The sequence below is a fragment of the Bacillus pumilus genome (genome assembly GCF_009937765.1).
GTDB classification, from domain to species: Bacteria; Bacillota; Bacilli; order Bacillales; family Bacillaceae; genus Bacillus; species Bacillus pumilus_O.
Genome location: NZ_CP047089.1, coordinates 2363015 through 3285760 on the forward strand (window position 1 = coordinate 2363015; position 922746 = coordinate 3285760).

Annotated in this window: 937 protein-coding genes, 3 tRNA genes, 1 rRNA gene, 17 pseudogenes, 13 riboswitches and 8 other annotated features (2 of these 979 only partly in view); of the genes and pseudogenes, 374 read left to right on the forward strand and 584 right to left on the reverse strand. The window is 41.1% G+C overall.

Translation table 11 applies throughout. From position 1 onward, the window contains the following. On the reverse strand, positions 1-392 hold the 5' portion of the coding sequence (locus GPS65_RS11655) for a PTS sugar transporter subunit IIA (RefSeq protein ID WP_012010341.1). The gene continues 115 nt to the left of window position 1, outside the view; only the first 392 of its 507 coding nucleotides appear in the window; the start codon lies at positions 390-392; the stop codon falls past the left edge of the window. Positions 393-560: 168 nt separating this feature from the next. On the opposite strand from GPS65_RS11655, the gene GPS65_RS11660 reads away from it, so the two are divergent. Next, positions 561-980 carry an Hsp20/alpha crystallin family protein gene (locus GPS65_RS11660; protein ID WP_012010342.1) on the forward strand — a complete coding sequence of 140 codons (420 nt, stop codon included), beginning with the start codon at positions 561-563 and terminating at the stop codon, positions 978-980. A 20-nt stretch (positions 981-1000) separates the two neighbouring features. Here the strand turns inward: GPS65_RS11660 and GPS65_RS11665 are convergent, their stop codons facing one another. From GPS65_RS11665 to GPS65_RS11675, 3 genes are all read right to left on the reverse strand, one after another. Beyond that, complete coding sequence (locus GPS65_RS11665; protein WP_012010343.1) at positions 1001-1453, reverse strand: YppG family protein; 453 nt, start codon at positions 1451-1453, stop codon at positions 1001-1003. Positions 1454-1559: 106 nt separating this feature from the next. Further along, positions 1560-1931 (reverse strand): YppE family protein, encoded by a 372-nt coding sequence (locus tag GPS65_RS11670; RefSeq protein ID WP_012010344.1) that lies wholly within the window; start codon positions 1929-1931, stop codon positions 1560-1562. Between the two features lie 57 nt (positions 1932-1988). Continuing rightward, entirely contained in the window at positions 1989-2222 is a 234-nt protein-coding gene (locus GPS65_RS11675) for a YppD family protein (protein WP_225970028.1), read from the reverse strand. A gap of 196 nt (positions 2223-2418) precedes the next feature. On the opposite strand from GPS65_RS11675, the gene sspM reads away from it, so the two are divergent. Next, the gene (gene sspM, locus GPS65_RS11680) at positions 2419-2523 is read left to right on the forward strand and encodes an acid-soluble spore protein SspM (protein ID WP_012010346.1); all 105 of its coding nucleotides are present in this window, start codon (positions 2419-2421) and stop codon (positions 2521-2523) included. Positions 2524-2545: 22 nt separating this feature from the next. Here the strand turns inward: sspM and GPS65_RS11685 are convergent, their stop codons facing one another. Further along, positions 2546-3502 (reverse strand): DUF2515 domain-containing protein, encoded by a 957-nt coding sequence (locus GPS65_RS11685; RefSeq protein WP_012010347.1) that lies wholly within the window; start codon positions 3500-3502, stop codon positions 2546-2548. A gap of 46 nt (positions 3503-3548) precedes the next feature. On the opposite strand from GPS65_RS11685, the gene recU reads away from it, so the two are divergent. Beyond that, positions 3549-4166 carry a Holliday junction resolvase RecU gene (recU, locus tag GPS65_RS11690; RefSeq protein WP_012010348.1) on the forward strand — a complete coding sequence of 206 codons (618 nt, stop codon included), beginning with the start codon at positions 3549-3551 and terminating at the stop codon, positions 4164-4166. 37 nt (positions 4167-4203) lie between these two features. Further along, positions 4204-6915, forward strand: a complete 2712-nt coding sequence (locus GPS65_RS11695) for a PBP1A family penicillin-binding protein (protein ID WP_012010349.1) — start codon at positions 4204-4206, stop codon at positions 6913-6915. Positions 6916-6949: 34 nt separating this feature from the next. On the opposite strand, the gene GPS65_RS11700 is transcribed toward GPS65_RS11695, so the two are convergent. The 17 genes from GPS65_RS11700 to GPS65_RS11780 all read right to left on the reverse strand — a co-directional run bounded on the left by GPS65_RS11700 (position 6950) and on the right by GPS65_RS11780 (position 21900). Further along, positions 6950-7459: a YpoC family protein gene (locus GPS65_RS11700; RefSeq protein ID WP_012010350.1), complete on the reverse strand. Its 510-nt coding sequence runs from the start codon at positions 7457-7459 to the stop codon at positions 6950-6952. Next, positions 7456-8118, reverse strand: coding sequence for an endonuclease III (gene nth, locus GPS65_RS11705; RefSeq protein ID WP_012010351.1), 663 nt, complete (start codon positions 8116-8118; stop codon positions 7456-7458). Before nth ends, GPS65_RS11700 begins: the two co-directional genes overlap by 4 nt. A gap of 17 nt (positions 8119-8135) precedes the next feature. Then, positions 8136-8840 carry a DnaD domain-containing protein gene (locus tag GPS65_RS11710; protein WP_012010352.1) on the reverse strand — a complete coding sequence of 235 codons (705 nt, stop codon included), beginning with the start codon at positions 8838-8840 and terminating at the stop codon, positions 8136-8138. 97 nt (positions 8841-8937) lie between these two features. Next, complete coding sequence (gene asnS / locus GPS65_RS11715) at positions 8938-10230, reverse strand: asparagine--tRNA ligase (protein ID WP_088001079.1); 1293 nt, start codon at positions 10228-10230, stop codon at positions 8938-8940. Positions 10231-10345: 115 nt separating this feature from the next. Continuing rightward, positions 10346-10831: a cell wall elongation/penicillin-binding protein regulator TseB gene (gene tseB / locus GPS65_RS11720; protein WP_012010354.1), complete on the reverse strand. Its 486-nt coding sequence runs from the start codon at positions 10829-10831 to the stop codon at positions 10346-10348. A 12-nt stretch (positions 10832-10843) separates the two neighbouring features. After that, positions 10844-11014, reverse strand: coding sequence for a YpmA family protein (locus tag GPS65_RS11725; protein ID WP_003215469.1), 171 nt, complete (start codon positions 11012-11014; stop codon positions 10844-10846). Between the two features lie 132 nt (positions 11015-11146). Continuing rightward, entirely contained in the window at positions 11147-13939 is a 2793-nt protein-coding gene (gene dinG / locus GPS65_RS11730; RefSeq protein ID WP_161985424.1) for an ATP-dependent DNA helicase DinG, read from the reverse strand. A gap of 113 nt (positions 13940-14052) precedes the next feature. Beyond that, positions 14053-14436 (reverse strand): aspartate 1-decarboxylase, encoded by a 384-nt coding sequence (panD, locus tag GPS65_RS11735; RefSeq protein ID WP_034620444.1) that lies wholly within the window; start codon positions 14434-14436, stop codon positions 14053-14055. Then, a complete protein-coding gene (gene panC / locus GPS65_RS11740; protein ID WP_119125040.1) occupies positions 14429-15295 on the reverse strand; it encodes a pantoate--beta-alanine ligase in 867 nt (288 codons plus the stop codon). The genes panD and panC overlap by 8 nt, the downstream gene beginning before the upstream one ends. Continuing rightward, positions 15292-16131 carry a 3-methyl-2-oxobutanoate hydroxymethyltransferase gene (gene panB, locus GPS65_RS11745; RefSeq protein WP_012010358.1) on the reverse strand — a complete coding sequence of 280 codons (840 nt, stop codon included), beginning with the start codon at positions 16129-16131 and terminating at the stop codon, positions 15292-15294. The genes panC and panB overlap by 4 nt, the downstream gene beginning before the upstream one ends. A 197-nt stretch (positions 16132-16328) precedes the next feature. After that, entirely contained in the window at positions 16329-17312 is a 984-nt protein-coding gene (locus GPS65_RS11750; RefSeq protein WP_119125041.1) for a biotin--[acetyl-CoA-carboxylase] ligase, read from the reverse strand. Next, the gene (locus tag GPS65_RS11755) at positions 17285-18487 is read right to left on the reverse strand and encodes a CCA tRNA nucleotidyltransferase (protein ID WP_161985425.1); all 1203 of its coding nucleotides are present in this window, start codon (positions 18485-18487) and stop codon (positions 17285-17287) included. The genes GPS65_RS11750 and GPS65_RS11755 overlap by 28 nt, the downstream gene beginning before the upstream one ends. Then, positions 18480-19625, reverse strand: coding sequence for an N-acetyl-alpha-D-glucosaminyl L-malate synthase BshA (gene bshA / locus GPS65_RS11760; protein ID WP_012010361.1), 1146 nt, complete (start codon positions 19623-19625; stop codon positions 18480-18482). The genes GPS65_RS11755 and bshA overlap by 8 nt, the downstream gene beginning before the upstream one ends. A gap of 2 nt (positions 19626-19627) precedes the next feature. Continuing rightward, the gene (bshB1, locus tag GPS65_RS11765; RefSeq protein WP_012010362.1) at positions 19628-20332 is read right to left on the reverse strand and encodes a bacillithiol biosynthesis deacetylase BshB1; all 705 of its coding nucleotides are present in this window, start codon (positions 20330-20332) and stop codon (positions 19628-19630) included. Continuing rightward, positions 20319-20738 (reverse strand): methylglyoxal synthase, encoded by a 420-nt coding sequence (gene mgsA / locus GPS65_RS11770; protein ID WP_012010363.1) that lies wholly within the window; start codon positions 20736-20738, stop codon positions 20319-20321. Before mgsA ends, bshB1 begins: the two co-directional genes overlap by 14 nt. Positions 20739-20755: 17 nt before the next feature. Next, positions 20756-21559: a 4-hydroxy-tetrahydrodipicolinate reductase gene (gene dapB, locus GPS65_RS11775; protein ID WP_012010364.1), complete on the reverse strand. Its 804-nt coding sequence runs from the start codon at positions 21557-21559 to the stop codon at positions 20756-20758. Between the two features lie 5 nt (positions 21560-21564). Continuing rightward, the gene (locus GPS65_RS11780; protein ID WP_012010365.1) at positions 21565-21900 is read right to left on the reverse strand and encodes a nucleotide pyrophosphohydrolase; all 336 of its coding nucleotides are present in this window, start codon (positions 21898-21900) and stop codon (positions 21565-21567) included. 137 nt (positions 21901-22037) lie between these two features. On the opposite strand from GPS65_RS11780, the gene GPS65_RS11785 reads away from it, so the two are divergent. Next, the gene (locus GPS65_RS11785; RefSeq protein WP_012010366.1) at positions 22038-22910 is read left to right on the forward strand and encodes a YitT family protein; all 873 of its coding nucleotides are present in this window, start codon (positions 22038-22040) and stop codon (positions 22908-22910) included. A 30-nt stretch (positions 22911-22940) separates the two neighbouring features. Here GPS65_RS11785 and ypjB read toward each other — a convergent pair whose 3' ends face one another. The 36 genes from ypjB to GPS65_RS11965 form a co-directional block, all read right to left on the reverse strand. Continuing rightward, complete coding sequence (gene ypjB, locus GPS65_RS11790; RefSeq protein ID WP_119125043.1) at positions 22941-23744, reverse strand: sporulation protein YpjB; 804 nt, start codon at positions 23742-23744, stop codon at positions 22941-22943. A gap of 65 nt (positions 23745-23809) precedes the next feature. After that, entirely contained in the window at positions 23810-24403 is a 594-nt protein-coding gene (gene lhaT / locus GPS65_RS11795) for a lipoprotein heptaprenylglyceryl N-acetyltransferase LhaT (RefSeq protein ID WP_041815659.1), read from the reverse strand. Positions 24404-24504: 101 nt separating this feature from the next. Next, complete coding sequence (locus GPS65_RS11800; protein ID WP_012010369.1) at positions 24505-25272, reverse strand: menaquinol-cytochrome c reductase cytochrome b/c subunit; 768 nt, start codon at positions 25270-25272, stop codon at positions 24505-24507. A gap of 42 nt (positions 25273-25314) precedes the next feature. After that, on the reverse strand, positions 25315-25989 hold the full coding sequence (gene qcrB, locus GPS65_RS11805) for a menaquinol-cytochrome c reductase cytochrome b subunit (protein WP_003215804.1): 675 nt from the start codon (positions 25987-25989) through the stop codon (positions 25315-25317). Positions 25990-25991: 2 nt separating this feature from the next. Then, positions 25992-26498: a ubiquinol-cytochrome c reductase iron-sulfur subunit gene (locus tag GPS65_RS11810; protein WP_007500911.1), complete on the reverse strand. Its 507-nt coding sequence runs from the start codon at positions 26496-26498 to the stop codon at positions 25992-25994. Positions 26499-26642: 144 nt separating this feature from the next. Next, entirely contained in the window at positions 26643-27089 is a 447-nt protein-coding gene (locus GPS65_RS11815; protein WP_012010370.1) for a YpiF family protein, read from the reverse strand. A 61-nt stretch (positions 27090-27150) separates the two neighbouring features. Further along, positions 27151-27690, reverse strand: coding sequence for a ReoY family proteolytic degradation factor (locus tag GPS65_RS11820; protein WP_003215573.1), 540 nt, complete (start codon positions 27688-27690; stop codon positions 27151-27153). A gap of 75 nt (positions 27691-27765) precedes the next feature. Beyond that, entirely contained in the window at positions 27766-29037 is a 1272-nt protein-coding gene (locus GPS65_RS11825; RefSeq protein ID WP_144474150.1) for a tetratricopeptide repeat protein, read from the reverse strand. Positions 29038-29328: 291 nt separating this feature from the next. Beyond that, on the reverse strand, positions 29329-30615 hold the full coding sequence (gene aroA, locus GPS65_RS11830; RefSeq protein WP_088001004.1) for a 3-phosphoshikimate 1-carboxyvinyltransferase: 1287 nt from the start codon (positions 30613-30615) through the stop codon (positions 29329-29331). Between the two features lie 10 nt (positions 30616-30625). Further along, positions 30626-31741 (reverse strand): prephenate dehydrogenase, encoded by a 1116-nt coding sequence (locus tag GPS65_RS11835; RefSeq protein WP_041816258.1) that lies wholly within the window; start codon positions 31739-31741, stop codon positions 30626-30628. A gap of 112 nt (positions 31742-31853) precedes the next feature. Beyond that, the gene (gene hisC / locus GPS65_RS11840; RefSeq protein ID WP_144474151.1) at positions 31854-32951 is read right to left on the reverse strand and encodes a histidinol-phosphate transaminase; all 1098 of its coding nucleotides are present in this window, start codon (positions 32949-32951) and stop codon (positions 31854-31856) included. A 10-nt stretch (positions 32952-32961) separates the two neighbouring features. Then, positions 32962-33765, reverse strand: a complete 804-nt coding sequence (gene trpA, locus GPS65_RS11845) for a tryptophan synthase subunit alpha (protein WP_088001003.1) — start codon at positions 33763-33765, stop codon at positions 32962-32964. Continuing rightward, a complete protein-coding gene (gene trpB / locus GPS65_RS11850) occupies positions 33762-34961 on the reverse strand; it encodes a tryptophan synthase subunit beta (protein WP_144457947.1) in 1200 nt (399 codons plus the stop codon). The genes trpA and trpB overlap by 4 nt, the downstream gene beginning before the upstream one ends. Next, entirely contained in the window at positions 34942-35601 is a 660-nt protein-coding gene (locus GPS65_RS11855) for a phosphoribosylanthranilate isomerase (protein WP_144471863.1), read from the reverse strand. Before GPS65_RS11855 ends, trpB begins: the two co-directional genes overlap by 20 nt. Positions 35602-35606: 5 nt before the next feature. Next, positions 35607-36359, reverse strand: coding sequence for an indole-3-glycerol phosphate synthase TrpC (gene trpC, locus GPS65_RS11860; protein ID WP_012010378.1), 753 nt, complete (start codon positions 36357-36359; stop codon positions 35607-35609). Beyond that, on the reverse strand, positions 36352-37374 hold the full coding sequence (gene trpD, locus GPS65_RS11865) for an anthranilate phosphoribosyltransferase (RefSeq protein WP_144474152.1): 1023 nt from the start codon (positions 37372-37374) through the stop codon (positions 36352-36354). The genes trpC and trpD overlap by 8 nt, the downstream gene beginning before the upstream one ends. Continuing rightward, the gene (gene trpE, locus GPS65_RS11870; RefSeq protein ID WP_144474153.1) at positions 37346-38893 is read right to left on the reverse strand and encodes an anthranilate synthase component I; all 1548 of its coding nucleotides are present in this window, start codon (positions 38891-38893) and stop codon (positions 37346-37348) included. The genes trpD and trpE overlap by 29 nt, the downstream gene beginning before the upstream one ends. Positions 38894-39125: 232 nt before the next feature. Continuing rightward, positions 39126-39509, reverse strand: a complete 384-nt coding sequence (gene aroH / locus GPS65_RS11875; protein WP_012010381.1) for a chorismate mutase — start codon at positions 39507-39509, stop codon at positions 39126-39128. After that, complete coding sequence (gene aroB, locus GPS65_RS11880; protein WP_012010382.1) at positions 39506-40597, reverse strand: 3-dehydroquinate synthase; 1092 nt, start codon at positions 40595-40597, stop codon at positions 39506-39508. The genes aroH and aroB overlap by 4 nt, the downstream gene beginning before the upstream one ends. After that, a complete protein-coding gene (gene aroC, locus GPS65_RS11885) occupies positions 40597-41769 on the reverse strand; it encodes a chorismate synthase (protein ID WP_012010383.1) in 1173 nt (390 codons plus the stop codon). The genes aroB and aroC overlap by 1 nt, the downstream gene beginning before the upstream one ends. Positions 41770-41842: 73 nt before the next feature. Beyond that, on the reverse strand, positions 41843-42628 hold the full coding sequence (locus GPS65_RS11890) for a CheR family methyltransferase (RefSeq protein WP_161985426.1): 786 nt from the start codon (positions 42626-42628) through the stop codon (positions 41843-41845). A gap of 144 nt (positions 42629-42772) precedes the next feature. After that, a complete protein-coding gene (gene ndk / locus GPS65_RS11895; RefSeq protein ID WP_012010385.1) occupies positions 42773-43219 on the reverse strand; it encodes a nucleoside-diphosphate kinase in 447 nt (148 codons plus the stop codon). Between the two features lie 130 nt (positions 43220-43349). After that, on the reverse strand, positions 43350-44312 hold the full coding sequence (gene hepT / locus GPS65_RS11900; RefSeq protein ID WP_012010386.1) for a heptaprenyl diphosphate synthase component II: 963 nt from the start codon (positions 44310-44312) through the stop codon (positions 43350-43352). A 24-nt stretch (positions 44313-44336) separates the two neighbouring features. Beyond that, the gene (locus tag GPS65_RS11905) at positions 44337-45041 is read right to left on the reverse strand and encodes a demethylmenaquinone methyltransferase (protein ID WP_012010387.1); all 705 of its coding nucleotides are present in this window, start codon (positions 45039-45041) and stop codon (positions 44337-44339) included. Between the two features lie 3 nt (positions 45042-45044). Beyond that, complete coding sequence (locus GPS65_RS11910) at positions 45045-45812, reverse strand: heptaprenyl diphosphate synthase component 1 (protein ID WP_012010388.1); 768 nt, start codon at positions 45810-45812, stop codon at positions 45045-45047. A gap of 114 nt (positions 45813-45926) precedes the next feature. Then, positions 45927-46157 (reverse strand): trp RNA-binding attenuation protein MtrB, encoded by a 231-nt coding sequence (gene mtrB, locus GPS65_RS11915; RefSeq protein ID WP_003216082.1) that lies wholly within the window; start codon positions 46155-46157, stop codon positions 45927-45929. A 24-nt stretch (positions 46158-46181) separates the two neighbouring features. After that, positions 46182-46751, reverse strand: a complete 570-nt coding sequence (folE, locus tag GPS65_RS11920) for a GTP cyclohydrolase I FolE (protein WP_003215789.1) — start codon at positions 46749-46751, stop codon at positions 46182-46184. Positions 46752-46941: 190 nt separating this feature from the next. Further along, a complete protein-coding gene (gene hbs / locus GPS65_RS11925) occupies positions 46942-47220 on the reverse strand; it encodes a non-specific DNA-binding protein Hbs (RefSeq protein ID WP_003215863.1) in 279 nt (92 codons plus the stop codon). A gap of 374 nt (positions 47221-47594) precedes the next feature. Next, the gene (spoIVA, locus tag GPS65_RS11930; protein WP_008344534.1) at positions 47595-49073 is read right to left on the reverse strand and encodes a stage IV sporulation protein A; all 1479 of its coding nucleotides are present in this window, start codon (positions 49071-49073) and stop codon (positions 47595-47597) included. A gap of 204 nt (positions 49074-49277) precedes the next feature. Then, positions 49278-50003, reverse strand: a complete 726-nt coding sequence (locus GPS65_RS11935; RefSeq protein WP_088000980.1) for a hypothetical protein — start codon at positions 50001-50003, stop codon at positions 49278-49280. Between the two features lie 17 nt (positions 50004-50020). Next, positions 50021-50224: a DUF2768 domain-containing protein gene (locus tag GPS65_RS11940; RefSeq protein WP_034318888.1), complete on the reverse strand. Its 204-nt coding sequence runs from the start codon at positions 50222-50224 to the stop codon at positions 50021-50023. Between the two features lie 265 nt (positions 50225-50489). Then, positions 50490-51527: an NAD(P)H-dependent glycerol-3-phosphate dehydrogenase gene (locus GPS65_RS11945; RefSeq protein WP_088000979.1), complete on the reverse strand. Its 1038-nt coding sequence runs from the start codon at positions 51525-51527 to the stop codon at positions 50490-50492. A gap of 14 nt (positions 51528-51541) precedes the next feature. Then, positions 51542-52852 carry a ribosome biogenesis GTPase Der gene (der, locus tag GPS65_RS11950; RefSeq protein ID WP_012010393.1) on the reverse strand — a complete coding sequence of 437 codons (1311 nt, stop codon included), beginning with the start codon at positions 52850-52852 and terminating at the stop codon, positions 51542-51544. A gap of 159 nt (positions 52853-53011) precedes the next feature. Beyond that, positions 53012-53206: a capping complex subunit for YIEGIA gene (locus GPS65_RS11955; protein WP_003215794.1), complete on the reverse strand. Its 195-nt coding sequence runs from the start codon at positions 53204-53206 to the stop codon at positions 53012-53014. 6 nt (positions 53207-53212) lie between these two features. Next, entirely contained in the window at positions 53213-54097 is an 885-nt protein-coding gene (locus GPS65_RS11960) for a YIEGIA family protein (RefSeq protein WP_012010394.1), read from the reverse strand. Next, entirely contained in the window at positions 54094-54696 is a 603-nt protein-coding gene (locus tag GPS65_RS11965; protein WP_012010395.1) for a YphA family membrane protein, read from the reverse strand. Before GPS65_RS11965 ends, GPS65_RS11960 begins: the two co-directional genes overlap by 4 nt. Before the next feature lie 120 nt (positions 54697-54816). Between GPS65_RS11965 and GPS65_RS11970 the strand changes: the two genes are divergently transcribed. Then, positions 54817-54948: a YpzI family protein gene (locus GPS65_RS11970; RefSeq protein WP_081112329.1), complete on the forward strand. Its 132-nt coding sequence runs from the start codon at positions 54817-54819 to the stop codon at positions 54946-54948. 51 nt (positions 54949-54999) lie between these two features. Here GPS65_RS11970 and fni read toward each other — a convergent pair whose 3' ends face one another. The 17 genes from fni to GPS65_RS12055 all read right to left on the reverse strand — a co-directional run bounded on the left by fni (position 55000) and on the right by GPS65_RS12055 (position 71019). Continuing rightward, complete coding sequence (gene fni / locus GPS65_RS11975; protein ID WP_012010397.1) at positions 55000-56067, reverse strand: type 2 isopentenyl-diphosphate Delta-isomerase; 1068 nt, start codon at positions 56065-56067, stop codon at positions 55000-55002. A gap of 14 nt (positions 56068-56081) precedes the next feature. Beyond that, a complete protein-coding gene (rpsA, locus tag GPS65_RS11980; protein ID WP_003215529.1) occupies positions 56082-57233 on the reverse strand; it encodes a 30S ribosomal protein S1 in 1152 nt (383 codons plus the stop codon). Between the two features lie 223 nt (positions 57234-57456). Continuing rightward, positions 57457-58134, reverse strand: coding sequence for a (d)CMP kinase (gene cmk / locus GPS65_RS11985; protein ID WP_012010399.1), 678 nt, complete (start codon positions 58132-58134; stop codon positions 57457-57459). Between the two features lie 71 nt (positions 58135-58205). Then, positions 58206-58388 (reverse strand): DUF5359 family protein, encoded by a 183-nt coding sequence (locus GPS65_RS11990; protein WP_003215744.1) that lies wholly within the window; start codon positions 58386-58388, stop codon positions 58206-58208. Positions 58389-58451: 63 nt separating this feature from the next. Then, the gene (locus tag GPS65_RS11995) at positions 58452-59099 is read right to left on the reverse strand and encodes a flagellar brake protein (protein ID WP_088000975.1); all 648 of its coding nucleotides are present in this window, start codon (positions 59097-59099) and stop codon (positions 58452-58454) included. Between the two features lie 101 nt (positions 59100-59200). After that, complete coding sequence (ypeB, locus tag GPS65_RS12000) at positions 59201-60550, reverse strand: germination protein YpeB (RefSeq protein ID WP_012010402.1); 1350 nt, start codon at positions 60548-60550, stop codon at positions 59201-59203. A 16-nt stretch (positions 60551-60566) separates the two neighbouring features. Further along, positions 60567-61478, reverse strand: coding sequence for a spore cortex-lytic enzyme (gene sleB, locus GPS65_RS12005; RefSeq protein ID WP_088000972.1), 912 nt, complete (start codon positions 61476-61478; stop codon positions 60567-60569). Between the two features lie 128 nt (positions 61479-61606). Then, the gene (gene prsW, locus GPS65_RS12010; protein WP_012010404.1) at positions 61607-62263 is read right to left on the reverse strand and encodes a glutamic-type intramembrane protease PrsW; all 657 of its coding nucleotides are present in this window, start codon (positions 62261-62263) and stop codon (positions 61607-61609) included. A gap of 154 nt (positions 62264-62417) precedes the next feature. Further along, positions 62418-63389 carry a YpdA family putative bacillithiol disulfide reductase gene (locus GPS65_RS12015; RefSeq protein WP_012010405.1) on the reverse strand — a complete coding sequence of 324 codons (972 nt, stop codon included), beginning with the start codon at positions 63387-63389 and terminating at the stop codon, positions 62418-62420. A gap of 122 nt (positions 63390-63511) precedes the next feature. After that, entirely contained in the window at positions 63512-64786 is a 1275-nt protein-coding gene (locus tag GPS65_RS12020) for a Glu/Leu/Phe/Val family dehydrogenase (RefSeq protein ID WP_012010406.1), read from the reverse strand. 195 nt (positions 64787-64981) lie between these two features. Continuing rightward, complete coding sequence (locus tag GPS65_RS12025; protein WP_012010407.1) at positions 64982-65563, reverse strand: genetic competence negative regulator; 582 nt, start codon at positions 65561-65563, stop codon at positions 64982-64984. A 165-nt stretch (positions 65564-65728) separates the two neighbouring features. Beyond that, positions 65729-66517: a metallophosphoesterase gene (locus GPS65_RS12030; protein WP_161985427.1), complete on the reverse strand. Its 789-nt coding sequence runs from the start codon at positions 66515-66517 to the stop codon at positions 65729-65731. A gap of 87 nt (positions 66518-66604) precedes the next feature. Next, a complete protein-coding gene (locus GPS65_RS12035; RefSeq protein ID WP_144457965.1) occupies positions 66605-67057 on the reverse strand; it encodes a DUF2663 family protein in 453 nt (150 codons plus the stop codon). A 64-nt stretch (positions 67058-67121) separates the two neighbouring features. Then, on the reverse strand, positions 67122-67883 hold the full coding sequence (locus GPS65_RS12040) for a LysM peptidoglycan-binding domain-containing protein (RefSeq protein WP_012010410.1): 762 nt from the start codon (positions 67881-67883) through the stop codon (positions 67122-67124). Continuing rightward, positions 67828-68469 carry a CPBP family intramembrane glutamic endopeptidase gene (locus tag GPS65_RS12045; RefSeq protein WP_012010411.1) on the reverse strand — a complete coding sequence of 214 codons (642 nt, stop codon included), beginning with the start codon at positions 68467-68469 and terminating at the stop codon, positions 67828-67830. The genes GPS65_RS12040 and GPS65_RS12045 overlap by 56 nt, the downstream gene beginning before the upstream one ends. Beyond that, positions 68466-69974 (reverse strand): RecQ family ATP-dependent DNA helicase, encoded by a 1509-nt coding sequence (locus GPS65_RS12050; protein WP_012010412.1) that lies wholly within the window; start codon positions 69972-69974, stop codon positions 68466-68468. The genes GPS65_RS12045 and GPS65_RS12050 overlap by 4 nt, the downstream gene beginning before the upstream one ends. After that, positions 69967-71019: a YpbB family protein gene (locus GPS65_RS12055; RefSeq protein ID WP_119125057.1), complete on the reverse strand. Its 1053-nt coding sequence runs from the start codon at positions 71017-71019 to the stop codon at positions 69967-69969. Before GPS65_RS12055 ends, GPS65_RS12050 begins: the two co-directional genes overlap by 8 nt. A gap of 267 nt (positions 71020-71286) precedes the next feature. On the opposite strand from GPS65_RS12055, the gene GPS65_RS12060 reads away from it, so the two are divergent. Next, positions 71287-71535 (forward strand): ferredoxin, encoded by a 249-nt coding sequence (locus GPS65_RS12060; RefSeq protein WP_003215700.1) that lies wholly within the window; start codon positions 71287-71289, stop codon positions 71533-71535. A 34-nt stretch (positions 71536-71569) separates the two neighbouring features. Here GPS65_RS12060 and GPS65_RS12065 read toward each other — a convergent pair whose 3' ends face one another. Beyond that, entirely contained in the window at positions 71570-72151 is a 582-nt protein-coding gene (locus tag GPS65_RS12065; RefSeq protein ID WP_012010414.1) for a riboflavin transporter FmnP, read from the reverse strand. Between the two features lie 144 nt (positions 72152-72295). Further along, a riboswitch (FMN riboswitch) is annotated at positions 72296-72427 on the reverse strand. A gap of 287 nt (positions 72428-72714) precedes the next feature. On the opposite strand from GPS65_RS12065, the gene serA reads away from it, so the two are divergent. The 9 genes from serA (at position 72715) to tsaD (ending at position 78742) form a co-directional block, all read left to right on the forward strand. Next, positions 72715-74289, forward strand: coding sequence for a phosphoglycerate dehydrogenase (serA, locus tag GPS65_RS12070; RefSeq protein ID WP_012010415.1), 1575 nt, complete (start codon positions 72715-72717; stop codon positions 74287-74289). A gap of 268 nt (positions 74290-74557) precedes the next feature. Further along, positions 74558-74673, forward strand: a 5S ribosomal RNA gene (gene rrf, locus GPS65_RS12075). 22 nt (positions 74674-74695) lie between these two features. Next, positions 74696-74772 (forward strand) — tRNA-Met (locus tag GPS65_RS12080). A 4-nt stretch (positions 74773-74776) separates the two neighbouring features. Continuing rightward, positions 74777-74853: transfer RNA gene (locus tag GPS65_RS12085), tRNA-Asp, on the forward strand. 276 nt (positions 74854-75129) lie between these two features. Further along, positions 75130-76107: a thiamine-phosphate kinase gene (thiL, locus tag GPS65_RS12090; RefSeq protein WP_012009069.1), complete on the forward strand. Its 978-nt coding sequence runs from the start codon at positions 75130-75132 to the stop codon at positions 76105-76107. 22 nt (positions 76108-76129) lie between these two features. Next, positions 76130-76597: a tRNA (adenosine(37)-N6)-threonylcarbamoyltransferase complex ATPase subunit type 1 TsaE gene (tsaE, locus tag GPS65_RS12095; protein ID WP_012009070.1), complete on the forward strand. Its 468-nt coding sequence runs from the start codon at positions 76130-76132 to the stop codon at positions 76595-76597. After that, entirely contained in the window at positions 76578-77267 is a 690-nt protein-coding gene (gene tsaB / locus GPS65_RS12100) for a tRNA (adenosine(37)-N6)-threonylcarbamoyltransferase complex dimerization subunit type 1 TsaB (RefSeq protein ID WP_012009071.1), read from the forward strand. Before tsaE ends, tsaB begins: the two co-directional genes overlap by 20 nt. Before the next feature lie 25 nt (positions 77268-77292). Then, positions 77293-77721 (forward strand): ribosomal protein S18-alanine N-acetyltransferase, encoded by a 429-nt coding sequence (gene rimI, locus GPS65_RS12105; RefSeq protein ID WP_003214231.1) that lies wholly within the window; start codon positions 77293-77295, stop codon positions 77719-77721. Beyond that, on the forward strand, positions 77714-78742 hold the full coding sequence (gene tsaD / locus GPS65_RS12110) for a tRNA (adenosine(37)-N6)-threonylcarbamoyltransferase complex transferase subunit TsaD (protein ID WP_012009073.1): 1029 nt from the start codon (positions 77714-77716) through the stop codon (positions 78740-78742). Before rimI ends, tsaD begins: the two co-directional genes overlap by 8 nt. Before the next feature lie 271 nt (positions 78743-79013). Here tsaD and GPS65_RS12115 read toward each other — a convergent pair whose 3' ends face one another. Then, positions 79014-80936, reverse strand: a complete 1923-nt coding sequence (locus GPS65_RS12115) for an ABC-F family ATP-binding cassette domain-containing protein (RefSeq protein ID WP_144459957.1) — start codon at positions 80934-80936, stop codon at positions 79014-79016. A gap of 139 nt (positions 80937-81075) precedes the next feature. Here GPS65_RS12115 and moaC point away from each other — a divergent pair, with 139 nt between their 5' ends. Genes moaC through tatC form a run of 4 tightly spaced genes read left to right on the forward strand, consistent with a single transcriptional unit; the run spans position 81076 to position 83214 of the window. After that, positions 81076-81567: a cyclic pyranopterin monophosphate synthase MoaC gene (gene moaC / locus GPS65_RS12120; RefSeq protein WP_144459956.1), complete on the forward strand. Its 492-nt coding sequence runs from the start codon at positions 81076-81078 to the stop codon at positions 81565-81567. 15 nt (positions 81568-81582) lie between these two features. Further along, the gene (locus GPS65_RS12125) at positions 81583-82236 is read left to right on the forward strand and encodes a redox-sensing transcriptional repressor Rex (protein ID WP_012009076.1); all 654 of its coding nucleotides are present in this window, start codon (positions 81583-81585) and stop codon (positions 82234-82236) included. Between the two features lie 27 nt (positions 82237-82263). Next, a complete protein-coding gene (locus tag GPS65_RS12130) occupies positions 82264-82443 on the forward strand; it encodes a twin-arginine translocase TatA/TatE family subunit (protein WP_012009077.1) in 180 nt (59 codons plus the stop codon). A 6-nt stretch (positions 82444-82449) separates the two neighbouring features. Then, positions 82450-83214, forward strand: coding sequence for a twin-arginine translocase subunit TatC (gene tatC / locus GPS65_RS12135; protein WP_238389094.1), 765 nt, complete (start codon positions 82450-82452; stop codon positions 83212-83214). Positions 83215-83252: 38 nt separating this feature from the next. Here the strand turns inward: tatC and GPS65_RS12140 are convergent, their stop codons facing one another. From GPS65_RS12140 to GPS65_RS12150, 3 genes are read right to left on the reverse strand one after another with little or no spacing between them, the layout of a single operon-like run. Further along, positions 83253-83534 carry a hypothetical protein gene (locus GPS65_RS12140; RefSeq protein WP_238389095.1) on the reverse strand — a complete coding sequence of 94 codons (282 nt, stop codon included), beginning with the start codon at positions 83532-83534 and terminating at the stop codon, positions 83253-83255. Between the two features lie 57 nt (positions 83535-83591). Then, positions 83592-83786, reverse strand: coding sequence for a YdiK family protein (locus tag GPS65_RS12145; protein WP_003213897.1), 195 nt, complete (start codon positions 83784-83786; stop codon positions 83592-83594). Further along, positions 83783-84517 carry a CPBP family intramembrane glutamic endopeptidase gene (locus GPS65_RS12150; protein WP_144456895.1) on the reverse strand — a complete coding sequence of 245 codons (735 nt, stop codon included), beginning with the start codon at positions 84515-84517 and terminating at the stop codon, positions 83783-83785. The genes GPS65_RS12145 and GPS65_RS12150 overlap by 4 nt, the downstream gene beginning before the upstream one ends. Before the next feature lie 230 nt (positions 84518-84747). Here GPS65_RS12150 and groES point away from each other — a divergent pair, with 230 nt between their 5' ends. The 3 genes from groES (at position 84748) to GPS65_RS12165 (ending at position 87679) form a co-directional block, all read left to right on the forward strand. Next, positions 84748-85032, forward strand: coding sequence for a co-chaperone GroES (gene groES, locus GPS65_RS12155; RefSeq protein WP_003214120.1), 285 nt, complete (start codon positions 84748-84750; stop codon positions 85030-85032). A gap of 56 nt (positions 85033-85088) precedes the next feature. Next, complete coding sequence (gene groL, locus GPS65_RS12160; RefSeq protein ID WP_144474380.1) at positions 85089-86723, forward strand: chaperonin GroEL; 1635 nt, start codon at positions 85089-85091, stop codon at positions 86721-86723. A 539-nt stretch (positions 86724-87262) separates the two neighbouring features. After that, complete coding sequence (locus GPS65_RS12165) at positions 87263-87679, forward strand: hypothetical protein (RefSeq protein WP_119124484.1); 417 nt, start codon at positions 87263-87265, stop codon at positions 87677-87679. A gap of 45 nt (positions 87680-87724) precedes the next feature. Here the strand turns inward: GPS65_RS12165 and GPS65_RS12170 are convergent, their stop codons facing one another. Both GPS65_RS12170 and GPS65_RS12175 read right to left on the reverse strand, forming a co-directional pair. After that, positions 87725-88192 carry a hypothetical protein gene (locus tag GPS65_RS12170; RefSeq protein ID WP_119124485.1) on the reverse strand — a complete coding sequence of 156 codons (468 nt, stop codon included), beginning with the start codon at positions 88190-88192 and terminating at the stop codon, positions 87725-87727. Positions 88193-88315: 123 nt separating this feature from the next. Beyond that, a complete protein-coding gene (locus GPS65_RS12175) occupies positions 88316-88990 on the reverse strand; it encodes a hypothetical protein (protein WP_119124486.1) in 675 nt (224 codons plus the stop codon). Positions 88991-89200: 210 nt separating this feature from the next. Between GPS65_RS12175 and GPS65_RS12180 the strand changes: the two genes are divergently transcribed. Together GPS65_RS12180 and GPS65_RS12185 are read left to right on the forward strand one after the other, a co-directional pair. Beyond that, positions 89201-89569: a cell wall metabolism protein WalM gene (locus GPS65_RS12180; RefSeq protein ID WP_003213878.1), complete on the forward strand. Its 369-nt coding sequence runs from the start codon at positions 89201-89203 to the stop codon at positions 89567-89569. 73 nt (positions 89570-89642) lie between these two features. Then, positions 89643-90692 carry a hypothetical protein gene (locus tag GPS65_RS12185; protein ID WP_119124487.1) on the forward strand — a complete coding sequence of 350 codons (1050 nt, stop codon included), beginning with the start codon at positions 89643-89645 and terminating at the stop codon, positions 90690-90692. Positions 90693-90907: 215 nt separating this feature from the next. Here GPS65_RS12185 and GPS65_RS12190 read toward each other — a convergent pair whose 3' ends face one another. From GPS65_RS12190 to gabP, 3 genes are all read right to left on the reverse strand, one after another. Next, entirely contained in the window at positions 90908-91282 is a 375-nt protein-coding gene (locus GPS65_RS12190) for a carboxymuconolactone decarboxylase family protein (protein ID WP_012009086.1), read from the reverse strand. Between the two features lie 288 nt (positions 91283-91570). Further along, positions 91571-93100 (reverse strand): multicopper oxidase family protein, encoded by a 1530-nt coding sequence (locus GPS65_RS12195; protein WP_119124488.1) that lies wholly within the window; start codon positions 93098-93100, stop codon positions 91571-91573. Between the two features lie 98 nt (positions 93101-93198). Then, on the reverse strand, positions 93199-94587 hold the full coding sequence (gene gabP / locus GPS65_RS12200; protein WP_119124489.1) for a GABA permease: 1389 nt from the start codon (positions 94585-94587) through the stop codon (positions 93199-93201). A 482-nt stretch (positions 94588-95069) separates the two neighbouring features. Between gabP and GPS65_RS12205 the strand changes: the two genes are divergently transcribed. The 5 genes from GPS65_RS12205 (at position 95070) to guaA (ending at position 102161) form a co-directional block, all read left to right on the forward strand. Then, positions 95070-95969: a cation diffusion facilitator family transporter gene (locus GPS65_RS12205; protein ID WP_119124490.1), complete on the forward strand. Its 900-nt coding sequence runs from the start codon at positions 95070-95072 to the stop codon at positions 95967-95969. Between the two features lie 101 nt (positions 95970-96070). After that, the gene (locus GPS65_RS12210) at positions 96071-97033 is read left to right on the forward strand and encodes an AAA family ATPase (protein ID WP_119124491.1); all 963 of its coding nucleotides are present in this window, start codon (positions 96071-96073) and stop codon (positions 97031-97033) included. Between the two features lie 101 nt (positions 97034-97134). After that, the gene (locus GPS65_RS12215) at positions 97135-98220 is read left to right on the forward strand and encodes a DUF58 domain-containing protein (RefSeq protein ID WP_238389096.1); all 1086 of its coding nucleotides are present in this window, start codon (positions 97135-97137) and stop codon (positions 98218-98220) included. A 9-nt stretch (positions 98221-98229) separates the two neighbouring features. Beyond that, positions 98230-100434 carry a transglutaminase TgpA family protein gene (locus GPS65_RS12220; protein WP_119124493.1) on the forward strand — a complete coding sequence of 735 codons (2205 nt, stop codon included), beginning with the start codon at positions 98230-98232 and terminating at the stop codon, positions 100432-100434. Between the two features lie 185 nt (positions 100435-100619). After that, positions 100620-102161: a glutamine-hydrolyzing GMP synthase gene (gene guaA / locus GPS65_RS12225; protein WP_161985428.1), complete on the forward strand. Its 1542-nt coding sequence runs from the start codon at positions 100620-100622 to the stop codon at positions 102159-102161. A gap of 217 nt (positions 102162-102378) precedes the next feature. On the opposite strand, the gene GPS65_RS12230 is transcribed toward guaA, so the two are convergent. From GPS65_RS12230 to GPS65_RS12240, 3 genes are all read right to left on the reverse strand, one after another. Further along, positions 102379-103437, reverse strand: coding sequence for a helix-turn-helix domain-containing protein (locus GPS65_RS12230; RefSeq protein ID WP_012009124.1), 1059 nt, complete (start codon positions 103435-103437; stop codon positions 102379-102381). After that, on the reverse strand, positions 103438-105099 hold the full coding sequence (locus GPS65_RS12235; protein WP_119124495.1) for a 2-isopropylmalate synthase: 1662 nt from the start codon (positions 105097-105099) through the stop codon (positions 103438-103440). Positions 105100-105155: 56 nt separating this feature from the next. Continuing rightward, positions 105156-105420 (reverse strand) — a binding site (T-box leader). A gap of 242 nt (positions 105421-105662) precedes the next feature. Then, positions 105663-106550: a helix-turn-helix domain-containing protein gene (locus GPS65_RS12240; protein ID WP_119124496.1), complete on the reverse strand. Its 888-nt coding sequence runs from the start codon at positions 106548-106550 to the stop codon at positions 105663-105665. 209 nt (positions 106551-106759) lie between these two features. On the opposite strand from GPS65_RS12240, the pseudogene GPS65_RS12245 reads away from it, so the two are divergent. Next, positions 106760-107632 (forward strand): annotated as a pseudogene (locus GPS65_RS12245) (AraC family transcriptional regulator). Between the two features lie 13 nt (positions 107633-107645). Continuing rightward, positions 107646-108221: a GNAT family N-acetyltransferase gene (locus GPS65_RS12250; protein ID WP_119124497.1), complete on the forward strand. Its 576-nt coding sequence runs from the start codon at positions 107646-107648 to the stop codon at positions 108219-108221. 139 nt (positions 108222-108360) lie between these two features. Here the strand turns inward: GPS65_RS12250 and GPS65_RS12255 are convergent, their stop codons facing one another. Both GPS65_RS12255 and GPS65_RS19465 read right to left on the reverse strand, forming a co-directional pair. Further along, the gene (locus GPS65_RS12255; RefSeq protein ID WP_119124498.1) at positions 108361-108927 is read right to left on the reverse strand and encodes a GNAT family N-acetyltransferase; all 567 of its coding nucleotides are present in this window, start codon (positions 108925-108927) and stop codon (positions 108361-108363) included. 4 nt (positions 108928-108931) lie between these two features. Continuing rightward, positions 108932-109117 (reverse strand): Fe3+ hydroxamate ABC transporter substrate-binding protein, encoded by a 186-nt coding sequence (locus tag GPS65_RS19465; RefSeq protein ID WP_119124499.1) that lies wholly within the window; start codon positions 109115-109117, stop codon positions 108932-108934. Positions 109118-109296: 179 nt separating this feature from the next. On the opposite strand from GPS65_RS19465, the gene GPS65_RS12265 reads away from it, so the two are divergent. Together GPS65_RS12265 and GPS65_RS12270 are read left to right on the forward strand one after the other, a co-directional pair. Further along, on the forward strand, positions 109297-109842 hold the full coding sequence (locus GPS65_RS12265) for a sigma-70 family RNA polymerase sigma factor (protein ID WP_119124500.1): 546 nt from the start codon (positions 109297-109299) through the stop codon (positions 109840-109842). Continuing rightward, the gene (locus GPS65_RS12270; protein ID WP_119124501.1) at positions 109811-111259 is read left to right on the forward strand and encodes a DUF4179 domain-containing protein; all 1449 of its coding nucleotides are present in this window, start codon (positions 109811-109813) and stop codon (positions 111257-111259) included. The genes GPS65_RS12265 and GPS65_RS12270 overlap by 32 nt, the downstream gene beginning before the upstream one ends. Positions 111260-111277: 18 nt before the next feature. Here the strand turns inward: GPS65_RS12270 and GPS65_RS12275 are convergent, their stop codons facing one another. Beyond that, positions 111278-112465 carry an MFS transporter gene (locus GPS65_RS12275; RefSeq protein WP_012009133.1) on the reverse strand — a complete coding sequence of 396 codons (1188 nt, stop codon included), beginning with the start codon at positions 112463-112465 and terminating at the stop codon, positions 111278-111280. Positions 112466-112565: 100 nt separating this feature from the next. Between GPS65_RS12275 and GPS65_RS12280 the strand changes: the two genes are divergently transcribed. From GPS65_RS12280 to ablB, 18 genes are all read left to right on the forward strand, one after another. Then, positions 112566-113462: a LysR family transcriptional regulator gene (locus tag GPS65_RS12280; RefSeq protein ID WP_012009134.1), complete on the forward strand. Its 897-nt coding sequence runs from the start codon at positions 112566-112568 to the stop codon at positions 113460-113462. A 115-nt stretch (positions 113463-113577) separates the two neighbouring features. Beyond that, positions 113578-113679, forward strand: a riboswitch (purine riboswitch). A gap of 144 nt (positions 113680-113823) precedes the next feature. Further along, the gene (locus tag GPS65_RS12285) at positions 113824-115149 is read left to right on the forward strand and encodes an NCS2 family permease (RefSeq protein ID WP_003214014.1); all 1326 of its coding nucleotides are present in this window, start codon (positions 113824-113826) and stop codon (positions 115147-115149) included. A 381-nt stretch (positions 115150-115530) separates the two neighbouring features. Then, a complete protein-coding gene (locus tag GPS65_RS12290) occupies positions 115531-116331 on the forward strand; it encodes a DUF6574 domain-containing protein (RefSeq protein WP_012009135.1) in 801 nt (266 codons plus the stop codon). A gap of 206 nt (positions 116332-116537) precedes the next feature. Further along, positions 116538-117092, forward strand: coding sequence for a DUF2179 domain-containing protein (locus GPS65_RS12295; RefSeq protein WP_024424505.1), 555 nt, complete (start codon positions 116538-116540; stop codon positions 117090-117092). Then, entirely contained in the window at positions 117089-117289 is a 201-nt protein-coding gene (locus tag GPS65_RS12300; RefSeq protein WP_012009137.1) for an NETI motif-containing protein, read from the forward strand. The genes GPS65_RS12295 and GPS65_RS12300 overlap by 4 nt, the downstream gene beginning before the upstream one ends. 79 nt (positions 117290-117368) lie before the next feature. Next, a riboswitch (purine riboswitch) is annotated at positions 117369-117470 on the forward strand. Between the two features lie 169 nt (positions 117471-117639). Continuing rightward, positions 117640-118128 (forward strand): 5-(carboxyamino)imidazole ribonucleotide mutase, encoded by a 489-nt coding sequence (gene purE, locus GPS65_RS12305; protein ID WP_012009138.1) that lies wholly within the window; start codon positions 117640-117642, stop codon positions 118126-118128. Then, entirely contained in the window at positions 118121-119263 is a 1143-nt protein-coding gene (gene purK / locus GPS65_RS12310) for a 5-(carboxyamino)imidazole ribonucleotide synthase (protein ID WP_119124502.1), read from the forward strand. The genes purE and purK overlap by 8 nt, the downstream gene beginning before the upstream one ends. Beyond that, on the forward strand, positions 119260-120555 hold the full coding sequence (purB, locus tag GPS65_RS12315; RefSeq protein ID WP_012009140.1) for an adenylosuccinate lyase: 1296 nt from the start codon (positions 119260-119262) through the stop codon (positions 120553-120555). Before purK ends, purB begins: the two co-directional genes overlap by 4 nt. Before the next feature lie 72 nt (positions 120556-120627). Next, a complete protein-coding gene (gene purC / locus GPS65_RS12320) occupies positions 120628-121350 on the forward strand; it encodes a phosphoribosylaminoimidazolesuccinocarboxamide synthase (RefSeq protein ID WP_012009141.1) in 723 nt (240 codons plus the stop codon). Continuing rightward, positions 121343-121597 (forward strand): phosphoribosylformylglycinamidine synthase subunit PurS, encoded by a 255-nt coding sequence (gene purS, locus GPS65_RS12325; RefSeq protein WP_003214349.1) that lies wholly within the window; start codon positions 121343-121345, stop codon positions 121595-121597. Before purC ends, purS begins: the two co-directional genes overlap by 8 nt. Continuing rightward, complete coding sequence (gene purQ, locus GPS65_RS12330) at positions 121594-122277, forward strand: phosphoribosylformylglycinamidine synthase subunit PurQ (protein ID WP_012009142.1); 684 nt, start codon at positions 121594-121596, stop codon at positions 122275-122277. Before purS ends, purQ begins: the two co-directional genes overlap by 4 nt. Further along, positions 122261-124492, forward strand: coding sequence for a phosphoribosylformylglycinamidine synthase subunit PurL (gene purL, locus GPS65_RS12335; RefSeq protein ID WP_119124503.1), 2232 nt, complete (start codon positions 122261-122263; stop codon positions 124490-124492). Before purQ ends, purL begins: the two co-directional genes overlap by 17 nt. Continuing rightward, entirely contained in the window at positions 124468-125898 is a 1431-nt protein-coding gene (gene purF / locus GPS65_RS12340; RefSeq protein WP_012009144.1) for an amidophosphoribosyltransferase, read from the forward strand. The genes purL and purF overlap by 25 nt, the downstream gene beginning before the upstream one ends. 95 nt (positions 125899-125993) lie before the next feature. Then, positions 125994-127034, forward strand: coding sequence for a phosphoribosylformylglycinamidine cyclo-ligase (gene purM, locus GPS65_RS12345; protein WP_012009145.1), 1041 nt, complete (start codon positions 125994-125996; stop codon positions 127032-127034). Continuing rightward, a complete protein-coding gene (gene purN, locus GPS65_RS12350) occupies positions 127031-127600 on the forward strand; it encodes a phosphoribosylglycinamide formyltransferase (RefSeq protein ID WP_119124504.1) in 570 nt (189 codons plus the stop codon). The genes purM and purN overlap by 4 nt, the downstream gene beginning before the upstream one ends. Before the next feature lie 15 nt (positions 127601-127615). Next, a complete protein-coding gene (gene purH / locus GPS65_RS12355; protein WP_119124505.1) occupies positions 127616-129154 on the forward strand; it encodes a bifunctional phosphoribosylaminoimidazolecarboxamide formyltransferase/IMP cyclohydrolase in 1539 nt (512 codons plus the stop codon). Between the two features lie 12 nt (positions 129155-129166). Further along, positions 129167-130441 (forward strand): phosphoribosylamine--glycine ligase, encoded by a 1275-nt coding sequence (purD, locus tag GPS65_RS12360; RefSeq protein ID WP_119124506.1) that lies wholly within the window; start codon positions 129167-129169, stop codon positions 130439-130441. 335 nt (positions 130442-130776) lie between these two features. Next, the gene (gene ablB / locus GPS65_RS12365; protein ID WP_012009151.1) at positions 130777-131622 is read left to right on the forward strand and encodes a putative beta-lysine N-acetyltransferase; all 846 of its coding nucleotides are present in this window, start codon (positions 130777-130779) and stop codon (positions 131620-131622) included. On the opposite strand, the gene GPS65_RS12370 is transcribed toward ablB, so the two are convergent. Beyond that, positions 131617-133275 (reverse strand): PucR family transcriptional regulator, encoded by a 1659-nt coding sequence (locus GPS65_RS12370; RefSeq protein ID WP_119124507.1) that lies wholly within the window; start codon positions 133273-133275, stop codon positions 131617-131619. The two genes, ablB and GPS65_RS12370, sit on opposite strands and share 6 nt — an antisense overlap. Positions 133276-133465: 190 nt before the next feature. Here GPS65_RS12370 and GPS65_RS12375 point away from each other — a divergent pair, with 190 nt between their 5' ends. Genes GPS65_RS12375 through GPS65_RS12390 form a run of 4 tightly spaced genes read left to right on the forward strand, consistent with a single transcriptional unit; the run spans position 133466 to position 137450 of the window. Beyond that, on the forward strand, positions 133466-134830 hold the full coding sequence (locus tag GPS65_RS12375; RefSeq protein WP_119124508.1) for an aspartate aminotransferase family protein: 1365 nt from the start codon (positions 133466-133468) through the stop codon (positions 134828-134830). Positions 134831-134842: 12 nt separating this feature from the next. Then, positions 134843-135529, forward strand: coding sequence for a CoA transferase subunit A (locus tag GPS65_RS12380; protein WP_119124509.1), 687 nt, complete (start codon positions 134843-134845; stop codon positions 135527-135529). Continuing rightward, positions 135505-136170, forward strand: a complete 666-nt coding sequence (locus GPS65_RS12385) for a 3-oxoacid CoA-transferase subunit B (protein ID WP_012009155.1) — start codon at positions 135505-135507, stop codon at positions 136168-136170. The genes GPS65_RS12380 and GPS65_RS12385 overlap by 25 nt, the downstream gene beginning before the upstream one ends. A 14-nt stretch (positions 136171-136184) precedes the next feature. After that, on the forward strand, positions 136185-137450 hold the full coding sequence (locus tag GPS65_RS12390) for a peptidase (RefSeq protein ID WP_119124510.1): 1266 nt from the start codon (positions 136185-136187) through the stop codon (positions 137448-137450). A gap of 84 nt (positions 137451-137534) precedes the next feature. Here the strand turns inward: GPS65_RS12390 and GPS65_RS12395 are convergent, their stop codons facing one another. After that, a complete protein-coding gene (locus GPS65_RS12395) occupies positions 137535-137756 on the reverse strand; it encodes a YgaP family membrane protein (protein ID WP_144456729.1) in 222 nt (73 codons plus the stop codon). A gap of 124 nt (positions 137757-137880) precedes the next feature. Here GPS65_RS12395 and GPS65_RS12400 point away from each other — a divergent pair, with 124 nt between their 5' ends. Both GPS65_RS12400 and GPS65_RS12405 read left to right on the forward strand, forming a co-directional pair. Continuing rightward, positions 137881-139623, forward strand: coding sequence for an adenine deaminase C-terminal domain-containing protein (locus tag GPS65_RS12400; protein ID WP_012009158.1), 1743 nt, complete (start codon positions 137881-137883; stop codon positions 139621-139623). Positions 139624-140172: 549 nt separating this feature from the next. Further along, entirely contained in the window at positions 140173-140487 is a 315-nt protein-coding gene (locus GPS65_RS12405) for a YerC/YecD family TrpR-related protein (RefSeq protein ID WP_003214053.1), read from the forward strand. Positions 140488-140736: 249 nt separating this feature from the next. Here the strand turns inward: GPS65_RS12405 and GPS65_RS12410 are convergent, their stop codons facing one another. After that, entirely contained in the window at positions 140737-141357 is a 621-nt protein-coding gene (locus GPS65_RS12410; protein WP_144473361.1) for a helix-turn-helix domain-containing protein, read from the reverse strand. A gap of 474 nt (positions 141358-141831) precedes the next feature. Beyond that, positions 141832-143412, reverse strand: coding sequence for an FMN-binding glutamate synthase family protein (locus GPS65_RS12415; RefSeq protein ID WP_144473359.1), 1581 nt, complete (start codon positions 143410-143412; stop codon positions 141832-141834). Between the two features lie 139 nt (positions 143413-143551). On the opposite strand from GPS65_RS12415, the gene GPS65_RS12420 reads away from it, so the two are divergent. Beyond that, positions 143552-143782, forward strand: coding sequence for a hypothetical protein (locus GPS65_RS12420; RefSeq protein WP_012009162.1), 231 nt, complete (start codon positions 143552-143554; stop codon positions 143780-143782). Here the strand turns inward: GPS65_RS12420 and GPS65_RS12425 are convergent. Next, the gene (locus GPS65_RS12425; RefSeq protein WP_012009163.1) at positions 143763-144176 is read right to left on the reverse strand and encodes a DUF2283 domain-containing protein; all 414 of its coding nucleotides are present in this window, start codon (positions 144174-144176) and stop codon (positions 143763-143765) included. The genes GPS65_RS12420 and GPS65_RS12425 overlap by 20 nt on opposite strands. Positions 144177-144448: 272 nt before the next feature. Here GPS65_RS12425 and pcrB point away from each other — a divergent pair, with 272 nt between their 5' ends. From pcrB to GPS65_RS12520, 21 genes and pseudogenes are all read left to right on the forward strand, one after another. Further along, entirely contained in the window at positions 144449-145141 is a 693-nt protein-coding gene (gene pcrB / locus GPS65_RS12430; protein WP_041816135.1) for a heptaprenylglyceryl phosphate synthase, read from the forward strand. Between the two features lie 57 nt (positions 145142-145198). Next, positions 145199-147421 (forward strand): DNA helicase PcrA, encoded by a 2223-nt coding sequence (gene pcrA / locus GPS65_RS12435; protein WP_012009165.1) that lies wholly within the window; start codon positions 145199-145201, stop codon positions 147419-147421. A 44-nt stretch (positions 147422-147465) separates the two neighbouring features. Beyond that, complete coding sequence (gene ligA, locus GPS65_RS12440) at positions 147466-149472, forward strand: NAD-dependent DNA ligase LigA (protein ID WP_088001825.1); 2007 nt, start codon at positions 147466-147468, stop codon at positions 149470-149472. A 15-nt stretch (positions 149473-149487) separates the two neighbouring features. Then, positions 149488-150675 (forward strand): CamS family sex pheromone protein, encoded by a 1188-nt coding sequence (locus GPS65_RS12445; protein ID WP_144456723.1) that lies wholly within the window; start codon positions 149488-149490, stop codon positions 150673-150675. A 133-nt stretch (positions 150676-150808) separates the two neighbouring features. Next, positions 150809-152008, forward strand: a complete 1200-nt coding sequence (locus GPS65_RS12450; RefSeq protein WP_162900844.1) for an MFS transporter — start codon at positions 150809-150811, stop codon at positions 152006-152008. Between the two features lie 91 nt (positions 152009-152099). Further along, positions 152100-153392: pseudogene (locus tag GPS65_RS19875) on the forward strand (condensation domain-containing protein); the annotation flags it as partial. A 138-nt stretch (positions 153393-153530) separates the two neighbouring features. After that, a pseudogene (locus GPS65_RS19880) lies at positions 153531-154661 on the forward strand (amino acid adenylation domain-containing protein); the annotation flags it as partial. Positions 154662-154673: 12 nt separating this feature from the next. Continuing rightward, positions 154674-156569 carry a condensation domain-containing protein gene (locus GPS65_RS19885; RefSeq protein ID WP_420797198.1) on the forward strand — a complete coding sequence of 632 codons (1896 nt, stop codon included), beginning with the start codon at positions 154674-154676 and terminating at the stop codon, positions 156567-156569. After that, positions 156566-158107, forward strand: coding sequence for a serine hydrolase domain-containing protein (locus GPS65_RS12460; protein WP_119124516.1), 1542 nt, complete (start codon positions 156566-156568; stop codon positions 158105-158107). The genes GPS65_RS19885 and GPS65_RS12460 overlap by 4 nt, the downstream gene beginning before the upstream one ends. Beyond that, complete coding sequence (locus GPS65_RS12465) at positions 158070-159050, forward strand: C39 family peptidase (protein ID WP_144473353.1); 981 nt, start codon at positions 158070-158072, stop codon at positions 159048-159050. The genes GPS65_RS12460 and GPS65_RS12465 overlap by 38 nt, the downstream gene beginning before the upstream one ends. Continuing rightward, positions 159047-159757, forward strand: a complete 711-nt coding sequence (locus tag GPS65_RS12470; RefSeq protein WP_012009171.1) for a thioesterase II family protein — start codon at positions 159047-159049, stop codon at positions 159755-159757. Before GPS65_RS12465 ends, GPS65_RS12470 begins: the two co-directional genes overlap by 4 nt. Continuing rightward, positions 159754-160611: a 3-hydroxyacyl-CoA dehydrogenase family protein gene (locus GPS65_RS12475; RefSeq protein ID WP_012009172.1), complete on the forward strand. Its 858-nt coding sequence runs from the start codon at positions 159754-159756 to the stop codon at positions 160609-160611. The genes GPS65_RS12470 and GPS65_RS12475 overlap by 4 nt, the downstream gene beginning before the upstream one ends. A gap of 14 nt (positions 160612-160625) precedes the next feature. Then, positions 160626-161681, forward strand: coding sequence for an HAD-IIIC family phosphatase (locus GPS65_RS12480; protein WP_012009173.1), 1056 nt, complete (start codon positions 160626-160628; stop codon positions 161679-161681). Between the two features lie 27 nt (positions 161682-161708). Further along, positions 161709-161978 (forward strand): acyl carrier protein, encoded by a 270-nt coding sequence (locus GPS65_RS12485; protein WP_012009174.1) that lies wholly within the window; start codon positions 161709-161711, stop codon positions 161976-161978. Then, complete coding sequence (locus GPS65_RS12490) at positions 161965-163107, forward strand: acyl-CoA dehydrogenase family protein (protein WP_119124517.1); 1143 nt, start codon at positions 161965-161967, stop codon at positions 163105-163107. Before GPS65_RS12485 ends, GPS65_RS12490 begins: the two co-directional genes overlap by 14 nt. Positions 163108-163126: 19 nt before the next feature. Then, positions 163127-172213, forward strand: coding sequence for a non-ribosomal peptide synthetase/type I polyketide synthase (locus GPS65_RS12495; RefSeq protein WP_144481931.1), 9087 nt, complete (start codon positions 163127-163129; stop codon positions 172211-172213). A 20-nt stretch (positions 172214-172233) separates the two neighbouring features. After that, a complete protein-coding gene (locus GPS65_RS12500) occupies positions 172234-174903 on the forward strand; it encodes a non-ribosomal peptide synthetase (RefSeq protein WP_119124519.1) in 2670 nt (889 codons plus the stop codon). Continuing rightward, positions 174896-179401 carry a type I polyketide synthase gene (locus GPS65_RS12505; RefSeq protein WP_119124520.1) on the forward strand — a complete coding sequence of 1502 codons (4506 nt, stop codon included), beginning with the start codon at positions 174896-174898 and terminating at the stop codon, positions 179399-179401. The genes GPS65_RS12500 and GPS65_RS12505 overlap by 8 nt, the downstream gene beginning before the upstream one ends. Positions 179402-179419: 18 nt before the next feature. After that, entirely contained in the window at positions 179420-186652 is a 7233-nt protein-coding gene (locus GPS65_RS12510; protein ID WP_238389097.1) for a type I polyketide synthase, read from the forward strand. Then, entirely contained in the window at positions 186645-193055 is a 6411-nt protein-coding gene (locus tag GPS65_RS12515; RefSeq protein WP_161985430.1) for a type I polyketide synthase, read from the forward strand. Before GPS65_RS12510 ends, GPS65_RS12515 begins: the two co-directional genes overlap by 8 nt. After that, on the forward strand, positions 193048-194055 hold the full coding sequence (locus tag GPS65_RS12520) for a phosphotransferase enzyme family protein (RefSeq protein ID WP_119124523.1): 1008 nt from the start codon (positions 193048-193050) through the stop codon (positions 194053-194055). The genes GPS65_RS12515 and GPS65_RS12520 overlap by 8 nt, the downstream gene beginning before the upstream one ends. Positions 194056-194096: 41 nt before the next feature. Here the strand turns inward: GPS65_RS12520 and GPS65_RS12525 are convergent, their stop codons facing one another. The 3 genes from GPS65_RS12525 to putP form a co-directional block, all read right to left on the reverse strand. Further along, a complete protein-coding gene (locus tag GPS65_RS12525; RefSeq protein WP_161985431.1) occupies positions 194097-195503 on the reverse strand; it encodes an alkaline phosphatase in 1407 nt (468 codons plus the stop codon). Between the two features lie 113 nt (positions 195504-195616). Beyond that, positions 195617-196309, reverse strand: a complete 693-nt coding sequence (locus GPS65_RS12530; protein ID WP_012009182.1) for an MgtC/SapB family protein — start codon at positions 196307-196309, stop codon at positions 195617-195619. A 163-nt stretch (positions 196310-196472) separates the two neighbouring features. Then, positions 196473-197954, reverse strand: a complete 1482-nt coding sequence (gene putP / locus GPS65_RS12535; protein ID WP_012009183.1) for a sodium/proline symporter PutP — start codon at positions 197952-197954, stop codon at positions 196473-196475. 398 nt (positions 197955-198352) lie between these two features. On the opposite strand from putP, the gene gatC reads away from it, so the two are divergent. Genes gatC through gatB form a run of 3 tightly spaced genes read left to right on the forward strand, consistent with a single transcriptional unit; the run spans position 198353 to position 201559 of the window. After that, a complete protein-coding gene (gene gatC, locus GPS65_RS12540) occupies positions 198353-198643 on the forward strand; it encodes an Asp-tRNA(Asn)/Glu-tRNA(Gln) amidotransferase subunit GatC (RefSeq protein WP_003213898.1) in 291 nt (96 codons plus the stop codon). 14 nt (positions 198644-198657) lie between these two features. After that, on the forward strand, positions 198658-200115 hold the full coding sequence (gatA, locus tag GPS65_RS12545; RefSeq protein WP_044141558.1) for an Asp-tRNA(Asn)/Glu-tRNA(Gln) amidotransferase subunit GatA: 1458 nt from the start codon (positions 198658-198660) through the stop codon (positions 200113-200115). Between the two features lie 13 nt (positions 200116-200128). Then, the gene (gene gatB / locus GPS65_RS12550) at positions 200129-201559 is read left to right on the forward strand and encodes an Asp-tRNA(Asn)/Glu-tRNA(Gln) amidotransferase subunit GatB (RefSeq protein ID WP_012009185.1); all 1431 of its coding nucleotides are present in this window, start codon (positions 200129-200131) and stop codon (positions 201557-201559) included. 384 nt (positions 201560-201943) lie between these two features. On the opposite strand, the gene GPS65_RS12555 is transcribed toward gatB, so the two are convergent. Continuing rightward, on the reverse strand, positions 201944-202789 hold the full coding sequence (locus tag GPS65_RS12555) for a TetR/AcrR family transcriptional regulator (protein ID WP_012009186.1): 846 nt from the start codon (positions 202787-202789) through the stop codon (positions 201944-201946). A gap of 131 nt (positions 202790-202920) precedes the next feature. Here GPS65_RS12555 and GPS65_RS12560 point away from each other — a divergent pair, with 131 nt between their 5' ends. Continuing rightward, a complete protein-coding gene (locus GPS65_RS12560; RefSeq protein ID WP_119124526.1) occupies positions 202921-206139 on the forward strand; it encodes an efflux RND transporter permease subunit in 3219 nt (1072 codons plus the stop codon). A gap of 31 nt (positions 206140-206170) precedes the next feature. Here GPS65_RS12560 and GPS65_RS12565 read toward each other — a convergent pair whose 3' ends face one another. Further along, complete coding sequence (locus GPS65_RS12565) at positions 206171-207124, reverse strand: nucleoside hydrolase (RefSeq protein ID WP_119124527.1); 954 nt, start codon at positions 207122-207124, stop codon at positions 206171-206173. A gap of 181 nt (positions 207125-207305) precedes the next feature. Here GPS65_RS12565 and GPS65_RS12570 point away from each other — a divergent pair, with 181 nt between their 5' ends. The 7 genes from GPS65_RS12570 (at position 207306) to GPS65_RS12600 (ending at position 215690) form a co-directional block, all read left to right on the forward strand. Next, positions 207306-208214, forward strand: a complete 909-nt coding sequence (locus tag GPS65_RS12570; RefSeq protein WP_119124528.1) for a diacylglycerol kinase — start codon at positions 207306-207308, stop codon at positions 208212-208214. Between the two features lie 60 nt (positions 208215-208274). Continuing rightward, a complete protein-coding gene (rlmD, locus tag GPS65_RS12575; protein WP_161985432.1) occupies positions 208275-209657 on the forward strand; it encodes a 23S rRNA (uracil(1939)-C(5))-methyltransferase RlmD in 1383 nt (460 codons plus the stop codon). Positions 209658-210014: 357 nt separating this feature from the next. Then, a complete protein-coding gene (locus GPS65_RS12580) occupies positions 210015-211298 on the forward strand; it encodes an SIR2 family protein (protein WP_119124529.1) in 1284 nt (427 codons plus the stop codon). After that, complete coding sequence (locus tag GPS65_RS12585; protein ID WP_119124530.1) at positions 211295-211546, forward strand: ABC-three component system middle component 6; 252 nt, start codon at positions 211295-211297, stop codon at positions 211544-211546. Before GPS65_RS12580 ends, GPS65_RS12585 begins: the two co-directional genes overlap by 4 nt. Further along, the gene (locus tag GPS65_RS12590; RefSeq protein ID WP_161985433.1) at positions 211543-213321 is read left to right on the forward strand and encodes a DUF2326 domain-containing protein; all 1779 of its coding nucleotides are present in this window, start codon (positions 211543-211545) and stop codon (positions 213319-213321) included. The genes GPS65_RS12585 and GPS65_RS12590 overlap by 4 nt, the downstream gene beginning before the upstream one ends. A 429-nt stretch (positions 213322-213750) precedes the next feature. Continuing rightward, on the forward strand, positions 213751-214719 hold the full coding sequence (locus GPS65_RS12595; RefSeq protein WP_119125675.1) for a tRNA dihydrouridine synthase: 969 nt from the start codon (positions 213751-213753) through the stop codon (positions 214717-214719). A 113-nt stretch (positions 214720-214832) separates the two neighbouring features. Then, positions 214833-215690: an SMI1/KNR4 family protein gene (locus GPS65_RS12600; RefSeq protein ID WP_144481925.1), complete on the forward strand. Its 858-nt coding sequence runs from the start codon at positions 214833-214835 to the stop codon at positions 215688-215690. 58 nt (positions 215691-215748) lie between these two features. Here GPS65_RS12600 and GPS65_RS12605 read toward each other — a convergent pair whose 3' ends face one another. After that, positions 215749-216120, reverse strand: a complete 372-nt coding sequence (locus GPS65_RS12605) for a hypothetical protein (protein WP_012009201.1) — start codon at positions 216118-216120, stop codon at positions 215749-215751. Between the two features lie 183 nt (positions 216121-216303). Here GPS65_RS12605 and GPS65_RS12610 point away from each other — a divergent pair, with 183 nt between their 5' ends. Continuing rightward, entirely contained in the window at positions 216304-216741 is a 438-nt protein-coding gene (locus tag GPS65_RS12610) for an Rrf2 family transcriptional regulator (protein WP_119124532.1), read from the forward strand. A 65-nt stretch (positions 216742-216806) separates the two neighbouring features. Further along, positions 216807-217721 carry an NAD(P)/FAD-dependent oxidoreductase gene (locus GPS65_RS12615; protein WP_119124533.1) on the forward strand — a complete coding sequence of 305 codons (915 nt, stop codon included), beginning with the start codon at positions 216807-216809 and terminating at the stop codon, positions 217719-217721. Positions 217722-217730: 9 nt separating this feature from the next. Here the strand turns inward: GPS65_RS12615 and GPS65_RS12620 are convergent, their stop codons facing one another. Beyond that, the gene (locus GPS65_RS12620) at positions 217731-217931 is read right to left on the reverse strand and encodes a hypothetical protein (protein WP_119124534.1); all 201 of its coding nucleotides are present in this window, start codon (positions 217929-217931) and stop codon (positions 217731-217733) included. Positions 217932-218044: 113 nt separating this feature from the next. On the opposite strand from GPS65_RS12620, the gene GPS65_RS12625 reads away from it, so the two are divergent. After that, complete coding sequence (locus GPS65_RS12625) at positions 218045-218692, forward strand: DUF3885 domain-containing protein (protein WP_144468497.1); 648 nt, start codon at positions 218045-218047, stop codon at positions 218690-218692. A gap of 33 nt (positions 218693-218725) precedes the next feature. Here GPS65_RS12625 and GPS65_RS12630 read toward each other — a convergent pair whose 3' ends face one another. After that, positions 218726-220054, reverse strand: a complete 1329-nt coding sequence (locus tag GPS65_RS12630) for a 6-phospho-beta-glucosidase (RefSeq protein ID WP_012009206.1) — start codon at positions 220052-220054, stop codon at positions 218726-218728. A gap of 199 nt (positions 220055-220253) precedes the next feature. Here GPS65_RS12630 and GPS65_RS12635 point away from each other — a divergent pair, with 199 nt between their 5' ends. Next, on the forward strand, positions 220254-220985 hold the full coding sequence (locus tag GPS65_RS12635; protein WP_012009207.1) for a MurR/RpiR family transcriptional regulator: 732 nt from the start codon (positions 220254-220256) through the stop codon (positions 220983-220985). Positions 220986-221002: 17 nt separating this feature from the next. Here the strand turns inward: GPS65_RS12635 and GPS65_RS12640 are convergent, their stop codons facing one another. Beyond that, positions 221003-222202, reverse strand: coding sequence for an MFS transporter (locus GPS65_RS12640; protein ID WP_119124535.1), 1200 nt, complete (start codon positions 222200-222202; stop codon positions 221003-221005). Between the two features lie 145 nt (positions 222203-222347). On the opposite strand from GPS65_RS12640, the gene GPS65_RS12645 reads away from it, so the two are divergent. Further along, positions 222348-222827: an aminoacyl-tRNA deacylase gene (locus tag GPS65_RS12645; protein WP_119124536.1), complete on the forward strand. Its 480-nt coding sequence runs from the start codon at positions 222348-222350 to the stop codon at positions 222825-222827. Between the two features lie 34 nt (positions 222828-222861). Here GPS65_RS12645 and GPS65_RS12650 read toward each other — a convergent pair whose 3' ends face one another. After that, on the reverse strand, positions 222862-223770 hold the full coding sequence (locus tag GPS65_RS12650; protein WP_119124537.1) for a LysR family transcriptional regulator: 909 nt from the start codon (positions 223768-223770) through the stop codon (positions 222862-222864). 103 nt (positions 223771-223873) lie between these two features. On the opposite strand from GPS65_RS12650, the gene GPS65_RS12655 reads away from it, so the two are divergent. Beyond that, positions 223874-225073: an MFS transporter gene (locus tag GPS65_RS12655; RefSeq protein WP_119124538.1), complete on the forward strand. Its 1200-nt coding sequence runs from the start codon at positions 223874-223876 to the stop codon at positions 225071-225073. Positions 225074-225136: 63 nt separating this feature from the next. On the opposite strand, the gene GPS65_RS12660 is transcribed toward GPS65_RS12655, so the two are convergent. Both GPS65_RS12660 and GPS65_RS12665 read right to left on the reverse strand, forming a co-directional pair. Next, entirely contained in the window at positions 225137-226216 is a 1080-nt protein-coding gene (locus GPS65_RS12660; RefSeq protein ID WP_012009211.1) for a DUF3900 domain-containing protein, read from the reverse strand. A 198-nt stretch (positions 226217-226414) separates the two neighbouring features. Then, positions 226415-226564, reverse strand: coding sequence for a DUF1540 domain-containing protein (locus GPS65_RS12665; protein WP_003213883.1), 150 nt, complete (start codon positions 226562-226564; stop codon positions 226415-226417). Positions 226565-226918: 354 nt separating this feature from the next. On the opposite strand from GPS65_RS12665, the gene rfbF reads away from it, so the two are divergent. From rfbF to GPS65_RS12690, 5 genes are read left to right on the forward strand one after another with little or no spacing between them, the layout of a single operon-like run. Further along, on the forward strand, positions 226919-227683 hold the full coding sequence (gene rfbF, locus GPS65_RS12670; protein ID WP_012009212.1) for a glucose-1-phosphate cytidylyltransferase: 765 nt from the start codon (positions 226919-226921) through the stop codon (positions 227681-227683). Positions 227684-227687: 4 nt separating this feature from the next. Beyond that, a complete protein-coding gene (locus GPS65_RS12675; protein WP_041816148.1) occupies positions 227688-228659 on the forward strand; it encodes a GDP-mannose 4,6-dehydratase in 972 nt (323 codons plus the stop codon). A 12-nt stretch (positions 228660-228671) separates the two neighbouring features. Continuing rightward, positions 228672-229583: a putative nucleotide-diphospho-sugar transferase gene (locus tag GPS65_RS12680; protein WP_119124539.1), complete on the forward strand. Its 912-nt coding sequence runs from the start codon at positions 228672-228674 to the stop codon at positions 229581-229583. After that, complete coding sequence (locus tag GPS65_RS12685; RefSeq protein ID WP_012009215.1) at positions 229580-230770, forward strand: glycosyltransferase family 2 protein; 1191 nt, start codon at positions 229580-229582, stop codon at positions 230768-230770. The genes GPS65_RS12680 and GPS65_RS12685 overlap by 4 nt, the downstream gene beginning before the upstream one ends. After that, positions 230771-231700, forward strand: coding sequence for a putative nucleotide-diphospho-sugar transferase (locus GPS65_RS12690; RefSeq protein WP_144456678.1), 930 nt, complete (start codon positions 230771-230773; stop codon positions 231698-231700). Positions 231701-231735: 35 nt separating this feature from the next. On the opposite strand, the gene GPS65_RS12695 is transcribed toward GPS65_RS12690, so the two are convergent. Then, a complete protein-coding gene (locus GPS65_RS12695; RefSeq protein ID WP_012009217.1) occupies positions 231736-232974 on the reverse strand; it encodes an MFS transporter in 1239 nt (412 codons plus the stop codon). A gap of 333 nt (positions 232975-233307) precedes the next feature. Continuing rightward, complete coding sequence (gene pbp4, locus GPS65_RS12700) at positions 233308-235347, reverse strand: penicillin-binding protein PBP4(5) (protein WP_119124543.1); 2040 nt, start codon at positions 235345-235347, stop codon at positions 233308-233310. Positions 235348-235608: 261 nt separating this feature from the next. Here pbp4 and GPS65_RS12705 point away from each other — a divergent pair, with 261 nt between their 5' ends. After that, entirely contained in the window at positions 235609-237024 is a 1416-nt protein-coding gene (locus GPS65_RS12705) for an SLC13 family permease (RefSeq protein ID WP_119124544.1), read from the forward strand. A 5-nt stretch (positions 237025-237029) separates the two neighbouring features. On the opposite strand, the gene GPS65_RS12710 is transcribed toward GPS65_RS12705, so the two are convergent. Further along, complete coding sequence (locus GPS65_RS12710) at positions 237030-237374, reverse strand: hypothetical protein (RefSeq protein ID WP_254112621.1); 345 nt, start codon at positions 237372-237374, stop codon at positions 237030-237032. 92 nt (positions 237375-237466) lie between these two features. Here GPS65_RS12710 and GPS65_RS12715 point away from each other — a divergent pair, with 92 nt between their 5' ends. Beyond that, complete coding sequence (locus GPS65_RS12715) at positions 237467-237694, forward strand: hypothetical protein (protein ID WP_119124545.1); 228 nt, start codon at positions 237467-237469, stop codon at positions 237692-237694. Here the strand turns inward: GPS65_RS12715 and GPS65_RS12720 are convergent. After that, positions 237675-238154, reverse strand: a complete 480-nt coding sequence (locus GPS65_RS12720; RefSeq protein ID WP_058015467.1) for an Hsp20/alpha crystallin family protein — start codon at positions 238152-238154, stop codon at positions 237675-237677. The two genes, GPS65_RS12715 and GPS65_RS12720, sit on opposite strands and share 20 nt — an antisense overlap. A 65-nt stretch (positions 238155-238219) precedes the next feature. Here GPS65_RS12720 and GPS65_RS12725 point away from each other — a divergent pair, with 65 nt between their 5' ends. Both GPS65_RS12725 and GPS65_RS12730 read left to right on the forward strand, forming a co-directional pair. Further along, positions 238220-238477: a hypothetical protein gene (locus GPS65_RS12725; protein WP_012009223.1), complete on the forward strand. Its 258-nt coding sequence runs from the start codon at positions 238220-238222 to the stop codon at positions 238475-238477. A gap of 6 nt (positions 238478-238483) precedes the next feature. Then, complete coding sequence (locus GPS65_RS12730) at positions 238484-238717, forward strand: hypothetical protein (protein ID WP_119124546.1); 234 nt, start codon at positions 238484-238486, stop codon at positions 238715-238717. A gap of 36 nt (positions 238718-238753) precedes the next feature. Here GPS65_RS12730 and GPS65_RS12735 read toward each other — a convergent pair whose 3' ends face one another. Beyond that, entirely contained in the window at positions 238754-240145 is a 1392-nt protein-coding gene (locus GPS65_RS12735; protein ID WP_012009225.1) for a branched-chain amino acid transporter BcaP, read from the reverse strand. A gap of 180 nt (positions 240146-240325) precedes the next feature. Then, positions 240326-241399, reverse strand: coding sequence for a tetratricopeptide repeat-containing glycosyltransferase family 2 protein (locus GPS65_RS12740; protein WP_012009226.1), 1074 nt, complete (start codon positions 241397-241399; stop codon positions 240326-240328). Between the two features lie 133 nt (positions 241400-241532). Here GPS65_RS12740 and GPS65_RS12745 point away from each other — a divergent pair, with 133 nt between their 5' ends. Continuing rightward, on the forward strand, positions 241533-243416 hold the full coding sequence (locus GPS65_RS12745; RefSeq protein ID WP_012009227.1) for an ABC-F family ATP-binding cassette domain-containing protein: 1884 nt from the start codon (positions 241533-241535) through the stop codon (positions 243414-243416). 77 nt (positions 243417-243493) lie between these two features. Here GPS65_RS12745 and GPS65_RS19890 read toward each other — a convergent pair. Further along, positions 243494-243580: pseudogene (locus GPS65_RS19890) on the reverse strand (IS3 family transposase); the annotation flags it as partial. Then, positions 243577-244947 (reverse strand): annotated as a pseudogene (locus tag GPS65_RS19640) (hypothetical protein); the annotation flags it as partial. The pseudogenes GPS65_RS19640 and GPS65_RS19890, both read right to left, overlap by 4 nt. A 174-nt stretch (positions 244948-245121) precedes the next feature. On the opposite strand from GPS65_RS19640, the gene GPS65_RS12755 reads away from it, so the two are divergent. Continuing rightward, positions 245122-246141 (forward strand): LLM class flavin-dependent oxidoreductase, encoded by a 1020-nt coding sequence (locus tag GPS65_RS12755; protein ID WP_041815615.1) that lies wholly within the window; start codon positions 245122-245124, stop codon positions 246139-246141. A 38-nt stretch (positions 246142-246179) separates the two neighbouring features. Here GPS65_RS12755 and GPS65_RS12760 read toward each other — a convergent pair whose 3' ends face one another. Further along, positions 246180-246800: an acetate uptake transporter gene (locus GPS65_RS12760; RefSeq protein ID WP_119124973.1), complete on the reverse strand. Its 621-nt coding sequence runs from the start codon at positions 246798-246800 to the stop codon at positions 246180-246182. Between the two features lie 143 nt (positions 246801-246943). On the opposite strand from GPS65_RS12760, the gene GPS65_RS12765 reads away from it, so the two are divergent. Then, positions 246944-247765 carry a uroporphyrinogen-III synthase gene (locus GPS65_RS12765; protein ID WP_012010199.1) on the forward strand — a complete coding sequence of 274 codons (822 nt, stop codon included), beginning with the start codon at positions 246944-246946 and terminating at the stop codon, positions 247763-247765. A 40-nt stretch (positions 247766-247805) separates the two neighbouring features. Here GPS65_RS12765 and uptA read toward each other — a convergent pair whose 3' ends face one another. Beyond that, a complete protein-coding gene (gene uptA / locus GPS65_RS12770) occupies positions 247806-248408 on the reverse strand; it encodes an undecaprenyl phosphate transporter UptA (protein ID WP_012010198.1) in 603 nt (200 codons plus the stop codon). Between the two features lie 270 nt (positions 248409-248678). Here uptA and GPS65_RS12775 point away from each other — a divergent pair, with 270 nt between their 5' ends. The 3 genes from GPS65_RS12775 to GPS65_RS19475 all read left to right on the forward strand — a co-directional run bounded on the left by GPS65_RS12775 (position 248679) and on the right by GPS65_RS19475 (position 249706). Beyond that, positions 248679-248909 (forward strand): excisionase family DNA-binding protein, encoded by a 231-nt coding sequence (locus GPS65_RS12775; protein ID WP_012010197.1) that lies wholly within the window; start codon positions 248679-248681, stop codon positions 248907-248909. 61 nt (positions 248910-248970) lie between these two features. Beyond that, positions 248971-249468 carry a hypothetical protein gene (locus tag GPS65_RS12780; RefSeq protein ID WP_049754909.1) on the forward strand — a complete coding sequence of 166 codons (498 nt, stop codon included), beginning with the start codon at positions 248971-248973 and terminating at the stop codon, positions 249466-249468. Further along, entirely contained in the window at positions 249446-249706 is a 261-nt protein-coding gene (locus GPS65_RS19475; RefSeq protein WP_225970069.1) for a hypothetical protein, read from the forward strand. Before GPS65_RS12780 ends, GPS65_RS19475 begins: the two co-directional genes overlap by 23 nt. A gap of 12 nt (positions 249707-249718) precedes the next feature. On the opposite strand, the gene GPS65_RS12785 is transcribed toward GPS65_RS19475, so the two are convergent. The 6 genes from GPS65_RS12785 to GPS65_RS12810 all read right to left on the reverse strand — a co-directional run bounded on the left by GPS65_RS12785 (position 249719) and on the right by GPS65_RS12810 (position 257447). Further along, positions 249719-250819, reverse strand: coding sequence for a Ger(x)C family spore germination protein (locus GPS65_RS12785; RefSeq protein ID WP_119124972.1), 1101 nt, complete (start codon positions 250817-250819; stop codon positions 249719-249721). Then, the gene (locus GPS65_RS12790) at positions 250816-251916 is read right to left on the reverse strand and encodes a GerAB/ArcD/ProY family transporter (protein WP_119124971.1); all 1101 of its coding nucleotides are present in this window, start codon (positions 251914-251916) and stop codon (positions 250816-250818) included. The genes GPS65_RS12785 and GPS65_RS12790 overlap by 4 nt, the downstream gene beginning before the upstream one ends. 12 nt (positions 251917-251928) lie before the next feature. Next, positions 251929-253413, reverse strand: coding sequence for a spore germination protein (locus GPS65_RS12795; protein WP_161985434.1), 1485 nt, complete (start codon positions 253411-253413; stop codon positions 251929-251931). 73 nt (positions 253414-253486) lie between these two features. Beyond that, the gene (locus tag GPS65_RS12800; RefSeq protein WP_144468545.1) at positions 253487-254830 is read right to left on the reverse strand and encodes a (Fe-S)-binding protein; all 1344 of its coding nucleotides are present in this window, start codon (positions 254828-254830) and stop codon (positions 253487-253489) included. After that, positions 254827-256236 (reverse strand): glycolate oxidase subunit GlcD, encoded by a 1410-nt coding sequence (gene glcD / locus GPS65_RS12805; protein WP_144468544.1) that lies wholly within the window; start codon positions 256234-256236, stop codon positions 254827-254829. The genes GPS65_RS12800 and glcD overlap by 4 nt, the downstream gene beginning before the upstream one ends. A gap of 77 nt (positions 256237-256313) precedes the next feature. After that, positions 256314-257447: a CdaR family transcriptional regulator gene (locus GPS65_RS12810; protein WP_041815604.1), complete on the reverse strand. Its 1134-nt coding sequence runs from the start codon at positions 257445-257447 to the stop codon at positions 256314-256316. Between the two features lie 125 nt (positions 257448-257572). Here GPS65_RS12810 and GPS65_RS12815 point away from each other — a divergent pair, with 125 nt between their 5' ends. Continuing rightward, positions 257573-258151 carry a hypothetical protein gene (locus GPS65_RS12815; protein WP_041815601.1) on the forward strand — a complete coding sequence of 193 codons (579 nt, stop codon included), beginning with the start codon at positions 257573-257575 and terminating at the stop codon, positions 258149-258151. Positions 258152-258170: 19 nt separating this feature from the next. Here GPS65_RS12815 and GPS65_RS12820 read toward each other — a convergent pair whose 3' ends face one another. Continuing rightward, on the reverse strand, positions 258171-258935 hold the full coding sequence (locus GPS65_RS12820) for a DeoR/GlpR family DNA-binding transcription regulator (protein WP_012010188.1): 765 nt from the start codon (positions 258933-258935) through the stop codon (positions 258171-258173). A 122-nt stretch (positions 258936-259057) separates the two neighbouring features. On the opposite strand from GPS65_RS12820, the gene GPS65_RS12825 reads away from it, so the two are divergent. The 10 genes from GPS65_RS12825 to GPS65_RS12870 all read left to right on the forward strand — a co-directional run bounded on the left by GPS65_RS12825 (position 259058) and on the right by GPS65_RS12870 (position 271170). Beyond that, the gene (locus GPS65_RS12825) at positions 259058-259864 is read left to right on the forward strand and encodes a tyrosine-protein phosphatase (RefSeq protein ID WP_012010187.1); all 807 of its coding nucleotides are present in this window, start codon (positions 259058-259060) and stop codon (positions 259862-259864) included. 24 nt (positions 259865-259888) lie between these two features. Beyond that, entirely contained in the window at positions 259889-261427 is a 1539-nt protein-coding gene (locus GPS65_RS12830; protein ID WP_041815598.1) for a glycoside hydrolase family 10-like protein, read from the forward strand. A gap of 142 nt (positions 261428-261569) precedes the next feature. Next, positions 261570-262712 (forward strand): acyl-CoA dehydrogenase family protein, encoded by a 1143-nt coding sequence (locus GPS65_RS12835; protein WP_012010185.1) that lies wholly within the window; start codon positions 261570-261572, stop codon positions 262710-262712. Positions 262713-262754: 42 nt separating this feature from the next. Further along, positions 262755-264392, forward strand: a complete 1638-nt coding sequence (locus GPS65_RS12840; RefSeq protein ID WP_012010184.1) for an AMP-binding protein — start codon at positions 262755-262757, stop codon at positions 264390-264392. An 8-nt stretch (positions 264393-264400) separates the two neighbouring features. Continuing rightward, positions 264401-265750 carry an acetyl-CoA carboxylase biotin carboxylase subunit gene (locus GPS65_RS12845; protein ID WP_012010183.1) on the forward strand — a complete coding sequence of 450 codons (1350 nt, stop codon included), beginning with the start codon at positions 264401-264403 and terminating at the stop codon, positions 265748-265750. Further along, complete coding sequence (locus GPS65_RS12850) at positions 265747-265962, forward strand: acetyl-CoA carboxylase biotin carboxyl carrier protein subunit (protein WP_012010182.1); 216 nt, start codon at positions 265747-265749, stop codon at positions 265960-265962. Before GPS65_RS12845 ends, GPS65_RS12850 begins: the two co-directional genes overlap by 4 nt. Positions 265963-265973: 11 nt before the next feature. Then, positions 265974-266882 carry a hydroxymethylglutaryl-CoA lyase gene (locus GPS65_RS12855; protein ID WP_012010181.1) on the forward strand — a complete coding sequence of 303 codons (909 nt, stop codon included), beginning with the start codon at positions 265974-265976 and terminating at the stop codon, positions 266880-266882. Positions 266883-266896: 14 nt separating this feature from the next. After that, positions 266897-267679, forward strand: a complete 783-nt coding sequence (locus GPS65_RS12860) for an enoyl-CoA hydratase (RefSeq protein ID WP_012010180.1) — start codon at positions 266897-266899, stop codon at positions 267677-267679. An 18-nt stretch (positions 267680-267697) separates the two neighbouring features. Beyond that, the gene (locus tag GPS65_RS12865) at positions 267698-269221 is read left to right on the forward strand and encodes an acyl-CoA carboxylase subunit beta (RefSeq protein WP_119124969.1); all 1524 of its coding nucleotides are present in this window, start codon (positions 267698-267700) and stop codon (positions 269219-269221) included. 14 nt (positions 269222-269235) lie between these two features. After that, on the forward strand, positions 269236-271170 hold the full coding sequence (locus GPS65_RS12870) for an AMP-binding protein (protein WP_041815594.1): 1935 nt from the start codon (positions 269236-269238) through the stop codon (positions 271168-271170). Positions 271171-271199: 29 nt separating this feature from the next. On the opposite strand, the gene cysI is transcribed toward GPS65_RS12870, so the two are convergent. Then, positions 271200-272918, reverse strand: coding sequence for an assimilatory sulfite reductase (NADPH) hemoprotein subunit (cysI, locus tag GPS65_RS12875; RefSeq protein WP_119124968.1), 1719 nt, complete (start codon positions 272916-272918; stop codon positions 271200-271202). Between the two features lie 37 nt (positions 272919-272955). Next, the gene (locus GPS65_RS12880) at positions 272956-274776 is read right to left on the reverse strand and encodes an assimilatory sulfite reductase (NADPH) flavoprotein subunit (protein ID WP_119124967.1); all 1821 of its coding nucleotides are present in this window, start codon (positions 274774-274776) and stop codon (positions 272956-272958) included. Between the two features lie 180 nt (positions 274777-274956). On the opposite strand from GPS65_RS12880, the gene GPS65_RS12885 reads away from it, so the two are divergent. Then, complete coding sequence (locus GPS65_RS12885; RefSeq protein ID WP_161985435.1) at positions 274957-275631, forward strand: hypothetical protein; 675 nt, start codon at positions 274957-274959, stop codon at positions 275629-275631. Positions 275632-275810: 179 nt separating this feature from the next. On the opposite strand, the gene GPS65_RS12890 is transcribed toward GPS65_RS12885, so the two are convergent. Next, on the reverse strand, positions 275811-277238 hold the full coding sequence (locus GPS65_RS12890; RefSeq protein WP_119124965.1) for an aldehyde dehydrogenase family protein: 1428 nt from the start codon (positions 277236-277238) through the stop codon (positions 275811-275813). 211 nt (positions 277239-277449) lie between these two features. Here GPS65_RS12890 and GPS65_RS12895 point away from each other — a divergent pair, with 211 nt between their 5' ends. Genes GPS65_RS12895 through GPS65_RS12905 form a run of 3 tightly spaced genes read left to right on the forward strand, consistent with a single transcriptional unit; the run spans position 277450 to position 279076 of the window. Continuing rightward, positions 277450-277875, forward strand: coding sequence for a DMT family transporter (locus tag GPS65_RS12895; protein ID WP_012010174.1), 426 nt, complete (start codon positions 277450-277452; stop codon positions 277873-277875). Between the two features lie 13 nt (positions 277876-277888). Next, on the forward strand, positions 277889-278569 hold the full coding sequence (locus GPS65_RS12900; RefSeq protein WP_012010173.1) for a Crp/Fnr family transcriptional regulator: 681 nt from the start codon (positions 277889-277891) through the stop codon (positions 278567-278569). Positions 278570-278590: 21 nt separating this feature from the next. Continuing rightward, positions 278591-279076 (forward strand): DMT family transporter, encoded by a 486-nt coding sequence (locus tag GPS65_RS12905; protein WP_012010172.1) that lies wholly within the window; start codon positions 278591-278593, stop codon positions 279074-279076. A 10-nt stretch (positions 279077-279086) separates the two neighbouring features. Here the strand turns inward: GPS65_RS12905 and GPS65_RS12910 are convergent, their stop codons facing one another. Beyond that, positions 279087-280493 carry a phospholipase D-like domain-containing protein gene (locus GPS65_RS12910; protein ID WP_041815589.1) on the reverse strand — a complete coding sequence of 469 codons (1407 nt, stop codon included), beginning with the start codon at positions 280491-280493 and terminating at the stop codon, positions 279087-279089. Between the two features lie 159 nt (positions 280494-280652). Here GPS65_RS12910 and GPS65_RS12915 point away from each other — a divergent pair, with 159 nt between their 5' ends. From GPS65_RS12915 to GPS65_RS12935, 5 genes are all read left to right on the forward strand, one after another. Continuing rightward, entirely contained in the window at positions 280653-281429 is a 777-nt protein-coding gene (locus GPS65_RS12915; RefSeq protein WP_012010170.1) for a MurR/RpiR family transcriptional regulator, read from the forward strand. A 130-nt stretch (positions 281430-281559) separates the two neighbouring features. Next, positions 281560-282474 carry a 1-phosphofructokinase gene (gene pfkB, locus GPS65_RS12920; RefSeq protein WP_012010169.1) on the forward strand — a complete coding sequence of 305 codons (915 nt, stop codon included), beginning with the start codon at positions 281560-281562 and terminating at the stop codon, positions 282472-282474. 12 nt (positions 282475-282486) lie between these two features. After that, positions 282487-283902 carry a PTS fructose transporter subunit IIC gene (locus GPS65_RS12925; protein ID WP_012010168.1) on the forward strand — a complete coding sequence of 472 codons (1416 nt, stop codon included), beginning with the start codon at positions 282487-282489 and terminating at the stop codon, positions 283900-283902. A 15-nt stretch (positions 283903-283917) separates the two neighbouring features. Beyond that, a complete protein-coding gene (locus GPS65_RS12930) occupies positions 283918-284376 on the forward strand; it encodes a PTS sugar transporter subunit IIA (protein WP_012010167.1) in 459 nt (152 codons plus the stop codon). Between the two features lie 2 nt (positions 284377-284378). Further along, the gene (locus GPS65_RS12935) at positions 284379-285248 is read left to right on the forward strand and encodes a class II fructose-bisphosphate aldolase (RefSeq protein WP_012010166.1); all 870 of its coding nucleotides are present in this window, start codon (positions 284379-284381) and stop codon (positions 285246-285248) included. Between the two features lie 237 nt (positions 285249-285485). Here GPS65_RS12935 and GPS65_RS12940 read toward each other — a convergent pair whose 3' ends face one another. Then, positions 285486-287006, reverse strand: coding sequence for an MDR family MFS transporter (locus GPS65_RS12940; protein WP_041815586.1), 1521 nt, complete (start codon positions 287004-287006; stop codon positions 285486-285488). A gap of 169 nt (positions 287007-287175) precedes the next feature. Here GPS65_RS12940 and GPS65_RS12945 point away from each other — a divergent pair, with 169 nt between their 5' ends. The 21 genes from GPS65_RS12945 (at position 287176) to GPS65_RS13045 (ending at position 309728) form a co-directional block, all read left to right on the forward strand. Then, entirely contained in the window at positions 287176-287595 is a 420-nt protein-coding gene (locus GPS65_RS12945) for a MarR family winged helix-turn-helix transcriptional regulator (protein ID WP_236832256.1), read from the forward strand. A gap of 375 nt (positions 287596-287970) precedes the next feature. Continuing rightward, positions 287971-289599, forward strand: coding sequence for a T7SS effector LXG polymorphic toxin (locus tag GPS65_RS12950; protein WP_202914150.1), 1629 nt, complete (start codon positions 287971-287973; stop codon positions 289597-289599). A gap of 19 nt (positions 289600-289618) precedes the next feature. Beyond that, entirely contained in the window at positions 289619-289978 is a 360-nt protein-coding gene (gene cdiI, locus GPS65_RS12955) for a ribonuclease toxin immunity protein CdiI (RefSeq protein ID WP_119124962.1), read from the forward strand. A gap of 150 nt (positions 289979-290128) precedes the next feature. Next, on the forward strand, positions 290129-290491 hold the full coding sequence (locus GPS65_RS12960) for a hypothetical protein (RefSeq protein ID WP_119124961.1): 363 nt from the start codon (positions 290129-290131) through the stop codon (positions 290489-290491). A gap of 92 nt (positions 290492-290583) precedes the next feature. Continuing rightward, a complete protein-coding gene (locus GPS65_RS12965; RefSeq protein ID WP_012010160.1) occupies positions 290584-291042 on the forward strand; it encodes a hypothetical protein in 459 nt (152 codons plus the stop codon). A gap of 416 nt (positions 291043-291458) precedes the next feature. Next, on the forward strand, positions 291459-291587 hold the full coding sequence (locus tag GPS65_RS19480) for a GNAT family N-acetyltransferase (protein ID WP_224925431.1): 129 nt from the start codon (positions 291459-291461) through the stop codon (positions 291585-291587). 94 nt (positions 291588-291681) lie between these two features. Further along, positions 291682-292122 (forward strand): hypothetical protein, encoded by a 441-nt coding sequence (locus GPS65_RS12975; protein ID WP_012010158.1) that lies wholly within the window; start codon positions 291682-291684, stop codon positions 292120-292122. Between the two features lie 311 nt (positions 292123-292433). Next, a complete protein-coding gene (locus GPS65_RS12980) occupies positions 292434-294479 on the forward strand; it encodes a BglG family transcription antiterminator (RefSeq protein ID WP_338014778.1) in 2046 nt (681 codons plus the stop codon). 15 nt (positions 294480-294494) lie between these two features. Next, on the forward strand, positions 294495-294761 hold the full coding sequence (locus GPS65_RS12985; RefSeq protein WP_012010156.1) for a PTS sugar transporter subunit IIB: 267 nt from the start codon (positions 294495-294497) through the stop codon (positions 294759-294761). Between the two features lie 25 nt (positions 294762-294786). Next, positions 294787-296049, forward strand: coding sequence for a PTS ascorbate transporter subunit IIC (locus GPS65_RS12990; protein ID WP_012010155.1), 1263 nt, complete (start codon positions 294787-294789; stop codon positions 296047-296049). A 17-nt stretch (positions 296050-296066) separates the two neighbouring features. Beyond that, positions 296067-296759, forward strand: coding sequence for a D-allulose 6-phosphate 3-epimerase (gene alsE, locus GPS65_RS12995; RefSeq protein ID WP_012010154.1), 693 nt, complete (start codon positions 296067-296069; stop codon positions 296757-296759). 182 nt (positions 296760-296941) lie between these two features. Next, complete coding sequence (locus GPS65_RS13000) at positions 296942-297982, forward strand: LacI family DNA-binding transcriptional regulator (protein ID WP_012010153.1); 1041 nt, start codon at positions 296942-296944, stop codon at positions 297980-297982. Positions 297983-298200: 218 nt separating this feature from the next. Then, on the forward strand, positions 298201-299457 hold the full coding sequence (locus GPS65_RS13005; protein WP_012010152.1) for an ABC transporter substrate-binding protein: 1257 nt from the start codon (positions 298201-298203) through the stop codon (positions 299455-299457). 30 nt (positions 299458-299487) lie between these two features. Then, positions 299488-300420: a carbohydrate ABC transporter permease gene (locus GPS65_RS13010; protein WP_012010151.1), complete on the forward strand. Its 933-nt coding sequence runs from the start codon at positions 299488-299490 to the stop codon at positions 300418-300420. Beyond that, positions 300420-301250, forward strand: coding sequence for a carbohydrate ABC transporter permease (locus GPS65_RS13015; RefSeq protein WP_012010150.1), 831 nt, complete (start codon positions 300420-300422; stop codon positions 301248-301250). The genes GPS65_RS13010 and GPS65_RS13015 overlap by 1 nt, the downstream gene beginning before the upstream one ends. Positions 301251-301283: 33 nt before the next feature. Further along, positions 301284-302624: an alpha-glucosidase/alpha-galactosidase gene (gene melA, locus GPS65_RS13020; RefSeq protein ID WP_012010149.1), complete on the forward strand. Its 1341-nt coding sequence runs from the start codon at positions 301284-301286 to the stop codon at positions 302622-302624. Positions 302625-302962: 338 nt separating this feature from the next. Next, entirely contained in the window at positions 302963-304423 is a 1461-nt protein-coding gene (locus GPS65_RS13025; protein WP_012010148.1) for a CoA-acylating methylmalonate-semialdehyde dehydrogenase, read from the forward strand. Between the two features lie 223 nt (positions 304424-304646). Then, positions 304647-306182 (forward strand): glycoside hydrolase family 43 protein, encoded by a 1536-nt coding sequence (locus GPS65_RS13030; RefSeq protein WP_012010147.1) that lies wholly within the window; start codon positions 304647-304649, stop codon positions 306180-306182. A gap of 31 nt (positions 306183-306213) precedes the next feature. Then, on the forward strand, positions 306214-307482 hold the full coding sequence (gene xynC / locus GPS65_RS13035) for a glucuronoarabinoxylan endo-1,4-beta-xylanase XynC (protein ID WP_041815581.1): 1269 nt from the start codon (positions 306214-306216) through the stop codon (positions 307480-307482). 132 nt (positions 307483-307614) lie between these two features. Beyond that, positions 307615-308322, forward strand: a complete 708-nt coding sequence (locus tag GPS65_RS13040) for a response regulator transcription factor (protein ID WP_012010145.1) — start codon at positions 307615-307617, stop codon at positions 308320-308322. Positions 308323-308324: 2 nt separating this feature from the next. Beyond that, on the forward strand, positions 308325-309728 hold the full coding sequence (locus tag GPS65_RS13045; RefSeq protein ID WP_012010144.1) for a sensor histidine kinase: 1404 nt from the start codon (positions 308325-308327) through the stop codon (positions 309726-309728). A 54-nt stretch (positions 309729-309782) separates the two neighbouring features. Here the strand turns inward: GPS65_RS13045 and GPS65_RS13050 are convergent, their stop codons facing one another. Continuing rightward, positions 309783-310091 carry a magnetosome magnetite crystal formation protein family gene (locus tag GPS65_RS13050; protein WP_012010143.1) on the reverse strand — a complete coding sequence of 103 codons (309 nt, stop codon included), beginning with the start codon at positions 310089-310091 and terminating at the stop codon, positions 309783-309785. A gap of 374 nt (positions 310092-310465) precedes the next feature. Here GPS65_RS13050 and GPS65_RS13055 point away from each other — a divergent pair, with 374 nt between their 5' ends. The 7 genes from GPS65_RS13055 (at position 310466) to GPS65_RS13085 (ending at position 317405) form a co-directional block, all read left to right on the forward strand. Further along, on the forward strand, positions 310466-311308 hold the full coding sequence (locus GPS65_RS13055) for a PRD domain-containing protein (RefSeq protein ID WP_012010142.1): 843 nt from the start codon (positions 310466-310468) through the stop codon (positions 311306-311308). A gap of 119 nt (positions 311309-311427) precedes the next feature. Beyond that, the gene (locus tag GPS65_RS13060) at positions 311428-313320 is read left to right on the forward strand and encodes a beta-glucoside-specific PTS transporter subunit IIABC (RefSeq protein WP_119124954.1); all 1893 of its coding nucleotides are present in this window, start codon (positions 311428-311430) and stop codon (positions 313318-313320) included. A gap of 14 nt (positions 313321-313334) precedes the next feature. Next, positions 313335-314810 (forward strand): glycoside hydrolase family 1 protein, encoded by a 1476-nt coding sequence (locus tag GPS65_RS13065; protein WP_041815577.1) that lies wholly within the window; start codon positions 313335-313337, stop codon positions 314808-314810. Between the two features lie 227 nt (positions 314811-315037). Continuing rightward, the gene (locus GPS65_RS13070) at positions 315038-315436 is read left to right on the forward strand and encodes a MerR family transcriptional regulator (protein WP_012010139.1); all 399 of its coding nucleotides are present in this window, start codon (positions 315038-315040) and stop codon (positions 315434-315436) included. A 30-nt stretch (positions 315437-315466) separates the two neighbouring features. Beyond that, positions 315467-316393 (forward strand): alpha/beta hydrolase fold domain-containing protein, encoded by a 927-nt coding sequence (locus GPS65_RS13075; protein ID WP_119124953.1) that lies wholly within the window; start codon positions 315467-315469, stop codon positions 316391-316393. A gap of 198 nt (positions 316394-316591) precedes the next feature. Next, entirely contained in the window at positions 316592-316864 is a 273-nt protein-coding gene (locus tag GPS65_RS13080; RefSeq protein ID WP_012010137.1) for a DUF2651 family protein, read from the forward strand. A gap of 118 nt (positions 316865-316982) precedes the next feature. Next, positions 316983-317405 carry a cytidine deaminase gene (locus GPS65_RS13085; RefSeq protein WP_012010136.1) on the forward strand — a complete coding sequence of 141 codons (423 nt, stop codon included), beginning with the start codon at positions 316983-316985 and terminating at the stop codon, positions 317403-317405. A 43-nt stretch (positions 317406-317448) separates the two neighbouring features. On the opposite strand, the gene GPS65_RS13090 is transcribed toward GPS65_RS13085, so the two are convergent. After that, a complete protein-coding gene (locus GPS65_RS13090) occupies positions 317449-318075 on the reverse strand; it encodes a pentapeptide repeat-containing protein (RefSeq protein ID WP_161985436.1) in 627 nt (208 codons plus the stop codon). 340 nt (positions 318076-318415) lie between these two features. Here GPS65_RS13090 and GPS65_RS13095 point away from each other — a divergent pair. Next, positions 318416-318880, forward strand: a pseudogene (locus GPS65_RS13095) (alpha/beta hydrolase); the annotation flags it as partial. 103 nt (positions 318881-318983) lie between these two features. Here the strand turns inward: GPS65_RS13095 and GPS65_RS13100 are convergent. The 3 genes and pseudogenes from GPS65_RS13100 to GPS65_RS13110 form a co-directional block, all read right to left on the reverse strand. Further along, positions 318984-319301 (reverse strand): monooxygenase, encoded by a 318-nt coding sequence (locus tag GPS65_RS13100; protein WP_012010133.1) that lies wholly within the window; start codon positions 319299-319301, stop codon positions 318984-318986. Between the two features lie 11 nt (positions 319302-319312). Next, a pseudogene (locus tag GPS65_RS13105) lies at positions 319313-320240 on the reverse strand (DsbA family protein). Between the two features lie 26 nt (positions 320241-320266). Continuing rightward, entirely contained in the window at positions 320267-320827 is a 561-nt protein-coding gene (locus GPS65_RS13110) for an NADPH-dependent FMN reductase (RefSeq protein WP_012010131.1), read from the reverse strand. Positions 320828-321007: 180 nt separating this feature from the next. On the opposite strand from GPS65_RS13110, the gene GPS65_RS13115 reads away from it, so the two are divergent. From GPS65_RS13115 to GPS65_RS13125, 3 genes are all read left to right on the forward strand, one after another. After that, entirely contained in the window at positions 321008-321577 is a 570-nt protein-coding gene (locus GPS65_RS13115) for a TetR/AcrR family transcriptional regulator (protein WP_012010130.1), read from the forward strand. 72 nt (positions 321578-321649) lie between these two features. Beyond that, a complete protein-coding gene (locus GPS65_RS13120; RefSeq protein WP_012010129.1) occupies positions 321650-322075 on the forward strand; it encodes a MarR family winged helix-turn-helix transcriptional regulator in 426 nt (141 codons plus the stop codon). 78 nt (positions 322076-322153) lie between these two features. Further along, a complete protein-coding gene (locus GPS65_RS13125; protein ID WP_012010128.1) occupies positions 322154-322501 on the forward strand; it encodes a DoxX family protein in 348 nt (115 codons plus the stop codon). A 70-nt stretch (positions 322502-322571) separates the two neighbouring features. On the opposite strand, the gene GPS65_RS13130 is transcribed toward GPS65_RS13125, so the two are convergent. Next, positions 322572-322760, reverse strand: a complete 189-nt coding sequence (locus GPS65_RS13130; RefSeq protein WP_012010127.1) for a hypothetical protein — start codon at positions 322758-322760, stop codon at positions 322572-322574. Positions 322761-322934: 174 nt separating this feature from the next. Here GPS65_RS13130 and GPS65_RS13135 point away from each other — a divergent pair, with 174 nt between their 5' ends. From GPS65_RS13135 to GPS65_RS13150, 4 genes are all read left to right on the forward strand, one after another. Continuing rightward, on the forward strand, positions 322935-323264 hold the full coding sequence (locus GPS65_RS13135; protein WP_420797199.1) for a TetR/AcrR family transcriptional regulator C-terminal domain-containing protein: 330 nt from the start codon (positions 322935-322937) through the stop codon (positions 323262-323264). A 139-nt stretch (positions 323265-323403) separates the two neighbouring features. Beyond that, positions 323404-324054, forward strand: a complete 651-nt coding sequence (locus GPS65_RS13140; protein ID WP_088002780.1) for a helix-turn-helix transcriptional regulator — start codon at positions 323404-323406, stop codon at positions 324052-324054. Between the two features lie 11 nt (positions 324055-324065). Continuing rightward, positions 324066-324440 (forward strand): RidA family protein, encoded by a 375-nt coding sequence (locus tag GPS65_RS13145; protein ID WP_161985437.1) that lies wholly within the window; start codon positions 324066-324068, stop codon positions 324438-324440. A gap of 72 nt (positions 324441-324512) precedes the next feature. Beyond that, complete coding sequence (locus tag GPS65_RS13150) at positions 324513-325616, forward strand: threonine synthase (protein WP_144459819.1); 1104 nt, start codon at positions 324513-324515, stop codon at positions 325614-325616. A gap of 152 nt (positions 325617-325768) precedes the next feature. On the opposite strand, the gene GPS65_RS13155 is transcribed toward GPS65_RS13150, so the two are convergent. Beyond that, positions 325769-326113, reverse strand: coding sequence for a winged helix-turn-helix transcriptional regulator (locus tag GPS65_RS13155; RefSeq protein WP_012010123.1), 345 nt, complete (start codon positions 326111-326113; stop codon positions 325769-325771). 123 nt (positions 326114-326236) lie between these two features. Here GPS65_RS13155 and GPS65_RS13160 point away from each other — a divergent pair, with 123 nt between their 5' ends. Continuing rightward, entirely contained in the window at positions 326237-326818 is a 582-nt protein-coding gene (locus GPS65_RS13160) for an NAD(P)H-dependent oxidoreductase (protein WP_144456552.1), read from the forward strand. 127 nt (positions 326819-326945) lie between these two features. On the opposite strand, the pseudogene GPS65_RS13165 reads toward GPS65_RS13160, so the two are convergent. Both GPS65_RS13165 and GPS65_RS13170 read right to left on the reverse strand, forming a co-directional pair. Then, positions 326946-327263, reverse strand: a pseudogene (locus GPS65_RS13165) (branched-chain amino acid transporter permease). 31 nt (positions 327264-327294) lie between these two features. Next, a pseudogene (locus GPS65_RS13170) lies at positions 327295-327900 on the reverse strand (AzlC family ABC transporter permease). A gap of 606 nt (positions 327901-328506) precedes the next feature. Between GPS65_RS13170 and GPS65_RS13175 the strand changes: the two are divergent. The 3 genes from GPS65_RS13175 to GPS65_RS13185 all read left to right on the forward strand — a co-directional run bounded on the left by GPS65_RS13175 (position 328507) and on the right by GPS65_RS13185 (position 330716). Further along, positions 328507-328806, forward strand: coding sequence for a zinc-binding dehydrogenase (locus tag GPS65_RS13175; RefSeq protein WP_049754905.1), 300 nt, complete (start codon positions 328507-328509; stop codon positions 328804-328806). A 326-nt stretch (positions 328807-329132) separates the two neighbouring features. Then, positions 329133-329564, forward strand: coding sequence for a MarR family winged helix-turn-helix transcriptional regulator (locus GPS65_RS13180; RefSeq protein ID WP_144456554.1), 432 nt, complete (start codon positions 329133-329135; stop codon positions 329562-329564). A 117-nt stretch (positions 329565-329681) separates the two neighbouring features. Beyond that, a complete protein-coding gene (locus GPS65_RS13185; RefSeq protein ID WP_144456556.1) occupies positions 329682-330716 on the forward strand; it encodes an NADH:flavin oxidoreductase/NADH oxidase in 1035 nt (344 codons plus the stop codon). A gap of 545 nt (positions 330717-331261) precedes the next feature. Here the strand turns inward: GPS65_RS13185 and GPS65_RS13190 are convergent. After that, positions 331262-331809: pseudogene (locus GPS65_RS13190) on the reverse strand (sugar O-acetyltransferase). Between the two features lie 202 nt (positions 331810-332011). Between GPS65_RS13190 and GPS65_RS13195 the strand changes: the two are divergent. The 3 genes from GPS65_RS13195 (at position 332012) to GPS65_RS19645 (ending at position 333889) form a co-directional block, all read left to right on the forward strand. After that, the gene (locus GPS65_RS13195; RefSeq protein WP_012010118.1) at positions 332012-333190 is read left to right on the forward strand and encodes an MFS transporter; all 1179 of its coding nucleotides are present in this window, start codon (positions 332012-332014) and stop codon (positions 333188-333190) included. A gap of 194 nt (positions 333191-333384) precedes the next feature. Next, positions 333385-333720: a hypothetical protein gene (locus GPS65_RS13200; RefSeq protein WP_003210975.1), complete on the forward strand. Its 336-nt coding sequence runs from the start codon at positions 333385-333387 to the stop codon at positions 333718-333720. A gap of 43 nt (positions 333721-333763) precedes the next feature. Beyond that, a complete protein-coding gene (locus tag GPS65_RS19645; RefSeq protein ID WP_008343787.1) occupies positions 333764-333889 on the forward strand; it encodes a hypothetical protein in 126 nt (41 codons plus the stop codon). 51 nt (positions 333890-333940) lie between these two features. Here GPS65_RS19645 and parC read toward each other — a convergent pair whose 3' ends face one another. The 3 genes from parC to GPS65_RS13215 form a co-directional block, all read right to left on the reverse strand. Next, positions 333941-336379 (reverse strand): DNA topoisomerase IV subunit A, encoded by a 2439-nt coding sequence (gene parC, locus GPS65_RS13205; RefSeq protein ID WP_088002818.1) that lies wholly within the window; start codon positions 336377-336379, stop codon positions 333941-333943. A 2-nt stretch (positions 336380-336381) separates the two neighbouring features. After that, positions 336382-338349 carry a DNA topoisomerase IV subunit B gene (gene parE / locus GPS65_RS13210; protein WP_012010116.1) on the reverse strand — a complete coding sequence of 656 codons (1968 nt, stop codon included), beginning with the start codon at positions 338347-338349 and terminating at the stop codon, positions 336382-336384. A 390-nt stretch (positions 338350-338739) separates the two neighbouring features. Then, a complete protein-coding gene (locus GPS65_RS13215) occupies positions 338740-339153 on the reverse strand; it encodes a CoA-binding protein (RefSeq protein ID WP_012010115.1) in 414 nt (137 codons plus the stop codon). Between the two features lie 154 nt (positions 339154-339307). On the opposite strand from GPS65_RS13215, the gene plsY reads away from it, so the two are divergent. After that, on the forward strand, positions 339308-339889 hold the full coding sequence (gene plsY / locus GPS65_RS13220; RefSeq protein ID WP_058015656.1) for a glycerol-3-phosphate 1-O-acyltransferase PlsY: 582 nt from the start codon (positions 339308-339310) through the stop codon (positions 339887-339889). A gap of 101 nt (positions 339890-339990) precedes the next feature. Then, positions 339991-340278, forward strand: coding sequence for a HesB/YadR/YfhF family protein (locus GPS65_RS13225; protein ID WP_012010113.1), 288 nt, complete (start codon positions 339991-339993; stop codon positions 340276-340278). A 39-nt stretch (positions 340279-340317) separates the two neighbouring features. Here GPS65_RS13225 and GPS65_RS13230 read toward each other — a convergent pair whose 3' ends face one another. The 7 genes from GPS65_RS13230 to acnA form a co-directional block, all read right to left on the reverse strand. Next, the gene (locus tag GPS65_RS13230) at positions 340318-340629 is read right to left on the reverse strand and encodes a hypothetical protein (RefSeq protein ID WP_119124946.1); all 312 of its coding nucleotides are present in this window, start codon (positions 340627-340629) and stop codon (positions 340318-340320) included. 3 nt (positions 340630-340632) lie between these two features. Beyond that, on the reverse strand, positions 340633-341055 hold the full coding sequence (locus tag GPS65_RS13235) for an acyl-CoA thioesterase (protein ID WP_088002823.1): 423 nt from the start codon (positions 341053-341055) through the stop codon (positions 340633-340635). Positions 341056-341158: 103 nt separating this feature from the next. Continuing rightward, positions 341159-341401, reverse strand: a complete 243-nt coding sequence (tlp, locus tag GPS65_RS13240; protein WP_012010110.1) for a small acid-soluble spore protein Tlp — start codon at positions 341399-341401, stop codon at positions 341159-341161. 13 nt (positions 341402-341414) lie between these two features. Further along, positions 341415-341558, reverse strand: coding sequence for an acid-soluble spore protein N (locus GPS65_RS13245; protein ID WP_238389099.1), 144 nt, complete (start codon positions 341556-341558; stop codon positions 341415-341417). Positions 341559-341609: 51 nt separating this feature from the next. Next, a complete protein-coding gene (locus tag GPS65_RS13250) occupies positions 341610-341735 on the reverse strand; it encodes an FbpB family small basic protein (RefSeq protein ID WP_003211002.1) in 126 nt (41 codons plus the stop codon). 71 nt (positions 341736-341806) lie between these two features. Further along, complete coding sequence (locus tag GPS65_RS13255) at positions 341807-342310, reverse strand: TlpA family protein disulfide reductase (RefSeq protein WP_012010108.1); 504 nt, start codon at positions 342308-342310, stop codon at positions 341807-341809. 74 nt (positions 342311-342384) lie between these two features. Next, entirely contained in the window at positions 342385-345114 is a 2730-nt protein-coding gene (acnA, locus tag GPS65_RS13260; protein WP_012010107.1) for an aconitate hydratase AcnA, read from the reverse strand. A gap of 220 nt (positions 345115-345334) precedes the next feature. On the opposite strand from acnA, the gene sspO reads away from it, so the two are divergent. From sspO to GPS65_RS13280, 4 genes are all read left to right on the forward strand, one after another. Further along, positions 345335-345481 (forward strand): small acid-soluble spore protein SspO, encoded by a 147-nt coding sequence (gene sspO / locus GPS65_RS13265; RefSeq protein WP_058015660.1) that lies wholly within the window; start codon positions 345335-345337, stop codon positions 345479-345481. Between the two features lie 16 nt (positions 345482-345497). Continuing rightward, positions 345498-345644, forward strand: a complete 147-nt coding sequence (locus GPS65_RS13270; protein WP_012010105.1) for a small acid-soluble spore protein P — start codon at positions 345498-345500, stop codon at positions 345642-345644. 102 nt (positions 345645-345746) lie between these two features. Continuing rightward, the gene (locus tag GPS65_RS13275) at positions 345747-346223 is read left to right on the forward strand and encodes an Hsp20/alpha crystallin family protein (RefSeq protein WP_238389100.1); all 477 of its coding nucleotides are present in this window, start codon (positions 345747-345749) and stop codon (positions 346221-346223) included. A 183-nt stretch (positions 346224-346406) separates the two neighbouring features. After that, on the forward strand, positions 346407-346835 hold the full coding sequence (locus GPS65_RS13280) for a DUF2621 domain-containing protein (protein ID WP_044141405.1): 429 nt from the start codon (positions 346407-346409) through the stop codon (positions 346833-346835). 20 nt (positions 346836-346855) lie between these two features. On the opposite strand, the gene GPS65_RS13285 is transcribed toward GPS65_RS13280, so the two are convergent. After that, positions 346856-347338 carry a CcdC family protein gene (locus GPS65_RS13285; protein ID WP_012010103.1) on the reverse strand — a complete coding sequence of 161 codons (483 nt, stop codon included), beginning with the start codon at positions 347336-347338 and terminating at the stop codon, positions 346856-346858. 94 nt (positions 347339-347432) lie between these two features. Continuing rightward, positions 347433-348140 (reverse strand): cytochrome c biogenesis CcdA family protein, encoded by a 708-nt coding sequence (locus tag GPS65_RS13290; RefSeq protein ID WP_012010102.1) that lies wholly within the window; start codon positions 348138-348140, stop codon positions 347433-347435. A gap of 208 nt (positions 348141-348348) precedes the next feature. Between GPS65_RS13290 and GPS65_RS13295 the strand changes: the two genes are divergently transcribed. Further along, a complete protein-coding gene (locus GPS65_RS13295; protein WP_369810454.1) occupies positions 348349-348522 on the forward strand; it encodes an aspartyl-phosphate phosphatase Spo0E family protein in 174 nt (57 codons plus the stop codon). A gap of 263 nt (positions 348523-348785) precedes the next feature. Here the strand turns inward: GPS65_RS13295 and GPS65_RS13300 are convergent, their stop codons facing one another. From GPS65_RS13300 to yneA, 6 genes are all read right to left on the reverse strand, one after another. Continuing rightward, complete coding sequence (locus tag GPS65_RS13300; RefSeq protein ID WP_003212379.1) at positions 348786-349004, reverse strand: YneF family protein; 219 nt, start codon at positions 349002-349004, stop codon at positions 348786-348788. Between the two features lie 84 nt (positions 349005-349088). After that, the gene (sirA, locus tag GPS65_RS13305) at positions 349089-349535 is read right to left on the reverse strand and encodes a sporulation inhibitor of replication protein SirA (protein WP_012010100.1); all 447 of its coding nucleotides are present in this window, start codon (positions 349533-349535) and stop codon (positions 349089-349091) included. A 197-nt stretch (positions 349536-349732) separates the two neighbouring features. Continuing rightward, a complete protein-coding gene (gene tkt / locus GPS65_RS13310; RefSeq protein WP_119124943.1) occupies positions 349733-351736 on the reverse strand; it encodes a transketolase in 2004 nt (667 codons plus the stop codon). A 187-nt stretch (positions 351737-351923) separates the two neighbouring features. Then, positions 351924-352154, reverse strand: coding sequence for a DUF896 domain-containing protein (locus GPS65_RS13315; RefSeq protein ID WP_003211509.1), 231 nt, complete (start codon positions 352152-352154; stop codon positions 351924-351926). Between the two features lie 69 nt (positions 352155-352223). After that, a complete protein-coding gene (locus tag GPS65_RS13320; RefSeq protein WP_012010098.1) occupies positions 352224-352871 on the reverse strand; it encodes a YneB family resolvase-like protein in 648 nt (215 codons plus the stop codon). Positions 352872-352888: 17 nt separating this feature from the next. Then, positions 352889-353200 carry a cell division suppressor protein YneA gene (yneA, locus tag GPS65_RS13325; protein ID WP_003211955.1) on the reverse strand — a complete coding sequence of 104 codons (312 nt, stop codon included), beginning with the start codon at positions 353198-353200 and terminating at the stop codon, positions 352889-352891. Between the two features lie 159 nt (positions 353201-353359). Here yneA and lexA point away from each other — a divergent pair, with 159 nt between their 5' ends. Continuing rightward, positions 353360-353980 (forward strand): transcriptional repressor LexA, encoded by a 621-nt coding sequence (gene lexA / locus GPS65_RS13330; protein ID WP_012010096.1) that lies wholly within the window; start codon positions 353360-353362, stop codon positions 353978-353980. Positions 353981-354025: 45 nt separating this feature from the next. On the opposite strand, the gene GPS65_RS13335 is transcribed toward lexA, so the two are convergent. Then, positions 354026-354460 carry a hypothetical protein gene (locus GPS65_RS13335; protein ID WP_012010095.1) on the reverse strand — a complete coding sequence of 145 codons (435 nt, stop codon included), beginning with the start codon at positions 354458-354460 and terminating at the stop codon, positions 354026-354028. 294 nt (positions 354461-354754) lie between these two features. Between GPS65_RS13335 and GPS65_RS13340 the strand changes: the two genes are divergently transcribed. Further along, on the forward strand, positions 354755-355297 hold the full coding sequence (locus GPS65_RS13340) for a DL-endopeptidase inhibitor IseA (RefSeq protein ID WP_012010094.1): 543 nt from the start codon (positions 354755-354757) through the stop codon (positions 355295-355297). 31 nt (positions 355298-355328) lie between these two features. On the opposite strand, the gene GPS65_RS13345 is transcribed toward GPS65_RS13340, so the two are convergent. The 7 genes and pseudogenes from GPS65_RS13345 to GPS65_RS13375 form a co-directional block, all read right to left on the reverse strand. After that, complete coding sequence (locus GPS65_RS13345) at positions 355329-356177, reverse strand: STAS domain-containing protein (protein WP_012010093.1); 849 nt, start codon at positions 356175-356177, stop codon at positions 355329-355331. 138 nt (positions 356178-356315) lie between these two features. Continuing rightward, entirely contained in the window at positions 356316-356696 is a 381-nt protein-coding gene (locus GPS65_RS13350; protein ID WP_225970079.1) for a NucA/NucB deoxyribonuclease domain-containing protein, read from the reverse strand. A gap of 261 nt (positions 356697-356957) precedes the next feature. Continuing rightward, positions 356958-357866, reverse strand: coding sequence for a trypsin-like serine peptidase (locus GPS65_RS13355; protein ID WP_041815555.1), 909 nt, complete (start codon positions 357864-357866; stop codon positions 356958-356960). A gap of 194 nt (positions 357867-358060) precedes the next feature. Next, positions 358061-361204, reverse strand: coding sequence for a bifunctional cytochrome P450/NADPH--P450 reductase (locus GPS65_RS13360; protein ID WP_119124942.1), 3144 nt, complete (start codon positions 361202-361204; stop codon positions 358061-358063). A 21-nt stretch (positions 361205-361225) separates the two neighbouring features. Further along, a complete protein-coding gene (locus GPS65_RS13365) occupies positions 361226-361804 on the reverse strand; it encodes a TetR/AcrR family transcriptional regulator (protein WP_144459874.1) in 579 nt (192 codons plus the stop codon). Positions 361805-362029: 225 nt separating this feature from the next. Then, a pseudogene (locus GPS65_RS13370) lies at positions 362030-362740 on the reverse strand (DUF421 domain-containing protein). Positions 362741-362805: 65 nt separating this feature from the next. After that, complete coding sequence (locus tag GPS65_RS13375; RefSeq protein ID WP_012010088.1) at positions 362806-365022, reverse strand: RNA ligase; 2217 nt, start codon at positions 365020-365022, stop codon at positions 362806-362808. Positions 365023-365132: 110 nt separating this feature from the next. Between GPS65_RS13375 and GPS65_RS13380 the strand changes: the two genes are divergently transcribed. Beyond that, positions 365133-365324 carry a hypothetical protein gene (locus GPS65_RS13380; RefSeq protein WP_088002860.1) on the forward strand — a complete coding sequence of 64 codons (192 nt, stop codon included), beginning with the start codon at positions 365133-365135 and terminating at the stop codon, positions 365322-365324. Between the two features lie 12 nt (positions 365325-365336). Here the strand turns inward: GPS65_RS13380 and GPS65_RS13385 are convergent, their stop codons facing one another. The 7 genes from GPS65_RS13385 to GPS65_RS13415 form a co-directional block, all read right to left on the reverse strand. Then, entirely contained in the window at positions 365337-366245 is a 909-nt protein-coding gene (locus tag GPS65_RS13385; RefSeq protein ID WP_012010086.1) for a DMT family transporter, read from the reverse strand. Between the two features lie 146 nt (positions 366246-366391). Next, a complete protein-coding gene (locus GPS65_RS13390; RefSeq protein ID WP_012010085.1) occupies positions 366392-367114 on the reverse strand; it encodes a LutC/YkgG family protein in 723 nt (240 codons plus the stop codon). Then, positions 367114-368535 carry a LutB/LldF family L-lactate oxidation iron-sulfur protein gene (locus tag GPS65_RS13395; protein ID WP_012010084.1) on the reverse strand — a complete coding sequence of 474 codons (1422 nt, stop codon included), beginning with the start codon at positions 368533-368535 and terminating at the stop codon, positions 367114-367116. Before GPS65_RS13395 ends, GPS65_RS13390 begins: the two co-directional genes overlap by 1 nt. A gap of 21 nt (positions 368536-368556) precedes the next feature. Then, the gene (locus GPS65_RS13400) at positions 368557-369273 is read right to left on the reverse strand and encodes a (Fe-S)-binding protein (RefSeq protein WP_012010083.1); all 717 of its coding nucleotides are present in this window, start codon (positions 369271-369273) and stop codon (positions 368557-368559) included. A gap of 166 nt (positions 369274-369439) precedes the next feature. Then, complete coding sequence (locus GPS65_RS13405; RefSeq protein ID WP_012010082.1) at positions 369440-370291, reverse strand: SDR family oxidoreductase; 852 nt, start codon at positions 370289-370291, stop codon at positions 369440-369442. Between the two features lie 101 nt (positions 370292-370392). Next, positions 370393-370806 carry an Rrf2 family transcriptional regulator gene (locus GPS65_RS13410; RefSeq protein WP_012010081.1) on the reverse strand — a complete coding sequence of 138 codons (414 nt, stop codon included), beginning with the start codon at positions 370804-370806 and terminating at the stop codon, positions 370393-370395. Between the two features lie 48 nt (positions 370807-370854). Continuing rightward, complete coding sequence (locus tag GPS65_RS13415) at positions 370855-371328, reverse strand: VOC family protein (RefSeq protein WP_049754904.1); 474 nt, start codon at positions 371326-371328, stop codon at positions 370855-370857. A gap of 160 nt (positions 371329-371488) precedes the next feature. On the opposite strand from GPS65_RS13415, the gene GPS65_RS13420 reads away from it, so the two are divergent. Next, on the forward strand, positions 371489-371932 hold the full coding sequence (locus GPS65_RS13420; protein WP_012010079.1) for a DUF2188 domain-containing protein: 444 nt from the start codon (positions 371489-371491) through the stop codon (positions 371930-371932). Between the two features lie 23 nt (positions 371933-371955). On the opposite strand, the gene ku is transcribed toward GPS65_RS13420, so the two are convergent. After that, a complete protein-coding gene (gene ku / locus GPS65_RS13425; protein WP_012010078.1) occupies positions 371956-372804 on the reverse strand; it encodes a non-homologous end joining protein Ku in 849 nt (282 codons plus the stop codon). A 116-nt stretch (positions 372805-372920) separates the two neighbouring features. Here ku and GPS65_RS13430 point away from each other — a divergent pair, with 116 nt between their 5' ends. Next, positions 372921-374786 carry a DNA ligase D gene (locus GPS65_RS13430; RefSeq protein WP_144456611.1) on the forward strand — a complete coding sequence of 622 codons (1866 nt, stop codon included), beginning with the start codon at positions 372921-372923 and terminating at the stop codon, positions 374784-374786. Positions 374787-374820: 34 nt separating this feature from the next. Continuing rightward, positions 374821-375516: a YoaK family protein gene (locus GPS65_RS13435; RefSeq protein ID WP_012010076.1), complete on the forward strand. Its 696-nt coding sequence runs from the start codon at positions 374821-374823 to the stop codon at positions 375514-375516. A 40-nt stretch (positions 375517-375556) separates the two neighbouring features. On the opposite strand, the gene GPS65_RS13440 is transcribed toward GPS65_RS13435, so the two are convergent. The 5 genes from GPS65_RS13440 to GPS65_RS19650 all read right to left on the reverse strand — a co-directional run bounded on the left by GPS65_RS13440 (position 375557) and on the right by GPS65_RS19650 (position 379621). Beyond that, positions 375557-375790: a hypothetical protein gene (locus GPS65_RS13440; protein ID WP_161985438.1), complete on the reverse strand. Its 234-nt coding sequence runs from the start codon at positions 375788-375790 to the stop codon at positions 375557-375559. Between the two features lie 459 nt (positions 375791-376249). Continuing rightward, positions 376250-377362: a Rap family tetratricopeptide repeat protein gene (locus GPS65_RS13445; RefSeq protein ID WP_012010074.1), complete on the reverse strand. Its 1113-nt coding sequence runs from the start codon at positions 377360-377362 to the stop codon at positions 376250-376252. A 257-nt stretch (positions 377363-377619) separates the two neighbouring features. Further along, positions 377620-378504 (reverse strand): BclA C-terminal domain-containing protein, encoded by an 885-nt coding sequence (locus GPS65_RS13450; protein ID WP_161985492.1) that lies wholly within the window; start codon positions 378502-378504, stop codon positions 377620-377622. 44 nt (positions 378505-378548) lie between these two features. Then, a complete protein-coding gene (locus tag GPS65_RS13455; protein WP_012010072.1) occupies positions 378549-378893 on the reverse strand; it encodes a DUF3992 domain-containing protein in 345 nt (114 codons plus the stop codon). Between the two features lie 74 nt (positions 378894-378967). Further along, positions 378968-379621 carry a CotZ-related putative spore coat protein gene (locus tag GPS65_RS19650; protein WP_144459878.1) on the reverse strand — a complete coding sequence of 218 codons (654 nt, stop codon included), beginning with the start codon at positions 379619-379621 and terminating at the stop codon, positions 378968-378970. A 406-nt stretch (positions 379622-380027) separates the two neighbouring features. On the opposite strand from GPS65_RS19650, the gene GPS65_RS13465 reads away from it, so the two are divergent. After that, positions 380028-380399 (forward strand): iron chaperone, encoded by a 372-nt coding sequence (locus GPS65_RS13465; RefSeq protein ID WP_144456619.1) that lies wholly within the window; start codon positions 380028-380030, stop codon positions 380397-380399. A 52-nt stretch (positions 380400-380451) separates the two neighbouring features. Here the strand turns inward: GPS65_RS13465 and GPS65_RS13470 are convergent, their stop codons facing one another. Next, positions 380452-381033, reverse strand: coding sequence for an undecaprenyl-diphosphatase (locus tag GPS65_RS13470; RefSeq protein ID WP_144456621.1), 582 nt, complete (start codon positions 381031-381033; stop codon positions 380452-380454). 140 nt (positions 381034-381173) lie between these two features. Next, positions 381174-381716, reverse strand: coding sequence for a GNAT family N-acetyltransferase (locus GPS65_RS13475; protein ID WP_144459879.1), 543 nt, complete (start codon positions 381714-381716; stop codon positions 381174-381176). A gap of 201 nt (positions 381717-381917) precedes the next feature. On the opposite strand from GPS65_RS13475, the gene GPS65_RS13480 reads away from it, so the two are divergent. Next, positions 381918-382367 carry a macro domain-containing protein gene (locus tag GPS65_RS13480; RefSeq protein WP_144456623.1) on the forward strand — a complete coding sequence of 150 codons (450 nt, stop codon included), beginning with the start codon at positions 381918-381920 and terminating at the stop codon, positions 382365-382367. 228 nt (positions 382368-382595) lie between these two features. On the opposite strand, the gene GPS65_RS13485 is transcribed toward GPS65_RS13480, so the two are convergent. From GPS65_RS13485 to GPS65_RS13500, 4 genes and pseudogenes are all read right to left on the reverse strand, one after another. Beyond that, the gene (locus GPS65_RS13485; protein ID WP_144456625.1) at positions 382596-383639 is read right to left on the reverse strand and encodes a YdcF family protein; all 1044 of its coding nucleotides are present in this window, start codon (positions 383637-383639) and stop codon (positions 382596-382598) included. Positions 383640-383690: 51 nt separating this feature from the next. After that, the gene (locus GPS65_RS13490) at positions 383691-384041 is read right to left on the reverse strand and encodes a DUF1093 domain-containing protein (RefSeq protein ID WP_144459880.1); all 351 of its coding nucleotides are present in this window, start codon (positions 384039-384041) and stop codon (positions 383691-383693) included. A 663-nt stretch (positions 384042-384704) separates the two neighbouring features. Further along, positions 384705-385960 (reverse strand): annotated as a pseudogene (locus GPS65_RS13495) (Y-family DNA polymerase). Further along, entirely contained in the window at positions 385953-386282 is a 330-nt protein-coding gene (locus GPS65_RS13500) for a YolD-like family protein (RefSeq protein WP_144456627.1), read from the reverse strand. Before GPS65_RS13500 ends, GPS65_RS13495 begins: the two are co-directional and overlap by 8 nt. A gap of 143 nt (positions 386283-386425) precedes the next feature. On the opposite strand from GPS65_RS13500, the gene GPS65_RS13505 reads away from it, so the two are divergent. Beyond that, a complete protein-coding gene (locus GPS65_RS13505; RefSeq protein WP_144456629.1) occupies positions 386426-387043 on the forward strand; it encodes a hypothetical protein in 618 nt (205 codons plus the stop codon). Positions 387044-387077: 34 nt separating this feature from the next. Further along, positions 387078-387419, forward strand: a complete 342-nt coding sequence (locus GPS65_RS13510; protein ID WP_144456631.1) for a hypothetical protein — start codon at positions 387078-387080, stop codon at positions 387417-387419. Positions 387420-387527: 108 nt separating this feature from the next. Here the strand turns inward: GPS65_RS13510 and GPS65_RS13515 are convergent, their stop codons facing one another. The 7 genes from GPS65_RS13515 to GPS65_RS13540 form a co-directional block, all read right to left on the reverse strand. After that, entirely contained in the window at positions 387528-388097 is a 570-nt protein-coding gene (locus tag GPS65_RS13515) for an SMI1/KNR4 family protein (protein WP_144456633.1), read from the reverse strand. After that, positions 388078-388176, reverse strand: coding sequence for an HNH endonuclease (locus tag GPS65_RS19895; RefSeq protein WP_144456656.1), 99 nt, complete (start codon positions 388174-388176; stop codon positions 388078-388080). Before GPS65_RS19895 ends, GPS65_RS13515 begins: the two co-directional genes overlap by 20 nt. A gap of 74 nt (positions 388177-388250) precedes the next feature. Beyond that, a complete protein-coding gene (locus GPS65_RS13525; RefSeq protein WP_144456635.1) occupies positions 388251-388730 on the reverse strand; it encodes a TIGR01741 family protein in 480 nt (159 codons plus the stop codon). A 5-nt stretch (positions 388731-388735) separates the two neighbouring features. Next, the gene (locus tag GPS65_RS13530; RefSeq protein WP_144497025.1) at positions 388736-390661 is read right to left on the reverse strand and encodes a T7SS effector LXG polymorphic toxin; all 1926 of its coding nucleotides are present in this window, start codon (positions 390659-390661) and stop codon (positions 388736-388738) included. Between the two features lie 167 nt (positions 390662-390828). Next, complete coding sequence (locus GPS65_RS19300; protein WP_186299642.1) at positions 390829-390996, reverse strand: hypothetical protein; 168 nt, start codon at positions 390994-390996, stop codon at positions 390829-390831. A gap of 164 nt (positions 390997-391160) precedes the next feature. Beyond that, on the reverse strand, positions 391161-391811 hold the full coding sequence (locus tag GPS65_RS13535) for a response regulator transcription factor (protein WP_144460024.1): 651 nt from the start codon (positions 391809-391811) through the stop codon (positions 391161-391163). 5 nt (positions 391812-391816) lie between these two features. Continuing rightward, a complete protein-coding gene (locus GPS65_RS13540) occupies positions 391817-392995 on the reverse strand; it encodes a histidine kinase (RefSeq protein WP_144456641.1) in 1179 nt (392 codons plus the stop codon). A gap of 188 nt (positions 392996-393183) precedes the next feature. Here GPS65_RS13540 and GPS65_RS13545 point away from each other — a divergent pair. The 7 genes and pseudogenes from GPS65_RS13545 to GPS65_RS13575 all read left to right on the forward strand — a co-directional run. Then, positions 393184-393474 (forward strand): annotated as a pseudogene (locus GPS65_RS13545) (transposase); the annotation flags it as partial. A gap of 22 nt (positions 393475-393496) precedes the next feature. Beyond that, complete coding sequence (locus tag GPS65_RS13550; protein WP_202914151.1) at positions 393497-395194, forward strand: exosporium glycoprotein BclB-related protein; 1698 nt, start codon at positions 393497-393499, stop codon at positions 395192-395194. Positions 395195-395335: 141 nt separating this feature from the next. Then, the gene (locus GPS65_RS13555; protein WP_119124552.1) at positions 395336-396934 is read left to right on the forward strand and encodes a sensor histidine kinase; all 1599 of its coding nucleotides are present in this window, start codon (positions 395336-395338) and stop codon (positions 396932-396934) included. A 3-nt stretch (positions 396935-396937) separates the two neighbouring features. Further along, positions 396938-397636, forward strand: coding sequence for a response regulator (locus GPS65_RS13560; protein ID WP_041816163.1), 699 nt, complete (start codon positions 396938-396940; stop codon positions 397634-397636). A gap of 3 nt (positions 397637-397639) precedes the next feature. Continuing rightward, on the forward strand, positions 397640-398620 hold the full coding sequence (locus GPS65_RS13565; RefSeq protein WP_144482146.1) for a tripartite tricarboxylate transporter substrate-binding protein: 981 nt from the start codon (positions 397640-397642) through the stop codon (positions 398618-398620). A gap of 191 nt (positions 398621-398811) precedes the next feature. Then, a complete protein-coding gene (locus GPS65_RS13570) occupies positions 398812-400110 on the forward strand; it encodes an Mg(2+)/citrate complex secondary transporter CitM (RefSeq protein WP_012009243.1) in 1299 nt (432 codons plus the stop codon). Between the two features lie 181 nt (positions 400111-400291). Then, positions 400292-401923, forward strand: coding sequence for a M14 family metallopeptidase (locus tag GPS65_RS13575; protein WP_119124554.1), 1632 nt, complete (start codon positions 400292-400294; stop codon positions 401921-401923). Positions 401924-401995: 72 nt separating this feature from the next. On the opposite strand, the gene GPS65_RS13580 is transcribed toward GPS65_RS13575, so the two are convergent. Continuing rightward, a complete protein-coding gene (locus GPS65_RS13580; protein ID WP_012009245.1) occupies positions 401996-402481 on the reverse strand; it encodes a phenolic acid decarboxylase in 486 nt (161 codons plus the stop codon). Between the two features lie 112 nt (positions 402482-402593). On the opposite strand from GPS65_RS13580, the gene GPS65_RS13585 reads away from it, so the two are divergent. After that, the gene (locus GPS65_RS13585) at positions 402594-403151 is read left to right on the forward strand and encodes a PadR family transcriptional regulator (RefSeq protein ID WP_119124555.1); all 558 of its coding nucleotides are present in this window, start codon (positions 402594-402596) and stop codon (positions 403149-403151) included. A gap of 104 nt (positions 403152-403255) precedes the next feature. Further along, the gene (locus GPS65_RS13590; protein WP_119124556.1) at positions 403256-404362 is read left to right on the forward strand and encodes a nitric oxide synthase oxygenase; all 1107 of its coding nucleotides are present in this window, start codon (positions 403256-403258) and stop codon (positions 404360-404362) included. A gap of 85 nt (positions 404363-404447) precedes the next feature. Here the strand turns inward: GPS65_RS13590 and GPS65_RS13595 are convergent, their stop codons facing one another. Further along, entirely contained in the window at positions 404448-404720 is a 273-nt protein-coding gene (locus tag GPS65_RS13595) for an acylphosphatase (protein WP_186312755.1), read from the reverse strand. A 123-nt stretch (positions 404721-404843) separates the two neighbouring features. Here GPS65_RS13595 and GPS65_RS13600 point away from each other — a divergent pair, with 123 nt between their 5' ends. Beyond that, positions 404844-405494 carry an MOSC domain-containing protein gene (locus GPS65_RS13600; protein WP_144468630.1) on the forward strand — a complete coding sequence of 217 codons (651 nt, stop codon included), beginning with the start codon at positions 404844-404846 and terminating at the stop codon, positions 405492-405494. A gap of 42 nt (positions 405495-405536) precedes the next feature. Here GPS65_RS13600 and GPS65_RS13605 read toward each other — a convergent pair whose 3' ends face one another. From GPS65_RS13605 to map, 3 genes are all read right to left on the reverse strand, one after another. Continuing rightward, complete coding sequence (locus GPS65_RS13605; protein ID WP_003214303.1) at positions 405537-405674, reverse strand: YflJ family protein; 138 nt, start codon at positions 405672-405674, stop codon at positions 405537-405539. A 134-nt stretch (positions 405675-405808) separates the two neighbouring features. Then, positions 405809-405970, reverse strand: coding sequence for a hypothetical protein (locus tag GPS65_RS19305; RefSeq protein WP_003214360.1), 162 nt, complete (start codon positions 405968-405970; stop codon positions 405809-405811). Positions 405971-406093: 123 nt separating this feature from the next. Continuing rightward, positions 406094-406843: a type I methionyl aminopeptidase gene (map, locus tag GPS65_RS13610; protein WP_008341769.1), complete on the reverse strand. Its 750-nt coding sequence runs from the start codon at positions 406841-406843 to the stop codon at positions 406094-406096. A 187-nt stretch (positions 406844-407030) separates the two neighbouring features. On the opposite strand from map, the gene nagE reads away from it, so the two are divergent. Next, the gene (gene nagE, locus GPS65_RS13615) at positions 407031-408395 is read left to right on the forward strand and encodes an N-acetylglucosamine-specific PTS transporter subunit IIBC (RefSeq protein WP_144482144.1); all 1365 of its coding nucleotides are present in this window, start codon (positions 407031-407033) and stop codon (positions 408393-408395) included. Positions 408396-408413: 18 nt separating this feature from the next. On the opposite strand, the gene GPS65_RS13620 is transcribed toward nagE, so the two are convergent. Next, positions 408414-409172: a DUF817 domain-containing protein gene (locus GPS65_RS13620; protein WP_012009251.1), complete on the reverse strand. Its 759-nt coding sequence runs from the start codon at positions 409170-409172 to the stop codon at positions 408414-408416. Positions 409173-409366: 194 nt separating this feature from the next. On the opposite strand from GPS65_RS13620, the gene GPS65_RS13625 reads away from it, so the two are divergent. Then, a complete protein-coding gene (locus GPS65_RS13625; RefSeq protein ID WP_012009252.1) occupies positions 409367-409870 on the forward strand; it encodes a DoxX family protein in 504 nt (167 codons plus the stop codon). 44 nt (positions 409871-409914) lie between these two features. Here GPS65_RS13625 and GPS65_RS13630 read toward each other — a convergent pair whose 3' ends face one another. Together GPS65_RS13630 and ltaS are read right to left on the reverse strand one after the other, a co-directional pair. Continuing rightward, positions 409915-410502: a YjgB family protein gene (locus tag GPS65_RS13630; RefSeq protein WP_012009253.1), complete on the reverse strand. Its 588-nt coding sequence runs from the start codon at positions 410500-410502 to the stop codon at positions 409915-409917. 100 nt (positions 410503-410602) lie between these two features. Continuing rightward, on the reverse strand, positions 410603-412582 hold the full coding sequence (gene ltaS / locus GPS65_RS13635; RefSeq protein ID WP_144482143.1) for a lipoteichoic acid synthase: 1980 nt from the start codon (positions 412580-412582) through the stop codon (positions 410603-410605). 579 nt (positions 412583-413161) lie between these two features. Here ltaS and GPS65_RS13640 point away from each other — a divergent pair. The 6 genes from GPS65_RS13640 (at position 413162) to treR (ending at position 421269) form a co-directional block, all read left to right on the forward strand. Further along, positions 413162-414820, forward strand: a complete 1659-nt coding sequence (locus GPS65_RS13640) for a pyridoxal phosphate-dependent decarboxylase family protein (protein ID WP_012009255.1) — start codon at positions 413162-413164, stop codon at positions 414818-414820. Positions 414821-414851: 31 nt separating this feature from the next. Next, positions 414852-416576, forward strand: a complete 1725-nt coding sequence (locus tag GPS65_RS13645; protein ID WP_012009256.1) for a methyl-accepting chemotaxis protein — start codon at positions 414852-414854, stop codon at positions 416574-416576. A 242-nt stretch (positions 416577-416818) separates the two neighbouring features. Continuing rightward, complete coding sequence (locus tag GPS65_RS13650) at positions 416819-417205, forward strand: DnaJ family domain-containing protein (protein WP_012009257.1); 387 nt, start codon at positions 416819-416821, stop codon at positions 417203-417205. 163 nt (positions 417206-417368) lie between these two features. Continuing rightward, positions 417369-418805 (forward strand): PTS system trehalose-specific EIIBC component, encoded by a 1437-nt coding sequence (treP, locus tag GPS65_RS13655; RefSeq protein ID WP_003213824.1) that lies wholly within the window; start codon positions 417369-417371, stop codon positions 418803-418805. 15 nt (positions 418806-418820) lie between these two features. Beyond that, entirely contained in the window at positions 418821-420521 is a 1701-nt protein-coding gene (gene treC / locus GPS65_RS13660; RefSeq protein ID WP_144468632.1) for an alpha,alpha-phosphotrehalase, read from the forward strand. Positions 420522-420540: 19 nt separating this feature from the next. Further along, positions 420541-421269 (forward strand): trehalose operon repressor, encoded by a 729-nt coding sequence (gene treR, locus GPS65_RS13665; protein ID WP_088000730.1) that lies wholly within the window; start codon positions 420541-420543, stop codon positions 421267-421269. A gap of 161 nt (positions 421270-421430) precedes the next feature. On the opposite strand, the gene GPS65_RS13670 is transcribed toward treR, so the two are convergent. The 3 genes from GPS65_RS13670 to GPS65_RS13680 all read right to left on the reverse strand — a co-directional run bounded on the left by GPS65_RS13670 (position 421431) and on the right by GPS65_RS13680 (position 427689). Then, positions 421431-422063, reverse strand: coding sequence for a type 1 glutamine amidotransferase family protein (locus tag GPS65_RS13670; RefSeq protein WP_144457409.1), 633 nt, complete (start codon positions 422061-422063; stop codon positions 421431-421433). A 75-nt stretch (positions 422064-422138) separates the two neighbouring features. Further along, positions 422139-423101 carry a helix-turn-helix transcriptional regulator gene (locus GPS65_RS13675; RefSeq protein ID WP_119124566.1) on the reverse strand — a complete coding sequence of 321 codons (963 nt, stop codon included), beginning with the start codon at positions 423099-423101 and terminating at the stop codon, positions 422139-422141. Between the two features lie 298 nt (positions 423102-423399). Next, the gene (locus GPS65_RS13680; RefSeq protein ID WP_119124567.1) at positions 423400-427689 is read right to left on the reverse strand and encodes a multifunctional 2',3'-cyclic-nucleotide 2'-phosphodiesterase/3'-nucleotidase/5'-nucleotidase; all 4290 of its coding nucleotides are present in this window, start codon (positions 427687-427689) and stop codon (positions 423400-423402) included. A 254-nt stretch (positions 427690-427943) separates the two neighbouring features. On the opposite strand from GPS65_RS13680, the gene GPS65_RS13685 reads away from it, so the two are divergent. Next, positions 427944-428462 (forward strand): type 1 glutamine amidotransferase domain-containing protein, encoded by a 519-nt coding sequence (locus GPS65_RS13685; RefSeq protein ID WP_012009261.1) that lies wholly within the window; start codon positions 427944-427946, stop codon positions 428460-428462. Positions 428463-428559: 97 nt separating this feature from the next. Here GPS65_RS13685 and GPS65_RS13690 read toward each other — a convergent pair whose 3' ends face one another. Both GPS65_RS13690 and GPS65_RS13695 read right to left on the reverse strand, forming a co-directional pair. Next, on the reverse strand, positions 428560-428775 hold the full coding sequence (locus GPS65_RS13690; protein ID WP_003214000.1) for a DUF1128 domain-containing protein: 216 nt from the start codon (positions 428773-428775) through the stop codon (positions 428560-428562). Positions 428776-428852: 77 nt separating this feature from the next. Next, positions 428853-430208, reverse strand: coding sequence for an alanine/glycine:cation symporter family protein (locus GPS65_RS13695; RefSeq protein ID WP_012009262.1), 1356 nt, complete (start codon positions 430206-430208; stop codon positions 428853-428855). 174 nt (positions 430209-430382) lie between these two features. Here GPS65_RS13695 and GPS65_RS13700 point away from each other — a divergent pair, with 174 nt between their 5' ends. From GPS65_RS13700 to GPS65_RS13710, 3 genes are read left to right on the forward strand one after another with little or no spacing between them, the layout of a single operon-like run. Then, positions 430383-430853, forward strand: coding sequence for a low molecular weight protein-tyrosine-phosphatase (locus GPS65_RS13700; RefSeq protein WP_119124568.1), 471 nt, complete (start codon positions 430383-430385; stop codon positions 430851-430853). Positions 430854-430873: 20 nt separating this feature from the next. Beyond that, the gene (locus GPS65_RS13705; protein ID WP_012009264.1) at positions 430874-431206 is read left to right on the forward strand and encodes a YtxH domain-containing protein; all 333 of its coding nucleotides are present in this window, start codon (positions 430874-430876) and stop codon (positions 431204-431206) included. 18 nt (positions 431207-431224) lie between these two features. After that, positions 431225-432043, forward strand: a complete 819-nt coding sequence (locus GPS65_RS13710) for a YihY/virulence factor BrkB family protein (RefSeq protein WP_012009265.1) — start codon at positions 431225-431227, stop codon at positions 432041-432043. Between the two features lie 209 nt (positions 432044-432252). Here the strand turns inward: GPS65_RS13710 and GPS65_RS13715 are convergent, their stop codons facing one another. After that, positions 432253-433434: an MFS transporter gene (locus GPS65_RS13715; RefSeq protein ID WP_119124569.1), complete on the reverse strand. Its 1182-nt coding sequence runs from the start codon at positions 433432-433434 to the stop codon at positions 432253-432255. 75 nt (positions 433435-433509) lie between these two features. Here GPS65_RS13715 and GPS65_RS13720 point away from each other — a divergent pair, with 75 nt between their 5' ends. The 3 genes from GPS65_RS13720 (at position 433510) to GPS65_RS13730 (ending at position 435866) form a co-directional block, all read left to right on the forward strand. Beyond that, positions 433510-433887, forward strand: a complete 378-nt coding sequence (locus GPS65_RS13720) for an OsmC family protein (RefSeq protein ID WP_119124570.1) — start codon at positions 433510-433512, stop codon at positions 433885-433887. Positions 433888-433951: 64 nt separating this feature from the next. Continuing rightward, positions 433952-435016 carry a calcium/proton exchanger gene (gene cax / locus GPS65_RS13725; RefSeq protein ID WP_012009268.1) on the forward strand — a complete coding sequence of 355 codons (1065 nt, stop codon included), beginning with the start codon at positions 433952-433954 and terminating at the stop codon, positions 435014-435016. Between the two features lie 67 nt (positions 435017-435083). Beyond that, on the forward strand, positions 435084-435866 hold the full coding sequence (locus tag GPS65_RS13730) for a YfkD famly protein (protein ID WP_012009269.1): 783 nt from the start codon (positions 435084-435086) through the stop codon (positions 435864-435866). A 514-nt stretch (positions 435867-436380) separates the two neighbouring features. Here GPS65_RS13730 and GPS65_RS13735 read toward each other — a convergent pair. From GPS65_RS13735 to yfkAB, 4 genes are all read right to left on the reverse strand, one after another. Beyond that, complete coding sequence (locus tag GPS65_RS13735) at positions 436381-437100, reverse strand: YebC/PmpR family DNA-binding transcriptional regulator (protein ID WP_012009270.1); 720 nt, start codon at positions 437098-437100, stop codon at positions 436381-436383. Between the two features lie 131 nt (positions 437101-437231). Continuing rightward, positions 437232-437633, reverse strand: a complete 402-nt coding sequence (locus tag GPS65_RS13740) for a nuclear transport factor 2 family protein (RefSeq protein WP_012009271.1) — start codon at positions 437631-437633, stop codon at positions 437232-437234. A gap of 102 nt (positions 437634-437735) precedes the next feature. After that, complete coding sequence (locus GPS65_RS13745) at positions 437736-438572, reverse strand: mechanosensitive ion channel family protein (protein ID WP_012009272.1); 837 nt, start codon at positions 438570-438572, stop codon at positions 437736-437738. Between the two features lie 7 nt (positions 438573-438579). Further along, on the reverse strand, positions 438580-439701 hold the full coding sequence (gene yfkAB / locus GPS65_RS13750; protein ID WP_119124572.1) for a radical SAM/CxCxxxxC motif protein YfkAB: 1122 nt from the start codon (positions 439699-439701) through the stop codon (positions 438580-438582). Positions 439702-439847: 146 nt separating this feature from the next. Between yfkAB and GPS65_RS13755 the strand changes: the two genes are divergently transcribed. Together GPS65_RS13755 and pdaA are read left to right on the forward strand one after the other, a co-directional pair. Then, positions 439848-440039, forward strand: coding sequence for an SE1561 family protein (locus GPS65_RS13755; protein ID WP_012009274.1), 192 nt, complete (start codon positions 439848-439850; stop codon positions 440037-440039). 102 nt (positions 440040-440141) lie between these two features. Continuing rightward, complete coding sequence (gene pdaA / locus GPS65_RS13760) at positions 440142-440933, forward strand: delta-lactam-biosynthetic de-N-acetylase (protein WP_088004461.1); 792 nt, start codon at positions 440142-440144, stop codon at positions 440931-440933. Between the two features lie 34 nt (positions 440934-440967). Here pdaA and GPS65_RS13765 read toward each other — a convergent pair whose 3' ends face one another. From GPS65_RS13765 to GPS65_RS13775, 3 genes are all read right to left on the reverse strand, one after another. Then, complete coding sequence (locus GPS65_RS13765) at positions 440968-441459, reverse strand: DUF2716 domain-containing protein (RefSeq protein ID WP_119124573.1); 492 nt, start codon at positions 441457-441459, stop codon at positions 440968-440970. 32 nt (positions 441460-441491) lie between these two features. Then, a complete protein-coding gene (gene corA, locus GPS65_RS13770) occupies positions 441492-442451 on the reverse strand; it encodes a magnesium/cobalt transporter CorA (RefSeq protein ID WP_119124574.1) in 960 nt (319 codons plus the stop codon). A gap of 133 nt (positions 442452-442584) precedes the next feature. After that, positions 442585-443097 carry a hypothetical protein gene (locus GPS65_RS13775; protein ID WP_012009278.1) on the reverse strand — a complete coding sequence of 171 codons (513 nt, stop codon included), beginning with the start codon at positions 443095-443097 and terminating at the stop codon, positions 442585-442587. A 433-nt stretch (positions 443098-443530) separates the two neighbouring features. Between GPS65_RS13775 and GPS65_RS13780 the strand changes: the two genes are divergently transcribed. From GPS65_RS13780 to GPS65_RS13845, 14 genes are all read left to right on the forward strand, one after another. After that, a complete protein-coding gene (locus GPS65_RS13780) occupies positions 443531-444400 on the forward strand; it encodes a DNA-3-methyladenine glycosylase family protein (protein ID WP_119124575.1) in 870 nt (289 codons plus the stop codon). Between the two features lie 98 nt (positions 444401-444498). After that, positions 444499-445884, forward strand: a complete 1386-nt coding sequence (gene rlmD, locus GPS65_RS13785) for a 23S rRNA (uracil(1939)-C(5))-methyltransferase RlmD (protein ID WP_144482140.1) — start codon at positions 444499-444501, stop codon at positions 445882-445884. 149 nt (positions 445885-446033) lie between these two features. Then, positions 446034-446600: a TetR/AcrR family transcriptional regulator gene (locus GPS65_RS13790; RefSeq protein WP_119124577.1), complete on the forward strand. Its 567-nt coding sequence runs from the start codon at positions 446034-446036 to the stop codon at positions 446598-446600. A 57-nt stretch (positions 446601-446657) separates the two neighbouring features. Continuing rightward, positions 446658-448526, forward strand: a complete 1869-nt coding sequence (locus tag GPS65_RS13795) for an alpha/beta fold hydrolase (protein WP_144482139.1) — start codon at positions 446658-446660, stop codon at positions 448524-448526. A 97-nt stretch (positions 448527-448623) separates the two neighbouring features. Continuing rightward, a complete protein-coding gene (locus GPS65_RS13800; protein ID WP_119124578.1) occupies positions 448624-449049 on the forward strand; it encodes a DUF6508 domain-containing protein in 426 nt (141 codons plus the stop codon). Then, positions 449039-449551 (forward strand): hypothetical protein, encoded by a 513-nt coding sequence (locus GPS65_RS13805; RefSeq protein ID WP_144457433.1) that lies wholly within the window; start codon positions 449039-449041, stop codon positions 449549-449551. The genes GPS65_RS13800 and GPS65_RS13805 overlap by 11 nt, the downstream gene beginning before the upstream one ends. 139 nt (positions 449552-449690) lie before the next feature. Then, positions 449691-450518 (forward strand): MerR family transcriptional regulator, encoded by an 828-nt coding sequence (locus GPS65_RS13810; RefSeq protein ID WP_119124580.1) that lies wholly within the window; start codon positions 449691-449693, stop codon positions 450516-450518. 26 nt (positions 450519-450544) lie between these two features. Further along, positions 450545-451732: an MFS transporter gene (locus GPS65_RS13815; RefSeq protein WP_144468634.1), complete on the forward strand. Its 1188-nt coding sequence runs from the start codon at positions 450545-450547 to the stop codon at positions 451730-451732. A gap of 137 nt (positions 451733-451869) precedes the next feature. Beyond that, entirely contained in the window at positions 451870-452700 is an 831-nt protein-coding gene (locus tag GPS65_RS13820; protein WP_119124581.1) for a DNA alkylation repair protein, read from the forward strand. A gap of 126 nt (positions 452701-452826) precedes the next feature. After that, entirely contained in the window at positions 452827-453588 is a 762-nt protein-coding gene (locus tag GPS65_RS13825) for an HNH endonuclease (RefSeq protein ID WP_119124582.1), read from the forward strand. A 178-nt stretch (positions 453589-453766) separates the two neighbouring features. Then, positions 453767-453989 (forward strand) — a binding site (T-box leader). Positions 453990-454027: 38 nt separating this feature from the next. Beyond that, positions 454028-454252, forward strand: a binding site (T-box leader). A gap of 51 nt (positions 454253-454303) precedes the next feature. Continuing rightward, positions 454304-456226 (forward strand): threonine--tRNA ligase, encoded by a 1923-nt coding sequence (thrS, locus tag GPS65_RS13830; protein ID WP_161985439.1) that lies wholly within the window; start codon positions 454304-454306, stop codon positions 456224-456226. A 175-nt stretch (positions 456227-456401) separates the two neighbouring features. Then, positions 456402-456968, forward strand: coding sequence for a hypothetical protein (locus tag GPS65_RS13835; protein WP_119124584.1), 567 nt, complete (start codon positions 456402-456404; stop codon positions 456966-456968). A 17-nt stretch (positions 456969-456985) separates the two neighbouring features. Continuing rightward, positions 456986-458275 (forward strand): hypothetical protein, encoded by a 1290-nt coding sequence (locus tag GPS65_RS13840; protein ID WP_238389102.1) that lies wholly within the window; start codon positions 456986-456988, stop codon positions 458273-458275. Positions 458276-458588: 313 nt separating this feature from the next. Further along, complete coding sequence (locus GPS65_RS13845; protein ID WP_003217864.1) at positions 458589-458870, forward strand: hypothetical protein; 282 nt, start codon at positions 458589-458591, stop codon at positions 458868-458870. Positions 458871-458923: 53 nt separating this feature from the next. On the opposite strand, the gene GPS65_RS13850 is transcribed toward GPS65_RS13845, so the two are convergent. Next, positions 458924-460432, reverse strand: coding sequence for an AcpB/EbpR/MafR family transcriptional regulator (locus tag GPS65_RS13850; RefSeq protein ID WP_144457448.1), 1509 nt, complete (start codon positions 460430-460432; stop codon positions 458924-458926). A 701-nt stretch (positions 460433-461133) separates the two neighbouring features. Between GPS65_RS13850 and GPS65_RS13855 the strand changes: the two genes are divergently transcribed. From GPS65_RS13855 to GPS65_RS13865, 3 genes are read left to right on the forward strand one after another with little or no spacing between them, the layout of a single operon-like run. Beyond that, a complete protein-coding gene (locus tag GPS65_RS13855; protein WP_238389103.1) occupies positions 461134-467286 on the forward strand; it encodes a SpaA isopeptide-forming pilin-related protein in 6153 nt (2050 codons plus the stop codon). Between the two features lie 21 nt (positions 467287-467307). Further along, a complete protein-coding gene (locus tag GPS65_RS13860; protein WP_144457452.1) occupies positions 467308-467910 on the forward strand; it encodes a class D sortase in 603 nt (200 codons plus the stop codon). Continuing rightward, positions 467903-468229, forward strand: coding sequence for a hypothetical protein (locus GPS65_RS13865; protein ID WP_144457454.1), 327 nt, complete (start codon positions 467903-467905; stop codon positions 468227-468229). Before GPS65_RS13860 ends, GPS65_RS13865 begins: the two co-directional genes overlap by 8 nt. Before the next feature lie 53 nt (positions 468230-468282). Here the strand turns inward: GPS65_RS13865 and GPS65_RS13870 are convergent, their stop codons facing one another. From GPS65_RS13870 to GPS65_RS13880, 3 genes are all read right to left on the reverse strand, one after another. Continuing rightward, positions 468283-468597, reverse strand: coding sequence for a DMT family transporter (locus GPS65_RS13870; RefSeq protein WP_012009297.1), 315 nt, complete (start codon positions 468595-468597; stop codon positions 468283-468285). Further along, positions 468598-468942: a DMT family transporter gene (locus tag GPS65_RS13875; protein ID WP_003217798.1), complete on the reverse strand. Its 345-nt coding sequence runs from the start codon at positions 468940-468942 to the stop codon at positions 468598-468600. An 80-nt stretch (positions 468943-469022) separates the two neighbouring features. Then, positions 469023-469601: a TetR/AcrR family transcriptional regulator gene (locus tag GPS65_RS13880; protein ID WP_041816172.1), complete on the reverse strand. Its 579-nt coding sequence runs from the start codon at positions 469599-469601 to the stop codon at positions 469023-469025. A 173-nt stretch (positions 469602-469774) separates the two neighbouring features. On the opposite strand from GPS65_RS13880, the gene GPS65_RS13885 reads away from it, so the two are divergent. The 4 genes from GPS65_RS13885 to GPS65_RS13900 all read left to right on the forward strand — a co-directional run bounded on the left by GPS65_RS13885 (position 469775) and on the right by GPS65_RS13900 (position 472755). Continuing rightward, positions 469775-470323, forward strand: a complete 549-nt coding sequence (locus tag GPS65_RS13885; protein WP_144457457.1) for a VanZ family protein — start codon at positions 469775-469777, stop codon at positions 470321-470323. After that, positions 470320-470784: a DUF6884 domain-containing protein gene (locus tag GPS65_RS13890; protein WP_144457459.1), complete on the forward strand. Its 465-nt coding sequence runs from the start codon at positions 470320-470322 to the stop codon at positions 470782-470784. Before GPS65_RS13885 ends, GPS65_RS13890 begins: the two co-directional genes overlap by 4 nt. Positions 470785-470934: 150 nt before the next feature. Continuing rightward, positions 470935-471564 carry a rhamnogalacturonan acetylesterase gene (locus GPS65_RS13895; protein ID WP_012009302.1) on the forward strand — a complete coding sequence of 210 codons (630 nt, stop codon included), beginning with the start codon at positions 470935-470937 and terminating at the stop codon, positions 471562-471564. Between the two features lie 150 nt (positions 471565-471714). Continuing rightward, positions 471715-472755 carry an NAD(P)/FAD-dependent oxidoreductase gene (locus GPS65_RS13900; protein ID WP_144459726.1) on the forward strand — a complete coding sequence of 347 codons (1041 nt, stop codon included), beginning with the start codon at positions 471715-471717 and terminating at the stop codon, positions 472753-472755. Between the two features lie 54 nt (positions 472756-472809). On the opposite strand, the gene GPS65_RS13905 is transcribed toward GPS65_RS13900, so the two are convergent. Further along, positions 472810-473139 carry a YnfA family protein gene (locus GPS65_RS13905; RefSeq protein ID WP_144457463.1) on the reverse strand — a complete coding sequence of 110 codons (330 nt, stop codon included), beginning with the start codon at positions 473137-473139 and terminating at the stop codon, positions 472810-472812. Positions 473140-473495: 356 nt separating this feature from the next. On the opposite strand from GPS65_RS13905, the gene GPS65_RS13910 reads away from it, so the two are divergent. The 6 genes from GPS65_RS13910 (at position 473496) to GPS65_RS13935 (ending at position 477346) form a co-directional block, all read left to right on the forward strand. Next, positions 473496-474062 (forward strand): RNA polymerase sigma factor, encoded by a 567-nt coding sequence (locus GPS65_RS13910; RefSeq protein ID WP_012009305.1) that lies wholly within the window; start codon positions 473496-473498, stop codon positions 474060-474062. Further along, a complete protein-coding gene (locus GPS65_RS13915; RefSeq protein ID WP_161985440.1) occupies positions 474059-474805 on the forward strand; it encodes an anti-sigma factor in 747 nt (248 codons plus the stop codon). The genes GPS65_RS13910 and GPS65_RS13915 overlap by 4 nt, the downstream gene beginning before the upstream one ends. Positions 474806-474901: 96 nt before the next feature. After that, positions 474902-475405 carry a hypothetical protein gene (locus GPS65_RS13920; RefSeq protein ID WP_119125677.1) on the forward strand — a complete coding sequence of 168 codons (504 nt, stop codon included), beginning with the start codon at positions 474902-474904 and terminating at the stop codon, positions 475403-475405. 88 nt (positions 475406-475493) lie between these two features. Next, positions 475494-476519, forward strand: a complete 1026-nt coding sequence (locus GPS65_RS13925; protein ID WP_119124596.1) for a zinc-binding alcohol dehydrogenase family protein — start codon at positions 475494-475496, stop codon at positions 476517-476519. After that, complete coding sequence (locus GPS65_RS13930) at positions 476516-477043, forward strand: YfiT family bacillithiol transferase (protein WP_012009309.1); 528 nt, start codon at positions 476516-476518, stop codon at positions 477041-477043. Before GPS65_RS13925 ends, GPS65_RS13930 begins: the two co-directional genes overlap by 4 nt. A 12-nt stretch (positions 477044-477055) precedes the next feature. Next, on the forward strand, positions 477056-477346 hold the full coding sequence (locus tag GPS65_RS13935; protein ID WP_119124597.1) for a hypothetical protein: 291 nt from the start codon (positions 477056-477058) through the stop codon (positions 477344-477346). A gap of 22 nt (positions 477347-477368) precedes the next feature. Here GPS65_RS13935 and GPS65_RS13940 read toward each other — a convergent pair whose 3' ends face one another. After that, the gene (locus GPS65_RS13940; RefSeq protein WP_012009311.1) at positions 477369-477848 is read right to left on the reverse strand and encodes a MarR family transcriptional regulator; all 480 of its coding nucleotides are present in this window, start codon (positions 477846-477848) and stop codon (positions 477369-477371) included. Between the two features lie 168 nt (positions 477849-478016). Between GPS65_RS13940 and mprF the strand changes: the two genes are divergently transcribed. From mprF to GPS65_RS13955, 3 genes are all read left to right on the forward strand, one after another. After that, the gene (mprF, locus tag GPS65_RS13945) at positions 478017-480587 is read left to right on the forward strand and encodes a bifunctional lysylphosphatidylglycerol flippase/synthetase MprF (protein WP_012009312.1); all 2571 of its coding nucleotides are present in this window, start codon (positions 478017-478019) and stop codon (positions 480585-480587) included. A 91-nt stretch (positions 480588-480678) separates the two neighbouring features. Next, positions 480679-481227: a thioredoxin family protein gene (locus tag GPS65_RS13950; protein WP_012009313.1), complete on the forward strand. Its 549-nt coding sequence runs from the start codon at positions 480679-480681 to the stop codon at positions 481225-481227. Positions 481228-481563: 336 nt separating this feature from the next. Continuing rightward, entirely contained in the window at positions 481564-482031 is a 468-nt protein-coding gene (locus GPS65_RS13955; protein WP_012009314.1) for a thiol-disulfide oxidoreductase DCC family protein, read from the forward strand. A gap of 36 nt (positions 482032-482067) precedes the next feature. On the opposite strand, the gene GPS65_RS13960 is transcribed toward GPS65_RS13955, so the two are convergent. Then, complete coding sequence (locus GPS65_RS13960; protein WP_012009315.1) at positions 482068-483324, reverse strand: transcriptional regulator; 1257 nt, start codon at positions 483322-483324, stop codon at positions 482068-482070. 271 nt (positions 483325-483595) lie between these two features. Here GPS65_RS13960 and GPS65_RS13965 point away from each other — a divergent pair, with 271 nt between their 5' ends. Beyond that, entirely contained in the window at positions 483596-484183 is a 588-nt protein-coding gene (locus GPS65_RS13965) for a nitroreductase family protein (protein ID WP_202914152.1), read from the forward strand. Between the two features lie 36 nt (positions 484184-484219). Here GPS65_RS13965 and GPS65_RS13970 read toward each other — a convergent pair whose 3' ends face one another. From GPS65_RS13970 to GPS65_RS13980, 3 genes are all read right to left on the reverse strand, one after another. Beyond that, positions 484220-484375 carry a YfhD family protein gene (locus GPS65_RS13970; RefSeq protein WP_161985442.1) on the reverse strand — a complete coding sequence of 52 codons (156 nt, stop codon included), beginning with the start codon at positions 484373-484375 and terminating at the stop codon, positions 484220-484222. A 61-nt stretch (positions 484376-484436) separates the two neighbouring features. Beyond that, positions 484437-484547 carry a YfhE family protein gene (locus GPS65_RS13975; RefSeq protein WP_017358836.1) on the reverse strand — a complete coding sequence of 37 codons (111 nt, stop codon included), beginning with the start codon at positions 484545-484547 and terminating at the stop codon, positions 484437-484439. 52 nt (positions 484548-484599) lie between these two features. Continuing rightward, on the reverse strand, positions 484600-485496 hold the full coding sequence (locus GPS65_RS13980) for a TIGR01777 family oxidoreductase (RefSeq protein ID WP_161985443.1): 897 nt from the start codon (positions 485494-485496) through the stop codon (positions 484600-484602). 94 nt (positions 485497-485590) lie between these two features. Here GPS65_RS13980 and recX point away from each other — a divergent pair, with 94 nt between their 5' ends. Together recX and GPS65_RS13990 are read left to right on the forward strand one after the other, a co-directional pair. Further along, the gene (gene recX / locus GPS65_RS13985; protein ID WP_161985444.1) at positions 485591-486382 is read left to right on the forward strand and encodes a recombination regulator RecX; all 792 of its coding nucleotides are present in this window, start codon (positions 485591-485593) and stop codon (positions 486380-486382) included. Between the two features lie 3 nt (positions 486383-486385). After that, a complete protein-coding gene (locus GPS65_RS13990; RefSeq protein ID WP_088001663.1) occupies positions 486386-486700 on the forward strand; it encodes a YfhH family protein in 315 nt (104 codons plus the stop codon). A 22-nt stretch (positions 486701-486722) separates the two neighbouring features. Here GPS65_RS13990 and GPS65_RS13995 read toward each other — a convergent pair whose 3' ends face one another. Continuing rightward, positions 486723-486896 carry a YpzG family protein gene (locus GPS65_RS13995; protein ID WP_012009322.1) on the reverse strand — a complete coding sequence of 58 codons (174 nt, stop codon included), beginning with the start codon at positions 486894-486896 and terminating at the stop codon, positions 486723-486725. A gap of 25 nt (positions 486897-486921) precedes the next feature. Continuing rightward, on the reverse strand, positions 486922-487071 hold the full coding sequence (locus GPS65_RS14000) for a small, acid-soluble spore protein K (RefSeq protein WP_003217849.1): 150 nt from the start codon (positions 487069-487071) through the stop codon (positions 486922-486924). Between the two features lie 116 nt (positions 487072-487187). Between GPS65_RS14000 and GPS65_RS14005 the strand changes: the two genes are divergently transcribed. From GPS65_RS14005 to GPS65_RS14015, 3 genes are all read left to right on the forward strand, one after another. Next, positions 487188-487460, forward strand: coding sequence for a YfhJ family protein (locus tag GPS65_RS14005; RefSeq protein ID WP_012009323.1), 273 nt, complete (start codon positions 487188-487190; stop codon positions 487458-487460). A 290-nt stretch (positions 487461-487750) separates the two neighbouring features. Continuing rightward, positions 487751-488734 carry a glycosyltransferase family 2 protein gene (locus GPS65_RS14010; RefSeq protein WP_003217835.1) on the forward strand — a complete coding sequence of 328 codons (984 nt, stop codon included), beginning with the start codon at positions 487751-487753 and terminating at the stop codon, positions 488732-488734. Positions 488735-488821: 87 nt separating this feature from the next. Next, the gene (locus GPS65_RS14015) at positions 488822-491416 is read left to right on the forward strand and encodes a YfhO family protein (RefSeq protein WP_161985445.1); all 2595 of its coding nucleotides are present in this window, start codon (positions 488822-488824) and stop codon (positions 491414-491416) included. Between the two features lie 22 nt (positions 491417-491438). Here GPS65_RS14015 and GPS65_RS14020 read toward each other — a convergent pair whose 3' ends face one another. Continuing rightward, a complete protein-coding gene (locus GPS65_RS14020; RefSeq protein WP_012009326.1) occupies positions 491439-492572 on the reverse strand; it encodes an FAD-dependent oxidoreductase in 1134 nt (377 codons plus the stop codon). A 206-nt stretch (positions 492573-492778) separates the two neighbouring features. Between GPS65_RS14020 and GPS65_RS14025 the strand changes: the two genes are divergently transcribed. Further along, positions 492779-493246, forward strand: a complete 468-nt coding sequence (locus GPS65_RS14025) for a DinB family protein (RefSeq protein WP_119124603.1) — start codon at positions 492779-492781, stop codon at positions 493244-493246. A 7-nt stretch (positions 493247-493253) separates the two neighbouring features. Here GPS65_RS14025 and GPS65_RS14030 read toward each other — a convergent pair whose 3' ends face one another. From GPS65_RS14030 to GPS65_RS14040, 3 genes are all read right to left on the reverse strand, one after another. Then, a complete protein-coding gene (locus GPS65_RS14030; protein ID WP_119124604.1) occupies positions 493254-493673 on the reverse strand; it encodes a regulatory YrvL family protein in 420 nt (139 codons plus the stop codon). 67 nt (positions 493674-493740) lie between these two features. Beyond that, positions 493741-494904, reverse strand: a complete 1164-nt coding sequence (locus tag GPS65_RS14035; RefSeq protein ID WP_088001657.1) for an oxalate decarboxylase family bicupin — start codon at positions 494902-494904, stop codon at positions 493741-493743. 94 nt (positions 494905-494998) lie between these two features. Next, positions 494999-495163, reverse strand: a complete 165-nt coding sequence (locus GPS65_RS14040; RefSeq protein ID WP_003217819.1) for a YvrJ family protein — start codon at positions 495161-495163, stop codon at positions 494999-495001. A 166-nt stretch (positions 495164-495329) separates the two neighbouring features. Between GPS65_RS14040 and GPS65_RS14045 the strand changes: the two genes are divergently transcribed. Together GPS65_RS14045 and rsoA are read left to right on the forward strand one after the other, a co-directional pair. Next, positions 495330-495932 carry a sigma-70 family RNA polymerase sigma factor gene (locus tag GPS65_RS14045; RefSeq protein WP_012009330.1) on the forward strand — a complete coding sequence of 201 codons (603 nt, stop codon included), beginning with the start codon at positions 495330-495332 and terminating at the stop codon, positions 495930-495932. Then, complete coding sequence (gene rsoA, locus GPS65_RS14050; RefSeq protein WP_161985446.1) at positions 495880-496101, forward strand: sigma-O factor regulator RsoA; 222 nt, start codon at positions 495880-495882, stop codon at positions 496099-496101. The genes GPS65_RS14045 and rsoA overlap by 53 nt, the downstream gene beginning before the upstream one ends. A gap of 27 nt (positions 496102-496128) precedes the next feature. On the opposite strand, the gene GPS65_RS14055 is transcribed toward rsoA, so the two are convergent. Beyond that, a complete protein-coding gene (locus tag GPS65_RS14055) occupies positions 496129-497109 on the reverse strand; it encodes a metal-dependent hydrolase (protein ID WP_106036204.1) in 981 nt (326 codons plus the stop codon). Between the two features lie 191 nt (positions 497110-497300). Here GPS65_RS14055 and mutY point away from each other — a divergent pair, with 191 nt between their 5' ends. Beyond that, a complete protein-coding gene (gene mutY / locus GPS65_RS14060; RefSeq protein WP_012009333.1) occupies positions 497301-498401 on the forward strand; it encodes an A/G-specific adenine glycosylase in 1101 nt (366 codons plus the stop codon). Here the strand turns inward: mutY and GPS65_RS14065 are convergent. Beyond that, complete coding sequence (locus GPS65_RS14065) at positions 498388-498612, reverse strand: hypothetical protein (RefSeq protein ID WP_003217808.1); 225 nt, start codon at positions 498610-498612, stop codon at positions 498388-498390. The genes mutY and GPS65_RS14065 overlap by 14 nt on opposite strands. 81 nt (positions 498613-498693) lie before the next feature. Between GPS65_RS14065 and fabL the strand changes: the two genes are divergently transcribed. From fabL to GPS65_RS14115, 10 genes and pseudogenes are all read left to right on the forward strand, one after another. Continuing rightward, positions 498694-499446 (forward strand): enoyl-[acyl-carrier-protein] reductase FabL, encoded by a 753-nt coding sequence (gene fabL, locus GPS65_RS14070; protein WP_003217873.1) that lies wholly within the window; start codon positions 498694-498696, stop codon positions 499444-499446. A 75-nt stretch (positions 499447-499521) separates the two neighbouring features. After that, positions 499522-499671, forward strand: a pseudogene (locus GPS65_RS14075) (gamma-type small acid-soluble spore protein); the annotation flags it as partial. A gap of 382 nt (positions 499672-500053) precedes the next feature. After that, the gene (locus GPS65_RS14080; protein ID WP_012009336.1) at positions 500054-500314 is read left to right on the forward strand and encodes a YgaB family protein; all 261 of its coding nucleotides are present in this window, start codon (positions 500054-500056) and stop codon (positions 500312-500314) included. Positions 500315-500461: 147 nt separating this feature from the next. Beyond that, positions 500462-500992, forward strand: coding sequence for a nucleoside tri-diphosphate phosphatase (gene ntdP, locus GPS65_RS14085; RefSeq protein ID WP_012009337.1), 531 nt, complete (start codon positions 500462-500464; stop codon positions 500990-500992). Positions 500993-501086: 94 nt separating this feature from the next. Beyond that, positions 501087-502829, forward strand: a complete 1743-nt coding sequence (locus GPS65_RS14090; protein ID WP_012009338.1) for an ABC transporter ATP-binding protein — start codon at positions 501087-501089, stop codon at positions 502827-502829. Between the two features lie 112 nt (positions 502830-502941). Next, positions 502942-503964 (forward strand): ABC transporter ATP-binding protein, encoded by a 1023-nt coding sequence (locus tag GPS65_RS14095; protein ID WP_119124607.1) that lies wholly within the window; start codon positions 502942-502944, stop codon positions 503962-503964. Continuing rightward, positions 503933-504910, forward strand: coding sequence for an ABC transporter ATP-binding protein (locus GPS65_RS14100; RefSeq protein ID WP_012009340.1), 978 nt, complete (start codon positions 503933-503935; stop codon positions 504908-504910). The genes GPS65_RS14095 and GPS65_RS14100 overlap by 32 nt, the downstream gene beginning before the upstream one ends. After that, on the forward strand, positions 504885-506471 hold the full coding sequence (locus GPS65_RS14105; RefSeq protein WP_012009341.1) for an ABC transporter substrate-binding protein: 1587 nt from the start codon (positions 504885-504887) through the stop codon (positions 506469-506471). Before GPS65_RS14100 ends, GPS65_RS14105 begins: the two co-directional genes overlap by 26 nt. Positions 506472-506532: 61 nt before the next feature. Beyond that, the gene (locus GPS65_RS14110) at positions 506533-507534 is read left to right on the forward strand and encodes an ABC transporter permease (protein WP_041816177.1); all 1002 of its coding nucleotides are present in this window, start codon (positions 506533-506535) and stop codon (positions 507532-507534) included. Positions 507535-507551: 17 nt separating this feature from the next. Then, positions 507552-508448, forward strand: coding sequence for an ABC transporter permease (locus tag GPS65_RS14115; RefSeq protein WP_119124608.1), 897 nt, complete (start codon positions 507552-507554; stop codon positions 508446-508448). A 29-nt stretch (positions 508449-508477) separates the two neighbouring features. On the opposite strand, the gene GPS65_RS14120 is transcribed toward GPS65_RS14115, so the two are convergent. Together GPS65_RS14120 and GPS65_RS14125 are read right to left on the reverse strand one after the other, a co-directional pair. After that, complete coding sequence (locus GPS65_RS14120; protein WP_012009344.1) at positions 508478-509551, reverse strand: FUSC family protein; 1074 nt, start codon at positions 509549-509551, stop codon at positions 508478-508480. Positions 509552-509797: 246 nt separating this feature from the next. After that, complete coding sequence (locus tag GPS65_RS14125; RefSeq protein WP_012009345.1) at positions 509798-511093, reverse strand: glutamate-1-semialdehyde 2,1-aminomutase; 1296 nt, start codon at positions 511091-511093, stop codon at positions 509798-509800. A 129-nt stretch (positions 511094-511222) separates the two neighbouring features. On the opposite strand from GPS65_RS14125, the gene bcp reads away from it, so the two are divergent. Next, entirely contained in the window at positions 511223-511690 is a 468-nt protein-coding gene (bcp, locus tag GPS65_RS14130) for a thioredoxin-dependent thiol peroxidase (protein ID WP_012009346.1), read from the forward strand. Positions 511691-511848: 158 nt separating this feature from the next. After that, positions 511849-512286: a peroxide-responsive transcriptional repressor PerR gene (perR, locus tag GPS65_RS14135; RefSeq protein ID WP_012009347.1), complete on the forward strand. Its 438-nt coding sequence runs from the start codon at positions 511849-511851 to the stop codon at positions 512284-512286. A 34-nt stretch (positions 512287-512320) separates the two neighbouring features. Here the strand turns inward: perR and GPS65_RS14140 are convergent, their stop codons facing one another. Then, positions 512321-512668, reverse strand: a complete 348-nt coding sequence (locus tag GPS65_RS14140; protein ID WP_012009348.1) for a YgzB family protein — start codon at positions 512666-512668, stop codon at positions 512321-512323. Positions 512669-512857: 189 nt separating this feature from the next. Here GPS65_RS14140 and GPS65_RS14145 point away from each other — a divergent pair, with 189 nt between their 5' ends. Further along, on the forward strand, positions 512858-513736 hold the full coding sequence (locus tag GPS65_RS14145; protein ID WP_012009349.1) for a nucleotidyltransferase-like protein: 879 nt from the start codon (positions 512858-512860) through the stop codon (positions 513734-513736). 374 nt (positions 513737-514110) lie between these two features. Next, positions 514111-514356 (forward strand) — a sequence feature (16S ribosomal RNA rRNA prediction is too short). 248 nt (positions 514357-514604) lie between these two features. On the opposite strand, the gene GPS65_RS14150 is transcribed toward GPS65_RS14145, so the two are convergent. The 10 genes from GPS65_RS14150 to GPS65_RS14195 all read right to left on the reverse strand — a co-directional run bounded on the left by GPS65_RS14150 (position 514605) and on the right by GPS65_RS14195 (position 526161). Further along, positions 514605-515477 carry an NAD(P)-dependent oxidoreductase gene (locus GPS65_RS14150; protein ID WP_012009764.1) on the reverse strand — a complete coding sequence of 291 codons (873 nt, stop codon included), beginning with the start codon at positions 515475-515477 and terminating at the stop codon, positions 514605-514607. 13 nt (positions 515478-515490) lie between these two features. Beyond that, positions 515491-516276 (reverse strand): SDR family oxidoreductase, encoded by a 786-nt coding sequence (locus GPS65_RS14155; RefSeq protein WP_012009763.1) that lies wholly within the window; start codon positions 516274-516276, stop codon positions 515491-515493. A 74-nt stretch (positions 516277-516350) separates the two neighbouring features. After that, positions 516351-518312, reverse strand: coding sequence for a methyl-accepting chemotaxis protein (locus GPS65_RS14160; RefSeq protein ID WP_012009762.1), 1962 nt, complete (start codon positions 518310-518312; stop codon positions 516351-516353). 117 nt (positions 518313-518429) lie between these two features. Further along, positions 518430-519458: a spore photoproduct lyase gene (splB, locus tag GPS65_RS14165; RefSeq protein WP_012009761.1), complete on the reverse strand. Its 1029-nt coding sequence runs from the start codon at positions 519456-519458 to the stop codon at positions 518430-518432. Between the two features lie 82 nt (positions 519459-519540). Next, a complete protein-coding gene (locus tag GPS65_RS14170; RefSeq protein ID WP_003211490.1) occupies positions 519541-519768 on the reverse strand; it encodes a transcriptional regulator SplA domain-containing protein in 228 nt (75 codons plus the stop codon). Between the two features lie 112 nt (positions 519769-519880). After that, positions 519881-521599, reverse strand: a complete 1719-nt coding sequence (gene ptsP / locus GPS65_RS14175) for a phosphoenolpyruvate--protein phosphotransferase (RefSeq protein ID WP_012009760.1) — start codon at positions 521597-521599, stop codon at positions 519881-519883. Next, positions 521599-521865 (reverse strand): phosphocarrier protein HPr, encoded by a 267-nt coding sequence (locus GPS65_RS14180; RefSeq protein WP_003211078.1) that lies wholly within the window; start codon positions 521863-521865, stop codon positions 521599-521601. Before GPS65_RS14180 ends, ptsP begins: the two co-directional genes overlap by 1 nt. Positions 521866-521958: 93 nt before the next feature. Continuing rightward, positions 521959-524058, reverse strand: coding sequence for a glucose-specific PTS transporter subunit IIBC (ptsG, locus tag GPS65_RS14185; RefSeq protein WP_012009759.1), 2100 nt, complete (start codon positions 524056-524058; stop codon positions 521959-521961). A 202-nt stretch (positions 524059-524260) separates the two neighbouring features. After that, on the reverse strand, positions 524261-525115 hold the full coding sequence (gene glcT, locus GPS65_RS14190; protein ID WP_012009758.1) for a glucose PTS transporter transcription antiterminator GlcT: 855 nt from the start codon (positions 525113-525115) through the stop codon (positions 524261-524263). Positions 525116-525132: 17 nt separating this feature from the next. After that, on the reverse strand, positions 525133-526161 hold the full coding sequence (locus GPS65_RS14195; protein WP_144458054.1) for a LacI family DNA-binding transcriptional regulator: 1029 nt from the start codon (positions 526159-526161) through the stop codon (positions 525133-525135). Positions 526162-526254: 93 nt separating this feature from the next. Between GPS65_RS14195 and GPS65_RS19310 the strand changes: the two genes are divergently transcribed. After that, positions 526255-526398 (forward strand): hypothetical protein, encoded by a 144-nt coding sequence (locus tag GPS65_RS19310; protein WP_162900848.1) that lies wholly within the window; start codon positions 526255-526257, stop codon positions 526396-526398. Positions 526399-526451: 53 nt separating this feature from the next. On the opposite strand, the gene GPS65_RS14200 is transcribed toward GPS65_RS19310, so the two are convergent. The 6 genes from GPS65_RS14200 to GPS65_RS14225 form a co-directional block, all read right to left on the reverse strand. Next, a complete protein-coding gene (locus GPS65_RS14200) occupies positions 526452-527546 on the reverse strand; it encodes a M24 family metallopeptidase (RefSeq protein ID WP_012009756.1) in 1095 nt (364 codons plus the stop codon). A 104-nt stretch (positions 527547-527650) separates the two neighbouring features. Next, positions 527651-529570 carry a heavy metal translocating P-type ATPase gene (locus GPS65_RS14205; protein WP_144482223.1) on the reverse strand — a complete coding sequence of 640 codons (1920 nt, stop codon included), beginning with the start codon at positions 529568-529570 and terminating at the stop codon, positions 527651-527653. 293 nt (positions 529571-529863) lie between these two features. Then, a complete protein-coding gene (gene stoA / locus GPS65_RS14210; protein WP_012009754.1) occupies positions 529864-530352 on the reverse strand; it encodes an endospore biogenesis thiol-disulfide oxidoreductase StoA in 489 nt (162 codons plus the stop codon). A 54-nt stretch (positions 530353-530406) separates the two neighbouring features. Continuing rightward, positions 530407-531723, reverse strand: coding sequence for a polysaccharide biosynthesis protein (locus tag GPS65_RS14215; protein WP_161985447.1), 1317 nt, complete (start codon positions 531721-531723; stop codon positions 530407-530409). A 310-nt stretch (positions 531724-532033) separates the two neighbouring features. Beyond that, entirely contained in the window at positions 532034-532687 is a 654-nt protein-coding gene (locus GPS65_RS14220; protein ID WP_012009752.1) for a cell wall hydrolase, read from the reverse strand. Positions 532688-532994: 307 nt separating this feature from the next. Then, positions 532995-533189 carry a hypothetical protein gene (locus tag GPS65_RS14225; RefSeq protein WP_012009751.1) on the reverse strand — a complete coding sequence of 65 codons (195 nt, stop codon included), beginning with the start codon at positions 533187-533189 and terminating at the stop codon, positions 532995-532997. A 167-nt stretch (positions 533190-533356) separates the two neighbouring features. On the opposite strand from GPS65_RS14225, the gene GPS65_RS14230 reads away from it, so the two are divergent. Together GPS65_RS14230 and GPS65_RS14235 are read left to right on the forward strand one after the other, a co-directional pair. Next, positions 533357-533545, forward strand: coding sequence for a YkvS family protein (locus GPS65_RS14230; RefSeq protein WP_003211747.1), 189 nt, complete (start codon positions 533357-533359; stop codon positions 533543-533545). Positions 533546-533691: 146 nt separating this feature from the next. After that, complete coding sequence (locus GPS65_RS14235) at positions 533692-534216, forward strand: GNAT family N-acetyltransferase (RefSeq protein ID WP_012009750.1); 525 nt, start codon at positions 533692-533694, stop codon at positions 534214-534216. Positions 534217-534297: 81 nt separating this feature from the next. On the opposite strand, the gene GPS65_RS14240 is transcribed toward GPS65_RS14235, so the two are convergent. The 6 genes from GPS65_RS14240 to GPS65_RS14265 form a co-directional block, all read right to left on the reverse strand. Further along, positions 534298-534516 carry a hypothetical protein gene (locus GPS65_RS14240; protein ID WP_012009749.1) on the reverse strand — a complete coding sequence of 73 codons (219 nt, stop codon included), beginning with the start codon at positions 534514-534516 and terminating at the stop codon, positions 534298-534300. A gap of 466 nt (positions 534517-534982) precedes the next feature. Further along, complete coding sequence (gene queF, locus GPS65_RS14245; RefSeq protein ID WP_003211403.1) at positions 534983-535480, reverse strand: preQ(1) synthase; 498 nt, start codon at positions 535478-535480, stop codon at positions 534983-534985. A gap of 15 nt (positions 535481-535495) precedes the next feature. Then, a complete protein-coding gene (gene queE, locus GPS65_RS14250; RefSeq protein WP_161985448.1) occupies positions 535496-536227 on the reverse strand; it encodes a 7-carboxy-7-deazaguanine synthase QueE in 732 nt (243 codons plus the stop codon). Then, a complete protein-coding gene (gene queD, locus GPS65_RS14255) occupies positions 536220-536660 on the reverse strand; it encodes a 6-carboxytetrahydropterin synthase QueD (RefSeq protein WP_012009746.1) in 441 nt (146 codons plus the stop codon). The genes queE and queD overlap by 8 nt, the downstream gene beginning before the upstream one ends. Then, positions 536661-537317 (reverse strand): 7-cyano-7-deazaguanine synthase QueC, encoded by a 657-nt coding sequence (queC, locus tag GPS65_RS14260; RefSeq protein WP_012009745.1) that lies wholly within the window; start codon positions 537315-537317, stop codon positions 536661-536663. A gap of 159 nt (positions 537318-537476) precedes the next feature. Then, a riboswitch (PreQ1 riboswitch) is annotated at positions 537477-537521 on the reverse strand. Between the two features lie 71 nt (positions 537522-537592). Then, complete coding sequence (locus GPS65_RS14265) at positions 537593-538636, reverse strand: YkvI family membrane protein (protein ID WP_012009744.1); 1044 nt, start codon at positions 538634-538636, stop codon at positions 537593-537595. A 245-nt stretch (positions 538637-538881) separates the two neighbouring features. Between GPS65_RS14265 and GPS65_RS14270 the strand changes: the two genes are divergently transcribed. The 3 genes from GPS65_RS14270 (at position 538882) to motB (ending at position 542909) form a co-directional block, all read left to right on the forward strand. Beyond that, positions 538882-540984: an ATP-dependent Clp protease ATP-binding subunit gene (locus GPS65_RS14270; protein WP_144482222.1), complete on the forward strand. Its 2103-nt coding sequence runs from the start codon at positions 538882-538884 to the stop codon at positions 540982-540984. Between the two features lie 373 nt (positions 540985-541357). Continuing rightward, positions 541358-542152: a flagellar motor stator protein MotA gene (gene motA, locus GPS65_RS14275; RefSeq protein WP_012009742.1), complete on the forward strand. Its 795-nt coding sequence runs from the start codon at positions 541358-541360 to the stop codon at positions 542150-542152. Further along, complete coding sequence (gene motB, locus GPS65_RS14280) at positions 542145-542909, forward strand: flagellar motor protein MotB (protein WP_012009741.1); 765 nt, start codon at positions 542145-542147, stop codon at positions 542907-542909. Before motA ends, motB begins: the two co-directional genes overlap by 8 nt. 29 nt (positions 542910-542938) lie before the next feature. Here motB and mhqR read toward each other — a convergent pair whose 3' ends face one another. Further along, entirely contained in the window at positions 542939-543394 is a 456-nt protein-coding gene (gene mhqR, locus GPS65_RS14285) for a MarR family transcriptional regulator MhqR (protein WP_003211701.1), read from the reverse strand. 205 nt (positions 543395-543599) lie between these two features. On the opposite strand from mhqR, the gene GPS65_RS14290 reads away from it, so the two are divergent. Continuing rightward, a complete protein-coding gene (locus GPS65_RS14290) occupies positions 543600-545105 on the forward strand; it encodes a sporulation kinase KinD (protein WP_088004407.1) in 1506 nt (501 codons plus the stop codon). A gap of 47 nt (positions 545106-545152) precedes the next feature. Here the strand turns inward: GPS65_RS14290 and GPS65_RS14295 are convergent, their stop codons facing one another. The 6 genes from GPS65_RS14295 to GPS65_RS14320 all read right to left on the reverse strand — a co-directional run bounded on the left by GPS65_RS14295 (position 545153) and on the right by GPS65_RS14320 (position 550201). Beyond that, on the reverse strand, positions 545153-545395 hold the full coding sequence (locus tag GPS65_RS14295; protein WP_161985449.1) for an aspartyl-phosphate phosphatase Spo0E family protein: 243 nt from the start codon (positions 545393-545395) through the stop codon (positions 545153-545155). Positions 545396-545696: 301 nt separating this feature from the next. After that, a complete protein-coding gene (locus tag GPS65_RS14300) occupies positions 545697-546227 on the reverse strand; it encodes a 1,2-dihydroxy-3-keto-5-methylthiopentene dioxygenase (RefSeq protein WP_088004406.1) in 531 nt (176 codons plus the stop codon). 16 nt (positions 546228-546243) lie between these two features. Next, entirely contained in the window at positions 546244-546882 is a 639-nt protein-coding gene (locus GPS65_RS14305) for a methylthioribulose 1-phosphate dehydratase (RefSeq protein WP_012009737.1), read from the reverse strand. Then, positions 546846-547541, reverse strand: coding sequence for a 2-hydroxy-3-keto-5-methylthiopentenyl-1-phosphate phosphatase (locus GPS65_RS14310; RefSeq protein WP_012009736.1), 696 nt, complete (start codon positions 547539-547541; stop codon positions 546846-546848). The genes GPS65_RS14305 and GPS65_RS14310 overlap by 37 nt, the downstream gene beginning before the upstream one ends. Further along, on the reverse strand, positions 547542-548762 hold the full coding sequence (gene mtnW / locus GPS65_RS14315) for a 2,3-diketo-5-methylthiopentyl-1-phosphate enolase (RefSeq protein WP_041815463.1): 1221 nt from the start codon (positions 548760-548762) through the stop codon (positions 547542-547544). Positions 548763-548864: 102 nt separating this feature from the next. Then, positions 548865-548966, reverse strand: a riboswitch (SAM riboswitch). A gap of 44 nt (positions 548967-549010) precedes the next feature. Next, a complete protein-coding gene (locus tag GPS65_RS14320; protein WP_119124758.1) occupies positions 549011-550201 on the reverse strand; it encodes a pyridoxal phosphate-dependent aminotransferase in 1191 nt (396 codons plus the stop codon). Between the two features lie 165 nt (positions 550202-550366). Beyond that, a riboswitch (SAM riboswitch) is annotated at positions 550367-550525 on the forward strand. A 79-nt stretch (positions 550526-550604) separates the two neighbouring features. Between GPS65_RS14320 and mtnK the strand changes: the two genes are divergently transcribed. Both mtnK and mtnA read left to right on the forward strand, forming a co-directional pair. After that, positions 550605-551798, forward strand: coding sequence for an S-methyl-5-thioribose kinase (gene mtnK, locus GPS65_RS14325; RefSeq protein ID WP_161985450.1), 1194 nt, complete (start codon positions 550605-550607; stop codon positions 551796-551798). 6 nt (positions 551799-551804) lie between these two features. Then, positions 551805-552866, forward strand: a complete 1062-nt coding sequence (mtnA, locus tag GPS65_RS14330) for an S-methyl-5-thioribose-1-phosphate isomerase (protein ID WP_144500135.1) — start codon at positions 551805-551807, stop codon at positions 552864-552866. A 251-nt stretch (positions 552867-553117) separates the two neighbouring features. Here mtnA and GPS65_RS14335 read toward each other — a convergent pair whose 3' ends face one another. Both GPS65_RS14335 and GPS65_RS14340 read right to left on the reverse strand, forming a co-directional pair. Further along, the gene (locus tag GPS65_RS14335; protein WP_144500134.1) at positions 553118-553609 is read right to left on the reverse strand and encodes a methylated-DNA--[protein]-cysteine S-methyltransferase; all 492 of its coding nucleotides are present in this window, start codon (positions 553607-553609) and stop codon (positions 553118-553120) included. Position 553610: 1 nt separating this feature from the next. Next, entirely contained in the window at positions 553611-555806 is a 2196-nt protein-coding gene (locus GPS65_RS14340; protein WP_144459671.1) for a PAS domain-containing sensor histidine kinase, read from the reverse strand. A 293-nt stretch (positions 555807-556099) separates the two neighbouring features. Here GPS65_RS14340 and GPS65_RS14345 point away from each other — a divergent pair, with 293 nt between their 5' ends. Further along, positions 556100-557119 carry an acyltransferase family protein gene (locus GPS65_RS14345; protein ID WP_012009729.1) on the forward strand — a complete coding sequence of 340 codons (1020 nt, stop codon included), beginning with the start codon at positions 556100-556102 and terminating at the stop codon, positions 557117-557119. Between the two features lie 27 nt (positions 557120-557146). Here the strand turns inward: GPS65_RS14345 and GPS65_RS19315 are convergent, their stop codons facing one another. The 5 genes from GPS65_RS19315 to htpX all read right to left on the reverse strand — a co-directional run bounded on the left by GPS65_RS19315 (position 557147) and on the right by htpX (position 560482). Then, positions 557147-557314, reverse strand: coding sequence for a hypothetical protein (locus GPS65_RS19315; RefSeq protein ID WP_162900847.1), 168 nt, complete (start codon positions 557312-557314; stop codon positions 557147-557149). Continuing rightward, positions 557307-557471 (reverse strand): hypothetical protein, encoded by a 165-nt coding sequence (locus tag GPS65_RS19320; RefSeq protein ID WP_088004399.1) that lies wholly within the window; start codon positions 557469-557471, stop codon positions 557307-557309. The genes GPS65_RS19315 and GPS65_RS19320 overlap by 8 nt, the downstream gene beginning before the upstream one ends. A 6-nt stretch (positions 557472-557477) precedes the next feature. Beyond that, positions 557478-557996, reverse strand: a complete 519-nt coding sequence (locus GPS65_RS14350) for a DUF421 domain-containing protein (RefSeq protein ID WP_119124755.1) — start codon at positions 557994-557996, stop codon at positions 557478-557480. A gap of 96 nt (positions 557997-558092) precedes the next feature. Further along, complete coding sequence (locus GPS65_RS14355; protein ID WP_012009725.1) at positions 558093-559439, reverse strand: TrkH family potassium uptake protein; 1347 nt, start codon at positions 559437-559439, stop codon at positions 558093-558095. 143 nt (positions 559440-559582) lie between these two features. After that, positions 559583-560482: a protease HtpX gene (gene htpX / locus GPS65_RS14360; RefSeq protein ID WP_012009724.1), complete on the reverse strand. Its 900-nt coding sequence runs from the start codon at positions 560480-560482 to the stop codon at positions 559583-559585. 280 nt (positions 560483-560762) lie between these two features. Between htpX and GPS65_RS14365 the strand changes: the two genes are divergently transcribed. After that, complete coding sequence (locus GPS65_RS14365; RefSeq protein ID WP_012009723.1) at positions 560763-561476, forward strand: DUF1836 domain-containing protein; 714 nt, start codon at positions 560763-560765, stop codon at positions 561474-561476. 122 nt (positions 561477-561598) lie between these two features. After that, complete coding sequence (locus tag GPS65_RS14370) at positions 561599-561793, forward strand: alpha/beta-type small acid-soluble spore protein (protein ID WP_003211343.1); 195 nt, start codon at positions 561599-561601, stop codon at positions 561791-561793. Positions 561794-561832: 39 nt separating this feature from the next. Here the strand turns inward: GPS65_RS14370 and GPS65_RS14375 are convergent, their stop codons facing one another. The 4 genes from GPS65_RS14375 to GPS65_RS14390 all read right to left on the reverse strand — a co-directional run bounded on the left by GPS65_RS14375 (position 561833) and on the right by GPS65_RS14390 (position 565673). Beyond that, a complete protein-coding gene (locus tag GPS65_RS14375) occupies positions 561833-563017 on the reverse strand; it encodes an anti-sigma factor domain-containing protein (protein ID WP_144459668.1) in 1185 nt (394 codons plus the stop codon). Then, complete coding sequence (gene sigI / locus GPS65_RS14380) at positions 563014-563769, reverse strand: RNA polymerase sigma factor SigI (protein ID WP_012009721.1); 756 nt, start codon at positions 563767-563769, stop codon at positions 563014-563016. The genes GPS65_RS14375 and sigI overlap by 4 nt, the downstream gene beginning before the upstream one ends. Before the next feature lie 215 nt (positions 563770-563984). Continuing rightward, complete coding sequence (locus GPS65_RS14385; protein ID WP_144459667.1) at positions 563985-564776, reverse strand: TerC family protein; 792 nt, start codon at positions 564774-564776, stop codon at positions 563985-563987. A 32-nt stretch (positions 564777-564808) separates the two neighbouring features. Then, positions 564809-564980: riboswitch (yybP-ykoY riboswitch) on the reverse strand. A gap of 78 nt (positions 564981-565058) precedes the next feature. Next, complete coding sequence (locus tag GPS65_RS14390; protein WP_012009719.1) at positions 565059-565673, reverse strand: DedA family protein; 615 nt, start codon at positions 565671-565673, stop codon at positions 565059-565061. A gap of 243 nt (positions 565674-565916) precedes the next feature. Here GPS65_RS14390 and GPS65_RS14395 point away from each other — a divergent pair, with 243 nt between their 5' ends. Continuing rightward, positions 565917-568340: a bifunctional diguanylate cyclase/phosphodiesterase gene (locus GPS65_RS14395; protein WP_119124753.1), complete on the forward strand. Its 2424-nt coding sequence runs from the start codon at positions 565917-565919 to the stop codon at positions 568338-568340. A 30-nt stretch (positions 568341-568370) separates the two neighbouring features. Here GPS65_RS14395 and GPS65_RS14400 read toward each other — a convergent pair whose 3' ends face one another. The 3 genes from GPS65_RS14400 to GPS65_RS19325 form a co-directional block, all read right to left on the reverse strand. Further along, positions 568371-568835 carry a MarR family winged helix-turn-helix transcriptional regulator gene (locus GPS65_RS14400; RefSeq protein WP_088004396.1) on the reverse strand — a complete coding sequence of 155 codons (465 nt, stop codon included), beginning with the start codon at positions 568833-568835 and terminating at the stop codon, positions 568371-568373. A gap of 355 nt (positions 568836-569190) precedes the next feature. After that, the gene (locus tag GPS65_RS14405; protein WP_012009717.1) at positions 569191-569355 is read right to left on the reverse strand and encodes a hypothetical protein; all 165 of its coding nucleotides are present in this window, start codon (positions 569353-569355) and stop codon (positions 569191-569193) included. Positions 569356-569394: 39 nt separating this feature from the next. Next, a complete protein-coding gene (locus GPS65_RS19325; protein ID WP_088004413.1) occupies positions 569395-569550 on the reverse strand; it encodes a hypothetical protein in 156 nt (51 codons plus the stop codon). A 189-nt stretch (positions 569551-569739) separates the two neighbouring features. Between GPS65_RS19325 and GPS65_RS14410 the strand changes: the two genes are divergently transcribed. Further along, a complete protein-coding gene (locus GPS65_RS14410; RefSeq protein ID WP_012009715.1) occupies positions 569740-570069 on the forward strand; it encodes a MerR family transcriptional regulator in 330 nt (109 codons plus the stop codon). A 105-nt stretch (positions 570070-570174) separates the two neighbouring features. On the opposite strand, the pseudogene GPS65_RS14415 reads toward GPS65_RS14410, so the two are convergent. Together GPS65_RS14415 and GPS65_RS14420 are read right to left on the reverse strand one after the other, a co-directional pair. Next, positions 570175-570572: pseudogene (locus GPS65_RS14415) on the reverse strand (MepB family protein). Positions 570573-570648: 76 nt separating this feature from the next. Next, a complete protein-coding gene (locus GPS65_RS14420) occupies positions 570649-571020 on the reverse strand; it encodes a cupin domain-containing protein (RefSeq protein ID WP_012009714.1) in 372 nt (123 codons plus the stop codon). Positions 571021-571234: 214 nt separating this feature from the next. Here GPS65_RS14420 and GPS65_RS14425 point away from each other — a divergent pair, with 214 nt between their 5' ends. Next, positions 571235-572098 carry a LysR family transcriptional regulator gene (locus GPS65_RS14425; RefSeq protein WP_119124752.1) on the forward strand — a complete coding sequence of 288 codons (864 nt, stop codon included), beginning with the start codon at positions 571235-571237 and terminating at the stop codon, positions 572096-572098. Positions 572099-572167: 69 nt separating this feature from the next. Here the strand turns inward: GPS65_RS14425 and GPS65_RS14430 are convergent, their stop codons facing one another. The 7 genes from GPS65_RS14430 to GPS65_RS14460 form a co-directional block, all read right to left on the reverse strand. Further along, positions 572168-572566 carry a hypothetical protein gene (locus GPS65_RS14430; RefSeq protein WP_119124751.1) on the reverse strand — a complete coding sequence of 133 codons (399 nt, stop codon included), beginning with the start codon at positions 572564-572566 and terminating at the stop codon, positions 572168-572170. A 101-nt stretch (positions 572567-572667) separates the two neighbouring features. After that, positions 572668-574026 (reverse strand): magnesium transporter, encoded by a 1359-nt coding sequence (mgtE, locus tag GPS65_RS14435; RefSeq protein ID WP_119124750.1) that lies wholly within the window; start codon positions 574024-574026, stop codon positions 572668-572670. A gap of 207 nt (positions 574027-574233) precedes the next feature. Continuing rightward, positions 574234-574397: riboswitch (M-box (ykoK) riboswitch) on the reverse strand. A gap of 133 nt (positions 574398-574530) precedes the next feature. Beyond that, a complete protein-coding gene (locus GPS65_RS19330) occupies positions 574531-574671 on the reverse strand; it encodes a hypothetical protein (protein ID WP_003212346.1) in 141 nt (46 codons plus the stop codon). A 285-nt stretch (positions 574672-574956) separates the two neighbouring features. Continuing rightward, positions 574957-575475, reverse strand: a complete 519-nt coding sequence (locus tag GPS65_RS14445) for a PepSY domain-containing protein (protein ID WP_012009709.1) — start codon at positions 575473-575475, stop codon at positions 574957-574959. Between the two features lie 93 nt (positions 575476-575568). Next, positions 575569-576258 carry a PepSY domain-containing protein gene (locus GPS65_RS14450; RefSeq protein WP_119124749.1) on the reverse strand — a complete coding sequence of 230 codons (690 nt, stop codon included), beginning with the start codon at positions 576256-576258 and terminating at the stop codon, positions 575569-575571. Between the two features lie 66 nt (positions 576259-576324). Next, a complete protein-coding gene (locus tag GPS65_RS14455) occupies positions 576325-577674 on the reverse strand; it encodes a sensor histidine kinase (RefSeq protein ID WP_119124748.1) in 1350 nt (449 codons plus the stop codon). A gap of 3 nt (positions 577675-577677) precedes the next feature. Beyond that, on the reverse strand, positions 577678-578364 hold the full coding sequence (locus GPS65_RS14460; protein WP_012009706.1) for a response regulator transcription factor: 687 nt from the start codon (positions 578362-578364) through the stop codon (positions 577678-577680). A gap of 446 nt (positions 578365-578810) precedes the next feature. Here GPS65_RS14460 and GPS65_RS14465 point away from each other — a divergent pair, with 446 nt between their 5' ends. The 3 genes from GPS65_RS14465 (at position 578811) to guaD (ending at position 583125) form a co-directional block, all read left to right on the forward strand. After that, a complete protein-coding gene (locus GPS65_RS14465) occupies positions 578811-579770 on the forward strand; it encodes a S8 family peptidase (protein WP_012009704.1) in 960 nt (319 codons plus the stop codon). 112 nt (positions 579771-579882) lie between these two features. Continuing rightward, a riboswitch (cobalamin riboswitch) is annotated at positions 579883-580074 on the forward strand. A gap of 153 nt (positions 580075-580227) precedes the next feature. Continuing rightward, positions 580228-582516, forward strand: coding sequence for a 5-methyltetrahydropteroyltriglutamate--homocysteine S-methyltransferase (gene metE / locus GPS65_RS14470; RefSeq protein ID WP_012009702.1), 2289 nt, complete (start codon positions 580228-580230; stop codon positions 582514-582516). A 138-nt stretch (positions 582517-582654) separates the two neighbouring features. Then, the gene (gene guaD / locus GPS65_RS14475) at positions 582655-583125 is read left to right on the forward strand and encodes a guanine deaminase (protein ID WP_012009701.1); all 471 of its coding nucleotides are present in this window, start codon (positions 582655-582657) and stop codon (positions 583123-583125) included. A gap of 56 nt (positions 583126-583181) precedes the next feature. Here the strand turns inward: guaD and ohrB are convergent, their stop codons facing one another. Next, complete coding sequence (gene ohrB, locus GPS65_RS14480) at positions 583182-583598, reverse strand: organic hydroperoxide resistance protein OhrB (RefSeq protein WP_012009700.1); 417 nt, start codon at positions 583596-583598, stop codon at positions 583182-583184. A 162-nt stretch (positions 583599-583760) separates the two neighbouring features. Between ohrB and GPS65_RS14485 the strand changes: the two genes are divergently transcribed. Continuing rightward, positions 583761-584207, forward strand: a complete 447-nt coding sequence (locus GPS65_RS14485; RefSeq protein WP_088004324.1) for a MarR family winged helix-turn-helix transcriptional regulator — start codon at positions 583761-583763, stop codon at positions 584205-584207. 32 nt (positions 584208-584239) lie between these two features. On the opposite strand, the gene GPS65_RS14490 is transcribed toward GPS65_RS14485, so the two are convergent. The 6 genes from GPS65_RS14490 to purU form a co-directional block, all read right to left on the reverse strand. After that, a complete protein-coding gene (locus GPS65_RS14490) occupies positions 584240-584668 on the reverse strand; it encodes an organic hydroperoxide resistance protein (protein ID WP_012009698.1) in 429 nt (142 codons plus the stop codon). Positions 584669-585018: 350 nt separating this feature from the next. Next, entirely contained in the window at positions 585019-585153 is a 135-nt protein-coding gene (locus GPS65_RS14495) for a hypothetical protein (RefSeq protein ID WP_012009697.1), read from the reverse strand. Then, entirely contained in the window at positions 585143-586279 is a 1137-nt protein-coding gene (locus tag GPS65_RS14500) for a response regulator aspartate phosphatase (RefSeq protein WP_012009696.1), read from the reverse strand. Before GPS65_RS14500 ends, GPS65_RS14495 begins: the two co-directional genes overlap by 11 nt. 122 nt (positions 586280-586401) lie before the next feature. Next, positions 586402-587652, reverse strand: coding sequence for a glutamate-5-semialdehyde dehydrogenase (locus GPS65_RS14505; RefSeq protein WP_012009695.1), 1251 nt, complete (start codon positions 587650-587652; stop codon positions 586402-586404). A gap of 12 nt (positions 587653-587664) precedes the next feature. Continuing rightward, entirely contained in the window at positions 587665-588762 is a 1098-nt protein-coding gene (gene proB / locus GPS65_RS14510) for a glutamate 5-kinase (RefSeq protein ID WP_012009694.1), read from the reverse strand. A gap of 55 nt (positions 588763-588817) precedes the next feature. Then, positions 588818-589037 (reverse strand) — a binding site (T-box leader). 43 nt (positions 589038-589080) lie between these two features. Continuing rightward, positions 589081-589983 carry a formyltetrahydrofolate deformylase gene (purU, locus tag GPS65_RS14515; protein ID WP_012009692.1) on the reverse strand — a complete coding sequence of 301 codons (903 nt, stop codon included), beginning with the start codon at positions 589981-589983 and terminating at the stop codon, positions 589081-589083. Between the two features lie 162 nt (positions 589984-590145). On the opposite strand from purU, the gene GPS65_RS14520 reads away from it, so the two are divergent. After that, positions 590146-590331, forward strand: coding sequence for a hypothetical protein (locus tag GPS65_RS14520; protein WP_034663011.1), 186 nt, complete (start codon positions 590146-590148; stop codon positions 590329-590331). A 32-nt stretch (positions 590332-590363) separates the two neighbouring features. Here the strand turns inward: GPS65_RS14520 and GPS65_RS14525 are convergent, their stop codons facing one another. After that, the gene (locus GPS65_RS14525) at positions 590364-590678 is read right to left on the reverse strand and encodes a DMT family transporter (RefSeq protein WP_012009690.1); all 315 of its coding nucleotides are present in this window, start codon (positions 590676-590678) and stop codon (positions 590364-590366) included. Next, positions 590675-591004 carry a DMT family transporter gene (locus tag GPS65_RS14530; protein ID WP_119124747.1) on the reverse strand — a complete coding sequence of 110 codons (330 nt, stop codon included), beginning with the start codon at positions 591002-591004 and terminating at the stop codon, positions 590675-590677. The genes GPS65_RS14525 and GPS65_RS14530 overlap by 4 nt, the downstream gene beginning before the upstream one ends. Before the next feature lie 66 nt (positions 591005-591070). Next, positions 591071-591179, reverse strand: a riboswitch (guanidine-I (ykkC/yxkD leader). Positions 591180-591398: 219 nt separating this feature from the next. Here GPS65_RS14530 and GPS65_RS14535 point away from each other — a divergent pair. Both GPS65_RS14535 and GPS65_RS14540 read left to right on the forward strand, forming a co-directional pair. Next, the gene (locus GPS65_RS14535; protein ID WP_119124746.1) at positions 591399-591533 is read left to right on the forward strand and encodes a YrzI family small protein; all 135 of its coding nucleotides are present in this window, start codon (positions 591399-591401) and stop codon (positions 591531-591533) included. A 170-nt stretch (positions 591534-591703) separates the two neighbouring features. Next, positions 591704-592747 (forward strand): bifunctional transcriptional activator/DNA repair enzyme AdaA, encoded by a 1044-nt coding sequence (locus tag GPS65_RS14540; RefSeq protein WP_119124745.1) that lies wholly within the window; start codon positions 591704-591706, stop codon positions 592745-592747. 14 nt (positions 592748-592761) lie between these two features. Here the strand turns inward: GPS65_RS14540 and GPS65_RS14545 are convergent, their stop codons facing one another. From GPS65_RS14545 to GPS65_RS14565, 5 genes are all read right to left on the reverse strand, one after another. Next, complete coding sequence (locus GPS65_RS14545) at positions 592762-593307, reverse strand: GNAT family N-acetyltransferase (RefSeq protein ID WP_119124744.1); 546 nt, start codon at positions 593305-593307, stop codon at positions 592762-592764. An 18-nt stretch (positions 593308-593325) separates the two neighbouring features. Then, positions 593326-593814 (reverse strand): small multi-drug export protein, encoded by a 489-nt coding sequence (locus GPS65_RS14550; RefSeq protein ID WP_088004317.1) that lies wholly within the window; start codon positions 593812-593814, stop codon positions 593326-593328. 311 nt (positions 593815-594125) lie between these two features. Next, the gene (locus GPS65_RS14555) at positions 594126-594878 is read right to left on the reverse strand and encodes an HAAS domain-containing protein (protein WP_041815454.1); all 753 of its coding nucleotides are present in this window, start codon (positions 594876-594878) and stop codon (positions 594126-594128) included. Between the two features lie 4 nt (positions 594879-594882). Continuing rightward, positions 594883-595209: a PadR family transcriptional regulator gene (locus GPS65_RS14560; RefSeq protein ID WP_119124743.1), complete on the reverse strand. Its 327-nt coding sequence runs from the start codon at positions 595207-595209 to the stop codon at positions 594883-594885. A 114-nt stretch (positions 595210-595323) separates the two neighbouring features. Then, the gene (locus GPS65_RS14565) at positions 595324-595845 is read right to left on the reverse strand and encodes an acyl-CoA thioesterase (RefSeq protein WP_041816217.1); all 522 of its coding nucleotides are present in this window, start codon (positions 595843-595845) and stop codon (positions 595324-595326) included. A gap of 179 nt (positions 595846-596024) precedes the next feature. Between GPS65_RS14565 and GPS65_RS14570 the strand changes: the two genes are divergently transcribed. Beyond that, positions 596025-596906: a dimethylarginine dimethylaminohydrolase family protein gene (locus tag GPS65_RS14570; RefSeq protein WP_161985451.1), complete on the forward strand. Its 882-nt coding sequence runs from the start codon at positions 596025-596027 to the stop codon at positions 596904-596906. A gap of 38 nt (positions 596907-596944) precedes the next feature. Here GPS65_RS14570 and GPS65_RS14575 read toward each other — a convergent pair whose 3' ends face one another. The 10 genes from GPS65_RS14575 to proG all read right to left on the reverse strand — a co-directional run bounded on the left by GPS65_RS14575 (position 596945) and on the right by proG (position 607334). Beyond that, positions 596945-597913: an ABC transporter ATP-binding protein gene (locus tag GPS65_RS14575; protein ID WP_119124742.1), complete on the reverse strand. Its 969-nt coding sequence runs from the start codon at positions 597911-597913 to the stop codon at positions 596945-596947. Beyond that, complete coding sequence (locus GPS65_RS14580) at positions 597903-598820, reverse strand: C40 family peptidase (RefSeq protein ID WP_119124741.1); 918 nt, start codon at positions 598818-598820, stop codon at positions 597903-597905. Before GPS65_RS14580 ends, GPS65_RS14575 begins: the two co-directional genes overlap by 11 nt. Next, on the reverse strand, positions 598820-599899 hold the full coding sequence (locus GPS65_RS14585; RefSeq protein WP_012009677.1) for a mandelate racemase/muconate lactonizing enzyme family protein: 1080 nt from the start codon (positions 599897-599899) through the stop codon (positions 598820-598822). Before GPS65_RS14585 ends, GPS65_RS14580 begins: the two co-directional genes overlap by 1 nt. Beyond that, positions 599896-600837, reverse strand: a complete 942-nt coding sequence (locus GPS65_RS14590) for a S66 peptidase family protein (protein WP_119124740.1) — start codon at positions 600835-600837, stop codon at positions 599896-599898. Before GPS65_RS14590 ends, GPS65_RS14585 begins: the two co-directional genes overlap by 4 nt. A gap of 111 nt (positions 600838-600948) precedes the next feature. Continuing rightward, the gene (locus GPS65_RS14595) at positions 600949-602571 is read right to left on the reverse strand and encodes a peptide ABC transporter substrate-binding protein (protein WP_119124739.1); all 1623 of its coding nucleotides are present in this window, start codon (positions 602569-602571) and stop codon (positions 600949-600951) included. Beyond that, the gene (locus GPS65_RS14600) at positions 602571-603578 is read right to left on the reverse strand and encodes an ABC transporter ATP-binding protein (RefSeq protein ID WP_012009674.1); all 1008 of its coding nucleotides are present in this window, start codon (positions 603576-603578) and stop codon (positions 602571-602573) included. Before GPS65_RS14600 ends, GPS65_RS14595 begins: the two co-directional genes overlap by 1 nt. Before the next feature lie 7 nt (positions 603579-603585). After that, a complete protein-coding gene (locus tag GPS65_RS14605) occupies positions 603586-604548 on the reverse strand; it encodes an ABC transporter permease (RefSeq protein ID WP_088004309.1) in 963 nt (320 codons plus the stop codon). After that, on the reverse strand, positions 604545-605480 hold the full coding sequence (locus GPS65_RS14610) for an ABC transporter permease (RefSeq protein ID WP_003211100.1): 936 nt from the start codon (positions 605478-605480) through the stop codon (positions 604545-604547). Before GPS65_RS14610 ends, GPS65_RS14605 begins: the two co-directional genes overlap by 4 nt. A gap of 18 nt (positions 605481-605498) precedes the next feature. Then, positions 605499-606323 carry a M55 family metallopeptidase gene (locus tag GPS65_RS14615; RefSeq protein WP_088004308.1) on the reverse strand — a complete coding sequence of 275 codons (825 nt, stop codon included), beginning with the start codon at positions 606321-606323 and terminating at the stop codon, positions 605499-605501. A gap of 189 nt (positions 606324-606512) precedes the next feature. Then, the gene (gene proG, locus GPS65_RS14620; protein WP_119124738.1) at positions 606513-607334 is read right to left on the reverse strand and encodes a pyrroline-5-carboxylate reductase ProG; all 822 of its coding nucleotides are present in this window, start codon (positions 607332-607334) and stop codon (positions 606513-606515) included. 160 nt (positions 607335-607494) lie between these two features. Here proG and GPS65_RS14625 point away from each other — a divergent pair, with 160 nt between their 5' ends. Then, a complete protein-coding gene (locus tag GPS65_RS14625) occupies positions 607495-608811 on the forward strand; it encodes a S1C family serine protease (protein ID WP_119124737.1) in 1317 nt (438 codons plus the stop codon). Positions 608812-608895: 84 nt separating this feature from the next. Here the strand turns inward: GPS65_RS14625 and GPS65_RS14630 are convergent, their stop codons facing one another. After that, entirely contained in the window at positions 608896-609852 is a 957-nt protein-coding gene (locus tag GPS65_RS14630) for a ring-cleaving dioxygenase (protein WP_119124736.1), read from the reverse strand. Positions 609853-610172: 320 nt separating this feature from the next. Here GPS65_RS14630 and GPS65_RS14635 point away from each other — a divergent pair, with 320 nt between their 5' ends. Next, positions 610173-611498, forward strand: coding sequence for an APC family permease (locus GPS65_RS14635; protein ID WP_144472364.1), 1326 nt, complete (start codon positions 610173-610175; stop codon positions 611496-611498). Positions 611499-611668: 170 nt separating this feature from the next. Here the strand turns inward: GPS65_RS14635 and GPS65_RS14640 are convergent, their stop codons facing one another. The 14 genes from GPS65_RS14640 to ggt all read right to left on the reverse strand — a co-directional run bounded on the left by GPS65_RS14640 (position 611669) and on the right by ggt (position 625325). Then, the gene (locus GPS65_RS14640) at positions 611669-611998 is read right to left on the reverse strand and encodes a hypothetical protein (RefSeq protein WP_008358910.1); all 330 of its coding nucleotides are present in this window, start codon (positions 611996-611998) and stop codon (positions 611669-611671) included. Positions 611999-612061: 63 nt separating this feature from the next. Continuing rightward, the gene (locus GPS65_RS14645; RefSeq protein ID WP_058014214.1) at positions 612062-613018 is read right to left on the reverse strand and encodes a sugar-binding transcriptional regulator; all 957 of its coding nucleotides are present in this window, start codon (positions 613016-613018) and stop codon (positions 612062-612064) included. 111 nt (positions 613019-613129) lie between these two features. Further along, on the reverse strand, positions 613130-613897 hold the full coding sequence (locus GPS65_RS14650; protein WP_119124734.1) for an SDR family NAD(P)-dependent oxidoreductase: 768 nt from the start codon (positions 613895-613897) through the stop codon (positions 613130-613132). Then, on the reverse strand, positions 613875-614576 hold the full coding sequence (locus GPS65_RS14655) for an SDR family NAD(P)-dependent oxidoreductase (RefSeq protein ID WP_238389105.1): 702 nt from the start codon (positions 614574-614576) through the stop codon (positions 613875-613877). Before GPS65_RS14655 ends, GPS65_RS14650 begins: the two co-directional genes overlap by 23 nt. Positions 614577-614601: 25 nt before the next feature. Then, on the reverse strand, positions 614602-615984 hold the full coding sequence (gene lpdA / locus GPS65_RS14660) for a dihydrolipoyl dehydrogenase (protein WP_119124732.1): 1383 nt from the start codon (positions 615982-615984) through the stop codon (positions 614602-614604). A gap of 12 nt (positions 615985-615996) precedes the next feature. Then, a complete protein-coding gene (locus tag GPS65_RS14665) occupies positions 615997-617322 on the reverse strand; it encodes a dihydrolipoamide acetyltransferase family protein (RefSeq protein WP_119124731.1) in 1326 nt (441 codons plus the stop codon). Positions 617323-617339: 17 nt separating this feature from the next. Continuing rightward, the gene (locus tag GPS65_RS14670; protein ID WP_119125686.1) at positions 617340-618320 is read right to left on the reverse strand and encodes an alpha-ketoacid dehydrogenase subunit beta; all 981 of its coding nucleotides are present in this window, start codon (positions 618318-618320) and stop codon (positions 617340-617342) included. 31 nt (positions 618321-618351) lie between these two features. After that, positions 618352-619335, reverse strand: a complete 984-nt coding sequence (locus tag GPS65_RS14675) for a thiamine pyrophosphate-dependent dehydrogenase E1 component subunit alpha (RefSeq protein WP_088003229.1) — start codon at positions 619333-619335, stop codon at positions 618352-618354. 182 nt (positions 619336-619517) lie between these two features. Beyond that, complete coding sequence (locus GPS65_RS14680) at positions 619518-620549, reverse strand: alcohol dehydrogenase catalytic domain-containing protein (RefSeq protein ID WP_119124730.1); 1032 nt, start codon at positions 620547-620549, stop codon at positions 619518-619520. Then, positions 620546-620992, reverse strand: coding sequence for a hypothetical protein (locus GPS65_RS14685; RefSeq protein WP_003211419.1), 447 nt, complete (start codon positions 620990-620992; stop codon positions 620546-620548). The genes GPS65_RS14680 and GPS65_RS14685 overlap by 4 nt, the downstream gene beginning before the upstream one ends. Positions 620993-621053: 61 nt before the next feature. Continuing rightward, positions 621054-621332: a PTS sugar transporter subunit IIB gene (locus GPS65_RS14690; RefSeq protein ID WP_003212259.1), complete on the reverse strand. Its 279-nt coding sequence runs from the start codon at positions 621330-621332 to the stop codon at positions 621054-621056. Positions 621333-621351: 19 nt separating this feature from the next. Next, a complete protein-coding gene (locus GPS65_RS14695; RefSeq protein ID WP_012009657.1) occupies positions 621352-622725 on the reverse strand; it encodes a PTS galactitol transporter subunit IIC in 1374 nt (457 codons plus the stop codon). A gap of 54 nt (positions 622726-622779) precedes the next feature. Continuing rightward, complete coding sequence (locus GPS65_RS14700) at positions 622780-623247, reverse strand: PTS sugar transporter subunit IIA (RefSeq protein WP_012009656.1); 468 nt, start codon at positions 623245-623247, stop codon at positions 622780-622782. Positions 623248-623573: 326 nt separating this feature from the next. Further along, positions 623574-625325: a gamma-glutamyltransferase gene (gene ggt / locus GPS65_RS14705; protein ID WP_119124728.1), complete on the reverse strand. Its 1752-nt coding sequence runs from the start codon at positions 625323-625325 to the stop codon at positions 623574-623576. Positions 625326-625552: 227 nt separating this feature from the next. On the opposite strand from ggt, the gene GPS65_RS14710 reads away from it, so the two are divergent. The 6 genes from GPS65_RS14710 (at position 625553) to GPS65_RS19655 (ending at position 629133) form a co-directional block, all read left to right on the forward strand. Next, positions 625553-626011 carry an ASCH domain-containing protein gene (locus tag GPS65_RS14710; RefSeq protein WP_119124727.1) on the forward strand — a complete coding sequence of 153 codons (459 nt, stop codon included), beginning with the start codon at positions 625553-625555 and terminating at the stop codon, positions 626009-626011. Positions 626012-626217: 206 nt separating this feature from the next. After that, positions 626218-626835 (forward strand): DUF47 domain-containing protein, encoded by a 618-nt coding sequence (locus tag GPS65_RS14715; RefSeq protein WP_012009652.1) that lies wholly within the window; start codon positions 626218-626220, stop codon positions 626833-626835. A 15-nt stretch (positions 626836-626850) separates the two neighbouring features. Next, complete coding sequence (locus GPS65_RS14720) at positions 626851-627849, forward strand: inorganic phosphate transporter (protein ID WP_088003218.1); 999 nt, start codon at positions 626851-626853, stop codon at positions 627847-627849. Positions 627850-627985: 136 nt separating this feature from the next. Then, entirely contained in the window at positions 627986-628756 is a 771-nt protein-coding gene (locus GPS65_RS14725) for a type II toxin-antitoxin system SpoIISA family toxin (RefSeq protein WP_003211137.1), read from the forward strand. Further along, complete coding sequence (locus GPS65_RS14730) at positions 628731-628901, forward strand: type II toxin-antitoxin system SpoIISB family antitoxin (protein ID WP_012009650.1); 171 nt, start codon at positions 628731-628733, stop codon at positions 628899-628901. Before GPS65_RS14725 ends, GPS65_RS14730 begins: the two co-directional genes overlap by 26 nt. Before the next feature lie 100 nt (positions 628902-629001). Then, positions 629002-629133 carry a hypothetical protein gene (locus GPS65_RS19655; protein WP_260851662.1) on the forward strand — a complete coding sequence of 44 codons (132 nt, stop codon included), beginning with the start codon at positions 629002-629004 and terminating at the stop codon, positions 629131-629133. Here the strand turns inward: GPS65_RS19655 and GPS65_RS14735 are convergent. Continuing rightward, positions 629122-630021: an N-acetylmuramoyl-L-alanine amidase gene (locus GPS65_RS14735; RefSeq protein ID WP_088003215.1), complete on the reverse strand. Its 900-nt coding sequence runs from the start codon at positions 630019-630021 to the stop codon at positions 629122-629124. The genes GPS65_RS19655 and GPS65_RS14735 overlap by 12 nt on opposite strands. A gap of 310 nt (positions 630022-630331) precedes the next feature. Here GPS65_RS14735 and GPS65_RS14740 point away from each other — a divergent pair, with 310 nt between their 5' ends. Then, a complete protein-coding gene (locus GPS65_RS14740) occupies positions 630332-630880 on the forward strand; it encodes an ImmA/IrrE family metallo-endopeptidase (protein ID WP_012009648.1) in 549 nt (182 codons plus the stop codon). A 16-nt stretch (positions 630881-630896) separates the two neighbouring features. Here GPS65_RS14740 and GPS65_RS14745 read toward each other — a convergent pair whose 3' ends face one another. Continuing rightward, entirely contained in the window at positions 630897-631520 is a 624-nt protein-coding gene (locus GPS65_RS14745) for a poly-gamma-glutamate hydrolase family protein (protein WP_012009647.1), read from the reverse strand. Positions 631521-631764: 244 nt separating this feature from the next. Here GPS65_RS14745 and GPS65_RS14750 point away from each other — a divergent pair, with 244 nt between their 5' ends. Beyond that, on the forward strand, positions 631765-632136 hold the full coding sequence (locus tag GPS65_RS14750; RefSeq protein WP_041815439.1) for a DUF5412 domain-containing protein: 372 nt from the start codon (positions 631765-631767) through the stop codon (positions 632134-632136). Between the two features lie 36 nt (positions 632137-632172). Here GPS65_RS14750 and GPS65_RS14755 read toward each other — a convergent pair whose 3' ends face one another. Next, positions 632173-632997 (reverse strand): methyl-accepting chemotaxis protein, encoded by an 825-nt coding sequence (locus tag GPS65_RS14755; RefSeq protein WP_088003213.1) that lies wholly within the window; start codon positions 632995-632997, stop codon positions 632173-632175. A gap of 224 nt (positions 632998-633221) precedes the next feature. Here GPS65_RS14755 and GPS65_RS14760 point away from each other — a divergent pair, with 224 nt between their 5' ends. Continuing rightward, positions 633222-634682, forward strand: a complete 1461-nt coding sequence (locus GPS65_RS14760; RefSeq protein WP_391509249.1) for an FAD-dependent oxidoreductase — start codon at positions 633222-633224, stop codon at positions 634680-634682. 122 nt (positions 634683-634804) lie between these two features. Here the strand turns inward: GPS65_RS14760 and GPS65_RS14765 are convergent. The 24 genes and pseudogenes from GPS65_RS14765 to GPS65_RS14880 form a co-directional block, all read right to left on the reverse strand. Continuing rightward, positions 634805-634987, reverse strand: a pseudogene (locus GPS65_RS14765) (transposase); the annotation flags it as partial. Between the two features lie 148 nt (positions 634988-635135). Further along, entirely contained in the window at positions 635136-636461 is a 1326-nt protein-coding gene (gene lysA / locus GPS65_RS14770; protein ID WP_088000930.1) for a diaminopimelate decarboxylase, read from the reverse strand. A 115-nt stretch (positions 636462-636576) separates the two neighbouring features. Continuing rightward, the gene (locus GPS65_RS14775) at positions 636577-638049 is read right to left on the reverse strand and encodes a spore germination protein (RefSeq protein ID WP_003215696.1); all 1473 of its coding nucleotides are present in this window, start codon (positions 638047-638049) and stop codon (positions 636577-636579) included. Continuing rightward, positions 638003-638611 carry a stage V sporulation protein SpoVABEA gene (spoVAEA, locus tag GPS65_RS14780; protein WP_088000926.1) on the reverse strand — a complete coding sequence of 203 codons (609 nt, stop codon included), beginning with the start codon at positions 638609-638611 and terminating at the stop codon, positions 638003-638005. The genes GPS65_RS14775 and spoVAEA overlap by 47 nt, the downstream gene beginning before the upstream one ends. 6 nt (positions 638612-638617) lie before the next feature. Further along, positions 638618-638968 carry a stage V sporulation protein AE gene (gene spoVAE / locus GPS65_RS14785; protein WP_012010442.1) on the reverse strand — a complete coding sequence of 117 codons (351 nt, stop codon included), beginning with the start codon at positions 638966-638968 and terminating at the stop codon, positions 638618-638620. Then, the gene (spoVAD, locus tag GPS65_RS14790; RefSeq protein ID WP_119125067.1) at positions 638968-639984 is read right to left on the reverse strand and encodes a stage V sporulation protein AD; all 1017 of its coding nucleotides are present in this window, start codon (positions 639982-639984) and stop codon (positions 638968-638970) included. The genes spoVAE and spoVAD overlap by 1 nt, the downstream gene beginning before the upstream one ends. Before the next feature lie 12 nt (positions 639985-639996). After that, positions 639997-640449: a stage V sporulation protein AC gene (gene spoVAC, locus GPS65_RS14795; RefSeq protein ID WP_012010444.1), complete on the reverse strand. Its 453-nt coding sequence runs from the start codon at positions 640447-640449 to the stop codon at positions 639997-639999. A 19-nt stretch (positions 640450-640468) separates the two neighbouring features. After that, the gene (locus GPS65_RS14800; protein WP_088000925.1) at positions 640469-640885 is read right to left on the reverse strand and encodes a stage V sporulation protein AB; all 417 of its coding nucleotides are present in this window, start codon (positions 640883-640885) and stop codon (positions 640469-640471) included. Further along, positions 640875-641495 (reverse strand): stage V sporulation protein AA, encoded by a 621-nt coding sequence (locus tag GPS65_RS14805; RefSeq protein ID WP_088000923.1) that lies wholly within the window; start codon positions 641493-641495, stop codon positions 640875-640877. Before GPS65_RS14805 ends, GPS65_RS14800 begins: the two co-directional genes overlap by 11 nt. A gap of 114 nt (positions 641496-641609) precedes the next feature. Beyond that, positions 641610-642377, reverse strand: a complete 768-nt coding sequence (gene sigF, locus GPS65_RS14810) for an RNA polymerase sporulation sigma factor SigF (RefSeq protein ID WP_003215778.1) — start codon at positions 642375-642377, stop codon at positions 641610-641612. 13 nt (positions 642378-642390) lie between these two features. After that, complete coding sequence (gene spoIIAB, locus GPS65_RS14815; RefSeq protein ID WP_012010447.1) at positions 642391-642831, reverse strand: anti-sigma F factor; 441 nt, start codon at positions 642829-642831, stop codon at positions 642391-642393. After that, positions 642828-643181 carry an anti-sigma F factor antagonist gene (gene spoIIAA / locus GPS65_RS14820; protein ID WP_012010448.1) on the reverse strand — a complete coding sequence of 118 codons (354 nt, stop codon included), beginning with the start codon at positions 643179-643181 and terminating at the stop codon, positions 642828-642830. Before spoIIAA ends, spoIIAB begins: the two co-directional genes overlap by 4 nt. A 161-nt stretch (positions 643182-643342) precedes the next feature. Next, positions 643343-644497: a D-alanyl-D-alanine carboxypeptidase family protein gene (locus tag GPS65_RS14825; RefSeq protein ID WP_202914169.1), complete on the reverse strand. Its 1155-nt coding sequence runs from the start codon at positions 644495-644497 to the stop codon at positions 643343-643345. A 157-nt stretch (positions 644498-644654) separates the two neighbouring features. Then, on the reverse strand, positions 644655-645467 hold the full coding sequence (locus GPS65_RS14830) for a purine-nucleoside phosphorylase (RefSeq protein ID WP_119125069.1): 813 nt from the start codon (positions 645465-645467) through the stop codon (positions 644655-644657). Between the two features lie 11 nt (positions 645468-645478). After that, complete coding sequence (gene deoB / locus GPS65_RS14835; protein ID WP_012010451.1) at positions 645479-646663, reverse strand: phosphopentomutase; 1185 nt, start codon at positions 646661-646663, stop codon at positions 645479-645481. A 151-nt stretch (positions 646664-646814) separates the two neighbouring features. Next, complete coding sequence (xerD, locus tag GPS65_RS14840) at positions 646815-647705, reverse strand: site-specific tyrosine recombinase XerD (RefSeq protein ID WP_088000918.1); 891 nt, start codon at positions 647703-647705, stop codon at positions 646815-646817. Between the two features lie 6 nt (positions 647706-647711). Beyond that, on the reverse strand, positions 647712-647939 hold the full coding sequence (locus GPS65_RS14845; RefSeq protein ID WP_041816269.1) for a YqzK family protein: 228 nt from the start codon (positions 647937-647939) through the stop codon (positions 647712-647714). 117 nt (positions 647940-648056) lie between these two features. After that, a complete protein-coding gene (gene fur / locus GPS65_RS14850) occupies positions 648057-648509 on the reverse strand; it encodes a ferric iron uptake transcriptional regulator (protein WP_003215577.1) in 453 nt (150 codons plus the stop codon). Positions 648510-648627: 118 nt separating this feature from the next. Beyond that, positions 648628-649275 carry a stage II sporulation protein M gene (gene spoIIM, locus GPS65_RS14855; protein ID WP_012010454.1) on the reverse strand — a complete coding sequence of 216 codons (648 nt, stop codon included), beginning with the start codon at positions 649273-649275 and terminating at the stop codon, positions 648628-648630. Between the two features lie 116 nt (positions 649276-649391). Then, positions 649392-650522, reverse strand: coding sequence for a S8 family peptidase (locus tag GPS65_RS14860; protein ID WP_119125070.1), 1131 nt, complete (start codon positions 650520-650522; stop codon positions 649392-649394). Positions 650523-650630: 108 nt separating this feature from the next. After that, positions 650631-650852, reverse strand: coding sequence for a hypothetical protein (locus tag GPS65_RS14865; protein ID WP_119125071.1), 222 nt, complete (start codon positions 650850-650852; stop codon positions 650631-650633). Between the two features lie 68 nt (positions 650853-650920). Then, a complete protein-coding gene (locus tag GPS65_RS14870) occupies positions 650921-651373 on the reverse strand; it encodes a GNAT family N-acetyltransferase (protein ID WP_088000910.1) in 453 nt (150 codons plus the stop codon). Continuing rightward, a complete protein-coding gene (locus GPS65_RS14875; RefSeq protein WP_119125072.1) occupies positions 651360-652541 on the reverse strand; it encodes a TIGR00375 family protein in 1182 nt (393 codons plus the stop codon). The genes GPS65_RS14870 and GPS65_RS14875 overlap by 14 nt, the downstream gene beginning before the upstream one ends. After that, on the reverse strand, positions 652538-653095 hold the full coding sequence (locus GPS65_RS14880; protein WP_119125073.1) for an NUDIX hydrolase: 558 nt from the start codon (positions 653093-653095) through the stop codon (positions 652538-652540). Before GPS65_RS14880 ends, GPS65_RS14875 begins: the two co-directional genes overlap by 4 nt. 167 nt (positions 653096-653262) lie before the next feature. Between GPS65_RS14880 and GPS65_RS14885 the strand changes: the two genes are divergently transcribed. Beyond that, positions 653263-654186, forward strand: coding sequence for an aldo/keto reductase (locus GPS65_RS14885; protein ID WP_119125074.1), 924 nt, complete (start codon positions 653263-653265; stop codon positions 654184-654186). A 157-nt stretch (positions 654187-654343) separates the two neighbouring features. Here GPS65_RS14885 and GPS65_RS14890 read toward each other — a convergent pair whose 3' ends face one another. Together GPS65_RS14890 and GPS65_RS14895 are read right to left on the reverse strand one after the other, a co-directional pair. Then, positions 654344-654625 carry an LCI fold-containing protein gene (locus GPS65_RS14890; RefSeq protein WP_119125706.1) on the reverse strand — a complete coding sequence of 94 codons (282 nt, stop codon included), beginning with the start codon at positions 654623-654625 and terminating at the stop codon, positions 654344-654346. Between the two features lie 282 nt (positions 654626-654907). Beyond that, positions 654908-655129: a YqkE family protein gene (locus tag GPS65_RS14895; protein WP_044141056.1), complete on the reverse strand. Its 222-nt coding sequence runs from the start codon at positions 655127-655129 to the stop codon at positions 654908-654910. 125 nt (positions 655130-655254) lie between these two features. On the opposite strand from GPS65_RS14895, the gene GPS65_RS14900 reads away from it, so the two are divergent. Continuing rightward, complete coding sequence (locus tag GPS65_RS14900) at positions 655255-656187, forward strand: alpha/beta hydrolase (RefSeq protein WP_119125075.1); 933 nt, start codon at positions 655255-655257, stop codon at positions 656185-656187. A 26-nt stretch (positions 656188-656213) separates the two neighbouring features. Here the strand turns inward: GPS65_RS14900 and GPS65_RS14905 are convergent, their stop codons facing one another. The 5 genes from GPS65_RS14905 to GPS65_RS14925 all read right to left on the reverse strand — a co-directional run bounded on the left by GPS65_RS14905 (position 656214) and on the right by GPS65_RS14925 (position 659929). Next, positions 656214-657476 carry a response regulator aspartate phosphatase gene (locus GPS65_RS14905; protein ID WP_012010464.1) on the reverse strand — a complete coding sequence of 421 codons (1263 nt, stop codon included), beginning with the start codon at positions 657474-657476 and terminating at the stop codon, positions 656214-656216. A gap of 305 nt (positions 657477-657781) precedes the next feature. Further along, on the reverse strand, positions 657782-658021 hold the full coding sequence (locus tag GPS65_RS14910; protein ID WP_012010465.1) for a YqkC family protein: 240 nt from the start codon (positions 658019-658021) through the stop codon (positions 657782-657784). 12 nt (positions 658022-658033) lie between these two features. After that, the gene (locus tag GPS65_RS14915) at positions 658034-658360 is read right to left on the reverse strand and encodes an iron-sulfur cluster biosynthesis family protein (protein ID WP_144473679.1); all 327 of its coding nucleotides are present in this window, start codon (positions 658358-658360) and stop codon (positions 658034-658036) included. Between the two features lie 115 nt (positions 658361-658475). Next, positions 658476-659453 (reverse strand): GNAT family N-acetyltransferase, encoded by a 978-nt coding sequence (locus GPS65_RS14920; RefSeq protein WP_012010467.1) that lies wholly within the window; start codon positions 659451-659453, stop codon positions 658476-658478. Beyond that, positions 659450-659929 carry a GNAT family N-acetyltransferase gene (locus tag GPS65_RS14925; RefSeq protein ID WP_041816275.1) on the reverse strand — a complete coding sequence of 160 codons (480 nt, stop codon included), beginning with the start codon at positions 659927-659929 and terminating at the stop codon, positions 659450-659452. The genes GPS65_RS14920 and GPS65_RS14925 overlap by 4 nt, the downstream gene beginning before the upstream one ends. Before the next feature lie 274 nt (positions 659930-660203). Here GPS65_RS14925 and GPS65_RS14930 point away from each other — a divergent pair, with 274 nt between their 5' ends. From GPS65_RS14930 to GPS65_RS14945, 4 genes are all read left to right on the forward strand, one after another. Next, positions 660204-660653, forward strand: a complete 450-nt coding sequence (locus GPS65_RS14930) for a YfmQ family protein (protein ID WP_012010469.1) — start codon at positions 660204-660206, stop codon at positions 660651-660653. A gap of 149 nt (positions 660654-660802) precedes the next feature. Continuing rightward, positions 660803-662035: a DNA polymerase IV gene (locus GPS65_RS14935; protein WP_012010470.1), complete on the forward strand. Its 1233-nt coding sequence runs from the start codon at positions 660803-660805 to the stop codon at positions 662033-662035. A 15-nt stretch (positions 662036-662050) separates the two neighbouring features. Further along, complete coding sequence (locus tag GPS65_RS14940) at positions 662051-662395, forward strand: YolD-like family protein (RefSeq protein ID WP_012010471.1); 345 nt, start codon at positions 662051-662053, stop codon at positions 662393-662395. Between the two features lie 189 nt (positions 662396-662584). Continuing rightward, complete coding sequence (locus GPS65_RS14945; RefSeq protein ID WP_012010472.1) at positions 662585-663820, forward strand: MDR family MFS transporter; 1236 nt, start codon at positions 662585-662587, stop codon at positions 663818-663820. A 30-nt stretch (positions 663821-663850) separates the two neighbouring features. On the opposite strand, the gene coaA is transcribed toward GPS65_RS14945, so the two are convergent. After that, positions 663851-664810 carry a type I pantothenate kinase gene (coaA, locus tag GPS65_RS14950; RefSeq protein ID WP_041815698.1) on the reverse strand — a complete coding sequence of 320 codons (960 nt, stop codon included), beginning with the start codon at positions 664808-664810 and terminating at the stop codon, positions 663851-663853. A gap of 186 nt (positions 664811-664996) precedes the next feature. Here coaA and GPS65_RS14955 point away from each other — a divergent pair, with 186 nt between their 5' ends. Then, the gene (locus GPS65_RS14955; RefSeq protein ID WP_012010474.1) at positions 664997-666325 is read left to right on the forward strand and encodes a CoA-disulfide reductase; all 1329 of its coding nucleotides are present in this window, start codon (positions 664997-664999) and stop codon (positions 666323-666325) included. Between the two features lie 65 nt (positions 666326-666390). On the opposite strand, the gene GPS65_RS14960 is transcribed toward GPS65_RS14955, so the two are convergent. Continuing rightward, the gene (locus GPS65_RS14960) at positions 666391-667167 is read right to left on the reverse strand and encodes an SDR family NAD(P)-dependent oxidoreductase (protein WP_144473681.1); all 777 of its coding nucleotides are present in this window, start codon (positions 667165-667167) and stop codon (positions 666391-666393) included. A 12-nt stretch (positions 667168-667179) separates the two neighbouring features. Next, complete coding sequence (locus tag GPS65_RS14965; RefSeq protein WP_144473683.1) at positions 667180-668130, reverse strand: MBL fold metallo-hydrolase; 951 nt, start codon at positions 668128-668130, stop codon at positions 667180-667182. A 169-nt stretch (positions 668131-668299) separates the two neighbouring features. Then, positions 668300-668511, forward strand: a binding site (T-box leader). Between the two features lie 41 nt (positions 668512-668552). Between GPS65_RS14965 and proC the strand changes: the two genes are divergently transcribed. Together proC and GPS65_RS14975 are read left to right on the forward strand one after the other, a co-directional pair. Next, positions 668553-669380 carry a pyrroline-5-carboxylate reductase gene (proC, locus tag GPS65_RS14970; RefSeq protein ID WP_012010477.1) on the forward strand — a complete coding sequence of 276 codons (828 nt, stop codon included), beginning with the start codon at positions 668553-668555 and terminating at the stop codon, positions 669378-669380. A gap of 153 nt (positions 669381-669533) precedes the next feature. Continuing rightward, positions 669534-669806, forward strand: a complete 273-nt coding sequence (locus GPS65_RS14975) for an antimicrobial peptide LCI (RefSeq protein WP_012010478.1) — start codon at positions 669534-669536, stop codon at positions 669804-669806. Positions 669807-669960: 154 nt separating this feature from the next. Here GPS65_RS14975 and GPS65_RS14980 read toward each other — a convergent pair whose 3' ends face one another. Next, a complete protein-coding gene (locus tag GPS65_RS14980; protein ID WP_144473685.1) occupies positions 669961-671574 on the reverse strand; it encodes a M20/M25/M40 family metallo-hydrolase in 1614 nt (537 codons plus the stop codon). 141 nt (positions 671575-671715) lie between these two features. On the opposite strand from GPS65_RS14980, the gene namA reads away from it, so the two are divergent. After that, the gene (gene namA, locus GPS65_RS14985; RefSeq protein WP_012010480.1) at positions 671716-672732 is read left to right on the forward strand and encodes an NADPH dehydrogenase NamA; all 1017 of its coding nucleotides are present in this window, start codon (positions 671716-671718) and stop codon (positions 672730-672732) included. A gap of 120 nt (positions 672733-672852) precedes the next feature. Continuing rightward, positions 672853-673617: an alpha/beta fold hydrolase gene (locus GPS65_RS14990; protein ID WP_144473688.1), complete on the forward strand. Its 765-nt coding sequence runs from the start codon at positions 672853-672855 to the stop codon at positions 673615-673617. Between the two features lie 45 nt (positions 673618-673662). Here GPS65_RS14990 and GPS65_RS14995 read toward each other — a convergent pair whose 3' ends face one another. Both GPS65_RS14995 and rnz read right to left on the reverse strand, forming a co-directional pair. Further along, positions 673663-674970 (reverse strand): aspartate aminotransferase type Ic, encoded by a 1308-nt coding sequence (locus GPS65_RS14995; RefSeq protein WP_144458697.1) that lies wholly within the window; start codon positions 674968-674970, stop codon positions 673663-673665. 139 nt (positions 674971-675109) lie between these two features. After that, positions 675110-676039: a ribonuclease Z gene (gene rnz / locus GPS65_RS15000; RefSeq protein WP_088000273.1), complete on the reverse strand. Its 930-nt coding sequence runs from the start codon at positions 676037-676039 to the stop codon at positions 675110-675112. 221 nt (positions 676040-676260) lie between these two features. On the opposite strand from rnz, the gene zwf reads away from it, so the two are divergent. Beyond that, the gene (gene zwf, locus GPS65_RS15005; RefSeq protein WP_144458696.1) at positions 676261-677736 is read left to right on the forward strand and encodes a glucose-6-phosphate dehydrogenase; all 1476 of its coding nucleotides are present in this window, start codon (positions 676261-676263) and stop codon (positions 677734-677736) included. Positions 677737-677782: 46 nt separating this feature from the next. Here zwf and GPS65_RS15010 read toward each other — a convergent pair whose 3' ends face one another. The 10 genes from GPS65_RS15010 to GPS65_RS15055 form a co-directional block, all read right to left on the reverse strand. Continuing rightward, on the reverse strand, positions 677783-678505 hold the full coding sequence (locus GPS65_RS15010) for a GntR family transcriptional regulator (protein ID WP_161985452.1): 723 nt from the start codon (positions 678503-678505) through the stop codon (positions 677783-677785). A 153-nt stretch (positions 678506-678658) separates the two neighbouring features. Next, a complete protein-coding gene (locus GPS65_RS15015) occupies positions 678659-680065 on the reverse strand; it encodes a glycoside hydrolase family 1 protein (RefSeq protein ID WP_012010486.1) in 1407 nt (468 codons plus the stop codon). Beyond that, positions 680049-681395: a PTS cellobiose transporter subunit IIC gene (gene celB, locus GPS65_RS15020; protein ID WP_012010487.1), complete on the reverse strand. Its 1347-nt coding sequence runs from the start codon at positions 681393-681395 to the stop codon at positions 680049-680051. The genes GPS65_RS15015 and celB overlap by 17 nt, the downstream gene beginning before the upstream one ends. A 25-nt stretch (positions 681396-681420) precedes the next feature. Then, positions 681421-681753, reverse strand: a complete 333-nt coding sequence (locus GPS65_RS15025; protein WP_012010488.1) for a PTS sugar transporter subunit IIA — start codon at positions 681751-681753, stop codon at positions 681421-681423. Between the two features lie 3 nt (positions 681754-681756). Next, positions 681757-682068: a PTS sugar transporter subunit IIB gene (locus tag GPS65_RS15030; protein ID WP_012010489.1), complete on the reverse strand. Its 312-nt coding sequence runs from the start codon at positions 682066-682068 to the stop codon at positions 681757-681759. 142 nt (positions 682069-682210) lie between these two features. After that, a complete protein-coding gene (locus GPS65_RS15035) occupies positions 682211-682996 on the reverse strand; it encodes a glucose 1-dehydrogenase (RefSeq protein WP_012010490.1) in 786 nt (261 codons plus the stop codon). A 12-nt stretch (positions 682997-683008) separates the two neighbouring features. Next, positions 683009-683857 carry a GRP family sugar transporter gene (locus GPS65_RS15040; RefSeq protein WP_012010491.1) on the reverse strand — a complete coding sequence of 283 codons (849 nt, stop codon included), beginning with the start codon at positions 683855-683857 and terminating at the stop codon, positions 683009-683011. Between the two features lie 117 nt (positions 683858-683974). After that, positions 683975-685384 (reverse strand): NADP-dependent phosphogluconate dehydrogenase, encoded by a 1410-nt coding sequence (gene gndA, locus GPS65_RS15045; RefSeq protein ID WP_012010492.1) that lies wholly within the window; start codon positions 685382-685384, stop codon positions 683975-683977. Positions 685385-685482: 98 nt separating this feature from the next. Next, a complete protein-coding gene (locus tag GPS65_RS15050; protein WP_012010493.1) occupies positions 685483-686727 on the reverse strand; it encodes a DNA polymerase IV in 1245 nt (414 codons plus the stop codon). Between the two features lie 145 nt (positions 686728-686872). Beyond that, entirely contained in the window at positions 686873-687865 is a 993-nt protein-coding gene (locus GPS65_RS15055) for a carbon-nitrogen hydrolase family protein (RefSeq protein ID WP_119125707.1), read from the reverse strand. 180 nt (positions 687866-688045) lie between these two features. Between GPS65_RS15055 and GPS65_RS15060 the strand changes: the two genes are divergently transcribed. Both GPS65_RS15060 and GPS65_RS15065 read left to right on the forward strand, forming a co-directional pair. Next, positions 688046-688327 carry a hypothetical protein gene (locus GPS65_RS15060; RefSeq protein ID WP_012010495.1) on the forward strand — a complete coding sequence of 94 codons (282 nt, stop codon included), beginning with the start codon at positions 688046-688048 and terminating at the stop codon, positions 688325-688327. A gap of 27 nt (positions 688328-688354) precedes the next feature. Continuing rightward, positions 688355-689173, forward strand: a complete 819-nt coding sequence (locus tag GPS65_RS15065; protein WP_012010496.1) for a membrane protein insertase YidC — start codon at positions 688355-688357, stop codon at positions 689171-689173. Between the two features lie 240 nt (positions 689174-689413). Here GPS65_RS15065 and GPS65_RS15070 read toward each other — a convergent pair whose 3' ends face one another. The 4 genes from GPS65_RS15070 to mce are packed head-to-tail and all read right to left on the reverse strand — an operon-like array spanning position 689414 to position 692909. Then, positions 689414-689878, reverse strand: a complete 465-nt coding sequence (locus GPS65_RS15070; RefSeq protein ID WP_012010497.1) for a chemotaxis protein CheW — start codon at positions 689876-689878, stop codon at positions 689414-689416. Between the two features lie 14 nt (positions 689879-689892). Continuing rightward, entirely contained in the window at positions 689893-691014 is a 1122-nt protein-coding gene (locus tag GPS65_RS15075; protein ID WP_012010498.1) for a M20/M25/M40 family metallo-hydrolase, read from the reverse strand. A 16-nt stretch (positions 691015-691030) separates the two neighbouring features. Then, on the reverse strand, positions 691031-692500 hold the full coding sequence (locus tag GPS65_RS15080) for an acyl-CoA carboxylase subunit beta (protein ID WP_012010499.1): 1470 nt from the start codon (positions 692498-692500) through the stop codon (positions 691031-691033). Continuing rightward, positions 692487-692909, reverse strand: coding sequence for a methylmalonyl-CoA epimerase (gene mce / locus GPS65_RS15085; protein WP_012010500.1), 423 nt, complete (start codon positions 692907-692909; stop codon positions 692487-692489). The genes GPS65_RS15080 and mce overlap by 14 nt, the downstream gene beginning before the upstream one ends. Before the next feature lie 102 nt (positions 692910-693011). Between mce and prli42 the strand changes: the two genes are divergently transcribed. Further along, positions 693012-693104 carry a stressosome-associated protein Prli42 gene (gene prli42, locus GPS65_RS15090; protein WP_017357951.1) on the forward strand — a complete coding sequence of 31 codons (93 nt, stop codon included), beginning with the start codon at positions 693012-693014 and terminating at the stop codon, positions 693102-693104. 38 nt (positions 693105-693142) lie between these two features. On the opposite strand, the gene GPS65_RS15095 is transcribed toward prli42, so the two are convergent. From GPS65_RS15095 to GPS65_RS15120, 6 genes are all read right to left on the reverse strand, one after another. Beyond that, positions 693143-693652, reverse strand: coding sequence for a L,D-transpeptidase (locus GPS65_RS15095; RefSeq protein WP_012010502.1), 510 nt, complete (start codon positions 693650-693652; stop codon positions 693143-693145). Between the two features lie 52 nt (positions 693653-693704). Further along, the gene (locus GPS65_RS15100; RefSeq protein ID WP_012010503.1) at positions 693705-694658 is read right to left on the reverse strand and encodes an aromatic acid exporter family protein; all 954 of its coding nucleotides are present in this window, start codon (positions 694656-694658) and stop codon (positions 693705-693707) included. A 121-nt stretch (positions 694659-694779) separates the two neighbouring features. Then, positions 694780-695502 (reverse strand): arginine ABC transporter ATP-binding protein ArtM, encoded by a 723-nt coding sequence (locus tag GPS65_RS15105; protein WP_003215712.1) that lies wholly within the window; start codon positions 695500-695502, stop codon positions 694780-694782. Further along, a complete protein-coding gene (locus tag GPS65_RS15110) occupies positions 695495-696151 on the reverse strand; it encodes an arginine ABC transporter permease ArtQ (RefSeq protein ID WP_041815705.1) in 657 nt (218 codons plus the stop codon). Before GPS65_RS15110 ends, GPS65_RS15105 begins: the two co-directional genes overlap by 8 nt. A 126-nt stretch (positions 696152-696277) precedes the next feature. Further along, positions 696278-697042, reverse strand: coding sequence for a transporter substrate-binding domain-containing protein (locus tag GPS65_RS15115; RefSeq protein ID WP_012010505.1), 765 nt, complete (start codon positions 697040-697042; stop codon positions 696278-696280). A gap of 195 nt (positions 697043-697237) precedes the next feature. Then, a complete protein-coding gene (locus GPS65_RS15120) occupies positions 697238-697675 on the reverse strand; it encodes a BrxA/BrxB family bacilliredoxin (RefSeq protein ID WP_012010506.1) in 438 nt (145 codons plus the stop codon). A gap of 170 nt (positions 697676-697845) precedes the next feature. On the opposite strand from GPS65_RS15120, the gene GPS65_RS15125 reads away from it, so the two are divergent. Continuing rightward, entirely contained in the window at positions 697846-698739 is an 894-nt protein-coding gene (locus tag GPS65_RS15125) for a YegS/Rv2252/BmrU family lipid kinase (RefSeq protein WP_012010507.1), read from the forward strand. A gap of 15 nt (positions 698740-698754) precedes the next feature. On the opposite strand, the gene GPS65_RS15130 is transcribed toward GPS65_RS15125, so the two are convergent. From GPS65_RS15130 to GPS65_RS15170, 9 genes are read right to left on the reverse strand one after another with little or no spacing between them, the layout of a single operon-like run. Beyond that, the gene (locus tag GPS65_RS15130; RefSeq protein WP_225970029.1) at positions 698755-699069 is read right to left on the reverse strand and encodes a YesK-like family protein; all 315 of its coding nucleotides are present in this window, start codon (positions 699067-699069) and stop codon (positions 698755-698757) included. Positions 699070-699112: 43 nt separating this feature from the next. Beyond that, a complete protein-coding gene (locus GPS65_RS15135) occupies positions 699113-700369 on the reverse strand; it encodes a dihydrolipoamide acetyltransferase family protein (RefSeq protein WP_144468976.1) in 1257 nt (418 codons plus the stop codon). Between the two features lie 18 nt (positions 700370-700387). Beyond that, complete coding sequence (locus GPS65_RS15140) at positions 700388-701371, reverse strand: alpha-ketoacid dehydrogenase subunit beta (RefSeq protein ID WP_003215848.1); 984 nt, start codon at positions 701369-701371, stop codon at positions 700388-700390. 12 nt (positions 701372-701383) lie between these two features. Next, the gene (locus GPS65_RS15145; RefSeq protein ID WP_012010510.1) at positions 701384-702376 is read right to left on the reverse strand and encodes a thiamine pyrophosphate-dependent dehydrogenase E1 component subunit alpha; all 993 of its coding nucleotides are present in this window, start codon (positions 702374-702376) and stop codon (positions 701384-701386) included. 17 nt (positions 702377-702393) lie between these two features. Then, positions 702394-703818 carry a dihydrolipoyl dehydrogenase gene (gene lpdA, locus GPS65_RS15150; protein WP_012010511.1) on the reverse strand — a complete coding sequence of 475 codons (1425 nt, stop codon included), beginning with the start codon at positions 703816-703818 and terminating at the stop codon, positions 702394-702396. Further along, entirely contained in the window at positions 703808-704929 is a 1122-nt protein-coding gene (gene buk, locus GPS65_RS15155) for a butyrate kinase (protein ID WP_012010512.1), read from the reverse strand. Before buk ends, lpdA (GPS65_RS15150) begins: the two co-directional genes overlap by 11 nt. 33 nt (positions 704930-704962) lie before the next feature. Continuing rightward, entirely contained in the window at positions 704963-706057 is a 1095-nt protein-coding gene (gene bcd / locus GPS65_RS15160; RefSeq protein ID WP_012010513.1) for a branched-chain amino acid dehydrogenase, read from the reverse strand. A 25-nt stretch (positions 706058-706082) separates the two neighbouring features. After that, the gene (gene yqiS, locus GPS65_RS15165; RefSeq protein ID WP_225970030.1) at positions 706083-707060 is read right to left on the reverse strand and encodes a phosphate butyryltransferase; all 978 of its coding nucleotides are present in this window, start codon (positions 707058-707060) and stop codon (positions 706083-706085) included. A gap of 42 nt (positions 707061-707102) precedes the next feature. After that, positions 707103-709175, reverse strand: a complete 2073-nt coding sequence (locus tag GPS65_RS15170) for a sigma-54 interaction domain-containing protein (protein WP_012010515.1) — start codon at positions 709173-709175, stop codon at positions 707103-707105. A 149-nt stretch (positions 709176-709324) separates the two neighbouring features. Between GPS65_RS15170 and GPS65_RS15175 the strand changes: the two genes are divergently transcribed. After that, a complete protein-coding gene (locus GPS65_RS15175) occupies positions 709325-709561 on the forward strand; it encodes a DUF2627 domain-containing protein (protein ID WP_012010516.1) in 237 nt (78 codons plus the stop codon). 35 nt (positions 709562-709596) lie between these two features. Here GPS65_RS15175 and GPS65_RS15180 read toward each other — a convergent pair whose 3' ends face one another. The 30 genes from GPS65_RS15180 to GPS65_RS15325 form a co-directional block, all read right to left on the reverse strand. Further along, positions 709597-710334 (reverse strand): glycerophosphodiester phosphodiesterase, encoded by a 738-nt coding sequence (locus GPS65_RS15180; protein WP_012010517.1) that lies wholly within the window; start codon positions 710332-710334, stop codon positions 709597-709599. Positions 710335-710564: 230 nt separating this feature from the next. After that, on the reverse strand, positions 710565-711665 hold the full coding sequence (locus GPS65_RS15185; protein WP_144473689.1) for a Rap family tetratricopeptide repeat protein: 1101 nt from the start codon (positions 711663-711665) through the stop codon (positions 710565-710567). Beyond that, positions 711653-711850, reverse strand: coding sequence for a hypothetical protein (locus tag GPS65_RS15190; RefSeq protein ID WP_041815709.1), 198 nt, complete (start codon positions 711848-711850; stop codon positions 711653-711655). The genes GPS65_RS15185 and GPS65_RS15190 overlap by 13 nt, the downstream gene beginning before the upstream one ends. Positions 711851-712121: 271 nt before the next feature. Next, positions 712122-712925 carry a sporulation transcription factor Spo0A gene (gene spo0A / locus GPS65_RS15195; protein ID WP_144473691.1) on the reverse strand — a complete coding sequence of 268 codons (804 nt, stop codon included), beginning with the start codon at positions 712923-712925 and terminating at the stop codon, positions 712122-712124. Positions 712926-713210: 285 nt separating this feature from the next. After that, the gene (gene spoIVB, locus GPS65_RS15200; protein WP_119125098.1) at positions 713211-714488 is read right to left on the reverse strand and encodes a SpoIVB peptidase; all 1278 of its coding nucleotides are present in this window, start codon (positions 714486-714488) and stop codon (positions 713211-713213) included. Positions 714489-714686: 198 nt separating this feature from the next. Then, on the reverse strand, positions 714687-716423 hold the full coding sequence (gene recN, locus GPS65_RS15205) for a DNA repair protein RecN (protein ID WP_161985453.1): 1737 nt from the start codon (positions 716421-716423) through the stop codon (positions 714687-714689). Positions 716424-716456: 33 nt separating this feature from the next. Next, positions 716457-716906, reverse strand: coding sequence for a transcriptional regulator AhrC/ArgR (gene ahrC / locus GPS65_RS15210; protein WP_012010523.1), 450 nt, complete (start codon positions 716904-716906; stop codon positions 716457-716459). Positions 716907-717065: 159 nt separating this feature from the next. Further along, complete coding sequence (locus tag GPS65_RS15215; protein ID WP_144473694.1) at positions 717066-717920, reverse strand: TlyA family RNA methyltransferase; 855 nt, start codon at positions 717918-717920, stop codon at positions 717066-717068. Next, positions 717917-719818 carry a 1-deoxy-D-xylulose-5-phosphate synthase gene (gene dxs / locus GPS65_RS15220; RefSeq protein WP_119125099.1) on the reverse strand — a complete coding sequence of 634 codons (1902 nt, stop codon included), beginning with the start codon at positions 719816-719818 and terminating at the stop codon, positions 717917-717919. Before dxs ends, GPS65_RS15215 begins: the two co-directional genes overlap by 4 nt. A gap of 150 nt (positions 719819-719968) precedes the next feature. Further along, entirely contained in the window at positions 719969-720859 is an 891-nt protein-coding gene (locus tag GPS65_RS15225; RefSeq protein WP_012010526.1) for a polyprenyl synthetase family protein, read from the reverse strand. Then, complete coding sequence (locus GPS65_RS15230) at positions 720849-721109, reverse strand: exodeoxyribonuclease VII small subunit (protein WP_012010527.1); 261 nt, start codon at positions 721107-721109, stop codon at positions 720849-720851. Before GPS65_RS15230 ends, GPS65_RS15225 begins: the two co-directional genes overlap by 11 nt. Before the next feature lie 5 nt (positions 721110-721114). Beyond that, positions 721115-722452 carry an exodeoxyribonuclease VII large subunit gene (xseA, locus tag GPS65_RS15235; RefSeq protein ID WP_161985454.1) on the reverse strand — a complete coding sequence of 446 codons (1338 nt, stop codon included), beginning with the start codon at positions 722450-722452 and terminating at the stop codon, positions 721115-721117. Positions 722453-722522: 70 nt separating this feature from the next. Then, the gene (gene folD, locus GPS65_RS15240) at positions 722523-723374 is read right to left on the reverse strand and encodes a bifunctional methylenetetrahydrofolate dehydrogenase/methenyltetrahydrofolate cyclohydrolase FolD (RefSeq protein WP_012010529.1); all 852 of its coding nucleotides are present in this window, start codon (positions 723372-723374) and stop codon (positions 722523-722525) included. 11 nt (positions 723375-723385) lie between these two features. Next, the gene (gene nusB / locus GPS65_RS15245) at positions 723386-723781 is read right to left on the reverse strand and encodes a transcription antitermination factor NusB (protein ID WP_012010530.1); all 396 of its coding nucleotides are present in this window, start codon (positions 723779-723781) and stop codon (positions 723386-723388) included. Positions 723782-723991: 210 nt separating this feature from the next. Further along, positions 723992-724399 carry an Asp23/Gls24 family envelope stress response protein gene (locus GPS65_RS15250; RefSeq protein ID WP_012010531.1) on the reverse strand — a complete coding sequence of 136 codons (408 nt, stop codon included), beginning with the start codon at positions 724397-724399 and terminating at the stop codon, positions 723992-723994. Positions 724400-724424: 25 nt separating this feature from the next. After that, positions 724425-725774, reverse strand: coding sequence for an acetyl-CoA carboxylase biotin carboxylase subunit (gene accC, locus GPS65_RS15255; protein ID WP_012010532.1), 1350 nt, complete (start codon positions 725772-725774; stop codon positions 724425-724427). Positions 725775-725785: 11 nt separating this feature from the next. Beyond that, positions 725786-726268, reverse strand: a complete 483-nt coding sequence (gene accB / locus GPS65_RS15260) for an acetyl-CoA carboxylase biotin carboxyl carrier protein (protein ID WP_012010533.1) — start codon at positions 726266-726268, stop codon at positions 725786-725788. A gap of 196 nt (positions 726269-726464) precedes the next feature. Beyond that, positions 726465-727097 (reverse strand): SpoIIIAH-like family protein, encoded by a 633-nt coding sequence (locus GPS65_RS15265; protein WP_003216063.1) that lies wholly within the window; start codon positions 727095-727097, stop codon positions 726465-726467. Beyond that, entirely contained in the window at positions 727097-727768 is a 672-nt protein-coding gene (gene spoIIIAG / locus GPS65_RS15270) for a stage III sporulation protein AG (RefSeq protein WP_012010535.1), read from the reverse strand. Before spoIIIAG ends, GPS65_RS15265 begins: the two co-directional genes overlap by 1 nt. Continuing rightward, positions 727761-728393, reverse strand: coding sequence for a stage III sporulation protein AF (gene spoIIIAF / locus GPS65_RS15275; RefSeq protein ID WP_119125100.1), 633 nt, complete (start codon positions 728391-728393; stop codon positions 727761-727763). Before spoIIIAF ends, spoIIIAG begins: the two co-directional genes overlap by 8 nt. A 14-nt stretch (positions 728394-728407) precedes the next feature. After that, positions 728408-729601 carry a stage III sporulation protein AE gene (gene spoIIIAE / locus GPS65_RS15280; protein ID WP_119125101.1) on the reverse strand — a complete coding sequence of 398 codons (1194 nt, stop codon included), beginning with the start codon at positions 729599-729601 and terminating at the stop codon, positions 728408-728410. A 19-nt stretch (positions 729602-729620) separates the two neighbouring features. Then, positions 729621-730034 carry a stage III sporulation protein AD gene (gene spoIIIAD / locus GPS65_RS15285; RefSeq protein ID WP_098680826.1) on the reverse strand — a complete coding sequence of 138 codons (414 nt, stop codon included), beginning with the start codon at positions 730032-730034 and terminating at the stop codon, positions 729621-729623. Further along, positions 730031-730237 carry a stage III sporulation protein AC gene (gene spoIIIAC / locus GPS65_RS15290; RefSeq protein WP_003153142.1) on the reverse strand — a complete coding sequence of 69 codons (207 nt, stop codon included), beginning with the start codon at positions 730235-730237 and terminating at the stop codon, positions 730031-730033. Before spoIIIAC ends, spoIIIAD begins: the two co-directional genes overlap by 4 nt. Positions 730238-730256: 19 nt before the next feature. Then, positions 730257-730772, reverse strand: coding sequence for a stage III sporulation protein SpoIIIAB (spoIIIAB, locus tag GPS65_RS15295; protein ID WP_012010538.1), 516 nt, complete (start codon positions 730770-730772; stop codon positions 730257-730259). After that, positions 730766-731689 (reverse strand): stage III sporulation protein AA, encoded by a 924-nt coding sequence (spoIIIAA, locus tag GPS65_RS15300; RefSeq protein WP_088000335.1) that lies wholly within the window; start codon positions 731687-731689, stop codon positions 730766-730768. The genes spoIIIAB and spoIIIAA overlap by 7 nt, the downstream gene beginning before the upstream one ends. 66 nt (positions 731690-731755) lie before the next feature. Further along, entirely contained in the window at positions 731756-732037 is a 282-nt protein-coding gene (locus GPS65_RS15305; RefSeq protein ID WP_088000337.1) for a YqhV family protein, read from the reverse strand. A gap of 380 nt (positions 732038-732417) precedes the next feature. Next, positions 732418-732975 (reverse strand): elongation factor P, encoded by a 558-nt coding sequence (gene efp / locus GPS65_RS15310; RefSeq protein WP_012010541.1) that lies wholly within the window; start codon positions 732973-732975, stop codon positions 732418-732420. 25 nt (positions 732976-733000) lie between these two features. Next, entirely contained in the window at positions 733001-734062 is a 1062-nt protein-coding gene (locus GPS65_RS15315) for a M24 family metallopeptidase (RefSeq protein WP_119125102.1), read from the reverse strand. Next, a complete protein-coding gene (aroQ, locus tag GPS65_RS15320) occupies positions 734059-734502 on the reverse strand; it encodes a type II 3-dehydroquinate dehydratase (RefSeq protein WP_012010543.1) in 444 nt (147 codons plus the stop codon). Before aroQ ends, GPS65_RS15315 begins: the two co-directional genes overlap by 4 nt. Positions 734503-734610: 108 nt before the next feature. Next, entirely contained in the window at positions 734611-735138 is a 528-nt protein-coding gene (locus tag GPS65_RS15325; protein ID WP_119125103.1) for a YqhR family membrane protein, read from the reverse strand. Between the two features lie 222 nt (positions 735139-735360). Between GPS65_RS15325 and GPS65_RS15330 the strand changes: the two genes are divergently transcribed. Beyond that, positions 735361-736317 carry a DUF1385 domain-containing protein gene (locus GPS65_RS15330; RefSeq protein WP_012010545.1) on the forward strand — a complete coding sequence of 319 codons (957 nt, stop codon included), beginning with the start codon at positions 735361-735363 and terminating at the stop codon, positions 736315-736317. Positions 736318-736355: 38 nt separating this feature from the next. After that, complete coding sequence (locus tag GPS65_RS15335) at positions 736356-736751, forward strand: SA1362 family protein (RefSeq protein ID WP_012010546.1); 396 nt, start codon at positions 736356-736358, stop codon at positions 736749-736751. Here the strand turns inward: GPS65_RS15335 and GPS65_RS15340 are convergent. From GPS65_RS15340 to GPS65_RS15350, 3 genes are all read right to left on the reverse strand, one after another. Further along, on the reverse strand, positions 736748-737623 hold the full coding sequence (locus GPS65_RS15340; protein ID WP_012010547.1) for a patatin-like phospholipase family protein: 876 nt from the start codon (positions 737621-737623) through the stop codon (positions 736748-736750). The genes GPS65_RS15335 and GPS65_RS15340 overlap by 4 nt on opposite strands. A gap of 103 nt (positions 737624-737726) precedes the next feature. Further along, the gene (gene mntR, locus GPS65_RS15345; protein ID WP_012010548.1) at positions 737727-738161 is read right to left on the reverse strand and encodes a transcriptional regulator MntR; all 435 of its coding nucleotides are present in this window, start codon (positions 738159-738161) and stop codon (positions 737727-737729) included. Between the two features lie 86 nt (positions 738162-738247). Continuing rightward, positions 738248-739084: a lipoate--protein ligase family protein gene (locus GPS65_RS15350; RefSeq protein WP_003216009.1), complete on the reverse strand. Its 837-nt coding sequence runs from the start codon at positions 739082-739084 to the stop codon at positions 738248-738250. A 220-nt stretch (positions 739085-739304) separates the two neighbouring features. Here GPS65_RS15350 and GPS65_RS15355 point away from each other — a divergent pair, with 220 nt between their 5' ends. Continuing rightward, complete coding sequence (locus tag GPS65_RS15355) at positions 739305-739685, forward strand: rhodanese-like domain-containing protein (RefSeq protein ID WP_041816283.1); 381 nt, start codon at positions 739305-739307, stop codon at positions 739683-739685. A 43-nt stretch (positions 739686-739728) separates the two neighbouring features. Here the strand turns inward: GPS65_RS15355 and gcvPB are convergent, their stop codons facing one another. The 3 genes from gcvPB to gcvT are packed head-to-tail and all read right to left on the reverse strand — an operon-like array spanning position 739729 to position 743639. Then, positions 739729-741186 carry an aminomethyl-transferring glycine dehydrogenase subunit GcvPB gene (gcvPB, locus tag GPS65_RS15360; RefSeq protein WP_041815713.1) on the reverse strand — a complete coding sequence of 486 codons (1458 nt, stop codon included), beginning with the start codon at positions 741184-741186 and terminating at the stop codon, positions 739729-739731. Further along, positions 741179-742525, reverse strand: a complete 1347-nt coding sequence (gene gcvPA, locus GPS65_RS15365) for an aminomethyl-transferring glycine dehydrogenase subunit GcvPA (protein ID WP_144468901.1) — start codon at positions 742523-742525, stop codon at positions 741179-741181. The genes gcvPB and gcvPA overlap by 8 nt, the downstream gene beginning before the upstream one ends. A gap of 16 nt (positions 742526-742541) precedes the next feature. Continuing rightward, complete coding sequence (gene gcvT, locus GPS65_RS15370; protein WP_012010552.1) at positions 742542-743639, reverse strand: glycine cleavage system aminomethyltransferase GcvT; 1098 nt, start codon at positions 743637-743639, stop codon at positions 742542-742544. A gap of 104 nt (positions 743640-743743) precedes the next feature. After that, positions 743744-743839, reverse strand: a riboswitch (glycine riboswitch). A gap of 3 nt (positions 743840-743842) precedes the next feature. Continuing rightward, a riboswitch (glycine riboswitch) is annotated at positions 743843-743950 on the reverse strand. Positions 743951-744200: 250 nt separating this feature from the next. On the opposite strand from gcvT, the gene GPS65_RS15375 reads away from it, so the two are divergent. The 4 genes from GPS65_RS15375 (at position 744201) to sinR (ending at position 747399) form a co-directional block, all read left to right on the forward strand. Continuing rightward, a complete protein-coding gene (locus tag GPS65_RS15375) occupies positions 744201-745871 on the forward strand; it encodes a DEAD/DEAH box helicase (protein WP_012010553.1) in 1671 nt (556 codons plus the stop codon). Between the two features lie 14 nt (positions 745872-745885). Next, complete coding sequence (locus GPS65_RS15380; RefSeq protein ID WP_161985455.1) at positions 745886-746683, forward strand: YqhG family protein; 798 nt, start codon at positions 745886-745888, stop codon at positions 746681-746683. A 182-nt stretch (positions 746684-746865) separates the two neighbouring features. Then, the gene (locus GPS65_RS15385) at positions 746866-747030 is read left to right on the forward strand and encodes an anti-repressor SinI family protein (protein WP_003217357.1); all 165 of its coding nucleotides are present in this window, start codon (positions 746866-746868) and stop codon (positions 747028-747030) included. A 33-nt stretch (positions 747031-747063) separates the two neighbouring features. Next, positions 747064-747399: a transcriptional regulator SinR gene (gene sinR / locus GPS65_RS15390; protein WP_012010555.1), complete on the forward strand. Its 336-nt coding sequence runs from the start codon at positions 747064-747066 to the stop codon at positions 747397-747399. A 67-nt stretch (positions 747400-747466) separates the two neighbouring features. Here the strand turns inward: sinR and tasA are convergent, their stop codons facing one another. From tasA to tapA, 3 genes are read right to left on the reverse strand one after another with little or no spacing between them, the layout of a single operon-like run. Next, positions 747467-748267, reverse strand: coding sequence for a biofilm matrix protein TasA (gene tasA, locus GPS65_RS15395; protein WP_012010556.1), 801 nt, complete (start codon positions 748265-748267; stop codon positions 747467-747469). A gap of 57 nt (positions 748268-748324) precedes the next feature. Then, entirely contained in the window at positions 748325-748897 is a 573-nt protein-coding gene (gene sipW, locus GPS65_RS15400) for a signal peptidase I SipW (protein WP_088000357.1), read from the reverse strand. A 51-nt stretch (positions 748898-748948) separates the two neighbouring features. Further along, the gene (tapA, locus tag GPS65_RS15405; RefSeq protein ID WP_119125107.1) at positions 748949-749476 is read right to left on the reverse strand and encodes an amyloid fiber anchoring/assembly protein TapA; all 528 of its coding nucleotides are present in this window, start codon (positions 749474-749476) and stop codon (positions 748949-748951) included. A gap of 299 nt (positions 749477-749775) precedes the next feature. Between tapA and GPS65_RS15410 the strand changes: the two genes are divergently transcribed. Continuing rightward, complete coding sequence (locus tag GPS65_RS15410; protein WP_061827416.1) at positions 749776-750054, forward strand: DUF3889 domain-containing protein; 279 nt, start codon at positions 749776-749778, stop codon at positions 750052-750054. 33 nt (positions 750055-750087) lie between these two features. Here GPS65_RS15410 and GPS65_RS15415 read toward each other — a convergent pair whose 3' ends face one another. The 9 genes from GPS65_RS15415 to GPS65_RS15455 form a co-directional block, all read right to left on the reverse strand. Next, positions 750088-750282 (reverse strand): YqzE family protein, encoded by a 195-nt coding sequence (locus GPS65_RS15415; RefSeq protein ID WP_012010560.1) that lies wholly within the window; start codon positions 750280-750282, stop codon positions 750088-750090. A 59-nt stretch (positions 750283-750341) separates the two neighbouring features. Beyond that, entirely contained in the window at positions 750342-750725 is a 384-nt protein-coding gene (locus GPS65_RS15420; protein ID WP_012010561.1) for a competence type IV pilus minor pilin ComGG, read from the reverse strand. Continuing rightward, complete coding sequence (comGF, locus tag GPS65_RS15425; protein ID WP_162900856.1) at positions 750722-751222, reverse strand: competence type IV pilus minor pilin ComGF; 501 nt, start codon at positions 751220-751222, stop codon at positions 750722-750724. Before comGF ends, GPS65_RS15420 begins: the two co-directional genes overlap by 4 nt. Further along, positions 751161-751478: a competence type IV pilus minor pilin ComGE gene (gene comGE / locus GPS65_RS15430; protein WP_119125109.1), complete on the reverse strand. Its 318-nt coding sequence runs from the start codon at positions 751476-751478 to the stop codon at positions 751161-751163. Before comGE ends, comGF begins: the two co-directional genes overlap by 62 nt. Then, positions 751462-751908 (reverse strand): competence type IV pilus minor pilin ComGD, encoded by a 447-nt coding sequence (gene comGD / locus GPS65_RS15435; protein ID WP_119125110.1) that lies wholly within the window; start codon positions 751906-751908, stop codon positions 751462-751464. The genes comGE and comGD overlap by 17 nt, the downstream gene beginning before the upstream one ends. Next, a complete protein-coding gene (comGC, locus tag GPS65_RS15440) occupies positions 751901-752194 on the reverse strand; it encodes a competence type IV pilus major pilin ComGC (protein WP_012010565.1) in 294 nt (97 codons plus the stop codon). The genes comGD and comGC overlap by 8 nt, the downstream gene beginning before the upstream one ends. Positions 752195-752210: 16 nt before the next feature. Beyond that, positions 752211-753290, reverse strand: a complete 1080-nt coding sequence (gene comGB, locus GPS65_RS15445) for a competence type IV pilus assembly protein ComGB (protein ID WP_238389106.1) — start codon at positions 753288-753290, stop codon at positions 752211-752213. After that, positions 753232-754302 carry a competence type IV pilus ATPase ComGA gene (gene comGA, locus GPS65_RS15450; protein WP_119125111.1) on the reverse strand — a complete coding sequence of 357 codons (1071 nt, stop codon included), beginning with the start codon at positions 754300-754302 and terminating at the stop codon, positions 753232-753234. The genes comGB and comGA overlap by 59 nt, the downstream gene beginning before the upstream one ends. A gap of 438 nt (positions 754303-754740) precedes the next feature. Next, on the reverse strand, positions 754741-755613 hold the full coding sequence (locus GPS65_RS15455) for an STAS domain-containing protein (RefSeq protein ID WP_012010568.1): 873 nt from the start codon (positions 755611-755613) through the stop codon (positions 754741-754743). Between the two features lie 98 nt (positions 755614-755711). Here GPS65_RS15455 and GPS65_RS15460 point away from each other — a divergent pair. Next, positions 755712-755782, forward strand: a tRNA-Gln gene (locus GPS65_RS15460). A gap of 53 nt (positions 755783-755835) precedes the next feature. Here the strand turns inward: GPS65_RS15460 and GPS65_RS15465 are convergent. Beyond that, positions 755836-756216, reverse strand: a complete 381-nt coding sequence (locus GPS65_RS15465; protein WP_003217382.1) for a Spx/MgsR family RNA polymerase-binding regulatory protein — start codon at positions 756214-756216, stop codon at positions 755836-755838. A 213-nt stretch (positions 756217-756429) separates the two neighbouring features. On the opposite strand from GPS65_RS15465, the gene GPS65_RS15470 reads away from it, so the two are divergent. Further along, a complete protein-coding gene (locus GPS65_RS15470) occupies positions 756430-756672 on the forward strand; it encodes a DUF2626 domain-containing protein (RefSeq protein WP_003217440.1) in 243 nt (80 codons plus the stop codon). Between the two features lie 47 nt (positions 756673-756719). Here GPS65_RS15470 and GPS65_RS15475 read toward each other — a convergent pair whose 3' ends face one another. Continuing rightward, complete coding sequence (locus GPS65_RS15475) at positions 756720-757358, reverse strand: MBL fold metallo-hydrolase (RefSeq protein WP_119125113.1); 639 nt, start codon at positions 757356-757358, stop codon at positions 756720-756722. 157 nt (positions 757359-757515) lie between these two features. On the opposite strand from GPS65_RS15475, the gene GPS65_RS15480 reads away from it, so the two are divergent. Beyond that, positions 757516-757689, forward strand: a complete 174-nt coding sequence (locus GPS65_RS15480; RefSeq protein ID WP_003217333.1) for a DUF2759 domain-containing protein — start codon at positions 757516-757518, stop codon at positions 757687-757689. Positions 757690-757913: 224 nt separating this feature from the next. On the opposite strand, the gene GPS65_RS15485 is transcribed toward GPS65_RS15480, so the two are convergent. The 10 genes from GPS65_RS15485 to rpmG form a co-directional block, all read right to left on the reverse strand. Continuing rightward, complete coding sequence (locus GPS65_RS15485) at positions 757914-758228, reverse strand: MTH1187 family thiamine-binding protein (RefSeq protein ID WP_034662003.1); 315 nt, start codon at positions 758226-758228, stop codon at positions 757914-757916. Positions 758229-758306: 78 nt separating this feature from the next. Next, on the reverse strand, positions 758307-759560 hold the full coding sequence (locus GPS65_RS15490) for an MFS transporter (RefSeq protein WP_144481937.1): 1254 nt from the start codon (positions 759558-759560) through the stop codon (positions 758307-758309). A 158-nt stretch (positions 759561-759718) separates the two neighbouring features. Then, positions 759719-760843, reverse strand: coding sequence for a M14 family metallopeptidase (locus GPS65_RS15495; protein ID WP_119125114.1), 1125 nt, complete (start codon positions 760841-760843; stop codon positions 759719-759721). A gap of 86 nt (positions 760844-760929) precedes the next feature. Further along, the gene (locus GPS65_RS15500; protein ID WP_119125115.1) at positions 760930-762849 is read right to left on the reverse strand and encodes an LTA synthase family protein; all 1920 of its coding nucleotides are present in this window, start codon (positions 762847-762849) and stop codon (positions 760930-760932) included. A gap of 213 nt (positions 762850-763062) precedes the next feature. Continuing rightward, complete coding sequence (locus tag GPS65_RS15505; protein ID WP_119125116.1) at positions 763063-764016, reverse strand: ROK family glucokinase; 954 nt, start codon at positions 764014-764016, stop codon at positions 763063-763065. A 13-nt stretch (positions 764017-764029) separates the two neighbouring features. Next, entirely contained in the window at positions 764030-764233 is a 204-nt protein-coding gene (locus tag GPS65_RS15510) for a YqgQ family protein (RefSeq protein ID WP_008342322.1), read from the reverse strand. A 70-nt stretch (positions 764234-764303) separates the two neighbouring features. Then, positions 764304-765842, reverse strand: coding sequence for a rhomboid family protein (locus GPS65_RS15515; RefSeq protein WP_119125117.1), 1539 nt, complete (start codon positions 765840-765842; stop codon positions 764304-764306). Positions 765843-765928: 86 nt separating this feature from the next. Further along, positions 765929-766102: a hypothetical protein gene (locus GPS65_RS15520; protein WP_017367602.1), complete on the reverse strand. Its 174-nt coding sequence runs from the start codon at positions 766100-766102 to the stop codon at positions 765929-765931. Between the two features lie 236 nt (positions 766103-766338). Continuing rightward, positions 766339-766899: a 5-formyltetrahydrofolate cyclo-ligase gene (locus GPS65_RS15525; protein WP_088000378.1), complete on the reverse strand. Its 561-nt coding sequence runs from the start codon at positions 766897-766899 to the stop codon at positions 766339-766341. 48 nt (positions 766900-766947) lie between these two features. Continuing rightward, positions 766948-767097, reverse strand: a complete 150-nt coding sequence (gene rpmG / locus GPS65_RS15530; RefSeq protein WP_012010579.1) for a 50S ribosomal protein L33 — start codon at positions 767095-767097, stop codon at positions 766948-766950. Positions 767098-767517: 420 nt separating this feature from the next. Between rpmG and GPS65_RS15535 the strand changes: the two genes are divergently transcribed. Both GPS65_RS15535 and GPS65_RS15540 read left to right on the forward strand, forming a co-directional pair. Further along, positions 767518-767865, forward strand: coding sequence for a hypothetical protein (locus tag GPS65_RS15535; protein ID WP_003217285.1), 348 nt, complete (start codon positions 767518-767520; stop codon positions 767863-767865). Further along, a complete protein-coding gene (locus GPS65_RS15540; RefSeq protein ID WP_119125118.1) occupies positions 767862-768362 on the forward strand; it encodes an endolytic transglycosylase MltG in 501 nt (166 codons plus the stop codon). Before GPS65_RS15535 ends, GPS65_RS15540 begins: the two co-directional genes overlap by 4 nt. 42 nt (positions 768363-768404) lie before the next feature. Here GPS65_RS15540 and pstB (GPS65_RS15545) read toward each other — a convergent pair whose 3' ends face one another. From pstB (GPS65_RS15545) to GPS65_RS15585, 9 genes are all read right to left on the reverse strand, one after another. Further along, positions 768405-769187, reverse strand: coding sequence for a phosphate ABC transporter ATP-binding protein PstB (gene pstB / locus GPS65_RS15545; protein ID WP_034661307.1), 783 nt, complete (start codon positions 769185-769187; stop codon positions 768405-768407). A gap of 14 nt (positions 769188-769201) precedes the next feature. Beyond that, positions 769202-770014: a phosphate ABC transporter ATP-binding protein PstB gene (gene pstB / locus GPS65_RS15550; RefSeq protein WP_119125119.1), complete on the reverse strand. Its 813-nt coding sequence runs from the start codon at positions 770012-770014 to the stop codon at positions 769202-769204. Positions 770015-770037: 23 nt separating this feature from the next. Next, on the reverse strand, positions 770038-770922 hold the full coding sequence (gene pstA, locus GPS65_RS15555; protein WP_003217489.1) for a phosphate ABC transporter permease PstA: 885 nt from the start codon (positions 770920-770922) through the stop codon (positions 770038-770040). Continuing rightward, positions 770922-771848 carry a phosphate ABC transporter permease subunit PstC gene (gene pstC, locus GPS65_RS15560; RefSeq protein ID WP_012010583.1) on the reverse strand — a complete coding sequence of 309 codons (927 nt, stop codon included), beginning with the start codon at positions 771846-771848 and terminating at the stop codon, positions 770922-770924. The genes pstA and pstC overlap by 1 nt, the downstream gene beginning before the upstream one ends. 79 nt (positions 771849-771927) lie before the next feature. Next, positions 771928-772845 (reverse strand): phosphate ABC transporter substrate-binding protein, encoded by a 918-nt coding sequence (locus tag GPS65_RS15565; protein WP_012010584.1) that lies wholly within the window; start codon positions 772843-772845, stop codon positions 771928-771930. Between the two features lie 214 nt (positions 772846-773059). Next, complete coding sequence (locus GPS65_RS15570; protein ID WP_144481938.1) at positions 773060-775195, reverse strand: peptidoglycan D,D-transpeptidase FtsI family protein; 2136 nt, start codon at positions 775193-775195, stop codon at positions 773060-773062. A 122-nt stretch (positions 775196-775317) separates the two neighbouring features. After that, complete coding sequence (locus GPS65_RS15575; protein WP_012010586.1) at positions 775318-776604, reverse strand: MFS transporter; 1287 nt, start codon at positions 776602-776604, stop codon at positions 775318-775320. Positions 776605-776726: 122 nt separating this feature from the next. Beyond that, on the reverse strand, positions 776727-777335 hold the full coding sequence (sodA, locus tag GPS65_RS15580; RefSeq protein WP_007501264.1) for a superoxide dismutase SodA: 609 nt from the start codon (positions 777333-777335) through the stop codon (positions 776727-776729). Between the two features lie 186 nt (positions 777336-777521). Next, positions 777522-778007: a DUF456 domain-containing protein gene (locus GPS65_RS15585; protein ID WP_012010587.1), complete on the reverse strand. Its 486-nt coding sequence runs from the start codon at positions 778005-778007 to the stop codon at positions 777522-777524. A gap of 143 nt (positions 778008-778150) precedes the next feature. Between GPS65_RS15585 and GPS65_RS15590 the strand changes: the two genes are divergently transcribed. Further along, positions 778151-778921, forward strand: coding sequence for a DUF1189 domain-containing protein (locus tag GPS65_RS15590; RefSeq protein WP_144457659.1), 771 nt, complete (start codon positions 778151-778153; stop codon positions 778919-778921). 55 nt (positions 778922-778976) lie between these two features. Here the strand turns inward: GPS65_RS15590 and GPS65_RS15595 are convergent, their stop codons facing one another. After that, a complete protein-coding gene (locus tag GPS65_RS15595; protein WP_041815737.1) occupies positions 778977-779522 on the reverse strand; it encodes a GNAT family N-acetyltransferase in 546 nt (181 codons plus the stop codon). Positions 779523-779711: 189 nt separating this feature from the next. Here GPS65_RS15595 and GPS65_RS15600 point away from each other — a divergent pair, with 189 nt between their 5' ends. Further along, positions 779712-780014: a hypothetical protein gene (locus tag GPS65_RS15600; protein ID WP_012010590.1), complete on the forward strand. Its 303-nt coding sequence runs from the start codon at positions 779712-779714 to the stop codon at positions 780012-780014. 105 nt (positions 780015-780119) lie between these two features. Further along, complete coding sequence (gene ispG, locus GPS65_RS15605; RefSeq protein ID WP_003217392.1) at positions 780120-781232, forward strand: flavodoxin-dependent (E)-4-hydroxy-3-methylbut-2-enyl-diphosphate synthase; 1113 nt, start codon at positions 780120-780122, stop codon at positions 781230-781232. Positions 781233-781278: 46 nt separating this feature from the next. On the opposite strand, the gene GPS65_RS15610 is transcribed toward ispG, so the two are convergent. After that, on the reverse strand, positions 781279-781641 hold the full coding sequence (locus GPS65_RS15610; RefSeq protein ID WP_003217474.1) for a DUF308 domain-containing protein: 363 nt from the start codon (positions 781639-781641) through the stop codon (positions 781279-781281). Between the two features lie 139 nt (positions 781642-781780). Here GPS65_RS15610 and GPS65_RS15615 point away from each other — a divergent pair, with 139 nt between their 5' ends. Beyond that, on the forward strand, positions 781781-782359 hold the full coding sequence (locus tag GPS65_RS15615; RefSeq protein ID WP_144457657.1) for a 5' nucleotidase, NT5C type: 579 nt from the start codon (positions 781781-781783) through the stop codon (positions 782357-782359). 18 nt (positions 782360-782377) lie between these two features. Here GPS65_RS15615 and GPS65_RS15620 read toward each other — a convergent pair whose 3' ends face one another. The 6 genes and pseudogenes from GPS65_RS15620 to GPS65_RS15645 form a co-directional block, all read right to left on the reverse strand. After that, positions 782378-783295, reverse strand: coding sequence for an ROK family protein (locus GPS65_RS15620; protein WP_144481940.1), 918 nt, complete (start codon positions 783293-783295; stop codon positions 782378-782380). 220 nt (positions 783296-783515) lie between these two features. After that, positions 783516-784341 (reverse strand): annotated as a pseudogene (locus GPS65_RS15625) (leucine-rich repeat domain-containing protein). Between the two features lie 237 nt (positions 784342-784578). Continuing rightward, a complete protein-coding gene (gene zur, locus GPS65_RS15630) occupies positions 784579-785007 on the reverse strand; it encodes a zinc uptake transcriptional repressor Zur (RefSeq protein WP_144481941.1) in 429 nt (142 codons plus the stop codon). Then, positions 784985-785845, reverse strand: coding sequence for a metal ABC transporter permease (locus GPS65_RS15635; RefSeq protein ID WP_012010596.1), 861 nt, complete (start codon positions 785843-785845; stop codon positions 784985-784987). The genes zur and GPS65_RS15635 overlap by 23 nt, the downstream gene beginning before the upstream one ends. Continuing rightward, positions 785845-786621, reverse strand: a complete 777-nt coding sequence (locus GPS65_RS15640) for a metal ABC transporter ATP-binding protein (RefSeq protein WP_012010597.1) — start codon at positions 786619-786621, stop codon at positions 785845-785847. The genes GPS65_RS15635 and GPS65_RS15640 overlap by 1 nt, the downstream gene beginning before the upstream one ends. A gap of 135 nt (positions 786622-786756) precedes the next feature. Beyond that, on the reverse strand, positions 786757-787635 hold the full coding sequence (locus tag GPS65_RS15645) for a YitT family protein (protein WP_012010598.1): 879 nt from the start codon (positions 787633-787635) through the stop codon (positions 786757-786759). Positions 787636-787774: 139 nt separating this feature from the next. Here GPS65_RS15645 and GPS65_RS15650 point away from each other — a divergent pair, with 139 nt between their 5' ends. Further along, positions 787775-788029 carry a DUF2624 domain-containing protein gene (locus GPS65_RS15650; protein ID WP_060596669.1) on the forward strand — a complete coding sequence of 85 codons (255 nt, stop codon included), beginning with the start codon at positions 787775-787777 and terminating at the stop codon, positions 788027-788029. Positions 788030-788077: 48 nt separating this feature from the next. Here GPS65_RS15650 and GPS65_RS15655 read toward each other — a convergent pair whose 3' ends face one another. Next, complete coding sequence (locus GPS65_RS15655; RefSeq protein WP_044139400.1) at positions 788078-788971, reverse strand: deoxyribonuclease IV; 894 nt, start codon at positions 788969-788971, stop codon at positions 788078-788080. A gap of 9 nt (positions 788972-788980) precedes the next feature. Then, the gene (locus tag GPS65_RS15660; RefSeq protein ID WP_012010601.1) at positions 788981-790300 is read right to left on the reverse strand and encodes a DEAD/DEAH box helicase; all 1320 of its coding nucleotides are present in this window, start codon (positions 790298-790300) and stop codon (positions 788981-788983) included. A gap of 155 nt (positions 790301-790455) precedes the next feature. On the opposite strand from GPS65_RS15660, the gene vrrA reads away from it, so the two are divergent. Both vrrA and GPS65_RS15670 read left to right on the forward strand, forming a co-directional pair. Beyond that, positions 790456-791154, forward strand: coding sequence for a VrrA/YqfQ family protein (gene vrrA, locus GPS65_RS15665; protein ID WP_119125127.1), 699 nt, complete (start codon positions 790456-790458; stop codon positions 791152-791154). Between the two features lie 157 nt (positions 791155-791311). After that, positions 791312-792256, forward strand: a complete 945-nt coding sequence (locus tag GPS65_RS15670; RefSeq protein WP_012010603.1) for a 4-hydroxy-3-methylbut-2-enyl diphosphate reductase — start codon at positions 791312-791314, stop codon at positions 792254-792256. Between the two features lie 38 nt (positions 792257-792294). Here the strand turns inward: GPS65_RS15670 and GPS65_RS15675 are convergent, their stop codons facing one another. From GPS65_RS15675 to rpsU, 25 genes are all read right to left on the reverse strand, one after another. Beyond that, complete coding sequence (locus GPS65_RS15675; protein ID WP_119125128.1) at positions 792295-793416, reverse strand: Nif3-like dinuclear metal center hexameric protein; 1122 nt, start codon at positions 793414-793416, stop codon at positions 792295-792297. Next, on the reverse strand, positions 793409-794125 hold the full coding sequence (locus tag GPS65_RS15680) for a tRNA (adenine(22)-N(1))-methyltransferase (protein ID WP_012010605.1): 717 nt from the start codon (positions 794123-794125) through the stop codon (positions 793409-793411). Before GPS65_RS15680 ends, GPS65_RS15675 begins: the two co-directional genes overlap by 8 nt. Before the next feature lie 110 nt (positions 794126-794235). Further along, the gene (gene cccA, locus GPS65_RS15685; protein WP_041815739.1) at positions 794236-794595 is read right to left on the reverse strand and encodes a cytochrome c550; all 360 of its coding nucleotides are present in this window, start codon (positions 794593-794595) and stop codon (positions 794236-794238) included. Positions 794596-794898: 303 nt separating this feature from the next. After that, positions 794899-796020, reverse strand: coding sequence for an RNA polymerase sigma factor RpoD (gene rpoD, locus GPS65_RS15690; RefSeq protein WP_008342392.1), 1122 nt, complete (start codon positions 796018-796020; stop codon positions 794899-794901). A 201-nt stretch (positions 796021-796221) separates the two neighbouring features. Continuing rightward, on the reverse strand, positions 796222-798051 hold the full coding sequence (gene dnaG, locus GPS65_RS15695) for a DNA primase (protein WP_012010607.1): 1830 nt from the start codon (positions 798049-798051) through the stop codon (positions 796222-796224). A 33-nt stretch (positions 798052-798084) separates the two neighbouring features. Further along, a complete protein-coding gene (locus GPS65_RS15700; RefSeq protein WP_012010608.1) occupies positions 798085-798585 on the reverse strand; it encodes a YaiI/YqxD family protein in 501 nt (166 codons plus the stop codon). Between the two features lie 261 nt (positions 798586-798846). After that, positions 798847-799668 (reverse strand): pyruvate, water dikinase regulatory protein, encoded by an 822-nt coding sequence (locus GPS65_RS15705; protein ID WP_008342399.1) that lies wholly within the window; start codon positions 799666-799668, stop codon positions 798847-798849. A gap of 25 nt (positions 799669-799693) precedes the next feature. Beyond that, positions 799694-800332: a transcriptional regulator CcpN gene (ccpN, locus tag GPS65_RS15710; RefSeq protein ID WP_024423017.1), complete on the reverse strand. Its 639-nt coding sequence runs from the start codon at positions 800330-800332 to the stop codon at positions 799694-799696. A gap of 166 nt (positions 800333-800498) precedes the next feature. After that, positions 800499-802544, reverse strand: a complete 2046-nt coding sequence (glyS, locus tag GPS65_RS15715; RefSeq protein WP_161985456.1) for a glycine--tRNA ligase subunit beta — start codon at positions 802542-802544, stop codon at positions 800499-800501. Continuing rightward, positions 802537-803424 carry a glycine--tRNA ligase subunit alpha gene (gene glyQ / locus GPS65_RS15720; protein ID WP_012010611.1) on the reverse strand — a complete coding sequence of 296 codons (888 nt, stop codon included), beginning with the start codon at positions 803422-803424 and terminating at the stop codon, positions 802537-802539. Before glyQ ends, glyS begins: the two co-directional genes overlap by 8 nt. Before the next feature lie 112 nt (positions 803425-803536). Next, positions 803537-803714, reverse strand: a binding site (T-box leader). Between the two features lie 39 nt (positions 803715-803753). Beyond that, positions 803754-804524, reverse strand: a complete 771-nt coding sequence (gene recO, locus GPS65_RS15725) for a DNA repair protein RecO (protein ID WP_012010612.1) — start codon at positions 804522-804524, stop codon at positions 803754-803756. A 35-nt stretch (positions 804525-804559) separates the two neighbouring features. Further along, a complete protein-coding gene (locus tag GPS65_RS15730) occupies positions 804560-804703 on the reverse strand; it encodes a YqzL family protein (protein WP_003217288.1) in 144 nt (47 codons plus the stop codon). Between the two features lie 148 nt (positions 804704-804851). Further along, positions 804852-805757, reverse strand: coding sequence for a GTPase Era (era, locus tag GPS65_RS15735; RefSeq protein ID WP_012010613.1), 906 nt, complete (start codon positions 805755-805757; stop codon positions 804852-804854). Then, a complete protein-coding gene (locus GPS65_RS15740) occupies positions 805750-806148 on the reverse strand; it encodes a cytidine deaminase (RefSeq protein WP_012010614.1) in 399 nt (132 codons plus the stop codon). Before GPS65_RS15740 ends, era begins: the two co-directional genes overlap by 8 nt. Before the next feature lie 113 nt (positions 806149-806261). Continuing rightward, positions 806262-806648, reverse strand: coding sequence for a diacylglycerol kinase family protein (locus GPS65_RS15745; RefSeq protein ID WP_041815743.1), 387 nt, complete (start codon positions 806646-806648; stop codon positions 806262-806264). After that, a complete protein-coding gene (ybeY, locus tag GPS65_RS15750) occupies positions 806626-807105 on the reverse strand; it encodes an rRNA maturation RNase YbeY (RefSeq protein WP_012010615.1) in 480 nt (159 codons plus the stop codon). Before ybeY ends, GPS65_RS15745 begins: the two co-directional genes overlap by 23 nt. Further along, positions 807106-809217: an HD family phosphohydrolase gene (locus GPS65_RS15755; protein ID WP_391509971.1), complete on the reverse strand. Its 2112-nt coding sequence runs from the start codon at positions 809215-809217 to the stop codon at positions 807106-807108. A 114-nt stretch (positions 809218-809331) separates the two neighbouring features. Continuing rightward, a complete protein-coding gene (locus GPS65_RS15760) occupies positions 809332-810291 on the reverse strand; it encodes a PhoH family protein (RefSeq protein WP_003217430.1) in 960 nt (319 codons plus the stop codon). Positions 810292-810294: 3 nt separating this feature from the next. Next, the gene (gene yqfD, locus GPS65_RS15765; RefSeq protein WP_144473715.1) at positions 810295-811485 is read right to left on the reverse strand and encodes a sporulation protein YqfD; all 1191 of its coding nucleotides are present in this window, start codon (positions 811483-811485) and stop codon (positions 810295-810297) included. An 18-nt stretch (positions 811486-811503) separates the two neighbouring features. Next, a complete protein-coding gene (gene yqfC / locus GPS65_RS15770; protein WP_012010618.1) occupies positions 811504-811785 on the reverse strand; it encodes a sporulation protein YqfC in 282 nt (93 codons plus the stop codon). Positions 811786-811993: 208 nt separating this feature from the next. Beyond that, entirely contained in the window at positions 811994-812479 is a 486-nt protein-coding gene (locus GPS65_RS15775; RefSeq protein WP_144473717.1) for a hypothetical protein, read from the reverse strand. Between the two features lie 31 nt (positions 812480-812510). Further along, positions 812511-813503, reverse strand: a complete 993-nt coding sequence (gene floA / locus GPS65_RS15780; protein ID WP_012010621.1) for a flotillin-like protein FloA — start codon at positions 813501-813503, stop codon at positions 812511-812513. A 27-nt stretch (positions 813504-813530) separates the two neighbouring features. Then, complete coding sequence (locus tag GPS65_RS15785) at positions 813531-814844, reverse strand: NfeD family protein (protein WP_144473719.1); 1314 nt, start codon at positions 814842-814844, stop codon at positions 813531-813533. Between the two features lie 141 nt (positions 814845-814985). Then, entirely contained in the window at positions 814986-815435 is a 450-nt protein-coding gene (locus tag GPS65_RS15790) for a GatB/YqeY domain-containing protein (RefSeq protein WP_041086254.1), read from the reverse strand. 14 nt (positions 815436-815449) lie between these two features. Continuing rightward, positions 815450-815623 (reverse strand): 30S ribosomal protein S21, encoded by a 174-nt coding sequence (rpsU, locus tag GPS65_RS15795; RefSeq protein WP_003152957.1) that lies wholly within the window; start codon positions 815621-815623, stop codon positions 815450-815452. A 182-nt stretch (positions 815624-815805) separates the two neighbouring features. Between rpsU and GPS65_RS15800 the strand changes: the two genes are divergently transcribed. Further along, positions 815806-816735, forward strand: coding sequence for a Na/Pi symporter (locus tag GPS65_RS15800; protein WP_144473721.1), 930 nt, complete (start codon positions 815806-815808; stop codon positions 816733-816735). Between the two features lie 40 nt (positions 816736-816775). Here the strand turns inward: GPS65_RS15800 and mtaB are convergent, their stop codons facing one another. The 12 genes from mtaB to gpr all read right to left on the reverse strand — a co-directional run bounded on the left by mtaB (position 816776) and on the right by gpr (position 830749). Beyond that, positions 816776-818134 (reverse strand): tRNA (N(6)-L-threonylcarbamoyladenosine(37)-C(2))-methylthiotransferase MtaB, encoded by a 1359-nt coding sequence (gene mtaB / locus GPS65_RS15805; protein WP_041815749.1) that lies wholly within the window; start codon positions 818132-818134, stop codon positions 816776-816778. Next, the gene (locus GPS65_RS15810) at positions 818134-818904 is read right to left on the reverse strand and encodes a 16S rRNA (uracil(1498)-N(3))-methyltransferase (RefSeq protein ID WP_144481951.1); all 771 of its coding nucleotides are present in this window, start codon (positions 818902-818904) and stop codon (positions 818134-818136) included. Before GPS65_RS15810 ends, mtaB begins: the two co-directional genes overlap by 1 nt. A gap of 23 nt (positions 818905-818927) precedes the next feature. Beyond that, on the reverse strand, positions 818928-819863 hold the full coding sequence (prmA, locus tag GPS65_RS15815; RefSeq protein ID WP_012010627.1) for a 50S ribosomal protein L11 methyltransferase: 936 nt from the start codon (positions 819861-819863) through the stop codon (positions 818928-818930). Positions 819864-819885: 22 nt separating this feature from the next. Continuing rightward, positions 819886-821019 (reverse strand): molecular chaperone DnaJ, encoded by a 1134-nt coding sequence (gene dnaJ / locus GPS65_RS15820; protein ID WP_119125137.1) that lies wholly within the window; start codon positions 821017-821019, stop codon positions 819886-819888. Between the two features lie 165 nt (positions 821020-821184). Continuing rightward, entirely contained in the window at positions 821185-823026 is a 1842-nt protein-coding gene (gene dnaK / locus GPS65_RS15825) for a molecular chaperone DnaK (protein ID WP_012010629.1), read from the reverse strand. Positions 823027-823050: 24 nt separating this feature from the next. Then, the gene (gene grpE / locus GPS65_RS15830) at positions 823051-823608 is read right to left on the reverse strand and encodes a nucleotide exchange factor GrpE (RefSeq protein WP_088000419.1); all 558 of its coding nucleotides are present in this window, start codon (positions 823606-823608) and stop codon (positions 823051-823053) included. 63 nt (positions 823609-823671) lie between these two features. Continuing rightward, complete coding sequence (gene hrcA, locus GPS65_RS15835) at positions 823672-824703, reverse strand: heat-inducible transcriptional repressor HrcA (protein ID WP_012010631.1); 1032 nt, start codon at positions 824701-824703, stop codon at positions 823672-823674. Positions 824704-824784: 81 nt separating this feature from the next. Next, on the reverse strand, positions 824785-825924 hold the full coding sequence (hemW, locus tag GPS65_RS15840; protein WP_012010632.1) for a radical SAM family heme chaperone HemW: 1140 nt from the start codon (positions 825922-825924) through the stop codon (positions 824785-824787). Between the two features lie 117 nt (positions 825925-826041). Continuing rightward, positions 826042-827880: a translation elongation factor 4 gene (gene lepA, locus GPS65_RS15845; protein WP_012010633.1), complete on the reverse strand. Its 1839-nt coding sequence runs from the start codon at positions 827878-827880 to the stop codon at positions 826042-826044. Positions 827881-828011: 131 nt separating this feature from the next. Next, positions 828012-828344: a YqxA family protein gene (locus tag GPS65_RS15850; protein WP_044139432.1), complete on the reverse strand. Its 333-nt coding sequence runs from the start codon at positions 828342-828344 to the stop codon at positions 828012-828014. Positions 828345-828358: 14 nt separating this feature from the next. Beyond that, on the reverse strand, positions 828359-829567 hold the full coding sequence (locus GPS65_RS15855; protein ID WP_012010635.1) for a stage II sporulation protein P: 1209 nt from the start codon (positions 829565-829567) through the stop codon (positions 828359-828361). Positions 829568-829633: 66 nt separating this feature from the next. After that, complete coding sequence (gene gpr, locus GPS65_RS15860) at positions 829634-830749, reverse strand: GPR endopeptidase (protein ID WP_012010636.1); 1116 nt, start codon at positions 830747-830749, stop codon at positions 829634-829636. Between the two features lie 198 nt (positions 830750-830947). Here gpr and rpsT point away from each other — a divergent pair, with 198 nt between their 5' ends. Beyond that, positions 830948-831214, forward strand: a complete 267-nt coding sequence (rpsT, locus tag GPS65_RS15865) for a 30S ribosomal protein S20 (RefSeq protein WP_003217506.1) — start codon at positions 830948-830950, stop codon at positions 831212-831214. Between the two features lie 134 nt (positions 831215-831348). Here the strand turns inward: rpsT and holA are convergent, their stop codons facing one another. Beyond that, positions 831349-832368 carry a DNA polymerase III subunit delta gene (gene holA / locus GPS65_RS15870; RefSeq protein WP_144481952.1) on the reverse strand — a complete coding sequence of 340 codons (1020 nt, stop codon included), beginning with the start codon at positions 832366-832368 and terminating at the stop codon, positions 831349-831351. Between the two features lie 236 nt (positions 832369-832604). Here holA and GPS65_RS15875 point away from each other — a divergent pair, with 236 nt between their 5' ends. Next, entirely contained in the window at positions 832605-832739 is a 135-nt protein-coding gene (locus GPS65_RS15875) for a YqzM family protein (RefSeq protein ID WP_012010638.1), read from the forward strand. A 39-nt stretch (positions 832740-832778) separates the two neighbouring features. Here GPS65_RS15875 and GPS65_RS15880 read toward each other — a convergent pair whose 3' ends face one another. From GPS65_RS15880 to GPS65_RS15890, 3 genes are all read right to left on the reverse strand, one after another. Continuing rightward, positions 832779-835106 (reverse strand): DNA internalization-related competence protein ComEC/Rec2, encoded by a 2328-nt coding sequence (locus GPS65_RS15880; RefSeq protein ID WP_119125143.1) that lies wholly within the window; start codon positions 835104-835106, stop codon positions 832779-832781. After that, on the reverse strand, positions 835099-835668 hold the full coding sequence (locus tag GPS65_RS15885; RefSeq protein ID WP_012010640.1) for a ComE operon protein 2: 570 nt from the start codon (positions 835666-835668) through the stop codon (positions 835099-835101). Before GPS65_RS15885 ends, GPS65_RS15880 begins: the two co-directional genes overlap by 8 nt. A gap of 65 nt (positions 835669-835733) precedes the next feature. Further along, positions 835734-836363, reverse strand: a complete 630-nt coding sequence (locus tag GPS65_RS15890; protein WP_119125144.1) for a helix-hairpin-helix domain-containing protein — start codon at positions 836361-836363, stop codon at positions 835734-835736. Between the two features lie 90 nt (positions 836364-836453). On the opposite strand from GPS65_RS15890, the gene comER reads away from it, so the two are divergent. Next, positions 836454-837302, forward strand: a complete 849-nt coding sequence (gene comER / locus GPS65_RS15895) for a late competence protein ComER (protein WP_144481953.1) — start codon at positions 836454-836456, stop codon at positions 837300-837302. A gap of 47 nt (positions 837303-837349) precedes the next feature. Here comER and GPS65_RS15900 read toward each other — a convergent pair whose 3' ends face one another. Genes GPS65_RS15900 through GPS65_RS15935 form a run of 8 tightly spaced genes read right to left on the reverse strand, consistent with a single transcriptional unit; the run spans position 837350 to position 842367 of the window. Then, on the reverse strand, positions 837350-838093 hold the full coding sequence (locus GPS65_RS15900; protein WP_144481954.1) for a class I SAM-dependent DNA methyltransferase: 744 nt from the start codon (positions 838091-838093) through the stop codon (positions 837350-837352). Continuing rightward, positions 838090-838446, reverse strand: coding sequence for a ribosome silencing factor (rsfS, locus tag GPS65_RS15905; protein WP_003217467.1), 357 nt, complete (start codon positions 838444-838446; stop codon positions 838090-838092). The genes GPS65_RS15900 and rsfS overlap by 4 nt, the downstream gene beginning before the upstream one ends. Positions 838447-838458: 12 nt before the next feature. Next, positions 838459-839022: a bis(5'-nucleosyl)-tetraphosphatase (symmetrical) YqeK gene (yqeK, locus tag GPS65_RS15910; RefSeq protein WP_012010644.1), complete on the reverse strand. Its 564-nt coding sequence runs from the start codon at positions 839020-839022 to the stop codon at positions 838459-838461. After that, positions 839012-839581, reverse strand: coding sequence for a nicotinate-nucleotide adenylyltransferase (locus GPS65_RS15915; RefSeq protein ID WP_012010645.1), 570 nt, complete (start codon positions 839579-839581; stop codon positions 839012-839014). The genes yqeK and GPS65_RS15915 overlap by 11 nt, the downstream gene beginning before the upstream one ends. 13 nt (positions 839582-839594) lie before the next feature. Next, complete coding sequence (gene yhbY, locus GPS65_RS15920; protein WP_012010646.1) at positions 839595-839885, reverse strand: ribosome assembly RNA-binding protein YhbY; 291 nt, start codon at positions 839883-839885, stop codon at positions 839595-839597. Further along, on the reverse strand, positions 839879-840721 hold the full coding sequence (gene aroE / locus GPS65_RS15925) for a shikimate dehydrogenase (RefSeq protein WP_161985457.1): 843 nt from the start codon (positions 840719-840721) through the stop codon (positions 839879-839881). Before aroE ends, yhbY begins: the two co-directional genes overlap by 7 nt. A 21-nt stretch (positions 840722-840742) precedes the next feature. Further along, positions 840743-841843 (reverse strand): ribosome biogenesis GTPase YqeH, encoded by a 1101-nt coding sequence (gene yqeH / locus GPS65_RS15930; RefSeq protein ID WP_144455833.1) that lies wholly within the window; start codon positions 841841-841843, stop codon positions 840743-840745. 2 nt (positions 841844-841845) lie between these two features. Continuing rightward, positions 841846-842367, reverse strand: coding sequence for a YqeG family HAD IIIA-type phosphatase (locus GPS65_RS15935; protein WP_034662006.1), 522 nt, complete (start codon positions 842365-842367; stop codon positions 841846-841848). A gap of 362 nt (positions 842368-842729) precedes the next feature. Here GPS65_RS15935 and GPS65_RS15940 point away from each other — a divergent pair, with 362 nt between their 5' ends. Next, positions 842730-842870, forward strand: a complete 141-nt coding sequence (locus GPS65_RS15940; protein WP_003217327.1) for a sporulation histidine kinase inhibitor Sda — start codon at positions 842730-842732, stop codon at positions 842868-842870. A 135-nt stretch (positions 842871-843005) separates the two neighbouring features. Here the strand turns inward: GPS65_RS15940 and GPS65_RS19335 are convergent, their stop codons facing one another. The 4 genes from GPS65_RS19335 to GPS65_RS15955 all read right to left on the reverse strand — a co-directional run bounded on the left by GPS65_RS19335 (position 843006) and on the right by GPS65_RS15955 (position 846081). Next, complete coding sequence (locus GPS65_RS19335) at positions 843006-843155, reverse strand: hypothetical protein (protein WP_180275482.1); 150 nt, start codon at positions 843153-843155, stop codon at positions 843006-843008. 78 nt (positions 843156-843233) lie between these two features. Next, entirely contained in the window at positions 843234-843962 is a 729-nt protein-coding gene (locus GPS65_RS15945; protein WP_238389108.1) for an SGNH/GDSL hydrolase family protein, read from the reverse strand. 82 nt (positions 843963-844044) lie between these two features. Beyond that, positions 844045-844785: a polysaccharide deacetylase family protein gene (locus GPS65_RS15950; protein WP_144481956.1), complete on the reverse strand. Its 741-nt coding sequence runs from the start codon at positions 844783-844785 to the stop codon at positions 844045-844047. A gap of 174 nt (positions 844786-844959) precedes the next feature. Then, positions 844960-846081, reverse strand: coding sequence for a Rap family tetratricopeptide repeat protein (locus GPS65_RS15955; protein WP_041815760.1), 1122 nt, complete (start codon positions 846079-846081; stop codon positions 844960-844962). Positions 846082-846312: 231 nt separating this feature from the next. Between GPS65_RS15955 and sigK the strand changes: the two genes are divergently transcribed. Beyond that, a complete protein-coding gene (gene sigK, locus GPS65_RS15960; protein ID WP_034738387.1) occupies positions 846313-847041 on the forward strand; it encodes an RNA polymerase sporulation sigma factor SigK in 729 nt (242 codons plus the stop codon). Positions 847042-847151: 110 nt separating this feature from the next. Here sigK and GPS65_RS15965 read toward each other — a convergent pair whose 3' ends face one another. From GPS65_RS15965 to GPS65_RS15975, 3 genes are read right to left on the reverse strand one after another with little or no spacing between them, the layout of a single operon-like run. Next, entirely contained in the window at positions 847152-847442 is a 291-nt protein-coding gene (locus GPS65_RS15965) for a DUF3986 family protein (RefSeq protein WP_373370227.1), read from the reverse strand. A 15-nt stretch (positions 847443-847457) separates the two neighbouring features. Then, entirely contained in the window at positions 847458-847874 is a 417-nt protein-coding gene (locus GPS65_RS15970) for a hypothetical protein (RefSeq protein WP_144481957.1), read from the reverse strand. A 32-nt stretch (positions 847875-847906) separates the two neighbouring features. Beyond that, the gene (locus tag GPS65_RS15975) at positions 847907-848332 is read right to left on the reverse strand and encodes an NUDIX hydrolase (protein WP_144481958.1); all 426 of its coding nucleotides are present in this window, start codon (positions 848330-848332) and stop codon (positions 847907-847909) included. Between the two features lie 152 nt (positions 848333-848484). On the opposite strand from GPS65_RS15975, the gene GPS65_RS19660 reads away from it, so the two are divergent. After that, complete coding sequence (locus tag GPS65_RS19660; protein ID WP_260859021.1) at positions 848485-848616, forward strand: hypothetical protein; 132 nt, start codon at positions 848485-848487, stop codon at positions 848614-848616. A gap of 13 nt (positions 848617-848629) precedes the next feature. On the opposite strand, the gene GPS65_RS15980 is transcribed toward GPS65_RS19660, so the two are convergent. From GPS65_RS15980 to GPS65_RS16000, 5 genes are all read right to left on the reverse strand, one after another. Then, positions 848630-848854, reverse strand: coding sequence for a hypothetical protein (locus GPS65_RS15980; protein ID WP_144481959.1), 225 nt, complete (start codon positions 848852-848854; stop codon positions 848630-848632). Positions 848855-848960: 106 nt separating this feature from the next. Beyond that, positions 848961-850364, reverse strand: coding sequence for a polysaccharide deacetylase family protein (locus GPS65_RS15985; RefSeq protein WP_012010661.1), 1404 nt, complete (start codon positions 850362-850364; stop codon positions 848961-848963). A 168-nt stretch (positions 850365-850532) separates the two neighbouring features. After that, positions 850533-851087 carry a delta-aminolevulinic acid dehydratase gene (locus GPS65_RS15990; RefSeq protein ID WP_119125151.1) on the reverse strand — a complete coding sequence of 185 codons (555 nt, stop codon included), beginning with the start codon at positions 851085-851087 and terminating at the stop codon, positions 850533-850535. A gap of 16 nt (positions 851088-851103) precedes the next feature. Beyond that, on the reverse strand, positions 851104-851598 hold the full coding sequence (locus tag GPS65_RS15995; protein ID WP_313955812.1) for a GNAT family N-acetyltransferase: 495 nt from the start codon (positions 851596-851598) through the stop codon (positions 851104-851106). Between the two features lie 126 nt (positions 851599-851724). Continuing rightward, complete coding sequence (locus GPS65_RS16000; RefSeq protein WP_144455827.1) at positions 851725-852012, reverse strand: spore coat protein; 288 nt, start codon at positions 852010-852012, stop codon at positions 851725-851727. A 223-nt stretch (positions 852013-852235) separates the two neighbouring features. Between GPS65_RS16000 and GPS65_RS16005 the strand changes: the two genes are divergently transcribed. Then, positions 852236-852448, forward strand: coding sequence for a hypothetical protein (locus GPS65_RS16005; protein ID WP_003216677.1), 213 nt, complete (start codon positions 852236-852238; stop codon positions 852446-852448). A 241-nt stretch (positions 852449-852689) separates the two neighbouring features. Here the strand turns inward: GPS65_RS16005 and GPS65_RS16010 are convergent, their stop codons facing one another. The 4 genes from GPS65_RS16010 to GPS65_RS16025 all read right to left on the reverse strand — a co-directional run bounded on the left by GPS65_RS16010 (position 852690) and on the right by GPS65_RS16025 (position 857874). Continuing rightward, positions 852690-854030, reverse strand: a complete 1341-nt coding sequence (locus GPS65_RS16010) for a sugar porter family MFS transporter (protein ID WP_012010667.1) — start codon at positions 854028-854030, stop codon at positions 852690-852692. An 81-nt stretch (positions 854031-854111) separates the two neighbouring features. Then, the gene (gene araA, locus GPS65_RS16015) at positions 854112-855533 is read right to left on the reverse strand and encodes an L-arabinose isomerase (protein ID WP_161985458.1); all 1422 of its coding nucleotides are present in this window, start codon (positions 855531-855533) and stop codon (positions 854112-854114) included. Positions 855534-855550: 17 nt separating this feature from the next. After that, entirely contained in the window at positions 855551-856255 is a 705-nt protein-coding gene (locus GPS65_RS16020; RefSeq protein ID WP_012010669.1) for an L-ribulose-5-phosphate 4-epimerase, read from the reverse strand. After that, positions 856249-857874, reverse strand: coding sequence for a xylulokinase (locus tag GPS65_RS16025; protein WP_012010670.1), 1626 nt, complete (start codon positions 857872-857874; stop codon positions 856249-856251). The genes GPS65_RS16020 and GPS65_RS16025 overlap by 7 nt, the downstream gene beginning before the upstream one ends. A 273-nt stretch (positions 857875-858147) precedes the next feature. On the opposite strand from GPS65_RS16025, the gene GPS65_RS16030 reads away from it, so the two are divergent. Further along, positions 858148-859248 carry a GntR family transcriptional regulator gene (locus GPS65_RS16030; RefSeq protein WP_012010671.1) on the forward strand — a complete coding sequence of 367 codons (1101 nt, stop codon included), beginning with the start codon at positions 858148-858150 and terminating at the stop codon, positions 859246-859248. Between the two features lie 247 nt (positions 859249-859495). Here the strand turns inward: GPS65_RS16030 and GPS65_RS16035 are convergent, their stop codons facing one another. From GPS65_RS16035 to GPS65_RS19715, 4 genes are all read right to left on the reverse strand, one after another. Next, complete coding sequence (locus GPS65_RS16035) at positions 859496-860221, reverse strand: DsbA family oxidoreductase (protein ID WP_012010672.1); 726 nt, start codon at positions 860219-860221, stop codon at positions 859496-859498. A 231-nt stretch (positions 860222-860452) separates the two neighbouring features. Beyond that, positions 860453-864868 (reverse strand): non-ribosomal peptide synthetase family protein, encoded by a 4416-nt coding sequence (locus tag GPS65_RS16040; RefSeq protein WP_161985459.1) that lies wholly within the window; start codon positions 864866-864868, stop codon positions 860453-860455. A gap of 58 nt (positions 864869-864926) precedes the next feature. Further along, on the reverse strand, positions 864927-865547 hold the full coding sequence (yknW, locus tag GPS65_RS16045; RefSeq protein WP_144504867.1) for a YknW family membrane protein: 621 nt from the start codon (positions 865545-865547) through the stop codon (positions 864927-864929). Positions 865548-865598: 51 nt separating this feature from the next. After that, positions 865599-866276: a phosphopantetheine-binding protein gene (locus GPS65_RS19715; protein WP_161985460.1), complete on the reverse strand. Its 678-nt coding sequence runs from the start codon at positions 866274-866276 to the stop codon at positions 865599-865601. Positions 866277-866548: 272 nt separating this feature from the next. On the opposite strand from GPS65_RS19715, the gene GPS65_RS16055 reads away from it, so the two are divergent. Beyond that, positions 866549-867073 carry a CbrC family protein gene (locus GPS65_RS16055; RefSeq protein WP_119125256.1) on the forward strand — a complete coding sequence of 175 codons (525 nt, stop codon included), beginning with the start codon at positions 866549-866551 and terminating at the stop codon, positions 867071-867073. A gap of 42 nt (positions 867074-867115) precedes the next feature. Here the strand turns inward: GPS65_RS16055 and GPS65_RS16060 are convergent, their stop codons facing one another. The 7 genes from GPS65_RS16060 to GPS65_RS16090 all read right to left on the reverse strand — a co-directional run bounded on the left by GPS65_RS16060 (position 867116) and on the right by GPS65_RS16090 (position 872398). Next, a complete protein-coding gene (locus tag GPS65_RS16060; RefSeq protein WP_003217582.1) occupies positions 867116-867298 on the reverse strand; it encodes a sporulation protein Cse60 in 183 nt (60 codons plus the stop codon). 101 nt (positions 867299-867399) lie between these two features. Further along, positions 867400-867711, reverse strand: a complete 312-nt coding sequence (locus tag GPS65_RS16065) for a rhodanese-like domain-containing protein (protein WP_088004063.1) — start codon at positions 867709-867711, stop codon at positions 867400-867402. Positions 867712-867765: 54 nt separating this feature from the next. Next, positions 867766-868449, reverse strand: a complete 684-nt coding sequence (locus tag GPS65_RS16070; RefSeq protein WP_012010947.1) for a YesL family protein — start codon at positions 868447-868449, stop codon at positions 867766-867768. A gap of 21 nt (positions 868450-868470) precedes the next feature. Beyond that, a complete protein-coding gene (locus GPS65_RS16075) occupies positions 868471-869763 on the reverse strand; it encodes a Gfo/Idh/MocA family protein (RefSeq protein WP_088004065.1) in 1293 nt (430 codons plus the stop codon). 17 nt (positions 869764-869780) lie between these two features. Beyond that, a complete protein-coding gene (locus GPS65_RS16080; RefSeq protein WP_119125257.1) occupies positions 869781-870305 on the reverse strand; it encodes a lipoprotein YteS in 525 nt (174 codons plus the stop codon). Beyond that, positions 870302-871414 (reverse strand): glycoside hydrolase family 88/105 protein, encoded by a 1113-nt coding sequence (locus GPS65_RS16085; RefSeq protein WP_119125258.1) that lies wholly within the window; start codon positions 871412-871414, stop codon positions 870302-870304. The genes GPS65_RS16080 and GPS65_RS16085 overlap by 4 nt, the downstream gene beginning before the upstream one ends. A gap of 18 nt (positions 871415-871432) precedes the next feature. Further along, positions 871433-872398 (reverse strand): ABC transporter permease, encoded by a 966-nt coding sequence (locus GPS65_RS16090; RefSeq protein ID WP_012010951.1) that lies wholly within the window; start codon positions 872396-872398, stop codon positions 871433-871435. A gap of 231 nt (positions 872399-872629) precedes the next feature. Between GPS65_RS16090 and GPS65_RS16095 the strand changes: the two genes are divergently transcribed. Further along, complete coding sequence (locus tag GPS65_RS16095; protein WP_119125259.1) at positions 872630-874930, forward strand: helix-turn-helix domain-containing protein; 2301 nt, start codon at positions 872630-872632, stop codon at positions 874928-874930. A 35-nt stretch (positions 874931-874965) separates the two neighbouring features. On the opposite strand, the gene GPS65_RS16100 is transcribed toward GPS65_RS16095, so the two are convergent. Then, positions 874966-875337, reverse strand: coding sequence for a winged helix-turn-helix transcriptional regulator (locus tag GPS65_RS16100; protein WP_003217763.1), 372 nt, complete (start codon positions 875335-875337; stop codon positions 874966-874968). Between the two features lie 155 nt (positions 875338-875492). Here GPS65_RS16100 and GPS65_RS16105 point away from each other — a divergent pair, with 155 nt between their 5' ends. Then, positions 875493-876698: an MFS transporter gene (locus GPS65_RS16105; protein WP_119125260.1), complete on the forward strand. Its 1206-nt coding sequence runs from the start codon at positions 875493-875495 to the stop codon at positions 876696-876698. Then, positions 876695-877534, forward strand: a complete 840-nt coding sequence (locus tag GPS65_RS16110; RefSeq protein ID WP_119125261.1) for an aldo/keto reductase — start codon at positions 876695-876697, stop codon at positions 877532-877534. Before GPS65_RS16105 ends, GPS65_RS16110 begins: the two co-directional genes overlap by 4 nt. Before the next feature lie 45 nt (positions 877535-877579). Here GPS65_RS16110 and GPS65_RS16115 read toward each other — a convergent pair whose 3' ends face one another. The 6 genes from GPS65_RS16115 to GPS65_RS16140 all read right to left on the reverse strand — a co-directional run bounded on the left by GPS65_RS16115 (position 877580) and on the right by GPS65_RS16140 (position 885182). Beyond that, on the reverse strand, positions 877580-879079 hold the full coding sequence (locus tag GPS65_RS16115) for an extracellular solute-binding protein (RefSeq protein WP_119125262.1): 1500 nt from the start codon (positions 879077-879079) through the stop codon (positions 877580-877582). Between the two features lie 25 nt (positions 879080-879104). Next, a complete protein-coding gene (locus GPS65_RS16120; protein WP_087976618.1) occupies positions 879105-879965 on the reverse strand; it encodes a carbohydrate ABC transporter permease in 861 nt (286 codons plus the stop codon). A 219-nt stretch (positions 879966-880184) separates the two neighbouring features. Then, complete coding sequence (locus tag GPS65_RS16125) at positions 880185-880934, reverse strand: NAD-dependent epimerase/dehydratase family protein (RefSeq protein ID WP_119125263.1); 750 nt, start codon at positions 880932-880934, stop codon at positions 880185-880187. A gap of 49 nt (positions 880935-880983) precedes the next feature. After that, the gene (locus GPS65_RS16130; protein ID WP_041815854.1) at positions 880984-881886 is read right to left on the reverse strand and encodes a dienelactone hydrolase family protein; all 903 of its coding nucleotides are present in this window, start codon (positions 881884-881886) and stop codon (positions 880984-880986) included. A gap of 129 nt (positions 881887-882015) precedes the next feature. Continuing rightward, complete coding sequence (gene leuS, locus GPS65_RS16135; RefSeq protein ID WP_041815857.1) at positions 882016-884430, reverse strand: leucine--tRNA ligase; 2415 nt, start codon at positions 884428-884430, stop codon at positions 882016-882018. A gap of 97 nt (positions 884431-884527) precedes the next feature. Continuing rightward, positions 884528-884749, reverse strand: a binding site (T-box leader). A gap of 103 nt (positions 884750-884852) precedes the next feature. After that, entirely contained in the window at positions 884853-885182 is a 330-nt protein-coding gene (locus tag GPS65_RS16140) for a DUF4257 domain-containing protein (protein WP_003217692.1), read from the reverse strand. Between the two features lie 425 nt (positions 885183-885607). On the opposite strand from GPS65_RS16140, the gene ytvA reads away from it, so the two are divergent. Together ytvA and GPS65_RS16150 are read left to right on the forward strand one after the other, a co-directional pair. Then, positions 885608-886411: a YtvA family blue-light photoreceptor gene (gene ytvA, locus GPS65_RS16145; protein ID WP_119125264.1), complete on the forward strand. Its 804-nt coding sequence runs from the start codon at positions 885608-885610 to the stop codon at positions 886409-886411. An 89-nt stretch (positions 886412-886500) separates the two neighbouring features. Next, on the forward strand, positions 886501-887199 hold the full coding sequence (locus tag GPS65_RS16150) for a coiled-coil domain-containing protein (protein ID WP_186312757.1): 699 nt from the start codon (positions 886501-886503) through the stop codon (positions 887197-887199). A gap of 63 nt (positions 887200-887262) precedes the next feature. Here the strand turns inward: GPS65_RS16150 and GPS65_RS16155 are convergent, their stop codons facing one another. From GPS65_RS16155 to GPS65_RS16185, 7 genes are all read right to left on the reverse strand, one after another. After that, positions 887263-888573: an ABC transporter permease gene (locus tag GPS65_RS16155; protein WP_119125266.1), complete on the reverse strand. Its 1311-nt coding sequence runs from the start codon at positions 888571-888573 to the stop codon at positions 887263-887265. Next, complete coding sequence (locus GPS65_RS16160; protein WP_012010965.1) at positions 888563-889261, reverse strand: ABC transporter ATP-binding protein; 699 nt, start codon at positions 889259-889261, stop codon at positions 888563-888565. Before GPS65_RS16160 ends, GPS65_RS16155 begins: the two co-directional genes overlap by 11 nt. 20 nt (positions 889262-889281) lie before the next feature. Beyond that, positions 889282-890274, reverse strand: a complete 993-nt coding sequence (locus GPS65_RS16165; RefSeq protein ID WP_012010966.1) for an ABC-2 transporter permease — start codon at positions 890272-890274, stop codon at positions 889282-889284. Beyond that, positions 890268-891146: an ATP-binding cassette domain-containing protein gene (locus tag GPS65_RS16170; protein WP_041815864.1), complete on the reverse strand. Its 879-nt coding sequence runs from the start codon at positions 891144-891146 to the stop codon at positions 890268-890270. Before GPS65_RS16170 ends, GPS65_RS16165 begins: the two co-directional genes overlap by 7 nt. Continuing rightward, positions 891139-891531, reverse strand: a complete 393-nt coding sequence (locus GPS65_RS16175) for a GntR family transcriptional regulator (protein ID WP_044142160.1) — start codon at positions 891529-891531, stop codon at positions 891139-891141. Before GPS65_RS16175 ends, GPS65_RS16170 begins: the two co-directional genes overlap by 8 nt. Before the next feature lie 17 nt (positions 891532-891548). Further along, positions 891549-891728 (reverse strand): hypothetical protein, encoded by a 180-nt coding sequence (locus GPS65_RS16180; protein WP_012010969.1) that lies wholly within the window; start codon positions 891726-891728, stop codon positions 891549-891551. Between the two features lie 141 nt (positions 891729-891869). After that, positions 891870-892145: a YtzC family protein gene (locus GPS65_RS16185; RefSeq protein ID WP_034665376.1), complete on the reverse strand. Its 276-nt coding sequence runs from the start codon at positions 892143-892145 to the stop codon at positions 891870-891872. Between the two features lie 152 nt (positions 892146-892297). On the opposite strand from GPS65_RS16185, the gene mnmL reads away from it, so the two are divergent. Both mnmL and mnmM read left to right on the forward strand, forming a co-directional pair. Next, positions 892298-893263, forward strand: coding sequence for a tRNA modification radical SAM protein MnmL/YtqA (mnmL, locus tag GPS65_RS16190; protein ID WP_012010971.1), 966 nt, complete (start codon positions 892298-892300; stop codon positions 893261-893263). Then, complete coding sequence (gene mnmM, locus GPS65_RS16195) at positions 893260-893835, forward strand: tRNA 5-(aminomethyl)-2-thiouridylate-methyltransferase MnmM (RefSeq protein WP_119125268.1); 576 nt, start codon at positions 893260-893262, stop codon at positions 893833-893835. The genes mnmL and mnmM overlap by 4 nt, the downstream gene beginning before the upstream one ends. Positions 893836-893850: 15 nt before the next feature. On the opposite strand, the gene GPS65_RS16200 is transcribed toward mnmM, so the two are convergent. Together GPS65_RS16200 and GPS65_RS16205 are read right to left on the reverse strand one after the other, a co-directional pair. Continuing rightward, on the reverse strand, positions 893851-894930 hold the full coding sequence (locus tag GPS65_RS16200) for a tetraprenyl-beta-curcumene synthase family protein (RefSeq protein WP_119125269.1): 1080 nt from the start codon (positions 894928-894930) through the stop codon (positions 893851-893853). Positions 894931-894960: 30 nt separating this feature from the next. Further along, on the reverse strand, positions 894961-895740 hold the full coding sequence (locus tag GPS65_RS16205) for an alpha/beta hydrolase (protein ID WP_012010974.1): 780 nt from the start codon (positions 895738-895740) through the stop codon (positions 894961-894963). A 45-nt stretch (positions 895741-895785) separates the two neighbouring features. Between GPS65_RS16205 and GPS65_RS16210 the strand changes: the two genes are divergently transcribed. Next, positions 895786-896301: a gamma carbonic anhydrase gene (locus GPS65_RS16210; RefSeq protein WP_012010975.1), complete on the forward strand. Its 516-nt coding sequence runs from the start codon at positions 895786-895788 to the stop codon at positions 896299-896301. A 142-nt stretch (positions 896302-896443) separates the two neighbouring features. Here the strand turns inward: GPS65_RS16210 and asnB are convergent, their stop codons facing one another. Continuing rightward, positions 896444-898342, reverse strand: a complete 1899-nt coding sequence (gene asnB / locus GPS65_RS16215; RefSeq protein WP_012010976.1) for an asparagine synthase (glutamine-hydrolyzing) — start codon at positions 898340-898342, stop codon at positions 896444-896446. 148 nt (positions 898343-898490) lie between these two features. Continuing rightward, the gene (metK, locus tag GPS65_RS16220) at positions 898491-899693 is read right to left on the reverse strand and encodes a methionine adenosyltransferase (protein WP_012010977.1); all 1203 of its coding nucleotides are present in this window, start codon (positions 899691-899693) and stop codon (positions 898491-898493) included. A gap of 195 nt (positions 899694-899888) precedes the next feature. Continuing rightward, positions 899889-900022, reverse strand: a riboswitch (SAM riboswitch). A 227-nt stretch (positions 900023-900249) separates the two neighbouring features. Here metK and pckA point away from each other — a divergent pair. Beyond that, on the forward strand, positions 900250-901836 hold the full coding sequence (gene pckA / locus GPS65_RS16225) for a phosphoenolpyruvate carboxykinase (ATP) (RefSeq protein ID WP_012010978.1): 1587 nt from the start codon (positions 900250-900252) through the stop codon (positions 901834-901836). A 42-nt stretch (positions 901837-901878) separates the two neighbouring features. Here pckA and GPS65_RS16230 read toward each other — a convergent pair whose 3' ends face one another. From GPS65_RS16230 to GPS65_RS16255, 6 genes are read right to left on the reverse strand one after another with little or no spacing between them, the layout of a single operon-like run. Continuing rightward, positions 901879-902121, reverse strand: coding sequence for a DUF2584 domain-containing protein (locus GPS65_RS16230; RefSeq protein ID WP_003217584.1), 243 nt, complete (start codon positions 902119-902121; stop codon positions 901879-901881). A 39-nt stretch (positions 902122-902160) separates the two neighbouring features. Beyond that, on the reverse strand, positions 902161-902955 hold the full coding sequence (locus GPS65_RS16235) for an alpha/beta hydrolase family protein (protein ID WP_119125270.1): 795 nt from the start codon (positions 902953-902955) through the stop codon (positions 902161-902163). A gap of 26 nt (positions 902956-902981) precedes the next feature. Then, a complete protein-coding gene (locus GPS65_RS16240; RefSeq protein ID WP_012010980.1) occupies positions 902982-904463 on the reverse strand; it encodes a phytoene desaturase family protein in 1482 nt (493 codons plus the stop codon). Further along, positions 904460-905587, reverse strand: coding sequence for a glycosyltransferase family 2 protein (locus GPS65_RS16245; protein WP_012010981.1), 1128 nt, complete (start codon positions 905585-905587; stop codon positions 904460-904462). Before GPS65_RS16245 ends, GPS65_RS16240 begins: the two co-directional genes overlap by 4 nt. Beyond that, positions 905572-906318 carry a lysophospholipid acyltransferase family protein gene (locus GPS65_RS16250; RefSeq protein ID WP_041815872.1) on the reverse strand — a complete coding sequence of 249 codons (747 nt, stop codon included), beginning with the start codon at positions 906316-906318 and terminating at the stop codon, positions 905572-905574. The genes GPS65_RS16245 and GPS65_RS16250 overlap by 16 nt, the downstream gene beginning before the upstream one ends. Then, positions 906287-907015: a carotenoid biosynthesis protein gene (locus GPS65_RS16255; protein WP_012010983.1), complete on the reverse strand. Its 729-nt coding sequence runs from the start codon at positions 907013-907015 to the stop codon at positions 906287-906289. The genes GPS65_RS16250 and GPS65_RS16255 overlap by 32 nt, the downstream gene beginning before the upstream one ends. A 173-nt stretch (positions 907016-907188) precedes the next feature. Here GPS65_RS16255 and GPS65_RS16260 point away from each other — a divergent pair, with 173 nt between their 5' ends. The 3 genes from GPS65_RS16260 to GPS65_RS16270 are packed head-to-tail and all read left to right on the forward strand — an operon-like array spanning position 907189 to position 909757. After that, complete coding sequence (locus GPS65_RS16260; RefSeq protein ID WP_119125271.1) at positions 907189-908190, forward strand: ABC transporter substrate-binding protein; 1002 nt, start codon at positions 907189-907191, stop codon at positions 908188-908190. A gap of 15 nt (positions 908191-908205) precedes the next feature. Continuing rightward, positions 908206-908976 carry an ABC transporter ATP-binding protein gene (locus GPS65_RS16265; protein ID WP_119125272.1) on the forward strand — a complete coding sequence of 257 codons (771 nt, stop codon included), beginning with the start codon at positions 908206-908208 and terminating at the stop codon, positions 908974-908976. Positions 908977-909010: 34 nt separating this feature from the next. Further along, positions 909011-909757, forward strand: coding sequence for an ABC transporter permease (locus GPS65_RS16270; RefSeq protein WP_372585422.1), 747 nt, complete (start codon positions 909011-909013; stop codon positions 909755-909757). A 32-nt stretch (positions 909758-909789) separates the two neighbouring features. Here GPS65_RS16270 and ytkD read toward each other — a convergent pair whose 3' ends face one another. Continuing rightward, positions 909790-910266, reverse strand: a complete 477-nt coding sequence (gene ytkD, locus GPS65_RS16275; RefSeq protein ID WP_012010987.1) for an RNA deprotection pyrophosphohydrolase — start codon at positions 910264-910266, stop codon at positions 909790-909792. 248 nt (positions 910267-910514) lie between these two features. Between ytkD and GPS65_RS16280 the strand changes: the two genes are divergently transcribed. Beyond that, positions 910515-911168 carry a TerD family protein gene (locus tag GPS65_RS16280; RefSeq protein ID WP_012010988.1) on the forward strand — a complete coding sequence of 218 codons (654 nt, stop codon included), beginning with the start codon at positions 910515-910517 and terminating at the stop codon, positions 911166-911168. 22 nt (positions 911169-911190) lie between these two features. Next, positions 911191-911982, forward strand: coding sequence for an AIM24 family protein (locus GPS65_RS16285; protein WP_012010989.1), 792 nt, complete (start codon positions 911191-911193; stop codon positions 911980-911982). Between the two features lie 30 nt (positions 911983-912012). Here the strand turns inward: GPS65_RS16285 and GPS65_RS16290 are convergent, their stop codons facing one another. The 4 genes from GPS65_RS16290 to GPS65_RS16305 all read right to left on the reverse strand — a co-directional run bounded on the left by GPS65_RS16290 (position 912013) and on the right by GPS65_RS16305 (position 913661). Beyond that, positions 912013-912321 carry a hydrolase gene (locus GPS65_RS16290; protein ID WP_119125274.1) on the reverse strand — a complete coding sequence of 103 codons (309 nt, stop codon included), beginning with the start codon at positions 912319-912321 and terminating at the stop codon, positions 912013-912015. 43 nt (positions 912322-912364) lie between these two features. Continuing rightward, a complete protein-coding gene (locus tag GPS65_RS16295) occupies positions 912365-912769 on the reverse strand; it encodes a phage holin family protein (RefSeq protein ID WP_012010991.1) in 405 nt (134 codons plus the stop codon). Between the two features lie 137 nt (positions 912770-912906). Further along, positions 912907-913098 (reverse strand): hypothetical protein, encoded by a 192-nt coding sequence (locus GPS65_RS16300; RefSeq protein WP_088004115.1) that lies wholly within the window; start codon positions 913096-913098, stop codon positions 912907-912909. A gap of 125 nt (positions 913099-913223) precedes the next feature. Further along, the gene (locus GPS65_RS16305; RefSeq protein WP_012010992.1) at positions 913224-913661 is read right to left on the reverse strand and encodes a Dps family protein; all 438 of its coding nucleotides are present in this window, start codon (positions 913659-913661) and stop codon (positions 913224-913226) included. A 131-nt stretch (positions 913662-913792) separates the two neighbouring features. Between GPS65_RS16305 and ytzI the strand changes: the two genes are divergently transcribed. Beyond that, positions 913793-913939: a YtzI protein gene (ytzI, locus tag GPS65_RS16310; protein WP_041815877.1), complete on the forward strand. Its 147-nt coding sequence runs from the start codon at positions 913793-913795 to the stop codon at positions 913937-913939. Positions 913940-913947: 8 nt separating this feature from the next. Here the strand turns inward: ytzI and GPS65_RS16315 are convergent, their stop codons facing one another. Then, positions 913948-914382: a FixH family protein gene (locus tag GPS65_RS16315; RefSeq protein WP_161985461.1), complete on the reverse strand. Its 435-nt coding sequence runs from the start codon at positions 914380-914382 to the stop codon at positions 913948-913950. 114 nt (positions 914383-914496) lie between these two features. Then, positions 914497-914970 carry an S-ribosylhomocysteine lyase gene (locus tag GPS65_RS16320; protein WP_012010994.1) on the reverse strand — a complete coding sequence of 158 codons (474 nt, stop codon included), beginning with the start codon at positions 914968-914970 and terminating at the stop codon, positions 914497-914499. 126 nt (positions 914971-915096) lie between these two features. On the opposite strand from GPS65_RS16320, the gene yidD reads away from it, so the two are divergent. Continuing rightward, positions 915097-915321: a membrane protein insertion efficiency factor YidD gene (gene yidD, locus GPS65_RS16325; protein WP_003217666.1), complete on the forward strand. Its 225-nt coding sequence runs from the start codon at positions 915097-915099 to the stop codon at positions 915319-915321. A gap of 1 nt (position 915322) precedes the next feature. Here the strand turns inward: yidD and GPS65_RS16330 are convergent, their stop codons facing one another. Beyond that, on the reverse strand, positions 915323-915886 hold the full coding sequence (locus GPS65_RS16330) for a beta-class carbonic anhydrase (protein ID WP_012010995.1): 564 nt from the start codon (positions 915884-915886) through the stop codon (positions 915323-915325). Between the two features lie 214 nt (positions 915887-916100). Here GPS65_RS16330 and GPS65_RS16335 point away from each other — a divergent pair, with 214 nt between their 5' ends. Next, entirely contained in the window at positions 916101-917090 is a 990-nt protein-coding gene (locus GPS65_RS16335) for a metal ABC transporter solute-binding protein, Zn/Mn family (RefSeq protein WP_012010996.1), read from the forward strand. Positions 917091-917184: 94 nt separating this feature from the next. On the opposite strand, the gene GPS65_RS16340 is transcribed toward GPS65_RS16335, so the two are convergent. Beyond that, positions 917185-917427, reverse strand: coding sequence for a type B 50S ribosomal protein L31 (locus tag GPS65_RS16340; RefSeq protein ID WP_003217579.1), 243 nt, complete (start codon positions 917425-917427; stop codon positions 917185-917187). A 175-nt stretch (positions 917428-917602) separates the two neighbouring features. On the opposite strand from GPS65_RS16340, the gene GPS65_RS16345 reads away from it, so the two are divergent. From GPS65_RS16345 to GPS65_RS16360, 4 genes are all read left to right on the forward strand, one after another. Then, positions 917603-918934 (forward strand): cytochrome ubiquinol oxidase subunit I, encoded by a 1332-nt coding sequence (locus GPS65_RS16345; RefSeq protein WP_003217550.1) that lies wholly within the window; start codon positions 917603-917605, stop codon positions 918932-918934. A 21-nt stretch (positions 918935-918955) separates the two neighbouring features. After that, positions 918956-920002, forward strand: a complete 1047-nt coding sequence (locus tag GPS65_RS16350) for a cytochrome d ubiquinol oxidase subunit II (RefSeq protein ID WP_186316353.1) — start codon at positions 918956-918958, stop codon at positions 920000-920002. Positions 920003-920070: 68 nt separating this feature from the next. Then, on the forward strand, positions 920071-920229 hold the full coding sequence (locus GPS65_RS16355; protein ID WP_008360682.1) for a DUF1540 domain-containing protein: 159 nt from the start codon (positions 920071-920073) through the stop codon (positions 920227-920229). Positions 920230-920254: 25 nt separating this feature from the next. Next, a complete protein-coding gene (locus GPS65_RS16360) occupies positions 920255-920446 on the forward strand; it encodes a hypothetical protein (RefSeq protein WP_012010998.1) in 192 nt (63 codons plus the stop codon). A 106-nt stretch (positions 920447-920552) separates the two neighbouring features. Here the strand turns inward: GPS65_RS16360 and menC are convergent, their stop codons facing one another. Further along, the gene (menC, locus tag GPS65_RS16365) at positions 920553-921677 is read right to left on the reverse strand and encodes an o-succinylbenzoate synthase (protein ID WP_012010999.1); all 1125 of its coding nucleotides are present in this window, start codon (positions 921675-921677) and stop codon (positions 920553-920555) included. Continuing rightward, a protein-coding gene (locus GPS65_RS16370; RefSeq protein WP_119125276.1) for an o-succinylbenzoate--CoA ligase crosses the window boundary here: on the reverse strand, positions 921664-922746 show its 3' portion. Its footprint extends 378 nt past the window's final position; 1083 of the gene's 1461 nt are visible here — the last part of the coding sequence; its start codon lies off the right edge, out of view; it ends in the stop codon at positions 921664-921666. Before GPS65_RS16370 ends, menC begins: the two co-directional genes overlap by 14 nt.

A 922746-nucleotide genomic window follows, 5' to 3' on the forward strand; every position in this document is an offset into this window, starting at 1 on the left:
CTTGCCGCTTTCTCTTCAATCAGTTCTAAATCACACGTAATGAGAGGGTCACCGATCTTCACTTTATCTCCCTCTTTGATGTGCGCTTCAAATCCTTCACCATTTAATCCCACTGTTTCAAGTCCGATATGAATCAGAAGCTCAAGCCCTGAGAGTGTTCGAATGCCAATTGCATGTTTTGTATGGAAGAGCTGAATGATTTCACCCTCTACTGGTGACACAATTGTGCCACTATTTGGTTTGACTGCTACGCCGTCTCCCATCATCTTTTGAGAAAAAACAGGGTCTGGTACATCCGTCATATCCATTAACTCTCCATCAGCTGGAGAATAAATGATTTCTTCCTTTACATCATCTTGGTTTTTCCCGAAACCGAATAATTTTTTCAGCAATGTCAATTGCTCCCTTCAAGCTTTGCTTCTAGATCTATTCCGTGTATGAAACGCTGCGCTCATACACCTTGCTTCATTCAACACTATTTAATCATAATTTTTTCCTCTCATCAATTGATAACCGCCTGAGTCCTTTCTGCATAGGCTGTAGATAAGAGGTGATTCCAAATGAAACATGAAGGCGAAAAGAAACATGAATTGCTGGCTAATGAAGATATTCTCTATGAAGCGATTGAACAATTTTTCGCATCCTCCCCGTTTCATGAGATATTAAATAGTGCGGAGGCGCTCATGACCACATCGCATTCTCTTGCATCGATTACGACCGATGTGACAGAGGATGAGCAGTTTGTGTATATCGCAATCCAATTTCCCGACCATTTTGTCGAAGGCGATATCGCACTAGAAGTAAAAGCCCAATATTTACACTTATCCGTGCAAGAAACAATCAAAACGGATACAGCTTCCTCGTATTCGAGCTTTACAAAAACCATTTTAATGCCGGCAAAAATAGATGAGACGAACATGAAAAGCGTGTGGAAAGATCAAACGCTTCGTGTGACGGCACCAAAGCAAAGAGCCCAATAGATCCTTCTATTGGGTTTTCACTATGCTTTAAAAATGCTCGTAAATCCTTTCGCTAATGAGCCTACTTGATTCATTGTACTCATCATTTGCCCAGCTGTATCAAACATTTTGTTAAAATCGAATTGTCCATTCGTTTTTTTGAATTGCGATAGTACACTTTTAAATTGAGATGATTGCTGTTTTTGCGGTCTTGGCAAAGGATAAGGGTTCATAGGCTGCTGCATGGGCATCATGCCTGATGGCTGCATCTGGGGCTGATTGATCGCTTCGGGCGGCTGAAAAGGCGGCACATTTTCTTGGTATCCATAAGGCGGCTGATAGACAGCAGGTGATGCCTGGCTCATGGCACCTTGATGCGGCGGCATGAAATATTCTGGAGGCTGCGGAGGCTGTTGCTGCATTTCTGGATACGGAAAAGGCCCTTGATTGAATGGATTGAATTCATAAGGCTGCTGGTTTGAATAAGGGATCATATATCTCGCTCCTCTCGCTCTCAGCGCATAGTCTTGTCACTCATATATTATGATGAGAAACAGAAGATGTGCCTAAAGCAGCAATAAGAAAAACGCAGCCATATCTTCAGCTGCGCTTGTTAATTTCTTCTATTAAAAGGTTCAGAGTGTAAATCACTGACTCAACTAAATTTTTCACACGGGGTGCATGCTGTTTGCCAAAATAAGATTGCAGGACAACTTCTTTCCCATTTTCTTTGACGGCTTCAAGCTGTTCTTCGTGTAAATATCTAGGTTTCGCCAGATGAATAAACGAGATCGCAGCAGTGAGCCACTCTTTCATTTTCTGATCAAATGTCTCAACGGCTGGCTGAATGTCTGTGTGAAAATCATAAACAGGGTATTCCTCTTCAGCCTTTCCCTTTTGGTACTGCTCATACGCCTCTTCGATCCATATTCTCAAGTTTTGTGTATGTTCAAGTAATGTTTGATTATCCAAAGTGTTCACCTCTATGAACCATCCTATCAAACGTTTACTTATTGCTCAAATAGAAAGCTACCCTGCGTGGTATGCCGGTCTTGCCGCCAGTTGATACTCAGCTACGTGAATCTTCCCTTCACAGTCCTTTACTTCCGATTCAAGCCGGTCTATCATTTGCTCTTGCTCTTCTATGGCTATTCGTGTTGTTTCATTCACAGCAAGAGATAGTTCTTCTTCCACCGCATCAATTTTTCGTTCGATTTCCTCTAATAACTGCAAAATGGATTCTTTTGATACAAATTCGCTCATCATCAGATTCCTCCTTTATCGTCTCTCGTTACATTCTCTTTTCTTTCACACCCTCCTTCACACATGACAAAACTAGAAGCAAATCGCCAATCTATGTGTAGATGAGCGCTATTTCTTCCTTTTCGACATCTGCTTGTCCTTCTTTGTATGATTGCGTCCGATTGTGTAAATTCTAAGGACAAAGGAGGTAGATTTCATGAAAAAGCAGCCAGCACCAAAAGAGCAAAAGCCAAAAGGGAAAGAAAACAGTACAGATCAGCTTGATAAAAAGCTTGGCGGTCCTAATCGACCATCTACGTAAAAAAGCAGGTACCCCCTGCTTTTTATTTATGCAAAAAATAGTGCTCTAATGAGAAAAGAAAACGCAGCTGTCTTTTTTTATGAAAATACCAGTCGGTCAGTTCAATTTGTTTTGGTAACGTCTCTTCATCAAACAAAGTTGGGCTCAATTTCTTTTGAAACCAATCTTCTCTTTGATCGTCTAATGAATGTGTCATCACTGGATAAACAGTTCGAAGAAAAGGTGTTGACCTTCTAGCGATCCCTAAAAACGGCTCAAAATCAAACCGTGATCCGGTATGCGGAACAGTATGCAAAAAATGATAAAAATCCGAAAATAAATCGGCCCGAAATAATAGTTTCGCTAGTTTTTTCCCTAATGTAATACGCTCTTTTACGTTGGAAAACTTCCGTATGGTTAACCCGTACAAATGCCCGTCAACCGTTGGGAAAACAACGGTTTGAAAATGTCCCCACTCGCTAAACAGATATTGAATCGAGTGAAAAACATTCTTTTTCAGAAGAGGATTTTGTATAATAGGAGATTGTATAGTATATTGTTCATTTATGATGAGTGCATAAAGTAGACGCTCTGTGTCACGCTTTAGCCAAAAACGTTCCCACTCAGTGCTCATAAAACGAGAGACAGAAAAATACGGAAGCAGATGGAACAAAGGTTTGCCGCACCGCTTAGACCATTCATACAAAAGAAGCTGGGGGTAAGCATCTGAAAAGATCAGCCAATTCGCTCTTTCATATGCTGTGAAAAAAAGGTGCCCCTCTTGATCTGTTAAACCTGGATGGAAGAGCTCGCCCTTTAGATCCGTCATAGACCATCCAGCATTTCTCGAGACAAAGGAAGCAAGCAGCGACCATTTCATCTCTGGATGACGATCATAAAAGCGCTTGTAAGCATTTGTCCTCGTCAGGTTGTCTTTATTTTTCACTTTCGTTTCACGCAATATATGCTGAGTGATGATGTGCTCTTCTTGTGACAACATAAGTATCTCTCCAATACAAAATGCATTAAAAGGAGGCTGAAACTTGATGATTCGGTATCCAAACGGAAAATCGTATCAGCCCATTCAACCAATTGGGACAAAAAAACGAATTAGCGGCGAATCCTCTTATAGTAACCGCGGGATGACTCTTGAGGCTGACTTAAACGAAACCAACCAGTACTATTTGGTCAACGGGATCGCAGTCATTCATAAAAAGCCTACCCCCGTTCAAATTGTGAACGTGGATTATCCAAAAAGAAGCGCTGCTGTGATCAAAGAAGCCTATTTTAAACAATCATCCACAACAGACTATAATGGAGTGTACAGAGGGCGCTATATCGATTTTGAAGCAAAGGAAACCAAAAGCACCACCTCGTTTCCGCTCAAAAATTTTCATGAACATCAAATTGAGCATATGAAACAGGTTGAAAAGCAAGGCGGTATTTGTTTCGTTATTATATCCGCATTTGGCTCCGTTTATTATTTGCCCGCTTCAGATCTCTTTTTCTTCTGGGAACGGCAGAAACTAAACGGCCGGAAATCCATTAGTAAAGATGAACTAATGGAAGCCGGTCACTTAATGACACTTGGATATTCGCCAAGAATTGATTATATTAAAGTAGTGGAGACACTTCATTTTTCGGATGAAAGTGAGTATCAATAACGTTCGAAAAAGGTTTAACACGAAAGGTTGAGATGTGATGTCTGATCAATTTACAAGTCGTGAACAGCGACGTAAAGCAAGTCAAGAAAACAATAAGAAGCAAAAGAACAAAAAAGGCAAAAAGAAAGCAGGTCTATTTAAAAAAATATTTTTATCTTTACTCGTGATCGGTCTTCTATGTCTAGTGGCCGGAATCACAACTTTTGCCGTTTTTGCATCAAGCGCTCCTTCAATTGATGATAGTAAGCTCAAAACACCTTATTCTTCAAAGCTTTATGACATAGACAAAAAAGTATTTGCAGAAGTCGGTGCGGAAAAAAGAACGTATGTCTCGATTAAAGATATACCCGATGTGGTAAAAGAAGCATTTATTGCAACGGAAGATGCACGTTTTTATAAACACCACGGGATTGATCCAATCCGTATTGGCGGTGCCCTTGTCGCAAACGTTGAGGACGGCTTTGGAGCTGAAGGTGGAAGTACAATTACACAGCAAGTTGTGAAAAATACTCTACTTACCAATCAAAAAACGTTAAAACGTAAAGTACAGGAAGTATGGCTCTCGATTCAGCTTGAGCAAAAGTACTCTAAAGATGAAATTTTAGAAATGTATTTAAACCGCATTTTCTTCTCGCCTTATGCTTACGGTGTTGGGAAAGCGGCTGAACAATTTTTCGGCGTGACAGATTTAAATAAGCTAACTGTTGCACAGGCTGCCACACTTGCAGGTATGCCGCAGAGCCCTTCTGCTTATAACCCAGTGAAAAATCCTGAGGCAGCAGAAAAACGTCGTAATATCGTGTTAGGCCTCATGAAAAAACAAGGCTATATTTCTGAGAAAGACTATGAAGTGGCAAAAGCAACCCCTGTCAAAAAGACCGTAGTGCCTGCTGATAAATATAAGAGCCAGAACTCAAGTAAGTACTCTGCTTATATTGAAGAAGTCATGGAAGAAGTACAGAAAAAAGCCAAAGTAGATGTATCAACAGATGGATTAAAAATCTATACTTCACTCGATCGTAAAGCTCAGGATCACCTAGATGATATTATCAATGGGGATTCTGTTGGATTTACGAAAGGTATGCAGGCGGGTGTCACCTTGCTTGATACAAAAAATGGTGAAATCCGAGCTATTGGCGGTGGACGTGATGTACCAGCCGGCGGCTTTAACTATGCAACTGATGCAAAACGTCAGCCAGGTTCAACAATTAAACCCATTTTAGATTACGGTCCTGTCATTGAAAACAAAAAATGGTCAACGTACCAGCAAATTGATGATGCGCCGTATACGTACTCAAACGGTACACCGATTAATAACTTTGACAGAAGACATTTAGGGAAAATGTCGATGAGAAGTGCTTTGGCACAATCACGAAACATCCCTGCCCTAAAGGCTTTCCAAGAAGCTGGCACAGACAATGCCGTTCAATTTGCTAACAACTTAGGTATGGACTTACCGTCAGACATTCCAGAGTCTTATTCAATCGGTGGATTTGACGATGGCGTGTCCTCTCTAAAAATGGCTGGGGCCTTTAGTGCATTCGGTAATAATGGATATTATAACGAACCGCATGCTGTCACGTCTGTTGAATTTAATGACGGTACAAAGCTTGACCTTACACCAGATTCTAAAGCGGCTATGAGTGACTACACAGCCTTTATGGTCACAGATATGCTAAAAACTGCTGTCCAATCTGGAACTGGTACACTTGCACAAGTACCGAACGTTCAAGTTGCTGGTAAAACAGGTACAACGAACTTTACACAAGATGATATTAATAAATACAATATTCCTTCTGGCGGTGCGAAAGATTCGTGGTTTGTTGGTTATACGCCGCAATATACAGCAGCCGTTTGGACTGGAATCGGTAATTCAAAAGATGCGGACGGCAAAATGTGGCTCACAGATTATGAGCAGCGTGTTGCCAAAATCGTCTTCCAGCGATTAATTTCTCAAATTGATGATGGAAGCGGCTCATTTGAAAAACCAGACAGTGTCGTTGAAGCGACGGTTGAAAAAGGATCGGATCCAGCGAAATTAGCCGGACCAAATACACCAAGTGATAAGAAGACAACAGAATACTTTGTAAAAGGAACGGTTCCGACAAAAGTATCTGACACATATGAGAAAAAAGAAGCCGATAAGCCATCTGACTTAAAAGCAGTGTACGATGAGGAGAAAAAATCCATCACACTGACTTGGGGCTATGATGACGACGCAGATGCTACATTTAATGTAAAACAAGCGGTTGATAACGGCGGCTATAAAGACATTCAAAACAGTTCTGCTAAAGAAGCGGTCATCTCTGATGTGAAGCCTGGCTCTACTTATAAATTCCAAGTAACAGCCACTGTAGAGGATGTTACAAGTAAAGCAGCTTCTACCTTCCTCACCATCAAGGATGATGAAGATGAAGAAGAAAAAGCAGATGATGAGAACAAAGAAGAAGAACCGCAGCAGCCTGATGACGAGCAGACAGACAAGACTGACGATAACAAAAATCAACCCCCAGGCACTGATGAGCAAAAGCCAGATGATAAAAAAGATCAAGACAAAGATAAAGATCAGGATCAAGGCGGAAATACGGAAAACGGAAATAATGGTTCTTCCGATAATGGCTCAGACAGTACAAATGGGAACAGCAACTCACAAACTGACAATAAAGATAAAAAGAAAGATGATACGAAAACGAACACACAAAGCTCAAGTTCGCAATCAACTTCTCCTAATCGAAAAGAAAATGAATAATGAAAAAGCACTTGCCTCTGTGGCAAGTGCTTTTTTAACGCTTTTGTCTAATCTTTTTAAGTGCTTCATATTTTCCATACTGCTTTTTTAGTTCTGTGTATAGCTCGTCTAGTTGAATAAAGCAGTGATATTGAGTTGGTTTTAGCAGAATGAACTCTAAACGTTCTGTCCAATTAATAGGGGCAACGGGAAATGTCTCTTGCTTAATATGTTCCCATTCAAGCGTTTGAATTCTCTCCCCTTTGATCCAGTAAAACACCGCAATCATACTGACAATCCCTTGCAGCATATCATCTTCTTCACACCGAGACTTTCTTGTTTCAAAACGAGGAAGCATTTTTTCTTTTAATTCATTCCATAGTTCGAACATCACAGGAACAAATTCTTCTGTTTTCTGCCATGGAAGCTCATCTGTTAAACGTTCTGATGATAGATCATATGCGAGTGGATGCTCTCTAAGGATGTCCATTCGCTCACCTTTCAACTCTATCTTTTTCCCTTTTAGTTTTTCGACATATGAGGAAAAAACAACGACCCCGCTCATGCCAGCTTCACCAACCCTTTTTTCAGCCTCTTCTGCCCTTCTCTACACATATCAAGAAGTGGACAAGATTCGCACTGCGGACGCTGGGCCTTGCAGTGATATCTGCCAAAAAAGATGAGGCGGTGATGCGTCACAGACCAATCTTCTTCTGGTACCTTCTTCATTAAGGTTTGTTCTACTTCGAGAACAGAATCCTTCCAGCGGCAGATTCCAAGTCGCTTGCTGACACGTTCTACATGTGTATCGACTGCAATTGCTGGCACCCCAAAAGCGACCGAAACGACAACATTTGCTGTTTTTCGGCCCACCCCAGGAAGCTTCACAAGCTCATCCCGATCCTTAGGCACTTCCCCGCCATATTCTTCAATTAGCATTTTGCTCAACTTTTGAATATTTTTGGCTTTATTTCGATAAAGACCAATCGAACGAATATCTTGCTGCAATTCTTCAAGTGGTACACTTAAATAGTCTTCTGGTGTTTTATATTTTTGAAATAACGTTTTGGTCACTTTGTTGACGAGCACGTCTGTACACTGCGCTGAGAGTGCCACAGCGATCACAAGTTCAAATGGATTGGAATGAACTAGCTCACACTCAGCTTCTGGAAACATATCTCCTATAATATCTAAACATTCATTGATTTGTTTTTTTGATAACATGACTTCTCCTTTATTGGTTATTGTTCCAGCCAATTATAAAAAGGAACTTGTCGCTTATATGTTGACGCCTCTTCTTTTGAAGGTGGCGCTTTTTGCTGAGAACGGAAATGCTGGCTATGCTCTTTTGCTTCTTCCGCTGTTTTCAGCCCTTTCTTTTTCCACTCAAACAGAATTCGGTCGATATAACGGAAATTTAATTTTCCTGATAACACCGCTTCTCTTAATGCTAGGCGGATCATTTCAGCATCATGATGGTCTTGATCCATCCAGATGGAGAGTGTTTCTCCTTCAAGAGGAGAAAGCGGTCTGCCAAATTCATCTTCAAATAAAGCATATAAAGACTTTTCAGCTTGTACATGGAGTTTTTGACCTTCCTTCGCTTGTTTTGCCTCTAAAAAGTCATACAACACGCCCCATAATGGCTCAACTGAGTAACGGTCATGCTGAATACCAGACCCGTCCTCAAACGGCTGAATCGAAATAAATCCTTTTTGAATTAAATGCTGAACCATATACGCACACTCTTCAGCTGAAATGGTCATCCCATGGGAAAGCTCTTCAAATGTTTGAAAGAACACACCTTGTTCTTCATTCATTTTAATCTTAAGCATCACCATCATTTGTGATTCATTCAGTCCTAACTGCTCATAATGAGCAATCAGCAAATTAGGCAAACTGGTCGACCCCATTTGCTGCATATTAATAAATTGCTGCCTATTCATCGGATACACCTCTTCACTTTAAGTATATCACGTTTTATTTCACGTGCTCCTTCAAAAATGTTTGAAAAAGCCTCCATATGTTGGAGGCTTTCACGTCTTAAGGATATAAACGGTTTAATAATCTTGGGAAAGGAATGGTTTCACGCACATGCGGCGCTCCACTAATCCAAGCAACTGTACGTTCAAGTCCAAGACCGAAACCTGAATGCGGGACAGAACCATATTGTCTTAATTCTGTGTACCATTTGTAAGTTTCTTGATCTAGTCCATGTTCTTTCAATCTTGCTTCTAGAAGCTCTAGATCATGAACACGCTCAGAACCGCCAATGATCTCTCCATAGCCTTCTGGAGCAATCAAGTCTGCACAAAGAACGACATCATCACGATCTGGTGCAGGCTGCATGTAAAATGGTTTTAATGATGTTGGGTAGTGAGTGATAAACACTGGTTTATCGTAGCTTTCAGCGATCGCTGTTTCGTGAGGCGCGCCGAAGTCATCTCCCCATTCAATATCGTCAAATCCTTTTTCTTGCAAGAATTTAATGGCTTCATCGTAAGTGATACGCGGGAATGGTGCTTTGATATTTTCTAGTTTTGCTGTATCACGGCCAAGTGTATGCAGTTCCACTTTACAGTTTTCAAGTACACTTTGAACCACATGAGTTACATAGTTTTCTTGATACTCAAGGTTTTCATTAAATTCGACAAAAGCCATCTCAGGCTCGATCATCCAAAACTCAATTAAATGGCGTTTTGTTTTAGATTTTTCAGCTCTAAATGTTGGACCGAAAGAAAATACTTTCCCAAGTGCCATAGCAGCAGCTTCCATGTAAAGCTGTCCACTTTGAGAAAGGTATGCGTCTTCATCAAAATATTTCGTCGCAAACAGCTCCGTTGTGCCCTCAGGTGCACTTCCAGTTAAAATTGGCGGATCTACTTTCACGAAGCCTTCTTGATGGAAGAATTCATATGTAGCACGAATGATTTCGTTACGAATTTTCATAATGGCATGCTGCTTTTTAGAACGAAGCCATAAATGACGGTGATCCATTAAGAATTCTGTTCCATGCTCTTTTGGTGTAATCGGGTAGTCAGTTGCTTCATGAATCACTTCAATGGATTTCACTTGCAATTCAAAACCAAGAGGTGAACGCTCGTCTTTTGTTACTTGTCCTGTCACATAGACAGATGTTTCTTGAGTGACTGATTTTGCAAGCTTAAAGACTTCCTCTTCTACTTCTGCTTTTACTACGACTCCTTGAATAAAGCCTGTCCCGTCACGCAACTGCAAGAATGCAATTTTACCGCTTGAACGTTTATTGGCAATCCATGCGCCGATGGTTACATCTTCATCGACATGTTTGAACACTTGATTAATCGTTGTTTTCAACATAATTCCCTCCAAAGCCAGAAAGAAGCTCACCTTTTCGATAGGTGTGATTCTTTTTTCATACATTTTATTATAACCGTTCTAAATCAGCATGGTCAACGCAAGACAGGAGAAACTATGGTGTTACATTTTTTTCTACGTGTCCTGTCGAGAAATCGACATAGCTAAAGCTGTATTGATTGTTTTCATTTAAGTACGTCACTTCCCAAAGGAGTACATCACCTTCTCTTGCTAATTGAACGTCCTTTAGCTTAGAGACCGTGTTCTCCTTTTGAACAGCTTGTACTGCTTGATTTGAGGTTACACCATCTTTTGCCCTTTTTGCGATCACTTTTTCTTTTTTGCTGGCAGGTACCCAAACATAGGTTGTTTCATTTTGTTTGTTTTTCCCTTCCACAATAAATTGTTTTTCTTTTCCGACAAAGGTTTCTACTTGCTCCACTTGTACGATGTCTGCTTGTTTTTTCGCTCGTTCAATCGCCGTTTCATGACCTTGTTCTTTTTGCCCCATGGCAATCTGATAAATCCATGTAAAGCTGATGATGCCAATAAGCAAAACAAAAGCCACAACGGATGAGATGATCCAAACTATTTTTTTCATGTCAAGCTTCCCCTATGTGCGATATATTGTAAATATCGCTTGATTTTGATCTTCTTGATCTAATGCAAGTCCAAACATGAGATCTTCTCTTTTAAGCGTTCTGTTCAATAAGTCAACAATTTTATACAGGTCCTCTGAATGCTTAATGTGAACAGTTGAAAGTACCTCTATTTTACTTTCCACTTCTAATTCCTCCTCGGTACGTAAATATTGTTAGTCATACTTTTCGGCGCGGGAACCGATACTATTTTTACAACGGAACACAAAAAGCCGTTACGATAAATTAACTCCAAACCCACACCAGCTAAAGGCCGCTTATGACAGCGGCTTTTCGTTGTTGAGCTCCTCTATATACGCCTCAAGTGATTCTCTTGTCATCTCGTGAACCGGCGCGTGAGGGAGTGATTCTAAAAATAGCTTTCCATATGACGCGGTTTTCACTCGGCGGTCTAAAATGAGCAATGTGCCTATGTCTTTTTCAGAGCGTAGCAAGCGGCCTGCACCTTGTTTAAAGGTTAACACAGCTTCTGGGAGAGCAACGGCTTTAAACGAATTTTTGCCCTGTTTTTTAGCGGCATCACATTTTGCTTCAATAAGCGGTGAATCAGGCGGTCGAAACGGAAGACGTGCCATAATGACTGTTGTCAGCTCTGATCCAGGAAAATCGACACCTTCCCAAAAACTACCCGTACCAAGTAAAATCGCATGTTTTGCTAATTTAAACATCTTCGTTAATTTAACAGGACTACCACCCGTCAAACCTTGAGCAAAAAGGGCAGCTTGCATCCCTTCTGTTTTCAGTTCATCATATACTGCTTTTAACATCTCATGTGAATTAAACAACACCAATATCTTCGCCTGGTGCTGCTTTTCCATCAACTTAATGTACCGTACTGATTGCTTTACATAGTCGCGCTCATCACGGTTCGTAATCGGCGGCATATCAGCTGGCACAATCACCTTGAGCTGTTTTTCAAGTTCAAACGGTGATTCAATCTGTACAAGATGCGGATAAAAGTCCTGCAGACCAAATCGTTCTAAGCAATAATCAAAGCGACCATTGATTGTCAGTGTCCCTGATGTGAGAACAACACTTTTTTTGTTCATAAAAAAGCGATCTGCTAAAAGCTCTCCAGTATCTAGCGGCTGTGCATGCATAAAGACAGCGTTTTTGGCACCCTTTGCATCAATCTCAATCCAAACCGTTTCATCGTTTTTCGGTTCAAAAATGAACCGGTACAGCGTACTGCAAAATGTTTGCATAAACGACATCACTTGATCGTATTCCTCTGCTTCAAACGCAAAGTGTTCTGTCAGTTGATCACTTTTTTGAAGAAGCTCGCTTTTTTGCTGTTCATACAGCTTTTCACAAGCAATTAACAAGGAACAAAGCTTACTTGCCGTCTCTTTAATCCGTTTCCACTGCGCATGCTTCGACTGATGACGTACTCTATGAATGAGACGATTGATGTCTGCTTTTGGTTTTGTCCTTTTGACAAAAGAATGGACGGTACTAAAAAAGGCGTCACTTTCCATTTGAAGCTGATGAAGATACTCATCCATTTCGATAAAGGTGTCCGTCTGTAAGCCGGAAGCGTGAAATCTTTTTTTCAGCTTCTTTAACAAACCGCCCTGTAAGGAGCCAAGCTGCGTTAATTTCGCATGAAGCTGGATATACGACGCGCTATCCCCTAGCGTTTCATTGGCTGTTTTCTCAAATTGGTGAGCCTCGTCAATCACATATACGTCTGCATGCTGAAAGATAGATGATGCCTCCGTTTGTGATAAGAGCAGGCGATGATTTGTTAAAATTAAATCAGCTGTTTTGGCCCTTCTTTTCGCACGCTCATAAAAGCAGTATTCTTTAAACCGGCGCTTTTTCGATGTAAACGGCATGTGCACGCACGAAATTCGGTCTTTTATATTGGCAGCTCCCGACGGTAAATTTAGCTCAGATAAATCACCCGTTTCTGTTACAAGGAGCCACATTAATATTTGCGCCTTCGTTAAGACCACATCATAGTTATCATCTTCCTCATGCAGTACATGCTCAAACTTATCTAAGCAAATATAATGCGCCCGACCTTTAAATACACAGGCTGCTGGTTCAAATGGGAGCAATTGATTTAAAATCGGCATATCGCGCTGAAGCATTTGCTGCTGCAAAAGAATGGAATATGTACTAATAATAACAGGTTTTCCTGATTTCTTTGCTTCTAATGCAGCTGGTATGAGGTATGCGAGCGTTTTTCCGATACCTGGTGCCGCTTCAATTAAAGCATAAGCTCTTTCATGAAACACATCTCTCACTTTATTCATCATCTTGAGCTGTCCTTCTCTTACTTCATAGCCTTCCACTGTTTGGGGCAGCTTCTTTTTGATCTCCTCAAACAGCTGTTCATCGTCTTCCCCTACTGAATTTGTCGTATCCTTTTCAGAATTGGTGACATCTTTAACAGCAAAAGAGCCGACTTCTACCAATGAATTTTCGCGGCTAGCATCACTCGTTTCAAGCTGCTGGATTAAAAGTCCTATATCACTTAAAAGATAAGAGGATAATCTACGCAGCTGCTTTAGCACATTTTGCGGTGTATGCGTTAATTGATGGAGTAAGGTTAAAAATAACATAGCAGTAACTTCCGCATCACTATCCGCCCTGTGCGGGTGGTCATGTGGAAGCATGAGCTCTTCGCTTAGTTCAGTGAGCTTATAGCCTTCAAGCTCTGGATAAAGAATTCTAGAAATTTCAACTGTATCAATCGCTAGCACATCTAGCTCATTTTTCCCGCATGCTTTTAGTTCATCATTTAAAAAATTCAAGTCAAAATGAACATTGTGCGCAACAAAATAAGCGCCTTGAATGAGATCATACACCTCTTGGGCAATATCCTCAAAAAACACCGCATCGTCAACCATATGCTGCTGAATGCCTGTCAGCTGTTCAATAAATCCTGGGATCGGTTTTCCCGGGTTCACATATTTTGAATACCGTTCGACAATTTGTCCATTTTCAATGACCACCGCAGCAATTTGAATGATTTTATCACCCTTTTTGGGTGAATTCCCGGTGGTTTCAATATCAACGACAACAAACCTTTGATCGGCCATAAAATGGACACCTCAATTCCTCGTTTCACTCGAAGTGAAACACGCTCTGGGCAAAAATAGCTGAAACAGAACAGCTTCTTTTCTTAAACTGTTCTGTTTCATTGGAGCATGCGTTATAAAATCGTTCTCGCAGGCTCTTGCCCAATCATTTGTTCAATTTGATTTTCTTTATTTAACACGACCACTTTTGGTGTATGCGTCTTTGCTTCTTCTTCTGAGAGCATTCCATAAGCGATAATAATCACTTCATCACCCGGCTGAACCAATCTTGCTGCTGCGCCATTTAGACAAATGACCCCGCTCTTTCTTTCACCCGGAATAATATATGTTTCAAGTCTCGCGCCATTGTGATTGTTGACAATCTGTACTTTCTCATTTGCCATCATACCTGCCGCATCAAGTAAATCTTCGTCAATGGTGATACTTCCAACATAATGTAAGTTTGCTTCTGTTACCGTCGCTTTATGAAGTTTAGAAGTCATAAAGGTTCTATACATGCTTTTCACCGCTTTCAGGAACATGGAATATGACATTATCAATCAGTCTTGCCCGTGAGAATTTCACCGCAATCGCAATGATGACCTGACCTGCTAACTGCTTAAGCGGCTCAAGCTCTGGATAGGAGTAAATTTCAATATAATCAATTTCCCCGCTTGTTTGAAGAATATCCTCTTCTACCAACTGATAAATGCGACTGACGTCACGTTCACCATTTTCAATCGCTGACTGTCCTTTTTTCAGTGCGCGGTACAAAGCAGGTGCTTCTTGTCTTTCTTTATCAGACAAGTACACATTTCTTGAACTTTTCGCTAAACCGTCTTCTTCTCTAACTGTCGGTACTGAGACAAGGTGAAGATCAAAGAAGAAATCCTTGATCATCGCGTCGATCACAGCGACTTGCTGTGCATCCTTTAGACCAAAGTATACATTTGTTGGTGCTACAAGATGAAATAGCTTTGTAAGCACCGTAACAACACCGTCGAAATGTCCCGGACGTTTTTTCCCGCATAAGACATCCGTCCGCTTTCGAACCGTCATCGTGATCGATGGTTCATTTGCATACATTTCTTTCACATCAGGTGTAAATAAAATATCTACTCCTGCTTCTTTTGCAAGGCGCTGATCTCTTTCCATATCCCGTGGATAGGATTCAAAGTCTTCGTTCGGTCCAAATTGCAGAGGATTGACAAAGATGCTCATGACTACAAGGTCATTTTGATCCCTTGCTTCTTTCGCAAGCGTCAAATGTCCTTCATGAAGAAAGCCCATCGTTGGGACAAAGCCAATGGAATGCTGCTTTTCTTGATGTTGCTTAATCAATTCCTTCAACTCGTGAATATGGGTGACAACGTTCATTTTTTGATCCCCCCATATAAACCATCAAGGACTTCTTCTTTGATATGAAATGTATGCTTGTCTTCTGGAAATGTGTGTGCTTTTACTTCTTTCGTATATTGAATAAGCGCTTCTTCTAATAATGTATCAATTTGCGCGTATTGTTTCACAAACTTAGGTGTTCTAGACACCCCGTATCCTACCACATCATGGTAAACAAGAACTTGTCCGTCTGCCTCAGCCCCTGCACCAATCCCGATCACAGGAATCTTCAGCATGTCGGTAATTCGTTTTGTCAGTTCACCAGGTACGCATTCAAGGACAAGTGCAATCGCACCAGCTTCCTCACATTTCAAGCTGTCTTCAATCAATTTCTGCGCACTTTCGTGGTCTTTTCCTTGCACTTTATAACCGCCAAGTACTCCAACTGACTGAGGTGTAAGGCCTAAATGACTGACGACAGGAATCCCGCCTCTTGTGAGAGCTTGAATGGATTCAAATACACCATCTCCGCCTTCTAGCTTTAAGGCATCCGCACCGCTTTCTTGCATGATGCGTGCTGCGTTTTTTAATGTTTCTGCTAATGAATAATGATAAGACATAAATGGCATATCTGTCACAATAAATGTGTCTTTTGCGCCCCTTTTCACTGCTTTTGTGTGATGGATCATGTCATCGATCGTGACTTGTATTGTCGAATCGAGTCCAAGTACAACCATCCCAAGTGAATCACCCACTAAGATCATGTCGACTTCCGCTTTTTCTGCTTGCTTTGCAGATGGATAGTCGTATGCTGTCAGCATCACAATTGGTTCGTTTTGTTCTTTCATTTTGAAAAAATCTAGCTTTGTCTTCATTTGTTCCTCCTCATTCTGGAGAGGAGATGGTTTGCCTCACATCACATGTTTTGATTTCTCATGCACGGCGAATCATCCCTCTGTCCAAGTCCCTTAGGATCAAGGCAGAAATTGATCAAATTTTTGTTTCTAACAGGTACAGCTCTTTTCAGATACTGCCCACACGAAGTATATCAAAATTGTGCCGGGTGTTCCACTTAAGTTGACTTGATCTCGATGTCTGCGGAGTAGATTTTTTGGATCCCTTCCTCCGTTTCAAGCAATAATACACCTTCTTCATTGATTCCGAGCGCTTTTCCAGTGTATTGCCCATTGACGGTGCGGGCCACAATATGCTGACCGATTGTCATCGCATACGATTCCCATAATTGTTTAATGGGCGCAAATCCATGCTTTATATAATCAGCATATCTTTTTTCAAAATTGGACATGATCTGTTGGATGAGCGCAGCACGGTCCACTTTTTCATTCAGTTCCATTCGCAGGCTCGTGGCGATATTCTTTAGTTCATCAGGAAAATCAACAGCCGTTTGGTTCACATTAATGCCCGGTCCAATAATCACCGCATGAACCTGGTCCGCCTCTGCTTTTAATTCAGTCAAAATGCCAACGACTTTTTTGCCATTTAATAAAATATCATTTGGCCATTTAATCGAAGGTCCGAGTCCTGTTTGGTCTTTAATGGCTTCTGCGATGGCGACAGATGCCAAAAGCGTCATCTGCGGCGCTTTATGCAGAGGAATTTCAGGTCGTAGAATGAGACTCATCCAGATGCCTGTCCCATTTGGTGAATGCCACGCCCGTTGAAGGCGGCCTTTCCCGTTTGTCTGGTGATCACTGACAACGAGCGTGCCGTGGGGCGCACCTTCATTTACAAGATCATGGGCAATCAGCTGGGTGGATGCAACTTCTTTCTGAAAATATATGTGTCTGCCAAAACTCTCTGTGTCTAGACCAAATAGAATTTCGTCCTCACTAATTTTGTCCGGTTTACGAAGCAGACGATAACCCTTTCTTCTGACGGCTTCTACTTCATAACCCTCTTTTCTCAAGTCCTCCATATGTTTCCAAACAGCTGTTCGAGAACAACCAAGCTCATCACATATTTGCTGACTCGAGACAAAGTCCTGACTAGATGCTGTAAATAGTTCAATTAATCGTTTTCTAATTGCTGATCGCATGCGGTAAGCCACTCCTCTATGGCTTCTTTTCGGTTTTCCAAATGATTGTGCAGAACGGCTTTTTTCACCATATCAAGCTCTTCTGCGATCCATTTACCTGATGTCTTTTGCCGAAAGGCCATTAAATCTTTTCCTGAAACAGCAAGGTCTTGAAGCGTTTTAATCGGCAGTGCATCATAAGAACTCTTGGCAACCTCCAGCTCGTCAAAGAAAATGCGCCGCTCGTGTTTTAGCTGTGTAATTTTCAAGCTAGATAAAAGCACGTGTTCACCAGCTTCAAACATCTTTTCGGCATTCCATTCACAATCGACGTATCGGCTAATAGCGACCGCGTCTTTCAATAGCTTTGTTGACAGCTTCCATTCTTTTAAGAAGAGTACGGCCTTCTCTTCATCTAAGCCAAGCAAATGGATGACAGCCCCCCATACTTCTTCCAGCCCATCCAGTAAATAATACGGAAATGTCTGAAAGGAGTCTTGCAGACGATCCTTTTCGAGACCCGGCAATTCTTCATATAATTTGGTAGAAATAAGCACTTTGATCGCCCGCTCACAATAACGTCCTTTTAAAAGCTTTTCCATTTCAATCTTTTTGCGTTCAACGGATATGTTGGCAAGGAGGTGCTTATCTTTTTCCATTGCTTCAGCTGTTTCTGCAGCGAGCTCAAAGCCAAGCTGGCTTAAAAAACGGATCGCTCTCATCATACGAAGCGCATCTTCCTGAAAGCGGCACGCAGGATCTCCTACGGTTTGAATTCGTTTCCGCTCAATATCCTGTTTGCCCCCAACATGGTCAATGATTTCTCCATTTATATCCATGGCCATCGCATTGATCGTTAAATCTCTTCTTAAAAGATCTTCCTTCAAGGATGTGATAAACGCCACTTCTTTCGGCCTGCGAAAATCTTCATATTCTGATTCAGTTCGAAACGTCGTCACCTCATAGCTCATCCCATCATGTAACACTATGACCGTGCCATGCTCTTTGCCAACATCAACTGTTTTTTCAAATAAAGACTCGACCGTATCAGGCGTTGCATCCGTTGCTATATCGATATCGCCGATTTCCCTGCCTAAAAGGACATCTCTCACTGCTCCGCCGACAAAGTAAGCTTGATATCCATGTTCGTGCAGTGTATGTAAAATAGGGATCGCATGTGTGAATGGTTCATTCATGTTCATCATCACCTTCGATCAATTCTAGGTAAAGCTCTTCATATTCACTTACAATTTTTTCAGAAGAAAAATGGGCTTGAACGCTAGACTGGGCCGCCGCCGACACTTGCTCATGAAGCGCTTTGTCTTTGAGTATAGAGACTGCGTGTTTAGCTGCCGCGTCTATATCACCGAGCGGGACAAGGAAACCTGTTTCCCCATGTGTAATGACTTCTGGAATTCCGCCAACATCAGTCCCAATACATGGGACACCACATGCCATTGCCTCAAGAAGCACTAGTCCGAAGCTCTCTTTCTCAGATAGAAGCAGCTTCAAATCACTGATGGAATACAGCTCTTCTACTTTCTCTTGCTTTCCTAAAAATAACACGCGATCTGTTAGTCCCAGCTTTTTCACGAGTTCGCAAACAACCGATTTTTCAGGACCATCCCCAATGAGCAGCAGTTTTGCATTCACCTGTTCAGAGATTTTTTTAAATACATGAATGACATCATGCACCCGCTTCACCTTGCGGAAATTCGATACATGGATGACGACCTTTTCATGATCTAAAAGACCATAGTGTCTCTTCAGCACATTGTGATCATCACGCAAGTATACACGCTCATCGACAAAATTATGGATTGTTTCGATCTTTTTATTCGGTTTGATGAGGTCGTACGTCTGCGCAGCTAATGAATGCGACACCGCTGTTACCCGGTCTGATGATTCAATTGCAAAGCGAATGACTTCCTTTAATGATGGATCATAGCCTAAAACCGTAATATCCGTCCCATGAAGCGTCGTGACAACTTTTACAGAGTGTCCAGTCATTTGCTTCGCTAAGTACGCACAGACGGCGTGAGGCACCGCATAATGCGCGTGAATAATATCAAGCTTCTCTCGTCTTGCGACTTCTGCCAGTTTACTTGCTAATGCAAGGTCATAAGGCGGATATTGAAAAACAGCGTATTGATTGACATCCACCTCATGAAAATAAATATTCGGATACACTTTATTGAGCCTAAACGGAATACTTGAGGTAATGAAATGAACATCGTGCCCTTTTTCAGCTAAACGTTTTCCAAGTTCCGTCGCAATAATGCCCGATCCGCCGACACTTGGATAACAAGTGATTCCGACCTTTAGTTTTTTCATAATTACCCCCCAAGTAAGTCGTCATCAATCAAAAGTGGTTTCTTTGTGATAAACCCTTCTGCATAAGCTTTATTGACTTCCCTTCCATACATAGACTCTCTCATTTTGACAAAATCAATATATCCGTTCACAAGAGGTGTCTCAACTGAATTCGCAGATTTCACAAATTGACTTTGATACGCATGCAAGCTATCAATCTTTTGATGCATTTCCTCAGAAATATCAATCACAAAATCTGGACGATGGTGACCGTTAATCATGTAATAATACATCTGACTTACTTTATGCGCAGGCTGCTTGTATGAATCTTCAAATTTATGTATCCCTGCCGAAAAAGCAGCTTCTTCAACAAGTGTACCCGCATGACCATGATCTGGATGCCGATCTTGGTGATACGGAGCAAAAATCAGTTTCGGTTTGTATGTACGAATCACGCTTGCAACGTCCTTCATTGCTTCGTCATTTACATAAAGACCTCTGTCTGGCAGCGTGAGCTGGATTCGCGTTGACACGCCTAAAATGGCGGCAGCCGCTTTTGCTTCCTCTTGACGGCTCTCTACCGTTCCATTCGAAGATAATTCAGCCTGGGTCAAGTCGCAAATTCCGACACGCGCCCCTTTTTTTACGTATTTTGCAATCGTTCCGCCCATACCGATCTCTACGTCATCACTATGGGCTCCGAAAGCAAGGATATCAAGTCGTTTCATTTGTTCCTCCGTTTTTTGCTACATCTCGAAAATCAAACGTACCTTTATTTAAATTCCTGACTAAAATTTCTGCGGTCCCCATATTGGTGGCTAGTGGGATCGTATACACATCGCAAAGCCGAATGAGTGCAGATACATCTGGCTCATGCGGCTGCGCGGTAAGCGGGTCTCTAAAAAAGAGCACAAGATCCATTGCATTATCAGCAATTAAAGCACCAATCTGCTGATCTCCTCCAAGCGGGCCTGACTGGAAACGATGAATGGGAAGCCCCGTCGCTTCTTTCACTCTCAAACCTGTAGTCCCTGTTGCGTAAAGTGTATGATCTGCCAATATATCACGGTACGCAATGGCAAATTGGATCATGTCACTTTTTTTCTTATCGTGAGCGATTAAAGCAATGTTCATCAGGAATTCACTCCTTATTAGTCAATGATATTTTCTAAACCATAGACGAGTTGATCAATGTGCATGACTTGTTCAACTGAAAGCTTTACACCTGACATAAATGAGGCGCGGTTATAAGAATCATGACGAATGGTGAGCGTCTGTCCGTCCATTCCAAATAGTACTTCTTGATGTGCAATCATACCTGGAAGCCTTACGCTGTGCAGGCGGATCCCGTCATAATCTGCGCCTCGTGCACCTTCTATTAATTCTTTCTCATCTGGATGTCCTTGCTTTTTGCTTTCTCTAACTTCTGCAATCATTTCAGCAGTTTTAAGACCAGTACCGCTTGGAGCATCTAGTTTTTTATCATGGTGAAGCTCAATGATTTCAACGTCAGGAAAGTAATTTGCTGCCATTTTGGCAAACTTCATCATTAAGACCGCACCGACAGCAAAGTTTGGTGCAATAATACAGCCTATGCCCTTTTCTTCTGTTAATTGCTGGAGCTCTTTCAGATCAGCTTCAGAAAATCCAGTGGTTCCGACGACTGGACGTACGCCATGTTCAAGCGCTTTTTTTGTATGTACTTTTCCTATTTCTGGTGTCGTCAAATCAATTAAGACATCAGGTGCTGTCTCTGAAAGACACACATCAATATCTGTATAGATTGGCGCCTCAGATGTTGTATGAATCACATCAGATAATTTTTTTCCTTCGTGCGCGTGATCAAGGGCTGCCACTAGCTCAAAATGGCTCGTCTCTTCTGCCAGCTTCACAGCTTCTATCCCCATTCTTCCTCTTGCTCCAGCGATTACTACTTTGATGGTTTGATTCGTCATCGTCTCTACTTCCCTTCTTTTTTCGTCCAGCGGTCTTTGTCTCTAGTATTGAATTTATGCATCACACGATCATGTGCTTCCTCTAATGATATATCTAGTGAATTAGCGAGACATGTTAACACAAATAAAACATCGCCAATTTCTTCTTCCATGCTTTTTTCTGTTTCCGTTGTTTTTTTCGGCTTTTCTCCATAGTAATGGTTGACCTCTCTTGCTAGCTCGCCTAATTCTTCTGTCAGGCGGGCCATCATGGCAAGCGGGCTGAAATAGCCTTCTTTAAATTGTCCTATGTAATCATCTACTTCTTGCTGCACGTAACGCAGCGTTTTTTCATTCGTCATGAAGCTCATCCTCCTATCCATCTCTTACATGTTAGCGAAATCATAAATATTTGACAAATGTTTAAAACTCAGTTTGCTTGTTTCTCTCCCATACCATATAATATTATCGCTGTCTAAGCAAAAAAAGGAGTGGTCTCTTGCTAAAAGAAATTCGTCTTAAGAATATCGTATTTATTTTAATAGGATCTGCGATTTTTTCTTTCGGTCTTGTTCATTTTAATATGCAGAACAATTTGGCGGAAGGCGGATTTACAGGTATTACACTGCTTTTATATTTTCTATTCCACATTGACCCATCCATTTCAAACCTTGTCTTAAACATTCCGATCTTTTTTATCGGCTGGAAAATGCTCGGCAGAACCATGTTTACTTATACAATTGTAGGCACCGTCAGTCTTTCTGTCTTTCTCGCCATCTTCCAGCGCTTTCAAATACATATGCCTCTTCAGCACGATTTGGCCCTTGCCGCGCTCTTTGCTGGTGTGTTTATCGGAACAGGCCTTGGAATCATCTTTAAGTTCGGTGGTACTACCGGTGGTGTTGACATCATCGCAAGACTCATCAACAAGCATTATCAAGTGGCTATGGGGCGAACAATGTTCATCTTCGACGCTTGCGTCATTACGATTTCTCTTACTTATTTAAATTACAAAGAAGCCATGTATACGCTCGTCGCAGTATTTGTTGCTGCGAAGGTCATTGACTTCATGCAAGAAGGCGCTTACGCAGCCAAAGGCGCCATGATCATATCTGAAAAAGATGACATCATTCAAAAGAAAATTACAGAGGAAATGGAGCGAGGTGTCACCGTTTTAAAAGGGGTTGGTTCTTATACAAAACAGGAGCGCAACGTCCTTTATTGCGTCGTCCCGAAAAATGAACTTGTCCATCTCAAAAGCGTCGTGACCTCAGTCGATCCTCATGCGTTTGTATCCGTCAGTGACGTCCATGATGTACTTGGGGAAGGCTTCACATTAGATGAACACAAAAAGCCGCTTAATCCGCATTAAAAAAAGAAGCCCAAAAATGGTGCTTCTTTTTTATGATTTCGGATAGTCAGCTTGTCGTTTTTGTTTCTTCTCTTTCTCAGCACGGTATTTCCGAAATCCTACATACGTTAACGTTAATAAAATGATGCTTCCTGTTGTTAAAATGACCCATAAAAGCGATGGGTCAGCCTCATCTTGATCCACGTGAGCAAACACACTCGATAAATCTTCCTCAAGCTTTGTGAGGCGCTCAAGCTTTGTCCCACTTGATGCTTTTAAAAATTCACCTTGCTCAATCACTTCCATGTGTTGCTTAATCGTTTGCAGCTTTTCAGGCGAAACATCAATGGTTAAACTCGGATAGATCATATCGTATAAAGAAACTAGCTCATTCCAAGTTTCATAAAACGTCGTTGACTCCGGATCCTTCACTTCTTTTTTCAATGTAGGAAAAGACCCCATAATGGGCTTCTCCAGCGAACCCCAAAGTGGCTCAGAGTCTGACTGGATCGCATCGAGTAGCATTCTAAACTGTGAGGCATAACGAAGCTTTTCGCGCTCATTCAATTCTTCCTGCGGCAGCCCTTTTATGATATCTTGATAGCCAACTGTAATTTGTCGAATCTGCGTATTTGTCAGCGTTCCGCGCCAATTCTCAGCTTTAAATGTCTTTTCAACATACAATGCGACCTGTAACGCCTCATCATATTTAGCTTGTCTCGTTAATTGAAAGATTGAATCTGATAGTTCCGTTAATTCTTGCAGCACACTAGCTGCTGTTTCCTCGCCTTTGGCAACAGATGGCTGTAATACGAGAAAAAATAATAGAATTATCGCGATTGGCTTTCGTTTCATGCAAGTCCCTCCTAGCCCTTCTCCATACAGCGTATGAAGAAAAGGACAAGGTTAGACCAATATTGTTAAGGGAGTTCAAGCTTGATCGATTTTTTCGATAGGACCAGATAATATGAAACAAGAAGAACGGCAATGCTTAACCAAAACGTGACGTAGCCGATCTCGTTTGTATAGGCAGACAGCATAGAATAACGCGGCATCATACCAAATACATAATCAATCACATCGTTATGTAAAATCCATATGCCAGCTACGACCAAATGACGCATTTTAAAACGATAATACGGTGCAAACAATACGGCTTGAACCGCCATCGCAAAGTGGGACCCAATCAGCATGTATCCTTCCCACGGAAAATCATCAACAGATAAAAGGACAAAGATATTCATTCCTACAGCCCATAACCCGTACTTAATTAAGGTCACGAGGGCAAGTGCTTCAAAATAAGGAGCATTACGTTTCATCAAAAACGCAAGTAGAACAAATAAAAAGAAAAAGCTTGCCGTTGGACTGTCTGGAACAAAAGCTAAAAAGATAGCTGGCGTTTCAACAAGCTGTGGAATATACCAATAGTAGCCGTACACAGTGCCAAGGAAATTAATTATCAGGATTAGCACAAGCATATAGCGTGTGGCTAGTAGATATTGAATCCATCTCATACGTCTCTTCACTCACGATCTAATAAAATCAGAAAAAAAGCTGACAGCGCCAGCTTTTTCTCTTTTGAGTATATCCTTGTAATTGCATTTAAACAACTGAATTATTTAGATTTGACCTCAGATAAATATTTAGACAGCTTTTCAAGTTCTTCATCACTGCCTTTAAAGATACCCTTAGGCATATTACCTTTTCCTTCAACAGCAATCTTAGCGATCTCCTCAGGTGCAAGACCGTTGTCAACAAGTGACGGTCCGGCTGCTCCGCCCTGCATGTTATCCCCATGACAGGAGATACATGTTTGCTCCTGATAAATTTTATACTCTGCCGCCGATGTATCAATTTCTGCTTCTTTCTTAATTTCACCTTGCTTTGCCGCTGCTTCCCAATCATGAGTAGCAACAGACTCCCATGTTAAATATGTTGCTGCGCCGACTGCAAGGATCATCATCCCCACTGCAACCGGTCTTCTATACGGTCTACGTTCAGGACCAGAATCAAGAAATGGTGCGAGCAGCAGTGCACCAAACGCAATCCCAGGCATAATCATCGCACCAACTACCGTATAGCCACCTGCAGCAAATTCATATTTTAATAACTGGTACAAGAATAGGAAATACCAGTCTGGCAGCGGAATATAGCCGGTATCTGTTGGATCAGCCATCCGCTCAAGCGGAGGTGCATGAACCACAGTTAGGACAAGAAATCCAATTAAAAAAACGGCACCTACAAGCCATTCCTTTAAGAGAAAGTTCGGCCAAAAGGCTTCTGTTTTTCCCGGATATTCGGAATAGTCTTTAGGTATGTTAGGTTTTCTTTCTGCCGGAATTCTAGAGTCTCCGACAAACTTCATCCCTTTTCCCCTATGCAAAGTCATCCCCTCCTCATTGAACATTCATCAAACGCAACTTTTTTATAGCGGTCCAGAAATTCCTTGCTTACGAATCATAATAAAGTGGGCAGCCATCAGCCCAAATAATGCCGCTGGCAAGAAAAAGACATGGATAGCGAAAAATCTCGTCAGCGTTTGTGCCCCTACAATGTCAGGATGACCTGCAAGCAGCGTTTTGATCTCTTTCCCAATGAAAGGTGTCGCTTCTGCAATTTGAAGACCAACCTTCGTCGCAAATAGCGCCTTCATATCCCATGGCAAGAGATAACCTGTAAATCCAAGACCAAGCATCACAAAGAAAATGAGCACACCAACAATCCAGTTGAGCTCTCTAGGCTTTTTATACGCCCCTTGGAAAAAGACCCTTAGCGTATGTAAAAACATCATGACAATAACTAAACTCGCACCCCAGTGGTGCATCCCTCTAACAATCTGACCAAATGCCACTTCATTTTGTAAATAATAAACAGATTCCCATGCGTTTTTAATATCTGGCACGTAATACATCGTTAAAAACATGCCCGAAAGGACTTGTATGACTGTCACAAAAAACGTTAAACCGCCAAAACAGTACACAAAAGCGGAGAAATGATGTGCTGGATTGACATGCTCAGGCACCTCATGATCCGCAATATCTCTCCATATTGGTGTAATGTCCAGCCGCTCATCTACCCAATCATAAATCTTGTTAAGCATCGTTACCCTTCCCCTTTCGGCACAGCTTTTCCAAGATAGAGGTATCCGTCCTTCACTTGCTGCTTATAATGGTCAAGCGGTGCAAGTGGCGGAGTTCCGGGTACGTTTGTACCATCCTTGTCGTACAGCCCATAATGGCATGGGCAGAAAAATTTGTTTGGATTTTTCGGATCACTGTTCCAGTTCACTGTACATCCTAAATGTTTACAGATTGGCGATAAAGCGACAATTTCATCCCCTTCTTTGTACACCCATGCTGACCTAGATTCCTTTGACTCATACCATGCATCTACTTGATCAATTTTAAAGTCAAAGCGCTTCGGTTCCTTCGTCAGTTCATCAACACTGACAACTTGAACCATATCCTGATCCTCTGTTCCTTTTAGCACAGGGTCAAGCGCAAAGCGAACCATAGGCATGAGCATTCCAGCGGCCATAAATCCCCCCACGCCGGTCAACGTGTAATTCAAAAATTGACGCCTGGACACTCCATGTCTCTTCTCGCTCATTTTTTTCTCCCCCCCTCAGGTCGTCAGCTACTTTATAACTGAATTAGAAAAAATTTCATAAAACTAGGACACCCTCATAATATATCAATCTATTCACAAGGTCAACAGCCTAAAAAGCTATGTACAATGCAAATGTAAGGGTTTTTATGAAGGGTTCCACTTTTGTAACAAAAAGTTCAAAATTTGTTCCACACTGTCTTGAACGATTTTTTGCTTTAATTCTACCTTTAAATGCTCGAGCGGGACCGGCTTTAATAAAAATAGTGATTCACTAACAGGCTCATGCTCTTTCCACCCGTGATCAGATGAGATCAATACGACATGTTGAAAATGATCTTCAAGCGATTGCTTCATCGTGAAGATGTCTTCTAGTTTTCGATCATTGATTTCTACATATGTATGTGATGGAAAAAGAAAGACCCGCCCTTTCAGCTGCCTTTCAAGTTCCTCTGCTACAAGAATAGTAAACTCCCCTAAAGATACGGTTTGCTTGATTTGATTCGCATCTATTCCAACTAATGGAATGATAGCGGTATCAATGTAATCTTTAGATTGTAAAAAGCGATCCGCATCCTCCGCGTGAAACTTCATCAATTTCCCCTCTTTCATGACATAAGCCCTGCCTGGATAGGGCAAGGCTTATGCGTTCAGTTTATGACAAAAGGCTTAATTCTCTTGCTAACTTATTAAATGTTTCTTGATCATGACGGTCAAGTGCTTCATCTATCTCTTTCATAAGTCGTTCTTTTTGGAAAGTTGCGATTGAGTGTTCAAGTACTTTCTCTGCAAGATCCTTATCTTTTTCGTTCTCATAAAGATCCTTTGGAATATGAGGATTTGTTTCAAGCACAGCTGCATATTCCGGCGAACGATAAGCAGAACGGAAATTCAATTGAATAAACAAATCTTGCTGTTTATTCAAGCGAATATCATGAAATGACTTTTCAGCATCTGTCGTCATGATGTTTTCTTTATAAAATCTAAAGGGAACTTCATCCACACAGTGTGTTGACATAATGATTCCCCTTGGGCAAAATTCTGCTTGCTCTACAAAATGAACCTTTTCCATCAAAGAGTCGTGACTCATTAAATAATTTAATATCCAAACACACTCTCTTCGCTTTAACTGATAATGGTTTAAAAACCACCGGATGAATTCCTTCTTTTCATTGACAGAAACAGGGGTCTGCATGTTATTCCCTCCTCTATCGTAAATTAAATTGCTATACATGAATTATTCAACAAACCAGTTCTTCATTCCTGCAAACTATAAGGAAATTTCGTCTTCAATTCTTAAAATCGTTTCTTCGATTTCTTCATTTGTGCCATCTTTCTGAAGAACTTTGCGTAATAGAGGCAATGCTTCTTTTTGTCTGCCTTCTTCTAAAAGGAACGTCGCGTATTCATATAAAAAGTCACGTTCCTCATCAAAATCAGGCAGAGCCAGCTTGAAGTACTCTGCTGCTTCTTTATATTCCTCTCGTCCAACAGATGCAGATGCAGCATACCAATTCCATTTTGGATCCTCTTCCCCAAAGCTTTTAACCTCTTTAATGACATCTAGAATTTCATCAAAAAGCTCTTCATTTAAGTAGATCGCGAGCAATGTTTGAATCGCTTCAATATAGCCCGGGTCAAGAGCAAGAGCTTCTTGAAGCAACTTTTTCGCATCTTCTGAATCCCCATTTTTCAAGTCAATCTTTGCACCATATAAATATAACTCTTTGTTATACTCATCAATTTTAATACCCTCTTTGACTACCTCTAAAGCTTCGTGATATAGTCCTTCTTCCTCATAACTTTTTGCTAAAGGCATATAAAGGGACGAATAAGATGGATCAATATCTTTTAGTTCGGAAAGCTGCTGAATGGCTGTTTTCGTTCGACCAGCCCTCATCGCTGTAAATCCGTAACCAAAAAGGGTATTCGGGTCTGTTTGGCCTTTCACTGCCTTTTCGTACCATTCAAGCGCATCTTCAAATTCTCCAGCTGTGCTGAGTGATTCAGCGAGCCTCTGAAAAACATTGACGCCGCCAACTTCATGTTGTTGATCTGCGACCTTGTAGAAATAGTCAGCCGCTTTCTTTGAAAGACCTTGCGAAAAATACAATTCACCTAATGCAAAATCAATAATGGCTTCATTCGGAAGCAACTCTTTTGCTTTTAAGAGTTTTTGTTCACTGACTTCAAATAGCCCTTGCATTTGATACAAATCTGCCATTAACAGTAGGCTCTCTGGATATGCAGCATCATCTTCAGGAATTGTCTCTAATACCGAAATTGCCTTTTCTTCTTCATCAGAGTCAATCAGAAGTTCTGCATAAAAACATGTTAACCCTGTTTCCTCTGGATATAAATCATGTAAATCACTGATGAGATTTCTCGCTTTATCGATATCTCCCCAATCATAATATAACTGAGCTGCCTGAGCCTTTTCTTCATCATGCAAATGCTTTTCTGCCTGAGCAAGTGTTTGAAGTCCTTTTTCAGTCTCACCCGCCTCAACTAATTTTATGGCTTCTTGTAATGAACTATTCAAATCAAACCGTTCCTTTCTGTTTTCCAAAAACCTAAACTATTGTTACTTCATATCATAATCGACAGGTACTCATCCAGCAAATATGTTGCACTTTTAAAATGAACCCAATTTTGTGTTTTAAAGACTGTTTTTCATTTCATCCTTTACGAAACGAAGGTTTTGTAAACTGAAAACACCTAAAATTCATTTTTTGATCAAATAAAATGATTTTTTTCCAGGTTTCATCTTGAGACAAGCTATGCTATATTCCTTACAAATATGCTTAAGGAAAGAAAAAGCCTGAGGACATCCTCAGACTGTTTTGGTTAAGTATTCAATATGTTCAAAGAAATTCGGGTATGAGACGCGTACAGCATCTGTATCTTCAATCTCAACCGCTTGCTTTGTGATACATGCAGCAATCCCAAGCATCATACCGATTCGGTGATCTCCGTAGCTTGATACAACAGCGCCGCCTTGAAGCGGGGTTTTACCATGAATCTTCATACCATCATCTGTTGCTTCAATATCAGCACCGAGTTTTTTAAGTTCTGACACGACTGTATCGATTCGATTGGTCTCTTTTACTTTTAACTCAGCAGCATCTTTAATAATCGTTGTTCCTTCTGCTTGTGTTGCTAGAAGCGCTATAATCGGAATCTCATCGATGAGTCTTGAAATCACATCACCAGAAATTTCGATCCCTTTTAATGAAGAGGTCGAGATTGTTAAATCGCCATATGGCTCTCCGCCTTTTGCATCTACTTCATTGATCTCAAGATTCGCACCCATTTGTTTTAAAACATCAATAATACCCGTTCTTGTTTTGTTTAGCCCAACATTTTTTAACACAATTCGGCTGTTAGGAACAATCGATCCAGCAACAAGGAAAAATGCAGCTGAAGAAATGTCTCCAGGAACAAATATATCTGTTGCTTTTAATGTTTGACCGCCTTCAATGGAAACACTTTGTTCATCTTCGTCTAGTTTCACACCAAACATGGAGAGCATTCTTTCTGTATGATCTCTTGATTTATGTGGTTCAGTTAATGTCGTTGTTCCCTCTGCTTGAAGCCCTGCTAAAAGGACAGCGGATTTAATTTGCGCACTTGCGACTGGAGACTCATATGAGATTCCTTTTAAATGACCACCACGAATAGACAGCGGCGTATACTCGCCGTTTGCTCTACCATCTATCTTCGCTCCTAGTTGTTTAAGTGGACCTGTTACTCGTTGCATGGGTCTTTTAGCAATACTCTCATCACCGATCAGTGTACTGTGAAACTCACAACCAGCTAATATTCCCATCATTAATCGAATGGTTGTACCAGAATTTCCAACATCGAGGACGTCAGACGGCTCCTTCAGCTCTTTCAGTCCCTTCCCATGAATCACAACATCTGTCCCTTTTTGTTCAATGTCAACGCCCATCTTTCTAAAACAATCAATTGTGCTTAAACAATCAGCTCCTGGGAGAAAGTTTTTCACCACTGTCGTCCCATTAGCAATTGCTCCAAACATCACTGATCGATGAGAAATGGATTTATCACCTGGAATATGAATGACTCCATTCATAGGAGCATGTTTATGAATTTTCATCTTTGTCACCTCAGTCAGCATAAAATGTATCGTAATTCGCTCTATTTTTTATACAGATCTCTGCACGTTTACGGTCGTCTTCTGTTTGAAAGCTAATGCGTAAAATCCCATTTATATCTTCCCGCGTTTCAATAATACGGATATTCGTAATACTGATGTTCTCATTTGCTAAATGCCCTGTAATTTCCGAAATGACCCCAGGGTGATCTGGAACATCCACATAAAGGTCATAAAAAGCAGGTATAGCACCTTTTTTCCTCAAAGGAAGTCCATCACGATATTCCTTTGCCTCTTGAAAATAAGAGAACAAGCCTTCAGCGTCTTCTTGCTGCACAAAGGTCTCAATGCGGTCGATCTCTTTTTTCCATTCATGGAACCGGTCTAAAATCTTATTTTTGTTGTGCAGAAGGATATCTCGCCACATTGCAGGATTGCTTGATGCAATACGTGTAATATCACGAAAGCCTCCAGCAGCAAACCGTTTAACAAGTGGGAAGTGTTCTTCAAAATGATGCGCTTGATGCACAAGGCTGGCAGCAACAATATGCGGGAAATGACTAATCACACTTGTTACACCATCATGTTCTTCTGGGGTCATTTCAATAAAATGAGCATTTGTTCCCTTTAACAAGTCCTTCAAACGATCAACAGCATCGCGGTTTGTTTCCTTTGCTGGCGTTAAAATGTAGAACGCATTTTCAAATAAAAAGTCTTTCGCTGCAATGACACCTGACTTGTGAGAGCCTGCCATTGGATGTCCACCAATAAATTGATAGTGATTAGGAAGCGTTTTTTCTGCAAAATGGACGACCTTTTGCTTTGTGCTGCCGACATCGGTAATTGTAAGCTCTCTCTCAATTCCAGAGTTTGCAATATCACGAAGCATCTTTACTGTTTGCTGAACTGGTGTTGCCAAAATTATAGTCGCAGATTCAGCCAAACCTGCTGCAAATGAATCAGCTGCTAAATCAATGATACCTAGCTTTGTTGCTGCAACCATTTGTTCTTTAGACACATCGTATCCAACAATTTTTTTATAGGGATACTCTTTTTTAATCGACAGTGCGATGGAACCTCCAATTAAACCAAGTCCAGCGATTAATATTGTTTCATTTGCATCATTCATGTTCATCACCTGTTTTTTCGCGAAAATTAAAAAAGCCATTTCAAAAGCTTATATGTATGAGGTTGGTACAATGAAAGCCATATCCTGTAAAAGGATATGACTTATAGTTATGCTACGCACGAATGCCCTGCAATAAATCAGCAAGTGTACTTAGAATTTCTGCATTTTGCTCCATTGTTCCGACCGTAATACGTAAAGACGTTGGAAAACCAAGTGCTTTACCAGATCGAACAATATAGCCTTTTTTTAATAATGCATGAAATAGTTCATCTGCATCCCTTTTAAAATCAATCAGCACGAAGTTTGTTTGAGACGGATAAATAAATAGTCCAAAACGGTCAGCAAATTCTTGATATTGTTTGAGACCTGCCTCATTTTTCTGTCTGCATGATCGAATGAAGTCCTGATCTTTTATCGCCGCTCGAGCAGCTGCCTGGGCGATACGACTCGTATTAAACGGCTCTCTCGCTGGCTCAATCGCAGTAATCAACTCTTTTGATGCAATGCCATAGCCTACTCGAAGCGCCGCCAGCCCATACGCTTTTGAAAACGTTCGGAGTACGATAACATTTTGATAACTGTGTAATAAAGATAAGCTGTTCGGATAGTCTTCCGCACGAACATATTCGACATATGCCTCATCTAGTACCACAAGTACATGAGCGGGTACTTGATCTAAAAACGCCACAAGCTCAGATTCTGACAAATGATTTCCTGTCGGGTTATTCGGGTTGCATACCCAAACGACCTTCGTGTTCTCATCAATCGCATCAAGCATGCCCTTTAGATCGTGAGCTCCTCCGTCTAAAAGCGGCACTTCTCGAATCTCTGCCCGCTCAATGATTGCATTGTGACGATATTGCGGAAAAGACGGAGATGGGATGACGGTATTTGTATGTTGGTCAAGGAATGCCCTAGCAATAATTTGCACAAGTTCATCTGAGCCATTCCCGAATATTAATTGTTTTTCATTTACTTGAAGAAACTCAGCAAGCTCTGTTCTTAAACTTGCGCTGTATCCATCTGGATAGATCGCTAAATGTTCAAGCTCAGCTTGTATCGCCTCTCTTGCATGTGTGGAACATCCAAAAGGGTTTTCATTTGAAGCCAATTTCACAATTTTGTCTAATTGATATTCTTTTTTGACCTCTTCAATTGGTTTCCCAGGTTGATATGGTTTTAGTTGTTTTAATTGATCTTTGATTTGCAAAAGTTTCACCTCATTTGAATGAATAGAGGGGACTAAATGTTTTTGCATAGGTTTCAAATTCTCTTAAAGCGTCTTGACGTGTATCACTTGCTAACAATTGATCTTGAAGTTCTTCAATTTTTTTCACAAGTGCACTGCCTACAACGACGCCGTCACTCAGTTTATTCATTGAGTCTACCTGCTCTCTTGTTGAGATACCAAAACCGACCGCAACCGGTATGTGACTCAGCTGTTTCACTTGTTGAATAAAATCAGTAATCGATTCGTCAAAGGTTTGCCTGACACCTGTTACACCAAGAGATGAAACACAATACACAAAACCTTCTGCCTGCTCTACAATATTTACTAATCGTTCCTTACTGGTTGGTGCAACGAGCGAAATATATGAAATGTCATATGATTGACAGTTCTTTTGCAGCTCACTGCTTTCTTCAAAAGGCAAGTCGGGTGTTAAGAGTCCCGAAATATGGTTTTTGCGCAGTAAAGCGAAAAAGTATTCTGTGTCTAATTGTAACACAGGATTATAATACGTAAATAGAATAACAGGAATTTTTACACCGTTTTTTTTCATCTTCCCTGCTAATTCTATCGCTTTTACGATATTCATGCCATGATTTAGAGCTCTTTTGGAGGCTCTTTGAATGACAGGACCGTCTGCTAGCGGATCGGAGTAAGGAACGCCTAGCTCAATCGCATGTGCACCGGCTGCTTGAAGGGACAAAGCTAAATCGATCGTGATTTCTTCTGACGGATCTCCTGCCGTCATAAATGGGATGAATAATTTCTCGCCTTGCTCTAATTGAAATGTGATCATTTCGTTTTGCCCTCACTTTCAAGCACATTCATTAATGTATGCACATCCTTATCTCCTCTTCCTGAGAGGCAGACAAGGATGATTTCATCTTCACTCATCGTCCTGCTCATCTCAAATGCCTTGGCTAAAGCGTGTGCTGATTCAATCGCTGGTAGAATTCCTTCCTTTTCTGTCAGCAGCTTTAGTGCATCCAGGGCTTCTTGATCTGTAGCACTCACATATTCAACGTGTCCACTCGCATGTAAATAGGCGTGCTCTGGTCCGATCCCGGGATAATCTAAACCAGCTGAAATGGAATAGGGCTCAATAATCTGGCCGAATTCGTCTTGGATTAAATAGGTCAAAGATCCATGAATGACCCCTTTTGTCCCCTTCGTAATGGTTGCTGCATGAAGCGGTGTATCAATTCCTTTTCCAGCCGCTTCTACACCAATCAAATCAACCTCATCATCCAAAAACGCTCGGTACATTCCAATCGCATTACTTCCGCCGCCAACACAAGCAATGACTTTATGTGGGAGCCTGCCTTCTTTTTTAAGCATCTGCTCTTTTGCTTCATCACCAATCATCCGCTGGAACTCACTGACGATTTGGGGATACGGGTGAGGTCCTACAACTGAACCTATCATATAGAAATGATCACTACAGTGCTGAACCCAGTAACGAATCGCTTCGTTCGTCGCATCTTTTAATGTGCCGTTTCCACTTGTGACAGGTATGACTTCAGCGCCAAGGAGCTTCATTCGGAATACATTGAGAGATTGTCTCTCCACATCCTCTTTTCCCATAAACACCGTGCATGATAATCCAAATTTTGCGGCCACCGTTGCAGCTGCTACTCCGTGCTGTCCAGCGCCTGTTTCTGCGATGATGTTTGATTTGCCCATTTTTTTTGCAAGCAGGGCCTGACCAAGTGCATTGTTGATTTTATGAGCACCTGTATGGTTTAAATCTTCTCTTTTTAAATAGATTTTTGCGCCGCCGAGGTATGCGGATAATTGATCGGCATATGTCAGTGCAGTCGGTCTGCCTGAATAGTTGTGCAATAGAGAAAGATATTCTTGCTCAAAAGCGGGGTCTTCTTTTAATTCGTTAAATGCTTGTTCGATTTCTTTGAGTGGCTGCATGAGTGTCTCAGGAACAAATTTCCCTCCAAATTCTCCATACCTGCCAAGCTCATTTGGATATGCGTACATTGTTTAACATCCTTTCTTCGAGCGCTTTGATCTTAGCGCTGCTTTTCTTCCCGTCTTCTTCTATGCCGCTTGAAAGATCGATCGCTCTTGGGCCATAGGCAAGAAGCTCTGGCAGCGTTTCCGGTGTAATTCCGCCTGCAATGATGCATGTTTTCTCAAGCCGTTTTGCATGCTGATTGTATAAAGGTACCGCTTCCCATGTAAAAGCTGTGCCAGAACCGCCTCTCATCCCTTTTACTTTCGCATCAATGAGAAAGCCATCAACAAATGGCGCAAATGCCGTCATTTTATCAAGTGTTCCTTTTATATCGGGATCGTGATGAAAGACTTTCCACACTACCGTCCCTGTTTGTTGTTTTATTTGTGTTGCATCCTCTTTTGTTTCATCTCCATGTAGCTGCACGATATCTAAAGGAATATGTTTTGTGATGTCACACACTTTTTGGGTGTTTTCATTTACGAATACACCCGTAATCTTTTTACGGCACTGCGACTTGCTGAGCCATTGTTTCACTTGATTTGGATCGACTTGTCTTTTACTTGGCGCAAAAATAAATCCGATCGCATCTGCTTGAGATTGAGCAATGCATTTTACATCTTCTAGTGAGCCCGCTCCGCAATATTTTAAAAAAGGTTTCATAGTGCTCATTCTCCAAATAACGTCTGAACGGCTTTTTCTTGTGATGGTTCTCTCATTAATGATTCACCTACAAGAACAGCACTCGCTCCATGTTTTTTGACAAAGGTCAGATCATCAAACGTTTGAATACCGCTTTCACTTACTAGTAAGCAATCCTTTGGAACAAGTGGGGCAATCTCTTTTGTTTGCTCAACTGTTGTGTTAAAGGTTTTTAGATTTCGGTTATTCACGCCAATGATTTCAGGGGTGAATAGGTTTAAAATTTGTTCCAGCGTCTCTGCTGCATGAACTTCGACAAGAATATCTAATCCTTTTTCCTTCGCTTCAATATAGAGTTCATGCAGCTGTTGTGGTTCAAGCACTTCTCCAATTAATAAAATGGCATCTGCACCGATACGTCTTGACTCTTCTATCTGTATGGAATCGATGATGAAATCTTTTCTTAGAATGGGACGTGCAATGTGTTTTTTAATGAGGGAAAGATACTCATTCTTTCCTTGAAAAAATGGTTCATCTGTTAAGACTGATAAGCAATCAGCATTCGATTTTTCGTATGCTTTTGCTGTTTGCAGAGGATCAAAATTTGGCTGAATGATTCCTTTGGAAGGAGATGCCTTTTTCACCTCAGCAATCAGCCCAATCGAGCGGTGGGTGTTCACAAGGGCTTCTTTAAATGAGCGTCTTTCAAAGTGTCCATCATCAGGTAACTGTAACGTTTGGATATGTTCTTTTTTGCGTGCAATGATTTGATTAAGCATAGATCTCTTCCTCTTTCGTTTTTTGTTTTAAACGTGCCAATTGTTCTTTGGCTGCTCCGTTTTTAATCGTTTCTAATGCTTTTAATGTTCCTGCCATGAGGCTTTCAGACTTGCCTGCGACATATAAAGCCGCTCCGGCATTCAGCGCTGTAATATGAAGAGGCGCCCCTACTGTTTGATGATTCAATATATTCTGAATCAATTTTGCACTCTCTTCTGGTGATTGGACCTGAATATCTGATAAGTATCCTTTCGCCAGTCCAAAGTCTTCTGGGTTTAGCGTATATTCTGTCATGTCACCTTTTTTGAGTTCAATCACATACGAATTTGCTGTAATTGTTAGTTCATCCAGCCCGTCTTCCCCGCATACAAACAGGACATGCTCTGGCTCTAATGGGGCAAGGGCTTCCGCCATTAATTTTGCCTTTTCCTTTGCATACACACCGATGATTTGCTTTTTGGCTTGCATCGGGTGGCAAAGCGGCCCTAATAAATTAAATACCGTCCTGAAGCCAAGCTGCTTGCGGACAGCCGCTACTTGTTTCATAGATGAATGGTACATTGGTGCAAATAAAAAGCCCATGTTTTTCTCTTGTATTTGTCTCCTTGTTTCTTCTGGAGTGGATTGAATGTGAATTCCAAGGTACTCTAGGACGTCGGCACTTCCACTTTTAGAAGAAACTGAACGATTTCCGTGTTTGGCAATTTTAGCACCAGCGGCGGAAGCTACAATTGCAGCTGCAGTTGATATATTGAATGTGGAAAGTCCATCGCCCCCTGTACCGCATGTGTCAACGACATCAAGCGATCTTTCCGCTGGTTCTGCTTTTTGCCGCATGGCCCTCACGAAGCCTGTCATTTCTTCAGCGGTTTCTCCTCTATGCGCTAAAATCGATAGACTTGCAGCGACTTCGGCATCTGTTAAGAAGCCGCTCATCATATCATACATGAGTTGATGTGCTTCATTTTCTGATAGGAAACCTCCGTTAACAAGTGCTGATAGTCGCTGATTCATCCTGCACACTCTCCTTTTCTGAGAAAATATGTTCAGCAAGCTGAATGGCCCTCAGAAGCGCTCCTGCCTTGTTACATGTCTCTTCCCATTCATTTTCTGGTACAGAATCTGCGACAATGCCAGCGCCTGCTTGTATGGAGGCGGTCTGATTTTTGACGCTCATGGTGCGAATGGTAATACAAGAGTCGATATTACCGTCAAATCCAATATAGGCAATACAGCCGCCATACGTTTCCCTTGGCTCTGGCTCCATTTCATTTAATAATTGCATCGCTCTTATTTTTGGTGCCCCTGTTAATGTGCCTGCTGGAAATGCGGACATGAGTGCATCAACTGGGTGTGTATCCTGCTTTAGCTTCCCTGTCACAATGGAGATGATGTGCATGACATGTGAGAAGTTCACTACTTTTGTAAAGGTCGGTATGGATACGCTGCCGTATTCTGCTACGCGGCCGACATCATTTCTGGCTAGATCTACTAACATGTAATGTTCTGCTTTTTCTTTCTCATCTTCTAGTAGCTCTCTTGCCAGCGCGGCGTCCTCTTCTTTTGTTGCTCCTCTTTTTCTAGTGCCTGCAATAGGATGAATTTCTAAGTTCCTATTTTTGGCATGAATTAATCGTTCTGGTGAGCTTCCGACTAAATCACGGTCTTTTAATTTCATAAAATACATGTATGGAGATGGATTCACAATGCGAAGCACACGATATAATTCAAATGAACTCACTGACACTGGGATATCGAAACGCTGTGAGAGTACGCCTTGAAAAATATCACCCGCTCGAATGTATTCTTTGATTTTTTCTACGTCCTTTAGAAATTGCTCTTTTTCATAGGTTGATGTCACATGTTCAAACGACGGTAATTCGTTCATATTCCCTGATAAAATCAGTTCTTTCATATCAATCTTTGTATGGAGCTTGTGAATCATCTGTTCAAGCTGCTTTTGATTCTCTTTGTAAGCTTGTATTTTTTCGTCTTCTGTTTCATTTCCGGTTAACTGGGTGTATTGGATAAAATGAACGTGATTCGTTTCGTGATCAAAAGCAATCATCGTTTGGCAGACAAATAGAGTACAATTGTCTGTCGTTGATGCGCTTCGGTGAGGCCTGACAGAAGGTTCAATGCTTGGAATAAGATCATAACTTAAATACCCAACTGCCCCGCCTGTAAACGGGATGTCAACATCTGGTGTCTTGATTTGATATTGCTCTTTCATCCAGTCTAATAAGTCTTTCAGTTCTTGTTTTTTCATGACCTCCTGCCCAGCAGCGTCACGTGCAATATATTCGTTTTGGTCATCATGTAAGGTTAAAAAAGGATGTAATCCGATGAAGGAATATCTCGACCAGCTAGAAGACTCATCTTTACTTTCTAGTAGATACACAATATCTGCCTTGAGTTTTTCGACAATTTGAATCGGTGAGAGCGTATCAACTGTAATGGTTTCAACAATCGGGATCGTTTTGTGGGACTCGCTGTCCCTTAAAAATCGGGTTACATTTGAATGGGAATTCATAAGCACACTCCTTAAATGGGATTAAGGAGAATGAGGGGGACCTATAGAGGGTTTGTATGAGTATAAGAAATAAGCCTAAAAGAGGGGTGCTCTTTTAGGCAGTATGATTAAATAGAAGTATCGTATCTCAGCTCAACTCTACTCATCTCAACTACCCTAGTCTCATTCTCATCTTCTCTAAACTTGCAATGCCGTTTACACCTGTGTGTAAACTTCGGCTGTTCATATCGTATTATAATTCCTTGTTTTTTGTCAACTGTAAATCAGGGCGAAGCGTCACAGCTTCTTCCAAGTACACATGCTGCACATCTTCCTGCTTTGTGTCTGTTTGGACCGTCATTAACACACGAATACAATGCTTTAGACCGCCATGAATGTCCAGCTCCTGCATACAAGTAACAGGCACATACGTCCACCCTTCAAACTGACGAAGGGCTTTTGCCGGAAAAACGGAGTGAATATCTTGTGTAGCTGAAATTAAAATCTGCACGACACGTTCTGGATCTACTTCATTTCTTGAAATAATCGCTTCTAGCAGCTGTTTCGTTTTGTTTAACACTTCTGTTTCTGTATCTTCTGTCACAGTTGTAGCCCCACGTATCCCGCGAAACATCATAGACATCCCTCCTCCCGTTTCCATTCATCGAGCCATTGATGCAGATCATCTTTTGTGAAAGACTGCAAGACAGCATCTCCAACCTGTTTTAATAAAACAAATTGAACGGTTCCACCTCTTGCCTTTTTATCACCAATCATCCGGTCAACAAATGTTTTCGTGGAAATATCTTGGGTGACTTGTACCGGAAATCCGAGTTTTTTCATCCACTCTTTTAGTTCCGTACGATGAAGGCTGAGCCCCAGCTTCTTTTCGCTCACATATAGCGCAAACTGCATGCCGATTGCAATAGCATCTCCGTGTGTAATAACGCCGTATCCATACTCTGCTTCAATGGCATGCCCAAGTGTATGACCTAAATTCAAAAATGCACGCACACCTTGTTCTCTTTCATCTTTTTGAACAATCGACGCTTTGACCTCAATGCCTTGATACAGCATATGTGCGAGCTCGCTTTTTGAGCATTCATCCAAAGAACGAATAGACATCAGCTCTTTTAAAAAGTCTTCACTTGAGATGAGGGCATGTTTGATGACCTCAGCAAAGCCTGACCTCATTTCAGTTTGAGATAGTGTCTCAAGCATGCTCGTATCATAAATGACGGCTTTCGGCTGATGAAACGCACCGATTAAATTTTTACCGAGAGGATGGTTAATCCCCGTTTTCCCGCCAACTGCACTGTCGTGTGCCAGCAGCGTCGTCGGAACTTGAATAAAATCAATACCTCTCATGTAACTAGCAGCAACAAAGCCAGCCAAATCGCCAATTACGCCGCCTCCAAGCGCAATGATACACGAGGAGCGATCTAGCTGAAATTGTATGGCTTTCGTATGAATATGCTCAAACTCAGCAAAAGATTTCGACTGCTCTCCGCTTGGCACAACCACTTTATGCACAGACCATTTTTGTTCAAGTAATCGAACCATTTCATCACCGTAAATGGCATCAACCGCTGTATCTGTGACGATTAAGAGCTTCGTATAGGAATGCCCCGTGGAAGTCATCAAGTCGACGATATTGCGTTTAATCCCATCACCGATGTATACAGGATAAGTAGCTGAAGACGTCTTAACTTCCAATGTTTTCATTAAAATTCCCTCTGAAGCTGGCGCATTTTTTCAACATTTTCTTTAATGCGGTCAATTTGATCAAGGCCAAACTGCTCCACTACAGCATTGGCGATTTCCCAAGCCACGACTGCTTCTGCGACAACACTTGCGGCAGGAACAGCACAGCTGTCAGAACGTTCAATACTTGCGGAGAAAGGTTCTTTTGTTTCAATGTCAACGCTTTGAAGCGGTTTGTAAAGCGTTGGGATTGGTTTCATGACCCCTCTTACGACAATTGGCATACCAGTTGACATTCCGCCTTCAAGACCACCTAAGCGATTTGTTTTTCTCGTATAGCCCTTTTCTTCATCCCAGATGATTTCATCATGGACCTCACTGCCATTTTTAGAAGCCGCCTCAAAGCCGATACCGAATTCAACCCCTTTAAAAGCGTTGATACTCAGGACAGCACCTGCAAGCTTGCTATCTAATTTGCGGTCATAGTGAACATAGCTCCCGACTCCAACAGGCATTCCTTCAACGATAACTTCCACAATTCCACCAATTGAATCACCATTTTTCTTCGCTTCATCAATGGCATCCATCATTTTTTGACCTGCTTCACTGTCGTAGCAGCGAACAGGTGACTCTTCCGTTACCTTTTGCAAATCTTCAATTGATTCATATGCCGTATGAGCTGCTTTCACTCCGCCAATTTCAAGAACGTGGCCTGCTACTTTGATTCCTAAATGAGCTAAGATTTGTTTAGCGACTGCGCCTGCTGCTACGCGAACAGTTGTCTCACGAGCTGATGAACGCTCTAATACGTTTCGCATATCACGGTGTCCATATTTAATCGCACCATTTAAATCCGCATGTCCTGGTCTAGGGCGTGAAATTTGACGCTTCATTTCACTTTCTTCTTCTTCTGTGATCGGCTCTGCCCCCATCACTTTTGTCCAATGCTTCCAGTCGTTGTTTTCAACGACAAGTGCAATAGGAGAACCTAATGTTTTCCCGTGGCGAACACCGCTTAATACTTTCGCTTGGTCTTTTTCTATCTGCATTCTTCTGCCGCGGCCGTGACCTTTTTGTCTTCTAGCCAATTCATAGTTAATGTCATCCTGCTCTATGTAAAGTCCCGCTGGAACGCCTTCAATAATTGTGGTCAATTGTGGACCATGTGATTCACCTGCTGTTAAGTATCTCATGACTTAATCTCCCTTCATCGCATTAACGCTTTTAAGTAAAACTATGATAACACACTTATGACTAAAAAGTCAGCTACATACCCTTCTTTTGATAAAAGAAAGTATCAGCAGATGTCAGTCCAAACTTTTCCGGGTGAAAAATTTGTTCAGTTGAACCAACAAATAATACGCCATTTGGTTTTAAACTATTGCTCATTTTCATGTAAATCTCTTCTTTTGCCTCTTCTGTAAAGTAGATAAGGACATTTCTGCACACGATAAGATCAAGCTGTTTTTCATAAGGATCTGCTAAAAGGTTGTGCTTTTTAAATTGAATATGCCTTCTCACTTCATCTTTCACAGTGTAAAATGAAGAATCTTCTTTTGTGAAATATTTTTGCTTGATTTGATCTGGTACCTCTTGTAGTGATCGTTCATGGTATCTTCCTTTTTGAGCTGATTGCAGCACTTTATCATCAATATCAGTTGCAATAATTTGGAAGTCCTTCACAAGTGGATGGCTTGATAGCAGCATCAGCATTGAGAGTGTATATGGCTCCTCTCCTGTCGAACATGCCGCACTCCATATTTTCAAGGTCCCACCGTTTTTCGAAAGGAGTGGGAGAATTTTTTGATCAAGCACTTCCCAGCGCTGATAGTTTCGGTAAAATTCTGACACATTAATCGTCATTCGATCCATCGTCTCATCTAATAGTGCTCTATCCTTTTCAAGGGCAGCCGCAAAGGCTTCAAAATCTCTATAGCCTTTTTTATCATAAAGTGACGTTAATCTTCGTTTCATTTGTGCTTCTTTATATAAATTAAGATCCACTCCGGTTAGTTTTTTCCATTTCCCGACAAATACTTGATATTGATCCATCAAAGTCCTCTCCTGTCTCATCTATCTTTGTCCTAGTATAGCTGTTTTTATCGAAAATTTGTATCTTCTCATGCGAAATTTCGTGTAGAAATATTCATATAAAAAAGCCAAGGTGCTCATTTGATGAACACCTTGGCTTGAATTTTAATAAATCCAGCTTGAGATGGTTTGATCCCAGTTTGTAATTTCTTCTTGTTTGAAGAATAAGTTGATTTCTCTTTCAGCACTTTCTGGTGAGTCTGAACCATGGATAATGTTTTTTCCAACTGTCAATCCATAGTCTCCTCTTATCGTGCCCGGAAGCGCTTCCTTCGGGTTTGTTTTGCCGATCATCTGTCTTGTGACATCGACTACCTGTTCACCTTGCCATACCATTGCAAACACTGGTCCTGATGTAATAAAGTCAACCAATTCCCCGAAAAATGGTTTTTCTTTATGCTCTCCGTAATGTGTTTCTGCTACTTCTTTTGGAATACTCATTAGTTTTGCACCAACAAGCTGAAGCCCCTTTTTTTCGAATCTTGACACAATTTCACCGATTAATTGTCTTTCTACACCATCAGGTTTGACCATAAGAAATGTTTTGTCCATATACGTTCTCCACCCCGTCGTTTATGTATGTATAGGCTTACATTGTTACAAAGTGATCGTATCATTTTTTTATACAATAATCAATTTTTGACAAAAAATTTCACAAAAAAACCAATCAACAATATGTTGATTAGAATTTTCGTTTTCCAATATATTTGGCAATGGAAGCGAGTGATGTTCTTGCTCGCCCTCGAGGAAGTTTATCTAGCTGTTCGAATGCCTTTTTCAAATACATTTCACTCACTCGAATCGAGCGATCGATCGCATCTGTTTGTTTGAGATGTTCAATCACAGGCTTTAGCTGCATTTCTGTTGTTTCACTATTAATCAGCTTTAATTGGCCTTCGAGTGTAGGATTCTTCAGTGCATATAAGACTGGGAGTGTGACATTTCCTTGTAAAAGGTCCCCTCCAACAGGCTTACCAAGCTCTTCTTCAGTTGATGTGAAATCAAGCACATCATCAATGATCTGATAGGACATCCCGACATAGTAGCCAAACCAGTAAAGGGCTTTATGTGTTTTCTCATCTGTACCTGCTGCTATTGCACCTAACTGACAGCTACCTGCAATGAGTAAGGCTGTTTTTCGTTTGATTCTTCTTAAATATGTACGCAGGTTTTGATCCATATTGTATTTGTCTTTCACTTGCTCGATTTCACCAAGACAGAGCTCGACGACCATCTTTGACAAAATTTCATGTGCCATCGGATGATTGATCTTTGTCATATACTCAAGCGATCTTGCAAACATATAATCTCCTGTGTACATGGCAATTCGATTGTCCCATTTTGCCTTAATCGTTGGCTTGCCTCTTCTCAGCTCTGCATCATCAATGACATCATCGTGAACGAGCGATGCCATATGAATGAGCTCAAGCGCAACGGCAACATATTTAATTTTATTAATGTCGTAGTCGCCAAACATGCCTGAAAGGAGAACAAAAACGGGACGGATTCGTTTTCCGCCCGCTTGCAGCAAATGAAGACCTGCTTCACTTAATAATGCATAATCAGAGCGAACTGTTTGTTCAAGCTCTTTTTCGATAATATCGATATCATGATTTAAAAAAGAGATCATTGCTTTTAGTTTCATTATTTTCACCCAAATATCGTTTATTCAAAGCTTCTTTCCGATATGTGTTGCTGCTACACCGCCTGTAAATGGATGATACGAGACATCAGACAGACCCGCCTCTTCGAAAAGAGCCGCTAGTTCTTTCATGCCAGGGAACGCTTTGGCTGATTCTTGAAGCCATGAATACTCCTGATAGCTTTTGGCAAACAGTTTACCAAAGAGCGGCATGATGTATTTGAAATAGACATAGTAGCCTTGTTTAAACCCAATCATTTCAGGTTGTGATGTCTCTAGACAGACAACCATTCCACCAGGCTTCACGACTCTTGTCATTTCTTTTAGCACCGTTAAGTAATCTGGGACGTTCCGTAGGCCAAAACCGATCGTGACATAATCAAATGTGTTATCCTCAAAAGGAAGCTCCATCGCATTTCCGTGGAGCAATTCAATTTGATTATAGCCCCCACTCTTCACCTTCGTTTCTCCAACACTCAACATATTTTTACTAAAATCAAGGCCCTTGACTTCACCTTTGTCTCCAACAGCATCAGCAAGCGCAATGGTCCAATCGGCTGTTCCGCAGCATACGTCTAATGCTTTGGCTCCTTTTTGAACATTCATGAGTTTCATTGTTTTATCGCGCCATTTTTTATGCTGCTTAAAGCTGATGACAGAGTTCATTTGATCGTAGTTTTTATAAATTTTTTCAAATACACCGTGTACTCGCTGTTCTTTTGATTGCTGCATGACTTACCCTTCTTCCACTTTCTGATGATACGCAGGTTCATTTTTCATATGATCCAGGCGATTTAATAGCTCTTTTTGAACGACCGGAGATGAAACGAGATGCTCCTTGATTGATCGTCTGGCCTTTTCATAGCCTTCATTCTCAAAGTTGTCAAAACATGTATAGGCGTCCGTATGGCTATCGTTCAAAAAAAGTTTTAAATGTTTGTCATCTTCTGCTTGTTTCATGAAACGCTTATAAACAAGGAAACGACTTGCAATCTCATTCCAATGCGTTAATTGAAAATGCTCAGAAACCCTTTGGAATAACGCAGACTCAACCGTTGCTACACTTTTATAAAAGTGCGCCGCATCTTGAATGGATCGATCATATAGTCTAATTTTATGTTCATTGATTTCTTTGATCGCCGTTGCGAGCGTGCGAATCATGTAGATGTCTTTCATGTCGGAGAGAAGAGAATAATAGAGACCGCTGAAATAGTCTCCTGCCAAGATAGTCAGCTGACGATTTTTGAATTCGTCTTGTTTGATCGCTGCAGCAGTTGTGACTTCGTCATGGGTATCAAGGGCAATTTGCACAAGCATCGCCGTTAAAATATAATTTTCTTTTTTCTCTGCATCAATTTGAGCTTCATCAAACATTGCATGAAAAAGAAGGAGCTTATCTTCATCGATGAGTGGCGCACGTAAATGTTTCGCCAAATAAGGATGAGAAAGCTTTTTATTTAATTTTATATTTAGATTAGATAAAATTCCGTAGATGTCTTGCAAAGATATCACCCTTGTCCCAAAAATTACAGTTTCATATGTAGCCCTGCACGTTGTATAGAGATTTATTATACCATATCAGCTCTCACTTTGATGCTATCAAGTGCATTCAAGTATTTATTTCTTTGCTTCGCTTTGAATTTCCCCGAAGCTTGTTTGAATGACAGCATCGCCTCTTACTTTGATCGCTGACGTATGCTCAGTAAATTGTGCAATAATCACTTCACCTTTATCGAGCTTTTCGGAATGGTGAAACCTTGTGTCAGAGCCTCTAGTTAAGCCGATGACGTTTACACCATTTTCATTGGCTTTAATCACTACAAAATCAGATGCTTTATTTTCACTCAATCTGTTCACCTTCCATCTATTGAATTAGTCGTTTTTAATAAAGGAAAGCACTTCTGCTCTTGCCGCTGCATCATTTGCAAATGTACCGCGTACTGCTGAAGTCACTGTTTTTGCGCCTGGTTTTTTCACTCCGCGCATCGTCATACACATATGCTCTGCTTCAACGACAATCATCACGCCATGCGGATTGAGTGTTTCCACCATACTATCTGCAATGGTCGATGTGATGCGTTCCTGAAGCTGCGGGCGTTTGGCAACAGCCTCTACAGCTCTTGCAAGTTTGCTAAGTCCTGTCACTTTTCCGCCGCGCGGAATATAAGCGACATGAGCTTTTCCGTAAAAAGGTACAAGGTGGTGTTCACACATTGAATGGAAAGCAATATCTTTTACAAGAACGAGTTCTTCGTGGTCTTCACCAAAAATGGTTTTAAAATGTTCTTTTGGATCTTCATTTAATCCCGAGAACACTTCTTCATACATTTTTGCTACTCGTTTAGGGGTATCAAGAAGTCCTTCACGATCTGGATCTTCTCCGATGGCTTTTAATATATCGCGTACTGCGTGTTCGATTAGTTCTTTATTTATTTCACTCATGTATTATATCCTCCAAAGGCGATTACATTTCAATCAGATTCTAGCACACTTCAGATCCTAAAAGCAAAGGAGAGCGTTCTAAACAAACCTTTTGATTCAAAAGGAAAAGCCCCTTATGAAAGGGGCTTTTCTAGACCAGTGCGAAACTGTATATGTATAACTCCTGCAATAGGATCATTACACATAACGATTATTTACCTGCCACCGCGTCTTTAAGTGCTTTACCTGGTTTGAAAGCAGGTACTTTGCTTGCAGGGATTTCGATCTCTGCACCAGTTTGTGGGTTACGTCCTTTACGAGCTGAACGCTCACGTACTTCAAAGTTACCAAAACCGATAAGTTGGATTTTGTCACCATTTTTAAGTGCATCTAAAATTGTATCAAAAACAGAATCAACTGCTTTTGTCGCGTCTTTTTTAGATAACTCGCTTGCTTCAGCAACCGCGTTAATAAGTTCTGTCTTGTTCATGCCTTTCACCTCCTCCCAAAAATATGCATTCAATAGATTGTTATCATTTCTTCACAATTCATCTTCTTTCTATACACTTTTTTCGAAAAAAATAGCGTCTAGAAAGCGGTATACATGGCTTTTCATTAGAAAACAACTCTTTGAAGGAATGTTTGTCCAACAAAGTGAAGATTTTCTGTAAGTAGATTAACACATATGAAATACCATATCAAGCATTTTAAAGGTAAGAATCCTTATTCGTCAAGGATTAAGGGCACTTTTGCGAACGAATATTCCTAATTTCAACCTGAATCTGACTAATCTTTATACAATTGTCTTTTTATGACTCATTCCATACGCAAAAAAAGACCCCTGTCAATGAGAGGTCTCACATGCTATAGAATAATCGCGATCAAACCGCCTGATCCTTCGTTGATGATTCTTTCAAGTGTTTCTTTCAGTTTATATCTTGCATTTTCTGGCATCAGTGACAGCTTTGCTTGAATGCCTTCTCTGACAAGGGAGCTGAGTGAGCGCCCAAATATATCAGAATTCCAAATCGAAAGCGGATCATCTTCAAAGTCTTGCATTAAGTAGCGGACGAGCTCTTCACTTTGTTTCTCAGTTCCGATAATCGGTGCAAATTCACTCTCTACATCTACCTTAATCATATGAATAGATGGTGCAACCGCCTTTAGTCGTACGCCGAATCTCGAACCCTGTCTTATGATTTCTGGCTCATCTAAACTCATATCAGACAAAGCCGGAGCCGCAATTCCGTATCCCGTCTGCTTCACCATTTTTAAGGCATCTGATACTTGATCATATTCTGTCTTCGCATGCGCAAAATCTTGCATGAGCTCTAGAAGATGGTCTTTCCCTCTAATTTCTACACCAACCACTTCTTTTAGAATATGGTCATATAGATCATCTGGGGCGTACAGGTCAATCTCCGCAATCCCTTGACCCATTTCAATCCCTGCTAAGCCCGCTCTTTCAATAAAGTCAAATTCACTGAATTGACCAACGACACGGTCAACATCTCTTAATCTTTTAATATCCTTTACAGTTTCTTTCACTGAGTCCTGATAGCTTTCTCTCAGCCAGTGATCTTCTTTCAGCACCATGACCCAGCTTGGAAGGTTCACATTCACCTCTAGGACTGGGAATTCATATAATGCTTCACGAAGCACACTGAGGACATCTTGCTCTCTCATACTTTCTACACTCATGGCGAGTACTGGAATATCATATTTTTGGCTCAGTTCCTGCCGCAGCGCTTCTGTTTCAGGGTGATAGGGTCTCACAGAGTTGATCACCATAATAAACGGCTTTCCAACCTCTTTGAGTTCATCAATCACACGTTCTTCAGATTCAATATAATCATGTCTTGGGATTTCCCCAATGGAACCATCCGTTGTAATCACAACACCGATGGTTGAATGCTCTTGAATGACCTTGCGTGTGCCAATTTCCGCAGCTTCATGGAACGGGATTGGCTCTTCATACCACGGCGTGTTAATCATTCTTGGACCATTTTCATCTTCATACCCGCGCGCACCTGGGACAGTGTATCCTACACAATCGACAAGCCTGATGTTGACATCAAGACCGTCACTCACATGAATCGATGCCGCTTGATTCGGTACAAATTTTGGCTCAGTGGTCATAATGGTTTTTCCTGCTGCGCTTTGCGGCAATTCATCCTGTGCTCTTGCACGATCTGCCTCATTATTGATATTCGGGAGCACCACGAGCTCCATAAACTTTTTAATAAACGTAGATTTCCCTGTACGAACAGCGCCAACGACTCCTAAATATATATCGCCTCCTGTTCGTTCAGCGATATCCTTGAAAATATCGACTTTTTCCAAGTGATCCCCTCCCGGACTTGCTATCCTCGTTTTCAAATAAAATACTCTATTCTTCAATCAAACTTGCTTGAAAGGTGTCTGGACAATATATGTGTATGACGTTGTCCTATTTGAATATGACACCTTTTTTGTTTTGAGAGTATGTTTAGCCATAAAAAAACCTTTCTCCTCATTTATATGCAGAGGAAAAAGGTTCATTCTTGTTTATGAGGTCTTTTTTTCTAAAAAGTCGGGCTCGCCTTTTTTGTTGATGGTATATGGGACAGAAAACGCGGGTACAAACGGGGTTTCCTGCCAATAGACATCTTGAATGTTTTCACCTGGTTTCAACTTTTGTTTCGTATTCTTTAAAATATGAGCAAAATCACTGCGGTAGTCCACATAGATTTCGCCATTTGATGAAATCAGTAATGGGAGGGAATTCCCTGTCACAGGGCTCATGACCGTAGGCGGCGATTTTAAGCCTAGCTTTTTTTCATTTAACGTATATAAATTGTTTGATACGACTTTGCCGTATGGCGGATATGTATGTTCATCTTGATATAATTTGATCCTAAGCCGTAATTCACTGATGGTTTGCGTCATTTTGACATCAAGCAGTTTTACAGTTGGTTTTTTTTCGACGTCTGTGAGGACATAAATATATTCTCCCCCGCCTTCAAAGGAAGTAGACGGTACATCGTGTAAATATCTTGGTGACAAGCGCTTAAAGTCGATGACGTACTTCTGATAAACCGGCGTGTCTCCTTCTTTCGTTTCAATCGGCAAAAGACCATTTGTTGCTTTTTGAAATTCCTCAATCGCTGTCTGAACGCTTTGTAGCTGCTCTTCGTACGGCACACGGTTTTCAGTTTTGCGATTTTCTGGATACAGACAACCTGTTAGTAACATAAGTGCTAACAACGTGACACTGACTTTTGCTTTGATCATCACATTCTTCCTTTTCTTTATTCATTGACCGGCCCACTAAATACAACTAAAAACACAATGATACCTGATATCAGCATCAAGCTATATGCGACGGTCGAGGCTGTTATTTTAAGAAACCGGCTCTTCAGCTTAAATCGACTGAAATAAATGGTTACTACAGCTAAAAACATGAGCCCCATTGAACCAAGTGCAAACCACATCTTGATTAAAGCAAAACTCATCGTGCCTGTCCCCCTTTAAAACGAACAAATTGTAAGCGTTTATATTTCATTCTAAACCAAAAATAAGGTAAATATCAATCATTTTTCCAATCATTCAGAAAAAAGCGCATAAAAAAACTGAAGCAAAGAGGGGGACTCCGCTTCAGTCATTAGGTCGACTATTTTTCCTCATTCTGTAGAGGCAAAGCTCTATTCAAACTTCATTGCTATGTTATGCAAGTCTTCCCCTTCTTGCATCCTCTACACGCCTAAGTTAGTCTTCCATTTATTTTGTTTGGTTCTCAAACATGTTCACAAGGTCTTCCATTTCATGTGTTTTCACACGTGCCATTAATGACTCGACAGCATCGTCCACCTTTTTCCCTTCAAACAGGACGTGGTAAAGAGCCTCTGTAATCGGCATGCTGACTTTGTATTCTTTGGAGAGCTGATAAGCGCCTTTTGTTGTACGGACGCCTTCAACGACCATCCCCATCTTCTCGAGCACTTCTTCAAGCTTATACCCTTTACCAAGCAGATTTCCGCAGCGCCAGTTACGTGAATGAACACTTGTACATGTCACAATCAAATCTCCAACGCCCGTTAAGCCCGCAAATGTCAGAGGATTCCCTCCCATTTTTGTACCGAGACGTGCGATTTCAGCGAGTCCTCTAGTGATGAGCGCCGCTTTTGCATTGTCACCATATCCAAGCCCGTCTGTGATTCCTGCCGCAAGAGCAATGATATTTTTCAGTGCGCCGCCAATTTCTACACCAATCACATCAGGGTTTGTATAGACTCTAAAGTTGTTGTTCATGAACAAATCTTGAACAAATTGAGCTGCTTCAATATTTTCTGATGAAACAGTGACAGTTGTCGGATGACGCAAGCCTACTTCCTCAGCGTGGCTCGGTCCTGATAAGACAACGACAGCTTCTCTTTTCTCGTCTGGGACTTCTTGTTCAATCATTTGAGATATTCTCAGAAGTGTATCTGGTTCAATCCCTTTACTTACATGAACAAACGGCACTTTTGACGTGATCAGCTCATTTGCCCGCTTCAACACTTCACGAATGGCCTTTGTAGGTACAGCGACAATAATAGCGTCTGTCCCCTCTAACGCCTGCTTCATGTCTGTCGTCGCCTTGATAGACGCTGGCAGTGCGACATTTGGCAAGTAATCATGATTTTCATGTTTCTCATCGATTTGGTCAATGAGCTCTTGTCTATGTCCCCACATGTGTACATCATGATGATTATCAGCTAATACAAGAGCAAGCGCTGTTCCCCAGCTTCCTGCTCCAAGTACTGTAATTTTCTTCATTCTGCTCACCCTTTTTATTTTCTCGCTCTCGCAAATATTTTAATCGGTGTTCCTTCAAAACCAAACGCATCTCGAATACGGTTTTCTAGGAAACGTTCATAAGAAAAGTGCATAAGCTCTGGATCGTTTACAAACACAACAAAGGACGGAGGCTTAATGGCCACCTGTGTCGCATAATAAATTTTCAGGCGCTGTCCATTGTGTGTCGGTGTTGGATTCATTGCGACTGCATCCATGATGATATCGTTCAAAATATTCGTTTGAACGCGCATCGCATGATTTTCACTAGCTGTAATAATGGACGGCATTAACGTATGAATTCTCTTTTTCGTGAGAGCAGACATAAATAAGACAGGTGCATAATCTAGGAATTGAAAATGCTCACGAATGTTTTGCTCAAATTCCTTCATCGTACGCTCATCTTTTTCAACAGCGTCCCATTTGTTCACAACGATTACAACGGCTTTACCAGCTTCGTGTGCATAGCCTGCAATACGTTTATCTTGCTCAATAATGCCTTCTTCACCGTCTAGAACAACAGCGACAACATCAGAACGATCAATGGCTTTTAATGCACGAAGCACACTGTATTTCTCTGTTGTTTCGTATACTTTTCCTTTTTTTCTCATACCTGCTGTATCAACAATGACAAAGTCACGCTGATTGTACGCAAACATCGTATCGACAGCATCTCTCGTTGTGCCGGCGATGTTGCTGACAATGACGCGGTCTTCTCCGAGCATCGCATTCACTAAAGAAGATTTCCCTACATTCGGGCGGCCAATTAAGCAGAACTGGACAACTTGTTCATCATACTGCGTATCTGGTAAGTTCTTAAAGTGTTCTGCAACTGCATCAAGTAGATCACCAAGACCTAATCCGTGCGTTCCAGAAATCGGATATGGCTCACCAAACCCTAGTGCATAAAAGTCATACACATCACTTCTCATTTCAGGGTTGTCCAGTTTATTAACAGCAAGTACAACTGGCTTTTTCGTGCGATATAAAATTTTTGCGACTTCTTCATCCGCTGATGTCACACCATCTCGGCCATTCACCATAAAGATGATGACATCCGCTTCATCCATTGCAATTTCTGCTTGATGGCGAATTTGCGCTAAAAATGGCTCATCACCAATATCAATTCCACCAGTATCTATTAAGTTAAAGTCATAATTTAACCATTCAGCAGAGCTATAAATTCGATCTCTTGTTACACCAGGTGTGTCTTCTACAATCGATATTCTTTCGCCTGCGATTCGATTAAAAATTGTAGATTTTCCAACGTTGGGCCTTCCAACAATGGCTACGACAGGTTTACCCATAGTACCCTTCCTTTCAATCCAGCCGCGATTCAATATGTTCATCATCATGTTTCAACCGGGATTTAAAATTTTCATTCAGTTTTATGAAATAAACCCTTCAAACATGAAGGGTTCAACTTATATATTATATCAATTTTTAATCAGACCACAATGAATAACTTAAAAATGTTTGACAATCAAGTAAAGGTCTTCTCCAATTCCGTGTGCAATGCCATCTAAAATGGCCTCTAAATTCATCGCGTACATGTCGAGTTCTTCTTTATTTTCACAGAAAAAAACTGCTGTTCCGCCCATGACTCGCTCTTTATTTGTTGTAGCCACAGCGAGTATAAATTGTTCAATGGTGTTCGCCATGCCCTATTACCTCACTTTCTTTTTTATGAACTCTGTCGGCATTCTGATGGCATTTTCTAAAATGGGTACTTCTTCTAATACACGGACAGCCAGATCTTCACGATACCATTGCGGTAAAATGAACACACCAAGTGTGCCGTTATTTAGATCTCGTTTTGCGAGCGGACAGAGCGAAGGTTCACCAGAGTCGCGATACACACCAAGTACATTGGATAAATCAAATAAGATGGCTTGCCGCTGCCCAAGGTTAGCAATTGTTGTGGCTGCGTTGAAATTTTTCGGTGTCAAAACAAAACCCATCCCATGCTCTAAAATGAGCTTTTGCTTTTCGGGCAGTCCGATATTCATGATGTAAATATCATTCACATAAAGCCCTGCCCCATCAAAGCGGAGCTCTCCTTTTTGTATGTTGACAATATCCTTTAATTGACTGCCAGACATTAATAGCTTTGCCAAGAAAAAACAAAGAATACCGACCACTGTCCCAATAATGAGCGAGAAGAAAATGCAAGCTGTGGTCGTAATCAGCGCCGTGAGAATCGCAATATAATTTCGACTTTCAAAGGCAATGGCAATGCCTTCTATATATGTACTACCTCTTGATACTAGCTCATATGAATCCATCTGAGTTAACGTATTTCTTTCCATATTGCGGACATCTCGGAATTGCGTGGCCGCCAGTGTGAGAAACGTAATCGCCGTAAATTCCTCCTGAATGAGTGCAGGCATAATGATCGCACCAAGTCCTGAAGCGATAAAACCAAGCGCAATGTGAATTACTTGTCCATGAATATACGTAGGATATTGCCGGTAATCTGTTCTTAACATATAAAGCCTTGCCGCCATCCCAAAGATGACACCAATAATCACAGGAAACGTATAATCCGTCATGTTGATTTTGCAGCCCCTTTTACTGGTTTTCTTGATGAACGGGCGTTCAAGAGCTTTTCAAGCTGATCGACACCTAATAGGAAGATGGACCCTTGAACAACAAGGGACAGAAAAGAGAGATCTCCTATGACAATCGATGATGTCAGGCGGTGAATCGTGAGCGCATAAAGGGCTTCGCCAAGACATATAGACATCATCCATAAGGTGACTCGTTCTTTGAAATCATGTCCATATGTCAAAGACATTAAGATCAGCAAGGCAAATACGACCCAATCCACTTTTATTAGCGTGAACCAAACCGGGTCATATAATGCAAAAATCATAAAAAAGGCATATGCGCTCACCATAGAACCTAATTGTATGATTCTCATTATTTGATGACCAGACCGGCATAGAACAAAACCTGCACATGCATATAAAAAGGTCATCAAATACCCCGCATTCAGGCTCATGTCAAACATGGATATCATGAAATGACTACATATAATATGGACAAGAACACAGATGCCTAACACATTGCGCCATAAGCTTTTTTCCATAATAAATGTCACGATAATCCAAACGAACCATATGGACCAATAATAGTACAAAGCTTCCAACGTCTCATCACCTCAATTACATTATGGGAAAATCACCATTTTTTAAACGTAAGGGATCGCTTTGGGCATTGTATGAAAAAAACAAGAGGTGACACCCTAATGGATGAGGAGGGATGTATGATGGGAAGAGATAGACAAGAAAAACGTTTAAAGGCATCAAAAAGAGTGGAATCCGACCGTGATCAATCCATTCATTATAAAGGGGCAACAGCACTAGAAGGTCCAGATAGCGCACGAAAAAGAAATCAATAAAAAAAGCATGTGATCACCACATGCCTTAGATGAAAAAGGGCTAAACTCGCTTTAACCCTTTTTCTTATTTGTTCTTACACTATAGTACGTTGTGTCGATGCCTCTTTCTTTGAGCCAATGACTTGTATCACCTGAAATGACTACTTGGGTTTGTCTCAGTTCTTCAATGGTCTTCGCGCCAAGGACTGTCATCATCATCTTCACATCTTCTTGAAGATCTATCATATCTGCGATGAGACCTTTTTCCCCACCGTCAGTCAGTGATTTTAAGAAAAAGCCAGCTAGACCAGCAGCGGATGCGCCAAGAGCAATTGATTTTGTGACATCAAGGGCGTCTTGTATACCTCCCGAGGCTAAAACCGTTTGGTCTGGAAAACTTGTATGTACTTCAGCAAGACTCGCTGCAGTTGGAATCCCCCATTGATCAAAATAATGAAGAGCTTTTTGGCGGCGAAGATTTTCGATCTTAGAAAAGTTCGTACCACCAAATCCCCCTATATCAACGGCAGCAACCCCAGCATGAAATAACTTTTTGGCCGTTTCCTTGCTCATACCAAATCCAACTTCTTTTACGACAACAGGCACACCAACTGATTCGGCGATAGCTGCGATGCGCTCAAGTGCCCCCCTGAAATCACGGTCTCCTTCAGGCATGACAATCTCTTGAATCACATTTAAATGAATCTGGAGCATATTGGCCTCCAGCATCTCAACTGCTTCCTTCGCTTGTTTGATCGTTGCCTCACTGCCTAAATTCGCAAAGACAATTCCATTTGGGTTCACTTTTCGAACAACTTCATACGTACGTCTTTCTTCTTTATCTTTTAGCGCAGCCATTTGTGATCCAACTGCCACCGGAATATTGGTTTCCTTCGCTGCGATTGATAAAGAGCGATTTATCTCATAGGTCGATTTTCCGCCCCCGCCAGTCATTGCATTGATAAAAATTGGCGAACCGAAAGTCAGTCCGCCAATTGTTGTATGTGTATCAATTTGTGATGTCGCAAGATCTGGTAAACCGACGTGAACGAAGGAAACATCTTTTAAACCTGTTTCTGCATGCTGTCCAGTGGACAAGGCATGTTCAATATGCTGTTTCTTTCTTTCTGCTCGCGTCAATTTTGATCACCAAATTATTTTAATTTATTGAGCTTATCGCCGATCAGGTCACCAAGCTGGAATCCGCTTGTGTTTTCTTCTTTCGCCTGATATTGACGATAATTCTCTTCGATTTGTTTTTCAGGATTTTCTTCTAAATCACGAATGCTTAGTGAAATGCGCTCTTCATCTTCATTCACATCAAGCACTTTGACTTTCACAGTTTGCCCTTCTTCAAGGACTTCATGCGGTGTACCGATATGTTTATGAGAGATTTGGGAAATATGCACAAGTCCTTCGACGCCTGGCAGAATTTCAACAAATGCACCAAAGCTTACAAGACGTTGGACAGTTCCTTCAAGCACATCACCTTGTTTTACCTTTTCGCCAATCTGGCTCCAAGGTCCTGGTAATGTTTCTTTAATAGATAGTGAGATACGCTCGTTATCACGATCAACAGCTAGTACTTTGACCTGGACTTCCTGGCCTTCTTCCACTACGTCAGATGGCTTTTCAACATGCGCATGGGATAGTTGAGAAATGTGAACCAATCCATCAATGCCGCCAATGTCTACAAATGCACCAAAATCAGTAAGGCGTTGCACTTTACCGTCAATCACACTGCCTACCTCAAGTTTTTGCAAGAAGTCTTGCTTTTTGTCTAATTGCTCTTGCTCCACTACTGCACGGTGCGAGAGAATTACACGATTTTTTTCGCGGTCAAGTTCAACCACGACAAGTGAGAGTGTTTTACCTTTGTAGTCTGAAAAGTCCTCAACATAGTGCGCTTCTACAAGAGATGCAGGAATAAATCCACGCACACCAATATCTACGACAAGACCACCTTTTACAACGTCTTTTACTTCAGCTTCAAATACTTCTTTTGTTTCAAACTTTTTCTCTAGGTCTTCCCAAGCGCGGTCTGCATCAACAGCACGTTTCGATAAAATCAAAGCATCGTCTTCGACTTTGGTTACTTTAAGCTCTAATTCGTCGCCATCTTTCACGACATCTGATGCTTTTTCAACGTGAAGACTTGATAATTCACTGATTGGGATGATCCCAGGCTGTTTCACATTGACGATATCTACATTGACATGCTTGTCCTCAACTTTAGAAACAATCCCTTTCACTACATCTCCAACCTCTGGTACCTGAACATCGATTTGATTCATTTCCTCTGTCATTTCGATAACCTCCTTGGTCCAAACCTACACAGCTTAGTTAAAACGACTGGGTGAATATGTGTCTTAAGCATGATGATTGCCAGCCGAGTATGTATTATAGAAACATTCAAATCAACAGAATTGCTTGAATGATCAATAAAAATAGTATTAGTATAAACTTCTAATAAAAGACCTTGTTTGTCAAGAGATAAACCTCTAACTTATAAAAGTTTTCTAAAATTTCTTACTGTTTCTCTACGCGGTCTGCTGCATCTAAAATTTTACCTGCTACCTCTTGAATGGAAAGAGAAGTGGTGTCAATTTCAATGGCATCATCCGCTTTCTTTAGCGGTGAAACTTCGCGCTCAGAGTCAAGCTTGTCACGCCTTGCAATCTCTTCGATCAGCTGATCGTAATTGACATCATAGCCTTTTTTCTGATTCTCCTCAAAGCGGCGTTTTGCTCTTTCTTCTACAGAGGCAAGCAAGAAGATTTTCACTTCGGCATCAGGAAGAACGTGGGTACCTATGTCTCTTCCGTCCATGACGACACCGCCTTTTTTACCAAGCTCTTGTTGCCTGCGGACCATTTCTTCCCGAACAGCTCTGTGCTTTGCGACAACCGATACTTGGTTGCTCACGCGGTCTGTGCGAATCTCCTCTGTCACATCTGTATTGTCTAGATGAACTTTTTGACCCTCGCCTGTTGAGACAAGTTCAATCACAGTTTTTTTCAGTAGTGCATCAAGTGCCTGCTCATCTTCAAGATCTACACCATGTTGAAGTGCCGCAAGTGTAATCGCTCGGTACATGGCACCTGTATCGATATAAATATATGATTTTTTTGCTGCGACAATTTTTGCCACAGTGCTTTTTCCTGCTGCAGCAGGACCGTCAATTGCGATAGATAATTTCTTTTTCATAATACCTCTCCTTGATTGAATCTCCCTTATGAATTGTAACACGATCACCGGTCAAACGGGGGAATTTTCTATCAATCCTTCTGCTTAAACGTCTCGATCCAATCTTCAATGCTCATGTTATTTACACCCTCGTATTGCACGACTTTTGACAAAAATAGTTCTCCTTTCGTCAAATGAAGTGTAATCTGAACGGCTAATAATAAGACAAGCTGAATGAGCACCGCTTTAAATAACCATCTTTCCATTGTCTTCATACAAAAAGCCTCCACGCTAGAATCTATCACCTCTAGTATGGAAGCTTTTAACATCCTTTATTCTTATGCTTTTTTCACACGTGTTAAAAGCTGCTGCTGGAAGCAGTACTTCATAATGTGCTGCTGCTGATCATTTGAGATCTCAGAAAACTCCATGATCGCTCTTGTTTTACCAGTCTGCTCATCTTGATAGACTCGGCTCATCTCTGCAACCGCTTTAATTTTGACAGGCTCTTTCAGCGGAAGTTCAAACTCTGTGATCACTTCTCCGTCTTCTTTCAATGAGACACCTTCAGGAACAGCAATGGCTAAGCCGCCAGCACTCATATTGACAATAAACGTGTCAAAGGATTCTTCACCCGTTTGCGTGATCGCGGCTTTGACCATAGTATCGACTCTCAGATATTCTCTCCGCTGAAGTCGAATCATTTCTTCTTTTGGCGGAATGGAAATGACGATCATCGGAATATCTTCTTTCTTCTTGCCTATGACTTCGCTTGTGCATTTGTATGGAATTTGACTTTCATCGAAAAAGAAAACGGTGATTTCTGTTTGCTGGTTCAAATAGATCGTGCGTCCCGTTTCTTTATCAGCTGGATAATTAATGCAAATATCATCGTTATTATTTTCCAAAACTTTCGATTTTGCAGTTTTCACTTCTTTGTTCTCATTGACATATTCAATTGTGATTGCATCCCCTATTTGTAACATTCCTCATCACTCTTTCATCTGTGAAATCATATCCTCTCCTATATTAAACCATGTATAAAACAAAAGGAAAAGGCTTATTCGCCTTTTCCTCACTTCCTTTTCTATAGGTCTTTATATATAGGTTCTGCGTTTTTTAGTTTATCTACTCGTTCTTCTTTTCCGGTATCCGCATTAATGAACATTCGGTACGTATCATTTTTTATCGTTCCAAGGAACTCATAGCATAAAACTTCTTCTGACATATCGTTTTGAACAATTGCCACATGAGTATCTTCGATTTTCACATGCTGATTGAGTGTTTTCTTCGCTTCTTTTTGTGAGATTTTAGGTGCTTTGATGTCTCTTGTTTTATGATTCGTTAAATAGTCTTTTGCTGAAAATCCAACCACTTCTCCATCATCTAATGCGACCTTCATGCGTATACTATCTGGATACAGCAGTACATTTTTTTGTAGTGGTACATAGGTAAATACACCGATATTATCAAATTGCGCACTTTCATCTAAATGGAAAGACTCTGCATCAAATCCTTGCTTCTTTAAAAAGCTGAGTGCTTTTTCTGATGCTTGGTTTAAACTGATTTTCTGTTTTTTTACGTCTCGATTTTGAAGAAGGTAAACGGGATGCCCTCCTTTTTCAGTCAAGTCTAAATAGAAATTCGCTTTACTATCAGGATCTGACATTGATAAGCTGTACACATCTCGATTGGTTTTACTTCCGCTTTTTCTCACCTTAAAATGTTGATTATGATCAGGTGTGAATTGCTGGGCTATGCGTATCGCTTCTTTCTTTGAAATCTTTTTTCCTTTTAAATGATTGTAGCCACGTGTTTCTGCTTCTGTCGACACATTTGTCGGTCCGAGATCGACATCTGCAAATGCATCTGCATTTCTCTCGACTGTTTTCAACCCGTCAATGATGGTGTTATCATTCTTTCGGTCACCATCAGCAAGTGCCATTTCAACATCCATCCATTTTAAATTTTTGTTGAGGACGAGATGCTGCACTTGTCTCAGTTCGTTTTGAATATCAGATGCTTGTTGATATAATGACGTAATGGTTTTGTGCGTATTTTTGTTTAACGGTTCATCTGATAGGGATTTCACTGATGATTTGTAGCTAAAGTCTCCGACATTCGCCAAAAATTCTTCCGTTTTGTTAAAAGGCATTAATGTAAGCGGAAGCTGACTCACATTGTTATGTGCTTCTGAAGACATTCTCCATACATCTGCAAGTGCTGGTGAAATCGACGATTGGCTGTTCATCGCAAGCGTTGCTCCAAGTTTGTCGTGCAGCTGATCCACTTGGTACGTTAAATCGTGGAAGGCCCTCTGATAGTTATTCTCTGCGTGCAAAAGCACTGCGTCTTTTTCTTGATGCTCTTTATAGCCCCAATAACCTGTTGAGATAACAGCAATTCCTAAAATGGCAATCAATATTCCTCTGATCATTTATTTACACCTCTTTCTATTCGCAGAAAATATGTTTCCCAATGCGTTTAATTTGTGGTCTACCCCAAATCCATGGGCTAGTCGCTGTATCAGGATTAAAGTAATAGACGGCACTCTCAGATGGGTCCCAGCCGTTAATGGCATCAAATACAGCTTTTTTTGCAGTTTCATTAGGTGACATATAAAATTGACCATCCGCCACAGCTGTAAATGCAAGCGGTTCAAAAATAACACCTGCGATTGTATTTGGAAAAGTCGAGTTGTTCAAACGGTTTAAGATGACGGCAGCGATCGCCACTTGTCCTTCATACGGCTCGCCTCTTGCTTCACTATATACCGCTTGTGATAAGAGCTGAATATCATTACTAGAAAAACCACCTGGCATGTTGGCTGCCGTTTGTTTCGGTGTTTGATTTGCTTGCTGATTGCCTGACTGTTTCGCAGACTTTCCAGATGCTCCACCTTGACTTTTTTGATTCTCTTTTGCACCTTGAGCTGTCTTTTTTTGTGAACTTCTTTTCGCTGGAGCTTTCGTTTGCTGATCAAGAGGTTTCCCGCCATAATGGGTAAACTCATTCCCCTTTTGCAGCTGCTGCTGAACAAAGTCTTTATAGTATTTTGTCTTTTGAACTAAGAGGCTTTTTGTTTGTTTACCTACAAGTCCGTCGACCTTCTTTACACCATATTGGCTTTGAAAGTTGCGAACGGCCCAGTACGTCCCCCAGCCATATACACCATCAATTTTGCCATTGTAAAAGCCATTGTATTGGAGCCGTGCTTGCAGCTCGACTACATCTTCTCCTGTTGCACCACGCTGAATGACTTGACTTGTGAAGGCTTCACTCTTTTCAGTTGTCATTAGTGAGGTTGCGAGTAGAACGATTGAGAAGATAAGGACGATTTTTTTCATGAAACGAGCTTTGTCCATTTTTGATCCTCCTGTACTTTTGATGTTTGAATATATATTTCTTCCAATCCCTATTTTTATACATTCAACACAGGAGAGAAATGGATGAAAAGACAAAAAAACGCCCTATCAACTGATAAGACGTTTTTTTAAATTTGCACCATTTTCACAGAACGAGCCTTTTTTGCTTTTCGCAGGCCAAACCACCATAAAAAAATCATGAATGGCAGCATGATATATCCCCAATTTTTCATCCCTAACAATATGAAATCATAAAGGCCGTGAAAAAGCACAGGAAGCGTTAAAGAAAGAATCAGCCATTTGCGCTGCTCTTTTTTTTCAGAGAAGCGGGCTTTGCCGATATAAAACCCCATCACAACACCGAATAAAGCATGACTTGAGACGGGTAATAAAGCACGGGTAAACGCATATTCAACCCCGTGACCGACTAAATAAAGAATATTTTCAAGTGTGGCGAAACCAAGTGAGACACTTGTTCCATATACAATCCCATCATAGTGTTCGTCAAATTGGGCATGTGCATAGACGCTGACCATTAAAATAAACCATTTTAAAGATTCCTCTAAAAAGCCCGACGTCACAAATGAAATCAAGATAGGGTTCGTGGTGATATGCTCCTCCTGTAGGACATATTGAATAAACATGGTTGGAAACACAAGTATAACGCCTAGCATAAAAGATCTGATGACCATGTGTACCGGCTCATTGTCGTACTGATCTTTCAAATAAAAATAACTTAAAAGTGCGATGCCGGGAGCTAAACCTGCTGAGATGATTGCGATCATAACCAGACCTCTTTCCCTACATTATCCTTCATTATCGTACCATGATTTACCCATTTTTTATATGAATCGAGCCCATTTTTATGAAAATTACTTTCTATATAATCCCATTTTATAGCAAAAGAACTGAATCCCTTAAAAGGATCCAGTTCTTTTTTTATCCGTTCATTCTGTTGTTGATTTCTTCTGCAATAAGCCCACCATGAAATCTCCCATTTTCAATGAAAATTTCATTGGCATTATTTCCAGCTGCAATGACTCCTGCAATGAAAATACCTTCTACATTTGTCTCCATCGTCTGTTCATCAAATGCTGGACGGCCTGATTCTTGATCAATTGTCACTCCCATTTTTTCTAAGAAAGAATGATCTGGATGATAGCCTGTCATGGCAAAAACATAATCACTTTTCACTCGCTCTGTTTGCTCTTGCTGATTTGTAAAAATCACTTCTTCTTCTGTGATTTCCTGCACCTGCGCTCCAAACTCCATTCGTATCGTTCCATTCCGCACAAGTGCTTCAAACTCTGGCAAAATCCAAGGTTTGATGCTAGATGAATATTCAGTGCCTCGATACAGTACAGTGACTCTACTTCCGCATTTCACAAGTTCTAGCGCAGCATCGACACTTGAGTTTTTCCCACCGATCACCGTTACATCTTTATCAAAGTATGGGTGTCCTTCTTTAAAATAATGATACACATGTGGAAGGTCTTCCCCTTTGACATTCATATAGTTTGGATGATCATAGTAGCCCGTCGCAATCACGACATAATCACATACATAATCGTCTTTTGATGTGCTCACGGTAAAATGACCGTCTTTTTTCGTCACAGCGTTCACTTTTTCAAAGGCATGTACACGCAGGCTTTTTCGTCTGACTACTTCTCGATAATAAGAAAGTGCCTGGATACGTACGGGCTTGCGATTTTCAGTAATAAAAGCGACATCACCAATCTCAAGCTTTTCACTTGAACTAAAAAAGGTTTGATGTGTTGGGTAATGATAAATACTATTGACGACATTCCCCTTTTCAATGACAAGTGCATCAATGCCGATTTGCTTGAATGCGATGGCAGCTGATAGTCCGCATGGGCCGCCTCCTATTATGATCGCTTTTTCTTGTTTCATTTGTTCCACTCCTGTCGTTTCAATGCAATAACAATTGCTAGCTGTTTCATGAGTTGTTCATTCAATAAAAAAATCTCCTATTTAAGGATAGGAGATTTTAAGGCGCGATGCAAATGAGCCGCTTAAATCCAGCCTCTGAAACGAGAAGCTTCAGCCATTTTACGTACGCCGACCATGTATGCAGCAAGACGCATATCGATACGGCGATTTTGCGCCATTTCATAAATATTATTAAATGATTTCACCATCATATCTTCTAAACGAGTTTCGACTTCCTCTTCAGTCCAGTAGAACCCTTGGTTATTCTGCACCCATTCAAAGTAAGAAACCGTTACACCACCCGCACTCGCAAGTACGTCTGGGACAAGCAGTACTCCACGATCTGAAAGAATTTTTGTTCCTTCAAGTGTCGTTGGGCCATTCGCTGCTTCCACGACAATTTTAGCTTTAATGTTTGCCGCGTTATCTTCAGTGATTTGGTTCTCAATGGCTGCAGGTACTAAGATATCACAATCGAGCTCAAGCAGTTCTTGGTTTGTGATGGTATCGTTAAATAATTTAGTCACGGTTCCAAAGCTGTCACGTCGGTCAAGCAAGTAGTCAATATCAAGACCATCCTCATCGTATAACCCGCCGTAAGCATCTGAAATTCCTACGATTTTCGCTCCAGCATCATACATGAATTTAGCCAAGTAGCTTCCTGCATTTCCGAATCCCTGTACGACAACACGTGCGCCGCTTATGTCAATTCCTTTTTTCTTCGCCGCTTCTTTGATGCAGATCGTCACACCTTTTGCTGTTGCAGTATCACGTCCGTGTGATCCTCCAAGAACAATTGGTTTTCCTGTAATAAATCCTGGCGAGTTAAATTCATCCATTCTAGAATATTCGTCCATCATCCATGCCATAATTTGAGAGTTTGTAAACACATCTGGTGCTGGTACATCTTTCGTTGGACCAACGATTTGACTGATTGCGCGAACATAGCCACGGCTTAGTTTTTCAAGCTCTCTAAATGACATTTCTCTTGGATCACAGATAATACCGCCTTTTCCTCCGCCATAAGGAAGATCCACAATACCACATTTTAAACTCATCCAAATTGAAAGCGCTTTTACTTCTTTTTCAGTAACGTTCGGGTGGAAACGAATACCGCCTTTTGTCGGTCCGACAGCATCATTGTGCTGCGCGCGGTAACCAGTAAAAATCTTCACTGATCCATCATCCATCCGTACTGGAATTTTCACAGTTAATAGACGAATTGGCTCCTTCAGCAATTCATACACTTCTTGCGGATAACCTAATTTGTCTAGCGCTTTATGTATGACGGTTTGAGTTGACTTTAAAACATCTAGCTTATCTTCTGCGTTATGAGCGGCGTTTTGATCGGCTGCCATTAAAATAAACCCCCTAGAAATCTTTCATGATCTACTGCTCCCTTTCAAGCAATAGTATACACCTTCGTACTGGTAAAGCAAAGGTAAAAAACGTTTTTTATCAAAATAAAATATCAGCGTTTATAAATATAAAAAGGATATAAAAAAATACTGTTGTTTCATCACAACAGTATTAAATATAATAGAAAAAAGTGATTAAAAATACATTTGAATCGTTTTCACTGCATCATCTTGCATGATCACTTTTCCGTATTCTTTTAACCGATGAATCGTTAATGTCGTAGGAGAACCGAACTCCGCTAAAATGGAAATGACGGTATCAGCTGATAGTTCTTCAAAATCATCAAGGCTGAGAAAATATTGTCCTTCATAATGGTAAACTGTACCCCCTAAAAGTCCAATACGATTTAAACTATGGGACAGTTGAATCACATCTTCAAATGAGGCAAATTGATAGAGCACATGATGACTCTCGTCGAGTTTGACTTGCATCTCAATGTAATCTTCATCAAACTCATCATCATCAGCATCATCTTGCTGACTCTTTGTGACAATGACGACCATCCCCTGCGCCTGAAGTGAAAATACTTCAACAGCAATCGGTCCACTCGCTTCAAAACCGAGCTCCTGATTCGCTTCGTTCATCATGTCTTTAAACAGCTGATGGACTTTGAACGAATCTTTCCAAAGGTCTTCTTTCGTAAGACCCCGGTCTGTCAGGTCATCTAGTGTGAGAAAAATTTTGATTTTATTATAATTCAGACGCTCCAGTCGCATAACGTTCCCTCCTGCCTCTTCTAAACACACATCATACTGTAGTATATGAGATGATGAGTCATAGGTTCTTAATTTTGTATTCAGTTTACACTGTGTCAAGTCGGAAGACAAGCATGAAGCTATGCTTACGGTGACTTTTATGGAAAATATTGAAGGCGCATCCAGTTATCGCTTTTTGACAGGCATTAAATAGATCAAATGGGTTTCTGGCTCAGCCCCGAGACGCATTGGAATCTTCGTTGTCCCATAACCATTACTAATGAGAAAAAATGCGCCTTTGACCTGACCTGTTCTTCCTTTTTCATACGGACCAAATTTCCCAATTCGGATCTGACCTCCATGCGTATGACCGCTCAAAACAAGGTTGACCCCCTCATCTTCACTCATTAAATGATGTACATCTGGGTTGTGTGATAAGAGAATATTTACGTCACCTTTCACGAACTCAGGTCGTATCGCTTCATAATCCGCCTTTTCAAGCCGAATATCATCAATACCTCCAATTTTGATTGGCTGGCCTTCGAAATCCCACACAGCCGTTTCATTTTGCAGAGTCGTCACATCGAAAGCATGAAGAATTCCTTTAAACTTTTGCTGGTGCAGCTCGTGATCATTATTTCCCCAAACAAAATAAACGGGCGCAATTCTTGATAAACGTTTTACATTTTCTTCTATTCTGGCGTAGGGTACACCTTTTTCTGCTAAGTCCCCGCCTATCATAATGACATCCGGTTTTTCTTGTGTGACCTCGGCTAATAATGAGTCATGAATGAGCCGGCGGTGTGTATCAGAAATAAAGAAAATCACTGCTGGTCGATCTGATTGAAGTGCTTCTATTGTAAAGTAATGCTTTTTGATGTTGTTTTGTTTTGCCGTTTTCACCATTTTTGCCGTTACACACACACCTGTTGTAACAGCCGCAATGGCGGCGGTAAATCCGATGGCATATTTCATCATAAATGGCTCCCTTGCATATGTGTCGTTCATAAGACGCTTGAATGAAAAAAGACGTTTCAACTATTAAAACGTCTTTTTACGCATTTATTTACTTTCATAATAGAGATTAATGTCATATTGCTGGTGCATATAGTGAAAAACCGCTTCACGCTCTTTCCACTGATCTGATTGCGGCCATAAGTCTGTGCTTTTTTGTATAATCTCACATCTGAGGCGATGATATTCATCCTCAGCCTTTTCTTCTTTTTTCTTATAATAATAAGAAGCATAAAAAGCAAACACCTCAGCCATGATCCAAAATAGAAAGACCTCATGACCGAGCAGTGTTGCAATCATTGCTTCTGGCTGAAGAGAGCCTCCTTTATTTGCCGTTATCACAAAATAAAACAAAAGAATTGCCAGTGACAAAAGGGCTGTCCATTGCCACCTTTTGCACTGTTTGGCAAAGCCCTCATATTTAAGCTTTCTTTTGATCAACGTTTCCATCATTTTCTGTGTCGGCTGATCCATATAGCGGCTGATTGCGTGCAAAGTCATCACATACACCCTGTCCCTTTTTTCTACATATGTATGTGCATTTTCCTTCGTTCATGTCAGGTAATTAGTTTTCCAATGGTATGTTGAGAACTTGACCACTGTATACACTGTTCCCATTTAAGTGATTGTACGCTTTTATTTTCTCTTCACCCGATCGGCTTTTGTAATATTTCATCGAAATTCGATACAGGTTTTCCTCTGGACCAACTGTGTGCTGCACGACACGAACTGGCTTTTCTTCCTGCTTCTTTTTCTCCTCGGCTTCTTTTCGTTTTTTCTCTTCTTGCTGTTTTTGGAGAGCTAGCTGCTGCTGTTCCCGCTTTTTCGCAGCTGCGGCTTTTTCACGCTCTTGTTTCTCTTTAGCAGCTTTTTCTTTTTTCTTCTGCTCTGCTTTTTCTTTTGACTGCTGCTTTTCTTTTTCTTCATCTTTCTTTTTCTTCTCTTCGTCAGACGCATCCGCTTTATCAGCGTTTGCGTCTTTTTTTGTATCGGCTAGTGCTGACGGAACTGGGTCCGTGTCGGCACTTGATGTAGAATCGATATTATATACATCTTGATTATTATGGTTTATTTCCTGTGATGTGTAGTAGATCAATAGAAAGAAAACAGTGATGACGATAATAGGAAAGATAATAGCCAATGTCGTAAACAAAGGATTGCGCACTTTTTTCGTACGCTGTTTCTTATATTCATGAAAGTCTTCTCGTGTAGGAAAGTGAGAGTCATCAGAAGGTTGTACTTTTTCTTCAAGAATTTCCTCTACATTGTCGTCATGGTTGTTGGTGAGTTGCTCCTTCTTTCTCTGCATTCTCGACATTTCTTCCATGTTCATCCCTCCCCTTATATTTCAAACGAATTTGACAAGCAAAGACTAAGTCAATGACAAAATGTGTCATAACAGGAACAAATAGATTTCCCGTCCACTCGTATAAAAGTCCTAAAAAAATACTAATGGAAACCACGAGGATAAACAAGAGTATTTTTGATAAATAGCGAAAGTGAAGAAGCGCAAACACGATGCTGGCAATCTCTAGCCCAAATTGTTGTTGAACAATTCCGCGAAATAGTATTTCCTCTGAAAAGGCAATGAGAAGTGTTAACCAAACAATATGCGGGATGCTTCGGTTTTTGAACATCTTTTCATTTAAACCGCCATCATCATACATATGAGCGGGAAACACCTTCATGACAATCGCATCCACAATAATGACGAGCAAAGCACCGCCAATTCCATGAGTCAGAATGCGCATATCATGAATCTGCCAAAGGGATGTAAAATCTGTCCATTGATTGAACATAAATATGCCTAGTAAAAAAGAAACGATAAGCATAAGCAACTGCGTGAAATACAGCTGTTCTACGACTTGTCGATCGGTTAATTTTTCAATGATTCGGCGATGTTGTTCTATCAATGCTGCGCCTCTTTTGTCAGATGAAACATACGATCCAGCACAGTCTTCCAGTGTTTCATTTCATTCAGCTCCAATGATTGTTCTTTTTTTTCATAATCAGACAGGTTCAGTCCGCAAGAAGAGCAGCAATCATCAGAGGACGCGCGCTCTGTTTGATCAATCTGTTCGTGAAAGTATGATAACAGAGATTGTCTAAAGCAGTTATGATCCATGATCCGCTCTTTAAATTGCCACACCTTTCTCAGCTTTTCTGTTTGTCTGTCCTGTAATTTTTCTTTTAGATTCTTAAGGATTGCCGGGCGCTGCTCGGACTCATGCATCATGTAATAATGCGTCAGCATTCTTGCACGTGTCTCCTGAAGGCCTGTTTCCATTAATCGTTCACGTAATTTTTTTTCATCATTTATCTGCATTTGTGTCAGTTGTGCTAGGTAGAAATCAATTTCTGGATCGTCAAATCCATCTGCTTGGATCAAGTGTTGCTGAATTTCTGCATCCTCTTCTGTATATAAAAGAATGCTCACACTGTTTTTTCCATCCCTTCCCGCTCTTCCAATCTCTTGCATAAATGCTTCAATCGATTGCGGTGGGCTCATATGAATGACAAATCGAATATTTGCTTTATCAATTCCCATGCCAAAAGCACTCGTACAGCAAATGAGATCAAGCTGATCACTAATAAATTGCTGCTGAATAAGCATACGGTCTCCCGCATCCATTCCGCCATGATAAAACTCAACACGCTGATTGGTTTTTTGTTTCATATAGAGAGCAAGTTCTTCTGTCATTTGCCGGGTCGGGCAATAAATAATGCCTGGTCCTTGCAGGAAATCTACAAGCTCAATGGCCCGTTTCTCTTTTGCTTCTTTCGTTTCGTGTACTTCTTTGACTAAGGCAATGTTCGGGCGATTGACGGAATGAATATGAAAGTCTGGCTGCTGTAATCTTAGCGTTTGCACAGTATCTTTTAGCGTTTGTTTTGTTGCTGTAGCTGTAAGAGCTAAAGCCACAGGATGACCTAACGCTTCTCTCCATTCTCCAAGCTTCGAATATTCAGGACGGAAATCATGCCCCCATTCTGATATACAATGCGCTTCATCGACGACAAACAGACCAATACGCATCGATTTGAGCTGTTCTAAGAGCATTTCTGACATCAATGCCTCAGGTGCGACAAATAGAAATTTATATGATGGCAAATGCCGAATGATATGTCGCCTTTCCTGAAAAGTCAATGTGCTGTTAAGTGCCGCCACTCGTTTTTCCCCGCGCATTTTCATTCGTTCGACTTGGTCCTCCATTAGCGATAAAAGCGGCGAAATGATCAGAACTAACCCGTCTGTCATATAACCGGGAATTTGATAGCAAAGTGACTTGCCTCCACCAGTAGGCAGCATGGCAACCGTGTCTTTTTGATGCAGCACACTTCGAATAATGTCCTCTTGACCTGATTTAAATGTGCCATGGCCAAAGTATCGCATGAGCGTCTGATGAAGCTTATCCATTTGCTTTCACCATCCTTGTCAGTGCCAATCTTATTTGAAAATAAGTAAATGGATGCTCGAGTTTTTCTTTAATCAGCTTCATTTTATTTGTTTGCAGCTCTTTAGCTACAGCAAGAATTGCCTGCTGCTCTTCTATACTCACATATGGCTCTATTGAAAAGCTTGGCTCATGTATCGACAGCTCTACAATATGATCTTCAATCGTTGCCTTTTTTAATGAACGAATGTGAGCAATTTGTTCAATATCAAATCCTTTTTGGACAAGCTCCAGTGTTTTTTGAGTAGAAGTTGTTAACACGCGTTTAAATTCAAGGTCACCTATGAGTTGCTGCAAAATCGGTGCCTCACCTTTTTGGGCAGATTGAATAAAATAATGGAGTACATTCCAAAAAAGCAGGTACACATACCACACATCTTCTTTCATCCACTCCGCCATTTGCTGATACGTACGCCCGATTCGTTCATTTGAGGTCAATGAGTAAACAAAAATCACTGCCTCTTGCTCACTTAGGTTCATCAGAAGTTTTTCTAGTTCATGATGCAGATCTTTTGAAAGCTTGCTCTTCTGCTGATGCTGTTTCAAAAAAGATTTCGTCCAGCTTTGAACTGAGACATCTCTTTGTATCGGAACATATTGATGTGATCCAGCCATATGGTGAGAAAGCACTTGTACAAGTAAAGAAAGCCTCATCCATAGCATCTTTGCTTTATCATGATATTTGGCACCATGAAAATAAGTAGGCATCGGTTTTTCAGAAAAATGCTGGTGTAGCATTCGCTGCCCTGCTTCAGTGATGCTGAGTGTCTCATCGTTTTTTCTAATGTAGTGCTTTTCTTCAAGTTTTAAAGCAGAGCGATTCAGCTGGTCTCTCGTAAACCCCGGGTAACAGCCGAAGTACCTGGAAAGCTCAAACAAGCTGGCATCCTGTATGGTTTGTGATGATTTTTTTCCTTTAAAAAGATGGTAGACAGCACTAATGGAGCGTTCACCGTTCAATTTATATACGCTGTCCATTAACATGACATCCAAATAATGAAGAGTCATTCATCAAAGCACCTGTCTTCCTGACAAAATTCGAATATTTTCTCCCTTTATTTTAACAGATTTCATACAATAAGAAATGTTTAAACTCAATTTATGGGGGAAAGTTATGAACAAACCCTTATGTGATAAGCATTCTCATTCACTTTACAGTTGAAATGTGAATTTAAAATCATTACAATAAGGTTTGAGGAAATTGTTTTTTATCGGTGAAACTAAAAAGGTTAAACCATGTGTTCCATCGAACTATTTGGGAGGTATTTTTTTAACATGGCAAAATATACAATTGTAGACAAAGACACATGTATTGCTTGCGGCGCATGCGGTGCAGCTGCTCCAGACATTTATGATTATGATGATGAAGGCATTGCATTTGTTACGCTTGACGACAACCAAGGGACTGTAGAAGTTCCAGAAGTACTTGAAGAAGATATGCTTGATGCATTTGAAGGATGTCCAACTGACTCAATCAAAGTTGCGGACGAATCTTTCGAGGGAGACCCACTTAAGCATGAATAGTATAAAAGCCCCTTATGCAGGGGCTTTTTTTATATTAACTATTTTGAAGTCGGCGTTTATTTTCAAACCATGGACGCATTTTCACAAAAATGAAGCTAAATACGATGGTAATGATGATTCCTTTAATAAAGTTAAAAGGTAAAATCCCCGCTGTAATGGTCGTCTTGAGCGCATGATCTGATAGTTCTGGTGCGTTTAAAAACCATGTGTAAGCTGGCAGGAATAAGAAGTAATTTAAAATGCTCATCATCACAGTCATAAGTAATGTACCCATGATCATTGACCAAGCCATTCCTTTTGCTGATTTAATTTTTTTGAACATGAAGGCGACTGGTAAGATGAATAGTGTGCCTGCAATGAAGTTCGCGACTTGCCCAACTGGAACGCCGGACATACTGCCTTGAATGAGATAATGCAGAACATTTTTTAATGCCTCAACGGCGATTCCTGCACCTGGTCCATAAATTAAAATCGCAATAATCGCTGGGATATCGCTGAAATCAATTTTCAAATACGCTGGAAGCCCTGGGAAAGGAAAATCCAATAAAATTAACACAAATGAAATACTGCTAAGCATACTGGTGACAACTAAACGTTTTACTTTACTTTGATTCAATATTCTCTCTCCTTTTCGATCAAATCTAACGAAAAGAGGATTGTTCAATTTCAGCCACAAAAAAACCGCTCATGAAAACAGGAGCGGGGAATTTAGGCTAGACAAATAAACGTGTGAAAAACTCAGTTTTCAACGTTTACGAACCTCCATCTTCTCCCATCCAGACTATACTGTCGGCTTCGGAATCACACCGAATCCTGCCAAAAAAGGCTCGCGGGCTTAGAGACTATGCTCATCACCGCCGGTAGGGAATTGCACCCTGCCCCGAAGATTGATCATTATTCAATTCGACATCATTATATATGATATATGAGCATTTGTACAGATAAAAATCCTGAGCAATTTCATCAGTTTTAAAAAATCGTAAAAAACTTAAAAATTATAATGACAAATGCGAAAAAATTGGTTATCTTTTGTTTAAAGGTGTCCATTCTTTATAAAGACACTAAGAAATGTTCGTGTTTTCTTTTTCGCTTTACTGCTTTAATTTGATTGACACAGTGAAAAGGAATATGGTAAATTATCAGATATTTATGACGTTTATTTTAGGAGGAAATCTTACGATGTTTCGAGTTTTAGTCTCAGATAAGATGAGCAATGACGGTCTTTTACCACTTTTAGAATCAGATTTTGTTGAAATTGTCCAAAAAAATGTAACAGAAGCAGAAGATGAATTACACACATTTGATGCCTTACTTGTCAGAAGTGCGACGAAAGTGACCAAAGAGCTTTATGAAAAGATGACTTCATTAAAAATTGTCGGCCGTGCTGGTGTGGGAGTAGACAATATTGATATCGATGAAGCCACCAAGCATGGTGTCATTGTGATCAATGCACCAAACGGTAATACGATCTCTACAGCTGAGCATACATTTGCGATGATCTCTTCGCTTATGCGTCATATTCCACAAGCCAACATTTCTGTAAAATCAAAAGAATGGAACAGAGGTGCATATGTTGGTGCCGAGCTTTATGGAAAATCTCTTGGGATTGTTGGACTTGGTAGAATCGGAAGCGAAATCGCCCAACGCGCAAGAGCATTTGGCATGACAGTCAACGTATTTGATCCTTTTCTGACAAAGGAACGTGCAGAAAAAATCGGCGTCAATGCCAAATCACTTGATGAAGTACTCGAAGTATCAGATATTATCACTGTACATACCCCATTAACAAAAGAAACAAGAGGACTTCTTAATAAAGAAACAATTGCAAAAACGAAAAAAGGCGTTCGCCTAGTGAACTGTGCACGCGGTGGTATCATTGATGAGCGTGACCTTCTTGAAGCGCTTGAAAGCGGTCATGTTGCAGGAGCTGCACTCGATGTATTTGAAGTAGAACCTCCTACTGATAATCCGCTTGTAGACCATCCGCTTGTCATTGCAACTCCGCACCTTGGCGCATCGACGAAGGAAGCACAATTAAATGTAGCGGCACAAGTATCTGAAGAAGTACTTCAATTTGCAAAAGGACTCCCTGTGATGTCATCTATTAACCTACCAGCGATGACAAAAGACGAGTTCAAAAAAATTCAACCTTATCATCAGTTTGCAGGAAAACTCGGACGTCTTGTCTCTCAATCAATGAGAGAACCAGTAAAAGAAGTAGGCATCTCTTACGAAGGCTCTATTTCAAAACTCGAAACATCCTTTATTACAAAAAGTCTTCTGTCAGGCTTTTTAAAAGAGCGTGTTGATTCGACTGTAAATGAAGTCAATGCTGGAATGGTGGCAAAAGAACGCGGCATTAGCTTTAGTGAAAAGATTTCTTCCAGCGAATCTGGTTACGAAAACAGCATTTCTATTGAAGTCAAAGGCGATCTTTCAACCTTTACTCTTAAAGCAACCTACATCCCGCATTTAGGAGAACGCGTTGTTTCCATTAATGGATTTAATATTGATTTTTATCCAGATGGACACCTTGTCTACATCCAGCATACTGATGCACCTGGTGTAATTGGAAAGGTTGGACAAATTTTAGGCGACCATGATGTCAACATTGCGACAATGCAAGTAGGACGTAAAGAAAAAGGCGGCGAAGCCATCATGATGCTTTCTTTCGACAAGCATCTTGAGGACGAAATTGTCAAAGAATTAACCGAAGTACACGATATACTTTCTGTCCGTCTGATCGACCTATGAAAATCAATATAAACCTCATGCAAATGCATGAGGTCAGCTTGTAGACAAAGTCTACAAGCTTTTTTGTATAATAAGGGTAATAACAATAATCTGTGGGGGATAAACATGTTATCGAAACGTGAAGAAGAAAGAAGAAATCAATTAGAAGTAGTGGCTTTAGGTGACACGTGGAGCTGACAGATACTAATAGATCGAGGACTTAACCTATATTCTATTGTGAAGTTTGAACATTGTTATCTAGTTTTGAGAGAACATTCTCTCCATCAGGTTTGGTGGCGATAGCGAAAAGGTCACACCCGTTCCCATACCGAACACGGAAGTTAAGCTCTTCAGCGCCGATGGTAGTTGGGGGTCTCCCCCTGTGAGAGTAGGACGCCGCCAAGCTTGTTATTTATATTTATATCGTCGCGGGGTGGAGCAGTTCGGTAGCTCGTCGGGCTCATAACCCGAAGGTCGCAGGTTCAAATCCTGCCCCCGCAACCAAATTGGTCCGGTAGTTCAGTTGGTTAGAATGCCTGCCTGTCACGCAGGAGGTCGCGGGTTCGAGTCCCGTCCGGACCGCCATTTTTATGACTTGTAAACGAAAACGTATAGTTTCGTTTTTTTTTATGTCTTTTTCTTTTTATACGTATCCAAGATATATTGAATGGTTTTGTCTTTGGCTACATGTTATGTAAAAAGAAAAGATAGATCACTTCAACCCAGCCTGGTTTTTTCATACCAGGCTTTCTTTATATCATTTTTCATTGGAACTGAAACTCATAGTGGCTTACACTATATTAATGATGTCTGACATCGTGTCTACTCAATCAATTGATTGCATGAAGGGGCTGTCTTTTTATGGATGAATTTGATCTTATTCGCCGAATTACACCAACAGAAACACATCAGCGTTCTTTGGTTATGGGCATCGGTGATGATGCAAGTGTTTATCAACCTCATTCACATTGTGAAGAGGTCGTTTGTGTTGATACAATGGTGGAACATGTTCATTTTCGCTTTGATTTTTCCACACCTTTTGAGATTGGCTTTAAAGCACTAGCGGTCAATGTCAGTGATATCGCCGCAATGGGAGGAACTCCAAAGTATTATCTTGTATCAATTGCTATCCCGCCTCATGGTGATGAGACGGTCGTGTCAGCTCTTTACGAGGGAATGAAAGCATTGGCTGATACTTATCAAATGGATTTGATTGGTGGAGATACGGTTGCCACTCACAGTGACTTTATCATTACAGTGACAGTCATTGGCGAGGTATCAAAAGGGAAAGCTTGTTATCGTCACAGTGCTCAGACAGGAGACATCGTCTTTGTCACAGGTGAGCTTGGTTCATCAGCTGCGGGCTTATCACTTTTAATGAACGAATTAGACTCTCCCAAGGCAGTCGACACAGCCTTTTTTCTTGAGCGTCATAAAAAACCTCAGCCTCACATTGCTGCTGGTCTCATTTGCTCAAGTTACTCAAGGGTCTCCTTGAATGATGTGAGTGATGGATTAGCGAGTGAGCTGAATGAGATAGCCGAAGCGAGTCATGTGACGATAGAGATAGATGCAAATAAGCTCCCCATACATCCAGATTTACCAGTCCTGCGTAAAGACTGGCTGGAATGGGTGTTATTTGGTGGGGAAGACTTTGTATTAACTGGTACAATTCCACAGGCTGATTGGGATAGCTTTGAAATGCAATGTAGAAAAAAAGACATTCAAGTCAAACGCATTGGACAAGTCAAAGGTGATCAGGCAGCAAGCGTTCTATTAAAAGACAATGAACAGCAAACAATGTTAATGAAAAAAGGATATAATCATTTTAAGAAATGAGGTGACACCCACTGTGAAATTAATGTGGACGACAAAAGGTGCGGATGAGACGAAACGAATTGCCGCTGCTTTGGCCAAACTTGTGATGCCGAGCGATGTTTTGACATTAGAAGGGGATTTAGGCGCAGGCAAAACGACTTTTTCAAAAGGCTTTGCAGAAGGCTTAGGGATTACCCGTATCGTCAACAGCCCTACCTTTACGATTATTAAAGAATATACCGATGGCAGACTGCCACTTTATCATATGGATGTGTACCGCATGGAAGATGCGGAAGAAGATATCGGTCTTGAAGAATATTTTGAGGGCGAAGGTGTATGCTTGGTTGAGTGGGCACATCTCATTGGACCTCAATTACCTTCCTCCTATTTGAAAATAGAAATGCTAAGAACAGAACGTGAAGAAGAACGTCATCTTACGTTTAGTGCAAAAGGGGAACGCTATGAGACCCTTTGTAAGGAGATGAAAGAATTTGACCATACTGGCAATTGATACGTCAAACCATACACTAGGAATTGCCCTTGTCAAAGATTCCATAGTGATTGGTGAAAGTATTACGTATTTAAAAAAGAACCATTCCGTCCGAGCGATGCCGACTGTTGAGGCATTGATGAAAGAATGTGGTGTAGCGCCAAGTGAACTAAGTAAAATTGTTGTAGCAAAAGGACCTGGTTCCTACACTGGCGTTCGAATCGGTGTGACCATTGCAAAAACACTCGCATGGACGCTGTCTATCCCGATATCGGCTGTTTCGAGTTTGGAAACACTTGCGGCAAATGGTCAATACTTTGATGGATGGATCTCACCACTATTTGATGCGAGAAGAGGACAAGTTTATACTGGGCTATATATGTTTGAAGATGGAAAAATCCAAGAGATCAAACAAGACCAAAATATCTTGCTCACGGATTGGCTTCATGAGCTGAAAAAGACAGGAAAGCCTGTCCTATTTCTTGGACAGGATGTGCATCTTCATGAAGAGAGCATTCGCTCCATTTTAGGAGAAACGGCTGTGATCGCAGAGGGAGCTTTTCATAACCCAAGACCTTCAATGCTTGCCTTTTTAGGGACAGATCGTCCTGCAGAGGATGTCCATCAGCTTGTACCTAACTATATTCGTATGGCAGAAGCGGAAGTGAAATGGCTTGAAGGACAAAAATAATCTCAACATAACAGAGATTCGAAAAATGACGGTAGCGGACATTCCAGAGGTGTATACGATTGAAGTGCATTCGTTTACTGCCCCTTGGAAAAAAGAATCATTTGTCTATGAGATTCTTCATAACCAGTACAGCCATTATTTTCTCATTGAAGAAGATGAGCAACCTGTTGGGTATTGCGGGGTCTGGATCGTCATGGACGATGCACAAATTACGAACATTGCAATTCTCCCTGAGCATAGAGGAAAGGGTTACGGGGAAGCATTGCTGCGATATGTCATGGAATTTTGTAAAGAAAAAAAGACAGATCATCTTTCTTTAGAGGTGCGGGTTTCAAATACACCTGCACAATCCCTTTATGAAAAGCTTGGTTTCAGACCAGCTTCTATTCGAAAGAATTATTATACGGATAATGGGGAAGATGCATTGGTCATGTGGGTGAATATAAATGAGTGAACAAACAGATCGATTCATATTAGGTATAGAGACAAGCTGTGACGAAACAGCTGCATCTATTGTGAAAAATGGGAAAGAAATTGTAGCGAATGTAGTCGCGTCGCAAATAGAAAGCCATAAACGATTTGGCGGTGTTGTCCCAGAAATCGCTTCAAGGCATCATGTGGAGCAAGTTACTATCGTGTTAGAAGAAGTGATGACACAGGCCAATATGAGCTTTCAAGATTTAGATGCCATTGCTGTCACAGAAGGACCAGGCTTAGTTGGCGCCCTTCTGATTGGTGTCAATGCAGCCAAGGCACTGAGCTTTGCCCATCAAATTCCTCTTGTTGGTGTACATCATATTGCAGGGCATATTTATGCAAATCAACTTGTAGATGAATTACAGTTTCCATGCTTGGCTCTTGTTGTTTCTGGAGGACATACTGAACTTGTACTAATGAAAGAGCACGGATCATTTGAGGTGATCGGAGAAACATTAGATGATGCGGCTGGAGAAGCTTACGATAAAGTGGCCCGGACGATGGGTCTTCCGTATCCAGGCGGACCTCATATTGATCGGTTAGCACATGAAGGAGAGCCAACGATTAAGCTTCCACGAGCATGGCTTGAAGAAGGCTCTTATCACTTTAGCTTTAGTGGATTAAAATCAGCTGTTATTAACACACTACACAATGCCTCTCAAAAAGATGAAATAATTGCTCCAGAGAATTTGGCAGCAAGTTTTCAAGCAAGTGTCATTGAAGTACTTGTTGGAAAAACATTAAAAGCGGCAGAGGCCTATGGCGTCAAGCAGGTTGTCCTAGCTGGTGGCGTCGCTGCCAATAAAGGTCTGAGAGAAGCCTTAACAACAGCATTCACAAAGCTTCCTGACGTAAAGGTCATTGTTCCTCCGTTATCTCTTTGCACAGACAATGCAGCCATGATCGCTGCTGCTGGAACCATTGCGTTTGAGAGAGGAATAAGAGGCGATATGGCGATGAATGGCCAGCCGGGCTTACCACTTGTCTCATATGAATGAAAACGCCTGTGGATACACAGGTTTTTTTCATTTTTAATGAAAGCGATTTATTCACAAGCAATCCGGGTATATCCACAATTGTTAGAAAATTTCGTTATAAAATGATGGGGATGTGCATAAATATGATCTTTTATGTGGATATGTGATTAAATATCTGTGGACAAAGTGGATAAGTCTATTTTTCAAAAGAATAATAAAGAACTTATTGTGGATACTAATGTGGATAAGAAATCTCCACTAAAGGAAAAAAGAGCACCCATTAGGGCGCCCATTAAGATTCGGATAGCTCTTCCCACTCTGCGAAAAGGGATTCGAGCTCTTGATGAAATGTATCATTTTCTATTTGAATGTTTTGGACCTTCTCGTGATCTTGAAAAATAGCAGGATCACATAGAAGCTCTTCATTGTCACCAAGCTTCGCTTCAATGATAGCAATCCGTTCTTCAATTTCCTCGATTCTACGCTGCTTTTGTCTTTCTTTCTTTTTTAGTTCTTTTTCTTCTGCATAAGAAAGCTTTGCTGTTTCAACTGGCTTTGCTGCTTGTTTTTTAAGCGCCTCATTTTCTTGAATCGCCTCAAGCTCTAATTGTTCATCTTTCTTTTCAAGATAGTAGTCATAGTCACCGAGATACTCTCTTGTTTCTGTAGGTGACAGCTCGAATACTTTCGTTGCTAGGCGGTTGATAAAATAACGGTCATGCGAGACAAATAAGATAGTTCCCGGATAATCAATGAGCGCATTTTCTAAAATTTCCTTACTATCTAAGTCCAAATGGTTCGTAGGTTCATCAAGTATCAGGAAATTGGCTTTTTGGAGCATCAGCTTTGCCAGGGCAAGGCGCGCTTTTTCTCCACCGCTTAATGCATGAACGGGCTTTAAGACGTCGTCACCGGAAAAGAGGAAGTTCCCTAAACATGTCCGAATGTCTTTTTCATTCATGTGAGGATAGTCATCCCAAAGCTCATTGAGCACTTTTTTGGAGGATGTCAGTTTGGCTTGTTCTTGGTCATAGTAGCCAATGGTGACATGAGATCCAAAGGTGATGTCGCCTTTTGCAGGCTTTAATGTGTTCGTTAACGTTTTTAAAAGGGTTGATTTCCCGATCCCATTAGGACCAATGAGTGCCACGCTATCCTCGCGTTTGATCTGAAATGAAAGAGAGGATAGAAGCGGTATTTTTTCATCATAACGAATGTCGAGATCATGTACCTTCAGCACGTCATTGCCGCTTTGTCTCGTAATATCAAAATGAAAGTTTGCGGATTTTTCATCACCTAATGGCTTATCTAAACGATCCATCCGTTCCAGCTGTTTGCGTCTGCTCTGGGCGCGCTTTGTGGTCGAGGCTCTTGCTAGATTGCGATCTACGAAATCTTGAAGCTTTGAGATTTCTTCTTGCTGCTTTTCGTAAAGCTTCATATCACGCTCTAGTTGCTCAGCTTTCAGATCAAGATACTTACTATAGTTGCCTGCAAACTTTTTCATAGCCGTTCTTGAAACTTCATATACATGGTTCACCACTTTGTCTAAGAAGTATCGATCATGGGACACGATCAGAATAGCGCCTGTATAATTTTGCAAATACTGCTCCAGCCATGATAAGGTATCAATATCTAAATGGTTGGTCGGCTCGTCCAGAATTAAGAGTTGTGGTTTCATTAATAAGAGCTTTCCAAGCGCTAGACGGGTTTTCTGACCACCACTTAAGGATTGAACGGTTGTCTCATCTTCAAAGTGACTAAAGCCGAGCCCATGAAGAATAGAGCGGACATCTGCTTCGTATTGATAGCCGCCTTGATCTTTAAATTCCTGCTGTAGCCTGTCGTAGGTTTTCATGAGGGAATCCAGCTCGGCACCTGTGGAAGAAGCCATTTTCTCTTCAATGGTTCTCATCTCTTGTTCCATTTTTTTTAAATGATCAAAAACCGATAATAATTCGTCTTTTAACGTACGTGTAGACGTCACATCGGTATGCTGTGCTAAATAGCCGATCGATAGGTCTTTCGGTTTGATGATCTCACCTTGTTCGTAAGACAATTGACCGGCAATGATTTTCAAAAGGGTGGATTTGCCTGCGCCGTTACGACCTACAATGGCAATCCGATCCCTTGCTTTCACTTCCAATTTTATATTCGTTAAAACGGTATCAGCACCAAACGATTTGGACAGCTGATTCACTTGTAGAATCATCATGTAACTTCACCTCTGCTATAATATGTTAAGTGTAGCTTATCAGCAGTAAACCAGCAAATATTACATACAATCGCCATATTCAAATGAAAGACAGATAGGAAAAAATAGTGTATCATTTGAGTGAGGGAGCGTTGAAAAGATGAGGCAATTTAGCCACTTTAACGAACAAGGAAGAGCAAAGATGGTCGACATTAGTGACAAATCATCTACTATGAGAACCGCTGTTGCTGCTTCAAGTGTTCGTATGATAAAAGAAGTGTTTCATAAAATAGAGCAACGTGAAATTGGAAAAGGGGATGTGCTGTCTGTTGCACAGGTTGCTGGCATTATGGCAGCAAAGCAAACATCTACCATTATTCCAATGTGTCATCCGCTTGCATTAAAAGGAGTGGATATCTCCTTTGATTGGGAGGAAGACGGAAATGCGCACATTCTGAACATACAAGTACAGGTGAAAACAAAAGGAAGTACGGGTGTGGAGATGGAAGCGCTCACCTCTGCTTCAGTATGTGCACTGACCGTTTACGACATGTGCAAAGCGATTGATAAAGGCATGATCATCGGTCCTACCTATTTAATTGAAAAGACAGGCGGGAAAAACGGTGATTTTCACAGAGCATCTGATATTTAAGTTGGAGGACCTTATATGAATATAGATCAGTCAAAAATTCCACAAGCGACAGCCAAACGTTTGCCGCTATATTACCGTTTTTTAAAAAATCTGCATGCATCAGGAAAACAAAGGGTCTCATCGGCAGAGCTTAGTGATGCAGTCAAAGTGGATTCTGCTACCATTCGCCGAGATTTTTCGTACTTTGGTGCACTTGGGAAGAAGGGGTATGGCTATAATGTCGATTACCTTTTGACCTTCTTCAGAAAGACACTTGACCAAGATGAAATGACCAATGTCATGCTCATCGGTGTCGGGAATTTAGGGACTGCTTTTTTACACTATAATTTCATCAAAAATAATAATACAAAAATTTCAATGGCTTTTGACGTCAATGAGAGTAAAATAGGTAGTGAGATAGGCGGCGTGCCTGTCTATGATTTGGATAAGCTTGAAGAGCATGTTCAAGAGGTAGGAGATATACCTGTTGCCATTTTGACAGTACCTGCCGTAGCAGCTCAACCCATTACAGATCGTTTGATTGCCCTTGGCATCAAAGGGATCCTTAATTTTACGCCGGCCCGATTGAATGTGCCGGAACACATTCGAATTCATCATATAGATTTGGCGGTTGAACTTCAGTCTCTTGTGTATTTCTTAAAGCATTACTCTATTACACAGGAGGATTGACGAAAAGGGGTAAAGGGGGTGGAGCAAATGGGTCCGATTGGTCCTGGAAGTTTGGTTCTGATTGCGATTGTTGCGCTCATTATTTTTGGGCCGAAAAAGCTTCCTCAATTAGGAAGAGCAGCAGGAGATACATTACGGGAATTCAAAAATGCCACAAAGGGTTTAGCTGATGATCAGGAAGAAAATAAGAAAAAAGAAGATCAGTAGAATAGGATGAGCTTCATGAATGTCAAAGATATGCCGCTTATGGAGCATATTGTGGAACTGCGAAAACGTTTAGTGGTCATTGCGATGTTTTTTGTTGCCTTTATGGTGGCAGGTTTTTTTCTCGCTAAGCCGGTCATTGTATATTTACAAAATACGGATGAAGCGGCAACACTGACGCTGAACGCGTTTAAGCTCACAGATCCTCTGTACGTGTTTATGCAGTTCGCATTTGTCATTGCTTTGGTTTTGACGTGTCCCGTGATTTTGTATCAGCTATGGGCGTTTGTGAGCCCTGGCTTATATGATAAAGAAAGAAAGGTGACACTTGCTTATATTCCGATTGCACTGCTTTTATTTTTAAGCGGTGTGGCTTTCTCTTATTTTATTTTGTTTCCGTTTGTCGTTGATTTTATGATACGGATGTCGAATGATTTAAATGTAGAGCAAGTCATTGGGATTCATGAGTATTTTACATTTCTGATGCAGTTAACACTTCCATTTGGCTTTTTGTTTCAGATGCCCGTTGTGTTGATGTTTCTCACAAGACTTGGCATCATCACACCGATGTTTTTATCAAAAATACGGAAGTATGCCTATTTTGTCCTCCTTGTCATTGCCGCACTGATTACACCGCCAGAGATCGTTTCCCACCTCATGGTTACTTTGCCGATGCTCGTATTGTACGAAGTGAGTATTGTCATTTCGAGAGTGACCTATCGTAAAATGCAGCAAACAGAGACAGAGGAGAAAGAAAATGATGATGTCTCATAAAAAACATCGTGATCCAAATAAGGGTCACGATGTTTTTTCTATTTTGACAGGAATTGATTGATTGCTTGGAATAGATGCTCATAATAGGCGGGTTCATGCGGGACAAAATCTTTTACACAGACTATTTTGCTTTCCTTACGTCGTTCTCCGGCTTTATCAATTTCAAAACCCTCCAGCTTCATGTTGTCAATTTTTCTAGTGAATAGCTGCTGTGCATCCATTAGCTTTGCTCTGTAAAGTCCAGCGACTTCTTCTTTTTGTAATTGAATGTTCATCTGCTCTTCTGGCTCATTTAAGATGTTCAGTTTTTCTTGTTCCATGAAAACGTGTCCCCCCATAAAAAAACCATTTCCCACGTACGGAAAATGGTTTTTGATTTATTTTTGCTGCTGTTTTTTGAGTTTGACAGAGAAGGCAAACATTTTAAGCGCGATATTGATATTATAGGCCGCAAACACCATCAGCAAAATGCTGTAAAATGACCACATGTCACCTGGATTTTGAATGGCCATATAGGTGAAAGCCACACCTACGGCAAAATAAATGATGCCCCATACAACAGGGTTTCTCATGAGAAAAAGCCTCCAATAATCATTTGCATTGTTTGAGATTGTTCTTCAATCATTTTTCTTACTGGCTCAATCTGCACAAGAATGACAAGCGAGTTCATTAGCATATGAGCACCGATTGGAACAATGATTCGTTTTGTTTTCGCATATAAAAAGGCAAAGGTAAAGCCCATTGCGGTATAGAGCAAGATATGTGGGAAATCATTGTGTACAGCAGCGAAAACCACTGAACTGACAAGTGCTCCAATGAAAAAATTCGTTTTTTCATAAACCACACCAAAGATGATTTTTCGAAAAATGATTTCCTCTAATATCGGTCCAATCAGGGCGATGACGATCACAAGCCATGGAACTGCATCCATAATGGATAAGATGTTTTGAGTATTTTCAGATTCTCTGCCAATGCCAAATGCATATTGTTCAATCGCCCCCGCAATTGATTGTGCAAAGAGCGAAAGAAAGAAACCGACAATGATCCAAACGATTGCCGCGCCGACTGAAGCCGGTGCTTCATTTCGAAGTGAAGCTTTTGGCACAGTCCGAAGAATGAGCAGAATAATGATTAATCCGACACAGAAACTAATAATTGTCCATGTACCTGACAATTTAGAGAGCTCTGCTTGTGTCATCGGTGTCTGAATGTAGCCTAACCATTTCATGATGAACACATAAGGAATCGCAGAAAGCTGCACCAATATATACGTTAAGATGATGTACCAATATTGTTTTTTCAAGTAACGAAAACCCCTTTACTAAAAGAACTAGATTTATTGTAACACAAGTCTTCTTTTTCGATGAAAAGGAAAGAATCTGAGTTGAAAAAAGATCATGAAAGCGTAAAAATTTTTAAAGGTTTTTACTTGAAATTGCAGAAGACATTCTTTATTATAATAAATGTGTTAGCACTCACTGGTGATGAGTGCTAAAAAAAGACTACATATAAAAATTGAGGAGGTTGTTTCTTATGTTAAAGCCATTAGGCGATCGCGTAATCATTGAACTCGTTGAATCTGAGGAAAAAACCGCTAGCGGTATTGTGTTACCGGATTCTGCAAAAGAAAAACCGCAAGAAGGTAAAATTGTTGCAGCAGGTTCAGGTCGTGTACTTGAAAGTGGTGAGCGCGTTGCGTTAGAAGTAAACACAGGCGACCGCATTATCTTCTCAAAATATGCAGGCACTGAAGTGAAATATGAAGGCAAAGAATATTTAATCCTTCGTGAGAGCGACATTTTAGCTGTTATTGGTTAATCACATAAAAAAACTTTGAAATAAATTTTTAAAAAGACTGAGGAGGTTTCGTTATTATGGCAAAAGATATTAAGTTCAGTGAAGAAGCACGTCGCGCAATGTTACGTGGTGTAGATGCACTTGCAGATGCTGTAAAAGTCACTTTAGGACCTAAAGGACGTAACGTAGTTCTAGAGAAAAAATTCGGTTCTCCACTTATCACAAATGATGGTGTAACGATTGCAAAAGAAATCGAATTAGAAGATGCATTTGAAAACATGGGTGCAAAACTTGTGGCTGAAGTTGCAAGCAAAACAAACGACGTAGCTGGTGACGGTACAACAACTGCAACAGTTCTAGCTCAAGCGATGATCCGTGAAGGTCTTAAAAACGTAACAGCTGGTGCAAACCCTGTTGGCGTTCGTAAAGGGATCGAAGAAGCAGTAAAAGTAGCTCTTGAAGGCTTGCACGAGATTTCTAAACCAATCGAAGGCAAAGAATCAATTGCTCAAGTTGCGTCTATTTCTGCAGCAGATGAAGAAGTTGGAAGCCTAATTGCTGAAGCAATGGAGCGTGTAGGTAACGACGGCGTGATCACAATCGAAGAATCTAAAGGATTCACAACTGAGCTTGAAGTGGTTGAAGGAATGCAGTTTGACCGCGGATATGCTTCACCATACATGGTGACGGATTCTGATAAGATGGAAGCAGTTCTTGAAAATCCTTACATCTTAATCACTGATAAAAAGATCACAAACATTCAAGAAATCCTTCCAGTACTTGAGCAAGTTGTACAACAAGGAAAACCATTATTGCTCATTGCTGAAGATGTAGAAGGCGAAGCACTTGCAACTCTTGTTGTGAACAAACTTCGTGGAACATTCAACGCAGTGGCAGTAAAAGCACCTGGATTCGGTGATCGTCGTAAAGCTATGCTTGAGGACATCTCTGTTCTAACTGGCGGAGAGTTAATCACAGAAGACCTAGGACTTGACCTAAAATCAACTGAAATCGGTCAGCTTGGCCGCGCTTCTAAAGTCGTTGTGACAAAAGAAAACACAACAATCGTAGAAGGCTCAGGAGATTCTGCTCAAATCGCAGCACGTGTGAACCAAATCCGTGCGCAAGTTGAAGAAACAACTTCTGAATTCGATAAAGAAAAATTACAAGAACGTCTTGCTAAACTAGCTGGTGGCGTCGCTGTCATCAAAGTTGGTGCTGCAACTGAAACAGAACTAAAAGAGCGTAAACTACGCATCGAGGATGCACTCAACTCAACTCGTGCAGCAGTTGAAGAAGGTATTGTATCCGGTGGTGGTACAGCACTTGTAAATGTATACAAAAAAGTCACTTCAATCGAAGCAGATGGAGACGTTCAAACAGGTGTGAACATCGTTCTACGTTCTCTTGAAGAGCCAATTCGTCAAATCGCTCACAACGCAGGTCTTGAAGGATCAGTCATCGTTGAGCGCTTGAAAAACGAAGAAATTGGCGTAGGCTTCAACGCAGCAACAAACGAATGGGTAAACATGATCGAAAAAGGAATCGTTGACCCAACAAAAGTAACTCGCTCTGCACTTCAAAACGCAGCTTCTGTTGCAGCAATGCTTCTAACAACTGAAGCAGTCGTTGCTGACAAACCAGAAGAAGGCGGCTCAGGCGGCGGAATGCCAGATATGGGCGGCATGGGTGGAATGGGTGGAATGATGTAACACCCGCAAAAACCCCTTGAAATATAGGGGTTTTTGTTTTGTCTTCATCTAGTCAGAAATAATAATGAATTGAAACCTTCGCCGCTTCTCAATCGTTTACATAAGAGACAGTGATTTTAAAATTTTTATCTAAAATGAAGAAATGAGATGATTTTAAAAAGAAAAGCGGTGATCACATGGGCTTTACTACTTGGGTAGCGATTATTGTTGCATTGGCCGTCGTATTTGGATTGTTTGGATCGAAAAAGCGTGATAAATAAAGAAAGAGTGAAATTCCACTTCCGAATAGGGAGTGGGATTTTTATTGCTATGTGTAATACGTTTGAAGAGAAAGATGAACAATCATGCTGTAAACATTTGAAAGTTACATAGAAAGCACTCTTATGATCAAGAGTGCTTTTTTATTTGAGAGATATAAGATACCTTGGCTTATAATGTCACATTTTCTTTAAAATTACATAAAAAAATCCACTATTTCCATAAAAAATCAGATCAATTCCTTATAATAAAAGTATCTGAGAAATGGGGAGTGAGTCGAGATGGACCAAAACTTGCTGCAAATGAATCAAGTGAGATCAGAGGATGAATTAGCGGTTGTGAATATATCTTCTACAGAAATTGGGGCGCTGTCAAAGGAAGCGGCTGAGCGGATTTTACAAGCGAAGGATACGGATTATATTCATCAAATCATGTATGTTCCGATTGAAAAGAAAGCAGATTTGCATTGGCTGATTCAACGTATTGGACAGGCGTTAGAAGTTGAGGATAACGATATCGTTGCGCTTGAATTGGCTGATTTGCTCTATTTCTTTGTCATTCCATTTTATAAGGAGTATATTTTGAGGGAACGTCATTTGTATGAGTGTATAGATGATTTGTTGGCACGATTAGCATCATGGGCTCACTCAGATATTCACACACTGGTCGATGCGATGAGAGACGATTTGTTTGTATAAACTTGAAAAAAGCTTGTAGAGTGATCCTCTACAAGCTTTTCTAAATTATTGGGCTCTTTCCCAAGTGATCTTTGTTTCATTTGTTTTTTTCGTTCCCTTTGCCAGCACTTTGCCGTTTTCTTGTTTCACGGTGATGTTTAGGCCGTAAAAAGAATACAGGGCGCCAAGACTGTCATTTTCGGGTTTATGAAGATTGTTTTCTTTTTCAGTTGAAGCTCCAATGGCAAGCGTTTTGGCAAAGTTTAAACCGATGACTTCAGCGTAATCACTATTGGTATCAGAAGAAACTGTTACGTTTAAAGAAATAATTTTTTTCTTTTGATCAACGGTGATGTCCGTGTCTTTTATAAGTTTAGACTGCTCCATGACTTCTTTCGTTTCTTTTTGAATGCGTTCATTGATCGTTGGAAGTGCCTTCGTTTCTGTTTTTTGTTCGTTTGTTGTATTTGAGCAAGCTGCTAGTATGAAGAGGCTTGCAACTAGGCTCATGAAAACAAGTAGACTTTTTTTCACGTTCGTTCTCCTTTTTTCTCGCAGTATGTATGTTTATGTTACCACGAATCCTTGATTTGATTAAAAGAGAAGTGTTGATAAGCTGTGAACAATAAAAAGCACCCTCTATCGGGCGCTTTTTTCTTATTGTGCTGAAAGGCTTGTACTTAATGGAACAGAAGAAATGACAGTGAATTTTGGAGCCGCAGCACCAGACTCTAAATTCTTACGTAAAAGCGATGATTTGATGGATCCATCCCAATTTTTATAGACACTACCTGAAGTATTCGCACGAAGCTGTACATTTGAGAAGCTTGCTTGTGAGTAGCTGTTTGTTCCATTATCTTGTACGCCATGTACCATTTTGACGACATCGAGGTTTTTCAAACGGCTAGGCTTGTAAATAGGCTGTTTATAGCGCAATGTCCCATTGACGTATAGTGACACTGTGCCATCACCATTATTGATGAGCTTTAAATTGACACGTGCGCCATCTTTAATGCTCTTATCGTATTTACTGTTCCAGTATTGACTGCCGCCTTGTGAGCCGCTACCTAGAAAGACCTTATAGCCAGAAGGCGTTTTTGAAATACCACTTTCTATAACGGCAGAGCCGAGACCGAGATACCAGTCCGCATAGCCATTTTTAATGGTAGCTGTTTTCGGCAAGACAATATCAGTCGAGATACCCGACCATTTGGCCTCATCCGTTTGTGTCACAATCGCGCCGTGACGAGGGCTAGCTGCAGATGCGGGGATACTTGATAGCATCAAAACGAAGGTCAAACTTACACTCAAAACAATAAACCATTTTTTCATGAAAATTCCTCCTTAAAGTTGATTCACTTTCATTATATAAAATGAAAGATGGTGGTCTACTTACAATGTTCTGGCTTCTTTTGGAAGTATTTATAAAAAAAATCGGTCAAAAAGTGGTCAACTTGTATTCGAATTGTAATGTGTCTGTAAAATAACTGGGTGCATCTTCATGTATAATGAATGCAGAAACCAAATACGGAGGATTTTTTAATGAATAAAAAGCTTATCGCGACAATCGTAACAGTAGCTAGTTTATTTTTGGCGTTTAGTTTCTCACATGGAGCAAGTGCAAAAAAAGTAAGCGGCAATATTACTTGGTATAATGGTGTCGGTAAAAAAGGCGCAGATGGAAAAAAACTCGGTCATTGGGATGCAGCAACTAAAATGGGATTTGACGTACCGAAAAAAGGTACAAAACTAAGAGTGACAACAAAAGCGAAACCACATAAAGTGATTACAGTATATAAATATGATGTAGGTAGAATGCCAAACGCTGTATTAGATGTCAGCCCAAAAGCATTCAAAGCACTAGGGTATAAAACAAGTAAAGGTGTCGTAAAAGGGCATTACACTTATTAATACATAGGCATGCAAAGAAGCGGGAAAAGTTCATTTTCTGGCTTCTTTTCTTGTAGAGAGGGTCTGAAAGGCAATGAAAAAATCAACATGGTGGATCATCACAGTCATCGGAGTCGCAGTGATTGCGGCCGTCATCTTCTTTTTAATGAAGCCGGGGCAAGAGGCGAAGCATGCGGGAAAAGTGAAAACAAATCAGGATGCAAAAGACGAATTACTCGTTTCATTTACAGATCAACAGTTAAACAATACGTATTATCTGCATGATCGGGCGCTTCATACAGAGAAACTGACCGCCTATCCTTCGATTGCTTATGATTCTACGAAACAGCTTTTATATTACACGTACACGGATGAAGACACGCAAAAAGTGAGTATTCGAGAACTGAATGTAAAAAAAGATGAAGAAAAAACGCTTTTTACGAGTCATGATTCCATCGACAGTATGAGGCTGTCTGGAGACGGGAAACAGTTATATCTTAGATATAATAAGGATTCCGGGGAACAATTTTATGTCGCTATGTTTGATGTGAACACACGCAAAGTGAAGGTATTGTATCCAGAGAAAAGTAAGGATGACACGGTAAGTTCTTTTGCTTATGATCCGGCGTCAAATCATTTGGCAATCCAGCATTATTCCTTAAAAGAAGATTACAAGAAAACCGATGAAGCGAATGAAAAGGGAAGAGACCCTGAACCAACGACCATGAAGATCACCCTTCAGACAGGCGCGAAGGGAAAGCAAATTGCACGCATCTCACAAACGATCAATGATATTTCATTTTCACCAGATCATAAGACATTGATTTATACAGAAGTGAAGGTGCGAAAAGAAAAAGAAGTATCCACTATAAAAATGCTTGATGTAGAAACGGGAAAAACGACGACACTCGTTAAGAATAGTAAGGATGTGCATATTTTAAGTGCCGCACAGCCGCAATTTTCTACGGATGGATCTTCTGTTTATTTCTTAGGTGTTGCTAAAAACGCAAAAGAATTAAAGGATGACACCGGTCGAAAAGCAAAGGTAAGAACAATATTTGAATACAATATTAAGAAGAAAACAGTGGATGCCGCTTGGGAGAAAGATGGCGGGATTGTTAATAATTTCACTGTCAATCGGTAAAAGGTACGTTCAGTTATTGATATAACTGGACGTTTTTTTATTTTACCGTTTGACATGGTGCATAAATTGAGGAATTTATGTAAGGAAAATCAGTTTTTAAGGTGGAAAATGTGTGGTATTTTCATATTTTGCTTATGTGACAGAGGAAAAGAAAGAGAGTAATATGAGTGGACATAAAAAAACGAGAGGACAGAAAGCTTCTCGTTTTCACTGATTTATTTGGTGTTATGGTCTAATAAGTTTTGAAAAATAAACAGGGCATTAATGGAGTGCGGGAATCCAGCAACTTTTGTACAGTGCTTGATAATCTCCATGATCTCTATGACAGAAAGTCCGATATGTAATGCTTGTTCAAAATGAGTCTTTAATTCTTCATCACTATCGCCTTTTGTAATGAGGGCAGATAATGTGATGATGGCCTTTTGTTTTTCATCTAAAATGAAGTGGTTGAATTCTTTTTGTTCACCGAGTTCAATTGTTAGCTGTTCAATATTTGACCGAATGCTCTCGTTTTTCTGAATTGAAAGCTCCTCTATGTTACCTGCCGTTGTTTCTTGTGTGATCTGGCAAGTCTCTTTTTCTTCATTCAAATTGAACTCCTCCGTTTTTTATCGCAATTTTCCATTTGTTCGTTCATTGTGGCAAATGTGCCTTATGTTAGATGCAATAGGTATATAGTAGTATTATCGGTTTGCTGCGTCAATTTTTTAAGTGTTGAATGTACAAATAAATGTCATTTTAAGTCATGCATTGTTATATTTTAGAATGATTCAATGAAAAGGAAGGAAAGGGCTAATATATCGCTGTCTGTTAGCCCTTTGACATGATTTACTCAATACATATTTTTACGTATGTCACTGGGGATCGGTTTCATGTGACTAAATAATATCCATCGGCCTCATCATGTCATAATCCTCGTGCTCTAATATATGACAATGCCACACGTACCTGCCGCTGTATGGAACAAAGCGAGCAATGATTCGAATGACTTCACCGGCATGCGCTTGAATGGTGTCCTTGTAGCCTTGTTCATGTAAAGGAGGGGCTTCGTTCGGTCCTGTATACACAATGTCCCCTGTCGATTGATAGACCTCTGTATCAAATGGTCTTCTGTCTATCACCCTAAATTGAACAAGATGTAAATGAATGGGATGTGTGCCCCTTGTTGGATTGACGATGGACCAAACCTCTACACTGCCAAGCCGAGGATTTTCCGTGACAGGGTCATTCCAAAAATGGTTATCAAGCAATAAAATAGGGCGGCCATATTTATCTTGTGTACCGGTAAGAGTGAGCGTACGCTCTTTATCAGCGCGACTAGGCCGAAGTGGTGGAAGCGGTTTGAAAATAGGCCGTAATGTTTTAGGTGCTCTCCCTTTTAGCGGTCGAGTGACTTTAAATTGCATGATGTTGGCATCTGTTTCGGGATTTACTTCCTGTCCGCAGCCGGCTTTATTTTTAAGGGTGATCGTTTTGTTTTCGTAAGCTGAAAAATCAATGATGACATCAAATCGTTCAGCAGGAGCAATGGTAAAGGATTGATGGTGAACAGGTCTTGGTAAAAAGCCGCCATCAGATCCAATTTGCAAAATCGTCGCATCATTGTCTAGATGCAGCTCGTAAGTTCTTGTATTAGACGCATTTAAAATACGAAAACGGTATTTTCGTGGCTCCACTTCTAAATATGGCCATACTTTTCCATTGACCAAAATGGTTTCTCCGCAAAAGAAAGGCACGATAGACGGATCTGGTAGATCACTGTCTTCTGGCGTGTTGTTTGGTCTGCTTGGATAAAACAGCGCGCCATCCTCTTGAAACGTACGGTCCATGATCATTAGCGGAATATCATACTCATCCTTCGGTAATTCTAGCGATTTTTCAAACGCATCTGAGATCAAATAAAATCCAGCTAATCCGGCGTACACATTTAATCGTGTCAATGCCATCGCATGATCGTGATACCACAATGTGCAGGCTTGCTGATGATTTGGGTATTCGTACACTTCCCGTTCAAAGAAGGGGCCGGTTGCTTCAAAGTCTCGTGAAAACCAAGCCTCTGGATAGCCGTCACTGCTTGCTGGTGTGACGCCGCCATGTAAATGAACGACGGTCTTGACTTCTGGTTCATCATGATGGCCTTCGTGAATCGTGTGATCGACCGGTAGAAAATGTTTAAGTGGCAATTTGTTCATCCATTTTACTTTGACTTTTTCATTTCGATTCGCATGAATGGTTGGACCAGGCAAACTGCCATTATAGGTCCATAGCTTGGTTGGGGGCAGGTCTCTATGAACTTTTAGAAATACTTCCTCCATAGCGATTTCATAATACGTTTGTCGTGGGTTCTTTTTGACGGGCTCCGCAACTTCTGGAATTGGCAGCTCGTCAACAAATTTTTCTAGGTTCATGTTGTCTAATCCTCACTTAAAAATTCAATTTGATACAGTATAAGTGCGGACATGAAAATAGGTGAATAAAATAAAAAACCCGCTTTTCAGCGGGAGCATTATGGATGCTTATTTTCAAGCGTTGCATTTGCAGGTGTTTTTTTATTTGGTTTAAAGATGAAATAAGCGGCAAGCACACTGAAGGTAATGATACTCGTCAAAATGAGCTGAGGTCTCATTGATTCGATAAACAGCATCGATATCAAGATGGCGCAAATAACCAAAATGGTAAAGTACGTGAGATATGGGAACAGCCACATTTTGATTTTGAGCTGTTCTGGATTTTCTTTTTCGATTTTACGACGCATTCTTAATTGTGACACAGCAATGACCAAGTAGACAAGAAGGGCAATTGCACCGGATGCATTGACTAAGAACAAAAAGATGGTTTCAGGATAAAAGTAGTTCATCATGACGGCAATGTAAGAAAAGAAGGTGCCAGCGACTGTAGCGGCTACAGGAACGCCACGTTTGCTGATTTTCATAAAGCGTTTCGGTGCTTCGCCTCTTTCTGCCAGTGAATAAAGCATTCTGGACGTTGTGTACAATCCGGAGTTTAAGCAAGATAGAACGGCTGTTAAAACAATGACGTTCATGACTTGAGCTGCTGATGGGACGCCGATGTATTCTAATACCGCAACGAACGGACTTGTTAAAATACTCGCTGAATTCCACGGAAGCAAGGTCACAACGACAGCGATGGAACCGACATAAAACACGATGATACGCCATACAACAGAGCGGGTAGCTGTTGTCACAGACTTGACCGGGTCTGCTGATTCTCCGGCCGCTATTGCCACAATCTCGGTTCCCATGAAGGAAAAGATGACGACGACAATCCCGAGTAAAACAGAGCTGAATCCATTTGGAAGGAAACCACCGTTCCCTGTTAAATTGGCAAGACCTACAGTATGATGACCACCAAAACCAAAGATAAATGCAAAACCGATGAGTAGGAATAGAATGATGCTGACGACTTTGATTAATGAGAACCAATATTCAAATTCGCCAAAAGATTTAACAGAAAAGATATTTGTTAATGTTAAGAGGATAGTGAGGATAAGACTTGTGAGCCAAACAGGTGCATCTCCATACCAATACTGAATAATGGCAGCACCGGCAATGGCTTCGATGGCGATGACAATCACCCAGAAGAACCAATAAAGCCAGCCAATTGTAAAACCGGCCCATGGACCGATGGCATCGCTCGCATATTGTGAGAAGGAACCGCTTGTCGGATAGGCACATGCCATTTCTCCAAGCATTCTCATAATAAAGATTACGAGAAGTCCGGCAAAAGAATAGGAAAGAATGGATCCAGGCCCTGCAGAATGAATGACAGCGCCGCTACCAACAAATAGCCCTGCGCCAATAACTCCGGCAATGGAGATCATGGAAATATGTCTTGTTTTAAGATTTTTTTGAAGACCGTTTGTGATGTTGGACATGTCTTTACCTCCAAACATTTCTCTTGATAGAGAATTTGTTTTTAGAATATTTTAAATTTTATCATACTGAATTGTCATTCAGCATTGGACAGGTTATCAAACTGACATTTCAAACCTCTTAACATGATGTTAAAAAGTATAAAGGATTTGAGAGATTATGTTCCCTCTTTTTCCTCTGTTCATTCTTAAAAATAGCATAAGATCGGATGAAGAGAAGTTGTGTCTTAAAATAAAATTATTCTGAAATTTTACTAGTAAGAGTGAACTTGCCCATATGATCCTCACAGAGTGAATGAGGAAAAGGTTGATGGGAGTAGGTCTTGAGGTCAATTGACCTTGTAAAAATAAGTTTACTTAGGTCAACACATTTCTATGTATCCTATTTTGCTGACACAAGCGAATCATGTTGCTGTAGACCCACACGGGCTTTGCTTTGTAAGATAAATAATAGAAAAGTGATGTGTGAGGAGGCGCGGTTTGACATGGAGCGCTATAACGAATTAAGACAAGGTGAAACAGGTGCTTGGGTCAGCATCATTGCTTATGTGATCTTATCTGCAGTGAAACTTCTGATTGGGTATACGTTTCATTCAGAGGCTCTTTCGGCAGATGGATTGAATAATACGACGGATATTATTGCATCTCTTGCAGTGTTGATTGGACTTCGTATTTCTCAAAAGCCGCCTGATGAAGATCATCCATACGGTCATTTTAGAGCAGAGAACATTGCGTCTCTTGTGGCGTCCTTTATTATGATGCTTGTAGGACTTCAGGTTTTGCTGAGTGCAGGTCAGTCGCTCTTCTCATCAGAGCATCAAACGCCTGATATGATCGCAGCTTGGACGGCAGCAGGAAGTGCTGTGTTGATGTATGGTGTGTATATTTACAACCGTAATCTGTCCAAACGGATCAATAGCCAGGCTCTTCATGCAGCAGCTGCTGATAATAAATCAGATGCGTATGTGAGTATCGGAACATTTGTTGGGATTATCGCCTCTCAATTTCAGCTGGCATGGATTGATACACTTGCAGCGTTTGTCATTGGGCTCATTATTTGTAAAACGGCGTGGGAGATTTTCAGAGATGCTTCTCATTCGTTAACGGATGGTTTTCATATAAAAGATATGTCCAAATATAAAGAGACCATTGAAGCAACACCTGGGGTGGGCGATTTGAAAGATATTAAGGCACGCTATCTCGGAAGTACGGTCCATGTGGATGTAGTAGTGGAGGTCGAGCCGCACTTGAACATTGCAGAAAGCCATGATATTGCAGATGAGATTGAACGTAGAATGAAGAAGGAACATGATATTTTACATTCTCATGTTCATATGGAGCCAGCAGGTGAGCCAATAGAAGAGAAGAAGTCTTTTCCATCGTGAGAAGGCTTCTTTTTTCTATGTGTTGATGTTTTATGCAATTGCGCGTTGTATGGTAAAGTTAGACTATATGAAATTAACGGAAACGTGATAGGAGGATCAGGATGGCATTTGATGAACCAATGCATTCAGATTTACAAAAAATCGTAGATAACATCAATAAAGTCATGGTTGGGAAGAAAGACATTGCGATATTAAGCCTTGTTGCGATTTTGGCGAAGGGGCATGTGCTACTAGAGGATGTGCCTGGTGTTGGGAAGACGATGATGGTTCGTGCTCTGGCAAAATCGATTGGCTGTGAGTTTAAGCGAATTCAATTCACTCCTGACCTTTTGCCATCTGATGTAACAGGTGTGTCGATTTATAATAAAAAGACAAATGAATTTGAATTTAGGCAAGGACCCATTATGGGACAGATCATTTTGGCTGATGAGATCAACCGTACCTCTCCAAAAACACAGTCAGCATTGCTCGAGGCGATGGAGGAAGGCAGTGTGACAGTGGACGGAGAAACAATGCTGCTTGCTGATCCTTTTTTCGTCATGGCTACGCAGAATCCAGTGGAATATGAAGGGACTTATCCGCTACCAGAAGCGCAAATGGACCGTTTTTTATTCAAGCTCCAAATGGGGTACCCGACCATGCTAGAGGAGCTGGAGGTACTCAACTTGCAGGAAAAGCAGTCCCCGATTGATACGCTCCAAGCAGTGATGACAAAGGATCATATCCATGCGCTGCAGCAAGCGGTTCAGACCATTCATGTGGATGTATCCATTAAAGAATATATTGTGGAAATTGCACAGGCGACGCGTCAGCATCCATCTGTCTATCTAGGTGTGAGTCCAAGGGGATCGATCGCCCTTATGAAAGCGGCTCAGGCGTATGCACTGTTGAACAGGCGAGATTATGTGATTCCTGATGATGTACAGTATTTGGCGTCTTATACATTACCGCATCGAATGATTTTGACATCAGAAGCGACGTATGAAGGGAAGAAGGCGGAGACACTGCTGCGACAAATGCTTGAACAAATTGGCGTGCCAGTTCAAAAGTCGATGACTCAATGAAATTAGGTCATCGTTTCGCTTTTTCATTATGGTTACGGGTGATGATGCTCATTATTCTCACTGCGGCAGTTTTTTGTTATGCCATGTTTCAGGGAGGGTTTGTGAGTTGGTTCCTTTTTTATGCATTTTTACCATATGCGTTGTATGCTTTGCTGTTTGCGCTCGTGCCGCTGAGAGTGACAGCGAAAAGGACTTTACAACAAACCCGCTTGAAGGCGGGAGACGTGCTGTCCGTTGACCTTGAAATCAAGCGGACAAATCCATTTCCATACGTTTACGTCTTGATTGAGGATGATCCTCCAGACACCTTTCATTTAAAGGAACAAATTGAAATGAAGCAAATGCTGTTTCCTTGGTTTCGGAAAACGTGGCGTTTTTCCTATCAATTGAATGATGTCATGCGCGGGGAACATCATTTGTCAGCGGTTCGAATCAAAACGGGGGATATGTTTGGTTTTGTGGAGAAAGAAGTCATCATCCCGTTAGAAAAAAAGCTGCTTGTTTATCCGAAAATGCTCGATCTTCAGGTTGAGTCTGCTGAGTCAGTGAATGAAAATGGAGGCAAAGCGGTTCACTCTTGGTTAAATGAACCGACCCATGTGACTACAGGTGTAAGGGAATACCAGCAAGGAGACCGTTTTGCCTGGGTGGACTGGAAGACGACAGCTAGAAGAGGCCAGCTGATGACGAAGGAATTTGAACAGAATCAAACAAAGGATCTTGTCGTTTTTGCTGATTTTACAGATGAAGCGGCATTTGAGACCGTCGTTTCTATTACAGCTTCAGTTCTCCAATCGGCAGTGAAAAAAGGAGTTCCGGCAGGCCTTGTCCCACTTGGTGATCAACATGTCTTTCGAGTGGATCAAGGAGAGTCTCATTTGCAGGACTTGCTTTATTTTTTAACAATGGTGCAGCACCATCCTTCTCGCGCACATGAATATAAAGCGTTCGCAGCGAGTGAGTACCAATACGCTGGAAAATATGTCGTTACGGGTCATCTACATGAAGAGCTTGCTGAGAGCCTCTTTGGAAATCGAAATAGAAAGAACATCACTGTTCTTTTAGTGAAGAGAGCCGTGGATCGATACACGGCAAAAGAAAAACAGCTTGTAGACCGGCTGAAGTCATCGGGAATACGCACGACCGTTTTATTTGAAGACCGGCTGCACGAAAGAACTGTGAGGTGACAAACATTTATGCTGCATACGCATCAGCGGCAAAGCCGTTTTGAGTTGTTCATCTATTATGCTGTAGCATTTCTGCTGCTTTGGGAGTGGCTTCGACCGCTTCAAGATTTTACAGAGACGAGTCATACGTCTTATTTCATCATTTTTATAGGGCTTACCTGTTTGTTTACATTCTTTCGTTTGAAGTGGTATGTGACGTTTCCTGTTTGTACTGGCTTGATTTTGCTCGCCTTATATTTGATCTTTTATCAAGCAGAGCCAAGCTATCCGGCTGCATTATTTGATGATATTAAAGATAATATCACCTTGATGAGCACAGGCATGTGGAGTGACATGTATCCCTCCTTCCGCACATTATTGTTTTATATTTTGCTATGGCTGCTTGTCTACTTGCTTCATTATTGGGTGGTCTATCAGCAACGTATCTTTTTCTTTTTACTCATGACGATTGTATATGTCACGATTCTGGATACGTTTACGCCATATGATGCAACCTTTGCGATCGTTCGCATAATGGTGTTTGGTTTTTGTTTGCTTGGGTTGCTGTATTTCGATCGACTGCGTTCGGCTGAAGGCATTCGGGTATCACAGAAGGCGCGTCTAAAGTGGTTTTTGCCCATGCTGGCGCTTGTTCTTCTGTCAGCAACACTCGGTGCTTCTTTACCAAAGTCTGATCCGAAATGGCCTGATCCTGTCCCGTTTTTTAAGGCGGTGACGAATCAAGATGGCTCTGCGGGACAGAATAAGGTGGGATATAGTACAGATGATTCATCGCTTGGTGGACCGTTTAGTGAGGACCAAACACCGGTCTTTAAATGGAGCGGAAAGGAGCCGTCCTACTTTCGTGTCGAAACAAAAAGTATTTACACAGGAAAAGGCTGGGAGGATGCTTCAAATGATACGAAGCCTACTCGGCTAAAAGAGGACAGTGTACCGAATCGTTGGTTTACCGAGCATGTAAAAACAGAGGAGCACGAAACGAGAGTCGATATGGAATCGAATTATCGATTTAATCATGCCGTCTATCCAATTGGGACGATCATGCTGATGCCAATGGATAACATTCCGCTGCAAATCATGGGCAAAACGGAGAAAATTGTCCCGTCTATGCAAAACCCACCTAAAAATTTGGGGAACTATCAAGTCAGTTTCTTATCTCCTACATTTATCCTTGAGGATTTGCAGAAAATCAAAGTACCGACAAAGAAGCAGGTCAATCAGGAGGTTGGCCGTGAATATTTGCAGCTTCCTTCCTCATTGCCAGAACGAGTGAAAACATTGGCAAACAGCTTAACGGAAACGAAGGATAATATGTACGACAAGGCTAAAGCGATTGAGGATTACTTAGGGTCTGCGAAATTTTCATATGAAACGCAAAATGTCGCTGTGCCAAGTAGTCAAGAAGATTATGTGGATCAATTTTTGTTTGATACGATGATCGGCTACTGTGATAATTTTTCAACCTCGATGATTGTGCTACTTCGTTCGATTGGGATTCCGGCGAGATGGGTGAAGGGCTACACGTCAGGTCAATTATATGAAACACAGATGGATGGAAACAATGTGTACGAAGTGACCAATAACAATGCGCATTCATGGGTAGAAGTGTATTTTCCAAACAGAGGCTGGGTGACCTTCGAACCGACAAAAGGTTTTACAAACCCAGAGACCTTTACAAATGAATCGGCTTCAAGTGATCAAACTGATGATGATCAAAAGGAAGAAGATCAGCCTAGCTCTGATGCAAGCGAAGATCAGCCGACAGAACAGCCGCAGCAGCAAGAGACAGCACAGCCGGCTGAACCAAAGAAACAAACAGTGCAAGCGAAGCCTAATATGGTGCATGTTGGATCAATCTTGGGTTTTGCGGCAGGAGCTATGATCCTTCTAGGCTTGATAAGCTGGATGCTTTATCGATTCAGAGGAAGATGGCTGCCATTCTTTATTGTAAGAAAGGTGAAACGTCTGCCAGAGGAGGAAGTATTCTTCTATGCGTATGCTGCGCTATTAAAGCAGCTGAAGCGCAGGGGAATTGAGAAAAAACCTGGCATGACGCTAAGAGAATTTGCTTCTTTGATCGATGACAAAGATGGAGATCATCTGATGACAGAGCTGACGCGACTCTATGAGCGGGCACTCTATCGACGAGAGGATGCGTCGATGCTTTGGGGGCAATCGGCAAAGTTATGGGAAAATTTAATAAACAGGAGATAGTCTTGACCCCGTACCATCCTGTTGTTAGAATAGGTGAATATTAAAACCTTCTAAAATACATGAAATTGAAGCGTTCGGATGTGAGTCTGGGCGCTTCAAAAGCGTGATTCACACTGAGAGCAGGTTTTCTCCTCTCATTTTTTCTGTGCGTTTATAAAAACTATATTGGACATAGAGGTGACACCATGACAAATTTAGTAAATGAAATGATTTTGGTTCTAGATTTCGGCAGTCAATACAATCAGCTGATCACACGCCGTATTCGTGAATTTGGTGTGTACAGTGAGCTTCATCCGCACACTTTAACTGCTGAAGAAATTAAAGAAATGGCGCCTAAAGGAATCATCCTTTCTGGCGGACCAAACAGTGTTTATGATGAAGGATCTTTCCGCTGTGATGAAAAGATTTTTGATCTAGACATTCCGATTCTAGGCATTTGCTACGGCATGCAGCTCATGACTCACTATTTAGGCGGGAAAGTAGAAGCGGCAAGCCAGCGTGAATACGGAAAAGCAGATATCCACATTAATGGAACGCCTGCTTTATTTAAAGACCTTCCGACTGATCAAGTCGTTTGGATGAGCCATGGTGACCTCGTTGTTGAAGTACCAGAAGGCTTTACAGTTGATGCAACAAGTGCACATTGTCCAAACTCAGCGATGAGCTTAGCTGAGAAGAATTTCTATGGCGTTCAGTTCCACCCAGAGGTTCGTCACTCTGAGTACGGAAATGACCTATTGAAAAACTTTGTCTTCGGCGTGTGTGATTGCGATGGCAAATGGTCAATGGAGAACTTCATTGAAATCGAAATGCAGAAAATCCGTGAAACAGTAGGCGATAAACAAGTACTGTGCGCACTAAGTGGCGGTGTGGATTCATCTGTTGTGGCGGTATTGATCCACAAAGCCATCGGCGATCAGCTGACATGTATTTTCGTTGACCACGGTCTTCTTCGCAAAGGCGAAGCAGAAGGGGTTATGAAGACATTTAGCGAAGGTTTCAACATGAACGTGATTAAAGTAGATGCAAAAGATCGTTTCTTAAACAAGCTAAAAGGTGTGTCTGATCCTGAGCAAAAACGTAAATTCATCGGTAACGAATTCATCTATGTATTCGATGACGAAGCGGACAAGCTAAAAGGAATCGACTACTTAGCACAAGGAACACTTTACACAGACATTATTGAGAGCGGAACAGCAACGGCACAAACAATCAAATCTCATCACAACGTAGGCGGTCTTCCAGAAGACATGCAGTTCGAATTGATTGAGCCACTTAATACGCTATTCAAGGATGAAGTCCGTGCCTTAGGTTCAGAGCTTGGCATTCCTGATGACATCGTCTGGAGACAGCCATTCCCAGGTCCAGGACTAGGTATCCGTGTACTAGGTGAAATTTCTGAAGAAAAACTAGAAATCGTCCGTGAATCGGATGCGATTCTACGCGAAGAAATTGCCAACTTCGGCCTTGAGCGCGACATCTGGCAATACTTCACGGTTCTCCCAGACATCCGCAGCGTAGGTGTCATGGGTGACGCAAGAACATACGACTATACAATCGGCATCCGTGCTGTTACTTCTATTGATGGTATGACGAGTGACTGGGCAAGAATCCCTTGGGATGTACTTGAAAAGATCTCAACTCGTATCGTGAATGAAGTGAAGCATGTGAACCGCGTGGTGTATGATATTACGAGTAAGCCGCCTGCTACAATTGAGTGGGAGTAGTTATAAAAGAGATAGAAACCTTTGTGTATAAGGGGTTTCTATCTCTTTTTTATTTTTAATTGCACTTTTTGTTTCTGCTTCCCTAAATAGTCCACAGTAATTGCTTTTAGGGAGGGAATCATCGTTGTGCTTTGTCTCCTTAATGGAGATGATCCTATTTCATTTGTTAGCTGATTAAAATTACTGTTAGTGTACAGTCTCTCCAATGTCATGATTATCATGATCTATTATTTAAACGATATTGATGTGGTGTTAAGTGATACTTTTTCTTAAATAAACGAATGAAATGCTCTACATTTTGATAACCAACGGCTGTCGCAATATCATTTATTTGTAAATTACTGCTGGTTATCATTTCGCAGGCTTTTTCCAATCTTATTTCTTGTCGAATCTCACGAAATGATTTGCCAAGCTTACGAGCTATATATTTAGACAGATAAGATGGTGAAAGGTTAAATTCCTCTGCCATCTCCTGGATTGTTATATGCTCACAACATTGCTGAATATATTGGAGCATTTGAATCATACGTATATCACGATATTGTTTGACCTGATTTACGTTCATATGACTTGGTTTGAATCTTAATAAGAGACATAATAATATCTCAAACAAATTATTCATAATCAACTGGTATCCAGGAAATCGATTATAATTTTCTGTAAACAGTTGAAGAGAGCAGTCTACCAAATTTTTATCCAAGTGACTATGGAAAATAAGAATATTTTTATTTTCTTTTATATATAATGCATTCAAAAAGAATTCTGAAATGACATGATTGCCTTTTAACATTTTAAAAAACACTTTTTGAAAAGTACTTTTACGGATCATGATTTGGATTGCGATTGTATTCTCCATTACAATTGGCTTGTGTAGGGTGTTAGGTGGAATAAAGGCGATATCTCCTGATTTTAAAGCCATTTTTTTATCTTCCACTTCTACATACATTTCATTTTCCAGAACATAGATCATCTCAAAGAAATCATGGATAGCCGACAATTGAGGCATAAAACGGCTATACTTTCTCACTTCGATATCTTTCTCCTGACCTAACCACATGGTATCCTCTTTTTCAAATTCATTCTGCCCTTTTAGCAAAAATTCTTCTATATATATTTGCTTATGCATGAAAGTGTTTTGATCATAATCCTTCAAAAATAATTGCAATGATTGATTGTCATGCTTTTTCTGTTGGTATTGTTGATAAAAGATTTCTTGCTCGTTGTATTCTCTTAAATATTGCATCGCTTCATGTTTTTCAAGTTTATCTTTTTCCATCTACATCCAAACCTCTAGCCTATTTACTGCAACCACAAGGGCTTTCACTGTTGCTTCTATAATATCTTTATCAATCCCAGCACCCCAATGCATTTTTCCTTGATGTGAAATTCCAATCTGTGCACAGGCTTTTGCTTGAGAATCCTTGCCCAAAGAATTCTGTTCATAGACTTCCAAATCATATTCGAGATGAAAATATGCTTTTAACGCATTACTGATCGCATCTAAACTTCCAGTGCCAGTTCCTTGTATGTCAATTTGTTGATGATCTCTCAGCAAAGTTAAGGTGACTTCCTGCTTTTCTCCTTTATGAAATTGATAATCAAGCAGCTGGAAATGAGGGTGAAAATCAACATACTGCTTTTCAAAAACATGATATATTTCTTCGACAGACAATTCCCTATTTGACTGATCAGATACTTTCTTCGCTTCATATCCCATGGCTTCATTCATTTGATAAGGAAGTTGAATGCCATAATTTGTTTCTAGTATATAACCTATGCCGCCTTTTCCAGACTGGCTATTGATTCGAATCACATCCGTTTGATAATTCCTCCCCAAGTCAACTGGATCTACTGGGATATACGGAACGTCCCATTTATCAACATGATGTTCCTTTCTATATTTCATACCTTTAGATATCGCATCTTGATGTGACCCAGAGAATGCGGTGAATACCATCTCGCCAGAATATGGCTGTCTCTCATGAACAGTAATGTTGGTTAGTTTTTCATATTGTTTACGAATCGCTTCTAGGTTATTGAAATTCAATTTTGGATCATAACCTTGTGAGTACATATTCATCGCCAAGGTGATCAAGTCTACGTTCCCTGTACGTTCACCGATACCGAATAATGTACCTTCGACTCTTTCTGCGCCAGCTAGCACGCCAAATTCTGCATCACTCACCCCAGAACCGCGGTCATTATGAGGATGAACAGATAATGTCACACTGTCTCGGTAAGACAGATTTTTGTGTATATACTCAATCTGACTTGCAAAGATATGAGGCATTGAATATTCAACTGTTGTCGGAATATTGATGATCGCTTTATGATTTGGTGTCGGTTTCCAAATATCTAAAACACTGTTACAAATATTTAAAGCATAATCAACTTCTGTTCCTGGAAAGCTTTCAGGACTATATTGAAAATAAATATCGCTTTCTGTTTTTTCGGCAAGTTCCTTGACTAAAATAGCTCCATCCATTGCCATTTGTTTCACTTCATCTTTTGTTTTCTTAAATACTTGTCTGCGCTGCGCTTCTGAAGTCGAATTATATAAATGAACAATCGCTTTCGGTACCCCCTTAATGGCTTCGAAGGTCCGGCGGATAATATGCTCTCTCGCTTGCGTGATCACCATAATCGTGACATCGTCTGGAATCATATGATGATCAATCAGTGTCCGTAATAGCCTAAACTCCGTATCAGAAGCAGCTGGAAATGCGATTTCAATTTCTTTAAAACCGATCTCTACTAGTAATTGGAACATTTCCAATTTTTCTTCTAAGTTCATAGGAATAGGTAATGCTTGATTTCCATCCCGTAAGTCCACACTGCACCATATCGGAGCACTTTCTAATGTTTCGTTCTTCACCCAATCATAAGTAAGGTTCGGTGGCAAAAAGTATTTCTTTTCGTATTTTTTGTGGTTAAACATCATCCATTCCTCCTGTAATTGGAATATAAAAAAAGCCTATCATCTCCAAGATTGAACTTGGAGACGAAAGACTTCTTCTTACGCGGTACCACCCCTGTTTCATGATAACTTTACATTATCATGCCCTTATTCGGATACAGATTGTTATATCTTATATCCTTCCCATATAACGGTGGGGCGCCGACCTTAACTACATCAATCCTTTTCATTTCACTAAGGCTACTCTAAGGTGAGTTCCTTGCCTTTTTGTTATTGCTTCTCATCAACCAGCAACTTTCTGAAAACATTTAGGCAAGTACTATTCCTTATCATCGCATTCTCATTTTTCTGATTTTTTCTATTATACCAAGATGACAAAAAAGAGGTAGTGGTAGGGATGTCTTTTTCAATTGATTTTTTTTGTCCTATGGGTGCTTATCTTCATTTTACTTCTGTTTTAATGTGGTATCCTCCTCACCAAATAAAAATCCAAGGCCACAAATAAAGGTGAGTGAATTCAAAGCGAACAATAAAATCGCGCCCATTTTTTTCATATCAATTAACCTCCTCTTAAATTCAGTCTGCTAGCCTTCAAAATTTAAATTCACTGGTTCATCCTCTAAATGATCCACAGTATTTTGTTCTGTCACTGGCACACTTTCATCTACAATTTTAAAACTAAGTTCGTCCATCCAAATGTGACCTGGACCTTGTAGTAATATGCCAAACGCAATGACTTCACTTTTTACTGGAACATCTAGTACGACACTAAAATGATTCCAGCCATTTGTTCCTGTAATAGGACGGTTCATCATGTTGTCAAACGCAAGAATTTCACCTGAAGAGTGGTCAATTCTCATCCATAAACCAGCTGAGCCTTGCACATCTTCGCTTTTAACAAAAGCAGAAAATTGAAGCCGTTCTCCTCGGTAACGATCAGATTTAATTTGCTGCATCAATGTTGCGAAACCTCCAGCTTTTTTATCATTTGATTTTAAATAAGCGGAGTTAGTCCCACTGTGTACAATTCTGTTATCCAAACCTGTTTCATAGTCAGATGGGGTATCCCCCGTCATAATCCATCCAGTAGGTGTGTTCTGATGATCTGCCATATTTGTTTCCTCCTCATTAATTACATTCCTTAATAATTTCCGATAACGTGCGGGTGACATGTCATATATCTTCTTAAAGGCTCTAGTAAAGGATTCCTGTGAACTAAATCGATACTGCAATGCGATGTCAATCGCCCGTTGGTCTGTATGAATTAAATCCTTCGCCGCTTGGGTCATCCGTCGTTCCCGTATATAATCAACCACTGACTTCTTAATCACTTTTTTGAACATACGGTGAAAGTGAAACCTAGAATAACCAGCGTGTTTCGCTAGAGTTTGAAGCGGTAAATCATCTTTCAGATGCTGTTCAATATATTTCAATGTTTCTTGAATCGTTTTCTCATGTTCTTGATAGGACAACCGAGCACCTCCTTGCCTTGTGAGTTTAGTATAGCGGAAATGCTCTTTAGGAAACTTGACTTTTTGTGCTATGTTGCAATATCAAAGAGTAGAGGAAAAGCATTTTAAAAATAAATAAGTGGAAGTCTATTAAAAATCAACAATTAGCACAAATGATCAAAAAAAAGAGGAGGGAAGTAATAAAATAAAAGGTAGAGGGGGGAGAAACAATGGATTACTATGAGAGAATACAGCATTCAATTGAGTTTATTGAGGAGAACCTCCAAAACAATATAAGTATAAAGGAGATTTCCTCGAAATCCTGCTTTTCAGCGTTTCATTTTCAGCGATTGTTTCAAGCCATTACAGGTTTTTCTGTGCAAGAGTATATTAGAAATAGAAGGCTCTCTGAGGCTGCTCGATTATTAAAAGAAACAAAGCAGAATGTCTTACACATAGCGATTGCTTTCCAGTATGGATCTCAAGAAGCGTTTACTCGTGCTTTTGTACAATTCTTTGGAGTGACACCAGGCAGGTTTCGAAAAGAGGGAGTGATGTTAAAGAAACAAAACAAAATGGATTTTTTAGCGTACCAATCTAAGCTAGACAGTGAACTCAATATGAATAAACCTGTTATCACTCAATTAGGCAATTTTTATATCATTGGTTACGAGTATCAAACTAATCTTCAAAATGAGGAATATTTCACTGACATTCCTTTGTTTTATATGGATTTTGGAAAAAAGGAGTATTATCAACAGATTCAAAAGAAAATAGCACCTCATATGGCTTATGGTATATCTACTTCTTTTCAAGATGATGGTCATTTTTCGTTTGTGGTAGGGGAAGAAGTGGAGGATTTCGATCTATAATTAAATGAAGGGTTTGTAAAAATAGTGATTCCTGAGGGGAAATATGCAGAATTTAAAGTGAGTGGATCTCATGAAATGGTGCAAAACACTAGAAGATATATCTATGGTAGCTGGCTTCCAAATTCAAATTATGAAAGAACAAGTGGACCAGATTTTGAAATAACAGATGTCTTACATTCGAATGGCCCGAACGATATCAAAATGAAAATCTATATTCCTATCAAGGAATAAGGGGGATTAAGAGATGCAAATAGAAAGTCTGTTTGGAACTTTTCCTGTAGTTGCGTCAAAGAATATATTGTTAAAAAAGGTGGAAGAGCATCATTTGCCAGAGTTATTTTCAATTTACGACAATGACGCAGTCTTTCAGTATTGTGGAATCATTCCCAAACATAACCTCCAAACGGTAAAAAAGATGATTGGACATTTTGAACGAGATTATACGAAGAAAAGCAGAGTGAAATGGGGAATCTTTCAAAAGAACATGCCCCATACGCTAGTTGGCATCATTGAAATAATGGACCTCAATCAAAAAGTGAATGCGGTGACGATTGGCTATTTCTTGGCAGAGGAACATTGGGGCAAGGGCATCGCAACAGAAGCTGTCTCTACACTTGTGACATTTCTTTTTGAAGAGATTGATATCAATAGAATTCAAGCAGAGGTCATGCCAGCAAATGAAGTATCGAAAAAAGTCCTATTGAAAAATGGTTTTATCAAAGAAGGGCTCCTCAGACAAGCTGTTTTATGGTCTGGCAAAGGAGTTGTTGATTTAGAAATATACAGCATGTTGAAGGCGGATTACATACATGGTGAATAAGCTTGATCACGTGATGATGAGGCGTTTAAAATATCAGCTTTTTGTTTTGCCATCAATACAAACTTAAAGTTGATCTATTCTGGTTATAAAAGTACAAACAAAAAAGCGAGTGAGCATCTCGCTTTTTTTGTTTTCCAACCTATTGTGTATTGTAATCCCGCTTCAAAATAGAATACATAAACACATCATCAAACCCATGTTGGCCAAGATCATACTCTCTCAATAAACCCTCTTGTACAAAATCTATCTTCTCCAATAATTGAACAGAGGACGTATTTGCTGGATCAATAATGGCTTCAATCCGGTTTAAGTTCATTTCCTGAAATCCATATCGCAATACCGCAGTAATCGCTTCCTTCATAATGCCTTTTCTCCAATGATCGTGGTGTAATTCATAGCCAATTTCCGTGCGGCAGTGCTGTTTTTCCAAGTTAAGAAATCCACAGCTGCCGATGATCGCAGGATCATCTTTTAAAGAAATGCCCCACCGGATGCCTGTTTGTTCTTTGAAGATATTGTCATACCACTTGATTTCTCCTTTTGTGTCTTCAATGGATTCATGAGCATCAATGCCCATGTAGCGGCACACGGCTTCATTGGATAAATAGGTATGCATATCCTCAGCATCTTCGATCGTTGCTTGTTTTAAGATTAGTCTTTCGGTATGAATTGTTGGAAATGTTTGTGGAAAGTTGATTTTTTTCATTTGATTATCCTCCATGCGATGTCTTTTGTTCTGTACATGCCTGACAATAAAAAACCCCTTCATTCCTCAGCCAAGCCTTCACCTCTGTCATTCCTTTTCTCTTTGGATAGACCAACTTAACGTACACTTCTTCGTTTCCTTCTATTTTTTTCTGACAGCTAGCACACGTGGGTTCTTCGAATCGAAACAATCGACATACCCCTTTTTGTAGATATTTCTTCCATTATATCAAATATCCAACTTGTTCTTTCGACTCTATTCTTCACTTTCTCTATTTTTATCCGACATATGCTAAGTAAAAGAAATTTCCGTTTGTTGAAACCGTTTGAGAGAAAGCTTGCTCTAACAGGTGTAGGAGGTGTGAGTGAGATGAAGCAAGTGCGTCTAATTAAAAAAGCACAAAGAGGGAATGTCCCGGCATTTGAGACATTAATGCTGATGTATCAAGAGCGTTTATATAAAACGGCTTTTCTCTATACAAGAAATAAAGAGGATTCGTTAGATGCTGTTCAGGAGACGGTCATTAAAGCATTTAAACATTTATCTGGATTAAAAGAACCGGCTTATTTTTCTACATGGCTGACTAGGATTTTGATCAATACACTTTTTGCGATGAAGAAAAAGCAGCAAGATGTTGTGTCGTTTGAACAGCAGCACGAAAGCGTTGAGTGCAATGATTTTTTGGAAGACAAGCTAGATTTAAAACATGCTCTTGATGTGTTAGACGAGCAATATCAGGTTGTGATTCAGCTATTTTATTTTCAAGATTATTCGATTTCGATGATTTCTCAGCAGATGGGTATGCCTGAAGGAACGGTCAAAACTCATTTGTATCGCGCAAGAAAGCTATTAAAGCAAACATTGGAAAAGGAGGAGAGTGTCGATGGAACGAAAAGAAATGAAAAAGCTTTATGATGAGATTGAAGTACCAATGGTAGAAGTAACTTCTGCGGTTCGCCAAGCAATAGGAGATGTGAAAGCGGAAAAGAAAAGACTTTTGTTCACATGGAATTGGAGAACGCCAATATATTCTGTCATCATACTAATCGTTCTTTATTTTTCATCAGGCTTCCTTTTTCCTTCTCTTAATACAGCGATGGCACGCGTCCCGATTATTGGACAGTTTTATATGATGTTTCACGATAAAGTAGGAATGTCTCTTTTTCAGAGTGAGTTGGTGAAGCATGTCAATGAGGGGGCTGAATCAAGAGGGGTTACTGTGAAAGTAAACAGTGTGTATTATGATGCAGGGCGGCTTGTTTATACGTTTACTGTGGAGAATTTGAATACAAAGGAAGATTCTGTACCATTCATAGTCAACAACTTCGATCATAAAAATGAAACTTTCCAACCGAGTTACGACAATCAGGGATTGAAAAAAATGAAAGATGGCCGCTATGTTGGGCAGACGGAAGTCTATACAAATGGACAAACGATCAAACAAGGTCAACAAGTCCCGCTTGTTATTTCGAAGATTGGGGATATTGTAGGGAATTGGCGCTTCAAGTTACCTGTGGTCAAGCAAAAAACCACCTTACTAGCGGGACAAAAAGACGTGTCTATTTTAAATGGACGTTATCAAATAAGAAATGTAAAGGTAGAAAATGGAGTGAATGGCTCTGCTATTCAATATGCCATTGATTACAATGGTTTTGCCAAAGATGATAAAGTTAGTATACATGGGATGAAAGATAATTTAGGAAATGAGTATGAGCTTGAGATTGGAACTGTTTTAAGGAAAAAACAACTGACTTCTGATAAAAATAGAAAAGAACATTTGACGATTTTGAATCAGCCGATCAATCCAAAGGCGACCGAATTGACATTTGACACATCTGTGGATATCGAACGAGAATACAGCCACATCATTCCTCTCAAGACAAAGCTGCCTGTTCAGTTCAAAACAAAACACCATGGCATCGGAATCAAAATCAATAAGATAGAGCAAAAAGACCGTTCTGTGATTCTTGATTATCAATTTACTGGAGTAGATCAAAAAGAATTAGATCAGGATGTGATGGAGAATATAGGTGAATTCATTGGATTAGGCGATATTGAAAAGATGAAATCATGGCCCGATCCACAAGCAGATTATGAAAGCGGATATTACTTGAAGGGGAACCATGCGAAGGTGACGAATGTAAAGACAGCTTCTATGCAATCCATCTTTGAATTTGATGATAAGAATCTAGAGACTTTATCATTAAACCATTTTTCTTTTAAAGATTATGGGCTTTATCTTGATTTGTCAGAACTAAATATGTTGGCACCACACAAAGAAATAAAGGTCACCATTCCAGTCAAAAAAGAAACGTCAAAAGCTAGTCAATAAATAAGAGAGCGAACATGATTATACATGTTCGCTTTTTGTCTGTTGTTCCACCAGTCGATGACGATTGAACGAATACCGAATCAACATCAGCGCCGCAAAACTAGCTATCCCGCCAATCCAACTTAAATTCGTTACATTTGTATACTGAATAATCACGCCGCCCATTGATGATCCGAGCATCATGCCGATATTCATAATCGCTGTATTAAAACTCAGCACGGTTTCTGATGCTTGAGGTTTTAGAGAAATGAGATAAAACTGCTTCGCTGGCGTTGTCGTCCATGTTGCGATGCCCCATATGGCTAGTGTGATCAAGACGCTAATTGTAGAAAATTGTGTAAAAAATAGGGTGAATAGAGTGAACATCTGGATCATGATGCTGATCGAGATGGTTCGGTTTGGTCCCCATTGATCAACGGCGAAGCCGCCAAATCGTGAACCTATAAAAGCAGCGATTCCTAAAATGAGTAAGGCGATACTTGTCATTTCAAGAGAGAAGCCAGCGGTCTGTCGTAATAAAGGCGAGATATAGGCGAATACCATTGTGTAGCCTAAGATCCAAAAGACGGTTGTGGCTAATCCGCTGATCACTCTGCTATCTTGAAGGAGATGTAATTGCTGCTTCAATGGCAGATGTGAATGTCCCTCCATGCGTGGCAGTAATTGATAAAGCAGGAATAAAAGACAAGCAGTACCTAGTGCAATAATGAGAAAAATATAGTGCCAATCCACATGACCTGATAAAAATGTGCCAATCGGGACACCAAGTACGAGTGAAACGGTAAATCCAGTAATGACCGTTGCCATCGCACTGCCCTTTTTTTCTGGAGGGGCGATCTGTGCTGCATAATTCGTGGCGACGACAATATATAAGCCGCCACTCATCGCCATGATGACTCGGGATAGCAGGAGCAGCATAAAGTGATGGCTAAAAAAGGCGACCACATTGCCTAAAATAAACATAAAAATCGCCGATAACAGGACCTTTTTTCGGTTCAATTTCGATGTTGCCATCACTAAAAAGAGGGCACCTACTGCATAAAAGAGAGAGTAAACGGTAATAAGCTGCCCGGCAGCAGGAATGGAGATGTTTAAATCAACGGAAATCATATCTAGAATGCCTGACACAACGAATTCTGACGTGCCTGTGACGAATGAACCGACAGCTAAAAGAATAATCAATAGCTGATGTGATGTATTTTTCATTTTGAACCCTTCCTTCAGTTTGATACGTTGTCTTTAGTTTAAATTCCGTGCTAACATAAGTAAAATTGATGTTTTTCATGAAGGAGATGAGTGAATACTCATGAGCTTTGTTCGCTTTGATATTGTTGCAAAAGTGGTCGAGCTTGGCAGTTTTACCGCAGCAGCTGAAGCATTAAATATGACGCAGTCCGCGGTCAGTCATGCGGTGGCGAGTTTAGAAACGGAGTGGGATGTGTCTTTATTCATTCGTGATCGAAAAAAGGGCATTATGCTAACGGACATTGGTCAAACGCTTCTCCCGCATATTAGAGAAGTGTTAAATAGATTGGAGAAAATCCAGCAAGAAATTGCGTTAACGAAAAATATCGAAACGGGCTTGATTCGAATCGGAACATTTGCCAGTGCATCAGCTTGTTTATTGCCTAAGCTGCTTGTGAGCTATCAGAAAAAACATCCGAAAATCGAATTTAAATTCTATGAGGGAACGTATGAAGAAATATTGGAGTGGCTGGACTCTGGCATCATTGATGTTGGTTTTGTTGTGAAAGGCTATGCAGATGAAGCTTTTGACTTGCTGCCGCTGATCAAAGATGAGATGGTGGTCGCCTATCATCCAAATCATCGCTTTCACCAGCAGTCCATTGTAGATATCACAGATTTGGCGGATGAACCATTTATTATGCCGACTGGCATGTATCAATCACATGTAGAGGATATTTTTGCTGAGGCTCAATTGAAGCCAGCTACTTTATTTGAAGTACACGATTGTACGACTATTGCTCGTATGGTTGGGGAAGGACTTGGTGTCACGATAGGTCCTGAGCTGTTTTTAAAAACGCAGCAGCTTGTGCACATTCGACAGTTGAATGTCTCTCATCACCGCGAGGTTGCGCTTGCCTGTCCGTCTCTCTCCCAAGCTTCTCCAGCAGTGAAAGAGTTTTTCCATGTAGCCGAAGCGGTTTTTGCAAAAGAGAAGGATTTGGAGAAGGGTGTATAAAGAACTAGATGTGATTTTCCAAATTCGTGTAATAAGACGAATGAAGCGGACGTTTCTTTGAAAAATGTTCGCTTTTCGTATTGTGTTTTAAAAATGAAGTTGGTACAATAGACACAGAAATCAAATAGATAGAAGTCGTATAATAGCGGGGATATGGCCCGCAAGTTTCTACCAAGCTACCGTAAATAGCTTGACTACGTCAATTCACACTCGTTTGATATAAATCATGCATTGTTCTTGTTTTATGTCACGGTCTGAATTCACATATGTAGTCAAGCGTCCCAAAAGTGTTGGGGCGTTTTTTATTTGACTTGTGAATGGGGCAGACTAAAGCAAAAGGACATGAAGGGAGTCAGTTGGCTTGAAACAGTTTTTTCAGTTTGATGAATTAGGAACGAATTACCGCAGAGAAATCATCGGTGGTTTAACCACATTTTTGGCGATGGCTTACATTTTGTTTGTCAATCCGATCACACTTGCTTTAGTGTCGGTACCGGATTTTCCAGATAAATTACGAATTGATCAAGGCGCTGTCTTTACAGCGACGGCGCTAGCCTCTGCCGCAGGGTGTATTCTGATGGGGCTAATTGCTAGGTATCCGATTGCGATTGCTCCAGGTATGGGCTTAAATGCCTTTTTCGCCTTCTCGGTTGTTCTTGGCATGGGCATTACATGGGAAGCAGCACTTTCTGGTGTGTTTGTATCAGGATTGATTTTCGTTGCCCTTTCTTTAACAGGTTTCCGTGAAAAAATCATCAATGCTATTCCGGCTGAGCTAAAGCTAGCGGTTGGTGCGGGTATTGGTCTATTCATTACGTTTGTCGGTCTACAAGGATCTGGTATTATCGCTAATAATGATAATACGCTCGTTTCGATTGGAAACATTCATAGTGGTCCTGTCTTATTAACGGTGTTTGGTATCGTGGTGACTGTTATTTTAATGGTTCTGCGAGTGAATGCAGGTGTCTTCATTGGGATGCTTGTGACAGCTATTGCAGGAATGATTGTTGGTCTTGTCCCAGTACCGACGCAAATTGTGGGAAGTATTCCAAGCTTGTCTCCAACCTTCGGTCAAGCCTTGATTCATTTGCCAGACATTTTCTCAATCCAAATGCTTGTCGTGATTTTGACGTTCTTATTCGTTGGGTTCTTTGATACAGCAGGAACGCTTGTGGCTGTTGCAACCCAAGCTGGTCTAATGAAAAATAATGAGCTGCCGCGTGCAGGAAGAGCACTTCTAGCGGATTCATCTTCAATTGTTGTAGGTTCTATTCTTGGAACATCGACGACAACATCTTATGTTGAATCTAGCTCAGGTGTTGCAGCAGGTGCACGTTCTGGATTTGCATCTGTCGTGACAGGTATTTTCTTCTTGCTTGCGATGTTCTTCTCGCCGCTTTTATCCATCGTTACAAAGAATGTGACAGCACCTGCTTTAATCATTGTGGGGGCACTGATGGTCGCTCCGCTTGCGAAGATTGCATGGGATCGTTTTGAAATTGCTGTACCAGCGTTCTTAACGATGATTATGATGCCACTCACATACAGTATTGCAACAGGGATTGCGGTTGGCTTTATTTTCTACCCGATTACGATGATCTTTAAAGGGAAAGCCAAAGAAATACATCCGATTATGTATGGATTGTTTGTGATCTTTATTCTCTACTTTGCTTTCTTAAATCATTAATTGTTGACAAAGGGTTAAAACGATCTTTATTTTAACCCTTTGTCTTCTTTTTTTCAGCGTGATAGAAAACCTTTGCAGTCTAGGAAGGACGAGCACTGACGCGGAGCGAATTTGACATTCATGAGCACCAGCGCGCAGGACTGACAAAGAATGCGAGGGCTTGTCTACACGCTGAAACAGCAGCTCATTGAAGCTGCTGTTTTTTTGTTTTGCCTTATTTTCTTGCCAATTTAAAACCTCTGCTATCCTTTATCCGTCTATTCGTATGAACGTCAAGGAATCTTGACGGAACAGAGAGACTCCGCTACTTTAAGAGGAGTCATCCGGATAGGTCATTCGTATGAACCTGTCAGGATTGTGCTGGATAGGAGTTGATATGAGATGTTAGAAAAAGATGAAGAGCAAAGTACATCAGACTTAAAAATTGAAGAGCCATCAATAGATCAAGAAACGAGGCAATCCCGCCTTAGCAGAAGCGCCGCAAAACGTGGAAGAACGTCGAAAGCAAAAGCGGCATCGGATGATGAGCGTTCTACCATTCAACGTATGCTGCAAGGTGTAGGAGGCGCGTTTAAGCGCTATAGCTCATATGGACTTGCGATGTTAAAATCACCGAGCCAGGCCATCAATCAAGCGGAAACATTACGGATGAAGTATGCTTGGATCTCGATTGTGTTATTCAGCGTGTTTTTTGCTTTAGGCAACTATGTTCAATTAAAGGCGTCAAAGACTCGTTTATTAGGCTTTGGCATTCATTACTCTTTTGGTGACGCCTTTTTGAGGGTAGCGATCTTTACACTCATTCTGCTCACACTGATGATGCTCACCGTCTGGTTACTCGGAAAGTACATGCTAAAAGGAAACATATCACTGAAAGAAGTGATCATGAAGTTTGGTGCCGCACTTGTTCCGGTTTTGGTTTTATCGATCCTTTGGCTTGTATTCGCCATGCTGAATATTCCATATGTGACGGTCATTTTATCTGTGATGATGTTCTTTGGTCTCCAGTTGATTGCGGTCGTATTGTTTCGCTCGATTCAATCGGATCATAAAACGGCACGTGGTGATTTAATGTATACCGGCTGGGTCTTTTTATTGGTGGAGCTTGTCATCATTGCACTGCTCTGGGCCATTGTCGGAGAGTATTTGATTCCTTCACTTGTGCCCGTTCGATTTGGATGATACACACACTGAAAACCTCCTTTTTTGAAAAAGGAGGTTTTCATGTTGAGAAGAGGAAAAAACGGGTAAACTCTTGGTAATAAAGACCACCGTTCTTGTCGAAAGATATATGTGTTTTTCTTGCGCAAATTTGATTGTATCAAGGTATGTTCTCTAGTAGAATATGGGGTGCTTTATTTGATTTTTTAGTGCAGGGGGTTCGAATCGTGCTTCAACAACTTTTATCCAATGCGTTCACCATGGTTTTGATCATTTTAGTGATTAATATTGTCTATGTCTCTTTTTCCACCATGCGTTTGATTTTAACAATGAAAGGCAGACGGTACGCAGCAGCTTTTGCTGGTACGATTGAGATGCTGATTTATGTGATTGGATTAAGTATCGTACTTGATAACTTAGATCAAATCCAAAATGTTATTGCTTATGCGCTAGGTTATGGGATGGGGATCATTGTCGGGATGAAAATTGAAGAGAAGCTGGCTCTTGGCTACACAACTGTTAACGTGATCACAAAAGAATTAGATGTCGATCTCCCAAGACAATTGAGAGAAAAAGGATATGGTGTCACTAGCTGGGTAGCAGGCGGTCTTGAAGGAGACCGGACAGCATTGCAAATTTTAACACCGAGAAAATATGAACTGCAATTATATGAAACGATTAAAACGCTGGATTCAAAGGCATTTATCATTTCATATGAGCCCAAATCGATTCACGGCGGCTTCTGGGTGAAGGCTGTGAAGAAAAGGAGAATTAAAGAATGACCGCAAAACCAAAGAAGAAGAAATTCTATGTGGAAGACAACATGACGATCGATCAAGTGTTGTCCCAGATGGCAGCGGAAGGCTACTCGCCTGTCCGACGAATGGAGGAGCCCATTTTTCAGGAAAAGAAGGAAAATGGGTCGATTCAGATCATTCCGATTGGGAAAAAAATCGTATTTGAAGGAAAAATAGTCTAAATCCGAACATTAAAACGACGACTTCATAGATTGTTCGATAAATCCGTTGACATCATGAACATCCGTTGTTAAGATAAACATGAAATCAAAACACGAACCTCATATAATCTTGGGAATATGGCCCATAAGTTTCTACCCAGTTACCGTAAATGACTGGACTATGCAGGATAGTGAACAAAACTGACATGGCAATTCAAAAGCGAACAGCGCTTACCATGGCCCGGTTTGTGTTGCTTCCTAACAATGCAATGCAAATCGGGCCTTTTTGTTCGGCGTTTGACAAGCTACTTAGGTTTGGGAAGCGTGTCAAACGATACAAAATCGAATATCAGCTTAAAGGTGGGGACAAAATGAAGCCGCTTGTAGGTGTCATCATGGGAAGTACATCTGATTGGGAAACAATGAAAAATGCGTGCGATATCTTAGAGGAATTAGACATTCCGTATGAAAAACAGGTCGTATCCGCACACCGGACACCTGACTTGATGTTTGAATATGCGACAGAAGCAAGAGGTAAAGGACTAAAAGTCATCATTGCCGGTGCTGGAGGCGCAGCACATTTACCGGGGATGGTCGCAGCAAAAACGACACTGCCGGTCATTGGTGTGCCCGTACAATCAAAAGCACTAAATGGACTAGATTCCTTATTATCCATCGTTCAAATGCCAGGCGGTGTACCCGTTGCGACAGTAGCGATTGGTAAAGCCGGTGCAACAAATGCAGGTCTTCTAGCCGCACAAATGATTTCAGCATTTGATGAAACAATCGCTGCTCGCCTTGAGAAAAGAAGAGAGCAAACAAAACAGACTGTACTAGAAAGCAGTGATCAGCTTGGCTAAGCAGACCATTTTTCCAAACGCAACCATCGGTATTATCGGCGGAGGCCAGCTTGGTAGATACATGGCCGTCAGCGCAAAGCAAATGGGGTACCGGGCAGCTGTCTTAGACCCGGTCACACAATCTCCTTGTGGACAGGTTGCTGATACAGAAATCACAGCGGCATATAGTGACCTGGATGGAATCAGGCAGCTCGCAGAAATCAGCGATGTCGTGACCTATGAATTTGAAAATATTGATTACGATGCACTCAATCAATTGAAGGAAGAAGCCAATTTACCGCAAGGAAGTGAACTTCTTCTTTTAACTCAAAATCGAGAAACAGAGAAAAAAGGGATTGTAGACGCAGGCTGTGAAGTCGCGCCTTACCGCATCATTCATGATGAAAAAGAGCTGGAAGACGCAGTGGACGTGCTCGGTTTGCCAGCCGTGCTGAAAACTTGCAGAGGCGGCTACGATGGAAAAGGACAGTACGTCATCAAAGAAAAAGGACAGCTTCAGGAAGCAGCTGCACTGCTCACACATGGAACTTGTATTTTAGAAAGCTGGGTTCCATTTCAAATGGAGCTTTCGGTGATCGTCACTCGTTCTATTCATGGGGAGATCGCGGTATTCCCAGTCGCTGAGAACATTCATAAGCACAACATTTTGTTCCAGAGCATTGTGCCTGCAAGAGTAGATGAAAGCATTCAGGAGAAGGCAAAAGTGCTGGCAACGACACTGGCTGAGAAGCTGGGGCTAGTGGGCACACTTGCTGTAGAACTGTTCCTGACAAACGATGGAGAACTGCTCGTCAATGAACTGGCGCCTCGCCCGCATAATTCTGGTCATTATACGCTCGATTTATGTGAGACGAGTCAGTTTGAACAGCACGTTCGCGCAATATGCGGTTTACCGCTTGGCGGCACAGCCCTTTTATCAGAGGGTATGATGGTGAACTTATTAGGCGATGAAGTAGACATCCCAATAGAGCATCCCGAGCTTCTCAAAGAAGCGAAGCTTTATCTATATGGAAAGCATGAAGTAAAAGAAGGCCGCAAAATGGGGCATATGACCTTTATGAAACAGCTCGATGATGAATGGATGACAAACATCACAAAGATATGGACTGAAAGAGATGGAGGAAACGGGAAATGATCGAACGTTACGCACGACCAGAAATGTCAGCAATCTGGACAGAGGAAAACAAATTTAATGCATGGCTTGAAGTAGAAATTCTCGCTTGTGAAGCTTGGGCAGAGCTTGGTGTCATTCCGAAAGAAGACGTTGTGACTATGCGTAAGAATGCAAGCTTTGATATTGATCGTATTCTAGAGATTGAACAAGACACGCGCCATGACGTGGTTGCCTTTACGCGTGCTGTATCTGAATCTCTAGGAGAAGAAAGAAAGTGGGTTCATTACGGGTTAACATCTACAGACGTAGTGGATACGGCGCTTTCATATCTATTAAAACAGGCGAACGATATCTTGCTCAAGGACATTGAGAGATTTGTTGACATCCTAAAAGAAAAAGCGAAAGAGCATAAATACACGGTCATGATGGGACGTACACATGGTGTACACGCTGAACCGACAACATTTGGTCTGAAGCTTGGTCTTTGGTACGAAGAAATGAAGCGTAACCTAGAACGTTTTAAACAAGCAAAAGCCGGCATCGAATTTGGCAAAATTTCTGGGGCTGTTGGCACATATGCGAACATCGACCCGTTTGTTGAGCAATATGTATGTGAGAAGCTTGGCATCAAAGCTGCACCAATCTCCACCCAAACCTTGCAGCGTGATCGTCATGCAGACTACATGGCAACTCTTGCACTCGTCGCAACAAGCATTGAGAAATTTGCTGTTGAAATTCGTGGTCTTCAAAAGAGTGAAACACGTGAAGTAGAAGAGTTCTTTGCAAAAGGACAAAAAGGATCATCAGCAATGCCGCATAAACGGAATCCAATCGGCTCTGAAAATATGACGGGAATTGCCCGTGTGATCCGTGGATATATGCTGACAGCTTATGAAAATGTACCACTTTGGCATGAGCGTGATATTTCACATTCGTCTGCTGAACGCATCATTTTACCAGATGCAACGATTGCACTGAACTACATGCTAAACCGTTTCTCAAACATTGTGAAAAACTTGACGGTCTTCCCTGAGAACATGAAACGCAACATGGACCGCACACTTGGCTTGATTTACTCACAGCGCGTTCTTCTTGCATTAATCGATACAGGCATGGCACGTGAAGAGGCATATGATACGGTTCAGCCAAAAGCAATGGAAGCGTGGGAGAAGCAAGTGCCATTCCGTTCATTAGTAGAAGCGGAGGAAAAAATCACATCACGCTTAACACCTGAACAAATCGCTGACTGCTTCGATTACAATTATCACTTGAAAAATGTCGATATGATTTTCGAACGTCTAGGTCTTGCGTAAGAAAAGGGTCACCTGCTCGCCAGGTGACCAATCCTGAAAATTGCCAACATTCAAATTAGGAGGCCAACCTGAATGACTGTGAAACAAGAACTTCTCTACGAAGGCAAAGCGAAAAAAATCTATCAGACCGATGACGAGCATATTTTATATGTCGAATATAAAGACTCAGCGACAGCATTTAACGGCGAAAAGAAAGCTGAAATCGAAGGCAAGGGCAGACTGAATAACGAAATTTCAAGCTTAATCTTTCAAATGCTGCATGAGAAAGGGATCAACAATCACTTTGTGAAACGCCTTTCTGAAACAGAACAGCTCATTCAAAAGGTGCAGATCGTACCGCTTGAAGTGGTTGTGCGAAATGTGGTAGCAGGCAGTATGTCAAAGCGCCTAGGCATTCCAGAGGGAACAAAGCTGGATACACCATTGATCGAGTTTTACTACAAAGATGATGCACTCGGCGATCCGCTCATTACAGAAGATCATATTCGCATTTTAGATGCAGCGACGCCAGAGCAGGTCGAGGAAATGAAACAGATTACAAGACAAGTAAATGAAGAGTTAAAGCAAATCTTCTCAGACTGCCATGTGAATTTAATTGATTTCAAGCTTGAATTCGGAATAGATCACGAGAATCGTATTTTGCTAGCTGATGAGATTTCACCTGATACGTGTAGGCTTTGGGACAAAGAGACAAACGAAAAGCTTGATAAAGACGTGTTCAGACGAAACCTGGGCGGCTTAACAAATGCATACGAAGAAATTTTCAAAAGACTTGGAGGCCATAAACATGTATAAAGTGAAAATTTTTGTCAGCTTAAAAGAGAGCGTTCTTGATCCACAAGGAAGTGCCGTGCAGCACGCCTTGCACAGCATGTCTTATCAGGAAGTAAAGGATGTCCGTATCGGGAAATACATGGAGCTTGTCATTGAAAAATCAGATCGTGATTTAGACACAGTCGTCAAAGAAATGTGTGAAAAATTACTGGCCAACACGGTGATTGAAGATTACCGCTATGAGGTGGAGGAGGTTGTCGCACAGTGAAGTTTGCAGTGATCGTCTTGCCTGGCTCTAACTGTGATATCGATATGTACCATGCGATTCAAGATGAGTTAGGTGAACAAGTTGAATATGTATGGCACGACGAAACGAGTCTTGATGGTTTTGACGGTGTACTCGTACCAGGCGGTTTCTCTTATGGGGATTACTTAAGATGCGGTGCGATTGCTCGCTTTTCAAACATCATGCCGGCGGTGAAAAAAGCAGCTGCGGAAGGAAAACCTGTTCTTGGTGTTTGTAACGGGTTCCAAATTCTTCAGGAGCTTGGCATTCTTCCAGGTGCAATGAGACGAAATAAAGACTTAAAATTTATCTGTCGTCCAGTTGAACTCATTGTAGAGAACAACGAAACGCAATTTACAAGCGGCTATCAAAAAGGCGAATCCATTTCGGTTCCTGTAGCGCACGGTGAAGGCAACTTCTACTGTGATGAAGACACTTTAGCAAAGCTTATTGAAAATAACCAAATCGCTTTCACTTACGGAGACGATATTAACGGTAGTGTCAATCGAATTGCAGGTATTACGAATGAAGAGGGCAATGTACTCGGCATGATGCCGCACCCTGAGCGCGCGGTGGATTCATTACTAGGCAGCGCAGACGGACTTAAATTGTTTCAATCTATCGTGAAAAATTGGAGGGACACTCATGTCACTACTGCTTGAACCAAGTCACAAGCAAATTAAAGAAGAGAAATTGTATCAGCAAATGGGATTGAGTGATGAAGAATTCGCTTTAATCGAATCCATTATTGGCAGGCTGCCAAACTACACAGAGACAGGTATTTTTTCTGTCATGTGGTCAGAGCATTGCAGTTATAAAAACTCAAAGCCTGTTTTAAGCAAATTCCCGACAAAAGGAGAGCATGTTCTTCAAGGTCCTGGGGAAGGCGCTGGAATCGTTGATATTGGAGACAACCAAGCGGTTGTATTTAAAATCGAATCACATAACCATCCATCTGCGATTGAACCGTATCAAGGAGCAGCTACTGGTGTCGGCGGAATTATCCGTGATGTATTCTCCATGGGTGCGCGTCCAATTGCTGTACTAAACTCTCTTCGTTTTGGTGAACTGACTTCACCGCGCGTGAAGTACTTGTTTGAAGAAGTAGTGGCAGGGATCGCAGGCTATGGAAACTGTATCGGAATTCCTACAGTCGGCGGAGAAGTTCATTTTGATCAAAGCTATGAAGGCAATCCGCTCGTGAATGCGATGTGTGTTGGATTAATCAACCATGAGGACATCAAAAAAGGGCAGGCAAAAGGTGTCGGCAACACGGTCATGTACGTTGGTGCTAAAACGGGACGTGACGGTATCCACGGTGCAACATTTGCATCTGAAGAATTTTCTGATGAATCAGAAGAAAAACGTTCAGCAGTTCAAGTCGGCGATCCATTTATGGAAAAACTTTTGCTTGAAGCGTGCCTTGAAGTCATCAAAAACGATGCGCTCGTTGGGATTCAAGATATGGGAGCGGCTGGCTTAACAAGCTCAAGTGCGGAAATGGCGAGTAAAGCAGGTTCAGGTATTGAGATGAATCTAGACCTCATTCCGCAGCGTGAAACAGGTATGTCTGCATACGAAATGATGCTATCTGAATCACAAGAGAGAATGCTTCTAGTCATTGAAAAAGGCCGTGAGCAAGAAATCATTGATATTTTCGAAAAATACGATCTTGAAGCAGTATCAGTCGGTCATGTAACAGACGATAAAATGCTTCGTTTACTTCATCAAGGTGAAGTGGTATGTGAGCTTCCTGTTGACGCTCTTGCAGAAGAAGCACCGGTTTATCACAAGCCGTCAAGTGAGCCTGCATACTATCGTGAGTTTTTAGAAACGAAAGTGGAAGCTCCAGCGATTACAGATGCTGCACAGACATTAAAGCAGCTCCTTCAGCAGCCAACGATTGCGAGTAAAGAATGGGTCTATGATCAGTATGACTACATGGTTCGGACAAATACCGTCGTTGCACCGGGCTCTGATGCGGGCGTTTTAAGAATCCGTGGAACGAAAAAAGCCCTAGCGATGACAACAGATTGTAACGCACGTTATCTTTACCTTGATCCAGAGGTCGGCGGGAAAATCGCCGTCGCAGAAGCAGCACGTAACATTGTCTGCTCAGGCGCTCGTCCACTTGCAGTGACAGATAACCTAAACTTCGGTAACCCAGAGAAACCAGAAATTTTCTGGCAAATTGAAAAGTCTGCTGACGGGATTAGCGAAGCATGCCGCACGCTAAGCACACCAGTTATCGGTGGAAACGTCTCTTTATATAACGAATCAAATGGAACAGCGATTTACCCAACACCAGTCATTGGAATGGTTGGTTTGGTTGAAGATACTGCTCATATTACGACGCAATCGTTCCAGCAAGCTGGCGATGTGATTTTCGTCATTGGTGAGACGAAGGAAGAATTTGCAGGCAGTGAGCTTCAAAAGATGACAGAAGGCCGTATTTACGGAAAAGCACCAGAAATTGATTTGGACGTAGAGCTGGCGCGTCAAGAAGCTCTGCTCGCTGCGATTCAAAACGGTCTCGTTCAATCCGCACACGATGTGTCTGAAGGCGGACTTGGTGTAGCACTTGCTGAAAGTACATTTGGAACTGACGGGCTTGGCGCAGATATCCAAATCGATTTAGACAGCGAAGCTTCATTATTCAGTGAGACACAGTCACGTTTTGTTGTCACAGTGAAACCGGAGCACCGCGAAGCGTTTGCTGCGGCTGTCAAAGATGCGAAAGAAGTCGGTACGGTGACAAATGATGGTGTGTTTACTGTCAAAAATCAAGAAGGACAACAATGGATTCATGCAGCGGTCAACGAGCTTGAACGTGCATGGAAAGGAGCGATCCCATGCTTGCTGAAATCAGAGGCTTAAATGAAGAGTGTGGTGTCTTTGGGGTTTGGGGACACGAAGAAGCCCCACAAATCACATATTACGGATTGCATAGCCTTCAGCACCGAGGACAAGAAGGTGCGGGCATCATTGCAACAGATGGTGAGAACCTGACGTCACACAAAGGCCTTGGACTGATTACGGAAGTCTTTCAAAACGGTGAGCTAAAGGATTTGAAAGGAAAAGGTGCGATTGGACACGTTAGGTATGCGACAGCAGGCGGAGGCGGCTTTGAAAATGTGCAGCCCCTCTTCTTCCGTTCGCAAAACAATGGCAGCCTTGCCCTTGCTCATAATGGAAACTTAGTGAATGCAACACAGTTAAAGCAGCAGTTAGAAAACCAAGGGAGTATTTTCCAGACCTCTTCTGATACCGAAGTGCTCGCTCATTTAATTAAGCGCAGCGGGCATATGGAATTAAAAGAGCAGATCAAAAATGCACTGTCTATGCTTAAGGGAGCCTATGCTTTCTTAATCATGACGGAGACAGAAATGATCGTGGCGCTTGATCCGAACGGCTTACGTCCGCTTTCACTTGGTATGCTTGGGGATGCTTATGTTGTCGCTTCTGAAACATGTGCATTTGATGTCGTCGGTGCCACGTATTTACGTGATGTGGAGCCTGGCGAAATGCTGATCATTAATGATGAAGGCCTCAAATCTGAGCGCTTCTCGATGAACATTAACCGCAGCATGTGCAGCATGGAATACATTTATTTCTCAAGACCTGACAGTAATATTAACGGTATCAATGTGCATAGTGCGAGAAAGAGTCTTGGCAAAAAACTTGCTGAAGAAGCGCATGTCGAAGCAGATGTTGTGACAGGTGTACCAGATTCCAGTATATCTGCAGCGATTGGATATGCCGAAGCAACAGGTATTCCGTATGAGCTTGGTTTGATTAAAAACCGTTATGTCGGCCGGACGTTTATCCAGCCGTCTCAAGCATTACGCGAGCAGGGCGTACGGATGAAGCTGTCTGCTGTACGCGGTGTAGTCGAAGGAAAGCGTGTTGTGATGGTGGATGATTCCATCGTACGCGGTACAACGAGCCGCAGAATTGTCACGATGCTCAGAGAAGCGGGTGCGACGGAAGTCCACGTACGCATTAGTTCACCGCCAATCGCACATCCATGTTTTTATGGAATTGATACATCCACACACGAAGAGCTGATTGCTTCTTCTCATTCAGTGGAAGAGATTAGACAGGAAATCGGTGCAGACTCCATTGCATTTTTATCTGTAGACGGTTTAATGGACGGGATTGGCAGGAAGTATGATGATCCGCAGCGCGGTCAGTGTTTAGCATGCTTTACTGGAAAATACCCAACTGAAATATATGAAGATACGGTTCTTCCGCATGTGAAGGAAACGGTCTTGACGAAATAATCGAATAAAGGAGCAGCAGTCAAGATGAGTTGATATGCTGCTCTTTCATTCTGCCGAAAATACATGGAAATCAGCAGCTAAAAGGAGTGAATGGGATGTCAGAAGCATATAAAAACGCCGGTGTCGACATCGAAGCAGGGTACGAAGCCGTCAAACGAATGAAAACACACGTTGAACGTACAAAACGAGCAGGAGTTATGGGTGCACTAGGTGGATTTGGCGGTATGTTCGATCTATCTGAGCTGCCATACAAAAAGCCCGTTCTTGTTTCAGGAACAGATGGTGTCGGAACGAAATTAAAGCTTGCCTTTTTAATGGATAAACACGATACGATCGGCGTCGATGCCGTGGCTATGTGTGTCAACGATGTGCTTGCACAAGGGGCAGAACCGCTCTTTTTCTTAGATTACTTAGCCGTTGGAAAAGCAGATCCGGTAAAAATTGAATCCATTGTTAAAGGTGTGGCTGACGGATGTGAGCAGTCTGGTTCAGCACTTGTCGGTGGTGAGACAGCCGAAATGCCAGGTCTTTACACAGAAGAAGAATATGATATTGCTGGTTTTTCAGTAGGTGTCGTTGAAAAAGACGAAATCGTGACAGGAAACAGCATCAAAGAGGGGCATTTGCTGATTGGACTCAGCTCAAGCGGAATTCATAGCAATGGATATTCTCTCGTTCGTAAAGTTTTGCTGGAAGACGCTGGTCTTGATTTGCATCAAACGTATGAACCTTTTAAAAGACCGCTCGGTGAAGAGCTTCTTGAACCAACAAAAATTTATGTGAAGCCTGTTCTCAAACAAGTAAAAGCCGGCAAAGTGGACGGCATGGCACATGTGACAGGTGGCGGTTTTATTGAGAATTTACCACGTATGCTGCCTGAAGGTCTTGGCGTTGAGATTGATAACGGCTCATGGCCAGTACCACCCATTTTCTCCTTTATTCAAGAAAAAGGTCAGTTAAAGGCAGAAGAGATGTTCAACGTGTTTAATATGGGTATTGGCTTTGTCCTAGCTGTAAAAGAGGACGATCTTGTGGATGTGATTAGAGAGCTTGAACAAGATGGAGAGAAAGCATTTCTCATCGGACGTGTTCAAAAAGGAGAAGGTGTCACATTCGGCGGTGGAAGCCTCTCATGAAGAAGTTTGCGATCTTCGCCTCTGGAAGCGGGACGAACTTTCAAGCCATTATAGATACGTTAAAAGAAGAAGGATGGCAGGCTGAAGCCGCCATTGTGATTTGTGATAAACCGGGTGCAAAGGTGCTGGAGCGTGCTGAGAAAGAGGGCATTCCCTCCTTTGCTTTTACCCCGAAAGCTTTTCCGAATAAAGCCGCTTTTGAACAAACCATCATCGAACAACTGAGGCTTCATGAAGTAGAGTGGGTTTTCCTTGCTGGGTACATGAGACTGATCGGCCCGACATTACTTGAAGCATACAAAGGGAAAATCGTGAATATCCACCCATCCTTGCTGCCAGCTTTCCCAGGTCTTGATGCCATCGGACAAGCCTATCAAGCAGGCGTCAAAGTGGCAGGCATCACTGTCCACTTTGTTGATGAAGGGATGGATACAGGCCCGATTATTGACCAAGCCGCGATCTATATTGACCAAGGCGAAGAGCTTGAATCGATTGAAAAAAGAATGCATGAACTAGAACATACACTATATCCAAAAGTGATCAAATCACTTTTAGAATTATCTTAATGAGGTGACGAAGGCATGACGATCAAACGCGCATTAATCAGTGTTTCCGATAAAACGAATCTTGTACCTTTTGTGAAAGAATTAACAGAACTTGGCGTTGAAGTGATTTCAACTGGAGGTACACATAAGCTTCTTCAAGAGAATGGCATTGATGTCATTGGGATTTCTGAAGTCACTGGATTCCCTGAAATCATGGACGGACGACTCAAAACGCTTCACCCGAACATTCATGGTGGATTATTGGCAGTGAGAGAAAACGATGAACATATGGCACAGATTGAAAAGCATGGCATCCAGCCGATTGATCTTGTTGTCGTGAATCTCTATCCTTTCAAAGAGACAATCTCAAAAGACGATGTAACGTATGAAGAAGCGATTGAAAACATTGATATTGGCGGACCGGGAATGCTTCGTGCGGCATCAAAAAACCACCAAGACGTCACAGTCATTGTCGATCCTCGTGATTATGATTCAGTCGTTCAGCAAATCAAAGAAGGCGGCGTATCACTTGAGAAAAAACGTGAGCTTGCGGCGAAGGTATTCCGTCATACAGCTGCTTACGATGCCCTCATTGCAGATTATTTAACGAACTTTGTTGGCGAAACAGAGCCAGAGCAGTTCACTGTCACGTTTGAGAAAAAACAATCCCTTCGTTATGGAGAAAACCCGCACCAAGCGGCAACTTTCTATGAAAATGCTCTTCCAAGCAAAGGATCTTTAGCTACTGCAACGCAATTACACGGAAAAGAACTTTCTTACAACAACATCAAAGATGCAGATGCAGCTCTTCAAATCGTACGTGAATTCTCGGAGCCAGCGGCTGTTGCTGTAAAGCATATGAATCCATGCGGTGTTGGTACAGGAGAAACGATTGCTGAAGCGTTTGACCGTGCATTCAAAGCAGATGAAACTTCGATTTTTGGCGGCATTGTGGCGCTTAACCGTGAAGTAGACAAGCAAACGGCTGAGGTACTCCATACGATTTTCTTAGAAATTGTCATCGCTCCATCGTTTACCCAAGAAGCACTTGACGTGTTAACAGCGAAAAAGAACCTTCGTCTATTAACATTAGATGTAGAAGCGGATCTTGGTAAAAAAGAAAAGCAGCTAACAAGTGTTCATGGCGGACTTCTTGTGCAGGACATTGATACGTATGGCTTAGAGGAAGCAACAATCTCTATTCCTACGAAAAGAGAACCTACAGAAGACGAATGGAAAGACTTAAAGCTTGCATGGAAAGTCGTTAAGCATGTGAAATCAAATGCCATTGTCCTCGCGAAAGATCAAATGACAGCAGGGATCGGCGCTGGTCAAATGAACCGCGTGGGCTCAGCAAACATTGCGATTGAGCAAGCAGGTGAAAAAGCGAAAGGAAGCGCACTAGGCTCTGATGCGTTCTTCCCGATGGGAGATACAGTGGAAGCTGCTGCAAAGGCAGGCGTCACAGCGATCATCCAGCCAGGTGGTTCCATTCGTGATGAAGAATCAATCCAAAAAGCAGATGAATACGGCATCGCCATGGTCTTCACTGGCGTTAGACATTTCAAACATTAAGGGGATGACAGTGTGAACGTATTAATTATCGGCAGAGGCGGAAGAGAGCATACCATCGCATGGAAAGTGAACCAAAGTGAACTTGTCAGCCAAGTATTTGTCGCACCCGGCAATGATGGAATGACAGATGCTGCGAAGCTTGTCCCAATTGACGAAGGGGATCATGAGGCATTAATTCGTTTTGCAAAAGACAATAAAATCGGCTTAACGATTGTCGGTCCAGAGGTTCCTTTAATTGCAGGTGTCGTCGATGCATTTGAAGAGGCAGGTCTAAAGGTATTTGGACCAAATGCAAAAGCCGCGGTTATTGAAGGCTCAAAGGAATTTGCAAAAGACTTAATGAAAAACTACGATATCCCGACCGCCGCTTATGCCACTTTTACATCGTTTGAAGAAGCGAAGGCATATGTGGAAGAAAAGGGTGCACCGATTGTCATTAAAGCAGATGGTCTCGCAGCAGGAAAAGGCGTGACCGTTGCGATGACACTTGATGAGGCGATCAACTGTTTGCACGACTTTTTAGAGGATGAAAAGTTTGGCGATGCAAGTGCTTCTGTCGTCATAGAGGAATTTTTAACAGGCGAGGAATTTTCACTGATGGCCTTTGTTAATGGAGAAAAGGTGTACCCAATGGTGATCGCGCAAGATCACAAACGGGCATTTGAAGATGACAAAGGACCGAATACCGGCGGAATGGGCGCTTATTCACCAGTTCCGCAAATTTCAGATGAAGTTGTCCAAAAAGCAGTGGAAGATGTTGTGAAACCGGCGGCTCGCGCAATGGTGCAGGAAGAGCGTCCGTTTACAGGCATTTTATATGCAGGCTTAATGCTGACGCCAGAAGGCTCAAAAGTCATTGAGTTCAACGCACGCTTTGGTGACCCTGAAACGCAGGTGGTTCTCCCTCGTCTTGAATCAGATCTAGTCCAAGTCTTCCTCGACATTCTGGACGGAAAAGATGTGGACTTGCAGTGGAAAGACACTGCCGCTGTCAGTGTCGTACTTGCTTCAGAAGGATACCCGGAGGACTACGCAAAAGGCACGCCGATCGGTGCTTTGCAAACAACGGTGTCTGATGTCGTGACCTTCCACGCAGGAACAAAAAAAGAAAATGACCAATTCGTCACAAATGGCGGACGTGTAGCAAATGTGACGGCGTTTGACGACACATTTGAAGCGGCAAGAACAAGAGTGTATGAAGCGGTTGAAGAAATCATTCAGCCCGGTTTATTTTACCGCCGTGACATTGGCGCCCGTGCGCTGAAAGCTGCGGGGAAATCCGTTTAATCAAAACACCTTTCTATCTGTTGAGATGGAAAGGTGTTTTTTGTTCTTTTGATGATTAGAAGGGATAAAGCCCGAATATGGAGAAGTGTTATAGGATTACCTATTCAGAAGGAGACAACATGGAAATTAAGGCTATTATAATCTTTGCTATATTCATGCACATTTTATTTCTCATAAACATAAATAGCATCATGCTGTTTGCAATGAAGCGCAATAAAATGAAAAAAGCTTCAACCATTTGTTATATGATTATTTCAATTTTTTCTGGCATCGCTATTTCGTCATTTCTAATTTGGACATTCTTTATCAACTAATTATGAGAGAGGAATGAGTGTATGGTGCAATTGAAAAAACTTGCAAACGAGCGTTTTTCTGCCCTCATCTGTATTGATTCATTTAATGAGCGAATCCGTTTAGATGATTATAGCGGCAGGGTGCGGGATGTCATTCAATCTGTTCTTCAGGAAGCCTCAGACTGTAAGGCTTCTAAGGTTATTGTGAAAGTAAGACGTGAGCATGTGCCGCTTTTTTTAGAAAAAGGCTTTCGGCTTGAAGGGGTGTTTTCTCATTATTTCCTTGGAAGTGACGCTTACGGTATGTCGCTTTTTCTCACTGAGGATCGAATGAACAGTTCGTATTGGTTGGAGGAGGATGAGATCGTCGCATCCATTCAAGCAAAAGAAATCAAAGAAGACCAAGGCACATGGCAGGATGAGTATGTGATGAGGAAAGCGGATCCGAAAGATATTCACAAGCTGGCAAAGCTCTATGATACGGTCTTTGAAACGTACCCTACGCCAATGAACGAGTCAGATTATATTGAAAAGGTAATGGAGGAAGGGACAATTTTTTATGTTGTTGAACATGACGGACACATTGTAAGTGCAGCATCTGCTGAAATCAATGCGCCGTATGGTCATGCAGAATTAACAGATTGTGCGACCCTTCCTTCATATAGAAAACTAGGATTCATGCATCATTTAATTCTAGCACTTGAAAAAGAACTCCAGTCGATGCATATCTTTGTCTTTTATTCACTTGCCCGTGCACTGTCCTATGGAATGAATCAAGTATTTTATCAGCTTGGTTATACGTATACTGGGCGCTTCCAAAACAACTGCTATATTTTCGACAAAATTGAAGATATGAATCTATGGGTCAAAACGCCGAATGAATCATGAAATGGTTCTCATCTGATCAAGCAAACCAGAAAGGCGGTACGCCATGATACTGAGCTGCAGCTTCATTCGATCATCTGTTGATTTGAGGCTGCAGCCTGTTCTCGTTTCAATTTGTTTCAGCCGGTAGCTTAACGTATGTCTGTGAATAAACAATTCTCCCGCAGATTTTTGAATATTTTCATTGTGTGCCAAATACACTTCGAGTGTATGGATCAGGTCAGCTCCTTGTTTTTTCGTATAAAGCAAAGGGCTTAACAGTTCCACGTAAAAATCATGCAAATTCATACCTGCTTCATTCATTTCAAGGAGCATGCCATATAAGCCGAGCTTTTGATAATGAATGATGCTTTCGTCTGTTTTCAAAAGCGGAAGAAGCCTTGCTGCATACTGCGCTTCCTTCGCACTTTTTGCGAAGAGACTGATCTGGTCATAGGCTCTTCCGATACCAATGACAATCGGATGCACGGGGAAAAAATAAGACCAAGTGATCCGGCACTCCTCTGCTGCGCGATACCACTCCGCTTCTTGAAACGCTTTTTTTCCTGCTGGTGTAAGGACAAAAATGGAATCGAGTCTCGTCTTTAGTAAAAAGGGAATATGTCTGCGTTCAAAGATCGAGGTGAGTAATTGCGATAGACGCTGCATCATTTGGTGATCGAGCTGTGTGTGCTGATGCTGGAATTGAAAGTAGATCACCACCTGTTCATCGCTCATATCATATTGCAGTTTTGTTGCTTGTTCGACCACGTAGCTTTCTTCTGTATATTGCTGCTGTAACATATCATCTAACAAATGTCCCTGCATTTGGTTTTCTGTATCTTGAATGGCTTTTTGCTTCAACCATTCAATCGCATACACGGCCCCGGCATGCTCGATGGCAATCGCGTCGAGATGATGCCACGTATCCTTTTTCTTTAAAGACACAATAAACCCAAAAATATCACCCATCGCAATCACCGGGCATGCGGCGAGGACGAACGATCCGCACGTGTCATAGACGAGCCGCCCTTTCTCCTCTGCCTGCTTGAGAAGAGGCATGGTTTCAATGGGTTCATGATCTGTCAGAAAGCCAAAAGCAGGAGAGTACGTCACTTCATCTTTAATGAGATGAGCCGCTGTTTGATGTAAAAAGACATCAAGAACGACAATGTTCGCTGCAGTGAGATGTGCCAGTTCCTCTGTAATTTGCGTCACATTTTTATTCCTTACATTTAATTGGGTCAGTCTTTGATGAATTGCGGATGAATATTTTAGCTGATGAAGCTGACTACTCACGATTTGTTCTAAGACGGCTTTTGTAATATCTGAGAAATTGATGTGCGGCGGAATCTCGATGAGCGGAATGCCGCTATTTTTCGCCGCTTGAATGAGTGACGGTGGAATGTCGCTTAAGTACACACCTTTATAAATAGCGATGGCTGACAGCCTTTGAGATTGAATCAATTCCTCAATCCGCTCGCATCTTTCTTGATTGTCAGAAAGTCCGAATCCAGTTGTGACGAGCAATTCTCCTTCGGAAAGCCTTGACGTGTCTTCGATGATTTCCACGATGGTCACCCACTCAATGAGTCGATCCAGTCCATTTTCTCCAGCGAGCAGCTTTGTTCCCTTCATGATATCGAGTGAAAGTGCATCTTTGACGAGAATCGCCATAGACTCATGACCTCCTTTTGAACTCTCTTATACACGATGTATAAAAAATGAGTCTGAAATTCGGGCATGTGGCGAATGGAGGATGACTGCCCTCTTGATTAAGCTAATCTTATAACAAGTATACAAAATTTTCTTGCGATTCATGAAAAAGAAAGAGGCAGCTGCTGACGAGAGAGGGAGGAATGGCAAAGTGGAGACCCGGGATTACTTAATCAAACCGATGTTGAATCAGCATTATCCTGTGGCTGTGAAAGGAGAGGGAATTTATTTATATGATCGGGACGGAAAAAAATATATAGATGGCTCATCGGGGGCTGTCACGGCAAGTATTGGACATGGCATACGTGAAATCATTGATGCCATGACCGAGCAAGCGGAAAAAGTGAGCTTTACGTACAGATCACAATTCACAAATGAACCAGCAGAAGATCTTGCTTATGAATTGAGCAAGCTTTGTCCAGGTAACCTGAACTGGTCTTTTTTTGTCGGAAGTGGATCAGAGGCAACGGAAACAGCCATGAAAATTGCTATTCAGCATTGGCAGGAGCAGGGAAAGGCGGAGAAGAATCACATTATTTCTCGATGGATGAGTTATCACGGCATCACCCTCGGTGCGCTGTCGATGTCCGGACATATTACAAGGAGAGAGCGCTTTGAACCATTGCTCGAAAAGAATCCGGTGCTGTCTCCGCCATATAGCTATCGTTCATGGCTGCCGAAGGAAGAGGGCAAGCAGGTTGAATGGTATGTCCAGGAATTTAAAACGGTCATTCAGCGTATAGGAAAAGAGAGGATCGCCGCTTTTATTGCAGAGCCGATTGTCGGGGCATCGGGAGCGGCGCTAGTACCGCCAGACGGATATTTTGAAGCAATGAAGCGTGTCTGTGAGGAAAACGATATTTTAATGATTGCAGACGAAGTCATGACAGGCTTTGGACGAACTGGGAAAATGTTTGCGATGGAGCATTGGGGCGTCGTACCAGATATTATGGTTCTCGGCAAAGGGATGAGTGCTGGCTATTCACCGATTGCGGCAGCCGTCTCAGCGGATCATGTCATCGCGCCAATTCTGAGCGGTTCCGGCTCAGTGATGGCAGGTCATACCTATAGTGGCAATCCGCTTTCAGCCGCCGTCTCACTGGCTGTCATTCGTTATATGAAAAAACATCAGCTTCCTGAACGAGCGGATCTGTCTGGTCGCTATTTAATGAACGCCTTAAAGGAAGTGCAAACAAACCATTTCATCATAGGAGATGTGAGAGGAAAGGGACTGCTCATTGGCATTGAGTTTGTCGCAGACCGCCTGTCGAAAACACCATTTCCTGCCCATGCTCAAATGACGCATTTAGTCGTTGAGACAGCGAAGCAAAATGGCTTGCTTGTATACCCAGCAAGCGCCGGTGAGGATGGAGTGGGAGGTGCAGCGGTTATGATTGCACCGCCGCTTTCCATCACACAGCAGGAGATGGATGAACTCATTCAATTATTTGAACAGACCATTACGCAGGTCGAACAAGAAGTCATCAACCGAGGGTTTTTCCCATCTGCGATGTAGGGAGGAAAAATGATGAACAAAACAGTGAATGTAGATGAAGTGATCACGCATTTTAGGGATGGCATGACCATCATGTTTGGCGGGTTTGGCGGCGTAGGGTCTCCGCCATCATTGATCGATGCCATTCTAGAAGCCAATATTAAAGATCTGACATTGATCGGAAACGATGCAGGTTTCCCGCAAATAGGTGTTGGTCGGCTGATCACAGAAGGAAGAGTCAAGAAGATCATTGCTTCTCATATTGGCTCAAATCCAATAGCCGGACAGAAAATGCAGGCAGGTACACTAGACGTTCATTTTTACCCGCAGGGCATTCTTGCAGAAAAAATACGAGCAGGCGGGATGGGCTTGGCAGGCATTGTGACAGATGTCGGCATGGATAGCCTCAATCTCGATGAGAAGCAGCTCGTGCCGCTAAACGGAAAGACATATATCCTTGAGCCTGCGCTAACAGCAGATATTGCCATTGTGAATGCCCTCAAAGCAGATGAAGCAGGAAATCTAATATTTGATAAAAGTGCACGGAATACAAACCCGATTGTGGCGATGGCAGGAGACTGGACCATTGCGGAAGTGGAAGAGATTGTGCCTGTTGGTAATCTTCATCCGGAGGAAATCGTGACACCAGGCGTATTTGTGAACCAGATCGTGCAATCAAAAGGAGTGAACTGGACATGGGCATGGGAGACATCGATTTAAGACACCGCATAGCCAAACGTGCGGCGCAGGAAATTGAAGATGGCATGATCGTCAATCTTGGGATTGGTATCCCGACACTTGCAGCGGAATACATTCCAGCGCATTACAACGTATGGCTTCATGCTGAAAACGGCATTATGGGGGCAGGCGCCTCACCAGTACAAGGAGAAGAAGATCCAAATTTGTGCAACGCCGGCGGCTATCCTATTACATTAACAAAAGGCGGCTCATACATGGACAGCACGACTGCTTTTGGCATTATTCGAAAAGGCATGCTGGATATGACCATTTTAGGTGCACTTGAAGTAAGCAGTCAGGGCGATCTTGCGAATTGGATTGTGCCAGGTAAACGAGTACCCGGGATGGGCGGAGCGATTGAGCTTGCACAAAAGGCGAAAAAGGTTGTGGTGGTGATGAGCCACCTCGATAAACACGGACAATCAAAGGTGAAATCTGCCTGCACATTGCCCTTAACGGCGAAGTCTTGTGTAGATTTGATTATTACGGATATGGCCGTCATTGAGGTCAAATCACAGCTGCTCATTTTACGTGAAGTCATGCCACCGTTTCAGCCGGAGGATGTCATAAGGGCGACAGAGGCACCCTTAATTTTAGCGCCTGATGTTAAATCTGTTGTGTAGAAAGGATGACTGACTTGCAGCCAATTACACGTATCAGAAGCTGGATGAGAGAGCACCAAGATGAAGCGATTGCGCTTCTTCAGCAAATGGTGCAATGTGAAAGCACCCAAGGGAACGAACAAAAGGTGCAACAAATTGTAGCAAATAAGCTGTCCGCCATTGGTTTTGATGTAGATGTATGGGAGATTGGCGGAGAAGACCTGCTCGAACACCCATATTTCTATTCCCCGAGGCGTTCTTTTAAAGGAAGTCCCAATGTCGCCGGGCGATTGAAGGGGAAAGGGGACGGCAAATCTATTTTATTAAACGGGCACGTCGATGTTGTGCCAGCAGGAGATACGAAACAATGGACATATCCGCCTTACAGCGGGCATATCATAGACGGGAGACTTTATGGACGCGGGGCAACAGATATGAAAGGCGGAAATGTTTCTTTACTCTTTGCACTAGAGGCGCTGCATGCGCTTCAGATTCCGCTGAAAGGAGATGTCGTATTTCATAGTGTCGTCGAAGAAGAGAGCGGCGGCGCCGGTACTCTTGCAGCCATACTGAGAGGATATACAGCAGATGCGGCGATCATTCCAGAACCAAGTCATATGAAAATCTTTCCGATTCAGCAGGGATCTAAGTGGTTCAGACTGCATATGAAAGGAAGGGCAGCTCATGGCGGAACAAGATATCATGGCGTTTCCGCTATTGAAAAGAGTACGATCGTTCTTTCGCATGTAGCGGCACTTGAAGCAGAACGAAATCAACGCATCACCGAACCATTATTTCAGCATATCCCCATTCCAATCCCCATCAACATAGGGAAAATTCAAGGCGGTGATTGGCCGTCCTCTGTAGCAGATCTAGTCACAATGGAGGGAAGACTTGGTGTGATGCCAGGTGAGACGGTTGAGCAGGCAGAGAAGGAACTAGAAAATTGGATGATGGGACTTGGGGAAAAGGATGAATGGTTCAAAGAGCATCCTGTCGAAGTCGAATGGTTTGGTGCTAGATGGCTTCCAGGCTCAATCGATACGAACCATCCACTTTTAGGTCTATTGAAGGAACAATATGAGGCGGTCAAGAAGGAGCCCCCAAAGATCGAAGCTGCTCCTTGGGGAACAGACGGAGGACTACTGTCACAGGCGGCAGGTATCCCGATCATCGTGTTCGGACCTGGAACAACAGAGCTTGCCCATTTTCCGAATGAATCCATCGACATTGAGCATGTCATTGAAGCCGCAGAAATTATTGCAGGTACGATGGTGGAATGGTGTGAAGCAGCGGAGTGATATAAAAATGATCACAAAAAAGAAGACAAAGTGCTAAAATCAAGATCATTTTAGCACTTTGTCAACAATTTGAAAGAAGGCTGTTCAATCAGCCTTCTCTTTATGTGTGTCCTGCTGTTCACACATATACGTTACTGGACAAAAACGAAGAATGCCTGATCCAAGCTTCATCCCGCCGAACATCATGCCCAAAAGCAGCATTTTGCTCCATGGTTTTCTAGCATATAAAGAACCAGCCACAGTACATATTGTCATTCCACAGGCAATTCGAATGAGCGCTTCCATTAAGCCGAGATTAGGTTTCATTGAAGGTAAATCTCCTTTTTTAAATATTTTAAGTGTGATTTCAAGAAATTGTAACGTTTCATTAATGCGTAACGTGGTTTGTTATGTTACGATAGGGCTAATACAAATGAAGGAGAGTATGTGAATGTCCGAACGTACTTTTAATTGGAGAAACAATGACATCCGCACACAAATCGATGTAGTCGACTCAAAAATAGTTCCAACACTCCTTTTAACGAATGGACTCGTGCTAAACCCGTTTTTAAAACAATGGGTGAAAGCAAATATTTGGATACATGATGATCGAATTGTTTATGTCGGAGCAGAGCTTCCTCAAAATAAATCAGCTAAACGTGTGATTGATTGTGAAGGGAAATACATTGTGCCTGGGTATATAGAGCCTCACGCGCATCCGTTCCATATTTATAATCCCCAATCACTTGCAGAATATGTGTCTCAATTTGGCACAACCACGATGGTTAGTGATAACTTATTTCTTCTTTTGCAGAGCAATGAAAAGAAAGCGCTTTCCACTCTGTGTGAATTAAAACAGCAGCCATTTCAGTATTTCTGGTGGTCTAGATACGATCTTCAAACCGAAGTCAGATATGAAGATGAGATGCTTCCTATCAACTATCGCAAGGAATGGATTGATCATCCAGATGTCCTTCAAGGCGGCGAATTAACAAGCTGGCCAAGATTGATGGACGGAGATGATCTCATTTTATATTGCATGCAAGAAACGAAGAAGCAGCGGAAACGAATTGAAGGGCATTTCCCTGGCGCTTCTGAGAAAACGCTAACAAAAATGAAGCTGTTTGGCGCGGACAGCGACCATGAAGCGATGAATGCAGACGATGTGCTCAAACGCTTGTCCCTTGGCTACCATGTCTCACTTCGTCATTCTTCCATCCGCCCAGATTTAGTGAACATTTTAAGAGAGTTGCATGAGCGTGATTTTAGACACTATGATCACTTTTTCTATACAACAGACGGAGCAGCGCCTCATTTTTATGAGGAGGGTATGATTAATCGTTTGATTGCAATTGCCCTTGAAGAAGGCGTGCCTATCATCGATGCATACAATATGGCGACCTTTAACATTGCGAAATACTATCAAATTGATGACTTATTAGGTGTTGTCGGTCCAGGACGTCTGGCTTCTTTGAATGTGTTAGATGATCCAATGAATCCAAATCCTGAAACGGTCATATCTAAAGGAGTCATCCTCAAATTAGATGGAGAGAACCAGCATCAATTTCAAGAAACAAAATGGGAAAATGGCGGGCTTGTTCCATTAGATCTAGGCTATGATCTGACGACGAGTGATTTGCAATTTTCCATGCCACTAGGTGTCAAAATGAGAAATGCTGTCATCATGGAGCCTTATACAGTGGAGATTGATAACTCTGTGAATCAGCTGTCATGTGATCATGATCAAAGTTTCTTTAGCCTGATTGACCGAAAAGGTGAGTGGCGTGTAAACACGATGCTCAAAGGGTTTGCAAACAAAGTGCAAGGGTTTGTCAGCTCGTTTTCACTCACGGGTGACATTTTAGTGATCGGGAAAAATAAAGAAGATATGATGCTTGCACATAAGCGAATGAAAGAAATTGGCGGGGGGATCGTCCTCACAGAGAACGGGGAAATTTTGCACGAAATCCCGCTGCAACTATCAGGCTGTGCCTCTGCTGAACCGTTCGAGACAGTCCTTCAGCAAATACAAACCTTGCGAGAGCTGCTCATTGAGAGAGGCTATCCATTTGATTGCCCAATTGATACACTTGTCTTTTTCCAAAGTACACATTTGCCGTATATTCGAGTGACACCAAGAGGAATATTTGATGTCATGAAAAAAACTGTACTCTTTCCGTCTATAATGCGTTAAAATATAACAGAGTGGAGCTGTATCATCTTTGCTAGATTTCTGACCGCTGTTATAGGGCAGACGTGAGCAATGGATCTCTTCGCTGCCATGTAGGTGAAAATGCTTATGTGGAGTTGTTGAAGCAGAGGGCTTTGACATGACGAGTGAAATGCCCTAATGAAAAAATGAATCTGTCGGTTACGCTGGCCGACCAACATATTTTGAATAATTGAGTGAGGCGGGGCGCATGTTTGTGGTCTCGCTGAGCTTTTCGTACAACCTGTATTTTTAGGGAAGCCCTAATGAAGTAGAAGTGATCTGGATATCGGAAGCAAACAAGTTTGTCAGATTGTCGAACAAGGAAAATGACAGAACTTGTCGAATTTGTATACGATAAAGAAGCTTCGGCTTACGAAAGAACTGACGGCATTTCCAGCGTATAAACAAACCTGTCATGATTCGTTCAAAGCTCATTGCTGAGGTTGAAAAAAATTAGTCAGGAAAGATACCGCTTTCTCCGCAGAATGTCGTGCGAAGCGGTGCCAAAAGTAAAGGAGAAGATGTATAAAGATGCAAATTGATAAATTAAGGGGCAAAAGCTTAGATCAGTTATTCAACTCCATCTTATCCCTTAAAGACCTGGAAGAATGCTATCGATTCTTTGATGATTTGTGTACCATCAATGAAATTCAATCTTTATCACAGCGTCTTGAAGTAGCACGTATGCTTCGCGAGGGAAACACGTATCATAAAATTGAGACGGAGACAGGTGCAAGCACTGCAACCATCTCACGAGTCAAACGCTGCTTGAACTACGGAAACGATGCCTATACAATGGCACTTGACCGCGTAGCAGAACAGCAGGCAAATGACGAAACAAAATAAAACAGCTTTCACTGTAAACAATTCTTTTCGACAAGAATGGCGTTGTTTACAGTTTTTTTATGAAGAGCGCTGAAAAAACAAACAAGGACTTGCTGAAAGAAGCGGTCCTGATTTTTATTTTCTTTCTCTTTCGTATTTCTTGACTATTTTGTGCAATAGATTTGTCTTATTCCTATTAGGAACCCCAAAAATCAGTACATTAACTGCATCTAATAGACTGTGTTGTGGAACTCTATTCTAAAATTTTGTTTAATGATTTGATTTCCTCCATGTAGGGATGAAAAAGTAAATGTTTATTATAATCAGAATGGAAATACCAAAAAGTAATGAAACCAATGTATTTATATTTCTTTCAAAAGGCAATATTTCATATAGAAAATAGGATGTCACTAATAAACAATCAAGCCCTATTATTTTTTTTGAACCAGATTTTCTATTAAAGTAATCACGTGCCCCAATAAATGTTAAAATAATTCCAGTCAAAAACAGAACTCCCCACCAAATGTGTAAATACCAAATAGGTAGTTGATATGCAGCTGAGTCAAAATAGGCGCCTGTGTAACCTAAAAAACTGATCAACATTAGAATTCGACCAAATACTGCTGAGAGTTGCATCCTTATATCTTTTTGATTTGGTTTAATGCGATTTTCTTGGTCTTTTTTCCAAGAAGGTTGTTCTGGAGATACTAATTCTTTTATGTCGCTATCAAATAATTCAGCTAATTTTATTAAATGTTTCATCGATGGTTCTGATTGATTTGTTTCCCATTTTGATACTGCTTGCCGACTCACTCCTAACTGCTCAGTTACATATTCTTGCGATAACTTTAAAGCTCTTCTTTTATCTGCAATATTGGAACCTAATGACATCTTTCAACTCCCCTTTATATTATGTTGGTTGTCATTGTAATGGTTTTATAAGTTGCACACTACCAACCACTATGCAACTATTGGTTGCAAAAGCTTAATTTAACTAGATACTTTAGTAATGGGTTTTGATAGTACGGTTAATATGATGGATATCCAACAAGAATGGTACAATATCCATTCAACATTGAGAAGGTTCGTTTGCACCATGTATTTGATTTAAACTTAATGAAAGTTTTTTAATAACATCCAAGCAGAATGCATGCAATTGAATGCTCTAGGTTGTAGAGCAAATTGGCAGTTAAGAAATTAGAAGAGAGTGTTTTTAAAAAATGGTGATGTACCAATGTTAATAAAGTCCAATAAAAAAGCAGGGAGGCTCCCTGCTTTTTATTCTGTGTATATTCAATTTTTCATTTATTTGTTAATGTACTGTGTTGGTGTCATTCTGTTTCTCTAAGACTCTAAAATTTTACACTAGACAGACGGCTGTGTTCCTGAAAAAATAGGCACTTCACTTGTCTGACCATTTTCTTGTCTGTAGACAATATGTTTCTCATTAAAATGAATGGGAGATTCAATTCCTGCGGCTGCGGATAAGTTAAACAAACCTTCTCTTAGAGAAAGGATATAATTGCAGACTCGGTATTTCTTTTCTTCAATGGATAAACCCTTTTGCAGCTTTGGATCAGTAGTGGCGACCCCGACTGGGCATTTATTCGTGTGACACACTTGGGCGCGAATACAGCCGACTGAAAACATGAGTCCCCGTGCAATATTGACAAAGTCAGCACCCATGGAAAGGGCAATCGCAATTTTATCAGGTGAGAGAAGTTTGCCAGAAGCAAAGAGTTTTACTTGATCTCTGACACCGTATTCCTTCAATATTTGATGAACCATTGGGAGTGCCGTGAAAATCGGCAGCCCTGCGGAATCTGCCAATTCATGAAAGGACGCACCAGTGCCGCCTTCTCCGCCATCCACTGTAATGAAATCAGGATGCTTTCCGCTTTTTTTCATGTACGCTGCAAGTTCCTCAATGTTTTCTTTATGTCCGACCACAAGCTTGATGCCGACAGGCTTTCCGCCTATACTTCGCAACTGTTCAATGAAATCAAACATATCAGGAATGGAGTGGAACATCTCAAATCGATTTGGGCTGTCAATGGATTGGTGGGGCGGCAATTTACGGATGTTTGCAATTTCTTCGGTGACCTTTTCACCGTCAATATGCCCGCCGCGTGTTTTAGCTCCTTGAGCCAGCTTCAGCTCAAAGGCTTTGACTTCCTCGTGCTCGCTTTTTTTCTTAAACTCTTCAAAGGAAAAAGCGCCATCCTCTGTTCTTACGCCAAATAGACCGGGCCCAATTTGGCATATGATATCGGCTCCGCCTTTGAGGTGATAGGGAGAAAGCCCGCCTTCACCTGTGTTCATCCACGTACCGCCAGCCATCTTTAATCCTGAGGATAATGCTGTAATGGCCCTGTCGCCTAAAGATCCGTAGCTCATGGCAGACTGACCAATCAGGCCTTTCACACGGAAAGGCTTTTGACATGTGTGCTCGCCTATCACTTGTACATCGTCTTGATGGAGATAGTAAGGTTTTGCTTCAACCTCTTTGGTATGTTCACTTCTTCTCAGTAAATTGTCTTGATCGATCTGATACACTTTTGTTTGGATTTTTTCAGATTGATTGATGCGTAACTCATCTCGTTGTTTTGGAAATAGGACGTTGCGAATGTAGTAGCCAGGCTTGTCAAAATCACGTTTTGATCCAAAGCCCATCGTCCGGCTTTTGTACTTCCCAGACATGACAGCTTGCTCGTATTCTCTTCTTGAGAAAGGAAGCTCCTCCCGATCATTTAGAAACAGATATTGGCGAAGCTCAGGTCCTATTTTTTCAAAAATAAACCGTAGCTTTCCAATGACCGGATAATTTCGTAGGACAGAATGCTCTTCCTGTTTTTCATCTCGCATCCAAATCCAGATGAATAAAATGATTGGTATGATGAAAAAAATCACTAATAGTGCGACAATGACAATGAAAGGTGTTGTCACGAAAATCCCCTCTTTTCTCTATCGTTGCTGTTGTTATTCCACTTTTCATTGAAAGAGAAACCACTTCAACAGATTGTGACGTTTAGAAATGAAAAGGCGGGGTAACTTACAAATAAGATCATAAGGGGAGGGAACATACATGAATAAGCGTCCGAATACGTATGTACTTGCAGGATTAGGGGTTGGTGGTGCAGTGTTATTAGCAGTGAAAAATAAACAGCATCTCAAAAAATGGGCAAGCATGTTCCGCTCAGATGAAAAGATTCCTGAAAAAGCTGGACACCCTGATCCATTAGATATTCAAGACAACAAGATGGTCGATGAAGGGGCCATGACATCCGTCCATTATTTCAATGAAGCGAGACAATAGTTTGGAAAAACCGTTTTGACCATTCAAAACGGTTTTTTCTTGTCTTTTTTTTGATGTTATATCGAAGAGGATCGACAATCGTAAAACCGATCAACCCTTCGTGATCAGGCGTCGAGAAAAGAAATTCAATGCCTGATAAATGATAGGTTGAGAGAACTTCCTGATCTGTAAAACGTAACGAAAGCTCATCCTCATAAACGGGTGCATGCTTCAAAACCTTGGTTTCTTCTGCAAATAACTCCAAACCAGCTACTCGGCCCTCTTTGTCAATATCTACGTTCACACATTCATTTACATCTAATTCAATGGTTTCTTTGATTGTCCCAATTCCCACAGGCAGGAGATAGATGTATCCGATGTCGATCGTTTGATCATATGTGATGGCTCTTTTCAAGTGGATCACCTACTTTATGTATGGTTTTTTGATCAATAGTAAAATGTCCCTTTATTGTATAATAACATGTGGTGATACAAAACTTTCCTATCAGTGAACGGTCAAAGATCAACCCTCTCAGCTCCTAGATGTTTTCAGCAATCTAACTTAAAGTCATGAACACCATTTTCAAAAGAATGAAACTTTTAGCTGAAGGAGGTTACCCATTTTTTGCGGTCACTGATTTTGTTATAATATTTAAATGGAATGAAACGAATGGAGGAACATTTTTCATGTATGATGTTACCGAGTGGAAGCATGTCTTTAAACTCGATCCGAATAAAGAAATATCCGATGAACAGCTAGAGGCGATTTGCGAATCTGGTACGGATGCGATATTGATTGGCGGCAGTGACAATGTGACAGAGGACAACGTGCTTCAATTGATGTCAAAGGTCCGCCGGTTTCTTGTGCCATGTGTGCTTGAAATCTCAACACATGAAATGATTGTGCCGGGCTTTGATCTGTATTTCATTCCGACCGTCTTAAACAGCTCTCATCCTGATTGGATTGTTGGGCTTCACAAGGACGCGATGAAGGAATTCGGTGATTTGATGTCAATGGAAGAGATCGTGCCTGAAGGCTATGTGATTTTAAATGAAGAATGTAAAGCGGCCAAGCTTACAGAAGCAAATACAGCACTGGACATCGATGACGTAAGAGCATATGCAAGAGTGGCAGAGCATTTGATGAAGCTGCCCATTTTTTATCTAGAATACAGCGGAACGCTTGGAGATATAGAGTTAGTGAAAGAAACGAAAGCAGTGCTTTCTGATACGGTTCTTTTTTATGGCGGGGGCATTGAAAACGCAAAACAGGCAGAAGATTTTGCGCAGCATGCGGACGTGGTTGTTGTAGGAAACGTCATTTATGACAATTTCAAAGAAGCATTAAAGACAGTGAGCGCAGTCAAAAAATCATCATAGTCAAACAAGATGAAACGGGTTAAAATAGAACATAAGTTCGAATTGGCGGTGAATGGAATGAATGAAATATCGAATCATCTATTAGAAGGGTTGAATGACGCGCAGAAAGAAGCGGTCAAAGCAACAGACGGTCCGCTACTCTTGATGGCAGGAGCAGGAAGCGGAAAGACACGGGTGCTCACACATCGAATTGCTTATTTAATGGCAGAAAAGCATGTGGCTCCGTGGAACATTTTAGCGATTACGTTTACAAATAAAGCAGCACGTGAAATGCGTGAGCGTGTACAAGCCATTTTAGGGCCTGGTGCGGATGATATATGGATCTCTACGTTCCACAGCATGTGTGTGCGCATTTTACGACGCGATATTGACCGTATTGGTGTAAATCGCAACTTTTCTATATTAGACACATCTGATCAGCTTTCAGTCATTAAAAACATTTTAAAAGAACGAAATATCGATCCTAAAAAGTTTGATCCACGTAGCATTTTAGGTTCAATCAGTAGTGCAAAAAACGAACTCATTGACGCAGAGGAATACGCCAAAACAGCTGGTGATTTCTATGATCAAGTGGTCAGCGACGTCTACACAGATTATCAAAAACGATTACTCAAGAACCAATCACTTGATTTTGATGATCTTATTATGATGACGATTCGTCTGTTTGAACGCATCCCTGAAGTATTAGAACACTATCAGCGAAAATTCCAATACATTCATGTCGATGAGTATCAGGATACAAACAGAGCGCAGTACATGCTTGTGAAACTGCTCGCTCAACGTTTTCAAAATATATGTGTGGTCGGTGACTCGGATCAGTCCATCTATCGCTGGCGCGGAGCGGATATTACAAACATTCTCTCCTTTGAAAAAGATTATCCGTCCAGTGAAGTGATTTTGCTTGAGCAAAATTATAGATCGACTAAACGTATTTTGAATGCTGCAAACACAGTGATTCAAAACAATTCAAACCGTAAGCCGAAAAATCTTTGGACAGAAAATGATGAAGGAGCGAAGATTGCCTATTACCGTGCAGATAATGAATTCGGTGAAGGACAATTTGTTGCTGGAAAGATTCATCAGCTTCATCAGAGCGGCAAGCGTAAATTATCCGATTTTGCGATTCTTTATCGGACCAATGCCCAGTCTCGTGTCATAGAGGAAACATTATTGAAGTCAAACATTCAATACAACATTGTCGGCGGCACGAAGTTCTATGACAGAAAAGAGATCAAGGACATTTTGGCGTACTTACGCCTAGTAGCTAACCCAGATGACGACATTAGCTTTGCACGAATCGTTAACGTACCAAAGCGCGGAATCGGTGCAACTTCTGTTGATAAAATTGCGGCATATGCCGAGATGAATGATCTGTCTATGTTTGAAGCACTTGCTCAGGTAGATTTCATTGGACTCAGTGCAAGGGCAGCCAATGCGCTTGATGAATTTAAACAGCTCATTGATCAAATGACCAATATGCAGGATTATTTATCTGTCACAGAACTAACAGAAGAAATTCTAGAGAAAACAGGCTATCGTGAAGCACTAAAGGTTGAAAAAACGATTGAAGCACAAAGTCGTCTAGAAAATATTGACGAGTTTCTCTCTGTGACTAAGAACTTTGAAGAACAAAATGAAGACAAGTCCCTTGTGACTTTCCTGACAGACCTTGCCCTTGTCGCAGACATCGATAAGCTGGATGAAAATGAGGAAGAAGATCAGGATGCGGTCATTTTAATGACGCTTCACGCCGCAAAAGGTCTAGAATTCCCCGTTGTCTTCTTAATGGGCATGGAGGAAGGTGTCTTCCCGCACAGCCGTTCATTAATGGAAGATGCGGAGATGGAAGAAGAGCGCCGCCTTGCTTATGTAGGCATCACACGTGCGGAAGAAGAGCTTTATTTATCAAGTGCCAAGATGAGAACACTCTTCGGCCGGACAAACATGAACCTTGAATCAAGATTCATTCGAGAAATACCAGCCGATTTATTGGACAACCTAAATGAGAAAAAAGAAACCAAAACACCATTTGGCCAAACAAGAGAACGACCGCAAAGACGGGGACCTGTCTCACGTCCGCAAACTCAAACCATTCAAAACACAGGCGGCGGAAGTATTGGCTGGGCTGTGGGCGATAAAGCGGCTCATAAAAAATGGGGCGTTGGAACGGTTGTCAGTGTAAAAGGCAGTGGAGACAGCACAGAGCTTGATATTGCCTTCCCAAGCCCTACAGGCATTAAGCGTCTTCTCGCAGCATTTGCGCCAATTGAGAAGCAATAAACTGGTAGAACTTATAAAACGGATGAATTGAAAGGAAGAAGCAGATGGATAAAGAAGCAGCGAAACGCCGGATCGAGGAACTGCACGAGATTTTGAACCAATACAACTACGAATATCATACACTGGATCGTCCAAGTGTTCCTGACGCTGAATATGATGCGCGCATGCGTGAGCTGATCTCTTTAGAGGAAGAGCACCCTGATTTAAAAGCAGCGGACTCTCCCTCACAAAGAGTAGGAGGCGCTGTGTTAGACGCCTTCCAAAAAGTGCGTCATGGCACACCGATGCTCAGCCTTGGGAATGCGTTTAATGAACAGGACCTTCTTGATTTTGACCGCCGGGTTCGTCAAGCAGTCGGTGACGATATCGCATACAATGTCGAGCTGAAAATTGACGGACTCGCTGTTTCTCTCCGTTATGAAAATGGCGTGTTTGTTCGAGGTGCTACTCGTGGAGATGGGACAACGGGTGAGGATATTACTGAAAACCTCAAAACCATTCGTTCGATCCCACTCAAAATCAAACGTCCTTTGTCTATTGAAGTGAGAGGCGAGGCATTTATGCCAAAACCTTCCTTTGAAGCATTAAACGAAAAAAGATTACAAAACGAAGAAGAGCCGTTTGCGAACCCGCGTAATGCGGCCGCCGGCTCACTTCGTCAGCTTGATACAAAAATTGCGGCGAAACGAAACCTTGATATCTTCGTCTACAGTATAGCGGAGCTTGATGAAATTGGTGTTGAATCGCAAAGCGAAGGACTCGATCTTCTCGATGAACTTGGCTTTAAAACGAACAAAGAAAGACGGACGTGCCAAACGATTGAGGAAGTGATCGAGCTCATTGAAACACTGAAAACGAAGCGTGCTGATTTTTCATATGAAATCGATGGAATTGTGATCAAAGTCGATTCGTTAGCTCAGCAAGAAGAGCTAGGCTTTACAGCTAAAAGTCCCCGCTGGGCTGTTGCGTACAAGTTTCCAGCTGAAGAGGTCGTGACAAAGCTACTTGATATTGAGCTAAGTGTCGGGCGTACAGGTGTCATCACACCAACGGCGATCCTGGAGCCTGTCAAAGTAGCAGGAACGACAGTACAACGAGCGTCTCTTCATAATGAAGATTTGATCAAAGAAAAGGATATTCGCCTTTTTGATCAAGTGATTGTGAAAAAAGCGGGAGATATTATTCCAGAAGTCGCAGGTGTACTGATCGATCAGCGTACAGGAGAAGAAAAGCCGTTTCACATGCCGACGGAATGCCCAGAGTGTCATAGTGAGCTGGTGAGAATCGAAGGTGAAGTGGCTTTACGCTGCATCAATCCAGAATGCCCTGCCCAAATACGTGAGGGACTCATTCACTTTGTTTCCCGCAATGCAATGAACATTGATGGGCTTGGCGAGCGGGTCATTACACAGCTTTTCAAAGAACAGCTTGTCTCTCGTGTGTCCGATCTTTACCGATTAACGAAAGAAGAACTCATTCAACTTGAGCGAATGGGCGAAAAATCTGTCGACAATTTACTGCGTTCGATTGAGCAATCGAAAGAAAACTCTCTAGAGCGTTTATTATTTGGACTCGGTATACGATTTATTGGCTCCAAAGCGGCAAAGACCTTGGCGATGCATTTCGGTGATATCGATCAATTAAAGCAAGCGACGAAAGAACAATTACTCGAAGTTGATGAAATCGGTGAAAAAATGGCTGATGCTGTTGTCACGTACTTTGAAAAAGAAGAAATTCTCAATCTGCTAAATGAACTAAAAGAGCTTGGGGTCAATATGACCTATACAGGACCAAAACCGGTGAAGGTTGAAGAAAGTGATTCCTATTTTGCAGGCAAAACCATTGTGCTGACAGGGAAATTAGAAGAAATGGCACGAAACGATGCAAAAGCAGCGATCGAAGCATTAGGTGGTAAACTGGCAGGTAGTGTGAGTAAGAAAACAGATTTAGTCATTGCCGGAGAAGCAGCGGGAAGTAAGCTGACAAAGGCAGAAGAACTTAATATTGAAATTTGGGACGAAGCTAAAATGCTCGAGGAGCTAAAGAAATAAGAGGAGTGTTTTCTATTGAAAAAGTTGTTATTGCTGCTGACAATGCTCACACTGGTATTGTCAGCGTGTGCACCTTTTGGGGGAAAGGAAGACGAAGAGGTCACACAAAAAACGGATGAAACGAAAGAAACAGCCATCATCCCGATGTACAATATCTCTGACTCTTATTACAAAATGGTGCTGCCGTTTAAACAAGGGGCTGCAAGAGGATTAACAGCAGAGCGTCTCAACACACGCTTGGACATCGATGAATTTGAAACAGGGCTCATGCGTCTCGCAACAGAGTCATTTAATACAAACGATTACCTTTTCCAAGAAGGACAGCATTTAGATGAGGACACCGTTCTAGGCTGGCTGGCGCGCAAAAAAACAGGCAGTGATTTGAAAAAGGCAGAAAAAGAAGATAAGGACTTTAAGAATCTAGGCTTAAATCCTGCTCTTCCGAACTCAGGTTCAACAAAGTCTAAAAATGAAAATAGTCCAATTTACTTAGCTTCGATGTTAGAGCATAATTACTTAATTCGAAAAGATAAAAACAGCTTACAGCTTGGCGGGGTTGTCATTGGACTTGCGCTGAACTCTGTTTATTATTACCGTGAAAATATCGGTGATCCTCAGCAAGAAGTGACGATCGATTCTTCGAAAAATTCAAAGAAACTACTGTCAGAAGGCGAAAAAATTGCTGAACAAGTGATCAAACGAATTCGTCAAATGGATGGATTGCAAAAAGTACCTGTCATGATTGCCCTTTATAAGCAAGCACCAAAATCATCGATCGTGCCAGGAAACTTTATTGCTAAAACAGATGTGAAAGCAGGCTCAGCTGATATCGGCAATTGGGATACGATCAAAGAGGAGAATGTCTTCTTCCCTTCAGATAATGCGAAAGGCAACTACAAAGATGATTCCGAGCGATTTGACCGCTTCAAAACAAAAGTTGAAGACTATTTCCCGAATTACACGGGTGTCGTAGGAAAAGGCTTTTACAAAGACGGGAACCTGCAAAAAATGAAAGTCGAAATTCCAATGCAGTTCTACGGAAAAACGGAAGTCGTAGCTTTCACGCAATATTTAACAGGTGAAGTAATGGATTACTATAAGAGTACCAATATCGAAATTAACATCACATCTTCAGATCAACAAGAAGCCTTGATCACGAAAAATGCTGAAGACAAAGAACCAACCGTCCATATATATGACTAAATAAAAACCGCCTTTTGGCGGTTTTTTAAATTAGTTAAAATGTATCAAATTATGAAAATATTGTTATAAAAAGTAGAAGTGTAGAAAATAATGTATTATTATGGGTGATAATGAAGAGAAAATGGAGATAAATATGAAAAACAAATCATTTTACTTTTTATTAGGGGGACAATCCCTAGCTAATTTTGGGGATTCTTTGTATGTCCTCGTTCTAACCATTCTGACATATCAATTAACAAACTCTACACTAATTGCATCAATGGTGGCTGTCTCACAGTTTGTTGGACAAGCACTTGGCGCAGTACTCATTCCTTTCTTTATGTATCAATTTAAGCTGAAAAGACTCATTATCTATTTGCAAATATGTCAAATTGCTTTCTTCGGTTGCTTGATTTTCATTTATATTCTACAACTATCAACTTTTACTATTCCTCTCTTTTTTATCATTGTATTTTTCCTTTCTTTGATAGATGGAGGAACCATTCCTGTTCGAAATTCGATGATCCCACGTCTAGTAGAAAAGAACTTTTTACTAAAAGCTAATAGTTATATCTTAACTTCTGACCAATTGGTCCTTTTACTTGGCTGGCTTTTAGGAGGGCTGTTTATTGGCATTCTTGGACCACAGTTTCTCCTATTGACGACACTTGTTCTATACAGTTTGTCGCTCATATCTATGCTCTTTATCATTGATACTGGGGCTGCCGCTAAACAAGAGCAACAGTCTGAATCATTAGCTACAAGGGTCTTTTCAGGATGGAAGCTCATGTATGAAAAGCCTACTATTCGAACATTAACGATTTTAGAAATGCTGTCCATGAGTGGTAGAAGTATATGGACTGGTGCCATTATTCTTGTGTATGTCACAGAAGTCTTACACCAGCCAGAAACATGGTGGGGCTTTATTAACGCAAGCTATTTTGGAGGAACCATTCTAGGCGGCCTGCTCGTGCTGCGGTTCGCAAAACATGTGGAACAGCGTTTGTTTGAACACATTTTTTACAGTTCAGTGATCGTTGCTGTGCTAACCCTTTGTTTAGGGTTGAATCATTCTGTATGGATGAGTTTGTTGTTTGTCTTTTTATTAGGGCCAGCCTTTCAGCTTCGCAGCATTTCCATTCGTACCTATGTACAAGATACACTGAGTGAAATTGAATTGCCCAAAATACTATCAGCTCAACATACACTATCAACTTTTATATACGGAATGTCCATCCTTGTTATGAGCACCATGACTGATCTCTTTGGGGCAAGAGTCGTCTTTTTTATCAACGTTGCCCTGTTTACTGTGTCGGCCTTCCTAGCATCTAGATTAAAAAATGAACATATTTAGACATTTTATCTCAATTATTTACAAATATACCATTGTATGATTTAATATGTTCGTAGAAATGTTAACTATATGAAAAGTAGAGGTGGCGTAATTGACTAGTAGTTTAGTATATTGGCCATTAACACATCCGCAACGGCGCGTGATGAACATGGAAACATTTTACCCAGGAACACCAATCAATCATATTGGCGGTATCATTTTCGTCAATGGACCGTTGCAGCTCGATAAACTGAAGCAGGCCATTGCATCTTGTATCATGCTGACAGAATCACTTCGTCTCAAGCTAGTAGAGAAAGATGGTGAAACGCTTCAATACGTTGACCCAAACGCCGACAGCTCTATTCCTACCTATGAGTTTTCCGCACATGAAGACATGCTAGAATGGGCCGAAAAAGCCTTCAAAACACCATTTCAATTAACAGAAACCTCTCTCGCCGAATTTGCGGTACTAAAAATCGGTGAACAACAATCTGGTTATTTCATCAAATGCCATCATACTGTAGCAGATGGATGGTCGATGAAAGTAATCATCGATAAAATTAGCCAGCTTTACACTGCTCTTACCCAAAGCTCCTCTATCGAACAAGAAGCAGACAATCACTCTGTATTTATTGATAAAGAATCAAAATATATGAACTCCCCAAGATTTAAAAAAGATCAGCAATTTTGGAAAGAAGCATTATCTGATGTGTCTGATAGTTATTTGGTAAAAGGAACTGACCAAATTGAAGGCCATCGGCAAAGCCATTACCTTGATCGACAACTCTCAGAACGAATCTATGAATTTATAGATACCTATCATTGTTCAATCAACTCTTTATTTACTTTAGGACTCTTCGTTTACTTGCATAAAAGATACCAGCAAAAAGATTTTATTATTGGGACGCCAGTTCTCAATCGTTCCGGACAAAAGGAAAAAGCCACCTCCGGTATGACCGTCAGTACAATGCCATATCGAATGAAGATTGATCCTCATCTATCTTTGTTAGAAAGTTTAACAGACGTTCAAAAAAGCTATAAGGCTTACTTCCTGCATCAGCGTTATCCCTATGATGCACTGGTCAAAGATTTAGAGCTTGCAAAAGCAGGGTATGATCAGCTTTTTCAAATCTATATCAACTCCTATAGCACAAATATGGTGCAGGAAATGGAAGGATACAAAGTTGAATACATAGAGCTTTACAATGGCTTCCAGCCCTATGGCTTACAAGTTGCTGTGAAAGAGTGGGATGAAAAAGGACAAATTGAGCTTCAATATGACCACAAGATCTCAGACTACAGCAATGAAGACATCGACTTTCTACACGAAAGAATGCTTCTCTTTGTCGAAACCATACTCGCTCAGCCAAAACAGCTGTTAAAAGACGTATTTCTCATGACAGAAGACGAGCAACATCGGGAACTATATCAATGGAATGACACAGTCGTCCAATTTCCACAGAAACAAAAAATCCATGAGTTGATCACAAACATGTCAACGTCTTCTCCTGATCGAATGGCACTTCAGGACGGATCTCATAGCATGACATACGGTGAACTTGAGAGAAAAACCAATCAAATGGCTCATTTTCTTCAAACAAATGGCTTACAAAGACATGAATTTGTTGCCGTATGTATGAATCATTCACCAGAACTGATTGTGCTACTATTGGGGGTTTTAAAAGCTGGAGGCGCATATGTGCCGATTGATCCTGAGTATCCTGAGGAACGCATTCAGTTTATTTTGGACGACAGTCAGGCAAAGCTGTTTTTCACAGATGACGCATCTGCATATCAATTTAAAGGTGTTACGTACAATATCAATAATGTGTGGAATCAGTTGGCTCAGTATAATGCAGAACATCCATTCACTGGGAATGATGAAGACGTCGCATATATGATTTATACGTCTGGCTCTACAGGACAGCCAAAGGGAGTCATGATTGAGCACAGGAGTTTAGTGAACTATATTATGTCTGCCAAAACACACTATACTGATTCACCAGATGATCATTTTGCCTTGTATTCATCCATTGCTTTTGATTTAACAGTGACATCTATTTATACGCCATTGGTCATTGGTAGTACTGTGGTGATCTATCGTCAAGAAGATCAGCCAGGCTTTTTATTAGAACATATTTTGCTTGATCAAAAAGCGAAAGTCATCAAGCTGACACCAGCTCATATGGCACTGTTAACAGATGCTGCAATTTCTCATTCAGTTGTGAAACGGATGATTGTGGGCGGAGAACAATTATCGACGGCTTTGGCCAAAAGAATCATAGAGGCAAGTGATGGAAGGATATCCATCTTTAATGAATATGGACCAACTGAAGCAACCGTTGGGTGTATGATTCATCAATTCCATCAAGATGATGGAGGGACATCGGTGTCAATTGGTGTGCCAATGCCAAATACAGAGATTTACCTTTTAGATGAGAATCAACAAGCTGTGCTACCTGGGACAGTGGGAGAAATCTATATTTCAGGTGCAGGTGTTGGCAGAGGGTATTGGCAAAGATCTGATTTGCAGGAATCACGCTTTTTGCCCAATCCATTTGTAAACGGTCGCCGCATGTATCGAACAGGTGATATCGCCAAACGAGCAAATGATGGAAAGATTGATTACATTGGCCGGATCGATCATCAAATCAAACTGCGAGGCTACCGGATTGAACTCGGTGAAATTGAACTTGCACTGATGGCACTTGAAGAAGTTGATAAAGCAGCTGTTATTGATCTCACCGATGAATCTGGAGACAAACAGCTGGCTGCCTATATTGAATTAAAAGAAAAAAACATGACGTCCTTTTTACTTAGAAAAAAATTATCAGATCAACTTCCAGCGTATATGGTACCAGCCTATTTTGTTGTACTAGACGAGCTTCCGCTCACTCAAAATGGAAAAATCAATCGGACGGCACTGCCTGATCCATTGCTGTCTCAAGTGGAAACAGCTGTTGAGTGGTCCAAGGAAACAGCGGACATTGAAGAGATCATATTAGATACAGCAAAAGACATCTTAGGGCATGAAACAATCGAACCGGCTGATCATTTTTATCAGCTTGGCGGAGATTCCATTAAAGCAATTCAATTTATAGCGAAGTTAAAAGACAAAGGACTCTATTTAAAAACAAAGGATCTTTTTACTTATCCGATTTTTAGAGAAATGGCACAAGTCGTTCAGCAGGAACCTGTCATACATATCTCACAAGAGCAAGCTGTGGGTGATGTGAAATCGATCCCAATTATCGAATGGTTCTGGTCCCAGCGGTTAAAAGATGAACATTTCTGGCATCAATCCATCATTGTTCATTCAAAGAAAAAGATGAATGAAACCATCTTGCAGGAGGCTTTCAAAGAGCTCGTCATTCACCACGATGGACTAAGGTTAAAAGTACATGAGGCAACAAACACACTCTATTATGATGAAGACATTCATGAGATTCCACTGATGATACACGATTTCACGGCGCTGTCAGAAGAGAATGTGGAAGAAGCGTTACAAGAAGTAGGATATCAGATCAAGCAAAGGACTCATCTTTATCAGGGACCGTTGATTCAGGCTGCGCTTTGTCAGTCTCATTCTCAATCACATCTCATCTTTGCCGCCCATCATCTATTAGCTGATGGTATGTCTTGGCAAATTCTTGTAGAGGATTTGATTCAATTATTGCATGCAGAGAACGTAACGGCAGAAGTGCTTCCGTCTAAAACCCATTCCTATCAAACATTTGCTGAGCAGGTGAATCAGTATGCAGGATCAGAGGGTGTAAAAGAGTCGATCAGCTATTGGCAAAAAACGGTGCAGAATATTCAGCCGCTGTATCCAATTTCCTCAAATGAGGGATATGTCAAAGACGAAGTCAAATTAACCAAGGCATTATCAGGAGAACTCACGAATCAATTGCTCAATCAAGCAAACCAAGCGTATCAAACGCAGCCGCATGAACTGTTAATTTCAGCTTTGACGCAAGCCTGTTATCAGCAAACGAATCGAGAATGGATTTCTTTGGAATTAGAAGGTCATGGACGGGATGCAGTAGAGGATGAGATCGATGTATCTAGAACGTTCGGCTGGTTCACCACCATGTATCCTGTGAATGTCCGTGTGTCTGAATCTCTTTCAGAACACATTCGCGTTGTCAAAGAGACGATACGTGAAGTGCCGAATAAAGGTGCAGACTATGGGCTGTTGTCACTCATCAATAGGCAGCTTCCTCCTCATTCAGCACCACAATTACGCTTTAACTATCTAGGTGAAATTGATCAAGTGCTTAGACAATCATCTAATTATGAGATGTCTTACTTTACATCGGGGATTGACTCGTCATTGGATAATCCATTAACAACCGTCATCGATTTGGTCGCTACCATCAAGGGCGGTCAGCTAATTTTCCATCTTTCTTTCAGCGAAAAACAGCTGTGTGAAACAGACATGACGAAGCTCTTGCAAGCGGTAGAAAAGCAAATTGAACGTCTTGTACAGCATTGCTTAGAGAAAGAAGGAATCGAATTTACACCGTCTGATTTTGAAACAGTGGATATGTCTCTTGAAGAAATGGATTCATTATTTACATGAGGAAAAATCAGCGTGTTATCTATCTTTCATTTTTATTAGCAATCTTATGGATATCCAGCTTTGCTGGGGAGATATATGCAAAAGAAGTGATTTCGCCTAAAGCCATTGATCAAGTGATAGAGGAACAGAAGGAGCTTGGACGCATTCCAGGCATGTCCGTTGTGATTGTGAAAAAAGACAAAGTGGTGTACCAAAAAGGCTATGGTTATGCGGATCGAAAGAAAAAGAAGCATGTGACAGCCAGCACTTTCTTTGAAATTGGATCTACATCCAAGGCGTTTACCGCTCTTGCGATTGTGGAGTTAGAGAAGCAAGGAAAACTTCATGTAAAAGATCCGGTGAGCAGCTATATTCCAGGTTTTTTTCCAACATACAATGGAAAGCCTCAGCGTCTAACGGTGGAGCAATTAATGCATCACACAAGTGGCATTCCCTTTCAATCCATTGCGCTTATCCAGCCTGATACGACAAAGGATGCGTTGAAAAAAACAGTTGATCAACTGAAATCAATCGAGCTTAATCGTAAGCCAGGCAGTTCTTTTGAATATGCGACCATCAACTATGATGTCCTTGGTCTCATCATTGAACATGTAACCGAGACATCGTATGAGGCTTATATGAAAAAACTGTTTAAAAGGCATCATCTTGACCAAACGGAGGCTGGGCCAAAACGGATAAAATCTGGTTCTGTCTCAGAAGGATTTAAACTACAATTCCTTGCTCCGCATGCTTATGAAGCACCAGAATATCGAGGCAACACCCCGGCAGGCTATATTGTGATGAATAGTCAGGATGTGGGGACGTGGCTGCAATATCAATTGACCGATTCAACTTGGTCTCGTTTTGTCATTAATCCTGATCACCTAACTGTGAATGTGCCAGAAGAAGGGAAGCATGTCTATTACAATGCCGGCTGGTATATAAAAAAGGCGGATAAACAGGTAGACTCGCTTTTTCATGCAGGCTCTAACCCAAACTATTCATCATTTTTTCTGATCCATCCAAAAGAAGAGATTGCGATCGGAGTGTTAGCAAATATGAATAGTAGTCATACAGAGCAAACGGCACGTCTTATTGCAAAAACGATCACAGGTACAAATGAAGAAGTGGAGTCATCAATGGACCCTTTTCAGCTTATTGATCAGTTGAGTCTTGGTGCCACATGTCTTTTCATTTTGCTGCAAATAGTGTCTATCGTTCGTTTTATGAAGTGGAAAAAGCGTGTGAAAAACGGTGCTTTCGTTCGCAGGGACATGTCTCTTGGCGTCTGGCTGAAAAGTAGTGGCTGGGTACTGCTGCTAATCGGAATATTGCTCCTGCCAATGATTGTTGCGCAGCTAGCCTTTAATGGCCTGCCTTGGAAAATGACTTTTGTATGGGGACCTTCCTCTCTCATTGAATTAGCGATTGCTTATTATTTGTTTTTCATGTGGTTTTGTACGATTGGTTTCATCAAAGGATTTATGGTGACATCTCCTGCTGGAAAGAGAGGAAAAAAAGATGACCGTCAAACAGATTTCGGGCATTCATCCTTATAATGATTTGTTTTATCGCAGCTGTTTCTTCAATTGCTTTTTTCCAATTGTGAAGCTGCATGATCAAGAAGTTGCTCCATACTTATTAAATGATCAATTTGTCTACGGGATTACAGAGAACGGCTTGCTACAGATTGACTGGATGTCGGCACACGATCCAGAAAAGATTATGAATTTACAAGGCATTCAAGTGGAAAAAGTGACGTATTGTCCCAACCTCATTGAAAAGGTCAAGCAAGATGTGACGAGTGGCCGCCCGGTCATTGTATGGGTAGACCCTTACGTTCAGCGAGGCAGAAAAGAGTATTTGACAACACATAGCCGTCATTCCATTTTAATCACAGGTTTCGATGAAAATCAGCAAATCTTTCACGTATTAGAGAATCGACATTTAGATAATTTGTCTTATGAGCATCAAGTGCTGTCATTTAAAGATGTACAGAAAGGGCATGACACCTTTCATGAGCATTTTCAGCCGAATGATCAATTTCATTCTTATGCGGCCTTCTACTTTGATTCAGACAAGCTTTCGACTGAATTATTTAATCGAAAAACGACTTATTTCCTGAGAAATATGCATGGTCAGATAGACGAAATAGAAAAAGGAATCACAGCTCTTGAAACATTTTATGAGCAGTTTTCGCAATGGGATGATATCGACAAGCTCGTGGCGTCTTTCAATCAGATCATGAATACGAAGAAAGTGGAGCTGTATCGACTGAACCTCATCAAAGACGATCTACCTGAGCTAGTGGAATGGATGGAACGTATTTTAGCAGAATGGGAGAAAGCAAGACATCAGGCAGCAAAACTCCTTTTTTCAGGTGAGATGTCTAGTAGGTACCAAGCCAATATTAAAGCTTCTTTAGAACAAATCATCCATGACGAAACACATTGGCTAGAAGCGTTGGCAATCAAATGCAAAAGGGAGTGTGGCGTGTCGTGAAATTATTTTGCTTACCGTACGCAGGTGGAGCAAGTACCGTATTCAGTACGTGGAAATCTTATATAGACCGGTCAATAGAAATTCATGCCCTTGAACTCCCTGGGCACGGGACAAGAATGACAGAGTCTGTGCTCACCGATTTACAGCAGGTCGCAGATGATCTATATGACCAGGCTTCCTCCTCTTTAAAAGAAGGAGAGCCCTATGCAATTTTCGGTCATAGCATGGGAGCCGTCCTTGCATATGAATTACAAAAAAGAATGCAAACAAGGTTAAACAGAGAGCCTGTCCATGTCTTTTATTCTGGGCGCTTCCCACCACATATTCCAGAAAAGAAAGTCTATCATCAGCTGTCAGATTCCAAATTAAAAGAGGCGATCATTGCGATGGGAGGCGTTCCTGAGGAACTTGCTGATAACCATGCAGTGCTTGATTTCTTTCTGCCGATTTTAAGAGCAGACTTTCAGCTTTTGGAGACCTATTTGTGTGAGGAAGTCGTTCCAGCTGCTTGTCCAATTTCTATTTTTTATGGTACGCGTGATTTGCCTTCTGTGCTGTTCGATTTAGACGATTGGGATCAATATACAAGCGAAGATTGTGCGTTTTTCGAATTCGATGGAGATCACTTCTTTATTCATTCATTAACAAATGAAGTCGTAGAAAAAATCAATGTCATTTTAAAGCGAATTGGAGTGTTGGAGAAATGAACACGAAGCACGTAGGTGTGATAGGAGCAGGTGTCATGGGGGCTGATATGGCATTAGACCTCTCAGCAAATGGCTATCAAGTCACATTAGTTGATGTCACAGAAGAAAAGTTAAACGAAGCGCTGGAAAAAATCAAGAAGACCTATCAATTGGTTCAATTTGTGAGAAAAAAGAAAATCTCATTGTCTTTAGAAGACGTCTTGTCTCAAATTCAGCTGTCAACTTCACTTGAAGGCTTACATGACGCGCATATCATCATTGAAAATGTGACGGAAGATTGGGAGATTAAAAAACCTATTTATGAAGAGCTACGAGATATTTGTGCGAAAGAAACCATCTATTTTGTAAACACAAGCTGTATCTCCATCACAAAGGTAGGGTCCCTTATGCATCATCCTGAGAATGTGATTGGGGCGCACTTTATGAACCCTGTTCCTCTTAAAGCGTTAGTTGAGGTCATCAGAGGAAAAGCCACTTCTGATGACACAGTGGAAACGGCAAAAGGTTTCTTGAAATCGTTTGATAAAACACCAGTTGTGGTGCATGATTTTCCGGGATTTGTTTCCAACCGTGTGCTGATGCTGACAATCAACGAAGCGATTTGGGCGGTGCAAGATCAAGTTGCCACGCCAGCGGATGTCGATAAAATTTTCCGCGGAGGTTTTGGTCATAAAATGGGACCACTTGCGACAGGAGACTTAATTGGGCTGGATACGATTTTGAATTCATTGCTTGTTTTATACGAGAGCTACAAAGATCCGAAGTTCCGTCCATGTCCTCTGCTTGTCAAAATGGTTGATGCAGGCGAGTACGGCAAAAAATCAGGCAAGGGCTTTTTCCAATATGACATGTGAGAGGAGAATAACCAATGGCTAAGCAAATCAAGTGTGTTGTCTGGGATTTAGATCATACATTATGGGATGGGATTTTACTTGAGTCAGATGAAGTGACGTTAAAACCATCGATGAAGGAAGTACTAACAGAGTTAGATGAGCGTGGCATCCTTCTTTCTATAGCAAGCCGGAATGATGAAGCAGCCGTCATGGAAAAGCTTTCTGCCTTCGGAATCGACCATTTCTTTCTCTATCCAGAGATTCATTGGAATGCCAAATCTAGTTCATTAGAGAGAATCAGTGAGCGCCTAAATATTCATAAAGATACCATTCTCTTTATTGATGATCAGCCATTTGAACGAGAAGAAGTAAAGGCAGTTCATCCAGAGATTACGTGCTGGGATGCAGTGGATTATCTGTCATTACTCACTGATGATCGCTTGCGTCCAGTCTTTATCACAGAAGATGCTAGACGACGCAGAAGAATGTATTTAGAAGCGGACAAAAGGCAGCAGGAAGAAGAGAAATATGAAGGGCCGCCTGAGAAATTCTTAGCGTCTTTACAAATGAAATTCGTGATATCAGAAGCAGGAGAACAAGACCTTCAGCGCGCTGAAGAATTGACCGTTCGTACCAACCAATTAAATGCGAGCGGGAAAACCTACGATTATGAAGAGCTTGATTTCTTCCGTCAATCAGATTCCCACTTGCTGCTTGTCTGTGAACTTGAAGATAAATTCGGTTCCTATGGAAAAATTGGACTCTCATTAATAGAAGAAACAGGTGACACATGGCATGTCAAACTACTGCTGATGTCTTGTCGCGTCATGTCTCGTGGTGTCGGGACCATCTTACTTACAACGATTTTGCAAGAAGCGAAAAAGCGAGAAAAGCGGCTTGTGGCTGATTTTAAACAAACGGATCGAAATCGCATGATGTATATCACATACAAGTTTGCGAATTTCAAAGAGATTGAGAAGGGGGAGGATGGCTATATCTTGTTTGAAAATGATTTAAGCATGATTCAGCCTTTCCCAGAATACGTAGATGTCAATATTGAATTAAATCAGAAAGATCCAGCCAAACAATAAAAAAGCGAAAAGCGAGGAGAATAAAACATGAACCTACACGAACAAGTAAGAGCCTATATCGAGCAAAACCTAGTGGTATTTGATGAGGAAATTGAGCTTGGAAATGATGATCATATTTTTGAACAAGGCTTTGTGAATTCTCTATTTGCGATGAAACTAGTGAACTATATCGAACATGACTTTCAATTCAAATTAGATAACGAAGACCTCGACATTGCTCATTTTAGTACGGTCAATCGCATTGTCGCCTTAATTGAGAGAAAACAACAGGGGGCGGCTCTTCATGAAAACAGCTGAACAAACGATCAATGCCGTTGAAGACATTCGCCAGTATTGCGATGAATATATCCGTCCGTTTGCCAATGAATTCGATGAGACGGAACATTTGCCAGAGTCACTGATTCGAGATATGGCGAAACGAGGCTACTTGGCAGCAGGTATCCCGTCTTCCTATCAAGGGCTAGGGCTTGATCCAATCGCATATGGACAGTTCACAGAACAAGTGGGAAAAGCTTGCTGTAATGTACGGACATTATTGACAGTGAATTCACTTGTAGGAGAAGCCATTCTTCGTTATGGAACAGAAGAGCAAAAACAAGGTTGGCTCGTTGACTTAGCCAAAGGAGAAAAAATTGGAGCTTTTGCTTTGTCAGAACCGAATATTGGTTCAGATGCCAATCATGTTGAAACAAGCTATCAAAAGGAAGGGCAATCCTACGTATTAAATGGGAAGAAAAAGTGGATTTCCTTTGGAGCAATTGCCGATTTCTTTATTGTGATTGCAAGAGACGGTGAACAAGTGACGGCATTCCTTGTTGATCGAAATCAGCCCGGTGTAGAGATTGAGAGGATTACGGGAATGATGGCGAACCGAGCGTCATATTTAGCGGAAATCACCCTCGATCATGTCCATGTGAATGAATCCTCTGTCTTAGGACCAGTTGGGGGCGGATTTAATCATGTGGTGTCACTCGCATTAGACCATGGAAGATACAGTGTCGCATGGGCAGGGCTTGCCATCGCACAGGAAGCCGTTGATTCTCTAGTCACGTATTCGCGTAAAAGAACACAGTTTAATGAAAAATTGTACAAGCATCAAATGATCAAAGGCATGATCGGAGATGCGGTGACCCAGCTCCATGCAGCGAGAGCTTTATGCCTAAAGGCTGGGGAAATGAGAGAAGCGAATCATCCTGATTCGATCACAGAAACATCTATTGCAAAATATTTCACCTCTAAAATCGCCGTTGACATTACAAATACAAATGTCCAAATTCATGGCGGAAGTGGATTTAGCCGGGAAAACTCAGCTTCAAGACTATATCGTGAAGCAAAGGTGCTTGAAATTATTGAAGGGACTTCGCAAATTCAGCAGCAGGTTATTGCTAACTATGGTTTACGCCATTATTTCGTGAAACATTCTTAGAGAGAAAGGAGATGATCCCATGGCTTTACAGCCGCAGAAGCTGGATAAACAGAACATTGAAAATATGTTAGGTGTCACTACGATTCAAGAAGGATTGCTGTTTCATCATTTAATGGAACCGAACGGAACAGCTTATTTTGAACAACTGCTGATCGAAATAGACGGACCGATAGATCGAGACATGTTTGAACAGTCATGGACGAATGTCACCAAACAGCATGAAATGCTTAGAACATTGTTCAGATGGCAGGAGCTCGCAAGGCCAGTACAAATTGTGCTGAAGGAGCATCAGCCAGACATTCGTTATCGTGATTTGACACAAGCGAAGGAGCCTCTTCATGTGCTGAAAGAAGAGGTGACGGCACAGAACCGTGAAGAACGCTTTGATCTGCAGGAAGTCCCATTTCGCCTAACGTTATGTGAGGTGAATGATGAAGTCAGCTGGGTTCTCATTAGCTTCCATCACATTTTATTGGACGGATGGAGCCTTGGGATTGTATTAAGCGATTGGATGAGTGCATATGAACGCTTATCGAATGGGGACAAACCTCTTCTTGAACAAAGGCCGTCCTACAAATCCTTTGTTAAATGGCAGCAGAAAAACCTTCAGCAAACAGAAGCACAAGCCGCCTATTGGAAAAGTGTTTTCAACGGCTGGAGTTATTCAGAACTGCTTCCGAAGTCAAGCGGCGCGTATGAAGAGTCAGAGTCTTTTCATAAATATGAACATCAAGTGGATACTTCCATTGCGGAGAGCTTGAGCAAATTCACGAATCAATATGATGTGACACTGGCATCTGTGATGTATACGCTGTGGGGAGTTCTGCTATCTAAGTACGCGAACCAAGATGATATTGTCTTTGGGACAACAGTATCAGGGAGAAATGCGGATGTCCCTCATATTGAAAAGATGACTGGATTGTTCATTAACACATTACCGCTACGAGTCTCATTCGAACAGGAGCGGCCTATCCTTGAACAGATGCAGGAAGTGAGCCGTGAGATCGCTGTAAGGAATGAATATGAACATACCCCGCTATCTGACTTAAAGAAATATGCAGGAATGACGGCAGAGCAATCATTATTTGATTCAATCGTCGTCATTGAGAACTATCCACTAGATCAAATGCTCACGAAAAACGATCAGCCAATTCGTATTCGTGGATTTGAGATGACTGAGCAGACAGAGTTTGACCTGACGCTTAGTGTTCAGGCGTTTGATGATCAGCTGCACTTTTCATTGGTGTATAACCCCGTCAGCTTTTCAGCTGAGCAAATTGAAAAGTGGTGTCAGCATTTTCTTCATCTCCTGTCTGATGCATGTGCTCATCCGCACAAATCTGCTGCTCAACTACAGCTGCTATCAGAAGAAGAGAAAGAAAAGCAGTTAGCTGTCTTCCAGCAATATGGCGGAGCAACCTCTAGCAATGAGCCAACCGTGATTGATCTATTTGAAGCACAAGTAGAGCGAACGCCAGCGGCAGCCGCAGTTGAGTTTGGCGATACGAAGGTTACATATGAACAACTCAATAAGAGAGTGAACCAGCTCGCACATTATTTACAAAACAAAGGGGTCAAACAGGAGCAGCGTGTCGGCATTTTAGCAGAGCATTCCATTGAAATGGTCATATCATGCTTAGCGATCTTAAAAGCTGGTGGTGCATACGTGCCGATTGATCCTGAATATCCTCAGGAACGAATAGAATATCTATTAGAAGACAGCGGAGTAGAATGGCTCTTAACTCATCCAATAAAAGGGCTCACCTATGCCTATCATGGAGAAAAAATTGATATCACGCAGCCGGATCTATATACCGGACCATCAGACAACTTGGCAGAAGCCATCACCTCAGAACAAACAGCCTACTGCATTTATACATCAGGAACGACCGGAAGACCAAAAGGAGTACTCATTCATCATCTTGGCTTAGCCAACTATATTGATTGGGCGAAGCAAGTATATGTTCGAGGAGAAACAAGGCATTTTGCTTTGTATACCTCACTGTCCTTTGACTTGACGGTTACTTCTATTTTCACACCGCTCATTTCAGGAAATACCATCATGATTTATCACCATGAAAACCGGCAGTTGCTTGTCGAAGACATCATAAAAGACAATCGCGTACATGTGATGAAACTGACACCATCTCATTTACAGTTTATTAAGCATTTGTCTTTCCCAGACAGCCAAATGAAATGTTTCATTTTAGGCGGAGAACAGCTGGAAACATCTTTAGCGAAATCCATTCAGCAGTCCTTCCCGCAGCCAATTGAAATTGTGAATGAATATGGACCAACTGAAACGGTCGTTGGCTGCATGATTCATCGATATGACCAAGACCTTGATCAAGACGTGTATGTACCGATTGGAAAGCCTGCACAGCATACAGATATTCTTCTGTTTGACAGACATATGAATCTTATGCCGGAAGGAGCCGTCGGTGAATTATATATTGGCGGAAAAGGTGTCGCAAAAGGCTATTTGAATCGCCCAGAACTAACCGAAGAAAGGTTCGTCGATCACCCTTTCCAGCCAGGTGAAAAAATTTATAAAACAGGTGATGCAGCGCGCATTCTCCCTAATGGACTCATTCAATTTTTAGGTCGAAATGATGATCAAGTGAAGCTGAGAGGTTACCGGATTGAAACAGGTGAAATAGAATTTTGGCTGAATGAACAGCCAGAAATAAAAGCAGCAGCTGTTGTTGTAAAGCCAGATGTTTCTGGTACACCATGCTTGACCGCATATGTTGTCACGACAGCCATACTTGATCAAGCGGCAATAAAACAAGCGTTGACTGATCAGTTGCCTGATTATATGATCCCTACTCACTTTGTTCAATTAGACGATATGCCACTGACTGCTAATGGCAAACTAGATAAACGAGCTTTACCTGCGTTGAAACAAGCGCAACAAACGAAAAAACAGGCGGGCTCTGACCATCTTTCTGATACGGAGAAGGTCATCCAAGACATTTGGAAAAAAGTCCTCGGCTTAGATGAGGTAAGTGTCCATGACAAATTCTTTGACATTGGCGGGCATTCACTCAATTTGATTCACGTCAATCAACAGCTCGCTAAGCAATTGAATCAAAGCATTCCAATGGTCGAAATGTTCCGCCGTCCAACGATTAGAGAGCTTGCCTCATATGTAAGCGGAGATGCAGAGCAGGTAGCGGCAGACACGCAGTCTGTAAATCAAAAGATAAGAAAAGCCAATGAGCCGATTGCCATTATTGGAATGGCTGGTAAATTCCCAGGTGCGAAAAATGTTGAGGCATTTTGGCGAAATTTGAAGAATGGAGAAGAATCAATTTCCTTCTTTTCCGATGAAGAACTTCTTGAAGCAGGTATTGATCGTCAAACCTTTGAGCGATCCGATTATGTGAGGGCAAAAGGTGTAATTGATGGACCTGATTTATTTGATGCATCCTTCTTCGGCTATTCGCCAGGTCAGGCAGAAATGATGGATCCACAAATACGCCTCCTGCATGAGTATGCCTATAAGGCGCTGGAAGATGCGGGGTATGTCCAAGAAGATTATGCGGGTAAGGTCGGCTTGTTTACTGGGTCCACATCGAACTTCCAATGGATTCAGCGTTTTGCCTCTTCCCTTGATAGCAGTATGTCAGAGCTGTTTGAAGTGGGTTCACTCAATGATACGTATACCGTAAGTACAAGAATTGCCCATAAATTGAATTTGAAAGGACCGGCGCTCACGCTGCAAACCGCTTGTTCAACTTCTTTGGTCGCTTTGCATTTGGCCTGTCAATCCATTGCGAATGGTGATTCAGATGTAGCGCTTGCTGGAGGTGTGTCGATCCTGCACCCAGTGAAATCAGGCTACGTTTATCAGCAGAACATGGTGAAATCAAGCGATGGCCATTGCCGCGCCTTTGACGATCAAGCAGATGGAACAGTTGGCGGAGATGGTGTTGGTCTTGTTGCTTTAAAAGCACTTAGTGAAGCCATAGAAGATGGTGACCATATTTATGCGGTCATTAAAGGCTCTGCCATCAACAATGATGGTGATCAAAAGGTTGGTTTCAATGCTCCAAGTGTTGAGGGACAGACACGTGTCATTCAGGATGCCCTCCATCAAGCAGATGTTTCACCAGAGACGATTGAATATGTGGAAACACATGGAACGGGCACATCACTTGGTGATCCGATTGAAATAGAGGCGCTCACAAAGGCCTTCGACACAGAGAAAAAACAATTTTGCCGTATTGGGTCTGTGAAAACCAATATTGGACATTTGGATGCAGCAGCAGGAGCAGCTGGCTTGATCAAAGCTGTGCTTTCGCTTGAGCATCACACTTTTGTACCTAGTCTTCACTTCAAAAAAGCCAATGAAAACATTGCATTTGAACATAGCCCTTTCTTTGTCAATACTGACCTGACCGACTGGAAGCAGCCAGCTTCCCATTTGCGGCGGGCTGGGGTGAGCTCATTTGGAATGGGTGGAACGAATGCACATGTCATATTAGAAGAAGCACCACAAAGAGATCGTCAGCAAATGCCTCGTTCTGCTGAGCTTCTTGTTCTTTCAGCAAAGAGCAAAACGAGCTTGGAACGAATGAAAGAAAAACTCGCAAGTCAGATAGAAAACACGCCTTCTATTAATTTGGCAGATGCAGCCTATACGCTGCAAACAGGAAGACAACCCTTTGGTTTCCGTCAGACATTTGTTGCGGCAAGCAGAGAAGATGCTTTGCGTGTATTAAGGGAAAAGCAAGGCAAGGGCATTGGAAAGCTCATGCATTCGCATGTGGAGAAACAAAAGATTGTTTTTATGTTTTCTGGACAAGGCAATCAATATCTCAATATGGGATTAGATTTGTACCAGGAAGAGCCTTACTTTAAACAGCAAATGGATGCTTGTTTTCAAGCATATGAAGAAGCAACTGGGCGAAGTCTTGCTCGTATTCTGTACCCATTAGCGGCTGAAGCAGAAAAGGCGCGTGAACAATTGGCAAGTACTCAATATGCACAGCCAGCCATTTTTGCCATTGAATATGCCTTATCCATGCTTTTCATTGAATGGGGCGTTCGTCCTGATGCAATGATCGGTTATAGCTTTGGAGAATTAACGGCAGCCGCCATATCAGGGCTATTCAGCTTAAAGGACGCAATGTCCATGGTCGCCTATCGTGCAAATGCGATGCAGTCGTCACCAGCTGGCGTCATGATGAGTGTTCCATTACCTGAGGCAGAGCTAAAACCGATGCTTCCAAAAAATATTTCTCTCGCAGTTGTCAATAATTCATCATGTATCGTGTCAGGTCTTGAAGAGGCGATAAGTGAATTTGAACAAGAGCTGAAAAGCAACAGATTGATGTGTATGCGATTAGGCGGAACCATTGCCGCCCACTCACATGTCATGAAAGAGGCAGCGGAGCAATTCGGAGAAAAATTAACGCATATGAAAGCCAAGTCGCTTCGCATTCCATTCATTTCGAATTTGTCAGGAGATTGGATGACAGATACGAGTGCGAAAGATATGTCTTATTGGAAAAGACATATGACCGATACAGTTCGCTTTGCTGAAGGCATCACAAATATTTTACAAGAGGACAATATTCAATTAATTGAGATAGGGCCAGGACAAGATCTAAGCGTGATGGTCAACCGGTCGCTGAACGGCCTGAACCAGCATGTATGTCATGTGTTAAGGCATGCAAAACAAGATGTGACAGATACGGAATTTTTACTTGGTCAAATGGGACGCCTCTGGACAAACGGATTATCCATTGATTGGGACAAGTTCCATCTAAACCGTCAGCCGTGGAAAATACCGCTGCCAACGTATGCGTTTGATCAAACCTCCTATTGGTATGATGCAGCAGATCGTGTGAAACAAGAAAAACCAAAGCAGTCTGGACGAAAGCAGCAAATGGATGAATGGTTCTATACCCCTCATTGGGAAGCGGATCTTTTACCTTGCGTGCCATCAGAAGATACGTCTGACGGAGCCTTGCTTTTGTTTGCAGATCCATCTGCATTTGGAGAGAAGGTTGCGGCTGAGCTCCTGATGAAACGAAGCGAGTCCGTAGTGGTTCGTAAAGGAAATGATTTTACGAAGCATGACGAAAAAAGCTATACCATTCGGTCACATGAGCCATCTGATTATGAAAGGCTCATATCAAATCTAGTAGATGACAAAATTAACGTGTCAAAAGTTTGTCATCTAAGGGGGCTTTCAGAAAGACTGCCATCTCAAACGGAAGAAGAATGGGTGAAACAAACGCAGCAAGATAGTTATTACTCCTTGCTTTATATCGGCCAGGCACTGAAAAAATATGTGGACCAAAAGGTATCAATCACAGTTCTTTCCTCATTGACGTATGCCGTTGGCGGTGAGCCTGTACTTTATCCTGAAAAAGCGGTCCATTTAGGACCTGCCATGGTGATTTCACAAGAAACACCGAACTTACGTTACCGCATACTTGATATTGATCGCCCAGTGGAAAATGGGGTTCAAGAAAAGAGATTGCTAAGGCAGATAAGCGATGAGCTAGATCGAGCGTATGGACAACTTCTCACTGTCTATCGACGAAATAAGCGATATGTGAAAAAGTATGCGAAAGGTTCAGTTCCCGAAATGGGACATGCTCAGTTGGCTAAAAAAGATGGTGTGTACATTTTAATTGGCGGACTTGGGTTTATTGGATTGAATATCGCTCAGACTTTGGCTGAACAAACGCAGGGAACATTGATCTTAACGAGCAGGTCTGGACTCCCTGATAGAAGCAAGTGGCAAGAATGGCTAACTACACATGATGATCAGGATCCAACAAAGAAAAAAATACAAAAAGTAATGGCACTGGAAGAGACAGGTGCAGATGTTCTCATTCAGAAAGTAGACGTTCGTCACAAAGAAGATATCCTGCAATTGATCCACACAGTGGATACGTCATATGGGCAAATCGATGGTGTGATCTATGCAGCTGGAGTGACAGGCGACCAATCTTTCCAGGTGATGGAGCAAACAGATGTTACTTTTTCGGAGCCGCATTTTGAAGCGAAGATGAATGGTGTACTTCATCTTGATGCTGCTTTAGGTGATCGATCCCTTGATTTCTGTTTTGTCCTATCATCTTTGTCACCGATCTTGGGTGGACTCGGTTTTACAGCCTATACAGCTGTGAATCATTTCATCGATGCGTACGTGTATGAACGCAATCTACGTTCAGAAACACAATGGTCTGTCATTAGCTTTGACGGCTGGGAATTTGAGCAGGGGAAGCAGCTTGATCTTCCAATCGGAGATGATGTCACGGAAGCGTTAATTACAGAAAAAGAAGGAAGAATGATCTTTGAACGATTGCTTTCACTGGATCAAGTTGAACAAATGGTGATTTCGACAACATCTTTACATGATCGTATTCACCGATATGTAGACCGTTTATCGCTTGAGGAAGAGAGCGGCAGAGAGCATGAACAAGATGGCAACTTGTATTCTCGGCCAGCGCTTTCCACAAATTATGCGGCACCAGAAACAGAGCTGGAGAAAGCATTAAGCCAACATTGGCAAGCTTTCTTTAAGATTGATGAAATTGGTATAGATGATCACTTTTTTGAAATGGGTGGAGATTCTCTAAAGGCAATTACCTTTATTGGCATCATTCATCGTGCATTTAGTGTAGAGCTGACGCTGCCACAATTTTTCCAAATCCCTACGATACGATTAATGGCAGCATACATCGATCAAGCAGATACTGCTGCTTATCATGCGATTGGAAAAGCCGAAGTGAAGGAGCATTATCCTCTGTCGTCTGCCCAAAAACGGTTGTATCTCATGCAGCAAATGGATGTAAACAGCACAGGATACAACGAGTTTAAAGCGGGACGAATCAAAGGGAAACTCGATATTAGCAGATTGGAATGGGCATTTCAGCAGCTTATTAAGAGACACGAAAGTTTGCGGACTGCTTTTGTACTAGAGAATGGTGTCCCTTATCAAAAGATTGAAGAAGAGGTACCATTTGCAGTCACCTTATTTGACCTCACTAACGGATCAACACAAGGAGCTGAGGAAGAGCAAAAACAAGTGATTGAACAATTTTTGACTGCCTTTACATTAAGTGAAGCCCCATTGATGAGAGTCGGTGTGATGAAACTGGCAGAAGAGGAATTCGTGCTCATGCTGGACATGCACCACATTATCTCAGACGGTCTTTCTCAAGATATTTTGGTCAATGACTTTATGCAATTATATGACGGCAGGACGCTTGAACCTCTCGCTCTGCAATATAAAGATTTTTCAGAATGGCAAAATGACATGCTAGCATCAGAAGCACTGAAAGAATCGAGTGATTACTGGAAAGGTCGGTTAGAGGGTGCCCCGCTACTTGACCTGCCAACAGATTTCGATCGACCAGAGGTGAGACAATTCCGCGGCGGACATTATACATTCCGTATAGAAGAAGCGGAGCTGAACGTGTTTAAGCAGGTGATTTTAAAGGAAGACGCCACACTGTTTATGGGCTTGTTAAGTGTATATCATATTTTGCTTCATAAATTAAGCGGACAATCAGATATCACGGTCGGGGTTCCGGTGGCAGGGAGAAAACAAGAGGAGCTGCAGCAAGTGATCGGTATTTTTGTCAATATGCTGCCACTTCGTTTGTATCCTAAAGCAGAGCTGACGTATCAGCAATTCTTGCAGGATGTGAAAGCACATGTAGTTGATGATTTCGGACATCAAGACTATCAATATGAACAAATGGTTCAAGACCTCCAGTTAAGCCGGAGTGTCAGCCGGAATTTATTGTTTGATGCAGTGTTCGCCTTGCAAAATATGAATCAGCCAGAACTGAAGGTAGGCGGCTTAACCTTTAGTGATTATCCGTATGAGACAGGAACGTCACGCTTTGATTTACTTTGGATTGCGTATGAGCAGGAAGACGGTCTTTCTTCAACGATTGAATATAATACTGAGCTTTTCACAAAGGAAACCATCGAGCGGATAGCGGGCTTGCTGAAAGACATCATGCGGGCTGTTTCAGTAGATGTTGTAAGAATAGAGGAGATCGAACTGACTTCTTCATTCCAGCAATTAGATGACGTATCTCTTTTCGAATTAGATGACTTGAAAATATAAGTAAAGAGGTGAATGGAAGAGTGATTGAACATGATGATTTTCAACTGAAAGCAGCGGCGAAGGAAAGGGTGAGGGAAAGAGCCTACTGGACATCGATTTTATCAGGTGTCCAGCTTGATGGCCGCATTCCTCATACGGTTTCACAAGCCAAGTCTGCTGCAATGAACCGATCGCTTCATTCGTCCTTCCCTGTGGCTATGAATCATTCGTTAAAGCAATTATGTGGAGAGTCTGATTTGCGCCTGTTTATTGTGCTAACCACAGCAGCTTTTGGCTTGCTTCAACGTTATAGCGGAAAAACTGAGTTGATGGTGACTGTTCCTACAATGGAACAGTCTGCTCATCAATCTGCCATCAATCATATGCTACCGCTTAAGGCAGAAATTGAGCCTCATATGAGCTTTAGCGCAGGGCTAGAGGCAGTGAAACAATCGTTTCAGGAGGCAGTGCGTCATCAAAACTATCCTGTTCATATTTTAATGGATGAGCTTTGGCGATCAGTAGGAGAAGACAAGAAGCGTGTCAATCTAGCATGTGCATATGAGCCTTTGCATGGGCAAACCAACAGAGAACAGCTACATGCGGATGTGCTTATTGTTTGGAAGAAAGAACAAGATCACCTTCATGCTGAAGTTCACTGGGATGATTCCATTTATGATGACCAAATGATAGAGCAGTTCTCCAATCATTTCATGAGATTCACAGAGCAATGTCTCGAAACGTCTGAGCAAATGATGTGCACACATTCATTTTTATCTGACATGGAGAAAAGTCAGCTGTTTGATTCGTTTCAAGGGGAGTCGCTCGATTATCCAGTGGATCGTGATATTGTGTCGTTATTTCAACAACAAGTCCAATTACATCCAGCAAGAACGGCTGTTGTGTTTGGCACCACCTCCTATACATATGAAGAGGTTGATTATTTATCAGATCGCATTGCGTGTAGACTATCTCAAAGTCAGATAACACGTGAGACTCCTGTTGGACTCAGAATGTATCGATCTGCTGAACTAGTCATCGCCATTCTTGGCATCTTAAAGGCTGGCTATGCTTATTTACCAATTGATGTCCATCTGCCGATCGAAAGAATTCGGTATATGCTCAAAAACAGCGGCGCAACAGCTATTGTCTCGGATACAGAAGGACACGAAGGATTGGATATTGAGGTTCATGTGATTCAAGACATGCTTCAAAAATCATCAATAAAAGAGAATTTGACTAGGGCTATCTCACCTTCGGATATGGCGTATGTCCTGTATACATCAGGTACAACAGGGCATCCGAAAGGTGTCGTTATCGAACATCGTCATGTCATTAATTTGGTATATGGAATGAAAACGCGCTTTTTTGATCTGCTCCCTGATCCTCTGCAAGTAGGGATGCTGGCTTCACACATTTTTGATGCGTCTGTTCAAACATTGTTCCCAGCATTGCTCCTTGGCCAGACGTTGCATATTGCCAAAGATGAAGTCCGTATGGACGGGCATGCGTTATGGTCGTTTTACCAAGAACATCACATTCAGCTGTCTGATGTGACCCCCTCTCATTTAAAGCTGATGAACAAGGCAGCCGTGCAATCAAAACAAGACTTACCAGCGTTGAAGATGATGCTGGTGGGCGGAGAGGTGTTCACAAAAGAGCTGATGGATCAATTTTTACAGCATATATCAGGTGAAAAACCAATCATGATTAATGCGTATGGGCCGACTGAATGTACGGTTCAGTCGTCATCCTTTTTGATTCCTCAAGATTGGGATGAGCAAGTCATTCCTATTGGGCAGCCGATGCCCAATGAACATATTTTCATATGTGACGCGCATGGAGAGCCAGTTCCGATTGGCGTCTTTGGAGAGTTATATATAGCAGGCGATGGTGTAGGTCGTGGGTACATCAATCACCCTGATCTGAGCAAGGAGAAATTTATCAAAAAACCAGAGCTGAGCAGCGGGATGTTATACGGTACGGGAGACCTTGCAAGATGGCGGTTTGATGGTTTATTAGAATTTGCCAAGAGAAACGACGGTCAAGTGAAAATTAGGGGGTATCGAATTGAGCTAGAGGAAATACGTAGAGCGATTCTTGATGACCCGCATATGCAAGGACTGGTTCAAGATGTCATTGTCATTCCTAAGGAAGCACAGAATCAGGACCAATACATTTGCGCATATATGATAGCAAAACAAGTGATAGATCAGCGTGCGCTTCGTCAGTCTTTAAGTGAAAGATTACCAGGTTATATGGTGCCGAGACATATCATCCAAATAGAGCAATTTCCTTTGAATCTATCGGGGAAATTGGATATACAAGCACTGCCGAATCCAGAAGATCAGCTTGCAGACCATCAAGAGCCTGTGACCATTCAAGCACATAATGAAACAGAGCAGAAGCTTGTTCGTATTTTCGCTTCTATTTTACAAGTTCCTGCTTCGCAGATTCGTATAGATGAACCGTTTTTTGACTTAGGCGGGAACTCTTTTAATATCGTTGAGCTGTCTAATAAAGTGAAAGAGGAATTCCAGCAGGAGCTGACAGTGATGGAGCTGTTCCAATTTACAACTGTTTCACAAATAGCTGCTCAATTAAAAAACAAAGCATCAGGGCAAGAGAAACAAATCGAAGATGATGGAGAAAATGAAGCGGATGACTTAGAAAGTGCCGCTCAACTGTTAGGCGGGATGATAGATGAGTAAGTTCACAGGATTAGAGGTTGCGGTGGTTGGGATGGCCTGCCGTTTTCCGGGAGCAAATAATATTCATCACTTTTGGGACAACCTTGCAAATGGAAGAGAGTCCATTACGTTCTTTTCGAAGGAAGAGCTGCTTGAGGCAGGGGTTGAGGAAGAAGCATTAGATCATGAGCAATATGTACGTGCCAAAGGAGCAGTCGATCAGCATGACCACTTTGATGCAGATTTCTTTGGTTATTCACAGCGTGAAGCAGAAGTCATGGACCCGCAAATCCGCATGTTTCATGAGGTGGCGTGGGAATCTCTTGAAGATGCAGGCTATAACCCTGAAACCTATCAGGAACCGATTGGTTTATTTGGAGCCGCTTCTGCTAATTTATATTGGCAAGCTGCTTCCATGCTGATGAGAACGAATCACTCATCTGAACAATTTGCGGCTGTTCAGTTAACAGATAAAGACTTCATGAACACAAAAGTATCCTACAAATTGAATTTGAAGGGGCCGAGCGTAGCTGTTGACACAGCTTGTTCCTCCTCTTTGACTGCCATTCATATGGCGGCGCGCGCTCTGATTACCGGAGAATGTAAAATGGCTCTCGCAGGCGGCGTCACGATTACGACTCCTCACAAAAAAGGATACATGTATCAAGAGGGCATGATCATGTCTCCAGATGGGCACTGCCGGGCTTTTGATGGACAGGCAGAAGGCACCGTTGGTGGTGAAGGTTGCGGTGTTGTTGTGCTCAAATCTTTAAAGCAGGCACTAAAAGATAAGGACCATATCTATGGCGTGATTAAAGGTTCAGCGTATAACAATGATGGCGGGCGGAAGGTTGGCTACACAGCACCAAGTATAGAAGGACAAAGCGAAGTGATTAAAAAGGCACTCAACATCAGTCGTGTAGAAGCTGAGAGTATTTCTTATATTGAAGCACATGGCACAGGTACAACTCTTGGAGATCCGGTTGAAATTGAGTCACTAAAGAAAGCCTTTCAAACGGATAAAAAACAGTTTTGTGCGATTGGGTCTGTGAAAACCAATATTGGCCATCTTGACTCAGCGGCAGGGGTTGCAGGTTTTATCAAGACAACGCTTAGTCTGTACCACCAGATGTTGCCACCTAGCCTTCATTATAAAAAACCAAATCCGAAAATTGAATTTGAAACCAGTCCATTTTATGTCAATACAACACCTGTACCATGGACGAAAACAGAGCAGCCTTTGCGAGCCGGAGTTAGTTCATTTGGAGTCGGTGGAACGAATGTACACCTGATCATGGAAGAGGCACCCGCCGCCGACAAGCCGTCAGTAGAAAGAGATCATGAACTAATGGTGATTTCTGCAAGATCGAAGCAGGCGGTTCAAAAATCTGCTGAACAAATGACATCTTATTTAAAAGAACAAAAGCGTGTCACACTATCCGAGGCTGCCTTTACACTGCAAGAGGGACGAAAGCATTTTCCTTATCGACAAGCTTTTCTTGCAGGTCCTGACCGCACATTCCAGTCAGCCGGACAGCCGCAAAAGGCCTTTCAACAGCCTGCAATCGTCTGGATGTTTTCTGGACAAGGTGCTCAGTATGTGAATATGGGCAAAGATTTATATGAGAAAGATCCTGAATTTAAACAAACGCTTCAGACATGTTTTGCCATCATTCTATCTTTATCAGGTGTTGAGATCGAGAACGTGTTATATCCAACAACCGAAGAAGAGTTCACTAAAGCAGAACAACTCATGCAGCAAACATCATATACACAAATCATCTTGTTTAGTTTTGAGTATGCGCTCGCATCGAAGCTGATGGGACTAGGCATACGTCCGCATTATTTCATTGGTCATAGCATTGGAGAAATCACGGCTGCCTGCGTGGCGGGTATCATACGCCTCGAAGATGCAATCCGTATCGTTTTAAAAAGAGGTAGTTTGATGCAAAAAATGCCTCGGGGTGAAATGGCCGGAGTGTCACTCCCTGCCGAAGAGATTGAACAGGATCTTCCTGAAGGTGTCGAGCTTTCTGCGGTGAATAGCTCACAATTATCTGTTGTTTCCGGTCCTTCAGAACGACTACAGATCTATCTCGACCAAGCTGAAAAAAGAGGAGCTTCTGTCCAAACATTGAAAACCTCTCACGCCTTTCATACGAGTATGATGGCTGAAGCGTCCAAACAGTTTAAGAACGTTCTCTCAGAGATCACCTATCAACAGGGCGAGATTCCGATTCTTTCGAATGTGACAGGGAACTGGTTAACACATGAGCAAGCCTCATCCCCTGATTACTGGGCATCTCATATCAGACAGCCTGTTTTATTTAGTCAAGGATTAGAGACGTTATTTGGACTTGGAGAAGTGGTTTTCATTGAAGTGGGTCCAGGTCATACGTTGACTCAATTTGTGAGACGACATGATGACTATGATGTGAACAAAGCAGCGGCTGTTTCATTGGTGAGACATCCAAAAGAACAAGCTACTGATGATGAATATATGAAAAAGGCTATAGGGAAGCTATGGAGTTTTGGCGTGGAACCGAGCTGGAGCGCTGTTAGAAAAAACAAGAATCCATATCGAGTGTCACTGCCAACATATCCATTCGAGCATCAAATATTTCCCTCCCCGCAGTTTAAAGCAGATCAACTGATGACTGCTTTGGCGCCATCAGAAAAGGGAGAGAAATTCTCCGCTGATTTTGAAGACTGGTTTTACATTCCGGTATGGGAGCGCTCTGCACCTGTACTAAAAGAGCAGCATCATCATGGGAAGCGTATCTTGGTTTTTGAGAAAAGTGGTCATATTGGCGACTATTTGAAAGAACGTCATGCAGAGGTTGTCAGTGTCTGTCAAAGTGATCATACGATTAAAGAAAATGACCAGTTGATGAAAGCCGACGTTCATATGCTGTCACACTTAGAGTGGGTTATGGCTGAACTGCAACGATCTGGATTTATACCGGAAGAGATCATCTGGATGCAGGATGAACTAACAGAAGATACAGGTGATCAGCCAAACTACTTATCTGTGCTTGATCTCGTCAGGCTCATCAGCCAGCATCATAACACAACCATCCGGCTTCATCTTGTGACAAATCAAGCGCATGATGTCATCGGAATGGAAAAGGTCAATCCTCTTCAAGCAACATGTACTGGATTAGCTCTGACCATTCCTCAAGAATATCAGCACATTGTATGTCAGCACATTGATTTATGTCAGGAAACAAAGGCGGACTGGCCGCTATTTCTTTCATACGAGATTGCAATGCAAGATCAAGAGGCAGTCGTGGCGTATCGGGGGAACAGCAGGTGGGGTCGAAAAGCTTCAAGTACACCTTTAAGCAAAAAGGAATCGTCCGCGCAGCCTTTCAGGACTCATGGGATTTACCTCCTGACCGGCGGTATGGGAGGCATTGGCTTCACACTAGCTCAACATTTAGCAGAAACGTATCAAGCAAAACTGGTATTCCTCAGCCGATCACAGATACGTGAACGCCCTGCATGGGATGAACTGCGTGATGCGGATGGGAAAGAAGCTGAAACCATCAAAAAGCTGATGACTCTTGAAGAGTTAGGCGCTGATGTACTAACTGTACACGGTGATGTGTCAGATAAAGACGCTGTGCAGAAAGCAGTCGAGCTGGCTCATACAACGTTTGGTGACTTACATGGGGTCATCCATGCGGCAGGAGAGGCAGATGGGAAGATCATCCAAGCAAGAACAGCAGACGATGAAATTCGCATGTGTCAGGCAAAAATCAACGGGACTTATGTGCTGGATGAAGCACTGAAGAATGAAACGCTCGACTTCTTTTTACTATGTTCATCCTTAGTATCCTTTCTTGGAGCGGCTGGACAAGTGGCATATGCGGCTTCCAATGCTTTTATGGACAGCTTTGCCCATGCGAAGAGACAGGAAGGAAAGCCAGTGATTTCTTTAAACTGGGATCGATGGGAAAAAGTCGGTATGGCACACGACTCAGCATTAGCTTCTAAAGTCAATGACATGATGGCGCTCGAGGAGCAGGCGGGAATTTCACCAGAGGCAGGAATCAAGGCCTTTCATGAAGTGCTGCGTCTAGATTATCCTCAAATTCTTGTTTCTGTTCGAGACATGAGAGAGAGAATCAAACACCGATTAACACCTATGCAGCAGGAAGAAGGACCGACTCAACAAACATTGCAGGTCATAGATGATCGTCTAGAAGCATCATTAAGTGATGTACTCCGCTCATTTTTTCCTCATGAACCGGATGTAAATGAGAACTTCTTTGAAATGGGTGCGACTTCCCTTGATCTGCTGCAGATGAGCGGTCATATTAAATCAATTTATGGGATAGAGGTTCCAGTGGTCATGATGTATAGTCATCCAACGATTGCATCTTTGGCTGCAGAACTGAAGAAGATACATGGCGTGAAGGAAGAAAAGCAAGCTGTCACTGAATCATCTAATCTCCGCAAACAGGCGATGGCAGAAGGGAAAAACCGCCGTAAACAGAGATTAAAACGAAAATAGATGGGAGAAATGCAGCGTATGTCTGATCAAGAGCAATGGAGCGAATCTGGACTTGAAATTGCAGTTGTAGGATTAGCGGGTACCTTTCCCGGAGCACCGAATGTGCAAGCGTTTTGGGAAAATGTGTCGCAAGGAAAAGAATCCGTTACGTTTTTCACTGATGAAGAATTAAAGGCAGCAGGTGTAGATGAGACGCTGTTAAAACGATCTGATTATGTCAAGGCAAAGCCATATTTAAAACATGCATCATCATTTGATGCAGACTTTTTTGGCTACTCTCCGCGAGAGGCTTCTATTATGGACCCGCAAATTCGATTGATGCATGAATGCACATGGCATGCGCTAGAAGATGCAGGCTATGAGCCTGAGCAATACGAAGGATTAATTGGTCTTTATGCCGGCGCATCTAGCAATTTATCGTGGATGGGGCAGCATATGTCGTCACTTGCAAAGAACGAAGATGTGTTTCAAATCATGCATCTCAATGACCCATCCTTTGCTTCTCGGATCGCCTATAAATTAAATCTAAAAGGTCCAAGCGTATCGGTGCAAACGGCTTGTTCCACGTCGCTTGTTGCGATCCATATGGCATGCCAGGGATTAATCGGAGGTGAATGTGACCTTGCGTTAGCAGGAGGTGTTACACTTCATCAGCCGCAAATCACAGGCTATCAATACCAAGAAGGAATGATTTATTCTCCTGATGGTCATTGCCGTCCGTTTGATGAAAAAGCAAAAGGAACCGTTTTTGGTGAAGGTGCAGGTGTTGTTGCGCTAAAACGATTAAAAGATGCGATAGAAGATGGAGATTTTATTTATGCTGTCGTAAAAGGATCTGCAACGAACAATGATGGGAGCAATAAAGTCGGCTATACAGCTCCAAGTGTGAGTGGCCAGGCAAGTGTCATTGAATCTGCGTTAGAAATGGCTGAGACAGAACCAGAGACGATTTCTTATATCGAAGCACATGGAACGGGTACGCCTGTTGGAGATCCGATTGAGATTGAGGCGCTTACTCGTGCTTTTCAAACAAAACAACAAGGCTATTGCCGAATTGGATCAGTCAAAGCCAATATTGGGCATTTAGATGCCGCAAGCGGTGTGGCTGGTTTTATCAAAACAGTCATGATGCTGCATCATCGTCAATTTGCCCCGATGCCGCACTTTGACAAGCCAAATCACCGTATTTCTTTTGATCAAACTCCATTTTATGTTGGGACAGACAAAGAGGAGTGGAAGACATCTCATTTGCCACGGAGAGCTGGAGTCAGTGCTTTTGGTATAGGGGGAGCAAATGCTCATGTCATCTTAGAAGAGGCACAGCCGAGAAAGGCAAACAGCAAGGCCTCGTCCAAAGAATTAATCGTGCTGTCAGCTAGATCAACACATGATCTGAAGAACATGACAAAAAACTTAAAGGATTATGTCTCCTCACATCCTGATCTCTCACTTGGTGAAGCAGCTTATACCTTACAAAGTGGAAGAAAGGCTTTCAAATATCGAAAAGCGTTTGTCTGTTCAACGCGGGAAGAGTTATTAGAGGAGTTGCAAGTGCTGGATGAAGAGACAGCAGGCAGAAAAAGTCTTCTTTATAAACGGATCAGCATGAAGCTGACAGGGTATCATGAGTCAGGTTTACGAGAATACATCAAGCTGTATGAGAAAGATCCTTCTTTCAAAATAGAAGTGGATCGAATCATAAGCCTCGTCCAAACTGCGGTACCTATCAAAAAAGACGAGCTGTTCCACCCTGAACAAAGCAGTCAATCAGAAGTGGCGATGCTGATCATGACAGCGGCTTTTGCCAACATGCTAAGAACACTCGGAATTGAACCAGATGGATGGATTGGAGAAGGCAGCGGCGTCTGGACAGCTTTATATGCAGCAGGCGGCCTTGAGCTAAACGATGCGGCATCTATTGTGTACCATCTTCATGACTCCGAGACGGTTAATCAAAGGCTGGCTTCACTGCCTCAGAGGACACTAAAGCAGTCAGTTTACTTGCAGCAAACTGGGGAGGAACTAACCACTTTCGATCCATCATCTGCAAAGGGTCTTCTTAACATGAATAAGCCTGTAAAATCGCCAATCATGGAGCAAGAATCACCAGCTTTGATGATTGACCTTTCAATGAAACAAGGAATTGTCGTTGAAAAGGGAGCAGAAGAAACAACTGAACCACTTGATGGAGACATGCTTCAAATCGCAGGCGTTCTTTGGGAAATGGGAGTCGGCTTAGCCTTTCCTTTAACAGAGGAGAAAAATAGGCAGCGTATTCCGCTACCGGGGTACCCATTTCAGAAAACCGATTTCTCTGCTCAAACAAATACGACGGCAGCCATTGAACCGCAAAAGCCGCAGAATGAACAACGTGTCTATGCTTCACTCGCTTCTTTACAAAAAGACATTCACGACATTGTGCAAACTCATTTTGGGTTTGATCAAATGGATGATGAAACGCCATTTTTCGAATTTGGTGCGACATCCCTTGATATTTCTCAGCTCGCAGCGAAAATATCTGAGCATGTGGATAAACAAATGGACACTGTGCAATTGTATCGATTTGCGACAGTGGCAAGTCTTGCCGAATATTTGTTTAAAGAACAGTCGGAACAGGCTCAAAAACCTGCTTCTCACCCAGTAAAAAACACGTCCCAGGAGCATACGGATATTGCGATTGTCGGAATGGCTGGAAGATTCCCGGGAGCTTCATCGCTAGAAGACTTTTGGCAGCGTCTTGTGAATGGTGAGGAAATGATTCACTTTTTCACAGAAGAAGAGCTCAAGAAAGCAGGGCTGGATGCGTCTGTCTACCAGCATCCGAATTTCATTGGAGCAAAAGGTCGTTTACAAGAGATCGAAGGCTTTGATGCAGACTTCTTTAACTATTCTGCTAGAGAGGCAGAGTTAATGGATCCGCAGTTCAGGCTCTTGCATGAATGTGCTTGGGAAGCGCTGGAGGATGCTGGCTGTGACCCTGATCGAATGGCAGGGAAGATTGGTGTTTATACAGGAACGAGTCCAAACCATGAGTGGCTGACGCGCTTTGTCCATCAAATGGAAGCAACTGAGCAATTCAGCGCCATGTTGTTAAATGATCGTGAGTTTTTTAGCACGCAGCTTTCATATAAATTGAATTTACACGGGCCTAGTGTGACCATGCAGACAGCTTGTTCGACCTCACTTGTCAATATTGGCATGGCTTGTCAAGCTTTATTGAATGAAGAATGTGATGCCGCACTGGCTGGCGGTGTGACGGTCAGTTCTCCAGAAAACATCGGCTACATCTATCAAGATGGGATGATCCAATCAAAAGATGGACATTGCCGTCCGTTTGACCAAGAGGCGAGCGGAACCATTTTCGGAGATGGAGCGGGAATTGTTCTGCTAAAACGTTATGAAGATGCGGTGAGAGACGGCAACCCGATTCATGCAGTCATCAAAGGGGTTGGTGTGAACAATGATGGCAGCCGAAAAGCTGGTTTTACCGCTCCGAGTGTGGAAGGACAAGCAGAGGTTTTAAAAGAAACGTATGAAAAATCAGGTATCGATCCCGCCTCTATCGGTTATGTAGAAGCACATGGTACAGGGACAAAAATGGGAGATCCAATTGAGGTATCCGCTCTTAGCCAAGTGTTCAAAGGGACAGATCCGCTGACGATTCCGATCGGTTCTGTGAAAAGTAATGTCGGACACTTAAATAGTGCGGCAGGGATTGCAGGTCTATTTAAAGCCATTTTGGCACTCCAGCATAAAACGATCCCGCCAACTATTCACTATGAATCACCCAATCAGGAGATCCCTTTCAAAGATACACCGTTCTTTGTGAATCAAAAGGCGTTGTATTGGAAGGAAGCAGATGGTCCGAGAAGAGCGGGAGTTAGCTCTTTCGGTATCGGCGGAACGAACGCCCATATGATCATAGAAGAGGGCTTGCAGACGAAGAAAAAACCAGCTTCTAATCAAAAGCAGCTTCTTGTCTTATCTGCAAAAACAGATACTGCTTTAGCGGAAATGACAGAGCGATTAAAGCAGTATGTGATCCAGCATCCTCAAGTCCCGCTTGAAGATATTGCTTATACATTACGTTACGGCAGAAAGCAATTTCCATACCGAAAAGCGATCGTACTTGCGTCTGCTGATGAATGGATGCAGCAGAAACAGCTTGAAACGAGTGTGTTCCGAAGCAAAAAATGGCGTAAAGCGACCTTTATGTTTTCAGGTCAAGGCGCTCAGTATGCTGGTATGATGCGCGGATTATATGAAACAGAGCCAGTGTTCAAATGGGAAGTAGATAGATGCTTTAAATATGTCATGGAAACGGAGCAAGTGGATTTAAAGGGCATTGTTTTTTGCGAGGATGAAACGAACGAAGACATCACAAAAACATCAAATGCACAGCCGCTTCTCTTTATATTTGAGTATGCATTAGCCAAATTGCTTCAGCACAGCGGTGTTGAGCCAGAATCAATGATTGGACACAGTATCGGCGAATACGTTGCCGCTTGTTTGTCAGGGGTCTTTTCTCTCGAGTCTGCATTAACACTTGTGATGGCTAGAGGAAGATTGATGCAAGACATGGAAAAAGGCGCGATGCTTAGTGTGCAATTACCAGAGGCGGAACTCGTCTCAATGATCGATGAATCGCTTTCTGTTGCTGCTGTCAATGCAAAAGACCTTTGTGTCGTTTCTGGAAGAGAAGAGCATATCGCTACATTTGAAAAGAAACTGCAAGACAAAGGAATTATCACAAGACATCTCCATACGTCTCATGCTTTTCATTCCTACATGATGGAGCCGATGCTTGAGGCGTTTCAACAAATCGTAGAGAAAATAGAATTGCACGAGCCAGCGATTCCGTTTGTATCGAATGTCACAGGCACTTGGGCGACAAGTGAAGATGTGATGACAGCATCTTATTGGACGAACCACCTGCGTGGAACCGTTCGTTTTCATGAAGGTCTATCTCAGCTGTTAACCGATGAAGTACGAGCACTCATTGAAGTTGGACCTGGAAACAGCTTGACGGCTTTAGCGAAACGTCATGAAAACAAAGAGTCTCAACATGATGTCCTGAATATGGTGAGGCATACGAGAGAACAAGCGGATGACCATGCTTATTTCTTAAAGAGAATAGGAGAGCTATGGGCAGGAGGCTACGAGGTTAAGGCGCAGCAACACCCAACGCAAGAGGAACGTCAGCTCGTATCGCTGCCGACCTATCCATTCGAGCGGAAACGATATTGGATTGAAGCAGGAAAACCTGCGTCTCCACAGCTATCCGCGCCTAAGGAAACGAAGAAAAAAGAGATGGAAGAATGGTTCTACCTGCCTTCATGGGAACAGCAGCCGCTAAAACCAGTTTTCGAAGAAGAAACGGAAGAACAAACGTGGCTCATTTTCAGGGAACAGGATGCTTTTCATGAACTGTTTACCCATTCATTTAAGCAAAAAGGGATCAAGGTCATTTCTGTCACAAAGGGTGAAGCTTATCAAGAGCAAGATCAGTCATTTACGATCAATCCGGCAGAAGGTCAGCACTACCGAAACTTGCTAGATTCATTGTCTAATAGAGGCATCAATATCCAGCGGATTCTTCATTTATGGGAGGCTGCGAAAGAAGATGAAAATTCGAATCGTCAAGCAGCTTTTCAGGCGCACATTGAAAAAGGCTATTACAGCTTAATTTTCTTATCTCAAGCGGTGGCTGCCCAAAAAAATATTCGAGAATGCCGTCTGTTTACGATCACTAGCGGAATTCAGCCAGTTACAGGCAATGAGACGATATGTGCAGAGAAAAGTGCAATGCTTGGACCGTGTAAAGTGATTTCTCAGGAATACCATCATATTAAGTGCTGGAATATCGATGTGGAAGACGTGCCAGAAGTCATGTCTTGGAAGGAACAAGTTCTTGTCGATCTTATTGTGCAGGAAATCATGCAGCCTGGAAAGGACCAGCTTGTGGCATATCGTCATCGAAAGCGCTGGGTGCAGAGCTACAAGCATTTGCCGCTGCAAAAAGAAGATGGACTTCCGAAGATGATCAGGCCAAATGGTGTGTATCTGATCACAGGAGGTTTAGGCGGTATCGGATTTGTTTTATCAAAGATGCTGGCGAAGGAAGGAAATGTACATCTTTATTTAACTGGAAGAACGGCATTGCCGCCAAGAAATGAATGGGCGTCATACGTTCAACAAGCAAATGCCGATGAAGCGCAGCGCACGAGAATTGAGAAGGTGCTTGAGCTTGAACGATTAGGTGCAACAGTCGAAGCGGTGCAGGCGAATGCAGGAAATCTTGATCAGATGAAACATGTATTTGATGCCATTCGCAAAAAGCATGGCGGCGTTCATGGTGTCTTCCATGCAGCAGGATTACCAGGAAGTACATCGTTCCGGGCAATCAAAGATATCCCTTCTACACTGGCACAGGGAGAGGATCAATTCCAATCAAAGGTGAAAGGGCTCGATGTGCTAGAGCAGCTGCTGGAAAAAGAACAAGCAGACTTTTGTCTTCTCTTTTCCTCCATTAGTGCATTGCTTGGGGGCTTAGGATTCTCTGCTTACTCAGCGGCTAACTTATATATGGACGCATTTGCAGCTAGACTCAATCAACATAGTCAAACCCCGTGGATGTGTGTGAACTGGGATGCGTGGAATTTCTGGGGTGAGCTAGAATCCACAATTGGTGAATCGATTAACGAGCTTGCGATTTTACCAGAAGAGGGTGCTGAGCTGTTCCAGTATGTTCTGTCTAGCCGGCAGAATCGACACATGCTCGTGTCCACAGGAAATCTTGATGAACGGATAGGTCAATGGCTGTCGCTAGAGTCGAAGGCAGCAGAGAGTGAAGATTCATATGAAGTGTCTAAGCATGAAAGACCAGAGCTGGGCAATCCATATGTGGCACCTCGAAATGAAACTGAAAAAGCGATCTGTCAAGTATGGCAGGATTTTATGGGCATGGAACAAGTGGGCATTCACGACAATTTCTTTGATCTTGGCGCAAGCTCGCTGGATATTGTTCAAGTCACCAATCGGTTAAATCAAGCACTTCAAACAAATGAAGCGGTTGTGACCTTGTTTACGTACCCATCTGTTGCTGAGCTTGCGAAATATATCCAGCCTTCTGAAGACTCGAAGGAAGAAGCGATGGAAGAAGAACTAGCCGTCGTCACTTCAGGTGATCGAAGAGCTCGTTTTAAACAGCAACGGAATAAAAGATTGAGAGGCGGAATCGAGAATGAATGATACAACGAATCACTATCATGGCGCAGAAATTGCTGTTATCGGTCTTGCAGGTCGTTTTCCAGGGGCCAAAAATGTAGATGAGTACTGGGAGAATCTGAAAAAGGGCAAAGAAACCATCTCCTTTTTTACAGAAGAAGAATTACGGCGTGAAGGTACAGATGAAGCTTTATTAAAAAACCCCCGTTTTGTTAAAGCAAAAGGGATGCTAGATGATGTGGATTTATTTGATGCAGATTTCTTTGACTATACACCAAAGGAAGCGGCAATGATGGACCCTCAGTTCAGACTGTTTCATGAATGTGTTTGGACGGCGCTTGAAGACGCTGGTTACGATCCGTTTGAATATAAAGGGCAAATTGGTCTTTATACAGGTGCAGGGATCAATACAGAATGGGTGATGAGAGCACTTCAAGGGGCGGCGCAAGGTGAGGATTCGAAAACACTAGAAGCTGCCGTTCTGAATATGCGTGATTATTTAGCGACGATGATTTCATATAAATTAAATCTGAAGGGACCGAGTATGGTGGTACAAACCGCCTGCTCGACCTCGATGGTGTCGATTCATTTAGCCGTTCAGGCTTTATTAAGCGGCGACTGTCATATGGCAGTTGCAGGCGGCGTGTCCATTCGCCTGCCGCAAAAATCGGGCTATCTGTATCAAGAAGGCATGATCCATTCATCTGACGGACATTGCCGCGTCTTTGATAACAAAGCAGATGGAACCGTTTTTGGTGATGGTGCAGGAGCCGTTATTTTAAAAAATTTAGAGGATGCCATTGAAGACGGCGATCACATTTATGCTGTCATTAAAGGATCATCTATTAATAATGACGGAAATAGAAAAGTAGGATATACAGCGCCGAGTACGAAAGGTCAAGTTTCAGCGATTAAGACAGCACTTCGAATGGCTGAGGTGGAACCTGAAACCATTTCGTACATTGAAGCACATGGAACGGGGACAACTCTTGGAGATCCAATCGAAATTGAAGCGCTCAAGCAAGCGTTTGATACAGATAAAAAAGGCTTTTGCCGCATTGGTTCTGTCAAATCGAATGTTGGTCATTTGAATGATGCATCAGGTGTCGCCGGTTTTATTAAAACTGTTTTAAGCTTAAAGCATCAAGTGATTCCGCCGACCATTCATTTTGAAACACCAAATGAAAAAATTGAGTTTGTCGATTCGCCTTTCGTTGTAAACACAGACTTGACGCCATGGAGCACGCAGGAATCTCCTCGCCGGGCAGGTGTAAGTTCATTTGGGATTGGTGGAACAAATGCTCATGTCATTTTAGAAGAAGCACCTAATACACGTGTTGCCGCAGATAACCCTGAGGAGAATGAACTGCTTTTATTATCTGCCAAAACACCAGCTGCTCTTGAAAAAATGACGGATCGCCTTGCGGACTACTTACTCCAGCATCAGCAGCAAGTTCGTCTAAGGGACATTGCCCATACGTTGCAGACAGGGCGCCATCATTTTCCGCATAAACGTGTCATTCTTGGAAGTAACACGGCTGATATGTTACAAGCGCTCAATCAAAGGTCAAAAGAAGTGGTCAAGACGGCCAGCTCCCAAACATCGAGCCGCCCAGTCGTCTTTCTTTTCCCAGGCCAAGGATCTCAGTATGTAGACATGGGGCGTCAGCTTTATGATAAATATCCAGTCTTTAAGGAAGCGCTGGATCAATGCTTGAATCAATTCAAACAGCATGTCTCAGTTGACCCATTCAGCATTTTATTCTCAACAGAAACAAGTGATGATCGTCAGCTGATCAACCAAACAGAATATACACAACCGATTCTGTTTAGTGTCGAATACGCTTTGGCTAAATTGCTAATTCATTTTGGCGTCAAACCGCAGGCACTGATTGGTCACAGTATTGGAGAATATACGGCTGCTGCGGTATCTGGTTTACTATCTGTTGAAGATGCTGTAGATCTTGTGGCTTACCGCGGACAGCTCATTAGCCAGCTTCCAAAAGGCTCCATGCTGAGCGTTCCTTTGAGTGAACAGAACGTGCTGCCGTATTTAACAGATGATCTGTCACTTGCAGCAGTAAATGGTCCTGAATTGTGCGTATTGTCAGGTGAGACCGCGGCCATTGATGCACTTGCTGAGAAACTGGAGGCTGCTGGACATGGATGTAGAAAGCTTCACACCTCTCATGCCTTCCATTCTAAAATGATGGATGACATCCTGCCATCATTTAAAGAAAAGGTTGCCGAGTATCAATTGAATGCACCGTCTATCCCGTATATTTCTAACGTCACAGGTACGTGGATTGACCATGAAGCAGTGCAAGATCCAGCGTATTGGGCTCATCATTTGCGGCAAGCAGTTCGTTTCCGCGATGGAGCGGAGACATTATTAACGGAGCTTGATCCTATTTTCGTTGAAGTCGGGCCGGGGAATACGTTAAGTGCCTTTATTCGCCAAGCTTCAAAGGAACATCATCAGCAGCCAATTCCATTGATGCGTCATCCTAAAGAAGAGGCAGCTGACGACCGCTACCTGCTGGGAAAAATGGGTGACATCTGGCTTCAAGGGGTGCCAGTTGACTGGACAAAATTGCGAAATCAGACATCAAATCAAAAAGTATCCTTGCCGACCTATCCGTTTGAACGACAACGATATTGGATTGAAAAGGTAGATACAGCCGCATTATCTTCATCCTCAGGTGTACAAATGGTGGTGCCAAAGGATAACAAAAGGCAGGAAATAGAAGAAAACAATGAAGTCCATGCCGCCGCATCGAATGATATTGAGGCAACGTTACAGCGGATGTGGAAAGACATTTTAGGAATTGAAAAGGTAGAAAGAGATGACCATTTCTTTGAGCTTGGCGGACATTCGTTAAATGCCACAGGTCTGATTTCTCAAATTCACAAAGAGTTTGGTGTAGAGCTAACGCTTACAGACATGTTTAACAACCCGACAATTGAAAAGCTTCAAGCATTCATTGAAAAGGCTGAGAAGCATCAATATTTCAAGATTGAACCAGTCGAAAAGAAAGACACGTATCCATTATCTGCTGCTCAAAGACGGACATTCCTCATTCATCAGCGTATTGGTCAAGTGACCTCTTACAACATGCCGATGGCACTGAGATGTAAAGGGGAAATTGACGTCGAGCGCTTTGAGCAGACCTTCAAGCAATTAATTGATCGTCATGAAACATTGCGAACAACTTTTGAATTAAAAGATGGTGAACCGGTTCAGCGGGTCCATGATGACTTCCAGTTTGCTGTTGAAATGACAGAGTCTGATGAAGAAGGATTAGAAGCACAAATTGATGAATTCATTCGTCCATTTGACTTAAAGGCTGCACCATTGATCCGTGTGCGTTTTGTGAAAATCGCAGCACGTGATCACCTCTTATTAGTCGATATGCATAATATTGTGGCGGATGGAGCGAGCATGAACATCTTTATTAAAGAATTTACTGAGCTCTATCGAGGGGAAACCTTGCCGGAACTCACTGTTCAATATAAAGATTATGCAGAATGGCAAGATAAATATTTCCGCAGCGAGATGTTTCAAAAGCAGCAGGATTATTGGAAGCAGCAAATTGGCTCAAATGTGCCAACTTTGACAATGCCATATGATTTCGAACGGAAGGAACAATCCTTCTTAGGAAGAGCGATCAAATTCAATATTGAACCACACATCGTTGAGAAAATTGAACAGCTCGCTGAACGGTATCAGCTGACCAACAACGTCATCTTGTTCCAGCTGTATGGGCTACTGCTTTCACGTTATGCGGATCAAGAGGAATTGATTGTCGGCTCACTTGTGGCTGGAAGACGTCATGCTGATATCGAGCATACAATAGGCATGTTTACGAACTTCCTGCCAATTAAGCTAGACATGGGACAAGACGCAACCTTTACAGAGCAACTGGCGCAGACAAAGCAAGTGCTGCTGGCTGCATATGACCATCAAGAGTATCCATTTGATCAAATGGTTGAACATCTGAATCCAAAAACAAGACCGCACCGCAATCCATTCTTTGATACAATGCTTATTTACCATAATGAGTACGATCCGAATATTAAAATTGAAGCCGATGGACTAACATTCGAAACGCATGAGTTTGCAAAGGGGATTTCCAAACTCGATATGAAAATGGATGTTGTCAGAGAAGTAACAGGGGAGTTAAAGTGCGTCCTTCAGTACAATCTTGCGCTGTTTAAACATGAGACAATGCAAGCGTTTGTTAAGCACTTCGAGCAATTGGTTGAACAGGCTGTTCAAGCACCTGATCAACTGCTCAAGGATTTCGTTGTTCTTTCACAGGAAGAAGAACAAGAAGCAAAAGAGAAAAGGGAGCGTGCAGAGGAAAAAGCACCGCTCGTACTAGCGGTCAGTTCAACATTTACAGCAGACCCAATCGCACCTTACATTCAGTACTGGACCAAACAGTTTGACGTGAAGCTTGATGTTCAATTTGCACCGTATGGGCAGGTATATCAGGAGTTACTAAATGAGCGCAGCCTGATCTCACAGAAGAAAAACGGTGCGAACCTTCTGCTGATTCGTTTAGAGGATATCACTGGTCCAGCTCATCTTTCACTAGAAGAAAAGAAAAAACTGGCTTCAGAGCATGCTGAAGAACTTGCAAACGTTCTGAAATCAAAAACGAAACATAACCTATATTTTGTTGGGATTCTGCCGATAAGTGTTTCTCTTAAAGATACGTTGCAAGATGTGGAACAAGAGTGGATTGATCAATTATCTGAGATAGAAGGTGTGCAATTGATCGACTGCCGCCAGCTTGCGCAGCAATATCAGATAGATGCCATCTTTGATGAAAAAGGAGAGCAAGCGGCACATCTCCCATTCACGGAAGTCTTTTGTGGAGCCATTGGTACAAAAGTCGCACGCGAATTCATTGCATGGCAAGGTGCACCATTTAAGGTAGCGGCCATTGATTGTGATCACACGCTTTGGAGAGGTGTCGTCTCAGAAGACGGTGTAGAAGGTATTGAAATTACGCCAGAACATCAAATGCTTCAGCGCTTTTTAAAACAAAAGCAACAAGAGGGTCTCTTGCTTGTCTTAAGTAGCAGGAATAATGAAGAAGATGTGTGGCACGTGTTTGAAAACCACCCAGATATGATTTTGCAAAAAGACGATATTGTCGACTGGCGAATCAATTGGGAAAGTAAACCGGCACATCTGAAAGAGATGGCAGATTCACTGAATCTTTCATTATCTCAGTTTATTTTCTTAGACGATGATCCTGCTCAGTGCTTGCGTATGAATGAAGAGCTGCCTGAAGTGATGACACTGCTGTTACCTGCCAATGAAAAAGCAATTCCATTATTCGCCCAGCATGCTTGGGCATTTGACCGCTATGATGTCACAGAAGAAGATAGAGGGCGAACAACGAGCTACAAGGCTGAAAAAGCTCGTCAAAAAGAGAAAGCAGAGTCGCCGTCAATGGAGCAATTTTTACAAGATTTGAATTTGAACATGAGTGTAACAGAGTGGGGAGAAAAGCACCTTGCCCGCGTGGCGCAAATGAGCAGTCGCATTAACCAATTCCGCTTAAATGACAAGCGTTTTAATGAACAGCAGCTGAGAGAGCGGATGGAAAATGAGCAGATTCAGGGCTGGGTCATCGAGGCATCGGATCGCTTCAGTCATGAAGGAATTGTAGGGGCAATCTTGGCTCATCATGCAGGGGACACCTTGATCATTGATGCATGGATGCTAAGCTGCCGTGCTCTAGGGAAAGGGATTGAGCAAAAATGTCTGACATGGCTTGCTGAATACAGCCGTCAGCACCAGCTTTCTTCTATTGAATTCACATTTGTATCGACTGGACGTAATGAGCTGTTCAAGTCATTTATGAAAGAGCACCATATGCAGGAGATGGAGGAGCAGCAAACATACCGTATACAAGTGGAAGAAATCGGTTCACTAAGTGATCACATTCAGATCGTTGAGCACCTGTCACCTCGTCAGCACTCGACTGAAGAAATAGAGGATCAAAGGGTGGAGACAGCAAATCATTCAGTTTCTGAAGGTTACACATGGGAAACGATTCAAACAGATCAAACGCTGCACAGCGGCTATGTAAAAGCCCTTAATGTACATGATCAAGAAGGTCTTAGATCAATATTAAAGACGGAACTAACGCAGGATCATGGACTTTACGCACAGCCAACCAATGAACGCGAGGCATTGCTTCTTGAGATTTGGTGTGACATTCTTCATGTGGAAAAAGTAGGAATTGACAACGACTTTTTCGATTTAGGAGGAAATTCTTTACTTGCTGTCAAAATGGAAGTAGAGATTGAAAAGAAGGGTTGGTATGTTGATGATTTGAATTTTGCTGAAAAACACACCATTCGAGAATTAGCAAAATATATGAAGAGGGAGAATCAGCATGCATAAAGATGTAAAAGCCATATATGATGAATCAAAAATTTTAGATGAGGCCACTCATTTATACGGAGTCCAGCGAAGTGACATCCACTTTATCGCAGATGCAGAAAACTATGTGTATGAACTTAAAAAAGACGGAGAGTCTTATATTTTAAAAATTACCCATACCATCCGCAGATCACCTGATTATATTTTAGGTGAAATGGAATGGCTCCATCACTTAGCGAAGGGCGGACTTTCGGTTGCGAAACCAATTGCTTCATTAAATGGCCGTGATATTGAACAAGTAGACGATGGGCAAGGCGGTTCATTTTTACTGCGAGTCTATGAAAAAGCACCAGGCCACAAAGTCGAAGAGGCAGACTGGAATGATGAATTATTTTATGCCCTTGGACAGTACACAGGCCGCATGCATAAACTGACAAAAAGCTATCAGCTGTCAGACCCACGATATAAAAGACAAGAGTGGGATGAAGAGGAGCAGCTTAAATTACGTAAGTATGTCCCAGCCGATCAGACGCTTGTGTTCGAACAAGCGGATCGGTTGATGGAAATGCTGGCAAAGCTTCCGAAAAATCAGGATACGTACGGATTGGTTCATGCGGATCTTCATCACGGAAACTTCCACTGGGATCAAGGCAAAATTACGACCTTTGATTTCGATGATATCGGGTACAACTGGTTTATGAATGACATTAGCATATTGCTATACAATGTGTTGTGGTACCCAGTCATTCCATACGAAGACAAAGCAGCATTTGCAGGGAACTTTATGAAGCAGTTCCTGAAAGGCTATCGTGAAGAGAATGAGCTTGGGGATGAGTGGCTTGCCTACATTCCTGACTTCCTTCGCTTACGTCACGTGCTAATCTATGGCTTGCTGCATCAAGCATTTGATTTGGCTACCATCGGAGAAGAAGAGAAGGGCATGCTCGCTAGTTTCCGCTCAGACATTGAACAAGCAGCACCGATTACGACGTTTGACTTTACAAAACTCAGTCAATCTTAACATCAAAATCCCCGCCTATGTGATGAGGCGGGGATTGTTTTTTATGGGCGATAGGTGGACGGTGATTCAATGATGTGGAACAAATTCTTTCCTTGCTTTGTATTATCGATCCAACCTTGAAATGCTGCTTTCCCAGATCCATATGCATAGACAGGGACATCCTCACCTGTATGAGCAAAGGTTGTCCAGCCCGAGAAAGAACGTTGATTAAAGATGTGTTGAATGCTGAGCTGAATCGCACTGGTCTTCCCTGATAGTGCTGCTTTCTCCACCTGAGAGATTTCCTCTTTTGTGAGCGTGAAATCAATATTAGTGTGAAGGACATCACGTACCGATTGTCCGCCTGCGATTTTCTTTGCCATATACACAGGTGTTTTCTTCGCAGCTAGAATGGGGGCTGGGTCCCATTTATAGCCGGTTTCACTTGTCATGCCGTCTGCACCAAACGAAAAGCCGCCAGTCGCATGATCTGCTGTGATGACAACGAGGGTTTCTTGATCCTTTTTAGCGAATTGAAGAGCCGCTTGGACTGCTTTCTCAAAATCCTCCATTTCACTCATGGCGCCGACCACATCATTTTCATGTCCAGCAGAATCAATGGTACTGCCTTCAAGCAACATGAAAAACCCATGCGAATTGTTTTGATTTAATTGGGTCAATGCTGCCTGTGTCATGTCTTTTAAAGTAGGCACATGCTTTGGACGATCGATGGCTCGATCCAGCTCGTCCTCCTGGAATAAGCCGAGCATTTTCGCAGATGATTGGGAGGTTAAATCATCTTTTGACCTTAGAATGGAATACCCGCTTTTCTTAAATTCTTTCACAAGATCACGGTCCTTTCGGTCAAAATATTGCATTCCGCCACCTAGAAGGATATCAACTTTGTGCTCTCCATCTATTTTCTCATCAAAAAAGTGGTCTGCAATTTGTTCTTTGTTTTTTCGGGAGACGTTATGTGTCCCAAAAGCTGCAGGTGTCGCATCGGTGATGTCAGATGAGACAACAAAGGCGGTTTTCATTTGTGCTTCCTTTGCTGCTTCAACGACACTTCTAAGAGGTTCTTTTTCTTGGTTGACGGCGATGGCATCATTGTATGTCTTTTTTCCAGTCGCCATGGCTGTGGCTGCGGCAGCTGAGTCGGTAATATTATCTCGAGGATCATCTGGGTGTGTGGTCTGCATCCCGACTAAATGCGGGTCCCAGACGGTTTGTGCTTTTGGAGAACCAAGCTTTTCTTGCTTGAATGTGCGGTAGGCTTTGATTACGGGCATCCCCATTCCATCGCCAACGATAAAAATAATATTTTTAGGTACTTTCGTTTGTTTCTTGTCTGCTGCGTTTGTTGATACGGGAGTGACATAATGTGAGGTCAATAGAACAGCGAATACGAGAACTACTAGAATTCCACTCATAAGAAAAATACGTTTTTTACGATTCATAGAGCCCATGAAAAATCCCCTTTTATCATTTATTTCATAATTTGTATTTTATTTGAATAAAGGCATTGGTTCAACCCCTTTTCCTATAAAAAAAGGTGATGAGACTTTTGCCTCATCACCTTTTATACCGTATCACACTTGACGCCAACGACGCCTTCTAGATCTTTAATATCAAAATACACATCAGTTGTATAGCGATCTTTATGCACGCGTACGCGTACTTCCATAATCGGGTAGTTCTTTTCTGTTAAATCATCAATACGAACAGAATGAATGCGAATGTTGAGGGCTTTCATTTCTTTTAAGATATCCGTCATACGGTTTCGATCAGAAAGAGACATTCTGATGCGGATTTCTTTTTCCTGTAAGCGAATCGGTCCAATCCGCTGGAAGAGCCACGGTAGAAATTCGACACTAATCAGAATAAAGAAAAGACTGAGGAAGGCTTCTTTATAAAATCCTGCCCCTGTTGCAACCCCAAGTCCTGCTGCTCCCCAGATCATCGCAGAAGTCGTAAGACCTGAGATGACATCATTGCTTTTTCGCAGAATCACACCTGCTCCAATAAAACCAACACCAGATATAATTTGCGCCGGTAACCTGAGTGGGTCCATTTGAAGCCTAGAGACTCGAGGGAAATTGTAGGCTGCATCAATGCTGATGATGGTTAACACGCAGGAGCTGACAGCAATGACAATACACGTTTTTAAGCCGAGCGGCTTTTTCTTCAGCTCTCGTTCGAGCCCAATAATCAAACCGATTAAGGTGGCCACGGCTAACTTTAAGACTGTATCCCATTCAATCGTCCAAAACATGCGTATCGCTCCTTCACTTCATGTACGTTTCACAACATGTATATGATCCTCTCACAGCCCATATGGCTGCACAACTTCTATTTTATTCAGAAATGGGAGAAAGAAAAGCATTTTATTTAAAAAAGAGAGTCATCCGCTTAAGGCAGATGACCCCTCATGTTCTTTATTTTGTTTCTTCTTCAAGATGATTTTCCATTTTGGTAAACAGCTTTTTAGAAGCTTTAGATGGTTTATTGGTCAAGAGGCTGACAATGATGGCAGTCAAACCACTTAAAATAAATCCTGGAACCATTTCGTACAAGCCAGTTGTATTATTCAAGCCGGTTGAAATCCATGTTAAGACAACAACTGCCCCAACAACCATTCCTGCTAGTGCACCGTGATGGTTCATTCGCTTCCAATATAGGCATAGAAGGATGACTGGACCAAATGAAGATCCAAAGCCTGCCCAAGCATAACCAACAAGATCAAGAATGGTATCACTTGGATTAAGTGAAAGACAAAGCGCGATAATGGCAACGACCAATACAGACATACGTCCAATCATCACTAGTTCTTTGTCTGACGCTTTTCTTCTAAAGAAAGTCCGGTATAAATCCTCTGTCATTGCACTTGCAGTCACAAGCAGCTGTGACGAAATCGAACTCATAATCGCAGCTAAAATAGCAGAGAGTAAAAATCCAGTAATATACGGATGGAATAACACCTTAGAAAATACAATAAAAATGGTTTCTGGGTCAGCTAAAGTAGTACTAGTCTCATGTACATAAGCGACACCGACTAATCCAACAGATAATGAACCAATAACAGACACAATCATCCAGCTCATACCGATACGACGTGCTGGTTTTAAATCTTTTACAGTCGTAATGGCCATGAATCGAACAATAATGTGCGGCTGTCCAAAGTAACCAAGGCCCCATGCTAAGAAGGAAATAATGCCAATGACGCTCGTTCCTCTGAATATATCAAGCAATTTTGGATCAATTTGTTGAATATCTTGATATGTGGCAATTGGGCCACCTAATTGAGTAAAGGCAACGATCGGCACGAGCACTAATGCTAAAAACATAATAGCTCCTTGAACAAAATCAGTTAAGCTAACTGCCAAAAAGCCGCCGAATAAAGTGTATAAGATCACGATACTAGAGGTTAAAATTAAACCAAACATATAATTGGCACCAAACGCAGATTCGAATAAACGACCGCCAGATACCATACCTGATGAGGTGTACAGTGTAAAGAAAATCATAATAATAACAGCTGAGACAGCTTTTAATAAAGTAGAAGAATCTTTAAATCGTTTGTCAAAAAAGTCTGGAATGGTAATCGCATCATCAGCAACCTCAGTATACGATCGTAAGCGAGGAGCTAAAAATAGATAATTCAAGTAAGCACCACTAATCAAACCAACAGCAAGCCATCCTGACGAAAGCCCTGTTGTATACATCGCACCTGGAAGTCCCATGAGCATCCAGCCACTCATATCTGAAGCACCAGCAGATAGAGCTGTCACGTAAGGACCCAGCCCGCGTCCGCCCAACATATAATCATTCAAGTCATTTGTTTTTCTAAATGCATACCAGCCAATGGCCAGCATTCCAATAAAATAAATAGATAGAGAAATTCCAATCTCAATACTCATGTTTCCATATCACCTTTTTCGTATTAATTTGACATCACCTCATTCAAAATATACAAGAACATCCAATTCGTCTGGCTGCTCACTGCTATGGTTACTTAACCTATCAGAGTATTCCCTGCTGATCAACCTTCTTAAACCTCATTCTTACGTAAAAAAATGCGTAAATGATTGATGAGAATCTATATGTAAGCGCTACCAAAAACATTTAAAAGAAAAAATTTTCTGATAAATATTTAATCTCTGATACAAATTATTTTCACACTTTCTGGTTTTGGGTGAATGGCTACCTTCTCAAGCCTGTGTAAAGTTGCTTTAGAACAGTAAAATTTGATATGATAAAGTGTATATGACTTATGATCATGACCACGAACACGTATCATTTTTGGAGGTGAACCTGCATGTCTAGAATTTCAATAGAAGAAGTAAAGCACGTGGCGCATTTGGCACGGCTTGCAATTACAGAAGAAGAAGCTGAAATGTTTACTGAACAGCTTGATAGCATCATTTCATTTGCAGAGCAGTTAAACGAGGTAGATACGGAAAACGTTGAACCAACAACACACGTATTAAAAATGAAAAACGTCATGAGAGAAGATGTTCCGAATAAAGGTCTTTCCATTGAGGCAGTTATCAAAAACGCGCCTGATCATAAAGACGGCTATATTCGTGTGCCATCAATTTTGGACTAAAGGAGGCCTGAGGCATGTCACTGTTTGATCACAAAATTTCTGAATTAAAAGAGCTTTTACATAAAAAGGAACTGTCTGTTTCTGATTTAGTGGACGAGTCTTATAAACGAATCAATGAAGTAGACGGGAAAGTACAAGCATTCCTTGCACTGGACGAAGAGAAAGCTCGTGCGTATGCAAAGGAATTGGACGAGGCAGTTGGTGAAAAGGACGAGCTTGGTCTATTGTTTGGTATGCCAATCGGTGTGAAAGATAACATCGTCACAAAGGACTTACGTACAACTGCATCAAGTAAAATCCTGCAAAACTTTGATCCAATTTATGATGCTACGGTTGTCAATCGTTTAAGAGATGCGGAAGCAGTCACAATCGGTAAATTAAATATGGACGAATTTGCAATGGGATCTTCTACAGAAAACTCAGGCTACAAAGCAACGAAAAACCCTTGGAATTTAAACACTGTTCCAGGTGGATCAAGTGGCGGCTCAGCAGCTTCAGTTGCAGCAGGTGAAGTACCATTTTCACTCGGATCAGATACGGGTGGTTCGATTCGCCAGCCGGCATCATTCTGCGGCGTTGTAGGTCTGAAACCAACGTATGGCCGTGTATCTCGATATGGCTTAATCGCATTTGCTTCTTCATTAGATCAAATCGGGCCGATTACGCGTAACGTAGAGGACAACGCATATGTTCTTCAAGCGATTGCTGGTGTAGATCAAATGGATGCAACGAGTGCTAATGTCGACGTCCCAGATTTTCTTTCTTCATTAACTGGAGATATCAAAGGCATGAAAATTGCTGTGCCAAAAGAATACCTTGGAGAAGGCGTTGGCGAGGAAGCAAAAGAGTCTGTTCTTCAAGCGTTAAAAGTATTAGAAGGACTTGGTGCAACTTGGGAAGAAGTGTCTCTTCCGCATTCTAAATACGCGCTTGCGACTTACTACTTGCTGTCTTCTTCAGAAGCATCTGCAAACCTTGCGCGTTTTGACGGCATTCGTTATGGCTACCGTACAGATAATGCAGAAAACCTAATTGATTTATATAAAAATACTCGTTCTGAAGGCTTTGGAAACGAAGTGAAACGCCGCATCATGCTTGGCACATTCGCTCTTAGCTCAGGTTATTATGATGCATACTATAAAAAGGCGCAAAAAGTCCGTACATTGATCAAAAAAGACTTCGAAGATGTTTTTGAAAAGTATGATGTCATTGTAGGACCAACAACACCAACTCCTGCGTTTAAGATTGGTGAAAAGACAAGCGACCCACTAACGATGTACGCGAACGATATTTTAACGATCCCTGTGAACCTTGCAGGCGTTCCAGGAATCAGTGTGCCTTGTGGATTTGCAAACGGTCTTCCGTTAGGACTGCAAATCATTGGCAAGCACTTTGATGAAGGAACGGTTTACCGCGTGGCTCACGCTTTCGAGCAAGCAACAGATCATCATAAAGCAAAACCTGAACTGTAAGGGGTGAATCAGAATGAACTTTGAAACGGTAATTGGACTTGAAGTCCACGTTGAGCTAAAAACACAATCAAAAATTTTCTCCAGCTCGCCGACACCTTTTGGTGCAGCTGCCAACACGCAAACAAGTGTCATCGACCTTGGATATCCTGGCGTACTGCCTGTATTGAACAAAGAAGCGGTGAACTTTGCAATGAAAGCAGCCATGGCGCTAAACTGCGAGATCGCAACAGATACAAAATTTGACCGTAAAAATTACTTCTATCCTGATAACCCAAAGGCGTATCAAATTTCTCAATTTGATAAACCGATCGGTGAAAACGGCTGGATTGAAATTGAAGTAGAAGGTAAAACGAAACGAATTGGTATTACGCGTCTCCATTTGGAAGAGGATGCAGGTAAACTGACGCATACAGGCGACGGATATTCACTTGTCGATTTCAACCGTCAAGGCACACCGCTTGTTGAAATCGTATCTGAGCCAGACATTCGCACACCAGAAGAAGCATATGCGTACTTAGAAAAACTAAAATCCATTATTCAATATACAGGCGTATCTGACTGTAAGATGGAAGAAGGCTCACTGCGCTGTGATGCCAACATTTCACTTCGTCCGATCGGTCGTGAAGAGTTTGGAACGAAAACAGAGCTCAAGAACTTGAACTCATTTGCTTTCGTACAAAAAGGTCTTGAATTCGAAGAGAAACGTCAAGAGCAAGTATTGCTTTCTGGCGGCTTGATCGAACAAGAAACTCGCCGCTATGATGAAGCGTCTAAAAAGACGATTCTGATGCGTGTCAAAGAAGGTTCTGATGATTACCGCTATTTCCCAGAACCAGATTTAGTGGAGCTGTACATTGATGACGAGTGGAAAGAACGTGTAAGAGCGTCGATCCCAGAGCTTCCAGACGAGCGCCGCAAACGTTACATTGATGATCTAGGGCTTCCTGCATATGATGCGATGGTGCTGACACTGACAAAAGAAATGTCTGATTTCTTTGAAGCAACCATTACAGAAGGTGCAGAAGCGAAGCAAGCTTCAAACTGGCTAATGGGCGAAGTATCTGCTTACTTAAACTCAGCTCAAAAAGAGCTGGAAGATACAAAGCTAACGCCGCAAGGCCTGGCTGGCATGATCAAGCTCATTGAAAAAGGAACGATTTCTTCTAAGATTGCCAAAAAGGTATTCAAAGAGCTGATTGAAAATGGGGGAGACGCAGAAACAATCGTCAAAGAAAAAGGACTTGTCCAAATTTCTGACGAAGGTGCCCTGCTCAAACTTGTGACAGAAGCACTTGATAACAACCCGCAATCTATCGAAGACTTTAGAAATGGAAAAGACCGCGCGATTGGTTTCTTAGTCGGACAAATCATGAAAGCATCGAAGGGTCAAGCAAACCCGCCGATGGTCAACAAGATTCTCCTAGAAGAAATCAAAAAACGCTAATTAGCAAAAAACCGCCTCATGAGAAGAGGCGGTTTCAGATTGTTGACAAAGGGCTAAAATGATTTTGATTTTAGCCCTTTGTCTTCTTTTCAGCGTGATAGAAAACCTTTGAAGTCTAGGAAAGACGAGTACTGGCGCGGAGCGAATTTGCCATTCGTGAGCACCAGCACGCAGGACTGACAACGAATGCGAGGGTTTGTCTACACGCTGAAACCGCCTCATGAGAAGAGGCGGTTTTTTTATTTGAACTGACAGGGTCTTATCATAGATTCAGACCACCGCCGTATATCAATTCGGAGATTCTTTTCTTATAATGAAGCATAAGCGAAAGTGCACATTCGAAGGGGGATAAAGGGGAACGAACCGGAAAAACAGCGCGTAAAATTATGAAAGAAACAGCTTCAATTGTTCGACTACTCTTATGACAGCAGGGTCCTCACACTTTTCTAAATTCGTCAGCATCCCTTGAATGACTGGCTTACGAGGCTCAGCTTTCGCCAGTTCTTCTTCAATGACTTCAATGGATACAAGAGTATCATCAGAAAGCAAATGCTCAAGCTTTAACAAACGAAGCTCCTCTTGAAGGGAAGTAGCACTCGGCGCATCATCATCCCAAATGGTTGGCTTTAAAATAGGTTTCGTCTGAGAGCGAAGCATCCCTTGAACCAAATCATCAAACCGTTCGAGTATAAAGGAAGAGAGCTCATCAAATGATAATTGCATCTGATCTTGTAAAAGCAGCACCTGCACATACGATTGGATGATTCCTTGAATCATGACTGACAGGTCAGTTATATATGGTTCGATCTCCTGTCCATAAGTGGTCAAGATGGAAATTTGGATTTCTTCATTCATTTGTTTTTTCACAGTTTTTGAATACTTTTTAATTTGCTGGTTTTCTGGAATAATGTTCTCGCTGAGGATCAAAATGATAAAATCCTTGTTTTCAGCAAAATGCTGAAACTGTTCAGCGATTTGCTTCTGGAAGATCTCTCTCGGCGCGAGATGCTGATTCTCTTTTCGAATCGTTTCAATACTTTGCATGGACGTGTCGATATAATATTCAAAGGCGCGATTGAAAAGCTGCTCTTTTGATTTGAAATGTAAATAAAATGCGCCTTTTGATATTCCGCACTCATCTGCAATTTCCTGAATGGTCGTAGAAGAAAAACCCTTTTTCGCAAACAACTGGATGCTTGTTTTAATGATTTTTTCTTTTTTTTCGTTCATGAAATAAGGCCCCTTCAGCTTTAGAATGTTACGTCAAACGCAAGTGAAATGGTTGACGGCATTGTATATCACCGTTTATTATGATATAGAATGACCAGTCAGTCAATACATAAAGGAAAATGGAGGACATAATGAATTCGATCATCAATTTTGTATTAAAGAATAAGTTCGCTGTATGGCTCATGACGATTATCGTAACAGTTGCTGGTCTATATGCTGGATTGAATATGAAACAAGAATCAATCCCGAATATCAACACTCCAGTCATTACGGTTTCTACAACGTATCCTGGCGCAACGCCGGACGAAGTATCAGATAAGGTGACCAACCCGATTGAGAAGTCTATTCAAAACCTCAACGGAGTCAATGTTGTCACATCCAATTCATTTGAAAATGCCTCATCTATTCAAATCGAGTACGATTACAATAAAGACATGGATGAAGCAAAGAAGGAAATTGAAGATGCGATTAGCAATATCAATTTTCCGGAAAATGCAGAAAAACCAAAAATCGCACGCTTTAGCATTAACGCAATTCCAATCTTAGCAATCAGTGTCTCTGGTGATAAAGAATCATTAGAAGACCTTACACAGAAAGTAGAAAACGACCTTGTTCCTTCCATTGAAGGATTAGACGGTGTCTCTTCTGTCGAAGCTTCAGGACAGCAAATCAAAGAAGTAGAATTTTCTTTTAAACAAAAGAAATTGAAAGAATACGGTTTAGATGAAGAAACTGTTCAAAACATGATCAAAGGCTCTGATGTCAATGTACCATTAGGTCTATACACATTTGGCAACAAGCAAAAATCGGTTGTTGTGGACGGCAATATCTTAAGCGTCAAAGATTTGAAAAACATGCGAATCCCTGTCACACCAAGTGCAAGCGGCGGCGCGGGAAGCGCTGGCGCACCATCTAGCGGCGCTGAAAACCCAGGTGCACAAGGTGCGGAGCAGCAGGCTGGTAATGCAAGTCAGCAACAGGCAGCAGCTCAGCAGCAACCTGGTGGAGGGGCAGCAAGCGCTCAATCTGTAGAACTGCCAACGATCAAGCTTTCTGACATTGCGGATATTAAAGTAGTAAAAGAGGCAGAATCGATTTCTAGAACGAATGGAAAAGACAGCATCGGTCTGCAAATTGTCAAAGGTTCTGATGCCAACACTGTGAGTGTGGCAGAAGAAGTGACGAAAGAGCTTGAGAAATTCAAAAAAGACAACAAAGGAATCAAAGTCAGCACGACATATGATCAAGCAGAGCCGATTAAAGAATCTGTCAGTACAATGCTGAACAAGGCGATCATTGGAGCAATCTTTGCGATCATTATCATTATGTTGTTCCTTCGAGATATCAAATCAACATTAATTTCGGTCATCTCTATTCCGTTATCCCTGTTGATTGCTGTTTTATTATTAAATCAGCTGGATATCACATTAAATATCATGACACTTGGTGCCATGACGGTCGCCATTGGACGTGTGGTCGATGACTCAATTGTGGTCATAGAAAATATCTATCGACGAATGGCGTTAAAGGATGAACCGTTAAAAGGCAAAGCACTCGTCAGAGAAGCCACAAAAGAAATGTTTATCCCGATTATGTCTTCGACGATTGTCACCATTGCGGTATTCTTACCATTAGCATTAGTAGGTGGAATGATTGGTGAACTATTCATCCCATTTGCGCTAACGATTGTGTTTGCTTTACTGGCTTCACTGCTTGTTGCCATTACGATTGTTCCAATGATGGCACACAGTCTATTTAAAAAGAACCTGTATGGCACAGCGAAAAAAGTGAAAGAGCATAAACCAAGTAAGCTTGCCGGCGGTTATAGACGTGTACTCAACTGGACGCTGAACCATAAATGGATCACATCAGGAATTGCCATCCTTATGCTTGTCGGAAGCTTATTCTTAGCACCACTAGTCGGTGTCAGCTTCTTACCACAACAAGCCGAGAAGACGGCGATGGTCACATATACACCTGAGCCGGGACAAACGAGAGAACAAGCAATCGATGAAACGAAAAAAGCAGAAGAATATTTGATCAAACGTGACCATGTCAATACTGTTCAATATTCACTAGGTTCTTCAAATCCTATGACAGCAAGTGTAGGGGGCAACTCTAATGGTGCGTTATTCTTCGTACAATATGACGATGACACGCCAAACTTTGATAAAGAAAAAGATAAAGTAACGAAAGCCCTGCAAGACAAAACGTCTAAAGGGGAATGGAAATCACAAGACTTCTCGTCTGCTGGCGCAAGCAATACTGTAACGTACTACGTCTACGGTGACAAAGTAAGCGATATTGAAGGCACAGTAAAAGATGTCGAGAACATCTTAAAAGATGAGAAAAACTTAAAAAATGTCAGCACAAGCTTATCTGAGAAATACGACGAATATACGTTTAATGCAGATCAAGAAAAACTGGCGAAGCTAGGTTTAACTGCTTCACAAATCGCTCAAGCAATTGCTCCTCAAAATAGTGAAACAACGCTAACGAAAGTCACAGAGGACGGCAAAGAACTTGATGTGAAGCTTCAAACCGAAAAAGACGAATATAAGAGCAAAAAAGATTTAGAAAATAAAAAAATCACAACTCCTACAGGACAAGAAGTCCGAATTGGTGATGTCGTAAAAGTAAAAGACGGTACGACAGCAAATACAGTGACAAAACGTGATGGGAAAATCTACGCAGAAGTGTCTGGTGACATGACAACAGACAACGTCTCAAGTGTAACGCAGGATGTTCAGAAGAAAGTCGACAAGCTTGATGTGAAATCTGGCGTAACGATTGACACAGGCGGCGTAAGTGCGGATATTGAGGAATCCTTTACACAGCTTGGTCTCGCAATGCTTGCAGCAATTGCCATTGTGTACCTTGTTCTCGTCATCACATTTGGCGGAGGCCTTGCACCATTTGCGATTCTATTCTCACTACCATTTACGGTAATTGGTGCACTAGTCGGACTGTTTATAGCAAAAGAAACCATCAGCTTAAATGCCATGATAGGATTGCTTATGCTGATCGGGATCGTTGTGACAAATGCCATTGTCTTCATTGACCGCGTCATTCATAAAGAAAACGAAGGCCTTTCAACAAGAGAAGCATTACTGGAAGCAGGTACAACAAGATTACGACCAATCTTAATGACGGCACTTGCAACGATTGGTGCACTTCTGCCACTTGCATTAGGATTTGAAGGCGGAAGCCAGATCGTATCAAAAGGACTTGGCGTCACCGTCATTGGCGGTTTAACAAGTTCTACACTTCTCACATTGGTCATCGTCCCAATCGTGTATGAAATTTTAAGCAAGTTCAGACGTAAGAAAAAGTACGCTGAAGAAGAATAAGAGGAAGCCCCGTTTATTGGCGGGGCTTTTTTTATATTGAAATCTGACAAACAGCTTTTCTCATGAGCTCTTCAAATGCGTGGAAAAAGGCATCACGATCGACATGGTCAATCACTTGTATTGACTTTCCATCTGGATGTTCTTCGGTACGTCCTTGCTTTGGCGTGTCGGTATAAACGATTGTGTTCACTTCTTTTGAATGGGTAAATGATGAAGAAGCAAGCGTCATCGTAGTGAGTACTTCCCATAAGTAATACGTCGAATTCGTTTCATGATGAATGAGCGGTGGACAAAAGGCGTAACACTGTCCAATAAAATCAATCCCAATGTGAGAACGAAGGGAAGCCCAGCGCTGACGCACATCAAGTGTAAGTGGAACTTGATTCGTGCTTTCAAGTGCGACCATATCAATAGGAAAGCGTTCCTTGAAGACGGTGCTGACAGCATAAGGGTCCCAAAATGCATTCCATTCTGCTGTCCCGTCATGCTCGGGTTCCTCCACATTCCCTTTTTCAAGAAATGTACCGCCCATCCATACCAATTTTTCAATTTTATTAGAGATGGAAGGATCTTCTTCTAAAGCGCGAGCAAGATCTGTGAGTGGGCCTGTAAAGAGCAACGTGACAGGTTCGGCTGCCTTTTTAACAGTTTCAATTAAATGAAGGTGTGCTGGAAGCTTGGACACGTTTGTATCGACAGTGCCTTTCTCGTTTAAAATAGGTAATGCATCTATATAAAAAGCATGCATGCGCCACTCTTTCGGAAAAGGATTGACGCCTCTAGAATTTGAAGCAGCGACTTCAATGTCATAAGGGCTAAATCGATCAATGATTTTTTGAGATGCACTGAGAGCGGGCTCTAAATAGCAATCAGCAGGAATGACAGACGTCCCGATCACTTTCAGGTATTCCATTTGAAGGAGTAGAAATAACGAAACGAGATCATCAACACCGCCATCATGATTAAAATAGACAGGCTTTTTCATCGCAAACCATCCTTTACAGCGTTTTCTTTTATCTTATCAGAATGCTTTCTTGCTGAGGGAAATGTGGCAAGAGATTTCTAATATTAGGTGGTTGTTCTGTTGCCATTTTCAAATCTCATAGTATAATTAAAGGTTGTTAGTGGTGAAAATAGATTGCATAATGAATATAGGATGATGATGAATGAAACGTGCTCGAATTATATACAATCCGACATCTGGGCGTGAAATCTTCAAGAAGAATTTGCCGCAGGTTTTGCAAAAATTTGAACAAGCTGGCTATGAAACATCTTGTCATGCAACGACATGTGCAGGAGATGCGACACAAGCAGCTGAAAATGCCGCACAGAGAGACTTTGATTTAATTGTAGCAGCAGGTGGAGACGGCACGATCAATGAAGTCGTCAACGGACTAGCCCCGCTTGAAAAAAGACCAAAACTAGGAATTATTCCGGTTGGAACAACAAATGACTTCGCAAGAGCACTTGGCATTCCACGAGAAGGTGTTTTAAAAGCAACAGATGCCATTATAGATGGTGTAGCGAAGCCGCTTGATATTGGTAAAGTCAATGGCCATTATTTTATTAATATTGCAGGAGGCGGCCGGTTAACAGAGCTCACTTATGAAGTGCCTAGTAAGCTGAAGACAATGCTTGGACAGCTTGCGTATTATTTAAAAGGCATGGAGATGCTTCCTTCGATCCGCCCAACAGAAGTCGAAATTGAATATGACGGCAAATTGTTTCATGGAGAAATCATGCTGTTTCTTGTTTCACTCACAAACTCAGTAGGCGGCTTTGAAAAGCTAGCGCCAGATTCCGTTTTAGATGATGGGATGTTTGACCTGATTATTTTAAAGAAGGTCAACCTAGCAGAAGCCATTCGAGTAGTCAGCCTTGCACTTCGAGGCGAGCATATTCATGATAACAATGTCATCTACGCAAAAGCGAACCGCGTAAAAGTAGATGTAAAAGATAAAATGCAATTGAATTTAGATGGCGAATACGGCGGCATGCTGCCAGGTGAATTTGAAAATTTGTATCGTCATATAGAATTTATTGTGCCAAAAGCAACAGCTGAAAAAATAGGGTAGAGATTGAACTTGGTTCCGTATGGCGCCAAGTTTTTCTTTGCAAATGAGGTGATAAAATTGGTGAAAATGAAACCGCCTGTTGAAAAGAATGAATACTACAATGTAACCTTTGAAGACTTAACGCACGAAGGTGCAGGTGTAGCGAAAATTGAAGGATTCCCTGTCTTTGTACCGAATGCCCTTCCAGACGAACAAGGGAAAATCAAAGTCACGCGTGTGAAAAAAGGATTTGCTTTTGGGCGACTCATGGAGCTGACAAAGGAAAGTCAGCATAGGCAAGATGCGCCATGTCCTATCTATAAGCAGTGCGGAGGCTGTCAAATTCAGCATATGAGCTATGAAGGCCAGCTGCTATTTAAACAGAAACAAGTGAAGGACGTTTTAGAGCGGATCGGCAAGCTTGATATGAGCCGTGTAAAAGTTCATCCTGTGCTCGGAATGGAAGATCCATGGAATTACCGAAACAAAGCACAAGTTCCAGTTGGCGAACGCGAAGGCGGACTTGTTGCAGGATTTTATCAGCAGCGTACCCATGAAATCATTGATATGGAAAAATGCTTGATCCAGCAATCAGAAAATGACGAAGTGGTACAGGCAGTAAAAGACATCTGCAATGCGTTTGGCATCAAAGCATATAACGAAGAGCGTCATAAAGGCTGGCTGCGTCATGTCATGGTTCGCTACGGCATGGCAACAGGTGAGATGATGGTTGTGTTTGTCACAAGAACGGCTGAATTCCCGCAAAAACAGCAAGTGATTGAGCAGATTATAGCACGCTTCCCACACATTCGGTCAATTGTGCAAAACGTGAATTCGAAGAAAACAAATGTCATTTTCGGAGACGAAACGACCGTTTTATGGGGAGAAGAATATATTTATGACACAATTGGCGACATTAAATTTGCAATTTCAGCTCGCTCATTTTATCAAGTGAACCCAGCTCAAACAAAAGTACTTTACGACAAAGCACTTGAATATGCCGAACTGCAAGGCGAAGAAACCGTCATCGATGCGTATTGTGGAATTGGTACGATTTCCTTGTTTCTCGCACAAAAAGCAGGCAGAGTATATGGCGTAGAAATTGTGTCAGAAGCAATTGAAGACGCAAAACGCAACGCTGCCTTAAACGGAATCAACAACGTCGAATTCGCAGTCGGCGAAGCAGAAACCGTCATCCCAAACTGGTACAAAGAAGGCATCAAAGCAGACACCCTCGTCGTCGATCCTCCAAGAAAAGGCTGCGATGAAGCGCTACTTGACACCATTTTAAAGATGAAACCAAAACGCGTTGTTTATGTGTCTTGTAATCCTGGGACGCTAGCTCGTGATTTGCGAATTCTTGAGGATGGTGGGTATGTGACGGAGGAAGTGCAGCCGGTGGATATGTTTCCGCATACGAGTCATGTGGAGTGTGTGGCACAGTTAGTTTTTAAAAATGATTGATGGTGATTATAGTCCCTCAACTGTACAAAGTTTTAGTGAATCTTAGTACCGTTTTATCAGTTATTTAAATTTTAAATAAAAAAGCTCAGTATATCTATTTGAATGTAAAAATTTTAAAGTCGTTCAAAGATGGCAGCAATTTTACTTATTGTGTGGATTAATGCCATCTTCTTTTTTAATTCTTCTTTATCTAACTCTCCTCTTCTCTCCTATATGTGCTTACTTAATAATAATTTCTCATAAATCTCAACATAACATGGATTTTTTGAATTGAAAATCTATAAATGAACCAAAAAATTACCAAAATTTTAATTTTTATGGTAATCTATGAATAAGAATATAAAAAAGGTGATTAAAGTGGAAAACGAATTCTTAATACCTAACTCATTAATTGAAAATGCAAAAAATAATAATCTTGTATTCTTTATCGGTGCTGGATTTTCGAGAGATTTCGGCTTCCCAGATTGGAATGGGTTAGTGAAATTAATGTTAGAAAAGATTATTGAAGAGAACTCAGAATACAAACCATTTATAGAGCTCCTTGAGAACAAAACCATGGGAGTATTAGATATTTTAGAATATATAAAAAGTGAAAAAAGAATCATAAGAGATACTATATATAAGAGATTTAAGTATGATAGTAGAAAAGAAAAATTATTGGAAAAACACAGAAAATTATTTAGAATCTCCAAAAAAATAATTACTACTAATTACGATCAATTATTGGAGAAAGCTGCAAAAGAACAAATAGAAAAGATAATATACACGAACGAACATTTAATGGGACAAATCCATAATCTTAACGAATTTATTCTAAAAATACATGGTGATCATGAGTCTGCTGGTGATTGTGTCTTATTAAGAGAGGACTATGAGAAGTTATATGACCAAGATAATGCTACTCTTGCTCAAATGAAAAATATGATTGCTAGTAAGACAATTCTTTTTATTGGATTTAGTTTATCAGATCCTTATGTAAGCAACGTATTTGAGTATATTAATAAACTTTACAGTGGATATCATGAAAGAAGTTTTATTTTATCTGTTAATAATGAGGACTTCACAAAATATAACGTTAAAAGTATACAATTAAAAGATCATGATCAGATTGTTCCTTTTCTTGAACAAATGAGTGATATGTTAGAGAGAGAAAATACTGTAGTTACCAAAAAGGAAAAAGGTTTAGATGAAGATATAGATGAAGATGAGTTTAAAAGCTTTCTTTTAGAGTTTAATAAAAGTAAAAAAAAAGCAATGGAAATTCTAGATTTAAATGAAGAAGAAATAGAAAATAAGTATGAAAAAATGGTTTGTAGCGAGAGCTTTAGGAAAGAAATTGAAACTTATTCCGCTTATTTTCCATCAATTGATGAAATTATGATGACACCAAGTTATATTGATTTTGATAAAAAGACTATTATTACTAGTACTGTGAGGTCTAGTTATAATAGGGTTCATAATTGTTTTAACACTGGTGAAAGTATTTTTGAAGCTACTGTTGATGAAATTTATAAAGAATACTCAAGTGAACTTTCTTATAATAAGTCTAAGTTGCGATTTTATATCAAGATTTTAGTGTCATGGGCTATTATTGGTTGTGACATTTTTAATGAGGATAAACGGAAAAAGGTGTCTTTATGAATTTCTTTACAATGCATAAATATCAAAGTTTAGAAGAGAATTTATTATACGATGCAAAGGTGCTGTATTTTCTTTTGGATGATAATAAATCTAAACATTTAGATAAACTTTTCAATGAGTTTTCGCAAAAACAAGGTATTGAATTAAATATAAATATTGAAAGAGTTTTATTCTTATCATTGGCATTCTTGTATTCAATGGGATTAATAACATCAGATAGCAATATGATAAAGAGGGTAAAAAAATGATTTTAAAAGAATTATCAATATATTCTTATAAAGAGAAGAAAGTTTTAAATACTTATCAATTTAATGAAAAAGGTGTAAATATAATTTTAGGCGAAAAAAAAGACGAAAAAGATGAAGCGAATGGGGTTGGAAAGACTACTATGATAGAATGTCTTTCCTTCCTTTTAGGTGAAGAAATAAACGCATATTATAAAACTAACAAAATGTTAATAAGTAAGGGTATTCTAATTACACTGAAGGTTAATTCTAACGAAATTGACAGCTTTTTAGCTAGGTTCATTAACACACCCGATAAGGGATATATATTATGGGATAAAAATATTTGTTATGATCTAAATGAATGGGATATATATGAAGATAAAGATTACAAGAAGAGAATTCAAAAAGAGATTTTAGGGGATGAAAATAGCGATATTTCTTTTGCTTCAATAAGGGAATATATTATAAGAGATGAACAAAACGGTTTTATAAAAAATTCATTGGGAATATCAGGTAGAAATGCAACTACAGAGAATAAGATTCTAGCTTTCTTGTGTAATTTGCCTTACAATTCAGAAACAGAAATAAAAAGAATAACTAAAAATATAAATGATTTAAAAGATAAGAAAAAAATACTTTCTACTACAATCGGAAAAACTATCTCTGAATTAAAATCTGAAAAATCTAAGTATAGAAGCAAAATTCAAAAGCTTGAAAAAAATATAAATTCAATTGATATAAACAAACAATATAATTTAAAAGCCATAGACTATAGTAAAAATAAATCGGAATTAAATAATATTCAAAATGAACTTTTTAAACTAATGCATGTTAAAAATAAATATATACAAAATATCGAAAATTTAAAGAAAAAAGTTGAGGAAATCCAAGCACTCAGTGATATTGAACCTTTCTATAAACAGCTATTGGGATGGTTTCCTAATGAAATCTCGAATAATTACGATAAAGTGAAGAATTTTTATGATTTTATGGTTGAAAATAGAGGGAGTTATTTTGAAGGTAAAATAAAAAACATAGATGAGAAGATAAACGAACTACTTAAGTTGAAAGACAAATTAGAAAAAACTTTGAAGAATGATTATACGATACTTAAGAATAGTAGTCTATTAGAAGACATAAACTCAATGATTGCAGATAGAGAAGAGTTAAATACTAAAATAGCTGAGATAAACATTCAATTAGATAATCATGATAGATTAAAATCAATTACAAATCATATAAACGTCTTAAAAAGCGATCGGTTAACATTAACGCAACAGAAGACAGATGAATTTAATTCATATGAAAAACATATCGAAAGTTTGGAAAAATTATTTCAAACGTTGTCTGAACTAGCTTATGATACTGCTGGAGTTTTCGATGTTCAATTTGAGAATAATGTAAATGATAGAAAAAAATCTATAACTGGTAGAGTAAAAATAGAATGCAGTTTGCCTGACGATCGTTCACACGGTATCAATTATATGAAATTAAATATGTTTGATTTAACATGGTTTATTTCTTCGTTGGAAAATTTTAGTGGGCACAACATTAACTTTTTAATTCATGATGGCTCATATTCAAAACCAAATCCCTCTGTAAAGGCAAGAATTTTGAAGTTTATTAATAAAAAAATTAATGAGATAAAAAAGGGACAGTACTTCGTAACTTTGAATAAAGATGAATTACTAAAAGGGGATTTGGATTTCTTCGAAAAAAACGGGTATATTGTTGCTAAATTAGAACGAACAAATGATAACACTAAAAGGTTTTTTGGTTTTAAATTATATGATTAAGAAAACAGGAAACAAAAATAATTTTTTCTTGAAAAGGAAGAGTTATTTTATATTAGTATCATTAAAAGCTGTTTAAATCCCGCTTCTATATTTTTAGTCGTTATAGTCACCTTTGAAAATTTCAAAGATAAGTATTTAACTTATGTTAAATCTGTAGAAAGTCTGGTGTTTGATCAATAAATAAATGTATTTAATATCCCAATCTCTTAGAAAATATCGAGATAGGGATATTTTATTTTCAATTCACTTTTTAAATAGCGGTAACCGGAGTTTGAAAAATTAATTTCATCCCGCATTTGGCTTTATAATTTCCTTTTTTGCAATTTTGCCCGGTTCATATTAAAGTATATAATGATAAAAATTGCTGAAAGACTTTATAGAAGGACATGCCCCATAAGGCGCTATGTCATGAGAGGAATTGAACGAAAGATGAGTAAAAATTTCTGGCGTGATTTACCGCGGCCATTTTTTATATTAGCACCAATGGAAGAAGTAACAGATGTTGTGTTTCGTCATGTTGTGAGTGAGGCGGCGAGACCGGATGTGTTTTTTACAGAGTTTACGAACAGTGAGAGTTATTGCCACCCTGATGGTATTCAAAGTGTGAAGGGGCGTTTAACGTTTACAGAGGATGAGCAGCCGATTGTTGCTCATATTTGGGGAGACAAGCCTGAGAACTTTAGACAGATGAGCATTGGAATGGCGGAATTAGGTTTTCAGGGGCTTGATATTAATATGGGCTGTCCTGTCCCGAATGTCACACAAAACGGGAAGGGCAGTGGATTGATTCTACGCCCAGATGTTGCGGCAGAGCTGATTCAAGCGGCAAAAGCAGGGGGATTACCTGTTAGCGTCAAAACAAGACTTGGTTTTACAGAAGTCGATGAATGGCGCGGGTGGCTAAGACACATTTTGGAGCAAGGTATTGTGAATTTATCGATCCACCTTCGTACAAGAAAAGAAATGAGCCAGGTGGATGCGCATTGGGAGCTCATTCCTGAGATCAAAAAACTTCGTGATGAAGTAGCACCTGATACGCTTTTGACGATCAATGGTGATATTCCTGATCGTCAAACGGGCTTAAGGCTCGCTGAACAGTATGGAGTGGACGGAGTAATGATTGGGCGCGGGATTTTCCATAACCCATTTGCTTTTGAAAAAGAGCCGAAGGAGCATACAAGTGATGAATTGCTTGGTCTATTAAGATTACATCTTGACCTTCATGATCAATATTCCTCATTAGGCTTGCGTCCATTCAAGGCGTTGCATCGTTTTTTTAAGATTTATGTAAAAGGATTCAGAGGAGCGAGCTTCCTAAGAAACCAATTAATGAACACCTCATCAACAGATGAAGTGCGTGCAATGCTGGATGAATTTGAAGCAAGAAATCAAGAATAATCATGACCACCAAGAGAAGGAGAAACCCTTCTCTTTTTTTATTAAATAGGACTATTAAACTAGTTCTCTCAAATGGTAAAATGAGATAGAAATAGCAATTGGAGGTATTTTATTTGAAACCATTCTGGGATACAGAAATAGAAAGTGATGAAACATTTAAGAAAATCAATGAGAAAGGCATTGCAAAAGCGGAAAAGAAGCTAGGTGTCATCCTGCCTGATACATATAAGAAACTCATCCTTGAACAAAATGGCGGTTATACCCTGCACAATGCTTTTCCAACGGACCAGCCGAATGGATGGGCAGAGGATCATGTGTCATTTGATCATTTAAGAGGTATTTCCAAAGGCGAAGGCATCATGGACAGTGATTATTTAATAGAAGAATGGGAATTACCTGAGGGACTTGTACTCATTTGTGGGGATGGTCATACATGGATTGCATTAGATTATAGAGAAACAAAGAAGCATCCGCCGATTCACTACTTTGATCTAGAATATGAGACGGATTTTAAATTAGCAGATTCGTTTGATGAATTGATTGCGGGGCATTATACCGCAGAAGATATCGAAGAAGATGGGATGTCAGATGAAGAGTGGCAGGCTGAATATGAAAAGCAAAATCCACCACTATCAAAAGAAGAAGTGAAAGAAATATTGAAGACTCGAGACCCTGAGGCACTTCATAAAATTGTATTTTTTCATTTAGAACAAATTGATGATATCAAGTGGTTTTTTTCAGAAGTAGAAACTTTTATGAACTCCATTCAAGACGAAAATATGTTAGTAACTGCTGGCTGGGCGCTTAGTACGATCCTTACACTGAATGCTGTGGTGATTAAGCAGAATGACGATGTTTTTCAAAGTGCACGTCGTTTTGCAGAGCAATTGAATCAATCAGAAATAGAAGAAATGCATGAAATCGCTTTTAGTATATCATTATGGTTGGAATTTGATTTGGAAGAGCAATAAGAATATCTATTTAATATAAAAAACCCCCCTTTTCAAAAAGGGGGTTCACACCAACTACTTACTCCGCACTCTCCTCAACTTCACGACTATCCTCTGTTTCACCAATATAAATAGGACCGTTTGCATGGTCGAGTCGGATTGGCCATTCGTATGGAATTTGAAGTCGTTTAGCAATACCTCTCCAGAATTTTGTGGAATCATATTCAAATTCTTGGAAGTCTTTTAATAAGTCTTTGTAAGACGAGCCATCAAATTGAATGAACATGTCTTGAAGGCGTATGAACGCAACATGTCTCACTTCTAATGCTGCCGCAGCCTCCATTTCTTCTTCTGTTGCTTCTCCAATGATTGTTCCTGCGGGTGGAATCATGTCGTATACGTTAAATTCCTCTTCTTCTTCGTGTGCTGCATTGTGCTGTTGATCTGACATTTCTCTTCACTCCTTTTAGTCTTCATCAAGCTTTTATTCGTGCTTACTTTTATTATCGGAAGGAAATGCGAAATGTGGAATGAAAAAAGAAGCAGATTCACAATACTTGCTTTTTCTTCTTGAATCTTTTATGATTAATTACAGATATAAAAGATCTATAATGGATAGAAAGGAAATCTTCTGATGAAATATTCTAAAGCGACCAACTATGCGCTGCATACAATGGTGTTTTTAACGCTTGCTCCAAAGGGAAAAGCAATTGGCGTTGAGCCTCTGGCTAAGATGCAAGACCTTTCAGCCACTTATTTATCCAAAATTTTAACAAAGCTTGTGAAGGCAGGATTGATTGAATCAACACCTGGCGCAAAAGGTGGTTACACCATTCTGAAAAAGAAGGAGGACATTTCGTTTTTAGATGTCATTCAGGCGGTAGAAGGTCAAACCAATTTATTTCGTTGTTCCTTAGAACATGATTCTTTCATGCCTCATGATGGCTGTTTGATTGAACAAGCCATGCAGGATGTTGAAACGAAAATGCAGGAAACACTTAGTCAAAAGCGGTTAGTTGATATCGCTAGCCAAATTGAGCAAACAGAAAAAAATCCATTTTTCAAGATGTGATTTTTTTTGAACAAATTATAGATATTAAGAGTCTTTAAAGTCTTGAATAAAAAGGAGAGATTGATATGTTATTAGATTGTGCCATCATTGGAGGCGGACCAGCTGGATTAAGCGCAGCACTTGTTGTGGGGCGAGGCAGAAAACAGGTCATTGTATTCGATGACGAGTTACCGAGAAATCGAGTGACTCAGGAATCACATGGATTTATTACAAACGATGGAATGACACCGTTTGAGATCAGACAAGCGGGAGAAGCAGATCTTCAAAACTACCCCCATATCCAAATCAAACGAAGTAGGATTGTTGAAATACAAAAAAATGAGGACAACTTTGCCTTACTGACACAAGAGGGAGAAAGGTTTGAAGCGAAGAAAATCATATTGGCAACAGGACTAAAGGATATACTGCCAGAGATGAAGGGGATTCATGAAGTGTATGGAAAGACGTTGTTTAGCTGTCCTTTCTGTGATGGCTGGGAGCTAAAGGACAAGCCGCTTGCGCTCATTGCGGAGAATTCACGTGCTTTGCATATGGCTAAACTTCTTTCCAATTGGACAAAGGATTTAATTGTGTTTACGAATGGGAAGCAAGTGTTTGCTGAAGAGGAGAAAACATTGCTATCAGCTCATTCTATCCAAGTCATTGATGTACCGATTATGTCCATTCATCATGAGAATGGACATATGCACTCTCTTCACCTTGCGAATGGGGAAACAGTGAATAGAGAAGGCGGATTTGTCGCAAGTGAATTTAAGCAGTCAGCTCCATTTGCTGAAATATTAGGCTGTCAAATGACGAAAAATGGCGGCATTGAAACAGATATTCTTGGACGTACAACCGTCAGCGGTGTCTTTGCATGCGGTGACAATTTAGGCGGCCCTGCTCAACTTGTTCTTGCCGCAGCTGCTGGTAGCCAAGCAGGAATGGGCGTCATTCATGAACTCGTACAAGAGGAGTTTCAAGAAAAAACATCTCTATAAAAGAGATGTTTAGCGATGAACGGTTTTCCGTTTTACTAAAATGTGAGCTTTCCATTCAAAAAGTGCGTAGATGACAAAGAAGATCAAAATCCAGCTGCTGACATCTACCCAGACATTGGAAAGATGAATGACATTTACCTGATCAAGTCCAGCCTGTATCCACATAGTGATCAATGCGGTGAGGAACATCTTTAAAAACCATTTTTTCAATTGGTCACACCTCCATCTCTTTCTATCATATAAGAAATGACAGTTTATTTCCAATTGTATTTCCATCAGTTTCAACGGTAAAATAAGAAATAAAATCAATGGAAGGACATGAAATGAGCGATCAAACCACTAGTTTTTTAAAAAGTCATTTTCCTGATCTTGTCCTCACGCCGCCTCTTTTTTATGAATGGCCTTTTGGGCTTCGCTTTGAAGTGGCAGATTGGTCATTAGGAGAAGAATCGGTTGTATTAGAAAAAGCAGGGGATCGTGCTTTGAAAATTGTCAGATATGCTTTTGATCCAGAAGACGATATTCTATTTGTCACGGATGTCTATACGCAGCATGAACATGAATTAATGAAGCAAAAGCTCCTAGTCTATCAAAAATATGTTCGCCGGCAAGTACGCAAACGATTGCGTCACGAGCTTTTGACCTATGTCATATCAGAACTAGATGAGCCCCTGACCTTGGAGAGATTTACGTTGACATGCCAGCTGCAAGATATACGATTACGCCCACTGCTGCATGCCATATGCCAAGAGGATTTCTATGCACCGAATCAAATTTTGAACGGGAAGCTTGGTTATGAAATTTATCTCATCAATCTCTCAAAACAGATGATTTTCCACTTATATGATGATCGAGGCTGTGATCTTATTGCGGCAGATACTGAGCGTCTTCGACCCGTCTATGAAGGCTTACAGCACTGGCTATTAGACTATGACCGCCCTCAGATGGATCAGTTGTTTACAGAGAAATAAGAAAACCGCACTTTTGACAAGTGCGGTTCTGTTTTATGCTTCTACTTTATTGAAGAATTGTGGTAAATATTCTTTGTGTGCTTCTAGCATCTCATCTAGGATGCTTTTTGCAATCGCATCTGATGGGACGAGCGGGTTGATCGTCATTGCGACAAGTGCTGTGTTGTAATCGCCTGTCACGGCTGCTTCAGCGGCAACACGTTCAAAGGATTTAATTTGAGAAATCAGTCCTTTGACTGCGACTGGCATTTCACCAACAGCGATTGGTTTAGGGCCATCTTTTGTGATGACGCAGTTCAGTTCTACAGCAGAATCATTCGGAATGTCACTGATGGCACCATTGTTAATGGTGTTCACAGGCTGAATGTCATGCTTGTCGTTATAAATCGATGCAATCAAGTTACAAGCAGCATCACTGTAGTAGGCACCGCCTCGTTTTTCAAGCTGTGGCGGCTTGATATCAAGATCAGGGTCTTTGTACAGTTCGAACAAGTCATTTTCAAGTGCACGAACGACTTCTGCACGAGTTCCTTCATTCTCCGCTGCTTTCTTTTCCTCAGCCAGCATATCACTTGTTTTGTAGTAGTAGCGGTGATATGGACATGGAATCACGCCAAGTCCTTTTAAGAAATCAGCATCCCACGGAATGGCTTGAATATTGTTCATTGACATCGTAGAGTTTGGATCTGCCATGTCTTCGATGACTTGATCCATGATGCTTTTACCATCTAAGAATACGTTGAGTCCGAAGACCATATGGTTTAATCCAGCAAAGCTGACTTCGACTCTGCTTGCGTCGACATCAAGTCCTTTGGCAATGCCCATGCGAATGCCGATTGGCACGTTGCATAAGCCAACAACTTTGCGATGGTTTGAATAGCGAAGAACAGCTTCTGTGACCATACCAGCTGGGTTGGTGAAATTCACAAGCCATGCATCTGGGCATAGTTCTTCAATGTCTTTCACAATATCCAAAATGACTGGAATGGTACGAAGTCCTTTGAATAGACCTCCTGGACCATTCGTTTCCTGACCAATGACATCATATTTTAAAGGAATGCGTTCATCCTTCATACGTGCTTCAAGAAGTCCGACACGGAATTGTGTTGTGACGAAGTCAGCGCCCGCAAGCGCTTTTCGGCGATCTAATGTTAAATGAACATCGATTGGAAGTCCTGCTTTTTTGACCATTCGTTTTGCAAGATCTCCGACGATTTCAAGCTTTTCTTTTCCTGCTTCAATATCGACAAGCCAAAGCTCGCTAATCGGAAATTCATCGTACCGTTTAATAAATCCTTCTACAAGCTCTGGTGTATAGCTTGATCCTCCGCCAATTGTGACAACCTTTAATCCTTTTGCCATGTGCTGCACCTCCGAATAATGTAACGCGCAATGTTATAATAGAGAAAAGCCAATTCTTTTGTTTGTACATCTATAGCTTATCGTGAGAGCGTCTCGTGCGTAAATGACTTCAGCGTCTTTAGGCAAGGGTGCCTTATTTAGAGAATTGTTACATAAAAGAAACACATTGTGACATGCTGTTGGAGAAAGGGGAAGTCAGATGTTTTCAAGTGAGGTTATTTCCAGCTTTAATGAACTAGAAAGCGCTTTATACCGATACATCATGGAAAACAGTGAAAAGGTCGTGTATATGAGAATTCGGGACTTAGCAGATGCAGCCCATATCTCCACCTCGTCTGTCCTTCGCTTTTGCCGAAAAGTGAATTGTGAAGGTTTTTCAGAGTTTAAAGTGAAACTCAAAATGTATTTAGAATCAGAGCGGACACCTACTTTAAAAAGCACCCAGCACTTTTTATATGAATTTATTGAACGTACCCTAAAAGGGGACTTTGAAGGAAAGATTAAAGAGGCAGCAAGGCTCATTGCCGATGCAAAAAATGTGCTCTTTATCGGCACTGGCAGCTCTGGTATTTTGGCACAGTATGGGGCGAGATACTTTTCAAGTCTTGAGAAATTTTCATTTTACATCAATGATCCGTTTTTCCCGATGAATATGCAGTATTTAGACAATAGTGTAACCATTGTGCTGTCTGTATCCGGGGAGAACAGTATTACGATTGATCATATTTCGAAGTTAAAAAGAGAAGGAAGCAAAATCATTAGTATTACAAACAATCAGCACTGCACGATTTCACGCATTTCAGATTTAAACATTGCTTATTACGTGACAGACGAACGGGTTCATAGAGCCAATATTACGACACAGACGCCAGTTGTGTATATTTTAGAAGCGATGGCGCGTGATATGTTCACAATGTTAAAGGAAAAGTAAAAGAGCCGCTGCACGAATCAGCCGCTCTCTTTTTTCTGCTTCATAAAAGAGAGGATGGCAATCCCGGAACAGACGAGTACAAACAAACCGCCTAGCAAATACACAAATCTCGTCCCGAATGCATCTGCAATCAATCCAACAAAGAAAATAGATAAACTGACAGATATAGAAGAGAGGACGTATTGAGCAGAATACACCTTTGATAAATCATGGACTGGCGTTTCCGTTTGAAGAATGGTTTGCTGTGAAACATCTCGAATTTGATAGGCAGGCCCCATCAAAATACAAAGAAGCAACGCAAGCCATGGCAGGCTGTTCAGCGAAAACAGAATGGTTAGCACTGCATAAATAAAAGAGCCTGCTGCCATAAAGAGAAGAAGTTGTTTTTGAATAAAACGGCTCAGCCATGCAGCCAAGAGCCCGCCTATAATGGCACCTATATAATAAGCAGCATTGATAAATCCCCACCATTCCTCACCTTGCTTTAAAACAAGTGTGACAAAGGCAAGTGTAACCGGTCCGACCCATAAAGCACCTGCAATATTTTCACAAACATCCATGAAGGTCAGAGTACGCACTGTTTTGTTTGTCCAAATCATCTTCCAGCCATCCTTGAATCTGTTCATCGTATCTGCCTTTTGGACCGTGTCTTCTTGCTTGAGTAGAGAAAGAACAGGGAGGATAAATAGATAAGACAACACAATCATGAAACAAGAGGCCCACATTAAATAAAATGGACCAAGCAATAGGACAAGCATTCCAGTAAACGAATAGCCAGCAATTTGAACAGATTGATAAAAAACGGAGGCTGTACTGTTCGCTTTCACAAGCTGATTTGCTGGCACAAGTATCGGCATGATGGCCTGTAATAAAGGACTAATGAATCCGCCTGTGATGGAGATTAAAATGAACGCACTAAACAGCCAGACCAGATGCTGCTGAAAGAAATGAAATTGGGTTGTGAACACAACGAGCATCGCAATCCGAAAAAGAGGGACCCATTTCAATAGACGATCGGCTTGAAAGTGAGCGGTCAAAACAGGAGAAATAAGCCCAGCGAATAACTGACATAGCGTTCTTATTAGCGGAAATACTGCCGCATAGGCAACAGATTGTGTATCTTGATAAATAACTAACGTGATAATCATCAAAAATAGAATATCACTCAGCATGAGAAGGCTTTTACTGCCTGTATAGTACCAAAACTTATTTCCCATATCCAACCGGCTCCTTTCCAAAAACAAGTTTAGTATAGCATGGTGATGAAGGGGCTAGAGGCTTTCCATTGAAAAATACATCTTAAGGATGAGAGGATTGTGATAAGCTAAATGAAGGACATTGTAAGGAAAGGGGTTCAAATCAATGAAAGTACTGCCAGCTCATGAATACTTGAATCAGCACAGCATCCCATATGAGATCAAAACATTTTCTTCCGAAACAGAGAAGGGCGCCGCAAATGTAGCAGCAGCCCTTGGTTTTCGTGAGAGACAAATGATCAAGACATTGATTTTTGAAACAGGGGAAGGAGAGCAGCTGCTTGTGATGGTTGGTGCTGACCAGCATATTAAATCAGGGAAACTAAAGAAAGCGGCTGGATCCCGTAATATTAAAATGGCATCACCAGAGAAGGTTCTAGAAGTGACGGGCTACCGAATTGGCTCAATACCGCCGTTTTGCTGGCAGCCAGAAGGCTTCCGCACCATCATCGAAGCTTCGCTATTAGATGAAGACATATTAGGCGTTGGAGCAGGTGAATGGGGAAATGAAATATTGATCACACCAGAACAATTAGTGAAAGCCTCAAAGGCTGTACCGTATGACATCGTGCAGCCAACAGAATAGATAAAAGTGCCTGTTTCTCATGCAGGCACTTTTTTTAATTTGCAGCCGGCTCCTTAAATGGACCGATCTCTTTCGTTTTTAGGAAGGCATCCACGGTTCTATTTTCTTCAAGATCATTCGCCCGTTTGCAGATCACAACAGGTCTGATGATTTCTATGCCTTCGATATATACACGTCCAATCTCTTTCCGCTTAAGACTACCTTGAACCGCATCACGGGGAACAAGCGTGATCCCATAGCCAGCTTTGATCATTTGAATCGCTTCATGAACACCGCTGAATTGTAAATCAACAGTCGGTTTCTTAATTCCTTTCGAGGTGAACAGGGAAAAGAGTTTATCTCTAGTGGAACTACCTTCTTCGCGCATCAAAAAAGGCTCCAGGCTCAGGCGCTCTAACGGAACGGTTTTTCCGTTCAACGGATGGTCTGCTGGCACAATAAAATCATAGCTTAAATTTGTCAAATGAGAGGTAACAATCTCCTCATGATGCAAATCTTCAATTACGGCGATGGCGACATCTGATTCATATTGAAGCAGGCTCTCAATCACTTGAGCGGAGTTTCCACTTTTTAATTCAATTTCTGTCTGTGGAGATGACGATTTAAATGCAGCCAGCCAATCAGGCAGTAAAAAGTTGAGTGGTACGTAGGTAGAAGCGATGCGGAGGCGCCCCTTCTTCCCATTTTGCAATAGCGTGATCTGATATTCTACTTCCTTTTCAGCCTCAAATACTTGCCGGGCATAAGGGTACAGCATCTTTCCCATTTCTGTGAGCTTAATTCCTCGGCCGTTTCGTTTAAAAAGGCGAAATCCGATCTCGCGTTCAATGCTTCTAAGCTGGGCGGTCACAGCTGGCTGTGTTAAAGAGAGAACATCTGCAGTTTGTGTGACGCTTTTTGTCTCTGCGACCTTTGCAAAAATCCGAAGGGCATGTAAATTCAAATTCGCACCACCTATCAATTTTTTTGATAAATCAATCAAAAACATTCATTAGATTTATTATAAAGCATCCCTTATCGTAAAGGTAGCGAAGGGGGAAGAAAAAATGGATCGTCGTCAAAAGCAAGTTGTGTCAATATCGCTCATCACAGCATTTGCACTTATTGGGGATTCAATGCTCTATATTGTTCTTCCAGTCTATTGGAAAGAGATTGGTTTATCATCCATTTGGGAGGTCGGGTTACTGCTGTCCATCAATCGATTCATTCGTATCCCGCTAGCACCTGTCGTATGGTGGCTCTATCGCTATATCCCAATGAAAACGGGTGTATTGATCGCGATTTTGATCGCATCAGTGACCACAATATTATATGGGGTGAGCGGCTTTTGGCTGCTATTGATCTGCCGCTGCGCATGGGGGCTTGCTTGGACATTACTCCGTATGAGCGGGATGAGGGTTTTGGCTGAAATGGACGAAGGCTCACAAGGACATTTGACGGGACTTTATAATGGGCTTTACCGGCTTGGTAGTTTATTTGGCATGTTATGTGGCGGAATCTTTGCTAGCTTGATCGGTTTTCAGTCCATGACGCTAGTCTTTGGCTTGCTCACATTGATGGGATGCATTTTTTATGTATCGCTGGATGAAATTGAAAAGAGAGAAGACATTCAGGTGTATCATGGCATCAAACAAAAATGGTTTACACGAGATGTGGTAAAAGTACTAATAACAGGCATGCTGATCGCACTGATCATCCAAGGTTTATTCGCATCCACGCTAAGTCATGTCATTGAAGCAAAGATCGATCAGGATGAATTGACCTTGTTTGGTTTTGTCATCGGAGCTTCGGCTTTAAGCGGTGTGATTCAAGCACTCAGGTGGGGATGGGAACCATTTCTCGCACCGAGAACGGGCAGATGGTTTGATCGGCTTGTGATGAAGGAACGAATGCTATGCTGGATGTTTCTTTCATTTGGAGGGCTCAGTGTTCTTGGGGTCATGCTGAAGGTAAGTGGCTGGTTCCTATTGATGCTGCTTTTGATTCAGCTGCTGGCAACGGTTGTCACAACGTTCACCGATACGCTTGCCTTTCAAAAAGCCTCTGCTCAAACAGATAAGAACCGCTTTCTCGCCAGCTATTCTTTTGTTCAAGATATGGGGGCTGCTTTAGGACCTTTGTGTGGGTATACATTGATCCAGTTTTTCGGAACAAACAGCGTCTTTTGGTTGATGCTCGTCATAAGCCTCATGCTTGTCAGCATGTGGGGAAGAGGGGGTCAACAAGTTTCGTCTAGTGCAGCGTAAAAAAATAAAGCGTTATATAAAAAACTGCCTCATGCAGCTGATCGCAGGAGGCAGTCTATTCTTTTATTCTAAGTCTGAATCGTAGGCTTTTTGCGTCAGCTGGCTGACAACCTCTTTTAATCCATTTGGTTTATGGAATTCAACAGGTGTGCTTCCTTTTTCAAAGACGATTTGGTCTGCTTCAACGAGCACGACATATCGATTGTTGACCTTCGCAATATGGATCGAGTGGCCGAAGTCGGCTAAAAGTCCTTTGATTTCTGTTTCACCTAGACGCATTTTCATTGTGATATCAGGGGTTTGTTCCACAATGTGAGAAGCTGCTAGTGTGACCTGTTCAGTATCGAGTGTTTCTCTAATTTCTCGCTTTTCACTTGCTTCCCATATTTCAAGATCCTCTTCGAACTGCTTTAATTCTTCACTTTCATCCTGTAATGTTTCAAATACTTGTTCCTGCACCATATTCATGACCTGTGATTTCATGATTTCGGGCATAGATTCCCCGTATTCGACGAATTTCAGAAAGTCCTCAAAATAACGAGCATGTGAGGATTGGTGAATTTTCACTTCAGCTTCTTCCGTCATGCCCTCTTCTGGCATAAATGGGTATTGAATTGATTTCATGTTTTTTGTTGTAATCGCCATTTCTACTTTTTTGATCAAGGTAGATGTATCAGCGATAGAAGCGACTTTCTGTTCAAAATCGCATTTCATAATAAAAACAAAGGAGTCATCGAAGTACTTTTTAGGAACGGCGGACGCAACTAAAAAAACGCCGCCTCTGACAGCACTTGTATCTAAATACGTGCGAACAAACTGTTCACTGCATTCATTAAATACTTCTTTTGTATCGGCAAATCTCGTCTGATGAAATAAATTGTAGTTTGGATTTGAATCGAGTTCATGACCAGGCTCGACAATGAACCGGCCAATTTTGGTTGGTACTTGTTCTGATTTAGGGTGTCTGTCCACTTTTCGTTTGACGATTTTTTTTAGCTCACCATCTAAAAAGTCCTTCAGTTCACTTTGTTCAAATTCCTCTTGATCTAATGTTTGATAATGCTTGAACCGTTTATTTGCTTGTTCATCTTTGCCTTCGATTTCTACGACAAAGAATGATAGAAAACGTATCGTAAAATCCATTGATTGGTCACCACTTTTTCTTCTTCGGATATGTTGAGTATAGAAAAAGGAGTGAAAATCGTCAACGAATGGAGAAATATCGTGTCATTATTTCCCGAGAAATGTTTCATGAAAAACACTTGATAATAATTATCATTCTTGATAGAATGATAAAAGAAAAGAAGGAACCTGCCAGTTCCTTCATCTCAGAAAAATTACTTATTTTGTTTCAAATGTTTCGCAATCAGTTTCAGCATTGCGAGTCACATCAGTCATTGTGTTTTTACCAATTTTAATGGTAGAAGCCGTACAGCTGTTATCAGCCCAAAAACGGCAAGAGTTCACTTCACAAAGTACATTTTGTGCCATGGGAATTCACCTCCGTGATTCATATTGTGAATGAAGCAAGCTGCCACTTGAATTCATTCCATCTAGTAGTCTCTTAATAAAAAGAGGCTGTTTGTGCTGTTGATGCACATGTTTATCATACCATCTACCCTGATAATATACAATTTAAACTTTGAAAGAGCGAGAATACAAATCTCGCTCTTTTTTATTTGTAAAAATAGTTAAATGCTAGGTGGCACGCTCTCTCATTTCGACATATGAATAGAGTAGATTCAAAACCTGATGTCGGACAAAGTATGAGGGTACATGTACTGATTTTCCGCATAAAGATAAGGTTTTTAATCAAAAATTTTCATAGAGAGATGAGGGGAGAAGATGAAAGCAGTCATTCTCTGCGGAGGAAAGGGAACGAGAATGAGTGAGGTCACACAAGCGCTTCCTAAACCACTTGCTATGATCGGAGATCGGCCTATTCTATGGCATATTATGAAAATCTATCAGTATTACGGAGTAGATGAGTTTATCTTATTGCTTGGATATAAAGGAGAGAAGATTAAAGAGTATTTCCTGAACTACGACTGGCGGCATCACAGCATGAAGCTGGATATGGCGACAGGGGAAATGAAACTTTTAGGAAAGTCAGAGAACTGGAAAATCACCTTTTTAGATACGGGCGAGAATACGATGACAGGCGGACGGTTAAAGCAGGCACAGGATTACATTGGGGATGAGACATTCATGATGACGTATGGTGATGGACTTGCCAATATCAATATGTTTCATCTGCTGAAGCGTCATCAGGATCTTGGGGCAGCTGCGACTGTCACAGGAATTGAAAAGAAGTCACAGTACGGGACGTTGAAGGTATATAACGGGATGGCACAATCCTTCTCTGAGAAGACAGACAGTATCGGGATGATCAATGGAGGATTTTTTGTGTTGTCTCCAAAGGTATTTGATTATTTGACAGACGATGATCAATGCGTGTTTGAAGAAGAACCTCTTCAAAACCTGGCGAATGATGGGGAGCTTGCGGTTTATGAGCATCACGGATTTTGGACAGCGATCGATACGTATAAGAACTTGAAGGAAATCAATGGCATGTGGACAAATGGAAAACAACCATGGAAGGTTTGGTGACGGAATGAGCGGATTTTGGAATGGGAAAAACGTATTTGTGACTGGATGTACAGGGTTATTGGGAAGCTATCTCGTCAAGGAATTGATTGATCAAGGGGCAAATGTAACTGGACTTGTGCGTGATCAGGTGCCACGATCGAATTTATATCAAGGCAGTCAATTTGAAAAAATGAATGTGGTGCAAGGCGCATTGGAGGATATGCAAACGATTGAACGTGCGTTAGGAGAATACGAAATTGATACTGTCTTCCATCTGGCTGCCCAAGCCATTGTAGGGGTTGCAAATAGACACCCTGTTTCCACATTTGAAGCCAATATTTTAGGGACATGGAATGTGCTAGAGGCTTGTAGAAGACAGCCGCTAATCAAACGAGTCATCGTGGCATCAAGTGATAAAGCATACGGCGATCAGGAGCAGCTTCCATACGATGAAGACATGCCGCTAAATGGGAAACATCCGTATGATGTATCAAAGAGCTGTGCAGATTTAATTTCTCACACGTATTACAACACATATGGTCTCCCGGTTTGTATTACGCGCTGCGGCAATTTATACGGGGGCGGGGATTTAAATTTCAACAGAATCATTCCGCAAACCATCCAGCTTGTCCTGGAAGGAGAAGCGCCTGAAATTAGAAGTGATGGGACATTTATTCGTGATTATTTCTACATTGAAGATGCGGTTAAGGCTTATTTGCTGCTAGCTGAGAAGATGGAGGAGAAAGGGCTCGCTGGAGAAGCATTTAACTTTAGTAATGAAATTCAGCTGACGGTTCTTGAGCTCGTGGATAAGATTTTAAAGGCAATGGGCAGTGAACTGAAGCCTCGTATTCTAAATCAAGGAACGCATGAGATCAAGCACCAATATTTGTCGGCAGAAAAGGCGAGAAAGCTGCTTGATTGGAAGCCTGACTACTCCATTGATGAAGGGTTAGAGAAGACGATTGAATGGTACCGCGAATTCTTTCAAAAATAGAGGTGTAAGTAGATGAACAGCATATATTGTACGGTTCTATCAAGTGGAAGACTATATCAAGCTATTGCGTTTTTCTTATCATTGAAGCAAGTAGAAAATGGTGCTGTCATCAAGACGTTATGTATGGATGATGCTGCATTTAATCTGCTTCATCAAATGAATTTTCCTCATGTCGATCTTGTTCATGTACGTGAGCTCGAAACGCCGGAGCTGCTGGAGAAAAAAGAGGAACGGGATGCCTCGGAATATTGCTGGACGTTAAAGCCGATGTGGATTGAGTGGTTATTTGAACAGGAGCAGGCAGAGAGCGTAACCTATCTTGATGCGGATTTGTTCTTTTATGAGAGCCCGCAAGTGATTTTTCAGCATCAGCCGGATGCCTCTGTATTACTTTCGAGAGGGGATATTGTGATTCCGAGCTTCGATCCTGAGGAAGTGAAGATGCTTCAGAAGCTTTTAGGCCGCTATAATTCAGGCTTCCTGCATTTTAAAGGAGATGAAGCTGGCCGGAAATGCCTTAGCTGGTGGAAAGAAGAATGCTTGAAGGAATGCAAAAATGCGCCGGGTGAAGGCAAGTTTGGCGATCAAGGTTATCTCGATCATATGCCGAAGCTGTTTGAAAAAGTGGAGGATATTCAAAGAAAAGGCGTGAATATTGGTCATTGGAACTATGGGCAGCATTCCTATCGTGAAGAAAATGGACGGATTTTGCTGGAGGATGGACATCCGCTCATTTGCTATCATTTCAGTGGCTTTCGCATCGTGAGTAAGGATGAGATGCAGCAAATTCATGAGAAGGGGAGAGAGGATCTGCCGTTTTTCCAAGAAGCCTATCGAAACGTGCTACGTCATGTGATTGAATCTGTTGAGCAGGTCGATCCGATGTTTAACGGCTATGCCAAAGTTGAGGAGGATGACGCATGAATGAGAAGCCAAAGGTAAGCGTCATTATTCCGAGCTATAATGCCAAGGAGCGTTTAGAAGGGAGTCTTTTTTCCTTAACTCTTCAGGATACGGATATTCCGTTTGAAGTCATTGTCGCCGATAATGGGTCAATGGACGGCACGATGGAAATGCTTGAGAACATTGAGGTGAATTTCCCGTTTAAAAAGGTGCGTATTCCTGTCAATCAAGGGATTGCCAAGGGTCGTAATCATGCCATTCGCGAGGCAGAAGGAGACCTGTTGATATTCCATGACAGTGATATGCTGGCAGAGCCGCAATTTATTCAAAAGCATGCGGAGGCACATGCTCATCAAGAGGACCTTGTCATTTGTGGTGTATGCTGGAAGCGGATTTATCGATATTTTTACGAAGCATTTGATAAGGATCATATCAAGCGATTGAAAAAGCAAGGTTTGTATAAACGGAAAATGAAAGATAAAACGCCTCTTTTATCCATGCAAGAAGTGGAGAATGGTGCATTTCTAGAGAAAAGCTTTGATTTGCAGTCTGAGTTTATTGATATTCTCAAAGACATTTTGCGCACGTACAACTATGATTTAGGCTCTTATGAGTTGCCGTGGCGATTTTTTATTACGAATAATTCCTCTGTCAAACGGAAGCATGTCATCGCGCTCGGGATGTTTGATGAAAAGATCGTTCGGTACGGGTTTGAGGATTATGATTTAGGCATTCGTCTGCATCAGCTTGGTCTCTCCTTTGAATTGCGAGAGGATATCCTGAGCGTGCATCAGGAACATCCGAGTAATTTAACATCTTTTGATGACATCAAATATAACATTTTGTATATGTGCGAGAAGTACAACAATATTGATGCCATTGATGTCCATCTGGCTTTCTCTGGTCCGTTTTCTCACACCGTCACAAATGACATTGTAAAAGAGATTAGGCAGCTGCGTGAAAATCCGGTATTCGATGGTCTGCTCTCTTATTTTTTAGAGTTGCTTCATTTGATCACAGAGCGGAATGTAGGCATCAAACGGGATAAAAAAGATCAGCTGACAGCGAAACATGTCCCTTTGAAAAAGCTGTCAGAGATAGCGCAACTTGCACGGCAAGAATATGGCTGCACAGTGCTTGTTGAAGCCATTCAAGGGCTGACGAAAGAGCTATTACGCGTTGATTTGTTTCAAGTGGATGTGTTGTAGATGGCGTCTTATCATTTTACAACCATTGTGTCGAATACCCATGTTTTTAAGCTTTTGGCGCTCATTCATTCGCTTGAACAAACCTCACGTTCATTTAAACTATCGGTATTATGTGCAGACCCGTTGGCTTACCAGGTGTTAAGTGAATTTCCTCATCCGCACGTGCAATATGAACAGCTTGAAAATATTGAAGATGACAAGCTGCGAAAGGCAAAGGATAATCGGACGTTTCATGAGTATTGCTGGACGTTAAAGCCTGCTTTTCTGCTCAAAATCCTTGAATCTTCGGAAGCGGATTATCTCGCCCATTTGGATACGGATTTGTATTTTTATCATGATCCAGAGGCGATTTTTGCTGAGAATCCACTTGCTCACTTATTTTTGACAGATCATATGAATTCCGAGCGGTTCTATCACTTTTATGAATTGTCTGGCCGCTTTAATACTGGATTTGTCGGCTGCCGTAACACAGACGTTGCCAAACGTGCGGTCACACAATGGAAGGAAAACTGTCTTGCACACTGTACAGTCGAAATGGATACAAAAAATAAGACGTATGGAGATCAGCGGTATGTTGAAAGATGGATCGATGATTTTGAAGGCGTTCATGTCGTAACATCTAAAGGAGCCAATGCTGCGATCTGGAATATTGAAAACTACAAGCTTTCCGTTGTGAAAGGGGATATGTATCTCGACGAATGTCCACTCTTGTTCTATCATTTTTCTGCCTTTACAATCATTGATGAGAATACGTTTAATCTGAATTGGTATTACTATATGACAGAACAAAATCTAGTGGATCATCTCTATATTCCGTATGCTGATTTAATTCATCAAAAGATTAAACAGGTACAAAAAGTCTTTCCAGAATTTCAGCAAGGATTTATTACAAAGAAACATGTTCCTGATACGCATTTTTATGAGATATGAAAAAACCGCTCAATCACTGAGCGGTTTTTTCCTTTTTATGATTCATTCCATTTGGAGATGGTTTGATCGCTAGGTAGTAAGAATGCCAGAATGCCTAATATCGGTAAAAAAGCGACCCCGATCATGGTAGGCGTTAAACCGAAGGTATCAATAAATGAGCCTAAAGCGACCGATCCGATTGCACCCATACCAAACGCAAGCCCAACCGTTAAACCAGACATTGTGCCAATTTTCCCGGGAAATAGTTCTTGAGCATAAACAACTGTGACAGAGAAGCTTGATGTCAAAATGACTCCAATCAGCCCAAGTAAAACATAAGCAAAAACCGGTCCGGCAAATGGCAGAAGCAAGGCAAGCGGAAAGGATGCCAATAAGGAAATTAAAATGACGGTTTTCTTGCCGAAGCGGTCTGCAAGCGGCCCGCCTAAAAACGTCCCAATTGCACCTAGAATGAGAAATAAGAAAATATAAGTCTGTGATTCTTTAATCGTCAATCCATATTGTTCAATCGCATAAAACGCATAGAAATTCGATATCGCATTTCCATACCAAGAGCGGGCAAAGATGAGAAAGACGATAATGCCAAGTGCTGTGAGTGCTGACTTACGGTGAAGTTCAGATCTTGCCGCTTTTGCTGGAGCTTTTTTCGCTTGAGCTCGAATGGTTTGAAGTCTTCCTGCGTACCATCTTGAAATATAAAGAAGGAAACCGACAGCAATCATTCCAACAATCGTAAACCAAGCCACACCTGGCTGACCGAGAGGGACGAGCATTAATGCTGCGATTAGCGGGGCAAAGGCTTGACCTGTATTTCCGCCTACTTGATAGATGGACTGTGCAAGTCCTCGTCTTGGACCAGCAGCCATGTTGGCAACACGAGAGCCCTCTGGATGGAAAATAGCAGAGCCGAGTCCGATAAAGACAACGCAAAGCAATATGGTGGCAAAGGAAGGCGCAAACGCAAGCCCGAATATACCGACAGCACTAGAAAATAAAGCAATCGGGAGTGCATAAGGCATCGGCCTTTTATCTGTGTACCACCCAATAGCGGGCTGCATCACAGAGGAGACCATGTTTAATGTAAAGGCAATCAGCCCTAATTGTGTAAAGGTCAGCCCCATTGAGCGTTCTAAAATAGGGAACATCGCAGGAATAACGGCTTGCAAAGTGTCATTGAGCATATGACAAATGCCAATAATCAATAAAATGGGATAGACCGTTGAGCCAGTGACGGAATTTTGAGGTTTATCCTTAGTACGAGCAGCAATAGCCAATGAGACATCCTCCTTTCATTCAACTGTTTTCAATTTTGCATTCTTCTCATTTTATTCATAAGGTGAACTATAAAACAATAGCAAATTGTCATGATTTAGAAAAAAGAGACACAAGTTTTTGTGTCTCTCAGATTGTTGACAAAGGGCTAAAATGATCTTTATTTTAGCTCTTTGTCTTCTTTTCAGCGTGATAGAAAACCTTTGAAGTCTAGGAAGTACGAGCATCGGAGCGGAGCGAATTAGACATTCGTGAGCACCGAAGCGCAGGACTGACAACGAATGCGAGGGTTTGTCTACACGCTGAGAGACACAAGTGTTTGTGTCTCTAAATGGTTACTTATAAAAAGATGCGATGACAGGCTTCATTTTTTGAATGACGAGTCCACTACCGCCGCGGTTTTTTACATCTTCAATCATACCGACGAGGACGTAATCTTCTTTTTTAGGATTAAATGCAAGTAAAAATCCATTTTCAGAACCGTCTGTTGCTCCTTGCTTGCTCTTCAGTTCTGCCGTTCCTGTTTTAGCGGCAATATCAGTGCCTTCCATTTGTAAGGAGTGAGCTGTACCATTTGGGCTTGTCACGACCTGAGTGAGCGCGTCTTTCACTGTATTTGCCGAGTCTTCTTTGATGATTTGTTTTGGTGATGCTGTTTTCTCATCTTGAACGACTCGAGGATAGACAAGCTTGCCCCCTGTTGCAAATGGAGAATAGGCATGTACTTGTTCAATCGGTGACATGAGTAATTCACCTTGACCATATGCCGAGTCAGCAAGCAGGATGTCCGATTGAATGCCGTCGTTCGATACTTGTGCTGGTTTCATTGTAAATGGCATGTGCAAATCTTCGCCAAATCCGAATGCTTTTACTTTTTTCTCATAGGTGTCTTTGCCAATTTCCAGAGCTTCCTGTCCGAAGTAAATATTATCTGAGTATACGAGGGCATCAACCATATTTACGTTTTCTTTATCGTGAACCCGCGTAATGCGATAATTGCCCCAAGATTGATCTTTTTGCCATTTCAGTCCATGGATGGTGCGTACTTTATGAGGCTTTGTGACACCTGTTTCCAGTCCGATGGCTGCTGTAATGGTTTTGAATGTAGACCCTGGTGCATATCGGCTTGCATAACGGGCTTGGAATGGGAGATCTGGGTTTTCACTGTATGCCTGATACTCCTTAGGTGTGATTCCGTTTGTCATGAGATTGACATCATAGGAAGGGGCACTGACAAGCGCTAATAGATCCCCAGAAGATGGATTCATGATGGTGACGGCCCCTTTTTCACCTTTCAGCTGTTCATAGGCTTTTTTCTGTAAAGAAGCATCAATGGTCAGCTTCACTGTTTTTCCATCTTGTCGATCTGATTTTTGCAATGTTTCTTCAATGCCTGTTTCATCATGGACGATTAAAATGCTTCCGCCATCTTGTCCACGCAAGTTTTTGTCAAATGTGAATTCTAGGCCGGTTTTGCCGATGATTTGATCTGCTTTTAACGCCGGATTTCTTTTGATATCATCTGCATTTGCTTTTCCAACATAGCCGGTGAGATGGGCGGCGGCTTTGTTATAAGGATAGTAACGCATTTCCTTCGATTGATAGGTGACGCCTTTTATATCTTTTGGAATCGGCTTCTGTTCTAACATTGATTTGAGCGGAACAAACGTGTCGTCTGTGACCCATGCTTGTTTCAGCTGATTGTCGATGAGTTCTTCATCAATATCAAATGCCTTGCTGATTTTTTTGATATTGCGTTCTTTTTCTTCTCCTGTGCCAAGCTTTCCTGGGATGATGCCAAGTGCGCTTCCGCCAGTTGTTTCTGCTAGGGTACGTCCTTTTCGGTCGACGATGTTTCCGCGTACAGCAGGGTCTGATTTGACTTTAATCATATCTCCCTTCTCCATTTGCGGGAAGATGAGATTTGGCTTCCAGTCGATTTTCCATTTGTCATCTTCTTTTGAGAGAACGCCCTTATAAGAAAGCTTGTGCAGCTTGCCAAATGACGTTTTCATTGTCACATCATAGGAAAATTGATACCCATTTCCTTTGTCCTGTTTTTCAACGTTGAGCTTTGATATGTTCAGATCATAAGCGCCAATTCCGTTGAAGATATTGTCGTATTTTTCGGCTAGTTGTTTTTTTGAGAAGTCATTGGCTTTCAAAGACGCACTCGTTACCTCATCAGCCAGCTTCGTAAAGTCTTTCTTCTCCATTTGTTTTGTAAAGGATTGAGCCGCTTTTAAAGCTTCTTTTTCTTTTGAGAAAAGAGAATCTTTTAAGAAAAAGAAAGCAACAGCAACTACGATGACACTAAGAATGGGAATCATGACTTTTTTCTGTTTCCAAAATGATTTTCGTTGATCCGTATACAATGAAAACACCTCAATTTTTGATTAGATCTTCTATATTTTACAGTGATTGCAGATGATTTGTATAGTTTCTCCTATGAAAATAGACCAATGTTTCATGTCATGGATTGGGGAAAGGGACGAAAATGATAGATGGTTACTATGAAAGATATCTTCATTTTTTCTTATGATTTAAAGGATTTTTTAAGAGATCATCGAATGTGGAAAAATAGAAAAATATACAAGCGCTTTCAATAAGGGGGAATTGTTATCGTTTATCAAAAGGTGAATGTGATTGGACTTGTGCTTGGACCGGCACTCTTCTTGCTCGTTCTTTTTCTCATACCTGAAAATGAATTGACCTATGCTGCGAGGGTAGTCTTGGGCATTACCGCTTGGACGGCTACATGGTGGGTGACAGAAGCACTGCCCATCCCTGCAACATCTTTATTGCCCATCATCCTATTGCCGACACTTGGCGGGCTTTCGATGGAACAGACATCAAGAGCTTATGGAGATCCGATCGTTTTTATGTATATGGGCGGATTTATGATCGCAATTGCTATTGAAAAATGGAATCTGCATAGAAGAATGGCCTTACACATTTTAAGGGTGATTGGCACACGAAGTGACCGCATTGTATTAGGTGTCATGATCGCGACTGCTTTTTTATCTATGTGGATTTCAAATGCAGCGACAGCTCTGATGATGCTCCCGGTGGCACTGGCTGTGATTAAAGAGGTCAAAGCTAATGATATTTTAGCTGGTCCATCTCTTGAGCGATTCAGTAAAAGCATTTTATTGTCGGTTGCGTATTCAGCGTCAATTGGAGGTCTAGCAACACTTGTCGGGTCCGTCCCAAATGCGGTGTTTGCTGCGATGTCAAAAAAGCTATTAGATCGGGAAATTATGTTTTTTGAATGGTTTTTGTTTGGTTTTCCTGTTGCGATGATTCTGCTCATTCTCTTATTTCTGTATTTGACCAAAGTCCAGTTTAAGGTAGAGCACACAGGTGAAATAAGTGTAACGTTCATTCGAAAGGGATTAGAGGATTTAGGAAAAATGAAACAAGAGGAAAAATGGGTGTTTGCCGTTTTTCTCACGACGGCGTTTTTGTGGATTTTTAAACTCTTTTTGTTTGGAGGAGTTACCGTATCCGACACGTCCATCGCCATTTTTGGTGCCTTGCTGTTATTTCTCATTCCAGCAAAAAACGGAGAGAGAATACTAGAATGGCAGGATATGAAACAGCTGCCGTGGGGGCTGTTGCTTTTGTTTGGAGGTGGGCTATCGCTCGCTACGGGCTTTGCAGAAACCAATCTAACAGGATGGATTGGGGAAAATCTACAGCATTTAAATGGGCTTTCATATATCATGCTATTGATCATTTTAACTGGAGCGATTTTGTTTATGACTGAGATTATGTCAAATACAGCTGTTGCCAATATGATCATTCCGATTACGGTAGGGCTTGGGCTTGCGATTGGAATCGAGCCCTATGGGTTAATGGCTGCGGCTGCTTTGGCTTCTTCATGTGCGTTTATGCTGCCGATTTCCACACCGCCAAATGCTGCTGTCTTTAGTGCAGACGTGCTGAAAATATCAGATATGGTCAGGACAGGATTTTGGTTAAATATCATCAGTATTGTGGTAATTGTCCTTGCGGTGTATTTCTGGCTTCCGGTTGTGCTTAAAAGTTGATCGGATTACGAAGGTGGCTTTGATCGAATCGAGACTGTCGGTGTTTTTGTTTCTTTTGGCTTCGGTGGAGGTGCTGATTTTTTGATGTGCGTGTCTTTTGGCGTGTAATAGGTTGCCCCAATGTTGAGTCTGCCTTGAAGCTGGTCAATGGAAAGCTCACCAAACTCTAAATGGTAATCAATTTTGTCCACATGCAGGGATTCGATATGAATGTGTGTATCCTCTGAGACAGGGGAAGCTGATGCAGACATTTTTTGCTCGAGAGCGGTGAGCCTTTTCTCCAGCTCGGTGACAGAGGGGGATGGACTGGATTCAGTTTTTTTAAAGAGTGATAGAATGAAATGTTTCAAGTAGACCACAACCTTTTCTTCTGCCTTGATCTAGTCTATGGAAAAGCTGTGAGATATATACTTATAGAGATGACAAGAAAGGAGAGAAGCACATGCTGCCTACTCATATCCACATTGCCCATATGAAGACGAACTCAATCGGCACAGGATCATCCATGACATTTGGTTCGACGTTTGTTTGCAATCATTGCAGTACGATGAAAAGAAACAATGGGTTTGGGGAACAGAATGCTGATGGCGTGATCACGATCCTGCCGATTGAATCGATTGATGATCGTGATCAAATCGACGCCGTGAGTATCAATATTCGTCATCTATGATAATAGCAGTCGCTTTTCCTTCATCCTTTTGCAGTCTGATATAAAGCACACCGTCTTTAAAGGCTGCGTTCATTTGTCCAAGAATCATTTCTGGGAGCCGGATTTTCTTTTCAAATGGACCATACTTCCCCTGTTTTTGTCGAAAATCCTGCTCATTAAAAAAGGAAAAACGTTGTCCTTTCACAACCAAATATTCGCCATATGATAACACTTGTACATCTTCTTTTCGGTAGCCAGGCAAATAAATTAAGTACTGAATTTCTGTCGCGGTTTCTACCATGTCGATGGGTGGGAACGACGCATCTGGGCCGCGCTGATCCTGCTGCGTAAATGTAAAGGGAGACGGACCGTTTGCCATAAAGGGAGATCTTTGCTCATCATCGAAGATCATTTTCCAAAAATCATCCCCATGCATTTGCTGGGCAATATCCATCCACTGCTTCATTTTTTCGAAGTCCATGTGAAGACCTCCTGTTAACATACTTGATGGGTGCTTGCATATACCTATAAAAAGGAGGTTTATCTGTGGTTCAACCAACTCCGTATATCAATATTAATATTTTCATGTTAAAAATTAATTCCTTTGAAAATGCGTCGGCGGTGAATGTCGGACAAAATTTGTTAGCAGAGTGGCAAAACTCAGATAAAAAAAATCAGGGGTACGGACAAAATTTTGGAGATGCCAGCGGTTTTGTCGGGACAAAAAGCCATGTAGATGATCGAGATCAAGTGGACTCACCTGCCTCTTTTTCACCAACAGCTAAACCCATTCAAAGGAAGTGACGTGTGATGTTATTCTCACCCTCAGTCGTCAATGTCGGTGCTTTTAAAGTTAATGCAATGGATCGGGGTGCATCACTGACGCTAGGACCTTATCAGCAGATCGATTATTTTCTCTCGATGAAATTGAACCAAGGATTTGGAGAGGACAATGGTGATTGTTCACCGCTTGTCATTCCGATTTCAAGTGTGTTAGATCCAGATATGGTAGATTCAAATTCAGTCAAAAACAGCGTGGTTTAAGCAAAAAAAGAGACCGGGAATCCCCGTGTCTCTTTTCTAATGCGTTTCATTCAGATGACTTTTTCGTCTTGCATAGGCGAAATAAACAACGACACCAATGGCCACCCAGATCAGGAAGGCTCTCCATGTCTCCCATGAAAGGGTAGTTGCGAGTGTGATACAAATGACCGCACTGATAATCGGAAGAACAGGCACGAATGGCACTTTAAACGCTGCTTTGACATTCGGGTGTTTTTTCCGTAAAACGATAACGGCGATTGAAATGACTGTGAAGGCTGCAAGCGTACCGATGCTCACTAAATTCGCGAGTGTCGATAAGTTCACAAAGCCTACGATACATGCTGCGACAGCACCTGTCAGCCAAGTATTGGCAACGGGTGTTTGTGATTTTGGATTGACATTAGAGAAAATCTTCGGCATAAGACCATCGCGGCTCATCGCAAAGGTTAGGCGCACCTGCGCATAGACTAAGGCAATTAAAACCGTGGTGATCCCAATAATGGCACCGGCGGATATAATGCCCGCCACACTATTCAGGCCAACAACTTGAAGAGCAAATGCGACAGGGTCACTGACATTCAGCTTCGTATAGTGAACCATGCCTGTTAAGACAAATGAAACACCGATGTATAAAATCGTACAAACACCGAGCGCTCCGATGATTCCGATTGGCATCGCCTTTTGAGGATTTTTGACTTCTTCAGACGCATTAGCGATCGCATCAAATCCGAGGTAAGCAAAAAAGACAGTTGCCGCTCCAGCAATCACACCGTGGAAGCCCATCGGCATAAAAGGTGTCCAGTTTTCAGGTTTGACGTACGCAAAGCCTGAAATGATAAAGAGAAGGACGATGGCAATTTTAATTAGCACAATGATGTTATTCAGCTTCGTGCTTTCTTTCACGCCTCTAGAGACGATAAAGGTGATAAGCAAAATAATGAGTGCGCCTGGAAGGTTAAAGACGGCTCCATCAGCGGCTCCAGGTGCAGCTGATAAAGCCTTCGGTATGTGCACACCAAATCCACTGAGCAGTGATTGGAAATAGGACGACCATCCGCTTGCTACAGCAGAGAGTGCAATGACATATTCAAGCATGAGATCCCAGCCCATTAAGAAGGCGAGAAATTCCCCAAGTGTAGCGTAGGAATACGTATAGACACTTCCTGATACAGGAATGGACGAGGAGAACTCAGCGTAGCAAAAAGCAGCAAGGGCGCATGCGATCGCAGCTAAAATAAAAGATATAATAATCGCAGGTCCCGCATCCTTTGCCGCAGCAACCCCCGTAATCACAAAGATACCAGTCCCGACCACGCAGCCAATGCCAAGCAAGATTAAATCAAACGTATTTAACGATCGGCTGAGCCGCTTCGTTTGACTTTCAAGCATGAGCTGGTCGAGAGACTTTTTTCGAAATAAAGAACTCATGTTGACCTCCTAATGGATAAATCTTTTCGTAAGACGAGTGTTAGTATATGCTGAAATGACAATTTAGTCAATTGGTTGAAAAACGCTTTAAATCACTAAAGCGTTGAGCGCCACCATCGACTTTCTGCTTAAAAAGAGACATCCGCCGGGAGATGGAAGGCGGATGTGGTGATAAATCATTTATGTCTGTTCAGTAAATATTTTTTCATTATACAGCACACTTGGATGAGTTGGGTGATGGGCGGCGGAAGCAAGGTGATGTGTTTTGGCTTTCTCCAAATCGCCAAGCTGATAATAACAGTAGCAAAGCTGAAGGTGAGGATACCACGTTTTATAATGTGTGAGTGTGAAGGCTGCTTCGTTTTCAGGAGCCTTCAGCGCCTGCTCATACCAAAAGATCGCTGCCCGATGTTTATTTTGAATTTTTAGATGATCCCCGATTCGGCAACAAAATTCTGGACGAGGCTGATCATATAAGAAAGAACGTAATAATGAGGATAAAGCCGCTTCCTCGAAGCCTACCGCATAATAGCAGTCTGCTAAATATTGGCATGTGCGAATTTCATCCTCAATCCAGCACTGTTTTGTCGCTAAAAATTCATGATAAAAACGAATTGCTTTGACATGCTGCCTGTTATCTCTTAATTCATTGGCAAAGTAAAAGAGGTCACGAGGCGTCATGTCCTCTCCCCTTGCCAGCATGTCTTCATAAATTCGCAGGTTGCGCCCTGGTTCACCAGCGGTTGTTTTCTTACGCTTTTGATGTGTGACGGCTATATCGGCTGGTAAGATGTTTCCGTACACTTGAAGAAACTCATGAACGGCCCCGTACCACTGAAAGTTCAAGGCGCGCTTCACAAGGCGATTTCTTCTATATTTAAAATTCACCTGACCGTCTTCATCGAATCCTACATGATAAAACATTGAGACGGCATCCACCGCAGGGTCGAGTGTCTCTTTGAGCTGAAGAAATTTTTGACGGTCTTCTTCAAGCAGAACATCGTCAGCATCAAGCCATAAAATATATTCTTTCGTTGCACGTGAGAAAGCGAAATTGCGGGCTTTGGCAAAATGCTGAACCCATTCGAAATCAAGTACCTTGGCTGAAAAGGAGTGAGCAATCTCCTTCGTACGATCTGTTGAACCTGTATCAACGATGATCATCTCATCGACAATGTCTTGAACGGAGGAAAGGCAGTCCGCTAACACCTCCTCTTCATTTTTCACGATCATACATAAGCTAATGGTTACCATCTTTAGATCACCTCTTCATAGTGTATCGAGCAGCAAAAGGAAACATTCTTTTCAGCAGCGGGTTTTTTAAAACTAGTTTTCTGCTACTGGCTGATTTAAAATAAAGGAAGAATCTATGTAAGGGCTGATAAAAATGAGTTTATTGAATGTAGAAGGATTATATAAAACCTATGGCGAGAAAACGCTGTTTGATCATATTTCTTTTCATATAGAACCAAAGGAACGCATCGGGTTAATTGGACCAAACGGAACAGGGAAGTCAACGCTCCTAAAGGTCATTGCAGGACTTGAATCGTTTGAGGAAGGTGACATCACGAAGGCAGGGACGCTTGATATCGAATTTCTTGAGCAGGACCCTGAAATGGATGGGGATGAAACGATTCTCGATTACATTTTTTCTGGAACAGCACCGATGATTCAAACGATGAAGGCATATGAACAGGCACTCGCCGATTTAGAGCATGATCCACAAAATGAGGCAAAACAAGAGGCGCTCATGCGCATGCAAAATCGAATGGATCAGGAAGACGCATGGGATGCGAACCTGTCAGCAAAAACGATTTTGACAAAGCTTGGTGTCAAAGATGTGAGCCGTTCGGTTCATGCCTTATCAGGCGGACAGAAAAAGCGTGTCGCGATTGCTAAAAATTTAATTCAGCCCGCAGGATTGCTGATTTTAGATGAGCCAACCAACCATCTCGATAATGCAACGATTGAATGGCTCGAAGGATATTTGAGTCAATACAGCGGTGCTGTCATTCTGGTGACGCATGATCGTTATTTCCTCAACCGAGTGGCCAATCGGATTTATGAGCTGAATCAAGGACAGCTCTATACGTATAAAGGAAATTATGAAGTCTTTTTAGAAAAAAGAGCGGAACGAGAAGCAGAGGCCCAGGTGAAAGAAACGAAACGTCAAAACTTACTCAGACGAGAGCTTGCATGGCTGAGAAGAGGGGCAAAAGCAAGAACAACGAAGCAGAAAGCACGCATCGGCAGAGCTGAAGAACTAATGGATCAAAAAGGCCCTGATGCGAAGGGAGAGCTAGATTTCGCCATCGGTTCGCATCGCCTAGGAAAACAAGTCATAGAGGCAGAAGACTTGTCAATTTCATTTGCTGGCCAGACCCTTGTGGAGCAGTTTACAGACTTAGTCGTGCCGGGCGACCGGATTGGATTCATTGGGCCGAATGGAGTCGGAAAAACGACGCTTCTCAATTGTCTAGCGGGTAAAATTGAACCGACTTCAGGACAGTTGACGATTGGACAAACCGTTCGCATTGGTTATTACACGCAGGATCATAAGGAAATGGATGAAGAGCTGACGATCATTGAATACATCAAGGAAACAGCTGAGATCGTTAAGACATCTGATGACGCCATAGTGACAGCAGAGCAAATGCTGGAACGGTTCCTATTCCCAAGATCCATGCAGCGGACGTTTATTCGCAAGCTGTCAGGGGGAGAACGCCGCAGATTGTATTTACTGAAAGTCTTAATGGAAGAACCGAATGTTCTCTTTTTAGATGAGCCAACGAACGATCTTGATACGGAGACCCTCAGCATTTTAGAGGATTATTTAGAACAGTTTCCTGGCGTTGTCATGACCGTATCGCATGATCGTTATTTCTTAGACCGGGTGGTTCATCGTCTACTCGTCTTTGAAGGAAATGGCCGCATTTCACACTACCAAGGCGCTTACAGCGATTACATGGAGCAAGAAAAAGAGCAGAAGCGGACAGAGACAAAGCCTGCTGAGAAACAAGTAGAAGCGGCGCCTAAAAAAAGAAAAAAACTTTCTTACAAAGACCAGCTTGAATGGGATGGAATTGAAGACCGGATTCAGGCATTGGAGGAAAAACATCAGCAGCTTGAAGCAAGCATTGCAGAAGCAGGCAGTGATTTTGGGAAAATTCAAGAACTGATGGACGAACAAAAAGCCGTTGCTGAAGAACTAGAACAAGCAATGGACCGCTGGACAGAACTGTCGATCATGATTGAGGAATTAGAAGGTTAATCCTAATAAAATGTTTGAAATAAAACCCTGTAGGACAGGAACTGACCCCCGTTTTTGAGACAGGGATCAAAACACCTTTATAAAACAGCCAGTTGCCGAAACTCTTTTGGTGACTGGTTGTTTAATTTCAATTGAATTCGGATATTGTTATAATAATCAATATACCTGTGACGCCCGTAGGACCAGTAGCACCAGTGATACCTGTGACGCCAGTAGGTCCGGTAGCACCAGTGATTCCTGTTGCACCAGTAGGTCCGGTTGAACCTGTGATACCTGTGGCCCCAGTAGGTCCGGTTGAACCTGTGATACCTGTGATACCTGTGGCTCCAGTCGGACCGGTAGCACCAGTGATTCCTGTAGAACCAGTCGGACCAGTTGGTCCAGTGCTACCCGTGGCACCCGTAGATCCAGTTGAACCAGTGATACCTGTTGCACCAGTAGGTCCGGTAACACCAGTGATACCTGTGCTGCCAGTAGATCCGGTAGTACCAGTGATACCTGTGACGCCCGTAGGACCAGTAGCACCAGTGATACCTGTGACGCCAGTAGATCCGGTAACCCCAGTGATACCAGTCGCACCAGTAGTTCCGGTAGCCCCAGTGATTCCTGTCACACCAGTAGGACCAGTTGGTCCAGTGATTCCCGTAGCCCCAGTAGATCCGGTTGAACCTGTGATACCTGTGGCACCCGTAGCTCCAGTTGAACCAGTGATTCCTGTAGAACCAGTAGGACCAGTGCTGCCTGTCACACCAGTAGATCCAGTTGAACCAGTGATTCCCGTGACGCCAGTAGGTCCAGTTGAACCAGTGATACCAGTCGCTCCAGTCGGACCAGTTGGTCCAGTGCTACCTGTGGAACCAGTTGCACCAGTAGAACCAGTTGCACCAGTGATTCCTGTAACTCCAGTAGAACCTGAAACACCAGGTGCTGCCAAAAGCGTATAATCCGGGGACGTATCTGGCGTACCTAAAGGTGGAGCAGAGTCCACAATATACGTACCACCTTCATAAGTGACCACTTGACCGATTGAATATGTTGATGCTCTTGCTGGATCATATGCTTCAATACCACTTAATCCTATCCCTGTAGGACCAGTCGGACCAGTTTCCCCAGAAGCTGCCAAAAGGGTATAATCGGGGGAAAGTCCAGGTATTCCTGAGGGAGCATCTACATTGGCAATATAAGTACTGCCATTAAACGTGACGACTTGACCCGCCTCGTAATCTTGTGATTGTGAGGGGTTAAAAGGGAGGGCGCCGATTAATCCGCCAGCAGGTCCGGTTGGTCCGGTAGGCCCAGCGGGACCTGCTGGGCCTCTTCGTCCAACCCTTTGAATTATTTTTGGTTGTTTTTCTCCTTTTGCACAGGAGGGATCTCCTTGAGGTCTGTTTTGTTTTGAATGTTCTTGTTTGATATACGGACAGTCTCTTCTTTGAGGACGGTCATGACGTGATCTTTTGTAATGAGGCTCCTCATGATATTTACCGCAAAAGGGACATTTGTGATCGAATTGATTGTACAAATTGCCCATCTCCTAAAATTGATATTTCATTCTATGAGCAAATTTTTAAATTGGAAGTAAAACCTAGAAAATCATCATTTCGAAAATCATCGAATCAAATCATTTAAATGTTTTATGATTTTATGTTATGGTGTTGAAAGTATGAAACTAGTATGATTTTTGACAGAAATGGGGACATCATTTATGAGTCAATCAGTTTTAAAGCGCACAGCTTATTCCGTTTTAAATTTATCCTCTGTGACAGAAGGCGGTACCATTAAGGAATCTTTTGAACATAGTATGAATTTAGCAAAAAAGGCGGAGAAGTGGGGTTATCATAGATACTGGCTCGCAGAACACCATAATATGGAAGGTGTTGCAAGTTCAGCAACGTCCGTTTTAATAGGGTATATTGCTGGCGGAACCGAAAAAATTCGAGTAGGATCTGGCGGAATTATGCTGCCAAACCACTCTTCACTTGTTATTGCTGAACAATTCGGCACACTTGAGACATTATATCCGGGGAGAATTGATTTAGGTCTTGGAAGAGCACCAGGGACAGATCAGTTAACGGCAAGGGCACTTAGACGTAATCTTCATAATGGAGAAGATTTCCCTGAACAGCTAGAAGAACTTCGGCAATATTTCAAACCAACCGGACAGGTCAAAAAACATGTAAGAGCCGTTCCAGGAGAGGGACTAGACATTCCGATTTGGCTACTTGGTTCAAGTGGATTTAGCGCAAGACTTGCAGGAGAGCTTGGATTGCCATTTGCATTTGCGGCACATTTTTCACCTAAAAATACAATTCCTGCTTTAGAGCTGTATAGACAGTCATTTAGAACTTCTGATGTGTTAAAAGAGCCTTATGCCATGGTGGGGGTGACAGCTTTTGCTGCAGATCAAACAGAGCGAGCTGAATATTTGGCAACGTCTCATTATCAGCGGTTTTTAAGTCTCATTCGAAATACCCCGGGAAAACTCAAAGCGCCTGTCGACAGTATGGACGGTCTTTGGAGTCCATATGAAAAAGCGATGGTGGATGAACAATTAAGTTCGACAATGATCGGAGATAAGGAAAAGGTGAAAAGAGAATTGGAAGCCTTTGTTGAAGCCACTCAAGCAGACGAAGTGATGATTAATTCGGATATGTTTGATCATCAAGAAAGAATGCGTTCATATGAAATTATCGGCGAGATTTTCCAAGAGGCGCAAGAAAAATAAACATAAAAAAGAACTGCACAAAGCAGTTCTTTTTTTACTTATGCTTTTGTAAAAATACGAAATGGTTGTCCAATTGGTAGCACAGTACGACCGAAATGAGTATTGAGCACAACTGCTGCTGAACCATAAAATGAAAGCAGAGAAATGATCAATTCTGCAATACCGGCAATGGTATGAGTCACGTCGTACATCACACCAAACGAGCTTAGGGAAAGACCAAGGAATAAGCAATCAATAAAGACGAAAATCAAAAATAATACTTTATGAGTTTCCATTGCACCAATCGTCATAAACAAGCTGAAAATTAAATACCCGATAAACGCAAAACCTAGTTGTTTTGGATCTGCTGCTTCCGCAAGCGTTTTCCCAAAAACGCCCGCTTGAATGAGCCAAGTCGTTCCAACGCCCATCCAAAAGAGACCGAATGCGCCAAAGGCAGTGGCTCCAAAAATATTATGATGCTTTGAATCTTGTATGGACGCGATCAGTTGCGCGATGCCTCCAAGGAAGATAGCCCAAGGTAAAATAAGGGAAGTGCCATCTGTAATTCCTAGTTTTTGTGAGGACGCAACGAGCGTCACCATTGCTAAACCAAACAAACCAAGTGGTGTTGGGTCTGCAATTGATAATCGATAAGCTTGAACATTCTGTTTTTCCATAATGACCTCCTACAATTTGCACTTACAAAAGATACTCGAATTAGACCGAAACGTCAAGCTCTTTTTTAGTAGACACTTGCAACGTCTTCCAAATAAATCTATATTTAATACATATCAAATGTGATAGAAAAAGAGGGATAAAATTGAGTAAAGGCTTATCTGGAAAAACGATTGCCATTTGTGGAACGAGAAAAACAGAAGAAATGCGTACACTTGTCGAAAAGCAAGGGGGACAAGCTGTTATTCGTTCTCTTCAAGGAACCGTATTTTTAGCCAAAGAGGAGTTAAAGCCAGGCATTGAAACTTTTGTGAAAAAAGGTGCCGATTGGGTGGTTTTAACCACAGGTATCGGAACTGATACATTAATTGAGAGTGCAGAAGAGCTTGATTTAGGAGAAGAATTTATGCATATTCTATCAAATGCACAAATTGCTTCAAGAGGATACAAAACTTATGCTGCACTCAAAAAACGCGGAATTCAGCCAGACGTGTCTGATGAAGATGGGACAGTACGTGATCTGATCGCAAAGCTTGAAGGCAAAGAGTTTCAAGGCAAACGTGTCATGGTGCAGCTGCACGGGGAAAATGCTCCGGCCCTCATCCAGTTTTTACATGAAAAAGGGGCAGATGTATTGCCACTTTTACCTTATCAGCACACACCACCTGAACCAAAAGCCGCAGAAACATTGCTTCAAGAAATGAAAGACGGAAATGTCCACGCCGTCTGTTTTACAACCGCTGTTCAGGTACACGCCTTTTTCACGTTAGCAGCAAAATGGGGAAGAAAAGAAGAACTTCAAGCGCTATTTGAGCAGCACGTACTGGCAGTAGCTGTTGGAAAAGTCACAGCTGAAGCTTTAAAAGAAGAGGGCATTGACAGGATTCTTACCCCGTCACTTGAGAGAATGGGCGCAATGATTATGGAATTATCTCAATATATGAAAAAACAATCCTCACACTCATAGAAAAAACGCCTTTCACTCAGCCAGTGGAAGGCGTTTTTCATTAGATTGTCCGTTTTCGGTTCGTCCGAATTTTTTTTATGACGAAATAGAGAACGATCAAGACGATTGCAATGGCCATAATAGGAGTTGTATAAGCGTGAGCAACGCTTTGAATGTGATCCCACTTTGTCCCAAGCTGCATACCGAGATAGATAAATAAGATCGACCAAGGGATGGCTGCTAATCCTGTCAAGAGAACAAATTTCAAAAAAGGCATTTTGGCAATACCAGCTGGAATGGAGATGGCATGGCGGACAACAGGAATAAAACGCGCTGTAAACACCACACCGGTTCCATATCGATCAAACCAGCGCTCTGCAGTGGCGATATGATGTTCATGGATGAATAAGTATTTTCCGTACTTTGTTAAAAAAGGTCTTCCGCCATAAAGACCGATCCAGTATATAAAACACTGTGCGAGCGTACCCCCGATGACGCCAGCGATAACAGCTCCAACAAAACCGATTGTTCCTGTTGACACCATATATCCGCCATAAGCTAGTACAATTTCGCTCGGTATGATTTCAATCATCAGACCTAGAGCTACACCTACATAACCAAGGCTTGTCAGCCAGGTTAAAATTTCATTAAAAAAGGTTCCCATTCATTTCACGCTGCCTTTAAATACGAATTTTCTTCAAGCATCCTGATAAAAGCCTATGCTTGTTTTGCTTCTCTCATGAGTCTGCTTTTCTGTTTATCTCTTATGAAGGCTAAACCGAAAAACGCCCATCTAGCAAACTTTATCATACCATATTTGCTCACACCTAATGAATACTTGTTATGTGAAGAACTATCATGTACAGGCTGTGACCGTTTTTTCAACAAATCATGATATACTTTGTTAGATGAAACGAACGGGTGGTGCACAAACATGTATTTAACAATTGAAGAAACAGCTGAATACTTAGAAGTATCTGAGGCGTATATTGAGAAATTAATTCAGCAAAAAAAGATCCGTTTTGTATTTGACGGAGAATCATATCTCATTTATCAAGGACAGTTTCAAACGCATATAAAGCAGCTTGAACAATATAAAGAGCTCGTCCAAGAGATTTTAAATGAACCGATTCCTGAAGATCCAGATGTAAAGGACGAAGATTAGATTCAAAGGAAGTGAATGGAGTGGAAAATGCCGTCTTGTCTGAGCCTGTCAAAAGAACGCAATGAATGTGGTAGAAGATACGGATGAACCAACACAACCTTATCAATTATGCCAGCCGTATCACAAGAGACTACTCAACAATTCTTTACGACCGATTGAATGGTATCACTTAGCCGTTCTCCATTCTCCTAAACAATTTTTATTACATGATGACTTTTATGGAGAGGACGGACAGGCTTTCTTATCAGAGGGTGATGTTGTCCTTACAAAAGAAGATAAAGCCCCCACATTACAAGACGTTCGTCAAGATTTGGAGTCTTTATTAGACTTTTCAATCATGAGGTGGTTTCTTGAGGCTGATGTCATCGATGCGCTGAAACAGCATGATCAGCAAAGGATCTTAAACTCTGTTCAAAATCTTTTTAATGAGACTCAGCATATTGAAGTGAAATCACGTATGTTAGAAATCGCAGCTAATGTTTTAGATACATCTGCCACTGGGTGGGTGAGGGAACTTGTGAATCAGGCTGGCGGCCTTGAGCCATCCAACCTGGGATAGAAGGAAAACATGGCTAGACAAAGGAAGACCTTTCAGTTTAATTGCCCTTGAAACAATGGCACACTGTGCTAAAGGGAATAGACCAGTCCTTGTGGAACAATATTCTCCTAAAATCCTTCACACAGATAAAAGTGAAGTAGAGAACACTTTAAATGACTATCTTCAAAAAGATGGCGTTCCAAGAGTCAAAACGAACGTGTCTACCATATTGAACAATAAAGAAGATATTTTCGAATAATTTCCAACTCCTTTATTGACTGACACCAGTTTGCACAATATTCATATGGCATTTAATTTGTATATCCGCATCAGGATAGATTTTCTGCCATTTTTCTGGTGTCATGGCTTTGTCTTTTGATCGATACCTTAAACCTAGCCCAAGCGGATCAATAGGTTGCTTTTTAAAGGACTGAACTAGTTCTTGTCCTTGCTGAGCGACACGTTTTTCTACTTCTTTTTCGACTTGGTCCAATATATTCGGTTTATCAATTTTTTTGGACTTCATGAATTCTTTTAATTCGCCTTTCAGTTTAATATCAATCGTGATATGAGGCTTTTTTGTTAAATTATTCGTTGGTTTGATCTGATAGGACACATGTGATTTGATATTTTCAATGACGACATGGGTCTTATCATGATCAGCCATTTGAAACTCATAGATGCCATTTTGATGATTTTCAATCATCGCTTTAAATGTAAACGCATCTTCTCCAGGGATATGCCCCACCATTTTTTCATTATCAAACAGGGCGACTCCTGTGACTTTGATGGTATTGCTTGTTTTCTTGATGTAAGGAAGGTAAGCATCGACACCTTTTGCTAGCATCTGATTCATAAAAATATGTTGATTGGTGACAGGTTGATTGCCATTTCTCATATTTTGAGATAACAGATCAGAGAGATACACACCTATATTTAAGTTCGTTTGATTCATTTTTGTATATAACAAGTCTTCAACTTCTCCGCCTACAATCGCAAACACTTGGCGTGAACCAATGATAGGATCACGATAAATGTAATTCATTAAATCGATCATGCCGACATCCTTTGCTAATTTTTCACTCACTAAAATAACAAGCACCTGGCCCATGACCACTGGAAAAGGCGATTTTTCTGATACAAGAAACTGAATATTACTAATCGTGTTTGACCTCGCACTTAATATTTGATAATTTCCTTGTTCTTGACTTTTAAAGACAGGGAAGACAAAAAAACCCTTCATTTCTCCATCTTCGACCAAATCAAACCCTGCCGCCTGAGAGATATTTAATTCATCTAAAAGGCGTGGCTGTGCACAGCTAGTTAACAAAAGACTAAACAACATGAGACCTATGAGGATATACTGTTTCATGCTCGTTTTTTCACCCACCTTTTTTTCAGCAACAGCCCAATAACTATACAAATAATGAATCCATAGACAAGAAAGAAACCAGTATATTCCACCCATTGGTTAAAAGTTTCAAACGAGGTGGCGCCGACAAATAACGAAAACATGATCAGAATGAGGATGCTGAGCCCGATGAACGTAATGCGCTGACTCGTATGAAACACCTGTTTCGCCATTCGGCTCGCAGCCCATAGTGGAATTGCCATATTTGGAACGATTAAAAATAGCCAGAGAGACACTTCAATAAATTCAAAGCGCTGGATAAATGGCAGCTTCACAATGCTTGTTAACGTTAGCGTCGGCCATTTTGTTAATTTAAGCTGTGCACTTGAGTAATACGCAATGGAGACAAGAAAAGTGAGTAAGTTTAAGCATGTCGTGAATAATACCCCCATGTGAGCATATTTTTGAGACGTCTGCGCTTGTTTAATAAAGGGATAATAGACAAGCAGCGTGCCAAAACCAAACATGGATAAGGACGCATCTTTCACTCCGACTAGAAGCTGTGAAAATGTATGATCAAACATGGGGAACATGAAGCGAATGTGACTATACTTCATGACATAAAAACAAATAAACGTCATCCAGTACGTGAGTACGATGCTAAAAAATGCCCATCCAGCTATGGTTCTAAAGCCGCCCGTATGGATGTAATACAGAAGCAGCAATAGTACAGACGCAAACAATAGACCAGAAATTTCTTTAAACAACCATACATGAATTACGTCCATATAATGGATGAGAACGGTCAATGTCAAAGAAGCAAAATATAAAATATAGAGGATGTTGAATAATTGACCAATCCACTTGCCAAATACGTATTGCGTGATTTCACCAAATTCATCCGAAGGGGCCTTTTTGAACATCAAGTACATAAGAAAGATCATGACATTGACACTGATGCCAGAAATCACAATGGCGATCCATCCATCATTATTTATAGAACGAACAAGGTTTGTTTGAAAGTTTAGAATGCTGACACCTACTTGATTAGCATTAATGAGAAAAAACACGAAAAAAGGGGAAACTTGAAATTTCTCTTTTACAGAAGAAGAACTCATACTTTCACTTCCTTATTCATAAAAATCATTTTTCCCTTTTTTCCCTTGCTTAGGCTTTTGCCGATGAAGGATTTCATTTTCCGGACGTAAATTTTCCGGTCTTTTATTCAAAAAGCGGAGCTGAGGACGAATTAAACTGCCCTTTAAGTCCGTCAGTCGCAGCGGAAAAATTGGCTCTAGATACGGGCGTCCAATAGACGTTAATTTCATTAAATGGGTGAGAAGGAAAGATCCCATTACGGCAATGCCGAGTGCACCCCACACCTGAGCCGCAAGTAGAAACGGAAATCTCAGCAGCCGAATAGCACTGCCCATTTTGTAAATAGGGGTGACAAATGAGGCAAGAGCAGAAAGGGCAACAATAATGAGTAAAATATTACTTGTTAAGCCTGCTGCCACAGCAGCCTGTCCAATAACGATCCCTCCAACAATCCCGAGTGTCTGTCCGACTTTAGCTGGAAGCCTCGATCCAGCTTCTCTGAGTAATTCAATCGAAATCTCTAAAAATAGTGCCTCAATGATCGGAGGAAATGGAACAAGATAGCGAGAAGACACGATGGTTTCTAATAAATCCTTTGGAATCAGCTCATAATGAAACGTTAAAACGGCTACATATAAAGGTGTTGCAAAAATGGAAAATATCACAGCAAATATGCGTAACAGCCTAAAGCAAGAAGCTGCAATCCACGGCATATTGTAGTCTTCCATAGTGGAAAAATACTCAAGTAAAATCGTCGGAGCAAGCAAGACATGAGGCGATCCATCCACTAAAATGGCAATTTTCCCTTCTGATAATCCTGAAGATACGCGATCGGGCCTTTCTGTATTTAAAAACAACGGAAAGATCGTATTGGACACATCATAAAGCATTTGTGCAAGGTAATTTGCATCTAAAATTTGATCAAAATCAATATCTTCAATGCGCTGGAGAACGGTCTCAATGTTTTCCGGATTTGCAATCTCTTCAATATATAACACCGCTACTTTTGTTTGAGAAAGCGTGCCAACCGTCTTTTCCGACACTTTCAGGTTCGGGGTCGGCAGCCGCCTTCTGACCAAATTTAAATTGGTATCCAAAACTTCCACAAATGCTTCTTGTGCACTGATAATGCCAAATTCAATCTCAGGCGGACCTACTTGTCTGCCTTTCTTTTCTTCAATCGGGATTAGAAGCGCTTTGCCCCAGTCCGTTTCAAGCCGAATGGCCATATTCCCTCGATGAAGGGCTTTTTCCACTTCCTGAAGATCGGTCGTGATAATAGACTGTTCAATGGGGATTCGTTCTTTCAGCTCTTCAAGAGTGGGGGTGAGATGTAATTCTTTCAAGTAGGGCAAAATTTGTTCATGGAGTAGATGACCATTAATTAAAGAACGAAAAAAAGAAATTCGATAAAGAAATCCTTCACTTCGTGACAACTCGTTTGTAAAATCAGAGGAACATGACAATGCCTCAAATACTGAATTTGGGTCTTTTTGTTGTTTGTTTTTCTTCAGCACTTGAACCATCTCCTTCCTCGATTTCCCTCTATTATCCAACCAATTCCCTGAAGATATGCATGAAAAAAAGCGTTCAGCTTGATGAGCTGGACGCTTCTTTCCCATAGTGAACGGCTTCTAATAAAAAATCGACGAGATGCACGGCCCGCATGTTAGGCGATTGTCCTGACCGTTTGATACCTGCTGCCATTTGCAGCTGGCAACCTGGGTTGGACGTGACAATAGCCGCCGCAGCTGTTTGACTAGCTTCTATCATTTTATGATCTAAAATTTGCATTGACATCGTTGGCTGCAAGATATTATAAATGCCAGCTGATCCGCAGCAGCGGTCGGCATCCTTCATTTCTTTAAATGATACCCCTTGAATCGCCTTCATCAGCTCCCTTGGCGCTTGCTGTACCCCCATTCCGTTCCGCAAGTGACAAGAATCTTGATAGGTGATGACTTGCTCTGGCAAAGCAAGCGGTGTGCTGCGGTGAAATGCCAGTTCCACTAAAATGTCTGATATATCCGTGATTTTCTGTGAGAAGGCTTCACCTCGTTTTTGGAAATCAGGCTCATCCTTTAACAAATGATCATAATCACTTAAAAAGGCACCACATCCGCCCGCATTCATGACAATGGCATCAGCCTCTATGTTCTCAAATGCTTCAATATTCCGCCTTGCTAACTGTTTCGCTTGTTCCTTTTCTCCGCTATGACCATGAAGTGCGCCGCAGCACGTCTGAACAGGAGGGACAACAACGTCACAGCCTGCCAATTGCAAAAGCTGGATGGTCGCTTCGTTTGTACTAGAAAAAACAGTGTCCATTAAACAGCCAGTAAAAAAAGCAACACGCTTTCTTGTTGTGCCAATGGCTTTGTATTCTAACGCACGACTTTTTTGTTGACGCGGCACCTTTGGAAGGGCCTGCTCCATCAGCTGTAAATGCGGCGGAAGCACCTTTAGCATGCCAGACTTGCGGGCGGCTGTTTGCAGACCAGAGGTTTGATAAAATCGCAGAAGTCCAGCCGCCTGTCGCATTCGGCTTTGGGAAGGAAAGAGTCCTTTAAATACAACACGTCTCACAAATTTGACAGGAAGAGATTGTTTTTTGTGCTGCTGAATGATGTCTCTTGCATCCTCAAGCAAACGTCCATATTTGACGCCTGAGGGGCAGACTGGTTCACATGCACGGCAGCCAAGACAAAGGTTCAATGAATGTTCGACATCTTCATCAGGCTCAATCACACCGTCTCTTACCGCCTTCATTAAAGCAATTCGGCCACGAGGAGAGTGTGTTTCTTGTTGACCGGATTCAATATAAGTAGGGCAGGAAGGGAGGCAGAAGCCGCAGCGCATGCAATTGAGCAGCTCCTTTTCATCCATTTGCTGTTGAAATGTTTGCTGCATCTCTGTTTGTTTAGAGGAATTCATGAGATCACCACTCTCTTCCTTGTTGCTTTTCCAAACACCTTATCAGGATTCATGATATTTGCTGGATCTAGCGCTTGTTTGATCGCTTTCATTGCAGCAATTCCTTCCTTTTTGACCTTGAGTTCCAAATAAGGGGCTTTCATGAGACCTACGCCATGTTCACCTGTAATGGTGCCGCCGAGGGAGACTGCTTTTTCAAAAATGGCCTGAAAGGCTTCTTCAACCCGCTTCATTTCTTCTTCATTTCTTGCATCAGTTGCACAAGTAGGGTGCAGATTTCCATCGCCTGCATGACCAAATGTACAGATTTTCACGTCGAACTCTCTCGCAATGTCTTCGATTGCCCGTACCATATTCGCAATTTCAGAACGAGGGACTGTGGCATCTTCTAAAATGGTCGTAGGGCTTAAACGGGCGAGAGCAGATAAAGCGGCTCGTCTCGCTGTTAAAAGGGCACTTGCTTCTTCTTCAGAATGTGCGATATTCACTTCTTTTGCCCCGTGCTGCTGACAGACCTTTGCGATGTTTTGCATATCACGGGAAACAGCCTCAGGGTTGCCGTCCTGTTCGATTAATAGCACCGCTTGAACGTCAGTCGGGAGGCCAATTTTGGCAAAGTCTTCAACGACTTCTAGTGTCGGCTGATCCATAAATTCTAATGTGGCGGGGATGATACGTTCTGCAATAATCGCCGAAACTGATGCAGCTGCTTCCTCAAGGCTTTCATATAAGCAAAGCATCGTTTGTTTAGTTTCTGGAAGCGGCAAAAGCTTTAGCGTAGCTTCAGTAACGATTCCGAGCGTTCCTTCTGATCCAACAAATAAACGGGTCATATCATACCCGGCCACGTCTTTTGCGAGCTTACCGCCCGTTTTAATGATGTCGCCGTTTGGCAGAACCACTTCAAGTCCAAGTACATAATCTCTCGTTACGCCATATTTTAAACCTCGAAGCCCACCTGAATTTTCATTAATATTTCCGCCTAACGTCGAAATTTTCATCGAGCTTGGATCTGGTGGATAGAAAAGGCCTCTTGCCTCTACTTCGCGAATGAGTTCCTGTGTGATCAAGCCAGGCTGTACCGTTGCAGTCAAGTTTTCTTCATCTATTTCGATGAATTGGTTCATTCTTGTAAACAACATCACAAGTCCACCTTGTGTAGGACAGGTTCCTGCACAAAGGTTCGTTCCGGACCCTCTTGGCACAATTGGCACCTGATATGAGGAGCAGAGCCGAACAATTTGCTGGATGTCCTCAGCTGTACGCGGGCTTACGATAACATCTGGCATGTGCTGAAAATTAGGCGTTGCATCATAAGAGTAGGCAAGCCGATCAGCTTTGCTGTCTTGTACATGAGATGCACCGGCAATCTTCTTTAATTGATTTAAAAATTCAGAATTTAACATGCGCATTCACTCCTATTGGTTAGACATACCGTTTCTTTCAGTATAAAAAAAGAACCGCCTCATGCCTATGGACGATTCTACAAAATATCAGGCTGCTTGCTCCGATTATTTGGATGATGATCTAATAGCATCAAGGCTAAATAAAAGAGCATCGCATCTTGCATGCGTTTTGGATCAAGTGTGGTTAAATCTTGGATACGTTTTAGCCTGTAATGCAGTGTATTGATATGTACGTGCATCGCTTCCGCGGTATATTTCAATGAGCAATCCGACGTCATGAGTACACGCAATGTTTTTACTAGCTCAGGGTAGGGGAGAAGTGGGACAATTGTTCGATCAAGGAACACTTCTTTAGTTTCCTGACTCACTTCTTCTATAAAAAGCTCAAGTGTTAAATCTTCATCAAATACAATCGGTGTATCCGCATTCGCCATTTTCAAAGCACGAAAGGCTTGATGAAATGACTGCTTCATCATTTGTCCAGCTGCAGGTTTTCCCGCACCTATCAAAACTTTTGACGTGGAACGTGCAGTGAGCGCAGCATGGATATGAAAAAGACGCTGCTGCAAAGTATCACGATCATTTGCTGAGGTTTGCAGCATGAGCAAAAAGCGGGCATGCCCCCAGCGGACGATCATTTCCTGATGAGTGAGATGCAGCATTTCCTTCACTTTTTTATATTGATCCTGCTTCATAAACGATTCATCATGACAATCAATAAGGACGACTACACGCTGCATATTAACATCAAGCTGTAGCCGCGCTGCTTTTTCAGTGAGATCGATGGCTGTCTCTGGCAAGTGAAGCCAATCGAACACGAACGCTTCAAGCTGCCGTTCATCGGTTTCCGTTTCAAGAAAAAATTCATGTTCTTGAATGAGCAATTCAGTCATTTTTCGTAATATTTCGCCAAATGGAGAGACATGGATAGGATTTCCTGTCATCCCAATCACACCAATGACCTCTTGCTTAAAATAAATAGGCAGATTGATACCAGCTTTGACCCCTTTCATTCGCTGCTCATCATCCTTTGTGAGGATTCGTTTTTGTCCTTCAAAAGATGTCAAATATGCCCCTTCATGAAATTGACCAATGCGCGCTGGATCTGTTGCCGCTATGATGGTGCCGTTTGTTTGTGCTATGATGATTTCCTCAGTCAGCACCTTTTTGACCTCGTCTACAATTTTTTCTGCCAGTGTCATTGTGAGCAAAACGTACCCCTCCGAGATGTATCTTTTGACACTATCATACCATCATATGCGGAGTGATATCTTTCTTTTCATGAGTTATGCTAAAATAAGACACGCACATGAAGAAGAAGAAAGGAGACATCGCTATGTCGTTACAAAATCGCTTACAAGATTTATTGAAAGAAGGACAAGCGCTGACAGACTTTGAATATGACGAAGCGGAGCGCAACAATTGGCCTTTAGAAGGTGCAAGAATAAAGGAAGAGGCACGCTTTAGCGATGTATATATAGAGCGTGTAGACAAAGAAACTGAGGACATGATTCAATCAGAAGGCACCTCATTTCTCAACACACCACTTACATATGTAAAACAACATCAAAAAGAATTCATTTATATCGAATCAAAGTGGTTTGATGTGGTAAGAGTCGATGGGTTAGCAATTGAATGGGATGAAGTATTTCAAACGTATACGGTGTTATTCGGTTTCAAACGTCCTAAAAAAGACACGGGCATTCTAAAGGACATGCTGGCTCCATTTAATGGTGCACAGCTTCAATTTAATGGACAAGATGGCTTGTTTGATGTGAATTTACAGCTTCTTGAGCTTGAGGACATCCATGAAGAGATGCCTTTCATTGAAGTCATCTCAGCCGTGTACCGCTTTTTATTCCGTCTGATCATGCAGCTTGAAATCAATGAATCAAACAACGGCTCAACTACCTGAGCCGTTGTTTTTGTTACGTCTACTCATTTGATAAAGGCGTGGCAAACTGTACATCATGCTCTTTTCCATATTGAAGATAGTCATCACTTGGCTGCTTATTCGTCACGACGACATCAAGATCTTGCAAATGACAAAATGTGGTCAAAGCGTAATGATTAAATTTACTATCATCCACTAATAAAAACGTTTTGGCACTTTTTTCAACCACTGTCTTTTTAATATCCGTTTCAAGAGGGGATGAATTCGTGACTCCGTGGTCAATCGATAAACCAGTTGATGCGATAAAGGCTTTATTGACATTGTAAGCTTTCAAACGCTCTACACTTTGATAGCCAACGAAAGAATTCGTTTTTCTCTCAAGCATCCCGCCGGTAGAAAAGATCGTCATATTTTCATAAGGCATTGCCTGTGTGATGAAATCTACATTATTGGTCACAACTGTCACCTGTTTGTCAGTCAAATAGGGGAGCATCTCAAGTGTTGTCGTACCAGAATCTACAAATATCATATCCCCATTCTCCACAAAAGCAGCTGCTGTTTGACCAATCAATTGCTTTTTACTGAGCTGACGAGTCTTTCGCTCCTGATAGACCACTAACGTTGAATGATTCACAGCCACTCCGCCATATACTTTTTTGAACACGCCGGACTCCACCAATGCTTGTACATCTCGGCGTATCGTGTTTTTTGAAACGCCAAAATGCGCCACAAGCTCATCTAGTGAGGCAGATTCTCGGTCAAACACATACTCTTTGATTTGCTGAATCCGTTTTGTTTTGATCATGCTACATATCTCCAATCCAACCGAATGTGCTTTTTCCATTATACCAAATGGCTTCTCTTTTCCCCATCTCGATAAAAGCGTATGATAGAGAAAAGAACGTAACGGAAAGGACTTTCACTTCTATGAATCAATCAAACAACCCATTTGCGAAGCTTGCGAATTTTAGAGAAGTAGGCGGACTTCAGACAACAGATGAAATGGTGATCAGAGAGGGGATGATTTATCGATCCGCAGACTTATCCCATCTGACAAAACAAGATATCGAGACGTTTTCAACCCTTGGTGTTCAAACCGTTTGTGATCTCCGTACAGCCTCAGAACGAAAATCACATCCGCCAAAAATCAAAGAACATGACAAAATCGTCCATATTCCCATGCATCCTGACAGTAAGATGCCAAGTAAATGGGTCATGTTCCGTATGCTAGTAGCAGAAGGGAAATCTTTTACTTTCACACCGATTATGAAAGATTTATATCAAAGCATGCTCACAGAGCGTAAAGAAGAAATTCAGCAGCTGTTTAAACTGCTTTCAGATAAAAGCAATTACCCGCTGATGCTTCACTGCACAAGCGGTAAGGACCGGACAGGATTTTTATCTGCCCTCATTCAATTAGCAGCAGGTGTACCGGTATCTGCCGTTTTAAGTGAATACATGCGCTCTAATGAAGGGGTGAAAATGCTTGTCAGAAGGCAGCAGCGATTTGTCCGCATGATGAGTTTATACCGGGTGTCAAAACAGCAAATTCAGCCTCTTCTCGGCGTGCAGCAGGATTATCTGGAAGATGTGCTAAACGAAATGATGGAGACATATGGGAGTGCAGAAAGGTATTTAATTGAGGCTTGCGACATACCTGAAGCCCAGCTAAAGGATATGAAAAACATCCTGCTGACACCATCTGCTGGCATTCGATCTCAAAAAGCGGAATAAACTGATGATGAGGTGATGCAAAAAATGGTGAAAAAGATCAGTATGGCGTGTCTAACACTAATTTTGATGTTTGTCTTCTTATTGATTCCATCTAGCAGTCTAGCTCGTCCAATGCCAAAAGGAAAACTTGAAAGCACAAGAGAGATGCGCGCGGTATGGATCGCATCGGTTTATAACTTAGATTGGCCTTCAAAGAAAGGACTGCCTGTCAAAGAGCAGAAAGAAGAGTATATTCATTTGTTAGATGAGATCAAAGCGATGAATATGAATGCTGTGATCATGCAAATTAAGCCGACAGCAGATGCCTTTTATCCTTCTGAATATGGGCCGTGGTCCGAATATTTGACCGGCACGCAAGGGAAAGACCCCGGGTATGATCCGCTTGATTTCATGATTGAAGAAGCTCATAAACGCGGTCTCGAATTTCACGCTTGGTTTAACCCGTATCGCATCACAATGAATCATACAGACCTGAGCCGTTTATCAGCCGATCACCCGGCAAAAAAACATCCTGATTGGACCATAGCGTACGGAAATCAGCTTTATTACAATCCTGGTATTCCTAAAGCACAAGAATTTATTGTCGGCGGTATAGCAGAAGTCGTGAAAAACTACGATGTTGATGCAGTGCATATGGATGATTATTTTTATCCGAATAAAATAGCCGGTGTGCCGTTCCCAGATCAAAAAACGTATGAAACATATGGAAAAAAGGCATTCACACATATAGAAGATTGGCGAAGAGATAATGTGAACCAATTGGTCAAGCAAATCAACGACACCGTGAAGAAAGTAAAGCCGTATGTGAAATTTGGCATTAGCCCATTTGGCGTCTGGCGCAATATAAAGGATGACCCGACTGGTTCAAATACGACAGCAGGGATGACCAATTACGATGATTTGTATGCTGATACAAGAGAGTGGATTCAGCAGCACGATATCGATTATGTCACCCCGCAAATCTACTGGAGCATCGGTTTTCAGGCAGCCGCCTATGACGTGCTCACGAAATGGTGGTCAAATGAAGTGAAGGGAGAGCCTGTTCATCTGTACATTGGTCAGGCGACCTATAAAATCAATCAAAACAGTGATCCTGCTTGGTCTGATCCTGAAGAATACTTTCGGCAGATCCAGCTGAACAGGCAGTCACCTCTCGTTCAGGGAAGCATGCACTTTAGCCTAAAAGATATCAATCGCAACCCTTTGAATGTCAAAAACCGATTGATAGAAGACGCCTACCGGAAGCCGGCTCTCATTCCAGAAATGCCTTGGCTTCATCTGAAAGCGCCAAAAAAACCAATCATTCAATCTATTAAAAAAACAGCAGACGGTACGGCTTTACAGATCAAAAATGATCCGAGGTCTACCGCATCCTATTATGCGGTCTATCGATTGACGACAAAAGGAACATACGAATTGCTTCAAACTGTTAAAAAAGAAACCGGTACGCTAACATCTGTCAAAGATCTTTCAGTTCACCAGAATAAGAGCGATACTTACAAAGTAACGGCTCTCAATCGTCTTCATCACGAAAGCAAGCCTTCTACAAAAAGAGTGAGATAATGAGAAAGCATGAATGAGGATTTCCTTCGTTCATGCTTTTTTCTATTATTTTTGTTTTAATTTTCTGAATTCACCCAAGCTTGGCATGAAGCAGCCACTTGATTAATAAATATGATAGAAAAGAGCCAAAGGGGGAAAAAAGATGGATTTTGAATTAACGAAAGAACAACAAATGATCCGCCAGATGGTCAAAGAATTTGCTAAAGCAGAAATTGCACCACTCGCTCAAACCATTGATGAACAAGCTGTATTCCCAGCCCAAACTTTTCAAAAAATGGGGGAGCTCGGCTTGATGGGTATTCCATTTCCAGAGAAATACGGAGGATCAGGGGGAGATACAATCTCATATGCACTCGCTGTAGAAGAAATCGGAAAACAGTGTGCGAGTACAGGTCTTAGCTATGCCGCAGCCGTTTCCTTAGGTGCAAGCCCCCTTTATTACTTCGGTACAGAGGAACAAAAAATGGACCACCTCGTTCCGCTGGCATCTGGAACAGCACTCGGTTCCTTCGGATTAACGGAGCCAAATGCAGGATCAGATGCTAAAGGAACAAAAACAAAAGCGGTCAAAGACGGACAAGAATATGTGATCAGCGGGGAGAAATGCTGGATCACAAACGCCAATTTTGCCAGAACCATTATCGTTACCGCTGTATCGGATCACGATGAGCACGGCCGCCCGATCATCTCCGCCTTCATTGTAGAAAAAGGGCAAAAAGGGCTAACCATTACAAATCCATACGACAAAATGGGGGTGCGCGGTTCAGATACGGCTGAAATCATTTTAGATAACGTACGTGTACCAGCACATCATATATTAGGAGATCCAAACAAAGGCTTCAAGCAATTTTTATACACGTTAGACGGTGGGCGAATTTCGATTGCTGCCTTATCTGTTGGAATCGCGCAAGCTGCACTAGATGCTTCTCTCTCTTATGCAAAGGAAAGAAAGCAATTTGGGCAGACCCTTTCTTCCTTCCAAGCCATTCAGTTTAAGCTGGCGGATATGGCGATGCAAATAGAACTCGCTAGACAAATGGTGTGGAAAGCGGCCTGGCTGAAAGATCATGGCAAGCCATTTACTAAAGAAGCTGCCTACGCAAAACTTTTCGCTTCAGAAATGGCGACAAAAGCAAGCCTCGATGCTGTCCAAATTCACGGAGGAACAGGCTATATGAAAGAGTGCGGGGTAGAGCGGCTTGTGAGAGATGCCAAGCTCATGGAAATTGGAGAAGGCACCTCTGAAATTCAGCGTTTAGTCATTGCAAGACAATTGTTAGCTTAATTCTATAATGTAAACGCTTACCATCGATGAAGGAGGAAAATCATGATGTCGATTCATCCGCAAACGATCGGCTCCCTACTAAAAGAGAAAAAGGAGCAGCACCCAGCACATGAAGCCATTGTGTATCCAGAACGTTCATTACGTTATTCATACGAAGCGTTTTTTAGAGAGGTCAAGGAAACAGGGAAAGGTCTTATGGCATTAGGTGTTCAAAAAGGCGACCACATTGCCATCATGGCACCTAATGTACCTGAATGGCTCATACTGCAATTCGCCTGCGCTTCTATTGGAGCTGTTCTTGTCACCGTGAATACGAACTTTCAATCACAAGAACTCGCATACTTACTAAAGCACTCTGATAGCAGCATGCTGTTTATCGTTGACGGGTTTAAAGAGACATCATATGTCAGGATGCTTGAAGACCTCATTCCAGAGCTTCAAACAGCTCACCAAGACGACATCACTTCAACAGCTTTTCCATATTTAAAAAGTGTCGTCTATATTGGTGAGCACACGCCAAAGGGTATGCGGAGCTGGGACAGTATTCAAGCTGCTGCCAAAAGAACGGAGAATGATGAATGGGAGAAACGAATGGAGGAGCTGACGCCTGATGACGTCATTAACATGCAGTATACGTCAGGGACCACCGGCTACCCAAAAGGTGTCATGCTCAGCCATACAAACATCGTCTGCAATGCTAGTCAAATCGGAGATTGCATGAAGCTCACACGTGATGACCGCATGTGTATCCCTGTGCCGTTTTTTCATTGCTTTGGGTCTGTTCTTGGTGTACTGGCTTGTCTCACAAAAGGTGGCACGATCATTCCAATTGAATCTTTCCACCCAGAGCGCGTCCTTCAAACAGTGGAAAAAGAGAAGTGCACAGTTCTTCACGGCGTCCCGACAATGTTCATCGCAGAGCTAGATCACCCGAATTTTCACAAGTACAATCTGTCCACATTACGCACTGGCATTATGGCAGGATCTCTCTGTCCATCCCATGTGATGAAAGCCGTCATTGAACAAATGGGTCTGAAGGAGCTCACGATTGCTTACGGCCAGACAGAAAGCTCTCCTGTCATTACCCAAACAAGAACGGATGATTCATTTGAAAGGCGGGTTCAAACAGTCGGCCGGGCGCTTCCTCACATCGAAGTGAAAATCACCGCGCCAGGTACCCCAGATGAAGTACTAAGAGGAGAACAAGGCGAGCTATGTACGAGAGGCTATCACGTGATGAAAGGCTACTATAAAAATGAAGAAGCCACAAATGAAGTCATTGATGAGGACGGGTGGCTGCATACAGGAGATTTAGCGGAGATGGATGAGGATGGCTATGTGAAAATCACCGGACGGCTGAAAGATATGATTATTAGAGGCGGGGAAAATGTTTACCCAAAAGAGATTGAAGACGTTCTTTACACGCATCCAGCCATTCTTGATGCACAGGTCGTCGGTATTCCTGACGAGACTTACGGAGAAGAAGCCGCCGCATTCATTCGGCTCAAACAAGGTCACACTGTGACGATTGAGACATTAACAAGCTACTGTCAATCACAAATGGCACGCTACAAAATTCCGAAATATTTTTTCATCACAGATGAGTATCCAATGACCGCCTCAGGGAAGATTCAAAAATTTCGTCTGAAAAAACAGGCGCTTGATCTAATAAAGGAGTGAGGGCAGCGATGTTCAAAAAAGTACTGATTGCCAATCGAGGCGAAATTGCTCGTCGAATCATTCGGACTTGTAAAAGGCTAGGGATCAACACCGTGGCTGTTTATTCAGAGGCAGATCAGCATGCGCTTCATGTGCAAGAAGCAGACAGCGCCTATCTCATTGGAGGCGCAAAAGTATCTGAAAGCTATTTAAACATGGAAGTGATCATCGAGATTGCCAAGCAGACAAATACAGATGCCATCCATCCTGGCTATGGCCTTTTATCAGAAAATGCAGCCTTTGCTGAACGATGCCGCAGCGAAGGAATCGCTTTTATTGGTCCATCTGCCCAGGTCATTCAGTGCATGGGCAATAAAATTGAAGCAAGAAAAACGATGGATCAAGCGGGAATCCCCATTGTACCTGGCGTTTCAGCACCTCTTTATGACGCAGAAGAAGGAGTCAGTAAAGCGCAGTCACTCGGTTACCCGATCATGCTCAAGGCATCAAGTGGAGGCGGAGGTATCGGCATGCAGCTTGTCCGAAATGATGAGGAGCTGCGTAAAGCTTTTGAAGGAAATCAAAAAAGAGCGCAAAGTTTTTTTAACGACGGGACGCTTTATATGGAAAAGGTCATTGAAGATGCGCGTCACATTGAAATTCAAGTCCTTTTTGATTCATTCGGCCATGGGGTTCACTTATTTGAGCGCGACTGTTCACTCCAAAGAAGACACCAGAAAATCATCGAAGAAGCACCAGCTGCCTGTCTCGATAAATCCGTAAGACAAGAGATGGGACAAATGGCGGTGAAAGCAGCCAAAGCCATCGGCTATGAAAATGCAGGGACAATTGAATGTTTAGTCGATCAAAACCAACACTTTTACTTTCTTGAGATGAACACGAGATTACAAGTAGAACACCCTGTCACAGAAGAAATTACAGGAATTGATCTTGTTGAAGAGCAGCTGAAAATCGCAGCATCAGAGCCGCTTTCCTTTAATCAGGAGGACATTCATCAAATCGGGCATGCCATCGAGGTCAGAATCTATGCGGAGGATCCCGTCACCTTTTATCCGTCACCAGGAACAATCACTCGGCTATCTATGCCAGAAGCTCCCTATATACGCCATGAATCAAGTGTGACAAGTGGGAGCGTCATTACCCCATATTACGATCCAATGATTGCGAAGATGGTCGTTTATGGTGAAACACGAAAACTTGCAATAGAACGATTAAAAGCAGCGTTACAAGCATATGAAATAGAAGGGATCAAATCCAACTTACCGCTTTTAAGAGAAATGGCGGGATCATCTGCTTTCTTACATGGCAGCATCACAACCGATTTTCTTATGAAAAAAAGGGAGGGAAACCGTTCATGAAAACAGTCACGATACAAATGGCGGGAAACTTATGGAAGCTTCTTGTGAAACAAGGCGATGAAGTGCAAAAAGGGCAGGAGGTCGCTATTTTGGAATCAATGAAAATGGAGATTCCTATAGTGGCAGAAGAGACGGGTTTTATTAGCAAAGTGTATAAAGCAGAGGGAGAATTTGTCGATGAAGGGGAGGTTCTTCTAGAGCTGACAGAATAGGGGGGAGAGAGATGGCATTACCAAAGCGTGTACTTATTAGGGAGGTCGGCCCGCGGGACGGTTTGCAAAATGAATCCACTTGGCTAGACACAAGCGAGAAACAAAGGTGGATTGAACTACTCACAGCAGCCCGGCTTCCTTATATTGAAGTCACCTCATTTGTTCATCCTAAATGGGTCCCAGCTTTAAAAGACGCCAAAGAACTAGCCCAATCCTTACACAAAAAAGGTGACATCACCTATGCTGCACTTATACCTAACGAAAAAGGGTTAGCTCACTTTTTTGAAGCAAATCTTGATACAGGCGCTATGTTTATCTCTTCGAGTGAAACGCATAACAAAAAGAACATGAATCAATCCATCCAAGAAACACTTCCTGTCATCAAACAAATGACAGCTGATTTAAAAGCAGCAGGAAAACACACACGCGCATATATTTCCACCGTGTTTGGCTGCCCTTATGAACATCAAGTGCCGATGGATCAAGTGTTGCGGTTAACGGAAATGCTGCTTTCTTATGGCATTGATGAAATATCACTCGGTGACACCATTGGCGAAGCCCACCCCCTTCAAGTAGAAAGGCGCTTAGACATTTTACTTGAACGTTTTCCAGCTGATAAAATCGCTCTTCATTTTCACGATACGAAAGGGATGGGGCTTGCCAATATTTATACAGCATTAAAAGCCGGAATTACCATATTTGACGCCTCTAGCGGTGGGCTAGGTGGCTGTCCATATGCGCCTGGTTCTAGCGGAAATGTCGCAACAGAAGATGTCGTGCATATGCTTCAAAAATTAGGAATCGATACCAATATCAATTTTCCAGCATTGATAAAAGCGGCAGAATGGATCGAAACAAAAGTAGACCGCACCCTGCCTAGTCATTGTTTACGTGCTTTTCACTCTCATACTACTTCATAAAGGATGAATGTGACATGACATCATTGGTCAATTTTACGATACAAGATGAACAGATTGGGATCATAACCTTAAACAGACCAGAACAAGCAAATGCCCTTTCTGCTGCGATGCTTGAGGAGATCAATCAGCTCATTCAAGAAATCAAACACGATGAAAGCATCCGCTGCCTGCTCTTGACAGGAGCTGGTTCTAACGTCTTTTGCGCAGGTGCTGATTTAAAAGAGCGACGATTAATGACAGAGGAAGAAGCAAAAGAGGCAGTTCTGTCAATTCAGCAAACCTTTACGGAGATTGAATCCCTTCCTGTACCTGTCATTGCCGTCATAAATGGACACGCACTCGGCGGAGGACTTGAACTCGCACTGGCTTGTGATATTCGCATTGCACGAGCCGGAGCAAGACTCGCCCTTCCAGAAACTGGACTAGCTATCATACCAGGAGCAGGAGGAACGCAGCGTCTCCCGCGCCTCGTCGGACTCGGTAAAGCAAAAGAGATCATTTTCACAGGTGCTTCATTACAGGCTGAAGAAGCCATTCAAATAGGACTGGTTGAGCACCTCTCATTAGCAGATTCCCTAATGAATGACGCCATTTCTCTCGCAAAACAAATTTCAAAAAACGGTCCAATTGCTTTAAAAGAAGCGAAACGAGCGATTCAAATGAGCCTTGATCACGATCTACGTACAGGTTTGATGAAGGAATACGAAGCCTATTTACGGCTCATTGATACAGAAGATCGAAGGGAAGGCCTTCAAGCTTTTCAAGAAAAACGAGCGCCTCATTACAGGGGCAACTAGCAAGAAAGGGGAATGGGCATGATCGAAGAATTTGAATTGAAAAAACAGCGAATTGTCAAAGGAGGGGCCGAGCGATACCATCAAAAAAACAAAGAAAAAGGAAAATTGTTCGTCCGCGACCGGCTCCAGTTGCTATTAGATCAGGATTCGTTCATGGAGGATGCAATGTTTGCCGAGTGTAAAGATGAGCATTTACCAGCAGATGGTGTTGTCACAGGGACGGGACGGATGAACGGGCAAACCGTATGCGTAATGGCAAATGATTCTACTGTCAAAGCTGGATCGTGGGGCGTCAAAACCGTTGAAAAAATCATCAGAATCCAAGAAACAGCGGAAAAACTCAACTGCCCGATGCTGTATTTAGTTGACTCTGCGGGTGCAAGAATCACCGATCAAATTGCAATGTTTCCAGGCAGAAGGGGAGCGGGACGTATTTTTTATAACCAGGTAAAGCTTTCTGGACGTATCCCGCAAGTTTGTTTACTATTTGGCCCTTCTGCGGCAGGAGGTGCTTACATTCCTGCTTTTTGTGACATCGTTGTGATGGTCGAAGGGAATGCCTCGATGTATTTAGGCTCTCCGAGAATGGCTGAAATGGTGATTGGAGAAAAAGTAACGCTTGAAGAAATGGGCGGCGCAAACATGCATTGCAGCATATCAGGATGTGGTGATATTTTAGCCAAAACAGAAGAAGAAGCCATTCAAATCGCTCGCGACTATTTAACTTACATGCCTGCCAACTATACAGAAAAACCAAAACCGGCAGCAGCAAAAGCACCTAAAGCATCTGAGATGACCATCCAAGGACTTATTCCTAAAGGGCAAAATACCCCTTTCGATATGTATCAGCTCATTGATTTACTCATTGATGAAGGGTCTTTTTTTGAAATCAAAAAACTGTTTGCCGCAGAGCTGATCACAGGATTTGGCCGAATGAACGGGCAGCCTGTCGGTCTGATTGCCAACCAGCCGAGGGTAAAAGGCGGGGTGCTGTTCCATGACTCAGCTGATAAAGCCGCTAAGTTTATTCAGCTTTGTGACGCCTTTCATATCCCGCTCCTTTTCCTTGCGGATATACCGGGATTTATGATCGGAACAAAAGTGGAACAAGCTGGTATTATTAGACATGGAGCGAAAATGATCTCCGCTATGTCAGAGGCGACCGTTCCAAAAATATCGGTCATTGTGCGAAAAGCTTACGGTGCAGGTTTATATGCAATGGCAGGACCAGCGTTTGAACCAGACTGCTGTCTCGCTCTTCCATCGGCACAAATTGCTGTCATGGGACCCGAAGCGGCTGTAAATGCTGTCTATGCAAATAAGATTGCCGAATTGCCTGCTGAAGAGAGAGCTGCATTTATCCAAGAGAAGCGCAAGGAATATCAAGAAGATATGAATATATATGAGCTTGCCTCTGAAATGATTGTCGACGGCGTCATCCCGTTTGACCATCTGCGAAATGAGCTTTGTCACCGATTCCATGCCTATTCCTCAAAAGAGATGACATTTACAAGACGAAAACATCCGGTCTATCCGGTCTAAAGGGGGACATCCTCATGATGAACCTGAAACCAGTATGGAAACCGGAAGAGCAGATGATCAAACAGACACGTCTTTACAAATGGATGCACTCACTTGATTTTTCTACTTATGATGCATTCTACAAAGCTAGTATCGAGCGTACGGATTGGTTTTGGAGAGAAGCTGAAAAGGCGGTCGGTATCAAGTGGAAAGTTCCATATGAAGCTGCATTAGGTCAAGATTCATTCATGTGGCCGAAGTGGTATAAAGGCGGGCAACTCAACATAACCGAAACGGCCGTGGACAAGTGGGCAGAGAACGAAGAAGCGCAGCATCAGCCAGCCGTGATTTGGAAAAACGAGATGGGAGAAGAGAGGAGATGGACGTTTCTCGATCTTCAGGAAAAAGTAAATCGCCTTGCTGCTGGCTTTTTGAAGAATGGGCTTCAAAAAGGAGATGTGGCCGTCATTTATATGCCGATGCTTCCTGAAACGGTTGCTGTCATGCTAGCCTTTGCAAAAATTGGTGTTATCTTTAGTCCTGTCTTCTCCGGTTATGGAAGCGAGCCTCTTGCGGTGCGTATTCGTGCGTCAGGTGCAGCTATTGTCGTCACAGGCTCAGGCATGACGCGCCGCGGAAAGAAGATCAATATGCGAGAATGTGCGGCAGAAGCCATAGACAAAACCTCAACCGTCAAAACCGTCATCGTACACACCTTCTCTGAAACTGAATATGAAGGGGATATCAGGCTTAATGATTTATTAACAGAAGACCCGATATGTGAAACGACCTATCTCTCAAATGAAGAGCCTCTCATGATCTTATACACTTCTGGAACAACGGGCACGCCAAAAGGAGCTGTCCATACACACGCAGGCTTTCCTGTAAAAGCAGCTTTTGATGCTGGTCTTTGTATGGACGTTGCAAAAGGAGACCGCTTGTTTTGGCTCACAGACATGGGCTGGATGATGGGGCCATTTCTCGTCTTTGGCGGCTTGATCAATGGAGCTGCGATTGTTTTATATGACGGCGCACCCGATTATCCAGATGAACAGCACCTCTGGTCATTTATTCACGAGCAAAAGGTCACCCACTTTGGGCTTTCACCTACGTTTGTTCGATCCGCGATGCAGCAAGATCTTGCAAGTATAAAACTACCCCATGTCAAAGCCATCATATCTACAGGTGAGCCGTGGAATGAAGCACCATGGCAATGGCTTTTTGACAAAATTGGTCACAAGCATATTCCAATTCTAAACTATTCAGGAGGAACAGAAGTCTCTGGTGGAATTGTAGGAAGTACGCTGCTTCGCCCAATTAAGCCAGTCCTCTTTAATGCGGCAATCTTAGGAATGGCAGCTGATGTATATAATGAAGAAGCTGAGAGCGTCATAAATGAAGTAGGAGAACTCGTTGTGAAAAAGCCTTGGGTCGGCATGACATGCGGGTTTTGGAAAGATCCTGAACGTTATGAAGATACGTATTTCAAACGATTTGATGGGGTGTGGACGCATGGTGATTGGGTGGTGCAATCAGATGATGGCACGTTTCATATCACTGGCAGATCAGATGATGTCATTAATACAGCAGGAAAACGTGTCGGTCCAGCAGAAATAGAATCCATTCTTGTCGGGCATCCAGCAGTACACGAGGCAGCAGTGATTGGGGTCAAGGATGAGGTGAAAGGGGAGGCACTCGTGTGCTTCATCGTGACCGGCCCGCAGTCTTGTGACGAATCAAAATTGATTCAAGAACTCAAAACTCATGTTGGTTCATATGCGGGAAAAGCGCTCACGCCAAAGGACATTCATCTGATTTCAGCTTTACCGAAAACAAGAAACGGAAAAATCGTCCGGCGCTTATTAAAAGGAGCTTATGAACAGCAACCTTCACCAGATCTTTCTTCTTTAGACAATCCTCATGTATACGAAAGTATTTGTGAGTATTTGAACCGGAAACAGAATCAATAGAAAAAGACAGGAGAGAGTCCTGTCTTTTCCTATTGCACATGAAAGTTCGTGCCATCTGTTGTTTCTTTGACAATCCCTGCTCGAACAACAAAATCACCGAAATGTTCTTTTTCTTCTCGCTCTTTTGCATAGCGTGGGAGAAGAGAGCCAAGCTCATTTAAAATCTCTTCCTCACCAACATTTTCACGGTACAGCTTACTTAATCTGCTACCATCAAACGCAGCGCCAAGATACATGTTGTATTTGCCAGGTGATTTCCCGATAAAGCCAATTTCACCTAGCGCATGACGGGCACATCCATTAGGACAACCAGTCATACGAATCGTGATTTCTTTATCACTTAAGCCGTTTTCTTCGACAATCTCTTCAATTTTGTCAATCAAGCGCGGGAGGTAGCGTTCTGCTTCTGCCATCGCTAAGCCGCATGTCGGAAGAGCAACACAGGCCATTGAACTACGGCGGAGTGCAGAGTGCTGCTGACCATCTGATAAACCGAACTCCTGTATAAGCTGCTCAATTTGTTTCTTTTTATGAGAAGTGACATTTCCAATGATCAAATTTTGATTTGCTGTTAAGCGGAAGTCACCTGAATGAATCTTTGCGATTTCACGAATGCCTGTCATTAGAGGATAATCATCATAATCTATGATGCGTCCGCCTTCTACAAACATCGTATAATGCCATCTGCCATTGATGCCTTTTACCCAGCCATAACGGTCACCGTTATGATCAAAGTGATAATCTCTTGCTTCTAAAAGGGCAAACCCGAGGCGGCGCTCCAGCTCTTCTTTTACATTCTCAAGACCAAGGCGGTCCACCGTATATTTAAAGCGGGCATTTTTTCGCACGGAACGATTTCCGTAGTCACGCTGAATGGTAATCACTTGTTTTGCAATCTCTACGACCTGTTCTGGTGTACAAAAGCCAATCACTTTTGCAAGCTGAGGATAGGTCGCTGTATCACCATGAGTCATACCCATGCCGCCGCCAATGGCGACATTAAAGCCGATCAATTGTTCATTTTCGATGATGGCAATGAAGCCTAAATCTTGCGAAAAGACATCAATATCGTTAGCAGGAGGGACCGCCACACCAATTTTGAATTTCCTTGGTAAATAAAGCGGGCCATACATCGGTTCAACTTCCGTATCAGGCGTTGCCGCAACCTTCTCCTCATCAAGCCAAATTTCATGATACGCTCTTGTTTGCGGGAGCAAGTCATCACTTAATTTTTTCGCCAGCTCGTATACATCATGGTGCACTTCTGATTGATAGGGGTTTGATGTACACATGACATTCCGGTTCACGTCGCCGCAAGCAGCAATTGTATCAAGCATAGTAGAATGAATGTCTTGAATGGTTTTTTTCATATTCCATTTTAAAATACCATGAAGCTGAAAGGTTTCACGAGTAGTCAGCTTTAACGTTCCGTTTCCATATTTGTGAGCAAGCTCATCCATCACAAGCCACTGCTTAGATGTGGCGATTCCACCAGGCAGGCGTACGCGTAGCATAAATTGATAGGCTGGTTCAAGTTTTTGTTTCTGCCGTTCATTTCTGAGGTCCCGATCATCCTGTAAATAGCTGCCGTGATGCTTCATTAGGCGGTTGTCATCATCAGGAATTCCCGCTGAAATCGGATCAAGCATTACTTCTTTTAACGTACCCCGTAAATAATCACTTTTTTCTTTGATTTCTTCTACGTCGCTCGGAGGTCCTTCCGGCGCTGTTAATGCTGTCTTCACCATGTAAGTAAAAGCTCCTTTCTTTCAAGCATCAAGTCCATTAATATACGTCGCGCTGATAGCGTTTTTGCTGCTGCAAGTTAGCTAGATAGCTTTCTGCTTTCTCTTTGCTCATCGCACCTTCTTCTTGAATAATCGATAGAAGAGTATGATGAACATCATGCGCCATATGCTTTTCATCTCCGCAAACATATACAGAGGCACCTTGCTCTAGCCATTCGAATAATTCTTTACTTTGCTTCTTCATTTGATGCTGAACATATACTTTTTCCTCTGAATCTCTTGAAAAAGCCACATCCATTTTCGTTAAGACGCCATCTTTTAACCACTTTTGCCATTCGGTTTGATATAAGAAGTCCGTCACAAAGTGCTGATCACCGAAGAATAACCACGACTTTCCGCTTGCACCGATTTCTTCTCGTTCCTGCATAAACGAACGGAAAGGGGCAATGCCTGTGCCTGGTCCCACCATAATGATCGGAGCATCAGGGTTTTCAGGAAGCTTAAAGTTTTGATTGTGCTGAATATAAACAGGCAGTGTATCACCTGGTTCCAAGCGCTCTGCACATAAAATGGAACAGACCCCTTGACGTTCTCTTCCGTGCGCATCATATCTCACAGCACCGATCGTCAAGTGAACTTCTTCTTCATTCGCTTTCAGACTGCTTGCAATCGAATAAAGGCGGGCAGGAATTTTTCTTAAAATCGCAGTGAAGTCTGCAGCTGATCCTTCAAAAGGACCAAAGTCGCGCGTAGCATCGACTAAATCTCTTCCTGCTATATACGCTTTTAACTTTTCTTCATTTCCTTCTTTTAAAAGGGCATGGAGGGCTTCATTTTTCGTCAAGTCCGCCAACTTGTGAAGAAGGGGTTTTGTTAACACTGTAATCTCAAAATGTGAGGTGAGTGCTTCTTTTAAAGGAAGAGTCTCACCGTTTTTATGAACAGTTACGGCTTCGTCTGCCTTCCATCCGCATGTCGTGATCAGTTCATCAACAAGCGTAGGATCATTTGTTGGATAAATTCCAAGACTGTCACCCGGTTCATAAACAAGTCCTGATCCTTCAAGTGAAAGCTCCAAATGGCGGGTTTCTTTGTTAGAGCCGCGGCCATTTAGGTTGATATTTTCAAGCACTTCCGCATAAAAAGGATTCGTTCTTGAGTATTCAGAAACTGTTGTTTCGCTGTTTGCTGCCGCTGATTCTTGCGTGAATGCTGCGGCTTCACCTTCGCTAAGTGAAGCTGTAACCCCTTGAAGCCATTCAGAAAACGGCTCATCATAATCAAGGTCACAATCCACTCGATCTGTCAGGCGCGTTCCGCCAAGTTCTTTGAAGCGCTCATCAAATTCTTTTCCAGTCTGACAGAAGAATTCGTAGGAGCTGTCGCCAAGCGATACAACAGAAAAGCTTAAATGATCGAGCTTTGGCGCACGTCTACCATGGACATATTCATGGAAAGACAGAGCATTGTCAGGCGGATCTCCCTCACCATGTGTGCTGACGATCATCAGTAAATTGTGTATTTTTTTCAGATTATTCGGTTTAAAATCTGACATAGAAGAGAGCGTCACTTGAAAACCTTTCTCCTCAAGATGCTGTGCTGTCCTTTTCGCTAATCCTTCAGAATTACCTGTTTGTGAGCCATAAAGGACGGTCACATCTTTACTGACAGGCTGCGCAGGTGCTGCGGCAGAAGGAGAAGGGGATTGAGTAGCTGTTTCTGATCCGGCTAGAGCTGCTTGTGCTGATAAATAACCGGTAAGCCAAATTTTTTGTTGATCTGTTAAAGTCGGAAGCAGCTGATTGAGCAAGTCTGCCTGCTGCTGACTAAAAGGACTGTTCAATACATGAAGTTGCAACGATATCCACCTCACAAGGAATATAAACATAGATTAATTCGATAGGAATTATATATATAGGTTCAATTTGAACTTTACCGAAAGTTTGCCATTAAGTAAAATATATAATGTTGATTGTCATGATTAAGATTATTAATAGCTTTGCATGGTGAAATGAATTTGTTTAGTCAAGGAGGTAATATGAGTATTATTAGAGATTTGGAAGATCCAAAAGTTAAATTTAAATTAGCAAAGAAGGTGTCTATCCATAGAAAAGAATTAGAAAAATTAAATCTGAGTCAAGTTGCAGATTTTCGAATTTATGCGAAAGATAAATATGAAAGAGCTGCCAACTTTTCTACAAAAGCTTCGATTATTACAATAACAATTGTGCCAATATTTTTATTTTTGAATTCTTTCTTTAATTCATATTTTAACTTTGGGTTAAATTTTATTTCAAGAAAATACAATTCTAACGATTCGAAATTACTAGATAGCTCACATAAGCTACAAAATGATTTTGATAAACTTTCAGTCAATATATTTGAAACTTATTTATATTTTGCTTCAAGTATTTTAATAGTGGTTTTTATTGTTCTTCTCATTAGAAGATTTGATGTTTCCAAAAAAAATAAACTTTTCAATTTAATTGATGAAATATATGTTATGAAATTAAAGCGAGAGGAAAAATTCCAAGAGGATTATAAACAATTGCAAAAGATCAGAGCTATGGATTGGAAAGTAATCTCTTTTGGTTATTATTCTGATCGTTTAGAGATTTTGATGAAATCTCCAAATCGAAAAGAAGCTGAATTTTTTATGTTCTATGAATTAGATCATATTAAAGAAGTTGAAGTAACTTTGGGAATTGGTTGAAAATTAAATCCTCGATTATTCATCAAATAATACTCTTCTTATTAATAAGTATTATCATGATCTAATCATTATGGATAAGAATAAATAGGAGAGTATGAGATGTTCTTAAAATTCGAACTGGGTTCTTATTGTTAAATAAAGAAAGGAGAACAACCCTAAGGTTTTTCTCCTTTCTCAAATTACGCCGTTGGAAGTCCCATCACAGCTTTTACTTCTAAATATTCCTCGATACCGAAGTCTCCCCATTCTCTTCCGATACCTGATTGCTTAAAGCCGCCAAATGGGGCAAAGTAATCTGTTTCGGCATTGTTAATGGTGATTTGGCCAGCGCGAATATGTTCAGCGACATATTTTAATGTTTTTTCATCTTTTCCCACAACATACCCTGCAAGACCATACACTGTATCATTGGCGATCTCAAGAGCATGATCAAGATTCTGATACGTGATGACACTCATGACTGGGCCAAAGATTTCTTCTTGTGCAATGGTCATGTCATTTTTCACATTGGTGAAAATGGTATGCTTGGCGAAATATCCTTTATCGATTCCGTCTAGCTTTCCAGTTCCCCCAGCAAGAAGGGTAGCACCTTCTTCGATTCCTTTTTCAATATAAGATTGCACGGTATCCCATTGTTTTTTAGATACAAGCGGACCTGTAGCATGATCTTCTCTCGGATCACCAACTGTAAACTTCGGTAGGGCGTTCAGTAGCGCTTTTTCAAACTGATCTTTCATTGATTCTGGAATCAGCACACGTGTAGCTGCAGAACACACTTGACCAGTATTCATCGCAATATGCTGAATGGCAGTTTCAGCTGCCACATCCACGTCTGCATCATCTAAGACGATAAGAGGGGATTTCCCGCCAAGCTCAAGAGCGACTTTCTTCACATTGTCCGCTGCGTTTTCCATAATTTTAGAGCCAACAGCACCTGACCCAGTAAATGAAACAAAGTCAATATCAGGATGTGAGCTAATGCCGTCTCCAATCACGTCTCCCGTTCCGTTTACTAAGTTGAAAACCCCTTTCGGTACACCAGCTTCATCAATAATTTCTGCAAGAATCATTGCAGCAAATGGTGTAATTTCCGCTGGCTTTAAGACAACTGTTGAGCCTGCCGCAATGGCTCCTGCGATTTTAAGGGATGTCTGGTTCGTCGGGAAGTTCCACGGTGTAATCAACCCACTGACGCCAATCGCTTCTTTTATAATGGTATGTCCGCCGCGATCTTCGGTAAATGTATAAGATTTAAGTGCTTCCGCCGCTTTAGAAAAATGTTCATAGCCCATTTTATAATGAACTTCTTCTGATACTTTTAGCGGTGCACCGAGCTCTTGTGTCATCACTTCTACAAGTTCATCTTTGCGTTTTTCATAGCCGCGCACAATGTTTTCCAGCATTTTTACTCGTTCATTTCGAGATGTTTTTGAGAAAGAAGGGAAGGCGGAACGAGCTGCTTTGACTGCCTTATCTAAATCCTCTTTTGTTCCTAAACTAATCGTGCCAATAACCTCTTCTGTTGCAGGATTGATGACCTCTGTCGTTTCGTTTCCAGTTGATGCAACCCATTCTCCGTTAATAAAATGTTTCTCTTGATTTCTCATTCTGACATGTCTCCTTTTTGTATGTGATTCATTCAATATTCTGTTTTCAGCTGATATAAAACTGTACCCACTGTGAAAAATCTAAAACGAACAAACTGCAAAAGAAAAAGTTTTTGATATAATACGCAAAGTGGGACATATGTCCTTTTCAACCGGCGGGCATGTATCATTTAATGGTAATAGACTGAAAAAAGAAGGAGCTTTTGAACGAATGAAAGGTGTTATTTTCGCTTTATTAGGAGGCGCTTGTATTACACTACAAGGCGTAGCCAACGCAAGAATTAGCCAGGATATCGGCACATGGCAGGCAGCCACCATCACGCAGCTAACCGGCTTTATCATCTCGCTCGTCATTTTACTCATCGTACGAGACGGACACTTCAGGGAATATCGGAAGGTGCAGCCACTTTATTTAATAGGCGGCGCATTTGCTGCGATTATTATTTTTAATGAAGTCACTGCGATTCAAATTATCGGCGTGACACTCACTATCGCAGCGTTACTGATTGCACAGCTTGCTTTTACCTTTGCAATCGATGCAAAAGGGTGGTTTGGTGTACAGAAGAAGAAAATGAAATGGCCTCATTATGCTGGAATTTTATTGATGGTCACAGGGGTGATCATTTTAAAACTATAAAGGAGGGCATCAGATGGAGGAGCTTCATGATGAATCTCTTTTTGCCTATTATATGAAGGCACATCAATTAGAAAGTGTCTTTCATCAAAAGCTTATGTCACACGTAAGTTTGTGTCGCTATGAGCAAGGGGAGCTCGTTTGTTCAAAAGGAGATAAGAGGGAGTACCTGTACTTGTTAGTGAAAGGAAAATTAAAGATTTTCACAACAACAAAAGAAGGAAAAACCTTTATTCTTAGCTTCAAACATCCCCTTGAAGCGATTGGAGATATTGAATACGTTCAGCAGACTGACATGGTCAATACAGTCGAAGCGGTCACAGAAGTACATATGTTAAGGGTTTCTCATCAAGCGCTCATGCGCCATGCGAAGGATGACCCGCGCGTGTTAAATTTTCTGCTAAAAGGGATCACAAACAAATTTTATACAAAATCAAACGATTTAAGTTTCCACCTGTTATATCCTGTAGAGGTCAGGCTTGCAAGCTACTTATTATCTGTTGTCACAAGTGATGAAAGCGCAAGCGCCCTTCGTCTCACTGATGCGGCAAGTTTAATCGGTACAAGCTACCGTCATATTAACCGAGTCATTCAGCAATTCTGTGAAAAAGGATTGATAGAAAGGCGGAGAGGAAATATTACGATTTCTGATCGTAAAGGGCTCCTAGAAATAGCAGAGCACAACATTTATGAATAAAGGAAATGAAGGGATTTTTATATGATCATAGGAATAGTATTAGCCATTACGGCTGGCGCACTCGTCAGCTTACAAACCATTTTTAATAGTAAGGTCAATGAAAAAACAGGCTCTTGGTCAACTACAACCCTCGTTCTTGGAATGGGCTTTATTGCTTCACTCCTGATGGGGCTCTTACTAGAGGGAACTGGCATGTTTCGATTAAGACATATGGAAGCGTGGTACTGGATCAGTGGGGCCATTGGGGTAGGTGTGGTCATTTGTCTTGTTCAGAGTATTAAACGTCTTGGACCGACTTATGGCATCTCGATTGTCCTCACGTCACAGCTGGGCTGCGCGCTTTTGTTTGATTCACTTGGCTGGCTTGGATTAGAAAAAGTAGAATTTTCTTTAACAAAACTTTTAGGTGTTATGGTGATTGTTGCTGGCATCTTGGTGTTTAAATTAACCAAATTGGAGTCTGCAGAAACAGATCAATCGCAAGAAAAAGGGCTGCCACAAGAGTAGCTGCCCTACTTTATATCAATCGCCGCCATAAAACCGTTATCGCGGATAATCCATTTAACAGGAGCCTTTTCATCAAAGGCTTTTTTTTCTGTCCATAAGCGTTCGTCTGGTAGACAGTTCGATCTTTAGCAACGAGATAACTATAGGCAATTTTTCGTTCAATTGCTTGTGTAAGTGATAACGCAAACGGGGCACTGTCAATGACCAAAATTGACTCAGTGTTTAAAAAACTAGACCTCGCATCTAAGTTATATGTCCCAATAATACTCAAATAATCATCAATCACCATTGATTTCGCATGAATGGAATATGGACCTTCGTATTCATACAAATGAACGCCTGTTTTCATCAATTCCTTTTTTGTACTTAAATATCCAGCAAAGGCTAATGGATTTGGCGTCGCCGTAAGAGAATTCGTCACCACTGTCGTCTGGATCTCATTAGGTAAGGGAGTGAGTCCGGATTTCATCGGGCGTGTTGGAATGACATAAGGCGTCTGTATGAGCACAGAACGCTTTGCCCGGTGCGCAAGATCGTTCAGTTTTTTCAGCACAAGTGGCCGCTTATTAAACCGTTCCACAGGATTTGTAAAAAAGGCAATCTGTTTCACAGAAGTGGTATCTGCTGCCCAATTAAAAGACGACATCACAAAAGGTTCTTTCGTGCGCACGGCTTCTTGGTATGATCTGAGCAGCTGTTTTCTTAGCTTTAACCCTTTTTTTGCTTTTGCCTTGGAAAACACATCTTTTGTTCTTTTCGTAAAATCATGATTCCATAAATAAACGAAATATTGCTCCATTTCATCTAACACTTTTCCTTTTTTTGCGTTATAGAGCAGCACATCTCGGTCAAAAGCAAAGTCTTTCGGCGGCTGATCTGCAAAGTATTTATCACCAATATTTCTTCCGCCCATCACAGCCACTCGGCCATCTGCTAGTATTAGCTTATCGTGTAGCCGATTATGCCACGTCCATGGTTTGAACAAACGAAAGGGCTCATAAAAACGAATCGCCATATTAGGGTGATTTGCTACCGCATAGCGTAAATGCTTCAGCGGCCCGCGCAAACTGTGACAGATGCCATCTAACAACAATTGCACTTTCACACCTCGATCAGCTGCTTCAATTAAAGCACCTAATGTCCACTCGGCTGTTTTTCCCTTTTGAATAGAGTAGTAACTGAGGCGGATGATCTTCTTTGCCTCACGAATCATTTGGACCCTCACCTGACCAGATTCAAACCCGTCGTCAAGAAGCATCACTTGATTTGTCCCCTGATCGTCTCCTGAGATAGAAGAGGCTTTATAAATGCAATGTTCTTTGCATGTTTTTCGAACCGGTAAGTAAAACAAAACAAATGCGGTCAAAAATACATAGACAACATAAAGAAGGATGAGATAAAACAAAAGATGAAGCATCATGATCAGCTCCTTTCACACAGACACAACTTTTCCTTAGTGTATGTCAAAATTCAAATTTCACTCATTTTGGCTATCTAATAAAATATATGACAAAAGAATCAGCTTGTTTTTATTGGGTAATTAATTATAGTATGAAATGAGTAAGGGGGAATCGAATTGAATGAACCACTATTTAACATTCCAAGCGAAGTATATCAAACATTAAGTGAAACAGAACGTTATTTACTCCATTATATTCACCAGCATTTAGAGGATATCTCCACCTTATCCATCGTCACATTGAGTGAAAGGGCGAATGTGTCGACAGCCACAATTGTCAGACTGATGAAAAAAATTGGCTACAATGGCTATACATCCTTTAAATATCGATTGAAACAAGAAAAGAAAATGACGGATGCAAGCGACCAGCTCAAAAATATTGATGAAGACATCAAACTAGCGATTCGGAAAAATGAAGAAGAGGTTTTAAAGACGATCCAGCTGCAAAGTATTGGGCAAATTGAAGATGCCGTTCAAAAAATACATAATGCCGAGAAAATTTATATTTTCGGTAGAGGCTTCTCAGAAATGATTGCCAAAGAAATGACCATTAAATTACAGCTCATCGGAAAAACATGCGAAGTGCACGACGACCCGAATATCATTCGGCTGAAATCAAGAGACATCGATAAAAACGAACTTGCGATCTTTGTTTCATTAAATGGTGAAACAGCAGAGCTCGTTGAAGCGTGTCAAAATCTTAGCATGAAGCAAGTCACGACCATTACCGTCACAACAAGAATAGATTCTACATTAAGTAAAATATCAGATATGACTCTAGTCGGATATAAAGGCGAACAGTCTTTCTTTCCAGATTATGAGGTCAGATCGCGCCTGTCTCTTCATGTCATCGCCCGCATTTTACTAGATGCCTACGTGATTCGAATGAAATAACCGATAAAAAAGCCTTCGAGACTTTGATCTGGAAGGCTTTTTATGATGAAAACCTTTACACAATCTGAAAACATTTTCACTCCAGCGTATGAGATACTTTCTTTAGAGAAAAGAAAGAAGGTGAAACCAATTGATATATACCTGCACCTTAAATCCTGCGATTGACCTATATATTGCATTAAAAGAAATGAAGGCAAATGCAGTCAACCGCACAGAAGATGAAGATTATCAGCCAAATGGCAAGGGAGTCAATGTCTCCATTATGCTAAAGAAATATGGATTCACAAGCACTGCATTAGGATTTATTGCTGGGTTTTCAGGCTCTTATATTGAACAATCCTTAAAGGACCTTTCTATTCAAACTGATTTTATCTCAGTTGAAGGAATTACACGCATTAATGTTTTTATTAATACAACAGAAGAATACAAGCTCGTGAACCAAGGACCGGCGATTGAAGAAAAAGCACTTCACGCCTTTCGTGAAAAAATAGCGGCCATCCCGCAGGGGGACATCCTGATTATGTCAGGCAGCCTGCCAAAGGGCGTACCAGCCAGCATTTTTTCAGAAGTAGCAGCTATTTGTCATCAGAACAACGTGAAGTTTATTTTAGACACAAGCTCCGCGGCAGTTCTTGAGACACTTCAATACAAGCCTTATTTATTAAAACCGAATGAAGAAGAAATCGCTGCTTTTTTCGGCAAAACACATCCTATGTCAGAAAAAGAACTCATTCAATCAGGAGAAAAACTCATTGAGATGGGTGCAGAGCAAGTGCTGATTTCCCGCGGGGGAGAAGGGGCTTTGTTCATTACGAAAGACGCTGTCTTAAAAGGAAACGCGCCAACAGGCACTGTGGTAAACACAGCTTGCTCTGGAGATGCAATGCTCGCAGCCTTTCTTAGTAAACAGCTTGAAGGTCATTCACTGGAAGAATGCTTACGTTACGGCATTGCAACAGGCGCATCTACTGCATTTTCTAAAGGCTTAAGTGATTTACATGACATTCATTCATTAATTGATCAAGTACACATTGACAAGATATAAGGGGGAATAGACATGAGCCGCAAAAAAATAGTCGCTGCAACTGGCTGTCCAACAGGCATTGCACACACGTTTATGGCAGCTGAGGCATTAAAAATAGCTGCTGAGCAACTAGGGGTAGACATCAAAGTCGAAACGCACGGTCAAGTAGGAATTGAAAACGCTTTAACTGATCAAGACATTCTGGAGGCAGACGGGGTCATTGTCGCAGCTGACAAAGATGTGAATACAGATCGTTTTCACGGCAAACCACTGATTGAAGTGCCTGTAGCGAAGGGAATCCGCACGCCAAATGAATTGATCCAAGGCATTATCAATGGAGAAGCGCCCGTTCATCAAGTGAAAGGAAGAGCTTCTGGAACAGAAAAAACATCTGCGCCTTCACCATCTCAACAAAAGTCGTCGAATAAGTGGATACACACCATCTACAAACATTTAATGAACGGTGTATCACACATGCTTCCATTTGTTGTTGGGGGCGGGGTCTTAATTGCTTTATCTTTTCTATTCGGTATTTACTCAGCTGATCCTCAGCATGAAACGTATCATCCGTTTGCTGCCTACTTGAAAAATATTGGCGGACTCGGCTTTAGCTTAATGGTGCCTATTTTAGCAGCATTTATCGCTGATTCAATCGCCAAACGCCCAGGGATGGTTGTCGGATTTATCGGCGGCTTGCTTGCAAACGATGGAGGCGCTGGATTTTTAGGTGGTATTATCGCAGGTTTTGCAGCAGGGTATATTATCGTACTTCTTCAATTCCTGCTTCAAAAATTACCTGCATCACTTGATGGATTAAAATCAATCTTCATCTATCCTGTCATTGGTATTTTCTTAATTGGGGCTGTGATGACACCTCTATTAGTTCCAATCACAGGCTTAAATAATTCATTAATGGATTTTCTTTCAGCAGTTCAATCCACGAATCCACTGCTCTTAGGTTTAATTGTTGGAGCGATGTGTGGATTTGATATGGGAGGACCTTTTAACAAAGCAGCCTATGTTACAGGAACGGCTTTACTTGCAGAAGGTAACCTTTACTTCATGGCAGGTGTGTCAGCAGCATGTATCACACCGCCGCTTATCATTGCGATTGCCACAACGATTTTCCGAAAACATTTCACACCGCAAGAACGAAATGCAGGGGCGATCAACTATATTCTAGGAGCGACACATATAACAGAAGGGGCCATCCCATTTGCAGCCAAAAACCCAGTCGTTGTCCTGCCAATTATCATGTTTGGTTCTGCCATCTCTGCTATATTGACGTATCTCTTTGGCGTACAGGTTCCAGCTCCGCATGGCGGGTTCCTTGTCCTTCCAGTCGTCACAGGTGCATTCCAGTGGGTCCTATCCATACTGATCGGATCACTTGTAGGTGCCATTCTATACGGACTTTATCGTAAAAAAATAGACAAACCCGCAGTTTAATAGGGAGGAAGAGAAATGATGGAACATATTTATATGAATCTTCATGAAACCGCGTCGTCACAGGCTGGCGTTTTCGCAGCCATTGCTGACATTGCTTACAAAGCAGGTATTTGTACATCACCAGAGGATGTTAAAAAAGGCTTAGCTGAAAGAGAAGCACTAAGCACAACTGGATTTCAAGATGGATTTGCGATTCCGCATACACAAACAGACGCCATCACAAAACCAGCACTTGTGATCGTACGCACAGAAACAGGTATTGAATGGGACGCTTTTGATGGGAAGCCTTGCTTTTTCTTCTTATCCTTACTGATCCCCAAAAGTGAAGCAGGGACCACTCATCTAAAGGCTCTTTCTGCCCTTTCTCGAGGATTAATGGATGAAGCAAAACGCCAAAAGCTGCTAGAAACAAGAACAAATGAAGACATGCTGACTGTTTTAGAAACAGATATTTTAACGAGAGAGGATGTTTGATCATGCCTTTACTATCAACAACACCAATGCTTGAGACTGCGAAAAAAGAAAAATACGGAATCGTTGCATTCAACGTACATTCCTTTGACAGTATTTATTGGGTGCTCGAAACGGCCGCAGAATTAAAATCGCCTGTCATATTGCAAACAACGGTTGGAACCGTTCAATCTCTTGGAGCAAAAGCGATTGCAGATACAGTCAAGGCTGCGGCTGATCAATATCAAATCCCAATCGGTTTGCACCTCGATCACTGTACGGACTTTGATGTGATTCTCACCTGTATTCGAGCGGGATATACATCTGTCATGATCGATGCATCGATGCACTCATATGAAGAAAATGTTCGCCGCACAAAAGAAGTGGTAGACCTCGCATTAAAGGTAGGGGTGAATGTTGAAGCAGAATTAGGTAAGGTAGGCGGTGTCGAAGATGATATCGTTGTCGATGAAAAGGATGCTGAAAAAGCCGTTCCATCAGAATGCCGTCAATTTGTAGCAGAAACTGGTGTACCAACTTTAGCGCCTGCAATTGGTACGGCACACGGCATTTATAAAGGGGTACCGGATATTGACTTTGACCGTATTGAACAAATTGCATCGCTCGTCGATGTTCCCCTTGTTCTGCACGGCGGTTCCGCTGTTCCGGATGAAGACGTCAGACGATGTGTGGCTCTTGGTATGGCAAAGGTCAATGTCTCAACTGAATTGAAAAATGCGTACTCTGAAGCCATCCGTGACCATTTCTCAAACGAACCCGAAAGCTTAGATCCACGGATGTATTTACAAAAAGCAAAACAAGCAGCAAAAGATATGGTCACATCGAAAATACGTATCGTAGGCAGTGAGGGTAAAGCCCATCCTCTCTATCAGTGAAACAAAAAAGCAGAGCCGCTTAAGCTCTGCTCAGCGTGTAGACAAACCCTCGCATTCGTTGTCAGGTCTGCGCTTCGGTGCTCACGAATGTCAAATTCGCTCCGCTCCGATGCTCGTCCTTCCTAGACTTCAAAGGTTTTCTATCACGCTGAAAAGAAGACAAAGGGCTAAAATAAAGATCATTTTAGCCCTTTGTCAAAAACCTGAGCAGAGCCGCTTAAGCTCTGCTTTTTCACATTATTCGTTTTCTTTCATTTCATTTGAAGTGCGTACCCGTGCATTTCCCATAAACAGGACCGTAATCGCTGCAAGGGCAATAGGGAATAACGCAATCAAAAATACGTACGTAATACTTTGTGACATCGCATCGATGACTTTATTTAAAATATCAGACGGAATTTGTGAACGGGCACCTTCTTGGAAAATGGCTTGTGGATCGCCTATTTGAGAAGAGGCTCCTTTCATTCCGCTAAAGGCATCTGCTAAGCGATTCGATAGGACATTGGTTTGAATCGTCCCAAAAATCGTGACACCAAGTGTCATCCCAAGTGATCTCATAAATGAATTGGTCGAGTTGGCACTGCCTCGGTAACGAGGGGCAAGATCATTCATTGAAGCTGACGGCAGAAGGGAGAAGCTGAAGCCGACACCAAAGCCTGATATCATCATAAAGATGGTGAGCCAAAGTCTAGCTGTATCAGGTGACATATTGGCAAGCAGCAGCATTCCCGCGAAAAATGAGATAACAGAGATCGCCATAAGACGTCTGAAAGGCACTTTCGTCTGCATCGTTCCACCAATCATACTGCCAATGACAGACCCAATCATCATCGGCGTTAAAATGAATCCTGCACTTGTCGCAGATTCTCCGTACACCGCCTGAACGAAAATAGGAATGAAGACGGCAAGAATAATAAATGTTCCGCCATATAAGAACGCCAAAATTTGAGATGTCGCAAATAAACGATTTTTAAACATCCAAAATGAAATAATCGGTTCCTCCGCTTTACGCTCAACAATAAAGAAGATAGTACCGAACACAAGAAATACAGCAAAAAGTGTGAGGATTTGCACTGAATCCCACGCATAAGATTTACCGCCAAGCTCAAGAGCAAACATCAAGCTCACAACCGCCACGACAAGTGTGATAGCACCTGACCAGTCAATTTTCTGCTTCCGATGTTCCAGCGATTCCTGGTAGTATCTAGCAATCAAGAACACACTAACAATACCGATTGGTACGTTAATATAGAAAACCCAGTGCCAACCGATCGAATCTGTGATAATAGCTCCTAAAAGTGGTCCTAGTACACTCGATAAACCAAACACTGCACCAAACATACCGGACATTTTTCCGCGCTTTTCAGGCGGGAAGATATCAAAGATGATTGTAAACGCGATTGGAAGAAGGGCACCGCCTCCAAGCCCTTGAATGGCTCGGTAAATAATGAGTTGATCCATCGTTTGTGCGATACCGCACAGCGCAGATCCAATTAAAAAGAAAATAAGTCCAAACAGAAAAAAACGCTTTCGACCATACATATCAGAAAGCTTTCCGTAAATCGGCATTCCAGCCATTACCGCCACCATATAAGAAGCCGTCACCCAAGCAAATTTATCAAAACTGCCCAAATCTGCTACGATGCTTCCCATCGCTGTTGCAACAATGGTATTATCCATCGCTGCCATGAAAATTCCTAACAGCAAACCGATGACAACAAAGCGAGTGGATGCCTTACCATTATCCACATGATTCATTTCATTTACCCCCTGCTTACGTTCTCTTCTTATTTTTGCTATGATCAACTTAAATATAAAGGAAGAAAACATTTATCTTGATGATCAAGATAATTTATTTTAAAGGGAGGAGAACAAGTTGTCAATAAAGAACGACGCAGAAGACAAAGCAAACCTGATCATCCATACAATGAGACGCCTCGCCACACGAACGGTTTTATTCCACCAAGCGGCCGCACAATCGCTTGGCCTTTTCCCAACAGACCTGAAATCAGCCGATTTGTTAAACGAACTTGGTCCTCTCACAGCAGGAGAATTAAGTGAAAAAACAGGTCTTAGCTCCGGTGCGGTCACAGCGCTGATTGACCGGCTTGAAAAAGCGGGCTACGCCAAAAGAGAAAAGGACCCAAAAGACAAACGAAGAGTCATCATTGTTCCCCTAACAGCAGGGAAATCACAGGTAAAAGAACTCTTTCGATCCTTATCAACATCAACGAAGGAACTCACAAATGAATACAAACCAGAAGAATTAGATTTAATTATTCAATTTATAACCGAAGCAGCAGATATCATGGAGCAAGAGCTGCAATTGTTTAAGTCTAAATCGTAAAAAGTACACTGATGCGGGTGTGCTTTTTCTAAGTGCATTTCTGATTCATGTAGGGATTGCCTCGACTAGTGACATCTTCCTTACCATGGAAGTGCTTTATAACACTTTTTTATAATGGAGTAGCTCAAAAAATGTTCTATTTAAAAGATTGTTCTAAAAACTACATTATAATTGTTATGACAAAAGTGGAACTAATGAATTCTATAGTTTGCTTTTCAATTGAAACATTGTTCATTTACATAATAAGTATTGTTTTTGTATCTTAATTCCTATTTAATGACAAACTTTGTATTGGTAAAATTGACCTTGTCAATGAATAGGAAGGAGTGAATTCTGCTGGGGAAGATACTTGATGCAAAAGCACTAACCAGTGCCATGGATACAAGGTCAAAACACTACCAGGAACTCCGCGAACAAATGGTCAATTTAAAAAAAGCATTACAAGGTGTTGCCAACCTCGGTGATGACTTCACTGGGAAAGGTGCCGATAACATTAAAAGTTTCTATAAAGAGCTGGCTGGAAATGTAGACATGTTTATCAGCTTCATCGATAAGCAAAAAGCCTTTCATGAAGGTGTTTCTGGGACACTAGATGATACAAACTTTGGCGGCGATACCTTTGTAGAAGAACACTTTTTAGACAACGCTGTACATATGGGCATCAAAAATGCCAAAAGCATTGTAAAGGATCAAAAAAAGGCGCTTAAAACCATTTTTCAAGACATCGACGACCTCCTTTCACTAGAAGTATTTGATAGTCAAACCTTTGATGAAAAAATTGCAGATGCGGAAGACGAGCGAAAAAAGACAGTAAAAGATCTAAGAGAGCTTGATCAAAATTTAAAAGATGAATATGCTTTGTCAGAAACGGAGCAGCAAGCTACAATGGCATTGTACGCAGAAATGATGAATGCCACAAATGATGGAAAAGCGATTTCTCCAATGAATTTTGACAAGAAAGCGTATCAAAATAGCGAAATCTACAAAGCAAAAAGCGATATTGAAAAGCAAACTTCCGAATATCTCAACATTAAAAAAGAACAACAGGAAGCCCGAGAGATTGCAAAAGAACAAGAAGCACTCGCAAATCGTCCTTGGTATGAAAAAGCCCTCGATTATGGCGGGAATATCGTGAATGAACTGACAGGCGTGAACGATGCAAAACGCGCCGCAACAGGCGTTGACCCGATCACAGGCGAAGAACTTACCGCAGGACAGCGCGTCGCCGCAGGCGGCATGGCAGCCGCAGGATATATCCCAATCGTCGGCTGGGCAGGGCGCATTTTCAAAGGGGGAAAAGCCGTCTATAAAACGACCCAAGCCACCTCAGCCGCAGTCAAAGCAGTCGACATTTACAAGACATCGCAAAAATCTTTTGACGCCTTAAAAACATCGCAAAAAGGTTTATATGGTCTCACCGCCACCAACGGCTTCAGCGAAGCAATCACAGGCCGAGACATGTTTGGAAACAAGATCTCGAAGGAACAGCAGGAAGCCAGTATGAATGCCGCGCTGGGAATGCTTTTACCGTTTGGGGCGAAAGGCTTTCGGGGGAAGATGGGAATTATGGGTAGGGAAAAAGTTAAGTACTCATCTAGCTTAGAAGATCATATAAGAAAAGTTGATACCAATGTTCCAAGGAGAAGAGGAATTGGTGGGGCGCATAACAAAGATGAATTTATGAAAAATGATGTAAATATATTAAATGTTAAGAAGCATGATGCTTTGCCAGGAGTGGAAAAAATAACTTACCAAGTTCCTTCTTTAGATGCTAAAACAGGTCAAAAAATTGGATGGAAGGCAAAGCCATTTGATAAAACTGTTTATGATCCTAAGTTAATTTCTGATGAAGATTTTATTAAACGAGGAAAAGAAGCTGTAAATAATGCTTCTTCAAAAGGTGTTTTAGGGAGAGAATGGGAAGGTTATGATGGACAAGGTATAAAATGGAGAGGTTATACAGATAAGGATGGGGCAGTGACCTCGTTTTATCCTGAATTATAGGTGGGGGGATTCAGATAGTATGTTAAAAAAAATTTTAGAAACTCAAATGTTAAGAGAAGAACATTTTCCTGTGGTGGCTTTTTTTAATGCCATTACTGATGATAGCTTTGTAAATATGGTTCAGCATTTATCTACGGGAGTAGGTTATGGAATTAACGATGTTGATTGCACATTTCCAAATGATCTGGAACCCGACGAGGAGCCCTTTCATGGAGTACTATTTGCACTTCATGATGATGAGGTTATTGTTGATTATCAAACATTCTACTATTATCTTGAGCAAGCCTGTAACACGTACATTACAGAGTATCCTCAGGATAAGAAACCTATTAGCGAGGTGTTAAGGAAGGTAATTGAAAAATATAGATTGGCCAATTGACAAAAGCAACCTCTGAAAATAGTTGAGCAACTAAGGAATTAATTAGTAGAATGATTAAAGACAATATAATTAATCTAATTGATAATTTATAGTCTAAATAATAAATTGGGACTTAAATTACTATCAAATTTATGAATAAGTTGGAGGAAAATGAGAAGGAATATAAAACTCGGAGTCCCTGTATTCAACATTCATCCTTTAAGAATAACTGAAGGTTGGATTGTACGTTATAATAATTTTAGGGAAATTGACCCTAAAAAGTTAGAAACAGAAGATGATAGATGGTTTATGTTCACTGAAAGTTTATTACAACTTTATCATGAAAAATCATCAATAACATTGGATTTAGGTTGGTATCCCGATATATCTTCTGATGGTAACTACCTTGTTCTAATAGTTAAAAATACAGATTGGGACAATCCTATTGATGAATTCAACTCGGATGACTATACCAAAGTGATTGATTTTATAGAATTTCATTTGAAAGAAATTACATCCAACTGGTGGAAATAAAATAGTAGATACTTAATTACTAACAAATTAACATCGCTAGTTTCTTCAGTTTTACTCGTTTATGATCAATTTTTGGGGCTGTAGGTACTCGAATGTGTTCTCAGAGTAATTTCATAATTAGGGGATTCAATATATTTAGAGAATTAGATAATCTTTTATCTGCTGATACAACAGTAGATTCATGGTATGATGACGGGTGTTTGATTGCTAGTGAGATAATCTCTGATTTTAGCCTAAACGACTGGGAAGAACTATCAAATCAGGTACTTAATAAACCAATAGAGTGGCAGCGTAAAATCGCTTATTGTCTGGATAATGAGTGCAATGAATATGAGTTAAATATTTTAATAGATTTGTTGAATACTAATGATAACGAATTATTTGAGATTTGTATTGATACTTTGAGAAGTTTCCCAATTGAAGAAGGCAAGAAATTGATATTGAAGCATCCTCAAATTTTAGAACGTGTAAATCATGAAGTGGCTACTACTACGAATTCACCAGTAAAAGTAGTTCTTCAAGACTTTCTTTCAAAAATGACTTCAAATTAGTTCATTTTTAATGAGATTACGCAAAAAAACTTTGATCGGCTTAATGCCTTTCAAGTTTTTTTGTGTTATTGGACTTCAAATTGAGAAAAAACCGACCAAAAGGGGGATGGGGACTCATCGTATGATAAAGACCAGTAAAAGTAAGCGCTCACATCTTTTATAGTGAGTTTATTTGAATGAGGGGGATACTTTACATCTTTTTCTTTGATATAGATCAGAAATTCCTTTGCAGAAGTATAGATGTTAAACAATGAAATAGCAGGACATTTATATAAAAGACTAATCAACAAGCCACTTTAACAGCTTAACTTCTTCATAAGAGAATGAAGTTGGTACAATAAACAGAAAATCATCCTCTAATAATACATAGAGAATGCTGCTCTGTTTAGAAGGGGGATGCGTTCATTTTAAATGATTTGTTTGTTATAAACGATTTTCGCCAAAAGGGGATAGGTAAGCAATTGATGAAAAAAGCATTTTCATTTGCAAACGAAATATGCTTTGTCAGAGACGGATCAGCAAACTACAATGGCATTGTACACTGAAATGATTGCAACAAAATGCCGAAACAGCGATTCCAACGGATTTTGACAAGAAAGCCATTAAAAACATATATTTTAGATAAAGGGGGTAATTTTATTGAATTCTTATGATGAAGATCTAATAAAGGATTTGGGATTAAAAGATCTTCTTAAATATGTCAAAGTAAATAAAAAACCAAAAATTTTTTTAGATTTAATAGAACAAAAATTCGATTTTGCTGGTTCAAAAATAGATTGGTTACAAACCAATAAACATCATAGTAAGAGCTCAAATCATGCATCGTTACTTTCTGATGCTCTTCTATTTATAACTGAATTAAAAGAAAGATATTTAGCTAATAACTTACAAGTAATTTACATAGGGGATAACCTTACAGAGTTTGGTTACCAGTTTGAATTAAGACATTTAGAAGAGTTACTAGTCTATTTTTTAGATATCCCGCAGCACCACTACTTTATATCATTAGAAGGTGATTGGTGTATTTGTATTTCATTTGAAGACTATTTGGATTTTGGATTTAGTTTAAACAAAAAATAATTTTGAGCATCACATATAGGAAAAATAAAAGATGATAAGAAGTGAAAAAAACCTTGATTGGCTTTATACCATTCAAGGTTTTTTGTGTTTATTGGTCCTCAAACACGTAAAAGAAGAGAAAGGTCTCTTTGTATAAAAGCCTGAAAGCACACTTAAATGGTGTGTTTATCTTATGAGAAGAGCACACAATTACTGCACAGCATTTGCTGAAAACATTTGGGCTTCTTTCACGCATGTGAGTTGATTAGACTTATAACCAAAGGGGAAGAAAGGAGGAATTCCAACTGTACTTAACCAAAAGGGGCACTACTTTGCTATCTATGCTGCTTCATACGACATCTTATCTATCAATAGAAGATTTACAGAATCGACTGAATGTCTCTACTCGAACCGTCTACTCTGAAATCAAACGCATGAATAGCTGGCTGGAAACGCATCAGCTTAGTGGCGTTCAGCGAAAAGATCAACTTGGCTACTACTTACACCCACATGAAAAAGAAGTCATTATTCAAAAAGCTGACACGATTCTTGTCGGTCACGATTACGAACCATGTGTAAAGGAAAGAAGAGCGATCCTGCTCTTATCGATTGCATGCAATGAGAAATATCTAAAAATAGATGACTTGATGAAGCTCACCAAAGTGAGCAGAAATACACTGCTTGAAGATATGAAACAGCTAAAAGAAGCACTTTCAAAGCAGCAGCTCACGCTTCACTATCAGGCAGCCTGTGGCTATTTGATTTCAGGAGAAGAAAGAGCGATTCGATTGGCTCTGAAACCTTATATTCATTCCATTCGCACCATGATAAAAAACGAAAAAGCGTTTTCATCTTTTTGGTTAAAGGGGCCCATTTCATATAACAGGTTAAAACATCTCCTCGAGCAGTCAGAACAAGAGCTTAAGCTCGAGTTTGCTGATGACATGCTGGATCAGCTGTCTTTGGATCTCTTTTTCTACTTTAAGCGGATGAAGCTAGGACGTGATATACACCTTTCAAACGAAGAAAAGCGTACATTACAGGAAACTGATGAATGCTTGGCGGCGATTCGGTTTATGGCACGAATTCAAAAAGAAACGGGTCTTCATGTTCATGATGATGAAATCTATTTTCTTAGCACGCTATGGCTCAGCGCCAAGAAACAAAAGCTTCCATCAAGTCAAAATCCAGAGGAGCATCTCATTCGCACCATTGCTCGACAAATGATTTTTGATTTTCAGCGGTATGCATGTATCTCCTTTGAAGAGTACGAAGCCTTGGAGCAAAACTTAACCATGCATCTCATCCCTGCCTATTACAGACTTATCTATCACATTGATATCAACAATGAATTAACAGAATCTATTAAAAAAACACAGCCAGAGGTGTTTGACATCACTCAAAAGGTCGTATGCCATTTAGAAAAGGCGACCTGCTCCAAGATAAGTGAGCATGAAATGGCTTACGTAGCGATGCATTTTGGTGGTTGGATGAGAAGAGAAGGGATTTCGCCAATTGTGCGTCGTTCTGCATACATTGTTTGCGGGGAAGGAATTGGCACAAGTCACATGTTGAAAACACAGCTTATCGAATTAATCGGTTATATCGAAGTGCGTGATCTATTATCAAAGCGCTCATATGAAGAAATGTCATCAATTGATGTCGACTTTGTTGTGTCCACAACACCTATATCGTTTAAAGGAAAGCCAGTTCATCTCGTTCATCCCATCCTTACTTCCTATGAGAAAAAAACCTTACTTCAATATGGAGAAGGTGCAGAAACCAGGTTTGATGAGAAGAATGTAAACGCTTTATTCAACACCATTCAACAGCATACCATCGTAAAAAATGAAAAAGCACTGCTTCGAGATCTGAAAGAGCTACTTCATCCCGCATATGTATCCCATCAGAAAGGGTGGAAACCAGTGTTAAACGATTTATTAACAGAAAACACGATTAATCTCCAACAAACAGCAGAAACGTGGCAAGAGGCCATCACAAAAGCAGCGCAGCCTTTACTCGATCAAAACGCCGTTCAGAAAAGTTATGTGGAGGCCATGATTCAATCCGTTGATCAAAATGGACCTTATATTGTCATTGCACCACAGGTAGCCATTCCACATGCCAGACCAGAGGACGGCGTCAACGAATTAAGCATGTCACTCATGACATTCGAACAGCCTGTTTTTTTCTCTAAGGATGAAAAAAAACAGGTTCGTCTCATTATTGTGCTAGCAGCCATTGACAGTATCACTCACCTGAAAGCACTCAAACAACTGACCATGCTGTTAAGTGATGAAAAACGGAGGAAACAACTGATTGAAGCAAAGGATTTAACATCGGTGCAAAAACTAGTTGATCAATTTTCACAACAATAAAGGAGGAAAAAGAGAATGAAAAAAATTCTTGTTGTGTGCGGAAACGGATTAGGAAGCAGCTTTATCGTAGAAATGAATGTCAAAAAAGCATTAGAAGAGTTAGGGCTTGTAGCTGAAGTGGATCATACCGATCTCAGCACAAGTAAAAATGAACTGGCTGATCTATATATTGGAGCCACTGACATTATCGATCAGCTGGATGACGGCATAAGACAGGTTGCTGGATTACATAACTTGTTAGACCAGGAAGCCATTAAAGACGTCCTTCGCAAACACATATAAGCCACGAAAAAGGGGGATTCACATCATGATAGAACTGATCATGAACGATATATTGGGTACACCGGCCATTCTCATTGGTTTGTTTGCGCTGGCTGGTTTACTTTTGCAGAAAAAATCAGCTGCAGATACCGTGTCAGGTACCTTAAAAACAACCATGGGATTTGTCATATTAGGAGCAGGCGCCACAGTCGTGTCTGATTCACTTGGGGTTTTCCGAAAAATGTTTGAAGCAGCATTTCACATTCAAGGGGTTGTGCCAAATACAGATGCCATGGCAGCTATTGCTCAAAAAGAATTCGGGACACAGACAGCTCTCATTATGATTTTTGGCATGCTGGTCAATTTGCTATTGGCAAAATTCACCCCCTTTAAATATGTTTTTTTAACAGGACACCATACCTTGTATATGGCTGCTATGCTCGCAGTCGTTCTATCGACAGCGGGAATGGAGGGATCGTTTCTTGTCACCGCCGGTTCAATCATATTAGGGACAGCTATGGTCATTGCACCCGCTATTCTTCAGCCATTCACAAGGAAAGTCACTGGAAGCGATGATCTAGCGCTTGGACACTTCAGTACCTTCGGTTATTTTACAGCGGGAATGATCGGAAAATGGATCGGTCGTCCAGAAAGATCAACAGAAACCATTCAAGTGCCTAAATCACTCGGTTTTCTACGAGATACATCTGTGGCCATTTCAATCACGATGGCTTTGCTCTTCTTTGCAATTGCACCGTTTGCTGGAATATCTTTTATAGAACAAATGAGTGGTGGCACAAACTTCGCTGTCTTCATTCTCATTCAAGCGATTACCTTTGCTGCTGGTGTTTACATTATTTTAGCCGGGGTGCGGATGGCAATTGGTGAAATCGTGCCTGCTTTCAAAGGAATTGCTGATCGTTTTGTGAAAGGGGCAAAACCGGCACTTGACGCACCAACCGTTTTTCCATTTGCTCCAAATGCAGTCATTATCGGTTTTTTATGCAGCTTTGCAGGAGGCATCGTGTCTATTTTCCTTTTACCATTGTTTGGTTTAACTGTCATTGTTCCTGGTCTTGTCCCGCACTTTTTTTGCGGCGCTACAGCAGGAGTGTATGGTAATGCAACAGGAGGGGTGAGAGGTGCTATCGCTGGGGCATTTGTGAATGGGTTGATCCTTTCCTTTTTACCTGCTTGTTTATTGCCTGTGTTAGGAACCCTTGGTTTTGAAGGGACAACTTTTGGAGATACAGACTTTGGTATCATCGGAATCTTGATTGGATTGATCAAGTTTGTATTTCAGCTGTAAAAAGGAGGATTCTCAGAATGTCAGCCATTTTTTCACCGTCACTGATGTGCATGGATTTAACGCACTTCCGCGAACATATTCATATTCTCAACACAAGAGCAGATCGATATCATGTCGATGTCATGGATGGTCATTACGTGAAAAATATCACCTTATCACCTTTTTTCATAGAACAGCTCCGAAAATTGACAGACAAACCAATTGATGTGCATCTTATGGCTGAATCCCCCCAAGAATTTTTAATTGATGCCTGCATTGATGCAGGCGCAAGCATGGTCTGCTTACACCCAGAGGTCGTGCAAAGAGACGTTTTTAGGATCATTCGGCATATCCATCAAAGAGACTGCGAGGTTGGCTTTGTCTTAAATCCCGCCACACCAATTGCAGTGTTAGATTCCTATCTACATTTAATAGACCGAGTGACGATCATGACGATTGATCCAGGCTTTGCAGGACAGCCTTTTATTAAAGAAATGCTACAGAAAATTAAACAGGTGAAAGAGGTAAAAGAGAAGAAAGGATACTCATTTTCAATTGAAGTAGACGGCTCCTGTAATGAGCACACGTTCCGGCAGCTTGCTGAGGCTGGAAATGAGATCTATATTATCGGCAACTCAGGTTTATTCGGACTTCACCAGCAACTCGATACGGCTTGGGAGACAATGAAGCAATTGTTTTCAAAAGAAACAGCATCAATTGAATCACATTAGTAAAAGAGGATGAAACAATCCTCTTTTTTTACGCAATTTTACTAAAATATCACTTGTAACCAAAACATAATCAAAAAACAAAGGAAAAAATCATGAATTCACACTTGAAAGCGCTTTACCAACATGGTATCCTTCAAATATCTTTAGTAAACATTTAGTCAAAAACCAAGAGGAGTTTGCCTATGACCACACTCAAAGATATTGCTCATAATGCAAAAGTGTCCGTTTCTACTGTATCCCGTGTGTTAAATGGCGATCAAACCCTTGCCGTTTCTCACGCAACAAGACAAAACATCCTCGACATTGCAAAGAAGTTAAACTATACCCCAGTGAGAGCAAGAAAAGCCGATCAAGCAGAGGAAAAAAGCCCATCTGAATCCCCAATCATCGGTATCGTTGTCGCTCAATCCATTGACGAAGAATTAAATGATCCCTTTTTCTCATCGATTCGAAAAGGAATTGAAAAAGAATATGCCAAACAAGGGCTGTCCACCCTCCATACCTTTCGCCTAAGAAGCATGGATCAAGGGGCGATGCTAAAGGATATTGATGGTTTGATCGTCATTGGCCGAATCAGTCCAGATACGGTTGAAAAAATGACAAATCGAATGGAACACATTGTTTTTATCAATCATTATGCGGATGAGGATTTGTATGATTGTGTACATGTTGATTTTGTCAGAGCGGCAGATCGAGCCATTCGCCATTTGCAATCGCTTGGCTATACACATTTAGGCTATATTGGTGGAAAGGAGCGAGAGCATTATTTCGAAGGGAATGCTGTGATTGAGGACGAAAGACAAACGACGTTTATGAAAAGAATGCAAGAAGCAGGTGGTCTTCATCTGGATGACATCCATATCGGGGAATACTCCATGCAAGAAGGCTATACGCTCATGCAGCAGGCCATTAAAAAGGGGAACCTGCCACAAGCCTTTTTTATCGGAAGTGATTCAATGGCGATCGGTGCAATGCGTGCGCTCAACGAAGCCGGTCTACGTGTACCTTCAGACGTATCCATCGTTGGGTTTAATGACATTGAAGCGGCTTCATTTTCAAGTCCGCCACTTACAACCGTCAAAGTATATACAGAAGAAATGGGGGAAGTCGGTCTGAAGCTTTTGCTTGAGAGAATAAACGGCAGAAAGCTTCCTCTAAAAGTCGTCGTGCCAACAAAACTCATCGAACGGGGCAGCACATGTCTCGTCCATGAAAGGGGGTGAACCCGCGATTTCAGCAAACAAAAAAGAGACAAAAAAGCAGAAAGCAAGCTGCTTCGCACGATGGCCAGATCATGCGAAGAACAAGGCAGCCTACCGGTATGCTCTCTTATCTCTTTGAAAAGAATAGAATTCCAGTATAATAGACTTCTTTTGTTTCAGCAACTGCATGAATTCTACCGATTATCGTCTGAATTTTCAGTGATCAAAAGGAGGAAACCATGAATAAAAAAATCATGCTGCTGACTGCGGTCTTTGTCTTAACCATTCTTTTGTCTGCTTGTGGCAATAATGGTACGTCCGAAGCAAACGGAAAGGTCACCCTGACGCTCTTTTCGACGATGAGCAATAGCGGGGAAAGAAAAGCGTTTGAAGAGGTGATTCGAGCGTTTGAAAAAGAGCATCCACATCTTCGAATCGATGCCAACTTCCCAGGCAACAGCTATGAAGATACGATCCGTGTCAAAATGGGGGCAAATGATATGCCAGATCTGTTTGACACACATGGCTGGGCAAAACTCCGCTATAGCGAGTATGTCGCTGATTTAAAAGAGATGAATTGGGTGAAAAAACTTGATCCTTCACTCGATCAAATTTTAAAGGACCAAGATGGCAAAGTATACGCGTATCCCCTAAATCAAGCAAAAGACGGGGTTAGCTTTAATGCCAATCTATTAAAGGACTATGACATTGAGGTTCCTAGAACACTCGATGAATTTAAATCGGCTTTGCTGACCGTTAAGGAAAAGAGCAAAGGAGAGGTTGTGCCGCTCTGGATACCAGGAGGAGACAACTCAAATATCGCCCAAGTCTTTGATGAACTCGCCACACCTTTATTGATCACGGGTCCAAACCATCAATACGGAAAAGAACTTGAGAACGGATCATTTGATTGGTCTCTCTATACACCACTTGCACAGTTCATGAAGGAGCTGAAGGATCAAGATCTTTTAAACAAAGATGTCCTCACAGCAAAACTTTCTCAAGCACCTGAACTAATGGCACAAAACAAAATAGCCTTCACCTTTGTCGGAGGTTCTTTAGGACCTGAGGCGACAGAACTCAATCCATCGGTCAAAGTAGGCACAATGCCTGTTCCATCTATTCATAAAGGAGATAAGCAAAGCTGGATTGGAGGAGAACGGTTTACAGTCGCTGCCTGGAAAAACTCCAAACATTTAAAAGAAGCAAAACAGTTCATCGATTTTCTCGCAAAGCCTGAAAATGCGAAAAAAATCGCAGAAGGTACCTCATCTGAAGCAGCCTTAAAACAAGTGAAAGCGAAAAACGATTACTCTACCTTTTACGATCAATACGAACAGGTGAAGATTGAACCGTATTTCGATCGAAAATACTTACCAAGCGGAATGTGGGCGGTCATGGCAACAACAGGGCAAGAATTATTAGCAGGCTCCATCACACCAGAACAATTATCGAAGAAGATGGAAGAGGAATATAAGCGTCTGAAAAAACAATAGCAGGCTCATGCTGAAACAGGAGTGAAGCCAATGAATGACATCACAAAAGCAGAGCAGCCAGCCGCATTCTCCCCTTTACCAAAGCAGAAAATGAAAAAAAACCAGAATTCATCCCTTTGGTGGATGTACTTGCCAGCTGTTCTCGTTGTCAGTACCTTTATCATTTATCCTTTTTTGAACGGCATTCAGCTATCTTTTACGAATTGGAATGGGTTTTCGCAAACTTATGAGTGGATTGGACTTGATCAATATAAGCGTCTGGTTCAGGACCCAACGACATGGCTTGTTGTTAAAAATACGCTTCTATACGGCATCGGGAGCACCATCTTACAAAATATCATCGGACTTGGTTATGCTCTTTTATTAAATCAAAGCTTAAAGATGAGAGCGATCACAAGAACAGTCATCTATTTACCTGTCATGATTAGTCCGATTGCGATGGGCTATATTTGGTATTTCGTGTTTGCTTACCAAGGCGGTGCCTTAAACGATGTAGTGACGCTTTTTGGATTTGATCAAATGAATGCGCTTGGCAATCCGCAATTAAACACATGGATCATTATGCTCGTCAACACCTATCAATTCGTCGGTATTGCGATGATCATTTATTTAGCAGGACTGCAAAGCATTCCTAAGGATTATTATGAAGCCGCACAATTAGACGGCGCATCCAGCCTCCAGCAATTTAGTCGAATTACATTGCCTCTCCTTCTACCGTCTATCACCATTAATGTTGTGCTAAATGTCATTGGCGGGCTCAAGCTCTTTGATGTGATTGTGGCGCTTACTGGCGGCGGACCGGGAGATTCCTCACAATCGATGTCGACCTTTATGTATGATCTGTATTTCAAACGTCAAGATGCAGGATATGCAGCAACACAAGGGGTCTTCATGGCGGTCATCATCCTTGTCATTAGTGTCACAGCGCTGATGTATTTCAAACGAAAGGAGACCGAGATGTGATGGAAAATACCTTTAAACGTAAGAAGAGATGGTACACCGTCCTTGCCCTTTTGGTGACAGTGCTTCATCTCATTCCATTTTATATCTTGCTGACGACATCATTCAAGGGAATAGGAGATTTTAGTTCAAAGTGGCTGTTTCCAAAAGCGCTTCATCTTGAAAACTTTCGCACGGCATGGACAGAGGCACAGCTTGGTCAGTCCTTTTTGAATACTGTGATCATTACATTCAGCTCTGCTGTATGCCTCATCTTTCTTGGTTCCCTTGCAGCCTATCCGCTCGCAAGGAGAAGCACAAAGCTAAATAAAGCAGTGTATGTTTTATTCATTGCTATTATGGTCATTCCACCACTCACAGCCCTTGTCCCGCTCTATAAAATGGTCGTTCAAATCGGGATGATGAACACCTATCAAATCGCTATTTTAAATAATGTTGCTGCTTTTTTGCCGCTAACGATTTTCTTATACGCAGGCTTTATCCGGTCGACCATTCCAAAGGAGCTTGAAGAAGCAGCCCGTATTGATGGAGCGGGGACACTTAGGGTTTTTTTCACCATCGTTTTCCCACTTCTGAAACCTATTACCGCTTCGGTTTTAATCATTGCCTGTGTGTATATTTGGAACGACTATCAATTTGCCATCTTCTTTTTACAAGATAAGGAGATGCATACACTCACAGTCGCCTTATCCCATTTTTTTGGTCAAAATCAGCATCAGTTACAGCTCGTTGGTGCCGCTGCGCTCATTGCGATGCTGCCAATGGTAATGATGTTTTTACTGTTGCAAAAATATTTTATCGCAGGGCTTTCACAAGGCTCTGTCAAAGGGTAGTTCAATATATGGATGCAAAAAGGAGAGTCAGCTATGTCTAAAATTACATTTATCGGTGCAGGGAGTACCGTCTTTGCTAAAAATATATTAGGAGATTGTTTGTTCGTCCCCGCACTAAGCGATTTTGAATTCGCTTTATATGATATCGACCATAAACGGCTGAAAGAATCAGAAACGATGCTCCGCCATTTAAAAGAGAACTACGGTGCACATGTGACCATTACGTCCTATCACAACCGAAAAGAAGCCTTAAAGGATGCAAAATATGTGATTAATGCCATCCAGGTTGGAGGCTACCGGCCAAGCACAGTGATTGATTTTGAGATTCCGAAAAAATATGGGTTAAGACAAACGATTGCGGATACGGTTGGCATTGGCGGGATCTTCCGCTTCCTTCGAACATTTCCTGTGATGCTTGATCTTGCAAAGGAGATGGAAGAGGTTTGCCCAAATGCTTTATTGTTAAATTACACAAATCCAATGGCCACACTGACAGGTGCAATGCTGCGCTACACACCGGTTCAAACGGTGGGTCTTTGTCATAGCGTGCAGGTGTGTACAAAGGATCTATTTGAATCACTTGAAATGGATCATGAAGGAATTGAAGAAAAAATTGCTGGCATCAATCATATGGCGTGGTTATTAGAAGTGAAACGAGACGGAAAAGATTTGTATCCAGACATCAAAAGAAGAGCGAAAGAAAAGCAAAAATCACGGCATCATGATATGGTACGTTTTGAGCTGATGGATAAATTCGGCTATTATGTCACAGAGTCCTCAGAGCATAATGCCGAATACCACCCTTATTTTATCAAATCGCGGTACCCAGAATTGATCGGTCAATTTAACATTCCGCTAGATGAATACCCGAGACGCTGCGAGGAACAAATCAACAACTGGAATTCCATGAAGCATGACCTTGTGAGCAATACACAGATCACACATACTCGCTCAAAAGAATATGGTTCACGTATCATTGAAGCGATTGAAACGAACGTTCCCTTTAAATTTGCCGGGAATGTGCTGAACACAGGTGGCCTCATTCACAACCTGCCTGAAAAAGCGTGTGTCGAAGTGCCGTGTGTTGCAGACCGGAGCGGGATCATGCCATGCCATGTCGGAGAGATTCCTGAACAACTGGCGGGACTGAACCGGACCAATATCAGTTCACAGCTCATGACCATCGAAGCAGCAATCAGCGGGAAAAAAGAACACGTTTATCAAGCGGCATTACTAGATCCACACACAAGTGCTGAACTGTCGATTGATGACATCATCAAATTATGCGATGAACTCATTGAAGCACATAGTGAGATGCTCCCGCATTTTGCAGATCCGAATCAATATGCCGCATCAACCAACTTACAGAAATAAACTAGCCCCTACCTGATGCAATGCGCATCAGGTTTTTTTATGCTGCAAATAGAGGATTGACTGAAAGCGTTTTTAATATTATGATTTTTCTAAAGTTAACCAAAAGTTAATCAAAAATACACCATGAATGAATCGCATTCAGGAATCATTTCTCACAAACCAATGGATGGGCGTCAGCCTTTCACACGTTAGAGCAAGCTTTTATCACAACGTAAACCAAAACGACAATAATATTTGACAAAGAGTGTATACAGATGGACGCCCGTTAGATGAGACAATGACAATCAAACACATCCTATAAGCATGACACATTTTTTTATAAAAAGGAGAGAGGGAACATGACCAAAACAGATGTACAAATGTTGAAAAATTATATTGGCGGACAATGGATTGAAGCAGAAACTAGTCAAACAGAGGCAGTATATAACCCAGCTACTGGCAAGATCATCGCAGAAGTGCCGCTTTCAACAAAAAAAGATGTCGAACGTGCGGTACAGGCAGCGCAAGAAGCCTTTACCACTTGGTCGAAAACGCCCGTTCCCCGCCGTGCACGCATTTTATTTAAATACCAACAGTTACTCGTTGACAAATGGGATGAGCTGGCTGAACTCGTAACGATGGAAAACGGAAAAAGCATCACTGAAGCAAAAGGAGAAGTGCAGCGCGGGATTGAATGTGTCGAATTTGCCGCTGGTGCACCAACCTTAATGATGGGAAAACAATTACCAGATATCGCATCTGGACTCGAATCTGGCATGTACCGCTATCCAATTGGCGTCATCGGCGGAATTACACCATTTAACTTTCCGATGATGGTTCCTTGCTGGATGTTCCCACTTGCCATTGCCTGCGGAAATACGTTTGTTTTAAAACCTTCAGAGCGCACGCCGATTCTTGCCGCACGATTAGCCGAATTATTTGAAGAAGCAGGTCTTCCAAAAGGGGTTCTCAACATTGTCAATGGAGCTCATGATGTCGTCAATGGTCTGCTTGAACACCAAAAGGTCAAAGCCATTTCATTTGTCGGCTCTCAGCCAGTTGCAGAATACGTCTATAAAAAAGGCACAGAGCATGGCAAACGTGTCCAAGCACTTGCAGGAGCAAAAAATCACTCCATTGTCCTTAAAGATGCAGATTTAGACGCAGCAACGAAACAAATCATTGGTGCTGCCTTTGGATCAGCAGGAGAGCGCTGCATGGCCGCGGCCGTTGTCGCAGTGGAAGAAGAAGTGGCAGATGATCTCATTCAAAAATTAGTGGATGAATCGAACGAACTTGTCATTGGAAACGGTATAAATGAAGAGGTCTTTCTTGGTCCAGTCATTCGAGAGGAACATAAGGAGCGAACGCTTCAATACATTCAGTCAGGGATTGAAGAAGGCGCAAGTCTCATTCGAGATGGCAGGAAAGATCACGAAACAAATGGAAAAGGGTATTTCGTTGGACCAACGATCTTTGACCATGTGACAAATCAAATGAAAATTTGGCAGGACGAGATTTTCGCCCCAGTCTTATCAATTGTACGTGTCTCTTCACTGGCAGAAGCGATCGACCTGTCTAATCAATCAAAATTTGCGAACGGTGCCTGCCTGTACACAGACAGTGCATCAAGCATCAGAGAATTTCGCGAAAACATCGAAGCAGGGATGCTCGGCGTCAATATTGGTGTTCCCGCACCAATGGCATTTTTCCCGTTTTCCGGCTGGAAGGATTCTTTCTACGGGGATTTGCACGCCAATGGAACAGACGGAGTGGAGTTTTACACAAGAAAAAAGATGGTGACCGCTCGTTATATGTGATCAACACTCATAAATTAACTAAGAAAATGCAGTTCCAAAAGGAGAACTGCATTTTTTAGTTGTCTCCTAGTCTAAAAGTAAGGGTTTACATAGTTGTTTCAGCAATGATTCCCCCTAAGAAATCATCCTTTGTATTCATTCTTCATCAGCGTCTTTCAACATAATTTGAAATTGGGCGTAAACCCCAATATTAGGAAGATGAAAACAGGAGGAAAATGATGCGATGAGAAAGAGGATGAAGTGCGGTTTATGTTTTTTAATTCTAGCTTTGGTACTAAGCTGTATACCCGTATATGATGCGAGTGCAGCAAGTACCCCCATTGCAAAACGAGTAGGAAATGCAAATCCGCTCATAGACCATCACCTGGGAGCAGATCCGTTTGCGCTCACCTATAACGGCAGAGTGTACATTTATATGTCGAGTGATGACTATGAATATCAAAGCAATGGAACGATTAAGGACAATTCTTTTGCGAATTTGAATAGGGTCTTTGTCATCTCTTCGGCAGATATGGTGAACTGGACAGATCACGGAGCGATTCCAGTAGCAGGCGCAAATGGGGCAAATGGCGGGAAAGGGATTGCCAAATGGGCAGGCGCTTCTTGGGCTCCAGCGGCTGCGGTGAAGAAGATCAATGGGAAGGATAAATTTTTCCTTTATTTTGCTAACAGCGGCGGAGGGATTGGCGTCTTGACAGCGGATAGTCCGATTGGTCCTTGGAAAGACCCTATCGGAAAAGCGCTCGTCACACCAAATACACCAGGAATGTCCGGTGTTGTATGGCTGTTTGATCCAGCTGTATTTGTAGATGATGACGGGACCGGTTATCTATATGCCGGCGGAGGCGTTCCAGGCGGTTCAAATCCAACACAGGGGCAATGGGCCAATCCTAAAACAGCAAGAGTTCTGAAGCTAGGGCCTGACATGACAAGTGTGGCCGGCAGCGCATCAACCATTGATGCTCCTTTTATGTTTGAAGATTCAGGGATGCATAAGTATAACGGTACCTATTACTATTCGTATTGCATCAATTTTGGCGGCTCCCACCCAGCAGATAAACCGCCAGGCGAGATCGGTTATATGACGAGCTCAAGTCCAATGGGGCCCTTTACGTATAAAGGACACTTCTTGAAAAATCCAGGTTCATTTTTCGGTGGCGGCGGTAACAACCATCATGCGGTGTTCAATTTTAAAAACGAATGGTATGTCGTGTATCACACGCAAACGGTGAGCTCTGCCTTATACGGAGCAGGGAAAGGCTACAGATCTCCCCACATTAATAAGCTTGTCCATAATGCGGACGGCTCCCTTCGAGAGGTCGCAGCCAATTTTGAAGGCGTTAAACAGCTTTCTAACCTCAATCCATATCAGCGGGTAGAAGCTGAAACATTCGCTTGGAATGGACGCATTTTAACAGAGGCTTCCTCAGCACCTGGTGGGCCAGTCAATAACCAGCATGTCACAAACATTCAAAATGGCGATTGGGTGGCTGTCAGTAATGTCGATTTCGGCTCTAGGGGTGCCAGAACCTTTAAAGCCAATGTAGCAGCAGCCTCAGGCGGACAAATTGAAGTACGTCTTGGCAGTCCAGACGGCAGAATGGTAGGAACACTCAATGTCCCTTCCTCAGGTGGAAACTGGCGAGAAATAGAAACAACAGTAAACGGGGCAACGGGAGTACACAACGTATTTTTTGTCTTCAAAGGAAATGGTGCCAACCTATTCCAATTTGATTCCTGGCAGTTTACTCAAAGATAAACAAAACTAGTTGATGGGAGAGTGGGAAAATTTGATGTCCATAATCAAAAAACCAATTTGCACTTTATTGGTCTGCTTCACTATGCTGTCTGTCATGTTCATAGGCCCCGGCGTAACTGAGGTGTCAGCGGCAAGTGATGCGAATATTAATGTCAACGCGGAAAGACAAATGATCCGCGGCTTTGGCGGAATGAACCATCCGGCTTGGATTGGTGATTTGACCGGACCTCAAAGGGAAACCGCATTTGGTAATGGGCAGAATCAGTTAGGATTCTCCATTTTACGGATTTATGTAGACGAGAACAGAAATAATTGGCACAGAGAAGTCGCCACCGCTAAAAGAGCGATAGAGCACGGCGCTTTGGTGATCGCTTCACCTTGGAATCCTCCAAGCCATATGGTGGAGACTTTCAACCGTAATGGTGCGTCTGCAAAGCGGCTAAGATACAATCAATACGCCGCATACGCTCAGCATTTGAATGATTTTGTGACATACATGAAAAATAATGGCGTCAATCTATATGCCATTTCTGTACAAAACGAGCCTGATTATGCACATGAATGGACATGGTGGACACCTCAGGAAATCCTGCGATTCATGAGAGAAAATGCCGGCTCCATTAACGCACGCGTGATTGCACCAGAATCCTTTCAATACCTTAAGAATATCTCAGATCCTATCTTAAACGATTCGCAGGCGCTTAGAAATATGGACATTCTCGGAGCCCATCTGTACGGAACCCAAATTAGCCAGCTTCCGTATCCTCTTTTCAAACAAAAAGGAGGGGGAAAAGAGCTGTGGATGACAGAGGTCTACTACCCGAATAGCGATAACAATTCTGCGGACCGCTGGCCTGAGGCATTAGGGGTATCAGAGCATATTCACCATTCAATGGTGGAAGGGGACTTTCAGGCGTATGTGTGGTGGTACATCCGCAGATCATACGGTCCTATGAAAGAAGATGGAATGATTAGCAAGCGCGGATACAATATGGCGCATTTCTCCAAGTTTGTGCGTCCAGGATTCGTCAGAGTTGATGCAACAAAAAGCCCTGAACCGAATGTTTTCGTGTCAGCCTATAAAGGAAACAATCAGGTCGTCATTGTCGCGATTAACAAAAACAATGCAGGAGTCAATCAACACTTTGTTATGCAAAATGGAACTGCTTCGAAAGCGTCAAGATGGGTCACAAGCAGTAACAGTAACCTTCAGCCTGGAACTGACTTAAACATATCAGGAAATCAATTTTGGGCACATCTCCCTGCTCAAAGTGTGACAACATTTGTGGTCAAACGCTAAATAAACACCAAAAGCCAATTTTCTCATTAAAAAAGAAAATTGGCTTTTTTTCTGTGTAAATAGAAAGTTGATTTTTCACGACGTCTCCACTTTGGGTATAATAATCACAATGACTTCAGGAGAGTGATCATAATGCCAAAACTTCAAAACAAAGTCTTGATTATAGATGACGAAAAAGAAATCTTGGAATTAATCCATACCGTATTAACAAGAGAAGGCATTGACCGGGTGATAACAGCTTCAACTGCCCGTGACGGGCTCTCACAATTCCATCAAGAACAACCCGATCTCGTCATACTGGATATTATGCTGCCAGACGGTGAAGGCTACGATATTTGCAAACAAATCAGAGACGTCTCGCATGTTCCCATTATCTTTTTATCAGCAAAGGGAGAAGAATCAGACAAAATTGTAGGACTTGCCATTGGCGGCGATGATTACATTACAAAACCGTTCAGCCCAAAAGAAGTCGCCTACCGGGTAAAAGCTCAGCTAAGACGGTCATCATACTTACAGCCTTCTCAAGAGGAGCCCGTGATTAAAAAAGGACCTTTTGAGTTAAACGAGCAGCAAGCTGAACTAACGAAAAACGGAGCGGCGATTGAGCTCACTCCGAAAGAACTTATGTTGATGACTTATTTCTTGCAGCATCCGAATCGCGTGATCAGTAAAGAAACGCTATATCAAACGGTTTGGGGAGAGGATTTCTTCGGTTCTGATAATACAGTGATGGTACATATACGAAGACTTCGGGAGAAAATAGAACATTCCCCATCTACACCAGAATTTCTCGTGACAGTTAAAGGGCTTGGCTATAAATTTGTTGTAAAGGATGCGTAAAGATGAAATGGCGATTAACAGGCAGATATATGGTCTCTGTCATTATCGTGACCATTATCACAGTCTTTATTAACTTATTTGGATTCATGATTTGGCTTGTACTACAAGCAAGCAGCCAGCAAAACGAAGAAAATACGCCGGAAACCTTCACAAGAACATTTGAACAATACATCACCTTGTCTGATCAAGATATTACTGTGAGTAAAGAAGGACAACAAGCCTTAAAACAACAAAACGCTTGGATTCAAATATTAGATGAAAATGGACAAGACGTCTATCATGCACAAGCACCTAAAGGTTTAAAGAGCAAATACACACCTATAGAAATCGTGAACTTACATAAATATAAAGATAAGCAATTGATGTCTACTATTTATGCTGGGGGGAAAAACGGAAAGGGCGAGGAATACAGCTACTTTATCGGATTTAAGGACCCTTCCATCGGAAAATATTTATTTTCTTTTGATACGAAAGACTTAATATCGCAATTCAATATCGGGACGATGATTTTATTATCGATTGATGCCATCATTGCCTTATTCATTGGATACTTATTCAGCCGGCAGCTCATCAAACCGCTCGGCCGTGCCATTTACGGCATCCAGCGACTCGCAAACGGAGATTATACGACGAAGCTGCCAACGAAGGGAATCTATAAAGATGTGTTCTATAATGTCAATCACTTATCAGAGCAGCTCGCTTCAAGTCAAAAGGAAAAAGACAAATTAGAGCAAATGCGAGAAGAGTGGATCAGCCATATTTCTCATGATATTAAAACACCATTATCCTCTATTCAAGGCTATGCAGAAATCATGAAAGATCCAAGTTATCCTCTTTCAGAACAAGATATCAGACATTACGCTGATATCATTGAGAATAAATCACTGTACATTAAAGATGTGATGGAGGATCTAAATTTAACAACAAGGCTTAAAAATAACGACGTGATGCTGCATAAAGAGCTGGTGAACATTGTGCCGTTGCTGCGTGAAACGTTAATTGATATCCTCAATGATTCGAGATATGCTAATCAGACCATTGAGCTGCAAACGAATGTAGACAAGCTTATGCTGAATATTGATACGATCCTCATACGAAGAGCGGTCACCAATCTCATATTAAATGCCCTGGTCCACAATGATGCTGATGTGAAAATCATTGTACAGCTTGAACAAAAAGACCATACCCACATCACAATTCAAGACAACGGCAAAGGAATTGAAGAAGCAGAGCTAGAAAAAGTGTTTGACCGCTACTATAGAGGGACGAATACAGGAGGGACACATGCTGGCTCTGGTCTTGGAATGGCGATTGCAAAAGATATCATCCAAAAACACGGCGGAGATATGACGATACAGAGTATCATTGGAGAAGGGACTACGATTGATATCCAGTTACCCGCATAAAGAGACATACAAAAAAACGGTTCTGCTCAATGACAGAACCGTTTTTTCCATCTATTATTCTGAAAACACTTTAATTCCTTTCACAATGTTCCAAATGAAGAAGTAGATCGCCACAAGGAATGTCACAGCATATGTTGCAATTAAGAACGGACCAGCATGACTGATATCGTTCATGCCAAGTAAACCTGATCCGACAATACCAATACCGAAAATCAAATATGGAATAACATGCGTCCACAGTGACTTTTTCGCATGATATTTCACTTCGTCCTTTCCTAAGAAATAGACGATAATCGGAAACAGAAACGGTGCAAAAAAGATACTGAAGTAACATAATGAAGACAAAATTTTATTTTCTCTCAAACCTTTTCACCTCTATGATTGATTTAGAAGAGGGGACCATTTGACTCATCCCTCACTTCCTTACAAACCCATTGTACAACCTCAACCTTAACTTGTATTAATCCGAACCTTACAACAACCTTAAATATGTTAAACTGTAGAATGATCCATGCAAGATAAAATCATTATAGGTATTTCCATCTATTTTTTCAGAAAAAATAGTTGACTTTGGTCATTCCTCTGTTTAAAATAAAGTCGTAACCGATGCAGGAGTGTTACTGATATGATCAGGCACCACCAAGTCAGGTAAACAGTTTGTACATTTGTACGTTGTTTGCTGAGATTTTGGTGTTTTTTTATGCTTTTTTTAGCATTTTAGGTAAGGTGGGATGAGGATGTTCACCGTCGTTAAAGTTTTAAATAATAATATCGTATTAGCTCTAACAGAGGCTCAAAATGAAGTTGTTGTGTTTGGAACAGGAATAGGTTTTAAAAAGAAGAAAGGTGATACTCTTGATGAGAGCGCTATCAGTAAGACATTTTATTCTGATCAGACGTCTCCATTAGAATCTCAACTTACCGCTATCCCAACTGATATCCTTTTATTAACTGAAAAAATCATTCGCGTGGGCGAAGAGATGTTGAATAAGAAGTTAGGTTCCAGCGTGCTCTTTTCGCTTTCCGATCATCTTACCTTTGCTATTCAAAGGCACGAAGAAAAAATAGCGTATGAAAACCCCATTGTGTGGGAGATTCCACATCTCTATTTTCAAGAATATCAAATCGGGAAAAAAGCACTGACAATTATTCAAAAGATGATGGGCATTTCTTTTGAAGATACTGAAGCTTCACTCATTGCCCTGCATTTTGTAAACGCTCAAATAGATGGTCAGTCTATGGGAGACACCATTAAGATGACTCACCTCACAAAAGAAATCGTCAAAATCATTCAAAATATTTTTGAGATGATATTAGATAAATCATCCATTAATTATTCGAGGTTTATCACACATTTGAGATATTTTATTGTCAGGCAGGAAACCAATCAACCACCACAGCAGATGGATGACTCGTTAAAAGAATTAATACAGGATCGTTATATGAAGAGTTATGCGTGTGGGTTGATTATCAAAGAAATGTTAAAACGAGAATTCAATTGGAATGTGACAGAAGACGAGCTTGTTTTTTTAGTCATCCATATTGAAAGAATTACAAAGGAACACCAAAAAAATAAATGATTTCTTTTAGGCGTGTTATGAAAAAGCATTAACCTAAACAAATCTCCATGAAGAAGAATGATCTTTTCTAATGGTGGATTTTGTTTAGGTTTTTTTTGTGAAAATGAAGGGGTGAAGGCATGGAAAACAAAGAATTGGCTCAAGAAATTGTGAAATTAATCGGTGGAACCGAAAATATATCTCAAAGTTGGCATTGTATCACAAGGCTAAGATTTAATCTCAACAATGAAAGCAAGGTTAAAGTGGATGAGCTGAAAACATTAGATGGTGTTTTAGGTGCACAATTCCAAAGTGGACAATTTCAAGTCATTATTGGAGCAAAGGTAGCAGAGATTTATGAGGAAATCGATCATCTGGTCGGTCATAGTAGCAATGATTCTACTCCTGTTAAAAACACGTCAAAGATGAATCCAATCGAAGTTGTATTCGATGTAATCAGCGGAATTTTCACACCTATTTTACCAGCGATTGTTGGTAGTGGATTGATCAAAGGGATCATGGCACTGTTTGTTAGCTTAGGTTGGCTAACGGAGACAAGCTCTACCTATCAAGTACTTCAAATCTTTTCAAATGCTGTGTTTTACTTTTTACCTTTCCTCATTGCTTATTCGGCAGCGAAAAAGTTTAAAACGCGAGAATCTCTTGCGCTCGCATTAGCAGGGATTTTACTATATCCAGCGATGATCGAAGGTGCAGCAAAAGGAGCAGATCCGTTAAGTTTTTTAGGGTTAAGTATTCCATTAAATAATTACACATCTTCTGTATTACCAATTATTTTAGGTGTGCTATTACTAAGTTTTGTCGATAAGTGGATAACAAAAGCGATCCCAAAATCCTTAAGTATCGTATTTACACCAGTACTGAGCCTAATGATCACGGCTCCTCTTACACTGGCTTTTATCGCTCCTATTGGAAACGTTTCCGGGCAGTATTTAGAAATCTTTTTCACTTCTTTGTTCAATTTCGCTGGTCCGATTGCCGGTTTATTAATGGGAGGCCTGATGCCACTCATTGTGTTAACTGGGATGCATTACGCATTTTTCCCAAGCACGTTAGCCAGCTTTGAAAAAATGGGTTACGATATCATGCTGCTTCCGATGAATTTCATCGCGAATATGGCACAAGCAGGCGCTGTGTTAGGTGTCATCATCCGTACCAAACGAGTAGAAACAAGGTCTTTAGCGCTTTCAACATTGCTTCCTAGTTTCTTCGGTATCACAGAACCAGCCATTTATGGAGTCACGCTTAGACTAAAAAAACCATTTTATGCTTCATTAATTGGCGGCGCAGTCGGTGGATGTTTTTACGGTTTATTTTCAGTTAAAACAACAGCCTTTTCGATTCCAGGCATCACCTCACTGCCCACTTACATGATGAAAGGGACGAATAATTTCCAGCTGGCTCTGATTGGAATCGCCTTGAGCTTTATCGTGTCACTTCTCGTCACCATTTTCCTTGGATTTAAGGAGTCTGTTACAGCCGTTAACGAGCAAGCAGCAGAAAAGCCAAATCACGCTGTGGGTACAGAGAATCAACAATTATCTAAGCAAACAAGCCCATTCGAAGTTCAAGCACCTATGAGCGGAAAGGTCATTCCTTTATCTGAAGTGAATGATTCCGTGTTCTCAAGTGAAATGATGGGAAAGGGAGTCGCAATTTTGCCTGATAAGGGGGTGGTACAAGCACCGTTCTCAGGAAAAGTAGTGACTGTTACGCCTACTAAACATGCCATCGGACTCGTTTCAGATGATGGGATTGAATTATTGATTCACGTGGGGATTGATACCGTCAGCCTAAACGGCCAATTCTTTGATGTACTCGTAAAAGAGGGCGATGAGATCAAAACCGGGGATCATTTATTATCGTTTGATATAGAAGGAATTCAATCAAACCATTTAGATGTAGTGACACCTATTATCGTCACAAATTCTACGCAATACCTTGATGTGATTCATACAGGTGACGCTCATGTCACCGCAGGTCAAAATAAGCTCTTAATGCTTATTCACTAATATAAAGAGAAGGGATGATTGAAATGAAAGAATTAAAAAAAGGATTTTCAGATAATTTCCTATGGGGTGGCGCAACTGCTGCCAATCAAATAGAGGGCGCATACTTAGAAGGTGGCAAGGGCCTGTCGACATCAGACTTTGCTGCATATAAAGATCCTTATGAAAAAGGAAAAGTGAACAATTTTACTTTCGATGTTAGTTCAGCTGAATTAAAAAGATACAAGGAACAACCTGATGAATTTGATTTCCCAAAAAGACGCGGAATCGATTTTTACCATCGATATGAAGAGGATATTGCACTATTTGCAGAGATGGGCTTTAAAGTGTTTCGCTTGTCTATTTCATGGGCAAGAATCTTTCCAACTGGTTTAGAAGACAAGCCAAACGAAGAAGGATTGGCTTTTTACGATCAAGTATTTGATGAATGTGCGAAATATGGAATTGAACCATTAGTCACGATGTCTCACTACGAAATGCCGATTACTTTAACAGAGAAATATAATGGCTGGATGAGTAGAGAGCTTGTCCCGTTGTTTGAAAAATATGCCCGCGCTATTTTAGAAAGATATAAAGATAAAGTGAAGTATTGGATTACATTCAATGAAATGAATATGAACCTCAACAGCCTTTACACCGGTGCTGGAATTTTAGAGGACCTAGTAGACCATAAATTACAGGCTGCGTATCAAGCATCACATCACCAATTTATCGCCAGTGCTCTCACAGTGAAGGCTGCAAAAGAAATCATTCCAAATGTCCAAATTGGCTGTATGATTAACCAAATTGAAGCCTATGCAAAAACAACGAAGCCAGAGGACCAGCTGCAAGCGGTAAAATCGAACCAATTGAATATGTTCTATCCGGATGTTCAAGCTAGAGGTGAATATCCAACATACATGGTGAAATATTTTGCTGACAACGACATAAAGCTCGATATCGAAGAGCAAGATGAGCAAATTTTAAAAGAGGGCATCGTTGATTTTGTGGCAATCAGCTACTATATGTCCCACGTAGCAGAAGCGCGAGAAGATGCAGCAGAGCTAGCGGGTACATTTGATAGCCCAATCAAAAATGAGCATTTGGAGTTATCACAATGGGATTGGCCAATTGATCCGATGGGTCTGCGCATTTCATTAATTAAGCTGTATGACAGATACCAAAAACCTTTATTTGTTTGTGAAAACGGACTTGGTGCAAGAGATACACTGACATCAGACGGAGAAATACACGACGATTATCGAATTGATTATTTAAAACAACATATTGAACAGATGAAAGAAGCAGTCAAAGAAGGTGTCGACTTAATGGGGTATACGCCTTGGGGTTGCATTGACTTAATTAGCTGCGGAACATCTCAAATGAGTAAACGCTATGGTTTGATCTATGTAGATCAAGACGACAGAGGGAATGGTACATTGAATCGTTACAGAAAGGATTCCTTCTACTGGTACAAAAATGTGATTGCAACAAATGGAGAAGATTTATCATAATCTAGAATGAATGATGAAAACATCATTGCGCCCGCCTTTATTTGACGGGCGCGATGGTGTTTTATTTGTTAACTGAAAAGTAACACAAATCATGTCATAAAAGCACTAGATATCTCCTCGCTACAATAAACAAAAACTGGTCAAAAAATGTTTCACCTTGACCTTGAAGTATAGTTCAACCTTTATAATGTACATATAGTAAGAAAAATAATGAAAAAGGAGTAACGATGGAGTTGATGACTAGAGGAGAACTTGCCAAAAAAACAGGAGTAAGTCCTGCCGCAATTCGTTACTATGAAGAGCACAACATATTGCCTGCTCCAAGACGACGTTCAAACGGTTACAGATTCTATACAGAAGACTATGTTGTGAAGATTCAATTGATCAAAGATGCAAAAACGCTGGGTTATTCATTAAAGGAAATAGCTGAAATTATGAACATGCTAAGTCAAGACATAGACCTTGATACCTTAAGGGAAATTGTCCATCTTAAACATGAAGAAATTGAAAAGAAAATTAAAAGCCTTCGTCTCATTCAAGACCTTTTATCTAACTTATTAAAAACCCCTGAAACAAAAGTACACGTCTACCTGGAATCATTTCGTGTACCAAATCAGGATGATTAATCATCATATTGAGTGTTAGGAGAGAAAAAAATGAGTGTAGAAATTTATTATGGTGAGCGTTCTAAAGAAAGTATTCAATTTGAAACATTATTCGCTTCGCAAAGTAATAAAGAGAGTTTTTCTAGTATCGAACATACAAAAAAATTTCTTGAGCAAAAAGGAATTGAAAATACGCAGCCTTATGCCATTGGGGATGATGTGAAGTTAATCAGTGAGGTACAAGAGCAGACATTCGAAGGAATGCAAGTGTTCACATTGAATGAACAAGCATCACAAAATCAAAAAGTCATTCTCTATCTGCATGGTGGCGCGTGGACAAATCAGCCTTTAAATGTCCATTGGTGGTTCATGGATAAAATGGCGCAATCACTCGATGCGAAAGTGGTCGCTCCTATCTACCCAAAAGTGCCTCATTATAGCTACAAGGATACGTATCCGAAAATTCTTAACCTATATAAAGACCTTCTGAAAACCGCCGGAAGTGCCAATCAATTGACGATCATGGGAGATTCAGCTGGCGGAAATATCTCACTTGGTCTGGCGCACCTTTTAAAGAAGGAAGGACTGCCACAGCCGAAGGATATTATTTTATTATCTGCATGTGTTGACATGAGCTTAAGCAATCCTCTCATGTTTGAATATGCAAAGAAGGACCCGATTCTAGGTCATGAAGGAATGGAAGTCATTGCAAAGATTTGGACAGCTGATCAACATGTCACTGATCCATTGATCAGTCCCATATACGGTGACTTCAAAGGACTTGCGAAGATTACTCATTTCATTGGAACACATGATATGTTATATCCAGATGCCATAAAGCTCGATGAAAAACTAACAGAACAAGGAATAGACATCAAAACCTTTGTTTATCCTGAAATGCTGCATGTGTTTGTTGTTATGCCAATTCCTGAGGCACAAGATGCCGAGGAGAAAATCATTCAAGTGATCAATCGTTAGGGATTCGGTTCACACCCAAAAGGCTGCTTACAAGTAAGCAGTCTTTTTAAATACAATCACAATATCAATTCATGACAGATTAAACTTTCCTTAAATTCCAATTTATGTTTACAAGGAGCATCTTTCCCATTAACATGAAGATTGATCGCTTTATCAATGGAATGAAACAAATGGGTAGTTAGTAAAGGAGAGTGGATAATGATGATGTCTTTTCTTCAACCTATGGCTCTGATCTTATTTACATTGCCTTTGTTAATTTTAATATGGGGGATTGTAGGCTATATCCTCTTTAAGCGGGTCTACATCGTTCTAATGATCACCTTTGCAGCTTCAACCATTTTTATCTTTGCCTATACGGGGTTTGATATGTCGAATATGTATTGGGTCATTACGATGACCTTTTTATGCATGTGTACCTCTGTCATCACAAAAATCATCCACTATATGATTCGTCGCTATAAAAAAGGATAAGAAGATGATATATGCAAACATAAGCTGTTTTTGTTCCCATTCATTTCATCTCACGCAACAGTTCATCACCTCATGTTTGATATAATACATACGAGTAGTGAGGTGAAAGGGGAACGCGATGAAAACTTTTGATCTATCACAAGAAGATATAGAATTAATCGACGAAGCAAAAAAGAAGATTATTAGTCTTTATGAAGATGACAAACATCATGTAGGGGCAGCGATCCGTATGAAAACAGGAGAAATCATATCAGCTGTCCATATAGAAGCCTATATCGGACGGGTAACTGTTTGCGCAGAAGCCATTGCGATTGGTAGCGCTTTATCAAATGGATATAAGGATTTTGATACCATTGTTGCAGTGAGACACCCTTATTCAGATGAAGAAGATAGAAGCATTAGGGTAGTAAGCCCTTGCGGCATCTGCCGAGAGCTCATTTCAGACTTTGGACCGGCATGTTTTGTCATCCTTGAGATCGATGGGGAGCTGGTCAAGGTGAAAATCGAAGAACTCATTCCGCTCAAATATACTCGAAGCTGATGTACCACATAAAGATAAAGTAGAAAAAGAGATGTAGCAAGCGCTAAATGTGACCCTTGCTACATCCAAGATGACTAAAAAATCGCTCAACAAAAGCAGGCCCATATATTTTCTCCATATGTTTCGTGTTAAAAATATACTGTTCCATTTGTTCAAGCTTGCGCAGACTGCGCACTAGTATTTTCCGATCATCGTCAGACAGAGTAGGGTCATCACCTATCTTCTCTAAGGCCTTTTTCACACGTTCAGATACATTTTCAACATATATTTTGAATGCTGGCGGATTACATGCCGACAGGTCACAGCCTATAAAACGAACACCGTCAAGGGTACAGTATTTAAAATCGGCGATCAGCTTTTGTTTGCCATTTCCCTCAAACGTAATATCTATTAGCTTACCAGCAAAAGTACAATTGACGATGTTCGCAACCTGTAAAACGCGGTCATTGAATCTACATCTAGAGAAAGCACAATCGATAAAAGTAGCATTCTCCAATGTCATTCCTCTCATATCGCAGGAAGAAAATACGCAATTGGTGAAGACGGCTTCGTTTTTGCCAATGCCCACAGAGCGCAAGTCGGAACGAATAAAAGTACAATGATCAATCGTACTACCGGCAAAAAATCTTGCATTCGTGAGATCACACGTATCAAATACAAGATGATCCAAGTGACAACTCCAAAAATAGGAGAACGAACATTTGAGTTGATGATTGTCGTTCTGCTGATTGTTTCGTTTTCATACCTGGTAACATCAGAAAATGTTTCGTTGTCTATTGATATACCTGACTCTACTCTTCTCATCGCTATCACCCTATCATTTCTTCGGAATTCTTCACAATCATGATGTCCATTTAGCAAGTTCATTTCATTATTCTTAGCGCTTGTCTTTGACTCAAAATTATATCACAAAACGATACGCACCCAGCAAAGAACAGATATCCATTTTCATGATGAAAGGGGCATAAAAGAATGAAAAGGTATGACACATTTCCAGAACCAAATGGAAGTCTATTTTTCACAACAGACTGCTGCTCGACATCGGCATGGGCATCGCCGGACATTCTTATGGCGGGCCTACAGCGGCTATTGTTTGCCGGGATGACGACCGGTTTGTCTGCGGGGTTGGCTTAGATAGTGGTGCCTTCGGCCTTCTCGACAGCGATCTCAATAAACCCTTTTTGCTCCTGTTTTCTGAACCGAATTATGATATGAATGCGATCGTTGGTGCTAACAATAGCATGGAAACCTATTATTTCACTGTTGATGGTGCTGCACATTTAGATTACTGTGACATCGTGTTTACAGGTGTAGATGAGGAACTGAGAGGCACAAGGGATGCATTAGAAATGCGTCATCTTGTGACGGACTATACGAAGACGTTTTTTGATCATTACATCCTGCAAAAGACTGCACATGTAGAAAACCTATCATATGATGGTGTAAACTTAATCAAAAAAACAAACAGCAAATGAGATAGAGGAAACTGCTGATCATAACCTTTTAAAGAGTCGGTTTAAAGTTGAATATTAGTTCATAAGCAAAAAGAGCAGCCAGCGACTGCTCTTTTTTCGTGTCTCAATCTTTATGCGTTTTGAATGGACCTTTTGTAATATGAGTCAGCTCAGAGTTTATATCAAAGATTTTCGCATTGATGTCTGTTATGCCAAAGCTCGTGATTCTTTTAGAATGCATATCGAGATATGTTTCGGCTGCTTCTTTTGTTTCAAATAAATAAATCCCGCCAGCCTCATTTTTCTCAGGATTCTCCGTCCATATCTTCCATATGAACCCGTCCTCTTCATTAATACTTCTCGCTAAATCAGAAAACTCTTTTGCCAATTCATCTCCGAAAGGACCATTCATCTTAAAATCCACTTGTAATACGTAAGCCATCATCATTCTCCTTATGTTGAAGTTGTGAAATACTGTTCTCCTAGAACTTCTTTCAATTGGAACGATTCTTGTGAAAGTTCTTTCTCCATAAAAGACCGCACATCCGATTGATCAACATCGTACATCACTTCAATCTCTTTAGAGAATAGACATTTTTCTTTTTCGAGTAAGGCAGAAACCACGGGGAGCTTCTTCGGTTGAAGCTCTTCTGTGTTTAAAGCTTGCTTTAATCCATCAATATAGACGTCTAATGGTCGACCACCCGTGATTTTAACTCCTTTATTTTCTTCGTTGACGAAGATGATGGTCGGAAAACCTCTTGCACCGAGGTCTCGAACAAGAGCAAAATCTTGATTTAATAAATCTTGTCCGCTTGGGAGCTCCGCTTCATGTAAAATCACATCTCCGTTCAGTCCAAGGTTGTTAACGATATCAATCAAAACCGCGATATCCGATATATTTTGATTGAATGAAAATAGCGCTTCTCTTGCACGGCGTAAAAACGTATAGGCTTGTTCATCACCGTGATGTTTTTGAATCACTTTGAACACACGAGAGGATGGGTAGGAGGATTGAACAGGATTGTCAATCATTAAGGACCCATCTATTGGCATGCGAGAATGTTCTCCGACTTCTCTCCAGTGACCCGCAACATCAGCAGGCTTATAAATTCCGTTTGCAGGATCAATTGGACCGTAATGCCATTTCTCTAGCAGTCCACCTAACACAGTCTGGAAATGAAAATAATGTCCATATTCCTCTTTCAAACGACGTAGGACAGGTTCAATTGCCCAGCAATGAGAACAAATTGGATCTGTTACATAGTAGAGTGTAATGGTTTTTTTAGGTTGGTGAAAGTCAATGACTTGGATCATCTTCCTCTTCACCTACACCACATACACCAGTTTCTAAATCACAAAACATGTCATTGTTTTTCAAGTTATTTCCTCTTTTCTGTTTAAGTATTAATGTCTGATGGTTTTTAAAGCTGTAGACCAAGATACGACTTCAACCAGCATCGTATCAACCGTTTCTTCATGAAACGCTGCTGGCTTAAACGTTGTCATATGTTCAAAGTCAGTAAAAAGACTTAGCCCAGGTTGAGTACGAACTGTTGCAACAGCCGGAACAGATAAAATTAACCGTAAGTTATTTGCTGCTGTCACACCTAGAGAAGAACCATAGCTGACAATTCCAGCTGCCTTGTTGTTCCATTCAGTATATAAGTAATCAATCGCATCTTTCAGTCCAGCTGTGACCGCTTTGTTGTATTCAGGTGTGACAAAAATAAACCCATCAAGCTCACTCACTTTTTTTGACCATGCATGCGCTTCTGGTGTTTGATAATCCTTTGACATGAGGGCAGGTGCTGGTTCGTTGTAGCGAGGCAGCTCATAATCCTTAATATCAACGATCTCAAAAGTAGCATCCGTTCGTTTATCTGCGATGGATTTTACCCATTCCGCTACTTGAATATTAACTCTTGAATCTCTTGTACTACCAGTGATAATCCCAATTTTAATCATGATATTTCCTCCTCAATTGTTCAGGAATACTCGTTTCCTGATCGGTTGTTTGAATCAAGCCATCATTTGCTTTACAATTGAATCTTAAGACAGAATGAGTGAGATCAACACCAATAATTTCTTCAATTTGTTGTTTATCCAACAGATTGAAGCATGTGTTTAAAAAGAAGGGGGAAGAAGATGACGCAGCCAAAGACAGATCCGCGCGTATTAAGAACACGCAAATTAATAATGGAGTCATTTATCAAGCTTTCATCAAAAAAGGAATTTAAGGATATTACGGTGAAAGATGTGACAGCAGAAGCCATGATTAACCGAGCGACGTTTTATTATCATTTTGAGGATAAATACGATTTATTAGATAAAACACTATCAGAAGTATTGTCGATTAATTTAGAAAGTATCAATTTTAATAATAGTAAACTAGATGAAGATACAATGATGAATATCTTTAAAGCGCTAGCCAGTTTTCAACAATCTCTGTATAACCGGTGCCAAGTAGAATATGAAACTGAACTTGCTCCAATTGTTCGAGAACAGCTTGAAATTATTTTTTATCAATTGTTAGTGAATCAATATACTAATGTCGAAAAACAAGTGTTGAAGGTCACGGCTGTTTTTTTAAGCTGGGGGATTCACGGAGCTTCTGTTGAATGGAGAAAGAATAGTTCTCACATTTCTTCAGAAAAATTTATCAAATCAGCATTGCCGTATATCATGTCAGGTATTGATTTTAAGCATAACAGGTAGACAATTTGACAATGTTTCACCGCTCCACTAATATAAATGCTATAGCATATAAAATGGTGAGAGGGTGTTTACATGAAGTTACACGATTTAATAGGTTATCTCGTTCATCGCACTGATGTGAAAATGACGAATTATTTTACGAATAGGTTAAAGCCGTACGGAGTTACACCAGAACAGTGGGGTATTATTAGTATTCTTAACCATGAAAAAGGGACGACTCAAAAAGAATTGGCAGAAGGCATTGATAAAAATCAAACCACTGTCGTCAGAATGATCCAGTCAATGGAACGAAAAGGGCTTGTCAAAAAAATCTTTAATGAACAAGACCGGCGCTCGCATCATTTGTTTTTAACAGAAAAAGGAGACGAGATCAAAAAGGCGATTCTTCCTGTCGTCATCGATGCACATCGAACTGTGACAAATCAATTAAGCGATGAAGAGATTCAACAATTAAAATTACTTTTAAACAAATTATTTCATTCAGACTATCCGTCTTGATAAATCTGTAAAGCAGGAACAACCTCTATTTTCGCACGATATATGCTATGACATATAAATTTCACTTTTTAGAAAGATGTGATCAATATTTTCATTCTTATTTTACAAATTGTATTGGCCGTTTTCTTTTTCCTCACAGGAACGAAAATCATATCAGGGAAAATGGCAGAAGAGTTCAAACGATTTGGTTTACCTGCATTTTTCAATGTTTTAACGGGGGCTCTTGAGCTAATAGGCGCCGCTGGAATGCTCGCCGGCATATGGATGCCAACATTAGCATTATTATCAGGCTTATTGTTAGGAGGCACGATGCTGGCAGCTGCATTTACTCTGATCGTATTGGCCAGAGATCCCATTAAAAAAGCAATTCCTGCACTTGTTTTATTCGCTCTTAGTATTGGGGTCAGTCTATACCACTTTCTTTAAATTCATATCAAGGTAAGTCACAAACCTAAACAAATCTCCATTGTTCCAATGATGATGTTGTTTAGGTTTTTTAGCGATTGAATCGTCTTCGAAGAACTAAGCATGAGACAGCAAATACTACGAAAGCGCCCGCTGATCCAGCAGCAAACATCAGCTCAGTTTGTTCTGGTTTGGCTTTGAATAACAAAGGGATAGAAAGAATAAGCGCGGCACCACTAAAGCCTAATCCTAATATCAACATGGCCAATAATTTATTCATAGAAACACCTCTTACACTTAGATTTAGAACCATGGAGACCAATTGATCCAAAGTGTATCATATGATGGTGGGGGATTGGTTTCTTTTCATTAAAACACAATCATAAAACAAATAATTATAACGAACACTCTGCTATTCGAGAAACCTGGTCTCGCTGAAATTTCTCTTTCCACCATTCCACAAGGAACGAACTTTCTTCAGTTGACCGAACATCTTCTCGCTGCATTGCATGAAGGCGGGATCAAATCTACATCCGCTGCATGGGGAGTAGACCTATTGCTGTTATACGTATCTTCGGTAGCATACGAAAAGGTCTCTTGGAAAAAACATGACTCTTCGCAGGTTTCAGACACAAAAAAAGCATTTCATGATGCAGACAAGACGCATTTTCCTTTTATTCATCGTGTAAAAGAAGAATTGTTTGCAGGTGATCCCGTTTCAATGGAACGATTCCGATGGGGAATTGACGTCATTTTGTATGGAATCCAGCAAAAAGACAATTAGAAAGGAGCACAAGTAAAAGGCAGTCAATGGCTGCTTTTTTTATATGGTATTTTTCAAAACATATAAATAAATCTATATATTGTTTTTATATATAAAAAATTATATAATCTAGTGGAATAAAAAAATGAGGTGCTTAGGCATGGAACATATTAAAAAGTTATTAGAGAGTTATATTCCTTTAGCAAAATCTACTGCAAAAATGTTTGGACCAAATTGTGAAGTGGTGATTCATGATTTAACGAACCCTCAAGCATCTGTCATGTTTACTGTAAATAACCATGTGACAGGAAGAGAAATCGGCCAATCATTTGATCATCTAGTCAAGACTGTATTACAATCAGAAGATTTTAAAGAAGATTATCTGGCTGGTTATACATTTGTAACAGAAGATAAGCGTAAAATTCGTTCTTCGACTTCATTAATACGTGATTCAAAGCAAAAAGTGATTGGCGCTTTCTGTATTAATTTTGATATTGAAGCCCTAAATCAAATGCAGCAATTTATAGATACTTTTCTTACTACACAAGTGGAAGCTCAAGGTGCAGAAACAACATCAAATGATGATCTTGAAAATGTGGAAGAAATAGTGGATCAATTGATTCAACAAATCATTCAAAATAGTGTTCATCCAGTCATGAAACGTCATGAAAAAATTGAACTAATTAAATTCATGGATGAAAAGGGCATTTTTTTAATGAAAGGATCTGTTGAAAAGGTCGCATCTATGCTAGGCATTTCCAAAGTAACCGTCTATAGCTATTTGGATGAAATTAAAAATAAATCGAGGTAAGGAGTGTCAACATGGAAAGCATACTCGAGGTAGGAAATCTAAAATCAAACGGGCACTATGCATTCGCAACCATTCATCAAAACACAGTCTATGTTTCGGGACAATTTGCCATCAATCCCGAAACGACAGAAAAAGAGTTCGGTCCCATTGAAGAAGAGACATTACAAGCGCTTAAGAATGTAGAGATGATTGTAGAGGCTGCGGGAAGTAAAAAAGAGAAGATTTTGCGCATGACATTATACATTTCGGATATTCATTTATGGGACAAAGTCGATGCTGTTTATACGGAACTTTTCGGTGAACATAAACCAGCGCGTACGATTGTTCCAACGAATGAATTACATTTTGGTTTTAAAATTGAAATGGATGCCATTGCATATATTTAAGATATTTTTTTGCCTACTCTATATAAAAAATTATATTTCATATAAAAAAATATTCAAAGGGGTAGATGATTGATGAATCAATTAATTTGTCACCATTGTGGGAAAAAATATGAGATGACACCAACTCTATGGAAATGTGATTGTGATGGCGTATTAAATCTAGTGAAAGATACCCCGAAAATAGACGTCGCAGCATGGAATCACTATCCAAACTCCTTATGGCGTTATGTTGAAACCATGCCATTTTCAAAAGGTTCTAACACTTGGGAAACGGTCACAATGGGGGAGGGGCAATCCCCTTTAATCGTACTTGATCCTCATGAGCCAAACACTTATGTAAAAGTTGATTATATGATGCCGACATTATCCTTTAAAGACCGAGGAGCCGCTGTATTGATGACACATGCAAAAGAATTAGGGGTATCAAAGGTGATTGCTGATAGTAGTGGGAATGCAGGAACGGCGATTGCAGCTTATGCAGCACGTTGCGGTATCGCCTGTGACATCTATCTAAGCGATGACACTTCACCCAAAAAAGTCGCTCAAATCAAAGCCCATGGCGCAACGATTAAAGAAATTCACGGGACGCGAGAGGACATTGCAGCTGCAGCACAAAAGGCAGTAGACAATGAAAAGGTTTTTTATGCAAGTCATGTCTATAACCCTTATTTTTTTGAAGGCACTAAAACATACGCCTATGAAATCTATGAACAACTAAATGGAGCACCTGATACTTTAATCATTCCGGTTGGAAACGGTACTCTCCTCCTAGGGGCGTATGATGGTTTTAAAGAGTTATTTGAAAATGGTTTGATTCTTAAAATACCGAAAATCATTGCCATACAAGCGAAAAACTGTGCACCTCTTGTGAAAGCTTATCAAAATGAAGAGAAATCAGCATCGCCTGTCACAAATAAAGGGACCTTAGCAGAAGGGATAGCCATTGCTGCCCCGGCGCGCTCTAAACAAATTTTAGAAGCTGTACAAGATACCAATGGTACATTTATAGATATTGAAGAAGATGAGATATTGAATGCTCGCTCTAAATTAAGTGAGAAAGGATTTTATGTCGAAGTGACCTCAGCAGTCAATTTGGCTGGCTACATGAAATATCAAAAGAAACCAGAAGAAACCATTGTCATACCTCTTTGTGGTGCAGGGATAAAATCAAAATAACCTGAGAGAAAAATCACGCAGAACGCTCTCTATCTGGCAGAAGGAATGGAGTTAGCGCATCAACAAAATGAGCCAATGGGATTGAAATAAGATGAGAAGAAAGCTACTTTAGAAAGCATGGTTAAATCGCAGTAGCTTTCTTCCCAGTCTACCTAATTATTTTTCATTTGTTCCTCTCCCCAATAACATATCTCATCTAATACAGGCATCAGTGATAAACCCTTTTCAGATAAACGATATTCTACTTTTGGAGGCACTTGAGGATATTCTTTACGATGAATTAAGTGATCCGCTTCAAGCTCTTTAAGTGTGTTGGTTAATGTTTTAAAAGAAATCGTTCCTAGCATACGTTTCAGCTGATTATAGCGAACAGGACCATCGTTTGTATATAAAGCATACAGAACTGGCATTTTATATTTCCCGCCAATTAATGACAAAGTATACCCAAAACCAGTATCTTTTAGGTCAGCTTTCGTCTGAAAGGACTCCTCATTCATTTTACACACTCCTTTTGGTTAGTATCGCACTTTAATTACCGTACTTGTAGCTTGTTATAGCATACAATAAAATGAATGTACATCAAAATATGATGCAAATCTCAGAAAAAGGGTGAATGAATAATGAAAACGATTGTCTATGCACATCCTTGGGATGGAAGCTATAATCATGCCATTTTGACTTCTATAACAGAAAATCTAGAAACAAAGAAAAAACCATTTCAAGTGATCGATTTATATAAAGATGGGTTTAATCCTGTTTTTTCAACTGAAGAATTGCAATATTTCAATAAAGGAGATACGCCTTATCAATTAGTAAAGGATTATCAAGAGAAATTAAATCAGTCAACTGAATTGATCTTTATATTTCCTGTCTGGTGGTGGGATTTACCTGCTATTTTAAAAGGATTTATTGATAAAGTGATGTTAAGAGGTTTCGCATTCTTGGAAGATAAAAATACTGGTGCTTTGAAGGGCTTATTGACAAATATAAAAAAAACAACCGTGATCTCAACATCTACAACAGATAAGGATTATATAGAGTCTGAAGCTGGAAATGCGATTCAAAGCGTTTTTATTAACAGAACGCTAGCTGACTTGGGAATTAAAAATGAAGACACCAAATGGATTCATTTTTCGAGAGTTAACTTAACAACAGATGAAAAGAGAATGATATTTTTAAAAGAAATAGCTCAAAATATTTAATTTACTGTTTCAACAATTTTCGGTAACAAATCAAATTATGTATGCAAGCAAAACAACACTCAAGATTTTGGTTCTGAACTATAGAGAGTTGATTTTAATCTAAATGAAAGAAGTGTTTTTTTACAATCTATTTAAAAACTAGTTGAACAAGCAACATATAAGTAATTGTGCCACCAGCTATTGAAAGCAACATACTCCTTTTCCAGTAATGCAGAGCAACTATTAAGAAAATAGCGATTCATTCAGGAATACCATGTGTTCCTAAATGAAAATTGACATCTCTTACGCAATAGATGACCAATAGTCCAAGAACAGCTGGTGGTAAGAATTTCCCTAAATATTGTTTGATTGTAGGATTAGGCTTATTTGCAGAAAATATAATAAACGGAAGCATGATGACTAATACGACAACTCCTAAAGTGATAATTTTCTGCGCTAATGTCATTGTTCCATAACTCGTCTTTTTGTACTCGTATTCATAATGCAAGAATGCTTAATATTAATGCCATTGCAGGTAAACTGTGATGCTTTTTTCCCTTCATCCATTAATCTAGAAAAATAACCACAAACAATGCAGCCATAACAAACTCTAAACCCTTTGTTTGAAAGTGAATAAAGGATCTAAATAAACCTCCAATCGTTGCTCCAAATACCCAATAAAAGTGATTAAGTAAGGTGATAAACAAGAACTAGCTCTTATCTATATTTTTAGATATTTTAGCTGTGCTATTAATCGCAAAAGATTCAACGCACAGACCAAAGATTAAATAGCCCTTTTTTCCCTGTCCCTTTATATTTATCCAACATTGATAAATCATAAAATAAATGGCGGGCATTCAGCCTCATTGTTAAAATGCTGCATTTAATGGATTAAAAGCTGTCAGTAACAGAATGGCTGCAACAAATTCCATAGAAACCGCAAATATTAAGAGACTCATTAATGTAGCATAAACAGGGTGGAATCCAAGTGAATTCATAAATATTCCGTAAGCTGAACCTAAAAATAAAAACCCAGTCAGAAAAGGCAGGATACTTGGAAAAGCAGCTTTAAACGCTAAAAGAATTTTTTCTCTTTGTTTCATGTTTTCACTCCCATTGAATTCATTTAATATCAGTTATAACACGCTATATACATACAGAAATAACAACTTTGTATCCACTACAATATTAAGTTTCAGAAATTAATTGCATTGAAGAGCAACTAATTCTAAAATAATGTAAAATCCCCTTACAATTAATGAAAATGTATGGGATTTAAAAAGGCGCTAAAAATGCCGATTAATTCAATCCCAAACCGAAAGAAACAGAAGTAATATTAAATTTGATAGCCGCGGGACTGAATCACTGTGATTTATTTATTCTTGATAGACACAAATCTACAGAACCACCAGTAATCATTTGATTAGATGGTACTGGAGTAATCGATGCTGTTGGTACTGAGGTGCATCTTGTTCGAGTGGGAAATCAAGTCATCATAAATCCAGGAATTGGGTGGAAGGATAACACAAATGACCTCCTGAAGGTTTTTCAATACTTGGCCATCCTGATCATGGCACTTTTGCAGAAAAAATTGCGATTACTGCTGATAATGTAGCACCTAAGCCTAAACACTTATCTTGGGATGTATTGTCACTTTGTAGCAATCGTTTATGTGACTGCACGATCAGATGAAAAGAGCCCAAAAGCGATTGAGTTTGGCGCAGATAAAGCGATTGATAGTAATGAAAATTTGGGATCAGTTGCTTGATGGAGAAAAAGTGGATCTTGTAATTGACTCAGTTGGTGCTGCTACGATTTACAAGTCTCTACACCAGGTAATACAAGTGGGGACGATCGTTACCTTCGGTGCCTCCGCTGGAGATATAGCCCAAATTAATTTGCGTGATTTTTTCAATGGACAGGTGACCCTTTTAGGCTCTACTATGGGAAGCAATGAAGAGTTTCTAGAAATGATTGAATTTATAAAACAACATGGAATTAAGTATTGATCGAGTTTATCCTTTAAATGAATTCAAAAAAGCTTTCAGTGGAATTGAATCCTCAAATCAATTGGGCAATATTGGCTTTTTTATTTAATTAAATCCAAATGAAAAATCACACACAATGGTTATATCTGTTTTTTTATTGTTATTCCCTACCTATAAGTCTATATAGTGTATCAAGCTCTATTTTAGATGTTGAGACAACAAATAAGAAAATCAGTGTTTCTTACGTATTTAAGTGATATGATTTTATCATACATGTGTTTGTAAGATGATAAGCAAATAAGCGCATAGTACAGTAGTAGCTATTTATATGTTAAAAGGGTGATGTTATGAGTAAGGAGTTGCAGCTGGAAGTTTTAAAAAACTGGGTGAATTTTAACGCGATGACAGACAAGATTATAAATGAATTAGAAACTGCTTTAAAAGAACAAAATAATATATCCCTGAAAGAATTCTATGTGATGTATTATTTATCACAAGAAACTGATCGTAAGTTGCGATTACAACAACTCCAAGAGTTGATAGGGTTAAGTCAAAGTGCAATGTCACGATTAGTAGGTAGGCTCGAAGCCAAAACGTGTGGTTCATTAGAAAGATCCACTTGCGAGGATGATAAGCGTGGTATTTATACTTCTTTAACACAATCTGGGGAAGAAAGGTTTGGACGAGCATTACAAACCTTTAATTTAGCCATGAAAGAAATCGAAGAGAATCAAAAAAGTATCATTTTTGATATTTTAAAGAAAAAAGGGAACAACTAAGAAGAGGGAGATCTTTTGATCCCTCATGTAAACATGACTATTGACAGGAACAACTAGAGATGTTAGATTAGGAAAGTAAATGCAGATGCATGCAAATTTTATGAGGAGTTGACCACAATGAAAGAGCAGAATATATTTGATCCATTTACTTTGAAAGGGTTAGAGGTAAAGAATCGTATTATGATGTCTCCGATGTGCCAATACAGTGTAGATAAGAAAGACGGCATAGCAACTGATTGGCATTATATTCACTATGTAAGTCGTGCTATTGGGGGGGCAGGGTTAGTAATGGTGGAAATGACAGATGTCGAACCTGATGGACGTATTTCAGATTATGACTTAGGTTTATGGTCAGAAGAACAAGTCCCGGCATTAAAACGAATTGTAGACGGCATTCATCAATACGGAGCTAAAGCAGCTATTCAAATTGCCCATGCTGGTCGAAAAGCTGAAGATGCAGAGGTGCCAGTAGCTCCTTCAGCCATCCCTTTTGATGAGAATTCAAAAACACCAAGAGAATTAACGACAGATGAAGTTTATGAATTGATTGAAAAGTTTCGTAGATCTGTAAGGCTTGCTGTCAAAGCAGGGTTCGACGCTATTGAAATTCATGGCGCTCACGGTTATTTAATTCATCAATTTCACTCTCCATTAACAAATAAGAGAACAGATGAATTCGGTCAAGATCTTACAAAATTCGGATCAGAAATCTTGAAAGCTGCAAAAGAGGAAATCCCAGATGATATGCCTCTCATTATGCGTATTTCTGCTAAAGAGTATGTAGATGGAGGTTATAATATTCAAGATGCTATTGAATTAGCCAAAGCATATCATCAAGCAGGTGCTGAGATTTTCGATATTTCCTCAGGCGGAGAAGGGCAGATTCCTGCGATGAATAGGCCTGGAACACACGCAGCGTACCAAGTTCCATTAGCAAGAGAAATTAAAAAAGCATTAAATGTGCCAGTTATAGCTGTAGGACGTTTAGATGATCCGATTTTAGCAAATGCAGTTGTCGGTACGGAAGATGCAGATCTAGTTGCTGTAGGAAGAGGGATGCTCCGTAATCCATATTGGGCACTGGAAGCAGCAAAACAATTAAGAAAATCAACTGACGAATTGGTTCCAAAACAGTATGAAGCTGGTTTCTAAATAGAATATTATTACAACCTCAAGGGTGCAATGATTTGGTAATTTTCATTGCACCTTTTTCGTAAGCTACTTTAAAATCCCTGATTCGATAATGTATTGGTCATAGAGCAATTTCATTACATATAAGTAAAAGTGAGTACATTATTGAAATAAAAGTGGATCTACAATAAACCCCGTAAATAAACACTTCTAATGGATCTATGTTTACTTCGTTGTACATCAGAACAACCAATTAGTGAACAGGTATGAAAATGTTAAATAAATTATTAGAAGCAGGAAGGGGGTTCAGAATGAACCCTTGTTCACGTCCTGAATGGACCCTTATTCATGTCCCTGTACAACAATGGATCCACTTTTAGTTCATTAATGGATCCATGTTTACTTCGCTGTACAGGACCGTTGTACATGTCCGAAAGTATGTATTCTCATTTATTAGTTTACATAATATATATTCTAGGAAGTTAAACAATGAAAGCATTTCTTTTGTCTCAATTCTAAGTATACTTATCTTATTGAGACAAAAAAGAAAAATCAAAATCCTACGTTTATTCGCCAGATTTTGATTCATCCAGATACTTTATGATTTTCGCTGGATTTCCGCCAACCACGACATTTGCTGGGACACTTTTTGTCACAACGGCACCAGATGCTATGACAGCTGGATTAATAATAGCGCCGCCGCCAATCCATACGTGGTTTCCAATGGTGACTGGTTTACCAAATTCAATGCCTTTTGCACGTTCTATTGGATCAAGCGGATGACCAGCCGTATAAATATGTACATTCGGTCCTAATAAACAATGATGTCCAATGGCAATTTTGCATACGTCTAATAACACCGCATCAAAATTCGCAAAAAATGCTCGCCAACTTCGATATTGTATCCGTAATCACACTGCAGTCTTCCTTCAAAAACGACATCATCGCCGCAAGCACCTAATAATTCCTTTAAAATGGATGTTCTTTTTTCAGGCTGATTGGTTTGCTGATATGAAAATGTCAATTGTCTCGCTCTTTCTCGATCTGCGATCAAGGTTTCGTCACTAGATACATAATGTTCTCCTTGAATCATTTTTTCTTTCTCACTTTTCATATTGATCCTCTCCTCCCCTTCTATTTATCATATCACCTATATGTTTATTTTATCTTCTTATCAGAAGAATTGGGAAGGTATGAATTTTTTGCCTAAGATTGCCCCTGTTCCTGCCCCAAGTTATTTACGAATCGCCCTGTCTCATTTATAATCGAGTAGATTTGTTCAGGAACAGATACATCTTTAAATGTGAGGGATTTACATGGAATTAAAGTGGTATAAAGCCATCATTATCATTTTCACGATGTCTGGTATCTCCATTTCCACATGGTTTTCACGGACACCAGAAGTGAGAGATTTGTTACAAGCCAATACAGGAACGATGGGTCTTATCCTACTCGGCTTATCCGTTGGTTCAATTGTTGGACTTGTTCTTTCAAATGTATTTGTTCGAAAAAAAGGCGGACGAGTGGCGATTGTCATTAGTGCTTTTTTGATGTTTCTGGGGTTCATCACACTTGCTGTTGGTTCGACCCTCTCTTCTATCTTTGTCGTCACAGCCGGGCTATTTCTTTTTGGAGCAGGTTCAGGTATGTGCAATGTGGCGATGAACCTAGAAGGGACAGAAATTGAATATAGGATTAAGAAAACCATTTTGCCTATATTGCATGCTTCATTTAGCATTGGTACTTTAATTGGAGCAGGAGCTGGCATTCTTTTTATCCATTTAGGGATCTCTGTGTTGAATCACTTACTTGTCATTGCCCTTCTTTTCTTTCTCAGCATCTTCATTTGTACCAGGTATATTCCGCACGGGACTGGAATGGATCAGCATGAGAAGCACTCGCAGCCAGATACATTAGATCATCATCAAACGCCGTGGCTGAATAAACGAACAATCTCTCTTGCCATGATCGCCTTATGTCTTGCGTTTGTCGAAGGATCTGCTAATGACTGGATTCCACTTGCAATGGTGGATGGATACCAGGTTTCACATTCCATGAGTACAGTCATCTATGCGTTATTTTTATGCGGGATGATTAGCGGTAGATTAATTAGCGGACGTTTGATCGACCGTTTCGGCAGGGTGTTATTGCTAAGAGTTGCGATTGTATCAGCTGCTGCTGGACTATTCTTGGTCATTTTAAAGATCTCTCTTGTGGTATGCATGATATCGATCTTTTTATGGGGACTTGGCGCTTCTTTAGGCTTCCCACTAACCATTTCTGCTGCTGGTGATGATAGCCGGTATGCCGTGAAACGAGTCAGCATTGTGACCTTATCAGGTTACACCGCCTCTCTTTCTGGTCCGCCTATATTAGGGCTTCTTGCAAATCAAGTTGGACTGCTTCACGCCTTTATTTTTGTTTTATTCGCCATATGTATAGCGGGAATCTTTACAAAAGCTGTCGCAAAACCGCATGCATCACAAGTTCACTAAAAGTGTCTGATCCTCGATCATGGCACTTTTTTTAAATTAAAAAAATAAAATTGAAACCTTTCATGAAGTGAAACAGTCCTATAAATGTCCTGATGTTTATCGCTTTTTTAAAGAGGGAAAGTAAAAAAATAAGACTTTTCAAATAACAGAAAACGTGGTAAGATCATGAAAATAAACAGGAAGGGGTGAGATAAATGAAAAAAAATATGCTGCTAAAATTAGCTGTCTTATTCATAGCACTCGCAAGTTTTCATTTGTTCTCAATGCCTCATTCCGTTCAGGTATACCATCATGCAAAGGTGGTTGCCGATCAAGAATCACATGAGATGAAAATCGCTCAAACAATGGGCGATGAAAAGAAACAAAAACATGTGAGCGCAGTATTTGCCGCATTTACAGTACTGCTGATGATTGGCAGTATGACAGCTGGATTTGCACGCATCACTCATACTGATCAATATGACCGGAAAAAGAAGCATTTACTTGCAGTGTTCTATCAATCTTCTTATTTCCGACTATCTCGTGTTTAACCCAACCATTTAAATCAAAACAAAAATTGGGAGGTTTTACACGATGTTATTTTTCTTAAGAGTATTCATTCTAGGTCTATTCTCTGTCACTTCACTTTCTCTTTTCGTTTACCAAGGAATTGAAGTAGTGCACGCCATTACAAGCATGTTTGGCAATCACGAGAGCTAAGGCCTGTATATAAAAGAAACCCCCTGCTGATCGCAGGGGGTTTTCGTTTGTTTATTTATTGTCATCTGGTGCAGGTTGAGGTGCGACAAGAACATGTGTTACTTCTCCCTGCTCTTCCTCATCTACAATAAATGATCCATTGCTATAGCGGTCATTCGCTCTTAGAGTAGAGATATCAAGTGGAATTGTTGCACCCTTCTCTGTATCAATCTCAAGTGTATCGTGCAGTGATGCAGCGATGACAGACACAATACGATGCGGGTTTTTCTTTAATTCTCTAAGCATCAGAACTCCGCGTTTGGCTCTAGATGTTTTATCAAATTCAGAGAGGTTCATTCGCTTCACAGCCCCTCTTTGCGTCGTCAGCACGAGGACATCGTTCTTTGGATCAATGATCTGGCCAGAGACGACTTCGTCCCCATCCTTCAAGTTGATGCCTTTGACACCAGCCGCTCTCGGACCAACAACACTTACTTCTTCTTCATCAAACCACAAACCATAACCATTTTTCGTCGCAATAAACAATTCCTGCTGTCCTGTTGTCACATGGACATCTACGAGCTCATCGTCCCCTTTTAGATTCAAGGCGACAAGCGGTTTTGAATAGCGCTGCGCTTTATATTGAAGAAGCTCTGTTTTCTTCACCATTCCGCCTTTTGTAAAGAACAGAAGATAAGATGTTTCATCAAATTCTTTAATTGGAATGGCTTTTTGGATAGATTCATCACGGTCAATCGAAATGATATTCGTAATATGCTGTCCCATGTCTTTCCAGCGTATGTCTGGCAGCTGATGCACAGGACAATAAATGTAGCTCCCTTTATTCGTGAATAGTAGGAGGACATCCGTTGTATTCATTTCAAACTGATGAATCAGGCGGTCTGTATCCTTCATGCCAAAGTCCTTACCGTTAGAAGCAGCATAGGAGCGCTGACTTGTCCGTTTGATGTACCCATCCTTCGTCACCGTGACGTAAACATCCTCTGAGGCAATCATTACTTCTAGGTTAATCTTAATTTCTTCAATTTTTTCCTCAATGACAGATCGTCTGTCATCAGCATATGTCTTTTTAAGCTTTTTCAAACTGTTTGTAATGACCTTTAACAGCTTTTTCTCGTTACCTAATATGTCTTCAAGTTCTGCTATACGCACATCAAGTTCATTCGCTTCGTCTCTCAATTGCGTAATATCTGTATTCGTTAAACGATATAACTGGAGGGACACAATCGCTTCTGATTGTGCTTCTGTAAAGTCATACTTCTCCATCAAATTGTTTTTCGCATCTCTCTTATCATTAGAGGAGCGGATTGTGGCAATGACTTCATCTAAGATAGATAGCGCCTTAATTAATCCATCTACAATATGGTGGCGTTCCTTCGCTTTTCGAAGCTCATATGCTGAACGGTTCGTCACCACTTCTTTTTGATGGGCAATATATGCATCAAGTATAGTTGTCAGCGTCATTAAGGTTGGTCTACGATTATGTATCGCTACCATATTAAAGTTATATGGAATTTGCAGATCAGAGTTTTTATATAAGAAATTCAAAACACCATTTGCATCTGCTTCTTTTTTCAGCTCTACTACGATTCGAAGGCCAGTCCTGTCAGTCTCGTCTCGAACCTCTGAAATTCCTTCCACTTTTCTTTCAATTCGGAACTCGTCCATCTTTTTGACAAGGTTGGCTTTATTCACTTCATATGGAATCTCTGTGATCACAATTTGCTGGCGTCCGCCGCGGATGGTTTCAATCTCCGCTTTTCCGCGAATCATGATCTTTCCTTTGCCTGTTTCATAAGCCTTTTTAATGCCGTCTACCCCTTGAATAATACCGCCTGTTGGGAAATCTGGACCTTTGATGACTGTCATTAAATCCTCAACCGTACAATGCGGCTGTTCGATTCGTTTAATGACACCATCAATCACTTCTCCTAGATGATGCGGCGGGATATCAGTGGCATAACCAGCAGAAATACCTGTTGACCCATTCACGAGAAGGTTTGGGAACATCGCTGGTAAAACAACGGGCTCCTTACTTGTATCATCAAAGTTTGCGACAAACTCGACCGTTTCCTTGTCTAAGTCCTTTAAAAGCTCTGAAGCAATCGCAGATAGCCTTGCTTCCGTATAACGCATTGCAGCAGGCGGATCACCATCGATACTCCCGTTATTTCCATGCATCTCAATGAGCACATTCCGCACTTTCCAATCCTGACTCATTCTCACCATCGCTTCATAAACAGATGAGTCTCCGTGCGGATGATAGTTACCAATCACGTTACCGACTGTTTTCGCAGCTTTACGGAAGTTTTTATCTTGCGTGTTTCCTTCTGCGTACATCGCATATAAGATTCTTCGTTGTACAGGCTTTAATCCATCTCGCGCATCTGGCAGCGCACGGTCTTGGATAATATATTTACTATAGCGACCAAACCGGTCTCCGATGACTTCTTCTAATGGTAAATCATGAAATCGTTCTTGTTGTGCCATGTTTAAACCTCCTCAGCTAGCGACAAGTTTTCATTTTCAAGAATGTTACTTTCCTCATCAAGTCCAAAGGCGACATTCTTCTCAATCCATTTACGACGTGGTTCTACTTTGTCACCCATTAATGTCGTGACACGGCGTTCCACTCGTGCAGCATCGTCGATTTTGACTCTGACAAGTGTTCTCGATTCTGGATTCATTGTCGTTTCCCATAGCTGGTCGGCGTTCATTTCACCTAAACCTTTATAGCGCTGAATCGTGTACCCTTTTCCAACTTTCTTCAGTACGTCATCCATTTCTTCATCAGACCATGCATACTCAATCACTTCCTTTTTCCCTGAGCCTTTGCTGACTTTGTATAAAGGCGGTAGTGCAATAAACACTTTGCCATGCTCAATCAGCGGCTTCATATAGCGGTAGAAGAATGTGAGCAGAAGCACTTGAATATGCGCTCCATCTGTATCAGCATCTGTCATGATCACGATTTTGTCATAATTGATGTCTTCTACATTAAAATCGACACCGACGCCTCCACCGATCGCATGAATAATGGTGTTGATTTCTTCATTTTTGAAAATATCAGCAAGTTTCGCTTTTTCTGTGTTAATGACCTTTCCACGAAGCGGCAGCACCGCTTGGAATTTACGGTCACGTCCTTGTTTTGCTGACCCGCCTGCTGAGTCTCCCTCTACTAGGTACAACTCGTTTCTTGCCGGGTTTCTAGATTGAGCAGGTGTTAATTTTCCGCTCAGGGTTGCTTCGGACTTCTTCCGTTTCTTGCCGCTCCTTGCTTCTTCACGTGCTCTTCTAGCAGCTTCTCTCGCCTGCTGCGCTTTAATCGCTTTTCTCACAAGAAGAGTCGCTGTTTCACGGTTTTCTTCAAGGAAATAAGCTAGCTTTTCAGAAATAACAGCATCAACAGCTGAGCGAGCCTCACTTGTCCCAAGCTTTCCTTTTGTCTGACCTTCAAATTGAAGCAGTTCTTCAGGAATTCTGACAGAAATAATAGCAGACAGCCCTTCGCGAATATCAGTGCCCTCTAAATTTTTATCTTTTTCTTTTAAAAGGGCGACTTTGCGCGCATATTCATTAAAGGCTCTCGTCATTGCCGTTTTAGCACCAGACTCATGTGTACCGCCATCTTTTGTTCTGACGTTATTGACGAAAGAAAGAATATTTTCCGAGTAGCCATCATTGAATTGAAATGCAAAATCTACTTCAATGGATTGATGCTCTCCTTCAAATGAGACCACTTCACTCAGAACATCTTTTTCTTCATTTAAATAAGCAACGAAGGCTTCAATGCCTGTTTCATAATAAAAGGTTTCTTGTACATCATGTCGTTCATCAATCAGCTCTATTTTTAATCCTTTTAATAAAAAGGCAGATTCTCTTAAACGTTCTGATAACGTATCGAAATTATAAGTGGTGACACTGAACATGGAGCGATCTGGTTTAAAATGAATCAGTGTTCCGGTTTTTTTTGTTTTTCCGACTTTTTCAAGTGACGTCACAGGTTTTCCGCCGTTTTCAAACCGCTGATGATAGATATAGCCATCACGTTCAATTGTGACAGTAAGCCACTCTGACAGCGCGTTTACAACAGACGCCCCAACTCCGTGAAGCCCACCACTTGTTTTATATCCGCCTTGACCAAATTTTCCGCCTGCGTGAAGGACCGTTAAAATGATCTCGGGTGTCGGTTTTCCAAGCTTATGCATACCAGTAGGCATTCCACGTCCTTTATCCTGGACGGAAATGCTGTTATCTTTATGTATTTTGACAACGATATGATCTCCATGGCCAGCGAGTACTTCATCGACAGAGTTGTCTACAATCTCATAGACAAGGTGATGAAGGCCGCGTGAATCCGTTGACCCAATATACATTCCCGGACGTTTACGGACCGCTTCAAGTCCCTCTAGCACCTGAATAGAATCATCGTTATAATCTACTTGCTGCTTTTTAACCAAATGCTTAATCCCCTTTCACTAACAAACATAACCGGCAAATCATCAAATGATCTCTCTAGATTTTAATGATGATCATGCTGCTCATTACTGTCCACTTTAATAAGCTGCATCATCACCATGCATGTGTTTCAACAAAACATGCTCCTTTGCACGGCTATGAGAACTAGAAGTCCATTATAAACAAGACTGTTTGATAAGCCAAATGCAATCATATGATGATTTTTACAAAACAGAACAAATGTTCTATCTTTATCTTATCGCTCTTTTTGTTGATATGCAAGATCACCGATATGTCCCTGTCGCCTTATTTTATCGCTTTCTTCTAGAATCGCAAATATATTTCTGCAACAAAAAAGCAAAAATCCTTGAAAACCAAGGATTTTTGACGATTTAATGAGTTTTTGTCATTGCATGAGCTACCTTGATACATAAATCCATGATGGCAACCTTGCCATTTTCCTCAATTAGCCTTTTCGCTTCTTCGTGATAGATGCCTTGCTGCGCCCAAAAAACAGGTGCGTCGATTTCAAGAAATTCTTCTGCCACTTCGGGCAAAAACTCTGAACGTCTGAAAACATTCACGATATCAACAGGCTCTTTGATCTCTTTTAGTGAAGCGACTGCTTTCACACCAAGTGCTTCATCGATCGTTGGATTCACCGGAATGATCTCATAACCGGCATCCTGCATCGCTTTAGATACCATATATGACGTTCGGTGCGGCTGATCTGATAATCCAACAACAGCAATTCGTTTACTGCTCTTTAAAATACGACCAATTTCTTGTTTCGAAGGATGATTCATCCAAACACCCCTTTTCTTCTATTTTAGCGAACTTCTGCTTAAAAACAAAGCTGAATCCATCTGCATTTGATTTTTTCAAAAAAAGATCCCCATGTTTTTCATAAGATCATGTTAAAATGTAAGACAAGAGGGAGAATATAAAGGAGTTATGCAGATGTTAATTGCTTTGATGTTTATTTTGGCTTATCTTCTCGGCAGTATTCCATCCGGTCTCATTGTCGGGAAAGCTGCAAAGGGTATTGATATCCGTGAACATGGTAGCGGCAACCTAGGTGCGACGAATGCATTTCGTACGCTTGGCGTAAAAGCAGGGTCTATTGTTATTTCTGCTGATATTTTAAAAGGGACTCTCGCTTCTGCTTTACCGTTTTTCATGCAACTGGACATTCATCCCTTATTAGCGGGGGTTGCTGCTGTTATCGGTCACAGCTTTCCTATCTTTGCAAAATTTAAAGGGGGAAAAGCAGTCGCTACATCTGGCGGCGTGTTATTATTTTATGCCCCATTCTTATTTATCACGATGATCGCTGCTTTTTTCTTATTTTTATACATTAGTAAATATGTTTCATTATCATCTATGCTGACCGGCATCTATACATTCATTTACAGCATATTCACCAAAGACGTATTTTTAATCATTGTTGTTGCCGTTCTTGCTGGTTTTGTGATCTACAGACACATCGCCAACCTCAAACGAATCCTCAACAAAACTGAACCGAAAATCAAATGGCTCTAGCCGTTTCATAAGTTTCATTCTGTGGTAAAAGTAAAGAAAAGCTGTTTTTTGCATCCTGCATTTTAAAAAAACAGCATGACTTCAAAAAAGGGGCGATCACATTGAAATTAACGATTAAAGAAGATGCACTCAATTGGTACAAGGATGAATTAGATTTAGAAAAAGGTGATCAAGTTCGCTTTTTTGTGAGATATGGCGGGTGCAGTAATGTACAAAAAGGCTTTTCTCTCGGCGTCGCAAAAGATGAACCTCAAAATGCAGGCGCAACCGCTGAAATAGAAGGTATTACTTTCTTCGTGGAAGAAAGTGATATGTGGTATTTTGACAACCATGATCTGCATATTGATTATAACGAGTCTGTAAAAGAACCAGAATTTCATTATGAATAAACAAAAAAGATACCTCATCCCTCGGGTATCTTTTTTGTTTTATCCTTCAATATATAGCCCATATTCCTGAATGTTTCCTAAAGACCGCTCCTTTTGCAGGATTCTTTTTTGCGTTTCACCGATTAAGTCAAAGTGAGGAAACCCTGCGCGGTCGTGAATCCATTCTTTTTTGAGTCCATGTTTTTCTCCCCATTCAATTAACTGCTTCATATCCTGACAGGCTGCTTTAGTGACAGTATTGGCATGCGGGAAACGGTCATCAAGCCAATAATGGGTTAAAAACGCTAGTTCTCCTTGCTGAACAGCTGCTTTCCACGCATTTAAATCGCTTCTTTTAATACCAAACGCCATGAATTAAACCTGCTTCTTCGACTGTTCATATACTTTGTGCCAGGCAGGAAATGCTTTTCTAAATTGAATCGGTCTAAAGGTATCTTTATCTACACAAATATGCGAGGTTGTCCCTGTAATCGCTGTTTGTCCATCAGGCTTTTGAATTTCGTAACCATATACCGTTTTGAGTCCATTGTATTCTTCAATCCAAGTATGAACTGTTGCTGTTTCACCGTACAGGAGTGGTTTTTTATATTTCACCTGCAAATCTATAACGGGTGCAAGAGCGCCTTCTGCTTCTAGCTGTGCATAGGAAAATCCTAATTCTTTAATCAGGGCTGTTCTGCCGACTTCCATCCAGATTAAATAATTGGCATGATACACAATGCCCATTTGGTCTGTTTCCGCATAACGGACTTCTATTTCTTTTTTAGATACATACACGTTTTCATCGCTCTCCTATCAAAACCTAAGGTCTCTGCCATTTTACCACAATCGAAATGGTTCTTCTAAAAGGAGGCAATAAAATAAACCAGGAATCCCTGGTTTATTCAGTATAGCCATTTTTTCTTGCTGCTTCTTCGTCCTTAATCTCCGAACGCATAGCATCAATGCTCATTTTTCGATTTTCATTTTTTTGCTTGATCATCTGTTTTTCTTGATCTGTCGAAAGGGCCATCGCTGCTTCAGATTCATCGATATTGTCAAGGGTGTTTTCGATCATATCTTGCAGCTTTTCAACATTATCAGAACGATCATCTGGATTGGATTGATATGACTTTTCATTCATCTTAATACCCTCCTTATTCGCCCTTCGTCTGGATCACATCAGGCTGTTCATTTGATTTATTATGCATCTTTTTACCTTTATTGCGTTTGTATGCGACAGATTTTGTCCCTAAATGGTCTGGTGTAAACTGCGCTTGTTTATCATGCTCTCTACCCATCATTCATCCCTCCCTCCTCTTTAGGATGAACGAAAAAGGAGAATTCATAACTTATTTCTGTCTAAAACGCTCTTCCAACTTTTCTTCAAGCTGGTTTAAAAATTCCTCATTGCTTAATAATTCTTTTTTATTTTCAAGTACAAGCTCTTCAAATGTACGTCGTTTTCTTCTTCTCATTGTACTCACCTCCATTGTTTGTATTTCATTTTCGCCAAAACATTTAGAAAATAAGCAAAAAAGCTGAATCATTATAGATCCAGCTCTTGCTCAATTTCTTTTTTTGTCAGCATTTGATGCTTCACAGACATGATACGTCCTTTTTCATCTAATATGTATGTCGTGGGGTAAGAAAGCACTTGATATCGTGCTTGAATGCCTTTTTGATCCAATAAAATAGGAAAACTCAGCTTTAATTCATCTGCAAATGCTGCAACATGATCTACACTTTTTTCAGTGGTCGTCAAATTCACTGCAAGTACTTCGACTTGATCATATTCGCTTCTAATTGCGTCTAGATCCGGCATTTCTGTCCTGCATGGCTTACACCATGTCGCCCAAAAATTGACGAGCACCTTTTTCCCTTGATAATCAGATAACGAGGCCGTTTGACCGTCTAGGGTTTTCAGTTCAAAATCAGGGGCTTGATCCCCATTTTCAAGACCGATTGCGGGCTCTTTTGGTTCAAGTAAATTCCACACAAGTAAACCAATCAACAAAAGTAAAACAGCGCTTGCTATTCCTTTTTTCCACATGATGGATCCTCCACTATTTTTAAAAAAAGAAGAGAAAGCTGTCTAGGCGCCTTCTCTTCTTTGCTGTATGAGTATTAGTTGCTTGCCAATTTTTCACGAAGTACCATTTGAAGGATACCGCCATGACGATAGTAGTCAATTTCGACTTCACTATCAAAACGAACAACCACTTCAAATGTTTTCTCATTGCCATCTGTATCAATTGCTTTGACAGTGACAAGATCACGTGGACGAACAGTTTCATCAACATGAACTTCAAATGTTTCTGTTCCTGTTAGACCATAAGTTTCTGCACTTTCTCCGTCTTTAAACTGTAAAGGAAGTACACCCATGAAGACAAGGTTACTTCTGTGGATACGCTCAAAGCTTTCAGCTAGAACAAATTTAATTCCAAGAAGGTTTGTTCCTTTTGCAGCCCAGTCACGTGAAGAACCCATTCCGTAGTCTTTACCTGCTAAGATCGCAAGACCGGTACCATCTTCTTTATAACGCATGCATGCATCATAAATGGATGTTACTTCACCAGTTGGCCAATAAGTTGTATATCCGCCTTCTGTTCCTGGTGCGATTTGGTTCTTAATACGGATGTTTGCAAAAGTACCTCTCATCATGACATGGTGGTTACCACGGCGAGATCCGTATGAGTTAAAGTCTCTAGGCGATACGCCTCTTTCTTGCAAGTATTTACCCGCAGGTGTGTCTTTACCAATTGCTCCAGCTGGAGAAATATGGTCAGTCGTCACAGAGTCACCGAACTTGGCAACGACGCGCAAGCCTTTAAGCGGTTCAACCTTACCAGGTTCAACTGATAGGTTTTCAAAGAATGGCGGGTTATCAATGTATGTGGAATTTTCATCCCATTTGTACAATGCATCATCCGTCGTTTTAATTTCATTCCAGCGCTCATTGTTGTCAAAAACAGTTTCATACTCTGAACGGAAGAGTTCAGGTGTAACTGTGCTTTTCACGACACTGTTGATTTCGTCCATTGATGGCCAAATGTCATTGAAATAAACGTTCTCACCATTTTTGTCCACACCGATAGGATCTTTTGTTAAATCGATATTGACCGTACCAGCAAGTGCATACGCCACAACTAATGGTGGAGATGCAAGGTAGTTTCCTTTCACAAGCGGATGGATACGTCCTTCAAAGTTACGGTTACCTGATAAAACAGAAGTGATCAGCAGATCATTTTCAGAGACAGCATCCTCAATTTCTTGTGCAAGCGGTCCTGAGTTTCCGATACATGTTGTACAGCCATACCCAACGATATTAAACCCGAGGTCTCTTAAGTATGGAAGAAGTCCTGAGTTCACGAGGTACCCTGTCACAACCTTAGAACCTGGTGCTAGTGACGTTTTCACGTAGTTTGGCACCTTCATACCAAGCTCACTTGCTTTCTTCGCAACAAGACCTGCTCCGATTAAGACGTATGGGTTCGATGTATTCGTACAGCTCGTAATCGCTGCAATCGCAATTGCACCTGTCTTCATCACAGCTTTTTCACCATTTGCTAGATCAAATTCAATTTGTTTATCCAGCTCTGATTTTTCTAAGCCAAACCCTTGGTTACCAGCTGGGCTTTCAATGTGCTCATGGAAAGTCTCTTTCATTTTAGAAAGTGGAATCAAATCTTGTGGACGCTTTGGACCAGATAAGTTTGATTCAATTTGAGAAAGATCAATTTCCACAACATCCGTAAAAATTGGCTCTTCTGCATCTGGCGTATAGAATAAGCCATTTGCGCGAGAATATTCTTCAACGATATTAATTTGCTCTTCATCGCGTCCAGTCAGGCGAAGGTAAGCAAGAGCTTCCTCATCTACTGGGAAGAATCCGCAAGTAGCCCCGTATTCAGGCGCCATGTTCGCAATCGTTGCACGATCCGCTAACGGCAGCTGTGCAACGCCTGGTCCGAAGAATTCAACAAATTTGTTCACTACGCCTTTTTCACGAAGAACTTGTGTCACTTTTAGTGCAAGGTCAGTTGCAGTCGTTCCGTTTGGAAGCTCTCCAACTAATTTAGCACCAATGACTTCTGGTACTGGGAAGTATGAAGGCTGACCTAGCATACCAGCTTCCGCTTCAATACCACCAACGCCCCATCCAAGTACGCCGATCCCATTGATCATGGTTGTATGAGAGTCAGTACCAACCAATGTATCTGGATAAGTGATGATCTCGCCATCTTCTTCAATCGCATGAACAACACTTGCAAGGTACTCTAAGTTTACTTGGTGAACAATTCCTGTTGCAGGCGGAACAGCTTGATAATTATTAAACGCTTTCTTTGCCCAGCTAAGGAAGTTATAACGCTCTGCGTTACGTTCGAATTCTAAATCCATGTTAATGTTTAATGCATCTTCAGTTCCAGCTTTATCAACTTGTACTGAGTGGTCAATGACAAGGTCAACTGGAATTTCAGGGTTGATTTTATCCGGATCCCCACCTACATCTGCCATTGCTTTTCTTAAAGAAGCAAGGTCAACGACGGCTGGTACACCCGTGAAGTCTTGTAAAATAACACGAGAAGGTTTGAATGGAACATCGATTTCTTTGACCTCGGCAGTTCCCCATTTTGCCAAGTTTTCAACGTGTTCCTTTTTGATCACTCTACCGTCTACTTGGCGAAGCACTGATTCTAAAAGTACCTTAATGGAATAAGGCAGCTTAGAAACATTTCCAATTCCTTGTTTCTCTAGTGCTTCTAACGAATAATAGTGATACGTTTTCCCATTTGTCGAAAACGTTTTTCTAGATTGAAAAGCGTCTTGTTTAGCGACTTGCTGCTGTTTCGACATATCCAAAATCCCCCTTTTGATGATCAAGATCAATTTCAATTCTCAGAAAAATCGTCGTATTTCACCACAATTTTCTCACAATTTCATCTTAAAACAAATTCATACATAAGTAAATAACAATGCTTTTATTAAATTCAATAAGTTTATCTTATCATTAGGAAATGATTACTCTTCATAATCGAGGCAGAGCGGGTTCATACTACAATTGAGGTGATAGAACATGACAAAACGTAAAGCCAATCATGTGATTAACGGCATGAACGCAGCCAAAAGCCAAGGAAATGGTGCAGGCTATATTGAAGATGATCAGCTCGTTTTAACAGAAGAACAAAGACAAAACAATAAAAAACGTAAAAAAAATCAATAAGAAAGGAGCCAGTATCATGACGAATAAAAACACAGGAAAAGACATCCGTCAAAACTCGCCTAAAGAACATCAAAGCGGACAGCCTGAGCCCTTATCAGGCAGTAAAAAAGTGAAGAACCGTAACCATACAAGACAAAAGCACAATTCTCATCACGATATGTAAGCATTCTCCTCTCATCCCGTTGCAAAGCGGGATGTTTTAGGTCTTTCACACATTTCAGTTCTCAACATATTATTTATTATGAGATGTGATGGAGGAGTGTTTATGGAGAATGAAAAGCAATCGAATTCCTCTGATTTTCTTGAAATAGACGATTGGCTCAATGTTTTAATGGACGATCCATTTGCCTGGTATGATGAACACCTCCCAATTGACCTTTATGAAACAAGCCGTGATTATATTGTTGAGATTGATGTCTCTACTCTGTCGATCACTGATGTAAAGCTGACCTTCGCTGGACATGAGCTCACTCTCACTTACACTGTACAAAAGCCAAATGATCAAGGCGACCAGCCAATTGGAAAAAGTGTCATGCTCCCTTTTTGCTTGAACGACAAAGAGATTGAAACAGAATACGAAAACCGAATCATTTCGATAAGAATTAAAAAAAGTTCTGACCATTCAAGCGGTGCATTCTTTTCAAATCCCGCATTTCAAACATTAAGAGCCCACCTTCATTTGGTGGGCTCTCTTCCGTTCGTGTCAAGTCAATACCTTTTGCGAACCACCATGGCCAAATAGTAGAATCGCTATATGATAAGGTATTCTTTTTCTACTAGATGGTTTGGGTCTTTCTAGTAAATGGGCACTTATGACTGAAAAAAGGCGTTCATAGAGATAAGAGACATACATTTTTGTTATTTTCTTCTATCATCTCTTCATGTAAAATAAGATAGAGATACTAGGGGTATAAGGAGTGAGAACATGTTAAGCGGCTGGTTTTTGTGGTTCATTTTATTTTGGGGTACGGTGATGATCGGATTACTCGCAATCGGTGGCTTTTTTATGTTTCGCAAATTTCTAAAACGATTGCCGAAGGAAGATGGGAAATCAGAGCTTGATTGGCAGGATGAATATATTCAAAAGAGCCTCCATTTATGGCGGGAAGAAGACAAACAGCTTTTAAATGAACTTGTCTTACCTGTTCCAGAGCTGTTTAGAGATGTCGCCAAAGAAAAAATTGCAGGAAAAATTGGCGAGTTGGCATTAAAAGAACAAGCTGCCAGCATTAATTTAGACTTAATCATTCGCGGCTATATTATCGCTACACCAAAGCGTGATCATAAGTTTTTATTGAAGCGCCTTCAAGAAAAAAACATCGATCATACGCCATATGAAGCATTATTAAAATAACCTCCTTATAAAAAGGAGGTTTAATTCATTTGAACCTGTTGTGGATCTAATTGCTTAGACATCTTTCTAAACGACAAATACATGGCAACGCGCCAAGGCACAATCATGCCAAAGGCAAGTATCCAAAACATTCCGCTTAGAGAGCCATAATCAATAGAAGAACTCAGGATCGTCTTCATTCCGATACGAAGAACAAGAAGTCCAATGAGAATAAACACAAATGCTTTTGACCGCTTTAAGTAAATCTCATTCCCTCTAATTTCAAACTTTGATGTTTTGATTAAAAAGATGGAGAAAAACATCCCCACTGTGATTGCCTCGAGAAATTCAGCCCCAGTTACCTGAAACATTGGAACAAAAAACATCAATGCACCAGTGCTCATGAAAATAGGAGGTAATATAATTTTTTTCGCAGTTGCCGGTTTTGCAGATGACTTAATGCGAATAAACATAACAGCTACCGCCATACATACCGCAATTATAGAAGAGATTAAGACCATCATATCAAATCATTCCTTTATTCTTTAAGGTCAGCCTATGTATAATATACTCCAATTGACGAAAAAAAACCATTCGCCGCGACTGTAGAAAACGATTTCAAAAGCCAGTAAATCCGCCAAATAAGGAAGAGAACATGATGATAATCCATGTGAGAAGATCAAAGAACAGCAATAACCCTACCACAATCATAATGATCCCACCAATTTTCATGATAAGCTGCTGACGCTTTCTGATCCATGCCATTTTCGTGATGAAGAAAGATAGAATAAAAAACGGGACGGCAAAGCCAAGGACATATGCAATCATATAAGGCACAGCCGACTCTGGATTGTTACTAGCAAGCGCGATAACGGCAGATAAAATTGGTCCTGTACAAGGTGTCCATCCAGCGGCAAAGCCCATTCCGATGAGAATCGACCCAAAAAAACCCGCAGGTCGGTTTTTGAACTGCATTCTCTTTTCTCCCATGAGGAATGAAGGCTGAAATACCCCGAGCGTCATAAAGCCAAAGAAAATAATAAGAATGGCTCCAACCTGACGAATGGCTTGATGGTAATCATCAAAAAACTTCCCAACAAACGATGTCCCAAAGCCAATCGCAATAAAGATAATAGAGAACCCAACTAAAAAGAATAAAGTATGAAGTAGACTTCTTCTTCTCAGCATCACCTTCTCAGATTTCACTTCATCCATACTAACACCCGTAATATAAGATAAAAAGGCTGGATAAAGCGGCAGACAGCATGGTGAGATAAAAGAAAGGAACCCTGCTCCAAAGGCTAAAAAGAAATTCAAATCTGTCAAAAGAACACCCCCTTCTTACAATATACAATAAGAGATGACAAAATCATTTCATTTTTTTTACATCCTCTCAATAAAGATGGTCTATTCTCTTAAAACCTTATATAATTTAATTTGACATCAAGATAACGAATCCTTTAAATTTGAAAATAAACCTTAAAATGGATATAATAGAATCGATTCTTTTTATCAAGATTTGCATGAAAGGAACATGACTTTGGTAAAAACATCATTATTAACTCAAATCGAAGAAAAAAGAGAAGAGCTGATGAAAGTTGTCTTGCACAATGGGATGACATCAACAGTGACCATCGAACATAGCCAGCAGCTAGATCATCTCCTCTTACAATATCAACGACACTTACACTCAAACTCAGCCAACTAATCATATCTCATGGAATTTGTCATGCCGCACGATTTTTAGATCAGTTGATATGTGTGAACATAAACGAAACAAAACCTCTGATCACAGGGGTTTTTGTTTTTTTAGAAGGAAGTTGAAGCCAAAATAAAAACCACCTTCCCTGCTTCATTTAGGCAAGTACAGTGGTTTTAAAGCGTCTGATGAAGGTGAATTCAATAAAGAAGGGACAACGCTTGTCCATTCTTTATAACCATGTTCCATCTATGATCATAATATCGTACGTATTATTTCGCTTGGTTGTTCATGGCTTTCATCATTTGATTGATTTTCTTCTGGGACGGTTTCATGCCCATTTGCATCATCATCATTCGAAGCATTTGTTCATTAATTGGTGGATTCTTTTTCAAGTAGCTCATCATATACTTACGAGCAATAAAGAATCCGAGTGCAACTCCTGCAAGCAGTGCAACAACGCCTACAAGGATGACAACCCATAAATCCATAATTCTTCCTCCTTCATGTTGTCTCGTATAAAGTGTACTAAACAAAAGGCTATTATACAACATTTCGCGTTCAATTTTATTTTTTTAAACAAAATTCCTCACTTTTACCGGATTGAGCCACCCGTGCTTCTTTGAACCGAAGTCCATCGCAAGGAAGCAAGGACTAATTTTTCTCAGCACTTCAAAAAACACTGCTTCTGCTTCATAACTGCCGGTGGCAGACATTTGGATATAGCGATCTTTTATGATAAATGCAGCCGTTCCTTTTCCATCAGGTAAGGAAGCGCTGTATATCGAGCCAATTTGTGTATAGTGAATATTCGTTAAGTTGTTCATTAATCGCTGGTGCATATGAAAAGCAGGGATTCGTTTCGTCACGTAATCCACTTGTTTCACAAGCATCACCAATTCATCTTCCGTGCGATTCGTCCAGTGTAACGACTCAAACAAATGAAACAAAATTGATTCTCTACCAAAATAATGATGCGCAAATTCATCCTCAATCCAATAAATATAATAATGGCGTTCCATGTCTATCCCTTCCTTTCACATTTCGTCAATCTCGTATATTGCTTGTATTATACAAAAATGTGAAAGAAAGAATTGTCTATATATGAAGCAAGAAGAAACTAGTTTTGTCAAAAAAACAAGAAAAAAGAAAAAAGTTTGCAGAGCGGATGAAAATGCTCTGCAAACAGTTGAAAAAAAGCATGATGCTTGGAGACTGATTATTTGTTCAGCTTCGCTTTCACACGGCTGACGACATTGCTGACCGTAAAGCCGTATTTCTCAATAATGGTTTCACCAGGTGCAGATGCACCAAATTTATCAATGGCAATTACGTCACCATCGAGACCAGTGTAACGCTCCCAGCCAAGTGAAGCTCCCATTTCAATCGCAACACGAGCCCGCACTGCTGTCGGAAGGACTGACTCTTTGTATTCGTCAGACTGCTGATCGAATCGATCCCATGCAGGAAGACTGACAACAGATGCGCGGATACCCTCTTTTTCAAGTGCCTTTTGCGCTTCAATCGCTAAACCAACCTCAGATCCAGAAGCGAGTAGAAGTGCTTCTGGCTGTGCATCAGCTGCTTCCACGACAACGTATCCACCCTTTTCTACTCCTTCATATGCCTTCTCAGGTGCTTGATCAATCGTTGGAAGGTTTTGACGAGTCAGAACTAGTGCTGTCGGTTTATCCGTTGAAGATACAGCAAGTTTCCACGCTGCAGCTGTCTCGTTCCCATCCGCAGGGCGAATGACAGAAAGGTTTGGCATCGCACGTAATGAAGCAAGCTGTTCAACCGGCTCATGCGTCGGGCCATCTTCACCAACAGCGATACTGTCATGAGTAAAGACATAAGTAACTGGAAGTCCCATTAAGGCAGCAAGACGAATCGCTGGTCTTAAGTAATCTGAGAAAACAAAGAACGTTCCGCCGAATACACGAAGGCCGCCGTGAAGTGCCATACCGTTTAATGCGGCACCCATTGCAAATTCTCTGACACCGAACCAAATGTTCTTGCCGGCATAATGATCTTTCCCAAAATCGTCTGTGTTTTTGATCGTTGTTTTGTTTGAACCTGCAAGGTCAGCAGAACCACCAATGAAGAAAGGTACTTGCTTCGCAATGCCATTTAAGACTTCGCCTGAAGAAGCGCGGGAGGCAAGACTTGAGCCTGCTTCATAAACAGGAACCTCTTGATCCCAATTCTCAGGAAGCTTTCCTTCAATCGCAAGCTTCAATTGAGCTGCTAGCTCAGGGTATTCTTTTTCATATTGCGCAAATTGTTCATTCCAAGCTGCTTCTTTTTTCTGACCAGCGTCTTTTACAGCTTCTTTGAAATGATCGTACACTTCAGAAGGTACATGGAAATCTTCTTCAAACGTCCAAGAGTATGCTTCCTTCGTCAGCTTTGCTTCGTCGCTGCCAAGTGGTGCACCATGCACACCAGACGTTCCTGCACGGTTTGGCGATCCGAAACCGATGGTTGTTTTCACTTCGATCAGTGTAGGTCTGTCTGTGCTTTGTTTTGCCTTTTCAATAGCAGCTGTCACTTCTTCAATGTTGTTGCCGTCTTTTACGTAAAGAACTTCCCAGTTCATCGCTTCAAAACGATTCTTCACATTTTCAGAGAATGAACGATCTAGGTCGCCATCTAAAGAAATATCATTTGAATCATAAAGAACAATTAAACGTCCTAAGCCTAAATGACCAGCAAGGGAAGCAGCTTCAGAGGAAATCCCCTCCATTAAGTCTCCATCTCCGCAAATGCTGTATGTATAGTGATCTACAACATTAAAGTTGTCTTTGTTATACGTTTCCGCAAGATGTCTTTCTGCAAGTGCCATACCAACTGCCATGGCAATCCCCTGTCCTAAAGGACCTGTTGTGGCATCTACGCCTTCTGTATGTCCAAATTCAGGATGTCCAGGTGTTTTGCTACCCCATTGGCGGAATTGTTTTAGATCATCGATGCTCAGGTTGTATCCGCTTAAATGAAGCATGCTATATAGAAGCATAGAACCATGTCCCGCAGATAATACAAAACGGTCTCTGTTAAACCAATTTGGGTTTTGCGGACTTACGTTTAAGTGATTCGTCCATAAAGCGTATGCCATTGGTGCAGCACCCATCGGCATTCCAGGGTGACCGGAATTCGCTTTTTCAATTGCGTCTATGGAGAGAGTACGTATTGTTGCAATAGATTTCAATTCAATCGTTTCCATATAAATCCCCTTCCGTATCTTGTGTACACCATTATCATAAATCTACTGTCCTTTTTTCACAACTATTTCACGCTGAAAAAGAGTGATTTTATCACATTTAGTTTATCGATCACCTAAAAAGTTATGCAAAAATGAAAAAAGATGAGAATGTTTTTCCCATCTTTTCAAAATTCAAGAAATCATACGCTTAATGAAGGTTTTGATCTCTTTCTCTTTTTAATTTTTCTGGTGTGACATCGTTTCCTTCAGGGTCAACGATTTTCACGGTTTTAAGTGTATTTTTCATAGAAGAACGAAAAGCTTTTAAATACTCTTCTCTTAATTGCTTTTGTTCTGTTTTTTCAGCGTCTGACAATCCGGTCTCTTTTGACTTTTTTGAAAGCTCATTGATTCTTGCAAGCTGATTTTTAGAAATCATGACTAACTCCTTTAAAACATTTTCTCTACATACTACTAAATATCGATCACTTTGACAACAAATCAAGCTTTAGGTGATCAAACCTTTTTCATATTCTTGATACCTTCTATGAACCGTTGCTTTTGAAATGTCAAAACCTAGTGCCTGAAGAGTTGCTGCGATTTCGGCGAAGGTCATGTTGTTCTTTCTTAATCGAACAATTTCTGAAATCGGCACTTCAATACGCTCACGGCCAGGCGCATGATCCTGCTGTTTTAAATTCAGTTCGGGCTGATACCCGCCTTCTACGGCTCTTCTCATTCCCCGCTTGATTTTCAGGTTATGAATTTTTCGTTGATATTCTTCAACGACTCCGACGATCTCAATCACCATTTCATCAGCTTCTGAAAGCTCAAGCTCCCCTCTATGAAACGTACTGTACACTTTCACATTTTCTTTAAAAAGACAATGAAGAAGCGCAATTTTTGCTTGTCCTCTTCCGAGACGTGTTTCATCCTGGATAAGAACAGCATCAATTGACTTTTCTCTTAGTGTAGCTAGCATATCAAACACACCATCGCGATCTAGATCATACCCGCTTGCTTTTTCTTTAATAACTTTAACCACATTCATCTTGTGCATAGCAGCTAAAGCCAGCAATTCTTCTTCTTGTCTCTTCAGCGAGGTTTCCTGCTCTTCTTTGACAGTGCTTACTCTCGCATAGATGATTGCATTCATGTCTTCAATCGACCTTTCTACTGTACTGTTGCAAGTTGATATACGACTGGATGCTCTTTTTTGACTGGTATGACAAGGATGTCACCAGGCTGGATTTCTGTTGAAGCAAGATCATTGTGCTGAGTGACCCAGTCAATAAACGCATTTTTATCAATAGATTTGCTGTCGTTTACTTGATCAGCTAACCCCCAAAGCGTATCACCTGATTGAACTTCTATTTTAACATATTGATTTGGATCATTATGGCTTGTGACTGCAATAAGTGAGAGAAATATGCCAACGATGAATGAGAATACCCCAATAAAAATAATAGATTCTTTTAACCTCATAATGTCATCTCTCCTAATAGAATGTGTGTTCGTTCTTTCTGTCACTTATTATAAATACGAACAAACGTTTCTGTCAAACGTTTTTTTCGAACCTATGTTTGTACTGTTAGGAAAAACATGCTATAATTTCTTTAAAATTGACGTTTTGAGGTGCAAAAGATGACGAAGCTATCAAAAAGACAACTCGATATCCTGACATTCATCAAAGAAGAAGTAAAAAGTAAGGGCTATCCCCCATCCGTTCGTGAAATTGGAGAAGCTGTCGGTCTAGCATCCAGTTCAACGGTTCATGGACATTTAGCTAGACTAGAAACGAAGGGCTTAATAAGAAGAGACCCGACAAAACCTAGAGCGATCGAAGTACTAGATGAAGAGGAATTGAATATTCCAAAGAGTGCTGTAATGAACGTACCAGTCATCGGAAAAGTAACAGCAGGCTTGCCTATTACGGCTGTTGAGAATGTAGAAGAATACTTCCCTCTTCCTGAAACTTTTGCAGCACCGGATGAACAAGTGTTTATGCTTGAAATTATGGGAGAAAGTATGATTGATGCAGGCATTTTGGACAAGGACTATGTCATTGTGCGTCAGCAAAGCACTGCTAACAATGGAGATATTGTCGTCGCCATGACAGAGGAAGATGAAGCGACAGTGAAACGTTTTTATAAAGAAGATACACACTTTAGATTACAGCCAGAAAACCCATCTATGGAACCGATTATTTTACAGAATGTAAGTATACTAGGTAAAGTGATTGGCGTATTTAGAAATATTCACTAAAAAAAGCCGGTATTTCATCAGCTAATGATGAGAACCGGCTTTTTTTTATGAACAAGAATAGGCAAGAATACTCGAGCTTGGGAAGGAACCAAATGTAAAGTTCGGCCAAATAAAGCCCGTTGTTCTCCCGAAAGGCTGTGAAGATAAGACATACATTAAAAATACTTGACCGTTTCTCATTAAGACAATCGTCCATCTTCTATTACATCCCGCAGCGAATTGAACCGATTGCTGCCCTCCACCTGTTTGCCCTGAAATTAGTGACTGCATGCTTTGAGGCTGTGATAATGCTTGCTGATATTGCGAAATAATATGCTGTGGTGGAGCTGGCGGGGCTGAGCCACTAGATCCGTGCCCGGTGCCTCCTCCCCCGAATGGGAATCCTGGAAATCCTCCAACTTGTGAAGGAAACGACGGAAAACCTTGCATCTGCCTATCATATGAGTACCCATTCCACATACCTTCATACGGATAATACATATTCAACACCACTTTCTTAGTCATTCATCACGATAGTATATGACATAAATGAAAAAGCGTGTTAAACGTCCAAAAAGAAACTTTTCCAAAAAACGTTTTGTTCTTCTTTAGAACGGTTAAATACTAGATATAAAGAAAAAATAAAAAAATGAAAACTTTTTGCCACCCTCAAACGTTATATATATAGAAAGAAAAGAAATAAAAAACATTTTAATTTAACACTTGTAATATCACTGTAATTATTGTAACATTTGTAACATAAGAAGTTTTCATTGAGAAAAGGAGGCAATTGCCTTGAAAAAATTATTCGTTTTATTAACTGCTATTATGCTTATGATCTCATTACAATCTACAACATTGGCCGCTTCTAAAAAACCAGCCACTTTGACAAATAAAGAAGCGTTACATATTGCCCTTGATGCACGAGAACACTTTTGGAGTGCGATGTCAGGCTACAAAATTAAGGAACATTCTGATTACAAATTAAAATCATTTAGCTATAAAGACATGACTTACAACTATCTTTCTAAAACATTTGATACAAAGAAAAAACTAAACAGCTACCTATCTCAAGTTTTCACAAAAGAAGCCATCAATCAAGGTTTAAAAGACTACCAGTTCATTGTTCATAAAGGTAAAATGGCTGTTCCAGTTGGCGACGGAGACAATATGCTTAATTGGGATAAAGCAACACCTAAACTTGTCTCTAACAAACAAACAGTCCGCACATATGAATTCACTGTCCCAACACTTGACGGGCGCAAAGTAAAAAGAACAGTTACGTTCGAAAAAGGACAAAAAGATTGGAAAGTCACAAAAATTGACGCTGTTATCTAAATAAAAACCAGGCCATTAATCGGCCTGGTTTTTATATTGGAGAAAATTCAGTCATGCGTTCTAATGCGTGAGCAAGTGATGCTGCCGTGCGAAATTCATTAAAAGGAAGCCCGAGCTGTACAGCGGTTTGGGCAATTTCTGGTCTGATTCCTGAAATGGTTGTCTCTACTCCAATTAACCGAAGTGATGTGACAAGATCAAAAATTTGCTGAGCCACCATTGTATCAATAATGACAACGCCCGATAAATCAATACATAAATGCTGCACACCTTTTTGTGAGCACTGTTTCAGCGTATTTTCTAAAATAATCTTTGCTCTCGCTGTATCAATATCACCTACTAACGGCAATAACGCAATATGGCTTTTTAAAACAATGACAGGTGAACTTAGCTCGTAAATCATGTCTCTTTGTGCCACGAGCTTCTTCGTTGTATTTTTCACGTATTGCTGAATGAACACATGAATTGAAATATTAAATGCCTCTGAAATTAAATCATACCAATAAAAGATGCGGTCAATATCAATATCATCTTGGCGCTGCTTAATAAATTCTTTTAAGTAATGAAGGACCACTCTTTGATTAGACATGTATTCTCTCACAACATAATCTAATGGTGTGTTTAAATGCTTCGGATCACTGGCTAAGTCTTCAGACCACTTCTTAAACTCAGTATGTAAATACGTCTTGTCTTCAATAAGCGCACGTATAAAATGCTGGTAATAATCTTGATTTTGCCGTTTCAGCTCTGATATGATGCTGGAATCTGTTGAACGATAGATTGATTCTGGATCATCATCCTCAATTGAATCATACCAAGTTTCAGTCAGTTTCTCTGCATGTTGCATGAAATAGTCGTATAATGCACGGTTCTTATCCATAAGCATATATCCCTTCACATTCTGTCATTGAATTGTATCTTATAGGTCAATTGTACACTGAATCTTGTGTCCCTGCGAACTCCAATACGCTCTAGCGAACAAAAAAGACACCTACTCATAGGCGCCTCTCTTTTAGTTTTATTTCACAATAAATAATATTCTTTTCCCATCAGGATACCCACTCATCTGGTGTCCAACCCATGAGCCTGCTCCCCTATTATCAGAAGGGCTGACATATTGAACACTCGCCCCTTTTCCTCCTTCAAAACAAACGGCCATTGGCCACTCATCTCGGTCGAATCCTGGTTTAGTCGGAATGCCTTTTAAAGATTCTTGCCTGCGGGCATCTGCACCATTTCGGTCTATCGTACACACATCTGAATGCCCTTTTCGAATGGCTTCTTGAATATGACTGCCTGTTTCAGGGTACCGTTCTTTTGGAAATTGAATGACATGATCATATCGATCCGCACCTTTTGCTGCATGTTCCTCCCCAAATCCACTTAACAGCGTGCCCATCCATATCACAAAGCATAAAGCGACAGCAGTCATCCAGCCTCTTCTCATCTTCAAAAGTGTGAGACCTCCTCATTTTTTTCAAGCAGAATCTTGACTTAAAGGGAATGTGTCATTTTAATGTATGAGTCGTTCTCGAATGACATGTGAAAAAATGAAGAGGCTGAGAGGTCAATGGATCTTTCAAGCGTATACAGATAGACACTTATTTCCATATAAAAAAGCTTGTCCCCTATGAAGGAAACAAGCTTTAGCCTCTAGCTTTTATTGCGCTTTTGCATAGTTGATAAATTCAACAAAGGCAGCTGTCGCTTTTGGACCGCCATTAATCGTTCCGTTTGAATACCCTGCGTTATGAACCCCAACGATTTGCTGATTTTGATCTAGCATCGCTGAGCCTGAATTTCCGCTAAATGTATCAATCGTATAGTATGCGAGGTTCGTATCTTCTCTTGTCACAGAACCTGACATCTCCCATTGCGAGATCTTGCCAGTCGATCTCATTTTATCACCTGGATATCCAGAAATTTTAATCGTTGTCCCAGTTAAGTTTGTCACCTGACGGATGGAACGGTAACCGACTGTATTGCCAATGTTCGTATCTGTTTTGATTACAGCAAAATCATATTGGCTCGCACCTGTATTGATATATCCGCTTGGCACATAGAATTCCGTCATTTTTGCTGAGCCATTCACTGCTGTGCTATCGTTCATGCCTGGATACACCGATCCTTTTGCACTATAACTTCTTGATGCTGTATTGTACACACAGTGTCCGTTTGTCAAAATTTTGTTAGGGGCAATAAGTGTCCCTGTGCAGCTTGAGCCGCCAAAAGTAATATAAGCAATTGAATTGTATGGTGCTACTCTTGTGTTTGCTACTTTTGTTCTACCATCGTCTCCAATGACGACTTTCGTTTGAGAGTCTTTTAAATATTTTGATAGTGGTTTTACTTTTTCGCCAACAGTAGAAGATAGATCATCCACTTTGTCAAAGGATGAGGGGGATTTCGAATCATTGTGGAAATCACTTGAAGAGATCACCTTTCCATCAGAAGTCACCATGTCATAATCAGACGTTAGTACTGAATCCGATGCCGCATGGGCAAAACTAGGCACACTTAAAGCACCAAAAACGAGTAGAGAAGGGAGTAACATTTTCACCTTTTTCATCATATTCCTCCTTTATATCCTATATCAAAAATCATACGATTGTTTCATATTGGAGTAAATGAGAGAATATTCTTATTTTTTCAAAATATTTCATTATTAAATTAGGTGTTTTGAATCTTTCCAACTTTCATTCTATCGATCTCACCTTTCTTAATGAAAAGGAAAAACCGCCTAATTGGCGGCCTTTCTTCTTGTTAGCTCCATACATCTTTTACATATCTATTATTATTTGCTAGGGTTGTTAGCCAATTTTCAGCATCTTCCTTCGAGCATTGTTTCTCGTGTTGATAGAGGTCGATCAATGTAGACTCTACGTCTGGTGCCATGACTTTTCCGTCTCCGCACACGTAAAGGTACGCACCTTCATCGAGTAATTTGATGAGCATACCGCCGTCTTCTTTTAACAAATGCTGGACATATACTTTTTGGTCTTTGTGACGAGAATAAGCCCGGCGGATGTGAACAACTCCTTTTTGCGCTGCAAGCTGCATTTCCTCAAAATACAGATCATCTTCATGAGGGTGACGGCAGCCAAAATACAGGTGAGCTTCACCTAGTCGCTTGCCTTCCTTCTGCCACACTTCTCTTGCCTGAACAAATCCTCTAAATGGAGCGATTCCTGTACCAGGTCCGATCATGATCATCGGTGTTTCGGATGAAGGCGGCAGCTGGAATCCTGCCTGCGCTTCGTGAAGGAAGCAGGCGACTTCTTCTCCTTTTTGCAGATCGCATAAATAGTTTGATGCGACTCCTGCATATTCACCGCGGCCGCTCCACGCTTTCCCTTTCACAACCGCCACTGTGATACTGACTCTTTTCTCATCGATCTTTGGTGAGCTAGAAATAGAATAATAACGAGGCTTCAAACCTGGTAAAAGTGCTAAAAAGTGCGCAAATGGCATTTCACATGCTTCATATTGATCTAGTAAATCCAGCATGGTGACTCGTTTCTTTAAAATAGCTTCTTGATATGCTTCACCAGCCATTTGCTCAAGCTCCACGCGATGAGGCGGACAAACTGTATACGAGGCGAGCTCTCTTAGCTGCGTACGTGTTGCCGGTTCTTGAAGCTCAACATGTGACGCAAGTAATTCTCTTACTTGAATGGGCTGACCTAAAGGTAAGTGATTTGCTTCTTTCTCAGAAGAAAGCTTGATGTGCTGCTTAGGATCTAGATTGAAGCGATCAATCACCCGCTGAACGAGTACATCACGATTTTTCGGAACAATTCCGATATGATCCCCTTCTTTGTATTTTTTCCCTTCAGGTAGTCGCAACTCTATATGTCTTGTTTTCCGCTCACTTTTTTGAGATTGTAATTCTTCATTTTTCAGTACAACAGCTGAAAAGGCACCATATGTTTTCGCCACAGGACGTTCTACTAGCTCATTTGTATAAGCTACTGATAGTTTTGGGGTTTCCTTCCCTTTCTCTTGGAAGGTGAGCTGAAATTCTTTTGCTAACTGCTCGAAGACTATTTTCTGAAATGTTTCTTTATCCTCATCCATATCTCCGCCTGCGTCACCTTCTCCTAAATCAGCTACACGCTTTGCCCCTTTACTTTCAAGTGCTTCATCAATGAGACGAGGAATACGCTGGTAGGTACTTGCCCAATTTCGATCCCCGCATCCAAACACAGCAAATGTCACGTTTGTTAAATCCTTCTCTTTATCCTGCGTGACCCAATCCACAAATGTTTTCGCATGGTCAGGCGGATGTCCATTGTATGAAGCGGTCACGATAAGAACTGCACCCTTATCTGGTAATTGGCGCGCATAGTCATCGAGCGGAGCCGTGGTCACATCAAATCCTTTTGCTTTTCCGTCTTCAGCCAATTCGTTTGCGATTTGCTGCGCTGTACCAAGATTTGATCCATATAAAACAAGTAGTGGTGTACCATGACTCTTCACTTTAGACTCTTCAATGGTGGTGCTTTTTTTTGTTTCTTCTTTCGGCGGTGCCATAAAGAGTTGCTGCTTCCTTGGCCGCACTTTGATTTTAAAATCGTTTGGCTTAATCGTTAAAGATTCTTTTAAATTAAGTTCGTATGATGTGTGATCAATCAATTCCATGTTGTGCAAGACCATTGCCAGTACCATAGTGGCTTCATGAAGAGCAAATTGCATACCAATACATGCACGCTGTCCATTCCCAAAAGGCTTGTAGGCATGCTGCGGGATCTTTTCAGGGTGCAGAAAACGCTCTGGTTTAAATTCTTCCGCATCCCCTCCCCATACCGCTTGATCACGGTGTAATTTAGGGAGTAGAACGGAAACACTTTGGTTCTTTTTAATCGAGTATTTCCCTCCGATGATTGTGTCCTCTTTCGCATAAAGAGAGAACGTAGGCGCTGTTGGCCAGAGGCGGAGGGCTTCATTTAAAACCATACGAGTGTAAGTTAGTTTTTGTACCTGCTTAAATGTTGGCAGTTCGCCTTGCAGCACATCATCTGCTTCTTGGACGGCTTTCTTTAATTTTTCTGGATTTTTTAATAAGAAATAAATCGCAAAGGATAACAGCCCGCTTGTTGTTTCGTGCCCAGCTATTAAGAAGGTAATGATTTGATAGCGAATATTTTCATCTGACAGGCGCTCACCTGTTTCAGGGTCCTTTGCATGAAGCATAAGGGACAGTAAATCATTGCCCGTTTTATCTTGTTTTCTCCGTTCTTGAATAATGTCGTCTACTAATGTCTTCATAAAATCTACATTTTCTTCAAATTTTTTTCTTCTTTTGATCATTAATTTATCTGCAACCGGCAACCTACTTGCTTGTTCCATCGCTTCGTTTAACCCGTTCAGCATGCTTTCGATGAAAGGATGCTGATTTTCTTTATAAAAGCTGTTAAACCTGAAGTCAAAACCACAAAGTCCAATCGTATCTAAAGTGAGCTTTGTCATATCCTCTGCTACTTCAATTTCTTCATCACGGCCTGTTCTTTGCCATTTTTGTACAAGCTGTGTGGCAATATCGAGCATCATCTCATGGTACCCCTTCATAGCCTGCTGACTAAACGCCGGCATCAAGATGTGATGAGCCTTTCTCCAGTTCGGTTCTTCTGTCCAGCTTGTAAATAACCCATCCCCTGAAAATGTTCTTACTTTATTCAGACTGCTCCCGATGAATTTATCAAAACGGCTCTCATCAAATACTTCTTTGGCAAGTTCATGGCTGGAAACAAAAATACTTGTTGCTTTTGAAAATTCAAATTGAAAGATCGGTCCTAATTCGTCTGCCAGCCGCCAAAAGGTTTGAGAAAGCTCCCCCTTTTTGATATGAGGAATATTTTTAAAAGGTCCGTATGTTTTTGGTTTTGGAATGATTGATGTTTGTTGCATGGTCCCGCTCCCTTTCATTCATTAAGATGCAACGCTGATAGCGCGCCATAAACTTTGCTCAATGTCCTCTAGAAATTCACCTGTTGGCTCTATTCCGTCTGCAAGAATTTGTTTATGCAGCTGTACAAAGGCACCAAATACAATCGATAAAATGGTTCTACCTGAGAGATTTGGATGAATCCCATCCCTTTTTCCTTCTTCAAAGATCAGGAATAGCTCATGTAACAAATGCTGCATTTTCTCTTTGCTCGTCTCGTCTAAGTAATGGGATCGTCTATCAATTTCTAAAAAATATAGCCCGCTTGGATTCTCCTTTGTAAATAAAACGAGGCAATAGAATACATGCTTAAAGTACGCACGGATACTTGCCTTTGGATCTGGACTGTTTGTGTTCATTTTTTCGATAAAAGCAGAAAGGCTACGCTGATACAAAATATTGACGAGTGCCTCTTTACTGTCGAAATAACGGTAAATGGTTCCTGCTCCGACGTTTGCTCTTTTTGAAATCATCGGCATCGTGGTGCCATCAAATCCCCGTTCAATAAATAAGTCTAGTGAAGCCTTCATGATCTGTTCTTGTTTATCAGTCACTGCTGGCACTTCATCCCCTCCTCATCTAATAGGAATGAACATTCATTCCGCATGCGGTATATTATATTAATATTTTAATTTCTTCTATATATACTTAAACATACTTATTTTTCTTCGTCATCACATTTTCTGAAAATAATAATAATTAAGAAATGGTGCCTAGTCAGTCAGCACCCAAAGGACTCAGAAACATTGACAGATATGTGTCATGCAGGTGACTTCAGCACTACACCTTCATTCTTGATCAATCGGAGAGTGAATGTGGTCGTCATATGTATCAATATATAAACTGCCATTACTTGAGCGAACTGCGTATACAATGTCCTTTAAGGAGAGCTGCCTTTTCTTAAGCTCTTCATCTATCCATTCCACAGTTAATTGATTTTCTTGAATGTTTTTCAAAATGAGCTTTCCGTCCATGATCACTTCGATCGGCATGTAGACCTCGGCCTTCTTATACAATTGAAGATCCTTTCGAGTGACATTTTCAAATGAAGGATATTTTTTCACTGACATATGTCCATCTGTTTCGATCATGGCAAATTCAACTTCGCTAATATCAAAAATGTCTTTTTCTCTCAGCTGCTGATTTAAATAATCAAGGGTATACCTCATTCCCTTCATATTCTCTTAAAGAATTTTGCCATTTTGTATGACAAGGGTTGGTTTACCAGCCATAAATCCTCTCAATTTCCGGCTCCTTAAAGCAATCAGTGAAATCACATAAATGATGATGACAAGTGTGACAAAGGAAATCGTCGTGTGATGAAATGGAAGCGTTGTATTAAACGCGAGACTCGCCGCAATTGAACCTAAGCTGATGGCTGCTATAAAATCAAAAATATTCATTTGAGCAATGGTTTGCTTTCCAAGAAGACGTGCTCCGCCAAATAAAATCGCAAAAGCAAACATCGTCCGTAAAATGACTTCAATATGGTCAGGCATGTCAGGGCCACCCCTTTCATTTGCAACAAAAAAAGCCTTTTCCTTAGAAAAGACTCCTTTTTAGACTATGCATTTATTCCATCTTTATTCAACTGGGCAGCATCGCTTTGCTCAAATTGTGAGCGCAACTCGATAATAGAGCTATTTCTCACAGCATGGGCATCTTGCTCAAGAAGCCACGTATAAAATCTAGCTTGCTCTGCTGTTTGCAATGCTAGCATATATTTTTGCGTGGAACGCTTCTCTGCAACGCGCTGCTTGATCGCGCGCATCTGCTTCCAGAATTGATAATAAGGAAGTTTGAGCTTGGTCATAAAGCCGCGATGATCCTCAATGACATATCCCTCTTCTTTAATCGAATCGTCATGAGAAACGGCCTGATACCATTTATAAAAAGACGTCCAATCTTGGAACACAGCCACTTCCTGCTTGCTGGATATTCCAAGCTGTTCGCTTACTCTTTGCACTTCAGTAAATGGTGCCTTTTCATAGCTTAGCTGACGCTTCACAATATCAAGTAAAATGAGTTGATCACGATCATATGTGATAATATGTGGGTCTTTCTTTGGCAAAATGACTTCAAACACAAGAGATACATTGTGGTCACGTACGTATGATTTGATGTAGTCGACCTGCACGTCTCCGAATGTCTGATAGAATAACTCTTCCACCCAAGAAGCATGCTGATTTTGCTTCACATGAGATGTATACGATTTAGACGTAAACACCAATTCATCTTCCATTTCGTTATACCCAACCGTCCCTAAATATCCATTTGCTTTATCATAGACGGTAACAGGAAATTGAAGGTGGTTCACTAAATGATGCATTTTTGTCTCAGGACGCTCATCAATGTTAAAAAATTTGTTGTAGCTTCTTGAAACAATCTGTTTTGACACCATATTGACAAACAAGCCTCTTGCCTTTACATTCACATCATCCCATTGCCGCTCACTAAACGCTTTTTTCGTAAAATTAAAAGATGAAATATGATGCGGAAGCTTTAATTCCTGTACATATTCATGCTGATCTAAGTGAGCTAAAAAGTCGTCCAGTGAAATATCTGGTTGAATGGCAGCCGATGTCTTTTTCTCAGAAGCTCTATAGACTGGGTTGTCGATTTCATGAGTCTCAATCCCGTCAGCTGTGATTTTCAACACCCTCAGCTGTCCCCCGAATTCAACCTGACCCTCTAGATTATAAGACCTTTCCGCTGCTTGAGTAGGTAGCCTGTATAAATTGCGATGCCCGTGAATTTGAATAACATCTAATCCAGCGGTATTTTGAACAAACAAGTGATCAATGTCATCTGAATATTCACCTACACCGTGGATGAGCTGCTGTGTTGAGACATGTAGAAGATCTTCTGGCAAATGAGCAAGACCTCCGTGGGTAACAAGAAATGTCTTGCCATGGTACGTAAAATAAGTAAGCTGATGAAATGTTCTGACAAACTTCCGTACTTCTTTTAAATCAAACTCTGCTGCTTCAATTTCAGGTGCTGTATGCCTGTTAAACATATTGCTTCTTACTTTTTCACCATGTGCAAACCGGTATAAATGCTGATCATGATTACCCTCAATCACAATGACATTCCGGCATTCTCTATGTGCGAGCATCCATTCTAATACTTCCTTGTTTTCTATTCCTCTATCAAGCAAATCACCTGCAAAGATATAAAGTTCATTTTCTTTAATGTCTCCTTGCAAATAGGTGGTCAGAGCGGTATGACAGCCGTGAATATCTCCAAAGACATGAATAGCCTCATATTGATCGAAGGATCGAGGCTGATAGGTCATCACTTGCGAATATTCCTCAGGCTGCAAGACCGTCACCCATGATGGGACCTTTTCTGTTTTTAACCGCTCGTTCATTTGATATAAAACAGACTCCCGTACAACTTTGTGAGCTTCACGTGAGCGATTTTGCAGGAGAGCTGTTTCAAGCGGCACCTGCGTGAAGTCGATGACATACACTCTGTAACGATACGATGTGGCCAGCGATTTATATTGAGATATCGATTTGCTTGAAATATGCGTGGCATCGACCACAGTAAAGTCTCCGCGTTCCATACGTGCTGTAAGCAATTCAAATAATAAAGACCAGACTTTGTGGTCATGTTTGCTTGAAATTTCTGGTTTCCCATTGACAGATAACTGAGGGGGCTGGGTCAAAAGACGGATTTGATCCGCTGATAACGTGTAAGGCTCTAAGCCTTGGGCTTTGATCCAAGTTGATTTCCCTACGCCTGGGAGACCTCGTAAAAGGACTAAAGTTCTCATATTGGTTCTCCTTTAATAAGTGATATTTTACCTATTATAGATAAATAATGGATAAATCTCAATCTTTTATTGATTATGGTAATATATAGATAGAAAGGGAGGTTTTACGTATGTCTAACGGAGAGAATATGGCATTTAACATAGGTGATCTTCTATTTCAAGTGTTCTCTCTTCTATTCATCGCTACGATCGTGACGATCATTGTCATCGCTTTTCGAATGATCAGAAGAAAACGAATGGAATTGAAGAAGGTTGAGGAAAGATTGAACAAAGTGATTGAAAAAAACGATTTAAAAGAGTAAAAAATCCGGGATTTAACCGGATTTTTTTTGTTTCATCACAATTCCTTGCCGCTGCTGCATCAAAAAGAAAAAGACACCTAAAAGGACAAGAAAACCGCCACACATTTGGAGTAGTGTGACTTTTTCTCCAAGTAGCCATACAGCAAGAATCGTGGCTCCAACAGGCTCGCCAAGGATACTCATTGAAATGGTTGTGGCATTGACATAGGTTAAAAGCCAATTATTAATGACATGAGACATGGTAGGAATGATCGCAAGTAATAAAAAGATCCCCCACTCTTTACCGGGATAACCTGTAAAAGGAGTTTGCTGAATCAAATTGAATAAAATTAAAAAAAGACCGGCAAATCCAAACACACAAAAACTATAAATCCAATGAGATATCTTTCTGACAGCCTGTTGACCTATTAATAAATAACAAACAACTGCGATCACACTTAAAAAGGATAAAATGTCTCCTAGGATGGCTTCCTGGCTATGACCTATGTCTCCCCACCCAATCATAAGTGCACCAACTATCGCTGCACACATCGTCAAAAGTGCGGGCAGCGTCGTTCGTTCACGGAAAATGAGAAATCCGCCTAATAAAGAGACCATCGGCTGAAGAGCGATGATAATTGTAGAGCTTGCCACAGTCGTCAGCTTTAGTGAGCCAAACCACAACACAAAATGGAGTCCTAAAAAGAAGCCTGACATACATAAGAAAAACCAGTCTCTTCGCTGAATCGAGAGAAATTCTTTTTTTCGTGGCAGTATAAACGGCAGCATAATAACCGCGGCAAAGATCATTCGATACATGCTTAAAATAGCAGCAGGTGCATTTGACCATTTCACAATAATCGCAGAAAACGAAATGGCAATAATTGAAATCACAAGCGGTAGAGCAATTGATTTCTTTTGAGCAGTAGACTTCATGTCCATAAGCAGCAGCTTCCTTTACATCAGCAGTAGATGAGAAGTTCATCTTGTATGTCGTCATCTTACTATGTCAAATCCGCTAGAGGCAAGATGATTTTTAAACTTATGTAAGCTTTTTTGCATGAAAAAAGGCTTTCATCTCGAAAGCCCTATTCATCATCTATCAATAGATAAACCGCCCGAACGGGACCATGAACCCCTACTACCAAATTCATCTCAATATCCGCAGAGTTACTCGGACCTGATATGAAATGAATCGCACCTTTCGCCTGCTCTCCTTCTTCTACCAAGCGATTGAGAGTCGAAACAGCTTGAATCATCCGCGGAACCACCGTGCTTTTTTCAATACACACGATATACATCATCGGTAAAAAATGCAGTGCTCTTCCTTGGCCCTGATGGGATGAAAGGACGATCGTCCCTGATTCTGCTAAAGTGTAATCACTAAATACAACCGAATACGCCGCTTGTTCTGCTAGCCTGATATTTTCTTCCCTTGATGCCTCAGCATTCCAGCTTGTGACTGCGAATCCTTCGTGCTGCAAGCTGTCAAACATCGGATAAAATCCATACTGTTCAAAACGATGATCGCCCGATGTCATCACAGAACCCTCTCCATACTCTGTCATCAATGATCGTAGTGCAGAGGGCGCTTCCTCTGGGGTTGTTTCGACCACTCTTGTGTGAATTCGTTGACATTGCATCTTCAATTGCTCGACTAGCTCTTCTTTAGACAAAAGTCCGTTTGTTTCCCACTGAACTTGATGCTTCCAAGCCGGACGCTGAATAGAGGCAGACGAGGATGAATCTTTTCCTAATTGCTGACGGATATGAGTTAAAAACGATTCTCGGTGAGAAATGGTTCCCTTCATCACTGCTCCTCCTTCTGTCTCTTTTTAAACCAGTCCCTGAATCTTTCTTTACTTGGAGCTGGCAGGTCACGAATATCTGTCCAATTCTTTAAAGGACCTATACCTTTTGAAATCTGTCCGTTTGAAGCCATACGATTCATCAATAGAGGGGCTGCTTTTGTTCCGAATTGATACATCCCGGGAGTCGATGCGCCCATTCCGAACATTTTCATCGCCATCATTTCAGCTTTAGGCGCTCTTCCCTCTTTTTCAACGATGACTTGTCGATGTTTTATTAATAACTCGTGAAGCGGGATCTTTACTGGGCAAGCATCTGTACAGGCTGCGCAAAGGCTGGATGCAAAGGGAAGCTCTTGATAGTCATCATAGCCGCCAAGAAGCGGTGATAAAACAGCACCAATTGGCCCCGGGTAAATCGATCCGTATGAATGTCCGCCCACATGCCGGTAAACTGGGCACACATTGATGCAGGCTGCGCACCGAATACATTGGAGAACAGGCTGAAAGGCCGTACCTAATATATTGGACCGCCCATTGTCCACAATGACCAAGTGAAATTCTTCTGGTCCATCGACTTCTTCTTCTCCTTTTGGTCCGACGACAGAAATGTAACTCGTTAATTTCTGACCGACTGCACTTCTGCACAAAAGACCAACGAGGACATCTAGTTCCTCCATCGTTGGAACCATCCGTTCCATGCCCATAACGGCGATATGTGTCTTCGGGATAGCCGTGACTAGATCCGCATTCCCTTCATTTGTCACAAGGCAAATGGAACCTGTATTGGCGACAGCAAAATTACAGCCGGTGACACCCATATCTGCTTCGAGGAACTTTTCACGTAATATAGCTCTCACAAAACTCGTCATATCTTCAGGTGTCTCTGACATCTCATATCCGAGCTTTTCGTGAAAGACTTCTCGTATTTGTTCTTTTGTCATGTGAAGAGCAGGTGCCACAATATGTGAAGGGGGTTCATGATCATCTACTTGCAAAATATACTCGCCAAGGTCACTTTCCACCACCTCACAGCCGATCTCTTCAAGGGCTTGATTCATTTCAATTTCTTCTGTGACCATTGATTTTGATTTAACGATCTTTTTGGCCTCTTTTTTCTGTGCCACATGTTGAATATACGCTGATGCCTCTTCTTTTGTTTTTGCAAAAAAGACATGTCCTCCGCGTGCACTAACGCTTTCACTTAATTGGTATAAGTAGTCGTCGAGATGCGCCAGCGTATGTTGCCTGATTTCCTCGCCAAGTTCTCGCCACTTTTCCCAGTTACCAAGCTCTTCGCTCGCAGATAGCCGCCTTTCATACAGGCGTTCCTGCGCTGAGGAGACTGCTCCTCTCATAACTGTATCTTCTAATCCTTCCCCGATTCGTTCTTTAAAGGCCTTCGCTCCAATTTTCATACTCATGTGCCGTTCCCCCTCTTAAACTCAGCGGCTATTTAACACCTCTGCGATATGCATCACTTGAATGGGTTTATCAAGACGATTCAGTCTCCCGCCAATATTGAGAAGGCAGCCGCAGTCGGCACCAATGATGTATTGAGCGCCTGTCTCCTCTATGCTTTGGACTTTTTCATCGACCATTTGCTCAGAAATAGGTGTCATTTTTACTGAAAAGGTCCCTCCAAATCCGCAGCAATTTTCTGCGCGCGGCAATGGTGTCATCGACAAATCTTTGACATTTGACAACAGTGTGAAAGGGGCTTCCTTAATTCGCAGCAGCCTCGTCATATGACAGGATGTGTGATAGGTTGCGTTGCCTTTCAGGCTCGCGCCTACATCTGTGACGTGTAATATATCAACAATAAACTCGGTTAATTCATATGTTTTTTCAGCAAGTGCTTCAGCTTGTGTTGACCACACTGGGTCTTCTTTTAAAAGTTGAGGATATTCTAAAAACATCGCCTTACAAGAACCTGACGGCGTCACGACATATTCAGCTGTTTCAAAGGCTTTGATCATGTTTTTTGCTGCTTTAATGGTTTCTTTTGTATAGCCGCTGTTAAAGGCTGGCTGTCCGCAGCACACTTGTGATTCTGGAAATTCCACTTCAACACCGAGTCTTTCCAACACTTCCACTGTCGCCTTTCCTACATTTGGCTGCATCGTGTCAATTAAACAAGTAACGAATAAATGGACTTTCATCGGCGAACTTCCCTTCTTTGCTGCAATTTGATTCATCAATTTGGTCCTCTGATGACGAAATAACAAGTCTTATTTTCATTTTAATCCCAAATTTCTGAAATTTCAACGAAGTGATTTGTCTAAATTTGGACAAAAAAACGCCCTTTTAATTGGGCGTTTTTGATGTTTATTTTGAAATCATTTCACCAATTTTTTCTTTAATAGGTGTTAAGGGTCTGGCTAATAAGGTTTCGAAATCATGGCTTTCAACGGCTAATGCACCATCGCGAATCCCGCTTTGAATGGCTTTGACAAATGGCACCGCTTCTTTTGGTACACCATTAGAAGCTAAAAATTCTCCAAATGTGTCGACATCAATTTGCTCCACCTTGATCTCTTTTCCGCTCACTTCACTAACAATGTGAGCAAGTTCAGTATGCGTCCGAAGAGGTCCTGACAGTTCATATGTCTCCTTGTCATGTTCAGAAAGTGTTAACGCATTTGCGGCCGCTTCTGCGTAGTCATTTCTTGTTGCCCAGCCAACCTTGCCATCACCAATTGGACTTAAAAATGGTGCGCCACTCACGGCTGCTAGTATCGTATCTTTTTCATTTTCTACATACCAGTTGTTTCTTAGAAACACATGAGGAATGCCGGAGGCAACAATAGCTTCTTCAGTTTTTGCGTGGTCATGTGCAAGGACAAGCTGACTCTCTCTTGCATTCACAACGCTTGTATATGCAATAAAGGATACACCAGCTGCTTTCGCCGCTTGGATGGCAGCCGTATGCTGCTCGACGCGGTCTCCATCGGCTGTTGAAATGATCAGAAGGCGGTCAATGCCTTGAAAGGCTGCCTTAAGGGTGTCTGGCTGAGTAAAGTCTCCGTGGCGTACATCTACCCCAGTTTCCTTTAAATGTGCTGCTTTTTGCGGATCTCGAACACTCACCGCAATTTGTTCAGCTGGTACCTTTTTAAGTAAATGCTGGACAACGAGCGATCCGAGCTGTCCTGTTGCGCCTGTTACTAATAACTTCATAATGTTTGACCTCCTCATTTTTTGTTCAACGGTGATGTGTATTCGTTATAATCAAAATGGTTACAACAAAGGTGTAAAAAAAGCTCTAATGTACGAGCTTTTTATTCCGCCTCTGTCAACAATTGCTGGATTGTCACTTGTTTGAGGTGATTTTCAAGCGCTGCTTGAGCTTCTTTTAGTTCACTTCTCAGTCTTGTATCCATCGCTTGACCAATTGGACATGCGATGACTGGCTGATGAAAGTTAAACAATTCTTCATCCTCGCTTACATCGACAGCACGGTACACATCTAATAGCGTGATTTCCTCTGCCGGCCTTTTTAAGTAAGCACCGCCTACTCCGCGTCGTATCTCAATAAGATCCGCCCGTTTGAGCATTGCCATCATTTTTCGAACAATGGCTGGATTTGAATTCACACTTTCTGCAATAAAATCTCCTGTACACTCTTTTGGTACACCTGCAATAAATGACATAATATGAACAGCAATCGGATACCTACTGCTAATTTGTTTCACAATCTTTCACCACCGTTGTAATCAATATAGTTACAATAAGTGATTTTGTCAATCAATATACGGATTTTTCTTTCGATCCCAGTCTTCATATGTCATGATATCGTAGTCTTCTTCTGTATCAAGCTCAAGCGGCGCAATGCATTCAAGTAGATTCCCATCTGGGTCAAGAAAATAGATCGCTGCATGAAATTGCGGCGGATTATCAAGAACTAAAGGCTGCTCCTCTTCTGAAAAGCCAAACATTGGGTGAACACCGATGCCTTTTTCAACTAGCCAAGCCTTGATTTGTTCGATACTAGACGTTGTAATTTGAAAAGCAACGTGCCGGGTCGAAGGATGATACGGGAAGTCATTGATATCTACTTTCCACAAGCCAAGCCAGCTCTTTCCTTTTTCAATCCATAAAAAAGCAACTCGTTCATTTTCGTGAGCAAGTGTCAATTCCAATTTTTCATAAAACGCAATCGACGCCTTCAAGTCACTCACAGGTAAATGGGCTTCATACAAACCTTTTATCATCATCAAAACCACTCCTTTTCTACCTTCTATTCTGCGGGGTTTGAAAAAATTCCGCCTCAGTAAAACGATGTATTTTATCCCCTTCATTGGTTTGAGAAAAATGATATGTTTGATCCATTACAGATGGGGGAAGGTGTTCAAATAAAAGAAAGGAGCGTTTTATATGCCTTGGACGATGAATGATTATCCGGCTTCATTTCAATCGTTAGACCGCATTATTCGAAAAAAAGCACTTGAGATTGCTAATAAAATGATACAGGAAGGCTATGACGAAAGTAGAGCCATTCCAATTGCAATCAGTCAAGCGAAAGAATGGAAAAAGAACGCAACGGAGAAAGAGATCGAGGATTTCACAGCTCATGGTTCTGTGACGCCATCTAAAGACAGCAGCTCCGCAAGACCAGAACTTATGGATCATGCGCAGCATGTCGTCAAACACGAAGAAGGCTGGGCGGTTCAAACAGAGAAAGCAAAACGAGCAAGTGAGATCAAAGAAACGAAACAAGAAGCAATCGACCGGGCAAAGGAGATTGCCTCTAATAAAGGGACTTCCGTTGTTATCCATAGCAAAGATGGGAACATTCAAGACGTGTTAAAACCGCAATAAGACCGCCCATGAGCGGTCTTTTCTTATGCATTCTTTTCTTTTTTCGCTGGTGTTTTTCTTTTTTTAGGCGCTGCCTTTTTCGCTTTGGCTGGTTTTGATCGATCGATTGAAGCCTGAAGAGCTGCCATTAAATCCGTCACATTGGATGCCGGATCTTTTTTACCTGTCGTTTCTGGCTGAACGGTATGTTCTCCAGATATTTTATCTCCGATTAAATTCATCAGCTGTTCTCTGTATTCATCCTGATAGGCTGCTGGATCAAAAGTTGTGGTTAACTGTTCGATTAAAAGAAGGGCTGTATCTAACTCCTTTTTCACAATGTTTTCTTCTTGGGGGATATTCGGTACATCTGATACTTGTCTAATTTCATCTGGAAAATGAATGGTTTCCATCAGCAAAATATGTTCATAGCACCTAACGATCGCTAATTGCTCCTTTGAGCGGATCATAATCTTTGCCACACCAATTTTCCCCGATTCCTCTAAAGCTTTTCTTAATAATGAATATGCTTTCGCACCGCCGGTATCTGGTGATAAAAAATAACTTCTTTCATAATAGATTGGATCAATCTCCTCTATCTTCACAAAATCAATGATTTCAACGGCTTTTTCTTCATTTTCTTTTCGAAGTTTTTCAAGCTCTTCCTCGTCTAATTCAATGAATTTGTTTTTTGCATACTCGTACGCTTTTACAATTTGTTCTGGTGCCACCTCTTCCCCGCAGTTGGCACAAACCTTTTTATAGTTAATGGGCGTGTGACACTCTTTATGCAGCTGTCTTAATTTAATATCTTTGTTCTCTGTAGCGGTAAACAGCTTCACTGGAATATTGACTAGCCCAAAGCTAATGCCGCCTTTCCAAACCGTATGCATCGCGTCGCCTCCGTTCTTTTCTCCTTACTATGCAATGTTTTCGTCAGACTTATGTATGCGAATGAAAATTTCATCCCACTCTAAGAACACATCATATGAGGAAGTGACATGCACAAATGAAACCTATGCGATTAACGGCTGCACATGATGTTCCTACCGGTGCAGACTGGGTGTATGAATTAAAATATGACGGCTTTCGAGTCATTCTGACGTGGGATCAAAACGAAATTCATTTAGAAAGCAGAGCCGGAAAACGATTAAACGAACAGTTTCCCGAGGTGATTGAACAGTGCGAACAATTAAGGGATCATTTTGCTCCTTTATTACCATTGACGTTTGATGGAGAATTGGTCTTTTTGCTGGATGAACAACAAAGCGACTTTGCGAGGGTTCAGCAAAGGGGCAGGCTGAAAAACAAAGAGGCGATTAAGCTGCAGGCTGAGCGGTTTCCATGTCATTTGATCGCATTTGATTTATTAAGATGCAAAGGGAAATCTCTCATTGATTTGCCGTTGATGGAAAGGAAAACACAATTACAGCAAGTTTTCAAAGCAGCAAAACTCCCGTCATCTGTTCAGCTTGAGCACCCTTCCCTTCTTCAACTCATTCATACAGACACAAATTCTGAACATATGAAAAAACTGATGACGACCTATCTTGCAGAAGGACTTGTTGCGAAAAAAAGGACGAGTAAATGGCACGACCATACCCGGTCAAAAGAATGGCTCAAAGTCAAAAACTGGCGATATGTTTCTGTCATTGTGACTCGTTTTGATAAAGAAAATGGCTACTTTCAGGGCTGTATTTATCAAGATCATCATCTCACTGAGGTTGTCCAATTCAAGCATGGATTTTCTAAAGAAGAAGAACAAACGCTACGTACACTCTTTCAGACAAATGGCAAGCAAACAGGGGCATCAGCATATGAAATCCCACCATCTATCGTCGCGAGCATTGCTTGTATCTCCTTTGATGGGTCCGCCTTAAGAGAGCCACGTTTTTCTTCCTTTTTACTGGATACTGATCCAACGGCGTGTACGTTTCAGCAAATGCTCAAACAGCTATATCCTCTTCCTACTGTCATTGAGATCACTCATCCTGAAAAACCAATTGTGCCGGCTCTTCATCTGAATAAGGCAGATTACTTACTTTATTTGAGACAAGCTGCTCCTTATCTCTTGCCCTTTTTACGTGAAAGACGGCTGACTTTAATTCGGTTTCCTCATGGTGCTGGGGATGAATTCTTTTATCAAAAGTCGACACCTGATTATGCGCCAGATTATGTGTTGACCGATCAAGCTGATGATATTGCTTACACAGTTTGTAATGATCCTCAGACGCTTCTTTGGCTCGGCAACCAGTTGGCAATGGAATTTCATATTCCTTTTGAAACAAGGGATACGGACAGGCCAACCGAAATCGTCTTTGATTTAGACCCACCGTCTGTTAACGAGTTTCATCTAGCCATAGAAGCTGCTAAGCGAATCAAAACGCTTTTAGACGGTCTTTTTCTCACAGCCTTTATTAAAACAAGCGGTGGTAAAGGACTGCAAGTTTATATTCCATTAAAGAAAAATGCCTTCACATACGAAGAAACGAGAACATTTACCGCGTTTATATGTCAATTTTTATGTGAACAAGCACCTGAGTTATTTACTTTGGAACGTCTTAAAAAAAAACGTGGCAATCGCTTGTATTTAGACTATATTCAGCACGATGCTGGAAAAACAATCATTGCGCCTTATTCACCGAGAGGAAATGAACTTGGACTTGTAGCGACACCGCTTGAATGGGACGAACTCCATCAAGATGGACTTCACCCTTCTTTGTTTACCATGCCATCTGTGATAGAGCGTCTAAAGGAAAAAGGCGATCCATTCCGCCGCATGAGGCACCTTGTAAATGATGACACGTTCAGACAAGTTTTGCATCGACTTGAGGACATGATCCCAGCACATAAGATGGACATACGCGGTCATTAAGCGTTACACTTATTCATTAGAGAGTAAGAAAGGGATGACCATTTTGACCGCACATTCATTTCGAAATATCGCACTTATTTTCTTGTGCCTATCAGCAGGTATTGTGGATGTGATTGGCTATTTGAGCTTAGGGCATGTGTTTACAGCCAATATGACAGGTAATATCGTGCTGCTTGGCATTGCAGCAGGAAGCTCCTTGCAGCTTACGGCCCTTCATTCCATCACCGCACTAAGTGGATTTGTTTTAGGGGTTTTACTAGCTGTTGTGATAGGCGGTAAGCATGAGAAAACGTTTTGGCCAAAAGCCGTTACACGTATCTTTATCATAGAAGTCATGATACTACTTCTATTTGCTCTCATGACCATTTTCCCTTATACACAAGGTGCTTATTTTATGCTGATTATCCTTTTAAGTATGGCCATGGGCCTGCAGACAGCGGCCGCCCGCAAATTAAATGTGGCTGGCATTTCCACAACGGTTCTAACAAGTACACTCGCTAACCTATTTGAGGATTTGGCTCAGCGCATTTCACATCGGGAAAAAAGAAAAGCTCCCATTGAGCATGTCAGTTTCATGCGAATAGGCTCTATTGTCTTTTACTGCTTAGGTGCTGCTTTAGCGGCATACACAGATGCATTCGACCCGTTTATCATCATTTGGCTGCCTATCTCTATCCTTGGCATCATTGTGATAACTGCTTCAATTAAGCACTTTCATCAATTGAAATAGCCAATCATTAGATGGCTATTTCAATCACTGTAATGAAACACTAATGACTTCTTACATAAAAACCAGGAGGACGCCCCATAATGAACGTGGAGCCGTACGGATATCCAGAAAATGTCCCGAATCCACCGTATCCAGGGAAACCGCCTAAACCTAAGAACACACCAGGGCTCACATAATACCCGCCAAAGCCGATATGAGAACCAACCGGCCCAATATGTGCTCCTCCGCCGCTAAAACCGCCTCCATGAAAGCCTCCGTATACTCGTGGATACATACAATCACCTGCCTTCGGCTAACACCTATCACATCATATGCATGACAAATGGAGCGGTGTTCCGGCTTTTTCTATTACTTCTATGTACAATAGACCAATTCGAGAAAATTTGAATGAAAAGTCCTGCAAAAAATTAAATTAAGCAAAGAAAGGTGACCTTTTTAACTTGTTGCCTTGCCCTATATTTATTTAGAATAATGGGGCAGGTAACAAATTTGCACACCCCCTTTGTTGCGAATTCTTCTTATTAAACGTTCTTGTAGCGTTTAATAAGAAGAGCCTATTAACCACATAAAAAAACCCTTGCTGACGATCATCAACAAGGGCAAGAGATACATAGTGGATTAGCCACCAATGATTTTTTCTGCTACTTCGAAAGAACCCGCAACGTTTTGAGTCAGAACTGACGCAGCGATCGCTAAACCTACAACGAATAATACTTTTAGACCTGTTTTCATCTTAAATCAACCCCATTCTTTTCATATGTAAATCCGCTTCTAAACTTTTGTTCAAGTAAAAAACAGACTGCTCATAAAGTGCTTGCTTTTCACAATACTTAGCCGCAAAATGTGAAAGCTCTTTTACTTCATGATATTCATTCTTCTCTTCTAACTTTCTTAATTTCTCATCAATTTGCTGAAATCTTTGTGGTGCATTCGTTAAGTAAAGGTCATGGACGATGCCTATTTTCAGCTGAAACACTTCATGAGAAGCATCTTTTATTCTCGCATACGCAGCCTCTATATATTGGCTTGCACGCTGCTTTTCACCAATCACACAGAGTTCCCGGCTAATCAGATACGTAGAATGGAAAAAGAAATCCGACTCGTAATATTCTTGATGAGACAATGCTTTTTCAAGGTGACGTACTGACTCTTTCGGTTTGTTCCAAAATGAATACAAAATGGCCACATTGTGATGAAGCTGAGCCAGCATAAAATCATCCTGCTCGCTTGTCAAAACCTCTTCCGCCAGACGATAATTTTCAAGTGCCTCTTCATACCGGCCGATCTCTGTCTGATTCGCCGCTATGAGAGAATACGAAAGTGCCGTTCTTCTTTCATAATGCTTATGCCGTTTATAAACGTGAAGAGCTCTGCGAATATAGCTTAATGAGAGCATGATATGACTAAGCCGGTAGTAAAGCCAGGCCACCTTAAAATCAAAATCGGCACGTTCGATCTCACTTGGAATTTTATCTAAGAGCTTTTCAGCACTTTGATACATTTGCAATGCAACCTCGTAATTCCCTTGATGTTGCTCATACACACCCTCATAAAAATCAAAATAGTAGGCAAGTCGGTTAGATAAGTCCTCCTCTTTTTTTCCGTGAAGACTTTCTATACTTTTGGTTGAAACACTGCCCTTTTGACCTCTTAAATTGTACATGAGAATGTGATGCCTCTTCTCAAGAAGAGAATAATACATCAGGATGTCCGCATCATCAATTTCCTCTACTGCTTGTTTCGCTTTAGCAAATAGCCGTTCTGCCTCATCTGCATGATCTTTTTTAATTTCCATGTTCCAGTCATTTAATAATGATGCCAATTCCGCAAAAGGAATCTTGCTCATTCTACACCCCCAATCACCTTCAGCTGCAACACATGATTTCACTAAATATGGAACTTCTATTAGCAATTGCTAATTAGTCCATTTGAGATCATTTTAATATGAATCACTTGAATCTTCAATAACCGTTTCCTTTGAAAATGCGTTTCTTTCTTCTAGTCAATGAAGTTTGCGTAAAAATTCCGCCTTTTTTCAATTTTAAAGTAACCAGTCACCCTCGTGATGAAATAAAAAAAAGCCCTTTTTTGGGCTTTTAGTTCTTATTCCAATCGTATGATGGTAAGTGCCGCTCCAACAGACCCTCCCCCAAGTAACACCACTGTTGCGACTAAACCGAAAATTTGGAGAGAAATTTGGTTACCCGCTGCAAGTGTTGTAATAAGTGAGACATTGTAGGTAGATGCCGATAAAGCGGGTGTTAATATAGAACCAGCAATGGCAGATCCGCTGTTAATCAGCCTTGTTCCAGCAAGCAGCGCTGCATTTGTGTTCACTTGATATGTGATGAAATAGCGACCTGAGACTGGCACTGTAAAAATCGTATTTCCTCCACTTGCTGTAAAACCATCTAAGCTCTGATTATTAGGCAAAGAAACCGCTGTTCCGCCTAAGACAACAAGCACTGTACTTCCCGACGTATTGGATGCGTACATTGAGTTAGCGGTTACAATTGTGCCGGTCGCGCCGGTTACTCCAGTTACACCTGTTGGGCCTGTTGGACCCGTTATTCCGGTTGACCCAGTTGGACCCGTTGCTCCGGCTGCTCCTGTTGCACCTGTTATTCCAGTTGCGCCTGTTGCCCCCGTTGCTCCGGTTACTCCGGTTGCTCCCGTCGAACCTGTTATTCCGGTTGAGCCTGTTGCTCCGGTTACTCCGGTTACTCCGGTTGCTCCGGTTACTCCGGTTGCTCCCGTTACACCTGTTGCTCCTGTTGCTCCTATTGCACCTGTTATTCCAGTTGCTCCTGTTGCACCTGTTATTCCAGTTGCGCCTGTTGCCCCCGTTGCTCCGGTTACTCCGGTTGCTCCCGTCGAACCTGTTATTCCGGTTGAGCCTGTTGCTCCGGTTATTCCTGTTGCACCTGTTGCTCCCGTCGGGCCTGTTGGACCCGTTATTCCTCCACACATATTAAGCTGGGCGCACATGCCTCTCACTTCTTTCAAACTGTGGAATCTTCAAGACATACACACTAATACTGATAATTGAGAGAAAAAGAAACGACAATACTCCCAGTCGAGGTCCCACCAGTAGCTACAATCCCAATGGAGTTCAGATCACTAAGTGTAATGGATTGGCTCTCTCCTGGAGCTACAGTGAAGTCTGGAACAGCCGCACCGTTGACCTCTAATGTCACAGTTGGAGCTACAGCCACGATTCCGTTGTTTTCCACCATAATGGTCCCGTTTATGACAAATGGTGTTCCATCCGTCCAAACGACTACTGGATCCGCTGCTGCTGCTAAATCGACTGTGAAACATACCGCATCATTCACAAATCCTGTTTGCTCATTACTACACCCGCCTAATATAGCCATTTTAACCCTCCTTCAACCTATTCTTGATAGACTATGATCTAGTGATCTACGAAGATTGTGCGATTATCCCAGACTCACAGCCTTATTTTTTTCCTTTGCACCATGTTCAATTGAATGTCTAGGCATGCTTGCACCTTTTCAACGGTTTGATGGTTGAAAATCAACATCATATCTTTGACAGTAATCGAGCGACTTTCTCCCTTTTGAACACATATATCATGACATGCTCTTTTCGTTTGAATCGTGATAGTAACTGGCACATCTTGATCATCATGATGATGCAAAACCACTGTTGCTGTATTGAGTAATTTTGTTCCATTCCGCCAGATTTCAACCGAACTGGGCGATGTTGAAAAACCAAGAAGGATGTGGTGAGGTTCTATGTTCTTTAAAATGAGTGCATCATAGACGGGCAGATCTGCTTCAATCATTCCGCATAAAAAAGAAAGATCAACAAGGATCTTTGAACTGGATCGATATAAAACTTTCTGACAACATGTCGATCGCATGCAGCATGGGACAAGAAGCTCTAGCACCACACAATTCTGTTCTTCATTGATGGAAAGCAGAGAAAAATAGCAAGTCTTAAACACACTTTTTTCAAAGAACACCCATGAGTAGAAAGGTTCTCCATCTTCCATGAGTAGCAAAAAAGGAGGACTCATTGAACGCTTGTGAGTAAAGCTTTCATTTTTTGTTTGATTGTTTATCTCTTTCAGTTTACTCATCAACAGGTTTGTCACTTTCCATCAGCCCAATTCAATGCTGTATACAAATCCATATGGTCTTTTATCATATGTGCCTTTGACTATTTTGTGCGATTCGCCTAAAGATCAGTAACTAATTATCAGCGCAGCTTTTCATTTATCCAGTTTCTTTATATAATATGAACAATAACTTCCGCGCCTCAGTAGCTCTAGAAGGGAAGAGCGCCGTAAAACAAATTGTAGCTAACGGGTCGCAAGGCAAGGGTTTCAGAAGCACCGAAAAGCACACGAGCTGAGACAGGTGAAATTCCTGTCGGTGAAATTCCGTAGGGAAGCGTGTTGCCCCTAGCCTATGCTTACGAAAGGGGTGCGGGTTCGAATCCCGTCTGAGGCTTATGAGGTAAATGGAATGGGAGGATAAAACATCATGCATGTGTTTGAAGAATATGTAAGCAACATTGGTAATCCAGAGCTGAAGCAACGCACGCAAGACATTTTACAATGGATATTAGACACATTCCCTGAACTAGAGCCAAGAATTGCTTGGAATCAGCCCATGTTCACAGACCATGGCACATTTATTATTGGGTTTAGCGTGGCAAAACATCACATTTCTGTCGCACCAGAAGGTAAAGGAATTGAACACTTTTCAGCTGACATTGTACAAGCGGGTTACGATCATGGAAAAAAGATGTTTCGCATGAAGGAAAGCTTGCCAGTTGACTATCCTCTCCTAAAGAAAATCATCGAATTTAATATCGAAGACAAAGCGGATTGTACAACGTTTTGGCGAAAATAAAAAGAACCCCGATCTGAGCCATAAACAGATCGGGGCATTTTACTACAACATGTTATTTTGTACTCTTCCTTACAACGTTCTGCTCAAGCCACTCATAACAAGACAAGATGGCATTCACGCTCCTTTGGCATATCGGCAAATAGACAACAGTGACCGCTGTTAAACTCGCTATGATAGCACCTGCTAAGACATCAAATGGATAATGGACACCGACCCAAATCCTTGAAAAACCAACGGCGCACGCTATGAGCAGCCAGTAAACATGGCGTTTGTGAAAGAGCCAAAAGATTAGACAAACAGAAAAAATAAAGATGGTATGATCACTCGGAAAAGAGTTATTCACTTCCTTTTGAATCAAAAGATTGACGTGGCTCATTTCTGCAAAGGGCTGCTGATTGAAATAAAAGATCCCTGCGATTTTCCCAAGTAACTCTGCTAATATGAAGGTCAGTCCGGCAGATACGACCATCGCCCTATTGTACCTGCTGCGATTTTGAAACCATACAAACAGACACATGAGCGCTGCTAACAGCACTGTATATTCAGCTAGTCCAATAAATATCGGATTCAAGTAACCATGATCAATACTGAGCTGATTCACCCACCTAAATAAATCTTCATTGAATCGCCGCATCTCATTTCATTCCTTTTTCCCCGATTTATGACAAGGATAAATGAAATAAGATAACTCCTCCATCGAATGAACGAACAAACTATGGAATCATATGACATGTTTGTCACTTTGCTATCACTAAACATTATTCACTTTCTGGTCTAAAGAGAGTGATGTTGCTCCCATTCCTTTTTAAGTAAAGCATATTGGTACGTGTTTTCATATTTAGGGGTGCCGTCCTCATATGTAGTAAAAGAAATAAACTCAAGAAAAAAGCCTTCTTTTCGCATGCATAGTCGCTCACATAATGCCTGGGAACGGACATTATCATCTTCTACATAAGCATAAAGCCGCCTTGCTCTCTTTTCTACAAACAAATAGGACAAAAATGCTTCAGCACTCTCTCGTGCATATCCCTTTCCTTCATAAGCTTCATTGAAATTCCAGCCGATTGAATACGTATCAGGCTCCTCTTTTAAATGAAACAACTCACCGATCGTCTGCCCACTTTCTTTTAAACAAACCGCTATATATGAATGATCTTCTTTTCTCTTTTGCACGATAGCCAAAGCTTCTTCTAATGTAGAAATTCGATCAGTGAGAAAACAATTTACTCTTGGATTAGACAAGTACTCAAGCATTCCTGCTGCATCTTCATCGCAAAACGGTCTAAGAATTAAACGATTCGTTTCTATTTGATTCATAAATAACTCCTCTTTGCATCATTTCGTATTTTCTAGCCTCTCCATATTTTAGATGACATGGACAGACTTTGACAATCAAGTTATCGTAAACTGTCTTCAATAAATGAAACTCATTAAAAATATTTTGCTATTAAATAATTTGATCAAAACTGATAAAATAGAACCTATGTTTCTATTTTAATGAAAAAGGGGTTACACGATATGATCAAAACAGTGGATGGCAACATTTTAGAGGCAAGTGAAGACATCATCTGTCACCAGGTGAATTGTAAAGGCGTCATGGGCGCTGGATTAGCCAAACAAATCAAAAGCAAATACCCCAATGTATACAAAGAGTATAAACAATTATGTACAGAACAAGTAGATGACTTGCTAAGTTCCGTTCAACTCATCTCAACAAATGACAGAAAAACAATTGCCAACCTATTCGCTCAAACCGGATACGGAAGAAAAAGAATGCAAACGGATTACGATGCCTTACGCAGCTGCTTACAAAGCCTAAAAGACACAGTAACCCATTCAAACCAAACGTCCATCGCCATTCCTTACGGGATCGGCTGTGGACTGGCGGGTGGCGATTGGACGATTGTGGAAGAGATGATTGAAGATGTACTGGGTGATTGTGAGGTGACGGTTTATCAGTTTAGATAATGGAATGAGGTTTTTTGAAACATAATGACAAAACCCTCCTTAAATTGGAGGGTTTTGTACTTTAGTTATCTTCTTTATTTTTTAAATAATTGAATACAGCTTCTTCTGATTCACCTAAAATATGTTCTCGAAGACTTCGAATTACTGAGATGTTAACGAATGAAATAAACAGTGTCCCCCTCTCCACCGCTGCATCACGGAATAAATTAAAGATATTACGTCTTTTCCTTAATATATAACTCTTGCTATTATACTTATTAAAACAGCTAAAATTGTTGAGATCATAACTATACCAATAATTAATGAATGTTGTCGCTTCTTCATACTTATAATAGCTACATACTCTCTTATAAAGGCATTTATCCAAAAATAAAGCTTTGTCTTAGAACCATAACCATATATTTTTAAACCCATTTCTTTAGCTATTAAAGACGCTCTCAATATATGGAAATTACTCGATACTAGTACAGCCTTATAGTTTTTACTCAATCTACTCATTATATCTTTTGAATAAAGAATGTTTTCTTCCGTTGTTTTAGAGCGTGTTTCTTCTATTATGACATTATCATTTAAACCTTTTTGTTTAGCATAGTTTGCCATTGCTTTCCCTTCGGGTAAACTTTCATCTTCTCCCTGGCCGCCAGAAAATATTATTTTAATACTTTCATTATTCTCATATTTGTTACGGATTTCTATAGCTTTATCAATTCTACTTGCTAGTAAAGGGGGTACTTTATCATTTATTAAGCCACTACCTAAGACAACAATAAAATCAGGCCGTTCAATTATAGGTAACTTTTGCAAAAAATATGTATTTACAAAAACTATAATATGTACTATAAAATATGTATAAACGATTGTAATTCCAATACTAATAAACCCTACCTCCCTAATATACTGATAATTATTTAAAATCGCAATACATACTATATATAAGATTAAACTAACTAAAACGATTAATGTTAAGCTATTTGCAAACTTTTTACCTTCTAATTTCCTTACTTTGATTCCATTATATAAAAGAAAAGGTAAAAACCACCATAAAAAACTTAAATAGAAGACCATAAGGATAACTAGTAAAAGTACGCCTAGAATGGGGATTATAGAAACTTTACCCAGCAATGAGATGAGGCTAAAGGGAAATAAAACTACGGAGGTTATTACTAAAAAACCGTTAATCATATTTCTTCGATCATACAATATTGATAGTATTAAACTGATTACTGATAATATAAATAGAAACCATAAAAATAAAATCAGCCATATATCCATAATATTCTCCAATTCATAATTATTTAAGAATCCATAAACATGCTATAATGTTTATGGATTCTTATTTTTTTCAAAATTAGACTTAGATGTTTCTTCAATCTTACTTACTATAGACCTTCTTTCTTCCCATTTAACAAGGTATGCTTGATTCTTCTTAATTGGATTCAATAAGCTCACTTTAAGATTTTCACTCTTACCATCTTTATAACCTGATACTTCATAAATATAATACTTGATTGACTTCCCTTGATCATTTGTCTCATGTTTTATTTTAGGGTCTTCAGTATTATAAATATAATAATCATTTGTTTTATAGTAACCTTGATCAGAAAATAAATAATACCCTCCGAATGATGCCATTCCTAAAATAACTAAAAATAATATTAATGCAAACTTATTCATAATTTTATTCTCCTCTTTAATCTAATAAATTGCTGTATATATAATTACAACAATAATCATTATTGACACACTTGATAAGAATATATACTTATTTCTATTTATTTTTCAAACTGTAGAATCTTCACTGTACATATACCGACTTTTAACCATATATAATCCTACTATGAAGAAGTTAAGAATTTGTATACTGTCATTCACGATAAAATCTCATCCCATAAACACGAAAAGTTTTTATAATAACACTAATAAGATAAACAGACATAATGCTTAGGGCTATGTTTATTAATATACTAGATGATAATCCATATAAAACCACAACAATAAATCCCAGTAAAACATAATGCCGGTATATTATTGCAAAACCTCTAATGAAATCTAAACTCTTTATTCTTTTATTCATTGCTCACTCCTTTTAAATTCTAAATTGCATACGTATAATAACTTCATTATCTGAGATGCTTTTTAGACATCCATTATTTTTTCCTTACATCTTTAACATATCATATTATAATAAAGGCTCACTACAATATTATGTGACAATTACTGTATCTATATAACAATATTGTCACTTTCAAAATTATAACATGTGAACAAATCAGCAAATGATTGGTGATTTAATGCAGTATTACTTATATATAACTGAAAAAATGCATATTTTCAATATTAGCTTCTATGACCACCAGTTAAACCAGCTCTGTGCAATGCAGTACCGCCTTTCGTGTATGAAACAGCCCTCAACAATGCTTTTGAACCATATTTATTTCTAGTGCCATCCTTAACATAACCCAACTGTCTTTTTTTCTCTAATCCTCTTTCATCGAATAAAGTTAACTGTTGATTGGCATCTTCTTCAATTTTCCCTAATGTGACTGAAATACTTCTGACCGTCTTATGCTGATATAACGTGTTAAACAACTCCGTACACGTGTTATAGATGTCCATAGTGATATTGGTTGGACTTTCAATTGTCTTGCTTCTGTGGAACCCACCGTCATATTCTTCTTTGCTATATCCGATACCTAAACTAATCGTTCTTCCTACTTTGTTATGATCCCTCGTTCGTTTAGCAACCTCTTCACATATTTCGAGAATGACTGCTTTTATTTCATCTTTTGTCGTGTAGTCTCTGAGTAAAATCTGACTTTTCCCAAAACTCACTTGTCCCTGTAACACTGGTGCACCTATTTCAGATAAATCAATTCCCCAAGCATGGTGGAACATCTGATTCCCCATCACTCCGAACTTCTTTTCTAAAGTTTCAAGTGAATATTTAGCTAATGCGCCAACTGTGAATACTCCCATTCGATTCAAATTTTGTTCCATTCGTCTCCCAATTTCCCACATTTTAGAGATTGGTCTAACTGGCCATAGTTTCTCTGGAATGTCTTCATATCTCCATCTGACGATACCATTTGACGCTTTCTTGCTTTCTAAATCCAAAGCAAGTTTGCTGATCAGCATATTGTCACCGATCCCAATTGTACAAGGTAAGCCAAATTTCCGCATGATAGCATCCTGTATGTGTTCTGCTATTTCTTCAACACTGTTCCACATTCTCATAACACCATCAACTTTTAAAAAGGATTCATCTATGGAGTAAGTGTGAACATCACAATCTGGAACGTAACGATAAAACAATTAAGTGATTTTCGTTGAAACGTTTATAAAGGTATCCATTTTAGGGTTAACTATATGGATTCTTGAATCATTGGGAATCTCGAATAGCCTCGATTCTGTCTTAATCTTAAAATCTTGTTTGAGTTTAGGGCTTGCTGCTAACACGACACTCCCCTGTCTCTCTGTGTTGCCAACTACAGCTAAATAACACTCTAATATCATAACTGCTGAAATGGAAGCGTAGAAGGATTTCATGTCTACACACAGTATTTTTGACGTGGAAACTTGGTGTAATCAATCATAAGAAACTCCCACTATATCATCTAATAAAATAAAGTGAATATCATCTGACATATCCTTTATATGCAGCACCTTTTTTTCGTAATTGATGTATTGTGTGAAACCTTTAAGTTTATTGACAATTCCTGACTCATAAATTGAAAAAATTAACGGCTTGTTAACACTCATTGCGTAAGCAATTGTTGCTTCAAACTCTTCTGCTTGTTGTTCATCTATAATTGGTTTATCTATTTTTTTCGTTTCTGCTAAATCATGCTTAAGTCGTGCAACATGCTCAGGTAACATCATAGCTGTCCATTTAATCGCACCTCTGTCTCTAAGCATTTAATCACTCCTTCTTGAATGATTAAATAGTTACAGAACAAACGTTCTTTATCAATGTATTTTCAGAACTTTTGTTCGATGTAAAATTGGTATACAAATTCTATCCTTCTGTTAATTTATGTATAACAATTAGGAGGTTAACAATGTCACTTACATCGAACTTAAGCAAAGTAACACAATTCAAAGAAATAGTTGCTGCTATTGCGCCTAAAAAGAAAGATTTCAAGACTGCAAGTGGGAATAATCCCTTTTCTAAAGAGTATGAAATGTTAGTGCCATACACATTGGAGAAATCATCTGATGCAAGCTTAATAGGGACTGCCTTTGATTACTTGGCAAGGTTTAGAATAGCCCAAATAATAAATAAAAAAATGAGATTCGAAGAACTTGTTGCCTATAAAGGACTAAAAAAATTGCAGAAAGACACTGGAAATAATGGCTTAGAAGATAAATATTATTCGTCTATTCAAAAAGGAATTGATATGTATGTCAAAGGTGATTTAGCATTAAATAGTGATGTTTGTGTGACCGCCTTAAAACTTGGGAATCTAGAGAGATATTCTAGAGCGAATGTGCCAGGGGTTACTGAGGCTGATATTTTCGATATACAAAAAATAGACATGTTAACTAATGAACTCACTGGATTAATGGAGACATTTGAAGAAAAATTCATTAGCAGTGGATTTGTTAAAACAGACAGCAAAGTAGTTTTCAATCCTCACTTTGGGGTTGCTTCCCTAAGATGCAGATATTCTAGTTGATGATGTGTTATATGATTTCAAAGTGGTTAAAGATGTGGGATACAAGTCTGCGGACGTTCTTCAGCTAACTGGATACTTCCTTCTTAATCAACTTTTAAAGGAAATAGAGCACAACTATAACGTATCAGAAAGCCTTCCTTTCGATGACATTGAATTCAGTAAAATTTGTCTTTATAAAGCAAGATTCGGCGAATGTGAATACTTTGATTTTAATGATATCAACGACCAAGATATTCGTGCTGCGCTTATAAGACTTGCTGAATACTTTTTGAGCAATCCTGATAAAACTGTTAAGTATACATTTTTAAAAGCAAATCCTCATTATGATCTAGCTGACTATGATGATGCTTTGCGTTCTATAGCTAATTCAAACTAAGGCACCCCTTTTTGGTGTTTTTTAAATTAAAAAGGATGCATTTCAGCAACCTTTAAACTTAAATGTCATTAAATTAAAAGCAACATTCATAGATAGTTTGTATAACTTTTAGTCTCTCTCCTTTAACATTTTTATGAGATCGTCACTAAGTTGGATATCAATATCTTCTGTATCACTATCTTCATCATCATCTTCAACAACAAATAACCCTTCAATAAACCCAGTAAAAGTATCAGCAATCAGGAACAGATCCTGGTCTCTATCTCTAAGTTCATGATCCCAAAAATAAATTTCCCCTTGATTTATTTCACTAACATCTAAACAAATTAGGTCTCCGCCATCTGCGTCTGCGATAGGAATTATTTGTTCTAGTAATTGTTCTTTATATGTTTTTATGGCTTCTCGTATATCATAATCATTCTGTTCCAATCCATAAAACAATTCGACTGGCACTGATTCACCAACTAACCAAACTGGTTTTTCTCTTAGAGAGGTATATACATTGTCCTCAATCCAACATTCCCCGTATTCATTAATAAAACTTTTATAATCAGAAGAAATGTGATATCCGTTTTCTTCTTCTATTTTATTCATTTCGTATAATAAACTATTTGTTTTGGTTGATCTGATATCAATAGTGTATTGATCAAGTTTTTCTTTAATCCATTGAAAAATCATTTTTGTAGCCTCCTCTTAAGTCTGATGCTCCACCAATATGTGGCACATTTTTATGTAAGTCAGTCGGAACAAGTTGGATCTTCTTAGCCTACTTTTTCTAGAGCCAATTCATATCTAATACAAAAACCCTCCTTTATTTTGGAGGGCAGTGTGTTAGTTGTTTTCTTCTTTATTTTTAAGATAATTCAGCACGGCTTCTTTATCTTTCTCGTCTTCGGGTAAAAACCCGAACGTTTTATACTCCCATACAGCTCTTCTCTGGATACCATAAAGCCCTATAGATAAAATATCTTCATAGCCATAATTAATTGAGAATTTACCTGTTTTATCTAATTGGAGGGTAGCTGTTGTCCAAGCACCTAAATTAATTTGTACATATGCTTTTTTCAATTCTTCAAAAATTTTACTGAGTTCGTATAATAAGTGAATGTATGTTGATTTACTTACATTATATTTAAGTGGAATTTCATGTCCATAAACATACTCTTCACTATTAGTCTCGTTGAAACAAAATGTAATTCCAGCCGAATCATCTAGTATTTCTGCATACATCCAAACTTTATCCCAATCACACGGTATTAATTCATTAATTGATTCTGCTATTTTTTTATAATAGTGTTCTATTGATTCCATTATCTTTAACCTCCAGGTTGATTCTTGATAAATTCTTGAACATAACTTTTTCCGATTTTATATTCTACAAAAAAACTCTCGGGTCTTAACAAATCACCCTGATAAATAGGCTCAATACTTACCTCTACATGTTTTGGTGGAATCTCTTTTAGTGCAGCCAACCATTCCTGCTCCATGTTGTACCATTTACCGCCACTTCTATTAATCTGTGAACTCATCGGCACAAGATTATCAATATCCCCAGACCCTTTAAAAATAGATGCAATCAAATGACCTCCGTCATCTTTTAATAATCGGTCTGGCTTACCTGAATTAGACTGAGCATATTGGTTTCTTTTGACCTCCCCGTATTTTAAATCACTTGCTTCGACTTTGACAATACGTCCATAGTGAACGGTAGTGTATGAGTACCCTTGTTTTGTTGTATAAACTACATTTGGTTTTAATACCTTCTTGCGTTTCCATTTCACATATTGATCTCCGTAACTGACAACAGTCGGTGGTGATTTTGGTGCAGGTAATCGTCTACCTGTCTTAGAGATACCATATACAGGCTGATTGTCCAAGTGTTTTGCCATGGAAAGAAGTTTACTTTTTAGATTCTCCCCATCAAACACATTGTAAGGAAGTTTCCCTCCACCAGCCATTTGAAACTTTGGTGAGTACGGCAATAGATTCGGAAGAGAGACTTTGTCTAATGATTTTGCTCCTTGTTCAAGCCCTTTCTTCACTGTAGTTTTCGCTGCGGTTGTCCACGTTTTTGTGATGGCTCCCGCCCCTTTAGAACCAAAGACAATTTCTGCGAGTGAACCAGTCGCATAGGCGAACCAGTGTGACCGTGAATACGCATCACCATCTATGACTTCTTTTTCGAATGAGTCTGAAATCGCTTTTCCAATCGCTTTTGATGTTTCAATTGGATGAGAAACAGCCGTTACGACTGATTCTACGGCGCCACCAGGATCTGTTACAAGATCGTAGATGCCTACTACTGTATCTTTGGCCACATCATATAGACCCACTGCAGCACCTTTTACACTATCAACGAATACATCTGATGCTTCTTCCTGCGCTTTGATTTGGAGCAGCTGGCTATAATACAATTTTTGATCGTAAGAAAGATTTTCATATCCAATTTCGTCTACAATCTCAAAGTATTTCTCTACTGATAGACACGAAGGATCATTGAGCTTTTCTTTCAATTCTTTGATTCTTCTTTTCTCTTTTTCTTCTTTTTTCGCCTTTAAATATGCTTTCACCTGTGCATCGATTTTATCATGATTCTTGTACACATCTGTCTCATGAAATGCTTTTGCATCATAATACATGGGCTGAGCGTTCTTACCTTTTCCTGTAGCAGCCATCTTTTTTGTATAAAAAGTTGCAAGGTGCTTCTCAATCGCTTCTGATTTTTCGTGTTCTGTTTTTAGCGCATGATCTAATGTATGTATAGCCTCAATTGCATCTTTTCTTTTTTTGTTAGCATCATCTAAATGCTCATCTACCTCTTTGCTGGAAAATGTCTGTAATTCAATCAAATCACTAATATCGTCAAAAATCGTTGATAGAGCTTCTTTTTGTTCCTTGACCATATCTTTATTGTTTTGAATGCCTTGCTTCAATTGAGCATCTAGGAAATGCTCATCAATAAATGTACTCCCTCCTAATGATTCATCATCTAGCTTCCCTTTCACTCCATCTAAAAAAGCCTTTTGCATATCGATAAAATCAAGATAAGTGTCTGTGTATAGTGCAAGATCATTATAAAAAGCTTTGATATTATCAGCACCTTTTCCAGTAAACTCATCACCTAATCCCGATACACCTTTCAGTGCTTTTTTCACAAGTTTCATCTCTTCTTGAAGCTCATGATAGGCCTTTGACCTCTGTTCGACAGCTGATAGTAAAGATGGAGCATCTAATATTTTCATATAAAAAGACTCCTTTTATGGAATATTCTTTTACTAGAATACCATAAGGAGCCTGACACTTTAATCCATTTTATTGTTTATTAACCAATTATCCATACAGAGCTACCTCTTGATGCGAAGGTTTTGAAAAACACGCCTGTGTCATGCCATGCATAAGAGCATGTCTTTTATTGATCTTTTAGTTTTTTGAAAACCACAAATTGATATAATCCAAATAGTACGGTTAAGGTGATAATTGCAGTAAATATCTGATCGACTGGAAGCAAGAAATATACGACAATAAAAGATAAAAGCAAAACAAAATAACCTATGCTGAACGCTTTTTTGAATGTCATTTATTTGACCTCCTTTTTCAATCCTATCACGTTTCACCTCACTACATAACCAATTTTCCCCTAATGAACAAAAAAAGACCCCACCCCTTTAAGGATAGGCGTTTTATTTTAATACTTTTTGGAGTATCGTCTTTGTGGATAATTAGAAGTTCCTAATGATTCATTTAAAAATGAATGATGCCAAATTCTACTGCCGTTTTAATTGCTTCAGCTCTTGATGTAACTTCTAGTTTTTGATAAATATTTGTTAAATGTTCTTTTACCGTTCTTTCTGAAATCCCCATATCAAATGCGATTTCTTTACTTCTAAAACCTCTTGCCACCGCTTGCAAAAAAAGCAGCTCTTTTCCAGTCAGCAAGCTGTTCTCTCTTTCTGTTTTTTCTTGAGTTTCCTGATGTTCTGTTGACTCAAAAATTTTTGTAGCTACATTTGATTGAAGTAAAATGTCTCCTCTTATAGCAGCTTCAATCGTGTTAAATAAATCTTCTCTACTGGCATCTTTTAATAGGTAGCCTTTTGCACCCAATTTCAGCCCTTGAACCATCAATTTATCTTCATTATATGTAGTCAGTATGAGCACTGGAATATTTAATTGAAGAGATTGCATTTCTCTCAGCATATCAAGCCCATTCATTCTAGGCATGTTCAGATCGAGTAACACAAGGTCCGGCGCTTCCTTCTTCATCACATCCAGTCCAATATCTCCATCTTCCGCTTCTCCAACTACTTCAAACCGGTGATCTGTTTCAAGAATTAATTTTAATCCTTCTCTAACTACATAATGGTCATCAACAATCACAATTCGATAAGACAATGTATTTACTCCTTTTTCAAAGGTATGGTAACCGTTACTTGTGTACCTTCATTTTTTGTACTTTTCAAGCAGATTTGTCCGTTTACGAGTCGTACACGTTCTGTCATACCAATTATGCCATAATGTCCAAAAGTGGATTCATTTTTTTTCTCATCAAATCCCACTCCATTATCTTTAACTTCTAAATAAATTTGGTCGTCTTGTTGTTCCAAGACCACCCAAACGAGACTGGCTTTGGCATGTTTTGCGATATTTGTTAAGCATTCACTGACAATATAAATAGTATGTTCTATAAGAAAAGGCGACACTTGATAAGAGTCAGATATTTTCTTATGAACTGGAATATTCGTCGCCTCCATAAAGCGATTAACTTCACTCTTAACCGAATCAGCTAAATCATGTTGATCTTTCCCTTGCATTCTAAGATCGTCAATAACCATTCGTGCCTCAGCCAATGTTTTTCGCGCTTGGCTCATTGAACCTTTAATAATATTTTGAGCACGCGTCACATTCTGCTTGTCTAAGTGTGCTTGAACTGCTTCAAGCTGCATAATAATACCTGCAAGTCCTTGGGCTAGAGTATCGTGTAGGTCTCGCGCCATTCTTTGACGTTCATTTGCAAGTGTCAGCTCCTCAACTTGTCGGTGTGCGAGCTCTAGCTCTTTTAGAAAGATTTGTGTTCTAATTCTAGCTTTCACTTGTCTAAAAAATAAAATAGAATACGCGAAGACCACAATTAAAATTAAAAATAAAATAGGAATGTATACCGTCAGATCATCTGTATCATTAACTAAAATAAGTGCAAGAAAGAAAAGCACATAAAAGCTAAGCCCTGTCAATATCACCTTCAAGGTATGATAGTACACACCAATACTTTGTGCAATGAGAACCGGTAAGAGACCTATTAGGATGACAGGGGAGGCTGCTTGCATGACTGAGACACAAAGTAAAACGATAATCCCTTGAATCAGAAAATATACCCATGGATTATTTTGGAACCAATAGAATGACCACCAATGTAATATAAGATGTATGATAATGAGTGCAGAAAAAAACAAACCCGACATCGACCATTGTGTAGTGATAAATTGAATATAAAAAAGACCTGACTGAGTGTCAGCCAGGCTCACAAAGGGGTCAATCCTATTCTTATTATAACTAAAACAAAACAGCCAACCGAACATTTGTTCTTATTTTATATTTCGAAATTTTCCAAAATAAAGTAAAATATATTTATAGATATTTTATTTAATTAAATCAAAAGGAGGCATCAAATGAACACAGGGTTATTTGAAAGTTTTATTAGGAACATGCTTAAAGAAGGACTTGATAAGATACTTCACATATCACTCTAAAGGAAGGTGTTTTTCTCATGTTCCACACTAGAAATTCTTCTCAGCACGAAGCCGAATTTGTATTGCTCGATCAACTGGTCGAAGAGGATCACCTGCTTCGTAAAATTGATCAGTACATTGATTTTTCATTTATCGTAGATAAAGTAAAACCCTATTATAGTGAGAATAAAGGTCGTCCTTCTCTTGATCCGCTTATTTTGTTCAAAATGATGTTTATCGGATACCTTTACGGTATCCGTTCTGAAAGACAACTCGAAAAAGAAATTTACTATAACATGGCGTATAGATGGTTTTTAGGTTTGAACATCATATGAAGGTGGAACTTATGTTGTGAATACAGCACCACCAACAGGTACACCAGATACGTCACCAGATTATACGTTATTGGCAGCTGCAGGAGCGACCGGAGTAACCGGCGCCACAGGTGCAACAGGCGGTACAGGTGCGACTGGCGTTACAGGAGCAACCGGTGTAACGGGCGATACGGGTGCGACAGGAGTAACCGGTGCCACAGGTGCAACAGGCGATACAGGAGCGACCGGAGTCACAGGAGCAACCGGAGTAGGTTTAGACGGAGTCACAGTGTTTGATCCAGCGGTAGCTCCAACCTATCCAGTAGGTCAAGTGGTGACATTTGATGGTGGAACCTATGTTGTGAATACAGCACCACCAACAGGTACACCAGATACGTCGCCAGACTATACGTTATTGGCAGCCGCAGGTGTTACAGGAGCCACCGGAGTAACGGGTGATACAGGTGCCACGGGAGCCATCGGTGCAACTGGTGTAACGGGTGATACAGGAGCCACCGGCGCCACGGGTACAGGAGTGACCGGTGCAACCGGAGATACAGGCGCCACAGGAGTAACCGGCGCCACGGGAGCAACTGGTGCAACGGGTGATACAGGCGCCACGGGATTAACTGGAGCCACCGGTGCCACCGGAGCTACCGGGGTAACGGGCGATACTGGTGCGACCGGAGTAACCGGTGTGGGATTAACTGGCATTGTGGCATTTGATCCAGCAACAGCTCCAACCTATCCAGTAGGTCAAGTGGTGACATTTGATGGTGGAACCTATGTTGTGAATACAGCACCACCAACAGGTACACCAGATACGTCGCCAGACTATACGTTGTTGGCAGCCGCAGGTGTGACCGGAGCCACCGGAGTTACTGGTGCCACAGGGGTAACCGGAGATACAGGAGTCACCGGGGTAACGGGTGATACAGGAGCTACGGGAGCCACGGGTACAGGAGCTACCGGAGCCACCGGAGATACAGGTGCGACCGGTGTCACAGGAGTCACCGGAGCAACCGGTGTAACGGGTGATACAGGAGCTACGGGAGCCACGGGTACAGGAGCTACCGGAGCAACCGGAGATACAGGTGCGACCGGTATCACAGGAGTCACCGGAGCCACAGGTTTAACAGGAGCCACGGGAGCTACTGGAGTCACCGGAGCCACAGGTTTAACAGGAGCCACGGGAGCGACCGGAGTGACTGGCGCCACGGGATCGAGTGCGATCATTCCGTTTGCTTCAGGAACACCTGCTGTCTTGACGACAGTTGCGGGCGGTCTCGTTGGAACATCCAGCTTGATCGGGTTTGGTAACTCAGCGACAGGTGTCAGTGTTTTAGGCGGTGTTATTGATTTAACAGGTGCTGCAGGCACTTTACTCAACATGGCATTCTCAGTTCCGAGAGCTGGAACGATTACGTCATTTGCCGGTTATTTCAGTACAACAGCAGCACTTTCTTTGGTCGGCACAAGTGTTACCGTAACGGCTAGTCTATTCGCTTCACCGACACCAAATAACAGTTTCACACAAGTAGCGAGTGTCACATTAGCCCCAGCTTTAACCGGAGTTTTAACACTGGGTGCTATTGCAAATGGTATTGCGACTGGTTTAAATGTACCAGTCACACCTGAAACAAGATTGCTCGTTGTCTTCTCTGCAACAGCTACAGGTCTATCTTTACTGAATACTGTAGCAGGCTATGCGAGTGCTGGTTTATCAATCACGTAATGAACACATTCGGATGACTCAATCATGAGTCGTCCTTTTTTGTTTTGAATGAATTTTCTCTTAACTTAGTGAGAAAAATGATATGATTTTCTTAGAGTCTAGTTGATGAAATTAGTTGAATTAGGGGTTGTAGCGGTGAGGATGGGCAAAAGGAAAGTCACTTTGCAAACGAAAATCTTAGGGTTAATTATCGGGCTTTTGCTTGTTGTCATTGCGTTATTGACCATTTGCTTTGGTTTTCTACAGACGTCAGAAAGGCAGCGACAAGCTGAACAGCTCGCGGTGCAAACCGCTAGAACAATCTCATATATGCCGCCCATTAAAACATCGGTGGCTACCTCATCCGTGTCTCAGGACGAGGAACAGGCAGTACTTGAGCAAATGAAAGATCAAGTCAAAGCACATGCCATCTTCATTACCAATCAAAAGGGGAAGGTCCTTTTTCATACGAACCATGAGAATGTAGGAAAAACAATCAGTGTATTTAGGGGGAGAAGTACCCTGCTATTTGGGGGAACCTCCATATCAGCGGGTGATTCTAATGGTGAAACCGTTGTCAGAGGTAGTGCCCCAATTATGAAAGAAACAGGCAAGCATGAAGAAATTATTGGCACAGTCACCGTCGAATTTTTAAAAAAGGAAATCGATCAAGCGACAGCCCATCAACTATTCAAGCTTAGCTATATTGCTCTACTTGTCCTCTTGCCAGGTATATTCGGAGCGATTTTTTTAACAAGAAGTATTCGTAAAGATACATTAGGGCTTGAACCGCATGAAATTGCTTCATTATTCCGAGAAAGAGAAGCGATGCTGCTTGCGATAAAAGAAGGGATTATTGCATTTGACCGCAAAGGCGCGATGACGATGATGAATACATCTGCTGAACAGATGCTTCGCGTTTCATCCGAGCTGCCGCTTCATATTGATCAAGTCTTGCCAAAAGCCAATCTCCTTTTCTATTTAAAGGAAGAGACGATTGAACCGAACATCGAAACCGTCGTAAATAATAAAACCTATGTCTTAAATGTGAAAAAAGTGGTGCAAGACAACCATGTCTTTGGAGGGATTGTGAGCTTCAGGGAGAAAACAGAGCTGACGAAGCTGCTGGATACATTAACAGAGGTCAGCCAATATTCAGAAGACCTGAGGGCACAAACGCACGAATTCTCAAATAAGCTGTATGCCATTTTAGGTTTACTTGAGCTGAAGCAAGTGGATGAAGCCATTGACTTAATAAAGGAAGAATATACGCTGCAAAACCGTCAGCACGATTTACTGATGAAGCAAATACGATCTCCTAAAATTCAAGCCATTCTACTTGGCAAGCTAGGGAAAGCCTCTGAGAAGAAGGTACATTTCCACATTGACGAAAATAGTTCATTGGAGCCGCTTCCAGCACATTTAAGTTTATCTCACTTTATTACCATCATTGGTAATCTGGTAGATAACGCCTTTGAGGCTGTACTAAATAAGGATACGCGCGAGGTCAGCCTGTTCATCACAGATATTGGGTTTGATATTATCATAGAAGTATCTGATTCAGGTGATGGAGTAGGCGAGGAAGAACTTTCACATATTTTCACAAGAGGCCATTCGTCAAAGGGGGAAGGACGAGGCTACGGGCTAGCGAATGTGAAAGAAGTGCTGGATGAACTTGGAGGCTGGATTGAAGTGACGAACCAAAAAGAAGGCGGTGCCATCTTCACTGCATACATACCGAAAGGCACAAAGGGGGAATAAATGGTGATGAAGGTACTCATTGCGGAGGATGATTTTCGAATCGCAGCCATTCATGCATCTTATATACAACAAATAGAAGGATTTCAAGTCGCCGGAAAGGCAAAGAGTGCAAAAGATATGTGGGAGGCGCTTCAACAGGAACAAGTCGACCTCATCTTGCTTGATGTGTATATGCCCGATGAACTCGGCACAAACCTGTTGCCGCTTTTAAGAGAACGCTATCCAGAAGTAGATGTGATGATTATCACAGCTGCGACGGAAACGACACTTTTAAGAGATGCTCTTCAATACGGAGTGGTTCATTATTTAATCAAACCAGTGACTGCACAAAAGTTTGCGCAAGTTTTAACGGAATATAAAGAGAAGAAAGACATGATCAATTCCAAGGATGAAGTCAATCAAACGATGATTGATTTGTTTTTTGGACAGATGCAAGAAGAACCAAAGGAAAAGGGTGACAGAGACCTGCCTACAGGGATCAATTCACTGACCTTGGACAAGGTGAAAACGTTGATAGAATCAGAGAATGATGGAATTTCAGCAGAAGAACTCGGAGAAAAAATGGGGGCATCACGCACAACAGCGAGGCGGTACGTGGAGTATCTAGTGACAACTGGAGAATGCCGGGCAGAACTTGCGTATGGAATCATTGGCAGACCAGAGCGAAAATATTATCCTGCCAAAAAGCAAGCGGAGTCTTAAAACATGAAAAAAGCAATATGCCTTATCGTGATCATCATATGTCTTTGTCTGGCGCTCACCTTTAATGAAAAAAAGGGAGGCGACTCTTTCCTGGAGCACAGCCCATTATATATTGTGGTGTCTGGTGTTCCTGATGGCGGCTTTGACCAAACAGCTCAAGTGATGAAATCAGTGCTTGAGAAAGAAAAGCTGGTGAAGCAGCCGGTGAATATCCTTTATCAAAGAGGCGGAACGGTGGATAAAGGATGGACATATATGCTAGAGCGAGAAACCAACTATATTAGTTTAAATTCAAGTTTATTGTTAAGCCGTAATTTGCTTGGTAGCAGTAACATGACAATGAACGATGTCACACCGCTCGCCATTTTGGCAGAGGAGTGGCAGGTCGTCGCAGTCCCAGTCGATTCGCCCTTTTCAAACGGGAAGGAGTTGTTAAACACTCTAAAGAAGAAACCAGATTCCTTAAAAATTGGATTTGCCCCAGATTTCGGTAATGATGATCAAATCTCGTTCGCACGTGCGGCAGAAATGGCTGGAATTGATCCATACCGTATTCAATTTTTGAAATTTGACAGTGCAGATGATTTATTCCAAGCGCTCATAGATCATGAAGTCGATGCAGCAACGACCACGATTACAGAGGTTCGTCATGACTATGAAAAGAAAAGGCTAAAGCTTGTGGCAACCACGACGAACAAGCGTTTAGCTGGATTTGAAGATGTGCCGACTTGGAAAGAGCAAGGCATCCCGCTCATTTTCTCTCATTGGCGTGGTGTGATGGGCCCAAAACAAATGAGTCAAAAAGATATACGTGAATGGGATCAGCTTCTTCAAAAAATGACACAAACGAAGTCGTGGAAAAAGCAATTAAAGCAAAAGGGCTGGACAAGTCGTTATATGAACAGCAAAGAAACAAAGATCTTTATGGAAGATCAATTAAGGCGATATGAACAGTTTATTCAAGGAGAACAAGCGGTCGAGTGAGACCGCTTTTTTTCATGGAATCCATTAAAATCAAGGTTTGAACAAAATGAACAAAAAGCATTTATTGCCCGAAAAAGAATTAAAATTCATAATATTTACTTCAATTCAGGCGTCAGATATCATGACAGAAAGGGTTGGAAATGGGATACCAACATTTAATGAAAGCGTATACAACATAAGGGGTGAACAAAGTGCTAGCAATCTTAGGATTTCTTATGATGGTTGTATTTATGGTTTTGATTATGACGAAACGTATGTCTGTTTTAACGGCATTGGTATTAACGCCAATTGCATTTGCTCTTATTGCAGGTTTTCATTTTACAGAGATTTCTGACATGATTGTCAAAGGTGTGCAGCAAGTCGCACCAACAGCGGTCATGATCATGTTTGCGATTTTATACTTTGGCATTATGATTGACGCTGGTTTATTTGATCCGATGGTGGCAAAAATTTTAAACATTGTCAAAGGCGATCCTTTAAAAATTGTCGTCGGAACAGCTGTCCTGACCATGCTTGTTGCACTTGATGGAGACGGGACAACAACATACATGATTACAACAACAGCGATGCTTCCATTATTTACGCTGCTTGGCATCCGTCCGATTATTTTAGCGGGGATTGCCGGAGTCGGCATGGGAATTATGAATACGATTCCATGGGGAGGAGCCACACCTAGAGCGGCAAGTGCACTTGGCGTGGATCCATCACTTTTATTTGGCCCGATGATTCCAGTCATTGGTGCAGGGGTTTTGAGCATGATTGTGGTGGCATACTTTCTTGGGAAGTCTGAAAGAAAGCGTCTTGGTGTCATTGAACTCGAACAGCCGATTCATGCAAATGAAATGGCAGCGGCACTACAGGATGACATCAAGCGACCGAAACTTTGGTGGTTTAACCTAACGCTTACGTTGTTATTGGTGCTCCTTCTCGTCTCAGGAAAAGTCAGCTTAACAGTCCTATTTGTTCTTGCTTTCTGTGTAGCAATTATCGTGAACTATCCGAACCTTGAACAGCAGCGTGAGCGGATTGCGGCTCACTCAACCAACGTCTTAGCGATTGCTTCCATGATCTTTGCAGCAGGGGTTTTTACAGGCATCTTAACTGGCACGAAAATGGTTGATGAAATGGCGATATCGATTGTATCTGCCATTCCTGAGCAGCTTGGCGGCTTTATACCGGTTATTGTGGCGCTTACGAGCGGGATATTTACCTTCTTTATGCCGAATGATGCATACTTTTACGGGGTCCTGCCGATCCTATCAGAAACAGCGGCAGCATACGGTGTTGATACAATTGAAATCGCAAGAGCCTCTATTATTGGCCAGCCGATTCATATGTTAAGCCCACTTGTACCATCCACTCATTTACTTGTTGGACTAGTTGGTGTATCACTGGATCAGCATCAGAAGTTTGGGATGAAATGGGCTGTGCTTGCAGTTGTCGCCATGACGGTCATGTCGGTACTCATTGGGGCCATCTCCATTTGGTAAATAAAAGAGTGTCTGCTACCTGAGCAGGCACTTTTTTTTAGGTCATATTGCCGAGCAGGCTCGATTCATTTGCCCTATACAAAAAGCATGTCTGTTCCTCCAAAAGATATATTTTTGAAAAATACTGACACTTTTACTGTTTTTTTCTTTATAATGCAAATCAACGAAGGGAGAGGATAGCATGTCCAACCGAAAAGGCAAGATTCTTTTTGCTGCAGTATGTCTCATAGCAGGAAGTTTGTCGATGGTGAGCCCAGATTCAGCTCATGCAGATACCCCTTATTATGGAAAAAGTTATGAACAGCCAGCTTCAGTGAAGAAGCTATACCCTGAGCCTGACGAGACGTTTGATACCCCCGCATTTCAGAAAAAAGGAGAAGCCTTCACCACGCAAGAAGAGCTTCAACAATTCTTACGTGACATTGTCCGCAAAAGTCCTTACGCTACGCAGAAACAGATTGGAACATCCATTGAAGGACGGTCCATTCCAGCCCTCTACTTCACAAAGGATCGTCATATTTCTCCACTTTCAAAAAAGCCAACGATCTGGCTTCAAGCACAAATACACGGAAATGAACCAGCCTCCGGTGAGTCGGCTCTCGTCATCGCAAAACGATTAGCAGGTAAACAAGGAGAGCGTATACTGAATCATGTCAATATCATCATTGTTCCGAGAATTAATCCTGACGGTTCTTATGCGTTTGACCGCAGGCTGGCAAACGGAATGGATGGGAACCGTGATCATATGACATTAGAATCTCCAGAGCTGACAGCCTTGCATCAAGAATTTAATCGGTATGCTCCAGAAGTGGTCATTGATGCCCATGAATACGATGTAGGACAAAAGCAGTTTGATGATATCGGCTCAGCGGGTGCACTCAAATATCACGATTTATTGATCTTATCAGGGAAGAACTTGAATATTCCAGAAAGCATTCGGCTGACGTCAAATGAATTATACGTGAGCGGCGTCCGTGAAACGTTGACAAATCAAGGGTTTTCAAATGATTTATATTATACAAGCACAAAAGGAAAAGATGGAAAGATCGATCTCTATGAAGGCGGAACGGATGCAAGAATTGGTCGAAATGCTCTGGGACTCTCGCCAGCGCTATCCTTTCTTGTAGAAAGCAGAGGAATTGGAATTGGAAGAGAGGACTTTACCCGCCGCGTGGCAGCACAAGTCACCACTCATGAAAAAATCATTGAAACAACGGTGAAACATGCAAAGCAGGTGAAACAGCAAATGGTGACGGAGCGTTTGAAGCTGGTGAAAAAAGGTCTCCAATCGAATGATGACGACCAAGTAGTCATTCAAGATGATTTCAAAGCGCCTGTGGATGATTCGCTTGAAATGGTAGATATTGAAAAAGGACAGACCATCAATGTCCCTGTACGTTTTCACAGTGCAAGCGATGCGAATCCTGTCATGTCGAGAGAACGACCGACAGCTTATCTTGTTTTACCTGGACATGAAGGGGTAGAACGGAAGCTGCAAATCTTAGGGTTAAAAAGTGTCACATTGCCTGTCAGTGTTAAAGTACCGGTACAAGCCTATCAAGTAACAAAACGAGACGAAAAGAGCAAAAAAGATATTCAGCTTGAAACAGAACTCATCCAAAAGAAACGTCAGCTACCAAAAGGGACAAAGGTATATGTCACGGCGCAGCCGCAAACGAATTTATTGTCACTTGCCCTTGAGCCAGAATCAAAAGATAGCTATATGTCATCTGGATTGATTGCTTCAAAAGAAGGCGATGAACTGCCAGTGTACCGGTTCTTGCTATCTAAAAAGGCGTTAGGCATTAAATAAAAAAGAGCTAAAATCAACATCATTTTAGCCCTTTGTCTACAATTTAGAAGCGGCACAGTGCGTGCTGCTTTTTTATTTTCGTCCGGCTCTTATTTCATCAGTCAAGCCTTCATATGGTGCTTCAGCGATAATGGTTTCGTCATTTATACCTGCATGATGAATATACGTAATGTCCGCAAATTCTGGAACAACATATTTTGGATATGTTTCGTACTTTTCACGAGATTCTTTCATAAGATCGATGTAGTCATTTTGATAGCAAACGGTGATATCTGGACGTTCATGCACCCATTTTGGGAAGAATATAACGCCATGCATGCGTTTTTCTTCAGGCATAAAGTTCAGAGAGACGTCTGTCCCAGTTGGTTCTGTCCAAGAAACTTTGTAAACGCCTTTTGTCAGCTTTACAATGTTTACTTCTTGATCACGGACCCAGCGGCCCCCAACCATTCCGCTATGAATGCGGTAATCAATGGTGTGATCGTTTTTAATGTAAATCTCATATTCCCAGCCATTTTCATACGTATAAATCATATGAAGTCCAACGAATTGATCCATGTTTATTCCTTCTTTCATTAGAATGATGTTGTTTCAAACATGTTGTGATTTACATGTTTATTTTAAAGTCTATGGTATACTATTGTCAAAGAATAAGCGTTGGAGGCACATCATGAGAGTTTTGAAATATGCCATTCTTGGCTTACTAGATCAGTGTGAGCTGACTGGATACGATATCACCAAACATTTTAAGGATTCCCTTGGACAGTTTTGGAGTGCGAAACATAGCCAAATTTACCCTGAGCTGAAACGGCTCACAGATGAAGGGTTTATTGAATTTGATGTTCGTATACAAGGGAAGAAGCTGGAGAAAAAGGTCTATCAAATCACAGAGGCAGGACAAGCAGCATTGCATCAATGGTTAAGGACAAAAGACCCGATCCCAGAAACAACAAAGGATGAATTCATGCTCAAAACATTTTTCATCTCCTCTATGGACAAAAAGGAAGCGGCTGACCTGCTTACACATCAACTACTAGAGCGCACGAAGAAAGTAGACATGCTAAAGCAGAAGCTGCTCGCGTTAACAGAGGAAGATCCGGGTGCTGAATCGCTTTATTCAGCGCAATTTGGGCATTATTTAGTGCTGACAAGGGCAATTGAAAGAGAAAAAGGCTATGTCCGCTGGCTCGAGCAAACCCTTAAACGGATTGATTCATCTGCGCTCTAAGGACAATGGTCGGATGATATGATAAAAAATGGTTTGAAACTAGTGAATTTATAAATAGAAACCGCTACAATGGATATATTCGTATTAAAGTGAGGCGAGTATGTTTGAGTAATCAAGAAGCGTTTTGGAATGAAGCAGAAGCTTTTATTTCTGTATGCTATGAAGAATTGGGCAAGTCAAATGAAGAGAAGGCAGCACGACTGCATGAAATAAAACAAGAAATTGACTCTAAAGGGACGTATACTCACACACAAGAGGAATTGGCGCACGGAGCGAAAATGGCATGGCGCAACAGCAACCGCTGCATTGGCCGTTTATTTTGGTCAACCCTGCATGTTCACGACTGCCGTCATGTGAAGACAGAAGAAGAGGTGAAAGAGGCACTCTTTCATCATATTGAGTATGCGACAAATAATGGGAAAATCAAACCATCCATTACGATCTTTCCTCCAGAAAATGATTCGCAAAAGGAAGTCATCATTTATAATCATCAGCTCGTTCGTTATGCAGGCTATGAGACGGAGTATGGTATCATCGGCGACGAGGCTTCTCTTGAATTAACTAAGCTGTGTGAAGCCCATGGCTGGAAAGGTGAAGGCACGCATTTTGATATCCTGCCTCTCATGTTTCAACTAAAGAATCAACCGCCAGTTCTGTATGAGCTACCGAAAGAAATTGTCCAAGAAGTCGAGATCACCCATCCGGAATATGAAGGATTTCGTGATTTAGGACTGAAATGGTACGCCGTTCCAATTATTGCTGATATGAAATTGGAGATTGGCGGTATTCATTACAATGCAGCGCCGTTCAATGGCTGGTATATGGGCACAGAAATTGGCGCACGTAACCTAGCCGATGAAAATCGCTACAATATGCTGAAAAAAGTCGCTTCGATTTTAGGACTGGACACGACAAAGAATGCGTCGCTTTGGAAGGACAAAGCCATTGTTGAGTTGAATGTGGCGGTTCTTCATTCTTACCGAGAAGCAGGGGTGACCATTGTTGATCACCATACAGCAGCACATCAATTCAAACAGTTCGAAAAGCAAGAAGAAAAGGCTGACCGTAAGCTTACTGGTGACTGGACTTGGCTGATTCCACCGGTCTCACCAGCTGCGACCCACATCTTCCACAAGCATTATGACAATACCATTGTGAAGCCGAATTATTTTTATCAAGAAAAGCCCTATCATGGAACAGAAAAAGCCTAGCGAAAGCTAGGTTTTTTGATTGTTGACAAAGTGCTAAAATGATCTTGATTTTAGCACTTTGTCTTCTTTGTTTTTTGATGAAAGCTCATCCCTTGATGCGAAAATCCTGATAATGAGCGAACTCAGGGAGCTGCTCCATTTGCATATCTGTGACCTTTGAAAAAGGGCTTCCTTTCCGGACTGTCTTTAAGAAATCAAGCACTTCCTGCTGCTCCCCCTCTACCTTTAACTCGACATGTCCTTCATCTGTGTTGCGTACCCAGCCTTTCATCCCGCGATTGACGGCTTCTCCTTGTACAAAATAGCGAAAGCCGACTCCCTGCACCCGTCCTGTGACAATGGCATGATAATGAATCAATGTCATCTCTCCTTTTTTCTCATCGTACCATAGCATGTAACTGACCTTCACGCACCCGACTATGATTTCATTGTCTAACGATGTAAAATAATAGCCATGAGACAATCAAAGGAGATGGTCATCGTGGGACATAAGAAATATGACATAGTAGGAATTCAAGTAGGACAACCCATCACGACCTATGCAAACGGAAAAGAAATCAAAACAGCCATCAACAAAAAGCGAATACATGAGCCTGTCTATTTGAGTAAGGTCAATTTTGAGGGAGATGGTCAAGGTGATTTGGTTCATCATGGAGGATATGATAAAGCCGTCTGCGTCTTTCCATACGATCACTATACTTATTTCGAGCAGTTTTTAGGGGTTCCGTTACAGGAAGCTGCCTTCGGTGAGAATGTGACCGTTCATCAACTAGTTGAAACAGAAGTGCGAATTGGCGATGTAATTCAACTTGGAGAGGCACTTGTTGAAGTGAGTCAGCCAAGGCAGCCGTGTGTGAAACTATCTTTTAAGCATGGCAACATGAAGCTTGTAAAGGAAGTGCAGCAAACGGGGTATACCGGCTTTTATTTACGGGTGCTGAAAGAAGGCTTAGTGCCTGCTGATGCTTCTCTTGTATTAGTCGAAAAAGCATCTCATCATATTACAGTCCATGAAGTGAACGAGGTCAAATATCGTCAAACAAGTCCAGAGAGGCTGAAAGCCGTTCTTGAAGTAGATGCCTTAGCAGATGTCGTGAGGAAGTCTTTAGAAAAGCGAGTTCAGCCCATTTAAAAAAAGCCGTACATCAGTATAAGATGTACGGTTTTTTAGCGCTTATGAGCTAGGTTTCTTTTGCTCAAGAAGATTTGCAAGGAAATATGTTTTTAAGCTTTGAAGCTTTCTTCCTTCATGCTTGGTCACACCAAGCTTCTTTAATTCTTCGACATACCAGCCTTTGCTACCATAATGCATGATAGAAAACTCCTTTCAATTGAAACTGCCTGCATTGTAACATCTCAAAAAAGGACGTGAAAAGTGTGCAGGTATGAATAAATGAAAACTGATTCTATCTTCCTATGATCCATGTATATGCTGGAAATAATCATTTATGAATTTGGTGGGTTGAGGGTAACGATGATCATGCCGACCGTCATAATCATGATGACAATACCAAGGTAAGTCATCATGGATTGTTTTTTCTTAATACCTACAACCGTTAAGATAATACTTTCAATCAAAAAGATAACGCCGATGATGATGAACCACATATCAAATAAGACCCCTTTCGCATATCTTTGCCTATTTTACCACAGGCATTTTTGTTTAGTCGTGACAGATTCGTGAAAGGGAAATGAAAAAATCCCCTCCAATGAAGAAGGGGATTAGCAGGCTCACAGCTTTGTTAATATAATTGGTTCGTCTTTTGTAATCACAATGGTATGTTCAATCTGTGCGACTAGGCTTTTATCTGGTGTTTTAAAGGTCCAGCCATCATCAGCCTGATAAATCGATTCAGCATTTGTTGAAATAAAAGGTTCAAAGGCGATCACGGTGCCATTCTTAAACAAAGCATTATCGAATGGATCATAATAGTTCAAAATATGGTTAGGTGCTTCATGGAGACTTTTCCCAATGCCATGTCCTGTCAGGTTTTTAATGACAGTAAATCCTTGTTCTTTTGCTGTATTGTAGACCGCACGGCCAATTTGATTTTGTCTTTTGCCGGCTTTTGCATGCTTTAATCCTTCGAGGAATGCATCCTCTGCACACTGGCATAATGCTTCAAGACGAGCATCACCTGTACCTAATACGAAGGAAATGCCGGTATCGGAATAATAGCCGTCCAGCTCTGCTGAAATATCAATATTGATGAGGTCGCCCTCTTGTAAAATGGTTTTTTCACTTGGAATACCGTGAGCAACTTCATCGTTCACGCTGATACAAGTCGTTCCAGGGAAGTCATATTCCTTTTCAGGTGCTGAATTCGCCCCATGTTCTTCTAATATTTTTTTCCCAATCAAATCTAGTTCTTTTGTAGACATGCCTGGTTTCGCTTGGCTTTTCATTTCTTCTCTTGCCAAAGCGACAATTCGGCCGACTTTTTTTAAGGCTTCTAACTCATGATCATGTTTGACAATCACTGTTCATTCCCGCTTTCTATAACTTCATTCTATTCAATAGCTTACCACATTTTACGCAAAAAGAGTAAAGAGCGGAATTCAAATGAATGTGGACAAATTGGTATAGATAACTAGATGTGTATATGATATATTTTTTATGAGCATCATGGACGTTTCGTCATGATGATGACAAAGGGGGAGAATGCAAATGGTGTTTCAGTTTCTTCAAAAGCTCGGCAAATCATTTATGCTTCCAATCGCTGTGCTTCCAGCAGCAGGAATTATTTTGGCTATTGGACGGAAGGATGTATTTGATATCCCGTTTATTCATGCAGCGGGAAATTCCATTTTTGAAAACTTGGCTTTGATTTTTGCAATGGGTATAGCGATCGGTATTGCAAAGGATGGCAACGGGGCAGCGGCATTATCAGGAGCGATTGCTTATTTTATTTTATCAGCTGGTACAACATCAATTAATTCAACGAACAATATGGGGATATTTGGCGGTATTTTATGCGGCCTACTGGCAGGTTATGTGTACAATCGATTCAAGGATAAAAAACTACCCGAATACTTAGGGTTCTTTAGCGGAAGACGGCTTGTTCCTATTATGACTGCACTTTTCACCATTTTATTAGCCGCTATTTTCGGATTTGTATGGCCGCCAATTCAAAGCGGGATCAATGGATTAGGGGAATGGATTTTAAGTCTTGGTGCAACGGGTGCAGGGCTATTTGGTTTCTTTAACCGCTTGCTCATTCCATTAGGACTTCATCATGTACTGAACAACTTATTTTGGTTTCAATTCGGGGAATTCAGCGGAGCAACAGGGGATTTAGCACGATTCTTTAAAGGAGATCCTAGTGCAGGTGTCTTTATGACTGGGTTTTTCCCAGTGATGATGTTCGGTCTGCCAGCGGCATGTCTAGCCATGGTTGTGACAGCAAAACCTGAAAAGCGAAAAGCAACCGCTGGTTTGATGATTGGGATGGCGCTGACGTCATTTATTACAGGAATCACTGAACCTATTGAATTCTCCTTTATGTTTTTATCTCCACTCTTATATGGTGTCCATGCTGTGCTGACAGGTCTATCGCTCTTTATTGTAAATATCATTGGGATTCATAGCGGCTTCACCTTTTCAGCAGGAGCGATTGATTACATTTTAAGTTTTGGTATCGCCCAAAAACCACTTATGCTACTTGGAGTTGGCGTGCTTTATGGCATTCTGTACTTTGTTGTTTTCTATTTCCTCATTAAACTGTTGAAGCTCAAAACACCAGGAAGAGAAGATGATGAAATTGAAGATATTGCAGCCGATGATACGAAGACAGAAGGTGCAAGTATGCTTCTAGAGGGACTTGGTGGCAAAGAAAATATCACGACGGTTGATCATTGTGCCACTCGTCTACGTTTAACAGTAGAAGATACACAATTATTAAATGAAAGTACTTTGAAAAAAGCAGGTGCCAAAGGGGTACTGACTTCAGGAAAAAACTCTGTACAAATCATCATTGGAACGAATGTAGAATTTGTCGCAGATGATCTTCGCAAGGAAGTCGAACGAGATTAAAAAAAGCGTACAGTCGGGTCAAATCGGCTGTACGCTTTTTTGTTTGCGTTGTTCGATGACGAGCACAATACTGATCACAACAAGTAAAAACCAAGAACTAATTTTCCCGAGATGGACGAGCGACCAAGCGTGCTGTTGATTTGGATATTGCCATGCTCCTAAAAAGGTGGTGACATTTTCGGCAATCCAAATAAAGAACCCAATCAGCAAGAATGAGACGACAAGCGGCATTCGAAAAGTAGAAGAACCAACCTGAAACGACACAGATGTTTTTCGAAATACGACAACAAGCAGTAATGTCAGCCACCATCTCAGATCATAGAACCAATGATGCGTAAAAAAGTTGAGATAAATACTCAAACTGGTTCCAATCGAAAGAAACGGATGCGGCCATGAACGGACCTGTACGTGAAGCCGGGACAGTGCCTGATAAATATAGCTTGCTACACTTGCATACATAAATCCGCTATAGAGCGGAACCCCAAAGACTTTTGTATAAGCCTCTTCAGGATAGGACCAAGAACCCATATGAACTTTATACAATTCTAAGCTAATACCTATCAGATGAAATAGACAGATCACCTTCAATTCATTCAATGTCTCCAGCCGAAGCGTCATCATCAGGATCTGAGCCGCGAGGCAAAGCAGTAGAATGACATCATACCGGTGAAGAAAAGGAATAGAAACCATCTTTGATATGGCAAGCGCCGCAAAGATCATGACGGGGAATAGACATGAGATGGCCTGTAAATAAGCAAAATGAAATAATGTTTTCATACAAAGTGAACCCTCTTTTCATTGTCTGAAATGACTAAGACGGATTTAGCAAGGGAAAAGTTACCTCATTTAGATATTCATGAACAATTTGTGAATACGTATGTGAAAAAGATCACAAATTAGTTTTAAAGTAGTATAATAAGATCATAAAGAAAATGTGAAGAAATTCACATAAATTAAAGGGAGGCATCATCATGTTTACAAAATTCTTACAAACGAATGTATGGGCAGCGGTTATCCTTTTGGCAGCAAGACTTTATATCGGTTGGACTTGGCTCACATCTGGTATAGGAAAACTAACAGGCGGATTCGATGCATCTGGGTATTTACAATTTGCGATAGCTGAACCTGTTGTCAAAGATGGAAACCTTGTGTATCCGTTCTATGTATGGTTTTTAGAAAATGTCGCTTTGCCGAATGCTGGACTATTTAGTGCCATGGTCATGTGGGGAGAAATTTTAGTAGGTCTAGGATTAATTGTTGGATTATTCACAACAACCGCAGCATTTTTCGGAAGCATGATGAATGTCTCTTTCTTACTAGCTGGTACCGTCTCTGTTAACCCGCTTCTTCTGCTCATTGCCATCATCATCATGGCTGCGAAAGGAAATGCAGGCAAATTTGGACTTGATTATGTCGCAGGTCCAGTCTTGAAACGAACAATGAAAAGAAAGCCGCATTTAGAAGTGGCTTCATAATAAAGAAAAAGCATCCTCAGCTTTTGCTCAGGATGCTTTTTTATTTAGGAATCAGCTTTCACCAAGTTAATATGCAAGACGGTGAGCTTCTGCTGACTGATATCTGGATCATGACCGACGATAAATTCCAGCTCATAATCTCCAGTTCGATACACGTATTTTTTTTCTTTTGTCTGTGGGATGGTACTGACTGAATCCGCTTGTCCAAGTTGTTTCTTTAGTAGGGAAGGGGTCATTCCGCCGATATTCGTTTCTTTTTCTACATTTGTGCCGAAATAACGAATTTCATCAATTTTGCCTTTTGCATCATAATGAAAAGCAAATCCCGGATTCCCCATTTCAGCATGATACAAATCAAAGCTACTTTGGCCTGTTTCTGGATATGGATTTCCTAGTTTATGATGGACATCCTTCTTTGTTTGAACACCAATTTTAAAGCCTTTTGCATAATACGGCATTTGTCCTTTATGTGCCAGCTCATAAATGGTGTTTAAAGCGGTTGTCGGACCTTGAGGAACGGATTGCTCGACTGCTGATTTGCTCATGGCATGTGCTGGGGCTACAGGGCTGAATCCAATGAAGGCGGACGTAGCGAGTGAAGCAGTCATGACAAAAGCGGTTGTTTTCTTCATGATAAAATCCCTCCTTCTTCTTTCTATACCCGGTGAAATAGGGGGCAAACGTGAAAAAAACCAGCTGATCAGAGATCGGCTGGTTCTTAAAATGAGTAAATTATTTTGATGAAGAGCTTGATTCATCTTTGGCGGAAGAGGAATCTTCTTCATCCTGTACTTTCTTTGTATAGTCATATTGATTGCGGTCAATTGGTGTAAAGCCTTTAGGCTTGTAGAAACGGAGTAAGTCTTCGGTGACAATCTTATCAGATGTCTCAAGCATCTTTTTCACCGTTTCATTTTCTTGTGATGCCTTATCAGTCGGCTCGATTTTCTCACCTGTTTTGTTGCTGTAATAGTTATTGCCTACTTTTGTGTAATCCTTAGAGACGAAGTCACCATTTCTAAATGGCACTAGCTCTTTGAAATTATTCGATAAGATATCTGAACCAGACATTAAATAGTTCTTCGTATCATCGCCAAGCAGGTGTAGAAGGGTTGGTGCGACATCGACTTCACCAGAGTATTTATGAATCTGTCCGCCTTTTACGCCTGGTACATGGATAAAGAGCGGTACACGCATAAGCTGCGCATTTTCATAATCTCCAATTTTTTGTCCTGTCACTTTTTCCATCGCTTCATTGTGGTTTTCAGAAATGCCGTAATGGTCACCGTACATAATGACGACTGTATTGTCATAGAGACCAGACTTTTTCAGGTCGTTGAAGAACTGTTCAATGGCTTCATCTAAATAATGAGCGGATTGGAAATAGTTATTGACGACAGAATCTCCGAAGTCACCAGGTTCGAAATCGGTATCCCCTTCATCCATTCCAAATGGGAAATGGTTCGATAACGTAATGAATTTCGAATAAAACGGCTGCTTTAAGTTTTCAAGCATTGGCATAGATTCTTTGAAGAATGGTTTGTCTTTCAACCCATAGTTCTTCGTATCTTGCTCATTCATATCGTAGTACTCAGAATCGTAAAATCTGTCATATCCAAACGACTTAAACATTTCATTACGGTTCCAGAAGGTTTTTGTATTGCCGTGGAATTCTGCTGACGTGTACTGATCCTTCTTCAGGATGCCAGGAATGGCTTGATACGTGTTTTGCGCTTTGTTAATAAAAACAGAGCCTTGTGATAATGGGAATAGCCCAGTATCCATCATAAATTCAGCATCAGACGTTTTTCCTTGCCCTGTTTGATGGAAGAAGTTATCAAAGTAAAACGTTTTATTGTCGTGTGCCAATGAATTAAGGAAGGGCGTCACTTCTTTTCCGTTTACTTTGTAATCAATGACAAAGTTTTGCAGAGATTCAAGAGAAATCGTAATCACGTTCATGCCTTTCGCTTTCCCGTAATAAGCAGGGTTAGGATCAGCACTGTTCGCTTTTAAATAGTTCTCTACATCTGTCACGTCATTTGAATTTGCCAGAGCACGCTGGCTGTTTGATTTCACATTTTGAATGGCATCAAACACTGTAAAGTTATAAGCACCTAAATATTTCACTAAATAATTGCGGTCAAACGACCTTGATAAAAGCTCTGGACGATCAATCTCTGCAGCGACTAAATTCATCACAAAGATGACAACAGAAGACACAAGGACGAGTCTAAACGATTTTGACTTTTGAACAGGTACAGTAGTTGTACTTGTTTGCTGCTTTTTCATGCGGACTGCGAGTACGATCAAAATGATGGTATCCATAAAGTAAAACATATCAGTCCAACGCATGAGTGAAAATGCACTATCACCTAATTGTCCGCCATTCGTTCCTGCCTGCATCACGGTAGGCAGTGTGATAAAGTCATTGAAGAATCGATAGTACACGATGTTTGCGTATAGTAAAAAAGACATGAAAAAATGAATCACAATGATAGCGGCAGGCTGCCATTTTTTCTTGAACAATAAAGCAAAGCCAAGAAAGAACAAGCTGGAGCTAATAGGATTCACGAAAAGCAAAATATGCTGAAGCACATTTGATATACCAAGTTTAAATTCAATTAAATATGCCGAATACGTTTTGAGCCAAAGTAAGATGACTGCAATAACAAAGAAGCCGAGGCCTCGTTTTTGAATAAATGTTTTCATAAAAACACTCCTTTTCTCCGATACACGGAAGAGGCGGAACGAAAGAAAACGAACCATTAGAATATACCATGAAATGAGCAAATAGAAAAGTGATAACCGGCGAAGTATGTCTAACAGCTCGTCCCAGCAATAAAAGGGGAGAAAACGAAAATTTTCGCTCTTCGAAAAACTTTTTGTGAAATTCATCCTATTATTAACAGAAAATTCAGCAATTTTCCAGTTGCTATATCAATAAAACAGGTAAAAAGGCACGAGTCTAAAGAATTAATTTGGTTTCTACAATGATGAATTAGAGAGTATTTCCAGTGTTTCTTAATGTTTATGCAGGTTAAGTAAAAAAAATGAGAAGAAGAACGGAAAAGGGATATGGAGGATATTTCCTGTGTTGAGATATATCAATATATTTTTTTGTTTCATTAACATAATGGTTTTGATGTGTTTTGTAAGGGTTTTATCTATTTTGATGAATGAACAAATTATCTAAATATACTTAAGTAAACATTTCGAGACTATAAACTTTTGAATTGGGGTCGATATAGACTTTGACAGGAAATCTTCCATTGAAAGGATTGATAGTATATGACTGTACGAGCAAACAACCTCGTTCAGAACTGGTTTCCGAGTGAGGACGGAAATGCAGCAGAGCGTAAAGAATTCATCAAATTGATGGAGCAGATTGTTTCAGGGGTCGATCACCTGAAAGATCCGAACCGTGCACACCTAAAGGGTGAAAAGAATCGTGAGGAGGATTTTTACCAAAAGCTCACAGAAACAAGTCAAATTCCGATGAACGGCCAACAAGCGGAACTTGTGAATGAAGAATTACTGAAGCTTTTACATAACCATCCTTATCACACAAAGTATTTCTTCACGAACATTTTGCCGATGGCAAGTACACCAGGAATTCTAGGCATGCTAACGGCGATGCTGGTAAACGGAAACAACCTATGGGATGTGTATGGACCAGCAGGAGCGGAAGCTGAGGTCAGAGTGGTCTCAATGATGTCTAAACTCATCGGATATGATCCAAATGTGAGCGGGGGATATACAACATGGGGAGGTCAAGGAGCCATTTTCTCAGGACTGCGTTTAGCGATTGCAAAAGTTGCGCCAGAGTCACTGCGAAAAGGAGTTCCGCAAAACCTTTATGCGTTTTGTTCTGATGCGGCACATTACAGCTTATTTAAGTCAATGGAAGCAACAGGACTTGGCACAGACAACTTGATCAGAATTAAAACGAATAAAGATCATTCGATGGATATGGAAGATTTGCGTTGTCAAATGGAACGTGTTGCACAGGGTGGCGGGATTCCCGTTTATATTGTCGCAACAACCGGAACAACAGATGCCATTGCAATTGATGATGTAAAAGGGGTACGTGAAACAGCAGAAGCCATTGCTGAGGAATATGGTCTAAAGGTGCCGCATATTCATGCGGATTCAGCACTCGGCGGATTCTTTGCTTTCTTTAATGAGTATGATCTAGCTGAAAACCCGCTGCAATTCTCAGACGGTGTTCTTCGTATGCTAAAAGAAATCCAAGCGAAATTCCAGCATCTTTCTCTTGCTGACACGATGTGCTTTGACTTTCAAAAGCTCGGCCAAACACCTTACACATCTAGTTTATTCTTAGTGAAAAACGCGGCAGACCTAAAACGTTTAGATCTAGAAGAACAAGAGACACCATACGTTGGTCATAGAGGCTACGGAGAATACCATACGGGTTATACACTGGAATGCTCAAGAATGGGAAGCTCGATTAGTATGCTGAGTGTGCTGTTAACGTTTGGGGTTGAAGGCTACCAGCGCTTGCTCGGTCAATTCTTAGAAGTGAACCTTGCCTTCAGAGAAGCACTTAGTAGGGAAATTCCGCAAGCAGAAGTCGTGAATGATGACAACGTCGGAATGGCTACATTGTTTAGAATTTACCTAGATGGCTCACCGCGCTTTCAAGAAGAAATTTCAGGCGAAGCGACGGCGATGGAAATTGAGCGGAACAATGAATTGAACAAAATGCTGTTTGAAAAGCTTGGAGAGAAAAGAGACGAAATGTTCTTTGGTGATACAACGAAGTTTTTACTTGTAAATGCTAAAGAAGGACAAGAATTCTATCTAAGTGTTAGTAAGTTTTTTGTCATCTCACCTTATACGTTACCAGAGCATATCCCACATATCGTATCTTATTTAAAAGATGTGATCGCATCTGTTTGTGGACAATTTGAACATGTACATGCTTAAATCAAATCTGAGAGTGGAGATGTAGGAAAAAATGGCGAAACAAAGGAAATTTGGAGGATACACGATATCCTCTAAAATCATGTCAGTCGTTGTCGTAACATTACTTGCAACCGTTGCACTATTCGTTCTAACATTCTATCTAGTCAGCCAGGATTTATCATCCCAGTTATTAAAGCAATTTGATTATCGATTAACAACAGATATTGATACAGCGAAGAAAGAGATCGATAATGTGGATGGAAACGTCCTTGGTGTTAGCGGGAAAGATGATCCCCTTTATGTGGAGGTCAAAAAGAAATTCACAGAGCTTCAAGAAGATCATACGCTTGAGAACTTATATGTGCTTTCTAATAAAGGCGGCAAAGAAAGAATTATTATCTTAACCGGAGAAGAAAATGATTTTGATCAAGATTATGTCTTTTCAGATGAGATGAAACAAGCGCTCTCTGAAGATAAAATGGTCAAAAGTGATATTTACAAAGACTCATTTGGAACACATAAATCAGTCTTTTTGCCAATCAAGGATTCAGGCGGTGAGCTGACAGGGATTTTAGGCATTGATTTAGATGCGTCTGTCGTGCCTCAAACAACGCAGAAGTTGATGATCTATATCACAGCGGCATCTGCCATTGTGCTGATCGGTGGATTACTCTTCTCATACTTCATGGGAAGAAGGATTGCAAAACCAGCACGTTCCTTGATGGAATCAGCGAACCGAATTGCTGACGGTGATTTAACTGGTATGGTAGAGGTTGAAAGTAAAGATGAGATCGGTCAACTTGCCGCATCCTTCCAAAAGATGCAGGGACGGATTAAAGAGCTCATTTCGAAAATCTCAAACTCATCTAGTGAAGTATCGAAAATGTCTTCACAGCTTCGTACGGTGACGACTGAATCAAGTCAAAGTGCGCAGCAAGTATCAGAAGCTATGACGAATATGAGTGAAGGAATCAATGATTCTGTCGCAAATATTACGGATTGTACGACATCCGTTGCAGAGATTGATACTCAAATCGAAGGCGTCACAAAAGAAGTCGATGAAATGAAATCTGTTTCATCTGACGTACAAGAGCAATCAGAATCTGGTCAAAAATTAGTGAACCATGTGCTTGATCATCTGAATATGCTACATGACAAGATGACCAACTCCAAGCAGGCAGCAGAAGAATTACAATCTCATTCAACGGAGATTGAAAGTGTCATCTCGATCATTACGGACATTTCAGCCCAAACGAATCTACTCGCACTGAATGCTTCAATTGAAGCAGCACGTGTTGGAGAAGAAGGAAAAGGGTTTGCTGTTGTGGCAGATGAGGTGCGTAAGTTAGCTGAGCAATCAGCGGATGCGGCTAAAACCGTTTCAGATCTTGTCATCGGCACACAGGAAAACAGTCAGCGCGTTCTTGAAAGTGTAGAGGAAAGTAGTAAAGCAGTGGAAGAAGGACGTGAGCAAATGGAAGGCACGTCACAAAACTTCGCTTTGATTTACGACGGTGTATCTCAGTTTTCAAGAAGAACGAACAATTTGCTTGCTTCTATTAAGCAAGTTGAGCAAGCATATCAAACGATTTCTACATCAATTGAGCAAATTTCTGTTGTATCGGAAGAACATGCAGCCAGCTCTCAAGAAGTAGCGGCAGCAACAGAACAGCAAAGTGCTGGCATGCAGCAAATTTCAAGTGCGATTGAACAGCTCTCTGATATGTCAGAGGACTTAGCACATATGGTTTCTACTTTCAAAATCGACAATAAATAACGAGAAAGGGCTAAAATGATCTTGATTTTAGCCCTTTGTCTTCTTTTCAGCGTGACATGAAAACCTTTGCGGCCCTAGGAAGGACGAGCACCGGAGCGGAGCGAATTTGACAATCGTGAGCACCGAAGCGCAGACCTGACAACGAATGCGAGGGTTTGTCTACACGCTGAAGCTGACTCTTGTGAGAGAGTCAGCTTTTTTGCTATGCTTAAACAAATTGTTGCAGGCGAAAGGAGAACGCCATGGATTTTGCGCAGAGATTATCAGAAGAACGGATCAAAAAAGCGATGGATAACGGGGCTTTTGAAGGATTATCTGGCTTTGGCAAACCTCTGCCTAAAGATGACGCTGCTCATATACCTGAAGAACTAAGAATGGGCTATCGGATGATGAAAAATGCTGGCTTTGCTGGGGAAGAAACAGCACTGAAAAAAGAACTCATGACCGTCAAAGAACTGCTTCATTCCAGTATAGACGGTGAGGAAAGAAAAAAGCTTTCTCTCATATGTGAAGAAAAACAAAAACGACTGGATGAACTCACATCTAAGCGGCAAACTTTTGCTCGTCCAGCCTCCTCCTTTTATAAAAACAGGGTCTACGAAAAATTAACGGAGCATAAAAAAAGATGATGACACGCTGCCTCTCCTGAGCACATTGAGGGGGCTTTTTTTATGAAAGCGCTACATTTTGTTGTTGACTACATGTATATACAAATATAAAATAATAATCAAACATGTATATACAAGTTTTTTGGTTCTTTTTTCTTATAAAAACGATCTCGGAGGGGATAGCATGGCTGATTATCAGGCAGCAGCAGATCAGATTGTGAAAGCCATCGGCGGCAAAGAAAACATTGATCAAGCGACACATTGTGTGACAAGGCTGCGCTTTGTGCTGAAGGATGAAGGAAAGGTTGATGAGAAAGCACTTGAACAAATAGAAGAAGTGAAGGGATCTTTCTCAGCGAACGGTCAATACCAAGTGGTGATCGGCCAAGGGGTCGTCAATCGGGTATATGCCGAAATGGTGAAACAGACAGGGATTGGTGAAGCCACAAAAGAGGACGTGAAGCGTGCCTCTGATCAAAAATTAAATCCATTGCAGCGTGCTGTGAAAACGCTTGCGGATATTTTTATTCCGATTCTTCCTGCCATCGTCACCGCCGGTTTATTAATGGGGATTAATAATATTCTAACAGCTCCTGACATTTTCTTTGATCAAAAATCGATTGTCGATGTGTATCCGGCTTGGGCTGATTTAGCGAATATGATCAACTTGATTGCAGGCACTGCCTTCACATTCCTGCCCGCATTAATCGGCTGGTCAGCCGTGAAGCGGTTTGGGGGAAATCCGCTCTTAGGGATGGTCCTTGGGCTGATGCTCGTACACCCAGACTTATTAAATGCGTGGGGCTATGGAGCGGCAGAAAAGTCCGGTGAGATTCCAGTCTGGAACTTGTTTGGACTTGAAGTGCAAAAGGTAGGGTATCAAGGACAGGTTCTTCCGATACTCGTCGCCTCGTATTTACTAGCGAAGCTCGAATTGTTTATCACAAAACGGACACCTGAAAGCATTCAGCTATTAGTGGTTGCTCCGATTACGTTATTAGTCATTGGCTTTTTATCCTTTATTGTCATTGGACCTATCACATTTGCAATCGGCAACGTGTTAACATCTGGACTTGTTGCTGTATTCCAGCAGTTCGCAGCACTTGGCGGTCTATTATACGGCGGTTTGTATGCAGCGTTAGTCATTACTGGAATGCATCATACGTTCCTCGCTGTTGATATTCAATTGATTAATTCAAAACTGCACGGCACGTTTCTATGGCCGATGCTCGCACTGTCTAATATCGCACAAGGGTCAGCCGCACTTGCGATGATGTTTGTTTTGAAAGATGAAAAACAAAAGGGTCTCTCGCTCACATCAAGTATTTCTGCTTACTTAGGAATTACCGAGCCAGCGATGTTTGGTGTCAACTTACGCTACCGGTTCCCATTTATTTTCGCCCTTATTAGCTCTGGTTTAGCCGGTATGTTTATCGCCTCTCAAGGGGTGCTGGCAAGCTCAGTTGGTGTTGGAGGCATTCCGGGAATCTTCTCTATTATCCCGAAATATTGGGGCGCATTTGCGATAGGAATGGTCATTGTCCTCATCGTCCCATTCATCGGAACCCTTTTGTATGCAAAGCTGAAAAAGAAGAAAGATGTATCACAAGAACTTAACTAGTGGTGGTGGATGAAATTGAAACAACAAACTAACGAACCGTGGTGGAAAAAAGCGGTGGTCTATCAAATTTATCCGAAGAGCTTTTTAGATACAACAGGCTCAGGTACAGGCGATATCAATGGTGTGACAAAAAAGCTCGATTATATTAAAGAGCTGGGGGCGGATTGTATTTGGCTCACGCCAATGTATGAGTCCCCGCAACATGACAACGGCTATGATATTAGTGATTATACAAAAATCCATGACATGTACGGCACAATGGCGGATTTTGAACACATGCTGAAAGAAGCCCATGATCGAGGTATACGAGTTATCATGGATTTAGCCGTCAATCATACATCCATTTTCCATAAGTGGTTTCAAGCATCACGCGAGTCAAAGGATAATCCTTATCGAGATTATTATATTTGGAAGGAGCCCAAGGCAGACGGCTCCCCGCCAAATGATTGGCAGTCAAAATTTGGCGGTCCAGCATGGGAGTTAGATGAAGTAACAGGTGAGTATTATCTTCATTTATACGATGTCACCCAAGCAGATCTCAATTGGGAAAAGGAAGAGGTGCGCAGGCAAGTATATGACATCATGCACTTTTGGTTTGAAAAGGGAATTGATGGATTCAGGCTGGATGTCATCAACAACATCTCAAAAGATCAGCGCTTCTTAGATGATGCTGGACAGTCTGTACAAGGAGACGGCCGGATGTATTATACGGATGGTCCAAGAATTCATGAGTTTCTGCACGAAATGAACCAAGAGGTTTTTTCGAAATATGACAGCATGACCGTCGGAGAAATGTCTTCAACGAATATCGCAGACTGCATTCGGTATACAAGACCGGATCGGCAGGAGCTGGATATGACGTTTAATTTCCATCATTTAAAGGTCGATTATCCAAACGGAGAAAAATGGGCCATAGCACCATTTGATTTTCATGAATTGAAGTCGATTCTGTCTGAGTGGCAGACGAAAATGCATGAGGGTGGCGGCTGGAATGCGCTCTTCTGGTGTAATCATGATCAGCCACGTATCGTTTCAAGATACGGTGATGACGAAACGTACCATCAGCAATCAGCGAAGATGCTGGCGACCACCATTCATCTCATGCAAGGGACGCCATATATTTATCAAGGTGAAGAGATTGGTATGAAGAATCCTCAGTTTGAGGACATCTTGTCTTACCGTGATATTGAATCACTCAATATGTATGAAGCCATGCTTGAAAAAGGGAAATCAAAGGAAGAAGCGCTTGCCATTTTACAGGTCAAGTCAAGAGATAATGCGAGAACTCCGATGCAGTGGACCTCAGAAAAGAACGCAGGTTTCTCAAAAGGAACACCATGGATTGAGCCAGCCAATAACGACATTTCAGTCGAAGCTTCATTAAAAGACAAGACGTCTATTTTCTACCATTATCAAGCCCTTTGTAAGCTGCGTAAAGAACTTGACGTGATCACATATGGAAGCTTTACCTTACTCTTAGCAGATGACCCGAAGGTTTTTGCTTATGTGAGAGAAAGCGGTGAGGAGAAGCTTCTTGTGATCAATCACTTTTACGCAGGAGAGACGGACTTTACGCTTCCTGATGAGCTTGTGCAGGCTGTAGACGAGATGGAGGGGCAAGTGCTGTTATCCAATTATGAGGATGCACCGGAAGATATGAAAGGATTTACGTTGCGTCCATATGAGTCAATCGTTTATCATTTAACCAAACGCTAGAAAATGGGGCGGAGGGAAAATGAAAGAGAATAAGTTTCGAGTGATTTATGATCAGCTCGCAAAACGAATTGAACAAGGTGAATGGCAGGATAAAGGCATTCTGCCATCAGAGCATGAGCTGTCCTTGATGTATGACACATCCCGTGAGACGGTAAGAAAGGCATTAAATATCCTTGTGCAAAATGGCTATATCCAAAAAATCCGCGGGAAAGGCTCTGTCTTACTGAATCGAGAGAAAATGCAATTTCCAGTCTCGGGTCTTGTCAGCTTTAAAGAACTTTCTCAAACGCTTGGCCGGAAGACTGTTACGACGGTTCACGAATTTGGTTTAATCAAACCGGATCAGTATATTCAGTCTCAGCTGAAAATAAGTGGGCAGGAGGATGTCTGGGAAGTCATTCGGTCTCGTAATATTAGCGGAGAAGAAGTGATTTTAGACAAGGATTACTTTTTGCAAAAGCATGTGTCCGTCTTGTCAAAAGACATATGCGAAGGGTCCATCTACGAGTATATTGAAGGAGAGCTTGGTGTATCAATCAGCTATGCCCAAAAGGAATTTGTGGTAGAGCCATGTACAGAAGAGGACGCCAAGTATCTTGATTTGAACGGGTTTGACCATGTTGTCGTCGTGAAGAATTACGTGTTCTTAGAGGATACAAGTTTATTTCAATACACTGAAAGCCGTCACCGATTAGACCGCTTCAGATTCGTTGATTTTGCAAGAAGAGAAAAAAAGGAAAATTCTTAGAACTTCTTGAAAGTCAAGCTATCAGAATAAAATAGATTGATGATTATTAATGAAGTAGCGTCAGGAAAATGTGGATTTACAACGACAAAGAAATGCCAAATGAAAAAGCTCAACTTCTCTACAAATCAAAATAGAGTAATTGAGCTTTTTAGCTACTTCATTTATTCATTTATTGAATTCATTAACTGTAAGAAGTATTCAGGTTTATGAGTTTTATTTAGGTTATACCATGAATGTAATGCATCTGGTGTAAATACATCTATCTTTCTCAGTACTTCCATTGCAAATTCCAGAGGAGCTATTCCCGATGCAGTGACTAAATTTGCATCAGAAACCGCAGGTCCCAACTCATAGAACTTTTCTCCTTTATAGTTAGGGCATACCATTTTGGTATATTCTAAATTATTACTTGTATGCTTTCTAGTATCCAAGTATCCCATGTTCGCAAGGGCATCAGTTGCACCACAAATTGCAGCAACAATAGTGCCAATCTTTAAAGCTTGGTCAATATTTTTCAAGACCGGTTGATGCATTTCTTCATTCCAAGTCGTTCCTCCTGGTAAAATTAAAAGATCTTTACACTCAAGAGTACATTCATTAAGAGAAATATCTGGTTTTATGTTTAGTCCTCCCATAGTAGTAATCATTTCTTTATTAGCTCCTACTGTAATTACTTTTAAAGGTGCTAAATCTTTTTTGAAATATCTTCCTGAGTTTAGTTCAGCAATTAAATATCCATATTCCCAGTCCGACATTGTATGAAATACATATAGAAAAGCTTTTTTTGTTTGCATCCAATAGCACTCCAATCACAATTGATATAGCTATTATAATAAAACTTCCCTGACAGTTAACGTCAGGGAAGTTTATCATTCTTGATAAAATTTTATTAATTCAGTCAGAACTTCAATAAGTTTTTTCTTAAGACTTATTGGCTCAATCACTTTAATAGATTTATTGTACGGTAAAAGTAAATAAGGTACATATGTATGTAACATATCTTTTTCAAGAAGAAAAACTGCTTGATTTGAAGTTCGTTCTTGTAAATAATGTCCTAAAAACCAATGTTGGCAAATATCAGCCAATACACTTTGATCCCCATGAATAACCAAAGAAATAATCTCTTCCTTATCTTCTATAGTTGGAAGGAGATTTTTTATAAAAAAGTCACGTGCTGAAAAATTTTTTGGCCGGTTAAACTTATTTTCGGTTAGCGTTAGACTTTCGATTCGGTCTACTCTAAAACTGCGGATATCATTCCTAAGATGACAAAATCCAATCACATACCACTTATTATTCCAATAGGTAATTCTGTACGGATCGACCAATCTATCATTTAATTGCTTTACGCCACTTTTATCGTAAAGAATTTTTGCTGAAAACCCGTCAGCTACAGCTTGCTCTAACTCCTTCAAAAAAGGTTTCAAAGAGAGTGGACTTAACCGATTTATTACTTCAAGACTAGTTAAATGTTGGTTTATCTTTGTTTCCTGCTCTTGATTTGAGTATTTACTTAGTTTTGAAATGGCCCGATTTAGTGCTTCACCTCCATAATATCCGGCTTCTTCTGCAAATACAGCAGCATGAAATAGTGAAGTTTGCTCCTCAAAATCAAAAAAAAGAGGCGCCTTAATAAAATTGTTCAATAACGTGTATCCACCGTTATGTCCCGGTTCTGACATGATAGGTACGCCACTTGTTGAAAGTGTATCAATATAACGATACACAGTCCTTACATTCATTTCTAACTTTTCTGAAATTTGTTTTGCCGTAATTTTTTCACCTGAATGGAGCATCCATAGAATTGCTAACATATTGTCAATTTTAGGCATATAATTCCACCTCATATGAAATTTCAATAAACTCTATTTTTCGATATACAACTTAATCTATTTATCATATCATGTAAGTCACTTATTGATTGAGCCACTGGCTTGATATAGGTTCAAAGGAATAACTAGTTACGCCCACATCTCTTTGGTGTAGTATCTTTGCAACAATGTCTACCAGTAACTTTTGCTGGTCGCTGAACAATTTCAGTCGCAAAAGGTGTTACCACAACAGCTATTCTTCTTGGGATTCCAACTATTCCATGAAAAGAGGACAGAGCTTAGGCTCTGTCCTCTTCCTTTAGGATGATACATTGTTTCTTGTGCGCTTGCGCTGGTAGTAATATAGGATACCGCCAGCTCCGAGCATGAGCACACCGATTAGTACAGCTGTATACATCATTGTGGCTGTATTCGGTAGTGTGCCGCCTGGGATGCCGGTTCCATCTTGGTTTTGATCTGTACCTGTGCCTCCGCCTGGTGCTGTTGTTCCGCCGTCTCCACCAGTTTGATCTGGGGTTGTGCCAGCAGCCCCGCTTTGGTTAAGGACCGTGTATTCGCTGAAGTGATCAGTTTGACCTGAAACGACTCCGTTTTCAAAAGATCCATTACTTGTTTTGGTGTAACGATTTTTCTTGCGATCCACATAATACACACTAGGTTTTTTTGCCTTTTGAGGCTCGTCTAGTGTAAAGGATAGTGTGACAGGGTCTTTAAAGGTTGAAACCTTTTTCTTGTCTTGTTTGATTTGGAAGTCATACGTATCCGTTAAAGCGTTTTTCACTTTATCCGTCTTTGTCATCCATATATCTGCGTTTTTCTCGGATAAATTGGAGAGTGGCAATGCGAGTCCCACTTTGTCATGATAGATGGTGACGTTTGGATCTTGCTCTCTTTTCTTCAGCTCGGCTACTTGCGCTTTTGATAAAGACAATTGAACGTTTTTTGCATTGCTTGCTTTGTCTAAATAGAGCAAAGCTTTGTTTGTATGCTGCACATACGTTTGGAATTTCTCATCATCTTGAATGTCATAAGCGCCTTTTCCTTTCGCACGAGGAAGGAACACTTCTTTCACCCTGTGATCGATGACAGGCGAAATCTGTCCGTCTGCTTTTTCGATTTGCTCTTTGAAGATTTCATAGTCAACATACCCTAAATCTTCGCCGTGAGAAGCTTCTGTAAAGACGCTGTAGCCGTCGCCGCCTGTACCGACAAATGCGTTTGTGGCTACGCGGTATGTTTTCTCATCATCAATGTCTGTCAATTGACCTTTTTGGTCTTTCAGTTTCACATCAATTAATCTGCTGCCAGCTGGTTTACTGAGCGTAAACGTATATTCAATGCCAGCTACATGAGGGAATGCCCCTCCGCCTTCTTCAATGCCTGACAGCCCTTGTTCGAGTGCTTTCTTAATTTGACTGCCTTTTAAATCTGCGACATAAAGTGTATTTCCGAAAGGCATCACCGTTAAAATATCACCTAAAGTGATATCACCTTTTTCGATGCTTCCACGAATACCGCCGCCGTTTGTGATGGCAAGGTCAGCTCCAGCAGATTCTTGCGCTTTTTGCAGCATGCCGTCGGCAATAAAGTTCCCAAGATTCGTTTCCTTCGCACGGACGTGCTCACGTTGACCGTCTAAAAGGACATCTGTATGTCCGACTTTTTCTGTCTTTAAATCTTGAATATCTGCTTTGTACCCATCAAGAATCGCTTTTGCCTCCGCATCTTCTTTGACAGAGTCATCAATCGGGATCAGGTCAAAAGAGGATTCTTTTGGCTGGACGACACCTTTTTTGTCAAAGGCCACATCTACTTTTCCTAAAAATTGACCGTAGTCTTTCACCTGAGCGACAATCGTAGGTTCTTTTTTATTGATGACCTTTAATTTTTCAACAAGGGTGTGCGTGTGACCGCCAATGATTAAATCAATTCCATCGACTTTCTGAGCGAGCTCAAGGTCACGGTTGTAGCCAATGTGTGTTAACGCTATGATTTTATTGATTTTTTCTTCTGTTTGAATGGTGTTGACAGTTTCTTTTGCTTTTTTGTACGCATCTTTAAATTGAATGTTAGGACCGCTGCTGGATGTAATGGCTGTGTCTTCAGTCGTTAAGCCGAATACGGCCACCTTTTCACCGTTTACATCGAGAAGGATGTAAGGGTAAATTCCGGCTTCTTTTTTCTCACCCGCTTTAAATGAGGCTGGTTTTTTCACTAAGTCACTCAATTGTTTTTCCTTCGAGACATCCACGTTTGATGACACGACCGGGAAACGAGGCTTTTCAAATTGATGACGGTTTTTCGGATCGACATCTGATGCATCACCTGTCAGGAATTGACGGAGTACAGAAGGACCTTTGTCAAATTCATGATTCCCAAACGTCATGGCATCATATTTCATTAAGTTCATCAATTTCAGATCAGCAAGTCCTTGCCACTTTGTGAAGTACAGGTCACCAGAGAAGACATCTCCAGCGTCTAATAGAATATTGTTCTTATTTTCAGCACGGACTTCTTTAATCTTTGTTGCGCGTCTTGCCGCATCATCAAGATGTGCGTGTGTATCATTCGTATGCATCACTGTTAAATTCCAGTTGTCTGATGCAGGCGGTTCTGTTGTGCCATCGTCTTTAAAGGCTAGCTTGTACACACCAAGACCATCTGTGCTTGCGTTACGAATAAAGTCTACGCTACTTGATTTCTCAGCAAACGGTTTGGCTAAAAGAGAAGATTCAAAAGTGACGGTTGCGCCTTTGATCGGTGCAATCGACCAGTTTTGATCTGCACTTGGGTTGATCGTTTTTTGTTCAATAATATAATCCATCAGTACTTGGCGGTTCTCATCTGCTGAGGCTAGCACTACTTTATCTTGCGTCAGATGAGGGAAGCCTCCGCCGCCAGAAGCACGATAGTTATTTGTTACGACTAAAAATTCTTGATTGTCAGAGACGGGTTTCCCGTTGTAAGACAGGTTTTTGATGCGGTTGGCATTGGCGTTGACAAGTGTGCCTGTTGTGCTGTATTTAGCTGGCTGCGTCACATCGACTTGATATGTCACGCCATCAATTACATCAAAGTTATACGAGCGGTATTCCTCGTTTAAAATCGGTTGTTCTTTTGCATCGTTCGGTTTGATCTGATTAAACTGGCCAGCAGACATTTCTAACCAGTCTTTCACTTCACTGCCTTTCAGTTTCACAATCTGCACAGTGTTATCGTAAAGGTAGAGATCACCGATGTTCTTAATCGCTAAATCTCCTTTTGCGATATTTGTATAATAATTTACACCGTTTCGGCCGCCGGCTTTAAACGGAGCACCTGCAGATAAAATCGGTAAATTTTGATACGATGTGTCCTTCATTTTTTCTTGTGCATACCATTTTTGGGCATCTGTCACAATTTGAATCGAAGGGTCATCCATCACTTGAGCGAAAAAGCTGTTAATGTCTGCTTCTGTTTTTCCAACAGGCTTTCTCACGTAATCAAGTGTGTTTTGATGCGTTGTTTGAATGGCATCTTTTACGGTGCTGTTTTGAGATGATACTCCGGCAACAGATTCGATCTTGCCTGTTCCGTCTGTGACCTTCCAGTTGCTGCCGTCAGGCTCTAGTGTTAAATCAATGACCCCGAGGTAGCTGCCCCAGTTTTTTGACATGACGACTGGGATGCCGTTGATGGTTCCTTTTGAGACATTGAATTTGTCGACGCCGTTATATTCAGCACTTGGGAATGTGCCATGCTGGTGGCCTGATACAATGGCATCGATACCTTTTGTTTTCGTGGCAAGATCAAAGATCATATTTTCTGATCCTTTAGGTGAAGCGGTTTTTTCAATTCCTGTATGAGCAAGAGCGACAATGACATCTGCGCCTTTCTCTTTCATTTCAGGAATGGTTTCATTGGCAGATTCGACGATGTCCTGCACTTGGACTTGTCCATCTAAATGCTTCTTATCCCACGTCATAATTTGGGGTGGAACGAATCCTATGTAACCAACTTTCACAGTTTGTGAGGTTCCGTTTGCATCTTTAAAGGTTTTATCTTGGATCACATAAGGTGTAAAACGGTGTTCTCCATTAAGCTTTTTGACGTTCGCATTGACAATCGGGAAGTTAGCGCCCGCAATGGTACCGTCAAGGAAGGATAATCCGTAGTTAAATTCATGATTACCAAGTGTTCCTGCATCGTATTTAAGTTTGTTAAGTGTATGGATAATAGGGTGAACCTTTGTTTGATTAATGATGCTGTCTTTCTCTTGTTTGTAAACGTATTCTCCAAGAGGGGTTCCTTGAATCAAATCTCCGTTATCAACAAGGAGTGTATTTGGGTTTTGTGATCGGTGCTTGTCAATTAGCTCGGCTGTTTTTGCCAAACCAAATTCATTTGTTTCTTTGTCGCTGTAATAGTCATAATTCATCATGTTCGCATGAACATCGGTTGTGGCTAATATGCTGACCTTTACGGCTTTGCCGCTTTCTGTTTCTGCATGAATAGGTACTGCTGGGAGAATGAGACTAATCATCATAATGGAAGTGAGCAGAATAGACAGGTTTTTCCTTCGTTTAGACCTATGTGCTTGCTTCTTCACCTGATCTCCGCCTTTCTAATTTTTTTGACCACAATACCTATTGTAGAAATGTTTCGTTAACTTTTGTAGTTATTTTTTGAAGTTTATTGTAAAGATAACATAAATCATACGAATTACCTTGTTAAGGGAATGTGAATGAGTCTAAATGCTTATTTTTATCATAAAGGGTTTTCTGATAGGGGTAGGATGTTTGATTTCAACATGCAGGGGTATAGTGTGTAGTGTAAACGATAATCAAGCAGGAGGGTTTCTACATGGGTAAGAAAATTGCAGTTGTATTAACAGATTACTTTGAGGATGTTGAATTCACCGAGCCTGCAAAAGCCTTTAAAGATGCAGGCCATGAGATCACAGTCATTGAAAATGAAAAAGGTAAAACAGTGAAAGGGAAGCAAGGAGAGGCAGAAGTAAGAGTGGATGCGTCTATTGACAACGTGAAGCCTGAAGACTTCGATGCACTTCTCATTCCTGGCGGTTTCTCACCAGATATTCTGCGTGCAGATGATCGTTACGTCCAATTCACTAAAGCATTTATGGATGAGAAAAAACCAGTATTTGCGATCTGTCACGGACCGCAATTGCTCATTACAGCAAAAACGCTTGAAGGAAGAGGCGCGACTGGCTATACATCCATCAAAGTTGATATGGAAAACGCAGGCGCTACATTTAAAGACGAAGAAGTCGTCGTTTGTCAGGATCAGCTTGTGACAAGCCGTACACCTGATGACATTCCAGCCTTTAACCGTGAATCATTAAAACTGCTTGAAAAATAAATCGCAGTTGTAAAAGGATATAAAAAAGCCAGCACCTTTCAGGGGGGCTGGCTTTTTGTGTGCATGATGTAGGGAAACTAGGTTTCCTTTTTCACCATTATTTTCTTAAGTTTTTTAGCTCGCTTGCGATGGCTTGCATTTCACTTGGGCTGAATGAAGATTTTTTCATCACCATTTGGTGAAGAAATTCAATATCTTCGTACTTGTCTGGACTGAAGTCCTCTGCTTTGATGACTCCAATGTTCAGCATATTTAACTTTTGCGAAATGTCTTCAATCAGCTGATTGACTTCAGCCGCTTTTTGCTCTGACAAGGGCGGCACGTCCTTTCCTGCATATGTGTCGAATAATATGTCTATTTTAACAGAAATGCACAAGAATAAAAGGGCTATTAAGATGACACAGAGATATTCTTCTCCTTTTTCTCCTGTTTAATCTTATCAATGATTCGTTTGGATTCAAATACGACCACCCCTGATAAACCGATGAGCCCGATTAAGTTTGGAATCGCCATCAGTCCATTGAGCATATCTGCCACACCCCAGACGAAGTCATTTTTAAACACGGCACCGAAAAAGACAGCCATCACAAACACGATACGATAATACATGACGTACGAATCCTTCGCCAAATATGTAAAGCATTTTTCGCCATAATAGGACCAGCCAATGATGGTGGAATAGGCAAACAAGAGCAGCCCGATTGCCACAATGGTTGAGCCAACTGGACCAAGGAAGTGAGCAAAGGATAACGAGGTCAGTGCATCACTCTTCACTGTTAAATACATATCTGCCATCACAATGGTAATGCCAGTGATAGAACAAACAATAATTGTATCAATAAACACTTGCGTCATAGAGACGAGAGCTTGACGGGCAGGCATATCCGTTTTCGCAGCCGCAGCCGCGATTGGTGCTGACCCAAGACCTGCTTCATTGGAAAATACTCCTCGTGCCACACCCCAGCGAATGACAGTCCCAATTGCACCACCTGCCACGGCTTGACCGGTAAAGGCATCTGAGAAAATAAGACCGACTGCGCCTGGAACAAGATCAGCATTCATAACAAGAATGATCAGACCGCAAATGACGTAAAATAAAGCCATGACCGGTACAAAAATAGAAGTGACCCTGCCAATGCTTTTAATTCCGCCTAAAATCACAAGAGCCGTAAAAGCTGTAATGATGATACCTGTAACCCATGTTGGAATTTGAAAAGTAGAATTCATAACGCCTGAAATGGAATTCGACTGTACCAGATTGCCGATCCCAAAGGCAGCGCTGGCACCGAAAACAGCAAATAGCACCCCTAGCCATTTCTGTTTTAACCCGTGCTCTAAATAATACATAGGTCCGCCAGACATTTCGCCTTTTTCGTTTTTGACCCTGTATTTTACAGCAAGAACAGCTTCTGCAAACTTGGTGGCCATCCCGAAAAATGCGGCAAACCACATCCAGAATACTGCACCAGGTCCACCCGCTATAACAGCCGATGCCACACCTACGATATTTCCTGTACCGACAGTTGCAGCAAGAGCCGTCATTAACGCTTGGAAATGGGAAATATCCCCTTCTGACATTTTGTCTTGTTTTGAAAAAGCGAGTTTTAAAGAATAAGGAAGTAATCTAATTTGAATGAAGAGAACGCGAAAGGTGAGGTATATTCCAGTACCAACAATCAAAATCAACAGGGGAGGCCCCCACAAAAAATTGTTCATCGTTGTGACAAACTGCTCAATTATTCCCATCTAATATCCCCCTTTGTTTGTGTAATTCTCCTAAAGTTTCTCCTGTTTTTGTGTATTTTGTCAATGGCGATGAGAGCTTTTCTTGCAAAGTTTTCAAAAGAAAAGGGAGTTGATATGATAGAGAAAAGGTTTTCGAAAAGAACTCTTAGGGAAAAGATAGGAGGAGAATGAAGGATGATTCATGTGTTATTCGTGTGTCTTGGCAATATTTGCAGGTCACCGATGGCAGAGGCCATGTTTAGAAAAAAAGTAGAAGATGAGGGGCTTAGCGAGCACTTTGTGATTGATTCAGCAGGTATTGGCGGATGGCATCAAGGCAGTCCTCCTCATGAAGGAACGCGAAATCTGCTTGATGAAAAAGGCATCAGCTATGAAGGAATGTCCGCAAGACAAATCATGGATGAAGACATTACAACATACGACTATATCATTGCGATGGATGCTGAAAATGTTGGGGCACTTCGCAGTATAGCCGGCTATGGGAAACATCACTTTATTGGCCGTCTTCTTGATTTTGTAGAAGACGACGATCGAGATGATGTGCCAGATCCTTATTACACTGGGAACTTTGAGGAAGTCCATGAATTAATTGAAACAGGAATTGACCGTTTTTTGACGTATGTAAAGAAAGAGAACGACCTTTAACTGAAAGGAGATCAGACGAGATGGAAGAAAAAAATCAAATTGTGCTCCGAGGAGCTCTCTTAGGTGCAGCTTGCGGCGCATTGCTGACTTTATTTCATCGACCAACAAGAATTGCACTCAAAGACAAATGGAATGCCTGCCAGCAAAAGCTGGAAGAGGTCTGCCAAGAGCCAAGTAGGATATCAACTTGCATGAAAGAAAAGATGGAAGAAACGAAGCAGCTGATGCGAACAGTCTCAGATGATTTGTCATTTTTAAATGAACAAGTCAATCAGTTAAAGGAAACAACCCCAAGGGTATTAGAAATTATTGAAGAAACAAAGGATCACTTTCAATCGAAACAGACAGATTGATCATTGGAGATGAGGCGTATGGGTTTTATTAAAGCGTTAATTGAACGCTTTTTGCTACATGAAGGACCGGCAAAATCTGCTGAGCTTGCCTATTTCTTTTTGCTTTCATTATTTCCGTTTCTCATCTTCGTACTGACACTCGTTGGATATTTGCCACTGACGTCAAAGGATGTCCTGAGTGTCATTTCTGGTTATGCGCCAGAAGGAGCGCTTTCGATGATTGAATCCATTGCCGAACAGACGCTAAATAATCGGAACGGCGGGTTGTTGTCGTTCGGGATTATTGCCGCCCTTTGGTCTGCATCTAACGGTATTAATGCCGTCGTCAGAGCATTTAACCATGCTTACGAAGTTGAGGAGAATCGTTCCTTCATTCTCGTACGTTTAACATCGATCATTTTAACGATCGCGATGGTTTTGACCATTATCTTTGCCTTAATGCTGCCTGTCTTTGGCAAAGAACTTGGTTTATTTGTCGCTAAATTAGTTGGGCAGTCAGATGCCTTTCTGACTATATGGACTGCGATGAGATGGATCATTAGCCCGCTGATTTTATTGATTGTTTTTACATCCTTATACTATTTTGCTCCAAACATGAGGCTGAAATTAAAATTTGTTCTGCCAGGTGCCATTTTTGCATCGATTGGTTGGATTTTGGTCAGCATGCTGTTCTCATTTTATGTAGGCGAGTTTGCCAACTACAGTGCGATGTACGGAAGCATTGGGGGAATCATCATTTTAATGATCTGGTTTTATTTAACCGGCATCATGATTATCCTTGGCGGCGAACTCAATGCGCTTTTACATAAGCGTAAAATTGCACCAGGCAAACTATAAAGAAATCCGGGCATCCTAAAGAAGAACGATCAAGTTCAAACTAAATGGATGGGGGAAATCACATATGTCCAAACAATCGAAAAAAGGCGGAAGCAATACGAAACAAAACAAAGGCCATCAGCCTAAGCACAAAACAAGCGGCAGTGCGAACGGGCAAAATGGATATCACTAAATGAAAAAGACTCCTCTGCATAGGTGCAGGGGAGTTTTTATTTAGAAATGGCTTCATTGGAGTTTTCCAGAACTGCCGCCGTTCGCCCAAATCGAACGCAGAAAAACACGAATAATATCACGATACTGACAAGGTAAAGTAAATTCATACCTTCAAACGTTTGCACAAAGATTCCACCGAGAACAGGCCCGAGAATACTTCCCGCACTAAATGCCATTCCGCACATCAAATTTCCAGCAGGAAGCAGATGCTTTGGCAATAAGTCGGTCATATAACTGATGCCAAGTGAGAAGGTAGAGCCTACAGCCATTCCGGCAATAAAGAAACAAATTGCAACAGCCAAAACTGATTGAATGAAAATTCCTGCTAATAAGAAAAAGAAAGATCCAACGAGAGTGACACATAAAATGATGCGGCGCCTGCCAAACCGGTCGCTAAGCATCCCGAGAGGCAGCTGAAAGACAATACTCCCAATAGCAAACGCAGGTAAAATAAACGCCACTGCATCCACTGTCACCCCGCTTCTGAGTGCATACACAGGGAAGTTGCTATTAAGTGTCGTTTCTAAAAAGCCATAGCAAAACGGCATCATAAAGGCGACCCAGCCAAATTGCAAGGCTTTCTTAAAGCGCTTCAAACTATTTGTCTGCTCTGACGTCTGCACTTCGCCCGTATCTGGATATGTATTTTTCAAAACAAACACAAGCAGCCAAATACATAAGCTAACAGCACCAGAAACAATGAAAGGTAATGATGGGCTGATTTCAATGAGTGGTGTTAAAAAAGGTCCAGCGGCAAAACCAAGTCCAAAAGATAACCCATACAATGAAATATTTCGCCCGCGGTTTCTCGATGACGACGCATAGGTCACCCACGTCTGTGTAGAGAAATGGAGCATATGATCACCAATCCCGATCATGAGCCGCAGGAAGAACCAGACAACATAAGATTCAAAAAACACAAAGCTGAACAAGCTTAAAAAGACAGCGGCGCCTCCAATGACAATTAACGGCTTAAACCCAAACCGGCGAAGCGGCGCTTCCATAAATGGAGATGCTAGCAGTACGCCGATATATAAGCCTGTGGCATGCAGTCCGTTTAACGTAGGAGAAGTACCGGCATGTTCAAAAATAATCGAAATGACAGGCAGTAACGCTCCCTGTGAAAAACCAGATACAGATACAAGTAAAATTAAAATCATAAAGTGAATTCTCGACATAAGAAGCTCCTTACAAGTTCATATTTTCATCGTACAATGGAACCATAGTGGTTTCAATAGAAAGGTGGAAAAGGAATGAAACTGAGATACGAAACGGATCGGTGGATCACAGAAATAGATGAAAGGCAACTGCATATATCAGGAAATGAAGAAACGGGATACAGACCATCTCAATTGTTCATCTCGGCTATTGCAGGCTGTTTTGGAGAGATGCTCATTCATGTATGCCGAAAAAAGCGAATATCTTATGAAGGGCTGACGCTGACTCCTGAAACGACAAGAGCAGGGGCTGTAAACAAAATCTCCCGTATCCATTTACATATTTTATTTGAAGGTGTCCGTACATCTGATGAACAAATAGAGAAAGTCATTACACTTGCATTGAAGCATTGTGCGATGGTGCAGTCCGTGAAAGGAAGTATTGAAATCACCTTCTCACACGAGAAAACCTAAATGTATATGAAGTCGGCACTCACGAAAGAATAACAGTCAGACATATGTAAAGGAGAATGGCTGTATGAATCGTTTGTTTCTTGTGATTGTCGCAATTGGTGTGCCGTTATCTGTGATTGGCAGTTTTCTTCATTTTCCGCAAGTCGTCATGTTTGCTGTGTATTGTATAGCGATTATTGGCCTTGCTAGTTTTATGGGAAGAGCCACAGAAAGTCTAGCTATCATAGCTGGTCCAAGAATTGGTGGGCTTTTAAACGCCACATTTGGGAATGCGGTGGAGTTAATCATATCGTTTTTTGCATTAAAGCAAGGACTGACAGCCATCGTCCTTGCATCATTAACTGGCTCAGTGATCGGAAATTTACTGCTTGTGGCGGGACTGTCTTTTTTCGTTGGTGGTTTAAAATATAAGCGCCAAGTGTTCAATGTCCACGATGCAAGGCACAACTCGGGCTTGCTCATGTTTGCCATTATTGTGGCGTTTGTTATTCCAGAAGTGTTTTCGGTGGAGATGGCTGAGGAAAAGCAATTTGTTTTAAGTATTGGTATTAGCATTGTGATGATTTTGCTTTATGTTGCAGCACTCTATTTCAAACTGGTGAGCCACCGAGGTGTCTATGTTGCCAAGCAGGAGAGCATGGACGGAGAGGCGGAGACCGAAGAAATTCCTGAATGGTCTGGTAAGTTTGCCACTTTGATTTTGCTGCTTGCAACGATTGCCGTTGCGTACATTTCAGAGCGCCTCGTCCATACATTTGATACAGTGGGAGAACAATTTGGCTGGAGTGAGCTGTTTATCGGAGTCATTATTGTGGCCATCGTCGGCAATGCGGCAGAACATGCCTCAGCTGTCATTATGGCGTATAAAAACAAAATGGATGTCGCAGTGGAAATTGCCTTTGGTTCCACACTTCAGGTTGCGATGATGGTGGCACCAATCCTTGTCATCAGTTCGCTTTTTTTTAATACGCAGATGCCGCTCATTTTCTCTTTACCAGAACTCATTGCAATGGCATCGGCTGTGTTACTCACAGTCATTTTATCAAATGACGGAGATACCAATTGGTTTGAAGGTGCCACATTACTTGCTGCCTATTTCATCATGGCGATTGGATTTTTCCTTTTATAATCTTTTGTGGATAAGGGACGTCTTTGCGGAAAATACTATGGAAAAATGAATGAGAAAGAGTGATGATATGAAAAAGATGCCCCGCATCATGTTTGTTGTTCTCTTATCCTTAAGTTTTCTATACAGCTTTCCAGCGGAGGCGGCGAAGCCATTTAAGGTGCCATCGTCTGTCGCCAGTATCTCCAAGGAGAATACGTATCCGAACGCGTCACAGGATCAGCCCCTGCTCCAGCCGAGCGAGCTGACAGCCGAATTGTTTAAAACAACGGATGTGCCGATTGAGAATACCCATTTGATCAAAATGCTGAATGAATCCAGCATTTCAGGGACGCCATTAGCTGTTGGTTACCGCGCGACTATTTTCCTTGGAAGATGGGCACTGAGCTACGATTCAAACGAGACGGTCGCCAACTGGGAATACAAAAAAGTGAATACGAATCACATTGATAACAGAGGCGGCAACAAAACAGCCATTGGCAAATACGTTCAAAAGCAGCAAGTGAAAGTAAGCGGCGGGCTCACAGCAAAGGTGCCAAACCCGGAAGATGTGAAAACATTGATGATGCAAAAAGCGATTCAAAAAACAAAGCTGCCCCTCGCATTTGACACAGTCATTGGCGCAGGGACAAAACGAGATCAGTCGTACCATGTCTCTCCGAAAAAAGCCGCGTCGCTTCATGCCTATGCACCAGCCATTAACGAAAAAGGGAAGGTCACATACGGAGAAGTGTACCTTGTGCTAAAAGGAAATAAACGCAAACTCGTCGTAAAAAACGTGACCTCGCAAGGAATCGGCGCTTGGATTCCTGTTCAGGATCATCTGACGTTTGGATTTCAAGGGATGAATTAACATAGTAAACCCCCTCTTTCACTATAGAAGAGGGGGTTTCATTTGTCGTAAAGTTATGGATGTCAGGCGCACTCCCTTTCATGACTTTTTGTCCTTTTTGTTTCTTACCTCACTTCTATAAAAGTCAATCACATTAAATAATAACCAAGCAAGGAAAAGGAAATAGATAATTTTTGTAAAGTGAGAGAAGTTGTTAAAGATAAGCCCCATAGTAATAAATGGTATGATCATAAATCCAAAATATTGTCTCCACCATATTTTAAAAATAATAAAACCACCTAACTTAAATTATGTATTATTTCTCGTAATCACTATAATACAACTAGACAAAGGAGTAGCAAACCTTTTTTGTTAAATTTTACACAAAAATATAATATTTAACTCTACTCTATTAAGATACGTTTTTCCTAATTTGAATATAAAGTTTTGCTTTCAAAAGAAATGATGAGTTTTAAATAAAAAAGCCATAACATAAGTTTATTTAAATAAACTTATGTTATGGCAAAATTCCCTTTTATTCCCCTAAATCCACATTATGATAAACCTGCTGCACGTCTTCAAGCTCTTCTAATACATCGATTAGTTTCTCGAATTGTTCTTTAGATTCATCATCTAATGTCACTTCATTTTGAGGAAGCATTGTGATTTCAGCGACAGTAAATTCTTCTACGCCGGCTTGTTTGAATGCTTCTTGTACTTGATGGAATTGATCTGGTTCAGCGTATACAATCACTGTTTCATCTTCTTCCATGATGTCACGTACATCAACGTCTGCTTCCATTAAAAGCTCAAGCGTTTCTTCTTCACTTTTTCCTTCGACACCGATGACAGCAGTTTGGTCAAACATGTAGGCAACAGAGCCGCTTACGCCCATGTTTCCACCGTTTTTCCCGAATGCCGCACGAACATCTGATGCTGTACGGTTCACGTTATTGGTAAGGGCATCAACGATGACCATTGATCCGTTTGGACCAAATCCTTCGTAGCGTAGCTCATCGAAATTCTCTTCCGCACCACCTTTTGCTTTTTCAATGGCACGGTCTACAATGTGTTTTGGGACACTATATGTTTTTGCACGTTCTAGGACAAAACGAAGTGCTTGGTTTGATTCTGGGTTTGGCTCACCTTGTTTGGCAGCCACATAAATTTCACGCCCGAATTTTGCGTAAATACGACTTGTACTGGCATCCTTTGATGCTTTCTTTTCTTTAATGTTGTTCCACTTACGACCCATCTTATTCACTCTCTTTCACTTAGAAAATACACAGTATGAGGGTCCCCATGCTGCATGAAATCAATCTATTTTCTATTATACATGAATTAGTCAAGAGGATAGGAGTTAGAGGGGCTGACTGAAAAGATTTCTTAGCTGATGTGTCCAAGCTGTTCAAACGTTTCATGTTTTTCATGAGCCCGCGTCAGTTCATCGCATCGAATGATCTTTCCGTCTAATAACGTGAAAAGAGCCATGACATCAATAAAACCCCTGTCTCCGTTTGCTAGTTCCACATGTACCGTGTAACGAAAACACCCTTGCTGCGTCTCTTCTTCAAATAACACATCATGAAAAGCGGGGATCTCAAGCTGTTTTGTCAATCCTTTTAATGTGGATAGATGCTTTTTAAACTCATCAAGTGTCGAAACCTCTCCATCTGTCACTTGCTGATATTCAGGTGAAAAATATGTCTCCACTTTTTCTATATTGAATTTGGTTAACACCTCTTCATACATCTCTTTAATAAATGATAGCGCCTCTTTTTTTGTCATGAATCGACATCCTTTCTTTTTGTTAATCGGTTAACTATATTTCATTATAGTTAACCGATTAACAAAAAACAATCAAAAAAAATAACCCCATCATAAATGAGGTTATTTTGCAGGCTGGGGATATACGAGATCTTCAAGCAATTTGACATCATGCTGATGAAGTTGTTTGATCATTTCTTTTCGGACAGCGAGGGCAGCATCGAAGTATTTTTCGTCTTCGACCATGCCTTTCACTGTGATCTCAATCCCGCGGTTTAGCTTGTTCAGACCCATAATGCCATGGACTTGAAACGGTTCAATCGCATGCTGGAATTCATCTTTTTTGAGAAAATCGTGGTGCATTTGATTTAAATTGTCACAGGCCGTTTCGAGTGCTTGAAAGGCTGTGTCTGGGTTTTGATTCGCACGAATTAATACAGACTCCGTAATCCGCATGTAGTGCATGTTATAGTTTTGAATTTGCCGGATATCTCCGTTAGAAATAGTTAACAGCTTGCCGCTCCATTCTCTAATTTGCAGAGAACGGAGACCAATTTCTTCAATCGTTCCATTAAAGAGGTTATTCACTGTCACATAATCCCCTTTATGAATCTGACGTTCATAGATCAGAAAAATGCCTGCTAAAATATCGCGAATGAGCGTCTGGGCGCCAAAACCGATAACGATCCCAGCCACACCAGCACCTGCAAGAATTTTTCCGAAATCATGAAAGAAGAGAGAAATGACATATAGTACAAAGCAAATCGAAGCGGTGTATTTCGAAACTGATTTGACCAAGCTCTCGATTGTTTTTTTCTTCTTGTCCTCTATAAACTCCGTTCGTTTAAAGAACAGTTGAAGCGCTTTGTTAATCAAAAAGACGGCAAGCCAAAGTACGAGTCCAACAAGAAGAATTTCAATGTATTTGTTCTTGACTACTGTCAGAAAAGTATCGTCCATTTATCGGTTACCCCCTGGCTGTGCGAGAAGTAAAATCAACATCTTGATAATAGCTGTTTTTCACAAGAACATTCGGACCAAGGCATTGTACGCTTGGACAATGACAATTCAGCTCTTTTGCTAATTTTGTATCCATCCAGCGAGTATAAGCGGATTGCAATGTATCGGTCTCAATATTTCCAAGCGGCGGTGTATCACCAAAGTCTGTCACAATAATATTCCCATCAAAAATATTCACATTCAGCCGTGAGCGTCCATCAGGGTCATTTCGTACTGTGACAAGTTTCTCCTGACGCAATCGTTTGAGGAGGCGCTGGTCTTCTTCATCTGTACTGCAAGAATAAAATGGCAGGGTGCCAAACAGCATCCATGTATCTTGATCACGAATGTCAAGCAGTTGATGAATCGCATCACGCATTTGCGTTAACGTCAATGATTCAAGGGCGCTGGCAAAATCACTTGGGTACATCGGGTGCACTTCGTGGCGCTGGCATTTCATTTCCTCCACAATTTGCCGGTGGATGTGTTCAATATATGGAAGCGTGCGTTTATTCAGCATGGTTTCAGCAGAAACGGTCACACCTGCTTTAACAAGTGCCTGGCTATTTTCAATCATGCGGTTAAATAATTTCTCGCGCTGCTCAAAGGTCGGTTTTCTGTCCATCATCGCAAAACCGACCGTTGCAAACTCTTCGACAGTTCCCCAGTTATGTGAGATGTGAAGGACATCTAAGTATGGAATGATTTCTTCATATCGCGCCAAATCAAGTGTTAAGTTTGAATTGATCTGTGTACGGACGCCGCGTTCGTGGGCATACTTTAATAAAGGGACGACATATTCCCGCACAGATTTGAGAGAAAGCATTGGCTCTCCGCCTGTAATACTGATGGAACGCAAGAGCGGAACTTCATCTAAACGGCGAAGCAGTAAATCAAGTGGCAGTGCATTCGGGTCTTTTGGCTGCAAAGTATAGCCGACCGCACAATGCTCACATCTCATGTTACACAACGTTGTTGTTGTAAATTCAATATTTGTCAGCTTCATCTCTCCGTAATCCTGCACATCGAGATAGGCTTCCCAAGGGTCATATGCAGGTGTAATCGGACGAAGTGCTGTTTTTTGGTTCATGGTATCTATCTCCTTTTCATTCGGGCAAACGTGGACCCGCCAACAGTTAATTTTAAGCCCCATCACCGTTATACGCAAGTGGGGTTTCATTGATTTACAAGGGAAAAAAAGATAAGCTAGAAACAAATGCTAAAGGGAGTGTATCTATGGGCAAGGCAGCAGACAGCAAAGAGCAGCAGGTTGATTATTTAAAGAACCGATTAGATATGTTTATGAATGTGATTGATTCATTAGATCCTGAATCAACAGATGTTGAGGATATAGACAGACTTATCCAGATGATTGACGACCTAGAAGCGAAATATGAACGGTTTAAAAATGATTGGAAGGAAGAATAGCTCGCGCGGTGCGGGCTTTTTTTCTTTAAATTGGCAGGTGAATCAGTGTATGAGTCTCGGTCTTATTCTGTACAATAGAAGAAAAACCGGGAAGTGACGTAAATGAAAAAAACCATGCTCATCTGTTTATGTGCGCTTTTTGTATCCATGCCTCTCTCAGAAACGGAAGCCGTGTCTAATCAGCCTGTTCATTGGGGATTTGCGAAAAGCAAAGAACATAAGCCCGCAGATGCGGGTAAAGAACTGAACGCCCTTTTAAAAAAGTATGATGCCTTCTATTTAGGCAACACGAAAAAGAAAGAGATCTATTTTACCTTCGACAACGGCTATGAAAATGGGTATACACCGAAAATCTTAGATGTGCTGAAAAAACATCAAGTGCCAGGCACCTTCTTTGTGACAGGACACTTTGTAAAGGATCAGCCGGAGCTCGTCAAACGTATGGCAGAGGAAGGTCATATCATCGGCAATCATTCTTATCACCATCCAGATCTAACAACAAAGAGTACGAAAGAAATCAAAGAAGAGCTTCAGCGTGTCGATGAAGCCGTGTACAAAATCACTGGAAAACAAGACAACCTCTATCTTCGTCCGCCGCGCGGTGTATTCAGTGAAAGAGTGCTGAAAGAAACAAAAGAGCTCGGCTATCAAACCGTTTTCTGGTCAGTGGCATTTGTGGACTGGCATATTCATCATCAAAAAGGAAAACAGTATGCTTACGATCAAATGATGAAGCAGGCGCACCCAGGTGCCATTTACTTACTTCATACCGTCTCAAGAGACAATGCCGAGGCATTGGATGATGCCATCACGGCACTGAAAAAACAAGGTTATTCCTTTAAAAGCCTAGACGATCTCATGCTTGAAAAAGTATGGCATCTGCCTCAGCTATAGAAAAAAGCTTGCAGAACACCTGCGAGCTTTTTCTTTATCCTTCCCTTATTTTACGTTGAAACAAAATCGGATGATGACGCGAGAAAGAGTCAATCAAGCCCTCACCGAATATCGTGATGCTTTGCTCCCAAGGATGTCCTAGCAAGCCCCAATGCATCTCTTTTGATAAAAAGAAATAATAATCTCCGTTCGGAAGCACAGGCACTGTCCATTCTCCGAATTCATCTTTTTCAAATGAGCCGTATGGTGTGATCCAGTAGCATTCGTGCTGCCAATCAAGTGCTAGCATATACTCGTCTGTTCTGATAAGCTCCTGAAAAACAAGTAATGCTTTCTCTTCAAGGTCTTCATCAGCATGTAGAAGGGAAGGGTCCTCAAAATGTGCAGAAATATCATATGTAATGAAAGGCGAAGGTACGCGAAATGAGGGAAAACGAGAGATGCTCGGATGAAATTTGAAATCTCGATAGAGCGTCTCCCATGCGAGCTTTCGTTCTTGATGAGACAATGGAATCCAGTTTTTCATCTAACCGCCTCCTCAGCCATTCTCTCCACACATTATTTGAATATGCGGAACCATCCTTTATGCTTAAACCACAAAAGCATGCCCGAGACGAGCAGACCCATGAAAATCAGTACGCCAAAATAGCCATACTTCCAGTGTAATTCAGGCATGTTATCAAAGTTCATTCCGTACACTCCAACAATAAAGGTCAGTGGAATAAAAATGGTCGATACAATGGTCAATGTCATCATGATCGCATTCATTCGGTTAGAATTCAGCGTCTGATAGCTGTCTCGTAAATCGGCTGTCATATCACGATTTGACTCGACAATCTCGGTTAGTTTCAACAGGTGATCATAAATATCATTAAAGTATGCCTGCCGGTTCGCATCACTTCTCATCATATTCGTATTGACAATACGATATAAAAGGTCCCTCATCGGGATAATCGTTCTTCGCAGCTTGAGCAAATCGGATCGAATCCCGAATACTTCGTTCATCAGTGTTCCATATGTTTTATGACCCTCTTCATCCTCGATTTCATTCAGTCTATCCTCTATTTGATAAATAATAGGGAAATAATCATCGACAAGCTGATCTATCAACATGTAGGCGATATGTTCAGGTCCACTGTTTCTGGCTTTATCAGATTCTTTGAGTTTTCGAAGGACACGATCAATGTATGGCGCTTCCTTCAAATGAAAGGTCACGATATAATTGTCCCCAACAAACAGATCGATTTCCTCAGAGCGTAGCGTCTTTTGATTCAGGGCGTGAAGCACGAAAAATAAATATCCTTCATAAAAATCAAGCTTCGGCCTCTGTAAATAATGGAAGCAATCCTCAATTGCAAGCGGATGGAACTGAAAGTATTCCTTCAAAAGTGCTGCTTCCTTTTCCGTAGGCGCATGAAAATCAATCCAATACCAGGCGATATCGGGGCTTGAAAGCTGCTGCAATGTTGCATGTTCAATCAAGTCGCCGTTTTTTGTCACTGCAATTTTCTTCAGCATGTGCACCCCTCCAGACTTGCATTATATCATGAAGCAGCACCGGTGAACTTATACGTGTTCTCCATAAAAAAAGCCGACCTCATCCCTGAGATCGGTCCAATGTGCGTGTATGATTGATGGATAAAACCAAGAATTAAGGACGATGGAACGTAACAAATTTATCTTGACGGTCAAACCAGCCTCTGAACGCCCAGTTATCCCAGCCGCCATGGCCGTTGTTTTTAAAGGTACCACTTTCAAATACCCAAATACCATAAACAACATTCCCAAGATTAGCAGTTGCAAAAGTTTTCACACCGTTAAAGCGGTCTTCATAATTTTGGCTTAAGTTAAAGACCATAACATTATATCTGCCACCAGCAGCATAGAATGTGCTTTCCATCACACCTTTAACGAATCCAGGGCGGTTTGCATTTGAGTTTACTGCGTTCACAATGGCATTGGCAATCCCAAGAACATCGAAGTTGACGTTAACATTAGGACTAGCGGTCGTTCCAGCTTTTCCTTCAGCTGCTTTGTTTAATACAGTTTGCTGTAGTGTAGTAGAGACGGGTGCTGATGTTTTTTTCTCAGCAGCGTCGGCGAATACTGGTAGTGTCGAAGAAACAGCAGTGGCAAGGGCAATAGAAAGAATGGTTTTTTTCATTGGTCAGATCTCCTTTTTTAAAAAAAGTTTGGGTCTTCTTTTTCGTAAAAAGTGAAACTAAGTGAAGCCGGTGATCAATGAGGTAAAATATGTTCCTGCAAGATAAAACAAATGATTGCCTAATCAGCTAATTCCATTGTTCACCTCCTTGATATGTCATAATTATACAAATGTTTTCACGATCGAAGCTATCACCCAGAGGGTCTATTTCTAATTTAAGGAAAAAGAGACTAAAATCTTGAAGGGTGCTGTCGAATTTTAGCTGAATTCGACTAAAAATGTTCCTTCATCCAAAAGGAAAATGACCGGAAATAAGGAAGATATAACTGATAAATTCTTGTACTCTTTATGTTAGAAAGTATTCAATATAGAGAATCATTCATGCAAAGTGAAACAATCGCATCTGCGTGTTTGCAGAAAGGAAGAAGAAACTATGTGGAAAAAGGAACTGACCGTTGAACCGCCATATCACTTTGATCAAGTGCTTCGTCGCTTATCAAGTGATCCATTAAAAGCAGTCGATTTAAATAAAAGAGAGATCAAAGTACCCATCAGATTAGAACAAACACCATACGTTGTCGTCGTTCAAGCCACCGGAACAAAAGAAGCGCCCACGTTTCGGGTGCAAGGAAACGGCCCTGAGGAACCTCTCATCTGTGAGGTAAAAAGGATTTTTGGCATGGAGCATCAATTAGACGCTGTGCAGGAGCATTTTTCTGAAACCAATCTAGCATCCGTTTTTGAACGACATAAGGGGACACCGCTTATGCTAGATTTTCACTTATATCATTGTTTAATGAAATGCATCATTCATCAGCAGCTCAATCTGTCGTTTGCTTATGAACTCACGAAACGGTTTGTTCATACGTACGGCGAGCAAATAGAGGGGATTTGGTTTGATCCTTTACCAGAAACCATCGCCTCACTTGAAACTGAGGAATTGAGAAAGCTTCAATTTAGTCAACGGAAAGCGGAATATGTCATCGATGTCTCAAAGCGAATTGTGAGCGGATCTCTTTGTTTAGACGAATTACACGAATTAACTGATCTAGAGGTGGAAGAACGCCTGCTTCCGATTAGAGGGATTGGGCCTTGGACAGTTCAAAATGTGCTCATGAATGGACTTGGAAGACCAAATCTCTTTCCAATGGCAGATATCGGAATTCAAAACGCCATCAAGCGGCATTTTGACCTGCCTGAAAAGCCGACAAAAGAAGAGATGGCAGCATTAAGTAAGGATTGGACGCCTTATTTAAGCTACGCATCTTTATATTTATGGAGAAGCATTGAAACAGATAAATGAAAGGGATTTTCTCTCTTTGACCAAGTCATGGTATACTAATGAGATGGAATAAAATGAAGACAACCTATCAAGGGTTCAGATAGAACGGAGAGAATGAAGTGAAGGAAAATCAGCAAGGTGCCCTTTTGCAAAAGGGGCAGCAGTTCCCGCTTACCATTAAACGCCTTGGCATTAATGGGGAAGGGGTCGGTTATTTTAAAAAGCAAGTGGTCTTTGTCCCAGGTGCGCTTCCAGGTGAAGAAGTGGTTGTGGAAGCAACGAATGTCCAAGCAAAATATGCAGAAGGTACGGTTAGGAAAGTTAGAAAGCGCTCCGAGCATCGAGTAAAACCGCCATGCCCAGTTTACGAAGAGTGCGGCGGCTGTCAGCTTCAGCATTTGGCGTACGAGCAGCAGCTAAGGGAAAAACGAGATATTGTCATTCAATCAATGGAACGACATACGAAGCTATCAGTTGAAAAGCTGGATATCAGGCCAACGATTGGTATGGAAGATCCGTGGCACTACCGGAATAAAAGTCAGTTCCAAGTAGGGCGTTCTCACAGCGGTGACATCATTGCGGGGCTATACGGACTGAACTCTCATAAGCTTGTACCGATCAAGGAATGTATCGTGCAGCATCCAAAAACGAACAAAACAACGGGCGTTGTCCGCAAAATTTTAGAGAAATTCGGTGTATCGGTCTACAATGAACGGACGAGAAAAGGCGACGTACGATCAATTGTTGTGCGTGTCGGCTTTGAAACAGGTGAAGTACAGGTCGTTCTAGTCACATCAAAACCTGAATTTCCAAAGAAAAAAGAAATCGCCGAAGCCATTCAAAAACGTCTGCCAGAAGTGACGTCCATTATGCACAACATCAATGGTGAAAAAACGTCGGTCATTTTTGGTCATAAGACATCTCACCTGGCTGGCAACATGGTTATCCAAGAATTTTTAGGAGATGTCTCCTTCGAACTGAGTGCACGTGCTTTCTTCCAATTGAATCCGAAGCAAACGCTAAAGCTTTACGACGAAGCGAAAAAAGCGGCAAAACTGACTGGCAAAGAAAAAGTTGTCGATGCGTATTGCGGCGTTGGAACGATTGGGATGTGGCTTTCAGATGGTGCCAAAGAAGTAAGAGGAATGGATGTCATCAAAGAATCGATAGATGATGCCAAGAAAAATGCTAAAAAACACGGCATGAAAAACGCGACCTATGTGACAGGAACAGCGGAACATTGGCTGCCAAAATGGGTCAAAGAAGGCTTCCGTCCTGACGTCATCGTCGTGGACCCGCCAAGAACAGGCTGCGAGCGCACCTTCTTAGACACGGTCAAACAAGTCAAACCAACACGTCTTGTCTACGTCTCTTGCAACCCATCAACACTAGCAAAAGACCTCGAATACATGTCAAAAGACTACAAAATCGAATACATGCAGCCAGTCGATATGTTCCCGCATACTAGTCATGTGGAGACGGTTGTATCACTTGTGAAAAAATAGACTTTAATCAAGGCTTGAAAATCAATATTAGATTTTCGAGCCTTTTTTTGTGGACATTTCTTTCATCAAACTTTTTTCTAAATGAATAAAAACACTTGCTATATTTAAATTAGTACTATATAGTTCTAATTATGAAAAAAGTAAAATTAATGAATCAAAAACGTGTGCTTGAAGTAGCTGCAACTTTATTTTTAGAAAAAGGATTTGCTTATACTAGCATGGATGAATTAGTACGTGTAAGCAAAGTGTCAAAGTCTAATGTGTATTATCACTTTTCTAACAAGGAGGAATTATTAGAAGGGGTCGTTGATTATTGGATTGACATGTATCAATCTGCCATTGATGACGTACTATCTCAGAACCAATTCTTAGTTGAAGAACGTATCCAACTATTTTTAAAGCAATTATCACAAGGGGTTCATTCGAGAGACTATAAAGGGAGCTGTCCATTTATTACTCTATATATTCAAAGTCCTACACAGGCCACACAAATAAAAGAAAAAATAGGTCTGTTCTTTACAGGATTACAAAAGAAGATTTCTCTATTACTGAAACAAGGGGTAGACAGTGGAGAATTCCGAAAGACGATTCATATTGATGAGGTGGCATCACTGTTTATTACCAATCTTGAAGGCGCATTATTTATTTCAGAAACATTGAATGATGCAACAGTCATTACGAAAACAGCCGATCATATGTTTAACTTGCTTCGATAATGAAGCATTTTTTTTACACTAAATTAGTACTGAGTAGTACTAAAAAGGAGACTTCATATGAAAACAGTATTTTTAACTGGTGGAACAGGCTTTATTGGAAGGCAATTAGTGAAAGAATTAGTCAAAGAGGATGTGAATATTCTTCTTTTAGTGAGGTCAAAAAGGAAAGCAACACGCACTTTTCAAGAAAGAGGCATCTTAAAAGAGGTAGTGATGCACTTTGTTGAAGGTGATTTGACGAAAGTCGACTTGGGTCTAAGTGCTGAAGATAAGGAGAGGGTACTGAAAACGGATGTGATCATTCACGCAGGAGGACCCATGGATATTCAAGCAACAAGTAAAGAGGCAGCTTCCGTCTTTTTAAATGGCGCTAAACATATAAGTGACTTAGCGAAACGTATTCATCAATTGAAGGGCTTGCAGCAATTTATTCATGTTGTCGGCTATATGAGTCCCTTTGATGATCAAAATAGCAAGGTTGAAATTGATGTGTTTCAAGAAGGAAACAGCTATTTGAAAATAAAAAATGCATATGAGAGAACAAAATTTTTAGCAGATCTGTATATTCGTCAACAGGCATCAGCAGTAGGTTATCCGCTTTCTGTCATTAATCCGCCAACTGTCGTCGGTAGTAGTCAAACGGGGAGTACAGAGCAAATAGCAGGAGTAGGTTTGCTTGTGAAAAGTATGCGAAGAGGGCTCATGCCGGTGATTCCTGGAGGTAACGATTATAGGTTGCCACTTATTTCAAACGATGAGTTTGCGAAGTTTATTGTGCAGGTTTTCAAATTGGAGCAACCGGCTATTCAAACATATACGCTGGTTGAAGACAAGCAGCGCGATCAGAATATTGGCGAATTATTGAGTGTGATGTCAGAAAGTATGAATATGAGGGCACCAAAAATGTTTGTCCCAATGCCACTGATGAAAGCTATAATGAATAGTGGCGTAAGTAAAATCACAAACATTCCTTCGGATGGACTGAACTTTATGACAAAACGAACGTTTTCAAATGGTTCAGCGAAAAAAATAATGGGACAAGATTGGTTTCAGAAGACGAGTGTCATGAAATTTTTCCCTGCTGTAGTAGCTGATCTGGATTATCGAATGATGAATCCAAACGGTAAGGATGATCATTTATTTAAACGAACACTATGTGATAACTCGACTCTTTATCAATTACAAGGAGAAGGTAAACCGTTTATTTTACTACATGGTTTATTGAGCGATGGAGAGGATTTATTCCCTTTAGCACAAGAGCTTCATGAAAAAACGGGACAACCTGTATGGATCTTGGATCTTCCGGGTTTGGGACGTTCTCCTTTTAAACGAGAGAAACATCTTCTAGATATGTATTTGAATGTAGTGCAAAAGTTATTGGAGAAAGCGGCAAATGGTGCACATCTAATCGGTCATTCATTCGGTGCGTATATTCTTATGGAAGCATTGGTAAAAGGGTACATTAATAAGAAATATTCAATCACTTTACTTCAGCCGCCTGTTGAGAAGAGACATGCTGCATCACGAAATGTTCCTCAATTTATGAACAAATGGACATTGAAATGGGCTTCGACTAATATGATAGGGCGTTATGTATTAAGGAATGGTTTGTTTGAAAATACGGAGAGCATCCCTGCACATTATATTGAAAAAGTCAGAAATAGTTTGACGTCTCCTAGAATATTAAATACGACGGTTCAGCTTAACAGCTTACTACAGAAAATCAATCAAGATCATTTCAATAAGGTCACAAAGGATCATCTTCATATCATTTGGGGGAAGGATGACAAAGGCTATTCAGCCCCATCACATCTTGGTCAGGTTGATTATGTTCCATATGGTCATCATTTCCCTCTTAGCCATCCGAGTGAAACAGCCGCATTGGTCATAAAGCAGATGAAAGTATGGGGAACAAAAAAAGTTTGAGGTAGACCAGCGTGGCTAAATCATTTCACTAGTAAAATATTTGATGAAATCGCGAGAAACAAAGTGAACCATATCAATGGAATAGAGGAGAATGAGAATGAGCCAATTCGATATTCTAACAAAATACATACCCGTGCTTCAGGAAGATCCTATTGGAAAATGGGTCATCGATCGAGAAAATAATGGTACAGCTGAACATCCGATTCAGATGCCCTTTGTGAATTATTCCGAAACGGTTCGTCACTTGATTGCAGATATTTACACCTTTGCAGAACAACACGAAGAGATGGAGCTTATCCGCTACAGAGAAATCCTGAAAGAAAATGGGATTGAATCGGGAATGAACGTTATGGAGAATGTGGACATTTCAAACTTAAATGCGCAGTGTGTGCTTGCTCTGATGATGGAGGTTGTGAGAGCCGAACGATTTAGCGAGGGTGCCATCCTCAATTTTCTTAAAAGCGGAGCTATTGTCAAGTGCCTAGAAAGATTGGATTGTTTGGATTCAACAAATGAAAAGTAAAACAGATGCAGCCTATACTTTTCATCCTATGAAAATAGAAGAAATTGAGCATATTTTATTAAATGATCTTGATGCAATAAAAATGGAAAAAGATGATGAACGTATAACATTCATTTTACAAGATTCCTATTGTCCTGATAAACATCATATTCACAGGGTGTATGTCATTTATAAGAAGTCTATACTCAATTTACTTGAAGGTAGGATTCGCTCTATTCATAGTCATGAATTCATCAGTGCTAAGAAAAAAGATCGAACGATTTCTAAAGAAGATATAGAATATGTATTAGAGATGGCTACAGTTGTAGTTCTTGCAAGTGAAAATAATGGAATATTGACGAATTATTTTTATAGTGGGGTCGGAGAAAGGTTAGATAGTATTTTTAATCTATGCTTAGGTTATTCTTCGGATTTACAGAAAAAAGAGAACAAAGTAAGTTTGCAACGGTTTATGAATGATATAAAGATTGTGGAAGAGATGGGCTTATTAGAAAAATTTTAGAATAATGAGCAAAACCTAGATGTTAGAGAAATCTAGGTTTTTTTGCGCTTTTGAAAAATTTATTCAACTTCATGTTGACCTTCCCCTTAACTGAAAGGTTTATACTTTGATCAGATCAACAAAACGGAGGAGATGCAGGGTGTTCAAGATTGGCGATTTTTCAATGTTAAGTAAAGTGCCTGTTAAAACCTTAAGATATTATGACCAAATTGATTTACTAAAACCTAAGCAGATTGATCAAGATTCAGGATACCGTTATTACTCTGCTGAACAGCTGCTTGAGGTTAACCGAATTTTTCTGTACAAGGAATTGGGTTTTACGTTGAAGCAAATGGCGCAGCTTCTTCGTGAAGATATCTCAGTAGAGCAGATTCAGGGCATGTTTCTGCTGAAAGAAAGTGAAATTCAGCAATTGATCGAGAAAGAACAACAGAAATTGGCGCGTATTAAGGAACGGATGCACCTCATCAAAAGAGAGGGATGTGTTGAAAAAGAACAGGAGGTCATCATCAAATCCGTTGAAAGCAAACGTATCCTGTCTTTCCAATCTAACGGAACGGTTGATGAGATTCCCTCATTCTTTCAAACGTTTCATCATTTATTACTTAAACATCAACAAGAATCGATTTCGGGACCACAAGTAGTGCTATGGAGGGAATCATTCGAAAAGGAAAGTGAGTTTGAATTTGAGGTCGGGTATTCCATCAAAGCGTTAAAAGGCAATCTTCCTCAAGGAATCACGATACGAACGTTACCTGCTGAAGAAACCATGGCGACACTATTATTTCATTCACATTCTCCATCCGCACAAACAGCTTGTATTGACCTAGCGACATGGATCGAAAATAACGGATACCGCATGAAAGAAGATCAGCCGGGCCGAGAGATTTATTATCCATTGTCTGAAACTGAAGAAGGCAGACTCATTGAAATTCAAATTCCGATTATAGAGAAAATCAAATCGTAATCATTGCACAAAGGAGAAACGTCACAATGAAGAATAAAACCGTTGTTTATTTACTTGCATTAGCAGCCTTTTTAATTGGAACAATCGAATATATCATTACAGGCATTATTCAAATGGTCGCAGATGATTTACAGGTCACGACGTCAGCTGCTGGATTATTGGTCACGTCTTTAGCGCTCTCAGCGGCAATCGGTGCACCGATTGTCATTGCACTGACCATTAATATAGATCGAAAAAAAATACTGTCATGGATGCTGATGATTTTTATTTTAAGCAATATCATCACAAGTGTCAGCCATTCATTTGAAATGGTGATGATGACAAGGGTTTTACAAGGAATCAGTGGGGGGACGGCTATTGTAGTGGCAATGGCTGTTGCGACTCGTCTTGTAGAACGTGAAAAAAGAGGAACAGCTATTGGTATCATTTTAATGGGGTTAAGCAGCTCCTTGGTTTTAGGCGTTCCGATTGGGACATTTCTAAGCAGTATGATCGGATGGAAAGCATTATTCGCAGCCATTGGATTGATCACGCTTATTCCGCTGATTGTTGTGTATAGGCGGATTCCCTCTATGAAAGAACAAGAACCGGTGACGCTTCGTATGCAGTTATCGATTTTAAAAGATAAGCGAATATTACTGGCGGTAGCAGTGACGCTATTTTATGTAGGTGGATATTCCACGTTGTTTACCTATTTAACACCCTTCCTGCAAGCATCAGCAAATCTGAGCATCACAGAAATTAGTGGCATTTTGTTACTAGCAGGAATATGCAGCTTTTTGGGCTCCAGCCTTGGAGGGATGACGGCAGATAAAAAAGGTCCAATATTCACAATTTTTTCGGGAATCATTTTGCAAATCATCATGCTCATGCTGCTATCATTTGTCACAGGGAATCTCGTGGTCATGGTGGCTGTCATCATGATATGGATGATCGCTACATGGAGCACATCACCAGCACAGCAGCTATATCTTGTCACACTTGTACCAAAATCTCCTGATATCGCATTAAGTGTCAATACATCATTTATTCAATTCGGATTTGCTTTAGGTTCTGGTGTAGGAGGAATTGTGCTAAGCGAAACATCTATATTAAACCTAAGCTGGATCAGTGCTGGTACGGTTTTCCTTGCTTTACTCATGACCATTCTAATGGTAGCGTTTGACCGATTTTCTCAGCGTAAGAGTTTGAAGGTGATCGGGCAAGGAAGTTAACTGGATTTCAATGCTGTATGGAAGGAACTACTTATTTCGGGTAGTTCCTTTTTGATTTGAAGAATGCACCAGTGAAGTTGGTTATTTGCTACAATAGGAGTCAATATCCAATCCGCTAGACAAGGAGAGAATACAGCATGCCAATAAGTGAGGAAATCATCAATCGAAAAGGCGCTCGAAAGGGGACTGATATCCCTCATGACGTCTTGACCCTTTTGAATCAGGGAGAGATCGAAAGTGTGAATTTAACCGAATGGTTGGCTGTCAATCATATGACGCTAATACAGCATGTTTTGCCGTCCGTTGGATTAGAGCATCGTTTAGACGATGTATTATCTGAGATCACTAAACAAAAAGCTGAATCAGGAATGAAAGCCATTCGGCTCATTGGTCAATTGTTAGATGACGTGCTACATGAAGAGAATGAAGAAAAACAAGTGGAAGTGTTGCAGGCATTTGCTCACCACGTATCTGATAGCGTTCGCTGTTGGGCTGCTTATATGAACAAACAGAGTTTATCAACACTGGAAGAGAAACTCGCGTACATTCAGCCATTTGCAGCTGATCATCATTTTGGTGTTCGAGAAATTGCGTGGATGTCAGTGAGAGAAAGTCTCAGTCTTCAGCTCGATCAAAGTATAGAGCATTTAACAGAATGGGCAAAAAGTGAGGATGAAAATCTTCGCCGTTTCTCTGTAGAGTCGATCCGTCCAAGAGGAGTATGGACAAAGCATATTGAGTTATTAAAACAAGTGCCAGAGAGAGCACTGCCTATTCTAAATTTACTCAAATCCGATTCATCCACATATGTTCAAGATTCTGTAGGAAACTGGCTCAATGACGCGAGTAAAACACAACCAAATTGGGTAACAAACCTGTGCGACCAGTGGTCAAAGGATTCTAACACAAAAGCAACTAGCAGAATTGTGAAGAAAGCCAAGAGAACGATTGTGAAGGGGAATTTGTGAATAAGAAATTGAACTGAAATTTCTTTATAATACAAAATTCAAAAGATCATATTATTTCTGCTGACTAACTTTAAAAATAATATCTTTTATATAGAAAACAATATACAGAGAGAGTGAATAGTACCATTGATGACTCAAGAAACTTTTGCTGAATGGTTAAAAACTTATGCAAATTTAAAACCATATTCTATAGGGAGATACTCTAAAGCTATTGGTACAATATCATTAGAATTAAGAGATTATGGATTACAGAATATTAATTTATTTACTTTAACTGATACATCCTTTATAGATGCAATCCTTAGTAATGCTAAATTTAAAAAGAAGAATGAAAAAGGTCATAGGATGTATAGTGTAGCTCTAAATCATTTGAAAAAATACATTGAGTATTATTATGATTCTGAGTTACAAGCAGAACTATTTAAAGAGGAGCAGGAATTTGATAAGTACCTAATAGAAAATCCCACTGAAGTAAGAAGTTTTGATATTAAGGATAAGCCGAAAGATAAGCCTAAACATAGGTTAGTGAATAATAAAATGGTATGGCGTAGAAATCCTAAATATGCAAGTGAAGCTGTAGCTAATGCTAACTATTTATGTGAGTTTGACAATCAACACAGACATTTTATTTCTAAATTTAATGGAAAGAATTATGTAGAGGCTCACCATTTGATACCAATGCAATATCAAGATCAATTTGATCATAGTTTAGACATCCATGCTAATATTGTCTCAATTTGTTTAGCCTGTCATAAAAAAATCCATTATGGACGATTTGAGGATAAGAGAGAAATATTAGATAAGCTATTTAACAGTAGGAGACATAGACTTGTTAAAGGTGGAATAGATATAGAAATTTCCCAGTTATACTCTTACTATCAGGATTAAGAAATCGAAGTGAATTGTGGTTGATTTAATTATTCCACCAGCAATTTATCATACAACCAGACAAAATTTAATTAATGTCCAAATACATGCAATATGTCATTTAAAGCATGAAATTCGGTAGAATTGCAAAAAATAAAGCTTTACATGATCCATCGCCTTCATGTAAAATATGGAGAAATTAAAAGCGAAGAAAAGGACATGAGTCATTTTTACTGGTTATCAGAGAGGGAAGTTACGCTGAAATCTTCCTAGCGCAGAAAAATGTCTTACCACCTTTGAGCTGTATTGGGGAAATCATAGTATCCAATATCGTCTACGCCACGTTACGGCACCAGAGCCATAAAGCGAATACGCGTTATGGGAATTTGGGTGGAACCACGGATTACACATTCGTCCCTTTATGAGGGATGGGTGTGTTTTTTTTGTTCACTCAACTATGATCATTGCTTTGAAAAGGACATGAGCAGCTTTTATCGGTTACCAGAGAGGGAAGTCACGCTGAAATCTTCCTAACGCAGAAAAGCTGTCTTACCACCTTTGAGCTGTATTGGGGAAAATTGAAGTATCCAATACCGTCAATGCCACGTTACGGCACCAGAGCCATAAAGCGAGTATGCATTATGGGAATTTGGGTGGAACCACGGATTACACATTCGTCCCTTTACACGGGATGGGTGTGTTTTTTATTTTTTAAAAAAAGAAAGGTGTGTCAGTCATGAGAGAAAAAATGGTGAAGATTCAATTTCCAGATGGAAAGATAAAGGAGTTCTCTGCAGGTACGACTGTCGCAGATGTTGCCTCCTATATTAGCCCAAGCTTAAGGAAGAAAGCAGTGGCAGGAAAGATCAATGAACAAATGGTCGATGTCAGTCATCAGCTGGAAAGCGATACTCGGCTGTCTATTGTCACACTCGATTCAAAAGAAGGGCTTGAAGTACTGCGCCATACATCTGCACACGTATTAGCCCAAGCTGTGAAAAGGTTATACGGCAATGTCACACTTGGAATCGGGCCTGTTATTGAAAATGGATTTTACTATGACATGAAGCTGAATCAAACATTAAGTGTAGAGGATTTGGCTGCAATTGAAAAAGAAATGGAAATCATCATCAACGAGAATCATCATATCAAAAGAAAGGAGATTTCCTACAAAGAAGCTGAATCGATGTTTGAGCATGATCCATATAAGCTGGATATTTTAAAACGTCTCCCATCGGAAGAAGCCATCACAGTGTATCAGCAAGGTGAATTTATCGATTTATGCCGCGGGCCTCATTTACCTTCTACTGGATTCGTAAAGTCATTTAAGCTAACACGTGTGGCAGGGGCTTATTGGCGGGGCGATAGTCAGCAAGATGTATTGCAGCGAGTGTATGGTGTCGCGTTTCAACATCCAAAACAACTAGCCGAGTATCTTCATTTCATGGAAGAAGCAAGCAAACGTGATCACCGAAAATTAGGGAAACAATTATCTCTGTTTATGTTTTCAGAAGAAGCGCCAGGTATGCCGTTTTATTTACCAAAAGGTCAGATTGTGAGAAATGAATTAATGGCCTTTTCAAGAGAAGTTCGAAGCAAAGCGCAATATGAAGAAGTGAGCACACCGTTTATGATGAACCAAGAGCTATGGGAAAAGTCAGGTCACTGGGATCATTACCATGAAAATATGTATTTCTCAGAAGTAGATCATACAAGCTTTGCTTTAAAACCGATGAATTGTCCAGGACATATGCTCATGTTTAAAAACAGCCTATTTTCATATAGAGACCTTCCGATCAGAATGGCTGAGTTTGGACAGGTGCATCGTCATGAATTTAGCGGCGCATTAAATGGATTGTTCAGGGTCAGAACATTTTGCCAAGATGATGCCCATATTTTTTTGAGAGAAGATCAAATTGAAGCTGAAATCAAACGGATTTTCCAATTAGTTGATCATGTGTATCGGACATTTGGGTTTGAGTACTCTGTGGAACTATCTACTCGTCCAGAAAAGGCGTTAGGGGATGATGCCATTTGGGATATTTCTGAATCAGCACTAAAGAATGTGCTTGATCGGCTAAAGGTCGATTATCAGCTAAATGAAGGAGATGGGGCATTTTATGGCCCGAAGATCGATTTTCATATTAAAGATGCTTTGCAGCGTAGCCATCAGTGCGCCACAATCCAGCTAGATTTTCAAATGCCTGAGAAATTTGATTTAACATATATCAATGAAAAGAATGAAAAGGTACGGCCAGTTGTGATTCACAGTGCCATTTTCGGTTCTCTTGATCGTTTCCTTGGCATTCTCATTGAGCATTTCGCTGGCGCCTTCCCGTTATGGCTGGCACCAGTGCAAGTACAAATCATTCCTGTCTCAAAGATTCACCTTGATCATTGCCTCGAGGTGCAGCAGCAATTAAGAAAGATCGGCATCAGAGTCACAATCGATGAACGGGATGAAAAGCTCGGCTATAAAATGAGAGAAGCACAAATGCAAAAAATCCCTTATATCGCTGTCATTGGCGATACAGAAATGCAAGAAAAAACACTGAATATCAGACAGCATGGAGAAAAGACTTCAAAACAGCTGTCTATTGATAACTTTCAACACATGGCGGCTCAACAAATAAAAGATAGAACAGTTGCTCAAATATGATGTGCTGATTTCATGAAGAAGAATAAGACGTTCATTAAATGATGGGCGTCTTTTCATTTGCGAAAAAAGCCGAATTGACAATAGAAAGGGAAAATATTGAAACGTTTTTTCGGTGGAATCGTAATAAAGATAGAGCGTTCAACAGAAACATTGAAAACGGAGAGGAGTTTATGACATGGAACAAGCTGCACTGAAAAAGATGAGGACAAAACAAATCGCTGTCTCTAATTTAATAGTCGGTCTTCTAATTATCGTTTTTTTTATGGCGATTGAAATTTTAAAAATACAACTCACACATTTCCTTTTTTGTTTAGGAATTTTCATGCTTCTCCAAGCCATTTTAGGTTTTATCAAAAAAGATAAAACAAAGTCTTTCATACCTATTTTAGAGAAGGTGGCTATTTATGAAAAAGAGAAATTAGGGAAAGAGTGGGAAAAAGAAAAACGGTTAGATCTTGTTTGGAAAGTCGTATTGAGCGGCATGATGTTTATTCAATCATTCACTTTTCAAAATGTCGATAATACATTTAGTGACGTCGATCCTACATTGATCATTTTCTTGTTTTTGATGGTTTTAGCTATTTTGAATATAAGCATGCTTTTTCGATTTAGAAAAATCGACCGATCGACTGAAGGTGAATTAATTGGCTATACAAAAGAGTCAAATATGATGGGAATAGCTTTAGGATTATTTATGGCAATCGCCATATTCGGCTTTATCGTCATGTTTCTTCTTCCATAAAACAAAACCATTTTGAGGTGAAACCATTGAATGCAAACATTCAACAACTAATCGATCAGACAAAGGTGAAATTTGGCTTAGATCTTTACTATTTAAAAAGACACAGTTTTTATCGTTACGTCAACATGTTCAATGAAACGATTTATACATTGAATATGGAATGGTTCCCCTCTCATGAAGCTGAACCTGAAGACGACGATGTCAACCCAGACGGCACAGCTGTCATTGAAGTGAATTTGAATACAGGACAGATCGAATCGGTTATTTTTGTTATGGACAAAACCTATGCGCGGCACGGTGTCACGTTTAAGAGACCTTATCCAGCTCATGTCATTCAATGGATCGAACAAGAAACAGGGTTGATCTATGGAGAGCATTTTCATATGCACCATAAGGAGAGAGGGGAACTTTCTTTTGAAGAAGCAATAGATGGTGTGAAAGTCACACCTTCAGGCAGAATCGAAGTGAAATGGAATGAACATGGACAGCTCATGTACTTTACACACCACGGCCCATTTTTAGCTAAAACATTACTGAAAGCTGAGGAATATGCGCTTTCTCTTGATAAGCTGGAAAACTTAGCTAAGCAGCAAGTCCAGCTGTTTCAATGGCCTTCCTTCGAGCATAACCGGATCCGATCTATTTATGCGTTAGAAGAAATTTATGTGAAAAACGATGGAACAGGCACGATTCCGTATGAAATTGGACGTGAAGAAACGCATTGTATACATGTGAATGAGGTCATTGAATGGAATGAACCGTTAAACAATACCTTTGAAAAAAAAGAAATAGACATTCATGAGAATATTTCAGCTGAACAAGCATTCTCATTGGAACCGTCACCAGATGCCTTACCGATATCAAAAGAAGAGCAAGCCGAGTGTATCAAAGCAGTTCGAACCTTCTTGGCGCAAAAATATCCAAAGGATTCAGGAAAGTGGGTTCTGAAAACACTCCATCGTGATCATGGATACATCCATGCGATATTAAAAACGAACGGGCAAGAAAGCAGTGGGTTTATGGACAAGCTCAAAGTCTTCATTGACGCCAGCTCGTTTGAAGCCGTTAATTACATCGACAAAAAAGAGATGTTTCAAGTGTGCGGGATACTCAGCCCCTCTCAAGCGGCAAATGAAATTTCTATATCTCAGAAAGAAGCCTTTGAAAAATTGAGAGAACGTCTTGAACTTACACCTATCTACGTCTATGACGAAGTGCAAAAACAATATGTTCTATGCGGAAAGCTCGATTGCCATGATGGTGTTGATGCAGTGAGCGGCGAAGTGTTTTCTTTGAAAGAACAGTGAGGAGCTGTTCTTTTTTGACTCGTTGCCCCAATTTTTTGAAGAAATTTGGAATTTTGTAGCAGGAAGTTGTCGTTTCATCACGAAAGAAACAAATAAGAATATGATCATAGGTCCATCGGTTGGAATATGAGTAGACGTCATACATATGAAACACTCATGACAGTCAAGTTGATCTACAATGCTGTTTGAAAAAAATGAAATCGTGTCTCTAGTCGTATACGACATTTGGTGGGCTGACATCATAGGATGACTTTGAACATGTTTGGTTTAGGTAAGCTTGAAGCCATGATAGAAGAAAGTGAGGATATCTACCTTGAGTACATTGGAAGTGTTTCGTCAGTTTTTGGTTGACCATTATCCTGCGTTACAAGATGAACTTTGGCTAAAAGATGTTGATACCCTTCGAATCTCTCCTATTCTTCATCCTTTTCTGAAAAGCAAGCTGCCAGAGGGGATCGAAAAATTCACTTGTGTCCTATTCACGCAGCAGACAGATCAAACGGCTGCACCGCTCAAAGTATACCTTCTATTAGATGAATATGAGCAATCGCTTTATGCCATTGATTTGATGAATGAACAAATCGTGCTTCATTAATACAGAAGCAAAAAGCTGCTAGAGGGCTCCTCAGCAGCTTTTTTTGGTGAATCTTAGTTTGTCATATCAACCAATCTTGAGTGCAAGTTGTCCAATTCCTTCTTTGTTGGAAAAGAGCTGATCAGTAGCGTAGACCGTCCTAATTGATGAGGAAGCTCAGTATCGGTCACAATCATATCAATCCCAAGTCGATCCATTGTCACTTCATTTAATGTATTTTCTGGACTTGTGAAAATATGAATGAGAGGAGGCAATCTTAATTTAATTAAATCCGCAATAAACAAACTATGATTATAACCTAATGTTGAAATGACAAAAATGTTCAACACGTTTCTCCGATTCATTTCCAAATGAACAAGCCCCCTCCAGTTAGAAGTAATGATACGAATCAATTCTCGTTCATTTTTCACAAAAGAAGCGAGTATATCGTCTGTTTTTAACTCTTGGATGATATGAGTAATCCTCGAATAGAAGTAAGGGAGCTGTTTTTTTACCTCTGATAAATAACTCGATTTCTTTTTGAAAAGGAATCCATCTCTTACGGTAATTTCCCTAGAATACACATAATATTGGAGAAGAATCAGTGTCATCGCCTTGCGATTAGCCACCTCTTGATGAAAAATCAACTCCAATTGATTGATAAAGGAATGAATGGCTTCAAAGAGGTGTGGTGTATGCGATTGAAAGAACGTCAATTTTTCTTCGACCGTTTCAATTGATTTATAATGGCCAATAGCTGGTTCAATCAATAGTAAAAAGACAAATTCATGACGATCCAACGTAACACCAAAAATGTCCTTTGTCATTTGGCAAACTTGTTCTTCCAAGTTTTTGATTTGTTTATAGATACCTTTAGCTGTAGATGTTTGTTTTTCCTTATCCATTGAGTACGTATAATTGCGTCGAATGGTAAAATTTTTCCTCACTCGGTGAATGGAAACGGCGAGCCATAGGCAAAATTTATCTATCGCCACATCTGGTAGATTGACTTCAAGCACCTGAAATAGCTTTTGTAAATAATCAACTGCATCTTGCTTTTGAATATCATCGAATGGCCAAAGCCTGCTTCCATACACTTCAAACAAAAATTCCACAAAAAATTGACGAATCTCCTTCTCATTTCCATGGAACTGCATACTATCTGGTCGTAATTCAATGTCATACGAGATAAGAAGCGAATTGATTTTATGAATGGTGTTATACAATGTGGATCTACTGATATTCAGCGTGTCCATCCATTCATAGAAAGACCTGTTTTGTTCAAAGAAAACGCCGTCAATCAATCGAATTTCAATCGTATCTTTTAGAATTTCTTTGATATAGTAGTCGACTCGTATCGTCTGTGTATAAGAAATGGATATGCCTTGTCTTGGCTTTATGTGGATTAACGGCTCTCCGTTCTCTGTTTGGAACGACTTCATTTGTTCTAAATCGCTTTGAATGGCACGAACCGAACCGATTTGTTCATTCGATATCTCTTGAAGGCTCCACCACTTATCTTTTGATACAAGCAGTTTTAAAATTTTTATCCATCTCTTTGATTTACTATCAATGAGCTCCATTAAACAACTATCTCCTTCCCTTGGTTTGCCTTTATATTATGAAGTTCACTTAAAGAACATTTGATTCTCTAAATAGGCATAAAATGATTTTAATGTTTAGGCTAAATCGTTTTGTCTTCACTTTTCATGATAAAAGAGAAAAAAATTAGACGAAAACAAATGTTATGCCCTGATTCTCCATATATTTCTTTTAAAAGGTGATAAGTAAGCCATGAATCCTATAAAAATGGATCATTTTAGATATTTAAGTTTATTTTTTTGCTGTTGAAACGGTAAATGTAAGAATAAAACGCAACAGCTTTTTGATTACCATATGAAAGGGAGTAGAAAGGAATGCGATCTACATAATGCTGAACTGACTCGCCTTACATACGGTATGATACACGCTTGTTTCATATGAATGACCCATATGTGAGTACATGCTTATATATGCATGTATTATAATTTATTGTTTATTCCAGTATAAATAGAAACATTCACATTTATTCTTTTTCACAATCACGATCCTCTCACTATTCCCCATTACTATAGACCCCTATCCAGTTACTATTTCCACTACTGTGATTTCCTTTCAACCTCATGATTGATCAACTCATTTTATTCATAGGGTCTTAAGGTGCAATTTTTTAGAAAATATTTGATCAGAAGCGGAGTGATTAACTGATTTTTTTATCGTTGTTGAAAATTAATTTTAGAAAAGGGTGGATGTATTGAAAAGAATATTGTCATTGGCTCTCATCGCGGTGTTAGTCATACAGTCTAGTATATTAGGAATTTTGCCTTTAGCAGGGGCACAAGCCAAAGAAAGCCAAGAAAACATTTATGGGGATATTGAGTTTGTTGATAGCGAAGGAAACAAGTTATCAAACATAGAAGATCAGCAAGTTAGAAAGGCAATTGTTCATTGGTCGATTAAAGGAATAGATCTAAAAAAACAATATCCGTATGTTCACACTCTTCCTTCAGCCATACAGGTAGAGAAGGAGCAAAAGGAATCCATTACAGTGGATGGCATCATTGTTGGCGAGTATACTGTTTCAAAACAAAATGAAGTGACGGTCATATTTAAAGAAGATGTTGAGCTTGATCCGAATTTAGAAGGATCAATAGACATCGATGTCACCAGTATAGCTGAGCAAAAAGAAAAAACAAAGCAAAACGAGCATGAAGAAAGCCTTCCAAAAGATGATTCAACCTCATCTGAAAAAGAAGATAAGAATCAAGAAGCCGCTCAAACGAAACAAAGTAATGAAGAGGAATTACTAAAAAACAAAGTGAGCGTATCTAAGCGTGTAGGGCTGCAAAGTGTTTCAAAACAAATGCAGATACAAGAAAATCTCCTCACTGATGCGAAATTAATTTTTGAAGATCAGGAAGGAAATTCAGTTGATAAACCTGACGTCAACTCGCTTATTTCCATTAACTATGAGTGGGCGATCCCAAACGGTCATAGCTATAATGGCGGGGATGAATTCCATTTCAAGGTTCCAGAGGAATTAGTGATTTACGAAAAAATCGATCGTCTTGAGATGAAATTTAATCAGGCAACCATTGGTTATTTTTCTGTAGATGAGAGCGGCAATGCCTCCATCGAATTCACTGATTTTATTAAACAATATTCAAATATCCATGGAACACTTCAAGTATGGACACAATTAGATAAAAAAACTGTGATTACTGAAGAAAAAGAAGTGGTCATTACCCCGATTGAGGGCAAAGATAAGATATCGATCCCGATTCAATACATTCCAAATGGTCCAAACGTCTCGAAAAAGGGAGAACCAAATCGATCTTACAATGCTGAAACCATTCAATGGACAGTCGATTTTAATATGGACTTAGACGATGTGAAACAAGCGAAACTGTTGGATCCGATTCAAGAAGGTCAAGCGTTAAAGAAAGATTCAATCAAGCTTTATCGTGTTGATACAAAACTAAATGGTGAAACATCGATTGGTCAGCTACTTGACAAAAACCACTACACGATTGGCCAAACAGCAGATGGTCAAGATTTCACGATTGAATTTAAAGATGACGTGCATCTCGCTTACCGTTTAATGTATGAAACAGACATTACGAATCAAGACCAGTCTGCGTTTCGTAATAAAGCGTCCCTTGTCTCTGCTGATAAAGTGATTAGTTCAGCAGAAGGAACAGTGAATGTGACAAGAGGCAGTCCTTTAAATAAAAAAGCCGCTCAATACGACCCAGTCACACAAACAATTACGTGGGAAATTCGTTATAACTATAACGAAAAAAAGATTGCTGAAACGGATGCTCTGTTAGAAGACTTCTTTAATGGCACACAGTCGCTGATTACTGATTCATTTCAAGTCAAGGAAGTCACAATTGATCAGAATGGCAAAGAATCAGGAACAAAAGCGTTTGAAGATTATGTGGTTCAACCTCAAAAAAAGGATGAACAAAACGGGTTTACCTTGCAATTCAATCAAGATATTCAATCGGCTTATCTCATCACATATCAAACAAAAGCAACCGAGCGAATTTTCGAAGCTGAAGACATTATCAATACTGTAACAGCTGGCAAAGAGAGCAAACAAGGGAAGCAAAGAATTGACCAGCAAATCCTAACGAAAAATCATGGAACACCGAATTACAAGAACAAGACCATTCCATGGCGTATCATCTTCAACAAAGATCAACAAACCATGAACAACGTGATATTAAAAGATACGTTTACAAACGAAGGATTGACGCTGCAAAAAGATAGTTTAAAAGTGACGACAGGTAATACAGTGCTAGAAGAAGGCACAGATTATCAAATCGTTGAACATGCAAATGGATTTGATATTCAATTTACGAAAGAAATCAAGACAGAACATACCATCACATATACAACGTCTTTTGATTATGAAAAAAGAGCAGATAAAGGTCAAAAGAATTTGCGTAACCACGTAAAGCTTGAATGGGTAAATGAAGATGGCAAGGATTTGACGAAGGAGAATCAATCTGTCTTCACGCCTGACACATACACGCAGTCAAATGGTTTCAAGAATGGAACATATGATGCAAAGAAAAAAGAGATCACATGGAATATCGGTGTGAACTATAACTTGAAACATTTAGAAGAGGCGAAAATCGAGGATTTCATTCAAGGAAATCAGCGTTTGCTTAAAGATTCAATCATCGTCTACTCGCTTGATTTACAAGGCGGGGAAAATGGTGCGGAAGAAAAAGAAGTATTAGGGAAAGAACATTATGACATCAAATTCCTTGAAAATGAAAAGGGAGAATCAGGCTTCGAAGTCATTTTCAAACATGCCATTGATTCCCCATACAAAATCACGTATCAAACAAGTGTTGAAGGAATGGATTTAGTACAGAAAACTTACGAAAATAAAGCGACCCTTTATGATGGAAAGACAAAAGAATCAGATGTGAATGCTGTGGTATCTATTCCAAATGGAGGGAAATACACGAGCAAATCAGGAAATCAACAAGGAAAAGTCATTGATTGGAAACTGAATATCAACTTTGGTCAATCAACAGTCCAAGATGCGACGATTATAGACCATCCGAGCAGTAACCAAGCCATAATAGAAAACTCATTTCATCTGTATTCGACAACAATAGATGAAAAGGGGCAAGTGACCAAAAAGGAAGAGCTGGAAAAAGGGAAGGATTATGAACTAGACCTTGAATTCGATCCAGATTCTTTTCAAATCAAATTTAAAGAAGAAATCACGAGACCGTATATTTTAGAATACCAATCTCTCATTTTAGATAAGGTGGGAAGTACACTTCAAAACGAAGTAACGTTTAGAGGTGAAAATGTAAAAGAAATCAAAAAGGAATCCGAAGCCTCAATTGTGGTCAAACGTACCGCTGGCATGGGAGATGGCACAGGAGCGGTTGGCGCTTTAACCATTAAAAAGGTAGATGCGAGTAGTGGAAAAGCGCTAAAAGGAGCAAGCTTTTCTCTGACTGATGCTGCGAGCGGTATCGTCATTGGAACAAAGACAACAGATGAAGAAGGATCTCTTCGATTTGATCGTCTTCTGTATGGTGACTATATCGTGACAGAAGAGAAAGCACCTGATGGTTATATAAAAACGAAGGAACCGATCAATGTCACGATTGATCAGCCTTACGAATCAGGAGATCAAGCGAAAACAGGAAACAGCATGACGGTTCAAAACCAAGAAATCCGCCAGCATGTCCAGTTAACGAAAAAAGACAAAGAGACGGGTGCGGCATTAGAGAATGCAGAATTTGAACTGAAAAATGAATCTGGAGATACCGTCCAAACCGATTTGAAAACGGACGAAAAAGGAGAAATCCTTTTCAAACATCTTGAGCCGGGTTCCTATTATTTTGTTGAAACAAACGCACCGAAAGGCTATCAATTAAATCAGCAAAAATGGCCGTTCACCATTAAAGAAAATCAAACAGAAACAACGATTGTCACCGCTGTAAATGACATCATCAAAGGCTCTGCTGAATTGAGCAAAATAGGTGAAGGCGGAGAGAGACTAGAAGGTGCACAGTTCAAGCTCTTAGATCAAGACGGACATGAGCTAAAAGGTTCGCTTGTCACAGGAGAAAATGGCAAGATCACGATAAACGAACTAAGACCGGGTACGTATCAGCTCATTGAAACAAAAGCACCTGATGGTTATGTATTAGATGAAACACCCATCACATTTGAAGTACCACTCGATCCAACAGAACCAGTCATCATTTCACAAAAGAACCTATATGAAACAAGTGCATTAGAAGTGATGAAAGAAGGGGAAGATGGTAAGAAGCTTCAAGGTGTTCGCTTTGAAATCACGGATCAAAATGACAAAGTCGTGCGTAAAGATTTGACAACAGATGAAGATGGGAAGCTTTTGGTCGATAACCTCAAACCGGGCAAATATCAGCTTGTGGAGACAGAGAGTATTGATGGGTACCAAAAGAAAAATAAACCTTATCCGTTTACCATCGAAATCGCACAAAAAAAACCGGCAGAGATCAAAGTGATCAATGATCTCAAAACTGGAGCTGTCCAGCTCACGAAGCTCGGTGAAAAGAATGAAGCGCTTGAAGGAGCAGAATTCAAGCTTGTAGATGCAAATGGAAAAGAGATAAAAACAGGTCTCGTCACAGATGAGAACGGGAAGATCATCGTCAACGATCTTAAACCTGGAACCTATCAGTTTGTTGAAACGAAGGCTCCATTCGGTCATGAGCTTGACGAAACACCTGTCACTTTTGCTATGCCATTTAACCCTGAGAAGCTGGTCAGTGTGACAAAAGAAAATAGCCGCACAACTGGCGGAGTGCTGTTACACAAAAAAGGTGAAGATGGGAAATCATTAGAAGGGGTTGTCTTTGATCTATCTGATGCCAAAGGAAAGATTGTGGCAGGAGGAGAAGGGATTACAACCAATCAGGATGGAAAGATTACCTTCACAGGTCTAAAACCTGGAACCTATCAATTTGTTGAAAGAAAGAGTCTTGAAGGCTATGAATTGAGTGAGAAACCACTTGTCTTTGAAGTTGATTTAGGTCAAAAAGAATTGATTCAAGTAGAGGCGATCAATCAACTCAAGAAAGGTTCTGTAGAACTCACAAAAATAGGGGAAGAAAAAGAAAGGTTGAAAGGCGCAGAATTTACCCTTTTCAATGACGATGGTAAAGAATTGATGTCAGGTTTAACAACCAACGAAAAAGGCATCATCACTGTCAACGATTTGAAACCAGGCGCTTACCAATTGGTTGAAACAAAGGCTCCTTTTGGACATCAACTTGATGCAGAACCAGTAGACTTTAAGATTGATTTCAATCCAAATCAACTGGTGAAAGTGACAAAAGAAAATGTTCGGATGACTAGTGCTGTAAAGCTTCAGAAAAAAGGGGAGGATGGTCAGTTGCTCGCTGGCGTGACCTTTGAGCTGATTGATGCCCACGATCAGCGTATAAAGAAAGACTTAAAGACAGACAAAAACGGTCAACTGACAGTCGATCAACTGAAGCCAGGAACCTACCAATTTGTCGAAACAGCAAGCATTGCCGGCTATGAATTGGATCAGACACCTGTGTCATTTACGATTCGTTTAGGTCAAGACAAACCAGCAAAAGTAGAAATGATCAACAAACTGACGCCGGGAGCAGTGGAATTGACCAAAGTCGATGATGAGGGACATACGCTCGAACATGCAGAGTATGCGCTTCTGAGTAAAGAAGGGAAAACGTTGAAGAAATCACTTGTAACGGACCAAAAAGGAAAGATTCATATCAACGATCTAAAACCGGGAGACTATCAATTCGTTGAAACGAAAGCACCTCACGGCTACAAATTGGATGATCAGCCGATCCTGTTTACAATTGAGAAAAATCAGCAGAAGCCACTTCAAGTAACTGCGAAGAATCACTTGATTTTAGGAAGTCTGCGTATCATAAAGGTAGACCAGCAGACAGATAGAACTTTAAAAGGTGCAGCCTTTGACATTCGTACAAAAGCTGGGAAAACCATAAAATCTGTGACAACAGAAGAAGACGGAGAAGCCATTGTTAAAGGGCTTAAACCTGGTGAATATACACTCACAGAGACGAAAGCGCCAAATGGTTATGTAGCTTTAAAGAAACCACTCGCTTTTACAATTCAAAAGGGTGAAGTGGAGATCAAGACATTGATTGTGAAAAATGCTCCAATGAAGAATGAAGTGGACCACACGAATCCTCCAGCTTCAGATAAGGGGGATCAACATCCGCCTCATGATTCAAACTCAAATGGGGAGCTGCCAAAGACTGGGGAAGAATGGCTACGTTATATGATGTATGCAGGGATTTTACTAGTAGCTTCTGGAACTGTTCTTCTTGTTCTTAGAAGAAGAACCATTCAGTAAAAGGAAGGAACGAGTGTATAGATGAAAAAAAGAACCTTATTAGGCAGCTTTTTGGTGGTCGCGGGACTAATGCTCATCTCTGTTCCTTTAATATATGAGTGGCGAACTTCTCAAGAGACAGCAGCAATGGAACAGGCATTAAAGATGATTGAAGAAAATGACAGTGATGCCCTTTCTTCTATTCCACATCTCACTGTGTCAGAAGAAGACCTTCGAGATGTGATGGAGCTAGAGATCCCGTCAATCGATTTAAACGAAAAAGTGCTTCCTGTTACATCAAAAGAAAATTTAGGTATTGCACTGACTCAAATTAAATCTCATCAAATGCCGGGTGAAGGAAATTTCACGATTGCAGGCCATAGAGGGTATAGAGGCGATCGTCTTTTCAGGCAGCTGCCAGAGGTACCGAAAGGAGAAAAAGTCGTCTTACATCATCAAGCAGAAACATACGAATATAAAATTGTCAGCTCAGCTACGATTGAACCGACAGATGTTGATGTACTCAAGGATCGCGGGAAAAATGAACTGACATTGATTACTTGTACTCTTGATGGTCAGAAACGCTTTGTCTTAAAAGGAATACGAATCAATGCTTCAAAGGGTGAGCAACCTTCGGATGTATAACATCAACATAATAGATGATGGGTACGATGGAAAAGCAGCGCTCACGACTGGCATGCTACACCAATTGTTATCAGCACATTATCCAACATTAAAAAATGAACGTTGGGATGTTGATGTAGATACAATTCGGACTTCGCCTATTCTTCATCCTATATTAAAAAGAAAGCTACCAATTGGTATCGAAAAATTCACCTGTGTCTTGTTCACGCAGCAAACAGCCGTTTTTGGAGAGCCTTTGATTGTGTACTTTTTATTAGATGAAAGAGGCGAAACGATTTACGCAATGGATCTCTTGCTCGAGCAGCAGGATACCCATTGAATGAGAAACAAAAAAGGAAGGGGCTTTGATTCCCTTCCTTTTTTGTTATTTAATTATGCAAATAACTTCAGCCCGACGACGCCAATCACAATCAGCAACAAGCTGAGGATACGAATCATGTTTTTCGGCTCTTTAAATAGAATCATATTCAACAAGACAGAACCCGCCGTTCCAAGCCCAATCCAGACCGTATAGGCGACGGATACTTGAACGGACGAGAACGAGGCGTATAAAAACAAAAAGGATAAGGCAAATCCGCCGACAAATAAAATACCTGTCGTGATTTGTTTCTTCTTACTAAACATATTGAGACCAATGGTGCCGCCAATTTCGCAGGCAGAGGCTAATAGTACAAAAAACCAGCCCATTTATACCGCTTCTCCTTTCTGCTCATGTGCATCTCCATCAGACACTTTCAGCCCAATAATCCCGAGAATCAAAATCCCCATAAATAAGAGCTTTTCTAATGAAAACGAACCGCCAAACAGCGCATAATCCATCAAAGACGTACCAATCGTTCCAACTCCGGCAAACACAGCGTACACGGTCCCTGTCGGCAGCTTCTCGCAGGCCTTCATTAAAAAATAAAAATCAACCGGGATCAGGCAAATAATGATCGCCCACTCCCACACCGCATCAGCTCTATTTAAACCAAACACCCAGAGTAATTCGAATAAACAAGTGAGTGCGACATACATCCAGCTTTTTTTCATCGTATTTCCTCCTAAAACTTAAAACTGACGATTCGTCATTTTGAAACCAAAAAAGAGCGTACAGCAAGTGCTGTACTAAGTTAAGATGTCTCTATGCCAAGTGCGTAAAGAAGAAATTGCTTCACCTCTCGCTTTTGAATTAGAACCTCTTCTGTATCTGTTTCTGTAAATAAGTACATTTGCTCAGCAGACGATTCAAGTAAACCGATAATGAATTTGGCTGCATATTGACAGTTCAAATTCGCACGGACCCTTTTGTCCTGCTTTGCTTTTTCTAAAAAAGCAGCGACCCAGTTGTAAATCGGCTCATAAATATCTTCCCATTCCTTTAAATGCTCCGTCGCAGCTAAACCTGAGTAGGTCAGAGCAAGGACGTCACGGTATTGTCTTGTAAAAGAGAAGATGAATTCAACAAGTGCATCTGCTTGATCGAGGACATCCGCATGCTGAGTGAGTTCCTTTTCAATGGCAGGCACCATCTGCGAGATCAGATGTTCTGCAATAGCAGGCATGACAGACAGTTTTGAAGGAAAATATAAATAGTACGTTCCTTGCGCGACTCCTGCTGCTTTCACAATATCCGAAATGGTTGTTTTTTCGATTCCTTTTTCTTTAAACGCGTCAATGGCAGCAAGCATAATCTTTTCTCGTTTCGACATATCATCACCGACCTTAAATGACTGAATGTCAGTCAGTTTATCTAAAAAATGACGATTTGTCAATATGGGTTTCTCGTCATTGAATAGGAGAATAAGTGATGAATAGATGCGGGCAGGCCTGAATAAGCTGTAAATAGGGTCAAGCATTATGCGAGAAAGGGGCAGCTCTCCGTATGACATTCAGTGCGATGTTTTCCATGACTTATTTTCTCTTGCTCGTCCCGCTCTATTTACATATGAGATACAGACAAGCGAAAAAGCAAAAACGATTTATCTATTTACGAACTGAAATCGTTCTTGCCTGTCTGTTTATTTATACGAATGTTTTATTATATTTGACGGTCTTTCCAAATCGATTTTCCGCACCAAGGGATCAAGTGAGTGTCAACCTCATGCCTTTGCAGTCCATTTATCAAAATCTCCATGCCTATCATCACGGCTATCCCAATCTTGTTTTTTTAAATTTGGCAGGGAACATTTTGTTATTTGTGCCACTTGGTTTTTTCCTCTATCAAGCATTCAGAACCTTGCGCTGGCAAAAAGCGATTCTTGCTGGCTTTTTCTTATCAACAATGATTGAAGTGCTTCAATGGGTGTTCTCGCAATCTGGTATGATTACAAGAAGCAGCGATATTGATGATATTCTCTTAAATACACTCGGCACAGTGCTAGGTTGTATGTTGTATCAAATGTATCGACGAAGGAAGGAGAAAATTAAGTGAAGCGAGTTTGTATCATTCCATGTGGGGCGAAGAAAATTTGGGACGTTCAGCCAGAATCAGGGAGCCAGCCGGCGAACCTTGTTTATTTAAGTCCGCTGCATCAGCGTACGAAAAGTTATGCCCAAACGTTCTTTTCAGACTGGCTGATCATATCAGCGAAGCATGGATTCTTAAAGGCAGATGAAATCATTCATGAGAATTATGATGTGGCTTTTGGTATACCGCATGCTGATCAGATAACACGTGAAGGACTAAGTGAGCAATTTCATGAAAAACATCTCACTGCATATGATGAACTAGTGATACTAGGTGGAAAGAAATATCGAAAGGTGATCGATCCTTTATTACTTCCTCATCAGATAGCGATTTATCCCCTAGCTCCATATAAGGGAATTGGCTACATGCTTCAGGCGTTAAAGCAAGCTGTTGAGGCAAAAGTAGAACTTCCGCCGCATATTTAACGTGTTCACATCGACCGGTAAGCAGGGTTTTCATCATCAAAAAGAGAATCAATGAAGTAGCGATGCTGATTGTTTCATATCTTTTCAGCAGCCACTAGGATGTCCGCATCGCTTATAAGAGTGGCTATATGAACAAGGGGGCGTATGAACATGACAACCATCTATTTAGCTGGTGATTCAACTGTTGCATCTTACCCAGATCGTCCTGTTCAAGGAGGATGGGGAGAGTTTTTACATCGCTATACAGCGCAAGACGTGAGCGTCGACAACCGCGCAATCGGTGGAAGAAGCTCAAAAACATTCATTGAAGAAGGACGGCTTGATAAAATATTGGCTGACATTCAGCCTGGGGATTGGCTGTTCACCCAAATGGGGCACAATGATGCTTCAACGGAGAAGCCTGAGCGGCATACAGATCCTTTTACGACATATAAAAGTTATTTGTCACAATATATTCACGGAGCAAGAGCGAAAGGTGCTACACCGCTTTTATTAACGCCAGTCGGTCGCTTTCATGAAAAAGACGGAGAATATATCAACGATTTCCCTGATTACTGTGCCGCTATGAAAGAACTAGCTGATGAAGAAGAAGTCCTTCTTGTCGATTTAAATACGGCAAGCCTTCAGTTTTATCAAATTTCCGGCATAGAGAAAACGACTTCTTACTTTATGTTGTCAACAGGCATAGAGGATCGCACGCACTTTACAAAAGAAGGAGCAGATGCGATTGCAAGACTTGTTTCACTGGAATTAAAAGACCTTGGATTAACGATTGTGTGATGGATGACAGGACGAGAAAGCGCTCGTCCTGTTCTTTTTTGCAGAAAGCTATTGATTCCCTTCGCCAGAGTAGACTACAATAGGTATATATGATAATGAGAATCAATATCACTTAAATAGATCAATCGATGAAAAACTGGAGGGACTCAAATGACAGAACAACTTGAATTGTTTGACGTCACCATTATTGGCGGCGGTCCAGCAGGTATGTACACTGCCTTTTATAGTGGGATGCGGGATTTAAAGACGAAGGTACTTGAGTATAATGAAAGCCTTGGCGGAAAAATCCTACTGTATCCTGAAAAAGTCATTTGGGATGTAGGCGGTTTGCCGCCAACAAGAGGCGAACAGTTGATTCAGCAGCTGGAAACGCAGGCGAAAACATTTGAACCAGAGATCGCACTGAATCAAAAAATCACGTCATTCAAACGAGATGAACATCAGAACATTTTGCTGACGGCTGAAAATGGTGATCGCCATTTGACGAAGACCCTCATTTTAGCGATGGGCCACGGCATTCCTGTCCAGCGGAAACTTGAAATAGAGCATGCAGACCGTTATGAAGTGACAAACCTTTATTACACAGTGCAGGAGCTTAAGACATTTGCAGGAAAACGAGTGGTCATCTCAGGAGGCGGCGACTCAGCGGTTGACTGGGCAAATGCCCTTGTTCCAATTGCAGAAAGTGTCACCGTCGTGCATCGCCGTGACATGTTTGGTGGACATGAGAAAAACGTCGCCAACATGAAGGCATCTTGCGCACGAATTTTAACCCCGCATGAACTGACCGACCTTCATGGTCAAGGTGACAAAATTGATGCGGTCACGATTCAACATTTAGAGACAGGTGAAATCGAACGAATAGAAACAGACGCTGTCATCGTCAATCACGGCATGAAAGGTGATTTGAGCGTGCTATCAGAATGGGGCCTCAAGCAAGGTGAATGGGGACTCATCGAGGTCAATGAAAAAATGGAGACCAATTTACCGGGCGTCTATGCGGTAGGCGATTTATGTACACATAAAAGCAAAGTTCGTTTAATTGCTGGGACATTTGTTGACGGAGTCAATGCGCTCAATAGCGCGAAGCTTTACATCGAACCAGAAGCCGAAAAAGTGGCGTATGTTTCTTCTCATAACGAACGCTTTAAAGAGAAAAACAAAGAATTACAAACGGTTGGTGCTCGTTAAAAAATAATCTCATAAAAAGTGCTGCCCATATGTGGCAGCACTTTTTATATGAGGCTATGAATGGCGAGGTGCAAATAACATCACACTGACCCCGGCTAAACAGATCAAAGCACCCATCCAGTCGTAGAGATCAGGCGTTTTTCGATCGACCCACCAGCCCCAAAACACAGCAAGAACCACAAACACACCGCCATAGGCCGCATAAACCCGTCCGAACGTCGGGAACTGCTGGAAGGTAGGAATGACCCCATAAGCGACGAGGATGAGGCTGCCGGCGATCCCCAAGCTAATAGGTTTTGCTTCACGCAGCCAAAGCCACACGAGATAGCCGCCGCCAATTTCTGCTATTCCTGCTAATAAAAAAAGAACGATCGTCAACATCATGTAAGACACTCCAATTCAATTCGTTACCTTCTATTATGACATGTTGAAAAAATGCGTTCTACTTCATTTACATTGTGATGGGGACGAGAGTTTGCTAGAATCAACTGGACAATGATTGGAAACACATGGATTCTTGACTTTTTGGAAATAAATGATCCAAATGACGTTTCTTTTCGTAAAGTAAGTACATTCTCATGAGGAGCACACTTCCTTTTTCGGCGCTCTTTTTTTCTCCTTGAAAAAAGAGTAAAGTACAAAGTAGGCTTATTTCAGTAAATCAAGTGATAAGCAATACGTGAAGGATTTCATGATGAATGGCAGCATGCTCTTTCTCATGAAAAAGGAAGGAGATGACCATGGATACACTGAAAGATTCTGAGCTGTATCACAAGATCAAAATTGATCGTCACAAGCCTTCGCTTGAAGTGCTATATGATCGCTATGAACGTGTGTTATATTCGTTTATTTATAAAATGACTGGAAGCCGTGAGCTTGCGGAGGAAGTGCTTCAAGAAGTCTTTATCAAGCTCTGGCGCGGGATAGGAGAATATCATACGGATAAAGGTAAATTCTCCTCGTGGTTATTCATGATGTCACGCAACACAGCCATTGATCTCCTAAGAAAGAACAGGAACGAAACGGCACTAGAAGATGAGCATATTGAATATTTAGCCGATCATCAAGAAGATGTATCAAAGGAAGTCGAATGGAACGAGGAAAAACAAATTATACGTGAAGCAGTATCTACATTGTCAAAAGAACAGCAAACCATCATAGAAGATGTCTATTTTAAAGGAATGACACAAAAAAGTATTGCTGAAAAGCTAGGCATCCCCATTGGAACGGTGAAGGGAAGGGTTCGATTGTCATTGAAGCACTTACGGACGAGACTGTCTCGCGGAGGAAAGGAGGAAGAGGCATGACTCAGTGTAAACATCAAGTGATTGATTATTTCAACGGACATATCCAAGGAGAAGAAAAAGCACAATTTGAAGAGCACCTCAAGAACTGCTCAGCTTGCAAAGAAGAGCTTGAAGAATTGACATCGCTCATGTCTGACATTCCATTTCTAGCAGTTGACCAAACACCTCCGGCAGGGATGAAAGACCGTATTTTATCCAAGGTGTTTGAGGAAGAGACAGTCGAAGAAAAGAATAGCCATAGGAAAGAGTTCAAGGCAGCACGTGAACAAAACGAGATCAAACCACTACAAAAGAAACGAAATCAATGGCTCTTGCCGCTCGTTGCCGCACTGCTTCTCATTTCAGCAGCTGGAAACGTGTATTTCTTATCGAATGGAAAAGAACAGGCGGAAGAACCTGTCAGGGTTGTAGCGACAAAATCACTGGCATCAGCCGCATCACCAAAAACAACGGGTGCTTTCTCAGTGATTGAACATAACGGCAAAAAAGAGTTGGTTGTGAGTGCAGATGGATTAAAGGATCAGCTTGATTCATCTGCTGTTTATCAAGTGTGGCTCATTAAAGGCGATCAGCCGATACCAGCTGGTGCCTTTAAAACAGATAACAAAGGAGAAGGAACCGTCACCTATGCGTTATCTGAAAAAGAAGCGAGCGAATCATGGGATACCGTGGCAGTCACTCTTGAACCAAAAAAGGATAACAAGCTGCCGCAAGGACCTGTCGTACTAAGCGCTGCTTTTTAAATATGATTCAGGAAGGATGCCTTTTTGGCATCCTTCTTTGATAGGCAGAGGGAACTTTTTGGTAGATCAGACGTAGTACATATGGAGGTGAAACAGATGAAACCATACATAGAAAAAGAACTATTTCTCTTAGCAGTGAGACACGCATGTGTTGCCATTTATTTTCTTGTCATCCCATTTTTGATCCCATTCTTTTATCGCCCATCTCTTTTATTCATTACGCTCATTGCCCTTTTTATTACTCATAACTTAGCCGAAAGTATCATTTGGTTTTATAAATCGAGAAAGGTCAGAAAGCACCAGTCTGGTGATCTATCGAAACGAGGACATGTCTTGACCGAGATCGCACAAAGGCTTGAACAGCTGATGATGATCAGTTTTGTGGTGTTTTTTATCAACGAATGGATACAGGGGATAGCAGATATGTCTAACCTCTTCTTCATTACTTTTTTCTACATCATTGTTTTCCTGCAACACATCCAGTTTTATTACGTTCAGCTATTCTTTAAATCCAAAAGCTGGTTCTCTTATGTTCCTTCATGGCAAAAGGCACGCCCTTCTTATATAGCTAGGGAGCGAAAGGCTTTGAAGAGTTCTTAATGTGCATTCACTCGTTTGATTACCTATAAACATCAGAAAATTATGATAAAATGTGGAAAAGAAGCATAGAGAAAGGGAGTGCAAGCGAGTGAAAGCTGTTGGACTATTGGAGTACTTACCGATCGAGCATGAGCAAAGCTTGGTGGATCAGGAAGTTGAAAAACCTAAAGCAGCGGGCAGGGATATACTGGTGAAGGTTGAAGCTGTGTCAGTGAATCCAGTGGATATGAAGGTGAGATCACCGAAGGATCAGAAGGAAGAAAAACTGAAAATTCTTGGCTATGATGCAAGTGGTACGGTTGTTGAAGTCGGCGAAGCGTGTACTTTATTTCAGCCAGGTGATCATGTGTATTATGCGGGAGATATCACGCGTCAAGGTTCAAATAGTGAGTATCAGCTTGTGGATGAACGGATAGTGGCAAAAAAGCCTGCTAATCTCTCATTTGCAGAAGCAGCCGCGATGCCTCTGACAACGATTACGGCATATGAAGCGTTATTTGAACGGATGCATATGAAGCGAAATGCAGAAGGGGCCACATTGCTCATTATCGGCGGTGCAGGCGGAGTAGGTTCTATCGCCATCCAACTAGCCAAATTAGCAAATGCCACTGTGATTGCCACCGCATCAAGACCTGAAACAAAAGAGTGGTGTCTGTCATTAGGTGCTGATCATATCATTGATCATCATGAGCCGCTTCTTGCGCAGCTTCAGGAAAAAGGAATAGGAGAAGTGGATTTCATTTTATGTCTAAATGATACAGACGGACATTTCAAAGGCATGGCAGAAGCGATCAAACCGCAAGGAACGATCTGTACCATTGTCGAGAATCAGCACAACTTAGACATTCAATTACTCAAAAATAAAAGTGCTGCATTTGTATGGGAGTTTATGTTCACACGCCCTATGTACAAAACAGCGGACATGATCAAACAGCATGAGCTTTTAACAGAAGCTGCTGAGTTATTTGAACAGGGGTCATTGACGCATACGTTAACAAAGATTCTCAGTCCGATCAATGCCGCTCATTTAAAGCAGGCACATCAAACCCTTGAAAAAGGAAAGATGATAGGTAAATTTGTACTAGAAGGATTTGAGAAAGGGGGGAGTGTATGACGTCATTACAATACCCGATTGGCTTATATGGACCGGTTGAAAATAAAACAAAGGAACAGCTAGAGGCATGGATTGATCAGTTAGCTGAGATTCCACAACAATATGAAGCGGTCACCAATCAATTGACAGATGCTCAGCTGGATACACCCTATCGGACTGGAGGATGGACCGTCCGTCAGCTCATTCATCACGTAGCAGACAGTCATCTAAATGCCTACTTACGATTCAAGCTTGCGCTCACAGAAGAAACACCGCACATCCGTCCATATGATCAGGCGGGATTCGCCGAGCTTCCAGATAGCAAAGCACCTATCAGCCTATCACTGCCCTTCATCAGCAGTCTGCATCGCAGGTGGGTGACATTACTTAGAGGGATGACAGCGGAAGACTTCACAGCGTCTTATTATCACCCAGCCGATCAACAAACGGTGTCCTTATATGACGCAACAGGAATGTACGTCTGGCACTCAACGCATCACCTTGCCCATATCACGGAATTAATCAAAAGAAATCAATGGAATTAAAGGAGTAAACACATGTCTGGGAGAAGAATTGTCGGCGCCATGTTTATTTGTATGGCAGCATTGTTTTATTTAGCAAAATATGTTCTTTTCGAGCTTCATTATTCTGGAATGAGCTTTGATGAAGATGTAAATAATTTTCAACTTCTAGAAGAGGTGCTGCCTGGCGGTACGTGGATCAGCATTCTATTTCTCATCATCGGGTTAGCCTATCTTTTATGGGATGACAGAGTCGTTCTTCAAAAAACCTTCATCCTCTCAGATAAACAAGTAGAAGAAGAACTAAAAAAGACGGATCTCAAGTGACCGTCTTTTTTTCTTTACATGTTTAGCCGCGTTCAGGACGCAGTGCTTTTTCTAAAATAGCCAGCCCTTCGTTGACTTTTTCTTTTTCCCCGTCATTGAGCCGTTGCAGGGAGTTTTTGATTTTTTCGTGTCCTTTTTGATAAATGCTTCTGAAAATATTTTTCGCTTCTTCAGTTAGTTCGACGACAATGATTCTCCGGTCACGCTCAGAGTGCTTTCGTTCAACAAATTTAGATTGTTCTAACCGGTCAAGCAGACCTGTCATATTGGACAAAGAAGCGCCCATTTTTTCAGCGATTTCGGATACCTTGAGAGAGCCATGGTTATTGAGCAGCATGAGCACCTTCATTTGAGGCATACTCATATCGAGCTTCATCCATTCTGACACATCTCCAAGACCTGCAGCTGTGAGTACTTTCATATAAAGCACCCATGTCTTTTTTTCCTCTGGAGATAGAATCTCTTCTTTTAATACGGTGGTGTCATGAATATTATATTCCACGCTTGTTCACTTCCTTTAAGCGGCTCTTTTCTCTATATTACTGATTTTTACTTCTAATTGAAAGATTCGTCAAGCTTTTGAATGTTAAACTGCATGAATCAAGTGGTATTTGTTGTATAATAATGGTCAGTCGAAATAAATGAAGCAACTTAGAAAGTTGGGAAAAACATGTGGAACAAAAAAACGGGTATGACGATCTTAAAAATGCTTTTTCCGATCGTGATTATCCTTGTCTTAATTTTTGTCGCCAAGAAGGAACTGAGCGGCCTTTCCATTAAAAAAACGTTTTATATCATTGACAGCTTGAATCGAATGGACTTGTTTATTCTTGTCTTTCTTGGTCTTGTCGCAGTGTTATCTATGTCCTTATATGATTTTATTTTACGAAAAAGCCTGAATATGCCGATTAGCGGCTGGAAAACGATTCGCATTTCTTGGATTGCGAACTCCTTCAACAGTGTCCTTGGGTTCGGTGGTTTATCAGGAGCAGGGCTTAGAACACTTCTATACAAGGAGTACATAACCGACACGAAAAAACTACTCAAAGGCATTGCCCTTTTGACCTCCTCTGTCCTTTTGGGCTTATCTATTTTCAGCGACCTGATCTTGGTGAGGGTGCTTCCTGTTGAAAGTATTATCAGCCAAGAGCCGTGGCTATGGGCCTTTGTGATTATCTTTGCCTGTATCGTGCCCATTTACATTATTATGGCATCCATTCGAAAAAGCTCGATTGAGGGCGGTGAAAGCGGACTGAAGCATCCGATTTACGCTTACATCGGTGCATCGTTTTTAGAATGGCTGGCAGCTGGTCTCGTTATGTATATGGCTGTGGTCTCTATGGGGATGAATGTCGATGTTCGGATTGTTTTAGGTATATTTGCGATTGCGTCAATTGGCGGTTTAATCAGTATGGTTCCGGGCGGATTTGGTTCTTTTGATCTTATCTTTTTACTGAGCATGCAGTACATTGGGTTTGATAAAGAGATGGTACTGACTGCGCTCGTTTTGTACCGCTTCGTGTACTCGATCTTCCCGTTTATCCTAGGGCTTTGTCTAGCTGCTTACGATTTAACGGGAACGACGCTTAGACGTCTTGAAGGCAATCCGAGAATGGCACCAGCCGTAGAAACAACGAACGTCTTAATTGTGTTGCACCGTGCTTTATTAATCCGTTTATTGTACGGATCACTATCAATTTTAACCTTCGGAAGCGGCTTGCTTATTATGGCGTCTGTTGTCCTTCCTGTCGATCGATTAGGCGTGATTACGAGTATTCCACGCTTTTTGTTATCAGGTTTTAATGGTCTTTCTTTAATGTTCGGCATTATCCTGATGGTTTTGTCCATTGAAGTGTATAAACGAACGAAAAGATCGTACGTGCTAACAATGATCGCCCTAGCAGGCGGCTTTGTGTTTACTTTGTTAAAAGGATTTAACCTGAGTCTGATCTTTATATTGCCAGTCATCATGGCTGTATTTTTCTCTCTTCGAAATCAATTTGTGAAGCAGCAGGCCCCTTATTCGTTGTATCAGTTTGTGGCGGCTGCCGCTGGTTATTTACTCGTGCTATTTAACTATAATGTCATCGGCAACTTTATTTGGACCAAAATTGGGCATTTCTTGAGTAAGGATTACCTTGTGCATAATGAACGGCATATCACAATGACAAGCATGATTGCGCTCATCGGTGTACCGCTTTTCTTCTTCATTAGTAAATTGATTTTTAATAAAAAAGCATTTCCGATTGGAGAAAAAGCAGATGAGGAAAAATTAAAAACATTTTTAGAAGAAAAGGGTGGCAATGCCCTTAGTCATCTTGGCTTTTTAGGCGATAAAAAATTATTTTTCTCAAGTGATGGAGAGGCGATGCTTCAATTTGGGCGCATTGGCCGCTGCGTCATTGTGCTCGGAGATCCTTCTGGGCGTAAAGCATCCTATCCACTTGTGCTAGAAGAGTTTTTACAGCAGACAGAAAAAGCAGGCTATCGCGTCGCTTTTTATCAAGTAGAACGGGAAGGGATGGCGCTCTACCATGACTTAGGCTTTCATTTCTTTAAGCTTGGAGAAGAAGCCATGGTCGATTTAGAAACGTTCTCTCTCTCCGGTAAGAAAAAATCAAATTTACGGGCTGTGGCCAATAAGTTTGAACGAGAAGGCTATACGTTTGACATGCTGGAACCGCCTTTTTCAGACGAGTTCATCTCAACGTTAAAACAGATTTCTGATAGCTGGCTCGGAAAGAAAAAAGAAAAAGGATTTTCGCTCGGCTATTTTCAAGAAGATTATCTTCAAAAAGCACCAATTGCGATCCTGAAGGATGAACAAGGGGAGATCATTTCTTTTGTGTCACTTATGCCGATGTATCAAGAAGGGGAGATATCCATCGACCTGATGCGTCATATGCATGATGCACCGAACGGGATGATGGATGCGCTGTTTATCCACCTTTTTCAATGGGCGAAAGAAAAAGGCTACAAATCCTTTAACATGGGAATGGCGCCTCTATCAAATGTAGGAACATTTCATCAGTCCTTTCTCACGGAGCGTTTGGCGAGTGTTATTTTCAACAACGTCAGATTTATGTACAGCTTCAGCGGATTACGCTCGTTTAAACAGAAATATAAACCTGAATGGCGCGGAAAATATTTAGCGTATAAAAAGAATACATCATTACCTGTCACAATGGTGCTTGTCACCAAGCTGATTGGGATGGACCCAAATCGCAACCGGCGTCCATAGATCAAAAACCTTTACCTTTCACTAGGTGAAGGTTTTTTTAGACAAAAGAATAGCAAAAGTGGTAAAGTTGAAGAGTAAGGGGGATGTAAATATGACATTAAATGAATGGTTTAAAAAGGGATTAACTGAACGTACATATGTACACAACATGGAGAAAAATCGAGAAAATTTACTCACGGTGTACAACCAGTACGCAATTCATCAAAAAGAAAAAGAGTTGCTTCAAAAGTTGCAAAAGAAAAAGCTCAGAGCGCTTGTCATTACAGCGGACTGGTGTGGAGATGCGATGGTCAATGTACCAATTTTCATGCGTATCGCAAGTGAAGCACTCATTGATTCGCGCTATTTCATTCGGGACGAGCATCTAGATCTGATGGATCAGTATTTAACGAACGGGACCGCAAGATCGATTCCGATTATCGTGATCATTGATCAGGACGGAAATGAAGTAGGTAAGTGGGGACCACGCTCAACTGATGCACAGCGCTTTGTTGATGAGAAAAAACCAGACAAGGATGCACCTAATTTTGAGGAAGCTTTTCAAGTATTTGCGAAAGAAGCCGCACATCACTATACGACAGATCGTTACTTATGGAAAGATATTGAGAAAGAAATAGTAGAAGTTTTGGAAAAAATATAAACCAAAAGACTACTTCGCCGCAACGGGAAGTAGTCTTTTTTTATCTTGTTTTTGCGTCTCACCTACAAAACACCGCATAAAGATGTAGAAAAACCGCAGAATTCTACCGAAAACCGCAGAAAACCGCAACGCATCACGATTTTCCCAACCATTTTTAGTTGAAAAACCTCATATGTGCCATGAAAACCTCAATTTTGCCCTTATCTAAAGGCTCATATAACGCACGTTGGTTTGCTTTTTCCCAATACAAGAGGCCCAGCAACTATAGTAATCTAGTTGTAATCTCCTTTGAACGAACTAAAAAACAAATGACGGAAAAGGGCTGGCGATCAATCTATGAAAAAAATCATTTATCTCGATCAAGAAAAAAAGAAGCTCGCTGAATCGAAAAAAAGAGAACAGCGTTCCATCAAATCACTTAGACTGCTTGTGTTTTATGACGGGCAAAGCCCTTCATGTGCAAAAGCGATGGACTTGTTGAAAGCTCTCGACTGGAAGAACCGTATTCATTTCGAATCCTTTCGACACTCGCAGCTGCTCAAACTGAACAAAATAAGTGAAGAAAAGGCAGAAAAGCGAATCGTGTCAATTGCATTAGCCAAAAACCAAAAAAACTCAGGGATCTATACATTGCTGAAAATTGCTTGCAATATCCCTGCATTATGGGGAACGATCCCATTCATTGTACTCAGCATCTGGTTAGGCTTTGGTCAGCATGCGTACGATTACTTTGCGAAAAAACGGTATGTTCATTCAGTCAAACAAGTCACCCGTCCTGATACAGATCAACAGAAGACCATTTAATGAATAAGAAAAGCATGACCTTCGATCGGCAGAAGGTCATGCTTTTTTGTAATAGGGGACGTATGATGCAAGATGTTGAAGTAGCGTTCTCGTGTAGGACATAAACGCATGCTCATCAAGTTCAGAAGCCGCATAGGAAAGCAAAGTTCTAAGAGCAAACAAGTACTCACTGTGTAGCTCATTGTGTTTAAAGTAAGGTAGGGCTGCTTCGATCAAATAGGTTTTCAAATCAAGAGGATTTTCCTCAATCATCAATTTATAGATTTTGATCATATATAAACAGTTTGGCTGAATACGAGGCTGTTTTAACAGCTCATGTATGTAGGGAAGTGCCTTTTTGCGGTCGTATTCAGCATATAATGTCGCAATTTCATAAAGAGTTTCACAATAACGGTCTTCTATCTGTTCTTGATTAAAGTAATTGAGTGAATCTAGTAAATATGGCACAGCTGAAGAGAAATCACCTTCCCGTTTTAAGAGCACGCCGTAATAAAAATAAGCGGTCATTTTAATATAGGCATCAGGATAAAGGGATGTGTGCAAAATCACTTCTTTTAAATATTTCTTCGCCGTTTGAAAGGCTTTTAGTTCCAGTGAGATCACGCCATGAATGAGTGTGCAGTGAATAATCCGTTTGAAATTGTTCTTTTGTCTATATAAATCCATCGCTTGATGGGTTGCTTCAAGCGCATCACCAAGTTGTCCCATGTTTCCAAGTGCTTTTGCATAGTGATAATACAGGTCACTTTGTTCAACAGACGCGTAAGAAAAGCAGCTCTCAAGTTTCTTTATGCCTTCTTCAAGCTGACCATTTTGAATAAGATGAATGCCATCTAGATATTCAAATATCTCTTTTTCCGTTTCAATAAAGGTTTTTTCAAACTTTTTAAGCACGCGGTGTGTTTTTAAGGCAAGCGGCTGCTTGTCCGATAATAAATAAAATTGAAATAAGGACAAATGATACTGAATGCCTAAATCGAGCGAAAAGAACTGTTCCTCATGCTGAATGATCATTTCTGCATTTTGTTCAGCTTGATCGAGTGCATAGAAATACATATTCATTTGAAACTCATCCAAGAGTGACAGCAGATGACGCGCCTTTTGTGACAGCGTTTCTTGACTGATGCCAAGTCGTTCTAGCAGTAAATTGATCGTATCTTGATTGGCCTCCTTTGAGCCATTTTCGATTTTACTTAAATGAGAGACAGAACAAATTCCTTCTGCCAATTCAGATTGGGTCATATTTTGTTTATACCGGTAGAGCTTAATGATTTGCCCGATATTGATTTTCATTCCATCCAGAAGCCTCCCTTCCAATCATGGGTTGAAAGCCTTTTGACAAAAAAACGAATTAGACAAAATGGGAATACCTGAAATCATTTCATCATCTTGGTTTTTTTATCAAAATTTGTTTAAAACGTAATATGATTGTAACATTACTTGAAAAACTCAAACAACTTTTTAGCAGACGGGAGGGGAAACACCATTTGCAACTGTACGAAATGATGTTTATAATGTGAATGAGAATCAATTTCAATTAAGATTGATTGAAAGGATGACACATATGCCAGAAATCAAACAAAAAACAGAAGCGTTAACGGTACGAGACGCTGTCAGATATAGACGATCCATTCGGAAATTTAAAGAAACGCCGGTGACCATCGAGCAGCTTCAGCCGTTATTAGAGGATGCAGTCTATGCACCGAATCATAAAATCACGGAGCCGTGGCGCTTTCTATATGCGGTGACGGATGAAGCGAAAGCAACATTTGTTGAACGCTTCATTGCGTTCTTCAAGCGCAACAACCCAGATGCAAAGGAAGAAAAGATCAATCAATATAGAGATTACTTTTCAAAAGTTCCAGCCCTTTTACTTGTGGTGTTAAAAGAAGACGAGAACCCAGTGGTGAGAAATGATGATTTTGCCGCTGTGAGCGCACTCATTCAAAACTTCCAGCTGCTTGCTTGGGATCAAGGAATCGGTATGGTCTGGAAGAGCGGCCGCATCTTATACGACAAAGCCTTTCAACAGGACATGGGCTTAAAGGAAAACGAGCGATTTGCTGCCATCCTTCATATTGGTTATCCAGAAGAGGTGCCTGAGGAAAAATCACGTCAGAAAGCATCAAGTCTTCTTACAGAAATTAAATAAAAGAAAAGCAGACCGCTGTAGGGTCTGCTTTTTTACTTATTGTTTTTTGGCGCGCTGGTCGGCTGCTTTCATACGTGCCATTGCTTTTACGTCATTCGGATCTGCAAGTTCTTTGGAAAATTCAACATATTCGCCATCCGATTCTTGTGCTGCAAGCTCTTGGTTGGTTTTTTGGTGTTGGTCTTTTTTCAAAGCCTTTCCCTCCTTTACAAGATCACTTTAGTTATGTGCTTGTTGGAGTGGAATATCCATCTTATTTGTTTCTTTTTTCTGCTGCTCTTTCCGCTTTTTTGAATTCTTGCTGATACAGGACTTCCTGGGTTTTCTTCAGCTTTGAAGTTGGCTGGTGTTCTTTTTTCTTCATCAAAATCGCCCCCTCATCTCATTTTTAATAGGATGGGTGTTTTTGACAACATTTATTCCTTTGAATGCAAAATCGCTTCTTTTAATTCAGGATGCAAAAAGTCATAAGAAGAAAGCAATGCCTTCTTCGGCAGCGCACGCTGACCTTCTAAAACAAGTAATGACATTTCGCCAAGTGCCGTTCGAATGACAAAGGATGGGACCTTCAGCCAGTGAGGGCGGTGAAGGGCAGATGCAATCGTTTGTCCGAGCTGCTTCATTTGAACAGGATTCGGTGATGTGACATTGAGTGGACCTGAGATGTCGACATTGTGTATGGCATAAGCAATGAGGTGTGCTACATCTTCGACATGAACCCATGAAACCCATTGCGAGCCGGAGCCAATCGTTCCGCCCGCAAATAGTTTATATGGCAGTGTCATCAGTGGCAGTGTCCCTTTTTCTCCTAATACGACGCCGAAGCGTGTGTAGACCGTACGAATGCCGAGTGCTTCAATCTTTTGCCCCTCAGCTTCCCAAAGTTTAGATGTATGACTTAAGAAATCAGTATCCGCAGGAGGTGATTCCTCTGTAAAATCTCCTGTTAGAGACGTGCCATAAATGCCGACAGCACTTGCTTGAATGAGCACAGAAGGTTTCGATTCATGCGCTTCTATAATGCGTCTCACTTCTTGTGTGGATTGAATACGGCTAGAGAGAATGCCTTCTTTTGCCTTGTCTGTCCAGCGGGTGAAAATGGATTTTCCAGCAAGGTTAATCCAGACATCAATCGCAGGCAATTCATGCTCAGGCGCAGCACCTTCTGTCAGCCACTGCACATAGTGTAAATGATTTTGTTCGGATTCCTTTGCATTTCTTGTTAAAATATATAGATGATGTCCTTCAGCAGCGAGCACTTTCATGACGTGCTGCCCGATAAAACCGGTTCCTCCGGTGATGGCGATATTCAATTGACATCTCTCCTCTCATATACATACCTATATCTTTCACGATTTTGAATCAGAAGAAACATCCTGACTGTTTGAAAAAAGGAGTGATTACAGGATGCCCTATATTACAAAAATCTCCGCTCAGAAAAACAATACAGAGCGGGTGAACATCTTTCTTGATGAAAAGTACGCCTTTAGCGTGGATCTAGATGTGCTCGTCCAGCACGATTTGAAAAAAGGAAAAGAACTGGACGAAGCCGATATCATTGACATTCAATTCGGTGATGCTGTCAAAAAAGGATTTCAGCAGGCCGTCGATTATTTATCCTACCGAATGAGATCAGTGAAAGAAGTCACCGATTATTTGACGAAAAAAGAAATCCCGGCACCTGCCATTAGTGAAATTATACACAAATTAAAGCATTACAAGTATGTAAATGATCTCGAATTTGCAGAAGCTTATGTCAGTACTCACCGTAAAACGAACAGCAAAGGGCCATCCGTTCTGATAAAAGAGCTAAAGCTCAAAGGAATAGAGGATGACCACATTGAACAAGCACTATCGCAATATCCTGATGACTTACAGCTGGAGGAGGCTGTGAAGCAGGTTCAGAAGCTTGTGAGAAAAGAAAAAAATCGTTCCACAAAAGAAATCGAGCAGCGCATCAAACTGCAGCTGCAACGAAAGGGATTTTCGTTTGAGATCATTGATAAAGCCCTTCAAGAAGCCTATGATGGACAAGAAGAGGAAAAGGAAGAAGAAGCACTCCTTTATATGATGGAGAAGGCAAAACGCAAGGTAGGATACGACGGATCATTTGAAAAGAAGATGAAGGTGAAGCAATTTTTATTCAGAAAAGGCTTTGATCTCGACACAATTGATCACGTTTTAGACAAAGGGGAATGACAGATGGACAAACGTTATAGTGAGATGACGGAATACGAATTGAAGCAAGAGATTGCCTCTCTTTCTGAAAAAGCACGAAAGGCTGAGCAGCTTGGCATTGTGAATGAATATGCCGTCTTAGAACGGAAAATCGATATGGCCAAAGCCTACTTAGTAGATCCAGCCTTGATTCAAACCAAAACGACCTATCAAATTAAAGATACAGACGAAGCGTTTTATGTGGAATATTTAAATGGTGTATTTGCGTGGGGATATAGACTATCAGCTCCAAATAAAGAAGATGCCCTGCCGATTTCAATGCTGACGAAAAAGGACTGATCCGAGAGATCAGTCCTTTTCTTTACTTCGAACGTTGTTTACGGACGTTGTTCTGAAGTACGATGTCGTGCTGCGATTGCTGCGTTTCTCCATTGACCTGAGAGGCAGAATGCTTTGCATTCGCCCATGGTGTAGGGTAAGCGGTTGTCCTTAATTGAACAAAGTCTTCCATATACGATTTCCCATTTGAACTCATATCTCAAGCACTCCCTTTGGAAAAATTAGCGTTTCCCTGATGCCCTCATTCGTTCCTGTGGACGTGTATTCGTCTCACCATTCGGCCTTTTAGACGCATAAGCATCTGTGGCGCCTGGCTCGCCTTCAAATTTGTGATTCACTTGATTTGGAAAGCCTTTTGCTTTATTACGCATATCGATTCCCTCCAAACAATACAAATCATTTGCGTCTTTTGAAGACGTAAGGGTAGTATATGAAAAAAGAGGTTTTTTTAAAAAGGCACTTTCTGCTAGATGAAGGAGGAACCGATATGGAACAATACTTTGAGCGATTAACAGAACAACTAATGGAAAAAAATAATATGCTGACATATGACGAAGCGCGTACATGGGTAGAGTTGCTTTGGAGTGATTTTGAAACGACCTATGCAAAGGCTGGCCACAAGTATAAAGGACAGGACACAACTGAACGGATTGTCCAAGAATGGATTGAGAGCTACGGTGCGCAGCTGCATTTATTCCAAAATAAACAATCAAAGGCAAACGATCATCTACAAGGGCAGAATAAAGGGTTACTTCATTAAAAGAAGGGCCCTCTCATCTTTTTCAATAAATAGGAAAATATATAAAGAAGCAAACAATTTTATGATGCAATACCCAGTCTGTGATCGGAATTACAGGCTTTTTACAATGGTTAAACTTAAAATTACATTAAATTCATCTTGCTGAAAATCACTGGAAATAAAACTTTGATATAATGGAACGATTAAAGAGACATGTAATTTATGGATAATAAAAAAGGGTTTCGTTTCCTGACAAAAAAGGAATAATGAACATATCAGACTATGTGAAAAAAGTGAAGAGAAGGTGCGATATGGAACGAGAATTGCTCTCTGTTATAATTCCTTCTTACAATGAAGGTGAAAACATCAGACGAATCTTTGAGGCACTCGAGGAAGAGTTTCGCGATTTTCATTATGACTTTGAAATCATTTTTGTGAATGATGGAAGCAAAGACAATACACTTCAATACATGAGAGAGCTCTCTCGCAAAAGTGCAAAGGTCAAATACATTTCCTTCTCACGTAACTTTGGGAAGGAAGCCGCTATTCTGGCAGGACTTGAATATGCGAAGGGAGTGGCTGCGATCATCATGGACGCCGACTTGCAGCACCCAACGTATTTGATTCAAGACTTCGTCAGAGGATATGAAGAAGGCTACCACCAAGTCATTGCCAAACGGAACCGTAAAGGAGACAGCAAGCTTCGCTCTTACTTATCATCCATGTACTATAAAGTGATGAACAAGGTAGTCGAAGTGGACTTGCGTGATGGTGTCGGAGATTTCCGTTTAATTTCTCGCCAAGCAATCGATGCATTGCTTCAGCTAAAAGAAGGAAATCGTTTTTCAAAAGGGCTTTTTTGCTGGATTGGGTTTGAAGAAAAAGTGATCTATTATGAAAATGTAGAAAGACAGCATGGTGATACAAAATGGTCACTAAAGAAGTTGTTTAACTACGGCATAGATGGCGTCATTTCTTTTAACAACCGCCCGCTGCGTATTTGTTTTTATACTGGCATACTGATCTTATTCCTTTCTTTGATTTACATCGTGGCCACCTTTATTCAAATCGTCAGAACGGGCGTGATGGTACCTGGTTATTTCACTTTAATATCGGCTGTACTTTTCCTCGGAGGTGTCCAGCTTTTGAGTCTAGGTGTGATTGGAGAATATATTGGCCGCATTTATTATGAAACGAAAAAGAGGCCGCATTATTTGATCCAAGAATCAAATGTCATGCAGCAAGAGACAAGCTCTAAGGAACAAGACCGAGTGTTAACACAGTTATTTAAATAACGTGGAGTCAAATAACCGGCAAGCACGTATCGCTTGCTGGGTTGTTTTGTTTCAAAGAACAATGGATCTTTTGTGGAAAGGATTTAGATGATGAAACGTAGATGGATAATCATTGGAATGTGCCTCATTCTTGCATTATTAGGCCACTCCTTTTTCTTATATGAATATACGCAAGGCCGGTACATGACAGGAGATGGAGACGGGATCTCACAAATGCTCCCTTTTAAAAAGCTGCTTTACGATGAATATGTCAAAGGGAATTTCTTTTATTCCTATCAATTCGGTCTAGGCGGCGGTACATACACGCAATTAGGGTATTATTTCACAACGTCGACGGTTTTTATGGTGACAGTCGCTGTCGTCTGGCTGATGAATACGCTTCATCTCATACAGTCAACGGATATTCATTTCTGGGCAAATGCCGTGATTTGGCTGAGTGTGATCAAGCTGACGCTTATTCTTTTCATCGCTTACCGTGTGCTTCTTTCAATGGTTCAAAATAGACTAGGTGCCCTGACAGGTGCCGCAATTTATGGACTATCTATTGTATATTTCCGGCATCAAACGTTTTGGGAATTTTTCACCGACAGCATGATGTGGCTTCCGCTACTTGTACTTGGGGTGGAGCGGATTTTCAAAACAGGTAAGCCGGCTTGGTTTATTGCGGCTTGCAGTCTCATGCTGATCAACAATTTTTACTTTGCTTATATTCACTTTATCTTTTTAGCGATCTATCTTGTCTTCAGATATATGATCAAGCTGCGAAGTGAGGAGCGCGGGTGGAAGGTGTTTTGGACCCTTGCGATCTCTACACTGTTATCCTTTGGGATTAGTGCCGCCTTTTTTATCCCGTCTGTTTATGGCTTTCTTAACAATATAAGACCGCCGTATGAACAGGCGATTCCTTGGTTCGAGCTGCATGATCATCTGCTGTTTACGAGCAGGGTGTATTTATTACCTGTGATCTTTCTCATTTGTATGTTCCTCGTTCCGCTTTACCGGAACAGATGGTTTTTCATGTTCACATCGATCAGTATCCTGCTCATTATTTTTCACTTTAGCCCGAAGATAGCGAGTGTATTTAATGGTTTTTCAGCACCACAGTACAGGTTTGAATACATTCTTGCCTTTACAGTTGGAGCGGTCGTTGCCATCACGATCAAGCATTTCTCGCAAATCGAGTGGAAGTGGAAAAAGCGTGCGGTCTTAGGCGCTTGGATCGTGTTCCTTCTTGCAGTCGCCCTTTCAGAACGAGCAAAGGGAAACATGGATGTCGTTGTGTTTACAGGTATAGGACTGCTTGTCATTAGCTTGTTCTTCCTATGGATGCATGCGGAAAAACGTCAGCATCTTCGTCTCTTTTCTGCAGTGCTCATCGTTGTCAGCCTAATGACAGCAGGCGTGTATCAGCAGGGCTACTTATCTGAAAGAAGCAATATAAAGAGCGTATCAGATACGTATCTGAATAGTGAGGCATATGCTGGACATGAGCAAATGAAGCTCATTCAGCAGATTCAAAGCCGCTCTTCAAAAGACCCGCTCGCTCGGATTGATTGGATGAATGGCGTGCGAAACAATACCCCATTATTTGAAGGCTTCCAGGGCATGAGTGTGTATTCAAGTATATTGAATCAGCATTTGCTCAATTTCTACTGGAATGACCTGCAAATCGATATGGGGCGGGAAAGTGTCAGCCGGTATGCAACAATGGGGGATAGGGCGAATTTATACAGTCTGACCTACGGGAAGTATTATATGAGAAACAGTATGATGCCTTACTCACCGCCAGCTTATTTTAAGCCAATCTTGAAAAGTGAGCATTATGAGGTATATGAAAATACACGGTCACTGCCATTTGCAAGAACAACGAGCACCATTTATTCAGAACAATCATTAAAGAATGCCTCAGCACTTGATAGAGAGCATGCGATGCTGCAAGGCATCATTTTAAACAAAAAAGGAAACGCTGAAATCGAGCGTGCGCAAGATCGAGTCAAAGATACGAATATCCATACGGAACAAGCTGTATACGAACATGGCGTGCTTGATGTATACGGAGAAATGGGCGGTCTGAATATCACACTACCAGATGACATCGCTCGCGCTGGGGATGTGTATGTGAGCTTTTATGTGAAACGGACAGATCGTAACGAAGGATTTCAGTTATCCGTTGACGACTATGTCACATCACGAAAAAGCAATACATCCATCTACAAAACTGGCGTCAATGAAGTGACGATTCGGGTCCCTGCGGAAAAAATCCTCTCCATTCGAGTACCAAAAGGGACATATGAGCTCAATCAACTGAAGCTGTATCATGAACCTTACCGCGTCCTAGAGAAAGCATATGAAAAAGAAAAACTGGATGATGGCAGCCAGCAGGTGAAACTTAAAAATAACCGCTTTACGATTTCATATGAGAACAAGCGCGGCGATGATTATATGATTCTGCCTGTTCCATATGAAAAAGGCTGGGAGCTCACGGTGAACGGACACAAAACCGATATTGAACAAGCCAACTACACGTTTATTGGTTTTCCAATAGAAAAAGGAAAAAACGAGATTGTGCTAACCTACTATCCGCCTTATATCAGAATTCTCGCATTGATTTCACTCGTCAGTTTGATTGGTGCGATCCTCTATGCACGGAGAAAACACAAGAAACACCACTTTTCAGCATAAGTGGTGTTTTTTTTCTTTCATCTCATACGTAAGTTTCTTCATCCCATTCAATCGTGTATTCGTTCATTTTTTTATCAATATCGTTTTGAATACTCATGTGCTGAAATAGCGCATTCAATTCTTCTGTCCTCTTTCTTCGATCCTTTTCATAATAATAGAACGCATCTCGATAATCATGATCCCTTAGCATCTTTGCTATGAGCATGGCATCTTCTAGACTATATGATGCTCCTTGACCAACAAAAGGATTCGCCGTATGTACCGCATCACCTACAAGAACAACACGTCCTTTTGACCACACAGAGAGGTTCTTGATTTCATAAATACTTCTTGGGAAAAACATCTCTGTATGATCGATAATGGCAAAAAGGTGCTTCGGAATATTCCAGCCTTCCATTTGTTTATATAATAACTGTAAGATTGTTTCTTTATTGGCTTTCTCAAAATGTTTTGTAGGTAACTTCTCAGGACACTGAGAGAAAGCTTGCCATAAAATATTCATTTTATTTGTTGGATGCGCTTTCCCAAAAATGAATTGAAAGTTTCCGTCATTGTAAAAATAACTTGTTGCCTCATCCAATACAAAATCCTTCACAAACGATACTCCTTGTAGTCCCCAAAAACCGCTATAGTCTAATTTAGCATTAAACGCAATAGCCTCTCTTGTTTTAGAAAAAGTTCCATCTGCTCCTATTACGATATCACCTGTTATCACAGTTTCATCTTCAAAAAGAACCTGAACGGAATGAGGCTGCTGTTTGATCGAGGTTAACTTTTTGTTGTATTTCACTTCTATTCCTTGGCGGTGAACTTCTTTTAAAAGTGATTGGATGATTTGGTCTCTCATGACGTTCAGTAAAGGGGCATCATAATATTTTTCACTATAATTGTAAAAGATCGCTTCTACTTCATTTTCACTGTTTATTTGCTGGATCTTCTTTATCACGGTTGCATTTGCTATCACTTCATTTTTACACCCGATTCCATCCAAAATCTTTACCCCATTTGGAGACAGTAAAAAACCTGCTCCTGTTTCTAATTCTTCATCTGACCTGCTTTCATAAATCGTACTTTCCATTCCAGCCTTTTTTAAAAATAACGCAGTAGCCAATCCTGCTACACCACTGCCGATAATAATCACATTTTGAGATTTCATTATTTTACCTCCTATTTCATAAACAGACCGGTCGGTTTATTTTAGTGCAAAAAAATAAGCTTTTTCATATAGGACAGAGTATCGCAATTCCCCCTTTTCATTTGGTAATTAAAGTATATGATAATATGTTATAAACGATTTAGCAAGAATGAAACTAACCAATTTCTAATCAACTTCTTTTAAAAACATGAAGGGGATAACAAAACATGAACAAAGACACCGTGATAAAACACTATGAACACACCCTTGAATGGGTACAGTCATTAGTGGAAGTAACAGACGAAAAATGGCGTAGCGCCATCGCTGATGGAAAGTGGAGCATTGCTGAGATCATCGCACATTTCGTTCCGTGGGATGAATTTATTTTACACGATCGCCTAAAGGAATTTTGGAACGATCGGGCCTTATGTAAGGCACCGGATGTGCATGAAATGAATCGACAGTCAGCTGAAAGGGCAAGGCACGAAGAGAGAAGCGCGACGATCGGTCGGTTTATTGCTGTCAGAACAGAATTGCTTCAAGAAATGAAGAAAATCGAAGCATCTCGCTGGACTACACCCTTTCTGATCGGTCAAACCGAGCTGACGTTATCAAGTTATTTTCCAGGTTTGATTAAGCATAATCTTCATCATATGGAGCAGGTCAAACAAGCGCTCTCCACAAAAAGAAGATAGAGAGTCACTAAGCTTCTTTCTCAAATGGAAACGTCGCATAATCAAACAAAAAATGAAATAGCCAAAGACTCATGGCAAAGAGAATTTCTTCAGAAGTAGTCAGCAAAATGCCGTCAACCAATTCGTCTGATACATAGACAGCACCCCAATTAAACAAAAGATGAAATAAAACAGCATAGAAAACGATAGATCGTTTTTTGGACCGACACTTGCGAACAAACCGCATGAGCACGTGTTCCAGATGTTCAAAAGAGATTCCGAGTACAACATAGATGCCCATAAACAGTAGTAGCGATAAAATCGATTGATAAAAAGCACCCGTCAAATGAAAGAACAGCACACAAAACAACAAAAATATGTAACAGACAGCCGACGTCGCCATCAGCCACTTCAACCCTTGCCATAAAGCGTGAACAGATTGTTGCATGGGTAAACAACACTCCTTTACATGAAGATACCTGCAAAAAGGACAGCCTTTTTGCAGGAAGGTGGAATTAATCCTCTTTTTTAGGTGCAGCGATGACAGGGTGTTTTTCAGTATCAAGCAATTTCAAGAATTCTTCACCTTGATCTAAATGATCAAGAACAAGCTGTTTCGGTGTGACCGCAAGCCACTGATTGAGCGAGATATCTGCATAATGGTCGCTCTTGAAGATTTCTAAGAAATACAGCGGTTCGTCACCTGTATTTTCTACATAATGCCCCATCGCAAATGGCACATAGCCAACGTCTCCCGCCTGATAGTTGAAGGTTCTCGCATGTCCATCAGAAGCAAATACCGTCATTCGAGCTTTTCCAGAAATGAAATATTGCCATTCATCCGTATTTGGATGCCAGTGCAGCTCACGAATGGCGCCTGGATCGACTTTCACTAGAGCAGAGGCAATCGTTTTAGACGCTTTGAAATTGGTAGAATCCGCAATCCACACTTGTCCACCGCTTGACGTAATCGGTTCTTGCTTTAACAACTCATATTTAAAGGAATTTGGGACTTCACCTTGCTCTGTTTTCACCTTGTCACACTCAAGGGAACCAGGAATTCCTTGCTGGAAAATATACTTCTCTTTCTCTGGCAGTTTCTCAAATTGCTCCTTTGTCATTCCAAAGTTTTGGAGCACAACTTCCTCTGGCGTATGGGCAAGCCAATCAGTCACTTGGAACGTACTATTTTCAGAGAAGGAACCATCATCAAACACAAGCAAGAATTCAGCTCCCGGTTCAAGTGCTTGAATAGAATGCGGCAAGCCGGAAGGGAAGTACCACAAATCACCCTCGGTCACATCCTCTGTAAAATTGCGTCCCTCTGCATCAACCGATGTAATTCGGGCTTCCCCATAAATCATGTACGCCCATTCCGCTTCTTTATGCCAGTGCAGCTCGCGAATTGCACCAGGCTTTAGCCGCATGTTCACAGAGGCAAGACTTTTAGAGATTGGCAGTTCACGTACCGTGACTTCTCTGGCGTAACCGCCTTTTTCTAAACGGTTGTGCGTATCAGAAAAAGAATATTTCATGTTGGGAACCGTTCCATGATCGGTTTCTGGTGGCGTGAGCATATCTGGGTTTTGTCTGTCTCGCTCGAGATTACGTGGAATTTTGACCGTTGCACCTTTTTCTCCTCGAATCGGCTGCGGTACACCATTTTGTTTTTCACTCATGATAAAATCCCCTTTCAACATCGTATTGTGTGAGGTGACAAAAGGTCTTTCATTTCGTCCTCGTTTTCATAAGGTGAAACGAATCAAGAAGATGTCAATCTGATTCATCATTTTTTTGAACAGCGACCAATCGTTGGATGAGTTTGCTTAATTCATCAAACTTTCGTTCAAAACGTGTCAGCAAGTAAACTGTCAAAATGGCAGGAAAGCCAGCTTGACCGAGCTGCTTCAGCCATTCCTCCGAAAAAAAGGTCTCCATTTGTCTCACCTCCCAGCGGATGCTCGTCTTCTCTATAAGTGGTATGAAAGAAGAAATAGGAAATCAAAGGGGGAGAAAATGAATCATTAGACCCGTCTCACAAAGTTTACTTTTTTTAACTTTTGTCCACTTAATGCAAGTAGAGAGAACAAAGGGGAGGATGCACATGGATTATCGGCTGTTATTGAAAGCAAAATGGAATGAAATCATTGATCACCCACTCATTCAGCAATTTTTAAGCAACCCTAAAAACCAGCAGCTGCTCCGGCAAGTCATGGAAGAGCCAAACGAAGAAAATGCGAAAAAACTAGATTCCGAGTTCAAGCAGTTTTATCAAAAAATCCGCATCATCAAGTATATTTCCACAATGATCCGCATCTTTTCAGTCGACTTTGACAAACGAGTCAAAAAAAAGCAGCAGCGTTTTCCGCTCATACTCGATCATCCTGATACGCAAGAAGTGAAAGATCCTGTTCAAACAGATACGTATGAAGCCGTGCTCTTCAACCAGCAAGACTTAGGGGAGCACCTGCAAGACAAAAGATTGTACAAGGCCTACCAGCAGCTCACAGACAAACAAAAAATGGTCTTAACCCATATTTATGTTGAAGGTCAAACAATGAAAGAAATAGCCGACCGGCTAGGCGAAACGAGACAAAACATCTCAAACATCCACAAAAAAGCGCTCAACAAACTAAAAGAAGAAACAGGGGGAGATGTCCGTGAACGAAGAAAAAATGACGAATGGAGAAATGGAAGAACTCATTGAAACCTTCACACCCATGATCAAAAAGAAACTACAAAACACGGCATATCAAGAAAGAGAAGACCTCGAACAAGAACTCTATATCAAACTTATCGAAAAAATAGACCGGCTAATTTACCAAGAAGGACCTGGATTTTGGGAGTTTATTGTGGAATATATGACGAAGTTGTAAGAATTGTAAGCACAAAAAAAGACTCGCTCACACAGAGCCGAGTCTTAATTTTTTTTGCAGTTTTTCTTCACTGAAAATCCAGCCAGTATAGGAATTTTTGATTTGGTGGTCCATGTCGATATGGCAGATCGCGACGAAAGGATAGTGACCTTTGCTGCGGTAGCGTAAATCAATGAACCGCACCTCATAATGATCCTTGTATTTATCCACTTCCCACCGATAGACAGGGGAGAAGGAGAGAAAGGCTGAAATGTTTTCATCTTGCTTAGCAATTTTCATAATTTCGGTGTCAGGGACCGGCACCCGGTTAAAGGTGTCTAAAATGACGACCTCTCCATTCATACTGCGCCCAACATGGAAAGAGGATTTACATTTCACGGCAATGCGCCATTGTCTGAACTTCATCGTAGGCGAAATAATAATGTCTTCAATTTCATCAAATCGTGCACGCAGCTGACGTTTAATTTGAAGCTGCATAATCACCCTGACGATATAATAACAGAAAATCACGGCATACAGCGTAATAAAAGTATAGCCAGGATGTCCGCCAATCGCCCAAACGACAATGGCGACAAGGTGTGTAAAAAAGATGAATGGATCGAACGTGTTAATGATCCCAAGCGCTACCCACTTCTTTGAAAATGGACGAATGGCCTGTGTGCCGTATGCATTGAATATGTCGACAAACACATGAAGCACAACGGCTAATAGTGTCCATAACCAGAGGTGAAGTAAATTCGCCCCCGGCACGAATGGGAAAATCACAGCCGGAATTAGCAATGACCAAAACAGTACAGCTGGAATGGAATGTGTAAATCCTCGGTGATTTCTTATATAAACTGCATTATTTTTTAGTTTTAGCACAGTATCAATATCTGGTGCTTGGGAGCCGGCGATGGTCGCGATCATCACGGCATGTGCCATGTGTGGATCTGCGCTGACGGCTGGATCTAAAAGTGCAAGTCCCCCAAGAGAAATGCCCATTACTACATGAGTACCAGTATCCAATTGATTACCTCCTAGTTGTCATGCTTAGGAACAATCATACAAAGTATACGCCTTCTTTCAAGACTATGTGCAAAAGCACTTTTGCTTTGTCTTGATTTAATGTAACATGTTAACGTATCTACAAACAGTATACAACAAATAAGGTTCTTTTCAGAACGTTAGCCCTCGGTTCAATGAGAAGGAGTATAGATATGAAAGACATTCAAGAAAAGCTGGACCGCAAAGATATTGCGGGATTTCAGCATGATTTAATCGATTGGTACGAAAAAGAACAACGAACACTTCCGTGGCGTGAAAATCAAGATCCATACAGAGTCTGGGTATCAGAAGTGATGCTTCAGCAAACGAGAGTGGATACGGTCATTCCGTACTTCAACCGGTTTATGGAGCAATTCCCGACAGTGAAAGATCTTGCTTTAGCTGATGAAGAAAAAGTCATGAAAGCATGGGAAGGTCTTGGTTACTACTCAAGAGTGCGTAATTTACAGGCAGCTGTGAAAGAAGTATATGAATCCTACGAGGGCGTTGTCCCTGATACGAAAGAGCAATTTTCAAAGCTCAAAGGTGTAGGCCCATATACGAGCGGCGCAGTGCTGAGTATCGCCTATAACAAGCCATACCCTGCGGTAGACGGCAACGTTATGAGGGTCATTTCCCGTATTTTGTCCATATGGGATGATATTGCAAAACCAAAAACGAGAAATATTTTCGAGTTTGCGGTCGATCAGCTCATTTCCCGGGAAAAGCCATCAGAATTCAATCAAGGGCTGATGGAGCTTGGTGCGCTCATTTGCACCCCAACATCCCCTGCATGCCTCATTTGTCCTGTGAACATGCATTGCTCGGCACTCGAAGAAGGCGTTCAGCATGAGCTCCCAGTGAAAAGTAAAAAGAAAAAACCGACTGCAAAATCAATGGCAGCAGCGGTGTTATTTGATGACGCAGGCAACCTCTATATTCATAAGCGGCCAAGTACAGGCCTTCTTGCGAATTTATGGGAATTCCCTAACTTGGAAACCATAAAGGGAAGAAAAACGGAAAAAGAGCAGCTAATGGATTTCTTAAAAGAGGAGGCAGGTGTACAAGCCGAACTTGGTGATTTAGAAGGCACCATTCAGCATGTATTTACCCACCTCATCTGGAATATTTCTGTTTTCTTTGGACGTGTGACATCTGTATCAGATGACACGATGCTGAAAAAAGTGACAACAGAAGAATTTGAGGCATATGCTTTGCCAGTCTCACACCAAAAAATTTGGAAGATGGCACTTGAAGAACCTAGTCGTATTTAACCGTTGTACCGTGGGTATAATCGGCTTCATTTCGGTGCAGACCCCCGCGGTCTTCGATTTCAGAAATGATTTCTCGATACTTAGATTGCCCTTCTTCGTTTAAATAAGGTAAAATTTGTTGGAAAGCATGATGAAAGTAAGCAAGCTCAGTATCTTTCCATTGATCCTTGGACATCATGCCAAGCTGGCTTAAATCGCGTCCGACATACATGAATGTAACCTCCTAATAGGAACTTTCCTATTAGTGTGAAGCGAATGGACGAAAACTATTCAAATCAGGAGATGAACCATAATGAGTCAACGTAAATGTGCATTAATTACAGGTAGCAGCAGAGGTGTAGGAAAAGAAGTAGCCCTTCGCCTAGCTGAAAAAGGATATGACATTGTCATTAACTATGCGAGAAGCAAAAAAGCCGCACTTGAAACAGCGGAAGAAATTGAAGCGATGGGTGTCAAAACATTGGTTGTCAAAGCCAACGTAGGTCAGCCAGAGAAAATCAAAGATATGTTTCAGCAAATCGACGAAACCTTTGGCCGTTTAGATATATTTGTGAACAATGCGGCATCAGGTGTTCAGCGTCCTATCATGGACCTTGAAGAGAATCATTGGGACTGGACGATGAATATCAATGCGAAAGCTTTATTATTCTGCGGACAAGAAGCGGCAAAGCTAATGGAGAAAAACGGTGGCGGTCATATCGTCAGTATTAGCTCACTAGGCTCTATTCGCTATCTTGAAAATTACACAGTAGTTGGCGTCTCAAAAGCAGCATTAGAAGCATTGACGCGTTATCTATCTGTTGAGCTGTCACAAAAAAATATCGTCGTCAACGCTGTATCAGGCGGCGCGATCGATACCGATGCACTCAAGCACTTCCCGAACCGAGAAGAGCTTTTAGAAGATGCCAAGAAAAATACACCAGCTGGCCGAATGGTGGAAATTAAAGATATGGTCGACAGCGTGGAATTCCTTGTATCAGGCAAGGCAGACATGATTAGAGGACAAACGATTATCGTGGATGGCGGACGTTCTTTGCTTGTTTAAAAAAATCATGAATAGGATTTGCACCTTCTGCACAAATTAATGTGCGTGGAGGTGATAATGATGGATCAACAACAAAACAAAACAAACGCACAACAAGTAAAGAAACAAAACCAAGCTGCTGCACAAGGTGGTCAATATGGCACTGAATTTGCTAGCGAGACTGACGCGCAGCACGTAAAAAAATATAACCAAAAAGCTGAGCAAAACAAACAACAAAACAGCTAATCACTGAAACAGAGAAAGCACTTCATCTACGAATGAAGTGCTTTTCTTTCAGATCGTTGACAAAGGGCTAAAATGATCTTCATTTTAGCTCTTTGTCTTCTTTTCAGCGTGACATGAAAACCTTTGAAGTCTAGGAAGGACGAGCATCGGAGCGGAGCGAATTTGACATTCGTGAGCACCGAAGCGCAGACCTGACACCGAATGCGAGGGTTTGTCTGCACGCTGAAGCACTTCATCTACGAATGAAGTGCTTTTCTTTTTGCCTCTCCCACCATCCGACAAAACCTGTAAAACCTCTACATAAACAGTCAAAGGATTTCGGCGAACTTTCAAGAAATGATATACAGACAAAAAGTGGATGAAAATAAAAGGGAGGAGTTAGATGTCTGATTTCGATCAGCTTGTAAAAGAACAAATGCAACTCATGGATCAACTGCTCAATGTACAGGGAGAACTCGATCTATGCTTAGAAACAGAAAAACAATTGCTACAAGATGAAAAAAAAGCAGAGTGGACCAAGCTTCATGATCAAATCAAAGAGAAACGTGAAGAACTGCAAAAAGTCCAAACCTTGTTTACAAAACAGACAGAAGAGGTCATCAACTCATATAAGCAAATGGAAAAGAGTTCAACCGTGATGTAAAACAGTGTGCCGTTCAATTGGGTTGAATGGCTTTTTCATTTCATTTTTTAATGATGTAACGGTATAATATAATAGAGACATGTTTAGTTGGGAACTTAGGTCTTTGGACTGTTAGGTTTTTTTGTTATAGAAAGTAGGGGAGAAAATATGGGCTATCCCAAGGAAGGAGAAACCATCCAAATTCAAAGCTATAAACACAATGGCTTGATCCACAGGATTTGGAATGAAACCACCATTCTGAAAGCAACGGAATTGTGTATCATTGGTGCAAACGACCGGACAATGGTGACTGAATCCGACGGCCGTACTTGGATGACGAGAGAACCGGCTATTTGCTATTTCCATGCAAAACAATGGTTTAATGTGATTGGGATGCTTAGAGATGATGGGGTATATTATTACTGCAACATCAGCTCTCCTTTTGCAACAGATGAAGAAGCCATTAAGTATATTGATTACGATTTAGATGTCAAAGTCTTTCCGGACATGACGTACAATATTTTGGATGAGGATGAATATGCAGATCATAAGAGGCAAATGAATTATCCAAAGGAAATCGATAGTATCTTAAGAGAGCATCTGAATACATTATTGCATTGGATTCACCAGCGGAAAGGTCCGTTTGCTCCTGAATTTGTGGATATGTGGTATGAACGTTTTTTACATTATACAAAATAAGCAAGAGCAACAAAAACCTGTTTAGCTTTTTAGGCTAACAGGTTTTTGATTGCGTACGGATAAGAGGCACTGATAGATTGGGAAGGAGATTTACATGGGGGTCATTAAACGTTACATGGCTTTTGTAACACCGTATAAAAAACAGATTGCATTGACAATGGTCATCGGGATGATCAAGTTCTCGATTCCCTTAACATTGCCTCTGCTTTTAAAGTATGTCATTGATGATGTCATTCAAGGCTCGGGGTCGGCTGACGAAAAGACATCATCTCTACTGATGATTATGGGAATCATGCTCGTCTTATTTTTAGTGATGAGACCGCCTGTTGAATACTATAGACAATACTATGCGCAGTGGACAGGCAGTAAAGTATTATTTGATATTCGGGAAAAACTGTTTTCGCATATTCAAAAACTCAGCCTTCGTTATTATGCCAACACGAGAACAGGAGAAATCATTTCTAGAGTTATCAACGATGTGGAGCAGACAAAAGAGTTTGTCATCACAGGTCTTATGAATATTTGGCTTGATTTGATGACCGTGCTCATCGTGATCGCCATTATGTGTACACTGGACATCAAGCTCACCATCGTGTCTGTCATTATTTTTCCGTTATATGCGTTTGCAGTGAAGTTTTTTTACGGCAGGCTCCGCAAGCTGACAAAAGAGCGGTCACAGGCGCTGGCTGAAGTGCAAGGGCATCTACATGAGCGGGTACAAGGAATGCCAGTCATTCGGAGCTTTGCCATTGAAGAATATGAACAAGAGAATTTTCATGATGAAAATAAAAATTTCTTAAACAAAGCGATCAACCATACGAATTGGAACGCCAAAACATTTGCCGTCGTCAATACCATTACTGATATTGCACCGCTATTGATCATTGCATTTGCCGGATACACTGTCATTAATGGATCACTTTCGATCGGGACCATGATTGCCTTTGTTGGTTATATTGACCGGATGTACAACCCGATTCGCCGCCTCATCAATTCATCCACGACTTTAACTCAGTCGGTAGCGTCAATGGATCGTATCTTTGAATTTATTGATGAGCCATACGAGGTAACCGATCGGCCGAATGCAAAAGAAGCCGATCATTTAAAAGGAGAGGTCGAATTTAAACATGTGTCATTTCGTTATGAACACACGCAGGAAGAGATTCTCCGCAATATCTCCTTGAAAGTAGAAAAAGGACAAACGGTTGCACTTGTTGGAATGAGCGGTGGGGGGAAGTCGACGCTTGTCAGCTTAATTCCAAGATTTTATGATGTGACAAACGGATCACTTGAAATTGACGGCATTGATATAAAAGAGTACAAAGCAAGAAGCCTTCGAAATCAAGTCGGCATGGTGCTGCAGGATACATTCCTATTCAGTGACACGATTAAAGAAAACATTGCGGTTGGAGATCCAGAAGCCTCTTTTGAAAAAATTGTTTCGGCTGCAAAAGCGGCAAATGCCCATGATTTTATTATGTCTCTTCCTGAAGGATATGACACGAAGGTAGGAGAACGGGGCGTGAAGCTGTCAGGTGGTCAAAAACAACGGATTTCCATTGCAAGGGTCTTTCTAAAAAATCCACCGCTGTTGATTTTAGATGAAGCAACGTCTGCACTAGATTTAGAAAGTGAACATTACATTCAAGAAGCGATGCAAAAGCTAGCAAAGGACCGCACAACCTTTATTGTCGCGCACCGCTTGTCAACAATTACACATGCTGACCTCATTGTCGTCATGGAACAAGGCGAGATTGTGGAAAAAGGAACACACGAAGAATTAATGAACAGAGACAGCCACTATCGCCATCTTTTTACCATTCAAACATTAAATTAGTAGAAGCCTATCCGATTCTAGCGGATAGGCTTTTTTATGCTTGTCAAAAACATGACATATTTCCCAGCTTGTCTCAATACAATTTTAAAAAGTATGACGGGGTGGTGAATATGTGAAAGAACAAGACGTGCTGCTAGATGTTAAACAGCTGTCCATTGCATTTCAGCAAAAAAAGCAAAAAGTACCCATCGTCCATCACATATCGTTCTCGATTCAAAAAGGAGAAACCTTAGGAATTGTTGGCGAATCTGGCTGCGGGAAAAGTATCACATCTATGTCGTTAATGGGACTAAACCAGCAAACAGAGACAACGGGGGAGATCCAATTCGAAGGGCAAAACCTGCTGTCACTTTCAGAAAAACAGTGGCGAGAAATAAGAGGAAATGACATTTCGATGATTTTCCAAGAACCAATGACCTCTCTGAACCCATTAATGACCATCGGTAAACAAATGGCGGAAGCCCTTTTCACACATCAAGCAATCGGTCAAAAAGAAGCAAAAGCGAAGGCGGTTGATCTGCTTCAGACAGTCGGATTGAAGCAAGCCGAATCATTGCTTAAAAAATACCCACATGAATTATCAGGCGGCATGCGCCAACGTGTGATGATTGCGATGGCGATGCTTTGTCACCCAAAGCTCATGATCGCAGATGAACCAACAACTGCACTTGATGTGACCATCCAAGCACAAATCCTTCGTCTACTCAAAAAGCTGAATGAAGAGATGGATACCGCGATCTTATTTATTACCCATGATCTAGGCGTCGTGCGGCAAATATGCCAGCGAGTCATGATTATGTATGCCGGTCGAATCGTAGAAGAAGGAACCGTTGACCGTATTTTTCAAAAACCTCTGCATCCCTACACAAAAGGTCTTTTCGCCTCAGTTCCATCGTTCAAAGAGAAAAAAGAAAAGCTCATCTCTATTGCAGGCCATGTACCGAAGCCAGGGACCATTCGATCCGGCTGTCAATTTGCCGCGCGCTGCCCTTACAAAATAGCGCAATGTCTTGAAGAAGATCCAGTTTTACAATCCATTGAACAGGATCACGGCGTGGCATGCTTTCTAATGGAAGGAGGAGAAGACACTGAGTCACCCACTCTTGCAAGTGAATCAGCTGACAAAACGGTATGACACAGCCGCTTTTTTTTCTAAACACAAACATTCGACTTTGGCTTTAAATCAAGTGTCCTTTCACGTGAAGGAGGGGGAAACGCTTGGCATTGTTGGTGAATCAGGCTGCGGGAAATCAACACTTGGCAAAAGCTTAATGAGATTGACTGAACCGACGTCAGGCTCTATTCAACTGAAAGGGCAAGAGATTACTCTTTTGAAAGAAAGAGAGATGCGTTCTTTAAGAAAAGACATTCAAATGATTTTTCAAGATCCATATGCTTCATTAAATCCACGAATGAAAATCAAAGATATTTTAGAGGAACCGCTCATTGTACATCGACATGGAACAAAAGCAGAAAGGCGGAAGCGGGTAAAAGAGATGCTGCATATTGTCGGTTTTGACCCTTCCTATGGGGAGCGTTATGCGCACCAATTTAGCGGCGGACAAAGGCAGCGAATTGGGATCGCTAGAGCACTCATTACCCATCCAAGTCTTGTCATTGCCGATGAACCCGTTTCCGCTTTAGATGTATCCGTTCAAGCACAAATTTTGAATTTGATGCTTGAATTGCAAAAGACGCTTTCTCTGACGTATCTATTTATTTCTCACGATCTTGGCGTTGTCAGGTATATGAGCGACCGAATCGCCGTTATGTACGCTGGGCGCATTGTCGAGATGGGGCCTGCCGAAGACGTATTTCACAGTCCGCTTCATCCTTATACATCGCTACTTCTGAAATCCATTCCACATATGGATCACGTGCTAGAGACGCAAGATGTGTCGGCAGAAGAGTCTGCCATGACGCCAAGCGTCGGTTGTCCTTTCTACAAAAGGTGTCCAAAAAGGTGGGAGAAATGCTTAAAAGCAGTACCTGCTTTGTATGAGGAGAAACCGGGGCATGCGGCGGCGTGTTACTTATATCAAAAGGAGGAACACAATGAAGAAGACTTGGTTGTTCAGTAGTTTCATTTTTGTGCTGGTGCTTGCACTGTTTTTAGGGGGATGCTCGTCCTCTCCGTCATCAGAAGAGAAGGCAACAAAAGATACTCTCGTATTTGGCAGAGGAGGAGACTCCACTTCACTAGATCCAATCACAACAACAGAAGGCGAAACCTTCAAGGTCACAGAGAATATGTTTGAAAAGCTCCTGAATTATGGTGAAAAAGACACGACCATCCACCCAGGTCTCGCAACAGACTGGGATGTTGCAAAGGACGGAAAATCATACACATTCTACTTAAGAGAAGGTGTGAAATTTCACGATGGCACAGACTTTAACGCAGAAGCAGTGAAATTCAACTTTGATCGTTGGATGAATGGCGATGCAGAAAAATTCCCTTACTATGGCATGTTTGGGGGCTATAAAAAAGATAAAGGACATGTGATTAAAGACATCATTGTTAAAGGTGAGCATGAAGTAGAATTTCAGCTAAAGCGCCCGCAGGCGACATTTCTTAAAAACATTGCCATGTCACCGTTTGGCATCGCAAGTCCTGCGGCTGTTGAAAAAAGCGGCGATTCCTTTCGAGAGAATCCAGTGGGAACAGGACCATTCAAGTTTAAAGAGTGGAAACAAAACGACCGTATCGTATTAGAAAAGAACGAAGATTACTGGCAGAAGGATAAGCCAAAACTGAATCAAATCATCTTCCGCTCGATTCCAGAAAACTCGGCTCGTTTAAATGCTTTGAAAACAGGCGAGATCGATTTGATGGATGGCGTGAATCCGTCAGATTTAGATGGCATTAAAACGGATAAAGCCCTCCAGCTCATTGAAAGACCATCAATGAACGTAGGCTATATCGGACTAACCGTTACAAGAAAGCCGCTTGATAACAAGCTTGTTCGTCAAGCGCTCAATTACGCGGTCGATAAAGAATCCATTATTAAGTCATTTTATGGCGGGCTTGCCGAGCCAGCAAAAAATCCTCTTCCGCCAGCTTTAGAAGGCTACAATGACGACATTGATCCATACCCGTATGATCCTGAAAAAGCGAAGGAACTTTTAAAAGAAGCGGGCTTTCCTGACGGCTTTCGCATCAAACTTTGGGCTATGCCTGTACCGCGTCCATATATGCCAGATGGGATGAAGGTAGCAGAAGTCATTCAATCAAACTTTGAAAAGGTCGGGGTCAAAGCAGAAATTGTGACATATGACTGGGCGACCTATTTAGATAAGGCAAGTAAAGGGGAAGCGGATGTGTTCTTGTTAGGCTGGACAGGGGATAATGGCGACCCTGATAATTTCATCTACACACTTTTGGACAAAGACAGCATTGGCGGCAACAACTATACATTCTTCGAAAACGATAAAATGCACGACATCCTCATTGAAGCGCAAACAGACACAGATCAAAAGAAACGAAATGAGCTATATAAAAAAGCACAAGAAATCATTCATGATGAAGCACCTTGGATTCCATTGGTGCATTCGATCCCAATGCTTGCAGCATCTAGTGAATTAAAAGGCTACCAGCCGCATCCAACTGGTTCAGAAGCTTTGACTGACGTGTATTTCGAATAAGCAAATAAGGGAGATCTTGTATCTCCCTTATTCAAACAAAGAAAAAGGCGGTGAAAGCTGTTTGTTTGCTTATTGTATGAAGCGGGCAGGAATGCTCATCCCAGTATTGATCGGAATGACATTGGTCGTGTTTTCAATTATACGGTTTATTCCAGGGAACCCAGCTCAGGTTATCTTAGGGCAGCGGGCAACGAAAGAAGCAGTAGAACAGTTAACCATCCAGCTCGGTTTAAACCAGCCTTGGTATGTTCAATACGGACATTACATGCTAGGCCTTTTAAAAGGAGATTTAGGGACTTCGATACGAACAGGAGCGGCTATTGCCCAGGAAATGAAACCGTACTTATTTGCGACGTTAGAATTGACCTTTTTTGCCATGGTGCTGGCGATCGTTGTGGGGGTAAATGCCGGAATCATCAGTGCTTGGTTTAAACATTCTTTCTTTGATTATGTCGCGATGTTTATTGCGCTCATTGGAGTGTCCATGCCGATTTTCTGGTTAGGCTTAATGGGGCAGTGGTTGTTCTCAATTGAATGGGGTATTTTACCGACAACGGGCCGTGAAAACGTCAGAAATCCAGTGGAGTCAATCACCTATATTCATACGCTGGATACGCTTTTGCAAGGCCGATTTGATCAATTTACTGACAGCATCAAGCATTTGATCTTACCAAGTACAGCACTTGCCACAATCCCTGCTGCGATTATTGCAAGGATAACAAGGGCAAGTATGCTGGAAGTGCTTCATTCAGATTTTATTCGAACAGCAAAAGCAAAAGGAGTACGTTCATTTTTCATCATTTATCAGCATGGGCTGAAAAATGCACTTATTCCGATCTTGACGATTATTGGTCTTCAGACAGGTCTCTTGCTAGGCGGGGCCATTTTAACAGAGACCATTTTTGCATGGCCGGGCATTGGACGGTATATATATGACGCTATCAGCTATCGAGATTACCCCGTCATTCAAACTGGCATTCTCGTCGTTGCGCTCATATTTGTCCTGATCAATTTCATTGTGGACATCTTGTATGCGGTCATTGATCCAAGGATTAAATATTAGGGAGGGAGAGTGATCACATGGAAGCACAAAAAGAGATTGAACCACCTCAACCAAAAGAAGAACGCTCTCAATCATTGATTCTTGAATCGATGAAGCTGTTCTTTCAGCACAAGCTGGCGGTCATTGGTAGTGTGATTGTCTTTTTATTTCTCATCTTAGCGATATTCGCACCGCTCATTGCTCCTTTTGGAATAAATGAACAATCTCTCGGTGAACGATTTAGCGCCCCTTCAGCTGCGCACTGGTTTGGTACAGATGATTTTGGCAGAGATATATTTTCAAGAGTTGTGCATGGCGCGCGGATTTCCTTATGGGTTGGTTTCTTCTCGGTTCTCGGGTCTGTCATTTTAGGCACACTGCTTGGGTTGATTGCAGGTTATGGCGGAAGAGTGCTAGATGCTGTGATCTCGAGATTGTTTGATATTTTACTCGCTTTTCCTAGTATTCTACTAGCGATTGCGATCGTCTCCATCTTAGGCCCCTCCTTACAAAATGCCCTTATTGCCATTGCGATTATTAATGTCCCAACCTTTGGACGGCTCGTTCGTTCAAAAGTGCTGAGTATTAAACAAGAAGAATATGTGCTAGCAGCAAAGGCGGTTGGGATGTCACACCGCCGCATCGTGCTGCGTCACATTCTGCCAAACAGTATGGTGCCAGTCATCGTACAGGCAACGCTTGCGATCGGAACAGCGATTATTGAAGCAGCGGCTTTAGGTTTTTTAGGATTAGGTGCACAGGCACCAAGCCCAGAATGGGGGAAAATGCTCGCCGATGCGAGACCTTATCTCGTTCAAGCTCCTTGGACATTAATTTTCCCAGGTGTCGCGATCATGCTGACAGTTTTAGGTTTTAACCTGATGGGAGATGGATTACGTGACACACTGGATCCTAAAATGAAGAAAATAAAATAAGACCAATTCTATGAATTGGTCTTTTCTGTCTATGCTTCTTTTTCTTCTGTCTCAATTTCACTGTCTTTTGGGTGATACGTCTGGAAGCTTGTAATCAATGTATCTAAATGCTCTAGTTCATCACGGTATTCGATGATGCTGGACATAACATTTAGCATATTGTAATCGAGCAAGTCATTTTCTTGGTTTTGCTGATGCTGGATAAAAGATTTCGTTAACGTTTCAAGGCGAAGAGAGCATTCATTTTGAAATTCATCATCCTGCGGTTTCATTTTACCGACGAATTTCATCAAGGTGCGCTCATGCCAATACAGTAAGTAATCAATTTCATCTGTTAAGCTTTCCCTGAAATGCTCTGGCATCAAGTGAATTTCATTTTCTAATTTATGAAGCTTTTTCAGCAAGTAAAGAGCGCGATTCGATGCCATGATGGCCTGTCTGAACAAAACGAGCTTTCTTGATTTTACATAGGTTGTTTTCTTTAAATAGCTTCGTTCTTCTTTGTATAACAAGTAAATGTGATCTAATTTGATCATGCGTTCTTTTATTTGATCGATGTCATCCTTTAAAGTGGAATGATCAGTAGACTGTCTGGAGCTCAGTCGAATCCATTTTAAAATCTCCTCCGTATTTTCCATAATGTGATGAACAAGCTTTGTTTCATACTTTGGCGGCAGGAAGATTAAATTTACTAAAAATGATGAAAGAACTCCTAACACCACAGTAGCTGTTCGAATTAAGGCAAAGGAAAGGAAATGATCCCCTGCACTTTCTAAAATCGCAATGACGGTTACAAGTGCAATTGGAATCGTGTGTTCAATCTTCAGCTTTAAATTAATGGCAATGACCATGACGGCGGTTAAACCGATAATGACTGGTCCAGTGCCAAAAAGCAGGCCGAACGTAATGGCAAGTGCTGCTCCAATAATATTGGCTTGCACTTGATCAACAATCGTTAAAAAAGATCGATAAATAGATGGCTGGATAGCAAATACAGCTGCAATCCCCGCGAAGACGGGTGTTGGCAACCCAAGCCATGTTGCCAGGTAAAGCGCGAGTACAATGGCAATACCAGTTTTTAAAATACGGGCTCCAAGTTTCATTGGTTTTGTCCCTGCATTCCTTTCTTTTAGATAATAGATGATCACTCGTCATTTATTATAAATATTTTGATGAACAACTAAGTAATATACAGCGGTCTTCCGAAATATTCAAGTGATTTTTGAAAGTTCATGAAAACATCAAAAGAAGGTATTGAGAAGAAATGTAACAGATTCACACGCTTTTGACAAACAAGAGCTGGTCAATAAAAAAACAGGCGCATTTTTTTACGCCTGTTTTTGACCCTATTATGATTGTTTCAACTGTTCAAACGCACGATCTACTGCTTGCAGCGTCTCAGAAATATCTTTTTCAGTATGTGCGATCGTTAAGAACCAAGCTTCATATTTAGAAGGAGCGAGGTTAATCCCTTGTGAAAGCATTAATTTAAAGAAGCGGGCAAACATTTCGCCATCCGTATTTTCAGCCTGCTCATAGTTTACAATGGTTTCTTTTGTGAAATATACAGTGAGAGCCCCTTTTAAGCGATTCACTGTAATATCTACTTGATGTTTTTTGGCATGGGCTAAAATGCCTTCTTCTAGCATAGCGCCAAGCTGATCTAGACGCTCATAAACACCATCTTGTTTTAACACTTCCAAGCAGGCAATTCCAGAAAGAATGGATGCAGGATTTCCTGCCATCGTGCCAGCTTGATAGGCCGGTCCAAGAGGAGCGACTTGCTCCATAATTTCTTTTTTACCCCCATAAGCACCGATCGGGAGTCCGCCACCAATGATTTTTCCTAATGCGGTGAGGTCAGGTTTTACTTGAAGCAAGTCCTGTGCGCCTCCGTACATAAAGCGGAAAGCTGTAATCACTTCATCATAGATCACAAGTGCGCCCTTTTCATGAGTGAGGTCATTGACTTGTTGCAGGAAACCGTCCTTAGGCTCCACGATGCCGAAGTTCCCGACAATTGGCTCGACAAGGACAGCTGCGACTTCATCGCCCCATCGATCCAATGCTTCTTTGTAGCTGTCAATATCATTAAATGGAACGGTAATGACTTCATTGGCAATGCTTTTTGGTACGCCTGCTGAATCAGGGGTTCCTAAAGTGGAAGGACCAGAGCCAGCTGCTACAAGTACAAGATCAGAGTGACCGTGATAGCACCCGGCAAACTTAATGATCTTTGTTCTGCCTGTATAAGCACGTGCCACACGAATCGTTGTCATCACGGCTTCAGTACCTGAATTGACAAAGCGAACTTTGTCCAAAGCAGGCATAGCTTCTTTCAGCATTTTGGCAAAAGTGACTTCATGCTTCGTTGGCGTTCCGTAAAGAACACCTGATTCAGCCGCTTTTGTAATCGCTTTTGTAATATGAGGGTGGGCATGTCCCGTAATAATAGGGCCGTATGCTGCTAAGTAATCGATATAGCGATTTCCGTCAACATCCCAAAAATAAGCGCCTTCTCCTTTTTCCATAGCTACGGGTGAACCGCCACCTACTGCCTTATATGAACGAGAGGGGCTGTTGACACCTCCAACAATATGCTCCAGCGCCTCTTGATGTAATTTTTCTGATTCTGTGAATTTCATAAATAGCCTCCTATCTCAACGTATCACGTCGTCTATCATTATTTTAACATGTCGATGCAAGCGTCCTTAGTTGAATATCCTCTCAAAATTGGATAGGCTATTTAAAAAATAGGTTGGAGGGATTGTGTTATGACAATCGAAGTAGGCCAGCAAGTACCTGAGATTGAATTAACTGGTGACAACGGGGAGAAAGTAAAGCTTTCCGACTTTAAAGGAAAACATATTGTCCTTTATTTCTATCCAAAAGATATGACACCCGGCTGTACAACAGAAGCATGTGATTTCCGTGATCGCCATCAAAGCTTTGCAGAATTAGATGCTGTCATTATCGGCGTAAGCCCAGACAGTCAGGACAAGCATCAAAAGTTTAAAGAAAAACATGATTTACCGTTCTTACTTCTTGTAGATGATGAACAGAAATTGTCTGAAGCCTTTGGAGTGTGGAAGCTGAAAAAGAACTTTGGCAAAGAATACATGGGCATCGAACGTTCAACGTTTCTTATTAATAAAGAAGGAACGCTTGTGAAAGAGTGGAGAAAAGTTAAGGTGAAAGACCACGTAGAAGAAGCGCTTGAGGAACTAAAAGCTCACGCTTAATATCTTCACAGGATCGGACTGGCAGACATGCCGGTCTTTTTTTGTGAAGTAGAATAGGTAAAAAAGAGGATTGTAATTGACAAAGATTCGGCTCTGGGGGTACACTATTTATAAAGATTATAATATAAGAATATTTTTGAAGAGAGGTGCATGATGAAATGGCTGCTCACGAACTAAAAGACGCTTTAGATGCTTTAAAAGAAACCGGTGTTCGAATTACTCCGCAGCGCCATGCCATCTTGGAGTTTCTCGTAAATTCTATGACTCACCCAACCGCGGACGATATATATAAAGCACTTGAAGGTAAATTTCCAAATATGAGTGTCGCAACGGTTTACAACAATTTACGAGTCTTCCGGGAATCTGGATTAGTAAAGGAATTAACGTACGGTGATTCCTCAAGCCGATTTGATTTTGCGACATCCGACCATTACCATGCGATTTGTGAAAACTGCGGAAAAATAGTGGACTTTCATTATCCTGGCCTTGATGAAGTGGAACAGCTTGCATCCCATGTGACGGGCTTTAAAGTTAGTCATCATCGCTTGGAGATCTATGGGACTTGTCAAGAATGTGCGAAAAAAGAAAATCATTAATGAAAAAGCTGACCATTTAACCGGTCAGCTTTTTTTATGACTTTTTTCGATTGTAGGATTCATCAAACTCTTTGCCTTCTAATCCTGGATCGAGTGTAAGCGGCTCTCTGCAATGCATGCACATGTCCACCCGCCCAAGCACTTTTGTTTCCTTCTCACAGCCTGGACATACGACACGGACTGCCTTCGTAGAAAGCATACCGATCCAAAAGTAAACCACTGTACTCAATCCGATCGATAAGACGCCGAGTAGCATAAAGAAAGTCGACAGCCAAATCGATTCTTTGAAGAACACACCGATATACATGATCAGAAAGCCAACAAAAACCAAACTAAGTGCAAATGTTCTGATTTTATTAATCTTACTGGAGTATTTCGCCATCCCTAGTCCCCCTTGTCTACAATATAGCACATTTTACCTTTCCGTTTGAATTAGTTATAGAGTTTTGTGAATAAATTGCTTATAATGATTCAATGATCTTTTTTCTTGAATTGAAGGAATTTTGATTCTATGAGGAGAAATACATAGCATTAGAGAAGAACTTTACACCCGAGTATTGGAGGAATCACTATGGAAAATCTTCTCCGTCCTATTTATCAAGAGAGAGCAAGTCACCCAGACACATTGGCTGTGATTATAGTAGAAAGAAGACACAAAGTATCTTCTGAGACGGATAACTTTGATGCAGCACTTTTAGTCATTGTAAAAGAAGCGGAAGAGCCGTTATTTATCAAGCACTATGAATCTGCTCACCAAACAGCTTCTTTAAATGTTGTCACAGATGAGCAGTTGAAGGAATGGATTACCCTTGGCACGAATCGCCGTATCATTGATTGGATTTTAAATGGGAAAGTCCTATTTGATCGAAATGAATATATTTTCAACTTAATTGATGACCTGAGTACATTCCCATTTTCAAACCGCAAACTTAAAATCGGTTTAGAATACGGCAAGCTTATTCGAAGGTATATAGAAGGAAAAGCATTTTTTGAGTCAAATCAATTCCTTGATGCATATAATTCAATTGTGCATGCGCTGCATCATTTGGCACGTATTGAAGTCATCGATAAAGGCTTCCATCCAGAAGTGACAGTTTGGAATCAGGTACGACATATGGAACCGGAAGTTTATAAACTTTATTCAGAACTCATTGAAAGCCATGAAAGCCTTCATAAGCGTTTGGAACTTTTATTTTTAGCAAATGACTTTTTGATCCATTCAAAAGCAGAAATTGGCGCCGCTCATTTGCGTCATGTCATGGAACAGCAAGATATATGGCTTTTTGGAGAGCTTCTCGCGCATCCTGACCTCAAGTATTTTACGCCTGACCTTAGCGTCATGATTGATTTCTTTGTGGAAAAAGGAATTGTTCAAGTGGAGCCGATTGAGACAAAGGGACAAAAAATCTATCATCGAGGATATTTTGTGAAAAAAGATGTTGACGCTTGAATATTATGATGGTATATTATTATACGTCGCTAACGAGCAACCAAGTTGCTTTGAATGAAAAGCTGACAAAAAGAAATTCTAAAAAACACTTGACGCCCACAGCGTCAAAATGTTATATTGAGAAAGTCGCCTCTGAGAGACGACGAAGATGATCTTTGAAAACTAAACAAGACAAAACGTACCTGTTAATTCGAGTTTTTATAAAAAATCCTATGATGTTTCATAGGTAGTCAGTCAAACGCTGACGAGGCAGGAAATGATCACATGCTAAGTTCGCTACATCGTGTAGCAACGCATGTGTGATATGCATCCTGCATACCTCGGAGAGTTTGATCCTGGCTCAGGACGAACGCTGGCGGCGTGCCTAATACATGCAAGTCGAGCGAACAGAAGGGAGCTTGCTCCCGGATGTTAGCGGCGGACGGGTGAGTAACACGTGGGTAACCTGCCTGTAAGACTGGGATAACTCCGGGAAACCGGAGCTAATACCGGATAGTTCCTTGAACCGCATGGTTAAAAAACTAGCAAACTGGACATGGAAAGTACCATGTCCAGCGTAAAACACATGATGTTTTTCAAAAAAAATGTGAAAACCCCACTTTTACTTGAAGTAAAGGTAGGGTTTGTCTACGGTCTGAAACCTGTCCCTCTATGGGACAGGTTTTCAGATTGTTGACAAAGGGCTAAAATGATCTTTATTTTAGCCCTTTGTCTCCTTTTCAGCGTGATAGAAAACCTTTGAATTCTAGGAAGGACGAGTACTGGCACGGAGCGAATTTGACATTCGTGAGCACCAGCACGCAGGACTGACAACGAATGCGAGGGTTTGTCTACACGCTGAAACCTGTTCCTCTATGGGACAGGCTTTTTATTTTACCCACAATTTATATATACTCTGTGTACCGCTGTTTTCTTCCCCCTGCTCACTCAGCTTTTCATAAAGCGACTTCGCAAGCGAGAGCCCTGGCATTTCTTCTCCCATGAGCTCTGCTTCTTCAAGAGCAATGCCCATATCTTTAATAAAATGCTTCACGTAGAACCCTGGCTCGAAATCACCTTTCAGCATTCTTGGTGCAAGGTTTGACAAGGACCAACTTCCTGCTGCACCCGTCGTAATACTTTTAAGCACATGCTCTGGATCAAGTCCTGATTTTTCGGCATAGGCCATCGCCTCTGCGACACCTACCATACCTGCTGCAATCGCAATTTGGTTACACATTTTAGTATGCTGACCGCTTCCTGCAGGTCCTTGATATTGAATGTTTTCGCCCATTTTCTCGAATAAGGGCAGACACGCTTCATAGGCTGATTTTTCTCCGCCAATCATGATCGCAAGCGTTCCATTTTTTGCGCCCACGTCTCCGCCCGAAACTGGTGCATCTAATGCAAACAGCCCTTTTTCTTTCGCTTTCTCTTCAATTTCTTTTGCCAGCTGAGGCTTCGATGTAGTCATATCAATCAGATAAGTACCAGGCGTAGCATGTGCCACAAGCCCCTCTTCACCTAAATAGATTTCTTCTACATCCGATGGATATCCTACCATTGTGATGACAGCATCTGCATGTTGTGCAATTTCCTTCACTTCCGGCTTCCATAATGCGCCTTTTTGAATGAGTGCATCTGCTTTCGCTTTTGTTCTTGTATAAACGAGAACTTCATATCCAGCATCCATTAAATGCTCTGCCATACTGCGTCCCATTACACCAATTCCAATAAAACCAACTGTTTTGATTTGTGTCATCACTTGTTCCTCCTTAAAGAGACTTTGTCAATCCACCATCAATGATGAGTGTTTGACCTGTCATGTATGTATTTGCTTCAGATAAAAGAAAAGCTGCATATGCTGCAAATTCCTCTGGCTGTCCATAACGGCCAAGCGGAATCGTACGTTCAGCCTGTGCTTTGATTTCTTCAACTGTTTGGTGTTCTGCCTGCGCGCGGTGCTTGTCGAGCTGTTTGACGCGGTCTGTTTCAATTTTCCCAGGGGCTAACGTATTGATCAAAATTTCATCATTGGCAAGCTCCTGAGCGGCTGTTTTTGTCCAGCCGACAATAGCCGGTCTAAACGTATTTGACAGCATCAAGCCTGGGATCGGTTCTTTCACTGACATAGACGCAATGTTTAACACGCGTGCACCGCGTTTTTTCAAATAAGGCAATGCCTCTTTTAATAATCGAATATAACTGAGTAAATGAAGCTGAAATGATTCCATCCAGTCTTCATCTGTTAAGGTTTCAAGTGTCCCTGTTTTAGGACCGCCTGTATTGTTCACAAGAATGTCGAGACACTTCTCATCACCAGCTGCCACTTGAACTAGCGCCTTGATTTGCTGCGCGTCAGACACATCACATACTTGATAAGTCAGCTTTCCTTTTACAAGCGGAGATAATTCTTTCACCGTTTCTTTCAGCGTGTGCTCATGTCTTCCTGAAAGCATGACATCTGCTCCCTCTTTTGCTAGAGCAAAGGCAATCGCTTTTCCGATACCTTGACTGCTTGCAGCGACCAATGCTTTTTTTCCAGATAAATTGACATTCATGTCAACACCACCTCTGCTTTATTTTATCATACAAAAAGAACCTTGCTCACGTCGCAAGGTTCCTTTCTGCTTGATTACACTTTAAATCGGTCAACCGCCTGACGTAGCGCCTGGCTTGATTCGTTCAGCATTTCGGTCGAAGTTTTCGTTCTTTCTAACGCTTGAACTTGTTCATCTGTAGACGCGTGCACTTCCTCAGCTGAAGCTGCAGATTCTTCAGAAATTGCCGCAATACTTTGAATGGAGTCACTCATCTTCTGTTGTTCTTCTGTCATTTCATTGATCTGTGAATGAATACTGTCGATTGATCCGACAAGTGCCTGCATTTCCATTGTGATGCTGCTCAGTGCCTCGCCTGTTGCATTAATGGCGTCACCTTGTTCCTCATTCATCTTACTTGCTACTGTCATCGCTTCAGCCGCCTTCTTCGATTCATCTTGAATGAGTTTGACGGTTTCACTAATGTGTTTTGTTGATTGCGCAGATTGTTCAGCAAGCTTTCTAACTTCTTCTGCAACAACAGCAAAGCCTCTTCCGCTTTCTCCAGCTCTCGCTGCTTCAATGCTTGCATTCAGTGCAAGTAAATTCGTTTGATCCGAAATTTGAGAAATCGCTGTCACCACGTTTTCAATATTTTTCGTTTTATGCTCAAGGTCTAGCAGCATTTGCTCTACCTTTTTCGATTCTTCGCTCGCTTTTGTTGATTTTTGGACGAGCACACCAAGTGCATCTAGCCCTTTATAGCTTGCATCTTCAGATGATTTTGAGTTGGTTTGCATTTGTGAGGCAAGCTCACCCATATGGCGCACTTTCTCATACAAATGCTCTGATTTCTCATTAATCGTTTCTGCATCTGATGCCTGTTTAGACGCCCCTGTTGCCACCTCTTGAATGGCCGTTGCGATCTGCTCACTCGACAGCAAGGTTTCATTTGAAATTTGGGTCACTTCATCTGTTGATGTCACAACTTGATCTGAAGCCCCTTTCACTTTTTCAATTAACTCCCTGATGTCCTCTATCATTTGATTAAAGCTTTTCGTGAGGAGACCAATTTCATCTTTGGACTTCACTTCAAGCGTACTTGTTAAATCGCCTTCTGACACCTTACGCACATGCCCTGTTAGACGCTTGATTGGTGTTGTAATGCTTCTTGCCAATAAGAAGCTAAGGATCATCGCAAGAATAATGGCAATGACGGATATAATGATACTTGTCTGATTCATTTGTTCTGTGATCCAAAGCAGTTTCTTTTTCTCAAAGCTCACGCCAACCGTCCAATCGGCTTCTTTGATTTTAGATATGACCGTCAGTTCTTTGCTGTCATCAATACCTGAGTTGTCAAGCGCTTTTTTTACAGAGGCGACCTTTGAAATGTTTTTTCCTTGCTGCGTTGGATGCGCCAAAATGGTGCCTGTGTTATCAACTAAGAAAGCGGTCCCTTTATAAGGGATCTCTTGTTCATTTATATAAGATTGAATGGAGGAGAGCTTCAAATCAAGTCCAGCGACTCCAATGACCTTTCCATTTTTGACAATCGCCTTCGTGGCTGAGACAATCACTTTTTTCGTTGCTTCATCAATATATGGATCTGTCCAAACAACTTGATCAGGCTTTTCGACTGCTTGTTTAAACCAGCCTTGTTTAGATGGATCATATCCTTGGCCAAGATCGAACTCCGGGAAGCCGAGCATTTTGCCATCAGTTGTTCCAATATAAGCAAATGAAATGAGTTTATCCTGTTCCTGCAGGTTTTTTATTGCACTTTTTTCAAAATCAAGTGTTTGCTTTGTTTGTTTTTGCGCAAATTCTTCAGTTATTTTACCTGTTGCCAATTTGTTAATGGTATTGCCGTAATTATCAAGCTTTTCTGTAATAATGTCTTTCAGGCTTTCTGCCGTTGCTGTGGCGGTCGTTTTTGCATCTCGTTCAATCAGTGGTGTTAATACCAAATTGGAACCCACTTGAACTGCCACAACGGTTAAAATTAAAATAACTGAGATGAAAACAGCTATTCTCACTTGAAGTTTCTTAAACATCTCCTCACACCCCTATATCCTACTTTCATACCTTATTGTATATATCGGCATAATTGATACCGCATTCAATAGTTGTGAGAAAATTTAAATAGAAAAAACAAGCCATAAAGGCTTGCTTTAAGTAAAATATTCAATTTTTGCATTCGGAAAGTACTGATCGATATATGATTCTAACGTCTGTCTTAGTTCTTGCTCCTCATCTTTTTGATAGATATATTTCCCAATTCCATATCTACCCCACTTGTATCGTCTTTTTTCTTCATCTAGTTCTAATTTTGATTTCGGATAGTTTTTTTGAATCACACGCTTCGCTGGTTTTGTAAAACGATGCTGGATCATTTCAAAGGTGATATCGTGTCTCACATCCTCAGGAAGAGCTGCATCGAGCTTTTCAAAAAGAACTTTATACCCTTCCTGCCAGCCTTCGTGGATGTAAATTGGGGCAATAATAAAGCCAAGCGGATAACCTGCTTTCGCAACCTTGACAGCCGCTTCAATCCGTTGATCTAACGGTGATGTACCAGGTTCGAAATATTTAATGACATAATCCGCATTGATGCTAAAGCGGAATCTTGTCCGGCCATTATGCTTTGCATCAAGTAAATGATCGACATGATGAAATTTGGTCACAAAACGAAGCTTACCAAGATCAGTCTGACCGAAGTATTCAATTGCTCTTTTTAATGTGTGTGTCAAATGGTCAATTCCGACAATATCTGACGTACAAGAAGCTTCAAATCTTGTGATATCTGGCGCACGCTCGTTCATGTACTGCTCCGCTTGATCTAATATTTCTTCAACATTTACATAGGTTCGAATGTATGGCTTACTTCCCATCGTCGTTTGCAAGTAGCAATAATGACAATGACCCATACATCCTGTCGCAAATGGAATGGCATATTCTGCCGATGGTTTAGACGTATCGAACTTCAACGTTTTCCTCACACCAATGACAAGCGTTGATTTTGCATTACGATACTTTTGTAAGTCATTTTTACCCGGAATATTTCTTACTTGGTTATGTGAAGTCGTTTCTCTTATTTCAATCCCCATACCCTCGAACTTTTCCTTCAGCTCTCGTCCTAACGGGTACTCTAATGCACGTGGTTCAATGTACACAAGCTGGGGTACAAAAGGTTTGATCATATTTAGCACATCCTTACCTTATAGGTTTTCATACCGTTACTTTAACCGTGCAGGATGGCTTTTATCCTTTCTAAAATCTCCCTTATTCAAACAAATCTTGATAAAGAGCTTCTGCTTCTTCATATGTTGGAAAGACCGCATCATCTGGAGCTAAGGGATGGTACGTTTCAAGTAAAAAGAGGGCAAGCTCCTCTTCATTGTATGGATGTGAAACAATTTCTGCTTCTTTAATTTGTGCTACGTTAGCTGCATGTGGATTTCGATAAATCACATATACTTGATCACCCGGTTTATAGTCTGAGAAAGGCAATCTGGTCACCTCCATTTTTCTTATAGAATGCCCTTCTCTCTGACGGATATGACCCAATATGATAAAATTCGACAAAAAAACCAGACAGGGTCACTGTCTGGTTTGAATTCACTTAGTTATGTTGAAACGTTTTCTTTACGAAATCAACCACTTCTTCTGTCGTGCTAAGTGATAAAATATGCTCTTTAAATGATGCAGCTTCTTCCTTAGAAAGCTTGCTTAGCTGAGTTCTTGCTGGAAGAATAGATGTTGCGCTCATTGAGAATTCATCTAATCCTAATCCAAGTAGAAGAGGAATGGCGATTTCATCTCCTGCCATCTCACCGCACATGCCAACCCATTTACCTTCTTTATGCGCTGCTTCAATAACAAGCGTAATGAGACGTAAAATGGCTGGATTGTAAGGCTGGTAAAGATAAGACACTCGTTCGTTCATTCGATCAGCAGCCATTGTGTATTGAATCAAGTCATTCGTTCCAATACTGAAGAAATCAACTTCTTTTGCAAATTGGTCTGCGATGACAGCAGTTGATGGAATTTCCACCATCATTCCGATTTCAATGGAATCAGAAACGTCTGTACCAGCGGCAACCAATGCTTCTTTTTCTTCAAGTAAAATAGCTTTTGCTTCTCTAAATTCAGATAACGTCGCGATCATAGGGAACATGATTTTCAAGTTTCCATATGTACTTGCACGAAGTAAGGCGCGTAGTTGTGTTCTGAAAATCTCCTGTTCTTCAAGGCAAAGGCGGATCGCTCTATAGCCAAGGAACGGGTTCATTTCTTTTGGAAGTTGCAAGTAAGGTAGTTCTTTATCGCCACCAATATCTAGTGTGCGGACAACCACTGCTTTGCCTTCCATTTTCTCTAAAACCGTTTTATACGCATCGAACTGCTCTTCTTCTGTAGGAAGCTGATCTCTGCCCATGTATAAAAATTCAGTACGGTACAATCCAACTGCTTCGCCGCCATTTTCAAGTACACCTTTTACATCTTCAGGTGTTCCGATATTTGCAGCTAGCTCTACGTGAACGCCGTCTTTTGTGACCGTTGGCTGATCAACAAGTTTCGCCCATTCTGCTTTTTGAGCTAAGTAGTCTTCATGCTTTTTTTGATACGCTTTCACTTCATCTTCAGAAGGCTGAATGATGACGTCTCCGCTAATACCATCCACAATGATTAGATCATTGTTTTTCACTGTTTTTGTTGCTTCTTTTGTTCCAACAACAGCTGGAATCTCCATTGATCTTGCCATAATCGCTGAGTGAGAAGTACGACCTCCGATATCTGTCGCAAAACCTTTGACAAATTGTCTGTTCAACTGAGCAGTATCAGAAGGAGTTAAATCTTCAGCAATGATGATGACTTCTTCAGAAATCATGCTTGGATTCGGGATGTCAACGCCTAGCAAATGTCCAGTTACACGTTTTGTTACGTCGCGAATATCCGCTGCACGTTCTTTCATGTATTCATTGTCCATTGCTTCGAACATCGTGACAAACATTGTTGCTGTTTCTTTTAAAGCAAATTCAGCATTTACTTTATCAGAGTTGATTTTATCCTTTACTGGGTTTAGCAGCTCTGGATCACTTAACACAAGAAGGTGTGCAGAAAAAATATCTGCTTTGTCTTGGCCAAGCTCTTTTAGCGCATGTTCTTTAATTGCTTCAAGTTCTTGTTTAGAAACATGAATTGCTTCTTCAAAACGCTTCACTTCTGTCTCTGGATCATTGATGTCTTTTTGGTGAACTGTTAAATCTGGTTCTTCCAGACGATATGCTTTTGCAATCGCAACGCCTGCTGAAGCACCGATTCCTTTCAGTTGTTGCATTACTCGCCTAGGCCTTCACTTTTCATTGTGTCTTTAAGCGCAGCAAGTGCATCATTTTCATCAGAACCAGAAGCAGAGATTGTGATTGTAGCACCTTTCGCAATTCCTAGAGACATTACACCCATAATAGATTTCAGGTTCACTGTTTTACCATTATATTCTAAGTTGATATCAGCATCATATTTACTAGCAGTTTGTACAAGAACTGTTGCAGGACGTGCGTGAATTCCAGAATCTGCAGTTACTTTGAATGTTTGTTGAGCCATTTTTATCAATCTCCTTTTTATACAATTAATACATCCACAATATTATATCATACTGCCGAGCTTGTCATCTAACAAGAACGGCAGTTATGAAAATTATTTTGAAATTTTCATGATGTTTTCTTGACCAGCTTTGATTTCACCGGTTTTTTGAAGGTCAATAAATTGTCCTTCACTTAAGTTGGTAAATACAATTGGTGTCATTAAAGATGGTACTTCAGACTTAATTTTATCAATATCAACCACTAAGAGTTTTTGACCGATTTCTACTTGATCTCCCTCTTGTACAAATGCTTCAAACCCTTCTCCTTTGAGGCTGACCGTATCAATACCGAAGTGGATCAAAATTTCAAGTCCACCATCAGATTGCAGGCCAATTGCGTGTTTCGTTGGGAATACATTTAAGATCTTCCCTTTTACCGGTGAAACCACCGTTCCATCTGTTGGTAAGATGGCGAAACCGTCACCCATCATTTTCCCTGAGAATACTTGATCTGGTACATCTGTAATCGGATGAAGCTCCCCTGTAATTGGTGAAGCAAAGATTTCTTCACCTTGCTCATTTTGAAGCGGTTTTGCAATGACTTCTTCGACCTGCTGGCTGACTTCTTCTTTTGCAGAAGGGTCTTTCGCTGGACGAGGCGTGCGGCCTGCAATGATGTCCTGCATTTGTGTTTTTAAATTATCAGAGCGTGGTCCGAAGATGGCCTGGATGTTGTTTCCTACTTCAAGAACTCCTGAAGCACCAAGTTTTTTCAAACGGTCTTTATCCACTTTCTTCTGATCATTCACAGTAACACGTAAACGGGTAATACAAGCATCAAGGTGTTTAATGTTTTCTTGGTCACCCATTGCTTCAAGAATTTCATAAGGTAAGTCATTACCCTTTTCAGACTTAGCACTACTTGCATCGTCATCAGCTTCGTCTTCACGGCCTGGCGTTTTCAGATTAAATTTACGAATAGCAAATCTAAATCCGAAGTAATAAATAGCAGCAAGTACAAGACCAACTGGAATCACAAGCCACCAAGCGGTTCTGTTTGGCAAGATTCCGAATAAGAAGAAGTCAATTAACCCTCCTGAGAAGGTCATACCGATTTTCACGTTTAGAATATCCATTATCATAAAGGATAATCCAGCAAATACACAGTGGATTGCAAATAACACTGGTGCAACAAACAAGAATGAGAATTCAAGCGGTTCAGTAATCCCTGTTAGGAAAGAAGTCAGGGCTGCTGATCCCATAATTCCAGCGACAAGCTTTTTATTCTTTGGTTTTGCTTCATGGTAAATCGCAAGTGCTGCTGCTGGCAGACCAAACATCATGAACGGATATTTTCCTGTCATGAATGTACCAGCTGTGAGCTGAACACCATCTTTGATCTGTGCCATGAAGATACGCTGATCACCACGGATAATATCTCCTGATAAGCTCTTATAGCTAAAGAACTCATACCAAAATGGTGCGTAGAATATGTGATGCAAACCAAACGGAATTAATGAGCGTTCAATGACACCGAATACAAAGGCAGCAAGCGGCTCATTCGCTGCAAGCAGTCCTGTTGAGAACGAGTTCAGTGCCCCTTGAATTGGCGGCCAAATGACGAGCATCAAAAGCCCTAAAATAAGTGCTGAAATAGATGTTACGATTGGAACAAAACGTTTTCCAGCAAAGAAGCCAAGATATTGTGGGAGCTCAATTTTATAAAATTTATTAAACATATAAGCTGCCAATACCCCGACAATAATCCCGCCGAAGACGCCGGTAGACAAGGTCGGTATTCCGAGCATATTAACATATGCTGGATGGCTTTCCTTAAAGAACTTAGCCAATTTGATGGAATCGGATGGAATCGATCCATTGGCCATTAATACGGCACTCATTGTTACGTTCATAACTAGATAACCGATAATTGCGGCAATCCCTGCCACACCGTCTCCATTAGCAAGACCGATGGCAACCCCTACAGCAAATAAGAGCGGAAGATTCGAGAAGACAATGTTCCCTGCATTTTCCATGACACTTGCAACAAGCTGAATTGTATCATTGCTTAAAAATTGAGCTACATCAATCAGTTGCGGATTTTGCATCGCATTCCCAAGTGCTAGTAAAATACCAGCAGCAGGAAGGATCGCAACTGGAAGCATAAGTGCTCGTCCAATTTTTTGCAATACACCAAAAAGTGATTTAAACACTAGTTGAACCTCCTTTTATTTTCGCTTACAACATACATGCGGGACGCTCCTTGACATACATTTCATAGTTAACCGTTTACATTTCACTTTCAAACACAAAAAAAGGCATGGTGATATAAGGTTGCGCAAATAACAGGATCTTATCCTGTATTTACCTTAAGTCACTCATGCCTGATCGAATCAGTTACACGTTTCAAGGAAACTATGAAATTTTATTTGTCAATCTGTACAGATGAAGTGTCAGGTAGACAGCCTCTGCATCCTGTACAGGCTTTTTCAATGCATGTTGTAATATTTTGATCATTTTCCAAGCAGTATTGTAGCATAAAGGATATTCATTTTTCAATAGATGAAGCAATTTTTCTGGCTCCTCTAAAGATTCTTCCCGTTTAATACGCTCAATCGAAAATGTAATATGGCGCAATAAGCGTAAATAATGAATACTTTCTCTGTCTACTTTCATATGAAATGAATCTTCTATGACTTGGACCATTTGTGTGATGAGCTGCGAATGACGATTCACCTCAGATAATGGCCGATTCGTTAAAGCTGAGTGAATATGGAGCGCAATAAAACCAATCTCTCCTTCTGGCAGCTTTGTTTTGACATCAGGGCGTTTGTTAATTAGCTCAACAACTTCCTTTGCGACCTCATATTCTTTCGGATACAGCGACTTCGTCTCAAGCATAAAGGGATTGGTGATATCATATCCTTGCTGCACTCGCTTAAAACTAAAGGCAATATGGTCAGTCAGGGCAATATGAATATGCTCATTCAAACGGTGTCCCATTTTTTCTCGTATATGATAAATGACGTCATTGGCAAGCTCGATCATGTTCTCATCAATGTGGTGAAGCAGCTGTTTATATTCTGTTTGTTCCTTTGTATTTTTAAGGACAAACATTTTTTCAAATGTATCTTGATCGAGAACATCACCCGATTTTTTTCCGAAGCCGATCCCTTTCCCTATCAGAACTACTTCGCCCAAAGAAGGGTGTCTTGCAATGATGACATTATTATTTAACGCTTTATCAACGGTGAAGGATTCCATGAACATCCCCACCTCCTTCTTATTCAATCCCTCTTATCGTACAAAACAGATGAAACGTGCGTCAACGAATTGTTTTTGAAAACGGTAGTTGATCGTTCGATCAGGCGAAATGGCAGCATTCTTTTCTCTGGTGCCTCCCCCTTTATGGCCTGGTCGAACAAGTCAAACGCTTCCTGTCCCATTCGTTTCAGCGGAATATCAATGCTGGAAATCCTAAGCGCCTCACTCAATTGATCATTTTGAAAGCCGAGTATGGCTGGAGATTCACCTACTTTGATATCATGACGTTGCGCCTCTAATAAAAAGCCTGCTGATACGTCATCATTTGTGATGAATAATGCTGTGGGGCGATTCTTCATCTTCTGCCACTCTGCAAATAATTGTTTTCCATCAAAAAGTGTTAGCTTCCCTTCAATGATCCATTCTTCATCAATCTCCTGCCCGAGCGATCGCATCATGTTTTGATAAGCTTGAAGGCGCGACTGGCTGTTTGCGCCTTCTATTCTGGCAAGGACAATCGCAATTCGCTGATGTCCGCATGCTGCTAAATGATGTAACCCTTCTTTAAATGCTTGATCATGCGCAATCGATACGGTTGAGCAGTTTTCACTTGGCACCGGGTGGCAAAAAATAATAGGCCCGAATTCCTGCCACCTTGAAATGTCTCGGTCACTTAATGCATTTGAGCAAAAGATTAATCCATCCACGCGGCGCTCTTTTAAACTCATCAATGCTTCTTTTTCTTTTAATGGATCATATCCTGTTTGAAACAAAGAAAAATGCATACCGCGCGCCTGTGCTTTTTCTGCAATACCTGTGACAAGTCTGCTGAAATAAGAATGATCAATCGTTGGAAGAACGATGCCAAGCATATTTGAATAACCTTTGGCTAAATGAACAGCCTGAATGTTTCTCGTATATTTGAGCTCTTTCATCGCATCAAGAACACGTTCTCGTTTTTCTTCTTTGACATAAGGATGATGATTCAACACACGTGATACAGTTGTCACAGATACGCCCGCTCTTTTTGCAATCTCCCTTATGTTTGCCATTTTTTCTCCTACTTTCTCTTGATATGGTAAGCGTTTCATACTTTAAGATGTATGTGAGCTGAACAAATCACTGGATGGAAAGGGGAATTCAAGATGGGGTTCATCATATGGATTATATTATGTATGACTGTTTTGTTTTCTGCTCGTTTTGCACTACATCCTTTAGGAAAAGAACATAAAATCAAACCGTTTCAATCAATTGATGATTTTTTTGTTGATAAGGATCGAAAAGAGTGACAAAAAATCACGATGACACTTCCAAGACATGGACGTTCATCGTGATTTTTTTATTACTTGATAATCGTCAGCTCTTTCGGATAATTGGTTAAAGTGACTGGACCATCCGCTGTAATCAGTACATCATCTTCAATTCTGACACCGCCGACTCCTGGGACATAGATTCCCGGTTCGATCGTATACACCATGCCTTCTTGGAGAAGATCATCATTTGCCTGGCTCATCGAAGGAAACTCATGAACAGACACCCCTAGACCATGTCCAAGGCGGTGAGGGAAATAGTCTCCATATCCAGCATCTGTGATCAGCCCGCGTGCTTTTAAGTCCAGGTCCCCAATTCTCACGCCCGGCTTACTCATTTCAAGTGCCTCCATTTCTGCCTTTAGGACGGTTTGATAGATGTCCTTTTGCTGATCAGAAGCTTCCTGATAGATGAATGTTCTTGTAATATCTGAGCAATAACCATCCACGATGACACCAAGGTCAAATAACACGAAGTCGCCTTTTTTTAAGGCTGCCTGTCCTGGATTTCCGTGAGGCTCTCCTGATTTTTCGCCAAAGAGAACCATCGTCGAAAAGGACATGCCTTGAATGCCTTTTTTCTTTAGCTCATATTCAATGACAGCGAGCACTTCTGTTTCGGTGATCCCTTCTTTTAAGGCGTTCACCCCAATTTTGACCCCTTCGTCTGCCAATTGAGCGGCTTTTTTCAGTGTAGCAATTTCAGATTCATCTTTAATCAGCCTTAACTGGTTCAGCTCTTCTTCTGCCCGGACAAAAGTTTCTGCCCCAGTGGCAGCTTGAAGCTGTTCTGCTCTTTGAAGCGGAATCGACTCTTTTTCAATGGCAAGTCGAGTTGCTCTTACACCGCGTTTTTCGACTGCTGACTGAATGAAATCAAATGGATTCTCATGGTCTTCATAACCAATGATATCGCCTGACCACCCAGCATTTTTCGCCTGTTCGACTTCCATTTTAGGCAAAATAAAAAATGGATCTGCCTCTTGAAACACAAACAACCCCATGACTCTTTCATGCGGCTCTGTGAAGTATCCAGATAGATAAAACACATTTTCCTTTGTATGTATAAATGCACCTTGAATGTCTTTTTCCTTTAGCCAAGAAGACATGCTGTTCATTCGGTTCATCGTCATCCTCCTCACACGTTTTACTACTGATCTATTGTATCAGTTTTTGCTGTATTTCGCACAAAAGCGCACTGGCAGAAGCCAAGTACGCTATGATGATTTGCTTAAGATGCACGAAGTAGACGCAGTCCATTTAAAATGACCAAAATCGTACTTCCTTCATGCCCGATAACGCCAAACGGTAAATCAAGCACTTGTAAGAAGTTCGCACAAATTAACAAACAAATCACCGTTAATGAGAAAATAATATTTTGCTTAATGATTCGATTCATCTTTCTTGAAAGACGAATCATCTTTGTTAAGTTATTTAAATTGTTTTTCATTAAGATCAAATCTGCTGTTTCTAAGGCCACGTCTGTGCCCCCGCCCATCGCAACCCCCACATCTGCTGTGGCAAGTGCCGGTGCATCATTGATTCCGTCTCCTACCATGATGATCGAGTTTCCTTGTTTTTTAAGTTGATTGACCTCATGGACCTTTTCATCTGGCAGACACTCAGCAACAACTGTTTGGATGCCGGCTTCCTGCGCAATGGCTTTAGCTGTTTTTTGCTGATCTCCTGTTAGCATGACGGTTTGGATACCTAAATCATTCAGCTCTTGAATCATTTTCTTCGCTTCAGGTCTAATTTGATCCTTAAGGCCGAGGCACCCAACGACTACTTGATCCTTTTGAACATACACCACTGTAAATCCTTTTTCAGAAAGTTGCTCACCAGCTTCTTCAATCTCGCTGTCCATTGGAGCCTTGCCTGCAAAGTCTTTCTTCCCAATCCGCCACGTTTCACCATTCAATTGTGCCTTTACACCAAAACCAGAGGTTTCTTCAATGGTGACATGAGCTGTTCTTTCTATTTGTTGCTCTTGTGCCATATCAGATATTGCTTTCGCTAATGGATGGTTTGATTGACTTTCAATTTGATAAAGCGCTTGATAAAAAGCAGCTTCTTCTTGTCCTTTCGCGATCAACACCTGTTCTACAGCTGGCTTTCCGCTTGTAATCGTCCCCGTTTTGTCAAAAGCAATCATGCTACTTGTGCCGAGCTTTTCTAAAAAGACGCTCCCTTTGACAAGCATTCCGTTTCTTGCACCGTTTGAGATCAGTGACAAAGCAGCTGGCATAATAGATGCCACAAGCGCACAAGGTGAGGCTACAACCATAAACACCATGGCCCGGTAGAAGGTTTCACTCATACTCCAGCCTAGTACAAAGTGAGGCAGAACCATTAAAATTGCAACGGTGATCAGTACACCTTTTACATATGCCCCTTCGAATTTTTCAATAAATGCCTGGCTTGGTGACACACTTTCTTGAGCCGATTCGACAAGTTTAATTATTTTATGGAAAAGCGTTTCTTCATTATGTTTGGTGACTTCTACTGTTAAAGAACCATTTAAGTTTACTGTTCCTGCAAATACGTCTTCGCCTTGCCCTTTTTCCTGTGGCACAGACTCGCCCGTGAGCGCAGATTCATCTACACTTGTTCTTCCGCTTAAAATCACACCATCTGCAGCAATACGTTCCCCAGCTTTGATCATGATACGATCACCTGGTGTTAATGATGAAGCAGCGATTTGAATAGTTGTACCATCTTCTTCAATTAAAGTCGCTTCATCTGGTGCGATGCTCATTAAAGTTGTTAAATCCTTCTTACTTTTATTTGATGTATACGTTTCAAGCGCACCACTTAGTGAGAAAATAAAAATTAAGATCGCGCCCTCTGCCCAGTATCCAATGATCGCTGAGCCTATCGCTGCAAAAATCATTAACAGTTCAACATTCAAGCTTTTAGACGAAATGGTTTCTTCAATTCCTTCTTTCGCCTTTGCAAAACCTCCAATAATAAACGCAAGGATAAATAAAGGAATACTCCACATGGTCTCATCCTTTAACATCCATCCAATCAAAATGAGAATCCCCGCGATACCTGCTGCTATTAATTCTCCGTGCTGTGCCCATTGATGAAGGGACCATTTCGATTCCTTTTGATTTGTTGTTTGATCAAGTGCTGCATTCTCATTCATGATTGTTTTCTCCTCTCTAATTGATAATGATTTTCACATCATCAATCGTTACCCGTTTCCTTTTTTCATCTATATTTTCTGCTATTTCAAGCTTTTTATAGGTCTGTCATTCATTATAACAGGTTCTGATCAATTTTCAATTAATAATTATTATAATTTCTTCTTGATAATAATTATCATTATTGTTGTAGGTTATTCCATCTCTTCTGAGCACAGTTTATTCAGATGAAAAGCAATTGAACACAAAAAAGAACCAAAGGAATGAGCCTTGGTTCTTGAAATAAGGTTTCTTTCTAAAAATTCGTCCACTCTTTGATTTGTTTTTTCGTTAGTGGACCTACATGATTTTTCACTATTTCCCCTTTTTCATTTATCAAAAAGGTGGTTGGTATGGTGATGATTTGGTATTTCTTCATCATGTCCCCTCGCTCATCTAGTACGACCGGGAATGTAAATTTTTTGTCTTTTACAAATTGAGCAACCGCATGTTTACTTTGTTCAGCACCTAATAAATTCACTGTTAAGATATCAACATCACTCTGATTTTCTTTTACGATCTGATCAAATACGGGCAGCTCCATTTTGCAGGACGGGCACCATGTTGTCCAAAAATGCAAAATGGTCTTTTTTCCTTTTGGCGGAATCATCTGCGTTTCACCAGTTAATGTAGGAGCCTCTATCCTTGGCGCCTTAACGGGCTCTTTCGCTTCAGCTTCGCTGCCTATGAGTAATAGAAGCAGGGTCATCATAAGAAGACTGGCGGGTAGATATTTACGATTCATGAGGATCTTCCTTCCCAGTTTTCTTATAGCTTGCCCGCTCGTGGAAGAGGGCATTCATGCTTTTTTCATTCTAAGAAACATGGAAACACCGAGCTCCTTACAAATCGTCGCATAATGCAGGGCAGTCAAGAGAAGCATGCCCGTATTCATCCCTAATATCACTCCCATCATATTTAAGCTTTCAATTGATCCAAGAAAATACACCATTGAAAACGAGACGATATGCACCCATATATTATGTAGGAACACATCTTTAATGAGTCCCATACCGATTAAGCACGCTTGAAATGGCATCACAAACAGGTGGCATAAAAAGTACGGCCAAAGCAGCTGTAAGTAGACAGCAGCTTGCGGTGAATCAAAAAAGAGCTGTGTGAGCGGATAAGCAAAATAATACATCACCATGACTGCCGGTACGCCGTACCCAAATGTAATGAGAATCGCCTGCCTGACACGTTTTTTCACAAGATCATACTGACCTAAAGCATAGGCTTCAGAGACATTCGGAATCATCACGATCATGATGGAATGAGCGATAAACGCCGGAAAAAAACCGATCGACATCGCGACACCAGCCAGCATGCCGTAATGATCAACAGCAAGTGTGCCAGAGATGCCTGCGGCAATAAGTGCGCCTTTGATTAAAAACGGTTCTATGGCATTGGCAATCGCATGAAAAATCCGCATGCCCGTTGTCGGAATAGAGACGGCTAATAATCGCTTTCTCACGTCACCCCCTCTTAATTCAACAGACCTGACATGGACAGCATTTTTCGCCATGACGTATTGGGAGTATAAATAAATAAAAACGACGAGATCACTCGCGACAATGACACCGATGGCAATGAGAACCGCAGTTTCAATATCAAAGGAATACCAATGAAAGAACAAAAACAAACAGATCAGCTGGATCGTTTTCTTCAGCATATTCGCCAGAGCGATTCTGCCCATTTGCTGCTTTCCCATAAAATAGCCGCGTGCGATCGAGGTAAACGCAATGATTGGAATAAGAGACAGCGCAAGCCCTTTCATGAGCGGATGATACGACTGAAACACAGGAATGAACGGCAAGACAATCGCAGCGATCCCTGTTGTTGTACATGTCACTACGAGCGTCATTTTAAATGCATGGCGGAGCATACTTTTATGGAGCCGCTCATGCGATTCTGCAATGAATTTAGAAATAGAGACTGGCAGCTCTAAGCTGGCAATCACAAGGACCAGCATAATAATTGGAAGGATACTCATATATAGACCCATTCCATGTTCTCCAAGCTCTCTCGCTAAAATCATATTGACTAAAAACTCTATACACTCCGCAATAAAAGCTGCAACAGATAGCAGAATGACCCCTTTTACAAATCGATTCATGTAGCCTCCCCTTTATCTAAAGCAAATTCTTTTCACATTCTATGAGACAAGTCCTGAAAATATTTTGATAAATGAAGACAAAAAAAGAGCGATCTAATTGATCGCTTCAGGTTGTTGACAAAGGGCTAAAATGATCTTTATTTTAGCCCTTTGTCTTCTTTTCAGCGTGATAGAAAACCTTTGAAGTCTAGGAAGGACGAGCATCGGAGCGGAGCGAATTTGACATTCGTGAGCACCGAAGCGCAGACCTGACAACGAATGCGAGGGTTTGTCTACACGCTGGAGCGATCTAATTGATCGCTTCATTTCTTTATACGGCAAATACGTGACGACCGATACGTTCTACAATTTTGCGAGAACGAATCCAGTTATCTGTTGCCGTTTTAGGATTATAAAAATAAATGGCTTTTGTTGTTCTGTCATGTTCTTTCACTACTTGTTTCACAGCTTTAACAGAATCTTGATCTGCTTTATCATGAATACTTCCATTCGATACTGGCTGGAAAGCATTTCGCTGATAAATCACACCTTTGACACTGTCAGGAAAAGAGCGATGTTCCACCCTGTTTAAGACGACGCTTGCTACAGCTTTTTTACCTGCGTAAGATTCACCTTTCGCTTCAGCATGTACCAATCGTGAGAGCAGCTCCATTTCTTCATTAGAATAGCGTTTGGCGCTTTCCTCATTCGTCGTTTCTGATTTTACTCTTTTCTTCTGCTTTGGTTTTGAAGACTTTTCTTCTGTAGACGTACTTAGCATTTTGACTTTCGGCTGACGCTTCTCCTCTGAAAATGCTGGGATGACTTGATCGTGATCATCTTGATTTATATATGAAAGCTCATGCTTAACAGGTGCTTGTGAAAGTTCGTGACTTAATGTGCCTTGCTGCTCTTGGATGTTCTCCATCTTCATGGCTGCAACCAGCATTAGGATGACAAAAAGAGCTGTATGAATTTTCATCATTCGCCTCATTCCTCCTTTAATTAAAGTAGGCGGTAAGATACTTGTCCACTCTAACAAGAGCTTCTTCTATTTTCACCCACAAAGATTTTCATGCCTGTCCAAATTCCGTTATTAAATGGCATGTCCTAGTTGAATTGCGTATCAACTGGAATTGTTAGCGCTTAAAAAGGTCTATTTTCCGCCTATAATCATCCTTATGCACCTGATTATGGGTTATTACATTTTCTTTTCACATGTATCAAGACCATTTGAAGTGTGACAAAAGAACTAAAATAAAAAAGCTTTCTCTCATTCATGAGAGAAAGCTTTAGCTTCTTGCTTCTGTAAGATATTCAAAAATAACATCTCCACCATGTTTCGCAATCCCGCGAAAATGCTTAAAATCATCTTGATTCACCAAAATCGAACGAAACGTTAAAAAATCATCTTTTTGGATGTTTACTTGCTTTTCTGTCCCATTTCGTAACGACTCAAGTATTGTGAGGATTTGTTCTTCCGTCAAAAAAACCGCTCCTTTACAGCCATCATCAAATATTAAATATACCATCCGTTAGGTAAGCATACAACGAAAACGAAACAAAAACGTCTTTATCCTTTACATTGGTATGAAAATATTGCAAAATACTTTTTAATAGGGAATGAAATCTGTTTTTAAAGGAGAGGGATCGGTTGAAGATTGCAAAAATTGGAAATGTGATCGAATTTAGAAATGGTTTAACAGGTGTAGTTGAAAAAGTGAACGAAAACTCTGTCATTGTAGATGTCACCATTATGGACAACTATAGAGATTTAGAACTGGATTCACTAACAGTCGTTAATCATAAAAACTATAAAATCATCAAAGACTCCGTACATTAATTTGCAATCCTCAATTCAGACTATCGATACATACGTAAATACGAAGCAAATCATTTATTTTTGAAATGGTAAATAGTATTTCAGACAACCTTCTATTTTTATAAAGTGATGAAATGCAGTATTAGCTCTAGATAGGAGAAACTAAAATGCAAAATTCAAATGATATCATTGTGCGTTTTGGGAATATGGAAGACGCTGAAACTACTTTAGACATACAGTCATCAGTGATTGCTGAATCAGATTATTTACTTACAACGCCTGAAGAAAACAAAAAAACCCTTTTAGAACACAAGGCTTGGATACAAAAAAGAATAGAGAACGATAACGAAACGTACATAGTTGCTCAAAAAGACGGAAAAGTCATTGGGTTTATAGCATTTAAAAATGGATCAAATAGAAAAAGAACTGCCCACACAGGTTCATTCGGTTTGTTGGTTCATAAGAACTTTAGAGGTTTAGGCGTAGGGGAAGTGTTGCTAACAGCGTTATTAGATTGGGCAGAAAAGAACCCTTCGATCGAAAAGGTTAGTTTAGCCGTATTCTCTACAAATCAAAAAGCTATTTCTTTATACAAAAAGATGGGCTTCAGAGAAGAAGGACGTAAAATAAAAGAATTTAAAATAAGTGAACATGAATACTGGGATGATGTTTTAATGTATAAACTTGTTTAATAGCATAAAAATAAATGCAGAAAAAAGGACATAGCATACAATTTGTTATGTCCTTTTGTTATTATTTCATCTGTATGAGTGTCAGTCTTTTTGCGTATGAAAGGTTTGCATTTCCGCTTTCGTTTTGTACATATCAACTTCCTCTGGGGTGATAACGCCTTTATCGATCAAAAGTGCAATCACTCCAAGCAATGTGGAGGCACTCCATTTATATCGTTCTTTGTTTTGATGTTCGAGCATTTGTAGCTCTTCTTTTAGCTCCATCAGCAGCTTCTCTGTCTTTTCTTCATTGTTTGCCAACTCAAACGCCTCCGTTATTCGTTCATTGCCCCTATTTTATCTCAAAGCAAATAAAATAAGCAAAAAACACAATTCGCCTTTACAAACATACGTTCTGTCATGTATAATAAATTTACGAGCTGGTAGCCCCCAGCCGTCCTAGCAAGTTCTATTCCCATTTTTATGAGGAGAGCGACATGACTCTTCTCTTTTTTTATCACTTCATTCTGATCCATCCCTTTTAAACCCATAAAAAAAGACATGCATTAGGCATGTCTCAGATTGTTGACCAAGTGCTAAAATGATCTTGATTTTAGCACTTGGTCTTCTTTTCAGCGTGATAGAAAACCTTTGCAGTCATAGGAAGGACGAGTACTGGAGCGGAGCGAATTTGACATTCGTGAGCACCAGCACGCAGGACTGACACCGAATGCGAGGGTTTGTCTACACGCTGAAAGACATGTCATTAGGCATGTCTTTTTCTTTATTAGCGATTATCAATCGTTTCAGGATACATATCATGGTTCATCATACGATATGACGCCATTTCTTCATATTTGGTACCAGGTTTTCCATAGTTTGTGTACGGGTCAATTGAAATACCGCCTCTTGGAGTAAATTTGCCCCATACTTCAATGTATCTTGGATCCATCAATTCAATAAGATCGTTCATAATAATATTCATACAATCCTCATGGAAATCACCATGGTTACGGAAGCTGAACAAATACAATTTTAATGATTTACTTTCGACCATGATTTCGTTTGGAATATAGCTGATATAAACTGTCGCAAAATCCGGCTGACCTGTTTGCGGACAAAGTGACGTAAATTCTGGGCAGTTAAATTTCACAAAATAATCTCTATTTGTATGTTTATTCGGAAATGTTTCAAGCACTTGCGGTGCATAATCAAACAAATAATTGGTTCCTTGATTTCCTAGTAAAGTGACGCCTTCTAATTCTTCTGGTTTTCTTGTCGTCATGTCATCTCTTCCTTTCTATACGCCTCGTTTATTTCCCCACAATAATGTGTGAAGCTGCGGCAGAACTCTTACGCGATTTAAGTCTGGGTCTTGCGCTACTTGATCAACAAGCGCTTCATATTTCTTTAATAAATGCGTCAATAAGTACGCATCATCACCTGTTGTCGTGTCATCATTTCCTACTTGCAAATAAAAAGGAAGCTCTGGATATTTCGCATGAACATCCTTTGCATAGGCTAAATCATGATCGTCAAAAATGACGACCTTCAGGCTTGCATGCTCTAATCTATTTCCGTTTTTCAGCTCATCTATGATACGTGTGAGTTTCGCGAAATCTGTTTTCATATTTGAGCTTGGCGGTTTCGGAGAAATTGTTAAATCATCAATTTTCAAAAACCAGTCCTGATACATTGTCCCTTGTGTTTCAAGCGCTGTATCAATTCCTTCTTCGTGAAGCAAATCAATGAGTGATTCCATTTGTTTTAAAAGCGCAGGGTTTCCCCCTGAAATGGTGACATGAGAAAAAGCCTGTCCACCTATTCTTTTTAATTCTTTGAGAATGTCTTCTGCGTGAAGCCACTGAATGTCATGCTTTGCTGAACCATCCCAAGTAAAGGCGGAATCACACCAGCTGCAAGAGTAGTCACAGCCAGCCGTTCTGACAAACATGGTTTTTTGTCCAATCACCATCCCTTCTCCTTGAATGGTCGGACCAAAGATCTCTAGTACAGGTATCGCCTTAGCCATTGTGCTCAACTCGTTTCGGCCGGTAAATGCAGTAGCTTGTTGGTGTCTCCCTCACAAAGACCTGAACACATACCGGTTTATTTGCTAAAGTCGATAAATAATCTGCGACTTTGTCATGGACTGTCTTTGCCACAACCTCTGTAGTAGGCATCGCGTATGGATTGGTTGATGAGAATTCCTCATGATCATTCAGCAGTGTGTGATCATACTGTCCATGAATAAGTTTTTTCAGTGTACTGAAATTGACAAGGAAACCCGAATCATCTAGTTCATCTCCAGCAATGGTTATATTGATGGTGTACGTATGACCATGTACACGGCTGCAAGCACCTGCATCTTCTCTTGGGATGAAATGGGCAGCTGATATATGCATATCTTTATTCAATTCAAATGAGTATGGATGATTCGTTTGTGGATAGATTTGAGAAAGCATTTATTTTGCCTCCTTCATTTCCATATACGTGTCATAGCCCTTTTTCCGAAGTTTACACGCAGGACATTCCCCGCAGCCATCAGAAATGATGCCATTATAGCAAGTGAGCGTTTCATTTTTCACAAAATCTAATGCATTCAGCTCGTCTGCCAATTTCCATGTTTCTGCTTTATTGAGCCACATAAGTGGTGTATGGATGACAAATGGTTTTTCCATCGCCAAATTTACTGTGACATTACATGACTTTACAAACTCGTCACGGCAATCTGGATAGCCGCTAAAGTCTGTCTCGCATACACCTGTGATAATATGTCTTGCTCCGATTTGATATGCAAGAATAGAAGCAAAGGATAAGAACACTAAGTTTCTTCCTGGTACAAACGTGGAAGGCAGCTCTCCTTCTTTTTCTTCAATATCAATGTCATCTCTTGTTAAAGCATTTGGTGCCAGCTGATTCAAAAGTGACATATCTAATAGATGATTCTTCACACCTAACTTATCCGCAATTCTTTTGGCGACATCAATTTCTTCTTGATGACGCTGATTATAATGAAAGGTCACGGTTTCTACCTCTTCGAATTGTTGAAGTGCCCATAATAAACATGTTGTACTGTCTTGTCCCCCGCTAAAGACAACGACTGCTTTTTCATTTTTCATCTTCTGTTCTCCTCCTTTTGCAGATCTATACCATCGTACAAAGCTGCATCTGAAAGGCTCATGAAAACCCCTATTTTTCTCAAAAGAAAAGACACCTTTACATGTGTATGAGGTGTCCCAGCCATAAAAAATAAAAAATGCCACATCCAAGGATACGGCAAGTCCTTAGTTTTTTATAGAGGGTTTTGCTAGAACCTCTCCCGTTTACACGGATTTTTGTTCAATTTTCACAGAGGATAGTGTACCACATATTTGTCATGCAGGCTATCCCTTCTTTACTTATCTAAAGAGGCAGGCACTTTTTTGAGAAAAAGAAAGAGGATAAAAAAGATGCTCACATAGCCAAAAATAGGATAAACCGTTGATATCAATGTACCGTAACCAATTTTACTTATCACATAGCAGCATAAGAGAATAAGGGATATCGTCAAGACACTGTTCATTCGTATATACGCCCTCACTTGTCTCTCAAGTCCATATAAATTGCCTATGACAGATGTAAAAACTTCGCCGAAAATCACAAATAAATAAATGAGGTGTATGGAATTTGCTACTTGATACACGACCTGCGCCATTGGAATATCAAACGCCTCTAGCATATCTAATGAAGAAAGAGATAAAAAGCATACGAATAAAATAACTGTCAGCATGATGCCCCCAAGCACAGCTCCCTTTTTAATCACCGCTTCAGAGGTCATTTCATTTGCGACGGGCACTAAAACGGCTTGAGAAAGTGCCAAATTAAAAGCTCCATATGAGATAGCTGATAAAATCCACTCTCCCTCACCCATTTGCAATGCAAGAACATAACTTTCACTACTGCTAAAAACGAATGAATCAAGAAACACGATCAATGAAAAGAAAATAAGCATTGGGACGACGAGAACATTCACACCAAATAATCCTTTTGATCCTTTCAAAAGCACAATCACACTCAGAATGATTGTTAAAAAGATCCCATATTCCTTCGATATGCCAAGCTGCTCTTCAAATATAGCACCTGCGCCAGAAATCATCACTGAAGTGACGCCTAGTAAAATAAAAAACATGACGACATTAATATACCGACTGGCAGCTGCGCCAAATAAAAACCGGTTCATATCTTGATAAGACTCTGCTTCAATTCGTTTAGAAATGAGCATCATTTTTGCCCCAAGTCCAGTAAAAATAGCGCCGCTAATCAAGATTCCGAATAATCCAATCCAGCCAAAACGAACAAAAAATTCTACGATTTCTTTTCCGGTCGCAAACCCAGCTCCAACCACTGTTCCTACATATACAAAGGCAAGCTGAAAAGCGGATTCATTTGAACGTTTCATGTGACCCCTCCGCACCCATCACTTTCGATTGTCTTTTTTTATCCTATGAGACAAGTTCCTTGAAAAGAAGGACAAACCATGATTAAATGCAAAAAAGGATTTTTACCTGCCTTTGAGCAAAACAGTTGAAAGTCAAAATAGGTCAGAGTATACTATAGTCAAAGATGGTCAAACAACAGACCATTTTCTTTAACATTCATTGGTCAAATAAAGTCAAACTTTAAAATATAAGGAGGTCATGGCAAATGCGTTGTCAACATTGTCAAGTAAATGAAGCAACAATTCGCCTGAATATGCAAGTGAATTCATCCCGGAGCCAAATGGTTTTATGTGAAGACTGCTACACCTCTTTGATGGAGCAATCAAAAATGAAAATGGGACCTCAATTGTTCGGAGGAAGCTCATTCTTCTCTGAGCAAGCAGGACATACGCAAAACGTAGAGCAACCAAAGCATAAAGGCTTACTCGATGAACTTGGCCGAAATTTAACAGATGGCGCGAATGCTGGTTTAATTGATCCAGTCATCGGCCGTGATGAAGAAGTCGCAAGAGTCATTGAGATTTTAAATAGAAGAAATAAAAACAATCCCGTCCTCATTGGTGAACCAGGTGTTGGGAAAACAGCGATTGCTGAAGGACTTGCACTGAAAATTGCAAGTGGCGATGTACCAAATAAATTAAAGAACAAACAAATCTATTTATTAGATGTCTCGTCCCTTGTCGCGAACACAGGAATACGTGGTCAATTTGAGGAAAGAATGAAGCAGTTAATTAAAGAATTGCAAAGCCGTAAAAATATTATCTTATTTGTAGATGAAATTCATCTTCTTGTAGGCGCAGGGTCTGCCGAAGGGTCAATGGATGCTGGAAACATCTTAAAACCAGCCCTTGCACGAGGCGAGCTCCAGCTAGTAGGTGCGACGACATTAAAAGAATATCGTCAAATTGAAAAAGATGCCGCACTTGAACGGCGCTTCCAGCCCGTCATTGTAGATGAGCCAACACAAGCTGAAGCGATTGATATTTTAAAAGGCATTCAAGATAAGTATGAAAGCTACCATGGTATCACCTATTCAGACGAAGCGATTCAAGCTTGTGTTCAATTATCTTCACGGTATATCCAGGACCGGCATTTGCCGGATAAAGCCATTGATTTAATGGATGAAGCAGGTTCAAAGGCGAACCTCTCCATTGATGCCGCAAGTGAAGATGAACTAACAAATCGCCTGAGTGAAATTGCTGCTGAAAAACAGGCTGCTTTAAAAGAAGAACAATACGAAAAAGCAGCAAAGCTTCGAGATGAAGAAGAAGCCATTGAAGCAAGACTTCAAAACAAAACAAATCACAAAGAACATGTCGTCACAGCAGAAGACATTCAAGCCATTGTCGAACAAAAAACAGGCATCCCTGTTGGCAAACTGCAAGCAGACGAACAAACCAAAATGAAAGAAATTGACGTCCGCTTAAAAGCACGAGTGATCGGTCAGGAACATGCGGTTGAAAAAGTCGCAAAAGCTGTGAAGAGAAGTAGAGCCGGCTTAAAATCAAAACATAGACCAACTGGCTCCTTCCTATTCGTTGGACCAACAGGTGTTGGGAAAACCGAATTATCAAAAACGCTAGCTGAAGAATTATTTGGTTCACGCGAGGCGATCATCCGATTAGATATGAGTGAGTACATGGAGAAACACTCAGTATCTAAGCTCATCGGTTCTCCACCTGGTTATGTTGGACATGATGAAGCAGGTCAACTGACAGAAAAAGTGCGCAGAAAACCATACAGCATCATTTTGCTGGATGAAATCGAAAAAGCACACCCTGATGTGCAGCACATGTTCCTTCAAATCATGGAAGATGGCCGGTTAACAGACAGCCAAGGCAGAACTGTCAGCTTTAAAGATACAGTCATCATCATGACAAGTAACGCAGGCAGCACAGATAAAACGGTTAAAGTCGGCTTCCAGTCTGATCAGGAAGAAGCAATCGAGGAACAATCACTCATTGATTCACTCAGCGCCTATTTCAAACCAGAATTCTTGAACCGTTTTGACAGCATCATTCAGTTTGACTCCTTAGATCGAGATGATTTAGTGAAGATTGTAGATCTTCTGCTCAATGAGCTGTCAGCACAATTAAAAGAGCAAAATTTAACAGTCCATGTGACAAAAGAAGCGAAAGAAAAAATTGCAGAACTTGGATATCATCCTGCATTTGGTGCTCGTCCACTGCGAAGAACCATTCAAGAGCACGTTGAAGATCAAATGACGGAGATATTGCTTGAAGAAGATAAGCTTTCAGGATTTACTGTAGCTGTTGAAGATAACGAAATTGTCGTTAAAAAAGGATAAGTACATCTTAAGAAGGATTTACAGCTCCATCATGTGGCGGTGTCTAAGTTCCATCCGCACGCCGACGCTCCCCCGCCTCTTTTCATTTAAGATAAAAGAAAAAGAGGTGGATCACATGATGAATTGGAGCTATGATCTTGTCAAAATCATGTATGAGGAAAAATTAAAAGAGCTGCTTTTAAATGAAACTGCTCAAAGAAATTAAAAAGAAACTCCCTTTATATTAGAGGGAGTTTCTTTTTAAAGCAATAGAAAGCGCTTTCGTCAAAATTTCTTCACAGAAACTGTCTTAATTTGATATTCAGACTAAAACCCTTCTAGAAGACACCGATATTAACTATAGAAAAAGATAGTTAAAGGATTTGGTGAGATAATGGACAAAACATCGTTAATAGGTATTATTTTAGCATTTATTGCACTGAGTGTCGGTATGGTTTTGAAAGGTGTAAGTCTAACCGCTCTTATCAACCCAGCGGCTATATTGATCATTGTGGTTGGGACGATTGCAGCTGTTGTCATCGCATTCCCATCTAGTGAAATTAAGAAAACACCAAAATTGTTCGGCAAAATTTTCAAAGACAACAAGCTTCCAACGATTCAAGAAATGATCCCTCTTTTTTCAAACTGGGCACAAATTGCGCGTCGTGAAGGTCTTTTGGCTTTAGAAGCTAGCATTGAGGAAGTAGATGATGATTTCCTTAAGAACGGTTTAAGCATGGCCGTTGATGGTCAAAGTGCGGAATTTATTCGCGACGTCTTAACAGAAGAAGTTGACGCCATGGCTGAAAGACATCAGTCAGGCGCATTAATCTTTACACAAGCTGGTACATACGCTCCGACGCTTGGTGTACTTGGCGCCGTTGTCGGACTTATTGCTGCACTTGCTAACATGGGAGATATTGAAGCACTTGGGCATGCAATCAGTGCTGCCTTCGTTGCGACACTGCTTGGGATTTTTACTGGGTATGTGTTATGGCATCCATTCGCCAACAAGCTGAAGCGTAAATCAAAGGAAGAAGTAAAACTTCGTCTGATTATGATCGAAGGGATCCTTTCTGTTCTTGAAGGTCAATCTCCAAAAGTGATTGAACAAAAACTTCTCATGTACTTACCAGCGAAAGAACGTGCAAATCTTGTCATTGAAGAAGGAGAAAAACAAAATGGCTAGGAAACGTAAAAAACATGATCACGATGACCATGTAGATGAATCTTGGCTGATCCCTTATGCCGATCTTCTAACGCTTCTACTCGCTCTCTTCATTGTGCTTTTTGCATCTAGTTCGATTGATGCGGCAAAATATGAACAGATGGCTAAGTCTTTTAATGTCGTCTTTACAGGCGGTACTGGTGTCATGGATCAATCCAGCATGCAAAGTACTGAAGAAACTGAAAATAGCAACCAGACCAAGAAAGCAGCGGAAGAAGATGAAGAAGCTAAAGCGAAAGCTCGAGATCATGCTGTTCTCACAAAGGTCAAAAAGCAAGTGGATTCCTTCATTGCTAATAAGAAACTTGGAGCTAAGCTCGAAACAAAGCTGACGGACGAAGGTTTGCTCATTACGATAGAAGACAGTATCTTCTTTGATTCTGGCCGAGCAGTTATTCGCCCTCAAGATGTCCCGTTAGCAAAGGAAATTTCAAAACTACTCGTTATTAACCCCGCTCGTGACATCGTCATTAGCGGACATACTGATAATGTACCGATCAGAAATTCAGATTTTGAATCCAATTGGTATTTAAGTGCCATACGTGCTGTAAACTTTTTGAGTATTCTTCTTGAAAACAGCAATTTAAACCAAGAGAACTTTAGCACAAAAGGTTTCGGTGAATTCAAGCCAATCGCTTCAAATGATACAGCAGAAGGCAGAAGTAAAAACCGACGCGTAGAAGTACTGATTTTACCGATCGAAAAAAAAGCAAAATAAAAAAGGGAGCCCTCGGCTTCCTTTTTTATTTATTCTTTATGATCATATAAATGTTTTGCACGCAGTCCCACATGTTTAAGCATGTCAATGCAGGCATCCTTCTCTTCTTCGCTCAGGACACTGATCATCTCATGAATTTCTTTCGCATGATCTGGGAAGATATCATCAAGCAAAGCTCGTCCCTGCTCGGTAATATGCGCAAATGTGACCCTGCGGTCTTCTGCACAGGCCTTACGACTGAGGAGTTCTTTCTTCTCCAATTTATCGACCACATACGTGATGCTGCCGCTTGCAAGTAAAATCTTATCACCGATTTGCTGAAGTGGCTGATCCCCTTTATGATACAGTAATTCTAATACCGCAAATTCAGTCGGATTCAGTCCGTGCTTCACAATATGTTTGTTCATGTGATGATTAATTGAGCGATAGGCACGTGATAATACAATAAATAATTTTAAAGATTTTTCAACATTATGATTTTCCATTTTTTTATCATCCTTTATGAAATGCAACCCACTAATGTGACATTAATAAACAATAAGTAAAATGTCAACATCTTGATCTATCTTTAGCATGAAAATGAGACCAGAACGAATCACCTAATTTTTTAAAAATCACACAAGTCATCGTAATAAAGATAGGTTCAATGCTATAATAAGTCTATTAGGTAATACGTTGGAGCGATGAATGATGAGTATACTGAAAGGGCTTTGGAAGAAGATCAGGCTGTACCTTATTTTGGTCATGATTCCAACCCTAATCATTAGTTATTTTATCTACGAAAAAGAAACGGAAAAAATTGATTTAAAAAACAAACAAACTGCTACACTTATGTTAAATATTCACAAAAACCAAATGAATTATTTAATTAGTGAAACAGAAGCAAGATTAACTTCACTTGCCATGGGATTTGACCAGCCTCTCAAGACGAAAAAAGTACATAACATCCTAGAGAAAATCTATAAACAAGAACCTCGTTTTTCAGGTCTGTATCTCCTAGACAAAAAAGGAAATGTAACTGTAAGCACCACACCTTTAAAGGAAAAAATTAACCTATCATTCAGAGATTACTTTAAGCGCATTCAAGTGACCAAGCAGACGGTGATCACAGATAACTATGTGAGCCGAATTACGAAACAGCGGATTCTTTCCATTTGTGTGCCTGTGCTGGATGAAAACGAAGAAGTCACCAATGTGCTAGTCGCCGCCATTCAAATTGATTATTTAAGAAATATAATGAATGTATTGAACCCTGATCTTCATTTTCAGATGCTGAATCAAAATGGACATGTTGTGTTTACAAGTGGCCCACAACCAGCATCAGAAAATGGTAGCACTGTGTCTACATATTTAGATGAAAACAGCTGGAAGCTGGAGGTCTATCCGCAGCGCGCTTCTACAGGTGAAGTGCTGTCTGTTATGCTGATCCCTTTATCCAGTGCTTTTATTTTATTAAATATTTTATTCACACTTGTTCAATATATCATTTTAAGGCGGCAAACCCAGCAGGAACGTCACCAAAATGAAGCGCAAAAGCTTGAATTAATCGGAACCCTCGCAGCAAGTACGGCACATGAAATTCGCAACCCCTTAACAGGGATTAGTGGTTTTATACAGCTTTTGCAAAAGAAGTATCACTCTGAAGAAGATCAGCTCTATTTTTCTGTCATTGAAGAAGAAATTAAACGAATTAACCAAATCGTCAGTGAGTTTCTTGTATTAGGGAAACCAACAGCAGAAAAATGGCAGAATAACTCTGTAAAAGAAATTGTAAGTGAGATCATGCCGATCGTTTTCTCTGAGGCGAACCTGTATAATGTTGAGGTTGATCTGCAAATTAATACAATTCAAGATGTTGGGGTCTATTGCACAAAGGATCATATTAAACAAGTTGTATTAAATGTTGCGAAGAACTCGTTAGAAGCGATGCCAAATGGCGGTCATTTGAAGATTTTGATTGAGGCTGAAAAAGACCATGTCATTATTAAAGTGAAAGATACAGGCGAGGGCATACAAGAAGAAATGTTAAAACATATCTTCCTCCCTTTTATTACGTCGAAGGAAAAAGGAACAGGTCTTGGACTTGTCGTGTGTAAACGAATCATTTCGATGTATGGCGGAACAATTGATATCGAGAGCGAAGTGAATAAAGGAACAACTGTCATGATCATGCTTCCTTCTGCTCACTCAGCATAGCTGAAACATTCAGCCGGTTTTGCTTAGGCAAGACCGGTTTTTTTATGTCAATAAGAGGGACGGTTCACAGATAGCAGACTCATTTGAGAGACAAGATCATGAAAGGAGGGGGCAGATTGTTTCTCATGAAAAAGGAGATACTGATACTCATTCATCAGGTTGTCCAGTTCTTGACTATATTTAATTGTCGTCTCACCAGTGTAGCCTTCTGCTTGAGCAGCTTCTACCATCTGTTTTCTCTTCTCGTCAATTGACATTAGCAATTGCTCTTTTCTTACATAACTATTCATGATCTCAGCTCCCGCAATAAATTCGACTGTCTATGCTCAAATTGATCCGACACCAAAATTATACTTTATTTGTAAATTAAATTAAATATGCTTATTTTATTTAATTTTTTACAGCCTAAAGACCTCTTACCCACTCTTATTTGGGGGTAAACTTCAAATTTGGACAGGACTGACACATGGATTAAACAGAATTTTATCCTATGCTGAAGATCAAAATCAACTATTTTCTTTCTCGTTTTATACCTATTTTCCTAAAAAAAAGCTGATCTTCCGCCTCATGCGGAATGATCAGCTCTTGTCATTAAACCGTTTCTTCCTCGTAAATTGGCACCCAGCCCTCAGTTGTGACAAATATGCGAACTGCGACCACTTTTCGATCCTCTTGAAGTGTAAAGTAGTGACGAATATGTGGTGGAACAGAAATTAAATCGCCTGGGTTCAGTCTTACATCAAAAAAGACGCCATCCTTCCCTTGAATGGCAAAGATTCCATGACCACTTACAATAAAACGGACTTCGTCATCTGTATGGTGATGCTCACGCTGAAAATTTTGGAGCAGGTCATCTAGGTTTGGTGTGGCATCAGATAATGAAATCACATCCTGTGATTTGTACCCTCGTTTCTCTGATATACTCTCGATTTCCTTTTGGAAAACAGTCAAAATCTCGTCCTTTTCTTCATCTGTTAAATCATACTTTTCTGATAATCGGTTTGGCAGCTTTGCAATATCCCAATGTTCATAAATGACCCCTTGGTTTTCTAAATAGGCTGCCACCTCTTGTTCGCTTTCAAGTAATGTATTCTCTTCATTATGAATCAAAATCGTCGCCATGTGCTTTTCCTCCTTTTTATGTGACAAGCTGCTTTTGATAAAGCGTTAATTTTAAGTAGTAGCTAAACAAAAATTCATACGCCTCTAATACTCGTTTTGCTTCAGAGGCAGTTTTTCCCCAGACTGTGATGCCGTGATTTCGAATAAGCACAGCACCTGATTCCGACTCTTCAGTGAGATGCTTTGCAAATTGTGCTGCAAGATGCGGAATATGGGCTGGATTTTCAATAATCGGTAACGACACTTCTGCATCCTCTTCCCAGTAACCAAGCGCTTTGATGATTTCGTTTCCTTTGAAACGAATCTCGCCCTTATCCCCATACAGCTCAGAGATCACATTATTGTCGATAGTATGGACATGGAGACAGCAGCCTGCATTCGTCCGCTCATACACATATGTGTGAAGTTGTGTTTCAGCTGATGGTCTAAGCGGTACGTCAGGATCAACAGGGTTACCTGCTGCATTTACTAAAACAAAGTCTTCATCTGTTTCTTTTCGTTTATCTTTGCCGCTTGCCGTCACCAAAAACGTGATTGGATCATCCGACACCTTAATCGATAAATTGCCGCTTGTTCCGTAAAACCAGTCTCTTTGTGCCAGTTCACGTTTGACGTCTGCTAGCTCCTGCCAGCGCTTGTTCTTTTCGTCTGCCATTCCTTCACTTCCTTTATTTGATCAAATTGTGCTTTAAGATCAATAAATGTTTCATACTCTTTATGAACAAGCCCGAGTTCTTTACATTCGTTTAGCAAGTAGTCACGCGCAAATGTGAGATCCGCATGCTTTGCCGCCTCCACATCGGTGACTGAATCTCCAATCATGATAATGAAGTCATTCTCACGGGTCAGTTCTCGAATGATTGACGGCTTACAGCATCCGCAGCCATTTTGACATTGCGAATCGCAGGCATGTGGCCATTCAATCTGAATATGCTCTTCGTGAAATGAGGCATGATTGCAATAAATATCCTCTCTTTCCACAATGCCTTCGAGTATGGGATATACAAAAAAGTCCATCCCGCCGCTTAGCACATAGAAGGGAATATCAGCCTTTTTCACATGATCAACAAATTGCTTGAATCCTTCTCGAATCTCTGTATCTTCTAAAATAAACGATTGAATGGCTTCTTTTTGATCACTCTTCAGTAATTGAAACATCTGCCCGACGCCTTCTTGAATGGTGATCTCCTTTGTGAGAACATCGTCCTTCAGCTTCGTCCATTCACTTGGTGCAAAGTGCTTCATGATGCGAATGATATTATCATTTTTCGTAATGGTTCCATCAAAATCACAACATACAATTGGTTTTTTCATTTATTCTACTACCCTTCCCCATAATTCAAGTGCTGCTTTTAAGTCTTGGCAAGAAGCTGTCTTCTCTTGGATTGACTCACCATGTATCACCGCATCAATGATCGATCGAAATGCTTTCCCTCCGCCGATCGCTCCACGAGGATGTCCGTGAATTCCTCCACCAGCATTTATCACATGGTCGAGTCCAAAATCTTTCATCAAAACTGGAACCATTCCAGGATGAATGCCTGCTGACGGGACTGGGAACGTTTTTTGAACCGAATCCTCTTTTACACAAGCTTCATAGATTCCAAAAGCATCTTTTTTCGGAAGTGCGACCGACCCATACGGTGAGGGAAAAAGACTTAAATCAGCGCCAGCATATCGATTTAATTTACCTAAAAGAAGAGAATGGGAGAATCCATATTCAGGTGATGATGTCAAAGCGCCGCTTACTGCAGGATGGGCCATAATAGGCAATCGAATATCTGGATCCTCAGCTAAGCTTTGCATGACATCTAGCCCGTAGGCAAAAACGTTGAATAAGAGTGCATCCGCTCCGAGTTCAGCTGCCTTTCTTGCTCGATCCCTCAGTTCAAAGGTTCTTCCTGTTAAATGAACAGCATATAGCGTTCGGTGTCCTGTCTCTTCATATGTTTCTTTTAATATCTTTTTTCCTTCTTTGATTCGATCTTCAAAAGGGGCTAGCGGGCTCTCAAATAAAATTTCATCGTCTTTGATAAAGTCAACGCCGCCTAATGCTTGTAAACGGAGTTGTTCTTTTAAATCTGTCATATCACGGCCAATGACACCTTTAAAAATACTCATCAACAAAGGTCGATCAAACACGCCTGTTTTTTTTCGTATGCCATCAATACCAAATACCGGTCCTGGCAGGCTTTTTTTAAATCTATCCGAGAATTGAATGTCCACTAGTTTCACTTTTCCATCTAGTGAAAGTTTTCCAAAGATCGTCGACAAAACAGCCGGTATATCTGCTGAAAAGTTAGCCTCAGGATAAGCAATGGTCACCTCAGATTGATATAGACCGTTCTCGGCTGGGGCAAATTTTTCTGTTACCTTTTCTACCCGGCCTTTATGCTTTTGAAGCTGCTCTTTTTTGAGCTGCGGTAAATCCGTCCATGATCCAACTGTTAAACCAAGCGCGATCTGCTCCGCTTTTCGGTTCACTTGTTCATCCTCTCGATGTGTTAATACGTATGTTGCCAGTAATTCACTCACTAGGAATCCCCTTTCGATTGCGTCATACATATGGTCAATAAAAAAACCTCTTCAAGTGCTTAATCAGCGCCTTAAAGAGGTTGTTTCGTATCATTCATCCGAATCTTATCTCTCAGCGCTTGCTGCAAGAATTAGCACCGTGCTTCATAGAAGTCGGTTGCCGGGCTTCATTGGGCTAGTCCCTCTGCCTACTCTTGATAAGAATATTCAATTTTCTTAAATATTGTCTGAATTATCGCACCGTTTTTTCATGTTGTCAATGGCTTATTTTCAAACAGATTCAAGGCAGCAATTCGCTGAGCGGCTTCTTTTAACCGCTCCTCATTTGTTAAAAGTCCTACTCTGACGTATCCTTCACCGTGAGTACCAAACCCATTCCCAGGTGCCACAACCACATGTGCTTTCTCTAATAATACGTCAGCAAAAGATTCAGATGTATATCCTTCTGGCACCTTTAGCCAAGCAAAAAACGACCCCTTTGGTGCAGTGACCTCCCAGCCAATCTCCTTGCACGCAGCAATCCACACATTTCGCCGTTTCTCATATCGATTATTCTGCACCTGTACGCACGTTTGGTCGCTTAACAAAGCTTCCACTGCCGCATCTTGAGTGGCTTTAAACAGTGAAACAAACAGGTGATCCTGATAAAGCTCAATCGCGTTAATAACAGACGGATTTCCTGCTGCAAATCCGACTCTCCAGCCCGCCATATTATACGTTTTAGACAATGTATAAATTTCAATCCCCGTCTCTTTCGCTCCATCTGTTTGCAAAAAGCTGATCGACTTTTCCCCATCAAACCCAATGCCGCCGTAGGCAAAATCATGGACAACACAGAGTTTGTGATCTTTAGCGAATGTCACGGTTTCTTCAAAAAATGATTGGCTTGCCGTAGCACCTGTCGGATTGTTGGGATAATTTAAATACATCAACTTTGCTTTTTTCTTAACATCCTCAGGCAACCGGTCATAGTCAGGTAAAAAATCATTTTGCTCAAGTAGCGGCATCGTCACCATCTGAGCTCCAGCGAGCACGGCACCTGACCAATAATCAGGATAACCTGGATCTGGAACAAGGAGCGTATCACCCGGATTCAGCAAGCATTGCGGCAGCTCAACAAGTCCCGCTTTCCCGCCAAATAAAATCGCAATTTCCGTCATCGGATCAAGTGTAACCCCATATTCTCTTTCATAAAAGGCAGCGGCAGCCTTTTTTAATTTCGCTGTTCCGCGGAATGAGGAGTATTGATGATTTTCAGGTTTTGCGACCGCTTCTTGCATCGCTTTTACAATGTGCACGGGAGTTGGCTGATCAGGATTTCCCTGTCCTAAATTAATAATATCTGCGCCTTCCTCCACTTTTTTCTGCACTTTTTGCACAAGGGATGCAAAAAATTGTGTCGGTAATTGTTTCAATACATCTGACTGCTGAAATTCCATTTTTCTTCACCTTCTATTCAAGTTACGTAGCAATACAAACACTGTAATGGATTGTTTCACGAATTGTAAAGCAATTTTGAAAAAGGATTGACATGTGAACTGCAGCTCTGATAATATCTTGAATTAAGAAATGCAAGCAGACACGAAACAATTACATATTGATTTCTCTTATCGAGAGTTGGGCGAGGGATTTGGCCTTTTGACCCCAACAGCAACCGACCGTTAATACCACTGTGAAGTGGGGCGCAGCAAGTAAGCGCCAAGACAATTGTCTTATAGGGCACGGTGCTAATTCCATCAGACGTATGTGCTGAGAGATAAGAGAGGCTTTGAGCATACACGACATCAAGCCTCTTTCTCTCAGGAGAAAGAGGCTTTTTTATATGATTTGGAGGGGAAGCAATTGGTTACACTTACGGCATCATATGAAGAATTAACAGAAAGCTCGGCAGTTGCACTCGCAATTAGACTTGGCTTGATCCAAGAAAGCAGTCATTTGACATGTACGGAAATCGGTGACGGAAATTTAAATTACGTCTTTCATATTTTTGACCATAAACAAGAAAAAGGATTGATTATCAAGCAGGCACTTCCCTACGCCAAAGTGGTCGGAGAGAGCTGGCCACTTACATTAGACCGTGCGAGGATCGAAAGTGCTGCCCTAATCAAGCAGTCAGAATATACGCCGCACCTTGTACCAGCAGTCTATTATTCAGATACAGCTCTTGCTGTGACGGCTATGGAGGATCTATCACACATAGAAATCGTCAGAAAAGGGCTAATTGCCGGAAAACAATATCCGCATTTATCTGATCATGTCGGAGAATTCTTAGGAAAAACACTTTTTTACACTTCTGACTTTGCCACAAATCCTAAAATCAAAAAACAATTTGTGAAGCAATTTACGAATCCAGATCTTTGTGACATTACCGAAAAGCTTGTCTTCACAGATCCTTTCTTTGATAGCAGCACAAATGATTTTGAAGAAGAATTAAGAGAAGCCGCCGAAGCGCTTTGGGCAGATCTTGAAGTGCAAGCAAAAGCAGCTGAATTGAAGCGTATTTTCCTGACATCTGCCGAAACACTTGTTCATGGAGATCTTCATACAGGCAGTATTTTTGCAAGTGAGACGGAAACAAAGATCATTGATCCAGAATTCGCTTTTTATGGTCCCTTCGGATTCGATATCGGTCACTTTATCGCCAACCTGTTCCTAAACGCTTTGTCTCGTGAAAATGAACACGATCAGCAGCACCTTTTTGACCATGTCGTCAATGTATGGGCGACCTTCAAGGAAGTGTTCGCAAAAGCTTGGAAAGAAGACAGCATTGAAGCGTTTAGTGTATCTGACAGCTTTTTAGAAACAACCTTTGACCGTATTTTAAAAGAAGCGACAGGCTTTGCAGGCTGTGAGCTTGTCCGCCGAACGATTGGCCTTGCTCATGCCGCTGATCTTGATGCGATTCCATCACCATCTAAACGGATTCAGCAGAAAAAAACAGCACTTACGCTCGGAAAAACATTCATCAAACAATATCATGCAGTGGAAACAGCGTCTGACCTCGTCGCATTATTCCAGCAATCTGTAAAGGAGTGACGGGTTTTGTCTAAAGAATTTGAAGTCCCCCGTTCTGTCGAATGGGAAGAAAACCATATTAACATTTTGAATCAGCAAAAATTACCGGCAGAAACCGTGTTTGAGCATCTATATACAAAAGAAGACGTGTATGATGCCATTGTCACGTTAAAAGTGCGTGGAGCACCTGCCATTGGCATTACAGCAGCTTTCGGACTGGCGCTCAGTGCCCAAGATATTGAGACAGAAGACATTGATGTGTTTAAAAAAGAAGTCATTCAGATAAAAGAATATTTAAACAGTGCTCGTCCAACCGCTGTGAATCTAGCCTGGGCATTGGAGCGGTTGTTGCGGCGCATTGAGCGTGCAGCTTCAGTCAATGCAGCCAAAACAGACCTTGTCCATGAAGCCATTCAAATTCAAATCGAAGATGAAGAAACATGCAGACAAATCGGTCAAAATGCACTCCAGCTCTTTAAATCAGGTGATCGGATTATGACCATTTGCAATGCAGGTTCCATCGCCACAAGCCGTTACGGAACAGCCCTTGCTCCATTCTATTTAGCGAAAAAGAAAAATCTCGATCTTCACATTTATGCCTGCGAAACACGCCCTGTTCTCCAAGGGGCTAGACTGACAACATGGGAGCTCATGCAAGGCGGCGTAGATGTGACGCTCATTACAGATAACATGGCAGCCCACACGATGAAGGAAAAGCAAATTTCTGCTGTCATTGTTGGAGCTGATCGTATTGCCCGTAATGGAGATGCGGCGAATAAGATTGGCACGTTAAGTCTTGCTATTTTAGCCAAGCATTTTCAAATCCCATTTTTTATAGCTGCACCGCTATCTACCTTTGATGTCTCGACTAAAGACGGATCAGATATTCCAATAGAAGAGCGCGACCCGCTGGAAGTAAAGGAATTTAACGGCGTCCAAATTGCACCACCTGATGTTCAGGTATTCAATCCCGCCTTTGATGTCACTCCTCACCATCTCATTTCAGGGATCATTACAGAGAAAGGGATTATCACGTCGAACTATACTGAAGAGATTGATGCTCTGTTTGCTGAAAACATCTCACTCTGATCATAAAAAAAGCGCCGTGTACTTCTTATTTAAGAGCACTGCGCTTTTTTATTTCATTCGTTTTTGCTAAGATTTCGTTTTTCTGTTCTTCTGTCAAAACGTTCATTTTGACACATAGTGAAGTGATGGCATACATTTTATTCTTTTTGTCCCAAAGCATTCCCTAGCGCCCTCCTTTTTCCCTCAACCAACTTTTTTAGCTTAATAAAAGGATATGTCGCTTGGAAAACTTTTGGAACAGGTCAATCGATTTATTTTTGAACAAATGGGATACCTTCTAATTCAAGCAGAACCGCTTTCATATCTGTCTTCGTTCCTGCATAACCCGTCAGAGATCGGTCTTTTCCAATCACTCTGTGACACGGAATAAAAATAGGTATTGCATTGCGTCTGTTGGCTTGTCCAATCGCTCTCACTGCCTTTGAGTTACCAATCGTTTCTGCAATATCTCCATAACTTTTTGATTCACCATACGGAATAGCCGAAAGTGCTTCCCATACTTGCTCTTGAAACAAAGTTCCCGTTTGCTTGAGCGGGAGATCGAATACTTGTCGCTCACCCTTGAAATATTCATCTAGCTGTTTTTTCGCTTCTTGTAATACAGACGTTTCTTTTTCTTTTAGATTGGATGCTTGCTTTTTTGCTAAAAACGGCTCATCATCAAACATCACTTCAATGATGGCATCGTCTTTTTCTAGTATGTATAGTGCCCCAATTGGTGCGTGATAGACGGTATAATACACGTTAATGCTCTCCTTCTTGTTTCTTCTGTCTAAGTGGCAGCGTGAGATGGAAGACGGTTCCTACCCCTTCCTCACTTTCTACCTCAATGGTTCCTTGGTGCTCTTCAATAATTTTATAACTAACCATTAAGCCAAGTCCAGTTCCTCTTTCTTTTGTCGTATAAAATGGTTCTCCTAGACGCCTCAGCTTGTCCTCTGCCATTCCGCAGCCTTCATCCCGCAGTGATATAACAATATGCTCTTCGCCCTTCCTCTGAATGGTCACATAGACATTTCCTTTTCTCGGCATGACTTCAATTGCATTTTTTAGAATGTTAATAAAGACTTGTTTTAATTGATTTTGTTCGCAATAAATGAGCGGTATCTCATCCATCACATTGAGATGCATTTGAACGTTGCCAAGGTTCGCCTGTGCGTGCAGCAGATCCATCGTGTCTTTCACAATTTGCACCACATTTTTTTCTTCATATACGATGGCTTGCGGCTTCGCTAAAATCAAAAATTCGGTGATGATCGATTCAATTCTTTTCAGCTCTGAAGTGATCACATTAAAATAGAGGGAATACTCCCCTTCTATATTTCCTTTTAACAGTTGGATAAAGCCTTTTAATGCTGTCATTGGGTTTCTGATTTCATGCGCAATGCCAGCGGCAAGCTCACCGACCACATGAAGGGTATCTGATTTTCTCACGCGCTCTTCTAATTCCTTCCGCTCTGTCACATCTCTAAAGATCGCCAAATTCATATTATGAATGATGTTGCGTTTAAAAGAGAATTCTAATATCCGCTGATCTGGGTGGTTCAGCACAAACGGCACTTCATTGTCCATTTCATCTAATGACATCGCTTGGGCAGGCTGTGCCAAATGTTCAACTTGATAAGGCGCAAGGATATGGAAAAGATTCATTTCCGTTAAATGATCATCTTTTAACCCGAGCAGCTCGCTTGCGGAGGGATTGACTTCGATAATGCGGTATTGGTTATCAAAAAGAACAATGCCGTCCATTGATCCATTAAATACTTTACGGAATTTGAGCTCACTTTCCCGCAGCTCCTCCTCCATCCTTTTTCGATCACTCACATTACGTAAAATGGTTAAATGCTGTCCTTCTAATACCGCATGCTTTGATGTAAACTCAAGCTCTTTAAACTGCCCATTCGCCATTCTGAACAAAAGCTCTTCCCTTATTTCATGATTCCGAATATATCGCCTTCTAGTCGGTCTATATCTCTGATCAGATTTCACGAGAAAGTCTGTGAGTTTTTTGCCAATCAGTGAATGCATAGGCAATTCAAAAATGCGGCAGGCTGATTCATTTGCTCTGACAATCTCTCCATCATCCGCCCATATGATGATTGCATCCATTGCATTTTCAAAAATTTCTCTAAAGCGTTCCTCACTTTTTAACAGCTTTTCTTCCATTAACCTTTTTTCTGTAATATCCCGCATGATGGACATATAAAAACCGCTCATCACATTTGATGTAATGGTGAGCTCGAATAATTTGTACTGGCCAGATTGAAGGGTAACGGGAAGCTCTCCCTTGGCTTTCCCAGTCTCTTTAAGTGATGTTAAAAGGTGCTGTAAGGCTGGAAGATTTTCATCTTCGACAAATTCATTTAAATAACGATCGGTTAAATCAGTCTTTTGCAGTTCAAAGCTCTGACAAAAAGAATGATTGGCGTCGATCATGCAGCCATCCTGATCAAAAATGACCATGCCGTCAATGGCTCGGTCAAACAAATCTTTGAACAGCTGCTCATTCATCGATCGTTCTCGTTCTAGTATTTTCTTTGAGGAAATATCTCGCATGACCACAATATATTGCTGATTCAAGACGTCATGCTCTGCGACAAATTCAATATATTTTGTTTCTCCGTTTTCAAGCTGAATGGAAATTTCTCTTCTTAACGTTCCTTTTCGAAAAAATAAATCAAGGGAGCATTCAATTTTGTCTTTCGGGATGCCGTATAGGAAATCTAGAACGGATTTATTGAGGAGGTCTTCTTTCGATGTCTGTACAAGCCTGCATGTCGCTTCATTGGCTTGGATAATATTGAGGTGTTGATCAAATATGAAAATGGCATCTAACGTCTTATTTAACAGCATTTTTTGCTGCATCAACTCTGTTCGCAAATATTCGTTCTCTTTTGCTAATTTTCTGATATCTTCTGCGCCATCGAGCGTTTCAGTCATTCTCTTACACTCCTTTTCCAGCCTCATTCCTCTACAATATTTCTACAATATTTTCATTGTTCCTTCATTCGACTCATAAAAAAAGATAACTTTTTACACGAAGACTGTCTCTTTTGTTGCATTTGGATGACAGGATTGAACCTCGATTCTCTTTTCTTACGCTTTTTTTACAACCGTTCTACAATTTCACATCAAATAGCGAAACGAGCCAAAAAGTATTTTAAAATGGGGCAAATACGGGAACAGTGCACTTAGAACATTTATGTTTAAAATCAAGCAGGAAAGGTGATGTTATGGCATCTTCACGAGATAGTTATTTTGATAATGCGAAGTTTCTTCTGATTTTTCTAGTGGTTTTTGGTCATTTGTTACGATCATTCATTCATGATAATGATTGGATGCTTTATTTATACAAGTTTATTTATACTTTTCATATGCCTGCCTTTATTTTGGTTTCTGGGTTCTTTGCAAAAGGGTTTAGAAAACCAGGTTTTATGAAAAAAGTCGCTGTTAAGCTGATCATCCCATATTTCATTTTTCAGGTGATCTATTCCGTTTACTATTATCTCTTGCAGGATCAAAGCATCGCCAATTTAAATCCAATTGACCCGCAATGGTCTTTATGGTTTTTAATTAGTTTATTCTTTTGGAACTTGCTACTCATTCCTTTTTCTAAACTGCCATTTCAGTGGGCGATGATCGTCAGTTTGTCAATTGCGTTACTTGTCGGTTACGTAGACAGTATTAGCAATACGCTGAGCTTGTCGCGTACATTTGTCTTTTTGCCGATGTTTTTAGCTGGCTTCTATTTAAAAAAGCAGCATTTTGAATTCATCCGTACAAGTAAAGGAAAACTGGCAGCACTTCTTGTATTAATGGCTGTATTCTTGTTTTGCTATTTATATGAATTTGATTATTCCTTCTTATTTGGATCACAGTCATATGCTTCTCTTGGTGATGAAGGAGTCATTGCGGCAATGAAACGAATGGCATGGTATTTGCTTGCATTCGGCGCTACATTCAGCTTCTTTGCTTTAGTCCCAACACGACGTTTCTTCTTTACAAAATGGGGCACAAGAACGCTATATGTGTATTTATTACATGGCTTTGTCATCAAGCTCCTTAGAACGACTTGGTTTGATGATTGGGCCCTGAATGCAGCAAGTGTGCTCATGTTATTACTACTGACCATTCTGCTCACCTTTACCCTGTCTAGCACCTTTGTTAAAACCGTTGCACAGCCAGTGATTGAGCTCAAAATGACCAATCTTATGCGTACAATTACCGGCAGACAAGGCAGTTATAGCAAATAAAAAACGATCCTGCGAGGATCGTTTTTTCTATTTTTTGTGACATTCATCATCTTTCTTAGGTTTTACAAGCGTATCAATCCATTTGCTGCTGTTGATATCTCCAAGCTCACTGCCAAATTCCTCTTCTAAGATATCTGGGTCCATCGGCTTTTTATGGTCTTTCATGTCCTTGCTTTTTACATGCTTCTTAGTCATGAGATCCTCCCCCTTGTTTCCCTTTATGAGAATTTCGGTTTGCCTGACGGTCTCTTGATTGTTCATCAAATTGTGTTTGTCCTTGATCATGTGCCATGCTCTCTGTCGGTGTCATATTATTTGTCAGTGCTTCATTTTTCGCTGCTTTTCTTTTCATCTGAAATCAGTCCTTTTTTAACATATTTAGTTCTTCTCTTAATTGGTCTAGAAATTCCGTCATTTGTTTGACCGTCACCGGCTTTTCCTCTGGCTTTAACTCATAGCCGATTTGTCCATTGGCTTCTAGGGTGGCTTTTTTGAGACTGCTGATCTCTGTAATACCTTGCTGCTTTAGGCGCATTTTAAATTGATCTCTTGTAAGCCTCGTTTTCTTCAACTTGTGATCAAGCATTTCTCCGTCTTGTAGAATCACCACCGATTTCCCTGAAACTAATTTTTCAAAGAAATCAGATTGAATCGACAGCTTCTCCATGATGACAAGCGCCACAATAAAGGTAGCGGCTGCATAAATCGTTTCAAGTAAATTATGCTCAATAAAGGGTTGGATAATAATCGATCCGATTGAAATCATGATCACTGTTTGTTGAACAGTTAATTGACTAATGGATTTGGGCCCTGCTATTCTCAGCAGCAAGGTACCAACTAGCAGCATGACAATCGCTTTCCATATTACATCCAGCACGTCTCGTTCACCTCTTACCTATAGATTGCGAACATCGTATGTGATTTAGCCAGTTAGATAATGGAAATAAAAAAACAGCATTCGCTCGGAATGCTGTTAGCCGATGATGACACGCTCTTTCGGATAATGATAATTCGCTTCGCTTTCTCTTCGGCCAATTAAATATAAAAAGCTTGGAATGCCGATACGTCCAATAAACATGACCATCATAATGATACACTTACCAAAAACAGAGAGCTCAGAGGTAATCCCTAATGATAGACCTGTTGTTCCGAAAGCAGAACAGACTTCAAATAAATTTTGAAGAAGCGTATTATGTTCGGATAAGGTTAATAAGAATGTAGCACCAAACACCAATATAAAGGCCATCATCGTCACCATCAGAGATTTGTTAATATCTGCTTGATGCAGCTCTCTTTTGAAAATTTTAATGGACTTATTTCCCCGGGCAAAATGAAACAATGCGAGTAAATTAAGGGCAAACGTGGTTGTCCGAATTCCGCCCCCGACAGAGCTTGGAGAAGCCCCGATAAACATGAGTAGACATAAAAATAACAGCGTCGGTTCTGTCAATTGAGTAATATCTAATGTGGAAAGTCCCCCACTTCTTGTAGCTGTCGATTGAAACAATGAATAAAATAACACTTCGTGCCAGCTCTTTCCTAAAAACGTAAACCGTGCTTCAAGAGCATAAATCCCAATAGCGCCAACAATGACTAAGCTGCCAAACGTAATCGTTGTGATTTTTGTAAACAACGAGAACGATGCATGCTTTCGGTCCTGATTAAATAAGTAATCCTTTACTTCCACGAGCACAGGAAAGCCAATCGCGCCAAAGATGATCAGCAGCATCGTAATAAATTGGACGAAATAATCATCTTTGTATGGGATGAGCGAGTTCCCTGTAATATCGAAGCCACCATTGGTGGTCGCACTTATACTTGAGAAGAAGCCATGTAAGAATGCTGTCTGTACATCGTAATATTTGAGAAAATACATACTTAAGATCAGACCGCCTACAAACTCAATAAGCAAAATTAAATATAAAACCTGCTTCATTAATTTCACAATTCCTGATAAATTGCTCTGGTTTTGATCTGCCATAATGAGCTTTCTTTCTTTAATACCGATTCTTTTTCGCATGACAATCCACACAAAGGTACCGAGCGTCATAATGCCGATACCCCCGATTTGAAGGACAAACGCAAGGATCCACATACCTGCCACACTAAATGTTTGCGAAGTATCAACCACAGTAAGTCCTGTGACACTCACAGCACTCACCGCCGTAAATAATGCATCGATAAATGTCCACTTCACCCCATCTTGATGAGCGACTGGCAAACTGAGAAGAATAAGTGAGACGGTTACAGCGAGAAAATAATAAAGGGCAATCAGCTGGAAAGCCGATAGCCGGTCAATTAGCTTTTTAATTGGGTTCATTGTCATTCCTTCTTTTAACTTTCATTTTTCAATACTTATCATTTTAATGAAAAGAGACATGATTTTAAAGATATTTTATGCTTTATTTACTTTTTCATCAAAAAAGAAAAGACATCCTGTAACAGAATGTCTTTTCGTCTCTCTTATTTTGCTTCTAGTCTTCTAATTCTTTCGTTTAAATCAGGGTGTGTTGAGAAAAGAGAAGCTTTTCGTTTACCACTAATTTTAAGCGTAGCAACTGCTGTTTGATCATCATCTTTAATTCGTGACGTATACGCCTCAAGCGAGCGAAGTGCATGAACCATCTTATCTTTACCCGCAAGGTCAGCTCCCCCGCGGTCTGCATGGAATTCACGATGTCTAGAATATGCAAACACGACAAGGCTTCCTAGAACAGAGAAAATGATTTGGAAAACAATCACTGCAATAAAATGAACAATCGGCACAAGCTCTTCACGCGAAACAAAGCGACTTGCGATCCATGCCGCAATTCTTGAAAGGAAGACAACGAACGTGTTGACGATCCCTTGAAGCAGCGTCATTGTCACCATGTCTCCGTTCGCAACGTGAGCAACTTCGTGAGCGATGACACCTTCAACTGCTGCATCATCCATTTCATGAAGCAATCCAGTGGAAACCGCAACAAGTGATCTTCTCTTAGAAGGACCTGTCGCAAAAGCATTTACTTCAGATGATTGATAAATACCAACCTCAGGCATTTTAGAAAGACCTGCTGCTCTTGATAGTCTGTGCACACGGTCGACAAGCTGCTGCTCATCATATGTTAAGGAATCCTTTTCAGGGTTCAACACACGTACACCCATCATCATTTTTGCCATCCAGCGAGACATCGCAAGTGACATGAACGAGCCAACAAAACCGACAACTGCACTGAATACTAACAGTGCCACCATACTAATTCTACCGTCTGCTCCTATATAAGAACCAACACCAGTTGCTGCACTAATAACCGATAGTACAATACCAATCGTAGTGATAACAAGAATGTTCGTTAATATAAACAGAAATATTCTTTTACCCATACATAACCTCCGCTGTCATATTAAGTTCATTTGAACTTATTAATAAAATTATAAAAATAAACGTCTCAAATTGCAAGGAAAAAGGAATCATTTCCTCTATTTATCATAACGGCTTAAGCCCCGTCACTTCAATATTTATGACATATACCACAGCTAAAAAGTGAATAAATTGTGACGTCACTTTGTGGATTTTAGTTTATTTTGCATTTTTACCAAAAAGAGATTATGATGTTGAATTAGATCAATGATGACGTTTTTGACATACAAACGAGGTGGAACAATGGGTGCTTTTAAATTAACGAGAATTGACATGACAAGTCTTCTTTATTCTCTAAAAGGAGAGGGAGATCTAACTCCGCTTCAGCTATTAAATTTATCTGTAAAAAAAGACAAACATCACGAACTTGACGAGCTCATCATCCCTTCTTTTTTTGAGAGGCTTGAACGACGGAAACAAAAATCAGAGCATGGACTCTCCACAAATGAAATTGTAGAATTAGGAAATCTTTGCGAACTGACTTCTCTTAAATCGACAGCGATTCAAAACTGGATCAAGCGTGATATTAAAGATATGATTGGCCACCCTGAGCTTGGAAAGAAGTACTCAATTGATCAGGTCGTTATTTTATTAATTGTGAGAGATTTAAAATCAGTTTTTGACTTTGATGCCATCCGCACCATCTTATCTGCCTTATTTAACACGATTACGGATCGAACTGATGATATTATTAGTCCATTGCGTTTTTATGAAGCATATGCGCATGTCCTTGATTTTATTTATCATCACACGCCTTTTCCGTTAAAAGAAACAAACTTACGGGAAATCACAGAGGTTCAGACAGATAAGCTACGTGAAGAATTTGCTGAATTATCGCAGCACCAATGGCGTTTGATCAAAGGTATTATCAGTTCAACCGTTTTTTCTGTCTTTACTTCACACTTGCAAAGTACAGCACAAGAAATGATGTTTCATACACTACAGCATCAGGATTAAAAGAACCGAGGTGAATCATCACCTCGGTTTTTTGTACAGCAATTGCCAGCATAATTGCATGCCGTTTTCTTCAAAATAAGAAGGCGCAACAAACATTATGAGGTGAAAGGAGGAATACGGACATGGCAAATCGAAATCAGCTTCTTGTTCCTGGAGTAGAACAAGCATTAGATCAATTTAAATACGAGATCGCTCAAGAATTTGGCGTGACTCTCGGTTCAGATACAGTCGCACGTGCAAACGGTTCTGTTGGCGGTGAAATTACTAAAAGACTCGTTCAACAGGCTCAATCACAAATGGGTAATCAATCTAAATAAAAGCATGGTGAAATACGCCGGAGTGATTCTGGCGTTTTTTTATTGTTCATATGTGTGCTCATACCAGTTCTCACGATACGGGGACGGTGCACCTTTTCCTTGCTTCTTCATATGTTCTTTTTTTCGTTCAGAGGACGGCTGCTTTTGATCCCTGTCGTTTTTTTTTGCGTGCTTTTCAGCGCCACCACGCGATGTGCCGTTTGGATTCCTTTTGTCATCAGGTTCCGTCGAGTGATTTTTTTTTTGTTCTTTATCGATAGAACGATCCTTTTCCTCTTTTATTTGATTGTCTTTGCTTTTATCATCAGGTTTTGTTTGATGAGGCTTTTCAATAGATCCTTGCTCTTCCCTCTTTTGGTCCTTTTGCTCTTTGTCTTCAGCTTCAGGAGCCTCTTGATCTGGCTTCATCTCTTCGCTATCGCCTGACTTGATGTCTTCTTGTTTGTCTTGATCTGCTTGGTCTTCATCATCTTTTTTAGGCTCTTCTTCTTTGACAGCATCACTCTCTGCTGCGTCTTCATCCTTTTGAATGTCTTCTTGTTCTTTGTCTTGCATTTCTTGATTTCTAATATATGTGCCTGTTGAAATGCCTGCCTTTTGAGCTTTTTCTCTTGTTTCCAGGTCACTTTCTACAGTTTCTAGCTTGTAATCGCGCTTTTGATATTCACCAGAAATGGTGTTAATTTTACTTTTGACGTTGGTTTTATATGTATGGTCCTGCTTGTTTTCATAAACCGTTGAAATATAAATACTCTTAGAGTGGTTCACGTAACCTTTTTTATCACAGTCATCTATGATTTCCTGCACAACTTTGGTCATGTCGTTTTTTTCCAAATCCTTCATACTGGCCAGTACTTGTTTCGCATCTTTATTCAGTGGTGTGACACCAATCACTTGGTAATTGTGATCAAGCTTCAGTTCAAAGCTTGGATTAATGTCAATTGTCATATATGCATATGCTTTTTGACTTGAGAAAGATGGCATCATAGTAAAAATCACGACAATAATCGCTGCGATTGATAGGATTCCTGCATTTAAAGGACGTAAACGAAGCAAGTCAAAAAAACCGGCTTTTTTTCTTTCGAGACGTGATTCATTCGGAAATGTCACTTCTTGACCGATTTCATAATCTTGCTGTTCATATTTTGTCCGCAGAAATTGTCCATCAGGGGTCAGCAGCGTGACATATTTTTTGTTTTTTTCTACTATAATGCCTCTTCTCATGAATTAAGCACCCCTTTAAGGTAATCTTTCAAATACACATAATCACCCGTCATAATGATCGCCATCGCAATGATATATTTTCTATTTCTCTCAATCGTTTTGCGGCTGACTTCCACTAGTTTTTCAAGCTGTTTGACAGGTAATTGTTTTTTCTGAAATAAAATGGTTCGGAGCTCATCGTGTTCAACGAGTGTGTGAGCTACTTTAATGGCATTTTGCCTGGCATCTGCATGCTTTGGTGAATGTTCAAGCAGCTCTTGAAACGTGAGACCGTATACTTTTAATCTTTCTTTAAAATGTTCAATTTCTTCTCTTCTATGTTCTTGTTCAATTAAACGTCTATATTCATTTGTAGACAGCTCTGCTTCAATCATGCTTTGAGAATACTCGCCATTTTCACTTTCTTGCAGGTCCATTTGAACCGTTGGCGCATTTCTCGCTTCTTTTCGAATATAGTCGATCACTTTTCTTTTAATAATTAATTCTGCGAAGGCAAGGAGTGAGTTTCCTTTTTCGGCAGAGTATTTTTCTATCGCTTCATTAAAGGCAATTAAGCCAATGCTGAATTCATCATCTTTTTCATCTATATATCGTTTACAAACGGATGAAACCGTCTTAGCGACAAATGGTTTGTATTGCTCTATTAATGCATTTTGCAGCTCGGTATCACCTTGTTGGATACTGATAGCCGACTGCTCTAATGTTTGCTTTTTCTTTCCTTTTTTAAACAAAAGGCTAAGCAATGGTTTCACCTCAGTTCTCCCTATATTACTCATTTATGATAGCTAATTTATGAGGGAAGCGCAAAGGAAGAAATGAGGAATTCATTTCCTGTTACTCAATTATGACATGTATATCATCATCTACTTTACAATGTTTCGTCTAAAAGCAAAGAAATAAGGGGGTATCTCCCCCTTATTTGTAATATACGTGTTATGAAAATGAAATGATATTTCTTTCAAAAAACCTACTCTTCTAGGCGTTTCTCTTGTTTTTCCTTGATTTGTTGCCCGCCTTTTCTTGATGGGCTTGATAAAAACCAGCCAAATGCTGCAATTGCGAGAAGCACTGTCCAGAAAATCACTTTCCATAATGTTGAATGAATAAAGTGAGAGGACACGATACCAATGGCTGGATGTGACAGTGTATAAAGCGTGAGCTTCACACCAACCCACCCGACAATGACAAAAGCAGCTGTTTCTAGGCTCGGTCTTGTTTTGAGCAATTTCACAAAGACCGTCGCTGCAAATCTCATGATGATCAAACCGATGATACCACCTAAAAGAATGACAATAAATTGACCACCATCAAGTCCACCGATTTGCGGAAGACTTGTTTTTGGCAGTGTTACGGCTAATGCGACGGCCGCTAAGATGGAATCGACAGCAAAAGCGATGTCAGCAAGCTCGACTTTTACAACTGTTGCCCAGAATCCGCTTTGCTTCATGTTAGTGTCTGATTCCTTTTTCTTAAATACGTGCGATTTTAAAATATGGTGAATGGAAATATAAAGAAGATAAATTGCGCCAATGGCTTGAACTTGCCACACATCCACTAAAAACGAAATAAGAAATAGAGAACCAAATCGCATGACAAATGCACCCGCAAGCCCGTAAAACAGTGCCTTTTTTCTTTGCTTTTCAGGAAGGTGTTTCACCATCACAGCCATGACAAGCGCATTATCAGCGGCTAAAATTCCTTCTAATCCAATCAGTACGAGAAGAACCCACCCGTACTCTAAAATAATTGCTGCATCCATCATCATTCCTCCTTGTTTTTTATCTATTGTCCCACAACAGACAAAGGCTTATGAATGCAAAAAAGACCTTTGCCTGTAATGGCAAAGGTCTTGCTAGACATGTGATATGTAGAATCATGCCAACAAAGCCGATGGAACTTAAGTCCATGTAATGACGACTTTGTTTCCGGTAAAAACCGGACGCTACTCCCCTTTGGTGGGATTTAAGAATATTTAGATTACTTATATTTTAATCAATACACACTGTATTGTCAACAGGTGACTTTCACCCTGGCCCAACGATTAGGCAGTTGGTGTTTCTGCTTTTCTTTTTCTACGTTTCAACCATATATACATCGCGAAAAGCAACACAATCCCGATTCCAATCGGCAGGAGATATGGATCTAACATTGCGCCAACCTCTTTCCAGTTCTCCCCAAGCACAAATCCAAGATACACATACACAAATGTAATAGGTGTAATCGCTAAAAACGTGTACAGGCAAAATACCCACACATTCATTTTGGCAATACCGCACGGGATGGAAATAAGCGTTCTAACCCCTGGAATAAACCGGCCACTAAATGCGACGAACCCACCATGCTTTTCAAAAAAGGCATCCGATTTATCAAGCGACTCCGGTTTCACAAAAAAGTACTTTCCATATTTATTTAAAAAGGGTCTGCCGCCATAACGTCCTAACCAGTACAAAGTCAAAGGACCAGCCACGCCGCCAATAGAGCCAGCTGCTACAACACCGATGAAGGCCATGTCCCCTTTGGAGACCCAGTAACCCGCAAGAGGCAGAACCACTTCAGCAGGAACAAATTCAATACATAATGCAAGAAAGATGCCAAAGTACGACAAGTTCTTAAAGGCATCAGCTAAAGAAATAATAAAATCTTCGATGTTTATCAATCCCTTTCACACATAATCGTTTAACTGATTCTCTCTCTTTTAGAATCGCACATATATTAAACGAATAAAACAGAAAAAACGATTCACTTTTCGTCGTTTTTTTACATTAAATTTGATTTTACTATAAAAACAGGTGAAAAAACGATGATTATGGTATTTAAGTGAAGGAAAAGTGAACACAGAAGCCATTCAATCCGATATATTAAGTATACGTCTGTTTTAAGATACTGGAGGTTTTCTTACATGACCCATTTAACAGGAAGCTACAATGGATGGCTTGTCTTTCTGTCAATCGTACTCGCCGCTCTCGCCTCCTACTCAGCTCTTCAATTAGCCAGCCGAGTGGCACAGTCAAGCGGTGCGAAGAAAAAGGTATGGCTGATCGTTGGTGCCTTGATCATGGGAATGGGGATATGGTCGATGCATTTTATTGGCATGATGGCATTTCACGTGCGTGCTGGCATCACATATGAAACACCCTTGCTCATTTTATCGATTTTGGCATCTTTTGTCGGATCCTTGATCGCATTCACAATATGCATTCAAGAACAGCTCTCCACAAGACGGCTGCTCATTAGTTCAATCACCATGGGCTCAGCTATTTGCAGCATGCATTACCTTGGAATGGAATCAATGGCCAATGTCTCCATCAGCTATGATCCAGTCCTCTTTTTTCTTTCGTTTTTCATTGCTACGATAGCGTCTTTCTTTTCGCTTCATCTCTTTTTTCGGCTCCATCGATCCGGAAAAAAACAGGAGGATCATCTGTTAAAAATAGTTGGTGCACTTGTGATGGGCGGGGCTGTTGCTGGGATGCATTATACCGGTATGGCTGCTTCTACTATGTTTTTTCATTCAGATGGTCAGTCTTCCGGGGGTGGTTCTCTTGAATTATCACCATTCAGTCTGTCGATTTTCATCGGTTTAATGACACTGATTGTCCAGACACTGATGATTTTTGGTGCCTATATCGATCACCGAATCATGAAGCAGGCAGATAAGCTCAAGGAAAATGAACAGCGATTTCAATCACTCATCAAACATAATATCGATGGCATTATCGTGTTATCGGTCAATCGAAAGGTGCTTTCTGCAAACGACTCAGGTAAACAAATTTTAAAAATGTGCAATTCTTGGATTGGTGACGATGTCAGCCAATACGTCATGCCGACTGACATGTGGGAAGAATTTATTTATGAGTCAAAGAAAGCCATCACACGTGAAGCAGAACTAAAAGCAGCAGATCGCTTTTATTATTATCATGTCACTTACATACCTGTTCATGTCAACAATTCGCTTGACAGTATTTATCTTGTCTTAAAAGATTTAACGCAGCAGCGGATTGCAGAAAAAGAAATTCATGTCATGGCACATTATGATGCGTTAACTGAGCTTCCTAATCGGCGCCATGCCATCAACCATTTAAATGATGTTCTCTCCGCTCAAGAAGAGACGGGTACATCGACGGCTGTTCTTTTTCTTGATTTGAATCGTTTTAAAATTATTAATGATGCACTTGGTCATAACATAGGGGACTTACTTCTTAAAGCAGCTGCGAACAGACTGACGCAATGTTTACCAGACAACGGCTTTATAGCAAGACTAGGTGGGGATGAATTTTTAATGATCTTCCCTGATATGGGGCATGACACACAGAAAATTGAACAGCTTTCTCAAAATATCATTCGTCAATTTGAGCGTCCTTTTTTCATTCAGAATCATCAGCTCATTACATCTATCAGCATTGGAATTGCTATTTCACCTCAGAATGGGAAAGATGGGATGGAATTAATGAGGAAAGCCGATATGGCGATGTATTTATCTAAAAAACATAAACAAAGTCGTTATGAGTTTTTCACCGAATCAATGGAAAGATCAAGTGAAGACAGGTTGAACCGAGAGCTTGAGTTACGGGATGCCATTCAAAGAGAACAGTTCGTGCTTCATTACCAGCCTCAAGTGAGTGCGAAAACAAGAGAGATGACTGGCGTAGAAGCTCTTCTAAGAATGAAAGCACCAGATGGTTCGTTAAAATCACCTGAGGCTTTTATTGAGCTGGCAGAGGAATCAGGACTGATCATTGATATTGGCAGATGGGTCATTGATACCGCATGCAGGCAGGCTAAAACGTGGTATGATACTGGTCTGAAAATTCCTGTGGCTGTTAATTTATCTGCGAAACAATTTAATTCTGAAGACTTAATTGATTTGATTAAGCTAACACTGAAAAAATACGATCTGACACCGTCACTACTCGAGCTTGAAGTCACAGAAAGTATGACAATGGACAATATCAAGCAATCAAAACAAGTGCTGACGTCACTGAAACATCTAGGCGTTCGCATTAGTATTGATGACTTCGGTACAGGTCATAGCTCCTTAAGCTATTTAAAGGATTTACCCATTCATCGACTAAAAATCGACAAATCCTTCATTGAAGATATTTTAAATGATTCAAAATCTGAACAAATTACAGGTGCTATTATCGCGATGGGACATCAACTATCTCTTGAAGTCATAGCAGAAGGTGTTGAAACCTTTGCACAAGCGCAGCTTTTATCTGCACAAGGATGCGACGACCTGCAAGGCTTTTATTATGCAAAGCCACTTCCAGCAAGCGATATCGAAAAATTCATTGCCTATCCAGCGCATCAGCTGGACACATAAAAAAGGTGCCAATCATGGCACCTTTTCGTTCTATCTAAATAATAAATGTTGACTGTGAATACCTGCTTTTTTCAATAGACTAATCAATTGTTCTTGTTCTTCTCGCGAGAGGCCAGAAAAAGCACGCGCAATCCGGAGAGAATGAATCGGGTAAATTTTATCAAGATAACTGCGCCCTTTATCTGTTAAATGGGCATAAACCGACCGTTTATCCTTTGGGTCCTGCTCTCTTTCAATGAAACCATTTCGTTCTAATTTGTCAATTACGTACGTCACATTCCCGCTCACAAGCAGGAGTCTTGAGCCGATTTGCTGAAGTTTTTGAGCACCTCTCGTATACAGCAGTTCAAGAACCGCAAATTCAGTTGGATTAAATCCATGCTCTTTGCTGTCTCTAATACTGTGTTCTGAAACGCTTTTAAATGCTCTTGCAAATACTTTGTAAAGTGTCATTGAACGTTCTACTTCTTCTTCATTAAACGATAGTCTCATCACATATCTACCTCTTATAATATTTTTTTAACTTCAAGGCTTTCTTGCGGTGCAGTTGGAGCCTTTCGTAAAAAATAGAAGTACGTTTTTGAAAACCCTTTCAACCACATAAGTGACTCCATTCGTGTTATGTATAAGATTTCGATATAAACTTTTAAAATCCTTCTTATTTTTCATAACCATCTCGAAAAAAAGGTTTTTTAGCAAACCATCAAGATCCGACATGGTTTAACATAATCTGTAAAGACTCTATGTTTTCTTACACTGCATTCGTCAAATTTCTACAAAATTCAATATTGCTATAATATTAAACAAAAAAAGAATCCCTAATGTGACTTGCGCACATTTCAAGGGATTTTCACAATTCACGCTCTGTTTTGTTGAAAAAGAAGTGATACTCTTTTTTTAAGTCACTAATTGTCATGTTTTTTGCCGTATTTGGACTGTACACGCCCAATGAACAGAGCTGTTTCGTATAATAATGTCTTTCCTTTGCTAAAGCTTCTGTTAAGATACGCCTCACCGATTATCCCCTCCTATCAATATAATATGGACTAGGTGCTTATGAAGACCTTTTATACAAATCGTTTTGTACGGCTCTTAGAAGAGCATGTGCATTCTGACCTGCCGCCTGCATGAATCGCTCCAGTAATTCATCCCTTTTTATATCTAATGCGATGATTTCTTTTGCCATACAGATGATCTGCGTTTGCTCCATCATATGCTCCTCCTCCTATTTCAACTCATCATCATTATATGCATGCGCAACACTCTTTTCACATCTGTTGTCAACTTTCCTTCCATTGTTTTTCATTTCCATGTTTTTGTGTTATATTTTCTAACAAACAATGATTTTTTTCGTTGCTATTCTGTATAATATGAAGAAAAGACTTGCAGGGGTGAGTATATGACGCAGGAAGACGTATCTTATAAAGATAAAAAAGTCATTTCAATCGGGATTGTCAGTGAATTAACAGGGCTATCTGTCAGGCAAATCCGATATTATGAGGAACGCAGACTCATCTACCCCCAGCGCTCAACAAGAGGCACGCGTAAATATTCTTTTTCTGATGTAGAACGATTAATGGATATCGCCAACAAACGAGAAGACGGTGTGCAAACAGCGGAGATTTTGAAAGACATGAAGAAAAAAGAACAGGCCTTAAAAAGCGGACAATATAAGAAAAAGATGCTGGAAGGTCAAATTAACGCACACTTCCGGTACAAAAATCGATAAACAAATAAAATATCGCTGACTCTTTTAGGCTTTGTTTGTAGTTGGTTTTGATCATGGTTTCATAAAAAAGAGACAGCTTTTTTGCTGTCTCCGTTCCATTTACGACTAAGAGCTATTTTCGTTAGAGTATCGCTTTAATAGCTCTTGTACTGGCAAACTATTTGTATTGCTCATGCCAACAAAATATTCTAATTGCCATTTCTGCGTTTCGATAGCTTGTTTGCTAGCAGGCTTATCTGAATTGACCAAAATCACTTTCATGAGTAAAGGTATTGATCACCATTTTTATTTTCCTCATCCTTTTCCCAAAAAGCAACAAACTGTCCTATCTTAGTAGGCGTTATTTTTGCCACTCTAAAACGAATCGGCTTTGAGTTTAGCTGAAACACACCAGCTCCATATTCCGAATTTTGGACTTCTTCTCGGACAGCTTTCAAAGACATACGATTAGGTTCATAAAACATTTTATTTACATACGTTAACGCGTTATAAAATTCATTCACTGCTTTATCCCCTTATTTATTGCTCATTTCCACACTCTATCACATAGCGTTTAAGTATATGGTTAAGTGCAGCGATCTAGCGTTCATCCATTCGTTCAGGAAGCGAAACAGTTCGTTCATTGACCACATTCCCCGTGTTTAGCGTCGTTTTTGGTTCAATTAAGAGCAAATGAACTTCTTCTTCAGCAACTGGCTGATGTTCAATTCCTTTTGGAATCACAAGAAATTCTCCTTCATGAAGCGCTATTTCTCTATCCCTAAAACGGATGACTAGATTGCCTTTCCATACAAAGAACATTTCATCCTCATCATCATGGTGATGCCAAATGAATTCACCCTTAATTTTTACCATTTTCATGTATGAGTCATTCAATTCTCCACTTATTCTAGGGTTCCAATAATCATTTATTTGCGAAAATTTCTCTTGGATATTCACCTTTGAAATCAATAGATTCCCTCCTCATTTACTTGGAAACGTCTTTTTTATGTTTTCTAAGCTAAAACTCCCTACCTTATAAATTCTCCTCCTCCTCATCAGACACCAAGGGGCACATGTGCATCAACCTCTTGTATGATTAAGTTTACTTATTCTATTGGATCACGTAAAATCAAAAAATAGGGTATCATTCATCACAATTAGTGATGCAAAAAGGAGCATTATTTTGGATATTACATCTTTGGAAATATTTAAAGCAGTAGCTATTGAACAAAGCATTACAAAAGCTGCTGAGAAATTAAATTATGTGCAGTCCAATGTCTCTGCACGAATCCAGCGTCTTGAACAAGAATTAGGTGTTCCTCTTTTCTATCGATATCACAAAAAGATATCCTTAACGCCAGCAGGACGAGAACTGTTGCCATATGCAAACAAATTACTCTACGATTTTGAAGAAGCGATAGAGGCAGTAAAGCTTTCCTCTTCTCCACGAGGAACTTTGCATATTGGATCTATAGAATTTACTGCTTCGACAAGATTGCCCAGCATTTTCGCGGCATATCATAAGACATTTCCACAAGTAGAATTGAGCATGTATATGGCACCTACTGTAGATCAGGTCGATGCTATTCTCAACTACAAGGTAGACGGTGCACTAGTTGATGGGCCCATTCTTCATCCCGACATTATTGAATATCCTGTATTGGAAGAATCACTTGTTCTCATTACAAGCTACTCCCAGGAGGAATTCCATGTAGAATCAATTTTACATGAACCTTTGCTATCGTCATTTGCTCATTGCATCTATTTGGGGCGTTGGCAGCGATGGTTAGAGAGCAAAGGCTTTGCTCCGATGAAGGTAATGGAATATGGCTCTTTAGAGGGCGTGCTTAAATGCGTTGAGAATGGCTTAGGGGTTACCGTATTACCAAAATCTATGGTTGAATCTCGGATGCAAGGAAGATTTACCTGTCATCCATTACCGGAACCATATAGAATAGTGCCCACTGTGTTTATAAGACGCAGCGATTCTTACATGACCAGTGCCCTCTCACATTTTATGGAATTCATAGGCATAACTCATATGTGATCAGTCATTTGAAATAAAAAAGAGGATAGATAGAGCGAAATTCTTTCAACTCTTCTATCCTTTTAGCTTTCATTGAGAGGAAGCTTCAGATCCTTCAACGAGCCCTACAAAGTCAATCCGTACACCGCCTTTTTCAGGATCTTCTATGACCCGCATGGCCAGTGCTTTTTTCTTTCCTGTTTTTTCATCTTCGTAATTCGCATGAAAGACATGAATGCTGGCTTCTTCCAATTGAAAATCATCATAAGAAAGCGTCTCTATACCCCATTCTTTTTTCATTTTCAGCATGTCATTTGGGCTTGGGACAGCGCCTTCAACATAGATATTTTCTATTTTTTGTTTATTTCCTTCGGCAATAGCTTTAATCATCTGCTCTGCTGCCACTAGTCTTCTGTCTTTCCCCTCGTCTTCTCTTGAACATGCACCTAGCAAAACAATGCACATGAAAATGAATAAAATCTTCTTCATTGTTCTCTCCCACCTTCACCTTAAAATGTAAAGGATGGAAGCGCTATATGCAATCTTTATTCAAAAAAGACTGTAAAACGTCACGTTTTACAGTCTTCTTGCTACATCAGTGTATGAAGGAATGCTGTAGCAATTCCAAAATAGATCAGTAAGGATAAAATATCATTCAATGTAGTGATCAGTGGCCCAGATGCAATGGCCGGGTCCACATTTAATCTGTGTAAAATAATCGGCACGACCGTACCTGCCATTGTCCCAATAATCAGTGTTGCAAGCAGCGAGGAACCGACAACAAAACCTAAAATCATATTGCCTTGCCACACCATTGCGACGACTGTAATAATAATGGAACAAACAATCCCAATGTAAATACTTGCTCTCAACTCTCTAAAAATAAGGCGCACAATGGTTTTTTTTGTTAATTCTTCTTTTGAGAGCCCTCGAATGACAACAGCAAGAGACTGTGTCCCTGTATTCCCTGTCATACCAGCAATCATCGGCATGAAGAATGCTAAAGCTACAACTTGCTGAAGGGTATCTTCAAAATAATTTAAAATACTGCCTGAAATCAGCCCGATGAACAAGAGCAAAATGAGCCAAGGAAGACGGCGATATGCCGCCACAAATGCCGGTGTGTCGAACGTGATATCTTTACCAGAGGCAGCAAACTTTTCATAGTCTTCGCCTGCCTCTTGAATGACAACATCAATGATATCATCGACTGTCACAATTCCGACTAGGACATTGTTTTCTTCCACAACAGGAATCGCAAGAAAATCATATCGTTCAATCAGTTTTGCGATTTCCTCCTGATCTTGAAAGGCTCCAACGGCAATGACTCTTGTAAACATAAGATCCTGTACTTTTTCATCCGGTTCACCTAAAATGAGATCCCGGTATGAGAGCACGCCTACGAGTTGTTTTTGATCATTAATCACATATAAATAGTTGATTGATTCTGCAATTTCAGCAAAGCTTTTCAGCTTCACAACTGCATCCTGTACTGTATAATGCTGAGGTATCCAAACATAACGGTTGGTCATGATCCGTCCCGCTGTCTCAGCAGGGTAATTCATAAGAAGCTGGACGGCTTTGGATTCCTCTGCTTCCATGTTAGATAAAAGCTGATCCTTTAGCTCATCCTCCATCTCATCAAACAAGTTGGCTAGATCATCGTTATCCATTTTGTTTGTGACGAAGGTCGCTTTGTCTTTCCCTACTTTTTCAAGGACGATTTCTTGATATTCCCGCTCCAACTCACCCATCATTTCTGTCACGTCATCGACTGGTAAAAAGCTGAGGAAGCGGCTGCGGTGTTTCTCTGGAAGCTCTTTAAATAAGTAGGCCATATCATATGGCTGAAGTTCTTCCATGATGTTTTTAAATTCTTTTCGTTTTCCATCTCTTAATAAAATAATGATGCGTAAAATGAGTTCATCGTACGTTATATTTTGTATCATCGCTGTTACCTCCCCAAAGTCAGGAGATACCCGAATCCCTTAGAATGTGCGGGGGTCAGGATCTCCTCTATCTGATGTCTCGATCTGATCTTTTGACATATTCTCTATGTGTCTCGAATCGGGATGATCCATCCCCACACCTCCTTTTCCCATAAAAAAACACCTTCAACCGAATGAAGGCGCTTTGTAAGCATGACAAATAAACACTTGCTCCTTCAATCGTAGAGCTTTAGCACTGTATGGCATAGGAAAAATCCAGCTGCATTAAAAATCACCTTATGTCGATGATTTCTGTTGACCCATTGGCGTCTTTGGACATTTTTGGGCAGCAGCGTATCTCCATACAGGAGCCTCACCTAACGAAGTCTCATATTGTTGACACACTGAGATTACAGAAAAAGTGCAGTGATGTCAATAAGCAAGTTGCCCAGTTTCCTTATGTATTCGCTTACTTTTCAAAAAAAGAGCGATAGACAAAGTAGACCATCGCCCTTTCACTGTTTTTTATTCCTCTTCTGGCTGATTCATATCCTCTTGGGAGAGGAGATGAAAGGAATCATGCAAAAACAAAGCATATCCTTCTCCGTCAGGGTGCGGAACATATTCCGCATGGTCCATTGTTTGCTCTTCTTCTTTTTTCTTCATATTCTCTCGCCTCCTTTCCCGTAGTTTGTCCCAATGAAAAAACCTTACACATAAAAGTGTAAGGTTTCAGATTGTCGACAAAGGGCTAAAATGAACTTTATTTTAGCCCTTTGTCTTCTTTTCAGCTCAGCGTGATAGAAAACCTTTGAAGTCTAGGAAGGAAGAGCACTGGCGCGGAGCGAATTTGACATTCGTGAGCACCAGCGCGCAGGACTGACAAAGAATGCGAGGGTTTGTCTACACGCTGAAAACCTTACACATGAAAGTGTAAGGTTTCGTTGTGGCTTAATCATCCCATTCTTGCTTTAGGATTTTGCCTGTTTTAGCGGAAATCTCAAAATCAACTTCCTCGCCGTTTGGTGTGGTGATTTCGACTTCATATAAGTACACGCCATTTTCTTTATCTAAATCAGAATCTGTGACTGTCCCTTTTACTTTTGCAAGAGCAATTTGTTCAGCTTGCTTTTTAGTGATTTTCACATTTTGTTTCTTTTCTTTGACCGGATCATTCAGCGCTTTTCCTGATTTAGCATCGACATATACTTTATATTCAAAGCCGCCTTTTTTAATCTCGACCTCATACACCCATTTTCCTTTTTTACGCTCAAGATCCACATCATCTACATACCCTTTCACCACTTTTAGGGCTGCTTTTTCTGCTTGTTTCTTTGAGACAAACGAAGATTTCTTTTGCACCACTTGCTCCGCGTGTGCTGTTTGATTTGTATTTTGCGCTTGAAGTGTGAAACCACCTGCGACAAGAGTTCCTGTTAATGCTGTAGCTACTAGTACTTTTTTCATCATGTTCATATCCTCCTCTATTTGATTTCTCCTTTATCTTAAAGAAACAAGATGATAAAGGAAGGAAAGAAACATGAGAAAATCATGAGAAAAGGATTAGTTTTCGTACGTAATTCCTTCAATATCCCCTGTATAAGCGTTTACAAGTACCTCTGCCTCTCGCCCGTCAGGCAAATCGAGCTCCACCTCAAATACGAGCATACCGCTAAATGTTTCTAGATCGGCATCATCCACTGTCCCTCCGACTTCTTTTACTGCAATTCGGATGGCTTCTTCGACCGTGATTTTTGTCATTTTCTGTTCTTTGGAGGTCGGGCTTTTCTTTTCTGCTTCAAGCACTTTAAACGTTTGCTTGTCGACATCGACTTGATATAATTCTTTTTTTGATTGGATCGTAAAGATAAAACGATCCGATTTTTCTTTCTTTTGAATGACTGTACCGCTCACTTTTTTAACAGCCGCTTCTTCTGCCTGAAGCTCAGCATTTTTTTCATTTGGTTTTTGATAGCTTTTTATTTGTCTAATTTCTTTCATTTGACCGCTTGCGGAAGATGCAATGATTTGATAAATGCCATTTGCATTTTCCAGCGTCAATGTATAGTCCTGTTTATGATTGATTAAATCAATTTGTGTAATGTTTCCATTGTAGTCTTTTGCAATTATTTTTTTCATTTCTGCTTCACTCAATATCTTTTGATCAATGGTTTGAATCATGAGCGTTGCAAAGGCCGCAAGAACGACGAGACATCCTGCGAGCGCAAGCATCATTTTCGTTTTTCTAGACATGCAGCGCCTCCTTCCTATTTCCTATTTTATAAGGAGGAAATGAGAAATTGATGAGAAAAGACCTATTTATTTCAGGAAAAGAATGGTCATGGTTGTCCCTTCGCCGATTCGGCTATCTACCTTCAGCTCAGCTCCATGCTCTTCTGCAATTTGCTTCGCAATTGAAAGACCAAGACCCGTTCCGCCGGTCTCACTGTTTCTTGCTTCATCCACACGGAAAAAGCGGTCAAAGATTTTCGGAAGATCCTCTTCTTTTATGCCAATCCCATGGTCACCGACTGAAATAAACGGCCTCTCCTCTTTCCATCCGCAGGTCACATCAACTGGTGCTGTACTATATTTGACCGCATTATCAATCAAGATGGTCAAAAGCTGTTTGATTTTCTCTTCGTCTCCTTCCGCAATAAGCGGCTGATCTGTTTGCACACGAGATTGAATGGTTCGATTGGTGGCCACTTCAAGTGTATGACAAAGCTGATTGCACATATGACCAAGATCAACTGGCTTCATATCCACATAGAGCGGCTGACCATTTTTTGCAAGTGTCAGCAATTGATCTGTCAGTCTTTTCATTTTTTCCGCTTCATCATGAATCGCTTGGGAGGATTCTTCTACAACCTCTGGACGTGTTTGCCCCCAGCGCTTGAGTAAATGACTGTAGCTCATAATGACCGTAATCGGCGTCTTTAATTCGTGTGAGGCATCATGAAGAAATTGCTGCTCTTTTTCATAATGCTTCTCGAGAATTTCTGACATTTCATTAAAGGTTTGGCCCATTTGATACAATTCATCCTTTGAATCGCCTGTTAATTCGATTCGTTTAAACGCCTTCTCCTTCATACTCGCCTTCATCGTACTCGTCATTCGACTAATCGGCCGGACGATTTGTTTTGTTAAAATGTGGCCTGCAAAATAAGAAAGCACAATAAATAAAACGCCCGCAGCCATTAAAATCATTTTTAATAGTGCTAAGTTCTCTTCCGTATTTTCGATTTCTTCATATACTTGAAGCGACACAATCTCGCCATTTGTCCATATCACAGGAATCGCAGCGAACGCAACCATATGCTTGTTATATTCTTTGATTTCTGCTGTCTGCCCAGATTCATATGAAAAAGGCAATGAACTAAACGTTGACTCCTTTGTGACAGTCAGCTTTGATTCATCCGTTTCTGTCACGACACGGATCATACCATTTTGGGGCAGGTATGCTTTCAGCAGCTCTGATGATGGAAGACCTTCTTCTTCTGATTTTTTTAAAGCGATGGCGATATTTTCAGCCACTTCAGACAGCCTGGACATATCTTTTTGCGTCAAGGTGATTGAAAAAATAAAATAAATGGCTGTATGAAATAAGAGCACCATTAAAAACAAAGACAACGACGTATAAAGCTGGATCTTATTTTTTAATCTCATGCTTTATCCTTTCATCACATAACCCACACCTCTCACTGTGTGAATCAGTTGTTTTTCGAATGGGTAATCGACTTTTTTCCTTAAATAACGGATATAGACATCCACCACGTTCGTATCGCCAAAATAATCAAAACCCCAAACAGCTGTTAAAAGCTGATCTCTTGTGAGCACTTGCTGCTGATGTTTCAGCAAGTGGACAAGCAGGTCATATTCTCTCGGCGTGAGTTCAAGCATTTGACCTGCCCTTTGTATGTCTCTTGTTTTCTCGTTGACAGTTAAATCTGCTATGCTCAGCTCTGTCTCCTTCTCTTGTTGCTCGTTTATATTCAATCTGAGTTGCGCACGAATTCGCGCTAATAATTCTTCTATGTCAAAAGGCTTTGTAATATAATCATTCGCTCCAAGATCAAGCCCACTTACCTTATCAGGCACACTATCTCTTGCTGTAATCAACATAATAGGTGTCGCCGTATTTGTCTTACGAACTCTTCTCAGCACTTCAAGACCGCTTAATTCTGGAAGCATAACATCAAGCAGCACCAAATCGAAGCTTTCTTCTTCTAAAGCCTGAAGTCCATCTATTCCTGTCTCTTTGACCGTCACCTCATACCCTTCATACTGAAGCTCTAGTGACAGCACCCTTGCAATTTTCTTTTCATCTTCGACTACGAGTATCTTCCCTTTGTTCATCTCTATCTCTCCTATCTAAAAGGCAAGCTTGTCTTTTCATTATTATATGTTGCCTATCGCATTTGGAACAGACATAATCTTCATGTCTATTTTTTTATGAAAGACACATTTATTTTTGAACAAAAACATTACACATCCCTTTCACATCGCTTTTATTGCTTGATTTCATTATTTTTTAGTTTGCCTCTTTTAGTTCTTTTCACCCATTTTCATCTGAACAGGTGCAAGCTCACTATGCAGCATTTCCTTCTTTTTCATATGATATCAAGAGTTTTCCTCAAAAGCTGAGTTCTTTCGTCAAGATGTGAGGAGAACTGCATTTTCGATAATAGATTGATTATTTGAAAAATTATTACAATTGACCCTTTCCGATCAAAAGTTTCTTTTATACAATAACATTACGCAGCCTGAATCTACTTTGAAAACAAAATAAGGAGGGCTTTCTTATGAAAGGTGAAATTCGCTTAATTCCGTATGAAGTAAAAGCCAATGTGATGGAAGCGAAAGAGACGCCGGAAAGTATTCAGGAGATTAAAGCACCCGAACTTTGGTCAAGTGGCTTCAAAGGAAAAGGCATAACCATTGCTGTCCTTGATACAGGTTGCGACACAGAGCATCCCGACTTAAAAGATCAGATTATCGGAGGTAAAAACTTTACCGATGATGACAACGGAGATGCTGAAAATGTGAAAGACTACAACGGGCATGGTACCCATGTTGCGGGAACGATTGCTGCAACGGATCAAAATGGTGGAATTTTAGGGGTTGCTCCTGAAGCAAAGCTGCTGATCGTGAAAGTTCTTGGCGGTGAAAACGGCAGCGGGAAATACGAATGGATCATTAATGGCATCAACTATGCCGCAGAGCAGAAGGTGGATATTATTTCTATGTCTCTCGGTGGTCCAAGCAATGAGCCTGCCTTACAGGAAGCCATTCAAAACGCGGTGAAAAGCGGTGTACTTGTTGTGTGCGCAGCAGGAAATGAAGGAGACGGAGACGAGCGTACGGAAGAGTTCTCCTACCCAGCAGCATACAATGAAGTCATTGCCGTCGGCTCTGTCTCACTTGCAAGAGAATCCTCTGAATTCTCCAACGCCAATAAAGAAATCGACCTCGTTGCTCCAGGAGAAGACATTTTATCCACTCTCCCTAACCATAAATACGGCAGACTAACAGGCACATCGATGGCCGCCCCTCACGTAAGCGGTGCACTAGCCATTATTAAAAATGCCGAAGAAGAAGCGTTCCAGCGCAAGCTGTCAGAGCCTGAGGTCTATGCTCAACTTGTCAGAAGAACCCTACCACTGAAGCAATCGAAAGCCCTCGTAGGGAATGGATTTTTATATTTAACTGCACCTGATGTGCTTTTAGAAAAGACATTGGAAGCAGATCTTTTATCTCTATAACTTGAATAGAGGTCCTGAGAATAGATTGAATTTTCTCAGGATTTTTTTAATTAAAATTATTCAAAATTTACTTTGACGAAATGAAGTGGACGTTATATAATCGAACACAATAAATTCATAGTTTGAGAGTCGGTAATTCGATCACACGTCGAATTTTAAATGGGAAGACCGGTGAAAATCCGGCGCGGTCCCGCCACTGTGAGTGAGGAGAGCTTTTCTAATGAATCCACTGTCATCAGGACGGGAAGGATGAAAAGCTTGCAGATTCACCAGCCAGGATACCAGCCGCTCTATCACATCAAACCCCCTACGGTTGATAGGAGATGTCGGAAAAAGCGTCAGTTCTGCTCACGCCTTATTTCGCACACACATTTTGTCTTTTTAAACCAGACATTTGCCCTCATCAATCTTCACCGTGAGTGTAAATGTCTTTTTATATTTAGAGGAGGAATTGGAATTGACAATTGTTAAAACAAGTAATCTAGGTTTTCCGCGAATTGGTTTAAACAGAGAATGGAAAAAAGCACTTGAGTCTTATTGGAAAGGTCAAACGGACCGTGAAACCCTCTTAAGCACACTTGATGAACAATTTTTAACTGCCATTAAAACACAAATTGATCAACAAATTGATGTTGTTCCTTCTGGAGACTTTACCTTCTACGATCACGTGCTCGATACTGCTGTTATGTTCAATTGGATTCCAGAGCGCTTCCGCAGCTTAAAGGACCCGCTAGATACATACTTTGCGATAGCAAGAGGAACAAAAGATGCTGTCTCAAGTGAAATGACAAAATGGTTTAATACAAACTATCACTACATCGTTCCAGAATACGAAAAAAGCACCGAATTCAAACTCACACATAACAAACCGCTTGAAGCTTACGAAAAGGTGAAAAAGGCGTTTGGTGTTGAAACAAAACCTGTTGTACTTGGTCTTTATACATTTGTATCACTTTCTAAAGGCTATGAACCAAATGAAGTAAAAGAGATTCAGCAGCGCCTCATCCCTCTTTATACACAGCTTTTAAAAGAACTTGAAGAAGCCGGCGTCAAATGGGTACAAATTGATGAGCCAGCACTTGTCACAGCTTCATATGAAGACGTGAAAGCCGTCAAAGAAATCTATCAAACGATCACAGAAGCCGTACCTGCCTTAAATATTCTTCTTCAAACATACTTTGATTCAGTAGATGCGTATGAAGAGCTTGTCACATACCCTGTTGAAGCTATCGGTCTTGATTTTGTCCATGATCAAGGACGCAATCTTGATCAAGTGAAAAAACACGGATTCCCGAAAGACAAAATTTTAGCAGCAGGCGTCATTGATGGAAGAAATATTTGGAGGTCAGATCTTGGCGAAAGATTGACGTTCGTTTCTGAGGTCATTGCCGGCGCTCAGCCGAAGGAAGTATGGTTACAGCCTTCAAGCAGCTTACTTCATGTACCCGTTGCAAAACACCCAAGCGAACAGCTTGAAGAAAAACTATTAAACGGACTGTCTTATGCCACTGAAAAGCTGGCTGAATTAACAACATTAAAAGAAGGGTTAACAAAAGGCGCCGCAGCGATTGAAGCCGCCATCAATGAAGCCGAGCAAGCACTTCTTACTTTAAAAGAATTTGCAAAAGGAACCAATGCGGATTTCACAGCGGAACGCAACAACCTTTCATCGAAAGACTTTAAGCGTCCTGTTGCCTTTGAAGAACGCCTTCGTATCCAAAACGAATCTCTTGAACTGCCGCTCTTACCAACAACAACCATTGGCAGCTTCCCGCAGTCTGCTGAAGTGCGCAGCGCTCGACAAAAATGGCGTAAAAATGAATGGACAAATGCAGAATATGATGAATTTATTAAGAAAGAAACAAAAAGATGGATTGATATTCAGGAGGAAATCGGTCTGGATGTTCTCGTACATGGAGAATTTGAACGTACAGACATGGTTGAATACTTTGGTGAAAAGCTAGCCGGATTTGCCTTTACGAAATTTGCTTGGGTACAATCCTACGGATCACGCTGCGTGAAGCCGCCAATTATTTATGGAGATGTCGAATTTACAGCACCAATGACCGTGAAAGAGACGGTATACGCACAAAGCTTAACGGAGAAAAAGGTCAAAGGAATGCTGACAGGTCCTGTCACCATCTTAAACTGGTCTTTCCCAAGAACAGATATCTCACGAAAAGACATTGCCTTCCAAATCGCTTTCGCATTACGTAAAGAGGTAGAAGCGTTAGAAGAAGCAGGGATTCAAGTCATTCAAGTGGATGAACCTGCACTTAGAGAAGGTCTTCCGCTCAAGGAAAGTGATTGGGCAGACTATTTAAACTGGGCAGCAGAGTCATTCCGACTATCAACATCATCTGTTCAAAATGAAACGCAAATTCATACACATATGTGCTACAGTAACTTCGAGGATATTGTAGACACGATCGAAGACCTTGATGCCGACGTGATCACAATTGAACATTCACGAAGTCATGGCGGATTCCTCGATTATTTAGAGAAACATCCGTATTTGAAGGGTCTGGGACTTGGTGTATATGACATCCATAGCCCGCGCGTTCCATCTGTCGAAGAAATGAGTCAAATCATAGATGATGCATTGAACGTATGCCCGACAGATCGCTTCTGGGTGAACCCTGACTGTGGACTAAAAACAAGACAAGAGCCTGAAACCATTGCTGCTTTGAAAAACATGGTAACGGCAGCTGAAGTCGCTCGTAAAAAGCTGGCGCAGCATGCATAATTGATTCCTTCTCCCCTGCTATCACGGCGGGGGATTTTTATGTGCAAATTATCCTTTGTGACCATTTACTAGGATGTTTCCTTTTCTAGCATGATTCGTTTATACTAGAGAAGTCAGTCGAACAAAGGGAGGAAGACAATGAATCACGAAGATTTTTTACAACGCGCAATTGATCTTGCAGTAGAAGGAGTCAATAGTGGTACTGGCGGCCCTTTTGGAGCAGTCATTGTCAAGGATGGACAGATTATTGCTGAGGGAAGCAACAATGTGACAACAACGAATGATCCAACCGCACATGCTGAAGTCACAGCCATTCGAAAGGCGTGCCAAACGCTGAATACATACCAATTAGAAGATTGTATTTTATATACAAGCTGTGAGCCTTGCCCAATGTGCCTTGGCGCTATTTACTGGGCTAGACCAAAAGCGGTCTATTTTGCTGCTGGACATCAGGATGCAGCAGTTTCTGGCTTTGATGACTCGTTTATTTACGAAGAAATCAATAAAGATTACGAATCAAGAAATATTCCATTTTATCAGCTGACACTTCAAAAAACCCTTGCACCATTTGAAGCATGGGCAACATACGAACAAAAGAAAGAATATTAAAAAAAGACACCTGCTCATGAGCAGGTGTCTTTTTTCATCATGATAGTGAACTTTTTTTATTCAGCCACTTCAAGCTCTACTTCGATATTTCCTCTTGTTGCTTTTGAATATGGACAGAATTCATGCGCAGCATGGGCTAGCTCTTTCGCTTTGTCATGGTCAAGTCCTTTTGCAGACACAATTAGCTTGACACCAAGCTTAAATCCGCCATCACTTTCGTCTTTTAAAAGACTGACATGTCCCTCAACTTCTGATTCAATGTCGATCCCTTGCTTTTTCGCTACTTGCTCAAGTGCCCCTCCGAAACAAGCTGCATAGCCCGCTGCAAATAATTGCTCTGGATTCGTACCAGTTTCTCCATCTTTCTTTGCATTAGGCATGACAATATTATGATCGAGCACACCATCTTCTGAACGTACATGTCCAGCTCTTCCATGTTGTGCCTTTACTTTTGCTGTGAATAATGGTTTCATCTTCATCTCCTCCTTTATCTATTTATTCCTTTCACGTTCTATCCATTTCTCAAACATTTATCGCACATTCAAGATTTTTTTCGTTTTTGGGCTGTATTTATTTTAAAAAAGAAGAAAATCTTATACAATAATAAGTATGACAAAAAATAGTTGGTGACTGACATGACAAATGAATTCGAACATATGAAGCTGGAAAATCAGCTTTGTTTCTTGTTATATGCAAGTTCAAGAGAGATGACGAAGCAGTATAAACCGTTATTAGAAGAGTTAGACATTACGTATCCGCAATATTTGGCACTGCTTTTATTGTGGGAGCATGGAACATTAAATGTGAAAACGATGGGAGAACTTTTATATTTAGACTCCGGTACACTCACACCTATGCTGAAACGGATGGAGCAAAACGGTCTCATCATCCGCGAGCGCTCGAAAGAGGATGAACGTTCTGTGCAAATTCGTTTAACGGAATATGGCGAGCAACTAAAAGAGAAGGCTACTGCCATTCCATTTCAGATGCTTTCTGGGACAGGCAGATCGGACGAAGAGTTAAAAACATTGCGCGCGTCTTTGCATGAGCTTTTGCAAAAATTAACACAATCAAAAGGCTGAGGGAATATTCCCTCAGCCTTTTATGATATCAATTATTGTGCGACAGCTACTAATTCTACTTCGATATTTCCTTGAGTTGCTTTTGAATATGGGCAGACGCCGTGTGCTTTATGAACAAGCTCATCTAATGCAGATTGCTCGATTCCAGTTCCTTTTACTTCTAACTTAACGCCTAATTTGAAGCCGCCATCTGAACTGTCTTTGACTAAGCTCACATGTGCTGTTACTTCACTTTCAAAACGGATACGCTCTTGTCTTGCGACCATTTGAAGGGCTGAATCAAAACATGCAGAGTAGCCTGCTGCAAATAATTGCTCTGGGTTTGTTGCTTTTTCTATTTTTTTCGCTCTTGGTGTTCCAGGCATTGCTACATCATGCTCAAGCACTCCATCATTTGAAACAACCTTTCCTTCTCTTCCTCCGACAGCTGAAACCGTTGCAGTAAATAAAACTTCTGACATGTATATAACCCTCTTTCTCTCCATTAATATTTTCTACAATTGAATTGTACACAATTTAAAATCAAGAGTCAACGAATACACACTCTTTTTTTAAGATTTCCTTCTCGCCTCTCTTTTATGTAGACAGTAAAAAAGCCCTTTAATAAGGGCTTTCAGCGTGTAGACAAACCCTCGCATTCGTTGTCAGTCCTGCGCTCCGGTGCTCACGAATGTCAAATTCGCTCCGCTCCGATGCTCGTCCTTCCTAGACTTCAAAGGTTTTCTATCACGCTGAAAAGAAGACAAAGGGCTAAAATAAAGATCATTTTAGCCCTTTGTCAACAACCTAAAAAGCCCTTTAATAAGGGCTTTTAGATGATGTCATGCTGCGCATTTGGTTGTTGTAGCGTATGGTTTCTATTATCTGGGTCGGCATTTGCTGCTGTCAGCCATAACGCTAGGATGGTGATGCTTGTACAGACGACTGCCCATTTTTTAAAATTCATATAAACAATCCCCTCTCTGAATATAGATTCGAGCATGTTCCGCTTCTCCATAGAACATGGAAGATTTCTCATAATCTTCCATATCATTATAATACTTTGCGGTGTCTAATGCTAGCTCCTCTATATCTGGATATGCATAGGCAGACTCTAAAAAATGAAAAATTCGTTTAATATGCTCCGCATCTTGCTTTAAATACAATGCTTCTAAAAATATCGTCTTTTGAATATGAATGTCATCCTGAAGTGCTTCTGCTCGCTTCATACATTCTTCTCTGTAGTGTAAGGCTTCTTCGTGTTTACCTTGTTTGTATAATATCTGAGCGGCTGTATAAAGAGGGTCTATGGATCGACGAAGGTGATCGGATTGATTTTGGTCAAATAACGAGATGGATTCTTTCATTAGTTCGAGTGCGCGGTCAAGATCTCCCATTCGGTAATAACTATTGCCCATATTAAACAAAGAGGAAGCAATAAAACGCACATTTTGAAAGTCTCTTGATCTCGCAAGCGCTCTCTCGAGATGTGGTAATGCCTTTTCATGTCTTCTCATATCATCATAATTACCAGCCACAATAAATTCGCATTGAATCGTGCGAAGCGCATATAGCTCATGCTGAATATAGACTTCCAGCGCCAGCTTGGCATGATGCATCGAGATATGTGTTTGTTTCATGTGATAATATATTTCTGACATTTTAAAATGAAATTCCGCACGTTCAATATCATCTGACACAAAAGAAAGCTTGTGCTCTGCCTTTTGATAAGACGAAATAGCAGCAATGTACTGCCTACGGCCAAATTCATACATGCCTCTGAAAAAATGATAGTAGTATTCAAGCATGCCTGTGACATGTGTTTGATGCTCATCTATTTCTTTCGAAAGCTCGGAAAAGTTGGCGCGAAGCTTTCCTTCCTTTAATGGCTTTAAATAATCGAGCATGACCTCATGTCTGAATTCCATTAAAGAAAAATAGAGAAGCAAATTCTGATCTTCTTCCATTGAATCAAGAGAGGTGCGAATTTCCTGCTTTAATTGTTCTGCTTGTTCTGAATCAAATCTGCGGATTAATTCATACCACTTATTGATTTTCACTCCAATATCCGAAGAGGGAATGATTTTCGCCATATGTTGCCTTCTCCAATCTTCTCAAAATATAAAACATTACCATATTTTATCATACTTGACCGGAGAAATACAAAAATGAAAGGAAAAAGAGAGCCTATTGTCACAAGACTCTCTTTTTGAATTCATGATTCTCTTATTTGTCCTTGACCGCGAATGACAAACTTTTCAGAGGTTAAGGCAGGTAGACCCATAGGTCCTCTTGCATGCAGTTTTTGTGTGCTAATTCCTATTTCTGCTCCGTAGCCAAATTCAAAGCCATCTGTGAACCGAGTAGAGGCATTATGATAGACAGCAGCAGCATCGACAGCTGTTAAGAAAAGTGACGCGTTTTGATCATTTTCCGTAATGATCGCTTCGGAGTGCTTGGAGCTATACGTTTGAATATGCTGTATCGCTTCTTCTATGTTATCTACGATTTTAATACTGACAATCGGTGCTAAAAACTCTGTTTCATAGTCTTCTGTAGTAGCTAATGAAGCACTAGGCGCAAGGGCACATACAGCTTCATCGCCCCGTATCTCTACCCCATTTGCATGAAGGGCTTCAAATAACGAAGCGCCATATGTTTTTGCCCATGTTTCATGAATGACAATGCTTTCGATTGCGTTGCAAACAGATGGCCTTTGGGTTTTAGCATTCAGCACAATCTGCTCAGCCATTTCGTATTTCGCTGTTTCATCAATGTAGATATGACAGTTCCCTGCACCTGTCTCAAGCACTGGCACGGTAGACTCTCTCACGACAAGATCAATTAAATTTTTCCCACCGCGCGGAATGAGGACATCCAGATATTCATTTAAAGTGAACAGCGTTTTCGCCGTTTCACGACCTGTATCTTCAATTAATTGCACACTGTCTACTGGAATATCTGTTGTGTGAAGCGCTTCATGGATCACTTTCACAATCGCTTTATTACTATGAATAGCAGAAGAGCTCCCGCGAAGAATAACAGCATTCCCAGTTTTCAAACAAAGGGTGGCAGCATCTACGGTCACGTTTGGTCTTGCTTCATAAATCATTCCAACCGTTCCAAGAGGCACACGTACTTTTTCGATGTACAGACCGTTTTCTTTTTGAATGGTTTCTAATGTTTCACCAATTGGGTCTTTTAGGTGAATGAGTTGAAGGGTCGCGTCTGCGATGGCTTCAATTCTCTCTTCTGTAAGTGTAATCCGGTCAATAACAGAAGGCGTGAGCTGCTTTTCCTCTGCAGCTTGCACATCCTTTTTGTTCTCATCGATTAAATAAGTGGAAGATGCTTTAAGTGCAGTTGCAATGGCATGTAAAGCTGCATTTTTTTGCTCCGTTGTTTTTAGGAGCAGCTGATCTTTGGCTATACTTGCTTTTTTTGCTTTTTCAAGAACTTCGTTCATCATATTCCCTCCTCAGTTTTGTACATGCTGTACCCAGTGATCTCTGTGTATAACTTCAGGCTTTTCATTAGAAAGCTCATCACTTCGCAGTCCTTTAATACCGTGAAGTTCATCGGATGCGTACAAGGTTTGTCCTTTACCTACTAGTCCGTTTGGACCGACGACTTCAACGACCTCTCCTTTAGAAAAGTCACCAGCGACATCAATGACACCAGCTGGAAGAAGACTTCTGCCATGATGCAAAATCGCTGCTTCTGCTCCTGCATCTATCATGATTTTCCCAGAAACGGGTGAATGGAATTGAATCCATTGACGGCGGTTGTTAACAGCTGATAAGTCCTGTTCTCCGATATACGTTCCGTCTCCTTGACCTGCTAGAATATGAAGCAGCTTATCCTCACCAGTACCTGTACCAATGAAGACTTTCACGCCTAGTGAAAGTGCCGTTTGTGCAGCAGACAGCTTTGATTTCATCCCGCCTGTCCCCACTTTTGAGCCTGTGCTCTTCGCATATGAAAACAATTCTTCTGAAATGTGTGTTAGGACATCAAAACGCTTTGCGTCAGGATGCTCATTTGGATTTGCATTATAAATTCCGTTAATGTCTGTTAAGATGATCAATTGATCTGCATGAATTAAACCGCTGACAAGAGCTGACAGCATATCATTATCACCAAAGGTAAGCTCCTCAATAGAAACAGAATCATTTTCATTAATAATCGGTAAAATTTTTCTTTCCAGTAGCTCCATCATCGTTGCGTAAGCATTGCGATATCTTGTACGATCTGAAAAGTCATTACGGGTTAAAAGCATTTGAGCAGGTGTCATGTGGAACTGTGAAAATAGTTCTGTATATTTCTGCATTAACAAGCCCTGACCAACGGCGGCGGCTGCCTGTTTTCCCTTTAAGGTCACAGGTCTTGATGGGTACCCTAAGCTGCCAAACCCTGCTGCGACGGCTCCTGATGAAATTAAAATGATTTCATGTCCAGCCTCTTTCAGCTTTGCTATCGCTCTCACATGATCTTGCATTTTTTGTTCATCAATGGCTCCTTTTTGCTCTGTCAATGAACTACTGCCAATTTTGATGACGATCCTTTGCTTTTTCATTATTGATTCCCTCCGCTATACCTTTAGGCACAAAAAAATCCCTTTTTCTCCTTATGTAAAGGACGAAAAAGGGATTTTCCGTGGTACCACCTTCATTGAATAAGCATACATCCAGCTTATTCCACTCAATTCCTGTAACGCCAGGCATGCGCTTAGATTTTTCCTCTAAGGCTCAAAGGGCAGGTTCAGCAGCTGTCTGCGGCAAATGTTTCAGCATGTCATTTGCTCTCTTTACGCATCAGTTCTTGCTTACTATTCCTTTTCAACGCTCGTTAATTTTTTTATATTATCACCAATTGCAAAGGAAAAGTCAAGCGGTCAATTAAATACAATCGTTTTATTCTCATGTACAATAATTCGATCTTCTAGATGCCATTTGACGGCACGAGCAAGCACACTCCGCTCAATTGTTCGACCGATATTTTTTAAAGCTTCCGCATCATCCCGGTGATCTACTCGCTCAATATCCTGTTCAATGATCGGTCCTTCATCTAAATCATTGGTCACATAATGAGAAGTCGCGCCTATCAATTTGACTCCTCGCTCATATGCTCGCTTATATGGATTTGCACCGATAAACGCTGGCAGGAAGGAATGATGAATATTAATGATTTTGTTCGGATGCTGTTCTATAAAGCCAGGCGTTAAAATTTGCATGTATCTAGCAAGCACAATGGCATCAATATCATACTCTTCTAATAATGCGAGCTGCTCTTTTTCTGCTTCTTTGCGAATGTCTTTGTTCGCCTTCACAAAATGGAACGGGATCCCAAGCGCTTCTACTGTGTCTTTTGCCGTTTCATGATTGCTAATCACGACCGCAATTTCAGCCATCAAATTGCCGCTTTGCCATTCCCATAGGAGCTCATGCAAACAATGAAGCTCTTTTGACACAAAGATCGCCAGCTTTTTAAGCTCACTTGCACGCGACATGCTCCACGTCATTTGAAATGAAGATGCAATTGGCTCAAACTGCTGCTTCAGCTGATCCATATTTGCTGAGATGTCTTTCCAATCAAATTCAATTCTTAAAAAGAACCTGCCGCTTTCATGATCTGTTGTGTATTGGCTGGATTCAATGATATTTGCTCCATGCTCAAATAAAAAAGAAGAAACAGCGGATACAATTCCAGGCTGATCCGGGCAGCTGACAAGCAATCTTCCTTTTTGCTCATGCTTTTGTCTGTGTAATTCAAGTTTCTCTGTTATCAAAGTTCTCATGTATCATGACCTCATTTACGTTTTCATTCTAATGAAATATTATACTGGACTGGAAAGAGAAAAAGCAATGTAGAGCCCTATTTTTTATTGAATATTCATTCAATTCTGCACCTAGCGTGATATAATGTGAATAGACCTTTTATCATAAAAGGAGTGATGAAGATGAAAAGTATGACTTTGTTTGGAAAAGTGAGCTTTTGGCTCGGCATCGTTTGTCTGATCACAGGTATTTCCCTTTTTATAGCCGGTGAAAGACTTATTCCTTTTCTCACATTTGGTGTGTGTTTTCTACTTGTGAGCCAGCTTTATCGCAAAAATGAAAACGATTCCAATCATCATTCGATGTAACAAAAGGCTGGCATCTATCTGCCAGCCTTTTCTTATTCAATGATTTTCAATCCTACTGCCGCAGATAAAATCAATGCGATAAAAAAAATACGTTTTGCATCTTTCGACTCTCCGTAAAAAAGCATACCGACCATGGCGCCTCCAGCAGCTCCGATTCCAGTCCAAATGGCATACGCCGTTCCCATCGGAATCGTGTTCATCGCAAGAGACAACATCAGAAAGGACATCGAAAAGCCAGCCGCAATGAATAAAATCCATTTGACATGCTTGTCTTTTTGGAATTGATTCATCATGGTCACACAAAGCATTTCTAAGATGCCTGCTCCAATTAGTAAAAGCCAGCTCATGATTCAGCCTCTCCCTTCTTTTCTCCTGTTGTCAGCTTCAGTCCTAATACACCGCACAAAAGCATGACAATCAAAAGCAGTTTGACAAGCTGAACCGGCTCACCAAGCATCATACCTATGACGACGGTACCTGCTGTCCCAAGACCAGTAAAAACAGCATAAAGTGTGCCAACTGGCAGTACACTTGTTGCTTTCATGAGTAAATAAAAGCTCACGATAATACAAACGATGGTTGCGCCCCATTCTATGAGCGAGTTGGCATATTTCAGCCCCATCACCCAGCCGACTTCAAAGATGGCCGCAATAAAGACATTTCCCCATTTCATCTGATCTTCTCCTTTCTGAACGATTCCAACCAACAAAAAAAGCCTGGAAATCGATCGTTTGATCAAATCTCCGGGGCTTTTATCCCTCCGTGTCCATATGGTCTCTTCTAAAGACCTTATGTGTTTTCTATCGGACCAGACTGCACCTGCGCACGGAACCCTAGAAAACCAATTCATCATAAACAGACCTGACTGAGAGCAGATTCTGTATTAAAAATCTTATCACACCCCAATTTGCCGGTCTACCAGTTTGCTCTCCCTGTTCAAATATACTTGTTCATTTTTCGAAAGAAATGATTTCGAACCAGCGTATACTAAATGTTAGAAACAGATCAACTGATCAAGAAGATCTGCGGGATATTTGCGTGCTGCTAACCGAAGGGAAATGGCGTATATGACAATCCATTTAATTTTTATTACATTGACGATCAAGCGTAAATACAAGGACATAGAGACCGTACTTTACGAACAAGAAGTTGAAACCTTATATGAAGAAATGAAACAGAAACAACTAAAGTATATGAACTAAAACAAAAAAAATGGAACTCAGACCAAGCTAGACACGCTCAGACGTCAAAGGAACGATCATATCGCTGGTATAATGAACTCAGATTGAAGTGATGAACGTTAACTTTAGGATGCTGCATTACAGATCATCCGTTGCATCAGCAAAAAAATGAAAACCAAGAGGTGGATCGTATGATGATAACCGACGAACAGAAACATGAATTTTATCAAGCACTTGTTGACAAGGATCCGCAATATGACGGCACATTCTTCGCCGGCATTAAGACTACAGGTATCTTCTGCCATGCCACATGTACCGCTAGAAAACCCAAATATGAAAACTGTGAATTTTTCATTACAGCAGAGGAAGCACTGCTAGCAGGATATCGTCCGTGCAAGCGCTGCACACCATTAACATACCCTAACAGCATTCCAGAAGAAGTTAAAACACTCGTTTCAGCAGTTGAAACACATCCTGAAAAACGCTGGAAAGAAGAGGACTTTCGTCAGCTAGGCATTCACTCTGCAACAGCACGGCGGAAATTCAAAGAAATCTACGGCATGACCTTTGTTCAATATGCAAGATCACGCCGAATGGGACTTGCCTTTAAAGAAATTCTGAATGGAAAGAAAGTGATTGACCAGCAGGTCGCCTTGGGCTATGAATCTTCGAGTGCCTTCAATGATGCCTTTACAAAAATTATGGGCAATCCCCCTAAAAAGGCGCAGACTAAGATTCTTCATGCCAATTTTATTTCTACACCGATTGGACGGATGATCAGCGTGACAGATGCCGCGCATGTGTATTTACTGGAATTTATGGACAGGCGGGGACTTGAAAAGGAAATTGAAAACATGAGAAAAAAGCATCATGCCCGCATTTTAGTCGGGGAAACAAACGCCCATCAACAATTGGCAAAGGAATTGACCTTATATTTCGAGAAAAAACTGACGCAGTTTACAGTCCCACTTTCCTTGCATGGCACTCCTTTTCAAATGAAGGTGTGGGACCTGCTCACACGCATTCCTTCAGGCGAAACTCGTTCTTACCTAGATCTTGCTGTGATGCTGGGAGACCCGCATTTGGTCCGGGCGGTAGGGAATGCAAATGGTGCCAATCAGTTGGCGATCATCATTCCATGCCACCGCGTCATTCAAACAAGTGGTGAGCTCGGCGGCTACGGCGGCGGGATCGAACGAAAGAAATATTTACTTCAGCTAGAACAGCGGATATAAAAAAACGGCTCTGCTTATTTTGTAAGCGAGCCGTTTTCTTCGTTGCGATTGATACTGTATACATCAATGATTTGGTCCCATTTTGAAATGGTTTTTTCTTTTTTCATGCCCATTTTTAAAGCGACCTTTACCGATGCCTCATTATCCGGGCGAATTAAGCTCACCATTCGTCTGACCTTCATTTCTTCAAAGCCGTAGGTGAGACAGCCCTTTGCGGCTTCAGCAGCATAGCCATTCCCCCACGCTGCTTTCTTAAGCATATAGCCGATTTCAAGTTCGGTTTGTCCTTCGATGTTTTGCAAAACAATCCCGCTTTGTCCAAATGGTTCATTCGTTTCTTTGTCTTCAATGATCCAGAGAGAAGTATGATACACGCGGTCATTCTTTTGATTCCATGCAATCCACTCTTTCGTTTGCTGCTCATCCTTCAAAGAAGGATAATATTTCATCACTTCTTCATCTTGAAACAACATGTGATATAAAAATGGGGCATCATGTTCATTCATCGTTCTCAGCCTGAGCCGCTCTGTTTCAAGCACCGTCCGTGTTTGATGTTGCATTTCTCATCCTCCCCTTGCTTACTGACTAAATATATCTCCGAACAATCCAGTTGAATCTGGGGCAAAGTAATGGAATCCCGCACCGGTTAAACTAGCTGCCAGCGCTGTCCACATGATTAAACTGACTGTCATCCACACTGCGACTTGCTTTCTTTTTGTTCCAAAGCTCATGCACATAAACGCCGCTAAATGACTGCCAATGATAAAAGGTCCGAATAGCGCTAATCCTGGGAGACCATAGCGTTCCCAAATTTTTCTCGCCCGCTGCTGCTTTTTTTCTCCTTTTTCATCAGTTTTGCTCCCTTTCTTCTTTAACCGCCATGCTTTAAAACGGTCTACGAAAACAATGAGAAGGAAAACAGTAAAAAAATTACCGATGAATCCAATAACTGCTGCCGGTACAGGATGCATGCCACTTAAAATCGCTAACGGAACAACCCCTACCACTTCAAAAAAAGGCAAAGCAGCCAATACAAACACAAGTACATATCCCCATAAAATATCCAAATACAGAACCCCTTTTCATTTTTGTCCTCTTCCCATTGTAATGAAAAATACGCTACCATTTCTACATTTTTTTAGAAAAAGAAAAGCACATCCGATGGGATGTGCTCAGATTGTTGACAAAGGGCTAAAATGATCTTGATTTTAGCCCTTTGTCTTCTTTTCAGCGTGATAGAAAACCTTTGCAGTTTAGGAAGGACGAGCATCGGAGCGGAGCGAATTGAACATTCGTGAGCACCGAAGCGCAGATCTGACACCGAATGCGAGGGTTTGTCTACACGCTGAAGCACATCCGATGGGATGTGCTCTGTTTTTTACATCGTGCTTTCATTTTTCTTATTCGTCCGGCGTAAAACAATGAGCACAAGCCCAATTATGATCACAATAGATAGTAGACTTTGCAAGAGAAGAACGCCTTGTGATGTCCAGCCAATCCATTCGAATATGAGCTGCGGTCCGAAAAAGATGATCGGAATCAGTGAAATGAAATTCGCTTTCATAATCGCATTAAAGACAATGATACAAAACAGCATAAGCAGGATGACGCCCCATCTTTGACCTGATGTCAGCACAAGTAATGGTGTGCCTAGTTTTTGATCCAATAGTTTGATTGTGACCATTGAAGTCAATTGAAAAATGCCTAAGATCCAAAAATAAAGAAATGCCCGGCTGCCTGTTTGAAAGGCAGACGCTCTAAACATCACAATGATCATGATGACATTAGCCACTAAAACGAGCGGATAACCAATCAATGCATACCAAGAATAGGATAAGCTTTGACTGATCGCATCTGATAAAATCATATAAAAGAGTGATCCAATTAAGAAGGCACTAACGAAGGGAACCCAATCTTTATGGTTTCCTGACATCTCTTTTGCCAGTTCATCAGCATAGCCCCGCGGATCACCGCCAAACAAAGCCTCGCCTGTTTTACCGTCTTTTTCAGCCTCAACCGCATGTGTCGTCAGTTCATCCATTAGCTCATCAATTTCATCCTGATTTTTCCCCTTTGAGATGAGATAGAGTTTCAGCTCTAGTAGAACGTGTCTTGTTTCTTTTGATACCATAATCTCACTTCCCTTTTTGTAGTAAACAATTTACATTCTTTGAAAGCTCACTCCAGCGGGTAATAAACTCTGTGAGCGCTTGTTCGCCAGCTTGAGTGAGCGTATAATATTTCCTTTTCGGACCGCTTGCTGATGCTTTTGTGACAGTGGTCACGAGCTGTTCCTTTTGCATACGCAGCAGGATCGGATAGATACTTCCTTCACTAATTTGATCAAACCCATATTGAGCAAGCTTCTTCGTCATTTCATATCCATAAATCTCACCCTCTGAAATAATCGACAGCAGGCAGCCTTCTAAAATTCCTTTTAGCATTTGTGTGGATGTTGTCATATTTGTTCCTCCGATTCCAGTCCCTTGCATCACAAGATAGCATCATCTTACCACACACTATCTTGCCATGCAAGATACCACCCTAGAAAAAAATCACCGCTTAAAGGGTGATTTTTACGCCCATGGTTTATCTGTCCCAAGTGCGTCAGCTAGCGCCTTGCTATGCTTTCGGCGGCTTTTTCTTTCTTCAGCTCGCTGTTTTGCTGTTTGATGCAGCATGATTTCTTCCTCTGTTTCAGGCATCACCTGCGGAACTCGTTTAGGTTTTCCGTCTTCATCTAACGAGACAAATGTCAGAAATGAAGTGGCTGCAAGTCTGCGTTCTCCAGACATCAAGTTTTCTTTCATGACTTTAACGAACACTTCCATGGAAGACGTGCCAACCCATGTCACATAGGATTCCAAGCATACTGACTCTTTTTGTCCAATCGGCTCTAAAAAGTCAACAGAATCCATCGAAGCCGTAACCGTTTCACTTCGGCTGTGCCTTGCTGCCGAGATGGAGGCAATGTCATCTATATAACTCATTAATTTTCCGCCAAATAAGGTTTGGTGATTATTCGTATCGAGAGGAAATACCCTGCTGGTTTTAACAACTTTTGATTCCTTGCAGTATTTGAAATTTTCTTCACTCATCATCATAGCTCCTTCTTGCTGTTTTCGTGAATGCGGAACGACTTTTATTAAACACTATTCTTTTAGGTTTGTCTAAACTTTTTGCTTTAGTCTCTCGTGAGAGATTTTCTATCGGAAATGTTTCAACCATGACTAAAGCGAGGAATAATAGAACTATGAACAAACAAGGAGGCCATTTGATGCATTCTATAAGAGCAGAACAAATACACAAAATGCCGCAATGTATGAGTGAATATGACAATTTACAAGAAGTCCTTTTATGCAGCCCCATCTATATGGAAATCAAACAGATCATCAACGAAACCCAAAAACATTTTGCAAGAGAAAATATTTCTCAAATGAAAGCCATTGCTCAGCATAAGCAATTGATCCAAATCCTAAAAAACCATCAAGTACGTCCCATTATGCTTCCTGCAAATGACCGCTATCCTGAGCAAGTCTTTACTCGGGATATTGGGTTTACGATTGGACATACACTCTTTGTTTCAAGCATGGCTGCTCCGGTTCGGCAAGGAGAAGAACAATTATTAAAAGAGTGGGCACAGGAAAATGGCTTCAAAACTGTTAGCCTGACAAACGGAACGATTGAAGGCGGCGATGTACTTGTAGACCAAACACGTGTATTTGTCGGAATGAGCAAAAGAACAAACCCAGCCGCTATCCATGAGCTCAAAAAAGAACTGCCGGATCATGACATTATTCCCATTCATCTTCCTCCTCACATTTTGCACCTCGATTGTGTGATGAATATTCTCTCTCATGATGAGATGTTGATTTATCCTGAAGCGTTCAAAAAAGAGGATCTTCACTTGCTCAACATGCATTATCATCTCATTGAAATAAGTGAACAAGAGCAATTCACACTCGGACCTAACGTTTTATCTATTGGACAGAAAAAAGTGATCAGTTTGCCCATCAATCAAGAAACAAATGCTGCATTAACCGCTCACGGGTATACTGTCATTGAAGTGGATTTTTCAGAAATCATTAAATCTGGTGGGTCTTTTAGATGCTGCACATTACCGATTCGGCGTTCATCCACTAAAAAAGCCAGCGTGTAGAACAGCTTGTCTACTTGCTGGCTTTTTTCTATCTATTTTTATGTCCGGTCGTATAAATGACAGGCGACATCATGCCCCTCTTCTACCGCTTGTAATGTTGGCTTTTTTTCAGCACACACATCCATCGCTGCAGGACACCTTGTTCGAAATACACAGCCGCTTGGCGGATTCACTGGACTTGGAATTTCTCCTTTTAAAATGAACCTTTTGCGCTTGTCCTCCACGTCAGGATCTGGAATGGGGATCGCTGACAGCAAGGCTTGTGTGTATGGGTGCAGCGGTGTTTGATATAACGCATCACTACTGGTCAATTCGACGAGATGACCTAAATACATGACACCGATTCGGTCGCTGATATATTTGACCATCGACAGATCATGCGCAATAAAGAGAAATGTCAGCCCTTCCTCCTTTTGCAATTTTTTTAGCAGATTCACAACCTGCGCTTGAACGGAGACATCTAGTGCAGAAATGGGCTCATCTGCCACAATAAATTTCGGTGCTAAGGCGAGTGCCCTTGCAATACCGATTCTCTGCCTCTGCCCTCCACTGAATTCATGAGGGTAGCGCGTGGCAAAGTCATAGCTAAGCCCAACCGCTTCCAGTAGTTCTTTCACCCGGGCCACCCTTTTCTTTTGACTCCCATAAAGGTGATGAATCTCCATTGGCTCCAGCATGATATCTTTGACAGACAGCCGCGGATTCAGGGAAGAATACGGATCTTGAAACACCATTTGAATTTGCCGATTAAAATCAAAGGATTCTTTTTGTGAAAGGTGATGAAGGCTTTTCCCTTCATACAAGGCTTCTCCATCTGTCGGTTCATAAAGGCGCATAAGCACTTTTCCAAGTGTGGATTTCCCGCAGCCGGACTCGCCAACAAGGCCAAATGTTTCGCCTTGTTTTAACTGAAAGGAGACACCGTCTAGTGCTTTTAACATTCTTCCCTTCGATAGATGAAAGTGTTTTTTGAGATTGTTTACTTGTAAAAGTGGTTCAACTGCCATGACCTTTGCTCCCTTCGCTTGGCAAATACCGTCTTGCACCTGCCCATTCTTTTTCATATGAAGTGCCAGAAAGGGAAAGAAGTTCAATTTCTCTGCCGGTTTTAGGCGAGTGAAGCATCATACCGTCACCTGCATAAATCCCAACATGGCGTACAGCTCCCTTTCCGTTATCATTGGCGAAAAACAATAAGTCGCCCTGTTCTAAATGGCTTGATGTGACCGGTGTACCTTGCACTGCTTGGTCACTTGCGTCTCTCGGCAAAAGATATCCGCACGCTTTATACATGCTGTAAGCAAAGCCCGAACAGTCATAGCCAAAGCTGCTCATACCACCCCATAAATACGAAAGACCAATAAATTGTTTTCCCTTCTCTACAACATCTTTTCCAGTCATAGCGGAAGTGGATGAAACTGGTTGCACATCTGTTTTATTGATTTCTCTCGTCCCTGCTGGTGTGACAACGCGAAAGCGATCACTCGTTTCTTCTACAGCTGCGAGCTCTGTTAAAAAACTAGTTTCCATGTCCGCTTGCCCGTTTCGATAGAGCATGGCTTTTTTCTGACAAACGATATGAGATATAGCTGGCGCACTTCCTTCTGTCACTTGCTTTAGTTGGTTCGCAGGTATATAGCCAGGGTAGCCTTGCGGATGTTTCCGGGTGGCCTGCTGCGGAATGACGACTTTCAACCAGCCGCCTGTCTCTTCTAAGCCAATGACTCGTTCACCGAGCAGTACTTGCGACTGGAGCAGATTTTCTTCACATAAAGCCAGTTTTTCTTCATATGTTTGCTTGTCAATCCACTCTTTCATTTTGAAGGAGCTCTGAAGAACCTTTTGATCCATTTCTCTCGGTGACTGCGGCGTTGTCCATACGTTCGCGACTGCAACCTTTGATTCAAATATCATCATGAGACTCCTTTCACCCCTCGAATGCCTAACCCATGTTGCGGCGGGAAAAAGATATCTTTTCCTTTGTATAAGATACCTCCGTCTACCATGTCCTCTTTTAGCATCAGCGGAGCATCAAAATCGTAGCGGGTGATATTCGGCTGACTTGCGGCGAGATGAGCGGCTGCTGTAATCCCAAGTTTTGACTCAATCATGCTGCCAACCATACACTTGACGCCGTATGCTTCTGCTAAAGCGTTAATTTTTAAAGCCTCTTTTATGCCGCCTGATTTCATTAATTTTAAATTGATCAAATCACAGCTTCTCGTTTCAAGCACTTTAATCGCATCATGAAAACTAAAAATACTTTCGTCTGCCATAATCAGTGTATCTGTTGCCTCCGTCACACGGCGCAGGCCTTCGATATCTTCTTTTGGCACTGGTTGCTCGACTAGTTCGATATTCAGTGACTCCATTTTCCGAATGGCTACGACCGCTTCCTTCCACGTCCAGCCCTGATTCGCATCAAGCCTGATCTGAATATCTGGCCCGACCTTTTCTCGAATTCGCTTGATTCGCTGAATATCCGTGTCTATGTCATCTTTTCCTACCTTGATCTTTAATGTCTGAAAGCCTTCTGCTGCGTATTGCTTCGCATCTTCCGCCATCTCAAGTGGACGGTTTACACTGACCGTATAATCGGTTTCAAGTTGACTGCGATATCCGCCAAGGTATTGATAAAGGGGAAGTCCTGCCTGCTTCGCTAAGCCATCATAAATGGCCATGTCAACCGCTGCCTTTGCGCTTGTGTTGCAAGCGAGCACACGATTCATTCGAGAAAAAATTTGTTCATACTCAGACAAGGAAGCCCCAAGTAAGATCGGTCTGATCACTTCACAGATGGCATAGTCGATGCTTTCCAGCGTCTCACCTGTAATCACGGCAGTCGGAACTGCCTCTCCGTAGCTGACGTCACCTTGATCATATGTGACGATAACGATCAGAGATGCTGCGTCATACACCGTTCGCAAAGCGGTTTTGAAAGGCTTTTTTAGTGGTACACTCATTCTACATGTGCGAACATCGACGATTTTCATGTGATCGCCTCTTTCGCTGCAACGCCTGGAGAAATGTCCAGTTTTTTTCCTGTCGCATCTAATGCAGCCTGTGTGCCCATTGGAATGGCAAAGTTCGGAGAAGAATGACCGATCCGAAAGCCCCCAAGTGCAGGCTTCTTTTGCGGCACAATATATGTGTCCCATACTTGATTCAATGTGAGGGACTGATCTTTCTTTTTTGGCTCACATTGATGAAAATCTCCAATGATGAATCCAACCGCATCATACAATTTCCCAGCAGAAGTGAGGTGCTGCATCATTCGATCAATTTTATAGGGTTCTTCGTCAATATCTTCAATGAACAAAAGCTTTCCCTTCGTATCGATTTCAAAAGGTGTACCAAGTGTTGTGACGATGAGGGCAAGATTTCCTCCTACAATCTCACCTGAAGCGGTGCCCGGATAGAAAGTATGAAGGGGCGACAAGTGGTGCGCATACGTAAAGGCTTTCGGTGCGAACAATTGTAAAAAGGTATCTTTCGTATAAGGATGGACCTCTTCAAGTCCCACATCAGAGGAGAGCATTGGACCATGAAACGTCACAAGACCTGTCTGCTGCTGGATCGCCGTATGTAAAAACGTAATATCACTGTAGCCCCAAAAGATTTTTGGATTCCGGCGAATCAGGTCATAGTCAATGGCTTCCGCAAGTCTGCCAGTCCCGTATCCTCCGCAAGCACAAATAACCGCTTTCACCTCTGGATCTTGAAACATGCAATGAAGATCTTCCACTCTTTCATGATCATGACCTGCTAAATATCCATACCGCCGGTCCAAATACTTCCCTTTTTTCACCTTTAGCCCGAGGCTTTCTAAAAAGGCAATCCCTTTTGCTAATTTCAGCTCATCAGGCGGGCTTGCTGGGGCAATAACCCCCACTGTATCCCCTGTTTGAAGTGCCACTGGCAGCTGGCTCATGCCGTATCCCCTCTTTCTCTTTGTTTCTTTCAATCTATGGGTTTTTGCTTCATAACATGAACAAATAAAGGAACAGACGCTTTTATTTCAAAGCGTCTTTTGATTCTAATATCATTTTCCATCTACTTGCGCCCATTTCAAATCGATATACCCAACAGGGTGACGAACAATCCCCTTCACGCCTTCTTTTTGTAAATGAACTTGGTTATAAAAATGAATCGGGATGATCGGTGCTTCTTCAATGAGAAGTGCCTCTGCATCATGAAGAATGTTGTTTCTCTTTTGCTCGTCTGCTTCCTGACTTGCCTTTTTAATCAGTTGATCATAGGTATCGTTTGACCACCCTGTCCGGTTCATGGCATTCCCTGTTTGAAAGCTTTCTAGGAAATTGATCGGATCTGCATAGTCTGCTAAAAATGAACTTTGTGAGAATTGAAATTTCAGTGCCTTTTGATCTTCAGCAAATACATTGGCTTCCATGTTGGCAAGCTTCACATCTACACCTAGCGCTTCTTTCAGCTGCTGCTGGATGGCTTCAGCTTTTTTCTTATTCTCAGGCTTTGTACTGTATGTCAATGTGACGGCTGGCAGTTTTGAATAGTTCTCTTCTTTCAGCCCTTTTTCTAATAGCTTTGCAGCTTCACTCTTATCGTTCTTCACAAGATCACCGCCAGCTTTTCTGAAATCCTCACCTTTTGAATCTAGAATGCCTGGCGAGACAAAGGCGTGTGCTGGCTTCTCTTCATTTTTCGTCACATAATCTACGATATCTTGCGGATTGATCGCCATTTGAAATGCTTTGCGGATGTTTTTATTTTGAAAAGGTTCCATGTTTACATTCAGACGATAAAAGAACAATCCAGCCTGGTCTTCAATTTGTACATCTTTATTTTTCAGCAGATTTTCACTTTGTTCTGCTGGGACAAAGGCAGTATCTAAATCTCCTGATTGATACATTTGATAGTCTGTGTTTCGATCACTGATCATCAGCCACTTCACTTGATCTAACTTAACTGATTTTTCGTCCCAATACGTCTCACTTTTTGCCATTGTAAAGCTCTCATCATGCTTCCACTCTGTCAGCTTGAACGGTCCATTTCCGACAAAGGTTTTGGCGTCTTTTGCCCAGTTTGGGTCCTTCTTCGCTACCTGTTCATTGACAGGAAAAAAGGCAGGGTTTGCGGTCATATTCAAGAACGATTTCTGCGGGTATGCCAGTGTGACCTTAAGCGTTTTGTCATTCTCAGCGCTAACTTTAACGTCTTCTTTCTTTCCTTTTCCGCTGTTAAATGCCTCTCCGCCTTCAATCATATACGCTAGGAACGATGCGGAGGAGCCTGTTTTCGGATCAAGCAGCCGCTTCCACGCATATTCAAAGTCACTCGCTTTCACTGGATCACCATTTGACCACTTGATGCCATCTCTTAAATGGAACGTGTACGTTTTTCCATCCTTTGAAATCTCCCATTTTTCCGCCATTGCAGGAGATGGTTCGTGCTTTTCATTCAGTCTTGTTAATCCCTCCATTAGGTTATTGAGTCCTTGCCACGATACATTATTAAAACCAATCGGAGGATCAAACGACGTCGGTTCGTTTTCGTTATTTAAGGTTAATACTTTCTTTTCACCCTCTTTGCTTGATGATCCTTTCCCTGCTTGCTCATTGGCTGTACATCCTGCGAGCAGCATGATTGTGAATATACATATACTGATGATCCATCCCTTTTTTCTCATTAAAAACTCCCCCTTTGTGTTGAAGATAAAACGGTTTGCGCACGCTCATCTTGGAGCCAGCAATGCACTGTATGAGTAGGTGACCGCTGCGTTTCATGCGGCATGATATGATCACATACCTTCATAGCGGCAGGGCAGCGATCTGTATACGGACAGCCCTTTGGCGGAGCAAATAAATCAGGCGGGCTTCCTTCAATTGGAACGAGTTCGTCTTTCATATCAAGTCTTGGAACGGATTGCAGAAGTCCCTTTGTATAAGGATGCTGCGGACTGTAAAAAATATCTCGCCTCGTTCCGACCTCCACCATCTTCCCCCCGTACATGACCGCCACTCGGTCTGCGACTTGGGCTACGACCCCTAAATCGTGTGTGATTAAAATGATGGTGACACCTGTTTTTCTCTGAATCTCTTTAAACAGCTCTAATATTTGTGCCTGTATGGTCACATCGAGCGCTGTCGTTGGTTCATCAGCAATCAACACTTTAGGCTCGCAAATCAGCGCCATGGCAATCATAAGCCGCTGCCTCATTCCTCCGCTGAACTGATGAGGGTATTGCTTTAGCCTTTCCTTCGGCTGCGGAATACCGACCAAATCAAGCATTCGAATGGCGGCTTCTTTCACTTCTTTTTTCGTCAGCTTTTGATGCTCCTTTGCCGCCTCCATGAGCTGATCGCCGATTGTCAAAGTTGGATTCAGTGCGGTCATGGGATCTTGGAAAATCATCGAAATATCGACACCTCTTATGGCGCGCATTTCTTTTTCAGATAAAGACAGTAAATTGCGGTCTTCAAACCATATTTCTCCCTGATCAACATGAGCGCTGTAAGCTGGTAGCAGCCTCATAATGCTTTGTGAAGTGACACTTTTCCCGCAGCCTGACTCTCCTACAATGGCAAGGGTTTCTTTTTCATATACATCCACATTCACTCCGCGTACCGCTCGAACTGAGCCGCCATATGTCCGAAAGCTGACGTGCAGATCGATGATTTGTAGAACTTTTTTCAAAGCGCCATCACCTCTTCATCTTCGGATCAAGCGCATCTTGCAAGCCATCACCTAAATTGTTAAAGCAAAACATCGTGAGTGAAATAAAAAACGCAGGGAAAAATAAACGCCACCAATGTCCATTATCTGATAGCACTGTCGGCAGCGCATCATTGGCCATCACGCCCCAGCTTGCAAACGGCGCTTGAATGCCTAAACCAAGAAAGCTTAGGAACGCTTCTGCAAATATCGCAGTTGGTACAGTTAAAGTCATCTGAACGATAATCGGTCCCATCGTATTCGGCAGCAGGTTGCGGCGAATGATGCGCAGGCTCTTTGCACCAAAAGTTTTTGAGGCAAGGACATATTCCTGGCTTTTCAGTTGAAGAACTTGACCTCTCACGATTCTTGCCATTCCAATCCATCCGGTGACAGTGAGCGCTACAATAATGGTGACAAGACCCGGTCCCATTAGAACCATCAATAAAATGACAACAAGTAAATAAGGAAGACCGTAGAGCACCTCGACGATTCGCATCATGACATGGTCATATCTCCCGCCCTTATAACCGGCAATGCCTCCATAAATCACGCCGATAGCAAAATCAATCAGGGCTGCCATGACGCCTACAAATAAAGAAATACGCGCCCCGTACCATGTACGTGTAAACACATCTCGTCCAAGCTCATCCGTTCCGAACCAGTGAGCAGCGGATGGCGGCAGATTTTGCATCGAAAGACGCTGTTCTGTCACGCTATTAGGTGCAAGCAATGGGCCTAATAGTGCCATGATAAAAAGAAAAATCAATACGGATAGACTAAACATCGCAAGCTTATTTTGCTTCAGTCGTCTCCATGTGTCCGCCCAATACGAAAGAGAGGGTCTTTTAATGGCATGTGCCTCCATTTTCTTTTGCTCTCTCGGAGAAAACCAATCGTCCGGCACTTCAGGATGCGGATTCGGTTGATCCTGCTGCAAATGTATACTCATGCCTTTCCTCCTTTCTGATGTAGCTGAATTCTCGGATCAAGCAGGCGATACGCCACATCAACAATGAAAAGAAGTGTGATTAAAATGATGCTGTAAAAAACAGTGGTTCCCATAATGACAGGATAATCACGGTTGTTAATACTCTCGACAAAGTATTTTCCCATGCCAGGAATCGCAAAGATTTTTTCAATGACAAAACTTCCTGTTAAAATGCTTGCGACAAGTGTGCCAAGAATGGTCACAACAGGCAAAAGCGCATTTCGAAGCGCATGTTTGAACACAATTTTAAAGGGAGAAAGTCCTTTTGCTTTAGCAGTGCGAATATAGTCCTGAGACAGCACTTCAATCATGCTCGATCTTGTTAACCGGGCAATAATGGCCATCGGACTAACGGCAAGAGCAATGGTTGGTAGCACCATATGCATCGGACTTGTCCACATCGCTGTAGGAAAGAGCTTCAAATTCACAGCAAGCTGCTGAATTAATAAGGTAGCAAAGATAAAGTTTGGAATGGATATACCGAAAACAGCAATGGTCATGGCGATATAATCAATCAAGCCATTGTGCCGGAGGGCAGCCATGACCCCTAGCAGGATGCCGGAGATGACAGCAATCAATATTGAGATAAGACCAAGTTCTAATGAGACTGGGAAGCCTCTCGCCAATAGATCATTGACACTTTCAGAAGGCTTTTTAATGGAAGGACCAAAATCAAAGGTAACGATGGATTTTAAATAGATGACATATTGAACATACAGTGGTTCGTCTAAGTGATAGTAGCTTTCGAGGTTTCGCTGAACGGTTTCGTTTGTATTTCGTTCTTCATTGAAGGGCGATCCTGGGATGACCTTCATTAAAATAAACGTTAACGTCGTAATCGTTAAAATCGTGGCAATCATCGCAATAAAACGTTTGAGCAAAAAGCTGGTCATCTGCCGTCTCCCCCTCGCTTAACAAAATGTTGTACGTGCGGCAAGCTCTGTCATGACAAGCATCGCTTGGTAGGCCTCTAATATATTCTCTGCTTGATACGTCACCGTTGTTGTCCCTTCAATCATGGCAGTACCAGGCATTAAATTCGCCCATTCAGCTTGTCCATAATTGGCAAACTCAATCTTCAGTAGCGGCTGATCAGGAGGCGTCAGCGGCTTGATGTGATGAATCTGTTTCATTGCGGCTTCCACTTGCTGCGAGATTTGTTGGTTGACTTTGGCAGGAGTGAGACATTTCACAGCAGATCTTGAGATGGTCTCTTTCACTGCCACTGTTTTCACACCAGGCATCAGCTTTTCTGCTTCAAGTGCTGCTTGATCATCTCCGCAAACAAGAATCACCGGCACACCATAGTAGCCTGCAACATACGCATTAAAACCCATTTCACCAATTGGATGATCATTTATGTAAAAATGTCTGACACCAAAAATCATACTGTGGGACATCACACCTTTCATAGACGCCCTCGCATGATAGCCTAAAAATACAGCAGCGGCATAGGTTTGATCTAACCCTTGAACCATTGAATAAGGCTTGACGTCACCAGATATAAGAGATGCCTCTTCATGCAATTCTTCAATCAACAAATTATTCATTTTAGAATGACTGTCATTGACCAGAATATCGGTTGCGCCATGCTGAAGAAGTGCCTCCACACAGGCATTCACTTCACCCGTCATGATCTTTCTGCCCCGCTCATAATTGTGCTGACGGGCATCGACAAATGTATGATCAGCTAGACCAGTAATTCCCTCCATATCGACAGATACATAGAGCTTCATCCCCATCCCCCTTTAATTAAACTTAAAATTTGTGTATATTTTTCTAAATTTTCTAAAAAATTATATGATTACTTGATTGATTTTTCAATACAATGTCTGAAAATAAGGAAATTAGACTCAGATAATACAGGTCAATAGACTGAGTGCGAAAGGATTTTTTTAACAAATAAAACACCACTAACTATGTCTTTAGTGGTGTTTGTCCGCTTCGTTAATCTGTGATTTCAGTTGTTCATATTTCTTCATGGTTTGTGTAAACAGATCATCAAACATCTGAGGTGCCTGCTTTTGAATCACCTCGGCGCCTTCTCCTGTAATGCCCCCTTTTGTCGCCACTCTATCGACGGTTTCAGCAAAGGTGAGGCCTCGTTCTACAAGGACTTGACCTGTGCCTAAAAGCGCATATGTTAAAAATTCATACGCTTCCTCTAAGGAAAGCTCACTATTTCTCACAGCGGCTTTCGCCATTTCTTCAAAAAGAGCAGCGATAAAACCAGGAGATGAGCTTGTCAAGTTACTCGCCGCATCAAACTGATCTTCCTCTATTTCACGTACGATACTAAAAGCTGAAAGGAGACGATGCAAACGTGCCTTTTCTTCCTCTCCAGCAGTTTCGCCATGCGCAACGAGGGATACGCCTGTTCCAACAGCTGACGTGAGCGTTGGGATGTATCTTGAAATTGGTTGAGTCGTATGCTTTGATAACTTGTCTAACGTCACAGCCGCGGCTACTGACACAGTATGAACCGATTTGGCTGCTGAAGGCAGTTGATCGAGTACATCAAGTACAGCAAGCGGCGGTACGCAGATAAAAAGTACATCACATGCAGAAAGTTCGTTTAATGAGCAGATATTTATTTCTTGATGCCTATCTTTGAGTTGAAGCAGGCGGTCTGTTTCACTTCTAGTATGGATCATGATTTGATGGGCATTGAGTACTTCTTTTTCCAACCATTTTTGCACCATCATATCTGCCATGCTTCCATATCCAATGATTCCAATTGTCTCCACAGTTTAATCTCCTCTATTTTGCTTAGATTCACTACTTATTTTAACAATTTCCCACAATGTTTTCATTTTTATCCCACACTTTTTTCTTACGATCAAACCACACATAAGGTTAGCCCCCCCTGAACCAACCATGAAAAATGAAAGAAAGAGAGTGATTCGAATGACACATCACAAACATGAAAACCAACCTTCTCATGAAATTCAAACATTGAAGCAGCCACAAAAACAAAAAAAGAAGCCAAACGGCTGGTTTAAACCATTTGTTAGCGGTGTTGTGGGCGGCATACTAGCGTTAGGTGTTTATGTCCTTACGCCATATGCCCAGCATGCATCAGACAATACAGCAAGCAATTCGGCAACAAAAACAGAAAGTGTATCGACAAATGATACAAGTGCCAATTCGTCAAAAACAACCGCTGTCCAAACATCACATTCATCAAACAACATCTCAAGCATGGTCGAAGATGTATCGCCAGCCATTGTCGGCATTACAAACTATCAAGCGCAAAGTCAAACAGACATGAGTTTTGGTGATTTCAATACGCCTTTTGATGAATCACAGCAAAATAAAAGCAGCCAAGAGGAAAAAACAGGTACAGGCTCAGGAGTGATTTTCAAAAAATCCGGCAGCAAAGCCTATGTCTTAACAAACAACCACGTCATTGAAGGGGCAAATAAACTTACAGTCTCCTTGCACGATGGCAAAACCACCAAAGGTAAATTGGTCGGAGCTGACCCGCTGACTGACCTAGCAGTTGTAGAAATTAGTAGCAGTCATGTAACAAAGGTCGCGGCATTAGGCGATTCCTCCTCGCTGCGTGCTGGGGAAACCGTCATCGCAATTGGAAACCCGCTTGGTGAAGATCTATCAAGAACCGTGACACAAGGAATTGTCAGCGGTGTCGATCGAACAGTCTCTATGAACACATCAGCAGGCGAAAGCAGCATTAATGTGATTCAAACAGATGCGGCTATAAACCCAGGAAACAGCGGCGGACCACTGCTTACGACTAATGGAAAGGTCGTGGGGATCACGAGTATGAAGATTTCTGAAACAGGTGTTGAGGGCATCGGATTCGCGCTCCCAATCAATGATGTCAAACCAATCGCCGATCAACTTCTCACAAAAGGAAAGATTGAGCGTCCATATATCGGCATCAGCATGCTAGATCTCGAACAGGTCCCGGACGTGTATCAAAAAGAAACACTCGGTCTCAAAAATAGTCAGCTTGATCAAGGCGTATACGTCAAAGAAATCGCCGCAGGCTCACCTGCCGCCAAAGCCGGCTTAAAGTCAGAGGATGTCATGACCGCCATCAATGGGAAACAAATCAAAACCGGAAGCGAATTACGTCATGAGCTATACACGAATACAAAGATTGGAGACACCGTGAGCATCACACTCATTCGAAATGGAAAAAAAGAAACGAAGAAGGTGACATTAACACAAACTGAATCTAAGCAGGTCAATTCCTAACGCAAAAGAAAAAGGGCTAAAATCATCTTGATTTCAGCCCTTTTTCTCCTTTTCAGCGTCATAGAAAACCTCATGAGCTACTTTTTATGATGACTGGATCGGTGTTAATCTCTGTTCTATTTCTGCTCGTTTGTGCTCTAGAAATGGAGGAAGAGCTAATTGATCGCCAAGCTCATCCACTCCTTCATCCACTGTAAACCCAGGACCGTCTGTTGAGATTTCAAATAAAATACCATTCGGTTCTCTAAAGTAAAGGGCTTTAAAGTAGAAACGTTCCACAACACCAGAGTTCGTGAATCCTGCTTTTGATATTTTGTCATACCATTTTTCCAATTCCTCAGCATTTTCCACACGAAAAGCTACGTGATGCACACTTCCTCTGCCTGAACGTTCAGAAGGTCCTGCCGTTTTTTCGATCACATGAATTTCTGTTCCAGCTCCGCCATTTCCTGACTCAAAAATGGTCACGATCTCACCATCATTTGATTGTTCACGCGCTCTTTCCGTGAAGCCAAGTATGTCCGTTAAAACACGAATCGTTTTGTCCGCTTCTGCAACCGTTAATTCCACTGGCCCCAAACCTCTAATGGCAAACTCTGCCGGAATATCATCATGTACTGGCGGTGAGCCTGCTTCTTGTGCGGCCGGTTCGACTGTTAAAAATAGCTGTTGCCCTTCTGGATCTTGAAAACGCAAGGCAGGTCTGCCCCCTCTCAAGGAAGCCGTTTCTTGCTGCACCCCTGTCTCTTTAAAACGCTTTTCCCAAAATGTAAGTGCTTCTTCAGAAGAAACGAGAAGGCCTGTGCTTGTGATGGCGTTTGTTCCTTTCAAACGACGAGCAAGCATTGGAATTTCAAAGAAGGTGAGCTCCGTTCCAGGTGAAGCGACCTCATCTCCATAAAATAAGTGATACATTGATGGGTCATCCTGATTGACTGTTTTTTTGACAAGTTTTAAGCCAAGGATCTGGCGGTAGAAATCAACATTTTTTTGAGCATTGGCTGTTAATGCAGATACGTGGTGAATCCCATTGATTTTCATTATAATCACTCCTATTTCAAAATATCTCGAATTCAAGATAATAGCCTTATGAATAAAATAGGACATTTTTCAACAAAAGTCAACCATTAGCCTAGATGTTCGGTTTCTAGCTATAAAATTAACATTAAATCAAAAATAATCTTTTATTGTTCGTTTTTAATAAAACATTTACCCTGATATCTCCAATTTAAACGAACACTTTTATACACAAATACGAAAATCAGAAAATTTTTTTAATTCTTGTTTTCCTAAAATCGTATTACAATGAACAAAATACATGTCACAGTAACGTACGAAAGTGATGCAGGAGGTCGTGTGTAATGAACAAAGAACAACCAGCGTTAAAACAGGACATCGGCTTATTTTTCGCCCTATCTCTTGTCATCGGGACGATTATCGGGTCAGGCGTCTTTATGAAGCCAGGCAACGTCCTTTCCTATTCAGGAAGCTCAGATATCGCATTATTCGCTTGGCTGTTAGGTGGCATTCTAACCCTTGCAGGCGGACTCACTGTTGCTGAAATTGGTACACAAATCCCTCGGACTGGCGGATTATATGCCTATCTTGAAGAAGTGTATGGTGAGTTTTGGGGATATTTATGCGGCTGGGTGCAAATTATCATTTACGGACCTGCCATCATCGGTGCGCTTGGTCTTTATTTTGGTTCATTGTTAGCCAATTTATTTTCTCTTTCTTCTTTATGGTCGACAACAATTGGCATTATCACTGTTTTATTTTTATGTTTGATTAACATCATGGGAACAAAATACGGCGGTTTTGTTCAGGGGCTGACCACCATTGGAAAGCTTGTCCCGATTGCCGCTATTATTGTGTTTGGCTTATGGAAAGGAAACGAAAATATTTTGATGGCTGTAAACGATAGCATCGCTCAAATGAACTTCGGTGCAGCGATCCTGGCTACGCTTTTTGCCTATGATGGCTGGATATTGCTTGCTGCACTTGGCGGTGAAATGAAAAACCCAGAGAAACTGCTTCCTCGTGCAATGGCAGGCGGGATTTTAATTGTCACGGCTTGCTATCTCTTCATTAATGTCGCTCTTTTGCACGTGTTACCAGCAGATCAAATCGTACAGCTTGGAGAAAATGCGACAAGTACTGCTGCGACAATGCTCTTTGGACCAATCGGTGGTAAGGTCATTAGTATTGGCATCATCATTAGTATCTTTGGCTGTTTGAACGGAAAGGTTCTTTCATTCCCACGTGTGATTTTCGCGATGGCAGAGCGAAAGCAAATCCCTTTCGAAAATGCGATTTCGCGGATTCACCCTACATTTAAAACACCATGGATTGCTGTATTTGTACAAATTCTGATCGCCATTGTGTTTATGATCGTCAGCAATCCAGAAAAGCTGTCAGAGGTTTCGATTTTCATGATCTATATCTTTTATGTCATGGCCTTTTTCGCAGTCTTTAAACTGAGAAAACAAAACAAAGGAATCGAGCGTGCTTATAGCGTACCACTTTATCCGCTCACACCAATCGTTGCGATTATCGGTTCCTTATTCGTCTTAATCAGCACCATGATCACCGACTGGAAAAGCTGTCTCATCTCCATGCTGATCGGAATTGCTGGGCTGCCTCTTTATTATTATATGAAAAAAGCACACAAAAAAGCAGAGCGCTAATCAGCTCTGCTTTTTTTCTTTCTTCACAGCGTGATAGAAAACCTTTGCAGCCCTAGGAAGGACGAGTACCGGAGCGGAGCGAATTTGACATTCGTGAGCACCGGCACGCAGGACTGACACCGAATGCGAGGGTTTGTCTACACGCTGAAGCAGAGCGTTAATCAGCTCTGCTATTTTTTATATTGCTTAATCACTTTGTATGATTCGTTTAAATATCTCATGAGCCGGTATGGCTTACTAAGCACGCGGATTGGCAGTCTTGAGATAAATCCATTCAAATTCGCCTTGTATTCCTGCGTCATCCGTTTTGGCTTTGTCGCAATTTTTTCGTATACTTCTTTGTAAAATTCCTTCATGATGTCGACTTGCACACTGATCTTCTGATGACACTCTGTACACTCAACGCTTTTCATCTGATCATTCACATAAACGATGCTGTGGAGGGTCTCTTCTTGGCACCGAGTACAATGTAAGTTTGCTTCCATTTCGGTTTTCTTCAAGATACACAGCTCCTTTCTCGTTTGATGTTGCTCTCTTTATACAGTTCGATAGCTATTCGCCGTTTATTGGACGGAAGCTTCCTTTAAAATAGCTGCCGCTGTTAGTTCGTCTGTCACCAGCACTTGAATAAAGCCACCATTTAAAGCCCCTAAAATACTTTCAGCTTTATGGGTTCCTTCTACAACAGCGATAACCGTTTTGACGCTTTTTAACTGCTCCAGTGATAAACCAATGACCTTTTGATTCAGTTCATCTTGGACAGGTTTGCCTTGACCGTCAAAGAAACGAAAGCCAATATCACCAACAGCCCCTGATTGCCTTAAACCAGATAAATCCTCTTCTTTTAAATAACCAACTGTTTTTAATGTTGACCCTTTATGCGGATTACCAATACCGATGAGGGCAATGTCGACATTTTTACCTTCTTCAAGCACAGCCTCTATATCCTGCATTGCCATAAGTCGCTCTTTTAATTCTTCTGTTTCTAAAATCGCCGGGGCATATAAATAGGAACACGTGCCATTCATTTTCTTTGCCAGCTCATATGCCAGCTGATTGGCATGAATGTCGACTGCTTGCCTGCCCATTCCGCCCTCTAACGGGATGACCTTCACATCGTTTCTTCGCTCAAACGGATATTCCTTTACAAGCTCAGCTAATGTAGTTCCCCATGAAATGCCGATTTTCTCCGCATCTTTCATGTTTTTAGATAAATAATAGGCGCCAGCTTGACCGACTGCCCGTTTCACCATCTCAGACATTGTCCCGACACTTGGGACAACGACAGCATCTGTTAATTGAAATGTTGTTTCGAGCTGCTTTTCCAGTTCCACCGTATGAATACTTTCGTCTTTAATGTATACCTCAACGATTCCCACATCTTTCGCTTTTTGTAAGAGCTTTGAAATGACTGGTCTTGAGACATTGAGCTTTTTTGCGATTTCCTGCTGCGTCCACCCGTCTGTATAATAAAGATGAGCAACTTTGACGAGCTGTCGTCTTTCTTCCCAATTCAGCATGTGACATCATCCTTTTAATATACTATGATTCCCAGTATACCAAACATTCGTTTCTAATTGGAACAATTGTTATGAAAATGACAAAAAGAGCGATTACCTCTCCGCTCTTTTTCACTCTGTATATTTTGGCTGATACGTTCTCCCGCCGTCTAACAGGATAATTTGTCCGTGTAAATAGCTTCCCTCGTCACTGGTAACAAATAAAGTGAGTCCTGCGATATCGTCTGGTCTTCCTAATCTCCCGATGGGAATGAGCGATTGCAGCTGCTTTTTCTCCACCTCAGTAGGATAGAGCGTATCAAGCATTTGAGATTCAATCACGCGGGGGGCAATCACATTGATACGCACATGGTGTGCCCCTAATTCCTTTACAAGCGAACGCATCAGGCCAAAAGCACCTGCTTTTGAGGCGTAATACTGAATGCCGCCGCCTGAGCCAGTAATAGCAGATCCTGATCCAATCACAACAATGCTTCCTTCTTGCCGCTCACATATATAAGGTGCTGACGCTTTGATGCAATAGTAAAGACCATACAAGTTCACAGCCAGTGTCTTTTTCCAAAGTGAGAAATCGACTTCTAAGAAAGGAATTGATTTTGTCATCCCTGCTGAATAGACAAGATGAGCAATACCGCCGAGCTCCCTTTCAGCTGCTGAGATCATCTGCTGAACACTTTCCCACGATGAAACGTCAGCTTGAAATGTCAGCAGCTGAGAGTGCTGTTTTTTTAAAAGTAAAAGTCCTTGTTCATCTATATCGGACACAGCCACTCTGTGCCCTTCTTTTAAAAAACGCTTAGCAATTTCCTTTCCAATCCCTTGGGCACCGCCAACGATAAGAACTGGTTTTTGATCATTAGCCAGCACTCTCACCCCCATCAAGCATAATCGCTGCGCCATCTGTAAATGCGCCATATGATGTACTTAAAAAGACCGTCATATGGGCCACAGTCTCCTTGATTTGCTCTGCGTTAGGAATCAAATGGAGAGGCGGCGGTAATAAGGCGAGCACTCGAATGCCTTTGCCTTTAAATTCTCGCGCCAGCCCTTTTGTCATAGCATTCAGCATAGAATTCGATGTCGCATGTGAGATCCCGCCATCTCCAGTAATACTGCCTGAGGACGATATATTAATAATGCAGCCTTGCTTCTGGTCAACCATATGCCATACGGCAGCTTGACTGGAAAGAAAAACAGTATTCACAGCGGTTTCCACTTCGTCCATCCACTCATTAGGGTGAGTGGCGTCAAGCTCTGCTTCTGCTCCTTGCGCTGCTTGATTGACCAAAATATCCAGTTTCCCGCACGTATCGATCACTTGTCTCAGCATACGCGTGGCATCTCGAGGCGTTTCAAGCGGATTCATAATAATACTCGCCTGACCGCCCATTTTTTGAATGTCTTCACAAATGGTTCTAGCCTTTGATTCATCATGAAATGTGTGTAAAAAGACATGTGCACCTGCCCGGGCTAAAGCCAAGCAGATGGCTTCTCCAAATCCATCTGTGCTACCTGTCACAAGTGCCGCTTTCTGATGAAGCTGGACGTGCACATGCATCTCCTCCCTATCCCTTGTTTAGCATTTATTTTCTCAGCTTACTCACGATCTCAAGAGCTGCTTCATAAAAACCTTCTGAGATGGTCGGATGCGGATGAATCATTTTCGCCATCTCTTCTGCTGTTCCTTCTAAATACATAAAGGAGGAAGCTTCTGAAATCATCTCTGTGACATGCGGACCTACCATCGTTGCGCCGATCACTTCACCATATGTTGTATCGTAAACCAACTTAATAAAGCCTGATTGAACACCTGCCGCTAGCGCTTTACCGCTTGCCGCTAAATCAAATCGTTCTGTTTGTACGCTGAGCCCTTTAGCTTTTGCCTCTTTCTCTGTAAGACCGACACTTGCCACCTCTGGTAATGTATAAATACATCTAGGCATAATATCAGCATTCATTTTTTCAGGTACGCCGCAAATATTGCTGACCGCAACAGCTGCCTCTGCCATCGCCGCATGAGCCAGCTGATAGCCGCCGGCGACATCCCCAACTGCGTATACACCTTCAGCAGTTGTCTGCATCTGATCATTCACCTTGATAAACGGACCATCAAGCTGTAGATCAAGCTGGCTAACAGCTGATACATTTGGTTTTCTTCCAACGCAGACAAGCAGTCTTTCCGCTGTAAAGATGTGTGTCTCCCCTTTATCATCTGTTGCATGAACCGCTTTGACTCCTTCGCTTTCCGTCACCTCTGTCACAGTGGTTTTCTTCGCGATATGGATGCCCTTTTTCTTGAGTTCTCTTTCTAGCAGCTTAGATGCTTCTTCATCCTCTTGTGGAATAATGGACGGTGCCGCTTCAATAATGGTAACTTTTGATTGAAGACTTTGGAAAATACAAGCAAGCTCAAGACCAATGACACCTCCGCCAATAATGACGACAGAAGCAGGAATATCTGGGATGTCAAAGATTGTATCACTTGTATCAAATGAAATATCTTTAAGCCCCGGTATTGGTGGAATGGCTGGTGTAGATCCAGTAGCAATAATTAACTCTTTCGTTTCAATCGATTCTGATCCATCTTGTTTTTCTATTTCAATCCGATGCTTGGTCACCGCTGTGCCCCTGCCATTATAGACATCAATCTTTCCTTGCTTTAATAAAAAGGCGATTCCGCCTCTGAGCTTTTCAATGACGTCATCTTTGCGCTTTCTCATTTTATCGAAGGAAAGAATCATGTCACCTGTTTCAATTCCCCAGCTTTTCGCCTTCTCGATTGATTCGATGACTTCTGCATGTTTAAGCAGAGTCTTTGAAGGGATACAGCCCCGATTTAAACAAGTACCGCCGAGAAAATCCTCCTCAATCAAAGCAACCTTCTGTCCGCGCTCAGCCGCTTGAAGGGCGGCAGTATATCCGCCAGGCCCTCCGCCAATGACTGTCAGATCATACGTTTTCGTCATCCGATTCATCTCCTACATTAGCAATTCAAATGGTTGTTCAAGCACTTTTTTAAGGTCTGTTAAAAAGGCAGCCGCTGGTGCGCCATCTACAACGCGGTGATCAAACGATAAACTAACCCCCATCATTGGTCTCACCTGAATTTCTCCATCTACTGCAACAGGTTTATCTTGAATTCGTCCTACACCTAAAATCGCCACTTCTGGCTGATTAATGATCGGGGTAAAGGCATCAATGGCATACATGCCTAAGTTACTAATCGTAAAAGTGGACCCTTTCAGCTGGTCAGGAAGCAGTTTTTGATCGCGTGCGTTTCGGCCAATTTCTTTTGCTTCTTTAGTCAGTTGTTTTAATCCTTTTTGATTCGCATGAGAAATGACTGGTACCATCAAACCGTCTTTCACTGCAACAGCAAGACCAATGTGTACATCCTCATGGAAATGGAGCTCATTTTGTTCAAATGTCATATTGATCTGCGGGTGGCGCGTGAGAACATGGCTGACCGCATGAATGATGATTTCTGTGAACGACAACCTGTAGCCTGTCTCTTTTTCAATCGCCGGAAGTAACTGGTGACGCACTTCTTTCGCTTTCGTCATATCAATTTCACTTGTTAGTGTGACGTGCGGTGCTGTAAAGGCACTTTGTGACATGCGATCAGCAATCACTTTTCTCATGCCAGCTAATTTTTGTGTTTTCACAGGCGAAGCCTCTGTTGTTTGCGTTGCCGCTGATTGTACGTCACTCTTCATGATCTTGCCGTGAGCGCCAGATCCAGAAACGGCTGCTAAATCGATTCCTTCACGAGCAGCGACTTTTTCTGCAAGCGGTGAGATGCGCTGGTCTTTCTCGCTAGAATGCACGACTGCCTCGACGTCACGCTTTTGAACTCTGCCTTTTGGCCCTGTGCCAGATACCTCTTGAATCTCCACATGACGATCCTTTGCTGTTTTTCTCGCTGCAGGCGTGGCACGTACTTTTTCATTAGATGTTTTTGGAACTTCAGTAGAACTAGGTGACACTGTGTCTGGTGAAGATGATTCGCCGCTTTCTGATGAATCCTCATCTGCCTGTGCTGGCGGCTCGCTTGGCACCTGTTCATTTGCCTCACCGATATATCCAATGACAGCATTGACTGGAATTTGATCATCAGCTTCGTAGTATTTCTTTAGAAAAATGCCGTCATCATAGGCTTCCACCTCGATGTTGATCTTGTCTGTCATAATTTCGAAAAGAGGCTCACCGATTTCAACCGAATCTCCTTCTTCTTTAAACCATTGAAGCAAGGTTCCGATCTCCATCGTACTGCTTAGCTTCGGCATAAATATCTCTTTTGGCATGATCTTCTCCCCTTTATTTAAGAGCGTGCAAGCTCTTTTGCTGCTTCAATAATATCTGGCACTTGTGGAATGACCGCTTTTTCGAGAGTCGGGTTGTATGGTATTGGAACTGCAAGGCCGCCAAGTCGTTTAATCGGCGCATCTAAGTAGTCAAACGCTTCACTTTCCGCTATCATACTTGCAATCTCTCCGCCGTAGCCGCCTCGTTTGACCGCTTCATGAACCACAATACATTTACCTGTTTTCTTCACAGATTCGATAATGGTTTCTTCATCTAATGGGACGAGTGTTCTTGGGTCTATGATTTCAACATCGATCCCTTCTGCCTCTAGTTCCTTCGCCGCTTCTAATGCTTTGTGTACCATAATCGCTGTTGCTACAATTGTGACGTCTTTCCCGCTTCTTTTCACATCAGCTTTCCCTAAAGGAATCGAATATTGCTCTTCAGGCACTTCGCCAATTGTTTTATATAAAAGCTTGTGCTCGTAGAAAATGACAGGGTTGTCATCATCCATTGCTGCCTTTAAAAGTCCTTTGGCATCATACGCTGTTGAAGGCTGAATCACCTTTAGTCCCGGAATATGAGCCATCCACGCTTCTAGGCTTTGTGAATGCTGCGCTGCTGCACCAGTTCCTGATCCTGCTGGTGTTCTCACGACAAGCGGCACCTTTCCTTTTCCGCCAAACATGTATCGTGTTTTTGCTGCTTGGTTCACAAGCTGATCCATTGCGATTGTAATAAAGTCAGAGAATTGAAGTTCTAAAATCGGACGCATACCTGTCAAAGCCGCTCCGACTGCTCCTCCTGCAATGGCAGCCTCAGAGATTGGTGTGTTGCGTACACGCTCTGGACCGAACTCTTCAATCATGCCGCGCGTGACCCCAAAAGCACCGCCATATACGCCGATATCCTCACCTAAAATGAATACATCTTGGTTCTCTCTCATTTCCTGACTCATAGCTTCTCGAACGGCTTCTAAATATGAAATCTCTCTCACTGTTGTTTTTGTCACGTGATTCCCCTCCTAATTAGGCGTATACATCCTCTAATAGTGTATCGATTGACGGTTCTTTACTGTTTTTAGCGAATTCAACAGACGCTTCAATTTCTTGCTTCGCTTCTTCCTGTAAGACCGCTGCCTGCTCCTCTGTCAAAACATTCAGTTCAATCAAGAGAGACTTAAAGCGCTTGATTCCGTCTTTTTGTCTCCACTCTGTTTCTTCTTCACGTGTACGGTATTTTTTCGCATCACTCTTAGAGTGACCTTTCCAGCGATACGTTTTCATTTCAATAAGTGATGGACCCTCTCCAGCTCTTGCGCGGCTGACAGCTTCATCTACTGTGTTCATAATATCGACCATGTCATTTCCATCAATCGATTTCCCAGGTATTCCGTAGCTTTCTGCTCTTGTTGAAATGTCTTCAATGTTGATCATTTCTTTTACAGGGCCAGACATGCCGTACTGGTTGTTTTCACAAATGAATACAACAGGTAGATCCCAAATGGATGCAAGATTTAGCGCTTCGTGAAAGCTGCCTTCATTCGTCGCTCCATCTCCGAAGAAACAAAGAACGACAAAGCCTTCCTGTTTCATTTTAGATGTGAGTGCTGCACCTGTTGCCAATGGGATACCGCCGCCAACAATTCCATTTGCGCCAAGGTTTCCTTTTTCTAAATCAGCGATATGCATTGAGCCGCCTTTTCCTTTGCAATAGCCAGTCTCACGCCCGAATAGTTCTGCCATCATCTTATTGACCTCTGCACCTTTTGCAATACAGTGACCATGTCCACGGTGTGTGCTGACGATTTTATCTTCGTCCTTTAATACGGCAATTGATCCAACAGCTGACGCTTCCTGTCCGACACATAAATGAGTGGTTCCATGGATAAGTCCTTTGGCAAAGAATTGGTCGACCTTTTCATCAAAATATCTCACTAACCACATTTGTTTATATAAATCTGCTAATCTCTCATGACTAATCTGTTCAGGCAAAGTGATTTGTTTTTGCATTTCTTCTCTCCCCTTTACATTTGTTCTTATGTGTTACATTTGTAATAATCATACGTTTAAGTGTCATTGAAGTCAAGCATTTCTCTTTCATTTTTAAGCGTTTTCATCTTTTGTCAGAAAAAAAGAGAAAGGCAAAGCCCTTTTCTAAAGAACTTCTCTTTCTCTTCCAATCTCTTGCGTTCTCATTCATCTGGATACATCATGATTTTGACACTATCACCTTCAGGGTGTCTTGCGCATTCTATTGCCTGCAGGAGCTGACTTAATGGATAACGATGCGTCACCATCTTTTCTGTGTTGACCACTTTTGCTCTTAAAAGTTCAAGGGCTTCGAGGTAGTGATAAGGATGTGAGGAATAGGCGCCTACCACTTTCACTTCATCATGAAAAAATCGATCAGCCGGAATGGAGACGTCTCCCTTTGGAAAATGAGCAAACACTAAAATTGTTCCACCTCTCGCTACTGCTTGAAACGCTTCTTTTAACAGCGCACTACTCCCAACAGAAATAATAACGAGGTCTACTCCCTTTCCGTTTGTTTCTCTCATGACCCGGTCTTCCACAGGCTCAGAGGCTGGATGAAAAGCGACGTCTGCACCTAAATTTCTCGCTTGTAGCAGCCGGTTCTCATTCACATCCGTTATCATTATTTTCCCAGCCAAATAATGTTTGGCAAGCTGTAGTTGAATACAGCCAATTTGCCCTGCTCCAAGGATCAACACAGAATCTCCTGGATGAACAGGTGCTCGTTCAAACCCGTGCAGGCAGCAGGCAACTGGCTCCACCATCGCCCCTTGTTCATATGAGACGTCATTCGGGAGCTTGCCCATTGTGTGTTTGACATGTAATGCAGGTACACGGATATACTCTGAAAATCCGCCTGGATCTACGTTAGTAGCTGAAAACTGCGGACACATTGTGTAAAATCCTCTTTGACAAAAGTCACAGGTAAAGCAAGGTACATGGTGCGCAACATAAACCCTGTCTCCCATTTTTATATTTGACACATGCTTTCCAGTTTCAACAATATCACCAGCGATTTCGTGCCCTAGTACCGTTCCAGGAGGCACCGTCTCATGTGTCGCCTTGTAAATATCTGTGCCACATAAGCCGCATGCACGCATTCTTAATAGAACTTCATCATCGCCAATTGCAGGCCGGTTCCGCTTCTCATACCGAATGTCCTCTGAAGAATAAAAGACAGCTGATTTCATGTAGCTGCATCCTCCTTTTCATCACCTTTCGCAAAATCCTGCAACGTTTGCACAAGCTGTTTGTACTCACTCATCTCACTGGAGATCCAGTAACGTCCTCCGAATATGCGAGATGGGCCAACCCTGACATAGACTTTCCCGATATGAGGGTATGGCTTGATAAAAAGCTTTCCTTTAATATCAGAGACCGCATATGTGTGCCATCTGCCAAACGCTCCGATTTTGAGTTTATCTTCACTAATGATGACGTTTGTCGGTTGGTTCAGTCCAGTGATGCTAGAAAGCATGAGAATAGGCAGCGTATAAACGCCTAACACAGCTAACGGTTCAGGTCCTGCTGACATTAACGTATAAAGAGACCAAAGGAAAAACAGACAGATGAGTACGGCTGGAAGAAAAATAGACAACACTGCAGACGTTCGGCTATAAGCATGATGCTGCATGAGACGTCCTCCTTTCAGATACATAGAAGGAGCCACGAAAGCTCCTCCATGGGATGATTGTTTACTTAATATGATCGATGATTTTTTCAATATCATCTTCAATGCCAAATCCGGTTAAAAAAGATAATGTTTGAATGACAGGCGTTCCTTTCGTATCACTCACTGGTGTGGTCGTCACGATTAAATCGGCGCCCTCCGCTTTTTGCGGGACTTCTGATGCCTTGCACTGCTCCACCACAACATCGTATCCTTTTTCCTTTAACGTCTCTTCAACCTTTTTAGCAACAACCGTTGATGTTGCAACCGCTGTTCCGCATGAAACCAATATTTTCTTTGCCATAAGAATCCCTCCAACTCGTTTATTGATCTTTCTGATCTAAGCCCATTTCTTTCGCATACTGCTTTCTAATATCATTTCGCACCCAGTACCATAGAAGCGCATAAGCCAAAGCACAGATGATGGCTGCAATAAAGTACGGATTGCTCGGATCAAGAAGTCTCACCATGATCCAAGGAATGACGTGGGAACCAAGGTCAATACCTGAAATCATATTGGCTCCTTCTGGGAAGTCAAACCCGACTGCTTTCCCCATTGTTGTCGCAAGTGGTGCAAGATTCGTTGCGATAAAGAAGACAATCATTAATGTGAAAATACTGTTAATAAGTCCGCGAATAATATTTCCACGAGCGGCGGCTACTGCCCATACAACTGTAAATGGTAGAACTGATAAGTCAGCAAACGGCAGCATGCCATTGTAAGGCAGAACGACTGCAAGTAGAATCGTCATTGGCACCATTAGAAGGGCTACCGCCATATTCGCCGGATGACCAATTACAATTGCTGTATCTAAGCCAATATAGACATTTTTCCCTGGGAAGCGCTTTTGAATATAAGAACGAGCGCCCTCAGAGATTGGAATAAGACCTTCCATTAATAACGCAACCATTCTTGGCATGAGCACAAGAACTGCTGCCATTTGAATACCAAGCGTCATGACGCCTTTCGCATCATAGCCACCCAAAAGACCAATAATGATACCAAGTATGAGACCCATCACAAGCGGTTCGCCAAAAATACCAAAACGTTTCTTCAATGTTTCTGGATCAGCATGAATTTTGTTTAAGCCAGGGATTTTGTCAATGATGCGGTTGGACGCATACATAAGCGGCGCGAAGTTGACCGTTTCAGCATGAGCCATCGATACGCCTTTCAATCCAAAATGGTGTTCGATTGTCGGTGCCGTCCAATCTGCTAATTTAAGCGTGATAGCAGAGACGATCAACCCAACAGCAAGTGCCAAGAACATATTATGATAAGCGTAGTAAGTCACAGAGGCTGCGAAAATCAAATGCCAGAAGTTCCAAATATCCACATTCAGTGTTTTCGTAAAGTTAACGGACAATAAGATGACATTTAACAAAAGCACAAGAGGAATCATCAAAGGGGCAACGGGTGTACCAAAGGATATAGCCGCTCCAATCGGCCAACCAACATCCAAAATATCGAGCTTTAGCCCAAGGGAATTAACCATGGCTTTTGCTGCTGGCCCAAGGCCGCTCACAAGTAAATTAATAACAAGGTTGACACCGACAAAACCAATTCCGATCGTAATACCGGCTCGGAAGGATTTTTTAAAGCCTTGCCTTAAAATCATACCGAAAAGCGTCATAATAATCGGGAGCATAATAGTTGGTCCAAGGTCTAATATAAAATCGACAGCTTGCTTGATCATACATCCACCTCCTGGATTTTTCAGATAAAGCGCTTACATTTGTTTTGCGAAAGTCTATTGGTTTAATTCTTTCTGAAGCACATCAACCGCTTCTTCATACGACGTCATATCAGACAGCTTCGTCATCACCTCTTCTTTTCTAAAAAGTGTCATGAGCTTCTCTAACATCACAAGTTGCTTACTAGGTTCAGAGATTGCTAGGACGAACACAATTTTGGCTTGCACAGTTTCATCAGGGCTTCCCATCTTGTGAAAGATAACAGGTTCCTTTAAAGTGGCTACACTAATCGCTGGTTTATTCACATGCTCTGGATCTGTATGTGGAATTGCTACACCAAAGGTCGCAAGTGGAAGGCCTGTCGGATATGTTTTTTCCCTTTCCAGCACCGCTGGTAAAAAACTCGATTTAATATATCCTCCCGCTTCTAATCGCTCTGCTAAATATGTGGTCACCTCCTCTCTCGAAGATGCATCGTACTGCAATTTGATCAGCTGTTCATCTAACTCAAACAAGTTGTTCAAACAACCACCCCTTTCATTTGGTATAAATATGAACACATGTAACAAAAAGAAAGAACATTTCGGAATAGAACCTTTTATAAAGCGCTTACAAATATACTTCCTGAAAAATGTTCAATGTTGTTACCTTTGTAAGGATATTATAATATTCTAAATTATAAGTCAATGTTCCTAGGAAAATTTTATAAAAAAAGATGCCATCTTTTTTTAAATCTGTTCTCCTTCTTATTAAATGTGTCTTCCGCTCTCTAATCAGCTTTGTTTCTAATATTTTTAATAAAAAAAGAAACGCCATCCTGAAGAGGCGTTTCTTTTCCCGGGAAATGTACTTATTGAGCAGAGAGCTTTAAATTGACGCCAACGGCAGTTCCGTTTCTCGAAGAGTCAGCCACTCCAGTAAAGGTTCCTGCTTTTCGATCAATGAGTAGCGCTTGGACATTTCCTATATCAATAGGCGAATTGCCGAAACGATGTCCCAGATCATTAAGCTTTGTTCTTACATCGAGAGGGACACCTACTTCATAACGATAAGATGTTGGGCTGTTTGTATAAATTCTTGGTTCTTCAACTGCATCCTGAAGTTCCATCTCATATTCAAGCAAATTCAAAATGGTTTGTGAAACAGAGGCAATAATGGTCGTTCCACCCGGTGAACCTACTGTCATGACAGGCTCATTATCTTTAAAAATGATGGTCGGTGTCATACTGGACAATGGTCGTTTATTCGGCTGAACTTCATTTGCTCCGCCTGGTCTTGCATCAAAATCTGTTAGTTCATTGTTTAAGAAGAAACCATATTCTGGGACGAGAATCCCTGTACCAAATAACTGTTCAATGGTTGTCGTGAATGACACAACATTTCCCCACTGATCGGCAACAGTAAAATGTGTGGTCTCACCAATGGTTTTATCTTCAGGCTGCGAGACAATAGGTGATGGGTTTTTTTCATCCTCATACGCCCACGGATCCCCTTCTTTCGGGTTACGATTCTTTTGATCTAATTGAATAAGAGAGGCTCTTTCTGAAATGTAATCATCGTCTAATAGTCCTTTTAGTGGAACATCTACGAATTCGGGGTCGCCGGCATATGCAGCACGGTCAGCATAGGAGAGATGCATCGTTTCAGCAAGTAGTTGATATTTTTCAAATGATTTGGGGTCATATTGAGATAGGTTAAAGTGATCAAGTATTTTGAGCATTTGCAGCATAAACACCCCGCCTGAGCTTGGTGGAGGCATACTTGCAAGCTGGTATCCTTTATAGTCTCCCCAGATAGGCTTGTCAGTCTCGACCTCATAACGAGCAATGTCATCAGTTGTCATCGTCCCGCCAAAATCTTGGACTGTATTTGCAAGTGCCTTTGCTACTTTTCCTTCATAAAATGCTTTGCTTCCTTTTTTCGCAATGAGTTTAAATGTTTTTGCAAGACCTGGCTGAACGAGGAGGTCTCCTTCTTTGAGCGGCTGATCATTTGGAAGAAAGATTGGCGCTGCGGCCGTTTTCTTCAATTTTCCTTGATGATCGTCAATGGCTTTTGCCAGGACAGAATCGATTTCAAATCCATCCTCTGCCAGCTGAATGGAAGGCTTGATTAATTCCTTCATCGAGCGGGTTCCCCACTTATCTAATGCCGCTTCAAGACCTTTTACAGTCCCTGGAACACCAACAGCATTACCGTGTGTAGATCGCTCTGCAAACGGAATGACTTTGCCATCATCTGTTAAAAACATATCTGGTGTCGCGCCTTGTGGTGCTCTTTCTCGACTATTGATGATAGATGTTTCTTTTGTCTTCCCATCATACACCATCATAAATCCTCCGCCACCAATTCCAGACATCATAGGCTCTGTCACATTGAGTGCGTACTGGATAGCAACAGCAGCGTCAACAGCATTTCCACCTTTCTTTAATACATCTGCACCCACCTCTGATGCAAGCGGATGGGCAGTAGCCACCATGCCATCTTTCCCAACAGCTACTTTATTCCCATGAGGTTCGTTTGCAGCGACCTGACTGACAGGCAGAAAAAACGAGAAAACAAGCAGACATATGGACAAAATAGTTAGAGAAATGCGTTTCATACACAACACCCCTTCCATATTCTTACTTTGACCATACCGACTTCTTGACCAGAATACAATAGATTATTCTAAAATTTCTAATTTTTTCATCCTATCATCCTATATTCATCAAATATAAAGCGGGTTTTCAAAACATATGACACACTTACTAAGTAGGGATAAAGACACTATCCTTTCATGTTTTTGATTTCACGGTATAATAAACGCATCACGAAGGGGGAAAAATGATGAATCAGAAGAGCACCTTATTTTGGGAAACATATTGGAAAGAAAAATTAGAAAGCGCACCAATTGACGCACCTGTTTCCGCTTGGGCATTTGGAGCAGACCCAGATCATTTGCTTGACCTTGTTCTGCAAGGGAAAAAAACAGCGACTTGTTCTGGACATCTTTTTTACGAAAAGGAACAGGAGCCGCTTCCAAAGGCAGGACAATATGCGGTCATTTTGGACAGCCATGACGAACCAAAAGCCATCATAGAGATCACACATGTAGATGTCATGCCGATGAATGAGGTTCCAGAATCATTTGCCCGAGCAGAAGGTGAAGGCGATCTTTCTTATCAATATTGGTACAGAGCCCATCAAGAATTTTTCACAGAAGCACTCGAACCGTACGGATTAGAATTTAAAGAAGACATGCTCCTCGTTTGCGAGCGATTTAAACTTGTTTATTCAGCTTCTTAAGCTTTAAGCGGTGCCAAAAATGGACCGCTTTTTTCATTTCTTTTCTCCTTTCTGAAAAAGGTGTGTTGAGAACACATCTTTAGGTCAGAATAAGATCAAATAGAAAAAGTGAAGAAATTTTCGACTACACCTGTTTTTTTTCGACAAAAGACTATATAATTATTTGATGTGTGCATTGTCTCATTTATACAATGGAGGGTTTTTACATGTTAAAAAGGAAAAAAGACAAGTTTTCCGTCTTGTTAACGGAAATTGCTAAAAATTTAGATGAAACTGCTGAGTATTTTGTTAGCTATAAAGTAACAAATCAAACCACTCTGAAAGAATTTTCTGACACATTGAAGGAATATGAGACAAAAGGTGATAATCATGTTCATACTATGATTAAAGAGCTGAACAAAGCCTTTATTACACCGATTGAACGTGAAGACATTCTTCAATTGACGAATAGCCTCGACGATGTTTTAGATGGAATTGAGCATTTTTCAGCAACAATGGAAATTTATTCAATGACAAGCTCTGACGAACATATCGACAAATTCAGCCACTACATCAGAGAATGTGCAAAGGAAATTTTAATTACAATCGATTTACTGGCTGAAAATCGCTTAAAAGATATTCAACCACACGCAATCAAAATCAAAGAGATCGAGCATAATTGTGACAATCTTTATCGTAAATCACTAAAGAACTTGTTTGGAAAAGAAACGGATCCAATCAAGGTCATTCAATACAAAGAAATTTACGAAACACTTGAAGAAATTGCTGATTCCTGTCAAGGTGTTGCCAACAATCTAGAAACAATCATTATGAAGAATGCGTAACGGGGTTAGTTAAACATGGATACATTACTCATCCTTACCATATTTATTGTCATTTGTGCACTTGCTTTTGATTTCATCAACGGATTTCACGATACAGCAAATGCCATTGCCACTTCGGTTTCAACAAAGGCGTTAAAGCCTAGACATGCTATTATTATGGCAGCGTTCATGAACTTCTTAGGAGCAATGACATTTACAGGTGTGGCAAAGTCCATTACAAAAGACATCGCAGATCCTTTCACACTTCAAAACGGTTCTGTCGTCATTTTGGCTGCATTAATTGCGGCTATTACTTGGAACTTGCTTACTTGGTATTACGGGATTCCGAGTAGTTCATCGCATGCACTGATCGGATCAATTGCAGGAGCTGTTATTGCCTCTGCTGGTTTTGGCGCTTTAAACTATTCGGGGTTCATTAAAATCATTCAAGCACTATTGCTTTCACCTATCCTAGCATTCGTATTGGGATATATCGTGTATACCATTGTTAAATTTATATTTAGAAACAACAATCTTGCCAAAACAAATAAACAATTCCGTCGTGTTCAAATTTTAACTGCTGCACTACAATCGTATACCCACGGAACAAACGATGCGCAAAAAGCGATGGGAATTATTACGATGGCTTTAATTGCAGGTAATTTGCATACAACAGACGACATTCCTTTCTGGGTACAGTTCTCTTGTGCGCTTGCAATGGGACTAGGTACTTCTATTGGCGGCTGGAAGATTATTAAAACAGTCGGCGGTAAAATTATGAAAATTCGTCCAGTAAACGGAGTATCTGCCGATTTAACGGGGGCAGCTATTATCTTTGGTGCGACATTTATTCACTTACCTGTTAGTACCACTCACGTGATCTCATCTTCTATTCTAGGTGTAGGTTCTGCACACAGAGTAAAAGGAGTAAACTGGGGTACAGCAAAACGCATGCTTGTCACTTGGGTGATCACATTACCGATTTCAGGAACTCTCGGGGCTCTTATATACTTTGTGTTAAATGCGATTATCTAATATCAAAGACCTGTCTGACAGGTCTTTTTTTATTTGCCTGCATACTTTAACACCCAGCCATTTTTTCATGAAGCAGGGTTTCCAATCATATCCATAGAAATAAATAAGTATCCATCTGTCTATGGGAGAGAAGAACATGCTATTATTTTTTCAATTGACCGTGTGGTTATTGCTAGGTGCCCTTGCTGTATATGTATTTGCCGTATGGCGTTTTGAACAAAAAGTAAAAGAAAAGATGTTTGCCATTCGTAAAACGTGGTATTGGATTTATGTAGCTGGTGCTGTAGTGTACTGGACAAATGACCCTTCTTCAATCTTCACCGATTGGATGCACTACTTAATCATTGCTGTTTTTTTCGCACTAACCGATGCATTCATCTTTCTCAGCTCCTATATTAAAAAACTCGGAAATCACGAACTAGAAACCGACACCCACCAACTCCTAGAACAAAATAACGATCTACTTCATTCTTACCTCAATAAGCTAAAAACGTACCAATACCTATTGAAAAACGAACCGATTCATGTATATTATGGAAGTGTAGAGGCATATATAGAGGGAATTGAACGGCTCATTTATTCTTTTGCCGACAAGATGAATATTCAAGCGGTTCTTTGTCCATACGATACGCAGGAACAAAAAGATGACCTGCTGCGGACACTTGACCAGCGAGCTCTTATTCAGGCGAAGCTTGACAGGCAGGAAGTCTATTACGACGATTTCGGCAAATTGGTGCTCATCCCGTTTTCGGTAGCGGATGATCACTTCGTCATTAAGCTTACCTCTGATGATATTGTCACTGAGTTCGACTATTTATTAATGACGTCACTTACAACAATTTATGACCTAATCTTGCCTGACGAAGAGGAAGGTGATGAAGATGGACCACGCACTTCAAGGGGATAACAACAATCGCAAGAAAAATCCATTTAAGATTTTAAAGAAAAAGCAACATATCAGCATGGCGGATTATAAGGTAAGTCCCCATACTGAGCGTATTTTCAAAAAGAATGAACAGCTCTTGGATGAGTATAAAAATAAAAGGGCTTGATTACACTAAAGGACGCGGAACAAAATCCGCGTCCTGCTTCCATTTTCACATAGACTTGCATACAATAATCTATACGCTGCAACGATTGAGGTGCCAATAAATGAAAAAGAAAATCAAACAATTGAGATATGTTCAGTTTGCTGCATATAAGTCGTCGCCTTATATGCGTCGATTAAATGAGCAAAGTGAAGCAGTCATCCAATCATATAAACAGAAACACTCACTGACTTAACAGCTTCAGAAGCTTTTCCTTCGTTTTAGGTCCGTATACCCCATCACTTGGCAGACCATTTACCAGCTGAAAACGCGCTACGGCGTTCGCCGTTTTTTCTCCATAAACTCCGTCTATTCCTTTATTTGCAGCTGCTTTATCAGGATAAAAATAAACAGCAGCAAGCGCCTGCTGGACGCGGCGTACATGCTCTCCCTTTGTCAATGGAGAAGTCACCTTTAAAACCCCATCTGGCAGATTATACAAGCTCTTTGCATCGTTTCGATAAATTTTGAGAACTTGTCCAATTTGAATCTTATTCGGATCGCTAATATCATTCCACTTCTGTAAATCTTGAACTGTGACGCCATGAGCTTTCGCAATACTCGTTAACGTATCCCCGCTCTTCACGACATATGTGATGACCGTCTCCGGATCTTCTGCGGTTTCAATCCCTTTTTTAAATTCATTCCAAGTAGAAAGAAGCTGGCGTGGACATGCTTTTCCAGACCAGTACTGATGTGTGACCACGTTTGCTAGCGGAATGTGATGTTCATTTAACAGCTTTTGAATGAGCCATTGTGCATGTTTGACTGCTTGCTGAAAATTCCCATCTGCATTCTCACAAATTTCAATACCGATCGACTTCCGGTTACCATTCCCATGACCATCCCCTGCATGCCAGCCATTTTCATTTAACGGCAGATGCTGAAAGATTTCATGATCATCCACTGTAAAATGCCAGCTCACCTCTGTCGTTGGGTTTTTTACATAGGCCGCATGACTTTTTGCATCCGCTCCCTTTGACGTGTTTGCTGTGTTATGCACCGTTATATACTCCGGTGTCATCGCATATCCTGGGCGGTTTCCGTTTCCAACTGGAATAAAATCTTGATAAATTTGTACCATGTACTGCACTCCCTTTTGCTAGATTGAATTGATCTTTCTCACCAATCAGTGGCGTTCGTAAGACAATACTTGTTTGTTTTCATGAGAAGACTATGGTAAAATTTGAATTCCATTCACTCCTTTTAGTCGTGAAAGGTGCAAAAATACAGAAAAAAACAGGAATTAATTCCATTTTTCCTTGAATTTATGTTAAAATTGTTAAAAATAAGCCGATATAAAAAGTAAGTAATAGCTCATTTAGCTATTTAGTCCTATATGGACTTTTCTTTTACGTCAAAAATAGAACATACGTTTGTATGGAGGTTTTCAAATGACTGGTTTTTTAACCCATTTAGAAGAAGATATTAAGCGGTTATATGCTCAATTACAAATAAGCGGTCCTGCTTATAGAGAGATGCAAAGGATCGCTTCTGAATTTCGCGTGTGGGTCCACTATGAGGAGACTGGCAGCATGATGATCCAGCATCAAGGTCTTTACAGTATTATATTAAACAGATCCCTATCACCTGAAGAACAGTGGCAGGATTTTGCCCACGAGCTTTGTCATGTGCTAAAGCATACAGGCAATCATTTCAAAATGAACAAACTCTTTCGAGAATTGCAGGAGTTTCAGGCAAAACAATTCATGTACCACTTTTGTGTTCCAACCTTTATGCTGCTGAAAATGAAGCTTCCAACCCTTCGGCAGCAAGCCATTTTGCATATTGCTCAAACGTTTCACGTCACTTGGGCTTTTGCTGAAAAACGGCTTGCCTTATTCGAACAGCGAAAAGCAGGTATTCGTTTTCAGCAGGAGTTTACGTCTTATTTAATGAAAGCAGAAAAGGTCGCAGAAAAAGAAGTCGTTTATCAAACGTAAGTCATCGCAGAAAAGTTTATTCATAAAGGGCTAATACTTGTTTGAGTACATTTGTGTATTGATAAAATTGTTCAGTTTGTGTATCTCGCCGGTATCGACGCCTAAAGTCTTGAAAGAATGCTCTTCTTTGCGCTTGACTAATTTCAAGTTGTACACTTTTTCCTGTCAGACATTTGTTATTGATATTATCAGGGTGCGTTCCAGAAAAACGATCAGATTCTGCTAGCAGCAATGCGTGAAAGCCATTTTGCGTTAAACGCTTCACAGTTTCTGCCGCTCTTTCTCTGTCCGTCCCCCCCACTAACGTTTGAAGCACCTCTGTTTCACCGTAACCATGAAGTGCAAATGTATGATGATGGGAATGCACCTCTGAAAGGCAAAGCGGCTCATCAAAGCGTGTACTTGTAATATGAAGAACATGATTGCCTTTTACTTTAAGGCCTTCAAATAAATACATAGAATAGTCGCTAGATATTTCATGAATAAGCTCACTCACGCCTGATTCAATTCCTCCGGCATGAGGCGATAAAACTAGTAGCTGGTCACCTTTCCGCTCATGAAGAATTTGATAATCAATCCCTTTTCTTTCATGAGCGGAAAGCTCTTCATAACTTTGATACGTATCGATCATTTGCCTCATGTCATCTGCTCCATTTCTTTATATGAGCATAAGTCTACTGATCCCTCATTCTTTTGTAAAGAGGTTTTGAATCAAAAATACCAGTTGAATTCTTCCTTAAATTTTCCTTACATTTACGGCATTCTGTTGAATTTTGAGAAATAATGACCGATAATTGAAACGAATAGAACTTTTGGACTATATGAATCTTTTTGTATTCTCTCTCATAAATTAGAAATATTGCAGTCTATACCTGGAGGAATTCATGTTAAAAAAGAAAACCACCCTCACCCTTATCATCTTACTCCTTAGCTTCGCTGGCATTATTTATTGGAAATGCTTCTCGCTTCAAGGCGTGTCTCATGGAACATTCATCCGGTCAATATCATCACCTGACGGAATGTATATCATCAACACCTATCAGCATAGCGGAGGAAAGCTAAAGGAAAACGCAGTCAGAGCAGAAATTGAAAACAAATTAACCCATCGCAAGAAGACAATTTACTGGAAATACCCTGATAAAGACCCTCTCATCCAATGGAAAAACGGACAGCTTGTTCAAATTGGACATGAGTTTTTAAATGTAGTGAAGGGTGACACGTACGATTATCGCTTTGATCAGAACAAGAGAAAATAACGACATACAAAAAACGAATCCTCTTGGATTCGTTTTTTACGTTGACATGACCGTTTGCATAAATTTCTTCATATCTTTACTCACCGTCGTCAATCGATCGACAATTTCACTAAACTCTGTCACAAGTGAAGCCTGTTCTGATGAAGAACCTTTCATATGATCCATACTTTCAAGCAATGTATGTATATTGGAGGAAATTCCTTGCAATGAGCTTTCGATGTTTTCAGTTGCACGTGAAGTTTCACTTGAAAGCTTTTGAACCTCACTTGCTACAACACTAAAACCTGCTCCCTCTTTTCCTGCTCTGGCCGCTTCAATTGACGCATTCAATCCTAGCAAACTCGTTTGTCTCGAGATGCCTTTAATCATTTTTGTGATATCGGCTGTTTGTTTTGAGCTTTCAAGAGTTTGCTGCGTTTGTAAGGTCATCTCCTCACTTGTAGCAGAGAGCTCCTCTGAATGTGCCGCTACCACGTGCACTTTTTCTTGAATACTTTGAATAATGTCATTCAATGAATCCATATACGCTTCAAGCTCTATTTGATTTTTGAGCGGAAATCCTAAAGCGAGGGCACCAATCACTTGCCCATTTTCATTAAAAATCGGCAATCCCATTGCATTTAAAGGTACTCCATATACTGATTCAGGCACAAACATACTTGATGTCTCACCTCTCAGCGCTTTTTTCATATTCATATCATCTGGTTTAATACGTTCCCCAGCTCGAATTTGAAAATCAACATCTTTCGATGGCAAATACAACAAAAATTTCTCTCGATCAATGACACCCATCGTCACTTCATTCTTTAAAATTTGCATCATATAAGGTGCTGCTGTCACTATACTCTGTAGTATATCCAATTTCTCTACCCCCTTATATTATGTATCGGTCGTTCTTCTTAAAATAATAGTTATTTTTTAAAAATAATAAGTTATTTCTCATATATACGAGTAAAAAGAAGGGAATTCCCTCTCTATATTCAACAAAACGAATATTTGCTATAATTTAAGCAGCAACATATGATGAAATGGTCATGTAATCATTTTATATATATTCATTGGAGGCGCATGTTGTGAGACAACCTATGACATATGAGCGGGCGATCGTCATTGGCGGCGGTATGACAGGAATACTTGCTGCAAAAGTTTTATCAACGTTTTATCATCAAGTTTTCATTATCGAAAAGGACGAAATGCCAGACTCTCCTAAGAACCGTCTCGGCACTCCTCAAGCTTTTCATCCACATAGAATGCTACCACTAGGCAAGCAAATAGTGGAACGTCTATTTCCTGGTTATACAAAAGAGTTACTGGCAATGGGCGGATTCAATACATTGGATCAAACCTCTCGTTTTATCACAAAAGACGGTGAATTAACGCTTACTGATATAGAAGAAACAGTGGTCACAAGACGTGCCATGCTAGAGTGGGTGCTGATGCAAAGAATGTTAAATGAGGGACAGGTGCAATGTTTAGAAAAACATGAAGCCCTCTCACTTCAGTTGAAAGAGGGAACAAACCAAGTTATCGGACTGGTCGTGAAAGATCGGCATGAAAAACCAGGACGCATTTTTGAAATGAAAGCAGACTTAGTGATCGATACGTCTGGAAGAATGTCTAAATTGCCAAAATGGCTGAAAGATGCTGGACTGTCCTTACCGCAGACAAATGAATTAAGTGTGTCACTAGGCTACAGCACAAGATACTACAAGATACCACCAGAAGCGCCATACCAGCAATCAATGGTCGTCGTAGGTCAGCCGGAAAGGCAAATCCCAACAGGACTGTTTGAACGGGTAGATCATGATTTAGTAGCTGTTCTTCTCTCTGCAGCTGGCGGATCACATTATCCAACAACAGACGTTGATCAATTTGATTCAGAAACAGCTGGACTCACGCATCCAGCAATCGCAGATGCCATTACCCATTTAACGCCCTATACAAAACCAAAAGGATTTAGAGTCCCTTCTTGCGTGAGATATCACTATGAACAAATGAATGATTGGCCAAGTGGATTATTGGTGATGGGCGATGCCTTGTGTACATTAGATCCCATTCACGGGCAAGGAATGACAAAGGCCGCACTCGAAGCACAAGTTCTTGAGCGTATGCTCAAACAAGTACAAAAGAATCAGCAGCTATCTTTTGAAAAGGACACATTACAACAAATGCAGGATGCCAATGAACTTGGCTGGTGGCTTTGTGCGATTGCTGATATGGCGTGGGAAGGCGTTGAATTAAAAAGCGAAACAACCATTCCTCATTTGACGTTCGTACAAGAATTTTTAAATCGCTACGTACAATACGCCATTTTAACAAAACAGCCTGAGCGTCTTGAGGCGTACCACCGGATGCATTCTTTCTTAACAGAACCGAGAGACATCATCAACTTAGAACAGCTGCATGCCATGATTCAAGCCGACACTTCTGGAGAAACAGCTGAATGGTGGAGTCAGTGGGATCAAAAGGACGATGAACGCAATCGAGCTTTTTTCCATGAAGCGGTTCCTGACTTTCGTTTACAGCAACTCCTGTTATTCAATTGAAACAAAAAAAGCCCCTTAATGGGGCTTTCAGCTTGTAGAGAAACTCATGTTTTTCTACAGGCTTTTTTATTTTCATCGTAATTATGATGGATGAGATTTAATGAAAAAGGCCTCCCACACACCTAGCCTAGCTTCGCTAGGTGTGTGGCAATCTTCTTCATGTTCTGGCAGGCAGCTGTGAGAAGAACTTGCTCACTCACATTTTGTTTCCCCCTTAACCGGCAGTAGCGAAGCCCATGCAGTTGTTTTGAATCTGCAAAGCTTCGCTCTATTTTTTCTTTTCTTTTTTTATATAGCTCTTTTCCAGAAATACACTAATCGGATAACTAACTCTTTTTCCCATACAAAAAACACCTCCAAATTGTTTTCAGATATGCTATACCCGATTTTCAATTTAAAGGTGTTTTTATTTGTCTCACTTTATGGGGTCAGTCCCATACTAGGCAGCTTTTTTTACGTAGATGATTTTACTTTTGATTGATACGGCAAATCAAGTTTGACCATATCCGCATATGATTCGCGTTCAACGACAAGCTGCGCTTCCCCGTCTTCTACAAATACGACAGCCGGGCGCGGGATGCGGTTATAGTTGTTAGACATACTGTAGCCGTAAGCTCCGGTACAAAAGACAGCTAATAAATCACCTTGTGATAACTCTGGCAAATCGATATCCCAAATAAGCATATCACCACTTTCACAGCATTTCCCTGCAATGGAAACTGTTTGATCGTGCGATTGACTCATTTTATTGGCACTTGCCGCTTCATATTTCGCTTGATATAAAGCTGGACGAATGTTGTCACTCATTCCCCCATCTACCGCAACATAATCGCGAATACCAGGTACGTGTTTTGATGAGCCGATCGTATAAAGCGTTGTCCCTGCATCTCCAACAAGAGAGCGGCCTGGCTCAATCCAAATCTCCGGCATATCAAACTCATAGCGGGCCACGTTCTCTTTCACAGCTTGGATAATTTTCTCGACATATTCTGTCGCAGGAAGTGGTTCATCCTCTTCTGTATAACGGATACCAAAGCCGCCGCCTAAGTTTAATACGGTCGAGATAAAACCGAATGATTCTCTCCATTCATCCAGCTTCAAAAAGATTTTGTCTGCTGCAAGGACAAAACCAGCTGTATCAAATATTTGTGAACCGATATGGCAATGTACGCCTAATAGCTCAATCACTTCTGATTTAAGCACTAGTTTCACCGCTTCATCTGCTTGTCCATTGTGAAGGTCAAAACCGAATTTAGAATCTTCTTGGCCTGTTGTAATATAATCATGCGTATGCGCTTCGACACCTGGTGTGATACGCAGCAGTACTTTTACCTGTTTTGACAGCTCTTGACCAAGCTCTTCAAGAAGCTTCATTTCGTAAAAATTATCTACGACGATACAGCCGATCTCGTTTTCTAACGCCATTTTTAATTCATCTCTGCTTTTATTGTTGCCATGGAAATGAATTTTTTCTACCGGAAAACCGGCGCAAATGGCTGTGTGAAGCTCCCCGCCTGATACGACATCAAGAGATAATCCTTCTTCTTTGGCAAGCTGAAACATCGCGATGGAGGAAAATGCTTTACTCGCATATGCTACTTGCGCCGTTAGTTCTTCTTCTATAAATGCTTTTTGAAAGCTTTTTGCGCGCTCCCGTATTAAAGCCACATCATATACATAAAGTGGTGTCCCATACGTTTCAGCTAAAGAAACAGCATCAACACCACCAATTTCTAAATGACCGAGTTCATTTTGTCTGCAAGTGCCGTGTAAATACAATGTCATTCCCTCTTTCTCCGCTTCGGCTGAAAAAAGGCAGCTGCGTGAGCTGCCTTTTGCCGTGTCTCAAAGTTAAAAATACAATATCACAATCTTCAGCCACTTTCAATGAGCGTTAAGAATTTGGCGGAATTTTTGATCTGTTTTGAGGGTGGACAATGCTTGGCCTTACTTTTGAGCCAGGAACAGAGGTCCGAATTAACACTTGCCACAAAGCCTTCCCGTTAAAAGGAAGAAATGGCCACATATAAGGCGTCTGCAATGAACGAATGGATGTTAAGTAGATGAGTAACAACGTAAAACCAATGATGAGTCCATTCAGCTTAAAGATCGCCACAAGCGCTAGTATGATGAGTCGTACAATTTTATTGGCGACACTCAGTTCATAGCTTGGGGTTGTAAATGTACCGATAGCTGCTAGTGAGACGTATAAGATGACTTCTGGTGTAAATAAACCGACATCAATGGCAATTTGTCCAATTAAAACAGCCGCGATCAGTCCCATGGCGGTCGACAATGCGGTTGGCGTATGAATTGCAGCCATCCTTAAAAATTCCACCCCAAAATCAGCTAGAAATACTTGTAAAATCACAGGGATATGAGACGGTTTGTTAAAACCAATATAGCTTAAATGATCTGGCAGAAGACTTGGTTCAAGGATAAACAGGAACCAAATAGGTAAAAGAAACGTTGAACATAAAATACCTAAAAAGCGAACCCATCTTAGGAACGTCCCAACTGCAGGTGCCTGGCGGTATTCTTCTGCATGTTGAACGTGGTGAAAAATGGTGGTTGGCGTAATGATGACGCTAGGAGATGTATCCGTAATAATGATGACATGCCCTTCTAGTATATGGTTAGCGGCAACATCTGGACGCTCGGTGTATCGTACAAGGGGAAATGGATTGTATCCTTGTTTTATAATGAACTCTTCAATCGTTTTATCAGACATCGTCAGCCCGTCGACTTTGATTCCTGACACTTCTTTCTCTATGATATCGACAAGATCTGGGTCGGCAATATCTTCAATGTAGCAAACACATACATCCGCTTTTGAACGTTCGCCCACTTTAAGCATTTTGTATCTCAGTTTTTCATCTCGCACACGTCTTCGTATGAGCGCTGTATTGACAATAATATTTTCAACAAATCCGTCTCTTGCGCCCCGGACAACTTTTTCTGTATCCGGTTCCTCTGGCATTCTGCCAGGATAGCTTCTGACATCAATGATAAATGCGTAGTTTTCGCCTTCAACTACAACTGCTACAAGGCCCGACAGCACTTGGTCTACGGCTTCATCGAGTGTTTCAACCTTTGAGACCTGTTGATTGACTAGACGGTTCTCAATCACACGTGCCATGTCATCTGATTCAGGTTCATTATCATTGATTTCAACTAGTTCTTTTAATAAGTAGATGACATACTGCGTATCGCACAGTCCATTTACATAGTAAAGTTGGATTTCCTGATCGTGTATATAAATTTTCCGCACGCCAAGGTCAAAGCTGAGCCCCATTCCGACATTTTCTTTAAAGTAATCTTCATTTTTCTTCGGATCTCGGTACACGTTTACTTTGTCTTTCTTCATGGAAACCACTCCTTTCTAAAATTAATTCAACTGCTTTCATTGTGATCGGAGATCCTTTGCTCAGATCATCTTTCCGTCCCATTTTGCCAATATCCCCAATTCCAACAACAAGCGGAAGATCGAGCGAGTCAAGACAATACACGGTATCTCCGCTCATTTTATGGGGCTCCATTTCGGGAAGGCCATGCTTGTCGACGCCGTATTCTGTCAGTTCACCCTCACGGTCAATGGCAACATGAACCTTTGTCCATTCAGCTTGATGCGTTTTGGAGGCAACGGCGATCGCCCCGATGACTTCGATTTCAGGGTGACGCGCCACATGCTTCATCGCTATCTCCCCTGTTCCTTCACCTGTCAGGCCAGAATCATCAAACATGACAAACACTGGATCATTCGGCGTTTTTAAAATCATCTGCACAAGTTCAGGTCCTGTTCGTTTGCTTGGATTTCCTTTTGAGCTGGAAATACATCGCCCACCGACATTTTTAGCCGCAAGCTCAATGGTTTTGGCAGCATATATATCTCCATCTGTCACTAAAATGACTTTCCGTCTTTGCCCCATATTAGGTTATCCTTTCGGTTTAAAGATAAGAGCGATAAGAAATGAGAATAAAATCGCAGCTGAAATCCCAGCAGAAGTTAATTCAAAAATACCGATCCCGATTCCGATGAACCCGTGTACATCTGCCTGATGCATCGCTCCATGAAGCAAGCTATGGCCAAAGCTGACGATTGGTACGGTTGCCCCCGCACCCGCAAATTCAATAAATTTATCATAGATACCGAATCCGTCTAAAATGGTACCCGCCACAACAAAGGTAGTCATGACATGTGCAGGCGTCAGTTTGAGTACGTCTAGTAAAAGCTGACCAATGACGCAAATAAGTCCGCCTGCAACAAAAGCGATAAGATAATCCATTAGCTCTCTCCTCCTGCACGCTCAAATACGACACCGTGCGCAATGGTTGGAATGGTCTCTTTTTGCTGGACCATCATAGGGCTTAGTAGCGCTCCGGTTGCCACAACGAGTACTCTTTGCAGATTCCCTGCTTTCATTTCTTGAAAAATGTGACTAAATGTCACAACAGCTGAACAAGCACAGCCACTCCCACCAGCGAATACATTTTGATCAGGTGTATAGATGATTAACCCGCAATCATCATGCTTTCTCCCAAGTTGAATGCTTTCTTCCTTCAGAAGATCCTTTAAAATTGGCGAACCAATACCAGATAAATCTCCTGTTAAAATCAGATCGTAATCGTCCACCGTTCTTCCAAGGTCTTCTAAATGCTGTTTGATGGTATCCGCCGCTGCCGGTGCCATGGCCGATCCCATGTCAAATGGATCTGTAATCCCAAGATCCATCACCCTGCCTACTGTCGCGCTTGTAATTTGAATTGGAGAGGGCGCCTGGCTAATAATAACGGCCCCGCTTCCAGTGACAGTACTTGTGGCTGTATCTGGTTTTTGTCCGCCGTATTCTGTTGGATTACGAAATTGGCGTTCTGCCGTTGCATTATGACTGCTTGTCGCTGCGATGGCTCTATTGGCAAAACCACCATCAATGAGTGCTGACGCAATGGCGACCGATTCCATTGAAGTTGAGCATGCCCCAAACAAACAGAGAAACGGGATTTTCAGTTCTCTTGCTACATAGTTAGCTGTGACATTTTGATTGAGTAAATCTCCTGCAAGCAATAGATCAATGTCGCTTTTTTGCAAATTTGCTTTTGATAAAGCACTGGATATCGCATCTTCCATGAGTTTTCTTTCAGCCATTTCCCAGTTCTTTTGATCACAATGCATTTCATCATACGTTTTATCAATTAAATGACCAATCGGCCCTTCTTTTTCTTTCGGCCCTGCAGCTGTTCCCTCTGCATTGACGTAAAGCTTGTGCTCAAACACCCAAGATTGTTTTCCTGTTAGTTTCACGTTTCATTCCTCCTACGAAAACATCTTTTCAAAGATGTATCGAATGATCCCTACGACATATGCTGAGACGACACCAAACACAATGACGTTCCCAGCGAGTTTAAACATATTGGTGGCGACCCCTAAAACAAGCCCTTCACTTTTATGCTCAAGGGCAGCGCTTGTCATACTGTTAGCAAATCCTGTCACCGGAACAGCCGATCCCGCTCCAGCAAACTGGCCGATTCGATCGTAAATACCGATACCAGTTAATATAGAAGAAATTAAAATGAGGGTCGCCACTGTTGGGTTTCCTGCTGTTTTTTCATTAAAATCAAAAAAGTGAATATAGAAATTTTGCAGTCCCTCGCCTATGGCACAGATCAATCCACCAACAAGAAAAGCCTTGATGCAGTTGAGGACATAAGGAGGTTTAGGCTGATACGTTTTCACCTTAGATGGATAGTTCTCTTTTAAACTCGACACGGTTGTTCCCTCCAAATTTTTAAATATAAATCAGCCAATGGAATAGTGAACCAAATACTTTGCCTAAGACAATGGCCATGAGAAGCAAAACAATTTTCCCGTCCATTCCAATTCTTTTCGTTAATATAGGAAGTACATTTAATACTTCAGTCAGCGCAGCTGCAAGCATTCCGACGAAAATGCCAGCTAAAAGACCGATCGGGAGCACAAGCCATTTGGATAGATGCAAATGCACCTCGCTTAAGGTTGCCCAGCCACCAACGACCGCGCCGGTAATGACAGCTGCCTCGTATCCTTGTATGAAGCGTTGCGTTTTCGTTAGTTGCATTAAACGAGGGATGATACCTAGCACCGCAAGAAATGCCACAAACCCTGCTCCTACCGTTAAACCGCCGCCAAGTCCAACTAACGCGACAAAAAGCCACTTACCGATCATGGATATCTTTCATTGTCTCTTTATTTTCTTTAAGGGCGACATAATGATCGAGATCGAGCTGATATTTAAACATCTCCACTTCGAGCGGACTTGGTTCTTCATTTAAACGCTTTTTAAATACATGATTGAAAAATAAAATCATGCCAAATCCTAGTCCGAAGCTATATGGAATTTGCAGTAAATAAGGATGCTCAACCGTTTTTCCTGTGATCATTTCATATAGACGGATATGAACGAGCCGCATACTGACATCCTCGTGGAAATTCATAATGGCAAGCGCCGCTCCGACAAATAATAAAAGCCACACTAACACAAATAAAACAGGAGAAAGCTGGCGTTTGCCTGTATCAATTTCAACAATGGCTTCAGTGCCACCGACGGTTTGAATGTCGATGGCTGGCCATGTTTTTTTGATCGTTTTGACCACATGCATGATATCAAGAACAGCAATGTGACGATCCTTTTTACTGACATGATATATCGGCATCTTGCTAAGCTTTTGTACAGCAAACTCATCACCAGTGATTTGGGCGATATCTTCTAAATAAATGAGCTGATCATTACCGGTTTTAATGCGATGGCGCAGCCGAAGAAAGATTTGTCCGTCCATCCAAGTCACTTCCTATACGATGGGTTAAAAATAGTATGTGGTGAAAAATGGTTCTCATACTGAGAGAACTTCATTTACCGGTAATTACCACACAAAAAAAGCCAGCCGAATTGGCTAGCTCTCTTTTTGATCCATTTGCATTTGGATTTGTTTTAAAATTTTCTTTTCGAGCCGCGAGACTTGTACTTGTGAAATGCCGAGTCTCTCTGCTACCTCAGATTGTGTTTGGTCTTTATAATACCTTAAGTACACAATGAGTTTTTCTCGTTCTTCTAATTCCTTGATCGCTTCTTTCAGCGCGATTTTATCAAACCATCTTTCTTCTGAATGATCAGCAATTTGATCGAGTAATGTAATGGGGTCTCCGTCATTTTCATAAACCGTTTCATGGATCGACGACGGCGTTCGGACCGCTTCTTGGGCGAGGACGACATCCTCTGGTGTGATATCTAGATATTCGGCTATTTCCTGGACGGTCGGCATTCTTCCATGAGACTTAGACAATTCATCTCTTGCCCGCCGGATTTTATTTCCGAGTTCCTTTAGTGACCGGCTGACTTTGACTGTTCCATCATCTCGAATGAATCGCTGGATTTCACCAATAATCATTGGGACAGCATAGGTCGAAAACTTCACATCATATGACAAATCAAATTTATCAACGGATTTTAGCAATCCAATACAGCCAATTTGAAACAAATCATCTGGTTCATATCCTCTATTTAAAAAGCGCTGAACAACGGACCAAACAAGACGCATGTTTTTTTCTACGAGGAGGTCTCTTGCTTGCTGATCACCGTCTTGGCTTTTTTTGATGAGCTCTTTGACTTCATCATTTGACAGCTGGGCTTTTTTCGCTTGCTTTTTTACCTCCACATCCATATGAGCAGCTCCCTTAATTACAAAGCGCTTTGCTTTTTGATAGATGCTTTGTTAAACGGATGGTTGTGCCCATTTCTGGAGATGAATCTATCATGACATCATCCATAAAATTCTCCATAATGGTAAAGCCCATGCCAGAGCGTTCTAAGTCTGGTTTTGTCGTGAAAAGCGGCTGTCTTGCTTCTTCAAGATCTGTAATGCCCATTCCTTCGTCTCGGATGGTCAGGTACACAACATGGTCATCAAGTGTGACTTCGATATGCACCTTGCCATCTGGATTTCCATCGTAGCCATGGATAATGGAGTTTGTCACCGCCTCTGACACAACCGTTTTGATTTCAGTTAGTTCATCTAATGTCGGATCAAGCTGGGCGATAAACGCTGCGACTGTCACCCTCGCAAAGGATTCATTTTGACTTAAAGCAGAGAATGTCAGGTTCATTTCATTCCTCATGATGCCACCCCCAATGTTTGCAATGCCGTTTGCTCTGAAGGCTCCATACGGATAATTTTAAATAAGCCAGACATATCAAATAACCTGTTTACTGCTGGCGAGATAGCACAGACGACCATTTCTCCACCAAGCTGCTTAATTTCTTTATATCTTCCTAAAATCACTCCGAGACCTGAGCTGTCCATAAACGTTAAATCAGCCAAATTCAGCACAATGTGGCGAATGTCCTCTGTTTCCAAATAATTCGTCACCTTTTGTCTCAATGTTTCTGCGGAGTGATGATCGAGCTCTCCTGTTAATCGAATGCAAAGTACGCTCTCTTTTACTTGAAAATCAATATCAAGGCTCATCTTTGTATTCCTCCTTGCTCTAATTTCGGATAAAGATTGTTTCTCTTTTTTATTAAGTAATTCCTTCACCATGACAAAACTAGTGACCATTCGTCACATTTAGATGTTCTTTTCTTCTTCTCATAGCAAAAAGACTGCCAATTTCAGCAGCCTTTCACATTTTATTTCCATTTCACAAATTCAGCCATCGCTCGTTTAAAGAATGTCCAAACGCCGGCTTTTTCCATTCCTTCTTTGGCCTGTACAGGGCTTTCATGCAGCACTTTTCCGTCTTTTTTCAAGACAATGGTTCCAAGTTCCGTTCCTTTTGAGAATGGGGCCGTAACATCCTGAGACAATTTGATTTCTTTTTTAATCTGATCCACATTTTCGCCTTTTTTCGTTAAAAGGGAGATTGGTTCAGAGGTGACAAGCTGAATTTTTTTCTTTGTCCCTTTGCTTACTTTGATTTCCGCTACATCTTGTCCTCGTTTGTAAAGCGGGTGTGTGGTGTATTGACTAAATGCGTAGTCTAACATTTTGACCACTTGGGCGTTTCTATCTTTCGGTGTACTTGCGCCGAAGACAACTGCAACGACGCGCATGTTTCCTTTTTTAGCGGATGCAGTCAAACAGTATTTAGCTTCGCCTGTAAAACCTGTTTTCAACCCATCGACACCTGGATAAAATTTAATCAATCGGTTCGTATTCACAAGCCAGAATTTTTTATCGGTGTTTTGACGGAGGTAGTCTTCGTAGACACCTGTAAATTTGGTGATTTGTTCATATTTCAACAACTCTTTTGCCATTTTAGCCATATCATGAGCTGTACTGTAATGGTCTTTTTCAGGAAGTCCTGTTGGGTTTTGAAAGACTGTAGAGGTGAGGCCAAGTTCTTTTGCCTTCTTGTTCATTTGCTCTACAAACTGTTCTTCAGATCCTGCAATATGCTCTGCCATGGCAACTGAAGCATCATTTCCAGACGCAATCGCAATGCCTTTCAGCATTTCTTTCACGGTCATTTCTTCTCCAGGTTCAAGGAAGATCTGTGACCCTCCCATTGAAGCTGCATGGTCACTTGTTCTTACCTTGTCAGTCATTTTTAGTTTTCCTTGATCAATCGCTTCCATGATGAGAAGCATCGTCATGATTTTGGTCATACTTGCGGGTGCCAGCTTTTCATCACTGTTTTTGTTGTAAAGCACTTTTCCCGTGTCACGTTCTATTAAGATGGCTGATTTGGCTTCGTGTGCCAATTCTGATGTTTGTTTTTCTTCTGGTTTTTCAATCTTTTCTTTTGCTATCGCTGATGGTGAAACCATTGAGATAAGGATCATTAAAGTAAACAATGCACATATATGACGTTTCAAGTGGCAGACCTCCATTATCGTAATCCTTTCTATTTTTTCCTCATCGAGGCTGTTTTATTCAGAGATCGTATGATTGTCATAAAAAAAGCCTTCTGTCGATAAACAGAAGGCTGCTTGAAACATGCTATGAGAGTTGTTTAACAATGTCTTTGACTAAATCAAGGAAACTTGCTTTCACTTTTTCCGTTACTTCAATGACTTCATCATGAGACAGCGGCTGATCTAAAATACCTGATGCCGCATTAGAAATGCATGAAATACCTAGCACTTTGATTCCTGCATGACGCGCAACAATCACCTCTGGGACTGTCGACATGCCTACAGCATCTGCGCCAAGTGTTCTGAGGTAACGAACTTCAGCTGGTGTTTCATATGAAGGACCTGTCATCCCTGCATAAACACCTTGCTGTACAGATATGCCTAAGCGCTGAGCTGTTTCTTCTGCAAGTGCCAGCAAATCTTTATCGTACGGGGCAGACATATCAGGAAAACGAACGCCTTGACTGTCATTTGGTCCAATTAATGGATTGGTCCCCATCATATTGATATGATCTGTAATTAGCATGAGATCACCTGGATGGAATGAAGTATTTACACCGCCGGCTGCATTTGTCACAATACATGTCTCAATGCCAATTTCTTTCATCACACGGACTGGAAACGTCACTTGCTTCATATCATAACCTTCATAGAAATGAAAACGTCCTTGCATTGCACATACGACAGTGCCTTTCAGCGTCCCAATGACGAGCTGCCCTGCATGACCTTCTACTGTTGAAACAGGGAATCCAGGAATATCTTCATATTTCAATTTGATTGGATTTTCAATCTCATCTGCTAATATGCCAAGACCTGAACCTAAGATCAATCCAACTGTTGGTACGTATGTTGATGCTTGTTTAATATATGCCGCCGCTTCTGAAAACTGTGCTCCCACGAGATTTCCCCCTATTTGAGTTTAGATAAAAAGCTTGTGCCGTATTTTGGCATCGTTGTCTTGAAATTGTCTGCGACCGTTGCTCCAAGATCAGCAAAGGTTTTTGACGTTGGCAGTTCATTTGCTCCTTGATGCTTTTTGCTGTAAGCAATGAGCGGAACATATTCTCTTGTATGATCTGTTCCGTGATGAACAGGGTCATTTCCATGATCTGCTGTGATCACAAGAAGATCATCTTCTTTTAACAGGTCAAACACTTCAGGAAGACGGGCGTCAAATTCCTCTAGTGCTTTTCCGTAACCCTCTGGATCTCTTCTATGTCCGTAAAGAGCGTCAAAATCAACAAGGTTTAAAAAGCTAATTCCTGTAAAGTCTGTTTTAAGTGTGTCGACCAGCTTGTCCATTCCGTCCATGTTCGATTTTGTTCTGAGAGAAGAGGTGATTCCTTCGCCATCATAAATATCAGAGATTTTGCCGATCGCAATCACATCGAGCCCATCATCTTTCAGCTCATTCATCACTGTACGATCAAATGGTTTTAAAGCATAGTCATGACGGTTTGGTGTTCTGACAAATGCGCCAGGCTCCCCGACAAAGGGACGAGCGATAATGCGCCCAACCATGTATTTTTCATCTAATGTGAGCTCACGTGCAATTTCACAAATACGATAAAGTTCATCTAATGGCACCACTTCTTCGTGCGCAGCAATTTGCAGCACAGAATCCGCAGATGTGTAAACGATTAGATCGCCTGTTTTCATATGCTCTTCGCCAAGCTCGTCTAAGATTTCAGTACCAGACGCAGGTTTATTTCCTATAATGCCTCTGCCTGTTTTTTCTTTTAGTTCATTTAAAAGTTCATCTGGGAATCCGTCTGGGAAAACTCTGAACGGTGTGTCTATGTAAAGACCCATGATTTCCCAGTGACCTGTCATTGTATCTTTACCATTTGATGCTTCCTGCATTTTTCCATAATACGCAAGCGGTTTCTCATCCGCTGGAATTCCTTTGATTTCTTTAATATGACTCAGCCCAAGCTTCGCCATATTTGGCATGTGAAGCCCGTTCATTTTTTCAGCAATATGTCCTAGTGTATCTGCACCTACATCATTAAATTCAGCAGCATCAGGTGCTTCCCCAATTCCTACTGAATCCATTACGACGAGGAAAATGCGTTTATACTGATAATCAGGCATTAAAAAGCGCCTCCTTCAATATTCTTTTCTTTGAACCTTTCAAAAAGAGAGGTCTGACATCTCAAGTATAAACCGTTTACAAGCTGGTTGACAACCATAAACGGTGCAAACATAAAAAAGCATGACACACGTTCACCGTGCCATGCTTTACTTATGCCCTTGGATGGAATTTGTGATACACATCTTTCAATCTTGTTTTCGTCACGTGTGTATAAATTTGTGTTGTCGAGATATCGGCATGCCCGAGCATCTCCTGCACAGCTCTTAGGTCTGCACCGTTTTCAAGCAGATGTGTTGCAAATGAATGCCTGAGTGTATGGGGTGTGAGTTCTTTTTGAATTCCTGCTTCGAGAGCTCTTTTTTTTAGGTTCTTCCAGAAACCTTGCCGCGACATTTTTTTTCCGTGATGATTGAGAAATAAGGCATCTGCCGGCTGTTTTTTTAACAGCTTGCCTCTTCCCTTTTCAAGATATTCTTCAATCGCACTTGCAGCTGCTTCACCAATTGGCACAATTCGTTCTTTTCTTCCTTTTCCAAAACAACGGATAAAGCCCATTGTGAGGTGAACATCGGCAAGTGTCAGGTCCAGCATTTCACTGACGCGAATACCTGTTGCGTATAAGAGCTCAAGCATCGCTTTGTCACGGTAGTCAAATGGCGTGTGCTGATTTGGTGTATCAAGCAACTTTTCGACTTCCCCTAGTGATAGAACTTTCGGTAGTTTCCGCTCTGTTTTTTGCGTTTCTATGTTCCATGACGGATCATCTGTTGTCACTTTTTCCCTGAGCAGAAATTGGTGGAAGGAACGGATCGAGGAGAGATGCCGTACTGATGTTTTACTTGATTTCCCTTCCTCTTTTAGCTGTTTTAAATAATGAATGATATGCAAGCGCGTGACATCTTTTATATCTGACAACTGCTCATGTGTCATTAAAAAAGACAAGTAGTTCTGTAAATCTCGTTTATAAGAAACAATGGTATTTTCAGAGAGTCCTCTCTCTACTGTCATAAAATGAATAAAGTCGGATAATTGATCGTTCAATGATTTCTACTCCCCGTTTTGATAAAAATAAATCAATCGATCTTGCCAGTTATCTTGATTCGGCTGATCCATTTCCATCACTTTAATTGCTGCACCCTCTGGTTTATCATAACGATGGTAGCTTTCATATTCTGAATTTATCCATATCATAGCATAATAGAACAGGACGGTAAAACCAGTGAACAAGATAAATACCTTCATCACTTCACCTGTTGTTTTGATCCATTTTCGCATGATTCTCATGTCCTTTCTCAGCTTCTCGTTACTTCAGCATATGCCAGGTGGGACAAGGAATATACAGCGAAAATGCAAAAAACCTCTTCATCTTAAATGAAAAGGTTCCAATTCGGATTATTTGCCGGATTCATCATCATGACACCGGTGGCAAATGCCATGGAATGTCAATCTATGATCCTTAATTTTAAATTTCCAGTCACGTTCAATAATCTCTTCAACGTCTTCTAATAAATCATCTTCTATCTCATCGACTGTCCCGCACTCCATGCAGACAAGATGATGATGGAAGTGAGCGGCTCCTTCTTTGCGAAGATCATATCGCGAAACGCCGTCTCCAAAGTTAATTTTATCAACAACTTTCAGTTCAGTTAGCAATTCTAACGTTCGATAAACAGTAGCAAGACCAATTTCAGGAGACTTCTCTTTTACGAGGAGGTATACATCTTCTGCACTTAAATGGTCTTCTTCATTCTCAAGCAGTACCCTTACTGTTGCTTCACGCTGTGGCGTGAGCTTATAGCTGGAAGAATGAAGCTGTTTCTTAATTCGATCAATCCGATTTTCCATTGACTTTCCCTCCTACGCCACATTACTTGATCATTATATCAAATGATGTGCTAGGAGCCAACTATAATCATTTTAAATTGATAAATAAATTGATTATTATTTAATAACGATTATAATTTTATGTGAAAAGAACACCTGCCAGCTTTTTCATGAGCATGAAGGAGACGTACGATTCAAAAAAGGACGAAAGTGCAGCAAGTGCTAAAATCATCAGTAGAACAGATGCATAACGGGCGAACCACTGAACAGGTGCTTGACTGATGGTTTTTTTCATGAACAGTTGCCCAATGAGCCGGATGGAAAACGCAATCGCGCATGTCCCAATCACTAAGTAGGCTGGAATAAGCAATATGTTTTGCGGAAGAACTGATACGAACGAAAGGAAGAAACCACTCAGCCCCATTTGATTTACTAAAAAACCAACTGTAAACCCCACAACAATTCCTTTTAAAAAGATCATGAGAAAGATGAGCGGCAGGCCAATGATAGATATCCCTAGTATCCACATAAGACCTAAATATTTCATATGATGCAAAAAGCTTTGCAAAAACATTTCTTTTGATTCTGCTGCTTTCTCATTTGTCAGCTGACCAAAAAATTGATTTAAATAATAGAATAAATCCTCTTTTTGACTTATTGTCATACTATTGACGATAATGGCCCCAAAGATTACGCCCATTAAAAAAAGTACAGAGACAAATAAATAAATCGATAGATGGTCTTTTACGTGCTGAAGAAGATGTTCCTTCCAAGACTTTTTCCGCATGCGTCTTCCTCCCAAATAGTAAAGGTTACTAGATTCTATGAGAGAGATTATGAAACATGACAGTTTTATTGAAAGAAAAAAGAGAAAGCAGCCTAAACACTGCCCTTTCTTCTCATTTATCGTGCCGCTTTTTGTACGTTCACTAGCCCGGCACCATAGTAAAAAGGTTCTCCAAGCGGTGTAGCCGTTTTTGTAAGTCTCTCGCGCACTTCATCGTTTGTCAGATTCGGATGTTTTGATAGAATGACAGCCGCAGCTCCTGCTACATGCGGTGATGCCATGGATGTTCCGCTCTTGTAGCCATATTCATTATGAGGAATGGTACTGAGCGTTGAAACACCTGGTGCTGAAACTTCCACTTCTTCGCCGACAGATGAATCAAAGGCTCTTTGTTTTCTTTGATCAACAGAGGCAACTGCTATCACTGAGCTATATTTAGCTGGATAGTCAATCGTGTTAAGTGAGCCATAACTTCCGGCATTCCCAGCAGAAGCCACAATGAGAATACCCTTGTCATATGCTCGATCTACCGCTTCTTTCAGCGCTTCAGATTCACTTGCTCCTCCCATACTAATATTGATGACATCCATGTCATTCTCAATGGCCCATTCAATTCCTTTAATGATCCAGCTATAGTAGCCGTCACCATTTTCATCTGCCACCTTAACCGCATAGATTGAGGCTTTCGGCGCAACACCGACGACACCTACCTTATTATCTAGCGCTGCAATTGTGCCCGCGACATGCGTCCCGTGTTCATGCGGGTCAACAAGCGGATCTGACTCTGTCGGAACAAAGCTGACTCCCCCGGTGACATGTAGATCTTCATGTTTGCCATCAATTCCGCTGTCAAGAACGGCTACTTTCACATTTTGTCCAGCGTATCCCCGTGTATGTACCTTATGTGCTTTAATGCTTTTGATGCCATATGGAATCGTTTGACCACTTGTTTTTGCCTTTTGGTCCTCCTCAATGAAGGTCACTTCTTTTGCCTGATTCAGTTTCTCTTTCGATGCCTCATTCAAGGAAACTTTCATCATATCTATCTGTTCTATGGATTCTTTTACATGTCCACCAGCTTCTTCAACAAGCTGTTTTTGTGTATGATCTCGAACGGAAGAAGAAAAGCCGATCATGTACTCTTTTTTCGCTTGCTCCTTTGCAGAAATATGTGAGGCGCCGAACGTGACCGATGCCAGCATCATACTTGCCATACAAAGCCCTGCTCCAATTGACTTGACGTTCACAATACCCACTCTCCCTTTCATCTTTTTGTCATTTAACTACATTTTTAGACAAAAAGAAACGACCGTTTGTCCTATTTTTTAAATTTTTCCATTTATTTAAGCTAGTTGTCACAAAAAAGCAAAATAAAAATGCTTATGATCCTCTTGATAGTGATCATAAGCATTCCTTCTTTTATGTTTTTTCATCATGTGCTGCAAGGCTTCTTGTTTTGTTTTTGTCTTTCTTTCATGTGTACTAAAGTGCGTCATGTTTCCTCTCGACAATTCCGGGTTTCGGTTGAGCTGCCTTTCAAGATGTTCTCGTTTTTTCTTTGCATTGCTTTTTCCCATTTGGCAAAACCCCTTTCGTTGACGTTATGATACACGATATGACATAAAAAAGATAGACGTCTACACGCCTATCTTTCTGTTTTCACCATATCAAGATGCGGAATCCCATCTTCATCATAACAATCTGAAACAGCCTTAAAACCAAATGATTCGTAAAACGACTTCAAGTAGGCTTGCGCCTGAATTTTGACTCTTGTTTCACCTAATTCACTCAGCTTTTCCAAAGCCTTGCTAAGCAGCATTTTTCCATAGCCTTTTTTTCGACCTGCCTGCGTCACAAGAACTCGGCCAATAGATGCCTCTTCGTACATCATTCCGCTTTGGAAAATTCGGCAATAGGCCACAATCGTGCCGTCCTCTTTTGCCATCAGATGAAGCGCTTCTTGGTCTCGGTGATCAATTTCAGGGTAAGGGCATGTTTGTTCAACAACAAATACATTGACTCTTTCCATTAAGATCAGGTAAAGATCCTCTTTTGACAATTGATCAAACGTCTGACATGTCCAGTTAACTTGATTCATGATTGATATCCACCTTACCGTACACGCCGCCCCCGCCAGCGATCAGTTCGACTTCACCTTTTCTTGCTTTGATGATGTAATTGGCTGTTTTTTCTGGCAGCACAGCTTTTAGTTCTTGTTCTGTTGCTTGATGAAGGATATTCATCTCTGTGTGAAACACGGCTTTTAGCTTCTCCAGCGTTTTGGCTCCGACACCCGGAATAAATTGAAGCGGAAGCTGATGAACATAAGGAGGTCTTGTTCCATGGTCACTTTCTTGATCGGCCAGCTCCTTTAAACGCTCACTCACTCCTTTTGTCATTCGGGTATGTCCGCATGCGTGGCACTTTTCTTGATCTAGCGCGCGAGGTCTTACTCCGCACTTCTCACAGGTTGTATGATAGTACTTCCCAAGCCGCGGGGCGAGTCCATAATTTCCTGTAATGGCTCTCCCGTCTTTCCCTTCAAGGGCTAGTTTGAATTCGGCAAAAGAGGCATGGTCCATGCGGATTTTTGTATATTCTCGCGCGATTTTCCCTAAAGAATGGGCGTCTGAATTCGTTAAAAAGGGATAGCGATTCAGTTCGCTTAACTGAGACGCCATTGACGTATCGCAGCTAAGTCCTAGTTCAACAGCATCAATGAGATCCGGATCGAACACTTCCGTTAATGACGTGCTGACTCCTTTGCCAAATAAGCTTTTATGCGGCGTGAAAATATGAGCAGGAATAAATAAGCCTCCTAGCTCCTTGACCTTATGCTGAAGTGTTTTCCCATCCACATAGAGGCGCTGTGAACTCAAATGCACATTTTTCATATGAAGCGCGAGCCATGCGGAAAACTCAGTCATTTTGCGCAGCGTGGGCATAAATGCAAGCACATGAATTGGACCTTTTGAATGATTATCATTAATTTCTAATTCACTGCCTAAAAGCAGCACGGTCTGTTCAAATGATAGACCACCATCACTTAGTTCAGTATATTTGCCTTCCTCTACACCTTCTATTAATTCTTCTAGGACTTCTGGAGATTGTGCATCAATCACACCTATCATCCCCATCCCTTTACTTTGCGTTGCTTCAATGAGAATTTGGTCAATGGTCAGTGACCTTGCACCTGTAATTTTAACAGCTCTGCCTGTTCTTGTTCTGCCAATATGAATATGGATGTCTGCAAAAAACTCCCTCATTTTGTTGACTTAAGTACCTCTTGCAGTTGTAAGTACTGAATGGCATAGGCTGTTTTTGCATCATAAATATGCTGCTTTTCAATGAGGTGCAAGGCTTCTTCTAATGAAACTTCCATCACTTCTACAAATTCGTCTTCATCCAGCTCTCTTTTTTCTTCAAGTGGAATTAGCTGATCTGCAAGATACATGTGGACGATTTCATCTGCAAAACCCGGTGAAGTATAAAAAGCCGTCAGCTTTTGAAGCTTCTGGGTGGTGTATCCTGTTTCTTCTTCTAATTCTCGCAGTGCTGTATGTGCTGGCTCTTCCCCTGGCTCTAATTTACCAGCCGGAATTTCAACGATGGCTCTCTCTAGTGCTTTACGGTATTGCTTGACCAAGATGATTTTATGATCGTCTGTCCGAGCAATGACGGCTACTGCTCCAGGATGTTTGATGATTTCACGTTTTCCTTGTTTTCCGTTTGGTAATTCTACATCTTCAAGAACCAAATCAATGATTTTTCCGTTGTATAATTCTTTAGTCGATAATGTTTTTTCTTCAAAGTCCTTCAATTTTGTCAGCTCCTCGTTCTACTTTCACTTTTTACTTCATTCATTTTAACATAGATGATTTAAGAGAAGCGAAATACGGACGCTTGCTTCAATGCGCCACTTGAAGTCAACTGGCTTGAATTTCAGATTTTTTTCACTTAATGTGAAAGGATAGGAGTGTGATGAAATTGAAAAAAAGACGAATTGGTACATCAGATCTTTTGGTGAGCGAAGCGGCTCTAGGATGTATGTCCTTAGGAACAGAAAAAGGAAAAGCGCTCTCCTTATTAGATGAAGCCATTGATCTTGGAATTAACTATTTGGATACAGCCGATTTATATGATTTTGGGACAAATGAGGAAATTGTCGGGGAAGCGATTAAAAACAGACGACAAGATTTAATTTTGGCCACAAAAGGCGGCAACCGCTTTGAAAAAGGCAAATCTGGCTGGGACTGGGATCCTTCAAAGGCATACATAAAAGAAGCCGTAAAACAAAGCCTCAAGCGGCTGCAAACAGATTATATTGATTTATACCAATTGCACGGAGGCACAATCGATGATCCTATCGATGAGACGATTGAAGCTTTTGAAGAATTAGTGGAAGAAGGCGTTATTCGCTATTATGGCATCTCTTCTATTCGTCCGAACGTCATTAAAGAATACGCCAAAAAATCGAATATCGTCAGTGTCATGATGCAATATAGTTTACTCGACCGCCGTCCAGAGGAATGGTTCTCTCTTCTTGAAGAACAAGGCATTAGTGTCGTGGCAAGAGGACCTTTAGCAAAAGGGCTTTTAACAGAAAAACCACTTTCGGAAGCAAGTGACTCGATTCAAAAAAATGGCTATCTTCACTATTCTTTTGACGAGTTAAAGCAGGTTATTCCTTCTTTAAAGAAAGTCGCTCATGACCTATCACTCACAGAGCTCTCCATTCAATATTTGCTTAAGAATTCTGTGGTCAGTTCTGTTGTATTTGGCGCAAGCTCGGTGGAACAATTAAAAGAAAATGCGGCAGCGGCCAATGCACGTTCTTTAAGTGATCAAGAAGTAAAAGCATTGACTTACTATACAAAACCATCTGTGTACGAGGCTCACCGGGTTAAATAAGATAAAAAAGAGATCACTGTATGTAATCTCTCGCGATTGTAAAGAAACTCATGTTTTTCTACAATTTTTTATTTTATCGTATGTATGATGAGTGAACTCTTTTCAAAAAATTCTACAGACAAGGGAAAAGCAAGAAGGGGCTAAAAGCCCCTTTGTCTTATCTTGCACTTTCGTAATATGCATAATTTCCAGATTTGCCTTTAAGATAAAATGTCGTACCAAAACGACTGAAACTATTTGCAAAAGAACCATTATCCGAATACATACATAATCGATTACTTGCGCCTTTAAAAGGAGTGACAGAACAATCTACAATTGAAGTAGCATTTGTACGAAAATCCGCATTCGTTAAATCATTTGTAGCAAGAGCTTGTCCAGAAACAGGTAAAAGCAATCCTAAAGATAGAGTGACTCCAGCCATTGTTTTTCTCAATTTCATGTAAATCATCTCCAATCCCAAATATTGTAATACATCTTTATTATAAGTATTACGACCTCCTACAAAAAGGGTCTTAAATACCATTTTTGTTATAAAAAGGAACAATACTGAATCCTACCAGTCCTTCCTTTTGTATAAACTGGTGGTGGAATTTAGTGATAATTCATCTTGTCACATGGGGTCGAAATGAAGTAAGAATAGAATGAGTCAGAAGCACTTGTGTGTTGGTCAATTTCCATGACCATGATGACATAAAAAAAAGAAGCAACAGTGCTCCCTTTTTTAGCTTTTATATTTTCTCCAGTCCAAATGACTTTCATCTAGCAACTCGGAGAAGCTTTTGTTTTTTTCTTTTTCTTTCTGCTGCCGAAGGAGGTCTTGTCGTTTTTGTTCTTCTCTTTTTTCTGTCTCAGCGGCCAGATTCTGCTTCATTTGAAGGAGCTGCTGTTTGAGATCCTCGTTTATGCCGTCCTTTAATTTCGCTTGATCATTGTTCTTTTTCATTGTGCCTCTCTCCTTTTGCCTCTAAGTGTATCATCCGTTTGATTTCCTGAGCAAGAGTCACGCCATTCTCCCAACATGTGGTATGATCGTCATAAGAAAAACCTCGGAAAGGAAGAGGCAGCTAGATGAAAAAATGGATCGCTATACTTGCCTTCATATTATGTCCGCTCATTGCAATCGGCATTTTTTTCACCAATAAAATGATGTATATTCGAAAATTAACAGATGAAGAGCTCATCAAACGGGAATCAGATGAAGGGCATTATCATCATGAAGAGTTTCAACAGCTTAACAAAGAGAAAGTGTGTATTCCTTCAGCATTTGGTTATGATCTTCATGGCTATTTTGTGCCGCACTCACATCCGCATACAACACGCACCATTGTACTTTGTCATGGCGTCACAGTCAGTTTAATCAATTCCGTTAAGTATATGAGATTATTCCAAAAGCTCGGGTGGAATGTGATGCTTTATGATCATAGAAGACATGGAATGAGCGGCGGAAAAACCACGAGTTATGGATACTACGAAAAAGAAGATTTAGCGCAGGTCGTGAAGTGGCTCAGACAAAGACTCGGGGAAAATGCTATTATCGGTATACACGGAGAATCAATGGGGGCAGTCACGACTTTGTTATATGCTGCAAAGCCGGAAGCAAGCGCCAATTTTTACATCGCTGACTGTCCTTTTGCTTCTTTTGAGGATCAGCTTCTCTATCGATTAAAAACAGATTTTCGTCTTTCAGGGAGATGGATTCTTCCACTAAGTGATCGCGTGTTAAAATGGCGTGATGGATACAGCATTCGGCAAGTGTCACCGCTTGATGTGATCGATCAGGTGAGAGAACCTGTACTTTTTATCCATAGCCTTCACGATGACTATATTCCATGCGAGCAGAGTCAGCAGCTATATACTCGAAAAAAAGGTGAAAAACAACTATTTATAGCGCCGCACGGGGCTCATGCGATGTCTTTTAGCGAAAATAAAGAAGCTTATGAACAAGAAGTTCAAGCATTCCTACAACCATTTGATTTGAATGAAGATAAAAGAGGAGAATGAACAGCGGTTCGTCTCCTCTTTTTTAGTTAACTTATACGATAGTCACCACTGTTGTATGGTGTCTGCCCGCCAGTTCCATATGGCTCTCTTCCGATTGTTGCTGACTCATGACCGATAATCCTGCAGTTGCTGCCAATAAAAGAACTATCAAACTCGTTTTCATATAAATGACCCCCATTTTGAATTTTTGATATGGCTTGAATCTTCCTTTCATAAAACCGTGTCGATGCTTCATACAGTCCAAGCTCATTGTAATAATGAGCCGCATCAAGTGCCAATTCCTCAATGTCTGGGTATAAGCGCTTGTCCTCGAGCAGGTCTAACGTATCGTCTATGATCGCTATTTCTGCATCAACGTATAAGGCTTTTAAGAACTGAAATTTGCAAATGTAAATTTCATCTTCTAATTCACAGGCTTTCATAATACCTTTTTGATAGAGGGTTAATGACTCTTCTATTTGTTTTTGTTTAAACAGGATTTGGGTGAGCATAAATAGTGGGTCTAGAGAGCGATTAAGATGGGTTAAATTCTCCTTTTCAAACACTTCAAGAGAGTCTTTCAGATAACGGCTTGCTTCCGCAAGGTCGTTCATTTGGTAATAACAGTTACCTAAGTTGAAAAGGGCCGAACCTATGACTCGAGGGTTTCCAATTGAGCGTGCTCGATTTAGAGCATTTTTAAAGTAGGGCAATGCATGTTCATAGCATTTCAAATCATCATAGTTTGCACCGATGACAAATTCACAGTGGATGATTCTCAGCGTGTACGTTCTGTAGGCAGAGTACGTATCTAACGCTTGCAAGGCATAGTGCATCGAAAAGTGGGTTTGTTTCATGTGGTAGTATATTTCGGCTAATTTAAAGTAAAATTCTGCTCTTTCTATATCATCTGATATGAGATTGAGCTTTTTTTCTGCTGAACGGTAATAGGCAATGGCACTTAAATAGTTTTGCTGTTCAAACTCAAACATTCCTGTGAAAAAATGAACATAGTATTCAAGCATGTCCGTTAATTTCGTTTGCGAATGTTCGATCGTTTCTAGCAGGTTTTTAATTTCTTCATCATTTGAGGCTTTCTTTGCTGGTTCAAAATATTCAAGCATCACCTTATGGCGAAAATCCATCAGCTGGTAAAACAGCAGCAAGTTTTGATCTTGCTCCATCTCCAGAATTTCCTGCTCGATCTCGGCCTTCAGCTTCTCTGCTTTCATGACATGAAATCCGCAAATCTGCCTATACCATTCGTTTATTTTAATTCCAACCTGAGGCGATGACAGCTTGAGCTTCAATTCACTTTAGCACCTCCCTTCTCATATACGATACATGTTGTATTCTATCATATTTCCTCGAATGGAAGAAATATGAAATGTCATTTTTCGCAAAGTTTGCGGTATCCCGCAATAACCGCTTCCATTGCCTATTTTTCGGCATTTATATCAACGTTTTTTTCATTTCTATTTTTCTCATTTTGTCGATTTGGTTGTTATAAAACGGGTTATTTGCCTTGCAAAAGATCATTTTTCAAATTAGACATTCTCAGTTGCTTGATGAGATGATGAAGGCACGAAAAAAACCCTTTTGTCAAAAAGGGCTTTTATAATACATCTGTTACCTGTTCCATATTCTCTTTAATCCAATTGACAGCTAATTCGAGCGTTGGAAATTCTTCCGTTTCAAATGTGACTTCATCCTGAAGAAGCCAAACATCCTTTTTCACCGAATCCATCCCACCTATTGACCAGTGCAAAAGGGTATAGGGATGATTGTTATTTAAAAACGACACCCATGTCTTATTTTGTGCCGTGTTTTGTATCACTTTTAGCTTTTGATCCACTACATTTCCACCTTACTTTAGAAGTATACCCATTCTCGGGCTGAGTATTTGTTGAGGGCTTTTCAGCATGAGTGTGTTGGCTTTTTCATTAAAATCAATGGTCATTTCCTCGTCAAAAAAGACCTTTTGTGCTGTGTGTATATACAGTTTAAATGGCTGATTATGCTTGAGCTGTTCCCACTCACCCGTTCTTTCACCTATGAGCCAAATCATGGGGACACCGCTTACCGCACAGCCGCATCCATCTGAATCATAGCGAAGAAGCAGTTCTTTCCTTTCATGCTCTGCTTGTCGTTTTGTAAGGAACGCTGCTGCTGGTTCTGTTATATGAATATACATGCCGAACATCCTTTTTTCGTTGATTGTTCCATTGTAACATACCAACCATCAATTAAACACGTTCATCCCCTTGCCAGGCTCATTGCCAAAATACCTTGTTCTATGTAATAACCCTTTACTTGTCCCGTCCTTTGCCTTTCAACTGCTTTGACCATTTGTATGCCTCTTGTTCAATCTCTTTAATAATCGCATCTTTTCCATTGATATAATTTTCCATATCTTCCGGATGGGCTTTTGCCAATTGGCGCTTTTTATCTGCATAAGCTTCGGCACGCTCAGGTGCTGCTTTTAAATAATCACGAAACACCAAATGTCTTTTCACATCATTATGACCAGTTTCATAGGCGTGAACGTGATGTGATCGATTCAAACCGCCTTTTCTAAAAAAACGTCTTCCTTGAAGTCCATATTCTCCTAGTGGTTCATATCCAAGCTGACGAAACAGATGGTTACACTCATCTAAATCACTAATATGTTTCACTTCTAGCAGGATATCAATGATCGGCTTGGCGGCCATACCTTTGATTGACGTACTGCCAATGTGGTGACCATTTACCCAGTTACTGCCCACCACCTCTTTCAGCTTGGCAAGCTCACGGCGACATTCGTCTGGCCAGCTCGTTTGATATTCAATCACTTCTACCTTTCGAAGCATCGACCGTTCCATTTTGGTTAAGATCAGATTGTTTTCTACTTGTAAACGATCCGTCTGTTGAAACCCTAGCTTTTCATAGAGCTGAATCGCTGGGGTATTCGCTTCCGCCGTAGTGAGCTCAATTGGTAGTTGATGATTGATAATGAATTGCATCAGCTTTGTTCCGATTCCTTGATGGACATGATGAGGGTGCACAGCCAATCGGCTGAGGACAATCCGGTCCTCATGCATTTCATATGAAGCGATTCCTAACAACTGTCCTTCTGTCTCAAACCCTATGAACTTCTCATCTGTTTTCATAATGTCTTTGACCGTTTGTTTTAAGGGTGGTAAATCTTGATAGCCAATTTGTTCTGCCTCGCGCTGATATGCGGCAAGTTGGATATGTAAAATTTGTTTTGCTTGCTCTTTGTTTTGTTGATCGAGCCGAATGATCATACCTTTTCCTCCAGCTTTTTCACAAATAACACACGGTCTTCATGAATGCCGTCGTAATCTGAAAAAACTGAAATGCCGTCCACTGTTTTATCTCCCTTTTCGATTTGAAAACCGAGTTTTGTATGGTAAGCAATGGAGACTCTATTAACAGGAGCTGTGACAGCTTTAATTGTTGTTCTCCCTTCCTTTTGAGCCGCTTCATAAAACGCTTGATAGAGGATTTTGCCGATCTTTAATTTCCGGTGATCAGGATGTACCCCAACAAAGTGAATATACGCTTCATCTGAATGAGATTGCGATAAAAAACCGACTAAAAAGCCAATCAGTTCCCCTTTTTCGACGACGACAAAACTTGTTTGCTGAAAATGTTCAAAAAATAGTTTCGGCAATTTTGCGCGCAAATCCCTACCTCCCCACCAGCTTTGGATGACGGATGAGACGGCATAAAAATCTGACGGCTTCACTTGACGTATCATGATGACCTCGCCCCTTTTCATTTTGGCTTACCACTCTCTTTTTTATAAAAACCTGTTGTTTCAATAGTCTACCTGTCCGATGAATTATTTGTAAAGATTACGTGTCTATCTTTTTCCTTTCAGCTTTGTTGATTTCGTTCTTTCACCGTCATCTCCTTTTAAATCTTCACACTTATTTCAAAAAGTTCACTTTTTGTGCGAAAGTTTCATTCTTTTGGTATGTTAAGATGGTTCATATAGGAAATGTAACAAATGTTTATTGGAGATGATGATATTGGTTTGGATTGTTACTTCACTTGTTGTGTTTAGTCTTTTAAAGCTTCTTGTCACTTCGCTGCCTTCTGGTGTTGTGGAACGCCTTTTTAGTCGTTATGCAGTGCATGCAAAAGTAACAAGTGATCAAACAACGATCATGTTTGAGGATCGTCCGCTCGATGATCAACAAGCATCTGACATTATTCAACATTTTAATGATGCGATCTTTATTGAACGCTATTATATTTATCCTGGTGATGAGGAGCGTTTTCTTCATCCGCAGGAAGGGCCTGCGCCGCTTACTATGCAAACAAAGCTTGGTAAGCATGATGTGACCCTTTATCTGTATCATTACGATGACCACGTAGATGTGGTTCGGCAATTTACTCATAAGCCTAAGAAAAAACTGACGGCCTATCGTTTGCGTTCTGAGCCGCTCCAAACATCTTACAATTTAGCACATGCTTAAAATATGTTGTATCAAATGAGACGAAGTGTTTTCCACTTCGTCTTTTTTGTATGGTTTTACACTCTTTTCTTTGAATGATTTACCAGTATCAATTTCATCTCCTGACGGTTACAATAAGAACAGAACATACGTTCCAAGAGGTGAAAATAATGAATGAACGAGCCATTCTGCTTGTGGATATGCAATCGTTTTATGCGTCAGTCGAAAAAGTGGAGGCTCCCCACTTGAAGGATGTGCCGCTCATCGTCTCTGGAGATCCTGAGCGGCGGAGCGGGGTCGTACTTGCTGCCTGCCCGCTTGCTAAAAAACGGGGCGTACAAAATGCATCAAGATTATGGGAAGCACAGGAGAAATGCCCCGAAGCTGTCGTCGTACGCCCCCGGATGCAGCGTTATCTTGATATTTCTGTCATGATCACAGAACTGCTTGAACAATACACAGATCTTGTCGAACCATATTCAATTGATGAACAATTTCTCGATATTACAGGCAGTCTGACACTACTCGGTTCTCCCCGTGAGATCGCTCAAAATATACAAACTACCATTATGAACCAGACCGGTATTTACGCACGTGTTGGCATCGGTCCTAATAAAGTACTCGCCAAAATGGCTTGTGACCATTTTGCTAAAAAAAACTCATCTGGCATCTATGAACTTCGCGCAGACAGTGTTTCGGCTGATTTATGGCCGCTTCCGATTGGAAAATTATTTGGCGTTGGTAAACGAATGGAGCACCATTTAAAACGAATGGGCATTAGTACCATCGGAACGCTTGCTACTTATCCGTTAGATCGGCTTAAAAAACGCTGGGGAATCAACGGAGAAATTTTGCAGCGAACAGCATTAGGGCATGATCCCTCTCCGGTCACCGTACACACACATAATGAGCAAAAAGCGGTGGGACATCATATGACTCTCCCCCATGATTATGCGTCTTTTGAGGACATCAAAGTCGCTCTTCTTGAATTAAGCGAAGAAGTGGCAAGACGTGCACGCTTTAAGCATTATCTTGGTCAAACAGTGTCTGTTGGCGTGAGAGGCGCTGATTTTTCTCACCCGACTGGATTTCATAGACAAATCAAGCTTCATTCACCAACACAGTACGGGACAGATATTGCAGAGGCAGCTATTCAGCTATGCCAGCAGCACTGGGATGGTCAGCCCATTCGAAGTGTCGGTATTACTCTCTCACAGCTGCAGTCTGACAGCCAGTATCAGCTAAATTTATTTGATCATCATGTTCAAAAAGACAAACTCAGCAAAGTATTTGATGCGATCCACATAAAGTATGGACCTGCTGCCTTGCTGCATGCTTCGTCACTGACAAGCGCAGGGCAAGCATATCATCGCGCCGAAAAAATTGGCGGACATTACAAATAACGGAGGCGAACAGCCATGAATCCCAATAAATTAACACCTGGATACAACCTCATGTGGGAATCAAGCCGAATGATGCTTCCAGAGCACCGGGAGCAGCTGCTTGCTCAAAAACGAAAGAAAAAAGAATACACCCCTCCCCCGCTGAGCACCGATCAACTGGAGGAAATGAATTTTTTGATCACACAGTCGATTACCGAGGATCAAGCGATTTGCGTAACATATGCCGCAGCAGGTAGGAAAGAGCAGTTTTGGGGCTGGGTAAAAACCATTCATTATGAAACGCAGCGCATAAAAATCGTCAATGATGAAGATGTTCTCAACCTGTCCTTGCAGCAAATCGTCGCGATCGACCTTGATTAAATGTGGGCAAGTGACTACGCGAATTAGTGTGATAAAAGCACCGGCAGAAAAAAGCACGCGTCTTTCAAATACGAGCCAATCAAGCCTCTCTGCCATATGGCGGATGCCCTCTCCATCAAATTGTGTATTTAATTTGCACAATTTTTCATGTATGATTGGAACATCTTACAAACTCAGGGGAGAAACAGCATGAAAAATAACTTACGTACGCTACATCCGCTTAGTTGGACGATCATCATCGGCACCATATTTGGCCGAATGGCGACATCCATGAGCATTCCTTTTTTGGCCGTTTATTTAACACAAGTCAAAGGCGCCTCAGCTTCTTCTGCTGGATTAATCATTGCCGTTAGCTCTCTGATTGGGATCGTTGCAAGTTTTTACGGTGGATATATTTCTGATCGTATCGGAAGAAAAAAGGTCATGCTTCTATCAATCTTTGGCTGGACACTTGTCTTTGTTGGCTTTGCATTTGCAGATGCCATTTGGGTCTTCTTTATCATGAACGCTTTAAACGGACTGTGCCGAGCACTGTTTGAACCAACATCTAAGGCACTCTTATCTGATGTCACTCCATCAAGTATTCGGTTGTTTGTGTTTAATTTACGATATACAGCCATTAACATAGGGGTCATCTTCGGTCCTCTACTTGGCTTATATCTCGGGTCATCGAAAACAACCTTTCCATTTCTCGTCGCTGCCTTCATTTATTTGTTATACGGATTAACGCTAGCCTGGCAATTTCAGAAGCATCCAGTTGCTGCTCCAGAAAGTACGAAACAAATTGGTGTCAAAAAAGCTCTTTCCATTATCCAAAAAGATACGGTCTTTAGCATTATCCTCATCGGCGTTACCTTATGTTCGTTTGGGTATTCGCATTTGAGCTCAACACTGCCTCAATATTTATCCGCTTCGCCTATGATTGAGGATGGTCCGAAACTGTTTGGATACCTTTTATCTTTAAATGCAGTTGTTGTCATTGTTGTACAATATCCGCTCATCATGATCGCCAAGCGCTACTCCACCATTTTGTCGCTCACCACTGGAAATGTTCTTCTGGCCGGCAGTTTGTTTGCCATTGCTTTTTCACAGAGTCTCGGCATGCTTGCTTTCATCATTGTCGTGTTTACAATAGGAGAGGTTCTGCTGTTTGCGATGATGGACCTTTTTGTAGACAATGTGGCAAAGCCCGAAGTAAAGGGATCGTACTTTGGCGCGATGGGATTTTCTCAGCTCGGCAGCGTCATCGGACCATTTGTCGGCGGACTGTGCATTGACTATTTTGGCGCAGCCCATCCCTTCTCCATTTTTTCAGTCTTGTCGATCATCACGATCGCGGGTGTTCCGTTCCTACTCATTGGATACTACCGCCTGAAAAAGCGATCCGCGGCTACGGTCGCTGTGAAAGTAAGTGGAGGTCATTAAAAAAACCGCTCTCGTATGAGCGGTTTTTCTTTATACTCGGCGGATAGCAATCTCTTCCACCTTATGCCGATCACCTTTTTTCAAAATAAGATCAGCTCGATATTTTGTCGGTAAAATATTTTGATATAAATTAGGGCGATTGACCGTATTCCAAATGGTGCTTGCCATGTGATCTGCCTCTTCATCTGTCAAATCTTTGTATTGATGAAAGAAGGATTCAGGGTCTTGGAAAGCTGTTTCCCTCAGCAAACGGAACCGTTCTTTATACCATGATTGAATTTGCGTTTCAGCCGCATCTACATAAATCGAAAAATCAAAGAAATCTGATACAAACACACGCGGTTCATCCTTCAGATCATCCAGCGCTGGGGATTGCAGCACATTGATGCCTTCAATAATGACAATATCAGCATCCTCCACCGTTTCATACACCCCTTCAAGCCGGTCATAGGTCAGATGCGAATAGACCGGGGCATGTACAGTCTGTTTCCCTGATTTTAATTCGTTTAAAAAAGACAACAAGGCTTTGACATCATAGCTTTCTGGGAAGCCCTTCTTTTCCATGAGCCCTCGATCCTTTAGTTCTTTTTGAGGATACAAAAAGCCATCCGTTGTCACAAGACTCACTTTTAGCCCATCTCCAAGCCTCGATAACAGCGTTTCAATGATACGGGCCGTTGTGCTTTTCCCGACAGCCACACTTCCAGCAATCCCAATTAGAAAAGGGATTTTCGCATGATGCGGGTAGTTTAAAAAGGCATTCACATGCTGATTTTTTTGTTTTTCTGCAAAGACATGCAATGTCAGAAAACGAATAAGTGGTATGTAAATATCTTGAACTTCTTCAAGCGATAAATAGTCATTTAATCCTTGAAGTGCTCTTGCTTCCTCTTCTGAAACAGATACCGGCATATATTCTCCAAGAGCAGACCAAGCCTCTCTTGTATGACGTGTATATAAAGTATTAAAATCTAGTCGCGCATCACTCAAAGTCTTTCCCACCAATCTTCACTAAACTCATAACCAAAAAGACGATAATCCGATTGTAGCTTAAAATGAAGGCGCTGTCTTTATTTTTCCACTAAAGTTTACTTCTTTTGCGAAAAAAAGCATTAAAAAAAGGAAAATGAGGGTAAATAAGAGTATTCAGTTCGATAGATAGAAGGGAGCAACCAAATGAAATATGTGATCATTGGCGGAGATGCAGCAGGAATGAGCTGTGCGATGCAAATATATCGAGAGGACCCAGATGCACATATTGTCGCTTTTGAAAAAGGAGAGATTTTCTCATATGGACAGTGCGGCCTTCCCTACTTGATTGGCGGTCTCATTGATCATCACAGCAAGCTGATTGCACGCAGCGCTGAAACGTTTCGCGGCAAATACGGGATTGATGCTAGATACTTACATGAAGTGACCTCCATTGACCCAAAGCAAAAAACGGTGTCAGGGTCTCATACAAAAACAAAAGAACCCTTTACCGAAAGCTATGACCGCCTCTTAATTGCCACAGGGGCAAGCCCGGTCACACTGAATATAAATAATCGGCCGCTAGAAGGCGTACACGTATTAAAAACCATTCCGCATGCGCTGTCCATTTTAGACCATTTAAAACAAGATATCGCACATGTCACCATTATAGGCGGTGGATATATAGGCTTAGAGATGGCTGAAAATTTAAAAGCGCTGGGAAAAAAAGTACATATCATTCAGCGAGGTTCAACACTTGGCCCTGGCTTTGACCCCGATATGGCAAAGCATCTCAAAGAAGAGGCGGATGCCGAGGGCATTCACGTGACACTCGGGGAAACCGTGCAGACATTAGAGGGCAAGTCACATGTCACAGCTGTTCAAACAGACAAACAAACCATAAAAACTGATATGGTCATCATGGCCATCGGCGTCACTCCGCAAACATCCTTTTTAGACAAAACAGGAATCAAACGTCTTTCAAATGGCGCCATTGTTGTAAATGAATATATGCAAACCAATGTAAAAGACATCTATGCTGCCGGGGATTGCGCAGCCACTTATCACCGCATCAAACAATCACTCGATTATATTCCGCTCGGCACAACGGCGAATAAACAGGGAAGAATCGCTGGTTTTCATATGACGGGAACAAATCGGGCGTTTCAAGGGGTGACTGGAACGGCCGTCATGAAATTTATGAGCATGACAGCAGGACGAACGGGTTTATCTGAAAAGGAAGCACAAGCTGCTGATATTCCTTTTTCCACCATCACCATTGACAGTACGGATCACGCTGGATATTACCCAGATGCGCAGAAAATGAAAATCAAACTGATTTACAGAAGTGATGACTACACCTTGCTCGGTGCCCAAATCATCGGAAAAAGCGGTGTAGATAAACGGATCGATGTGATGGCAACTGCTCTTTACCAACAGCTAACCATAACAGATCTTGAAGATTTAGATATTAGCTATGCACCGCCTTTTAACAGTGTGTGGGACCCGCTTCAACAAGCAGCAAGACGGAGATGAAATAACGGTCAAAATGGCGTCTCATTTCAAAAAAAGAAACCAGTTCATAACCGGTTTCTTTTTTGTTATTTTTTCATCATCGCTTTGCGTGCTGCTTTTTCAAATAAAAATGGAAATAATTGATATAATTTACTGCCAGCATTCATCCAACCTGGCAGATTAATTTCTCTTTTTTTCGTCATCATAGCGGATACGACCTTCCCAGCCACTTTGTCCGCACTAAGCATCATGAATTCAACATTCTTCACATATTCACCGCTGCGATCGGCGATGGTAAAGAAGTCAGTGGCAATCGGGCCTGGATTCACTGTGGTGACGTGAATGCCGATGTCTGACAGCTCCATTCTGAGACTGTTTGAAAAACCAAGGACGGCATGCTTGGATGCAGAATAAATGGCTGATTTCGGGGTGGCAATCTTTCCTGCCTGGGAGGCAATATTGATAATATGTCCATGTCCTCTTTGTTTCATCTCTGGGATGACCTTTTTCGTGCAGGCGATTAAACCAAACACGTTTACTTCAAACATCGACACCATTTCCTCAATGGATGCATCTTCAACGAGGTCAAACGCACCAAAACCGGCATTGTTCACCAAAATATCAACTGCCCCCACTTCTTCATATGCGCGATCAATGCCCTCAAGATGGCTGACATCTAGCTCCACAATGTGACACATCCCGCCGGCATTCGTAATCTTTTCTTTTACATCCGTTAACTTTTCAATACGTCTTGCTGAAATAATAATCTCTGCGCCTTCTTCTGCTGCCAAGTACGCCATTTTTTCACCAATGCCACCAGATGCGCCTGTAATCCATATTCTCTTTCCTGTTAATCGTCCCATGCGTTTCACTCCTTAGTTTGCCTTGTAATAGAGAATTCCATCTTTTTGCACTTCTTCAATTTGTCCAGCTTCTAAGAGGACATCAAGCTGCCCAACTGTCTCCGACATCGTTAAAAATAAGGCCTCTTCGTAAAGCACTGGAAATAGCTTGCGGCAAAGATGAAAGGCAGTCATTTCTTTTCGTTTAAGTAGCTGATACATCGTATTTGCCCGTTTTTCTTGTTTCTTAAATCTTTCTTCGATTAATTCATGATGAGACGTGATGAGCTGCCCGTGGCCTGGATAAATCGTCTTGATTGGTAGATGTAGTAATCGATTGAGTGATGCTTTATATTGAAGCAGCGATTTTTGGCGTTCCTCCCCTTCATACGGCGCTTCCATTAAAGGGTTTGAGGAAATGGTTGTCAAAAGCAGATCTCCACCAATGAAATGGCCCGTTGTTTCATCTAGAAAGGAAAGATGAGATTGTGCATGTCCCGGTGTTTCCATCACGAAGAACTGTTCATGCCCTTTCAACCGATCGCCTTCTTTGATGACGTCATCTACATGTGCAGTACAGGAATATGTATACGATTGCTTCACGATTCTTTCACACTCATCAGGGCGAAGCGGCACACCTAACTGCTGAAAAAGGTGTTTCGTAAAAGCAATTTGGCGCTCTTTAAACAAAGGGTCTTGGCTAATATACGGCTCATTCAACTGATGTCCGATCACGCGGACATGAGGTTTCATCAGATTTAAAAGACCGACATGATCGGCATGATGATGGGTCAACACCACTTGATCAATATCGTCAATTGATAAACGATGCTCATGTAATTGCGTGACAAAGGCGTGCTCCGCCTCTTCTGTCATCGGCCCGCAGTCCACTAAGGTCACAGCTTCACCTTTTAAAATATATGCATGTACATCCCCCACAGCGAATGGTGTCGGGATGGATAATTGAATGATGTCTTCTTTCACTTTTTTATGTCATCTCCTGATTTTTGACTCATGGTTCATTGTCATTTCGTCTTCTTTATTCATTGTATCCTGCAAAGGGCAGACTGTCATGCGGTTTAGGCGGTCAATTTTTTTGTCTGTCCCTATTGACACAAACTTGTCCATCGTTGCATAATGAACAACAAATATAAGATGTGCGATGACAAGGATTAGTAAGCAAAATAATGATGCAAGAGAGTGAGGTCCACCGGCTGTAAGACCTCACCATCCTCTTTTTTGCTGAACCTACCCTTTGAGCTGTTAGGCAAACCTAAACGTTTCCCGCGTTAAGGGACTAGAGCTGAGTATGCATATTTGCATGCTAATTGAGGGTGGTACCGCGAAAAACCTTTCGTCCTTTTCAGGCGAGAGGTTTTTTTATTTTCTACAAGGAGGAGCAGCTTATGAGTAAAATTGGATTTATTGGTGCAGGCTCAATGGCAGAGTCTATGATAAAAGGTTTATTAAAAAGCGGCATCATGTCAAATGAAGATATGATTGTCACAAACAAAACAAATGAAAAACGGCTAGAAGAATTAAAGGTGCGTTATGGGGTGAAAACGGATTTCTCTCGTTCTTTTATTTATGAAGAAGCCGATATTCTCGTATTTGCTTTAAAACCGAAAGATGCGGAAAGCGGGATATCTGAAGTGCGGCCTCATTTACAAGGGCAGCTGATCATTTCGATTTTAGCGGGCATCTCCATCGAAACGATTCAACACTATGCTGGCGAGAAGACTGCAGTGGTTCGCGCGATGCCAAATACATCTGCGGCCATTCAGCAATCAGCAACAGCCATTGCCGTTAGTCAAGAAGTGACAGAGGATCAAAAGAAAAAAGCAATCGAGCTGTTTGAAACGATCGGTCATGTGACGGTATTAGATGAATCACAGCTAAATGCTGTTACGGCTATTGCAGGAAGCGGCCCAGCCTTTATTTATCATTTGATTGAAGGAATGGAGCGTGGCGCTTCGGAACTTGGGATGGACCAAGCAACAGCGAAGTTGCTCATCTGCCAAATGATTGCGGGCGCCGCAAACATGCTTCAAAGCAGCGGTAAAGAACCTGCTGAACTGCGCAAAGAAATCACAAGTGAAGGCGGAACGACAGAAGCCGGCCTGAACACACTTGCTTCCTATCAATTTGAAGAAGCCGTTGTCGATTGTGTCAAAACCGCAACAAAACGTGCAGCAGAATTAAACGAAATGTTTTCAGCAAACACGTATAAATGATAGAGAAAAGCACCTGTTTTGATGACAGGTGCTTTTTATTTTTATCTAATAAGTGATTTGTCACAAATAATTAACAAATATTAACAAGGGATATATTACCTTTTACCGAATTACTTATATGTACCATAAAAATGAGGAAGAGGAGTGTTTTAAATGAAATTAGTTAAGGTTCTTACTGGATCCGCATTGTCACTCGCTTTACTTTTTTCCGCAGCACCGGCATTTGCTACAAGTGCACATTCTAATGCAGAGGATGTCCGTGTTACAAGTGATTTTAAAGCTCAACTTTACACATGGGATATTACCAACTCTACTGGTATTTTTGCCAATTCGTTTGAACAAGATGGGATTAAGTGGTATATAAAGGGCATCACTAAAAATTCTGATGGAACTTGGACAGCTCATTATGAGGGTAGACGAGTATAATTCTAACTGGGAGCCTACGGCTCCCCTTACTATTTTAAAGTAATAAAACATTCTCCTCCCTTCTTCTTTTCTCATTAACCTTCATTTACTCTACATCTTCCACACAAAAGCACATAAGCTTCAAAGACTCTGAAACCTCGTACATAAACAAGACTTACTTTTTCTCTAACAAAGCATGAATCGCTGATTCTAGTAATTCTGGCAAAATGCCGAATGAGAACGGAATGTGCAGGCGCTCCGTCCATTTGTGCGGGTCCTTTCCTAATGGACCCACGTTGATGACTGGAACGTAAAGTGCTCCCTTTTCTCCTTCCGGTAAAGAATAGCCTTTCTGGTAAAGCGGCATATTGGTCGTATAATGCCCTACGTCCTGTTTTTCGAGATGTAAATAACTCAAATCCGACAATCCCGGAAAATATTTCACTTCTTCTATTTCAAGTCCATAACTCTTCTTTGCCTCTATTTGAATCCTCTTTAAGGTTGCTTGGATATGCGGATCTTCCGTTGAGGAAACTGCTGGATAAAATGGCGGACTATAAAATAGAACAATAAGTGGCCCTTCTTCCTTACAAAGCGTCGTTAGCTCAGAAACGATTTTGGTTGAAAAATCACGATCTCCAAGCTCACCTCGATTGGCAAACGCATAGTTCACAATGCGTTCAACCTCTTGTTTACCTGAGCGTTCAGCAGCTTTTTGATACAGCTCTTGATACGTGAGAACGGTAATCCTTGTATCAATCGGTGTAAAAGGTTTAAAGCGCTGAAATCCTGCTGTTTTTTGTTTGAGATCAGCTTCGATTTGGTCTGCTGCTTGTTTCGCTGTGTCATAAAGAAGCCCGTGCAGTTCTTCACTTGAACGATTCATCATCAGCACATTAAATAAAGAAACAGCGGTGTGAGGTGTTTGAACGGAATAGGCTTCTTTTAAATCCTTTTGCATTAAATTGGTTGGAGGTGGCGTGACTTCACCGTCTACTTCCTCACAGTAATCACTATTCAACTCTAACAGCCGATTTAATTCAGACACCATAAAATTCGCATTTAAGCCTGAGAACGGCTCTCCTACATGTGTTTCAATTCCTTTGCAGAAAAACCCGGCCAGCACCTTCCCTATACTGCCTGTATACATATAATAATGTTCATCACCAGGATATTTTTCAAACATAGGCTCACTGTTTAAGCATGCGGTATAATCAAGATTGTGCTTTTCTTTAAGCTCCTTTAGTTTTGGAACAGCTTCAAGCATCCCTTGAGAATTCACTTCTTCATCTGGGACTGTGACAAGTAGGACATTTCCATCAAATGTCTCTGCCATCGCTCTTTCCAGCATAGACAGCTGTACAGTAAGACCTGCCTTCATATCCATGGCACCTCTTCCAAACAACCAGTCACCTGAAGCTAGATCTTCCCTTGCTCTTTTTGGGAGAAGCGCACTTTTTTGAGAAAATGACGCCATTAACTCCTCTGGCTTGCATGCCATGTTTTGAAATTCACCGTAATCTTCTGTATCGACGACATCGAAATGACTAAGCAGCAAAACGGTACGAGAAAGAGAACTACGCTTTACAAGCGCCGTTAAATAATATCGGCCATCTTTCATCGGATGCAAAGCCAAATGATCAGGGTTCTGCTTGTAATAAGGCCGCTCCCTCAATAAATAATATAAATATTCAGCTAACGCCACTTCTCCAGTTGTACCCGATATGCTTTCATACTGCATAAGAGCTGTGAGCAGTTCCTTTCGTTCACTCTCTGTTTGCCATTTCATCCGTTCTCCCCCTTTGCTTTCTCTATTTTCTCCATTATACAAAAACGTGTATAAAAGCTATATTCTTTGAGCACCTTTTATGACGAAAGTTTGAATGGCTGTTATAATCGGCTATACAATTCTATGAGGAGGCGAAGGTATTTGGAAACAAAACTCTTTTCACCTTGGACATTAAAAGGTGTGACGCTGAAAAACCGCATCGTGATGTCCCCGATGTGTATGTATTCATCCTATGATCGTGATGGGAAATTACAGCCTTTCCACTTTACACATTATATTTCCCGTGCCCAAGGTCAAGCTGGGCTAATCATGGTGGAGGCAAGTGCCGTTTCACCCGAGGGAAGAATTAGTGATCAAGATCTCGGGATTTGGAGTGATGAGCACATTGAAGGCTTCGCTTCATTAAACGAACAAATCAAAGCATACGGAACCAAGACAGCCATCCAGCTGGCTCATGCAGGACGTAAAGCTGAACTAGATGGTGACATCCTGGCACCATCCAGCATTCCATTTGATGAACAGTCTAAAACCCCTGTCCAAATGTCTGTCGATCAAATCAAAGATACCGTTCAGGCGTTTCAGGATGCAGCTGTCCGGGCAAAAAAGGCCGGCTTTGACATCATTGAAATTCATGGGGCACATGGCTATTTGATTAATGAGTTTCTTTCACCGCTAGCAAATCATCGAACAGATGATTATGGCGGTTCACCAGAGAACCGTTACCGTTTCTTAAGAGAAGTTGTCAATGCAGTCAATGAAGTATGGGACGGACCATTATTTGTCCGTGTGTCGGCTTCTGACTACACGACAAAAGGACTTGACATTGCCGATTACATTGGCATTGCGACATGGCTGAAGGAACAAGGTGTCGACTTAATCGATGTCAGCTCAGGCGCTGTCGTACAGGCGAGAATCAGCACATTCCCTGGCTACCAAGTGACCTTCGCAGAAAAAATCAAAGAAGGTGCCGGTATTCAAACAGGTGCTGTCGGACTGATCACATCTGGTGTACAGGCAGAGGAGATTTTACGAAATCAGCGTGCAGACTTAATTTTTATCGGCAGAGAATTTTTACGGGATCCATACTTTCCAAAAACAGCTGCTGAAGAGCTTCGTACATCCATCGAAGGCCCGCGTCAATATGACCGCGCTTGGTAAAAATGCATAGGAAAAAGGTGTCTATTTTTTGAAATAGGCATCTTTTTTATTTTTAAGAGAAACATCTCTGCCTTGTGTGCCGTCTTTTAGCTAAAGAACCACTTTAGAGGAGATGGAATAATGAACTCGGCAATGATTGAAAGAATGTATCATATAGATGGACACCATTTTTATACAAAACATCGTCAAGGTAAAAGGCAAGCCACCATTATCTTTGAAGCAGGCTACGGCATTTCCGGTGATACGTGGTCGAATATGGCCCGTGATATTGATCCTGAGCTTGGGGTTTTCTTATATGATCGGTTAGGAAATGGAAAAAGCAGTGACAGCAGTAAAGGAAGAACATTACATGATCTAGCAGATGATTTAGATGCGCTACTAGAAGAAGCCAATATTCAGCCGCCCTTTCTCATTGTAGCTCACTCATTTGGCTCACTTGTCAGCCGGTTATGGGCAAGCCGCAGAGGAGATGACGTCATTGGCATGGTGCTGTTAGACCCAGCAAGTGAGGAGCAAGAACAGGTCATCCTCCCGCTTTTATCTAAGGAAGAACGCACCTCATACATGGCGCAATTTACAGCAGAATGTACGCATGAGGACTTTCAGCAAATGCTAAGCACAATGAAAGAGGAACAAACCCATTATGGAATGATGCCGCTCCTTGTCATTTCATCAGGTAAGAACCGGTTGTTTCATCCAGCGCACGAGGCTTGGCTCAGACTTCATAAACGGATGCTGTCTTTGTCATCCCAAAGTGGATGGATTCAAGCGCAGAACAGCTCGCACTATATTCATCATGATGAACCGCATATTGTACAGCTTGCAATCTATGATGTATGGTGCGCAGCCAAACAACCTGTTTCCTATTATCAAACAGCCAATTAAAAACAAAAACTCCTTGACTAGTGACGCGTCAAGGAGTTTTTTTCTTTATACCGTTGGAGCTGACTGGCTTTTTTTAGACAGCAGCTTTTCAATGCTGACAAGCTGAACACATAAAGTAAAGATGTCAATCGCTTGCTCTAGTTCTTCAAGTGATGGGAACGTTGGTGCAATGCGAATGTTACGATCAAGCGGGTCTTTTCCATAAGGATAAGTCGCGCCTGCACCTGTCATGGTCACACCTGCTTCTTTTGCCTTTTGCACAACAGCTTTTGCACAATGATCGAGCGTATTTAAACTAATAAAATATCCGCCATTTGGCTTGTGCCATTCTGCAATGTCTTTTCCGCCAAGTGTTTCATCAAGAATGGAAAGAACTAGGTCAAACTTTGGCTTAATGATCGCTGCATGTTTTCTCATATGTTCCTTCAAGCCTTCTGGAGTCTTAAAGAAACGAAGGTGTCTTAATTGATTGATTTTGTCTGGTCCGATCGTTTGAATTGATAATTGTTTTTGAGTGAAGCTTACATTATCCGGGCTAGATGCCATGAGTGCAATACCCGAGCCTGGGAATGTAATTTTAGAAGTAGACGCAAACATAAACACACGATGAGGGTGCCCTGCTTCCTCTACTGCTTGAAAAATATCTTTTAACGTATCAGGCGTATCAGTTAAGTGATGGACTGCGTATGCATCATCCCAAAAAATGCGGAAGTCGTCTGCTTTTGTTTTCATTGAAGCAAGGCGATCAACCACCTCATCTGAATACGTAATGCCATCTGGGTTGCTATATTTTGGTACACACCAAATACCTTTAATCGCTTCATCCTCTGCAACCAATTTTTCGACCTGATCCATATCAGGTCCATCAGCTTTCATATCTACCGTGATCATCTCTATGTTAAATAGCTCACAAATGGAAAAGTGACGGTCATATCCTGGGCTTGGTGCAAGGAATTTTACCTTTGGCAGCTTTCCCCAAGGTGTTTTGCTATCATATACGCCGTGGGTCATGGCACGGGCAATGGTATCGTGCATCATATTCAGGCTGGAATTACCGCCGATGATGATTTGTTCTGGCTTTAGATTGAGCACATCTGCAAAAAATGTCTTCGTTTCAGAAAGCCCTGTCAAACCGCCATAGTTACGCACATCTGTGCCATCTTCAGCCATCATCGCATCCTTTGATGTGACAACATCGAGCATGCCCATAGACAAATCGAGCTGTTTTGGTGAAGGTTTTCCTCTAGACATGTCTAAGTGTAAGTTTTTACTTTTATACGTTTCGTACTCTTCTTGTAGTGCTGCATATAGGTCATTTAATTCTGCTTCACTTAACGCTGTAAAACCGCTCATCTTTGATTGTGCCTCCCGTATTCTTCATAGTTTCATTCGTCATTTGTTTTTTCTTCACCATTTTACCACTACCTGAAAAAGAGAGTCATTATAAATATCAAAAAAATCGCACAACTTTTTTTGACGATTCATCCAATTTTTACAGGGTGCGGTCAATTGAAAAAGAAGAGAAATCCTGCGCAGCTTCTGTCAGCGGGAATATATCGCGGGCTTCTTTCAATAATTGGTTTAGTGCCTCTTCTCCTTGATAACGTGCACTAATATGGGTCAAAATTAATCTTTTTGCGCCTGCTTCCTGCGCTGTTTTCGCTGCTTGTTCTGTCGTGCTGTGATAATAATTGTAGGCTAGATCAGCATCTTCTTTACCGAATGTTGCTTCATGGACTAACACATCCGCATTCTTGGCAAGCCTTGTTATATTCTCGCATAAACGGGTATCTCCTGAAAATGCAACGATTCTCCCTTTTTTAGGGGGTTCCAAATAATCGGTTCCATCAATGATTCTTCCATCTTCGAGCGTCACGGTATCCCCATTTTTTAACTTCTGATACAAAGGTCCAGGTTTTACACCGATTTCTTTTAGGTCTTCGGCTTTTAATGCACCAGGTACATCTTTTTCGACTACCCGATAGCCGTAAGCTGGAATACCGTGAGATACTCGTCTTGCTTCTACTTGAAAGGTATCATCTTCAAATACGACCCCTTCATCTATCTCTATGATATGCAGCGGATATGTCAAATGCGTTTGTGTAGCTGAAAGTGTTGCGTTCACAAACGCTTTGATGCCCTTAGGTCCATAGATTGTTAGTTCATCCTCCCCGCCTTGAAAGGATCTGCTGCCAAGCAGTCCTGGGAGACCGTATACATGATCACCATGCATATGAGTGATAAAAATTTTCTCAATCTTTCTCGGTTTAATCGTTGTATGTAATATTTGATGCTGCGTCGCTTCTCCGCAATCAAAAAGCCAGACTGCTTTTCTTTCTTCTAAAAGCTTTAGCGCAGTGCAAGTGACGTTTCTAGTTTTCGCAGGAATGCCTGCACCAGTTCCTAAAAAGAGCAGTTCCATTACTTTTCCTCCTAAAGCCGGTATACAATATCTTCATTCATATAGAATACATGAAGACAGGGTAAATGTGAATTCAGCGGAATTTTTGAAAAAAGTCAAACGAGAGCAGAAAAAGTCGAATCAAATGTTTGCTTTACGAACAATGAACCTTTAAAATAAAGAAAATGTACATACATTCTCGGTTTTTACAACAATGCTACGAATAAAGTGAGGTACTTTTCGTGAATACAGAAACTAACAATCCAAAAGCAGTCATTGTCATTTTTGGCGCAACAGGAGATCTTGCCAAACGCAAGCTCTACCCTTCTATACATAGACTTTATCATAGCGGAAAACTTGGCGATCAATTCGCCGTGGTCGGTGTTGGACGCCGTCCGTGGTCTCATGAGGACCTACGAGCTGTGGTGAAAGAATCTGTTTCTTCTGATGATGCAGAAGCGAAAATAGAGGAATTCAGTTCACATTTTTATTATCACGATTTTGACGTATCTAACCCTGCTTCCTATCAATCGCTTAACACACTTCTAGCAGGCCTTGAAGATACGTACAGTATCCCAAACAACCGGATGTTCTATTTAGCGATGGCACCGGAATTCTTCGGAACGATTGCAAAGTTCCTAAAAAGTGAAGGCGTATCAAAAACAACTGGCTGGTCAAGACTTGTCATTGAAAAACCATTTGGCCATGACTTGCCAAGTGCGAAAAAGTTAAATGAAGAAATTCGGGATGCATTCTCTGAAGATCAAATTTATCGTATTGACCACTACCTTGGTAAACAAATGGTGCAAAACATTGAGGTCATCCGTTTTGCAAATGCCATCTTTGAACCACTTTGGACAAACCGATATATCTCAAACATTCAAATTACATCTAGTGAATCATTAGGGGTTGAAGACCGGGCCCGCTATTACGAAAGTTCAGGTGCACTAAGAGATATGGTTCAAAACCATATGCTTCAAATGGTTGCACTTTTAGCAATGGAGCCGCCAATTAAGCTGAATACCGAGGAAATCCGCAGTGAAAAACGGAAAGCATTACGCGCTCTTCGTCCTTTCTCAAAAGATGAGGTTGATCAATTCTTTGTCCGCGGACAGTATGATGCTGGTACGGTTGATGGCGGTATGGTTCCTTCCTATCTTGAAGAGCAAAATGTTGACCCGAACTCAAATACGGAAACATTCGTTGCCGGGAAGCTGCTCATTGATAACTTTAGATGGGCAGGCGTACCATTTTACATTCGTACTGGAAAACGTTTAGAAAAGAAATCTACTCAGATTGTTGTTCAATTTAAAGACATTCCAATGAACTTGTACTATGGGAACGGAAATTCCATGCATCCGAACTTACTCGTCATTCATATTCAGCCAGATGAAGGTATTACCCTTCACCTGAACGCGCGTAAGCTTGATGGCGGTACATTTGCAAAGCCGATTAAGCTCGACTACCAAACAAACTATAACGACATCATGAATACACCAGAAGCCTATGAAAAGCTGATTCATGACTGTTTGCTAGGCGATGCTACGAACTTTGCTCACTGGGATGAAGTGGCGCTTTCTTGGAACTTTGTAGATCCAATTTCTGAGCAATGGGCAGAAAACAAAACATTAAAACCAAATTATCCTGCTGGTTCTATGGGACCGAAAGAAGCCGATCAGCTTCTAGAAAAAGATGGGTATCATTGGTGGAATATATAAAATGATATAAAAAAGAGCAGTCTCCCTTGGGGGTTCTGCTCTTTTTTTAACGTCCTGTTTTCGTAATTTCGACCGTTGAAAAGTCGAACTTATCATAGCGATGATGGCTAAAGGAGTACTCAAACGGCCGCCCTGTGTTTAAATAAGCAACCTGCTCGACTTCTAGCACAGGGTCCGTTGGGTCACAGCCTAAATATTGCTGATCCAGCTCATCTGATTTAGCCGCTCTAATTTTTTTATGTGCTCCTGCCACTTTTAAATTCAAATCATTTGATATGTAACCATAGATTGATCCCAATAGAACCTCTTCATCTATCCCCTTAATGAGATTGACGGGCATAAACGTTTTTTCTAACACATATGGCTCCTCGTCCACAAGACGGAGACGGATGATGTCATAAATGGGTGTGGTGGGGTCTATGGATAGGTGGGCTGCCACCTCTTTGCTTGGAAAATGGACATCAAAGTGAATGATTTGAGTCGTGACGTTTTTATCCGCCATGACTTTTGTAAATCCTTTATTTTCATGTCCTGACACATTAATAGCCACTTGATTGAGCGCTGCCTTCACAATAAATGTACCGTGTCCTCTTTTTCTAAAGAGCAGACCTTCTGCTACGAGAAGATCGAGCGCACGCTTCATCGTCATTCGGCTGCATTGAAATTCAGCGGCAAGCGAGTTTTCATCTGGAATGGGTTGATCTTCTGGATAATATGCTGTTCCTATTCGTTTTCTGATTTCTTCTGAAATGAGTTCATACTTTTTCATCTCACACCACCAACTGACTTGTTTTTTCATAGCTTCCTCTCATTCTACACTAAGCCTAGTGAGCTTAAAAGGTACCAGCCACTTTTGTTTCATCCACTTACCGTCACATAAGAAAAATACTTGCCCTTTTCAAGGAAAGAGCAAGTATCTTAATTAAAAACCGTTATTTTCTGATACCGATTGAAACCAGTATCCGCTTTTCTTAATGGTACGTTTTCCGTCTTCTTGAAGGTCAACTGAGACAAATCCATAGCGATTTTTATAAGCATTCGACCATGACCAGTTATCCATAAACGTCCACAGATGATAACCTTTTACATTGCTTCCTTCTTTGATGGCTTGATGAACCCATTTAAGATGCTCAGCAATAAAATCAATGCGGTAATCGTCATGAATCATTCCTTCTTCATCCTTAAACCGCTCTTCTCCTTCGACACCCATTCCATTTTCAGAAATAAAGCATTCAATATTATCATAGTCTGTTTGGACTTTTTTCAATATATCATAAATGCCTTTTTCATAGATTTCCCAGCCGCGATACACATTCATTTTTCTTCCCGGCATGTCAAATGCATCAAAATAATGATTTGGCATAAATGGTGCATTTGGATGCGGCATATGCTCTTTCGCTTTCACTCTTCTTGGCTGATAATAGTTGATTCCAAGGAGGTCGACGGTATTCTCTTGAATGAGCTCAAGATCCCCTTCTTGCATACTTGGCATAAAGCCTTCCTTCTTTAAGACCTCTACTAGTTTTTCTGGGAAATGTCCCTTCACCGCAGGATCTAGGAAGGACCGGTTAAAGAAAGCATCCGCCATCTCAGCTGCTTCTACGTCGCGCGGATTCTGGCTCCTCGGATAAGATGGGGTAAGATTGAGGATGATGCCAATCTTACCGTCTTGCTTCAGCTTTTTATAAGCCGCTATCGCCTTCGCATTTGATAAAAGTTCATGATAACCGACCTGTACAGCCTTTTGGAAATCGACTTCGTTCGGATAATGAAAGCTATACATATATCCGCCCTCTACAGGAACGATCGGTTCATTATGAGTAAACCATTTTTTCACCCGGTCGCCAAATAATTGAAAGCACAATTCCGCATAGCTCACATAATCATCTACCACCTGTCTATTGACCCAGCCGCCTTTTTCCTGCAGCGCCATCGGCATATCGAAATGGTACAGGTTCACAAACGGTTCAATATCATGTGCAATCAGTTCATTGATCACATCATTGTAAAAAGATACTGCTTCTTCATTTACCGCACCTGTCCCTTCAGGTAAGAGACGTGACCATGAAATGGACAATCGGAATGAATTGTGCCCAATTTCTTTCATCAAACGAATATCCTCTTTATATTTTCTGTAAAATTGGGATGTCACGTTCGGTCCTACGCCATCAAAAAAACGAGTCGGCTCTTGCTCAAACCAATGATCCCAAATATTCGGCCCTTTTCCGTCACCAGGGACGCTACCTTCTGTTTGCGTAGCAGAGGCAGAAGATCCCCACCAGAAACCTTCTGGAAATGTATATGATTGTTTGTTATTTTCCATCGACATGTATTGAGTCTCCTTCACCTTTGATGTTGGTTGTCTTTGTTTTTTCCGTTGTGGTTATTTTTTCATTTTTCACATTCATACGGTCAATAAACTTCAGGAATGGGAACCAAATAACAAACACGATCATCAGGTTAAACAGCTGAAGCAGACCACCCGCTAGTGAATTGGTTGCCATTATTCCACTTATAAAGATCGGCACTGTCCAAGGAATATTTACGCCCGTCGGCGGCGGTACAATGCCTGATGCCATCGCAAAATAAGAAATACATGTAATAACCATGGGTGCCAAAATCCATGGAATGAGAATAAGCGGGTTCATGACAATCGGTAAACCGAAAATAATCGGTTCATTGACGTTAAATAATCCTGGTCCTAAGCCAAGCTTTGCTACTTGTTTTAATTGCTTACTTTTCAGGAAAATTAAAATCGTAAACACAACGGCTAGCGTCATACCGGTTCCGCCCATACCAACCGTATAAATTTCGATAAACTGCTTACTGATGATATTCGGAACCTCACCCGTTTTTGTATAGCTTTCAAGGTTTTGAATGGACAACGTATTCCAAATGGGGTCCATGACAGAGTTGATAATAATTTGTCCGTGAAGCCCAAAGAACCAAAGAATTTGTATAAAGAAAACAGCGATTAAGGTCGGAATGATACCGCTTCCAAGACCGACAAGCGGTGCCTGAATCGCATGATAAATCAGGTCATGCATATTTGTTTTGAAGCCTTGTGTAATGATGATATTGATCAGTAAAAAGGTTGTGAGTGTCAAAGTAGCCGGGATGAGTGCAGCAAAAGACTTTGAAACAGCTGGCGGAACTCCTTGCGGCATATTGATGACAAATTTCTTTTGGACAAAATAACGATAAATTTCAGCAGACAAAAAGCCTGTGATCATTCCAAGGAACATCCCCTTTGCTCCTAAACGATCGACTGGAATTACGCCTGCAATAGATGCACCACCTTCTTGTTCTAGCAAAAATGGTGTCAGAAGTAGGAAAGAGGCTAATGCAATCACGCCGCCAAATACAGCTTCCACATCATAGCTTTTCGATAAATAGTAGCCAATCCCAAATACAACAAACACACTCATAATGCTGATGGTCGCACTTGGCGCGATATTCAGTGCAGACTGGACGCCTTCCAGTGCGGTTTGACTCATGATTTTATCTAAAAATGGCAAATTCATTAGCACAACCATAATGGAACCAAAAATAGTAAGCGGGAATGCAAGCATAAAGGCATCCCGTAATACACCTAAATAGCGGTTGTTGTTCAGTCTTCCAGCAATCGGAACCAAAATAGCACTTATTTTATCAAACATTGGTTTCCCCCCTTGTTTACACCCTTTATTGTTTAAGCGATTGGAAAATCGGTAGAAGCTCTCCCACAAGCTCCTTGATCGTCATAGTCGACATTAAGTGGTCTTCTGCGTGCATGAGCAATAAGGAGAAAGGTGTTTTCTCCCCGCCTGCCTCTTGCTGTACGAGTTGAAAATGGATGCCATGTGCATGACGTAAATCTTCTTCTGCTTCTTTCATTAGACCAAATGCCTCATCTTCTTGACCTTCTCGAAATTGTTTAAGAGATTGAAGCAATTTGCTGCGGGCATTTCCGCTGTGTAAAATCAATTGAAAACTGACTTGTTCCTCCGTGAGTCCTTCGAGTGTTTTCTTTTCCATTCTTTACGATTCCTCCATCAATGAAACAGCTTGTTCATACGCTTTTTGTCCATCGGCAAGCCCGTACGCCTGCATATCGATGACCTCCACTGCAATCCCGTATTTTGTTGCTTCTTTTTGAAGATCCCCTTTTAAAAAGCTCATTTGCGGTCCAATTAACACAACATCCGCATTCGCCATTTCTTTTCTCGCTTGATCTTGCCCAACTGCCCAAATGTCTGCCTCGTCCCCTATAGAGTCGGCATGAGCCTTCATCTTTGTAACTAGTAAACTTGTAGACATTCCTGAACTGCATGCTAATAAAATACGTTTCATTTCTCTCACCCCATTGTTGTAATAAAAGCGCTTCCAGTTAATATTATATATTTTTATTTCTAAATGTCTAGACATTTAGAATCATTTGTCTGTATTTTATATAAAAAAAGAGCGTATGTGTGTACGCTCTTTTTGTTTCTTCTTATCCTTTTCCTGCTTGGAAGCCAGGATACTTAGTCATGCCTCCATCCACATAGAGCGTCAAGCCTGTCACGTAGCTTGCCTCTTTTGATGCCAGCCACACAGCACACGCTGCCACCTCTTCAGGTTTTCCAATATAACCAATGGGGATCAGCTCAATCACGCCTTTTTTCAATGCGGGATCATCGAATTTTTCCGCATTGATCGGGGTATCGATGGCGCCCGGTGCAATACTGTTTACACGGATTTTTTTAGGGGCATATTCTAGTGCCAGCGTTTCTGTCAGCAGCTTGGCGCCCCCTTTACTTGCTGCATAATGCACGAAATGTGGCCAAGGGATTTGCTGGTGAACCGACGACATATTGATGATCGATCCTTCTATTCCATGATCTGTCATATACTTCAGTGCATCACGGCAGCCGAGAAACATACCTGTTAAATTGGTCGACATGACTTTGTTCCAATTATCCAGCGTCATTTCAGTAGAAGGCACTTCATTTTCAATACCTGCGTTATTGATCATGACATCAAGGCTGCCAAATGTATCAACGGCTTTGTCAATCATCGCCTGCACATCTTCTTCCTTCGAGACATCTCCCTTGATTTTCACAGCCTGTCCGCCATTTTTTTGAATATCCACAATGGTGTCATCTGGATTTTCTTGATCTGAGAAATAATTGATCACCACATTGGCTTTTTCTTGTCCAAACCGGCGCGCCATCGCTTGACCTATTCCTGTACCAGCTCCTGTGATCAGGACTGTTTTTCCTTCTAAATCTGGATACATTCGTTTAACCTCCTATTTTGTAAAGCCTAGCAGCACGCCGCCTGCAATGATCATCAAGCAGCCTGCAATGACAAAGCTTGTTCTGGATGCTTTCTCTTTTAATAAATAAATGCCGCCTAATGTTGAGATAACGATCCCTGTCTGTGACATCGAAAAACTGACCGCGACACCAATGAGCGGGATAGCCAAAAGAAGTCCGAGATTTCCTGTCGACCAAACAAGGCCGGCAATGATATTTTTAAACGTATATTTACTAAACGGATTCTGCTTGAGACTAATCGCCAAGGAAGAAAGCAGCATGCCGACTGATTGCGGAACAAGGGCAGACCAGCCATCAATATGAAACCACCTTAAAATGACGACATATCCAACGTAGCCAACCGTTGAAATAAGCAGAATGACGATCCCTTTCTTGAAATTGCCTCCATCGTTCCCACCGCCATTCTTTTTTTGACCGAGCGATGTCAGCACAACACCTGCAATAATCAGTAAAATGGCACAAGAACCAATGAGTATGACCGTCATCGTTTGCCATTCTTTGAAGACCATGACGCCAAATAAAGTCGTGCTCACAAGCTGCATGCCCGTTGACAAAGGAACCGCCTTCGAGACTCCGAGAAACGCAACGCTTGAAAGCTGATTCATTTGTCCAATGCTCCAAAAGATGCCTGAAATGACAGAGACCGCAAAAATAAACGGTGTCAGCTCTGGCATTTTGATAAAGAAGGCTGCAATTGAAAAGATAAATGCGCCAAGCGTTATACCGAGGGTTTGTTGGTATGCATTCCCGCCAAGTTTGACACTGATGAGAACAATACTCCCCCAAAATATCGCTGGGAGAAGTGCATATAAGATGCCCACTTCGATCCCTACTTTCTTTTCTTTTTTACATAGCATCCCTCTTTTTCGCATTTTTAGCCGAAAAGATGCAAACAAAAAAACCTTACGGAAGGGTAAGGTTTTTCAGTCGTTCTATGTTTATTTCATCCATTCTGTATGGAAGATGCCTTCTTTATCTGTGCGTTCATACGTATGTGCACCGAAATAGTCACGCTGTGCTTGAATTAAGTTCGCTGGCAGGACAGCTGTGCGATAGCTATCAAAGTAAGCAAGTGCACTTGAGAATGAAGGAACAGGAACTCCTTGCTCCACTGCAAGTGAAATGACTTTACGAAGAGATGATTGATAGCTTTGAGCAATATCCTTAAAGTAAGGATCAAGCAATAAGTTTTTCAGTTCTGGGTTACGGTCATATGCTTCTTTAATTTGTTGCAAGAAGGCTGCACGAATGATACATCCACCACGGAAGATCATTGCAATTTCACCGTATTTTAAATCCCAGTTATACTCATCAGATGCTGCTTTCATTTGCGCAAAACCTTGTGCATATGAACAGATTTTACTCATGAATAGGGCTTTTCTAACCGCTTCGATCAGCTCTTGTTTATTCTCTGCTGATTGCGCTGGCTTAGGACCTTCGATTAATTGACTTGCTTCAACACGCTCATCTTTCATTGCTGAAATGTAGCGCGCGAAAACAGACTCAGTAATGATTGGAAGCGGAACACCTAGATCAAGAGAACTTTGGCTCGTCCATTTTCCAGTTCCTTTTTGTCCAGCTTTATCTAAGATCACATCCACAAGCGGCTGATTTGTTTCTTCATCCACTTTTGTGAAAATATCAGCTGTAATTTCAATTAAATAGCTGTCAAGCTCGCCTTTATTCCATTCTGAGAATACTTCATGAAGCTCCTCTGCTGACAATCCTGCCACATGCTTCAAGATAAAGTATGATTCAGAAATCAATTGCATGTCTCCGTACTCGATGCCGTTATGGACCATTTTGACATAATGTCCTGCTCCATCTGGGCCGATATACGTTGTACATGGCTCGCCATCTACTTTCGCAGAAATCGCTTCTAGAATTGGTTTCACTAGCTCATGCGCTTCTTTTTGACCGCCTGGCATGATCGATGGACCTTTTAGTGCACCTTCTTCACCGCCGGAAACACCTGTACCAATGAAGTGAATACCACTTTCCGCAAGCTCTTGATTACGTCTTTGCGTATCCTTGTAATATGTATTTCCACCATCAATTAAGATGTCACCTTTCTCTAGGTGAGGAAGTAATGATTGAATGGTTGCATCCGTTGCTGCACCAGCTTTTACCATTAAAAGAATTTTACGCGGTGTTTCAAGCGACTGAACAAATTCTTCGATGCTATATGTGCCTACAACATTTTTCCCATTTGATTCTTCGAGAAACTCTTCTGTTTTGCTGCTAGATCTGTTATAAACGGACACGGAGAACCCGCGGCTTTCAATATTAAGGGCAAGGTTTTTACCCATAACGGCTAGTCCAACCACACCGATTTGTTGTTTTGACATAATTCTGACGTCCCTTCTAACACACTATATTGATTACTGCTGAAATGATGTACCCTTTGAAATTACCACAACATCACCTCTTTTATCAAGTTTTCAGGCTAGTCATTTCCTCTTTCGTCCTGAAAAAAATCTTTATTAAAACTTGTTCCACTTGTTTTGCTCTCTTTTTCCTTGATGGTCATCCCTCTTTGGACGAGTGATTTCCCATACTTTTCTTTCAATCCTTCTAAAATGGTTTGGAGAGGCTCTTCTTTTGCATCTTCTGTATAGGAGAATAAATCAAGCTGTTTAACGGCTGCTTTTCGTTCTACAAGATCTGTGCCCGTCACACCTAAGAGCCTCACAGGCTGGTCATTCCAATGTTTAAGGAATAACTGCCTTGCTGCCTCATATAAGTCTTCCTTCCGATCCGTCGGATTCGTGAGGGTGACACTTCGCGTGATATTTTTCCAGCTTGCGTACCGAATCATAATAAGGAGCCGATTTGCCATGACTTCTTTTCTCCTTAACCTTGCACTCACAGATTGTGACAGCTTATCAATTAACGCGACAAGTTCATCTGGATCGTCAGAATCATGAGGGAGAGTTGACGAATTCCCGACAGATTTAAATTCGTATATTCTTTCTGGGTCCACAATGCCGTCATGTTCACCATTGGCCTTTTGCTTTAATCTCGGTCCATTGATGCCCAGTAATTCCTTTAGTGTATACTCATTTGCTTTCGCTAAGTCTTCAATGGTATGAATGCCAATCGTTTTCAATTTATCTGCCGTTTTTTGTCCCACTCCGTGCATGTCACCCGCTGGCAGCGGCCATAGCATTTGGGGGACATCTCGTTTACGCAAAATCGTGATGCCCATTGGTTTTTTCCAATTAGACGCCATTTTCGCTAAAAATTTATTCGGTGCAATGCCAATACTTGAAGGAAGCATAAGCTCCTCTACAAGCCTCGTTTGAATATCATGAGCCGTTTTCACCGCGTGCTCGGCATATGGCGTATGCGTTAAGTCAATATAGCCCTCGTCTATAGATACGGGTTCGACTAAATCGCTGTATTCTCTTAGTATCGTAAACATCTCTTGTGAGGAGCTTCGGTACCGGTCAAAATTTGGTGTACGGACAATCAGCCCCGGACAAAGCCGCTTCGCTTCCCATAAAGGCATCGGAGGCTTTACACCTAGCGCTCTTGCCTCATAGCTGCACGTCACCACAATCCCTTTACGCTCTTTCGCATTTCCGCTAATGGCTAAAGGTTTCCCTCTCAAAGAAGGATCATACGCCATTTCTACATTGGCATAAAACGCATTCATGTCTATATGAAAAATAATATTTGACATTGGCATAACCCCATTTTCTTCAATCCCTATATGTTGATCAAAAGTTTCGAATCAAACAAACATGATGAATCTCTTTTATGGTCAATTATACATTGATTTATATCATCTTTCCTCAAAAAAACCTTCTCTAAAAAAGAGAAGGTTTCACAAATTACACTTTTTCTTCAAGCAACCCATTTTGATATTGTATTGCCTCGTATGTTAACACTTCATTTTTATTGTCATTCAAATGTTTTACAACCGGAGTAGGCTGCTGATTAAAATTCATACTCAAGCTTTGATTGGAGTAGTGGCCAGCTGGATCAATATAATACTTGTAATCAATGACTCTTTCCACATCAATGTCTGCATAAGCAATTCCCTCTGTTTCAGCGGGAACCATATCACTGATCGGTTCTCCATCTGGACCGTAAATGCACGTATGCCCACTCTTAAATGTGTCAAAGTAATCTCTTTGCTCCTGCGTTAAACAAATCATCTCTTTCATTTCTTCTGTATAGATAGAAGAAGTCATCAGCACAAAAGTTTGAGTCGCGATGGCATAATATCTGCTTGAAATTTCATCATCAAAATAACCAGGCCAAGATGCTACATGCACCTGTTCATTTTGAGCATTCATCGCCATCAAATCTAGTGGCACTTGATGCTCCCAGCACATCAATCCGCCAAGGTTGCCAATTTCAGTTTGAAAAACTGGCATCATGCTGCCACTTCCATCTCCCCAAATCAGTCTTTCTGCTACAGAAGCTCTCATTTTCCGATGCTTTCCTATTAAATCCCCCTTTGGATTAAACCAAAGTTGAGCTAAATAGAGAGAGCCGCCATCTTTTTCACTGCATGATATACAAACGTACGTTTCATTCCTTTTTGCTGCCTCGCTTATTTTTTGGATAGCTAAGCTAGGGATTTCGACTGCATTTTTATATAATTCGTGATAGAACTTTCTTGTATATTCTGGATGACCAATAAAAGCAAACCAAGGATAACCAGGTAAAAATGCTTCTGGGAATGCCACAAGTTTTGCACCATTTGAAGCCGCCTCGTCGATCAGTTCACATGATTTCTGAACCGTTGCCTCCAAATTTAAGTAGATAGGTGCTGCTTGTACCGCAGCTGCTCGAAACTTCGGGTAAATACTTGTCATATTCAAAACCTCCATTTCTTCTATTCCCCCTCATTATAAAATAGGAATGGTGAAGTTTGGATGAAAAATACCATTTTATACAAAATAAGGTTCTTCACTCAGTAGAGAAAACACGTGGTCCTGTTAGACATTTCACAATGTGTATAGTACACTGTGAGTAATGAAATGGATGTGATAATCATGATTATTGATACATTCAATGAAGTCTTTTTCCTTGTTGAATTCTTTACGATTATTCTTCCAGCGCTGACGGCCATCGGCATTGCTTTTTTATTAAAAGACTGTCGTATGAACGAACACCTCGGTGGACATCGTTTGGAAGAGTTGGACGCATCTTTATTGAATCGAACAGACTTTCTGTTTATCATATATGATCGCATTACAACTTGGATTAGTAAAGTCATTCGAATGAAACGATCATCAAACGATGATGAAGACCATTTGCTTCCTCTCTCTAATTAATTTTTTTAAAAATGAGGAGGAAACGAATTGAAACGTTTATTAACGATTTGTACGACTTTATGTTTAATGATGATTGCCTCACCTGCTTTTGCAGCAAGTGGGCAAACGAATGCGAGCTCTGATGGGTTTTTCCATCATTATTTTGTCCAGCCTTTTTCGGAGCTGATTATTTGGCTTGCGAACTTCTTCCATGATGATTATGGTTTATCGATTATGTTCGTGACTTTGATCGTCCGTCTGCTGATTTTCCCTCTTTTTGCGAACCAATTTAAAAAGCAAAGAGTGATGCAGGAGAAGATGGCACTGGTGAAACCTCAAATTGACGACATTCAAAGCAAATTGAAGAAAACGAAAGAACCTGAAAAACAAAAAGAACTACAAATGGAAATGATGAAAGTATACAAAGAGAACAATGTGAACCCACTAGCAATGGGCTGTCTGCCTATGCTAATTCAAATTCCAATTGTTCTTGGCTTTTACTCAGCGATCCGCTCTACACCTGAGATTGCAACACATTCGTTCCTATGGTTTAACTTAGGACAAACCGATCTATTGGTCGCGATCTTCGCAGGCGCTATGTATTTCTTGCAATTTTATGTTACGCAAAGATTTGCGAAGCAATCAGGCACCCAGACAGAGGCTGCGCTAAAACAAGCAAAAGTAATGGGTATGATTTTCCCAATCATGATGCTGTTTATTTCAATCAATGCACCCGCTGCCCTTCCTTTATACTGGATGACAAGTGGATTATTACTCACAGTCCAAACGATTATTTTGAATGTCATGTACCAAAAATCAAAATCAAAAGCTGAGACAAACGACCAAGCGAGCCCAGCTGCTGAATAAAAATAACCCCCTTATCATTTGATAAGGGGGTTATAGATTGTGGACAAAGTGCTAAAATGATCTTTATTTTAGCACTTTGTCTTCTTTTCAGTGTGATAGAAAACCTTTGAAGTCTAGGAAGGACGAGCATCGGAGCGGAGCGAATTTAACATTCGTGAGCACCGAAGCGCAGACCTGACACCGAATGCAAGGGTTTGTCTACACGCTGAATCCCCTTATCATTTGATAAGGGGATTTTCTTTATGCCAATTCTTCTTTTAATCTCGCTGGCAATTGATCGAGATCCTCAATTCTCCCAAGGAACTTATTCGGGTCCACTTGTAAAATCATCTTGTTTTCTCTCTCTACAACGCCGAAGAAATATTCAGAGGCTTTTGTGTTCATATGAAATGGCTTGATCTCACTTAGCTCGATATCAATAATATCTTTTGCACCTGAGACAAGACAGCCTACCATTTGTTCATTTAATTCAAATAGCAACACTTTGGACTGTTCGTTCACATCAAGAGGCTTTCCGTGAAGCATCACGCCTGTGTCACTGACAGGTATGACCTCTCCTCTTAAAGACATGAGTCCTTTTATTTCTTTTGGAAGGTTCGATACTTCTTGTAAATAAGGGACCTTCTCAATCGAACGAATATGTTCTACACTGATGCCAAAATCCTCTTGCCCCACTTGGAAAATAATGATCTTTTGCGTACTCACAGAGTCTCCTGCCTTTACGATGGATTTGTCGTTTCTTCGATAATGGCGAGAACCATTTCAGCTGTTTTGACTAATTCTTCAATCGGCATTTTCTCATTTTTCGTATGAATATCTTCATATCCAACAGCTAGGTTGACAGTTGGGACGCCGTTTCCTGCAATGACGTTTGCATCACTGCCTCCGCCACTCGTCTGTAGTTCTGATGGACGGCCAATTTTCGCAGCCGCTTTTTTTGCCACTTCTACGACTTGATCGCCGTGAGAGAATTTGAAGCCTGGATACATGATGTCAATGTGTACATCGGCACTTCCGCCCATTTCTTTAGCGGTTTTTTCAAAGGATTCTTTCATCTTCGCTACTTGCGCTTCCATTTTTGCAGGTTCTAAAGAGCGTGCTTCAGCAAGGATATCGACTTGATCACACACAATATTCGTTTGCGTTCCGCCTTCAAAACGACCGATATTCGCCGTTGTTTCTTCATCAATTCGGCCAAGCGGCATACTAGCAATGGCTTTTGATGCAATGGTAATTGCAGACACACCTTTTTCAGGCGCGACACCTGCGTGAGCTGTTTTCCCGTAAATCGTTGCGCGTACTTTCGCCTGTGTTGGCGCTGCAACGATAATGGTTCCCACCTTGCCATCTGAATCAAGAGCATAGCCATATGCGGCTGTCATCAACTTCGGATCTAACGCTTTTGCTCCGACAAGTCCTGATTCCTCACCAGCTGTGATGACAAATTCAATCGTTCCATGTGGTACATTCTTCTCTTTCAGTACACGGATTGCTTCAAACATTGCGGCAAGTCCTGTTTTATCGTCAGCACCAAGAATGGTTGTTCCATCTGTTTTCACATAGCCGTCTTCAATGACTGGCTTTACGCCATTACCTGGAACCACTGTGTCCATATGAGAAGTGAAATAGATGGTATCAGCCTCTTGAGTGCCTTCCAGTGTACAGATCAGGTTGCCTGCACCGTGGCCTGTTTTTGCTTTTGAGTCGTCTTCCACCACTTTTAGTCCAAGCTGCGAGAATTTTTCTTTTAAGACTTCCACAATTTTCTCTTCGTGTTTTGTTTCCGAATCAATCTGAACTAGTTCTAAAAATTCGTCTAGTAAACGTTTTTCATTGATCATGATGATGCTCCTCCTCTTATAGCGGCATGTTGCCATGCTTTTTTAACGGTCTATCTTCTTCCTTCCTGCGAAGCAAATCAAATGAGCGAATTAATCGCTCTCTCGTTTCAGACGGCATGAAAATATCGTCTATCAGCCCTGCCTGAGCCGCTTTTAATACACTTGGCTCCGTCTCAACCTCACGCGAAGCAGGATGAACGATTTCGTCTGCAAAAGTTTTCCCCATGACATCAATTTCTGCCGCTGGCCATGCATAGACAAAATCAGCGCCTAAACCTTTACTATTCATTGCGACATACGCACCGCCAAACGCCTTTCTTAAAATCACGGTGATTTTTGGAACGGTCGCTTCAGCGTACGCATATAAAAGCTTTGCACCGTGACGGATAATTCCCGCATGTTCGGCTTTCTCACCTGGTAAAAAACCAGGGACGTCTACAAGCGTTAAGATCGGAATGTGAAACGCATCGCAAAATCGAATAAACCTAGCCGCTTTATCAGCAGCATCAAGGTCAAGGCTACCTGCCAGCACCTTAGGCTGATTGGCTACTACACCAATTGAAGCCCCTTGTAATCTGGCAAATCCTGTAACGATATTTTTTGAGAAACAAGGCTGCGTTTCAAAGAATGAGTCTGAATCGATGATGGCTGTCACCACTTGTTTGACATCATAGGTGCGTGATGGATTCTTCGGCAGGATGTTGCCTGGATCATCTGCGTCTCGCTTACTCGTTTCGGCATCCGTGACAGTCTGTTGTTTCGTTGGTATGTACGTTAAAAGTGTTCGAACTGCTTTTAACACGTCTTTCTCATCTTTCCCCGTATAGTGCACATTCCCGCTTGTCTGGTGCTGAACACTTGCACCGCCAAGACGGTCAGGACAGACTGTTTCTCCTGTTGCCTTTTCTATGACTTTCGGACCTGTTAAAAACATGTGAGCTGTCTGCTCTGTCATGAACACAAAATCAGTCAAGGCAGGAGAATAGACTGCTCCTCCAGCACAAGATCCTAAAATAACGGATATTTGCGGGATTTGACCAGAATACAGCACATTTCGTTTAAAAATCTGTCCGTATCCTTCTAATGATACCACACCCTCTTGAATTCTCGCACCACCTGAGTCTTTCAGACCGATGATCGGTATCTGATTTTTAGCTGCTAGATCCATTAAAGAAACAATTTTTTTGGCATGTATTTCGCCTAAAGAACCCCCATGCACGGTTGCATCTTGTGCATAAACACATACCGGCCTTCCATGAATGAGTCCAGTTCCAGTGACGACACCATCACCGACATGTTCTGACATGCAGCCTGTTGCAAATGCTTGAATTTCCATGAAACTGCCTCCGTCAAGAAGTTCATGCAGCCGCTCACGAACCGATAGTTTACCTTTGTTCCGGTGCGCAGCTGCACGTTTCTCGCCACCGCCCATGAATGCTTTTTCACGCCATTTCGCCAAGTCATTGAACGATTCATTCATTGCCATGTTCCTCTCCTTTTAAGTGCTCGCACAATTCGAATAACACACCGGACGTTTCTTTTGGTGAAATAAATGCAATTTGCTTCCCGCATGCGCCTATCTGTGCTGATTGTTGAAGAAGCTCCACGCCAAGATGATCAAGATGATTTAGGTCCGCCTGTATGTCACCTGACTTTAACGCAATATGATGGAGGCCCTCTCCTCTTTTTGTTAAAAAAGTATGTAGTTTGCTGCTAACGGACATCGGTTCAATTAATTCAATGTGCACATGATCAAGTGACGCGAAGGACGCTTTAATCTCCTGCTCGGGAATCTCTTGTACGTCTGAAAAATGCCAGTTAAACAGCTGTTGGAGAATGCAAGATGTGTTTTTTATAGAAAAGACCGCAATGGCAATATGGTCGATTTGATTCATCCGTTCACTTCCTTTGTTGATCACTTGTGGCATTTGAAAAAACGAGCTAAAATAAAGAAAGGTGCGTTCGTCGCAAAAAATCTTCGATTACAGGGGTGCGATATGTCTCAGAAATTCATGAAGTTCATGGTATTGCTCATGATTAGCCTGCTGCTCATTTCTTCACTTTTAGCAGGAGCAGCAGCCTTTTTATAAGGTTTTAATAAAAGCAGACAAGCAGGTGATTCGTTCAATCAACGAATGGCCTGTTTGTCTTTGGCAAGCTTTTCAAATGAATCGGTCGATGTTGTAATCCATACTTTTGTTCCAACCGGAAGCTGGTCAAATAGAAGCTCTACATCTTGATTATGAAGTCTCACACAGCCTGCCGTAATAAATTTCCCTATCGATGTTTCATCACTCGTCCCATGAATTCCGTATGTTCTGCCATCTGTTCCTCGTGCATCAAATCCAATCCATCTTCTGCCAAGAGGGTTATTCTTCGCACCGCCTTCGATATTCTTTTTTCTGTAATACGGATCTTTCGCTTTGATCATAATGGTAAATTCCCCTTCTGGCGTTAAATCTGTCGTTTTCCCTGTTGAAGCTGGATATATTTTTTGGATTTGACCTTGATCAATATAGGCAAGTTCATTTGTTTGTTTATTAATAATGACATATGGGTCTCCTGGAAGCGGGTTTTGTCCGAGCGGCCAGATAGGTGAAAGGGACATAGTCAATACGGTATAAAATAAAAGACGCATAGGCTCCTCCTTTTTCATTAGATTGACCAATGAAGGAGAAACTCATGCGTCTCTATTCTTTCATCCCTTTAAAATAGCTTTTCAGCACTAAATATTGTTCCATTTCTCCGAGGAAATGAAACAGTGCAGCTCTTGCCTCAAACTCTTCTCTTGTTTGCGGCAGCGGTAGCTTATCAAACTCTTCTTTCATATCAATGAGGCGTCTTAAGAACTTATGAGCCGTGTTCCCTGGGTGAATATGTTCGCGTAAGTCTCTAATGTATTCTGCAATGATTTGTCCATGTTCTGTTGTAATGGAAATGGACGTAATCTTCGGAAGTACACGCTCGATGATTTCGAATTGCTTTTGCCTCATATTGAAATAATGATAATACAGGTTTTCATGTCTTAAGACATGGTTCTCAACATCACGATATGCAAGAGCTTTCGCTTCTTTGATCAATTGATGTGTCTCTGGTATTTCTTTGCCTGTCCAGTCTTGTTTCCCGGTGATTAAATATTGTTCGATTTCCTCAAAGATTTTTGCGAAATTGGCTTCAATCTGTTCGCTGTAGCGTTTGAGCTTTTTATCGACACTTGGCATATACAGGTTCATGATTAGCGCCACACCAACACCAATCGTAATGAGTAGTAGCTCATTCCAGATAAGGTGAAGGGTAATCCCGCCGGACATGTATAAATGGAGGATGATGACTGAACTTGTGACAATCCCTTCTTTAATGCGGAGCAATACGGTTGTCGGAATAAAGATAAGCAGCATCAGACCAATCACAAAAGGATGATACCCAATCAGATCGAAAAATAAATAAGAAAATAAAATGGCAAGACTGCATGCGGCAAAACGGGCGCCTGATGCGAGAAGAGACCGTTTCTTTGTCACCTGAATACACAGGATCGTAATAATCCCGGCAGCGGAATAATTTTGAAGACCAAGTAGTTGCGCAATATAAATGGCGATCGCTGTTCCTAATGCTGTTTTCAGCGTTCGGTAGCCGATTTTAAACATGATGTGAGTCACTCTTTTCTGTCTTGTTTCTATTCACTTATTGTGAAATGATGAACTTTTTTTACTTTCCCCATTATAATCAAAAAAAGAAGGAGATGTTAAGTCTCCTTCTCTTATTTCTTTATAATATTTTTTGTAAGAAGTCTTTTGCGCGCTGTGACGACGGTGATTCAAAGAATTGCACAGGGTTTGCATCCTCTACAATTTTCCCATCATCCATAAAGATCACGCGGTCAGCCACTTCTTTTGCAAAGCCCATTTCATGAGTGACGATCACAAGTGTCATTCCAGATTGAGCCAGCTCTTTCATGACCTCTAGTACTTCCTTGACCATTTCTGGATCTAAGGCAGAAGTTGGTTCGTCAAACAGCATGATGTCTGGTGTCATTGCAAGCGCACGTGCAATTGCAACACGCTGCTTTTGACCACCTGACAAGCGGTTCGGAAAATCATCTTTTTTCTCTAAAAGGCCTACTTTTTTCAGTAGATCTTCAGCTTGTTTGATGCTGTCTTCCTTCGATTGATTCTTCACATTCATTGGCGCATATGTGATATTCTCCAGCACTGTTTTATGCGGGAATAGGTGAAAATGTTGAAATACCATTCCGATGTTCTCACGCACTTTGAGTGCATTGGTTTTTGGGTTTGTGATTTCAGTATCCTGAATCGTAATAACACCAGAAGTCGGCTTTTCAAGCAAGTTGATGCAGCGAAGAAACGTCGATTTCCCTGAACCAGATGGTCCAATGACTGCGACAACTTCCCCTTCTTTAATAGTGGTGTCGATCCCTTTTAATACTTCATTTTTACCAAAAGATTTTGTTAGTTTCTCTATGTTAATCATTTGATTTTAACTTCCTTTCCACCGATTTGCCGACAAAGGTGAGAACAAGCACGATGACATAATAAATGAGACCGGCAAAAATAAGCGGTTCAAGATAATTATACGTGACGGCACCTGCTTGATAGGCTCGTCTCATGACATCGCCTAATCCAATGACTGTCACAATAGCTGATTCTTTTGTCAGTGTAATCGTTTCGTTCACAAGTGCAGGTGAAATATTTTTAAATGCTTGCGGAAGCAATAAGTCCTTCATCATTTTAGCATAAGGAATACCTAAAGCAACGGCTGCTTCTTTTTGACCTTTATCAATGGCATTAATACCAGCACGAATAATTTCAGATACGTATGCCGCAGAGTTTAGTGTAAATGCGGCTACAGCAGCCCAGTATTGATCGATTTGAAACCCGAGAAGCTGAGGCAGGCCAAAATAAATAATGAGCAATTGAAGCACAAGCGGTGTGCCTCGGAAGATGGACGTATAAAAATCTGCAAGCCAAATGAGCGGCTTAAATACGCTAATTTTGCAAAGCGTTAATAAAATTCCTAAGATAAATCCAAGAAAAAGTGATACCACTACAATAGAAAGTGTGACCTTAAGCCCTTCTAAAATAAAGGGCATCTGAGGTATTACATCTTTAAAATCTAACATGACAGTCTCCTTTTTTATGCCTTCATACAAAATCAAAAAATAAAACAGGAAAAAAGTTCAACATGAGTTGAACTTTTCAGCGCTTTCTACTGAATTTTCGCAAATGACGCTGATCCTTTTCCTGACTTATTTTTCATCAGCAAACCATTTTTTAATTAATTTATCAAGTTCGCCATTGTCTTGCATTTCTTTTAATGATTTATTAAATTTAGCTGTTAAGTCGCTATTTTTCTTGAATGCAATAGCTGAACCTTCGTTTGAACTATTCAATCCAAAGGCTTGGAAATCTTTTTCTTTTTTCAAATAACCAGCAGCTACTTTATCTTCAATAATGGCTGCATCAAAACGACCTGCTTTGATTTCTTGAATGATATCAGAGATTTTATTGCGGTCTTCCACTTTTAAGTTATATTTCTTTTGCAAACCGTTTGCTTCATCCTGCTGGATCGAACCTAATTGAACGCCGACTGTTTTATCTTTTAAGTCTTTCTCTGTTTTCATTCCGCTAGATTTCTTTGAGACAACTAAGTTTTTAGCATTGTAATAAACATCAGAGAAATCTAATTGTTTTTTACGTTTTTCTGTAGGAGTCATGCCTGCAAGGACAATATCAGCTTTATTTGTTTTAAGCGCTGATACAAGACTTGCAAAATCCATATCTTGAATTTCTAGCTTGTAGCCGTTCTTTTTCGCTAGTGCTGTTGCAAGATCAACATCAAAACCGACAATTTTATCTCCGTCTTTTGATTCAAATGGCGGATAATCTGCTGATGTCGCCATAACGAGTGTTTTGTCATCTCCTGATGCGTTTGAATTATTAGAAGAAGTTCCACAAGCTGCGAGTGCAGCTGCAAGACCAGCTGTCATAAGTAATAATAACCACTTTTTCATAAGATAATGCCTCCTAGTATTTAAAATCATGTATTGTTTTGAATATTTATTCACTATAATGTATTTTAAACACTTTCTTTTTAAGATGCAATAGTATTTTGCTAAAATTATTTTGATTCAATGGTCTTATAAAACAAAAAGCAGACCGATCTAAAGACCGGACTGCTTTATATGTCATCATTCAAACGTCACACGTTACATTTCTTCGCAATGCTCATCGAACGCAGCTTGGAGCTTTGACACGACTTCCATTGGCTCGTGTCCTTCAATTTCATGGCGTTCGACCATTTTAATGATCTTTCCATCTTTTAACAATGCAAAGGATGGTGAAGATGGCGGGAAGCCTTCAAAGTATTCACGGGCTCTTGCTGTTGCCTCTTTGTCTTGTCCAGCAAACACAGTCAGCAATTGATCTGGTCGCTTATCGTAATGAACAGAATAGCCTGCAGCTGGTCTTGCAATACCGCCAGCACATCCGCATACCGAATTCACCATCACAAGTGCCGTGCCTTTTTTAGACAGTGCTTCATCTACTTCTTCAGATGATGTAAGCTCAGTATAGCCAGCCTGTTTGATCTCTTCTCTCGCTTGTTTCACAATATCATTCATAAATAAATTAAAATCAATATTCATTGTCCGTCCACTCCTTTAGCATGCCAAAACCATTTTAACAACATCATATCAAGGAAAACGCCTACGAGCAAATGTGTTGTCTTTTCATTCCCCACTTTTTCTGAACATCGTTTATACGCCGCGAAATTGGGGAAAAGTGATGATAAAGAGATGTAAGGGAGAACTGCGTGATGGCACAATTCAAAAAAGCGATGCTCATTTATAATGGAAATGCTGGACAAAAAAACATGGAAAAAGTTCTCGGTCAAACAGTACCTCTTCTTTCTCTACATATTGATGAACTCATTCTTAAACCAACAAAGCAGCCAAATGATGCTTATCAATTCTGTCGTACAATTGATGAGACAATAGAATTGCTGATCATATTAGGCGGAGATGGAACCGTGCATGAATGTATGAATGGCATCGGCGGGTTAGAAGAAAGGCCGGCTGTAGCGATTTTACCAGGCGGGACATGCAATGACTTTTCTAGAACCCTTGGTATCCCGCAACAAATACAAAAAGCCGCTCAAATGATAATAGATGGCGTAGAAAAAAAGGTCGACTTAATCAAGGCAGAAGATCGATACTTGTTAAACTTTTGGGGAATCGGGCTCATTGCAGACACGTCCAACAATATTAATGACAAGGAAAAAGCGGTACTCGGCAAAATCAGCTACTTCACAAGTGCCCTGCGCACCTTGCAGCAAACAGAGCCCTTTCACGTACGAGTCGAAACAGAGGAGGAAAGCTGGGAAGAAGAAGCTGTCATCGTTCTTGTCATGAATGGACATTTTATCGGGACAAATAAAATTGATTTGCCTAGTGCAGCAATTGATGATGGGAAAGCAGAAATCTTAATTTGCAGAAATACGAGCTTCTCTGCTCTAAAAGAGATCTTTTCTATGAACCGGGAAGAGCTGGAAGATTTCACCGGCGACCTTTCTCTCATTCAAGCATCCAGTATTCAGATCCACACAAAAGAGGAAATGGATGCTGATACAGATGGCGAAGTGTACATGACAGCTCCTGCTTCTTTAGAAGTGTTAAAACAGCATTTGACCTTTATTGTTCCAACAGAATAAAGAAAACGCCCGAGATCATTCTTTTTCGGGCTTTTTTTTGATATAGCGTCTGTATAAATATTCAAGTGCATATCCGAGCAGCGTTCCGATAAGAAGAGAAATTCCTAAAAGGCTATTCGCTGCTCCTTTAAATCCACCGACAAGCAGCAAGCAATACAAAACTTGAATAATCGAAACGATTGATATGATCAGTAGTAATCTTTCAGGATGATTGCGTGATTTAGAAATATATCGAAGAAATGCGAACGCAATTGCTGTGATAAACATGAGTCCAATCGTTAAAAATGCAAAAAAGTCTAGTCCAGACATATCATCGCTCCTTCTCATCATGGGGAAATCCCCCTCTCCATAGCGGGAGGGGGACATTCTTGTTTTAGTAAACAGATGTCTGCTCGTCAATGCCTTCAAGAATTTGTTTAATCCGTTGAAGGAATCTGCCGCATACAAGACCATCGAGAACTCTGTGGTCTAATGAGAGACAAAGGTTAACCATGTCTCTCGCTGCAATCATACCATTTACAATCACCGGACGCTTCACGATCGATTCTACTTGTAAAATCGCCGCTTGCGGATAATTAATGATTCCCATAGATTGTACAGAACCAAATGATCCCGTGTTGTTTACAGTAAAGGTGCCGCCTTCCATGTCACTTTGCTTCAGCGTACCTTGTCTCACCTTGGAAGCAAGCTCATGAATTTCCTTGGCGATGCCTTTAATCGTTTTTTCATCTGCATCCTTAATGACTGGAACAAAAAGAGCGTCATCAGTTGCAACAGCAATCGAGACATTGATCGCTTTCTTTTGCACAATTTTATCTCCAGCCCACATGCTGTTCATTTCTGGGAATTCCTTTAAGCTCTGTGCCACTGCTTTGACAAAGAACGCAAAGAACGTCAAATTAAAGCCTTCTTTTGCTTTAAATTGGTCCTTGAGCTGATTTCTTCTAGTCACAAGGTTTGTCACATCAACTTCCATCATTGTCCATGCATGCGGAATTTCATGTTTGCTTCTCAGCATATTTGCCGCAATCGCCTGCCTGATTGGCGTGACTGGCAGTTCATTATCACCAGGCATTGTAGAGATGGAAGGCGCCGCTTTTGGCTTTGATGACTGCACAGGCTCTGGCTTGATTGCCTGTTCATTCACAGGTGCTGCCTTCTCTTGCATGCCGCCGCTTTCAATCAGCTGAAGTAAATCTTTTCTTGTGATTCTCCCACCTGCTCCCGTTCCTTGCACTGCCGCTAAATCAATGCTGTGCTCATCTGCTAAACGAAGGACCGCTGGAGAGTAGCGTTTCTTTTGACTTTGATCCTCTTTTGTTTGATCTGCTTCAGGTGCTTCACTTTGCTCAGGTGCCGCTTCTTCTTCTGCACTTTGCTGTGAGCTGCCTTCCACTTCAATTTCACAGAACACTTCTCCTACTTGAAGTGTATCGCCTTCTTCAGCTGATAGCTTTGTAATGGTTCCTGTAAAAGATGACGGGACTTCTGCGTTCACTTTATCCGTCATGACTTCTGCAATTGGATCGTATTTATTCACATGATCGCCAGGTGAAACGAGCCATTTGCTGATGGTTCCTTCTGTTACACTTTCACCTAACTGAGGCATTTTCATTTGTTCAGTTGCCACTTGAAACCCTCCTCTTTCTTAAAACGCCGCTAGCTCTCTCATTTCAGCTTCTACCTTATCTGGGTTGACCATAAAGAATTTTTCCATTGTCGGTGCATAAGGCATTGCTGGGATTTCTGGTCCGGCTAGACGTTTGATTGGTGCGTCTAAATCAAATAAGCAATGCTCTGATATGATCGCCGCTACCTCACTCATGATGCTGCCCTCTTTTGTATCTTCCGTTAGAAGAAGCACTTTGCCTGTTTTTGATGCCGCTTCAATAATGGCTTCCTGATCAAGCGGGTACACTGTTCTCAAATCGAGAATATGCGCAGAAATGCCATCTTTCGCAAGGCGGTCTGCTGCTTGCAGCGCAAAATGGACGCAGAGGCCATATGTAATGACCGTGATATCATCGCCTTCACGTTTCACATCTGCTTTTCCAATAGGAAGTGTGTAATCCTCTTCAGGTACTTCTCCTTTAATGAGACGGTAGGCACGTTTGTGTTCAAAGAACAATACAGGATCTGGATCTCGTACCGCAGCTTTTAAAAGACCTTTTACATCATAAGGCGTAGAAGGCATGACAATCTTCAAACCAGGCTGGTTGGCAAAAATCGCTTCAACTGATTGTGAATGATAAAGCGCCCCGTGAACTCCGCCCCCATAAGGTGCGCGGATGACCATCGGACAGCTCCAATCGTTATTTGAGCGGTATCTAATTTTCGCCGCCTCTGAAATGATTTGGTTAATGGCAGGCATGATAAAATCCGCAAATTGCATCTCAGCAATTGGGCGCATTCCATACATCGCTGCCCCAATCCCAACTCCAGCAATGGCTGATTCTGCAAGAGGTGTATCCATGACGCGCGCTTCTCCGAATTGCTCATAGAGACCCGCTGTCGCTTTAAATACACCGCCCTTTTTCCCGACATCCTCTCCGAGCACAAACACTTTCGGATCTCGCTCCATTTCTTCTTTCATTGCCAGTGTAATGGCGTCTATATATGACATAACAGGCATTTTTCTTCCCCCTTACTCCGCATACACGTAACGAAGTGCGCTTTCAGCATCAGCATAAGCAGCGTTTTCCGCTTCATCAGTGGCTTCGTTTACGATTTGCATGATTTCTTTTGTCATCTCTTCTTTCATTTCTGAAGTCATGACGTTTCCTTCGGTTAAATACGTTTCATATTTGATGAGCGGATCTTTCTTTCTCGCTTCGAGCACTTCTTCTTTTTCTCGATAGCTTGAATCATCGTCATCACTTGAATGCGCAGTTAAACGGTAAGAGATCGTTTCAATCAACGTTGGTCCTTCGCCTCTTGCCGCACGGTCTCTCGCTTCTTTGACAGCGGCATATACTTCAAGCGGATCATTGCCATCAACGGTTACGCCAGGCATTCCGTACCCAATCGCACGATCTGAAATGCGTTCACAAGCTACTTGTTTGTCGTACGGCACGGAAATTGCATACTTATTGTTTTCACACATGAAAATAACAGGCAGCTTATGCACAGCAGCGAAGTTAGCCCCTTCGTGGAAATCACCTTGGTTTGAAGAGCCTTCACCGAACGTGACAAAGCTGACAAAGTTTTTCTGATCTAGCCGTCCAGCAAGTGCGATTCCCACTGCATGAGGAACCTGCGTTGTAACAGGTGAAGATCCTGTCACAATTCGATTGGATTTCTGTCCAAAATGTCCTGGCATCTGTCTGCCACCTGAGTTTGGATCGTCTTGTTTTGCAAAACCTGACATCATTAAATCTTTTGCTGTCATTCCAAATGCAAGGACAACCCCCATATCACGGTAGTAAGGTAAGACGTAATCCTCTTCTCTATTGAGAGCGAAAGCAGCACCAACTTGCTGCGCTTCCTGCCCTTGACAAGATATAACGAATGGAATTTTACCTGAACGGTTTAAAAGCCACATCCGTTCATCAATTTTTCTTGCTAGAAGCATTGTTCTGTATATATCAATTGCTTGTTCATCAGATAATCCTAATTCATGATGACGCATGTTACTCATCTTATTTCCCTCCTTGATTAAAAATGGATCGCTTTCCCGTCAACAGCAAGGGCTGCCTCGCCAATCGCCTCTGATAAGGTTGGGTGCGGGTGAATTGTTTGCCCGACTTCCCACGGCGTTGCATCAAGTACTTTGGCTAATCCAGCTTCTGATATCATATCTGTGACATGAGGACCAATCATATGAATCCCTAAAATATCATCTGTCTTTTGATCAGCAATGATTTTGACAAATCCATCTGACTCCCCGTATACAAGTGCTTTTCCGATCGCCATGAATGGGAATTTCCCCATTTTGACTTCGAAGCCTTGCTCTTTTGCCGCCTGTTCAGTGAGTCCAACACTAGCGGTTTCCGGGTGAGAGTAAACACATTTAGAAACGAGCGTTTCATCGAGCGGCTTTGGATTTTGACCAGCCATATGCTCCACAGCAATCATGCCTTCGTGTGAAGCCACATGTGCCAACTGAAGTCCGCCAATGACATCTCCTATTGCATAAATATGTGATTCTTTCGTTTGATAATGTTCATTCACGACAATGCCTTGTTTTTCTGTTTGGATGTCTGTGTTTTCAAGACCAATGCCTTCAATATTTGGTACTCTGCCGACTGATAGAAGAAGTTTTTCTGCTTCAAACGTCAGAATGTCTCCATCCTTTTCTGCTTGAATCGTCACGAGGTCCTCCTGCTTTTTGACGGTATCTGGCAGTACTTTCGCATTTGTCACAAAGGTGATGCCTTTTTTAGATAAAAGCTTTTCCATTTCTTTAGAAATGTCATGATCCTCTGTCGGCAATATGCGATCTGCAAATTCAATCACCGTCACCTTCACACCAAAATCATTGAGCATAGAAGCCCACTCGATTCCGATCACCCCGCCGCCGACAATGAGCATCGACTGCGGAAGCTCTGGCAGTTCTAGTGCATCATCTGATGTAAGTATGTGCGTCCCATCTGCTTCAAGCCCAGGCAGCACACGTGGTCTTGAACCTGTCGCAATGATGACCTGCTTTGGAATGAGCATTTCATTTTCATCTCCATTTGCCATTTCTACGGAGATGGTTCCTGGCATTGGTGAAAAGATAGATGGACCAAGAATGCGGCCGATCCCTTCATAAACATCAATTTTCCCTTGTTTCATTAAATGTTTAACGCCGCCTGCTAGTTTCTCTACAATCTCTGCTTTTCTTTTCTGCACATTGGCAAACTGCAAGGCAATGCCATTTGCCTCAACGCCAAAATCAGCAGCACGTTTGACGGTTTGATAAACTTCAGCACTTCTAAGCAGCGCCTTAGACGGAATGCATCCTTTATGGAGACACGTTCCGCCAAGCTTTTCTTTTTCTACAATTGCTGTTTTCAATCCAAGCTGTGAGGCACGAATGGCCGCTACATAGCCGCCTGTGCCTCCACCAAGAATGACGAGGTCGTATTCAGTTGCCATGACTTGTCACTCCTTTCTTCATCTGTTGATCATTTGGGTATTCTTTCGGAGATTCTTCTTCTTTTAAAATACGAAGTGCACCTTCTGCTAAGGATTGCAGTTCATTTTCACCTGGATACACGACTACATCTGAAATCCAGTCAATGTGACCTCTAATACTTGATGTAATTTGTTTGCTATACGCAAGTCCGCCTGTTAGAACAATGACGTCAACTGCGCCTTTTAAGACAGCACTAGCCGCACCGATTTCCTTGGCAATTTGATAGCACATCGCCTCATAAATCAGCGCTGCTCGTTCATCGCCTGCTTCAATCATCCGCTCTACTTTCACAGCATCTGTCGTACCAAGGTAGCCCGCAAGACCACCTTCACCAATAATGCGCTTCAGCATTTCCTCTTGACTATACTCACCAGAAAAGCAAAGGTTGACAAGGTCACCAGTTGGCAAGGTCCCCGCTCGCTCCGGGCTGAAAGGGCCTTCGCCATGCAGTCCGTTATTGACGTCAATGACTTTCCCTTTTTCATGGACACCAATCGTGATGCCGCCGCCCATATGTGTAATAATCATGTTCAAATCTTCGTAGCGCTTCCCAAAAGATGCAGCTGTTTTTCTTGCGACTGCTTTTTGATTTAATGCATGGAAGATGCTTTTTCTTTCAATCGTTGGCAGACCTGAAATACGAGCAATTGGTTTTAGCTCATCCACTACAACTGGATCGACAATAAAAGCTGGGATGTTCAAGCCAAGTGCAATTTCTCGTGCGATGATACCGCCCAGATTAGATGCATGCTGGCCAGCATATCCTTCTTTTAGGTCTTGCACCATTTGCTCATTGACTTCATATGTCCCACCTTCAATCGGACGAAGAAGACCGCCGCGCGCACAAACTGCATCAAACTTTGAGATGTTCATCCCTTGTTCATGCAGCGTCTTCAGGATGGTTTCTTTACGAAATGAAAACTGATCAATAATATGAGGGAATTGCTTTAATTCCTCATCTGTATGTCTCAGTGTCGTTTCAAAAATAGATCGTTCATTGTGAAACACACCGATTTTTGTTGAAGTAGAGCCAGGATTAATTGTGAGAATACGCCATTCTTTTGTCAGCAAAAAGAAAACCTCCGTTTCAACTCATTCTTCAAATTAGCGACGACTTAAAATATGTTGGCCATTTTGCAGGAATTGACTTCTTGATTTGCGCATTCTTTCAATTCGCTCCTCCGCCAATCGGTCTGCCGCTTTATAAGTTGGAATGGCATCACGGTTTGAAATTTCAATGACGCGTTCAATGTTTTGATAAATACCTTCTACCTTTTTCATCGCACGATCTGCATTATAGCCATACAGTTCATCAGCAACGTTAATGACGCCGCCTGCATTGATTACATAATCAGGTGCATACACAATGCCCATTTCATGAATCAGATCGCCGTGATGCGTTTCTCTCAGCTGGTTATTCGCTGCACCTGCGATAACCTTTGCTTTCAGCTTAGGAATCGTTACATCATTAATCGTTGCACCAAGTGCACAAGGTGCATAGATATCACATGCTTGATCATAAATATCGTCAGGGTCTACTGCTTTTGCGCCAAAGTCTTCTACAGCTCGTTTTACAGAGTCTTTGTTGATATCTGTGACAATTAGCTGCGCACCTTCTTCGTGCAGATGTTTACACAAATTGTACGCGACATTCCCAACACCTTGGACTGCAATCGTTTTTCCTTCTAATGAATCGGTACCGAATGCAGCTTTGGCAGCAGCTTTCATCCCTTTATATACACCGTAAGCCGTAACAGGAGACGGATTTCCAGATGAACCAAATGCAGGAGATATACCTGTCACAAAGTTTGTTTCTTCATGAATCAGATCCATGTCTTCAACCGTTGTACCGACATCCTCTGCTGTGATATAGCGGCCATTTAATCCTTGTATGTAGCGTCCAAACGCACGGAACATTTCTTCATTTTTATCTTTTCTTGGGTCACCGATGATAACTGTTTTCCCGCCGCCAAGATTCAGGCCTGCTGCTGCGTTTTTATAAGTCATCCCTCTTGCTAGACGAAGCGCATCTTCGATCGCTGCTTCTTCGTTTTCATACGTCCACATTCTTGTCCCGCCTAGTGCTGGCCCAAGTGTTGTATCATGAATGGCAATAATCGCTTTTAAGCCAGATTGTTCATCCTGACAAAATACAAGCTGCTCATAATCGTATCGTTCCATATATTTAAAAAGTTCCATTGTTTATTCCTCCTATGACTTTCGCTTAATTTGATGTACAGATGGCAAGCGCAATTGAATAAAGCTTACTTTCGGCTGTATCCGACCGGCTTGTTAAAGCAATCGGCGCCTTCGCTCCTGCCACCACAGCCCCAACCTTTGCATGTGCAAAGTAGATGAGAGATTTATAAAGAATGTTCCCTGCTTCAATCGTTGGCACAAGCAAAATATCTGCATGACCGGCGACATCACTCGTAATATTTTTATGAGAAGCGGCTGTTTGAGAAATGGCATTGTCTAAAGCAAGTGGTCCGTCAATGAGGCAGCCAGAAATTTGCCCTCGCTTATTCATTTGCGCCAGGCTTGCCGCTGTCAATGTGGAATCCATTGCTGGGTTCACAACCTCTACCGCAGATAAAACAGCAACCTTTGGCATGTCGTTTCCGACAGCTTGCGCTACTTGAACAGCATTGATCGTAATCTCTTTGAACATGTTTAGATCAGGCGCGATGTTCATCGCAGAATCTGTGACATAAATAAACCGATCAAAGCCCGGCACTTCAAATGCCGCGACATGTGATAGAACACTCGCTGTCCGCAGCCCGTACTCTTTATTCAGTACCGCTTTTAAAAGAACGGCTGTCGTGACATGCCCCTTCATCAATATATCTGCATGCTTCTCACTCACTGCCTGCACGGCAATTTTGGCTGATTCTTCAGGAGAATCCGAATGAATAATATCTATCCAGTCTTCATTGATCTCATGCTGTTTCACCAGCTCCTTCAGGTTGCGTTTGTTCCCAACCAGCAGGAAGCGAGCGACTTTGCGTTCAATTGCCATCTTGATGGCATGAAGCACTTCTTCGTCTTCTGCATGAGCCACAGCAGCAGTTTTATTCTGCAGCTGGGCAGCTTTCATAATCAGATCGTCAAGCTTCATATATGCCCACCTTTCCTTATGCTCGGGTTCATGGTTTTTATATGCAAGTTCTATGCCAGCTTGAAACGCAGCGAAATTAGTCATTTCGCATGAAATACGCGCAACTTTTTGCAGAATATATGCATTTTATTGCATGCTATCTTTTGCAAGTTGATATTTATCCATTTTATAGTAAAGATTTCGAATGCTAATCCCTAACGTTTTCGCTGTTTTCGTGCGGTTGAATTGATGCTTTTCAAGGGTTTGTTTAATCAACTGCGCTTCAAACGCTTCAACAGCATCCGAAAGAGTCTCTCCCTCGAATTGACTGACAGCCAGTTCCTGTTGCTCTTTTTCTTCCTGCTCTTCTGACTCCATGAAGGAAATATGATCTTCATCGATCCATTCTTCTTGCGGATTCAAAAAGATCATGGCTCGTCCAAGAACATTTTCCAGTTCTCTTACGTTCCCTGGCCAGCTGTAGGATCGAAGTCTATCGAGCGCACCTTCTGTTAAGCCGCTCACATTTCGACCATAGTCTAAATTGATTTTCTGAATGAGACGTTTACTTAAGGAGTCAATGTCTTCAAGGCGCTGCCTTAGAGGCGGAATAGAGATCGGATATCTGTTCATCCGGTAATATAAGTCCTCTCTGAACTTCCCTTCCGCCATCGCTTTTTCAATATTGACATTTGTTGCAGTAATCACACGCACATCAACTGGTATCGCTTTTGTTCCGCCTACTCTCACAATTTCTTTCTCCTGCATGACGCGTAATAATTTCGCTTGTGTACTTGGCGTCATTTCACCAATCTCATCTAAAAAGATACTGCCATGATTCGCTTCTTCAAACAGCCCTTTCTTCCCGCCTCGCCTCGCACCAGAAAATGCACCTTCCTCGTAGCCAAAAAGCTCTGACTCTAAAAGTGTTTCTGATAAGGCAGCACAGTTGACTCTCACAAAACGATTATATTTTCGGTCACTTTCATTGTGTATAGCGTGCGCAAATAATTCTTTCCCAGTACCTGACTCTCCTCTGAGTAAAATGGTGGCTGGTGTTTTTGCCCCTAGTTTTGCCTGCTCAAGCGCAACAAGCATTTGCTCACTTTCTCCAATAATGTCTTCAAAAGTGTACTTTGCCTCAAGTGTTCGGATGAGCTGCCTTGCTTTATTTAATTCATTGGTGAGTGATTGAATTTCTGATACGTCATGAATGACGCCGACACTGCCTTTTAAAATGCCATCAACGATCACTGGTGCTACGTTGACGATCACATCCTTCTTATTAGGTCCGACTTTCATTCTGACGCCTCGAACTGGTCTTCTTGTTTCAAGCACCTTCAAATGCATACTTTCCCCTTCAGAAATATCCGCACCCGCAGGTTTGCCCACAACCTCTTTGTCTGTTAATCCCGTCATTTTCGTATAAGCTCGGTTGATTAAAATCCCTTTCCCCTGCTCATCTACGACGGATATCGCTTCATCTGATGATTGAATGATAGCCTCGAGCATCGTGCGCACTTCTTTGAGGTTTGTGACTTCTTCTGCAAGTTCCACTGCATCTGTAATATCTTTAAAAATGGATAGAGCGCCTAGCATTCTTCCTGCATCATCAATTATCGGCAAACGCGTTGTAACAATTTGTATTTGCTGATTCAGAAATTGTTTTTGATGAAATTCTGGCTCCCTCGACCTTAAAATATCGGGGAGTTTTGTATTAGGGATCACTTCACGTATGTGCCGGCCAATCGCATCTTTTTGCGAACGTCCAACCATTTTGGCAGCCGATCGATTAAACAGAACGACTTCTTCATCCATATTGATAAAAATCATGCCATCGTTCGTTGCATTAAAAATGCGGTCATGTTTATAGGTTTGTTCTTTTAATATTTGAATGAGCTGATGCTTTTCTGACATTAATTCTGATATGACGTAAGCCATCGAACTTGGAACAATGACAGACTGCTCTGTTTTTTCTTCCATCAGTTCTTTAAGAACAGCTGAACTGCCCGTTGTTTCGATGATGATATCAATGTCATCTTTTATGTATTCTTTCCAATCCGTTGTCGTATCAATTCCATTCTTTTTCGCTTCTACCATCCCCGGTGCCCCAAGATCAAGGTCGGCGATTGCAACGATTTGAATCATATTTGTTTTCAGCAATGTTTCAAGTAATGCTGATCCACCCTGTCCTGCACCGACAATCAAGACTCTCTGCATCCCGTTACCCCTTTATATGAAAAAATTTGCACACCATATTTTTCCGTTGCAAAAAATTGCACAACTCTTATATTACCACGTTTTCCTTTCTTGACAAAATATTTTTTGAATTAGACAATGGAAGTAAATGACGTTTAAGGGGACATTTGATGGGGAGAATACTTGCATTAGTGATTATTTTAATACCTGGCGCGTTTGCTGCACTTGGGATTAAGCTGTTACGCGACACTGTTTTCGGTATCATCATTGCACCGTTTCCATTTTTATGGCTGCAAGGAATTGCAGGATTGGTTTTTTTAGGAGGAGGTCTTTACGTAGTTGCTGGCTTTATTTTATATAGAGACCGCAAACGAAATAAAGTAACCACCCGCTTTAAACAGAGATAAACATGAAAAAAAGACCCGCTATTGATCGCAGGTCTTTATTTCATTTCTTCTCTTATTTTGACGGCTCTATCAGGAAAATCTGTGAAGATTCCGTCGACACCTAAGGAAAACATGCTTTTCATTTGCTTTTCACTGTTGACTGTAAATGGCCTAATGACTTGCTGGTCAGCATGGAGAGCCGATACGACTTCTTTTGTTACCCCTGCACCCTTTATATTCGGGTGATACCCTCTTGCAGGTACTGTTTTTATATACATCTCTGGCTGATGAATCACATCCATTGTGAGAACAGCAAGCTCAACATGCGGCATTAGCTTGTGAAAAAGAGCTAAACTGCCGTGATGAAACGATGAGACAAGTACACGATCTTCTATTTGAAAGTGTTCAATTTGCTCCTTTACCTTCTCTTCAATACCTGGATATCGATAAATGGAGTTTTTCAGTTCAATATTCATAATGAGTGATGATTGCTGGGTCACGAGCTCCAATACTTCCTCCAAAAGAGGAATGGATACAGCACCGGTTTCTTCATAAAAAGAATGACTCGCATCTCCTGCTTTTAACTCTTCATATGTATGGTCTTTCACTAAGCCTGTCATATTCGTTGTTCTGTTCAGCTTCTCATCGTGAATGACAGCAAGCCTGCCATCTTTCGTCAGCTGGACATCCAGCTCAATCCCGTCAGCTCCTGAATGAAGCGCGTGCTCAAAGGCTATCATCGTATTTTCAGGATAGATTCCTTTAAAACCTCTATGTGCAAAAATTTTCGTCATATGCCACCTCTAGTTATGATGCTTTCTTTCATTTCATTATGACGTCTCTCTTTTCGTTTTTCCAGTTTGAGCACATAAAAAAACCTCTTCTGATGAGTACGAAGAGGTTCTGTATAAATTCGATCACGTAATCGCTCTGATGGCTTGCTCTGTCGTCTCGGCGTCAAGAGCAAAAAGGGAAGAAACAACTGCGACTGCTGTAACGATGGTTAAACCTAACAACAACTTTTTCATAAGATAACCTCCACTTTCTTTTGAAGTATTTGTGCATCGAATTTCTTTTCAAGAAAACGAATGGCATTTTGATAATCATTTCGTTCCTTGAAGTATTTCGATATTTGTTCAGACAAATCCTCAAGCTCCACATATAATCTATTTTTTTCTATGTAGTCTAATTTTTCAGAGAATACGTCTGCTGCTCCACTATTTTCGCACATCAAATCTAAAATTTCAAATTTTACTATATATTCATTATTTTGGATATCATAACTATAATGTATGCCCTCTTTAATATATTCCTTCGCCTTTTGATCTCCTAGATGTACCAAGGCATTAGCCAGAACATATAAAGATTGGATGTAATAATGGCTATTGTCACGGTGCATTTGAATGCCCATCCCTTTTTTGGCATATTGTGCGCTTTTTTCGTAATCATGCTTCGCATAAAAAAGAACGGCTAAATTGTGATAGCATTTCCCAATCAGCACTTCATTGTTAATGCGTTTACTTTTCTCAAGTGCTTCTTGGTATTTTTCTTCCGCTTCCTCAAATTGGATCAAATCGATACAATTACTCGCATGTAAAATCAAGCTATCAATCGCCTGCGCTGTATACTCTTCATGCGCTTTGAACGTATCGATGGCTTTTTTGATATGATTAATGGATATGAAATTTTGTTTCAGTTCGTAATAGATTGATGCAACCTTATGATGAAAAGTTCCTACTTCAAGGTCCTCATTTACACGTTTTAGGCGTTGTTCTGCAATTTTGTAAAAGCTGATGGCTTCATCATACTTTTTCACATATGCTGCATATTGGCCTTTGTAAAAGTAAAAATAAAAATTAATAATGTCATCTGCTTTCTCATCAAGCGTTCCGACATTCTTCATAATATGATTGGCTTTTTCAATATTGCCAAGTAACATTTCATGTCTGCCGTTAACAAGCTGATAATACAGAAGAACTTCACGGTCTTCATCTGTATTTTTTAGCAAATTCTGAATTTTCTCTTTATAGATAGCAGATTTTTCTAGGTCATTTTGAGAAATGACCCTCGTCCACTTGCTAATTTCGTTCGCTACCTCAGCAGAGTGGATTTTCAGCTTTCCCATAACCTCACCCTCTTCTTTTCATTATTATAGCATAGTAAAAGAATGTGAAAATTATTAAATTCGACAATGGGAATATTCAGTTCAAATGGCACAATCTCTAAGAAGCCAGTGACTTTAAAACGCCAACCAATCAGGTCAATAGCAATAGAACTTTCGATCTCATTTGCTTTATTTACCAAATCCATCAGACCTTTTCCTCTCATCCTTTTCCTTACGAATGAGCGTTTCCTTCTTCTATTTTGAAGACCAAACAATTGATTGGCGTAGCTGATTACCACTAATTTATGTCATACCCATTTCTTTCATGCTCTATTTTTCATTTTATTCTGAAAATAAATCAAGCTGTATTGTCCAAATGAGACAATAAGATGATTGTATCAACACAAACAATTTTTAACAATACTTTCCAAAATAAAAAAACGCCTCTTTGAAGAAACGTTTTTTTATGAAAATGAATTAGCTAGCTCTATGCTCCAAGCGTAGACGATCAGCCACCATAGCGATAAATTCAGAATTGGTTGGTTTCGCTTTAGACATACTGACTGTATAACCAAAGAGTGAGGAAATGGAATCGATGTTTCCTCTGCTCCAAGCCACTTCAATCGCATGACGAATCGCCCGTTCTACTCTGCTCGCGGTCGTGTTAAATTTCTTCGCAATGTCTGGATACAACACTTTTGTGATGCTTCCGAGAAGCTCGATGTCATTGTACACCATTGAAATGGCTTCTCTTAAGTATAAGTAACCTTTAATATGAGCGGGTACGCCAATCTCATGAATAATCGTCGTAATGCTCGCATCTAAGTTTTTACGTTTCGGTTCAGGTTTATTTCGAAGAACACTGTTTTGGATAGATGAAGATCGATGGGTGACTTGTGTGCCGTTTCCACTGACTTGACGAATATGACCGACTAGGTTTTCCATATCAAATGGCTTTAAGATGAAATAAGATGCGCCCAAATCAACTGCTTTTTTCGTCACATCTTCTTGTCCAAACGCTGTTAGCATAATGACACTTGGCTGTTTGGTCATGTCATTGCTTTCACGGAGGCGTTCCAGTACAGCAAGGCCATCTAAATGAGGCATGATAATATCTAAGAGGAGAACGTCGGGCTCTTTATCTTTAAATAATGTCAGACATTCCTGACCATTATACGCCACGCCAAGTACTTCCATATCTTCCTGTCCCTCAATATACTCTGTCAAAAGGCCAACAAGCTCTCGATTGTCATCAGCTACACACACTTTAATTTTCTCCACGTTCTTTCCTCCCCAATGTCGATTCCTTTAGTCTTTTGCATTTCTCTTCTGAGTGTTCAATTCGACAAAACCATGCTATCCCCTTTAAAAAACTTTAATTTTCCGAATAATAGAGCATTATCTAGCTTTTTCTACGTTTTTCTTAACGAATCGACGATTATTGCAATTTGACAACATACCTTTTTCCATTTTGTCGAAAAATCTCTTTTTCCTTATTTTATAACATGATGGCAGAGAAAGAAAGAGAAGAAAAAAACTGCCGGAAAATGCGCGGCAGTTTGATAATCAGCTTGCTTTTTTGTTTTTTTGATAAAGATTGATGCCTGCTTCTGACAGCATCCATTCAATGTGTACGCCGTAGCCGCTGGTCGGGTCATTGACAAATACGTGGGTGACCGCCCCGATGACTTTTCCGTTTTGGATGATCGGGCTTCCGCTCATGCCTTGGACGATACCGCCCGTTTTACTTAGAAGACGCTCATCTGTTACCTTTAATACCATCCCTTTTGTTGCCGGAAATTTTTGCGGAGTTGTGCTGACGATCTTAATATCAAACTTCTCCACTTTATCATGATCGACAACAGTTAAAATTTCTGCTGGCCCTTCTTTCACTTCATTTGATAAAGCAACTGGAAGCGGTTTGTCTGATACATGATTTTCAAGCTTTTCGGTTAACGTACCAAAGATACCAAATGGACTGTTGCGGGAGATATCCCCTATCGTTTTTCGTTCGGAAGAGAATCTTGCCAATTTTTCTCCAGGATTGCCTCCTGTGCCTTTTTCAATCGATGTTACGGTTGATCTGACAATTTCACCATTGTCGACAACAATTGGTTTTTTTGTATCCATGTCGGAAATCACATGCCCAAGGGCACCATATTTTTTAGAAGATGGTTCATAGAAGGTCATCGTGCCGATTCCTGCTGCGGAATCTCGAATGTAAAGACCAATTCGATACGTGCCTTCACTTGCATCTTTTGCGGGTGTTAATGTTGTTTGAAAGGTTTTATGGTCTCTTTTTATGAGTAAACGAAGCGTTTCACCTGTTTTTCCTGCTTTCTGGATAAATGGGGTGAGGTCGTTCATTTTCTCCATCTTTTGACCATTAATTTCAATGATCATATCCCCTGATTGAATGCCTGCGGCTTCGCCTGGTGATTTTTTGCCGTCTGCTGTTGTGATTTGATGAAAACCTACAACGAGAACTCCCACAGAATGGAGCTTGACGCCAATGGATTGTCCTCCAGGAACGACTTTTAATTCAGGGAGAACGTCGACTTTTGTTTTCTTAATAGGAAATCCTTTAAAATCATAAACAATTTCGGCTTTTCCTGCCTTTTGTCCTGTTACTTCAAGCTGATTCTTTTTCTCTGAAAGACTAAAGGCTTGTGAAGAAGCATTGGCTGACGCTTCTATTGATGTGTCAATTGCGTGCTTCTGTTTTTCAAATACAGCAACATTTGTTGGAATGCTGATGTATTCCTTCACTATGCTCATAAACCCTGTACTTATTAAAGAAACAAGGAGAATCACACCAATGGCTTTTCTCATCTTTTCGGGCATTCATTTTTCACTCTCCTCGCTCCTTACCCACACCAGAACACTCATGTTTTGGCTACATCTTTACTTTTGCCTTCTTCGCTTTGATTTATAACCGGCAGCTTTAGAAAATGATTGGATAAATTGATAAAAGAAAAAGGAGATTTCGTGGGTATATACAGCGATTTTGACACAATATAAAAAAGGCAGCTGGTTTTTCAGCTACCCTGTTGTTTTGACATCATTTGCTTGGTGGAGCAATTCTTTTGCGTGCTGTTTTGTCAGCTCAGTGACTTCCACACCCGCAATCATCCTGCCAATTTCACTCACTTTTTCTTCATGACTTAATGGTTTGACACTTGTCAGTGTTCTACCAGCTTTAGAGCGTTTTGAAATGAAGAGGTGCGTGTCAGCCATTGCTGCTACTTGCGGGAGGTGCGTAATGCAGAGCACTTGTGAGCCAGCCGCCACTTTGTAAATTTTTTCGGCAATCGCCTGTGCAACTCTGCCACTTACACCCGTATCGACCTCATCGAAAATAATGGAAGTGACTTCTTGTTTGGCTGAGAAGATACTTTTCACAGCGAGCATCACACGTGAAATTTCTCCACCGGACGCAACTTTTGATAAAGATTTCATCGGTTCGCCAGGATTAGTAGAAATCACAAATTGAGCTTGGTCAATTCCGTTTTTTCCGAGCTGGACGGGCTTTCCATCTAGGAGCGGATTATCTGTGCTGCTAAAAGGCGCATACCGAATAGAAAAGGATGTATCAAACGTTGACTTCTCCATATACAAATCCTTTAGTTCTGTTTGAATTTGCTTCGCTAGTTTTTTGGCCCATTTTTTACGAAGCTCTGAAACGTTAAGTGCTTCAAGCAGTGCGTCACGGCTCATTGCATCCAGTTTGTTTTTAAGCGTCTGCAGATGAGTGTCTCGATTTTGAATTTGATCGATTTCTTCTTCAATCTTCGCCGCATACTCCAAAATTTCCTCAACCGTCGTCCCGTACTTTCGTTTTAACTGCTTCATTTCATTCAGCCTAGACTCAATAAAATCAAGACGTGCAGGGTCGAACTCTAATTGATCCAGCATGCTTCGCATTTGGAACGTCGAATCCTCTAATAAATAGTAAGAGTTCGACACTTGTTCGGATAGTTTTTTCAGATCATCGTTGATTTCAGAAACCTGATCGAGCTCGCTTGATGACATGCCAACCCAATCAAGTCCCCCCTGTTCATTGCGCAAGGCATTATAGGCGTTTTGGAGTGAGGAAAAGATCTTTTCGTAGTTGCTGATCTGATGACGCTCTTCTTGAAGCTTCTCGTCTTCTCCCGGCTCTAATTGTGCCGCTTCAATCTCTTCTAGCTGAAATTGCAATAAATCTAACCGGTGCACCATTTCTTGCTCATTTTCAGAGAGCTGTTTTAGCTTTTGGGCTGTCTTTTTATATTGCTCATATGCTTCTTGATACTGCGACAAAGCAGGTGCAATTTCTTCTGCACCAAATTGATCGAGCAAATGCAGATGATTTTCATCCTCCATCAATAATTGGTTATCATGTTGTCCATGTATATCGAGCAAAAGGCGTCCTACTTCGCGTAAAAGTGAGATTGTGACGAGCTTGCCATTGATGCGGCAGATGCTTTTCCCGTTATTGTTCATATCACGGCGAAGAATCATCATTTCATCCGATGCGTCAATTCCTTGCTCCTCGCATAAAGCAAATACAGGGTGATCGGCTGCTGGTACAAGAAAAAGCCCCTCCAGCTCAGCCTTTTTCTCACCATAACGAACAAATTCAGACGACCCTCTACCTCCCACAAGAAGTGAGACAGCATCGATCATGATGGATTTCCCTGCACCTGTTTCCCCCGTTAGGACCGTGAGTCCTTTTTCAAATGAAACCGTTAACTCTTCAATGATTGCAAAGTTTTTAATGGTTAGTTCTGCTAACACTCATTTGACACCTCTTTTTGTAAACCTGATTCTTTATAGAAGCTCTAAAATTTTGCTTGAAACTGTTTCCGTATCATCTGGTGTGCGGCAAATGATCAAAATGGTATCGTCTCCGCAAATGGTTCCCATGATTTCTTCCCAATCTAAATTATCCATTAAAGCCCCAATTGCTTGAGCATTACCCGGCATGGTTTTGAGGACGATTAAATGACTGGCAGCATCCATTTTAATAAATGCATCCATTAAGGATCGCTTCAGTTTAGACAGCGGATTAAACCGTTGATCCGCAGGAAGGCTGTATTTATACGTTCCATTGTTCGTTGGCACTTTCACTAAATGCAATTCTTTAATATCTCTTGATACGGTCGCTTGTGTAATGTTATATCCATCGGCTTTTAAAATATCAACTAGTTCATCTTGTGTTTCAATTTCTTGGCTCGCGATGATTTCTCTAATCTTAATATGCCTTTGACCTTTAGTCATTTTTGACCCCCCTAGGCGTTTGATCTCAGTTTGTCTTTACGTTCTATGTTATATGAACCACAGTTCAAAAAACAAGCGTTACGTGAGAAACAGACAATTCTCATCTTTTGACCATGTAAAAAGGAATAATAGCGAGCTATTATTCCTTTTGTTTCAACCTCATGTGTCAGCCGGCTCAGGACTGTTTTTCTTTTCTTTCAATATAGAATGGGCTTCCTTGACGATCTTTTCAAGTTCTGAAACCGGAAGTGCCGCATTCTCTTCTTGATCGGGATGAAGCTTTAAATGGAGCAGGAACTCAATATTCCCGTCACCGCCAGTAATAGGCGAAAATGAGACATCCTTCACATCATAGCCTTCTTTTGCAGCAAATTCATTCATCTCTTCGAGTACACCAAGGTGGACAGACGGTTCTCGTACGATGCCTTTTTTACCAACAAGCTCTCTGCCTGCTTCAAATTGAGGCTTGACGAGTGCAATACAGTCTCCGCCTGGGACAAGAATGTGCTTTAAAGCCGGCAGAATGAGTTTAAGTGAAATAAAAGAGACATCAATTGACGCCACTTCTGGCAGTCCTTCAGTAAAATCTGCTGGGACAGAATGACGGAAGTTGGTGCGCTCCATGACAATGACCCTGTCATCCTGCCTTAATTTCCACGCAAGCTGATTGTAGCCAACATCAACAGCATATGATTTGACTGCTCCGTTTTGAAGAGCACAATCTGTAAATCCACCTGTTGATGAACCAATATCAATTAGTAATTTCCCTTCAACGGTTAAGTCGAATTCTTTTAGCGCTTTTTCTAGCTTTAATCCGCCGCGGCTCACATATTTCAGAGGGTTCCCTTTCACAGTGAGCGGTGTATCACGAGCAATTTTCTCTCCTGGTTTATCCAAACGGTTTTCATTTGAGTAAACGATCCCTGCCATAATGGCACGCTTTGCTTTCTCTCTCGTTTCCATTAGTCCTTGTTCGACTAATAAAACGTCAAGTCGTTCTTTCTTTGATGTCATGATCCAATTCCTTTTCTTGGTGCTACGGGAAGCATATCACGTAAAGTGTCAGCAACCTGTACCTTCGTCAAACCAATTTCTTCAAGCAGGGCATCAACACTCCCATGCTCAATAAATTCATCTGGAATGCCCATACGTTCTACTTTAATATGAGATGCTTTTTTATCGTGTATATATTCTAAGACGCTGCTGCCAAATCCGCCTTGGAGCACAGCTTCTTCAATCGTTAAAATTGGAATACCTTCAGAAAGAATATCATTTAACATCGCTTCATCAAGAGGCTTAATAAAACGAGCGTTGACCACACGAACCGATTTCCCTTCTTTTTGAAGTTCTTCTGCTGCTTGAAGCGCCATTTTAATCGTCGTACCAAATGTTAAAATTACAGCATCCTTCCCTGGGCGAAGAACTTCCCAGGACCCAATTGGAATGGTTTTCAGCTGTTCATCCATTTTGACACCTAGCCCGTTACCGCGCGGGAAGCGCATAGCAATAGGACCGTCATCATACTGAATAGCTGTATTGACCATGTGCTGTCCTTCATTTTCATCTTTTGGCATCATCAGTACCATATTCGGCATATGACGCATAAAGGCAATATCAAATACACCTTGATGGGTTTCTCCATCGGCACCGACAAGTCCAGCACGATCAATACCAATAAATACGTTCAGGTTTTGGCGGCAAATATCGTGTAGCACTTGATCATAGGCTCTTTGCAAGAACGTTGAATAAATCGCTAAAAATGGCTTCATGTTCTGCGTCGCAAGCCCAGCTGCCATTGTGGCTGCATGCTGCTCGGCAATTCCTACATCAAACATCCGCTCTGGAAATTCCTTTGCAAAGCCTTCAAGCTTTGAACCAACAGGCATCGCAGGCGTGATCGCAACAATTCGCTCATCTTCCCGTGCCAGCTTTCTGACTGTTTCACTGACGAGACCACTCCAAGACGGAGCTGCTGCTGCCGGTTTTACAAAATCACCTGTATCAATTTTGTATGGGCCCGTACCGTGCCAAGTCCCGATTTTATCGGATTCTGCCGGCTGATAGCCTTTTCCTTTTTTCGTGATGACATGCAGAAGAACAGGACCTTTTGTTTTCTTTGCATATTCAAGATTCTCAAATAGATCTTCATATGAATGTCCGTCAACAGGACCTAAGTAGGTAAACCCCATTTCCTCAAAGAACATGCCAGATACAAGTAAATATTTAAGGCTGTCTTTAATACGCTCTGCTGTGGCAGCAAGCTTACCACCTACAGCTGGAATGCGCTTGAATAAATATTCGAGCTCATCCTTTACCCATTGGTATTTGCCAGCTGTACGCAATCTGCCAAGCATTGTGTGAATCGCACCGACGTTTGGCGCAATGCTCATTTCATTGTCGTTTAAGATCACAATCATATCTTTCTTTTCATCACCGATATGATTCAACGCTTCCAGCGCCATACCTCCGGTGAGTGCGCCGTCTCCGATAATCGGCAGGATATATTCATCTGTCCCTTTGATATCACGCGCTGCTGCCATACCCATCGCACCAGATAACGAGGTTGAACTGTGACCTGTCTCCCAAACGTCATGTTCGCTTTCATTTCGTTTAGGGAAACCGCAAAGCCCTTTATATTGGCGAAGTGTATCAAACTCCGATCCTCTTCCCGTTAACAGCTTATGAACGTAAGACTGATGTCCAACATCCCAGAGGAATTTGTCTTTTGGGCTGTCAAATACTTTATGAAGCGCAACAGTCAGCTCAACGACTCCGAGGTTCGGACCGATATGCCCACCAGAGTTAGCTAAGGATTCAATTAAAAACATGCGAATGTCAGCGCTAAGCTCTTCTAATTCTGCATTTGACATTCCTTTTAGAAACGTTGGATTTTTTATTGATAAAAGATCCAATTAGGATCAACTCGCTTTCAACAAAATTTCTATATACATCTATAATGCCTTATTCCTTTGAAAAACAGTAGGGAATAAGAGTTGTCTCATCATAATAAACTGTTTACAGTTTACCACAATTGCTCGAGGACCCTCAAATCTAGGCTGTTTTTAATGATCTCTTGAGGCAATTAGATCACATAAACCATGCAGCAATTGCTGCTCTAATTGGAGATTTGAGACGATTTCTTTTGCACGCGTGATGTGCTCATCCAGTTTTTCTTTTGCTCCTGAAAGCGTTAATAAAGAAGGATATGTCGACTTTTCATTTGCTGTATCAGAGCCGACCCGTTTTCCGATTTTCTCTTCGCTTCCTTCGAGATCTAAAATATCATCACGGATTTGAAACGCAATGCCAATATGATAGCTGAATTCCCTTAGCTTTTCGATATCGTCATCTGATGCTCCTGCCAGCATTGCACCAGCTGCGACGCTGAATGTGAGAAGCTTTCCTGTTTTACGGGCGTGAATGTATTCTAGTTCAGCAAGCGATACTTGTTTTTGCTCTGCTTCCATGTCATCAAATTGACCGCCAACCATTCCTAGCGCACCCGCTGACTTTACAAGCTCATCTACAATTCTGAGCTTTTTGTCAGCAGAAACGCTGCTAGACAGCTGTGATGTAATCAGACGGAAGCTCTCTGTTAAAAGGGCATCACCCGCGAGAACCGCTGTTGCTTCCCCGTACACTTTATGATTCGTCGGTTTTCCTCTACGAAGGTCATCATCGTCCATACAAGGAAGGTCGTCATGTATCAATGAATACGTATGAATCATCTCCACCGCACAGCCGACAGGTATACCGTCTTCTTCATTTTTACCGTAGGCATTTAGAAGAGCAAGAACGAGAACAGGTCGAAGCCTTTTCCCGCCCGCTTTAAGTGAATAGAGCATAGAAGATTTCAGGTCTTTAGGAATCGTCAATTCCTGAACATATGTAAATAAATAATCTTCGATGGTCTGTTTTCGTGTTGTTAAAAATTCATTTAAATTACTTGTCACCAGAATCTGCCTCCTTCACCGAGAATGGAGCCAGCTCACCGTCCTCTTTTAAAATGAAATCCATTTGTTTTTCAACATGTTGTAATTTTTCATGACAAAGCTTCGAAAGGGTCATGCCTTCTTGAAAATAATGAATGGCCTGCTCAAGTGGTACATCTCCTTCTTCGAGCTTTCCCACAATCTCCTCAAGACCTTTCATCGCCTCTTCAAATGTCATTTGTTCTTCTTTTTGTTTATTGGATTCTGTCATGATGATTACCCCTCCTTCTCAATAACCTCACAAATGAGACGTCCATCCTTCATCGTGATAGTCAGCTGATCCTTCGTCTCTACTTGGTTCACACTTTTTATTAATTCATCTTCTTTATAGGCTAAGCTGTAGCCTCTTTCCATCACTTGAAGTGGATTTAATGCATTTAGTTTACCAAGAACCGATTGGAACTGCGAATGAATTGTTTTCATTTGCACATTCATACTACGAATGAGCTGTTCTGTTTCATTGGCGTGACGTTTTTTCGCTTGAAGCAGCTGCTCTTTAGGATGAAGTGGCTTCAGCCTGTATGTCTGGCGGTCTAGCTGACTGCGTTTTTGCTCTATTTGTCTTGTCAGCTGTTTTTGAAAACGGTCAAATACCAAATCGAATTGCTGCTCTTTTTGCTCCTGTAATCGCTTTGGGAAACGGAAGGCATAAGAGGACTGCAGCGCCAAAAGGCGGTCTTTTGCTTGTGAGGTTTGATTCTTCACAGCTCTTGTTAGCCGTATATCAATTGATTTGATTCGCTCTATTAAATCCGTCGTGCTAGGAACAGCAAGTTCGGCTGCTCCTGTTGGTGTGGGTGCTCTCATATCTGCAGTGAAATCACTGATCGTAAAGTCTGTTTCGTGCCCAACTGCAGATATGATTGGAATGTCTGATGCGAAGATCGCCCTTGCCACAGCTTCTTCATTAAAAGCCCAAAGCTCTTCAATCGAACCGCCTCCTCTTCCGACAATCAAGACATCACAGAGTTGTTTTTCATTCGCTTCCTTGATCCGCTCTACGATGGAACGGGTCGCATGCTCACCTTGGACGAGCGCCGGAAGCACAATGATTTTCGCCTGCTGATAGCGCCTATTGATGGTCGTAATGACATCTCGAACAGCCGCTCCTGTTGGAGACGTAATGACACCAACAACCTCTGGATATTCAGGGATTGGCTTTTTATAGCGCGCATCAAATAAGCCTTCACTTGCTAGCTTTTTCTTTAGCTCTTCATAAGCAAGATGAAGAGCACCAACACCATCAGGCTGCATTTCTTTCGCATATAACTGATAATTGCCGCTTGGTTCATAGACTTGAATTCCGCCGCGTACAAATACTTTCATTCCACTCTTAGGTGAAAAAGGCAGCTTCGCCGCAGAGCGCTGGAACATGACAGCTTGCATGCGTGCGTTTTCGTCTTTTAAGGTAAAGTACACATGCCCTCTTGAATGAATCTTGACATTGGATAACTCACCTTTGATCCAAATATCTTCCAAATGCGGATCAACATCAAATTTTCTTTTTATGTATTTTGTAAGGGCTGTGACCGTCACAAAGGCTTTTTCACTCATGACGTATTCCTCCTCTTCAAAAACGCACATTCATCCACCAGCAGCATGCAGGTGGATGAATGGATAAAGCTTATGCTAATGTACGTTTTGCTGATTTAACCGTATTATGTGCAAGCATCGTAATCGTCATTGGACCGACTCCGCCAGGGACTGGTGTGATATAAGAAGCTTTTTCTTTTGCCTCTTCAAAATCAACATCTCCAACAAGCTTCCCGGTATCTAGACGATTGACTCCTACATCAATCACAATAGCGCCTTCTTTAATTTGGTCAGCTTTAATAAAGTTTGCTCGACCGACGGCAACAACTAAAATATCCGCTTTCAACGTATGTTCTGAAATATTCGCTGTTCTTGAATGACAATAAGTAACCGTTGCGTTTTCGTTTAACAGCAATTGTCCTACCGGTTTACCGACAATATTGCTGCGTCCAACAACAACGACTTCTTTTCCAGAAAGGTTGACACCCGTTTTGTTGAGTAATTCAACAATCCCTGCTGGTGTGCATGGAAGGAATGTGTCTTCCCCAAGAAGCATTTTCCCGATATTCAGAGGATGGAAACCATCAACATCTTTTTCAGGTGAAATACGTTCAATCACAGCTTTTTCAGAAATATGTTTTGGCAGTGGAAGCTGAACAAGAATCCCGTGGAATTGATCGTTCGCATTGTACTGATCAATGAGCTGAAGCAATTCTTCTTCTGTTAAAGAAGCATCTAAATGATCTAGCTGGAAATGCATCCCCATTGCTTCTGCTGCTTTTTTCTTTCCGCGTACGTAAGAAAGTGAAGCCGGATCATCACCGATTAGAATAACGGCAAGACCAGGTGTGACACCTTTTTGTTTTAGCTCTTCTACTTCTTTTGCTAATTGCTCACGCTTTTCTTTTGCTGTTTCTTTCCCATCGATGATTGTTGCTGTCATGTCGAATCCTCCTATTGCTGCTTTAGGTCGTTTTTAATGTTTGAAAGTACTCCATTTACAAATTTCGGCGCTTTATCATCACCGAATAATTTGGCCAGTTCAATCGCTTCATTCATTGAGACACTAACCGGGATATCTTCTTGATACACCATCTCGTACACAGACAGCCTTAAAATGGCTCTGTCTACGTTTGCAATACGATCGAGTTTCCAATTCACTAAATGCTGTGAAATCATGTCATCGAGCTTGTCCTTTTGTTCAAGCACACCGAAAACCAGCTCCTCGAAAAAAGGATCTGATTCTTGTTCATCCAGTGCATGTGTAATGGCCTCTTTCGGATCAATATTACTCACATCAATTTGAAATAATGTTTGTAGCGCCTTTTCTCTTGCAGTTCTTCTTTTCATTATTTACTCCTTTAACCACTTTATCCGCTTGTCGTTAAGCCATACAGAGATCATAACATATTTTGACCGTGGTCGCACCAAGATCCATGCGAGCTGTCACGAAAAACGAATCATTCCAAGTATGAGGTCATTATGATTCGGAAATGGCCCAAAAATGGGCTTTAAAAAACCAAAGAGGCGATGCCTCCTTGGTTTCACTTGAACTCTTTTTTACATTTCTTGATCTACTTCAGCCTCAGCTGACTTTGTATCAAATTGAATACCAACGACATGAATATTGATTTCATTAATCGTTAAGGCAGTCATGTTCAAAAGAGTTTGACGAATATTTTCTTGTACAGCAGTGGATACCTTTGGAATGGATAGGCCAAATTCAATCACACAATATACATCGATTGTGATGCCTTCATCAGAGACATCTACTTTCACACCTTTACGGTGATTTTTTTTACCAAAACGTTCTGCTACATCAGCAGCGAAATTGCCGCGCATTTCGGCAATGCCTTCGACTTCTGAAGCGGCGATCCCAGCAATGACTTCAATCACTTCTGGTGCAATTTGCACTTTTCCTAATTGATCTTCATCAAGGTTCATTTCAAGCAAATTGTTTTCTGACACGATCATTCACCTCCGAAAGCTGTGATTATTTCATGATTTGGTATGTTTCTAAAAACTTCGTATTAAAATTACCGCTCACAAATGTTTCATGCTCAAGCAATCTTAGATGGAATGGGATCGTTGTGTAGACTCCTTCAATGACGAATTCTTGAAGCGCGCGTTTCATTCTCGCAATCGCTTCTTCTCTCGTCTTACCATATGTGATCACCTTTGCAATCATACTATCGTAATATGGCGGAATCACATAACCCGGATAAGCGGCAGAATCAACACGAACTCCTAGGCCGCCTGGCGGAAGATACATTTTAATTTCACCAGCTGATGGCATGAAGTTTTTCTCTGGGTTCTCTGCATTAATACGGCATTCGATTGCCCATCCTTCATATACAACATCCTCTTGTGTAAGAGAAAGCTTCTCACCTGATGCCACTTTAATTTGTTCTTTGATCAAATCAACACCTGTGACCATTTCTGTTACAGGATGCTCTACTTGAATACGGGTATTCATTTCCATGAAGTAGAACTTCTCTTCATTATAATCATAAATGAATTCGACTGTTCCAGCACCAGTATATTCAACAGCTTCTGCAGCTTTTACAGCCGCTTCACCCATTTGTTCACGGATGTCTGCATTTAGAGCTGGTGATGGCGTTTCTTCAAGAAGCTTTTGCATTCTTCTTTGGATTGAGCAATCACGCTCTCCTAAATGAATGGTATGACCATGCTGATCTGCAAGCACTTGGATTTCCACGTGTCTAAAGTCTTCAATGAATTTTTCTAAATAGACGCCAGGGTTACCAAAGTTTTGCGCTGCTTCCTGCTGCGTGATGGTGACACCGTTAATGAGCTCTTCTTCGTTACGAGCGACACGGATTCCTTTACCACCGCCGCCGGCAGTTGCTTTTATAATCACAGGATACCCAATACTTGCTGCTGTTGAAACAGCATCATCAAGATCTTTTACAATTCCTTGAGAACCAGGAACAATCGGAACGCCAGCGTCCTTCATTGTTTCCCTTGCGACATCTTTTGTTCCCATTTTGGAAATCGCTGACGGAGTTGGTCCAACAAAGATAACGTTGCATTCCTCGCAAAGCTCTGCAAAGTCTGCATTTTCAGCAAGGAAGCCGTATCCTGGATGAATGGCATCTGTTCCTGTTAATTTTGCTACACTGACAATATTCGTGACATTTAAATAACTATCTTTTGAAGCAGTCGGTCCGATGCAATATGCTTCATCAGCCATTTGAACATGAAGCGCATCGCGATCCGCTTCAGAAAATACCGCAACTGTTTCAATTCCAAGCTCTTTACAAGCGCGGATAATTCTAACTGCGATTTCTCCTCTGTTTGCAATTAATAGCTTTTTAATCATGATCGTACTCCTTACTCTGCTTTCACTAGAAAGAGGGGTTGTCCGAATTCTACAAGCTGACCGTTCTCAGCTAATACTTCGACGATTTCACCTTTTACTTCTGCTTCGATTTCATTAAACAGTTTCATCGCTTCTACGATGCACACAACTGTGTTTTCGTTCACCTTAGAACCTGTTGTCACGTAAGGACCTGCTTCTGGTGAAGATGAAGCATAAAATGTGCCAACCATTGGGGATGTAATTTTATGCAGATTGTCAGACGCAGCTGCCTCTTGTGCAGGGGCTTCGGTCTGAGCTGGAGCTTGTGCTTTAGGAGCTTGTTGAGCTGGAGCTGCTTGGACAGGAGCCACAGATGCTTGTGCCGCAACTTGCTGAACGACTTCTTTATTTTTCTTCAGTTTGATTTTTGCACCTTCGTTTTCGTACGTAAATTCATCAATTGTTGATTCATCAATTAATTTAATCAGTTCATGAATTTCTTCGATTTTTAACATGGATTTGCACCCCTATGTATGGATTTATCTTTTTCTTTATAGGCTAGTACTAAAAGTACATACTATAACCATCTTACAGGAGGATTTCATTGAATTCAACTACTATTGTGGCGAAGCACTTTGCGAGAGCACCTTGGAGAGGGCGTCAAACCGCTTGAAAAAACGCCCTTTTCGGCAAAGGGCGCCTGTTCATTTTTTATTCGTTAGAGGGCTCAAAAGTGACTGCTACATTATCAAGACCTCTCATTTCTTTTGTGACCATATCAATAATGTCGGCCGCTTGGGACTTTGATTTTTTGTCAGAACGAACTGTGATGCTCACTTTATCCCCCTCTGCACTCACTAGCGCATCTTTATAACCTTTTGTTTTAATTAAGGTTTCAAGTTGACGCTCCGTTCCTTCTGCTTCACTAAGCGCTGTCATTTGGTCATACGCTTCGCTTTTTTCTTGTGCTGTTGCATCATCACTAGATACAATTTCGTTGAACTCTTCACGCTGCTTGCTTCGTTTATCTTCAAGCTCTAATCTGTAAGTTGTAAAAAGCTCATCGTCTGTTTGCTCTGATACAGCCTTTCCTTCTTCACCGCTTGTTTCGATATCCTCTTGTTTACCATTTGTTTCTTTGTCAGTGGACTTCTCATCAGCGCCTTTTTCAGTGCCTTTGTCCATTCCTTTTTCTGGTTCAGTCTTTTTCTCTTCCGTTCCTTTTGATTTCATCTCTTCTACTGTCACTGCATTTTCACCTTGTGGAGACATGATATAGTACACACTTAAGACGACAACTAAACTTAGCATCGTTAATAGCCAAACCGTTTGTTTTTTTAACATCATTCCGAATCCTCCTTGATTTTTTTAGGGGCAACAGCCACTCTATGGCTCGGTACATCAAGCACTCGTGTAACCGCTTCAATGATGGTTTTCTTTATTTGAACGTTGTCTACTCCTTGAGCAACAACGAGAACACCTCGAATATCTGGTTTTTTCGTTTGCACGACGACTGGCGTTTCTTCATTGCCATTTTTGATGATGACGATTTCTTCTTCTTTTGTTTGATCGGTGACACTTCGCACGCCGCCTTCTTTATCTGTTTCTTCGGTCGTTGTGCTTTTATTGGATTTGTTTTTTTCAAACACTTTTAAAGAAGTTGCGTCTACATTGACCACAATCGATACATCCTCAACGCCAATAATGGTTTCTAAAATTTCTTTCAGCTGATTTTCGTATTCTTGCTCCACATCTTCAATCGAATTCTTTGATTTACTTGACGATGCCGGCTTGAATACCTCCTGCTCTTGTGAGGTTGTTTTTTTAGAAGCAGGAACAGCAGCTTGTTCTTTGCTTGATGGCGGTGACAAGATCTGACTGACTAACATGAAAGATACGCCGATGATGAATACAAGCAGCAAGTAATGGTGCTTCGTTAATTTTGGTTTCCCTTCACCTTTTTCAGGCGGTTGCAAGAATGATTTCAGCTTTTGTTTCCAGTCCTTGTTATTCATGATCTGCTGCGTCACCTCCCTCAATGTTCAGCGCAATGTGCTCAGGACTCGTATTCCAAACATTCGCAAGCGTCTCTTTCACCCTCTTGATCTCTTTGCTAGAAGATTCAGCGCTTTCCTCCTTTTGCCTGGAGAGATCAATGTCCACCTTTGCCACCGTTTCTACAGCATCACCTGTGAGCGGGGAAAGAACTGCTTTGATGCGAAATTGATCCGCCTCCATATTCTGATCCAGGTGCTCTTCATCTGCCAACACTTCTACGTGTTTCATTTCGTAGCTCTCCTTCTCCAGTGGCTCCTTTGCGCTTTTTTCTAGTTGGACAGCCATTTGCTTTAAAATATATGCACGCTGAGAGGCTTGTATTTCTTTTTTTTCTAAATTCATCTGATTTTTTATTTCTTCTGACTGTGCTTCTTCCTTCCCCTTCATCAATTCTGAGAAAATTTGGTCAGGGTCTGCCCGAAATAAAGCAAAAATTGGATTGAGCATCACCACAATCAACAGGAGGCTGACGACCATTTTGGCATATTTTTGCATGCTTGAATTAGGAAGCAGAAGATCAATGACAATCGCAAATAAGATAAAGAGAATAATACTTGTGATCCATTCCGTGAGAAAACTCAAAAGGTGTCCCCTCCTTACTTCATCATCATGGTCAGGTTGCCAGCAGTAATAATGACGGTAATGCTTAAAAAGAACATGAGCGATACGACAGCAAGTGCAGCAAAGATATAAAGCACACTTTTTGAAATGACATCTAGGCAGCTGATAATTGGACCGCCTCCTAATGGCTGAAGAATGGCTGCGGCAAGCTTATAAATAAGGGCTAAAGAGAGCACTTTGATCGCAGGGAAAGCGGCAATTGATATGAAAATAGCGACGCCAACAAGTCCGACCGTATTTTTAAGTAAGACAGAGGCACTGATGACGGTATCCGTCGCATCTGTAAACATTCTGCCAAGGACGGGGATAAAGTTTCCGGTAATAAATTTGGCTGTACGAAGTGCGATACCATCCGTAACCGCAGCAGATGCACCTTGCACAGAAATGACGCCAAGAAAGACAGTTAAAAAAACAGCTAACCCACCTATCGCCACATTTCTTAACAGCTGGGCAAGCTGGGTGACCTTGTATTGTTCGGTCAGCGTACTGACAATGCTCAATATCGCTGATAAAAAAATAAGCGGAAGAACGACATATTGAATAAAAACGCCGCTCGTATTCATCAAAAATAAGATAACGGGATGAAAGAATCCGGCTGAGACAAGCCCGCCTGATGAAGCAATCAGTGCTAATAACAGAGGAATAAGAGCAAGAATAAAACTGGTCATCGTTTGAATGGCTTCCGTTGCATAAGAAATCGCCACATGAAAGCTGTTGAGTGCAATAATGATCAGCACCATATAAACAAGTGCGTATGCGACTTTACTGACAGTGCTTTGTTCAAATGCATTCTGCAATAGCTGCAATAGCGAACAGAAGATGGTGAGTAAAATCAGTGTACCAAGGAGCTTTCCGTTTGCGATCACCTCGTGAAACAGATAATGAACAAAGGCTTTCAGCCATGTCTGGGGAGAAAGCTCTTTATCGCCGTCAATCATTTCCTTCACTGTTCCTTTTTGGCTTTCTGGCAGAAAGCCGCCATACTCGTCCAATATGGTTTCCCAAAAGTCACTAATGGAGTGAAGCTCAAGTGCATCAGCCTGTCCATCCGCCACTTCTTCTGCTGCTGGTGCTTCATTGGATAATGGCTCTTTTTCTTCTGCCCCTGCGTGAGGAGCGATCAGCCAGAAGAAAAGCATCAGTCCCAAAACAGCTGTCACCCGTTTCATTGTCATCACCTCTTTTCAATTACGTCATGGACGGGATCATACCTAAGATGGTCTCAATGATGACTGTTAAAATGGGGACTGCCATGACCAAGATGAGAATTTTGCCGCCAAGCTCTATTTTTGATGCAATGGCGCCTTGTCCAGCATCTTTTGTCAGCTGGGCGCCGAATTCCGCAATATAGGCAATACCAATAATTTTTAAAATGGTTTCAACATACTTCATATTGACACCGGCACTTGCCGCAATTTTTTCTATCATCGAGATAATGGCATAAATTTGATCTATTAAATAGAAAAAGATCACACACCCTGTAAAAACAACAAGCATAAAGGCGAAGGTCGGCTTTTGTTCTTTGACGATTAATGCTAAAAAAGTAGCAATTAAACCAAGTCCAACAATTTGTATGATTTCGATTTGTAAGCCCTCCCCTATCCTTGAAATAGAAATACGGCTTTAATCTTTTTAAACAAATCATCTACAATGGTTGCTACCATAAACAAAATGTAGATAAACCCTAGCAGCGTGACCCACTGAGCGTACTCCTTTTTCCCCATTTGATCTAAAATCGTATGGAGGAATGCCACAACGATGCCTACTCCAGCAATTTGAAAAATGACGTTTACATCAACGCCCATGCTCTCGACTCCCTTCCTCTCACATCAATAAAAGAATCAGTAGTAATCCGCTTAAAAATCCGAGGCTTCTGACCATTTTTTCATTTTTGGCTTGGGCGATTTCAGCTTCCTTCTCCTCTGATTCCAAATGACCTAAAGCAAGCTTGATATATTTTTGCTGAGACGCGACATCATGCTGGCCAAGTGTTTCTCCAAAGTGCTTCAGTGCCTCATATTCGCCTTTTTTTAAAACGGTTTTTTTCCAAACATCCTCAAGACTTTCATTCCATGCATGCCGTGCAGAAAAAGTTCCGACTTTCAGCTTTTCTGCAAATTGTTCGAATAACCGATTCACAGGAGGACCTACTTGCGACGCAATTTGCTCTGCAGCACGCGCTAGAGGTGTTTGACCATACATAATTTCAGCTTCAAGAGACTGAAGCGCAAACCGGAGCTGCCGAATTTGTTTCGGCCGGTCACTATATCGTTTGGCAAACTCGAACCCTCCCCAAGTCGTAGCCGAGACAATCAAGATAGCGCCAATGAGCTTTAACATACGTCCACTCCCCGCCTCCATTTCATCTCTTGTCCGTCTTGATCATATATCCGTCCGATCGTGCCGGGACCGTCCTTACGATTTAATTCAACATAACGTTCAAACACGCGAAGCTCCCATAACGGCTTCAATGATGGACGTTTATACACATCTTCTAGTGAGTAGCCATGAACGGAAACGATAATGCTGACCCCAGCATGAATCGCTTCTAAAAGTGCCTGCACATCCTCGCTTTTTCCGATCTCATCGACAATCATGACCTCTGGACTCATAGACCGAATCATCATCATCAAGCCCTCAGCTTTTGGACATGCATCGAGCACATCCACCCGGTGTCCAAACTGGTGCTGCGGCACCCCTCTTATGCACCCAGCGATTTCTGAACGCTCATCTATAATGCCTGTTTTTTTAGGAGGAATGGCTTTTGTACCCGTACTAGCAAGTCTTGCTATATCCCGCAATAATGTCGTTTTCCCTGTTTGCGGTGGACCGATGATCAGTGTATTGCACCAGTGCTCGTCATATAAATAGGGAAGAAAGGGGAGCGCAATCCCGACTTTTTCTTTTGCGATGCGGATATTAAATGAAGAGATATCTCTCAATCCTTTAACAATGCCGTGTTCAACGATCACCTTGCCTGCAAGTCCTACCCGATGTCCGCCTGAAATGGTGATGTAACCTTGCTTTAGCTCCTCTTCAAGTGTGTACATGCTGTAATTGCTCAGCCTGCCTAATAGCTGTGACGCATCTTCTCCTGTTGTGTGATAAGAAAGAAAGCGCGGCTTTCCTCTTTGCATTAATTCAATAGGACGATCCGTGCGAATGCGAATTTCTTCTATTTGATCCCATTCTGCTTCTTTTAGCAGTCTAAGTTCTTGTCCAATCGCGTGCGGGAGAATATCCAACAAACTCCGCAACGAATTCCCCTCCTTTTTTTCTTCTCTAAAATGTATGATGGGAGATGTTAATTATGCCAAGCCGTTTCACTTATAAATCCCAACAAGAATAAAGACGACACCAATGAAAATAAAGAGGAGCTTGGCATAGGATAACTGCCCTGCGATTTGATAGATTCCAATCGTCATTGTGATAATAAAAATGAGCGGTCCAATGATCGCCAATATACTATTGATGACAACCGCTTTTCGAACGTCATTTGTGACTAAAATGAGAATGGCGGCCGTCAGTTCAATCACTGCCGATAAAAACCTCATGCCTGCCATCGCAGCGACTGATGGATGGATGCCCGGGAGAAAATGTTTCATATAGAACCTCCAGCTTTTTTTACACTATATGCTTGTCTAGCTGGAAGTAGTCTTGTTTTTCGGGAAGGAAAAAAGATGAATGAGAGAATTGAGAGAAGGTTAATCTTTTGGGGAGTCTTATATGTTTTACAATAAAAAAAGACTGTAAACACAAGGTTTACAGTCTCAGCGCGTAGACAAACCCTCGCATTCGGTGTCAGATCTGCGCTTCGGTGCTCACGAATGTCAAATTCGCTCCGCTCCGATGCTCGTCCTTCCTAGACTTCAAAGGTTTTCTATCACGCTGTAAAGAAGACAAAGGGCTAAAATAAAGATCATTTTAGCCCTTTGTCAACAACCTGAAGACTGTAAACACAAGGTTTACAGTCTTTCTTCGTTCATTACGCTCTTGACACGTATGAACCGTCCGATGTATTAATGACTAGTTTATCTCCTTGGTTCACAAAGAAAGGAACGTTGACGATTAAACCAGTTTCTGTTTTTGCAGGTTTTGATCCGCCTGATGTCGTGTCACCTTTAATACCAGGCTCTGTTTCTACTACTTCTAGTTCTACCGTGTTTGGTAGTTCTACTCCAAGTGTTTCAGCACCGTACATTACAATTTGAACTGACATATTTTCTAGTAAATATTTCAGCTCATCTTTAATTTGTGTTTCACTTAGTTCAAGCTGCTCATAAGAACTTGTATCCATGAAGACATGCTGGTCGCCATTTGCATACAAGTATTGCATTGTTTTTGTTTCGATTTGAGCTTTCGCTACTTTTTCGCCTGCACGGAATGTTTTTTCTTGAATAGCACCAGTACGCAGGTTACGCAGTTTCGAACGAACAAACGCTGCGCCTTTCCCTGGCTTTACGTGTTGAAAATCCACTACACGCCAAATACCGCCGTCCACTTCAATTGTCAGGCCTGTACGAAAATCATTTACTGAAATCATTTTGTCATCCTCCTACATTTCACCATCATAATATGATAAGTTCTTTCGGTGAGTGGGTCAATCGTTTATTGCCGTCAGCTGTCAGGACTATATCATCCTCAATTCTCACACCGCCGACATCTGGCAAGTAAATTCCCGGCTCAACTGTCACGACCATTCCCTCTTCTAAGACGACCTCTGATCGTGAGGAAAGGCCTGGCGCTTCATGTACTTCCATCCCTAGCCCGTGGCCAGTTGAATGCCCGAAGTATTGACCATAGCCATACTTTTCAATGATGTCACGTGTGATGCGATCAGCTTCTTTTCCTGTTAAGCCTGGCTTGATTCTATCCACACCAGCGTTTTCTGCTTCTAATACGATATGATAAATTTCCTTTAGCTTATCGCTCGGTGTTCCAACAGCAATCGTTCTTGTCATATCAGAACAATACCCTTTATAGTAAGCACCGAAATCGAGTGTGACTAAATCACCAGATTCAATCACCTTTTCACTCGCTCTTCCGTGCGGCAGGCTTGAACGAACACCTGAGGCGACAATCATATCGAATGAAGATCCTTCAGCGCCTTCTTTTCTCATGAAAAATTCAAGCTCGTTCATGACAGCAATTTCTGTCAGGCCCGGCTTGATGTAAGTGAGAATATGATCAAAGGCGTGATCTGCAATCTTCGCAGCTTCCTCTAATATCTTAATCTCTTCACTAGACTTAATCAAGCGCAACTTTTCAACTGATTCTGAGACCGGAACAAGCTCTATATCGCCTGCTTTACTCGCATACTGCTGGTACGTGGCAAATGTCATATGGTTTTGTTCAAACCCAAGACGTTTGATCCCAAATTCCTTTGCTGTTTGAGCCGCGGTTTCTGCGATGTTTCCTTTATGTTCAATAATGTCGAAGCCTTTTACTTGGTCCTTCGCTTGCTCTGTATAACGGAAGTCCGTGATAAAAGCTGCCCGGTCCTTTGAAACAACGGCGAGACCGGCTGAACCAGTAAAGCTGGTCATGTACTGTAAATTAAAGCTACTCGTAATGACTAGACCATCGATGTCTAAATCAGATAAAAGTGTTCTTAATTTTTCAAGTTTCATGATACTGCTCCCCCTTCACTCACTAAATAACGAATCGCCAATTTATACCCTTCTAAACCAAGACCAACGATTTGCCCTTGGCATACTGGAGCAAGTACAGAATGATGGCGGAATTCCTCTCTCTTATGAACGTTTGAGATATGTACTTCAACGACGGATAAAGAAATACTTGCAATGGCATCTCTTAGAGCATAGCTGTAGTGTGTAAAAGCCCCCGGGTTAAACACGACTCCATCGTACTGTTCTTCTGCCTCGTGGAGTGCATCAATCAAATCTCCTTCATGATTCGATTGAAAGAACGTTAACTGGATATTGGCTCTTTCTGCAAACTGGAACAAATCTGTTTCTAAATCTGTGAGCGTCTTACTTCCGTAAACAGCCGGCTCTCTTTTGCCAAGCCTATTTAAATTGGGCCCATTCAGTACAAGAAAATGAGGCATACAACCACTCCTTCACCCTAATTCAATCTATATCGAGATCTGTTTCTTTTTCCTTAGAAACCTTTCGTTTCCAAAAATATTTTATCATATGAATAAGTGATTTACACTTTATTCTGTCTTTTTCCCGAGTGCCCTCGCAAGCTTTTGGCTCGTTAATTCATTATATTCAAACGAAATACTGTACCCGACAAACATACCGTATAAAATGTATAGGCAAAATGTCGTGACAACGGTGCTTTGCTGTAAGTCTTGGACTTGCTTTACATCTGGGAAAATCGGATTAAATACGTAAAAAACGAGCAGCCATAAAATCGCGCCATATATTAGCCCCATCCAATAGCCTTTGATTCGTTTCAAAAGCCCATAATAAATAAAGGCAGCTCCGATCGATAAAACCCCTAAAAGCACAATGCTGATAAAAGTACCAAGTCCGCCCTTTTTCCACTCTCCGAGCACAAAAGGCTGAAGAAGCATATTGGGACTCACCTCTGAGAAATGAAACATATGGGTCAGAAACCCGATAAACCCCCAAAAAACACCACCAACAAAGCCTGTCGCAGCTGCTCTTGCAACTAGCGATGATGTTTGTACAGACTGATTTTTCTCTTCTTGGTTTTTCTTTTCATCACGTTTCATTTGTGAACACCTCCAGCAAGTAGTATGTCCAAAATGTGATAAAAAAAAGGATTTCCATACGTGAGTGTAAAATTTTTATAAGAGGGTATACTGGCTAAAAAGAGGTAGATAGAATTCTAGTAGATAATCGACCTGTGAGCTAGTGATTTCCCCTCATTTCCTGTACAATAAAGGTATAAGGAAATGCATGTAAATTACAGGAAACAGGCAGGTTGATGAAATATGTCCAATCAAACAAAACCTCCAGCATATGGAGGGCAAGCAGTTGTCGAAGGTGTCATGTTCGGAGGTAAAAAGAACTATGTGACAGCGATTCGGCGTAAGGATCAGTCCATTGAGTTTTTAAAGCTTCCCCGGACTTCCAATAAACGAACCGCCTTTCTCAAGAAAATCCCCTTTGTTAGGGGTGTTGCTGCACTTGTTGAAGCAAGCGCAAATGGCAGCAAGCACTTGAACTTCTCCAGCGAGCGCTATGACTTAGATCCTTCAGAAGATCATACTCTTGAAAAAGAACAAAAAAGCTCGAAATTATCCATGATTTTCGGCATTGCTGTGATCGGAGTTCTCTCTCTTCTCTTTAGTAAATTTGTCTTTACCCTAGTACCTGTCTTTTTAGCCGAACTTGTGCGGCCCGTCTTTTCAGGGAATTTTGCACAAATCGCAGTGGAAACATTCTTTAAACTGGTCTTATTATTAGGCTATATTTACTTTATTTCCATGACCCCTTTAATTAAAAGGGTATTTCAATATCATGGCGCAGAACATAAAGTCATAAACTGCTATGAACAGAATCTTGACATCACAGTGGAAAATGTCCAAAAACAATCACGCCTTCATTATCGATGCGGTAGCAGCTTTATTTTATTCACTGTCATTGTCGGAATGTTCGTCTATTTACTCGTACCGACAGATCCTTTATGGGTGAGAGTTCTGAATCGCTTGGCGCTCATTCCAGTTGTTCTAGGCATTTCATTTGAAGTGCTTCAGCTTACGAACAAACTCCGAGAAGTGCCTGTGCTGAAAGTGCTTGGCTATCCTGGCCTTTGGCTGCAATTGCTTACAACAAAAGAACCTTCTGACGATCAAGTCGAGGTAGCCATTGCAAGTTTTAATGAACTTCTTCGTTTAGAGGAAGCGTCTCTAAAACAAGCGTCAGATTCTGCTCATCAAGTGATCTAACTTATAAATCCGGTAAATTCCTTCGGAGGTGGACAGTTATGAATCGCCGAGTACATCCTGCTTTTACCATTATTTTCGCTTTAGGCGTTTTGGGATTTGTGTATTTACTCACAACGAATCCAGGCAGACTTTTTACAATGCTGCTATCAGTTGTGATCATTGGAGCGATTGTGTTTTTCCTATTTAGATGGCTGATGAATCGAAGAACTGGAACAGAGGGCAATCTTTATCGTAAAGCAGTCAAACAATCAAAACGTCGCTACCAGCAGCCTAAACCAAAAACGAAAAGCCAGATGAAAAATCGGGTCACTCATTTGCGAAGCGTGCCGACTGACCACAAGTCTAAGCCCGTCCTTCTCAAAAAGAAAAGCCAAACACAGTTAACTGTGATTGAAGGCAAGAAAAACAAAAAGAAGAATCGCGCCTTGTTTTAAAATGTCCAGCTTTTTAAAAATTGCTCGGCCTTCTGTCTGCCTAGATCGACGAGCGCCTTTTTCTTTTCTGCCATTAGCTGAAAATCAGTGGCAATGACGTGTTCTACAGGAATAAAAATAACATGACGTTCGTGTTTTGTGGCAATATGCCTTTCGTCATGAGCACCACGCATCGTTTCAAAAAGAGCGCCAAACAGTTCAAACGCATTGCGGATGGAGTGTTGAGGGCGTTCTTTTTCGTTTGGGGTTAATGTGACACCGACGAATGGTCTTTTTTTCTCTTCGGCAAACAACCAAATTGGAAAGTTGCTCAGCACGCCTCCATCCACAATGGTACAAATGCCTTTTGATGACTTTAGTTTGACAGGCTCGAAAAAATACGGCAGACTGCAACTCATCCGGATTGCCCTGGCAACAGAGAAACGCTCTGGATTTAAGCCGTATGAAGGAAGGTCGTCTGGCAAAACGAGGATTTTCCCATTTGTTAAATCAGAGGCAACAATTTTCAGTGAATCTTTTTTGAGATCCCCAAATACGGTGACCCCCTTTCGTTTCAACACATCCGTCAGCCATTTTTCCAGCCGGTCCCCTTTGTACAGACCGAGGCGCCAGTAAATGGAGATCCACCGAATCATTTTAAATGGAATGAATTGACATCTCCTGTCAAGCAAGTGATGTTCATCCATTTCATCTAACAGCTCCCGAATCTCCTGACTTGAAAAGCCTGCTGCGATGAGTGAAGCAATGATCGCTCCAGCACTTGTACCAGCAAGGCGGACAAACTGATATCCTCTCGCTTCAAGCGCTTCATAGGCACCCGCAAGTGCTGCCCCTTTAATGCCTCCACCTGAGAACACACCATCTATCTTCATCAAGGAGCCCCCTTTGATATCACGCTATTAATAGTGTAAGAGCATATGCTTTCAATTAGAACTTTAATCAAAAAGGACACCCATGCTGAGGGTGTCCTTTTTCTTAAGATTCTTGATTTGTTTGTTCGTTTTTCTTTTGAATCGCTTTCAGCTGAACAGATCGCTCGTCACTTTCTTCAAAGAATTGAACGAGATCGCCGATGCGGTCAATGCTGTTCCAGCTGAGATGATGTTCAATGCCTTCTACATCATCATAGATTTTCTCTTCATCTACACCAATGATTCTTAAAAATTGCTCTAGCAGTTCATGTCTGTATACGAGACGTTTTCCAATTTTTTTGCCTTTCGGGGTTAAAATTAGACCACGATACTTCTCATAAATGAGGTATTCATCTTTATCTAGCTTCTGAACCATTTTTGTTACAGAGGAGGGATGGACAGCGAGTGCTTCTGCAATATCAGAGACTCTAGCATATCCTTTTTCTTCTATCAGCATATAAATTTGTTCAATGTAATCTTCCATACTAGGTGTAGTCATAAAACCCCTCCATAATGCACCTTTACTTAATAATCATAACAATTCTACACCATCGCCCATTAAAAAACAAGGAGTGTCCTTTGTCTTTAACGCTTGTAATTCCACTCGTCTGAGGCATATTTCGTTTTGGCAAGATGATGGACAAATGCTAATTCTTCATCTGTGAGCTCATAAGGCACAAGCTCAATATTTAATCCTTTTTCAAATCCTCGTTTAAACGCCACTCGCGCATCGTCTATTGTACAAGTTCGGTCTGAGATTTCATTGATGGCGACCGCTTTGTTTTTAAAGCTTCTCTGCATCCGCTCTCTCACACGGTCGTTTGGATAAAGAAATAAATCGAACAGTTTGTCCTCATCAAGGTCAATTAAGATGGAGCCGTGCTGGAGGATCACTCCTTTTTGTCTTGTTTGAGCACTGCCTGCTACCTTTCTACCTTCTACGACAAGTTCGTACCATGAAGGGGCATCAAAGCATACAGACGATCTTGGATTTTTTAAGCTTTCTTTTTCTTTATCTGTACGAGGAATGGCAAAATACGCATCGAGTCCCAGTTCTTTAAAACCTTCTAAAATGCCTTCTGAAATGACGCGGTATGCCTCTGTCACTGTCGCTGGCATTTCTGGATGTTCCTCTGATACAATCACGCTATAGGTCAGCTCCTGATCATGAAGAACCCCCCGCCCTCCAGTCGGTCTGCGGACAAATCCAAGACCATAGCGCTCGACTGCTTCCATGTTGATTTCTTTTTCAACATGCTGAAAATACCCAACAGACAATGTCGCCGGATTCCATCCATAAAAACGGATAACAGGCGGGATCAACTTCTCACTATGCCAATAAAGCAAGGCTTCATCCATTGCCATGTTAAAGGCAGGGTCTTGATTTCCTGTATCAATGAAACACCATTTCTCTTTTTGCATATAAAAATCCCTTCTCTTTTACGTAGTCAATGTTAGATGATGGTGATGGCCACCGATTTTCTCTCTTCATCAGTCTATCAAATAGGGAACGAATTGAAAATAATTCTTACCATTTATGATGACAAGTTTCTTTTGCTTTACTATAATAGTATTTGTCTAAAACGTACCATCAGACAGGCCACTGTGCTGATGCTCAAGAAGGAGTCGAGTTGTATTGTCAATGTTCAACTATATCGTCCTCTCACTTTGTGGACTTTTCGTTCTTTATTCTGTCGGCAGCTACATTTATCAGCAGCGTATTATGAAAACGCTGACGGAAGCAGAATTTATTAAAGGTTACCGCAAAGCCCAGCTCATTGATGTGAGAGAGCCAAATGAGTTTGATGGCGGACATATTTTAGGGGCAAGAAACATCCCCCTTTCCCAGCTTAAACAGCGCAAAAATGAAATTCGTCCTGACAAGCCTGTATATCTCTATTGCCAAAACAATTTGAGAAGCGGAAAAGCAGCGCAAACTTTACGTAAAAACGGCTGTCGTGAGATTTATAATTTAAAAGGCGGCTTTAAAAAATGGGGCGGCCGCATCAAAACGAAGAACTAACAAAAAAGACTCTGGGAGCATGATCCCCATGAGTCTTTTTTCTTTATCTTTCAAAAACGAGAACTGGATTTCGCGCGGCCTTTGTTTCGTCCATTCGTTTGACGACCGTCGTATGCGGCGCTTCCTGCACCACTTCTGGATTCTCTTCTGCTTCTTTGGCAATCTGAATCATCGCTTCGATGAAGGCATCAAGAGTTTCTTTTGATTCTGTTTCAGTTGGTTCAATCATGATGCATTCCTCTACATTGAGCGGGAAGTAGATCGTTGGCGGATGATAGCCAAAATCAAGTAATCGTTTGGCAATATCCAGTGTACGCACACCTAATTTTTTCTGACGTTTACCTGAAAGGACAAATTCATGCTTGCAGTGACGGTCAAATGGCAAATCGAAATGAGTGCTTAAGCGGCGCATCATATAGTTCGCATTTAACACGGCATTATCAGTTACAGCCTTTAAGCCATCTGGACCCATAGAGCGAATATACGCATATGCTCTGACGTTAATGCCGAAGTTACCATAGAACGGCTTCACGCGGCCAATTGATTCTGGTCGATCATCATCGAAATAAAAGCGGCCTTCTTTCTTCACAAGCACTGGCTTTGGCAAGTACGGAATTAAATCCTTTTTTACGCCTACAGGACCTGAACCAGGACCTCCGCCTCCATGCGGACCTGTAAAGGTTTTATGAAGGTTTAAATGAACAACGTCAAAGCCCATATCTCCCGGTCTTGCTCTGCTCAAAACAGCATTCAAGTTGGCTCCGTCATAATAAAGCTTGCCGCCAGCACCATGAACGATTTCAGCCATTTCTAAAATATTTTCTTCAAATAGGCCGAGTGTATTCGGATTCGTCAGCATTAAAGCAGCAGTTTCTTCGTTAACAACACGGCGCAGGTCCTCTAAATCAACAAGCCCATTCTCATCAGATGCAACGGTAATGGTTTCAAATCCAGCCACTGTCGCAGATGCTGGGTTTGTTCCATGGGCAGAATCTGGCACAATGACTTTTGTTCGCTTATCGTCCCCTCTTGCTTCATGGTACGCACGGATCATCATGAGTCCTGTCCATTCACCGTGTGCTCCTGCCGCTGGCTGTAATGTCACAGCATCCATCCCCGTGATTTCTTCCAGATGATCACCTAGGTCATATAGCAATTCTAATGCTCCCTGCACAGTGTCTGCCTCTTGTAGTGGATGGACTTGCGCGAAGCCTGCAAGGCGTGCAACCTTTTCATTAATCTTTGGATTATATTTCATTGTACAAGAGCCAAGAGGATAAAATCCGGAATCGACCCCATGATTACGTCTTGATAATGCTGTATAATGACGCATAATATCAAGCTCAGATACTTCAGGAAGCTCAGCATCCTCATGACGGATGTACGTCTCATCAAATAAGGACGGGATCTCCTGTTCAGGTACATCTAAATCAGGCAGGCTATAACCAATTCTTCCTTCTTTGGATAATTCAAAAATAAGCGGCTGATCTTGTTTATTCATGGCGATCCCCCAATTCCTTAATGAACGTATCAATTTCTTCTTTTGTTCTTAGCTCTGTCACGGCGACAAGCATGTGATGTTGAAGCTCTGGGTAGTCTCTCCCTAAGTCGTAGCCGCCGATGATTCCTTTTTCAAGTAATCGTTTATTGGCTTCTTGTACCGGTTCTTGTAATTTGATGACAAATTCATTGAAATGGGTCCCTTCTACATCAGCAAGCAGTCCATATGTTTCTGCCTGCGTCTTCGCATAGTGGGCTTTTTGTACATTTTGATAGGCAATGTCTTTGATGCCTGTTTTTCCGAGTGCTGTCATGGCAACGGAAGCGGCTAATGCATTTAATGCCTGATTCGAACAAATATTAGACGTCGCTTTATCTCTTCGAATATGCTGCTCACGCGCTTGAAGGGTTAATACAAACCCACGAACACCATTTTCGTCTTCTGTCTGCCCGACTAAACGACCTGGCACTTTGCGCATCAACTTTTTCGTCACAGCAAAATATCCGCAATGTGGCCCGCCAAACGCTGCTGGAATGCCAAATGGCTGTGCATCACCAACGACAATGTCTGCTCCAAGTTTTCCTGGAGGCGTCAGTAACCCGAGTGCAAGCGGATTACTAGAGACAACGAACAGACTTTTTCCTTTATGTGCAATAGGTTCGATGTCTTTTAACGGTTCGACGACACCAAAAAAGTTTGGATATTGCACAAGAACGGCTGCTGTCTCGTCGCAGACAGCTTTTTCTAATGCCGCTAAGTCCGTCTGTCCTTTTTTCGCAGGCACTTCAACAACTTCTATGTGCTGTCCTTTGGCGTATGTTTTTAGCACGGCTCTTGCTTCAGGATGAACCGTTTCAGACACAACGACTTTTTTCTTTTTTGTATGTCCAGCAGCTAGCATCGCCGCTTCAGCTAATGCTGTCCCGCCATCGTACATCGAGGAGTTAGCAAGATCCATACCAGTCAGCTCAGCAATCATTGTTTGAAATTCAAAGATCGCTTGCAATTCACCTTGCGAAATCTCCGGCTGATAAGGTGTATACGCTGTATAAAATTCAGAGCGTGAGATGACATGATCGACAATGACAGGCTGGTAATGATCATATACACCGGCACCAAGAAACGATGCATAGGAAACCGTATCTTTATTCTTTGCAGCTAGTTGGGATAATTCCCTTACAAGCTCTGTTTCAGATGCGGCTGGTTTAATGTTATATGCTCCTTTAAATCTCACTTTTTCTGGGATATCTGAAAAAAGCTCATCAATCGACTGAACGCCGATGACATCCAGCATTTCTTTTTGATCTTGCTCGGTTTGCGGCAAATATCTATGCTTCATCCTCTATTCCCCCTCGTTATTTGGCTCTTTTATAAAATGGTGTTGCGACGATTTTCGCTTTTAGACGTTTTTTACGAACTTGTACTTCTACCACTGTTCCAAGCTGCGCCTGAGAAGATTCGATTAAAGCAAGCCCGACATTTTTCTTTAATGTTGGGGATTGTGTGCCCGTTGTGACTACGCCAATCTGCTTTTCTCCTGAAAAGACCGGATAGTCTGTGCGCGGAATCCCTTTATCTATCATTTCAATGCCGACAAGCTTTCGCTTCGGCCCTTCTTCTTTTTGCTTCTTGAGCGCTTCTTTGCCAATAAAATTGGCTTCTTTATCCGTTTTGACCGCAAAGCCAATCCCGCCTTCTAATGGAGAGATATCCTTTGTTAGCTCCTGGCCATAAAGCGGAAGTCTTGCTTCAAATCTCAAGGTGTCTCGTGCACCAAGCCCACACGGTATTAACCCTTTTGGTGCGCCAACTTTTAATAAAGCCGACCAAATGTGGACCGCATCTTCTGACTGACAGTAAATTTCAAAGCCGTCTTCTCCAGTGTAGCCCGTTCTTGAAACAAGCACCTCTTTTTGAGCAACTTCAGCTTTTGATAAAAATGTAAATGGCTTGAGCGATGTCACTTCTTCATCCGCTACATCTTTCATGATGTCAGCGGCAAGAGGTCCTTGAAGGGCAAGCAAGGCGATTTCATCCGAGACATTTTGGATCAATACGTCGTTCTCACCTTGGTGCTGAAGCAGCCATTCCACATCTTTTTCGATATTAGATGCATTAATAACAAGCAAATAATCGTTCTTTTCTTTTTGGTAGACGAGCAGATCATCCACTGTCCCGCCATCTTCATAGCACATGGCTGTATATAGTGCCTTACCGTCTGTCAGCTTAGACACATCATTGGTTAATAACCTTTGTAAAAAAGGAAGGGCGTCTTGACCTTTGATTTCCACCTCACCCATGTGAGACACATCAAAAAGCCCTGCCTTTGTTCGAACAGCTTCGTGCTCTTCTTTAATGGAAGAAAATTGGACAGGTAATTCCCAGCCCCCGAAGTCAATGGTTTTTGCGCCAAACGTTTCATACGCATGAAAAAGCGGTGTTCGTTTCAACATCAATCGTTTCCCCCTTTTTTCTTTCAGTGCAGATCACAAGCTGAATTTTCAGAAAAAAATCACAGCAAAAAAGGACAGAGCGCTCCCTTTTATCAAAAAGAAGTCTCTGTCCTTGCACCTGAAAGTTTACAGCACAACATCATTGTGCGTTTTCCCCTTTGGTGGTTTGCTAAAAAACGATGAGCAAACACTCTCCAGAGTTGCGTCCGGTAAGAGTACTTTTGCCTGAGAGATTCACTGAAACGATTCAGCTTGCTCCTTCGGCGCCTGCCAGTGCTAAATAACCGCCAAGTCTCTCCCCATACCATCATCCGCTCATATTCTTCACATTTATTGGACATACTATCAAAATGGGTGACTTATTTTCTAGATCACTTACCAACATCCTACCATTAGAAACGGATGAAGAGCAACAGAAAAATCATTAACATTTCTTAAAAAACCATTCATTATCGTTCGCTTTTATTCAAATATCTAGTCTTTTCAAGACCTCTTAAAAAATGAAGCGTTTAAATACAGAACAATTTTATCCTCAACCTACTAGAAAGGCAGGCGACCATATTGAATATTCAAACGATTTTTGATCAGGATTGGGCAAGTGAATTTCAGCAGCGGCTTGCAGCAGACGGCCCCTGGGCAAACTGGGAAATGTACCGTTTAGCGGCGCAGATCCAAAAAATCACAGCCATTGATTCATTTGAAGGACTGCAAGCTCCTGCCCATCTACCTGCATTCACGCCTTTAAAACATCAGCTTGAAGTAGCCAGAAGAGTCGTAGAAGAGATGAACGGAAAAGCCATTTTAGCAGATGAAGTGGGACTTGGAAAAACCGTAGAAGCAGGACTGATTATCAAAGAATACATGATTCGTGGACTTGCCAAAAAAATTCTCATACTCGTCCCCGCCTCTCTCGTATCTCAATGGGTACAGGAGCTGCGGACAAAATTTTACATTGATGCTGTCGAACAAAAAAAGAGCTACGTGTGGGAGCAGTGTGACGTCGTGGTTTCCTCCATTGATACAGCCAAAAGACAGCCGCACCGAGACACTATTTTATCCATTGCCTACGATATGGTCATTATTGATGAAGCACACAAACTGAAAAACAATAAAACGAAAAACTATGAATTTGTAAGAAATCTAAATAAGAAATTTTGCTTGTTGCTGACAGCGACGCCTATCCAAAACCGTATTGGAGAAATATTTAATCTTGTCTCCCTTCTGAAGCCAGGTCACCTAGGGAATGAACATCAGTTTAAAGATGTCTTTGCCAAAAAGGATTTACAGCTAGAAGACCATGACCGTTTAAAACAGCTAGTGAATAAAGTGATGATTCGTAACCGAAGACAAGACACAGGCATCGAGTGGACAAAACGGCATGTCAAAACGATTTCCATTGATTTCTCTCCAACGGAACAAGCATTATATGATGAAATCTGTAAGCTGAAAGAGAACCCGTCCTATACTAAACACATGTTTTCCATCATGACTTTGGAACGAGAATGCTGTTCAAGCCGCGAGGCGGTCTATATGACAATTAAAAAAATGCAGGAAGATGAAAAACATATTCTTGGATCCTCTGCAATAGCGCAAATTATGGAGAAAATCAATGAAGTGCAGCAAAACACAAAGGCACTTGAAGTCGTCAAGCTTATTCAGCAGTTAAATGAAAAGGTCATTATTTTCACCGAATACCGCGCGACACAAATTTATTTACAATGGTTTCTTCAGCAAAATGGCATCAGCTCCGTTCCTTTTCGTGGCGGCTTTAAACGGGGCAAAAAGGATTGGATGAAAGATTTATTTAGAGAACGGGCACAAGTGTTAATTGCTACAGAAGCAGGCGGCGAAGGAATCAATCTTCAGTTTTGTAATCAAATCATCAACTACGATCTTCCGTGGAACCCGATGCGTCTAGAACAGCGGATTGGGCGTATCCACCGCCTTGGACAAGAACGGGATGTCCATATTTACAACATGGCAACAAACGGTACCGTTGAGGAACACATCTTAAAACTTTTATACGAAAAAATTCAACTGTTCGAAAACGTCATTGGCGATCTAGATGATATTTTAACGCGAATCGATATCAAAGATGCCGAAACAAAGCTGCATCAGATTCTTTTTCAGCACGAATCAGACGGTGACATGAAAAAGAAATTAACCCAGTTTGCTTCCTATTTAACAGAAGCCAAAACACCCCTTTTAGAAAAAAGACAGCAAGGCTCATAAAGGAGAGTTGACCAATGAAGCAGCGTGACATACATACCTTTCTTCTCCGTTTCTTTCAGGCAAATCAATGCGACATACTAGAAGAAAGTACAGGTCATATGACCGTACAACTGACCATTGAGATGGACAAATTAATTATGAACCGCCCTTTTTATTGGCACTGGCTTGAAAAAACTGGTGGAGTTCCGGAGCCGCGGCAATTGACCCTCATCACCGATCAAAAAAAAGTGGATGATACCATTGAGGGTGAATTTATCCACTTTGGCTCCCCTCGCTTATTTCAAATTTTTGAAGCTGTCAAACAGCAGGGCCGATTTATCCGTCTCTATGAACAAGTCACTCCGCTCATGAAGAATCAGATTGCACTCGAGCCTTGGCTTGGTCTCAATGTGAAAATTTCTTATCTCGCAGATCGAAAGAAGGATAAGCTTTTGTCACTAGGACTTCATCTAATACGCGGAGAAGTCGTTGAACAATTTCAAGAAAAGCTGGAAACCCGTGAGCTGTCATCTCAAATTCCCGATTATTGCTTTACGATGAGTACGATGATCAAGCCAGAAAGCGGAGTCAAACGGCTCTACAGTTTAATGGAGCATTACGCCCATGAAGAACCAGATGATTGGGCGGTAAGAGCTGTTCAAAAATGGAAAGAAGACACTGAACTTTTAAACCAATTTTATGAAGGGACTTCAGACACGTCTGTAGAATATGAAATAGAAAGACAAGCACTCAAAACTTTATATGAACCAAAAATCAGTCTTACGATTGAAAATGGCGGACTTTTTTACTTACAGCAAAAAAGAGGAGGCTGACCTATAGGTCCCCTCCCTTTCATGTGACGTACAATTTTCGATCAGCCAAAAGCAACGTTTGTCTGTTTGTATTGGGCGGAAAAATGACGCAAGCAAACTATGAGGTCTTACCACCTGTGTCTTTCCATTTCATGCGTTAAGTGCCTGAAATACATGATTCAGTATTTTAGGAGGGTATTTGTATGGAAAAGAAAACGAACATATTAGACAGTGAATGGGTTCAATTATTACTTGAAGCTCGTAAAGCAGGGCTAACAGTTGAAGAAGTCCGTCAATTCCTTAAATCAAGTGAAAAGTCCTCTGAGTCTCACCCTCTGGTAAGAAGTCATTCTATCAAACCTTTCTGAATGTGCTATAATATCGAAAGGAAGGTGATGACATTGATTGGCCAGCGTATTAAACAATACCGCAATGAAAAAGGCTACTCACTATCAGAACTGGCCGAAAAGGCTGGGGTAGCGAAGTCTTATTTAAGCTCAATAGAAAGAAACTTGCAAACAAACCCCTCCATTCAATTTCTTGAAAAAGTCTCCGCTGTTCTGGACGTCTCGGTTCATACACTGTTACACGAAAAAGATGAAACCGAATACGATGGTCAATTAGATAGTGAATGGGAAAAACTAGTTCGAGATGCAATGACATCAGGGGTTTCGAAAAAGCAATTTCGTGAATTTTTAGATTATCAAATCTGGAGAAAAAAGCAAGAAGAGGAGTAAAGCGCACATTTTAGCGCATACTCCTCCAATTGCTATGCAGAACTTGATATCAGCCTAAAGACTGGCTTTATTTTTTATCTTCGCTGTGTGCTTTTTCGTTTTCTTTCACGTAGCCTTTTTCATCCGTATGCTTTTTGGGATTGATCGTTAAACCATTCCACTGAGTCGCTTCGAAGGAAAGATCAATTTGAATCGCATCGCCTTGGTATTTATTTTGGATATAGTGACCATCTTTATCCTTCGTCTGGTCATTGACAAATTCAATGATCATTTCCATTTTATCGTAATCAAACGGGTTCTTTGGAATACCGTCATACTCTGGAGCCACTGTTCCATCCACAGTTGCTACATTAATCTTCCCACTTTCATGTAAAAACTTCTCATCAACGGCATGACGAAGCTTTTCAAATGCGGTCTGATCCTGTTTTGCCGTTAGTTGATGCAAGTCAAGCAGGTTTGCAGCGTCTAAGATAATATTTTTCGGATAACCATTTCCACCTTCGGCTCCAACCGTCAGAACACTCACCTGAAACTGACTAAGAAATTCTTCAGCTGTATTCTTACCGCCCTTTTTTGCGGAAGCTCCATCCTGATACTGGCTGTAATCAAGACTCATCAGCACTTGATTGATCGCAAGTGATCCTTTATTTTCAAAATTAAATTCCTTCTTGATGCGATCACCAGGTTTTAAGTTTGAAAGGTTGATGGCGCCGGAGTTCTCTTTTGCAGATAAATCTAGCTCTCCTGTCGAGTAGACCGCATTTGCCGTTTCTATATCATTAAACGCCGCCCATGTCCCCCCACCGATTAATGCCAGGCCTAAAGCCCCTGATAATACACCTAAACGAATTGACCTTTTCTTTGCCATAAATGAACCCCCTAATAAATTGTTTTATTGAAACCTACTTAGGTTACAAACGAAAATTTAAGCTTGTTCCTCTGACATCTGTAAATCAGCCGTGTGTCTTCGATGTTTTGCAGCTCCCACAAAATGAAGAGTTGAATAAACGAGCAGCATCACACCTGGTATAATGAGCAGCAACGCGGTTCCAGCCGAAGTTCCTGCATACGAAAGAAGCTTTCCTGCATAAGGAATGTTCACACCCGTATACTGCGCAGTCACCTGATCCGCTTTTACTAGTGTGCCGTCCTGATACATATTCTGATCACCTTTCGTCTCAAAGGCTTTATTTGATCCCTTGCCTTTCACCCCAACAATTCGGTGGGTCACATATGACTGGTCCTGCTTCGTTTGAAACGTGATAATATCTCCTTTTTTAAGCGACTCCGGTGAAGTCACTTCTTTTACGACAATGAGTGAGCCAGTCGAAAATTCCGGTTCCATTGAGCCAGATAATACTTGCTTGAATTGATAACCGAAAATTTGAGGATCTCCTCCTGTCGTTCTTGATGACAATACGACAATAATACATGCAATCATCACCGTGAATACCACCACATAAAGAATACTTCCTGACATCTTCATCCATTTTTTCATGACCTCTTCTCCCCTTTACCTATCATTATTTCATTTCAAAGACAGCTCCATTTAAGATACCTTTTCTGGACACTTTGCGAGCTGCATAGGTTTAGACCATATAAATGCCTCTTCAGATCCTTCAAAACCTTTAGGATAATAGATTTTAAACGCATAAATTCCATTCCTTTTTGCTTTATCTGTCGTGACAGTGGTTGTTTCTTGTGAAAGCAGGGACTGTATAGAGCCTTTTTCAAGAATATGACCATCTTGTAACGGCTTCTGCTCGCTTTTCACTTTATGTAATTCCCATTTCCATTCAGAGTGTGCAATAGGTTGTCCACTATTTTTTAATGTGATGCTCAAGCTTTGAGGTGCGCAGACTGTTCCTTTGATCATTGTTTGATCGATGAGTTCCAAATCACTTCTATCCCATTTGATAGGCTGACAATGCTGATCCGTTTGTTCAAAATTTTCACATGTTTTCATGACAAAGTTTGAGTGCTCAACATCGTTAAACGAAGCGTTCGTTGTTGAGATCAAGAGAGACGTGAAGATCAAAAAAATGGCACAAAAGAGTACAAAGAGCGACTGTTTCATTCATTCTCCAACTCCTTGAACGATTGTTCTTTAAAAAGAACGATTACATACAGTATAAGGAAATACCTATAAAACCCAAAACGTCAAATTAGTCCATTTTGTTCTTAAACAAGAATGATTACGAGAAATTTCTTCCATTTTCTCATTCTTTCGCCGTATTCAATATTTTTTTGTGTGACATTTGTACTTCTTAAAAATTTACATAAAAGTGCATCATTTGGTCAGAATAATAGTAGATGAGGTGATGTGAAGTGAAATATGGAAAGCTGATAATCATGCTCAGTTTACTATTTGGTCCTATGATACTAGACGCCAATCCTGCGGATGCGAGAGGTTTCCTTGCCGCAGCAGATCAATGGGAAACACGGGCAGTCAAAGAAGCAAAGAAACGATATCCGCTAACGCAAGTCTTATTCAAACAAAAAGTATGGGACCGTCATCGTGAGAAGGAATCTGTGAAACAGTATCATATTACGTTAAAAGACCACACCAAAGAATTTGGGGTATATGTCACTATTTCTTATAACCCTTACTCAAACAAGGTCAATAAAGTGATTGTTGTAGAAGAATATAGCTAAAGAGGCATAAAAAAACCGCCTGCTGGCGGCTTTTTACTTTTGACGATGTCGTTTACGTTTTTTTAGCATCATTGAAAATCCAAACGGCAAAACCCCAAATAAACGCTGTGAAAATGGCGGTTTCGTTTGCAATTTCTCTTGTTTATGTTCCTTCCGTTCGTCTCGCGGTGTATTCATATATTTAATGATTTCCTGCGTCATATATTTTACATAATCATTGGTTTTCAAGCATATTCACCTCTTCTTTCTTCAAGTGTTACCAGGAAGAGGATCATTTTATACACTGGCTATTCACGGTTTGCCCATCTCATGATTTCACCGGTCTGCCCATCCAGCACGAGTTCCCGTTCATCTGATAAACCATCTTTTGTTTTCACACTAACTAACATGCTGATACGATTTTTCTTTTGATCACATGTCACCTGCTTTAATGTCACTCGGCCTTCTTCAGTGTCAATAGGGGTATGCTGCTTTTCACACAAATGATGTAATGTACGGACAGCTTCACTCACCCCCACCCGGAAAAGCTGCTGTTTTTTATAAAACGAAATCGTCAGCTCTACACTTCTCAGCTCTTTTTGAAACCCAATCGTCATCGCCCCTAGGATCAAAAGAAAAAATAGAATCACAGCCAGTACTTGCGGATAAATAAATCCTCCTTCCCTTTTCACAATGTAGGAACCACTCCTTTATATATGAAAAAAACGGCTTCATACACCTTACCAGATTCATCTGTAACTTTAAGAATAGCCCTATACTGATTAGTCCTCACGCGACATTCTTTGACCTTTTGTAATAAAGGAAGATGGCCTGCCTGATCCATTCTCTTTCGAAGCATCTCTTGATATGGCTCAATCGTTACGACTCGCCCTTTATCAGATACATATTCTAACGCTTTACCTCCTTGCACCGATCGAATAGCCGTTGCTCGGCTTAATTCTTCATCTAATTGCAGGACAGTCTGTTTCCACTCCATTTGTGAGAATCGGTTCATCTCTTCAAAAGGATGAGCTTTCGAAGCTGTTGAAAAGAGCAGGACACAGCCAAAAGAAAGGAACAAAAATAGCTGCAATTGCCATAGAGCCTGGACAAGCGTAAAACCTTGTTCACCGTTCATCAGTCTGGTGAAAGCATATGGTCTGCTTTTTGTGTAAGTTGTATGATACACATCCCTTCTCTTTATCCCAATTGAATACATATGTGATGTCGCCTCGCTTCTTTTTGACAGAAGATTTTGTACCATCTATGAACGATTCATTCATCTGTTCATGCAAAATTTGGTAAGCTTCAAGTTTGGCTCTTACTTCCTTTTTCCCTATCATGATTTTTTCATAGGCTGGCATAAGCACAATGGCTGCAAATAGGAAGATATGACAAGCAAACAGCGTTTCAATCGTACTAAACCCTCTATTGCTTTTGAACATGGATTCGCCCGCTTCCTAAATATATCGTGAGCTTATACGTTTGGCTGCCAAATTGAATGATAAGAGACCCGCCGCTGCTCGGATGTCCGTTAACATTAAAATAGATACCTTGTGGAAATGTAGAAGCCTTAATGCTTCCTTTTTGATGCTGAAAAGAAGCAATGACTTCACCATCCTTTTGATCGATTACTTGATACGATACATGTGGCAGATGGAATTCCACATACACACGTGTTTTTTTAACAAATGCAGTATAAGCAGCCAATTGAAAATCCTGTTTCATGATGTTCACTTGTCTTTTCGCTTCAGCGCCTTCTATTACATTTGGGATTTTCACTCCTATGATCAACATTAGAATCGATAAAACCAGTAAGATCATTAGCTGTTCTATGAGGGTAAAACCCTTCTCATGAAAAATTAATTTATTCATGCTTCACATGGCCGTTTTGAATGACAATCGCTTTTCCATTAGGACACGTTAATCCCTTTTTGACATAGCCTTCTTTTTCTAATTCAGCTAAAGATGGTGTTCTGCCATCGTGCTCTAATTCATATGCCATCACCTGTGTGCTCACCATTGATTTAAGCCCTTCACAGCCCTTTGCTTGAATCGTTTGATGATGACGAGTGATATTCGGAATGGTAATAAGTAAAAGAATTGAAATCACAAGCATGACAATTAACATTTCTAACAGAGTAAATCCTTTATCATTCATGGCTTTGTCCTCCTTCTTACACTTGTTCCATCAGTTGATACATTGGTAAAAGAATAGATAAATACACAATGAGTATTAGAATTGCCGTCAGACCATAGATAACCGGCTGCAGCCACGACACCCATTTTTCAATTTTTAGCTCTGCATTCTCTAATAGAAATTGGCTGTACGTGTACATTTCTCTTGCAAGCATTCCGCTCGCTTCACCATGCTCGATGACAGCTGCAAAATGTTTTTCAAAAAATGGAGAAATGCTCACTTGATATGCCATGCTCTCTCCTTTTCTTAACTCTTCAATCATCTGTACTGATATTTCTTGAAGAAAGGGTAAGTAGCTTTGCTGCTTAAAAGCTAGCAAGCTCTCGTACATCGATAATCCAGCCTGAAGCAGTCCGCTTAACTGTAGAGAGAAAAGGTACGTATGCATGAGCCGCATTCCTTTATATAAAAAAGGAAATCTGTTGAGTACTCTCAGCTTCTCAAGGGTGGATTTTTTCCTAAAAAAGAACGTATAGTATCCAGTCAGACAAATACACGCACAGCCGATGAGAAGGAGAGATACATGCAGCAATTGGAAAAGTCCAAACATACCTTGAATCAACCATGACATTCGGGTATCCATCGAGGAGTACAAGAGAGAAAATTGAGGAATGATCATTTGCTGAACAAGAATGAGCACGATCAAAACCGTAAAGATGAGGAAAATTGGGTAACGTAACATGCGTTTAAACATGTCTGTCTGTTTGATTTTTTTCTCTAAAAACCGTGCGCTTTGTTCAAGTGCTGTTGCTAGACTGCCATGCTTTTCGGAGAAACTTAAAATGGCGATGACTTCCCGCTGAAATTGGAGTTTTTCTAGCACAATATAAAAAGGCTCCCCTTCGAGCAACCACTGAATGCCCGGTGTTAATTGTTGCTGTTGTTTATTCGACAACTGAATATTCACCATTGTTAATGCCTCAATCAATGTATATCCAGCCTGAATCAATTGAGAAAGTTTTGATAGACATTCCGCTTGACCCTTTTTAGACCACGCTTTAGAGGCTTGCTTCTTCATAAACCCAGCGATGATAGGTGTTTTTCGATAAATAGCCAAGTGCCACTCCTTTACGAATTAATCTTTGCAGTGTTTCATATGACGAGTGAGCATATTCTCCTTTTGCCTCCTTGATACACTCACCAAGCTCTTTTCCGAACAGCAGTTCAAATACATTTGTTCGTCTGACCGGTCGATTTAATTTACAGTAAAGCTGACATGTTTCTCCGCAAAAAGGACAGGTGAGATCAATTAATCGCTGCGCAGCAATCGCCACCATTGTTTGTTCAAGTTCATTCATTGTGACACCAAATTCAAGCATACGATAAAGGGCTCCTTTTGCATTTTTCGCATGGAGTGTACTCATCACTAAATGGCCTGTCAGCGCTGCTCTAATTGCCGTTCGGGCCGTTTCAGCATCTCTTATTTCTCCTAGCACAATCATATCTGGATCATGTCTTAAAATAGCGCGTAATCCTGCGGCATATGTGATGCCGGCTTTTTCATTTACTTGAACCTGTAACACTTCTTCATTTCTTGTTTCTACTGGATCTTCAAGTGTAATAATATTTCGATTGAAATTCTTTTTTGCAAACTGGATCAATGAATAGAGGGTTGTTGTTTTCCCTGAATTGGTTGGACCGGTAAATAAAATCAGCCCATGCGAATGATTCAAAAACGATAATAATCTGGTGGAGGCTTTCGGAAATAGTGACAGATGCTTTATTTTCGGAACATGATCCTGTGGCAATATTCTAATCACTAAACTCTCATCATTTACAGTTGGTAAGGTAGACATTCGAATAAACACCTGGCCGCTTCTTAGCATCACAGTTAATGACCCATTTTGCGGTCTCCTTTTTTCCCCGATATCCATAGAAGATAAAAATTTAAAATGAGCAATGAGCCGCTCGCCGGTTTTTTTATCAATGGTTCGCTGCTGGATTAAATCTGAGTCTACGCGGAAAGATACCGACGCTTCCTTTTCCTTTGGAACAATGTGCACATCAGATGCTCTCATGCGGCATGCTTCTTCTAGCAGCTCTTGTCCTAAATATTCAATCCCATACAAATGGTTCACTCCCTTCTCTGACCATATTGTAAGTCGGAGGAATCTGTCTGACAAAAGTGCAATTTTACTTTTTAACGCCTAATCAAACGAAAAAATCATCAGCTTGCGATGGAAAACGTGATTTTTTAAAAAAGTGCATATAAAAAAACCTGACTTTTAGGAACTGACCCCCGTTTTTGAGACAGGGATCAAAACACCTTTATAAAACAGCCAGTTGCCGAAACTCTTTTGGTGACTGGTTGTTTAATTTCAATTGAATTCGGATATTGTTATAATAATCAATATTTCTTTTACACTAATCGGATAACTAACTCTTTTTCCCATACAAAAAACACCTCCAAATTGTTTTCAGATATGCTATACCCGATTTTCAATTTAAAGGTGTTTTTATTTGTCTCACTTTATGGGGTCAGTCCCTTACAAGTACAGGTTTTTTGATCATGTTGCTTCTTGTTGCTGCTCTTCAAAGATACGAAATCCTCTTTTTTCTAACGCTTTTGCAAGGCTGTGTTCAGTATTTACTTTTGAGAAATCAATGCCGAGTTTCACTACAGTTTGAGCGATCTCTGGGCGAATCCCTGATATAATCGTCTCAATTCCAAGTAACTTCGCGCTATCCACCACTTTAAACAGCTGATAAGCAACCATCGTATCAACGACCGGTACACCAGATATATCAATAAATAAATGCGTTAGACGAAGTCTTGAAGCCTGTTCTAGCACGGATTCCAGAATGATTTTGGCCCGGTACGTATCGATTTCTCCGATCAGTGGCAAAATCCCGATTTCCTTTGATACTGGAATAACAGGAGCACTCAGCTCTTGAATCATCTCTCTTTGTGCATTCAGCTGACTAAGGGTCACGCGGTCATATTCTTCTGATAAACGCTCAATCATATCATCAAATGTGGCGTGAAAGTGCTGATTCCACTGACACACGTCTTGCAAGGTCACTTCAAGCTCTGTTTCTTGGGTGAATGTCTCGATTCTCGAACAGAAAATGTGGCGGAAGATCTTAAATTGTCCAATGATTTCATATAACGGCACCTCGTGCACTGCTCGATCACGGGCGATATCAACAGACCACTTTTTCAAATGGTTTTCTACTTTATCTGACAGCGTCACAAGTGTTGCTGCAATGGTTTGAATAAATGCTGTGTTCTGTTCCTTCAGCTTCTTTTCCGTTTCCTCTGAGGCATGCTTAGAATATAATGAGCCTTCTTCTGTTCTTGTCTTTAGCCATTCTTCGGTCATGACAGGGGCTTCTTTTAGGATAAATTCATATAATTGCTTAGATTTTTCATTCTTCATTTACTTCTTCCGCTCCTTTTTCACTTAAAACTCGTGACATACAACTTTTATGTATAAATGACCGTAGATGGTGAACAATATCATTACACATTTGATATTGGGCTATAGCCAAGTGGTAAGGCAATGGACTTTGACTCCGTGATCGTTGGTTCGACCCCAGCTAGCCCAGTCAGCACAAAAACGAAGACGGCTGAACAATGTTTCAGCTGATCTTCGTTTTTATTAGGAAACTGATTGATGAATCGCTTTCTTTTTTGATAATTTCATGAGTTCTCCGGGATTATACCCTACTACCAATTTATTTCCATCAATGATAATTGGTCTTCGAAGCAGTTTTGGTTTTTCAATGAGAAGTTGAAGAACCTCGTTTACTTTTAAATCATTAATATTTAAATTTAAGCTTTTAAAAGCCTGGCTTCGTGTGGCTAAAATTTCATCCATTCCTTCTGTTGTTAAAGAAAGGATCTTTTTTAATTCTTCTAGGGTTGGCGTTTCTCTGAAAAGGTGACGCTCTTTAAAATCAATTTGATTCGCCTTTAGCCAATGTTTTGTTTTACGGCAAGACGTGCAGCTCGGGTATGAATAAAAAGTAATGTCACTCATTAGTCTTCCTCCTTAGGTCGTTAACCTTTTCTCTTATGGAGTAAGTACCCTCATGTATTTCAGCATAAACACGTTTTGATCACTTTTTCAAAAAAATTTTTTCTACTTGTAAAATAAATGTTCACACGTTGTCAAAAATGTAAATGTTTACATAACAAGTGGTGATCAGCTATAATATGAATCAAAGGGGTTTTTTTAAGGGGAGGGAAAGAAATGAATCGCATGTTCCGCGTGCTTGGCTTTTGGACGGGTATTTTTGCTGTCATGTTCTATTTAGGGCATATGAAAGATGCATCGTTGCTGTTCTTCGGTCAAACCGTTCTTTTTGTATTTTTATCCTACTTGAATTTATCCGAAAGAATGTATATTTACATTTTCGGAGCGTACTTGACGATTTTCTTTGCCGGATTTACATATTATTCGATTTTCATCATGGTTCCCGGTACCGGACATTAATTGAAAAAAAAGCATCTCTATCAAAAGAGATGCTTTTTTTCATACATTTAAAGAGAAAAACCATTGATAAATGGATTTTGTTCCTGCTCCGTGAGTACAGTCGTTTCACCGCCATGTCCACTTAAAACAAGAGTTGATTCTGGTAATGACAATAATTTGTTATGAATTGATTGAAGCAGCACTTCTTGACTGCCCTCTACTAAATCTGTTCTCCCGATGCCGCCTTCAAATAGCGTGTCACCAGAAATCACAAATCCTTCTTCCGCCGAATAGTAAGATACACTGCCTGGCGAATGCCCAGGAGTGTGGAACATCTCTAATGTAAACGATCCAATTTGAAGAGTTCCTTCTGACGTAATTAATTTTTCAGCTTCTTTAACCGTTATTCCATTCCCAATCAATCGAGCTGAACCGTTTAATTCAGCGTTCGTGAGCCATTCTTTTTCATTCTCGTGTACATAGAGTGGCACTCCCCACTCTGCGCGCACCTCATCTGCGGCACCGATATGATCAAAATGAGCATGTGTCAGTAAGACAGCAAGCGGTGTGAGCTGTTTCTCTTTTACATAGGAAATCAGCTTTTGTGCTTCACCGCCTGGATCAAAGATTAAGCATTCTCCGTTCTCATTTTTCCAAATATACGCATTCGCTTGTACATAGCCTAGTGGCATTCTTCTCCAATTCATTTTCATCACCTACTTTATTCATTCTTTTTTATTATGAAGGCTACACAATAAAAATTCAAACAATCGTCAACTGGAATCTACTCGACAAGCTTTATGAAAACGGTTAAAATGAAAAGAAAGGAAATCAAGGGGATTGATGACAAAGGGGGACTTTCACATGATGCTCGTCATTATTTTTGGTCTAGTCACGATTTTAGCTGCACTCGGGATCTATCGTTCACTTAAAAAAGTGAATGTACTTGCAATCGCTTTTGCTGGCGCAACATTTTTGGTTTTTGGCTGGTTTACTGTCATGACCATCATCTATAGCGGTTATCCAACTGCACATTAAAAGCCTGCTATTTGCAGGCTTTTTAAATGATTGACAAAGGGCTAAAATGGTTTTTATTTTAGCCCTTTGTCTTCTTTTCAGCGTGATATGAAAACCTTTGCAGTCTAGAAAGGGCGAGTACCGAAGCGGAGCGAATTTGACATTCGTGAGCATCGGAGCGCAGACCTGACAAAGAATGCGAGGGTTTATCTACATGCTGAAAGCCTGCATAGAGCAGGCTTTTTTTATTGATTCAAATGCTTATTCACGCTTTCTATTTTGCTTGTAAGCGTTGTGGTTTGATCCCGCCTGTCATCTATGCGAATATTGGTCGCTACGCGGTGCAATCCCTTTTCAAAAGGTGCTTCATGAATGCGCTGAATGACTTCAAATAAAACGGATAGCTCACCTTCAATTAACGTATTCATTGGTGTTAATTGATAATTGATTTTCCCTTCTTTTTGAAAACCTTCTAAAATTCTTTGTACATCTGCTACATAAGCACTGACACTTGGTGTTTCAGTGCCAATTGGAATGATCGTGACATCTGCTATGGCCATGTTTATTGCCCCTTTCCATTGAATTCCTCATGTTTTCTCGTCCTCATTGTAACCTATTCACAATCCATCAAGCCACGCTCACGTTGCATTTAAAGAAGGTTTGTCTCGTTCTATCGTCAAATCCGACCTCTTTACCTTCCCAATCTTTGTGAATAGCAGCAGGCATATCCCTGACACAGCTTCAATGATGCCGCCAGCCGCTATAACGTAGCCTGACCCAAATTGTGTTGCCATATAACCGCCAATGAGAGCGCCTAATGGGATCATGAAGAAGGAAATCATATTGATAATTGCATACACTTGCGGCTGATCCTCTGCTTTTACAGACAATTGAATCATTGTATGTTCAGGCACGTTGACTGCACTGATGGCGGCACCTAATGCAAAGGCTGATATAAATACAAGTGGTAAAAATGCGTTCATGCCTGTGATAAAGAACGAAATTCCGTCAACAATCCCGGCACCTATAAACAGCAGCCCATACCGATTCACTTTTACCTTTGTCAAAACAAACCCCATCAAGAATGCACCTAGTGCCGTTGTGACTTTAATCAATGAATAGATCACGGGTCCACTGTGTAAATCCTCTGTTAAATAAATAACAGACAATGCTTCCCATGGTGCGGCAGCAAAGTTCGAACAAACACAAAAAATCGCCAATGGAAACAAAATATGATGCTTTCTCACAAGTGAAAATCCTCGAATCAATCTTTTTCCGTATGATAGCCCTTTTTTGGCTTGATCGATGATGATTTCTGTTTCATATGTAATGATGACTACGAGTAAAGCGGATAAGAGATAAAGAGGAATGATCACGAGCATTGTATATCCTACTCCTACAAACGCAATCATGACCCCACAAACCGTAACCGTCACAAGCCTGACTACATGACTTGCTGATTGGATGGTTGCATTCGCTTTTTGTATGAGGTCCTCATGGACAAGCTTTGGAATAATGGATACAGAGGCCGGTTCGTAGGAGCCACCAGTTGCCGAATGAAGCAGCATACAGCCAATAACAAGTGCTAGTGGCGTAAAACCATAAAAGTAACTGATGACGATCACAAGAATGATTGCTCCTCTAGTTAAATCAGCAAAACACATCCAAAATTTCAGTTGATGCGGCTTCATCATTGGGGTAATTAGCGGCCCAACAATAGCTTGCGGAACAAAGCTAACCGCAATAAAAAAGGCTGTTCCAATTGCCCCTTTTCCGCCTAGTACTAAAAGCCACAAGATGGTGTTGAAAGATAAACTATCAGCTGTTATTTTGCACATTTTAGACATAAATAAGTAAGAGAAATTCCTTTTCCACAGGCTTTGAGCACTCAATAATCGACATCTCCCTAAAAACATATCCTTTTTTTTACATCCACACCTTTCACAATAGCTCACAAGGTGGCCTTCGTCAATTACCCTATCATTATTTTTATTGACAATAAGAAATTGCTTCATGTTCAAATGTAAAAAAGCACCTGACAGGTGCTTTTTTAACACTTACATGCTTCCCATAACAATCGCTTTGTTTTCTCATAAATGGTGTCGAATTGATTCATGGAAAGAGGATTTTTTCCTAAGCCAAGCTCGACTGTATAGCCCTCATTGTGACATTGATAAATAAACCAATCGCGATAGCCTGCATAGCTATCAAGATATTGAACTGGTTTATAGCCGCTTACTTGCTCGAATCGTTTGACCGTTTCTTTTGAGATGGCTGGTTCATGACCAAGAAAGCCCCAGTATATCTCCTCTCCTTGTGTATGGAGAGCAACAAGCCGGTCAAAGCGTTTTCGTAACGCTAGATTTGCCATCGCTTTCGCTTCTGGCTCTGTTAGCGGCTTATATCCAGGAAAACCTCGATTAGACGGAGCCTTCGTCTCATGACGGTAGTATTCGATCTCCCAATAAGCAGGAAATTGATTGTTCAAATCCACCCCTCTTATATTTGCTTTCCATTCTTGGTAATCAGCATATCTTCCAAGTAGCGGTGTAAATTCTTCACTGCTGAGACCTAGTGACTCTGGACCATTCCGTACGAGGTCCACACCATCTGGATTGACCATGGGTACGATGGAGAGAGCCGTGGTTCGCAGAATATGAATCGCTTCATGATGTCTTGCTTGCACCGGGTCAGATGCAGCTAAACAAAGCGATTTCAGCCATTTTATTAAAACTGACGTCGTGATCCACTCATTTGCATGAAAAGAGGCATTCAAATGAATAGAATGTAAATGCTGAACAGGCTCTGTTCGGATTTCATATATAGGTGTATCAAGCACTGAATGACCTATGACACTAATTTGAAGAAAAGGAAATGCGGCTTTCAACCGGCTTAGCTCTTCTTCTAATTGAGCACTATCATATTCAAAGGTTCCATTGATCCAATCATCCGATTGCTGCAGCCTGTAAGGCGCAATAAATTTCTGCAGCTCACCTATGGAAGAAAATGAATGGATGCCTTCCGGAAGTCGATATCCTGGTAAAAGGAGATACTCAGTGCTTATTTGATTGGATAAATGGAAAGCCGCATTCCCTATCCCTAGCTGCTTTGCCACATGATCCTTTTCCTCTTCATCCAGCTGCCATTCAATTTTCCCAAACGACGTTGTCTTCATTTACATCCCTCCTCCCATACTATATGAACTGGCAGACAAAAAAAGAAAACCTCTGCATGTAAAAATAACAGAGGTTTTCTCATATGTTAGGACGCCTTTTTCAGCTTCGTTTCATCTTCTTTTTTGGATGGAGAATGGTCCGGGTTGTTCCGGTCATAAAATCTAAGGAGATCCCCGTAGATAATCTGATCAGAGAATTGGAGCTCTTGCTTTGCCTTCTCTTCATAAGATTGACAAACAGTCTCATCATCTCTTGGCTCACCCGTTTTTTTATTGTAGCAAACACCATCTGTGAAAACACTGTCCTTCGTAATAAAGCTGCCATCACGAAGCACCGTTAAATCATTCTTATCTTTTGATAAAAGATCATGACCAAATTGAATTTGTTTACTTGTATCGACTCCTAAAAGATTGAGTATAGTTGGACGAATATCAATTTGTCCGCCTACCGTATCAATTTCTTTTGGATGTTGATCTGTGATCCCTGGAATGTGTACAACAAACGGGACTTTTTGAAGCTGTACTTCTTCAAATGGCGTAATCTCTTTATTTAAAAATTGTCCCATTGCTTCGTTATGGTTTTCTGAAATTCCATAGTGATCCCCATATAAAACAAAGATGGAGTTTTCGTACAAACCTGTTTCCTTCATTTTTTCAAAGAAAATCTTCAGCGCCTCATCTTGATATCGAACTGTCGGAAAGAACTTGTTTAACGTTTTGCTCTTAGAATCATATTCATCAATAAGCTTATCTTCTTCATCTAAATCAAATGGAAAGTGATTCGTTAATGTAATCAATCTCGTATAGAAAGGCTGCGGGATCGATTTCATCAATTCCGCTGACTGTTCAAAGAATGGACCATCTTTCAAGCCCCAGCCAACTGAGTTCTCTTCATTCACATCAAATGATTTAATATCAAAAAACTTGTCGTAGCCAAAGCTATCGTAGATGAGGTCACGGTTCCAGAAACTTTTGTTATTCGCATGAATAACAGAAGAATGGTACCCTTCATCCTTTAACAGCTCAGGTGTCGCTGTATATTCATTACTTGGGTTTGTGAAGAACACAGCCCCTCTTCCAAGTGGGTAGAGAGAGTTATCAACAATAAACTCCGAGTCTGATGTTTTTCCTTGACCTGTTTGATGATAGAAATTAGTAAAGTTGTAGCTTTTCTTGATTAGTTTGTTTAGAAATGGGGTAATTTCTTTCCCATTTAATTTTTCATTGACCACAAAGCTCTGAGTAGACTCAAGTGAGACAAGGATGACATTTCGTCCTTTAGCTTGACCAAACGTCTTTTCATTACGATCAGTTTGATTTGCGCTTACATAGTTTTCTATTTCCGTTAAGCTATTGCTGTCAGCAAGGGCTCGTTGAGCAGATTGCTTCGATTGCAACACGCCATCATAAATATGGAAATTATATAAGCTAATATTTTTCACCAACATCTCACGGTCAAATGAGCGGGTGAGCAGTTCCGGTCTTTCTGTTTCAGCCAAACCTAGGTTAAAGAAGAAAGTGGCTGCCACAAATAAATAATACGCTGCTCGTTCTTTTCGTGAAATGGTGATATCCGTTCTAAAGGAAGGCTGTTTTTTATAGAGCCACATTAAAATGATGATATCCACGAACATCAATAAATCGACTGGTTCAATTAAAGAGGTAATACTTGACCCGAGGTCACCCATATTGTTTGTTTGAAATAGGACGGGGATGGTTAGAAAATCACTATAGAATCGATAAAACACAATGTTAGCTAACAAAATGAATGTCAAAATAAAGCTCATGACGATGATATATCGATTGCGATTTTTTTCTTTCATAAATAAACCGATACCGAAGATAAACAAGAGAAAGCTAAGCGGGTTAATAAACAGGATAAACTCCTGCATGAAATTTTCTATTTTAATATTGAAGCTAGATTTATAGATAACATAGGTTTTGACCCACATGAGCAAAGTCGCAATCAGTAAAAATGAAATCGCCTTTAATCTTTTCTTTCGCATTGTAACCTCCTTATGCTAAGCGAGCACTCAAGCTAGGGATACACCCTAATTATTGGTGCTTCTTCAAAAATAACTAAACTATATCTTATCCTGTATGTGCTGGAAAATCAATGTCTTTTTCCTCATGACAAACTTATGAATATGCTAAACATTTCATTTCATGCCCATCTATCGCTTTTTTTAATGAAAATGACATCATGATGACTTTTTTGTTTAAGACAACCATTTGTTTTTTGCCATCCATGCACCGCCAATGACACCTGCATCGTTTCCGAGAGAGGCAATCACGACTTCGACATCATCAGCGCAAGGCGGAAAAGCGTGATGCTTAACAACACGCTCTACTTTACTGCGAAGAAGCTCACCTGCTTTTGAAACACCGCCGCCAATCACAATTTTTGTTGGGTTTAACGCACTGGCAAGATTCGCTAAGACAAGACCAAGATGAGTCGTCACTTCTTCTACGACACGCATGGCAAGGTCATCTCCACTTTCAGCTGCCTGAAACACATCCTTTGCAGTCAGTGACGTGACTGTACGAAGTGAAGAGGTATGCTGCTCTGTGACTAATTGATCCTTTGCAAGCCGAACGATGCCAGTCGCAGATGCAATGGTTTCAATACAGCCCGTTCTTCCGCAGTTACACGGTGCTCCTTGGAATGGGACGGCACAAATATGGCCAATTTCTCCTCCAGCCCCTGTCTCACCTTGAACCACTTCACCATTTACAATAATGCCGCCGCCAACACCTGTACCAAGTGTGACCATCAGGATGTTTTTTGCGCCATCTCCTGCACCCTTCCACATTTCACCGAGCGCAGCAATATTCGCATCATTTTCGATGACAGATGGAAGTCCTGTCTCTGCCTCTAGGTGATCTTTGAGTGGATAGTTTGTCCAGCCTAGATTCGTTGTTTTATAGACAATCCCAGATACTTTATCTACAGGTCCAGGTGCACCCATTCCAATCCCAATCAGTGCTGATTTGGGCATACTGATTTCGGCCAATTTGTGGTCTATTGATTTGGCAATATCGACTGTGATCGTCTGCCCTGATTTATCCGTAGGAATCTCCCACTTATGCTGAATTTCACCATATAGATTAATGAACGCAAGCTTAATTGTCGTACCGCCAAGATCAACTCCTACAAACCAATCCCCTATCATATGCCCTCCACCTTCACATTGTTTTTCGATTTAATTTGGCTAGTTCCATTTGAAGAATCGTCATTGCGTTTGACCATTCGGTCCGGTCAATAATGCCCGATGTATACATTTCCTTTAGTTCATCTGCCATAAATTCTAATTCCACTTCACGATCTCCGAAATACACATAATTTCCAAATCTCATGAGTAGCTGCTGTACATCATATAACGTTTTCATTGTTTCCACCATTTCTTCTCATCAACAGATAGGATAAGCGTATTCATAAATGCGCTTTCAGTCAAGTCATTCAATGTGTTTGCGTGTTTTCAATATATTGTTTCAGCTTTAACAATTGATCATTTTTTGGATCTTGGTCTAATCCTTTTTCTATTAGAGATTCTGCTTTCGCTGTCTCCCCTTTTTCTACGTACAACAACGATAAATGATACAGTTTATTTGGATCATCTGGATCTTTTTTAAGTGACCTTTGTAAAAAGCCAATCGCTTTGTCAAGGTGTCCGAGCTGCGCTTCCGATAGTGCATATATATGGAGAGCCTCGGCTGATGCATCTTTTTGATGTACATATTCCTCTAGACGCTTACTTGCTTCGCTATAGTTCTTATCGTCAAATAGACTTGCTGCCTCATTTACTGCCGCTGCTTCCTTTTGATCGTCTGAATGAAACCCTGTATACAATCCAAAACCACCAATCAGCAGTAGTACAATACTAGCAAGAAACATCTTGACAGGCTGCACCTGTTTAGGGAGACGGACAGCTAAAGCAGCTAAAAAACCGCCAACCAGACCGCCAAGGTGCCCCGCGTTATCAATACCTGATACGGTAAAGCCGATTCCTAAATTGATGAGGATAATCACAATAATATTTGTCCCCATCGTCCGAAAGAAGAGCTTGCGGTTAGAGATTGCCAAATATAATAGTGCACCTAAGCATCCAAAGATCGCACCTGATGCACCGGCTGCGATGGCGGTATTAAAGACAAAACTCGCAATTGAACCGAAAATGCCGGAAATGAAATAGATAAGCAAAAATCTCCATGAGCCATAAATTCTCTCCACAGCCGCTCCTACAGACCAAAGAGCAAATGTATTAAAGAGTAAGTGTGTCAAGCCAATGTGCAAAAACATTGGTGTCATCAGGCGCCACCATTCTCCCTCTAAGATCAGCCCATTACTTTTAGCACCAAACGCTGTTAAAGTTGCCGTATTGGTACTTCCGCCGAATAGTTCAAGTAAAAGAAACATCACCACTTGAACAGCGATGAGCAGGTAGGTGAAAATCGGTCTGCCATTTTGAAAAACGGCCCGTTCTCGTTCACGCTGCTTTTCCTGATCATCAAATGCTTGAAGTACGTTCACTTTAAGCTGGATGACATCTTCGGCTGCGTCTCTTTTTGCCTCTTCTACATCCACTGTGAGCGATGTATTGAGCCATTTTTGCAGCTCGTTCACGTCGTGTTGAAGAGTATCTGCATTCAGTAATACAGGTGTAACGGTCACCTTTTGATGTTTTTGCGGCTGACCGTTTAGGTCCTCCCAATCATCTACAGGGTGGTCAGCTGTAAATTGGAGCTGTAAGAGATGAAGAGACCGTTTACGCATGGCCTCTCTCAGTTGATTCATCCGATACGTCTGCTCTTCAATATCTCGAACGATCTCCTGTCTAAAATTCACATCTTTTCTATATAGACGGATAAGATCATATCCTGAGTTTCGTGGTGCTTCGAAAAATATTTCATCTTCTGGATACGGACTTTGAACCATCTCGTACCCTTTTTGTCTTAATTCATCAACAACTCGCCAAAATAAACTATCTATGACATTCATTCATTCGCGCTCCATTTTTTACATTATTATAACAAGAATCGTTCTAATCCGCATTTCTGAACAAAAAAATCCCGGCGTTTGCGGGATTAGAATGCTTGGCGAATAAATTTCGTCCGAAAATATGGGATTTTCATCAGCCACTTAATAAAAAAGTGACGCACTTGGTTTTGACCTAAGATCAAATTCATGAGCCGATAACGATTTTGCACAAGAACGAATGCAAACAGTGTGAACACAATGCTCCAAATCATTTTATTCATCATATTCCCTCCTATGTTCGTATCGTGGCTTAAATAGGATTTGTTTATGCATGAACCATTATTTTTATCGCTGACAATGCTTTCTGCTTTTACAATCTAATCCCTCGTTCTTTTGATTGAATGTAATAGACCTCTTCACACTCTGATGATGGTCGATTAAATCCTTGAACGTATGAGGCAGCTTACAATTTCGATGAAACACAAAAAAGCCCGTTCTTTGGACAATGAGCGGACTTTTACCTTTGATAGAACGTGCCTTTTTCACTGACCATCATAGATACCGGTATGTCGTGTGCTTCTGAGGGCACATGCTTGATTTGCTGTAAAGACAAACAGAGGGCAATCGTTACTCCGTGATAGTCCGCTAAGTAGCGATCATAATAGCCGCCACCAAATCCAATCCGGTAACCACGTTGATCGAAGCACACCCCAGGGACAATGATCAAATCGATGGCTTCTTTATGTACAACTGTAGACTCAAGAGGATCGGGCTCCAATAGTCCAAAGTAGCTGGATGTCATCTTTGTTGCGGGTGTATATTCATAAAAGGTCATCTCTTTTGTTTTCGGAAAGCAGGTAGGGATACATACTGTTTTTCCTTCTTCCCACGCTTTTTTAATCAGAGGCAATGTCGGAATCTCTTTTCCTCTAGACATTGTCAAAGCAATCGTTTTTGCCTGTTTCCATGCTGGCAGCTGCAATAAGTGCTCATGAAGTAAAGCGGTACTGCGCTCAAATTCTTCCGCGCTTATCTGATCAAGCTTGGCTAATGTTTGAAGGCGAAGCTCCTTTTTCATACAGATCATCTCCCATCATAAAAAAACAGCAGGAAAATTCCCTGCTGCTTACTTTGTTTCACGATGTACAGTTTGTTTTTTATCACGTGAGCAATACTTTTTGAATTCAACGCGATCTGGATTGTTTCGCTTATTCTTTTTAGTAATATAGTTACGCTCACCGCATTCAGTGCAAGCTAGAGTAATATTTACGCGCATATTTTTCCCTCCAAACTAAAATCAATTCACATTCAGACCTAACTATAATACCACTTCTAGCTTAGGAATGCTAGAATGTTTTTTCACCAATTTCATTTTGAGTGCATTCACTGATATATCGCATGGTTATGTCATGAAAAATCATCTTCTCCCCTATAAAACCTGATCCTTTGTCGTACTGTATACATGAGACCCCTCTTCTCCCCGCCGCTTTCATTTATTTTGACAGCGAAGCAAGGTTTTCATACCCGTTTTACATATAAAAAGAAAAAAGATGAAAAAAAGGTGATTTTCTTCAGCAATTCCTTTTGAAACTAGCTTTTTTATGGTATAAAAAAGAAGGGTCGAAAACTGTCTGAAACAATCTTGAAAGCCTTTTATGGCTTTCAGCATTAAAATATGAATAAAAGGTGATGAAACATGGAAATTGCAATTATCGGATTGCTTGTTGTCAGTATTGTACTGATCGCATTCTCATATTTTCAAAGAGAGCCGATTAAAGAAGTCGAGCAGGAACTTGAAACACTTCAACTATCTGCAATGCAAGAAATCTATAAACTGAAAAAGAAAATGAAAGTGCTTGAAGAAGAATTACTTGAAACAAACATCGTCGTTCGCAAACATTCTGAAATTGATCCTTCCATTGCAAGACAGATCATTTCAAAGCATCAAAATGGCATGTCTCCTGAAGCCATTGCGCGCGCTGAGCATGTATCTGTAGAAGATGTCAATATGATCATTAAAGACAACGAGAGGGTGCTTGTATGACGAAAAAAAGCATCCAAACGTTTGCAGCAGGTATGATTCTTGCAACTGGGGTTCTGGCGATCGTTTTTTTCCTCACTGGAAAAGACGAGGCAGTAGCTGATACAACAACAAAAGAAACCCTCGCACAGAAAGTAACAGACAAAGACGTGAAAAACTATTTAGACTCCAAAAAAGAAGTCACTGTCAGCCGCGAAACGTACCAGCAGCTTCTTGACTATAAGGAAAAAGCGCTGAAGGCAAATGAAGACGGCGATTCTAAGAATGATCAACAAAAAGAGGACAAACCTAAAGGCAAATCAATCAAATTTGTGATTAAAAACGGTATGAGTACAAGTGATGTTTCAGACATGCTTGAAAAGGACGGCATCATCAACTCGTCTAAAGATTTCAATGATTACGTGATTGACGCCGGTTACCATAAAGAAATTCGTGCAGGCAAATTCAATTTAAAAACAGGAATGACGTTTAAACAGATCGTCAAAGCCTTAACAAAATAACAACAAAACCCCCTGGCGGCACTGGCCTCCAGGGGGTTTTTCTTATCCAAATCGACCAGATATATAATCATTCGTTCTTTGATCGTTTGGCTCAGAAAACATCACATTCGTATCATTGACTTCAACAAGCTCCCCCATTAAGAAGAAGGCCGTTCGGTCTGATACCCGAGCCGCTTGCTGCATGTTATGCGTCACAATGGCAATCGTATATTTCTCTTTCAATTTCATAATCAATTCTTCAATCTTTAATGTTGAAACAGGATCAAGTGCTGATGTTGGTTCATCCATTAATAAAATGTCTGGGCTTGTAGCAATGGCTCTTGCGATACAAAGACGCTGCTGCTGACCACCAGAAAGGCCAAGAGCGGGAGCACTTAATCGATCTTTCACTTCATCCCATAGGGCAACATCTCGAAGCGCTTTTTCCGCGATTTCTTTCAATTGCTGCTTGCTCTTAACTCCATGAATTCTTGGTCCGTATACGACATTATCAAAAATTGACTGAGGGAATGGATTCCCTTTTTGAAACACCATACCGACATTTTTACGCAGCTCGACTAAATCGACACGACCTTTTAAAATGTTGTCATCTTTATACATCATATCCCCGGTGATTTTCACACCTGGCACTGTTTTGACCATAAGATTTAACGTTTTAATAAACGTTGACTTTCCGCAGCCAGACGGGCCGATAATCGCTGTGACTTCATGCTCTCTAATCGCTAAGTCAATATGCTTCAATGCATGATGCTGTCCATACCAAAGGTTCATATCATTCACACGAAACACTTCTTTTTTTGCTGTTTCAGTTGCTACTGCATTCATCAAATCCACCCGCCTTATCCAAATCGACCATTGATATAGTCTTCTGTTTTTTGCTGCGCAGGACGTGTAAAGATACGTTCTGTGGCATCATATTCTACTAGATCTCCGTTTAAGAAAAAGGCCGTACGATCAGATACACGGAGCGCTTGCTGCATGTTGTGTGTCACAATGACGATTGAATAATCATTTTTCAATTCACCTAATAGCTCTTCAATTTTCGCATTTGAGATAGGGTCTAGGGCAGAAGCAGGTTCATCTAATAGCAAGACACTTGGTTTCATCGCAAGTGTACGGGCAATACAAAGACGCTGCTGCTGACCGCCTGACAATGACAAAGCGGATCGGTGCAAACGATCTTTGACCTCATCCCATAACGCCGCCTTTGTTAAGCTTTCTTCAACCGCATCATCAAGCACAGATTTTCTTTTTTCCCCAGCATACTTTAACGCATGGGTGATGTTATTGTAGATCGATTTAGGAAAAGGATTTGGTTTTTGGAAGACCATCCCGATTTCTCTTCTTAAATTCACGACATTAATACGGTCATCCAAAATATTTAATCCTTCGTACATGATCGCCCCTTCACTTTTCGCACCTGGAATTAAATCGTTCATCCGGTTAATGCTACGTAAAAAGGTAGACTTCCCGCAGCCGGATGGGCCGATTAATGCGGTGATCGCATTCTTCTCAATCTCAAATGAAATGTGATTGACCGCTCTTTTTTCACCATAATAAATGCTTAAATCCTGCACCTGTAAAATCTGTTCCGCTTGAAGTGGAGCCTTTTTCGCTGCAATCTCTTTTTTTTCTGCTAGCATTTGAACCATATCCCCTTCACACCTCTCTCACATTATTTTGACGTAAGCTTTTTATGAATAAATGAACCAAGCCATCTAGCTGCTAAGTTGAACAATAAGACTGAAAGCACAAGTACAGCTGATGCACCATTTGCAATGGCCTCTGCATCTGGAATGATTCCTTGTGTATTGACGTTCCATATATGAACGGCTAATGTTTCTGCCGGTCTAAATACATTCAGCGGTGACGTATCAGAAAAAGGACTCCAGTTTGTGAAATCAAGGCGCGGTGTAGAGAGACCTGCTGTAAAAAGAAGGGCTGCCGCCTCACCAAAGACTCTTCCTGATGCTAAAATCGCACCAGTGATAATAGATGGAAGCGCACCTGGAATAAGGACTGTTTTGACTGTGTGCCACTTCGTTACACCAAGCGCAAGAGATGCTTCCTTTTGATCCTTCGGTACTGAGCGCAGCGCATCTTCTGTGACCCTGACCATCACCGGCAGGTTAAACACAGTGAGTGCAAGAGCTCCCCCAATGATCGTATAGCCCCAGCCTGTTAAATTCACAAACATGAGTAAACCAAACATACCAATGACGATAGATGGAAGCGAAGACAGCACTTCAATACATGTACGAATAAAATCTGTGACTTTGTTTTGAGGCGCGTACTCTGCCATATACACGCCACCGCCGACGCCAAGCGGTACTGTAATCAGCATCGTAATAAACAAAATATAAAACGAGTTAAAGAGCTGATCCCTGATACCGCCGCCAGAGCCAATCGCACTTGAGCGGGTTGTTAAAAAGTCGAAATTTAATTCTTTTGCACCGTTGAAAATGATATAAGAAAACAAACCAACGAGAATCGCCGTAATAATGGCTGCACATAATCCAAATATAAATGTGGCAAAACGATCGGTCATTTTGCTATTCATTAAATCTTCCTCCTAGACGACAAGTATCTGATAATGAGTATGAACATAAATGATACAACTAGAAGGACAAGCCCCATTGACCAAAGTGTATTATTCTCAACACTTCCATACGTTGTGTGACCCATGTTTAACGTAATAATGGTTGTTAATGTACCAGCTGTATCCATAATGCTCTCTGGTAAATTACGCGTGTTTCCAATGACCATCTGTACAGCAAGGGCTTCGCCGAATGCTCTAGCCATGCCAAGAACGACCGCTGTCATTAATGTTGGCAGAGCTGCTGGTACAAGCACACGTCTAATCGTTTGCCATCTTGTTGCACCTAATGCGTACGATCCCTCACGTAAACTTTTTGGTAGTGAACCCATTGCATCAGTCGCAATAGATGTAACGGTTGGCAGAATCATAATAGACAGGACAATCGTTCCTGCTAGCACGCTATGCCCTGACCCGCTTGACTTGAAGTGACCGATAAACGGCACTAATACTGTAAGACCTATGAATCCGTAAACAACGGATGGAATCCCTACAAGCAATTCGATGACTGGCTGGAGGATTTTACGTCCCCAAGCAGGTGCAATTTCTGTCATAAAGATTGCGCCTGCAATGCCTAGTGGCGCTGCAATAAGTGCCGATAGGAGCGTGACGGCAATTGATCCGAAAATAAAAGGAAATGCGCCGTACTGCGGGTTTTCTGCTGTTGGGTTCCAATTGATACTGGTTAAGAACTCAATTGGGCTTACACCATTTACGATGAAAGATTGTAAACCCTTAATACCAAGGAAGATGGTGATGGCGATCGATACAGCGATCATTAAGAATGCGCAGAATCTCACCAAAATACTTCCTCTTACTTCATCCATTTGCCTATTTTTCTTCGAGCGAATCAGTCGATCGCTCGCTTCTGTATGTTCTATCTGCTTCATCTTTTTCTACACTCCTATGAATGTCATAAAAGGAAAAGTGAAAAGCTCCACTTTTCCTTCATCAGCAATTCAAGACCTATTACTTATCTGTTTGTTTGCCTGTTGCGTCTCTTTCTACTTTCATATTAGAAACTGAGATGTAGCCTTGATCTTTGACGATTTCTTTTTGTACTTCATCACTCATGAGGTAATCTAAGAATTGTTTTGCTAGACCATCCGGCTCACCTTTTGTATAAGAATGCTCGTAAGCCCAAATTGTATATTTACCGCTTTCTACATTGCTTTCTTCCGGTTTCACACCATCAATGCTAAGCGGTGTAATTTTGTCATCTGTTAAATAAGAGAATGCTAGGTATCCAATCGCACCTGGTGTTTCTGCAATCAATTTTTTCACTGTGTTTGAAGAATCTTCTGTGATTCCTTCTGCAGGTGTTGCACCATCAAGTGCATACTTCACAAATGTTGCACGAGTTCCTGAAGAGTCAGGTCTGTTCACAAGAGTGATTTTTTGGTCTTTCCCGCCAAGCTCTTTCCAGTTTTTGATTTTACCAGTGAAGATTTTTTTCAATTCGTCCTTTGAGATGTCTTTGACACCCACTTCAGGGTTTACAGCTGCAGCCATTCCAACAACTGCTACTTTGTGGTCTGTTAAAGCTTTTGCGTCGATCCCGTCTTTCTCTTCTGCGAATACATCTGAGTTACCAATTTGTACAGATCCTTCTGACACTTGAGAAAGCCCTGTTCCTGAACCGCCGGCTTGTACTTGAATATCGGCTTTTGGATGTTTATCCATGAATTTTTCTGCTGCCGCAAGAACTAAAGGCTGCATCGCAGATGATCCTGAGATGGTAATGGAACCTGATGCCTCATCTTTGTTTGAAGCATTTCCTTTACTGTCTTTTGAATCTCCGCTTGAGCTGCTGTTTCCGCATGCTGTAACGAATGCTAACAATGCGATTGTAAGGAAAGTAAGCAGCCATAATTTGTTCTTTTTCATTTCAAGAATACCCCCTGAATAATTTGTCCTACGAGTTATACATTAAAGGTTCTTTATTAATTTCGTTTAAATGGAATGTTAAGGTTTTGTAAATGTCGAAGTTTTGTAGAGATCTTGCGATGTTTTTTATGTATTTTGTCAATTTATCTCGGAATTTTTGAAGAAAACGTAAAAAAACGCCCACAAAAAGTGAGCGTTTTTACCTAGAAAAGGTCTAGTCATTTGTTTCTGCTTCATTTTCAATTTTATTTTTGTTCTTCGCTTGTGTATCATTGCTTTCCTGTTTTGATTTTAGCTCAAAGTATTTGTCTAATACTTGTTCACCGATATCATTTGTAATTGGATAGCGCTGATTGTAGTCCTGATACACCCATGGTACAACGACGGAAATGGCCACTTCTGGGTTATCAGCAGGCGCATACGCCACAAGTGTCGTGTTGTATGTTGGTGTGCCGCGTTTGCTTTTAATTGGGCCGTCATAGAATGATTGAGCGGTTCCTGTCTTGCCAGCTGGGTTATACTTTTTGTTGCCAAAGTTCGAGTAGGCTGTCCCTCTTGGGTTCTGCATGACAAGCTTGAACCCTTGCTGAACACGCTTGATCTGATCACTTGTCATGTCTAGTTTATTCAATACGTCTGGTTTGACGGATTCTGTTACAGCACCAATGCCGCGCTGCGGATCTGGCTCTCTCACTTCTTTCACAAGCTGCGGACGTAAACGATATCCGCCATTGGCAACCGTTGAAACGTATTGCGCCATTTGCAGCGGTGTAAACGTATCATACTGTCCAATTGCATAGTCAAGCAGGAGTCCAGATTGTGTAGACGTTCCTCGGTAGCCTGTCGCTTCGTTTGGCAGGTCAATTCCTGTTTTGACCCCAAGACCAAATTTACTGAAATTATAACGGAATGTATCAAAAGCTTTCGGATCGATTGGGAGCGGTTGGTTCTTACGATACTCCCCTTTTCCAACAGCAATCGCTGTTTTAAACATATACACGTTAGATGAACGCTCAAGTGCCGTTAAATCATTAATGAGTCCCATATTTTGATAGGATTTCTTAGGTGGTGACTGCGCGATGTACAGAGGTTCATCGTACTGGGTACTTCCAATATGAATCACACCTGTTTTATAGCCAGTCAGTACAGTGGCTCCTTTTACGGCTGAGCCCATCGCATAGGATGATGTCATTGTTCCTAATGCGTAGTCATCAAATTTGTATTTTCCGTTTTTGTTTGAAATCTGTTTCCCAGCAACGGAGAGAACTTCTCCATTTCTAGGGTCCATCATGACAACAAACGCACGATCAAGAAGCTCTGTCCCGCCTCTTTGTTTCGCACTTTTTAAGTTCTTTTCAATGATCTTTTCAACTGCCTTTTGTAGTTGAATATCAATGGTAAGCACAAGGTCTTTCCCGCTCTTTCCTTCTGTTAGCACTTTAGAGCTTGTTACATTGCCCTCTTTATCAGTTGTGCTCTGCTCTTTTTCCTTCTGTCCTTGCAGGACATCTTCATATTGATATTCTAAATAGCTTTTTCCTACACGATCATTTCGGCTGTAGCCGAGCGATAAATAATGTTCAAGTAGTGACTGCGGAAGTCCTTCATCACTTGAAGACACACTGCCGAGCATACTGCGGAGCAGTCCTTTATACGGATAGCTGCGTGACCAATCTGTTGTGACATCCACACCTGGCAACTCGTCCAAATGCTCAGAGACGTAAGCAATTTCGCTTGGCTTTACATCATCATTTTTAATGAATTGAGGCGTAAGTGCATACCCTGCATCCATTTGTCTTTTAATCGCAAGCACTTGTAAGTCTTTTTTCGTCAGTTGATTTAATTCCTTGTCCGTGATGCGTTTCAGCTGAAGCTCATATAATTTATCATCAGCGACCTTATCGTCACCCTTTAATTCTGATTCCTTTTGAACAAGCTTTTTCGCTTCGTTCGGATGCGTTAAAATCCAGAAATCTTTTTTGTCACGATCTGTGATTTTTTTCGTACTCACATGTATCATATCCGCTAATTTTGTAGCCACTTTGAGCCGCTCTTCTTGTGAAGTCGTCGAGGTTCTCGTATATGTAATGGCATTTAGCGCTTTATTGCTGACAATCGTATTATAATTTCGATCGTAAATTTTTCCGCGCGGAGCAGCTGAGCTGACATTTACATCCTCTTGTTTTTCTGCCTGCTTTTTATAATCTTCTCCATTGACAATTTGTACAAATCCGAGTCTTACAACAACACCAGTAAAAATAATAAACGCAGCTAAAAATAGTAAATTCAGCCGGAGTGGAAGTGTTTTGCGCCCTTCCTTCGCGTCTTTTTTGCTTTTCTTGTTTCTCATCACATCACCTTTTCTATCAAGAAAGAAATGGCACCCCTTTTTGTGTATAAAAGGTGCCATCATCATTTTAGCGGTTTTTCTATTATTTATCTAGAAATTTGATGTTCCATTGGTAAGAAATTTTACCTTTCTCCCTTAATAAGGTTCGTCTGAGAAACTGGCTTTTGACCGTCTGCCTCTTTCATATCAGCAGTTTTTTCTTTCAAATGAATATCTTTTACAAAGAAATAAATGAGGGTATGTCCCGCTCCAAGCACAACGAGAGATGCAGGTATCCCGAGCTCATCACCAAGTAAAGTGACAGACAAAAGAAACAACAAAATAGAACAAATACGGCCAGCATTTAAAAACAGCTCTCTGACCACAATATATTCAATTCGGGCTTTCCTTGCATACCTTGCATGACCGATGACATCGTATGTTAAGGATACATATGGAACAAGCAGAAGCGGATATCCTATCGCAATGGCGACCGCATACATGAGAAGTGATACATAGGACAAGTGAAAGACGATTAAGAACAAGGCTCCGTATAAAATCAGCCCGCCAAGCATGATGGCTTTCTTACGCCACTTTTTCTTAATCAAACGCGTAGCGAAGAAATAAGCGAAAAAAGCAACACCTGAGTTCACCAAACCAAATGTCCCAAGAGCAAGTTCACTGTTTGTTGCGATAAACACAAAGACACTGATTAAGAAGACAAAGACTCCTTCACGAAGCCCTTGAAAAAAGTGAGCTGTTGTAATCCTACGCCAATTCTCGTCAGCATGACGTTCTTTCCATATTTGCTTGATGATGAATTTCCCTTTGGACTGCCTTCTCTTGAGGAAAAAGCTCATCACAACCGCGAGTGAAAACAAAAAAAGCGATAACGTGAAAATCACCGTATAGCCTGTATCATCTGTTAATTGCGATATGACAATCCCCGCAATAAGAGGACCGATCATGCCAGCTGTAGATGACAGCACGCCGAGAAATCCATTAAAGAAATCTCTTGTTTCGGGCTCGGTGATCTCAAAGGTAAGTACGTTAAAAGCAAGCCAGTAAAAGCCATAACCGATCCCAAGGACACTCCCTAATAAAACAAGCCGCGCTGCTGCGTGCTCTCCTGCTATTAAGACAATTAAGTAAAAAGCAGCTAAGAAGATAACGCCGAAACGAAGGACAAACGCCCGGTCTATTTTTTTAGCGAGCTTGCCTGCGAATAAAAATGTAATCGGCTGCAGCACAACAATAGCCAGATTGTAAATCGCAAGATCGGTGAATTTCCCAGACTGTTTCCATAAATACACGTTTACAAACGTATTAGAAAGCGCAATGGCAAGTGCATATAATCCGCCAATCGTGAGGAGGAGCATTAAATCTCTTGTCACATCCATGTCCCCGAACATTTTCTTTAATCTGCTCATATATTTCATTCTCCTTTTCTACACAATAGTCTGTCTCATCAAAAGGCAGATATGTAAAAAAAGGAGGGAAAATATAAAAAGACCTGCTTCTCTAAAGAGCAGGTCTTTTCAAATCAAATGATTTATTTAGCTTCGCTGTAAAGGCGAGCCACTTCATCCCAGTTCACAACATTCCAGAATGCTGAAATGTAATCAGGACGACGGTTTTGGTAGTTTAGGTAGTAAGCATGCTCCCAAACGTCAAGTCCTAGAATTGGTGTTTTTCCTTCAGTTAAAGGAGAATCTTGGTTTGGCGTGCTTGTGATTTCAAGTTTGCCATTGTTCACAACAAGCCATGCCCAACCAGAACCAAAGCGTCCTGCAGCTGCTGCAGCGAAATCAGATTTGAATTTTTCAAATCCGCCTAATTCTTTTTCGATTGCATCTGCAAGTTCACCAGTTGGTGCGCCGCCACCGTTTGGTGAAAGAAGCGTCCAGAATAATGAGTGGTTAGCATGTCCTCCGCCATTGTTACGTACAGCTGTACGGATGTTCTCAGGCACAGAGTTTAGGTTAGCCACTAGCTCTTCGATTGATTGATCTTCAAGAGCTGATACACCTTCGATTGCTTTGTTTAAGTTTGTTACGTATGTGTTGTGGTGTTTTGTGTGGTGAATCGTCATTGTTTCCTTGTCGATATGTGGTTCTAATGCATCGTAAGCATATGGTAATTCTGGAAGTTTAAAAGCCATGGTTAAATTCCTCCTTAGAAATGTATGTACTGAAATGCTTCCTTAGGTATAAGCAAGCAATTCACCCTACTCAAAGAGTATCAAAAGAATTGGCTTGTTTCAACGTTATTGCTCATGATCTGAAACATTTCAGTGTTTATTTTGTATTTAGCCCTTTGGAAAAAGTTTTAAACTCCTTTTTTCTATTTATCGAAGGACATAGAATAAAAAGATGCCCAGCATCAGCGCTTGGATCAATCCTTTGGCAAATACCCCTGATATAAATCCGATTAATGAGCCTAATCCTACTTTCACACTTGTCTTCACATCTTTTTGATGAACAAGGAGCTCTGCAATAACACTTCCGATAAATGGACCAATGATAATTCCTGCAATCGGAATGACAAAGGGACCGACTAATAACCCGATGGTACTTCCCCAAATAGCTGCACGGCTACCACCAAACCGCTTGACCCCAATAAGATTTGAGACATAATCTGCCGCAAATAATACTGCGGTAAACACGGCTTGAATGAGCCAAAACGTCAGTGTCAGCGGCTCGAAGCTGAAAAAGAAACCATATAGAATAAATCCGAGAACGATAAAAACCACGCTAGGGATAATTGGATAAACAAGTCCAACAAATGCAATGATAAATGCACAAATAATGAGAATCCAATACAGCACGTCCAAGTCACAGCCGCCTCCTTTTTATTTGCTGTATTCATTATGCCTCATTCCTTCTATCTTAACCAGCAATGAAGGCCATACTTGTACTTGTTAGATAGACATTGATACAATATGAGAAATAGAAAAGAATGTAGGAAGTGAATTGATTGAACGTATTTAAATTATTGTTAAAAGGCATTTATTCACCAAAAGATATTGCTAAAGCACGGTTTACAGGGATTGGAAAAGCAATTTTATTCATTTTTATCCTTTCGATCATCGCAGCAGTTCCTCAGGGTTATCATATGAGCCAAGAGATCTCAAATGCGATGTCAGGATTTCAGCATGTGATCAAAAAAGATTTACCTGATTTCTCAATCGAAAAAGGAAAGCTTCAAGCGGATCAAAGTGAACCGATAGAAAAAGAAGAAAACGGCATTACGATCTTTTTTGATCCTGCTGAAAAAATAAAAGCAAGTGAGCTTGAATCAAAGCAAACGGCCATCGCATTATTAAAAGAAAAAGCAGTGATTGCCATCGATGGGCAAATGACAGATATTCCGTATCAGCTGCTTGGTGGAACGCTGACAAAAGACGAACTTGCCCGCGTGACAAATCAGAATCAAGCGATTATTATCCCAGTCATCTGTGTGCTGCTATATCTATCAACTGCGGCTCTCATGTTCATTAGCGCAACTTTCCTTGCGATGCTTGGTACATTTATTAAACGCATGCAACAAAAAGAGCTTTCCTTCCAAATGCTGTGGAAACTCTCTGCTTACTCACTCACATTAACAACAGTCTTTTTCGCCATCATGAGCGCATTAAACACACCTGTTGCGAATTCATTTTTATTAAATTGGGTCATTAACTTTATCTTCTTATACCTTGTTGTAAAGGAAATACCCGCTAAACATAAACCACTTGTTAAAAATTAATTAAGTATATGAAAGCTCCCCCAACTCGGAGGAGCTTTTTATGTATGTGCGTGCTCTATGATTCATCCGGATGAATGATCGCAAACAAATAATGATCTTCCCATACGTCATTAATCTTTACTTTTTTACGATTCAGTCCCTCATTTTCAAAACCTGTCTTTTCCAGCACACGAATGGAACCTATATTACTCGGCTTTACTCCAGCTTCAATACGATGCAGGTGCAGCTCATCAAAAGCATAATCGATGATTAAACGAATGGCTTCTGTCATATACCCTTTCCCACCATGCTTTTCATCAAGTACATACCCTAGCCAAGCTCCCTCTACCGGACCTCTTACGACAGAACTTAAAGAGATTGTCCCAATTAAGCCATCTGTTTCATTTAAGAAAATACCATGCATATAGGCTTCATCCTGCGCGCATCTTTCCACACTGCGCTGAATTCGTTCAATTTGACGAGACAACGTGAAAAAATCGTCTTTCACCAAAGGTGTAAATTGCTGAAAATAGGAGCGATTCTCAAGCTCAAGTGTAAGTAGTGATTGTGCATCTTTTTCTGTTAGCACTCTCACATATATATGCTGACCGATTTTCTTCAAAAACTCTCCCCCTGTTCTTATTTTATCATAATCGTGATAGATGCTTGATAAAGCACCGCCGAACGTAAATTCATTACAAGACACACTAGAACGAACTAGAACCTTCCTTTCCAGCTTTTCTTCTCATGTTGGTTCTATCATTTCAGCACATGCATAGACTGAAGTAAACTCTTAAAAGCGGTGAGTGAAATGCGGCGTATTATTTTTTTGCTAATCAGTTTGTTTGTCCTCTTTATTATCTTTTTTGATTTGAAAAATGGCACCATCCCCGTTGAAGAAGGTCCAGCAGTTCCTGCAAATGCCTTTCAAACGGCTGAGAAAAAAGCATATAAGAAGGTCACGGTGAAACAAGGTGAAACCGTCGTCTCTATCGTTCATACAAGTAAGCCACTTGATGAAGTCATTGAGGATTTCGAAGAGCTGAATCAAGGCGTCAAAGCAAACGAAATTCGGGCAGGCAGCACATATAAGTTTCCGGTATATAAGAGATAAAACGTTAATTCCTTGTCATTCATACAAAGAGACTGTTACAATATGAACTGTAAAACAAGACGTACATAGCAAATGATTGCTTGTACACTAAGGAGCGATTGACAAGTGAGTGAAGTCACACATCGTACTAAAACGCGTCCCGTCAAAGTGGGACCTTTAACTATAGGTGGAAATAATGAGGTTGTCATTCAAAGTATGGCAACAACCAAAACACATGATGTCGAAGCGACAGTAGCTGAAATTAAGCGTCTTGAAGAAGCAGGCTGTCAAATCGTGCGTGTCGCATGCCCAGACGAGCGTGCAGCAAATGCGATTGCAGACATAAAAAAACAAATCAACATCCCGCTTGTTGTCGATATTCATTTTGACTACAAGCTTGCACTGAAAGCGATTGAAGCAGGTGCAGACAAAATTCGAATCAATCCAGGGAACATCGGAAGACGAGAAAAAGTCGAAGCAGTTGTGAAAGCAGCAAAAGAAAAAGGCATTCCAATCCGTATTGGGGTAAACGCTGGTTCATTAGAGAAAAAAATTCTTGATAAATACGGTTACCCAACAGCAGATGGTATGGTTGAAAGTGCACTGCACCACATTAAAATTCTTGAAGATCTAGATTTTCATGATATCATCGTCAGCATGAAAGCATCTGATGTCAACCTAGCGATTGAGGCATATGAAAAAGCAGCAAAAGCATTTGACTACCCTCTTCACCTTGGGATTACAGAATCAGGTACATTATTTGCAGGTACGGTCAAAAGTGCAGCTGGTCTAGGTGCTATCTTGAATATGGGGATTGGGAACACACTCCGCATCTCATTAAGTGCTGATCCAGTTGAAGAAGTAAAAGTAGCACGCGAACTGTTGAAATCATTTGGTCTTGCAGCAAATGCAGCAACACTGATCTCTTGCCCAACTTGTGGACGAATCGAAATTGACCTCATTAGCATTGCAAATGAAGTCGAAGAATATATCTCCACAATTAAAGCACCGATTAAAGTAGCTGTTCTTGGCTGTGCTGTAAATGGTCCAGGGGAAGCGCGTGAAGCTGACATCGGAATTGCCGGCGCTAGAGGCGAAGGTCTATTGTTCCGTAAAGGTGAAATTGTTCGTAAAGTACCAGAAGAAACGATGGTTGAAGAACTGAAAAAAGAAATCGATAAAATTGCTGAAGAGCACTATGCAAAAATGGAAGCTGAAAAAGCAAAAGCCAACGCATAACAAAAAACGCCTGACGTCACTGTCAGGCGTTTTTCTGTTGTTCTTGTTAAAAGAACGGGGTGATAAATATGCCTAGGATGACGGAAACAATTCCGATCCCGATTGACCATGCGCCAAGCGCATGTGCTCCTTTTCTTCTTGCAATATAACCAACGACGATTGCCGCTACTCCTAATAGCACCGGCAAGACAAATAACGAGATAATCGCAATCGCGAGGGCTGTATAGCCTATCCCCTTACTGCCTGAATCGTCACCTACTTGGTCACGTTCTCGTCTATCTACTCGATCTCTTGAAGCCTGATATGGCTCTGCAATTTCAGCAGCTGTTTCCTCTAGATAGCCATCATCATTACTAAAGTGTGTGTCGATTTCACGATCATTTCTTCTGAAATCTTCGTCTCTTTCCATGATCAATTCCCCCTTTTGGTTAATAGAAAGGAGCTTTTTTAGTATGAGCAAAAATGTCTGTTTCATGTTTGCTAAAACTTGCTGGAATTGTGAATTGATTATGTTACACTTTAAGAGTATAAAAATGAGGAGTGTGGGCATGTTACGTTTAGGAATTGATATTGATGGCACAGTGACGGCGCAGGACACCTTTGTTCCCTATTTAAATGAGTCGTTCCAATGTGCCATGACACTAGAAGATATGACAGAATATGATTTGACGAAGCTTTTAAATATTTCACAAGAAGAGTTTTGGGGCTGGATGAATCAGCATGAGCCTCTTATATATAAACAGGCAAAGCCTGCTAAGGACGCAAAAGAGATTCTTGATCAAATGAAACATCAGCACAGGCTGATCTATATTACAGCAAGAAGGCAGCATCATGCGGATATCACCTATGAGTGGTTCCACAAACATCACGTGCACTATGATGACATTGAGCTGGTTGGCGGTCATCATAAGCTCGAAGCTGTCCAGAAGCACGAGATTGATGTGTTTTTCGAAGATCATCATGGGAATGCCACAATGATTGCAAAAGAGGCTGACATCCCGGTTATTCTTTTTAACTCCCCATATAATCAAATGCCCATTGATGACAGGATTATACGCGTCAACAACTGGCAGGAAGCATCTCAATGGATCAAACAATACGAGCAGCGTTTGGAAACTGCTTATTAATACAGAAAAGCCGATACTCTAATGTATCGGCTTGTTTGATAGAACAAGCTGCCCTTCTGTCATGAGAAAATGGTATAGTGCTCCCTTCATGCCTGCTTGATTCAAGTAATAGCACGTTTCCACCATCACTTGAATGTTTTTCCACGCAGGCAGAGTATGTAAATGTTTCTCAATGTTTGATAGCAAATCTGGTCTTGCACTTACACCGCCGCCAATGAGGATTTTCTCTGGATTAAGGACGGTTGCTACATTGTAAATGCCAATGGCGATTCGCTTGTACCACTGATCCACTAGTTTTTCAATGGACGGATCATGCTTTGCCTTTTCAAAAATGTCTTGACCGTCTATTTGAGTACTTTGGGGAATGCCTTGTTTTTCTTTATAGCTGCGAATTAAACCCGCCGTTGAAGCACTGCTGTTGAGTGTTGTAAATTGTCCATTGTCTGTTTCTGTCAGCATCATGCCAAATTCACCGCCGCGGAAGGAAGCTCCGCGCACAAGTTGACCACCAGCGAAAATACCACCTCCAACACCTGTGCCAAGCGTCATACAAATAAAACTGTCACACTCTTTCGCATGACCACTATATCTTTCTGCAAGAGCTGCACAGTTCGCATCATTTTCGACTTCAACACGAAGAGAGGTTTTCTCTTCTAAAAGAGTTTTTAGATTTTGACCATTTAAGGCAATGATGGCTCCTGCAAATTCTGTATAACCTGTTTCACTGTCCACAAAGCCCGGAAGACTAATCGCGATTCCGCTGACATCTGACGTTTTCTGATATTGCTTGACCACATCCGCCATCGTTTCTAAAAACGGTTCAAGCTGACGACAGTTCGTTTCATAGTCACCACTCGTGACCAGCTCCCCCTCCTGATCCATTAATCCATGTTTTGTTCTCGTTCCGCCTACATCAAACACGACATAATACGCCACTTTTGACCCTCCCTTTACTCCAAAAGACACAAATTTCTTCAGTACCTTGTTCTCATTTTAATGAAACAGCCGCCCTTTGTAAAACGTTTTCAAAAAGACAAGAGAAAACGCAGCTCTGCGGCTAACGGTTTCAGTTTTGAAGTAGAAAATATCAATAGAACACCATTATTGGATGAACAATAGAAAAAGCAATGGAGTTGATTTACCATTGCTTTTCAAGTTAATTGATATACTTTTCTTGGTACGCCTTAAATTGTTCTTCGTACTTTTTTAATTTTTTCCCATCAACTTTTGAATTTAATTTCGGTTTTCGCTTTCCAATAACCATCACATCTTTATCAACAATAGGACTTGCTAAAAAAATGTATGGCGCAAAACGATCACACTTCGTATTTGGAAGGGTTACAGATAACCTAGCATATTCTTCTGTCGGGAACTGATTCGAAATTTCAAGTTCCTTGAGTCCCTCTAATTCCGATATTGGCTCTAAAGACTCGTCCTTCACTTTTATATTAGATAAGCACAGGCACAGATATGTTAAATTCTTAAGGTATCTTAATGGTTGAAGAGTATGTAAATTTAATGCATTCCAAACCCCGCCTGACAATTGTAACAATTCTAAACCAGTGTTTTTTTGCAAAGGGGCTATGTCATTTAACTTTGAAAAATCTGTTATTGATAAAGACTTTAAATAAGTGTTTTTTGATAAATCCCATAAACTTTGTGCCTTTGTATTCCATTCAAGTGCCAATACCTCAAGATCCTTAAGAGAACTAATGATTGATAAATCTTCTATCTTCTACTCTCATTTCATGTACAAAGAGCATTTTGGGATTAACTAAGCTCAAGATCGTATCGAATTCCTTTTGGTGCACTTTGTAAATCCACAATTTCGTCAGGTTAGAAAAAGATTTCAACCTGTCAATATTTTTTGTTTTCCCTGTAATTAACAATTCAGTGGAATCTTCATCTACATCGGCTAAATCACGAACAACTTCTGGTCGTTCATCCAAATGAAAAATATATTGTGAGTGTTCTTTTAGCATTCTTTTACCTCCACATCTACGAATGACGGAATTTCTACATTAATTTTATCAGAATGTTGCTGTTAAAACATTAACATCGTTAGCTCCTGTCGATATTTCTTCCAAAAAAACAAGAGTAGTTAGTAAAATGCCTCAAATAAAAGAACTCCAATTCAAATATGAATTGGAGTCCTCATTAAATGACGGATCTATTTTTTCTACCTTAAAACAGAACCCGTTACTCTGCGGCTGACTGTTTTATGAATGAACTTCCTTCGGTTCGCAAGAAGGACACGTTCCGTATATTTCGAATTTATGTCCGCTAATGTGATAATCCTCTAGATCGGCGTCTAATTTGTCCATAGGGCAGGCATCAATCTCCTTTGTTTTACCACATGCGAGACATATAAAATGATGATGGTGATGAGAAAAGGAGCATTTAAAACGAAAAAGCTTCTCTCCTGACAATTCCGTTGTTTCTAATATACCTAAGTCTTCATATAGTGACAGGTTTCGATAAATCGTATCAAAGCTAAGACCTGGATAGTCTTCACTTAGTGCCGTCAGCACATTTTTAGCAGTCAAATATTTATCAGAATCAGAAAACAGTTGAAGCATGTCTTCACGTTTGCTTGTATGCTTGTAGCCTTTTTCTTTTAATAAATCAAGCGCTTCTTGTACGTTCATGATGATTCCCCCTTTTGAATTTCCCAATAAAAATACATCCGATTAAAATCAAAATGGACAGCATCACAATGGTTCCGCCTGGCGCTAAATCTAGGTAATAGCTTAAGATCAACCCTGCCAATACAGACAATTCACCGAACAAGATCGAAAGGAAGATCGCCTGTTTGAAGCCTTTGGCAATGCGGATACTTGCCGCAACAGGAAGTGTCATGAGCGCAGAGACAAGCAGTGTACCTACGATACGCATCGATGCCGCAATGACAAGTGCGACAACTAAGATAAAAATGAAATGAATCCATTTCGCTGAAATACCAGAAGCCTTTGCATGCTCTTCATCAAAAGAAAGTAAAAATAATTCTTTATATAAAAGCACGACAACTAACACCACAATGAGTGAGATTCCAACAACAATCCAAAGATCTAATCTCGACACCGCACTGACACTTCCGAACAAATAACTAAACAAATCTGTATTAAAGCCATTCGCTAGTGAAATGAAGATGACGGAAATCCCAATACCACCTGATAAAATAATAGGGATCGCCAGTTCCTGATAATGCTTATACACAGATCGCAGGCGTTCAATAAATAACGAACCTGCAACTGAAAACGCCATCCCTAAGTATAGCGGGCTCACCCCTGTCAAGAGGCCGAACTTTTTATCAAGGAATAAACTTGCTGCAATACCGGCAAGTGAAACGTGACTGAGGGCGTCTGCAATCAGCGAAAGCCTTCTCACGACGATAAATACACCAAGCAAGGGCGCAATAAAGCCGATCAGCATTCCTGCGATAAACGCATTTTGTAAGAATTCATAATGAAAAAATGGAAATAGCATTATTCATGTCCCCCATGATGGTGATGATCGTGATGAATCACTTGAATGTCATGTCCGTAAAATTGGGATAGCGCTTGATCATCCATTGAATCAAACGTTTCTGCATCACCGTGGAAATGAAGTGTCTGATTTAAGCAAGCCACATGGGTGACTTTATCAGAAACAGTGCCCACGTCGTGTGTGACGAGAATTAAAGACATTCCTTTTTCTTTGTTTAATGTTTCTAGCAACTGATAAAAGCCTTCTACTGTCCGCTGGTCTACCCCAACCGTTGGTTCATCTAAGATAAGCAGCTTGGGCTGACTGACAAGCGCACGGGCAATAAAGGTACGCTGCTGTTGACCGCCTGAAAGTTCCCCAATGTTTTGATGCTTCAAATCTTGTATCCCAACTGAGCGAATGGCATCCTCAACTTGCCATTTGTCCTGCTTGCTCATTCGTTTAAATAATCCTATTTTCGCCGTCAACCCACTTGCGACGACTTCGTAAACAGAAGCAGGAAAACCTGTATTAAAACTATTCGCCTTTTGAGAAACAAATCCAATTTGGTCCCAGTCTTTAAATTTAGAAGCAGGCGTGCCAAATAGTTTTAATTCGCCTTGCTGTGGTTTAATGAGCCCAAGCAGGCATTTTAATAAGGTTGTTTTACCAGATCCATTCGGTCCAACAAGTGCTAGAAAGTTCCCTTCCTCTACTGTTAAATGAATGTGATCTATGACATTTCTCTGTCCATACGAGTACGAAATGTCCTTCATTTCAATAATTGGCTTTGCCATGAATCTTTCCACCTTCAATCAATATAAAAAGAATGATTACGATTTATACAACAAAAAGAAAATGGCTTTTGCCATTTTCTCTGTCCATACATACACTTCATTATATAAAAGAAAGATTAAAAAGTAAAATAAAAGCTAATGAATGGCTGTTTTGAATTTACCGCCTTTTGTTTCATGCGTATCCATAATTGTAATAAATGCTTGACTATCAATTTCAAATACAATGGATTTTAGCTTTGTGATTTCAAGTCTTGTGACAACGGCGTAGATGACATCCTTTTCTTCATCTGTATAACCACCTTTCCCTCTCAACTTTGTCGTTCCCCTACCAAGTCGATGAAGAATCGCATCTGAAATTTCATCATAATAATCTGATACGATAATGACAGCTTTTGTTTCATCAAGTCCTTGAATGACAGCATCAATTGTTTTCATTGCCAAATAATATGTCATGACAGAATACATAGCCTGCTCTGGTCCGAAGACAAAGCCTGCCCAAATAAAAATGAACACATTGACGATCATGACAAACTCACCGACGGAAAAAGGAATTTTTTTCGTTAGCAGAATGCCTAAGATCTCCGTTCCATCCATTGAGCCTCCATTACGGATGACAAGTCCAACACCAAAACCAAGTAATAGCCCGCCAAATACAGTAGCTAAGATTGGCTGAGTGGTAAATGCCTCTACATGATGGAGTGAAGATTCTATGACGGCTAAGCTGACAATTCCAATCACAGTGGAAATAAGAAACGTTTTTCCAATATGTTTGTATCCTGATATCATAAATGGAATATTTAAAATGACAACAATCGTCGCAAAATTGATGAATGGGTTATCTGTAAAGAGATAATCCAAAATAAGCGAAATGCCGATGATGCCTCCATCAATAATATTGTTTGGCACTAAAAATAATTCAATGCTAACCGCTGCGCATGTAGCTCCTACTAGAATCAGAAAAATTCTCAAAATAAAATGAGGCACTGATTCCTTTCTATGCTGTTTATTTGCCATACGTTCTCCCCTCTACACCTGTTAAATTTTCAATGAACATTTATTCACTTTACTATTTTATCATTTCACAGGGTAAAATAAAATTTTTTGCACATTTTCCGTTTTCGCCCATACATTGTTACAGAGGGGAGGAATGGAAGTGATTTTAATCCAAAAAATTGTCCTGCAGCGGCTCAATCAGATCACAGCAAATGATCTGTTAAGGTATGCGAAGCAGTATGGTGTCAGTTTAACGTCAAACCAAGCTGCCGAGGTGGCCAAACTGATGAATGGGAAAAACGTCAATATTTTTAATGATGCAGAGCGTAACCGGCTTCTTAAGCAGGTGGAAGCCATTACGTCTAAACAGACAGCTCAGACTGTCAATGATCTGTTTAACCAGTTTACAAGTTAAGCAAAAAAGGGCCGCATTTAGCGGCACCTCATGTTGTTGTATGCTTTTTTACTGATCTTTAATTTTATCTAGTAAGCCTTCGTCAAATTGCTTTTCTTTTAGCATCGCAATTTCGAATTTGTAAGGTGGTTTTTTGTTCTTTTTATCTTCACCTACATAAGGCGTTTCTAAGATTTTTGGCACATCTTGAAGCTGCGGATGATGCACAATATTGTTCAGTGCATCGAAGCCAATTTCACCAAAGCCGATATTTTCATGTCGGTCTTTTCTTGCGCCTTGTACGTTTTTACTATCATTAATATGAAGAACCTTGATTCGATCAATTCCGACGATTCGATCGAATTCTTCTAACACCCCATCAAAGTCAGTCACAATCGGATACCCAGCATCGTGTGTGTGACACGTATCAAAGCAAACAGAAAGTGCTTCGTTATGTGTCACTCCGTCGATAATTTGGGCAAGCTCTTCAAAGCTTCTTCCGCATTCTGATCCTTTGCCAGCCATTGTCTCAAGTGCAATTTGAACCTTTTGCCCTTTTACGATGACTTCGTTTAAGCCTTCAATGATTTTTTGGATTCCCGCTTCTGGTCCTGCTCCGACATGTGCACCCGGGTGGAGAACAATTTGCCTCGCACCTAGCGCTTCTGTACGTTCAATTTCAGAACGAAGGAAGTCCACGCCAAGCTCAAAAGTCGCAGGATTGACGGTGTTCCCAATATTAATAATATATGGTGCATGGACGACGATATCTGTCATACCATGCTCTTTCATATGCGCTTGTCCAGCTTCAATATTGAGGTCTTCAATTTTTTTGCGGCGCGTATTTTGCGGTGCACCTGTATAAATCATAAACGTATTCGAACCATAAGAGGCAGCTTCTTGACTCGCTGCAAGAAGCATATGTTTTCCGCTCATGGATACATGTGAACCAATTTTCAACAATGTTTCCCCCTACTTTCCATTACGCTTTGACTTTCTACGTTCCTGTCTTTTGATTTTGTCCATCTCACGTGTCATTTTCTTTTTATATCCAGGTTTGACGGCTTTCGGTTTTCTCACAAGACGCTTTGCTTTTTCTTCAATTTCATTAGGTGCTTTTTTACGTCTTTGACGCTTCAAGCGGTCATCTGCATCTCGCCATTCGCCATGTACAATGGTTTTATTTTCAAACACAACGCCCATTTTCTCGATTTGAATGAGTGCATCCTCATCAGCAAGCTCATAAATGGTCATTGCAATTCCAGATGAACCAGCTCGAGCTGTTCGACCAACACGGTGAACATAAAAATCAAGATCAGATGGAAGTTCATAGTTGATCACATGGCTGACGCCTTTAATATCAATTCCGCGGGCTGCAAGATCAGATGCCACAATATAAGTGAACTCTAAATCATCAATTTGCTTCATCACTTTTTTACGTTCGCGCGGCGTTAATCCGCCGTGTAGCACCCCAACCTTCATTCCTTTTTCTTGTAGGAATGATGCGATTTCATCAACGGTTGTTTTTGTATTGGCAAAAATGATGCCTAAATAAGGCTGTACATTCGTCACCATTTCATGAAGCAATTTTAGCTTGTCACGTTGTTTAGATGGGACTAAAATATGCTGAATGTTTTCAGCTGTAATTCGTTTTGGTTCAACATGGGCATATTTGGGATTGTCCATATATTTTTTCAGGAACGGTTTTAGTTTTTCTGGAATCGTTGCTGAGAACACAAGCATTTGTAGCTGTTCTGGCATTTGTGAGCCAATACGGTCCACATCTTCTAAAAATCCCATATCCAGCATTAAATCCGCTTCATCAATGACTAGAGATGTCGCTTTGTAAACGTTCAGCGCCTGCTCATGAATGAGGTCAGCAATACGTCCAGGTGTACCAACAACCAAATGCGGCTGGTTTTTTAGCTTTTGAATGGATTTCTGCTTGTCCGTTCCGCCAATGTAAAGCTTTGCTTTAATCTCTTCTTCTGGAGAAGCATTTTTTAAAATCGTTTGGGCTTCTTTGAAAATTTGATTGGCTAATTCTCTTGTAGGTGCAGTAATCACGACTTGTACGTGCTCTTTGCTTGGATCAATTGAATGAATCAGCGGCAATAAGTACGCGTGGGTTTTTCCTGTTCCTGTTTGTGATTGACCAATCACGCTTTCTCCTTTTAACACAGCAGGGATGATTCTTTTTTGAATATCAGTTGGCTCATAAAAGCCCAGTTCATGAATAGCATCTATAATAAAAGACTTTAATTCATATGTCGTAAATTTTGTTTCGTTCATGTTTTCACTCCTTAAGGCAATGCCTTTTTGCTCATCTCCTCATTATAGCTGATTTTCAGCAAAAAAACCATGTCCGCTTTTCTTACAGGAAACCAATTGATGCTTCCTTGCATAACCTATGAAGAGAAAGAGAATGCAGTAAGGGAGGTACAAGTATGTTAGGGCAAAGGCCTATGGGCGATTTTCAGCCGCACCGTCCCTCACGCCGGCATCTTGGAAATGGCGGACAGCCCGGAATTTTTCAAAGGAGGCAGCAGACTCCTATCGAACAGCCTTTTCAAGGGCAAGGCAATCAATTTCAGCAAATGATGCCTCGCTCCCCGTCTGTACAGGGAGGCGGTGTACGCGGAATGGGCGGAATTCCAGGGGGCGAAAGCCGTGCACTAGGCGGCGGAGCAGGAATGAAAGGCATGCTCGCTAAATTTCTTCCTGGCGCAGGGGGAGCAGGGGTCTCTGGAGGTGGTGCGGGATTACAAGGAATCCAGAGCTTCGCAAATCCTGCAACGCTCTCAAGCATGTTAGGAAATGTTCAAAAAGTGCTCGGTATGGCGCAGCAATTTACACCAATGATTCAGCAATACGGTCCTTTAGTCAGAAACCTGCCTGCGATGATTAAGCTGTACAGCCAGCTTGGCAGTGCGGATGATGAAACAAGCACAGATGAAGAACCTAAAGAAATCGGCGAGGAAACAGAATTGCCAAAAGAGGAAGCAGCACAAGATGATGAAATAGAAGAAAACGAAGAAGAACCAGAGGATATTCTTATCAAAAAAGCAGCCCCTCTCACATCGCCTGCTCCTGAAGCAAAACCGAAAAAAAGACCTGGCAGCTCTGTTCCAAAACTATATGTCTAGTGTTCTTTTAACGGCGAAGTGTCCCCTGCGTATAACAATCTTTGATATATACGCTTACTTTGGCTATAATGGAAGCTAGAGAATGATAAAAAGCCGTTTTTCACGGCTTTTTATATTGTTCTTCTCTAGCAGCACTTCCCTACAGGAGGACGAATAAATGAATGTAATTAAAATTTCGCCGCGTGGCTATTGCTATGGCGTTGTAGATGCAATGGTCATTGCTAAAAATGCCGCACTTGATAAAAACTTGCCACGCCCAATTTATATATTAGGTATGATTGTGCACAACAAACACGTGACAGATGCTTTCGAAGAAGATGGGATTTACACACTTGACGGACCAAACCGCTTGGACATTTTAAAGCAGGTTGAAAGCGGAACAGTCATTTTCACTGCTCATGGCGTTTCACCTGAGGTTCGTCAAATTGCAGAAGAAAAAGGTCTTGTCGCCATTGATGCAACCTGTCCCGATGTTACGAAAACACATGAACTCATTTCAGAGAAAACAGCCGATGGATATGATATTATTTATATCGGGAAAAAAGGTCATCCTGAGCCAGAGGGAGCTGTCGGAGTAGCCCCTGACAAGGTGCATCTTGTCGAATCAGAAGCCGACATTGAGGCGCTCGATTTAACATCAGATAAACTGCTCATTACCAACCAGACGACGATGTCTCAGTGGGATGTCCACGATCTGATGGAGCTCATAAAAGAGAAATATCCTCACGTTGAATACCATCAAGAAATTTGTCTTGCAACGCAAGTACGTCAGGAAGCTGTATCTGAGCAAGCTGGCCAAGCCGATCTTACCATTGTTGTCGGCGATCCAAAAAGTAATAACTCCAATCGTCTGGCACAAGTGTCAATGGAGATTGCGGGAACGCAGGCTTACCGTATTGGTGACCTAAGTGAGCTCAAGCTGGAGTGGCTACAAGGCGTAAATACCGTTGCCATTACTGCTGGCGCTTCTACACCAACACCTATTACAAAAGAGGTGATCCGTTTCTTAGAAAACTACGAGCCGGATGATGAATCAACTTGGAAGATCGAACGGTCGGTTCCTCTTTCGAAAATACTGCCACGCGTGAAAACAAAGAAATAAAAGAACGTCAGAGCATAGAGGCTCTGACGTTTTTTTGTTTACATAAATTGAAATGGATTTGTGTTGGATTCAGAAACAAACAGTTGTACATCATACTTTTTATCTGAACATAACGATTGAAGTTTCGCCTTTACGCCCTCTTTCATAATCTTTTCAGCATAATGCCCTGGGTCTACTACGTTCAGCCCGAGCATCATGGCATCATGGGCGACGTGGAAATAAAGATCTCCTGTCACATACACATCAGCACCCATTCTTTTTGCTTGATGAATATATTTATTTCCGTCTCCGCCAAGCACAGCTACTTTTTTCACAACAGCGTCCTGATTACCTACAAAGCGAGCACCATTTACATCCAGCTTTGTCTTCACAAATTGTGTAAAGTCTCCAAGGGTCATTGGTTCTCTTAGCTCTCCTATACGGCCAAGCCCTTTTTGAATAGATGGAAGATCTGTTGTGTGTACACTATAAGCGACTTCTTCATAAGGATGTGCTTTGATCATTTCTCGAATGACTTGTTTTTCAATACTTGCTGGGAAAATGGTTTCAATCCGCACTTCTTTTACAAATTCCAATTGACCGGATTCACCAATGAACGGGTCTGCATCTTCTGATGGTAAAAAGCTGCCTGTCCCTTCATTTGAAAACGCACAATGACTGTAGTTGCCAATATGGCCGGCACCCGCATTTCCTAAAGCTGTACGGATGGCTTCTTCAAATTCCTGCGGGACATAAAGGGCAAGCTGTTTGATTTGATCTTCATATGTTGGGACTAACACACTTGTTTCTTCAAGTTCTAAAGCCTCCGCAAGCAAGTCGTTGACTCCTCCATCAGTCACATCTAAATTCGTATGTGCCACATATACTGCAATATCATGTTTGATGCATTTCTCAATGATCCGTCCAGCTGGCTGATCTGTCGCTACATGTTTTAACGGACGGAAGATCGGTGGATGATGAGCAATAATGAGATCCACATTTTTTTCAATTGCCTCATCTACCACATTCTCTAATACATCTAAGGTGATCATGACATTGTTTACCTTTTTATTTAACGTTCCAATTTGGAGACCGATTTTGTCACCTTCCATGGCATATGCTTTTGGTGAAAACTGTTCAAATAATTGGATGATTTCATGTCCGTTTACTGTTTTAGCCAACAGTCAAAACCTCCTTTAAAATCTTTATTTTCACATGCAGCTCTTCAAGGCGCTCCTTGTTCTCTTCTGTTCGTGCTGCCTGCTGGATTTGACTTTTGATCTTCTCCATATGCTGAAGTTCTTGCATCCACTTGCGCCGGAAGACGTCATTTTGCTCTTTCGCAAGAAACGGACCAACTAGCATGCCGGTTTGAATTGACATCCCTTTATAGGCTTTATCTTTGTCGCCTTTTTCGGCGATGATGATTTCGTATATTTTGCCATCCTCTTCTAAAATGACTTCACCCATCAATTCATACCCCTCTTGATAGAGCCATAAACGAATGTGGTGAGCATGGATATTCGGCTGAAGAATGAGCCTTTCATGCCCTGTGAGCTTATGCTTGCCGTCATTTAAAATGCTTGCGATGAGTGCTCCGCCCATACCTGCAATCGTGACTGCATTCACTTCACCCTTTTCAATGACTTCAAGGCCATTTCCTTTTCTGACCGAGATCTGGTCATCTAATTCTAGTCTATGTACTTGCTGCTTCGCTGATTGAAGTGGTCCTTCTGTTATTTCACCAGCAATCGCTTTTACTGCTTTATGATGCAGGATCGCATAGCACGGCAAATAGGCATGATCTGAGCCGATATCAGCAAAGACAGCCTCATCTGGTAAAAAGTCTGCGACTCTTTTTAATCGTTTTGATAAATTCATTTCATTCATACGTATCACTACTTTTCTTTAATGTTCATTCTTGTCTATCTTATATAAATTAAAAGTCGTTTTCAAATGAAAAAAAGCTCTTCTGATCAAAAAGAGCTTTTTGCGTAACATTATTTAATTTTGGATACCCATTCTGACATTTCATCGAGCTTTTCATTCGGGATTAGCCCGGCTGGCATCCCGTTGCCGCCTTCTTGAATTTTCTTCTTAATGTCTGCTACTTCAAGCTTGTCTCCAACACCTTTTAATGCAGGACCTGCACCGCCTTCATAGTTTTCCCCGTGACAGCTTAGACAGTTCTGTTTATACAATTCTTCCGGCGTCGCATTTGCTGTTTCTTCTTGCTTTTGCTCCTCGCCTCCAGAGGCGATTTTGTCTTCATCTTTCAACCCCTTCATTGATAAGAAAAAAGTGAGTCCAATACCTAAAATGGCAATCAATAAAAATGGTATAAGTGGATTCCGTTTCATTTCTTTCATCCTCCCCTTTGTGAAAACCCCTTTAAGACTATACAAACAATTCTAATTCTACTTTAATTTTACAAAAAGTAAACGAATTATGATACAAAACTTTGGTCAAGTTCACAGATTAGACAAAAATGATGCAAAGATGAGAAATGAAGCCTTCAGCACATTTTGTTGTATTTTTTATACATCTTTTCTCTAAGAACGTTGCAAATTCATTATTTATTCAGTAAAATATAATCAGATTGAAAAAAGCGTTTTCATTTTTGATGAAGAAAGAACGGATCTCTTTCAAGATCCGTCCAGTTTCTACTCTAAGAAGTCTTTTAATCGTTTACTTCTGCTTGGGTGTCTTAATTTACGAAGAGCTTTCGCTTCAATTTGGCGGATACGCTCTCTTGTGACGCCGAACACCTTTCCAACCTCTTCTAACGTACGTGTTCTTCCGTCATCTAGTCCGAAACGTAGTCTCAGTACATTTTCTTCACGGTCCGTCAGCGTGTCTAATACATCTTCAAGCTGCTCTTTTAACAATTCGTATGCAGCATGGTCAGATGGAGATGTCGCCTCTTGGTCTTCAATAAAGTCACCAAGGTGCGAGTCATCTTCTTCACCAATAGGTGTTTCTAAAGATACTGGCTCTTGTGCAATTTTAAGAATTTCTCTAACCTTTTCTGGCGTTAAATCCATGTCTTCAGCAATTTCCTCTGGCGTTGGTTCTCTGCCTAGGTCTTGCAGAAGCTGTCTTTGAACACGGATCAATTTATTAATGGTTTCCACCATATGAACCGGGATCCTGATTGTTCTTGCCTGATCGGCAATCGCACGCGTGATCGCCTGTCTAATCCACCAAGTCGCATATGTTGAGAATTTGTATCCTTTGCGGTAATCAAACTTCTCAACTGCCTTCATAAGACCCATGTTTCCTTCTTGAATCAAGTCCAGGAACAGCATACCACGACCGACGTAGCGTTTCGCGATGCTGACAACGAGACGAAGGTTTGCTTCCGCTAATCTTCTTTTTGATTCCTCATCGCCTTCTTCGATCTTTTGTGCATACGTAATTTCTTCTTTAGCAGATAACAAATTGACGCGTCCGATTTCTTTTAAGTACATACGAACAGGATCATTAATTTTGACACCTGGTGGTACGCTTAAATCATTCAGGTCAAATTCTTCTTCCGCTTTAGCCAGCTGCTGAACATTAGGGTCTTCTGTCTCTTCGTTTTCACTAATGAGCTCTACACCCTGTTCGCCTAAGTATTCATAGTATTCATCCATTTGGTCTGATTCAATTTCAAAGCTAGACATACGCTCTGCAATTTCTTCGTATGTTAAAACGCCCCGTTTTTTACCCGTTTCAGTGAGCTTATCTCTCACCTGTTCAAAGGTCAATTCAGTTTCGGTTTCGTGGGCTTGTTTATCAGCCATTATGGATCCCTCCTTCCAAAGCTTGCAACGAATTCTAAAGTAACTTGCGATTTGCTTCCGCCCTGCTTTTCTCTCTTTATCAAACAGATGAGCAAATAGGAATAAAATAAATAATGATGAAGGCAAGATGCTTGCGGTCTTATGCTCCTCCCATAAAGGATTCATTGCCAGCCGTAAGTCTTGTCATAAATATTAGACGTATTACTTCAGCGAACGGTTCAACTGAATAATTTCTTTTGCAAGTGTTGCCGCTTTGAAGAAATCTTTTTGCCTCTCCGCTTCTGCACGTTCTAGTTCTTTTTCCTTTATCATTGACAAATTCCGATGATTCAACACTTTTTTTACATAATCACTTAATTCAGCTTCACTCAGTTCGTCTCCAACTTGAATCATGAATATATCTGTCAGAAGCTGATTGATGACATCATCTTCTATACGGTTCATCAGGTGCTGCGGCGTTGGTTCTTTGCCTTCTTCATACAAAGCGTAAATGTATGTGGCAAGCGCCCTGTGAGAATCTATATTAAATTCAATCCCTACTCTGTCCAGTACTTTACGGATCACGTCATCGCTTTTTAACATATGAGCAAGCAGCATTCGCTCTGCATTTTCATATGCTGGGCGCAGACGTTTTCTTCGTACTTGTGTTGACAGATGTGCACGCCGTTTTTCAAGCCCGCTTTCTTCCTGCGTGCTTTTGGCCTCTTGACGCTGCTGTTTTTCAAACAGCTCCAGTTGTTCCTTTAATGAATCAAGTGAGATCGAGAACTCTCCAGCAAGCTGTTTCATGTAAATCTCTTGTTCCAAGGAACCGTTTAACCGGCTAATTTCTCGGAGTACCTGCTTCATATAAGAAAGCCGGTCCCCTTCATCAGATAAATTCTTTCCCCTTCGGAAAAAGTTCATCTTAAAAGTCATTAATGTCACGCTTGCATCTATGATGTCATTCCTAAATTTCTCGCCGCCATATTTACGAATGTAATCATCTGGATCAAGTCCATCTGGTATCATGGCAACGCGAACTTTACATCCTCTTTTTCCAAGCAAATCTGATGCTTTCATGGTGGCTTCATAACCGGCCGTGTCAGAGTCATAGCAAAGAATAATCTCTTCTACGTTCCGTCTGAGAAGTTTCACGTGCTCTTCTGTTAGAGACGTTCCCATTGTTGCAACACTTTCGCCGACACCTGATGTGACAGCTGAGATGACGTCAGCAAATCCTTCAAAAAGAACCGCACGTTCGCGTTTTCGAATATGCATACGCGCGTCATGAAAGTGATAAAGCAGCTTACTTTTATGAAAAAGTGGCGTTTCAGGACTATTCATATACTTGGGCTGCTGATCACCAAGTGATCTTCCGGAAAAAGCGACGACTGTCCCATGATGATCATGAATAGGAAACATCACACGATCCCTAAAGCGGTCAAAAAAGCCTGTTCCGTTTTCACGTTGAATCAAAAGACCGGCCTTTTCCATCATCGCAGGATCAAACCCTCGTTTTTCTAAAAACTTGGTCACGAAATCCCAAGAGTCAAGAGCATATCCGATCTCAAACTTGGCAATTGTTTCATCTGTAAAGCCTCTCGCCCGTAAATAATCGAGTGCGTTTTGACCTTCCTTTGTATTTACCAGCAAATGGTGGTAAAATTTCTTAAGAAGCTCATGCGCTTCAATCATTTTATGATCTGCTGTGTCCTCTTGATGTGAGGAGCTGATCTGAGCATTTGCTACATGATCAGGCAAATCAATATGGTACTTATCAGCAACATGTGAAACGGCTTCAATAAATGAGTAGCCTTCCATTTGTCTGAGGAACGAAAATACATTACCTCCTGCACCACAGCCAAAACAATGGAAGATTTGCTTATCTGCTGAAACAGAGAATGAAGGAGTATTTTCACCATGGAATGGACAAAGACCGAAGTAATTTCGACCTTGCTTTCTAAGCTGTACGTATTCTCCAATCACTTCGACAATGTCTGCGTTTTTTTGGATTTGCTCCAAAAGTTCATCTGGTATACGTTTGCTCATCCTAATAACACTCCGTCGTACATTATTCGCCTTTTAATTCAAAAATCCTTCATGATTCGACAGGATTTTTTGTAGTTGCGCAATAAATCGCTTTTTATCCTCTTCTAAAAGCTTTTTGGGACCTTTTCCGTATACACCTTTTCTTCGCTGTTTACTGGAAACATGCCTGCGTTCCAAATCAAAATCAATTGTTTCGTTCGTGTACATCCGTCCTCTTTCAGACAGGACAATGACCTGTCTTGGAAGTAGTAAGGAGGCAAGACCAATGTCTTGGGTGACGACAATATCATGTGCGGCAACTGAGTTCGCAATGACTAAATCCGCTGCTTCCTTATGTGTATCTACAAACCGCCAATCTTCAAGTGGAGATCTTTTGGTTTGAAAATGCTCATATGAAGCAATGAATGTCACTGGTATTTGAAATTGAGATGCAACAGAAAGGATTTCGTCTTTTACAGGACAAGCATCTGCATCGACATAAATCGTCCTCTCATGTTTATGTTCATTCAGGTGACTAATTCTCCATCCCTCCACCTTATTCCTGCTTTAGAGAAGCAAAAAGACCATACTTTTCCCCCATATAGCAAACAACAGTAAAACTCATTTTGTCGAAAAGTTATGTTCAGAATCACTTGACTTCTGCCAATATTAGTTTATTCGTTCTTGACTTAACTTAAACCTAAAATCAATCATTTTATCACAATTTTTTATTATAATACAAATGCAGCAAATATGCCATTGTTTTTGTTTACCCGTTTACCACCATAGGAAAAACCCAGGAGGAGCATCCTGAGTTTATTCGGAACCTCTTTTGGTCAGCATTTGATGAATGACATTTGCCGTTTCTTCAACTGCTTTATTGGATACATCAACAACTTGACAGTTAATGCGGTCCACCACTTTTTCAAAATACTCTAGCTCTTCTTTAATCCGTTCAATGTTCGCATAAATTGCGCGATCATTTAAACCTAGAGATTTCAATCGCTCTTTACGAATATGATTGAGTTTGTCTGGACTGATTTTCAGACCGATGCATTTCTTTGGATCAACTGAAAATAACTCCTCTGGCGGATCTACTTCAGGAACAATTGGAACGTTCGCTACCTTCAGCCGTTTATGCGCCAAGTATTGAGATAGTGGTGTCTTAGATGTACGTGATACACCGATGAGTACAATATCAGCCTTTAGAATGCCTCTTGGGTCTCTGCCGTCATCATACTTCACTGCGAACTCAATGGCTTCAACCTTTTTAAAATAGTCCTCATCTAATTGACGTACACGCCCCGGCTCATGTTTCGCTTCATTTCCATAAGCAGTCTCCATCTTGTCGATCAGTGGTCCGATGATGTCATAATAAACGACTCCGTTTGCTTCTGCCTCTTCAATTAAGAATTGGCGCATTTCTGGCACAACAAGCGTAAAGCAGACGATTCCGTTATCTGCTTTCGCCAGTGAAATGACTTCTTTAATCGTACCGACATCCTCTACATACGGGATTCTTCTAATATTTGAATGGTCTGATGAGCCGCCATCAAATTGGCTAAGTGCCGCTTTGACTACGAGCTCTGCCGTTTCTCCTACTGAATCTGATACCACAAAAATTACGCGATTACTCATAACATCCCCTCGCAGTCTTCTGTAATTAGATTATTTCGTTCTCTGATAAGCTAACAAGTATTTTCGTCATGTTTGTTTTTGTAATTCTGCCGACCACTTCAAAGCCTTTATCCGTATCTTTTATAACAGGAAGTGCATCTATCTGCTTTTCAATCAAGTGCTTAGCCACATCCATAATGAAATCTTCCTTGCGGCAAACGGTGATGTTCGGCATTCTTGTCATAATAATATGGACAGGGATTGATGGAAGCTCCTGTTTTCCAATACTTGCGCGAAGAAGGTCCTTCCTTGACAACACGCCTGTTAAAATAGAGTGATCGTCCACAACGAATAATGTGCCCACATCCTCTAAAAACATCGTACAAATCGCATCATAAACCGAAACATTCTCATGTATCACCACTGGAATGGATTGAAAATCTTTCACTTGAAGTTTTTTCAGCTTATCTGCTAAAAGCTGCGTGCCTGTTTTTCCTGTGAAAAAGTAACCGACCCTTGGTCTTGCTTCTAAAAAGCCTGACATCGTTAATATGGCTAAATCCGGTCTGAGGGTCGCCCTCGTTAAGTTCAGACGATCGGCGATATGCTCTCCAGTGATCGGACCATTCTCTTTGACAATCTGTAAAATCTGCTCTTGCCGTTTATTTAACTCGATTGTACTCACCACCTTTAAATAGAGAGAGCGAATCTTTACTTTATGTATATCATTTTCATAACTCATCATATTATAGCGCATCTTTGTCCGAATGAGACAAAAATCCACTCAAAAACCGTGAATTAAATGAGTAAAAAACGATTGCCCTTCAAAAAAGGCAACCGTTCTTAGGTATTTATTTTACAATTAAATTGTTCATATTCGCAAATGATTGAATGACTTTAGCTAGTTTGACCATTTGTGCCAAACGATTTCGCTTCAGCTTTTCATCATCTGCATGAACCATTGTGTGATCGAAATAATGAACAATCGGTGTTTTTAACGTATCAAGTGCCTCAAGTGCTGCGCTGTATTGACCTGCTGCTACATGTTCCTTGACGGCTGTCTCTACTTGCTGATACGCCTCATATAGCTTTTGTTCATGCTCATTTTCAAACAGCTCAGGCTGAATCTCTGCGTCTTCACCTTTTTTACTGATTGAAATGACGCGTCCTAATGCTTCTGCTGTTTCTTTGAAGCTTTCTTGTTTCACGCTCTCTTCAAGAACAGCTGCTTTTTTCACAACTGCATAAGGTTCAATATCTTCAACATCTAGCACTGCATCGACAACATCATGACGAATATGCTCTGCTTGGAGGACATATTTTAAACGATGTGTTAAAAATTCAATGAGAGCAGTTTCGTGTGCTTCTTCTACTTGAGCAAGTGCCAAAAGCTCTTTGAATGAAATATTCCAATGACGATCAAGCAGAATTTGAACGATACCGCTCGCTTGTCTTCTTAGTCCATAAGGATCTTGAGAGCCGGTTGGAATGACATCAATTGAGAAGAAGGAACAAATCGAATCCAGCTTATCGGCTATTGCCACAATTGCACCAATTAAAGTGGAAGGCGCCTCATCACCGGCAAAGCGCGGCATATAGTGCTCGTTGATGCTTTTAGCCACTTCTTCATGTTCGCCAAGTGCTTTTGCATATTTCTCGCCCATGATTCCTTGTAATTCTGGGAATTCATAGACCATTTGAGTCACAAGGTCAAATTTCGAAATACTTGCCGCTCTTGCCACACGCTCTGTCGTTTCCTCATCCGCACCGACATGTGCTGCTAAACGCGTCGCAATGTTAGTCACTCTCTTTAGCTTGTCGCCAATTGTGCCAAGTTTCTCATGGAATACGACCTTATCAAGCTTCTTAATATTGTCTTCAATGACTAGTTTTTCGTCTTCTTTATAGAAGAAGGCAGCATCTGATAAACGTGCACGAAGTACTTTTTCGTTCCCTCTTGCGACATTTTCAAGCGCTTCACTGTTTCCATTTCTCACCGTATTAAAGTGCGGCAATAATTCCCCTTGCTCATTTTTCACAGGGAAATAACGCTGATGCTCTTTCATTGTCGTTACCAATACTTCTTCCGGTAATGCAAGGAATTCTTCTTCAAAGGAACCCGATAGCACCGTTGGGTATTCTACAAGATTGTTGACCTCTTCTAGAAGCTCAGGATCAACAGGAATCACCCATCCTTTTTCTGAAGCTAGAGCATTTAGCTGCTCGGTAATGGCTTGTTTTCTTTTATCTGAATCTGCAATGACAAATTGATCGCGCAATGTTTGCTCATAAGAAGCAGGTGAGTCGATGATCGCTGCCTTACCAAGGAAACGGTGGCCTCTTGTCTCACGGCCGCTTTTCACCCCAGCAATGTCAACAGGTACAATCTCCTCTCCAAATAAACAAACAATCCATTTAATCGGACGGATGTAGCGTAAATCTTTGCTTCCCCATCTCATGTTCTTTGGAAAACTTAATGAAGTGGCGATCTCACCTAATGCTGGCAGAAGGTCTTTAACTTGTTTTCCTTCTTCAAACTTCTGCACATGGACATAATCCACTCCTTTGATCTCTTTAAAATAGAGATCATCTGTTGAAGCACCTTGTCCGCGGGCAAAACCTTCCGCAGCTTTTGTCCAGTTGCCTTCCGCATCTTGCGCAATCTTTTTAGCCGGACCTTTTGCTTCTTCTTTGATGTCTTCTTGTTTTTCTGCGACACCTGTCACAAGTACAGCAAGACGTCTTGGTGAGTTAAATAGAGTAACATCTTCAAATGAAATGTTTTGCGTTTTAAACCACGCTTTTACTTTTTCGCCTAGCTGCTTTGTGCTTTCTGACATGAAGCGAGCCGGCATCTCTTCTAAGCCGATTTCGAGTAATACATCTTGTTTATTCATGAGAAGCCGCCTCCTCTTTTAGCATAGGGAATCCCAATTTTTCTCGTTCTTCATAATAGGTTTTGGCTACTTTTCTTGCTAACTGGCGCACTCTTCCGATATATCCAGTTCGCTCAGTAACAGAAATTGCGCCCTTTGCATCGAGCAGGTTAAACGTATGAGAGCATTTGAGCACATAATCGTATGCTGGGTGAACAAGTCCTTTGTCCATTTGGCTATGCGCTTCCTTCTCATAGGTCGTAAATAGCTCAAACAACATGTCAGTATTAGATGTTTCAAATGTATAAACAGAGTGCTCATATTCAGCCATTAGGAATAAATCTCTGACCGTGAATCCGTCAGTCCATTCAAGATCGAAGACATTTTCTTTGTCCTGAATGTAGGAAGCAAGACGTTCAATACCGTATGTGATTTCAACGGAAACAGGCTTACATTCCAAACCGCCGACTTGCTGGAAATATGTGAATTGGGTGATTTCCATTCCATCAAGCCATACTTCCCAGCCAAGTCCTGCACAGCCAAGAGATGGGTTTTCCCAGTTGTCTTCGACAAAACGAATATCATGTTTCAGCGGGTCAATACCAAGCGCTTTCAATGATTCAAGATACAGTTCTTGAATATTGTCAGGTGACGGCTTAATGATCACTTGGAATTGATGATGCTGATACAATCTATTTGGGTTTTCTCCATATCTGCCATCAGCTGGGCGTCTTGAAGGCTCAACATACGCTACCTTCCACGGCTCTGGGCCAATGCTTCTGAGGAACGTGTATGGACTCATCGTTCCGGCACCTTTTTCTGTGTCATACGCCTGCATTAATACGCAGCCTTCATTTGACCAATGCTTTTGCAGCGTCAAAATCATGTCTTGAATATTCAATGATCGCACCTCCATCTTTTCTACACCATCCACTATGTACAGCGGGTGGGTCTAGAACCCCGCAAAAGAACACAAAAACTCCCGTCTCTATGCTCGCAAGGCTCCTTGCAAACATAGGGACGAGAGTTTTTCCCGCGGTTCCACCCTATTTGCTGGTATCGTAGCAACCAGCCGCTTTGTTTTACGTTGCTCAAGAATGCCTTTCGTTACGCCTCCATCCTTAGCTCACACCGCCCTAAGGTCGCTTTTATGGATTCTGCGCAAGTACTTCTTTCTGTCAATGCAACATATTTGATCTTAGATGATCTTACAAAAAGTCATGGAAGATGTCAACTTTTGTTTTCCCCGCCCATGAGCTTTTTCATGGATTCCATTTGATTCATGAATTTTTTTGATTTCAAATAAAGGCCTGAATACTCGTCATAGTAGTGGTCGAGCACTTGACGAATTTCTTGTTTCGTTTGCGGTTTCACATCAACCTGACCGAGCCTTGATAAATCAAAATAATGAAATAAACGGAGCAGCCTTGCAGCTGCTGGGGATAAGGGCAGTTTATACGGATCTTTAGAAAAGCAATTTTGGCAAATGAAGCCGTTATCTCTAATTGAGAAATGAAACTGCCCTTCTTTTTGACCACAATGAACACATTGATCAAGTTCGGGCTTCATCCCCATCACTGATAACATTTTAACCTCTACGATAAATAAGATAATATCAGCATCTGTGCCTTCATTCAGATGACGCAGAGATTGAAGCAAGAGCTCAAACAAATAAGGGTTTGGCTTTTTTTCTTCTGTGCCTTTATCGAGTAATTCTGTCATGTATGCGGCATATGCGGTCAAAAATAAATCTTCCCGAATGGTCCGCATACTTTCAATCATTTCACCTTGCTGGAGCGTTCCAAGTCCTGTTGATGATTGGATCAGGAAGGTTCCGTATAAAAACGGCTGGCTTATGGCTGACAGGCGGCTGTTTGATTTTTTTGCGCCTCTTGCCATCACACCAATTTTCCCATGTTCTCTAGTGAGCAGCGTGACAATTTTGTTTGTTTCGCCATAATCTGTTGTTCTAAGGACGATTCCTTCACTTTTAATGAGCATTTGTCTACACTCCGAGCATTGGAGGGGGTCAAGAATTATAAGATTGGAAAATCAAATCGTGCTATCTCTTCTTCAAGTACATCGGGTCTTTCCAGGTTCTCCTTTTCTAACTCTTTGAAAAGCAGATACGTGTCAACGCTTCCTGTTTGTGAAAATACGTTCCATGTAAAATTCAACATAAAAACCCCACCTTTCTTTATTAGAAGCAGCAACGCTACATCCAACATATTGATTTTATCTTGACCAGGCTACCTCCATTTCATGATAAACAATTTTTACTAATCGAACCGCACCATTGTCAGATTTTATGACAACAGCAACGTTTTTTTAATATTCGTCTTCTCTAAATCCGAAGTCACGAAGGTGAGTGGACTTATTACGCCAGTCCTTCTGAACCTTTACCCAAAGCTCCAGATACACTTTTGAACCGAGAAGTGCTTCGATATCTCTGCGCGCTTTTTGTCCCACTTCTTTTAATAAGCTGCCTCGTTTCCCAATCACAATCCCTTTTTGCGAATCACGTTCTACGACAATGGTCGCCGCCACATGGATCTTGCCATTTTCATCTGGCTTAATGGATTCGATCGCAACTGCAATGCTATGCGGAATCTCTTCTCTCGTTAAATGCAGCACTTTTTCACGAATTAATTCAGAAATAATAAATCGCTCTGGATGGTCTGTTACTTGATCTGCTGGGTAAAATTGCGGGCCCTCAGGAAGATAACCTTCAACCTGCTGAAGAAGCGTATCAATGTTGTTTCCTTCAAGAGCTGAAATTGGCACAATTTCCTTAAATGGATAACGTGTGCGGTATTCATCAATTAAAAGGAACAGCTCATCTGGGTGAATTTGGTCGATTTTATTGACGACTAGAAATACTGGTGTAGATGTTTGCTTGAGTCGTTCAATGATGAATTCATCACCCTTGCCATAGCCTTCCTTTGCATTGATCATAAACAAGATCAGGTCGACTTCCTTCAGTGTATTTTGAGCCACTTTCATCATAAAATCACCAAGCTTATGCTTAGGTTTATGAATACCTGGTGTATCGATAAAGATCGTTTGTGACGAGTTTGTTGTTAAGACACCTTGCACTTTATTTCGTGTCGTTTGGGGCTTATCACTCATGATAGCAATCTTTTGTCCAATAACACGATTAAGAAAAGTTGATTTTCCTACATTTGGTCTTCCAATAATTGATACAAATCCTGATTTGAAGCTTTCGTTAGTCATTTAAATCCTCCGGTGAAAATGCGCCTGGCAATAGTTCATTTACTGTTGTTTCGTATATTTGTCCTTTTAAGTTCGTTAGAATCACTGGCATGTCAGGTGCACATAGCTCTGAAATGACCTGTCTGCATGCCCCGCACGGCGAAACAGGACGGTCTGTATCAGCCACTACTGCTAGCATTTGAAACGATGTGATGCCTTCTGAATAGGCTTTAAAAAGTGCTGTTCTTTCCGCACAATTACACATACCATATGCTGCATTTTCAATGTTGCAGCCGCCATACACTGTTCCATCATTCGACAGTAATGCTGCACCGACTTTGAATTTTGAATAGGGTACATATGCAAAGTCCCTTGCTTTAATTGCTTCTGAAATCAACTCTTGTTTGTTCATTCCTAGTTCCCACTTTCAGAAGAAATGGTACCACTGTCACATTTATATTTTACATAATTCACGTGACATTTTCACGCCCATTTCTAAAAATGTTAATAAATAGTAATATTGTTCTATTGCATGATCTTCGGTAAGAAGATGATCAATCCAATCATAACCGAAATCGCGGCGTAAACGCAAACAGCGCCTGCTGCAGCGTCTTTCGCTTTCTCAGCAAGTGGGTGCCTCTCTTCTGTCATCAGGTCCACTGTATGTTCAATGGCTGTATTGACAAGTTCAAGCGCAAACATCCCCCCGCATAAAAGCAAAACGATCATCCATTCAAATGGTTCAATGTGAAACCAAAAGCCGCAGATCATCACGATGATGGCTGCGACTGTGTGAAATCGAAAATTCCGTTCATTCAAGAAAGTTCGCCATATTCCTCTAAATGCATAATAAAAACTCCGAAAAAAACGGGCAAGCGGCCTTCTTTTCTTACGAAGATCTTGAAAGGCCATAATCATCCAAGATCTTTGTCTGTTTGGCGAACATTTCTTTTTCATCTTCCTCTGTCATATGATCAAACCCGAGCAAATGCAGAAATCCATGAATGGTGAGGAATCCAAGCTCTCTCATAAAGGAATGTCCATATTCCTCTGCCTGCTCTTTCGTACGGTCCACACTAATGATGATGTCGCCAAGTACTGGCGGAATATCATCAGCACCAATGATTTCAATTTCCCCTTCTCCTTCTTCCTCAAGTGCAAATGAGATCACATCCGTTGGTGCGTCTTTTCCGCGGTATTCTTTATTGATTTGATGAATCTCTTCATTCGAGACGATCGTCACTGATACCTCCGCTTGATCTTTAACCTCAAGGGCATCAGCAGCGAACTGAAGAAGCTTTTCCACTTCTTCAAGCTGCTCTTTTGATACTTGTCCTGTTTCATCTATTAAATCAATTAACAATGTCATTTACTTCACCTTCTGCTTCGGGGCATCCGGATATTCAATCCGAGAATGGAAAATCCCCTTTAATGTTGTACAAATCGTTTGACTAATAATATTTAACTCTTTAAATGTCAGATCACATTCACTGAATTGCCCATCCTGCATTTTATCGGAAATAATGCCTTTGACGAGCTTTTCGATCCGTTCTGGATTTGGATTATGCATCGATCGTACCGCTGCTTCCACGCTATCCGCTACAGAAATAATTGCCGCTTCTTTTGATTGCGGTTTTGGACCAGGATAACGGAATTCTTCTTCTGTCACCTGATCATCACGCTCTTTTGCCTTATAGTAAAAGAACTTTAACAGTGACTTCCCGTGATGCTGTTCGGCAATATCGACAAGCTCTTCAGGAAACTTCTTTTCTCTCAGCATATCAGCTCCATCTGTCGTATGAGCAATAATGATATTTTTACTTAACTGAGGGGAAAGCTTGTCATGCGGATTATCAATGTTCATTTGGTTTTCGATAAAGTATTGGGGTCTTTTCGTTTTGCCAATGTCATGATAATAAGCGCCAACCCTTGCTAAAAGACCGTTTGCTCCGACTGCTTCACATGCCGCATCCGCTAAATTTGCCACCATGACACTATGATGATATGTACCTGGTGTCTCTGTTAAAATCTTTTTAAGCAGCGGATGATTTGGATTTGATAGTTCAATCAGCTTCATTGTTGAAAGAATGCCAAACATACTCTCAAACACAGGCATTAGCCCAATGACCAAAATAGATGATGCAAACCCTGACACAATTGCCATCATAAGGTTTACACCGATTTCAAGCCCTGATGGTGAGGAGTTTTGGATGAGCGTAATGGATAGAACCACAAGGACATTCACCAAAGAGACCCAAAGCCCTGCCTGTAATATTTTTGAACGTGCATTATGCTTTCTCAAAAATAAAATGCCCGCCATCCCGCTCACAAGGTAATAAGCGCAGATCACATAGTTAAAGACGCCGGTTACACCTTGATTAAACATCATACTGCCGCAAAGAGCAAATACTAGACCAGAGAAAATCGCTAGCCGCTCATTGATAAGCAGCTTGATCAGCATTGTGCCAAGTGCCACTGGCACCACATATCCTATTGTCGTATATTTCGTTTCCTGGAAGAGACTGAATACTTCCATGATGACTAAAATAATCGTGAAAATGAGCGAATAGAGTAGCAACGACTTATTCTTATGAACAAGCGATTTTTTCCTCGATTCAAGTGAATGAATAATCGCTGCTAAAAACAGTCCAATCAAGATCATAAGACCGCTTACAGGCTTAATCAAATTGGAGCTGTTTAAGAGCCCTGTCAGTTCTAATTTACGATACACTTCTCGGTCGATAAGCTCTCCTTCTTCGACTAAGATTTGCCCTTGCTTAATCTGAACCGGCTGAATATTATCAGCGGCTTCTTGTCTTTTCTTCTCTGTTGCCACTGGATCAAATACATAGTTTGGAATGATCGCAAATTCACCGATTTCTTTCGCTGCATTTAAGTATTTTGATGGAATTGAGTTGTTTTCAAGCTCTGTTTTCACTTGTTTTTTCTCTTCTTGCAATTTCGCTGCTGTGATTTCTTTACTCATCAGTGAATTCACCACTGTGATGATAGAATCCTTAGTAAAAGAGAGATTTTCGTCACTTGCTTGAAGCAGCGCTTTGATGGATTGGTCTGAAACAGCCTCCTGCATATCTGAGGTCAGTTTTTCTTTTACACGCTTGACCATTTCTTTATCCGATGGCGGATTCTCTTTTTCATCAGCTGCTTTTTTCTCTTCTTTTATAGCTTCGAAAAGGGAGGAGATGAGATCAACTCGATTGTCAGAATACGCTTTTTTGAGTGTATATTGATCCTCTACTTGATCTGTTGCTTCTTGTTTCTTTTCTTCTGTCGCTTCTTGATCATCGACGGTTGATGGAGAATAGATGGTCTGTTCGCTCACCGAAAATAAATCTAAGTCGAGCGATTCAGGCTTTACATGGAAGAAGAGCACCACGAACAGAATGGCTGCTAAACCAGCGTATAGCAAAACATTTAAATAGCGTGAGCGCTCCATTTTCTGAGGTTCTTTTTTAGACAGCAGTCTTTTACGCTTACTGTCTTTCTGATTCTTTCTCAAGGAAAGTACCTCCTTTTTTACTTTAAACCACGATCGAAACAAAATGACCCGATGAAGACGATCGGGTCATTAAGGTCATTTTTGCTTTTCGTATGCTCCGATGATCTTTGCCACAAGCGGGTGTCTGACCACATCTGTTTGGTCTAGCTCAATAAATGAGATGCCCTTGATCTCTGCAAGCATGTCCTTTGCAGCAGCAAGGCCAGACTGCATGCCCTTCGGCAAGTCAATCTGTGTAATATCTCCTGTAATGACCATTTTAGAGCCAAACCCAAGTCTCGTCAAAAACATTTTCATTTGGGCAGGCGTTGTATTCTGCGCTTCATCTAAAATAACAAATGCGTCATCAAGGGTCCGCCCTCTCATGTAGGCAAGAGGCGCTATTTCAATCACCCCACGCTCGATTAAACGTTCCGTATGATCACTGCCAAGCACATCATGTAAGGCATCATATAGTGGTCTTAAATAAGGATCTACTTTTTCTTTTAGATCACCTGGTAAAAAGCCAAGGCTCTCTCCTGCTTCTACAGCTGGTCTTGTCAGGATAATTCGTTTCACATGTCCATTTTTCAGTGCATGTACGGCGTTGACGACTGCCAAATACGTCTTCCCTGTTCCAGCTGGTCCAATTCCAAAGACAAGGTCATCTTTTTTCATTGCCGCAGCATATTCCCGCTGGCCAATGGTTTTTACCCTGATTGACTTTCCTTTAGCATTTTTCGTAATTTCATCTTCATACATATTTTCAAAATAATTGAGCTTATCTTTTTGCGCCATTTTAATGGCATATACGACATCCCGTTCAGAAATCTCAATTCCTTTTCGGATGAGATGTAAGAGAGATGTCATCAGACGGCTCGCTGTTTCTCTTGATGCTTCCTGACCAGAAACATACACTTTTTCTCCGCGCGTAATAATGGAGACATTCAGCTCGTTTTCCATCAGTTTCAGATAAGCATCTTGATTACCAAATAAAGCAATCGCTTCGTTTGGGCTATCTAATTTTTGTTGAATTTCAAGTAAATGTTCTGTCATTCTCTAGTCTCCCTGAACAATAGGTGTTGGTTGAACAATATCTTCTATTACTTGGTAAAGGATGATTAACTTAACTTTACCATTCCCTGTTGTCTCGTGCAAAACTTTTTCACTTTTCACCTCTCCTGTTTGACCTAGCTTCTCTTCTAATTCTTTTTTACCCATTTTAATCCCTGCTTGAACTGCTTCTTTATTTGTGTATGTTCGGTTCATTGTTTCACTTTCGCGTGTCGTTTCTTTTTCATAGGAAAATGGGAGCTGGAAATTTAAGAAATGGAGTGGGTGAACTTCTGTTTCTGTTTTTGGCTGCTTAAAATCATCCTTTTTAAAGGAAAAGCCCCAAAATGGCACTGAACCTCCAAATGCGGAGAGCTTGTGCTTTGTCTTCATTTTACCCGTAAAGACATCAAAAGATGTTTGAAGAGGGACAGAAACTTCAGAACGGTACCACGTTTCTCCATAAATTTTTGCTTTAGCACCGACCGTTTTTTGCTGGTCTTCGCTGCCGATGAGGCCAGAGACGAGCATTTGTCCTTTCTTCACATGTTCATCAACTGCGGCAAGCGGCTCTCCTTTTTCCACATACATTCTCGTGATGACCGCCTTCTTCTTGGCCACAATATGCTGTGGGCTTGTATATTTTTCTTTTTCCGGCTCATTTTTTTCCACAACTTTCATTTGAAATGTTGTACCGTTAAGTTCAACGCCAACCCATGTAATGCTTTGAATATTGGCGGTCAGTGATTTTTGGATTTTTTCAGGTGTTCCCATTAGAAACTGAAAACGGCCTTTTTGTACCCCAATCTCGTCTAAATGCTTTCTCATCTGATGTTCAGTTTCTGGATTGGCTCCTTTAATATCAATTTTCCACACCATGTTCGAAAGCGCCAATATCGTCGCTAGAAAAAACACAATCCCAAGGGTAAACCCAATATTCTTCCTTGACCATAGGAGAAGGAACGGAAATCCCTTCTTTTGATGAAACGAACATGATACCTCATGATGTCTTTGTACTTTTCTGAAAGCATGTACATCTGATAAGCGAATAAATAAGCGCACGCTGTCTTGACGGCGGATCACTTGAAACATTGTGATCCCCTGTCTCGTGCACTCATTGATAAGCCGCTCAATGCCGTTTCCCTTGATCTCCACTTCCACTCTGCCAATAAAATAGGCGAACCATTTATTCTTCACACTTCTCCCCTCCGTCAGTTAAGAATCAATATAACGGACCTCATCGATTTTCCCTTCTAATAAGATCTCTTCTGGCAAAATCGTTTTAATCACAAAATCTTTCCCTGAAATAATGCATTGTCCTTGCTTGAGCATTAGCCTTACTTCTTGATCACTGAAAAGCAAAAGCCCTTTATGGTTCTCTATGTAAATGTGGAGTCTGCCAACCATCGTAATACGGGGAAGATCCATCATGACGTCTGGAGGGATTTCAAGTGTTCTTGTCAGCCATGCTTTAAGTCGATTTTTTCTTTTGCCCATTCAATAAGAACCCCTTCCCACCTCATGTGTATGAGATCAAACTGAAAGATGGTGAGACCGCTGAGAAAGCCTCTATATCATCTTATTCCTTAGTGGTTCAGATCATGCTAATGAATCCCGCAAAACAGCCATTTCATCATTATTCACTGCGAGAGGTCTCTATCAGGACAAACATAAAAAGCCCCTTTATATAAAGGGACTTTCTTGTTCATCTTTTATATGGCCGGTTCATCGTTCTGTGCGGCTTTTTCGCGCGCGGCTCTCCAAATACTTCTCCAAGAAGCATGCCTTGAACAACAGTATTTTGATTAAGCTTGTCAATGACGTGCGGCTTCATTTCCGCAGCAGAAGCTTTCGGCTTGGTCAGCTGCCTTTCAAGAGATTTGAACTCTTTATTCAGCTCGCTTTTTCTTTCTTCCATTTCAGCTAGTGTAGCGGTATAACGATCCTGTAAGGACTGTGAACCTTGTTTCTTCATCCCGCCATGATCATGCACATCGCCAAAATCGTCCAACCGGTCTGTTGAGACCGGGTTTTCTGCTTTCTTTTGAGGCATAGGCTTATTCTGAGGAGCCGGCTTATGTTGCCGGTTGTCTTGTTCCTTCTCCTCTTGTTTGCCGATTTTCCCAAATACAGCAGAGATAATACCGATGATAATCGCAATTAGTAACGGATTTTCAAATAAAATGTCCATTGGGCTCCCTCCTTAAAGCGTGAGAGGATGCTTATTTGTTTTCATTATCAGATGGACCTTTTGTCATTTTACCAAATGAATCTCTCATATCCGTATCAGCATCGATATTCTTAATATTCATGTAGTCCATGACTCCAATATTCCCTTCACGTAACGCTTCAGCCATGGCAAGTGGTACTTCCGCCTCGGCTTCTACGACTTTCGCGCGCATTTCTTCAACTTTCGCACGCATTTCTTGCTCCTGGGCAACAGCCATTGCGCGGCGTTCTTCAGCTTTTGCCTGTGCAATGTTTTTATCTGCTTCTGCTTGGTCTGTTTGCAGAATTGCCCCGATGTTCTTACCGATATCCACATCTGCGATATCAATCGAGAGAATTTCAAATGCAGTACCTGAATCTAATCCTTTACCAAGAACCGTTTGAGAAATCATATCTGGGTTTTCTAGAACCCTTTTATGATTATTTGACGAACCGATTGTAGAGACAATCCCTTCACCTACACGAGCAATAATTGTTTCTTCCCCAGCACCACCGACAAGTCGTTCGATGTTTGCACGAACTGTGATACGTGCTTTTGCTTTTACTTCAATCCCGTCCATTGCCACACCAGAGATAAATGGTGTTTCTATGACTTTAGGGTTTACACTCATTTGTACAGCTTCAAGTACGTCACGGCCTGCTAGGTCGATTGCTGCACAGCGTGCAAAGTTCAATTCAATATTCGCACGTTGAGCCGCGATTAATGCATTTACAACTCGGTCAACGTTACCACCTGCAAGGTAATGACTTTCTAGTTGGTTAATCGTCACATCAAGACCTGCTTTATGTGCTTTGATGAGCGGATTGACCACTCGGTTTGGAATGACTCGGCGAAGTCTCATTCCTACAAGTGTAAAAATGCTCACTCTTACGCCAGCCGCTAGGGCAGAAATCCACAGCATCACCGGTACAAAGGTGAAGAAGATCGATAGAACGATCAGACCTGCTGCGATAATCACAAATAATAATAAAGTAGACGGATCCATTTTATTCCTCCTATAAATTCAGTATATCTATACTTTCCTCACGACAATGCGTGAGCCTTCCGCTTTGACGATTTTAACCTGTTCATCCTTGTCAATAAACGCACCTTCTGACACAACATCAATGCGTTCATCTCCGAGTACAGCCGTCCCAGATGGGCGAAGCGCTGTCAATGTAACAGCGATCTGTCCAACAAGATCCTCTCTTGTTTCATTTGAGACATAACCGCTTTCTTTATTGGTTGAATCGGTTAAAATGAATTTTTTAAAAAATTTCATACGTTTCCCCAACACCTTTGTCAATAAGATAACTGCTATGATTGAAACAGCAGTGGCAATCAAGATGGAAATCGCCATTTCTGTAAAGCTTCCAGCTGCTAAAAATAAGCTGACAACCACACAGATCAGTCCAATGACACCTACGATTCCCCCCGGCAAAAACAATTCCAGGATTAAGAGCAATAACCCTGCTAAAAACAGGAACAACGTCTCATATCCTGCAAAGCCTGCCACGAGATGACCATAAAAGAATAGAAGAAGCGCTGTCACTCCCATGGTGCCTGGAACACCGAATCCGGGTGAATAGAGTTCAACGATTAACCCTAAGCTTGCAATGGATAAAAGGATTGGAATGACGATTGGATGCGTAAGAAAGCGCGCAACCTTTTCAGCAAAGCTTACTTCATCATATTGAACTGAAGCATTTGCTAACTTCAGTTTTTGAAGCAAGTCATCTAAATTTTTCGCTTCACCTTCTGCGTAACCGAATTGAAGCGCTCGATCCGTATTAAAGGTGAGCAGTTCTCCTTTTGGTGCACCGGCATCTTTCGCATCTATGTCTGAATCAGCCATCGCAAGCGCATATTTCGGATCACGTCCCTGCTTTTCGGCAGCATCGCTCATTTCAGCAAGCCATAGAGACTCAGATTTTTGATCGGCAGCATTGCCTTCACCGTCAATGATCGCAGCAGCCCCCATCTTTCCATTTGGGGTCATATAAATTTGATCGGCATTTAGTGCAAGGAATGCCCCGGCTGAAAGCGCTCTATGATTCACAAACGCTGTCACAGGAATATCAGACGCACGAATAGTATCTGCAATCTCAAGCGCGGCATCGACTGCACCACCGGGCGTATTGATGTCTAGAATGATATGTTTCGCTCGTTCGGACTTGGCATGCTCAAATGATCGTTCAATAAATTTAGAAAGTCCTTTTTCTACTGTATCTTCAATTGGGATAACATGAACTTTCTGATCTACTGATTTCGCGGTCAATTGAACCCCTAATAATAAGCATATTATAAAACAACTGAAGAGAGCAATAGAAATTTTTATTTTTTTCATCTATTTGGTGATCCCTCCTCTCTATCTTCCATTTTACCGTTCCTTTACATACGTTACAAATGTATCATAGGTTTCATTTTTATATGACAGAATGATGAGGGTATAAAAAAAGTACCCTTCTAACAATAGAAGGATACTTTTTTATTGAGACAGCTGCTCGCTGACAAGTCTGTTAATGACAGCTCCATCAGCTTTACCTTTTACTTTTGGCATAATAGCGCTCATGACTTTACCCATATCAGCTTTCGATGAAGCACCTGTTTCAGCGATCGTCTCTTTCACGATCGTTTGCAGTTCTTCTTCAGAAAGCTGTTCAGGTAAATAAACGTCTAAGATGTCAATCTCTTTTTGAACTTTATCTACTAAATCTAAGCGATTAGCTTTCGAAAATTCATGGAGGGAGTCTTTACGTTGCTTAATCTCGCGGGAAAGGACGGTTAGTTCCTCATCGCCGGTCAAACTGTCTTTCTTAAGCTTAATTGCTTCATTTTGGAGCGAAGCCTTTACCATCCGAATGACAACAAGCTTGTCTTTCTCACGGTTTTTCATCATAAGCTTCATATCAGAATTTAATTGCTCAAGAAGACTCATAAAATCCACCCTCTTTAGAATTTACGTTTTCTAGCAGCTTCAGACTTTTTCTTGCGCTTTACGCTAGGCTTTTCATAAAATTCACGCTTTCTTGCTTCTTGCAATGTTCCAGTTTTGGATACACTGCGTTTAAAGCGACGAAGAGCATCTTCAAGCGATTCGTTTTTTCTAACGACCGTTTTTGACATTCTCTTTCCCTCCCTCCGAATACACCAATCGACTGCATTAAAAAAAGATATACATGCAAAACATGTACCTAGACATTATAATATAAGCCTAGTGTGAGGTCAACTAAGTGATTTGGAAATATATTTTCGTCATGAGCAGGTAGACAAGTCCATATATTCATTGGTAAGAGGAGGACTTTTCTATGATGGCGATCATTTATTTTTGTGCACTTATTTTCATTTTTTTATGGTCAATGGGTTTGCTGAGAAAAGGATTAATGGCGCTTGCGTCGTCTCGTATTGAGAAATCACTTCTTCTCTTTACAGATCACCCAGTAAAGGCATTCTTAGTCAGTATTATATTTACAGGAATTCTTCAAAGCAGTTCAGCGTTTATGGTCATCGTGATCGGCTTTGTCAGTACAGGCATTCTCTCTTTTAAAAAGTCCATTCCAATGATTCTTGGTACGAATATTGGCTCTACGTTTACAACAGAATTTATTGCCATTAAAATGGATGTTTTCATGTGGGTCTTGATCCTAGCTGGTCTGATATGCATGATGTTAGGCAGGAAATCCTTTAGGCATGCAGGAAAAAGTATATTTGGGCTCGGGATGATCTTTTTCTGCATTCAAGGCTTTTCTAAAATTGCAGGTATGATGACAAGTCAGCCTGAGACATTGCGCTTTCTTGAAATGATGCAGCATTCTGACTGGACGGCACTGCTTTCTGGCACTATTTTTACTGCGATTGTTCATTCGAGCTCCGTTTGTATCGGTATTTTAATGGGGTTTATGAATGAAGGAACAGTTGGGCTTCAGGAAGGCATCAGCTTTGTATTAGGGTCCAATATCGGGACATGTATTACAGCCGTAATGGCTGCCATATCTGGCGGCTATGCAGCACGACAAACAGCTTATGCACACGTTTTGTTTAATGTGCTCGGAGTGCTTTTATGTCTCCCGTTTCTCGCCATGATAACTGAATTCGTCGCCCTGCTTGCAAATGCGCCAGCCCAGCAAATTGCGCATTTTAGCCTGCTGTTTAATGTGGCAAGCTCTTTGCTTTTCTTCCCATTCATCCGTCCATTTCACACATTGATTTTATGTCTTTTACCGAATCAATCAAAATAAAAACACCAGCTTGCCTTTTGGGCAGCCGGTGTTTTATTGATTATGAGGTCATTCTCACTTTGTCTGTTTGTACTTCATCGCTTATACGAACGAATTGTCCTTCGTTATAAGGATAACCCGCCTTCGTGATTTTCACTTTGACCAAACGACCGATCATGTCCTCTGTTCCTTCAAAAACAACCTTCATATAGTTATCTGTATAGCCCACATAAAGATTGTGCTTTCCTTCTTGTTCTTTGAAGGATTCTTCTGGAATAATCTCTAGGACATCCCCTTCATAAGCTGAAGCATATTCTTTCGCAAGCTGGTCAGAAAGAGCGATCAAGCGGTGGACACGTTCGTTTTTCACATTTTCATCCACTTGATCTTCCATTCTTGCAGCTGGCGTACCTGTACGTTTACTGTAAGGGAATACGTGCAGTTCAGAGAATTGATGGTCTTTGACAAAATTGTATGTTTCCAAAAATTCTTCTTCTGTTTCTCCAGGGAACCCAACAATCACATCAGAAGTGACAGCAAGACCTGGCAATGCTTTTTTCAGCTTTGTTAAACGCTCTGCAAAGAATTCCATCGTATATTTACGGCGCATTCTTTTCAGCACTGTGTTAGAGCCAGATTGAAGCGGGATGTGCAGATGTCTAACAATTTTATCTGACTGATCAAGCACTTCGATCACTTCATCTGTAATTTGGCTTGCTTCGATAGATGAAATACGAATTCGTTTTAAACCGTTGACACGTTCATCTAATTCTTTCAGAAGCTTTGCAAAGTTATAATCCTTTAAGTCTTCACCGTATCCGCCTGTGTGAATACCTGTTAATACAATTTCTTTATAGCCGGCATCTACAAGCTGCTGCGCTTGGTTGATGACCTCTTCTGGATCTCGAGAACGAAGAAGTCCGCGCGCCCAAGGAATAATGCAGAATGTACAGAAGTTGTTACAGCCTTCTTGGATTTTCAATGACGCACGTGTTCTGTCTGTAAAGGCAGGAACATCGAGTTCTTCAAACACACGTGCTTTCATGATATTGCCAACCCCATTAATCGGCTGTCTTTCTCTGCGAAATTCTTCAATGTAACCGAGTAATTTATGTCTGTCTTGTGTTCCCACGACAATATCAACACCAGGAATCGCCATGATTTCTGCTGGAGATGTTTGCGCATAACAGCCTGTTACACAAATGACACCATCCGGGTTATGACGAATGGCTCTTCTAATGACTTGGCGGCTTTTTTTATCGCCTGTATTCGTGACCGTACATGTGTTAATGACATATACGTCTGCTTTTGATTCGTACTCTTTTCTTTCATAGCCTGCTTCTTTAAACAGCTGCCAGATCGCTTCTGTTTCATAGTGATTGACCTTACAGCCAAGTGTATGGAACGCTACTGTTCCCATCATGATTCACCTCTTAATAACTCTGTTTGATAAGATATAGCAGAAAGCGCGTAAAGAGGAGCTGTTTCTGTTCTTAAAATGCGTGGTCCGAGCCCGCAAATGACTGCACCAAGCGTTTCAAGCGCTTCAATCTCCTTTTCTGCCAAACCGCCTTCAGGACCCAAAACAACTAGCAAGGTTTGTCCGCCTTTCATTTGTTGGAGCACAGTTTGAAAGCGGCTTTGCTCTCCTTCTTTCGATGATTCTTCGTATGCAACGACACATTTATCGAATTCACTAGCTAATTGAGTCAGCTCTTTAAACGTTGATACTGGATAAACATGAGGAATGATATTCCGGTAGGACTGCTCAGCTGCTTCTTTCGCAATTTTCTCCCAGCGATCTCGTTTTTTATGTGACTTCTTTTGGTCAAGCTTTGTAATAGAACGAGCCGCTTGAAAAGGGATAAATGCACTTGCGCCAAGCTCTGTGCCTTTTTGGATAATCAGCTCAAGTTTATCTCCTTTTGGGAGACCACTCGCAATTGTGACCCTTACAGGAAGTTCTCTGTCCTGATTTGTCCAGCCTTCAAGGTGACAAAGGACTTCTTCCTTTGTTATTGTATCAATTTTACTGAGCGCTTCAAAGCCGTCTGTCGTTAAACAAAGGATTTCCTGCCCTGCTTTCATGCGCATGACGTTGGAAAGGTGATGTACATCTTCACCTTTGATGACGATAGCTCCCTTTGCGATCACTTCTTCTTTCGTGAGGTCGATAAAATATCGTTGCATACGTGTCCTGACACCTACTCGCTTTATTTTTTCGCTATAATGCTGACCCAATCTTCCATTGATAGCACTTCAACAATGTCAAAACCTGCTTCTTCTAATGCTGTTTTGACTTGTAATTTCTTTTGTCCAATGATGCCTGAAGTAATGAAATAGCCATCTTTCTTCAATAAGTCATAGGCTTGATCTGTAAAGCGCAAAATCACTTCTGCGAGAATGTTGGCGACGATCACATCATGTTCACCTGAAATCCCATCAAGTAAGTTATTTTGCTTGACCGTTACTTGTTCACTTACACCATTTAGCTCGATGTTTTGCTTCGCACTTTCAACCGCAACGGTGTCGAGATCAAAGGCTTGAATGTCCTTTGCACCAACCATCGCTGCTGCCACACTTAAAATCCCAGAGCCTGTTCCAACATCAATTACCGTATCGTTTTCCTTCACATAGCGCTCAAGCGCCTGAATACAAAGAACCGTTGTTGGGTGTGTCCCTGTTCCAAATGCCATTCCTGGATCCATTTCAATAATCAGTTCATCAGAATGAACCGGCGTATATTCTTCCCACGTTGGAACGATGGTGAATTTTTCAGAGATTTTCACAGGATGATAGTATTTCTTCCATGCGGTGGCCCATTCTTCTTCATTTACTTCACAAATGGACAGCGTATTTCGCCCAAGATCAATATCGTATAGAAGAAGATTGTTGATGGCTTCTTTGATCTCATCTACCGTTTCCATTAAAAAGCTATTCATTGGAAGATAGGCTTTGACGATGACCCCTTCTTCAGGATAGTCATTCGGATCGAGCTGGTAGATCTCACCGTATACATTTTCACGTTCCTTGACTAAATCAAGCGGGTCCTCAATCACGACACCACTCGCACCTGCTTCATGCAAAATATTGGTGATTGGTTCCACCGCTTCATTTGTTGTATGGACGCTAATTTCTGACCACTTCAATACTACCAACTCCTTATCCGTCTTACTCGCCTTTAAATGCGCGTTTTACCTTATCGAAGAAGCTCATTTCTTGTTCGTCCGGTTTATTTCCGCTCACTTCAGCAAATTTTCTAATGATATCTTTTTGATTGTCCGTTAAATTTGTTGGTGTGACGACTCGTACAACGATATGCTGATCGCCTTGACCATAGCCGCGTACATTTTTCACACCTTTTCCTTTAAGTCTAAATTTCGTGCCAGTTTGTGTGCCAGCAGGGACTTTCAATTTTACTTTACCGTGTAATGTCGGCACTTCAATTTCGTCACCTAATGCAGCTTGTGCAAAGGTTAACGGCATTTCGCAGTAAATGTCATCTCCGTCACGCTCAAAGAATTCATGCGAGCGCACATGGAACACAACAAATAAATCGCCTGGAGGCCCTCCATTTACACCTGGCTCCCCTTGACCAGACACTCTGAGCTGCTGACCATCGTCAACACCAGCTGGGATCGTCACATTGATTTTCTTACGCTTACGCACCTTACCAGAGCCGCCACATGTAGAACATTTGTGATCGATTTGTTTTCCTGTTCCGCTACAGTAGTTACATACTCTGCGGTTGACCACTTTACCAAACGGAGTTGATTGCTCAACATTTAATTGACCGGAGCCGCCGCAATGTGAACATGTCTTCGCATCTGTCCCAGGCTTTGCCCCTGATCCATGGCATGTTTCACATGATTCCTCGCGAGGTATTTCAATCGTTGCTTCTTTCCCAAATGCTGCTTCTTCAAATGAAAGCGTCATTGTATATTGCAAGTCTGCTCCTTGACGTGGTGCATTTGGATCTCTTCTTCTGGCTCCACCGCCAAAAATACTAGAGAAGATGTCATCAAAGCCACCGAAGCCGCCAAAGTCTCCACCTCCGCCAAAACCGCCGCCACCAAAGCCTTGGTTTGGATCGGTATGACCGAACTGGTCATACTGCGAACGTTTTTGATCGTCAGAAAGGATTTCATATGCTTCTTTTACTTCTTTGAATTTCTCATCTGAGCCAGCTTCTTTATTAATATCAGGGTGATACTTTTTTGAAAGCTTGCGGTATGCCTTTTTGATCTCGTCTTTTGAGGCGCTCTTACTCACGCCAAGCACTTCATAGTAATCACGCTTACTCATCTCTTCACACTCCCGATTTTCTCACATAAATACGATTGTATCATTTTGATTTGACCTTTTTCAATTGCTTTCATCGTTGGAAAGAAAAAAAGTCAAAGCCAAGAGATCCTGACTTTGACTTTCTGACGAGTACGTTTCAGCAGTCTTTTTCAAAAGTAAAGGTGATTATTTTTTCTCTTGATCGTCGTTTACTTCTTCGTATTCTGCATCCACTACATTGTCATCTGCTTTTTGAGCACCTTCAGCGCCGCCTTCTTGCTGAGCTTGTGCTTGTTTTGCAGCTTCTTCATAGAGCTTTGTCGTTAGTTCTTGAACGATTGTTTGCAGCTCATCTTTTTTCGCTTTGATGTCTTCAAGCTCGCCTTTTTCGATCGCAGCTTTTAGGGCATCTTTCGCGTCGTTTGCTTTTTTCACTTGCTCTTCATCGATTTTGCCTTCTAGATCTTTTAATGTTTTTTCAGTTGTAAAAACTAATTGATCTGCTTCATTGCGCACTTCGATTTCTTCTTTTTTCTTCGCATCTGCTTCAGCATTTTCTTCTGCTTCTTTAACCATTTTTTCGATCTCATCATCAGAAAGACCTGAAGAAGATTTGATTGTGATGTTTTGCTCTTTGCCTGTACCCATATCTTTCGCACGTACGTTGACAATACCGTTTTTATCGATATCAAAAGATACTTCGATTTGTGGTACGCCGCGTGGTGCTGGCGGAATGTCAGTCAATTGGAAACGACCTAATGTTTTGTTGTCTGCTGCCATTGGGCGTTCACCTTGCAGGACATGGATGTCTACCGCTGTTTGGTTGTCAGCAGCTGTTGAGAATACTTGAGATTTACTTGTTGGAATTGTTGTATTACGTTCAATCAGCTTTGTGAATACGCCGCCCATTGTTTCAATTCCTAAAGAAAGTGGTGTTACGTCAAGAAGAACAACGTCTTTGACATCTCCTGTGATGACTCCACCTTGGATCGCCGCACCAAGAGCAACCACTTCATCAGGGTTTACACCTTTATGAGGCTCTTTGCCTGTTTCTTTTTTAATTGCTTCTTGTACTGCAGGAATACGAGTTGATCCACCAACAAGGATGACTTTATCAATCTCACTAGCAGATAAACCAGCATCTTTTAATGATTGACGTACAGGTGTCATTGTACGCTCTACAAGGTCTGCAGAAAGCTCTTCGAATTTAGCACGCGTTAGCGTTAATTCAAGATGAAGAGGACCTGCATCTCCAGCTGTGATAAATGGCAATGAGATTTGTGTAGAAGATACACCAGAAAGATCTTTTTTCGCTTTTTCAGCAGCATCTTTTAAACGCTGAAGCGCCATTTTATCTTTTGAAAGGTCAATGCCATTTTCTTTTTTGAATTCAGCCACTAGGTGATCAATGATCACTTGGTCAAAATCGTCTCCACCTAGACGGTTGTCCCCAGCAGTTGAGCGTACTTCAAAGACGCCGTCTCCAAGCTCAAGGACTGATACGTCAAATGTACCGCCACCAAGGTCATATACAAGGATTGTTTGATCTTCATCTGTTTTATCTAAACCATAAGCAAGCGCAGCTGCTGTTGGTTCGTTGATGATACGTTCTACTTCAAGACCAGCAATTTTACCAGCATCTTTTGTTGCTTGACGTTCTGCATCGTTGAAGTAAGCAGGAACTGTGATAACAGCTTTTGTTACTTCTTCGCCAAGGTAGCCTTCAGCGTATGATTTAAGATGTTGAAGAATGATTGCAGAGATTTCCTGCGGCGTGTAGTTCTTGCCTTCAACTTCTACTTTATAATCTGTACCCATATGTCTTTTAACAGACATGATTGTGTTCGGGTTTGTAATTGATTGGCGTTTCGCTACTTCACCAACTTGGCGCTCTCCATTTTTAAAAGCGACAACAGATGGTGTTGTACGTGCTCCTTCAGCGTTTGCAATGACTTTTGGCTCTCCGCCTTCAAGTACTGCAACACATGAGTTTGTTGTTCCTAAGTCAATCCCAATGATTTTACTCATAATCGATGACCTCCCATTATGTAGTTATTGATTTACTTTTACCATTGATGGACGAATAACTCGGTCTTTGAGTTTATAGCCCTTTTGCAATTCTTCTACGACGATATTTGAATCGAAGTTTTCATCTTCAACTTGCATGACGGCTTGATGAAGGTTTGGATCGAACTCTTTGCCGACAGCTTCAATTGGTTCAACGCCTTCATTTTTCAACGCTTCTACCAGCTGGCGGTAAACCATTTGCATTCCTTCTAATAAACTTTTCGCCTGCTCATTGTCTGGATCAATTCCAAGCGCTCTTTCAAAGTTGTCAAGAGCTGGGAGAAGATCACTGACAACATGTTGAGAACGATATTTTTGCACGGTCTCCACTTCAGTTCGAGCACGGCGTTTATAGTTTTCAAAATCTGCTTGAACACGCAGAATTTTGTTTTCTTTTTCATCTAGAAGCTGCTGCAATTCATCAATCTTCTCTTGGAAGGCAGACTGTTCATCGTGCTTTACTTCCTCAGTTTCTGCTTGAACTGCTTCTTCTTGTGCTTCAACCTCTGCTGCTTGCTCAGGTGTCTGTTTTTCTTCTGACATTGTGTTCACCTCCCTCAAAAGATTCAAGAATACGAAGGGGCTGTGCCCCTATCTTTTATCACCCTACTCATCATACAAATTGGAAAGTGCGTTTGACAAGTCTTTTGATACATGATGCAAAAGACTAACGACTCGCCCGTAATCCATGCGGGTTGGTCCGATGACGGCAATGGAGCCGAGTGATTTTTGATCAATCGAATAAGTCGCTGTGATCAAACTGCAGTTCTCCATTGCTTCCAAGTTGTTTTCTGAACCGATTTTAATGGTGATGCCTTGCTGATTTGGATGAAACAGCTGCATGACATCATTCTTTTGCTCAATCAGCATCATGAGTGAGCGAATACGGTCGATGTCATGAAATTCAGGCTGATTCAACATATTAATCTTCCCGCCAAAGAAAAGTTTTGATTCATTTTGTGTTGATGTAAATGTGTTGCCGAGCGCATCTAAAATGTGATCATAATCTTTTAAATGTGTGCGCAAAAGCATGACCACTTCTTTATACATCCTGTCCTTCAACTGGTCCATCGGAACGCCAGCTAAGCGGCTATTCAAAATATTCATCAGCTTCTCAATATCGGAGACATCGAGATGCTCAGAGAAGGTAATGGTTTTGTTTTCAACATGTCCGCTGTCTGTAATCATGATCGCGACTGCTTTGTTTGGCTGAACGGGGACAAGCTGAATTTGCTTTAATCGATTTTCACTCAGCTTTGGACCAAGCACGATCGATGTATAGTTTGTGAGATCTGATAAAATTTCCGCCGATTTTTGAACTGTTTTTTCAAGCTCAAAAATTTTCTCCTGAAAAGCCGACTGGATGAGCACAAGCTCGTTAGACGACAGTTTTCGCGGAGAGAGCAAATGATCTACATAATAACGATATCCTTTTTCTGAAGGAATTCTTCCTGATGAAGAATGGGTCTTTTCGATAAAACCAAGTTCCTCCAAATCAGCCATTTCGTTTCTAATCGTCGCAGAGCTGAATGTGATGTCCTCTTTTTTGGAAAGAGTCCTTGACCCAACTGGCTGCGCCGAACGAATAAAGTCATTAATGATGACTTGCAGAATCAAAAGCTGACGATTTGTTAACATCATCATCACCCCTGTTAGCACTCTCTTTCAACGAGTGCTAATTGTATAAACAAAATTACCAAACTCAAATTAAAATGTCAATTATAACTCACCGAGAAACGCTTGAAATACTTCATTTCCTAACAATTTTCCTTTTCTTGTTAAACGAATGCCAATATCATCTTTTACAATGAGACCTTTTTCTTCTAATTCTTCAAGAACCGAGGGAAAAAGAGCCTCTGGTGAAGCACCATATTTGGCTTGGAAGCCGGCACTTTTCACCCCTTCAATTTTTCGAAGGCCTAAAAACATTTCTTCTTCTATCTGTTCTGCTTTTGTGACTTGATGAGTTTCTTTATGCGGGAACCCAGTTTGCTCAATCAGTTCCAAGTAATGCTTTACTGGTCCTGCGTTCACATTTCGGATGCCATCTACATACCCGTGTGCCCCTGCACCAAAACCGAAATAGTCTTCATTGCTCCAATAGGTCAGGTTATGCTGGCTTTCAAATCCAGGTTTGGCGTAATTGCTGATCTCGTATTGATGTAATCCGTGGCGCTCCATTTCATCCATCACAAGCTCATACATTTCAGCCTCACGTTCTTGCGGTGGTAAATGTAGTTTTCCTTTTTGCATTAAGTTGTAAAACACCGTTTTCGGCTCCACAATCAGTGAGTAGACAGAATAATGCTCTGCTCCTAATGAGAAAGCTGTCTCAAGTGAATTCATGACATGATGCTTTTCTTGGTGCGGCAAGCCAAACATGAGGTCAAGGCTAATGTTGTCAAATCCGACATCTCTTGCTCGCTCGAAAGACGTGAGAACATCTTTCTTTTGATGAACTCGTCCGATTTTTTTGAGTAGATCATCTTCAAAGGTTTGGACGCCAAAGCTTAACCGATTGACACCGGCTTCTTTTAACACATGCAACTTCTCGAGTGATAATTCATCTGGGTTTGCTTCCACTGCAAATTCAACCAGGTTTTTTGACGGTTTTAACACACGGTGGATGCTGTTCATGAGCTGATCTAGCTGGCTGACGGTCAATGATGTTGGAGTCCCCCCGCCAATAAAGATCGTCTTTAGTTCTTGCTCACCCTTTTGCTCAATCGTGTGCTGCATCTCTTTTTCAAGAGCCGCTAAGTATTCATCGACTGGCTGCGTTTTAATGAAAAATTTATTGAAATCACAATAGTGGCAAATGTGCTCACAAAATGGAATGTGAATGTATGCTGCTTTCATTTGATGACACCTTCTTTACAGGTAAAGAGCCGCAGTTTATCGCTGCGGCACCTTTGTTTGTTTTCGACTATAAACGCCAAGGCTGACATTGTAAAGCAGGTTGCCTTGAGGAGGATGTTATTTTTTCGGTGTGCTGTCGTCCATCTTCAGCACAGCCATAAATGCTTCTTGCGGGACTTCAACAGAGCCCACTTGTTTCATGCGCTTTTTCCCTTCTTTTTGCTTCTCAAGAAGCTTTCTTTTTCGGGAAATGTCTCCGCCATAACATTTAGCAAGTACGTTTTTACGCATCGCTTTAATGGTAGAGCGAGCCACGATTTTTTGTCCAATCGCCGCTTGAATTGGTACTTCAAAGTGCTGGCGTGGAATGAGTTCTTTTAGCTTATCTACGATGATTTTGCCTCGTTCATAGGCGTAATCGCGGTGAACAATAAAGGAAAGGGCATCTATTTTTTCGCCATTCAGCATGATGTCCATTTTCACTAGCGTCGATGGACGGTAGCCAATCAGCTCATAATCAAAGGACGCATAGCCTTTTGTGTTGGACTTTAATTGATCAAAGAATTCGTATACGATCTCAGCCAAAGGAATTTCATAAACAATGCTCACGCGGTTCGCATCAAGATACTGCATATCAATGAAATGTCCGCGCTTTCCTTGGCAAAGCTCCATGACAGAGCCTACATAATCATTCGGCACCATCATTGTTGCTTTCACGTATGGTTCTTCAATTCGTTCAATCTTTTGCGGATCAGGCAAATTGGACGGGTTATCTACGACGATTTTTTCTCCATCTGTCATATACACATCGTAAATAACACTTGGCGCTGTCGTAATAAGATCAATTTTAAATTCACGTTCAATCCGTTCTTGGATGATTTCCATATGAAGCATTCCAAGGAACCCGCAGCGGAAACCAAAGCCAAGTGCTTGGGATGTCTCTGCCTCATATTGAAGTGAAGAATCATTTAATTCAAGCTTTTCTAGCGCTTCACGTAAGTCGTTATATTTCGCTGTGTCAATCGGATAAAGACCGCAGTAAACCATCGGATTCAGCTTTCTGTATCCTGGCAGTGCTTCTTGTGCTGGGTTCACCGCACTTGTGATCGTATCCCCCACACGTGTATCGCCGACATTTTTAATTGCTGCTGTTAAGTAGCCAACATCTCCAACAGTGAGTTCGTCTGTCGGCATGGCTTTTGGTGTGAATACGCCGACTTCAAGTACTTCAAATTCTTTCCCCGTCGCCATCATTTTGATTTTCTGACCTGGTTTGACGGTTCCTTCCACAATTCGTATGTACGCAATAACGCCGCGATACGCATCGTAAAGAGAATCAAATATAAGAGCTTGAAGCGGTGCTTCTGGGTCTCCAGCAGGTGCTGGTACCTTTTCGACGATTTGTTCTAAAATATCTTCGATCCCAATACCCGCCTTAGCCGAGGTGAGAACAGCTTCAGACGCATCCAACCCGATGACATCTTCGATTTCTCCTCTTACACGCTCAGGCTCTGCACTTGGCAGATCGATTTTATTGATAATCGGAAGAATTTCTAAGTTATTATCAAGAGCTAAATAAACGTTTGCAAGTGTCTGTGCTTCAATTCCTTGTGCTGCATCTACTACGAGAATTGCACCTTCACAGGCAGCAAGGCTTCGAGAAACCTCATAGGTGAAGTCGACATGCCCTGGTGTATCAATCAGGTGCATAATATATTCTTCTCCATCCTTCGCCTTATATTTCAGCTGGACAGAGTTTAATTTAATCGTTATGCCGCGTTCACGCTCTAAGTCCATGGAATCAAGTAATTGTTCTTTCATTTCTCGCTGTGTAATCGCCGCTGTTTTTTCTAAAATACGGTCGGCCAATGTTGATTTCCCGTGGTCAATATGGGCGATAATGGAGAAATTTCGAATTCTTGATTGCCGTTCTAATCGTTTTTCTTTATCTGTCACAATCTATCACTCCTACTATAAAACGCGGGTTGCGCTAGGTTAGATTATATCAATAGGGCTGTAAAGATTCAATCGAAATCAAGAAAAGCCGCTCATTGATTAGCGGCTTTAGTCATACGATGTTGATTTGTTTATTTCCCATTTACCCAATCGTAAAGAGAACGAGCTGCATGTGTCATGCCATCAGACAACGCCTTACCTGCCTTGGAGAAGGCATTAAAGCTCTCTATTTCCTCAAGTTGCTTTTGTTTTTCGGCAAGATCCTTTTCTGTAACAGCTGTTCCTAAAATAGAGGCTTCTCGTTCTTCTTCGTCGTTCATTTGGATGGAGAAAGCGCCTTTTAATTGCGGGTCATGGTAACCCTTCATTTGCAGCATGCCATTATTCGCTTGCTGCATTCCTAAAAAGACGCCAAATAGCAAGACTAGTCCTAAAATAATGGTCTTTCCAATAAATGATCCCATGCACCGTCACCACCTTAAGAGCGTTTTTTCTCATCCTTTGATTTGCCGTTTACTTTTTCCGCATCCCAGAAAATGTCGCTGAAGACATCAGCTGCTGCATTGGATGCATTTTTCAATTCTTCCATATTATTATCCACTCCGCCAAATTCTAAAAGAAGGGCTTTGTCGGATAAATCTTGATTATAAATTCCATTATCACCAATTTCGCCTTTGGCAAACACACCGACACTGAGTCCTTTATATTTTTTCTCCATCAAATGGTGAAACTCCGTTGCAAGCTTGAGGTTTTTCTCATAGCTTTGATTCTTCTTTCCCACAACAAACGCAATTCTCGCATATTTTTTCCCTTTGATCTCGGCAGTAGTGTCCTTCTTTCTTCTCGAATCACGGTGGATATCGATTAAATATTCGAGGTCATCATTTTTCGCTAAGGCTTCTTTTACGACCAGTCTTGATTCATTATAAGACTGGGGATACTTTAACCCTTTTTGCAGAAGCCGTTTTTCAACTTCTGTTTTGTCGACCGTATTCCCGATACCTTGCTGATCAAGCGCCTTTCCGAACATGTCGCCGACAAGGGTGACATTCACTTTAGAGTGCCGTGCATTGTTTGGATTCGTTTCTCCTTTTAAAAATGGTAAATATGATTCCGTATTATGTGTGTGGTAAATGTACACAGCTTTTCGTTTTCCTGTCGACCGGTCCGGCTCTTTCGCAGGCTTTTTCGGCACATCTTTGTCGAGCTTGTCCAGTTCTGCCAAGTTTGCTTCTTTTTCATCTTGGATGACTTCACTTGGCGGCGGCGATTCCATTGGCATGTTGGTATAATCTGTTCCTTCACCCGCTAAGATAATTTTTGTATCAAAATGTTCAAAGCCTGGGAGTTCTCTCCCTAGAAAACTACGCGGGTCTTCTAAATTGATACTAGTCGCAAGCTTCAGTGACAGTCCAGAGAAATGAAACCCCTTTTGATCTTTCGGGACGGCTGAGGCAAAATATTGGTTTTCCATGCCCATTAATGTGGCGAAAAACGCCCCGGAAAGCTCATCTGCTACACCATATAGAGAGGCTTGTGGTCTTAGCTCCGGCTTTAAAGATGTCAACGCCCCTGACATCACAAACACTACAACAAGCGAAGCTATAAATAAGAAAATACTTTTGACTACTTTTGTTCCATTAATCGCAACGACCAACTGTCGAGGACGGCGGGGTCTTTTTTTCATCATTTACTCCCTCCAGCACGCTTTCTAGTAATTACACTATGAGCGAGCTAGAGAAAGTAGAACTGATTAATGATTATAAGAACCCATGTTATCTTGAGAGATTTTTTGATGAAGCGCTGTGTTTAAACCATTGGCGAGCACGTTTGCCATATCATCAATGAATGTATCCACTTCCTTAGGTGTGACCATGAGGTTTTGCCCTAGTGGCGCAAGCACTTCATGAATCAGCTGTCGTTTCTCTTCTTCTGGAAGAGTTCCTACGATACCTAAGAATGATTGACGCGTTTCCTCATCTGGTAAATCTTCTTCGTTTAGCACTTTTTTCTTCCCAAACGTCAAACCTGCCGGCACAAGAGAGCGGGATGGCCGGTCATCTTTCAGTTCTCTACCAAAATGCTTTAAGACATAATCAATTGTGTCACTTGCAATGGTGACTGCATCTACGACTGTCGGAACACCAATCGCAATCACTGGAATACCCAACGTTTCTTTGCTTAATTCTTTTCGTTTATTCCCTACACCTGAACCAGGATGGATCCCTGTGTCAGAGATTTGAATCGTCGTATTCACTCTTTCTACTGCACGAGCAGCAAGGGCATCGATTGCAATGACAAAATCGGGTTTGGATCTCTCGATGACACCTTGAATTATGTCGCTAGTTTCAATGCCGGTCAGTCCCATCACTCCCGGTGATAAAGAGGACACTGGGCGGTAGCCTTCCTGTACATTTTCCGGCTGCAATTCAAAAAGATGCCGGGTCACAAGCAGACTTTCAACTGTGAGTGGACCTAGCGCATCTGGCGTGACATTCCAGTTTCCTAGCCCTACTACAAGACAGCTTGCATCAGTCTGAATGCCTCGATCTTTTAAAAACTGAGCAAAATGATGGGCAAAAACTTCGACCACTTTTTCCTGCATCTCAGAATCTTTCTCCCGAATACCCTGAGCCTCAAGTGTTAAGTATGTTCCTGCCTTTTTGCTGGTCAGCGCCTCCCCTTCTTTCGTGATCTCCACCGTGCGTATACGAATGCCGTGCTCCTCTTTTTCCTTTTCGACAATCCCTTGAATTCCATCCTTTGTAATGACATTCGGATCGTTCTCTTGTTCTAGTATCTCTTTTGTCTCAACAGCTAAGTCTGTCCGAATTTGATAAGCACTTAAATCAAGTTTCTGTTTCTCCATAAAAAGACTCCTTCCACCAAGTAATTAACAGTAGTCTTTCCATCTCTTGAAAGAAACATTCGAGCGCTTCATCAATGAAAAATACTTTACATTTATATTGCAATCTAAAGGTGTGTTTGATAGAATACAACTTGTTCTATTGTGAAGATTTAACCTTAAGACAATTGTGTTTAGGTTGTATCTTAGGAGGTGAAACACATGCCAAATATTAAATCAGCGATCAAACGTACAAAAACGAATAACGAACGCCGTGCACACAACGTGACAATCAAGTCTGCGATGCGTACTGCGATTAAACAAGTTGAAGTTTCTGTAGCTAACAACGATGCTGAGCAAGCAAAAGCTGCTCTTTCTTCTGCTGCAAAACGCATTGACAAAGCCGTTAAAACTGGTCTTGTACACAAAAACGCAGCTGCACGTTACAAGTCAAGACTTGCTAAACAAGTAAACGGACTTTCTGCATAATGCTTGCAACGCCTCAGTAATGAGGCAATTGTTTAACTGTACGTCCGTCCTGACCGGCCCAGCCATTAGGACAGACTGGCAATTATACATCTAAACAAAAATGACCTTCTTTTTAGAAGGTCGTTTTTTTATGTTCAAGCGCCTAATAGGCGAAGCAGAAACAATTCTAGCAATAGCTGCTTGTCCTTTTTACCGGTTTTCATTTCATAATCGATCGTTGATAGCTCTTTGACAATCTGCTTGAGCTCTTCTTCTGAAAACAACCTTGCCTGATCCATAGCAAGTTTAACGCGGAATGGGTGGACTTTTAGATTTGAAGCAATTTGTTTTTGTCCATATCCTTGCTGAGCGAAATACTTCGTCTGCAAAATCAAACGAAATTGAGTAGATATGAGTGCCAATATTTTAATGGGTTCCTCATTTTGTTTCAGCAAGTCATAAAACATCTGCATGGCTTGAGAGCGGCGTCTGTTGACAATTTGGTTAATTAATTCAAAAATATTCTGCTCTAAACTTCTTGCAACGAGCTGATTGACATCCGCTAATTCAATTTCTTCTCGCTCTCCGATATATGTACTCAGCTTCCTGACCTCTTGAAACAACGTAGATAGACTTCCGCCACACAGCATGACAAGTTGCTCAGCCGCTTCAGAGAAAATCGACTTTCCTTCTGTTTTCACCAGTGTAATGGTGAAATCCGTTGTTTCTTTTGGGTTTAACTCTTTTGCCTCAACCATAGCCGCTTTCTTTTTTAGCAATTTAGTGATTTTCTTCCGTTCATCCAGCTTTTCATATGGTGCTAATAAGACAAGAATGGTATAAGGCGCCGGCTTTTCTAAATAAGCTTCTAACAGAGAAAGCTCATGCTCGATCTTCTCCTTTTTCTTTTCCGCTGTAAGAAAATAAGGGTTCTTGATCACAACGAGACGCCTTTCTCCCATGAACGGAAAGGTCTCTGCATCTGTCACAGCCTGTTCAAGCGGTACCTCTTCCATATCAAAAACGGAGTAATTAAAATCCTTTGTCTCCTCATCTACTACAGCTTGTCTTAATTTAGCTGCTGTTTCTTGCAGTAAATACGTTTCTTTTCCATATAAGCAATAAACGGGATGGATATCCCCTCTTTTTAAATTGTTCCAAACCTCAAAGACCATAAATTGAATCCCTCTCTTTCACTTCCTCCTCTATCCTAAAGTGTGTGAAGACATTAGTAAAGAGGAAGCTGAAAGTACCGCCTCCTCATTTATAGTAAACGTCTGGTGCAAGCTCCCGGGTCAGCTTACTTCAGACGATATTCATAAAATGATCATGAAAATGGAAAACGGTTACTTTACCTTCTAGCAATTCCAAATGAGTTCAAGTATACTAAAATTAGCCAGGAGGGATGAAAATGAATGAATTTGAAAAAAATGTTCAAAGCAAGCGGAATGATGTGACCGACTCAGCCGTTGGTTTTATCGTCACATTCGGATTTTTCGCCTCAATGTTTATTTTGGCAACTATTATACACCTCGTTGGATCTTAACTTCATGAATGCTACATGACTGCCTTTTTGGCAGTTTTTTTATTGATTTTGTAAGATATCATATGGAGGATGTGTGTAAAACGTTCCTTTCTGCTCAATAAATTCAAAGGTCACACTCCCGTCTCGGTCTGTGCGATATACCTTCGTTTGATGATCCTTTAGTTTTTTCAAGACGTCCTGATGAGGATGCTGATAACGATTCCGTTCACCAGCCGAAATGAGCGCGATCGACGGCTTCAGATGCTGAAGCCACTCATCACTTGTTGACCCTTTGCTCCCATGATGCCCAACCTTTAAGACATCTGCTCGCAGGTGAGGATAAGCTTCTATAATGTCTCGTTCTCCTTCATGTTCAAGATCTCCAGTGAATAGGAACCGTTTCCCGCCAAGAGTAAATGATAGAACAAGTGAATCATTGTTCTTACTTGTCACCATGTCTTGCGAAGGGTGAAGAACCTCAAATATGTGCTCTCCAACTTGGAGCTGGTCTCCTCTTTCTAATTCATCAATCATGATCCCTTTTTCAGCTGCTTCTTTTAGCAGTTTTTCATCCTCTGGATTTCGGGCAAAACCTTTTGGTATAGCCAGCCGCTTTACTTTATTTCGCTTGATTAAACGAATCGCTTCTCCCATGTGGTCTTGGTCTGCATGCGTGAGAATCAGCACATCAAGTTTCGCTATACCTTTTGAATGCAAAAACGGAATTAGCGTTTGATCACCGATCGTAGACACTTTACGCCTTTTTTTCCATGGTTCATCATCAAAAGAAAGTCTGCCACCTGTGTCCACAAGTAGATGTCCCTTTCGGTAAGGGAGCTGAATAAACAAACTATCCCCTTGTCCTACATCCAGCATCGTGACCTCTCCTTTTTGAAGAAAATTCGGGGTGAAATAGTGCACACTCAAGACACCAATAAGTAACAGAATCGGCACGATATAAGATTTCATGGAACTATTGCACTCCACCATAAATAACAGAAAAACAATGGCGCTCACTTCAAGAAGAATATGCCACCAAGTCGATTTCATAAAAATCAAATTGAACCCATCAAAAACTGCCATATGTGCTGACAACTGATGACCTAGCTGGATGACCGAATCAAGCAGTTGGAACAACATTTGTCCAAGCGGAAGATAAATGATAGACAAAAGAAAAAAGAGTAAGGACAGAGGCAGGACAACTGTTGTATAAAAAGGGACAAATATCATATTCAATGGGATGCTCAGTAAAGAAAATTGCTGAAAATGATATAAAAGAACAGGGAGCGAAGCAAGCTGCGCAACAAATGAGATCAAGAACAACTGCATCACTGCACTTTTCGCTTTTGATAAGATACCGGTTGATAACAAAATAAAAAACGTTACCACGAATGAAAGCTGAAATCCGATATCAAATAGATATAGAGGATGAATCGCTAATAAGAATAAAAACGTTGCGCTTAATACGACAGCAGAAGGCTGTTTCATTTCTTTTGGCAAACTTGTCATCACTAAATAGATTCCTGCCATGAGGCAAGCTCTTAAAACTGATGGTGCAGCACCTGTCAAACAAGCATAAACAGGGAGAAAGCACATTAGAAGAATACGCGCTGTCTCTCTTGTCACACCGGCACGAAGGAGACACCAAAATAAACAAGCAAGAAGCGTTTGCACATGCAGTCCTGAGATCGCTAACAGATGAATAATGCCGAGCATTTGATAGTCTCTTAGCGTGTCAGGATCAATTAAGTCACGCTCTCCAAAAATGAGAGCCTGTACAATCCCTACAGAGTTTTTCGGCACATGATCTTCTAAGAATCTTAAACCCTTTTGCCTCATCTTTTGAAGATAATACGAAGGACGTTCATTTTTTGTACAGCCTTTGATTGACTGTGGTAAGAAAATAGCGTGAATGCCTTTTGATTTTAGAAATTGATCATAATGAAACCCGTTAGGAATGGTTGCGTGTTTAGGCGGCCGAACTTCACCTGTCATATGACAGCTCATACCTGGCTCTACGTCTTTTAGCGCCTCTTTTTCACGCTCTGTTTGAATGGTATAGAAAGCCGCTAGTCGTTCATCTTCTGTTGACACAGTTGCTGAAAATCGATTGCCATCTGTTTTCGGAATACTTTCAATCACAACGGAGCCGGAAAAGAATTTTTCTTGAACAGGTTGATCTGTTTCAAAAAACTCATGAACCATAAAAATAAGGGTATAGACAGCTCCACATAGGCTGACCACGAGAAAGAGTTTGGGGATTTTTTTTAGTAGGCTGAGAAGTAAGATAATGAGAAGAAAGAGAAGGAAATACATATGAAGATGATATGCAGCTAGAGCAATTCCAACAGCTGCTGAAATTGCCCCAAACGGCAAATAATTAAACATAGGACGTAAATAATTGGTTCGCCTTCTCGTGCATATCGCGAATTTCTTTTTCATTAAGTCCTGATTCACTTAGCTTACCAATTAAATCTGCAACAAAGGCTAATTTTTCTTGATTTTTCAAGTCGATGATCATTTCATCGAGTTCGACTTGTTCCGTTTGAACACCTGCCTGCTCAAATAAATCAATGGCGTAGGGGTGATTTTTATAATCCTTTGCATAGTATACGGTTCGAATGCCTGCTTGGATAATAGCTTTACAGCACTGCAAACAAGGAAAATGCGTGACATATATTTCAGCATCGGCTGTAGGTGCACCAAATTTGGCACATTGTAAAATAGCGTTCATTTCCGCATGGATGGTGCGAACGCAGTGATGATCAATGACATAGCATCCCACATCTGCACAATGGACATCACCAGCAATTGAGCCATTATATCCCCCTGCAATGATACGCTTGTCTCTGACGATGGTCGCCCCAACAGCTAACCGCTCACAGGTGCTTCGTAAAGCAAGTAAATGGCTTTGTGCCATAAAATATTGATTCCATGAAATTCTTTCCACGAGCTGATCCCTCCAGAATGATGGTTGGTATTAAGTGTACATGCCTTCCTTCTATACCGTCAATTCTACTTAACGGTCAATTCATTTTTCAGCCGTTCAATGGTCTTCTCCCCAAAACCTGAAATGTTCCGTAAATCTTCAATTTGTTGAAATTCTCCGTGTTCCTCTCTGTACGTAATGATGGCTTCTGCTTTAGCTGGCCCTATTCCATTAATGGTTTGCAATTCTGCTGCATCAGCCTGGTTCACGTTGACACTTTGACTCTTTTCATTACCTGATGGAGCGTCTGCACCTGCTGTTTGCGTCTGCCTCTCTGCTTCTCCCTGCTTCCGGACATAAATCATCATACTATCTTCTAATTTTGCTGCTTGATTAATTTCAATTGTGTCTGCTTTACTAGTAAAACCTCCTGCTCTTCGAATCGCTTCTTCTACACGTGCATCAGATTGAAACGTATAAACACCCGGCTTTTTCACAGCTCCTTTGACCTCCACAAAAATGGAGGATGAGTCATTATCGGGCTTTTCTGTTTTGTCTTCTAATGTGACATGTTTGTCTTGATCGCCCTTCAATACACTTGGCTCTCTGGTGCTCCCCTTATTTCCTGCCAAAAGGAAGAAAGTGATGATGATCGCGCTTATAAGCCCAGCACCGATATAAAGACTGTATTTTCTCAATGGAATGAGTCGCTTCACGTGTTCACGCTTCTTTCAATCATATTTTTCTATTGCACAACATACTGTTTAGAAGATAACAGATCCTATGCGCCTAAGGAGGGAGAACGTTTGAATATCGGGATAATCGGTACAGGAAACATGGGTACCATACTTACTGAGGCATTTATTGAATCAAAGGCAGTCAATCCCTCATCCATCACCATCACAAACCGGACCATAGAAAAAGCGTTCAATATAAAAAAGAACCACCCAGAGCTTGAAGTTACGAAACAGCTTACAGGAGCTGTCATGAATAAGGATTTCATTTTTGTTTGTGTCAAGCCGCTTGATATTTATCCCCTTTTAAAAGAGCTGAGCCCTCTTTTAACAGAGCAACAAACCATTGTCATCATTACAAGCCCGGTTCATCCTGAACAGCTTCAGGAGATCGTTTCTTGTCAAACAGCCAGGCTGATTCCAAGCATTACGAACCGCGCTTTATCAGGTGCGTCACTTTTAACATTCGGATCGTCATGCAGTGTCACGACGAAAACAGCGTTAAGACAATTAGCTTCCTGCATTTCAACACCTATTGAAATTCATCATTCGATTACAAGAGCGGCGTCAGATATCGTCAGCTGCGGTCCTGCCTTTATCAGCTTCCTCGTTCAGGAAATGATTGAAGCAGCCGTCGAAGAAACAGATATTTCTAAAGAAGAAGCCACCACCTTATCAGAAGATATGCTAGTAGGGCTTGGCCGTTTAATTGAAAAAAGACTGTATACTCTTCCGACACTGCAAGACAAAGTCTGTGTAAAAGGCGGCGTCACGGGTGAAGGGATTAAAGCACTTGAAGCAGGTGTTCAAGATATGTTTCATCGCCTCTTTCAAAACACCCATGAAAAATTTGATGAAGATCTTGAAGCGGTTGCGCAACAATACCCGCCAAGTGTGTTTACTGATGATCGCAGAAATTAATCCACTCTGCAACAAGCGAAAAAAGGGTTTTAAAAAACCATCGTCCATTAAACGATGGTTTTTGGTTTCTTAGCTGAAATGAAATATCTTTCGGCGAATTCCCCGGGCGCTTCATTTGTAAAATCAGCGGTCACTGCTATTTGTTCAAAGCCAGCGGACGCAAGGAACGCCGCATAGGTCTCAAATGGAAATGTACGCTGTTCATGTGTCTCATCATAACGCTGATACACATCTCCGTCCTTTACAAAAAAGCTTAAATCGTGAATGACTGAATACATGTCATCCCCTTTATCACTCTGCCAAATATAGCTGATCTCTTCATCTTGATCGGCATAAGTCGAACCTGGGAATATCTCTTCCATTTTATAAGGAGTATGAACATCAAAGAGTAAAACGCCATCTGCCTCTAAAAGCTGAAACATGTTTTTAAAGGTTTTTTTGACGTCATTTTCGTTTTTTAAGTAATTCAAGGAATCACAGCATATAACCGCTGCTTGAAAGACTTGCTCAAAACCCGTCAGCTCTCTCATATCTTGATGTAAAAATTGAATGGACTGCTTTTTCGCCTGTGCTTTTTGCTGCGCGAAAGCCAGCATTTCTTCACTGAGGTCAATTCCTGTGACTGCGTGACCTTTTTCAGCTAACCGAAGAGAAATCTCTCCAGTTCCACAGCCAACATCAATAATAGCAGCATTCGGTTTGACATTCTGCTGGATCCACTGAACCCATTCATCATAAGGTGCATGTGTCATGAGCTCGTCATACACACCTGCAAACCCTTGATAAATCATGAGTTAATGCCAAGTGAAAGCGTTTCTCTCGGCGCATCTCCCCATAGCTTCTCTAGGTTATAGTATCCTCTTTCTTCTTTGTGGAACACGTGAGCAATGACATCACCAAGATCAATCAATACCCATCTTGCTTCATCAAAGCCCTCCATCTTCTTCACTTCAATTCCACTTTCCTCTGCAAGATGTTTTACTTCTCTTGCTATGGCCTGCACTTGTTTATCAGAGTTCCCGTGACAAATGAGAAAATAATCGGCAACAAGTGAGATCCCTTGCATATTAAGGGCAATAATATCCTCAGCCCGTTTATCATCGCATGCTCCTGCTGCGACGTTTAAAATTGATGATGAATCCATCCAAATTCCTCCTTAATTGTTCTTATGCACAAGTGAGTTGTAAGTTGCGAGCGTATCTGGAAAGACTGGCTGATTCTTTTTCAGCAAAAAGCTGATCGTGTTTTTCAGTGACTGAATCAATGCGCTATCCAAATCTTGCTCTGCTAACTCTCTTACTTCTTCAACACCAGGAAAATGACGTCCTGGTTCGATATAATCAGCAACATAAATGACCTTTTCAAGTAATGTCATGTTTGGTCTGCCTGATGTATGAAATTCAATAGCCGTTAAAATGTCTTGGTCGTTAATAGCTGCTTCCTTTTTAACCAAATAGGCACCGACCGGGGCATGCCAAAGCTCGGGCGAATATTCCAGCAATAGAGGGTTCATCTGTTCCTGCTGGATAATCCCCTTCATCTCATCCTTTGGTCTAAATTTCGCATAATCATGAAAAATAGCGGCGATCTCTGCTTTTTTCACATCTGCACCGAAACGTTCCGCTAATGAAATGGCTGTCTCCATAACTCCAAGTGTATGTGTATATCTATGCTCTGTTAACTGCTCTTTGACACAGTTCAATGCTTCTTCACGATTCATATAAGTGATGCTCCTTTATATAACGCTCAACAGCTTTCGGTAACAAATAATCGACAGGTTTTTCCTGCATGATTCGCTGCCTAATCAATGTCGATGATACATCAAAAGCTGGAACATCTGCAAACAAAAGAGAATATGTCGTACTTCCGGTATATCCCGGTCTTTTCATCCCAATAAAAGTAATCATCTGAAGCAAATCATCAATCCGATGCCATTTTGGCAAATATTCGACCATGTCCGCTCCAATCATAAAAAAGAACTCATCTTCAGGATGACGCTTCTTCAAAAGCTCCACCGTATCTACTGTATAAGATGGACCCTCCCGCTCCATTTCAATGAGCTCCAGCCGAAAATGTGGATTTGACTCAATCGCCGCTTCCACCATTTTCACCCGGTGACGACTATCTGCTCGCTTCCGGTCTGTTTTATGAGGGGGCTTGTGATTAGGAATAAACCAAATTTCATCAAGCCCTACTTGAAAACGCACCTCATTTGCCATCAGCAAATGCCCATTATGAGGAGGATCAAATGTACCGCCGAACAATCCTATTTTTTTCATATCATATCCACCTTTACGGCAGCTTAATTTGTTTGTTTTCCTTCGATTCTTTATAAAGGACAATCACATTTCCGATCGTTTGAACAAGTTCAGCTTTTGTACCTTTGACAAGTGCTTTCGCAACTTCCGTTTTGTCCTCGTCGCAGTTTTGTAATATGCTGACCTTTAATAATTCTCTTACTTCAAGCGCCTCGGAAATCTGCTTGGTCATATTGTCATTTACCCCGCCTTTTCCTACTTGAAAAATAGGTGATAAATGATGTGCTTTTGCACGCAAAAAACGTTTTTGTTTCCCTTTTAACATGGTGTTCCTCCTAATTTCTGTATGACAATTGACTTCATTTTTCTTACGTCAGGCGTGATGCCTGTCCACAGTTCAAAGGCTCTAGCTGCTTGTCCAACAAACATGCCGACACCATCTACTGTTTTTAAACCTAACCCGGCTGCTTCTCTGAGCAGCTTTGTTTCTATTGGATTATACACAATATCACAAACAACCGCTGTTTTTTTTGCGTTTGCTAAAGAAATCGGGGTTTCTTCAACATTTGGGTGCATACCAATTGAGGTCGTATGGATGATGACATCATATTCCCCAAGCTGCTCTTCCGCCGTCTTTAATGTAATGGCACTAGAAGTGATGTTCCCATCTGCACTTTTAATTAAAGCCTCAGCTTTTTCAATGGTGCGGTTGGTGATATCAAAGCTTTTCGGTGCATAGTCAGCGATTGTCGTATAAATGGCTCTTGCCGCTCCTCCAGCACCAATTAAGAGAAATGAAAGCTCTGTTAATGGCTGATCCAAGGCTTCGAGCAGTGAATGAAGAAAGCCCTCTCCATCTGTGTTGTACCCAACGAGTTGACCTTCTTCAAGCCGCACCGTATTGACGGCACGCAGGCGTTCAGCTGTGACATCAATTTTGTCCAGATACTGCATGATGTCTACCTTGTGCGGAACAGTGACGTTAAAGCCGCTGATTCCTAAGGCTTTCATACCGTTAATCGCATCTTTCAGGTCATTATTTTCTACTTGAAAGCCGTGATAATGTCCATCAATTCCAGCATCCTTTAATGCTGCATTATGAATATCCGGAGACATTGAATGGCCAACAGGGTTACCGATTACTCCGTATAATGGTTTCAAAGTCTCTCCCCCTCTGAACAATTAAATTAACGAACGTCTCAAAAACACATGCACGCCTTTTGGCGCATAGACTTTGATTTGCTTACCTGCATCATTTGCCGTGATCCATCCTAAGCCTGAGAAAACGATATCCATTTTCGGCTGATCTATGGTAAAGGTATGCGGAACGAGTGGTGGAAAATCTTCCATCCCCTCTTTTGATGGCGGTGATAGCAATTCCCCTGCATGTTTTTCATATAAATCATCTGCGTTTTCTAACTTTGTTCTGTGTATGTTCAGCTCATTTGGCATATAGCAGACAAATGATGTTCTGCCGCCTTTTACATAATCAAATCGAGCAAGCCCGCCAAAATAAAGCGTTTGTGCTTCGTTTAATTGGAACGTTCTCGGTTTTAATTCTTTTTTCGGCGTTAAGATCTTCAAGTCATTTTTGCTGACATAGTGCGCCATCTGATGACGGTTGATAATGCCCGGTGTATCAAATAGAGCAGATCCGTCATCAAGCGGAATCTCAATGGCATCAAGTGTTGTACCTGGATACTGGGATGTGGTGATCACGTTCTCTTCGCCAGATACTTCTTTGATGATTCGATTGATAAATGTGGATTTCCCAACATTCGTACAGCCGACGACATAGACATTTCTTCCTTCGCGGTAATGATCGATCGCTTCCATCACCTCAGGTACGCCTTGACCTCTGCTTGCACTGATTAAGAACACATCGATCGGGTTCAATCCGTTTTCTTTCGCTTCCCGTTTCATCCAATGAACCAAACGATCTTTTTTCACGGATTTCGGTAAAATATCTACTTTGTTGCCGACAAGTAAAATCGGGTTACCACCGACAATACGACTCAGCCCATTAATCCAGCTTCCGTTAAAGTCAAAAATATCAACGACCTTGACAATCAGAGAATCTGTCTCTCCGATGCTGTGCAATATATTTAAAAAGTCGTCTTCTGTTAAAGAAACATCTTGTATTTCATTGTAGTTCTTTAACCTAAAACAGCGCTGACAGATTACATCTTCTTTCAATAGAGATGCTGCCGGCGCATATCCTAATTGATCTTTATCTTCCGTCTGAATGGCTACACCGCAGCCAATACAAACAACCTTTTCCATTATTACTCTTCCTCCCACTGAATGTGGCCCTTACGCTTTAAGGCTCCTAAAATTCTGCGTTCAATCTGCCTGTTAAACTTAGTGAAAAATCCGTCTGAAGCAGCAACAGGGACAACCAAAATTGTATGGAAGCCGTGACGGTTCCCGCCTAGAACATCGGTCATGAGCTGATCCCCAATCACCACCACATCTTCTTTTTTCAATTGCATATCGGAGACAGCCTTATTAAAAGCTCTTCCCATCGGTTTTTTCGCTTTATAAATAAACGGGATATGAACTGGTTCAGAAAAAAGCTTGACCCTTTTTTCATTATTGTTCGATACAATCGTCACTTGTATCCCGTGATCCTTCATTTCTTGAAACCATTCAATTAAGCGGGGCGTCGCACTTGGACGATCCCATTCTACTAGTGTGTTATCTAAATCGGTAATAATTCCTTTTACATTTCGTTCTTTTAGTTTTTGCGGTGAAATGTGGAAAATGCTTTTCACAAATTCATCCGGTAAGAAATACTTCTTTAGCACAATTTGCACCCTTTCTTTCATTGGTTTTTCAGCGATTGTGTCGAATCAAATCACAATTTGTCTGTCTATCGAATACATTGAAAAAGTTTTCGACATATGATGAGGACCTTCAACAGGTGTGGATAATTTTACACACATTATCCACCTATATTTCATCACGCTTTCATTCAATTATAAACACTCTACCCACAAGTTATCCACTTCACCATGTGGATAACAGAACGATTGTTCTTGTTTCCCATTCATGGTAGATTAAAGGTACTTCAGAGACATTCGATCAACCTATGATGATATGTCTTTTCCTCAAGTTTTATGCCAACTTTTTCAGGGGAGGTGTTTTTCCCATCATATGGGTTTCTAGTATGAAAAAGCTGTCAGATGATTTACTTATAGAATCGTACTATAAAGCAAATGAAATGAACTTAAATCGCGACTTCATTGAATTAATTGAGACAGAAATGAAAAGACGTTCGCTCGGGCACATGCTCTCTGTTTCCTCTTAATTCCATATCACAGGAACCATGCCTCCCGAGCACTCTCCTTTTTTAAACTCAGGTGACTGATATTATATCACTTGCGCTATAGGCTTACTACTATTTTCCGTAAAAAACACCCCTTCTCAACAAAGAAGAGGTGTCTTATTTGCAAGACTGTTCATTCCAAAACCATAACCCTCCGCCTACGACCAAAATGACCACAAGGAACACAACAAGAAAAGCGTAACCGATTCCTGCTCCTTGAGCTGGATAAGGTGAACACGCAGGGTAAGGATAAGGGCATCCCCACATATCAGTTACCTCCTTCTAGGAAGATATACTATTAGACTATGCTGAATGGATGGTCTTGTTTAGGCAGATGGCCATCATTTAAAAATGTTTAATGACATCACGTTCTTTGATTTCGTTATAAATAATTCTTGCCCCTTTTGGCGTCATATGATTGCCAGAAGGGTCGATCAAACCTGACTGAATCAGCGCATTATCACTATCTTCACCAGCTTCTCGGATGAACGCTTTCCAGTTGTCGACAAGCGGTACTTGCTGATCCTTGGCTATTTCTCTCGTGATGTCATTATAGGAATTTTGCCAAGCTCTTGCCCCGCCTCTCTCAGCAAAATAAGATGACTTATACCTAGAGTAATAATACAAGCCCTTTTTTCCGCCTTCTACAACAGGTACACAGGTCATGAGAATCGGGGTAATGCCTGCTTTTCTACTCTCAGAAATGAAGTAGGTTATGTTTTCTTTAAATCTTTTTTTCGTCACTCGGGGATGTTTCCCGTCTAAAATCGCCGCATCATTCGTCCCGAACATGATGAGGACGTAAGTTGGTTTCTGCTTTAAAATATCCTGCTCAAAGCGCAGCTTCGCATCTTCAGTCGTCTGCCCGCCAATTCCTGCGTTCTTCACTTGAATTTGACCGCGCTCGACGTTTTTCATGAGATTCACCCATTTTTCAGATGTTGGATAATCTCGAAAGTCCCAGTTTGATCCCTTTGTATTGCTGTCACCAAATGCAATGACACTTTCTTGTTCTGGTTTTGAGCACCCAGCAGCGACACAAATCAGGATGAAAAGGACAACATATTTCTTCACTACATTCACCTCCAAAAGCCCTCTTCATATAGTAAACGACAAGACTTTTGGTTTCAATGAATGACTGTTTTTGACGAAATTTCTATTGCAGTTGAACAGGTACATAGGCATTGTCATGATGCAGTAGTTCGCTCACTTTGACAAATTCATAGCCTCGATCCTTTAATTCAGGTATCACTTGTTTCATAGCTTCGACCGTCTGCTTTCGGTTCCCCCCGCCATCATGCAAAAGAATAATATCGCCGCCTTGAATATGATCAATAATCCGGCTCGCAATTTTGTGTGCGCCTGGTCTTGACCAGTCCTTCGGATCTTGCGTAAAGGACCACATGACCACATCATATCCTTGTTTTGACAAAATGCGGAAAGATTTCATCGTCAAGCGGCCACCAGGAGGACGAAATAACAAGGGTCCGCCAGGCTGAAGTGAAGCGATATGAGCCGCTGATTCTTTTAGCTCCTGCTTGATCTCCTTTGATGATAACAGGTCAAAATACGTATGATTCATCGTGTGGTTGCCAAGTTCATTTCCCTCGCCTACGATTCGTTTCGCAATCTCTGGATATGTATGAATCCGGCTGCCTATAGCAAAAAAGCTGGCATTCACTTGATGTTCCTTCAGCACGTCTAAAACTTGATTTGTGTAAACTGGATGAGGTCCATCATCAAAGGTCAGTGCAATCTTTTTTCGTTCCTGCCTCATGTCCCAAAAAGCTCGTCCTGTTTTTTCTAGGTCGATTCTTTTTAATGTTCGAGCTTCTATTTTATTAGGAACAAACGTGCATAGCAGTAATATACACAGCAAGACATGCAACCCTCTCATTTGACCGCCTCCACAGAACATTCTTACAGATTAAATTGCCCGCTTTTTGATGATTCATTCAGCATTCATGGTCACGTTCTGCATCTCTAACTTCTCTCTTACATAAAAAAAGCCGGCCATCAGGCCCGCTTTTTGTTTCACGTTTGGTTTCTCTCTTCAACTGTCGAACGTTGCTTAGAATTCATACAGACACTCTCCTTCTTGGATTTGATTTTGAGCCCATAATAATTTCTGATAATACTGGTTGGACTTCTGGTATTGTTGAGAGGCTTCTAAGGCTGTCGCAATTTCTAGTGAGATATCCTCTATATAAGAGTATAGGCTAAGTTTTTCCAAATAATCAATGGTTTTTTGCAGTTGTTCTTCATTCATTTCTTGAACATATAAAGCATCTAGATACTCAAACATATGACAGAACAGCTGGTCTTCATGCTTCTTTGCAGCTAATTTTCCATCTTCTAATATGCGGCATGCTGCTACTTGTTCATTTTGTCTAAAAAGTAGTTTTGCCAGCGTATAGAGCGTATGTGGAAGCGTGGGAAGTTGCTCTTTACAGGCAATTTCTGCTGATTCTGTTAAATAGCGTTCTGCTTCCTCAAGGTAGCCCAGTTCCCCATAACATTTCCCTAAATTATAAAGCGCTGAACTGTATATCCGCGGGTGATCGATTTGTGATGCGAGCTGTTTTGCCTTTTTTAAATGAGGCAGTGCCCGGTCTTTTCGTTTTAAATCTTGATAGTTTCCTGAGATCACAAACAGGCACTGAATGATGCGAATTGAATAAGCATCATGCTGATCGTATATTTCCAGCGCCTTTAAAATATGATGCATCGAGACATGCGTTTGCTTCATAATATAGTAGGCTTCTGCTACTTTAAAATGAAACTCAGCCTGCTCAATATCATCAAATACCATGGACAGCTGTTTTTCTGCCACTCGGTAATATTTGACGGCTTCTAAATATTCTTTTTGACTAAACTCATGCATGCCACGAAAAAATGCATGGTAATAATGCAGCATATCAGATAACTCATGATTGGAGTTTTCGATTTTATCGACAAGATTAGATACTGAGAAAGGTTGATATTTTGAAGGGTGTATATAGTCAAGCATGATCTGGTGCCGAAAACACATGAGCTGATAATAAATCAGTAAATGCTGGTCCTCTTCCATCCGTTCAATTTCCGCTTCTACTTCTGCTTTCAGGATTTCCGCATCTGGAACACTGAACTGCCGTATCATTCGATACCATTCATTAATTTTCATACCTACATGTGAAGAAAGAACCTTCCCCATGTTCCGAAAAAACCCCTTCCTTTTCGGTCTAATATTACATATTTTAGCACGCTTCTTGACCGCCAAGCACCGCAAAGAAACCGCAAACATATGAAAAGGGCAGCAAAAACAGACGAACTGAAGCCCGTTTTTTTCGAAAAAGATGATTTTTTCATCGTACAGACACAGACAATCCCCCCTTCACATACATTTGAGGATATAGGCAGTGGCCTAAACATGGTGGAGGTGAAAATCGTGGCAGGAGTATTTACAGCGATGGGATTGATGGTCAAAGAATTGGTGTTCTTAGTGTCCTATGTCAAAAACAATGCCTTTCCACAGCCCCTTTCGGGAGATGATGAAAAAAAATACTTAGCCCTTATGGCACAGGGCGATGAACACGCGAGAAATATGCTGATTGAACATAACCTTCGGCTCGTCGCCCATATTGTCAAGAAATTTGAAAATACCGGGGAAGACGCAGAAGACCTCATCTCCATCGGGACGATCGGACTCATTAAAGCCATCGAAAGCTATTCCTCTGGAAAAGGAACAAAGCTGGCAACGTATGCTGCGCGGTGTATTGAAAATGAAATCCTGATGCATTTACGCGCACTCAAAAAGACAAAAAAAGATGTTTCCTTGCATGACCCCATTGGTCAGGATAAAGAAGGCAACGAAATTTCATTAATTGATGTCTTAAAATCCGAAAATGAAGATGTGATTGATACGATTCAGCTCAACATGGAGCTTGAAAAAGTAAAGGAGTATATTGACATTCTCGACGGCCGGGAAAAAGAAGTGATCGTCGGCCGGTTCGGTCTTGATTTAAAGAAAGAAAAAACGCAGCGGGAAATAGCCAAGGAGCTCGGGATATCGCGGAGCTATGTGTCACGTATTGAGAAGCGAGCGCTGATGAAGATGTTTCATGAGTTTTACCGGGCGGAGAAGGAGAAACGGAAGCGGGAGAAGGGGAAGTGAAAATAATTCCTTCCAACTACTAATAAAAAACAGACCTTGTTGGGTCTGTTTTTTTGAACATCACAATAGAGCTGACATACACAAAAAACTATTTCATGTTTTATCCTCATTTATTTCACTATGTTATTTTCTTTTAAGAAACGCTTAAAATGCTTATGACCTTCCTCCTCAATTAAATCATTTTCAATCAAATAATCTCCAATCAATAGCCCGAGATCATCCCACTTCTCATATTCCTTCAAAAGTGTTAACCCATAACTTTTATGATCAAAAAACAATAACCATCTTCCTGTCTCTAAACTCTTAAAAAACACGCCTTCATAATCAAAACCATGTTCATAATACCCTACATGTAAATGCATAGTATCGTCTATTCTATGTAATTTTTCTTCTGTACTCAACTTCATCTTGCGCTCCTAACTTTTCATATCCTTCTGAAAATCAATATCCCTCAACTCAACCCATTCAACAAGGTCAGGAACTGTTTTTGTCGTCAAAAAATGGTAAACGATTTGATACGCTTTATAACGATCGACATAGCTGCACGACGGCACATACAATGGGGCTCCTGCGACAAAATGCTCGATCGTTTCAATTTTTTCTCCCTTTTTAAAAGGGACCAAAAAATTTGGATATCTCATGATCAAGAACCCATACGGTTCCGTATAAAAGAAAACTAGACTTTCACTTTCCCAATCTTCCTCTATCTCAATGGAAGATTCTCCGTTACCTTGTGTCCAATACTCTTCACCCTCCTGAAAGAAAATCCTTTTCATGAATTCTTCTCCCGGATTTTCTACTGGAGCTCCTGTGGGGCCGTAATATAAAAACATCAATATCGCTCCTTCATGCCTATATCAACTTGTTAACCAACAGTTCTATTTCCTTCAAATTGATAAAAAGCTTGTGGTTCTTCGTTTAATTTTAGCAAGTGATATAGCTTGGGGTTTAGCTTTTGAAAGTTTTGCTTGCTGACCCATTTTACTTCTTCAATATCATGATCCGGATCGAGAATACTCATTTGTCCTCCGGTGATTTCAGCAAAAAAGGTAATCATCAGTGCATGATGCTTTTTGTCTTGAAAGTATGCTTCTCGAACCGAATGAAGTTCCTTTACTTTGCAAACAAACCCTGTCTCTTCTTTCACCTCGCGGATCACGGCTTGATGCAGGTGTTCTCCTTTTTCTACAGCACCACCTGGAAGTTCCCAATATCCCTTTATGTTTTTAACCATTAAAATATTTTCTGCTTCATCATTCATAATCGCTGATACTACGTTTACTCGTTTCAAATGAATCCCCCTCAATCATTCTCTTTTTACATCAATTGTCGAATATATAGCACGAACAGTTCATTTCAATACATTCATTATACGGTATCCTTGATACAAGATACTGGATAAGGAAGCAAAACAGCATTTGTGAGCAGATTGGAGGCTACAGCATGTGGATTATCATCATTTTACTGATTGTCCTCATTGGGTTTACTGGGAATATCGTTTCTTTATTAAGACAAATGAAAGAATCAAATGAGAAAATCATAAAACTGTTAGAACATCAAAAACCGAAAAAATAAAAACCTCATTCTTTTAGAGAGAGGTTTTTAAGAGTAAGAAAGTATTCTTATCGTTTTCATGAAACAACATATATCTGATTCGACGAATATAATGCAGCGCAATATGAACGAGACATAAAATAAGCCCGATCATCGCAAGAATATAGATGGGCAGCATCAAACCAGGTGCGTAGTTCACGATAAAACCTAAACAAAACGCTGTCAGCATATAGAGGCTGATCAACCTCATCAATACCATCCGAAGCCCTCCCTTTATACACTCACTTTAACATATTTTACCTCCCCTGTCATAATTGGCTTTAAAAAAGAAGCGAATCCATTAAGACTCGCTTCTTTTTACGTATTCAATTTACCTTTTTCGCCCGCGCTTCCTTCCACTGCTCAAGCTCTGAAACTGTTAATAATTGATATCCTTGTTTGGTTAATTCCTTGATAATCGTGACAGCTGCGTTTGCTGAGGTGTCATAGATGTCGTGCATTAAGACGGTTTCTCCGCTAGACGCATGTGTGAGAATGTAGTTGGCAACGTACTCGCTGTTTCGATATTTCCAGTCTTCAGGATCTACGTCCCAAAGCGTGACTTTCATGTTAACAGCCGCGTTGATTTGCCCGTTTGTTCCTCCATATGGCGGTCTAAAGTGAGTTGGGGTGAACCCGCCCGCTTTTTCAATGATTTGCTGGGTCTCTTCCACTTGTTTGACGGCTTGTTTTAATGGCAGTCTTGTGAGTAAAGGATGGCTATAGGAATGATTTCCGATTTCATTTCCACCCTTTCTGATTTCACCTAGCATATCAGGGTAATATTGTACCCTGTTTCCTAATACAAAAAATGTCGCATGTCCTTTGTTTTCTTTTAAGGCTCTTAAAATTTTTGAGGTCGTGGATGGATTTGGTCCATCGTCAAATGTCAGGGCAATGGCTTTTTGATTTGGGTTGAATGTTGCCTGTTTTGGCAGTTTGACAAGCTTTCTTTGTGAGATTGGTTCTTTTTTCTCATTTTTGTTCTTTTCTTTATGAATGTATTCAGGCTTTAACATTCCTTTAAGCAGTGTTTTTTTAATCGCCAGCACTTGAGGACCTTGTTCGCTTGGTGCGATTTGTCCTGCTGGGAAGTAGAATTCAATAAAACGATCTTTGATGGCAAAATACTGATAATGCTCTGCAGCAGGAGACGTTCCTTGCTTGAGCAAATGCTCATTTTCAGCAAGAGAGCGATCTTTTTTTAATTCATCAAATGTCATATGTGACAGTTTTTGTAGATCTTCTTTCTTTGATAAAAACAAATCATCTATTGATAAAAAATGCTGTTTCTTGAAATCAAAATTGAATAACTTGGTTTGATGTGCGCCTTTTACTCCGCCTTTCAATTCATATGTATTGAATTTGATCGCAGCAGTCTGTTTGGCATAATGAGTAATCTCATAATCTATGTTTAATTCATATCGATGATCTTCATCGACATCGCTTGCTTGGCTAAATGATGTTTTGAATCTGTCTAGCGCTGTTTCAGCAAATCTTTTCATCTCTTGATCTAGCTTTTCTTGATGAAACACCGGATAGTTGACAGCATATCTCATGTATCTCCCGTCATTCACGAGGGTGACTATTTCCACTTCTTTATAGCTCGCATCTTGTTCTACTTTCTTTTTCTCCGTCCCGCTTGCCTGCTGATTATGATAAAACGCAGCAATTCCGATGATGATTGCAAGTACGCATAGGACGAGACTAACCTTCCATTTCTTTGACACAATAATTCCCCTCTCGTGATGGCGTGATGGCGTCATGCCTTAATGACGTGTATTTGTAGGATAGACTTTGCGCGAACCGCATTTAGTTTTGAAAAAACATAATCGTCACATTTTAGACACATTTTGAAAGAGGAATAGAAAAAAGGGCTTGATTTCTCAGCCCTCTCATTATTTTTGCATATATAGTTGAAATAATCTCGTTTCTTCATCAATCGAACTCGCTCGATCAAAAGCCGCTCTGACCGTCTTTGTATTGTTCATGCGCTCATAAAGCATGGTCAATACAAAGATAAATGCTGCATTTCCATCAATGTAATCATCCGGCGCTACATAGGACATGGCACCTGCTTCTAAAAAGGCATCTGCTAGTTTTTTCTCACCTAGTGTGCAGCCTGTAGAAATGACGTGAACTCCTTTTAATGAAGCATACTGCCTGATGTCATCCGCTCCAAAAGCAGCGCTTCTAGGCTCCCCATCTTCGTACACATCTTCCCCTAATTCCGGCATGAGAAATGCTCCTTCTTCCCCATGAAATGATAGAAGAATATAATCGATTTCTCCTCTATTTTTTCCAGATAACACATTGATCAGGTCATTTGGTCTTCCGATCCATTGCATATCGACTTTCACGCCGAAGTTTTCAAGTGCTGCACGCAGCGCAAAAGATTCCAGTTCACTATTTGGTCCTGCTGCTAACATGATGCGCATGGCCTGTTGATTCACTTTTATCTCCTCCAGACTATGATAAAAATAAAACCATTTTTTCCTCATCTGCATATGTATGATCTGGCCATTTTAGTGCTTTTTCTTCAAGCGCGTATGACTCAAATCCAACAGAGCGGTATAAGCGTTTGGCTGAGTGATTGGTTGTCACGACTGATAAATACATTTGCTCGATGTCCTGTTGATCTCTCGCAAAGGAAAGAACTTCCGTTATCAAGGCCTTGCCTACACCTTTCCCGCGGGCACCCGCTGTAACATACATCGCTACTACATTCGCTCGGTGCTTTAATTTCTGTAAGCTTTCTTGAATGAGCGTGACCATGCCCACAAGCTTCCCTTTATCAAAAGCGCCAAAAGTCCACATAGATTGTACAGAAGCAAAACGGGCTGCGTATTTTTCTATTGTACCGATCTGCTCTTCTTCATAACTCATCGCAAAGCCCTCTGGATGTAATCGTAGTGCTTCTAGTCTCAACGCGGCATATTCTTCAGCATCATCTGGTGTTAACAATCGAATATCCAGAACATCGCCTCCAATAGAAGATTGATACTTCCAATTTTATCTTGAAAGGAGCTTTTGTTCAAAATGTTTCTCTTGAAAATAAAAAGGCATCCCATAACAGGATGCCTCCCTCCATTACCACTTGCAGCGTTTCACTGGACGACAGCAAGGGTTATTGATATCACTGCCGCAATCGTATTCTTTCACGATATACTCGTTATGAGTCGACTCCGTGACAGGATAGTAGTTTTCAATTCGTTTGATATTTTTATTGACGTTTGTGATATGCGTTGGATGAATTTTTCTGATAGTCTGTTCATTCGTTCTTGTGTTGACAATTTGACGTGTGGGGAAAACAACCGTTTCATCTCCTCCTTGGTTTCCTCTGCGAGGTCCAAAGAAAAAATCATCTAATCGGCTCATCTCTAGCACCCCTTCAATTTGTCTTTCACTTACACTGTATCGTATGTAAGAGACGTCATTTGTGATTAGATGCTTGTCTATTTTTAAAAAAATCCACTATTTATCTCGTTTTCTCTTTCTTTACAAAAGGGCAACTTTAACATATTATACAAATGATATATTATGGTAGCAGAAATAGGACGCCATAACCCTCCCACTCATCATCAAACACGAGGTGAACGATATGATCAATACGACACAACCAATCGAACGAAACAAGCTAGACATTGCACTTGAATTGACTCAATTACATTTGAATCGATATGAAACGAATCATCCTGATCAGCTGAGTGAGGTTTATGCGAAATATTATGCACTGCTTGAAGTGCTGGACCTGTCTTCTTATGATCAATTGATTGATTTATTGCCGGATGAGCTAAAACAGACGCTTGAGTAAAAGACCCTCTATCCATATGGGATAGAGGGTTTAAGATTGTTGACAAAAGGCTAAAATGATCTTGATTTTAGCCCTTTGTCTTCTTTTCAGCGTAATAGAAAACCTTTGCAGCCCTAGGAAGGACGAGTACTGGAGCGGAGCGAATTTGTCATTCGTGAGCACCAGCACGCAGGACTGACACCAAATGCGAGGGTTTGTCTACACGCTGAACCCTCTATCCACATGGGATAGAGGGTTTTCTTTATACTCGTGCTGCCATATCGGTTTCGATTTGTTCTAAGCTTCTTCCTTTTGTTTCAACTAGCACAAAGCGGGTGAATAATAGTCCGATTAAGCAGATGACACCAAACGAGGAGAAAATGACCCCAAAGCTGAATTTGTCTGCCAGGATAGGGAACACGAGTCCAACGGCTAACGATCCCGTCCAGTTAAAGGCAGATGAAATACCTGCACCGATACCTCTGACAGAAAGCGGGAAAATTTCGCCGATGATGATCCACGTGATCGGTGCCCATGAGAAGGCGTAGCACAAGATAAAGCAGCAAAGTGAAATTAAGGTCACCCAGTTTAAAATACCTTCACTAACGCCAAGTGCACCTAATGCAGCTGGTGCAAAGAAAGAAAGAGCCATGCCCGTTCCCCCTACGGTGAGAATCGTTCGGCGGTCGAATCGGTCGACAAATTGTAAAAAGATCACGGTGGTGACGACAAAAATGACACCGACAATCACTGTAAAACCTGCGGCAACTTGAGGTGCAAGCCCTACATTTCGAGCAATACTTGTTGCATAGTACACAATGGAGTTCGCCCCTTGAATTTGCTGAAGGGTCGCCATCCCAACCCCTATGAAAAGAGCCATTCTGAATTTCTTTTGGAACAATTCGCGAATACCAGAGCGTTCTTCTTTCGCGACTTCTAAAATTTCCTGCATTTCTTCTTCAATTTCTTCACGAGAAGAGCGTAGTGACCCTAATACTTCCCGTGCTTTATGCGCCATTCCGTGTTTAATTAAATACCTCGGAGATTCAGGAAGCTTCAGCATCCCAATATAAAGCACGATAGCAAATAAAGCGGCGCTACCGAGCATCCAGCGCCAGCTGTCTGGAATAGGTTCAAACACAAATGCAACGATATAGCTTAGCAATAGTCCGCTCACGATCATGAGCTGATTGAGCCCAGACAATTTCCCGCGAATTTTAGCAGGAGCAATTTCAGACATGTATGCCGGCACCAAAGATGAGGCTGTACCAACGGCTGTTCCTAAAAAGATACGTGCAATGGTTAATGAAATCTCTTCTGGTGCGATAGCTGATCCGATCGCTCCGACAAAAAAGATAACGGATGAGACCAAAATAAGCTTTCTTCGGCCAAATTTATCCCCTAACAGACCGCTTAAAATGGAGCCGATAATCGCCCCGCCCATTAATGAAGAGACGACAATTCCAAGCCATAATGGGCTGAGCTGAAATTCTTGCTGAATATGTCCTTCTGCCCCTGCAATAATTCCAATATCATATCCGAATAAGATGCCTGCAAAGGACCCGAAAAAGAAGATAAATTTGCTTGACACTTTTTTCTCCAAGTGGATGACCCCCTCACTTAATTAACCGCTTTCATTTCATCCCGTGCTTCTACTGCACGCAGTAGAAGACCTTTCACCCTTCTATAAAACGACATACTCTGCACTCACAAGCTTTGCAAAATGAACAATTTGATCAACCGATAAATTGAGGGATACGACTGTATGATGACCCCCGCCTTGCTTAATCCATGCTTTGACGCCGTCCTGAAAATTCGGCTTGATTTTCCAGAGCACACGTGCCACCGGTAAATGAGGTGCTGCTTCCTCCGGCTCAAAGGCTTCAACTTCTTGTATAAGCCATTTGAAATGAGTACCAAAATCAGCAATAGAAACGACAACACCTTCCCCAGCTTTTCCATCAAACACAAGGCGAGCTGGATCTTCCCTGTTTCCGATTCCAAGCGGAGATACGACAATGACAGGTTTCGTATGGGCAAGCGCCGGATCTACTTCTAACATATGAGATTGCAGCACTGCTTCCTGTCCAGACGTCATTTCATACGTATAGTCCTCCATAAAACCAGTGGATTGATGATGACTCATCACCTTTAATAATCGGTCCAGCGCAGCCGTTTTCCAATCGCCTTCCCCGGCAAAGCCATATCCCTTTGCCATCAGCCGCTGTACCGCAAGTCCTGGCAGTTGCTTCATTCCATGTAAATCTTCAAAGTTCGTCGTAAAAGCATTGTAGCCGCCTTCATCTAAAAAGCGTTGGATGGCAATCTCATACCGTGCTTGCACCTTGACACTTTTTTCCCAATCTTCAACTGAATACGTTCCATACTCTACATCATACTGCAATAAATACTCCGCAAATAATGCATCTACCTCTGCTTCTTCTACTGCATTCACATATTCGACGAGATCGCCTATCCCAAAGTAATCAACGGTCCACCCTAACTGAATCTGGGCTTCGATTTTATCTCCTTCTGTGACAGCCACATGGCGCATGTTGTCACCAAACCTTGCCACTTTAATCTGAAAGCTTTCATGATAGGCGGCTGCCACATCCATCCAATCAGCGATTTGCTGCTGCACCTCCGGCTTAGACCAGTGCTCTGCAACAATTTGATTTTGTTTATTTAATCGTGCATTGATATAGCCATATTCTCTGTCTCCATGTGCCGATTGATGAAGATTCATATAGTCCATGTCGATCGTGTCCCACGGAATTTTTTCATAATACTGTGTGACAAGATGTAAAAGAGGCTTCTGCAAAAGATTGGTCCCGCGTATCCACATTTTTGCCGGTGAAAATGTATGCATCCACGTCATGACGCCGACAACCTCATCGCGATAATTAACCTCTTTCATCAGCTTTGTGATTTGATCTGCGCTGACAGCTAGCTCCTGCAAGATCACTGGATAAGGAAGTAAACCGCTCTCATTTAAGGCATCCGTCATTTTTTGTGCATCTGCTTTTACTTTCTGTAGTGCTTCATCTCCGTATAAATGCTGTGATCCGACAATAAACCAGCATTCTTTATGTTGACTTGTTAACATAGGTATCCCTCTTTTCTTTATGTTGAAGGTTTTTGTCCGTAATACGCATGTTCGCCATGTTTTCTTAAGTAATGTTTATCTAAAATTCGCTGCGGAAGAGGCTCCGCGTATTCATTTAATTGCTTTGCGAATAAATTCATTTTGGCGACTTCTTCTAAAATCACACTGTTTGTGACCGCACTTTTTGCATCTTTCCCCCACGTAAATGGGCCGTGGCCTTGAAGCAATACACCTGGCACTGCCATCACATCTAGATTTCTTTTCTCAAACGTTTCGATGATCAACCGGCCCGTTTCTACCTCATAACCGCGATTGACTTCTTCTTCTGTCAGAAATCGAGCACATGGAACAGCACCGTAAAATGTATCAGCATGTGTTGTACCCATTGCCTGTAAATCGAGACCTGCCTGCGCCCAAACGGTTGCCCACATGGAATGGCTATGTGAAATACCGCCGATTTCATCAAAGTGTTTGTAAAGGACAGCGTGTGTTGCTGTATCTGATGAAGGGCTGTATTCCCCTTCCACTACTTCACCGTCAAAGTCGACTACAACCATATCTTTCGCTGATAATTGATCATACGCTATACCGCTAGGCTTAATAACAAATAGACCGCTGTCACGATCACACGCACTGACATTGCCCCATGTGAATTTCACAAGTCCGTACTTCGGTAAATCTAAATTGGCTTCGAATACTTCTTCTTTTAAGCGTTCTAGCATACAGTTGTCACTCCTTTCTTTGGCACGAGATGTGCTACTGCCGCCTCTTCAATCGGAAGGCCGTCTTGATAGCGCTTTAAAAATTCACCAAAGCCTTTGACATCAAGCGTGTCGGGTTCTATCAGTTCTTCTGATGTATCGGCAAACACTTGATGCGTAAGAAATTCAGGCAATGTTTGCTGCTGATGATGGACCATATAGGAAGCGAGGACAGCCATTCCAAACGCACCGCCTTCTCCCGCAGTGGAAACGACTGATACAGGTGTATCAAGCGCTGCCGCCACCATTTTTTGACCAACGAGCGGTGTTTTAAATAAGCCTCCATGTGCTAACAAACGATCTATTACAACATGTTCTTGTTCTTTTAACCGATCCATCCCTATTTTCATTGCGCCAAAAGCAGAAAAAAGATGGGTACGCATGAAGTTAGCCAGATTAAAGCGGCTTTCAGCTGATCTGACAAAAAGAGGTCTTCCTTCTGGCAGTCTTGTAATATTTTCACCAGAATAATAGCCATAACTTAAGAGTCCTCCGCCATCTCGATCTGCTTCTAACGCCTGCTGTAATAAGGCTGCATATACCTTTTCTGACGACACTTGCACGCCTAATGCGTCGAATGCCTCTCTGAAGATATTCATCCAAGCATTTAAGTCACTTGTACAGTTGTTCGCATGAACCATTGCGACTGGTAGTCCGTCCGGCGTTGTGACCATATCCACTTCTGGATATACACCCTTTAGCTCCTGCTCTAGCACAATCATGGCAAAAACAGATGTCCCAACTGAAATGTTCCCTGTCCGTTTTTCTACACTATTGGTTGCCACCATTCCCGTTCCTGCGTCACCTTCTGGGGGGCAAAATGGAATCCCTGGCTGCAAATGTTTGCCTTGATCTAAAATGGCTGCTCCTGCTGCCGTTAACACGCCAGCCTCCTCGCCTGCTAAATAAACACGCGGTAGAAGGTGACGGAGCTTCCACGGATAGCCCTTTTCTGCGATCAAGTCTTCAAATTGATGGAGCATTTCTTCATTGTAATCCTTCGTTTGTTCATCAATTGGGAACATACCTGACGCATCCCCGATACCAATGGCCTGCTTTCCTGTTAACAGCCAGTGAATGTATCCTGATAGGGTGGTCATATATTCTAAACGGGAAAGATGTTTTTCCTCTTCTAATATGGCTTGATACAAATGGGCTATGCTCCATCTTTCTGGAATATGAAATTGGAAGACATCCGTCAGTTTTTGACTCGCCTCAATGGTTGTGGCATTCCGCCATGTGCGAAACGGAACGAGGACCTCCCCTGTATGATCACATGCCACATAGCCATGCATCATCGCTGATACCCCAATGGAGCCAATGGTTTGAATGGTTACGTCATACCTTTGCTCAACTTGCTCTTTCATCTCTCGATACGCTACTTGAAGACCTGTAATGATATCAATTAAGTTGTACGTCCAAATTCCTTCTTGGAGAGAACTTTCCCACTCAAATGCACCTTGGGCAATTGGCTGAAACGCTTCATCTATTAAGATCGCTTTAATTCGTGTTGAACCAAATTCAATCCCTAAAGATGTCCGTCCTTCTTTTAAGGCTTTGGTCGTCTCTTCATGATTCATTCTGCGTTCACCTCCATGATTGATAGCGGTTTCAATTTTAATTTTCTAGATTCATTGATTCTCTGTGCACATTCACAATATAATATTTGTACGTACATATGTCAATAATAAATATAGTTGTACATACACAATGCGACAAAAACCTGCACTTTTCTAAAGCTGGGACGTCAGAATGGGAAGGCGCCTGTTTTTGATTCGACAACCATGTTAAAATATGTCCATACAATTTCTTCTCAATCCGAGTAGATGATCAACTGAGAAAGAAGTGAAACGATGAAAAAGAAGTACCAGATCATTATCGATGATATAAAAAGCAAAATACTTACAGGAGATTACCGGATCGGGGAACGTATTCCAACTGAATCAAGCCTGCAAGAGATGTATCAAGTGAGCAGGCATACGGTTCGAAAGGCCATCTTAGAATTGTCGAGCGAAGGTTTTTTGCGAAGTGAGAAAGGTTCAGGCACATTTGTGACCAATCAATATCAAACAAAGCCTGCGGGACATGCGCATATGAAAACGATTGGCGTGATTACGACATACATATCCGATTACATATTCCCTTCCATTATTCGAGGCATTGAAAGCCGATTAAACGAAGAGAACTATTCGTTGTTACTGGCGAGTACAAATAATGATGTAGATCAGGAGAAAAAGGCGCTCGAAATGATGCTGTCCTTTGGTGTGGACGGACTCATTGTTGAGCCGACGAAAAGCAATTTATATAACCCAAACATCTCGTACTACTTATCTTTTAAAGAACAGGATGTACCGCTCATTATGATTAATGCCTATTATGAGCAGTTAGAGGTTCCTTTTCTCTGCTTGGATGATGTGAAGTCCAGTTATTTAGCCACAAAAGAGCTGATCACCTCGGGGCATCAGCAAATTGGGCTCATTTCAAAAACAGATGATTTACAAGGAAAGTACCGAATGAAAGGCTATATTCAAGCGCTCGGTGAAGCGAAGCTTAATTTTCTGCCTGAGCATGTCCTCTTTTTCGATACAGAATCGAAGCAGCATTTGGGGGATGATATTAAAACTTTCTTATTAAAGCATCAGCATGAACTGACTGCCCTTGTTTGCTATAACGATGAGGTTGGATTAGAGGTTGCCAATGTATGTAGTGACATCGGACTCTCCATTCCAGAGGACCTCTCCATTATTGGACAGGACAATTCGTATATTGCCCAGAAAAATGCCAATGTGAAGCTAACAACTTTGACCCACCCTCAGGAGCAAATGGGGAGGGATGCAGCAGACTGGATGATAAAAAAAGTGCAAGGGAAAAAGAATCTCCCTCATCAAACCTTTTATGAACCTGAATTGGTTCCAGGTGAAACGATCAAACAAATGAATGCAAGAAAAAAATGAGCCCTTGCCGCAAGAGGCTCATTTTATTTTAGAATTCGACCACATCTACTTTTGAATGGTATGATTCTCGACATGAAAGACATATGTTTTCCCTTAATGAATGAGATCAATCACAAGCAATGTTTGTTTCCTTTTTCCGTATAAGAATAAACGATTTACTGAACTTCTTATTTAAGTGTTATCACCCTTCATCCATAATTAATCAAGAAAAAATCCCCATCTTTTAGAAAGATAGGGAACTTGCCTATTACGCTTCTTCTTTAGGGGTAGGCACTGCGCATACGCCATCTGCACATGCCGCTTCAAACGAATTAGCAGCCGCTTTCTCAGCTTGAGCTGCTTCTTCTGTCCATGCCGTTTCAAGTGCACGCAGGAACGTATCAGCTGGCTGAGCACCTGCAACTGAATACTTGTCATTGATCAAGAAAAACGGAACAGCATTAATACCAAGCTGTCTCGCTTCTTGTTCATCTTTTCGGACATGATCAGCAAACTCTTCGCCACCTAACATTTGCTGTACTTCCTGCAAATCAAGACCTGCTTTTTCTGCAATGTCTAAAAGGGTTTGACGATCGCCAACATGCTTTCCATCTGTAAAATATGCTTGAAACAGCTCTCCCATAACGAAATCGCCTTTCCCCATTTGACCAGCATATTGCGCCAATCGATGAGCATCAAAGGTGTTAGTCAACACGAGTGGATCAAATTGAAAATCGATTCCTTTCTCTTTGCCGGCCTGCTTCATCTGCTCATTCATCGCCATCGCCTGGCTGCGGCTCATCCCATATTTTTTGACGAGCATATCATGGACATCAAAATCGACATCAGCAGGTGCATGTGGATCAAGCTCAAAGCTTTTAAACTCGATTTCCACCTGTTCTTTTTGAGGGAATTGTTCAAGCGCTGTTTCTAGTTGTTTTTTTCCTATATAACAAAAAGGACAGGCGATATCTGACCAGATTTGTACTTTCATGTTCATCTTCCTTCCGTGTTTACGCTTTTTCTTCCAAGATGTAACTATTATAGTTACATCTATTCACTTATGTCAAGATACTGTACGCCATTTAGACGAAAAAAGCCTTTCCTTCTAGGTAAGGAAAGGTCAAATCAAACATAAAATTCATATTGTATCACTTTTTTAAAATAGAGCTTCTAGAAAAGAAGAAATGTTGTCTTTTTCTTTATCTCAAATGTTGAAACATTGTCACCTATTGATTGTTTTATTCTCATTTGATGGAATCTCTGTAAAATAATTATTTCTTATGAAATAACCCAAAATTCTTTTGAAAATATAAACATCTACTTTAGGCAAATACATAGAAATTTTTTGCAGGATTTCATTTGTCTGATTACTATCGAAAATTATAGTACCTTTATCTGATTTTGAATCCATTAAAAAGCTGCCGAGTGCTTCAATAGATCCTTCTTTTTCTTTATTGATCGTATCTAACCATTTTTTCATACTCTTTCTTTCCAATTTAAATCCTTCTTTTTCTATAACTGTAATAACATCATCAAAATCAAGCGATTCTGAATTATATATATGGAAATTACCACCCATTTCTTCGGAAATAGATATTTTTACAATTGATTTACTTGCATAATTCACTGGCACTAAATTCAATTTCCCTAACTCTGTGGGTGCCATCTTCATCTCAATACACCCTGCAATAATTCTCCATATCAGATCATTTTTTTGACATGCACCTGTTTGAAGATCTCCTGTTAAGCGACCACAGCGATAAATTGATACAGGTATACCACGTTTGCGCGCAATTTGAATTATATTTTCTGCAACCCACTTACTCTCTGTGTACCCAATAGATCCCCCAAGATGCTCGGGGGTTGGCATATGTTCTTCATTTATAAATTTTGTGCTACCCTCTTCAGAATTAGAAAAAACATATATTGTAGAGATAAAATGAACTGGTTTAATTTTTTTAAGACAGGCGAGCCTTAGAATTTCTTCCGTACCTAAAACATTTGATTTCTTTAAAGCATCGTACGGATAAATAAAATTAACAAGCGCTCCATTATGGTAAATAACACTAATATCACTTGCCAATTTGAGAAATTTTTCTTCCGTTAGCCCAAATAATGGCCTAGATAAATCACCTACAATTGGAATAATACGATCTTTAAATTTTTCATTCCAAATTTCATACTTCTTTAATGCATTTTGAATACGCAAAAAACCGGACTCTGTTGAATTAGCGCGCACTAAACAATAAATTTTTGCAGAACTCATCTTTAGTAGATCACGTAACAAAAAAGCACCTAAGAAACCGGTTGCACCTGTTAAAAAAACATTATCTATGTATGAAGTATCTTTATTTTCAAATGGCTCAGTTGGTTGTATAGAAGAATCTAATGAGACTTCATTCAATAGATACTCTAATTGATGTTTTTCCAACTCTTCCTCACCAATTACATTTAAGCTTTCAATATTTTCTGCCATACCTGCTATTGTAGGATACTCAAATAAAATGCGGAGTGGAATATGGATGTTAAATTCTTCACGCAATTTAAAAATAAGTTTATTTGCACTCAGTGAATGTCCACCAATCTCGAAGAAGTCATCATAAATAGATATCTTATTTTCGCCCAAAACATCTTTCCAATGGTGTAGTATTACTTTTTCTTTATTATTTCTCGGTGGTGTATAACCGTTTATGAATGTTTTTTCTATTTCTCTAGGAAGAGGCAATGCTTTTTTATTCAATTTCCCATTCGGGGTGATTGGGATAAAATCTAATTTAATTAAATAAGAAGGTACCATATAATTAGGCAAAAATTTCGAAACATAATCTTTAAGTTCTATTGAGGAAATATTGCTACCTTTCTTTTCAATATAATAACCTATTAAAATATTTTCTTCTTGATGGTCTTCATTTGTTAAAATGATTATCTCCTCAATCGATTCATTTTTTCTGATAGCTGCTTCAATTTCTCCTAATTCAATACGATATCCACGAACCTTAACTTGGTCATCTTCCCTTCCAATAAATTGAATTTCCCCATTTGGAAGGAGCTTAGCCAAATCACCCGTTTTATACATCAAATCCTTATTTTTAAAATGGTCTTTAAAAAATCGCTGTTTTGTTAATTCTGGTTTATTTAAATAACCTCGAGCTACACCGTCACCAGATATAAATAAATCACCGACTACACCTATTGGCTGTAATTGTAGGGAAGAATCTAAAATATACATTTGAGTATTTGAGATTGGCTTTCCTATAGAAATATTACCTTGGGTAACATCTTTAATCGCTGACCAAATTGTAGTTTCAGTCGGTCCATACATATTGAAAATTTGAGCGTTTGAGTTGCGTCTCAATCCTTCCAATAACTCTTTAGTTAGAGCTTCTCCTCCCACCATTATTTCCGAAAGATTCATTAAACTAGAAGCTAAAGATTTATTTTGTAAGAACAACCTATATCGAGAAGGAGTAGTTTGCATCATTTTTACATCATATTTTTTTATAAGATTTGTTAATGATTCTGCATCAGAAAGTTCTTTTTCACTTGCTAAAATTATATGCTGACCTATAGTTAAAGGTAATAATATCTCTAACATAAAAATATCAAAGGATATTGTTGTTACTGCTATAATAGGTTTATTTCTTTTAAAGTTGACAGCTTGTGACACTGCATTAATAAAGTTATTTAATGATTTATGTTCCACCATAACTCCTTTGGGATTTCCAGTAGATCCTGAAGTATATATCACATAAGCTAATTGGTTTTCATTAATTAAATTAATTGGTGCTTCTTTACTTTCATTTTTTATTAAGTCAGATTCTTCATCTAGATAAATAATTTTACTATTACCAAATGCAAAATATTCACTAAACTGTTTATTGGTTATAATTAAGGATGTTTTTGAATCTTCTATAATATATCTTATTCTTTCTTTTGGAAATGATGGATCTATTGGAACAAAGCAACCTCCAGCTTTAAGGATTCCTAGAATACAAATTACCATATTAATCGATCTTTCAACACATACCCCTACAATTTCTTCTGAACCCACACCATATTTTTTCAAATAATTAGCAAATTCGTTTGCATTTTCATTCAAATCTTTATACGTTATTGATTGGTTATCAAATGAAATTGCAATTTGTTTAGGAAATAAATTTGCTTGATCTGTGAATAACTCTAAAAATGATTGATTAGCTGAACTAGATAAATCACATTTATTATAGATATCATTTTTCGGCATCAGATCTTTTTGAACTAGAGATATACTATTTATTGGAACTTCTATCTTATTTACGATTTCATTTAAAATGTTTTCAAAATGTTTCATCATTTGAATAATGGTACTTTTCTCAAATAAATCTTTATTATACTCGAATGTACAAATAAGCCCTTTTTTTGATTCACTCATTGTTAGACTCAAATCAAACTTTGACATAGTCGAATTGAATTCAATATCACTAGGCTCAATTCTTATATCATCCATTGAGAGATAATCAAGTTGAATATTTTGCAAAGTAAACATAACTTGGATTAGAGGCGAGTGGCTTAAGCTTCTTTTTATTTGCAATTTTTCAACTAGCTTCTCAAACGGGATTTCTCGATTTGAAAATGCTTCAAGAGAAGTTTTGTTTACACGATTTAATAGTTGTTTAAAGGTAAGCCCCCCTGACACATTTGTACGAAAGACCAGGGTATTAATAAAACACCCTATGAGTTCTTCAGTTTCAGGTATATCTCGACCTGCAACTGGACTTCCGATTACTATATCTTCTTGGCCTGTATATCGAAACAACAGTAATTTGAAACCAGTTAATAAAGTCATAAATAACGTGACTCCTTCTCTTTTACTGATTTCATTTAATTTGTTCATCAAATTAACGGGCAAATTAATTGTATGTATCCCTCCTCTATATGTTTGTACTGCTGGTCTTGAATGATCTATAGGAAGTGAAATTAATGGTTTAATCCCCCTTAATTTATTCTTCCAATAAGTAATTTTCTTTTCAAACATCTTCTCATTTAGATATTTATGTTGCCAGACTGCGTAATCTGCATACTGTATTGAGAGGTGAGGAAGTTTTAATTGTTTTCCTTTTTTTAAAGTTAAATAATTCTGCTGTAGTTTTTGCATGATAATATTAAGTGACCATCCGTCGGAAATAATATGATGCATATTCAAGAGAAAAACATAATTATTTTTCTCTTTTTGAATTAATGTTGCACGAATTAGTGGACCTTTTGTTAAATCAAATGGTTTATTAAATTTTTTATTAATTAGACGTTTTACTTCATCCTCTTTATTATTGAAACAACTTAAATCCTCAAAATCCATTTTCCAATTTATACCACCATTAATAACTTGACATATCTCACCACTCACTTCTTTAAAAGTTGTCCTTAATATCTCGTGTTGGTTAATGATACTAATTAAACTGTTCTCCCATAGATCAATGCAAAGTTCGCCTTTAATATTTAATAAAAGTGGAAGGTTATATAATGAACTGTTAGGAACTAGTTGATCCAAAAACCAAATGCGCTGTTGAGCATATGAAAGTGGCATTATTTCTTCTTGGATAATTTGAACAGAATCAGCTCTCTCTTCTTGACTATAATTCTCTATGTTTTTGTTATTCATATCTTCCCAACTCCTCTTCTGTAATAATTGATTAACGTTAATTATTTATTTACTCTATTTATTGAGAACTTAATATCCATTCAAACACAGTAAAAGTTGCAAATAAAAGTAAGGAAGATATCCAAGAAGCTTTCTTTGAAAGACCTGATACTTGTTGAAAACCTATTGCAAACAGCACAAATGACCATATGGTGAATAACTCTATTTTTTTAAGTAGATTTTCTATTGGAGGGGATGAATTAATAAAACTACTTAAAGAGGTTATTTGCATATATGGACTAGTTTGAAAAACTATTATGATAATCGTGTTAACAATATCACCTATAACGCCTATTAAGCTTATATATATAAACATCGATAGCATTTGGTGATAATTACTCTGTCCCTTAAAAATTTTAGATATGAAAAACATAATAGCTGGTGCTATGAAAATAAAAATAATTAAACCAGCAAGAACTAATACCATAAAAGGTATTAGTTCTCCTATATCTTTAGTTTCATTATCTGAATATGAAATTCGAAAATATAGAGATACAAGATTCAAGATAATTATTATATTCAAAGGCCACCAGACAGTAGGTCTTTTTCTTATTTCACTTAATTGTGCAGTTGGATGTGTAATCATTTTTAAAAGTGATGGTTTTTGTGTTCTTTCATTTTCATTAACTTTCTTTTTCATATTATTTCCTCTCAATAAATTATTTTTGGCTTCAACCAATCAATTCTTTTTTTAAGTGCTTCTTTGATGAGATGAGCTAGGATAATACTTCTTACGTTCCACACGTTCAATTGTTGGAAGATATGTCTTTTCGTCTGTCTTTTGAACGTATTCTGATAACTCTTTAATTGTTGGGCGTGAAAAGATTTCGTTAATTGGTACTTGTACTTGAAACTGTTTTGAAATACGCGACACCAACATCATGGCTTTTAAAGAATGGCCACCCAGTTCGAAGAAGTTCGCATGAATACTAATTTGATCGGTTTCAAGTATTTCTCTCCACATCTTTTCTATGCTTTTCTCAATTTCATTTGTCGGTGCCACATACTCCTCTACTGATTGTATTTCCGGTAAAGGTAAGGCCTTTCGGTCCAACTTCCCATTTGAAGTGAGAGGCATTTTTTCCATCTCAATGATATGAGTTGGCACCATATAATGAGGCAGTGATTGTTTGAGATACTTACGTAAATCATTCATAGTATATCCATCATCAACTATTACATAAGCACACAAGTAATCTGTTTGAATAACCACAACTGCTTCTTTAACATTTGGATATTCTAGAAGACAATGTTCAATCTCACTTGGTTCGATACGATACCCTCGAATATTAATCTGGTCATCTATTCTTCCTACATAGTCTATTGAACCATCTGGAAGCCAGCGAGCTAGGTCACCTGTTCTATACATTTTTTCTCCTGGAATGAAAGGGTTTCTTACGAATTTTTCTTTCTTACACTAATCGGATAACTAACTCTTTTTCCCATACAAAAAACACCTCCAAATTGTTTTCAGATATGCTATACCCGATTTTCAATTTAAAGGTGTTTTTATTTGTCTCACTTTATGGGGTCAGTCCCCATGTGAACGGCTTTTTTCTATACAAACAATTTAAGATGGTCATGCACTTTCACATTCCTTTAAAATAATAGGATGAAATGATTCACAACATGGAGGTTTATATGACGTTACCTACATTCAAGTACAACCCAGATCCAATTTCGTTACATGTGATCAAAAAAGAACAGACGACATGTCCTGTTTGCGAGAAAGAAAGAGAATATGTGTATCATGGTCCATTTTATACTGTTGAAGATGTGGAAGGAATTTGCCCTTGGTGCATAAAAGATGGTTCAGCCTCTAAAAAATACAATGGTATGTTTCAAGACGATGCAAGCTGTGATGACGTTGATGAAGAGAAATATATAGATGAACTGATCTATAGAACACCAGGTTATCGCGGCTGGCAGCAGGAATATTGGTTAAGTCATTGCGGAGATTTTTGCGCGATCGTCCAGTATGTCGGTTGGAAAGAGATAGAACATTTAGAGGAAGAGCTCACAGAAGATATCGAAGACATTTGCAGCGGCGGAGGATTAACGAAAGAGAACCTAAAACAATGGCTCGTCAACGGCGGAGATCTGCAAGGCTACCTCTTTCAATGTGTCTACTGCAACAAGCATCGTTTATATATTGACGCTAGTTAAACAAAATAAGGACCCTTCAAACAGGTCCTTTTTTCATACCATCTATTTTTTATATAAAATGAGTGCAGAAAAACAGTAGAGCTGTTCTCCACCTTGCTCACAGATCACCGCTACATTGTACTTGATGTCAATGATTTGGTCGTCATCCATTCCTTTTAAAAAAAGATTGATTTCGCTCTGCAAATCTTTTTCGTGCTCTTCATCAAATACAGCTACCTTTAGCACATATGCCACTCTCCCTTCTCTCGCTACTCTATCTTTATGCACATTAGGGCGGGCATATGAACAAAAAAAGCCTTTCATCTATGAGATGAAAGGACTTCTGTTTACAGCTTCGGTTTTGTTTCTCCAGTCCAAGCAAGCATTCCGCCAACGACATTGGTCGCTTGATAGCCTTGGTCTTCTAGGAAATAACAGACATTTTCACTACGTTTACCAGACCGGCAAATAATATAATATTCTTGCGTTTGATCGAATGCATCCAGTTTCTCCGGGATATCTCCCATTCGAATGTGGATCGCTTCAGGAATCATTCCTTCTGCTACTTCCTCGTTCTCACGCACGTCAACAAGCTGAATCGCTTCTTCTTGCTCTAGCTTTTGTTTTAATTCTTCTATTGAGATTTCTTTAACTGACACGGCGCTTATCTCTCCTTTTCATCACGGTGACACCATTATAGCAAATGAACTGCATCACTGTGTATTCACCCGCTTCGATTGTAGGAAAGATGGCAGGCGTTTCTTCACTTCGGCTGCCCGTTGCTCACTGTCAAACTCTACTTTTTTGAATACTTGATAGGCCAGCCACATATGGACATAGGCGAGTATACTCACACTAAAGAACGGTACGATTCCCGGCAAATAAGCAAAGAGAACAAATAGCAGAGCCGAGAAAACGAGCATACAAAGTGTATATTGCAAATAGGAGATACCGAGCAAAAGAGAGAATTTCAAATAGAGACGTTTTTTCCAATCATAATGAGCCAGCAGCGGAAAAATATAAAACAAGCTCACAACAAAGAGAAAACCAAAGATATAAATGGCAAAACGAAGCACATGCAAAAACCAGCTCGTTGGATAAATAAACGCAAGGTCTACATATATAATCGTCCCTATGATCAGTAGCGCCACTCCTATTAAATTAGAGCGTACAAACTCCACACGGTACACCTTCCAAAAAGTCCTGAAAACGCTCACTTGCTCATGCCCTTGTATCCACTTTCTCATCACCGAAAATAACGCAGTGGTCGCAGGCATCAATCCAAAGATCCCAAACCCCATCAAGGTGAACAGCAGCCATAGCAAATTCGTATAGGCGAGTCTCATCACCCACTCACACATTCGCAGCATTCTGCTCATTGAACCATCATGATCCATCTCTTTTCCCTCCTCTCCTTCTTATGACACCGTCTCTTTTTGAAGAAGCTCTTCTATGTCGATTGGGCGTTTCTCTGCAACAGACCGCCACATGCCTTCTCCAAGTGCAATCGAATAAGCACCAGCCTCTGCTCCTGCTGATATGTCATAGTGAATTAAAGGATCTTTCCCGATAAATAAATCCGCCAAAAGCAGAGGATCTCCGCCGCCATGTCCCCCAGGCTGCTTCACGACTTCAATCGTCTCTTTTGCCCCAAACATCGGATAATAAGAAATCGTCTGTTCTGGGAATTGAAAAGGAATTCTTGATGGCACATGAAACTCATTTGTTTCAATACGCCCCTTCGTCCCATTGATAGCAAGCCGGTATCCTTCGTAGGGTGCTGAGAATTGAATCGAATAGCTGAAAAGAGCCCCTTGGTCATATGCCACTGATGCCACATATGTATCCTCAATGTCAATTTCCTCATCAAAAATACAGGCGTCTGGGCGATAATTGGCGTATTGCTGCGTTTGCTCCTGACCGGATTCGATATGATCGTCCTCGACCCTTGTGCGTTCTACTCTCGGATTCCACCTTGCTTCATAATGACATGTATCCTTCACATGACATGTTCCGCAATACCTGCTTTCTTCCCCCTGCAAAGGATTCCAAGGACTTTGATCTCCGTAATAGTTAAGCGCCCCATAGGCAAATACTTGCTTTGGTTTTTGATTGATCCACCAATTGACCAAATCAAAATGATGCGTTGATTTATGAACGGATAGTCCGCCAGAGAATTGCCGCGTGCGGTTCCACCTTTTGAAATAACTAGCGCCATGATACGTATCAATGAGCCAGCTCAGTTCAACAGATGTAACCCTTCCAATCTTTCCTTCTAAAATGAGTTCTTTGATTTTTCGATGAAATGGGTTGTAGCGATAATTGAAAGTGACTGTGACCTTTCCTTTACTTTCCTTTTCTTTTTCCATTACTTTTTTGGCGTCTTTAGCTGTTGTAACCATCGGCTTTTCAGTGATGACATCGAGGTCATGGTCAAGTGCTTGCAAAATATACGTGACATGGGTGTCATCCCTTCCTGCCACGATGACGATATCTGGCTTTGCTTCCTTCACCATTTGATCAAATGCCTCTTCATGAAAAAACGAGACGCCCCGCAGTGATGGAAAACGCTTCTGACAAAGTGTATACCGATGATGATCTATATCTAATAGTCCTGTAATCCTGTAATGCTCATTGAAATCCTCTGTGAGCGGTTTAATAAACATATTGAACGCACGATGACTGAGTCCGCAAACTACGACCCGTTTCACAGTCCCCACCCCTTTTTCTATCGATTTTCACGAAGCTGTTTCATGAGAGACAGCGCCTCTTTGGATTTGTCTGCATACACGGGAATAAAAGCGACCATATCTCGGTGTAATCGAAAGGTATAGCCGTTTAGCTTTTTCGTGCCTTTGTTAACTTGAACCGCATAATCGACCGTCTTCCCTGTCTTTTGATCCTCGGTCGTATATGGCCCTGCCGCTTGATCATCTATGCCCATCTCTTCAAGCAATTGAAAACTTTCAGGATCATCATACGTTCGAAACATCTCTTCCGGGACAAGCATGATGTCCCCCTCTTTTGCAGTAATTTCCACAAGAAGTTTTTCAGGAATCGCTGGAAAGATGTGGACGCTATACGTTTCTTGTTCCGTTTGAAAAGCCTTCTCGACTAATTGATCCTTCATCCCCTTGGACATGTCAGAAAAAATCAGAACATCGATACCGTTTGTATTCCCATGACAGGCTGACAAACAAAAGACGGCGATGAAGCTGAAGAGCCATGCCGCAGCCTTTTTTTTCCTCTTCATGCTTTTTGAAAAACAGACAGCTTCTCTAGCTCAGTTAATGCCATAATAAAAGCGCCTGCCCCGTGCAAATCATTTGTGCTTCTCTCTCTACCGACGTAGTAATCATAAAACCCAGCAGATGTTCCGATACATATATCATTGATGGTAAAATCACCGGTTTCTGTCTCAGCCGTCTTATGCTGAATTAAGCCTTGATATGCTTTCACCACATGATCTGTGTAGCTGAGGCTGACATATCCTTCGTTCATGGCTTTTGCCATGGCGTACATGAATAAACACGATCCAGAGCTTTCAAGCCAATTGTCGCTATGCGTCCCTTTATCAATGATTTGATGCCATAAACCTGTGTCTTGATCCTGGTACCTAGCTACACTTTCCAGCATGTCTATCAGCGTTTCCTTCCACATTTTTCTCCCTTCATGCTGCTCTGGCAGATCCTCGATCATGTCTGCTAATGCAAGGACATACCAGCCAAATGACCTTGCCCAAAACTCGGGCGAACAGCCTGTCTTTTGATCCGCCCATGGCATCACTTTTCGTTCGTCCCAAGCGTGATAATACAGACCGGTTTTTTCATCTTTTGTATGCTTTCTCATGAGATACTCTTGGTGGATCACCATATCCACCAATTCCTCTTCACCTTTCAGCTTTGCATACTTTAACGCAAAGGGTCCTCCCATGTAGAGACCATCCAGCCACATTTGATAAGCATAATTGTCTTTATGCCAAAATCCACCTTCAGACGTGCGATTCAATGTGCGATAAAGCCCGCGGAGCTTCTCTGCTGCCAGCACATACCGCTTCTCTCCTGTTCGTTCATAAAGAGGGAATAAAATGAGCCCTGCTTGGATCGCATCAAGCTCATCTCTCCGGAATAACAGGTTTCCATACTCATCAATGAGCGAATCTGCGTAGCTTTTCACATAATTGAAATACGTCTCGTTCCCCGTTGACTCATATAGCTTCATCACACCGCAAAGAAAAACGCCTTGATGATAATGCCATCTTCCAGCTGGAGGCAGCTCTATTGGTGTATGCGCTTTCATAATTGTTTGTGCTAATTTCTCTGCATGCTCAAGTGGTGATCCTTTTTCAGTCGATAATGTCATTCCTCTTCATCTCCCTTTTTAGTAAATACCTTCTTCCCCAAATTTCTTCGCTAAACGGTTCGCCAGCATAACCAAAATGAGTCCAACAGCTGCTTTAAATAGACCAACAGCGGTACTATAGCTAAATTGCCCTTGCTTAAGACCAGCTGTATAAACGTACGTATCAAAGATTTCTGCTACTTCTCGGTTCGTTGCATTGAGTAATAAGTAGACATGCTCAAAGCCAAGCTCTAATGTGTCACCAATTTTCAAAATTAGTAGAACGACAATCACACTTTTAATGGCAGGAAGCGTGATATGCCACATTTGTCTCAGTCTGCCGGCTCCATCCATTTTCGCTGCTTCATAGAGCTGCGGATCTACCGCTGTAATCGCCGCAAGGTAAATGATCGTCGACCAGCCTGCTTCTCGCCAGATCACTTGTAAAATGTACATCGGCCTGAACCATTCCTGACTAAGAAGGAAGTTAATCTTTTCCCCTCCAAAGAAAGCAATCAATTCATTGATTAATCCGCCATCTACTGTTAACAAAACAAAGGATAAGGACACGACAATCACCCATGACATGAAGTGAGGAATGTATATCATCGTCTGAACAAATTTCTTAAACAATGCCAATCTGACCTCGTTTAAAAGCAGGGCCAATAAGATTGGAATTGGAAAGAAAATCACGACATTCATGGCAAATAAAATCAGTGTATTTTTTAATAAGATGAAAAATGTTGGTTCTGTAAACAAGCGAATAAAGTGTTTGAAGCCAACCCACTCACTGCCAAGAATACCGAGAAACGGCTGGTAATCTTGAAAGGCAATGATCAGCCCCCACATCGGCACATATTTAAAGACAAGAAAATAAATGAGCCCTGGTAAAATCATGAGATACAAAAACTTTTGACTAAGCATTTGATTAAGTAAGCGCTTTCTATTTTCTTTTTTCAAAGCTGCCGCAGGCACACCCTTGGCAGTGACATCCTCTGTTTTCATAGATAAAGCCTCCCCTCATGCTGATGCATGTGTTAACTGTATCTTAAGGATGAAAAATCCGTCTACAATCATATCATCAGATCATATTTACTTAGGGGAGGCTACTCAAAACGTTATATAAAACATGAGAAAATGATCCTAATCTCAGAAAATGATTATTGACAAACCTACCAAATTTTTGGATTAATAAATAAAGAGGAAAAGATTGTTCCGTTTGAAATGGGGGGTTTTATGAAAAGAAGGCAATATAAGTTTTATTACAAGCTCGTCACGTTTTTTTTCATGCTTAGTACGATTCCTGTCATCATTGTCGGTATTTTTTCTTATCAGCATTCACAAAAAACAGCACTCGAAAATATCTCAAATGAAAAGCTGGACAGCGTGAAACAAACGCAATCTAATATTGAGCATATTTTAAAGACTGTTGATCATTCTCTCACTCACTATGTCAGTTCGCCGCCTCTCCTTCAAACACTGGCAGAACCTTTAAATCCAGACCAATTCCAGCTTTATAATCAAGTACAACAGGAACTAAACTACTTGCAAACCTTTGACACCGATCTTTCCAATATTACACTCGTCAGTAAAATGGAAGACTGGTATATGAACAATTCAGGGCTTTATCATGTCACAAGCGGAGACCAAGAAAAAGCGCTCACCTCTTACCTCAATATTCCAAGTCATTCTAGCTGGGTACTTGAAGAGAATAATCCACTTGTTGCGACAAAAGAAGGAAAGGCTTCCTTTTGCAAATACAATGTGAACTTAATCAAGCAACTTCCGATGAACAGTGTCCAGAAAAAAGGAATCGCTGTCGCCAGCATTCCGAGCTGTACGCTTGCTAACAATATGCCTGACTTCTCTCAATCTGACAGTATGTTTGTCATTGATACGAATGGAAAAGTGCTGTTACATAACCGCAAAAAACAAATTGGTGAATCCTTGAAAAATCAAGAGTTCGTCAAGCATGTCCTATCAAGTGAAAAACGATCAGGTCAATTTAACATGAAGATCGAGGAACTAAACTATCAAATTACGTTTCAAAAATCAGACTATAACGAATGGACGTACCTCTCCTTTGTTTCCATACCAGAACTAAAGGCACAAACGAAATCAATAGGATGGATCACCTTTATTATCTGTTTTATTTTGTTAGCGCTTTCATTACTATTTTCATGGTTTGGCTCCAGACATTTTTATAAACCCATCCGCTTGTTATACGAGTCCTTTGCACGTAATGAATCCTTTTTGCAAAAGCAGCCTTTTCAAAATGAATTTGAGTTGATTGAGTCGAGTATTAAACAAATGAAGGATCAAAACAATGATTTAGAGGAACGGATTGAGCAGCAAGTCACGCACCTCCAGCAATACTTTATGGTACGGCTATTGCTCGGAAAGCTGACAGAAGAAGAGATTAACAATCGGTTCCAAAGTTTAGGATTCCCTCAGGGCTGGTCTCACTTATCCATGCTTGTGATCCAAATCGATACACTAAAAGGAACACCTTATGAAAAAAAGGATGCTGACTTACTTTTATTTGCGATCAATGGACTGGTTGAGCAGATTATTCCACAAGGAGAGCATCTTCAGCCAACAGTTGTCAATCAGCATCAAACGACGATTATCCTAAATCACTCAAAGTCAGATGAAGAATTTACTGAATATTTAAACCAATTAGCAGAAACCATTCAGCTGCGTATCGAGGAAGAGCTTGGTTTATCGATCAGCATCGGAATCAGCCGCCAGTTTCAGGAGCTCACTATGGCAAAACAGGCTTACATTGAAGGAAAAGAGGCCTTAAAATACAGGCTCAAAGCAGAGAAAAAATCCATTATCTTATATGAACATATCCAGCAAGGAAAAACGTTTAAAACCCATTTTCCAAAGCAGTTGCAGCATGATTTATTTGATGCAATAAAAGCAGGTGATCAAGGCAAGGCAGATCACTATTTACATGTGCTCCTTCAATCCATTTTCTCTAAAAATGCGGGACCGCATGAGTATCATATCGCCCTCGCCCGTTTTTTAAACAATTTGATTGAGCTGATGCATTTGCTTGGCATTGAATTGTTTGAGGTTGAAGACAATAAAATGCTGTATGATACAATTTTTGAATTTAAAACGTTTGAAGATACCGAAACATGGCTGAAACATGAGATCATTCGGCCGATTATTGACCAGCTAGGTGCACGCGAGGAATCACAATACAAAAACATCTCAGAAAAGATCATTCATATCATCCATCAAGAATTCGATTCTGATCTCACATTGGATGAAATCGCCACACGCCTACATTACAATCCAAATTATTTAAGCAGTATCTTTAGAAAGGAAATGGATATCTCTTTTAGTGAATATCTCTCATCCTACAGACACCATGTCGCCAAAAACTGGCTCGTGGAGACCGATATGTCCGTCAAAGAAATTTCGGAAAAACTGAAATATAAAAACCCGCAAAACTTCATCCGTTCCTTCAAAAAACTTGAAGGCACGACCCCAGGCAAATACCGTGACCAGAAAAAAGGCATATAAGACAAAAAGTCCCGCTCTCAGAAAGCGGGACTTTTTTATTTAAACTGTTCATTTAAAATACTGTCTTCTAGTACCGAAAGCGGCTCTCCGTACACACGTTCAATATGAGCTGCTCCCCAATCACATAGCGCATTCAGAATTCTTTCGAGCGACTGACCGTATTCACTTAATTCATATTCCACTTTAGGCGGTACTTGCTCATACACAATCCGGTTAATCACTCCATCACTTTCAAGCTCTCTCAGCTGCTGTGTAAGCATTTTTTGTGTGATGTTTGGCATGAGCCGCTTCAATTCACTTGTGCGTTTTTTCCCATGTGTTAAATGACATAAAATCACGCACTTCCACTTTCCGCCAATGACCTCAAGGGTCGCTTCCACGGAGATATTATATTTTTTCTTTTCCATTAAATCCTCACTCCTCTATATACAAACAGGCACTTTTTAGTACCTATATTACAAAAAAGTACGTACTTTTTTTTTCGTCATCTATGTTAGATAATAACTCTTGCCGATCGGCTTCGTCTATCAAAATGTCATCACAAAAGGATGTGAACTGATTCATGAAGAAAAAACAAAACCACTTTGCCCTTCTCGCACTAGCTATTAGTGCTTTTGCTATAGGAACCACTGAGTTTATTAGTGTCGGTCTTTTGCCAATGATTTCAGAGGACTTTGGAGTGAGCGTCAGTCAGGCGGGCTGGACCGTCTCTTTATATGCTCTTGGTGTGACATTCGGCGCGCCTATGTTGACTTCTCTGACTTCAACGATGAAAAGAAAGACATTGCTTTTGCTCATTATGCTCGTCTTTTTGATTGGAAATACACTTGCCACGATAGCTCCGACCTTTTCAATACTATTAATCGGCCGGGTCATTTCAGCCTTATCCCATGGAATCTTTATGTCCATTGGCTCTACAATCGCTGCAAGCCTTGTAGTGAAAGAAAAACGGGCAAGCGCGATTGCCTTTATGTTCACCGGATTAACAGTTGCGACTGTGACGGGCGTACCATTCGGGACATTTCTTGGTCATGAGCTCGGATGGCGAACATCATTCGGTGTGATTGTCATCATTGGTCTAATCGCATTAATATCTAACTATTTCCTTGTTCCATCTCAATTAAAGCAAGGCGTAAAAACATCATTTAAGGATCAAGCTCTTTTATTAAAAACAAAAAGAATCCTGCTTCTATTTGTCATTACAGCAACAGGATACGGAGGAACATTTGTCGTCTTTACGTACTTATCCCCTCTCTTACAGCATGTGACAGGTCTTGCGCCAGGGGTGGTGGCATTGATTCTGCTTTTATACGGAATCGCGATAGCAGCCGGAAATATCATTGGCGGAAAGGTCGCTAATGAGAAGCCAATGAAAGCACTGATTTACATGTTTATCATCCAAAGCATCATTTTGTTTATCCTTAGCTTGACTGCTGGATTGACGGTGCTAGGCATTGCAACCGTCATGCTGATGGGACTGTTTGCTTTCATGAATGTACCTGGGCTGCAAGTCGCTGTCGTTGACTTTGCAGAAAGATACACCCCAGGAGCAGTCGACGTCGCTTCCGCTATGAATATCGCTGCCTTTAATGCTGGTATCGCCATCGGCTCATTTTTAGGCGGCATCGTGACAGATACTCTTGGGCTTGTGCATACAGGCTGGGTCGGCGGCATCATGGTCCTGATTGCTGCGATTCTCACGATGATTAGTTTTCGAATCGAACAACAAGAACAAAAATCAAACCATCTAAAGGAGCGTTCAATATGAATCATTTACAAAGTACAAAAACATTAAACAATGGAGTCCACATGCCAGGATTTGGTCTTGGTGTATTCAAGGTGGAAGATGGCGCAGAATTAATAGACGCCGTCAAAACAGCCATTCAATTAGGCTATCGCAGTATTGATACAGCGGCTATTTATGGCAATGAGGAAGGGGTCGGACGAGGCATACAGCTTGGTCTTGTAGAAACAGGACTTCGTCGCGAAGATCTTTTTGTGACATCAAAAGTGTGGAATGCCGATTTAGGATATGAATCCACGCTAAAAGCATATGAGGAAAGCTTGAAAAAACTTCAGCTTGACTACCTTGATCTATATTTAATCCATTGGCCGGTTGAGGGAAAATATAAAGACGCTTGGCGTGCGCTTGAAACCTTGTATCGTGAAGGAAAGGTCAGAGCCATTGGTGTGAGCAACTTCCAGCCGCATCATCTAGACGAACTATTAAAAGATGCAGACATCATACCAGCCATCAATCAAGTGGAGTTTCACCCAAAACTGACGCAGGAAGCACTTTATACGTATTTGAACACACATGGCATTCAAATGGAAGCATGGTCACCGCTCATGCAGGGGGAACTGCTTCATCATCCAGTGATCAAAGAACTGGCAGACACATACGGCAAAACACCCGCTCAAATTATTTTGCGCTGGGATGTGCAAAAAGGCATCATCACCATTCCAAAATCAACGAAAGCGCATCGTTTAAAAGAAAATGCAGACATATTTGATTTTGCATTATCTAATGAGGATATGAATCGTCTTTCTGATTTAAATGAAAACAAACGTATCGGTCCAGACCCAGACAACTTTGACTTTTAATGAAAACACCCCCGCTTTTTAACTGTGCGGGGGTGTTTTTATTGATTATTTTGATTTCTTAAAAGAAGCTTCATATTCTTCAATGATTTTATTACCGCCATTTGATTTCCACTTCTCTACATCTTTTTTAAATTGTTCTTCATTGATGTCTCCAAGAATGAACTTATAGGTCGCATCATCAATGATTTTTTTCAATTCATTTCCTCGTTCTGAAGCTGTTTCTGAATACAGGCTTTCAGCAGGATTGGCGACGATGATCTTTTGGTTGTCTTCTTCTAGCTCTTCATATTTTGTACGAACCGCATCCCCTTTATTTTTCAAGTACCGTTTATCAATGCCTACTAGACTGACAAGCGGCTGTACATCTGTCTGCCAGCTTTTCACTTGGCTTTCTTCCCTGACAAATGTATTCCCTTCTTCTTTCTTATAATGCTCACCATCTATACCGTACGTCATGAGACCATAGACATCTTCTTCTGCAATGCGATCAAAGAAGGCTAAAATTCGCTTTAATTCTGCCTCTGATTTCACGCTTGTTTTAGGGAATGCGAAGATGCCATTATGACCACCTGATGCCCATACTCGTTCTTTGCCATCTGGGCCTTTAATTCGGTTCAGTATATCGACTTTCATGTTTTTATCTGTCGCGTCATCTCTCAAGTTCACTGCGTCTACCATATTTCCAACATAGATCCCTGCTTTTCCTTGTGAGAATAATTCCTGTTGCTGCGTTTTGCTTGTCACAGGGAAGTCTTTGTTGATATAGCCATTATCACGTAATTTTTTCATATACTTCATCGTATTCATATACTCATCTGTCATAAAATCTGGCGTGAATTTGCCGTTCTCTTCTTTCCAGTCTGTTGGCATTCCCTCATATGAACCAAGTGTTTTAAATGCCCCATAAATCAAATCGTTCCGATCCGTAAAGCCAATTGTATCCGCTTTTCCGTTTTGATTCGGATCTTTTTCAGTAAAAGCTTTCGCTACCTCATAAAGATCATCCAACGTTTTTGGTGTATCCAAATTTAAATTTTCAAGCCAATCCTTTCGAATGACAATTCCTTGTCTTGAAAGTGGTCTCTCTCTATAAATGCCATAAAGCTTACCATCTATAGAGGCATTTTTATTAATCAGTTTGTTCATCTTACTTAAATTTGGATAATCCTTTAAATACGGACCGACTTCCCAGAACATACCTGATCTGAACGCATTAATAGCAGACGAATTCTTAATGTCTTGAATCGTCACGATCTGCGGCAAATTTCCTGCGGCAAGTGCAGAATTCAACCGGTCTTCCTTCACAGCATCAGGCACCCACGTAATATCAAGTTCTGTGTTTGTGAGCTTCTCAATCTCTTTTAAAACCGAATCTTTCGGCGGCTGCTGATGATAGAGAATCGCCATCCATGTCAGCTTTACTTTTTTGTCTAAATCAACCTTTTCATCTGATGAACTTGCTCCTTTGCTTGAACATGCAGATAAAATACCGCTTGCTGCAAATAACAGGACAAACGCAATCAACCATAATTTCTTTCTCCCCATAAGATCCCTCCGTTGTACCTTCTTTTTAACCTTTTACAGAACCTAATAATGCCCCTTTATTGAAATGCTTTTGGATAAATGGATAGACAAGCAGAACGGGAATCGTTGCTACCACAATGACAGCCATTTTAATCGTTTGGTCTGGCGGTGGTGTGGATGATCCCATATCCGACATATCCCCTTGCATTCCGCTCGAAACAATGACAATCTGCCTTAGCAGCACCTGAATCGGCCACTTCACTGAATCATTTAAATACAGGATGGCGGTCATATACGTATTCCAATACGTCACGGCATAAAAAAGTGAAATGGTCGCAATAGCAGGCAAAGAAAGCGGCAGCACAATTTTAAAGAAAATTCCTAAATCGTTACAGCCATCCATCTTCGCTGATTCCTCAAGGCTTGCCGGAATGTTTTGAAAAAAGTTTTTCAAAATGATCAAATTGAACGCATTGATCGCAACCGGTAGAATCAGTGACCAATAAGTATCAAGCAGACCAAGCGTTTTCACCACAATAAACGTCGGAATCATCCCACCGCTAAACAGCATCGTGAAGACAACGAGAAACATCAATGTTCTCCGGCCTTTTAGCTCCTGACGAGACAGCCCATATGCCATGAGTGAGGACAAAAACATGCTGACAGCTGTTCCAACGAGTGTGACAAGAATGGACACAATAAGGCTGCGGTACACAATATCCGTCGAGAAAATATACCGATAGGCCTCTAAAGAAAACGTGGTCGGGAATAAGATAAACTTCTTCGTGATGACCTCTTCTACTGTAGCAAAAGAGGCAGCAATGACATGGATGAACGGAAGCACACATATTAATGCGAACATGAGTAGAAAAGAGTAATTAAATAAGTTGAACAATCGGCCTTTCATAGAACGATCGATGTTCATCACATCCTTTCTTTGAAAGCGTTATCATTTTATCCGAAAATAAGCTGCAGCCTGTGACGATATCGTGATTAAAATGTAACAAACAGGGGAAGAAAGCGTCTATAATCATCTTGACAGTCCAACTGAATCCATCCTGTCAGTCGTGCTTTTATGCTCATGAAACAAAAGAATAAGATCATCAGCTAATGATATGATTATGCCCTATGCCTGATCATTTTCTTCAAGGATTTCCGTCGTATTCTTATGAGGTTTGTAGCCCAATTCCTGCTTCGTGTTTTCCGTAGACCAAGGCTTTTCTTCGTTTTCTGATACAGCGTAATATGTTCCAAAGGGCACGGCCGTTTCAATTGCCGCCTTTATTATCCCTACTAGATCTTCATGTGAAAGAAGTGTTCGTTTCGTCCGTTCTTTCTCGTGTAATGCTTCCATCTCATCTGTCACAACTGTTCCAATCCGCAAATTGATAACAGACATTCCAGTTTGATCGTGGAACAACCGGCCTAGCTGTTCAGAAGCAAATTTTAAAATACCATACACATTTTTAGTCGCAGGTACATCGTCTGTTGTCATATGTCGCCCTAGTAAGGAACGGCCATCTTTTTCATAACGATCGGTCACGTGATTGCTGCTTGCAAAAATGACTTTTCGAATGCCAAGCCTTGCAGCTGATCGAAACATAGAATAAGAGCTTCTCCAAAAAATATCACTCATTTTTTCAAACTCCTCACGATTCATCACATCATGTGTCATCTCCATGTTTAAAAGGTGTATGATGACATCTGTATCTCGCGGGATCGCCTCATATAATTCCTGTTCATTCGTTGCATCTGCCAAAATGACTCCTTTTAGACAGCTCGTTTGATCAATGATAGTGATCTCGCATTCAGAAGAGAGCGCTTTTGTTAAAATACGGCCGATCACACCACATCCGCCAATGATCGTGATCTTCATCCTCTGTCTCCTCCTTTCTCATGACGTAGTATGTCCAAGCCTTAATTGATTACAGCCATTTTTTTAAGAATCGAGTAGCCTCGTGACGCATTGTAGCTGTTTCAAAATGACCTGCATGAAGACCAACAAGCTGATACCGTTCTTTCAATGAAGCCGCTTGATAAGTTTGGCTCAATCTCTTTTGAATGCGTGCGACGCCTTCAGCAGGCGTGAGTGGATCAAGTTTTCCAACTAAGCTTAAATGCGGCCTTGGAAAAATCATTTCCTGAATATCAGCTGCCGTAAAGTGATTTGCTAAGCTTGGTACATAGTAATAAAAGCTATGCCTGTCTAGATTGTTTGTTTCAATTAATGTGTGGTGATCGACCTGTGCGCAAAGATCAATACACACACCGACTCTCTCATCAAGCGCAGCTGTCCACCAGGAAAGAAGCCCGCCCATTGACATTCCAAAAACAGCTAACCGGTCCGGCAGCACGTCAGATCGAGATAACACATAATCGATTGCGCACATGCTTTCATACAGCATCATGCCCCACATCACTTTCCCTGTTAAAAGCATTTCCTTAAAAATTTCACTTTCGGTTCTTCCTCTTCTCTCACCAAATCCTGAATGATCGATAGCTAGGACACTATAGCCTTTTGAAGTGAACTCTTTCGCATATGAAGTTTCTTGCAAATAATGAGCACCCTTGATGAGTTCTTCCTTCCCATCGACGTAGTTCCCGCCATGAGAGTGCTGAAAGAGCACAACGGGTCTTTTTTTCACCGTATCCTTCGGCTTCACAAAATAAGCGGGCACTTCCTCTACACCATTGATTGAAAGAATGAGTGTTTCGACTACATAAGATTCACGATCCTCGATCTTTAACGTATATGCCTCCACGCGATGGCGTTCTGGCATTTCTCCTAACAGACTGAGCAGTTGTTCACGTTTGCTTTCCTTTTCCATTGACGTCACTCCTCCTTTTGTTATCACCTGTTAACATACGAGATCGATCGTGCAATCACCTTGTTTTCGACAAAATTATGTCCCGGGAAATAAAGAACACCCACCGGTTTATACCGATGGGTGTCATCATTAATTCGCAACAATATTGACAAGCTTCCCAGGAACCGCAATCACTTTGCGAATGGTTTTCCCTTCAAGCTGTTCTTTTACACGTGCATCACTTTTCGCAAGATCTTCTAATTGTTCTTTAGTGGCATCAGCAGGAACAGTTAATTTTGCTTTCACTTTCCCATTCAACTGTACGACAATTTCTACTTCATCGTCGACAAGCTTTGACTCGTCATATTGTGGCCATGCTTCATAAGAAATAGACCCTTCATGACCAAGTTTATTCCAAAGCTCTTCCGCTAGATGCGGTGCAATTGGAGAAAGAAGTTTCACAAAGCCTTCTGCATATTCTTTCGGCAATGTATCAGCCTTGTAGGCATCGTTGATAAACACCATTAATTGTGAAATCCCTGTATTGAAGCGCAGTCCCTCATAATGGTCTGTTACCTTCATCACAGTTTCATGATAGCTGCGTTCTAAGGCGCCTCCAGTTTGCTCCGTTACTTTATCACTGATTGTGCCATCTTCATTTGTGAAGAGACGCCATACTCGATCAAGGAAACGGCGAGCACCATCAAGTCCTGTTTCAGACCAAGCGATTGATGCATCTAAAGGTCCCATGAACATTTCATAAAGTCGTAAAGTATCCGCACCATGAGATTCTACGATATCATCTGGATTGACAACATTTCCTTTTGATTTACTCATTTTTTCATTATTTTCCCCAAGAATCATTCCTTGGTTGAACAATTTCATGAAAGGTTCTTTTGTTGGAACAACACCAATATCATACAAAAACTTATGCCAGAAGCGTGCATATAGAAGATGAAGTACAGCATGTTCTGCTCCGCCGATATATACATCAACCGGAAGCCATTTCTTTAACTTCTCAGGAGATGCAAGTTCTTCTGAGTTATGCGGGTCAATATAACGTAAGAAATACCAGCAGCTGCCTGCCCATTGCGGCATTGTATTGGTTTCACGGCGTCCTTTTTTACCTGTAACAGGATCGACAACCTCAACCCAATCTTTGATATTCGCTAAAGGTGATTCACCTGTACCACTTGGCTTAATCTCAGTCGTCTTAGGCAAAATCAGTGGAAGGTCTTCCTCAGAAACAGCTGAAGACGTTCCATCCTCCCAATGAATAATTGGAATTGGCTCACCCCAATAACGCTGACGGCTAAATAGCCAATCTCTTAAACGATAAGTGACTTTCTTTTCGCCTTTTTGATGTTCTTCCAGCCATGCAATGACTTTTTCAATCGCTTCTTCTTTTCCTAATCCATCAAGGAAATCAGAGTTGATGTGTTTTCCATCACCTGTGTAAGCTTCTTCTTCAATGTCTCCGCCTTCGACAACTGCCTTGATTGGAAGATCAAATGTTTTGGCAAATTCATAGTCACGCTCATCATGGGCAGGTACCGCCATAATCGCCCCTGTTCCATAAGTAGCCAGCACGTAATCTGCAATCCAGATCGGCATCTTTTCACCATTTAATGGATTGACGGCATAAGCGCCAGTGAAAATACCCGTCTTTGTTTTTGCAAGATCTGTACGCTCTAAGTCGCTCTTAGATTGAATTTCTTTTATATATGCTTCGACTGCCTCTTTTTGAGTAGCTGTTGTAATTTTTTCAACCAGTGCATGTTCTGGTGCAAGTACCGCATAGGTTGCACCAAACAATGTATCAGGACGTGTTGTAAATACAGTAAACTGTTCGTCATGTCCTTCTATTTCGAAATGAACGTGTGCACCTTCTGAACGTCCAATCCAGTTACGCTGCATATCTTTAATGCTTTCAGGCCAATCAATGTCTTCTAAATCTTCTAACAGCCTGTCCGCATAAGCCGTAATCTTTAGCATCCATTGCTTCATCGGACGTCTTTCAACTGGATGTCCTCCGCGTTCACTTTTTCCATCAATGACTTCTTCATTTGCAAGGACTGTTCCAAGAGCTGGGCACCAGTTCACTGGTACTTCATCGATATACGCCAATCCCTTTTCGTACAATTTCAAGAAAATCCATTGTGTCCATTTATAATAATTCGGATCAGTCGTGTTGATTTCTCGATCCCAATCATACGAGAACCCGAGTGATTGAATTTGGCGGCGGAAGTTATTGATGTTCTCTTCTGTAAAGACCGCCGGATCATTCCCTGTATCTAGCGCATACTGTTCTGCTGGAAGACCAAATGCGTCCCATCCCATTGGATGAAGAACATCATATCCCTGCATACGTTTCATGCGTGATAAAATATCCGTTGCTGTGTAGCCCTCAGGATGCCCGACATGAAGCCCTGCTCCTGATGGGTATGGAAACATATCAAGTGCATAGAACTTTGGTTTATCTTCCGAGTCAGATGTGGCGAATGTTTTATGTGTCAGCCAATAATCCTGCCACTTCTTTTCAATTTCCCGATGCTGAAAACTCAATGTGAAAACCTCCTTTAATATGTACGGCTGTATCTGCTCAGATGACCACTGCAAGAATTCAGATTTTTCTAAAATCAACAAAAAACCCTCATCCCTGGAAAGGGACGAGAGATTTTTTGGTTCCCGCGGTACCACCCTTGTTAGCGTAACTTTCTGTTTGTACGCTCACTTAATATCTTTAACGCAGACATGCGACAGAAGCTTTAACGCAACTGCAACTCTGAGGCGAGTTCAGAAGCAGATTTGATTGACTTTCACCAGCCGTCAATTCTCTAAAGACAAATACTGCTTTCCTACTACTCCTCTTCACTGTTCTTATCGTAACCGTCATCTAAGTAGTATTTTATAGAATTATGATCATAAGTGCAAGCAGGTTTGTATACAATGGGAATGTACCCTAGATCAGGGTAAAGTAGAGGATATTATTCGTGTGGAGAGCGGTTATGACGGTTGGAGTCTGCATTCTGTGAATGCTGTTCTCTTACAAAGTCAAAGCTTCGCAGAACTGCTTCTCCTCCGTAACCTGAAATAATTGATAAGATGACCAAGTGCAGACTAGATTCGGGATTTGAGGATAAGACAAGCAGTGTAGCGGCAATCATCCCAACGAGCCAATCTTCAATAAACCCTAAATAAATAAACTTTTTTGTCATTCTGGGCTTCTCTAGCCTGCCTTTTTTCTTTACGTGACCGAGAATGCCCATGACCCCTCCAATGGCGCAAGCAATAATGACTTGTTGCAGCATTTTCATCACCTTCCTAAAGCCCTTAGAATAGTAAAGCGACTTCAGGCTGTCCAGCCCCCTGTAATGCCATTCTGCTGTTCCGTCATAATCCATGTAAAAGGTCTATTCTCTCTAACGAAGAAAAAAAGCTTGTTTCTTCCATTATATGTGAATGACCCAAAACAATCTTGATGCATTGGAATCATTTTTACCTAATCCATATTAACTATTTTTGTCATTTTATGAATTATGAGCAATTGATTCCTTCTTTTTCTAAAGAAAAGTCTCCTTACTTACTATATTCTAATGGAGGACAAACTATGATGACAAATTTAACAAAGCCATTGCAATCGTTGAAACAGAACATATGTTATGTTACGTTAGTAAGGAATACCTTTGGTTGAAAAGACAACCATTTGATATGTCTGATAGCAGCAACAAAGGAGGGTAATATGGTCAGCTCGAACATCTTCGGCTTACAAAAACAGCTTGAACTCATAAAAAAAGCGCTAGATCATGCGCGGATCGGTGTTGTCATTACAGACCCTTCTTTAGAGGATAACCCTATCATTTATGTGAATCATGGCTTTACACACATGACTGGATACAAACCAGATGAGATTCTTGGGCGTAATTGTCGATTCCTTCAAGGGAAAGACACAGATCAAAAGCAGCTCGATTTAATACGTCAAGGAATTCAGAATAAAACACCTATTACCACACAGCTAAAAAATTATAAAAAAGACGGTACTTTTTTTTGGAATGAACTCAATATAGATCCTCTATACATTGAACAAGACGATAAAACATTTTTTATTGGCTTTCAAAAGGATATTACGAAACAGAAAGAATATGAACAACTCCTAGAAGATTCCTTACAGGAAGTCACCTCTCTTTCGACGCCAATCGTCCCAATCAAAAATGGTGTATCTGCTCTACCACTCATTGGAAAACTATCTGAAGAACGCTTTGATGCCATTGTCGCGAAGTTAACTTGTATATTAGATGATTCTAAGGATGATTATTTGATTGTCGATCTTTCTGGTTTAATCGATGTCGATGATTCCGTTGCAGCACGCATTTTCAAGTTGCATCATCTTCTCAATTTAACTGGAACGGAACTGATCATCACAGGGATCAAACCGCAGCTTGCCATGAAGATGAAAGACTTAGATACAGATTTCCATGATACAATTACTTATTTGACAGTTAAGGAAGCAATCAAAGGATTACCAATAGCTGAAAACCCTGTGTAAAACAGGGTTTTTTTAGTTAAAACGCCCCCTAAAAATGGAAAAATGAGGTATGATAGATGTAACAAAAGATGTAGGGGGGCTACTAGATAATGATGTTACTCATCATAGGTCTTTTATGTGTTTGTTTTGCCATTGGATATGCCGTCAATTTCTTCTTACTCAAACACCAGAATGCGCAAATCTTTTCAAAGAAATTATTTTATCCTTTCTTGATCTTGGGTCTCATCTTTTCCATTATGTCATTACCATTTGCTGCCACAGATGCACCGAAGGCACAAGCAGATCCATCTTCAGAACAGCTCTTAAAGGACCAAAAACAGCTCACTTCTGACATAACGCGCTTAAAAGCTGATAAAGAAGAACTGACCGCTTCTTTAGAGGACGCAACAAAGGATAAAGAAAAACTAGCGAAAAAGCTAGAAACCATCACCGCAGAAAAAGAAACAGTCAAAAAGCAAGAAAAGACCATTCAAGCGCTTGAAGAGAAAATAGACAAGCTTGCCTCAAGCAACGAAACACTTAAAAAAGAGAACAAGAAAAGCGGCAACGATACGGAGTCTTCTACAGCTCAACGCTCCGCTCCTAAAGATGAAGGAAAAAGCACAGGCGGTCATGAATCACAGAAGGAAACAAAAAAAGAATCTGCAGCCTGTAACATCAAAGGAAGTGTCAACGGTATTTATCACACACCGAGCAGCAGATACTACTCTAGAACCAAAAATGTAACTAAAATGTTTTGCTCCGTAGAAGAAGCAGAGCGTGCAGGGTACCGGGCACCTAAGCAATAGCCATATGTCATGAAAAAAAGAACCTCCTATCAGACCCATCGGGTGTCTTAGGAGGTTCTTTTTTTAGATTTCTCTTCTTAATGCTGCTAATACATTCGTTTTTGTTGCTTTACGTGCTGGGTTGAGCCCTGAAAGGATGGCTACCCCTGCACTAATCACTGTTGCTGTAATCACAAGGCTAAGTGGAATGTAGGAGAAGGTAATCGAGAATTGTTCACTTGACCCTCCCTCTGACATAGACGATAAAATGGCTGGAATGATTAAGTTAACGGCGAAACTAATGATATATGAGATGATAATACCAATGATCGACCCAATCACCCCAATATAAGCACTTTCCATAAGGAACATTCGCTTGATAATGGATGGATTCGCGCCAATTGCTTTCATAATCCCAATTTCTTGTGTCCGCTCTGTTACTGCCATTGTCATCGTATTGAAAATTCCGATCGCAGAAATAATGACCGCAATACATCCAACAAAAATAAGTCCAATTTTGAAGACTGTAAAGAACATATCCATTCCTTCGAGCTGATTCGTCACAGAAATGACTTGGTAGCCCTCATCTGTGAGCTTATTCGTGAGTGCACCGACATTGTCGAATTTATCTGCATAGACAGAGGTCATTTTCTCGACATTTCCTGCCTCAGGAGATAGATCGAGTACTTGACCAAATTCCTTTTCATACGCATTTGGAATAAGAATTTTATGATCTTCTTGCCACTCCAGGTTTGGCTTTTTCAACACACCTACTACACGGAAATCAAATGTTTTTTCTTTGACGACTTCATTTTCTTCGTTGAGTTTCGGTACTTTGACTTGAATCACTTTATTTAAAATATCTTTTGTGTAGCCCTTAGGCTCCTCTGGCATTTCTTCGCCATTTGATGTCTGATTTAATTTTTTTTCATAGGCTTGGCGTTCTTTTTTTGTCCACATTTGTTCAGCCATATGATACCCGACCACAATTTCGTTCGCTGATGTCGGAACTTTTCCTCGGTCTAGCTCAAGCCCTGCTTCTTTTTCTTCTTTCATATCGGTTAGAGCTGCCTGCGTTTCACTTGAGCGGTCACCAAGCTCGACGTTAACCGATGGATTGATCGCTGTTCTTGAGACGACAGATTTCACATGATCATATTTCTTTAAATCATCTACTTTGACGTCACCTTTTTCCTTGCCTAACACTTTCACTTCAGTAATGATTTGCTGTTTCATAATTTCATCTTGCGCTGATTTTTGCAGACCAAAGCCGACAGATGCTAAAACGATTAAGAAAGAGCATGCCATTGTCGTCGCAAGAATGGTCATAAACACACGTAGTCTATTTTTCTTCATGTTTCTTCTAATGAATTTGACCTGATCTCTAAATTTCAATGGATTGTTCCCCTTTCTTTAATACACCATCATGGAGCTGAAACGTGGTATCTGCGATTGAAGCAACTTCATCGTCATGTGTAATGATGACAAATGTGATTCCTTTTTCACGATTGAGCTGCTGGATAAAAGCTAAAATTTCCCCTTCGGTTTCTGAATCTAGACTGCCTGTTGGTTCATCCGCTAAAATAATAGATGGATTTAAAATCAAGGCTCTTGCAATACTCACACGCTGCTGCTGCCCGCCTGACAACTCATTCGGGTAATGCCCTGCATGATGTTCTAGACCTACTCGTTTCAGCATTTCATTTACTTTCGCCTTTCGTTCAGACGGCTTCACACCTTTTAAAGTGAGCGGAAGTTCAACATTTTCATACGTTGTTAAGCTCCCGATCAATTGAAAGCTTTGAAAGATAAAACCAAAGTGATCTAAGCGGAAGTCCGCCCATTCTTTTTCATTAAATCCTGTCACATCGGTACCATCAATGACAATTTGTCCGCCCGTCGGCGTAATATATCCTGAAATTAAGTTCAATAGGGTAGATTTCCCCGAGCCACTTCGCCCCACTATACAAGCAATGTCGCCTCTTTTAATAGATAAGTCAATCCCTTTTAACACAGGAATCTCATTCTCTCTGCCCTTTTTACCAATTTTAAACACATGATCTAACGCTTGAATCTGAATCATCTCTGCTCCCTACTCTCTGTTTATCTTTTTCGATATATTAAGAAATAACTTGTTAGTGCACCTACAACGCCGCCGATGATCATGCCGACAATATAACCCAATATGGAGGTGTCAGAAGAAAATCCAACCCATCCAAACCCTAGAACACCGAAGACAATGACCAAAATCTGAATCGGTCTATCCATTTTTGAGTAAAGGAAGAAACGGCCATTTCGTTCAATAGGATGCTTCATAAAGCTAAACAAACCAATGAGATAAAATACAATCATCATCACAATGGGTATGATGAATTCTTCACCAGTGAACCATGTTGGATAGTCACTTGCATCTCGATATTTAAAATCTGTAATATAAGTGATAGGAGATATCGGCATAATAAAATGGTCAAAACTTGCATCGACCCATGATCTATCCGTTTTGAAAATAAAATCCAAATGGAACATCGGAAGCCAAATTAATAAATATGGCAATATCGATGTACTGAATGTGACAATGGCTTGACTAATTGCGCTTCCTGTTAAAGCACCTGCTGCAAGACACAAACTATAAATCATTAGGGTAGACACAAGTGCAATGAGGTAACTACTATTAAAGTCAAACGTCTCTTTTGGTTGGATGCCTAATATGAGTAAGTAAGTGAAGGCATATGACAATACATGAACGAGTGTGATAATTCCGGCACCTAAGAAAAACTTTGTATGAAAAATGGTACTTCTGCTAAACGGCAAGGATAAAGTAAAATCAATTTGTCCTTTATTTCTTTCATATCCCAGCTGGATAATCGCAAAAAACAAACCCATAGTCCATGAGAGGGCGATAAAAATATCAGAACTGAAATTATAATAAAAGTAATGATCTACGGTTGTACATGTGGGGTCGTTTACACAAGTTTGAAAGGACGAGTACCCCAGCAAAAAGGATAATGGCGTCGTAAAGACTGCAACCAGCATCACTAAAATAAATGTCAGCTCTGATTGCTTCCATTCCTTATATAATAATTGCCGCTTTACCATCTCCGTTTCCCTCCAAACTTTGCAATGAATACTTCTTCTAAATTCACAGGCAGTTCATGCCAAACTTTTGGCTGTAGCGACTTTAAGTACTCTTTAGCCTCTACATCGGTTTTAAGAACGAGCGCTGTATAAAAAATGCCCGCTTGATCTAATATCGCAACGCCATTTTTTCGTATACTCAAGTTCATATCTTCTTCAAAAGCCATCTGGATTTTGACATAATCATTCTTTAATTCATCAAGATCCATGACACTTGTGAGTTGATTTCCTTCTAAAAACCCGATTCGGTTACACATACGCTCAATATCCTCTAATCGGTGCGATGTGATGAGAATCGACGTTTCACGTTCCGCTACCTCGTCGATCATGAGTTGAAGGACATCATTTCTTGTGACGGCATCAATACCATCTGTCGGTTCATCTAATAGAATCACGGCTGGCTTGATCGCAAAGCTTAAAATTAATGAGAGCTGCTTTTTTAACCCTGTCGATAGTTCACGGTATTTTACTTTTTCGGGAATTTCATAGCGATTCACAAGTTCATTGGCATATGTCACGTCAAACTTTGGGTAAATATGCTTTAACAGCTGGACAAGCTGCCCGTAATTGTATCTGTCAAAGTAAGGATTGACGACTGGCATATACACAATATTTTGCTTCACTAACGGGTGGTCTTTCACAAGCACGTCTTTAAAATAAATCTCTCCTTCATCAGGAAGAAGAATTTGCTGAATCAAGCGGAGAAGAGTTGTTTTACCAGAGCCATTCCTACCAAGCAAACCAAAGATCTCACCTTCGCCTAATTTGAAGGAAACGTTACTGAGTACTTCACGTCCGTTTAATGTCTTCGATACATTTCTAACCTCAATCAACTTTTTTTCCTCCCTCAAGACTTGAGCCGATTTCTTCTATCCATTCCTTCAGTTGTTGAATATCAATACCGGCATAATGAGCTTCTATAATAAGTTGTCTTAATTGCTCCTTCATCTCCAATACCTTCCCTTCATTCAGCTTTAACTGGGCCTCTTCTGTTACATACGTTCCGCGGCCTCTTAATGTTTCAATAATTCCTTCCCGCTCAAGCTCCTTATATGCTTTACTGACGGTGTTTGGATTGGCGATGATAATAGTGGCGAGCTCTCTGACAGAGGGCAGTTTGTCTCCAGGTTTCATTACACCTTTTAGACATAAAATTTTTAACTGCTCAATGATTTGTTCATATATTGGCGCAGCGCTTCGTGGATCTATTTGAATCATGATGGCTCCCTCTTTCCTCATTCATGCTTTTGCAGTCCTATTGCTTGTTCATGCCCTTGCATTAAAGGGATTGAATTAAGTATCAAATCTTTTTGAACTTCAAAACCAATGAAAACGAGAACGAAAAAAAATGTACATGCTAACAAAACAGCCAGCACCATCCACTTCAAATTGATTGGTTTTTTTTCTTTTTTCATGGTTGAACACCTTTCTTCACTTTTTAAGTGTCTTTAGTGTATTAGTTGATGTAGTACACTTAATACAATATAGACACTCAATCGAAAAGTCAATAACCTTTCAAAAAATAAAAAACAGACCCTTAAAAAAGGATCTGTTCATCATTCGTTGTCGTAAGAAATACCTAAAATCATTTGATTTTGCAAGCTTTGAATTTGAACACGCGCTCTGTCTAACCGCTCTCTTTGCTGGTCATTGGCGACATCCTTTAATTTTTCTAATTCGTTCACCGCATCTTCGAGCATAAGCTGTGCCTTAGAAAATTCGTCCTCGTTATAATGCTCTTGGCGTAAGTTCAAATCAAATTGCTCGTTTGCAAACTCAAGGGTTTCAGTACTTTTTTGGATAAATTCATCGATTGACTGCCTTGTTGCCATCCGGCATTCCCTCCATTTCATCATTACTCCAGCCTATTTTGCCCACCTAAAGCTTTTTCACTAAAGAAAATGTTGGACAGATTCAATTGTCCTCCTTCATGATTTTTGTTAAACTTTAAGGATGCCTATTATTACGCAAGGAGGTTACTGACTTGGATCAGCATAACCCTTTTTTATATTCAAACAGCGAGAAACGCTATCACACATGGAACTATCATTTGCGAGAGCACTTTGGTCATAAAGTATTTAAAGTGGCCTTAGATGGCGGCTTTGACTGCCCAAACCGTGATGGTACTGTAGCCCATGGAGGCTGTACATTTTGCAGTGCCGCAGGATCTGGTGACTTTGCAGGAAACAGGGCGGATGATCTCGTCACTCAATTTAACGAAATCAAAGACCGGATGCATACAAAATGGAAAGACGGAAAATATATGGCATATTTTCAGGCGTACACAAACACACACGCCCCGCTTCCTGTTTTAAAGGAAAAATTTGAAACCGTGATGAATTTGGATGGTGTGGTCGGTTTATCAATTGCGACAAGACCTGACTGCCTGCCAGATGACGTGGTGGAGTATTTAGCTGAATTAAATGAGCGGACTTATCTTTGGGTAGAGCTTGGTCTTCAAACAGTTCATGAACGGACAGCGATGCTCATTAACCGTGCCCATGATTACGAATGCTACGTAGAAGGTGTAGAAAAACTTCGAAAACACGGCATTCGTGTCTGCTCGCATATCATCAACGGCTTGCCTCTTGAAAACCGCGACATGATGATGGAGACAGCAAAAGCTGTGGCTGATTTAGATGTGCAAGGAATTAAAATTCATTTACTTCACCTTTTAAAAGGAACTCCTATGGTCAAGCAATATGAAAAAGGCAAACTGGAGTTTCTAAGCCAGGAGGAATATGTTCAGCTTGTTTGTGATCAGCTGGAGATCCTGCCACCAGAAATGATTATTCATCGTATTACAGGCGATGGCCCGATTGAATTAATGGTTGGTCCAATGTGGAGTGTAAACAAGTGGGAAGTATTAAATGCCATTAATGCTGAGCTTGAAAGACGTAACAGCTATCAAGGCAAACGCTTCGTCAGATTGGAAGAAGCAGCAAAATGATCTTGAAACGCATGCTCCCTTTTAGTAAAGAGCTGTTAGAACGTGCTTGTCAAAAAGGTGATATCGTTATTGATGCAACGATGGGCAATGGCCACGATACTCTCTATTTAGCTGATCTTGTCGGTCCTGATGGACAAGTTTTCGCATTCGACGTACAAGAAGAAGCCATAGAGCAGACACGTAAAAGGCTTGGCGAGGGATATCCTTATGTTTATCTGATTCACGATGGTCATGAAAAACTAGCTCATCACCTGCCAAGAGATGTTTATGAACAGATCTCTGGTGCAGTGTTTAACCTTGGGTACTTGCCCGGAGGCGATAAAGCTGTCACTACTCAAGCTCATACAACCATTGAAGCCATTAAGCAGCTCCTCGACTGGCTTAAACCCGGAGGTCTGATCGTCCTTGTGATCTATCATGGACACCCTGAAGGGAAAAGAGAAAAAGAAGTGCTTCTCGACTATTGCAGATCACTTTCTCATGAAAAGGTACAAGTTTTATCATATCAATACATGAATATTCAAAACGACCCGCCTTTTGTGGTCGCTATTGAAAAAAAGCTCAAATCCTAATGGATTTGAGCTTTTTTATGAGGATTTCATCCACGGCATTTTCTGATAAGTCCGGTAAGCTCTTCCATTGATATAGAAAAAGAACGATGTTTTCCCACTTGATCTGATCAGCCGTTTTGCCAGCTTATTCATCTCTTTTTGGGCTGTCACCTTTTCATCGGACAAATAGACGGCCAATAATCCTCTGTTAATCAATTTGTGAAAGTTTTCGTGCGGAATGCCTTTTAGCTGTTCATCTGCTTTTTCAATAAAATGCTGAAGTCTATCCATCATCTCATGATGAGAAGCATAGTAGGAGCAAAAGTTTAGATCTCCTCCAAGCCGATCTTCTTCTTGGTCAATTAAATAATCAAGTAAAATGTGCAGACCTTGAATATAAGGGAAATAACTTTCATAAATTTGCTTCGCCTGCGTTTCTGTAAAGTCTGGCTGAAGCGCATACGCCACAAGACAGAAAATCCCTAACGTTGATCCTGCACAAGCTGAAAATTCATACCATTCCATCTTAGGCAAATCCTTTTCATATTGGCGGAACCACGATTCTAGCCGCGGAACCCGCTCATGAGGAACGACGTGTTTATGTACTTGCAAATCACTGTAGTAATCGCACAGCGTGTGTAAATATGGCTGAATGATCGGATAATGATTAAGGCGCGACAGCACGTCTTGGCATGTGCGGACAAGCGCGTGTAAATACCCATGATCCTCTTGATCATCACGGAATTGGTAGTAAGGCTTGAGCTCAGCATGTATATCAAGCGCATCTCTCATTGCTTGATGCAGCATATGAAAATCTTTTGGATCAAGCGACGTACTGCGGTCACATAGGTTATCTAAGTAATCACTGATGGTTTGATACGCCACAATGAATTCAATACACGTTTCTTTCGCCTCACCTGCTAGAAGAGATAAAATGCCTCCGCCTTCGCAGTGAAAGGTTTTACTTGATATGCTCGCTAATGCCTGCGTACGCAGTTCTTCATTTTCAATCATTTCTGCATGAGCCCGCCACTTTTTCAGCTCCTGATGTACAAGCGGAAAAATATCTTTATACACCTTGGTCATCAGTGCAAAAGGACGCTCTGGTACTGACAAATCAATCCACCCCTAACTTAAAGCTCACCATCAAATATATTGATCTGTAAAGGCTCTTGCTGCCTTAAACACATCTTCTCTTTCCGGTTCATTAAAAATTTCGTGATACAGGTCTTCCCATTCACGATACGACTTATTGGTTGATTCAATGCCATTGAACCATTTAATCACCCTCGTCTTGTCGACGATCTTATCATCACCCGCCTGCATTAAAAGGAGCGGAATTGTTTTAAAAACATTCGTTGGCTGCATGGCCGCATCAATATTTTTGATCAGCTCTCGGTACCAGCGAACCGACACCTTTGTTACGTAAAGGGAGTCATTGGAGTCTGCTTCAATCACAGCCTGATTTCGTGTGGCTAGTTCAATCGACAGCCCTGACTCGACTTTAAAGGACGGTGCGAGCACATTTAAACCTTTTGATGCAAAATCCATTAGCTTCTTCGGTTTAAATTGCAGACCTAAACAAGGTGATGATAAAATAAGGCCATCAATCTTCGTATGGGTATACTGCTTGACCCACTCAATTGAAATGAGTCCGCCCATACTGTGTCCAAGTAAAAAAGTAGGAAGCCTGAATGATTTCGCATGTTCGATCCATTCATCTACTGTATCAATGTATTCTTGAAACGAACGAATGTGGCCGCGCGCACGTGTCGATGTCCCTTGCCCAGGCAGGTCACCCATGACGACGTGATAGCCGGCATTTCGCCACATTTCGATCAGCCATTTATATCGGCCGTGATATTCACTTGCACCATGTACTATCACAATTGTACCAACTGGTCTTTCAGCATGCCAAGTCCACAAAGTAAACACCTCACAAATGTTGTATTAAGAAAGGAAGTAGAAAAAGTGATTTATCCATATCATCAGTTTACACCTGAGATTCATGAATCGGTCTTTGTCGCAGATAACGCCACCATTACTGGAGATGTCACGATTGGAGAATATTCAAGCGTGTGGTTCCAAACCGTCATCAGAGGCGATGTCGCTCCTGTGAGAATTGGAAAAAACGTCAATATTCAAGATTTATCCTGTCTGCATCAAAGTCCTGGAAAAACACTTCTTATAGAAGATGGTGCTACCATTGGACACCAAGTCACATTACATAGTTCAATCATTCGAAAAAATGCCCTCATTGGTATGGGGTCCATCATTCTCGATGGTGCAGAAATTGGCGAAGGTGCCTTTATCGGTGCAGGTAGTCTAGTCCCTCAAGGAAAGGTTATCCCAAAAGGATCACTCGCTTTCGGCCGTCCAGCCAAGGTCGTCCGTCAATTAACAGATGAAGATATCCAAGACATGGACAGAATCCGTAGAGAATATGTAGAAAAAGGACAATACTATCGTTCCCTTATATCCCGTTAACATCATACACGTATCTTCACTTTATCATGTTTTTTTCAGGATATTAAGCAATAACTATGAACCGCTTGTTATTTTACCCTTTTCCGCCGCTTTCTATCATGACAAAAAAGGTTTTCAGCTTTGCGCTGAAAACCTTTTTTCATTAACTAAAGATGACTTCTTTCGGTTGATGATTCAACTGCTCTGGATCAATGCTGCGCTCCACATAAATGCTATGCCAAATCATAAAGATAAGGACGGTCCAAATCTTGCGGCTATGATCTGCTTTACCAGCACAATGCTCATTTAATAAATCAAGCACATACTCTTTATTAATGTATTCATCTGTTTGACTGTTTTTGATGATGTCTTTCGCCCAAGCATTCATCTCATTTTTCAGCCAATGACGAATTGGCACAGGGAAACCAAGCTTTTTACGGTTTAACACATGGTCAGGCACAATGCCTTCTGCTGCTTTACGCAATAAATATTTCGTTGTGCCATCTTTTGTTTTCAGCTCTTCTGGAATTTTAGAAGCCGCTTCGAAAACGACCTTATCAAGGAATGGAACACGAAGCTCAAGAGAATTCGCCATCGTCATCTTATCTGCTTTCAATAAGATGTCCCCGCGCATCCACGTATGGATATCAACATATTGCATTTTGTTAATATCACTGTAGCCAGCGCTTTCCTCAAAGTATGTCTTCGTTACATCACGATACGTGATGCTTGGATCATAATGCTTTAAAAGGTTTTTCTTCACTGGCTCTTCAAAAATTTTCGCATTACCGATATAACGTTCCTCTAATGGCGTACAACCGCGAACGATAAAGCTCTTCCCTTTCATTCCTTCTGGCATTAAACGAGCCAGACGAAGAAGAAGCTTTTTCAGCATAGTTGGTACAGATTCAAATGGTTTAAGAGAAAGAGGCTCACGGTAAATATTATATCCACCGAACAGCTCGTCCGCTCCTTCACCTGAAAGAACAACCGTCACTTGTTTTTTCGCTTCTTTTGCCACGAAGTACAATGGAATCGCCGCCGGATCAGCTAAAGGATCGTCTAAATGCCAGACAATCTTCGGAAGCTCGTTCATATATTCCTCTGGAGAAATGACGGCGCTGAAGTTTTGTAAGCCTAGCTTATCAGCTGTTTCCTTCGCAACATCAACTTCACTAAAGCCATCCTGCTGGAAGCCAACAGAGAATGTCTTTAGCTCAGGGTGTAATTCCTTTGCGACAGACACGATGAAGGAAGAATCAATACCACCTGATAGGAATGAACCAACAGGTACATCACTTCTCATGTGAACATTCACAGAATCATAGATTGCATCGCGTACTTCTTCGATTAACTTCTGTTCTTGTGTTTGCTCAGGTTTGAATTGAACTTTCCAGTATGTCTTAAATTCGATCTCTTGCCCTGGGCGTAAAATAAACTGATGACCAGGCTCAACTTTATGCACCTTTTGATCAAGCGTATTTGGCTCAGGAACGAATTGGAATGACATATACTGCTGCAATGAAGTCTCATCAAATAGGATGTTCTCGTTCACAGCCATCAAGCTTTTGCGCTCAGACGCAAAGTACACTTGCTCTTCCACTTGTGTAAAATAAAGCGGTTTGATGCCAAACGGATCTCTTGCGCCATATAATTGCTGCGCTTCTTTATCCCAAATTAAAAAGGCAAACATGCCGCGAAGCTTAGAAGCCGCTTCTTCTTTATAATGACGGTATGTGGCAAGCAGTACTTCCGTATCAGAATCTGTGCTGAACGTATAGCCCTTTTTCACAAGCTCTTCCTTCAGCTCCACATAGTTATAAATTTCCCCGTTAAAAATAATCCAATACTTTTCATCTTCATACGAAAGCGGCTGCTTTCCGTGCTCAACATCTATAATACTTAAACGTCTAAATCCAAATCCTACATGCTCATCATGAAAGTAACCCTCATCATCCGGACCACGGTGAACGATGAGACGGTTCATTTGTTTAATTAACTCTTCCTGCTCAGTAGTTTCGGACAATGGACGGTGATTAAACACACCAACAAACCCACACATATTATTGCCTCCACGTTATGTTATTTCTTAAAAGTAGACCTATAATTAGACAGTTATTTGTCCGTTTTTGTTTCACATTTTTTCGCTTTTTGTATAATTTTTTTTAATCAAAAGGAAAACCGCTTAAAATAAGCGGTTTTCTATGTTGTTATTGTCCTAATGCTTCTTGACGAAGTGTATCGGCTTTATCTGTTTTTTCCCACGGAAGATCTAAATCATGACGGCCGAAATGTCCGTATGCAGCTGTTTGTTTGTAGATCGGACGACGCAGGTCAAGCATTTTAATAATGCCAGCTGGACGAAGATCGAAGTTCGCACGAACCACTTCAATTAATTTTTCTTCAGAAGCTTTTCCTGTTCCGAAAGTATCAATTGAAATCGATACAGGCTGTGCAACACCAATTGCATAAGCAAGTTGTACTTCACAAGAATCAGCAAGGCCGGCAGCTACGATGTTTTTCGCTACGTAACGAGCAGCATATGCCGCTGAACGGTCAACCTTTGTTGCGTCCTTCCCAGAGAAAGCACCACCGCCATGACGAGCGTATCCGCCATACGTATCAACGATGATTTTACGTCCAGTTAAACCAGCATCCCCTTGAGGTCCGCCGATCACGAAACGACCAGTTGGGTTAATAAAGTATTTTGTCTGTTCATCAATTAGTTCACTTGGAACGACAGGGCTGATGACATGCTCTTTTAAGTCGCTTTGAATTTGTTCAAGCGTCACTTCTGGTGCATGCTGGGTAGAAATAACCACTGTATCAATACGAACAGGTTTATTTTGATCATCATATTCTACTGTTACTTGTGTTTTTCCATCTGGACGAAGATAGGCAAGTGTTTGATCCTTACGTACTTCAGTTAAACGGAGAGATAATTTATGTGCTAGTGAAATTGGTAGCGGCATAAGTTCTTCAGTTTCGTTGTTGGCAAAACCAAACATTAATCCTTGGTCACCTGCACCGATCGCATCAAGTTCTTCTTCAGTCATTGTGCCTTCACGTGCTTCAAGCGCTTTGTCTACACCTTGCGCAATATCAGCAGACTGTTCATCAATGGATGTGAGCACTGCACATGTTTCCGCATCAAAACCATATTTCGCACGTGTGTAGCCAATTTCCTTAATCGTGTCACGCACCGTCTTTGGAATATCGACATAAGTAGACGTTGTAATTTCTCCGCTTACTAATACGAGACCCGTTGTAACAGAAGTTTCACAGGCAACACGTGCATTTGGATCTTTCTTTAGAATTTCATCCAAAATGCTGTCTGAAATTTGGTCACAGATTTTATCCGGATGTCCTTCTGTCACTGATTCTGAAGTAAATAAACGACGATTTTGACTCATAATGGCTATTTCCTCCTGTACAAGACCACATCATCCCGAGATGAGGTCTCCAATATGATACGGAACTCGTTCCCTCTTATATTTGAAAACGTTTCTATTAGAGATGTTATTGGCAATTTGTTCATATGATATCCCAAAAATAAAAAAACCATTTCCTTCATTGCGAGGAAAGGGTCTGAGATCGCATGCCTTTCACTCTTATCGCTCAAGGTGTTCTTGTACCTTGCATCAGGTTAGCACCTTGGTTTCTCAGCATATTCATGCCTTTTCATAAGAAACCGGTTGCTGGGCTTCATCGGGCCTGTCCCTCCACCAACTCGGGATAAGAGTATCCGTTCAATAAGTTATCTTATCTTAAACACTTGCGTCATGTCAATGCTTCATCAGAATTATCTTCCCTTTTTTTCACCTCAATATTAGCATCACCAAAAAGCATATTTTCAGAGCAGAAATGAAAAAACACACACAAAAATATTTAAATAGTATAGACTATTCTTATGAATGTGTTATACTAATCGAAACAAAACAAATTCAACGGTAAAGGAAGGGTTTTTTTATGAACTCAGTGGATTTAAAAGAAGATTTGCAGTCATTGCTCTCATTAGAAAATACGCACCAAAATTTATCTGTTCCGAAACTTGTTGAAAAGATTTTGGCACGTGATGAAGGCGTTTTAACATCAACAGGAGCTGTCCGTGCTACAACGGGTGCCTACACAGGACGTTCGCCTAAAGATAAATTTATCGTAAAAGAAGAAAGCTCTGAACATAAAATTGATTGGGGTCAAGTCAACCAGCCGATTTCTAAAGAAGCATTTGACCGTTTATATACAAAGGTTGTGTCATACTTAAAAGAACGTGATGAATTATTCGTCTTTGAAGGATTTGCCGGCGCAGATGAAAGATACCGTATGCCAATTACAGTGGTGAACGAATTCGCATGGCACAATCTCTTTGCAAAGCAACTATTCATCAGACCTGACGGATCAACACCTTCTTCAAACGAAAAACCTTTCACCATCTTATCTGCACCGCATTTTAAAGCAGATCCTGAAACAGATGGCACAAACTCTGAAACGTTTATTATCGTTTCTTTTGAAAAACGCACCATTCTGATTGGTGGAACAGAATATGCAGGAGAGATGAAAAAGTCCATTTTCTCTGTCATGAACTACCTGCTTCCTGAGCAAGATATTTTATCGATGCACTGCTCAGCAAACGTCGGTCAAGAAGGCGATGTCGCACTATTCTTTGGCCTTTCAGGTACTGGAAAAACGACGCTTTCAGCTAGCGCAAGCCGCAAGCTGATCGGTGACGATGAACATGGCTGGTCTGGCTCAGGAGTCTTCAATATTGAGGGCGGATGCTATGCGAAATGTGTGAACTTAAGCGAAGAAAAAGAACCGCAAATCTACAAAGCCATCAGCTTCGGATCAGTTCTTGAAAATGTCGTGCTTGATGAAGAAACACGTGAAGCGGATTATGACGACACATTCTTCACTGAAAACACACGTGCTGCTTACCCAATTGAAATGATTGATAACATCGTGAAGCCAAGTATCGCAGGACACCCATCTGCCATTGTCTTCTTAACAGCTGATGCATTTGGCGTTTTACCTCCAATCAGCCGTTTAACAAAAGAACAGGCGATGTACCATTTCTTGAGCGGTTACACAAGTAAATTAGCAGGAACTGAGCGCGGTGTTACATCACCAGAAACGACGTTCTCTACTTGCTTCGGTTCTCCATTCTTGCCGCTTCCAGCTCACGTCTATGCTGAAATGCTTGGCAAGAAAATTGATGAGCACGGCGCAAAAGTATTCCTTGTGAACACAGGCTGGACTGGCGGAGGCTATGGTACAGGCAAACGTATGAACCTAGCGCATACAAGAGCAATGGTGCAAGCAGCGATCGAAGGTGACCTCGACAACGCCGAAATGATCACTGATGACATCTTTGGATTACACATCCCGCTTCATATTCCTGGCGTACCAGATGAAGTGCTTCAACCTTCTAAAACATGGGATGACCAAGAGGCTTATCAAGAAAAAGCACACTTCCTTGCCAATGAATTTAAAAAGAACTTCCAAAAATTCAGCCACGCAGCAAGTGACATTGAAGCTAAAGGCGGACCACTCGTATAATCAAATAAAAAAAGCTGAGGAATCACTCCCTCAGCTTTTTTGTTAGTTTGTTGAATGTAATGATACGAGACGATAAGTGACCTTAGTCACATTGTCTGTAAGCTCCAGCTTTTCAACATGTGCTGTCCCTGTTTTTTCTCCGTCTTTCGTTTTACGCACCTCAAGCGGAATATTTAATGGATAAATGCGGTATCCTTCCTTCATGAGTTCAAATACATTCTCTTCAATTCTTGTCTCTTTTCCCTTCGTGACAATCATTGTATTAAATTCAACAGGCATTCCCATATTGAAAATCCCCCTACTTTCTAAATTTCGTTATACTGCTTATTTTACCACATTTTCGCTTTTCCGGCTGAGCATCCACGTCGTCAGCCTTCTGACAATTTCGCGATTATGCTGGGGTGGAAAATAATGGTTGCGCCCATGGAAATACCAAGTCTCCACTGACTTCCCGTGCTGGCGCAGCGCATCTTCTAATAAATACGCATGCTCAATGGATACATTTTGATCCTCTTCTCCGTGGATGATCAGAACAGGCGCTTCAATTTTGTCCACATCATTTAAAGGCGTTCTGTCCTCATAGGCCTCTGGCACCTTATGCGGGGGACCGCCAATCACACGTTTCATCATCCTTCTCATATCCACACGCTCTTCATAGGTAAGCTTCATATCACTAACGCCTCCCCATGTCACAAAGGAGGCCGCCTCTTGTTTCATTTCGACAGCAGTCCAAATGCCCATAATGCCTCCGCGCGAAAAACCAAAGATATGAATACGATCCTGCTTCACCTTTTTGTGATGCTTTAACAATTGAAAGGCAGCAAAAGCATCTTTCCGGTCCTCTCCAGCAAAGTCTTCGTTCCCTTCGCCTCCTTGATTTCCTCGGTAAAAAGGGGCAAATACGACAAATCCCTGCGCGGCAAATTGCACAATTCGGCCTGGTCTCACCATTCCCACATTTTTTATGCCGCCTCTTAAATACAAAAAGCCGTCATAATGACCTTCTCCGGCAGGTTCAGCAAGCAGCCCTTTGATCCGAAGTCCATCTACCTCATAGGTCACTGTAAATAAGTGAATCTGCGGATGGGGGGACGGAAACCTTCTTTTTTCCACAATCACTTGATTTCTCTCCTTTTCATCTGTTCTTACGTTAATTGCTTGATGATCGCTTCTGCAACGAGCTGACCTGATTTTGTCACCATCGGCGTGCCTCCGCCCGGATGACTTGTTCCTCCAACAAACCAAAGTCCTTCAATGTCCTTTGACTGATTATTGATACGGAAGAACGCCTGCTTGAATGAGTTGGAAGACATCCCATAAATGGCTCCATGAAATGCGCCCGTTTTCTGCTGCAGATCAAGCGGAGTTTGAACCGCTTCATATTCGGTCACCTGATCTATATCAAAGAGACCCTTTTCCTTTAATTTTGTTTTCATATGCTGCTGATATGTCTCCTTTAGCATGTCCCAATCTTGCTCTTTTGTCACATAAGGCGCATTCGCCAGTACAAACAAGTTGCTTCTTCCCGGTCCTCCGCTTAAAGCTGGTTCTGAATGACCTGAATAACATATGTAGAGCGCCGGATCTTGAGGCAGTTGTTTTTGTTGAAAAATATCCTTGAATTCTTGCTCATAATTCTCTGGGAAAAACACATTGTGATGGGACAGCTGTTCATAGACCTTAGGTACACCTAATAAGAGAACAAAGCCAGATAATGACGGTTCAATAGTAGCAAGCTTTTGATTTAAAAAGCTTGGGCGGTCTTTTTCATCAATCAGATGGCGGTAGACAGTCAGCGCGTCCGCTCCTGCAATAACTTGATCAGCTTCATACATCTGGTGAGCCGTTTCTACTCCTGTAATTCGCCGGTCCTTCACATGAATCTTGTTGACTTGTTCATTCAGATGAATCTGTACACCTAATTCCTTTGCCAAAGTCTCAAATGCTTCAACTAAACGATATGTACCGCCCTTTATGCCATAAATCCCTTTCTCTCCTTCTAAATACGCCATCATATTAAAAATAGCCGGTGCCTCATAGGGAGAAGAGCCGATGTATGTCGCATACCGTCCGAACATCGCCAGTGTATGAGGATGACGGAAATATTTTCGGAGCAAGCGTTGAACGGTTGTAAACGGTTTGACAGAGAGAAGGGCTTTCACGAGTTTTACATTCGCCTTATCCTTCCACGTCAGTAACAAACGATTTAAAAACTGATCCTCAGCCTGTTCAAAAAGCATCTTTGATTCCTGTAAAAATGGACGGTATTGCTTTGCATCTTCAGGACTGAATGCTGCAATTTGTGATTCCATCTGCTCGATATTGGGCGTAAATTCAACCGTATGTCCATCTGAAAAAACATTTTTGGTCAGAGGAGAAATCGGATAAAATGTCACGTAATCCTCCATCCGTCTATGACAGGAAGCAAATACTTCCTCAAAGTACGACTTCATTGTAATGGTACTCGGTCCTAAATCAAAAGAGTAGCCAGCCTCCTGATGGCGCTGCAATTTCCCGCCTAAAGCCGCTTCTTTTTCTAATATGGTGACCTGAACCCCGCGTGATTGTAAACGGATCGCTGCTGATAATCCGCCCAGCCCGCCACCGATGATGATCACTTTTTTCATTCGTACCTTCTCCCTTTCCATTCATACCCTTCTTTTTTCAGACCGATTTTCATAGAAGCAAAGCCAATGGCGATCAGACTCAAAATGCTGACCGGTAATAAAAAGGCCATTGCAGAAGTTCTTCCGTTCTCAATATCAATTGCCGCTTTGATCGACACACCTAGTCCGTAGCAAAGAATGGCTAAGCATATACTAAGCACATCCAGCTTTAACAAAGCCACCATCAAGCAAATGATTGGTGCCAAATAAAGCAGGGTGTATAAACAAAAGACACTGCTTAACAAAGCAATGCTTCGATTGACACCTGGAAACAAGTTTTTCCTGTAACCTTCCCATACCTCTTGGCCACTCTCATACATTCTCATATACACAAACGGATGAATGCTTGCAAGAGTGAACGGAAACCCTTGTTCCTTCACCCGTCTAGCCAATGCCATATCATCCACTAGCGAATCCTTAATCGCTTCATGTCCGCCGATGTCGTGATAGCAATTCTTTTCAATGGCAATAAATCCTCCATGCGCGGCGGCAAAAGCCGGATTCTTTGATTTTCTGACCCACTTCACAGGCAGATGACAACCAATGGTAAACATCATCATGGGAACGACAAGATGCTCAAAGAAAGTGCCGGTTTTTTGCTCTGGGAAGCCTGACAGCATGCCGGTTTTTTGCGCGCATAACTGCTCGTACACAGCTTCTATTGCTCCCCGTTTCAACCGGACATCCGCATCTAAAAAGAATAGCCAATCAGAAGCCGCTGCTTCAGCAAGCTGAGAACAAGCATATGATTTTCCTAGCCACCCTTGCTTTAATGCCTGACCTGACTGCACATGAATCCATGGATATGTTTGTGAGAATCGCTCCACAACCGCTCTTGTCTGATCGGTCGAATGATCATCAAGTACAATTACCTCTTTCGGAAAAAGACGCTGATCAACGATCGACTGAAGACAGGCTTCTATCCGTTTCTCCTCATTTCTAGCCGGAATCAGGATCGATAACGAAATGGGTTCGTCTGATGAAAAAGAAGCGGGCTTTAACACGGGAAACTGCTTCATATTCCATATCGTGAATAGAAACTGGCAAAGCAGGAGCACGCTGATCACAGTTAAGAAGAGCGCCATGTTTTCACCCACTTTTTAAAAGAATCAAACGCATCACTTGTTGACTGACTTGTCCTTGTGATCTGTTTAAATTCTTCGTTTGTTGAAAAATCAGGATCTGCAATGATCTGTGCTTGATGTCTGTTTAACTGCGTTTCAAGCAGATCGCCAAGCATACACGTCATATCCTTGCTTCGCAGGGAGCTTCCAGATACGATGGCATCATCGCCGAACATAACAGAAACTGTCGGCTTTTGAAATTGATTAAATGTATACTGCAAGGTGACAGGCTTCACCACAACTTGTTCAAATTGCCTCACTAAAAAAGAAGCCCCGCCTTCCAGTTCAAGCGGCCGCACGTCCTGATGCATAATTTTCCCCTGTGGAAAAAGCCAGACCGCTCCGCCGTCCTCCATGTTCTCTTTTGCTGTCATTAAAGCGTGTTTCACACTTTTTAAGTTCTCTTTATGAACCGGAAACGCCCCAAGTTTACGAAAAAAAGCATATTGCTTCAGCTGTTTCTCTTCCATCATCATGTAGTGATCAAATTCAGACGCTTTTTCTGTTAAAAGAAAAATGATCAGACCATCCCACCATGAGCTATGATTGGCGAGATAAAGAACAGGCAGGTTTTCCTTCGGATCGACCGAGCCTTTCATCATGACACAGCGGAAATGCTTATGAAGTAAATATCGCTCTAGATAAAGTGAAAATAGACGTCTAAACGATCGACTTTTGTCGCTTTCTTTCAAATCGAACCCTTCCTTCACACAAAATGACAATGATGAGTGCTAAATAAAAAATGACATCGAGTCCACCCTTTAATGCCAGAAGACCAAAAAAGAACACCATCGCCTGATAAATACGACTCGTCCAGCTGAGTGCCTTTTGATCAATTGAGACAAGCGGGAAAAGAAATGAAAGTCCTGCTCCAATCATACCCCAGCTCACAAAATTCTCAAAAGGAATACCATAAAACCCGCCGCCGTCATACCACACCCAAAACTTCCGCTCTGCTGCTACTGGATCTAAAATAAGGTCAAGCAACACAATCCATATCCCCGTTTCGATGGCTCGTCTCCACTTTGACTGCTGACTGGATAAAAAAAGGCTATTTAAAAACACGCCAACCCATGCAAACGCAATGGTTAATGGCACCCCCGCCACTAAAAAACCTAACGTCGGATAATAGTCATAGGCCCCAAATGGGAACCCCGTTGTGATCCCTATCCACTCGACTGTAAATGTAAGCACCCCGACAATGGCTGCCCTTTTGATGACAAATCCCCATGAGCCATAAATCTGTCGCCCGATCTCGATGACGCAGCAAGCATACAGCACAAGAAAGATTCCGTTTGCAAACTGAAGCCATGCTGGCACTTCAAAAAAGACCATTAAGATCAGACCTACTAAATACCATCCAACAAAAACCCAACTCAATCTATACACGAAACCGCTCCTTTATTTCTGCCAAATTCAAGAAAGCCTTCATGCCTCTAGTATAGAAAAAAAGACGCGTTCTATAAATAAACAATGCGCTTCTTATTTTTATCTAGGCACTCACCAAAAATCCCTTTTCACATACTTTAATAGTGATCTAGAACAAAGGAGGCGAATTACTCTTGAATCGTTCCATCAAAGTCAGACTGGCATTCATCGTCGTCGTCCTGCTCTTTATTCCATTTGTCGCCTGTAAAAAAGAACAGGAGCAGACCGTACAAGTAGCCGAGGTGACCCATTCGGTCTTTTATGCTCCGCTTTATGTCGCACTATCTGAGGGTTTCTTCAAAGAAGAAGGCCTGGAGGTTGAACTGAAAACCACTTGGGGCGGCGATAAAACGATGACAGCTCTCTTATCAGGCGGTGCTGATATCGCCCTGACCGGCTCTGAATCCTCTATCTATGTAGAGGCTCAAGACACAAAGGATTCTGTCATGAACTTTGCACAGCTGACACAAACAGACGGCACATTTCTTGTTTCAAGGGAGAAAGTAAACCAATTCTCTTGGGATCAATTAAAAGGAAAAGACTTCTTAGGACAGCGGAAAGGCGGCATGCCGCAAATGGTCGGTGAATATGTCTTGAAAAAAGAAGGCATTGATGTGAAAAAGGATCTTCGTATGATTCAAAATATTGATTTTGCCAACATTTCAGGTGCGTTCTCCTCTGGAACTGGCGATTTTGTGCAGTTATTCGAACCGACCGCTTCCTTACTCGAAAAAGAAGGTAAAGGGTACATTACCGCCTCCTTTGGAGAAGCTTCTGGCAAGGTGCCATATACCACCTTCATGGCAAAGAAGAGTTACTTAGAGGAAAACAAAGAGAGCGCTGAAGCCTTCACCCGCGCCATTTACAAAGCGCAGAAGTGGGTAGAAGCCAAACAGCCTGAGGAGATCGCAAAGGCCATTCAATCTCATTTTCCTGATACAGATCTTGATGTCTTATCAACTGCGATCAAACGCTATAAACAGCAAGATTCCTTTGCAACAGATCCCCTTTTGAATGAAGAGGAATGGAACAAATTGCAGGAAATCATGAAGGAAAGCGGTGAATTGCCGGAATTTATCCCGTACAAACAACTTGTCGATTCCTCCATTGCAAAGAAGGTCACAGATCACAAATAGAATAGGAGGTAGCACATGTCTTTCCTTCAAATTGACCATGTGACCCATACGTACTTCTCTTTAAAAGAAAAAACAACGGCTATACAGCACATCAATTTGGAGATAGACCAAGGTGAATTCATCTCATTTATTGGTCCCAGCGGCTGCGGAAAAACCACCTTGCTGTCTATCATCGCAGGAATCACACCGCCTTCTGAAGGTCGAATTTTAATCGAAGGAAAAGAACCCAATCAACAGGAGCATCAAATCGGCTATATGCTCCAGCAAGATTATTTGTTTCCTTGGAAGACCATTAAGGAAAATGTGATCCTCGGGTTAAAAATTGCGAAACAAGATTCACATGAGTCCGTCTCAGCTGCCCTTGATTTACTACCTAAGCTTGGACTACATGAAGTAGAGGAAAAATATCCGAAGGAGCTGTCTGGCGGAATGAGGCAGCGTGCGGCTCTCGCCCGAACGCTTGCAGTTGATCCCGGTCTGCTTTTACTTGATGAGCCATTTTCAGCGCTAGACTATCAAACAAAACTCACATTAGAAGATCTCGTCTTTGACACATTAAAAAACTATCAAAAAACAGCAGTCCTTGTAACACATGACATCGGTGAAGCCATTGCGATGAGTGACCGCATATTCTTATTCTCAAAACACCCAGGCTCTATCCAGCGAATCTTTCCCGTTCCAGACGACATAAGGGCTCTCTCTCCTTTTGAAGCGAGACAGACCCCGCATTTCCAAGAGCTCTTTCAAACGATTTGGAAGGAGCTGAAAACAGTTGAAACACAGTGATCTATTACATGAAGCTTATCGCAAAAAATACCGAATGGAAAAACGGATCACACGTATCTATCAGCTCATCATATTCGCCAGCTTCTTTTCACTTTGGGAACTTGCTAGTCATTTCAGGTTCATTGATCCGCTTATTTTCAGTTCACCATCAGCGGTCTGCCAATTGTTTGTGCAAAAAATTCAAGATGGTTCTTTAATGAATCATATGAGTATTACATTATTTGAAACGGTACTCGGTTTTCTACTTGGTACCTTTTGCGGCATTTTGCTCGCCGCCGCCTTATGGTGGTCCACCCGATTAGCAAACGTTCTTGACCCTTATTTAGTCATTTTAAATGCCATGCCAAAAGTGGCCCTCGCCCCCATTTTAATTGTTGCCCTTGGACCTGGTATGATCAGCATCGTCGCCATGGGTGCGATCATTAGTGTGATCATAACGACGATCGTCATTTACACTGCCTTTCAAGAGGTCGATGAGAATTATTTAAAGGTGATGAAAACCTTTGGTGCGAGAAAAAGCGTTGTCTTTCGAGAGGTCATTTTGCCAGCTAGTATTCCAACGATGATTTCTGCCATTAAAGTGAATGTAGGTCTTTCTTGGGTTGGGGTCATTGTAGGAGAATTTCTTGTATCCTCAAAAGGGCTCGGCTACATGATCATTTACGGCTTTCAAGTCTTCAACTTTACACTCGTGTTCTTAAGTCTTTTTATTATTGCCGTGTTTGCGACCATCATGTACCAGCTTGTGGAATGGCTCGAACGCCGTTTTCTCCAAAAATAAAGAAAGCACAGGGAGATCTCCCTGCGCTTTTTTTAACGAATCAAACCGTTCTTTTCTAAATAAGCTAGACTTTGTCTTAACACATCATCTTTCATAATAAAACTGAAATTCTTATTTTTTGCGATGGACCTTGGCAAGTCTGCGAAAAGAACAGGTCCTTTCGTTTCAAAATACGTGTCTTGCTTCTCGAGCCTTTCAATATCAGCGAAATAAATATTTTTTACGATGACCTTTTCTCTACCTAGCACCTGATATTGGCCAATATACGTTAATTCACGAACAACAGCACCCGTCTCTTCTTGAATCTCACGTATAGCGGCTTGGTCTGCTTCTTCATTTGGCTCAACTTTCCCTCCTGGAAACTCATAGCCCCGATCCTCATGTTCTGTGAGCAGCCATTTCCCCTGATAACGGCAGATGGCCCAAACATGCTTTGGATGACTTGAAAAAGGCTTCTCTTCAAAGGAGAGCTTGACCGTATTATGATAATAATCTTTAAATACATGCATGTAAAATCCCTCATATCCTGTCCTTGCTTCTTGTAAAACATCATACCACAGATCACATTTCTCTGAAGAATTTTTATCAAAAGTGAAACAAACGAGTGGTTTCATTCCGTCTGTATTTAAAATGAGGTATTGTTGCTAAAACCTTTTTATCATCCCCAACTTCACCACATTTTAATCATGAAACCTTTTATCCCTTGATGACGTAAATCAATGAGTGTTTGTCCTATGACGCCGAGGAGGAAAACAGCATGAGGATAACAAATGGGTCAAAACAAGAGAAAGACCAAGCGCATACGTTCAGTAAAATTGAAAAAGTAGACGCCTCTCATGAGATGATCAAGAAACATCTCATCAAAGGGCAAAAGCTAGAGTTAACAAAAGACAATCCGAATATCGACCAAATTCAAATCGGGCTTGGCTGGGATTTGGCTGGCCAACCAATTGATTTAGATACGCAAGTGTTTCTCTTAAATGAAGAGGACAAACTGTTGTCTCCAAACCATCTGATCTATTATCACCAGCAGCAAAGCTTAGACGGAGCTGTTCGTCACCTTGGTGATCATCAAGTAGGCGGCGGGTATCGAGACAATGAAATGATCATTATGCAATTAAGCAGAGTCTCTCCTGATATTCATAAAATCGTTGTAACAGCCACAATACATGATGCCCACGAGCGCAAGCATCATTTTGGACAAGTGACGAACGCCTATGTGCATCTGACTGATCAAATCTCACAACAAGAGATTTGTACCTTTCAATTAACAGAAGATTATTCGTATTGTACCTCCATCATTTGCGCTCAACTCATCAGAGATAAGGAAGAATGGAAAATCATCGCAACCGGGCAAGGAACTACGTTAGATTTACATGATTTATGCCGCATCTACGGATTCACATCTTGACGCATGGAAGGAGCAGGCACCAATGGGATTTCATTTCAACACAATAGAAGAACTCACTTTACAAGCAGAAGGAAGCGGAATCTTTTTTGCGAAAAAAGGCGCAATGATTGCCGATCAAGGTACGTTTCAATATCGCAAACGACTACTCGGAACGAACAAAGGAAATATGGTTAGCCAAGTATTTAACCATATCAGCAGGAAATTGACAGGTGAAAACCTTGAAGTGATGGAAGTGAGTGGACAAGGCACTTGTTATTTGGCTGATTCCAGCGAGCACGTGACAGTGATTAATCTTGAGCCAAGCGGTCCTTGGCAGCATGTAAGTGTAGAAAGTGAGGATTTACTTGCTTTTACCGAGGAATGTCATTACGGCGTGACACCAGTAGGCGTTGGGATATTATCACAAAAAGGACTATTTACATCAAAGCTCTCCTACCAAGGCCACGGGGCGCAGGTCGCCATTAAAACAAATGGAAACCCGCTCATTTTAAAAGCTCCTTGCCGTGTAGATCCTGACGCCATTGTCGCTTGGACAGGTAAAGCACCGAAGGTCAAATTAGATGTGAACTGGAAGACCCTCATCGGACAAACATCTGGTGAATCCTACTTATTTGAGTTCCAAGAACAAGACCAAATTGTTATTATTCAGCCATCTGAGCGTACATCCGGCTTACGGGTCGGTTTAGACGATAACCGTTACAAGCCTCAGAGCCAGGGCTCATCTCATGAATTTACGAATTCACAGTCATCTCAGCAAGAGAATAGAGGCGGGCTTAGTGATCTCATCGGAGGCATCTTACAACCGCGAAAATAAAAGCATGTAGAAAAATCTCTACATGCTTTTTCAATTCATTAATCCATTTGTTTCAATAAAATTCTTTGTCTCTTCATTTCCGAGCTTAAAAATCATAGAATATATCTCTTTTCTTTTTCGATCCATTTCATCATTCGGACTGTCAAAATGATATTCAAGATACGGAACATGCGCTCGAAAGAAGCCTTTCCAATCGGTCATATACTGTTCATCGAAATATTCCCTCAGCTGCAAAATTTGATCATCATCTGCTTCTATTTGAAATTGCCAAGCCGCCGCATCTCTATGCTGCGATATCGATCCATCTTGTACGGATACATAATATGTGTGTCTCGTCATCTGATTCATCCTTTTTCCTTTAGTATGACCAGTTACGAAGAAATTACGGCTTTTTGCGCAATTTATTTTTTAACATGTCCAACACATCAATAAACAACTGTGGAATAGGAATTCCGAGGGCATTGGCTGTCGAGACGATTTGGTAAGATTCATAAATAATATAAAAGATGATCGCTAAATCCTTAATCATCCCGTTTGTCTTCAGCATGACATCAAAGAAATGCGCCATCGATATTAAAAAGACCGTCACAATCTTTCGAACAAGCCGCGTAGAAAAACGTTTCATTGTGAGCTGTCCTGTCAAAGATTCTCTTAGGCTTGAACAAATTAATTCAATCGCCATGAGTGTTACTAATATCATCAGTAAATATCCTGCTCCACCAAACAGAAAGCCCATCGCTGACAAACTGACTGTAAACAACGAAAAGATGCCTAAATCCTTGCTCACTTGGCATCAACATCCTTTCAGAGTGGAACTCCTTACCTCAATAGTATATGTCAGTTCCTCGCAATAGCTTGGACGACAAAAAATAAAGGCGTCGTCTTTTAAAGAAAAAAAGCCGCCTTGTGCGGCGGCTTCCATCTTTAGACTCTCACATCGATAAAGCGAGCGTCTGAATCCTTTGGCTGAACAGCTTGAGGCTGCTGCTGGACTTGATCCAGCATGACCATGGCTTGTGCTGTATTCGTAGCAAGCTGTGAATTCAACAAACTCATATTAAGTGTTTTTTGAATGCTTGCGACTTGCTGACTCATCATTCCTGCAATAGAAGACATTTTCTCCCCTCCCTTCTCTTTTCTCTTCGGCTGAAAGCCCTATGATTTCAATGGGCTGTCTGTCCCGATTCCAACAAAAAAGGAATGTCGATCTCTTGACGATCGACATTCCTTCCACATACGTATTAACCTAAATATGCTTTAAGCATCCAGTTGTGTTTCTCAATAGATTGATGAATTGCAAGCAGCATATCACCGGTTGTTTCATCGCCAACTTCTCCAGCCAGCTCCATTCCTTGCTTTAATTCTTCAGCAATATTGGAGAAATCATCATATAGATTTTTCACCATTTGCTCCGCTGATTCATTTCCTTCAGCTTCTTGAATGCTAGAAATTTCTAAGCATTCTTTCATTGTCGCAACAGGTTGTCCATTTAACGCAAGCATACGCTCAGCCAAATCATCAATGTATGTCGCTGTTTCTGTATAAAGTTCCTCAAATTTCTCATGGAGTGTAAAGAAGTCTTTTCCCTTTACGTACCAGTGATAGTTATGTAATTTTACGTAAAGCACAGTCCAATCTGCTACTTGTTTATTGACGACGTGTAATAATTTTTCAGACATGTTTATTCCTCCTTATGTAATTGCGTTTAGTATGAGAATACCCTTTTCCTATTATACTGAAACCTGCCATGAATTTCTTCTATTTTGACTGCATGAAATATATGTTAATATGGAAATAAGGAGGGAGTTAGATGCTGCTACTTGGGATTATCAGCTTTATCATTATCTCAATCGTTGTCTTTTTATCGCTGTGGACAACATCGAAGGCTTATGAATATAAGCATAAAATCGACACACCACAGGATGCTGAACCAAACCAACGTCCTAACCCGAAATAAAATGACACTTAATGATGTGAGGTTTCTTCTTCAGTAGATGAATTCTCTTTTTTCACATCACCTACATGGATGTTCGTCTTTGGCATATTATGCTGCTGTTTAGCTGTCACATGGACTTGTATGATATAAAGGCCATCTTTTTTAAAGGCTGTATGCAATTCATATACACCTTTGTTCTCTTTCTTTGGCTTAATCATCTTGCTGTTATCCTTATCGCCATCTTTCCACACTTCAAATTGAACATCGTCTGCGTCATCAACAGGCGTATCACCATATGTGACAGCTGCTTTTACTATAACGCTTTCATTTTTCTCCACTTGTTCAGGTCCTGTAAGCTTCACTTCTAATAGTTCAGGCACCTCCCCTTTGCCACTATTTGCTGCAGAGTTCCCACATGCACTTAGTAACAAAAGCAACACTATCATTCCCAACATTTTTCGCATCCAGAGTTCCCCCTTCTATTACTGACATGTCCATTTTAACAAATATCCCCTATTTTGACATCTCATGATCGAATACAAAAAAACCGGACATCATCATGTCCGGTTTATGATTGATTAACCAAATACTTTGAGAAGCTCTTCTTGATCTTGAGAAAGCCAGAAACGCATCAAACGTTTTGCCCCTTCAAGGTCATGAAGTTTCGCTTGACCGCATTGCTCTTCGTTTGCAGCAGGAATCTCTGTTACCTCAACTGCATCCTTGAATGTTGCATCAAGAAGTTCAACGATTTCTTCTGGAGTTGGTGCACCACTGACCACTAAATAGTAGCCTGTCTGACAGCCCATTGGAGAAATATCAATGATATCAAAATGATCATATTTCTCTGAGTGTGTTCTAATGTTAAACGCAAGTAAATGCTCTAATGTATGAATCGTATCAGGTTTCATTGCTTGTTTGTTTGGCTGACAAAAACGAATATCAAATTTATTGACTTCTCCATCTGATCCCACTTTATGAACGCCACAATGACGAACGTATGGCGCTTTTACAGCATTATGATCAAGTTCAAAGCTTTCAACTGAAGGCATAATCACCACTCCTATAATTGCAATTTCCTATATTATAACATATTTCTCCGACCAGTTTAGTTTATAAAACTTTCCTTCCTTGTCCTTTTTTCTTATACTGTGAAAGACAGACAAGGAGGAACCTTTATGAAACAAATTTTTATCGGCATCATACGCTTTTATCAAAAATGTATTTCCCCTCTTACACCGCCTAGCTGCCGGTTTTATCCAACATGCTCAAACTACGGGCTAGAAGCGATCAAAACGCATGGCGCTTTAAAAGGCGGCTGGCTCACCATCAAACGGATTTTAAAATGTCATCCGCTCCATCCTGGCGGCATCGATCCTGTCCCGCCGAAAAAGGAAAAATAACTTACTTTTCATATCCGTTAACGACTACGTCAAGCTTGCCAGTTCCAGGATCAATGACAAGACCGTGCACAGGCACATTTGATGGGAGGAGCGGGTGGTTTTTCACAACGGACACACTGTCCTTCACACTCTCTTCGACCGAACTAAAGCTTTTGAGCCACTGTTTAAAATCAATTCCTGAGTATTCCAGTACTTCAATCCGTTTTTCTGGGATACCCCGCTCAATGGCTTTGTTTAAAAGTGTTTGGCTATCTATTTTGCTCATACCGCAATCATGATGTCCAATGACATAAACCTCGTCAGCATTTAATTCGTAAACAGCCACTAAAATGCTTCGCATAATACTTCCAAATGGATGAGACACAAGAGCACCAGCACTTTTGACGATCTTGATATCTCCATTTTTCATGTTCATTGCACGTGGAAGCAGCTCGACAAGTCTTGTATCCATACATGACAGAATGACAGCTTTTTTCTGTGGAAACTTCGTTGTTGTAAACTCTTCGTATTTCTTTTCTTCAATAAATTGTTGATTATATTCGATGATTTCTTCTAAAAGTTTCATACGTTGTCCATTCCTTTATCTTTTTTTAAAAATAAATATAGCACAATGTGAGAAATTTCGTCACGTTTTGCAGCGCATTTTTTTTAAAGGAAACATCTTCTGGTGAAATTTTTTTATTTTCCTCTTTTCAAATCGTAATTATTACGATACAATAACTCAGGACATTAAATCGTAATCATTTCTATCTAATAGATTGAGAGGAGACATTTTCCACATGAAAAAAATCTTTTATATGTTAATAGTTGCTTTATTTGCGATCGGCCTTGCCGCTTGCTCAAGCAGTGCGGGCACAAATGCTTCAAAAGGAAAAGCAGATGGAAAACTAACCGTCTACACCACTATTTTCCCTATTCAAGATTTCACTGAAAAAATTGGCGGTTCTCATGTTCATGCGCAAAGCGTCTACCCTGCCAATGCAGATGCACACAGCTTTGAACCAAGTTCAAAAACGATGGTTGAAATGGCTGAAGGTGACGCCTTCATCTACAGCGGCACAGGTGCTGAAGCATTCGCTGACAAAACCGCGTCTACCTTAAAAGACCAAGGCGTGAAAACAGTCAAAGCAGCCGAAGGCATCAAATTGTTATCGACAAAAGAAGAGCATTCACATGAAGAAGAGGAAGATCATGATCACGATCATGAAGGAGAAGAACATGACCATGATGGACACGATCACGGAGATAAAGATCCTCATGCATGGTTAGACCCTGTTTATGCACAGCAAATGGCGAAAAACATTAAAGATACACTCGTTTCATTAGATCCAGATCATAAAGACGAATACACAAAAAACTATGAAAAACTAAAAAAAGATTTGCAATCGCTAGATCAAGAGTTCAACACAACATTATCTAAAGCAAAACATAAAGAAATCCTTGTTTCCCATGCAGCCTACGGTTATTGGGAAAAGCGCTACGGTATTGAGCAAATTAGTGTATTAGGATTATCCGCTTCTGAAGAGCCTTCACAAAAGCAGCTCGAAAGCATTGTTCAAAAAGCTGAAAAGCATCACATTCAATATGTGATTTTTGAAAACAACGTCAGTAGCAAAGTCTCAGATACGATCCGCAGTGAAATTGGGGCAAAAAGCCTCACACTTAAAAATTTAGAATCTATAACTGAAGATGACGCCAAAAATGGCGAAAGCTACGTTAGCTTAATGAAACAAAACCTAAAAACCTTGAAAACTGCTTTAAATGATTAATTGTTAAACCCTGGGTGTTGATCCGGGGTTTTTTTGCTGTAAAAAAAGCACACCATTGTAGTGTGTGCTTTATTGTAGGGTGTGCTTTTTTATATTACATTTGATACTTTTTCTTAAACAACTCGGCTCTTCCGCCTTTTTCTCCGAATTTTTGGCGTCCTGTATAAAAAGGATGCGTATCAGAGCTTGTTTCTACTTTTATGACAGGGTACGTTTTCCCGTCTTCCCATTCTACTGTCTCATTGGATGACTTTGTCGATTTACTCAAAAAGCGGTAGCCGCTGTTTACGTCCATAAATACAACTTCATGTGAGGTTGGATGAATATCTCTTTTCAATGTCAAAACTCCTTTCGTTATCAAAACGTAACGATTACGTTTTATATTTATATTCTACTCCCTCTTTTACAACTTGTCAAAAATCGAGCTTTCTTAGTCAGGAAGAATAATCTAAAAATGGTGGAGAATAATAACATCATGAAAAAGAGAAGCGATAAGAAAGGCGGAGAAAAAATTGACTGATCTCGTTTTAGCTAGAAGCCTGTTCGGCACAACCATGGGCTTTCATATTATTTATGCCTCGCTTGGCGTCGGCATCCCGCTAATGATTTTGTTAGCTGAACTCATCTTCCAAAAAACGAAGGATCCTCACTATGCTGTCATGGCGAAACGGTGGACGAAAGCGCAGGCTGTATTATTAGGTGTCGCCATTCCAACAGGAACGATTGCTGGTACCCAGCTCGCTCTTCTATGGCCTGGTTTTATGGAGGTCATCGGAAAAGTCATGTCACTGCCATTTCAGATTGAAATTTATGCGTTCTTTATTGAAGCATTATTTATGTCTATTTATGTGTACGCAGCGGATCGCCTATCACCTGCTATGCGCATTATTACCGTTATTTTTGTCGTGATTGGTGCAGCCGCTTCAGCGATCCTGATCACAAACGTACATGCATTTGAAGGTACTCCTGCTGGCTTTCAAATGGTCAATGGAGAAATTACGAATATTGAGCCTTGGAAGGCCTTTTTCAATCCAAGCTTCGTCGTAACTGCGACACATGTCGTGCTGTCTGCTTTTACAACAGGTGCTTTTGTCATTGCATCAGTAGCCGCTTTTAAAATGCTCAAAACAAGAAAGAATGAGAAACTCTATACGTTTCATCGAAAAGCTCTTTTTCTTGGACTCATTGTAGGCGGCCTCTTCTCATTTCTCACGGCCATAAATGGTCATGAGTCTGCTCAGCTTCTGTACGAATATCAGCCTGAAAAGTTAGCAGGTGCTGAAGGTTTATTTGAAACACAATCACATGCACCTCTTGCAATAGGTGGTTTTACTGATGCCGATTCAAAGGAAATTAAAGGAGCAATTGAAATCCCTTGGGCGCTTAGTTTCCTTGCAGGGAATAGCTTTGATACAGTGGTCAAAGGCTTAAATGATTTCCCGCGTGACGAGTGGCCCCCTTTATTTATACACACGTTATTTAATGGCATGGTCATTATTGGCTCAGTCCTCATTTTGTTTGCGGTGCTAGCACTGCTTTATCGTAAAATTTTAAAACGCGAACATTATCCGAAGTGGCTCCTTTTTCTCTACTTATTCGGCGGACCCCTTAGTCTTTTAGCTATTGAATTCGGCTGGATCTTTGCCTGTACAGGCCGTCAGCCATGGGTCATTTACCGAATGCTCAAAACCTCAGAGGTCGTCACATCATCAGGCTCAATTGGCACACTCTTTATCCTATTTGCCATCGTCTATCTCATCTTAGGCATAGCAACTGTGATTGTGCTGACGTACTACTTTAGAAAACATTCGATTGAAGAAGACCTACGGTTAACAGAATCTTAAAAAGGAGCGATCTAGATGCAAATGGATGTGACAACTGATGCACTCATTGCAATCACCATCTTATGGGGGTTCGTTTTTATCTATGCAGTGATGGCATCAATGGATTTCGGCGCAGGATTTTGGTCCATGATTTATATGAATAAAGAACAAACAAAGGCCGCTAATATCGCAAATAAGTACCTCTCTCCAACATGGGAAGTAACGAACGTATTCATTGTCGCAATTGTTGTTGCGTTGTTTAGCATGTTTCCAGGTGCGACCTTTGTCCTTGGTACTGTTTTATTAATACCCGGCAGCATTATATTATTGCTTCTTGCACTGCGAAGCGGGTTTCTCGTATTTTCTCATTCTCTTCCTAAAAAATACAGAAAAGCAGTGACTTACATTTCAGGGATTAGCGGCTTTATCATTCCATCGATCCTCATCATGGTTCTTCCGATTACTCATGGTGGATTTATCTTTGAGCAGAACAACAACTACTCTTTAGATCTTGGACTGGTCTTTACGAGTGCAAATGTCTATTCTTTTGTCGGCTTTGCCATTTTCAGCACCCTTTTTCTTTCATCATTGCTTTTAGCTGATTTCTCGAATGTGGCTGATGAAGATGAAGCTTACAGCATTTATAGAAGAGGAGCGCTCATTACGGGTCCGCTTTCACTCATGATGGCCTTTTTCATCATGCTGACATTAAGAAGCGAGGCAAATTGGCTGTTCACAAAAATGATGCAGAACATCCCTATTCTTCTTGTATCACTCCTGATGTTTTTGCTAGCAGGGCTGGCTCTATTTTTGCCAAATAGCCGGTTTAAGCATCGGAAAGGCAGGCCGCGTTTAGCTGTCATTGCGATTACCATTCAATATTTTTTAGCAAGCTACGTGTACGGACGCGCCCATTTGCCTTATATGGCCTATCCAGATATTACAATCATGTCTGGATTTACAGACCCTGTGACATTTAGAGCATTATTTATCACGTATATTGTAGGTTTTATCATCTTATTTCCTGGGTTCTATTTCTTCTGGAGATTGTTTATGAAGGATAAGCGCTATATTCGCCAGGAAGATTAACGTGAATGGATGAGGTTCATTTCGGTTACATTATAGAAGAAAGACATACTCAAAAGGAGGTCATCTGTATGAGTCAAAAAATCCTTTGTGAAGTCAATAACTGTTCCTATTGGAATGCTGGAAACCGCTGTGGTGCAGATGCAATCTATGTCGTCAGCCATACAGGAAATACGGCTGAAAAAAGTGAAGAAACGGATTGTAAAACGTTTAAACCACAAGACCTTTAAGTCTCATTTAAGGAGGCGCTTCACATTGAAACACGATCGGCTGCTTCAAACGTTTTTTGATGAAATTCATGATGCGGACGAAGCCGCATTTTATCAGGCTGCTCACTCCTTTTTAAATCTTTGGGATTATGAATATGGCCATGCAGCAGACATGCCAAGTGAGATGAATCACTATATTGGACAGCTTGCTTATGACAGTGAACTGGTAGAAGAGTAAGAAAGAGCGGATCACCGCTCTTTCTTTTTTGTTGAGACAGGAAGGAAAGACTTTCTCTCACTATATATAGTTTTTAATGGATGTGCAAAAGGTGAATATCTCATTTTCACATCACAAAATCATGTTTTGTAAACACGTCAATTTTATCTGAAAAAGAACGAAGCGCTTGATAATCCACTTCTACACCCATTCCTGGGGAACGAGGTACCTCAATAAAACCATTTTCAACCTTAATTTCAGGATAAATGATATCCTGCTCCCAATATTTTGACGAAGCTGAAATATCACCTGGAATAGTAAATTGCGGAAGAGAAGCAAGTGCCACGTTCTGCGCGCGGGAAATGCCTGTTTCAACCATTCCCCCACACCATAATGGAATTTGATGCTCTTTACTAAATGTATGGATTTTAAGGGCTTCTGTCAGCCCACCAACTCGTGAAGGCTTCACATTAATAATCTGACAGCTGCCAAGCTCTACAGCTTTTCTAGCGTCATCTAAGGAACAAATACTTTCATCCAAACATATCGGTGTTTTTAAATGCTTTTGCAAATGGCGATGATCGACGATATCATCTGCAGCTAATGGCTGTTCAATCATTAATAAACGAATGTCATCGAGCTGCTTGAGTTTGCTTATATCCTTTAACTCATAAGCAGAGTTTGCATCCGCCATGAGTGGAAGGTGGGGAAAAGATTCTCTAATTTTTTTAAGGAGTCCAATATCCTGTCCCGGCTTAATTTTCACCTTCACACGCTGATAGCCTTGGTCCACAAATTGCTGTATTTGCTTTAGCATGTCATCAACGGGTCCTAACCCTGCTACAACTCCAGAAGGTATTCTATCTTTGGTGCCGCCTAATACATCTCGTAACGACTTATTCTCACGCTTCGCATAAATATCCCAAACAGCCGCTTCAATTCCCGCTTTCGCCATCCTATTCCCTTTAAATTGGTACAGGCTGTCTGGTATGTCTGAAGGGTGTGTAAAGGTGCGTGTCAGCACATTTGGTATAAAGAAAGCTCTCAGCATATGGTAACAGGTCTCAATGGTTTCTTCCGTATACCACGGAGAAGAAAAGGCTGACACTTCTCCCCATCCAGTCAATCCCGTTTGATCTTTTACCTCGACAATAATAAATTCACGATCTGAGATGGTCCCAAGACTTGTGGTAAATGGCTGCTTGAGCTTCATCGTAACATGATATAAAGTCACTCGTTCAATTTGAATCATCTAAAAACCCCTTTGACTTGAGTCTGTGCCTCTGCAATTTATTTGACGCATTTCTTGGCAGCTCGTCCACAAAGTGAAAAGAGGCAGGCCATTTATATTTTGCTAGATGCGACTCACATAAAGCATAGAGCTCATTCTCCGGTATTTTATGATCTGTGACAAGAAAGGCAGCTGGTACCTCTCCCCATCTATCATCATCTATACCCGTCACTCCGGCTTCCTTTACATGCGAATGTGTTAACAGGACCGCTTCAATTTCAGCTGGATAAATATTCTCACCGCCAGAAATAATCAAATCTGAACGGCGGTCAAGCACAAATAAAAAACCTTCCTCATCCACATAGCCAATATCCCCCGTTTTCAGCCAGCCTTGATCAAAGGCAGCAGCGGTCGACTCTTCACGGTATAGGTACCCCTTCATGACATTTGCCCCTTTCACCATAATTTCGCCATGCTCAAAAGGACGACAAATGCGTGTACCATCTTGAATTTTCAGCTCACACCCAAAAAGGGGCTTTCCCGCTGATCCAAGCTTTTCTACACTAAATTCAGGCGCAAGGGTCACAATTTGTGAACAAGTCTCTGTCATGCCGTACGATTGAAAGACAGGGAACCCTTTCTCTTTGCTTTCTTGAAGCATCGCCAAAGGCGCAGGCCCTCCGCCTAATAAAAGACAGCGCAAAGAAGACGGACATTCTTCCAGTCTGCTTAATAAACGGGATAACATCGTTTGGACAACAGATATCATCGTCACACGATGCTGTTCAATCGAACCTATTACTTCATCGACATCAAACTTCTGATGAAGTACGACAGTCATCCCATAAATCACAGACTTAAATAAAGCGGATAATCCGCTAATATGAAAAAGAGGCAGTGCAATAAGCCAGCGATCATCCTCTCTGAGGCCCATATTGAGTGCAGAGGAAACTGCACTATGAAAATGATTACCAAACGTTTGCTCGACCCCTTTTGGGCGTCCTGTTGTGCCGGATGTATACATGATCGTCGCTGTTTGGTTCAAGTCAAAATCGTTTTCGATTTTCTTTACATTCTCTTGACCTGCTTC

Excerpts from the sequence above, each read along its gene's own strand:
- GPS65_RS13180 (WP_144456554.1), top strand. The coding sequence starts at position 329,133 with ATGAGTAAGGAGTTGCAGCTGGAAGTTTTAAAAAACTGGGTGAATTTT.
- GPS65_RS12635 (WP_012009207.1), top strand. The coding sequence starts at position 220,254 with ATGTTTTCAAGTGAGGTTATTTCCAGCTTTAATGAACTAGAAAGCGCT.
- GPS65_RS13480 (WP_144456623.1), top strand. The coding sequence starts at position 381,918 with ATGATCAAAACAGTGGATGGCAACATTTTAGAGGCAAGTGAAGACATC.
- GPS65_RS15645 (WP_012010598.1), bottom strand. The coding sequence starts at position 787,635 with ATGGCAAATAAACAGCATAGAAAGGAATCAGTGCCTCATTTTATTTTG.
- GPS65_RS12800 (WP_144468545.1), bottom strand. The coding sequence starts at position 254,830 with ATGAATTCCTCTAAACAAACAGAGATGCAGCAAACATTTCAACAGCAA.
- GPS65_RS15610 (WP_003217474.1), bottom strand. The coding sequence starts at position 781,641 with ATGGAAAGAGACGAAGATTTCAGAAGAAATGATCGTGAAATCGACACA.
- GPS65_RS15115 (WP_012010505.1), bottom strand. The coding sequence starts at position 697,042 with ATGAAAAAGTGGTTATTATTACTTATGACAGCTGGTCTTGCAGCTGCA.
- GPS65_RS13795 (WP_144482139.1), top strand. The coding sequence starts at position 446,658 with ATGAAAACAGTATTTTTAACTGGTGGAACAGGCTTTATTGGAAGGCAA.
- GPS65_RS14900 (WP_119125075.1), top strand. The coding sequence starts at position 655,255 with ATGAAAAAATGGATCGCTATACTTGCCTTCATATTATGTCCGCTCATT.
- pstB (WP_034661307.1), bottom strand. The coding sequence starts at position 769,187 with ATGAATGCAGTAGCAACTGAAACAGCAAAAAAAGAAGTGTTTCGTGTG.
- GPS65_RS14775 (WP_003215696.1), bottom strand. The coding sequence starts at position 638,049 with ATGAAGAAAGACAAAGTAAACGTGTACCGAGATCCGAAGAAAAATGAA.
- guaA (WP_161985428.1), top strand. The coding sequence starts at position 100,620 with ATGACAAATTTAGTAAATGAAATGATTTTGGTTCTAGATTTCGGCAGT.
- GPS65_RS16160 (WP_012010965.1), bottom strand. The coding sequence starts at position 889,261 with ATGATTCAGATTCAAGCGTTAGATCATGTGTTTAAAATTGGTAAAAAG.
- GPS65_RS16165 (WP_012010966.1), bottom strand. The coding sequence starts at position 890,274 with ATGGTAAAGCGGCAATTATTATATAAGGAATGGAAGCAATCAGAGCTG.
- GPS65_RS13300 (WP_003212379.1), bottom strand. The coding sequence starts at position 349,004 with ATGGATTTATGGGTTGTCATCCTTGTAGGCGTTGTTGCACTGCTTGCA.
- GPS65_RS19330 (WP_003212346.1), bottom strand. The coding sequence starts at position 574,671 with ATGAAGAAAAAAGAAGAAGAGCAAACAATGGACCATGCGGAATATGTT.
- grpE (WP_088000419.1), bottom strand. The coding sequence starts at position 823,608 with ATGTCAGAAGAAAAACAGACACCTGAGCAAGCAGCAGAGGTTGAAGCA.
- GPS65_RS14955 (WP_012010474.1), top strand. The coding sequence starts at position 664,997 with ATGAAATATGTGATCATTGGCGGAGATGCAGCAGGAATGAGCTGTGCG.
- GPS65_RS14205 (WP_144482223.1), bottom strand. The coding sequence starts at position 529,570 with ATGAATGAGAATGCAGCACTTGATCAAACAACAAATCAAAAGGAATCG.
- GPS65_RS12905 (WP_012010172.1), top strand. The coding sequence starts at position 278,591 with ATGATCATAGGAATAGTATTAGCCATTACGGCTGGCGCACTCGTCAGC.
- GPS65_RS14395 (WP_119124753.1), top strand. The coding sequence starts at position 565,917 with ATGACCCATTTAACAGGAAGCTACAATGGATGGCTTGTCTTTCTGTCA.
- GPS65_RS13500 (WP_144456627.1), bottom strand. The coding sequence starts at position 386,282 with ATGCTTAGAGACAGAGGTGCGATTAAATGGACAGCTATGATGTTACCT.
- GPS65_RS13270 (WP_012010105.1), top strand. The coding sequence starts at position 345,498 with ATGACGAATAAAAACACAGGAAAAGACATCCGTCAAAACTCGCCTAAA.
- GPS65_RS15745 (WP_041815743.1), bottom strand. The coding sequence starts at position 806,648 with ATGGCCTTTCAAGATCTTCGTAAGAAAAGAAGGCCGCTTGCCCGTTTT.
- GPS65_RS14625 (WP_119124737.1), top strand. The coding sequence starts at position 607,495 with ATGACACATCACAAACATGAAAACCAACCTTCTCATGAAATTCAAACA.
- GPS65_RS12960 (WP_119124961.1), top strand. The coding sequence starts at position 290,129 with ATGAGAAGGAATATAAAACTCGGAGTCCCTGTATTCAACATTCATCCT.
- GPS65_RS19315 (WP_162900847.1), bottom strand. The coding sequence starts at position 557,314 with ATGACTAAGAAGCATGTAAAAAGCAAGGACATGAAAGACCATAAAAAG.
- sirA (WP_012010100.1), bottom strand. The coding sequence starts at position 349,535 with ATGGAACGCCATTATTATATTTATTGGATTGAGGATGAATTTGCGCAT.
- GPS65_RS13140 (WP_088002780.1), top strand. The coding sequence starts at position 323,404 with ATGGAACATATTAAAAAGTTATTAGAGAGTTATATTCCTTTAGCAAAA.
- GPS65_RS12865 (WP_119124969.1), top strand. The coding sequence starts at position 267,698 with ATGATCGAAGAATTTGAATTGAAAAAACAGCGAATTGTCAAAGGAGGG.
- yhbY (WP_012010646.1), bottom strand. The coding sequence starts at position 839,885 with ATGTTAAAAGGGAAACAAAAACGTTTTTTGCGTGCAAAAGCACATCAT.
- GPS65_RS12125 (WP_012009076.1), top strand. The coding sequence starts at position 81,583 with ATGAATATAGATCAGTCAAAAATTCCACAAGCGACAGCCAAACGTTTG.
- GPS65_RS11905 (WP_012010387.1), bottom strand. The coding sequence starts at position 45,041 with ATGCAGCAATCAAAAGAACAGCGAGTACACGGTGTATTTGAAAAAATT.
- GPS65_RS12510 (WP_238389097.1), top strand. The coding sequence starts at position 179,420 with ATGTCTGATCAAGAGCAATGGAGCGAATCTGGACTTGAAATTGCAGTT.
- GPS65_RS12460 (WP_119124516.1), top strand. The coding sequence starts at position 156,566 with ATGAGGAAAAATCAGCGTGTTATCTATCTTTCATTTTTATTAGCAATC.
- ybeY (WP_012010615.1), bottom strand. The coding sequence starts at position 807,105 with ATGACATTGTTAATTGATTTAATAGATGAAACAGGACAAGTATCAAAA.
- GPS65_RS13525 (WP_144456635.1), bottom strand. The coding sequence starts at position 388,730 with ATGGAATCAATAGAACACTATTATAAAAAAATAGCAGAATCAATTAAT.
- GPS65_RS13085 (WP_012010136.1), top strand. The coding sequence starts at position 316,983 with ATGAAAACTTTTGATCTATCACAAGAAGATATAGAATTAATCGACGAA.
- qcrB (WP_003215804.1), bottom strand. The coding sequence starts at position 25,989 with ATGCTTAACAAGATTTATGATTGGGTAGATGAGCGGCTGGACATTACA.
- purH (WP_119124505.1), top strand. The coding sequence starts at position 127,616 with ATGACGATCAAACGCGCATTAATCAGTGTTTCCGATAAAACGAATCTT.
- GPS65_RS14445 (WP_012009709.1), bottom strand. The coding sequence starts at position 575,475 with ATGATGAAAAAAGTACTAGTAGCTACAGCATTAACAGGAACTCTTGTC.
- GPS65_RS15120 (WP_012010506.1), bottom strand. The coding sequence starts at position 697,675 with ATGAATATTGATTTTAATTTATTTATGAATGATATTGTGAAACAAGCG.
- GPS65_RS11695 (WP_012010349.1), top strand. The coding sequence starts at position 4,204 with ATGTCTGATCAATTTACAAGTCGTGAACAGCGACGTAAAGCAAGTCAA.
- GPS65_RS13515 (WP_144456633.1), bottom strand. The coding sequence starts at position 388,097 with ATGATTTTTCAATGGATTAAAGAAAAACTTGATCAATACACTATTGAT.
- GPS65_RS12840 (WP_012010184.1), top strand. The coding sequence starts at position 262,755 with ATGATGTCGATTCATCCGCAAACGATCGGCTCCCTACTAAAAGAGAAA.
- GPS65_RS13915 (WP_161985440.1), top strand. The coding sequence starts at position 474,059 with ATGACTCAGTGTAAACATCAAGTGATTGATTATTTCAACGGACATATC.
- GPS65_RS13250 (WP_003211002.1), bottom strand. The coding sequence starts at position 341,735 with ATGAGAAGAAGAAAACGACGTACATTTGAAGAGCTTGTACTTGAAAAT.
- GPS65_RS12520 (WP_119124523.1), top strand. The coding sequence starts at position 193,048 with ATGCATAAAGATGTAAAAGCCATATATGATGAATCAAAAATTTTAGAT.
- GPS65_RS11820 (WP_003215573.1), bottom strand. The coding sequence starts at position 27,690 with ATGCAGACCCCTGTTTCTGTCAATGAAAAGAAGGAATTCATCCGGTGG.
- GPS65_RS14845 (WP_041816269.1), bottom strand. The coding sequence starts at position 647,939 with ATGCGAAAATGGATCAAAACAACAGGTGAAGTGATGAAGGTATTTATC.
- GPS65_RS13065 (WP_041815577.1), top strand. The coding sequence starts at position 313,335 with ATGATTGAAATGAAAGAATTAAAAAAAGGATTTTCAGATAATTTCCTA.
- GPS65_RS16005 (WP_003216677.1), top strand. The coding sequence starts at position 852,236 with ATGATCAATACGACACAACCAATCGAACGAAACAAGCTAGACATTGCA.
- GPS65_RS14090 (WP_012009338.1), top strand. The coding sequence starts at position 501,087 with ATGGGGGTCATTAAACGTTACATGGCTTTTGTAACACCGTATAAAAAA.
- GPS65_RS15875 (WP_012010638.1), top strand. The coding sequence starts at position 832,605 with ATGAATGAATTTGAAAAAAATGTTCAAAGCAAGCGGAATGATGTGACC.
- bcp (WP_012009346.1), top strand. The coding sequence starts at position 511,223 with ATGACAATCGAAGTAGGCCAGCAAGTACCTGAGATTGAATTAACTGGT.
- GPS65_RS15385 (WP_003217357.1), top strand. The coding sequence starts at position 746,866 with ATGGAAAAGAAAACGAACATATTAGACAGTGAATGGGTTCAATTATTA.
- pckA (WP_012010978.1), top strand. The coding sequence starts at position 900,250 with ATGAACTCAGTGGATTTAAAAGAAGATTTGCAGTCATTGCTCTCATTA.
- GPS65_RS15670 (WP_012010603.1), top strand. The coding sequence starts at position 791,312 with ATGAATGTAATTAAAATTTCGCCGCGTGGCTATTGCTATGGCGTTGTA.
- GPS65_RS14760 (WP_391509249.1), top strand. The coding sequence starts at position 633,222 with ATGACATATGAGCGGGCGATCGTCATTGGCGGCGGTATGACAGGAATA.
- GPS65_RS12785 (WP_119124972.1), bottom strand. The coding sequence starts at position 250,819 with ATGAAACAGTATATCCTCATAGGTCTCATGTTGTTTAGTCTTTTGTTA.
- GPS65_RS12060 (WP_003215700.1), top strand. The coding sequence starts at position 71,287 with ATGGCAAAATATACAATTGTAGACAAAGACACATGTATTGCTTGCGGC.
- GPS65_RS13630 (WP_012009253.1), bottom strand. The coding sequence starts at position 410,502 with ATGAAGAAAACAACCGCTTTTGTCATGACTGCTTCACTCGCTACGTCC.
- GPS65_RS15880 (WP_119125143.1), bottom strand. The coding sequence starts at position 835,106 with ATGTTTAATTATTTGCCGTTTGGGGCAATTTCAGCAGCTGTTGGAATT.
- GPS65_RS16240 (WP_012010980.1), bottom strand. The coding sequence starts at position 904,463 with ATGAAAAAAGTGATCATCATCGGTGGCGGGCTGGGCGGATTATCAGCA.
- GPS65_RS13995 (WP_012009322.1), bottom strand. The coding sequence starts at position 486,896 with ATGAGTTCAAATGGGAAATCGTATATGGAAGACTTTGTTCAATTAAGG.
- GPS65_RS14915 (WP_144473679.1), bottom strand. The coding sequence starts at position 658,360 with ATGTATATTCATATAACAGAACCAGCAGCAGCGTTCCTTACAAAACGA.
- GPS65_RS13950 (WP_012009313.1), top strand. The coding sequence starts at position 480,679 with ATGACATTAAATGAATGGTTTAAAAAGGGATTAACTGAACGTACATAT.
- serA (WP_012010415.1), top strand. The coding sequence starts at position 72,715 with ATGTTTCGAGTTTTAGTCTCAGATAAGATGAGCAATGACGGTCTTTTA.
- accB (WP_012010533.1), bottom strand. The coding sequence starts at position 726,268 with ATGTTAAAAATCGAAGAAATTCATGAACTGATTAAATTAATTGATGAA.
- GPS65_RS12050 (WP_012010412.1), bottom strand. The coding sequence starts at position 69,974 with ATGGATAAGCTTCATCAGACGCTCATGCGATACTTTGGCCATGGCACA.
- GPS65_RS15140 (WP_003215848.1), bottom strand. The coding sequence starts at position 701,371 with ATGCCTGTTATGTCATATATAGACGCCATTACACTGGCAATGAAAGAA.
- GPS65_RS12745 (WP_012009227.1), top strand. The coding sequence starts at position 241,533 with ATGAGTTTATTGAATGTAGAAGGATTATATAAAACCTATGGCGAGAAA.
- GPS65_RS15030 (WP_012010489.1), bottom strand. The coding sequence starts at position 682,068 with ATGAAACGTATTTTATTAGCATGCAGTTCAGGAATGTCTACAAGTTTA.
- GPS65_RS13900 (WP_144459726.1), top strand. The coding sequence starts at position 471,715 with ATGACAGAACAACTTGAATTGTTTGACGTCACCATTATTGGCGGCGGT.
- GPS65_RS12300 (WP_012009137.1), top strand. The coding sequence starts at position 117,089 with ATGACCGCAAAACCAAAGAAGAAGAAATTCTATGTGGAAGACAACATG.
- GPS65_RS13280 (WP_044141405.1), top strand. The coding sequence starts at position 346,407 with ATGTTAAGCGGCTGGTTTTTGTGGTTCATTTTATTTTGGGGTACGGTG.
- GPS65_RS15100 (WP_012010503.1), bottom strand. The coding sequence starts at position 694,658 with ATGTTTAAAATCGGCTACCGAACGCTGAAAACAGCATTAGGAACAGCG.
- GPS65_RS11940 (WP_034318888.1), bottom strand. The coding sequence starts at position 50,224 with ATGAGTTTTGCTTTAATCAAGATGTGGTTTGCACTTGGTTCAATGGGG.
- recO (WP_012010612.1), bottom strand. The coding sequence starts at position 804,524 with ATGCTCATTAAAAGTGAAGGAATCGTCCTTAGAACAACAGATTATGGC.
- GPS65_RS13385 (WP_012010086.1), bottom strand. The coding sequence starts at position 366,245 with ATGGACATGAAGTCTACTGCTCAAAAGAAATCAATTGCTCTACCGCTT.
- GPS65_RS16040 (WP_161985459.1), bottom strand. The coding sequence starts at position 864,868 with ATGAATAACAAAAACATAGAGAATTATAGTCAAGAAGAGAGAGCTGAT.
- mgsA (WP_012010363.1), bottom strand. The coding sequence starts at position 20,738 with ATGAACATTGCTTTAATCGCTCACGATAAGAAAAAAAGTGACATGATC.
- GPS65_RS12055 (WP_119125057.1), bottom strand. The coding sequence starts at position 71,019 with ATGACTCTTCATTATTTGGATGTCATGTTAATGGACAGCGTATATAAA.
- GPS65_RS13775 (WP_012009278.1), bottom strand. The coding sequence starts at position 443,097 with ATGAAAAAAACCATTCTTTCTATTGCCCTTGCCACTGCTGTTTCTTCG.
- GPS65_RS15520 (WP_017367602.1), bottom strand. The coding sequence starts at position 766,102 with ATGAATAAAATGATTTGGAGCATTGTGTTCACACTGTTTGCATTCGTT.
- GPS65_RS14630 (WP_119124736.1), bottom strand. The coding sequence starts at position 609,852 with ATGAAAATCAATGGGATTCACCACGTATCTGCATTAACAGCCAATGCT.
- GPS65_RS13060 (WP_119124954.1), top strand. The coding sequence starts at position 311,428 with ATGGAAAACAAAGAATTGGCTCAAGAAATTGTGAAATTAATCGGTGGA.
- GPS65_RS15185 (WP_144473689.1), bottom strand. The coding sequence starts at position 711,665 with ATGGGAAAGCTGAAAATCCACTCTGCTGAGGTAGCGAACGAAATTAGC.
- GPS65_RS14465 (WP_012009704.1), top strand. The coding sequence starts at position 578,811 with ATGAAAGGTGAAATTCGCTTAATTCCGTATGAAGTAAAAGCCAATGTG.
- GPS65_RS12790 (WP_119124971.1), bottom strand. The coding sequence starts at position 251,916 with ATGAGTTCTTCTTCTGTAAAAGAGAAATTTCAAGTTTCCCCTTTTTTC.
- tsaE (WP_012009070.1), top strand. The coding sequence starts at position 76,130 with ATGTGGACGACAAAAGGTGCGGATGAGACGAAACGAATTGCCGCTGCT.
- trpC (WP_012010378.1), bottom strand. The coding sequence starts at position 36,359 with ATGCTTAATCAAATCATTGCACGCAAAAAAGAACATATCCAAACGTTA.
- GPS65_RS15105 (WP_003215712.1), bottom strand. The coding sequence starts at position 695,502 with ATGATTAACATAGAGAAACTAACAAAATCTTTTGGTAAAAATGAAGTA.
- GPS65_RS15505 (WP_119125116.1), bottom strand. The coding sequence starts at position 764,016 with ATGATAGGGGATTGGTTTGTAGGAGTTGATCTTGGCGGTACGACAATT.
- gndA (WP_012010492.1), bottom strand. The coding sequence starts at position 685,384 with ATGTCAAAACAACAAATCGGTGTGGTTGGACTAGCCGTTATGGGTAAA.
- GPS65_RS12560 (WP_119124526.1), top strand. The coding sequence starts at position 202,921 with ATGAATTCGATCATCAATTTTGTATTAAAGAATAAGTTCGCTGTATGG.
- GPS65_RS16355 (WP_008360682.1), top strand. The coding sequence starts at position 920,071 with ATGAGTCAAAAAATCCTTTGTGAAGTCAATAACTGTTCCTATTGGAAT.
- GPS65_RS16085 (WP_119125258.1), bottom strand. The coding sequence starts at position 871,414 with ATGACATTATCGACTGAAAAAGGATCACCACTTGAGCATGCAGAGAAA.
- GPS65_RS13780 (WP_119124575.1), top strand. The coding sequence starts at position 443,531 with ATGTGGAAAAAGGAACTGACCGTTGAACCGCCATATCACTTTGATCAA.
- GPS65_RS14920 (WP_012010467.1), bottom strand. The coding sequence starts at position 659,453 with ATGATCATTCGGCTCGATCAACAAAACAAAGAGCAAGCAAAACAAATT.
- bcd (WP_012010513.1), bottom strand. The coding sequence starts at position 706,057 with ATGGAACTTTTTAAATATATGGAACGATACGATTATGAGCAGCTTGTA.
- GPS65_RS15305 (WP_088000337.1), bottom strand. The coding sequence starts at position 732,037 with ATGAAACATTTTCTCCCGGGCATCCATCCATCAGTCGCTGCGATGGCA.
- GPS65_RS11960 (WP_012010394.1), bottom strand. The coding sequence starts at position 54,097 with ATGACGGATTATACGTTTCCTGTGATTATTGGTGTCATCTTTGGGATG.
- mutY (WP_012009333.1), top strand. The coding sequence starts at position 497,301 with ATGAAAGACATTCAAGAAAAGCTGGACCGCAAAGATATTGCGGGATTT.
- gpr (WP_012010636.1), bottom strand. The coding sequence starts at position 830,749 with ATGGAGAAACAGAAACTTGATTTAAGTGCTTATCAAATTCGGACAGAC.
- GPS65_RS13345 (WP_012010093.1), bottom strand. The coding sequence starts at position 356,177 with ATGGATAAGAACCGTGCATTATACGACTATTTCATGCAACATGCAGAG.
- GPS65_RS12685 (WP_012009215.1), top strand. The coding sequence starts at position 229,580 with ATGAATGAGAAGCCAAAGGTAAGCGTCATTATTCCGAGCTATAATGCC.
- GPS65_RS14890 (WP_119125706.1), bottom strand. The coding sequence starts at position 654,625 with ATGAAATTGAGAAAAACAATGGCTGGAGTCACTCTATCTTTAGGATTG.
- parC (WP_088002818.1), bottom strand. The coding sequence starts at position 336,379 with ATGGCACAACAAGAACGATTTCATGATTTACCATTAGAAGAAGTCATC.
- yneA (WP_003211955.1), bottom strand. The coding sequence starts at position 353,200 with ATGAGGTTAAAAGAATCTATTATTTTTATTGGGGTATTCTCATTCATC.
- GPS65_RS16025 (WP_012010670.1), bottom strand. The coding sequence starts at position 857,874 with ATGAATCATGAAGAGACGACCAAAGCCTTAAAAGAAGGACGGACATCT.
- GPS65_RS15740 (WP_012010614.1), bottom strand. The coding sequence starts at position 806,148 with ATGAACAAACAAGAGTTGATTTCAGAAGCAATTAAAGCAAGGGACTTT.
- cysI (WP_119124968.1), bottom strand. The coding sequence starts at position 272,918 with ATGGTGAAGACAGCATTAACAGCGCCGGAAGGACCTCCGAGCGACGTA.
- GPS65_RS11755 (WP_161985425.1), bottom strand. The coding sequence starts at position 18,487 with ATGAATGAACCATTCACACATGCGATCCCTATTTTACATACACTGCAC.
- GPS65_RS12990 (WP_012010155.1), top strand. The coding sequence starts at position 294,787 with ATGATAGAACTGATCATGAACGATATATTGGGTACACCGGCCATTCTC.
- GPS65_RS14495 (WP_012009697.1), bottom strand. The coding sequence starts at position 585,153 with ATGAATTTTAAAAAATGGGCAGTCGTCTGTACAAGCATCACCATCCTA.
- GPS65_RS14575 (WP_119124742.1), bottom strand. The coding sequence starts at position 597,913 with ATGGCAGTTGAACCACTTTTACAAGTAAACAATCTCAAAAAACACTTT.
- pstA (WP_003217489.1), bottom strand. The coding sequence starts at position 770,922 with ATGAATAGCAAAATGACCGATCGTTTTGCCACATTTATATTTGGATTA.
- GPS65_RS13400 (WP_012010083.1), bottom strand. The coding sequence starts at position 369,273 with ATGAAAGTCCATTTATTCGTTACTTGTTTAATTGACACGATGCAGCCA.
- lpdA (WP_012010511.1), bottom strand. The coding sequence starts at position 703,818 with ATGGCAACTGAATACGACCTCGTCATTCTTGGTGGAGGCACAGGCGGC.
- yqfC (WP_012010618.1), bottom strand. The coding sequence starts at position 811,785 with ATGGGCAAAAGAAAAAATCGACTTAAAGCATGGCTGACAAGAACACTT.
- GPS65_RS15315 (WP_119125102.1), bottom strand. The coding sequence starts at position 734,062 with ATGAAACTTGAAAAATTAAGAACACTTTTATCTGATTTAGACATCGAT.
- GPS65_RS14645 (WP_058014214.1), bottom strand. The coding sequence starts at position 613,018 with ATGCTGAATTGGGAAGAAAGACGACAGCTCGTCAAAGTTGCTCATCTT.
- GPS65_RS16110 (WP_119125261.1), top strand. The coding sequence starts at position 876,695 with ATGAATCATTTACAAAGTACAAAAACATTAAACAATGGAGTCCACATG.
- GPS65_RS12720 (WP_058015467.1), bottom strand. The coding sequence starts at position 238,154 with ATGGACTTCGAAAAAATGAAGCAGTGGATGGATATTGCCCAGCAAATG.
- GPS65_RS13445 (WP_012010074.1), bottom strand. The coding sequence starts at position 377,362 with ATGAGCAAGATTCCTTTTGCGGAATTGGCATCATTATTAAATGACTGG.
- GPS65_RS13935 (WP_119124597.1), top strand. The coding sequence starts at position 477,056 with ATGTCTGGGAGAAGAATTGTCGGCGCCATGTTTATTTGTATGGCAGCA.
- GPS65_RS11970 (WP_081112329.1), top strand. The coding sequence starts at position 54,817 with ATGGGAAGAGATAGACAAGAAAAACGTTTAAAGGCATCAAAAAGAGTG.
- GPS65_RS13100 (WP_012010133.1), bottom strand. The coding sequence starts at position 319,301 with ATGGCTTACGTATTACAAGTGGATTTTAAGATGAATGGTCCTTTCGGA.
- GPS65_RS12640 (WP_119124535.1), bottom strand. The coding sequence starts at position 222,202 with ATGGGAAATAAGTTTTGGTACTATACAGGCAGTAAAAGCCTTCTCATG.
- GPS65_RS13040 (WP_012010145.1), top strand. The coding sequence starts at position 307,615 with ATGCCAAAACTTCAAAACAAAGTCTTGATTATAGATGACGAAAAAGAA.
- xseA (WP_161985454.1), bottom strand. The coding sequence starts at position 722,452 with ATGAGTGAAAAAGCCTTTGTGACGGTCACAGCCCTTACAAAATACATA.
- ggt (WP_119124728.1), bottom strand. The coding sequence starts at position 625,325 with ATGAAACGCATTTCTCTAACTATTTTGTCCATATGTCTGCTTGTTTTC.
- GPS65_RS13820 (WP_119124581.1), top strand. The coding sequence starts at position 451,870 with ATGCCAATAAGTGAGGAAATCATCAATCGAAAAGGCGCTCGAAAGGGG.
- GPS65_RS14560 (WP_119124743.1), bottom strand. The coding sequence starts at position 595,209 with ATGACAACATCCACACAAATGCTAAAAGGAATTTTAGAAGGCTGCCTG.
- GPS65_RS12250 (WP_119124497.1), top strand. The coding sequence starts at position 107,646 with ATGCAAATAGAAAGTCTGTTTGGAACTTTTCCTGTAGTTGCGTCAAAG.
- comGC (WP_012010565.1), bottom strand. The coding sequence starts at position 752,194 with ATGAATGATAAAGGATTTACTCTGTTAGAAATGTTAATTGTCATGCTT.
- trpE (WP_144474153.1), bottom strand. The coding sequence starts at position 38,893 with ATGAATTCCCATTCAAATGTAACCCGATTTTTAAGGGACAGCGAGTCC.
- queF (WP_003211403.1), bottom strand. The coding sequence starts at position 535,480 with ATGACGACAAGAAAACCAGAAGAATTAGAAGGCGTCACTTTACTAGGA.
- GPS65_RS13155 (WP_012010123.1), bottom strand. The coding sequence starts at position 326,113 with ATGAATGAGGAGTCCTTTCAGACGAAAGCTGACCTAAAAGATACTGGT.
- gatA (WP_044141558.1), top strand. The coding sequence starts at position 198,658 with ATGTCACTGTTTGATCACAAAATTTCTGAATTAAAAGAGCTTTTACAT.
- queC (WP_012009745.1), bottom strand. The coding sequence starts at position 537,317 with ATGAAAAATGAAAAAGCAGTCGTTGTCTTTAGCGGGGGACAAGACAGT.
- GPS65_RS11660 (WP_012010342.1), top strand. The coding sequence starts at position 561 with ATGAAACATGAAGGCGAAAAGAAACATGAATTGCTGGCTAATGAAGAT.
- GPS65_RS12450 (WP_162900844.1), top strand. The coding sequence starts at position 150,809 with ATGAAAAACAAATCATTTTACTTTTTATTAGGGGGACAATCCCTAGCT.
- GPS65_RS15900 (WP_144481954.1), bottom strand. The coding sequence starts at position 838,093 with ATGATTTATCAAGGGTTTGCAGGTGTGTATGACGAGCTCATGACACAT.
- GPS65_RS14675 (WP_088003229.1), bottom strand. The coding sequence starts at position 619,335 with ATGCAAAAACAAATCACTTTGCCTGAACAGATTAGTCATGAGAGATTA.
- GPS65_RS12020 (WP_012010406.1), bottom strand. The coding sequence starts at position 64,786 with ATGGCAGCCGATCAAAACGCCGCTCATAACGCAGAAGATAAGCTAGAT.
- GPS65_RS13320 (WP_012010098.1), bottom strand. The coding sequence starts at position 352,871 with ATGAATGCAATCATCTATGCGAGAGTAAGCACTGTCAAAGAAGAGCAG.
- GPS65_RS12950 (WP_202914150.1), top strand. The coding sequence starts at position 287,971 with ATGGATACAAGGTCAAAACACTACCAGGAACTCCGCGAACAAATGGTC.
- pcrB (WP_041816135.1), top strand. The coding sequence starts at position 144,449 with ATGTATGATGTTACCGAGTGGAAGCATGTCTTTAAACTCGATCCGAAT.
- aroC (WP_012010383.1), bottom strand. The coding sequence starts at position 41,769 with ATGAGATACTTAACAGCAGGTGAATCACATGGTCCACAATTGACCACA.
- GPS65_RS13530 (WP_144497025.1), bottom strand. The coding sequence starts at position 390,661 with ATGAAAATATTAGATGCTCCATCTTTACTATCAGCTGTCGAACAGAGG.
- GPS65_RS13885 (WP_144457457.1), top strand. The coding sequence starts at position 469,775 with ATGACATTCAGTGCGATGTTTTCCATGACTTATTTTCTCTTGCTCGTC.
- GPS65_RS15515 (WP_119125117.1), bottom strand. The coding sequence starts at position 765,842 with ATGAATGTCATAGATAGTTTATTTTGGCGAGTTGTTGATGAATTAAGA.
- yqeK (WP_012010644.1), bottom strand. The coding sequence starts at position 839,022 with ATGAATCGTGAAGAAGCATTGAACTGTGTCAAAGAGCAGTTAACAGAG.
- GPS65_RS12900 (WP_012010173.1), top strand. The coding sequence starts at position 277,889 with ATGGAGGAGCTTCATGATGAATCTCTTTTTGCCTATTATATGAAGGCA.
- thiL (WP_012009069.1), top strand. The coding sequence starts at position 75,130 with ATGGATGAATTTGATCTTATTCGCCGAATTACACCAACAGAAACACAT.
- GPS65_RS12645 (WP_119124536.1), top strand. The coding sequence starts at position 222,348 with ATGAAAGTACTGCCAGCTCATGAATACTTGAATCAGCACAGCATCCCA.
- gabP (WP_119124489.1), bottom strand. The coding sequence starts at position 94,587 with ATGTCCAACATCACAAACGGTCTTCAAAAAAATCTTAAAACAAGACAT.
- GPS65_RS13835 (WP_119124584.1), top strand. The coding sequence starts at position 456,402 with ATGGAACAAGCTGCACTGAAAAAGATGAGGACAAAACAAATCGCTGTC.
- rnz (WP_088000273.1), bottom strand. The coding sequence starts at position 676,039 with ATGGAACTGCTCTTTTTAGGAACTGGTGCAGGCATTCCTGCGAAAACT.
- rfbF (WP_012009212.1), top strand. The coding sequence starts at position 226,919 with ATGAAAGCAGTCATTCTCTGCGGAGGAAAGGGAACGAGAATGAGTGAG.
- GPS65_RS14540 (WP_119124745.1), top strand. The coding sequence starts at position 591,704 with ATGATGATAACCGACGAACAGAAACATGAATTTTATCAAGCACTTGTT.
- GPS65_RS12820 (WP_012010188.1), bottom strand. The coding sequence starts at position 258,935 with ATGATCAAAACAAAACGGATTCAGCAAATCAAAGAGTATGTGTTTGAC.
- GPS65_RS12895 (WP_012010174.1), top strand. The coding sequence starts at position 277,450 with ATGAAAGGTGTTATTTTCGCTTTATTAGGAGGCGCTTGTATTACACTA.
- GPS65_RS14825 (WP_202914169.1), bottom strand. The coding sequence starts at position 644,497 with ATGATCCTTATCTCAATGGTTTCACCATCAGCGATAGCAAAAGAAAAG.
- GPS65_RS13255 (WP_012010108.1), bottom strand. The coding sequence starts at position 342,310 with ATGTGGAAAAAAGGAATAGCAAGCGCTGTTTTACTTTTGTTGATTGGT.
- GPS65_RS14610 (WP_003211100.1), bottom strand. The coding sequence starts at position 605,480 with ATGACCAGCTTTTTGCTCAAACGTTTTATTGCGATGATTGCCACGATT.
- proB (WP_012009694.1), bottom strand. The coding sequence starts at position 588,762 with ATGAAAAAGCAAAGGATCGTCATCAAAATTGGCAGTAGTTCATTGACA.
- GPS65_RS15015 (WP_012010486.1), bottom strand. The coding sequence starts at position 680,065 with ATGTCGATGGAAAATAACAAACAATCATATACATTTCCAGAAGGTTTC.
- GPS65_RS15790 (WP_041086254.1), bottom strand. The coding sequence starts at position 815,435 with ATGAGTCTTCTTGAGCAATTAAATTCTGATATGAAGCTTATGATGAAA.
- GPS65_RS15130 (WP_225970029.1), bottom strand. The coding sequence starts at position 699,069 with ATGATGAGAAGGAGCGATGATATGTCTGGACTAGACTTTTTTGCATTT.
- GPS65_RS14865 (WP_119125071.1), bottom strand. The coding sequence starts at position 650,852 with ATGGGAAAAAGCAATGCAAAGAAAAAACGAGAACATCTTGAAAGGCAG.
- GPS65_RS16350 (WP_186316353.1), top strand. The coding sequence starts at position 918,956 with ATGGATGTGACAACTGATGCACTCATTGCAATCACCATCTTATGGGGG.
- GPS65_RS12290 (WP_012009135.1), top strand. The coding sequence starts at position 115,531 with ATGTTAGAAAAAGATGAAGAGCAAAGTACATCAGACTTAAAAATTGAA.
- GPS65_RS12630 (WP_012009206.1), bottom strand. The coding sequence starts at position 220,054 with ATGGCAAAAGGATTAAAGGTTGTCACAATTGGCGGAGGATCAAGCTAT.
- dnaJ (WP_119125137.1), bottom strand. The coding sequence starts at position 821,019 with ATGAGTAAGCGTGATTACTATGAAGTGCTTGGCGTGAGTAAGAGCGCC.
- GPS65_RS14125 (WP_012009345.1), bottom strand. The coding sequence starts at position 511,093 with ATGAAATTCACAGAATCAGAAAAATTACATCAAGAGGCGCTGGAGCAT.
- treR (WP_088000730.1), top strand. The coding sequence starts at position 420,541 with ATGAAAGAGAATAAGTTTCGAGTGATTTATGATCAGCTCGCAAAACGA.
- GPS65_RS13685 (WP_012009261.1), top strand. The coding sequence starts at position 427,944 with ATGGGTAAGAAAATTGCAGTTGTATTAACAGATTACTTTGAGGATGTT.
- GPS65_RS13965 (WP_202914152.1), top strand. The coding sequence starts at position 483,596 with ATGCCAGAAATCAAACAAAAAACAGAAGCGTTAACGGTACGAGACGCT.
- GPS65_RS16290 (WP_119125274.1), bottom strand. The coding sequence starts at position 912,321 with ATGACGAGACACACATATTATGTATCCGTACAAGATGGATCGATATCG.
- GPS65_RS16030 (WP_012010671.1), top strand. The coding sequence starts at position 858,148 with ATGAAAAAGAAGTACCAGATCATTATCGATGATATAAAAAGCAAAATA.
- sodA (WP_007501264.1), bottom strand. The coding sequence starts at position 777,335 with ATGGCTTTTAAACTTCCAGAATTACCATATGCTTACGATGCATTAGAA.
- GPS65_RS12405 (WP_003214053.1), top strand. The coding sequence starts at position 140,173 with ATGCAAATTGATAAATTAAGGGGCAAAAGCTTAGATCAGTTATTCAAC.
- yknW (WP_144504867.1), bottom strand. The coding sequence starts at position 865,547 with ATGAAAAAGAAAGTTAATGAAAATGAAAGAACACAAAAACCATCACTT.
- GPS65_RS11855 (WP_144471863.1), bottom strand. The coding sequence starts at position 35,601 with ATGAAACCTTTTTTAAAATATTGCGGAGCGGGCTCACTAGAAGATGTA.
- yqeH (WP_144455833.1), bottom strand. The coding sequence starts at position 841,843 with ATGGAAAAGGTTGTTTGTATTGGCTGCGGTGTAGCCATTCAGACGGAA.
- GPS65_RS13645 (WP_012009256.1), top strand. The coding sequence starts at position 414,852 with ATGGCGAAACAAAGGAAATTTGGAGGATACACGATATCCTCTAAAATC.
- GPS65_RS14365 (WP_012009723.1), top strand. The coding sequence starts at position 560,763 with ATGGGTGCTTTTAAATTAACGAGAATTGACATGACAAGTCTTCTTTAT.
- GPS65_RS14725 (WP_003211137.1), top strand. The coding sequence starts at position 627,986 with ATGCTATTATTTTTTCAATTGACCGTGTGGTTATTGCTAGGTGCCCTT.
- GPS65_RS13000 (WP_012010153.1), top strand. The coding sequence starts at position 296,942 with ATGACCACACTCAAAGATATTGCTCATAATGCAAAAGTGTCCGTTTCT.
- aroQ (WP_012010543.1), bottom strand. The coding sequence starts at position 734,502 with ATGCCTCATTTTCTTGTACTGAATGGGCCCAATTTAAATAGGCTTGGC.
- GPS65_RS15940 (WP_003217327.1), top strand. The coding sequence starts at position 842,730 with ATGAAAAAGCTGTCAGATGATTTACTTATAGAATCGTACTATAAAGCA.
- GPS65_RS13705 (WP_012009264.1), top strand. The coding sequence starts at position 430,874 with ATGGAAGAAAAAAATCAAATTGTGCTCCGAGGAGCTCTCTTAGGTGCA.
- GPS65_RS15970 (WP_144481957.1), bottom strand. The coding sequence starts at position 847,874 with ATGTTTTTATATTACGGCCCCACAGGAGCTCCAGTAGAAAATCCGGGA.
- spoIIAB (WP_012010447.1), bottom strand. The coding sequence starts at position 642,831 with ATGAGGAATGAAATGAACCTGACATTCTCTGCTTTAAGTCAAAATGAA.
- GPS65_RS13895 (WP_012009302.1), top strand. The coding sequence starts at position 470,935 with ATGACAACCATCTATTTAGCTGGTGATTCAACTGTTGCATCTTACCCA.
- GPS65_RS16305 (WP_012010992.1), bottom strand. The coding sequence starts at position 913,661 with ATGTCTGAAAAATTATTACACGTCGTCAATAAACAAGTAGCAGATTGG.
- GPS65_RS14555 (WP_041815454.1), bottom strand. The coding sequence starts at position 594,878 with ATGGTATCAAAAGAAACAAGACACGTTCTACTAGAGCTGAAACTCTAT.
- GPS65_RS14450 (WP_119124749.1), bottom strand. The coding sequence starts at position 576,258 with ATGTCTAGAAAAACGAAAATGATGCTTGCGCTCGCAGGATGTCTCGTC.
- GPS65_RS13505 (WP_144456629.1), top strand. The coding sequence starts at position 386,426 with ATGTCACTTACATCGAACTTAAGCAAAGTAACACAATTCAAAGAAATA.
- tkt (WP_119124943.1), bottom strand. The coding sequence starts at position 351,736 with ATGGAAACGATTGAATTGAAATCTATTGCAACAATACGTACTCTCTCC.
- motB (WP_012009741.1), top strand. The coding sequence starts at position 542,145 with ATGGCTAGGAAACGTAAAAAACATGATCACGATGACCATGTAGATGAA.
- GPS65_RS12590 (WP_161985433.1), top strand. The coding sequence starts at position 211,543 with ATGATTTTAAAAGAATTATCAATATATTCTTATAAAGAGAAGAAAGTT.
- GPS65_RS13030 (WP_012010147.1), top strand. The coding sequence starts at position 304,647 with ATGAGAAAGAGGATGAAGTGCGGTTTATGTTTTTTAATTCTAGCTTTG.
- hepT (WP_012010386.1), bottom strand. The coding sequence starts at position 44,312 with ATGAAACTAAAAGCAATGATCTCTTTTTTAAATCATGATATCGATATT.
- sigF (WP_003215778.1), bottom strand. The coding sequence starts at position 642,377 with ATGGATGTGGAGGTAAAAAAGCAAGCGAAAAAAGCCCAGCTGTCAAAT.
- GPS65_RS14960 (WP_144473681.1), bottom strand. The coding sequence starts at position 667,167 with ATGGGACGATTAACAGGAAAGAGAATATGGATTACAGGCGCATCTGGT.
- GPS65_RS13285 (WP_012010103.1), bottom strand. The coding sequence starts at position 347,338 with ATGATGGTCTTAATCTCTTCTATAATTGCGGTATGTATGGCGGTAGCT.
- zur (WP_144481941.1), bottom strand. The coding sequence starts at position 785,007 with ATGAACGTACAAGAAGCGCTTGATTTATTAAAAGAAAAAGGCTACAAG.
- GPS65_RS13695 (WP_012009262.1), bottom strand. The coding sequence starts at position 430,208 with ATGGGAATAATTGAGCAGTTTGTCACAACGATGAACAATTTTTTGTGG.
- GPS65_RS15175 (WP_012010516.1), top strand. The coding sequence starts at position 709,325 with ATGGGGAGAATACTTGCATTAGTGATTATTTTAATACCTGGCGCGTTT.
- GPS65_RS12180 (WP_003213878.1), top strand. The coding sequence starts at position 89,201 with ATGAATAAAAAGCTTATCGCGACAATCGTAACAGTAGCTAGTTTATTT.
- GPS65_RS13640 (WP_012009255.1), top strand. The coding sequence starts at position 413,162 with ATGACTGTACGAGCAAACAACCTCGTTCAGAACTGGTTTCCGAGTGAG.
- GPS65_RS13905 (WP_144457463.1), bottom strand. The coding sequence starts at position 473,139 with ATGATGTTGACGATCGTTCTTTTTTTATTAGCAGGAATAGCAGAAATT.
- GPS65_RS13435 (WP_012010076.1), top strand. The coding sequence starts at position 374,821 with ATGACCATTTTGACCGCACATTCATTTCGAAATATCGCACTTATTTTC.
- GPS65_RS12210 (WP_119124491.1), top strand. The coding sequence starts at position 96,071 with ATGGCATTTGATGAACCAATGCATTCAGATTTACAAAAAATCGTAGAT.
- GPS65_RS15095 (WP_012010502.1), bottom strand. The coding sequence starts at position 693,652 with ATGCGTCTTTTATTTTATACCGTATTGACTATGTCCCTTTCACCTATC.
- GPS65_RS14925 (WP_041816275.1), bottom strand. The coding sequence starts at position 659,929 with ATGATACGTCAAGTGAAGCCGTCAGATTTTTATGCCGTCTCATCCGTC.
- purS (WP_003214349.1), top strand. The coding sequence starts at position 121,343 with ATGTATAAAGTGAAAATTTTTGTCAGCTTAAAAGAGAGCGTTCTTGAT.
- gcvPB (WP_041815713.1), bottom strand. The coding sequence starts at position 741,186 with ATGAATAAACAAGATCAGCCGCTTATTTTTGAATTATCCAAAGAAGGA.
- GPS65_RS14740 (WP_012009648.1), top strand. The coding sequence starts at position 630,332 with ATGACTGGTTTTTTAACCCATTTAGAAGAAGATATTAAGCGGTTATAT.
- GPS65_RS15355 (WP_041816283.1), top strand. The coding sequence starts at position 739,305 with ATGTTCAACTATATCGTCCTCTCACTTTGTGGACTTTTCGTTCTTTAT.
- vrrA (WP_119125127.1), top strand. The coding sequence starts at position 790,456 with ATGTTAGGGCAAAGGCCTATGGGCGATTTTCAGCCGCACCGTCCCTCA.
- GPS65_RS15075 (WP_012010498.1), bottom strand. The coding sequence starts at position 691,014 with ATGATCAATGAAAAACGTTTACTAGACGAATTTTTAGAACTAGTTCAG.
- GPS65_RS13150 (WP_144459819.1), top strand. The coding sequence starts at position 324,513 with ATGAATCAATTAATTTGTCACCATTGTGGGAAAAAATATGAGATGACA.
- GPS65_RS16175 (WP_044142160.1), bottom strand. The coding sequence starts at position 891,531 with ATGATTCAAATAGATCCACGAAGCGCTGCGCCAATATATGAACAAATC.
- GPS65_RS16000 (WP_144455827.1), bottom strand. The coding sequence starts at position 852,012 with ATGAGCCGATTAGATGATTTTTTCTTTGGACCTCGCAGAGGAAACCAA.
- pstC (WP_012010583.1), bottom strand. The coding sequence starts at position 771,848 with ATGAAGCAGATAGAACATACAGAAGCGAGCGATCGACTGATTCGCTCG.
- pstB (WP_119125119.1), bottom strand. The coding sequence starts at position 770,014 with ATGGTTCAAATGCTAGCAGAAAAAAAAGAGATTGCAGCGAAAAAGGCT.
- GPS65_RS15705 (WP_008342399.1), bottom strand. The coding sequence starts at position 799,668 with ATGAGTAATCGCGTAATTTTTGTGGTATCAGATTCAGTAGGAGAAACG.
- GPS65_RS14680 (WP_119124730.1), bottom strand. The coding sequence starts at position 620,549 with ATGAAATCAGCTGTCTTTTATTCTTCAGAGGACATTCGGTATGAGAAG.
- GPS65_RS12680 (WP_119124539.1), top strand. The coding sequence starts at position 228,672 with ATGAACAGCATATATTGTACGGTTCTATCAAGTGGAAGACTATATCAA.
- GPS65_RS12565 (WP_119124527.1), bottom strand. The coding sequence starts at position 207,124 with ATGAAAAAGCCTGTCTATTTTAATCATGATGGCGGTGTTGATGATCTC.
- dapB (WP_012010364.1), bottom strand. The coding sequence starts at position 21,559 with ATGACGAATCAAACCATCAAAGTAGTAATCGCTGGAGCAAGAGGAAGA.
- GPS65_RS14340 (WP_144459671.1), bottom strand. The coding sequence starts at position 555,806 with ATGACTGAAACGCTCGATGGCGCAGAAGATATCAGAAAATTAGCAAAA.
- GPS65_RS12675 (WP_041816148.1), top strand. The coding sequence starts at position 227,688 with ATGAGCGGATTTTGGAATGGGAAAAACGTATTTGTGACTGGATGTACA.
- GPS65_RS12140 (WP_238389095.1), bottom strand. The coding sequence starts at position 83,534 with ATGGAACAAGAAAAACTGAACATCTTAAATGAGCCAGAAGAGCAGATG.
- GPS65_RS13455 (WP_012010072.1), bottom strand. The coding sequence starts at position 378,893 with ATGGCTATATTAGGCGGGTGTAGTAATGAGCAAACAGGATTTGTGAAT.
- folE (WP_003215789.1), bottom strand. The coding sequence starts at position 46,751 with ATGAGTGAAATAAATAAAGAACTAATCGAACACGCAGTACGCGATATA.
- purC (WP_012009141.1), top strand. The coding sequence starts at position 120,628 with ATGACTGTGAAACAAGAACTTCTCTACGAAGGCAAAGCGAAAAAAATC.
- GPS65_RS12885 (WP_161985435.1), top strand. The coding sequence starts at position 274,957 with ATGAGTATTATTAGAGATTTGGAAGATCCAAAAGTTAAATTTAAATTA.
- GPS65_RS12890 (WP_119124965.1), bottom strand. The coding sequence starts at position 277,238 with ATGAGAAATCAAGAGAAACATTTTATTAACGGAGAATGGGTTGCATCA.
- nth (WP_012010351.1), bottom strand. The coding sequence starts at position 8,118 with ATGTTATCAAAAAAACAAATCAATGAATGTTTAGATATTATAGGAGAT.
- GPS65_RS13485 (WP_144456625.1), bottom strand. The coding sequence starts at position 383,639 with ATGGATATATGGCTGATTTTATTTTTATGGTTTCTATTTATATTATCA.
- GPS65_RS16265 (WP_119125272.1), top strand. The coding sequence starts at position 908,206 with ATGTCTTTCCTTCAAATTGACCATGTGACCCATACGTACTTCTCTTTA.
- GPS65_RS12205 (WP_119124490.1), top strand. The coding sequence starts at position 95,070 with ATGGAGCGCTATAACGAATTAAGACAAGGTGAAACAGGTGCTTGGGTC.
- GPS65_RS15215 (WP_144473694.1), bottom strand. The coding sequence starts at position 717,920 with ATGACATCAAAGAAAGAACGACTTGACGTTTTATTAGTCGAACAAGGA.
- pdaA (WP_088004461.1), top strand. The coding sequence starts at position 440,142 with ATGAAAAAAACCATGCTCATCTGTTTATGTGCGCTTTTTGTATCCATG.
- GPS65_RS12595 (WP_119125675.1), top strand. The coding sequence starts at position 213,751 with ATGAGTAAAAATTTCTGGCGTGATTTACCGCGGCCATTTTTTATATTA.
- panC (WP_119125040.1), bottom strand. The coding sequence starts at position 15,295 with ATGAACGTTGTCACCCATATTCACGAGTTGAAGGAATTGATTAAGCAA.
- GPS65_RS12690 (WP_144456678.1), top strand. The coding sequence starts at position 230,771 with ATGGCGTCTTATCATTTTACAACCATTGTGTCGAATACCCATGTTTTT.
- GPS65_RS14180 (WP_003211078.1), bottom strand. The coding sequence starts at position 521,865 with ATGGCTCAACAAACATTCAAAGTAACTGCAGATTCTGGAATTCACGCA.
- GPS65_RS12655 (WP_119124538.1), top strand. The coding sequence starts at position 223,874 with ATGGATCGTCGTCAAAAGCAAGTTGTGTCAATATCGCTCATCACAGCA.
- GPS65_RS13815 (WP_144468634.1), top strand. The coding sequence starts at position 450,545 with ATGAAGAATAAAACCGTTGTTTATTTACTTGCATTAGCAGCCTTTTTA.
- GPS65_RS13145 (WP_161985437.1), top strand. The coding sequence starts at position 324,066 with ATGGAAAGCATACTCGAGGTAGGAAATCTAAAATCAAACGGGCACTAT.
- GPS65_RS19660 (WP_260859021.1), top strand. The coding sequence starts at position 848,485 with ATGTGGATTATCATCATTTTACTGATTGTCCTCATTGGGTTTACTGGG.
- plsY (WP_058015656.1), top strand. The coding sequence starts at position 339,308 with ATGTTAATTGCTTTGATGTTTATTTTGGCTTATCTTCTCGGCAGTATT.
- GPS65_RS12930 (WP_012010167.1), top strand. The coding sequence starts at position 283,918 with ATGATGGAACATATTTATATGAATCTTCATGAAACCGCGTCGTCACAG.
- GPS65_RS12730 (WP_119124546.1), top strand. The coding sequence starts at position 238,484 with ATGTTATTCTCACCCTCAGTCGTCAATGTCGGTGCTTTTAAAGTTAAT.
- GPS65_RS12275 (WP_012009133.1), bottom strand. The coding sequence starts at position 112,465 with ATGAAAAATACATCACATCAGCTATTGATTATTCTTTTAGCTGTCGGT.
- GPS65_RS12530 (WP_012009182.1), bottom strand. The coding sequence starts at position 196,309 with ATGTTTTGGACGATTGAATGGGATACAGTCTTAAAGTTAGCCGTGGCC.
- GPS65_RS14745 (WP_012009647.1), bottom strand. The coding sequence starts at position 631,520 with ATGAGGCAAATGATCGATACGTATCAAAGTTATGAAGAGCTTTCCGCT.
- GPS65_RS16020 (WP_012010669.1), bottom strand. The coding sequence starts at position 856,255 with ATGCTAGAACGCTTAAAAGAAGAAGTATTCGAAGCCAATTTAGATTTA.
- GPS65_RS14025 (WP_119124603.1), top strand. The coding sequence starts at position 492,779 with ATGAACAAAGACACCGTGATAAAACACTATGAACACACCCTTGAATGG.
- GPS65_RS14460 (WP_012009706.1), bottom strand. The coding sequence starts at position 578,364 with ATGAACAAAGGGAAGATACTCGTAGTCGAAGATGAAAAGAAAATTGCA.
- GPS65_RS11945 (WP_088000979.1), bottom strand. The coding sequence starts at position 51,527 with ATGAAGAAAATTACAGTACTTGGAGCAGGAAGCTGGGGAACAGCGCTT.
- GPS65_RS16115 (WP_119125262.1), bottom strand. The coding sequence starts at position 879,079 with ATGGGGAGAAAGAAATTATGGTTGATTGCGTTTGTCCTGTTATTTGCA.
- GPS65_RS14805 (WP_088000923.1), bottom strand. The coding sequence starts at position 641,495 with ATGGACGGACAAATCTTTCTTCGGCTGCGCCATCGCATTAAAACCGGT.
- queE (WP_161985448.1), bottom strand. The coding sequence starts at position 536,227 with ATGGCTAAGGCGATACCTGTACTAGAGATCTTTGGTCCGACCATTCAA.
- GPS65_RS13675 (WP_119124566.1), bottom strand. The coding sequence starts at position 423,101 with ATGCCTAAAATTGACAATATGTTAGCAATTCTATGGATGCTCCATTCA.
- GPS65_RS12040 (WP_012010410.1), bottom strand. The coding sequence starts at position 67,883 with ATGGAAGAAATGTCGAGAATGCAGAGAAAGAAGGAGCAACTCACCAAC.
- ablB (WP_012009151.1), top strand. The coding sequence starts at position 130,777 with ATGGTGCAATTGAAAAAACTTGCAAACGAGCGTTTTTCTGCCCTCATC.
- GPS65_RS12485 (WP_012009174.1), top strand. The coding sequence starts at position 161,709 with ATGAACCTACACGAACAAGTAAGAGCCTATATCGAGCAAAACCTAGTG.
- GPS65_RS14000 (WP_003217849.1), bottom strand. The coding sequence starts at position 487,071 with ATGCGTAATAAAGCAAAAGGCTTTCCAAATCAAGTGAATCACAAATTT.
- lpdA (WP_119124732.1), bottom strand. The coding sequence starts at position 615,984 with ATGACGAAAACGTATGATCTGACAGTCATTGGCGGAGGGCCTGGCGGA.
- nusB (WP_012010530.1), bottom strand. The coding sequence starts at position 723,781 with ATGAAAAGAAGAACTGCAAGAGAAAAGGCGCTACAAACATTATTTCAA.
- sspM (WP_012010346.1), top strand. The coding sequence starts at position 2,419 with ATGAAAAAGCAGCCAGCACCAAAAGAGCAAAAGCCAAAAGGGAAAGAA.
- spoIIIAG (WP_012010535.1), bottom strand. The coding sequence starts at position 727,768 with ATGAATAACAAGGACTGGAAACAAAAGCTGAAATCATTCTTGCAACCG.
- GPS65_RS14270 (WP_144482222.1), top strand. The coding sequence starts at position 538,882 with ATGCGTTGTCAACATTGTCAAGTAAATGAAGCAACAATTCGCCTGAAT.
- GPS65_RS12985 (WP_012010156.1), top strand. The coding sequence starts at position 294,495 with ATGAAAAAAATTCTTGTTGTGTGCGGAAACGGATTAGGAAGCAGCTTT.
- GPS65_RS15465 (WP_003217382.1), bottom strand. The coding sequence starts at position 756,216 with ATGAGTGACATTACTTTTTATTCATACCCGAGCTGCACGTCTTGCCGT.
- GPS65_RS12775 (WP_012010197.1), top strand. The coding sequence starts at position 248,679 with ATGTATTTAACAATTGAAGAAACAGCTGAATACTTAGAAGTATCTGAG.
- mce (WP_012010500.1), bottom strand. The coding sequence starts at position 692,909 with ATGAATCAAATCGACCATATTGCCATTGCGGTCTTTTCTATAAAAAAC.
- GPS65_RS19715 (WP_161985460.1), bottom strand. The coding sequence starts at position 866,276 with ATGTATAGAACAGGTGACCTAGCTCGCTGGCTTCCAGATGGTTCAATA.
- GPS65_RS13405 (WP_012010082.1), bottom strand. The coding sequence starts at position 370,291 with ATGAAGTTATTAGTAACAGGCGCAACAGGACAGCTCGGATCGCTCGTT.
- ku (WP_012010078.1), bottom strand. The coding sequence starts at position 372,804 with ATGCATACGGTTTGGAAAGGCGGCATTAGCTTTGGGCTAGTCAATATT.
- mtaB (WP_041815749.1), bottom strand. The coding sequence starts at position 818,134 with ATGGGAACAGTAGCGTTCCATACACTTGGCTGTAAGGTCAATCACTAT.
- GPS65_RS15325 (WP_119125103.1), bottom strand. The coding sequence starts at position 735,138 with ATGAAACGTGATGAAAAGAAAAACCAAGAAGAGAAAAATCAGTCTGTA.
- GPS65_RS15110 (WP_041815705.1), bottom strand. The coding sequence starts at position 696,151 with ATGTTAGATTTTAAAGATGTAATACCTCAGATGCCCTTTATTTTAGAA.
- GPS65_RS13575 (WP_119124554.1), top strand. The coding sequence starts at position 400,292 with ATGTCCAACCGAAAAGGCAAGATTCTTTTTGCTGCAGTATGTCTCATA.
- GPS65_RS14730 (WP_012009650.1), top strand. The coding sequence starts at position 628,731 with ATGGACCACGCACTTCAAGGGGATAACAACAATCGCAAGAAAAATCCA.
- GPS65_RS11810 (WP_007500911.1), bottom strand. The coding sequence starts at position 26,498 with ATGAGCGAGAAGAGACATGGAGTGTCCAGGCGTCAATTTTTGAATTAC.
- prli42 (WP_017357951.1), top strand. The coding sequence starts at position 693,012 with ATGTCTCAGAAATTCATGAAGTTCATGGTATTGCTCATGATTAGCCTG.
- GPS65_RS12815 (WP_041815601.1), top strand. The coding sequence starts at position 257,573 with ATGTCGTTACAAAATCGCTTACAAGATTTATTGAAAGAAGGACAAGCG.
- GPS65_RS15495 (WP_119125114.1), bottom strand. The coding sequence starts at position 760,843 with ATGAAGACAACGTCGTTTGGGAAAATTGAATGGCAGCTGGATGAAGAG.
- GPS65_RS13360 (WP_119124942.1), bottom strand. The coding sequence starts at position 361,204 with ATGCAACAAACATCAATCATTCCAAAACCAAAAACATACGGACCTTTT.
- GPS65_RS19305 (WP_003214360.1), bottom strand. The coding sequence starts at position 405,970 with ATGTGGTTCATCATCATCGGCGTTATCTTTTTGATTGAAAGTATTATC.
- GPS65_RS15850 (WP_044139432.1), bottom strand. The coding sequence starts at position 828,344 with ATGGGATCATTTATTGGAAAGACCATTATTTTAGGACTAGTCTTGCTA.
- GPS65_RS13990 (WP_088001663.1), top strand. The coding sequence starts at position 486,386 with ATGGACAAACGTTATAGTGAGATGACGGAATACGAATTGAAGCAAGAG.
- GPS65_RS11675 (WP_225970028.1), bottom strand. The coding sequence starts at position 2,222 with ATGAGCGAATTTGTATCAAAAGAATCCATTTTGCAGTTATTAGAGGAA.
- GPS65_RS13115 (WP_012010130.1), top strand. The coding sequence starts at position 321,008 with ATGACGCAGCCAAAGACAGATCCGCGCGTATTAAGAACACGCAAATTA.
- spoIIM (WP_012010454.1), bottom strand. The coding sequence starts at position 649,275 with ATGCGGAAAAAGTCTTGGAAGGAACATCTTCTTCAGCACGTAAAAGAC.
- GPS65_RS14220 (WP_012009752.1), bottom strand. The coding sequence starts at position 532,687 with ATGATGAAAATTCATACAGCTCTTTTTGTCATCCTAATGCTGGTTGCA.
- GPS65_RS14735 (WP_088003215.1), bottom strand. The coding sequence starts at position 630,021 with ATGGTACAAATTTATCAAGATTTTATTCCAGTTGGAAACGGAAACCGC.
- GPS65_RS16080 (WP_119125257.1), bottom strand. The coding sequence starts at position 870,305 with ATGAAGAGGAAAAAAAAGGCTGCGGCATGGCTCTTCAGCTTCATCGCC.
- GPS65_RS15570 (WP_144481938.1), bottom strand. The coding sequence starts at position 775,195 with ATGAGAAACAAGAAAAGCAAAAAAGACGCGAAGGAAGGGCGCAAAACA.
- mgtE (WP_119124750.1), bottom strand. The coding sequence starts at position 574,026 with ATGATACAAAATATAACGTACGATGAACTCATTTTACGCATCATTATT.
- GPS65_RS13540 (WP_144456641.1), bottom strand. The coding sequence starts at position 392,995 with ATGTTCGGTTGGCTGTTTTGTTTTAGTTATAATAAGAATAGGATTGAC.
- GPS65_RS12715 (WP_119124545.1), top strand. The coding sequence starts at position 237,467 with ATGCTGCCTACTCATATCCACATTGCCCATATGAAGACGAACTCAATC.
- GPS65_RS15055 (WP_119125707.1), bottom strand. The coding sequence starts at position 687,865 with ATGACAAGTATTTACCCGAAGTTTCGAGCAGCTGCGGTACAAGCAGCA.
- sleB (WP_088000972.1), bottom strand. The coding sequence starts at position 61,478 with ATGGACAAAGCTCGTTTCATGAAAAAAATCGTCCTTATCTTCTCAATC.
- GPS65_RS15350 (WP_003216009.1), bottom strand. The coding sequence starts at position 739,084 with ATGCAAAAAGAGAAATGGTGTTTCATTGATACAGGAAATCAAGACCCT.
- GPS65_RS12835 (WP_012010185.1), top strand. The coding sequence starts at position 261,570 with ATGGATTTTGAATTAACGAAAGAACAACAAATGATCCGCCAGATGGTC.
- GPS65_RS12935 (WP_012010166.1), top strand. The coding sequence starts at position 284,379 with ATGCCTTTACTATCAACAACACCAATGCTTGAGACTGCGAAAAAAGAA.
- GPS65_RS16315 (WP_161985461.1), bottom strand. The coding sequence starts at position 914,382 with ATGCGAAAAATGTTGGGAATGATAGTGTTGCTTTTGTTACTAAGTGCA.
- GPS65_RS14375 (WP_144459668.1), bottom strand. The coding sequence starts at position 563,017 with ATGAGAAGAGGCATTATAGTAGAAAAAAACAAAAAATATGTCACGCTG.
- GPS65_RS15855 (WP_012010635.1), bottom strand. The coding sequence starts at position 829,567 with ATGAAAAAAAGACCCCGCCGTCCTCGACAGTTGGTCGTTGCGATTAAT.
- GPS65_RS15080 (WP_012010499.1), bottom strand. The coding sequence starts at position 692,500 with ATGGCAATGAATGAATCGTTCAATGACTTGGCGAAATGGCGTGAAAAA.
- GPS65_RS14120 (WP_012009344.1), bottom strand. The coding sequence starts at position 509,551 with ATGAAACTTGGAGCCCGTATTTTAAAAACTGGTATTGCCATTGTACTC.
- cmk (WP_012010399.1), bottom strand. The coding sequence starts at position 58,134 with ATGAAAAAGAAATTATCTATCGCAATTGACGGTCCTGCTGCAGCAGGA.
- GPS65_RS13975 (WP_017358836.1), bottom strand. The coding sequence starts at position 484,547 with ATGAAGAAAAAAGAACACCAGCCAACTTCAAAGCTGAAGAAAACCCAG.
- GPS65_RS14015 (WP_161985445.1), top strand. The coding sequence starts at position 488,822 with ATGATGAAACGTAGATGGATAATCATTGGAATGTGCCTCATTCTTGCA.
- GPS65_RS13335 (WP_012010095.1), bottom strand. The coding sequence starts at position 354,460 with ATGTATTATCCGTATGAAGGTATGTGGAATGGGTACTCATATGATAGG.
- GPS65_RS14035 (WP_088001657.1), bottom strand. The coding sequence starts at position 494,904 with ATGAGTGAAAAACAAAATGGTGTACCGCAGCCGATTCGAGGAGAAAAA.
- GPS65_RS13295 (WP_369810454.1), top strand. The coding sequence starts at position 348,349 with ATGACTTTGGTAAAAACATCATTATTAACTCAAATCGAAGAAAAAAGA.
- GPS65_RS12400 (WP_012009158.1), top strand. The coding sequence starts at position 137,881 with ATGTCCGAACGTACTTTTAATTGGAGAAACAATGACATCCGCACACAA.
- GPS65_RS13450 (WP_161985492.1), bottom strand. The coding sequence starts at position 378,504 with ATGTGCGCCCAGCTTAATATGTGTGGAGGAATAACGGGTCCAACAGGC.
- GPS65_RS12265 (WP_119124500.1), top strand. The coding sequence starts at position 109,297 with ATGAAGCAAGTGCGTCTAATTAAAAAAGCACAAAGAGGGAATGTCCCG.
- purN (WP_119124504.1), top strand. The coding sequence starts at position 127,031 with ATGAAGAAGTTTGCGATCTTCGCCTCTGGAAGCGGGACGAACTTTCAA.
- ntdP (WP_012009337.1), top strand. The coding sequence starts at position 500,462 with ATGGGCTATCCCAAGGAAGGAGAAACCATCCAAATTCAAAGCTATAAA.
- GPS65_RS14975 (WP_012010478.1), top strand. The coding sequence starts at position 669,534 with ATGAAATTAGTTAAGGTTCTTACTGGATCCGCATTGTCACTCGCTTTA.
- GPS65_RS15500 (WP_119125115.1), bottom strand. The coding sequence starts at position 762,849 with ATGCGAAAGAAAAGATTAAAGGCGATTTCATTTTTACTGATTGCGACT.
- GPS65_RS12370 (WP_119124507.1), bottom strand. The coding sequence starts at position 133,275 with ATGGCGATTCTCGTCAAAGATGCACTTTCACTCGATATCATGAAGGGA.
- GPS65_RS14160 (WP_012009762.1), bottom strand. The coding sequence starts at position 518,312 with ATGTTTAAGAAACTTCAAGTGAGAATAGCTGTTTTCATCTCAGTTATT.
- tapA (WP_119125107.1), bottom strand. The coding sequence starts at position 749,476 with ATGAAACAGTCGCTCTTTGTACTCTTTTGTGCCATTTTTTTGATCTTC.
- GPS65_RS13315 (WP_003211509.1), bottom strand. The coding sequence starts at position 352,154 with ATGATTTCTAAAAATCAGCTTGCAAGAATCAATGAGCTTTCAAAAAAG.
- GPS65_RS16090 (WP_012010951.1), bottom strand. The coding sequence starts at position 872,398 with ATGAAAACAGAGGATGTCACTGCCAAGGGTGTGCCTGCGGCAGCTTTG.
- GPS65_RS15535 (WP_003217285.1), top strand. The coding sequence starts at position 767,518 with ATGGAAATTGCAATTATCGGATTGCTTGTTGTCAGTATTGTACTGATC.
- GPS65_RS13490 (WP_144459880.1), bottom strand. The coding sequence starts at position 384,041 with ATGAATAAGTTTGCATTAATATTATTTTTAGTTATTTTAGGAATGGCA.
- GPS65_RS14990 (WP_144473688.1), top strand. The coding sequence starts at position 672,853 with ATGAACTCGGCAATGATTGAAAGAATGTATCATATAGATGGACACCAT.
- bshA (WP_012010361.1), bottom strand. The coding sequence starts at position 19,625 with ATGAAAAAACTAAAGGTCGGAATCACTTGTTATCCAAGTGTCGGCGGA.
- GPS65_RS14430 (WP_119124751.1), bottom strand. The coding sequence starts at position 572,566 with ATGAAGAAGATTTTATTCATTTTCATGTGCATTGTTTTGCTAGGTGCA.
- GPS65_RS13620 (WP_012009251.1), bottom strand. The coding sequence starts at position 409,172 with ATGAAAACATTATTTCATTTTGCTTATTTACAGGCCATCTCATGTCTA.
- GPS65_RS11780 (WP_012010365.1), bottom strand. The coding sequence starts at position 21,900 with ATGACGAATGAAAAAACGCTGCGTTACGTGCAGCAAGAAGTAGATGAT.
- GPS65_RS13670 (WP_144457409.1), bottom strand. The coding sequence starts at position 422,063 with ATGCAAACAAAAAAAGCTTTTCTATATGTATTTCATACAATGTCGGAC.
- GPS65_RS11995 (WP_088000975.1), bottom strand. The coding sequence starts at position 59,099 with ATGTTACAAATAGGGGATGCAATCACAATTGAATATGTCAATGAGAAC.
- GPS65_RS12515 (WP_161985430.1), top strand. The coding sequence starts at position 186,645 with ATGAATGATACAACGAATCACTATCATGGCGCAGAAATTGCTGTTATC.
- GPS65_RS15640 (WP_012010597.1), bottom strand. The coding sequence starts at position 786,621 with ATGGCAAAGCCAATTATTGAAATGAAGGACATTTCGTACTCGTATGGA.
- yfkAB (WP_119124572.1), bottom strand. The coding sequence starts at position 439,701 with ATGAACCAAAAAACAGCACTTCGTCCGATTACACCTGCATATGACCCT.
- GPS65_RS11815 (WP_012010370.1), bottom strand. The coding sequence starts at position 27,089 with ATGAAGTTTCACGCGGAGGATGCGGATCGCTTTTTACAATCTAAAGAT.
- dnaK (WP_012010629.1), bottom strand. The coding sequence starts at position 823,026 with ATGAGTAAAATCATTGGGATTGACTTAGGAACAACAAACTCATGTGTT.
- melA (WP_012010149.1), top strand. The coding sequence starts at position 301,284 with ATGTCTAAAATTACATTTATCGGTGCAGGGAGTACCGTCTTTGCTAAA.
- glcD (WP_144468544.1), bottom strand. The coding sequence starts at position 256,236 with ATGTTAAATTCTGAATTTTTAAATCAATTAAAGAAGATTGCCGGTGCA.
- GPS65_RS14875 (WP_119125072.1), bottom strand. The coding sequence starts at position 652,541 with ATGAGGGAGTTTTTTGCAGACATCCATATTCATATTGGCAGAACAAGA.
- GPS65_RS14485 (WP_088004324.1), top strand. The coding sequence starts at position 583,761 with ATGACAAATGAATTCGAACATATGAAGCTGGAAAATCAGCTTTGTTTC.
- GPS65_RS14570 (WP_161985451.1), top strand. The coding sequence starts at position 596,025 with ATGCATTCTATAAGAGCAGAACAAATACACAAAATGCCGCAATGTATG.
- GPS65_RS14525 (WP_012009690.1), bottom strand. The coding sequence starts at position 590,678 with ATGAGCTGGCTTTTACTAATTGGAGCAGGCATCTTAGAAATGCTTTGT.
- trpB (WP_144457947.1), bottom strand. The coding sequence starts at position 34,961 with ATGTACGCATATCCAAATGAGCTTGGCAGGTATGGAGAATTTGGAGGG.
- mnmM (WP_119125268.1), top strand. The coding sequence starts at position 893,260 with ATGATCTTGAAACGCATGCTCCCTTTTAGTAAAGAGCTGTTAGAACGT.
- GPS65_RS13160 (WP_144456552.1), top strand. The coding sequence starts at position 326,237 with ATGAAAACGATTGTCTATGCACATCCTTGGGATGGAAGCTATAATCAT.
- GPS65_RS16125 (WP_119125263.1), bottom strand. The coding sequence starts at position 880,934 with ATGAAGATCACGATCATTGGCGGATGTGGTGTGATCGGCCGTATTTTA.
- GPS65_RS14065 (WP_003217808.1), bottom strand. The coding sequence starts at position 498,612 with ATGTATGTCGGACGCGATTTAAGCCAGCTTGGCATGATGTCCAAGGAT.
- GPS65_RS13120 (WP_012010129.1), top strand. The coding sequence starts at position 321,650 with ATGAAGTTACACGATTTAATAGGTTATCTCGTTCATCGCACTGATGTG.
- GPS65_RS13650 (WP_012009257.1), top strand. The coding sequence starts at position 416,819 with ATGGATTTTGCGCAGAGATTATCAGAAGAACGGATCAAAAAAGCGATG.
- fur (WP_003215577.1), bottom strand. The coding sequence starts at position 648,509 with ATGGAAAATCGGATTGATCGAATTAAGAAACAGCTTCATTCTTCCAGC.
- GPS65_RS15510 (WP_008342322.1), bottom strand. The coding sequence starts at position 764,233 with ATGAAAACGTTATATGATGTACAGCAGCTACTCATGAGATTTGGAAAT.
- GPS65_RS12185 (WP_119124487.1), top strand. The coding sequence starts at position 89,643 with ATGAAAAAATCAACATGGTGGATCATCACAGTCATCGGAGTCGCAGTG.
- GPS65_RS13130 (WP_012010127.1), bottom strand. The coding sequence starts at position 322,760 with ATGAATAAATTATTGGCCATGTTGATATTAGGATTAGGCTTTAGTGGT.
- GPS65_RS14690 (WP_003212259.1), bottom strand. The coding sequence starts at position 621,332 with ATGGCAAAGAAAATATTGGTTTCATGCGGAACAGCGGTTGCAACATCA.
- GPS65_RS12420 (WP_012009162.1), top strand. The coding sequence starts at position 143,552 with ATGAATAAGCGTCCGAATACGTATGTACTTGCAGGATTAGGGGTTGGT.
- lexA (WP_012010096.1), top strand. The coding sequence starts at position 353,360 with ATGACGAAGCTATCAAAAAGACAACTCGATATCCTGACATTCATCAAA.
- efp (WP_012010541.1), bottom strand. The coding sequence starts at position 732,975 with ATGATTTCAGTAAATGATTTTCGTACAGGCCTGACAATTGAAGTGGAC.
- GPS65_RS14695 (WP_012009657.1), bottom strand. The coding sequence starts at position 622,725 with ATGATCAAGCAAGCTGTCGATTTTATATTAGACCTTGGACCAACTATT.
- spoIVB (WP_119125098.1), bottom strand. The coding sequence starts at position 714,488 with ATGCCCGAAAAGATGAGAAAAGCCATTGGTGTGATTCTCCTTGTTTCT.
- GPS65_RS15485 (WP_034662003.1), bottom strand. The coding sequence starts at position 758,228 with ATGGCCATAGCAGATGTCACGATCATTCCAATTGGCACTGAAACACCA.
- GPS65_RS13580 (WP_012009245.1), bottom strand. The coding sequence starts at position 402,481 with ATGGATCAATTCGTTGGACTTCATATGATTTATACGTATGAAAATGGC.
- GPS65_RS14565 (WP_041816217.1), bottom strand. The coding sequence starts at position 595,845 with ATGAGTGAAGAAAATTTCAAATACTGCAAGGAATCAAAAGTTGTTAAA.
- GPS65_RS15775 (WP_144473717.1), bottom strand. The coding sequence starts at position 812,479 with ATGGACATTTTATTTGAAAATCCGTTACTAATTGCGATTATCATCGGT.
- GPS65_RS16320 (WP_012010994.1), bottom strand. The coding sequence starts at position 914,970 with ATGCCTTCAGTTGAAAGCTTTGAACTTGATCATAATGCTGTAAAAGCG.
- groES (WP_003214120.1), top strand. The coding sequence starts at position 84,748 with ATGTTAAAGCCATTAGGCGATCGCGTAATCATTGAACTCGTTGAATCT.
- sspO (WP_058015660.1), top strand. The coding sequence starts at position 345,335 with ATGACAAAACGTAAAGCCAATCATGTGATTAACGGCATGAACGCAGCC.
- alsE (WP_012010154.1), top strand. The coding sequence starts at position 296,067 with ATGTCAGCCATTTTTTCACCGTCACTGATGTGCATGGATTTAACGCAC.
- GPS65_RS14720 (WP_088003218.1), top strand. The coding sequence starts at position 626,851 with ATGGATACATTACTCATCCTTACCATATTTATTGTCATTTGTGCACTT.
- GPS65_RS12480 (WP_012009173.1), top strand. The coding sequence starts at position 160,626 with ATGGCTAAGCAAATCAAGTGTGTTGTCTGGGATTTAGATCATACATTA.
- GPS65_RS13700 (WP_119124568.1), top strand. The coding sequence starts at position 430,383 with ATGATTCATGTGTTATTCGTGTGTCTTGGCAATATTTGCAGGTCACCG.
- yidD (WP_003217666.1), top strand. The coding sequence starts at position 915,097 with ATGAAACAAATTTTTATCGGCATCATACGCTTTTATCAAAAATGTATT.
- mhqR (WP_003211701.1), bottom strand. The coding sequence starts at position 543,394 with ATGGAAAATCATAATGTTGAAAAATCTTTAAAATTATTTATTGTATTA.
- GPS65_RS19325 (WP_088004413.1), bottom strand. The coding sequence starts at position 569,550 with ATGGAGCAAACGCAGATCATCTGTATGGCAAAAGAAATCATCGCATTA.
- GPS65_RS12130 (WP_012009077.1), top strand. The coding sequence starts at position 82,264 with ATGGGTCCGATTGGTCCTGGAAGTTTGGTTCTGATTGCGATTGTTGCG.
- GPS65_RS12255 (WP_119124498.1), bottom strand. The coding sequence starts at position 108,927 with ATGAAAAAAATCAACTTTCCACAAACATTTCCAACAATTCATACCGAA.
- GPS65_RS14710 (WP_119124727.1), top strand. The coding sequence starts at position 625,553 with ATGAATCAGAAGAGCACCTTATTTTGGGAAACATATTGGAAAGAAAAA.
- GPS65_RS12740 (WP_012009226.1), bottom strand. The coding sequence starts at position 241,399 with ATGGTAACCATTAGCTTATGTATGATCGTGAAAAATGAAGAGGAGGTG.
- ytzI (WP_041815877.1), top strand. The coding sequence starts at position 913,793 with ATGCTGCTACTTGGGATTATCAGCTTTATCATTATCTCAATCGTTGTC.
- GPS65_RS12230 (WP_012009124.1), bottom strand. The coding sequence starts at position 103,437 with ATGGAAAAAGATAAACTTGAAAAACATGAAGCGATGCAATATTTAAGA.
- folD (WP_012010529.1), bottom strand. The coding sequence starts at position 723,374 with ATGACAGCAACAATCATCGATGGGAAAGAAACAGCAAAAGAAAAGCGT.
- GPS65_RS13215 (WP_012010115.1), bottom strand. The coding sequence starts at position 339,153 with ATGAATCATCCTTCGAAACAAGAAATTGGTCGTATTTTAAAGAGCAGT.
- ligA (WP_088001825.1), top strand. The coding sequence starts at position 147,466 with ATGGATAAAGAAGCAGCGAAACGCCGGATCGAGGAACTGCACGAGATT.
- GPS65_RS11890 (WP_161985426.1), bottom strand. The coding sequence starts at position 42,628 with ATGGATCAATATCAAGTATTTGTCGGGAAATGGAAAAAACTAACCGGA.
- aroA (WP_088001004.1), bottom strand. The coding sequence starts at position 30,615 with ATGAAAATTCATAAACATGCTCCTATGAATGGAGTCATTCATATTCCA.
- GPS65_RS15190 (WP_041815709.1), bottom strand. The coding sequence starts at position 711,850 with ATGGATTTGGTAAATAAAGCAAATGAGATCGAAAGTTCTATTGCTATT.
- GPS65_RS12030 (WP_161985427.1), bottom strand. The coding sequence starts at position 66,517 with ATGAAATATGCCATCGGATTTACCGCCGCCATTGCGGCTGTTACAACA.
- gatC (WP_003213898.1), top strand. The coding sequence starts at position 198,353 with ATGTCTAGAATTTCAATAGAAGAAGTAAAGCACGTGGCGCATTTGGCA.
- GPS65_RS14605 (WP_088004309.1), bottom strand. The coding sequence starts at position 604,548 with ATGAGTATACATTTGCAGCAGGATCAACCGAATCCGCATCCTGAAGTG.
- thrS (WP_161985439.1), top strand. The coding sequence starts at position 454,304 with ATGAGAGAAAAAATGGTGAAGATTCAATTTCCAGATGGAAAGATAAAG.
- GPS65_RS14045 (WP_012009330.1), top strand. The coding sequence starts at position 495,330 with ATGGATTATCGGCTGTTATTGAAAGCAAAATGGAATGAAATCATTGAT.
- GPS65_RS14195 (WP_144458054.1), bottom strand. The coding sequence starts at position 526,161 with ATGGCAAACATAAGGGAGATTGCAAAAAGAGCGGGCGTATCTGTGACA.
- GPS65_RS13200 (WP_003210975.1), top strand. The coding sequence starts at position 333,385 with ATGAAAAAAAATATGCTGCTAAAATTAGCTGTCTTATTCATAGCACTC.
- GPS65_RS13880 (WP_041816172.1), bottom strand. The coding sequence starts at position 469,601 with ATGTCGAAACGAGAAAAGATTATGCTTGCTGCCATTGACGCGTTTAAA.
- GPS65_RS14505 (WP_012009695.1), bottom strand. The coding sequence starts at position 587,652 with ATGAACGAAGTTCTTGAAAAAGCAAAAAAAGCAAGTATAGCCAAAGAT.
- GPS65_RS12860 (WP_012010180.1), top strand. The coding sequence starts at position 266,897 with ATGACATCATTGGTCAATTTTACGATACAAGATGAACAGATTGGGATC.
- GPS65_RS14385 (WP_144459667.1), bottom strand. The coding sequence starts at position 564,776 with ATGGATGCAGCAATTATTTTAGAGTACGGGTGGGTTCTTCTCGTACTG.
- GPS65_RS11700 (WP_012010350.1), bottom strand. The coding sequence starts at position 7,459 with ATGAGCGGGGTCGTTGTTTTTTCCTCATATGTCGAAAAACTAAAAGGG.
- gatB (WP_012009185.1), top strand. The coding sequence starts at position 200,129 with ATGAACTTTGAAACGGTAATTGGACTTGAAGTCCACGTTGAGCTAAAA.
- GPS65_RS14290 (WP_088004407.1), top strand. The coding sequence starts at position 543,600 with ATGAGTATACTGAAAGGGCTTTGGAAGAAGATCAGGCTGTACCTTATT.
- corA (WP_119124574.1), bottom strand. The coding sequence starts at position 442,451 with ATGCTGAAGAAAATTGCAGTGACAAAAAACGGCGACTTGATTGAACAT.
- GPS65_RS15230 (WP_012010527.1), bottom strand. The coding sequence starts at position 721,109 with ATGACAGAATCCAATAAACAAAAAGAAGAACAAATGACATTTGAAGAG.
- GPS65_RS12585 (WP_119124530.1), top strand. The coding sequence starts at position 211,295 with ATGAATTTCTTTACAATGCATAAATATCAAAGTTTAGAAGAGAATTTA.
- GPS65_RS15180 (WP_012010517.1), bottom strand. The coding sequence starts at position 710,334 with ATGACGAAAATTTTTGCACATAGAGGTTTTAAAGGAATCTATCCTGAA.
- GPS65_RS16130 (WP_041815854.1), bottom strand. The coding sequence starts at position 881,886 with ATGGAAAAGGAAAGCAAACGTGAACAACTGCTCAGTCTGTTAGGAGAA.
- GPS65_RS14490 (WP_012009698.1), bottom strand. The coding sequence starts at position 584,668 with ATGTCAGAAGTTTTATTTACTGCAACGGTTTCAGCTGTCGGAGGAAGA.
- GPS65_RS13380 (WP_088002860.1), top strand. The coding sequence starts at position 365,133 with ATGTCTAACGGAGAGAATATGGCATTTAACATAGGTGATCTTCTATTT.
- GPS65_RS15470 (WP_003217440.1), top strand. The coding sequence starts at position 756,430 with ATGAATCGCATGTTCCGCGTGCTTGGCTTTTGGACGGGTATTTTTGCT.
- GPS65_RS14800 (WP_088000925.1), bottom strand. The coding sequence starts at position 640,885 with ATGATCGGTAAGTGGCTTTTTGTCGCGTTAGTTGGACTTGGCGGCGGT.
- GPS65_RS13870 (WP_012009297.1), bottom strand. The coding sequence starts at position 468,597 with ATGGGCTGGTTTTTTGTACTATTAGCCTCTGCCTGCGAAATTGGCGGC.
- rpoD (WP_008342392.1), bottom strand. The coding sequence starts at position 796,020 with ATGGCTGATAAACAAGCCCACGAAACCGAAACTGAATTGACCTTTGAA.
- GPS65_RS15800 (WP_144473721.1), top strand. The coding sequence starts at position 815,806 with ATGATGGCGATCATTTATTTTTGTGCACTTATTTTCATTTTTTTATGG.
- GPS65_RS12475 (WP_012009172.1), top strand. The coding sequence starts at position 159,754 with ATGAACACGAAGCACGTAGGTGTGATAGGAGCAGGTGTCATGGGGGCT.
- spoVAE (WP_012010442.1), bottom strand. The coding sequence starts at position 638,968 with ATGGATTATCTTATCGCTTTTGTTGCAGGCGGACTTATTTGCGTCATT.
- GPS65_RS13755 (WP_012009274.1), top strand. The coding sequence starts at position 439,848 with ATGGGCAAGGCAGCAGACAGCAAAGAGCAGCAGGTTGATTATTTAAAG.
- dnaG (WP_012010607.1), bottom strand. The coding sequence starts at position 798,051 with ATGAGCAAACGTATACCAGATGAACTTTTGGAGCAAATCCAAAAAAAC.
- GPS65_RS13955 (WP_012009314.1), top strand. The coding sequence starts at position 481,564 with ATGAAAAAAATCATTTATCTCGATCAAGAAAAAAAGAAGCTCGCTGAA.
- GPS65_RS12145 (WP_003213897.1), bottom strand. The coding sequence starts at position 83,786 with ATGAGAAACCCTGTTGTATGGGGCATCATTTATTTTGCCGTAGGTGTG.
- aroB (WP_012010382.1), bottom strand. The coding sequence starts at position 40,597 with ATGAAAACATTGGAAGTTAAGACGTCTTCAGCTACTTATCCTGTATAC.
- GPS65_RS15410 (WP_061827416.1), top strand. The coding sequence starts at position 749,776 with ATGATACTAGACGCCAATCCTGCGGATGCGAGAGGTTTCCTTGCCGCA.
- panD (WP_034620444.1), bottom strand. The coding sequence starts at position 14,436 with ATGTATAGAACCTTTATGACTTCTAAACTTCATAAAGCGACGGTAACA.
- GPS65_RS12660 (WP_012009211.1), bottom strand. The coding sequence starts at position 226,216 with ATGGATTTTACGATACGTTTTCTATCATTCTTTGTCGTAGAAATCGAA.
- gcvT (WP_012010552.1), bottom strand. The coding sequence starts at position 743,639 with ATGTTGAAACGAACACCGCTTTTTCATGCGTATGAAACGTTTGGCGCA.
- GPS65_RS12850 (WP_012010182.1), top strand. The coding sequence starts at position 265,747 with ATGAAAACAGTCACGATACAAATGGCGGGAAACTTATGGAAGCTTCTT.
- GPS65_RS16095 (WP_119125259.1), top strand. The coding sequence starts at position 872,630 with ATGAAAAGAAGGCAATATAAGTTTTATTACAAGCTCGTCACGTTTTTT.
- rpsT (WP_003217506.1), top strand. The coding sequence starts at position 830,948 with ATGCCAAATATTAAATCAGCGATCAAACGTACAAAAACGAATAACGAA.
- ypjB (WP_119125043.1), bottom strand. The coding sequence starts at position 23,744 with ATGAAACGAAAGCCAATCGCGATAATTCTATTATTTTTTCTCGTATTA.
- GPS65_RS15760 (WP_003217430.1), bottom strand. The coding sequence starts at position 810,291 with ATGACAGAACATTTACTTGAAATTCAACAAAAATTAGATAGCCCAAAC.
- purE (WP_012009138.1), top strand. The coding sequence starts at position 117,640 with ATGAAGCCGCTTGTAGGTGTCATCATGGGAAGTACATCTGATTGGGAA.
- GPS65_RS14155 (WP_012009763.1), bottom strand. The coding sequence starts at position 516,276 with ATGAATGTCAATTTATCTGGAAAAAAAGCATTGGTCGCTGCAAGCAGT.
- GPS65_RS13920 (WP_119125677.1), top strand. The coding sequence starts at position 474,902 with ATGAAACCATACATAGAAAAAGAACTATTTCTCTTAGCAGTGAGACAC.
- GPS65_RS13730 (WP_012009269.1), top strand. The coding sequence starts at position 435,084 with ATGAAAAAGATGCCCCGCATCATGTTTGTTGTTCTCTTATCCTTAAGT.
- GPS65_RS13185 (WP_144456556.1), top strand. The coding sequence starts at position 329,682 with ATGAAAGAGCAGAATATATTTGATCCATTTACTTTGAAAGGGTTAGAG.
- GPS65_RS12945 (WP_236832256.1), top strand. The coding sequence starts at position 287,176 with ATGAGACGCCTCGCCACACGAACGGTTTTATTCCACCAAGCGGCCGCA.
- GPS65_RS16035 (WP_012010672.1), bottom strand. The coding sequence starts at position 860,221 with ATGAAAGTACAAATCTGGTCAGATATCGCCTGTCCTTTTTGTTATATA.
- purU (WP_012009692.1), bottom strand. The coding sequence starts at position 589,983 with ATGAGAACTTTGATAACAGAGAAACTTGAATTACACAGACAAAAGCAT.
- panB (WP_012010358.1), bottom strand. The coding sequence starts at position 16,131 with ATGAAGACAAAGCTAGATTTTTTCAAAATGAAAGAACAAAACGAACCA.
- GPS65_RS14545 (WP_119124744.1), bottom strand. The coding sequence starts at position 593,307 with ATGCAACATCAAACACGGACGGTGCTTGAAACAGAGCGGCTCAGGCTG.
- GPS65_RS14655 (WP_238389105.1), bottom strand. The coding sequence starts at position 614,576 with ATGCATGTGCACGTCCAGCTTCATCAGAAAGCGGCACTTGTGACAGGT.
- GPS65_RS14300 (WP_088004406.1), bottom strand. The coding sequence starts at position 546,227 with ATGGCGACGATTTTGATTCATAATGAAGAGAATACATTACTTGAAAGC.
- GPS65_RS13420 (WP_012010079.1), top strand. The coding sequence starts at position 371,489 with ATGCCTTGGACGATGAATGATTATCCGGCTTCATTTCAATCGTTAGAC.
- putP (WP_012009183.1), bottom strand. The coding sequence starts at position 197,954 with ATGAGTATTGAGATTGGAATTTCTCTATCTATTTATTTTATTGGAATG.
- GPS65_RS16120 (WP_087976618.1), bottom strand. The coding sequence starts at position 879,965 with ATGAAAGGCCGATTGTTCAACTTATTTAATTACTCTTTTCTACTCATG.
- GPS65_RS15600 (WP_012010590.1), top strand. The coding sequence starts at position 779,712 with ATGCGGCGTATTATTTTTTTGCTAATCAGTTTGTTTGTCCTCTTTATT.
- GPS65_RS12175 (WP_119124486.1), bottom strand. The coding sequence starts at position 88,990 with ATGAAAAAATGGTTTATTGTTTTGAGTGTAAGTTTGACCTTCGTTTTG.
- GPS65_RS12735 (WP_012009225.1), bottom strand. The coding sequence starts at position 240,145 with ATGAGTTCTTTATTTCGAAAAAAGTCTCTCGACCAGCTCATGCTTGAA.
- queD (WP_012009746.1), bottom strand. The coding sequence starts at position 536,660 with ATGCTTTCTCAAATCTATCCACAAACGAATCATCCATACTCATTTGAA.
- GPS65_RS12940 (WP_041815586.1), bottom strand. The coding sequence starts at position 287,006 with ATGAATCATGTGGATAATGGTAAGGCATCCACTCGCTTTGTTGTCATC.
- ptsP (WP_012009760.1), bottom strand. The coding sequence starts at position 521,599 with ATGCAACAACTGAAAGGAATCGGTGCTTCAGCAGGCGTTGCGATTGCA.
- GPS65_RS12490 (WP_119124517.1), top strand. The coding sequence starts at position 161,965 with ATGAAAACAGCTGAACAAACGATCAATGCCGTTGAAGACATTCGCCAG.
- GPS65_RS15380 (WP_161985455.1), top strand. The coding sequence starts at position 745,886 with ATGAAGCAGCGTGACATACATACCTTTCTTCTCCGTTTCTTTCAGGCA.
- GPS65_RS13720 (WP_119124570.1), top strand. The coding sequence starts at position 433,510 with ATGAAACTGAGATACGAAACGGATCGGTGGATCACAGAAATAGATGAA.
- aroH (WP_012010381.1), bottom strand. The coding sequence starts at position 39,509 with ATGATGTTTCGCGGGATACGTGGGGCTACAACTGTGACAGAAGATACA.
- GPS65_RS15980 (WP_144481959.1), bottom strand. The coding sequence starts at position 848,854 with ATGGTATTGATGAGGTTGATCAGCCTCTATATGCTGACAGCGTTTTGT.
- GPS65_RS14305 (WP_012009737.1), bottom strand. The coding sequence starts at position 546,882 with ATGGCAGACGAAAAGAACAAGCGCTGGCAGGAGCTAGCAGACGTCAAA.
- GPS65_RS16100 (WP_003217763.1), bottom strand. The coding sequence starts at position 875,337 with ATGGAAAAGAAAAAATATAATATCTCCGTGGAAGCGACCCTTGAGGTC.
- GPS65_RS14295 (WP_161985449.1), bottom strand. The coding sequence starts at position 545,395 with ATGAATAGTTATGTAAGAAAAGAGCAATTGCTAATGTCAATTGACGAG.
- GPS65_RS14320 (WP_119124758.1), bottom strand. The coding sequence starts at position 550,201 with ATGGAATTTCAGCAGTCAGATGTATTGAAACAATTACCGACACAATTT.
- GPS65_RS12495 (WP_144481931.1), top strand. The coding sequence starts at position 163,127 with ATGGCTTTACAGCCGCAGAAGCTGGATAAACAGAACATTGAAAATATG.
- der (WP_012010393.1), bottom strand. The coding sequence starts at position 52,852 with ATGGGTAAACCTGTCGTAGCCATTGTTGGAAGGCCCAACGTTGGAAAA.
- GPS65_RS19645 (WP_008343787.1), top strand. The coding sequence starts at position 333,764 with ATGTTATTTTTCTTAAGAGTATTCATTCTAGGTCTATTCTCTGTCACT.
- GPS65_RS13045 (WP_012010144.1), top strand. The coding sequence starts at position 308,325 with ATGAAATGGCGATTAACAGGCAGATATATGGTCTCTGTCATTATCGTG.
- GPS65_RS13390 (WP_012010085.1), bottom strand. The coding sequence starts at position 367,114 with ATGAAGGGAACCATTTCTCACCGAGAATCGTTTTTAACTCATATCCGT.
- mntR (WP_012010548.1), bottom strand. The coding sequence starts at position 738,161 with ATGACTACACCTAGTATGGAAGATTACATTGAACAAATTTATATGCTG.
- GPS65_RS14530 (WP_119124747.1), bottom strand. The coding sequence starts at position 591,004 with ATGAAATGGGGAAATGTCTTTATTGCGGCCATCTTTGAAGTCGGCTGG.
- GPS65_RS14520 (WP_034663011.1), top strand. The coding sequence starts at position 590,146 with ATGAAAAGTATGACTTTGTTTGGAAAAGTGAGCTTTTGGCTCGGCATC.
- GPS65_RS13470 (WP_144456621.1), bottom strand. The coding sequence starts at position 381,033 with ATGCGGCGATTCAATGAAGATTTATTTAGGTGGGTGAATCAGCTCAGT.
- ohrB (WP_012009700.1), bottom strand. The coding sequence starts at position 583,598 with ATGAAACCATTATTCACAGCAAAAGTAAAGGCACAACATGGAAGAGCT.
- hbs (WP_003215863.1), bottom strand. The coding sequence starts at position 47,220 with ATGAACAAGACAGAACTTATTAACGCGGTTGCTGAAGCAAGCGAGTTA.
- GPS65_RS14030 (WP_119124604.1), bottom strand. The coding sequence starts at position 493,673 with ATGCAACAATCTGTTCACGCTTTATGGCAAGGGTTGAAGTGGCTGATG.
- GPS65_RS15025 (WP_012010488.1), bottom strand. The coding sequence starts at position 681,753 with ATGGAAAAGAAAACACTCGAAGGACTCACGGAGGAACAAGTCAGTTTT.
- holA (WP_144481952.1), bottom strand. The coding sequence starts at position 832,368 with ATGGTCTTTGAGGTTTGGAACAATTTAAAAAGAGGGGATATCCATCCC.
- GPS65_RS15145 (WP_012010510.1), bottom strand. The coding sequence starts at position 702,376 with ATGAGTAACATGCGTCATCATGAATTAGGATTATCTGATGAACAAGCA.
- GPS65_RS13430 (WP_144456611.1), top strand. The coding sequence starts at position 372,921 with ATGAAACCTATGCGATTAACGGCTGCACATGATGTTCCTACCGGTGCA.
- GPS65_RS15125 (WP_012010507.1), top strand. The coding sequence starts at position 697,846 with ATGGCACAATTCAAAAAAGCGATGCTCATTTATAATGGAAATGCTGGA.
- GPS65_RS13710 (WP_012009265.1), top strand. The coding sequence starts at position 431,225 with ATGGGTTTTATTAAAGCGTTAATTGAACGCTTTTTGCTACATGAAGGA.
- era (WP_012010613.1), bottom strand. The coding sequence starts at position 805,757 with ATGACTAACGAAAGCTTCAAATCAGGATTTGTATCAATTATTGGAAGA.
- GPS65_RS15635 (WP_012010596.1), bottom strand. The coding sequence starts at position 785,845 with ATGCTATTTCCATTTTTTCATTATGAATTCTTACAAAATGCGTTTATC.
- GPS65_RS14580 (WP_119124741.1), bottom strand. The coding sequence starts at position 598,820 with ATGATATTTGAATCAAAGGTTGCAGTCGCGAACGTATGGACAACGCCG.
- GPS65_RS11990 (WP_003215744.1), bottom strand. The coding sequence starts at position 58,388 with ATGAAGACAATGGAAAGATGGTTATTTAAAGCGGTGCTCATTCAGCTT.
- GPS65_RS11750 (WP_119125041.1), bottom strand. The coding sequence starts at position 17,312 with ATGCGATCAGCAATTAGAAAACGATTAATTGAACTATTTACAGCATCT.
- GPS65_RS19650 (WP_144459878.1), bottom strand. The coding sequence starts at position 379,621 with ATGAGTAAACTGAAAGAGATAAACAATCAAACAAAAAATGAAAGCTTT.
- GPS65_RS13735 (WP_012009270.1), bottom strand. The coding sequence starts at position 437,100 with ATGGGTCGTAAGTGGAACAACATTAAAGAAAAGAAAGCATCAAAGGAT.
- glyS (WP_161985456.1), bottom strand. The coding sequence starts at position 802,544 with ATGAATAAACAAGATGTATTACTCGAAATCGGCTTAGAAGAGATGCCG.
- cccA (WP_041815739.1), bottom strand. The coding sequence starts at position 794,595 with ATGAAACGGAATCCACTTATACCATTTTTATTGATTGCCATTTTAGGT.
- GPS65_RS13875 (WP_003217798.1), bottom strand. The coding sequence starts at position 468,942 with ATGAAAAAAAGCTGGATGTATGTCGCACTCACTTGTTTATTCGAATTA.
- GPS65_RS14410 (WP_012009715.1), top strand. The coding sequence starts at position 569,740 with ATGACGCAGGAAGACGTATCTTATAAAGATAAAAAAGTCATTTCAATC.
- GPS65_RS16150 (WP_186312757.1), top strand. The coding sequence starts at position 886,501 with ATGATGTTACTCATCATAGGTCTTTTATGTGTTTGTTTTGCCATTGGA.
- proC (WP_012010477.1), top strand. The coding sequence starts at position 668,553 with ATGAGTAAAATTGGATTTATTGGTGCAGGCTCAATGGCAGAGTCTATG.
- GPS65_RS13555 (WP_119124552.1), top strand. The coding sequence starts at position 395,336 with ATGGGCAAAAGGAAAGTCACTTTGCAAACGAAAATCTTAGGGTTAATT.
- GPS65_RS13075 (WP_119124953.1), top strand. The coding sequence starts at position 315,467 with ATGAGTGTAGAAATTTATTATGGTGAGCGTTCTAAAGAAAGTATTCAA.
- GPS65_RS15950 (WP_144481956.1), bottom strand. The coding sequence starts at position 844,785 with ATGAGAGGGTTGCATGTCTTGCTGTGTATATTACTGCTATGCACGTTT.
- GPS65_RS13740 (WP_012009271.1), bottom strand. The coding sequence starts at position 437,633 with ATGACAAAAAAAGAGGCGCTATCATTTATTAAAGAGATGTATGAAGAG.
- ytvA (WP_119125264.1), top strand. The coding sequence starts at position 885,608 with ATGGTCAGCTCGAACATCTTCGGCTTACAAAAACAGCTTGAACTCATA.
- tseB (WP_012010354.1), bottom strand. The coding sequence starts at position 10,831 with ATGAAAAAAATAGTTTGGATCATCTCATCCGTTGTGGCTTTTGTTTTG.
- GPS65_RS11685 (WP_012010347.1), bottom strand. The coding sequence starts at position 3,502 with ATGTTGTCACAAGAAGAGCACATCATCACTCAGCATATATTGCGTGAA.
- GPS65_RS13960 (WP_012009315.1), bottom strand. The coding sequence starts at position 483,324 with ATGAAAATCAATATCGGGCAAATCATTAAGCTCTACCGGTATAAACAA.
- GPS65_RS14310 (WP_012009736.1), bottom strand. The coding sequence starts at position 547,541 with ATGAAAAAACCAATTGTATGTTGTGATTTTGATGGAACCATTACGAAA.
- GPS65_RS12755 (WP_041815615.1), top strand. The coding sequence starts at position 245,122 with ATGAGTCAATCAGTTTTAAAGCGCACAGCTTATTCCGTTTTAAATTTA.
- GPS65_RS15335 (WP_012010546.1), top strand. The coding sequence starts at position 736,356 with ATGAATCGCCGAGTACATCCTGCTTTTACCATTATTTTCGCTTTAGGC.
- GPS65_RS14005 (WP_012009323.1), top strand. The coding sequence starts at position 487,188 with ATGGAACAATACTTTGAGCGATTAACAGAACAACTAATGGAAAAAAAT.
- GPS65_RS15615 (WP_144457657.1), top strand. The coding sequence starts at position 781,781 with ATGTTACGTTTAGGAATTGATATTGATGGCACAGTGACGGCGCAGGAC.
- GPS65_RS14635 (WP_144472364.1), top strand. The coding sequence starts at position 610,173 with ATGAACAAAGAACAACCAGCGTTAAAACAGGACATCGGCTTATTTTTC.
- GPS65_RS11935 (WP_088000980.1), bottom strand. The coding sequence starts at position 50,003 with ATGATCAAAGCAAAAGTCAGTGTCACGTTGTTAGCACTTATGTTACTA.
- GPS65_RS12965 (WP_012010160.1), top strand. The coding sequence starts at position 290,584 with ATGTGTTCTCAGAGTAATTTCATAATTAGGGGATTCAATATATTTAGA.
- GPS65_RS14685 (WP_003211419.1), bottom strand. The coding sequence starts at position 620,992 with ATGCAGCATCATGCTTATAGCCGAACGTCTGCAGTGTTGTCTATTTTT.
- GPS65_RS14715 (WP_012009652.1), top strand. The coding sequence starts at position 626,218 with ATGTTAAAAAGGAAAAAAGACAAGTTTTCCGTCTTGTTAACGGAAATT.
- guaD (WP_012009701.1), top strand. The coding sequence starts at position 582,655 with ATGAATCACGAAGATTTTTTACAACGCGCAATTGATCTTGCAGTAGAA.
- sipW (WP_088000357.1), bottom strand. The coding sequence starts at position 748,897 with ATGAAAAAATGGATGAAGATGTCAGGAAGTATTCTTTATGTGGTGGTA.
- purM (WP_012009145.1), top strand. The coding sequence starts at position 125,994 with ATGTCAGAAGCATATAAAAACGCCGGTGTCGACATCGAAGCAGGGTAC.
- GPS65_RS14040 (WP_003217819.1), bottom strand. The coding sequence starts at position 495,163 with ATGGAGACCTTTTTTTCGGAGGAATGGCTGAAGCAGCTCGGTCAAGCT.
- GPS65_RS12845 (WP_012010183.1), top strand. The coding sequence starts at position 264,401 with ATGTTCAAAAAAGTACTGATTGCCAATCGAGGCGAAATTGCTCGTCGA.
- rpsU (WP_003152957.1), bottom strand. The coding sequence starts at position 815,623 with ATGTCAAAAACGGTCGTTAGAAAAAACGAATCGCTTGAAGATGCTCTT.
- GPS65_RS12665 (WP_003213883.1), bottom strand. The coding sequence starts at position 226,564 with ATGGCACAAAATGTACTTTGTGAAGTGAACTCTTGCCGTTTTTGGGCT.
- rimI (WP_003214231.1), top strand. The coding sequence starts at position 77,293 with ATGACGGTAGCGGACATTCCAGAGGTGTATACGATTGAAGTGCATTCG.
- GPS65_RS15330 (WP_012010545.1), top strand. The coding sequence starts at position 735,361 with ATGTCCAATCAAACAAAACCTCCAGCATATGGAGGGCAAGCAGTTGTC.
- GPS65_RS12270 (WP_119124501.1), top strand. The coding sequence starts at position 109,811 with ATGGAACGAAAAGAAATGAAAAAGCTTTATGATGAGATTGAAGTACCA.
- GPS65_RS13745 (WP_012009272.1), bottom strand. The coding sequence starts at position 438,572 with ATGGACGATACTTTTCTGACAGTAGTCAAGAACAAATACATTGAAATT.
- GPS65_RS14145 (WP_012009349.1), top strand. The coding sequence starts at position 512,858 with ATGGAAAATCTTCTCCGTCCTATTTATCAAGAGAGAGCAAGTCACCCA.
- GPS65_RS13805 (WP_144457433.1), top strand. The coding sequence starts at position 449,039 with ATGAAAAGTAAAACAGATGCAGCCTATACTTTTCATCCTATGAAAATA.
- GPS65_RS14200 (WP_012009756.1), bottom strand. The coding sequence starts at position 527,546 with ATGAACCGAATGAACAGCATGTCTTCTTGGCTAAAGGAAAAAGACATT.
- pcrA (WP_012009165.1), top strand. The coding sequence starts at position 145,199 with ATGAATGAAATATCGAATCATCTATTAGAAGGGTTGAATGACGCGCAG.
- tlp (WP_012010110.1), bottom strand. The coding sequence starts at position 341,401 with ATGAATGAAAAGTCATATCAATCCAATCCAGATGATCGTTCTGATAAT.
- deoB (WP_012010451.1), bottom strand. The coding sequence starts at position 646,663 with ATGCCTGATTATCAGTATAAACGCATTTTCCTCGTCGTAATGGATTCA.
- GPS65_RS12015 (WP_012010405.1), bottom strand. The coding sequence starts at position 63,389 with ATGAAACAAGAAAAAGCGATCATAATAGGAGGCGGCCCATGCGGACTA.
- GPS65_RS13055 (WP_012010142.1), top strand. The coding sequence starts at position 310,466 with ATGTTCACCGTCGTTAAAGTTTTAAATAATAATATCGTATTAGCTCTA.
- GPS65_RS12555 (WP_012009186.1), bottom strand. The coding sequence starts at position 202,789 with ATGAACGAAAAAAAAGAAAAAATCATTAAAACAAGCATCCAGTTGTTT.
- GPS65_RS14235 (WP_012009750.1), top strand. The coding sequence starts at position 533,692 with ATGCAAAATTCAAATGATATCATTGTGCGTTTTGGGAATATGGAAGAC.
- GPS65_RS13080 (WP_012010137.1), top strand. The coding sequence starts at position 316,592 with ATGATGATGTCTTTTCTTCAACCTATGGCTCTGATCTTATTTACATTG.
- GPS65_RS15810 (WP_144481951.1), bottom strand. The coding sequence starts at position 818,904 with ATGCAACGATATTTTATCGACCTCACGAAAGAAGAAGTGATCGCAAAG.
- rpmG (WP_012010579.1), bottom strand. The coding sequence starts at position 767,097 with ATGCGCGTAAATATTACTCTAGCTTGCACTGAATGCGGTGAGCGTAAC.
- htpX (WP_012009724.1), bottom strand. The coding sequence starts at position 560,482 with ATGGGTAAAAGAATATTTCTGTTTATATTAACGAACATTCTTGTTATC.
- GPS65_RS14500 (WP_012009696.1), bottom strand. The coding sequence starts at position 586,279 with ATGGCGAAAATCATTCCCTCTTCGGATATTGGAGTGAAAATCAATAAG.
- GPS65_RS15540 (WP_119125118.1), top strand. The coding sequence starts at position 767,862 with ATGACGAAAAAAAGCATCCAAACGTTTGCAGCAGGTATGATTCTTGCA.
- ndk (WP_012010385.1), bottom strand. The coding sequence starts at position 43,219 with ATGGACAAAACATTTCTTATGGTCAAACCTGATGGTGTAGAAAGACAA.
- GPS65_RS12025 (WP_012010407.1), bottom strand. The coding sequence starts at position 65,563 with ATGCGACTGGAGCGTCTGAATTATAATAAAATCAAAATTTTTCTCACA.
- GPS65_RS13245 (WP_238389099.1), bottom strand. The coding sequence starts at position 341,558 with ATGGGTAGAGAGCATGATAAACAAGCGCAGTTTACACCAGACCATTTA.
- trpA (WP_088001003.1), bottom strand. The coding sequence starts at position 33,765 with ATGATCACATTTCAATTAGAGCAAGGCGAGAAATTATTCATCCCATTT.
- GPS65_RS11710 (WP_012010352.1), bottom strand. The coding sequence starts at position 8,840 with ATGAATAGGCAGCAATTTATTAATATGCAGCAAATGGGGTCGACCAGT.
- GPS65_RS12465 (WP_144473353.1), top strand. The coding sequence starts at position 158,070 with ATGACCGTCAAACAGATTTCGGGCATTCATCCTTATAATGATTTGTTT.
- ahrC (WP_012010523.1), bottom strand. The coding sequence starts at position 716,906 with ATGACTAAAGGTCAAAGGCATATTAAGATTAGAGAAATCATCGCGAGC.
- GPS65_RS15730 (WP_003217288.1), bottom strand. The coding sequence starts at position 804,703 with ATGTTGAATTTTACATGGAACGTATTTTCACAAACAGGAAGCGTTGAC.
- GPS65_RS15785 (WP_144473719.1), bottom strand. The coding sequence starts at position 814,844 with ATGAAAAAAATAAAAATTTCTATTGCTCTCTTCAGTTGTTTTATAATA.
- GPS65_RS12395 (WP_144456729.1), bottom strand. The coding sequence starts at position 137,756 with ATGAAACCTAATCTCGGCTTAATGGAAGCGCTCATTCGAATTGCCTGT.
- GPS65_RS12525 (WP_161985431.1), bottom strand. The coding sequence starts at position 195,503 with ATGGGCTCTATGAATCGTAAAAAACGTATTTTTCTTATGAGTGGAATT.
- GPS65_RS14215 (WP_161985447.1), bottom strand. The coding sequence starts at position 531,723 with ATGAATCGATTTGTAAAAGGGGTCATTCTGCTATCTGTTGCAGCTTTT.
- GPS65_RS14935 (WP_012010470.1), top strand. The coding sequence starts at position 660,803 with ATGAATGAACGAGCCATTCTGCTTGTGGATATGCAATCGTTTTATGCG.
- GPS65_RS12615 (WP_119124533.1), top strand. The coding sequence starts at position 216,807 with ATGTTATTAGATTGTGCCATCATTGGAGGCGGACCAGCTGGATTAAGC.
- GPS65_RS14590 (WP_119124740.1), bottom strand. The coding sequence starts at position 600,837 with ATGAGCCAGCTGCCAGTGGCACTTCAAACAGGGGATACAGTGGGGGTT.
- GPS65_RS15915 (WP_012010645.1), bottom strand. The coding sequence starts at position 839,581 with ATGAAAAAAATAGGATTGTTCGGCGGTACATTTGATCCTCCTCATAAT.
- GPS65_RS15575 (WP_012010586.1), bottom strand. The coding sequence starts at position 776,604 with ATGAGCAGATTAAAGAAAATGTTCGGGGACATGGATGTGACAAGAGAT.
- GPS65_RS13850 (WP_144457448.1), bottom strand. The coding sequence starts at position 460,432 with ATGGAGCTCATTGATAGTAAATCAAAGAGATGGATAAAAATTTTAAAA.
- GPS65_RS13275 (WP_238389100.1), top strand. The coding sequence starts at position 345,747 with ATGGAGAATGAAAAGCAATCGAATTCCTCTGATTTTCTTGAAATAGAC.
- prsW (WP_012010404.1), bottom strand. The coding sequence starts at position 62,263 with ATGATCGCAATCATCTCAGCAGGTTTAGCTCCCGGCATCGCACTTTTA.
- ypeB (WP_012010402.1), bottom strand. The coding sequence starts at position 60,550 with ATGATCAGAGGAATATTGATTGCCATTTTAGGAATTGCTGTTATCTCA.
- stoA (WP_012009754.1), bottom strand. The coding sequence starts at position 530,352 with ATGAATCGTAAATATCTACCCGCCAGTCTTCTTATGATGACCCTGCTT.
- cax (WP_012009268.1), top strand. The coding sequence starts at position 433,952 with ATGAATCGTTTGTTTCTTGTGATTGTCGCAATTGGTGTGCCGTTATCT.
- GPS65_RS12385 (WP_012009155.1), top strand. The coding sequence starts at position 135,505 with ATGGGCATGGGAGACATCGATTTAAGACACCGCATAGCCAAACGTGCG.
- GPS65_RS12605 (WP_012009201.1), bottom strand. The coding sequence starts at position 216,120 with ATGTCAGATCAACAGCACAATGCAGCACACGAAGAAGAAGAGGAATTT.
- GPS65_RS13395 (WP_012010084.1), bottom strand. The coding sequence starts at position 368,535 with ATGAGTATGAAAATTGGAGCGAAGGCCTTTAAAGAACGAATCGGGGAA.
- GPS65_RS13790 (WP_119124577.1), top strand. The coding sequence starts at position 446,034 with ATGAATCAAAAACGTGTGCTTGAAGTAGCTGCAACTTTATTTTTAGAA.
- GPS65_RS14265 (WP_012009744.1), bottom strand. The coding sequence starts at position 538,636 with ATGAAACGTTCAAATGAATCCGCTTTTCAGCTTGCCTTTGTATATGTA.
- GPS65_RS14585 (WP_012009677.1), bottom strand. The coding sequence starts at position 599,899 with ATGAAAATCGTCGATGTTCGCACATGTAGAATGAGTGTACCACTAAAA.
- GPS65_RS16270 (WP_372585422.1), top strand. The coding sequence starts at position 909,011 with ATGGAAAAACGGATCACACGTATCTATCAGCTCATCATATTCGCCAGC.
- GPS65_RS13230 (WP_119124946.1), bottom strand. The coding sequence starts at position 340,629 with ATGGCGTTTGGTATTAAAAGAAGCGATTTAAATGCGTGGAAAGCAGCT.
- GPS65_RS13465 (WP_144456619.1), top strand. The coding sequence starts at position 380,028 with ATGCATGTGTTTGAAGAATATGTAAGCAACATTGGTAATCCAGAGCTG.
- dinG (WP_161985424.1), bottom strand. The coding sequence starts at position 13,939 with ATGGCCGATCAAAGGTTTGTTGTCGTTGATATTGAAACCACCGGGAAT.
- rsfS (WP_003217467.1), bottom strand. The coding sequence starts at position 838,446 with ATGGATTCATCATCAATTTTAAACGTCGCAGCAGGAGCATGCGATGAT.
- GPS65_RS16280 (WP_012010988.1), top strand. The coding sequence starts at position 910,515 with ATGAGGATAACAAATGGGTCAAAACAAGAGAAAGACCAAGCGCATACG.
- GPS65_RS14535 (WP_119124746.1), top strand. The coding sequence starts at position 591,399 with ATGACAATCCATTTAATTTTTATTACATTGACGATCAAGCGTAAATAC.
- spoIIIAC (WP_003153142.1), bottom strand. The coding sequence starts at position 730,237 with ATGGGCGTTGATGTAAACGTCATTTTTCAAATTGCTGGAGTAGGCATC.
- rpsA (WP_003215529.1), bottom strand. The coding sequence starts at position 57,233 with ATGACAGAGGAAATGAATCAAATCGATGTTCAGGTACCAGAGGTTGGA.
- accC (WP_012010532.1), bottom strand. The coding sequence starts at position 725,774 with ATGATTAAAAAGCTATTAATTGCAAACAGAGGAGAAATCGCAGTTAGA.
- GPS65_RS14115 (WP_119124608.1), top strand. The coding sequence starts at position 507,552 with ATGGAAGCACAAAAAGAGATTGAACCACCTCAACCAAAAGAAGAACGC.
- GPS65_RS16300 (WP_088004115.1), bottom strand. The coding sequence starts at position 913,098 with ATGTCTTCTATTGCAGGAATGATGAGTCAGCAAGTCGCAAGCATTCAA.
- GPS65_RS14150 (WP_012009764.1), bottom strand. The coding sequence starts at position 515,477 with ATGACACAAATCAAAACAGTTGGTTTTATTGGAATTGGTGTAATGGGA.
- GPS65_RS13440 (WP_161985438.1), bottom strand. The coding sequence starts at position 375,790 with ATGTATCCACGAGTATACGGAGGCTTTCATGGAGGCGGTTTTAGCGGC.
- GPS65_RS12610 (WP_119124532.1), top strand. The coding sequence starts at position 216,304 with ATGAAATATTCTAAAGCGACCAACTATGCGCTGCATACAATGGTGTTT.
- GPS65_RS15035 (WP_012010490.1), bottom strand. The coding sequence starts at position 682,996 with ATGTATCCAGATTTAGAAGGAAAAACAGTCCTGATCACAGGAGCTGGT.
- GPS65_RS13715 (WP_119124569.1), bottom strand. The coding sequence starts at position 433,434 with ATGTCGAGAATTCACTTTATGATTTTAATTTTACTTGTATCTGTATCT.
- GPS65_RS12235 (WP_119124495.1), bottom strand. The coding sequence starts at position 105,099 with ATGTTTAACCACAAAAAATACGAAAAGAAATACTTTTTGCCACCGAAC.
- GPS65_RS14650 (WP_119124734.1), bottom strand. The coding sequence starts at position 613,897 with ATGGGGGTGAGAGTGCTGGCTAATGATCAAAAACCAGTTCTTATCGTT.
- trpD (WP_144474152.1), bottom strand. The coding sequence starts at position 37,374 with ATGAATCAGCGACTATCAGCACTTGTTAACGGAGGTTTCCTATCAGAA.
- GPS65_RS14370 (WP_003211343.1), top strand. The coding sequence starts at position 561,599 with ATGGCAAATCGAAATCAGCTTCTTGTTCCTGGAGTAGAACAAGCATTA.
- bshB1 (WP_012010362.1), bottom strand. The coding sequence starts at position 20,332 with ATGAAACGACTTGATATCCTTGCTTTCGGAGCCCATAGTGATGACGTA.
- GPS65_RS16140 (WP_003217692.1), bottom strand. The coding sequence starts at position 885,182 with ATGAAAATGCTGCAACAAGTCATTATTGCTTGCGCCATTGGAGGGGTC.
- fabL (WP_003217873.1), top strand. The coding sequence starts at position 498,694 with ATGAGTCAACGTAAATGTGCATTAATTACAGGTAGCAGCAGAGGTGTA.
- celB (WP_012010487.1), bottom strand. The coding sequence starts at position 681,395 with ATGTTTGATAAAATAAGTGCTATTTTGGTTCCGATTGCTGGAAGACTG.
- recU (WP_012010348.1), top strand. The coding sequence starts at position 3,549 with ATGATTCGGTATCCAAACGGAAAATCGTATCAGCCCATTCAACCAATT.
- uptA (WP_012010198.1), bottom strand. The coding sequence starts at position 248,408 with ATGGGAACCTTTTTTAATGAAATTTTAACCTGGCTGACAAGCCTTGGT.
- hemW (WP_012010632.1), bottom strand. The coding sequence starts at position 825,924 with ATGAAAGCAGCATACATTCACATTCCATTTTGTGAGCACATTTGCCAC.
- moaC (WP_144459956.1), top strand. The coding sequence starts at position 81,076 with ATGAGGCAATTTAGCCACTTTAACGAACAAGGAAGAGCAAAGATGGTC.
- GPS65_RS15480 (WP_003217333.1), top strand. The coding sequence starts at position 757,516 with ATGATGCTCGTCATTATTTTTGGTCTAGTCACGATTTTAGCTGCACTC.
- GPS65_RS12910 (WP_041815589.1), bottom strand. The coding sequence starts at position 280,493 with ATGCTTCATCTTTTGTTTTATCTCATCCTTCTTTATGTTGTCTATGTA.
- GPS65_RS14140 (WP_012009348.1), bottom strand. The coding sequence starts at position 512,668 with ATGGCGAAATACTCCAGTAAGATTAATAAAATCAGAACATTTGCACTT.
- GPS65_RS16055 (WP_119125256.1), top strand. The coding sequence starts at position 866,549 with ATGACGTTACCTACATTCAAGTACAACCCAGATCCAATTTCGTTACAT.
- mprF (WP_012009312.1), top strand. The coding sequence starts at position 478,017 with ATGTGGAACAAAAAAACGGGTATGACGATCTTAAAAATGCTTTTTCCG.
- GPS65_RS15475 (WP_119125113.1), bottom strand. The coding sequence starts at position 757,358 with ATGAATTGGAGAAGAATGCCACTAGGCTATGTACAAGCGAATGCGTAT.
- GPS65_RS14895 (WP_044141056.1), bottom strand. The coding sequence starts at position 655,129 with ATGAAAAAGAACAATGATCAAGCGAAATTAAAGGACGGCATAAACGAG.
- GPS65_RS19320 (WP_088004399.1), bottom strand. The coding sequence starts at position 557,471 with ATGAAAAGAAAAGCAGCGAAAAATGAAGCACTGACAAATAATATGACA.
- purF (WP_012009144.1), top strand. The coding sequence starts at position 124,468 with ATGCTTGCTGAAATCAGAGGCTTAAATGAAGAGTGTGGTGTCTTTGGG.
- GPS65_RS15050 (WP_012010493.1), bottom strand. The coding sequence starts at position 686,727 with ATGCCAATGTCAAATATTATTTTTCATATAGACATGAATGCGTTTTAT.
- GPS65_RS16230 (WP_003217584.1), bottom strand. The coding sequence starts at position 902,121 with ATGGGAATGCCTGTTGAATTTAATACAATGATTGTCACGAAGGGAAAA.
- GPS65_RS11665 (WP_012010343.1), bottom strand. The coding sequence starts at position 1,453 with ATGATCCCTTATTCAAACCAGCAGCCTTATGAATTCAATCCATTCAAT.
- GPS65_RS19310 (WP_162900848.1), top strand. The coding sequence starts at position 526,255 with ATGGGGTTCATCATATGGATTATATTATGTATGACTGTTTTGTTTTCT.
- metK (WP_012010977.1), bottom strand. The coding sequence starts at position 899,693 with ATGAGTCAAAATCGTCGTTTATTTACTTCAGAATCAGTGACAGAAGGA.
- cdiI (WP_119124962.1), top strand. The coding sequence starts at position 289,619 with ATGTTAAAAAAAATTTTAGAAACTCAAATGTTAAGAGAAGAACATTTT.
- GPS65_RS12195 (WP_119124488.1), bottom strand. The coding sequence starts at position 93,100 with ATGAACCTAGAAAAATTTGTTGACGAGCTGCCAATTCCAGAAGTTGCG.
- comGD (WP_119125110.1), bottom strand. The coding sequence starts at position 751,908 with ATGAATAAATTAATTTTTCATGAGAAGGGTTTTACCCTCATAGAACAG.
- spoIIIAB (WP_012010538.1), bottom strand. The coding sequence starts at position 730,772 with ATGTTAAAGCTCATTGGCGCTATCTTGATTGTCTCGGCTACGACTTGG.
- GPS65_RS12035 (WP_144457965.1), bottom strand. The coding sequence starts at position 67,057 with ATGACTTTGCACGCAATCAGCCGCTATATGGATCAGCCGACACAGAAA.
- GPS65_RS12220 (WP_119124493.1), top strand. The coding sequence starts at position 98,230 with ATGCTGCATACGCATCAGCGGCAAAGCCGTTTTGAGTTGTTCATCTAT.
- GPS65_RS13565 (WP_144482146.1), top strand. The coding sequence starts at position 397,640 with ATGAAAAAAGCAATATGCCTTATCGTGATCATCATATGTCTTTGTCTG.
- araA (WP_161985458.1), bottom strand. The coding sequence starts at position 855,533 with ATGTTAACAAGTCAACATAAAGAATGCTGGTTTATTGTCGGATCACAG.
- GPS65_RS15170 (WP_012010515.1), bottom strand. The coding sequence starts at position 709,175 with ATGCAGAGAGTCTTGATTGTCGGTGCAGGACAGGGTGGATCAGCATTA.
- GPS65_RS15060 (WP_012010495.1), top strand. The coding sequence starts at position 688,046 with ATGATTATTGATACATTCAATGAAGTCTTTTTCCTTGTTGAATTCTTT.
- GPS65_RS12115 (WP_144459957.1), bottom strand. The coding sequence starts at position 80,936 with ATGATGATTCTACAAGTGAATCAGCTGTCCAAATCGTTTGGTGCTGAT.
- GPS65_RS19335 (WP_180275482.1), bottom strand. The coding sequence starts at position 843,155 with ATGTGGGGATGCCCTTATCCTTACCCTGCGTGTTCACCTTATCCAGCT.
- GPS65_RS12165 (WP_119124484.1), top strand. The coding sequence starts at position 87,263 with ATGGACCAAAACTTGCTGCAAATGAATCAAGTGAGATCAGAGGATGAA.
- menC (WP_012010999.1), bottom strand. The coding sequence starts at position 921,677 with ATGATTCAAATTGAACGAGTGACTTTATATCATGTTACGATGAAGCTC.
- spoIIIAE (WP_119125101.1), bottom strand. The coding sequence starts at position 729,601 with ATGAAACGGGTGACAGCTGTTTTGGGACTGATGCTTTTCTTCTGGCTG.
- glcT (WP_012009758.1), bottom strand. The coding sequence starts at position 525,115 with ATGTTCATGGAATCCTTCACCGTTGATAAAGCGTTAAATAATAATGTC.
- GPS65_RS13110 (WP_012010131.1), bottom strand. The coding sequence starts at position 320,827 with ATGATTAAAATTGGGATTATCACTGGTAGTACAAGAGATTCAAGAGTT.
- asnB (WP_012010976.1), bottom strand. The coding sequence starts at position 898,342 with ATGTGTGGGTTTGTTGGTGTGTTTAATCACCGTCCATTGTCCGAAACT.
- GPS65_RS14945 (WP_012010472.1), top strand. The coding sequence starts at position 662,585 with ATGAAAAATAACTTACGTACGCTACATCCGCTTAGTTGGACGATCATC.
- GPS65_RS15680 (WP_012010605.1), bottom strand. The coding sequence starts at position 794,125 with ATGAATGAAATGAATTTATCAAAACGATTAAAAAGAGTCGCAGACTTT.
- GPS65_RS14455 (WP_119124748.1), bottom strand. The coding sequence starts at position 577,674 with ATGAGATTAAAAAATAAGATCCAGCTTTATACGTCGTTGTCTTTGTTT.
- GPS65_RS11835 (WP_041816258.1), bottom strand. The coding sequence starts at position 31,741 with ATGAATGATGCAAATGAAACAATATTAATCGCTGGACTTGGTTTAATT.
- GPS65_RS13015 (WP_012010150.1), top strand. The coding sequence starts at position 300,420 with ATGGAAAATACCTTTAAACGTAAGAAGAGATGGTACACCGTCCTTGCC.
- GPS65_RS19300 (WP_186299642.1), bottom strand. The coding sequence starts at position 390,996 with ATGACATTCAAAAAAGCGTTCAGCATAGGTTATTTTGTTTTGCTTTTA.
- perR (WP_012009347.1), top strand. The coding sequence starts at position 511,849 with ATGGCTGCTCACGAACTAAAAGACGCTTTAGATGCTTTAAAAGAAACC.
- GPS65_RS14080 (WP_012009336.1), top strand. The coding sequence starts at position 500,054 with ATGTCTGATTTCGATCAGCTTGTAAAAGAACAAATGCAACTCATGGAT.
- GPS65_RS13865 (WP_144457454.1), top strand. The coding sequence starts at position 467,903 with ATGTATAACATCAACATAATAGATGATGGGTACGATGGAAAAGCAGCG.
- GPS65_RS12830 (WP_041815598.1), top strand. The coding sequence starts at position 259,889 with ATGGTGAAAAAGATCAGTATGGCGTGTCTAACACTAATTTTGATGTTT.
- GPS65_RS15660 (WP_012010601.1), bottom strand. The coding sequence starts at position 790,300 with ATGAACGAAACAAAATTTACGACATATGAATTAAAGTCTTTTATTATA.
- GPS65_RS12870 (WP_041815594.1), top strand. The coding sequence starts at position 269,236 with ATGATGAACCTGAAACCAGTATGGAAACCGGAAGAGCAGATGATCAAA.
- GPS65_RS13930 (WP_012009309.1), top strand. The coding sequence starts at position 476,516 with ATGACGTCATTACAATACCCGATTGGCTTATATGGACCGGTTGAAAAT.
- GPS65_RS14750 (WP_041815439.1), top strand. The coding sequence starts at position 631,765 with ATGTTAAAAAAGAAAACCACCCTCACCCTTATCATCTTACTCCTTAGC.
- GPS65_RS13605 (WP_003214303.1), bottom strand. The coding sequence starts at position 405,674 with ATGCATTATGGTAGCAAAGGCTGGTATGTCGAAGAATTAAAGAAGCTT.
- GPS65_RS15525 (WP_088000378.1), bottom strand. The coding sequence starts at position 766,899 with ATGAAAAAGGAGCTTCGCCTTCAAACATTAGCCAAGCTTGATCAGATA.
- GPS65_RS16185 (WP_034665376.1), bottom strand. The coding sequence starts at position 892,145 with ATGGCAACAAGGCAGTCAATCGATGAATTTATCCAAAAAAGTACTGAA.
- GPS65_RS16180 (WP_012010969.1), bottom strand. The coding sequence starts at position 891,728 with ATGAAAAAAGAAAAAAAACCAATCAATTTGAAGTGGATGGTGCTGGCT.
- purL (WP_119124503.1), top strand. The coding sequence starts at position 122,261 with ATGTCACTACTGCTTGAACCAAGTCACAAGCAAATTAAAGAAGAGAAA.
- spoVAEA (WP_088000926.1), bottom strand. The coding sequence starts at position 638,611 with ATGGGGCAAAGACGGAAAGTCATTTTAGTGACAGATGGAGATATATAT.
- groL (WP_144474380.1), top strand. The coding sequence starts at position 85,089 with ATGGCAAAAGATATTAAGTTCAGTGAAGAAGCACGTCGCGCAATGTTA.
- GPS65_RS15565 (WP_012010584.1), bottom strand. The coding sequence starts at position 772,845 with ATGAAAAAGAACAAATTATGGCTGCTTACTTTCCTTACAATCGCATTG.
- tsaD (WP_012009073.1), top strand. The coding sequence starts at position 77,714 with ATGAGTGAACAAACAGATCGATTCATATTAGGTATAGAGACAAGCTGT.
- GPS65_RS14355 (WP_012009725.1), bottom strand. The coding sequence starts at position 559,439 with ATGAACCCAATTAAAAAGCTAATTGACCGGCTATCGGCTTTCCAGCTG.
- acnA (WP_012010107.1), bottom strand. The coding sequence starts at position 345,114 with ATGTCGAAACAGCAGCAAGTCGCTAAACAAGACGCTTTTCAATCTAGA.
- GPS65_RS13475 (WP_144459879.1), bottom strand. The coding sequence starts at position 381,716 with ATGAATCAAATAGAAACGAATCGTTTAATTCTTAGACCGTTTTGCGAT.
- treP (WP_003213824.1), top strand. The coding sequence starts at position 417,369 with ATGGCTGATTATCAGGCAGCAGCAGATCAGATTGTGAAAGCCATCGGC.
- GPS65_RS13910 (WP_012009305.1), top strand. The coding sequence starts at position 473,496 with ATGGATACACTGAAAGATTCTGAGCTGTATCACAAGATCAAAATTGAT.
- GPS65_RS13765 (WP_119124573.1), bottom strand. The coding sequence starts at position 441,459 with ATGAAAAACTGGATTCCATTGTCTCATCAAGAACGAAAGCTCGCATGG.
- GPS65_RS14995 (WP_144458697.1), bottom strand. The coding sequence starts at position 674,970 with ATGAGCGGTTTTACAGCGTTAAGTGAAGCAGAATTAAATGACCTATAT.
- GPS65_RS13415 (WP_049754904.1), bottom strand. The coding sequence starts at position 371,328 with ATGATGATAAAAGGTTTGTATGAAGCCCATTTACCTGTGAGTGACTTG.
- ltaS (WP_144482143.1), bottom strand. The coding sequence starts at position 412,582 with ATGAAAACATTTATTCAAAAACGAGGCCTCGGCTTCTTTGTTATTGCA.
- GPS65_RS13375 (WP_012010088.1), bottom strand. The coding sequence starts at position 365,022 with ATGAGAACTTTAGTCCTTTTACGAGGTCTCCCAGGCGTAGGGAAATCA.
- GPS65_RS13025 (WP_012010148.1), top strand. The coding sequence starts at position 302,963 with ATGACCAAAACAGATGTACAAATGTTGAAAAATTATATTGGCGGACAA.
- rsoA (WP_161985446.1), top strand. The coding sequence starts at position 495,880 with ATGTCCGTGAACGAAGAAAAAATGACGAATGGAGAAATGGAAGAACTC.
- hrcA (WP_012010631.1), bottom strand. The coding sequence starts at position 824,703 with ATGTTAACAAATCGTCAGCTTTTGATTCTGCAAGTCATCATTAATGAC.
- GPS65_RS13350 (WP_225970079.1), bottom strand. The coding sequence starts at position 356,696 with ATGGGCACGCTGTTAAGTGGATTTGGGGAGGAACATGCAGCAAAAGGT.
- recX (WP_161985444.1), top strand. The coding sequence starts at position 485,591 with ATGCCCTATATTACAAAAATCTCCGCTCAGAAAAACAATACAGAGCGG.
- ytkD (WP_012010987.1), bottom strand. The coding sequence starts at position 910,266 with ATGCATGTATTTAAAGATTATTATCATAATACGGTCAAGCTCTCCTTT.
- GPS65_RS12925 (WP_012010168.1), top strand. The coding sequence starts at position 282,487 with ATGAGCCGCAAAAAAATAGTCGCTGCAACTGGCTGTCCAACAGGCATT.
- GPS65_RS15955 (WP_041815760.1), bottom strand. The coding sequence starts at position 846,081 with ATGGGGAAGGTTCTTTCTTCACATGTAGGTATGAAAATTAATGAATGG.
- GPS65_RS13070 (WP_012010139.1), top strand. The coding sequence starts at position 315,038 with ATGGAGTTGATGACTAGAGGAGAACTTGCCAAAAAAACAGGAGTAAGT.
- GPS65_RS15340 (WP_012010547.1), bottom strand. The coding sequence starts at position 737,623 with ATGAAGATAGATGGTGTGTTCTCAGGTGGAGGCATTAAAGGGGCAGCA.
- GPS65_RS13860 (WP_144457452.1), top strand. The coding sequence starts at position 467,308 with ATGAAAAAAAGAACCTTATTAGGCAGCTTTTTGGTGGTCGCGGGACTA.
- purB (WP_012009140.1), top strand. The coding sequence starts at position 119,260 with ATGATCGAACGTTACGCACGACCAGAAATGTCAGCAATCTGGACAGAG.
- GPS65_RS14870 (WP_088000910.1), bottom strand. The coding sequence starts at position 651,373 with ATGAATCAAGTTAACTGGACATGTCAGACGTTTGATCAATTGTCAAAA.
- GPS65_RS11955 (WP_003215794.1), bottom strand. The coding sequence starts at position 53,206 with ATGGCGAACACCATTGAACAATTTATACTCGCTGTGGCTACAACAAAT.
- gcvPA (WP_144468901.1), bottom strand. The coding sequence starts at position 742,525 with ATGAAGCATAGATATTTGCCGCAAACCGAGCAAGATCAAAAAGAAATG.
- GPS65_RS16330 (WP_012010995.1), bottom strand. The coding sequence starts at position 915,886 with ATGAAACTTTTAGAAGAAATCATCGAATATAATCAACAATTTATTGAA.
- GPS65_RS13800 (WP_119124578.1), top strand. The coding sequence starts at position 448,624 with ATGAGCCAATTCGATATTCTAACAAAATACATACCCGTGCTTCAGGAA.
- GPS65_RS16105 (WP_119125260.1), top strand. The coding sequence starts at position 875,493 with ATGAAGAAAAAACAAAACCACTTTGCCCTTCTCGCACTAGCTATTAGT.
- nagE (WP_144482144.1), top strand. The coding sequence starts at position 407,031 with ATGGTGTTTCAGTTTCTTCAAAAGCTCGGCAAATCATTTATGCTTCCA.
- GPS65_RS14010 (WP_003217835.1), top strand. The coding sequence starts at position 487,751 with ATGGAACGAGAATTGCTCTCTGTTATAATTCCTTCTTACAATGAAGGT.
- GPS65_RS14345 (WP_012009729.1), top strand. The coding sequence starts at position 556,100 with ATGGCATCTTCACGAGATAGTTATTTTGATAATGCGAAGTTTCTTCTG.
- GPS65_RS12625 (WP_144468497.1), top strand. The coding sequence starts at position 218,045 with ATGAGCGATCAAACCACTAGTTTTTTAAAAAGTCATTTTCCTGATCTT.
- GPS65_RS15010 (WP_161985452.1), bottom strand. The coding sequence starts at position 678,505 with ATGAAAAAGTATGAACTCATTTCAGAAGAAATCAGAAAACGAATAGGA.
- GPS65_RS14980 (WP_144473685.1), bottom strand. The coding sequence starts at position 671,574 with ATGAAATGGCAAACAGAGAGTGAACGAAAGGAACTGCTCACAGCTCTT.
- GPS65_RS14020 (WP_012009326.1), bottom strand. The coding sequence starts at position 492,572 with ATGAAATCTCAAAATGTGATTATTATCGGCAGTGGTGTAGCAGGATTG.
- lhaT (WP_041815659.1), bottom strand. The coding sequence starts at position 24,403 with ATGAGATGGATTCAATATCTACTAGCCACACGCTATATGCTTGTGCTA.
- yqiS (WP_225970030.1), bottom strand. The coding sequence starts at position 707,060 with ATGACTAATTTCGCTGCGTTTCAAGCTGGCATAGAACTTGCATATAAA.
- floA (WP_012010621.1), bottom strand. The coding sequence starts at position 813,503 with ATGGATCCGTCTACTTTATTATTATTTGTGATTATCGCAGCAGGTCTG.
- GPS65_RS13585 (WP_119124555.1), top strand. The coding sequence starts at position 402,594 with ATGAGAGTTTTGAAATATGCCATTCTTGGCTTACTAGATCAGTGTGAG.
- GPS65_RS15265 (WP_003216063.1), bottom strand. The coding sequence starts at position 727,097 with ATGTTAAAAAAACAAACGGTTTGGCTATTAACGATGCTAAGTTTAGTT.
- GPS65_RS12760 (WP_119124973.1), bottom strand. The coding sequence starts at position 246,800 with ATGGAAAAACAGAATGTTCAAGCTTATCGATTATCAATTGCAGACCCA.
- GPS65_RS16070 (WP_012010947.1), bottom strand. The coding sequence starts at position 868,449 with ATGGATCATGATGGTTCAATGAGCAGAATGCTGCGAATGTGTGAGTGG.
- GPS65_RS14665 (WP_119124731.1), bottom strand. The coding sequence starts at position 617,322 with ATGCCAAAAGAGATATTTATGCCGAAGCTAAGCAGTACGATGGAGATC.
- tatC (WP_238389094.1), top strand. The coding sequence starts at position 82,450 with ATGAGCTTCATGAATGTCAAAGATATGCCGCTTATGGAGCATATTGTG.
- GPS65_RS12280 (WP_012009134.1), top strand. The coding sequence starts at position 112,566 with ATGAGCTTTGTTCGCTTTGATATTGTTGCAAAAGTGGTCGAGCTTGGC.
- GPS65_RS13625 (WP_012009252.1), top strand. The coding sequence starts at position 409,367 with ATGTTTACAAAATTCTTACAAACGAATGTATGGGCAGCGGTTATCCTT.
- splB (WP_012009761.1), bottom strand. The coding sequence starts at position 519,458 with ATGATCAAACCTTTTGTACCCCAGCTTGTGTACATTGAACCACGTGCA.
- GPS65_RS14615 (WP_088004308.1), bottom strand. The coding sequence starts at position 606,323 with ATGAAGCTCTATGTATCTGTCGATATGGAGGGAATTACTGGTCTAGCT.
- GPS65_RS12855 (WP_012010181.1), top strand. The coding sequence starts at position 265,974 with ATGGCATTACCAAAGCGTGTACTTATTAGGGAGGTCGGCCCGCGGGAC.
- GPS65_RS13005 (WP_012010152.1), top strand. The coding sequence starts at position 298,201 with ATGAATAAAAAAATCATGCTGCTGACTGCGGTCTTTGTCTTAACCATT.
- tasA (WP_012010556.1), bottom strand. The coding sequence starts at position 748,267 with ATGGCAAAGAAAAGGTCAATTCGTTTAGGTGTATTATCAGGGGCTTTA.
- GPS65_RS13010 (WP_012010151.1), top strand. The coding sequence starts at position 299,488 with ATGAATGACATCACAAAAGCAGAGCAGCCAGCCGCATTCTCCCCTTTA.
- GPS65_RS14940 (WP_012010471.1), top strand. The coding sequence starts at position 662,051 with ATGAATCCCAATAAATTAACACCTGGATACAACCTCATGTGGGAATCA.
- comGE (WP_119125109.1), bottom strand. The coding sequence starts at position 751,478 with ATGTTCAAAAGCAATAGAGGGTTTAGTACGATTGAAACGCTGTTTGCT.
- GPS65_RS16245 (WP_012010981.1), bottom strand. The coding sequence starts at position 905,587 with ATGGCGCTCTTCTTAACTGTGATCAGCGTGCTCCTGCTTTGCCAGTTT.
- GPS65_RS12505 (WP_119124520.1), top strand. The coding sequence starts at position 174,896 with ATGAGTAAGTTCACAGGATTAGAGGTTGCGGTGGTTGGGATGGCCTGC.
- GPS65_RS14105 (WP_012009341.1), top strand. The coding sequence starts at position 504,885 with ATGAAGAAGACTTGGTTGTTCAGTAGTTTCATTTTTGTGCTGGTGCTT.
- motA (WP_012009742.1), top strand. The coding sequence starts at position 541,358 with ATGGACAAAACATCGTTAATAGGTATTATTTTAGCATTTATTGCACTG.
- GPS65_RS12825 (WP_012010187.1), top strand. The coding sequence starts at position 259,058 with ATGAATCAATCAAACAACCCATTTGCGAAGCTTGCGAATTTTAGAGAA.
- GPS65_RS12410 (WP_144473361.1), bottom strand. The coding sequence starts at position 141,357 with ATGTCATTAGGTTCCAATATTGCAGATAAAAGAAGAGCTTTAAAGTTA.
- GPS65_RS19655 (WP_260851662.1), top strand. The coding sequence starts at position 629,002 with ATGAAAAAGAAAATCAAACAATTGAGATATGTTCAGTTTGCTGCATAT.
- GPS65_RS15455 (WP_012010568.1), bottom strand. The coding sequence starts at position 755,613 with ATGAAGAATGAAAAATCTAAGCAATTATATGAATTTATCCTAAAAGAA.
- GPS65_RS16285 (WP_012010989.1), top strand. The coding sequence starts at position 911,191 with ATGGGATTTCATTTCAACACAATAGAAGAACTCACTTTACAAGCAGAA.
- GPS65_RS16335 (WP_012010996.1), top strand. The coding sequence starts at position 916,101 with ATGAAAAAAATCTTTTATATGTTAATAGTTGCTTTATTTGCGATCGGC.
- GPS65_RS13355 (WP_041815555.1), bottom strand. The coding sequence starts at position 357,866 with ATGAAAAAGGTGAAAATGTTACTCCCTTCTCTACTCGTTTTTGGTGCT.
- GPS65_RS12570 (WP_119124528.1), top strand. The coding sequence starts at position 207,306 with ATGAAACGTGCTCGAATTATATACAATCCGACATCTGGGCGTGAAATC.
- GPS65_RS14595 (WP_119124739.1), bottom strand. The coding sequence starts at position 602,571 with ATGAGAAAAAAGGGATGGATCATCAGTATATGTATATTCACAATCATG.
- GPS65_RS13195 (WP_012010118.1), top strand. The coding sequence starts at position 332,012 with ATGGAATTAAAGTGGTATAAAGCCATCATTATCATTTTCACGATGTCT.
- GPS65_RS12380 (WP_119124509.1), top strand. The coding sequence starts at position 134,843 with ATGAACAAAACAGTGAATGTAGATGAAGTGATCACGCATTTTAGGGAT.
- GPS65_RS12780 (WP_049754909.1), top strand. The coding sequence starts at position 248,971 with ATGAATGTGGTAGAAGATACGGATGAACCAACACAACCTTATCAATTA.
- spoIIAA (WP_012010448.1), bottom strand. The coding sequence starts at position 643,181 with ATGAGCCTTGATATTGATTTTCAAGTAAAAGAGAGCGTACTTTGCATT.